We start from the raw sequence: 922,746 nt of genomic DNA on the forward strand, positions 1-922,746 counted from the left end.
AGAGGATGAGCCGCGTCTGCGGGATCGTCACATGCCAGATCTTGCGGAACAGGCCCGCTCCGTCCAGCTCGGCCGCCTCGTAGAGCTCACCCGGGATGCCCTGGAGGGCGGCCAGGTAGATCAGGGCGGCGCCTCCCATGTTCATCCAGGTCGAGGCGATGACGACGGAGAGCATCGAGATGTCGGCGTCCTGGAGCCACTGCTGCTCTGGGAGTCCGAAGAAGCCGAAGAGTTCGTTGAGGAGTCCGTAGCCCGGGTCGTAGAGGTACTTGAACAGCAGGACGGCGGCGACCGGCGGGAGCATCACCGGCAGGTACACGAGCAGTCTGAGGTAGCCCTTGCCGTGCCGGAACTCGTTGATCACCACGGCGACGGCGAACGGCACGGCGAAGCCGAGGACCAGGGCGAGGACCGTGAACAGCAGGGTGTTGCGCCACGCCTGCCAGAACGCCGGGTCGTTGAAGACGGTTCTCAGGTTGTCCAGGCCCACCCACGAGACCTCGCCGCCCTCGGTCTTCTGGAAGGCCAACAGGAACTCCCTGACCATCGGGTACCAGGAGAAGAAGGCGAAGCACAGCACCGCGCCGACGAGGAAGCCGTGGGCGGTGAGGTTGCGGCGCAGGCTCTTGGCGAAGGGGCTGCCGGGCGATGCGTCGCCCGCGGCGCGCGGCGGAGTGCGGCGGCTGCTCTCCGCCTTGCTCGGGGTCAGGCTCGGGGCCGACATCATTGCTCCTCGGTGCAGGTCTACCGGTTGCCTCCCCGCTCCCGGCGGAGCGGGGTTCGTGGTCCGTGCCGGGTGACGGGCCGAACGCCGGGGACGGGGCTGGAGCCCGTCCCCGGCGCGGCGTCCGTCACTGCGTGGCGAGAACCTGGTTGACCTGCTGTTCGGCGGTGGAGAGCAACTTGTCGATGTCGGCGTCCTTGTTGGTGAGGATGCCGGACATCACGTTGTCCAGGATCTTGTAGACCTCCTGGGCCTTCGGCGGCTCGGCCTTGCCGGGGACGGGGTTGTCCATGAAGGCCTTGAAGTTCTCGACCGGCATCGTGGCGTGCTCGGTCCGGGCGGCGTCGTCCGCCGTCTTGGACTCGTTCAGCCAGAAGTTGGGCTGCGGGATGCCGACCGGCAGGCCGTCGGCCTTGGTGCGCGCCCAGTCGAACTGGCCCTTGCCGACGGTGAGGTTCTTGAAGTTGAGCCAGGCGACGGCCGCCTTGATCTTGTCCGGGGAAATCCCCTTCTTGATCATGTAGTTGTTGCCGCCGGCGAGGGTGCTCTGCTCGCCCGGGATCGGCCCCATGCCGAAGTTCTGGTACTTGGCGCCGAGTTGCTGGACCATGTACGCGATGTCGTCGGGCGCGGCAAGGAACATGCCGAGCTTGTCGGTGGCGATCTGCTTCTGCAGGTCGCCCCACTTCAGCAGCTGGGTCTTGCCCATGCTGTTGTCGTCCCACCGCATCGCGTACAGGTTCTCGGCGACCTGCTTGCCCAACTCGTTGTTGAACGCCGCCTTCTGGCCGCTCTCGTCGACGACGTCGCCTCCGAGGCTGTACATCTGCGCGGTGAAGTGCCATCCGCCGGTGTTGCCTGCGCTGTACTCGCCGAAGCCGGCGATGCCGTTGCCGAGGCCGGCGATCTTCTTGGCCGCGGCGCGGACGTCCTCCCACGTGCTCGGCGGCGCGTCGGAGTCGAGTCCCGCCTGCTCGAACAGCTTGCGGTTGATCAGCAGGCCCATCGTGTAGTTGCTGGTGGGCAGGCCGTACAGCTTGCCGTCCTGCTTGAGCGAGGCGAGGACGTTCGGGTCGATGTCCTTCAGCCTCGGCACCGTCTTGTCGTTGACGTACGCGCTGATGTCCTCGGCGCCGGCGTTGTCCAGCACCTGGGGCAGGTCGGTGAAGTACGTGTAGAACACGTCGGGCTGGGACTTGGCCTTCAACATGGCCGTGAACCGCGCGGGTTCCAGACACTGACCAGGTGTGGAGCGGCCCTCGATGGTGACGTTCGGGTACTTCTTGTTGAACTCCGCGACGTCCTGCTTCCACTCCTTCAGCTCGGCCGCCTTCGCCGTGGGGGGCATGCAGTCGATGGTGATCGTGACCTTGGTCTTCGGGTCCAGCGGTGCAGCGGGGTTCGACGACCCGCTGTTGTTGGATCCGGAGTCGTCGTCGTCGCTGCTGCTGGTGCCGCAGGCCACCAGTGCGGTGAGCGAGAGAGCGGAGACGACGGTCAGGGCGCCGACACGGCGGACACGGCGGAACCGAGCACTTCTCATGGGTGGACCCCTTCGGGCATGAACGTGGAAGGCGCCCCACCGCCGATGCGTTGTGGGGCGCCGCTCACTCAACCACCGTGAACAAGTGAACGCAATATCTCGCGCTGATTTCGCAATTGCTTGACAGAGATTCGCGGACGGCATGCAGGATCCACGTCAGGGATACGACGGAAACGAAGGGAGAGCTTCCGCGGCGAACGCCGGGAGGGTGCACGATCAGGTCACGTCATGCGGTGACTTGCCGTGCGGTGTCATGGCTTGGTGCGCGGCGCCGTTGCGCGTGGGGCCGTGGCGGGTACCGGGTGCGCCATCCCATCGCGCGCAGGGCTGTGGCGTGCGGTGCCGTGCCGGCGCGCGTGGGGCCGTGCGTGGCCTGCGGTGACTCACCATGACGCGCCGCGCGGGCCGACCCGCGCCGCACCGTACCGACCGACCTGCGCCGCACCGTGTCGCGCAATGCCGTACCGCGCAATGTCGCGCCGCGCAGTGCCGCGCCATTCCGTGCCGCGCCATTCCGTGCCGCGCCATTCCGTGCCGCGCCATTCCGTGCCGCGCCATTCCGTGCCGCGCCATTCCGTGCCGTACCGTGCCCGGTCGCTCCGCCCGGAGGGGGACGCCCCGCTCAGGCCGTCTGCGGAAGGGCCGCCTGAGCGGTGGATCCCCGAACGACCAGCTCCGGTTCGAACAGCAGCTCGCTGTGCGGTACGTCGTTGCCCTGGATCTGGGCGCAGAGCAGCTCGACGGCCGCGCGCCCCATCGCCTCGATCGGCTGCCGTACGGTCGTCAGCGGCGGCTCGGTGCAGGTCATGAAGGCGGAGTCGTCGTACCCCACGACGGAGACGTCCTGCGGCACCCGCAGACCCCGTCGGCGCACCGCCCGCACCGCGCCCAGCGCCAGGGGGTCGCTCGCGCAGACGATCCCGGTCACGCCCCGGTCCAGCAGCTTCGACGCCGCCGCCTGGCCGCCTTCGAGGGAGAAGATCGACCGCTCCACGAACTCGTCCGCGAGCGCGCCGCCGGCGGCGTCCACGGCCGCGCGCAGCCGGCGCCGCGAGGGAATGTGGTCGGAGGGACCGAGGACGAGCCCGATCCTCTCGTGCCCCAGCGACACCAGATGCCGCCACGACTGCTCGACCGCAACGGCGTCGTCGCAGGCCACACAGGGAAAGTCGAGTCCGTCGATCGCCGCGTTCATCAGCACCACCGGGATACGGCGCTCGGCGAGCTGCCGGTAGTGCTCGTGCGGGGCGTCGGCCTGCGCGAACAGGCCGCCGGCGAAGACCACTCCGGACACCTGCTGCTGGAGCAGCAGTTCCACGTAGTCCGCCTCGGAGACGCCGCCCTTGGTCTGTGTGCACAGCACCGGGGTCAGCCCCTGCTGCGCCAACGCGCTGCCGATCACCTCGGCGAACGCCGGAAAGATCGGATTCTGGAGTTCCGGCAGGACGAGGCCCACCAGCCGCGCCCGCTCCCCGCGCAGCTGCGTGGGACGCTCGTACCCCAGCACGTCCAGCGCCGTCAGCACCGACTGCCGGGTCGCCTCCGACACACCCGGCTTGCCGTTGAGCACCCGGCTGACCGTGGCCTCGCTGACCCCAACCTTCTTCGCCACTTGAGCAAGTCGTCGTGTCATGGACGCAAGCGTAGCGCAAGCGCCGCAAGGCGCTTGCGCTACGCTTGCCGTCCCGAGCCTGCCGGGGTCACCGGCCGGCCGCGGCCCGCTGGGACCGGGTCAGTCGCGAGGCGTCTGCCGTGGCGCGCGCTGCACCGACGCCCCGTTCACGGACCCGTTGATCACGAACTGCGAGCCCGGTTCGATCAAGACGTCGCCCTGCGCCGAGTTCGTCACGGTCACGCCGGTCAGGGTCGCGCTGCCGCGAGCCCCGCTCATGGCGAGGATCCCGGACCCGTTGTTCGACTTGTCGATGGTCACGTTCCTGATCTGGACGCCCGGCATCGCGCCGCCGCCCGTCTTGAACTGGATGCCGTCGTAGGTCGAGTCGTGGATGTCCGTGTCGCGGATCGTGACACCGGGGATGTCCTGGCCCTGCGCGAACAAGGTGATCGCGCCGAACTCCTGCGCCTCTCCCCAGAACGCTCCGCCCGTGCGGTACAGGCCGTTGTTCGCGATCAGGGTCTGGCCCGAGAAGGGCAGCGGATCATGGTCGGTGGCCAGCATGATCCCCGGGTAGTTCATGGTGTCGGAGATCAGGTTGTTCTCGATCGTGTTGCCGTAGCCGCCGTAGACCGCGATGCCGTTGGCCCGCCAGGGCAGTTGGATGGTGTTGTTGCGGAAGTGGTTGTCGTGGCCGATGTCGACCGAGGTGTCCTTCACGTACCGGCTGGCCCAGACGGCGAGCGCGTCGTCGCCCGTGTTGCGGAAGGAGGAGTTGAACACGGTCGAGTTGCGGGTGCCGTTGGCGAAGTTGACGCCGTCGGCGTAGGTGTTGCGGATCCGGACGCCGTTGAACTCGACCCGGTCCCCGGGGCCCCACAGGTCGGGGATGTTGGAGTAGTCGCGGCCGACCCAGGCACCGACGTTGGCGTGCTCGATCCACACGTTGGTGATCTTGGTGTCCTTGCCGAAGCGGCCGTTCAGCGCGACACCGCCCTCCGCGTTGCCGTCACCGCCGCGGATGGTCCCGGAGCCGAAGATCGCGATGTCGGAGATCTTGGTGTTGTCGTCGATGTCGAAGCCGAAGTTGCCCTCGTGCGGGTGGTTGATGCCGCCGGCCTGGTGCGGCGGGACGAGCGAGTAGAGCTGGGCGTGCCACATGCCGGCGCCGCGGATGGTCACGTCCCGGATGCCCACCTGGTTGTACTGGCCCCGGTCGAGCGGGTCGTCGGTGAGGATCTTCTTCTCCTGGCGCCACTGGCCGGCCGGGATCCACACGCAGGGGATCTCGCCCCGCTGGTCGGCGGTGACGGCGCGCTGGATCGCGTCCGCGTCGTCGATGCCGTCGTTGGGCACGGCTCCGTAGGTGGTGATGGAGACGCACTGGTCGGGCTTGGCCGCCGGAGGCGCGACCTGCTCCAGGTCTACGAGGTCGATGATGTAGAAGGCGGCGTCGTCACCGGCGTCGCGCTGCAGACGGAACTTCGTGCCCTGGGGGTAGGTCTCGGTCAGCAGGGCGTGGGACTCGTCGAACAGCCGCCGCGCGTCGCCGCCGGGACGGTTGGTCAGGCCCTCCGGGTCGTCGGTCGTGCCGTAGAGCCAGCTGTGCTTGGACGACAGGTTCAGTTTGCGGACGAAGGTGCCGTCCGCGTAGAGGCTCAGGGTCGCCTCGCGGCCGCCGCCGCCCGCCGCGTCCGGGATCGAGTTCCGCACGACGATCGAGTTCGAGGGCGCGGTGGAGGTGAACTCCACGTACTGGCCCGTGGAGTCGAGGCGCACCGCCTGGCGGCCGGAGGACTCGGTGGCGAAGTTGGTGTGTCCGAAGGTGCGCTCGGCGTCCGTCCTCAGCAGGGTGCCGTTGTGGCGGCCCTCCTCCGCCTCGTGCTCGACGTACGGCACGGCGGCGCCGCGTCCGACGACCAGGGAACGGGCGAAGGTGTTGTTGTCCTCGTTGGTCTCGTCGACGACGTCGGTGGCGTCGGCCGTGCCGGTGAGGGTGGCTCCACCGCTGGTGGCGGTCCAGCTGCCGTTGACGGCCACCGTGGCCGAGCCGCCGGCGGGGACGGCGCCGGTGGTGCCGTTCAGGGTCGTGCCGCCGACGGTGAGCCGGGTGACGGACCCGGCGGGTACGGCGCTCGTGCCGCGGTTGTGCACGGCGACGGTGAAGGTGACCGTGGCGCCGACGGCCGGGCTGGCCGGGTTGGAGGTGATGCCGGTGACCTCCAGGTCCGGTCCGGGCGCCTGGCCCACGACCAGCCGTGAGGCCGCGTTGCGGCTGTTGTTGGTGTTGTCGAGTTCGGCGACGGTGTCCGTCGGGTCGACGACGGCGGAGACGGAGTAGCTGCCCATGGGCCGCTTGCCGACCGCGACCGGCACCTTCACCGAGGCGCCCGCGGCGAGGGCACCGACGGCGGCGCTGCCGGCGGCCGCGCCCTCGAGGCTGACGTTCACCGTGGTCGCCGGCGAGGCGGCGCTGCCCGCGTTGCGGACGGTCGCCTCGACGGTGACGTCGTCCGTCTCGGACGGCGACGCGGGCGACCACGTCAGATCCGTCACGGTCAGGTCGGGAGCGGGCGCCGCGGTGCCGACGACCTCGAACTCCGCGATCTGTCCCCCGCCGGCGCCGGAGTTGCCGAAGAACTGGAGGCGTACGTCCGCGTAGCGGCCGGTGACCGGGATGGTCACCGTGTTCCGGCCGGTCGCCGGGTTGAAGGTGTAGTCGGCCCGGTCCTTCAGCGAGGTGAAGGACGACGCGCCCGCCTGCCGCCCCAGGACCTGGATGTTCTGCGTCCGGGTGCTCCAGACGGGGTCGGGGTTCAGCTTGAGGACGACTCCGGTCAGGTCGGCGTCGGCGCCCAGCCGCACGGTCAGCGTCGACGACTGGCCGCTCGCCTCCCAGTAGCTGGTGGTACTGCCGTCGTTGGCGTTGGACGCGACGTAGTTCTGGGTGGTCGACGACGCCTCGATCGGCTTGCGCAGGGCCAGGTTGGTGCCGGTGGGCGGCGGATCGCCGGGATCCTCGCCGCCGCCGGTTCCGTAGACCTCCAGCTCGGACAGCTGGGCGGCGTTCCAGCCGGTGTTGGCGGCCACCTGCACACGCACGTAGCGCGCCTCGGCGTCGACGTCGAGCGTCACGCTGTTGCCGGACGACGGGTTGAAGACGCGTCCCGCGTTCGCGGACAGGGTGGTGAAGCCCTGCCCGTCGGTGCTGCCCTGGACGCTGAGGGTCTGGGTGCGAGTCTCCCACGACGCGGGAAGCTTCAGCACCACCTCGTCGACGTCGACCGTGCTGCCGAGGTCGATCTGCACCCACTGCGGGAACGCTCCCGCGGGGCCTTCCCAGTACGAAGCCTGGCTGCCGTCGGTGACGTTGCCGGCCGGGTACGCGGCGTGCGCCCCGCCCGCGGTGGCGGGTCTGCCGAGCGCCAGGTTCGGTCCTTCCGCGGCGTGGGCCGCCACGGGCAGCAGCCCGACCGCCAGCAGCCCTGCCGTCACCAGGCCGGCGAACAGTCGCCGACCGTGATGTCTCCCTCTCATGAGGCCTCTCGTTCCCTTCCCTGGGCGCCCGGCACCGCTTCCCGCGCCCGTCCCCGGCGGCGCGCGAGGCGTCTCGGGTGACGGGACGTGCGGGGTGCGCGGGACCGGTGCGCCGTGGTGGACGATGACGCGCCTACCAGGCGTGGGCGATGCCCTGGTAAGGCCGAACGGCTAGAAATCCAAATCTTGAGCGATTTCGTCAATCTTTTGCGGCACTGAGGTGACAGGTTTCTACTGGGTGTCATCTTTGTCAACGGCTGTGCGGCGACGGGGAGTTGGGCCGATCCGACGGAACGGCCCCCGGGGCTGCCGCAGGAAGGGCATCGGAGCGCGTGACCCCGGGGCCGCGACGGCAAGGGGGCGGAGCACGTCAACTCATTTGGCCCCGAAAGGTTTGCCTGGTCGGACAGCTCGTAGCGAAACCGTTGCCGTTCCGTGGGAAGTCCCCCACAGCGAACGCATAGTGTGAGGTGCCATTCCCAGGCGGTCGTCGGACCGGCCGGGCTCCACGCGAGTTCGGCTCCGGATCGCGGCCGCAGTGTCGATTCCTTTCACCACCAGGGGGAGTAACACCATGCGATCCATACGGCCGTCGTTCACCGCTCGCCGGGAGGGGAGCACGCGGAGAACCTCCCCCGTACTGGCCGCCGTCGCCCTGGCATCGGCGCTCGTGCTCACGGCCACCGCCTGCGACTCGGGCGCGTCGGTGGCGGACGGTGCGCCGTCAGCCTCGGCGGTGGACGGCGATGGCAAGATCACGATCCCGGACGACATCAAGGACCAGCTCAAAGAGCACGGGATCGACCTCGACAAGTGGCGCGACGGCGACTGGAAGAACTGGGACAAGGACGACTGGCTGCGCGAGGCCGAGGACTTCGTCAACCCGATCATCGAGGACCTGTGGGACCCGGACCGGATGCGGGAGGCCGAGCAGCCGGACCAGAGCGTCGACGAGGGTGACCTCTCCGGCGACCAGGGCGTGACCGACCCGACGCCGGAGCCCGTCGAGGCGGCGCCCGTGCCGGCGTCGTACCACGCCAACGTCCCCGAGGCCGGCAAGGTGTTCTTCGACTCTCCCGAGGGCACGATGGTCTGCTCGGCGACGGTCGTGAAGGACCCGGCCAACCCCGGCAAGTCGAACATGGTGTGGACGGCGGGCCACTGCGTGCACGCCGGCAAGAGCGGCGGCTGGTACCGCAACATCGCGTTCGTGCCGTCGTACAACGACGCGGGCAAGTCGGCCGCCGAGTTGCAGGGTGTCTCCCCGGAGGAGGTCGCCCCCTACGGCATCTGGTGGGGCGACTGGGTGCAGACCTCGGACCAGTGGATCGAGCAGGGCGGTGCGACGGGCGGTGACGGAGCCGCGTACGACTTCGCGGTCCTGCACGTCACCCCCGAGGAGGGCAGCGGCGGCAAGTCCCTGGAGGAGACGGTCGGTTCGGCCCTCCCGGTGGACTTCGCGGCCCCGGCCGTGCCCGAGGTGGACAGTCTGACGGCCACGGGCTACCCGGCCGCGGCCCCGTTCGACGGCCAGCGGATGTACCGGTGCCAGGACAAGCCGGGACGGCTCTCGATCGCCGCGGCCGACCCGACGATGTACCGCATCGGCTGCACGATGACCGGCGGTTCGTCCGGCGGCGGCTGGGTCGCGGCGGGATCGGACGGCAAGCCCGCCCTGGTGTCCAACACCTCGATCGGCCCGGTGACCGCCGGCTGGCTCGCCGGACCGCGGCTGGGCGAGGAGGCCAAGAGCGTGTTCGACGCGGTCAGCGGGAAGTTCGCGCCGTGACCGTCCCGGTGACGGGCGCTTAGCGGACGCTGCGGTGGGACGCCGTACGGGAAACCTTCACCGTCCCACCGCCGTTCGCCCTCGGCCCCACGGGCATAGTGGGGTCCGGCAGACGAGGCGGATCCGCACGGATCCCCCGTCGACATGACAAGCACATGCCATGAACGGCTTCAACGGGGGTCAACTCACCATGCGTTCCACACGTACGTCCGCCGCGCCACGACGCGGCCGGCGCGACAGGCTCGTCGCCGCGGCGGGGCTCGCCGCCGCGCTGGCGCTCACCGCGACCGCCTGCGGCGGCTCCGGCGAGGACCGGGCGGCGGACAAGCCCGGCGCCACCGCCTCCCGCTCGGGGGACGGCGCCGACGCCGGGCTCGCCATCCCCTCCGACCTCGCGGACCGCCTCAAGGACCACGGGATCGACGTCGACGAGTGGAAGAAGGGCGGCTGGCAGGACTGGGACAAGGACAAGTGGCTCAGTGCGGCCAAGGACTTCGTCAACCCGGTGATCGAGGGCCTGTGGAAGCCGGAGCGGATGCAGTCCGCCGAGGCGGCCGACAAGACGATCTCCACCAAGGACGCGTCGGCCGACGCCGGGGTCAGCGACCCGGAGCCCGCGCCCGTCGAGGCCGCGGCCGAGCGGACGCCGTACCACGACAACGCCGCGCCCGTCGGCAAGATCTTCTTCGACTCGCCCGAGGGCCACATGGTCTGCTCCGGCACCGTCATCAAGGACGTGAACAACCCGGGCAGGTCCAACCTGGTGTGGACGGCGGGCCACTGCGTGCACGCCGGTGCGGGCGGCGGCTGGTACCGCAACATCGTGTTCGTGCCGGCCTACAACGACCTCGGCAAGTCCGAGGCCGAACTCGGCGGCGCGGCCCCGGCCGAGATCGCTCCCTACGGCAACTGGTGGGCGGACTGGGCCTCCACCTCGAACGGCTGGATCGAGGGCGGTTCGGAGACGGGCGGCTCGGGCGCGGCCCACGACTACGCCGTCCTGCACGTGCGTCCGGAGCAGGGCGCGAAGTCCCTGGAGGAGACGGTCGGGGCCGCCCTCGACGTGGACTTCTCCGCCCCGGCCGCGGCCGAGGCCGGGAAGATGGGTGCCTGGGGGTACCCGGCGGCGGCCCCGTACAACGGTCTGAAGATGTTCAAGTGCGTGGACCAGCCGGGGCGGCTCTCACTGAGCCCGTCCCTGCCGACCATGTACCGCATCGGCTGCACCATGACGGGCGGTTCGTCCGGCGGTGGCTGGTTCCGGGTGGTGGACGGCGAGACCAAGCTGGTCTCCAACACGTCGATCGGCCCGGTCGACAACACCTGGCTGGCCGGTCCGCAACTGGGCCGGGACGCGCGGACACTGTACGAGAACATGAGCAAGACCTACGGCGACCGGTGACCGCCCGATGACGAAGGCCCGCCCCTGACACCAGGGGCGGGCCTCTTCACATCCGCGCGGCGCGGCTACGTCCGGTCAGGCGGCCGGAGTCGGAACGTACGGCGTGAGCTCCGCCGCCAGCTCCTCGTGCACCCGCACCTTGAGCAGGGTGCCCTCCGGGGTGTGCTCCTCGGAGATCACCTCGCCCTCGCCATGGGCCCGGGCGACCAGCTTGCCGTGCGTGTATGGCACCAGCGCCTCGATCTCGACGGACGGGCGCGGCAGCTCGTCGTCGATCAGCGCGAGCAGCTCGGCCATGCCCTTGCCGGTCCGGGCCGAGACCGCGATGGAACGCTTCTCGATCCGCATCAGCCGCTGGAGCACCAGCGGATCGGCCGCGTCCGCCTTGTTGATCACCACGATCTCGGGCACATCGGTGGCGCCGACGTCCCTGATGACCTCGCGCACGGCGGCCAGCTGCTCCTCCGGGACCGGATGCGAGCCGTCCACCACGTGCAGGATCAGGTCGGCCTCGCCGACCTCCTCCATCGTGGAGCGGAACGCCTCCACCAGGTGGTGCGGCAGGTGCCGGACGAAGCCGACCGTGTCGGCCAGCGTGTACAGCCGGCCGCTCGGCGTCTCGGCCCGGCGGACCGTCGGGTCCAGGGTCGCGAACAGGGCGTTCTCGACCAGGACGCCCGCGCCGGTGAGCCGGTTGAGCAGGGAGGACTTGCCGGCGTTGGTGTAGCCCGCGATGGCCACCGAGGGCACCTTGTGGCGCTTGCGCTCCTGGCGCTTGATCTCGCGGCCGGTCTTCATCTCCGCGATCTCCCGGCGCATCTTCGCCATCTTCTCGCGGATCCGGCGCCGGTCCGTCTCGATCTTGGTCTCACCGGGACCACGGGTGGCAAGACCGCCGCCCTTACCGCCGCCCATCTGCCGGGACAGCGACTGACCCCAGCCGCGCAGCCTCGGCAGCATGTACTGCATCTGGGCGAGCGCGACCTGGGCCTTGCCCTCCCGGGACTTGGCGTGCTGGGCGAAGATGTCCAGGATCAGGGCCGTACGGTCGATGACCTTGACCTTGACGACGTCCTCGAGGTGGATCAGCTGGCCCGGGCTCAGCTCACCGTCGCAGATGACGGTGTCCGCGCCCGATTCGAGGACGATGTCGCGCAGTTCCTCGGCCTTGCCGGAACCGATGTAGGTGGCCGCGTCGGGCTTGTCGCGGCGCTGGGTCACGCCGTCCAGCACGAGCGCGCCCGCCGTCTCCGCGAGGGCCGCGAGCTCCGCGAGGGAGTTCTCCGCGTCCTGCACGGTCCCCGACGTCCACACACCGACGAGGACGACCCGCTCCAGACGGAGCTGGCGGTACTCGACCTCGGTGACGTCCTGGAGCTCGGTGGACAGGCCCGCCACACGGCGCAGGGCCGCGCGCTCGGAGCGGTCGAACTGATCGCCGTCCCGCTCTCCGTCGATCTCGTGGCTCCAGGCGACGTCCTCTTCCATCAGGGCATCGGCCCGAAGTCCTTCGGGATAGTCCTGCGCGAGGCGCTTGGTGTCCTGGGAAAAGGAAGAAGAGGAGGTCATTGGGTCCTTACGTCGATGGGAAACCAGGTGCGGCGACGGGGCGGAAGCAGCACGCTTCTGTTCCGACGCGACACTCCTCACAACGCATGAGTACCCCGGGAGATTCCCGTGACCCGTGTCGTGGCGGGAGGTGCCGGCCGGTGCCGCCGACCTGAAGATGGTCGCACGGCACGCCCCGTCTCGTCACCGTCTTATTTCTTGGCCGACGGGGCCGCCTTCCGGGGCGCCGAGGCCTTCCAGTCCGGGTGTCCCGGCATCGACGGGGTCTTCTCGCCGTACAGCCAGTCCGCGAAGAACCCGGTGAGGTCGCGGCCGGCGGTCCGGGAGGCCAGGGTCACGAACTGGGTGGTGGTCGCCGTGTCGTCCTTGTGGGTGCTGACCCAGGACCGCTCCAAGCGCTCGAAGGCCTCGCTGCCGATCTCCTGACGGAGGGCGTAGAGGACCAGGGCGGCGCCGTCGTAGACGTTCGGCCGGAAGATGCCGAGGCGGCTGTCGGCCTCGGGTGCCTTGGGCGCTCCGGGCGGGCCGCCGGACGCGCGCCAGCGGTCGGATGAGCCGTAGGCCGCCCGCATCCGGGACTCCAGCGACTTGTTCGACTTCTCCTGCGCGTACAGCGCCTCGTACCAGGTGGCGTGGCCCTCGTTGAGCCACAGGTCGGACCAGGTGCGCGGGCTGACGCTGTTGCCGAACCACTGGTGGGCCAGCTCGTGGACCATGATCGCGTCGACGTACCACTCGGGGAACGCCGGATCGGTGAACAGGCCCTTCTCGAAGAGGGAGAGGGTCTGCGTCTCCAGCTCGAAGCCGGTGGAGGCGTCGGCCACGAGCAGGCCGTACGTCTCCAGCGGGTAGGCGCCGAGCTTGTTCTCCATCCAGGTGATCTGGGCGGGGGTCTTCTTCAGCCACGGTTCCAGGGCTGCCCGGTCCCGGGTGGGCACGACGTCGCGCAGGGGCAGTCCGTGCGGTCCGGTGCGGTGCAGCACCGTGGAGCGGCCGATGGACACCTGGGCGAGTTCGGTGGCCATGGGGTGGACGGTGCGGTACGTCCAGCGGACGGTGTCGCCGGTCTGCTCCACGGCGGTCGCCAGTCCGTTGGCCACGGCCGTGTAGCCCTTGGGCGCGGTGACGCGGAAGGTGAACTGCGCCTTGTCCGAGGGGTGATCGTTGGACGGGAACACCAGGTGCGCGGCGTCGGCCTGGTTGGCCATGGCGAGCCCGTCCGCGGTGCGCAGCCAGCCTCCCTCCCGGCCCTTGACCGGCACGGGGTCGCTCGTGTGCCGGACGGTGATCTGCGTCCGCTGTCCCCGGGGCAGCGGCTTCGCCGGGGTGACGACAAGGTCCTCGTCGGCCGCGACGAACGAGGCCGGCTCACCGTCGACCTCGACCGAGGCGACGGCGCCGCGGGCGAAGTCGAGGTTGATGCGCTCCAGCGGCACGGTGGCGCGCGCATCGATCCTGGTGATCGCCTGGAGGGGCTTGTCGTTGGTGCCGGAGTACGTGAAGGAGAGGTCGTACGACGTGACGTCGTACCCCGGGTTCCCCAGGTGCGGGAAGAGGCGGTCACCGACGCCCAGCGGGGTCGGCGGGGTGGTCGCGGCGACGAGGCACACGGACACCGCGGAGGCGAGCAGCGCCGCCTTGACGCTTCGGGAAACCTTGCGGGACCTGGTGCGTGGACGGGGCGCGTCGCCGGCGTCGGGCCGCGGCGCTCCGTCACGGAAGGTGATCAGCATGGGACCCACGGCTATCAGTGCGCGGGTACCCGGGGAGGACGGCGCGCGTCAGGCCCACCCGAACGGGTTTCCACATGGCTCACAGGGCGCCGCCGCCGGACCCGGCACGGCGCACGGCGGACCAGGTCCGCCCCGCCGTCCGCGGGCGCGGACCGGCCCACGGCGCGCGGCCGTTCGGACGGTTCACCAGGCCGGTGCGTGGTGCTGCGCCCGGCTCACGTCGTAGACCCCGGGCACGTTGCGCATCGCGCGCATGAGGGCGGGCAGATGCGCGGCGTCCGCCAACTGGAGGGTGTAAGTGTGGCGGACGCGCTGCTGGGTCGGCGGCTCGACGGTGGCCGCGACGATCTCGGCGTCCTGGAGGGCGATCGCCTCGGTGAGGTCGGCGAGCAGATGGGGGCGGCCGAACGATTCGGCGACGAGCGTGACCCGGCACTCGGCGCTGTCGCCCCAGCGCACCCCGACCTCGGCGCGCCCGGCGCCCTTCATCCGGGCCACCCCGGCGCATCCGACGCGGTGCACCGTCACCACTCCCCCGCGCACGGCGAACGCGGTGACCTCGTCGGGCGGTACGGGCGTGCAGCAGCCGGCGAGCCGCACGCTCGCCCCGGGCCGGTCGTCGACGACGACGTCCGCGGAGACGCGCGGTAGGGGGCTGTCCGAGGCCGCTCTGGGGGCCGCTTCGGCGGCGGCCGGTTTCGGCGCCGCCGCCGCGGAGTCCTCGGCCACGGGCGCCGGTTGGGCCGCGAGCCGGCGCTGGATGGCGATGCGGGCGGCGGGCGTGTGCGCGTGCTCCAGCCACTCCCTGGACGGCTCGGAGGCCGGGTCCTGGCCCATCAGGAGCTGCACGGTGTCGCCGTCGCGCAGAACGGTGCTCAGCGTCGCGAGCCGGCCGTTGACCCGCGCGCCGATGCACGCGTGCGCGTCCTCCCCGTACTGGGCGTACGCGGCGTCCACACAGGTGGCGCCCTCGGGCAGGCCGAGCCTGCCGCCGTCGGGCCGGAAGACGGCGATCTCGCGGTCCTGGGCGAGGTCCTCGCGCAGCGTCGACCAGAAGGTGTCGGGGTCGGGCGCGGCCCGCTGCCAGTCGAGCAGCCGGGACAGCCAGCCGGGCCGGGTGGGGTCGACGCGCTCGCCGTCCGTCGGGGACTGCTCCTCCGCGGGGGCGGCGTAGGGGTTGCCGAGCGCGACGACGCCGGCCTCGGCGACCTTGTGCATCTGGTGGGTGCGGATGAGCACCTCGGCGACCTGTCCGTCCGCACGCGCGACCGCGGTGTGCAGCGACTGGTACAGGTTGAACTTCGGTACGGCGATGAAGTCCTTGAACTCCGAGACCATGGGCGTCATGCAGGTGTGCAGTTCGCCGAGGACTCCGTAGCAGTCGGCGTCCTCGTTCACCAGCACCAGGATGCGGCCGAAGTCGGCGCCGCGCAGCACGCCGCGTTTGCGGGACACGCGGTGCACGGACACGAAGTGCCGGGGCCGGATGAGGACTTCGGCCTGGATGCCGGCCTCGCGCAGCACACCGCGCATCTCGTCGGCGATCTCGACCAGGGCGTCGTCGGGACGGGCCGCGTTCTCGACGATCAGCTCCCGGGTGTGTTCGTACTCCTCGGGGTGGAGGATGGCGAACACGAGGTCTTCCAGTTCGGTCTTGAGCGCCTGGACGCCGAGCCGCTCGGCGAGCGGGATCAGGACGTCCCGGGTGACCTTGGCGATCCGGGCCTGTTTCTCGGGGCGCATCACACCGAGGGTGCGCATGTTGTGCAGCCGGTCGGCGAGTTTGATCGACATCACGCGTACGTCGTTGCCGGTGGCGACGAGCATCTTGCGGAAGGTCTCGGGTTCGGCGGCCGCGCCGTAGTCGACCTTCTCCAACTTCGTGACCCCGTCGACGAGATAGCGCACCTCCGCGCCGAACTGCCGCCCGACCTGATCGAGCGTCACATCGGTGTCCTCCACCGTGTCGTGCAGCAGGGAGGCGGTCAATGTGGTCGTCTCGGCGCCCAGTTCGGCGAGGATCAGGGTCACCGCGAGGGGATGCGTGATGTACGGCTCGCCGCTCTTGCGCATCTGCCCGCGGTGCGAGGACTCCGCGAGCACATAGGCCCGGCGCAGGGGTTCGAGGTCGGCGTCGGGATGGTGGGCGCGGTGCGCGTCGACGACATGGCCGATGGCGTCGGGCAGCCGGTCGCGGGCGGGCGAGCCGAGGAGCGCGGCGCGCCCCAGCCGGCGCAGGTCGATCCGTGGGAGCGACCGCCTGCGGGGCGCCGCGGGCACCACCGGGCCGGCCGTGGCGCCCGTCACCGCACCCGGGGTCGCAGGGTTCGTGGCCTCCGCACTCATGGGCACCTCCGGCTGCGTCGACCGGCGAACGGGGGTGCCCCATGGCGGACACGGCTCAGGGGTCGGCGTCTACTCCCCCGTCCGGGCCGGTGCTTGATGCTACCGACCCCACCACGCGCGACCGACCGCCTCCGGCCGAGCGTGAAACGGATCACCCCATCGAGCGATGGGGTGTGACGTTTACGGTGGAATGGCGTACGCCCCGGAGCGGTTCATATGCCGAACACGCGCCCCGGGGCCGCCCTTTCAGCGTGCGTCCGTCCACCAGTCGGCGTCGATCTCGCCCTCGGCGACGATCACCGCGGGGCCGGTCATCTCGATCTCTCCGTCGGGCTGCTCGGTGATCACGAGCCGTCCGCCGGGGACGTCGACGGTGTACGTCGCCGGAACTCCGGTGACGGCCGGGTCGGCGCCGTCCCGCCGGGCGGTGGCCACGGCGACGGCGCAGGCGCCGGTGCCGCAGGAGCGGGTCTCGCCGGAGCCTCGCTCGTGCACCCGCATCGCGACGTGCCCGGGACCGCGGTCGACGACGAACTCGACGTTCACCCCGTTCGGGTAGGCGCCGGGCGGGCTGAACGGCGGCGGGGTGTACAGGTCGCCCGCCTGGGCGAGGTCCTCGACGAACGCGACGGCGTGCGGGTTGCCCATGTTCACGTTCCGCGCGGGCCAGCTGTGCTCGCCGACGCTCACCGTGACGTCCCCCGCGGGCAGCAGCGCCCGGCCCATGCCGACGGTGATGTCACCGTCCTTGGCGATGTGCACGGTCTTGACTCCCCCGCGGGTGGCCACGGCCACGTCGCCCTCGGCCACATGCCCGGCACGCTGGAGGTAGCGCGCGAACACCCGCACGCCGTTGCCGCACATCTCGGCGATCGATCCGTCGCCGTTGCGGTAGTCCATGAACCACTCCGCCTCGGCCGCCATCGGCACGGCCTCGGGGTGCGCCGCCGACCACACGACGTGCAGCAGACCGTCACCACCGATGCCCGCGCGGCGGTCGCACAGGGCGGCGACGGCGGCCGGGGGCAGATCGATGGCGTTCTCGGGGTCCGGGACGATCACGAAGTCGTTCTCGGTGCCGTGCCCCTTGAGGAAGGCGATCCGTGTGCTCATTCCTCGATCGTACGGGCTGGGTACGACATCAGTTGATCAGGTCGATCACGGTGGCGGCGGGCGTCAGCGGAGCCGGGCCACCCGCCAGACGGCCAGCGCCACGACCGCGGCGACCACGACCGCGTAGCCGATCACGACCCGCCAGTCCGGGCGCCGGCCCGAACCGCGCTGCGGCAGCCCCGGCCAGGTGTGGCCCACCTTGCGGGCGGCCATCATGCCCCAGCCCGCCGCGCAGGAGCAGATCAGCAGCCCCAGCATGGCGATCACGGCCCCGCTGTCCCCGAAGTCGAAGGCCAGCGGGAAGGCGAACATCAGGGAGCCGACCGCGGCCAGACCCACGATGGGCGCGAGCTGCCACAGGCGCAGCCGGCGCTGGGGGCGCAGCTCGACCTCGACCTCGGGCCCGCCCACGAAGATCTCGTCGGGCTCGGGGCCGTCGGCCGTGACACCGTCCGGGGTCTCGTCGGGCCCGTCCGGGCTGAGACGGTCGTCGTCCCGCTCCGGTTCGCCACTCGCGGTGGTGGCGTGCTCGGCGCTTTGTGCGGTGTCGCGAGGGCCGGCCTCCATCGCCACGCGCCCTCCCAACTAGGACTCCACTTGGTCGATCGAAGCTCGATGATGGCACGGCGCCGGAGGCCCCGATGACGGCCGGGGCGTCCCGATGCCATGACGTGATCAGGCTGTAACCGGTCGTTCGACCAACGCCAGAGCGAGCTGCGGAAGTTCCGTGAGGTCCGTCGCGGCCCCACTCAGCCAATGCACCCGGGGGTCGCGTCTGAACCATGAATCCTGGCGGCGCGCGAAGCGTTTGGTGGCGCGGACGGTCTCGTCCCGGGCCTCCTGGAGCGTGCACTCGCCGGCCAGCGCGGCGAGAACCTGCTGGTAGCCGAGCGCACGCGACGCCGTACGCCCGTCTCGCAACCCTTGCGCCTCGAGTGCGCGCACTTCTTCGACCAGTCCGGTCTCCCACATCCGGTCGACCCGTCGGGCGATGCGCTCGTCCAGCTCGGGGCGCGCCACGTCGACGCCGATCTGCACGGTGTCGTAGACCGAGTCGTGGCCGGGGAGGTTGGCGGTGAAAGGACGGCCGGTGATCTCGATCACCTCCAGGGCCCGGACGATGCGGCGTCCGTTGCTGGGCAGGATCGCGCGGCCCGCCTCCGGGTCGGCGGCGGCCAGCCTGGCGTGCAGCGCGCCGGGTCCGCGCAGCGCGAGTTCCTCCTCCAGCGCGGCCCGGACCTGGGGGTCGGTGCCGGGGAACTCCAGGTTGTCGACGGCGCCGCGCACGTACAGCCCGGATCCGCCGACGAGGATCGGCCAGCGGCCCTCGGCGAGGAGGGAGTCGATCCGCTCCCGGGCGAGCCGCTGGTACTCGGCGACCGAGGCCGTGACGGTCACGTCCCAGATGTCCAGCAGATGATGCGGGACCTCGCCGCGTTCCTCGGGTGTCAGTTTCGCGGTGCCGATGTCCATCCCACGGTAGAGCTGCATGGAGTCGGCGTTGACGACCTCCCCACCGAGTTCCCGGGCGAGGTGGACGCCCAGATCGGACTTTCCGGCCGCGGTCGGTCCGACGACGGCGATGACACGAGGGGTGGGGCATGCGCTGCTCACCGCAACAGTCTCGCAAACCTCCGGACCCGGTCTCGAACGAGTTACGTGACGGGGCGTGTGGGGATTCGTTGCCCGATGCGAGGTTCCGCCGCCGGTGTCACGGGGGCGGCGGCCCGGGCGGCGCAACCGTACGCACCGGGCGACGCGGGATTTCGCCCGCACGAGTAACGTATGGAGTTGATATGGGCGTTTTTGCGCGACTTCTTCGCAGGTCGAAGACCAAGGAGGAGGCGGCGACCGCCGAGGTCCAGGCCGACACCGAGTCGGTACGGTCCGAGGTGGACGAGGCTGGAGAGGCGAAGGGGGCGACCGGGACCGGTGGGACCGACGCGGTGACCGCACAGGACACCGGGGCCGAGCGGGCCGCGGCGGCGGACAACGCCCGGAGCACCACCCCGGAGACCGTCGAGATCCCCCAGCAGCAGTCGGCCGCGAAGACGGCCGACAGTGAGGCCGACGAGGGCGCCCGTCAGTAGAGCGCCCGCGAGGGAAGGTGAACCATGCGTCTCTTGGACAACTTGAAGGCCAAGCTCACGCCGGCCAAGGACAAGTTCTCTCACCTCGCGCAGCAGCACGAGGGCAAGATCCACCACGGTATCGAGAAGGCCGCGAAGGTCGTCGACGAGCGGACCAAGGGCAAGTACAGCGACAAGATCCAGACGAGCTCCGGCAAGGCCAAGGGCGCCATGGAGCGAATCGCACACCGGGACGGCACGGAGCACGGGCACGGCACGACGACACCGCCGGGCCCGCCACCACCGGCCTCCTGAACGGCACACCACGGGCGGCCGCGGAGCACCGTGCTCCCGGCCGTCCGCCGTTTCCCGCGCGAGATGCCTCTACGACCAGGCCGCGACCAGATACCCGACCCCGTACGGGGCGGCCTCGTAGAGCAGTGAGCCCTTGAGCCCGGCGCCCTCGGCGGCGCCCGCGAGCACCTGCCAGGACGCCCGTCCGGACGCCTGCAACTGCCGCGCGAGATCCGGATCCAGCGCCTCGACGGCCGCCAGGTCCGCCGCTCCCAGCGCACGCGCGGCCTCCGCGTCGAAGGGCTCCGCCCGCTCGTCGAGATAACCCGGCGCCTTCAGCGACCGGCACGCGCTGGCGTCACCGACCGCCAGCAGCGCCACCCGCCCGGCCCGCGCGGCCAGATCCTTGCCGAGGCCGGCGCACCGCTCGGGCGGCAGGGTGTCACCGACGCCGATGCCCTCGAGGGGGGCGTCGGCCCAGCCGGTCCGCTCCAGCAGCCACGCCGCGACGGCGAGCGACAGCGGAAGGGCACGCGCCGCGTCGGCGGTCCGCTCCCCGCCGAGCCGTACGTCGACGGGCACGCCGAACCCGCGGAACGAGCCGCCGGTGCCCTCCGGATAGGTCAGATGCGTCCGCGCCCCGCCCGTCGGGTCGGGCCCCACGATCACCAGCCGGTCGGGCCGGGCGGCGGCGAGCAGGCCCAAGGCGTCCGTGCACGCCGCGCGGGCGGCGTCCAGTTCGGGGGCGGCACCCGCGGCGACCTCGGGGACGAGAAGCGGCGGACAGGGGCAGACTGCGGCGGCGACAAGCATGATCGGCAGGTTAGCTCCGGTGGGCGCACCGGGCGACGGCGCAGGGGCGTCCTCGTAGGGCACTTCGTTCGGATGGCCCGGCGGCACACACACCTCGCCGCCCCCGGTACGGGGTACCGGCGGCAGGCATGACACCCGCCACCGGCCGTGGTGCGGGCCGCACGCACGTGTGCGGCCCGATTTCGCGCAGGCGCGTCAGTCGCAGCCGCAGCCGCTGCCCGCGGCGACCGGCAGCGGCGCGGGCACACCGATCTTGGGCAGTCCGAGGAGCACTCCGGCCGGCTTGGCCGCCTCGGCGGTGTTGCGCTTCTCCCAGGCGTCGCCCGCGCGCGTACGACGCACGTCGAGGACGGCGCCCTCGGCGAGCAGATGGTGCGGGGCGGCGTAGGTGATCTCGACGGTGACCACGTCGCCGGGGCGGACCTCCTGCTCCGGCTTGGTGAAGTGCACCAGGCGGTTGTCGGGGGCGCGGCCGGACAGGCGGTGCGTGGCGCCGTCCTTGCGTCCCTCGCCCTCGGCGACCATCAGCTCCATGGTGCGGCCGACCTGCTTCTTGTTCTCGTCCCAGGAGATCTCCTCCTGGAGGGCGACGAGGCGCTCGTAGCGGGCCTGGACGACCTTCTTGGGGATCTGGCCGTCCATGGTGGCGGCCGGGGTACCGGGCCGCTTGGAGTACTGGAACGTGAAGGCCTGCGCGAACCGGGCCTCGCGCACCACGTGCAGGGTCTGCTCGAAGTCCTCCTCGGTCTCCCCGGGGAAGCCCACGATGATGTCGGTGGTGATCGCGGCGTGCGGGATGGCGGCGCGGACCTTCTCGATGATCCCCAGGTAGCGCTCCTGCCGGTAGGACCGGCGCATCGCCTTCAGGACGGTGTCCGAGCCGGACTGGAGCGGCATGTGCAGCTGCGGCATCACGTTCGGCGTCTCGGCCATGGCGGCGATGACGTCGTCGGTGAAGTCGCGCGGGTGCGGGGAGGTGAAGCGGACCCGCTCCAGGCCGTCGATGTTCCCGCAGGCGCGCAGCAGCTTGCTGAACGCCTCGCGGTCGCCGATGTCGGAGCCGTACGCGTTGACGTTCTGGCCGAGCAGCGTGATCTCGGAGACGCCCTCGGCGACCAGCGCCTCGACCTCGGCGAGGACGTCGCCGGGGCGGCGGTCCTTCTCCTTGCCGCGCAGCGCCGGGACGATGCAGAAGGTGCAGGTGTTGTTGCAGCCGACCGAGATCGACACCCAGGCCGCGTAGGCGCTCTCACGGCGGGTCGGCAGCGTGGACGGGAACGCCTCCAGCGACTCGGCGATCTCGACCTGCGCCTCCTCCTGCACGCGGGCGCGTTCCAGCAGGACCGGCAGCTTGCCGATGTTGTGCGTACCGAAGACGACGTCGACCCAGGGCGCCCGCTTCACGATGGTGTCGCGGTCCTTCTGCGCGAGGCAGCCGCCGACCGCGATCTGCATGCCGGGCCGCTCGGCCTTCTTCGGCGCGAGGTGGCCGAGGTTGCCGTAGAGCCGGTTGTCGGCGTTCTCGCGGACCGCGCAGGTGTTGAAGACCACCACGTCCGCGTCGCCGTCCGAGTCCTGCGGCGCGCGCACGTAGCCGGCGTCCTCCAGCAGTCCGGCCAGTCGTTCGGAATCGTGGACGTTCATCTGGCACCCGTAGGTGCGGATCTCGTAGGTCTTTGAGGATCGAACGTCCACTGCCGGGCTCCGGTCGCTGCTGCTGGTCATGCCACAAGGGTAGGCCGTACCGGGAGAGCCCTTGTCCCGGCCGCCGCAGTTCGAGCGGCCTCGCCGGTGACGGTGCCCGCGCGGCCTCTCAGGGTTCGATCAGACCGGCGCGGATCGCGTAGCGGGTGAGTTCGAGGCGGTCGCGCATGCCGAGTTTGTTCAGGAGGTTGGCGCGGTGGCGTTCGACCGTCTTCGCGCTGATGAACAGCAATTCCCCGATCTCCTTCGAGCTGTGCCCCTCGGCGACCAGCTTGAGGATCTCCTCCTCGCGGTCGGTGACGGCCCGCTCCGGCAGCCGGTCGCCGCGGTCGTGGCGCTCCAGGTAGGAGCGGACGAGGGCGCGCTCGGCGCCGGGGAGGATGAACGGTTCGTCGCGCATCGCGGCGCGGCAGGCCTCGACCAGGTCGCGGTCGGCGACGGACTTCAGGACGTAACCGCAGGCCCCGGCGCGCAGGGCCTCGAAGAAGTACTGCTCGTTCTCGTACATCGTCAGGAACAGGATGCGCAGCCCGGGCAGGCGCCGGGAGAGCTCGCGGGCCGCCTGCAGACCGGTCATACGGGGCATCGCGATGTCCAGGACGGCCAGGTCCACCTCCGTCTCGCGGGCGAGCGCGACCGCTTCCGCGCCGTCGCCCGCCTCGGCGACCACCGTCAGGTCCGGTTCGCCGTCCAGGATGAGGCGCACGCCCCGGCGCACGAGCGTGTGGTCGTCGGCGAGCAGGACGCGGATCGGTGCGGCCATCACCGGCCTCCCGTGGTGAGCGGTATGCGCAACCGTACGTCCGTGCCCGGCCCCGGCGCCGGTCCCAGGGTGAGCGCGGCGCCGACCAGCAGCGCGCGCTCGCGCATGCCCGATATACCGGTCCCTTCCGGTGCGGAGCCCAGGCCCTTGCCGTTGTCGCGTATCAGGAGTTCGACGCCGTCCGCGGTGGGCGCGAAGCGGAGTTCGGCGCGGTCCGCGCCGGAGTGCCGGGCAGTGTTGGTCAGGCCTTCCTGGGCGACGCGGTACACGACCAGTTCGGTCTCCGCGGGCAGAGCGGGCAGTTCGCCGTGAACGTCGTAGCGCACGGTCAGCCCGTGGCCGGAGAACTCGCCGGCGAGCGAGCGCAGCGCGCTGGCCAGGCCGAGTTCCTCCAGGACTCCGGGGCGCAGCCGGCGGGCGATGCGGCGGATCTCGTCGAGACCGGCGCGGGTGGCGTCCTGGGCCTGCGTCACGTCGTCCCTCAGCTCGCCGGGGACGCGGTCCGCGACCCGCTTGAGCTGGAGCAGGACGGCGGTCAGCGTCTGACCGACCTCGTCGTGCAGTTCGCGGGCGATGCGGTGGCGTTCGCGTTCCTGGGCGAGCAGCGCACGGGCCGCGCTGGTGGCGCGTTCGGTCTCGAGCCGGTCGAGCATGGTGTTGTACGTCGTGATGAGCGCCGCCGTCTCGGAGGGGCCGGCGACCTCGGCCCGGGTGCCCGGCCGCAGCAGGTCCACGATGGCCATGGCCTGGCCGAGCCGCTTCAGCGGGGCCAGTCCCACCCGCAGCACGACCGCGTTGACCACGAGCAGCGCCGCCAGGCCGCCGACGACGACGAGGGCCTCGGCCGGCAGCACCGGCGTCGACACGGTGACCGGTCCGAGGAGCAGGGCCGCTGCCACCACGAGCCCCGCGGCGTTCAAGGAGAAGATGCGCCAGTACAACGACACACCCCTGCTGTCTCCCGTCCGGTCGCTGTCCCGCGGCACTGCCGTGACCAGCCTCTCCGACCCGCGCCGACCCCGTCCATCCGTGCTGACACCCATGTCGCCACCGTACGGGCGGATGGCAGCATTGCGATTGCGCAAAGTTTCGAGGCGGTGGTCCTCGACGAGCACAGCAACGACGAGCAAGGGGAAGAAACGTGTCTGCTCCACGCCTGAGGGCGACGCCGCTGCCAGGGATCGGGACCCAGTACGACCTGGAGACCCGGGAGCACCGCCACCTGTCCGTCGTGGCCCACCGTGACGGCACCCGGACGGTGAACGTCTACCGGTCCGACGACCCGGACTCCTGCGCCCAGTCGCTGCGGCTCACCGGTGCCGAGGCCGGAGCGCTGATCGACGCGCTGCAGCCCGCACACCACAGCAACAGCCTGCTCTCCCCGACGGACCTGGGGCTGGTGGCCGAGCGGATCGAGGTGGGGGCGACGTCGCACTGGAACGGGCGCCTCCTCGGCGACACCCGGATGCGCACCGAGACCGGCGCGTCCATCGTGGCGGTCCTGCGCCGGGCCGAGGCCATCCCGTCCCCGACGCCGGCGTTCCGGCTCGCGGGCGGCGACACCGTGATCGTGGTCGGCACCCGCGAGGGTGTCGACGCCGCCGCCGCGATACTCGGGCGGGAGTGACCCCGTGCACTCCGCGATCCTCCTGATCGAGTTCGGCTCCCTCCTGCTCGGCCTCGGACTGCTCGGACGGCTGTCCGCCCGGCTGGGCTTCTCCGCCATCCCGCTCTATCTGCTGGCCGGCCTGGCCTTCGGCGAGGGCGGGCTGCTGCCGCTCGGCGCGAGCGAGGAGTTCATCGCCACCGGTGCCGAGATCGGCGTGATCCTGCTGCTGCTGATGCTCGGCCTGGAGTACACGGCGAGCGACCTCGTCACCAACCTCAAGTCCCACTACCCGGCCGGGCTGGTCGACTTCGCGCTGAACGCCCTGCCGGGTGCCGCGATGGCGCTGCTGCTCGGCTGGGGTCCGGTGGCCGCCGTCGTACTGGCGGGCGTGACCTGGATCTCGTCCTCCGGGGTCATCGCCAAGGTGCTCGGCGAACTGGGCCGGATCGGAAACCGTGAGACACCGGTGATCCTCAGCGTCCTCGTGCTGGAGGACCTGGCCATGGCGGTGTACCTGCCGATCATCACGGCGGTGCTCGCGGGGGCCGGCCTGGCCGCCGGCAGTGTCACGCTGGCCATCGCACTGGGCGTGGCGGGCATCGTCCTGTTCGCGGCGCTGCGCTACGGGCGGGTGATCTCGCGGTTCGTCTCCAGCGACGACCCCGAGAAGCTGCTGCTCGTCGTCCTCGGCCTGACGATCCTCGTCGCGGGCCTCGCCCAGCAGCTCCAGGTCTCCGCGGCGGTCGGCGCGTTCCTGGTCGGCATCGCGCTGTCCGGGGAGGTCGCGGAGGGCGCCCACACCCTGCTCAGTCCGCTGCGCGACCTGTTCGCGGCGGTGTTCTTCGTCTTCTTCGGACTGCACACCGACCCGGCGAGCATCCCGCCCGTGCTGCTGCCGGCCCTGGGACTGGCCGTCGTCACCGCGCTGACGAAGATCGCCACCGGCTACTGGGCGGCCCGGCGGGCCGGGATCTCCGTGAAGGGCCGCTGGCGCACCGGCGGCGCGCTGGTCGCCCGCGGCGAGTTCTCGATCGTCATCGCGGGACTCGCCGTCACCGCCGGGATCGAGCCGTCGCTCGGCCCGCTGGCCACGGCGTACGTCCTGATCCTGGTGATCCTCGGCCCGATGACCGCGCGCTACACCGAACCGCTGGCCATGCGCTGGAGCCGCCGCTTCGGACGCGGCGGTGACACCCCCGGCCCGGTGCTGCCGTCCAAGGACACCAGGGCGGAGGCCCAGGTGGCGGACTGACCCGGGCGGGACGTCCGGCACGCAACGGGGGGCCTACGCGCGCGCTGCCGACGGGCACTGCGGGCGTCTGCTCGGGCGACGCCGGGGAGTCGTCACGGGCGTCCCGTCGGGCGGGGCTTTCTTCGGTCGTTGCCGTCGCCCGGTCGGCCGGTCGGCCGGTCGGCCGGGCGACGGTCGCGCCGTCGGCCATCGCTTCGGGCGTCCCGTCGGCGATCCCTTCGGTCGCGCCGTCGGCCTCCCCCTCGGCAGTCGCAACGCTCGCCCTGTCGACCGTCCCCTCTGCCGTCGCTCGCGCCCGCGGGCCGTCCCCTCGGTCCTCGTTCAGGCCGTTCCGTCGACCCTCGTGCCTGCCGTGCCGGCGGCGTCGGCGCTGGCGGCGTCCGGCTGCCAGCCCTGGCGGCGCAGGACGGCCGTCACGTCCGGTGCCTCGTAGTGCTCGCCCTTGAGCACCTTGCCGTCGGCGCGGCGGGCGACCTGGCCGCCGGGGCCCAGCTTGGTCATGTTCGAGCGGTGGATCTCGGCGATCACCTCGTCGAGGTCGATACCGTGGACCAGGGCCGTGCCGTACGCCACATAGACGACGTCCGCGAGTTCGTGCGCGAGCCGGTCGAGCGGCCCGCTGACCGAGACTTCCGCGACCTCCGCGGCCTCCTCCGCCAGCAGTTCACCGCGGTGCGCGGCCAGCGCGGGCGCAACGGGCGTCGGGGTGGTGCGGGCGTCGAGACCGAACGCACGATGGAATTCACGGACCAGGTCGGCGGGCGAGGAGTGCATGTGCCGACTGTAACGGCCGCCCGAAACCGGCCCATGTGATTCCGGCCCTGGTCAGCACGGTGCACGACTGGCAGGATCGCGCGCATGTCCAAGGTGCTGCCCCGTATCGGCAGGCGCCGGGCCCTCCAGGGCGCGGCGTCCGGCCTCGTCGCCTTCGGCCTGCTGCTGTGGTGGCTGCTGCCGCTGGGCGAGGACCCGCCGGGCGGCTCGATCACCTTCAGCACCGGCACACCACGCGGCGTCTACCAGAAGTACGGAACCCTGCTGCGCAACGCGCTGTCCAAGGACATGCCGGAGCTGAAGGTGCGGCTGATGACGAGCGACGGTTCGCAGGAGAACGTCGCGCGCGTGGCGACCGGCGAGGTCGACTTCACGATCGCCGCGGCGGACGCGGTGGAGACGTACGAGCTCAACAACGGCCCCGGCGCCGACCGGCTGCGCGGAGTCGCGCGCCTCTACGACGACTACGTGCACCTCGTCGTCCCGCGCGACTCCGACATCGACTCGGTCTCCGACCTGCGGGGCAAGCGCGTGGCCATCGGGCTGCCCCACTCCGGCGTACGGCTGATCGCCACCCGGGTGCTCAGGACGGCCGGCATCGACGCGCAGGAGGACATCACGCCGCTGGCCGACGGCATAGACACCGGGCCGAACCGTCTGAAGCGGGGCGAGATCGACGCCTTCTTCTGGTCCGGCGGCCTGCCCACCGACGGTCTCCAGCAGCTCGCGGACACCTTCGAGTTCCGGCTGGTGCCGATCGACGCCGACTTCGTCTCCGAGATGCACCGGCAGGGCGGCGCCACCCACTTCTACCGCGCCACCAACATGCCGGAGTCGGCCTACGGCACCGCCCGCAACGGCACCACCGTGCCGACGATGGCGGTCTCCAACGTGCTGATCACCCGTACGGACATGGATCCCGAGCTCACCGAGTGGGTCACCCGCACGGTGATCAACAGCCGCGACAACATCGGCGACGACGTCCACTCCGCCCAGCTGGTCGACGTGCGCACGGCGATCTACACCGACCCGGTCCCGCTGCACGACGGCGCCAGGCGGTACTACCGGTCGGTCAAGCCGTAGGGCCGGTCCTCGGCATGGTCACCGTCACCTTCAGCCCGTGCGGCGCGTGGTGGTCGAAGGCGATCGATCCGCCGGCCGCCGTGAGCAGCGCGCGCGTGATGGACAGACCGAGTCCGGAGCCCTTGACGTTCTGATGGCGGCCGCTGCGCCAGAACCGGTCGCCGACACGGGTCAGCTCCTCGTCGGTCAGACCGGGCCCGCGGTCGGCGACCACGATCGTCGAGGTCTCGCCGTTGGAGGCGACGGTGACCTCGACGACCTCGTCGCCCGGTGTGAACTTGAGCGCGTTGTCGATCACGGCGTCCAGGGCGCTGGACAGCGTCACCGGGTCGGCCCAGGCGGTCGTCGCCGGGCAGTCCCCCACCAGCCGTACGCCCTTGGCCCGCGCGGTCGGTGCCCAGGCCGCGACACGCTCGGCGGTCAGCGCGCCGATGTCCGTGAGCCGGAGGTCGGCCTCGGCGTGCTCGGCCAGGGCCAGGTCCAGCAGGTCGTCGAGGACCTCGGCCAGGCGTTTGCCCTCCGTCTGGACCGAGGCGATCTCCTCGTTGCCCTCCGGCAGTTCGAGCGCGAGCAGCTCGATGCGCAGCAGCAGCGCGGCCAGCGGGTTGCGCAGCTGGTGCGAGGCGTCGGCGACGAAGGCGCGCTGCTGCTCCAGCACGGCCTCCACGTTGTCCGCCATCTCGTTGAAGGAGCGGGCGAGCCTGCGCAGCTCCGGCGGACCGCCCGCCGCCGCCACCCGGGACTTCAGGCGGCCGGTGGCGATGTCGTGCGTGGTGGCGTCCAGGACGCGGACGGGTCTGAGCACCCAGCCGGTCAGCCGGAGCGCGGCGCCGACGGCCAGCAGCATGGCGGCCGTCTCGCCGGCGGCGATCACCAGCCAGCCGTGCAGGATCCGGGAGCGCATCTGCCCGGTCGGCGAGTCGGTGACGACGACGGCCACGACGTCGCCGTCCCGGATGACCGGGGACGCGACGACCAGCCGGCTGCGCTGCCAGGGCCACACCTGCCGCGGGTCGTCGCTGCGCCGGCTGAGCAGCGCCTCGTCGAAGGCGTCGCGCACCTCCCCCTCCCGGGGGAGGAAGAAGTCGTCCGGTGCCTGAGCCATGGGGGTGTCGTTGGCGTAGAAGACACCCACGCGAATGCCGTAGACGTCGTAGTAGCTCTCCAGCTCGCGTCTGAGCGTCGCCACCCGGGCGCCCTCGGGAGCGGGCGGAGCGTTGACGAACTGGGCGAGCGCCGCGAAGAACGCCGTGTCGTCGATGCGGTCGACGACCACCTTCTGCTGCTGGGCCGCGGCCACGCTCACGGCGAGGGGGACGCCCAGTGCCAGCAGTACGGCCGCCATCAGGACGATCAGCAGCGGCAGGAGTCGGGTGTGCAAAGCGCCCCGCTACCCGGCCGGGGCGACGAGCCGGTAGCCGACGCCGCGTACGGTCTCGATCAGCGCGGGCATCCGCAGCTTGGCGCGCAGCGAGGCGACGTGCACCTCCAGGGTGCGACCGGTCCCCTCCCAGCTGGTGCGCCACACCTCGCTGATGATCTGTTCCCGGCGGAAGACCACCCCGGGGCGCTGCGCGAGCAGGGCGAGGAGATCGAACTCCTTGCGGGTCAGCTGGATCACCGAGCCGTCGACGCTGACCTGGCGGGTGGCCAGCTCGATGCGTACCGGCCCGAGGCGCAGAACGGTCTCGGTGCTGCCGGTCGACTCGTCGGGGACGCTGCGCCGGCTGACGGCGTGGATCCGGGCCAGCAGCTCGCCGGTGTCGTAGGGCTTGACGACGTAGTCGTCGGCGCCCAGGTTGAGGCCGTGGATGCGGGAGCGGACGTCCGAGCGCGCGGTCACCATGATCACGGGGGTGGCGGTGCGCTTGCGGATCTTGCCGCACACCTCGTAGCCGTCCTGGTCGGGCAGACCGAGGTCGAGCAGCACGACGCCGAATCCGGGGCCTTCCGGGACGAGTGCCTGGAGGGCCTCCTCGCCGCTGCGCGCGTGCGTGACGTCGAAACCGTGCCGCGCCAGGACCGCGGAAAGCGCGGCGGCGACATGGTTGTCGTCCTCGACGAGCAGCAGTCTCATCCCGGCCTCCTCCAGTTCATCGGCAATATGGTCGGTCCGTGTACAAAACGCGAGCACGTGCGCGTGCACCAAGGCAGTCACGCCGATGCATACGGACGGCGTCAAGAGGCTTCCTGCCCCGGGCGCCTTCCGTTACCCGGCCGATACGAGCCAGGTCACCCGTGCTACGACATGTGTCCGACTGCTACCGGATCGTGATACTCAAATTCGCCTCAGATGTAATGACGCAGGTCGCGTAGGGTAGCTACTGTCCTCCGAAACCGCGAGGAGGACGGAGCCTGACAGCGATGACCGAAGTATCGGTGGCCAAGGAAGATATGGCCGCGACCGGCGAACTCGTGGTCCTGAAGAGTGTCAACAAGCACTTCGGCGCGTTGCACGTGCTCCAGGACATCGACATGACGATCGCCCGCGGTGAGGTCGTCGTGGTCATCGGACCCTCCGGGTCCGGAAAGTCCACCTTGTGCCGCACCATCAACCGCCTGGAGACGATCGACTCCGGTTCGATCACCATCGACGGAAAGCCGTTGCCCGCCGAGGGCAAGGAGCTGGCACGGCTGCGCGCCGACGTCGGCATGGTGTTCCAGTCGTTCAATCTCTTCGCGCACAAGACCGTTCTCGAGAACGTCATGCTCGGCCAGATCAAGGTCCGTAAGACGGACAAGAAGAAGGCCGAGGAGAAGGCCCGCGCGCTGCTCGACCGGGTCGGTGTCGCCTCTCAGGCGGACAAGTACCCCGCTCAGCTCTCCGGAGGCCAGCAGCAGCGTGTGGCGATCGCACGCGCCCTGGCCATGGACCCGAAGGTCATGCTCTTCGACGAGCCGACCTCGGCCCTCGACCCGGAGATGATCAACGAGGTGCTGGAGGTCATGCAGCAGCTCGCCCGCGACGGCATGACCATGATCGTCGTCACGCACGAGATGGGCTTCGCCCGATCGGCTGCGAACCGTGTGGTGTTCATGGCAGACGGTCGCATCGTCGAAGAGGCTGTGCCGGACCAGTTCTTCAGCAATCCGCGCAGCGACCGCGCCAAGGACTTCCTGTCGAAGATCCTGCACCACTGACCGTGCCCGTCGCGTCCGCGACGAGCTGCCGCGTCACCCCGCTCTGGACGGCCCGCGTCCCCTTCACCACGCAAAGGATGTTCACCATGAAGCTCCGCAAGGTCTCCGCCGCGGCGGCCGCCGCCATCGTCCTGACCCTGACCGCGACCGCGTGCGGCGGCGACGACGGCGACAGCGGCTCCGGTTCGGGCTCGGGCTCCGGTGGCGGCGACAAGATCAAGATCGGCATCAAGTACGACCAGCCCGGTCTCGGCCTGAAGGAGCCGGACGGCTCCTTCTCCGGCTTCGACGTGGACGTGGCCACGTACGTCGCCAAGGAGCTCGGCTACGAGCCCGACCAGATCGAGTGGGTCGAGACCAAGAGCGCCGACCGCGAGAACGCCCTCGCCCGCGGCGACGTGAAGTTCATCGCGGCCACCTACTCGATCACCGACGAGCGCAAGGAGAAGGTCGACTTCGCCGGCCCCTACCTGCTCGCCCACCAGGACCTGCTCGTCAAGGCCGACTCCGACATCGCCGAGGGCACCGACCTCAACGGCAAGAAGCTCTGCTCGGTGACCGGCTCGACCTCGGCGCAGAACGTCAAGGACGAGATCGCTCCGGACGCCCAGCTCAAGGAGTACGGCACCTACTCGGAGTGCATCGCCGGTCTTCAGAGCGGCGCCGTCGACGCGGTGACCACCGACGACTCGATCCTCGCGGGCTTCGCCTCCCAGGACCAGTACAAGGGCCAGTTCAAGCTCGCCGGCCTCAAGCTGAGCAACGAGAACTACGGCATCGGCGTCAAGAAGGGCGACACCGCGACCGTGAACAAGATCAACGACGCCGTCGAGAAGATGGTGAGCGACGGCGCCTGGGAGACCGCGGTCAAGGAGAACTTCGGCCCGGCCAACTACAAGAACGAGCCCGCGCCGAAGATCGGGCAGATCGTTCAGTAACACCTGGCTCGTCCAGTCATCGGATCTCCGCGCATCTCGCGGAGATCCGTCCGCAAAGCGGAGATTCCCGGTGCGCCGCCGTCCGCCGCGATCACGGCGGCGGCGCACCGCGTCCGCCATGTAGCCATACACCCGGAAGCGCGGGAGATCGTGTTCGACTTTCTTTCAGACTATGACGACCCGAGCCTGCTGGGCGCCTTCTGGGTGACGGTGCAGCTCACTCTCTTCTCGGGTGTCGGCTCCCTCATCTGGGGCACTCTGCTGGCGGGCATGCGCGTCAGCCCGGTGCCCCTGATGCGTGGGTTCGCCACCGCTTATGTGAACATCGTCCGGAACATTCCCCTGACGGTCATCATCGTCTTCACCTCGCTCGGCCTCGCCGACATCTTCGGTGTGACGATGGGCGCGCCCGACAACTTCGAACTCCAGGGCTTCCGCCTCGCGGTCCTCGGACTCATCGCCTACACCGCCGCCTTCGTCTGCGAGGCGCTGCGCTCCGGCATCAACACGGTGCCCGTCGGGCAGGCCGAGGCGGCCCGTGCGATCGGACTGAACTTCACTCAGGTTCTCTCGCTCATCGTGCTGCCGCAGGCCTTCCGTTCGGTCATCGGCCCGCTGGCCAACGTGCTGATCGCGCTCACCAAGAACACGACGGTGGCGGCCGCGATCGGTGTGGCGGAGGCCGCTCTGCTGATGAAGGAAATGATCGAGAACGAGGCTCAGACGGTGTTGATCGGCGCGATCTTCGCCTTCGGTTTCGTGGTACTGACCCTGCCCACCGGCCTGTTCCTCGGCTGGCTGAGCAAGCGACTGGCGGTGAAGCGGTGACCTCCGTTCTCTACGACGCCCCCGGCCCCCGGGCCAAGCGGCGCAATGTCATCCTCTCGGTGACCTTCTTCGTCCTGCTCGCCCTCCTGCTGTGGTGGGTCTGGCAGACGCTGGACGACAAGGGCCAGCTGAACTGGGCCCTGTGGAAGCCCTTCACGGAGTCCGCGGCCTGGACGACGTATCTGCTCCCCGGCCTCGCCAACACCCTGAAGGCCGCTGCGCTCGCCATGATCATCGCGCTGCCGCTGGGTGCCTTCCTCGGTATCTCCCGGCTCTCCGACCACCGCTGGGTGCGCGGTCCGGCCGGCGTGGTGGTCGAGTTCTTCCGGGCCATCCCGGTCCTGCTGCTGATGCTGTTCGCCAACGAGTTCTACGCCCGTTCCACGGACATCTCCAGCGCGGAACGGCCCCTCTACGCGGTCGTCACGGGGCTCGTGCTCTACAACGCCTCCGTGCTGGCGGAGATCGTCCGGGCCGGCATCCTCGCACTGCCCAAGGGGCAGACGGAGGCCGCCAAGGCGATCGGCCTGCGCAAGGGCCAGACGATGACCTTCGTCCTGCTGCCGCAGGCCGTCACGGCGATGCTCCCGGCCATCGTCAGCCAGCTGGTCGTGATCGTGAAGGACACCGCGCTCGGCGGTGTGCTGCTCGGCTTCACCGAGCTGCTGAACTCGCGCGGCACGCTCGCGGCCAACTACGCCAATGTCATCCCGAGCTTCATCGTGGTGGCGATCATCTACATCGTCCTCAACTTCATCCTCACCAGCTTCGCGAGCTGGCTGGAGGGCAGGCTGCGGCGCAGCAAGCGCAGCACCGGCGCGGTACTGGGCGCCGAGGATGTAGAAGAACTGAACGCCGCCGAGGTGGGCGGCCCGCACGGGGGCGGCGCCGGCAAGATCTGATGGTAGGTCAATAGCCTTCAGTGACACGGGGGGCAGTGGCAAGATCGCCACTGCCCCCCGTCACTTGACGCAAGCACCGGCAGTGGGTTGCATACGTTCTGTGATCGTGCACCCTGCTCCAACCTCCTGTTCACACCAGTCCGTCGAGACACCACTGCGAACGGGGAGCGGCGCGCCGTGGACCCGGTGATCATCGTCGGGGCGGGGCCCGTCGGGCTCACGCTCGCCCTGGCGCTGGCGCGTCAGGACGTACCGTCCGTCGTCCTGGACGAAGGACCGGGCAAGGACGAACCGCGACCGGCGCGCACCGTCGTCCTGCGCGAGGACACCGCCGCCCTCGTGGAACGCCTGACCGGTCTGCCGCTCGACGAGTTCGGGACGCGTTGGGCCGGATGGCGATCGATGCGGCGCAAGCAGGTGATGCGCGAGATCACTTTCGGCCACGCGGACGACGAGGGCCCGGCCGGTCCCGCGGACACGGATCGGACGTCTTCGGCCGAGTCCCCGCCCCTGCACATCGCCCAGCACGTCCTGACCAACGCTCTGCGCGCCGCCCTCACCCACCAGCGGCTCGTCAAGATCGCGGTGGACAGCCGGCTCGACACCATAGAGCAGGAGACGTCCGGCGTCACCGCTCACACCCGCGGCCCCAAGGGCACCTGGTGGCGCGGCAGTTTCCTGGTCGGCTGCGACGGCCCGCGCTCCACCGTGCGCAAACTCCAGGACGTCCGTTTCCCCGGCCGTACCGCGGTGGAACGTCACGCCGTCGCCGCACTGCGCGCGGAACTCCCCTGGCCCGGTCGGGCCCTGCTCCACCGGATGCCCCCGTGGCGGACCTCCGGGCCGTCCGGCGGCGAGATCACCGCGCGCCCGCTCCCCGAGGGTGTGTGGCGGCTGGACTGGCTGCTGCCACCCGGCAAGGACCTGGTCACCCCCGAACTGCTGGTGGCCCGTGTCCGGGAGACCCTGGCGGGCTGGACCGACGGCACCACACCGCCGTACGAGCTCCTGGACACCGGTGTCCACACCGTCCACCACCGGCTGGCCCGCCGCTGGCGCGTCGGCCGGGTCTTCCTCGCCGGGGACGCCGCCCACCTGCTCGGCGCGCTCGGCACACACGGCCTGGACGAGGGGCTGCGGGACGCCGACAACCTCGCCTGGAAGCTGGCGCTGGCCTGGCACCACGGTCCGCACGAGGCGCTTCTCGACAGCTACCAGGCCGAACGCCGCGCCGTGATCGCCGCCCGGCTGCGCACCGGCGACCAGATGCTCCCGCTGCTCCGCGGCGGCGGCGCCCTGCGGTCCTACGTCCCCGGCGCCGCCCGCGGCCACGACACCCTGCTCACCGACGGGCACCTGGGCCGCGGCCCGCTGGGTGCCCCGGGCGGCTACGCCGAGTCGCCGCTCGCCCCCGGTGACCTCGAGTCGCGGGCCACCGTCGACACACCGCCCGGCGCAACCGTCGCGGACGTGAGGGTCACCGCGGAGGACGGTTCCCGCGTACGGCTGCGGGACCGGCTCGGGCGCGGCGCGCTGCTCGTCGTACTGGTCGCGCCGGGCACCGGTGTGTGGGAGCGCAAACACTGGGTGACCGCCGGGATCATGCCGCGGCTCGCGGCGGCGGTGACGGCGCTGCCGCACCCCGCCGAGTTGCTCGTCGCCGAGTCCTATCCGGGCGCCGGCGCCCACACCGTGCTCCTGGTCCGGCCCGACGGCCATCTGGTCGTCGCCATGAACGGGGTGCGCCCCGCCGATCTGTACGCGGCGGCCGAGGCCACGCTCGGCGGACCGGCCGAGGCCCGCACCGAGGCGACAGCGGGCAGCCGCTGACCCCGACACCGGGAAAAGCTCGTCGGCTCACCGCCGCTGTGTCCGCATGGTGTCGGTGAGTTGACCGGCCCCCACCGGCATGGTGTACTCCGGATCGTGACCGACACCTGTGTACGCCTGTGGCGGAGGGTCCATGTGGACCTCATCCGCTATGCGGGCTGCGTGTGTCGCCCGTCCTGCTGAACTCGCACTTCTCTTCCTCCGCGCGCCGCCGATCTGCCGCCGCGCGCTCACGCGAACGCTCTTCAGGACGGTGCACGTTGTCTGTCTCCCCCTCCTCCGCATCCTCCCCCTCGGCGCCCTCGGCACCTTTGTCATGGGGGCCGCCCTCCGCCGACGGGTCGGTCAGGCCCCCGACGCAGGCGGACCTCCTCGAATTCGTACGGCGCACGGCCGCCGACGACGCGCTGATCGACTCACTGCCCCTCGACCCGCAGGGCCGCACCTGGGTGCGCCTGGAGGGGCCCGGCGGCAGTGAGGCCTGGCTGATCGGCTGGCCGCCCGGCACGGGCACCGGCTGGCACGACCACGCCGACTCGGTGGGCGCCTTCCTGACCGCCCGCGGCGAGCTGCGGGAGAACTCGCTGGCCGCCCGGCTGCCCACCGACGGCTGGAAGACCCTCGAACTCACGGACGGCGTGGACCGGGAGCGTCTGCTGCCGGCCGGGCAGGGGCGCTCCTTCGGCCGCCACCATGTCCACGAGGTGCTCAACGAGTCCACCGACCGGCACACGGTCTCCGTCCACGCCTACTACCCGCCCCTGCCCCGCATCCGCCGCTACAGCCGCACCGGGCACGTACTGCGCCTGGAACAGGTCGAACGCCCGGAGGACTGGCAGTGAGCGGAGTCGACGGAGCGAGCGGCGGGGGCGGCGAAGCGGTGGACGGAGGGGTGGTCACAGTGGCGGACGGAGGGACGGACGGAGGGACGGACGGAGCGGTGCAACCGGTCAGTGCTGATCGCGAACCGGCGGGCGGCATAGACGAGTTGCTGAAGCGGGTACGAGCGGGCTACGAGCGGGTGGAGCCCCAGGAGGCGTACAGCGCCGCATCGGCCGGGGCGGCACTCCTGGTGGACATCCGGTACGCGGCCCTGCGGGAGCGGGACGGCCTGATCCCCGGCGCCCTTGTCGTGGAGCGCAACGAACTGGAATGGCGCCTCGACCCCCGCGGCAGCCACCGTCTGCCCGAGGCGACGAGCCATGACCTGCAGGTCGTCGTGATCTGCAACGAGGGCTACGCGTCGAGCCTGGCGGCCGAGTCCCTTCATCGCCTGGGCCTGCACCGTGCGACCGACCTGGTGGGCGGCTTCCAGGCCTGGCGGTCCGCGGGGCTCCCGGTGGTGGTGTAGGCAGGGCTCGGTGGTGGTGCGGGCAGGGCTCGGTGGTGGTGCGGGCAGGCTCGGTGGTGGTGCGGGCAGGCTCGGTGGTGGTGCGGGCGCGCGGGGTGGCGGTGCAGGTAGGGCCTGATGCCGGTACGGACAAGGCTCGGTGCTTGTGTAGGTAGGGCCCCTGGTGCTGGTGTACGTGGGGCCTGGTGCTGGTGCAGCCGTGGGTTCGTGGGTGGCGTAGCCGTGGGTCCGGTGGTGGCTTGGCCATGGGTTCGGGGCGGGGCCCGTTGTAGATCGACCGGGTGGAGCCGGCCCTGGACGCGATCGGCGCCCCCGCGCGTCTACCGTGTCCCAGGGCCTGCTCCGCCCCTCCGCACTCACGCTCCCCGGCGGAGGCTGTGGGTTGTGCAACCGCGTGTGCAGCCGGGTTCGCGTTCTGCCGCTTCTCTCGTCGCCCGTCGTCCTTCGCGCCTGTGGCGTCTCGCCTGTCGCCCCTCGCGTGTCACCCCTCGCACCTGCGGCGCCTCGCTTCTCGCCAGCGCGGTTCAGTAACCCTCGTCGGCGAGGAACTCCGTGTCCTCGCCCTCCTCCTCCAGCGCCTGCCGGACGACGCGCAGAGCCATTCCCTCCGGGTAGCCCTTGCGGGCGAGCATGCCCGCCAGGCGGCGGAGGCGTTTGTCGCGATCGAGGCCGCGGGTTGCGCGCAGCTTTCGGTCGACGAGCTCACGCGCGGTCGCTTCTTCGCGCTCGGAGTCGAGTTGAGCGACGGCCGCGTCGATCAGTGTGGAGTCGACTCCCTTGGTGCGCAGTTCCTGGGCGAGCGCCCGCCGCGCCAGCCCTCGGCCGTGGTGGCGGGACTCCACCCAGGCGTCCGCGAAGGCGCTGTCGTTGATCAGCCCGACCTCCTCGAACCGTGACAGCACCTCCTCCGCGACATCGTCCGGGATCTCCCGCTTGCGCAGCGCGTCGGCGAGTTGTCTCCGCGTGCGCGGGGTCCCGGTGAGCAGGCGCAGACAGATCGCCCGCGCCCGCTCACCGGGGTCCCCTTGGGACTCCCCCTTCTCGGCCCTCGACGAGGAGAAGGCGCCCCCGTCCTCTTCGGACGGTTCTTCGAAGCCGCGCCGACGGCGTCCACGCCCTCCGCGTGAACCGCCCTCGCCACGCCTCGTGCGGTCGCGACCACGCCGACCGCCGCCGTCCGTACCCTCAGGCAGGTACGGACCGTCGTCCGACCAACCCTCGTCGTGCCCGGCAAAGCCCTCTTCGCCCGTGCTCCCCGGCTCCGGCTCCCGCGGAATGCCGGGGGAGGCGTACTCAGCCCAGTCGGTTCGCCGTGTCACGGGGTCAGCTCTTGGCAGCGGCGGCCTTGGTCTTGGCCGTCTTGGCCGCCGCCGGAGCCGGAGCCGGAACCGCCTTGGCCGCGTCGTCCGGGGTGGTGGCGGCCGCGGCGTCCGCGCCCGGCTCGGTGGTCGGCTCCTGCGGCCGCACGCCGACGCCCAACTTCTCCTTGATCTTCTTCTCGATCTCGTTGGCCAGGTCGGGGTTGTCCTTGAGGAAGTTGCGCGCGTTCTCCTTGCCCTGGCCGAGCTGGTCGCCCTCGTACGTGTACCAGGCGCCGGCCTTGCGGACGAAGCCGTGCTCCACGCCCATGTCGATCAGGCCGCCCTCGCGGCTGATGCCCTGGCCGTAGAGGATGTCGAACTCGGCCTGCTTGAAGGGCGGCGCGACCTTGTTCTTGACGACCTTGCAGCGGGTGCGGTTGCCGACCGCCTCGGTGCCGTCCTTCAGGGTCTCGATGCGGCGGATGTCGATACGCACCGAGGCGTAGAACTTCAGGGCCCGGCCACCGGTCGTGGTCTCCGGGGAGCCGAACATCACGCCGATCTTCTCGCGGAGCTGGTTGATGAAGATCGCGGTGGTCTTGGACTGGTTGAGCGCGCTGGTGATCTTTCGCAGGGCCTGGCTCATCAGACGGGCCTGGAGACCCACGTGCGAGTCACCCATCTCGCCCTCGATCTCCGCGCGCGGGACGAGCGCGGCGACGGAGTCGATGACGATGAGGTCGAGCGCTCCGGAGCGGACCAGCATGTCCACGATCTCCAGGGCCTGCTCGCCGTTGTCCGGCTGGGACAGGATCAGGTTGTCGATGTCGACGCCGAGCTTCTTCGCGTACTCGGGGTCTAGGGCGTGCTCCGCGTCCACGAAGGCGACCTGGCCGCCGGCCTTCTGTGCGTTCGCCACCGCGTGCAGGGTCAGGGTGGTCTTACCGGAGGACTCCGGTCCGTAGATCTCCACGACACGGCCGCGCGGCAGTCCGCCCACTCCGAGGGCCACGTCGAGGGCGGTCGACCCGGTCGAGATCACCTCGATGGGCTCCATGGACCGCTCGCCCATGCGCATGACCGCGCCCTTGCCGAATTGTCGTTCAATCTGTGCGAGCGCGGCTTCGAGAGCCTTCTCGCGGTCGGTACCTGCCATGGGTTCCACCCGGTTTGCTTGAGTCGATCGCTTCACGTCAAAGACGCTAACGCCTGCCACTGACAATGCGCCCCGACGCTGGTCCGGCCTGTGGATAACTCGGGCACATCTCCACCAAAATCCGGCGAAAACTCCCCGTCGAGAGCTCCGCCGGAGTCTCCATAAGAATGGATGTTCGATTTTTGTGTCAAGCGCACCACACGGCACTTCCGAGACTACGTCGGCTCACCGACAACAGGACCGACCCGCTCGACTCCGCGCCGACAGCCCAGTCCTGCGGCCCGGCGGGGCTCGTATCCGGTAATCCGACTCGTATCCAGTTGGTGCTGCTCGTCCGGCCAGTGCTGCTCGTCCGGCGTGCTGCTCATCCAACTCGTCGGGCTCGTGGTACTCGATCGGCTCGTGTCGCTCGTCCGGCTGTGCTGCTCGTCCGGCGTGCTGCTCATCCAGCTCGTCGAGCTCGCGGTTACTCGATCGGCTCGTGCCGCTCGTCGGGCTCGTGCCGCTCGGGCTCGTGGTACTCGATCGGCTCGTGTCGCTCGTCCGGCTAGTGCTGGTCGTCCGTGGAGCTTCGCTCCGAGGACTCCTCCCGAAGTCGGTCGCGGTCGCCCCACAAGGCACGCAGCCGCGTGAACGCGCCGCGCCCCGGCTCCCGCCTGCGGTGCCCGTGCACGCGCGGGTCGTCCGTGACGGCGTACCTCTTCACGTACGCCCCGAGGAAGGCCTGGAGCGTGGCGACCGCCGGAATGGCGATCAGCGCGCCGACCGCGCCGAGGAGCGCGGTGCCTGCGACGACCGAGCCGAAGGCGACCGCGGGGTGGATGTCGACGGTCTTGGAAGTCAGCTTCGGTTGGAGCACGTAGTTCTCGAACTGCTGGTAGATCACTACGAAGATCAGCACCCACAGCGCGTACCAGGGGTCGACCGTGAAGGCGATCAGCATCGGCAGGGCACCGGCGAGATAGGTGCCGATGGTGGGGATGAACTGCGACACGAGCCCCACCCAGACGGCCAGCACGGGCGCGTAGGGCACGCCCAGGATCTCCAGCAGCACGTAGTGGGCGACGCCCGAGATCAGCGCCATCAGACCGCGCGAGTACAGGTAGCCGCCGGTCTTGTTGACGGCGATCTCCCACGCCCGCAGCACCTCGGCCTGGCGGGCGGGCGGCAGTACGGAGCAGAGCGCCCGGCGCAGTCGCGGTCCGTCGGCGGCGAAGTAGAACGAGAACAGGGTGATCGTCAGCAGTTGGAACAGGCCCCCGAGCACCTGCGCGGACACGTCCAGGACGCCGGTGGCGCTGTTCTGCACATAGTTGCGCAGCCAGTCGGAACGGAGCAGTCCTTCCTGGACGTCCACCCGCCTCAGTTCCGTGTTGAAGTGCGCGTTGATCCAGTTGATGACGGAGTCGAGGTAGTCCGGGAAGCCCTCGACCATCGTGATGATCTGCCCGGCGAGCATCGAGCCGAGCAGGGTGACGAACCCCGCGGACACGATCATCACGGCCAGGAAGACGATGCCGGTGGCGGCACCCCTGCGCATCCCCCGGGACGCCATCCAGCTCACCGCGGGCTCGATCGCCAGGGCGAGGAAGAACGCGATCAGGATGTTGATCAGCAGGCCGGTGAGCTGATGGAAGGCCCAACTGCCCAGCTGGAAAACGGCGATGAGTGCGAGCGCCAGCACCATGGCACGGGGCAGCCAGCGCGGCATGCGCGCACCCGACGCGGCCCTGCCGGCGGGAGGCCGGGCGGGCGGCGTCGGGCCTATCGGGGATGCGTGCGGGGCTGCCTGCCCGGTCTCGTCAGTGGGTGCCACGGTGCAAGTCTCACTCACACCGGCGGCAATCGGGACGGGTCCTGCGATCTTCGTGACCGGTCAGCGTTTTTCCTGCGGCACGTTCATGACGGAGCAGACCACTCGCCACACGTCCTTGGCCTCCCAGCCGCCTTCGAGCGCCTCGTTCACGGTGCGTCCGCCGAGCTCCGACATCACGTGATCACGCGCGAAGGTCTCGGCGTAACCCGTGCCGAAGTACTCCGCCATCCGTTCCCAGAAGACCGTCAACCTCATGAAACCAGTATCCCGCCCCTGAGAGTGGGCCCGAGCCGGTACCACTCGCCGACACCGCTTTCCGCTTTACGGTCTGATCCATGGCCGAAACTGGAGCTTCACCACTCCCCACGACGCCCCGGGCGCACTCCCCGATCTTCCGCGCCGAGCACTTCGTCTGGCTCACCGCGCGCGTGCTGGAGCAGCGCTTGTTCGCTCACCACTTCCTGCACGGCGGCGCCGACGCGGTGGAGACGGCGCTGGACGCCTACCGCAACCAGGACGGCGGGTACGGCCACGCCCTGGAACCCGATCTGCGCGGTCCGGTCAGCCAGCCGCTGCACACCTCCCACGCCCTGCGCGTCCTGGACGCCATCGGGCGCTGCGGCGGGCAGCGGGTGGAGCGTGTGTGCCGCTATCTGACCTCCGTCTCGACGGCGGACGGCGCGCTGCCGGCCGTCCATCCCAGCCAGCGGGGATACCCGGCCGCCCCTTTCGTACCGATCGTCGACGACCCGCCGAGCGATCTGCTCGCCACCGGTCCCGTGGTGGGCCTGCTGCACCGCAACGAGGTGTGGCACGCGTGGCTGTTCCGGGCCACCGACTTCTGCTGGCAGGCGGTCGAGTCCCTGGCGCGGTCGCACCCCTACGAGATCCAGGCCGCCGTGACCTTCCTGGATTCGGCCGCCGACCGCCGGCGTGCCGAGGCGGCCGCCGACCGGCTGGGGCGCATGGTGCGCGAACAGCGCCTCGCGGTCCTCGATCCGCAGCGGCCCGAGGCCTTCCCCGTGGCTCCCGGCTACGCCCCCGGCGAGCATCACTTCCCGCACGACTACGCGAAGACCCCGCGCTCCGTGGCACGCGCGTGGTTCACCGACGAGGAGATGACCCGGTCACTGGACTTCCTGGAAGGCGAACAGCACGAGGACGGCGGCTGGCCGATCCGCTGGCGCCAGTGGGCACCGGGCACGGCCCTGGAGGCGCGGCCCATGGTGACGATCGAGGCGCTGCGCACCCTCAGGGCGTACGGCCGGTGCATCGGCTGATCCCACCACCCGCCGGTACGGCTCAGCCGCCGATCGCCCGCACCCCCGCCGTCACACCCACGGCGGCTGCGACGACGAGCAGGAACGGGGCACGCAGGAACAGCGCCACGGCAGCCGCGGCCAGCCCCGCCACGCGCGCGTCCAGCACCAGTGCCCGCCCGTCGGCGAAGGCCTGCTGGGCCGTGAGGGCGGCGAGGAGGGCGACGGGCAGGAGCGCGGCGAGCCGCTTGACCAGGGGCCGTTCCAGGACCCCGGCGGGGACGAGGAGACCGGCGAGTTTCACTGCGTAGCAGCCGACGGCCGTGACGCCGATCGCGATCCAGATGTTCAACGATCTTCCTTTCGCCCGGGCTGCTCGGGGCCCTGCTCGTTCAGCGTTCGGTCGCCCGGTTCCTGCTCGTCCGGGGCCGGTTCGCTCGGCTCGGGTCTGCTCAGCACCGGATTGCTCAGCAGCGGTTCACTCGGCTCCGGCTCGCCTTGTTCCGGCTCGTCTCGTGGTGGTTCGTCTCGTGGTGGTTCGCCTCCGCCCGTCTCGTCGTCCTCCTTGCGTCGCGCGCGGCGCCCTTCCACGTACAGCACGGCCGGGGCCGCGAGGGCGGCCACGAGCACCGGAACGCCGGCGGGCAGCACCGGCAGCAGCCCGAGCCCCAGGACCACGGCGAGCCCGGCGACGGCCCGCTCCGTACCGGTCCTCAGCATCGGGGCCAGCAGCGCCAGGAAGACGGCGGGTCCGGCGGCGTCCAGCCCCCAGACAGCTGTGTCGCCGATGGCCTCCGCGCCCAGCGCGCCGAGAAGTGTGGTCAGGTTCCACAGCAAGTACAGGCTGAGACCGGTCACGGTGAACCCGATCCGGATGCTGCGCCGCGTGGGCTGTGCGAGGGCGACCGCCGCCGTCTCGTCGATCACCCACTGGGCGGCGAACGGACGCACCGCGCGCGGGAGGGCCAGCAACTGCGAAAGCCGCAGCCCGTAGAAGGCGTTACGCACGCCGAGGAAGAAGGCGCCCGCGGCGGCTGTGAGCGGGTTTCCTCCCGCGGCGAGCGCTCCCACCAGCGCGAACTGTGAGGCGCCGGTGAACACCAGCAGACTGAGCGCGCAGGTCTGCAACAGGGTGAGCCCACTGCCTGCCGACGTCACCCCGAAGGCGAACCCCGAAAGTCCTACGGCGACCCCGACCCCGAGCGCGTCCCGTACGACGGCGCTGTCAGGTTTTCCACCACCGTCGTGCCGTACGCCTGCCGAGTCGTCCCGTATGTCCGCCGAGTCACGCCGTAGGTCCGCTGGCCCTATGTCTGCCGACGCTGTCTGTTCTGCCACACGTCGGACGGTAGGTGCAGCCCGTGAGCGGTGTCTTGTACGTTCTTGCGCTCCCGTTGGTAGGCACCGGGAGGTACGCCGACGATCCTGCTGAAGTGCCGGTTCAGGTGCGGCTGGTCGGTGAACCCGACTTCGGCGGCAGCCTCTGCGGGAGCCGTTCCCGCGTCCAGCAGCCGCCGCGCCCGGCGCACCCGGGCATCGGTCAGCCAGGTGTGCGGTGGCATGCCGTACGCCTCCCGGAAGGCCCGCAGCAACGCGAACGGGCCGGTGCCGAGGTCCCGCGCCAGCGCCTCCAGAGTCGGGGGCTCGGCCATGCGTTGCTCCAGTGCCTCACGCGCGCGTGCCGCGATCCGAGCGCCCGCCGTCCGCACCTCTCGTTGCGGCAGCGCGCCGCCGTTCAACCGCAGCAGCCGCGTCACGGCGACCCGGAGCAGGGTGTCGGCGGCCAGCGCGTTGCCCTCGTCGGCGGCACGCAGTACCTGGTGCACCAGGCCCACCGCGTACGGGTCGTCCAGCACCGGCTGGACGAAGCCCGGCGTTCCGCGGATGGCGGTCGTCTCCGCCGCGATCTCCGCCACCACCTCCGGCGACGGGTAGACCGCCCCGTACCGCCAGCCCTCCGGCACCCCGGCCCGGCCGGTGTGCGGGGTCTCCGGATTGACCAGGGCGAGCGTCCCTGCGCCCGCGTACACGTCGCCTCCGCCGTGGTGGAAGACCTCCACACCGTCGGCGATGGCAGCGATCACGAAATGCTCGTGCGTGTGCCGGACGAAGGTCTTGCGGATGTACCGGGCCCGCAGCAGATCGACACCGGGCAGCTCCGCGTACTGCCAGTGCCGCGCCCGTTCGCCCGTGCCCGCCATGGCTCCCATTCTCCCGCCTCGGACATCGCGTCCGGGATCCCCGAGGCGGGGGCGACGAGTGGCCGCCGGCAGGCTGACCGGAGCAGCCGCACCCCACACCTTCGCGACCCGCCCGCACATCGGGCCGCCCAACGCACCACTCACCGCGCCGCCCAACGCACCACTCACCGCTCCACACCCCGACCGCCGCGCCACTCACCGCTCTCTACCTCGACGGTCACCCCTCCCCCACGTCGACCGTCGTCCCCCTCCCACACCTCGGCCGTCGTCCCCCTCCCACACCTCGGCCGTCGTCCCCCTCCCGCCCCGGATCGTCGCCCCCACCCGGCGCCCGACCCACAAACGCCCAGGTCAGCCGCATTGTCGGTGGCGGGGTGCAGGATGGATCCATGGCGAGCTCCAGGCACCGAGCCCTCGACGGCTTCTCCCCCGCGACCCGCGGCTGGTTCACGGGGGCCTTCTCCGCGCCCACCGCGGCCCAGGCGGGGGCGTGGCAGGCCATCGGCGAGGGTTCGGACGTGCTGGTCGTCGCCCCCACGGGTTCCGGCAAAACCCTGGCGGCCTTCCTCGCCGCCCTGGACCAGCTCACCTCGACCCCCCACCCGGCGGACCCCAGGAAGCGCTGCCGCGTCCTGTACGTCTCACCGTTGAAGGCCCTCGCCGTCGACGTGGAGCGCAACCTCCGAAGCCCGCTGACCGGTATCCGCCAGGAGTCCGTTCGCCTCGGCCTGCCGGAACCCGACGTCAAGGTGGGCATCCGCTCCGGTGACACCCCGGCCGCGGAGCGCCGCGCCCTGGCCACCCGTCCGCCGGACATCCTGATCACCACGCCCGAGTCCTTGTTCCTCATGCTGACGTCGGCCACGCGCGATGCGCTGACCGGCGTGGAGACGGTGATCCTCGACGAGGTGCACGCGGTGGCCGGCACCAAGCGCGGCGCGCACCTCGCCCTGTCTCTGGAGCGCCTGGACGAGCTGCTGCCGAAACCGGCCCGCCGTATCGGCCTGTCCGCGACGGTCCGCCCGGTCGACGAGGTGGCCCGTTTCCTTTCGCCGCAGCGCAAGGTGGAGATCGTCCAGCCGAAGTCCGGCAAGGAGTTCGACCTGTCCGTCGTGGTCCCGGTCGAGGATCTGGGCGAACTGGGCGGCTCCCCGGTCGCGGACGGCTCGGAGGGCGCCGAGCGCCCGTCCATCTGGCCCCATGTCGAGGAGCGCATCACCGACCTCGTCCAGTCGCACCGCTCCACCATCGTCTTCGCCAACTCCCGCCGCCTCGCGGAGCGCCTGTGCAACCGGCTGAACGAGATCGCGTACGAGCGTGTCACCGGCGAGACCTTGGACGAGCACCACTCCCCGGCCGCGCTCATGGGCGGTTCGGGCGCGGCCCAGGGGGCGCCACCCATCATCGCCCGCGCTCACCACGGGTCGGTCTCCAAGGAACAGCGGGCCCTGGTCGAGGAGGACCTCAAAGCGGGCCGCCTGCCCGCCGTGGTCGCCACCTCCAGCCTTGAACTCGGCATCGACATGGGCGCCGTGGACCTCGTGGTCCAGGTCGAGTCCCCGCCGTCCGTGGCCTCCGGTCTCCAGCGTGTGGGGCGCGCCGGCCACCAGGTCGGCGCGGTCTCCACCGGTGTGGTCTTCCCCAAGTACCGCGGCGACCTGGTCCAGGCTGCCGTGGTCACCGAGCGGATGCGCACCGGCGCGATCGAGTCGCTGAAGGTGCCGGCCAACCCCCTGGACGTGCTGGCCCAGCAACTCGTCGCCATGACATCCATGGACACCTGGCAGGCCGACGACCTGCTCGCGACGGTCCGCCGGGCCGCGCCTTTCGCCGCGCTGCCGGAGTCGGCGTTCACCGCGGTCCTCGACATGCTCGCCGGTCGTTACCCGTCCGACGCCTTCGCGGAACTGCGCCCACGCGTGGTGTGGGACCGCGTCACCGGCGCGGTCACCGGCCGCCCCGGCGCGCAGCGACTGGCCGTCACGTCCGGGGGCACGATTCCCGACCGCGGTCTGTTCGGTGTCTTCCTCGCCGGAGCCGACCCCAAGAAGGGCGGCGGCCGGGTCGGCGAGCTCGACGAGGAGATGGTCTACGAGTCCCGTGTCGGGGACGTGTTCACGCTCGGCACCAGCTCCTGGCGCATCGAGGACATCACCCGCGACCGGGTCCTGGTGTCCCCCGCGCCCGGCGTGCCCGGCCGGCTCCCGTTCTGGAAGGGCGACCAGTTGGGCCGCCCACTCGAACTCGGGCGTGCGGTGGGCGCGTTCCTGCGCGAGGTCGGCTCCCTGAGCAAGGAGGACGCGCGCCTGCGTCTGCTCGCCGCCGGCCTGGACGCCTGGGCGGCGGACAACGTCCTGTCGTATCTGGACGAACAGCGTGAGGCGTGCGGCCACGTCCCGGACGACCGCACCATCGTCGTCGAGCGGTTCCGTGACGAGCTCGGTGACTGGCGGGTCGTCGTGCACTCCCCCTTCGGCGCCCAGGTGCACGCCCCGTGGGCGCTCGCACTCGGCGCCAAGCTCTCCGAGCGCTACGGCATGGACGCGCAGGTCATGCACGCGGACGACGGCATCGTGCTGCGCCTGCCGGACGCCGACCTCATGGGCTTGGACCTGCTAGACCAGGAGCCGGTGAAGCTGGGCACGGAGTACGACGCCGAGCAGGCCCCCGTCGGCGCGGCGGACGTGGTCTTCGACAAGGGCGAGGTCGACCAGATCGTCACCGACCAGGTCGGCGGCTCGGCCCTGTTCGCGTCGCGTTTTCGCGAGTGTGCCGCGCGGGCGCTGCTGCTGCCGCGCCGCAACCCGGGCAAGCGCACCCCGTTGTGGCAGCAGCGCCAGCGCGCGTCCCAGCTCCTCCAGGTCGCCGGGGAGTTCGGCTCGTTCCCGATCATCCTGGAGGCGGTGCGCGAGTGTCTCCAGGACGTGTTCGACCTCCCCGGGCTCGTCGAACTGATGGGGGACCTCGAATCCCGCAAGGTCCGCCTGGTCGAGGTCACCACCCCGGAGCCGTCCCCCTTCGCCCGCTCCCTCCTCTTCGGCTACGTCGCCCAGTTCCTCTACGAGGGGGATTCGCCGCTCGCCGAGCGCCGGGCCGCAGCCCTGTCGCTGGACTCGCGGCTGCTCGCCGAGCTGCTCGGCCAGGCGGAGCTGCGCGAGCTGCTCGACGCGGACGTGCTGACCGAGCTGGAGCGGGAACTCCAGTGGCTCACCGAGGACCGGCGCGTCAAGGACGCCGAGGGCGTCGCCGACCTGCTGCGCCTGCTCGGCCCACTGACCGGCGACGAGTTGGCCGAGCGGGGCGCCGAACCGCGGTGGGCCGAGGAGTTGGCAGGTGCCCGCCGGGCGATCAGGGTACGTATCGGCGGAGCCGACCACTGGGCGGCGATCGAGGACGCGGGCCGTCTGCGCGACGCCCTCGGCACGGCGCTGCCGGTCGGCGTCCCCGAGGCCTTCACCGAGCCCGTGAAGGACCCCCTCGGCGACCTCCTTTCGCGCTACGCCCGCACTCACGGTCCGTTCACCTCGACCACGGCCGCCGCCCGCTTCGGCCTCGGCGTCGCCGTCACTGAGGGCGCCCTCCAGCGGCTCGCGGCGTCCGGCCGGGTCGTCCAGGGAGAGTTCCACCCCGCCGGCATCGGCCAGGAGTGGTGCGACGCGGCCGTGCTGCGCCGCCTGCGCCGACGTTCCCTGGCCGCGCTGCGGCACGAGCTGGAGCCGGTGCCTCCGCCCGCGCTCGCACAGTTCCTCCCGCAGTGGCAGCACATCGGCAGGGGACACACACTGCGCGGCGTCGACGGACTGGTGCGCGCCATCGAGCAGTTGCAGGGCGCCTCGGTGCCCGCTTCCGCCCTGGAAAAGCTCGTCCTCCCGTCGCGCATGTCGAACTACTCCCCGGCGATGCTCGACGAACTCACCGCCGCCGGCGAGGTGGTGTGGGCCGGAGCCGGCTCGCTGCCCGGCAAGGACGGCTGGGTGTCCCTGTATCTGGCCGACGCCGCGCCCCTCCTCCTCCCGCCGCCGCACCCGCTGGAGCTGACCGCGCTTCACCAGTCCGTCCTGGACGCACTCTCCGGCGGCTACGGACTGTTCTTCCGCCAGATCGCCGATCACGTCAGGTCCACCACCCACCCCGAGGCCACGGACCCCCAACTGGCAGACGCGGTCTGGGACCTGGCCTGGTCGGGCCGGCTGACCAACGACACCCTGGCACCGCTGCGCTCCCTGCTCGGCTCGGGCCGCACCGCGGGCTCCACGGCCCACCGCGCCAAGCGCGCCGTACCCCGCGGACGCTACGGCTCCCTGACGGCAGCGGCCCGCACCGCGTCCCGCAGCGGCCCGCCGACCGTCGCCGGCCGCTGGTCCCTGCTCCCGGCCCACGAAGCCGACCCGACCGTGCGCGCCCACGCCCTGGCCCGCACTCTTCTGGACCGGCACGGGGTGGTGACCAGGGGCGCGGTCGCCGCGGAGGGCGTCGAAGGCGGCTTCTCGGCGATCTACCGGATCCTGTCCGCCTTCGAGGAGAGCGGTCAGGCCAGACGCGGTTATGTGGTCGAAGGGCTCGGCGCGGCCCAGTTCGCCATGGACGGTGCCGTGGACCGCCTACGAGCCGTGTCCAACGCCCGCGAGCGGGGCGACGGACTGCTCGACCCCGGCTTCGGAAACGGCCACCCCGTGCGGGCCGGCACTCCCGACGGCCGTTTCACCGGCTCCGGAGCCGGTCTCGACACCTACGACGCCCACAGCCCCAGCCCATCGGATGCCCACGGCCCCAACGCATCCGACGCCCCTGGCCTGAGCCCGTTCGACGCCCTCGGCCCCTTCGACGACCACGCCTTCCGGACCGACCCGGGACTCGGTTCCGCCGACGACACCGACTTCCCGTTCCCCGACCCGGCGCCGCACGAGTACGTGTCCCCGCGGGACTACGCCGCCGCGGGCACCCAGCCCTGGCAGAACGGCGGACGCGCGGCCTACGCCCCCGACTCCCCCGCCCGTCACCACCGCAGCACCCTAGCGTCCAGAGCCGTCGTCCTGGCCGCGGCCGACCCGGCGAACGCCTACGGCGCGGCCCTGCCGTGGCCCGAACCACCGACCGGCGCCGGACACAAACCGGGCCGCAAGGCGGGATCCCTCGTGGTCCTCGTGGACGGCGAACCGGTGATCTACATGGAACGCGGCGGCAAAACCCTGCTGGCCTGGCCTGCCGACCCGGACACGCCGGCCACCGACGACGACCGCCTGGGCACAGCCGCCGAGGCCCTCGCCGCGGCCGCCCGCGCGGGCTCCCTGGGCACGGTGACGGTGGAGCGCATCAACGGAAGTCCAGCACTCACGTCCCCCACCGGCACCCTCCTGGAGGCAGCCGGCTTCATCGCCACACCCAGAGGCCTACGACTGCGAGCGTGAGCCTCCCACCCACTCCCGCCCGCCGCCCCACCGAACCCGCACCACACGCCCGGCCCCAGCCGGCTCCCGTCCCCGTCCTTCGTCCCCGTCCCCCCAGCCCACACCCTCACCCCAACCGCCACCCGCACCCGCGCCCCCACCCGCGCACACCCCCCCAGAGCACAGCCCCCAAGCCCCACTCCCCCACCCCCTCCCCACCCCACCCATGCCACCCTGAACGCATGCCTGAAGGAGACACGGTCTGGCAGGCCGCGAGGCGTCTGCACGGCGCGCTCGCGGGCAAGGTGCTGACCCGCTCCGACCTCCGCGTGCCGAAGTACGCGACGGCCGACCTCACCGGCCGCGCCGTTCTGGACGTCACCCCGCGCGGCAAACACATCCTGACCCGTATCGAGGGTGGCCTGACCCTGCACTCGCATCTGCGGATGGACGGCTCCTGGAAGGTGTTCGCGACCGGGCGGCGCTGGACCGGCGGCCCGGCGCACCAGATCCGCGCGATCCTGGGCAACGCCGATCACACAGCCGTGGGCTACCGCCTCCCCGTCCTCGAACTGCTGCGCACCTCCGACGAGGACCGGGCCGTCGGCCACCTCGGTCCCGACCTCCTCGGACCGGACTGGGACCCCGAGCGGGCACTGGCCAACCTCCTCGCCGACCCCGCCCGCCCGCTGGGCGAAGCACTGCTGGACCAGCGCAATCTGGCGGGCATCGGCAATGTGTACAAGAGCGAGCTGTGCTTCCTGCTCGGTGCCACTCCCTGGCTGCCGGTCGGTGCCCTGCCCGCCGACCGCGCCGCCCAGCTCCCGGCCCTCGCCAAGAAGCTCCTGGAGTTCAACCTCGAACGCCCGACCCGCAGCACGACGGGCCGACGCGGCCAGGACCTCTTCGTGTACGGCCGTGCCCCGCGCCCCTGCCTGCGCTGCGGAACGTCCGTCCGAGTCGCCGACCAGGGCGACGGTTCCCGCGAGCGCCCGACGTACTGGTGCCCGGCCTGCCAGAGCGGCCCAGCCCCGGCACCCGGTGCCTCGGACATCAGGGGCAACCCGGCGCCGTACCACCACGGAACCCGGCGCCGCCCAACCAATTGACGACCCGTCAGAAACCCTCGTACCGTCCCAGCATGGCCGTGAAGGCGTACGACCTCACCGGACGCACCGCATTCGTCACCGGCGCCGCCGGCGGCATCGGCCGCGCGACCGCGGTCCTGCTCGCCGGCGCCGGCGCCACCGTGCACTGCGCCGACCTCGACCGGCAGGGCCTGCACGAGACGGCGACCCTGATCAAGGAAGAGGGCGGCACCGCCCGTACCCACCATCTGGACGTCACCGACCGCGCCCAGGTCGGACGCGCCGTGAAGTCCTGCGAGCGACTGGACGTCATGGCCGCGATCGCCGGGATCATGCACAGCAGCCCGGTCCTGGAGACCCGGGACGAGGACCTCGACCGGGTGCTGAACGTCAACTTCAAGGGAGTTCTCTACGCCTGCCAGGAGGCGGCCCGTCTGATGCTCGACCGGAACATCAGGGGCAGCATCGTCACGATGGCCTCGGGCGCCGTCGACACGGGCGGGCCCGGCCTGCTGTGCTACGGCGCCGCGAAGGCGGCCGTCGTCCAGCTGACGAAGACCCTGGCGACCGAGCTGGGCCGCTACGGCATCCGGGTGAACGCGGTCGCGCCCGGCTGGATCCGCACCCCGATGACCGACCGCCACGACGAGGCCGCCCAGGCGCACACGGAAGCGATCATGGCGCGTATGTCACCGCTGGGCCGGGTCGGCGAAGCGGACGAGGTCGCCCACGCGGTCCTTCACCTGGCATCGGACGCGTCGGCGTTCACGACGGGCCAGATCCTCCGTCCGAACGGGGGCGTGGCGATGCCTTGGTAGCGGCGGACCGCCATGCGTGGCGCCACCGTGCCACCCCCCGCGCGCCCGCCCTCGACTTGGGCGCACAGTGCACCGGCAACAGACTCAACCCCCAGCCCCCGGCCGCGACAGCACCCTCCAGCGCCCCGGCGTCCGGGGCGAGCACCAGGCGCAGCACGGCCCACCACCAGACCGACCCCAGACCCAGCACAGCCCCCCAGCGAACTATTCGGCCGGTCATGCCCGGTCACCTCCCGTCGGCCGCCGCCGGACCGCGCGCCCACGCTTCCGCAGCGACGGTCCCCGTGAGCCGACCCTCACCCTCGGAGCGCGCAGGACCCGCACCCCGAGAACGCCCGAGAGCGCCCGGGAGCGGCACACCCCCATGGACCCCCGACCCGCGCCGAGGCGTGCCCGCATCGCCGACGTCCGCACCGCCCGCGACATCGGAGTCGCCAACGGCGCCGACGCCGCCGACGTCGACCGGTGCATCCGGCTCACTCGGCGTCACCTGGAGTCACCCGGCACCGCCCCGGTCACCCGTTCTCGGCCTGGAACATCCAGTGGTGCTTCTCGAGATCCGCCGTGATCCCGATGAAGATGTCCTGCGACACCGGGTCCGGCTGCCCGGTCGACTCCACCCGGGCTCGCATCCGGCCGATCACCGCGCCGAGGGCTTCCACAAGGATCCCCACGGCTTCCTCGTCCTGGATCCAGCCGCCGGGCACGACCCCGATGCCGCTGCCGACCGCCACCGTCGAGGCCCGCCCGTCGGGCGGGACACCCAGGGCGGAGGCGCGTTCGGCCACGGTGTCGGAGTGGGTCCGGGCGGTCGCGACCACCTCGTCGAGCTGAAGGTGCACCGACCGGAAGCGGGGTCCCACGACATTCCAATGGATCTGCTTCGCCACCAGCGAGAGATCCACCAGATCGACCAGGGCACCCTGCAACGCCTCGGAGACGGACTTCAGATCCACATCGGACAGTGGGCTCTTGACGACGTACATCGCACCTCCGTTGGCTCGCCCGTCATATTCCTCCACGATGACTGCGGCGCTTCGGAGCGGCAAATGCGAAAACCCCGACGGCGCCCCCCAGGGGATCTCCCCGGGAAGCCCCTGTCGGGGCCTCACACGTTTTCTCGAGCGTGAGCCTCAGCCCACGCACCCGACCCGCGTGTTCGTCACGCGGCGACCACGTCCACCGCTTCTGCGGGGGCCTTGATGGTCACCCGTTCCGGTGGCACGCCGGTCACCGATACGGAACCCAGCATCGGGCGAACTGCCGTGGTGACGGGCTCGCTGGGTGTGGCGGCAGCAGACTGGGCCAGCTCCGCGAGGGCGAGCTCGTCGCTCACTTCCCGCATGAGCTCGGACATCCGTACGTCCAGCGCGTCGCAGATGGCGGCGAGCAGCTCGGAGGAAGCCTCCTTCTGCCCCCGCTCCACCTCGGAGAGATAGCCGAGTGAGACTCGGGCGGACGAGGAGACTTCGCGCAGAGTACGGCCCTGGCGCTGGCGCTGCCGACGCAGCACGTCACCCAGCAGGCGACGGAGCAGAATCATCGGTGGCTCCCTCCTCGGACCGCGTAGCCGCATCCTTCACGCCCCACCGTACCGCCTTGCGCTGCGGCCGTGCGGGGAGCGATGTCGTGTTCACTCAGGGCTGCAAACATCAAAACCCCCCGTTCCGTTCCGTATCCTGTGCCCGCTCATTCCCGGTCTGTTCGCCCGCAAGCTCCTTCAGGAGCAGTGCGAGTACGCTCCGTACACTCTCCATACGAATTTCCGTACGGTCGCCGTTCAACCTCAGGGGCTCCACTTTTCCGCCGCCGGCAGAACCGGAACCCGGTCCGAAGGGGCCGTCGAGGGCAACGAAAACCGTCCCGACGGGCTGTCCGTCCTGCGGTTCCGGCCCGGCGACACCGGTGGTCGCGATGCCCCAGTCGGCACCCAGGACCTTCCGGACACCGGCCGCCATCTCCGCGGCGACCTGCGGATCCACTGCGCCGCGCTGGGCCAGCAGAGTGGCGTCCACGCCGAGCATCCGGTGCTTCAGTTCGGTGGCGTACGCCGTCACCGATCCGCGGAACACCTTGGACGCTCCCGGAACCGATGTCAGCTCCGCCGCCACCAGGCCACCCGTCAGCGACTCGGCGACGGCGAGGGTCTCGCCCCTCACCGTGAGTAGCCGGATGACTTCGGTGGCCCCGGAACTCACGCTTGCTGCTCCTCCAACGCGGCTCGGCGCTCAGCGATTCCCTGCCTGCGCAGCACGATGGCCTGTCTCACATAGTCGAGCCCGGTCAGCACGGTCAGCACGACCGCCGCCGCCATGACCCAGAACCTCAGGGTGGCCAGCCATCCGGTCAGCGCGAGTACGTACATGCCGACGGCCACGCCCTGGGTGAGCGTCTTGAGCTTGCCGCCGCGGCTGGCCGGGATGACGCCGTACCGGATGACCCAGAAACGCATCAGTGTGATGCCGAGTTCCCGGCCGAGGATCACCGCCGTCACCCACCACGGCAGATCGCCGAGGGCCGACAGACAGATGAGCGCCGCACCCATGATCGCCTTGTCGGCGATGGGGTCGGCGATCTTCCCGAAGTCGGTGACGAGGTTGTAGGTGCGTGCCAGATGGCCGTCGAACAGGTCGGTGATCATGGCGATGGCGAAGGCCGCCCAGGCGAACGACCGCCAGGCCGGGTCGTAGCCGCCGTCGGCGAGCATCAGTGCGACGAAGCCGGGGACCAGCACCAGCCGGAGCATGGTCAGGAGGTTGGCGATGTTCCAGACGCTGGCCTGGTCGACGGCCGCGGCGGCGATCTTCCCGCCACGTACCGGCTTCGTGCCGTCCTGCGCTCCGGAAACGCCCGCTGCCGTGGCATCCCCGCCCGGGTCCCGCCCCCTGGAGGAGGCCCCTCGTGGGGCGGTGCCCTGGCCGGATGCGCCCCGGGGGGAGGCCGTGGCGCCGTTGGGCTTGGCGGGGCCGCCCGCGGCCGACGCCGGCACTCCGGTCATCTGCCCGCCTCCTCACTGTGCGGGAAACCGCCCGCGCGCACGCCTGCGAACGCGCCCGGCAGCGGCTCGGCCACCAGGTCGACGCCTTCCGTACCGACCACCTTCGCCTCGACCATACGACCGACGCTCAGGCCCTCGCCGCTCGTCAGCAGCACCTGGCCGTCGGTCTCCGGAGCCTGGTGGGCCGCCCGGCCGTACGTGCCCTCCTCCGGGTCCACGGACTCCACGAGGACCCTCAAGGTCTGGCCGACGCGCTCCTCCGCGCGCTGCGAGACGAGCTCCTCGGCCAGTCGCGAGACCCGCGCCAGCCGGTCCGCGACGACGTCCTCGTCGAGCTTGTTGTCGTAGGTGGCGGCTTCGGTGCCCTCCTCGTCGGAGTACCCGAAGACGCCGATGGCGTCCAGTCGCGCGCTGTTGAGGAACCGCTCCAGCTCGGCCAGGTCGGCCTCGCTCTCGCCGGGGAAGCCCACGATGAAGTTGGAGCGGACGCCCGCCTCGGGCGCCTTGCCGCGGATGGTGTCGAGCAGTTCCAGGAAGCGGTCGGTGTCGCCGAAGCGGCGCATCGCGCGCAGCACGTCGGGCGCGGAGTGCTGGAAGGACAGGTCGAAGTACGGGGCGACCTTGGGCGTCGAGGTCAGCACGTCGATCAGACCGGGGCGCATCTCGGCCGGCTGGAGGTAGCTCACGCGCACCCGCTCGATGCCGTCGACCTCGGCCAGGTCCGGCAGCAGGGACTCCAGCAGCCGGATGTCGCCCAGGTCCTTGCCGTACGACGTGTTGTTCTCGGAGACCAGCATGATCTCCTTGACGCCCTGCTCGGCGAGCCAGCGCGTCTCGTTCAGCACGTCGCTGGGGCGGCGCGAGATGAAGGAGCCGCGGAAGGACGGGATGGCGCAGAAGGTGCAGCGCCGGTCGCAGCCCGAGGCGAGCTTGACCGAGGCGACGGGCGCGCCGTCCAGCCGGCGCCGCAGCGGCGCGCGGGGCCCGGAGGCGGGGGCGAGGCCGTCCGGCAGGTCCACCGGGCCGTGCCCCGGCAGGGCGACCGCGGCCGACGACTCCTGGCGCTCCGCGGGGCTGATCGGCAGCAGCTTGCGCCGGTCCCGCGGGGTGTGCGCGGCGTGGCCGCCGCCGCTCAGGATGGTCTGGAGCCGGTCGGAGATGTCCGCGTAGTCGTCGAAGCCCAGGACGCCGTCGGCTTCCGGGAGGGCTTCCGCGAGCTCCTTGCCGTACCGCTCGGCCATGCAGCCCACCGCCACGACGGCCTGGGTTCTGCCGTGTCCCTTGAGGTCGTTGGCCTCCAGGAGGGCGTCGACGGAGTCCTTCTTCGCGGCGTCGACGAAGCCGCACGTGTTGACGACGGCCACGTCCGCGTCGGAGGCTTCCTGGACCAGCTCCCAACCGTCCGCCTCCAAGCGGCCTGCGAGCTCCTCCGAGTCCACCTCGTTACGGGCGCAGCCAAGGGTGACGAGTGCGACGGTACGGCGTTCAGGCATGGGCTCAAGACTACTTCGTCCCACTGGCACCCCACGTCGACGGGGTTGGCCGATCTTGGCCAACCCCGTACCGACCGCATGGTGTGGAAACCGCTTATCCGACCTGCGGATCGCCCTTCGTGTACGTCAGGCGCTCCACGGACCCCGGCTGGAAGTCGTCCTGGATCTTCTTGCCGTTCACATGGAGCTGGATCACGCCGGCGTCACCGAGCACCAGGTTGATCTTGGAGTTGTCCTGGAAGGTCTTGGACTCGCCCTGCTTGAGCAGTCCGTCGAACAGCAGCCGCCCGCTGTGGTCCTTGGCCGAGATCCAGCTGCGGCCGTCGACCGCGCTCACCTGGACGGTGACCTTGTCCTGCGGGGCGGCCGCGATGGCGCTTTCCGTCGGGTCGGGCTTCGGCTCGGTGTCCCGGCCCTTGCCGGAGGTGGGGGACGCGGACTTGGTGGCGGAGGGCTTGGCGCCTTCGGCGACCGGCGCCTCGGAGCCGCTGTCGGAGTCGCCGCCCCGGACCACGGTGAATCCCACGAAACCGATCACGACGACGATCGCGGCGACCATGGCCGCGGTCCAGTTCGGTCCCCGCTTCTCCGGGCGGATGCGTTCGGCCTCGAACAGCGGCGCGGCGGGGGTCGGCGCCGGGCGCCCGCCGCGCTCCGCGTCGTACTGCGCGAGAAGGGGAGCCGGATCCAGGTGGACGAACCTGGCCAGCGTCCTGATGTGCCCGCGCGCGTAGACATCTCCGCCGCAGGCCGCGAAGTCGTCCGCCTCGATGGCGTGCACGATGGCGATACGGACCCTGGTGGCGGTGCTGACGTCGTCGACGGTCAGCCCTGCGTCGATACGCGCCTGCTGAAGGGCGCGACCGATCGTGGGGCGGGCTTCCTGGGCATCGTCTTCGAACGGACGCTCGTCTTCAGGGGAGTTGCCGATGGACACGGGGGCGCCTTTCGAGCGTGTAGCCGCCTGTGCTGGAGGTTCAGTTTAGGGGTGGTACGAAAGAGTGGGGCAACCGGGCGGTAGGACTTTGTACGCCATCCGAATGCCCGGACATCCCGGATGGCGTGTCGGGTGTTGACCGATCGTCGGGAAGCCTCTTTGCGCTTCCCTCAACTTGACGTACGGCGGAGTGAAACGGTTGCTCAATGATCGCTTACGGGTGAGTCACGATCGAACAACACACCGCACGACGGCCGTCGACCACCCGTCTCCCTACGCTTCAGGTTCCCCACGGATCAACGCGATCACGCCATCCAGGTCGTCGGGTTTCACCAGAACCTCACGTGCCTTGGAGCCCTCGCTCGGCCCGACGATGTTCCGCGACTCCATCAGGTCCATCAGCCGCCCGGCCTTCGCGAAGCCGACGCGCAGCTTGCGCTGGAGCATGGAGGTCGACCCGAACTGCGTGGAGACGACCAGTTCGGCGGCCTGGCACAGCAGGTCGAGGTCGTCGCCGATGTCCTCGTCGATCTCCTTCTTCTGCTTGGTGCCGACGGTGACGTCGTCCCGGAAGACCGGCGCCATCTGGTCCTTGCAGTGCTGGACGACGACGGCGACCTCCTCCTCGGTCACGAACGCGCCCTGCATGCGCACGGGTTTGTTCGCCCCCATCGGCAGGAACAGCCCGTCGCCCTTGCCGATCAGCTTCTCGGCGCCGGGCTGGTCGAGGATGACCCGCGAGTCCGCGAGCGAGGAGGTGGCGAACGCCAGCCGCGACGGCACGTTCGCCTTGATCAGACCCGTCACCACGTCCACGGACGGCCGCTGGGTGGCGAGCACCAGGTGGATTCCGGCGGCGCGGGCGAGCTGGGTGATGCGCACGATGGAGTCCTCGACGTCCCGCGGCGCCACCATCATCAGGTCGGCCAGCTCGTCCACGATCACCAGCAGGTACGGATAGGGCTGGAGGTTTCGCTCGCTGCCCTCCGGCGCCTTCACCTTGCCGTTGCGCACGGCCTCGTTGAAGTCGTCGATGTGCCGGTAGCCGTACGCCGCCAGGTCGTCGTACCGCAGGTCCATCTCCCGTACGACCCACTGCAGCGCCTCGGCGGCCCGCTTCGGGTTGGTGATGATGGGCGTGATCAGGTGCGGGATGCCCTCGTACGCGGTGAGCTCGACGCGCTTGGGGTCGACCAGGACCATGCGGACGTCCTCGGGGGTCGCGCGCATCATGATCGACGTGATCAGGCAGTTGATGCAGGACGACTTACCGGAACCGGTGGCTCCGGCGACCAGGACGTGCGGCATCTTCGCGATGTTCGCCATCACGTAGCCGCCCTCGACGTCCTTGCCGAGCGCCACCAGCATCGGGTGGTCGTCCTCGGCGGCCGCCGCGAGGCGCAGCACGTCACCGAGGTTGACCATCTCGCGGTCGGTGTTCGGGATCTCGATGCCCACCGCGGACTTGCCGGGGATCGGGCTGATGATCCGCACATCGGGGCTGGCGACCGCGTAGGCGATGTTCTTGGTGAGCGCCGTGATCCGCTCGACCTTCACCGCGGGGCCGAGCTCGACCTCGTACCGCGTGACCGTCGGCCCGCGCGTGAAGCCGGTGACGGCGGCGTCGACCTTGAACTCGGTGAATACGTTGGTGAGCGAGGCCACCACGGCATCGTTGGCGGCGCTGCGCGCCTTTCCCGGTCCGCCGCGGGCGAGGAGGTCCAGGGCCGGCAGGGAGTAGGTGATGTCGCCGGACAGCTGGAGCTGCTCGGCGCGCGGCGGGAGGTCGCGGGGGCCGGCGGGCGGCGCCTTGGTGAGGTCGGGAACCTCGGCCTTCAGCTTCTCCTGCTGGGGCCGCGCCGCCGGGACCGGTGTGGGCGTGGGGGTCGGTGTCGTCTCCGCGCGGTCGCCGACGCTGACGCCCTGGGTGAGGTCGGCGACGATCGGCGAGGGCGGCATGCCGTGCAGCACGGCGCCGTCCAGCGCGGCGGCGGCGGCCGCGGCGACGTCCACGGCGTCCATCTGCCGGCGCATCTCGGGCTGCGGCACAGCCGAGCGCCTGGGGCGGCTCCGGCGCCGGGAGAGCGCTTCCTGCTCCGCCTCCTCGGGGTCGTACGCCTGCGGGACGCGCCCCCGTCCGCGGGGGCGGGCGGGCAGCGCCTCACGCCACTGGTCGTCGTACCGCTCGTCGTCGTCGCCGTACTCGGTGTACTCGTCGTCCGCGCGGTCGCGCACGAGGCCGAGTCTCGTCCCGAGCAGCCGCAGCCGCTGCGGGACGGCGTTGACCGGAGTGGCGGTGACGACCAGCAGCCCGAAGATCGTGAGCAGGACGAGCAGCGGTACGGCCAGCACCTCGCCCATGGCGTACGTCAGCGGGGTCGCGGCGGCCCAGCCGATCAGGCCCCCGGCGTCCCTTATGGCCTGCATTCCGTCGACCCGGGCGGGCGAGCCGCAGGCGACGTGGATCTGCCCGAGCACGCCGATGAGGAGCGCGGACAGGCCGATGACGATGCGCCCGTTGGCCTCGGGCTGCTCGGGGTGCCGGATGAAGCGCACGGCGACGACCGCGAGCAGGATCGGCACCAGCAGGTCCAGCCGGCCGAAGGCACCGGTGACCAGGATCTCGACCAGGTCACCGACGGGGCCCTGCAGATTGGACCAGGTGCCCGCGGCGACGATCAGCGCCAGGCCGAGGAGCAGCAGCGCGATGCCGTCCTTGCGGTGGGCCGGGTCGAGGTTCTTCGCTCCCTGCCCTATGCCGCGGAACACGGCGCCGACGGCGTGCGCGAGGCCGAGCCACACGGCGCGCACGAGCCGGTACACGCCCCCGGTCGGACTGGGCGCCGGCTTGGGCGCGGGCTTCTTGGCCGCGGCCTTCTTGGCGGGTGCCTTCTTCGGGGGTGCCTTCTTCGCGGCGGCCTTCTTCGCCGGAACCTTCGCGGGAGCGGCCGCCTTCTTGGCGGGCTGCTTCTTGGCTGCGGAGGGACGTGAGGCCATGGGTGTGAGATTACCGGTGGAGACGGCAGCGAACACACGCGTCCATTGCTTCACCCGTTCGTGTCGCCCTTGCCGGGGTCGGAAATTGACGCGGGCTCATGAAGAGGTGGCCCGCGCCGCCGTGGTCAGGTCGCGGGGGCGCGCCTCGCGGTGCTCAGGTGCCGGGGAGCGGTTTCCGGGGGCGGCGCCGGGCGCGTTCGTCCTGATCACCATTCGCGCCGGCCGGCTGCCGCGAGCCCGGCGCGGGCGCCGCGTGGGACGCCCGGCAACTGACCCCGGCCCGACTTCAGTTCTGCGACGGCACCGAGGGGGCGCCGCCGGTGCCCGGCTCCAGCGCGTCGAGCGCCCGGCGCAATCCCGTGAGCTTGCGCTCCAGATGAGCCGCCGTGGCGACCGCGGCCGCGTCCGCCGCCTCGTCGTCGAGCTGCTTGGACAGCGCCTCGGCCTGCTCCTCCACGGCCGCCAGACGCGCCGACAGCTCCGCGAGCAGACCCGCCGCCTCCTTGCCGCCGACCGCGCTCTTGCCGCCGCCCTCCAGCTGGAGGCGAAGCAGCGCCGCCTGCTCCCGCAGCTGGCAGTTCTTCATGTACAGCTCGACGAAGACCGAGACCTTGGCGCGCAGCACCCACGGGTCGAACGGCTTGGAGATGTAGTCGACCGCTCCTGCCGCGTAGCCGCGGAAGGTGTGGTGCGGGCCGTGATTGATCGCGGTGAGAAAGATGATCGGGATGTCCCGGGTCCGCTCCCGGCGCTTGATGTGCGCGGCGGTTTCGAACCCGTCCATTCCCGGCATCTGGACGTCCAGCAGAATGACCGCGAAGTCGTCCGTGAGCAGTGCTTTGAGCGCTTCCTCCCCGGACGATGCCCGCACCAGCGTCTGATCGAGCGCCGAGAGGATCGCCTCCAGCGCCAGCAGATTCTCCGGCCGGTCATCGACCAGGAGGATCTTGGCCTTCTGCACCATGGCCCGCCCTCCTCGCCCCGGCAGTGCACCGGGCGCCGCCCCGTGGGCCGACTCCGTTGCGCCGCCCATCCTCGTGCCGGTCATCGTAGCCGCACCCCGCCCGTCGCCACACCCTGTCACCGCGATGTCACTGTGCACGTAGCACAAACGTGGGGGGAGACCAGAAGGTTCCCCGAATCCCGTACTTGTACACGGCTACGGCCACACTGAGTCAGCAAGTTCGGATGAACATCTACGGTTCATTCTCCCTGCATCCACTGCTCCATCACCGTCAGAAGGTGATCGGGATCGACCGGCTTGGTGACATAGTCGGACGCTCCCGACTCGAGCGCCTTCTCCCGGTCGCCCTTCATCGCCTTGGCCGTCAGCGCGATGATCGGCAGCCCGGCGAACTGCGGCATCCGGCGAATCGCCGTCGTCGTCGCATAACCGTCCATCTCCGGCATCATGATGTCCATCAGGACGACCGCGACGTCCTCGTGCTGCTCCAGGACCTCGATGCCCTCGCGGCCGTTCTCGGCGTACAGCACCGACAGCCCGTGCTGTTCGAGGACGCTGGTGAGCGCGAAGACGTTGCGGATGTCGTCGTCGACGATCAGCACCTTCTCGCCGCCGAACCGGATGCCGCGCGGCTGCGCCTCCGGCTCCTCGGCGGCGATCGGCCACTGCTCCTGCGGCAGGGCCCGCGGGTCGCTCGCCGGAACGGTCCTGCGGCGCCGCCGGAACAGCGCCGCCGCGCCGTTCTGCGTCTCCCGGTACGACTTCACCTCGGCGGGAGTCTCGACCACTGACTCCGCGAGCTCCGGCCACGCCTCCGTGAGCCCGCCGGCCGACGGGACGGGCGCTGGCTGCTGGTAGCCGTGCGGCGGGAGTTCGCTCGGGTGCAGCGGCAGGTACAGCGTGAACGTCGACCCACGGCCGGGCTCGCTCTGAGCGTGGATCTCGCCGCCGAGGAGTTGCGCGATCTCGCGGGAGATCGACAGGCCGAGTCCGGTGCCTCCGTACTTGCGGCTGGTGGTGCCGTCCGCCTGCTTGAACGCCTCGAAGATCACCCGCATCTTGCTGGCCGCGATACCGATACCGGTGTCGGTCACCGAGAACGCGATCAGCTCCGCGTCCGGATCCGCCAGCGAACCGGCCTCCAGCAGCTGCTCCCGGATCCGCTGCGGCACGTCGTCGCGCGCGGGCCGGATCACCAGTTCCACCGAACCGGAGTCGGTGAACTTCACCGCGTTGGACAACAGGTTGCGCAGCACCTGGAGCAGCCGCTGCTCGTCCGTGTGCAGCGTGGCGGGCAGCTCCGGCGACACCCGCACGGACAGGTCCAGGCCCTTCTCCGCGGTCAGCGGCCGGAACGTGGCCTCCACGTAGTCCACGAGCTGGACGAGCGCGATACGCGTCGGTGAGACGTCCATCTTGCCCGCCTCGACCTTCGACAGGTCCAGGATGTCGTTGATCAGCTGGAGCAGGTCGGAGCCGGCTCCGTGAATGGTCTCGGCGAACTCGACCTGCTTCGGGGTGAGGTTCCCGTCCGCGTTGTCGGCGAGCAGCTTGGCCAGGATCAGCAGCGAGTTCAGCGGCGTACGCAGCTCGTGCGACATGTTGGCGAGGAACTCGCTCTTGTAGCGCATGGAGACCGCGAGCTGCTCGGCGCGCTCCTCCAGGACCTGCCGGGCCTCCTCGATCTCGGTGTTCTTCACCTCGATGTCGCGGTTCTGCTGGGCCAGCAGCTCGGCCTTCTCCTCCAGTTCGGCGTTGGACGCCTGGAGGGCCTTCTGCCGGTTCTCCAACTCTGCCGACCGCTCGCGCAGTTGCTCGGTCAGCTCCTGCGACTGCTTCAGCAGCACCTCCGTCTTGGTGTTGACGGAGATGGTGTTGACGCTGGTCGCGATCATCTCGGCGATCTGGTTGAGGAAGTCCTTCTGGATGTGCGTGAACGGCGTGAACGACGCCAGTTCGATGACACCGAGGACCTGGCCCTCGAACAGCACCGGAAGCACGATCACCTGCGCGGGCGGCGCCTCGCCGAGCCCCGAGGAGATCTTCAGATAGCCGCTGGGCGCGTTCTCCACCAGGATCGTGCGCTTCTCCTGGGCGGCCGTCCCGACCAGCGCCTCACCCGAACGGAACGACGTCGGCATGGAGCCCATCGAGTAGCCGTACGAGCCCAGCATCCGCAGCTCCAACCGGTCGTCCGGGTCGGAGCTGTCGCCGAACGGCATCGCGACGAAGAACGCGCCGTGCTGCGCCGAGACCACCGGGGTCAGCTCGCTCATGATCAGCGAGGCCACGTCCTCCAGATCGCGGCGGCCCTGCATCAGCGCGGAGATCCGGGCGAGGTTGCCCTTGAGCCAGTCCTGCTCCTTGTTGGCGATCGTGGTGTCGCGCAGGTTGGCGATCATCTTGTTGATGTAGTCCTGGAGCTCCTGGATCTCGCCGGAGGCGTCCACGTCGATCTTCAGGTTCAGGTCGCCGCGGGTCACCGCGGTCGCCACGCGCGCGATGGCACGCACCTGCCGGGTCAGGTTCCCGGCCATCTCGTTCACGGACTCGGTGAGGTCGCGCCAGGTGCCGTCCACGTCACGCACGCGTGCCTGACCGCCCAGCTGGCCCTCCGTGCCCACCTCGCGGGCGACACGGGTGACCTCCTCGGCGAACGAGGACAGCTGGTCGACCATCGTGTTGATGGTCGTCTTCAGCTCGAGGATCTCACCGCGCGCATCGATGTCGATCTTCTTCGTCAGGTCGCCCTTGGCGATGGCGGTGGTCACCATCGCGATGTTGCGCACCTGGCCGGTCAGGTTGGACGCCATCTGGTTCACGGACTCGGTGAGGTCCTTCCAGGTGCCCGCCACACCCGGCACGTGCGCCTGACCGCCGAGGATCCCGTCCGTGCCCACCTCGCGGGCCACCTTGGTGACCTGGTCGGCGAACGAACTCAGCGTCTTCACCATCGTGTTGAAGGTGTCGGCGAGCTGCGCGACCTCGCCGCGCGCCTCGATCGTCACCGTCCTCGTCAGGTCGCCGTTGGCGACGGCCGCCGCGACCTGGGAGATGTTGCGCACCTGGACGGTCAGGTTCTTCGCCATCAGGTTGACGTTGTCGCTGAGGTCCTTCCAGATGCCCGTGACGCCCGGCACGTGCGCCTGACCGCCCAGGATGCCCTCGGTGCCCACCTCACGGGCCACCCGGGTCACCTGGTCGGCGAACGACGACAGCTGGTCGACCATCGTGTTGACGGTCGTGACCAGTTCGAGGATCTCGCCCTTGGCGTCGACGGTGATCTTCTTCGACAGGTCGCCCTTGGCGACGGCCGTCGTCACATCGGCGATGCTGCGCACCTGCACGGTGAGGTTGTTCGCCATGAAGTTCACGGACTGGGTGAGGTCCTTCCAGGTGCCGGAGACCCCCTGCACCTCGGCCTGACCGCCCAGCTTGCCCTCGGTGCCCACCTCGCGGGCCACCCTGGTGACCTCCTCCGCGAACGAGGAGAGCTGGTCCACCATCGTGTTGAGGGTGTTCTTCAGCTCCAGGATCTCGCCGCGCGCGTCCACCGTGATCTTCTGCGACAGGTCACCCCGCGCCACCGCGGTCGCGACCTGCGCGATCTGCCGCACCTGAGCCGTCAGGTTGCCGGCCATGCCGTTCACGGAGTCGGTCAGGTCGCGCCACACACCGGCGACGCCGGGCACCTGCGCCTGACCGCCGAGCCGGCCCTCCGTACCCACCTCACGGGCCACCCGGGTCACCTGCTCGGCGAACGACGACAGCTGGTCCACCATCGTGTTGACGGTGTTCTTCAGCTCCAGGATCTCGCCGCGCGCGTCCACCGTGATCTTCTGCGACAGGTCACCCCGCGCCACCGCCGTCGTCACCTGCGCGATCTGCCGCACCTGAGCCGTCAGGTTGCCGGTGATGGAGTTGACCGAGTCGGTCAGCTCCTTCCAGGTGCCCGACACGCCGTCGACCCGCGCCTGACCGCCGAGCCGGCCCTCGGTGCCGACCTCCCGGGCCATCGTCGTGACCTGGTCCGCGAAGGAGGACAGCTGGTCCACCATCGTGTTCACGGTGTTCTTCAGCTGGAGCATCTCGCCGGAGACGTCCACCGTGACCTTCTGCGACAGGTCGCCGTTGGCCACCGCCGTCGTGACCTGCGCAATGTTCCTCACCTGTCCGGTGAGATTCCGGAACGCCGTGTTGACGGAGTCCGTCAGGTCCTTCCACGTCCCCGCCGCGCCCGGCACCTGCGCCTGGCCGCCCAGCTCACCCTCGTGCCCGATCTCCCGCGCCACGCGCGTGACCTCGGAACCGAAGGCGGACAGCTGGTCCACCATGCCGTTGACGGTGTTCTTCAGCTCCAGCATCTCGCCGGCCACGTCCACCGTGACCTTCTGCGACAGGTCGCCGTTGGCCACCGCCGTCGTCACGGCCGCGATGTCGCGCACCTGCGTGGTGAGGTTGCGGAACACCGTGTTGACGGAGTCCGTCAGGTCCTTCCACGTCCCCGCCGCGCCCGGCACGTTCGCCTGCCCGCCGAGCCGCCCCTCGCCGCCGACCTCGTTGGCCACGCGCGTGACCTCGTCGGCGAAAATGCGCAGCGTCTCGGTCATCTGGTTGATCGTCTCGGCGAGCTGCGCCACCTCACCGCGTGCCTGGACCGTCACCTTGCGCGAGAGGTCACCGCTGGCGACGGCCGTCGTGACCTCCGCGATACCGCGCACCTGGGCCGTGAGGTTGCCGGCCATCGTGTTGACGGAGTCGGTCAGCTCCTTCCACACGCCGGCCACGCCGGGCACCTGGGCCTGCCCGCCCAGCTCGCCCTCGGTGCCCACCTCGCGGGCCACCCGGGTCACCTCGGAGGAGAACGCCGAGAGCTGGTCCACCATCGTGTTGACGGTTTCCTTCAGCTCCAGCATCTCGCCGGCCACGTGAACCGTGACCTTCCGGGACAGATCACCCTTGGCCACCGCGGTGGTCACCAGCGCGATGTCCCGCACCTGAGCGGTGAGCCGGTACGCCATGGTGTTGACGGACTCCGTCAGGTCCTTCCACGAACCCGACATACCGCGCACCTGGGCCTGTCCGCCCAGCTTGCCCTCGGTACCCACCTCGCTGGCCACCCGGGTGACCTCGTCGGTGAACGTCGACAGCTGGTCGACCAGGTTGTTGACGGTCCGCCCGACCTTCAGGAACTCGCCGCGCAGCGGGTGCCCGCTCCCGTCGGGAGCCTGCGTCCGCAGCTCCATCCGCGGCACCAGATCGCCCTCCGCGACCGCGGACAGCACCCGGCTGACCTCGGACACGGGCCACACCAGATCGTCGACCAGGGCGTTCGACGCGTCGATCGCCGCCGCCCAGGAGCCCTCGCAGGCGCCCGTTTCCAGCCGTTCTGTGAGCTTGCCCTCACGCCCCACCACCCGACGGACACGCGACAGCTCGCCCGTCAGGTGCAGATTGCGGTCGGCGACCTCGTTGAAGACGGCCGCGATCTCCGCCATCACGCCGTCGCCGGACACCGTGAGCCGCCTGCGGAAGTTGCCGTCCCGCATCGACACCAGAGCCGCGAGCAGCCGGTTCAGGGCGGCCGTGTCCACCTCGGTGGTCCCGTTCCGATTGCTCGGGGACTGTCCGCCCTTCGCACGCGGCTTAGTGCCCCGCGTCGCTGCGCCAGACTCCACTGTGTCCCTCCCGCAGGGGTCGACCGTTACTGCTGTGCTCGGGTACTACTACTGCTCGGCGTACCGGTTCATTCTGCGTGTCGCGACCCACCGAGCGGGCCGCGCTCACCGGCGGGGGCACCGGGCCGCACCGAAGGCTCCTGCCCGCCACACGCGGATCACAGTCTCGGCCTGCCCGAACCTCCACCGGAAGCCTGCCCAGTGTTTCACCCATGCCGAACCAGGCCATAACAGTTCGGCAGCTTCGCACACCGTCCGCACACCCTCCGGACGGAAACACAGCAGACCGGCATCCGCATGGACGGCGAAGGTAAGTAACCTTGCATGCGGCTGTCCAGCCGCGCCGGTCCGTCCGGCCTGGGCGGTGGCACGACAACGAGCGGGCATCGGAGGGGCGGCCGCACACATGACCACCGGACTGATCCCTGGGGGACAGCCCCCGGACCCCCGGCCGACGAGCGGCATGCCGTCGCAGACGCGACGGGAGTCGGTCGACGAAGGGGCCGAGCACGTCGAAAGCAGGTCGAGGAGTTCAGTGATCACCGCGCGCGCGGCCGCCAGTTTCGAGCCCGTCGGGCGATCGGTCGCCTCCGCACGCTCCTTCGTCCGCGACACGCTCCAGGGCTGGGGCTACGGCGACGTGGTCGACGACGCCGTCGTCCTCACCAGCGAACTGGTCACCAACGCCGTCGTCCACGCGGGCACCACCGCCGACGTGCTGTGTCTGCGCACCGAAGGCGGCGTACGCATCGAGGTCGCCGACCACTACCCGGAACGCGAGGTGCCGCTCCAGGGGTCGGCCGTCAACATGGGCAGCCTCGACCGCGAGGGCGGGCGCGGCCTCCAACTGTGCGCGGCCCTCGCCGCCCGCTGGGGCGTCGAGTACACCCCCACGCACAAACAGGTCTGGTTCCAACTCGACCTCCCCGAGCGTCCCGTGGGCACCCGCACCGCCGGCCCCTCCCTCCCGGCCGACCTGCTGCCGCTGGCCGACAGCCGGGTCCGCGTCGCCGTCATCCAGATCGACCGGAACTCCTCCATCACCGCCTGGAACGAAGACGCCGAGGAACTCTTCGGCTACCCGGGCGAACAGGTCATCGGCAAGCCCCTCACCGACCTGGCGGCCTGGCCGCACACCCCCGGCACCAGCACGGGCATCGCGGAGGCCCTCCAACTCTCCCGCTGGGAGGGCAGCTACGGCGTCCGCGACGCGGCCGGCCGCGTCGTCCCCGTCTATGCCTCCCACCTCCGCGTCCGCGACACGGCCGGCGAGCCGTCGACCGTCTGCCTCCTCGTCCGCGACCACGAGCGCGCCGTCCTGCAGACCCCGATGCGCCTGCCCGCGTCGGACTCCGGCAGCTCCTCCGAAGGCCAGAACACCGACCCCTTCGAGGTCTTCATCGGCTCCCCCGCCCCGGACGACCTCGACGGCCTGCTCCAGCGCACGGTGGAACGCGCCCGCGACATGCTCGACGGCGACTCCGCCTTCCTGCTCCTCGCCACGGACGACGAGACGGAACTGGAGGTCCGCGCCTCCACCGGCCTGCCCTCCGCCCGCCAGCGCTTCGCCCGCGTCCCCGTGGAGGCGGGCCCCGGCCGGTACGGCTCCGCCCGCATGCCGGCCGTCCACGACGACCTCGCGGCGGTCCCCGGCGCGGTGCCCCTGCTGAACGGCACCGGGATGCGCTCGGTCGTCACCGTCCCGCTGAAGGTCGAGGGCCGCCTCACCGGCTCCCTCGGCGTCGCCGCGGAGGGAGCGGGCAGATACTCCAACGAGGAGGCGCTGCGTCTCCAGTTCGCCGCCGACCGCATCGCACTGGCCGTCGAGTCCGCCCGCCTCGGCGAACTCGAACGCCTGCGCCGCGGCTCCCTCAGCTTCCTCGTCGAGGCCTCCGACCTGCTCGCCGGCACCCTGGACCGCGACCAGACCTTGGCCCTCATGGCCCAGATGACGGTCCCCACGCTGGCCACCTGGTGCGCGGTCTACACGATCGCCGACCAGGCCTCCGAGCCCTACCTCTCGTACGTCCTGCACGAGGACGAGGAACTCATCGACGGCATCAAGTCCCTGCTGTCCCGGATCCCGCCGCCCGACCCGGTCCCCACACCCGGCGCGCGCGTCTGGTCGGCCCCGGCGGAGGCCGCCCACCAGGCCGCCCTGCGCTCCTCCATGCGCAGCCTGGGCCTGGGCGAACCGACCACGGTCAGCTCCGGAATCGGTACGACCCTGGCGACCGCGTCCGCGGTGGGCGGCGAGACCGTCGTACTCCCCCTGGTCGCGCGCAACCGCGTCATCGGCATGCTGACCCTCGGCAAGCCCATCGACGAGCACTTCCGCCAGGAGATCCTGGAACTGGGCGAGGACCTCTCCCGCCGGGCCGCCCTGGCCCTGGACAACGCGCGCCTGTACTCCGAGCGCACGGCCATCAGCCAGTCGCTCCAACGCAGCCTCCTGCCACCCGAACTCCCGGAGATCGAGGGCGTGGAGGTCGAGGTCATCTACCGCGCGGCCGGCGAGGGCAACGAGGTCGGCGGCGACTTCTACGACGTCTTCCCCATCCGCGACGGCGCCTACGGCTTCGCCATCGGCGACGTCTGCGGCACCGGCCCCAACGCCGCGGCCGTCACCGGTCTCGCCCGGCACGCCCTGCGTCTGCTGGCCCGCGAGGGCCTCAGCGGCCCGGCGGTCCTGCAGCGGCTGAACTCCGCGATCCTCGACGAGGGCGCCCGCAGCCGCTTCCTGACACTCCTGTACGGCGAGCTGCGCACACTGGAGGACGGCAGCGCCGAGCTGAAGGTGGTCTGCGCGGGTCACCCGCTCCCGCTCCGCCTGCGCCAGGACGGCACGGTGGAGCCGGCCGCCGAACCGCAGCCGCTCCTCGGTGTCCTGGAGGACCTGGACCTCTACGAGCAGACGGTCATCCTCGATCCGGGTGACGTCCTGCTCTGTGTCACGGACGGCGTCACCGAACGCCGAGAAGGCACCCGCATGCTGGGCGACGACGGCCTCACCGACGTCCTCACCACCTGCACCGGCCTCACGGCGGGCGCGGTGGCGGCCCGTGTCATGCGCGCCGTGGAGCGCTTCGCGTCGGACGCCCCGTCCGACGACATGGCCATCCTGGCCATGCGCGTCCCGGCACCCCACAACGCCTGAACAACGAAAAAGGCCCCCGCCCGAAAGGGCGGAGGCCTTTTGTCGTGGAGCCCCCAAACGGAATCGAACCGTTGACCTTCTCCTTACCATGGAGACGCTCTACCGACTGAGCTATAGGGGCCGGTCGCCGTTGCGAAGTTTCCCTCGCGGCAACGGAATAGATCATACCCTGAACAGACCCGTGCTCCCAACCTCGATCGCCCGACACGGACCGATCACTAAGCGGGCTGCAACAGACCACCGAGCGCATTGCAGGCCGAGACGATCCGCTGCATGTCACGCCTCGTCAAAGACCCGTCGACAGGCAGCGCAAGCGTTTCTTCAGCGGCCCGCTCGGTCTCCGGCAGCGACACGCAGCGCCGGAAATCGGGCAGTCGGTGCACCGGCGTCTTGACCGGCACCCGGCACTCGACTCCCCTGGCCCGTACTGCGCGCGCGAACGCGTCCCGGTCCGGCCTCCCGTTCCCCGGCACCCGGACCACGTACTGCTGGTACGTGTGCCCCACACCGCCGTCGGGCGTCCGCACGCCCTTCAACTTGGTGTCCAGATAGGCCGCCCGCTGCCGACGCTGCGCCACCTCGTCGTACGGCGCCTCGGACTCCCCCTGCTCCAGCACCAGGATCCCGTGCCGCTGCCCGACCGCGTGCAGGCCGACGACATCAGCCGGGCGACCGAACCGGTGGACGGCGACGATCGCCGCGGTGCGCCCGGTCACGACCGCCTCGACAGCGGACGGGTCGAGGCAGTACGACACCGGGTCGATGTCCGCGAACACCGGCAGAGCTCCCGCCAGAGCCACGGCTTCCGAGACCTCGGCGTTCCCGAAGGCCGGCACGACGACCTCGTCACCGACACCGATGCCGGCGGCTCTGAGCATTGCAGCAGTACCCATGCTGCGGATGGTGGTTGCGCAACGTGAACTTCAAGTGACGCAGAACAAAAAAGGGTTGGACCCGGAATCGAAATTCCGGGTCCAACCCTGTCAAAGTTTGTTCGGCGGCGTCCTACTCTCCCACAGGGTCCCCCCTGCAGTACCATCGGCGCTGTGAGGCTTAGCTTCCGGGTTCGGTATGTAACCGGGCGTTTCCCTCACGCTATAACCACCGAAACACTATGAAACTGACAACCGGACCGCATGTGGCCATACGGGGCTGTTCGTGGTTTCAGAACCAACACAGTGGACGCGAGCAACTGAGGACAAGCCCTCGGCCTATTAGTACCGGTCAACTCCACACGTTACCGTGCTTCCATATCCGGCCTATCAACCCAGTCGTCTACTGGGAGCCTTACCCCATCAAGTGGGTGGGAGCCCTCATCTCGAAGCAGGCTTCCCGCTTAGATGCTTTCAGCGGTTATCCCTCCCGAACGTAGCCAACCAGCCATGCCCTTGGCAGAACAACTGGCACACCAGAGGTTCGTCCGTCCCGGTCCTCTCGTACTAGGGACAGCCCTTCTCAAGACTCCTACGCGCACAGCGGATAGGGACCGAACTGTCTCACGACGTTCTAAACCCAGCTCGCGTACCGCTTTAATGGGCGAACAGCCCAACCCTTGGGACCGACTCCAGCCCCAGGATGCGACGAGCCGACATCGAGGTGCCAAACCATCCCGTCGATATGGACTCTTGGGGAAGATCAGCCTGTTATCCCCGGGGTACCTTTTATCCGTTGAGCGACGGCGCTTCCACAAGCCACCGCCGGATCACTAGTCCCGACTTTCGTCCCTGCTCGACCCGTCGGTCTCACAGTCAAGCTCCCTTGTGCACTTACACTCAACACCTGATTACCAACCAGGCTGAGGGAACCTTTGGGCGCCTCCGTTACTCTTTAGGAGGCAACCGCCCCAGTTAAACTACCCATCAGACACTGTCCCTGATCCGGATCACGGACCCAGGTTAGACATCCAGCACGACCAGACTGGTATTTCAACGACGACTCCACCTGAACTGGCGTCCAAGCTTCAAAGTCTCCCAGCTATCCTACACAAGCCGAACCGAACACCAATATCAAACTGTAGTAAAGGTCCCGGGGTCTTTCCGTCCTGCTGCGCGAAACGAGCATCTTTACTCGTAGTGCAATTTCACCGGGCCTATGGTTGAGACAGTCGAGAAGTCGTTACGCCATTCGTGCAGGTCGGAACTTACCCGACAAGGAATTTCGCTACCTTAGGATGGTTATAGTTACCACCGCCGTTTACTGGCGCTTAAGTTCTCAGCTTCGCCCCACCGAAATGGAGCTAACCGGTCCCCTTAACGTTCCAGCACCGGGCAGGCGTCAGTCCGTATACATCGCCTTACGGCTTCGCACGGACCTGTGTTTTTAGTAAACAGTCGCTTCTCGCTGGTCTCTGCGGCCACCCCCAGCTCGAACAGTAAATGCTCTCACCAGGCGTGGCCCCCCTTCTCCCGAAGTTACGGGGGCATTTTGCCGAGTTCCTTAACCATAGTTCACCCGAACGCCTCGGTATTCTCTACCTGACCACCTGAGTCGGTTTAGGGTACGGGCCGCCATGAAACTCGCTAGAGGCTTTTCTCGACAGCATAGGATCATCCACTTCACCACAATCGGCTCGGCATCAGGTCTCAGCCTCAAGTGCGACGGATTTACCTATCGCACGGCCTACACCCTTACCCCGGGACAACCACCGCCCGGGATGGACTACCTTCCTGCGTCACCCCATCACTCACCTACTAACCGCTTGGTCCGGCGGCTCCACCACTCCCCTCAACTCCGAAGAGATCAGGGCGGCTTCACGGCCTTAGCATCACGATGCTCGATGTTTGACGCTTCACAGCGGGTACCGGAATATCAACCGGTTATCCATCGACTACGCCTGTCGGCCTCGCCTTAGGTCCCGACTTACCCTGGGCAGATCAGCTTGACCCAGGAACCCTTAGTCAATCGGCGCAAACGTTTCTCACGTTTGTATCGCTACTCATGCCTGCATTCTCACTCGTCAACCGTCCACAACTACCTTCCGGTGCTGCTTCACCCGGCAGACGACGCTCCCCTACCCATCACAGCGGGCGTTGGCCCTACATGCTGCAATGACACGACTTCGGCGGTACGCTTGAGCCCCGCTACATTGTCGGCGCGGAATCACTAGACCAGTGAGCTATTACGCACTCTTTCAAGGGTGGCTGCTTCTAAGCCAACCTCCTGGTTGTCTGTGCGACTCCACATCCTTTCCCACTTAGCGTACGCTTAGGGGCCTTAGTCGATGCTCTGGGCTGTTTCCCTCTCGACCATGGAGCTTATCCCCCACAGTCTCACTGCCGCGCTCTCACTTACCGGCATTCGGAGTTTGGCTAAGGTCAGTAACCCGGTAGGGCCCATCGCCTATCCAGTGCTCTACCTCCGGCAAGAAACACACGACGCTGCACCTAAATGCATTTCGGGGAGAACCAGCTATCACGGAGTTTGATTGGCCTTTCACCCCTAACCACAGGTCATCCCCCAGGTTTTCAACCCTGGTGGGTTCGGTCCTCCACGAAGTCTTACCTCCGCTTCAACCTGCCCATGGCTAGATCACTCCGCTTCGGGTCTTGAGCGTGCTACTAAAAACGCCCTGTTCGGACTCGCTTTCGCTACGGCTACCCCACCCGGGTTAACCTCGCAACACACCGCAAACTCGCAGGCTCATTCTTCAAAAGGCACGCAGTCACGAGAATGTGCAAGCACATTCCGACGCTCCCACGGCTTGTAGGCACACGGTTTCAGGTACTATTTCACTCCCCTCCCGGGGTACTTTTCACCATTCCCTCACGGTACTATCCGCTATCGGTCACCAGGGAATATTTAGGCTTAGCGGGTGGTCCCGCCAGATTCACACGGGATTTCTCGGGCCCCGTGCTACTTGGGTGTCTCTCAAACAAGCCGCTGACATTTCGACTACGGGGGTCTTACCCTCTACGCCGGACCTTTCGCATGTCCTTCGTCTACATCAACGGTTTCTGACTCGTCTCACGGCCGGCAGACCGCAAAAGAGAGATCCCACAACCCCGTATACGCAACCCCTGCCGGGTCTCACACGTACACGGTTTGGCCTCATCCAGTTTCGCTCGCCACTACTCCCGGAATCACGGTTGTTTTCTCTTCCTGAGGGTACTGAGATGTTTCACTTCCCCTCGTTCCCTCCACACTGCCTATGTGTTCAGCAGCGGGTGACAGCCCATGACGACTGCCGGGTTTCCCCATTCGGAAACCCCCGGATCAAAGCCTGGTTGACGACTCCCCGGGGACTATCGTGGCCTCCCACGTCCTTCATCGGTTCCTGGTGCCAAGGCATCCACCGTGCGCCCTTAAAAACTTGGCCACAGATGCTCGCGTCCACTGTGCAGTTCTCAAACAACGACCAACCACCCATCACCCCCGGACCAAACCGGAGTTCACTGGGGCCGGCGACTGAAGGAAACTTCATTCCCTCAGACACCCAACAGCGTGCCCGGCCAGCCCCCGTCCGAAGATCATGCGTTCCACGCTCTGACGAGCAGTACTAGCAGCCCCCGACCCAAGACCTGGCCGAATAGTCAACGTTCCACCCATGAGCTAACCACCGTCGATCGTTCGCCGACGTAGTGGCTCTGGACCACCAGGTAAACCTGGCAGCCTAGATGCTCCTTAGAAAGGAGGTGATCCAGCCGCACCTTCCGGTACGGCTACCTTGTTACGACTTCGTCCCAATCGCCAGTCCCACCTTCGACAGCTCCCTCCACAAGGGTTGGGCCACCGGCTTCGGGTGTTACCGACTTTCGTGACGTGACGGGCGGTGTGTACAAGGCCCGGGAACGTATTCACCGCAGCAATGCTGATCTGCGATTACTAGCGACTCCGACTTCATGGGGTCGAGTTGCAGACCCCAATCCGAACTGAGACCGGCTTTTTGAGATTCGCTCCACCTCACGGTATCGCAGCTCATTGTACCGGCCATTGTAGCACGTGTGCAGCCCAAGACATAAGGGGCATGATGACTTGACGTCGTCCCCACCTTCCTCCGAGTTGACCCCGGCGGTCTCCCGTGAGTCCCCAGCACCACAAGGGCCTGCTGGCAACACGGGACAAGGGTTGCGCTCGTTGCGGGACTTAACCCAACATCTCACGACACGAGCTGACGACAGCCATGCACCACCTGTACACCGACCACAAGGGGGCGCCTGTCTCCAGACGTTTCCGGTGTATGTCAAGCCTTGGTAAGGTTCTTCGCGTTGCGTCGAATTAAGCCACATGCTCCGCCGCTTGTGCGGGCCCCCGTCAATTCCTTTGAGTTTTAGCCTTGCGGCCGTACTCCCCAGGCGGGGCACTTAATGCGTTAGCTGCGGCACGGACAACGTGGAATGTTGCCCACACCTAGTGCCCACCGTTTACGGCGTGGACTACCAGGGTATCTAATCCTGTTCGCTCCCCACGCTTTCGCTCCTCAGCGTCAGTATCGGCCCAGAGATCCGCCTTCGCCACCGGTGTTCCTCCTGATATCTGCGCATTTCACCGCTACACCAGGAATTCCGATCTCCCCTACCGAACTCTAGCCTGCCCGTATCGACTGCAGACCCGGGGTTAAGCCCCGGGCTTTCACAACCGACGTGACAAGCCGCCTACGAGCTCTTTACGCCCAATAATTCCGGACAACGCTTGCGCCCTACGTATTACCGCGGCTGCTGGCACGTAGTTAGCCGGCGCTTCTTCTGCAGGTACCGTCACTTTCGCTTCTTCCCTGCTGAAAGAGGTTTACAACCCGAAGGCCGTCATCCCTCACGCGGCGTCGCTGCATCAGGCTTTCGCCCATTGTGCAATATTCCCCACTGCTGCCTCCCGTAGGAGTCTGGGCCGTGTCTCAGTCCCAGTGTGGCCGGTCGCCCTCTCAGGCCGGCTACCCGTCGTCGCCTTGGTGAGCCGTTACCTCACCAACAAGCTGATAGGCCGCGGGCTCATCCTGCACCGCCGGAGCTTTACAACCTCAACCATGCGGAAGAGGCTCATATCCGGTATTAGACCCCGTTTCCAGGGCTTGTCCCAGAGTGCAGGGCAGATTGCCCACGTGTTACTCACCCGTTCGCCACTAATCCACCCCGAAGGGCTTCATCGTTCGACTTGCATGTGTTAAGCACGCCGCCAGCGTTCGTCCTGAGCCAGGATCAAACTCTCCGTGAATGCTTCCCCGTGATCGGGGCGAACACCACGAGAGCGGAACGATCGGAGGAATAATCCGACCGTTCACAGCGTCCTCGCTGTGTTATTTCAAAGGAACCTCGCCCCAGCAGATGCTGGAGACGGGGTATCAACATATCTGGCGTTGACTTTTGGCACGCTGTTGAGTTCTCAAGGAACGGACGCTTCCTTCGTACTCACCCTCTCGGGCTTTCCTCCGGGCGCTTCCCTTCGGTGTTTCCGACTCTATCAGATCTTTTCTCGATCCGATTTCCTCGGTGCTTTCCAGGTCCGCGCTTTCGCGCTTTCCTTTCCGGCGGTTCCGACTTTATCAGAGACTCTGAGTCGGAATTTCCACCCCCACTCGGAGAGTCCCTGCGGATGCGTGAAGCATCCGGGTTCCCGGGGTGGCGGAGCCGTAAACCTACTGGAGCGGGGCGCCTCGATGCAAATCGAGGCGCCCCGCTCCGAGTTCACGCGTACGAGGGTCGTACGCGGGTCAGACCTCCACCACGACCGGGAGGATCATCGGACGGCGCCGATACGTGTCGGAGACCCACTTGCCCAGCGTGCGGCGGATGAGTTGCTGAAGCTGGTGGGGCTCGACCACGCCGTCCTGGGCCGAGCGCTCCAGGATTTCGGTGATCTTCGGGACGACGTCGCCGAAGGCCGCGTCCTCGATACCGGAGCCGCGGGCCTGGATGTGCGGCCCGCCGGTGATCTTGCCCGTGGAGGAGTCCACGACGACGAAGACCGAGATGATGCCCTCTTCGCCCAGGATCCTGCGGTCCTTGAGGGCGGGTTCTCCGACATCGCCCACGGAGAGACCGTCGACGTACACATAGCCGGCCTGGACCTTGCCGGAGATCTTCGCCTTGCCCTCGATGAGGTCGACGACGACTCCGTCCTCGGCGATCACGATGCGGTCGTGCGGGACACCGGTCAGGGCTCCCAGCTCGGCGTTGGCCCGCAGGTGGCGCCATTCGCCGTGCACCGGCATCAGGTTCCGCGGCTTGCAGATGTTGTAGAAGTACAGGAGCTCGCCCGCCGACGCGTGGCCGGAGACGTGGACCTTGGCGTTGCCCTTGTGGACGACGTTGGCGCCCCAGCGGGTCAGACCGTTGATGACGCGATAGACCGCGTTCTCGTTGCCGGGGATCAGTGACGACGCCAGGATCACCGTGTCACCGTCGACGATGCGGATCTGGTGGTCGCGGTTGGCCATGCGCGACAGGGCCGCCATGGGTTCGCCCTGCGATCCGGTGCAGACCAGGACCACCTCGTGGTCCGGCAGGTCGTCGAGTGTCTTGACGTCCACCACTAGGCCCGGGGGGACCTTCAGGTAGCCGAGGTCCCTGGCGATGCCCATGTTGCGGACCATGGAGCGGCCGACGAAGGCCACCCTGCGGCCGTACTCGTGCGCCGCGTCCAGGATCTGCTGGATGCGGTGGACGTGGCTGGCGAAGCTGGCCACGATGATGCGCTTGCGGGCCGCGCCGAAGACCTGGCGCAGGACGTTGGAGATGTCCCGCTCATGCGCCGTGAACCCGGGCACCTCCGCGTTCGTGGAGTCGCTGAGGAGAAGGTCGATGCCTTCTTCGCTCAGGCGCGCGAAGGCGTGCAGGTCGGTGAGGCGGTTGTCCAGCGGGAGCTGGTCCATCTTGAAGTCGCCGGTGTGGACGACCATGCCGGCGGGTGTGCGGATGGCGACCGCGAGGGCGTCGGGGATGGAGTGGTTGACCGCCACGAACTCGCAGTCGAAGGGGCCGATGCGCTCCCGGTGTCCCTCCGCCACCTCCAGGGTGTAGGGGCGGATGCGGTGTTCCTGGAGCTTCGCCTCGATGAGGGCGAGCGTCAGCTTGGAGCCGATCAGCGGGATGTCCGGCTTCTCGCGGAGCAGGTAGGGGACACCGCCGATGTGGTCCTCGTGACCGTGGGTGAGGACGATGCCCTCGATGTCGTCGAGGCGGTCCCGGATGCTGCTGAAGTCCGGCAGGATCAGATCGATTCCGGGCTGCTCCTCCTCGGGGAAGAGCACTCCGCAGTCGACGATCAGCAGACGGCCGCCGTATTCGAAGACCGTCATGTTTCGGCCGATCTCGCCGAGGCCGCCGAGCGGGGTGACGCGCAGGCCGCCCGTGGGAAGGGGCGGGGGCGGGCCGAGTTCAGGATGCGGATGACTCAAAAGACTCTCCTCACCACACGCGCCACGTACCGGTTGGGCACGTGGCGCGCGTGACGTTCGTGCAGAAGCAGTTGTCGTTGTGGGGTGCGGGCACCGGTGGCCCGCTTATTCAGTTGTGAAGTCTTTACGTGCCCGGTCGGGCGAAGTCCGTTGTCAGAGCTGTACCCCGCCGGCGGCAAGATCGATCTTGAGCTGCTCGATCTCCTGAGGCGTGAGTTCGACCATGGGCGGACGCAGGGGGCCGCCGGGCAGGCCCTGGAGGGCGAGGGCGGCCTTGGTGGTCATGACGCCCTGGGTGCGGAACATGCCCGTGTACACCGGGAGCAGCTTCTGGTGGATCTCGGTGGCCTTCTGGACGTCGCCCGCGAGGTACGCCTCGACGAGTTCGCGCAGCTCGGGGGTGGCCACGTGGCCGACGACGGAGACGAAGCCGACGGCGCCCACGGAGAGCAGCGGGAGGTTGAGCATGTCGTCGCCGGAGTACCAGGCGAGGCCCGACCGGGCGATGGCCCAGCTCGCGCGGCCCAGGTCGCCCTTGGCGTCCTTGTTGGCGACGATCCGCGGGTGTTCCGCCAGGCGGACGAGCGTCTCCGTGTTGATCGGGACTCCGCTGCGGCCGGGGATGTCGTACAGCATGACCGGCAGCCCGGCGGCATCGGCGATGGCCGTGAAGTGCCGGTACAGGCCCTCCTGCGGGGGCTTGTTGTAGTACGGCGTGACGACGAGCAGGCCGTGCGCGCCGATGCTCTCGGCGGCGCGGGCCAGCTCGATGCTGTGGTGGGTGTCGTTGGTGCCGACTCCGGCAACAATGTGCGCCCGGTCGCCCACGGCCTCCAGGACCGCTCGTACGAGATCCGATTTCTCCGCGTCGCTGGTGGTCGGGGACTCGCCCGTGGTGCCGTTGATGATCAGGCCGTCGTTGCCTGCGTCCACCAGATGCGTGGCGAGCCGCTGAGCGCCGTCGAGGTCGAGTGCGCCGTCCGCCGTGAAGGGCGTGACCATGGCGGTGAGGACCCGCCCGAAGGGGGTCTGCGGAGTGGAGGTCGGAGCCATGGGTTACACGCTACTCGTTGCGCACGGCCGGGTCTGCCGTCGGAGAGAGGGAAAAGTCAGGACAAAGACGGAGCCCGGCACTGCCTGCTCGGGGGTTCAAGCAGTGCCGGGTCCGTTTGATCAGGCTAGATGAACTTCTCTAAATGCCGCAATACGGACACTTCACCCGGCGGATCCGTACATCAGTGCCCGGCGGGGAAACGTATGTCGGCCACGGGGCCGCACGACCGCTGGCGTTGAAGGCCGCACGGGCGGGTGGCATCGGGTCCGCTGGATCGCGGAGAACAACCCGACCGGTTGTTCCGGGCGGGCGCCGCCCGCTCCGCGCCCCGGGTGCGACATCGGGTCTTTCGGTGCCCGGCCGCCACATACGCCTCCGAACTTCGGCAACTTCTGTGAATTCGGTGAATCCGGGCACCTTTTGGGGCACTCGCTCGTCTGTCCCAGTGACAGCGGCTCGTTCGATCCCGAGACGTTCGACCCCCGAGAGGAGAAGCACCCCCGATGTTCCGTCGGCGTGAACCCGTGCCCTTCGCCTTCCTCGCCGAAGCCGACAGGTTCCGCAGCAATGTCGCTCCCCCACCCCGTGAGCGCGCCACCGCCGGGCAGATAGCCGGGCGCTCGCTCATGGGCCTCACCATCGTCGCCGCGCTGATCGGCTCCTTGATCGTCGGCATGCCCGCGCTGGAGCCGGACCAGGCGTCGACACCGACCCAGCAGTCCCGGGCGGCCGACGGGCGTTGAGCCCGCGCTTACTCGGACGGACCCCCTGGGTGGTGGGCGTGGACGCAGGTCGATAACCTCACCGGGCACAGCCCATGGATGGATTGAGTGAGGACCAGCCCGTGCCCCTGCCTTTCCTGACGGCCGACCGCACCTTCGACTCGGCGGACGAGATCGCGCTGCCGTTCGACGACCGCGACCGCTGGCGGCGGCCCTACCGACCCGGCCCCTGGCGAGTGGGCGCGGCCGCGATCTGCTTGCTGCTCGCCTCGTACGTGCTCTTCGCGGCCGTGATCATCGCGCTGACCGGCACGCTCACCTCCGCCTCGGTGGTGTTCGGCATCGCGCTGGTGATCATCATCGGTGCCCTGCGTCTGCTGCGCATGGGTGTGTGGGTGAGCGCCCACGGGCTGCGGCACGTGAGCTTCTTCCTCACCAGGACACTCCGGTGGGATCGGGTCGACGCCGTGCGCACGGTGCAGCAGCCGGTGCGCTGGCTCGGTCTGCCGCGCACCGTGCAGGGGCAGGCGCTGATCCTCGTACGTGAGGGCCGCCCCTCCGAGGACGTACCGACACTGCTGACCACGCACAACGCGGACTTCCTGGCACGAACGGAAGCCTTCGACCGGGCGGCGGACACGGTGGAGGTCTGGGCCGACGAGTACCGGCATGGTGGCTCCGCCGGCAAGTGACGGCGAGGGGCGAGGCCGCCTACGAAGGGCGGCCGGAACCGAGAGCTGCCGACATCGAGTGGATTTGCCGATGCCCGGCCGGCCGGAGCCGCGGGCCGTCGGCGGAGAGCCTGGTGCGCCGCCGTCGTCGAGTGCGTCGTCCGTCCGGCTTCAGTGACCCTCGGTGATGGTTGATCGGTCCAGCCAGTACGTACGACAGGGGCCGGCCCGCGTGTGCGGGCCGGCCCCTGCTGCTGCGACCGCTCTGACCGGCGGTGCGGGGAAGGTCAGGCGCTGACCGGCTTGCCGTCACGCAGCGCGATGGCACGCTGCATGGCTTTGCGGGCACGCGGGGTGTCGCGGGCGTCGTGGTATGCCACGGCGAGGCGGAACCAGGTGCGCCAGTCGTCGGGAGCCGCCTCCGTCTCGGCCTTGCGCCGGGTGAAGACCTCGTCCGCCGAGTCGCGGTCGATCCGGCCGCTGGGCAGGCGCCGCAGTTCGTCGACGGGCAGGCCGCCCTCGGCGTCGAGCTCGGCGGCCAGCCGGTTGGCCCGCTGGACGAACTGCGTGTTCTTCCACAGGAACCACACGCCGATCAGCGGCAGGACCAGCACCGCGACGCCGAAGGTGACGGTGATGACCGTGCCGGCCTTGATGAGCAGCACACCGCGGCTGCCGACCAGGACGAAGTAGAAGACCAGGACGACGGCGGTCAGGGCGTAGGACAGCTTGGCTCGCATAGGTGTGTCAGCCCAGGTCCAGGAAGTTCTCCAGGCCGAAGGTCAGGCCCGGAGCGGTCACCACACGGCGCGTGCCCAGCAGGATGCCCGGCATGAAGCTGCTGTGGTGGAGGGAGTCGTGCCGGATGGTGAGGGTCTCGCCCTCGCCACCGAGGAGGACCTCCTGGTGGGCCAGCAGACCACGCAGGCGAACGGCGTGCACGGGCACGCCGTCGACGTCGGCGCCGCGGGCGCCGTCCAGGGCCGTGACGGTGGCGTCCGGCGCGGGAGCGGTGCCGGCCGCGCGGCGGGCGTCGGCGATGAGCTGGGCGGTGCGCGTGGCGGTGCCGCTGGGCGCGTCGACCTTGTTCGGGTGATGCAGTTCGACGACCTCGACGGACTCGAACCAGGGGGCGGCGATCTGCGCGAACCTCATGGTGAGCACGGCCCCGATGGAGAAGTTGGGCGCGATCAGCACGCCCGTCTCCGGGGACTGGGCCAGCCAGCCCTCGAGCTGTGCGAGGCGCTCCTCGGTCCACCCGGTGGTGCCGACCACCGCGTGGATGCCGTGCCGGACGCAGAAGTCCAGGTTGCCCATCACCGAGGCCGGGGTGGTCAGTTCGACGGCGACCTGGGCGCCGGTCTCGGCCAGCGTCTCCAGTTTGTCGCCCCGGCCGAGGGCGGCTACCAGCTCCATGTCCTCGGCCGCCTCGACGGCTCGTACCGCCTCGGCACCGATCCGGCCCTTCGCTCCGAGGACCGCCACGCGCAGCTTGCTCATGTTGTTGCTTCCTTACCGGATACGGGGGGTCAGGCGACGGCGTCGTGCAGCCGGGACGCCTGCTTGTCCTTCAGGGGACCGATGACCGACAGGGAGGGCCGCTGTCCCAGGATGTCCCGGGCGACCGCGCGGATGTCGTCCGCGGTGACCGCCGCCATCCGGGTCAGCATGTCGTCGACCGACATCTGCTCCCCCCAGCACAGCTCGCTCTTGCCGATGCGGTTCATCAGCGCGCCGGTGTCCTCCAGGCCGAGGACCGTGGATCCCCGCAGCTGGCCGATGGCCCGCTCGATCTCCTCGTCGGCCAGTCCGTGCTCGGCGACCTGGTCGAGTTCGTCGCGGCAGATCTTCAGCACGTCGTGCACCTGCGACGGCCGGCAGCCGGCGTACACGCCGAACAGACCGCAGTCGGCGAAGCCGGACGTGTACGCGTACACGCTGTAGGCCAGGCCGCGCTTCTCGCGGACCTCCTGGAAGAGGCGGGAGGACATACCGCCGCCGAGGGCGGTGGTGAGCACGCCGAGAGCCCAGCGGCGCTCGTCCGTGCGGGCCAGACCCGGCATGCCGAGCACGACATGGGCCTGCTCCGTCTTGCGGCCGAGCAGTTCGACACGGCCCGCCGTGCGGATGGTGCGCCGTCCGTCGCGCGGGGCGATCGGAATGGCGTCCAGGTCCTTCAGGGCACCGGCCCGCTCGAAGGCGGCGCGGACCTGTCGTACGACCTTGTGGTGGTCGACGTTGCCGGCGGCGGCGACGACCAGGTGGGTCGGGTCGTAGTGCTTGCGGTAGAAGCGGCGGATGCGGTCGGCGGTCAGGGCGTTGACCGTGTCGACCGTGCCGAGGACGGGGCGGCCGAGGGGGTTGTCGCCGAACATGGTGTGCGCGAACAGGTCGTGCACGCAGTCGCCCGGGTCGTCCTCGGTCATCGCGATCTCTTCGAGGATCGCGCCGCGCTCGACGTTGACGTCCTGCTCCAGGATCAGCGAGCCGGTCAGCATGTCGCAGACGACGTCGATGGCCAGGGGCAGGTCGGTGTCGAGCACGCGCGCGTAGTAGCACGTGTACTCCTTGGCCGTGAACGCGTTCATCTCGCCGCCGACGGCGTCGAGCGCCGAGGAGATGTCGAGTGCGCTGCGGCGCGACGTGCCCTTGAAGAGCAGGTGCTCCAGGTAGTGCGTGGCGCCGTTGAGCGCGGGGGTCTCGTCGCGGGAGCCGACGTGCGCCCAGATGCCGAAGGTGGCGGAGCGCACGGACGGCAGGGTCTCGGTGACGACGCGCAGGCCGCCGGGGAGGGTGGTCTTGCGGACCGTGCCGATGCCGTTCGTGCCCTTGACGAGGGTTTGGGTACGGGCGACGGCCCGCGCCTCCGAAGAGGTGCGGGCCGTCGTCCTGGTGCTACGGGACGTCACTGGTCGGCGTCGTCCTTCTTGTCCGAGCCCGCGGCGGAGCCGCCGTCGGATGCGCCTTCCTCACCCTCGATCACGGGGATCAGGGAGAGCTTGCCGCGGGAGTCGATCTCGGCGATCTCGACCTGGACCTTCTGGCCCACACCGAGGACGTCCTCGACGTTCTCCACGCGCTTGCCGCCGGCCAGCTTGCGGATCTGCGAGATGTGCAGCAGACCGTCCTTGCCCGGGAGCAGCGACACGAACGCGCCGAAGGTGGTCGTCTTCACGACCGTGCCGAGGTAGCGCTCGCCGACCTCGGGCATCGTCGGGTTGGCGATGCCGTTGATCGTGGCGCGGGCGGCCTCGGCGGCGGGACCGTCGGCGGCACCGATGTAGATGGTGCCGTCGTCCTCGATGGTGATCTCGGCGCCGGTGTCCTCCTGGATCTGGTTGATCATCTTGCCCTTGGGGCCGATGACCTCACCGATCTTGTCGACCGGGATCTTCACGGTGATGATCCGCGGCGCGTTGGGGGACATCTCGTCGGGCCGGTCGATGGCCTCCATCATCACGTCGAGGATGTGGAGACGCGCGTCGCGGGCCTGCTTCAGGGCGGCGGCCAGGACGGAGGCCGGGATGCCGTCCAGCTTGGTGTCGAGCTGGAGGGCGGTCACGAACTCCTTGGTGCCGGCGACCTTGAAGTCCATGTCACCGAAGGCGTCCTCCGCACCGAGGATGTCGGTGAGGGTGACGTAGTGCGTCTCGCCGTCGATCTCCTGGGAGATCAGGCCCATCGCGATGCCCGCGACCGGGGCCTTCAGCGGCACACCGGCGTTCAGCAGCGACATGGTGGAGGCGCAGACCGAGCCCATGGACGTCGAGCCGTTGGAGCTCAGCGCCTCGGAGACCTGGCGGATCGCGTAGGGGAACTCCTCGCGGGACGGCAGGACCGGCACGAGGGCGCGCTCGGCGAGCGCGCCGTGGCCGATCTCGCGGCGCTTCGGGGAGCCGACGCGACCGGTCTCACCGGTGGAGTACGGCGGGAAGTTGTAGTTGTGCATGTAGCGCTTGCGGGTCACCGGCGAGAGGGTGTCCAGCTGCTGCTCCATACGGAGCATGTTCAGGGTGGTGACGCCCAGGATCTGGGTCTCGCCACGCTCGAACACCGCGGAACCGTGCACCCGCGGGATGGCCTCGACCTCGGCGGCCAGCGTGCGGATGTCGGTGACACCGCGGCCGTCGATGCGCTTCTTCTCCTTGATCACGCGCTCCCGGACCAGCTGCTTGGTCAGCGAGCGGTACGCGGCGGAGATCTCCTTCTCGCGGCCCTCGAACTCCGGCAGGAGCTTCTCGGCGGCGAGCGACTTCACCCGGTCCAGCTCGGACTCGCGCTCCTGCTTGGCGGCGATGGTGAGCGCCTGGGCCAGCTCGGGGCGGACGGCGGCGCTGAGCGCCTCCAGGACGTCGTCCTGGTAGTCCAGGAAGATCGGGAACTCGCCGGTCGGCTTGGCGGCCTTCGCGGCGAGGTCGGCCTGGGCCTTGCACAGGACCTTGATGAAGGGCTTCGCGGCGTCCAGACCGGCGGCGACGACCTCTTCGGTCGGCGCCTCGGCACCACCGTCGACCAGCTTGATCGTCTGGTCGGTGGCCTCGGCCTCGACCATCATGATCGCGACGTCGCCGTCCTCCAGGGTGCGGCCCGCGACGACCATGTCGAAGACGGCGTCCTCGAGCTCGGTGTGCGTCGGGAAGGCCACCCACTGGCCGCGGATCAGCGCGACGCGGACGCCGCCGATCGGGCCGGAGAAGGGCAGACCGGCCAGCTGCGTCGACGCGGAGGCGGCGTTGATCGCCACGACGTCGTACAGGTGGTCGGGGTTGAGCGCCATGATCGTCGCGACGACCTGGATCTCGTTGCGCAGGCCCTTCTTGAAGGACGGGCGCAGCGGGCGGTCGATGAGGCGGCAGGTGAGGATCGCGTCCTCGGAGGGCCGGCCCTCGCGGCGGAAGAAGCTGCCGGGGATCTTGCCGGCCGCGTACATCCGCTCCTCGACGTCGACCGTCAGGGGGAAGAAGTCGAGCTGGTCCTTGGGCTGCTTGGAGGCGGTGGTGGCCGACAGCACCATGGTGTCGTCGTCCAGGTACGCCACGGCGGAACCGGCGGCCTGCTTGGCCAGGCGGCCCGTCTCGAAGCGGATGGTGCGGGTGCCGAAGGCGCCATTGTCGATGACGGCCTCGGCGTAGTGGGTCTCGTTCTCCACTAGCGTTTTCTCCTCGTCTTCGTCCCTCCTCGCCCGTATTGGCCGGGGGGACGGTGGCGGAGAAGCGCTCCGTCTGGTGCGGGCCGGTCTTCGATCGAAGCACCCGGGGCACTCCCCCGGGGGCCACTACCGAGGACCGGCGGCGGCGAGGTGCGCTTCTCCTCGTTCGTCTTTGTGATTCCGCCATACCCCACGGGTACGCGCCATCACGTTGTGTCGTACGTATTGCGTTGTGCTACCACACTACAAAGGGGCAGTGACACTGCGCACGTTTCCGCACGTACGGCAAAGGGAGCGGCCCCCTGTAACGGTGGGAACCGCTCCCTTCTCGGCGTGTTACTTGGCGCCGGCCGCACCGCGGCGGATGCCGAGGCGGTCGACCAGCGCACGGAAGCGCTGGATGTCCTTCTTCGCCAGGTACTGCAGCAGGCGACGGCGCTGACCGACCAGGATCAGGAGACCGCGGCGGGAGTGGTGGTCGTGCTTGTGGGTCTTGAGGTGCTCGGTCAGGTCGGAGATCCGACGGGACAGCAGAGCGACCTGGACCTCGGGGGTGCCGGTGTCACCCTCCTTGGTACCGAACTCGGAAATGATCTGCTTCTTCGTAGCGGCGTCGAGCGACACGCGTACTCCTCATGGTCTGTGAGTGGCCACCGAGTGCCCCCGGTCTTCATCTCGGGGAGGCTTCCGTTACTCGGGAGGCGGGGATCCGCTGGGCGCGGCCTCCGGAGCGGCGCTCCAGGGGTGCGTACACAAACGGCCGTCAGCCAGGGTACCAGCAGGTGAAGCCCGCCCGTCCCACGGTCCGCGAACCGCCCGACCGGCCCGGACACGGCCACTAGGGTGAGCGATCGGATCGTTACGTACGCCGGGAAGCCGGGACGGGAAGCCGGGAAGGGGTCGCTTCGGCATGACGGAGACGGAAGCGGAGACGAAGGCACGCAAGGAGCGCGAGCGGGACGAGCTCTACGCGTTGGACATCTCGGACGTCCAGTGGCAGAGCGCGCCCGGCACCGAGCACCACGAGGAGCGGGTCGAGATCGCCCACCTTCCCGACGGTGCGGTGGCCATGCGCTCGTCCCTCGACCCGGGCACCGTGCTGCGCTACACCGAGGCGGAGTGGCGCGCCTTCGTGCTGGGCGCACGGGACGGGGAGTTCGACCTCGACCCGGCACCGGGCCGAGGAGGGCCGGACGCGCAGTGACGCGCGGCCGAGGAAAGCCGGACGCGCGATGACGCGGGGGCGATGACGGACGGCACGTCGACGACGGGGTGGGACCGGACAGCGGTCCCACCCCGTCGTCGTGCGCCGGCACCCGTCGGTCCTTTTCGTGCAACGAGTCCGCCCCGACGTTCCGAATCGGCCCTGTCGTGTCGGCCGTGGAGCGTGTGCGCTCACTTCCGGCCACTGCGTACCAGCGCGCCCAACCTCCGTTCCGATAGGCGGGCTTCACGGGTATCGCCCGGTTTGTTCACCGTATCGAGGCCTGTGCAGGGGCAGTTCGGGGCAGGCTGTCACGCAGCGGACGTGGGCTGAGGGGTGGCCGGGCCTGCCGGGGCGGCACTTGTGGTGACTAGGCTGGGACCGGGCGCGACGCCAGAACCCGTGGAGCGGGCGTCGGCGTCTCAGGGGGAGAGCCGGTGGATCGGACGACCGTGGATCGGACGACATCGAAACGACCTCGCACGACTTCGGAAGACGAGCAAAGGTCGCCCCCAGTACGACATGAGGGTGCTCGACCACACCAGGAGGAACTGTGAGCAGCGATCGGGACGGGATCCGCGGGGGCTGGGCGACGCCCGGCGATGACCAGCCCGACGCGGAGTCCGCCATCGAGACGACGGGCGAGTTCACCATCGACTACGCGCCGCCCGCCTGGTACACGCAGAACGCGTCGAGTGGGTCGTCGTCGGCTTCTTCATCACCATCGCCGTCGTCCCCGTCGTCATCGCCGTCGTCTTCTTCGCCTTTCCCGGGCGCATCACCGGGCTCGCCCGCCGCGCCCGCGCCGTCGCCGTCCGCCCCCGCTGTGCCGCCGTCGCCCGCGCCGCCGGAGTACCTGCCGGGGCTGACTCCGCCGGTTCACTCGGTGCCCGGTGCGCCCTTCACCCCGCCGCCGCCCGCACCCGCCCCTGGTGCGCCCTTCACCCCGCCGCCACCGGCGCCCGCGCCCGGTGCGCCGTTCACTCCGCCGCCGCCCGCACCCGCGCCCGGTGCCGCCTTCACTCCGCCGCCGCCGGCTCCGGCGCCCGGCGCGCCCTTCACTCCGCCCGTGCCGCCGGCCGGTGACGCGGGTGCCGTGCCCAGGCTTCCGGTCGGGAGCGGGTTCGAGCCGCAGGCCGGGACGGGTGCTCCCGCCGATCCCGCCCCCTCGGCGGCCGATCGCATCGCTTCGCCCGCCGATGCCGCCTCTCCGGCCGCCGTGCCGAGCATTCCGGTCGGTGGGTTCGCGGCACCGGCGGTTTCGGAAACCTCGCAGTTCCCGGAGTCCCCGGAGTCCCCGGAGACCCCGGAGACCCCGGAGTCCGGCGCGACGTCGGAGCCTTCCGGGAGTTCGGACGCCGTGAGCGCGGCCGACGCCGCCGCGGATGACGCAGGTTCCGGCAACGGTGACTTGGAGAGCGGCGCCACCATGCGGTTCTCCGCGGTCGCCCTCAAGCGGCAGATCGCGGACCGTACGGCCGATGCCGCTGCCTCCGACGGTGGGGATGAGGACCCGACCGAGCCCTCGGGCGAGGGCCGTGACAGCACCGACGAGGACGACACCGCCGGTGAGAGCAACGACGTCGACGCCGCGGATGTCGACACTCCGAGCGCGGACACCGCACAGGCGGAACCGGACCACTCTGAGCCCGAGTTGGCCGAGGAGGCCGGGCAGGCCGAGACGGCCGATGCCGAACACGACGAGCCCGCGTCCGTACCGCAGGACGCCGTTCCCGCGGATGCCGACCCGTCCGACGACGAGCAGTCCGACGACGAGCTGTCCGAGAACGCGACCTCCGAGGACGTGACCTCCGAGGACGCGACTTCCGAAGACCAGGCCTCCGACGACCACGACTCCCACGACGACGGCTCCCACGACGACGGCTCCGAGAACAAGGGCGCCGACGCCGAGGAGGCCGAACCGACCGACGACGTACCGGCTGCGATCGAACCGGCCGACGCCGAGCCGACGGACGCCGTGCCCGCGGACGCCGTACCCAGCGACGCCGTACCCGCGGACGCGATCCCGGTTGACGGAGCTGCCGAAGACGGTTCCCCCGAGGACGCGGTGCCGGCCGCCGCCGAGGCCCCGCAGGACACGCCGCCCGCGTGGACTCCCTCACCCGCGGCGCAGGGCGGAGTACCGCCGCTGCCGCCGTCGTACCAGCCCGCGGCACCGGCGCCCGCCGCCCACTGGCCCGCGCAGCCCCAGGTGCCGCACACGGAACCGGTAGCGGCGCAGAACGGGCCGCACGTGCCCGCTCAGCAGCCGCCGGTCCCGCCCCAGCCGCACGTGCCGCAGCAGCCGCCACAGCCGTCGTTCCCGCTTCAGCCGCCGCAGCAGCCGTCGTTCCAGCCTCAGCCGCCGCAGCCCGCGCCGGCCGCGTGGACCCCGCCGCCCGCTCAGACGCCGCCGGTGCCGCACCCGGCCCCCGGCTTCCCGCAGCCCGGCGCTGCGGCTCCGGGCACCCAGCCGCCCGCCGGCGCGCCGGTGCCCGACCCGCAGCAGGGGTACGGCTTCCCGCAGCCCGGTGTGCCCGACGCCCAGAGCGGCTACGGCTTCCCCCCGGGCGCCCCGGTCCCCGCCGCCGACGCCCGTCCGGAGCAGGCACCGTCCGCCGCCCCGCAGCCGCAGGCCCCCGCCGGTTACGGCTTCCCGCACCCCGGGGACCCGGCCGCAGCCGCCCCCTCGAACATCCCGCCGGCGCCCGCGACACCGCAGCCGCAGGCCCCCGCCGCCTACGGCTTCCCCCAGCCCGGCGCCCCGGCTCCCGTCGCGCAGCACCCCGCCCCGGCGAGCCCCCACATCCCCGCCCAGCCCGGGGGCTACGGCTTCCCGCAACAGCACGGGCAGCCGGAACAGCCCGGACAGCAGATGCACCCCGGCGTACCCCCGCAGCCGGCGCAGCCTCAGGCTCAGCCGCAACCGGACGCGCAGAACCCGGCCGTTCCTGCCCAGGGAGCCCCGCAGGGCTTCGCCGGTCAGCCCTCGCAGGGCGCCCCGCAGGCCCAGCCCCCGCAGCGGCCGGTGGACCCCCGGGTCGGCACCGCCTGGCCGCAGCCCGTGCAGCACGACCAGCGCCAGCCCGTCAACCCGGGTGCGGCGCCCCTCGGTTACACGGCGGCCGTGGAGCTCTCCTCCGACCGACTGCTCAACAACAAGCGGCAGAAGCCGAAAAGCGGTCGGCCGACGGCGGGGTCGCGGTTCAAGCTCGGCGGCAAGAAGGAGGAGGCGGAGCGGCAGCAGAAGTTGCAGCTGATCCGGACGCCGGTGCTGTCCTGCTACCGCATCGCCGTGATCAGCCTCAAGGGCGGTGTCGGCAAGACCACGACGACCACCGCGCTGGGCTCCACGCTCGCCAGCGAGCGGCAGGACAAGATCCTCGCGATCGACGCCAACCCGGACGCCGGAACACTCGGCCGGCGCGTGCGCCGCGAGACCGGGGCCACCATCCGCGACCTGGTCCAGGCGATCCCGTACCTGAACTCGTACATGGACATCCGGCGGTTCACCTCGCAGGCCCCGTCCGGCCTGGAGATCATCGCCAACGACGTCGACCCCGCCGTGTCCACCACGTTCAACGACGAGGACTACCGGCGCGCGATCGACGTGCTGGGCAAGCAGTACCCGATCATCCTCACCGACTCGGGCACCGGTCTGCTCTACAGCGCGATGCGCGGTGTGCTCGACCTCGCCGACCAGCTCATCATCATCTCCACGCCGTCCGTGGACGGTGCGAGCAGCGCCAGTACGACGCTGGACTGGCTGTCGGCGCACGGCTACGCCGATCTCGTCTCGCGGTCGATCACGGTCATCTCGGGTGTGCGCGAGACCGGAAAGATGATCAAGGTTGATGACATCGTCAGCCACTTCGAGACCCGCTGCCGCGGTGTCGTCGTGGTGCCGTTCGACGAGCACCTCTCCGCCGGTGCCGAGGTCGACCTCGACATGATGCGGCCGAAGGTGCGGGAGTCGTACTTCAACCTGGCGGCGATGGTCGCCGAGGACTTCGTCCGTCACCAGCAGATGCACGGTCTGTGGACGAACGACGGCAACCCGCCGCCGGTGGCCGCGCCGCCGCTCCCGGGCCAGCCGCTGCCCGGGCAGCCGTACCCGCAGCCGGGCCAGGCGTACCCGCAGCCCGGCGTCCCGGGCGACTCCGCCCACCCCTACCCGCAGCCCGGCGCCCCCGGCCAGCCGTACCCGCAGCCCGGCGCCCCCGGCCAGCCCGCGCAGCCGTACCAGCAGCCCGGCCAGGCGTACCCGCCGCCCGCGCACCCCGGTCAGCCGCAGCCGTACCCGCCGACCGGTCAGCCCTACCCTCAGCCGGGCCAGGCCTACCCTCAGCCGGGCCAGGCCCATCCCCAGGCCGGTGAGGCGTACCCGCAGCCCGGTCAGGCGCAAGCACAGCCGGGCGTGCCCGGTCAGCCCGGGTACCCGCAGCCGGGTCAGGCCCACCCGCAGCCGGGCGAGGGGTACCCGCAGCAGCCGCCCCAGCAGTAGCGGCCGCGGTCCCACGCGAAGGGCGGCCGGTGCCCCACAGGCACCGGCCGCCCTTTCGGCGTCCGACGGACGACTACCGTGCCGCCGCGATCAGCTCCCGGCACTTCTTGACGTCCTCGGCCATCTGCTCCAGCAGGGCCTCCAGCGTGTCGAACTTGGCCTGGCCGCGTACGAAGGTCAGGAAGTCGACGGCGACGTGCAGGCCGTACAGGTCCAGGCCCACGCGGTCGATGGCGTACGCCTCCACCGTGCGCTCCGTGCCGTCGAACTGCGGGTTCGTGCCGACGGAGATCGCGGCGGGCATCGCCTCGCCCTCGACGTGCAGCCACCCGGCGTACACCCCGTCGGCCGGGATCGCGGTGTGCGGCAGCGTCTCGACGTTGGCCGTCGGGAAGCCCAGCTCACGGCCGCGCTGTGCGCCGCGGACGACGACGCCCTCGACGCGATGCGGACGCCCGAGGATCTCGGCGGCGCCCGCCACGTCGCCCTGGCCGACCAGCCGCCGGGTCAGCGTGGAGGAGAACGGCTCGCCGCCGCCCGCGTCGCCGGAGACGAACAGGTCGACGACCTCGACGTCGAAGTCGTAGACCTTGCCCTGCTCGGCGAGGAAGTCCACGTTGCCCGCCGCCTTGTGGCCGAAGCGGAAGTTCGGCCCCTCGACGACCCCCTTGGCGTGCAGCTTGTCGACCAGCACCTTCACAACGAAGTCGGCCGGTGAGAGCTTCGAGAACTCCGCCGTGAACGGGAGGATCAGGACCGCGTCCACGCCCAGCTCCGCCATCAGCTCGGCACGGCGGTGGTGCGGGGCGAGCAGCGGCGGGTGGCTGCCGGGGCGGACCACCTCGCTGGGGTGCGGGTCGAAGGTGACGACGACGGCGGGGACGCCCAGCTCACGGGCGCGCTCCACGGTGTGCCGGATGATCACCTGGTGTCCGCGGTGGACACCGTCGTAGGAGCCGATGGTGACGACGCTGCGCCCCCAGTCCTGGGGGATGTCCTCCAAGCCACGCCAGCGCTGCACTGTGACCGCTCCTCGAACCCGTGTCGGTACTTGTCGTCTACCTCTTACGCAGGTCTAAGGGTGCCATGCCGCGAGGGTTCGGCCCGCATCGGCATGGGGGCTGTGATCCTACGCACGTGGTGGTGCGCCGTCATGCGGGGATCCGGACGCCGGCCAGGTTCTCGATCGTCCGGCGGGCGCTCGGGCCCACCACCGCGGCCCAGTCCGGCGCCGAGTCCGCCAGCCAGCCGGTGACCCGGGCGGCGAATCCGGGCACCGTACGGCCGAGGTCGACCAGGGTGCGGTCGAAGCGGGTCGCGCCCTCCGGGGTGCGGACCAGGAGCAGGCCGGTACGGCGCACGAGCTCGCCCGGCTCGTCCCCGCCGCTCCGTACGACGGCCCTCAGCAGCGACTCCAGGACCGCCGGGTCGCGCTCGTGGGTGAGGAGGAACTCGCGCAGTTCCCGGCGCAGGGGGCCGGGGCCGGCGAGCACCGCGGCGAGCGCGGTCCGCACCGGCTCGGGTCCGCCGTCCAGCACACCGGTGACCAGGGGGAACAGGAAGGTGTGGGCGGCGGGGCCCTGGTCGAGGCGCCGGTCGACGTAGGCGGCGACGGCCGGGGCGTGCTCGGGGTGCCGGGCCACGGCCTCCCGTACGAGGTCGGCGACCCGGCGGCCCAGGGCCGGGGTCGTGACGTCGGCGAGGGCGCGCAGCACCGCCTCGGCGTCCGGGCCCTGCAGGCGTGCCCGGAAGGCACCGAGGACGGGCTCGGGGTGGGTCGTCAGCGCCGCGGCCAGCGCACTCGCCGGGAGCCGCGGGTCGCCGGCCACGAAGTGCTCGACCGCTCTCGGCAGGTGGCGGGCCCGGGCGCGCGGGTCCGTGACGAGGATGCCGAGGGCGCCGCCGTGCAGGGTGCCGTCGGCGGGGCGGGCGAGGAGGGCGAGGGCCGCGTACCGCAGCAGGTCGCGGTCGGCCTGGGTACGCGCGTGCGGGGCGGCCCGCAGTCCGTACGTCACCGCGGCTTTCCGCCGCGCCGCCCGGTCGTCGTGCGCCCACCGGTCGACCGCCCGGCACACCGCGGACGGCTCCTCCTCGGCGAGTACGGCGAGCAGTTCGTCGCCGTGCCGGTGCGCGTGGGCCACGAGCGCCTCGGTGAGGTCGTCCAGCGCGCGGTGCCGGTGCGTGTGCAGCAGCGCCTGCGCGGCCGTGGCGACGGTGGCGCGCGGGGTCGCGGGCAGCACCCGCCCGTCCTCGAACCAGCGCACCAGATGCGGCTGTACGGCGGTGGTGTCGCGGGCGAGGAGGCGGGAGACCGTGTCCAGGTAGCGCCCCTGCCCGATCGCCGGATCGCCGGGGCCGCCCGCCGGATCGGCCCGGACGAGGCGGCGCAGCAGGTCGAAGCGCTCGGCCTCGGCCAGCGGCAGCTCCGTCCAGAAGGCGGGCCCGAACTCCTGCGGCACGAACTGCTGGTGGCGCCGCCATTCCGGGATCCGGTCGGCCAGCAGCCGCAGCACCGCGACGTACGCCGTGGCGTCCGGCACCCCGTGCAGCGTCTCGGCCAGCAGCCGGGCGGCCCACCAGGAGCGCGGGTCGGCGTCCAGAGCGTGCGTCAGCTCCTCCAGACGGCGGGCGAGCCGGCCGGTGCCCTGCTGACGGGCGACGAGGAGGAGGGCCTGGACGACGGGGCCGATGCGGTGGGGCGGGACGGACGGGGGCCGGCCGGGAAGCGGGGCGCTGTGCACCAGCGCGCGCAGGGCGTCGTCGAGGTCGAGGTGCATGCCCTGGATCCAGTCGGCGAACTCCTCGTGCGCGAAGCGGTAGCCGGTGCCGGCCGGGACGAGGAGGCCTTCGGCGAGGACGGCGGACGCCCAGCCGGCACCGCCGCCGAGCCGTGCCGGGGCGGTCCCCCACGGGAACAGGACCTCGAACGACGCCCGGTCCAGCTCGCCCTGCCCTCGGCCGAGGCTGCGCCGGGCCGCCTCGTGGACCTGTCCGGCCACCCTCGCCGCCAGCCGCCGTACGGCGGTGCCGCGCAGACCGCGCTCGGCGGCGAGCCGTGCCGCGACGCGCAGGCACATCAGGTCGAGGTGGGCGGTGAGGACGTCGTACCGGTCGACGGAGATGACGGCCGGCGCGTCCGGGTGGGCGGCGCACACCTCGGACAGGAGGCGCAGGGTGAGGGGATGGCGGGCGTCGGAGGCGGTGAGCGCGTCGTCGGGCAGGTCGTAGCGGGCCAGGGCCTCGCGGGTCTCGCTCTCGCTCAGGTCGGCCAGGAGGACGCAGGGCGGAAGGCCGGCGCGGCCCCGGTCGCGCCGCCGGCCCGCGTGCAGCACCTCCGGCGGGAACTCCGCGCCCGCACGCTCCCAGTACTCCGTGCGGCAGGCCACCACCAGCCGCGCACCCGTCTCCCGCAGCCAGCGCGCCGTCCCGTCCGTCCAGTCGGTGAGCCGGCCGGCCAGCGCCGGCGGCATCTCCTCGGGGCCGTCCAGGAGCAGCAGCAAAGGGCGTCCGGCGGCGCAGGCGAGGGCGGCGAGACGCTCGGGCGTCGTGTCACCCAGGGCGCCGGGCAGGCACTCACGGTCCGGATCGCCCGGATCGGCGGGAAGATCCACGAGGTGCGCGTCCCCCGCGTCCGCATCACGCCTCCCCGGGCTCCCCTGCGCCACGTCGGTGTGCCGTCCCCGACCGGGCACGCCCGCCACGGAACGCGTCCGTCCGCCCCCGCCGTCCACCCCGGCGCCGGGCCCGCCGGACGGTCGGCCGCCTGCTTCGGTGTCGCCCCGGTCTGCTCCCCGCCACCCGGAACCGCCGTGGCCCGGACCGGCGTGCCGCCCCCGGCCGGAACCACCCACCGCGGACCGCAGCCGTCCGCCGCCGGCACCGCCCGGACCCGAGCCGGTGCCCCCGGCCCCGTCGCCACCCCCGCCGGACATGGAACCGCCGGACACGGGACCGTCGGGACCGAGACCGTCGAGACCGCCCGGGCCGATGTCACCCGTCTCGGGCAGAGAGACGGACCGGGACGCGGCCACGATGCGGGCCGCCCGGGTCAGCGCGCGGCCGGCCGCGTCCGCCAGCGAGGCGTCGTCGTCCATCAGGTCGGCGCCGCGCAGCCACAGTGTGGGGGCCGGTTCCGGGCCGAGGTGACGGCGGGCGGCCAGCGCAGCGAGTTCCGTGGTCCGGCCGCTGCCCGGCGGCCCGACGAGACCCAGGACGGCGGCGGGGCCCACCGTGAACGCGGCGAACTCCCCCACCGTCTCGGCCCGTTCGACCGGCTCGACCTCACCGCACGCCGCGGCACCCGTGCCGCCGAGGTGGCCCGCGAGAGTCCCGGGCGGACCGTCCTGCCCGACCGAGGTGGCGGTCAGTTCCAGCACTCCGGCGAGGTTGAGGTCGGCGCCGTACGCCGGAACCGTCGCGGCGTTGCGGGCGAGGAGTTCGGCGAGCGGACCGCTCTCGGTACGGCGGGGCGTGACGGCGAACCCGATGTCGCGCCGGCCGGTCTGCAGGGCGGTGCCCAGCACGGCGACCACCGCGCCGGTCGAGGCGTCGATCACCGGTCCGCCGGCCGCGCCGCCGCCGAGCCTGAGCGCGTCCCGGCCTGCCGTACCGATCGCCAACTCCAGTACGTCGTCGAGGAGATGGAAGCGGTCCGTGGCCGTGTACGTCACGCTGGTGGCGCCCAGCACACGGGCCTCGCGCCAGCACCCGGCGGCGATCCGCACGTACGTCCCGTTCGCGATGCGGTCCCGCGCGGTGATGGGCAGCGGCTCGGCCCGCAGTCCCTCGGTGCGCACGAGGGCCAGATCGATCTCGGGCAGCGGGGTCACCGCGTCGGCGGTGACGACGCAGCTGCGGCCCCCGGAATCGCGCAGCACGAGGCGGACGAGACCGTCGACGGTCTCGTGGCTGGTGAGGACCGTGCCGTGGTGGTCGGCGAAGAAGCCGGTGCCGCGCGGGCGTCCGGCGAGGTCGTGGATGCGCACCAGGGCGCCGTCACCCGGTGCCGGCCCTGTCCATGGAGCGTCCTCGTGCCGCGCCGTCCGCGTGTCCTGCGGCGTCCGGCGGGTGCCTCCGGTCCGCCGGCCACGTCCCGCCATGGTCGAACCTCCCCCGCCGTGCCGTACGGGCGTGCGTGCCCTTCGTTCGACGGTAGGCGCGGGATGATCAGGGGGACAGATCTCGAGGTGAACGCGCCCCCTTGCACTCCCCCGGTTCACTCCGAGCGCCTGCCCGGACGGGTGAATGGACGGGGGACGTTGGATACACCCTAGGGGTGGGGGAACCGAGGGGGACCGTGGAGCGGCGGCAGAGGAGGACCCCGTGACCGCCGCTCCACGGGCAGCACCGCGCGGGCCCGACCCCAGCCGGGCCGGTGGGGACCGGCCCTCGGGGGTCAGGCGAACACGGCGAGGCTCTTGGCCTTGCCCCGGTGCTCCTCGACCAGCGCGAGGAAGCCGCCCTCGGGACCGAAGACGGCCACCGTGCCGGCGCCCGCGTACTGGTCGGGCATGTCGAGCCGGACGCCGTTGGTCAGCAGCCGGGCCCGTCTGGCGTCCACGTCCCAGCGGGGGAAGGCCGCCGCGGCGGCCTCGGCGATCGGCATCACCGTCAGCTCCTCCTGGAGCTGTTCCAGGGTGCGCGCCGCGTCGAGCCGGTACGGCCCGACACGGGTCCGCCGCAGCGCGGTCAGGTGCCCGCCCACGCCCAGGTCCGCGCCGAGGTCACGGGCGAGCGCGCGGATGTACGTGCCGGAGGAGCAGACCACCGACACCACCAGGTCGAGCACGGGGGTGCCGTCCTCGGCGACGGCCTCGCGGACGTCGTACACGCTGAAGGACGACACGGTGACGGGCCGGGCCGGGATGTCGAACTCCTCGCCCTCGCGCGCCCGCTTGTAGGAGCGCACCCCGTCGATCTTGATGGCGCTGACCTTGGACGGCACCTGCATGATGTCGCCGGTCAGCTTCGCGACCCCCGCGTCGACGGCCTCGCGGGTCACCTTGGAAGCGTCGGTCGACGCGGTGACGTCACCCTCGGCGTCGTCCGTCACCGTCGTCTGGCCCAGGCGGACGGTGCCCAGGTACTCCTTCTCCGTCAGGGCGAGGTGCCCGAGGAGCTTGGTCGCCTTCTCGACACCGAGGACGAGGACGCCCGTCGCCATCGGATCGAGGGTGCCGGCGTGGCCGACGCGGCGCGTCCTGGCGATGCCGCGCATCTTGGCGACCACGTCGTGCGAAGTGAAGCCCGACGGCTTGTCGACGATGACAAGGCCGTCGGGCGTGGTGTGCTTCTGGGTCATTCGGCCGTGTCGTCCTCGTCCTCACCCGGCTTCTTGTACGGGTCGGCTTCCCCGGCGTACGCGGCGCCGGTGGCCGCCTCACGCACCTTCTCGTCGGAGGCACGGGCCTTGTCGAGGAGGTCCTCGATGGTCCGGGCGTTGTCCGGGAGCGCGTCGGCGACGAAGGTCAGCGTCGGCGTGAACTTCACGCCGGCCGCCCTGCCGACCTCGGAGCGCAGGATGCCCTTGGCGCTCTCCAGACCGGCGGCCGCGGCCGCCCGCTCCTCCTCGTCGCCGTACACCGTGTAGAAGACGGTCGCCTCCCGCAGATCGCCCGTCACCCGGGTGTCCGTGATGGTGACGTGCGTGCCGAGCCGCGGGTCCTTGATCCCGCGCTGCAGCTTCTGGGCCACCACCTCTCGGATGAGGTCCGCCAGCCTCTTAGCCCGCGCGTTGTCGGCCACTGGTCCGTCTCCCGTTCTTTCCTGTCTTCGTTCTGTTGGTCAGTCGTCGTCATCGCCGTGGAAGCGGCGTCTGACGGACAGCAGCTCCACCTCGGGGCGGCCGGCGACCAGCCGCTCGCACCGGTCCAGTACGTCCGTCAGATGCCCCGCGTCGCCGGACACCACCGCCAGGCCGATGAGGGCCCTTCGGTGGAGGTCCACGTGGTCCACCTCGGCCGCGCTCACGGCGAACTTCCGCTGGAGTTCCGCGACGATCGGGCGGACGACGGAGCGCTTCTCCTTCAGCGACCGTACGTCGCCGAGGAGCAGGTCGAAGGACAGCGTCCCCACATACATGTATGGAACCGGTTCACCCGCCGGCCCGGGATCGATGGCCCCGCCATCTCGATGGGCGGGGACATCAAGAACGGTACCGCGCGCCCGCCGGGGGCTCGACCGGGTTTTGCCCGGGCCGACGGCCCCCGCGGGGTCGTCGCCGTACCGTGCCCGCGACGCATGCGTGCGGGCCTGAGCGTGCCGGGGCGCGGCTTCACCGCACCCCGGCACCCAAACCGCGCGGTGGCCGACGGGAGCGATGTCCCGTCGGCCACCGGTCGGCCACCGGCTGTTACACCCGCGGCTTCTCGCGCATCTCGTACGTCGCGATGACGTCGTCGACCTTGATGTCGTTGAAGTTGCCGAGGTTGATACCGCCCTCGAACCCTTCGCGGATCTCGGTGACGTCGTCCTTGAAGCGACGCAGACCCTCGATGTTGAGGTTCTCCGCGACGACCTTGCCGTCGCGCAGGAGGCGCGCCTTGGTGTTGCGCCTCACCTCGCCGGAGCGGATGAGCACACCCGCGATGTTGCCCAGCTTGGACGAGCGGAAGACCTCGCGGATCTCCGCCGTACCGAGCTCGACCTCTTCGAACTCCGGCTTGAGCATGCCCTTGAGGGCCGCCTCGATCTCCTCGATCGCCTGGTAGATGACCGAGTAGTAGCGGACGTCCACGCCCTCGCGCTCGGCCATCTGCGCCGCACGGCCTGCCGCGCGGACGTTGAAGCCGATCACGATGGCGTCCGAGCCCATCGCCAGGTCGATGTCGGACTCCGTGACCGCACCGACGCCGCGGTGCAGGACGCGGATGTCGACCTCTTCGCCGACGTCGAGCTGGAGCAGCGAGGACTCCAGGGCCTCGACGGAACCAGAAGCGTCACCCTTGATGATGAGGTTGAGCTGCTGGACCTCGCCGGCCTTGAGCACCTTGTCCAGGTCCTCCAGGGAGACCCTGCGGGTGCGCTTGGCGAAGGCCGCGTTGCGCTCGCGCGCCGCGCGCTTCTCGGCGATCTGGCGTGCCGTGCGGTCCTCGTCGACGACCAGGAAGTTGTCGCCGGCGCCCGGGACGTTGGTCAGACCCAGGACCTGGACCGGAGTCGACGGGCCCGCCTCGGCGACGTTGTTGCCGTTGTCGTCGAGCATGGCGCGCACTCGGCCGTAGGCGTCGCCCACGACCATCGTGTCGCCGACCCGCAGCGTGCCTCGCTGGACGAGGACCGTGGAGACGGCACCGCGGCCGCGGTCGAGACGGGACTCGATCGAGATGCCCTGCGCGTCCTGGTTCGGGTTGGCCCGCAGGTCGAGCGAGGCGTCCGCCGTGAGGATCACGGCCTCCAGCAGCGAGTCGATGTGCAGACCCTGCTTGGCGGAGATGTCGACGAACATGGTGTCGCCGCCGTACTCCTCGGCCACCAGGCCGTACTCGGTCAGCTGACCGCGCACCTTGGTCGGGTCGGCGCCCTCGACGTCGATCTTGTTCACCGCGACCACGATCGGCACGTCGGCCGCCTTGGCGTGGTTGAGCGCCTCGACCGTCTGCGGCATGACGCCGTCGTTGGCCGCGACGACCAGGATCGCGATGTCGGTCGACTTCGCACCACGGGCACGCATGGCGGTGAACGCCTCGTGACCCGGGGTGTCGATGAAGGTGATCTTGCGCTCTTCGGCGTTGACCTCGGTCGCGACCTGGTAGGCACCGATGTGCTGGGTGATGCCACCGGCCTCGCCCGCGATGACGTTCGTCTTGCGGATGGCGTCGAGCAGGCGGGTCTTACCGTGGTCGACGTGACCCATGACGGTCACGACCGGCGGACGGACGACCAGGTCCTCCTCGGAGCCCTCGTCCTCACCGAACTCGATGTCGAAGGACTCGAGCAGCTCGCGGTCCTCCTCCTCGGGGCTGACGATCTGAACCGTGTAGTTCATCTCGCCGGCGAGGAGCTCCAGCGTCTCGTCGGAGACCGACTGCGTCGCCGTGACCATCTCGCCGAGGTTCATCATGACCGCGACGAGGGACGCCGGGTTGGCGTTGATCTTCTCCGCGAAGTCGGTGAGCGACGCACCGCGCGACAGGCGAATGGTCTCGCCGGTGCCGCGAGGCAGCATCACGCCGCCGACCGACGGGGCCTGCATGGCCTCGTACTCCTGGCGCCTCTGCCGCTTCGACTTGCGACCGCGACGCGCGGGACCGCCGGGACGACCGAAGGCGCCCTGCGTGCCACCACGGCCACCGGGACCACCGGGACGACCGCCGAAGCCGGGACGGCCACCGCCGCCACCGAAGCCACCGCCGCCACCACCGGGACCGCCGCCACCGGGACGACCGGCGAAACCGCCGCCGCCACCCGGACGACCGCCACCGCCGCCACCCGGACGACCGGCGAAACCGCCGCCGCCACCGGGACGACCGGCACCGCCACCGCCACCGGGACGACCGGCACCGGCCGGGCCGCGACCGCCACCGGGGCCGGGACGCGGGCCGGCAGCGGGACGCTGCGGCATCATGCCGGGGTTCGGACGCGGACCGGCGGGGCCACCGCCGGGACGCGGGCCGCCACCCTGCGGACGCGGCATCGAACCCGGGGTCGGACGGGCACCGCCCGGAGCCTGCGGACGCGGGCCGCCGGCCTGGCCGCCGGGACCCTGCGGACGGGGACCGCCGCCGGGAGCACCGGCACCGCCGGGACGCGGAGCACCGGTACGGGGCGCCTGGGGGCGCGCCATGCCGGTGGAGCCACCGGAGGTGAAGGGGTTGTTACCCGGCCGCGGACCGGCCGGACGGGCGCCACCCGGACGCGCGGGGGCGCCGGGACGGGCACCCTGGGCACCGGGACGCTGGCGGTCCTGACCGCCACCGCCGCCGCCACCGGGACGAGCACCGGGCTTGGGGGAGCCGGGGCGCGCGCCACCGGGCTTCGGACCCGACGCGGCGGCCGGAGCCGGAGCGGACGGGGCCGGCGCCGGGGCAGCCGGCGGAGCGGTGAACTCCGGGGCCGCCGGTGCCGGACGCGGCGCGGGCTTCGGGCCCGGGGTGGGACGCGGGCCGGAGGCCGGCGCGGACGCCGGAGCCGGTGCCGCCGGAGCCGCGGGCTGCTGGGCAGCCGGAGGCTTGGGTGCGGCCGGCCGCGGGGCAGCCGGACGTGCCGCCTGCGCCGGGGCGGGCGCGGCGGGCTTGGGGGCGGCCTTCCGAGGGGCGGGCTTTCCGGCGGACTTGCCGTTGCCGCTGCCCTGCTGGAAGGCATCCGTCAGTTTGCGTACTACGGGCGCCTCGATCGTCGAGGACGCCGATCGGACGAATTCACCGAGTTCCTGGAGCTTGGCCATGACGACCTTGCTCTCCACACCGAACTCCTTGGCGAGTTCGTATACCCGGACCTTAGCCACTTCGCTCCTTTGAGGTCCGGGTTGCGGCCGGACCGTCGCTAGTTCATGGGCGTACTCATCGCGTACTCATCGAGTGCTCATCGCAATCTCGACCTGCTTTCGACTCGCGAGGTACCAGGCCGCACGGGGGGTTCCGCACGACGTGTTTCTTACCGTGTTGCCTGCTCAGCAACTGTTGTCCGCTCGACATACCCGCGCAACGCGTTTGTGTCGAGCGCACCCTGGGCGCGCAGCGCCCTCGTGAACGCCCGGCGGCGCACCGCCTGGTCGAGACAGACCGGGACGGGGTGCACATAGGCACCCCGGCCGGGCAGCGTACCGCGTGGATCAGGAACGCATGCGTCCTTGATCGCCACGATCCGCAGCAGTTCGCTCTTGGCCGCCCGCTCCCGGCACCCCACACAGGTGCGCTCAGGGCATGCTCCGGCATGCGTCCGGCCAGACACGGCTAAGTCTACCTCCCCGCACCGACCTCACCCTTTCGGGGCAGGGATCGAACGGTTGTTGTCGTGATCTAAGCCACCACGGGCCGAGATCTATTCCTCAGGCTGTTCGGTGTCCGGACGGATGTCGATCCGCCAGCCGGTGAGCCTTGCGGCGAGCCGGGCGTTCTGCCCTTCCTTGCCGATCGCCAGGGACAGCTGGTAGTCCGGCACCGTCACACGGGCGGACCGGGCCGTCATGTCCACGACCTCGACCTTGGACACCCGCGCGGGTGACAGCGCGTTCGCCACCATCTCCGCCGGGTCGTCCGACCAGTCGACGATGTCGATCTTCTCGCCGTTCAGCTCGCCCATCACGTTGCGCACCCGGCCGCCCATGGGGCCGATGCAGGCGCCCTTGGCGTTCAGACCCGATCGGGTGGACCGTACGGCGATCTTGGTACGGTGACCGGCCTCACGCGCGATGGCGGCGATCTCCACCGAACCGTCGGCGATCTCCGGGACCTCCAGGGCGAACAGCTTCTTCACGAGGTTCGGGTGCGTGCGGGACAGCGTCACCGACGGACCGCGGACGCCCTTGGCCACCCGGACCACGTACGAGCGCAGCCGCATCCCGTGCGGATAGGTCTCGCCGGGCACCTGCTCCTGCACCGGCAGGATGGCCTCCAGCTTGCCGATGTCGACCAGCACGTTCTTGGGGTCGCGCCCCTGCTGGACGACGCCCGTGACGATGTCGCCCTCACGGCCTGCGTACTCGCCGAGTGTCGCGTCGTCCTCGGCGTCGCGCAGCCGCTGGAGGATCACCTGCTTGGCGGTGGTCGCGGCGATCCGGCCGAAGCCGGACGGGGTGTCGTCGAACTCGCGGGCCTCCTGGCCCTCCTCGAGGTCCTCGGGGTCCTCCTTCGCCCACACGGTCACATGCCCGGTCTCCCGGTTGAGCTCCACGCGCGCGTGTCGGCGGCTTCCCTCGGTGCGGTGGTAGGCGATGAGGAGGGCCGCCTCGATCGCTTCGACCAGCAGGGAAAAGGAGATCTCCTTCTCCCGCACCAAGCCCCGCAGGGCACTCATGTCGATGTCCACGGCTACGCCTCCTCCTCTTCCTTCATGTCCTTCTTGTCCTTACGGCTGAACTCGACCTGGACGCGCGCCTTGGCGATGTCCGCGAAGGCGAGTCTGCGTCCGGTGGGCTTGCGGCCCTTGACGCCGGGCACCTCGACGTCGACGCCCTCGTCGTCGACGGTGAGGATTCTGGCGACCAGCTCCGCCCCCTCCGCCAGCCGGAAATCCACCAGGCGGCCGGTGGCGCGCACATAGTGCCGGTGCTGGGTGAGGAGGCGCTCCGCGCCCGGGGTTCCGACCTCGAGGGTGTACTCGCCCTCGCCCATCGCGTCCGTCTCGTCGAGCTTCGCCGAGAGCGCGCGGCTCACATCGGCGATGGCGTCCAGGTCCGCCCCGGTGTCGGAGTCGACGACGACGCGCAGCACCCGCTTGCGGCCTACGGAGTCCACTGCGATCTCTTCGAGATCGAGGCCCTGGGAGGTGACGAGCGGTTCCAGAAGTTCTCGCAGCCTCTCGCTCTGGGTGGTGCTCATCCGGGTGACTCCTCGGCCGCGTGTGCTGTTGTGGGTTGGTCGCGTGTCTGGTCAAAGGGTATCCGGTCGCGGGGGGTGTTGCCGTCCACCTGTGCCCGGGCGGTGCCGGTGAGTGGTCGCGGAGGGGTGCGCGGGTACCGTGATCACGGGCATGCCGCCCAGGCCTTTCGTACGAGCCTTCGAGGACGTCAGCCGTGCCGATTCCCCTGTCGCAGCGCACCCCCTCGGGACCGCGCAGACGAACCCTGCTCGCCTCGACCGCGGGCGTCGTGTTGCTCTCGGGCTGCTCCGGCGGGCCGGATGACGCCGGCGCCACCGGCAGCACTCCGTCGGCCGCAGACCGGGCACGCGCGCGTGCGGCCCGCGAAAGCCGCGAACTCGCCGCGCGGTACGACGCGGTGATGGCCGCGCACCCCGCGTTCACGGTCAGGTTGCGGCCGCTGCGGGACGCGACCGTGCGGCATGCCGAGGCGTTCGGCGGCACACCCGGGAAGGCGTCTCCCACCGCCTCCGCTTCCGCCTCCCCCTCGGCGTCGGCGTCGGCGTCGCAGCCGCCCGTCGTCCCGGCGGACGGAAAAGAGGCGCTCGCCGGGCTCGCGACGGCCGAGCGGAAGCTCGCGGACGGGCGTGCCCGGGCGCTGCTCTCGCTGCCGGGCGAGCTGGCCCGGCTGCTGGCGTCGGTGGCGGCGGCCGGGGCGGCGCACGCGTACCTGCTGACGGAGGGTGAGGGATGAGCAAGCCGAAGGACGGGGAGCTGCGGGCGCTCCAGGCGGCGCTGGCGGCCGAGCACGCCGCGGTGTACGGCTACGGGGTGGTCGGCGGCCGGATCGACGAACAGGGGCGCGCCCGTGCCCGGGCGGCGTACGACGCCCATCGTGCGCGGCGGGACGCGCTGGCCCGTGACGTGCGGGACCTGGGCGGTGAGCCGGTCGCCGCGGCGGGCGGCTACGCGCTGCCGTTCCCGGTGACGGACCCGGCGTCGGCGGTACGGCTCGCCGCCGAGTTGGAGGAGCGCGTGGCCGGGGTGTATTCCGACCTGGTGCGCGCGAGCGGGGGCCGGATGCGGGGCACGGCCGCGGGCGCGCTGCGCGAAGCGGCGGTGCGGGCGGTGGGCTGGCGCGGCGGGAGCGTAGCCTTCCCTGGTCTCGCCGAGCGGGCGGCGGCCGACCGCGGCTCGGGGACGGCCGGTCCGCCGGCTTCGGCCGCGGCACCGACGGCGTAACTCCGCAGGAAGGAATCGACTCGCGTATGGCTTTCGAACCGCCGCAGCGTCTCGTCAGGGCGCTCGGTGAGACGGCACCGGACGGTGACGACTGGTTGGAGAAGCTGCCGGAGGCGGTCCAACGGGCCGTCGATCTACGCGAGTTGACCGTGGAACGGGTGCAGGTTCCGGGTGGGCGGAGCAGTCTCGTGGTGCTGGTGCGCCGGGCGGACGGGACGCCCGCGGTGCTCAAGCTGGCCCCGTCCCGGGCGCGGCCGGAGAGCGAGCGGGCAGCGCTCGCGCACTGGGACGGGCTGGGCGCCGTGGAGCTGCTGGAACCGGTCGCCGACGACGGCGCGCTGCTGCTGGAGCGGCTGCACCCGGATGTGTCGGTGCGCTCGCTGCCGGAGGCGCGGGCGCTGCTGGAGGCGGCGGGGACGCTGCGGCGGCTGTGGGTGGCACCGCCTGCCGGGGACGCCGCGCACCCCTTCGAGACGGTGGCCGAGCGGACCGGGCGGCAGGCCGCGGCGATGCGGGCGAGCGCGGTGGCCGACCCGGAGGCCGCGCCGCTGGTGGACGCGGCGCTCGCGGCCCGCGAGGAGTTGCTCGGGGATCCGCCCGAGCAGCGGCTGCTGCACGGCACGTTCCGGCAGAGCAAGGTGCTGGCCGGGGGCCGGATGCCGTGGCTGGCGGTGGGTCCCGACCCGGTGGTCGGGGAGTGTGCCTTCGACCTGGCCCGGCTGGTGCGTGACCGGGTGGAGGACCTGATCGCGACGCCGTCCGGGGCCGCGACGACCCGTAGGCGCGTCAAGCGCCTCGCCGAGTCGCTGGACGTCGACCAGGAGCGGCTGCGCGGCTGGACGTTGTTCCGGGCCGTGGAGTCCGGGGTGCGGGCGCTTCGGGTGGGCCGGGTGCGGGACGCGGAGCTGCTGCTGGAGTTCGCGAGCTGGTTGTGAGGCCCGCGGGCGCTCCGGGGACGAGCGGCGCGCGCCGTCCGTCCCCGGAGCCCGGGATCAGGCCGTGAGGCGGGCGATCGCCTCGTCGACGGAGAGCTCCTCGCGCTCACCGGTCCGGCGGTCCTTCAGCTCCAGGACGCCCTCGGCGGAGCGGCGGCCGGCCACCAGGATCGTCGGTACGCCGATCAGCTCGGAGTCGGTGAACTTCACGCCCGGGGAGACACCGGCGCGGTCGTCGACCAGGACGCGGACACCGGCCGCGGCGAGCTTCTCGGCGACGTCGAGGGCGAGTTCCGTCTGCAGGGCCTTGCCGGCGGCGACGACGTGCACATCGGCCGGGGCCACCTCGGCCGGCCAGCACAGGCCCTTGTCGTCGGCGGTCTGCTCGGCGAGGGCGGCGACGGCGCGGGAGACGCCGATGCCGTAGGAGCCCATGGTCACGCGGACCGGCTTGCCGTTCTGGCCGAGCACGTCGAGCTTGAGGGCGTCGGCGTACTTGCGGCCCAGCTGGAAGATGTGGCCGATCTCGATGGCGCGGTCCAGCCGGAGGCCGGTGCCGCACTTCGGGCAGGGGTCGCCCTCCTGGACCACCACGACGTCCACGTACTCGTCGACCTCGAAGTCACGGCCCGCGACGACGTTCTTCGCGTGCAGGTGCTCCTTGTTGGCGCCGGTGATCCAGGCCGTGCCCGGCGCCACGCGCGGGTCGGCGAGGTACTTCACCTTGTCCAGGCCCTGCGGGCCGACATAGCCGCGGACCAGGTCGGGGCGGCCGGCGAAGTCCGCCTCGGTGACCATCTCGACGGCCGCCGGGGCGAAGTGCGCCTCGACCTTGCCCAGGTCGACCTCGCGGTCGCCGGGCACGCCGACGGCGACGATCTCGCCGTCCACCTTCACGAGGAGGTTCTTCAGGGTGGCGGAGGCCGGGACGCCGAGCGAGGCGGCGAGCGTCTCGATGGTCGGGGTGTCCGGGGTGGGGATCTCCTCGGCGGCCGGCACGCCGGCGGCGTCCACGGTCCTCAGCTCGTAGGCGATCGCCTCGGTGTTGGCGGCGAAGTCGCAGTTCGGGCAGTCCGCGAAGGTGTCCTCGCCGGCCTCGGCCGGGGCGAGGAACTCCTCCGACTTCGAGCCGCCCATCGCGCCCGCGGTGGCGGCGCAGATGCGGTAGTCGAGGCCGAGGCGCTCGAAGACCTTCTGGTAGGCCTGGCGGTGCAGCGCGTACGACCGGGCCAGGCCCTCGTCCTCCAGGTCGAAGGAGTAGGAGTCCTTCATCAGGAACTCGCGGCCGCGCAGGATGCCGGCGCGCGGGCGGGCCTCGTCGCGGAACTTGGTCTGGATCTGGTAGAGGATCACCGGCAGGTCCTTGTAGGAGGACGCCTGGTCCTTCACCAGGAGGGTGAAGATCTCCTCGTGGGTGGGGCCGAGGAGGTAGTCGCCGCCCTTGCGGTCCTGGAGGCGGAACAGTTCCGGTCCGTACTCCTGCCAGCGGCCGGTCGCCTCGTAGGGCTCCCTCGGCAGCAGGGCTGGGAGCAGCACCTCCTGGGCGCCGATCGCGTCCATCTCCTCGCGGACGATCCGCTCCACGTTGGCGAGGACCTTCTTGCCGAGCGGCAGCCAGGTCCACACGCCGGCGGCGGTGCGGCGGACGTATCCGGCGCGGACGAGCAGCTTGTGGCTGAGGACCTCGGCGTCCGCCGGGTCGTCGCGCAGCGTCTTCGCCATCAACTGGGACATGCGCTGGACCGGTGCCTTGGCCATGGTTCTCGTACTCCTGCTGCTGGGGGTCCCCCGCTCGGACGGCGCCGAGAGCGGCGGAGGGTGATGCCAAGGAGGTTAGCCGGGCGGCACGGGACGGTGGAAATCCGTTATCGGCGGAGCAGCGGGAGGGGGGCGCCCATCACGGCGTACGGTTTGGGCGCGCTGGGGAAGTGGACCTGCCGGGCGAGATCCACATAGCCGAGCGAGCGGTACAGGCCGCGGGCGGGACTGTCGGTGTCGATGGCCGAGAGGATGGAGCGGGGCTCGGTGGCCGAGTCCGTGATCCGGGTGATGAGCGATCGGCCGATGCCGCGGTTCTGGTGGCGCGGGTGCACATGCAGTTCGGTGATCACGAAGGAGTCGTCGAGCCAGGCGTCCTGCCCCTGAGCGCGCAGATAGGGCTCGACGACGGTGGACCACCAGTGGGTGCGGTCGTTGGGCATGCCGTAGACGAAGCCGACGAGGTGCCGGCCGACGGTGGCACCGAGGGCCCTCGCTCCGGGGTAGGTCATGTGCCGCAGCACGATCTGGCGGCGGACGGCCACTTCCTCGGAGCCCAGTCCGAAGGCCACGGCCTGAACTGCCAGGGCTTCGTCGACGTGGAGGGGGAGGTCCAGGGGGGCGATCTCGATGTCGCGAAGCATGTCGGGGAGCCTACAGGGGGGTTGAGGTCGTTCGCCCCGTGCGGGTCGGAGAACGGCTGGTCGCGCGGTTGCCGGTGGTCCGCCGGGGTGGCCCGGTGCCGGAACGGGCGAACGTCGCACGCCGGGGCACGAGGGCCGTGGCAGGCAACGTTCGGCGTCGGGCGAACGTGGCCCGCCGGGGCACTAGAACAGCACGCTCATGAAGGCGCCGACCTCCTGGAAGCCGACGCGTCGGTAGGTGCGCCGGGCCGCCGTGTTGAAGTCGTTCACGTAGAGGCTGACCACCGGGGCGAAGTCGGCGAGCGCGTACCGCAGAACGGCCGCCATGCCCGGCGCCGCCATGCCCTGTCCCCGGTACTCGGGGGCCACCCACACGCCCTGGATCTGGCAGGCGCGGTCGGTCGCGGCGCCGATCTCCGCCTTGAAGACGACCTTGCCGTTCTCGTCGAGGCGGGCGAAGGAGCGGCCGGAGCCGACGAGTTCGGCGACCCGGGCCTGGTAGAGCAGGCCGCCGTCACCGGCGAGCGGCGAGACGCCGACCTCCTCGGTGAACATCGCCACGCACGCCGGCATGATCGTCTCCATTTCGTCCTTGCGGACGCGGCGCACATAGGGGTCCGGGGCGACATCGGCCGGCATGCGGTCGGTGACCATCAGCGGCTGGTGGCCGCGCACCTCGCGGGCCGGGCCCCAGTGCGGTTCGAGGAGGCGCCACAGCTGTGCGGTGGGTTCGGCGGGACCGACGACCGAGGAGCAGCGGCGGCCGGCCCGGCGGGCCCGGTCGGCGAAGGCGCGTACGGCACGAGGGGTGGCGCAGATGGGGACGAGGTTGGCGCCCGCGTAGCACAGGGAGGTCAGCATGCCGTCCTCGTACCAGCCCCACATCTCGCCGCCGAGGCGCCAGGGGTCCAGGCCTGCGACCTGGACCCGGGACGCCACGAAGGCGTTCGCGACCGGCTCACGGTCGAGGACGGCGAGCGCGGCGTCCAGGTCGCTCGGTTCGAGGACCCGGGAGGTGGTCTGGGTCAACACGTGCGGGGCCTCAGGGTCGGGGCTGCTGATTTCCGCACTGTACCTGCCGAATTTGTGTGGCGCCGCCCGTCGTCCGGGACCGGCGGTCGCCGCACCGTCCCGAGGCCGCGGCCCCGGGTCACGCCCGGGGCCGCACGCTCTCGTCCTGGTGCCTCCGGCCGGCCGGAGGAGCCCGGCCGGTGCGGTGCCGCGAAGGTCAGCCGGCCACCGAGACCGACGGCTCGCCCGAGGTCACGCCGTCCGCCTCCATCTGCTCGGCGAGCTTCATGGCCTCTTCGATCAGCGTCTCGACGATCTTGGACTCGGGAACGGTCTTGATCACCTCGCCCTTGACGAAGATCTGCCCCTTGCCATTACCCGAAGCCACACCCAGATCCGCCTCACGAGCCTCCCCCGGCCCGTTCACCACACAACCCATCACAGCCACCCGCAACGGGACCTCCATCCCCGTCAGCCCCGCCGTGACCTCCTCCGCCAGCTTGTACACATCCACCTGCGCACGACCGCACGACGGACACGACACGATCTCCAGACCACGCTGCCGCAGATTCAACGACTCCAGAATCTGGATACCGACCTTGATCTCCTCCACCGGCGGAGCCGACAACGACACCCGGATCGTGTCCCCGATCCCCTCACTGAGCAGCGCACCGAACGCCACCGCCGACTTGATCGTCCCCTGGAACGCCGGCCCCGCCTCCGTCACCCCCAGATGCAACGGATAGTCACACCGCGCCGCCAGCTGCCGGTACGCCTCGATCATCACCACAGGATCGTTGTGCTTCACCGAGATCTTGATGTCCCGGAAACCGTGCTCCTCGAACAGCGACGCCTCCCACAACGCCGACTCCACCAACGCCTCCGGAGTCGCCTTGCCGTACTTCTGCAGCAGACGACGGTCCAACGACCCCGCGTTCACCCCGATCCGGATCGGCGTACCGTGCTCCTTCGCCGCCCCCGCGATCTCCCGCACCTTGTCGTCGAACTGCTTGATGTTCCCCGGATTCACCCGCACCGCGGCACAACCCGCCTCGATCGCCGCGAACACATACTTCGGCTGGAAATGAATATCCGCGATCACCGGAATCTGCGACTTCCGCGCGATCGTCGCCAGCGCATCCGCATCATCCTGCGTCGGACACGCCACCCGCACGATCTGACACCCCGACGCCGTCAACTCGGCGATCTGCTGCAACGTCGCACCGATGTCCGACGTACGCGTCGTCGTCATCGACTGCACCGACACCGGAGCATCCCCACCCACCGCCACCGACCCGACCTGGATCTGCCGGCTCGGCCGGCGCTCGGCGAGCTTGGTCGGTACGGACGGCATGCCGAGAGAAATCGCAGTCATCTGCTGTGCAACCCCAAGTCGTGGATCAACGTCCAGGTCCCGTCAGCGGCGGGCTCCAGGGTTCGAGATTACGGCACGCCCTCGGGCGCCAGCACATCACGCCCGTCAAACCCACTCGATGGAAGGCGGCCCGGCACGCACCCCTCTCCGCCGTGCTCCGAACGGGAGGACTGCATCGTGCCGGGCCGCGGCCGACTCCGGCCGGCTAGGAGATTCTCACCGGGTTAACGACGTCCGCGATCAGGACGAGGATCGTGAAGCAGACGAAGATCCCGGCCACCACGTAGGCCACGGGCATCAGCTTCGCCACGTCGAACGGACCCGGGTCCGGACGGCGCAGCACCCTGGCCACGTTGCGCCGCAGCGACTCCCACAGGGCGCCGGCGACGTGCCCGCCGTCGAGTGGGAGCAGCGGGAGCATGTTGAAGAGGAACAGCGAGAGGTTGAAGCCCGCCACGAGCATCAGCGCCATCGCCAGCTGCTGGGTCGGCGGGATGTCCAGGGTGAAGATCTCGCCGCCCACGCGGGCCGCGCCGACCACGCCCATGGGCGAGTCCGGTTCGCGGGGGGCGCCGTCGAAGGCGGCGTCCCACAGGGCCGGGATCTTGCCGGGCAGGGCGGCGAGGGAGTCGACGGCCTCGCCTACGCGGTCGCCCATCCAGGTCACGGAATCGCCGAAGTCCTGCCGGACGATGCCGGTCGCGGCGCTGAAGCCGAGGAATCCCGCGGTGACGTACTCGCCCTGGACGATCTGGCCGCTGGAGTCCTTCTTGGCGACCTGGTTGGTGGCGATCTTCGCGTGCAGGGTGACTTCCTCGCCCTTGCGGTCGACGACGACCGGCACCTCCTTGCCCGGGTTGGCGCGGATCAGGTCGGACAGCTCGTTCCAGTCGTCCGTGCGCACCCCGGCGAACGAGACGATCCGGTCCCCGGCCTTGAGTCCGGCCGCCGCGGCCGGGGAGGCGGGGTCGGACTTCCGGCAGTCGTCGCGGTTCTCGCTCTGGGCGATGACGCACTGGGAGACCGAGCTGACGCTGGTGGTCTGCTGGGAGATGCCGAAGCCCATCAGGACGGTCAGGAACAGCACGACCGCCAGGATCAGGTTCATGAACGGGCCGGCGAACATGACGATGACCCGCTTCCACGGCTTGCGCGTGTAGAACATGCGGGTCTCGTCGCCGGGCTTGAGCTCCTCGAAGGCCGCCGAGCGGGCGTCCTCGATCATGCCGCGCCAGGGGGAGGTGGAGCGGGCCTCCAGCCGGCCGTCGGGGCCGGGCGGGAACATGCCGATCATGCGGATGTAGCCGCCGAGCGGGATGGCCTTGATGCCGTACTCCGTCTCGCCCTTGCGGCGCGAGAAGATCGTCGGGCCGAAGCCGACCATGTACTGCGGCACCCGGATGCCGAAGACCTTGGCGGTGGACAGATGCCCCAGCTCGTGCCAGGCGATCGAGAACAGCAGTCCGACCGCGAAAATCACTATGCCGAGGATCATCATCAGGGTCGTCATGCACGCGCCTCCGCGGTGGCCGTCTGTGCCGTCAGTTCCCGGGCCCGGGCGCGCGCCCAGGTCTCCGCTTCGAGGACGTCCGACACGGTCAGTGAAGTTCCCGTGTGCGGGGTGCCGTGCTCGTCGACCACCCGCGTGACGGTCTCCATGATCCCGTTGAACGGCAGCGCGCCCTTGCGGAACGCCTCCACGCACTCCTCGTTGGCGGCATTGAACACCGCCGGGGCCGTGCCTGCGAGCTCACCGACGTGCCGGGCGAGACCCACGGACGGGAAGGCCTCGTGGTCGAGCGGGAAGAACTCCCAGGTCGACGCCTTGCTCCAGTCGAAGGCGGGCGCGGCGTCGGGGACACGCTCGGGCCAGCCGAGACCGATGGCGATGGGCCCCCGCATGTCCGGGGGCGTCGCCTGGGCGATCGTGGATCCGTCCGTGAACTCAACCATCGAGTGAACATACGACTGGGGATGCACGACCACCTCAATGCGGTCGAAGGGAATGTCGTAGAGCAGGTGCGCCTCGATGACCTCCAGGCCCTTGTTGACCAGGGTCGCGGAGTTGATGGTGATCACCGGGCCCATCGCCCAGGTGGGGTGGGCGAGGGCGTCCTCGACGGTGACGTGCGCCAGCTCCTGCTTCGTACGGCCCCGGAAAGGCCCCCCGGAGGCGGTGACGACGAGCTTGCGGACGTCCGCCCGGGTGCCGGCCGCCAGGGACTGGAACAGGGCGGCGTGCTCGGAGTCGACCGGGATGATCTGGCCCGGCTCGGCGAGCGCCTTGACCAGCGGGCCGCCGACGATGAGCGACTCCTTGTTGGCGAGCGCGAGGGTGCGGCCCGCCTCCAGGGCGGCGAGGGTCGGGGCGAGGCCGATGGAGCCGGTGATGCCGTTCAGCACGGTGTGGCAGTCGCTGCCGGCGAGCCGGGTGGCCGCCTCGGGACCGGCGAGGATCTCGGGGAGCCGCTCCCCCGCCGCGTACCGCGCGGCGAGCGCTTCGCGCAGCGCCGGTACGACGTCCTCGCGGGCGACCGCGACGGTCGGCACCCGCAGACGGTGCGCCTGCTCCGCGAGGAGGGCGACCCGGCCGCCGTTCGCGGAGAGTCCGGTGACCCGGAACCGGTCGGGGTTGCGCAGCACGAGGTCGATGGCCTGGGTGCCGATCGACCCCGTGGAGCCGAGGATCACCACGTCCTTCGGGCCGTCTGCCGTCACCGGGTCGTAGACGAGGTGCGGGTCGGCGAGGGGGGCTGGACTGTCGCTCATCCCCCCATTGTTGCCGCAACGGATGCCGGCCAGGGACAGGGCATCCCCCGTCGGCCGGCTCGGGCGGACTTGTCAGCGCAGGAGCGGTCATCGGGGTTTGTGAAACCACCGTGAAGATCGTGTGATGACACTTCGGTGACGGCCGGGCGGGGGCCGTGCTCAGGGCCGGCGGTGTCGTCATCCGCCAGGAGGTTCGACAGCCTCGGCAAGGACAAGTCGAACCACAGGTACGTCCTCCCCGACGTCAGGATCGGCACGGGCAGGACCATGAAGGTGCGGAGGGGCGTCGGCTCGGACACCGCGGCGAACAAGTACCAGGACCGTGGCTGGTACGTCTGGAACAGCACCAGCGACAGGGCCACGCCGACCAAGGCGAGTGGCGCCGGGGTCGACTCCTGCTCCTGGACGACGCGGGATCCGAGCGACACGTGGTGCCGGCCCTCACCTGACGGGTCGGCGCACATTCTCCTTCTGCGAGGGTCCGGGGGCCGCGTCGGCGATCCACGGGCCCTCGCCCGAGGGGTCGATGACTCCCTCCTCCAGCCACTCGTAGCTGCCCGCCAGGACGCCCTTGACGACCTTGCGGTCCAGCTCGTCGGTGTTGGACCACAGCCGGCCGAAGAGTTCGTCGACACGGACACGGGCCTGTTGGCAGAAGGCGTCGGCGAGCTGATAGGCCTCGCGGCCGTGTTCGCCCCGGCTGCGCAGGAGTTCGGCGCGTACGCAGGCCGCGCTCATCGCGAACAGCTCGGCCCCGATGTCGACGACCCGGCCCAGGAAGCCCTGCTTGGTCTCCATCCGGCCCTGCCAACGGGACATGGCGTAGAAGGTGGAGCGGGCCAGCTTGCGGGCGTGCCGCTCGACGTAGCGCAGATGCGGGGAGAGGTCGATGCCGTGCTTGAACTGCCCGTACGAGGCGGGCAGTTGGCCCGGTCCCGCGACCAGCTTGGGCAGCCACTTGGCGTAGAAGACACCCGCGTTGGCGCCCGCCCTCGCCTTGTCCTGGAGGGTCTTGTCCGGGTCGATCAGGTCCCCGGCGACCGAGAGGTGCGCGTCGACCGCCTCGCGGGCGATCAGCAGATGCATGATCTCGGTCGAGCCCTCGAAGATGCGGTTGATGCGCAGGTCCCGCAGGATCTGCTCGGCCGGCACCGCGCGCTCGCCGCGGGCCCGCAGCGACTCCGCGGTCTCGAAGCCGCGGCCGCCGCGGATCTGCACCAGCTCGTCGGCCATGAGACAGGCCATCTCGGAGCCGTAGAGCTTGGCGAGGGCGGCCTCGATGCGGATGTCGTTGCGGTCCTCGTCGGCCATCTGCGAGGACAGGTCGAGAACCGCTTCCAGGGCGAAGGTCGTGGCGGCGATGAAGCTGATCTTCGAGCCGACCGCCTCGTGCAGCGCGAGCGGCCTGCCCCACTGCTCGCGCGCGCCCGACCACTCGCGGGCGATCTTCAGACACCACTTGCCGGCGCCCACGCACATCGCGGGCAGCGACAGCCGGCCCGTGTTGAGCGTGGTGAGGGCGATCTTCAGGCCGGCGCCCTCGGGGCCGATGCGGTTGGCGGCCGGGACGCGGACCCGGTGGAACCGGGTGACGCCGTTCTCCAGGCCGCGCAGGCCCATGAAGGCGTTGCGGTTCTCGACGGTGATGCCCTCGGACCCGGCCTCCACCACGAACGCGGTGATGCCGCCCTTGTGGCCCTCGGACTTCGGCACACGGGCCATGACGACGAGGAGGTCGGCGATGACGCCGTTGGTCGTCCACAGCTTCACGCCGTCCAGGACGTAGTCGTCGCCGTCCGGAACCGCGGTGGTGGCGAGCCGGGCCGGGTCGGAGCCGACGTCCGGTTCGGTCAGCAGGAAGGCGGAGATGTCGGTGCGCGCGCAGCGCGGCAGGAACGTGTCCTTCTGCTCCTGCGTGCCGAACAGCTTGAGCGGCTGCGGTACGCCGATCGACTGATGCGCGCTCAGCAGTGCGCCGACCGCCGGGTTGGCGGAGCCGACCAGGGCGAGGGCCTTGTTGTAGTAGACCTGGGTGAGGCCGAGGCCGCCGTACTTGGTGTCGATCTTCATGCCGAGGGCGCCGAGCTCCTTGAGCCCGTCGATCACCTCGTCGGGGATCTGCGCCTCCCGTTCGATCCGGGCGGAGTCGATCTTCGTCTCGCAGAAGTCGCGCAGCTTGGCGAGGAACTCCTCGCCCCGCTGGACGTCCTCCTGGGCCGGCAGGGGATGGGGGTGGATGAGGTCGAGGCGGAACCGGCCGAGGAACAGTTCCTTGGCGAAGCTGGGCTTGCGCCAGTCCTGTTCACGGGCCGCCTCCGCCACCTGGCGCGCCTCACGTTCGGTGACGGTGGGTCGGGTGGTGGGAGCTGCGGACATGAGGCTCACCTCGCCGCGAGTCGGGATCAAGGTCCATTCGGTTACCGACGGGTGCTACTCGATCGTATGTACCCGATCCCGGGCGGGGCCACCACCCCGCGCGCAGCGGTCGGTCCGATGCGGACGCGCTACGGCCCCGTGTCCGGCCGGCTGTCGCCCGTCGGGGACCTCGGCTCCGGACCCGGCCGCCGGGGCGCGCGGGGCGCACGGGCCGTCCTGCGCCGATTGCGCCGAACGGGTGCCCCGGAGCGGCCGCCGGCGGGGGTGCTGCGGACGGGGGAACGCCGACGGCCGGAGCCCCCGCACATCGGGCTCCGGCCGTCGGCGTCGGATGGCGTCAGAGCGCCAGGCCGGTGAGGATCAGAACACGCTCGTAGGTGTAGTCGTCCATCGCGAACCGCACGCCCTCGCGGCCCACGCCCGACTGCTTGGCACCGCCGTACGGCATCTGGTCGGCGCGGTAGGACGGCACGTCGCCGATCACCACGCCGCCGACCTCCAGGGCGCGGTGGGCGCGGAAGGCGGCCTGGACGTCGTGCGTGAAAACGCCCGCCTGAAGGCCGTACTTGGAGTCGTTGACGGCGGCGAACGCCGCCTCCTCGCCCGCCACCCGCTGGACGGTCAGGACCGGGCCGAAGACCTCCTCGTGGGCGATCGTGGCGTCGGCCGGCACATCGGTGAGGACGGTCGGCGCGTAGGAGGTGCCCTCGCGCTTGCCGCCGGCGAGCAGCTGCGCACCGCCGCGGACCGCCTCGTCCACCCAGGACTCGACGCGCCGCGCCGCGTCCTCGCTGATCAGCGGGCCCACGTCGGTCCGCTCGTCGGAGGGGTCGCCGCTGACCTGCGCCTCGACGGCCGCGACGATGCGCGGCAGCAGACGGTCGTACACGGCCGCGTCGGCGATCACGCGCTGCACGGAGATGCAGGACTGGCCGCCCTGGTAGTTGGAGAAGGTGGCGATGCGGTTCGCCGCCCGGTCGAGGTCCTCGTCCGAGGCCCAGTCGGCGAGGACGACGGCCGCGCCGTTGCCGCCCAGCTCCAGGGTGCAGTGCTTGCGCGGCACCGAGTCCATGATCGCGTAGCCGACCTTCTCGGAACCGGTGAAGGAGATCACCGGCAGCCGCTGGTCCTGGACGAGGGGAGGCATGGCCTCGTTCGGGACCGGGAGGATGCTCCAGGAGCCGGCCGGCAGGTCGGTCTCGGCGAGCAGCTCACCGAGCAGGAGCGCGGACAGCGGCGTGGCGGGGGCCGGCTTGAGGATGATCGGGGCGCCTGCCGCGATGGCCGGGGCGACCTTGTGGGAGACCAGGTTGAGCGGGAAGTTGAAGGGCGCGATGCCGAGCACTACACCCTTCGGGAAGCGCCGGGTCAGGGCGAGCCGGCCCTGGCCGCCGGCCTCCGTGTCGAGACGCTGGGCCTCGCCGCCGTTGAAGCGGCGGGCCTCCTCGGCGGCGAACCGGAACACGGAGATCGCGCGGCCCACCTCACCGCGGGCCCACTTGATCGGCTTGCCGTTCTCGGCGCGGATCAGCCGGGCGATCTCCTCGGTGCGCTCGGCGAGCCGCCTGCTGACGTGGTCCAGTGCCGCGGCGCGGACATGGGCGGGGGTGGCGGCGAACTCGTCCCGTACGGCGTACGCGGCGGCCACCGCCTCCTCGACCTGGTCGGCGGTCGGCACGCTGACCTTGCCCACGAGGCCGCCGTCCCAGGGGGCGGTGACGTCGAAGGATTCCTCGCCGGTGGCCTGACGGCCGGCGAGCCAGAAGGCGTGGATGGAGGTCATGTGAGTCCCGGCCCTTCCGCGTTGAGGGTGGTTGGTTTCCGGGACAACGGTAGGGGTGCGAGGAGCGACCGTCGGTTGGCCGATCCGTAGCAATCGGGCGCGACGGTGCGACGGTTTGTCTTAGACGACGCCCTGGGACTCGGGCGCGGTGGCCTTCAGCGCCAGCCAGAGCTCCATCCGCACGTCCGGATCGTCCAGGGAGCGGCCGAGGATCTCCTCCACGCGCCGCATCCGGTAGCGCAGGGTGTGCCGGTGGACGCCCAGGTCGGCGGCGGCCGCGTCCCACTGGCCGTGCCGGGAGAGCCAGGCCCGCAGGGAGGCCACGAGGTCGCCGCGGCCGGTCGCGTCGTGCTCGTGCAGCGCCCGGAGGAGTCCGTCCGCGAAGGCGCGCACCGCGTCGTCGGCGAGCAGCGGCAGGACGGAGCCCGACGCGAGCTGGTCGTGCTCGACGAGGACCCGGCCGCGGCGGCGGGCGACCGACAGGGACTGCTCGGCCTGCTTGTACGCGCCGGCCGCGGCGATCGGGCCGGCCGGCGCGGACATGCCGATGACCACGTCGTCCTCCTCGCCCGCCGGCTGTTCCTGGGCCGTCCGCGCCGTTTCCCGCGCGGCCGCGTACTCGCCGCAGGCCGCGACCGCCGCGCCCCCGTCCGCGGCCAGCAGCACCAGCCGCTGCCCCTCGGGCACGACCAGCACCGCCTCTCCCGCGCCGGCGGCGGCCGCCTCCACGTCCTCGGCGAGCCCGGCGAGGCCCGCCGGGGCCGGGCCGCACTCCGCGACGACGATCCGGAACGGGGCGTCGAGGAGGCCGCCGTAGAGGTCTCCGGCGACGGCGCGGGCGTGGTCCGGCTGGCCGGCGAGCAGCATGCGCAGCACGGCGGCGCCGATCCGTTGCTCGGCGGCCTGCAGGGAGCGGGAGCGCTCGGTGGTCAGGGTGAGCAGGGCGATGGCCGAGTGGAGCGCGTAGCGCTCGACGGTGCCGAGGGCGGCGGCCGTGCCGACGGCGAGGGCCGCGCGGGGGCGGCGGCCGGTGCCGATGGTGTGCAGTTCGACGCGGTCCTCGTGCTCGGGGCCGCCGACCACGGAACTCGCGGGTGCCGGGCGCTCCCGCAGCCGCTCCACTTCGGCGGTCAGGCGGCCGGCCCTGCGGCCGGACCACTCCGGCGCGGCGGCGGCGACGCTGCCCGAGGCGTCGTAGAGCGCCGCCCAGCCGTCGATCTGGGCGGCGAGCGCGGCGAGCAGTCCCTCCGGGCCGGCGGTCAGCGCCTGCCGGGTCAGTTCCCGCTGGGCGGCGAAACCCGCGGTGACCGCGCGGTACTGGTCGGCGGCGATGGCGGCCGACACCGCCTTGATGATCGCGAGGAAGGGTGTGCGGCGGGGAACCTCGATCAGCGGCAGGCCCTCCTCGCGCGCCGCGTCGACGAGCGCCTCGGGCGTGTGTTCGTAGTTCACGCCGACCGCGAAGCCGAGCCCCACGACGCCCGCGCCGACCAGCCGCTTCACATAGCGGCGCATCGCCTCCGGGTCCTCCGCGTCCAGCTTGAGCGCGGTGATCAGCAGCAGTTCCCCGCCGTCCATGTAGGGGACGGGGTCGGCGAGCTCGCTGACGTGCGCCCAGCGCACGGGCACGTCGAGGCGGTCCTCCCCCGCCCGCACGGTCAGTTTCAGCGCGGAGTGGTGGACGAGGGACGCGAGCGTGGGGGGCATGGGGCCTTCAGGTCGACGGTGACTTCGGGTGCGGCGCGGAATGCGGGGATCGGTCGATCGTGGTGATCTTTTGGCCGCCTTGTATGAACGACCACTGTCGATTCTGCCTCACCGTACGGTCCCGGTGCCGGGAAGGCCTCACTCGCGCAGATCCACCAGCAGCGGCGGCGCGTGCTCCCCCGTCACATCCGTCAGCGACAGCACGGCGTGCCCCGGCGGCACCCCGTGCGCCAGCTCGGACGCGGACCAGCGCTCCCGCTCGACCTGGCGGACGGTGACCGCCTCCGTGGTGACCGCCTTGCCGGTCACCAGTTTGCGCAGGGCGTGGATCGCGCGCGTCATCGGCTGGTCGGCGAACACGGTGTGCTGCGCGACGTCCCGGGTCTCCACCCACTCGGTGCCCCAGGCGGCGGCGAAACGGCTGCCGTCCCAGGTGGTGACCCCGGACAGCGCCATCCGGCAGCCGACCGCCCCGTAGAGCGGGCCGTGCAGGCTGTCGGGGACGTCGGCCATCGAGCGCAGCGCGAGGACGACGCCCGCGTTCTGCGAGCGCAGCCGCTGGATCCGCCGTACCGACTCGGTGGTGACGGCTCCCGTGGCGTCGTCGAGGACGAGGCAGGCGAAGTGCCGCCGCCCGCTGTCGCGCAGCACGGCGGCGAACTGGGCCAGTACGAGCCGGGTGATCTGCCGGGCGGCCTCCTCGTGCCCCTGTGCGGGCAGGTCGATACGGACCCGCAGGGGGTGGTGGGCGACGGCGCGCAGCGAGAACGGCCGGATCGTGTCGTCGCCCGCGCCGAAGAAGGCGGCGAAGACGGGCCGGTCCAGCAGCGCGAGCCGGTCGGCGAGCTCCGGGCCGGGGTCCCCCGCGGCGCCCCGCTGGCGCAGTCGGGCGTCGAGCTCCCGGCGCATGCCGGCGTGCCGGTCGTCGGTCAGCGCCTCGCGCAGGGCCGCGACCGCCGACGGCTCACCCTCCAGGAGCTCGCGCAGCACAGGAAGCGTCGGGAAGACACCGTGGGCGGCCCGGTAGGGGCCGAGCAGCTGGGCGAGCGCGGTGGCGGCGCGCTGGGCACCGACGTTCTCGAGGTCGCCGGCCAGCGCCTCGGCGAGGAACGCGGCGGCCTCGTCGGGATCGTCGGAGTCGGCGTACGGGTCCAGGTCGTGGACGGACGCGGGGTCGCCGACCCGGACCACGACGTCGAACGCCGAGTCCGGCCCGAGCGGCGTCCCGGCGGCGCTGACGGCGACGACCGCGCAGCGGCCGGTCAGCGCCTGGAGGGCCAGCGACTCCACCACCGGAGCGATCACGCGCCGGGACTTCCCGGCGCCGGACGGCCCCACGACGAGCAGCGACGTGCCGAGCGTCTCCGGTCCGAGGGCGGCGCCGACCCCGCCGTAGGCGAGCGGCGTGCGCTCGCCCTCGGCCCACCGCCCGATGCGGACCTGCCCGGCGAGCACGTCGTGCCGGGTGGCGCGGCCGGGCAGGTCGCGGGCGCCGGAGGGATGGGTCAGCGCGGCGCCGCCGTGGCGCAGCACGGCCTCGGTGAAGGCGGCGGTCCGCCCGTCGCCCCGGGCGCGGGTCCAGGCGTGGCTCAGCCGGGCGCAGTCGACGTCGTTCATACGGCCGGCCGCGGCTTCGCGGGTGAGGACGTCGGCCGCCTCGTACTGCCCGGCCTCGCGCAGCTCGGGCCAGCGCGCCGGAGGCTGCTCCGCGGCGGGCTCCGGCTCCCGGTCCCGCGCCGCGGCGCCGCGCGCGGCGAGCCACGTCCGCACCAGCGGCAGCCAGCCGCCGAGCCTCGCGAAGGGCCACAGGACGAGCAGGGTGATGGCGGCGTACAGGGCGTCGGTGAGCCAGGCGGAGGTGAAGACGTCGTAGCCGCCGGTGATCAGTACGACCAGGGAGAACAGCGGTGCCACCACGGGCAGGGCGTCCCAGCCGACGCCGGGGAAGGCGGTGGGGAAGACGAGGCTCAGGACGGCCAGGGCGCCCAGCGCCGCCAGCCCCGCCCGCGCGGGCTGCTCCCGGCGCGCGACGACGTGCCGGACGATGTCGGCCCAGGAGCCCAGACGGCCCATGACGTAGACGAGCAGCAGGAAGAAGGCGCCGTCGTAGACCACCTTGGCCTCCTGGCCCTGCATGCCCTTGGGCGACGCGAGGGTGCCTCCCCACCACCAGTCGTCCGGGGTGAAGACCCGCAGCAGGGCCCATTGGTAGGGGAAGCTGCCGCGGCGCCACAGCGACCACAGGACCAGTGCGACGGCCAGCGGGACCAGCACGCCCACGACCGTGACCGGGGACAGCCGTTCCGCGGCTCGGGCGGCCTTCGGCAGGCGGTAGCCGAAGCGCCAGATGCCGGGGCGGGTGACCGGACGGGGTTCGTTGAGCCAGTCGGTGACCGCCGCTGGGGTCCGCTCCGCGGCGGGCGGCCCGCCCTGCGGGCGCGGCGGCATCGCCGGCATGGCCGGCGGCCCGGCCGGCCGCGGCACAGGATTCGCATGCGTACCCCGCGTCTCCCGCGTCCCGTCGCTGTCCATCGCCGTTGCCCCCTGACCAGCCGTTCCGTCCACCGTCAGCGAGTCAATCTAACGCCCTCGCAGGGGGAGTTCACCGCATACGCGGCCGGGTCGGCGGTGATCGGCCCCCGGTTGCCTATGTCCACCGCGGACAACCGATTCCGGCGACAACGCCCACATGGAGCATGCCCCCGTACCGGGTACGGCTCTAGCCTGCGAAGAAACATGGCAAGCGTCCGAAAACCCCCACCCGGAACATCCGGCCCTTCAGGCAGCCCGGATCACACCGGAATGCAAGATCACCAGGGAGCCCTCATGACCGCACTTCCGCAGGAGCGCCGCGTCGTCACCGCCATCCCCGGCCCGAAGTCGCAGGAACTCCAGGCCCGACGTACCGCCGCGGTCGCCCAGGGTGTGGGCTCCGTGCTGCCCGTGTTCACCGCGCGGGCCGGCGGCGGCATCATCGAGGACGTCGACGGCAACCGCCTGATCGACTTCGGCTCCGGCATCGCGGTGACCTCCGTCGGCGCCTCCGCCGAGGCCGTCGTGCGCCGCGCCGCCGCGCAGCTCGCCGACTTCACGCACACCTGCTTCATGGTCACGCCCTACGAGGGCTACGTGGAGGTCGCCGAGGCCCTGGCCGAGCTGACCCCGGGAGACTTCGCCAAGAAGAGCGCGCTGTTCAACTCCGGCGCCGAGGCGGTCGAGAACGCCGTCAAGATCGCCCGTGCGTACACCAAGCGCCAGGCCGTCGTCGTCTTCGACCACGGCTACCACGGCCGTACCAACCTGACGATGGCGCTGACCGCCAAGAACATGCCGTACAAGCACGGCTTCGGCCCGTTCGCCCCCGAGGTCTACCGGGTGCCGGTGGCGTACGGCTACCGCTGGCCGACCGGTCCGCAGAACGCCGGCCCGGAGGCCGCCGCGCAGGCCATCGACCAGATCACCAAGCAGGTCGGCCCGGACAACGTGGCCGCGATCATCATCGAGCCGGTGCTCGGCGAGGGCGGCTTCATCGAGCCCGCGAAGGGCTTCCTGCCCGCCATCCGGCAGTTCGCCGCCGACAACGGCATCGTGTTCGTCGCGGACGAGATCCAGTCCGGCTTCTGCCGCACGGGCCAGTGGTTCGCCTGCGAGGACGAGGGCATCGTCCCGGACCTGATCACCACCGCCAAGGGCATCGCGGGCGGTCTGCCGCTCGCCGCCGTCACCGGCCGCGCCGAGATCATGGACGCCGCCCACGCGGGCGGCCTGGGCGGCACCTACGGCGGCAACCCGGTCGCCTGCGCCGGTGCGCTCGGCGCCATCGAGACGATGAAGGAGCTCGACCTCAACGCCAGGGCGAAGAACATCGAGGCGCTGATGAAGGCGCGCCTGACCGCCATGGCCGAGAAGTTCGACATCATCGGCGACGTCCGCGGCCGGGGCGCGATGATCGCCATCGAGCTGGTCAAGGACCGCGCCACCAAGGAGCCCAACCCCGAGGCCACCGCCGCGCTCGCGAAGGCCTGCCACGCGGAGGGCCTGCTGGTCCTGACCTGTGGCACCTACGGCAACGTGCTGCGGTTCCTGCCGCCGCTGGTGATCGGCGAGGACCTGCTCACCGAGGGCCTCGACATCATCGAGCAGGCCTTCGCCGGCGTCTGATTCCGGGGCCCGTCCCAGCACTGCGGGGGCGGGCTGCGGCAGAGGGTGTGAAGAACGTGTGCGAGGTGGATGGCGGGACGGGAATCCGTCTGTCGCGCCCGCACCCCCTGCCGTAGGTTCTACCCAGATGAGAGATACACCCGCTCACAGGGGACTGTGGGCGGCATCAGGGCGGGGCCTCCCCAGCTTCGACCTGGTCGTGCCCTCGCGCACAACCGGAGCCGAAAGGCTCCGGGTCTCCTCACCGATCGGACAGTCGCCCGCCCCAGACCCCCCGGGGCGCGCGGCGTTCCGATCCGGACGGCCGCCTGGGAGCGGTTCGCCCTGAAGGGCCAGCGCATACCCCCCCCTTGCGCTGGCCCTTCAGCGTTGTCGGCGCGGCCGGCATCGTCCGCGTGTTCGACCCGGGGACCTCGGACACCAATGGTCTGGACAGGGTGCGGGCGGTTTCCCGACCGGGTCGGCCCCCTGCGAAGCTGGTGCGGTGCCCCCGGTGTCCCGCGCGCTCCCTCCGCGTCCTGTCCTCGCGCTGCTCGCGCTGCTCGCCGTGCCCGTCGGCCTGTTCGTCCTGATCACCTGGCAGGTCGTCGCCGACGGGCCGCTGGTCGGGCTGGACGAGCGGATCAGTCGCGCGCTCGTCCGGCCCGACCGCGTCTCCGAACTCCTCGCCGATCTGGGCAATGTGCAGGTGGCCGTGCCCGTGCTGGTCCTCGCCGCGGTGTGCGCCGCGCTGCGGGCCCGGACCGCGGGGAGGGAACGCTGGTGGCTGCCGGGCGTGGCCGCCGCCGTCCTGATGGCGCTCGTCCCGGCCCTGGTCGTCCCGCTCAAGGAGCTGACCGACCGCCCCGGTACCCCGGTCGTCCCGCCGGCCACCGGCTACTACCCGTCCGGCCACACCGCGACCGCCGTCGTGGCCTACGGCTGCGCGACCCTGCTCCTCCTCCCCTGGCTGCGCGGCACGCACCCGCGCCGGGCGCTGCTCCTGCTGTGCGCCGCCGTCAATCTCGGTGTCGGTTTCGGGCTGGTCCGGCGCGGCTACCACTGGCCGCTGGACGTGGTGGCCAGTTGGTGCCTGGGCGCGGCACTGATCGGCGGCTTCGTGGTGCTCGTCAGCCGAAGTAGCCGTCGAACGTCCGCTGGAACTCCCAGTTCGAGTAGCGGTCCCAGTTGATCGACCAGGTCATCAGGCCGCGCAGCGCGGGCCAGGTGCCGTGGGTGGTGTAGGAGCCGCAGCTCGTCTTCTCGGTCAGACAGTCGAGTGCCTTGACGACCTCGCCCGGCTGGACGTGGCCGTTGCCCGCGTTGGTGGACGCCGGCATGCCGATGGCCACCTGGTCGGGGCGCAGCGGCGGGAAGACGTTGTTCGCGTCGCCCGCCACCGGGAAGCCCGTCAGGAGCATGTCGGTCATGGCGATGTGGAAGTCGGCGCCGCCCATCGAGTGGTACTGGTTGTCCAGGCCCATGATCGGTCCGGAGTTGTAGTCCTGGACGTGCAGCAGGGTGAGATCGTCCCGCATCGCGTGGATGACGGGCAGGTAGGCGCCCGCCCTCGGGTCCTGGCCGCCCCACTGGCCGGTGCCGTAGTACTGGTAGCCGAGCTGGACGAAGAAGGTCTCCGGCGCCATGGTCAGGACGAAGTCGTCGCCGTACTTCGCCTTGAGGGACTTCAGCGCCGAGATCAGGTTCACGATCACCGGAGTCCTCGGGTTCTTGAAGTCCGTGTCGTCGGCGTTCAGTGAGAGCGAGTGGCCCTCGAAGTCGATGTCCAGGCCGTCCAGGCCGTATTCGTCGATGATCCTGGAGACGGAGGAGACGAAGGTGTCGCGGGCCGCGGCCGTGGTGAGCTGCACCTGTCCGTTCTGGCCCCCGATCGAGATCAGCACCTTCTTGCCGGCCGCCTGTTTGGCCCTGATCGCCGCCTTGAACTCGGCGTCGCTCTCGACGTTCGGGCACTCGGCGACCGGGCAGCGGTCGAACCTGATGTCACCGGAGGTGACCGAGGTCGGCTCGCCGAAGGCCAGGTCGATGACGTCCCAGCTGTCGGGCACGTCGGCCAGCCGGGTGTAGCCGGAGCCGTTGGCGAAACTGGCGTGGAGGTAGCCGACCAGGGCGTGCGGCGGCAGGTCCGGGGAGCCGCCGGACCCCGGGGAGGTCGTCGCGGTCACCGTGGCCGAGCGCGCGGACTCGCCCGCGGCGTTCACCGCGGCGACCTGGAAGGAGTACGCCGCCGAGGGGGAGAGTCCGGTCACGGTGGTCGATGTGCCGCTGACCGTCCGGATCTTCTGCCCGTCGCGGTAGACGGCGTACTCGGTGGCTCCGGTGACCGCCGTCCAGGACAGGGCGACGCTGGACGACGTGACGGTGCCGGTTCTCAGGCCGGTCGGCGCGGCGGGCGGCTGGCCCGCGTCGACGCCGGGGCCGATCAGCGTCAGGTCGTCGGCGTGGTACGCGCCGGTGCCGTACCAGCCGTGGGTGTAGATGGTGACCCGCGTGGTCGACGGGCCGGTGCGGAAGGCCGTGGTGAGCTGCTGCCAGTCGGGGGCGGACTGGGTCCAGGTGGAGACGTCGGTGGTGCCGGTGCCGCTCGCACCGAGGTAGACGTAGGAGCCGCGGACGTAGCCGGCGAGCGTGTACTGGGAGTCGGGTCTCACGGTCACGGTCTGTGCGCATCTGGCGTTGTCACTGCCGGCCGGGGTCGCCTTCAGCGCCGAGCCGCCGCTGCGCACGGGGCTGCCGACCGTGGTGCCGGACGTGCAGGTCCAGCCGTCGAGGCCCGCTTCGAAACCGCCGTTGCGGGCGAGGTCCGCGTCGGCCGCACGGGCGGCCGACGAGAGCGCGGTCATAGCGGGCACGGCCAGCAGGAAGGCCGCGCCGGCGGCGAGCAGCCGGGGACGCGCGAACGGTCTGTAGCGATCCACAAGTGCCTCCGGGCATGGGGGAATTGGAGGGCGGAGCGCGACACAACTTGGTCCAGACCAATTTGCTTGTCAAGACGTCCCGCCGGAGCCTGCCCGGCCGTTCGCGTCCGCCCGCGCGGGCGGACGCGAATCGCCGGGCGGTCCCTGGTGCCGCGGCAGGCACTAGCGGTCGTCCTCCACGGCGAGGCCCGCCGCCGCCTCGTGCATGGCCAGTTCGAGCAGCGCCGGGTCGGTCAGGGTGCCCGAGCCGTCCGGCGGGACCAGCCAGCGCACGCCGCGGGTCGCCCGGCCGGGGTACGGCACCACGATCCAGGTTCCGGCCCCGGCCGTGCGGATGCCCGTGCCGAGCCAGCGGGCCGCGGTTCCGGGCGGCACAAAGAAGCCCATGCGCCCGTCGCCGAAGTCGGCGAGCACCGGGCCGGGTTGGTCGATGATGCGGGTGATGACGTCGAGCGTGGGATAGCCGAGGTCGCCCGGCAGGATCAGTACGTCCCAGGCCTTGCCGGCCGGCAGCAGCGCCACCCCGTGGGGGTTGCGCTCCCACTCCCATCGGCAGGCCTCGGGGTCAGGTGCGACGGATGCCAGCCACTCGACCGCCGTCTTCGCCCCAGTCATGAGGGACCTCCCTGTGTCTGTCGTGGACGCGGGTCGCGTCACGAGGGAGAGGGAGGTCCCCCGCCGGGCATTACGCAGGTTCCGGTGCCCTGTTGGAGTGAACCGGATCACAGGGTCAGCTGTCGAAGCCCAGCCCCAGCCGGTCCATCGTCCGCAGCCACAGGTTGCGCCGGCCGCCGTGGGCGTCCGCCCTGGCCAGCGACCACTTGGTGAGCGCGATACCGGTCCAGGCCAGGGGCTCGGGAGGGAACGGCAGCGGCTTGCGGCGCACCATCTCCAGTTCGGTGCGCTCCGTGCGCCGTCCCGCGAGCAGGTCCAGCATCACGTCCGCGCCGAACCGGGTGGCGCCGACGCCGAGCCCCGTGTAACCCGCGGCGTAGGCGACCTTCCCGCCGTGCGCCGTGCCGAAGAAGGCCGAGAAGCGTGAACAGGTGTCGATCGCGCCGCCCCAGGCGTGAGTGAAACGCACCCCCTCCAACTGCGGGAAGCAGGTGAAGAAGTGACCGGCGAGCTTGGCGTACGTCTCGGGGCGGTCGTCGTACTCGGCGCGCACCCGGCCGCCGTACGGGTAGATCGCGTCGTAGCCGCCCCAGAGGATGCGGTTGTCGGCGGTCAGGCGGAAGTAGTGGAACTGGTTGGCGCTGTCCCCGAGGCCCTGCCGGTTCTTCCAGCCGAGCGCGCCGAGCCGGTCGGCGGTCAGCGGTTCGGTCATCAGGGCGTAGTCGTAGACCGGGACGGTGTAGGGACGGACGCGTCTGACCAGGCTGGGGAAGATGTTGGTGCCGAGCGCGACCTTGCGGGCGCGGACCCGGCCGTAGGGGGTGCGCACGGCCATTCCGGCGCCGTACGGCTTGAGGTCCAGGGCGGGCGTGTGCTCGTGGATGCGGACGCCCAGGTCCCGGCAGGCGCGCTTCAGACCCCAGGCCAGCTTGGCGGGATGGAGCATGGCGACGCCGCGGTGATCCCACAGACCCGCCTGGAAGGTGGGTGAGTCGACCTGGGCCCTGACCGCTTCGGCGTCCAGGAACTCGATGTCGTCGGCGAGGCCCTTGCGGCGCATCTCCTCGTACCAGTCCCGCAGTTCCCACGCCTGGTAGGTCTCGGTGGCCACGTCGATCTCGCCGGTGCGCTCGAACTCGCAGTCGATCCCGTGCCGGGCGACCGCCGCCTCGATCCCGTCGAGGTTGCGGGCGCCCAGCTCCTGGAGCCGGTGGATCTCGCCGGGCCAGCGGGCCAGGCCGTTGGGCAGGCCGTGGGTGAGGGTGGCGGCGCAGAATCCGCCGTTGCGGCCGGAGGCGGCCCAGCCCACCTCGCGGCCCTCCAGCAGGACCACGTCCGCCCGCGGATCGCGCTCCTTGGCGTTGAGCGCGGTCCACAGTCCGCTGTAACCACCGCCGACCACCAGCAGGTCGCAGGTCTCGGCGCCGGTGAGCGCGGGTTCGGGCCGGGGCCTGCCGGGGTCGTCCAGCCAGTACGGGACCGGCTGGGCGTCGGAAAGGGATTTCGTCCAGTCGTTGCCGGGGCTCATGGCGCTCGGGGCCATGATTTCAACTCCCTACGAGGGTGTACGCCTCAGGCTCACGCCTTTTGCCTGCGGCGGCGGTTTCCGATGACCATCGAGGCCACCACGAACAGTACGGCGATCAGGAACATGGCCGTTCCGATGACATTGATCTGAACGGGCGTTCCGCGCTGCGCCGATCCCCAGACGAACATGGGGAAGGTGACGGTCGAGCCCGCGTTGAAATTGGTGATGATGAAATCGTCGAAGGAGAGCGCGAAGGCGAGCAGCGCGCCCGCGGCGATTCCGGGTGCGGCGATCGGCAGGGTGACCCTGAGGAAGGTCTGGACCGGGCCCGCGTACAGGTCCTGCGCGGCCTGCTCCAGTCTCGGGTCCATCGACATGACACGGGCCTTGACGGCCGTCACGACGAAGCTCAGGCAGAACATGACGTGGGCGATCAGGATCGTCCAGAACCCCAGCTGGACACCCATGTTGAGGAACAGGGTGAGCAGGGACGCCGCCATGACCACCTCGGGCATCGCCATCGGCAGGAAGATCAGCGAGTTGACGGCGCCGCGCGCGCGGAAGCGGTACCGCACCAGCGCGAAGGCGATCATCGTGCCGAGGAGGGTGGCGCCCAGCGTCGACCAGAACGCGATCTGGAGGCTGAGCGACAGCGAGCCGCACAGGTCGGCGACGCCGCACGGATCGGTCCACGCGGCCGTGGAGAATTCCTGCCACTCGTAGTTGAAGCGGCCCTTCGGATCATTGAAGGAGAACACCGTCACGACGATGTTCGGCAGCAGGAGGTAGCCGAGCGTGACCAGTCCCGCGATGACGACGAAATGGCGCTTGAGCCAGTTGACGAAGGTCATTTAAACCAGATCCTCCGTGCCGGACTTGCGGATGTAGAGCGTCACCATGATGAGGATCGCGAACATCAGGATGAACGACAGGGCCGCCGCCGTCGGATAGTCCAGAATCCGCAGGAACTGCGACTGGATGACGTTTCCGATCATGCGGGTGTCGGTGGAGCCGAGCAGATCGGCGTTCACGTAGTCGCCGCTGGCCGGGATGAAGGTCAGCAGCGTGCCGGAGACCACACCCGGCATGGACAGCGGGAAGGTGACCTTCCGGAAGGTGGTGGAGGGACGGGCGTACAGGTCGCCGGCCGCCTCGTGCAGCCGCCCGTCGATGCGCTCCAGCGAGGTGTAGAGCGGCAGGATCATGAACGGCAGGAAGTTGTACGTCAGACCGCACACCACCGCCAGCGGAGTGGCCAGCACACGGTCGCCGGCGGTGACGCCGAGCCAGCTGGTGACGTCCAGGACGTGCAGTGCGTCGAGGGCGCCGACCACCGGGCCGCTGTCCGCGAGGATCGTCTTCCAGGCGAGGGTGCGGATCAGGAAGCTGGTGAAGAACGGCGCGATCACCAGGATCATGATCAGGTTGCGCCAGCGGCCCGCCCGGAACGCGATCAGATAGGCCAGCGGGTAGCCCAGCAGCAGGCACAGGATCGTCGCGGAACCGGCGTACAGCACCGAGCGCAGGAACTGCGGCCAGTACTCGGACAGCGCGTTCCAGTAGGTGGCGAAGTGCCAGGTGACCTCGTAGCCCTCCTCCAGGGAGCCCGTCTGCACGGACGTGGAGGCCTGGTAGACCATCGGCAGCGCGAAGAACACCAGCAGCCAGAGGATGCCGGGCAGCAGCAGCCAGTACGGCGTCCGGCGGCCCCGTCGGCGCGGGGCTTTCGCCGGTGTCTCGGGCGCCGCGGGTGGCGCCTCGGTGAGCGTCGCCATCAGACCTCTTCCTCGACCTTCTCTACGCCCGCCTCGATGTCCTGCGCGGCGTCCAGGCCGAAGGTGTGCGCCGGGCTCCAGTGCAGGACGACCTCGGCACCGGGGACCAACCGGGCGTCGCGGTCGACGTTCTGGGCGTAGACGGAGAGCTCGGGACAGACGGGGCTGTCGATGACGTACTGCGTGGAGACACCGATGAAGCTGGCGTCGGCGATCCGCCCGGTGACGCGGTTGCGGCCGTCCGGTATCTCGCCGGCCTCGTCCGCGTGCGTGAGGGATATCTTCTCGGGGCGCACGCCGACCAGCACCTTGCCGCCGATCGTGGTCGCCGCGGAGCAGCGCGCCTCGGGGAGCACCAGCTTGCCGCCGCCCGCTCTGACGACCGTCTCCCCACCGCTCAACGCGTCCACCTCGGCCTCGATCAGGTTCGAGGTGCCGAGGAAGTTGGCGACGAAGGTGGTGCGGGGGTTCTCGTACAGGTCGGCGGGGGCGCCGAGCTGCTCGACCCGGCCCGCGTTCATCACGGCGACCGTGTCGGCCATGGTCATGGCCTCCTCCTGGTCGTGCGTGACGTGCACGAAGGTGATGCCGACCTCGGTCTGGATGCGCTTGAGCTCCAGTTGCATCTGCCGCCGCAGCTTGAGGTCGAGGGCGCCCAGCGGCTCGTCGAGGAGCAGCACCTTGGGGTGGTTGATCAGGGCCCGTGCGACGGCCACGCGCTGCTGCTGCCCGCCGGAGAGCTGGTGCGGCTTCTTGCGGATGTGCTCGCCCAGTTGCACCAGCTCGAGCATGTCCTCGACCTGCTTCTTCACCGACTTGATGCCGCGTCGGCGCAGACCGAAGGCGACGTTCTCGAAGATGTCCAGGTGCGGGAAGAGCGCGTACGACTGGAAGACCGTGTTCACCGGCCGCTTGTACGGCGGCAGGTGTGTCACGTCCTGGTCGCCCAGCCGGACCGTGCCCGAGGTCGGCTCCTCCAGGCCCGCGATCATGCGCAGCGTGGTGGTCTTGCCGCAGCCCGAGGCGCCGAGCAGGGCGAAGAACGAGCCCTGCGGCACGGTCAGGTCCAGCGGGTGCACGGCTGTGAAGGAGCCGTAGGTCTTGCTGATTCCGTGGAGGCGGACGTCGCCGCTGCTGTCTGTCGTCATCGTCGTCACGCCCCTGTGAGCTTCGCGAACTTCTCTTCGTAGGCCGTCTCTTCCTTCGAGCTCAGTGAGCGGAAGGCACGAGACTTGGCGGCCATCTCCCGGTCGGGAATGATCAGCGGGTTGTTCGCCGCGTCCTCGTCGATCCGGGCGAGTTCCGCCTTCACCCCGTCGACCGGGCACACGTAGTTGATGTACGCGGCGAGTTCCGCGGCGGGCTTCGGCTCGTAGTAGTAGTCGATGAGACGTTCGGCGTTGGTCTTGTGGCGGGACTTGTTGGGCACCAGGAGGTTGTCCGTCGAGGTCATGTAGCCGCTGTCGGGGATGACGAAGTCGACGTCCGGGCTGTCGGCCTTGAGCTGGACGACGTCACCGGCCCAGGCGATACACGCGGCGAAGTCGCCCTTGGTGAGGTCCGAGGTGTAATCGTTGCCGGTGAAGCGGCGGATCTGGCCCTTGTCGACGGCCTTCTGCAGACGGGCGATCGCCGCGTCGAAGTCGTCGTCGGTGAACCTGCCGGGGTCCTTGCCCATGTCCAGCAGCGTCATGCCGACGCTGTCGCGCATCTCGGACAGGAAGCCGACGCGGCCCTTGAGCCGGGGATTGTCGAGCAGGTCGGAGACCGAGGTCACCTCCTCGCCGTCCAGCGCCTTGCGGTTGTAGGCGATGACCGTGGAGATACCGGTCCAGGGGTAGGAGTACGCCCGTCCCGGGTCCCAGTCCGGGCTGCGGAACTGCTGGGACAGATTGGCGTAGGCGGTGGGGAGGTTGGACGCGTCCAGCTTCTGGACCCACCCGAACCGGATCAGTCGTGCCGCGAGCCAGTCGGTCACGCAGATCAGGTCGCGGCCGGTGTCCTGGCCTGCCGCGAGCTGCGGCTTGACCTTGCCGAAGAACTCGACGTTGTCGTTGATGTCCTCGGTGTACTTGACCGCGATGCCGGTCCGCTTCCTGAACTCCTCCAGCGTCGGGTGGCGCTTCCCGCTGTCGTCGACGTCCATGTACTCGGTCCAGTTGGAGAAGGCCACCGTCTTCTCCTTCGCCGAGTGGTCCTCGGACGAGACACCCGACGTCCTGGCCGCCGGGGGGATGCCGCAGGCGCTCAGCACCCCCAGACCTCCGACCGCGAGCGCACCGCCCGCGGAGGCGCGCAGCAGGGAGCGGCGGCTGAGGGCGGCCCTGCCGTTCCGGAAACTGCGCCGCACGGCGGCCACCTGGGCCGCGGACAGGCGGTCGGGCTCGTACTGCTCCATGCGCGTGGTGCCCTTTCGGGAGGATGGGCGGCCGCCGTCGGGCGGCCTGCTGTGGCTATCGGTCCCCGAAGATCGTGCGGTGCCAGTCCTTCCTCGCCACCGCCGTGTTGTCGTACATGACGTGCTTGATCTGGGTGTACTCCTCGAACGAGTACGCGGACATGTCCTTGCCGAAGCCGGACTGCTTGTAACCGCCGTGCGGCATCTCGCTGATGATCGGGATGTGGTCGTTCACCCACACGCAGCCCGCCTTGATCTCGCGGGTGGCGCGGCCGGCGCGGTAGACGTCCCGGCTCCAGGCGGAGGCGGCGAGCCCGTACGGGGTGTCGTTGGCGAGCCGGATGCCTTCGTCGTCGGTGTCGAAGGGCAGGACCACCAGCACCGGTCCGAAGATCTCGGACTGGACGATCTCGCTGTCCTGGGGCGCGTCCGCCACGAGGGTGGGGCGGTAGTACGCGCCGGCGGCGAGCTCTGCCTGCGGGGCCTCGCCGCCGGTCACCACGCGCGCGTAGGCACGCGCCCGGTCGACGAACCCGGCGACCCGGTCGCGCTGGGCGTGCGAGACGAGCGGGCCGAGGTCCGTGCCCGGCGCGAACGGGTCGCCGAGCCGCACCGTCTCCATGAGAGCCGCGGTCCGCTCCACGAAGGCGTCGTACAGCGGCCGTTGGACGTACGCGCGCGTGGCGGCCGTGCAGTCCTGCCCGGTGTTGATGAGCGCGCCGGCGACGGCACCGTGGACGGCCGCCTCCAGGTCGGCGTCGTCGAAGACGACGAAGGGGGCCTTGCCGCCCAGTTCCAGATGGATCCGCTTGACGGTGGCGGTGGCGATCTCCGCGACGCGCTTGCCGACGGCGGTGGAGCCCGTGAAGGACGTCATGACGACGCCGGGGTGACCGACCAGGTGCTCACCCGCCTCCCGGCCGGTGCCGGTGACGATGTTGACCACACCGTCCGGGATGCCGGCGTCGGTGGCGGCCTGCGCGAACAGGAGCGAGGTCAGCGGGGTCGGCTCGGCGGGCTTGAGGACGATCGTGTTGCCCGCGGCGATCGCCGGGAGGATCTTCCAGGCGGCCATCTGAAGGGGGTAGTTCCACGGCGCGATCGAGCCCACGACCCCGATGGGTTCGCGGCGGACGTACGAGGTGTGGTCGCCGGAGTACTCGCCGGCCGACTGTCCCTGGAGGTGCCGGGCGGCCCCCGCGAAGAAGGCGGTGTTGTCGATCGTCCCGGGCACGTCGAACTCGCGGGTCAGCTTGAGGGGTTTGCCGCACTGGAGGGACTCGGCCCGGGCGAACTCCTCGGCGCGGTCGGCCAGTACCGCGGCGAAGCGGTGCAGCGCCTCGGAGCGCTCGCCGGGCGTGGCGCCGGACCAGCCCGGGAAGGCCGCCTGCGCCGCGGCGACGGCCTCGTCCACGTCGTCGGGGCCGGCCAGGTCGTAGGTGAGGACGTCCTCGCCGGTCGACGGGTCGACGACCGTGTGCGTGCGACCGGACGTGCCCTTCCTGAGGCGCCCGGCGATGTACTGCGCGCCGTCGGCGAAACGGTCCTGGGCGGCGAATCGTTCCGGGGCGGTGTTTCCCGGGTTGTGCATGTCGCTCTCCTCCGCCGTCGCCCCGTGGTGCACGGGGTCGGGTGGCGTAGCTCCAGCTCGATTTGAGTGCCGATCCTGACAGAGCCATGGGACTCCAACAAGTGATTCCGTTGTTGCCTTTTGGTTACGCGACGGAATCTGTCGACCAGGTGTCGAGTCGGCACGGAAAAGGCAGGACGGACTGTCAGTGGTGCCTGCCAGACTCGCGTGCATGGAGAGGATCACCGGGACGATCGACTCGCTGGACGCGCTGCTCGGCGAGGTCCGCTCGGGGGCATCGGTCAAGTATCTGCACTTCTGGGGCCATCGGCCCCGGCCGGACGGGCGGATCGGATCGAGCTGCCTGAGCCAGTGGTGGCCGTCGCCGTTCACCGTGGACGGGGTGGAGTACGCGACGGCGGAGCACTGGATGATGGCCGCCAAGGCCCGGCTGTTCGAGGACCCGGAGGGAGAGCGCCGAGTGCTCGCGGCCGCTCATCCCTCCCAGGCGAAGAACGCGGGGCGTCTGGTGCGCGGCTTCGACGACTCCGTGTGGCGGCGGGAGCGCTTCCGGATCGTGGCCGAGGGAAGCGTGCACAAGTTCCGCGCACATGCCGACCTGCGGGAGTTCCTGCTGAACACCGGACAGCGGGTGCTGGTCGAGGCGAGCCCGGTGGACCGCGTCTGGGGCATCGGGCTCGCGGCGGACGACGAGGCGGCCTCGGATCCGACGCGATGGCGCGGGCCGAATCTGCTCGGATTCGCGTTGATGGAGGCACGGGAGAGACTGCGGGCGGAGTGAGGAGGGGCGACGCAGGGCGACAGGCGCCCTCTCGCCGCACCGGCCGAAAGCCCGAGTACGTCCAGTACGAGGACTTCCGGCCGGCACACCGAGAGCACGCACCGAACGCCGCTCCTTGACAGGCAGACGTTGCCTGCCGCGGCACTAGGTCACGGTCACCAGGATGCCGAAGCCGATGCCGAGGAGGAGCCCGGCGGTGCCGCAGATGATCCCGGCCAGGGCCTGACCGGGGTTGGTGGCCTCCCCGCGGTTCGCCTTCGCGCGTCCGATCGCCCCGAAGACGATGCCCAGGATGCCCAGGACGATCGCCACGGGCCACAGGCAGAATCCGGCGGCGGCCACGATGCCGACCACGAGCCCGGCGGTGCCGAGTCCGTTGCTCGGCATCTGCGTCGCGCCGGGCCAGCCGTAGTAGCCCGGCGCGCCCTGCGGATGCGGGCCGGGGTACGCGCCCTGACCGGGGTAGCCGTAGCCGCCGGGGTAGCCGTACTGCATCGGGCCCGGACCGTCGGGTGCGATGGGCGGGGGCGGGACGGCGCTGTCACCGGGGGCCGGAACGCCCGCGCCGAAGGGGATGCCCGCCTGGGCGGGCGGAGGAAAGGCGGCGGGCGCACCGGACGCCCCGTCCGCGGGGCCCGGCGCGGCCCAGCCCTGATGGGGTGCTCCGGTCGACGGGGCGGCGGGGGCCGCCCATCCCTGCGGGCCCTGGCCCGCCGTGCCGTCCGCGGACGGCACGGACGTGACCGTCCGCTGGTCGTGGACGGAGGGGAGGCCCGGGGTGTCGGGGCCGCTCCACGCGAGGGTGGCGCCGGGACCGCCCGCGGCGCCGTTCGCCGGGGGTGCCCAGGGGTCCGTGCGACGCGGGTCCGCGGCGGTCCGCCCGTCGAGGGGGACGTGCGGAGTCGTGTCGTGCGGGGTCCGCCACACCATGTCCGCGTCCCGGTCGGCGCCCGGCTCGGGCGCCGCGTCCGGCGACACCAGCGGCACCGCGGTGCCGTCCTGCGTCATGCCGTACGCCGTCTCCCGGTCCTGCTGGACCTCCGGTATCTCGGCGCTGTCCAGGACGACCTCGGGTTGCGCGTCCGGCGACGACGGCTTCGGCGGCGCCCACTGATCACGGCCGTCCGAGCCACCCGGCCACACACTGCCCGACGCCGCGCTGCCCGACCCCGTACCGGCCGGCGTGGCACCACCGGGCGTCACGCCACTCGGCGTCGCACCACCCGGCGTCGTACCGGCGGACAACGCGCCGCTCGGCGCGGCACCACCCGGTGTCACGGCACCCGGTGTCACGGCACCACTCGGCGTCGCACCGGCCGCCGCGTCGCCCCGCCCGGTCGCCCCGGGCGCGGCTTCGGCGCCCGGCGTCGGCGGCTGCCTGTCGTCGGACATGCGCGGGACCCCCCATTGTCGAGCGTGCCGTCATGCTACGTCCCCCGCACGACCCGCCGGAGGCCCGGCCTACCATGACCTCTGATTCACCGATCAGCCGATCACCGCGCCCCGCCCCCCGCGGCCCGCGGGCGCCGTTCCCGGGAGGAACCTTGACCGACCACGCCACCGCGTCCGCCGTCGCCGGCACCCGTACCCCGCAGGCCTTCATCGCCGGACTGCCCAAGGCCGAACTGCATGTGCACCACGTCGGCTCCGCCTCCCCCCGGATCGTCGCCGAACTGGCCGCCCGCCACCCCGACTCCAAGGTGCCCACCGACCCCGAGGCGCTGGTCGACTACTTCACGTTCACCGACTTCGCGCACTTCATCGAGGTGTACCTGTCCGTCGTCGACCTGATCCGCACCCCGGAGGACGTGCGGCTGCTGACCTACGAGGTGGCCCGGGACCTGGCCCGCCAGCAGGTGCGGTACGCGGAGCTGACCATCACGCCCTTCTCCTCCACCCGGCGCGGCATCGACGAGCGGGCCTTCATGGACGCGATAGAGGACGCGCGCATGGCGGCCGAGGCCGAGTTCGGGACCGTTCTGCGCTGGTGCTTCGACATTCCGGGCGAGGCCGGGCTGGAGGCCGCCGAGGAGACCGCGCGGCTCGCCACCGACGACAAGCTGCGCCCCGAGGGACTGGTGTCGTTCGGACTCGGCGGGCCCGAGATCGGTGTGCCGCGGCCTCAGTTCAAGCCGTACTTCGACCGGGCCATCGCCGCCGGGCTGCACTCGGTGCCGCACGCCGGTGAGACGACCGGACCGGAGACGGTCTGGGACGCGCTCACGCACCTGCGCGCCGAGCGCATCGGGCACGGCACGAGCTCCGCGCAGGACCCGGAGCTGCTGGCGCATCTCGCCGAGCACCGCATCCCGCTGGAGGTCTGCCCGACCTCGAACATCGCCACGCGCGCGGTGCGCACCCTCGACGAGCACCCCATCAAGGAGTTCACCCGCGCCGGCGTCCTCGTCACGATCAACTCCGACGACCCGCCGATGTTCGGCACCGATCTCAACAGCGAGTACGCCGTCGCCGCGCGCCTTCTCGACCTCGACGCGCGGGGCCTTTCCGACCTCGCGAAGAACGCGGTCGAGGCGTCCTTCCTGGACGAGACCGGCAAGGCCCGTCTGGCGGCGGAGATCGACACGTACACCGCGGTCTGGCTCGCGTCCTGACCCACCACCAGAATGGGGCCATGCCGAACGTGACCGCCGTGGCCCACCGCGGTGCCCCGTACCACTTCCCCGAGAACACGATCGACTCCCTGCGTACCGCGCTCGACCTGGGCGCGGACGCCGTCGAGGTCGACGTACGGCTCACCCGGGACGGCGTCCCGGTGCTGCTGCACGACGAGACGCTGAAGCGGCTGTGGGGGCACGACCGGCCGCTGCGGTCGCTGTCGGCGGACGAGGTGCGCGGCCTGACGGACGGGCGGGTGCCGACGCTGGCCGAGGCGCTCGCCGCGACCGAGGGAAGCCGGGTGATGCTCGATCTGCCGGGCACCTCCGACGTCCGCGCGGCACGCCGGGTGGTCGACGTCGTCCGGGAGTGCGGGGCGGCGGACCGGGTCTACTACTGCGCGCACGCCCAGGCGATGCTCGCGGTGCGCGCCGCCGACCCGGCCGCCGAGATCGCCCTGACCTGGACGACGCTGGCACCGCCGCGCCGCGCGCTGCTGGACGCGGTGCGCCCGCGCTGGCTCAACTACCGGTTCGGGCTGGTGGACCGGGACCTCGCGGAGCGCGTCCACCGCGACGGGTATCTGCTGTCCGTGTGGACCCCGGACACCCGGCGCGCCATGCGCAGGCTCCTCGACCGGGGCGTGGACTCGATCACCACGAACCGCGTCGACGCCCTGTGCGCCGTGCGCAAGAGCCACACGCACTGATCCCCGGCGCCGGGCCGACGAGCATCCGAGTACTCGTCGGCCGGCCCGCCCCCCCACGAACACCGCCACCGCACGCGCGAGCGCTGCGGCCCCGCGTCAGGTGGCGAGCACCGGCACGGGCGTGGGGGTGAGTGCCTCCAGCCGCTTGATCCGCCGGCGTACGACATACAGCGGGATGATCCCGAACACGCCGAACGACATGTCGACGACGCTCCACCAGAACGGGATGTCGCGGATCGGTCCGCAGATCAGGGCGAGCGGGATCACGCCCGCGCAGGCGATCATGCCGAACTCGACGACCCAGATGTTGCGGACCGGGTCGCGGTAGGGGCCGTAGAACGCGACCGCGATGACGAGGTGCGCGAAGGCCAGCCAGTCCGTGCCGTACAGCAGGAACGGGTATTCGGCGTCGGCGGTGTCGAGTCCGCGCCGCACCCGCTCGATCCAGTCCATCAGTCCCGGCAGGTGCTCCGGCACGGACAGCGCCCGCAACAGGTCCTCCGTCCAGCGCAGTTCGTGGACCAGCGGGAAGGCCGTTGCGCCGCTCAGCACGAGGCAGACGACGAAGAGGACCAGCCAGGCGCGGATGCCCTTCAGCAGGGCGGCTCTGTCGCTCATGGGGTTGAGCGTACCGGGTTTTGAACATGTTCAAAACACTGCCGTGGGCCACTCGCGCACTCCCCCTGCCCATATACCCCCTCGGGGTATATGCTCGACCCTCATGGATACCCCCCGTAGGTATATGACGCAGGCCGGTCAGGTCACCAGGAGCCCCGTATGAACACCTTGCAGAAGATCGGTGCCTTCGGTGCCGCGCTCGCCGCGACCTTCACCGCCGCCTACGGGATCGGGTACGCCGTGACGCCCGGCGGGACCGATGCCGGGGCCCGCGACGCCGCCGAGGCCCCGGCACCCCACGACGCGCCGCCGGCGGCACCCGGCGGTCTCCAGCTCACCGAGCGCGGCTACACCCTCGACCTGGAGACGACCCGGATGACGGCGGGCGAGCGGAGCGAACTGCGTTTCGTGGTCCGGGACATGACGGGGCGTCCGGTCACCGGGTTCCGGCGCGAGCACGAAAAGGAACTGCACCTGGTCGTCGCCTCTCGCGACCTGACCACGTACCGGCATCTGCATCCCACCCGTGCCGCCGACGGCACCTGGCGCACGTCGGCCGCGCTGCCGGAGCCCGGCGGCTACCGCGTCTTCGCGGACTTCACGCCCGCCGCGGAACGGACGGGGCTCACCCTCGGCGCCGACCTCGCGGTCGCCGGGCGCTACCGGCCGGATCCCCTGCCCGCCGTGTCACGGACCGCCACCGTGGACGGCTACTCCGTCGAGCTCGGCGGCGCCCTGCGCGCCGGCGGCACCGGCGAGCTGACCTTCGAGGTCTCCCGGGACGGCCGGCCCGTGGCCCTCCAGCCCTACCTCGGTGCCCGCGGCCATCTTGTCGCCCTGCGCGCCGGCGACCTCGCCTTCCTGCACGTCCACCCGTACGAGAAGGCCCACGGCACGGCCCCGTCCGGCTCCGAGGTCGCCTTCTCCGCCTCCGCCCCCAGCGCGGGTTCCTACCGGCTGTTCCTGGACTTCAAGGTCGGCGGAACGGTGCGTACCGCGGCCTTCACCGTCGACGCCGGCGGCCGGCCGCCGAAGCCCGCGCACAAGACCACGCCCGCGCCGGCTCCGGAGCGGGACGCCCACGAGGACGCATCGCACGGGCACTGAGGACGGCCCTGGCGAGCACGTCCGCGCCGGAACGCGCCGCGGCCCCGGGCGGAGACTGCTCCACCCGGGGCCGCGAGGGTCACGTTCCGTACGGACTGCTTCGTACGGACTGCTTCGTACGGACTGCTTCGTACGGACTCGTCCGTACGATCTGCGCCGTACGGACAGGGACTACGAGTCCAGCGACGTCATCACGTGCTTGATCCGCGTGTAGTCGTCGAACCCGTACGCCGACAGGTCCTTGCCGTAGCCGGACTTCTTGAATCCGCCGTGCGGCATCTCGGCGACCAGCGGGATGTGGGTGTTGATCCACACGCAGCCGAAGTCGAGCTTCTTGGACATGCGCATCGCGCGGCCGTGGTCCTTGGTCCACACCGAGGAGGCGAGGGCGTACTCGACGCCGTTGGCCCACTCGACGGCCTGGTCCTCGTCCCGGAAGGACTGGACGGTGATGACCGGGCCGAAGACCTCCTTCTGCACGATCTCGTCGTCCTGCGTCAGACCGGAGACGACGGTCGGAGCGTAGAAGTAGCCCTTGTCGCCGACCTGGTGACCGCCGGTCTCGACCTTGGCGTGCGCGGGCAGCCGCTCGATGAAGCCGGCGACCTGCTCGAGCTGGTTGGGGTTGTTCAGCGGGCCGTACAGCACGTCCTCGTCGTCCGGCTCGCCGGTCTTGGTCTCGGCGGCGGCCTTGGCGAGGGCCTGCACGAACTCGTCGTGGATCGCCTCGTGCACCAGGACGCGGGTGGCGGCGGTGCAGTCCTGCCCGGCGTTGAAGAAGCCGGCCACGGAGATGTCCTCGACGGCCTTGGCGATGTCGGTGTCCTCGAAGACCACGACCGGGGCCTTGCCGCCCAGCTCCAGGTGGACGCGCTTGACGTCCTTGGCGGCCGACTCGGCGACCGCCATGCCGGCCCGCACCGAGCCGGTGATGGAGGCCATCGCGGGGACCGGGTGCTCGACCATCAGACGGCCGGTCTCGCGGTCACCGCAGATGACGTTGAAAACACCCTTGGGCAGGATCGAGCCGAGGATGTCGGCGATCAGGACGGTGGAGGCCGGGGTGGTGTCCGACGGCTTCAGCACGACCGTGTTGCCGGCCGCGATCGCGGGGGCGAACTTCCACACGGCCATCATCATCGGGTAGTTCCACGGCGCGACCTGCGCGCAGACGCCGACCGGCTCGCGGCGGACGATGGAGGTGAGCCCCTCCATGTACTCGCCGGCCGAGCGGCCCTCCAGCATCCGCGCCGCACCCGCGAAGAAGCGGATCTGGTCCACCATCGGCGGGATCTCCTCGGTGCGGGTGAGCCCGACCGGCTTGCCCGTGTTCTCCACCTCGGCCGCGATGAGCTCCTCGGCGCGCTCCTCGAACGCGTCCGCGATCTTCAGCAGGGCCTTCTGACGCTCGGCGGGCGTGGTGTCGCGCCAGCCCGGGAACGCGGCCGCGGCGGCGGCCATCGCGGCGTCGACGTCGGCCTGTCCGGACAGCGGCGCCGTGGCGTAGGCCTCGCCGGTCGCCGGATTCACCACCTCGGTGGTCCGTCCGTCCGCGGCGTCCCGGAACTCTCCGTCGATGTGGTTGCGCAGACGACGCAGCTCGGTGCTCACTGCCGGCCCTCCAGGTTCGGGTGTCCAATCGCTGAGACACCCACACTAATCCGTCGTCCCACGGTTTCAACACCCCCCGACCGAGCGAATCTGCGAAATCCGCAGACTGAAACCGCATGAACAACGAATTTCATCAGTGCGACCTTGCGAAACCGACGAGTCCTCGTGCACAGTGAGCGCGTGGCCAGTCGAAGCGCAGACCAGAGGGGCTCGCGTGACTTGCGCGATTCCTCCCGTGAGTCCTCACGCGATCCCAGGAACGGCAGTCCGCAGCTGGACGCCGTCTCCCTCGCCATCATCGGACAGCTCCAGGAGGACGGCCGCCGGCCGTACGCCGCCATCGGCAAGGCCGTCGGCCTGTCCGAGGCGGCCGTGCGCCAGCGCGTCCAGAAGCTGCTCGACCAGGGCGTGATGCAGATCGTCGCCGTCACGGACCCGCTCACCGTGGGCTTCCGCCGGCAGGCGATGGTCGGGATCAACGTCGAGGGCGACACGGAGTCCGTCGCCGATGCGCTGACCGGCATGTCGGAAGTCGAGTACGTGGTGATGACCGCGGGCTCGTTCGACCTCCTCGCCGAGATCGTCTGCGAGGACGACGACCACCTGCTGGACGTCATCAACAAACGCATCCGGGCCCTGCCCGGCGTGCGCTCCACCGAGAGCTTCGTCTACCTCAAGCTCAAGAAGCAGACCTACATGTGGGGAACCCGATAACCGTGAGCACCAAGGACCTCAGCCGATCCGCGTACGACCACCTGTGGATGCACTTCACCCGCATGTCCTCGTACGAGAACTCCCCCGTGCCGACGATCGTCCGCGGCGAGGGCACCTACATCTACGACGACAAGGGAAAGCGCTACCTCGACGGTCTCGCGGGTCTGTTCGTGGTCCAGGCCGGTCACGGCCGGGTGGAGCTCGCCGAGACCGCCTTCAAGCAGGCGCAGGAACTGGCGTTCTTCCCGGTGTGGTCCTACGCCCACCCGAAGGCCGTGGAGCTGGCCGAGCGCCTGGCCGACTACGCGCCGGGTGACCTCAACAAGGTCTTCTTCACCACCGGCGGCGGCGAGGCGGTCGAGACCGCCTGGAAGCTCGCCAAGCAGTACTTCAAGCTCCAGGGCAAGCCCACGAAGTACAAGGTCATCTCGCGTGCGGTCGCCTACCACGGCACCCCGCAGGGCGCCCTGTCCATCACGGGCCTGCCGGCTCTGAAGGCCCCCTTCGAGCCACTGGTGCCGGGCGCCCACAAGGTCCCGAACACCAACATCTACCGCGCCCCGATCCACGGCGACGACCCCGAGGCCTTCGGCCGCTGGGCCGCCGACCAGATCGAGCAGCAGATCCTCTTCGAGGGCCCCGACACGGTCGCCGCGGTCTTCCTGGAGCCCGTCCAGAACGCCGGCGGCTGCTTCCCGCCCCCGCCCGGCTACTTCCAGCGCGTGCGCGAGATCTGCGACCAGTACGACGTACTGCTCGTGTCGGACGAGGTCATCTGCGCCTTCGGCCGCCTGGGCACGATGTTCGCCTGCGACAAGTTCGGCTACGTCCCGGACATGATCACCTGCGCCAAGGGCATGACGTCCGGCTACTCCCCCATCGGCGCGTGCATCGTCTCGGACCGCGTCGCCGAGCCCTTCTACAAGGGCGACAACACCTTCCTGCACGGCTACACCTTCGGCGGCCACCCGGTCTCCGCCGCCGTCGGCCTGGCCAACCTCGACCTCTTCGAGCGCGAGAACCTCCCCGGGCACGTCCTCGCCAACGAGGCCGCGTTCCTGTCCACCCTCCAGAAGTTGCACGACCTGCCGATCGTCGGCGACGTCCGCGGCAACGGCTTCTTCTACGGCATCGAACTGGTCAAGGACAAGGCGACCAAGGAGAGCTTCAACGAGGAGGAGACCGAGCGGGTCCTCTACGGCTTCCTGTCCAAGGCCCTGTTCGACAACGGCCTGTACTGCCGCGCCGACGACCGGGGCGACCCGGTCGTCCAGCTCGCCCCGCCGCTGATCTCCGACCAGGGGACGTTCGACGAGATCGAGCAGATCCTGCGCGCGACCCTCACGGAGGCGTGGACGAAACTCTGATCCACCCGGGCGCCCCGCTGCCGCGGGAGTCGCTCCGATCTTCCTTCTGGATGATCAACACCGGCCCCGGTGCCGTCCGTTCGAGTGAGAAACGGCGGTCCGGGGCCGCGTGCCTGTCCGACCTCCCGGCAGCGCGTGCCTAGCGTGCCCAGTGACCGATCGGCCCAGCCTTCGTTCCCCCGCACGGGGGACCTGGCACGGGATAAGCGGATCAGAACTGAGGTGTACGCACATGGAGGCACCACCGGACAACGACGTGCTCTGGGCACGCGCCCTGTACTACCAGCACAAGGACGGCTCGCCGGGGCTCCAGGGCGTCTCGCTCGGTGTCCACGAGGGCGAGATCCTCGCGGTCAGCGGGCCGCGCGGCTGCGGCAAGAGCACGCTGCTGAGCTGCCTGGCGGGACTGGTGCGGGCACACAGCGGCGAGGTCTGGTTCAACAGCGTCCCCGTGCACACCATGGGCCCCCTCGCCCGGGAACGGCTGCGCCGTGACCGCTTCGGCTGGATCGACCCGACGCCCGTACTGGTCCCGGAGCTGAACGTCTGGGAGAACGTCGCCCTCCCGCTGATGCTGCGCGGCACCGGCCGCCGGCGCGCCAAGACGATCGCCCGGGAGTGGCTGGACCGCCTCGACGTCGGCGACAGCGCCCGCCGGCGCCCCCACGAGCTGCGCCAGGCCGAACGGCAGCGTGTGTGCATCGCCCGCGCGCTGGCCCCCTCCCCGACGGTGCTGTTCGCCGACGAGCCCACCGCGCCGCTGCACCTCGCCGACCGCACCCATGTGCTGCGCACGCTCACCACGGCGGCCCGCTCGCACCGCATCACCGTGCTGCTCGCCACCCACGACGCGGAGACCGCGGCGCTCGCCGACCGCACGATCGCACTGCTCGACGGACGCCGGGTGAACACCGTCCACCTGCCGCCGGCACCGGAGACGGAGGGCCGGGCGGCGTGCTCGCTCTCCGTCTGACCCGCGCCGCCCACCCGGCCGTCCAACTGCGCCGCCTGCTGGTCTCGGCGGCGTCGGCCGGGACCGGCTTCCTGCTGCTGTGCACCCTCGGGCACGCGATGAGCAACCCGGCCGCGCCGGCCGCCTCCGTCCTGCGGCTGGCCTGGTGCGCGGCGCCGCTGGTGGCCACGGTGCACTTCGCGGTGGCCGTCGCCCGCACCGACCCCGGCACCCGGCCCCGCTCCGGCCTGTCGGCGATCGGCCTGGGACCGGCGCGCATGATGGCGGTGTCGGCCACCACGACCGCCCTGTCGACGGTCCTCGGCTCGATGCTGGCGCTGCTGTTCTTCCTGCACCTGCGCGGCGACATCACGGGCATGCCCTTCGACGGAGCGGCGGCCGCGTTCCTCGCGGCGGGCACCCCGCTCCCCCTGCCCGCGGCGCTGACCCTGCTCGCCCTGGTCCCGGCGGCCGCGTGCGTGTCGGTCGCCCTGGTGCTGCGGCCGCGCGACCCGAGGCCGGCCCCGCGCGGCGGCACGCGGACCGGACTCGGCCGCTTCGGCCGCGCCGGGACCCGGGAGACCTTCGGCGCGTACGGCCGCTTCGGCAGCCGACTGCGGCGCACGGCGCACGGCGGCTCGGGCCGCGCGACCGCGACGGCCGACGCGGGAACGCTCGCCGCCGGGACGGCGCTTCTCCCGGACGAGGAGAGCACCGCACAGGAGCCGGACGGCACGGCCGATCCCTTCTCCGCGCTCACGCCGCCGGCCGACACCGACCGGCCCGACCCGACCGCCGTCCTCCCCTGGAGCGTCGCCGTCGTCGCGGCGGGCCTCGCCGCGGAGGCCTACGCCGTCCGCACGACGACCGGTGGCCTGGCCATGCCGGGCGGGCTGGCCGCCGGGCCGGTGGGTGTGCTCGTCGGCTGGGTCCTGGCCGCCGTCGGGCTGGCACTGGCCGGTCCCGGCCTCACCCATCTGTGCGGCCGGCTGCTCCAGGCGGTCCACCCCGGCGCCGTACGGCTGCTCGCGGGCCGGGTCCTGATGGAGGAGTCCGCCCGGATCGGCCGCCCGCTCGGCATCGTGTGCGCGGTCGCCTCCGCCGCGTACGCCATGGCCGCCCTCCAGGACCCGGACACCGCGCCCCTCGGCCCGCTGACGGCCCTCGGCTACTGCCTCGTCGCGGGCTGCGCGCTCGCCACGCTGCTCACCGCCGCCGTCGAGACCAGGCAGGCCCGCGCCGCCACCACCGCGGCGCTGCTCCGCATGGGGGCGCCGAACACGCTGCTGCGCGGAGCCGCCGCGCTGCGCGCCGGCGTCCTGCTCGCGGTGTTCGGCCCGCTGACGGTGCTGGTGGCCGAGCTCGCGGCCCGGCCGCTGGGCCGCTGAGCACCCGTTCGAAAAAAGATCACCGGACAGCGATGAGTTCCCGGCAGCCGCCCGGTCTACCCATCGAACACCATGAGCCCCGATGGGAGAGACCACCGATGTACCAGCAGCAGATCTTCGTGAACCTGCCCGTGAACGACCTCGACGCCTCGAAGAAGTTCTTCACCGAGCTGGGCTGGACGATCAACGCTCAGTTCAGCGACGAGAAGGCGGCCTCCGTCGTGATCAGCGACACCATCTTCGCGATGCTGCTCACCAAGCCGTTCTACGCGACCTTCACCAAGAAGGAGATCGCGGACTCCGCCAAGACCAGCGAGGTGCTGCTGTGCCTGAGCGCCGAGAGCCGCGAGAAGGTCGACGAGCTGGTGGAGAAGGCGATCGCCGCCGGGGGCACGGCCACGGGTGACACCCAGGACCAGGGCTTCATGTACGGCCGCGCCTTCGACGACCTGGACGGCCACACCTGGGAGGTCATGTGGATGGACCCGTCCGTCGTGGAGGGCTGAGCGGGCATCCGCCCCCGGTCGCCGAACGGCACGCCTAGCATGGGCGGGTGCAGCCGACACCCGCTCATGTCCCCCGAACCGCCGCCCACGATCGCGAGATAGAGTCCCTCGCCGAGTTCGACGAGGTCGTCGCGCGCGGCACCCTCGCCCGATTCCGCATCCAGGCCGTCGATCTGACGGACCGTACGGACGTCCTGTGCTCCGTCGACACCTCGGGCGCCGTGTTCCTCGGCTGTCCGATGGACGAGCGGGCCGCCGGCGCCGTGCGCGCGGCCGGCGCCCTGGTCTTCCCGCCCGTCCCGGATCTGCCCTTCGACCCGTACCGCGGATTCGTCTACACCCCCGACGAGTTGTTCGACGAGCTCGCCGGCGGCTACGAGGCCACACCGGACGCCCGGTCGTACGCCTGGTTCCAGGAGACGAAGGCGGACGGCGACATCTTCGCCTCCATGCTGCGCTCCGTCCACGACGACGCCGTCTCGGACGCGCTGGACGAACTCCTCGCCGGAGCACCGGTGGTGGGCGTCATGGGCGGCCACGCGATGGCCCGCGGCACCCAGGAGTTCGCGGGAGCCGCCCGCCTCGGTCGCGAACTGGCCCGCGCCGGACTCACCGTCGCGACCGGCGGCGGACCCGGCGCCATGGAGGCCGCCAACCTCGGCGCGTACGCGGCCCCGCACGACGACGCGATGCTCACCGAGGCCCTCCGGCTGCTGGCGAAGACACCGGGGTTCACCCCGTCCGTCACCGCGTGGGCGCGCGCCGCCTTCGAGGTGCGCGACCGCTGGCCGGGCGGCGGGCCGTCGGTGGGGATCCCGACCTGGTTCTACGGCCACGAGCCGCCGAACGCCTTCGCCGCGCACATCGCCAAGTACTTCTCCAACGCCACCCGCGAGGACGGCCTGCTGGCCCGCTGCACCGCGGGGGTGGTGTTCCTGCCGGGCGCCGCCGGCACGGTCCAGGAGATCTTCGACAACGCGACCCCCAACTACTACGCGTCGCGCGGTGAACCCCTGCCCATGGTCCTGGTGGACCGGGCCCACTGGACGGAGCGGCTGCCGGCCTGGCCGCTGCTGCGGGCCCTGGCCCAGGAGCGTTCGATGGCGGACCGGATCGCCCTGGTCGACCGGATCGAGGAGGCTCCGGCGGCCTTGAAACGCCTCGGCGGTTAATAACCGAGCAAAGCCAACGGACATGGCGGTCACACGGATTGACACTGCTTATGAAGCGCTTATAAACCTGTGAGGCTCCTGGGGCGGTGAGCCTCGGCGGCAGCTGTCGCCTCATCTCCCCCTCAACCCCCCGCATTTCGCGCATCCCTATGAAGGACAAACGTGTCCATAAATCGCCGTAACGCGCGCCGTTCCGTGCGCATCCTCGGTGTCGTCTCCGCCTCCGCCGCGCTCGCCCTGGGCGCCGCGGGCAACGCGCTCGCCTGCAACATCAGTGAGTTCTCGGCCGCGGCCGAGTGCGACGGCGCCAAGGGCATCATCACGGTCACCGACAAGGACCCGTCCGGGACCCCGGCGACCGTGTCGGTCTACCTCGAGAACAACGGGGCCGACGAGCGACTCGTCGGTGAGCAGGAGGTCAAGGGCTCGCGTGAGGGTGTGACCATCACCTTCACCGAGGACTGGCGGCCGAACGCGACGTACCGCATCCACGTCAAGGCCGGCCGTCAGGTCGACGAGGACATCAAGCCGAACCTCGTCACCCCTGCCACCGCCTGCACGGCCGAGGAGACCCCCTCGTCGCCGAGCCCGTCGGAGACCCCGTCGGAGTCGGCGCCCCCGTCGACCCCGGCCGAGTCCGACAACCCGTCCCCGTCGGCCTCGGAGGGCGCGAGCAGCGCCCCCGCGGACACCGCGAGCAACGCTCCGTCGCCCGCGGTCGGTGACTCCAACCTCGCCGAGACCGGCGCCGGTTCCAACACCGGTCTGATCGCCGGTGTCGCGGCCGCCCTGGTCGCCGTCGGCGGCGGAGCGGTCTTCTTCGGCATGCGCCGCCGCGGGGCCGGCAACAACAGCTGATCCCCGTCCGGTGCGACCGTGGCCCGTCCCCTTCCCGGGGGCGGGCCACCCGCGTGTCAGCCGAACGTCGCCCGCTCCAGCCAGAACTCCAGCAGCTCGCGGTCGCCGAGCACCTCGATCCGCGGGTCGTCCAGGTCGAGCCGGCGGTAGAAGGCGAGCAGCACGGCGGTGAGCGGGCCGCGCAGCGCGACGGTCGCCTTCTCATGGCCGCGGCGCCACACGATCCCGGTCTCGGTGAGTTCGATCAGCCACTCGGCGTCGGCTTCCGGACCGGCGTCGGTGGCGTGCAGATGGATGCCGAGGCCCGGCCCGCGCAGTTCGCGGGCCGCGTCCTCGGGGGCCGTCCGCTGGACGAAGGCGACGATCTCCAGCCATTCGTCGATGGCGTCCGCGGCCACCTCGGGCGCGACCTCGTACGGGAGCCGCGCGGCGAGCGCGGCGTCGGCGCGGTGCACGGTGATCTCGTGGGTCATCCGCCGGGCCCAGAAACCGGCGTCCGGAATCCCGGCCCAGCCCCAGACCTTGGCGTCCGGTCCCGCCGCCCGCAGCGCACGGACCAGCATCTGCGCGCTCTCGGCCAGCCACGCGCCCAGCGCCGCCGGGTCCCCCTCGGCCCGCGGCCCGTCACCGCCGGGCACCCGCTCCTCCGGGATGTCCTCCTCGGCGCGGGTGCGCACCAGCAGTTCCACCCAGCGCAGGGAGCGGCCCACGTGCCGCACCAACTGCTCCAGTGACCAGTCGGGACAGGTCGGCACCGTGGCCGACAGATCGGCCCCCGACGTCACCACGGACCTCAGCAGGTCTGTCTGGAGGGCGATTTCGTCGCAGTAGCGGTCGTGCACGAGTCGCGTCATGGGCCGCACCCTACGGTCCGGCCGATCAGCCGAGCACGACGATTTCGGTCTCGTCGAACCCGGCCCCGACGGTGTCGCCGACCTCCGGCGCCGCCCGCAGCGCACACGCCGCCTCCAGCCGCGGCGCGCCCTCGGGTTGCAGGTGGACGGCGACATGGGTGCCCTTGAAGGTGCGCGCGGTCACCGTGCAGCGCAGCCCGGCGTCCGCCGGCACGAGCCGCACACCCGCGGGCCGTACGAGCACCGTGCGCGTTCCCTGCGCGGCACCCTCGGGCACCGGCAGCTTGCCCCACGGCGTGGCCGCGGCCTGCCCGCTCACCGTGGCCTCGACCACATTGTCGAAACCGAGGAAGCGTGCCACGAACTCGTCCGCCGGACGCTGCCACACCTGGAGCGGCGTACCGGTCTGGGCGATGCGCCCGTCCCGCATCACCACGACCCGGTCGGCCAGCGCGAACGCCTCGCCCTGGTCGTGCGTCACGGCGAGCACGGTAGTGCCCAACCGGCCGAACAGCTCGCGCAGTTCGACGACCAGCCGCTCCCGCAGGGACCGGTCGAGCTGCCCGAGCGGCTCGTCCAGCATCAGCAGCCGCGGCCTGGGCGCCAGCGCGCGGGCCAGCGCCACCCGCTGCTGCTCACCGCCGGAGAGCGCGGCGACGGCCCGGCGCGCGGCGTCCGGCAGACCGACCAGTCCCAGCAACTCCCTTACCCGCTCGTCCTGTTCGGTGCGGGAGGCGCCGTGCATCCGCAGCCCGAAGGCCACGTTGCCGCCGACGTCCCGCTGCGGGAACAGCTGGTGGTCCTGGAACATCAGGCCCACGCCCCGCCGGTGCGCGGGCACGCCGGACTGGTCGCGTCCGTCCAGGCGCACCCGCCCGGCGTCCAGTGGCTGCAGCCCGGCGACCGCGCGCAGCAGGGTCGACTTCCCGCTGCCGCTGGGCCCCAGCACACACACGACCTCGTGCTCGGCGACCTCCAGGTCGACGCCGTCGAGCACCGCCCGCCCCCCGAACCGCACGGTCGCGCCCTCAAGGCTCAGCAGCATCAGAACTCTCCCGTACGGTCGGTGCGCAAGCGCTCCAGCACCAGCAGCGCCACCGCGCACACCAGCATCAGAATCGTCGAAAGGGCCATGGCCTGCCCGTAGTTGAGTTCACCGGGACGCCCCAGCAGCCGTGCCACGGCGACCGGCAGCGTCGGGCTGTCCGGCCGCGCGATGAAGACCGTCGCCCCGAACTCGCCGAGCGACACGGCGAAGGCGAACCCGGCCGCGACCAGCAGCGCCCGCCGCACCATCGGCAGGTCCACCTCGCGCCAGGCACGCCACGGCGACGCCCCGAGCACCGCCGCCGCCTCCCGCAGCCGCGCGTCGACGGCCCGCAGCACCGGCAGCATCGTCCGTACGACGAACGGGACGCCGACCAGCGCCTGCGCGAGCGGCACCAGGATCCACGAGCTGCGCAGGTCCAGCGGCGGTTCGTCGAGGGCGATCAGGAAGCCGAAGCCCACCGTCACCGCCGAGACCCCGAGCGGCAGCATCAGCAGCGCGTCGAAGCCGCGCACGAACCGCCCCGCGTCCCGCCGGGTCAGCGCCGCGGCGGCGAGCCCGCCGATCAGTACGGCGATGGCGGTGGCGGCGACCGCGTAGGTCAGCGAATTGCCGATCGCGTGGATCGGCGGGACCAGGAAGGTCCCGCCGTCCTCACGGGTCAGCGCCCGGTAGTAGCCGAAGTCGGGCGCGTCCAGGGAACGCTGCACCAGCACGGCCAGCGGCAGCAGGATCAGTACGGCCACACAGCCGAGGACACCGGCCAGCAACGCCCACTGCCCCGCGCCCCGGGGGCGGCGCGCCGTCCCGGACGCGTCGACCAGACGCAGCGCCGTCTCCCGCCGCCGTACCGTCCAGGCGTGCACGGCGAGGATCGCGCCCACCGCCCCGAACTGGATCATCGTCAGCACGGCGGCGGTGGGCAGGTCGAAGATCTCCGAGGTCTGCCGGTAGATCTCCACTTCGAGGGTGGAGAAGGTGGGCCCGCCCAGGATCTGCACCACGCCGAAAGAGGTGAAGGTGAACAGGAAGACCATCAGCGCGGCGGCGGCGACGGCGGGCCCGAGCGCGGGCAGGGTCACGGTGCGCCAGGCGGCCCAGCGCGACGCCCCCAGCACTCGCGCGGCCTCCTCCTGCCGCGGGTCGAGCTGCGCCCACAGTCCGCCGACGGTCCGCACGACGACGGCGTAGTTGAAGAAGACGTGCGCGAGCAGGATCGCCCACACGGTGGTGTCGAGGCGTACGCCCCACAGCTCGTCGAGCAGGCCGCCCCGCCCGACCAGTGCCAGGAACGCCGACCCGACGACCACCGTGGGCAGCACGAACGGCACCGTCACGACGGCCCGCAGCAGCTGTCTGCCGGGGAAGTCGAAGCGGGCGAAGACGTACGCGCCGGGCAGCGCCACCAGCAGCGTGAGCGCGGTCGAGGCGACCGCCTGCCAGGTGGTGAACCACAGCACGTGCCGGATGTCCGACTGTGCCGCCACCTCCACGATCCGCCCGAACCGCCAGTCCCCGTCGGCCTTCAGCCCGCGGGCCACGATCGCCGCGACCGGGTAGGCGAAGAACAGCCCGAAGAACGCGACGGGCAGGGCGATGAACCCCAGCCGCGCCGCGCCTCCCCTGTTCGGCCGCTTCCCCGGGGCTACTTCAGTACGAGCGAGGTCCACGACTTGACCCACTGGTCGCGGCCGGCGGCGATCTCGGCCGGGTCCATGGTCTGCGGGTCCTCGGCCTGCGGCCCGTACTTCACGAACTCCTCGGGCAGCTGGGCGTCCTCACGCACCGGGTGGACGAACATGTTCAGCGGCATGTCCTCCTGGAACTCCTGGGTGAGCAGGAAGTCGATCAGCGCCTTGCCGCCCTCGGCGTTGCGCGCGTTGCTGAGCAGCCCGGCGTACTCGACCTGCCGGAAGCAGGTGCCGTCCGCGACCCCGGTCGGCGCCGTCTTCGGCTTCGGGTCGGCGAAGACGACCTCGGCCGGCGGCGACGAGGCGTACGACACGACCAGCGGCCGGTCGCCGCCCGCCTCCCGGCCGCCGGCGGAGCCGGAGAACTCCTCGTTGTACGCCTGCTCCCAGCCGTCGACGACCTTCACGCCGTTGTCCTGGAGCTTCTCCCAGTAGCCCTCCCAGCCGTCCTCGCCGTACCGGGCGACGGTGCCGAGCAGGAAGCCGAGGCCGGGCGAGGACGTGGAGGCGTTCTCGGTGACGAGGAGGTTCTTGTACTCGGGCCGGACCAGGTCGTCGAGCGACTCGGGCGGGGTGAGGCCGTGCTCGCTGAAGTAGGCCTTGTCGTAGTTGACGCAGATGTCGCCGGTGTCGACCGGGGTGACCCGGTGCTTGTCCGGGTCGGCCAGGTACTCGGGGACGACCCGGTCGGCGCCCTTCGCCTCGTACGACTGGAACAGGCCGTTGTCCAGGGCCCGGGACAGCAGCGTGTTGTCGACGCCGAAGAAGACGTCGCCTTGCGGGTTGTCCTTGGTCAGGATCGCCTTGTTGACGGCCTGCCCGGCGTCGCCGTCCTTGAGCACCCGGACCGTGTACCCGGACTTCTTCTCGAAGTCCTTCAGCACGTTCTTGGACACGGCCCACGAGTCGTGGCTGACCAGGGTGACCGTCTTGGAGTCCCCCGTGTCGCCGCTGTCGGACGAACCGCACGCGGACAGTGTGACGAGGCCGATTCCCACGACCACCGCTGTGAACTTCTTGGTGTTGCCCACCGATTTTCCTCCTGGCTGACCAGGAAGAGACGCGGCCCTGCCCGGGATCCGCGACGGATACCGGGCAGGGCGCAACAGCTCGAGTGACGACCGATCTCCCTACCCAGAATGACCTGGGCGAGGTTCAGAGGGTCTGCGGACTGTCCCGCACTCTCAGCGCTGTGGCGCTCCCCTGCCGGAATATGAAGATGTGTACGGCGTCAGACTACCGCTCGGTCGCGGCGAGCTGACCACACGCTCCGTCGATCTCCTGGCCACGGGTGTCCCGGACCGTGACCGGTACCCCGTGCGCGGCGATCGCCTCGACGAACGCCTTCTCGTCCTCGGGCCGCGAGGCGGTCCACTTCGAGCCGGGCGTCGGGTTGAGCGGGATCAGATTGACGTGCACGGGCCTGCCCTTGAGGAGCCGGCCGAGCCGGTCGCCGCGCCAGGCCTGGTCGTTGATGTCCCGGATCAGCGCGTACTCGATGGACAGCCGGCGTCCCGACTTGGCCGCGTACTCCCACCCGGCGTCCAGGACTTCCCGCACCTTCCACCGCGTGTTGACCGGGACGAGGGTGTCACGCAGCTCGTCGTCCGGCGCGTGCAGGGAGATGGCGAGCCGGCACTTGAAGCCCTCGTCGGAGAACCGGTGGATGGCCGGCACCAGCCCGACGGTCGACACGGTGATCCCGCGCTGCGACAGCCCGAGTCCGTCCGGTTCGGGGTCGGTCAGGGCGCGGATCGCGCCGACGACCCGCTTGTAGTTGGCGAGGGGCTCGCCCATGCCCATGAAGACGATGTTCGACAGCCGCGCCGGACCGCCGGGGATCTCACCGTCCCGGAGGGCGCGCATCCCGTCGACGATCTGGTGCACGATCTCGGCGGTGGACAGGTTCCGGTCCAGCCCCGCCTGTCCGGTCGCGCAGAAGGGACAGTTCATCCCGCAGCCGGCCTGTGAGCTGATGCACATGGTCACCCGGTCCGGGTACCGCATCAGCACCGACTCGACGAGCGTCCCGTCGAACAGCCGCCACAGCGTCTTGCGGGTGGTGTCGGCGTCGGTCGACAGATGCCGTACGACGGTCATCAACTCGGGCAGCAGCGCCTCACGCAGCCTGTCCCGGGACGCGGCGGGGATGTCCGTCCACTGTTCCGGATCGTGCGCGTACCGCGCGAAGTAGTGCTGCGAGAGCTGCTTGGCACGAAACGGCTTCTCACCGATCTCGGCCACAGCCTCCTTGCGCTCGGCAGGCGTGAGATCGGCAAGATGCCGCGGCGGCTTCTTGGCTCCGCGCGGCGCGACAAAAGTGAGTTCTCCGGGCTTAGGCATGGCTGTACCAGTGTCGCAGATCCACTTGGGTGACCTGGGGCTGCTGCCGCAGGGCTACGACTGTCGGTAGTAGTCGTCACCGGTCGTCATCGAGCGGCTTCGGACGGCCCAGGCACGGCCCCGCTGATCGGCCTCTCGCACCGCCCGCTCCGAGCTCTGCCTCGACGCCCGCGCGGCTGAGCGAGTTCCAGGTGCCGCGTCGAGCACTGGGATTCCTTATCCTAGGTATCCGATTTCTTCACCCTGAGGTTCAATCGTTAAAGTCGACGATTGAAGGCATATGAAAGCGAACGTACGATTCCACGGGTCTCGCCGCAGGGCGGAAGAACGTATTCTAGCCGCCGGGGGCCGTAGGCGCAGGACACCATCTCGCGCATCATCGCGGACCGAGCGCGACTTGGCCACGTGGGCTGCGGTCATCTCGGCGACAGTGGCCGCGATCGCCTTGATCTTCACCGGTTTGGTCGCCTTCTGGGACATTGAAACAGCAAGAGACCAGCTGACCCAATCGCAAAAGGATGCCGAGAGAAAAAAGCGCGAGCAGGCCTCGATGGTCACCATCTGGCCCGAAACGGATTCGAACGGGCAAATGTACGGTGTCGTCGCCAACCGATCCAGGGACCCTGTATCCGGCGTCGACCTCTTTCTACGATGGAGGGACGAGTCCGGGGAATATCACTTCCACCTCGGCACGATTCCACCGTGCACCCGCATGAACATCAAGTCGCAGGCTGCCCATCTGACCACCGAAGCCTTGTACGACAAAGACTTAACCCGGCGGGTCGCGCACCAGAATCTGATCATCCTGCGCATGTCCTTCACCGATTCGACGGCAAGCATTTGGAGCAGAGATTCTCTCCACTTGAGAGAAATGCCTGTAGAGAAGGGGGAGGTTGATTCCTTCTCAAAGAATTGGGAGGAGCATTTGCTGCGCGTGGCAAAGTCACGACATCTTTTCGACCCCAAGGTGATCGAAAACTGCGGGAGAGAGGCTTAGCCTCTGCGGACGATTCGCCGAGGGCTCTCCGCGCAACGCCTTCCACCATTCATGCGGGACCCTCGCCCTGACCGGACGCTCACAGGTCGACCGACCTGAACAGGGCGTCAAACGGTCAGCCATGACGGACGGTTACGGATTTCCGCTGTGCCGCATCCTGGCCGGCGCCCACTGTCATGACTCGCCGCTGCTCGGCCTCGACCGCGGACCTGTCGGACGACCTCGGCCCACTGCCTGATGAGTCGCCCCGGCTGAATTGAAGGCTCGATTCGCAGGCACGGCGCCCGAGTTGCGGGATGCGGCGAGGGGGCGAAGAGTGGTGTTTGAACGCCTGTACACCGTTGAGTCATGAATCTCCGGTGACCTTGAGCCGCCTCACGGGCTCAGCTCACACGGGCAATGCATCACATCACAGAGCGCACCTGGAATCGCCATGCCCAAAACCGCCCGGCGACAGATCTCCCGCCTTGTCGGCGGACCCTGCTTGGCTGCCGCTCTCGCACTGTCGACAGGCGTGACCACGGCGGGGGCAGCACCGGACGCCCTCACACAAGCTACGACCGCAACGCCAGCCCAACCCTCGCCCCCTCCTCCGCCCACACCGCTGGTGCCCACACCCACCGAACCCACGCCACCGGTGCCCCCCTCGCCCACACCCACAACGCCGACACCACCGGTGCCCCCATCACCCACACCCACAACGCCCACGCCACCGGTGCCTCCACCACCCACAACGCCGGTACCCCCACCCATGGAGCCCCCACCCACGGAGCCCGAAGAACTGGCAGAGCTGAGGCAGGAAACAGAGGATCAAGTATCGAAACTGCCCAAGGATTTGAAATCGGTGGCACGGCCCACGACGATAAGTAGTTTTGCCACCATCAATAACCCGAGCACGACGCCGGAGGACCGGGCCACGCACACGAGAACCATGCAGGCGTTCAATGAAACGCTGAAAAGAAGCCAAGACCCGAAGGTGTCGCGGCGAGACCGGGTCGCGTACGAGAGGATCGCAATGAATATGGTCAAGGTGCAGGCTATTATCCTGCACCCGGACACGGAGCAGGAGAAGCGAGAGTTCTGCATGAAAGAGTTGGAATTCATATCCAATGAACTCCTGACCGTCCAGGACCCGGAGACGAGGCCAAAAAAGTCGAAGGACCGAGAAGAGATCCAGAAAGTCGTAGATGAGAACAGCAAAGCGCTGGCCACCGTCGCGGACCCGAATGCGTCGCCAAATGAGCAGAACGAGGCGCAAGCAAAACTGGACCGACTGCCCGACTCACTTGAGAATCCCCAGTACCTTGAATTGACGAAGGAAATCAAGCGCTATCAGGTACCCGAAGCCTGCGTAAACATCGTAGGTTACCGAACACGTCAGGCTGGATGGCCGAGCGGATCTCTCTGGGGTCTTTCCGATCCGTCGTGCGCTGCGACGGTGGCTGAGGGCGCCCGCGACAGCAGCAGCCAGTGGAGCGCACTGTTCGAATGCGTGAAACAAAGCATTGAATGCCGAAACCCATTCGCTACATGTGCGGTTCACATTCCCAAAGACTGAAAGCGCGAGATCAGTTCAGGCCTCTGTGAGCAGGCGGAGTCGGCGGCCGGGACGTGCCAGCAACGTTGACAGTCAACGCCGTGACGGCGACTGGTTGTGACACCCGCCCGGCAGCGCCTTGTCGGCTTCCGGCTGCTTCGCCCGGCGGTCGGTCGGATCCCGACGGCCCGCCGAACCTGGGGTTCGGCGGGCCGTCGGAGATCAGATCTCTGGAGTCAGCATGGGATCAACACAGGCAGGGGTCCGTCCCCCAGCCCAGGCCGCGGACGTCGTCGTCCCGCAGCGCACCGGAGTACGCCTGGACCTCGTCGACGTCGCCGTGCAGGTACTCGCCCCAGCCGTCACCCGTCTTTCCCCGGCCGATCTGGAGGGCACCGCTGCTGTGCCAGCCGTCGGGGAGGTGGCCGACCGCCTCAGCGCCGGTGTACCCGTTGACGTAGAGCTTGATCGTGTCGGTCCCGTCGTCGTAGACCACCGCGAGACGCTGGCCCGGGCCCTCGCCCCCGTCGGCGCCCGTGATCTCGGACACCACCCTCTCGGGAGCCCCGGCCTCGTCCTTCTCCGGCATCACCAGTTGCCACGAGTACGTGGACGGCTCGTAGCGGACCTTGAACGCGTCGGTGTGCTCGCCGGCCTGCGAGAGCACGGTCATCGGATGATCCGGCTCGGAGTCCGCGAGGCGTACGACGACACCGACGGTGAAGCTGTCGCGGGTGTCCACGACGGGACCGTCGGCGGCCGCGTACCCGGTTTCGCCGTCCAGGTGCAGATGACCTTCGCCCACGAGCGGCCACGGCACGGGGGTGCAGTCGGGATTGAGCGCACAGTCGTCGGAGCCTCGATAGATCGAAGCTCCGGTGCCGAGCCGCAGAGGCGCGCCACCCGACTGCTCGGGGCTCGCGTCGTCCGCCGCGTCCTCCAGCGACCAGTGGCCGAGCAGCTTCGGCTTGCGCCATGACAGATCGGCCACCTCGCCCGGTACGACGATCCGGTCGTGGACCTGTACGTCCCCGATGTCACCGCGCCACCGGTCGCGGTAGCCGGTGGCCCCGCGGGCGCGTCCGATCTGGAAGGCACCGGCCGTCCCGGCGGGATTCGCCTCCGCCGCGGTGCCGACCTCGTGGCCGTTGACGTACAGGTGCGCGCGCCTCGTCTCCGCGTCGTAGAGCCCCAGTAGATGCGCCCACTCGCCGGACTCGGGCGCGCCACCGGACACCCGCGCACCCGACATCGCGAACGACCAGACAGGCCCGGGATCCTGGCGCAGCCCAAGGCTGAAGCCGGGCACTCCGTCCGCGTCCTGGCTGGCGACGGTCATGTTCCGACCGGTTTCGGCGGGCCGCACCCACGCACTGACGGCGAAGGACTTGCGGATGTCCGTGGCCGGGGCATCCGTGGTGAGGAAGCCATGGCCACTGCCGTCCAGGCTGACCGTGCCGGTCGCTCCGGTGCCCGCGGGCGCCGGACCGCCGAAGGTCACGCCGGTGCCCGCACGGGCGACGGCGCCCGTCTCGGCAGAGGCCGAACGGGAGCCTGCCGGGTCGTCCAGCGGCCAGTGGGCGACAGGGGCACGCCCCCTCTTCACGTTGAAGTTGTACTGCGCCCGTTCGCCCAGGCGGCCGGAGCGGTCGATCGCATGGACCATCAGGTAATCGGGCCCCGACCTGAGCGGCAGGTAGGGAATCGTCACGGCCGCACCCGGACGCTCGGCTGAGACGGTTCCGTGCGGGCCACCGAGAAAGCTGTACCTGTACGACACCACGTCATCGGAGGGTGAGTCCATGGTGAAGTGGCCGTAGACGCCCACCCCGTCCACCCAGAACACGTCCTCGGGGTTGGGGTATTCGGGGGACGTGATCGTCGCCTTCTCGGGATTCGTGTCGTCGTACACGAACGAACAGAGCGTGCCTTCTCCCTCATCGCTCCATGGGGAGGCCGCCTCGCCGTCATGGGCGCGGACATGCCAGGAAACGACGGTGTTCGCCGGGATGTCGTCCGGCATGGTCCAGTAATGGAACGCACCCGAGGATGAGGTGACGGTGGTGTGAGCACGGCGCTGCTCCACCCCCGTCGCGTCCGTCCACCACGCCTCGAATTCTGCCGTGACCGGGCTGAACTCGGAGGGCTGATTGTCCTCCTCGGGGTCGTACAGCACGGCACTGAGCCTGGGCGGCTGCGAAACGTACGCCGTGTTGTCGCCCGTCGCGCAGGCCTTGCCCTGCGACTTGAGGTCCTGCGCAAGGGGCTGCTCGGGCGGCAGGTTGTCCACCGCGTGCGCCGTACCGGCAGCCGTGGCGAGCAGCGCCGCGACGCAGCTCCCCGCGAGCGTCATACGTCTGCGTCTGCCCGTCCTTCCGAACCTGATCAACTGTCCCTCCCCTGTGGGCTCTTGGCACTCGTGGATCACACGAGCCGCCCGAAGCTAACAGAGACGACCGACAACGCAGAAAGGGTTTTCCCTGCACTCAGCCGCTGGTCCGGGGCCCTCCGTCCTGCCCTTCCCCGAGCCGCTGCCCGACACCCACTGGAATCGGCCATCGCACGGAAAAAGGCCCGCCACCCCAAGGGCGGCGGGCCTCCACGTCCGGTCCGGCGGTCAGCCGGATCCCACGAACAGCACCAGCAGCAACCACACCACCGGTGCCGTCGGCAGCAAGGAGTCCAGCCGGTCCATGATGCCGCCGTGGCCCGGCAGCAGCGTGCCCATGTCCTTGATGCCGAGGTCGCGCTTGATCATCGATTCGCCGAGGTCGCCCAGCGTGGCGCTGGCGGCGACCGCGAGACCGAGGAGCAGCCCCTGCCACCAGGTGCCGTCGTCGATCAGGAACTGCATGCACAGCGCACCGGCGACCATGGCGAAGGCGACGGCTCCGAGCAGGCCCTCACGGGTCTTGCCGGGACTGATGCGCGGGGCCAGCTTGTGCCGGCCGAAGCGCCAGCCGACGGCGTAGGCGCCCGTGTCACTGACCACGGTCAGCAGCAGGAACATGAAGACGCGGCGCGGACCGTCGTCCGCGGTGAGCATCATTGTCACGAAGGTCGCCAGGAACGGCACGTAGAACGCGGCGAAGACCCCCGCGGTGACGTCCTTGAGGTAACCCTCCGGCGGTTCCGTCATCCGCCAGACCAGTACCGCGAGCGCGGTGAGCGCCATCGCCATCCAGGCGCCCTCGGCTCCGCGGACGTATCCGGCGACGACCATCGCTGCGCCGCCCACCGCGAGCGGTACGAGCGGCGCCTTGATGCCCTTGCGCTCCTCGAGCCGCTTGGTCAGCTCCCACAGGCCCACCACGACGGCGACCGCGACGACCCCGACGAACACCGCCTTGACGATGAACAGCGAGGCGACGATCACCGCGCCGAGTCCGACCCCGACACCTATCGCGGCGCTCAGGTCCCGGCCCGCGCTCTTCTTCTGCGGGGCGGGCGCCGGTTGCGGGGCGTCGTGCATGGGCTCCGGATTCTGCGGCGGAGTGAAGGGCTGCGCCGCCGGGCTCTCGTCGCGGAACAAGGGGCCGCCCAGCCGAGCGGCCCCCCGCCCGTCATCCTGGTTTCCGCCGGTTGCGGATACGTCGGGCACAGGGGACATGGGGCGAGTCTGCTGCGCGTCTAGCGCATCGTACGTGGGACCCGCCGGGGCGGCCCCCTGGACAGGCCCCCGCTCGGACGGCCCCCAGTACCCGGCGTGCGGCGGCGCTCCCCAGGAAGAGTCGTTCATCAGACCTCGAGCAGCTCTGATTCCTTGTGCTTGAGCAGCTCGTCCACCTGGGCGACGTACTTCGCGGTGGTGTCGTCGAGCTCCTTCTCCGCACGGCGGCCCTCGTCCTCGCCGATCTCGCCGTCCTTGATCAGCTTGTCGATGGCGTCCTTGGCCTTGCGGCGCACGGAGCGGATCGAGATCTTCGCGTCCTCGCCCTTGCCCTTGGCGACCTTGATGTACTCGCGGCGGCGCTCCTCGGTGAGCTCCGGGAACACCACCCTGATGATGTTTCCGTCGTTGCTCGGGTTGACGCCCAGATCCGAGTCGCGGATCGCCTGCTCGATGTTGCGCAGCGCGCTCTTGTCGAACGGCGTCACGACCGCCATGCGCGGCTCCGGCACGGAGAACGAAGCCAGCTGGTTGATCGGCGTCGGTGCACCGTAGTAGTCGGCGACGATCTTGTTGAACATCGCCGGGTGCGCACGGCCGGTGCGGATCGCGGCGAAGTCCTCCTTGGCGACCACGACGGCCTTCTCCATCTTCTCCTCGGCCTCGAGGAGGGTCTCTTCGATCACCACTTGCTCCTGCGTGTCTTGAGTAGGCCCGGCTGCGGTTCCTCGGACGGGGCGGCGGCCGGCTGCGTCGCGTCTTCTTCCTGCACGGTTCCCGACCGGCAGGACATTGTCCATCCCCCGGCCGTGGTCCGTGGCCCCCGTCCCCCGGACAGATGCGGTCCCTCGGACGGGAGTGGTTCCACCGGTCAGTCCCGGCTGCCTTGGTCACCCACAAGCGTGCCGATCTTCTCACCCTTGACGGCGCGGGCGATATTGCCCTCCTTCAGAAGTTCGAAGACGACGATGGGGAGCTTGTTGTCGCGGCACAGCGTGATGGCGGTGGCGTCGGCGACCTTCAGGTCCCGTGTGATGACCTCGCCGTAGCCGAGGGAGTCGAACTTGACGGCGTCCGGGTTGGCCTTCGGGTCGGAGTCGTAGACCCCGTCGACACCGTTCTTGCCCATGAGCAGCGCCTCGGCGTCGATCTCCAGGGCGCGCTGCGCGGCGGTGGTGTCGGTGGAGAAGTACGGCATGCCCATCCCGGCGCCGAAGATGACCACACGGCCCTTCTCCAGGTGCCGTACGGCACGCAGCGGGATGTACGGCTCGGCGACCTGGCCCATGGTGATGGCGGTCTGCACGCGGCACTGGATGCCTTCCTTCTCCAGGAAGTCCTGGAGGGCGAGGCAGTTCATCACGGTGCCGAGCATGCCCATGTAGTCGGAGCGGGCGCGGTCCATGCCGCGCAGCTGGAGCTCGGCGCCGCGGAAGAAGTTGCCGCCGCCGATGACGATCGCGATCTGCGCGCCGTCACGCACGACGGCCGCGATCTCACGGGCGATGGCGTGCACCACGTCCGGGTCGACGCCCAGGCCCCCACCGCCGGAGAAGGCCTCTCCGGACAGCTTCAGCAGAAACCGGCCGCGTACTTTGCCGTCGTCGCTCTTCTCGACGTTGGTGGTCATGGGGATCTCCTCGTGGTGCACATACGAAGAAGGCCATTGCCGGTGGTGGGTTCGCATCCCATACGCGGCAATGGCCTCCTCGTCAGATCTGCTGTCGTCCGTCGGGCGCGCACGCGCCACGGCCCGCGCGAGCGGCGCGGACGACTGCACCCGACCCTATCGGGATCGAGTACCCGTCGCTGTACGGACTCAGATGCCGACCTTGATGCGCGAGAAGCGCTTCAGGGTGACACCGGCCTCGTCCAGGACCTTCTGGACCGACTTCTTGTTGTCCAGCGCGTACGGCTGGCCGAGCAGCGTGGCGTCCTTGAAGAAGCCGTTCAGGCGACCCTCGACGATCTTGGCGATCGCGGCCTCGGGCTTGCCCTCGTTGCGGGTGGTCTCCTCGGCGATGCGGCGCTCGCTCTCGACGACCTCGGCCGGCACGTCCTCCTTGGCGAGGTACTTCGGCGCGAAGGCGGCGATGTGCTGGGCGATGCCCTTGGCGACCTCGGCGTCGGGCTTGTCGAGCTCGACGAGGACACCGATCTGCGGGGGCAGGTCCGGCATCGTGCGGTGCATGTACGCGGTCACGAAGCCGCCGGCGAACTGCGCGAAGCGGTCCAGCACGATCTTCTCGCCCAGGTTGGCGTTGGCCTCGTCCACGAACGCCTGGACGGTCTTGCCGGGCTCGATCTCGGAGCCGAGCAGGGCCTCGAGGTCGGCCGGGGAGGTCTTCGCCACGTGCTCGGCGATCGCCTGGGCGACGCCCTGGAACTTCTCGCCCTTGGCGACGAAGTCCGTCTCGCACTTCAGCTCGACCAGAACGCCGGAGGAGTTGTCGTCGGCGATGATGGAGACCACGGCGCCGTTCTCGGCGGAGCGGCCCTCGCGCTTGGCGACGCCCTTCTGGCCCTTGATGCGCAGCGCCTCGACGGCCTTGTCGACGTTGCCCTCGGCCTCGTCCAGCGCCTTCTTGCAGTCCATCATGCCGGCGCCCGTGAGCTCACGGAGCTTCTTGACGTCGGCGGCGGTGTAGTTCGCCATGAGTCTGTGAATCTTTCTCGAAAGTCTGGAGGATCGAAGATCTGCGGGGTCCGGTGGATCCGCATGCACTGCAGATCTACGACACGCCGCTGACCTACGGGTGAACGGCGGGAGCGGACTTCATGTCACCGCTCCCGCCGTCAACGCTGACGGACGGTCAGGCCTGCTCGCCCTCGGCGGCCGGGGCGTCGGCAGCCGGAGCCTCGGCGACCGGAGCGTCGGCAGCGGGCGCCTCGGCGGCCGGAGCCTCGGCGGCGTCCGCGGCGGGGGCGTCCGCGGCAGGGGCCTCCTCGGCCTTCTTCTCACCCTCGAGCAGGTCGCGCTCCCACTCGGCGAGCGGCTCGCCCGCGGCCTTCTCGCCCTTGTCACCGGTGGCGACGCCGGAACGGGCGATGAGGCCCTCGGCGACGGCGTCGGCGATCACACGGGTGAGCAGGGTGACGGAGCGGATCGCGTCGTCGTTGCCCGGGATCTTGTAGTCGACCTCGTCGGGGTCGCAGTTGGTGTCGAGGATGGCGACGACCGGGATGTTGAGCTTCCGGGCCTCGCCGACCGCGATGTGCTCCTTCTTGGTGTCCACGATCCAGACGGCGCTGGGCACCTTCTGCATCTCGCGGATACCACCGAGGGTCTTCTCGAGCTTGGCCTTCTCGCGGGAGAGGACCAGCAGCTCCTTCTTGGTCAGACCGGAAGCGGCGACGTCCTCGAAGTCGATCTGCTCGAGCTCCTTGAGGCGCTGCAGACGCTTGTAGACGGTGGAGAAGTTGGTGAGCATGCCGCCCAGCCAGCGCTGGTTGACGTAGGGCATGCCGACGCGGGTGGCCTGCTCGGCGATGGCCTCCTGCGCCTGCTTCTTCGTACCGACGAACATGACCGTGCCACCGTGGGCGACGGTCTCCTTGACGAACTCGTAGGCGCGGTCGATGTACGACAGCGACTGGAGCAGGTCGATGATGTAGATGCCGTTGCGCTCGGTGAAGATGAAGCGCTTCATCTTCGGGTTCCAGCGACGGGTCTGGTGACCGAAGTGGACGCCGCTTTCCAGCAGCTCCCGCATCGTGACGACGGCCATGGCCGTTCTCCTTGAATTTCTCGGTTGTGCCGCGGATGCCGGACGGCTCCCGCGCCTGACGCCCACGTGCGCCGTGCCACTGAGGGACCGAGGGGCGCTGACACGAACCGTTGCCGGACTCGTATCGGGGCGTGCGAAGTCGACCCGGTGGCCCGGGTCGCCACCAGAAGTGTACGGGACCCGCGGGGTCCCGGGTGACGCCGCTGTCCACAACCGGGGAGTGGTCCACAGGGTCCGGCCGTGATCGAACGGGGTGCGGGACGGTTTTCCGCATGCGAGCGATGCGATGCACCCGAGTGATCCCGGCGTTGCCGCTGGGCGTGGCACTGGCGGTCCTGTCCCCTGCGGCCGGGGCGGACACCGCGCCGGCCGCAGGGCCCGCCGCCCCGGACGCACCGGTTCCGGCGATCGGCCGCGTCTGGCCGGTCGGCGTACGCCCGACCGTGCTTCGCGGCTGGGAGCCCCCGGCGAGCCGATACGGCCGCGGCCACCGCGGGGTGGATCTCGCGGCGCCGGCCGGGACCCCGGTGCGCGCGGTCGCGGCGGGCCGGGTGTCGTTCGCGGGCAGAGTGGCCGGCAACGGCACCGTGTCGGTGGAGCTGCGCGATTCGGGTGTTCCTCCGCTGCGCACGACGTACCAGCCGGTCCGCCCGTCCGTGGCGAAGGGGGCCGTGGTTGAGGCCGGTGCGGTGGTGGGCACCGTGGAGCCCGCGGGCTCCCACTGCGCGGCCACCTGCGTGCACTGGGGCCTGCTGAGGGGCCCGACGTACCTGGACCCGCTGTCCCTCCTGCCACCCGAACTGCTGCGCCGACCACCGTCCCGGCTGCTCCCGGTACTCGGCGTGCCCCCGCCAGAGGCGTAGCCCGGGCAGCCCCGGTCCGGGCAGACGTTCCCGGACGGCCGGTGCCCTTGCTTCCGCGGTCCCCGGGGGCGCGGTGCGAGGGCATCGGGTACGTGGATGGTCTGGCGCCCCGGCGGCGGCCCACGGGGCGCGGTACGGGAGCCTCGGGTACGCAAACGGCCAGGCCCTCCGGCGGCGATCCACGAGGGGCGCGGTACGGACGGGGCTCGGGTACGCAGACGGCGCCGACGGTCGGACACCCCGGCGCGGGCCGGAGTCGGAGCCGAAGTTCAGGCATGCGGACGGGACGCCGCGGCCGACCGGAGTCCACCCGTCCGCACCGACCGACCTCCGCCCGTCAACGGCCCGTGCCGCCTGCCACCCGCCCGGAGGACGGTCGGCCGACAGGGTCGGACGACGCGCCGGGCGAAACGGTCCGGGTCAGCCGACCGGGCCAGGCGACGGTGTGGGTCGGGCGACGGGCAAGTGACGGCCTGGGGCCGCCGGTCAGGTCAGCCGACAGCCAGCCGGTCAGGTCGGCCGAACGCCAGCCGTTGAGGTCGGCCGAACGCCAGCCGTTGAGGTCGCCGACGATAATCAGTCCTTGAGGTCAGTCGACGGTCCACCGGTTGTCAACCGCGAACGCCGCGCAGCGCCATCCCCACCGCCGCCTCCGTCACGACCGACGGCTCCTCCGCCGCCCCCAGCTCGATCCGGCGCACCGCCGAGTCGACGACCCCTTGCAGCAGCATCGCCGCGAGCCGGGGCTCCTTGTGCCCCATGCCCCCCAGGGCATCGACGATCATCGAGATCAGCCCGCCGTGCGCCGCCCGGATCTTCTCCCGCGCGCCCGCATCCAGCTCGCTCGCGGAGATCGCCACCACGGCCCGGTGGCGCCGGTCCCCGACCAGCTCGAGTTGCTTGCGCACATACGCCTCGACCTTGGCCTCCGGCTCGCCGACCCGCTCCATGGCGGCCGACACCTCCGCCGCCCAGACCGGGAAGTCGACCTCGCACAGCTCCTCGACCACGGCGGCCCGTGACCGGAAGTACTCGTACACGGACGACCGCGCGAGCCCCGTCCGCTCGGCGAGGGCGGGGAAGGTCAGCGCCTCCGTCCCACCCTCGGACAGCAGGGAACGGGCCGCGTCCAGCAGGGCGGCTCGCTGCATCGACCGGTGCTCGGCCACGGAGGCCGCTCGAATCCTTGGCACGTCGTCCACTTTACGGACGGACCACGGCGAGCGGGAGTGAATCGCGTCGCCTTGCAGTCGTCCGGCCAGGTCAACGCCCGAAGCCCGCAAGTTTGGCGCGCAGCTGGAGCACGGACTTGGTGTGGATCTGGCTGACGCGACTTTCGGTCACCCCGAGCACATTGCCAATCTCGGCCAGGGTGAGGCCCTCGTAGTAGTACAGCGTGACCACGGTCTTCTCCCGCTCGGGCAGCGTGTTGATCGCCCGTGCCAGGAACCGGCGCAGCTCCCGGTCCTCGGCCACCTCCACCGGATTGTCGGCGGCGGTGTCCTCCAGCGTGTCCATGAAGCTGAGACCGTCGCCGTCCTCACCGCCGACATGCAGCAGCTCCTCCAGCGCCACGACGTTGGCCAGCGACAACTGGCTGAACACGGCGTGGAGTTCGTCGATCGCGATGCCCAGCTCGGCGGCCACCTCCCCCTCGGACGGCGTCCGCCGCAGCCGTGCCTCCAGCGTCGCGTACGCCCGCTCCACGTTGCGCGCCTTCTGCCGCACGGACCGCGGGATCCAGTCCAGCGCCCGGAGCTCGTCGATCATCGCGCCGCGGATCCGAGTGATCGCGTACGTCTCGAACTTGATCTCCCGGTCGATGTCGAACTTCTCGATCGCGTCGATCAGACCGAAGACCCCGGACGACACGAAGTCCGCCTGTTCGACGTTGGGCGGCAGCCCCACGCTCACCCGGCCGGCCACGTACTTCACGAGCGGTGAGTAGTGCAGGATCAGCTGCTCCCGCAGCCGCTCGTCCCCCGTCGCCTTGTACGACCGCCACAGCTCGTCGAGCGTCGAGGGAGCGGGGGGCCGCACGCTGCCACCGTCACGGGCGGCTGGGGGGATCGCCGCCCGGTCGGACCCGGAGGTGTGCTGGGGCATTCGTCGCCTTGTGCCGTTCTGCCGTGAAGGGTGGCGCCTGGGTGAGTGTCGGTCTGCTGTCGAGTTGTCGGTCTGCGTCGGAATCCTCGTGAGCGTAGCGTGACTGAAGAGTCGCGGTGTGCGAAGGGCGGTGCACAACCCGCACGGAGATACGTTCCGCCGAACCACAGGCCGGGCCATGGCGGTCGCTCTCCGTGATCGCCATGACCCGCCAACTGCGGGCTTTCCCAAGGGTGTCGGGGTTACCTCGGACGGCCGAACACACACCGTCAACATCGTTTCGGAACGCCTCGAACGGAGATCACGGCCTGGCGTGTCAACTTCCAGCCATCGCCGTGTCGTTCGACGTAACCAAGTGCTCTCAGTTCGTACAGTCTCGCGATGGCGGCGTCCTCCGTGGTCGGGGTGGAGCGCGCGATCTCCTCGGCCGTCGCGGCGCGGCGGGCGGGCAGCGCGGCCAGGACACTGCGGACGTCGGGCGCGAGCAGATCCCGCGGCAGCACCGGTCCGCGCCGGTCCGGTGCCAGCTCCCCGATACCGCCCACCAGCTCCACGACTTCCGCGGCGTCGGTGATGAGGGTGGCCTCCCCGCGCAGCAGTTCGTGCACGCCGGCGGACAGCCCGCTGGTGGTGGGGCCGGGCACTCCCATCGTGTGACGTCCCAATCGCTGTGCGGCACGTGCCGTGACGAGTGAGCCGCTCCGGTGGGCGGCCTCGATGACGACCGTCCCCCGGGTGAGTGCGGCGATCACTCGGTTCCTGACGATGAACCGGCTGGGCGTCGGATGATCACCGGGCGGCAGTTCGCCGACCAGCAGTCCCTGCTCCGCGATTCTGTTGATCAACCGGGCGTGGCCCCGCGGATAGGGCCGGTCCAGGCCGCAGGCGAGCACGGCGACGGTGGCACCGCCCGCGCCGAGCGCACCGCGGTGCGCGGCACCGTCCACGCCGTACGCACCGCCGGAGACCACCACCCAGCCGCGCTCGGCGAGCCCCGCGGCGAGGGTGGCCGCCATGTGTGCCCCGTACTCGGTGCAGGCACGGGCGCCGACGACGGCGACGGACCTCAGCGCCCACATCCGCAGGCTGGGCCGCCCGCCCACCCACAGCCCCAGCGGCCTGGCGTCCCCCAGGTCGTCGAGCTGCCCCGGCCACTCCGCCGCCCCCGGGCACACGAAGCGCACTCCTGCCTCGCGCGCGACGGCGAGATCCCGCTCCGGCTCCGCCCGCCCGGCACGGGCTCGGAGCCCCGCCCACCGCTGGTCCCCCACTCCGGGCAGGGGAGCGCCGTCCTCCCGCAGCCGCCGGACCACCTCCGCGAGCCCGAACTCCCGCACCCACCGCCCCGTCGTCTCGTCGCCGGGCTCGACGACCCGGGAGAGGAAGACCCGGGCCAGCAACTCCTCGTCCGGACCGCCGCCGACGCTCATGCCGGCGCCCCGATGGCCATCGGCACCCCGCGCGGTACCCCGGTGCGCAGTTGCAGCGCCAGGGCGACGTCCGTCGCGTCCGGCCGGTCGTGTCCCGCGAGGTCCGCGACGGTCCAGGCGACCCGCAGCACTCTGTCGATCCCCCGTGCCGTCAGCACACCGCGCTCCAGATTGCGCTCCGCCTCGTCCATGGCGCCCGCGGCGGCGTGCCAGCGGCTGCGCAGTTCCCGGCCGGGCACTTCGCCGTTGGTCCGCCAGGGCGTGCCCGCCAGCCGCACCGCCGCCCGCTCCCGGGCCCCGCGCACCCGGTCGGCGACCGTCGCCGTGGACTCACCGCGCGCACCGTGTCCGGTCAGCGCGGTGCGGGCGACGCGGTCCACTTCCACTCTCAGGTCGACCCGGTCCAGAAGCGGTCCCGACAGCCGGGCCTGGTAGCGGCGGATCGCGGACGGCGGGCACTCGCACCGGGCGTCGGTCTGCGAGAAGTGACCGCACGGACAGGGGTTCGCGGCGAGCACCATCAGGAACCTGGCGGGGAACCGCACGACACCGGCGCTGCGGGCGATCACGACGTGCCCGGCCTCCAGGGGCTGCCGCAGCGCGTCCAGGGCCTTGCCGCTGAACTCCGGCGCCTCGTCGAGGAAGAGCACCCCTCGGTGGGCCAGCGACACCGCGCCGGGGCGCGCGACCCCCGGGCCGCCGCCGACCAGGGCCTGCATGGTGGCCGAGTGGTGCGGCGCGCAGTAGGGGGCGGCGTCGATCAGCGGCTTGCCCGGCGGCAGCAGCCCCGCCACGGAGTGCACGGCCGTGACCTCCAGCGCCTCCTCGCGGCCGAGGCGGGGCAGGACCGCGGGCAGCCGCTCCGCGAGCATCGTCTTGCCCGCCCCCGGCGGCCCCTCCAGGAACAGGTGGTGACCGCCGGCCGCGGCGACCTGCACCGCGGTCCTGGCCGACATCTGGCCGACGACATCGGCGAGGTCGTGGTCCTGGTCGTACTGGGCGGCGCCGAAGCTGTGCAGGCCGGTGGCCGCGCCGGTGCCGGGGACCCGCAGTCCGGCGAGCAGCGGGTCGGGGCGTCCCGGCTCGTCCGGTTCCTCGTCGGGCACCGCCTCGTCCGCCAGCACGGCGATCAGCTGCCGCAGACTGCGCACACCGAGCACGGACACCCCGGGCACCAGCGTGGCCTCGGCGGCGGCGCACTCGGGGACCACGACCTGCTCGTAGCCGGCGTCGGCGGCGGCCAGCACGGCCGGCAGGGTGCCGCGCACCGGCCGGACCCGTCCGTCCAGGCCCAGCTCTCCGATCATCACGATGTCGGCGAGCACCCGCGGGTCGATCCGCTCGCAGGCGCCCAGCACCGCGCAGGCGACGGCCAGGTCGAACCCGCTGCCCGCCTTGGGCACGGACGCCGGGCTGAGTCCGACGGTGAGTTTCTTCTGCGGCCACTCGGCGCCCGAGTTCACCACCGCGGCCCGGACCCGGTCACGGCTCTCGGTCAGGCTCTTGTCCGGTAATCCCACCAGCGTGAACGCGGCGACACCCGGTTCGAGGTCGGCCTGCACCTCGACGACCACGCCCTCGACGCCGACCAGGGCGACGGAGCACGTGCGTGCGAAGCCCATCTCAGGCCACCCCCCGCGCGTGCTCGACCACGGGCGCGCCCCGGGCGGGCAGCACGATTCCGACGAGGTCGATGCGCACACCGCCGGGCGGTGCCCCTCCGTGCTCCTGCACCCAGCGTTGAGCCAGGTCACGCAGGCGCTCGGCCTTGACCGGCGTGACCGCCGACATCGGATGCTCGTACGGACCGGGCCCGCGGGTCTTGACCTCGCAGACGACGAGGACGTCGCCGTCCCGCGCCACGATGTCGATCTCGCCGGTCCTGCCGCAGCGCCAGTTGCGCGCCAGGACCGTCATGCCCGCCTCGACCAGCCGCCGCGCGGCCAGGTCCTCGCCGTACGCGCCGAGCGCCCTGCGTGCCAGATGTGTGTTCATGGTCGGCACCACCTCCGGCGCCAACCGTCACGCATTCGCCCGCGGCTGTTGGATCTTGGTGGGCTACTCGCCGGTTGTGGACAACCCCGTCACCCACACGAATGAAGGAGGTCGGCGATCACCCGCCCGGCAGCTCCAGATCGCTCTTGTTCAGCTCCTCAATGTTCACGTCCTTGAATGTGAGGACGCGGACCTGCTTCACGAACCGGGCCGGCCGGTACATGTCCCACACCCAGGCGTCCGCCATCGACACCTCGAAGAACACCTCTCCCTGAACCGAGTGCACCTGCATCTCGTAGTCATTGGTGAGGTAGAAACGCCGCTCGGTCTCGATCACGTATTTGAACAGACCGACGACATCGCGGTACTCCCGGTAGAGCTTGAGCTCCATCTCGGTCTCGTACTTTTCGAGGTCCTCGGCGCTCATGGCATGTTCCCCTTCAGCCGTGCGATCCCACCATTGTGCGCCAGTCCCACGAGCCTCTAGACGATTTCGGTGTCAAGGATCTGCGGCCTGGCGGGGGGACCTTCGTCGAGCAGCCTGCGCAGCAACTCGGCGAGTCTGGTCGGATACACCGTCTCATGCGCCTCGCTCAGTTCCTGACACGTCCACCACCGCGCACCCACGACGCTGCGGCGCTCCAGTTCGGTGAGGCCGACGGCCTCGGTAGCCGTCTGGTCCGTACGGGCCAGGTAGTACCACTCGTCCTGATCCCAGCGTCGCCCCGCGAACGGGAACGAGCACATCCGCCGCCACAGCACCGGGCCCAGTTCCACGGCCGTGATGCCGGTCTCCTCCGCGAGTTCCCGCAGGGCGGCCTCCTCGCGGGTCTCCTCGCCCTCCAGGCCGCCGCCCGGGGTGAACCACCAGTCGTCGGAGGGATCGTCCGGTTCGTGGCCGTGCAGCAGCAGGATCCGGTCCCGCGGGTCGAGCAGCACGACCCGGGCCACCTTGCGCATCTCGCCGCCCAGGGCTCCGACGGAGCCCCCTTCCGCGTCCGTCATCTCAGCGGGCACCGGTGGGCTCCGTCCGCGGGCGGCCGCGGCGCGCGGCGCGCTGGGCGAGCGGTCCGTAGGCGGCGCCTCCGAGCACCAGCACCGCGCCGGCGACGATCAGGGCGCCCATGGTGCGCAGCGGGCCCGGCTCGGACAGACCGCCGAGCGCCTCGAAACCGGTGGGGCGCTCCAGCATTCCGTCCATGGGCCATACGACGGCGTCCACGCGCGCGGACACCGCACCGCGCGCGACCGTACCGCCGGCGGCGTCCGTCAGGTGGGCGGTGGAGTCCAGCGAGCCGTGCCGCTCGTCGCCGAGCAGGAACAGCCGGCCCTCGGGCACGTCGACGGTCGGGAAGTTCGCGACCTCGGCGGCCTGCCCGTCGGGCAGATACGGTTCGTCGATCTGCTTGCCGTTGACCGTCAGCTTGCCGTCCCGGCAGCAGGAGACGGTGTCCCCGCCGATCGCGACGACCCGCTTGAGCATCGGCGCGTTGCCCCAGGTCGCGTCCTTGAAGACGACTACGTCGCCGCGGCGCACCTCACTGCCGTCCACCCGTTCGGCCAGCACGCGGTCGCCGACGCCGATCGTGGGCGACATGGAGCTGGTGGGCACGGTGTACGGGCGGTAGACCACCGCCGCCCAGGCGAATCCGCCCAGGAAAAGGAAGAGGCCCAGCGCGACCGCCAGTCCGGACAACCGCTGTCCGGTCCGGCCGCCCGCCGGGCCACTGCTCGTCCCACCGCCGTGCGGGGCCGTCCGTGTCGCGCTCTCGCCACCCATGGATCCGCACCCTACCCGGGGTACCTGACCGGGTCAGCCCTTACGATCCGGCCGAGGTCACAGTTCCACCAGGGCTTCACGAAGCCCCGGACGGATCAGCGGGTCTCCTCGACCGTGATCCGGCGGCGGCGCCACAGGGCCACCGGCACGACCCCGGCGAGCGCCACGGCGTTCGGGGCTGCGGTCAGCGCGGCGGCGGCGGACGACCGGTCGTTCAGCCCGGCCTGGTCGAAGGTGTCCGGGACGGGGAGCGTGCCCCAGCGGTTGATCGGCCAGGCCTTGACGATGGCGCGTCCGACGACCTTCTCCACCGGGACCATGCCCTTGTTGGCGTCGCCCTGGTTGTAGCGGGAGTCCCGGGAGTTCTGACGGTGGTCGCCCATGACCCAGATGAAGCCCTCGGGGACCTTCACCTTGAACTGGCCGCCCTGGTCGTCGACGCTGCACGGCGTGTTGCCGGGGTAGACGTACGACGCCTCGTTGAGCGCCTTGCCGTTGACCTTCACCGGGCCCGTGCCCTTGCACTCCACCGTGTCGCCGCCGACGCCGATGACCCGCTTGATGAGGTCCTTCTCCTCCGCGGACGGCATCAGACCGATCCAGCTGAGGACGGTCTGGAACGCGTTCGGGTTCACCGTCGGCTCCCCGGCCAGCCAGTTGTCCGGGTCGTGGAAGACGACGACCTCGCCGCGGTCCGGCTCGGAACCGAACCACGGCGTCAGCTTGTCGACGAGAACGCGGTCGCCCTCCTGGAGGGTGTTCTGCATCGAGTCGGAGGGGATCGAGAACGCCTGCACCAGGAACGTCTTGATCAGCAGCGCCAGCACCAGCGCGATACCGATCAGGATCGGCAGCTCCTTCCAGAAGGAGCGCTGCTTCTTCGGCTGCTCGGGTTCGGGGCCGCCCGGCCCCTGCGTCCCGGCCCCTGCGTACCCGTTCGTCACCCTGCCGTCCTCGGCTGCTGTGTCACTCCCTGTGGGAGGGACGTCGTCCGGCGCCGTGGGGGCTGCGTCCACCGGGCGTCCGCGGTGCTCCTCGCCGTCGTGTCCGGACCGTGCGCCAACCGCCACATCCCCCACGCCAACTCCTTACTCTGTGCCGCTGCCTGCCCCATGCACGGCGCAGGCCCACCACTCCCATAACGAGCGGGAGTTCCGCAGGGCTCGGGAGGTGGATCGTTGCGTTCGGATCGTCGGGGGCAACCCTATGCGACGTCACGGGGGCCGCGGTCGACCCGGACGTCGAGTCGACGACGGAAGCATAGGTATTGGGTTCGTCGAGGGTGGTCCAGTGGCCGAGCGGCCAGGCGATGACGACGGCGCGGCCCACCACTTCGTCCTCGGAGACGGTGCCGCCGTAGTCGGTGTCCTGGTGGGAGCGGGAGTCCGCCGAGTTGGACCGGTGGTCGCCCATCACCCACAGCCGGCCCTCGGGCACGGTGATGTCGAAGTCCATGGCCGACGGTTCGTTGCCCGGGTAGAGGTAGTCCTCGACCAGGGGTACGCCGTTGACCGTGACCCGCCCCTGCGCGTCACAGCATTTGACGCGGTCGCCGCCCACGCCGACCACCCGCTTGATCAGGTCCTTCTCGTTCTCCGAGGGCAGCAGGCCGATGAAGGTGAGACCGTCCTTGACCTGCTTGACGACGATCGGGTCGTCCTTCTTCTGGGTGGGCTGCTCGTCCTGGAGCCAGCCGCCGGGGTCCTTGAAGACGACGACGTCGCCGCGCTGCGGCCGGGAGCCGAACCAGGGGGTGAGCTTGTCGACCAGGACGCGGTCGCCGATCTGGATCGTCTGCTCCATGGAGCCCGACGGGATCACGAAGGCCTGCACGAGGAAGGTCTTCAGTACGAGGGCGATGAGGACGGCCACGCCGACGAGGAGCGGTATCTCCTTGATCGCCGAACGGCGCCGCCGGCGCTTGACCTTGCGCTGGAGCTTGCGCCGCTCCGCACGGGTGCGCCCGTCGGACCCGCCGGTGGCGCGCCGGATGCCGGTGGGCAGCAGGTTGTCGGCGGCGCTGGTGGGGGCACCGCGCGGTTTGCCGCGGTTACCCATGGGCACCGTCCGCCGGATCCGACCCGCCGGCCGCCGGGGCGGTGCCGCCCGGCGCTGCGGGCACGCGCGCATAGACGTCGGGGCGGTGCAGGCGGGTGAGGTGGCCGACGGGCCAGACGATCCAGTCCGCCCGGCCGATCACCTTGCGGACGGGCACCATGCCGCCGCCCGGTGAGCCCAGATGGTCGCGGGAGTCGCTGGAGGCACTGCGGTGGTCGCCGAGGACGAAGAGGGCGCCGTCCGGCACGACGACGTCGAAAGGCACTGTGGACGCGCTGTCCCCGGGGTACAGGAATGTCGACTCGTCGACCGACCGGCCGTTCACCCGGAGCCTCCCGTCCTTGTCACAGCAGACCACGTGATCTCTTCCCACGCCCACGACCCGTTTGATGTAGTCGGCGTCCCCGAAGTATCCGCTGCCGTCGAACACGACCACATCACCGCGTCGCGGCCCAGCATCGAAACGGTACGCCAACTTGTTTACGAGAACGCGGTCGCCGATCCTCAATCCGCGCTCCATGGAACCGCTCGGGATCTGGAACGGCTGGAGCACGAACGTGTTGAGCAGCAGCAGAAACACCAGGCAGACCAGCGTGGTCAGGGTGATCCGGCCGCCCGGGACGTACTCGGCGACGCGCGACACCAACGCGAAACGCGACCGTTCCTCCGGCCCCTGCGTGTCCGGGATCTCACCGGATCCGGAAGGGCGGGAGGAGCGGTCGCGCTCCGTCGTCTGTGCTTCGGTGTCCATCGGGGCCAGATGTTATCCGGCCCCGATCGAACGCCGGAAAAGCGCTCAGTTCTCGCGCTTCTCCTTGATCTTCGCCGCCTTGCCGCGCAGGTCGCGCAGGTAGTACAGCTTGGCGCGACGGACGTCACCGCGGGTGACGAGCTCGATCTTCTCCACGATCGGGGTGTGCACCGGGAAGGTGCGCTCGACGCCGACGGAGAAGGAGACCTTGCGGACCGTGAAGGTCTCGCGCACGCCGGCGCCCTGGCGACGGATCACCACGCCCTTGAACTGCTGCACACGGGAGCGGTTGCCCTCGATGACGCGGACGTGGACGTTGACCGTGTCGCCCGGACGGAAGGCCGGAACGTCGCTGCGCAGCGACGCGGCGTCGACGGAGTCGAGCAGGTGAGACATTTCGTCTGCTTTCTTCGCTGATGCCACAGGTCATCAACGGAAACTAGGTTTTCCTGGATGAGCGCTGCGCGGTTCGGGGCGGGCGTCGTGTCCCCCTGTGGCAGGGGCGCACGCCGGACGACGCACAACAGCGGGCTATTCTTCCACGCCCGCCGCCCGGCGCCAAAATCGGCCGTGCGGCTGCCCCTCGGGATCCGGTTCCCAGCCGAGGATGGAGAGCATCTCGCGGTCCTTCTTGTCGAAGGCCTTGGGGTCGCAGCGCTCGATGAGGTCGGGCCGGTGGGCCGTCGTCCGCGCCAGGGCCTCGTCGCGGCGCCACCGGGCGATCTTGCCGTGATGGCCGCTGAGCAGCACGTCCGGGATCTCCCGGCCGCGCCACCGGGGCGGCTTGGTGTAGACGGGACCCTCCAGCAGGGAGGCCATGGCGCCGGGGGCGAAGGAGTCGTCCCGGTGGGACTCGGCGTTGCCGAGGACACCGGGCAGCAGCCGGGCGACGGCCTCCGTGACCACCAGTACGGCCGCCTCGCCGCCGGCGAGGACGTAGTCGCCGATGGACACCTCGAAGACGGGCATCCGGGTGGCGTACTCGTCGACGACCCGCCGGTCGATGCCCTCGTAGCGCGCGGGCGTGAAGATCAGCCAGGGGCACTCGGAGAACTCGACGGCGAGTTCCTGGGTGAAGGGACGGCCGCTGGGGGTCGGTACGACCAGGGCCGGCCGGTGCGAACCGCTCTCGTAGCCGTCGGCGAGGACGGAGTCGAGCGCGTCGCCCCAGGGGTCGGTCTTCATGACCATGCCGGGGCCGCCGCCGTAGGGGGTGTCGTCGACCGTGTTGTGCCGGTCGTACGTCCACTCGCGCAGATCGTGCACATGGACGTTCAGCCGGCCACGCGCGCGTGCCTTGCCCACCAGGGAGACGTTCAGCGGGTCCAGATATTCGGGGAAGATCGTGACGACGTCGATGCGCATCAGGACTCGTCCCTCGACGAGGCGATCTCCGCTCGGTCGTCGATCAGGCCGGGCGGCGGGTCGACGACCGCCCGCTGCTCCGCCAGGTCGATCTCGGTGACGATCTCCTCGACGAACGGGATCATCACCTCGCTGCCGTCGGGGCGTTCGACGATGAAGAGGTCCTGCGAGGCCAGGTGCGAGATCTCGGTGATCCGGCCGATCTCGGTACCGTCCACCGTGACGACGTCGAGGTCGATCAGCTGGTGGTCGTAGTACTCGTCCTCGTCCTCGGGCATCTCGTCCGGGTCGACGTCGGCGATCAGGAGGGTGTTGCGCAGCGCCTCGGCACCGGTGCGGTCCAGCACGCCCGCGAAGCGCAGCAGGAGCCGGCCGCTGTGCACCCGGCCCGACTCGATGGTCAGCGGTCCGACGGAGGCCGGGTCGGTGGTCAGGACGGCACCGGGGCCGAGCCGCAGCTCCGGCTCGTCGGTGCGCACCTCGACGGTGACCTCGCCCTTGATGCCGTGGGCGCGGCCGATCCGTGCGACTACCAGCTGCACTTGTCTCGTTCTCCTGTTCTGCGACTGTCGTGAACGACCGCGGGCCGGGGACGGCCCATCGGCCCTCCCCGGCCCGAGCCGGTACTGCTTTGCGTCAGCGGACGTGGTCCACGTCGACCAGGTCGACTCGGACTCCGCGGCCGCCGATGGCGCCCACGACGGTGCGCAGGGCGCGTGCGGTGCGGCCGTTGCGGCCGATCACCTTGCCGAGGTCGTCGGGGTGCACCCGGACCTCGAGTACACGCCCGCGACGCAGGTTGCGCGAAGCGACCTGCACATCGTCAGGGTTGTCGACGATGCCCTTCACGAGGTGCTCGAGAGCCTCCTCGAGCATGCTCAGGCCTCGGTCGACTCAGAGGACTCGGCCGCGGCCTCGTCCTTCTTCTCGGCCTTCTTCTTCTGGGTGATCGCCTCACCCTTGCCCTCGTCGTCGCCGCCGAGAGCCTCGAAGGACGGACGCGCGGCCTTCGGCTGCGCGACGAGCAGCGGCGCCGGGGCGGGCTCGCCCTTGAACTTCTGCCAGTCGCCGGTCTTCTTGAGAATGGCGAGCACGGGCTCGGTCGGCTGGGCGCCGACACCGAGCCAGTACGCCACACGCTCGGCGTCGACCTCGATCACCGACGGGTTGTACGTCGGGTGGTACTTGCCGATCTCCTCGATCGCACGGCCGTCACGGCGGGTGCGGGAGTCGGCGACGACGATGCGGTAGTGAGGCGAACGGATCTTGCCCAGACGCTTCAGCTTGATCTTGACTGCCACGGGAGTGGGTTCTCCTGGTTTTGACGTGGTTGGGCACGGCGAGAGTTGCCGCGTGGGGTTGCGGTACCCGAGTGCCCGACGGACGCGTCAGCCGGAGGAGAGAGGGGTCCTGTGCGGCTGTCGAGTGCAGCCGCCCATTCTGCCACACCGTGCGGACCGGCACCGACCGAGGGTGCCGGCGGGCACGACTGAGCGGCATCCGGCGCCGGGAGTCCGGCATCGGATGCCGGGACACGGCTGCCACGAGCAGCCGCGTCCTCAGCTCGCCGCCGCGCCCACGACCTCCGGGATGCGGAACGGCTTGCCGCACCCGCCGCACATGATCGGCGCCTGGGCCAGCACCGACGGAACGACCCGCACATTGCGGCCGCAGTCGCACACCGCCTTGACCCGGACGCCGCCGCCGGAGGAACCGTGCCGCGCCGCCGGACCCCGGAAGGTACGGGAGGTGTCGGCGGAGGTGGCGGCGGTGTGGGCGGTCAGGGCCCGCTGGAGGCGGTCGATCGTCGGGCGGTAGCGCCGTTTCGCCTCGGGGTTGAGGGTGACCAGGGAGAAGCCGCTGCTGGGATGCGGCTCCTCGGGGTGGTCCAGGCCCATCTCCTCGGCGATCGCGAGGAATCTGCGGTTGTGGTAGCGGCCGGCGCGGGAGGTGTCGCGGACGCCGCGGGCGGCCGCGATGCCGTGGACTGCCTCATGGAGCAGCCGTTCGAAGGAGAGCTCGTGTCCGCAGGCGGACGACGACTCCCCGATCAGGGATTCGGGCGCGGCAAGGTCCGGCAGCTCGGGGTGGTACCGCTGAATATCGGCCCACGCCTGTGCCAGCTCTGCGGCGAGAACAGGTGGTGTCGTGCTCACGTAATGACAACGAGCCGGAGTCCCCCGGTGTTCCTATTCCGGGGCATCCCAAATAATTTGCACGTACCCGTCAGTTGCCGCTGATGCGACCTGACGAGGGCGGGTGCGCTGATCTGCGGAGAAGCCTCGCAGCTCCTACCAAGCCGGTACGTAGGCTGACGTACGACCCGGCGCGTAGACGATGTCCGCGCGCCGGGGTAGGTGTGGTCCGCGCATGCGCAAGAGGCGTTTCGGTCGCGATTCTTCCGGAAGGGCCCTGTCTCAGTAAGCGCGCGCGACGATCGCGACGTTACCGGGTGCGTCGTCGGTGTCCGGCACCGACCCGTCCCCGGCGACCAGACACCGTACGGTCACGGCGTGCTCGGCCAGCTTGACCTCGCCTTCTTCGCCGAGGCTCGCCCAGGGGATGCGCGCCCAGCCGCCGGCGGCCGTCGCCTCGACGGCTTCCTCGATCGTCGTCACGTCGACGGTGCGGGACTCGCGGCGCTCGCGGGACTGGGTCAGCAGCAGCGCCTGGTCCTCCTCGAGGATCGCGGGGAGCATCCCCGGGAGCGCGTCGAGGGCCACGGGTTCCTTGCCGCCCGGGATGCGGCGGACCAGCATCGCCGAGTTGTTCTCCAGGTCACGGGGGCCGACCTCGATCCGTACGGGGACGCCCTTCAGCTCCCAGTCGACGGCGCGGCGTCCGAACGGGGTGTCCGTGCGGTCGTCGACGCGGACCCGGACCCCGGCCGCGGCGAGCCGGTCGCCGATCTCGCGGACCTTGGCCAGAACCGCGTCGTCGCCCTTGATCGCGAGGACGACCGCCTGGACGGGGGCGAGCCGCGGCGGCACCCGCAGCCCGTTGTCATCTCCGTGAGTCATCACCAGGGCGCCGATCATGCGGGTCGTGGACCCCCAGGACGTCTGCCAGACGAGTTCCTGCTTGCCTTCCTTGGACAGGTACCGGGTGTTGAACGCCTTGGCGAAGTTCTGGCCGAGTTCGTGGCTGGTGGCCATCTGGAGGGCCTTGCCGTCCCCCATCATGCCTTCGAGCGTGAGGGTGTTGATCGCGCCCGCGAAGCGCTCCTTGACGGTCTTGCGGCCGGCGACGGTGTCCATGGCGAGGACATCGACCATGAAGTCCTCGTACACCTTGCGGTGGATGTGCGCGGCGAAGTCGCGGGCCTCGTCCTGGGTGGCGTGCGCGGTGTGGCCCTCCTGCCAGAGAAACTCGGTGGTGCGCAGGAAGAGGCGGGGTCGCAGTTCCCAACGGACGACGTTCGCCCACTGGTTGATCAGCAGGGGCAGGTCCCGGTAGCTCTGCACCCACTTCGAGAAGTAGTCGTTGACGATCATCTCGGAGGTGGGGCGCACCACGGCGGGCTCTTCGAGCTCCTTGCCGCCGCCGTGCGTGACGACCGCAAGTTCGGGGGCGAAGCCCTCGACGTGCTCGGCCTCCCTGGTGAAGTACGACTGCGGGATCAGCAGCGGGAAGTACGCGTTCTGGGCGCCCGCCTCCTTGATCCGGGCGTCCATCTCCTGCTGCATCCGCTCCCACAGCCCGTACCCGTACGGTCGGATCACCATGGTGCCGCGCACCGGCCCGTTGTCGGCCAGTTCGGCCTTGTTGATCAGATCCTGGTACCAGCGCGGGAAGTCGATGTCCCGCGGGGTGAGAACGGGTGCCTTTGCCATGGCGAGATGGTACGGGCACAGATTGCCGGAATGTGAATTCTCGCCACTCGTGAGGGCACCCCTCAAGCGGGGCTCCGCGACCCCTGGACGCGGTCGCGAGCCCGGAGTTTCCTGGCATACGGGGGGAGGCCGAGCGTACGTCACGGGGGCGATGGAAACGGGCACAGAAACAACTCTCTGCGGATTGGGGCGCTTTCGATGACACCTACGCTCGTGCGGCAGCACCAGCCTCACGCGGGGCCCTCGCCCCATGTGGACCTCGCTGCACGCGCGCGTGACTGGTCGGAGATCCAGGAGCGGATGCTCGTACCGCTCCACGAGGCGGTCTACCGGCGACTGGACGTGGGCCCCGGCACCCGGCTGCTGGGCCTCGGCTGCGGTTCCGGGCTGGCGCTGCTGATCGCCGCCTCCCGGGGCGCGTCGGTCACGGGCGTCGAGCCGTCCTCCCCCGAGCGACTGGCCCTCGCCCGCGAGCGCCTGTTCCCGGAGTCGCCGGTCTCCCGCGCGCGTGCCGACACCCGGCTCGTCGACCAGGCCCCCGGCGCGGCCGTGGACGGTGCGGCTCGCTTCACCCTGGTGACCGCCTTCGAACCCATCGGATGTCTCGCGGGCGACGCGGAGGGGCTCGGTGATCTGCTGGCGGCCGCGGTGCCGCTCGCGGAGCGCGGGGCTCCCGTGGTGCTGACCGGCTGGGGGCCGCCCGAGCGCTGCGCGACGTCGTCCGTGCTGCGGGTGGCGGCGAAGCTGGCGGATCCGCTGCACGGCGCGGGCCGCCCGCGGCCGGCGCTGCGCGACGACCTGGAGGAGGTCGCGCAGCGGGCGGGGCTGCGGCCCGACGGCTCGGGGCGGGTGGCGTGCCCCTTCGGGTACGCCGACCTGGACAGCGCGGTGCGCGGACTGCTGTCGACGGGGCTGTTCGACGCGGCGATCGCGGCGACCGATCAGGAGCAGGTCGACAAGGAGATGGCGGAGGCGCTGCACCCGCACCGCCGCCCGGACGGCACGGTGTGGATGCCGAACGTGTTCCGCTACCTGATCGCGCGAACGCCCTGACCTGGCCCGGCGCACGGCGCAGCCGCCGGCCGGGCGAGGCGGGCCGGGCGGCGCGGGGCCGGGCGGCTAACTCTGCTCGGGCTCGTCCGGTTCGAGTTTCGTCAGCCGTGAGACACCGGCGATCCGGTACGCGTCGGCCTCCTCCAGCGTCTCGCGTTCGAGCAGCGCCTGGGCGAGCGCGTCGAGTTGCCGGCGGTGGTCGCGCAGCTTGCGGCACGCCTCCTCGTAGCACTCGTCGACGATCCGCCGCATCTCGCCGTCGATCACGTCCAGTGTCTGCGGTGCCGCGGACAGACCGTACGCCTGCTGGGCGTCACCGGGCAGCGCGGACAGCCGGCCCACCTGGCTGCTCATGCCCCAGCGCGCGACCATCCCGCGGGCGATGCTGGTGACCTGTTCCAGGTCGCTCTCGGAACCGGTGGTGATCACGTCGTAGACGACGTGTTCGGCGGCCATGCCGCCGAGCGCGCCGATGATCCGGCCGCGCAGGTACTGCTCGGTGTACGCGTACTTGTCCGACTCCGGCGTCGACAGCGTCACCCCGAGCGCCCGGCCGCGCGGCACGATGGTGATCTTGCGGACCGGGTCGGCGCCGGGCTGGAGCATGCCCAGCAGGGCGTGGCCGCTCTCGTGGTAGGCGGTGCGGCGGCGCTCCTCCTGGGGCATGACCAGGGCGCGTTCGGCACCGAGCTGGACCTTCTCCAGCGCCTCCGAGAGGTCGCTCTGCGTGACGTTGTCCTGGCCCCGCTTGACCGCGAGGAGGGCGGCCTCGTTGGCCAGGTTGGCCAGCTCAGCGCCGGTCATGCCCGGAGTCGTACGGGCCACCCGGGCGAGGTCCACGTCCGGGGCGAGCGGGATCTCCCGGGTGTGGATCCGCAGGATGGCCTCGCGACCGCCCCGGTCCGGGGGCGAGACGCTGACCGTCCGGTCGAAACGGCCGGGGCGGGTCAGCGCGGGGTCCAGGACGTCCGCGCGGTTGGTCGCGGCGACCACGACCACGCCCTCCGAGCCGGAGAAGCCGTCCATCTCGGTCAGGATCTGGTTCAGGGTCTGCTCGCGCTCGTCGTGGCCGCCGACGGAGGCACCGGCGCCGCGGGCCCGGCCGATCGTGTCGATCTCGTCGATGAAGATGATGGACGGGGCCACCTTGCGGGCCTCGGCGAACAGCTCACGCACCCGGGAGGCGCCCACACCGACGATCATCTCGATGAACTCGGAGGCGGACGCGGAGAAGAACGGCACCCCCGCCTCCCCGGCCACCGCCCGCGCGAGCAGCGTCTTCCCGGTGCCGGGCGGCCCCGAGAGCAGCACGCCGCGCGGCATCTTGGCGCCCATCCTGCGGTAGGCGTCCGGATTCTTCAGGAAGTCGACGACGTCGCTGAGCTCGCCCTCGACCTCGTCGATGCCCGCCACGTCCGCGAAGGTCGTGCGCTCCTGTCCCGCCTCCAGCGCGACCGGTTTGGGCGGCTCCCTGCGCCCGAACATGCCGCCCGGCCCGCCGAGCCCCGTCCGCATCCGCCGCGCGATGAAGATCCACAGCACCACGAGCAGCAGGATCGGCGCCAGCGAGAGCAGCAGATTGACCAGCACACTGCGCTGCTGGACGACCGGCTCGGCCGTCACGGTGACGTTGTTCCGGGTCAGATCCGCCCAGAGCTGGTCGTCGGCGAACTCGGGCCGCTGGGTCTTGAACTTGGTGTAGGTGCCCTCGCCCGCGGGGTTGTCCTGGGCCTTCTTCAGCTGGCCCTGGATCGCGTCGCCCTTGGAGTAGATCTTGCTGACGTTGCCCTCGTCGACCTGCTTGCTGAACTCGGTGTACGAGATCGTCGGCTCGTCACCGCTGCCGAGGTACGACAGCGCGATGTTGGCGATCAGGAAAACGATCAGCGCGGTGACGGCCAGGGTCCACCAGCCGCCGCGTATTCGCCGCTTGCCCGGTGGCGGCTTCGGCGGTTCGTCGGGCGTCCCCTCGCTGCGCCAGGGCTGCTCGGGCGACTTGCGCGGAGGAGCAGGGTTGGTCATATCGGGACGTTACGACACACCGGGCTCCCCAGCATGTGCGCGAACGGCGCCGGGGGCGCCCTCACGGTCGAGGGCGCCCCCGGCGCCGTAGGTCGGCAGTACCGCTGCCGTGCTCCCCGGGGAGCGGTCAGCCCATGAACTTCTTGAACTCGTCCGGCAGCTCGAAGTCCTGCGCGCCCTGCTGCGGCAGGCCGAAAGCGCCCGGGTTCTGGGCGGCGGCGGCACGCCGGGCGGCCTCCTCCTGCTCCTGCTGCTTGCGCTTCATCGGGTTGCCGGAGCGCTGCTTGCCCTTGGCTTTCTTCGGCTGCTTCTTCGACCGGCCCGGACCGCCACCCATGCCGGGCATCCCAGGCATTCCCGGCATTCCGCCGCCCTGGGCCATGCGGGACATCATCTTGCGCGCCTCGAAGAACCGCTCGACGAGCCCCTTCACCGCGCTGACGTCGACACCCGAACCCTTGGCGATACGGGCCCGCCGGGAGCCGTTGATGATCGTCGGGTCCTGGCGCTCGCCCGGGGTCATCGACTTGATGATCGCGGCGGTGCGGTCGACGTCCCGCTCGTCGAGGTTGTTGATCTGGTCCTTGATCTGGCCCATGCCCGGCAGCATGCCGAGCAGCTTGGAGATGGAGCCCATCTTCCTGACCTGCTCCATCTGGGCCAGGAAGTCGTCCAGGGTGAAGTCCTGGCCCTTCTTCGACGCCAGCTTGGAGGCCATCTTCTCGGCCTCTTCCTGGCTGAACGTCTTCTCCGCCTGCTCGATCAGGGTGAGCAGGTCACCCATGTCGAGGATGCGGGAGGCCATCCGGTCCGGGTGGAAGGCGTCGAAGTCGTCGAGCTTCTCGCCGTTCGAGGCGAACATGATCGGCTTACCGGTGATCTGCCGGATCGACAGGGCCGCACCACCGCGGGCGTCACCGTCGAGCTTGGACAGCACCACACCGTCGAAACCGACGCCGTCGCGGAAGGCCTCGGCGGTGTTCACCGCGTCCTGGCCGATCATCGCGTCGACGACGAAGAGGATCTCGTCCGGCGAGACCGCGTCCCGGATGTCCGCGGCCTGCTGCATCATCTCCTGGTCGATGCCCAGGCGGCCGGCGGTGTCGACGATCACGATGTCGTGGACCTTGGACCGGGCGAAGTCGATGGAGTCCCTGGCGACCGCGACCGGGTCACCGACGCCGTTGCCCGGCTCGGGCGCGTAGACCGCGACACCGGCCCGCTCGGCGACGACGCTGAGCTGGTTGACCGCGTTCGGGCGCTGGAGGTCGGCGGCGACGAGCAGCGGCGAGTGGCCCTGCTCCTTGAGCCAGAAGCCGAGCTTGCCCGCGAGCGTGGTCTTACCCGCGCCCTGGAGACCCGCCAGCATGATCACGGTGGGCGGCTGCTTGGCGAACCGCAGCCGCCGGGTCTCGCCGCCGAGGATCGTGACGAGCTCGTCGTTCACGATCTTCAGGACCTGCTGGGCCGGGTTCAGCGCCTTGGAGACATCGGCGCCGAGGGCACGCTCCTTGACGTTCTTGATGAAGCTCCGGACGACCGGCAGCGCCACGTCCGCCTCGAGCAGCGCGATACGGATCTCGCGCGCGGTGGCGTCGATGTCCGCCTCGGAGAGCCGTCCCTTGCCGCGCAGGTTCTTGAAAGTCGCTGAGAGGCGATCGGAGAGAGTATCGAACACGGCGCTCGCGGTCCTCGGGGTCGGTGACGGGCGGATGAATCGCCCTCCAGGGTATCCCGGCTCCACGAGTCCGGGTCATGCTCATCCCCGCAAGGCCTCCTCCAGCTTGCGCGCCACGGCCGCGGCGTCCTCGCCCGGCAGGGGCGCGCCCTCGGGCCCGGTGACGTAGAAGGCGTCCACCGCGTTCGCGCCGAGGGTGCTGGCATGGGCGCTGCGCACCCGTACGCCGGCGTCCTCCAGGGCCCGCCCGATCCGGAAGAGCAGTCCCGGGGCGTCCTGGGCACGCACCTCGATCACCGTGGCGTGACGGGAGGCGGCGGAGGCGACGGTGACCCGCGGCGGCGGCGCGACCACACCCCGGCGGCGCGGGTAGGCGGCGTCGCGCTCGGCGAGGCGGCCCGCGATGTCCAGGGACCCGTCGAGGGCGCGTACGAGGTCGGCGCGCAGCCGGACGGCCTGCGGCAGGGAGCCGTACTCGGCGGCCACCCGCCAGTCGAGCAGCAGCACCGCGCCCTCGACGCCGTCCGGCAGCTCCAGGGCGCGCAGCTCGGCCGTGCGGACCGTCAGCCGGTGCATGGCGAGGACACCGGCCACCGCGGGCAGCACCCCGGGCTGGTCCGGTACGGCGATCAGGAGCTCGACGCCGAGCGGTTCCGGGTCCGCGGCCGGCTGGTCCTGGGCCGGCGGCTCGGTCTGGGCCCGCAGCGCGAGGACGGGGCCGCCGGTGGCGACCGCCTCGATCGCGAGCCGCTCCTGCTCGGCGGTGGGGGCGGCCTCGGGTTCGTCGAGGAAGTCCCCGGACAGGACGCCCGAGACCCTTTTGACCAGGTCGGCGACGAGTGAGCCGCGCCACGACGACCATGCGGCCGGGCCGGTGGCCAGCGCGTCGGCCTCGGTCAGCGCGTGCAGCAGCTCCAGGGTGCTCTGCGAACCGACCGCCTCGGCGACCGCCCGGACGGTGGCCGGGTCCTCCAGGTCGCGCCGGGTGGCGGTCTCGACGAGCAGCAGATGGTGCCGGACGAGTGCGGCGAGCACCGCCACGTCCGAGCGGTCGAAGCCGATCCGGGCCGCCACGTCGCGGGCGATGATCTCGCCCGCCACCGAGTGGTCACCGGGCCAGCCCTTGCCGATGTCGTGCAGCAGCGCGGCGACCAGCAGCAGGTCGGGGCGGCTGACCCGGCGGGTGAACTCGGAGGCGCGCACCGCGGTCTCGATCAGATGCCGGTCGACGGTCCAGATGTGCACCGCGTTGCGCTGCGGCCGGCAGCGCACCCGCTCCCAGTCGGGCAGCAGGCGGGTGATCAGGCCCTCCGCCTCCAGTGCCTCCCAGACCTCGATCGTGGGGCGGCCGGAGCCGAGCAGGGTCACGAGCTGTTCGCGCGCCTCGGCGGGCCAGGGCGTCGGCAGCGGGCGCACCGCGCCGGCCAGCCGCCGTACCGCGTGCAGCGAGAGCGGCAGGCCCGCCTGTGCCGCCGCGGCGGCGGCACGCAGGGGCAGCACGGGGTCGCGCTCGGGGCGTGCGGCCCGGGCGAGCACCACCTCGCCGTCCTGCTCCACCACGCCCTCCGCCAGCGGTGACCGCTCGGCGACCGGTTTCCCGCCGCCGAGCATGGCGCGCAGCCGCGGCCGCACGGCCCGCGACCGCAGCACCCGTCCCACCTCGCGCCAGGTGACATCACTGGCGTACGCGATGACCCGGGCCGCCTCGTACACCTGCCGCAGCAGGGTGTCGGCGTCGAGCAGGCCCAGCTCGGCGGCTACCTGGTCCTGCTCCTGGAGCGCGAGCCGGTCCGTGGCGCGCCCGGTGGCCAGGTGCAGGGCGTCACGGACGTCGAGCAGCCGGCGCCGGGCGTCGTCGAGGCCTTCGCGCGGGGCGTCGGCCAGCCAGGAGGCGGCGACGGCGCGCAGCGCGGTGGCGTCCCGGAGACCGCCGCGGGCCTCCTTGAGGTCGGGTTCCAGCAGGTACTGCAGCTCGCCCTGGCGTTCGGCGCGCTCTGCGCACAGCTCCTGGAGTTCCGGCAGGCGTTTGGGCGCCTGGTTGCGCCAGTCGGCGAGGACGGCACTGCGCAGACCGGCGGTGAGGCCGAGGTCACCGGCCAGATGCCGGGCGTCGAGCAGGCCGAGCTGGACCTTGAGGTCCTCGCCGGCCGTCCGGCGCGCCTCGGCCGGTGTGCGGACCGAGTGGTCGAGGGAGAGGCCGAGGTCCCAGACGGGGTACCAGAGGCGGTCGGCGAGCGCGGCGACGGCCGCGGGGTCGCCGCCGTCGTGCAGCAGGAGCAGGTCGAGGTCGCTGCGCGGGGACAGCTCACCGCGGCCGTAGCCGCCGACCGCGACGAGGGACACCCCGCGCGGTGCGCCCTCCCGGGCCCCGTCGGCGTCCTTGCGGGACTGCGGACCCGCTGCCCCGTCCCGTGCCCCGGCGCCGAAGAGTCCGGCCAGCCAATCGTCCGTCAGGCCGGACAGGGCGGAACGGCGCGGCGGCCCGGACCGCGCCCCCTCGGTGAGGAGGCGCAGCCGGGCCGCCGCGTAGCCGCTGGGTCCCGAGTGCTCTGCTTCCGTACCTTCGCGCGTGCTCGTCACCCAGCGACTCCTGTTCCTCGGTGTCAGAGCGCGTCCGGACCGCGCTCGCCGGTCCGGACGCGGACGGCCGTCTCGACCGGGAGCGACCAGACCTTGCCGTCACCGATCTTGCCGGTGCGGGCGGCCTTCACGATCACGTCGATCAGCTGCTCGGCGTCGTCGTCCTCGGCCAGCACCTCGATACGGATCTTGGGGACCAGGTCGACGGTGTACTCGGCGCCGCGGTAGACCTCGGTGTGACCCCTCTGACGACCGTAACCGCTCGCCTCGGTGACCGTCAGTCCGTGGACTCCGAAGGCCTGAAGGGCCTCCTTGATCTCGTCGAGCCGGTGCGGCTTGACGACGGCGGTGATGAGCTTCATGCGTCCACCTTCTTGCTCGCAGCGTCGGTGACCGGGGCGGTGGCCGCGGTCCGCGCGGCGCCGCCGCCGGCACCGCTGAAGTCGTATGCGGTCTCGGCGTGCTCCGCCTGGTCGATACCGGCCACCTCCTCGTCCTCGGAGACCCGCATGCCGATGGTCTTGTCGAGGAGGAAGGCGAGGATCGCGGAGACGACCAGCGAGTAGGCCAGGACCGCGAAGACACCGGCGCACTGCTTCCAGAACTGGTCCAGGCCGCCGCCGTAGAAGAGGCCCTTGACCTCGGACTGGCCCTTGCCGCTGGCGAAGAAGCCGACCAGCAGCGAGCCGATGACACCGCCGACGAGGTGGACACCGACGACGTCCAGGGAGTCGTCGTAGCCGAACTTGTACTTCAGGCCGACGGCCATGGCGCACAGGACACCGGCGACCGCGCCGACGGCGATCGCGCCGACCGGGGAGACCGCGCCACCGGACGGGGTGATGGCGACCAGACCGGCGACCGCGCCGGAGGCGGCGCCCAGCGTGGTGAACGCGCCGTGGCGGATCTTCTCGTAGATCAGCCAGGCCAGCATGGCGGCGGCGGTGGCGACCTGCGTGTTGACGAACATCAGCGCGCCGACGCCGTCGTCGTTGCCGAGCCAGGAGCCGGCGTTGAAGCCGAACCAGCCGAACCACAGCAGACCGGCGCCGAGCATGACCAGCGGCAGGCTGTGCGGGCGCATCGGGTCCTTCTTGAAGCCGATGCGCTTGCCGATGACAAGGATCACGCCGAGCGCCGCGGCACCGGCGTTGATGTGCACCGCCGTACCGCCGGCGAAGTCGATCACACCGAGCTCGAACGCCCAGCCGCCCGCGCCCCAGACCCAGTGGGCGACCGGGAAGTAGACGACGGTGGCCCACAGCGCGACGAACAGCGCCCACGCCGTGAACTTCACGCGGTCCGCGAGGGCACCGCTGATCAGGGCGGGTGTGATGATCGCGAACATCAGCTGGAAGACCAGGAAGACGAAGATCGGGATGGTGTAGCCGTCCCACAGGTCCGTCAGGCCGATGCCGCTGAGGCCGACCCAGTCGGAGTTCCAGCCGATGAGGCTGCCGGAGTCCGTGCCGAACGCCATGGAGAAGCCGTACAGCACCCACAGGATGGTGACGATCCCCAGACTGATGAAGCTCATCATCAGCATGTTCAGGGTGCTCTTGACCCGGACCATGCCTCCGTAGAAGAAGGCGAGGCCCGGTGTCATGAGCATCACCAGAGCGGAACAGATGAGCATGAAGCCTGTGTTCGCGGACGACAGCGTCGGTGCGTCCGCCGCAAGCGTGATGGCTGGTGCCATCGGCGTCTCCTCGTCGTTGGATACGGCCCCGTGCGGGCGAAGCCTTGGAGCGGTCATGAGGGGTGGGCCGGTTATGCGCCATGAGATTGGCGCAGCGCCGTTTCGGTGGAAGCCCCTCGTTGTTTCGCGGCGGTGACGAAGGCGCCGTGCGTGTTACGCGTCGATGAACTGCCTGCTGCCGGACTGCGCGATCGTTATCGTGGCGCAACCTTCCGTGGCAGCTTCCGCGGAGGACGGGAACCGGCCGCGGCGGCCTTCCGATGACCTGGCATGGGGGAGCCGAGTCGGGCAGTTCGGGAGGGCCGGCCGCGGCCGGGGTTCATGGGTCGGGCCGGGTGCTCAGACGGCCTCGGCGGTCTCCGGCAGCTCGGCGGCGAGCCGGTCGGTGAGGTCCACCACCTCGGCGAGGTCGCCGAAGTCGCGGGCGGCGGTGTCGACGGTCTTGCGGATCCGGGTGTTGACCCGCTCGGAGCGGACCTTCTTGGCGACGTCCATGGCCTGCTCGGCGTATCCGGCGCTGCGCTCGGGCTCGCGCCGGAGCAGATGCACGGTGGCCATGCCGATCAGGTTGAGCGCGTACGACCGCTGGTGCTCGGTGTCGTCGGCGAACAGCTCCACCGCCCGCCGCATCAGCGGCTCGGCGAGCGAGGCGTAGGTGGGGCTGCGGCCGGCCACATAGGCCAGGTCGCGGAACGAGTGCGAGTTCTCCCCGTGCAGCTCGGCCTCGGAGAAGAAGCGGATCCAGTCGGGGTCGGGCTCGTCCCACTCGTCGGCGTCGACGAAGGTGTCCTCGGCCATCCGCACGGCCCGCTTGCACTTGCCGGGCTGGCCCATGTTGGCGTACGCGCGGGCCTCCATCGCATACAGCATCGACTGGGTGCGGGGGCCGGCGCAGTCACGGCTTCCGTACTGCGCGAGGTGGATCAGCTCCAGGGCGTCCTCGGGCCGCCCGAGGTGGATCATCTGGCGGCTCATGCTGGACAGGATGTACGAGCCGAGCGGCTTGTCGCCGGCTTCCTTGGCCGCGTGCAGGGCGAGGACGAAGTACTTCTGCGCCGTGGGCTGGAGGCCGACGTCGTAGCTCATCCAGCCGGCCAGCTCGGCCAGCTCGGCGGCGACCTTGAACAGCTTCCTGGTGGTGGCCTCCGGCTGGGGCTCCTGGAGGAGGTCCGTCACCTCGTGCAGCTGGCCGACCACCGCCTTGCGGCGCAGACCGCCGCCGCACTGGGCGTCCCACTGCCGGAACATCACGGTGGTGGACTCCAGGAGGTCCAGCTCCGGCTTGGAGAGCCGGCCGCGTGCCCGGGTGGCGGGCACCTGGGCGGACTCGTGGCGCGGGGCCGGCGGCGCGGGCACCAGCCAGCGCTGCATCGGCTCGATCAGGGCCGGGCCCGCGGACAGGGCCAGCGAGGTGCCGAGGAAGCCGCGCCGCGCCAGCATCAGGTCGCTGCGCGAGAACTCGCCGAGCAGGGCCACCGTCTGCGGGCCGGTCCACGGCAGGTCGACACCCGTGGCGGAGGGCAGCTGGCGGGCGGCGCGCAGGCCGAGGTCCTCCACCGAGACGACGCAGCCGAACCGCTCGGAGAACAGTTCCGACAGGATCCTCGGGATCGGCTCGCGCGGGTTCTCACCGTCCAGCCAGCGGCGCACCCGCGAGGTGTCCGTGGAGATGTGGTTCGCCCCCAGCTGGCGTGCTCTGCGGTTCACCTGCCGTGCCAGCTCGCCCTTGGACCAGCCGCTGCGCACGAACCACGAGCCCAACAGCTCATTCGGGCGCTTCTCAGCGTTCGTCCCGCTGCCGCCGTTGCCGCCCACTGGAAGGCCCCCATCCCTCTGATCGCTTGCACCAGGTGCGCCAAGCCTTATCAGAATGCCCGTCAACTCGGCCGTCCGTCCGGCGCTTGCCACTCTTCGAATGAGCAACCGGCTTGCCTCGGGCATACCCACCAGTGCATGTGCCCCGGATGTCGTGCACTCAAAGTAATCCTACGATCACCGGTCCATCCATGGCGTTCGCGGAAACGCCACCATTCGCCACCCCTTCGAATGAACTCGCTGTCGCCGCCAGGCGATTCACTTGACACAGCACAGAGGGAAGCGAGCGCAGCGTTGCACGCAGGGGCGCGCACCGCCAGACACACCACCGGGAACGCTTCCGGACGCCGACTGGGCCACCGCCCGAAGCGGGAACCGGAAACACAGAGTCACACTGCGATTCCGTCTCGTAACCACCGGTGCGTCGGACCCGTTGGAGGGGGCATGGGCTTCACGATCGGCAGCAGTCGAGGGATCCGCGACATCCGGTCCGGCTCGCGCCGCCGCGGCCGCTCGTCGGAGTGCACCGCGGTCGCGGAGTACACCGGGCTGTGGGGCTGGGACGTCGCCCCGGGCGCCCGTGCCGCCGCCGGCGTGTGCTCCTGCGGGCGCCCCGACTGCCGCGCGCCGGGCGCGCATCCGCTGGACTTCGCCCCCGAGGTGCCGGCCGGCGCGACACTGGACGCGGCGACCGCGGCCTGGGCCGACACCCCCGGCGCCGCGGTGATGCTGCCGGTCGGGCGCGCGTTCGACGTGATCGAGGTCGCCGAGTCCGCCGGGCGCCGCGCGCTGGTGCGGCTGGAACGCATGGGCCTCCCGCTCGGCCCAGTCGCCGCCACCCCGGACGGCCGCGCCCACTTCCTGGTCGCCCCCGGCGCCGCCGCCGAGCTCCCGGCGCTGCTCTACCGCATGGGCTGGGACGACCCGAGCCTCGATCTGCGCGGCCTCGGCCCCGGCTCGCACATCACGGCCCCGCCGTCCGACCGCGCCGGTCTCGGCCCCGTCCGCTGGCTGCGCCCGCCCGACCTGGACTCGGCCACCAAGCCGCCGGCCGCCCGGCTGCTGCTGGGGACGCTGGCCTACGTGGCACACCGGTCACGCGCCTCGGACCGGCCCTGAGGGCCTGTCCGGCAACCCCGCCCGCCGCGCGAGGGCCGGACACGCCCTGGCCCGACCCGGGCCGCACAGCGAAGCGCCCGTCCCCGACTGCACCTTGGGGGCGGGCGCTTCTTGCCGTTCCTGCGCTCGGGTGGGTCACTCTCCGATGAGCGCATCCACGAAGGCCTCGGGCTCGAACGGCGCCAGGTCGTCCGCGCCCTCGCCGAGCCCGACCAGCTTGACCGGGACGCCGAGCTCGCGCTGCACGGCGACGACGATGCCGCCCTTGGCGGTGCCGTCCAGCTTGGTGAGCACGATGCCGGTGATGTCGACCACCTCGGCGAAGACGCGGGCCTGGACGAGCCCGTTCTGACCCGTGGTCGCGTCGAGCACGAGCAGCACCTCGTCGAGCGGCGCGTGCTTCTCGACGACGCGCTTGACCTTGCCGAGCTCGTCCATCAGACCGGTCTTGGTGTGCAGCCGGCCCGCGGTGTCGATGAGCACCACGTCGGAGCCCATCTCCTTGCCCTCCTTGACCGCGTCGAAGGCGACGGAGGCGGGGTCGCCGCCCTCCGGCCCGCGCACGGTGTGGGCGCCGACCCGCTCGCCCCAGGTCTGGAGCTGGTCGGCGGCGGCGGCCCGGAAGGTGTCGGCGGCGCCGAGCACGACCGTGCGGCCGTCGGCCACCAGGACGCGGGCGAGCTTGCCCGTGGTGGTGGTCTTGCCGGTGCCGTTGACGCCGACGACCATCACGATGCCGGGCTTGGTGCTCTCCGGCTCGGTCCGCACGGTGCGGTCGAAGTCGGTGCCGACCAGCGTGAGCAGCTCCTCGCGCAGCAGGCTCCGCAGCTCCTCTGGGGTGCGGGTGCCGAGCACCTTCACGCGCTCGCGCAGGCGCTCGACCAGCTCCTGGGTGGGCTGGACGCCGACGTCGGCGGTGAGCAGGGTGTCCTCGATCTCCTCCCAGGTCTCCTCGTCGAGGTGCTCGCGCGACAGCAGCGAGAGCAGTCCCTGGCCCAGGGCGTTCTGGGAGCGGGAGAGCCGGGCGCGCAGCCGGACCAGACGGCCGGCGGCGGGCTCGGGGATCTCGATCGGGGGTGCTTCGGGGATCTCGATCTCGGGAGCGGGCGGCTCCTCGACGGCGACCGGGGCCGAACCGTCCGGGAGATCCACTTCCTCTATGGTGCGGCGCGGTTCGTCGCGCGGCGTCTCGGCCTCGTCGCCGACGTGCGGCTCGGCCGGAGGGGCGGTGATGTCGGGCGTGGCGGGCGGTGGCGGAGGCAGCGACTTCCGGCGCCGGCTGCCGACGATGAGCCCGCCGAGCGCGCCGATCACGACCACGGCGATGACTACAGCAAGGATGACGATTTCCATAACCCGTCCAGTATCGGCCATGGGGTCCGCCGGGCCCAGCTCGTGCGTTCCTCCAAGTGGGCGCCGGTCATGTCAGGACCACATCAGGGCACGCGTCCGCCGCCCTGGCCATCTGACGCACCGTCAGCTACGGTCCCCCCACATCCGCCCGGTGAAGGAGGGGCCTCCCATGCCCGTCACGGTCGTCCGCTTCAACCTCGTCGATCCCGGCGCCACCCCCGCCTCGCTGCACGCCCGCTACCGGGCGGCCCTGGAGATGGCCGCGTACGCCGACGACCGGGGGATCACCACCGTGCAGACGGAGGAGCACCACGGCGTCGAGAACAACTGGCTGCCCTCGCCGTTCACCTTCGCGGGCGCCGTCCTCGGCGCGACCCGGCGCCTGGCGGTCACCGTGTCGGCGGTGATCGGGCCGCTGCACGACCCGCTGCGGCTCGCGGAGGACATCGCGGTGCTGGACCTGCTCGGCGGCGGGCGGCTGGTGACCGTCGCGGGCATCGGGTACCGGCCCGAGGAGTACGCCCTGTTCGGCGTGGAGTGGGAGCGCCGCGGCCGGTTGCAGGACGAGGTGCTGGAGACGGTGCTGAAGGCGTGGACCGGCGAGGAGTTCGAGTACCGGGGCCGCACGGTGCGGGTCACTCCGCGGCCGTACTCCGATCCGCACCCGCTGCTGCTGGTCGGCGGCTCCTCGAAGGCCGCGGCCCGTCGCGCCGCCCGCCTCGGCCTGCCCTTCTTCCCCAGCGCGCATCTGCCGGAGCTGGAGGCCTACTACAAGGAGCGGCTGGTGGAGTACGGCACGGAGGGCTGGACCATGATGCCCGCCGCCGAGACGCCGCTGCTGCATCTCGCCGAGGACCCCGACCGGACCTGGGCGGCGTACGGCGGGCACTTCCTGCACGAGGCGCGGACCTACGCCTCCTGGCAGTCGGCCGACATCCGCTCGGCGGTGCGGTCGGCGGCCACCACCGTGGACGAGCTGCGCGCCGAGGGCGTCTACCGGGTCCTGACCCCGGACGAGTGCGTGGCCCAGGGGCTGGACAACCTCGTCCTGCATCCGCTCGTGGGCGGTATGCCTCCGGAGGAGGGGTGGCGCAGCCTGCGGCTGTTCTGCGAGGACGTGCTGCCCCGGCTCACCGGCTGAGCGGGGCGGCGTGTCCTTCACGGGGGCGAGGAGAGGGGCGGCGGGGACTGTGCCCTTCTCCTCGGGCTCGGGGAGTGAGGAGGGCCGGGGGGCCGGGGCCGGGGTCAGCCCATCTCCTCCAGCTTCTTGCCCTTGGTCTCGGGCACGAACTTCACGATGAACGGGATGGAGAGGAAGGCGAACACCGCGTACATGACGTAGGTGAGCGACAGGTTCCAGTCCGCGAGGTCCGGGAAGGTGATGGTGATCACCCAGTTGGCGATCCACTGGGCCGAGGCGGCCACACCGAGCGCGGCGGCGCGGATCTTGTTCGGGAAGACCTCACCGAGCATGACCCAGACGACCACGCCCCACGACATCGCGAAGAACAGGACGAACGCGTTGGCGGCGATCAGCGCCACACAGCCCTGCGCGGTCGGCAGCGGGTCGCTGCCGCTCTGGTACGAGAAGGCCCAGGCGGCGAAGGCCAGCGACACGCCCATGCCGATCGAGCCGATCAGGGCGAGCGGCTTGCGGCCGAGCCGGTCGACGAAGATCATCGCGATCACGGTGCCGATGATGTTGATGATCGAGGTCTCGAACGAGTAGAAGAAAGAGCTCGCCGGGTCGACGCCGACGGACTGCCACAGCAGGTTCGAGTAGGAGAAGATGACGTTGATGCCGACCAGCTGCTGGAAGACGGACAGGCCGACACCGATCCAGACGATCGGCAGCAGACCGGAGCGGCTGTCCAGCAGATCCCGGAACGTCGACCTGTGGTCGCTGCGCATCGCCTGCTCGATCTCGCCGACCCGGGCGTCCAGATCGATGTCGCCCTCCACGCCGGCGAGCACCTTCCTGGCGTCGTCCACGCGGCCCACGCTGATCAGATGGCGAGGCGACTCGGGGATGGCGAAGGACATCAGTCCGTAAACGACGGCCGGCACGATCATCACGCCGAGCATCCACTGCCATGCCTCCAGGCCCGCGATCTCTCCGCGCTCCTCGCCGCCGGCCATGTCGAGTATGGCCCAGTTGACGAGCTGCGAGACGGCGATGCCGATGACGATGGCGGCCTGCTGGAAGGAGGCGAGCCTGCCGCGGTGGGCGGGCGGGGCGACCTCGGCGATGCAGGCGGGGCCGATGACCGAGGCCATGCCGATGGCGATGCCGCCGAGCACGCGCCAGGCGGCCAGGTCCCAGGCGGCGACTAGCGCAGTCGCTGGCTGATGACCTTCGACACACCGTCACCCTGCATGGAGACGCCGTACAGCGCGTCGGCGACCTCCATCGTGCGCTTCTGGTGCGTGATCACGATGAGCTGCGAGGCCTCCTGCAACTCCTGCATGATCCGGATCAGGCGCTGGAGGTTGGTGTCGTCGAGCGCCGCCTCGACCTCGTCCATCACGTAGAACGGGCTCGGCCGCGCCTTGAAGATCGACACCAGCATCGCGACGGCGGTGAGCGACCGTTCGCCACCGGAGAGCAGGCTCAGCCGCTTGACCTTCTTGCCCGGCGGCCGGGCCTCCACGTCGACGCCCGTGGTCAGCATGTTGTCCGGGTCCGTGAGCACGAGCCGCCCCTCGCCGCCCGGGAACAGCCGGCTGAAGACGCCCTCGAACTCCCGCGCCGTGTCCCGGTAGGCCTCCGTGAACACCTGCTCGACCCGCTCGTCGACCTCCTTGACGACCTGGAGCAGATCGGCGCGGGTCTTCTTCAGGTCTTCGAGCTGCTCGCTGAGGAACTTGTGCCGTTCCTCCAGCGCCGCGAACTCCTCCAGCGCCAGCGGGTTCACCTTGCCGAGCTGCTGATACGCCCGCTCGGCCGCCTTCAGCCGCCTCTCCTGCTCGGGCCGCGCGAACGGCCTCGGCTGATTGCGCGGATGCTCGGGATCCTCCGGCAGCTCCTCGCCCTCGGCGGGCGGAGACGGCGGTACGAGCTGGTGCGGGCCGTATTCGGATACCAGCCCTTCCGGCTCCACGCCCAGCTCCTCCAGCGCCTTGCTCTCCAACTGCTCGATCCGCATGCGCTTCTCGGCGCCGAGCACCTCACCGCGGTGGACGGAGTCGGTGAGCTTGTCCAGCTCGGCCTTGAGGTCGCGGCCCTCGGCGCGGGCGGCGGACAGCTCCTGCTCACGCCGCGCCTTGGCCGCCTCGGCGGCGGCCCGCTCCTCGTCGGCGCGCCCGAGGGAGACCTCGACGTGTACAAGCAGCAGGCGCGCGCCGGCGGCGACGGCCTGCGCCACCTCCGCCTCGTGCCGCAGCCGGACCCGCCGCTGCTCGGCACGCGCGCGTGCCTCGCGTTCGGCGCGCGCCGCCCGGTCCAGCGAGTCGGCCCGACCGGAGAGTCCCTTGACCCGTTCCTCGTGCGTACGGACCTGGAGGCGGGCCTCCATCTCGGTCTGCCGGGCGTTCGCCCCGTCGGCGGCGAGCCGGTCCCGGGCGGAGTTGTCGGGCTCCTCCTCGACCGGCATCTCCTCGGCGACGGCCAGCCGTTCGGCGAGTTCCTCGACGTCCAGCAGTGCTTTGTCGAGCGCGTCCTGCGCCCGCGCCGCGGCGGCGACACTGCGTTCGGCCTCGCCCGCCGCCGCCCGGGCCTGCCCCGCCAGCCGGCCGAGCTGCTGAGCGACGGCGGACTTCTCGCGGTCCGCGGCCCGGCGCCGCTCCCCCAGCTCCTCGACGAGCGCGGCGGCCTCACCGCGCCGCTCACCGGCCACGCTCTGCGCCTCGGCCAGCTCCTCGCAGCGCACGGCGAGCTCCTCCAGCTCGGCCGCGGCCTCGTCGACGGAGGCCTGCACTTCGAGCAGGCTCGGCGCGCCGGCGGACCCGCCGTGCGCGAAGTGCGCCCCGAGCAGGTCCCCCTCGGCGGTGACGGCGGTGAGCCCGGGCTGCGCGTACACCAGGTCCTCGGCGTCCTCCAGGGTGCCGACGACGACGATCCCGCGCAGCAGCCGCCGCACGGCGGGCATCAGTTCGGCGGGCCCCCGGACCAGATCGGCGGCGTACGGCCGGCTGTCGGAGCGCGTCTCGTGCGGTACGTCGTCGGGGGCACCGCTCAGCAGCAGTGCCGCCCGCCCCTGGTCCTGCTTGCGCAGCAGCCGGATGGCCTCGGCCGCCGCCGCGGGGGTCGTCACGGCGATCGCGTCGGCCGCCGCGCCGAAGGCGGCGGCCAGGGCGACCTCGTGGCCCGGCGTCACGGAGAGCAGTTCGGCGGCCGGGCCCAGCAGTCCGGTGAGCCGGTCCTTCGCGCCGAGCAGCGCGCCGGTGCCGTCCTTGCGGCGCAGGCCCAGGGCCAGCGCCTCGTGGCGGGCCTGCGTCGCCGCCCGCCTGCGCTCGGCCGCGGTGGCTGCCTCCCGGGCGGCGGCGAGCGCGGTCTCGGCCCGGGCGAGCTGCCGCTTGGCCTCGTCGTGCCGGTCGCCGAGCTCCGCGTCGCCGGCGTCGAGGCCGTCCACCTCGGCCTTGAGCGCCTCGTACTCCTCCTGGGCGGCGAAGGCCCGTTCCTGTGCCTCGTCGCGGGCGGCGGCCAGCCGGTCGATCTCGGCCTGGGCGGAGGCCGCGCGCGAACGGGCGGCGCCGACCTGGCCGTTCAGCCGGGCCAGCCCTTCACGGCGGTCGGCGATGGCGCGGGCGGCGTCCTTCAGACGGCGCTCCTCCAGGGCGAGTTCGCGCTCCAGGTCGGCTCGGTGGGCAACCGTGTCCTCCAGGGCACGCTCCGCCGCCTCCAGTGCCGCTTCGAGTTCCGCCTCCTGCTCGCGGATACGGTGCGCCTCGCGCTCCATGTCCTCGGGATCGCGGCCACGCCGCTCCTCGGGCGGCGCGGAGGTCGCGCTCTTGACCCGCGCGTCGGCGAGCGAGACGGTGCCGCGCACCCGCTCGGCGAGCTGCGACAGCTCGTACCAGGTCTGCTGGGCGCGCTGCAGCCGGGGCGTGAGCTGCCGCACCTCGTCCTCCAGCAGCGCCTCCCGCTGGAGCGCCTTCTTCAGCTCCTGCTCGGCGGCCTCCTTGCGCTGCTTGAGCGCGGCCTCGTCGGCGACCTCGGTCTTGAGCGCGTCCTGCAGCCGGACGAGATCGTCGGCGAGCAGGCGCAGCCGGGCGTCGCGCAGGTCGGCCTGGATGACGGCGGCCCGGCGGGCGACGGCTGCCTGCCGGCCGAGCGGCTTGAGCTGGCGGCGCAGCTCGTCCGTCAGGTCCTGCACGCGCGCGAGGTTGGCCTGCATCGCGTCCAGCTTCCGGAGCGCCTTCTCCTTGCGCTTGCGGTGCTTGAGGACGCCGGCGGCCTCCTCGATGAAGGCGCGGCGGCCCATGGGATCGGCGTGCAGCACGGAGTCGAGCTGGCCCTGGCCGACGATCACATGCATCTCGCGGCCGATGCCGGAGTCGGACAGCAGTTCCTGGATGTCGAGCAGACGGCAGGTGTCGCCGTTGATCTGGTACTCGCTGCCGCCGTTGCGGAACATGATCCGCGTGATGGTGACCTCGGCGTACTCGATGGGCAGCGCCCCGTCGGAGTTGTCGATGGTCAGCGACACCTCGGCCCGGCCCAGCGGCGGGCGCCCGGTGGTGCCGGCGAAGATGACGTCCTCCATCTTGCCGCCGCGCAGCGACTTGGCACCCTGCTCGCCCATGACCCAGCTGAGCGCGTCGACGACGTTCGACTTGCCCGAGCCGTTCGGTCCCACGACACACGTGATGCCCGGCTCGAACCGGAGCGTGGTCGCCGAGGCGAAAGACTTGAACCCTCGGAGGGTCAGGGCCTTGAGGTGCACGCCGCTGGACTCTACCTTCCGGGGTTGTCTCACTCCATGAACCCGCGGTTTCGCCCGTGAACGTGCAGGGCACACCAGACGTTAAAGAAGGTGAAAGGATGCGGGGGCAAAGAAAGAAGGGACGCCGAAGCGTCCCTTGCAACTTCTGACAACTTAGCGGTTGATACGGGCAGCCCAACCCCTGCTGTCGTGGTGCGACACAGTGATCAGGTGAGCGCAGGCTCCGCCTGGTGTGCGTCGACGCTCTCCATGATCCTGTCGTGGTGAGAAGCGGCAGCCGTCAGCGCGTCGTTCTCCGCCTGGATCCGTACGAGCTCGGATTCGAGGTCCTGGACGCGCTGCTGGAGCCGTCGCATCTCGGCGAGGAGTCGAGGGTCGGAGCCGCCGACGTAACCGAGAAGCGCCTTTGCCATGATGGATGGTCCTCCACACTGAGTGACCGACCGATGCGGTGTGGGTCGTGAGGGATTCGCACCCGCGGCCGCTTGGCACTGTGGAGTTGTGCTGCCGTTCATACATGCCAAACAGCTAAGGTGCGCGGGGCTTTCAGCGTCTCACCAAAAAGTTTGACGGTCAACACGATCACGCCCCGTATTGGTGAGCATCCCGGGGTGCGCGGCCGGAAGAACGGCGGCGCTGCGACTCCTGCGGGGCCCTGGGGGCGTGGCGATCATCTTTGCGTGTGGAGCCTGCCACGACAAGGGGTTCTTGGCAACCACCTGCTCGTTTCCGCTCCGGACGGCCGTCCCGGCCCCCGCTCGGGCGGCCTTTCGGCGCCGTCGGGTCAGCGGATCGCGAAGCCGTCGTAGCCGCCGCGCGGTGTGTCCCAGATCTCGGTGACACCGTCCACCCGCCCGGGCGTGTCGGCGCCCAGGAGCCAGTCGAGCAGGCCCTGGCAGCCGTCGCGGGAACCCTCCGCGACCACCTGGACCCGACCGTCGGCCAAATTGAGAGCAAAACCACTCAGGCCGCCGATCTCCAGTGCCTTGGCGCGCGTGAACCAGCGAAAACCCACACCTTGAACGCTTCCTCGCACCCAGGCGACCAGCCGTACTTCCTCGCTCATGGGTGCAACCTAACCGGCCAATGTCACCGTGGACACTTCCTCCCCCCGCGCCATGCGGTACCGTCCAGCCCCAATGAATCTCATATGAAACCCACTCGATCGAGTGGGTATGGTTGACCGTTCGGGCGGATCGCATGGAGGAATCGTGCGGACGGACGAACGGACGAGTCGACCGCGAGGACGACGAGTCGATCGCGAGGACGAGGAAGGCCAGAACATGGGACGCCACCGACGCTCCGACGCCGGACGCGCCGCCACGGGCCGTGCCACGGGGGTCAACGAGACGCACGGCTTCGCCGTGGAGGGCCACGACCCGCTGCACTCGTACCCGGCCGACCGAGGGGCACCCGGCATCGCGCCGTACCTGAACCCCGAGGCGTACGCGGAAGCCGTCACGCGCAGCGACTCCTACCTCTTCGCGCCGGACGAACGCCGCGAGGACTTCGCCGACACGGCGGTCTTCGCGGACACGGCGGCCTTCTCGGACACGGCGGCCTTCTCGGACACGGCGGCCTTCTCGGCCGACGGGTACATACCCGACGACGGCCCCCGGCGGGCCGGCATACACCGGCGCCCCAAGAAGAAGGCCGCGACGCCGGTCCGCACCGGGCTGCTGGGCGTGTCCGCGGCGGTGGCGATCGGCACGGTCGCCGTGGCCACGGGCGTGCTGCCCGGCGGTGACAGCTACACCCTCGGCGGAGGCGCCGGGGACAAGGTCCAGACCTCCGACACCCCGCCCAACACCGAGACGCAGCAGGGCGGCACGTCCGGCAGCGCCGAGGACGGCGGTGTCACCACGGCCCCGGCCGGCGGCGGCTCGGAGAGCCCCGACTCGCCCGCCCCGACCCCTTCCGCGACGAAGCCCGAGAAGGAGCCCACCACCGAGGCTCCGACCGAGAAGCCGACGCAGACCACGCCGTCGAAGAAGCCGAAGACGCCGGCCTCCCCCGGCAAGGGCGCGACCAAGTCCCCGGCCAAGACCGAGACACCTGCCTCACCGATCTCCGCCGAGTCCGCGGCCGAGGCCGAGGTGCTCAGGCTCGTCAACAAGGAGCGCGCGAAGGTCGGATGCGACGCGCTGGCCGCGAACAGCGCTCTGGCCGGCCTCGCCGGCGACTTCAGCAACGCCATGGCCGCACAGGGCTTCTTCGACCACACCGACCCCAGCGGAGCCACTCCGTGGGACCGCGCGGAGGCCGCCGGGATCACCAGCCTCGGCGGCGAGAACATCGCCCGCGGCCAGGCCGACGCCCAGGCGGTGATGGACGCCTGGATGGACAGCCCCGGCCACCGGGCCAACATCTTGAACTGCGACTTCAAGACACTGGGCGTGGGAGTGCACTACGGCTCCGGCGGACCGTGGTGGACGCAGAACTTCGGCTACTGAGCCCTCGCCGCCTGCGCTGACCCCCGGTGGGCGCAACCCGGTGGTCAGCGCTGTGTTCGAGTACGCTCTCGGCATGACCAGCACATCGGAACGCGCGGCCGAGCCGGACGTCCCGTACGACGTGTTCTCCAAGGTCTGCCCGTCGCGCGGGACGCTGGAGCATGTCACCGGGCGCTGGGGTGCGCTGACCCTCGGCGCCCTGCACCAGGGGTCCTTCAGGTTCAACGAGCTGCGCCGCCGCGTCGACGGGGTGAGCGAGAAGATGCTGTCCCAGACCCTGCACGCGCTGGAGCGCGACGGCCTGGTGCACCGCGAGGCCCAGCCGACCAACCCGCCCCGCGTGGACTACGAACTCACGCCGCTCGGCCATGACGTCGCCGAGCGCCTGCTGGCCCTGATCGACTGTGTGGAGAGCCGTATGGACGACGTCCTCGCGGCACGGGAGCGCCACGACACACGGGAAGCGCACCGCTAGCGCGGCTACGGCGCCGTCCGCGGCGGGCGCTGGCACTTCGGGCAGTAGTAGCTGGAGCGGTTCATCCACGGGCGCCGGCGTACGGCGGTGCCGCAGCGCCGGCACGGCAGGCCCTCGCGCCCGTAGGCGTCCAGCGAGCGGTCGAAGTAGCCCGACTCCCCGTTGACATTGACGTAGAGGCTGTCGAAGCTCGTGCCGCCCACCGCCAGGGCCGCGTTCATCACGTCCCTGACATGGCCGAGGAGTTGCAGCGTGCGGGGGCGGGTGAAGGTCGACGTGGGGCGGTCGTAGTGCAGCCGGGCGCGCCACAGCGCCTCGTCCGCGTAGATGTTGCCGACCCCGCTGATCAGCGACTGGTCGAGCAGCGCGCGCTTGACGGTGGTCCGCTTGCGGCGCAGCGCCTGGTGGAAGGCCTCGTCGTCGAACAGCGGATCGAGGGGATCGCGGGCGATGTGCGCGATGACGTCGGGCAGGCCGTCGGGGGTGGTGTCGTGCAACGACAGTCCGCCGAAGGTGCGCTGGTCGACGAAGCGCAGCTCCGTGTCCAGTTCGTCGGCGAACCGGACGCGGATGCGCAGATGCTTCTCGTCGGGCGCGGTGTGCGGCTGCACCAGCAACTGGCCGCTCATGCCGAGGTGGGCGAGGACCGCCTCGCCGGTGTCCTCCAGCGGCAGCCACAGGTACTTGCCCCGCCGGTGGGGCGTACCGACGCGATGCCCCTTGAGACGGTGGGCGAAGTCGTCGGGCCCGGCGGCATGCCGGCGCACGGCGCGCGGGTGCAGCACCTCGGCGTCGGCGACGGTCCGGTCGGCGACCCACCGCGCGAGACCGCGCCGTACGACCTCGACCTCGGGCAACTCGGGCATGTGCTCCCCCGTGGCGAACCGGTGTATGTGCCGAGCGCCCGCCCCGGTACGGGGACGGGCGCTCGGTCGCGCTTCGTGGGCGGAAGGCGACGATCAGTCGTCGGCGTCGACGACCGCGGTCGCCCCGGCGTTCTCGGCCGCCGCGGCCTGAGCGGCCTCGGTGACCGCCGCCGACTGGGCGGCCTGCGCGGCCTGCGCCGCCTTGGCCCGCTCGTCCGCCGCGGCCCGGATGGCCCGCCAGGCGGACTCCGCTGCCTGCTGCTCCGCCTCCTTCTTGCTGCGGCCGGTGCCGGTGCCGTACGAGACGCCTCCGACGCGGGCGGCAGCAGTGAAGGTCTTCTCGTGGTCGGGGCCGGTCTCCGTGACCAGGTACTCGGGGACACCGAGGCCTTCGGTCGCGGTGAGCTCCTGGAGACTGGTCTTCCAGTCCAGGCCGGCTCCGAGGTTCGAGGACTTCTCGATCAAGGGGTCGAACAGACGGTGCACCAACTCCGCCGCCGAATCGAGACCCTGGTCGAGATAGACGGCACCGATCACCGCTTCCAGGGTGTCGGCGAGGATGGATGCCTTGTCCCGGCCTCCCGTGCCCTCTTCACCGCGGCCGAGCCGGATGAAGGAGCCCAGTTCGAGCGTGCGTCCCACGTCCGCCAGCGCACGAGAGTTCACCACCGCTGCCCGCAGCTTGGCCAGCTGGCCCTCGGGCAGATCGGGGTGGGTGCGGTACAGCGTGTCCGTGACGACGAGGCCGAGCACGGAGTCTCCGAGGAACTCCAGCCGCTCGTTCGTCGGCAGACCGCCGTTCTCGTACGCGTAGGAACGGTGGGTCAGCGCTCGCACCAGAAGGGCGGACTCGACCTTGTAGCCGAGCCGCCCTTCCAGAAGCGTGTGGGACGAGGCCTGGTGGTCCGCCGATGCACTCCCGCTCGCGCGGGGGGACTGCTTCTTAGGCGTGGACACAGTGCCTCTCACCAGCCGCTCAGACCTCGAGGACCTGGCGCTTGTTGTAGGTGCCGCAAGAAGGGCACGCGATGTGCTGCTGCTTGGGCTCGTGGCAGCGCTCGCACGCAACCAGGGTGGGGACCGCAGCCTTCCACTGCGACCGGCGGTGGCGCGTGTTGCTGCGCGACATCTTCCGCTTCGGAACAGCCACGGCTACTTCTCCTGCTTCTCGGCGGCGCGTGCTGATCGAGGCGCTTCGCCGCTCATCTCGTCCTTCTCGCCGGGTTCGAGTGAATCGGCGAGTCCCTGCAATGCCGCCCAACGGATGTCGACGGCGTCATGGTGGTGGTCCGGGTCGTCCGCCAGCCGCGCTCCGCACTCGGAGCACAGCCCGGGGCAGTCTTCCCGGCACACCGGCTGCATCGGCAGTGCGAGCACCACCGCATCGCGCAGCACGGGTTCGAGGTCGAACAGGCCGTCCTCGAGATGGAGCCTGTCCTCGTCGTCCTCGGCGTCGTCGCCCGGTTCCGCGATCACGCGGCCCCGGTCGTCGGCGTCAGGGTACGAGAACATCTCCTGGAATTCCGCTTCGAGCTCCAGCTCGACCGGCTCCAGACACCTTACGCACTCCCCCTCGGCCTGTGCACGGGCGGTGCCTGTGACGAGCACACCTTCCATGACCGACTCGAGTCGGAGTTCGAGCTCCACCGGAGCGCCTTCCGGCACTCCGACGACGCCCTGGACACCGAAGTCCTGCGGAGCGTCGACCGTGCGGTTCAGGCGCTGGAGCGCACCAGGACGCCGACCCAGCTCGTGTGTGTCGAACACGAAGGGGTTGCGGTGGTCGAGGCGGGCGTTCAGAGCCATTCCTGCTTTCGATCTTGTGAGCTCAGAGGGACGCAGTCCCCGGGACGCGAATGTTCCCGGGCAGCGCTGATCGCGGACGTCTACGAACCAGCGAAGCGCACACGCGACCGAAGAGACAGGATACTGGACCTTTCGCTCTCGGCCCAATCGGTGCTCAGCGGCCCTGCTCGTACTGCCGCAACTGCTCCGCGCTGATCATGCTGGTGTCGAAGAGGCTGGCCTCGTCGAGTGCCTGTGGCTGGTGCACCTGGGGTGCCTGGGGCTGCGTGTACCCGTGGTGGCCCTGGTTCGGGTCGTAGGCGGGCTGCGGCGGGTAGGCGGCGTACGGATCGGCGTGCTGGTAGCCGTACGGGTCCTGCTGGGCGTACTGCTGCTGGTAGCCGTACGGGTCGGGCTGCGTCTGCTGCATGGCGGCCTCGCCCGCCCGGCCGTAGTCGGCGGTGGCGGCGTAGGCGTCCTGCTGGGCGTACGACTGCTGGGCCGGCACCGCGGGCCGCTGCTCGGCCGGGGCGTCGGCGAGGGCCGCGAGGTCGGCGAGGTAGTCCGCGTCACTGCTGTGCTGGACGGTGGTGGCGTCGTCGGCGAGGACACCGAGGTCGTCGGTGGCGATCCGGCCGTGCAGCTTCTGCCGGCCGCGGCCGACGGCCTCCAGGGTCTTGGCGAGCACCGCCTCGAAGGCGCCGAGCTTGACGTCGACGTACTCGTCGGCGGTGCGGCGCAGGGTCTCCGGGTCGTGGCTGCGCTCGGGGGCGTCCTCGTCCTCGTAGCCCTGGTCGTCGAGGCCGGGGCCGGTGCCGAGGAGCTTCTCGCGGCCGCGGCCGACGGAGCCGAGGGTCTTGGTGAGGACGACCTCGAAGTTGGCGAGCTTGGAGTCGACGTAGTCGTCGGCTTCGGCGCGGACCTCCTCGGCCTCCTTGCGGGCCTCGGCGAGGATCCGGTCGGCCTCGGCTTGGGACCGGCGGGCGACCTCGGTGTCGGAGATCAGCGAGCCGCGCTCGGCGTGCGCGCCCTGGATGATCCGCTCGGCCTCCTGGCGGGCCTGCTCGACCATCTGCTCCCGGCCGCCGATCAGCTCCTCGGCCTGGGCGAGGGAGTCGGGCAGCGCCCCGCGGACCTCTTCCAGCAGGGCGAGCAGGTCGGCGCGGTTCACCACGCACGAGGCCGACATCGGCATGGCCCGGGCGCTGGAGACCGCGGTGACGATCTCGTCGAGCTTCTTCTGTACGTCCACCGGTTGCTCGCCACTCTCTACAGCTGTGTTGGAGACGGACGCAACGACTGTACGGCCATGGGGCGGCTGCCGGACACCGAGTGACGCGGCGTCAGGAACTCAGTCCTTCCTGAGCCGCTCGGTCAGCGCCGCGAAAACCGCCGGCGGCACCAGGTGCGAGACGTCGCCGCCCCAGGTCGCGACCTCCTTGACCAGGGAGGACGACAGGAAGCTGTAGGTGGGGTTGGTGGGCACGAACAGCGTCTCCACCCCCGAGAGGCCGATGTTCATCTGGGCCATCTGCAACTCGTAGTCGAAGTCGCTGACCGCCCGCAGGCCCTTGACGATGGCCGGGATGTCGCGCTCCTTGCAGAAGTCGACCAGGAGGCCGTGGAAGGCCTCGACCCGGACGTTCTCGAACTCGCTGGTGACCTGGCGGATCAGGTCGATCCGCTCATCGATCTCGAACAGGCCCTTCTTGGCCTTGTTGATCATCACCGCGACGTAGACCTCATCATACAGACGGGAGGCGCGGGCGATGATGTCGAGGTGTCCGTTGGTGATCGGGTCGAACGACCCGGGACAGACGGCGCGGCGCACTTGAGATCCCTCGCTCTCCGGTCCGGTCATGGAGCGTCTTCGCACGTAGAGGCGGCGCGACCGTACCAAAACGTTCCCTCGCCGTAGCGACGGGCCCTGATCGCCTCGAAACCGTCCGGCCATCCGAACTCCCCGCCCCTGGTGCTGCGCTCCACGGTGACGAGGGCTTCCGGCGCGAGCCAGCCCTGCGTGCGGAGTGTGAGCAGAATCTCCCGAAGATCGTCATCCGTGACCGCGTACGGCGGGTCCAGGAACACGAGGTCGTACGGCCCGTCCGGCGGCGACTGGATGATCTGCTGGGCCTTGCCCGACCTCACCTCGGCGCCGGGCAGGCCGAGGTTTCTGACGTTCTCCCGGACGGTGCGGACGGCTCGCGGGTCGGCCTCGACCAGCAGTGTGTGGCCGGCGCCGCGGGACAGGGCCTCCAGGCCGACCGCGCCTGAGCCGGCGTAGAGGTCGAGCACCCGCTCGCCGTCCAGCGGGCCGCCGAGCAGGGACTGCCAGGTGGAGAAGAGTCCCTCGCGCGCACGGTCGGAGGTGGGGCGGGTGCCTTGTCCCTGCGGGACGGCCAGGCGGCGTCCGCCGGCTGCGCCGGCGATCACGCGGGTCATCTCGGGTCCTTGTTCGTGGGGTGGTTACGGACCCAGTCTGACAGGGGTGGGGTGGGGCGGCGCCGTCCCGTCGCGGGAGTGCGGGCGTTCGGCGGCCGGTGGTCGTCGCGCGAAGGCCGGCACGGGCGGCCCGCGCCTCGGCGTGGGAGCGGTGCGCGTGGGAGCGACAGGTGCTTCAGCCCTTTTCCAGATACTGCTCCCGCTCCTCGTCGAGCAGTGCCTCCAGCGCCGTGCGCAGGCCGGGCAGCCGGGTGAGTTCCGGGTCGGCGGCGACGACCGCGGCGGCCTCCTCGCGGGCCTCGGCGATGATCTCCTCGTCGTCGATGACCGCGAGCACCCGCAAGCTGGAGCGGACACCGGACTGGGCCTGGCCGAGGACATCGCCCTCGCGGCGCTGTTCGAGGTCGATACGGGACAGCTCGAAGCCGTCGAGGGTGGCCGCGACGGCGTTGAGCCGCTGGCGGGACGGGCCGGCCTCGGGCATCTCGGTGACCAGCAGGCACAGGCCGGGCGCCGAGCCCCGGCCGACCCGGCCGCGCAGCTGGTGGAGCTGGGAGACGCCGAAGCGGTCCGCGTCCATGATCACCATCACGGTGGCGTTCGGCACGTTCACCCCGACCTCGATGACCGTCGTGGCGACCAGCACGTCCGTCTCGCCGGCGGCGAACCGGCGCATCACGGCGTCCTTGTCGTCGGGGGGCATCCGGCCGTGCAGGACCTCGACCCGCAGATCCCGCAGCGGGCCCGCGGCGAGCTGGTCGGCGATGTCGAGCACGGCGAGCGGGGGCCGCTTCTCCGCCTCGTCCTCGGGGGACTTGCGCTTCTTCGGGTCCTCGTCCTCGTCGCCGATGCGGGGGCAGACGACGTACGCCTGATGGCCGTTGCCCACTTCCTCACCAACCCGCTCCCAGGCCCGTGCGAGGAAGTGGGGCTTGTCGGCGGCGGGCACGACATGGCTGGCGATCGGGGACCGGCCGGCCGGAAGCTGGTCCAGGACGGAGGTCTCCAGATCACCGAAGACGGTCATGGCGACCGTGCGCGGGATGGGCGTGGCGGTCATCACCAGCAGGTGCGGGGGCTGCTTGCCCTTGCCGCGCAGGGCGTCGCGCTGCTCGACCCCGAAGCGGTGCTGCTCGTCCACGACGACCAGGCCGAGGTCGTGGAACTGCACCTTGTCCTCGATCAGCGCGTGCGTGCCGATCACGACACCGGCCTCGCCGGTGGCCAGGTCCAGCAGCGCCCGCCGCCGGGCCGCGGCACCCATCGAGCCGGTCAGCAGCACCACCTTGGTGGCGTGCTCGGTACCCCCGAGCATTCCGCCCTCGGCCAGGTCGCCCATCATCTCCACGATCGAACGGTGGTGCTGCTGGGCGAGCACCTCGGTCGGCGCGAGCATCGCCGCCTGGCCCCCGGCGTCGACCACCGCGAGCATGGCCCGCAGGGCCACCATGGTCTTGCCGCTGCCGACCTCTCCTTGCAGCAGCCGGTGCATCGGATGCGCGGTGGCCAGGTCGTCGAAGATCTCCCCGGAGACCTTGCGCTGGCCCTCGGTGAGGGTGAAGGGGAGCCGGTCGTCGAAGGCGGCCAGCAGTCCGTCCGGCAGCGGTCTGCGCGGGACGGCCCGCAGCTGGGTGTCGGCGTGCCGGCGGCGGGCCAGGGCGACCTGGAGGACGAACGCCTCGTCCCACTTGAGGCGGTCGCGGGCGTCGGCGATGTCCGCCTTGGTGTGCGGGCGGTGGATCTTGAGCAGCGCCTCGGGGAGGGGGACCAGACCGCGGCCCGCGCGCAGGGAGTCCGGCAGCGGGTCGACGGCCTCCTGGGCGCTGGGCAGCACGGTCTGGATCGCCTTGCCGATCTTCCAGGACTCCAGCTTGGCGGTGGCCGGATAGATCGGGATCAGGGCGCCCGCCCAGGTGTCGACGGTCTCGTCGGAGTCCCCCTTCAGCAATTCGTACGCCGGATGCGCCAGTTGCAGACGGCGGTTGAAGACGGAGACCTTGCCCGAGAACATCGCGCGGGTGCCCGGCAGGAGTTCCTTGTGGGGCTTGTGCACGCCGTTGCCGAAGAACACCAGTTGGATCCGGCCGCTGCCGTCGGTGATGGTCACCTCCAGGCGCTGGCCCTTGCCCCGGGGCGCCCGCGCCGAGGCGAAGGAGTGCAGCCGGGCGTCGGCGACCTGGGCCACCACGGTGACGTGTTCGTCCATCGGGAGGTCGGCCAGCTGGGTGAGCTGTCCGCGCTCCTCGTATCTGCGCGGGTAGTGGTGAAGGAGGTCGCCGACGGTGTGCAGGCCGAGGTGCTCGGCCATCACCTTCGCGGTGGCGGGGCCGAGCACCTTCTTCAGTGGTTCGTCCAGTGCGGGCACGAGATCCATTGCACACCACGGCACTGACATTGCCGCACACGTCTCGGGGGCACATCCGTAATGTCTCGGGAAACTCCTGGTCAGGCCGCTCCGTGGGGCTCTAGGATGACCCGCCTACGGCCATCCTTCCGCGGTCACCGCCTCATCGGGACCGCCCGACCCCGCGCCGAAGTCAGTCCCCCACCGGCGCTGTGACGATGGACTCCCAGACCTCGCAGTCATCACAGGCATCCCAGGCCCCTTCCTCACCACACACGTTCCAGGTCGACCTGCGTGGTCTGGTGGACCTGCTCTCGCACCACCTCTACTCCAGCCCGAAGGTCTATCTGCGCGAGCTGCTCCAGAACGCGGTCGACGCCATCACGGCCCGGCGGGCGGCCCAGCCCGACGCGCCTGCCCGGGTGCGGCTGCACGCGGAGGGCGGCACCCTGCGGGTGGAGGACTGCGGCATCGGGCTCACCGAGTCCGACGTGCACGACCTGCTGGCGACCATCGGCCGCAGTTCCAAGCGGGCCGAGGGCATCCAGGAGGCGCGCTCCGACTTCCTCGGCCAGTTCGGCATCGGACTGCTGGCCTGCTTCGTGGTCGCCGAGCGCATCCGGGTCGTCAGCCGCAGCGCGCGTACGCCCGACGCCCGACCCGTGGAGTGGACGGCGACGGACGACGGCTCGTACACCGTGCGGACCCTGCCGGACGAGGCCCGGCCCGAACCCGGCACCACCGTGCACCTGGTGGCGCGGGCCGGCGCCGCCGAGTGGCTTGCCGAGGACCGGGTGCTGGCACTGGCGCGGGACTTCGGCTCGCTGCTGCCGTACGACGTGCGGGTGGGCGACGAGGAGGTCACCGACCTGCCGGCGCCCTGGGACCGGTCGTACCCCTCCCCCGCCACGCGCCGGGTGGCCCTGGCGCGGCACTGCCACGAGCTGTTCGGGTTCACGCCGCTGGACTCGATCGACCTGGCCGTGCCGCTCGCCGGGATCCGCGGCACCGCGTACGTGCTGCCCGCGGCGGTCAGCCCCGCGCAGCGGGCCCGGCACCGTGTGCACCTGAAGGGCATGCTGCTGACGGAGCGGGCCGAGCAGTTGCTGCCCGACTGGGCGTTCTTCGTGCGCTGCGTGCTCGACACCGACAGCCTGCGGCCCACCGCGTCGCGCGAGGCGCTGTACGAGGACGAGACGCTGGCGGCCGTGCGGGAGGCGCTCGGCGAAAGGATTCGGTCCTGGCTGACGGGGCTGGCCGCGGGTGATCCGGAGCGGCTGGCGGCGTTCCTGTCCGTGCACCACCTGGGCGTGAAGTCGCTCGCGCGGCACGACCGGGAGATGCTGCGCACGATGCTGCCGTGGCTGCCCTTCGAGACGACGGACGGGCAGCTGTCCCTCGCGGAGTTCGCGCTGCGCCACCCGGTGGTGCACTTCACGCGGACCGTCGAGGAGTTCCGGCAGGTCGCCGCGATCGCGTCCGCCCAGGGCATCGGGGTCGTCAACGGCGGATACACCTACGACAGCGAACTGGTCGAGGCACTGCCCTCGGTCCGGCCCGACACCGTGGTCGCCGAGCTCGACGCCGACACCGTGACCGCCCACCTGGACGCCGTCGACCCGGCCGACGAGCTGGCCCTGTCGGGTTTCCTCGCCGCCGCGCGGGCCGCCCTCGACCCGCTGGGCTGCGACGTCGTGCTCCGGGCCTTCCACCCGCTGTCCGTGCCCGCGCTGCACCTGGACGACCGGTCCGCGCGGCACGAGCAGGCCCGCGCCGAGGCCGAGGAGCAGGCCGACGACCTGTGGGCGGGCATCCTCGGCTCCCTGCGCGGCAGCGCCCCGCGCGCCCGTCTGGTGCTCAACCACCTCAATCCGCTGATCCGCCGGATCAGTTCGCTGAGTGAGCCGGAGCTCGTCGGCACCGCCACGGAGTCGCTGTACGGTCAGGCCCTGCTGATGGCGCAGCGCCCACTGCGGCCGGCCGACTCCGCGCTGCTGAACCGCGCGTTCATCGGCCTCCTCGAATGGGCCACCCACAGCGACTCCGATGCCCCGGAGGAGGGTCACCGATGAACCGGATCACCGACTTCGACACGCTGCGCCGGGCGATGGCGGACAACGCCGAGCAACCGGAGGGCCCCGCCCGCAACGCGCGCGCGGAGCAGCTGCTGGCCGAGGCGGAGAAGCTGAACGTCCCGCTCGCCGTGATCGAGGCGCTCGGACACCAGCTGAAGGTCTACAACTACAGCTCCGAGAAGGACAAGATGTTCGTCCCCTTCGCGCGCCTGCTGCGCATGTGGGACGAACGGCCCGGCGACTTCGACGAGTACGAGACGCACTCGTTGCACTGGGTCTTCAAGTGGATGTCGGCCGGCATGCTCGACCAGCCGCACATCCCGCTCGCCGCGATCGAGAAGTGGCTCGGCGAGATGGAGCACCGCTACCGCCTGGCCGGGCACTCCGAGCGCGCCGTGCGCAGCGCCGAGTTCAGCGTGGCCGCGCACACCGGCGACCTGGACCGCGCGGAGCGGGCGTACGCCGCGTGGCTCACGGCCGACCGGGACTCCATGGCCGACTGCCACGCGTGCGAGCTGCACGGACAGGGCTGGTGGCAGACCCAGCGGGGCGCGGACGCAGAGGCGCTCGACCTGTGGGCGCCCGTGCTGGACAGCGAGTTCACCTGCGCCCACGAGCCGCACACCGTCCTCGCCGCCTCGTTGGCGCCCCTGCTGCGGCTGGGCCGGCTGGACGAGGCGCGGGCCCACCATCTGCGGGGCTTCCGGCTCGTACGGCCCATGGAGAGCATGCGCGCCGCGTACGCGGACCACGTCGAGTTCTGCGCCCTGTCCGGCAACGAGGCGCGCGGTCTGGAGCTGCTGGCCGAGCGGCCCGCGTACTTCACGGACACCGGGCATCCGCGCAGCCGGCTGGAGTTCATGTGCGTGGTGACCCTGCTCATGGACCGTCTGACCGAGCTGGGCCTCGGCGGCCGGCAGGTCCCGGGGCCGGCGGGCCGGGTCTGGACCGCGCGGGAACTGGCCGCGCACGCGCGCGCGGAGGCCCTCGGCCTGGCCGCGCGCTTCGACCAGCGCAACGGCACGCCGTACGTCAGTGAGCGGGCACGCGCGCGCATGGAGCGGCGGCCGCTGGTGGACCGGCTCCCCCTAGGGATCCGCGCCGAGCGGCTGCCCCGGACCGTGCGGCCGGCGCAGCCGGTCCCCGCGGCTCCCGTCGCGGCCCCGCCGGCCGGGGGCGCTGACGCACCGGGCCTGGCCGCCCTGCTGGCCGAGGCGCGGCGCCTGTCGGACGGTCTCGAACCGAACGCCGTGGAGGCGTGGGCGGCCGTCTCGCGGGCCTCGGAGGGCGTCGAGCTGGACCCCCGCGCCCGTGCGGAGATCGCCGACCACCGGGCGATGGACCTCGGTCCCGAGGGCGCCGAACTCTTCGAACGCGCCGCCGAGCTGTACGCCGAAGCGGACGACCCCGGAGAGGCACTGGCCGCACGCACGCGTGCGGCGTACGTACGCGCGCTCGGCGGGCAGGTCGCCGAGGCGGTGCACGCCGTCGCCGAGCCCTACGACCGGGTCCTCGGTCTGTACGCCGAGGGCACCACGGGCGTCCGGCAGACCGCGTCCGTGCTGATGGGGCGGGCCCGGATCCTGATGCGCCGGGTGCAGGACGCCGACGACGCCGCGCAGGGCCCGGAGTCCGGGGCCGCTCCGGCGGAGCAGGCCGCCCCGCACGGCGCACCGGACGGAACCGAGCCGGACCACGACGCCCCCGAGACCGGCGGCCCCGCCTCCGGTGCCGGGCGTGACACCGTCCTCGCGGAGGCCGGGGCGGCCGCGCGGGAGGTGCTGGCCCTCGTCGAGGGGCACGCCGGGGACGACGTCCGGCTCGCCTCGCGGGCCGCCGAGGCGCGGGCGATGCTCGCCGAGCTGGCCGTGCACCACGGGGACCTGGAGGCGGCCGCGGAACTGTTCGCGCGGGCCTCGGGGGCGTACGTCGACGCGGGGCTGCCCTGGTTCGCGGTGGAGTACGAGGCCCGGCTGGCCGGGCTCGCGCACCACCTCGGCGACACGGCGGAGGCCGAGCGGGCGCTGAAGGCGGCCCTGGAGCACGGCGGGCCCCAGCTGGAGGCCACCGGGCGGGCCCAGCTGCACCTCCAGCTCGCCGAAGTGCTCGGCACCCGGGACCTGTCGGCGGAGGCCGCGGAGCACGCCCTGGAGGCGGCCCACTGGGCCGACGAGGCGGGCGGGGGCCCGACGTTCGGCGCCTGGGCCCGCCATCTGCTCGGCGGGTTCCTGCTGCGGCAGGGGCGGTGCGCCGAGGCCGCGGAGGTACTGGAGTCGGCGCTGCTCGACCTGACCGTCGAGACGCACGGCGACGGCGCGATCGTGCAGACCCAGTGGTGGCTCGGCGACTGCCTCAGCGAACTCGGCGAGCACCGTGCCTCCGCCGAGCGCCGGTTGCAGGCCGCGGAGATCGCCCGGCACTGGCCCGAGCAGCACGACCACGCGACCCTGGCCCACCTGGCCGCCGAGTCGCTCGGCCACGCGGGGCTGCCCGCCGAGGCGGACCGGGCGTACGCGCGCGCGGGCGACCTGTGGCGCTCCCTCGGCAATGTGCACGGACTCGTCCGCTCGCTGCGGGGCCGTGCCTGGCTGGCCCTGGGCGCGGAGGACAGCGCCGACACGGCACGCGAGTTGATGACGCTCGCCCTGCGCGAGTGCGAGAGCGCGCTGAACGCCGCGTCCGACGAGGAGACGCGGCAGCGGCTCACGGCCGAGCTGGGGCACACCCACCGCCAGTTCGGCGACCTGCTCGCCCGGTCGTCCGCCGAGGACGCGGGGGACGGCTCGATCCAGGCCGCGTTCGCGGAGGCCCTGTCCGAGGTCGCGGAGGCCGTCGAGGTGTTCGCCACCCTCGGGTACGAGGCGGTGCACAGCCGTACCGGCGCCGAGCTCGCCGCGGGCTGGCTGGCGTCCGACCTGGGCCGCAGCGCCGAGGCGGCCGCACGCGCGCGTGCCGTGCTGACCGCGTACGAGGACGCCGAGGACGGGGACGACGAGGCCCGGGCGCGGCGGGCGGAGGCCGAGCAGCTGCTGCGGGTGGCGAGGGAACAGGAGGATCGCTGAGCGCGCGCCCCGGCCGGGGCGCGGGGCGTGGGGTTCCTCGGGCTACTCCACCCCGATGAGCAGCACGGCGCCCTGCCGTCCGCCCCGGTAGACCACCGTGTCGACGGCGAGGTACGCCTCCCGCACCCGGACCTCGAGTCGCTCCGCGACGGAGTCGGGCGCCTCGTCCCCGAGCACGATGGTGACCAGCTCCCCGCCGGCCGAGAGCATCCGGTCGAGGACGGACTCGGCGGTGGCGAGGACGTCCGCCCCGATCACGGCGACATCCCCGTCGATGAGTCCGAGGACGTCACCGGCCTGGCAGATGCCGGCCATGGTCCAGGACTGGCACTCGGCGACGGCGACCTCGCCGTAGCGGGTCGCGCCGGCCGCCGACGTCATCGACACCACGTCCTCGTCGAAGCGGCGCTCCGGCTCGTGCACCGCCAGCGCGGCGATGCCCTGGACCGCTGAACGCGTGGGGATGAGGGCCACCCGGATGCCCTCCGCGCGGGCCTGTTCGGCCGCCGCGGCCGCGGTGTGGCGCAGGTCGGCGTCGTTGGGCAGCAGGACCACCTCGCGCGCGTGCGCCCGCCGCAGGGCCTCGACCAGTTCCCCGCTCGCGGGCGGCTCCCCGGGACGCGCGAGCACCGTCGTGGCGCCCGCCTCGGCGTACAGCCCGGCCAGGCCCTCGCCGGGCACCACGGCCACCACCGCGCGCTGGACCCGTTCGCGGGGCGTCCGCTGCCCGCCGGTGGTGTGCACGTCGTCGGCGCCGAAGTGCGTGATCCGGATCCGGTGCGGCCGTCCCGCCTCGACGCCCGCCTCCACGGCGGCCCCGGCGTCGTCCACATGGACGTGGACGTTCCACAGCCCGTCGCCGCCGACGACGACCAGGGAGTCGCCGAGGGAGTCGAGCCGCGGCCGCAGCCGCGCGACCGCCGCGTCGTCGGCCTCCAGCAGATAGATCACCTCGTAGGCGGGACCGCCCTGCGGGACGCTCTCCGCGCACTCAGCGGTCTCGTCGGCGTCCGGGGCGCCCCCCGTCGCCGGCGCCGCGTCCGAGGGCACACGCGTGTGCCCGGGACCGGCGGACACCGCCACCGCGCCCGGCGCCTCCCCCGTGAACGTCTCCACCAGCGCGGCCAGCACCGCCACCAGTCCCCGGCCGCCGGCGTCGACCACCCCGGCGCGTTCGAGCACCGCCAGCTGCCCCGGGGTCGCGGCCAGCGCCGCGCGCGCCCCCTCGTAGGCGGCCCGCGCGACCGTGCCGCAGTCGCCCTCGGCGCCGTCGGCCGCCTCGGCCGCGGCGGAGGCGACCGTCAGGACGGTGCCCTCCACCGGGTGGGCCACGGCCTGGCGCGCCGAGTCGGCCGCGCGTCGCAGCGCGAGCCGCAGCCCCCGCGCGTCGGTGTGACCGTCCTCACCGTCGGCGAGGACCTGCGCCATACCGCGCAGCAGCTGGGCGAGGATCGTGCCGGAGTTGCCCCGCGCCCCGATCAGCGCCCCGTGGGCCATCGCCCGGCTGACCTCGGCCAGCGAGGGCCCGTCGGTCTCCCGGGAGCCGATCTCGTGCCCGGCGAAGACCGCCTCCACGGCGGCGACCGCGGACTCGACGGTGAGATAGAGGTTGGTGCCGGTGTCCCCGTCGGCCACGGGATACACGTTGATCGCGTCGATCTCCTCCCGGGCACGTCCCAGTGCCTCCAGCGCGAGACCGCACCAGGTGCGCACCGCGAGACCATCGAAGAACGTCTGCGGCACCTGCGCCACCTGCGCCTCCTTGAGCTGCTGGACGTGGGAGGCAGCGTAGCCCCGGAGCCCGTGCCCTCCGGAAGAGGGCGGCGGCGTCGGCCCCCGAGCCGCCATGGTAATTTCGTTCTACGGACGCAGCCGTTGTATGCTGCTCCGGTTGCCCGACCTCGTTCGGGCCTCCCCCTGGCTACGCCACTCAGATCGCGGATCTCTTCCGAGAGACCAAGATCCTGATCCCGGCCTGCCGGGATCAACCGTAAGTGCATCTGAAGTCTTTGGAGTGACCCGTGGCTGCCAACTGCGACGTCTGCGGCAAGGGGCCGGGCTTCGGCAACAACATCTCGCACTCGCACCGCCGTACGTCCCGCCGCTGGAACCCGAACATCCAGCGTGTGCGTACCGTGGTCGGCGGGACGCCGAAGCGCGTGAACGCCTGCACCTCGTGCATCAAGGCCGGCAAGGTCTCGCGCTGACACACCGCTGCTAAGCGCGCGGCCACTGCTGGTTCGCTGCAGAGCCGGTCCACCTGAGGGTGGGCCGGCTTTTTGCTGTGCCCGCCCGGACCGTGGACCGGCTTCCTGCCGTGCGCGCCCGGCCCGCCGCCCATACGTCGGCGGAACCGGACGCGACAGACGTCAGACCGGGGGCGTGTCCCTGTTCAGGGCCCACCCGTGATCGACCGGGCCGATCCCCCCGCCGAGCGCGAAGCCGGCGGCGATCGCGCCGGTGACGTACTCCTTGGCCGCCGCCACCGCCTCCGGCACCGACTGCCCCTTCGCCAGCTGCGACGCGATCGCGGAGGCGAGGGTGCAGCCCGTACCGTGCGTGTGCCGGTTGTCGTAGCGCGGTGCGCGCAGCCAGTGCTCCGCGGAGCCGTCGGTGAGCAGGTCCACGGCCTCGCCCGACAGGTGCCCGCCCTTGATCACGACCCACTGCGGCCCGTACGCCAGCACGGCAGCCGCGGCCCGGCGCAGGTCGGACTCCGATTCGACGCGCACTCCGGTCAATTGCGTGACCTCGTCGAGGTTCGGCGTCACCACGGTCGCGATCGGCAGCAGTTTCGTCCGGACCGAGTCCAGCGCGGAGGCCGCGAGCAGCGAGTCGCCGTGCTTGGAGACGCCCACCGGGTCGACGACCGCGGGCGCGTCCGTCCCGCCGAGCAACTCGGCGACCGTCTCGACCAGTTCCGCCGAGGCCAGCATGCCGGTCTTCACCGCCTGCACGCCGATGTCGTCCACCACGCTGCGGTACTGGGCCCGCACCGCCTCCACGGGGAGCTCCCAGGCACCCTGCACGCCGAGGGAGTTCTGCGCGGTGACCGCGGTGATCACGCTCATGCCGTGCACACCGAGGGCGAGCATCGTCTTCAGGTCGGCCTGGATGCCCGCGCCCCCACCGGAGTCCGAGCCGGCCACGGTCAGCACCCTGGGCGGCGCGTTCATGACTCGATGTCCCCGAAGTGGTCCCAGCCGCCCTTGCTGGTCCAGGGCGCCCCGTCCACGGTCACCTGCGGCAGCGCCGACGGGTTGAGCACCTCGCCGATCACCTTCCAGCGGGCGGGCAGTTTCACGTCCGGCGGGAACGTCGCGACGATCGCGTGGTCCTCTCCCCCGGTGAGCACCCACTGGAGCGGGTCCACCCCGACCGCCTGGCCGATGTCGTTCATCTGCGAGGGCACGTCGATGGCGCCGGAGCGGATGTCGATCCGGACCTTGCTGGCCTCCGCGATGTGCCCGAGGTCGGCGATCAGTCCGTCGCTGACGTCGCACATCGCGGTGGCGCCGAGCGCCGCCGCGGCCGGACCGGCGTGGTAGGGCGGTTCGGGGCGCCGGTGCGCCTCGACGAAGGCGCGCGGCGAGCGGAACCCGCGCGAGAGCACCGCGTACCCGGCGGCGGACCAGCCGAGCCAGCCGGTCACGGCGACCAGGTCACCGGGCCGCGCACCGGCCCGCGTCACCGGTTCCTGGTTGCGCAGATCGCCGAGCGCGGTGATCGACACCGTGATCGTGTCACCCCGTACGACATCGCCGCCGACCACGGAGGCGCCCGCGACCTGGCACTCGTCGCGCAGCCCGTCCATCAGCTCGGTCGGCCAGGTGACCGGGAGTTCGGCGGGGACGACCAGGCCGAGCAGCAGCGCGGTCGGGACGGCGCCCATGGCGGCGATGTCCGCGAGGTTCTGCGCCGCCGCCTTGCGGCCCACGTCGTACGCCGTGGACCAGTCCCGGCGGAAGTGCCGCCCCTCCAGCAGGATGTCGGTGCTGGCCACGACCCGCCGGTCGGGCGCGGCGACCACCGCGGCGTCGTCACCCGGTCCGACCCGCACCGCCGGGGTGGTGGTGAGACGGGAGGTGAGCTCCCTGATGAGCCCGAACTCCCCGAGCTCACCAACAGTGCCCTTCATTGCCCTTGCACCCCTTCTGTCCACGTACATGCCCGGTCGCGGGTCATCAGTGTCCTCGATACGGTCGAGGTGACCGTCAACTTCCGTCCCGCCTGCACCCCGGCGCGCGTGCCCCGGTCACCGCAGGTCTCCCCGCGGCGAGCGGCAACGCGATACCGTGGCGTTCCTTTTCCCCACATGATCCTCGTGGCCGCCCTGGAGGTTCCGTGGTACAGGCGTACATCCTGATCCAGACGGAGGTCGGCAAGGCGTCGACCGTCGCCGAGACGATCAGCAAGATCCCTGGGGTGATCCAGGCCGAGGACGTCACAGGTCCGTACGACGTCATCGTGCGCGCTCAGGCGGACACGGTCGACGACCTCGGTCGGATGGTGGTCGCCAAGGTCCAGCAAGTGGACGGGATCACCCGCACCCTGACCTGCCCGGTCGTCCATCTGTAGCCCCCGTCTACCCTTGGCCGGTGAACTTCTTCCGTCCCCGTCAGCGCATTCTCGTCGGGCTGCCCGCGACCGTTTTCTTGATCACTGTCGCGGGCTGCTCCTCAGCAGACGACACTGCCACCGCCGCGGTTCCCCGTCCGGACACCGAGGTCACAGAACTGTGTCGAAACCTGGACGAGGCACTGCCGAGGAAGGTGGCCGGCCTGAGCCGCGACGACCCCGAGCCCCCGTCCGCGCTGACCGCGGGCTGGGGAGGCCCGGCGATCATACTGCGCTGCGGGGTCGTACGACCCCCGAAGATGCTCGAACCCGACGTGGCCGAGGGCCGCGACGCCGACGCGGTCGCCGGGGGCGTCAACGGCGTCGACTGGCTCCAGGAGAAGCGCGACGGCGGGGGGTACCGCTTCACCACGGCGGGCCGGCTCGCCTATGTGGAGGTGACCGTGTCCGAGGGGCCGGACAGCGCGGCCGTGCTCGTCGATCTGGCGTCGGCCGTGAAGAAGGCGATCCCCGAAGGGATCGCCGACTGATTCCGCCCCGGGATTTCCGCCGGGGGACGGCGGACCGGCCTACCGCAGGCCGGTCGAACGGTTCAGCGCCGCCTGGATCAGGCGGTCCACGAGTTCCGCGTAGCCGACCCCGCTCGCCTGCCACATCTGCGGATACATCGAGATGGGCGTGAAGCCGGGCATCGTGTTGATCTCGTTGATCACGAACTCCCCGTCCTCGGCGAGGAAGAAGTCCGCGCGGACCAGCCCTTCGCAGGACGCCGCCTCGAAGGCCGCGACGGCGAGCCGCTGCACCTCGGCGGTCTGCTCGCCGGTCAGCGGCGCCGGCACGATGCCCGGCGTCGAGTCGATGTACTTGGCCTCGAAGTCGTAGTACGCGTGCGCGTCGGGTGGCGGGATCTCCGCGGGGAGCGACGCCCGGGGACCCTCCTCGAACTCCAGCACGCCGCACTCGATCTCACGGCCGCGCACCGCGGCCTCCACGATGATCTTCGGGTCGTGCTGCCGCGCCTCGGCCATCGCCTCGTCGAGCCCCTCGAAGGACTCGACCTTGGTGATGCCGATGGACGAGCCGGCCCGGGCCGGCTTCACGAACAGCGGCCAGCCGTGCTCACCCGCGAACTCGGCGATGCGCCGACGGGCACCGGCCTCGTCCCGCTCCCACTCGCGCGGCCGGATCACCAGGTACGGGCCCACCCTCAGCCCGAACGAGGTGAACACCCGCTTCATGTACTCCTTGTCCTGGCCCACGGCCGAGGCGAGCACGCCGGAGCCCACGTACGGCACCCCGGACAGCTCCAGCAGGCCCTGGAGGGTTCCGTCCTCGCCGTAGGGGCCGTGCAGCATCGGGAAGACCACGTCGACCTCGCCCAGGGCCTTGGGCACGGAACCCGGCTCGCTGTAGACGACTTCGCGGTTGGCGGGGTCGACGGGGAGCACCACGGCGCCGTCGCCCGAGTCGGTCAGGTCCTCGACGGCCGGCGTGCGGCGGTCGTTGATCGCCATCCGCTCCGGCTCGTCGGCGGTGAGCGCCCACCGGCCGTCCCGGGTGATGCCGATCGGCAGGACCTCGTACTTGGTCCGGTCGATGGCCCTCAGGACGGCGCCGGCGGTGACCACGGAGATCCCGTGTTCGGAGCTGCGCCCGCCGAACACGACGGCCACGCGCGGCTTGCGGGTCGGCTGCTCAGGGCTCTGGGGGAGGTTCTCGCTGCTCATATCGCGATGAGAGTACCCGGTGGTAGGGCCCTGATACAGCGCATGCGGGACCGCGTCGCCCGGCGTCGCTCAGCGTCGCTCGGCCTTCGCGCTGCGCGACATCAGCTCCTTGAGGGCGACCACCGGAGGCTTGCCCTCATGGACGATTCCGACCACCGTCTCGGTGATCGGCATGTCGACATCGTGCCGCCGGGCCAGATCGAGCACCGACTCGCAGGACTTGACGCCCTCGGCGGTCTGCTTGGTGACCGCGATCGTCTCCTGCAAGGTCATGCCCCTGCCGAGGTTGGTCCCGAAGGTGTGGTTGCGGGACAGCGGCGAGGAGCAGGTCGCCACCAGGTCGCCGAGGCCCGCCAGTCCGGAGAAGGTCAGCGGGTCGGCGCCCATCGCCAGCCCGAGCCGGGTGGTCTCGGCGAGGCCGCGCGTGATGAGCGAGCCCTTGGCGTTGTCGCCGAGGCCCATGCCGTCGGCGATGCCCACGGCGAGCCCGATGACGTTCTTGACCGCGCCGCCGAGTTCGCAGCCCACGACGTCGGTGTTGGTGTACGGGCGGAAGTACGGCGTGTGGCAGGCGGCCTGGAGGCGCTGGGCCACCGTCTCGTCGGCGCACGCCACCACCGAGGCGGCCGGCATGCGCGCGGCGATCTCACGGGCCAGGTTGGGCCCGGTGACCACGGCGACCCGCTCCGGGCCGACACCGGCGACATCCTCGACGACCTCGCTCATCCGCATCGCGGAGCCGAGTTCGACGCCCTTCATCAGCGAGACCAGCACGGTGTCGGGGGCCAGCACCGGCGCCCAGGCGGCGAGGTTGGCGCGCAGCGTCTGCGAGGGGACGGACAGCACCGTGAAGTCGGCGTCCGCGGCGGCGACGGCGGGGTCCGTGGTGGCGCGCAGGTTCTCCGGGAGCTCGAAGCCCGGCAGGTAGTCGGGGTTGGTCCGGCCGGAGTTGATCGCCTCGGCGACCTCGGCCCGGCGCGCCCACAGGGTGACCTCGCACCCCGCGTCGGCGAGCACCATGCCGAACGCCGTCCCCCACGAACCCGCGCCGACGACCGCCGCCTTGACCGCCTTGCTCACTGCGCCTGCCCTTCTTCCCGGCCGGACGGCCCGGCCGTCTCCAGACCGGACGTCCCGTCCTGTGTGCTCCCGCCCAGCCGCTGCGCCTGCGTCCGGCGGCGCTGCTCGCTGCGTTCCCGCTTGGGGTCGTACGGCGCCTCGGGTGCCCGCTCGCCGCGGATCTCCTCCAGCTGGCGGGTGATCGCGGCCATGATGACCTCGGTGGCCTCCTTGAGGACCTCCGCCGTCATCTCCATGCCGTAGAAGCGCGAGAGGTCCACCGGCGGACCGGTCAGGACGTGGTGGGTCTTGCGCGGGAAGAGGTCGGGCTTCTTGGCGTACGGCGGCAGAAGTTCGTTGCAGCCCCACTGGGCGACCGGGATCACCGGGCACCTGGTCTGGAGCGCGACCCGCGCGGCGCCGGTCTTGCCGGTCATGGGCCAGCCGTCCGGGTCGCGGGTCAGGGTGCCCTCGGGGTAGAAGGCGACGCACTCGCCGCGCTCCACCGCGTCGATCGCGGCCCGGAAGGCGCTCAGCGCGTCACTGCTCTCGCGGTAGACGGGGATCTGGCCGGTGCCGCGCATCATGGCGCCGACGAAACCCTTCTTGAAAAGGCCACTCTTCGCCAGGAATCGCGGAACGCGTCCGGTGTTGTACTGAAAGTGCGCGTAGGCGAAGGGGTCGACGTGCGAATTGTGATTGACCACGGTGATAAAACCGCCCGCGGCTGGAATGTGCTCCATTCCGCGCCAGTCCCGCTTGAGCAGAACCACCAGCGGCGGTTTGCAGATCACCGCAGCGAAGCGGTACCAGAAGCCGATTGTGCGGCGGGGCACGCGGACACCTTCCTAGTCTGGGGCCTGGGGGCCGCACAAGTGTCGCCCCAGCCCGCCGGTCTGTCGAGCACACCGTACGCCCAGAGCCCCTGCCCGCCCGCCGGGCCGGGTGACAATGGCCCCGACTAGGGAGGGACGAACGCCTGTGCTGTGGACCTTGGTGGTACCGGTGAAGCCTTTGGCACGGGCCAAGAGCAGGCTCTCGGACGCCGCCGGCGACGGACTGCGGCCGAGCCTCGCGCTGGCGTTCGCGCAGGACACCGTGGCGGCGGCGCTCACCTGCCCGGCGGTACGGGCTGTGGCGGTTGTCACGGACGACGTCCTGGCGGGTCGCGAGCTCGCCGCGCTGGGCGCCCAAGTGGTCACCGACGAGCCGCACGGCGGGCTGAACGCCGCTGTGGCGCACGGTGCCGCGGCGGTGCGCGCGATGCGCCCGGAAAGCCCGGTGGCCGCGCTCAACGCCGATCTGCCCGCACTGCGCCCGGCGGAATTGGCCCGGGTGCTGGACGCCGCCGGTGAATTCCCGCGCGCTTTCCTTCCGGATGCAGCCGCAATCGGTACGACGCTGCTGGCCGCTGCGCCGGGCCGGGAATTGCTCCCCGCGTTCGGCACCGAATCACGGGCCCGGCATCACGCCTCCGGGGCCGTGGAACTGCGCCTCACCGGCGTGGATTCCGTACGCCAGGACGTGGACACCGGCGACGACCTGCGCGCGGCGCTCGCGCTGGGTGTGGGCGCACGGACGGCGGCGGTGGCCGCGCGGCTGCTGATCCCCGAGCAGTAGGCTGCCGTCATGCAGGCCACCGCATACACGTACGACGCCGGGACGCGCAGCGGACAGGTGTTGCTCGACGACGGCACCCCGGTCTCCTTCGACGCCGCGGCGTTCGACGCCGGCGGGCTGCGACTGCTGCGGCCGGGACAGCGTGTGCGCATCGAGGTCGAGGGGTCCGGGGACAGCCTCCGGATCACCCTGGTGACACTTCAGACGCTCTGAAAACCCCAGTTCAGCGGCTTGTTCGTCGCTTCCGGGGGTCCGATCGCCGCCAGTGGGCACCGCATCCCCCGAACACGCCGCGGGCCGGGCTCCCCTGGGGAGTCCGGCCCGGCGCGTGAGTAACCCTGTGCCCTTACCTCTTGCGGGCGGTGGCCTTCTTCGCGGCGGTCTTGCGCGCCGTCGACTTCTTGGCGGGAGCCTTCTTGGCGGTCGCCTTCTTCGCCGGGGACTTCTTGGCCGCCGCCTTCTTGGCGGTGGTCTTCTTCGCGGCGGCGGTCTTGGCGGTCGCCGTGGTCTTGGCGGGGGCCTTCTTCGCCGTGGTCTTCTTGGCGGCCGCCGTGGTCTTCTTCACCGCGGCGGTGGTCTTCTTGGCGGTGACCTTCTTCGCGGCGGCCTTCGTGGTCTTCTTGGCCGCGGCCTTCTTCACCGTCGCCGCGGCACCGCCGGTCAGGCTGCCCTTGGGCGCCTTCTTCACGGCGACCTCACCGCCACGCGGGAGCTTCTTCGAGCCGCTGACCAGGTCCTTGAACCCCTGGCCCGCGCGGAACCGCGGCACCGAGGTCTTCTTGACCCTAACCCGCTCTCCCGTCTGGGGATTGCGGGCGTAGCGGGCCGGACGGTCGACCTTCTCGAACGAACCGAAGCCGGTGACCGAGACCCGGTCCCCGCCGACGACCGCGCGGACGATGGCGTCCAGTACCGCGTCGACAGCATCGGCGGCCTGCTGGCGGCCGCCCATCTTGTCGGCAATCGCTTCTACGAGCTGCGCCTTGTTCACGTCTTCCCCTTCGGAGACATCGCCAGAACGAAAGTGTTCAAGCTTTTTCGCACGTTAGGCAGATATATACCGCAAATCAAACACGAAACGGGCTAATCACCCTTGTGCCGCAGCAGACTCGGCGGTTACCGGGCCGTTCAGGCTTCGGCTCCGGGGATTCGCCCCTCGTCGAGATCGGCCGTGAACCGCTCCAGACGCCTTGTCGCATCGGCGAGATCGTGCTTGGCCGCGGCCGTGATGACCAGCAGCTTCCGGGTCAGCGCCATCCGTACGCCCTCCGGGACTTGCAGTGCGCGCACCCTTGCGTGCGCTTCCTTGAGCTGGTCCGCGACTGCCGTATAGAGCTCGAGTTGGCCGTCGTGTTCCATGCACAGATTGTGCCATCTGGGGCGAGTTGTCGCCCGCTCGGGGGGCAACTGCCGCCTAAATCGGGCATCCGCGCCCGGATCGAGGCCGCGTTGTCAAGACGCGCGTACCCCAACAACAGCCGTCATCGCATGAGGAGTTGAGAGAACGCGGGATGCCCGGTGCGGCCATCCGGGTGCGAAAAAGGCTGTACCCCCGATCGGGCCGATCGGGGGTACAGCCGGGGTGTTGGGGTGGCCGAAACTCGACCCCTGAGGGGACTTGGTTCAGACCTTCAGCGTGCGCGGCTTGTGCGCGGGCCGCCCCGCCTCGTAGGTGGCGATGTCGTCCTCGTTCTGGAGCGTGATGGAGATGTCGTCCAGCCCGTTCAGCAGCCGCCAGCGGGAGTTCTCGTCCAGCTCGAAGGAGGCCGTGATGCCCTCCGCGCGCACCTCGCGTTCGACCAGGTCGACGGTCACCTCGGCCTCGGGGTCACGCTCGGTGAGCTCCCACAGAGCATCCACGACCTTCTGCTCCAGCACGACCGTGAGCAGGCCGTTCTTCAGCGAGTTGCCGCGGAAGATGTCCGCGAAGCGGGAGGAGATCACGGTCTTGAAGCCGTAGTTCTGGAGCGCCCAGACGGCGTGCTCGCGCGAGGAGCCGGTACCGAAGTCGGGGCCCGCGACCAGCACGGACGCACCCTGCCGCTCGGGCTGGTTGAGGATGAAGGACGAGTCCTTGCGCCAGGCCTCGAACAGCCCGTCCTCGAACCCGTCGCGGGTCACCTTCTTGAGCCAGTGGGCGGGGATGATCTGGTCGGTGTCGACGTTGCTGCGGCGCAGCGGGACGGCCCGGCCGGTGTGGGTGGTGAAGGCTTCCATGGCTTATCGGACTCCAGCGGGCGTACGGGCGGGCTCATCGGTCAGGTCGGCCGGGGAGGCCAGGTGTCCCAGGACGGCGGTCGCGGCCGCGACCTGCGGCGACACCAGATGCGTACGGCCGCCCTTGCCCTGCCTGCCCTCGAAGTTGCGGTTCGAGGTGGACGCGGAGCGCTCACCGGGGGCCAGCTGGTCGGGGTTCATGCCGAGGCACATCGAACAGCCCGCGTGCCGCCATTCGGCGCCGGCCTCCTTGAAAACGATGTCCAGGCCCTCGGAGACCGCCTGGAGACCGACCCGCGCGGAGCCCGGGACGACCAGCATCCGCACGCCGTCGGCGACTTTGCGCTCCTTGAGGATCTCCGCCGCGGCGCGCAGGTCCTCGATCCGGCCGTTGGTGCAGGAACCTACGAAGACGGTGTCCACCTCGATGGAGCGCAGCGCCTGACCGGCCTCCAACCCCATGTACTCCAGGGCCTTTTCGGCGGCCAGCCGCTCCGATGCGTCTTCGTACGAAGCGGGGTCGGGGACGGACGCCGAAAGCGGCGCGCCCTGCCCGGGGTTGGTCCCCCAGGTGACGAACGGGGACAGCTCCTCGGCGTCGATGACGACCTCGGCGTCGAACTCGGCGTCGTCGTCCGTGCGCAGCGTCCGCCAGTACTCGACCGCCGCGTCCCAGTCGGCGCCCTCGGGGGCGTGGGGGCGGCCCTGGAGGTAGGCGAACGTGGTCTCGTCGGGGGCGATCATGCCCGCGCGGGCGCCGGCCTCGATCGACATGTTGCAGATGGTCATCCGGGCCTCCATCGAGAGCTTCTCGATGGCCTCGCCGCGGTACTCCAGGATGTAGCCCTGGCCGCCGCCGGTGCCGATCCGGGCGATGATCGCCAGGATCAGGTCCTTGGCGGTGACACCCTCGGGCAACTCGCCGTTGACGGTGATCGCCATGGTCTTCGGGCGGGCCAGGGGCAGCGTCTGGGTGGCCAGCACGTGCTCGACCTGCGAGGTGCCGATGCCGAACGCCAGCGCGCCGAAGGCGCCGTGCGTGGAGGTGTGCGAGTCGCCGCAGACCACGGTCGTGCCGGGCTGGGTCAGCCCCAGCTGCGGGCCGACGACGTGGACGACGCCCTGCTCGACGTCACCGAGCGGGTGCAGGCGCACCCCGAACTCCGCACAGTTCTTGCGCAGTGTCTCCAGCTGGGCGCGGGAGACGGGGTCCGCGATCGGCTTGTCGATGTCGAGGGTCGGGGTGTTGTGGTCCTCGGTCGCGATGGTGAGGTCGAGCCGGCGCACGGTGCGGCCGCTCTTGCGGAGGCCGTCGAACGCCTGCGGGCTGGTCACCTCGTGCAGCAGGTGCAGATCGATGTAGAGGAGGTCGGGCTCGCCCTCGGCGCGCCGGACGACATGGTCGTCCCAGACCTTCTCCGCGAGTGTCCTACCCATCGCTTTCCCTTCGGCCGACGAAGCTGCGCCGACCCAACTAGAGATCTTGAGGAGGCGGCGCCCGCGCCCCTTGTTCTGCGGGTGTCCACCACCAGGCCCTTTGTATCCACGGGCCGCTGTGTATCCAGGGTGGCGTGTTCCACCGAAAATTGAACTTGCGTTTCACAGAGTGAGACGCAAGTATCGTTGCATGGACAACAGTAGCGGCGTCGGCGTTCTGGACAAGGCGGCCCTCGTCCTGAGCGCTCTGGAGTCCGGTCCGGCCACCCTCGCGGGTCTGGTCGGCGCCACCGGACTGGCACGACCCACGGCTCACCGCCTGGCCGTGGCCCTGGAACACCACCGTATGGTCGCGCGTGACATGCAGGGCCGTTTCATCCTCGGCCCGCGACTCTCCGAGCTGGCCGCGGCCGCCGGCGAGGACCGACTGCTGGCCACGGCCGGCCCGGTGCTCACCCACCTCCGCGACGTCACGGGCGAGAGCGCCCAGCTCTACCGCCGCCAAGGCGACATGCGCATCTGCGTCGCCGCCGCGGAGCGCCTGTCCGGACTGCGGGACACGGTCCCGGTCGGCTCCACCCTCACGATGAAGGCGGGCTCCTCCGCTCAGATCCTGATGGCCTGGGAGGAGCCGGAGCGCCTGCACCGCGGCCTCCAGGGCGCCCGCTTCACGGCGACGGCGCTCTCGGGCGTACGGCGCCGGGGCTGGGCGCAGTCGATCGGCGAGCGCGAGCCCGGTGTCGCGTCCGTCTCGGCGCCCGTGCGCGGTCCGTCGAACCGGGTGGTGGCCGCCGTGTCCGTCTCCGGCCCCATCGAGCGTCTGACCCGGCACCCGGGACGCATGCACGCCCAGGCGGTCATCGACGCCGCCGCCCGCCTGTCCGAGGCCCTGCGCCGCTCCGGCTGACATCGGGGACATCCCGAGGAGGGCCCGCCTCAACGCCGCGGCGGGCCCTCCTCGGTTCCTTGGCCCTCCGGATCCCCGCTCGACCGAGCCGAAGCACGACGAAGGCCCCCCACCGAAGTGGAGGGCCTTGTCCTTGTGTACCCCCGACCGGATTCGAACCGGCGCTACCGCCTTGAGAGGGCGGCGTGCTAGGCCGCTACACAACGGGGGCATGGACACTGCGTTTCCGCAGGTCCGAGCTGGTCTACCTGGACTCGAACCAAGACTAACTGAACCAGAATCAGTCGTGCTGCCAATTACACCATAGACCAATGTGGTTTAGACCAGTCAGTACCCCCGACCGGATTCGAACCGGCGCTACCGCCTTGAGAGGGCGGCGTGCTAGGCCGCTACACAACGGGGGCCCTAGCGATCCTGCGTCGAGACCGGCGGGAGCTACCCTGACCGTCCTCGCGGGAAGGATCTGTACCCCCGACCGGATTCGAACCGGCGCTACTGCCTTGAGAGGGCAGCGTGCTAGGCCGCTACACAACGGGGGCTTTGCAGATGAGCTCTGCGAGCTGGCCTACCTGGACTCGAACCAAGACTAACTGAACCAGAATCAGTCGTGCTGCCAATTACACCATAGGCCACTGGAACGCAAGCCCCGATGGGGATTTTGTTCTAGTTTGCTCCTCCGGGCACTGGCCTTTCGGCCCGCTCCCCGGCGGCGCAGGAAGAACATTACCTGAAGGAGGACGGGGCTCCAAAACGGGTATCCGCGCCGAGGATCGCGGGGAGTTCGGCGAGCGAGGAGATCCGCCGCGGTCCGCGGGAGGCGTCGTCGTCGGCCCGGGCGCCGGCACGGTCGATCCACACGGACAGCAACCCGGCGTCGGCCGCGCCCCGCCCGTCGATCTCCGGGTGATCGCCGACGTACGCCACCTGGTGCGGGGCGAGTTCCAGCGCGTCGCAGGCCGCGAGGAAGGCGCCGGCCTCGGGCTTGGAGACGCCCAGTTCGGCGGCGCACAGGATCGCCTCGAAGCGGTCGTGCACCCCGAGGACGCGCAGCTTGCGGTCCTGGACGTGGATGCTGGAGTTGGACAGCACGGCGTGCCGGTGGCTGCCCGCCAGGGCGTCCAGCACGGGCAGCACGTCCGGGAACAGGGCCCAGGCGGTTTCGTAGTGGGTGATGTACCGCTGGAACCAGGCGTCGGCTTCCTCGTCGGTCAGCTCCCGGTCGAGGAACACCCGGACCCGGTCCCGGCGCTGTCCCTCGAAGGTCACCTCCCCCGCCGAGAACCGCGCCCACTGGGCGTGGGTGACCTCCCGCCACCGCTCCAGCGCCCGTTCGGCGCTCTCGTACGTGTCCAGCAGCCCCTCGGCGGTGAGGTGCCCGCGCATTCCGGCGCGGTCCGCACCGGTGTAGTCGAAGAGGGTGTCGTCGACGTCCCAGACCACGGCCCGAATGCTCATGAGCCGACGGTAGCTCCGCCCCCGGCGGCGCGGGGGCGGATCGGCGATTGTCAGGCCGCCGCGTCGCCCGGGTCCGGGGCCACGAAGAAGTCGGTGAGGAAGCAGGTGATCTCGCCGGACGCGGTGCGGCCGATCCAGGTGGGGTAGGCGCCGTCGCCCCAGCCTGAGGTGAAGGCGGCCACGGTGTTCCCCGTGTCGGGGGACGTGACCAGGTGGACCACCGCCGACCAGTCGCTGTCCTGGAAGGCGTCCCACAGCGGGCCCTCGTCCCCCTCCGTCTCCGGGAAGCCCTTCTCGGCCGCGGCGTCGTAGAAGCAGCCGGTGCCGGCGTCGACGCCGTAGCCGAAGAACTCGTCGTCCTCCAGTTCGGCGAGGTCCTGGCCGGGGAGCAGGGCCAACTCCCAGGTCGTCGCGGGTTCGTCGCGGATCACCAGCCGGGCCGCCGCCACCCGGCGATGGGGGTCGTCGGACTCGGGCTCGCCGGGCTCGCCGAGGGTCGCGACGGCGGCCTCCACGCGGTAGCGGCCGGGGGCGACGGTGGCCGTGAAGGGTTCGACGTCGCCGCTGCCGAGGTACACGAACGGGTCGCAGGCGACGACCTGGCCGGTCGGCAGGTCCAGTTCCCCGCCGTCGGTCACGTGGATCACGCCGGTCGTCCCGGACTCGTAGGTGAACGTGCTGCCCGGCGTGAACAGCCAGGTGTAGTCACGGGAGGACATCGGCATGACGGCGCCTTTCCGGATCTTGTGAGCGAGTGAGCCGGAACACTAGTACGCACCGCCGACACGCACGCGTGAGGGGCGGCGGCCTTCCCGGCCGCCGCCCCTCGTCCCGCGGATGTGCCCTACGCGGCGAGCTTCGCGAGCGCCGCGTCGATCCGGGCCAGGGTCTTCTCCCTGCCCAGGATCTCCAGCGACTCGAACAGCGGCAGGCCGACGGTACGGCCGGTCACCGCGACACGGACCGGGGCCTGGGCCTTGCCGAGCTTGAGGCCGTGGGCCTCGCCGGCCGCCAGGACGGCCTCCTTGAGCGACTCGGCGGAGGCCCAGTCGGCCGCGTCCAGCTTCTCCCGGGCGGTGCGCAGCAGGGCGTCGGAGCCCTCCTTCATCGCCTTGGTCCAGCTGGCCTCGTCGAAGACCGGCTCGGGCAGGAACAGGAAGTCGACGTTGTCGGTGATCTCCGAGAGGACCCTCAGGCGGGTCTGCGCGTGCGGCGCGACGGCCTGCCACTTCACCTCGTCGAAGGCCTCCGGGGCCCACGGGGCGAACGGGGCCTGGAGCCACGGCCGGCAGCGCTCCGTGAACTCCTTCACGTCGAGCAGCCGGATGTGGTCGCCGTTGATCGCCTCGCACTTCTTCAGGTCGAAGCGGGCCGGGTTGGGGTTGACGTCCGCGATGTCGAAGGCCGCAACCATCTCGTCCGTGGAGAAGATGTCCTGGTCGGCGGAGAGCGACCAGCCGAGGAGGGAGAGGTAGTTGAGCAGGCCCTCGGGCAGGAAGCCGCGCTCGCGGTAGAGGTTCAGGCTCGACTGCGGGTCACGCTTGGAGAGCTTCTTGTTGCCCTCGCCCATCACGTACGGCAGGTGGCCGAACGCGGGGATCGCCTTGGCGACGCCCAGCTCGATCAGCGCCTTGTAGAGGGCGATCTGCCGGGGGGTGGAGGAGAGCAGGTCCTCGCCGCGCAGAACGTGCGTGATCTCCATCAGGGCGTCGTCGACGGGGTTCACGAGCGTGTAGAGGGGGGCGCCGTTGGCTCGTACGATCCCGTAGTCCGGGACGTTCTCCGGGGTGAAGGTCAGCTCGCCGCGGACCAGGTCCGTGAAGGTGATCGTCTCGTCCGGCATGCGGAAGCGCACGATCGGCGCGCGGCCCTCGGCCCGGTACGCCTCGACCTGCTCGTCGCTCAGCGCACGGCAGTGGCCGTCGTAGCCGGAGGGCCGGCCGGCGGCGCGGGCGGCCTCGCGGCGGGAGTCCAGCTCCTCCTGCGAGCAGTAGCAGTGGTAGGCGTGGCCGGCCTCCAGCAGCTTGTGCGCCACGTCCTTGTAGAGGTCCATGCGCTGCGACTGGCGGTACGGCGCGTGCGGGCCGCCGACCTCGGGGCCCTCGTCCCAGTCGAAGCCGAGCCAGCGCATCGCGTCGAGCAGCTGCTCGTAGGACTCCTCGGAGTCGCGGGCCGCGTCGGTGTCCTCGATGCGGAAGACCAGGGTGCCGCCGTGGTGCCGCGCGAACGCCCAGTTGAACAGGGCGGTGCGGACCAGGCCCACATGGGGGTTACCGGTGGGCGACGGACAGAAACGGACGCGTACGGGGGAGCCGGGTGCGCTAGCCACGCTTGACAACCTTGTTGGTGAGAGTGCCGATGCCTTCGATGCTGACGGAGACCTCGTCGCCGACAGCGAGGGGGCCGACCCCCGCGGGGGTGCCCGTGAGGATCACGTCGCCGGGGAGCAGCGTCATGGCCTCGGAGATGTTGACGATCAGGTCCTCGATCGAGTGGATCATCTCGCTGGTACGGCCGAGCTGGCGCTGCTGTCCGTTGACGGTGAGCTGGATCGTGAGGTCGGAGGGGTCCAGGTCCGTCTCCACCCAGGGGCCCAGCGGGCAGGCCGTGTCGAAGCCCTTGGCCCGCGCCCACTGCTTCTCGCGCTTCTGGACGTCACGGGCGGTGATGTCGTTCGCGCAGGTGTAGCCGAGGATCACGTCGTGGACGCGTTCGCGCGGGACCTCGCGGCACATGCGTCCGATGACGACGGCCAGCTCCGCCTCGTGGTGGAGGTCCTCGGTGAACGAGGGGTACTGGATCTCGTCGCCCGGGCCGATCACCGAGGTGGACGGCTTGAAGAAGGCGAACGGGGCGTCGGGCACCTCGTTGCCCAGTTCGCGCGCGTGCTCGGCGTAGTTGCGGCCGAAGGCCACGACCTTGTTGGGGAGCACCGGCGGCAGCAGCCGCACCTTGTTCAGTGGGACCTTCGTCCCGGAGAGCTCGAATTCCGCGAACGGGATGCCCTTGATGATGTCGAGGACGAGCTCGTCCGGCTTGTCACCCTCGACCGCGCCGAAGGCGACGTTCCCGTCGATGGAGAACCTGGCGATGCGCACGGGTTGCTTGGCCCCTTGACTGAGCTGACTGGAGTCTGACGCTCCAGGCTAACGCGGCAAGGCTCGGGCGCCTCGCGCATTCGAGCTGCGAGGCGCCCGTGGGTCCTTCCGGCGCCGGGCGGCGCTGCCGCGCTACTCCGCGGCGGCCGCGCCGACCGGAACCTCCATGAGGACGGTGCGCCGCGGGTTGGCGGTCTGGGCCGGCAGTTCGACGGAGTGTTCCGGCTGCGCGGGGGTCTGCAGTTCCTCGGCGCCTTCGAGGTGCGCCAGAGTCGTACGCCGCGGGTTGGCTATCGTGCGGAACATCATCGTCGTCTTCACGGTTGTTCTGAACCCTGTCGTGTACGGGCGCCGGGGGCGCCGGTTGGCAGATGCGTGCCTCTTGTAAAGCGTCAGGCTAAACATCCGATTCCCCGCCGATGACACGAAGCGCCGTGGATGTCTGTGTGAGTTTGCTCACGAAGCCGAGGCCAAATCGGTCAATTCAGGCTGACAACTCATGCCAATGAAACGGACATTGCCCGCCTGAACCCAACATTCCGCTCCTGATCATGGCGACTGGGACACCGGGCGGGACTCGGTGACTCGCTCCGGTATGTCCGCTATAAGTCGGCCGTCGCTCTACGCGTGGTGACCTCGCACTCACGTGGTGTCACGGATGTCACAGGCTGACCAACTGGCCTTGTTGGAGATCCGGCACTGTGCTGGAATTCCACGGACCGCCGCAGGGATCGAGCCGGCGCGCAGGGGGCGCGAAACAGCGTCGCTCTGACGGGTGAGCGGCGAGATAGGGGGAACCAGCGCCGGTCACTCACGACCACCCGGGGACGCATTCAGGGCGCTCCCGAACTACGCCGACACCGTCTTTCCGTTCGCGCGGGGGGACGCCTGGTCCAGAGGTTGCGACGCTAGTGCAGGGACGTTTCAAGAGGGATGGCAGCGCTTCGGCAGAGCCGGAGCCGCACGGCGGGACCGACCGCGGTTCCTCGCCCCAGCACGCCCAGGGCCCGGGCCCGGCCGGTGACGGCGGCGCGCACTCCGGGCGCGCGTCGACGGCCTCCACGCGCCCCGGCGCGTCCACGGCCTCGGGCGCTTCGGCCACGACACCGGCGGTGAAGCCGCCGCAGGGAGCGAGTGGCCCCGGGCCGCGAATAGCCCTGCGCAACTGGCGCATCTCGACGCGTCTGGTCTCGCTGCTCGCCCTGCCGGTGGTCGCGGCCACCTCGCTGGGCGCGCTGCGCATCAACCAGTCGATGGAAGACATCCAGCAGCTCGACAACATGAAGCTGCTGACCGAGATGACCAAGCAGGCGACCGAGCTGGCCGCCGCGCTCCAGGAGGAGCGCGACCAGTCCGCCGGTCCGCTGGCGCACGGCTCGACGGCCAGCGCGATCACGGTCAAGGGCTACCAGACCAAGACCGACCGGGCGCTGGAGAACTTCCTCGCCGCGTCCGAGGAGGTCGACGACGCCAGCAAGGACGGCAACCTCCAGGGTGTCCGCGACAGCCTGGTCGGCCTCGCCCGCGACCTGAACGGTCTCAACGAGATCCGCGGCAACGCCTACGAGGCCAAGGACAACTCGACCCAGACGGTCGAGGCCTACCACCGCCTGATCACCCACCTGCTGGACCTCTCGCAGGACATGGCCGAGGCCACCAGCAACCCGGAGATGATCCAGCGCACCCGCGCCCTGTCCGCGTTCTCCTCCGCCAAGGAGTACGCGTCGATCCAGCGCGCGGTCCTCGCGGCGGCCCTGCCCGCGAACAACAAGTCCGTCGGCGACCTCGCCGAGAACGACCGGCTCTACGCCGAGTCGTCGCTGGAGAGCCAGATCTCCGAGCTGCGCAGCTTCACCAGCATCTACGGCGACGGCGCCGAGGACCTCCTCAAGCCGATCGACAGCGGCAACGCGACCATCGAGGCCACCGACACCTACGCCGGCCGCGCGCTGCGCAAGGACGGTCTGAAGGGCCTGGAGAAGCGCTCCTACCGCGACTGGCTGGACGACAGCTCCACCAAGATCCAGCAGATGAAGAACATCGAGCGCACGCTGCTGGAGGACATGGAGCAGAAGGCGCGCGAGCTGCGCAGCGAGTCGGAGCGCGAGGCGATCGTCTCCGGTGTCCTCATCCTGCTCGTGCTCGGCGTCTCTCTCGTCGGCGCCTTCGTGGTGGCCCGGTCCATGATCCGCTCGCTGCGCCGGCTGGAGGACACCGCGACCAAGGTGGCCCAGGAGCGGCTGCCCGAGCTGGTCGCCCAGCTGTCCGAGTCCGACCCGCAGGACGTCGACACGTCCGTGGAGTCGGTCGGTGTGCACTCCCGAGACGAGATCGGCCGTGTGGCCGCGGCGTTCGACGACGTGCACCGCGAGGCGGTCCGCCTCGCCGCCGAGCAGGCCCTGCTGCGGGGCAACGTCAACGCGATGTTCACCAACCTCTCGCGCCGCTCCCAGGGTCTGATCCAGCGCCAGCTGTCGCTGATCTCCGAGCTGGAGTCCCGCGAGGCGGACCCGGACCAGCTGGCCTCGCTGTTCAAGCTCGACCACCTCGCCACCCGTATGCGCCGGAACGGTGAGAACCTTCTCGTTCTCGCGGGTGAGGAACCCGGCCGGCGCTGGACCCGTCCGGTCCCGCTGGTCGACGTGCTCCGCGCCGCCGCGTCCGAGGTGGAGCAGTACGAGCGCATCGAACTGGCCGCGGTGCCGACCACCCAGGTCGCCGGCCGCGTCGTCAACGACCTCGTGCACCTCCTCGCCGAGCTGCTGGAGAACGCCACCTCGTTCTCCTCGCCGCAGACCAAGGTCAAGGTCACCGGTCACGCGCTGCCCGACGGGCGCGTGCTGATCGAGATCCACGACACCGGCATCGGCCTCTCGCCCGAGGACCTCGCGCAGATCAACGAGCGGCTCGCCGCGCCGCCCACCGTGGACGTCTCGGTCTCCCGCCGCATGGGTCTGTTCGTGGTCGGCCGACTGTCGCAGCGCCACGGCATCCGCATCCAGCTGCGCCCGTCCGACTCCGGTGGTACGACCGCGCTGGTCATGCTGCCCGTCGACGTCGCCCAGGGCGGCAAGAAGCCGCAGGGCAAGCCCGGTCCGGGCGGCCCCGGCGTCAGCGGTGGTCCGGCCGCGGCGCAGGCCGCCGCCGGTGCCGCCGCGGCCCGCCGCAACAACGGCGGTTCGCTGGGCGCGGGTGCGCCCGCCGCGGGCGGCGCGCTCGGTGCCGGCGCCGGTGGCGGTGGCCGTCTCGGTGCCGGTCAGGGCCCGCGGGCCGCACTGCCGCCGCGGGACACGAGCGCCTTCGGGGCTCCCGGCGGAGCCCGGGGGCAGCAGACTCCCCCGGCGCAGGGCCGGCCCGCCCCGGCCGGTGTCGGCAACGCCCAGGCTTCCGGTGCGCAGGACACTCGTGGTCAGGTGCCTCCGCAGCGCGGCGAGACGGGTGCCGAGCGCGGCCGTCGCGGCCGCCAGGCGCAGCTGCCGCCGCGCGGTGGCGCGCGGGCCGAACTGCCGGGCGGCAACCAGCAGCGCCCGAGCTGGAGCGACGAGAACGCGCAGCCGCCGGTGCCGCGCGCCTCGCTGGACACCCCGCGCGGCCACGAGGAGCCGGACGTCTCCCACACGTCGCGGATGCCCCGCGTCGACGAGCGTCACGGCCCCGGTGCCACTTCGGAGATGCCGGTCGTCCCGCGGTCCGACGACCGCCAGGGCGCCGGTGCTCCCGGTGACTTCCCCCACCCGGGTGCCAACGTCCCGCAGAACGGCGGCCCGTTCGTCCGCTCGGACGTCTTCGGCACGCCGAACGCCCCGACCGCCACGGGCCAGTACCCCGCCCAGCAGCCGTACGACAACGGCTCCACGGGCCAGTACCCGGTCCAGCAGCCGTACGACAACGCCTCCACGGGGCAGTTCCCGGTGGCTCAGGGGTACGACAACGGCTCCACCGGCCAGTACCCGGCACAGCAGGCGTACGACAACGGTGCCACGGGCCAGTACCCCGCGCAGCAGGCGTACGACAACGGGGCTACCGGCCAGTTCTCGCCGCAGGGACACAACGGGTCCACGACCGGACAGCACAACCTGCCGGGCGGTCACCGCAACCAGTCGGGCACGGGCCAGTTCGAGCGGCCGCAGGACAACTTCGGAGCCCAGCGCCACCAGGCCCCGCAGCATCCGCAGCAGCAGCACCGGCCCGTCCGCCACGAGCCGGAGGCGCTGCCGCCGGCCCAGGGTCCCGGCGACGGGCGTACGCCGCTGTACGACACGCTGGAGACCAACTGGTTCCACGGGCAGCAGGCTCAGCAAGGTCATCACGGCCAGCAGGGTCAGCAGCCCGAGCAGCAGCGCCGGCCGCAGAGCAACGGCTCCGCGCCGGCCCCCCACCAGCCGCAGGCTCCCGCTGCTCCTCCGCAGCGTCCCGCGGCCGCCGCTTGGCGCACGTCGCCGAACGACGAACTCGTCCGGCAGGCGGAGCGTGTACGGCAGCCCGCCGCGGGCGGCGTCACCACCTCGGGCCTGCCGCGCCGGGTGCCCCGGGCGAACCTCGTCCCGGGCACGGCACAGCAGCAACCGCACCAGAGCGGTCCGCAGGTCTCGCGTGCTCCCCAGGACGTGCGCGGCCGGCTGACCAACCTCCGTCGGGGTATCGCCCAGGGCCGTCAGGCCGGGACCGGCCAGACGGGCAGTTTCCCCACTCACCAGCAGGAGCGTTAGTTGAGTCCGATGAGCCAGGCGGCACAAAATCTGAACTGGTTGATCACCAACTTCGTGGACAACACCCCCGGGGTGTCCCACACCGTCGTCGTGTCCGCCGACGGACTCCTCCTGGCGCTGTCGGAGGGCTTTCCGCGTGATCGCGCCGACCAGCTGGCGGCCGTCGCATCGGGTCTGACGTCGCTGACGGCCGGAGCCTCCCGGATCTTCGAGGGCGGCACCGTGGCACAGACCGTCGTGGAGATGGAGCGAGGTTTTCTCTTCCTCATGTGCATCTCGGACGGCTCGTCCCTGGCCGTTCTCGCGCACCCCGAGTGCGACATCGGCCTCGTCGGCTACGAGATGGCGCTGCTGGTCGACCGCGCGGGCGCGGTGCTCACGCCCGACCTGCGCGCCGAACTGCAAGGAAGTCTGCTCCACTGACACGCCAGGATCCACCCGTCTCACCAAATCACCGTCCGGCCGACACAATCCCCCCACCGGCCCCCGTCAGACGGCACGCCTGACCAACTTGCTGTCCCGCCCGGAGGATTCATGACCCCGCCCACCGCCTCTCATGATCCGTACACAGATCCGTACGGGGACGAGGGCGACCAGCCGCTGGTCCGTCCGTACGCGATGACCGGCGGCCGGACCCGGCCGCGCTACCAGCTCGCCCTCGAGGCATTGATCAGCACCACGGCCGACCCGGCAGCGCTCATGGGGCTGCTCCCGGAGCACCAGCGCATCTGCCACCTGTGCCGGGAGATCAAGTCGGTGGCCGAGGTCTCGGCGCTGCTCGCCATGCCGCTCGGCGTGGCCCGGATCCTTGTCGCGGACCTCGCCGAGGCCGGTCTGGTGGCCGTCCACCAGCCGGGCGGCGACGAGAACAACGGCGGTGCACCTGACGTGACACTGCTCGAAAGGGTGCTCAGTGGACTTCGCAAGCTCTGAACCGAGAGGCGCCACCACGTCGGCGAAGATCGTGGTGGCCGGTGGCTTCGGCGTGGGCAAGACCACGTTCGTCGGCGCCGTCTCGGAGATCAACCCGCTGCGCACGGAGGCCGTCATGACGTCTGCTTCGGCAGGCATCGACGACCTCACGCACACCGGGGACAAGACCACCACGACGGTGGCGATGGACTTCGGCCGTATCACCCTGGACCAGGACCTGATCCTGTACCTGTTCGGCACCCCCGGCCAGGACCGCTTCTGGTTCATGTGGGACGACCTCGTCCGCGGCGCCATCGGCGCGGTGGTACTCGTGGACACCCGCCGCCTCGCGGACTGCTTCCCCGCGGTGGACTACTTCGAGAACAGCGGTCTGCCGTTCGTCGTCGCCCTCAACGGATTCGACGGCCAGCAGCCCTACCAGCCGGACGAGGTCCGCGAGGCGCTCCAGATCGGCCCGGACACCCCGATCATCACCACCGACGCCCGCCACCGCTCGGACGCCAAGTCCGCGCTGATCACGCTGGTGGAGCACGCCCTGATGGCTCGGCTGAAGTAGCACTCAAGTACGCGGCGGCGTACGGCAGTTGCCGTAGGCGTGTCCGGCAGGGCGCGGAAGCCGGCTGTGGCCTTTGACACGGTCGGCTTCAGTGTTCATAACGTTTCGGCAGAGGAATCGGGTGGTACCGCCACGCGTCGCGATCGACCGGTCTCGCTGCGCGCACAAAAGCCCCGTCTTTTGACGGGGCTCGCTCTTTATGACCCGTTTTATCGGGGGCCTGAGGCGCACGAAATCCCCGTCATCCCATGTTTGGAAGACCGCAGGTCCGCGTGCTGGAATGCCTGAACTGCCCAAAGGTCAAAGACGTACTCAGTGGTCGATGGCGAACTGGGCCCTGAGACACCGCGGCACGACGAAGGTGCCGACCGCCGAGAGGTTGTTGGTCGAGTGAGGCGAAGCAACAAAGGTCCCGAGCCGCCCGCCCGGGGCAACTTCACGCCGCCGTCACGCGGAGCGGCGCCCGCCCCGGTTGTGCCCCGCTCGGAGCCGGCCGCCGCGCCCGCTCCGAGCGGGGGGCGTTTCTCCCCCCGGAACTGGCGAGTCCCGACCCGCCTGAACGCGATCCTGCTCATTCCCGTGGCAGTCGGCCTGGTCATGGGCGGCTTCCAGGTGAACAGTTCGATCGAGACGTGGCAGGAAGCCGAGGACGCCGAGAGCACGGCGCGCCTGGTCAGGGCATCCCTGACCTACGGCGACGCGCTCTACAACGAGCGTGACGTCACCGCGGTCCCGCTGCTGACCGGCAAGGGTCAGGACGACCCCGCCGTCATCCAGGCCCGCAAGCAGACCGACGAGGCCGCGGACCTCTTCGACGAGGCCGCGCAGAACATGCCGCAGAAGGCCGGTCTGGAGCGCCGTCTGGCGCAGTTCCGCAAGGTGGAGCCCAAGCTGCAGAATCTGCGTGCGGCGGCGTACACCAAGACGTTCAAGGGTGTGGAGACCGAAGAGGGCTACGTCGGTGTCGCGCACCCCCTGATGGAGTTCGCCAACGAGCTCGGTCTGGGCACCGGAAACATCACCAGCTACGGCCGTACGGTCTACGCGATCTCGCTGACCAAGGCCGCGCTGTCGCTGGAGCGCTCCATCGGTACGCACCTGCTGGTCAAGCCGGGCCCCGAGCCCACCGACCTGGCCAAGCAGCGCGTCGCCCTGTCGTCGTACGCCTATCTCGAGGGCATCGCCGTCGAGGAGTACATCGGCGGCGGTACCGCGGCGGACGAGCAGAAGCTCAAGGACGCGGAGACGGAGATCAAGGCCAAGGGCCTGGCCGCGGCCAAGGAGGCGCTGGCCAAGGACCCGGGTTACAAGGCTCCGCCGGCCAAGCCGCAGGACATGATCGCGGCGGTCGCCTCGATCCAGTCCACGGACCCGGCCGAGCGCGCGGCCCTGGCGGACCAGGGTGTCACGGCCCAGAACTGGTGGGCGGTCAACACCCTCAAGTACGAGGCCTACCGCAAGATCGAGTCGGACATGGCCGACACGGCGGTGAACGAGGCCGCCGCGATCGCCGACGACGCCAAGCGCGACGCCTTCATCGTCGGTGCGGCCGTCGTGGTCGCGCTGCTCGCCGCGTTCATCCTGGCCGGCATGGTGGCCCGCCAGATGAGCCGCTCCATGCGCCAGCTGCGCAACGCCGCCTTCGGCATCGCCGAGCAGCGCCTGCCGATGCTGGTCGACCAGCTCTCGCGCACCGACCCGGGCCGTGTCGACACCCGTGTGTCGCCCATCCCGATCACCTCCACGGACGAGATCGGCGAGGTCGCCCGCGCCTTCGACCAGGTCCACCGCGAGGCCGTCCGGCTCGCCGCCGAGCAGGCCCTGCTGCGGGGCAACATCAACGCGATCTTCACCAACCTGTCGCGCCGCAACCAGTCGCTGATCGAGGGCCAGCTGACCCTGATCACCGACCTGGAGAACAACGAGGCGGACCCGGACCAGCTGGAGAACCTCTTCAAGCTGGACCACCTGGCGACCCGTATGCGCCGCAACGGCGAGAACCTCCTGGTCCTCGCCGGCGAGGAGCCGGGCCGCCGCTGGGACCAGCCGGTCCCGCTGGTCGACGTGGTGCGCGCCGCCTCCTCCGAGGTGGAGCAGTACGAGCGCATCGAGATATCCGGTGTGCCGGAGGCCGAGATCCACGGCCGCGCCGTGACCGACCTCGTGCACCTGCTGGCCGAGCTGCTGGAGAACGCCACCACGTTCTCCTCGCCGCAGACCAAGGTCCGGGTCACCGCGACCCGGCTGCCGGACGGCCGCGTCATGATCGAGATTCACGACAAGGGCATCGGCCTGACGGCCGAGGACTTCGCGGACATCAACCACAAGCTGGCCAACCCGCCGACCGTGGACGCCGCGATCTCCCAGCGCATGGGTCTGTTCGTGGTCGGCCGGCTGTCCGACCGGCACGGCATCCGGGTCCAGCTGCGCCCCTCCGGCGAGCAGGCCGGCACCACCTCGCTGGTCATGCTCCCCGATGCCATCACCCACGGCGGTGGCGGCGAACAGGCGCCGGTGCGCGAGGAGTTCACCGTCTCGCAGATCATCCCGGAGCAGCAGTTCCAGGGTGAGAACTTCAACCACCAGCCGATGCGCACGGCGGCGGAGCTGGGCTTCGACGACAGCCGCTACATCGAGGTCCCGGACGACATCCGTGACCTGGACCCGGTGGGCCGTTCGCTGATGCGCGAGGAGCGCCGCGCGGCGCTGGAGGCCCAGACGCACGGGCCGCAGTCCCCGGAGGAGCTCACCGAGTCGGCCGCGTACGCCGACGGCTTCGACGGCGCGCAGGCCTTCGACAACCCGGCCCCGGGCTACGACGACCGCAACGGCTACCCGGACGAGTCCGCCGTCTTTGGACAGCAGACCGGCTACGAGGACCGGACGGCGTACGACGGCCAGCAGCAGCAGACGGCGTACGACGACCAGTACTTCGCGCCGAACGGGATGCCGCAGGGCGATGGTTTCGCGACCAACGGCGGCTACCCGGAGTCCGCGTATGCGGAGCCGGAGTCCAATGGCGCACCGCAGGCCGGTTCGAAGGGCTTCTCCGCCTTCGAGGAGCAGCCTTACCAGGGCGACTGGCAGCAGCAGGACGGGTACCGCAACGGCTACCCCGATCAGTACGCTCCGGAAGCGGAATCCCCGGAGGCCGCTGACGCGGGCGAGCCGGACCGCGTAGGCTTCGACCGTCCGGCGACAGGTCCGTCCGCCGGCCACGCCCTGACCGACGCCGGGCTCCCCCGCCGTGGGTCCACCGGCGGTGGCCAGAGCGCGGTCCGGCCCGCCGACCGGGAGCCGGCCGCCGCTCCCTCGCAGGAGGGCATCGGCGAGGACGGCTGGCGCTCGGCCAATGACGAGCGCTGGCAGCAGGCGGCGCAGCTCCGCAAGCCCAAGGCCGGCGGAGTGACCTCTTCCGGCCTGCCGCGGCGGGTGCCCAAGGCCAATCTGGTCGAAGGTGCCGCGGAGACCACTCCGCAGGGCGGCCCACAGGTCTCCCGCGCTCCCGAGGACGTCCGGGGCAGGCTGAGCAACCTGCGTCGGGGCGTCCAGCGGGGACGCAGCGCAGGAAGTGAAACGAACGGCCAGGGCTTCGGTCCTGACAGCACCTACAACCAGGAGCGTTAGTGTGAGCCCGATGAGCCAGGCGGCACAGAACCTGAACTGGTTGATCACCAACTTCGTGGACAACACCCCCGGGGTGTCCCACACCGTGGTGGTCTCCGCCGACGGACTCCTTCTGGCGATGTCCGAAGGCTTCCCCCGCGACCGCGCCGACCAGCTCGCGGCCGTCGCGTCCGGTCTGACCTCGCTGACCGCCGGTGCCTCGCGCATCTTCGAGGGCGGCAGCGTGAACCAGACGGTTGTGGAGATGGAGCGAGGATTCCTCTTCATCATGTCCATTTCCGACGGGTCGTCCCTCGCCGTTCTGGCACACCCCGAAGCGGACATCGGTCTCATCGGGTACGAGATGGCCCTTCTGGTGGACCGTGCGGGCACGGTTCTGACCCCGGATCTTCGTGCGGAGCTCCAGGGAAGCCTTCTCAACTAACAGACAGACGGTGCGTTTTCACGTCCCGTGGCCGTAAGGTTTCGGGACGCGGCTCCACAGGGATGGGTGCCCGGCACAGTCGGAGGAGGAGAAAGTGGCAACACCCCCGAACGGTTCATCATCGGGCAACTGGTCGTACGGCCCCGGCCAGGGGCAGCACGACGGTTCCCAGAACCGGTACAACTTCCCCTCCACGCCAAGCCACCGGCAGCCGTACGCGCCACAGGGCCCGGGCCCCGCGCCGTACGACCAGCCGGCCGCTCCGCGCATCCAACCCGTGCAGCCGCAACGCCGCACCCCTGAGCCGACGCCCGCCGGGGCGTCGAACAACCCCCTGGTGCGCCCGTACGCAATGACGGGCGGTCGCACCAGGCCGCGGTACCAGCTCGCCATCGAGGCGCTGGTGCACACCACCGCGGCTCCGCACCAGATGCAGGGCCAGCTGCCCGAGCATCAGCGGATCTGCAACCTGTGCCGGGAGATCAAGTCGGTCGCCGAGATCTCGGCGCTGCTCACGATTCCCCTCGGCGTGGCCAGGATCCTCGTCGCCGACTTGGCGGAGGCGGGCCTGGTAGCCATCCATCAGCCCGGCGGCGACGAGAACGCCGGCGGCCAGCCAGACGTGACACTGCTCGAAAGGGTGCTCAGTGGACTTCGCAAGCTCTAGCGGCGGTCCTTCCCGCTCCACCACGTCCGCGAAGATCGTGGTGGCGGGCGGCTTCGGCGTGGGCAAGACCACGTTCGTCGGCGCCGTCTCGGAGATCAACCCGCTGCGCACGGAGGCCGTCATGACGTCTGCTTCGGCAGGCATCGACGACCTCACCCACACCGGGGACAAGACCACCACGACGGTGGCGATGGACTTCGGCCGCATCACCCTGGACCAGGACCTGATCCTGTACCTGTTCGGCACCCCCGGCCAGGACCGCTTCTGGTTCATGTGGGACGACCTCGTCCGCGGCGCCATCGGCGCGGTGGTACTCGTGGACACCCGCCGCCTCGCGGACTGCTTCCCCGCGGTGGACTACTTCGAGAACAGCGGTCTGCCGTTCGTCGTCGCCCTCAACGGATTCGACGGCCAGCAGCCCTACCAGCCGGACGAGGTCCGCGAGGCGCTCCAGATCGGCCCGGACACCCCGATCATCACCACCGACGCCCGCCACCGCTCGGACGCCAAGTCCGCGCTGATCACGCTGGTGGAGCACGCCCTGATGGCGCGCCTTCGGTAGATCGGTCCCGTACGCAGCGGACGGGCGGCCCCTCCCGACTCGGGAGGGGCCGCCCGTCTTCGTGTGCCGGGAACCCGGAACGCGTACGGGACGGGGCCCCTCCGGTGGAGGGGCCCCGTCCCGTGGTGCTTGTCGAGCGGTGCGGCCGGTCAGTGCCAGCTGTGCGGGGCGCGGAAGCCCGGCTCGCGTTCCAGGCGGCGCCAGCCGGCCTTGGCGCGGCCGCGGTGCACCGGGGTGGCCTCGGATGTACGGGCGGCGGCACGAGCCAGCAGGATCGCCGTTATCGCGGCGACTTCCTCGGGCTCTGCATGGCCCTTCTCGACGCGGATGTCAGGGGTGCTCATGGGTGTCAGTCTCCGTGGATGAGGTTTCCGCGGGGGTACCGCGAAGGTTCCGCCGGGTTACTGCGGGGGGTTGCCGTGCTTGCGTGAGGGCAGGTCCGCGTGCTTGCTGTGCAGCATCGCCAGGGACGTGATCAGTACCTCGCGGGTCTCCGCCGGGTCGATGACGTCGTCGACCAGGCCGCGCTCGGCCGCGTAGTAGGGGTGCATCAGCTCGGACTTGTACTCCTTGACCATGCGGGCCCGCATGGCCTCGGGGTCCTCGGCCTCGGCGATCTGGCGGCGGAAGATGACGTTGGCGGCACCCTCCGCGCCCATCACGGCGATCTCGTTCGTCGGCCAGGCGTAGGTGAGGTCGGCACCGATGGACTGGCTGTCCATCACGATGTAGGCCCCGCCGTACGCCTTGCGCAGGATCAGGCTGATCCGCGGGACGGTCGCGTTGCAGTAGGCGTAGAGCAGCTTCGCGCCGTGGCGGATGATGCCGCCGTGCTCCTGGTCGACACCGGGGAGGAATCCGGGAACGTCCAAGAAGGTGACGATCGGGATATTGAAAGCGTCACACATCTGCACAAAGCGTGCAGCTTTTTCGGACGCTTCGATGTCCAGGACACCCGCGAGGCTCTGCGGCTGGTTGGCCACGATGCCGACGACCTGGCCGTCCAGCCGGGCCAGCGCGCAGATGATGTTGCGGGCCCAGCGCTCGTGGACCTCCAGGTACTCGCCGTCGTCGACGATCTCCTCGATGACCTTGGCCATGTCGTACGGCCGGTTGCCGTCCGCCGGGACCAGGTCGAGCAGGACGTCGCCGCGGCGGTCCGCCGGGTCGGACGGGTCCACCCGCGGGGGGTTCTCGCGGTTGTTCTGCGGCAGGAGCGACAGGAGGTAGCGCACCTCGGCGATGCAGGTCTCCTCGTCGTCGTACGCGAAGTGGCAGACACCGCTCGTCTCGGCGTGCACGTCCGCGCCGCCCAGGCCGTTCTGGGTGATCTCCTCGCCGGTCACCGCCTTGACCACGTCCGGGCCGGTGATGAACATCTGCGAGGTCTCGCGGACCATGAACACGAAGTCCGTCAGCGCGGGGCTGTACGCCGCGCCGCCGGCGCAGGGGCCGAGCATCACACTGATCTGCGGGATGACACCGGACGCCTTGGTGTTGCGCTGGAAGATGCCGCCGTATCCGGCGAGGGCGCTGACGCCCTCCTGGATACGGGCGCCGGCGCCGTCGTTGAGGGAGACCAGCGGGGCCCCGGCCGCGATGGCCATGTCCATGATCTTGTGGATCTTGGTGGCGTGGGCCTCGCCCAGGGCGCCGCCGAAGATGCGGAAGTCATGGGCGTAGACGAAGACCGTACGGCCCTCCACCGTGCCCCACCCGGTGATGACACCGTCGGTGAACGGCTTCTTGGCCTCCAGGCCGAAACCGGTCGCCCGGTGCCGGCGCAGCTGCTCGACCTCGCGGAAGGTGCCCGGGTCGAGGAGCAGTTCGATCCGCTCACGGGCGGTCAGCTTGCCCTTGGCGTGCTGCGCCTCGGTCGCCCTCTCGCTCGGGCCGGCCGTCGCCTGCGCGCGGATCTCGTGCAGTTCGGCCACTCGCCCGCGCGCGTCCGTCGGCTCGCCCGGCGCCTCATCCAAAACGGTCATGTAGCGACCTTACGAAGGACAGCCGGGAAAGCGGCCCGTTGACTCCGTACAGTCTCGCGGGTGTTTTCCTGGTACCCCTGAACAGAACCAGGGGGGCATGCAGCCGTTCCGACTGCTCAGAGGGCTTCGGCGTTGTAGGGGTCACACAAACGCGACAGCTGAGAGACACCGCACATTCATGTCGGTCGCATGCCGCCTGTGGAGTGACACGCGAGGATACCGGGTCAGCCGAAGCGGTTGAGCAGCCGCCGGTACACCCCCGGCGCGAGCCCCCGGACGCGGCCCGGCAGGGTCAGCCAGCCGGGTACATGGACGTCGTCCCGGCCGCGCCGTACCGCGTGCCAGACCTCGGCGGCGACCCGGTCGGGCGTGGTGAGGCGCGGCCGGGAGCGTCGGTAGGGGGTGCCTCGGCGGGCGAAGAAGGCGGTGTCCACCGGGCCCGGCACGACGAGCGTCACCCCCACCCCGGTACCGCGCAGCTCCTGCCGCAGGGCCTCGGCGAAGGCGGCGACACCGGCCTTGGCGGCGGAGTACACCGCCTCCTCCCGCACTCCCACGCAGCCCGCGACCGAGCCGACGAGCACGATTCGGCCGCGGCCTGCGGTCACCATGGCGGGCAGCACCTCGCGCACCAGGTGCAGCGTGGCGTTGAGGTCCACGGTCAGCACCCGGTCGATGTCGGCGGGCGGCATGGTCACGAACGGGCCGGCCCAGCCGATGCCCGCCCCGGCGACCAGCACGTCGATCCGACCGGTGGCGCGCAGCGCGGACCGCGCCAGCCGGCCCGGTCCCCCGGGTGCGGCGAGGTCGGCCGGCAGCATCACGGCCGACGTCCCGGCGGCCGTGTCCGCCAGCCGCCGCCGGTCCTGCCCGCTGACCACGAGCTGCCATCCGCCGGTGGCGAAGCGCCGTGCGGTGGCGGCCCCGATGCCCGAGGAGGCGCCGGTGACAAGGGCGACGGGGCGGTCCGTGCGGTGCGGCGGCACGGGCCCGCGCGCGGCGAACAGCGTGCGGGCGGCGGCTGTCCGGGCACTGTGGACGGAGCCGGTACGGGTCACTGGGCGGTCTCCCTGCGCGCTGGGGGTCCGGTCGGCTGCCGATCCGGTGGGCGGACGTGTGGTCCGGAACACCGCTCGGCACTGCTTGAGCGGTCCCCGGCGCCGGTCGTGGGCCACTCCTGAGGGCCGCCCGGTACACCCGGTCGGCGGCACGGGCGGTGCGGGACGCGGGCGGGCCGGGATACGACGGACACGACGGACACGAAGGGGGACACCGGCGGACTCCCCGTTCCCGTCCCGTTCGGTTCCGGCTACGTGGCGAGGTCACTGATGCGCTTGCTGCTCGTCCACCCCAGCGCCCTGATGTACTCCGAGATCTTCCTGCGGCTGGAACCGCTGGGCCTGGAACGTGTGGCGGGCGCCGCCCGGGACGCCGGGCACGAGGTGCGGGTGGTGGACCTCCAGGTGCTCGGCCGGCGGCGGCTGCACCAGGAGGTCCGGTCCTTCCGTCCGGAGGCGCTCGGCATCTCGCTGAACTACCTGGCGAACATCCCGGAGGCCATCGAGCTGGCCGCCGGGGTGAAGCGGGCCGTCCCGGGCTGTTTCGTCTTCCTGGGCGGGCACAGCGTCTCCTTCGTCGCGGAGGAGGTGCTGGAGCAGGCCGAGGGGGCGGTGGACGCGGTGGTGCGCGGCGAGGGCGAACCGGCGGTGGCGCCGCTGCTGGCTGCCGTCCGGGACGGCGGGCTGTCGCAGGTGCCCGGCGTCGTCACCGCCGACGGGCGCGGTCCGGCGCCGCTGATGCTGCACGGCATCGACTCCCCCGCCCCGGCTCGGGACCTGATGCGCAACCGCCGGCGGTACTTCATCGGGGAGCTGGACCCCTGCGCCTCCATCGAGTTCACCCGCGGCTGCCCGTGGGACTGCTCGTTCTGCTCGGCGTGGACGTTCTACGGCCGCAGCTACCGCAAGGCCTCCCCCGAGGCGGCCGCGGCCGAGCTGGCGTCCGTCCGTGAGCCCAACGTGTTCATCGTCGACGACGTCGCGTTCATCCGGCCCGAGCACGGGGACGCCATCGCCGCGGAGGTGGAGCGCCGCCGCATCCGCAAGCGCTACTACCTGGAGACCCGCAGCGACGTCCTGCTGCGCCACCCCGAGGTGTTCGAGCGCTGGGCCCGGCTGGGGCTGCGCTACATGTTCCTCGGCATGGAGGCCATCGACGCCGAGGGCCTGGAGCTGTTCCGCAAGCGGGTCAGCCCCGACGAGAACCTGCGCGCCCTGGAGACGGCGCGGCGGCTGGGCATCCAGGTGGCCGTCAACCTGATCGTCGATCCGGCGTGGGACGAGGAACACTTCCGGGCGGTGCGGGAGTTCGCGCTCGCGGTGCCGGAGATCGTGCACTTCACCGTGATGACGCCGTATCCCGGTACGGAGATCTGGCACACCGAGTCCCGCCGGCTCACCACCCGCGACTACCGCCTCTTCGACATCCAGCACGCCGTGGTGCCGACCGCCCTGCCGCTGGAGCGGTTCTACGAGGAGCTGGTGCGCACCCAGGCCGTGATCAACCGCAAGCATCTGGGGCTGCGCACGGCGTACGGCGCGGCGCGGGTGCTGGGCCGCAACCTGCTGCACGGGCAGACGAACTTCGCCCGCATGCTGTGGAAGTTCAACCGGGTCTACAACCCGCGCCGCCAGATCGCCGACCACCGCATGCCCGTCCGCTACGAACTGCCCCTGCCGCAGCGCCTCGACGTCGCCGACCGGCGCCTGCTGTACGTCCACACGCGGGGTGCGGCGCCGGGCGCGCCGGACCCGCGGGTCACCGAGTAGGCGGGCCGGGAAGGGGCGTCGTGGCGATCGCCGTCCTCGCCTCGCTCGCCGCCGCCGTCTGCTTCGCCGTCGCGGGGGTCCTCCAGCAGTGGGCGGCCGCCGCGCGGCCGGACGAGGAGGCCCTGTCGCCGCGGCTGTTGGGCCGGTTGGTCCGGGATCCGCTGTGGCTGTGCGGGATCGGGGTGGCGGTGGTGGCGTACGGATTCCAGTCGCTGGCCCTGGCGTTCGGGCCGCTGAGTCTCGTCCAGCCGCTGATCGTGGCCGAGTTGGTCTTCGCCGTGCCGCTGTCGGCCCGGGTGCACCGGATGCGGCTGGGCCGCCGGGAGTGGCTCGGCACGCTCGCCGTGGCCGGCGGGCTGGCCCTCGCGCTGGTGTCCGCCCGGCCGCACGGCGGGCGCCCGGAGTCGGCGTCGGCGCTGTCGTGGCTGCTGGTCCTGGGCGCGACCGCCGCGCTGGTCGCCGTCGCGCTGTCGGCCGCCCGGTTCCTGTCCGGGCCCGGGCGGGCGTCGGCGACGGCGCTGGCGGCCGGGGTGGTCATGGGCACCCAGTCGGCGCTGCTGGCGGCCACCGTGGAGCGGCTCCGGCACGGACCGGGTGCCGCCTTCACCGCCTGGCAGACGTACGCCCTCGTGGTGGCGAGCGTCGGCGGTCTGCTGCTCATCCAGAGCGCCTTCCAGCAGGGTCCGCTGGCCGCGAGCGTGACGGTGATGGACGCGACGGAGCCGGTGGTCGCCGTGGTGCTGGGCACCTCGGTCTTCGGTGAGCTGATCCACACCGGCCCGCCGGCCGGCGCGGTGGCGGTGGCGGGCCTGGCACTGGTGGCGGCCGGGATCGTGAGCCTGGACACGTCGCCCGTGATCGCGGCGCTGCACGGTCGCGGGTCCGGTCCGAGGTGAGCCGGCGGTTCACGCCGCGCCGGCCGCGGTGCCGCGGGGCGCGCGGCCGCCGCGGGGCGCGGCGCCGGCCGTCCACACCGGGAGCAGGTCCTCCACCAGGACGCGGTCCCAGGAGGGGTGCGCGGTGCGTGCCGTGACGGCCGCCCGGTGCCGTACCGCCGCCAGCAGCCCCGGCCGGTCGACCAGCGCGCAGAGGGCGTCCGCCCACTCCGTCGGGTCGTCGTGCCGTACGACGACGCCGTCCCGGCCGGGCTCGGTCAGCCACTCGGTGGTGTGCGCGCCCTCGGGCAGCAGCACCGCCAGACCACAGGCCATCGCCTCGGCGACGACATTGCCGGAGGTCTCCGTGCGGGACGGGAAGGCGAAGACGTCGCAGCCGGCGTAGACCCGGGCGAGCCGCTCCTGCGGGAGGTTGCCGAGCAGGGTGACGTCGGGGCCGAGGGCGCGCCGCAGGGCGTCCGCCTCCGCGCCGCGGCCGGCCACGACGAGGTGCGCGGCTCGGCCGCGCCCGAGCACCGTGCGGACGCTCTCGGCGAGCAGCGGCACGCCCTTGGTGGCGTCCAGCCGGCCGGCGAACAGCACCAGCGGGCGGTCGGCCGGTACCCCGTGCTCGCGGGCGAGCCGGGACCTGGCCGCGGGGTCGGGACGAAAGCGCCGGTGGTCGATGCCGCGGCGCAGCGGGGCGACCCGGTCGGCGCCCAGCGTGCGGGCGAGTTCCGCGCGTCCGTCCGGGGTGGGAGCCAGCACCCGTTCGCAGTGGCCGAGCAGCCGGTCGCGCCTCCTGCGCAGCAGCCGCTCCGCCCGGGCCGCCAGGAAGTCGCCCGCCCCGGGACGGGAGCCGTGCAGCCACCGGTCGGCCAGATAGCGGCTGTAGACGGAGGCCAGCAGGGGGACGTCCGTGTGCACCGAGGCGACGAGCCGGGGCGCCGGTCCGCCGCGCGGCCGGGCACGGGCCCGCCGTACCGCGGTGGCCGCGTACGCGAAGCTGTGCGTCAGGTGCCAGACGTCGTGCCGGGGCAGCAGCGCGGCCAGTCGCCGGTGGTGCGGCGCGAGGTCGGTGACGTCCTCCGCGCCGTCGGCCGACGTCAGGGCGGAGCTGGCGAGCACCGGCCGGAGCATCACGAACCGGACGTGCGCGGACAGCTCCTCGACCCGCTCCCGCTCGCCGAGGAAGTAGACGGTCAGATCGACGTCCGGTCCGTGCGGCACGCGCCCGCCCGGCCCGGCGGCGCTCTCCGCGAAGCGCTCCCAGCATTTGACGTGGCCGCCCGACGTGCTGCCGCGCATCAGCTCGACCAGGACCGCGACCGAGGTCACGGCGACCGTGTTCCACTGCGGCCGCCGGGCCAATCGCGAGCCGGCCGGAAAAACATCCGCGGCGGGCGGAATAGGACCGCGGTCACCCCTGTTAGGGTGGTTGAACATTCAACAGCCCCGTCCCCAAGGAGCAGTCATGGGAATCTTCGGCAACCGGAAGTCCGCCACCACCGCCACGGCAGCCGTCAACCCGGAGCTCGCCGCGCTGACCGGCGACTACACCATCGACCCGACGCACTCGACGCTCGGTTTCGTGGCCCGCCACGCGATGGTCACCAACGTCAAGGGCAGCTTCGTCGACTTCAGCGGTTCGCTGCACCTGGACGGCTCCGACCCGTCGCGGTCCACCGCGTCCCTCGACGTCAAGATGGACAGCATCACCACGGGCAACGCCGACCGTGACGGCCACCTCAAGACCGCGGACTTCTTCAAGACCGACGAGTTCCCGACGATGACCTTCCGCTCCACCAAGGCCGAGGCTCTCGGCGGCGACGACTACCGCATCACCGGTGACCTCTCGATCCTCGGCGTCACCCGGCCGATCACCATCGACCTGGAGTTCAACGGCGTGGCCAAGGACCCGTACGGCAACGACCGCGCCGGCTTCGAGGGCAAGGCCGAGATCCTGCGCTCCGACTGGGGCCTGACCTGGAACGCCGCGCTGGAGACCGGTGGCGTCCTGGTCTCCGACAAGATCAAGCTCAACTTCGACATCTCGGCGATCCGGAACGCGTGACACCCCGCGTCCGCTCACCTCTCGCCGACTGAGCACGCCCGCCCTCCGGAATCCCCCGACCGGAGGGCGGGTGTTCGTCGCGCCACGCCCCGGCCCGGCGTCTCCCTCTGGCTGGATTGCGCCCCTTGTGTGTGAGCTCACAGCCTTCCCATAATCCAGCTACCGAAATTGACGTGTCCTTGCCAGCACGTAGGCGATCCCTGGCAGCTGAATTGGCATGCGCGCGTCATTCCACCCCCCACGGAAGGCGTCACGTTGAAGACTCTCCTCAAAGCCCTCAAGAGATGTGCGGTCGCCGGTGCCGCCACGCTCGCGGTCGTCAGCCTTCAGCCCGTGTCCTCCGCCCAGGCGGCCCCCGCGCCCGTGGTCGGCGGCACCCGTGCCGCGCAGGGCGAGTTCCCGTTCATGGTCCGGCTGTCGATGGGCTGTGGCGGCGCGCTCTACACCCAGCAGATCGTGCTGACCGCCGCGCACTGCGTCGGCGCCAGCGGCAACAACACCAGCATCACCGCCACCGCGGGTGTCGTGGACCTCCAGTCCACCAGCGGTCGCGTCCAGGTCCGCTCCACCAAGGTCCTCCGGGCGCCCGGCTACAACGGCGACGGCAAGGACTGGGCCCTGATCAAGCTCGCCCAGCCGATCAACCTGCCGACCCTGAAGATCGCCACCACCACGCAGTACAACACCGGCACCTTCACCGTCGCCGGATGGGGCGCCGCGTCCGAGGGCGGCGGCCAGCAGCGCTACCTGCTCAAGGCGAACGTGCCCTTCGTGAGCGACGCCACGTGCCGCTCCTACAGCGGCTACAGCGGCCTCATCGCCAACGAGGAGATCTGCGCCGGCTACACGGCCGGCGGCGTCGACACCTGCCAGGGCGACTCCGGTGGCCCCATGTTCCGCAGGGACGCCGCGGGCGCCTGGGTCCAGGTCGGCATCACCAGCTGGGGCATCGGCTGCGCCCGGCCCAACGCACCCGGTGTGTACACCGAGGTCTCGACCTTCGCCTCCGCGATCGCCTCGGCGGCGGCCACTCTCTGAACCCCGCCCGCAGCGCCACGGGCCCGGTGCCGTCCGGCACCGGGCCCGTCTCGTCCCCTCGGGCTGCCAGGCGGTCGGGCCGCCGCGCGGTCACGCCGTCGGGCGTCACGCGTTCAGACGGTCAGGCGGTCAGGCGGTCAGGCGGTCAGGCGGTCACACCGTCACGCCGTCACGCGGTCACGCGGTCACGCGGTCACGCCGTTCAGAATCCGCCGCCGAAGTCCCCGCCCCCGCCGAAGTCGCCGCCGCCGAAGCCACCGAAGCCGCCGCTGAAGTCGTCGGTATTGAAGTCCGCGCCTGAGACGTCACCGCCCTGGTATCCGCCGGCGCCGAAGTCGCCGTAGCCGGAGCCGTAGTCCGCGGCGTAGGTCGGGGTCGCCATCGCGCTGCCGAGCAGGGTGCCGATGAGCAGGCCTGGCAGGATGCCGCCGCCGAAGTAGCCGCCGGCCCACGGACCGTAGGCGGGACCGGCGTCCCAGTACGGACGGCGGCCGGACTCGGTCTCCACCTCGCGCACCGCCGGGTCCAGACCGTCGGACAGCCGCGCCCGGTCGGCCGCGCACACCGGCACCTCGCGGGTCGCCCCGCCGGGCGGCGTCCAGGTGGCGTCGGCCACCGAGGGGCCGTGGCGCGGGTCGAAGAAGCAGGGCGGACGGCGCTCGGGCAGCGGGCGGCCCGCACGGCGGGCCGCGAGCAGGGCGAGCGAGAACCGGCCGTCCTCCAGGGTCTGGGTGACCGCGCGGACGTCCTCGGGCCGCTGCGCGGAGGCCATGTACGACTTCGCCTTCTCGTAGGCGTCCAGCCCATGTGCGTAGTCGGCGCGCATCGCGTCGTCCGCGCCGGGCTCGGAGGGGTGGAAGTCCAGCCGGTCCAGTTCCTCGCCGAAGGCCGTGATGTCCTCGTCGACGACGACCCGCAGCTTCTCCAGTGCCGCCCGCTGCTCCGCCTCGTGGCGGCTGCGGTTGCGGCGCACCAGCGTGTACGCGCCCGCGCCGCCGGCCACCAGGACGGCGCCGGCGGTGATCAGCGCGGTCGTCGACACACCGTCGCCGGCGCTCTCGCCCCAGCTGCTCGGCGCGGAGCCGCCCACGTTGCGCAGCGCGCTGTCGACGAAGTCGTTGAGCTGCGCCTTCGCGTCGCCCGCGGACTGCACCGAGGTGACCAGGTTGGTCACCGCCGCCCGGCCGAGCACGCTGCTGTCGGCGCGCGCGTCGAACCGGTCGCCGAGGCGGACGCCGTACAGACCGGTGACGCCGGTCTCGGTGCGCAGGTTCTCGAAGAGGCTCTGCGTCGGGAAGTCGGCGGGGAGGACGGCCACGAAGACGGGTTTGTCCGCGTCGCGGATCTTGTCGGCGAGCGCCTCGGCGTCCGCCGTCGACAGCTGGCCGGAAGCGGCCGGGTCCACGTAGACGGGGCTCTCGCGCAGCGCCTCGGCGACCCGGGACAGATCGGTGGCCGCGTGCGCGCCCGGCACACCCGCCAACAGCAGCGCCGCCACGGCGGCAACCGGCACGATCAGCAGGCGTAGGAGCCTTTGAACCAGCGCGGCCTTCATATGTTCGAAGCTACCTGAACGGGGACAGAAACGGACATCGGTACCGGGACGGAATTCGTCCCGGTACCGATGTCGCACGGGCAGGGCCGGGCCGCCCGGTACGCGCCGGCACGGCTTCTCCTTTGCCGCCGCGCAACGCCGTCCTGTGCGGCGGCGTCCTATGCGGCGGGCTCCACGCCGGCCCGCAGCAGGCCGTAGGTGTACGCGTCCTCCAGGGCCTGCCACGACGCGGCGATGACGTTCTCCGCGACGCCCACCGTGGACCACTCGCCCGCCCCGTCGGAGGTGGCGATGAGCACCCGGGTGGTGGACTGGGTGCCGTGCTTGCCCTCCAGGATGCGCACCTTGTAGTCCACCAGCTCCAGCTTGGCCAGCTGGGGGTAGATCTTCTCCAGCGCGACGCGCAGGGCGCGGTCCAGGGCGTTGACCGGGCCGTTGCCCTCGGCGGTCGCGACGATGCGCTCGCTCTTGGCCCACAGCTTCACCGTGGCCTCGTTGGCGTGGCTGCCGTCGGGCCGGTCCTCGACGATCGCCCGCCAGGACTCCACCTCGAAGTACTTCAGCGGCCTGCCCTCGGCCTCGGCGCGCAGCAGCAGCTCGAAGGAGGCGTCGGCGGCCTCGTACGTGTAGCCCTTGAGTTCGAGCTCCTTGACCCGGTCCACGACCCGGCCGACCAGTTCCCGGTCGCCGCCGAGGTCGACGCCCAGCTCCTTGCCCTTGAGCTCGACGGAGGCGCGGCCCGCCATGTCGGAGACCAGCATGCGCATGGTGTTGCCGACCTGCTCGGGGTCGATGTGCTGGTAGAGGTCCGGGTCGACCTTGATGGCGGAGGCGTGCAGCCCCGCCTTGTGCGCGAAGGCGGACACCCCGACGTAGGGCTGGTGGGTGGACGGGGTGAGGTTGACGACCTCGGCGATGGCGTGCGAGATACGGGTCATGTCACGCAGCCGTCCGTCGGGCAGGACCTTCTTGCCGTACTTCAGCTCCAGGGCGGCGACCACGGGGAAGAGGTTGGCGTTGCCGACGCGCTCGCCGTAGCCGTTGGCCGTGCACTGGACGTGGGTGGCGCCGGCGTCCACGGCGGCGAGGGTGTTGGCGACGGCGCAGCCGGTGTCGTCCTGGGCGTGGATGCCGAGCCGGGCGCCGGTGTCCGCCAGCACGGTGGCGACGACCGCCTGCACCTGCGCCGGGAGCATGCCGCCGTTGGTGTCGCACAGGACCACGACGTCGGCACCGGCCTCCGAGGCGGCGCGGACGACGGCCTTGGCGTACTCGGGGTTCGCCCGGTAGCCGTCGAAGAAGTGCTCGCAGTCGACGAAGACGCGGCGGCCCTGTCCTTTCAGGAAGGAGACCGTGTCGCGGACCATCGCCAGGTTCTCGTCGAGCGTGGTCCGCAGGGCCAGTTCCACATGTCGGTCGTGCGCCTTGGCGACCAGCGTGATCACCGGGGCGCCCGAGTCCACCAGCGCCTTGACCTGCGGGTCCTCGGCGGCGCTGCCACCGGCGCGGCGGGTGGCACCGAAGGCGACGAGCTGGGCGTGCCGAAGGTCGATCTCCTGCCGGGCGCGGGCGAAGAACTCGGTGTCGCGCGGGTTGGCGCCCGGCCAGCCGCCCTCGATGAAGCCCACGCCGAAGTCGTCCAGATGCCGTGCGATGGCCAGCTTGTCCGCGACGGTGAGGTTGATGCCCTCCCGCTGGGCGCCGTCGCGCAGGGTGGTGTCGAAGACGTGGAACGAGTCGTCGAGTTCGCTGGTTTCCGTCATGGTCTGAAGGCTCCTGATGTATGGATCTCGGTCTGTACCGGAATGACCGGCTCCACCGTCCCCCAATGATCCCTCGCGCTGAGCCTTCGGCTGAAGGTGGGCCTGAAATGCGAAAAACCTCTCGCGGGTGCGAGAGGTCTGCGCGCGGGTCGAGGACGACGGTGGCCGCCCGTACCTGGTCGTACGTGGCGGTCACTGCGGACCGGCGCGCCTGCTGCCAATAATCGTGGCGAACGAGAGCACGAGGGCAGTTTGGCACAGACCGCCCCCGTGCTCACCGGCGTCTCAGTATGCGAGCCCCGGTTCACTCACCGCACACGGCGGACGAAGCCGTCGTAGAGACCGTTGGTGTCGTCGGGGACGAGCTGGGCGGAGGCGGAGGCGAGGCCGATCCGGCGGGCGTCCGCGCTCACCGAGGAGGCCGACACGGAGGTGTCCGTGACGGGCCCGCCGGTGACGGATGCACTGACCAGGGTGGTGCCGCCGGTGAGCAGATCGCGCAGGTAGACGTTGGCCGGGCCGGTCCGCCCGTCGGCGAGCCGCGGGTCCGCCGTGTAGACCAGGTACCGCCCGTCGCGGCTGAGCAGCGGCTGACCCGGGCGGCTCTCACCGTCGGGACCGGGATCGACGCGCCGGGTGACGTCCGTGCGCAGGTCACGGACGTAGAGGTCGGAGGCGTCCGCGGGGGCGTCGCCCGGGACGAGGTCGTCGGCCGTGTAGTGGAAGGCGATGGTCCGGCCGTCCGCGGAGAGCGAGGCGGGCATCGCGTAGTACGGGGTCGGTGTGCCGTCCGGTGTGACGGTGACCCGCTCCTCGGTGCCGGTGCGGCGGTCGTGCACCCAGGTGACGCCGTTGCCGCTGCGCGGCACCAGCTGCGTGTAGGCCACATAACGGCCGTCGGCGCTCAGGTCCTGGAGCAGCGCCGGGTTGTCCGGGCGGTCCCGGTTGCTGACCCGCTCCGTGCTGCCGGTGCGGCGGTCGTGCACGTACACGACGCCGAACAGGTCGCGTGCTCCGCTCTCCATCCGGTCGGCCTTGGCGTTGAAGGCGATGTACCGGCCGTCGGCCGACATGGTGGCGCCGGCCGCGAAGGCCGAACCCCCGTCGAAGCCGACGCTGATCCGCTCCGTGTCGCCGGTGCGCCGGTCGTGCAGATAGATGTCGTCGGCGGCGTCGTTCGCCGGCGGCTCGTCCCAGTGGACGAGATTCCGCGCGTTGGAGCGGAACACGACGTACCGCCCGTCCGCGCTGATGGCCTGGGCGGAGGACGGCATGTCGGCCTGGGTGCCGTCCGAGCCGACGCTGACCCGCTCCACCGTGCCGTCACGCAGGTCGCGCACGAAAACGTCCGCGTACCCGTTGGTGTCGCCGGGCACCAGGTTGGACGCGTAGGACGTGAAAACCGCTGAGCGGCCGTCGGAGCTGAACTCCGGTCCGTAGGACTCGCCGTCGCCCTGCTCCCCCGTCGCCGTCAGCGTGACCCGCTCGGTCCGCGGCGCCGGGGCCGCAGACACCGCAGACACCGCAGACAGAGCGACCATCGCCCCCGCGAGCGCCGCGATCGACGCCCCGCGCATGGTTCTGAGCACTTTTCCCCCTGCTTTCCCCGTTGACGCTTCTCCCCCGGCCCCGCGCCGAGGGCTCTCTCGAGGCAAGCGCATCACCGAGGAGCGGGTCAATCCCCCGAATTGAGTACAACCCGGGCGCGCACTCAGGTGTCCGCGAGAAGGCTGTCCTGAAGGAACTCCCGCACATGGCCGAGAACCTGCGCCCGGTCCGTCCCCCGCAGCCCGATCGCCACATGGATGGAGAGGCCGTCGAGCAGCGCCCGCAGCCGGGCGGCGAAACGGTCCGGGTCGACCGCCCGGAACTCCCCCCGTGAGACGCCCTCCGCGAGCAGTGCCACCAGGTCGCGGTGCCAGGCGCCCTCGATGGCGGACTGCCGGGCGCGGGCGTCGTCGTCGGCGTTCTGCGACCGGTTCCACACCTCGAGCCAGAGGGTCCAGTGCGGGTCGCGGTGGCCGTCGGGCACATACAGCCCGACATAGGCGTCGAGGCGTTCGCGGGCCGTGCCCGAGCGGCTGAGCAGCCGGCCGCGCTCGGCCCCGAGGCGGCCCTCGCTCCACTCCAGGGTCCGCAGCAGCAGTTCGTCCTTGGTGCGGAAGTAGTACAGGAGGTGTCCGCTGCTCATACCGACCTCGCGGCCGAGCGCCGCCATGGTCAGCTTCTCCAGACCGCGCTCGGCGATCATCTCCATGGCGGCGGCGAGGACCTGCTCCCGCGGCGGGGCCGGGGTCCGGCGGGGCGTGCTCATTCGGCGGCCACCCGTCCGCCGCCGCCCGCCGGGCCGGCCACCGGGATGCCGCGCGGCCGGGCGTACCCCGGCCGGCGCGACGGCCCGGGCGACCGGCGCGACGGGGCGGTGCGGTGTCCGCGGGGCGGGCGCGGCGGCAGTACGTTCACCCGTACGTTCTACCCGACCGCGGTCTTCGGCTGCTGCTGGGTGACGCAGTGGATGCCGCCGCCGCCCGCGAAGATCGTCCGCGCGTCCACCAACGTCACCGTCCGCTTCGGGAAGAGCCGGCGGAAGATCCCGGCGGCGATCTCGTCGCGCGGATCGTCGAAGCCGCACAGGACGACGCCGCCGTTGCAGACGTAGTGGTTGATGTAGGAGTAGTCCGCCCAGTGGCCGTCGGCCTCCAGGACCGTCGGCGCGGGGACCTCCACGACCTCCAGCCGGCGCCCGCGCGCGTCCGTCTGCGACCTCAGCAGGCCGATGACCTCCTTCGTCACCTCGTGGTCGGGGTGGGCCGGGTCCGGCTGGTGGTGGGCGACCACGACGCCGGGGCGGGCGAAGGCGGCGACGATGTCGACGTGGCCGAGGGTGCCGAAGCGGTCGGCGGCGCCCGCTCGCCGCTCGGCCGGCGAGGGAGGGTAGTCGCCGGTGAGGCCGCGGGGCAGCCAGATCGCCCTGCGGGTGCCGAGCCGGGCGTGGATCTCCGCCTCGACCTCCGCCCGCGACCAGTGCGGATTGCGCTCCGGACCGAGCTGCACGGTCTCCGTGAGCAGCACCGTGCCCTCGCCGTCGACATGGATCCCACCGCCCTCGTTGACCAGCTCCGAGGTGTACGTCCGCGCCCCCGCGAGGCCGGCCACCTGCGCGGCGATCCGGGCGTCGTGCTCCCAGCGGGCCCACGGCTGGGCACCCCAGCCGTTGAACGTCCAGTCGACGGCGGCCAGTTCCCGCCCGTTCGTCAGGAACGTGGGGCCGATGTCGCGCATCCAGGCGTCGTCCAGTTCCCGCTCGACCGTCTCGATCCCGTCGCCCAACAGGCTCCTGGCCTGCGCCGACTGTCCGGGACCGCACACCATCGTCACCGGTTCGAAGCGGCGCACCGCGCGGGCGACCGACGCCCAGGCGGTCCGGGCGGCGGCCAGTTCCCCGGGGTCGTCGAAGGTCGGGTTCGGGCCGGGCCAGGCCATCCAGGTGCGCTCGTGCGGGCTCCACTCGGCGGGCATGCGGAAGCCGTCGGCGGCCGGTGCGGTCATGTGGCGGGTCCTCACAGGAAGTACAGGCGGTTGAGGGAGACGGACTCGGCCGGCGCCGAGCGCAGGGGCTCGCCGTCGAGGGTGACCAGACCGGTGCGCGGGTCGACGTCGACGGCTCCGGTACGGGAGTTGAGCCGCAGGTCGGCCGGTCCGATGCCGCGTGTGCCGCGTACGGCGACCCTGCGGCGGCGGGTCGGCATCCGGTCGTTGCCCTGGTCCAGGGCCGCCCGCGCGACGAAGGCCACCGAGAGGTCGGCGGGGGTGGCGCCGTGCGCGCCGAACTGGGGGCCGAGGACCAGCGGTTCGCAGGTGTCGGTGGCCGCGTTGGGGTCGCCGACCACGCCGTAGGCCGGGAAGCCGGCCTTGAGCACCAGCTGCGGCTTGGCGCCGAAGTACTCCGGCCGCCACAGCACGATGTCGGCGAGCTTGCCGGTCTCGATCGACCCGACCTCGTGGGACAGTCCGTGCGCGATGGCCGGGTTGACGGTCAGTTTGGCGATGTAGCGCAGGACCCGCTCGTTGTCGTGGTCCGCCGGGGCGCCGAACTCGGCCTTCATCTTCCCGGCCATCGCGAACGTACGGCGGACGGTCTCGCCGGCCCGTCCCATGCCCTGCGCGTCCGACGAGGTGATGCCGATGGCGCCCAGGTCGTGCAGCACGTCCTCGGCGCCCATGGTGCCGGCCCGGATCCGGTCGCGGGCCATGGCGGCGTCGCCCGGCAGGTCGGTCTTCAGATCGTGGACGGAGACGATCATGCCGTAGTGCTCGGCGACCGCGTCCCGCCCGAAGGGCAGCGTGGGGTTGGTGGAGGAGCCGATGACATGGGGCACCCCGGCCATCTTCAGCACGTTGGGGACGTGTCCGCCGCCGCAGCCCTCGATGTGGAAGGCGTGGATGGTGCGGCCCTCCAGCACCCGCAGGGTGTCCTCGACCGACAGGCATTCGTTCAGGCCGTCGCTGTGCAGGGCGACCTGGACGTCGTGCTCCTCGGCGACCCGCAGCGCGGTGTCCAGGGCACGGGTGTGGGCGCCCATGTCCTCGTGCACCTTGAAGCCGGAGGCGCCGCCCTCGGCGAGGGCCTCGACGAGCGGGGCACCGTGGGACGACGAGCCGCGGCCGAGGAAGCCGATGTTGACCGGCCAGGCGTCGAAGGCGTTGAACGCGTGCCGCAGCGCCCACGGCGAGTTGACCCCGACGCCCCACACCGGCCCGAACTCCTGGCCGATCACGGTGGTCACGCCGGACGCCAGCGAGGCCTCCATGATGCGCGGCGACAGCAGGTGCACATGGGTGTCGACGGCACCGGCCGTGGCGATCAGCCCTTCGCCGGACACGATGGAGGTGCCCGTGCCGACGACGACGTCGACACCGTCGAGGGTGTCGGGGTTCCCGGCCCGCCCGATGGCGTGGATCCGCCCTTCGCGGATGCCGATGGAGACCTTCCGGATGCCCTGCGCGGCGTCGATCACGACGACGTTGCTGATGACGACGTCGCAGGTCTCGCGGACGGCGGCGGCCTTGAGGTGCAGCCCGTCGCGGGCGGTCTTGCCGAACCCGGCGAGGAACTCGTCGCCGTAGGACTGCGCGTCCGACTCGACGCGGATCACCAGACCCGAGTCGCCGAGCCGGATCCGGTCGCCGGCCCGGGGGCCGTGGGTGGCGGCGTACTCGTACGGATTCACCGCTCGACTCCCAGGTATCCGCAGGCGGCGGCCCTGCGCAGGGCCTCTTCCCGCGCGCCCGGCGCGTCCAGCGCGCCGTCGACCAGTCCCGCGAAGCCGATCGCGATCCGGTCACCCCCGATCGGCAGGAGACCGACCTCGACGCTCTCCCCCGGCCCGAAGCGCACCGACGAGCCGGCGGGCACGGCCAGGCGCATCCCGTAGGCCGCGGGACGGTCGAAGTCGAGTCGCGGGTTGGCCTCGAAGAAGTGGAAGTGCGAGGTCACCGAGACCGGCACGGTCGCGGTGTTGGTCACGGTCAGCCGGATCTCCGGCTCGGGCTCGGCATGCGCCGGTCCCGGCAGCAGCGCGCCCGGTCCCCGCGCGCCGAGTCCCGGTCCGCCGATCGGGTCGGCGACGACCGCGAGCCGGGAGCCGTCGTCGAAGACCGCCTCCACGTGCACCTCGGTGACGATGTCCGCCACGCCGGGCAGCACGTCGTCGGGACCGAGCACCGAGCGCGCCCGGTCGATCGCCTCGGCGAGCCGGGCGCCGTCGCGGGCGGCCTCGCAGACGGTGTCCGCGATCAGCGCGGTCGCCTCCGGGACGTTGAGCCTGAGTCCGCGGGCCCTGCGGGACCGGGCCAGTTCGGCGGCCGAGAACAACAGCAGCCGGTCGCGTTCCGTGGGGGTCAGTCTCACGGCGCAGACACCTCCTTGCCTTCCTCGCTTTAGAGCATCACTCTAAAATGAGGATTCAGCAAGCCCAGGATTAGGAGAAGCAGCAGGGACGAGGCCGCGTTGAGTGGCACTCAAAAATCGGCCGCGGGATCCGGCGAGCGCCGGAGAAGACGAGCCCCACCGGGAGAACAGCGCGGAGTGGACGCCATCCGCGAGCAGAAGCGCGCCGTGCCGGCCCGCCGGGCGCGCCCTGCCGCCCGCACACGAACGGGCCGCACCGGACGGGGAGTCCGGGGCGGCCCGTGGGACCGGAGAGCGGCGGCCTCGCGCGCGCCGGGGTTCGCGCCGGGGTTACCGGGCGGCCGGGAGCGCCCTATGGCCTGGCGTCAAATTCCCGCCTGCCCCGCGACGCCCTTCGGGCAACGAGAGCAATCTGACGACAGGCCCTGGCCGTGCCCTAGCCGAGCTGGTGCATCCAGCCGTGCTTGTCGTCCGCGGTGCCGCGCTGGATGTCCAGCAGGGCCCGGCGGAGCCGGAGGGTGACCTCGCCCGGCTCGCCGCCGGAGTGCTGCCACTGCGTGCCGTCCAGCTTGACCGTGCCGACGGGGGTGATGACGGCGGCCGTGCCGCAGGCGAACACCTCGGTGAGCGTGCCGTTCTCGGCGTCGCGCCGCCACTGGTCCAGGGAGACGCGGCCCTCCTCGGCCTCGTAGCCGAGGTCGCGGGCGACGGTGAGCAGGCTGTCGCGGGTGACGCCCTCGAGGATCGAGCCGGTGAGCGTGGGGGTGACGATCTTGTCGCCGTACACGAAGTACAGGTTCATGCCGCCGAGTTCCTCGACCCACTTGTGCTCGACGGCGTCGAGGTAGCAGACCTGGTCGCAGCCCTTGGCGGCGGCCTCGGCCTGGGCGAGCAGCGACGCGGCGTAGTTGCCGCCGGTCTTCGCGTCGCCCATGCCGCCGGGGACGGCCCGCACGCGGTCCTCGGAGACCCAGATGGAGACCGGCTTGACGCCGCCCGGGAAGTAGGCGCCGGCCGGGGAGGCGATGACCAGGAACAGGTACTCGTTGGCCGGCTTCACACCGAGTCCGACCTCGGTGGCGATCATGAACGGGCGCAGGTACAGGGACTCCTCGCCACCGTGCGCCGGGACCCACGCCTTGTCCTGCCGGACCAGGGCGTCACAGGCCTCGACGAAGGTCTCGACCGGCAGCTCGGGCATCGCCAGCCGGCGGGCGGAGCGCTGGAAGCGCAGGGCGTTCTGGTCCGGGCGGAAGGTGGCGACCGACCCGTCGGGGCGGCGGTAGGCCTTGAGCCCCTCGAAGATCTCCTGCGCGTAGTGCAGCACGTTGGTGGCCGGGTCGAGGGAGATCGGCGCGTACGGGACGAGCTGTCCCTCGTGCCAGCCGCGGCCCTCGGTCCACTTGATCGTCACCATGTGGTCGGTGAAGTGGCGGCCGAAGCCGGGACTGGCGAGGATCGCCTCCCGTTCCGCGTCGGAGAGCGGGCTGGCGGAGGGCTTGAGCTCGATCGTGGGCGTCGTCATCAGTAGATGTCCTTCACTTCCTGGCGAACGTCTGGGCAGCTCCCCCCGCCTTCGGCCGGGGGTCCGGGGGTCGCCCCCCAGAGGATGCAGCACCGGTTGCATCGACGGGCCGCGCTCACGCCAGTACTGCCAGTGGCCAGTGCTAGGACGTCCGAGCATTCCCTCATTCCGCGGCTCCGCGTTCGATTATCGCCCGCGAGTGGCCGGGGACGAAACGGCGTGAATACGGCCCAGGGGTTGATGGTGACACCCTGCGCGGGCAGTGAAAAGCCGCCGGGTGCGGTTGGCGGCCCGGCGGCCTCGGGATATCTGCGTCGGATTCCGAGTGGCGCGGGGCCTCAGCCGGCTACGCGTACGGAGAGCGCGTCACCGATCTCGGCGGTGCTGCGGGCGGGCTTGCCCACGCGCTCCGCGAGGTCGGCCGCGACCGCGTCCTCGATCCGGGCGGCCTCGGCCGCGTGGCCGAGATGGCGCAGCAGCAGGGCGACGGACAGGACGGTGGCGGTGGGGTCGGCCTTGCCCTGGCCGGCGATGTCCGGGGCCGAGCCGTGCACGGGCTCGAACATGGACGGGAACGCGCCGCCGGGGTTGATGTTGCCGGAGGCGGCCACGCCGATTCCGCCGGAGACGGCCGCGGCGAGGTCGGTGATGATGTCACCGAAGAGGTTGTCCGTGACGATTACGTCGAACCGCTCCGGCTGCGTGACCAGGTAGATGGTCGCCGCGTCGACGTGGATGTACTCGGTGGTGACCTCGGGGTACTCCTCGGCCACGCGGTTGAAGACGTTCGTCCACAGGTGGCCCGCGAAGGTCAGCACGTTGTTCTTGTGGACCAGCGTGAGCTTCTTGCGGGGGCGGGCCTGGGCGCGGGCGAAGGCGTCGCGCACCACACGCTCGACGCCGAAGGCCGTGTTGACGGAGACCTCGGTGGCGACCTCGTGCTCGGTCCCCCGGCGGATGCTGCCGCCGTTGCCGGTGTACGGGCCCTCGGTGCCCTCGCGGACGACCACGAAGTCGATCTCCGGCTGGCCGGCGAGCGGGGTGGCGACGCCGGGGAGCAGCTTGCTGGGGCGCAGGTTGACGTGGTGGTCGAAGGCGAAGCGGAGCTTGAGCAGGAAGCCGCGCTCCAGGACCCCGGACGGCACGGACGGGTCACCGATCGCGCCGAGCAGGATGGCGTCGTGCTGCTTCAGCGCGTCGAGGTCGGCGTCGGTGAGGGTCTCACCGGTGGCGTGGTAGCGCCGGGCGCCGAAGTCGTAGTCCTTGGTCTCCAGCTTCACATCCTGCGGAAGGACGGCGGAGAGGACCTTCAGGCCTTCGGCCACGACCTCCTGGCCGATGCCGTCACCGGGGATCACTGCGAGATTGATGCTGCGAGACATACGCGTACCGTACTCCTCGTCCCATGGGATGACACAGCATGTCCGCGATACGGACAGGCGGTCGGGGGTCGGCGTCGTCCCGTCGTCTGCCGTTCACCCCTGCGTACGGCGGGTGTTGGGGTGTGCTGGGAAGTTCACCCGCATGGAGACCCCCGACGTCGGCGTTCCGCCGCGGCTCGCCGACCGGATGAGCATGGCGGAACAGTACGACTACCTGCGCACCAAGGTCGTCCGGCGCCGCACGCTGGTGACGGCGGGCGCCGTGGCGGGCGGGCTGCTGACCGGCTGCTCGGGACCCGGCACGGGCTCGGCGGGTCCGGCCGCGGCCACGTCGGCGGCGGGCCCCGGCTCGGCCGTCGTCCCGTTCGGCCGCCATCTGGCCTTCGGCGCCGACCCGAGGACGCAGATGCGGATCTCCTGGCAGGTGCCGGCCGCGGTGCGCCGGCCGTACGTCCGCGTCGGGGTCCGCCCCGACGACCTGGGCCACCGGACCGACGCCGAGACCCGCGACCTGCACACCCCGGAGCTGCCGGGGGTGCGCGCGGCCGTCGAGCAGTACTACCTGCACGCGGCGCTCGACGGACTGCTGCCCGGCACGACCTACTACTACGGCGTCGGCCACGAAGGCTTCGACCCGGCCTCGCCGCGCCACCGGTCCGCGATCGGCTCGTTCCGCACGGCGCCGGCGAGCCCGGACTCGTTCGTCTTCACCGCCTTCGGCGACCAGGGCGTGGGCGAGGCGGCGGCCCTCAACGACAAGCTGCTGCTGCGCCGGAAGCCCGCCTTCCACCTGCACGCCGGGGACATCTGCTACGCCAACCCCACCGGCCGGGGCAAGGATTCGGACTCCTACGACCCGACGCACTGGGACCTGTTCATGCGGCAGAGCGAGCCGGTGGCCGGCTCGGTGCCGTGGATGGTGACCACCGGGAACCACGACATGGAGGCCTGGTACTCCCCCGACGGCTACGGCGGCCAGCTCGCCCGCTTCTCACTGCCCGACAACGGCTTCGACCCGCGCCGGACACCGGGTGCGTACAGCTTCGTCTACGGCAACGTCGGCGTCGTCGCGCTGGACGCGAACGACGTGTCGTACGAGATCCCCGCCAACCTCGGCCACACGGACGGCCGGCAGACGCGATGGCTGGACCGGACGCTCGCCCGGCTGCGCGAGGAGGTGGACTTCGTGGTGGTCTTCTTCCACCACTGCGCCTACTCGACGTCCTCGCACGCCTCGGACGGCGGTGTGCGCGCCGCTTGGGTGCCGCTGTTCGCCAGGCACGAGGTGGACCTGGTGATCAACGGGCACAACCACGTCTACGAGCGGACCGACGCGATCAAGGACGGCCGGGTCGGCCGGCGGGTGCCGGTCGGCGCGTCGACGGATCCGACGCGGGACGGGATCGTGTACGTCACGGCGGGCGGTGGCGGCAAGGACCTGTACGGCTTTCCCGCGGGCGTCCGGGAGAGCTACGAGGGGCACGTGGCCGACGAGGAGTCCGTGGACACCTTCCGCTGGACCAGGTCACGGCTCGCGAAAGCGGAGACCGTGGAGTGGTCACGCGTGCGGTACCGGGGCTTCTCGTTCCTGTCGGTGGAGGCGGTGGCGGGCACCGCTCCACGACTGGAGGTGTCCGCCGTCGCGTCGAGCGGCGAGCGCATCGACCACTTCGAGGTGCGGCGCGGCCGGTAGCCGGCGAGCGGCCACGGGGTCCGCGCCGCACCCCGGCCGGTTGCGGCTCCCGGCTCGGTGTCCCGTGCGGCGGTTGGCTCAGTGTCCCGTCGAGCCGCCGTTGTCGCGGCGGTCGAGGGCGCGCTGGAGAGCGGCTGCGGCGTTCTTGCGGTCGGAGTCACTCGTACGGGAGACGTGGCGGACTCGGCGGCGGACGGTCGTCTCGGCCATGGGAAATCGACTCCTTCGAGAATCCTGGAGTGCGGCAGGGGGATACGAGACGCCGGATGGGGCGGGGAGCGGTGCCGCAGGGGTTGCCTGCACGGGGCCCGGCTCACGACCGCCATTCGCTGGATCGAGCGAGACGTTCGGCTCCTACAAAACTAAGCGAGGACGGAGCGTCTGTCTCCACAATTACTCGGACTTCCTACTATCTGAGACGGCGGCGCGGGTCACCCGGCCGTGAACCGGCCCTTTCCGCGGGCGCGGTCAGAGCACGTCGCCGTCCCGCCAGTCGAAGAGGAGTTCGTGCGCGGCGTCGAGCGGACCCGCGAGCGCCGGCCGGACATAGGTGCTCCCCTCCTCCTCGGGAAGGCGCACGACGCCCGCCGGGCCCAGCGCCCCGATGCGGCCTGCCCAGCACTGCCAGCCGCGCGCCTCGTAGAGCCGGGCCCCCTCGTCGCTGGCGGACAGGGCGCCGAGGTCGTAGGCGCGGTCGACGATCCCCTCCAGCTCGGCCATGACGCGGCCGCCGAGCCCCTTGCGGCGGGCGTCGGGCCGTACGCCGACGTTCTCCACGTATCCGACGCGCAGCCACCGGTCCCGGTGCCGGGCGCGCCGCATGATCACCGAGCCGTGCGCGGCGAGCCCGGCATCGTCGTCGACCAGGACGTGCAGGCCGCCGAGGCCGTGCTCCCAGTCCTCGTCGCCGAACTCGCCGTCGAAGGCCGCGTCCAGCAGGGCGCGGATCTCGTGCAGCCGGGCGGGGGCGAGGTCGGCGGTGTGGGCGATCACCGGCCCAGTATCGCCGGGGCGCGGCCGGCCGTACATGGAAACCGCCCCCGGTCCGGAGGGGGATCCGGATCGGGGGCGGAGTCAGGGGTACCGCTCGGGCGTCAGCCCATGTGCGGGTACGTGTAGTCGGTCGGCGCGACCAGCGTCTCCTTGATGGCGCGGGTCAGGGTCCAGCGCATCAGGTTCTGCGGGGCGCCGGCCTTGTCGTTGGTGCCGGAGGCACGGCCGCCGCCGAAGGGCTGCTGGCCGACGACGGCGCCGGTCGACTTGTCGTTGATGTAGAAGTTGCCCGCGGCGTAGCGCAGCTTCTCCATCGTGTACGCGGCGGCGGCACGGTCGCCGGAGATGACCGAGCCGGTCAGGGCGTAGTCGGACACCGACTCCATCTGGGCCAGCATCTCGTCGTACTTGTCGTCCTCGTAGACGTGCACGGCGAGGATCGGGCCGAAGTACTCGGTCGTGAAGACCTCGTTCTCCGGGTCGGCGCACTCGATGACGGTCGGGCGGACGAAGTAGCCGACCGAGTCGTCGTAGGAGCCGCCGGCGACGATCGTGCAGGACGGGTCGGACTTGGCGCGGTCGATCGCGGCCTTGTTCTTGGCGAAGGCGCGCTCGTCGATGACGGCGCCGATGAAGTTCGACAGGTCGGTGACGTCACCCATGGTGATGTAGTCGACCTCGGCGGCGAACTCCTCCTTGAAACCGTCGTTCCAGATGGACGCCGGGACGTAGGCACGGGAGGTCGCCGAGCACTTCTGGCCCTGGTACTCGAAGGCACCGCGGGTCAGGGCGGTCTTCAGCACCGCGCGGTCGGCGCTCGGGTGCGCGACGACGAAGTCCTTGCCGCCGGTCTCGCCGACCAGGCGGGGGTAGGAGCGGTACTTCTCGATGTTGTTGCCGACCGTCTTCCACAGGTACTGGAAGGTCTTGGTCGAACCGGTGAAGTGGATGCCCGCGAGGTCGCGGTGCTCCAGGGCGACCTCGGACACCTCGATGCCGTCGCCGGTGACGAGGTTGATGACGCCCTTGGGCAGACCCGCCTCCTCCAGCAGCCGCATCAGCAGCACGGCGGCGTGGGTCTGGGTCGGGGACGGCTTCCAGACGACGACGTTGCCCATGAGCGCGGGCGCGGTCGGCAGGTTGCCGGCGATCGCCGTGAAGTTGAACGGCGTGATCGCGTAGACGAAGCCCTCCAGCGGGCGGTGGTCGAGGCGGTTCCACACACCCGGGGAGTTGGCCGGGGGCTGCTCGGCCAGGATCTGGCGGGCGTAGGCCACGTTGAAGCGCCAGAAGTCGACGAGCTCGCAGGGGGTGTCGATCTCGGCCTGCTGGGCGGTCTTGGACTGGCCGAGCATGGTGGAGGCGGCCAGGGTCTCGCGCCACGGGCCGGCCAGCAGCTCGGCGGCGCGCAGGATGATCGCCGCGCGGTCGTCGAAGGACATCGCGCGCCAGGCCGGCGCGGCGGCCAGGGCCGCGTCGATGGCGTCCTGCGCGTCCTGCTGGGTGGCGTTGCGGTAGGTGCCGAGGACGGCCTTGTGGTTGTGCGGCTGGACGACCTGGAAGGCCTCGCCGCCGCCCATCCGCTGCTCGCCGCCGATGGTCATCGGCAGGTCGATCGGGTTCTCGGCCAGCTCCTTGAGCTTGACCTCCAGCCGGGCGCGCTCGGGCGAGCCGGGGGCGTAGCCGTGCACCGGCTCGTTGACGGGGGTGGGGACCTGGGTCACAGCGTCCATGAGTTCCGTAACTCCTTACTGAGCGGTGGGTGGGTCAGCCCTTGGTGATCATGCTGCGGGCGAAGAAGCGCAGGTTCGCGGGCTTCTCCGCGAGGCGGCGCATGAAGTAGCCGTACCAGTCCGTGCCGTAGGCCGTGTAGACGCGCATCCGGTGTCCCTCGGCGGCCAGTCGCAGGTGCTCCTCGCTGCGGATGCCGTACAGCATCTGGAACTCGTACTCGTCCAGCTTGCGCCCGGCGTGGCGGGCCATCTCCTGGGCGATGGAGATCAGGCGCGGGTCGTGGGACCCGACCATCGGGTACCCCTCGCCCTCCATCAGAGTCCGCAGGATGCGCACGTAGGCCTTGTCGATCTCGTGCTTCTGCTGGTAGGCGACCTCGGCGGGCTCCTTGTAGGCGCCCTTGACGAGGCGTACCCGGCTGCCGTTCGCGGCGAGGCGGCGGGCGTCGGCCTCGGTGCGGAAGAGGTAGGCCTGGATGACGCAGCCGGTCTGCGGGAAGTCCCGGCGCAGCTCGTCGTGGATCGCGAACATCGAGTCGAGGGTGGTGTGGTCCTCGGCGTCCAGGGTGACCGTGGTGCCGATCTCGGCGGCGGCCTCGACGACCGGGCGGACGTTGGCGAGGGCCAGCTCGTGGCCGCCCTCCAGCGCCTGTCCGAACATCGACAGCTTCACGGACATCTCGACCTTCTCGCCGAGCTCCAGCGCCTTGAGCCGGTCGATCAGCTCGAGATAGGCGTCCCGGGCGGCGGCGGCCTGCTCACGGGTGGTGATGTCCTCGCCGACGACGTCCATCGTCAGTTCGAGGCCGCGGGCGGTGAGGTCCCGGACGATCGGCAGGACGTTGTCGACGGTCTCGCCGGGGATGAAGCGGTCGACGACCTGTTTCGTCACCGGGGCCGCCGAGATCAGACGTCGCATCCGGTCGCTGCGCGACGCGGCGAGAATCACGGGACCCAGCACGGGGCACCTCCTGAGCACAACCAACACAAGGCCGACACCCGACGATTCGGGCACGGCACGGAGAACCACCGTGAAACCTAGGGATCCCTTCGATCGTGGGCCATCGACAGCTGTCACGCATCCCTGCCGCAGATCTCAGACAGATGTATGAAGGAAGCCGGGAAATGCGGCAGAATGCCCTGGTGGCGTCGGATTACAAGGATGACTACCAGGAGCTGGTCGACGAGATCTCCGAGCTCCTGGGCGCCCCCGCGACGCTGGAGAACCGCGACTTCGAGCTGATCGCGTTCGGCACCTACGACAGCGAGGGCGATCTGGACCCCTCGGCCCTGGACCCGGTGCGCGCCCGCTCGATCCTGACCCGGCGCTCCACCTCGGCCGTCCGTGCCTGGTTCGAGGGCTTCGGCATCACCCGGGCCACGGGTCCGGTGCACATCCCGCGCGCCCCGGAGGCCGGGGTGTACCGGGGCCGCGTCTGCCTGCCGGTACGCCATCGGGGTGTGGTGCTCGGATACGTCTGGCTGCTGGAGGACGACCCGGGCCCGACCGAGCAGCAGCTGTCGGCCGCGATGGCGGTGACCGTGCGGATCGGGGCGCTGCTCGCCGACGAGGCGCAGCACGGCGCCGACCTCACCCGGGAGCTGCGGGCGGCGCTGACCGCCGAACGCGGCTGGCAGCGCGACATGGCGGTGGCGGCACTGCGCACCGCGCTGGGCCCGCGCGCCGAGGGTCCGCACGCGGTGCTGTGCCTGGCGCCGTGGCCGTCCGCCGACCCGGACGACGCGCCGTCGGCCCGTACGGTGCCGCACGCGACCGCCCTGTGCACGCTCCCGTGGGGAGCGACGGGGCAGAGCCTGGCGGTGCTGGTGCGGCTGCGGTCCGCGGACGCGCGCACCCCGGCGCTGACGGCGGCGTCCCGGCTGCTGGGCGAGGGCATCCGGGCCGGCGTCGGTGAACCGCTGACCGCCCTGGCCGAACTGGGCACCGCCTGGCAGCAGGCCTGCGCAGCGGCCCGCGCCGCCCTGGCCGAGCCCCGTCTGGGCCAGGTCGTCGAGTGGTCCCGCATCGGGCCCTACCGCATGCTGACCGCCCTGCCCCCGCAGCCGGGCCACGACCCCGCGGTCGCTCCCCTGCTGTCCCCGACCCAGCGCGAACTGGCCCGCACCGCCGAGGTGTTCCTCGACTGCGCGGGCCAGGCCGGGCGCGCGGCGGCCGAGTTGGGCATCCACCGGCAGACGCTGTACTACCGCCTGTCCCGGGTCGAGCGGCTGACCGGCCTGGACCTGGACGACGGCGAGGACCGGCTGCTGCTGCACATGGCACTGAAGCGGGCGCGGCTCTGACCGGCGGTCAGCTCTTCGTGGCGCCCTCGATGACCCGGCGCAGGCCCTCGGTGAGCCGGTCGGCGTCGCTCGCGCTGTCCGGATCGAAGGTCCACTGCGCCATCAGACCCATGAGCACCGTGAGGTAGAAGGCGCCGAGCGTGTCCACGGTCTCGTCCGTGACGTCCTCCTCGCGGCCCCCCATGAGGAGCGAGACGAGACCGCGGGCGCCCTCGCGCTGGGCCCGCGCCAGATGGTCGCGCACCTCGGGCAGCCGGTCGCCGATGGCGACGATCTCGGCGCTGAGCCGCCACACGGAACCGGGCTCCCGCATCGTGGCGACGACGTTCGACCACACGGCGCGGAACCGGTCCAGCGACCCGGGCTCGCCCGGCATCTCGACCGCCCCACCGCCGTCGAAGGCGACGGCCATCTCCTCGACGAGTTCGATGTACGCCTGCGCCAGCAGCGCGTCCTTCGACCCGTAGTGGTAGCCGATCGAGGCCAGGTTGGTCCCCGACTCCCCGACGATGTCGCGCGCCGTCGTCCGCACGAAGCCCTTCGCCAGCAGGCAGCGCTTGGCGCCCGCCAGCAGATCCTCACGGTGTCCCATGCCACCAGCGTATCGCCGCCCTGTACAACCGTCCCATACGCCCGTCCCATACAGACGTCCTAGACAGCCGTTTAATACGCTCGTACAGTCGACGGCATGACCACGATCCCCACGACCCCGCCGGCCCGCGCGGGGCGCCGCGAGTGGACCGCGCTCGGCGTGCTGATGCTCCCGCTGCTGCTGGTCTCGATGGACGTCTCGGTGCTCTACTTCGCCATCCCGGCGATCAGCGCCGACCTGCGACCCACCGGCACCCAGCAACTGTGGATCTTCGACATCTACGCCTTCGTCCTGGCCGGACTGCTGATGACGATGGGCTCGCTGGGCGACCGCGTCGGCCGCCGCCGGCTCCTGCTGATCGGCGCCGCGGCGTTCGGTGCCGCCTCGCTCATCGCGGCCCACGCCGACAGCGCCGAGACCCTCATCGCGGCCCGCGCCGTCCTCGGCATCGGCGGCGCGACCCTGATGCCCTCGACGCTCGCACTGGTGCGCACCCTGTTCACGGACCCCGCCCAGCGCGCGACGGCGATCGGACTGTGGGCCGGCGTGCTGACCGCGGGCGTCGCCCTCGGCTCGGTGCTCAGCGGCGTACTGGTGGAGTTCTTCTGGTGGGGCTCGGTCTTCCTGGTCAACCTGCCCGCGATGGCGTTGCTGCTGGTCCTCGGCCCGATGCTGCTCCCCGAGTCGAAGGACCCGGACCCCGGCCGCTTCGACCGGCCGAGCGTCCCGCTGTCGATGGCCGCGGTCCTGCCCGTGGTCTACGGCCTGAAGGAGATCCCGTCCCACGGCTGGAACGTCCGCTACGTCGTCTCGATCACCGTCGGGATGCTCTTCGCGGCCCTCTTCGTCCACCGCCAGCGCACCGCGGCCTCCCCCATGATCCCGCCCGCCCTGTTCCGGAGCCGCGGTTTCGCCCCCGCCGTCGCGCTGAACCTGCTCGCGCTGTTCGGGATGATGGGCTCCGCGTACTTCACCACCCAGTACCTCCAGTCGGTGCTCGGCAAGAGCGCGATGGAAGCCGCCCTGTGGGCGCTGCTCCCCTCCGTGCCGATCGGCCTCGCCGCCCCCCTCGTGACCCATCTGGTGCGGCGCGGCGTGCCGCGCGAACACGTCGTGACGGCGGGCTTCGCCTCCGCGGCCGGGGGTTACGGGGTGCTGGCCCTGACCGGTCCGGACTCGCTCCGGCTGGTGCTGGCCGGGTGCGCGGTACTGGCCTGCGGCGTGACGATGGTGACGACCCAGATCGTCGACCTCGCCCTGAGCGCGGCCCCGGTGGAACGGTCGGGCACGGCGTCGTCCCTGATGGAGACCGGCGCGGAGTTCGGCGGGGCGCTGGGCATGGCCGTCCTCGGCTCCGTCGGAACCGCCGTCTACCGCCGCAACGTCCCGGACGGAGCGCCCGCCGAGGCGCACGAGACCCTGGGCGGCGCGCTCGCCGTCGCCGAGCGGCTGCCGGGACGCGCGGGGGACGTCCTGGCGGCCGCGGCCCGGGAGGCGTTCACGGACGGGATGCGGGCGGCGTCGGTCGCCGGAGCGGTGGTACTGACGGCCGCCGCGGCGCTCGCGGCGCTGACCCTGCGGCGGATCCGGGTCCCCCGGGTGCCTCGGCCGGCGCGGAAGGCGGCCGTCTGACGCGGCGAGACGGCGTACGAAAGGCGCCGGACGCTGGTTCCCCAGCGTCCGGCGCCTCGCCGTCCCGCGTTCGTGCGGCTCAGTGACGTGCCTTCGGGATCAGACCAGGTTCACCGAGCGGGCGGACGTCGCACCGATCTCCGCGGCGACCTCGCCCAGCACGGCGGAGGACACCGTGTCGTCCACCGTCAGGACGGCCAGCGCCTCGCCACCGGCGGCGGACCGCGCGACCTGCATGCCCGCGATGTTCAGCCCCGCCTCGCCGAGGATGCGCCCGACCGTGCCGACGACACCCGGCCGGTCCTCGTACCGCAGGACGACCATGTGGTCGGCGAGCGCGAGGTCCACGTCGTAGTCGCCGACCGCGACGAGCTTCTGGAGGTGCTTCGGACCGGCGAGCGTGCCGGACACCGACACCTCCTCACCGTCGCCGAGGGTGCCGCGCACGGTGACCACGTTGCGGTGGTCCGGGGACTCAGAGCTGGTGGTCAGCCGCACCTCCACACCGCGTTCCTGGGCGAACAGCGGCGCGTTGACGTAGGACACCGTCTCGTCGACGACGTCCTCGAAGACGCCCTTGAGAGCCGACAGCTCCAGCACCTTCACGTCGTGCTGGGTGATCTCGCCGTAGACCTCGACGTCGAGGCGGACGGCGACCTCGCCGGCGAGCGCGGTGAAGATCCGGCCGAGGCGCTCGGCGAGCGGCAGGCCCGGCTTGACGTCCTCGGCGATGACACCGCCCTGGACGTTGACCGCGTCGGGGACCAGTTCACCCGCGAGGGCGAGCCGCACCGAGCGGGCGACGGCGATACCGGCCTTCTCCTGCGCCTCGTCGGTGGAGGCACCGAGGTGCGGCGTGGCCACGACCTGGTCGAACTCGAACAGCGGCGAGTCCGTGCACGGCTCCTTGGCGTACACGTCGAGTCCGGCGCCCGCGACCCGGCCCTCCTTGAGGGCGGAGTACAGCGCCTCCTCGTCGACGATGCCGCCACGCGCCGCGTTGACGATCCGCACGCTCGGCTTGACCTTGCGCAGCGCCTCCGCGCCGATCAGACCGAGGGTCTCCGGCGTCTTCGGCAGGTGGACGGTGATGAAGTCTGCGACCTCCAGCAGCTCGTCCAGCGACAGCACCTTGACGCCCATCTGCGCGGCCCGCGCGGGCTGCACGTAGGGGTCGTAGGCCACGACCTTCATACCGAAGGCGGACATGCGCTGTGCGACGAGGGCGCCGATCCGGCCCAGGCCCACGACACCGAGGGTCTTCTCGGCCAGCTCGACGCCCGTGTACTTGCTGCGCTTCCACTCGCCGTTCTTCAGCGCGGCGTTGGCCTGCGGGATGTTGCGGGCGGTGGCGACGATGAGACCGCAGGCCAGCTCGGCGGCGGTCACGATGTTGGAGGTGGGGGCGTTGACCACCATCACGCCGGCCTTGGTGGCGGCGGAGACGTCCACGTTGTCGAGACCGACGCCAGCTCGTGCGACGACCTTGAGCCTGCTCGCGGCGGCGATCGCCTCGGCGTCCACCTTGGTGGCCGAGCGGATCAGGATCGCGTCCACCTCGGCGATGGCCGGCAGCAGCTCGGAGCGGTCCGCGCCGTTGCAGTGACGGATCTCGAAGTCCGGACCGAGCGCGTCGACGGTCGCGGGCGACAGTTCTTCAGCGATGAGTACGACAGGTTTCGAGCTCACGTGAGTCCTCACAAGTCTGGGGGCACCTCCCAAGCCCTCAACGGCTATGGGGGAGCATGCGGACGGCCGTCCCGACGGCCGCAGGCGGAGGAGGGGCTAGCCGCGTGGAAGACGCACGACGCTGTGGGCCCTGACGCGTATGTAGTACGGCAGTGTAGTGGCGCGTTGGAGGTCGTCTTGCGCCTCGGCGGAAGGATCACCCGTCCGTGGCAGGACGCGATGGACAACGTCTCTTCCACTCGACGTTACCCGTGGTTCGCCGAAGGGGCCGGAGTGCACCACTCCGGCCCCTTCGGCATGAGGCTTACGCCTCCTCGTTCACCCACGACATGAGCTTGCGCAGCTCCTTGCCCGTGGTCTCCAGCAGGTGCTCGGAGTCCTGCTGCTTGTACTCGTTGTACTTCTTCAGACCGCCGTGGTACTCGTCCATCCAGTTCTGGGCGAACGTGCCGTCCTGGATCTCGGCGAGGACCTTCTTCATCTCGGCCTTGGTGGCGTCGGTGATGATGCGCGGACCGGTGACGTAGTCGCCCCACTCGGCGGTCTCGGAGATCGACCAGCGCATCTTCTCCAGGCCGCCCTCGTACATGAGGTCCACGATCAGCTTCAGCTCGTGCAGGCACTCGAAGTACGCGATCTCCGGCTGGTAGCCCGCCTCGGTCAGCGTCTCGAAGCCCGCCTTGACCAGCGCGGCCGTACCACCGCAGAGGACGGCCTGCTCACCGAACAGGTCGGTCTCGGTCTCCTCGGTGAAGGTCGTCTTGATGACGCCGGCGCGGGTGCCGCCGATGCCCTTGGCGTACGACAGCGCCAGCGCGAAGCCGTTCCCGGTGGCGTCCTGCTCGACGGCCGCGATGCACGGGACGCCGCGGCCCTCCTCGTACTGGCGGCGCACCAGGTGGCCCGGGCCCTTGGGGGCGACCATGCAGACGTCGACACCGGCCGGGGGCTTGATGAAGCCGAAGCGGATGTTGAAGCCGTGGCCGAAGAACAGGGCGTCGCCGTCGTTGAGGTTGTCCTTGATGGACTCCTCGTAGACCTGGGCCTGGATCGGGTCCGGCACCAGGATCATGATGACGTCGGCCTCGGCGGCGGCCTCCGACGGGGTCACCACGCGCAGGCCCTGCTCCTCGGCCTTGGCCTTGGACTTGGAGCCCTCGTGCAGACCGACACGGACGTCGACACCCGAGTCACGCAGCGACAGGGCGTGCGCGTGGCCCTGGCTGCCGTAACCGATGACCGCGACCTTGCGGCCCTGGATGATGGACAGGTCGGCGTCGGCGTCGTAGAACAGCTCGGCCACTTTGGGTTCTCTCCTTGGGGGTGCAGGTGTTGCGTCCCACCGTATGACGGCGGCGGGAGGGGAGGTTCGGGGGTCTCGGCATACGGGCGGCCGGGTCGTCGTCCGTCCGGCCGCCCGCGGGGGTCAGGCCGACCGGTCCAGTGCGCGGAGCGATCGGTCCGTGATCGACCGTGCGCCGCGTCCGATCGCGATCGTGCCGGACTGGACCAGTTCCTTGATGCCGTACGGCTCCAGCATCTTGAGCATGGCGGACAGCTTGTCGCTGCTGCCGGTGGCCTCGATGGTGACGGCCTCGGGCGAGACGTCGACGGTCTTGGCCCGGAACAGCTGGACGATCTCGACGATCTGCGAGCGCGTCTCGTTGTCGGCGCGCACCTTCACCAGAACGAGTTCCCGCTGAACGGCCGAACCCGGCTCCAGCTCGACGATCTTCAGCACGTTGACCAGCTTGTTGAGCTGCTTGGTCACCTGCTCCAGCGGCAGGTCCTCGACGTTCACCACGATGGTGATGCGGGAGATGTCGGGGTGCTCGGTGACGCCGACCGCGAGCGAGTCGATGTTGAAGCCTCGGCGGGAGAACAGGGCGGCGATCCGGGCGAGGATGCCCGGCGTGTTCTCCACCAGGACGGAGAGCGTGTGCTTGGACATTTCTCTTTCGTCTCTCTCGCTCAGTCGTCTTCGTTGTCGCCGAAGTCGGGGCGGACGTCCCGGGCGGCCATGATCTCGTCGTTGGAGGTGCCGGCCGCGACCATCGGCCACACCATCGCGTCCTCGTGGACGATGAAGTCGACGACGACCGGGCGGTCGTTGATCGAGTTCGCCTCCTCGATGACCTTGTCGAGGTCGTCCGGCGACTCGCAGCGGATGGCGTAGCAGCCCATGGCCTCCGACAGCTTCACGAAGTCGGGGACACGGGTGCCGGTGCCCGGCTGCTTGCCGTCGGCCTCGGGACCGCTGTGCAGCACCGTGTTGGAGTACCGCTGGTTGTAGAAGAGGGTCTGCCACTGGCGGACCATCCCGAGCGCGCCGTTGTTGATGATGGCGACCTTGATCGGGATGTTGTTCAGGGCGCAGGTGGTCAGTTCCTGGTTGGTCATCTGGAAGCAGCCGTCGCCGTCGATCGCCCACACCGCGCGCTCCGGGGCGCCCGCCTTGGCGCCCATGGCGGCCGGGACCGCGTACCCCATCGTCCCGGCGCCGCCGGAGTTCAGCCAGGTCGCGGGCTTCTCGTAGCGGATGAAGTGCGCCGCCCACATCTGGTGCTGGCCGACGCCCGCCGCGAAGATCGTGCCCTCCGGCGCGAGCTGCCCGATCCGCTCGATGACCTGCTGCGGGGAGAGCGAGCCGTTCCCGGGCTGGTCGTAGCCGAGCGGGTAGGTCTCGCGCCAGCGGTTCAGGTCCTTCCACCAGGCCTCGTAGTCGCCCCGGTGGCCCTCGCCGTGCTCCTTCTGCACCGCCTGGACGAGGTCGGCGATGACCTCGCGGGCGTCACCCACGATCGGCACGTCGGCGGCGCGGTTCTTGCCGATCTCGGCCGGGTCGATGTCGGCGTGGACGATCCTGGCGTGCGGCGCGAAGCTGTCCAGCTTGCCGGTGACGCGGTCGTCGAAGCGGGCTCCGAGGGCGACGATCAGGTCGGCCTTCTGCAGCGCGGTGACGGCGGTGACCGAACCGTGCATGCCCGGCATTCCCACGTGCAGCGGGTGGCTGTCGGGGAATGCGCCGAGCGCCATCAGGGTGGTGGTGACGGGCGCTCCGGTGAGTTCCGCGAGGACCTTGAGCTCGGTGGTGGCCTGCGCCTTGAGGACACCGCCGCCGACGTACAGGACGGGGCGCCGGGCGGAGGTGATCAGCTTGGCGGCCTCGCGGATCTGCTTGGCGTGCGGCTTGGTCACCGGGCGGTAGCCGGGCAGGTCCATCGTGGGCGGCCAGGAGAAGGTGGTCTGCGCCTGGAGGGCGTCCTTGGCGATGTCGACCAGGACCGGGCCGGGACGGCCGCTGGAGGCGATGTGGAAGGCCTGCGCGATCACCCGCGGGATGTCCTCGGCCTTGGTGACCAGGAAGTTGTGCTTGGTGATCGGCATCGTGATGCCGACGATGTCCGCCTCCTGGAAGGCGTCCGTGCCGATCGCCTTGGAGGCGACCTGCCCGGTGATCGCGACCATCGGCACCGAGTCCATGTGGGCGTCGGCGATCGGGGTGACCAGGTTGGTCGCGCCGGGACCCGACGTCGCCATGCAGACCCCGACCCGGCCGGTGGCCTGCGCGTAGCCGGTGGCGGCGTGACCGGCGCCCTGCTCGTGCCGGACCAGGACGTGCCGCACCCGGGTGGAGTCCATCAGCGGGTCGTACGCCGGAAGGATCGCACCGCCGGGAATGCCGAATACCGTGTCGGCGCCGACCTCCTCGAGAGAGCGGATGAGGGACTGCGCACCCGTGACGCGCTCGGGGGCGGACGACTGTCCTCCGGATCGGGGCCGCGGCTGCGGGTGATGGGCCCCGGAGGCCTGCTCGGTCATCGGCATTCTCTTCTCGATGCTGAGGGTTTTTGCGAGGTTTGTACGGTGAGCGACTGCTGTGCGACAGGTGCCTGTGCAACAAAAAACCCCTCGTGCCGATAGGCAAGCGAGGGGAGCGCGCCGGTGTGGTCGCTGGGGTTTCCGGAACGTCCTCCGGTGGATCCCAGCTCAGCCGACGCGCTGTCCAAGTACGAGAATTCGGGTGCGCATGGGACAGACCCTCCCCCCGGCACACACCCACTGTCAAGTGGGTGGGACGGGAGTCTCATTATGTGAGCGGAGGGTCGTCCCGCTGGGGAAGACCGTGCTCACACCGCTGGTACTCACCCCTCCGGTGTACACCCCGGCGCCGCCCGCGAAGGCGGGTTCGACCGGTTCGTGCGGCACCGGACAGTGACCTGCGGTGAGCGCCCGGCGCAGCCGGTACTCGTCCAGCGGGCCGGAGAACGCCATGCCCTGGCCGTGCGTACACCCCATCGCGCGCAGGGCGACGACCTGCTCCGGCAGATCCACCCCCTCGGCGACCGACTGGAGCCCGAGATCACCCGCGATGCGCAGCAGCCCACTGGTGATCTTGTGCAGTCGCGCGGACTCGACGACTCCCTCGACAAGACTCCGGTCGAGCTTCAGGACGTCGAGCGGGAGCCGTCTGAGCGCCGTGATCGCCGGGCCTCCGCTGCCGAAGCCGTCCAGCGCGATCCGGACGCCGAGGCGCCTGAGCGCGCCCAGCCGGCGCTCCAGGTCGTCGAGGCAGACCCCGGTGTCGATGTCGGACAGCTCCATCACCAGCGCCCCGGAGGGCAGCCCGTGGCGGGTCAGCAGGGCCTCGACGGAGCCGAGCGGCATGGACCGGTCCAGCAGGCGGCGGGCCGCCATCCGGACCGCCACGGGCACGGCGACGCCGCTCGCGGCACGGTCGGCGGCCTGCTCGACGGCCTCCTCCAGCATCCAGCGGCCCAGTTCGGCGGTCCTGTCGCCGTCCTCCGCCACGCGCAGGAACTCCGCGGGCGTGAACAGCACCCCCTGCGAGGACCGCCAGCGCGCCTGGGCGGTGACCGAGGTGATCCGGCCGTCCTCCAGACGGACGACGGGCTGGTGCAGCAGGGTGAACTCACCGTCGTGCAGTGCGGCCCGCAACCGGGTGGCCAGCTCCGCCTTGCGGACGACGTCCTGCTGCATGTGCGGCTTGTACAGCTCGACGCGGCCCTTGCCGGCCGACTTCGCGCGGTACATCGCGAGGTCGGCGTTGCGCAGCAGCTCTCCCGCGCCGAGACCGGGTTCGGCGAAGGCCACGCCGATGGAGGCGGCGACATGGACATCGTTGCCGCCGATGACGAACGGCTGCGACAGCGTCACCCTGAGGCGGTCGGCGAGCTCCAGGATGTGCCGTTCGCGGGCCGAGCGGTCCCGGGCGCCGTCGCTGACGATCAGCGCCGCGAACTCGTCGCCGCCCAGCCGGGAGGCCATGTCGCCCTGCCGGAGCGCCTCCTGGAGTCTGCGCGCGGCCTGGACGAGCAGTTCGTCCCCGGCCTGGTGCCCGATCGTGTCGTTGACCGCCTTGAAGCCGTCGAGGTCGATGAACAGCACGGCCGTGCCCCGCAGGGCGGCACCGCGGTCGGTGCTGCGGCGGCCGGACAGGGCCTGCTGGACGCGCCGGGTGAACAGGGCCCGGTTGGGCAGGTCGGTGAGCGGGTCGTGCTCGGCGTTGTGCTGCAACTGCGCCTGGAGGCGCACCCTTTCGGTGACGTCCCGGCTGTTGAAGATCAGGCCACCGTGATGGCGGTTGACGGTCGACTCGACGTTCAGCCAGCCGCCGTCGCCGGAACGGAAGCGGCACTCGATACGGGTCGTGGATTCGTCGAGCGGGCCGGCGGCGAGGAAGCGGCGCACCTCGTGCACCACGCAGCCCAGGTCCTCCGGGTGGATGAGTTCGGCCAGTTCGGTGCCGACCAGTTCCTCCGCGGGGCGTCCGTAGACCCCGGCGGCAGCCGGCGAGACGTAGCGGAGCATGCCGCTGGGCGCGGCGATCATGATGACGTCGCTGGAACCCTGCACCAGGGAGCGGAAGTGGTTCTCCTTCTGCGCCAGCTCATGGGTGAGGGTGATGTTGTCGAGCAGCATGATCCCCTGGCGCACCACCAGGGCGAGCACGACCGTGCCGCCGGTGAGCAGCACCACGCGGTCGACGCTGCGGCCGTTGAGCACGTTGTAGAGGATGCCCAGCGTGCACACGGCGGCGGCGAGGTACGGGGTGAGGGCCGCCAGGGAGCCGGTGAGCGGCCGGGTGGCCGGAAACCTGCCGCGGTCGCCGGGTGGCGCGGGCTGGTGCGGGTGGGCGGACCCGCGCTGTCCGGGCAGGTGCTCGTGCACCACGCGCGTGTGCGGTTCGGTGCCGGGTCCGCCGGTCCTGGACGCGACCCAGGGCGCGTACGCCAGGAGCAGTGAGCCGGCGAACCAGCCCGCGTCCAGCAGTTGGCCCGAGGTGTAGCTCTGGTGCAGCAGCGGTGAGGCGAACAGGGCGTCGCACATGACGGTCAGGGCGAGGGCCCCGATCGCGGTGTTCACCGCCGAGCGGTTCGCCCCGGAGCGCCGGAAGTGCAGCGCGAGCACCATGCTGACCAGGGCGATGTCGAGCAGCGGGTAGGCCAGCGACAGCGCGGTGTGCGCCACCCCGGGTCCGCCGCCCTTGGCCGCCTGGGCGAGCGCGAGGCTCCACGACAGCGTGACCAGGGACCCGCCGATCAGCCAGGCGTCCAGGGCGAGGCAGACCCAGCCGGCCTTCGTCACCGGCCGTTTGGCGAGGACCAGCAGGCCCACGATGGCGGGCGGCGCGAAACAGAGGAAGAACAGGTCGGCGTAGCTGGGGCTGGGCACTTCGAGCCCCAGGACCACCTCGTACCACCCCCAGACCAGGTTGCCGAGGGCGGCCATCGTCGAGGAAAGGGCGAACAGCAGCCAGGCGGAGCGGAAGCGCACCCTGGGGTTGCGGGCGTAGAGGAAGCAGGACACGGCCGCCGCGCCCGCCGCGGCGCTCAGCCCGAAGTCCCCCATGATCAGGGCCAGTCGCTCCGAACCCCAGCCGACCGCGGATCCGACGGCGTAGGCACCGCAGACCACGGCCAGCAGGAGTTGGGTGAGCATGCTCGACCCGCCACCGGCGGCCGCCGGCCGGGACCGCTCGGTCGCCGGCGCGGGCTGTTGCCGCAGCGTCTGGTCGAGGGCGGTGGCGGGCGGCGATGGCGAGTTCACCGGGACCTCCCGGTCCGTGCCGCCAGCGCGTACCGCGGGTCCCGGTGCGCCGGGGGTCCGGGCTTCCTCCGGCTGGTGAGCCCGCGGTGGTATCGGCTGTGGTGTGTGGTGCGGCCGGCGTGGTGGCCGCGTCTGGCCGCGGCCGTGCGCCGGGGTCGCCGCCGGCTGCTCCGCCGCGTCGGATCGTCCGTCCATAGGCCGTGCATCGCCCGTCGCCCCCCTCGCAGTCTGAAATGTCCATCCCCGGCGCCGAACAGTCGCGGCGCAGCCCCTGTCGGGACGATACACCAGTCTCGTCACTCAGGGACATAGCCTCTCTACGCTCCGTGACGAACGGCGAGAAGTCGGCCACGGAACGCGGTCGAAAGGTTGCGGAGGGTACCGGAACCGGACGACGCGCCTGTCGCGCCGGGTGGGAGGCGGTCGGTCAGGTTCCGTCGGTGCCCGTCGTAAGGATCACGTTGCGCAGCGGCTCCCGGTTCACGAAGCGGCTCAACTGGTCCACCAGCAGCCGCTCGGCCCGCGGCCGGAAGGCGGAGGTGGGCCCTCCGACGTGCGGGCTGATCAGCACTCCGGGCGCGTGCCACAGGGGATGCGCGGGCGGCAGCGGCTCGGGATCGGTGACGTCGAGGGCGGCGGTGATCCGGCCGCTGTCCAGCTCCGTGAGCAGGGCCTTCGTGTCGACGACCGGGCCGCGGGCGACGTTGACGAGCAGTGCGCCGTCCTTCATGTGGGCCAGGAACTCGGCGTCGACCAGGCCTCGGGTGGCCTCGGTCAGCGGCGTGGACAGGATCACGACGTCCGCCTCGGCGAGCTGGGCGGGCAGTTCGGTGAGCGGAAGCACGGGACCGCGCGCCGTGGTGCGGGCGGAGCGCGCCACGCGCGCCACCCGCGCGAGCTCGAACGGCGCGAGCCGGTCCTCGATCGCGGCGCCGATCGACCCGTATCCGACGATGAGGACGTTCCGGTCGGCGAGGGCCGGGCGGAAACCGCCGCGCCACTCGCCCCTGTCCTGCGCCCGCACGAAGTCCGGGATTCCGCGCAGCGACGCCAGGATCAGGGTGAGCGCCAGCTCCGCGGTGCTCGCCTCGTGCACCCCGCGCGCGTTGCACAGCAGCACCCCGGGCCGCAGGTGCTTCAGACCCGGCTCGATGCTGTCGGTCCCGGCGGACAGCGTCTGGACGACCTCGACGGAGGCCAGCCGCGGCATCGGCCGCATCCCGACGTCGCCGGGCCTCATGTAGGGGACGACGTAGAAGGAGCAGTCGGCGGGGTCCGCCGGGAACTCCTCGTCGCCGTCCCAGAAGAGGTAGTTCGGTCCCTGCGGAAGTCCTTGGATCTCGTCGGGCGGGATGGGCAGCCACACGTCAGCAGTCATGGTCACGAGGCTAAGTGAGGCGCCTGAGAAGGCAGAGGTTAGGTTGGGGTGGCAGGAGAGGGAGGGTTACGGGCAGGTGGAGCGCAGGACGATCGGCGCGGCGGCGCTCGCGGTGGGGTCCGTCGGACTCGGATGCATGCCGATGAGCTGGGCGTACAACACGTCGCGACAACGGGGCGACGAGTCGCTCAGAGCGGTGCACCGGGCGCTGGATCTGGGCTCGACGCTGCTGGACACGGCCGACATGTACGGCCCGTTCACCAACGAGCTGCTGGTGGGGCGGGTGCTCAAGGAGCGGCGTCCGGACGCGTTCGTGTCGACCAAGGTCGGGCTGCTGGTGGGCGAGCAGCACATCGTGGCCAACGGCCGCCCCGGGTACGTGAAGCGGGCGTGCGACGCGTCACTGCGGCGCCTTCAGACCGATGTGATCGACCTCTACCAGCTGCACCGCGCCGATCCGGAGGTCCCGGTCGAGGAGACCTGGGGCGCGATGGCCGAACTCGTACGGGCCGGGAAGGTACGGGCGCTGGGGTTGTGCGCGGTGGGCGCGCGCGGCGGGCGCCGGTCGGGGGCGCGGCTGCACGACGCGACGATCCGGCAGTTGCAGCGGGTGCAGCAGGTCTTCCCGGTGAGCGCGGTCGAGGCGGAACTGTCCGTGTGGTCCCCGGAGGCGCTGGAGACGCTGGTGCCGTGGTGCGAGTCGCGCGGTGTCGGCTTCCTGGCCGCGATGCCGCTCGGCAACGGCTTCCTGACCGGCACGCTGACGCCGGGCGAGGGCTTCGAACCCGACGACATGCGCGCCCGCCACCCCCGCTTCACCGCGGAGATGATGGCGGCGAACCAGCCGATCGTGGCCGGGCTGCGCCGGGTGGCCGCGCGGCACGGCGAGGACGTCACCCCGGCGCAGGTGGCGCTGGCCTGGGTGCTCGCGCAGGGCCGGCACGTGGTTCCGGTGCCGGGGGCCAAACAGGAGCGCTGGGTGGCGGAGAACGCGGGGGCGGCCCTGCTGCGTCTGTCGGACGGTGATCTGGCGGAGGTGTCGGGGCTGCCGGAGGCACAGGGCTCGTGGGAGTGAGCCGGGCCCGCGGTTCTCCGATCCGGTGGTTCGGGATCGGGTGATCGGGAACCTGTGAGGCGCGAGCGGTGTATGACAAGTAGAACCCGCCGCGTCGAAGGGACCAAGATCGTGCAAAGTCGAGCTGTGTCGGCCATCCTGGCCACGGCCGCGCTTCTGCTCACGGCCGGCTGCTCCTCCGACGACGGGGGAGGGAGTTCCGCCGGCGCCACGAGCAGTCCACCGGGCGGCACGTCCGCGCCGTCGTCGCCGCCCGGCCGTAGCGCCGAGGAGACCCCGCCCGCGAAGGGCTCGGTCAAGGTCGTGCGCACGGTGGCCGAGGACCTGGACAGCCCCTGGGGCCTGGCTCCCCTGCCCGACGGCAGCGGCCTGCTGGTCTCCTCGCGCGACGAGGGCACGATCACCCGGGTCGACACGAAGACGGGCAGGAAGACCGAGCTGGGTGAGGTGCCGGGGGTGTCACCGGCCGGCGAGGGCGGGCTGATGGGCCTGGCGCTCTCCCCCGACTTCGCCTCGGACCACATGGTCTACGCGTACTTCACCTCGGCCTCGGACAACCGCATCGTCCGCCTGCGCTACGACGAGCGCAGGCCCGCCGGCGAACAACTGGGCGCGCCCGACACGGTCTTCCGGGGCATTCCCAAGGGCTTCATCCACAACGGCGGCCGGATCGCGTTCGGCCCGGACCGGATGCTGTACGCGGGCACGGGCGAGAGCGGTGAGGAGGGCCTGTCGCAGGACCGGAAGTCGCTGGGCGGGAAGATCCTGCGGATGACGCCGGAGGGCGAACCGGCCCCGGGCAACCCGTTCCCGGACTCCACGGTGTACTCGTACGGGCACCGCAATGTGCAGGGTCTGGCCTGGGACGGCCGACAGCGGCTGTTCGCCGCGGAGTTCGGCCAGAACACCTGGGACGAGCTGAACGCGATCAAGCCAGGCGACAACTACGGCTGGCCGGAGGCGGAGGGCACCGCCGAAGAGGCCGGCTTCCACGACCCGGTGGCCCAGTGGAGCACCGACGAGGCCTCCCCCAGCGGGATCGCCCACGCCGAGGGCTCGATATGGATGGCGGGCCTGCGCGGCGAGCGTCTGTGGCGCATCCCGCTGAACGGCACGGAGGCGTCCGCCGATCCGCAGGCGTTCCTGGAGGGCGAGTACGGCCGGCTGCGCACGGTGGCCTCGGCGGGCGGCGACAAGCTGTGGCTGGTGACGAGCGAGACGGACGGGCGGGGATCCCCCGACGGCGGGGACGACCGCATTCTGGAGCTGGAGGTGAGCTAGCCGGGTGCCGTCCGGCGGCGGATCAGTCTCGCTCCGGGTTCCCGTCCCCGGCTTCGGGTGGGCGTACGACCACCTTGCCGGACGCGAGGTCTATGGGTCCGCGGCCGGGGTCGGCGTCCCCGACGTCCTCGCGGGTCAGTTCCAGCCGGTTCTGTTCGTCGCGGGTGTGTTTGCGGCCGGGTGAGAACAGTTCGTCGAAGACGTTGAACACGGGGCCTCCCTCGGCCGGATCGTTTTCCAGCGTAAGCCCGGGCCGTCCGGTTCAGGTGGTGAGGGTTTCGGTCGGGAACAGTCCCAGCCGGTGCGCCACGGCCGCCGCCTCGCCGCGCCCGGAGACACCGAGCTTGCCCAGGATGTTGGAGACGTGGACGCTGGCCGTCTTCGGGGAGATGAAGAGTTCCTCGGCTATCTGGCGGTTGGTGCGGCCGGCCGAGACCAGCCGGAGCACATCGCGTTCCCGGCTGGTCAGGCCCAGGTCGTGGGCCGGGTCGTGGGGCCGCTGCTGCCGTGGGGCGGGGCCGAGACCGATGCGGGCGCGCTGGGCGAGCAGGCTGACGGCATCGGTGAGGGGTCGTGCGCCGAGGTGCTCGGCCACGGCGTGCGCGAGGCGCAGCAGTTCCGTGACACGGTCGCGCTCGTCGTCGCCGCCGGTGGCGAGCAGGGCCTCGGCCAGCCGGTGGCGGACGCGGGCGAGGTCGTAGGGGCGCTCCAGGCCTTCGAAGGCGGTGACCACCTCGGACCAGACGTCCGGGGCGGTGATTCCCGCGGCCCACTGCAGTTCCGCGCGCACCCACAGGTCGTGGGCCTCCCAGATGGGCGCGCCCGTCGTGAGGCGCTTGGCGGCGCCGAGGATGCGGTCCAGGGCGGCTTCGCGGCCCTCCCGGGCGACGGGCAGTCGGCGGCTGTCCGCCTCGGCGGTGGCGGCGGCGAGCAGCAGCCTCCAGCCGAAGCGCTGGGTGCCGGGCGGGGTGCCGGCGTCGAGAGCGCGGTCGAGTGCGCCGCGGGCGTCCAGGACGCGGCCCTCCGAGGCGGCGACGCCGATGCCGATGAAGGCCAGCGGGAGCCACTGCTGGGGGACGGGGTCGTGGGTGCCGAAGGAGCTGTGTGCGGCGGCCAGTTGGCGGGCGGCCTCGGCGGCGTCACCGCGGGCCAGGGCGACATGGGCGAGGCACAGTGCGGCGGCGCCCCGGGGCTTGGCGCTGTGGCCCCGGCGCAGCGCGTTCGAGGCGGCCTCGGCGGCCTCGTCCCAGCGGCCGAGGGAGAACAGCGAGTCGGAGAGGTTGCCCCAGACGAATGCCTCGGTGTCCAGCAGACCGTACTTCCGGGCGAAGCCGGTTCCCTCCTCCAGGATCCCGACGGCTTCGGCGGAGCGGCCGACGGCTTCGAGTTCGGAGGGCAGGTTGACGTAGGTGCGGCCGGCGACATGGAAGTGGCCGTCGGCCAGGGACTGCTCCTTGACATCGTACAGCTCCGCGAGTCCGGTTTCGATGTCGCCGGCGTCGACGACGAGGACACCGCGGGTGACGCGGGCGTTCAGTTCGATCTCGCGGGCCCCGACCATGCGCGCGTACTGCACCGCCCGCTCCGCGGCGGCGAGGGCCTCGGCACCGGGTTCGTGCAGCATGCACCAGGTGGCGACGTTGGTCAGGACCTCGGCGTGCACTTCGGAGGGCGGCAGTCCGCGGACCAGTTCCTGCGCGGTGCCCAGTTCCTTCCAGCCGTCGTCGCGGCCCTTCGCCTGGACCAGCCGGGAGCGCTGGACCCAGAACCAGGCGGCGAGCAGCGGGTCATCCTCCTCGTCCAGCAGGCGCAGCGCCCGCTTGGTGATCTTCAGTGCGCGTTCGCGCTCTCCGCAGAAGCGGCCCGCGACGGCGGACGCGGCCATCAGGTCGAGGTAGCGCAGCGGGGTGGTCGCCGGGTCCGCGGCGTCGGGGGCGCGGTACACCTCCGTGTGGTCGACGGGGCGCAGCGCGGCCTTCACCTCCTCGGGGGCGACGTCCCACAGCTCCATCGCGCGTTCCAGGAGCCCGAGTTGCTCGGAGTAGGCGTGCCGGCGGCGGGCGGCGGCCGACGCGTCGAGGACGGCGGGCAGCGCCTTGGCGGCGTCGCGGGCGTGGTACCAGTAGCTGGCCAGGCGCATGACGCGCTGGTCGGCGGGGACCAGGCCCGGGTCGGCCTCCAGGGCTTCGGCGTAGCGGCGGTTGAGGCGGGAGCGCTCGCCGGCCAGCAGGTCGTCGGCGACGGCCTCGCGGACCAGGGAGTGGCGGAAGCGGTATCCCTCGTCGTCGCCCGGGGTGGCGAGCAGGATGTTGGCGTTCACCGCCGCCCGCAGCGCCTCGATCAGATCGTCCTCGGCGAGCCCGGCGACGGCGGCGAGCAGCCGGTACTCCACGGTGGAGCCGCCCTCGGCCACGATCCGGGTGACCCGCTGGGCGCTCTCGGGCAGCGTCTCGACCCGGACGAGGAGCAGGTCGCGCAGCGAGTCGGTCAGGCCGGTGCAGCAGTCCTCGGAGCAGGCGACGGCGAGTTCCTCGACGAAGAAGGCGTTGCCGTCGGAGCGCCGGAAGATCTCGTCGACGCGGTCCGGGTCCGGTTCCGCGGCGTGGATGCCCGCGATCTGGCGGGCGACCTCGGCGCGGTTGAAGCGGCCGAGTTCGATGCGGTGGACGGTGCGCATCCGGTCCAGCTCGGCGAGCAGGGGCCGCAGCGGATGGCGGCGGTGGATGTCGTCGGAGCGGTAGGTGGCGAGGACGACGAGGCGGCCGGTGCGCAGGGTGCGGAAGAGGTAGGCGAGGAGGTGGCGGGTGGAGGCGTCCGCCCAGTGCAGATCCTCCAGCGCGACGAGGACGGTGCGGTCGGCGGCGACGCGTTCCAGCAGGCGGGCGGTGAGTTCGAACAGGCGGGCCATGCCCTCCTCGTCGTGCCGGCCGGTTCCGGTCTCCCCCAGTTCGGGCAGCAGCCGGGCCAGTTCGTCCTCCTGGCCGGCCGCCGCGGCGGCCAGTTCGGCGGGCAGTTCGCGGCGCAGGGCGCGCAGCGCGGTGGAGAAGGGGGCGAAGGGCAGCCCGTCGGCGCCGATCTCGACACAGCCGCCGAGAGCGACCACGCTGCCCTCACGGGCCGCGGCCGCCGCGAACTCCTCCACGAGGCGGGTCTTGCCGACACCGGCCTCACCGCCCACCAGCAACGCCTGCGGCTCGCCCGCGGCGGCACGGGCGAGCGCGTCGTTCAGCGTGGTCAACTCCTCGGCGCGGCCGACGAACACGGGACTGACGGACCTGGTCTCCACGCGACCGAGCATCGCACGGGGGTCCGACGGCACGGCACCGGTTTTCGCCGCGGGCGCCACGTCGGCGGCACCGTCCCGCCTGCCCTCGCGACTCACGCGGTGCGGGGGAACCGGTGCCGCCGCGGACGGCGGGTGTCCGCCCCGCCGACGGCGGCGCGTTCGGCGGCTTCGCGGCGGGCGGCGCGGGCGCGGCGCACGGCCTCGCGGGCCGTCCGCTCCCGGTCGGCCCGGCGGATCAGCTCGGCGGAACGGATCCGCTGGAGCTCGTACTCGTACATCGCTCTCTCCCCTGTGAGACCGGTCGGTGGTGTCGCTCGGTGCGACGCCTCCACCTTCGTCCCCCAGGGGGGTCCGCCACATCGGGAGAGTTCCTCATCTCGCGAGGGGTACGGGGCCTCAGAACGTGCGTGAGGGGTCCCGGGGCGCGCGTAAGGCACTCACGCCGGCCCTGGGACCCCTCGGGAGGTGCGGGGATTCAGCTTGTCGCGGGCAGTCCGAGCAGGACGTCGGTGTACTTCAGGACGGCCAGGACCAGACCGAGGACGCCGAGTGAGACACCGGCCCAGGAGACCGACTTGATCCAGGGGGCCTGCGGCCTGCCGGGAGCGCCGAACGCGGGCCGGGCCAGCACGACGACACCGACGACCAGCGCGGCCAGCGCGAACAGTCCGGCCCACAGCGCGTTGGCGTTCCAGGCGTCGCCGTAGCCCTCCCGGACCATGGTGGCGACGCTGGAGGACTGCGAGGTCTGCAACTGGCCCATCAGCGACTCGCGCGCGGAGGCCACCGTGCCGACCCAGCTGCCGGTCAGCGAGACGATGCCGAGGGCGGCCGAGACGACGGCGGCGGCACCCTGGCCGACGCCGGGGTCGACGGAATCCCCGGACCCGGCGTCCCGCGGGTCCTCGGTCCGCTCGTCGTCGTCCAGCACGTCGGAGTCGGCCCCTGGGGCCTCGCCGGTCACGGGGCCCTCCGCCTCAGGAGCCGTCTGCTCCTCGTCGGTCTTCGCCCCGGTGCCGTTCTCGGCGCCGGTCCCGTCCACAGTCTTGGTTGCCATGCCAGGCACCGTACGGACGGAGTCTGAGAGGTTCCTTAATGATCGCTGCCGCTGGTGCGCGCGCCGGCCGCACGCCATTCGGGGGCGAGGATCGCCCAGATCTCGGAGTCCTGACGGACGCCGCGCCAGGGGAAGGACTCGCGCAGCACGCCCTCGCGGGTCATGCCGAGCCGACGGGCGACACTGACGCTGGCCTGGTTCGCGGATGCCGCGTGCCACTCCACGCGGTGCATGCCGCGCTCGCCGAACGCCCAGTCGATCAGGACACGGGACGCGCGCGTGACGAGGCCCTTGCCGGTCCCGGCGGGCTCCAGCCAGCAGCCGATCTCGCAGACGCCGGTCGCGGCGTCGAAGACGCGGAAGAGGACGCCGCCGACGAGCTTCCCGTCCAGCCAGAGCCCGTGCAGGGAGCCGCTGTCGGCGGCGCGCCGGTCGGCGTACGACTGGAGGAGGGCCCGCGCGGAGTCCGGGTCGGTGGCCTTGGAGCCGAACGGGATGTACCGGGTGATGAAGTCACGGCCGCGGTCGAGGTGGGCGAGGAACTCCTCGGCGTGCCAGGGCTCCAGGGGCCGCAGCAGGGCCCCGTCCTCACCGAGGGATATCGCGTACATCCTGTTGCCGCTCCTTCTCCAGTACGTCGACGACATCGGTGAGCTTCTCACGATCGGCGTCGGAGTCCCGGAGATTTTCCCGCCCGACGCGGCACTCGGGCGGCTCGATGCTGATGCGGGGCAGCCATCGGTCGAGCCCGCGGGGCAGCCACCAGTTGGCGCCGCCGAGGAGGTGCATCAGGGCGGGGACGAGGAGGGTGCGCAGGACGAACGCGTCCAGGGCGACGGCGGCGGCCAGCGCGATGCCGAACATGGCGATGACACGGTCGCCGCTGAGGACGAAGGCGAGGAACACCGCGATCATGATGACCGCGGCGGAGTTGATGACCCGGCCGGTCTCGGCGAGGCCGACGCGGACGGCCCGCCGGTTGTCGCCGGTCTCCAGCCACTCCTCGTACATCCGGCTGACCAGGAACACCTGGTAGTCCATGGAGAGTCCGAACAGCACGGACACCATGATCACGGGCAGGAACGGCTCTATCGGGCCCGCGCTGCCGAGGCCGAGCAGTTCACTGCCCCAGCCCCACTGGAAGATCGCGACGACGACGCCGAACGCGCCGGTGACGGCGAACATGTTCATCGCTGCCGCCTTCAGCGGGATGCCGACGGAGCGGAAAGCCAGCAGGAGCAGCAGGCAGCCGAGCGCGATGACGGCCCCGACGAACAGCGGCATCTTCCCGACGATGACGTCGGCGAAGTCGTCGTAGCCGGCCGTCACGCCCCCGACGTGCACATCGAGCGAGGTGCCCGTCTCGGCGCGCGGCAGCACCTCGGTGCGCAGCCGGTCCACCAGCTCACTGGTGGTCTTCGACTGCGGGGAGGACTCGGGTACGACGGTCAGGTGGGCGGTGTGGCCGCCGGTGTCGAAGGTCGCCGGTGTCACGGCCGCCACGCCCTTCGTGCCGCGCAGCGTGGCGTCGAGGTTGTCGAGGGCGAGCCGGGCCTCGGCCCCGTGCACCTCGGTGACCAGGACGAGGGGTCCGTTCACGCCGGGGCCGAAGCCGTCGGCCAGCAGGTCGTAGGCCTGCCGGGTGGTCGTGGACTCGGGGTTGTTGCCCTGGTCGGAGGTGCCCAGATGGAGCGAGAAGGTGGGTACGGCGAGCAGGGCGACGAGGCCGATCGCGATGGCGCCGAGCTTCTTGGGGTGCCGTTCGACGAAGGCGGCCCAGCGGGCGGCGAACCCGGTGGCCACCTCGGGCTCGGGACCGTGCTCGGCCAGCCGGCGGCGCTCGCGGCGGCTGAGGGCGCGCATGCCGATGAGCGACAGCAGCGCGGGCAACAGGGTCACGGAGGCCGCGACGCTGAGGACCACGGTCAGCGAGGCCGCCACGGCGACGCCGTTGAGGAAGCCCAGCCGCAGGATCAGCATGCCCAGCAGGGCGATGCACACGGTGGCACCGGCGAAGACCACCGCGCGTCCGGTGGTGGCGACGGCGTTGGTGGCCGCCTCGGCGACGCTCAGGCCGCGTTTCAGACCGCGCCGGTGCCTGGTCACGATGAACAGCGCGTAGTCGATGCCGACGCCGAGCCCGACCAGCATGCCGAGCATCGGCGCGAAGTCGGCCACGGTCATGGCGTGCCCGAGCAGCACGATCCCGGCGTACGCGGTGCCGACGCCGATCAGCGCGGTGGCGATGGGCAGCAGGGACGCGGCGAGCGAGCCGAAGGCGAGGAACAGCACGACGGCCGCGACGAGCACACCGACGACCTCGGCGATGTGTCCGCCGGGCGACTCGGTGATGCCGATGGCTGCACCGCCCAGCTCCACCGTCAGCCCGTCGGCCTCGGCGGCCTTCGCGGTGTCCACGACGGCCCGCGCCTGGGATTCCGGGATGTCCTGCGGCTGGGCCTCGAAGGCGACGGAGGCGTAGGCGGTGCGTCCGTCCCGGCTCAGCTGGGCGGCGCCCTGGCCCTCGTAGGGGCTCACCACGGACGCCACGCCGGGCAGCTCCGCTATCCGGTTCAGGGTGCGGGTCATCGTCTGTTCGACGTCGGCGGCGCGCACGGTGCCGGACTCGGTGCGCCAGACGACGGTGCCGCTCGCGCCGCCCAGGTTCGGGAAGTTCTTCTGGAGCAGTTCCTCGGCGCGGCCGGACTCGGTGCCGGGCACGTTGTAGTCGTTCGAGTAGGCCGAGCCCGTGACGGCTGCCGCGGCGGTGACCCCGCCGAAGGCGAGCAGCCAGAGCAGGACGGCTGCAAGGCGGTTCCGAACACACCAACGTGCAAGGGCGGCCACGAACATGCTCCCAGTGTGGTGACTTGTGGATCTTTGACCGGGAACAGTCGTCCAGGAACTGAACAGCCCGCAAAGAACGCATGAGCAATGCACGGCCACTCTGGCAGGCGGAACTGATCGTTGGGTTGTTTCGTGGGCTTGTTCACAGGCATAAAGGGGCTGTCAGAACGGCCGATCGCGCACCGGCGCCCGTCAGTCGAACTGGTCCCCCAGCGCCATCACCATCACTCCGCCGACCAGCGTCCACACGGCGCGCCGGGTACGGCCGCGCGCCCCGAGGAGCGCGGCGAGGGCGCAGAGCGCCGCGCCGACGGCGTACGCGGCAGCGGCGAGCGCCGGAGCCGCGCCGCCCGTGGCGCGGAGTACGGCCGCGGCCAGTCCCGCGAGCGCGAGCACCGCCCCCGTACCGACGGCCGACCACCGGGCCCGCCGCGCGTCCTCCGCGGGGTCGTCGGGGTCGTCCGGCTCATCGAGCTCTTCGGCGTCTTCCACGCGCCGTACGGGATCGGCGATGTCGTCGGGGTCTTGCGCGACTTGCGCGGTATCGGCGATGTCGTCGGAGTCTTGCCCGACTTGCGCGGAATCGGTGACGTCGTCGGAGTCTTGCCCGCCTTGCGCGGAATCGGTGACGTCGTCGGAGTCTTGCCCGACTTGCGCGGAATCGGTGACGTCGTCGGAGTCTTGCCCGCCTTGCGCGGAATCGGTGACGTCGTCGGCGACCTTGGCGCCGTGCGCGGAATCGCGGACGTCCTCGCCAACTTCCGCACCTTGTACGGGGTCTCCGCCCGCACCGGCCGCTACGGCTCCGCGCGCCGCGTCGTCCCGCACACCGACCGCTGCCGCGCCCGGCGCGAACTCGCCGCCCTCCCCGGCCTGTTCCGCCGCCGACGTGGTCTCGTCGCCCCTCCCGGCCGCTGCCGCCCCGCGCGCCGCGTCGTCGCCCGGCCCGGATTCTCCGGTCCGCGTGCCGACCGTCTCCGGCCCCGCTTCCGGCTCGGCCGTCTCGGCCGTCTCGGCGAGCGGCTCGGAGGGCGTGTCGGAATCAGCGCGTCCACTCATGGCGCGCGAGCGTAGCGCCTGCGGCGGGTACGTCGGGTGCCGGGCCGGAGCTTGCGCAGCCCGCGTACGCGCATCCGTCGGTACGCGCGGCGTGGGTGCGCTGATGCCCCGTCATGCCCGAGGGGACGCACCGTGATCGGTGCGTCCCCTCGGGGCCTCGCTCATCGCGTGGGTGTTCAGCCCTCGCTGACGCCCAGCTTCTCCAGGATCAGCTCCTTGACGCGGGCCGCGTCGGCCTGCCCCCGGGTCGCCTTCATGACCGCGCCGACCAGGGCGCCGGCCGCGGCGACCTTGCCACCACGGATCTTGTCCGCGATGCCCGGGTTGCCGGCGATGGCCTCGTCCACGGCGGTGCCGAGGGCACCCTCGTCGGAGACGACCTTCAGTCCGCGCTTGTCGACGACCTCGTCCGGCGTGCCCTCGCCGGCGAGGACGCCCTCGATGACCTGGCGGGCCAGCTTGTCGTTCAGCTCGCCGGAGGTCACCAGCTCGGTGACACGGGCGACCTGCGCGGGAGTGATGGCCAGCTCGTCCAGCGACTTGCCCGACTCGTTGGCGCTGCGGGCGAGTTCACCCATCCACCACTTGCGGGCGGACGCGGCGTCGGCGCCGGCCTCGATCGTGGCGACGATCGGGTCCAGGGCACCGGCGTTGAGGATCGCCTGCATGTCGGTGGCGGAGACGCCCCACTCCTCGCGGAGCCGGCTGCGGCGGACCAGCGGCAACTCCGGCAGGGTGGCGCGCAGTTCCTCGACCCACTCGCGGGACGGCGCCACGGGCACCAGGTCCGGCTCGGGGAAGTACCGGTAGTCCTCGGCCTCCTCCTTCACCCGGCCCGACGTCGTGGACCCGGTGTCCTCGTGGAAGTGACGGGTCTCCTGGACGATGGTGCCGCCGCCGCCGAGCACGGCCGCGTGCCGCTGGATCTCGAAGCGGGCCGCACGCTCCACGGAGCGCAGCGAGTTGACGTTCTTCGTCTCGCTGCGCGTGCCGAACTTGTCGGCGCCCTTGGGCATCAGCGACAGGTTGACGTCGCAGCGCATCTGGCCCATCTCCATCCGCGCCTCGGAGACACCGAGGGCGCGGATGAGCTCGCGCAGCTCACGGACGTAGGCCCGCGCGACCTCCGGGGCCCGCTCGCCCGCGCCGACGATCGGCTTGGTGACGATCTCGATCAGCGGGATGCCGGCCCGGTTGTAGTCGAGCAGGGAGTGCGAGGCGCCGTGGATACGGCCGGTGGCACCGCCGACGTGGGTCGACTTGCCGGTGTCCTCCTCCATGTGCGCGCGCTCGATCTCCACGCGGAAGGTCTCGCCGTCCTCCAGCTGCACGTCGAGGTAGCCGTTGAAGGCGATCGGCTCGTCGTACTGGGAGGTCTGGAAGTTCTTCGGCATGTCCGGATAGAAGTAGTTCTTCCGGGCGAAGCGGCACCACTCGGCGATCTCGCAGTTCAGCGCGAGACCGATCTTGATCGCGGACTCGACGCCGATCGCGTTGACGACGGGGAGCGCGCCGGGCATGCCGAGGCAGACGGGGCAGGTCTGGGTGTTCGGGTCGGCGCCGAGCGCGGTCGAACAGCCGCAGAACATCTTGGTCCTGGTGCCGAGTTCGACATGGACCTCGAGGCCCATGACGGGGTCGTACGACGCCAGCGCGTCCTCGTACGACACCAGGTCGGTCGTGGTGGTCACGGTGAAACTTCCCTCTCAGCCCAGCAGGACGTCGTCGTCGCCCAGCCGCTTCAGCTCGCGGTAGAGGATGGCGAGGCCGGTGACGATCGCGGCGGCGGACACGGTGGCATCGATGAGGACCAGCGTGTCGTTCTCGGCGCGGGCCTTCTTCAGCCGCTTGGCGACACCGAACGCGCCGAAGGCGGTGGCGGCCATGGACAGGTACGTACCGGACTTGGACTTCTTGAAGCCCTTGGCCTTGGTCAGTGCACTCACAGCGACGGAGCCTCCTCGATCAGCGGGTGCCCCCACTTTTCCACGAAGGCGGCCTCGACGGCGGCGCCGACCTTGTACAGGCGGTCGTCCTGCATCGCCGGGGCGATGATCTGGAGACCGACCGGGAGGTTGTCCTCCGGGGCGAGACCGCAGGGCAGCGACATGGCCGCGTTGCCCGCCAGGTTCGTCGGGATGGTGCACAGGTCGGCGAGGTACATCGCCATCGGGTCGTCGGCGCGCTCGCCGATCGCGAAGGCGGTGGTCGGGGTCGTCGGGGAGACGATCACGTCGACCTGCTCGAACGACTTCTCGAAGTCCCGCGTGATGAGGGTGCGGACCTTCTGCGCGCTGCCGTAGTACGCGTCGTAGTACCCGCTCGACAGGGCGTAGGTGCCGAGCATGACGCGCCGCTTGACCTCGGCGCCGAAGCCGGCCTCGCGGGTCAGCGAGGTGACCTCCTCCGCGGAGTGCGAGCCGTCGTCGCCGACGCGCAGGCCGTAGCGCAGGCCGTCGAAGCGGGCCAGGTTGCTGGAGCACTCCGACGGGGCGATCAGGTAGTACGCCGACAGGGCCAGGTCGAAGGACGGGCAGTCCAGCTCGACGATCTCGGCGCCGAGCTCCTTCAGCAGCTCGACCGACTCGTCGAAGCGCTGGATGACGCCGGCCTGGTAGCCCTCGCCGCGGAACTGCTTGACGACGCCGACGCGCATGCCCCGCACGCTGCCGTTGCGGGCGGCCTCGACGACCGGCGGGACCGGGGCGTCGATGGACGTGGAGTCGAGCGGGTCGTGCCCGGCGATCACCTCGTGCAGCAGCGCCGCGTCCAGGACCGTACGGGCGCAGGGCCCGCCCTGGTCGAGCGAGGACGAGAACGCCACCATGCCGTAGCGGGAGACGGCGCCGTAGGTCGGCTTCACACCGACCGTGCCGGTGACGGCGGCCGGCTGGCGGATCGAGCCGCCGGTGTCGGTGCCGATGGCGAGCGGGGCCTGGAAGGAGGCCAGGGCGGCGGAGGAGCCGCCGCCGGAGCCGCCGGGGATCCGGGTGAGGTCCCACGGGTTGCCGGTCGGCCCGAAGGCGCTGTTCTCGGTCGACGACCCCATGGCGAACTCGTCCATGTTGGTCTTGCCGAGGATGACCACGTCGGCCGCCTTCAGCCGCTTGGTCAGGGTGGCGTCGTACGGCGGAATCCACCCCTCCAGCACCTTGGAGCCGACGGTGGTGGGCACGCCCTCGGTGGTGAAGATGTCCTTCAGCGCGAGCGGCACGCCGGCCAGCGGGCCGAGCTTCTCGCCGCGCTCGCGCTTGGCGTCCACGGCACGGGCCTGGGCGAGGGCTCCCTCGCGGTCCACGTACAGGAAGGCGTGCACCTTCTCGTCGACGGCCTCGATACGGGCCAGGTGGGCCTCGGTGACCTCGACGGCCGTGAGCTCGCCGGAGGCGATCTTCGCGGCGGTCTCGGCCGCGGTGAGCTTGATGATTGCGTCCGTCATGCGGATTACTCCTCCCCCAGGATCTGCGGCACCTTGAAACGCTGCTGCTCCTGGGCCGGGGCGCCGGACAGCGCCTGCTCGGGGGTGAGCGACGGGCGGACCTCGTCCGGGCGCATGACGTTCGTCAGCGGGAGCGGGTGCGAGGTCGGCGGTACGTCTTGGTCGGCGACCTCGCTGACGCGGGCCACCGCGCCGATGATGTCGTCCAGCTGGCCTGCGAAGTGGTCGACCTCTTCGGGCTTCAGCTCCAGACGCGCCAGCCGGGCGAGGTGGGCGACCTCCTCGCGCGTGATGCCAGGCATGCAGCGATCCTCTGGGGTGAGAGTGTGTGGTTTGGGGCCAATCCTATGGGGCAGGACCGGTCGGCCGTTAAACGGTTTCGTTCGCCCCGCGTCCGACCCGCTGATCGGGCGGGGTGAATCCCGTCACCGACCCGCCCCGATCCCCTCACGGACGGGCCCGAATCCCCCGCTCGAATCCCCCGTGGAACGACCCCGCCGGACCGCGGAGCGGGAGCTAACCCACGCGTCCGGGGTCGTCGGCCGCCGCCGGGAGGGCCGCCGCGGGGCGCTGCCAGCCGCGGGAGCCGCGGGCGCGGAGCCAGGCCGTGGTCTCCTCCGGCGGCATCGCCGCGGCCACCAGCCAGCCCTGTACGGCGTCGCAGCGCAGGTCGCGCAGCCGCTCCCAGGTCTCGTCGTCCTCGACGCCCTCGGCGACGACGAGCAGGCCGAGCGAGTGCGCCAGGTCGACCGTGCAGCGCACGATCTCCGCGTCCTCCGTGTCGATGGCCAGCCGGGCCACGAACGAGCGGTCGATCTTCAGTTCGCTGACCGGGAGCCGGCGCAGATGGACCAGTGACGAGTAGCCGGTGCCGAAGTCGTCCAGGGACATCTTCACGCCGTGCCCGGTGAGCGCGGCGAGGGTGTCGGCGGCGCGCTGCGGGTCCTCCAGCAGCACATGCTCGGTGATCTCCAGCTGGAGCGCTCCCGCCGGGACGCCGTGCCGGGCGAGGCGCGCCGCGACGGAGCCCGCGAAGCCGGGGGTGTGGACGTCGCGCGGGGAGACGTTCACCGCGACGGGTACGAACAGGCCCTGGGCCCGCCATTCGGCCACCTGCCCGAGCGCGGTCTCCAGCACGTACTCCGTGAGGTGCGGCATCAGCCCGGAGGACTCGGCGATCGCGATGAACTCGTCCGGCGGCACCTTCCCGCGCTCCGGGTGGACCCACCGGACCAGCGCTTCCAGGCCGGCCACCTGGCCGTCGAAGCGGACCTTGGGCTGGTAGTGCAGCTCGACCTCGTGCGCGTCCAGAGCCCGGCGCAGGTCGGCGAGCAGGCCCAGGCGGTCCGGGGTGTTCGAGTCCCGCTTGGACTCGTAGACCTCGACGCCCGTACGGTCCCGCTTCGCCTGGTACATGGCCACGTCCGCGCGGCGCAGCAGGCCCTCCGCGTCGAGCGCGTGGTCGGGGAAGACGGCGACTCCCGCGCTGGCCTCCAGGACGAGGGTGAGCCCGTCGAGGTCGAGCGGGGAGCTGAGGGCGGTGACCAGGCCGCGGGCGATCCGGGTGGCGGAGGTCGTGGAGTCGGCCACCGGCAGTAACACCGCGAACTCGTCGCCGCCGAGCCGGGCGGCCTCGGCGCCGCGCGGCAGTGCCAGTCGCAGCCGGTCCGCGGTCTGGAGCAGCAGCCGGTCACCGGCGAGATGGCCGAGCGTGTCGTTGACCGACCGGAAGCGGTCGAGGTCGATCAGCATCAGGGCGGCCCGGGCGTCGATGCGCTCGGCGTCGTCCAGTGCCGTCCAGATCCGCTCCAGGAGCCACTGCCGGTTGGGCAGACCGGTGAGCGGATCGCGCAGTTGCTCCTCGGCCCGCGCGCGGGCGATCCACAGGGTGGAGTCGAGGGCGACGAGGGGGATGGCGAACAGCGGCAGCAGGATCGGCTTGGCGACGGCGACGACGCAGACCAGCGGAGCGATGCCGAGCAGCGCGACCGCGACCAGGCCATGTCTGACGAGGGCGGTACGGGCGATGGTGGGCAGTCCGCTGTCCCGGGGGGCCTGGAGGTACCACAGGAGCGTGCGGGAGACGGCGAGGTAGGCGGCCGCGACCAGGACGACCTCGGGGCCGGTGTACAGGGACCAGCTGTCCGGGTTCCACGGGTTCTCGACGGACGGTACGCGTCCGAAAGCGGCCATCACGAGCGCGCCGAAGCCGATGCCGAGGATGTCCACCGCGCCGTGCAGGACACCCTGGCGCCACCGGTGGCGCCGGGCTATGCCGACCAGCACGACGACGGTGAGGCTGACCATCCCGGCGGGCACCCAGCCGTACAGCAGCAGCACGGCGAGGGTGAGTGCGGCGCCGGAGCCGGTGCCGCCCCACCAGCGGGCCCGGCCGAGCGCGACCAGGTGACCGACGATGACGCCGGTCAGCACGGCGAACGACCAGCCGGCCGTGCCGGACGGGAAGAGGGCGTGGTGGCCGGTGAACGCCCGCAGGAATCCGGCTCCGAGGGCGAACCCGGCCGCCGCGACGACGGCCGCGGGCAGCGCGGGCCAGGACAGATGGGGGTGCCGCTCCGGGTCGCCCGGCAGACCGGCGGTCAGCACGGCGTCGTGCGCGCCCGCCGGCAGCGGCCGGCCGATGGCGTGGCCGGGCGCCTCGGCGCCCACGCACCAGGCCGCCCGCAGACCGCCTCGCCACGAGTCGGCCATCCGGCGCAGCCGTGAGTACGGGGCGGTGCTCTCGGTCGGTTCCATTCCCGTCCCTCTCACAGCCGGCGGTGCCCACGCCCCGCGGCCCGATGCCCGATTTCCCTCAACGGCACCGCGTTGGAAACCGTCCCCCGGACCCCTCGGAACAAGGTCCTCACGGGCAGGGGTTGCCCCGACCGCAGCTGGGCACGGCAGGTGCACACCTCAACAGTAGGCCGCAGAAGGCTTCCACGGGCAGCGGTCGTCGACGGTTGCCCGAATGCGACCCGCCCGCCCTTATGCATCTGGTATGCGCCGATCGGGTGTTCTTCAACCGCTACTCTTCGGCCGGAATCGCCGCCTCCGACGCCGCCTCAGGCCCCTGCTCCAGAAGGACGTTGAAGCCGTCCTCGTTCAGAACGGGCACCTTGAGCTGCATCGCCTTGTCGTACTTCGACCCCGGGCTGTCACCCACGACCACGAAGGAGGTCTTCTTCGAGACCGAACCGGTCACCTTCGCTCCCCGGCGCTGGAGTTCCTCCTTCGCGCCGTCCCGGGTGAAGTGCTCCAGCGTTCCGGTGACGACGACGGTGAGGCCTTCGAGCGGACGGGGACCCTCGTCCTCGCCGGTGCTCTCCTGCTCCATACGGACACCGGCCGCCCGCCACCTGCGGATGATCTCCCGGTGCCACTCCTCGGCGAACCACTCCTTGAGGGAGGCGGCGATGATCGGGCCGACCCCCTCGGTGTCCGCCAGTTCCGCCTCGGTCGCCTGCTCGATCCGGTCGATCGAACGGAACTCACGCGCCAGCGCCTCGGCCGCGACCGGGCCGACATGACGGATCGACAGGCCGGTGATGAACCGGGCGAGCGGGCGCTCCTTGGCGGCGGCGATGTTCTCCAGCATGGCCAGGGCGTTCTTCTTCGGTTCCCCCTGCTGGTTGGCGAAGACGGTGGCGATCTTCTCCTCGCCGGTCTTCGGATCGCGCTTGGGCAGACCGCTGTCCTGGTCGCGGACGTACGCCCTGATGGGCAGCAACTGCTCGGCGGTGAGGTCGAACAGGCCGCCCTCGTCCCGCAGCGGCGGCTCCGCGGGCACCAGCGGCGCGGTGAGCGCGGCGGCGGCCACGTAGCCGAAGTGCTCGATGTCCAGCGCCTTGCGGCCCGCGAGATAGAACAGCCGCTCCCTCAACTGGGCGGGGCAGGCTCGGGCGTTCGGGCAGCGCAGGTCGACGTCGCCCTCCTTCATCGGCCTGAGCGGTGTCCCGCACTCGGGGCACTCCGAGGGCATCACGAACTCGCGCTCGCTGCCGTCGCGGAGGTCGACGACCGGGCCGAGGATCTCCGGGATGACGTCACCGGCCTTGCGCAGCACCACCGTGTCGCCGATGAGCACGCCCTTGGCCTTGACCACGTCCTGGTTGTGCAGGGTGGCGAACTCGACCTCCGAACCGGCCACCGTCACCGGCTCCACCTGCGCGTACGGGGTGACCCGGCCGGTGCGTCCGACACCGACGCGGATGTTGACGAGCTTGGTGTTGACCTCCTCCGGCGCGTACTTGTACGCGATGGCCCAGCGCGGGGCGCGCGAGGTGGAGCCGAGGCGGCCCTGGAGGGGGATCTCGTCCAGCTTGACCACCACGCCGTCGATCTCGTGCTCCACGGAGTGGCGGTTCTCGCCGTAGTACGCAATGAACTCCCGTACGCCGTCGAGGTCGTCGACGACCCGGTTGTGCGGGGAGGTGGGCAGGCCCCACTGCTTCAGCAGGTCGTAGGCCTGGGAGAGCCGGTTCAGTCCCTGGAAGCCCTCCAGGGCGCCGATGCCGTGGACGACCATGTGCAGCGGGCGGGTGGCGGTGACGCGCGGGTCCTTCTGGCGCAGGGAACCGGCCGCCGCGTTGCGCGGGTTGGCGAAGGGCTTGTCGCCGGCGGCCACCAGGCGGGCGTTGAGCTCCTCGAACTTCTCCATCGGGAAGTAGACCTCGCCGCGGATCTCCACCACGTCCGGGACGCGGTCGCCGTGCAGACGGTCCGGGATCTCCGCGATCGTGCGGACGTTGGGCGTGATGTCCTCGCCGGTCCGGCCGTCGCCGCGGGTCGCCGCGCGGACGAGGCGACCGCGCTCGTAGGTCAGGTTGACGGCCAGGCCGTCGACCTTCAGCTCGCACAGGAAGTGGTACTCCTGGGCGCCCAGTTCCCGGGCGACGCGGTCCGCCCAGGCGGCCAGGTCGTCGTCGTTGAAGGTGTTGTCCAGGGAGAGCATCCGCTCGCGGTGCTCGACCGCCGTGAACTCCGTCTGGTACGAACCCGCGACCTTCTGGGTCGGCGAGTCCGGGGTGCGCAGCTCCGGGTACGCCTCCTCCAACTCCTCCAGGCCGCGCAGGAGCTGGTCGAACTCCGCGTCGCTGACGACGGGGGCGTCCTTCACGTAGTACCGGAAGCGGTGCTCCTCGACCTGCTCGGCGAGCCGCGCGTGCCGCTCCCGGGCCTCGGCGGGTACCGCTGTGGAATCCGCTTGCTTGTCGCCGGCCACCGTGTTGTCCTCCCGTTACTCAGGGTTGTCCGCGAGGGACCTCGCCGCCCGGACGCAGTGGGCGAGCGCCTCGCGCGCGTAGTCCGGGGACGCGCCCGCGAGTCCGCACGCGGGCGTGACCGTGACGGCCTCCGGAAGAAGCTCCGGAGACAGCCCCAGCCTGCGCCAGAGCGTCCTGACACCCATGACGCTACCGGCAGGGTCCGACAATGGACCGTCCGTGCCGGGGACGACACCGGCGAACAGTCGGGTGCCGCTCTCCACGGCCTCACCGATGGCATCGTCGTCACGCTCCGTGAGGAGGGAGGCGTCGAAGGACACGGCCCCCGCGCCGGCCCGGCGCAGCAGGGCGAACGGGACGTCCGGCGCGCACGAGTGGACCACCACGGGGCCGTCCCCGTGCACACCGACGACGTCCCTCAGGGTGGCCTCGACGATCTGCCGGTCGACCGCGCGGTGCGTGCGGTAGCCGCTGGCGCTCCTGACCCGGCCGCGCAGCACGGCGGTCAGGGAGGGCTCGTCCAGCTGGAGGACGAGCCGCGCGCCGGGGATGCGGCGGGCGACCTCGGCGAGGTGCAGGCGCAGCCCCTCGGCGAGCGAACCGGCGAGGTCGCGGCAGGCGCCGGCGTCGGAGAGGGCGGCCTCGCCGTTCCGCAGCTCCAGCGCGGCGGCGAGCGTCCACGGACCGACCGCCTGCACCTTCAGCGGGCCCTCGTACCCCTGGGTGAACTCCTCCAGCGCGTCGAGGTCCTCGCCGAGCCACGACCGGGCCCGCTTGGTGTCCCGTCCCGGGCGGTCCCCGATCCGCCAGCCGCTGGGCTCCACCCGCGCGTACAGCTCCACGAGCATCCCCGCGGTGCGGCCGATCATGTCCGCGCCGGGCCCGCGGGCCGGCAGTTCGGCGAGGTACGGGAAGTCCTCGAAGGTTCCGGTGACGGTCCTGGCGGCCTCGCGGGCGTCGCCGCCGGGCATGGACCCGACGCCGGTCGCGGCACCGAAACTGGTCTGGCTGTTTTCGCTCACTCCGAGAGAGTACGTAACCCCGAGGGGGTCGTTTCACCGGTCGGGGGTCACCGCCCCGGCCGCACCGTCACATCGTTGATCTCCGCGTCCTCGGGCAGGTCCAGGCACATCAGGACGGTGGTGGCGACGGACTCGGGGTCGATCCAGCGCGCGGGGTCGTACTCCTTGCCCTCCTGCTGGTGCACCTTGGCCTGCATGGGGCCGGCGGTGCGGCCGGGGTAGACGGAGGTGACGCGGACGCCGTCCGCGTGCTCCTCCTCGCGCAGGGAGTCCGCGAGGGCCTTCAGACCGTGCTTGGAGGCGGCGTACGCGGACCAGCCGGCGTGGGCGCTCAGGCCAGCGCCGGAGTTCACGAACAGCACGTGTCCGCGGGCCGCGCGCAGTTGCGGCAGGAACAGCCGGGTCAGTTCGGCGGGGGCGAGCAGGTTGACGTTGAGCTGGTGGCGCCAGGTCTTCGGGGTGAGGTCGCCGACCGGGCCCAGGTCGACCACGCCGGCGATGTGGAGCAGGGAGTCGACCCGGTCCGGCGGGCTCTGGTGGGAGAGCGCCCAGCTCAGCCGGTCGGGCTCGGACAGATCGCCGACGAGGGTCCGCGCCCCGGGGAACTCGGCGGCCAGTTCCTTGGCGCGGCCGGCGTCACGCGCGTGCAGCACGACCTCGTCCCCGCGTGCGTGCAGACGGCGGGCGACGGCCGCTCCGATGCCGGAACCCGCCCCGGTGATCACATGTGTAGGCATGCCGCCATGCTCGCACCACCCGTGCGTCAGGCGACGCCCCGGCTCTCCTCCAGGAAGGCCAGCGCCCCGACCGGCTCCTCGGCGAAGAACACCAGGTCGGTCAGCGGGAGCGGCAGGAAGCCTTCGTCCTCCATGCGGTGGAACTGCTGCTTCAGGCCGTCGTAGAAGCCCGCGGTGTTCAGCAGCACCACCGGCTTGTCCGTGTGGCCGTGCTTCTTCAGTTCCAGGATCTCGGTCGCCTCGTCGAGCGTGCCGGTGCCGCCCACCATGATCACCACCGCGTCGGCCTTCTCCAGCAGCAGCCTCTTGCGCTCGGCGAGATCACGCGCGACCACCATCTCGTCGACACCGGTGCGGGCGGTGGCCGCCAGGAACTCCACGGAGACGCCCACCAGCCGGCCGCCCGCCTCCTGGACGCCGTCGGCGACGACCTTCATCAGCCCGACGTCGGAGCCGCCCCACACCAGGGTGTGCCCGCCCTTGCCCAGCAGTTCCGCGAAGTCGCGGGCCGGACGGGTGTAACGGTCGTCGAGGTCGGCGGCGGAGAGGAAGACGCAGATGTTCATGGAGTCACCGTACGCGGGAAGAACCGGCGGCCCGTGAGCGCTTTCCCTGTATGACCCGAGGACACACGATCACCATCGAACACGGCACCCGGCGCGTGCGCGTCGTCCATGACGGGCAGGTGCTGGCCGAGAGCGACCGGCCCCTCGTCCTTCGGGAGACGGGGAGCCCCGTGCGCTACTACCTCCCGTCGGAGGACGTCCGGCTCGATCTGCTCACGCCCTCCGAGACCCACACCCACTGTCCCTTCAAGGGCACCGCGTCCTACTGGTCGCTGCCCGGCGCACCGGACCTCGTCTGGGCCTACCCGGAACCGAAGCCGGACGTGGCCGAGATCAAGGACCACCTGTGCTTCTACGACGTCGAAGAGGTGTGACGGCCTCTCCGACGCACGCCGTCTCCCCCACCTCGACGTGAGTCGAGGTGGGGCTGAGGTGATGTGACGACGGGGCCGGACGGCCTCAGGCCGAGACCGCCGCGGCCCGCGCCGTCGACGCGATCGTCGCCGAGCCGACCACGCGCGTGCCGTCGTACAGGACGATCGCCTGGCCGGGGGCCACGCCGCGGACCGGCTCGGTGAAGTCGACCTCCAGGGTGCCGTCGACCAGCTCGGCGGTCACCTCGGTCTCGCCGCCGTGTGCGCGCAGCTGGGCGGTGTACGTGCCGGGGCCGACGGGTGCCGAGCCGCACCAGCGGGGCTTGATCGCGGTGAGGCCGCCGACGTCCAGCGCGGACGCGGGGCCGACGGTCACGGTGTTGTCGACGGGGGAGATGTCCAGGACGTAGCGCGGCTTGCCGTCGGGGGCGGGGGTGCCGATGCGCAGGCCCTTGCGCTGGCCGATGGTGAAGCCGTACGCGCCCTCGTGCGTGCCGACGCGGTTGCCCGACTCGTCGACGATGTCGCCCTCGGCCCGGCCCAGGCGCCGGGCGAGGAAGCCCTGGGTGTCGCCGTCGGCGATGAAGCAGATGTCGTGCGAGTCGGGCTTCTTGGCCACGGCCAGGCCGCGGCGCTCGGCCTCCGCGCGGATCTCTTCCTTGGTGGTGACCGTGTCGCCGAGCGGGAACATCGCGTGCGCGAGCTGCTTCTCGTCGAGGACTCCGAGGACGTACGACTGGTCCTTGGCCATGTCGGAGGCGCGGTGCAGCTCGCGCGAGCCGTCCTCGCGGACGATCACCTGCGCGTAGTGCCCGGTGCAGACCGCGTCGAAGCCGAGGGCGAGCGCCTTGTCCAGCAGCGCCGCGAACTTGATCTTCTCGTTGCAGCGCAGGCACGGATTGGGGGTGCGGCCCGCCTCGTACTCGGCTACGAAGTCCTCGACCACGTCCTCGCGGAAGCGGTCGGCGAGGTCCCAGACGTAGAACGGGATGCCGATGACGTCCGCGGCGCGGCGGGCGTCGCGTGAGTCCTCGATCGTGCAACAGCCGCGCGCGCCCGTGCGGAAGGACTGCGGGTTGGCGGACAGGGCGAGGTGGACGCCGGTCACGTCGTGCCCCGCCTCGGCCGCGCGGGCGGCGGCGACGGCGGAGTCGACACCGCCGGACATGGCGGCGAGGACGCGGAGGGGGCGGGAGCGCTGCGGGGTGTCAGTCATAACCCTTCCAGGGTACGGGGGCGCGGGAACCGGGGCCCGCGAGTATCCGTTCTGGCTGACATGAGACAGAACAAGGACGGCTCCGGCGGGCGGATAGGGCGGCGCGCGCTGATCCTCGGCGGGACCGCCGCCGTGCTGGGCACGGGGGCCGTGCTGGCGCGCGACGAGCTGTCGCGGCTGTGGTGGCAGGTGCCGGGCGTGGACAAGCCGCGGGTGGCGGGAGCCGTCGACTTCCGGGACGCGCGCTGGGTTGCGGCCTCCTCGGCGAACTGGCGCCGGGCGGACCGCCCGGCGGACTACTCGATCGACATGGTGGTCATCCATGTCACCCAGGGCAGCTTCAACAGCGCGGTGCGGGTCTTCCAGGACCCGGGCCACGGCGCCGCGTCGCACTACATCGTCCGCAAGGACGGTCACGTCACGCAGATGATCCGCGAGTTGGACGTCGCCTACCACGCGGGCAACCGGGACTACAACGAACGCAGTGTCGGCATCGAGCACGCGGGCTTCGTCGACCGCCCCCAGGACCTCACCGACGCGATGTACGCCGCCTCGGCCCGTCTGACGGCGGGGATCTGCCGACGGTACGGCATACCGGTCGACCGGGAGCACATCATCGCGCACTCGGAAGTGCCGGGGACCGACCACACGGATCCCGGCGAGCACTGGGACTGGGACCGCTACCTGAAGCTGGTGCGGCGGGCCGGCACGACTCCGGCCTGACCACGCGTCACATCAGCCCCGCCGCACGGGCGCGTTCCACCGCCGGGCCGATGGCCTTGGCGACCGCCTCGACGTCGGCCGCGGTGGAGGTGTGGCCGAGCGAGAAGCGGAGCGTGCCGCGGGCGAGGTCGGGGTCGGTGCCGGTGGCGAGCAGGACGTGGCTCGGCTGGGCGACGCCCGCGGTGCAGGCGGACCCGGTGGAGCACTCGATGCCCTGGGCGTCGAGGAGCAGCAGCAGCGAGTCGCCCTCGCAGCCGGGGAAGGTGAAGTGGGCGTTGGCCGGGAGGCGGTCCACCGGGTCGCCGCCCAGGATCGCGTCGGGCACCGCCGTGCGGACCACCTCGATCAGGTCGTCGCGCAGGGCGCCGATCTCCCGGGCGAACTGTTCGCGGTGCTCGGCGGCGTGCCGGCCGGCGACCGCGAAGGAGGCGATGGCGGGCACGTCGAGGGTGCCGGACCGCACATGGCGTTCCTGGCCGCCGCCGTGCAGAACGGGTACGGGGGTGTGCTCACGGCCCAGAACGAGCGCGCCGATGCCGTACGGACCGCCGATCTTGTGGCCGGAGACGGTCATCGCGGCCAGCCCGGACCGGGCGAAGTCGACCGGCAGTTGACCGAAGGCCTGGACCGCGTCGGCGTGCAGCGGGATGCCGAACTCCGCCGCGGTCGCGGCGAGTTCGGCCACCGGCAGGACCGTGCCGATCTCGTTGTTGGCCCACATGACGGTGGCCAGGGCGACGTCGTCGGGGTTGCGGGCGATGGCCTCGCGCAGCGTCTCGGGGTGGACGCGGCCGTAGGAGTCGACCGGGAGGTACTCCACGGTGGCGCCCTCGTGCTCCCCGAGCCAGTGGACGGCGTCGAGGACGGCGTGGTGCTCGACGGGGCTGGCCAGCACCCGGGTGCGGGCGGGATCGGCGGCGTGGCGGGACCAGTACAGGCCCTTGACGGCGAGGTTGTCGGCCTCCGTTCCGCCGGCGGTGAAGACGACCTCGCTGGGGCGGGCGCCGAGGGCTTCGGCGAGGGTCTCGCGGGCCTCCTCGACGGTTCGCCGTGCGGCGCGGCCGGACGCGTGGAGGGAGGAGGCGTTGCCCGTGACGCCGAGGTGGGCGGTGAGCGCCTCTGCCGCCTCCGGGAGCATCGGGGTGGTCGCGGCGTGGTCGAGGTAAGCCATGGTGAGGCCGATTCTACGGCCCCGGGGCGACCGGTCCTGCGGTGCCCGTGGCGGGATCCTGCCGTCTCGCCCGCGCGGTCACACGCTCCAGGAGACGGTGCCGTCCGCGTGCATGAACGCCGCCAGTACGACGAGGTCGGCCACGCCCAGCGCGAGGCCGAGCCAGGCCCGGCCCCGGCGGTCGGTGCCGCGTCGCAGCGCCACGGCCGCGAGGGCGATGGCGGTGGGGCCGAGGAACACGTTCAGGACGAGCAGGCCCAGGAGGCCGAGGACGAAGGACGCGACGGCCATGCCGTCGGTGTCCTGGATTCCGGTGCGGCGCGCGGCCGGTGCGGTGAGGTGCATGGTGTCTGCTCCCGACGGGTGTATCGGTGGGAAGGACGACGGTCGGTCCGTGGCCGACCGCGGTGGGTCGGTGCCGGGGCGGCGGTTGATGGGCGCCCGGACGGCGGCCGGCTGGCACCCCGACGGGGGTCGATTCGCGTCCGTCGAGGGACGGTTGGTCGCGGCTGGCGCTCGGCGATCGGCGATCGGTTCGTGCCGCACGGCGGTCGATTCGTCCCGGTCGGCGGCCGGGGCGTCTCGGACGGTGGTCAGTTCGTCCGCGCGGCGCGGCGGCGGCCGTGGCGCTCGCGGAGCGCGAAGACGCCGAGCCAGCCGGCGATCACGACTGCGGCGACGACGGTGAAGGAGAGTGGTGCGTGGGCGACGGTGCCCATGACCAGGCCGAGCAGCAGCAGTGCGGCGACGAGGAACAGCACGGGTTCGAAATCCCCCTCCGGGTGCCTTCGGGCGTTTCCGCGCGAAGGCTCGGTGAACGTTTGTCGTTACAGTTGTTCACTGACTACCCAGTCTAGCCCCCCACGACTTTCCAATTCGAGAGAACAGTTGTTAACTGCATGGTATGAGTCACACGCTCGGCCTTCGGCAGGCACAGAAGCAGAAGACCCGGCAGGCGCTTCTGGACGCGGCGCTGGAGCTGCTGGAGGGCCAGAGTCTGAGCAGTCTGGGCCTGCGCGAGGTCACCCGTGCCGTGGGGGTCGCCCCGACCGCCTTCTACCGGCACTTCCGCTCCACCGAGGATCTCGGCGTGGCGCTGGTCGACCAGGCGCTCGGCAGTCTCCACCCCATGATCCGGTCGATCGTGTCCACCACCGGCGACAGCGAGGAACGCATCGCGCGCGCGGTGGAGTTGATCGCGGACCACGTCGACGCGTATCCCTCACACGTCCGCTTCATCGCCCGTGAGCGGCACGGCGGGGTACGGCCCGTACGGGAGGCGATCCACGACGAACTGGCCCGGTTCGCCGAGGAGGTGGGGACCGCGCTGGCCACCGACCCGCAGGCCGAGGGCTGGAGCGACGACGACCTGCGGATGCTCGCGGAGCTGTACGTCGACCAGATGCTGGTCACCGCCTCGCTGTTCCTGGAGGCCCTCCAGGGCCCCGAGGAGGAGCGGCGGCACGTCACCGGTCTCGCCGTTCGCCGACTGCGTCTGATCAGCATCGGCCGGGCGCACTGGCTGGACTGACGCCGCCGGCGGGCGCGGGCGTGCCCGCCCGGGACGGCGGAACCGTCAGCCGAGCCGGACGCGGGCCAGCTGGCGGGACTGGGCGACCAGCCGGTCCGCGCTGTCCCACACCTCGGCGTCCTCCTCCAGGAATCCGCCGGCGAGGTTGCGGGTGGCCACGGACACCCGCAGCGGGCCCGGCGCCGGACGGCACCGCACGTGCACGGTCAGCTCGACGGTGGGCACCCAGCCGGAGATCCCGAGCTCGAAGGCGGTCGGCGGCAGCGCGTCGACGGCGAGCAGCAGGGACAGCGGGTCGGCGTCGCGGCCGTCCTTCAGACCGAACCAGGCGCGCATCTCGCCCTTGCCGGAGGGCGCGCCGAGGGCCCAGCCCAGGGTCGACGGGTCCAGCTTCAGCATCAGACGGTCGGTGATGGCCGAGCTGCCGGGCACGGGGGCGGGTCCGTCCTCCGGGCCGAAGCACTGCTCGATCGGCGGAATGGCCGGCGGCTTCGCGGTGGTCCGGACGTCATCGGGGAGGGTGTCGAGGTCGCCGTAGGAGGCGATGACCCGGATCCGCTCGACCTCCTGGCCGTGCTCGTCGCGCTGGAGGAGGGAGGCCTGTCCGGTGGACAGACTCCGGCCGGTGCGCACCACGTCCGTGCGGACGACCGCGGGGCCCGGCCGGGAGGCGGTCAGGTAGTGCGCCGAGATCGTGAAGGGGTCGGCGTGCGGGAGGGCGTCGGCGAGCGCCCGGCCCAGGACCGCGAGGAGGTAACCCCCGTTGACGGCGCTGATGATGGTCCAGCCGGCCGAGAGGTCGATGTCGTACACGCCCTCCGCGCGCCGGACGACCGCGGTGTCTCGGTCGAACTCGCTGTTGCCGATGGTCGCCTGGGATGCCTGAGCCATGCCCGTACGCTACAACAAAAGATTACTAAGCGGTAGCTTTGGAGGGATCCTCCTCCCGCACCGTCGACCTGCGGTTCCAGGCCCTCGGCGCCCGCCAGTGACAGCGCATCGCGAGCAGGCGCAGGACGAAGGCCGCCACGACCGCGATCCCGCTGGTCAGCGGCGTCAGCGCGTCACGGCTGATGCAGACCGCGACCATCGAGGCCCCGACGATCGCGGGGACGGCGTACAGGTCGCGGTCCCAGCGCAGCAGTGAGGGCACCTCGTTGGCGAGGACGTCGCGCAGCACACCCCCGCCGACGGCGGTGGCCAGGCCGAGGGCCGCCGAGGCGGTCAGACCCAGGCCGTACTCGTAGGCCTTGATCGTGCCGGAGACGCAGAAGAGGCCGAGTCCCGCCGCGTCGAAGACGTTGACGCCGGCCTGGATGCGCTCGACCTGCGGATGGAGGAAGAAGACGAGCAGCGCGGCCAGCAGCGGGGTGAGGAAGTACCCCAGATCCGTGAACGCGGCCGGCGGTACGGCCCCGATGACCAGGTCGCGGAAGAGGCCGCCGCCCAGCGCGGTGACCTCGGCGAGGACGGCGATGCCGAAGACGTCGAAGTTCTTGCGGACGGCCAGCAGAGCGCCGGAGATGGCGAAGACGAAGATGCCGATCAGGTCGAGCGTGTGCTGGACGGATGGGCTGAACAGTTGCTGGAGCACCCATACATTCTGACGTGCCGAGGGGCGTGCACCTGCCGAAGCAAGGTGCACGCCCCATCACACATCTGATTTAGCTACTTCTGCGACGCCTTCGGGCTCTCGTCGCCGTCGTCGTCGGAACCGGCCGCCTTCGCGGGCTCGGCCTCCTCCGACGCCGCCTCGGACTCCGAGGACTCCGAGGACTCCGAGGACTCCGAGGACTCAGTCTCCTCGGAAGCCTCGGCCTCGTCCGACGCCTCCGCCGGTGCCGGAGCCTCGGCGGACTCCGACGTGTCCTCGGCCACCGCCTTCGCCACGGCCGCGCTCGTCTCGGCCGACTCCGCGAGGACCTCGTCCGCGACCAGCTCGGCCGCTTCCTTGGCGGCGGTCAGCAGAACGGTGTCCTGCGGCGCCTGGTCCTCGAAGTTCTCCGGGTGGTGGCAGGCGACCCGCTGACCGGGGCGCAGCTCCAGCAGCGGCGGCTCCGTGGTCCGGCAGGTCTCCGTCGCCTTCCAGCACCGGGTGTGGAACCGGCAGCCGCTCGGCGGGGAGATCGGCGACGGCACGTCGCCCTTGAGCAGGATGCGCTCGCTCTTGACGCCACGGCGCGCCGGGTCCGGGACCGGAACGGCCGACAGCAGCGCCTTGGTGTACGGGTGCATCGGGGATCGGTAGAGCAGATCGCGGTCGGCCAGCTCCACGATCTTGCCCAGGTACATCACCGCGATCCGGTCCGAGACGTGCCGGACGACCGACAGGTCGTGCGCGATGATCACGTACGTCAGGCCGAGCTCCTGCTGGAGGTCGTCCAGCAGGTTCACCACCTGCGCCTGGATGGAGACGTCCAGCGCGGAGACCGGCTCGTCGGCCACGACCAGCTTCGGGTTCAGGGCCAGCGCGCGGGCGATGCCGATGCGCTGACGCTGACCGCCGGAGAACTCGTGCGGGTAGCGGTTGTAGTGCTCGGGGTTGAGCCCGACCACCGACAGCAGCCGCTGCACCTCCTTCTTGATGCCGCCCTCGGGCTGGACGCCCTGGAGCTTGAAGGGGGCGCCGACGATCGTGCCGATGGTGTGGCGCGGGTTCAGCGACGAGTACGGGTCCTGGAAGATCATCTGCACGTCGCGGCGCAGCGGACGCATCCCGCCGACACCGAGGTGCGTGATGTCCTTGCCCTCGAACTCCACCTGACCGGCGGTCGGTTCGAGCAGGCGGGTGATCAGCCGGCCCATCGTCGACTTGCCGCAGCCGGACTCGCCGACGACGCCGAGGGTCTCACCGGCGCGCACCTCGAAGTCGATGCCGTCCACCGCGCGGACGGCGCCGACCTGACGCTTCAGCAGGCCCTTGCGGATCGGGAAGTGCTTCTGAAGGCCCGTCACCTTCAGCAGGATCTCACCGGGGGCGGCGTCCGCGGTCAGCGTGGCTCCGTCGCTCTGCGCGGGGATACTCACTGCATTTTTCTCGCTCACAGCTTCGGCGCAATCTCTTCGGTCCAGATACGCTCCCGCTGCTCCTGCGACATGTGGCAGGCAGCCCAGTGCCGGCTGCCGACCTCGGACAGCTCGGGCCGGACCGTGCGGGTGACGTTGTCCTTCGGCACGTCGGCGTACGGACAGCGCGGGTTGAAGGCGCAGCCGGACGGGACGTTGATCAGGGAGGGCGGGGAGCCCTTGACCGGGATGAGGCGCTCCTGCTGCTCGCGGTCCAGGCGAGGCATCGAGCCGAGCAGACCCCAGGTGTAGGGGTGGCGGGGCTCGTAGAACACCTTCTCGGCGGGACCGCGCTCCACACAGCGGCCGCCGTACATCACCAGCAGGTCGTCGGCCAGTTCGGCGACGACGCCCAGGTCGTGGGTGATGACGATGACCGCGGAGCCGAACTCCTTCTGCAGGTCCCGGATCAGGTCGAGGATCTGCGCCTGGACGGTCACGTCCAGCGCGGTCGTCGGCTCGTCCGCGATCAGCAGCTCCGGGTTGTTCACCAGCGACATCGCGATCATCGCGCGCTGGCGCATACCGCCGGAGAACTCGTGCGGATAGTTGTCGACCCGCTTGTCGGGCTGCGGGATGCCGACGCGGTCGAGCATCTCCACGGCACGACGCCTGGCCGTCTTCTTGTCCACGTTGTGGTGGATGCGGTACGCCTCCACGATCTGCTGGCCGATCGTGTAGTACGGGTGCAGCGCGGACAGCGGATCCTGGAAGATCATCGCCATCTCGCGGCCGCGCAGCTTGCGGACCTGGTCGGCGGGCGCGGACAGCAGCTCCGTGCCGTTCAGCCAGATCTCGCCGGAGATCTGCGCCTTGCGCTTGCCGTACTGGCCGGCGGTGTGCAGGCCCATGATGCCGAGCGAGGTCACCGACTTGCCGGAGCCGGACTCGCCGACGATGCCGAGGGTCTTGCCCTTCTCCAGCTGGAAGCTGAGCCCGTCGACGGACTTGACCAGGCCGTCGTCGGTCGGGAAGTGCACCTTCAGGTCGCGCACTTCCAGGAAGGCGGTCGGGGCGGCGCCGACGGTGGGTTCACCCACGGCGGCTCCGGTCTTGCTGAGTTCGGTCATGAGAGCCTCACTCGGGGGTCGATCACGGCGTACAGGACGTCCACCACGAGGTTGGCCAGGAGCACCGCGAGAGAGGTGATCAGGGTGACACCCAGGATGATGGGCAGGTCCTGGGTCTGGATGCCGTTGAGCACCGCCTGGCCGAGGCCGGGCAGGCTGAACGTCGTCTCGGTCAGGATCGCGCCGCCGATGAGGGCGCCGAGGTCCATGCCGAGCATGGTCAGGATCGGTGTCATCGTCGAGCGCATGGCGTGCTTTCCGATGACGACCTGCTCGCGCAGGCCCTTCGCGCGGGCGGTGCGGATGTAGTCCTCACCGAGGATCTCCAGCATGGTGGCGCGGGTGATACGGGCGTACATCGCCGCGTACAGGAACGCCAGGGTGACCCACGGGAGGATCATGCCGCCGAGCCAGCCGGAGAAGCTCTCCTCCAGCGGCACGTACTGCCCGTCGATCCAGCCGAGCCCGTACGAGAAGATCGCCAGGCTCAGCAGACCGGTGAAGTAGATCGGCAGGGAGACGCCGCCGAGGGCGACGACCATGGCGCCGCGGTCCCACAGGGTGCCCCGCTTGAGCGCGGAGAGCACACCGGCGGCGACACCGAAGACCAACCACAGCAGCGCGGCGCCGAGCGCGAGACCCAGGGTCACCGGGAAACGGTCGGTCAGCACCGGCCAGATGGCCTGCTCGCTGCGGAAGGAGTAGCCGAAGCACGGCGCGGTGCAGTGCGTGACGTCACCGCCGGCCGCGTACGTGCGGCCCGCGAAGATGCCCTTGAAGAACTCCCACACCTGGACGTAGACCGGCTCGCCGAGCCCGAGCTTCGTCCGGACGGCCTCGACCGCCGCAGGGTCGGCCTGCTTGCCCACGAAGCTCGTGGCGATGTCCACGCCCACCCACTTGGGGACGAGGAAGAAGATGCTGAAGACCACCACCATGATGACCACGAGCATCACTGCGGCGGCAAACAGCCGCCTGATGAGATAAGTGAGCACAGCGCTCGGCCCGCCGCGGACCGCGGGCCACCGGAGGTTGTCCGGTGGCCCGCGATCACACTGCGCCGGCCTTCACCTGCCTTTCGTGCCGTTCGGCGGGTGTGCCGGTTACTTCGCGGACTTCAGGCCGAGGTTGACGAAGTCGTACATGCCGCTGTAACCGTCGGACGTGTAGACGTTCGCCAGCCGGCTGCCGCGCCAGTTGATGAACTTCTCGAACACGAAGGGCAGGTAGTAGCCGCCCTCCATGACCTTGTGGTTGATCTCCGTGGAGATCTGGGTCTTCTCGGCGTCGTCGAGGGTGTTGACGTAGTCGTCGAACAGACCGTCGATCGCCTTGTCCTTGATCAGGGCGTAGTTGTTGTTGCCGCTCTCAAGGATGTAGCTGCTGTCCCACAGCGGGAGACCGAAGCCCTGGACGGTCGGGAAGTCCGGACCCCAGCCCATGATGATGATGCCGTAGCCCTTCTTCTTCACGTTGGAAGGGCTGCCGATGATGCCGCTGGTCTGCGAGCCGTCGTACTGGTCGATCTCGGCCTCGATGCCGACCTTCTTCAGCGACGCCTGGAGGGACTCGGCGGTGGCCACCTCGACCGGCTTGTTGTTGCGGACCGCGATGGTGGTCTTGAAGCCGTTGGGCTTGCCGCAGGCCTTCAGCGCTTCCTTGGCCTTGGCGGCGTTGCCGGCCTTGTTGGCACCGGCGAGCTCGTACGGGTCGTACTTCTGGCCCTCGGCACCCGGGACCGACGGCGGCAGCATGTTGGTGCCGATGTCGCCACCGGCGATCGGGCCACCGCGCGCGGTCTGCAGGGAGACGTGGTCGGCACCGTAGATGACGGCCTTGCGGCAGTTCTCGTTGTCGAACGGCTTCACGCTCTGCGGGAAGACGGCGTAACGGACGTAGCCGGAGACCGGGTTGTCCAGGTTGCCCTTGTGCTGCTTCAGGGCGGTGGTGCGGCCCTGCGGCGACATGCCGGTCTGGTTGATGTCCAGGTCGTAGTCGCCGTTGATCAGGCGCTGGTCCATGTCATTGGCGTTGGAGAAGAAGTTGACCGTGATCGCGTCCGGGTAGGCCTTGCGGACGGGGTCGGAGGACTGCTTCCAGTTCTCGTTGCGGACCAGCTTCAGGGACTTGCCGGGCTCGTACGAGTCGAACTTGTACGGGCCGGAGGAGAACGGGTGCAGGCCGTACTTGGACTTGGTGTCCTTGTCCTGGCGGACCGGCGAGGCCGAGACCAGGGCCAGCATCTCCTCGAAGTCCGAGTTGGCCTTCGGCAGCTTGAAGACGATGGTCTTGTCGTCAGGCGTCTCGATGGCCTTCAGACCGAGCTTGTCCTTGGACTTGTCCTTGTACGGGCCCTGGTACTTGCCCTCGGGGTCCAGGACGTCCTTCAGGTAGACCGGACCGCCGGCGAGGACGTCCTGCGCCCAGACGCGCTCGATGCCGTACTTGATGTCCTTGGAGGTGATCGGCTTGCCGTCCTCCCAGGTCACGTCGTCGCGCAGGGTGTACGTGTAGGTCTTGCCGTCGTCGGAGACCTCGGCGAGACCGGCCGCGAGGTCCGGGGCCAGCTCGGCGCCCGCGGCACCCGGCTCGGCCTTGTTCGTGACGAGCTGACGGGCGTAGTAGCGCGAGAAGTTCCACATGAAGCCGTAGTAGCCACGCGTGGTGTCCCACGAGTCGGCGTCCTGGGCACCCGCGAACTTCAGCGTGCCGCCCTTCTTGGCGAGGTCGGCCTGGGCGACCTTGTTGTTGGCCGCGTCGAACCCGGCCGCGCCGTTCTTCGAGCCGCCGTCGCCGCCGCCGTTGCCGCCGTCGCCGCCGCCGCACGCCGCCGTGGTCAGCAGCGCAGCGACCACTGCGGCAGCGGCCATGGCCTGCTTGCGCCGCCCTGAGGTGCGTTGGGTAGTCACGATCTCGGATCCTCCGGATTAGATGAGAGACCCCGTGTCAGTGCCACGGGTCGCTTTGGGGTACGGCAGTTCAGCGGGAGGCCTTCGGGTCCAGCGCGTCACGCACGCCGTCGCCGAAGAGGTTGAAGGCAAGAACGGTGATGAAGATCGCCACGCCCGGGATCACCATGTACATGGGGTCCGATTCGTAGTAATCGATCGCGTTCGAGAGCATCTGCCCCCACGAGGCCGTGGGCGGCTTCACGCCCACACCCAGGAAGCTCAGCGCCGCCTCGGTGAGGATGTTGGTGGGGATCATCATCGTCGTGTACACGACGATGGGGGCGACCAGGTTGGGCAGCAGCTCCTTGAACAGGATGTAGAACTGCCCGGCGCCGAGCGAACGGGCCGCCTCGACGTACTCGCGCTCGCGCAGGGACAGCGTCTGACCGCGCACGACGCGTCCGATGTAGGGCCAGCCGAAGAAGCCGATGACGAGGATCATCACGAACAGGCGCACGCCGGTGCCGGACAACCCCAGCATCTCGTTCGGCATGACGGAGACCAGCGCGATGATGAACAGCAGCTGCGGGAAGGCCAGGAGGCCGTCCATGACACGGCTGATGGTGGAGTCGACCCAGCCGCCGAAGAAGCCGGCGAGGATGCCCAGGATCGTGCCGAGGACGACGGCCACGACGGCGGACAGGAAGCCGACCAGCAGGGAGATCTGCGCGCCGTAGACGATGCGGGCGAAGATGTCGCGGCCGCTGACGGGCTCGACACCGAGCAGGTGCTCGCCGCTGATGCCGCCGAGGGAGCCGATGGGGGTACCGAACAGCGGGTCGATCAGGTTCTCGTGGTGGGCCTCGGGGTCCTGCCCGACCAGGCCCGTGATCACCGGCGCCAGAACGGCGACCAGGATGAGGAAGAGCACCACGACGCCGCCCGCCAGGGCCAGCTTGTCGCGCTTGAGGCGTTCCCAGGCGATCCGGCCCAGGGACCGGCCCTGTACGGCCTTCGCGTCGCCGCTGGCCTGCGCCGCTTCCGCGGCAGCACTCGGGGCCGCTTCCGCGGTCGGCTCGTGCAATGGTGCCGTCATCTGGCAGGGACCCCTCTCAACCGGCGGTGACCGGCCCGCGCTTGCCGCTGTGGCGGCATCATGATCAGTCCTTCGTACACACAGGGGCGCCCATCCGGACGAACATCCGGACGAACACCCCCCGGAGCGGGAGTCTTCAACGCTTTGGCGATCTGTTGCCAGACTTGGCGGTGAATGGATGCGTAACCGTGATGCTGTCCTGGGGTTTCCGTTATCCGGACGGTGGATAACGGGGGTCGGACAGGTACTTAGTCATCCAAATGGGACATGGGCCATCTTTCCGCCCGGGTCTACGCGCGAAGAGGAGGCCCTTGGTACAGACCAAACGGTCGGTCGGGGGTCGTCTTTCGGTCAGCGCCGGCCCGGAGCGGGCGGGTAGCCGTAACCCGCTGTAGGCACCTGGGCCGGTGCGGAGCCGTGCGCCTCACGGTCGTAGAAGGGCCTGGCGTTGGCCCGCAGCCACAGCGCGACCGGGTCGTACTCGTCGGACATGGCGACGGTCGACACCGGCAGCCCGTCCGGGACGGCCCCGATGGACTGCTGCATCATCGCGCGCACCGAGTCGACGGCGGGCGGGGAGGTGTCGTAGACGTCCAGCCCGATGGCGAGATACGGCGCCCCGAGCGCCGGCTGCACCCAGGCCCGGCGCAACGAGCGGACGGCCGGGGTGCGGTGGGCGTTCTGCGACAGCAGGGCGTAGAACTGCGGGATCTGGATGCCGGGCTCGGACAGCCGCAGCGGGCCCGAGGGCTGCCGGTCCAGGCCGGTGGCGATCCTGCGCAGATCCAGCCAGGGAACGCCGACCCCGCCGCCGGGGGCGTGCGGGTTCAGCCAGAGGCCGTAGTGGTCGGGGTAGAGGGTGCGGGCGACGTCGAGGCCGTCGACCACTTCGTACGACCGGTTCCACCCGCTGGCCGAGAGCTCCTGGGCGGAGGTGACACAGGGCGCGTAGCCGAAGCCCTCGACCTCCATGTTCCCGTACTGGGCGTCGGGGGAGCCGGCCTGGCCGTGCCACAGCAGCATCCAGACCTGGCCGGAGGACGGCGTCGCGAGCGCGCGCAGCAGTGCCTCGTAGGCGTCGTAACGCCCCGGCGTCACCTGGCGCAGCATGTGCTCGACCTGCCCCGCCGCGGCGGTGCCCGTGCCGCTCGCGCTCACTGTTACCGCCCCTTCGTACACTGCCCTGCTCGAGCCGTGACCCTAGCTTAAGCCCGGCCGCTGACGCGGCACTTGTCGTTGTTCCGCGGTTCCGCGGTTCTGCGGTTCCGCGGTTCTGCGGTTCCGCGGTTCGCGGTTCCGCGTGCTGCGCACCTGCCGTGCGCGTTTCGTGCGTACGGCCCCTTCGCGGCCGTACGCGGCCGTTCGCCACCGGGCCGGGCGGCGGGCCGCCGCCCGTGCGCCGCGGCCCGCCGTGCCGAGCGGTGCTCAGTGCTCCCGTTGGTAGAAGGGGCGCACCCGCTCGCGCATCCAGTCGCCCACCGGGTCCTGGGTCACGTCCAGCAGGACGAGGTTGACCGGCCAGGTGACCGGCACCCGCGTCAGGGCCCGGGACAGGGCGTCCATGGGCAGGGCCCGGATGTCGTCGTCCCACCGGGACAGCTCCACACCGACGAACATCACCGGCTCGGCCGTCTCCACCGCGGCGAGGCAGCGGCGGGCGGTGACCACGACACCCGTGCCGGCGAACTCCGCGGAGGCCGCGGCGAGGAAGTCGACCGGGTCGTCCTGCCAGTCGGGCTCGAACAGCCGGACGCGACCGCCGCCCGCGGGGCCGTCCAGCGGGGTGCGCCCGGCCCGGCACAGTTCGGCCACCGCGGGCGGCGGCAGCGGGATGCCGACCGCACCGCCCGGGTTGACCGCGATGCCCGCCTGCGGGGGCAGACCGCGGGCGAACTCGACGGCCGGTGCGACGGTGTACGACATATGGGCGCCGACGGCCTGCCGCAACTGCTCCTCGGAGCTGAAGACCGCGACGTAGGCCTGACCGCCGATGTCCAGGGTGGGCAGGTCGAGCGGGCCGCTGCGCGGGCCGCCCCCGTTGGGCAGCGGCACCCAGAGGAAGCTGCGACCCAGCACCTCCACGATCCGGCCGCCGGCCGACGGCACGCCGAGGGAGGCCGCCAGCACCTCCTCCAGTTCGTTGCCGGGCCATCCGCCGTGCGGATGGGGGTGTGCCTGCGCCGGGAAGCCCCCGGTGAGGTCCGCGGGGCTGTCCGCGGGGAAGTCGTCCATCTGCCTACCGCCTGCTCCGTGCCTGGATTGCGGCTGAAAGGCTAGCCGCCGCGCGCGGGGCCGGTCCCGTCAGCCCGTGAAGCCGATGCGGCGCAGGGTGTCCGCCGCCGCGCGGTCGAGCAGGACCGCGGCGGCGCAGCCGCGCGGCAACCGGCCGCGCTCGGCCCGGCGCACGAGGCGGGCGGCGGCCCGGCGGTGCCGCGCGAACGCGTACCGCGAGACTCCGCGGCCCCGCTCGCGCTGGCCGGCCAGGGCCTCCTCGGGCGTGACGTCCAGCAGCAGCAGATGCAGGGTGCCGCCCCGGCGGCGCGCCTCACGGGCCAGCCAGGCGCGCACCCAGGCCTGCGTACCGCAGTCGTGGACGACGACTCCCTCGCCGGTGCGCAGGGCGCTGCGCAGTCCGGCGTAGTGGGCGAGGCGGACCAGGGGGCGGTAGACCGCGTACGGGATCCGGTCCGGCAGCCGGTCGTCCCAGCGGTCCCGGACGTCCTGGGAGTCGATGCGCCGGGCGCGCACCGCCCGCCGCATCAAGGTGGACTTGCCGCTGCCGGGCAGGCCCGTGACCACGACCAGGTCGCGTGGGCCGAACAGCAGCGCGTGCGGGCTGCGGCCCCCGCGGTCGCGCAGGTCGCGGACGACGGGCGACGCCGACGCGGCGCACTCCTCCCGGGCCGGTGCGGTCGGTTGCTTGGGCAGCGCGAATCCCGAAGCGGTCGCGTACGCCGTGATCCTGTTCACCGTGATCGTCCTCCCCTGGGGCGGTTCACGAGTTCCCATCCCCGTTGAGTGTAAAGAGAAGGTAATCCGCGGACCTCGCGTTTACGTTCCCTTACCGCAACAGGGCTGCTACAGCGTGTCGTGGCCACCGTGCCGAAACCGTGCGGCCGTGGTGCGCGGGCCGGTGAAGGCCCGGTAGGGCGACCCTGCCGCAGCGAGCGGATGCGTGCAATGATGTGCGCGCCAACTGCATACCGGCCGTTTGAATCCGCGCGGGAGAGTCCCCGGCAGCACTGCCGTCGGGGCGCCGAAGGAGCAAGTCCCTCCCTTGAATCTCTCAGGCCCCCTTACCGCGCGGGCGAGGCACATCTGAAAAGCGGGCCGCCGTATCGGGCGGCCCCACCCAAGGTGCAAGCCAGGACCCGTCCGCGGTCATGGCGAACCTCTCAGGTTCCGATGACAGATGGGGAGGAACGACCTCGCCCATCCCCGTGCTCGGCTCCGCCGGCGTGGGGACCCCATCCCCTGGGAGACCGACCGATGAGCAGTACTTCGCTCCGCCGCACCGCGCTCGATGCCCTGCATCGCTCGCTGGGCGCGACGATGACCGACTTCGCCGGCTGGGACATGCCCCTGCGCTACGGCTCCGAGCGCGACGAGCACCTCGCCGTCCGCACCCGGGCCGGGCTGTTCGACCTCTCGCACATGGGCGAGATCACCGTGACCGGCCCGCAGGCCGCCGACCTGCTGGACCACGCCCTGGTCGGCAACATCGGCGGCGTCCGGCCCGGCCGCGCCCGCTACACGATGATCTGCCGCGAGGACGGCGGCATCCTGGACGACCTGATCGTCTACCGGCTCGCCGACACCGAGTACATGGTCGTGGCCAACGCCTCGAACGCCCAGGTGGTGCTGGACGCCCTGACCGAGCGCGCCGAGGGCTTCGACGCCGCCGTGCGCGACGACCGGGACGCCTACGCCCTGATCGCCGTCCAGGGCCCCGAGTCCCCCGGCATCCTGAAGTCGGTCACCGACGCCGACCTCGACGGCCTGAAGTACTACGCGGGCCTGCCGGGCACCGTCGCCGGCGTGCCCGCGCTGATCGCGCGCACCGGCTACACCGGCGAGGACGGCTTCGAGCTGTTCGTGAAGCCGGAGCACGCCGTGGAGCTGTGGCAGGCGCTGACCGAGGCCGGCCGCGACGTCGGTCTGACCCCGTGCGGGCTGTCCTGCCGGGACACGCTGCGCCTGGAGGCGGGCATGCCGCTGTACGGGCACGAGCTGTCGACGTCGCTGACGCCGTTCGACGCCGGGCTCGGCCGCGTGGTGAAGTTCGAGAAGGAGGGCGACTTCGTGGGGCGGGAGGCGCTGCGTGAGGCCGCCGAGCGCGCCGAGTCCCGGCCGCCGCGGGTCCTGGTCGGCCTGGTCGCCGAGGGCCGCCGGGTGCCGCGCGCCGGGTACCCCGTGGTCGCCGGCGGCGAGGTGATCGGCGAGGTCACCTCCGGTGCCCCCTCCCCCACGCTGGGCAAGCCGATCGCGATGGCGTACGTCGACGCCGCGCACGCGGCGCCGGGCTCGGCCGGTGTGGGCGTGGACATCCGGGGCAGCCACGAGCCGTACGAGGTCGTGGCGCTGCCTTTCTACAAGCGGCAGAAGTAGCACTCTGTCCGAGTCGGCGTGACGCTCGGCACACCGTGCCCGCTCGCCCGCGGCTCCCAGCAGTTCTTCATTCATCAGCACTCCCCCGCGTACAGGAGAATTCAGGCCATGAGCAACCCCCAGCAGCTGCGCTACAGCAAGGAGCACGAGTGGCTGTCGACCGCCGAGGACGGCGTCTCGACGGTCGGCATCACGGAGTTCGCGGCGAACGCGCTCGGTGACGTGGTCTACGCCCAGCTTCCCGAGGTGGGCTCCACCGTGTCGGCGGGCGAGACCTGCGGCGAGCTGGAGTCGACCAAGTCCGTCAGCGACCTGTACTCCCCGGTCTCCGGCGAGGTCACCGAGATCAACGAGGACGTGGTGAACGACCCGTCCCTGGTGAACTCCGCCCCCTTCGAGGGCGGCTGGCTGTTCAAGGTGCGGGTCGCCGACGAGCCGGGCGACCTGCTCTCCGCGGACGAGTACGCCGCCCACACCGCCGGCTGAGGAGTCGTACCCCCCATGTCTGAAGAGAAGACCCTGCTGAACACGCCGCTGCACGAGCTGGACCCGGCGGTGGCCGCGGCGGTCGACGCCGAGCTGCTGCGCCAGCAGTCCACCCTCGAGATGATCGCCTCGGAGAACTTCGCCCCGGTCGCGGTCATGGAGGCGCAGGGCTCGGTCCTGACCAACAAGTACGCCGAGGGCTACCCGGGCCGCCGCTACTACGGTGGCTGCGAGCACGTCGACGTGGTCGAGCAGATCGCCATCGACCGCGTCAAGGAGCTGTTCGGCGCCGAGCACGCCAACGTGCAGCCGCACTCGGGCGCGCAGGCCAACGCGGCCGCGATGTTCGCGCTGCTCCAGCCCGGCGACACGATCATGGGTCTGAACCTCGCGCACGGCGGGCACCTCACCCACGGCATGAAGATCAACTTCTCCGGCAAGCTGTACGACGTGGTCGCCTACCACGTCGACGACGCCACCGGTCAGGTCGACATGGCCGAGGTCGAGCGGCTGGCCAAGGAGCACAAGCCGAAGCTGATCGTCGCCGGCTGGTCGGCCTACCCGCGGCAGCTGGACTTCGCCGCGTTCCGCCGGGTCGCGGACGAGGTCGGCGCGTACCTGATGGTCGACATGGCGCACTTCGCCGGTCTGGTCGCCGCCGGGCTGCACCCCAACCCGGTGCCGCACGCCCATGTGGTCACCACCACCACCCACAAGACGCTGGGCGGGCCCCGCGGCGGTGTGATCCTCTCCGTCCAGGAACTCGCCAAGAAGATCAACTCGGCGGTGTTCCCCGGCCAGCAGGGCGGCCCGCTGGAGCATGTGGTCGCGGCGAAGGCGGTCGCGTTCAAGGTCGCCGCCTCGGAGGACTTCAAGGAGCGCCAGCGCCGCACCCTGGACGGGGCCCGGATCCTGGCCGAGCGCCTGGTGCGGGACGACGTGCGGGCGGTGGGCGTCGACGTGCTCTCCGGCGGCACGGACGTCCACCTGGTCCTGGTCGACCTGCGTGACTCCGAGCTGGACGGCCGGCAGGCCGAGGACCGCCTCCACGAGGTCGGCATCACGGTCAACCGCAACGCCGTCCCGAACGACCCCCGGCCGCCGATGGTGACCTCCGGCCTGCGCATCGGCACGCCCGCGCTGGCCACCCGCGGCTTCACCGCCGAGGACTTCACCGAGGTCGCGGACGTCATCGCCGAGGCGCTCAAGCCGTCCTACGACGCCACCGCGCTGCGGGCCCGGGTCACCGCGCTCGCGGACAAGCACCCGCTGTACCCCGGCCTGACGAAGTAATCCTCCGCGGGGCATCGCGCACACTGGAAGGTGAGCGCGGTGCCCCACGCCCTGTACCACCCCCGTTCCTAGGAGTCACCGTGGCCATCTCGGTCTTCGACCTGTTCTCGATCGGCATCGGCCCGTCCAGCTCCCACACGGTGGGCCCCATGCGGGCGGCCGGCATGTTCGCCCGCCGGCTGCGCAACGAGGACGTGCTGGACTCGGTCGCGTCGGTGCGCGCCGAGCTGTACGGCTCGCTCGGCGCGACCGGACACGGGCACGGCACGCCCAAGGCGGTGCTGCTCGGTCTGGAGGGCGCCTCGCCGCGGACCGTCGACGTCGAGACCGCGGACCAGCGGGTCGAGGACATCAAGAGCGCCGGCCGGATATGCCTGCTCGGCGAGCACGACATCGCTTTCGACTTCGACTCGGACCTGGTGCTGCACCGCCGCGAGACGCTGCCCTACCACGCCAACGGCATGACGCTGTGGGCGTACGACGCCTCCGGCGGCGAGGTCCTGTCCAAGACGTACTACTCCGTGGGCGGCGGCTTCGTCGTCGACGAGGACGCGGTCGGCGCGGACCGCATCAAGCTCGACGACACCGTGCTGAAGTACCCCTTCCGCACCGGCGACGAACTGCTGCGCCTGACCCGGGAGACCGGCCTGTCGATCTCGGCTCTGATGCTGGAGAACGAGCGGGCCTGGCGCACCGAGGAGGAGATCCGGGACGGTCTGCTGGAGATCTGGCGGGTGATGCAGACGTGCGTGTCGCGCGGCATGTCCCGCGAGGGCATCCTGCCGGGCGGGCTGAAGGTGCGCCGCCGCGCCGCGGTCACCGCCCGCCAACTCCGCTCGGAGGGCGACCCGCTGGCGCACGCCATGGAGTGGGTCACGCTGTACGCGATGGCCGTGAACGAGGAGAACGCGGCCGGCGGCCGGGTGGTCACGGCCCCGACCAACGGCGCCGCGGGCATCATCCCGGCGGTCCTGCACTACTTCGTCAACTTCGTGCCCGGCGCGGACGAGGACGGCGTCGTCCGCTTCCTGCTCGCCGCCGGTGCGATCGGCATGCTGTTCAAGGAGAACGCCTCCATCTCCGGCGCCGAGGTCGGCTGCCAGGGCGAGGTCGGCTCCGCCTGCTCGATGGCGGCGGGCGCGCTCGCCGAGGTGCTCGGCGGCAGCCCCGAACAGGTCGAGAACGCGGCCGAGATCGGCATGGAGCACAACCTCGGTCTGACCTGCGACCCCGTCGGCGGTCTCGTCCAGATCCCCTGCATCGAACGCAACGGCATGGCCGCGGTGAAGGCCGTCACGGCGGCCAAGATGGCGATGCGCGGGGACGGCACGCACAAGGTGTCGCTGGACAAGGTCATCAAGACCATGAAGGAGACCGGCGCGGACATGTCGGTGAAGTACAAGGAGACGGCGCGCGGCGGGCTCGCGGTGAACATCATCGAGTGCTGAGCGCGTCACCCGTGCCACCGAGGGGAATCATCAACTCGCGTCCCCCCACAGGCACTCCAGGGAGCATTCATGCTGCGCGGCATCGACGTCAGCTCGTACCAGTCCTCCACCTACGACACCGACGGCCTCTCCTTCGTCTTCATCAAGGCGACGGAGGGCCGTTCGTACGTCAACCCCAAACTGTCCGCCCAGACCGGCCGCGGCCGGGACGCCGGACTCGTCGTCGGCTTCTACCACTTCCTGTGGCCGGGCAACCTGACCGCCCAGGCCGAGTACTTCGTCGGCAAGGCCCCGGACCGGCCGGGCGACATCCTCGCCGTCGACTGGGAGACGACCGGCGAGGGCACCCGCGCGAGCAACGCGGAGAAGGACCGCTTCATCAGGAAGGTGAAGGAGCTGCGGCCCGACAACCGGGTCGTCCTGTACTGCAACCGCGACTTCTGGCTGAACGTCGACACCACCTCCTACGCCGGGGACGGTCTGTGGATCGCCGACTACGTGACGGCCGGCAAGCCCCGGATCAAGGCGAAGTGGCGCTTCCACCAGTACACGGACGACCCGATCGACAAGAACGTGGCCGACTTCGCGAGCCGGGCCGCGCTGCGGGAGTGGGCCGAGGGCGCCTGACGGGACCGAGGGCCCGGGCCGGACGGCCCCTACGCGCGGAACGCCGGCTTGCGGTCCGGTGAGGCCGCCGCCAGCGCGCCGGTGACCTCCGCGACGCCGGCCCGCAGGCCGTAGACCGGGGTGTCGGGCTGCTGGCGCCAGGACTCGTCGAGTCCGCCGGAGTCGACGGTGTCGAATCCCAGCTCGTCGATCAGGTCCATCACCTTGCGCTTGGCCGCCCGGTCGTCGCCGGCCACCGGCAGGGCCATACGGTCCGGGGCGCCCGCCGGACGCGGGCGCTCCAGGATGTCCTGGGCGAAGGTGCCGTTGAAGGCCTTGATCACGGGGTGCCCGATCCGGCGTTCGGTCCAGCGGCTCTCGGTGAGGCCCTCGTCCTCGATCTCGGCGATCCGGCCGTCCCGCTCCCTGGGGTAGTAGTTGCCGGTGTCGATGACCGCGACGCCCTCGGCCGCGCCGTCCAGCAGCCCGGACGGCAGGTCGGGGACCGCCTTCATCGGGACCGTGACGACCACGATCTCGGCGCCGCGGGCGGCCTCCTCGACCGGGACGGGGGTGGCGCCGGTCTCCTCGGCCAGTGCCGTCAGGGTGTGCGGGCCGCGTGAGTTGGCGACCCGGACGTCGTGGCCGAGGGCGGTGAGCCGGCGGGTGAGGTTGCCGCCGATGTTGCCGGCGCCGACGATGCCGATCTTCATGACATGACCTTCCGGGGTGGGGTGCTCGTGACGACGGCCCAACCCCGGAGAGGGTGCGTCTGTTCCGGCGGGTGCGGCGGACGGGTGACGGACCCGGCGACGTCACTGCGTCATGGCGTCGCGCGTGACGCGGGTGGCACACGGCACGCACAAGGGCGCCCCCTCGCGGCATGTGCGAGGGGGCGCCCCGGTGGGCCGTGCCCTGTCACTTGTTCAGGTACGACCAGAACTCGTCGAACGACAGCATCTTGTCGCCGTCGAGGTCGCGGTGGGCGATGAGGGCCTCCGCCACCGCCTCGGTGACATTCCAGTCGCCCCCCTGCGCCAGAGCGGTCTTGAACTCGGCCGCGGTGATCTCACCGTCGCCGTCCGTGTCGATCCGCTCGAACTGCTTGCGCGCTTCCTCGATGTCCGCCACCGGTCCGCCCCTTCGCTCACTCGCGTCCGACGCTTGCTCGTCGCACACGCCTCGTCGTACTGGTCGTACGTGTCGTACTGGTCGTACTGACGCAGGTCAGACTAACGGGCCTCCCTCTCCTCCCATGCGGCGACCACCCACGCGAAGCCCTCGCGGTGCGCGGCCTCGGCGGCCACCGAGCGCGTCACCGGAAGCAGGCGCCCTCGTCGGACCGGTGCCGGACCCTGCGGACCCGCTGGTCCGGTGGGACGGGCCGGTTCGCCGACGGTGCGGAGCGAAGTGCCGCCGTCGATCACGTATGCGACTCTGGGCCTTCCAGTGGGTGGGGACACAAGGAGCCGGGGGCGCGCTCGTGGCGGAGACCTTGCGGGACGTTCTGGACGCGGCGGCGCGGGGCGTCTTCCCGCCGGCGGACGGCGGCACCACGATCGTGCCCCAGTACTCGCCGCGGGACGCCGGTGTCCTCGCCTTCACGGCCCACTCCGTCGTGTTCACGGACGAGGACCCCGCCTGGGTGCGGGCCGCGCTGGCCGCCGTCGACTGCGACGCGCTCGCCGCGACCATGAACCCGGTGTTCCTGGCGGCCTTCATGGCGCGTACGGGCCGCGGGACGGACACGATCGACGTCCTGGCGGTGGGGCAGGCGCTCCCGGGCGAACCGTCCGTCGCCCTGACGCGGATCGCCGATCCGGGCCGTCCGCGGGTCGCCGGGTCGCTCCGGCGGCGCGACGAGGTGCGGGTGTGGGCGGCGGACGGCGGCCTGCTCGTGCTGGGGCGCGGGGTCGCCGGGCGGCTGGAGGCCGCGGTGGAGGTGGCGGAGCCGGTACGGGACCGGGGGCTGGGGCGTCTGCTGGCGACGGCGGCCCGGCAGTTGTCGGACGGCGAACCGGTGTGGGCCCAGGTCTCCGCCGGCAACGCCCGCAGCCTGCGCGCGTTCCAGGCGGCCGGTTACCGTCCGGTGGGATCGGAGGCGCTGTTCGTCCCCCGTTGACGCGGTGCGCCGCTCAGCGGTCCGCGACCCGCATCTCGAACCAGGTCGTCTTGCCGCGCGGCAGCAGATCGACGCCCCAGCGGTCCGCGAGCTTGTCCACCAGGAAGAGGCCGCGGCCGCTGACGTCCATCTCCTGCACCGGCATCAGACAGGGCAGCCCGCGCGAGGGATCGCGGACCTCGACGCGGATCCAGCCGCGGCGGCGGCGCATGCGCAGTCCGAAGACCCGTGCACCGGTGTGGCGTACGGCGTTGCCGACGAGTTCCGAGACAAGTAAGACGGCGTCCTCGGTCATCTTCGGGGTCAGGCCCCACTGACGCAGGACCACCACCTGGGCCAGCCGGCGCGCCGTGGCCGCGGACTCCGGGCGGGACGGGAGCGGAACCTCCGCCTCGGTGGGATTGCCGAACAGTTCGAACGCCTGGATCGCCCGTTCGTCCTCGACCGCCGGTGACCAGCGCGCCGCCGTCGCACGGCCGCGTCCCTGCGGCTGTTCGATGCCCTCCAGCCCCGCCATGCCCCCATCATGGCCGCCCGGACGGGCCTCCGGGGCCGTTCCTGAGGAATACACCCCCCGGAACGATTCGTTCCGCACGATGCGCTCGACATATGCCACTGGCGATTCGGGATCGTTCCCATCCCCTCCGACCTGCGAAGACGGGCCGCTTGTTGGCAATGGACCGGCTCCCTCGACAAGACAGGCTTAAGGTTGCGTTAAGGCTTCCATAAACCGCCCCGTCGAGGAACCCGAATCAGACATCGCGTCAATTGCAAGCGCTTCAGCCTGTTTTCTGTGGCGAGTTCGGGCGGACCCCGGCGGCGGCATCGGGGAACCGTCCGCCAACTCCGGGTAAAGACAGGGGACTCAGAGGAACTTCGCCTTACCCGGCCCCTCCTCCACGAAGCTGCGCATCCCCCGCTCCCGGTCCTCCGTCGCGAACAGCCCGGCGAACCAGTTCCGTTCGACGGCGAGTCCGGTGTCGATGTCGGTCTCCAGACCGGTGTCGACGGACTCCTTCGCCGCCCGCAGCGCGAGTGCCGGGCCCTGCGCCAGCTTCGCCGCCCACGCGTGGGCCGTCTCGTACACCTCGGCCGCCGGCACCAGTCGGTCCACCAGGCCCAGCGCGAGTGCCTCCTCGGCCTTCACCATCCGGCCGGTGAAGATCAGGTCCTTGGCCTTGGACGGACCGATCAGCCGGGCCAGCCGCTGGGTGCCGCCCGCTCCGGGGATCAGGCCGAGCAGGATCTCGGGCTGGCCCAGCTTGGCGTCGTCGGCGGCGATGCGGTAGTCCGCGCACAGGGCGAGTTCGCAGCCGCCGCCGAGCGCGTAACCGGTGACGGCGGCGACGACCGGCTTGGGAATGCGCGCCACGGCGGTGAAGGAGTCCTGGAGGGCGCGGGCGCGCAGGACCATCGCGGTGTGGTCCATGTCCTGCATCTCCTTGATGTCCGCACCGGCCGCGAACACCTTCTCCCCGCCGTAGACGACGACGGCGCGCACGTCCTCGCGGCGTGTGGCCTCCTCGGCGAGTTCCTTGAGCCGGTTCTGCGTGGCGACGTCCAGGGCGTTCATCGGCGGGCGGTCGAGGCGGAGCGTGCCGACGCCTTCGGCGACTTCCAGATTCACGGTCATGCAGGCAGGTTAACGGGCACTAACGGCATCGGCCCCGGTGCGGTACCTCACACCGGGGCCGTCGCGTCGCGCGGGACTTACGCCTTCCACTTCTCCCACGACATGTTCCAGCCGTTGAGCCCGTTGTCCGGGTCGACGATCCGGTCGTTGGAGTTCTTCACGACCACGACGTCGCCGAGCAGGGAGTTGTCGAAGAACCACGCCGCCGGCGCGCCCTTGTCCCAGCCGCCGCGCACATCGCGCAGGCCGACGCAGCCGTGGCTGGCGTTGTAGTTGCCGAAGGCGCCGCCGGCCCAGTAGTTGCCGTGCAGGAAGGTGCCGGAGGTGGTCAGGCGCATGGCGTGCGGGACGTCCTTGATGTCGTACTCGCCGCCGTAGCCGACGGTCTCGCCGTTCATCCGGGTCACTTCCAGCTTCTCGCTGATGACCATCTGCCCGTTCCAGGTCTCCATGCCGCCCTTGCCGGTGGTGACCGGGATGGTCTTCACGACCTTGCCGTCCCGTGTGACCTTCATCGTGAGCTTCTTGGCGTCGACGACGGACACCTGGCTGCGGCCGATGGTGAAGGAGACGGTCTTGGCCTGCTCGCCGTAGACACCGGGGCGGCCCTCGACGCCGTCGAGGTTGAGCCGGACGGTGACCTTCGTACCGGCCTTCCAGTACTTCTCCGGCCGGAAGTCGAGGCGGTCGTTGCCGAACCAGTGCCCCTCGACCTCGACGGCCGGCTCCGTCGTGATCTCGACGGCCTTCTCGACGTCGTCGGGCTTGGTGATGCCCCGGGTGAAGTTCAGGGAGAAGGGCATTCCGACCCCGACCTTGGACCCGTCCTCGGGGGTGAAGTGCCCGGTGAACGTGTTCTTCGGGGTCAGCGTGGTGAAGTCGGAGTCCTCGGCGGCCTCACGGCCCGCGGAGTCCTCGGCGACCGCGTGCACCTGGTACTTGGTGGCGGCGGCCAGGTGGATGGACGGCTTCCAGGTGGCGCCGTCCTTGGATATCTCGCCGTCTATCTCATTGCCCTTGCCGTCCTTGACGACGACCTCGGTCAGCTTGCCCTCGGCGGCGGTGACCTTCAGGGCCCCGCTGGTGTCCACGGACTTGGCGCCGTCCTTCGGCGCTATCGTGACGGCCGCCTCCGACTGCTTGCTCTGAGCCGAGGCGGCCGGCTTGCCCTTGCCGTCGCCGGAGCCCGCTCCGCCCGTCCCCGAGTCCGAGCCGCCGCCGCACGCCGTCACGGCCAGCAGCGCCGCCCCGGCGATCACCGCCGGCAGCCGTCCGCGTCCGCGCCTCGCGCGCGCGTCAACCGACGCCCCCGATATCGGTCGCACCTTCAAGTTGTTCTCCCCTCAACGGGCCCCGGTCCGGCCCTCGCGCCGGCCCCGGCGGGCCCGCGTCCCCCGCGCGTCCCGCGCGCACGGCGCATATTAACCACATGACCAGGGCGGACGGCGCCGTGTGAATGTCACCGTTCCGTCCCAACATCGGCAGGCCACGCGGTCGCCAACCCGCCCCGCCGAGGGGTCACTTCACGGCACTGCCCGATTTCCACTCCTTCCATCCCATGTTCCAGCCGCCGAGCCCGTTGGCCGGGTCGACCGTCCTGTCCTTGCTGTTGACGACCTCGACGACGTCCCCGATGAGGCTGCGGTCGAAGAACCAGCCCGCCGGGGTCTCGGAGCTGCCGCCCTTCACGTCGCGCAGCCCGACACAGCCGTGGCTGACGTTCTTGCGGCCGAAGACATCGGCGGTCGACCAGTAGTTGCCGTGCAGGAAGGTGCCGGAGTCGGTCAGCCGCATCGCGTGCGGGACGTCGGGGATGTCGTACTCGCTCTTGCCGTCGGGCTTGCGGAAGCCGACGGTGGCGCCGTTCATCCGGGTCACCTCGTGCATCTCGGTGACGACCATCTTGCCGTTGTACGTCGTGGTCTTCGCCGCTCCGGCGCTGATCGGCACCGTGCCGAGCAGTTCGCCGTCCCGGTGCACGTCCATGGTGTGCGCGGCGGCGTCGACCAGGGAGACCTGGCTGCGGCCGACGGTGAAGGCGACCGTCTTGTACTGCTGCCCGTAGACACCGGGGGCGCCCTCCACGTCGCGCAGGCGGACGGCGACGGTGACCTCGGTGCCGGGCTGCCAGTACGCCTCGGGGCGGAAGTCGAGGCGGTTCTTGCCGAACCAGTGGGGGCGGATCTCCACGGCGGGTTCGGCGGACACCCGCAGGGCGCGCTCCACCGCGGCGCGGTCGGTGATCTCCCGGCTGAACCGGACCGAGACGATCATGCCGGTGCCGACCGTGGAGCGGTTCTCCGGGGTGACGTACCCGATGAAGCGCTCCGCGGGGACGTACGTCGTGAACGTCGCGTGGCGTGCCGAGCGGCGGCCCTCGGCGTCCACGGCCACCGCGTCGACCGAGTACTCGGCGGCCAGGGCGAGCCGGTCCTCGCGAGGCTCCCAGCGCCGGCCGTCGGCGCTGATCCGGCCGGGCACCGCGCTCTCCTGGGCGTCCTGCGACTTGACCACCCGCACCGACTCCAGCCGCCCTTCGGGCACCCGTACGGAGAGCTTCTCCCCGGGGCGCACCCCCTTGCCGCCGTGGGCGGGCGAGATGTCGATGACCTCCGCGGGTGCCGAGGGTCTGCCGGGCCCGCCGAGTCCGGCGATGCCGTCCGAAGTGCAGCCGGCGGCTCCCGCCAGCAGTCCGGCCCAAGCCAGTAGGGCGGCCAGTGCGGTCCCCGCGCGCCGTGCGCGCCGATGTACGTGCCTCACAACCGTGCCCAACGACCGGGCCCGCCCTGGGGAAACGTGAGTGCGAGCCAAGCTCTGGGCAGAACAGTGGGGAGGACGACGGGACGGAGAGCCGCGGGAGGGACACCGCCGGCCGTTTTCGCACGTCGTTCCACGAGCCGTGGGAGGCTGACAGGTGTCCAGCGCAGCCGAGCAGGAGACGGTGGCGGAGCAAGGTGCCGCCGGACAGCGGGGCCCGGTCGCCGCCGTGAACGGTGTGCAGCGCAGGGCTCCCGGGATGCCCGCGTGGCCCGGTGCGCCGATGCCGCTGGGCGCCCGATTCCGGGTCGGCCCGGACGGGGTGGCGGGCACCAACTTCGCGCTGTGGGCGGGGGGCGCGGAAGCGGTCGACCTGTGCCTGTTCGACGACGAGGGGGTGGAGTCCCGGCACCGCCTGACCGAGCTGACGCACGAGATATGGCACGGCTTCCTGCCGGGGGTGATGCCGGGGCAGCGCTACGGCTACCGGGTGCACGGCCGCTGGGATCCGTGGACCGGCGGCCGCTGGAACCCGGCGAAGCTGCTGCTGGACCCGTACGCGCGCGCGGTGGACGGCGACTACGGCCCTTTTGGAATGTCACCCGAGGTGTACGGGCACGTCCGTGACTGGCCGCAGCAGCAGGTCGCCGACACCGTGCGCGACGAACGGGACTCGGCGCCGTACGTGCCCAAGGGCGTGGTGGTCCACGACGAGGCGCCCGACGACGAATGGATGGACGACCGCCGTCCGAAGACCCCGTGGGCGGACTCGGTCATCTACGAACTGCATGTGCGCGGATTCACCCGGACGCACCCGGACATCCCCGAGGAACTGCGCGGCACCTACGCCGGGCTGGCGCACCCGGCGGCGATCGAGCACCTGACGAGGCTCGGCGTCACGGCCGTCGAGCTGCTGCCCGTGCACCAGTTCGCGCACGAGGACCATCTGCTGCGCCGCGGCCTGAAGAACTACTGGGGGTACAACTCGATCGGCTATTTCGCGCCGCACGCCGGGTACGCCGCCTCCGGCACCCGCGGCCAGCAGGTCGGCGAGTTCAAGGCGATGGTGCGCGCCCTGCACGCGGCCGGCATCGAGGTCGTCCTCGACGTCGTCTACAACCACACCGCGGAGGCGGGCGAGCTGGGGCCGATGCTGTCGCTGAAGGGCATCGACAACCGCGGCTACTACCGCCTCCAGTCCGACGCCCGCCGCTACGCCGACTACACCGGCTGCGGCAACACCCTGCACGTCGTCCAGCCGCACGTGCTGCGCCTGATCACGGACTCGCTGCGGTACTGGGTGACGGAGATGGGCGTGGACGGCTTCCGCTTCGACCTGGCGGCGGCGCTGGCCCGGTCCATGCACGACGTCGACATGCTCTCCCCGTTCCTCGCGGTCATCGCGCAGGATCCGGTGCTGCGCCGCGTCAAGCTGATCGCCGAGCCCTGGGACGTCGGGACCGGCGGCTACCAGGTGGGCGCCTTCCCGCCCCTGTGGACCGAGTGGAACGACCGCTACCGCAACGCCGTGCGGGACTTCTGGCGGCACGCGCTGCCGGACGTCCGGGAGATGGGCTACCGGCTGTCGGGCTCCAGCGACCTGTACGCGTGGGGCGGGCGCAGGCCGTACGCCTCCGTCAACTTCATCACCGCGCACGACGGTTTCACGCTGCGCGACCTGGTGTCCTACGAGCGCAAGCACAACGAGGCCAACGGCGAGGGCAACCGGGACGGCTCGAACGACAACCGGTCCTGGAACTGCGGGGCCGAGGGCGAGACGGACGACGAGCGGGTACGGGCGCTGCGCCGGCGGCAGCTGCGGAACCTGCTGACCACGCTGCTGCTGTCGACCGGTGTGCCGATGCTGGTCGCGGGCGACGAGCTGGGGCGCACCCAGCGCGGCAACAACAACGCCTACTGCCAGGACAACGAGATCAGCTGGCTGGACTGGGGGCTGCTGGACGACCCCGAGTGGCGCGCCCTGTTCGAGCTGACCGCCCGGCTGATCAAGCTGCGGCACCGGCATCCCGTGCTGCGCCGGCGGGCGTTCTTCTCCGGGCGGGCGCACTCCGCGGACGGCCTCAGGGACCTGGCCTGGTTCACCCCGCGCGGCACGGAGATGACCGAACGGGACTGGTACGCGCCCGCGGCGACGCTCGGCATGTATCTGTCCGGACGGGACATACCGGGCCGGGACGAGCGGGGAGCGCCGATCCTCGACGACAGCTTCCTGGCCGTACTGCACGCCGGGGAGCGGCCGGTGAGCTTCGTACTGCCGGGACCGCCGTGGGCCGAGCGGTACGAAGTGGTCGTCGACACCTCGCGGGAGGAGCAGGACGCGGCGCCGGAGACGGCGCACCGCGCGGGGACGGCGATCACGGTGCCGGCCCGGGCGGTGCTGCTGCTGCGGGTGTGCTCCTGACCCACCGCGGCCGGGCGGGCGATCCGCCGCACGGAACCGGCCCGCACGCGAAGGCGCAGGTCGCGGGACCGAGCGGAGGACCGAGGGCCCGCGCAGGTCGGGTCAAAACTCGGTGGGCGATGTCAGTGGCGAACCGTAGGCTCGCTCCTGATGCCCACAACACATGCCACCCCGCCCGAAGACCGCTCCACCGTACGCTCGCTGCTGCGCCTGTGGCCCTACGTCCGGCCGGTGCGGGCGCGTCTGTTCACCGCCGCGTTCGTCGCGATACTCGCGTCCTGCGTGGGCCTGGTGATCCCGCTCGTCCTGAAGTGGCTCGTGGACGGCCCCGTCGCCGACCGTGATCCGGCGGGCGTGTGGCTGGGGGCGCTGTACCTGCTGCTGCTCGGACTGGCCGAGGCACTGCTGTTCGGGCTGCGGCGGTGGCTGGTCGCGCGTCCGCTGGCGGGGGTCGAGGCGTCGATGCGGGCCGACCTGTACCGGCATCTGCAACGGCTGCCGGTGGCCTTCCACGACCGGTGGCCCTCGGGGCAGTTGCTGTCCCGCGGCACCACCGATCTGATGCTGGTGCGTATGTTCCTCGCCTTTCCACTGACCTTCCTGCTGGTCAACGCCGTGACGATCCTCGTGGGCGTGATCATCATGCTGGCGCAGGACCTGACGCTGGGACTGGTGATCCTGGGGCCGGCGGTACCGGTGATGGTCACCTGCCTGATCTTCGAGAAGCGGTACGCCGCGGTGGCACGGCGCGCGCAGGACCAGGTCGGCGATCTGACGACGGTCGTCGAGGAGAGCGTGCTCGGCATCCGGATCATCAAGGGGTTCGGGCGGCACCGCAGCCAGGCGCGGGCGTTCCGGGAGCTGTCACGGACACTGCGCGGCACGGAACTGCGCAAGGCGCGGCTGCTGGCGACGATCGTGGGCGTCATCGTGACGCTGCCGGAGGTGGCGATCGGGGCGGCACTGGTGCTCGGCGCGGTGCAGGTGGCCGACGGAACACTGTCGGCGGGCACGCTGGTTGCCTTCCTGTCCACGGCCCTCGCCCTGCGCTGGCCGGTCGACTCGATCGGCTTCCTGCTGGCGATGAGCCAGGAGGCCGCGACCGCCACGGAACGGTACTTCGAGGTGCTGGACGAGGCGGAGGAAGACGCGTCGCCCGGCGCGCGCGGGTCCGCGGCCGGCGACGGACTGCGGTTCCACGGCGTCACCTTCCGGTATCCCGACGCCCCCGAGGACTCCGCGCCCGTGCTGGAGGGCATCGACCTGCACGTGCGGCCCGGCGAGTCCATGGCCCTGGTCGGCGCCACCGGAAGCGGCAAGACCACACTGACCGCGCTGGTCCCCCGGCTGCACGAGGTGACCTCCGGGCGGATCACGCTCGACGGCACGGACATCGCCGCGATGTCCCGGCAGGAGCTGCGCTCCAAGGTCGCCGTCGCCTTCGAGGAACCCACCCTGTTCTCGGCCAGCGTCGGGGAGAACGTCCTGATGGGCGCCCCCGACGGGGCCGGAACCGCCGAGCTGCACCGCGCCCTCGCCGTCGCCCAGGCGGAGTTCGCCCACGCGCTGCCCGAGGGGACGGACACCCAGGTCGGCGAGCAGGGCCTGAGCCTGTCCGGCGGTCAGCGGCAGCGGCTCGCGCTGGCCAGGGCGGTGGTGGGCAGACCCGGCTTCCTCGTCCTGGACGACCCGCTGTCCGCGCTGGACGTGCACACCGAGGCGGCCGTCGAGGCGGCGCTGCGGGACGTCCTCGCGGACACCACCGCCCTGATCGTGGCGCACCGCCCGTCGACGGTCCTGCTCGCCGACCGGGTCGCGCTGCTGTCCGGCGGCCGGATCACCGCCGTCGGCACGCACCACGAACTGCTGCACACGAACACGGAGTACGCCCATCTGATGTCGGGGGCGGACCGGACACGCCAGGAGGCAGCCCGATGACCGCGTCCGCCACCTCCGCACCGGTCGCCGACGACCCGGAGGACGCACGGCACGGCAAGGCCGGCGACCCCTTCGACCAGGACGTCCTGCCGACACCGCCGGGCGCGACGGCCGCGCTGCTGCGCTCCCTGCTCGCGCCGATGAGGACCCGGGTCGTCCTGACCACGGTCCTGCTGCTGCTCCAGCAGGCGGCCGTACAGGCCGGCCCGCTGCTGGTGGCGTACGCCATCGACACCGCCGTCCCCGCGTTCCGCGACAACGACCACGGACCGCTGTTCGCGGTGGGGGCCGGCTATCTGCTGTGCGCCCTGGCGTCCGGCGCGCTGCAGTACGCGTTCGTGGTCACCTCCGCCCGGGTCAGCCAGGACGTGCTGCTCGACCTGCGCGGCCGGATCTTCCGGCACGCCCAGGCACTGAGCGTCGACTTCCACGAGCGCTACACCTCGGGGCGGCTGATCTCCCGCTCCACCACGGACGTCGAGTCGCTGCGCGAGCTGCTGGAGGAGGGCCTCCAGGAGCTGGTGATGGTCATCCTGTCCTGTGTGTACGTCGCGCTGATCCTGCTCTGGCTCGATCTCGGGCTCGGCGCGGTGGCGGTGGCGTCGTTCGGTCCGCTGTGGTGGCTCGTCCGGATCTACCGGCGGCGCGCCCGGCGGGTGTACGAGCTGCGGTCGACCGCCATCGCGGCGGTGATCGTGAAGTTCGTGGAGACGATGAACGGCATCCGGCCGGTGCGCGCCTTCCGCCGCGAGGCCGCCAACGACGCCGAGTTCCGCGTCCTGAACCGGCGGCACGAGCGGACCAACGGGGACGCGCTGCTGGAGATGGCCCGCTATGTCATCGGCTCGCGCGTGGTGGGCAACACGGCGGTCGCGCTGATCGTTCTGTGGGGCGCCCACCGGGTGGCGGACGGCACGCTGGCGCTGGGCGTGCTCGCGGCGGCGGTGCTGTACCTGCGGCGGATGTACGACCCGATCGACCGGTTCGGCATGTTCCTGAACTCGTACCAGTCGGCGGCGGCCTCCCTGGGGAAGATCGCCGGGCTGCTGGCCCAGACGCCGTCGGTGCCGGAGCCCTCCAGCCCCGGCCGGCTCCCGGAGCCCGCCTCCGCCCACCCCGGCCGCGAGGTCGTCTTCGACGCGGTCCGGTTCGCCTACCGCACCGGCGGCGAGGTGCTGCCCCGCTTCGACCTCACCGTCCCGGCGGGGCAGACGGTCGCGGTCGTCGGCACCACCGGCGCGGGCAAGTCGACCCTGGTCAAACTGCTCGCCCGCTTCTACGACCCGTCCGAGGGCCGGGTGCTGCTGGACGGGGTCGACCTGCGTGAGCTGGCCGTGCCCGAACTGCGGCGCGGGGTGGTGATGGTGACCCAGGAGGCGTTCCTGTTCTCCGGCACGGTCGCGGACAACATCGCTCTGGGCCGCCCGGACGCGAGCCGTGAGGAGATCGAGCGGGCCGCGCGGGCGATCGGCGCGCACGACTTCATCAGCGCGCTGCCCGAGGGCTACGACACGGACGTGCGCAAGCGGGGCGGCCGGATCTCGGCCGGCCAGCGCCAGCTCGTCGCCTTCGCACGGGCGTTGCTCGCCGACCCGGCGGTGCTGATCCTCGACGAGGCGACCAGTTCGCTGGACATCCCCGGTGAGCGGGCCGTGCAGCGGGCGATGGCGACGGTGCTGAAGGGGCGGACGGCCGTCGTCATCGCGCACCGGCTGTCCACGGTGGAGATCGCCGACCGGGTGCTGGTCATGGAGCACGGCCGGATCGTCGAGGACGGCACCCCGGCCGAACTCATCGCGGGGACCGGCAGGTTCGCGGGCCTGCACAAGGCCTGGCAGGACAGCCTGGCGTGACGGCGGACGACGGCGGCGGGCGGCGACGGAGGACGGGCGACGGATGATCGACGCGTACGAGGAGCCCGGCGCGCCCGACACCCGCGGCGGCGGCCGGTACCTGTGGTGGCTGGTGCGCAGGCAGCCGGGCCGGGCGGCCGCCGGGTCCCTGCTGGGCTGCCTGTCGCTGGTGACCCCGGCGCTGGTCCCGTATCTGCTGTCCCGCGCGATCGACGACGGGCTGGCACCGGGTGACCGGGCCGTTCTGATCGGCTGGGCGGCGGCGGTGCTGGTGGCGGGCGCGCTCACCGCCTGGCTGAACATCATGCGCCACCGGATCATGACCCGGCTGCGGATGGACGCCCACTTCCGCACCGTCAAGGTCGTGGTGGGGCAGACCGTCCGGCTGGGCGCGTCGCTGCCGCGGCAGGTCGCGGCCGGTGAGGTCGTCACCATCGGCGTCGGTGACGTGCAGACCATCGCGATGTCGCTGACCGTGGTCGGCCCCGGAGTGGGCGCGGTCGTCACCTACGCCGTGGTCGCCGGGCTGCTGCTGCCGGTGTCGCCGCTGCTGGCCGCGGTGGTGCTGCTGGGCGTGCCGGTGACCGGGGTCCTGGTCGGGCCGCTGATGGGGCGGCTGCAGGATGCCGAGACGGTCTACCGGGAGCGGCAGGGCGTGCTGACCGCGCGGATCGGCGATCTGGCCGGCGGGCTGCGGGTGCTGGGCGGACTCGGCGGCAAGGAGCGGGTCGGCGAGGCCTTCCGCCGCGACTCGCGCCGGCTGCTGGCCGAGGGGTACCGGGTCGGGGAGGTGACCAGCTGGATCCAGTCGCTGGGCTTCGGACTGCCCACCCTGTTCCTCGCCCTGGTGACCTGGCCGGCGGCCCGGCTGGTGGCCCAGGGGGACATCACCGTGGGCGAGTTGGTGTCCGTGTACGGGTTCGTGGCGGTGCTGGTCGTACCGGTCGCGTACGTCCTGGAGTTCGCCCACCAGATCAGCCGGGGCCTGGTCTCGGCGCGGCGGGTCGTGGGGTTCCTGCGGCTGGAGCCGCTGGAGGCCGACGGCATCCACGACGCACCGGCCGAGCCGGCGGTGCTGCACGACCCGGTCTCCGGGGTGCGCGTGCCGCCGGGCCGGCTGACCGCGCTGGCCTGCGCCCGGCCGGCCGACGCCGGGGCGGTCGTCGACCGGCTCGGCCGGTATCTGCCGTCCGAGGCCACCTGGGGCGGGCGGCGGCTCGACGAGATCGCGCTGCCGCAGGTCCGGCGGCGGATCCTGGTCGCCGACCACGAGGCCGACCTGTTCGCGGGCACCCTGCGCGAGGTGGTGTGCGGGCGGTCCGGACCGGACGGCCGGGACGACGCGGCGATCGCCGCCGCCGTGCGCACGGCCGCCGCCGACGACATCGTGCGCGGCCTGCCGGACGGGCTCGACTCGCGGATCGACGCGCAGGGCCGCAACCTCTCCGGCGGCCAGCGGCAGCGCGTGCGGCTGGTACGAGCGCTGCTGGCCGACCCCGAGGTGCTGCTCGCGGTGGAACCGACGTCCGCCCTCGACGCGCACACCGAGGCCGCGGTGGCCGAGCGGCTGCGGGCGGCACGCGCGGGCCGCACCACCCTCGTGACCAGTACGTCCCCGCTGGTGCTGGACCGGGCGGACCTCGTCCACCACCTGGTCGACGGCAAGGTCGCCGCCGTGGGCACGCACCGGGAACTGCTGGCCCGCGAACCCGGCTACCGCGCACTGGTGACCCGCGACGCACCCCCGGAACCGGACACCGAAACCGGACCGGAGGCCACGCCCCACCCCGCGCCGGACGGCGGACCCGGTCCGGACGCGGCGGACGGGTCCGATGTCCGGGCCGGTGCCGAGGAGGCCGTTCGATGACTGCGCCGGATTCCGGGACCGAGGGCCGGGGCCGGTTGCCGCTCGCCGGTCCCGCCGAGGTGCGGCGGGCGATCGTACGGCTCCTGCGGGGCGACGGCCGGGCCTTCGCCGTCGTCCTCGCCCTCAACACGGTGGCCGCCGGGGCCGGTCTCGTCGGACCCTGGCTGCTGGGCCGGATCGTCGACGAGGTCCGGGCCGGTGCCGGAGTCGACGTCGTCGACCGGCTGGCGCTCACCATCGTGCTGTGCGCGGCGGCGCAACTGGTGCTGTCCCGCTGGGCGCGCCGTGCGGGGCACCGGTTCGGCGAGCGCATGCTGGCCACCGTCCGGGAGGAGTTCGTCGCACGGACGCTGTCCCTGCCCGCGTCGGTGGTGGAGCGGGCCGGGACGGGCGACCTGACGGCCCGCGGCACCGCCGACGTGGCGACCGTGGGCACCACCCTGCGGGACGCGGCCCCCGAACTGCTCATCGCCTCCCTCCAGGCGCTGTTCCTGCTCGGCGCCGTGGTCGCGGTGGACCCGCTGCTCGGCGGCTGCGCCCTGCTGGGCCTGGTCGGCGTCTGGTTGCCGCTGCGCTGGTACCTGCGCCGGGCGCGCACCGCGTACCTCGCCGAGGGGGCGGCCACCTCCGACGTCGCCGAGGTCCTCGCGGCCACCGCGGCCGGGGCCCGTACGGTGGAGGCGTTCGGGTTGCGGCGGCGGCGGACCGCCGCGAGCCGGGACGCGCTCGAGACGGCGCGCCGCACCCGGCTGCACACGCTGTATCTGCGCAGCGTGTTCTTCCCGTCGGTGGACTTCGCCTACGCCGTGCCCGTGGTGGGTGTGCTGCTGACCGGCGGATTCCTGCTCGACCGGGGTGAGCTGAGCCTGGGCGCGATCGTCACGGCCACGCTGTATCTGCGGCAGCTGACGGAGCCGCTCGACACGCTCCTGGTCCGGGTGGAGCAACTCCAGGCCAGCAACGCCTCGTTCGCCCGGGTGGAGGGACTCGCGCGGATTCCCCGGACGGCGCAGGCCGGCTCCCCCGACCCGGACGGCGACCGTATCGACGTCACCGGCGTGCGCTACGCCTACGAACGCGGCGGCGAGGTGCTGCGCGGCGTGGACCTGACGGTGCGGCCCGGGGAGCGGCTCGCGGTCGTCGGTCCGTCCGGCGCCGGCAAGACCACACTGAGCAGGCTGCTGGCGGGCGTCGACGCGCCGGACGCGGGCAGCGTGACCGTGGGCGGTGTGCCGGTCGCCGGTCTCGGGCCGGAGCGGCTGCGCCGCCAGGTCGTCCTGGTCACGCAGGAGCACCATGTCTTCCTGGGCACGGTCCGGGACAACCTCCTGATCGCCGAACCCTCCGCCTCGGACGCGTCGTTGTGGGCCGCGCTGGCCGCGGTCGGCGCCGACGGCTGGGTGCGTGAGCTGCCCGGCGGCCTGGACGCCGAACTCGGCCCGGCGGGCCGGCGCACCGACGGCTCGCAGGCCCAGCAGCTCGCCCTGGCCCGGGTGGTGCTGGCGGACCCGCACACGCTGATCCTCGACGAGGCCACCGCGCTGCTCGACCCGGCGACCGCCCGGCACACCGAGCGCGCCCTCGCTGCCGTGCTGGAGGGCCGTACGGTGATCGCGGTGGCGCACCGGCTGCAGACCGCGCACGACGCGGACCGGGTGGCGGTGATGGAGGCGGGGCGGCTGACCGAACTCGGCACGCACGAGGAGCTGGTGGCGGCGGACGGCGCGTACGCACGGCTGTGGCGGACGTGGCACGGGGAACCGCGGCCGTAAACGTCGGTAATCCGCATATCGAACGTGAACTCCGGGCAACGAACGACTTCCGGACAAACCTTTGACGCGCTCCTGACAGGTCGGGTACTTCGGTGCCACGCTTCCCACGGCCCGCTTCACGGCAACCCCACTGATCCGCCGCCGTGTCGTCCCGTGGCCGCGTGCACCTGGTTTCGCGTTCTGCCCGGACGGCCCACCAGCCGCCCGGATCTCCCCTGGCCGCGCAATCCGCGGCCACGCTGAAGGAGTCAGTGTTGAGACTTAGTTCTTCGCGCAGACGCACCTCCCACACCCTGCAGCGTTCCGTCGCCTCCGTCGCCCTCGCCGGCGTCGCGGCCCTCCTCGCCACCGCCGTGCAGTCAGGGGCGGCGACGGCCGCCCCGCAGCAGGCACCGTCCGCGTCGGCCGAGGCCGGCGCCCAGCCCGTGAAGCTCACCCCGGCCCAGCGCGCGGCGCTGATCCGGGCGGCCGGCGCCGACACCGCGGCGACCGCCGACGAGCTCCGCCTCGGCGGCAAGGAGAAGCTCGTCGTCCGGGACGTCGTCAAGGACGCCGACGGCACCCTGCACACCCGCTACGAGCGGACCTACGGCGGCATCCCCGTCCTCGGCGGCGACCTGGTCGTCCGCACGGACGCGGACGGCCGGACCGAGGGCGTCACCAAGGCGACCCGGGCCGCCGTCGACGTGCCTTCGCTCGACCCCGCGATCAGCACCGACCGGGCGGAGCGGCAGGCGCTCGGCGCCGCGCGGGCGCAGGACGCCAAGGGCCCCGACGTGGACCGCACGCCCCGCAAGGTCGTCTGGGCCGCGAGCGGCAAGCCGGCCCTGGCCTACGAGACCGTCGTCGGCGGCCTCCAGGAGGACGGCACCCCGCAGGAGCTGCACGTCGTCACCGACGCCACGACCGGCAAGAAGCTGTACGAGTGGCAGGCCGTCAAGAACGGCACCGGTCACACGGTCTACAGCGGCACGGTCGACCTCACCACCACCCAGTCCGGGTCGACGTACAACCTCACCGACGGGGCGCGCGGCAACCACCGCACGTACAACCTGAACCGCGGCACCTCCGGGACCGGCACCCTGTTCTCCGGCTCCGACGACGTCTGGGGCAACGGCACCGCGTCCAACCCGGAGTCGGCCGGCGCGGACGCGCACTACGGCGCCGCGCTGACCTGGGACTACTACAAGAACGTGCACGGCCGCAGCGGGATCAGGGGCGACGGCGTCGGCGCCTACTCGCGCGTCCACTACGGCAACAACTACGTCAACGCGTTCTGGTCCGACAGCTGCTTCTGCATGACCTACGGCGACGGCTCCGGCAACGCCAACCCGCTCACCTCCATCGACGTGGCCGGCCACGAGATGACGCACGGCCTCACCTCGGCCACCGCGGGGCTCGTCTACAGCGGCGAGTCCGGCGGTCTGAACGAGGCGACCTCCGACATCCTCGGCACCGCCGTCGAGTTCTACGCGAACAACTCCTCCGACATCGGGGACTACCTGATCGGCGAGGAGATCGACATCAACGGCGACGGTACGCCGCTGCGCTACATGGACCAGCCGAGCAAGGACGGCGCGTCCAAGGACAACTGGTACTCGGGCATAGGCTCGATCGACGTGCACTACTCGTCCGGCCCCGCGAACCACTTCTTCTACCTGCTCAGCGAGGGCAGCGGAAGCAAGGTCGTCAACGGCGTCAGCTACAACTCGCCCACCGCGGACGGGCTCCCGGTGACCGGCATCGGCCGGGCGAAGGCCGAGCAGATCTGGTTCAAGGCGCTCACCACGAAGTTCACGTCCACGACCAACTACGCGGGCGCCCGCACCGGCACGCTGGCCGTCGCCGGTGAGCTGTACGGCACGTCGAGCGCCGAGTACAAGGCGGTGCAGGACGCCTGGGCCGGTGTCGCCGTCGGCCCGCGGCCCGGCGGTCCGGGCGGCGGTACCTCCTTCGAGAACACCGGTGACGTGTCGATCCCGGACAACGGCGCCGCGGTGACCTCCTCGATCGCCGTGACCGGCCGGGCCGGCAACGCCCCGGCCAACCTCCAGGTCGCGGTCGACATCGTGCACACCTGGCGCGGTGACCTGGTGATCGACCTGCTGGCCCCGGACGGGACGGCGTACCGCCTGAAGAACTTCAGCTCCTCCGACTCGGCGGACAACGTCGACGAGACCTACACGGTCAACGCCTCCTCCGAGGTCGCCGACGGCACCTGGCGGCTGAGGGTGCAGGACCAGGCGGCACGGGACACCGGCTACATCAACAGCTGGAAACTGACCTTCCCGTAGTCCCCGGTGCACGAGGCGGCACCCGGCGCGCGTCCGCCGCCGGGTGCCGCCCTACGCTTGGGCGCATGTCGTTCACCTACGAGGACGTCGGCGCCACCCGCGAGACGGGTTTCTGCCCGCCCGGCTTCCACCCCCTGCATGTGCGCACCCGCATAGGTGAGGGCGAGGCGGTGTTCCGCCGCGCCGCCGAGGCCGTGAGCACCTGGGAGATGCACCGGGCGATCGGTGTCGGCGTGGAGGCGACCGCGGACCGCGCGGCCCCCGGGGTGGACGTCACCATGACCCTCGCCGGCATGATCAAGGCGCCCTGCCGGATCGTCTGGACGGTCTCCGAGTACCGCCGCACCGGCTGGGCCTACGGCACGCTCCCCGGTCACCCCGAATGCGGCGAGGAGGCCTTCCTCGTCGAACGCACCGGAGACGGCACGGTCTGGCTGACCGTGTCCGCCTTCAGCCGCGCCGCGAAGTGGTACGCCCGCGCGGGCGGTGCGGCGACGAGGGGGCTGCAGCAGGCCTACGCGCGACGCTGCGGCAAGGTGCTCCGGCAGCTGTGCGAGCCGGAACAGCAGGACTGAGGCCCCCTCACCACCCGGCGGGTCAGCGCAGCAGCACCCCCGCCCCCTCCACCACGTCCTCCGACGGCACCGCCACCAGGCCGGGCTCAGCGCTCGACGCGAGCAGGCGATGCGCCGGGAGGATGCGCACCGTGTACCCGTAGGGCCCGGTGCGGTCCAGGGACAGCGGACCCTCGTACACCCAGCGGCCCTCCGCGTCCGCCCCGCCCACCGACTTCAGCGGGACCGCGGTGGCGTCGGCGATCCGGTCCTCGGAGTCCACCCGCCCGGACACCGCCTGCACCTCCACGTCGTCGGGGGCGAGTTCGCCGAGGCCGACACGGACCCGCAGGGTGAGCGTGGTGCCGAGTTCGGCGGTGGCGGTGGTCGCGGACGTCTCGACGTGGTCGACGGTGACCGCGTGCCAGGCCGCGCGCAGCCGGGACTTCCACTCGGCCAGCTCACGTGCCGTGTCCGGGGCCATGGCGCGGTGGGCGCGGGCGGCCGGAGCGTACAGCCGCTCGACGTACTCGCGGACCATCCGGCCGGCCAGCACCTTCGGGCCGAGCAGGGTGAGGGTCTGGCGCACCATCTCGATCCAGCGGTCGGGCAGACCGCCCGGTCCGCGCTCGTAGAAGCGCGGGGCGACACGCTGCTCCAGCAGGTCGTAGAGGGCGGCGGCCTCGATGTCGTCGCGGCGGTCGGGGTCGGTGCCCGCGCCGTCCGCCGTCGGGATCGCCCAGCCGAAGTCGGGCTGGAACCACTCGTCCCACCAGCCGTCGAGGACGGAGAGGTTGAGGCAGCCGTTCAGGGCCGCCTTCATACCGCTGGTGCCGCAGGCCTCCAGCGGGCGCAGGGGGTTGTTGAGCCAGATGTCGCAGCCCGGGTACAGCTTCTGCGCCATCGCCATGCCGTAGTCGGGCAGGAAGACGATCCGGTGCCGTACCCGCGGGTCGTCGGCGAACCGGACCAGTTCCTGGACGAGCCGCTTGCCTCCGTCGTCCGCGGGGTGCGCCTTGCCGGCCACCACGATCTGGACCGGGCGCTGCGGGTGCAGCAGCAGGTCCATCAGCCGGTCGCGGTCGCGCAGCATCAGCGTCAGCCGCTTGTACGACGGGACGCGCCGGGCGAACCCGATGGTCAGGACGTCCGGGTCGAGGACGCCGTCGATCCAGCCCAGCTCGGCCGTGCCGGCGCCGCGCTGCCGCCAGGAGACGCGCAGCCGGTCCCGCACCTCGGCCACCAGTTGCTCGCGCAGGGTGCGGCGAAGGTCGTGGATGTCCTGGTCGGGGATGTCCGCCACCGCGTCCCAGCGGTCCGCGTCGCCGCCGGTGAAGGCGTCCTCCGCGCGTTGCGCGCCGATCTGGCGGGCGCCGAGCCGGAACACCTCGGGGGCGATCCAGGTCGGGGCGTGCACACCGTTGGTGACCGAGGTGATCGGCACCTCTTCGGCGTCGAACCCGGGCCACAGACCGGAGAACATCTCACGGCTGACCTTGCCGTGCAGCAGGGAGACGCCGTTGGCGCGCTGGGCCAGGCGCAGGCCCATCACGGCCATGTTGAACAGGTTGGGCTCGCCTCCCGGATAGGTCTCCATGCCGAGCCGGAGGATGCGTTCGACATCGATGCGCGGGAGTTCGGCGCCGGGGCCGAAGTGGCGGGCGACGAGTTCGCGGTCGAAGCGGTCGATGCCCGCCGGGACGGGGGTGTGGGTGGTGAACACGGTGCCCGCGCGGACCGCTTCCAGCGCCGAGTCGAACTCCAGGCCCAGGTCGGCGAGTTCGGCGATCCGCTCCAGGCCCAGGAACCCCGCGTGCCCCTCGTTGGTGTGGAACACCTCGGGCCCGGGATGTCCGGTCAGCCGGCAGTACGTGCGCACCGCCCGGACGCCGCCGATGCCGAGCAGCATCTCCTGGAGCAGCCGGTGCTCGCTGCCGCCGCCGTAGAGCCGGTCGGTCACGCCGCGTTCGCCGAGGTCGTTCTCCTCGACGTCCGAGTCGAGCAGCAGCAGCGGGACCCGGCCGACCTGGGCCAGCCAGATCCGGGCACGCAGGAACCGGCCGCCCGGCAGGGCGAGGGTGACCTGGGCCGGGCTGCCGTCGGCCTCCTTCAGCAGGGCCAGCGGCAGCTCGTTGGGGTCGAGGACGGGGTAGTGCTCCTGCTGCCAGCCGTCCCGGGACAGGCTCTGCCGGAAGTACCCGTGCCGGTACAGCAGCCCGACCCCGATCAGCGGCACGCCGAGGTCGCTGGCCGCCTTCAGATGGTCGCCGGCCAGGATGCCGAGTCCGCCGGAGTACTGGGGCAGGGCGGCGGTGATGCCGAACTCGGGCGAGAAGTAGGCGACGGCGGCGGGCAGCTCACCGGGCTGCGCCTGGTACCAGCGGTCGCCGGTGACGTAGTCGTCGAGTTCGTCGGCGACGGTGGTGAGCCTGCGCAGGAACCGGCGGTCCTCGGTCAGCTCGGCGAGCCGCGCGGGCCGCACGCTGCCCAGCAGGCGTACGGGATCGCCCCCCGAGGCGGCCCACCGCTCCGGATCGACGGACTGGAACAGGTCGCGTGTCTCGGTGTGCCAGGACCAGCGCAGATTGCGGGCCAGATCGCTCAGCGGCCGCAGGGAGTCGGGAAGAACGGGTCGGACCGTGAACCGACGGATCGCCTTCACATTCCACCTCGTCAGCGTGCGGAGGAGGACGCACAGCGGCGTGCGTCCCGTCGTCGCTATCGACGGTAGTGGTTACTTCGCCGTCCGACGGGGGCTCGCCGGGACGCTCAGGGCGCACTACGGCGCGTGGGGGTCGGTGAACTCGACGTCCGGGGGGAGAAGATGCCCGAGCTGCGCGAGGCGTTGGGCCACGGCGGTGGGGGTGCGGGCCAGCTGATGGGCGGCGGAGAGGATGTGCACGAGAGGGACGGGGACCTGTCCGTCGAGCCACAGCCAAGAGGTCTGCGCGCCGTGACGGAGCAGCACCAGGTTGTCGCCGGGGCTCCACTCACCCGCCGGCGGTTCCGGCGCCACGTCATGCCCCCAGCTCGTCAGACGCTCGACCACCTGGTCAGTCGTCAGCTCGCGCGTGCGCGCGACCCGGATCACGTGGTGCCACGGGACCCGCCGGTCCACCTCCAGCCAGGGCGGACCGCCGTCCTGCTTGAGGCTCGCCACGGCCAGGTCGAGATAGTCGCGGGGCTGTCGCGGATGCTCGTCGAGCCCTCGGACGGTGAACCCGAGTTCGATCAAGCGCAGCGCGACGTCCCGATCCGCCAGCCGGTTGTCCCGCGCCAGAGCCAGAACGGCGTCGGCCTCGACGTGGCCTGGAAGATAGCCGCCCGATTGCCGGGGCACCCCGTAGAACCGGTACAGGTCCTCGGCAAGCCTCCGGTATGCGTGCAGTTCCTCGGCGGCCGGCAGCTCGGGCGGCGTGAGGCCCAGCTCGACGAGCCGTTGGACCAGTTGTTCCGGGCTCTGCCCTCCGGCACGGGAGATGCGCAGCAGGTGGTAGAGCAGCAAACGCTCGTCCTCGGAGAGCCAGGGCGGCCGGCTGTCGCCGTTCCGGCTGATGAGTGCCAGGTCGGTGCTGTCGACCAGGTCGGGCATCGTGCCGGGCGCCAGCTCGTGTCCGGCCGCGGTGAGCACCTCGGCAACGTGGTCCGCCCGTCCGGGAAAGGCGCCGACAGCCAGGACCAGGTGGGCGGGCATCACGGGCCGGTCGCGCGGCAGCTCGGGGCCGCCGGGTTCCAGATGCCGCCTCAGCACGAGGTCGGGCAGGTCCGCACGGTTCGGGGGCCAGGAAGGCGTCTGGCTCACGCCCAGCTCGTCGTCATCGGGTACCCGGAATCCCAACCCCGCGAGCAACCGCGCCAGCGCGCGGGGATCTTCGTCGTTCCGCCGGGCGACCTTGCGCACCGTGGCGACGCTCAGCTCGGCTCCTGCCGACATCCAGGGGTACATGCCGTCCCCGTCGCTGCTGAGCAGACGTACATTCGGCACGTCCGCGAGCCGCCGCAGGACATCGTCGTCGGGCAGCTTCAGTCCGAAGGCCTTGAGCCGGTCCGCGGCGCGTTCCAAGGGAAGTCCGCTCGACTGGGCGGCCACCAGAATCAGTCCTGGTGCGAGATGCTGCTCGCCGTCTTTTTCGTCGACCTGGCTCAGGAGCAGTTCATCGGTGGGGCGCGCCACCAGGAGCGGGGACCGGGGGCGGACTCCGGAACCCTCGTCGGCGGCCGCCCAGACCCGTGCCCGCCACTCAGCGAAGACGCCGCCGTAATCCGTACGCACCATCGCCTCGCCGGCCATCCGGGTGCGGTCCACCAGAAGTCGGTCACCTGGGCAGCAGCCCACGAGGCCCGCGTCCGCCACGAACTCGGCGCCGTCGGGCGAGCGGAGTGCGAAGCGGTGTCCACGTGCCACCGCCTGTTCGGCGATCAGGTCGGCGAGCCGCGCCTGCCGCTGGGGCTCAGGACCGAGTTCCAGCCGCTCGCCGGGTTCCGGCCAGCCGCCCCGTGCCAAGGCGTGCAGCCACTCCAGTGACAGCACACCCCCGCCCTCCTCGAACAGCACCGGGATCTTCTCGGTGAGGAGATCGGCGACGTACGCCTCGTGGTCGTCGAGCATGGCCCCGCGGTCCAGCCGCAGCGTCGGCGCGTGCTTGCCGGTGAGGTTCACCACGCAGCCGAAGCGGTCCTCCCCCGCCCACAGCCCGTCCGCCAGAACGCCGCCCCGCCCGCCGCACCACCACACACCGTCCCCGGCGTCCTGCGCCGCGGGGGCCTCTCCCTCGTGCCGCCACGCCCCTTCCGGGTCGGAGACGGAGTCACGGCCGAGGTGTTCGGAGATGGCGCCCGGTCGCCACCGCAGCGGCTCGTCCTCGCCCTCCGTGACCGTCACGGCGAAGTCCGACACCCACAGATGCCTGCGCATCACCTCGCCGCAGGACACACTCTCCTCGGGGTTTCGCAGATAAAGCCGCACGGCGGTACCCGCCCACCGGCTGTTTCCCTGCGGAGTGACGCGGAACAGCGCTCCGGGCCCGTCGATGTCGACGACGAGTTTCTCCCCGGGTCCGAAGTCGGGGCTCAGTCGGCTCGTCGTCACCCGGATCTCGTCGGCGAGCATGAAATAGCTGAGCACGCCGATGCCGAACCGGCTGTTCGGGTGGAAGGGGATTCCGGCCTTGGCCCACTCGGCCCGCTCCTCCAGGAACTTCCGCTCCTCCACGAACCGGCTTCCGGCAAAGGCGAACAGGTGGCGCAGCTCGTGCCGGCCCATGCCGATGCCGTTGTCGCGGCACTCGATATAGGCCCGACCGTCCTCGTCCTCTCCCTGGGTGAAGACGATCTGCCCCTGCCAAAGGTCGGGCTCGTCGGGGTTGCGGAGGTTCCACAGATCGGTACGGGCCCGCCGGTACCGGCAGGCGTCCAGGGCGTTCTGGTACAGCTCGCGCAGCGCGAGGGTGCGGTCCTGGTAGAGCTGTTCGCCCATGAGCAGGTCCCGGACCCGGTCCCCGTCCAGCCTGAACCGTACGTCGGACCTGTCGTACCGGGGCCTGCGGTCGTCGTCCAGTGCGGGTGTCACCTTGCCCGCGCCGAACGCGGCCGGAACTCCCCAGCTCGCCACCCGTTCTCCGGCCGGGCCGCGCAGCACGGCGCGCACGGCCCGGTCGAGGGTGTCGGCGTGGTCGCGCAGGGCCAGCTCCACGGCGAGGTGCGGGCAGGCGGTGGACAGTGCGCGGCAGCGCGGACCGTCCGGTTGCCAGGTCGCCTCCCGCAGCGCGGTGCGGAAGGAGTCGCCGTCGACCGGGGCGCTGATGCCGAGGTGTTCGGCGACGAGGGAGGAGAGCAGCGTCGGGTCGACGGCCATGTGGTGGGCGACGGTGAGGAGGATCCCCGTCTTCTCCCAGTCCACGGTGTGCTCGGCGCCGCGCTGGGCGGCGACGGTTTCCGGCTCCGGCGGCTGCCACTGTTCGAGGTCCAGTCCGATCAGCTCGACGAGCCGCCACAGCCGGTCGGGACCGAGTACCTCACGGACCAGCCACGGCTCGAACTCCGGTTCCTCGGGGAGAGTTACGAGGCCGGCGAGCCCGGATCCGCGGACCGCGTCCCGGGTCGCCGGCAGCCGCAGCAGCCATTGCCGGGCGAGCCACCACGCGATGGCCCGGGCGTCCCCGTCCCGGCCGCGCTGCCGGGCCCTGCGCTCGCGGTCCTTGAGGGCCAGGTGGCCGGAGCAGTACCGGTCGAAGGCTCCCCGGTCGGCGAAACCGCAGTCCGCCAGGGGGCCGGGCGCGCCGTCCACCAGCGTCCAGGGCCGCAGGTCCCGGGCCAGATGGGCGAACCGGGTGCCGAAGGCGGTGTAGAGGTAGGGACCGGCGACCAGCAGCGCGGCCTCGGTGAGGCTGAGGGCCGGGGCGGGGGCCGTCCGCTCGTCGTCTCGGCGGGGGGTGGGGGCCGACTCGTACAGCATCGTCGCGACGCCGAGACTCATCCGGCTCTCGCTGCCCATGGGGCGCCAGATGTCCCCGTGCTCGGCGAGCCATGCGTCGGCGATGTCGGTCTCGTGTCCCCACAGCCCGACGAGCCGGGCGACCGCGATCCGCACCTGTTCGACGGCCTGCTCGGCCTCGGACTCGTCGAGCCGCTCGCACACCACGCGCCGCCATGCCTCGTGCTCGACGGCCATCTGCTGCCAGGGGTGTTCCTGGACCCGGTCCGGCCCGCCCGGCCCGCGGCCCGGGAACAGTACGAGGCCGTCCTTGCCGGTGGGACAGTTGACCTGCACTCCCTGATCGGAGCGGCCCCGGTCGCTGCGGGCGATCTCCCGGACCCGGTCGTCGAGCAGGCTCTCCATCGCGTCCAGGGCACCGGGAGCCGCCGCGTCCCGGGCGATCTCGGTGAGTGCTCTGGTGAAGTACGAGAATCCCTTGGCGCCGTCCCCCGCCGGGCCGTCGTCGGCGGGCGGTCCGGCGGCCGGTCCGAACCCGGCGGCACCGTACCGTGTGCAGGCGTAGACGTGCGCGTACCGGGGCCGGCCGGGTGCGCCGCCCTCGGCGTAGCCGGTGCTGCCCTTGCTCCAGTCGCGTTCGTCGGTGCCGGCCTTGGTGAACGACTCGAAGTCCACCCGGCAGGCATCGACGGCGACGACCAGTTGATCGGCTCGTGAGTCCAGCAGGTAGTCGCCGAACTCGATGCGCAGGCAGGTGTCCAGGAAGTGCCGTGAGCCGCTGTGGGCCGGACCGGTGACCAGGTAGTCCGAGCCGTCCTTGTGGAAGCCGTGTCCCGACAGCACGAGCAACAGGTGGTCGCCGGGTGCCGCGCGCAGCACAAAACGTTCGATCTGGTCCTTGATCGCCGTCCCGTTCAGCTCGTCCGCGTCAAGAACCATCGCCTCCTGATACCCGGAAGCCTTCAACGCCTCAGCCAGTCCCCGCAGTTCACTGGTGATGAAGGGCATCGGCCGGAACGCGGAGTCGCCGCTGTAATGGTCCACGCCCACCAGCAGGGCGCGGAACCTCTGGTCTCTTCCGTCCGGTGCGCCCCGGCTACCGCCCACTGCCGGCCGGCCGCGGGGTCAGCGTCAGCTGGATGCCGCCCGTGCGCTGGGCCTGGGCGCCGACACCGAGGACCACGAGCTGCCCCGAGGCGGTCAGTTGGCAGGACACCTGCACCTCGGAGATGCCCCAGCCGTCGGGACCGGCTTGGTCGAGCCCCTCGAAGGCGTCCCGCAGCCCGTTCAGGGTGCGGCTCAGACGGGCGTTGAGGTCGGCGGGCGTGAAGCTGCGGCGGCGGACCCGTTCGCCGTCCTCGCCACCGCCCCGGCGCCAGGACTTGTCGTGGCCGCCGCGGTCGTCCGGCTCGTCATCGACGACCAGGAACTCCAGGTCGCCCGAGGTCTCCTCGTCCGTGGTCCGCTCGTCCGTCGTCCGCCGCGCGCCGCCCGGATCCCGGTCGTAGGACTCCATGCCCCGGCTCCCCCACACTCGTCACAACACTTCCGGCCGATCATAGGCCGATCTCCGCCACCGGCGTCCGGCATTCGCGCCACACCGCGTCCCGGTGACACCCCGCCCCGTCGCCGCTTCTCCGCCAATTCTCGGCGGCCGGGAATCGCCCCGGCGGTCCGTCCGTCCTCGGCGGCCTGGAACAGCCCCACCGATCCGCCGGGCCACGACGGCCTGGAATCACCGCAACCGTCCGCTGCTCCCCCACCCACCCCATGGGCGATATGGCCGATTCCGCCTGCCTCGGCGTCCTTGTGGTGCTTCGGGGGGCACGAGAGGCTGCCCACTGGCGTGCCGGCCGGTGCGCCGGGTCCGCCCGGGCGCCGCCGGCCGGGGCACGCCGTGTCGAGGAGGGGAACTCGGGCCATGGCACGGACGCGAACACGGCGTCTGCGCTGGGCGGGTGGGCTGACCGCGGTGACGTGCACCGCGGTGTTGTCGGCCGGCACACCGTCCGCGCAGGCCGCCGCACCGGAGGGGCGGATACTCGGCGCCGGTGCACCCGGCGCCGTCACGGGAAGCTATCTGGTGACGTTGAAAGAGGGAACAAAGGCTCCGTCGGTCGCCGGGAAGGGCGTCGCCGCGAAGTACGGGGCGAGAATCAGCCACATTTTCGGCGCGGTCCTGAACGGTTACGCCGTACGGGCCGACGAGAGACAGGCGAAGCGGCTGGCGGCCGACCCGCGGGTCGCCTCCGTCGCGCAGGACACCCGGGTGGTCGCCGGCCACACGCAGAAGAACCCGCCGTCATGGGGACTGGACCGCCTCGACCAGCCCGGCCTGCCGCTCGACAAGAGCTACACCGGGCCGGAGTCGGGCGGCGCCGGAGTGACGGTGTACGTGATCGACACCGGCATCCGCATCTCGCACAAGGACTTCGGCGGCCGGGCCGGCCACGGCTGGGACTTCGTCGGCGGGGACAAGTCCGCCGGGGACGGCAACGGGCACGGCACGCACGTCGCGGCGACCGTCGCCGGCCGCTCCCACGGCGTCGCCAAGAAGGCCAGGGTCGTCGCCGTACGTGTGCTCGACAACGCCGGCGCGGGTACGACCGCGCAGGTCATCGCCGGTGTCGACTGGGTGACCCGGCACGCTCGCAAGCCCGCTGTCGCCAACCTCAGCCTGGGCGGCTTCTACAACGCGCAGTTGGACGCCGCCGTACGCACCTCCATCGCCTCCGGCGTCACGTACACGGTCGCGGCGGGCAACGACGGCCTCCCCGCCGGGCTCTACTCGCCCGCGGGCGTCCGGCAGGCCATCACGGTCGGCGCCACGAGCCGGACGGACGCGCGGGCGTCGTTCTCCAACTACGGCGCCGCGCTCGACCTGTTCGCCCCGGGTGTGTCGATCACCTCCGCGTCCCATCGCAGCGACACGGGCGCGGTGACCTTCTCCGGCACCTCGATGGCGTCGCCGCACGCGGCGGGCGCGGCGGCGCTGTATCTGGCCGGCCATCCGAAAGCCACCCCGGCACAGGTCTCCAAGGCCCTGGTTTCCAGGGCGGTTTCCGGCAAGGTCTCCGGCCGGGGACCCGGTTCACCGAACGAACTCCTGCAAATACCCCGCTCGTAGCGGCGTATTCCGGCCTCAGTGGAAGGATCGGCCCCGTTCATTCCGAACGGGGCCGGTCTTGTGCGTAGACATACGCGTGAGTAGTTAACAAAGTGCCGGATTGCCCACCCGAATAGGGTGGGAAGGCTCCAGCGGTACGCCCCACCGGCACATCACGCACGACCCACCTCCCCACAGCCATCCGCCCACCCACGTTGACGCGGACAGGAGCGGTGATGCCCGCCACGCACCACTCGTCAGCACCCCGGACGACCCCCGGCGCCACGGGTGCCGATTCCCCCCTCGTACGCCCGGCCGACGCCGGCCCGCCGGCCCCGGAGCCATCCTCCGCGGGCGAGGCCACGGCCGTCGGCCGCATACCCGTCCTCGATGTCCGGCCGATCGTCCAGCACGGGCGCAGGCCCGCCAAGGCGGTGACCGGTGAGGCCTTCGAGGTCTCGGCCACCGTGTTCCGCGAGGGACACGACGCGGTCGCGGCCAATGTCGTGCTGCGGGACCCGGAGGGCCGGGCCGGGCCGTGGACGCCGATGCGCGAACTCGCCCCCGGCACCGACCGCTGGGGCGCCACCGTGCGCGCCGGCACGCCCGGCCTGTGGACGTACACCGTGGAGGCCTGGGGCGATCCCGTCGCCACCTGGCGGCACCACGCCGAGATCAAGATCCCCGCGGGGATCGACCCGGACCTGGTCCTCGAAGAAGGCGCGCGCCTGTACGAGCGAGCCGCGGTCGGAGTGCCGGACGGCGAACGGCCCGCGGTCCTCGCGGCCCGCGCGGCCCTGCGGGACGAGACGCGTTCCGCCTCCGCGCGCCTCGCGGCGGCGTTGACGCCGCAGGTGACGAGTCTGCTGGCGCGGTATCCGCTGCGGGAGTCGGTGACGGCGTCGGATCCGTTGCCGTTGCTGGTGGAGCGGGAGCGGGCGCTGTTCGGGTCGTGGTACGAGTTCTTCCCGCGTTCCGAGGGCACCGCGGAGCGGCCGCACGGGACGTTCCGGACCGCGGCGCGCCGGCTGCCCGCGATCGCGGCGATGGGGTTCGACGTGGTGTACCTGCCGCCGGTGCATCCCATCGGCAGCACGTTCCGCAAGGGCCGCAACAACTCGCTGTCGCCCACGCCGGAGGACGTGGGGGTGCCGTGGGCGATCGGTTCGCCGGAGGGCGGGCACGACGCGCTGCATCCGGCGCTGGGCACGATCGAGGACTTCGACCGGTTCGTGGCCCGGGCTGCGGCGCTGGGGCTGGAGGTGGCACTGGACTTCGCGTTGCAGTGCTCGCCGGACCATCCGTGGGTGGACAAGCATCCGGAGTGGTTCCACCACCGCCCGGACGGGTCGATCGCGTACGCGGAGAACCCGCCGAAGAAGTACCAGGACATCTACCCCGTCGCGTTCGACCGGGACATGGCGGGGCTGGTGGCGGAGACGGTGCGGGTGCTGCGGCACTGGATGGCGCACGGGGTGCGGATCTTCCGGGTGGACAATCCGCACACCAAGCCGGTGGTGTTCTGGGAGCGGGTGATCGCGGACGTCAACGGCACCGACCCGGACGTGATCTTCCTGGCGGAGGCGTTCACCCGGCCCGCGATGATGCACACGCTGGCGCAGATCGGCTTCCAGCAGTCGTACACCTACTTCACCTGGCGCAACACACGTCAGGAACTGACGGAGTACCTGACCGAACTGTCGGGGGAGGCCGCCTCCTACATGCGGCCCAACTTCTTCGTCAACACGCCCGACATCCTGCACGCCTACCTCCAGCACGGCGGGCGTCCCGCCTTCGAGGTCCGGGCCGTGCTCGCCGCCACCCTCTCGCCCACCTGGGGCGTGTACTCGGGCTACGAGCTGTGCGAGAACACCCCGCTGCGGGACGGCGGCGAGGAATACCTCGACTCGGAGAAATACCAGCTCAAACCCCGTGACTGGGACGCCGCCGAACGCGAGGGCCGCACCATCGCACCCCTGATCACCACCCTCAACACCATCCGCCGGCAGAGCCCGGCCCTGCGTCAGCTGCGCGACCTCCACTTCCACCACGCGGACCAGGAAGCGGTGATCGTCTACTCCAAGCGGACGGAATCGAACACGGTTCTGGTGGTCGCCAACCTCGACCCCCACCACACCCAGGAGGCCACGGTCTCGTTGGACATGCCGCAACTCGGCCTGGAATGGCACGAGTCGGTGCCGGTGCGCGACGAGCTCACCGGCGAGACCTATCACTGGGGCAGGGCCAACTATGTGCGCCTGGAACCCGGCCGCCGGCCGGCGCACATCCTCACCGTCCTGCGACCGTCCACCCCGCAGACCGGAGGGTCACCCACAACATGATCGTCAACGAGCCCGTCCCGGACACCTTCGAGGACACCCCGGCCCAGGACCGGGACCCGGAATGGTTCAAACGCGCCGTCTTCTACGAGGTCCTCGTCAGGTCCTTCCAGGACAGCAACGGCGACGGCGTCGGCGACCTCAAGGGCCTGACCGCCAAACTCGACTACCTCCAGTGGCTCGGTGTGGACTGCCTCTGGCTCCCCCCGTTCTTCAAGTCACCCCTGCGTGACGGCGGCTACGACGTCTCCGACTACACCGCCGTACTGCCCGAGTTCGGCGACCTCGCCGACTTCGTGGAGTTCGTCGACGCCGCCCACCAGCGCGGCATGCGCGTCATCATCGACTTCGTCATGAACCACACCAGCGACCAGCACCCGTGGTTCCAGGAGTCCCGCAAGGACCCCGACGGCCCCTACGGCGACTACTACATGTGGGCCGACGACGACAAGCAGTACCAGGACGCCCGCATCATCTTCGTCGACACCGAGGCCTCCAACTGGACCTTCGACCCGGTCCGCAAGCAGTACTTCTTCCACCGGTTCTTCTCCCACCAGCCCGACCTCAACTACGAGAACCCGGCCGTGCAGGAGGAGATGGTCTCCGCGCTGCGCTTCTGGCTGGATCTGGGCATCGACGGATTCCGGCTGGACGCGGTGCCCTACCTCTACGCCGAGGAGGGCACCAACTGCGAGAACCTTCCGGCGTCCCACGAGTTCCTCAAGCGGGTGCGCAAGGAGATCGACGCCCACTATCCGGACACGGTGCTGCTGGCGGAGGCCAACCAGTGGCCGGAGGACGTGGTCGACTACTTCGGCGACTTCGGCTCCGGCGGCGACGAGTGCCACATGGCCTTCCACTTCCCGGTCATGCCGCGCATCTTCATGGCGGTCCGCCGCGAGTCCCGCTACCCGGTCTCCGAGATCCTCGCCAAGACACCCGCCATCCCCTCCGGCTGCCAGTGGGGCATCTTCCTGCGCAACCACGACGAGCTCACCCTCGAAATGGTCACCGACGAAGAACGCGACTACATGTACGCGGAGTACGCCAAGGACCCGCGCATGCGCGCCAACATCGGCATCCGCCGCAGGCTCGCCCCCCTGCTGGACAACGACCGCAACCAGATCGAGCTGTTCACCGCCCTGCTGCTGTCGCTGCCCGGCTCGCCGATCCTGTACTACGGCGACGAGATCGGCATGGGGGACAACATCTGGCTCGGCGACCGCGACGCGGTGCGCACCCCCATGCAGTGGACGCCGGACCGCAACGCCGGCTTCTCGTCGTGCGACCCGGGCCGGCTGTATCTGCCGACGATCATGGACCCGGTCTACGGCTACCAGGTGACCAACGTCGAGGCGTCCATGTCGTCGCCGTCGTCGCTGCTGCACTGGACCCGCCGCATGATCGAGATCCGCAAGCAGAACCCCGCCTTCGGCCTCGGCTCGTACACCGAACTCCAGTCCTCCAACCCGGCCGTACTGGCGTTCCTGCGGGAGCACGGCGACGACCTCGTGCTGTGCGTGCACAACTTCTCCCGCTTCCCGCAGCCGACCGAACTCGACCTGCGCTCCTTCACCGGACGCCATCCGGTCGAGCTCATCGGCGGGGTCCGCTTCCCCGCCATCGGCGAACTGCCGTATCTGCTGACCCTGGCGGGCCACGGCTTCTACTGGTTCCGGCTCCGCAGGGACGCGGTGTAGCACACAGGGCGGAGCGGGCGGTTTCTCCCGCTCCGCCCGGGGCACGCATCAGTAACACCCCGCCCTCCCGCGTGAGCCGAACCGGCTGGAAGCGCCCCGCAGGCGAACCGAAACGCAGGGAAAGGACGCACGCCATGTCGGAAGCCGTCACCCGCCCCGCCACGGCCGGCCCCGGGCTCCTCGCGTCACTGGATCCGCTCCTGCGCACCTGGTTGCCACGACAGCGCTGGTTCGCGGGCAAGGGACGTCCGATCACCGGGTTCTCGCTGGTCGCGGCCACCGAACTGCTGCCGGCCGGAGGCCGGCTGGGCCTGCACCACCTGCTCGTCCGGGTCCACCAGCCGCATGTGCCGGTGCAGGGCGCCGCCCCCGCGCCCGCGGACTGCTACCAGCTCCTGATAGGCGAGCGCGAGGCGTTGCCGCCCCGGCTGGCGCCCGCGCTGATCGGCCATGTGACCGAGGGCCCGCTCGCCGGACGCACGGTCTACGAGGCCCTGTACGACCCCCGGCCCGCCGAGGTGATCCTGGAGGCGCTGCGCGCCCGGGCCCGTATCGGCGGGCTCCGCTTCGAACGGGACCCGCGGCAGGAGATCCGCCCCGCCCTGGTGCCCCGGGCGCTCACCGTCGAGCAGTCCAACTCGTCGGTCGTCTACGGAGACACGTTCATCCTGAAGCTGTTCCGCCGCGTCCATCCCGGCGTCAACCCGGACCTGGAGCTGCCGCTGGCCCTGGCCCGCGAGGGCTGCTCGCGGGTGCCCGCGCCGACGGCGTGGATGCGGGCCGAACTGACCGGCGAGTCCTACGTCCTCGGTGTCCTCCAGCCCTACGTCCAGGGCGCCGCGGACGGCTGGGAGCTGGCGCTGCGCGCGCTGGCCAAGGGCGAGGACTTCGGCGCCGAGGCACGGGCGCTCGGGCGCGCCACGGCCGAGGTGCACACGGCGCTGGCCCGCGCGCTGCCGCCCGTCACGGTGGGCCGTGCCCAGCTGGACTCGATGGTCGACGGCATGGTCGAGCGCCTCGACGCGGCCGCCCAGGCGGTGCCCGCGCTGCGACCCCACGCGCCAGGACTGCGTTCCGCCTTCCGGGCGCTGGCCGATCTGGCGGCCGAGGGCCAGGTCTGGACCGCTCAGCGGGTGCACGGCGATCTGCACCTCGGGCAGTGCCTGCGCTCCCCGTCCGGCACGTGGTCGCTGATCGACTTCGAGGGCGAGCCGGCCCGGCCGCCGGCCGAGCGCCGGATGCCGCAGCCGACCGTGCGGGACGTCGCGGGGATGCTGCGCTCCTTCGACTACGCGGAGCACTCGGTCCGGCCGCCGGTGCCCGGTTGGGCGGAGACCTGCCGGGCCGCGTACTGCTCCGGGTACGCGGAGGTCGACGGCCGCGATCCGCGTACCGACCCGGTACTGATGCGGGCGTACGAGACCGACAAGGCGGTCTACGAGGTCGTCTACGAGGCCCGGCACCGCCCTGACTGGCTCCCGGTGCCGCTGTCGGCGGTGCGGCGCCTGGCGTCCTCCCACCTGACCTGATCCCCCTTCTCCTAGGAGGCACCGCACGTGACCCCCCGTAGCCCCGCCAGCGGTTCGGACCCGAAGAAGACGGCCGAGGAGAAGGCGGCCGCGCCGAGGAAGGCGACGGCGAAGAAGGCCACGGCCACGAAGGCGGTGACGGAAGAGACGGCCGCGAAGAAGGCCGCGGCGAAGAAGACGGCCGTGCCGAAGAAGGCCGCCGCCGAGAAGACCGCGGTGGGGAAGAAGACCGCGGTGGGGAAGAAGGCCGCGTCGAAGGAGCCCGCGGGGCGGACGACGCCGGGGAAGAAGGCCGCGGTGAAGCGGAGCGCCGCCGGGAAGGCAGCGGTCCAGGACGCCGTGGCGAAGAAGGCCGGCGCGAAGAAGGCTGTGGCGAAGAAGGCCGGCCCCAAGAAGGCGGCGGCGAAGAGGACCGCGGCCGGGAGGACCCCGGCGGCGCGGGACCGCACCGGCCGGGGCGCCGTCGACCGGGCGGCCGCGCCGAGCGTCCCCGCCGCCCCCGCCCCCACCCCCGCGCTCGACGCCGTGGACCGGGAGCGGCTGCTCGCCGGTACGCACCACGATCCGCACTCCGTGCTCGGCGCCCACCCGGTGCCGGACGGTGTCGTGTTCCGCGCCTTCCGCCCGTACGCCCTGTCCGTCACCGTCGTCGCCGGCGGTCTGCGCGCCGAGCTGCACGACGACGGCGACGGGTTCTTCTCCGGGCTGGTCCCGCTGCGGGACGTCCCCGAGTACCGCCTCCGCGTCGCGTACGAGGGCTCCGAACTGGACACGGAGGACCCGTACCGCTTCCTGCCGGCGCTCGGTGAACTCGATCTGCATCTGATCGGCGAGGGCCGGCACGAGCAGCTGTGGCGGGCACTGGGCGCCGAGCCGATGACCCACCAGGGGGTGAGCGGCACCCGCTTCACGGTGTGGGCGCCCAACGCCCGCGGGGTTCGGGCGGCCGGCGGTTTCAACTTCTGGGACGGCACGGGCTTCCCGATGCGTTCGCTCGGCGGATCCGGTGTGTGGGAGCTGTTCGTGCCCGGGATCGGCGAGGGCGAACTGTACAAGTTCGAGATCACCCGCCCCGACGGTTCGAAGACCCTGCGCGCGGATCCGCTGGCCCGGCGCACCGAGATTCCGCCCAACACCTCGTCCGTCGTGCACGCCTCGCACCACCGGTGGGGCGACGACGAGTGGCTGGCCCGCCGGACCGAGGTGCCCGCGCACGAGGCGCCGTTCTCCGTGTACGAGGTGCACCTGGCGTCCTGGCGCCCCGGACTGACGTACCGGCAGCTCGCCGAGCAGCTGCCCGCGTACGTGAGGGACCTCGGCTTCACCCATGTCGAGCTGATGCCGGTGGCCGAGCACCCCTTCGGGGGCTCGTGGGGCTACCAGGTCACCGGCTTCTACGCCCCGACCGCCCGCCTCGGCACCCCGGACGACTTCAAGTACCTGGTCGACGCGCTGCACCGGGCCGGTATCGGGGTGCTGATGGACTGGGTGCCGGCGCACTTCCCGCGCGACGACTGGGCGCTGGCCGAGTTCGACGGGTGTCCGCTGTACGAGCACGCCGATCCGCTGCGGGCGGCCCACCCCGACTGGGGCACCCTGGAGTTCGACTTCGGGCGGCGCGAGGTGCGCAACTTCCTGGTCGCCAACGCCGTGTACTGGTGCGAGGAGTTCCACATCGACGGCCTGCGTGTGGACGCGGTGGCCTCCATGCTCTACCTCGACTACTCGCGCGAGCCCGGCCGGTGGACCCCGAACGAGCACGGCGGCCGGGAGAACCTGGACGCGGTGGCGTTCCTTCAGGAGATGAACGCCACCGTGTACCGGCGTACGCCGGGCGTGGTGACGATCGCCGAGGAGTCCACCGCCTGGGACGGCGTCACGCGCGCCACGCACCACAGGGGCCCGAGCGGCTTCGGCGGTCTCGGTTTCGGGCTGAAGTGGAACATGGGCTGGATGCACGACTCGCTCCAGTACATGAGCCACGAGCCGGTGCACCGCAAGCACCACCACCACGAGATGACCTTCTCGATGGTCTACGCGTACAGCGAGAACTACGTCCTGCCCATCTCGCACGACGAGGTGGTGCACGGCAAGCGGTCGCTGGTGTCGAAGATGCCGGGCGACTGGTGGCAGCAGCGCGCCGACCAGCGCGCGTACCTCGGCTTCATGTGGGCCCATCCGGGCAAGCAGCTCCTGTTCATGGGGCAGGAGTTCGCGCAGGGCGCGGAGTGGTCGGAGGCCCACGGGCCCGACTGGTGGCTGCTCGATCCCGCCTACGGCGCGGAGGCGGACCACCGCGGCATGCGCGACCTGGTCCGCGACCTCAACTCGGTGTACCGCCGGACCCCGGCCCTGTGGCAGCGGGACATCCATCCGGACGGATTCGAGTGGATCGTCGGCGACGCCGCCGACGACAACGTCTTCGCCTTCCTGCGCCGTGCCGCCGACGGCGCACCGCTCCTCGCGGTCAGCAACTTCTCCCCCGTCGCCCGCCACGACTACCGACTGGGCGTCCCCGAGGACGTCCCGGCCTGGCACGAGGCGCTGAACACCGACGCGCTGAAGTACGGCGGCGGCGATGTCACCAACCCCCACCCGGTCAAGCCGGAGGCCGTGGGCCGGCACGGCCGCCCGGCGAGCATCCGGCTGACCCTGCCGCCGCTGGCCACGGTGTGGCTGCGCCCGGCGTAGCGCCTCACCCGGCACCGGGGACGGGAACGAAGACGGAGCCGGGCGACCGGCAGCGCGACGTCCCGAGGACGTCCGCTGCCGGTGAGCCGGCTCCTATCCGACGGTTTCGGCGAGGCCCTTCGGCAGTTCGCCCGTGTGCAGGACGCCGAGCCGCTGGGTGGCCCGGGTCAGTGCGACGTACAGGTCGCTGGTGCCGTACCGCCCGGGTTCGACGACCAGCACCGAGTCGAACTCCAGGCCCTTGGCCTGGCGCGGGTCGAGCAGGACGACCGAGCGGGTCAGGTCGGGCTCGGCGCCGGCCGTCACACCGTCCAGCCGGGCGGCGAGGCGGCGGTGCAGATCGCGCGGGGCGATCACCGCGAGCCGGCCCTCGGCCGGGGTCAGCTCCTCGACCGCCTCGGCGACCGCGCCGGGCAGGTCGCCGGTGGCGCGCACCCACGGGTGGACGCCGGTGGACCGGACGGAGCTGGGCGGTTCGAAGTCCGGCACCTGGGCGCGCACGACGGCCGCCGCGAGGTCCATGATCTCCGCGGGGGTGCGGTAGTTGACGCCGAGGCGCGTGTGGTGCCAGCGGTCCTCGACGTACGGCTGGAGGATCTCCGACCACGAGCCGACGCCGGCCGCCTCCGCGGTCTGGGCCGGGTCGCCCACCAGGGTCATCGAGCGGGTCGGGCTGCGCCGCATCAGCAGCCGCCAGGCCATCGGCGACAGTTCCTGCGCCTCGTCGACGATGATGTGCCCGAAGGCCCAGGTGCGGTCGGCCGCCGCGCGTTCGGCGGCGCTGCGGTGGTCCTCCTCCTCGTGACGCTCGGCGAACCGCTCCGCGTCGATGATGTCGTGCGCGGACAGGACCTCCGAACCGTCGGGGTCGCTGTCCTCCTTGTCCTCGAACTCGTAGGTACGGGAGGCGAAGGAGACGTCCAGCACGCCCTGGGCGTAGGCCACCTGGGTCTCCCGCTCGCGCTCCGCGCGGGCCCGCCGCACCCGGTCGTCCTCACCGAGGAGTTCGGCCGCCTCGTCGAGCAGGGGGACGTCCGCCACGGTCCAGGCCCGGGTCACCGGGCGGCGTACGGCGGCGGCGTCCTGCGCGCTCAGATATGCCTCGGGCGCGGCGAGGAAGTCCGCGACGAGCTGCTGCGGGGTCAGGAGCGGCCACAGCCGGTCGATGGCCGACCAGACCTCGGGGTTGTCGGCGAGTTCGTCGCGGATCTGGGTGACGTCCACGGCGTCCAGGAGGTTGGAGCCGTCGTAGGGGTCGGTGCCGATGCGTTCGGCCACCATGTCCGTCAGCGTGTTGAGGATGTGCCCCTCGAAGTGCTCGCGGGCGGCGTTGTGCGGCAGCGCGGCGGCACGGGTCCGCTCGCGGGCGACGCTCACCAGGCCGTCGTCGAGCATCAGCACCTCGCGGTCGTGCTCGATCGTGACCACCGGGTCGGGCAGTGCCTGCCGGTCGCGTACGACCGCGGTGAGCACGTCGGCCATCGCGGCGCCGCCCTTGACCGCGGCGGCCTCGGCGGTGTCGGTCGCCGTCGCCCGGACGCCGGGGAACAGTTCCCCGACCGTCGCCAGCAGCACCCCGGTCTCACCGAGGGAGGGCAGCACCTCGCCGATGTAGCCGAGGAAGGCCGGGTTGGGGCCGACGATGAGCACGGCCCGTCTGGCGAGCAGTTCCCGGTGCTCGTAGAGGAGGTACGCGGCCCGGTGCAGGGCGACTGCCGTCTTGCCGGTGCCGGGGCCGCCCTCGACGACGCGCACTCCGCGGTACGGGGCGCGGATGATCTCGTCCTGCTCGGCCTGGATGGTCTGCACGATGTCGGTCATGCGCCCGGTGCGCGCGGAGTTCAGCGCGGCGAGCAGCACGGCGTCGCCGGTGGGGTCCTCGTGGCCGGTGCGGGTGGCGTCGCCGAGGTCGAGGATCTCGTCGTGCAGGGCGGTGACCCGGCGGCCGTCCGTCGTGATGTGCCGGCGCCGTCGCAGGCCCATCGGGGTGTGGCCGGTGGCCAGGTAGAAGGGCCGGGCGACGTCGGCCCGCCAGTCGATCAGGATCGGCGTGCGCTCGGCGTCGGCGGCGCGCAGGCCGATCCGGCCGATGTGGTGGCCGGCGCCGGAGGCGAGGTCGATCCGGCCGAAGCAGAGCGAGCCGTCGACCGCGTTCAGCGCGGCGAGCAGCCCGGACCGCTCGGCGACGAGGATGTCCCGCTCCAGACGGGCCTGCATCGGTGTGTTGCCCTGTCCGAGCGCGTCCGTGACGGAGGTCTCGACGTCGCCGCGCAGCACATCCACGCGCGCGTACAGGTCGTCGATGAATTCCTGCTCGCGGCGCATTTCATCGTCCGGAATCCCGATGTTTGACGAATCCATGTTTGACAATTCCGCTCCCGCCCGGATATACTCTGCTCATTAAGCGTCCTCGCGCCCACATTTCTGTGAAGTCGCGAATCATTGAATATACGCAGAGAAATCCCCCGAGCGCAATTGCTCGGGGGATTTCTTTGCGTCCGCTCGGGTCACTCCTCGCCGGTCAGAGCACCTCGGACAGTTCCGCCAGGAGCCGCCGCTTGGGCCGGGCCCCCACCATCGACCTCACCGGCTCGCCGTCGCGGAACACCATGAAGGTCGGCATGGACAGCACCTTGTACGCGTTCGTCGTCAGCGGGTTGTCGTCCACGTTCAGCTGCACCACCTTCAGCCGCTCGCCCTCCTCCGCGGCGAGCGCGCTCAGCACCGGGCCCATCTGCCGGCACGGCGGGCACCAGTCGGCGGTGAACTCCACCAGCACGGGGAGCCGCGCCCCGAGCACTTCCTCGACGAAGTCCTCGTCGGTCACCTCGGGCACACCCGTCGCTCCGCTCACCGCTGCCCTCCCAGTTCGCACTCCGGTTCCGGACCGCCCGGGACCAGCGCGTCGGCGGCCAGCCGGTCCCGCGCCCGCTCGGCGCGCGTGAGCTGCCGGGCGACCGTCCGCCGGACCTCGCCCAGCTCGCCGATCAGCGCGTCCAGCTCGTCCAGCTTGCGCCGGTAGACCGCCAGCGACGCGGGACACGAGTCGCCCGCGGGGTGCCCGGCGCGCAGGCACTCCACGAAGGGGCGGGTCTCCTCCAGGCCGAACCCGAAGTCCTGCAAGGTCCGGATCTGCCGCAGCAGCCTCAGGTCCCGCTCGTCGTACGTCCGGTGGCCGTTGCCGTCCCGCCGGGCGGGCAGCAGACCGCGTGACTCGTAGTACCGAAGCGTGCGCGTGGTGGTCCCGGCCCGTTCGGCCAGCTCGCCGATTCGCATGCCCTCGAACGTAAGCCCTGACGCCGGCGTCAGGGCAAGGGCGGCGGCGGGGGCGGGCGCCACGGCGGCGGTCCGGTGGCCCGGCGGCGGTGCGCCCGGCCGGCCGTCACGTGGCTCACGGCCGCCGTGCGACCGGCCGCGGGGGGACGAACGGAGCCGGACGGCCAGGTCACGGGGGATGACCTGACCGCCCGGCGGTCCACGGACGGGGCGTGCCCCGCCGTACGGCGGCTACGCCTTGGCCAGTTCCTTGTCGTCGTCGGCCGTGCGCGGCGCGGGCACCTCGGAGGCGGCCGGCGCCGGGCCGTGACCGTCGTCGAGCAGCGTCCGCTCGTCGAACGGCAGCCGGCCCGCCAGCACCTCGTCCACACGCTCCTTGTCGAGCTCCTTGGTCCAGGTGCCGATCAGGACCGTGGCGACCGCGTTGCCCGCGAAGTTCGTCAGGGCGCGGGCCTCACTCATGAAGCGGTCGATGCCGACGATCAGGCCGATGCCGTCCACCAGGGCCGGCTTGTGCGACTGGAGGCCGCCGGCCAGCGTGGCCAGTCCGGCCCCGGTGACACCGGCGGCGCCCTTGGAGGCGATCAGCAGGAAGAGCAGCAGCGGGATCTGCTCGCCGATGGACATCGGGGTGCCCATGGCGTCGGCGATGAACAGGGACGCCATGGTCATGTAGATCATGGTGCCGTCGAGGTTGAAGGAGTAGCCGGTCGGGACGGTGATGCCCACCACCGGCTTGCTCACGCCCATGTGCTCCATCTTCGCGATGAGCCGCGGCAGCGCGGACTCCGAGGAGGAGGTCGACAGGATCAGCAGGAACTCGCGGCCCAGGTACTTGAAGAAGGTCAGGATGTTCAGACCGGAGACGAACTTCAGCAGCGCGGCGAGCACGATGAAGACGAACAGGAAGCAGGTGACGTAGAAGCCCAGCATCAGCACGGCGAGGCTCTTGAGCGCGTCCACGCCGGCGGAGCCGGTGACGGCGGCGATGGCGCCGAAGGCACCGATCGGCGCGGCCCACATGATCATCGCGAGGATGCGGAAGACCAGGCGCTGGATGTGCTCGACGGCGTGCAGGATCGGCTGTCCGGTCGAGCCCATGGCCTGGAGGGCGAAGCCTGCGAGCAGGGCGATCAGCAGGGTCTGGAGGACCTCGCCGCCGGTGAACGCGGAGACGATCGTGGTCGGGATGATGCCCAGCAGGAACTCGGTGGTGTCCTTGGCCTCGGCGTCGACCTGCGCGTGGCCGGTCTCCTTGATCGTGTCGGTGATGGCCAGGCCCGTGCCCGGGTCCAGGATGTTGCCGACGACCAGACCGATGGCGAGCGCCACCAGCGACATCACCGAGAAGTAGATCAGGGCGATACCGCCGACCGCACCCACCTTCGCGGCCTTGCGCACCGAACCGATCCCGAGCACGATCGTGCAGAAGATGATCGGCGAGATCATCATCTTGATCAGGTTCACGAATCCGGTGCCGATGGGCTTCAGCTCGACGGCGAAGCCGGGCGCGGCCAGGCCCACGGCGATGCCGAGCGCGACCGCGACGATCACCGCGATGTAGAGGTAATGGGTGCGGTCCCGCTTGGCGGGCTTGGCAGGTGCCGTATCGGCTGTACTGGTCACGACTGCCCTCCTTGACGACGTCATCGGCATCACCGGCGTGCGGCTCACGTCCGGGGGATCTGGAAATTCCCGGAAGTCGCGCTCCCGGGCTGCGGTGACTATCTCCCGGCCTGTGAGGGCGGTCACCCTTCCGTTCATTTAGTTCGCGCTTAACGTGCGAGGCACACTGACGACATGCGCTACCCCCTCCCGAGACCCCGCAGCCTGGCCGGCCAGCTCTTCGCGATGCAGGCCGTGCTCATCGCTGTGCTGGTCGCGGGGTACGCGGTGTTCAGCTACTTCAGCGACCGCAGCCAGGCCCAGGAGGCCGCCGGCCGGCAGGCCATGGCCGTCGCGCGCTCAGTCGCCGACGCCCCCTCGGTGCGCGAGGCGATCCGCACCTCCGACCCCTCCGCGGCCCTCCAGCCGTACGCCCTGCGCGTGACCGAGGACACGGAGGTCGACTTCGTCACGATCATGAATCCGAAGGGCATCCGCTGGACCCACCCGGACGACGAGCAGATCGGGCAGCGTTTCCTCGGTCACATCGCGCCCGCCCTGCGCGGCAAGTCCTTCACCGAGACGTACACCGGCACCCTCGGCCCTTCCGTCCGCGCCGTCACCCCCGTCCTGGACGACGGCGAGATCGTGGGCCTGGTCAGCGCCGGCATCCGGGTCGACGCGATCAGCGAACGCGTCCAGGAGCAGCTGACGGCCCTGATCGGCGTCGCCGGTGTCGCCCTGGCCCTCGGCGCGATCGGCACCTACGTCATCAACGCCCGGCTGCGCCGCCACACCCACGGCATGAACGCGGCCGAGCTGAGCCGGATGCACGACTATCACCAGGCCGCGCTGCACGCGGTGCGCGAGGGCCTGTTGATGCTGGACGGGCAGTACCGGGTGGCGCTGATCAACGACGGCGGGCGGGAACTGCTCGGGGTGAGCGGGGACGTCGTGGGCCGCTCGGTCGCCGAGATCGGGCTGCCGGCGCCGCTGACCGGGGCGCTGCTGGCGTCCGAGCCGCGGGTGGACGAGGTCCATCTGACGGCCGACCGGGTGCTGGTGGTCAACACCTCGCCGGTGTCCGGCGGGGAGCGGCGCGGGACGGTGGTGACGCTGCGGGACGTGACCGAACTCCAGTCGGTGATGGGCGAGCTGGACTCGGAGCGCGGCTTCACCCAGGCGCTGCGCTCGCAGGCGCACGAGGCGGCGAACCGGCTGCACACCGTGGTGTCGCTGATCGAACTGGGCCGGTCGGAGGAGGCCGTGGACTTCGCGACCGCCGAACTGGAGCTGGCGCAGGCGCTGACGGACCAGGTGGTCGCGGCGGTGGGCGAACCGGTGCTGGCCGCGCTGCTGCTGGGCAAGACCGCTCAGGCCCACGAGCGCGGTGTGGAGCTGGTCGTGTCGGCGGACAGCCGGCTCGACGACGGACTGCTGCCGGGCAGCCTGCCGGCCCGGGACCTGGTGACGATCCTCGGCAACCTGATCGACAACGCGGTGGACGCGGCGCAGGGCAGTGTCCGGGCCCGGGTTACCGTGTCCGCGGTCGCGGAGGACGGTGAGCTGGTGCTGCGGGTGTCGGACACCGGCGCGGGAGTGGACCCGGCGCACACGGAGGCCGTGTTCCAGCGCGGGTTCTCCACCAAGCCGGCCGGACCGGGCGGCCGCGGCCTGGGACTGGCCCTCGTACGGCAGGCGGTGCACCGGCACGGCGGGACGCTGTCGGTCGCGGAGGCCGACGGGGGCGGTGCGGAGTTCGAGGTGCGGTTGCCGCTGCGGGAGCGGACGGCCGCCGGCGGTACGACGTCGGGAGGCCGGACATGACGCAGCAGGAACCGATCCGCGTCCTGGTCGTCGAGGACGATCCGGTCGCCGCCGACGCGCACATGATGTACGTGGGCCGGGTGCCGGGATTCGTCGCGGTCGGCAAGGCGCGAACGGGGGCCGAGGCCCGGCGCGCGCTGGAGCGAACGCCGGTGGACCTGCTGCTGCTCGACCTGCACCTGCCGGATGTGCACGGACTGCACCTGGCCAGGTCGTTGCGGGCGGCCGGGTACCACGCGGACGTGATAGCGGTGACGTCGGCACGGGATCTGGCGGTGGTCCGCGAAGGGGTGTCGCTGGGAGTCGTGCAGTACGTCCTGAAACCGTTCACCTTCGCGACGCTGCGGGACCGGCTCGTGCGGTACGCGGAGTTCCGGGGCGCCGCCGGCGAGGCCAGCGGGCAGGACGAGGTCGACCGCGCGCTGGCCGCGCTCCGGGCGCCCGGTCCGGCCGCGCTGCCCAAGGGCCTGAGCGCGCCGACGCTGGAGCGGGTGACGGGCGCGCTGCGGGACGCGCAGGGAGGTCTCACGGCGGCCGGGGTGGGCGAGGCGGTCGGGATCTCCAGGATCACGGCACGCCGCTACCTGGAACATCTGGTGGAGGCCGGGCGGGCGATGCGCCGTCCGTTGTACGGACAGGTGGGGCGGCCCGAGTTGGTCTACCGGTGGGTGCGAGGCGGCGCGAAGTAGGCGCCGGGCACCCGACGGACGCGCCCGCGCCACCCTGGCCGAAAAGGGGCGCTGATGGTGATCCCGGCTGAAAGCGGGCAGCCTTCATGAGGCCGTGGCGGCGAACCACGACGAACATCAAATCCGACGCACACGCATTGACCTGACTAGACCACTCCTCTTACGTTCACCGGCAGACAAGCCCAGGCCACAACGACGTAGGCCATAGGAGGTCGCGCCCGTGCGCCCCACCGCCGTACTCATACCCCTGGTCGCCGCGGTGCTCACCGCCCCCGCCCTCACCGCATGCGGATCGGGCTCCGGCAGTGACCCCGACACACTGAAGGTCTCCTTCAAGCAGTCGACGGACAACTCCGTGAAGGTGATGGACAACTTCCTCGCGGACATCAAGAAGCAGTTCGAGAAGGCCAATCCGGGCAAGAAGGTCGAGCTCGTCCCGATCAAGGCGCCGGACTCGGAGTACTACACCAAGCTCCAGCAGATGCTCCGCTCGCCGAAGACCGCACCGGACCTGGTCTACGAGGACACCTTCCTCATCAACTCCGACATCACCAGCGGCTACCTCAAGCCGCTCGACCCCTACCTCGCCAAGTGGAAGGACTGGTCCCAGTTCATCGACACGGCGAAGGCGGCGGCCAAGGGCGAGGACGGCAAGACGTACGGCGTCCCCGACGGCACCGACACCCGCGGCCTCTGGTTCGACAAGGGCGTCTTCGAGAAGGCCGGGCTCCCGGCCGACTGGCAGCCGAAGACCTGGGACGAGGTGCTCGACGCGGCCCGGACCATCAAGGAGAAGGTCCCCGGCGTCACACCGCTGAACGTCTACACCGGCAAACCGGCCGGCGAGGCCGCCACCATGCAGGGCTTCGAGATGCTGCTGTACGGCACCGATGCCGGCGGCAGCGACCCGCTGTACGACAAGGGCAGCAAGAAGTGGATCGCGGGGAGCCAGGGCTTCAAGGACGCCCTCGCGTTCGTCGAGACCGTCTACAAGGAGAAGCTCGGCCCGGACGTCGCCGACGCCCTCGACCCCAACTTCGGTACCCGGGTGCGCGGTGAGCTGCTTCCGGAGGGCAAGCTCGGCATCAACCTCGACGGCTCGTGGCTCCCGCAGGACTGGCTGCCGGGCAGCGGGCACGAATGGCCCGAGTGGTCGCAGAAGCTGGGGCTCGCCGCGATGCCCACCCAGAACGGCCAGGCCCCCGGCAAGGTGAGCATGTCCGGCGGCTGGACGTGGGCCGTCCCGGCCAAGGCCGCCAATCCGGACCTCGCCTTCGAGTTCATCAAGACGATGCAGACGAAGGCCAACGCCCAGAAGTGGTACATCGCCAACTCCGGCATCGCCGTGCGCGAGGACGTCGCCGCCGACCCCGAGTACGTCAAGGCCCAGCCCGGCATCGAGTTCTTCACCGACCTCGTCGCCAGCACCCACTACCGGCCGGCCTACCCCGCGTACCCGAAGGTCTCGGTCGCCATCCAGGAGGCGATGGAGGGCGTCACGACAGGTGACGTCTCGGTCGACGACGCCGCACGCGGTTACGACGAGACCCTCAAGGACGTCACCGACAACCAAGTGATCGAGAAGTGAAGAGTCCCACGGTGGAACGGCCCACGGTGACGCCCTCCGGCGTCGCCGTGGCGCCCCGCCGCCCTCGCACCCGCCCGCTGCTGCGCCTGCTGCCCCTGTCCCCGGCCGTCGTCCTCCTGCTGCTGTTCCTGGCCGGCCCGATCGCCTACTGCGCCTGGATCGCCTTCACCGACCTCCAGCTGACCGGCCAGGCCGAGTCCTCCTTCGTCGGTCTCGAGAACTTCCGTACGGCGTTCACGGACGAGGCCTTCCTCAACGCCGTCTGGCTGACCCTGGTCTTCACCGTCGTGTCGTCGCTGATCGGCCAGAACACCCTCGGTCTGGCGCTGGCCGCGCTGATGCAGCGCGCCTCGAAGCCGGTCCGCACACTCACCGGCGGCATCGTGATCACCGCCTGGGTGCTGCCGGAGGTGGTCGCCGGCTTCCTGCTCTACGCCTTCTTCCGGCGCGAGGGCACCCTGAACGCCATCCTGGAATGGCTGCATCTGCCGTCCCAGAACTGGCTGTTCACGCTGCCGATCCTGGCCGTGTCGTTCGCCAACGTCTGGCGGGGCACCGCGTTCTCGATGCTGGTCTACTCGGCCGCCCTGAACGAGATTCCCAAGGAGATCACCGAGGCCGCCGAGGTCGACGGCGCCGGCGGCTGGCGCCGTATGTGGCACATCACCCTGCCGATGATCCGCCGCTCCATCGGCACGAACCTGATGCTCAACACCCTGCAGACCCTGTCGGTGTTCGGGCTGATCTGGGTGATGACCAGGGGCGGGCCAGGCGACCGCAGCCAGACCCTGCCGCTGTTCATGTACGAACAGGCCTTCCAGAACAGCATGATCGGCTACGGCACCGCGGTGGCGCTGCTGCTCCTCCTGGTCGGTTCCCTCTTCTCGGTCGTCTACATGCGCCTGCTGCGGACGGAGATCTGAGCACGATGTCCCGCACCCGTACCGTCCGCCGCCGCGCCGCCGACGCCTCTCTCCTCGCCGTCGCCGCCGCGTTCGTCCTGCCCCTGGCCTGGGTGCTGCTGTCCGCCGTGGACCCGCACGCCGACCTGAGGGTGAAGGCCCCCAACGGACTGACCTTCGACAACTTCGACGCCGTCCTCACCCAGGACATCACCTTCACCCCGCTGCTCAACAGCCTGATCCTGTGCGGCGGCGCCACCGCCCTGACCGTGGTGTGCGCGGCGCTCGCGGCCTACCCGCTGTCCCGGTTCCGCTCACGTCTGAACCGCCCGTTCCTGCTGACCATCCTGTTCGCGACCAGCCTGCCGATCACGGCGATCATGGTCCCGGTGTACGCGCTGTTCGTGCAGATCGACCTGATCGACACGATGCAGGGCACGATCCTGTTCTTCGCCGCGTCCCAACTCCCCTTCGCCATCTGGCTGATGAAGAACTTCATGGACGGTGTGCCGAGGGAACTGGAGGAGGCGGCCTGGACGGACGGGGCGTCCTCGCTCCAGTCGCTCGCCCGTATCGTGCTTCCCCTGATGGGCCCGGGAGTGGGCGTGGTGACCGTCTTCTCGTTCGTGATGATGTGGGGGAACTTCTTCGTCCCGTTCATGCTGCTGCTCACCCCGGACCAGATGCCGGCGGCCGTGAGCATCAACGAGTTCTTCGGCAATCGGGGCATGGTGGCGTACGGCCAGCTGGCCGCGTTCTCCATCATCTACTCGACGCCGGTGATCCTGCTGTACGTCCTGATCGCCCGCCGGCTCGGCGGCGGCTTCGCGCTGGGCGGGGCGGTCAAGGGGTGAGGCCGACGGCCGCCCGTTCCCGGCCGCCCCGGACGGACGGCCGGGAACCGTAGATTCCTACGATCCGTGATTGTGGCCGAACAGACCGTGGTCAGGATCCTCCCGTACCCCTACGTTGTGGCCCGTGCGCCGACCCTCAGCCCGACCGAACCAGCCCAGCCCGCCTTTCAACGCACTCGCCGCCCGCCGGCTCCGTGCCGCGCTCGGCATGGGGCCCGAGGAGGTCGCGTACGGTATGCGCGCCTCGTTCGGGCTGCCGTACATCACCCCGGATCTCGTCGTCGCCTGGGAACGCGGCATCGCGGGCCCGAGCAGCCAGGAACTCACCGCGCTGGCCGGCGTGCTGTGGTGCTCGCCCGGTGAACTCATCGGCCGTCCGCGGACCTTGCGCGAGCACCGCATCTCGCGCGGGCTCGCCCCGGAGGACGTCGCCCGCGGCGTCGGACTCGAACTCCTCGCGTACCAGCGGATGGAGGAGAACGACGCGTGGCGCGGCACGGACCGGCAGTCCATCGCGCTCGCCGGCCTCCTGGACCTGGACCTCGCCGACTTCATCGCCGTCACGGGCCGCGAGGCCAGGCTCGCCGACCTGCTGCGCAGCGCCGTGACCACCCGCTGGCAGGGCTACGTCCGCCCGGTCACCAGGACGGTGCCGCTGGACCGCGGCCTGCTGGAGGCGACCCTGGCGGAACTGCACCGGGACTACCAGGGGCAGATGGTCGCCACCCTGAGCTGGGGCGGCGGCACCGCGGACGCCGGCGACCCCGGCCGGGACTTCCTCGACCGGATCGTCGACCACTTCTGGACGACGGTGCGGCGGCACAGCGAATGAACCGGCGCCACCGCAGGGGCGCCCGGTGGGTCCCGGGCGCGGCGGGCTAGAAGACCGACTCGGCCTCGTCCATGCGGTCCTTGGGCACCGTCTTCAGCTCGGTCACGGCCTCCGCGAGCGGCACCATCACGATGTCGGTGCCGCGCAGCGCGGTCATCCGGCCGAACTCGCCCTGGTGCGCGGCCTCCACGGCGTGCCAGCCGAAGCGGGTGGCGAGCACCCGGTCGTACGCCGTCGGCGTGCCGCCGCGCTGGACATGGCCGAGGATGACCGGCTTGGCCTCCTTGCCGAGCCGCCGCTCCAGCTCGTACGCGAGGGCCGTGCCGATGCCCTGGAAGCGCTCATGGCCGTACAGGTCGATCTCGCCCTTGCCGTAGTCCATCGTGCCCTCGGCGGGGTGGGCGCCCTCGGCCACGCAGACGACCGCGAACTTCTTGCCGCGCGCGAACCGCTCCTCGATCATCTTCGCCACGTCGGCCGGGTCGAAGGGCCGCTCGGGCAGGCAGATGCCGTGGGCGCCGGCGGCCATGCCGGACTCCAGGGCGATCCAGCCCGCGTGCCGGCCCATGACCTCGACGACCATCACGCGCTGGTGCGACTCGGCGGTGGTCTTCAGCCGGTCCATCGCCTCGGTGGCGACACCGACCGCGGTGTCGAAGCCGAAGGTGCGGTCCGTGGAGGAGATGTCGTTGTCGATGGTCTTCGGGACGCCGACCACCGGCAGACCCGCGTCGGACAGCATGCGGGCGGCGGTGAGGGTGCCTTCGCCGCCGATCGGGATCAGGGCGTCGATCCCGAAGTCGCGGATCATGTCCGAGGCGTTCTCGCAGGCCTCGCGCAACCGGTCGCGCTCCAGCCGGGAGGAGCCGAGGATGGTGCCGCCGCGGGCCAGGATGCCGCTCACCGCGTTCAGGTCCAGGGTGCGGTAGCGGCCGTCCAGCAGGCCGGAGTACCCGTCCTCGAAGCCGATGACCTCGTCACCGTACTGCGCGACCGCCCGGTGGACGACCGACCGGATCACGGCGTTCAGGCCGGGGCAGTCGCCGCCCGCGGTGAGGACTCCGATGCGCATCGTGCTGTGTCTCCTGGTCGCTGTTGTTACCGGTGAGCCACGAACGATTGTTTCACGTCCCCCAAGCGGGTGCCGCGCGCCGGTGTCCCACCCGGATGCGTCCACCCGCCCCCCTGTGGTACTGACAGGCGCCTTATCCAGCTGCGAGGGTATTGTCAAGAGGGTTCCGCTCACCCTGGTGGGCGAATTTTGTGATCCCGAGGCCCCCTGACAGACGAAACGGAGAGCACGCGTGACGCGCAGCGTGTACGTGACCGGCATCGACCGAGGCGACGGCCGCCAGGTCGTCGAACTGGGAGTGATGGAGCTCCTGACCCGGCAGGTCGACCGCGTCGGCGTCTTCCGCCCCCTCGTCCACGACGGGCCCGACCGTCTCTTCGAGCTGCTGCGCGCCCGCTACCGGCTCTCCCAGGCCCCGGCGACGGTCTACGGCATGGACTACCACGAGGGCTCCGCGCTCCAGGCCGAACGGGGGACGGACGAGCTGGTGTCCACGCTCGTCGACCGGTTCCACCGGGTCGCGCGGGACTACGACGTCGTCCTCGTGCTCGGCACCGACTTCGCCGACACGCAGTTCCCGGACGAGCTGTCGCTCAACGCCCGGCTCGCCAACGAGTTCGGCGCCTCGGTCATCCCCGTCGTCGGCGGCCGCAAGCAGACCGCGGAGTCCGTGCGGGCCGAGACCCACAACGCCTACCGCGCCTACGCGGGCCTCGGCTGCGACGTGCTCGCCATGGTCACCAACCGGGTCGCCCGCGACGACCGCGACGAGATCGCCGAGCGGCTCGCGAACCGGCTGCCCGTGCCCTGCTACGTCCTGCCCGACGAGCCGGCCCTGTCGGCCCCGACGGTCGCCCAGATCGGGCACGCGCTCGGCGCGAAGGTGCTGCTCGGCGACGACTCGGGGCTCGCGCGCGACGCGCTCGGCTTCGTCTTCGGCGGTGCCATGCTGCCGAACTTCCTGGGCGCCCTGACCCCGGGCTGCCTGGTCGTCACCCCCGGCGACCGGGCCGACCTGGTCGTCGGCTCGCTCGCCGCGCACAGCGCCGGCACCCCGCCGATCGCCGGCGTGGTGCTCACCCTGAACGAGGTGCCGGGCGACGACATCCTCACGCTGGCCGCCCGGCTCGCCCCCGGCACCCCGGTGCTGTCGGTGTCCGGCAACAGCTTCCCCACCGCGGAGCAGCTGTTCTCCCTGGAGGGCAAGCTCAACGCGGCCACCCCGCGCAAGGCGGAGACCGCGCTCGGACTGTTCGAGCGGCACGTCGACACGGGCGAACTGCTCAAGCGGGTGAGCGCCCCCAGCAGCGACCGCGTCACCCCGATGATGTTCGAGCACCAGCTCCTCGAGCAGGCCCGCTCCGACAAGCGGCGGGTCGTGCTGCCGGAGGGCACCGAGGAGCGGGTGCTGCACGCCGCCGAGGTGCTGCTGCGCCGCGGGGTGTGCGATCTCACCCTGCTCGGCCCCGTCGACACGATCCGCAAGAAGGCCGCCGACCTCGGGATCGACCTCGGCGACTGCCGGCTGATCGACCCGGCCACCAGCGAGCTGCGGGACTCCTTCGCCGAGAAGTACGCCGAGCTGCGCGCCCACAAGGGCGTCAGCGTCGAGCTGGCGTACGACGTCGTCTCCGACGTGAACTACTTCGGCACGCTCATGGTGCAGGAGGGCCTCGCCGACGGCATGGTCTCCGGCTCCGTGCACTCCACGGCCGCCACCATCCGTCCCGCCTTCGAGATCATCAAGACCGACGCCGACGCCAAGATCGTCAGCTCGGTCTTCTTCATGTGCCTCGCCGACCAGGTGCTCGTCTACGGCGACTGCGCGGTGAACCCCGACCCGAACGCCGAGCAGCTCGCCGACATCGCCATCCAGTCGGCGTCCACGGCCGCCCAGTTCGGTGTGGAGCCGCGGATCGCGATGCTGTCGTACTCGACCGGCACGTCCGGCTCGGGCGCCGACGTCGACAAGGTGCGCGAGGCGACGGAACTCGTCCGCGGTCGGCGTTCCGACCTGAAGATCGAGGGCCCGATCCAGTACGACGCCGCCGTAGAGCCGACGGTGGCCCGGACCAAGCTGCCCGGTTCCGAGGTCGCCGGACAGGCGAGCGTGCTGATCTTCCCCGACCTCAACACCGGCAACAACACCTACAAGGCCGTGCAGCGCTCGGCCGGCGCCATCGCCGTCGGACCCGTGCTCCAGGGGCTGCGCAAGCCGGTCAACGACCTGTCCCGGGGCGCCCTCGTCCAGGACATCGTGAACACCGTCGCCATCACGGCGATACAGGCCCAGTCCCCGACCCGGAAGGCGACCGCCCAGTGAGCTCCACCCGCCCGTCCGCCACCACCGCCCGGTCCGACGGGCCGGGCCGGGCCTCCGCCACCCGAGTCCTCGTCCTGAACTCCGGTTCGTCGTCGGTGAAGTACCAACTGCTCGACATGCGCGACCGCAGCCGGCTCGCGGTGGGGCTGGTGGAGCGGATCGGGGAGGAGACCTCCCTGCTGAAGCACACGGACCTGACCACGGGCGAGTCCCGTGAGTGGAGCGGCCCGGTCCCCGGTCACGACGCCGCCCTGAAGGCCGTCGCGGCGGAGCTGGCCAAGGACGGCGCGGGGCTGGACTCCCCCGAGCTGGCCGCGATCGGCCACCGCGTGGTGCACGGGGGCAAGTCCTTCACCGAGCCGACCGTCGTCGACGACGCGGTGCTCGCCGAGATCGAGCGGCTGATCCCGGTCGCCCCGCTGCACAACCCGGCCAACCTGACCGGCATCCGCACGGCCCGCGCGCTGCGCCCCGACCTCCCCCAGGTCGCCGTCTTCGACACCGCCTTCCACACCACGATGCCGGAGTCGGCCGCCCGCTACGCGATCGACGTGAAGACCGCCGACGAGCACCGCATCCGGCGCTACGGCTTCCACGGCACGTCGCACGCCCATGTGTCCCGGGCGACGGCCCGGCTGCTCGGCAAGGCCCCCGAGGAGGTGAACGTCATCGTGCTGCACCTCGGCAACGGGGCGTCCGCCACGGCGGTCCGGGGCGGCCGGTGCGTCGACACCTCCATGGGGCTGACGCCCTTGGAGGGGCTGGTGATGGGTACGCGTTCCGGAGATCTGGACCCGGCCGTCATCTTCCATTTGATGCGTGTTGGCGGAATGTCCGCCGACGAGATCGACACTCTTCTCAACAAGAGGAGCGGACTGATCGGTCTCTGCGGGGACAACGACATGCGGGAGATCCGCCGCCGGATCGACGAGGGCGACGAACAGGCTCAACTCGCCTTCGACATATACATTCACCGGCTGAAGAAGTACATCGGCGCCTATTACGCGGTGCTCGGCAGGGTGGACGCGATCGCCTTCACGGCCGGGGTCGGCGAGAACGCGGCGGCGGTGCGGGAAGCCGCCGTGGCGGGCCTGGAGGAGCTGGGCCTCGCGGTGGACGGCGAACTGAACGCCGTCCGCGGCGACCGGCCGCGGCTGATCTCGCCCGAGGGGTCACGGGTGGCGGTCGCGGTGGTACCGACCGACGAGGAACTGGAGATTGCGACACAGACGTACGCGCTTGTAAAGGGTTCCCAGAACCTCACCTGAGCGGCATCCCGCCCTTTTGTATTTTCCGCCAGACGGAATATTCCGCAGCGAAACAAACCGATAGGATCGCCCCCATGCGCCGTTCGAAAATCGTCTGTACTCTCGGCCCCGCGGTCGACTCCCACGAGCAACTCGTCTCGTTGATCGAGGCCGGCATGAACGTGGCCCGCTTCAACTTCAGCCACGGCACCCACGCCGAGCACCAGGGGCGGTACGACCGCGTCCGGGCCGCCGCCAAGGAGACCGGCCGCGCCATCGGCGTCCTCGCCGACCTCCAGGGCCCCAAGATCCGCCTCGCGACCTTCGCCGAGGGCCCCGTGGAGCTGGTGCGCGGTGACGAGTTCACCATCACCACCGAGGACGTCCCGGGCGACAAGACGATCTGCGGCACCACCTACAAGGGCCTGCCCGGCGACGTCGCGCGCGGCGACCAGGTCCTGATCAACGACGGCAACGTCGAGCTGAAGGTCCTGGACGTCGAGGGCCCGCGGGTGCGGACGATCGTCATCGAGGGCGGCGTCATCTCCGACCACAAGGGCATCAACCTGCCCGGCGCGGCAGTCAACGTCCCGGCGCTGTCCGAGAAGGACGTCGACGACCTGCGGTTCGCGCTGCGCATGGGCTGCGACCTGGTCGCCCTCTCCTTCGTGCGGGACGCCAAGGACGTCCACGACGTCCACCGGATCATGGACGAGGAGGGCCGGCGCGTCCCCGTCATCGCCAAGGTGGAGAAGCCGCAGGCGGTGGCGAACATGGAGGACGTCGTGATGGCGTTCGACGGCGTGATGGTCGCGCGCGGCGACCTGGCCGTCGAGTACCCACTCGAAAAGGTGCCGATGGTGCAGAAGCGCCTGATCGAGCTGTGCCGGCGCAACGCCAAGCCGGTGATCGTGGCGACCCAGATGATGGAGTCGATGATCACCAACTCCCGTCCGACCCGCGCCGAGGCCTCCGACGTGGCCAACGCGATCCTGGACGGCGCCGACGCGGTCATGCTGTCCGCCGAGTCGAGCGTGGGCGCGTACCCGATCGAGACCGTCAAGACGATGTCGAAGATCGTCCAGGCGGCCGAGCAGGAGCTGCTCTCCAAGGGCCTCCAGCCGCTCGTCCCGGGCAAGAAGCCGCGCACGCAGGGCGGTTCGGTGGCCCGTGCCGCGTGCGAGATCGCGGACTTCCTCGGCGGCAAGGGCCTGGTGGCGTTCACGCAGTCCGGTGACACCGCCCGCCGTCTGTGCCGCTACCGCGTCGCCCAGCCGATCCTCGCGTTCACCACGGACGAGTCGACCCGCAACCAACTGGCCCTGAGCTGGGGCGTCGAGTCGCACGTCGTGCCGTTCGTGAACAGCACGGACGAGATGGTGGACCTGGTCGACCAGGAGATCGACAAGCTCAACCGCTTCGAGCCCGGCGACATCATGATCATCACCGCCGGCTCGCCCCCCGGTGTCCCCGGCACCACCAACATGGTCCGGGTCCACCACCTGGGCGGCGACAAGAAGGCCTGACGGACGACGTCACCCGACGACACCGAGGGCGCCCCCTGTGAACCAGGGGGCGCCCTCAGTGGTGTGCGGCTCCCGGACGGACCTGCGGAAACGCTCAGCCGGTGACGAACTGATGCAGTCCGGGCACGTGCAGGGTCCCACCGAACTGGCCGGCCTGCTGCACCTTCACCTTGGTGAAGTAGATCAGCGGGATGTTCAGCGGCGGCGGGTGCTCCGGGTCGAACGTGACGGGTATGAGGCCCAGCAGGTTGCCCGAGATGCTCTCGGTGTACATCACCGTCTCGCCGTCGCGGATGGTCGACGTCGAGCCCTCGGCCGCCTGCACGTGGTACGTCTTGCCGGACTGCTCGTCCTTCACCGTCTGGTGCAGATCGCCGATGTCGGTGCCGTCCGAGATGACGTACTTCAGGACCTCCTTGACCGAGCCGTTGGCGGTCTTCACCTTGACTATGCCCTTGTAGTCGGCGCCCTTCAGCAGCAGCGAGCTGGCGTCCAGGAACCACGGGTCGTCGGGCAGCGGCACGGCGTTGTCGACGCCGCCCTCCTCGTCGGTGGCGACCGGGCAGTCGTCCACGTCGGTGGTCTCGCTCGCCGAGGGACTCGGCGTCGGGGACGCGGTGGGCTCCTCCGTCGCCTCCTCGGCCGGCTCGTCCGTCGCCTCGTCCACCTGGTCGGCGACGTCCTCGACGATGTCCTCGACCGGGTCCGTGACCTTCCCGGGCGAGTCCTGCGGGGTGTCCCCGCCTGCGCCGGAGGACGGCTCCTCGCTCGGGTCCGCGCCCTGCGAGGCGGACGGCGACGGCTCCGGGCCGGCCGGCTCCGTCTCCGTGCCACCGCCCGTGATGCCGTCGACGACGTCGTCGACCACACCGGTGATCGTGTCGCCGATGGTGTCCAGCACGCCGTCGTCGCCGGAAGCGGACGGCGACGGCGCCGGCGCGTCACCGGCCGCGGACTCCGCCGGCGCGGACGGGGTCGGCTCGGGCTCGGGCTCGTCGTCGGAACCTGAATCCGACGAAGAGCCGTCGCCCGGCGAGCCGGACGGGTCCGCGGCACCGGCGTCCGACGTCTGCGACGGACTCGGCTCCGGCTCACCGGCGGACTCGCTCGCCGACGCGGACGGCGACGGCGACGGCGACGTGGACGGGCCGTTCTCGGCGTCCTCCAGCGCGGCGACGCAGTCCTTGTACTCGTCGGCCGTCAGGCTCCGGGAAGCCGGCTGCTGGTCCTCGGCGAGGGCGAGCTTCGGCGTGAACCCCATCCCCATCAGGACCGCGGTCGGCATCGCCGCCAGGGCTATCGCCTTTCCGGCCGGCATGTGGAACCTGGTGAACAGCGGCTTCTTGGGTGCCGCGTGGCGCGGCCCGGTTCTCACACGGGACTCGTCCACATCAGTCCCATGGGTCCCCTCGTCAGCCGGCACTGTGCCTCCCGTTCGCCTCGTTGCCGGGGCTCGTTCCTGACAGATCGTTGGGCTCGCCCACCTCGTCCGCGACTCCCGTGCCCGGTGCGGGCGCGCCCTCGGGGGCTGCGCCCTTGCCCTCGGTCTTCACCTGCGCCGGCTGCTGCGCGGACGGACCGTCCTCGGCCCACGCCACGGCCATCGCGCCGCCGATGAGGGCGAGCAGGAAGCCGACGAGGAAGCCGCCGAGGTTGGACACCGGAATGGACACCAGGGCCAGCAGGATCGCCGCGACACCCGCGAAGGTGCGGACGTGCTTCTGGAACCAGAGGCTGAAGCCCAGGACGACCAGCAGCACGCCGATGATCAGGGATCCGGCCCCCGCGGTCGTGGCCATCGCCAGCGTCAGGTGACCGATCCGGAGGTTTGCGTACGGGAAGTAGGCGATGGGGAGTCCGCCGAGCATGACGAACAGGCCGGCCCAGAAGGGCCTGGTGCCCCGCCAGGCGCGGAAGTTCCGCCGAAAGACCCGGAGGTAGTGCTCGTCGGTGCCGGGCGCGGCAGGAGTCTCGGCGCTCATGGAAAACAGCTCCCTGGAACGGCGTTGCTGTGGTGGAGAGATGTACTGCTGCTGCTCTGAAAAGCGGTCAGATGCGGGGCAGCCGGTGTGGAGAGTGGACGGGCGGGGGCGCCATCGGCTCCCCCGCCCGTCAGCGAGTGCTTAGTAGCACTCCTTGACACCCGTCGACAGCGACATCTTCAGGCCGCTGAGCTTGAAGGTTCCGGCGGTGGTCGCCCACGCCGTCTGCTTCACGTCCTTCAGGGTGACCGAGTCGGCCTGCTGGGCGAACCCGTAGGGGTTGGACTGCTCGCCCCCGCCCTTCATGCCCGGACCCTTGTTGGCGTCCTTGGCGGCCACACCGATGTCGATGCCCCGGAACACCGCGTCGGCCTCGAGCTGGGCGACGTCGATGTACAGGTTCTCGGCCTCGACCGGAGTGGCGCCGTCGCCGGCCCGCAGGATCAGGCTGACGTTCCCGAGCACCGGAATGTTCGGGGTGACGACCGACTGGCACAGGCTCTTGATCGTCGCCGACTTGAACGCCGAGACGGCGACGGGGTGAACCGTCTTCTTGCCGTCGAGCGTGTAACCCTCGTCAAGGGCGCCGTACTGCGAGAAGCCCGTACCGTCGAGCTGCTTGGTCGTGACCTTGAACGACTGGCCGGAGACGCTGAACGACGCGGCAAGAGCACCCTGAGCGAGCGCGACACCTATACACGCCGTGGCGGCCACGCTGGGCACCATGACCACAGCGAACCGCTTCCATCTGGTCCCACCACGCACCTGGGACTCCATATTTCCTCCTTCTCGGACGTACATCTCCTGGCACCCGGCTCGCCCTCGGACGACGGCTCGGCGGGACAGGGATGGGAGAAGTGCTACGTCCTCGGTAAGGAGAGCGCCCGCGCTCGGTGGCGCGAAACCGCGCCCGAATCACCGGCGATCACCCCCGAGCGACAACCACTGGTCGCGCCTGACACGCATCACGCACAACCTTGCTGGACAGGCTTCGCCGTCGGGCGAAGACCCCCCTGTCCGAGAGCCGGCGCCACTGCCGCCGGCTCTGCTCGGTGGGGACCCAGGAAGTCCCGTGACCCGACCGGCTGTCGGGGTGCGGGAATGGACCGAGCGTCGCCGATCGTGGTGCATTCTCGCCGCCCGCACAAGGGGGTTCGTTACTCGCTAGTAACGGCCGGATAACCGAACAACGACCCGTCGGTCTCGCTCGACGACTCAGGGTGGCATCTCAGGGGAGGACAAAGCCATTGATCGCTGGACAGAGTCCGACAGAACATCGCCTGCGACTTACTCGCAGTAACAGCGGCCGCGTTTACCAAGATTTGGTAAAGCGCGGCCGCACACACACTTCCTCGGCAGTCCCGTCACACAAGCCCCGACGGCCTCACCTCATCGGGGAACCCGCGGAACGGGTCCCCCGACCCGCTCAGAACAGGGCGCGAGCCAGCGCCCGACGCGCCGCGATCACCCGCGGGTCGTCGGCGCCGACCACCTCGAACAGCTCGAGCAGCCGCACCCGGACGGCGTCCCGGTCGTCGCCCGCCGTGCGCCGCACGGTGTCGATGAGCCGCCCGAACGCGTCCTCGACGTGCCCGCCCACCAGATCCAGGTCGGCGGCGGCGATCTGCGTCTGCGCGTCGGCCGGCTTCTCGGCCGCGTCCTTGCGCACCTGCTGCGGGTCGAGCCCCTGGACCCGCTCCAGCAACTCCGCCTGCGCCAGACCGAGTTTGGCCTCCGGGTTGGTCGGGTCGTCGGACAGCACGTTCTTGTACGCCTGGATCGCGCCCCCCAGGTCGCCGGCGTCCAGCGCCTGCGCGGCCGCGTTCAGCAGCCCGTCGTGAGGGCCGGCCGGCACCTGCTCGGGATCGGGCCGCTCGCCCGGCTCCGCGTCCGGGTCGACGGTCAGGCCGGTCAGCCCGAAGCGCTCCTCGGCGACCGTCACCAACTGGTCCAGGGTCTGCCGGATCTGCGCCTCACCGGCCGCTCCCTGGAACAGCGGCAGGGCCTGGCCCGCGACGACGGCGAAGACCGCCGGGATCCCCTGGATCCCGAACTGCTGCATCAGCATCTGGTTGGCGTCGACGTCGATCTTGGCAAGGACGAAGCGGCCGTCGTACTCGACGGCGAGCCGCTCCAGGACCGGGCTGAGCTGCTTGCAGGGCTGACACCACTCGGCCCAGAAGTCGATGACGACCGGGACCTCGGTGGAACGCTGCAATACGTCTTGCTCGAATCCGGCCTCGTCGACGTCGATGACGAGGTCGGCCGGGGAGACGGCTCCGCCCCCGCCGTGCCGGGCGGCTTCGGCGCGCGCCTGCTCCGCCTTCGCCTTGGCCTCTTGGGCCGCCTTGACCGCGGCGAGGTCGACGACACCGCTCATGGACATGTTCCGTGGCTGCATGCGTCTATCCTCCCCCGTTACCGCGCGTGTGTGAAAAACGGTGTGAAAGCCGGGCCGCTGTCGCGGCCGGCCGGCTGCTCCCGGCGCCGGGTCCCCACCCGCGCCACGTGGTCGTCGCTCGCGCGTGCCGGGTGCGTACGAGACATACGTGACGTACCGGCGCGCACGCTTTCGCTACGAGTCGTAGCGTAATGGCGGAGGGGGTCCCGGGGACACCACAACCCGGTGATCTCCCTCACTGCTCCGCCGAAACGGCCGGTTATGGTCGGGGGATGCACAGTCGCACCCCCGCCGGCCGCACCGGACGCCCTCGCAGCGCCGCCGCGGACACCGCGATCCTGGCCGCGACGCGGGAGGCGCTGGTCGAACTGGGCTGGTCCCGGCTCAGCCTGGGGGACGTGGCCAACCGGGCCGGGGTCGCGAAGACGACGCTGTACCGGCGTTGGGCCGACAAGCACGAGTTGGTCGTCGACGCGGTGGCGGAACTCTTCGACGCGCTGCGCCTGCCCGACCGCGGCTCCCTGGCCGCCGACATCGAGGGCGTCGTCCTCCAGTTCGCCTCGATCCTGGCGCGGCCCGAGGCCAGGAGCGGGCTGATGGCGGTCGTGGCGGAGTCCACCCGCGACGACGCGCTGCGCGAACGTATCCGTACGTCCATCGTGGACCGCCAGAAGCGGCTGGTCGTCGAGGGCCGCGCCCGCGCGCAGGCCCGCGGCGAGCTCCCGCCGCGCACCGACCCCGCGCAGGTCGCCCGCACGGTCGACCTCATCTTCGACATCGTGGCGGGCGCGGTGGTCCACCGCACCCTGGTCAGCGCCGAACCGGCCGACGAGGAATGGGTGCGGAGCTTCACGCGGGTGCTGCTGCTGGGACTGGCGGGGGCCGAGGAGGCAGGCGCCGGGGAAGTCGAGGCGAGAGCGGGACAGGGCTAGGGACCGGAAGGGTCAGGGCCGGGCGAGGGTCGGGGGCCGGGCAACGGTCGCAGGCCGGGCAACGGTCAGGAGCCGGGCAACGGTCAGAGGTGGGGGCAGGCGCGAGCAGGTCGCACACCCGGTCCTGCGGTGTGCGACCTGTTCCGTGTCCGCGTCGGTGCGGCGCCTCGGGCGTCAGAAGCCCGCCGGCTCCGTGTACACGCCCCACTCGTCGCGCAGGACGCCGCAGATCTCACCGAGCGTGGCCTCCGCGCGCACCGCGTCCAGCATCGGCCCGATCATGTTGGAGCCGTCCCGCGCGGCGGCGAGCATCGCGTCCAGCGCGGCACGCACCGCCGCGTCGTCGCGGCCCTCCCGCCGTGCGCCGAGCATCCGTACCTGCTCGCGCTCCACCTCGTGGCTCACCCGCAGGATCTCCAGGTCCCCGGTGACGGACCCGGTGTGGACGTTGACGCCCACCACGCGCTTGTCGCCCTTCTCCAGGGCCTGCTGGTAGCGGAACGCGGACTCCGCGATCTCGCCGGTGAACCAGCCGTCCTCGATCCCGCGCAGGATGCCGGAGGTGATCGGACCGATCGGGTGCCGGCCGTCGGGGTGCGCGCGCAGCCCCCGTTCCTTGATCTGCTCGAAGATCTTCTCCGCGTCGGCCTCGATCCGGTCGGTCAGCTGCTCGACGTACCACGAACCGCCCAGCGGGTCGGCCACGTTGGCGACGCCGGTCTCCTCCATGAGGACCTGCTGGGTGCGCAGGGCGATCTCCGCCGCCTGCTCGCTCGGCAGGGCCAGCGTCTCGTCGAGCGCGTTGGTGTGCAGCGAGTTCGTGCCGCCCAGCACCGCCGCGAGCGCCTCCACGGCCGTACGGACGACGTTGTTGTACGGCTGCTGCGCGGTGAGCGAGACTCCGGCGGTCTGCGTGTGGAAGCGCAGCCACTGGGCCTTGTCGGACTTCGCCCCGTACACGTCCCGCATCCAGCGGGCCCAGATCCTGCGGGCCGCGCGGAACTTGGCGATCTCCTCGAAGAAGTCGACGTGCGCGTCGAAGAAGAAGGACAGCCCCGGGGCGAAGACGTCCACGTCCAGCCCGCGCGACAGGCCCAGCTCCACATAGCCGAAGCCGTCCGCCAGGGTGTACGCCAGCTCCTGCGCGGCCGTCGCCCCGGCCTCGCGGATGTGGTAGCCGGAGACGGACAGCGGCTTGTAGGCGGGGATGCGTTCGGCGCAGTACTCCATCAGGTCGCCGATGAGGCGCAGATGGGGCTCGGGCTGGAACAGCCACTCCTTCTGCGCGATGTACTCCTTGAAGATGTCCGTCTGGAGCGTGCCGTTCAGGACGCCCGGGTCGATGCCCTGCCGCTCCGCGGCGACCAGGTACATGCAGAAGACGGGGACGGCCGGACCGCTGATCGTCATCGAGGTGGTGACGTCGCCGAGCGGGATGTCCTTGAACAGGACGTCCATGTCGGACGCCGAGTCGATCGCCACGCCGCAGTGCCCGACCTCGCCGAGCGAACGGGCGTCGTCGGAGTCGCGGCCCATGAGGGTCGGCATGTCGAACGCGACGGACAGTCCGCCGCCGCCCGCGGCGAGGATCATCTTGTAGCGCTCGTTGGTCTGCTCGGCGTTGCCGAAGCCGGCGAATTGCCGGATGGTCCACGTACGACCGCGGTAGCCGGTCGGATACAGGCCGCGCGTGAAGGGGTACTCCCCCGGCCAGCCGATCCGCTCGAAGCCTTCGTAGGTGTCCCCGGGGCGGGGCCCGTACATCGGCTCCACGGGGTCGCCGGAGAGCGTGGTGAAGTCTGCCTCCCGCTTGCGCGCGGTGTCGTACCGGGCCTGCCAGCGGCGGCGGCCCTCCTCGATGGCGTCAGCGTCCATGCCGTCAAATTTACTTGGACGTCCTAGTAAATGTCGACGGCTGGCGGGGGTGGATTGAAAAAGTGCAGGTGAGGGGGGTGGTGGGGGGTGGGGCCGGGGGGTGGTGGGGGGCCGACCGAGGGTAGGCCGGGGCCGACCGAGGGTAGGCCGGGGGCCGGGGCTTGGGCCGGGGCTCGGGGCCGGAAGCTCGCGGTTGGGGCCTGGGGGCGGGACGCCGGGCCGCCGTACGCGGGGGCGTACGGCGGGCGGGTGCGGCTCGGGGTCCGCCGGGGCGGGGCGCCCGGCTAGACCTTTGCGGTCTGCGGGGCGGCGTCGGTGACCTTGGCCTCCAGCTCGGCGGAGATCTTGCGTTCGACGAAGAAGGCGGCTGTCGGGACCGTGCCGGCCAGCAGGACCCAGAGCTGCTTGGCGACCGGCCACTTCGCCTTGGAGCCGAGGTCGAAGGCGAAGACGAGGTAGACGACGTAGAGCCAGCCGTGCGCGATGGAGACGACGCGGGTCGCGTCCGCCGCACCGTCCACGTCCAGCAGGTACTTGCCGATCATGCAGAGGCACAGCAGCACCAGGAGCACACCGGTGACGTAGGCCATGACGCGGTAGCGGGTCAGCACGCTCTTTTTCATGCCGTCGAGCGTATCGACCCGTTCCGGGCGATCTTGCCCCGGGTCACTGCTCCTCGAAGTCGCTCGCGGCGACCCGCAGCGGGCGCAGCATCGCGAAGATCTCCGCGCATTCCTCGGAGTCGTACACGCCGAGTCCGAAGTCCATCGCCATCAGGTCGCGGGTCGCGGCCTCGACCACTTCGCGGCCCTTCTCCGTGATGACGGCGAGCGTGCCGCGCCCGTCGTTGGGGTTGGGGCGCTTGTCGACGAGGCCGGACTTCACCAGTCGGTCGACGGTGTTCGTGACGGATGTCGGATGCACCATGAGGCGCTCGCCGATCTTCGACATCGGGAGTTCGCCGGCCTTGGAGAAGGTGAGCAGTACGAGTGCTTCGTAGCGGGCGAAGGTCAGGCCGTACGGCTTGACGACGGCGTCGACCTCGGCGAGCAGAATCTGGTGTGCGCGCATGATCGAGGTGATCGCGGCCATGGAGGGGACGCTGCCCCAACGCTGCTTCCAGAGTTCGTCGGCGCGGGCGATGGGGTCGAAGGGGAGGCTGAGCGGCTTCGGCACGGCACCTGACCTTACCCGCCAGTCATATGGCGGTCAGCCCTGTCTCGCCCTTCGGTCGATCGGGGGGCGGCGGGCGGTACGTGGCGCCGGCGGCGCCGGGCGGGTGTCGGGTGTGGGTGCGTCTTCACTTGCGGCGCCGTGGGGGTGTGGGGTGCGTCGTCACCTGCGGCGCCGTGGGGGTGTGTGCGTCATCACGTGCGGCGCCGCGGGGGCGTGGGATGCGTCATCACGTGCGGCGCCGTGGGGGTGCGTGCGTCGTCACCTGCGGCACCGTGGGGGTGCGTGCGTCATCACCTGCGGCGCCGCGGGGGGCGTGGGGTGTGGTGCCTGCGGCGCATGTGCGGGTGAGTGGGGGTGGGGGTAGCGCCTACGGTTCGATGGGGGCCGGGGGCGCGCCGGGGGGTGTCCGTCCTCGGTCTGGCGCGAAATCGGTCGCTCACCGGCGAACCCGCGTTGACACGCCAGCCGCTGCGGGCGGACACCCCCCGCCACACCCCCTCCCGCCGTACGCGACCGCGACACCCACCCCGCTCGCGGGCATGCGCCCGCCCCGATCCGCCCGACCCGCGGGCACGCGCTCCGCGCACAATCCCGCCCGATCCGCGGGCATTCGTGCCGCTGGGGCGGCACGGGTGGGCGCGGCGGCACCCGCCAACGCCGGGCCGCGCAACCCGCCCGACCTCGGCTGCGACACCGGGTCGCGTGACCCGCCCCACGTCGCCGGGGCACCGGCATCCCGGCGATCAAACGCCGGGCCGCGCCCGCCGCAACCGGTGCCGGACCGCTCGCTGCGCCACCGGCCCCAGGTCCTCCAGCGCCGCGACCAGCGCGCCCAGCTGCTCCAGCGCGTCCAGCGCCGCCCGGGCGCCGTCCTCGTCCACCCCTTCGTACAGCTCGATCCCCACGAAGGACGCCGCCACCGCGCGCGCCAGCCCCCTCGCATCCACGAACTCGCCGAACGGTGTCGCCGCCAGGATCCGGATCAGCGCCCCCTCGATCTCCGTGATCCACAGGTCGAGGCCCGCGGCCGTGGCCGGTCCGAGGCCGGCGTGGGTCTGGGCGCCGGCGAGGAGCTGGCCGAGGAGCGCGACATGCCCCCCGGCCCGTTCCTGTTCGTGGATCTCCCGGCCGACGGCCAGCAGCTCGGCCAGGGACGTGGCGGTGGCGAGCCGGAGCCGGAAGCGCGCGACCGCCTGTTCGGCCCCGTAGTGGCAGGCCGCCGACAGGAGTTCGTCCACCGAGCCGAAGTGGTAGAAGACGAGCGCCTGGTTGACCCCGGCCGTCGCCGCGATCGTCCGGGCCGACGTTTTCGCGATGCCCTGCTCGGTGAGGGTGCGCAGCGCGCCCTCCAGGAGTTTGTTCTTCGTCTCCAGGGACTTGGCCGTCTCGGGGCTCACGCGCGTGACTCCTCGCGCACCGGCCGCAGGCCGGGCCGGACCGTGCGGTTCGAGATGTCCGTGTACGTCGCGGAGAAGGAGCCCTCGTAGCCGAAGAGAGGGCCGAAGTGTTTGTTCACCACCCGGACCCGGACGCGGAAGCGGCCGCACGTGTCGTCGTAGGACTCGCGCACCTCGGCCGTGGCACCGATGAGTTCGGGGACGCGGATGTCGACCGGGCCCTCCCGGAACCGGTGCTCTCCGGACCTGATGAGGAGGGAGCCGTCGGGCTCGGCGTGGAAGTGGAGGTCGCTGGCCAGGTGCTGGTGGGTGCCGAGGTAGTCGAGGACGCGGTCGCCCCGGGGGCTCAGCACCATCTGGGCGTCGAAGCGGCGGGCCCGGCCCGGCAGGTCGAAGGTGCGCACGAAGGTCACGGTCTCACGCCCGAACGTGTCGAGGTACGACACGTTCTCGATGGTGAAGGGGACGTTCCGGCCGACCCGGGGGACGAGGATGTTGCGGGTCGCGCCGAGGGCGAGGAACGGTTTGACGAACGCGCCGCCGTGCCAGACGCGGTGCATCACACCCCGCCCCGTGCAGGCCTGTCCGTTCGTCAGCCCGACCGAGAAGCGGCGGCGCAGCTGAGGGTGGAGGCGGTCGAAGTCGGCGCCCATCGCGGTGCGGAAGATCGACGTCATCGCGGGTTCTCCAGGGTGCCGAGGAGTCGGGGGGCCCGCACGCGCGTGGGCGGTGTGCGCAGACAGCGCCGGGCGGCGGGGGTCCGGGGCAGCGGCGCGGCGAACAGGGCCAGGGACACCGTGACCACGAGGAGCAGCGGCCAGAGGTAGGCCATCGTCGCGGCCAGGGGGCCGAAGAGGCGCAGGAAGGAGTCCAGTCCGAGGCCGGTGCAGGCGACGATGACGACGAGGGCGCGGACGGCGAGTTCGGTCAGCCAGTTGAGCAGTGCGCGCTCGGGTGTGATCCCGCGCTCCAGCCACAGGCGGAGCCGGTCGAACGACCAGGCGGTGGCCCAGCCCATCAGGGGGCGGAAGAGCAGCCGGTCGGCCAGTGCGCCGCAGCGGCCCCAGCGGGGGCGGTAGTCGTAGCCGGTGAGGAAGCGGACGCCGTCGCCGTCGGGGACGTAGCGCCAGTAGCCGCCGCCCTCGGCGATCAGGGAGAGCGGGTGGGGTGAGGAGAAGCGCAGGGCGGAGGTGCGGGTGCCGTCCGGGCGCTCCTTCTCCCCGGCGCAGACCCCGGTCCCGGCGATCTTGAGAAAGGGCAGCACGCGCGTGGCGTAGCGGAAGTGCTGCGCCTCGCCCTCCGCGCGCGGGAGAGGGTCGATCTCGGTGAAGCGCAGGTCCCAGCGCCGGTGCCGGGACGGCTCCTGTGTGCGCGCCCACAGCTCGTCGAGGTCGGCGCGGATGCGTGCCTCTATGTAGAGCCCCATGGCTCGTTCCCCCAGTTCGACCGCGAATTGAGCGACTGCTCAAACGTCGTGTGCACGACGGTACATTTTTTTGAGCGACCGCTCAACGGGTGGGACGAGAGAACCCCGGCCCGAGGGGCCGGGGTTCGTCAGCCGCGGGGGCTACTGCGCGAGGTGGCGCTCCACCGTCTCCACCTTGGAGGTGAGGCCGTCGGTCACCCCGGGACGGATGTCCGCCTTCAGCACGACGGAGACACGCGGCGCCCGCTCCTCCACGGCGGCGACGGCTCGTTTGACGACGTCCATCACCTCGTCCCACTCACCCTCGATCGAGGTGAACATCGCGTCGGTACGGTTCGGCAGGCCCGACTCGCGGACCACGCGCACGGCGTCGGCGACGTACTCCCCGACGTCCTCGCCGACGCCCAGCGGCGTCACGGAAAAGGCGACGATCACGCGCTCATGGCCCCTTCCTTGCGGGCGCGGGACGCGATCACCGCGTCGTCGGCCTCGCGCTTGAGCATGCGCTCGGCGAAGAAGCCGCCGGTGGGCAGCACCGAGAGGACGAAGTAGAGCGCGGCCCGACCGAAGGGCCACTTCGCGCGGTTCCAGGCGTCCGCCCAGAAGATCACGTACACGACGAAGAGGAAGCCGTGGACCGCGCCCATCAGGGGCACCGCGTTGAAGTCCGTGGTTCGCTTCAGCACCGAGCAGAGGAGCAGGACGAGGAAGGACACGGCTTCCGGAGCCGAGACCAGGCGGAGGCGGCGGAGGGCTGTGGCGGTCTTGAGGTCCACGGGTCACCTTCGGTGGGAGGGGTTCAGAGCCTTGTGAATGCAAGCACAAACGCTCCCGCCATTGTGGCAAACGCCGGACGGTGGCCCGGGCAGGGGGCCCGCACGGCCGCCCCTGAGGGCGTTATCAGGGTTTTCTCCCCCTACGGGCTCTGTCGTCCCCACCCCGTCGCCGGTTACCTTCGCATGCGTGGCGATGTTCCGACTGCAAGGCAGCAAGGTGCTCGCCGTCGACATGACCGGGGACGCCGTGAGAGCGAAGAACGGCTCGATGGTCGCGTACGACGGACAGATGGCCTTCAAGAAGATGAGCGGTGGCGGTGAGGGCATCCGGGGCATGGTGACCCGGCGGCTCACCGGTGAGCAGATGACGATGATGGAGGTGAAGGGGCACGGCACCTGCTGGTTCGCCGACCGTGCCACCGAGATCAACCTCGTCGACCTCCAGGGGGAGAAGCTGTACGTGGAGTCGAGCAATCTGCTGGCGACCGACGCCGCCCTGCGCACGGGGACGTCCTTCACCGGGCTGCGCGGCGCCTCGCAGGGCAACGGGCTGTTCACGACGACGGTCGAGGGACACGGACAGGCGGCGATCATGTCGGACGGGCCGGCGGTCGTGCTGCGGGTCAGCCCGCAGTTCCCGCTCACCGTCGACCCCGGGGCGTACGTCGCGCACCAGGGGAACCTGCGTCAGTCGTTCCAGTCCGGTGTGACATTCCGCACCCTCGTGGGCGAGGGCGGCGGGGAGGCCTTCCAGATCCGCTTCGAGGGGGACGGCCTCGTGTACGTCCAGCCGAGCGAGCGGAACACCATCGCGGGAGATGTGTGACATGCCCTTCCGTGAGATCAACTCCAAGATGGTCGAAGCGACCGTGGTCCCGGGTCAGCGGCTGTTCAGTCAGCGCGGCGCGATGCTCGCCTACCGGGGCGACGTCTCGTTCACTCCCAACATCGCCGGCGGCCGGGGCGGGGTCATGTCGATGATCGGCCGCCGGGTCGCCGACGAGGACACTCCTTTGATGACCGTCGAGGGCAGCGGCATCGTCCTGTTCGGGCACGGCGGCCACCACGTCCAGGTGATCAACCTCGCCGGCGACACCCTCTGCGTCGAGGCCGACCGCCTCCTCGCCTTCGAGGGCACACTCGACCAGGGCACCGTCTTCCTGGGCGCGCAGGGCGGTGTGATGGGCATGGTCCGGGGCCAGGTCTCCGGGCAGGGCCTGTTCACGACCAGCCTGAAGGGCTACGGCTCGGTGGCCGTGATGGCGCACGGCGGCGTCTTCGAGATCCCGATCACCCCGCAGCGCCCGGTGCACGTCGACCCGCAGGCCTATGTCGCGCACCACGGCGACGTGCGCAACAAGCTGTCGACCGCGCTGGGCTGGCGGGACATGGTGGGCCGAGGCTCCGGCGAGGCGTTCCAACTGGAGCTGAGCGGCAACGGTGCGGTGTACGTCCAGGCGTCGGAGGAGAAGCTGTGACCCACGGTCCCGTCGTCCATGACCCGGCGACCCTGCCCGCCGACGACAACGTCAACGCCTACACCTTCTGCGTGGAACTCAAGGGGACCGAGTGGTTCCTGCAGAAGGGCAAGATGATCGCCTACTACGGCTCGATCGAGTTCAACGGCATCGGGCACGGTCGACTCGACCGACTTGTCCGTACTTCGTTTCATTCGCCACTGCACGCCGCCGACTGGGTCGTGGCGGCGGGCTCGGGCCGGATGCTCCTCGCCGACCGGGCCTTCGATGTGAATTCGTACGACCTGGCGGACGGCAATCTGACCATTCGCTCCGGCAACCTGCTCGCTTTTCAGCCAACTCTGACACTCAAACAGTCGATCGTGCCGGGCTTTCTGACCCTGATCGGAACCGGGAAGTTCGTGGCCGCATCCAACGGTCCGGTGGTGTTCATGGAGCCCCCGCTCCGGGTGGACCCCCAGGCGCTCGTCGGCTGGGCCGACTGCCCGTCGCCGTGCCACCACTACGACCACGGCTACATGACCGGCCTGATGGGCGGTCTACGTGCACTGACGGGCCTCGGCGGGGCTTCCGGGGAGGAGCACCAGTTCGAGTTCGTGGGGGCCGGCACGGTCCTGCTCCAGTCGACCGAGACACTGATGGCCGAGCAGGCCACGGGCGTCACTCCGCAGCAGGCGGGGGTACCCGGCAGTGGCACGGTGACCGGAGGGCACGGATCGCAATCCGGCGCACCGCGCCTTCCCGGACAGCTGGGGGACCTCCAGCGTCGCTTCGGGCTGTGAGCGGTAGTCTGCGGAGTGTGACATCGAACGCGTGCACACCGTCACACCACCCTCACTAGTTCGCTTTTCAACTTCTTAGGTAGACTTCATTCATGGAGACCGAGACGGCCACGCGCTGGCTGACCGATGCGGAGCAGTGTGCCTGGCGCACCCACCTGGAGGTCAACCGACTGTTGACGTACCAGCTCGAAAAGGACCTGCAGCCGTTCGGCCTGACGATGAACGACTACGAGATCCTGGTGAACCTGTCCGAGTCCGACGACCTTCGGATGCGGATGAGCGACCTCGCCTCTGCCACCTTGCAGTCCAAGAGTCGCCTCTCCCATCAGATCACCCGGATGGAGAGCGCGAACCTGGTGCGCCGGGAGAACTGCGAGTCCGACCGGCGCGGACTCTACGCGGTGCTCACCGAGCACGGTCTGGAGACGATGAAGAAGGTCGCGCCGCACCACGTGGCGTCCGTGCGCCGGCACTTCATCGACCTGTTGTCCCCGGACTCGCTGATCGAACTCGACAAGGCGCTCAAGCCCATCGCGGAGCACCTGCGGGGGCAGCGCGGCCGCCCCTGACCGGGAGGCCGCCTACCCGAGCGGCAGGCGGAGCTCGAACTGGGCTCCGCCGGCCGCCGCGTCGCGGACCGTGAGCGTGCCGCCGTGCCGGACGGCGACGTCACGGGCGATGGCGAGGCCCAGTCCCGCGCCGCCCTCGTCCCGGCTGCGCGCCGCGTCCAGCCGTACGAACCGCTCGAAGATCCGCTCGCGGTCCGCCACGGGCACCCCCTCGCCGTCGTCGGCCACCTGCACGACGGCGCGGTCCCCCTCGCGCCGTACGGCCACAGAGACGGCCGAGCGCGCGTGCCGCTGCGCGTTGTCCAGCAGGTTGGCCAGCACCCGGCCCAGCTGGCCGCGCGATCCGGCCACTTCCACCGAATCGGCGGTGACCGACACCCCCGTGCGGCCCGCGGCCTCCTCCCGCGCCAGCGCGCCGAGGTCCACCCGGGCGTCGGCGGGCCGCTCCCCCGCGTCCAGCCGGGCCAGCAGCAGCAGGTCCGCCGCCAGCCGCTGAAGCCGGACGGTGTCCTCCACCGCCCCTTCGAGGTCCAGCAGTTCGGGGTGCGCGGCAGCCACTTCCAGCTGGGTGCGCAGCGAGGCGATGGGGCTGCGCAGCTCGTGCGAGGCGTCGGCGACGAACCGCCGCTGGCGCTCCACCGAGGACTCCAGCGCGGCGAGGGTCTCATTGGTCGTGCTGGCGAGCCGCGCGACCTCGTCGTGGGTGTCCGGTTCGGGAACCCGCCGGGACAGGTCCTCGGACGCGGTGATCTCGGCCATCTCGCGCCGGATGCCCTCCACCGGCCGCAGAGCGCGCCGGGTGACCAGCCAGGTCACGCCGCCGACCACACCGAGCAGCAGCGGGAAGCCGATCAGCATGGCGGTCAGCGCGGTGTCCACGGCGTTCTGTTCGGCGGCCAGCGGGGCGCCGGCGTACACGGTGACCCGGTCCCCGTGCGGCAGGTCCACCTCGACCGCGGCGAAGCGGTAGTCCGCCGTGTCGCCGTCGATCGTCGCCGAGCCGTCCTCGAAGGACACCTCGTCGCCGATCTCGCCGGGCTCCGGGGACGAGTCGTCGTCATCGTCGCCCTCACCCGCTTCATCGTCGTCGCCCTCGCCCCGGGGAGCCGCCGGCTGCTCCGGCCGGACCGCGGTGCTGCCGGTGCCGCTGATCCGCTCCAGCTTGTCGGTGGCGGCGAGGAGCCTGCCGTCCTTGTCGACCACCTGGAGGGGAGGGTCGTCCTCGTCCACGGGCAGATCCTCGTACCGCTGCCCGGCGGCGATCCGCGCGGCGGCCTCCCGCGCCGTGCGCTCCGCGTCCGCGCCCGCCTGCTCGGTCAGGTTGGCGTACAGCGCGAGCAGCACGGCGGCACCCGCGGCGACCAGCGCGACCGCCACCACGAGCGTCGCGCCGAGCGCCGCCCGTGCCCGGACGGAACCGAACAGACGGCTCACCGCGGTGACTCCAGCCGGTACCCGGCACCGCGGACCGTCCGGATCAGCCCGGCGCCCAGCTTGCGGCGCAGCGCGCTGACGTACACCTCGACGATGTTCGGGTCACCCTCGTACGCGAAGTCCCAGACGTGCTCCAGGATCTCGGCCTTGGACACCACCTCGCCGGCCCGCACCGCCAGCTGCTCCAGGACCGCGAACTCCTTGGCGGTCAGGGTCACCTCCTCGTCGCCCAGCGAGACCCGGCGGGCCGCGGTGTCGACCCTGAGGCGGCCGAGGACCAGCACCGGCGAGCCCCCGCTCTGCCCGCGCCGGCGCAGCAGCGCCCTGACCCGGGCCACCAGTACGACGTACGAGAACGGCTTGGTCAGGTAGTCGTCGGCGCCGGTGTCCAGGCCCTCCGCCTCGTCGTACTCGCCGTCCTTGGCGGTGAGCATGAGGATCGGCACCTCGTTGCCGGCGGCGCGCAGCGCGGAGCAGACGCGGTAGCCGTTCAAGCCGGGCAGCATGATGTCGAGCACGATCAGGTCGTACGGCGACTCGCTCGCCCGGTGCAGGCCCTCCAGCCCGTCGTGGACGACGTCCACGGCATAGCCCTCCGCCGTCAGGCCCTTGGCCAGGGACAGCGCGAGGCGTTTCTCGTCCTCCACGATCAGCAGCCGCATGCGCCAAGGGTCGCAAACCGAACCTGAAGGGATCTTCAGGCGGCTTCAGGCGGGCTTCAGCATCCCTCCCGCACGGTGGTTCCTGTCGGAACACGACCCAGTTGGGGGAGAAACTCCATGTCCACGAAGCGCAACATCCTCGTCGCGGCGCTCACCGCGGCCACCGTGATCGGCGGCGGTACGGCACTGGCGGTGACGAGCGGCAGCACCGGCGGCGGTTCGTCGGCGACCCCGACGGCGCCGGCCTCGGTCACGGTGGACGGCACGGGCGGACGCGGGGACGACGACCGGACCGACGACCGGGACGCCCGCGGCGACGACGCCGGGCGCGGCACGGTCACCGCCGTGCAGGCGATCGACGCCGCCCTGAAGGCGGCCCCGGGCACCGTCGTGTCCGTGGACCTCGACCGGGACGACGACCGGGACGACGACGGAGACGACGGCGGGCGCCGCGCCTGGGAGGTCGCTCTGCTGGAGCGGGGCACCACGGCGCGCGTCGTGAACGTCGACGCCTCGAACGGCCGGGTCCTCGGTACTCGCGCGGGCGACGACGACGATGTCGACGGCGACGACCGCGCCGGGGCCGGCGACGCCGCGGTCACCGCCCGGGAGGCCGTGCAGGCCGCCTCCGCGAAGGGCTTCGTCACCTCGATCGACCTCGACGACGACGACCGGTCGGTGAGCTGGGACGTGGAGGCGATCGACTCCGCGGGGGTGGAGCGCGACTGGAACGTCGACCTGCGGACGGCGGCGGTCACCGCCGACCCGCGCGACGACGGTACGGACGACCGCGGCGGGGACGACGACGGAGACGACCGCGGCCGCGACGACGACCGCGACGGCCGCTCGGACGACGACGGCACCGACGACCGCGGGGACGACGACAGCCGTGCGGACGACCGCCGCGGGGACGACGACGACGACCGCGGCCGCGACGACGGCAAGCACGACAACGACGACCGGGATGACAGGAACGACGACCGCGACGACCGCGACGACCACGACGACGACTGACGGTTGGGGGCAGGGGCCCGGCGCGCGAACTCCTCGCGGCCGCCGGCCCTGCCCTTCCCGTCCGCCGAGCGGGCCGGGCGCGGTGCCGTCAGTCGCCCGCCGTCAGCCCGGCCACCAGTTCGTCGGCCGCCCGGTACGGGTCCAGTTCCCCGGTGACGATCCGTTCCGCCAGGGTGCTCAGACGCCGGTCGCCGTGCAGGTCGCCGATGCGCCGGCGCAGGGTCGTCACGGCGATCGTCTCGACCTCGCGCGAGGCGCGGGCGAGCCGGCGTTCGCCGAGGACGCCCCGCTCCTCCATCCAGGCACGGTGCTTCTCCAGGGCCTCGACGACCTCGTCGATGCCCTCGGCGCGCGAGGCGACCGTCCTGACGATCGGGGGTCGCCAGTCGCCGGGTCCCCGGGACTCGCCGAGGCCCAGCATGTGGTTCAGTTCCCTGACGGTGGCGTCGGCGCCGTCCCGGTCGGCCTTGTTGACGACGTACACGTCGCCGATCTCCAGGATTCCGGCCTTCGCCGCCTGGATGCCGTCCCCCATGCCGGGGGCGAGCAGGACGACCGAGGTGTCGGCCTGGGAGGCGATCTCCACCTCCGACTGGCCCACCCCCACGGTCTCGACCAGGATCACGTCGCAGCCCGCCGCGTCCAGTACGCGGATCGCCTGCGGCGCGGCCCAGGCGAGTCCGCCCAGGTGACCCCGGGTCGCCATCGAGCGGATGTAGACGCCGGGGTCGGAGGCGTGATCGGACATGCGGACCCGGTCACCGAGCAGCGCACCCCCGGAGAAGGGCGACGACGGGTCGACGGCCAGGACGCCGACCCGCTTTCCCTGCTTGCGGTACGCCGTCACCAGCGCCGACGTGGATGTCGACTTGCCGACACCGGGCGAGCCGGTGAGGCCGACGACGTAGGCGTTGCCGGTCAGTGGGGCCAGCGCCGCCATGACCTCCCTGAGCTGCGGGGACGCCCCCTCCACCAGGGAGATCAGCCGGGCTACGGCCCGCGGCCTGCCCTCCCTGGCCTGGGCCACCAGTGTGGAGACGTCCTGCATCACAGCTCCGTTCGCGAGACAGCGGGCGACAATCCGGTCAGGCCTTCGGTACCCGCACGATCAGTGCGTCACCCTGGCCGCCGCCCCCGCACAGGGCGGCCGCGCCGACGCCGCCGCCGCGCCGCTTCAGCTCCAGCGCGAGGTGCAGCACCAGACGGGCGCCGGACATACCGATCGGGTGACCCAGGGCGATGGCCCCACCGTTGACGTTCACCCTTTCGGTGGACACGCCCAGGTCCTTCATCGACTGCACCGCGACGGCGGCGAAGGCCTCGTTGATCTCGATCAGGTCGAGGTCGGAAACCTCCAGGCCCTCCTTCTTCAGGGCGTGCGCGATCGCGTTCGACGGCTGGGACTGGAGGGAGTTGTCGGGACCCGCCACATTGCCGTGGGCGCCGATCTCCGCGATCCAGTCGAGGCCCAGTTCCTCGGCCTTGGCCTTGCTCATCACGACCACGGCCGCGGCGCCGTCGGAGATCTGCGAGGAGGAACCGGCGGTGATGGTGCCCTCCCGGGTGAACGCCGGGCGCAGCTTGCCGAGGCTCTCGGCGGTGGTGTCACCGCGGATGCCCTCGTCCTTGCTGAACAGGACCGCGTCACCCTTGCGCTGCGGGATCTCGACGGGGGTGATCTCGGCCTCGAAGACGCCGTTCTTCTGCGCGGCGGCGGCGCGCTGGTGGGACAGGGCGGCGATCTCGTCCTGCTCCGCGCGGCCGATGCCGAGCCGGGTGTTGTGCTTCTCGGTGGACTCGCCCATGGCGATGTTCTCGAAGGCGTCGGTCAGGCCGTCGTGGGCCATCGCGTCGAGCAGTTCGACCGCGCCGTACTTGTAGCCCTCGCGGGACTTGGGCAGCAGGTGCGGGGCGTTGGTCATGGACTCCTGGCCGCCCGCGACGACCACGTCGAACTCACCCGCGCGGATCAGCTGGTCGGCGAGGGCGATGGCGTCGAGGCCGGAGAGGCACACCTTGTTGATGGTGAGCGCGGGGACGCTCAGCGGGATGCCGGCCTTGACCGCGGCCTGGCGGGCCGGGATCTGGCCCGCGCCGGCCTGGAGCACCTGGCCCATGATCACGTACTGCACCTGGTCGCCGCCGATCCCCGCACGGTCGAGGGCGGCCTTGATCGCGAAGCCGCCGAGGTCGGCTCCGGAGAAGGACTTCAGCGAGCCGAGCAGCCGTCCCATGGGCGTACGCGCGCCCGCGACGATCACCGACGTCGTGCTGTTCGATCCAGTCATGCGCTGTGATCCCCTTACCGGCCTGCACGGGCCGAGGAGTGAACGAGGGTTTACTTCGAATGTACTGATCCGTCGTCCACCACGTCATCGGGCTGTCGGTGTGATCGCGCGCACGTTGCGTAACCACCTCCGTAGCGCTGCACTGAAACCATGCTGACGCGAATCGACCACATCGGGATTGCCTGTCATGACCTCGACGCGACCGTCGCGTTCTACCGGGCAACGTACGGCTTCGAGGTGTTCCACACCGAGGTCAACGAGGAGCAGGGCGTCCGCGAGGCCATGCTCAAGATCAACGATACGTCGGACGGCGGCGCCTCGTACCTGCAACTGCTGGAGCCGACCCGCGAGGACTCCACGGTCGCGAAATGGCTCGCCAAGAACGGCGAGGGCGTCCACCACATCGCTTTCGGTACGGCGGATGTGGACGGCGACGCCGCCGCGATCAAGGACAAGGGCGTACGCGTTCTGTACGAGGAGCCGCGACGCGGCTCCATGGGGTCACGAATCACCTTCCTGCACCCCAAGGATTGTCATGGCGTACTGACAGAACTGGTCACTTCGGCACCTGTTGAGTCACCTGAGCACTGATGCTCGTACATATGGGCCGGTAGGGTTGGGGGCGGTCGCCGCTCCGGCAGGGCGGCCGCATGTCCGGGGTCCGGGTTTCGGGGGACGAGCGTCGGGGCAGCAGCCCATGCTCCGTCGTTGATCTGACACCATTCCCCGGGGGCCCCGTTCGGCGGATGGACGGAGCTCGTACGGAGAGACTTGCGACCAGGGGACGGATGGGACCGCGCAGTGCGGGGCTACGAGAGCCAGGAGCGAGAGCCGGCGGCTGACGTCGACCACCTGACTCGGTTCGAGGCCGAGATGAAACGGCTGAGGACCGAGCGGGAAAAGGCCATCCAGCACGCCGAGGACCTCGGCTACCAGGTCGAGGTTTTGCGCGCCAAGCTGCATGAAGCACGGCGCACGCTCATGACGCGGCCTGCTTATGACAGTGCCGACATCGGCTATCAAGCCGAGCAGTTGCTGCGCAATGCCCAGATGCAGGCCGACCAGATTCGCGCCGACGCCGAGCGCGAGCTGAGCCAGGCCCGGGCACAGACCCAGCGCATCCTCCAGGAGCACGCCGAGCAGGCGGCCCGGCTGCAGGCCGAGCTGCACTCGGAGGCGGTCTCCCGGCGGCAGCAGCTCGACCAGGAACTGGCGGAGCGCCGCCAGAACGTCGAGTCCCACGTCAACGAGAACGTGGCCTGGGCCGAGCAGCTGCGCGCCCGGACCGAGCAGCAGGCGCGCCGCCTGATGGACGAGTCGCGCACCGAGGCCGAGCAGGCCATGACGGCCGCCCGCGCGGAGGCCGAACGGGTGACTTCCGAGGCCCGGCAGCGGCTCCAGAGCGAGGCCGAGTCCGCCCGCGCGGAGGCCGAGCAGCTGCTGCGGCGCGCCCGCACGGACGCCGAACGGCTGCTGAACGCCGCCTCCACGCAGGCCCAGGAGGCCACCGACCACGCCGAACAGCTGCGCAGCAGCACCGCGAGCGAGTCCGACGCGGCGCGCCGGCAGGCCGGCGAGCTGAGCCGGGCCGCCGAGCAGCGCATGGCCGAGGCCGAGGAGGCGCTGCGCAAGGCGCAGTCCGAGGCGGAGAAGCTGGTCACCGAGGCCAAGGAGTCCGCGACCAAGGCGCTGGCCAACGCGGAGGCGGCCAACGAGACCCGCACCCGTACGGCCAAGGAGCAGGTCGCCCGCCTGGTCAGCGAGGCGACGAAGGAGGCCGAGAGCACCAAGGCCGACGCCGATCAGGTCGTCGAGGACGCGCGCGCCCAGGCGGAGAAGATCGTCGCGGAGGCCTCCGAGAAGGCCCGCACGATCACCGCCGAGGAGACCGCGGGCCAGCTGGCCAAGGCGGCCAAGACCGCCGAGGACGTGCTCAACAAGGCGGCCGACGACGCCAAGAACACCACCAAGGCGGCCGGCGAGGAGGCCGAGCGGATCCGCCGGGAGGCGGAGACCGAGGCGGACCGGCTGCGTGCCGAGGCGCACGACATCGCCGAGCAGCTCAAGGGCGCGGCGAAGGACGACACCAAGGAGTACCGGGCCAAGACGGTCGAGCTCCAGGAGGAGGCGCGCCGGCTGCGCGGCGAGGCCGAGCAGCTGCGGGCCGACGCCGTCGCCGAGGGCGAGAAGATCCGCGCGGAGGCCCGCAAGGAGGCCGTCCAGCAGATCGAGGAGGCGGCCAAGACCGCCGAGGAGGTGCTGGCCAAGGCCCGGGCCGACGCCGACGAGCTGCGCCAGACCGCGACGACGGACAGCGAGAAGGTCCGTACCGAGGCCATCGAGCGGGCGACGACGCTGCGCCGGCAGGCCGAGGAGACCCTGGAGCGCACCCGCACGGAAGCCGAGCGGCACCGCGACGAGGCCATCGAGCAGTCCGAGGGCATCAAGGCGGAGGCCGAGCGGGCCGCGCGCGAACTGCGCGAGGAGACCGAGCGGGCCGTGGCGGCCCGGCACACGGAGGCCGCCGACGAGCTGACCCGGCTGCACACGGAGGCGGAGCAGCGGCTCGCCGGCGCCGAGCAGGCGCTGACCGACGCCCGTGAGGAGGCCGAGCGGATCCGCCGCGAGGCCGTGGAGGAGAGCGAGCGGCTGCGGGCCGAGGTGGCGGAGCGGATCCGCTCCCTCCAGGCCCAGGCCGAGGCGGAGGCCGAACGGCTGCGCGACGAGGCCGCGTCGGACGCGTCCGCGTCCCGCGCGGAGGGTGAAGCCGTCGCGGTCCGGCTGCGGTCGGAGGCGGCGACCGAGGCCGAGCGGCTCAAGACGGAGGCGCAGGAGACCGCCGACCGGGTGCGCGCGGAGGCGCAGGCCGCGGCCGAGCGGCTGGCGCAGGAGGCGTCCGAGACGCTGGCCGCCGCGCAGGAGGAGGCCGCCCGGCGCCGTCGCGAGGCCGAGGAGCTCCTCGGTTCGGCTCGTCAGGAGGCCGACCAGGAGCGCGAGCGTGCCCGCGAGCAGAGCGAGGACCTGCTGGCCTCGGCGCGCAAGCGGGTGGAGGAGGCGCAGGCCGAGGCCGTCCGTCTGGTCGAGGAGGCGGACCGGCGGGCCACCGAGATGGTGTCGGCCGCCGAGCAGCACGCCCAGCAGGTCCGGGACTCCGTCACGGGACTGCACGAGCAGGCGCAGGAGGAGATCCAGGGGCTGCGCTCCGCCGCAGAGCACGCGGCGGACCGCACCCGGCGCGAGGCCCAGGAGGAGGCGGACCGGGTCCGCTCCGACGCCTACGCCGAGCGCGAGCGGGCCACCGAGGACGCGGGCCGCGTACGGCGCGAGGCCAGCGAGGAAGCGGAGGCCGCGAGGTCGCTCGCCGAGCGGACGATGGCGGAGGCGATCGCCGAGTCCGAGCGGCTGCGCACCGAGGCCGCCGACCACGCGCAGCGTGCGCGCACCGAGGCCTCGGACGCCGTCGCGCAGGCCGATCAGGACGCGTCGCGCACCCGGGCGGACGCCCGTGAGGACGCCAACCGGATGCGTTCGGACGCCGCGACGCAGGCGGACACCCTGATCACCGAGGCGCGGTCCGAGGCGGAGCGGCTCACTGCCGAAACGATCACGGAGGCCGACCAGGTGCGGTCCGACGCGATCGCCAAGGCCGAGCAGCTGATCGGGGACGCGACCGGCGACGCGGAGCGGCTGCGCGCCGAGGCCGCGGAGACGGTCGGGTCGGCGCAGCAGCACGCCGAGCGGACCCGCGCCGAGTCGGAGCGGGTCAGGGTGAACGCCGAGGCGCAGGCCGAGCGTGTGACGACGGCGGCCCGCGAGGAGGCCGAGCGGACCCTGGACGAGGCCCGCAAGGACGCCAACAAGCGGCGCTCCGAGGCGGCCGAGCAGGTCGACACGCTCATCACGGAGACCGCGGCCGAGGCGGACAAGCTGCTCACCGAGGCGCAGCAGCAGGCGCTGAAGACCACCGCGGACGCCGAGGCCCAGGCCGACACGATGGTGGGCGCGGCCCGCAAGGAGGCCGACCGGCTCGTCTCCGAGGCGACGGTCGAGGGCAACACGCGCGTGGAGAGGGCCCGTACGGACGCCGACGAACTGCTCGTCGGCGCGCGCCGGGACGCGACCGCCATAAGGGAGCGGGCGGAGGAGCTGCGCGACCGGATCACGGCCGAGATCGAGGAGCTGCACGAGCGGGCCCGCCGCGAGGCTGCCGAGACGATGAAGTCGACCGGCGACCGCTGCGACGCGCTCATCAAGGCCGCCGAGGAGCAGCTCGCCAAGGCCGAGGCGAAGGCCAAGGAGCTGGTGTCGGAGGCCAACTCCGAGGCCGGCAAGGTGCGGATCGCCGCCGTGAAGAAGGCCGAGGGCCTGCTGAAGGAGGCCGAGCAGAAGAAGGCGGCGCTCGTGAAGGAGGCCGAGGAGCTGCGGGCCGAGGCGATCCGCGAGGCGACACGCACGGTCGAGGAGGGCAAGCGCGAGCTGGAGATCCTGGTGCGCCGGCGCGAGGACATCAACGCCGAGATCTCCCGTGTCCAGGACGTCCTGGAGGCGTTGGAGTCCTTTGAGGCTCCGTCAGCCGGCAAGGACGGCGGCGTCCGGGCGGGTGCCACGGTGGGCGCGCCCCGTTCGGGGGGCAAGTCGTCGGACGGCTAGTGCCGGGGCGGATCGGCGCTTCGCGTCGTCGCCCGATGGGCCGCTCGAAGGGCGGGCGGCCCGGCGGTGTCGGGGCCGTGTCCGGGCGGGCGGGGCGCAGTCTCCCGCAGGGGGACCGTTTGTGGGTCTGCGTCAGGTGGGGCGGGAGTGCATGCATGGCTCGCCGGATCGCGGGGAATTGTCAGACCGATCCTGGTCAGGAGGTCTGGTTCGGGGCTTTCCGGGGCCTTTGACCGACTCCTTGGCAAGCAGTCCGACGGTTAGCCACTCAAAAGGGGTGTCATTCTCCAGATCAAACACGCATCCGCTCGATGACACACCGCTTCGGCCCCTAGGATTCCACCTATCACCTCACCGGTCTCATTCGACAGGAACCCCATGAGCGACACTTCCCCCTACGGCTTCGAGCTAGTGCGGCGTGGGTACGACCGCGCTCAGGTGGACGAACGTATCTCCAAGCTCGTCTCCGACCGTGACAGCGCTCTCTCCCGCATCACCGCACTGGAAAAGCGCATCGAGGAGCTCCACCTCGAAACGCAGAACGCCCAGGCCCAGGTGAACGACGCCGAGCCGTCGTACGCGGGTCTCGGCGCTCGCGTCGAGAAGATCCTCCGACTCGCCGAGGAGGAGGCCAAGGACCTGCGCGAGGAGGCCCGGCGCGCGGCCGAGCAGCACCGCGAGCTCGCCGAGTCCGCCGCTCAGCAGGTGCGCAACGACGCCGAGTCGTTCTCGGCGGAGCGCAAGGCCAAGGCCGAGGACGAGGGCGTCCGTATCGTCGAGAAGGCCAAGAGCGACGCCTCCCAGCTGCGCTCCGAGGCGCAGAAGGACGCGCAGTCCAAGCGCGAGGAGGCCGACGCTCTCTTCGAGGAGACCCGCGCCAAGGCCGCGCAGGCCGCCGCCGACTTCGAGACGAACCTGGCCAAGCGCCGCGAGCAGTCCGAGCGCGACCTGGCGTCCCGTCAGGCGAAGGCCGAGAAGCGCCTGGCCGAGATCGAGCACCGTGCCGAGCAGCTGCGCCTGGAGGCGGAGAAGCTGCGCACGGACGCCGAGCGCCGGGCCCGCCAGACGGTGGAGACGGCCCAGCGTCAGGCCGAGGACATCGTCGCCGACGCCAACGCCAAGGCCGACCGTATCCGTTCGGAATCCGAGCGCGAGCTGGCCGCCCTCACCAACCGCCGCGACTCCATCAACGCGCAGCTGACCAACGTGCGCGAGATGCTGGCGACCCTCACGGGTGCCGCGGTGGCCGCGGCCGGCACGCCGGCCGAGGACGAGCCGATCTCCCGCGGGGTGCCGGCGCAGCAGTCCCGCTGACCGCCCGGCGTACGCCCTGCGGACATCCGCCGAGCCCTCTGCCACTCCGGTGGCAGGGGGCTTTGTGCCGCTTTAGCGTGGCCGCATGATCGAGGTCGAGGGGCTGACGAAGCGGTACGGCGAGAAGGTCGCGGTCAACGGGCTGACGTTCACGGTGAGACCGGGCATCGTCACCGGCTTCCTCGGTCCGAACGGCGCCGGCAAGTCCACCACGATGCGGATGATGCTCGGTCTCGACCGGCCCACCGCGGGGGACGTCCGCATCGACGGCCGGCACTACGCCCGGCTCAGGGACCCGTTGAAGTACATCGGCGCCCTGCTCGACGCCAAGGCCGTGCACGGTGGGCGCACCGCCTTCAACCACCTGCTGTGCCTGGCGCAGAGCAACGGCATCCCGACGAGCCGGGTGCGCGAGGTGCTGGACACGGTGGGTCTCACGGCGGTCGCGCGGCAGAAGGCCAAGGGCTTCTCCCTCGGCATGGGCCAACGGCTCGGCATCGCCGGGGCGCTGCTCGGCGACCCGCGGATCCTGATGTTCGACGAGCCGGTCAACGGCCTCGACCCCGAGGGCATCCACTGGATCCGCACGCTGATGAAGTCGCTGGCCGCGCAGGGCCGTACCGTCTTCGTCTCGTCCCATCTGATGAGCGAGATGGCGCTGACCGCCGACCACCTCGTCGTCATCGGACAGGGCCGGCTGCTCGCGGACCTGTCGATGCCCGACTTCATCGCGCGGAACTCGCGCGCGTACATCCGGATCCGCACCCCGCAGCCCGAGCGGCTGCGCGACGTGCTGCACGGTGCGGGCGTCACGGTCGTCGAGACCGGTGACGGGGCGTTCGAGGTGGAGGGCGGCAAACCCGAGCCGATCGGTGAGCTGGCCGCCGAGCACCGGATCGTGCTGCACGAGCTGAGCCCCCGGCAGGCGTCCCTGGAGGAGGCGTTCATGCGGCTGACCGCGGAGTCCGTCGAGTACCACTCGCGTTCCGGCCCGCCCCCGCAGCAGTGGGGCGACGGCTGGAGGAAGGGCTGAGCATGGCCACGACCCAGGTCATCAGGTCGGAGTGGACGAAGATCCGCTCCGTCGCGTCCACGGTGTGGACGCTGTCCCTCACCGTGGTGGTCACCATCGCCGTCGGCATGCTGATCGCGGCGCTGTCCAAGAGCGAGTTCGACACCCTGCCGGCCCGGGACAGGCTCTCCTTCGACCCGACCTACATCAGTTTCGCGGGGATGAGCCTCGGACAGCTCGCGATGATCGTGTTCGGGGTGCTCGTGGTCTCCAACGAGTACAGCACCGGCATGATCCGCACCTCGCTCGCCGCCGTCCCGCAGCGCGGCACGTTCCTGTTCGGCAAGCTCGCCGTCGCCGGCCTGCTCGCCCTGGCGGTCGGCATGGCGACCGGCTTCGCGACGTTCTACGCCGGGCAGGCGATGCTCGGCGACCTGCGGGCGTCGATCGGCGACCCCGGTGTGCTGCGCGCGGTGATCGGCGGCGGGCTCTACATGACGCTGATCGCGATGTTCTCGATGGGCGTCGCCGTGATGCTGCGCTCCCCGATGCTGTCGCTCGGCATCCTGATGCCGTTCTTCTTCCTGATCTCGAACATCCTGGGCAATGTCTCGGCCACGAAGGAGGTCGGCCGGTTCCTGCCGGACCAGGCCGGCAGCAGGATCATGCAGGTGGTCCCCCCGCCGGACGGCGACACCCCCTACGGCCCCTGGGGCGGGCTCGGGATCATGGTCCTGTGGGTGATCGCATCGCTCCTCGGCGGATACGTCCTGCTGAAGAGGCGGGACGCCTAGGGAGAGGCCCGGTGGCGGTGAGTTTTTACCCGCTCTTGGAGGGAACCGTCAGCCACTCGATATCCTCCTAAGCCTTACGGGGGCGTCTGCCCCGCTGTCCTGAACCTTGCGATGGGTGCGGAGCATGATCGAGGCAGTCGGCCTGACCAAGCGCTACGGCGACAAGACCGCCGTGCACAATCTTTCCTTCCAGGTGCGGCCCGGAGCCGTCACCGGCTTCCTCGGGCCCAACGGCTCGGGCAAGTCGACGACGATGCGGATGATCCTCGGGCTGGACAACCCCACCTCGGGGCAGGTGACCATCGGCGGCTACCCCTACCGCAGACTGCCGAACGCGCCCCGCCAGGTCGGCGCCCTGCTGGACGCCAAGGCGGTGCACGGCGGCCGCTCGGCCCGCAACCACCTGCTGTCGCTGGCCCAGCTGTCCGGCATCCCGGCCCGGCGGGTGGACGAGGTGCTCGGCGTGGTGGGCCTCCAGGAGGTGGCCAGGCGCCGCTCCAAGGGCTTCTCCCTCGGCATGGGCCAGCGGCTCGGCATCGCGGCCGCGCTGCTCGGCGACCCCCAGGTGCTGCTGTTCGACGAGCCGGTCAACGGCCTCGACCCCGAGGGCATCCTCTGGGTGCGGAACCTGATGAAGTCGCTGGCCGCGGAGGGCCGCACCGTCTTCGTCTCGTCCCACCTGATGAGCGAGATGGCGCTGACCGCCGACCACCTGATCGTCATCGGTCGCGGACAGCTGCTCGCCGACGGGAGCGTGCAGGACTTCATCGCGCAGAACTCGGCCGGTTTCGCGCGCGTGCGTACCCCCGACACCGAGCCCCAGCTGCGCGAGAAGCTGACGGTCGCGCTCACCGAGGCGGGCGCGCACGTACTGCCCGAGCAGGACGGCGCGCTGCGGGTGACCGGGCTGCCGCTGCCCCGCATCAGCGACATCGCGCACGACACGGACGTACGCCTGTGGGAGCTGTCGCCGCACCAGGCCTCGCTGGAGGAGGCGTACATGCGGATGACGCAGGGCGCCGTCGACTACCGCTCCACCACCGACCAGCGGGCCGGACTGATGCAGCCGCTGCCGCCGGGCGCGCAGCCGCCGATGCCGGTGCCCGGGCAGGGCCAGCCGGGCTGGTACGCCCCGCCGTCGCCGCAGCAGGGCGGTCAGCCGTTCGCGATGCCCCAGGGCGTGCCGGGCGCGGTCCCGCCGGGGCCGTACGGCGCCCCCTCGGCGCCCGGCACGCCCGGCGCGGGACAACCGAACCCCTACGCGCATCCGGCGCCGCAGGCAGCCGCTCAGGGCGCCGCTCCGGTCCAGGGCCTCGTGCCGCCCGCGCCCGCCGCCCCCGCGCGGCCCGCCTCCGCCCCCATCGACCCGACCAAGCCCGAGGACGTCCGATGAGCACGCCCCAGCCCCCGATGCCGCAGGCCGCCCCCGAGTGGCAGGCGGCGTCCGGCCCGTCGTACGCGGGCCCCGCCTACACCTCGCCGATCCCCGTGGTGCGCACGCACCTGGGGCACGCCGTCGCCTCGGAGTGGACGAAGATCAGGTCGGTGCGCTCCACGATGTGGACGCTGGGCGTGTTCGTCCTGCTCGTGGTCGGCATCGGGCTGCTGGCCGGCGCGCTGGTCGCGAACGACCCGGGCGAGGGCGGGATCGGCGACGAGAACCCGCTGTCCCTGGGCTTCTTCGGACTGCTCCTCGGCAGCATGTGCGTGATCACGCTGGGCGTGCTGACCACGGCCTCGGAGTACGGCACCGGGATGATCCGGACCACGATGACCGCCTGCCCGACCCGGGGACGGGTGCTGGCGGCGAAGTCCCTGGTGTTCTTCGCGGTCGCCTTCGTGGTCACCCTGCTGTCGACCGCGCTGGTCGCCCTCGCCCAGATGGGCATGCTGGAAGGCGTCCGGGAGCCCACCGGCGAGGAGTGGCTCAAGGGCACGGTCGGCGTCTCGCTCTACATCGCGCTGCTCGGACTGCTCTCGCTGGTCATCGGCTCGATCGTCCGGCACTCGGCGGGCGCCATCACCATCATGATCGCCGCTGTCCTCGCGCCGCTGGTCATCGCGATGTTCATGTTCTCGCAGTCGCTGGAGGACCTGCGCGAGGCGCTGTTCGAGTACTCGATCCCGAACCAGTTGAGCGTCTTCTACTCCACCTCGCTGACCGAGTCCGGCCCGTCCGGCTGGGACCCGCTGTGGATCATGCTCGGTGTCACCGCCGCCGCGTTCGCCGGCGCCTACGCCCTGCTGGAGAAGCGGGACGTCTGAACCCCGGGACGGGTCCGGCGCGTCCGGCCCGTCCTAGAACCTCGGCGCGTTACGGGACCGCTGCACCCGCGTGGTGCGGCGGTCCCGTGCGTTCCAGCACGCCTTGTGCCAGTGCCGGCGGTCGTCCACACCCGCGTGCTCGGGCCAGACCACGACATGCGGCACGCCCGCGGCGATCAACTGGTCGCACCCGGGGCATCGGTACGTCTTGCCCTCGGAGCTCGCCCCGGCCACATGGCGCACGCTCCAGTTCTCCCCCTGCCAGTCCTCCGTCGACTCCCAGCCTCCGTAGCGGCCCGGGCGGTCGTCCTCGGCGCTCCGGCCGGACGCGGCGGCACCCTTCGGGCCCTTGGGTCGGTTGTGACGCGGGGACACGGAACACCTCTCGGAGCTGTACTGGAAGTGGGTCGCGTCCAGCCTACGCGCGCCGCGCACGGGTACGCGGAAGCAGGCGATCCCCACAAGTCCCCCTCGCGGACCATCCATTCTGCTGACAATCCGCAAATCCCTTCGCCAAGCCGTGTCCTCGGCACGTGTCAGACGGTTATGCCGTGTGGGGGAGCTCCGTGTCGGAGCCAAGGAAGCAGGAAAAGCGATGCGCGTTGGAAGTTTCGTGTTGGCGGCCCAGTTCCCGGGTCAGGGCCAGGGGGAGGCGCTGCACCGCGCGGTCCGCTCGGCTGAAGTGGCCGAGGAGGCCGGGCTGGACTCGGTCTGGCTGGCCGAGCACCACTTCGTGCCGTACGGGACATGCCCTTCGGCGATCACCCTGGCCGCCCTGCTGCTCGGCCGCACCCGCCGCATCCGTGTGGGTACGGCGGTCAGCGTACTGCCCACGACCCACCCGGTGGCGCTCGGCGAGCAGGCCGCGCTGCTGCACGTGACGAGCGGCGGGCGCTTCTCGCTGGGCGTGGGGCGCGGCGGACCGTGGGTCGACCTGGAGGTCTTCGGGACCGGTCTCGAGGCGTACGAGAAGGAGTATCCGGAATCACTCGATCTGCTGGCGCGCTGGCTGCGCGAGCCCGCGGTCGCGGGTCCCGGCGGCCGGTTCTCCTTCCGCGAGGTCCCCGTGGTGCCGAGGCCGTCGGAGTCCCTGTCGGAGACCGAGGGCCCCGAACTGCTCGTCGCGTGCACGTCCCCGGCGAGTGTGCGCATGGCCGCCGAGCGCGGACTGCCGATGCTGCTGGGCATGCACGTGGGCGACGAGGAAAAGGCCGAGATGGTGTCCCTGTGGCGGCAGCACGCGCGTGCCGCCGGGCGTCCTCCCGAGGAGATCGCCGACCCCGGCCATGTGTCGGCCGGTGTCTGCCAGATCGCCGACCGGCGCACCGAGGCGGCGGAGACACTGCTGAAGTCGATGCCCGGCTGGCTCAAGCAGGGCCTGGACGCGCACATCACGGTGGACGGCCGGGAACGGCGGATGCGCGACCCCCTCGCGTACACCGAACTGCTCTGCGGCCTGCACCCGGTGGGCACTCCCCGGCTGTGCGCCGACCGGCTCGCCGCGACCGGCGAGCGCACCGGAGTCTCCCGGTTCGCCCTGCTCGTCGAGGGCTCCGGAGACCTGGCGGCGACGGAGGAGAACGTGCGGCGGCTCGGTGCGGAGGTACTGCCGCAGCTGTCCTGATCCCGTCAGCCGCGGCGGAGGCTTGCCGCTCCGGTACAGATCGCACCTCCCGCGTACGGAGCGGCAAGCAAGCGGTTCGCCGCCTCAGCAGTCCCGCAGCTCCGGGGACTGGTTCAGCAGCTGGCCGCGGATCGAGGTGAAGCGGGCCAGCCTCTCGTCGGACGAGGCGTCCAGCGGGAACACCGCGACCCGGTGGCAGTTCTGGAAGGCCAGCCGCACACCGAAGTGCCGCTGAAGCGCGCCGCGTATGGCGTCACTCGCCAGCGCACGCAGCAGCTGACCGCGTGCCTGCTCGTCCGGCGGGGGCGTCTGGTTGTCGGCGAACTCTCCGCCGTCCACCTTCAGCTGGGCCACCAGGGAGCTGATCATCTCCCATGCGTAGGGCAGGGAGGTCCGGACGCAGTCGACGAAGGCAGCTTCGTCGACCTCGCCTCGCTCGGCCTGTTCGAGTAGGGCCGGTGAGACGTCGAGCGACATGGGTTCTCCTCTCGCACCCCCAACCAGCAGGGGTTGCCGGACAGATGAGGGAGCACGCGGTACCGAACACGCTGCGTACACGCACCGCGACCTCCCGTTTAATACGTTAGGCAACAGACGGTTACGGCACCAGAAGAATGCGGATACAGGCAACTCCCAGCAGGCACACAATCGGCCACCACCGAACACGGGTGTTCCAGAAAAACAGGACGGGCCGCCGGGCCCGCCGGCCCGGGCGGCGCCGGGAGCCGGGTGGGCGAATCGCGTGGACTGCTCCCCGTCGAGTAGCGTTGCCGACCATGCGTCTCGTCATCGCCCGGTGCTCCGTCGACTACGCGGGTCGACTCACCGCCCACCTCCCCACCGCTCCCCGTCTGATCCTGGTGAAGGCGGACGGCAGCGTCTCGATCCATGCGGACGACCGGGCCTACAAGCCCCTGAACTGGATGTCGCCGCCCTGCACGCTGAAGGAGGGAACGGGCGACGAGGAAGGCGTCTGGACCGTCGTCAACAAGGCGGGCGAGAAGCTCATCATCACCATGGAGGAGGTCCTCCACGACTCCTCGCACGAACTGGGCGTGGACCCCGGCCTGATCAAGGACGGCGTGGAAGCGCACCTCCAGGAACTGCTCGCCGACCGGATCGAGACCCTCGGCGAGGGCTACACCCTGATCCGCCGCGAGTACATGACCGCGATCGGCCCGGTCGACATCCTCTGCCGGGACGCCGAGGGCCGCACCGTCGCCGTGGAGATCAAGCGGCGCGGCGAGATCGACGGCGTGGAACAACTCACCCGGTACCTGGAACTGTTGAACCGCGATCCCCACCTCGCGCCGGTACGGGGCATTTTCGCGGCGCAGGAGATCAAGCCGCAGGCCCGCGTCCTGGCGACGGACCGCGGCATCGGCTGCCAGGTGCTCGACTACGACGCGATGCGCGGCATCGAGGACGACAAGCTGCGGCTGTTCTGATCCCGGCGGGAGCACACCGGGAACACACGAGGGCCGGGTCCGCACGACGGACCCGGCCCTCGTGTGCGCACGGTCTCAGATGACCGGTTGCGACGTGCTCGGCGAGCCCGCCTCGCTGGTCTCCGGGGCACCGGCGGACGACGTGGTCTCCACCGGGCCGCTGGCCGAGTCGGTGGTGGACGGGGCGGTGTCCGTGGGCTCCGGCGGCTCCGACGTCTCGGTCGGCGGCTCCGAGGTCTCCGTGGGCGGATCGGAGGTCTCCGAGGGCGGATCCGTCGGGTCCGTGGGCGGCTTCGGTGACGTCGGCGGCTTCGACGGGGACTTGGTCGGCGAGCTCGTCGGGGAGTCGTCGCCGGGGTCCCGCGTACCGCTCGGGTCGTCGGACGGCTCGTCCGCCCCCGAGCCCGTCGCGGTCGGGGTGGGATCGTCCGACGTGCCGAGCGTGCCGTCGGGGCCCGGGTCGGTCGGCCGGCTCGTCGCCTCGCCCGTGTCGCCGTCCTGGTTCGCCGGGTCGGCGCCCAGTCCGTCCTTGCCGGCGCCCTGGCTCGCGGACGGGTTGACGCCGACCTGCTGGGACGGGCTGTCGGCGTCGTTGCTGGAGGTGGCGCCGAGCGTCACCACCGTGCCGAGCACCGCCACGAGCAGCGCGCCCGCCCCGGTGGCGACGAGGTTGCGCTTGGCCAGGCCGCGCAGGCCGCCCCGGTCCCGGTGCGGCGCCGCCCCGGGCGTGGAGCGGTGGGTGACCAGGGTCGAGGTGTCGGAGGGCCGCTGGAGCGGCGGGAACTGCGCCGAGGCGGCGGGGACACCACCGGGCGGCGACGCCGACTCCTCGTGGCGGGCGTGGGACATCTCCTCGCCTGCGGCGGACCCGAGGGCGGGCGTGGCACCGAGCACGGGCGCCGACGCGCTGTCCGGCGTGGTGCCGGAGCGGTCGGCGACCAGGGCCAGGGCCCGGCGGCCGGCGACCGTGCCGCGCTTGTCGGCGACGGCTCCGCGCAGCCCGATGGACGCCTCCAGCTCGGCGCGCGCCCGGTCCGGCCGGTCCTCGCACAGCGCGAGGACGCCGAGCTCGTGGTGGAAGTAGGCCTGTTCGGTCACGTCGCCGGAGAGCCGGGCGGCCTCCGCGCCGAAGCGCAGCGCGCGCTCCCAGGCGCTCCAGTGCAGTCCCGCCGCGAACGCGGGCGCCGCGGTGCGGGCCAGCTGCACGGTGGCGCTCTCCTCGCCCTCGGCGGGCGGGGTGGTCGCCGGGACGAGGACACCGAGCGCGGTGAGCAGGGCGTCCGCCTCGGCGCACACCCGCTCGGGGGTGACCGAGGGGTGACCGGCCCACCAGGCGTAGTGCCGGGCGGCCGTCAGGACCTGCTCCTCGGTGTCGTCGGCGTATCCGGCGGCCTCCAGCTGGGTCTGCACCCCGGCGGCCAGCCGGTAGCGGGAGCCGACCGGTGAGACCAGCGCGCAGCTGAGCAACTCGCCCAGCGCGGCGTCCGCATGGGTGTCGCCGACCAGGGCGGGCAGGTGCGCCTGGTGCGGCACCTCGCCGCCGAGCGCCACCGCGAACCGCAGCGCGGCGCGGGCCGAGGCGCTCAGCCGGGAGGCGAGCAGCGCGGCCGGCGCGGCTCCCTCGGCGAGCGAGGGCAGCGGCACCTCCTCGGCCTCGGACGCGCCGGGCAGGGCGTCCAGGGCGGAGTCGGCCGGGAGTTCCTGGAAGACGCCGAACTCGTCGAAGGCGTCGACGCCGGCCCGCAACCGGTCGCGCTGCCGCAGCAGGGCGCCGGCCTGTACGAAGCGCAGCGGCAGGCCCTCGGACTCGAACCAGAGGTCGCCCGCCCAGTTGGACTCCTCCTCGGTCAGGGAACGGCCGACGGCCTGTTCGAGGAGGTCGAGGCCGCCCGCGCGGTCGAGGCCGTCGAGGAAGACCTCCTCCATCGACGCGTCGGCGGACGGCGCCGGCACGTCGGGGGTGGCGCTGATCAGGAACGCGCATTCCGGGGTGGCGGTCAGCAGTTCGTCGAGCGCCGCGCCGCCGAACTCGATGTCGTCCAGGACGACGACGGCACCGATCTGCCCGACCAGTTCGAGAAGTTCGTCCGGTTCGGGGCGGTACAGCGGTGCGCTGTGGACGGCGTAGAAGAGGTCGTGCAGCAGGTCGTTCACGCCGCGGTGGAAGCCGGACAGCCGGACCACGCCGTCGGGGGCGAGGTCCTCGCAGTCCTCGGCGACCATGCCCAGCAGGCGGGTGCGGCCGGAGCCTCCCGGGCCGGTCAGGCGCACCGAGCGGCCGCGGGCGAGCAGCCGTACCAGGCGTTCGCGCTCGTCCTGGCGGCCGAGGAGCGGCAGGTCGGGCCGGCTCGGGCCGGGCAGGACGGGCGGCGCCGCGGCGCGCTCGACCTCGGCACGCTGCGCCGAGGTCAGCTTCTGCGGACGGCCGGGCCGCTCGCCGGGCGGGCACAGCTCGATCTCGCTGCCGTCGACGGGGTTGACGGTGAGCAGGAAGTCACCGGCGACCAGTTGGGCCGTGCGGGCGAGCGCGGGCGCGTGCTGGCCGAAGTCGGTCGTGAGGGAATCTCTGGGCGGCCGCTGGCGCGGCGGGTCGCCTCCCCCGGTCTCGAATTCGCTCGAGCGGGAGGTACCGCCGTCGTCGTAGCCGTTCTCCTCGGCTCCCCGGGTGTTCGGGTCCATCGGTTCAAGCCCCCCAAAAGCGTCGGGTGCGTCGAGCCCCTCCCGGCCTTGCCGCACACCGCGCTGTCGCTTCTGGTCCGGACCCGCTCGAGGGTTGATCAGAGGCGGGCGACCGAACCCTAAACCTTCGCTCAGTATCTACGACAGCCCGGGGTACCGCCCCGTCCGAGACGTCACAGTCTCGTGAGGATTGGGTGCGTCGGGCGTTTCGCCGTACCGTGCCCGATCTCCTCAGTCCGCCTGATCACAGCGGTGTCGGGGGTCACACCCGGGGCAGCGACTCCAGCCCGATGCCGCCCTCGACCGCCAGGATCCGGTGCAGCCGGGTGGCCACCAACAGGCGCTGCATCTGCGGCGGTACGCCGCGCAGCACCAGGCGCCGGCCGCAGCGGCCGGCCCGCCGGTGGGCACCCATGATGACCCCGAGTCCGGTGGCGTCCCACGAGTCCAGTTCGGACAGGTCGAGGATGAGGTCGCCGACTCCGTCGTCGACGGCCGAGTGCAGTACCGCACGGGCGTCCGCAGCGCTGCGGACGTCGAGGCGGCCCCCGACGACCACCTCGGCGTGGTCGCCCCTGATGTGCATATGCGCTCCCCGTGCGTGCGTCGTATTGCTCCGCGATGCGTGCGATGCCGAAAGTGATGCCCGTGATGCAACCTCTGACTGTGTTGGACGGTCAGAGGTTGCCGTCTGTAAGCGAACCGATACCGAATTCACCCCGAGGTGTGATGCCCCCCGGAGCATGTGCGGCTTCAGTGCTTGTAGAAGCCCTGCCCGCTCTTGCGCCCGATGTCACCGGCGTCAACCATCCGGCGCATCAGCTCCGGCGGGGCGAACTTCTCGTCCTGGGTCTCGGTGTAGATGTTGCCGGTGGCGTGCAGCAGGATGTCGACGCCGGTGAGGTCCGCCGTGGCGAGCGGGCCCATGGCGTGTCCGAAGCCGAGCTTGCAGGCGAGGTCGATGTCCTCGGCGCTCGCGACGCCCGACTCGTAGAGCTTGGCCGCCTCGACGACGAGCGCCGAGATGAGCCGGGTGGTCACGAAGCCGGCCACGTCGCGGTTGACGACGATGCAGGTCTTGCCGACGGACTCGGCGAACTCCCGTGCGGTGGCGAGGGTCTCGTCGCTGGTCTTGTGACCCCGGACCAGCTCGCACAGCTGCATCATCGGCACCGGCGAGAAGAAGTGGGTGCCGACGACGCGCTCCGGGCGCTCGGTCACCGCCGCGATCTTGGTGATCGGGATGGCGGAGGTGTTGGAGGCGAGCACGGCCTCGGGCTTCGTGATCTTGTCGATGGTGCGGAAGATCTCGTGCTTGACGTCCAGCTTCTCGAAGACAGCCTCGACGACGATGTCCGCGTCGGCGACGGCGTCCAGGTCGGTGGTCGAGGTGATGCGGGCCAGGGCGGCGTCGGCGTCGTGCGCCTCCAGCCTGCCCTTGGCGACGAACCTGTCGTACGAGGACTTGATGCCGTCGGTGCCACGCCGGAGCGCCTCGTCGGTGACGTCGCGCAGGACGACGTCCCAGCCCGCCTGCGCGGAGACCTGGGCGATGCCGGAACCCATGAGACCGGCCCCGATGACGGCGAGCTTCCGTGCCACTGACGTCTCCCCTTGTGATGCTTACCCGCTGTTTACGTATGTTCTCTCGGGCGGACCCTAGCGTTCGTGAGGGGCTGTGTGAGCGGTAAGTAATGCGCGTCACGTCTCAGATGACGGACATCACACCGGCACGGGTCATTCGACGCCTCGTGCGGCGCAGTTGGGCCTCTTCCACCCCGACGGCTTCGCCGTACCGCCCTGGAGCGGCCGTGTCCCGCGCGGCGCGTCCGGTGATCGTCGGCACACGCGCGTCCCGTACGGGCCGGGCGTAACTAGGCTGGACCCATGGTCAATCTGACGCGCATCTACACGAGGACCGGCGACCAGGGCACCACCGCCCTCGGCGACATGAGCCGGGTCGCCAAGACGGACCTGCGGATCTCCGCGTACGCCGACGCCAACGAGGCGAACGCGGTGATCGGCACGGCCATCGCGCTGGGTGGGCTGGACGAGGAGATCGTCGAGGTCCTCACCCGTGTGCAGAACGACTTGTTCGACGTGGGTGCGGACCTGTCGACACCGGTGGTGGACGACCCGAGCTTCCCGCCGCTGCGGGTGGAGCAGTTCTACGTCGACCGGCTGGAGGCGGACTGCGACCGCTTCAACGAGCGGCTGGAGAAGCTCCGCTCGTTCATCCTGCCGGGCGGCACCCCGGGTGCGGCGCTGCTCCATCAGGCCTGCACGGTGGTCCGCCGGGCCGAGCGCTCCACCTGGACGGCGCTGGAGGCGCACGGCGAGACGATGAACCCGCTCACGGCGACCTACCTCAACCGGCTGTCGGACCTTCTGTTCATCCTGGCCCGCACGGCCAACAAGGAGACCGGCGACGTGCTGTGGGTGCCGGGCGGGGAGCGCTAGGCGGCCCTGCTCCCCGGCCGGCGCCGCCCCCGCGCGGCAGTGGGCGCGAGGACGTGTCGCGGATCGCCCCGGCCCCGTCGCTCCCGTGCTCGGTCGGCCAGCGGGCGACGGGACGGGGGCGCGTCCCACGTCAGCGCGGGGTCCGCTCGCGCGGCAGCGGGGTCCCTGGCAGCCCCGCCGGGGCCTTCTTCGGCCAGATCGCGTACGACAGCGTGATCAGTCCGTGGATACCGGCGGCGCGCCAGGCGATGAAGATCCAGCTCTCCAGGGAGCCGGTCCGGCCCGGGTCGTCCACGTACCACATGGCGATCAGCAGCAGCACACTGGCGACCGCGGCGCCGGTCACCGTGCCGAGCCAGATCCGGGCCTCGTGCCGGGCGCGGGCCATGCCGTACCGCGGCGGCTTCGCGGGCGGCGGGGCGCCGCCGAGCCGGTGGGCGGCGTGGCCGTCGAGCCATTTCACGGTGCGGTGGCCGTGCCCCACGGTGTAGCCGATGTAGACGGCGGCCAGTCCGTGCTTCCAGCTGGGGTCGGCGCCGTTCTCGAGGTCGATCGCGGTCGCGACCAGCAGCACGACCTCCAGCAGCGGCTCGGCGAGGAGCAGTCCCAGTCCCGTGCGGCGCATCCGCAGCACGTATCGGAAGAACAGCCCGGCGGCCAGCAGCACCCAGAAGCCGACCTCGCAGACGATGATCAGCGTGACGATCACGGCTCACTCCTCTCGGTCACCCTTCCAGGCTCCCGTCGGGATCCGCCCGAATCGTCGTCGTCGCTGACGAAGTGCGACTGCATCCTTCGATGTACTCGCCGACCGTTCCCGGGCATCAGGCGCGGGCCGCGCCGTCCGTGTTGGATGGTGCCATGGCCCCGCGACTCCCCCACCCGCACCGCTTCGACGGCTACGTCGCGCTGGCCGGACTGCTCGGCGGCGTGCTGCTGTGGGCCATCGGCCTGGGCACCCGGCCCGCCGACGAGCCGCTGGTGCTGTGGCCGGGGCACTGGCCGGTCCTGCTGCCGCTCGCCGTGACGGCCGGCTGCGAGCTGCTGCGCCGGTCCGCCCCGCGCACCGCGCTGCTGACGGCCACGGCCGCGCTGGTCCTGGACACGGTGACCGAGGGCAACCTGGTCACCGTGCTGATGTACACCGACGTGATCTACGCGGCGGTGTTGTACGGCACCCCCGCCTCGGCCCGCCGGATCCCCCGGATCACCGGGCTGCTCGCGGTGGCCGGGACGATCGTGCCGTTCGCGGTGTGGCGGGTGCCGGAGGCGCTGCTGATCGGGGTGGCGGTCGGCATCGTCGCGTTCGCGCCCGCGTCCACCGGGCTGATCGTGCGCAATCACCGCGAGGCCGCCGAGGCCGCCCGGCTGCGCGCCCAGCAGACCGCGCTGCTGGCGGAGATGGACCGCACGCAGGCCGTCGTCGCCGAACGCTCGCGCATGGCGCGGGAGTTGCACGACATGGTCGCCAATCACCTGTCGGCCATCGCCATCCACTCCACGGCCGCGCTCTCCCTGGACGATCCCGGCACCTCCAAGGAGGCCCTCGGCGTCATCCGTGAGAACAGCGTGGAGGGACTGGCGGAGATGCGCCGGCTGATCGGCATCCTGCGGGACGACAGCGGTGACTCCGAGCCCGCCGCCGCCCCCACCCTCGACGGTCTCGGCGCACTCGCCGACACCGCCCGCGCCAACGGCCTGGAGGTCGTCGTCGACGCCGCGCACGGCGACCGGCTGCCGGCGCCGGTGGAGCTCGCGGCGTACCGGATCGTCCAGGAGTCCCTGACCAACGCCCTCAAGCACGCGGGGCCGGGCCGGGTCACGGTGGTGCTGCGGCGGCTCGACGGGTCGCTGTCCATCGTGGTGAGCAGTGCGTACGGCGACCGGGAGCAGCCGAGCGTGCCCGGTTCCGGTGCCGGCCTGATCGGCATGCGGGAGCGGACCGCGCTGCTCGGCGGCACGTTCGAGGCCGGCGCGCGGACCGGTCCGGACGGCGGGCTCTGGGTCGTGCGGGCCACCCTCCCCGTCGTCGAAGGAGAGACCGAATGATCCGCGTGCTCGTCGCCGAGGACCAGTCCGCCGTCCGGGCGGGACTGGTCCTGATCCTGCGCAGCGCGCCCGACATCGAGGTGGTCGGCGAGGCCGCCGACGGTGAGCAGGCGGTGTCACTCGCCCGTGAACTGCGACCGGATCTGGTGCTGATGGACGTTCAGATGCCGCGGCTGGACGGGGTGTCGGCGACACGGCAGGTGGTCGGCGAGCGACTGGCCGACGTCCTGGTGCTGACCACCTTCGACCTGGACGCGTACGTCTTCGGGGCGCTGCGGGCGGGCGCGTCCGGATTCCTGCTGAAGGACACCGACGCCAAGGGCCTGCTGGAGGCGGTGCGGACGGTGGCGGGCGGCGAGGGCCTGATCGCCCCGGCCGTGACCCGCCGGCTCATCGCGGAGTTCGCCGCCGAGCCGGTGCGGGAGCCGAGGGCGGACCCGGCGGTCGTGGAGAGCCTGACCCGGCGGGAACGCGAGGTCCTGTCCTGTCTCGGCGAGGGCCTGTCCAACGCCGAGATCGCGAGCCGCCTCGACATGGCGGAAGCCACCGTGAAGACGCACGTCAGCCGGTTGCTGGGGAAGCTGGAGCTGCGCAGCCGGGTCCAAGCGGCGGTGCTGGCACAGGAGTTGGGGATCTAGAAGGCTGCTGAAAATCTCGGGTTCTGGCCCCGGCTCGGTGGAGTTGGGGCCAGTCTTGTGAGCATGCAGGGGGAATGGGCTGGGGAGTTGGTCGGGCCGGATGTGTGGGAGACCTGCCGGGAGTTGATCCCGGCCGGGAGTGTGTTCGCGTTCCTGGCCGAACATCGCGAGGCGCTGTTCCCGCCGTCGATGTTCGCGGACATGTATCCCTCGTCCAACGGGCGGCCGAGTCTGCCGCCGCAGGTGCTGGCCGCGACGGTGGTGTTGCAGAGCCTGCAGGGGCTGTCGGATTTCGAGACGGTCCAGGAACTGCGGTGTGACCTGCGGTGGAAGGCCGCTTGCGGGCTCGGGCTGTACGACATGGCGTTCGATCCGTCGCTGCTGACGTACTTCCGGCGTCGGCTGCGTCATTCGGCCGATCCGATGCGGATCTTCACCAAGGTCAAAGAGGTCGTGGCCGCGACCGGTGTGCTCAAGGGCAGGCAGCGGCGGGCGCTGGACTCCACCGTGCTCGATGACGCGGTGGCCACCCAGGACACCGTCACCCAGATCATCTCCGCGATCCGCCGGGTGATCCGCGAGGTTCCCGGCGCGGAGGAGGTGGCCGCGGGGCACTGCCGGGCGCACGACTACACCGACCCGGGCAAGCCGAGGATCGCCTGGGACGACGAGTCGGCCCGCGCCGCGCTGGCCGACGCGCTGGTCACCGACGCCCTCAACCTGCTCGGGCGCCTGCCCGAGCAGAACCTGGGCGAGAAGGCGGCGAACGCGGTCGGCCTGCTGGCCCTGGTCGCCGGCCAGGACGTGGAACCCGCCGAGGACTCCGACGGGCGCGATGGCCGCTGGCGTATCGCGAAGCGCACGGTGGCGGACCGGGCGGTGTCCACCGTCGACCCCGACACACGGCACATCCACAAGAACCGCACCCGTCACCAGGACGGCTTTAAAGGGCATGCGTCTTTCGAGCCGGAGACCGGCCTGTTCACGGCCGTCGCCCTGACCAGCGGCTACGGTCCCGACAATCACGAGGCCGCCGTCGCCTGCGAACTTCTGGAGGGGGAGGACGGCGAGTTAACCGTGCTCGGCGACTCTGCCTACGGCACCGGGGACCTGCGCGCACAACTGCAGGCCGACGGCCACACCCTGGTGATCAAGCCGCCACCGCTGCGGCAGGCCGTCCCCGGTGGCTACACCATCGATGATTTCCGTATCGACCAGGCCGCCGGCACCGCAACCTGCCCGGCCGGACACACCGCCAACCTCGGCCAGATCAAGGCAGGCAGCGCCCGCACCGCCCAGTTCAAGCGCGCATGCACCGGCTGTCCCCTGCGAGAGCGCTGCACCACCTCCAAGACCGGACGCACCCTCAACGTCCACCCCCACTACGAGCTGCTGGCCGCCGCCCGGTCACAGGCCGCCACCGACGTCGGCTGGCAGGACGAATACCGCCGATGGCGGCCACCTGTCGAACGCGCCATCGCCTGGCTCGTCGCCAAGGGCAACCGCCGGGTTCCCTACCGAGGCGTCATCGCCAACAACATCTGGCTCCACCACCGCGCCGCCGCTCTCAACCTCCGCCGACTGATCACCCTCGGACTCACCCGCACCAACACCACCTGGCACCTCGCCCCTGCCACCGCATAGCGAAAAGGGCCGCCCGGCCTACGGCCGGACAGCCCCACAACAAGATTTTCAGCAGCCTTCTAGGGCAGTTTCGAGAGCAGTGGTCCAGACCTATTGACCCGTGGTCCAGACCTTTCTATTCTCGCGGCACGGTGGGCCTGATGGCTCAGTCATGCCCCCGACAACCCACCCCCCAAGGGGTCTCGACGGTGACACGAGCGTGAGCGCGTCAGGCCCCCGCGGGCCCGGCCCGGTCACGGTCCCGCACCGGCCGAAGCGCCCCTCGGCGAACAACAGAACAGGAGGCGCAGCATGCGCTTCAGACACAGAGCCCTCGCAGGGCTCGCGACCCTGTTGCTCCCCTTTGCCGGTCTCGTCGGCCTCGCCGCCCCCGCCCAGGCGGCCACCTCGGCCACCGCCACCTACAACAAGACCCAGGACTGGGGCACCGGCTTCGAGGGCAAGTGGACCGTCAAGAACACCGGGACCACCACCCTCAGCTCCTGGACCGTCGAGTGGGACTTCCCCTCCGGCACGTCCGTCACCTCCGCGTGGGACGCCGACGTCACGTCCTCCGGCAACCACTGGACCGCCAAGAACAAGTCCTGGAACGGCACCCTCGCCCCCGGCGCCTCCGTCTCCTTCGGCTTCAACGGCGCCGGCTCCGGCGCCCCCTCGAACTGCAAGCTGAACGGCGGCAGCTGCGACGGCGGCACCGTCCCCGGCGACAACCCGCCCTCCGCCCCGGGCACCCCCTCCGCCTCGGACATCACCAACACCTCGGTGAGGCTGTCCTGGAGCGCGGCCACCGACGACAAGGGCATCAAGAACTACGACGTCCTGCGCGGCGGAACCAGGGTCGCGACCGTCACCGGCACCACGTACACGGACACCGGCCTGACCGCCGGCACCGACTACTCGTACACCGTCCAGGCCCGTGACACCGCCGACCAGACCGGCCCGGTCTCCGGCGCCCGCGCGGTCCGCACCACCGGCGGCGGCACCGACCCGGGCCCCGGCCCCGGCGAGAAGATCAACCTCGGCTACTTCACCGAGTGGGGCGTCTACGGCCGCAACTACCACGTGAAGAACCTGGTGACCTCGAACTCCGCCTCGAAGATCACCCACATCAACTACGCGTTCGGCAACGTCAGGAACGGTCAGTGCACCGTCGACGACACCTACGCCGCCTACGACAAGGCCTACACCGCCGACCAGTCCGTCAGCGGCGCCGCGGACACCTGGGACCAGCCCCTGCGCGGCAACTTCAACCAGCTGCGCCAGCTGAAGGCCAAGTACCCGCACATCAAGGTGCTGTACTCGTTCGGCGGCTGGACCTACTCCGGCGGCTTCGGCCAGGCGGCACAGAACCCGGCCGCGTTCGCCAGGTCCTGCAAGGCCGTCGTGGAGGACCCGCGCTGGGCCGACGTCTTCGACGGCATCGACATCGACTGGGAGTACCCGAACGCCTGCGGTCTGACCTGTGACACCTCGGGCCCGGCGGCGTTCAGGAACCTGATGTCCGCGCTGCGCACCGAGTTCGGCTCCAACTACCTCGTCACCGCGGCCATCACCGCCGACGGCTCCTCCGGCGGCAAGATCGACGCGGCCGACTACGGCGGCGCCGCCCAGTACCTCGACTGGTACAACGTGATGACGTACGACTACTTCGGCGCCTTCGACGCGGACGGACCCACCGCTCCGCACTCCCCGCTCACCTCGTACCCCGGCATCCCGGCGGCCGGCTTCAACTCGGCCGACGCGATCGCCAAGCTCAAGGCCAAGGGAGTCCCGTCCGCCAAGCTGCTGCTCGGCATCGGCTTCTACGGCCGCGGCTGGACCGGCGTCACCCAGTCCGCCCCCGGCGGCTCGGCCACCGGCGCCGCCCCCGGCACCTACGAGGCCGGCATCGAGGACTACAAGGTCCTGAAGAACTCCTGCCCGGCCAACGGCACCGTCGCCGGTACGGCGTACGCGCACTGCGGCAGCAACTGGTGGTCCTACGACACCCCGTCGACCATCGCCGGAAAGATGAGCTGGGCCAAGAACCAGGGCCTGGGCGGCGCGTTCTTCTGGGAGTTCAGCGGCGACACCGGCAACGGCGAGCTGGTGACCGCCATCCGCAACGGCCTGTCGTAAGCACGTTCAAGGACTGACGGGCGGCACACGGCACTGACGCTCCCCCGGACATCGTCCGCGGGAGCGTCACCCCGACGGGTGGATGTGGCTACGCCACATTCACCCGTTGTCCTGGCGGGGCCGCTTCGAGCCACGCGAGGAAACCGGTCAGCGCGTCCTCGCTCATCGCGAGCTCCAGCCGCGTGCCCCGGTGCAGACAGGCCAGGATCACCGAGTCGGAGAGCAGCGCCATCTCCTCCTCGCCCTCCGGGAGCCGGCGGCCGGCCACCTCGATGGCCGAGCGCTCCAGCACGCGGCGCGGCCGAGGGGCGTAGGAGAAGACGCGGAACCACTCGACCCGGTCCCCGTTGTAGCGGGCCACACCGTACGCCCAGCCCTTGCCGCCCGTGTCGGGGTTCTCCGCGACGTCCCAGCGCAGCGAGCAGTCGAAGGTGCCGCCCGAGCGCTGGATCAGCCTGCGCCGCAGACCGAAGACGAACAGACCGACCACCACGAGGGCAACGACGATTCCGCACACAGTCAGAGCGAGGACCATCGACACCGACCTCCTCGTCTCCTAGGTAACGGAACGGAAAAAACACCCACATCTGGCTCAGCCGCGACCGGATCCGGATTGCTCCGGTTCCAGCCGCGGCTGAGTGACATCATCACCGGACGCTCCCCCAGTGCCGCACCGGCCTGGGAGGCGCCCCCATCGTCAGCGCGCCGTCGCAGCGCGCAGTCGGACCTCCGCGCGACGCCCGGCGGACGCGTCGTCCGCCGACTGCGCGCGTTCGAGCGCCCGCTCCGCACGCTGGACATCGATCTCGTCCGACAGCTCGGCGATCTCGGCCAGCAGCGACAGCTTGTTGTCCGCGAACGAGATGAAACCGCCGTGCACCGCGGCGACGACCGTCCCACCATCACGCGTACGGATGGTCACCGGGCCCGACTCCAGCACACCGAGCAACGGCTGGTGACCGGGCATGACGCCGATGTCGCCGGACGTGGTGCGCGCGACGACCAGGGTGGCCTCGCCGGACCAGACCTGGCGGTCGGCGGCGACCAGCGCGACGTGCAGCTCAGCAGCCAAGGTTGGCTCCTCGGATCACCACCCGGCGGTAGTGCCGGGTGTGGGTCAATTCTAGTAGGCGTGGTGAGAGGGGCGGACCGCACCCCGCGGAGCAAGCCCGCGGGACGCTGCTCCACCCCTCTCAGCCGAGAGCGGGTCCTGGGACGAGCCGGTCGGGCCCGTCCCAGGTTCCGGCTCAGGAGACGCCCAGCTCCTTCGCGTTCTTCTTCAGGTCCTCGATACCACCGCACATGAAGAACGCCTGCTCCGGGAAGTGGTCGTACTCGCCGTCGCAGATCGCGTTGAACGCGGCGATCGACTCCTCCAGCGGCACGTCCGAACCGTCGACGCCGGTGAACTGCTTGGCGACGTGGGTGTTCTGGGACAGGAAGCGCTCCACGCGACGGGCACGGTGGACAACGAGCTTGTCCTCCTCGCCCAGCTCGTCGATACCGAGGATCGCGATGATGTCCTGGAGGTCCTTGTACTTCTGCAGGATCGTCTTGACGCGCATGGCGGCGTCGTAGTGGTCCTGCGCGATGTAGCGCGGGTCCAGGATGCGGGACGTGGAGTCCAGCGGGTCCACGGCCGGGTAGATGCCCTTCTCGGAGATCGGACGGGACAGAACCGTCGTCGCGTCGAGGTGGGCGAACGTGGTGGCCGGGGCCGGGTCGGTCAGGTCGTCCGCGGGGACGTAGATCGCCTGCATCGAGGTGATCGAGTGACCACGGGTCGAGGTGATGCGCTCCTGGAGGAGACCCATCTCGTCGGCCAGGTTCGGCTGGTAGCCCACCGCGGAGGGCATACGGCCGAGCAGGGTCGACACCTCGGAACCGGCCTGGGTGAAGCGGAAGATGTTGTCGATGAAGAACAGCACGTCCTGCTTCTGCACATCGCGGAAGTACTCCGCCATGGTCAGACCGGCGAGGGCCACGCGCAGACGGGTGCCCGGGGGCTCGTCCATCTGGCCGAAGACCAGCGCGGTCTTGTCGATGACGCCGGACTCCGACATCTCCTCGATGAGGTCGTTGCCCTCACGAGTGCGCTCACCGACACCGGCGAACACCGACACACCGTCGTGGTTGTTGGCGACGCGGTAGATCATCTCCTGGATGAGCACCGTCTTGCCGACGCCGGCACCACCGAACAGACCGATCTTTCCACCCTTGACGTACGGGGTGAGAAGGTCGATGACCTTGACGCCGGTCTCGAACATCTCGGTCTTCGACTCGAGCTCGTCGAAGTTCGGGGCCTTGCGGTGGATCGGCCAGCGCTCGCCGTCGTACGACTCGTCGACGTTGAGCACCTCACCGAGGGTGTTGAACACCTTGCCCTTGGTGAAGTCGCCGACCGGCACGGAGATGGAGCTGCCCGTGTCGGTCACCGGGGCCTGGCGGACCAGACCGTCGGTGGGCTGCATGGAGATGGTGCGGACCAGGCCGTCACCCAGGTGCTGGGCGACCTCCAGGGTCAGCGTCTTCTTCTCGCCCTGGTTCGCCGGGTCGGCGACCTCGACGTGCAGCGCGTTGTAGATGTCCGGCATCGCGTCGACGGGGAACTCCACGTCGACGACCGGGCCGATGACCCGGGCGACGCGGCCCGTAGCCGTCGCGGTCTCAACAGTGGTGGTCATTAGCGGTCACTCCCCGCGGTCGCGTCGGCGAGAGCGCTCGCGCCACCGACGATCTCGCTGATTTCCTGGGTGATTTCGGCCTGGCGGGCCGCGTTGGCAAGACGGGAGAGCGTCTCGATGAGCTCACCCGCGTTGTCGGTCGCCGACTTCATCGCGCGCCGCGTGGCGGCGTGCTTCGAAGCGGCCGACTGGAGCAGCGCGTTGTAGATACGGCTCTCCACGTAGCGCGGCAGCAGGGCGTCGAGGACGTCCTCCGCCGAGGGCTCGAAGTCGAACAGCGGAAGGATCTCGCCCTTGGGGGCTGCTTCCTTCGCGACCTCTTCGAGGCTGAGCGGCAGCAGCCGGTCGCCGAGCGCCGACTGCGTCATCATCGACACGAACTCGGTGAAGACGATGTGGAGTTCGTCCACGCCGCCGTCGGCCGTGTCCTTCTCGATGGCCTCGATCAGCGGGGCCGCGACCTTCTTGGCGTCCGCGTACGTCGGCTCGTCGGTGAAGCCCGTCCACGACTCCGCGATCTTGCGCTCACGGAAGTGGTAGTGGGCCACACCACGGCGGCCGACGATGTAGGCGTCGACCTCCTTGCCCTCACGCTCGAGGCGCGCGGTCAGCTGCTCCGCCGCCTTGATGGCGTTGGAGTTGAACGCGCCGGCCAGCCCGCGGTCGCTCGTCAGGAGCAGCACCGCGGACCGCGTGACCGTCTCGGCCTGCGTGGTCAGCGCGTGCTTCGTGTTCGAGCCCGTACCGACCGCGGTCACCGCGCGGGTCAGTTCCTGCGCGTACGGCGTGGAGGCCGCCACCTTGCGCTGCGCCTTGACGACGCGCGAGGCGGCGATCATCTCCATCGCCTTCGTGATCTTCTTGGTCGCGGTGACGGTTTTGATGCGACGCTTGTAGACCCGGAGCTGGGCTCCCATGAGTCAGGTCCCTTCCGTCGTCACTTGCCCGCAGCGGCCGGGACGTCCTCGCCGAGCAGCTTGCCGTCGGAGGTCTCGAACTGCTTCTTGAAGTCCGCGATGGCCTCGCCGACGGACTGGAGCGTGTCGTCCGACATCTTGCCGCCCTCCTTGATGGAGGTCATGAGGCCCTGCTCCTTGCGGTGCAGGTACTCCAGCAGCTCCTTCTCGAAGCGGCGGATGTCGGCGACCGGCACCTCGTCCATCTTGCCGGTGGTGCCCGCCCACACCGAGACGACCTGGTCCTCGGTCGACATCGGCTGGTACTGGGCCTGCTTCAGCAGCTCGACCATGCGCTGACCGCGCTCCAGCTGCGCCTTCGACGCGGCGTCCAGGTCGGAACCGAAGGCGGCGAACGCCTCCAGCTCACGGAACTGGGCGAGGTCGACGCGCAGACGGCCGGAAACCTGCTTCATCGCCTTGTGCTGCGCGGAACCACCGACTCGGGAGACGGAGATACCGACGTTCAGCGCGGGGCGCTGACCGGCGTTGAACAGGTCCGACTCCAGGAAGCACTGGCCGTCGGTGATGGAGATGACGTTGGTCGGGATGAACGCCGAGACGTCGTTGGCCTTGGTCTCGACGATCGGCAGACCGGTCATCGAGCCGGCGCCCATGTCGTCGGAGAGCTTCGCGCAGCGCTCCAGCAGCCGGGAGTGCAGGTAGAAGACGTCACCCGGGTAGGCCTCACGGCCCGGCGGGCGGCGCAGCAGCAGCGACACGGCGCGGTAGGCGTCGGCCTGCTTCGACAGGTCGTCGAAGATGATCAGGACGTGCTTGCCCTCGTACATCCACTGCTGGCCGATGGCCGAGCCGGTGTACGGGGCGAGGTACTTGAAGCCGGCCGGGTCGGAGGCCGGGGCGGCGACGATGGTCGTGTACTCCAGCGCGCCGTTCTCCTCCAGCGCGCGGCGGACCGACGCGATCGTCGAGCCCTTCTGGCCGATGGCGACGTAGATGCAGCGGACCTGCTTCTTCGGGTCGCCCGAGCGCCAGTTGTCGCGCTGGTTGATGATCGTGTCGACGGCCAGGGCGGTCTTGCCGGTCTGGCGGTCACCGATGATCAGCTGACGCTGACCACGGCCGACCGGGGTCATCGCGTCGACGGCCTTGTAGCCGGTCTCCATGGGCTCGTGCACCGACTTGCGCTGCATGACCGTGGGGGCCTGCAGTTCAAGGGCGCGGCGGCCCGAGGTCTCGACCTCGCCGAGTCCGTCGATCGGGTTGCCGAGCGGGTCGACGACGCGGCCGAGGTAGCCCTCGCCGACGGCCACGGAGAGCACCTCACCGGTGCGCTGCACCGGCTGACCCTCCTCGATGCCGCTGAACTCACCGAGGACGATGGCACCGATCTCGCGCTCCTCGAGGTTGAGGGCGAGGCCGAGGGTGCCGTCCTCGAACTTCAGCAGTTCGTTGGCCATGGCCGAGGGCAGACCCTCGACCTTCGCGATGCCGTCGCCGGCAAGGGTGACCGTACCGACCTCCTCGCGCGAGGCCGCGTCCGGCTTGTACGACTGGACGAAGTTCTCCAGCGCGTCCCGGATCTCCTCCGGCCGGATCGTGAGCTCCGCCATCTGGGTTCCCTGCTCTCCTTGTTGGGCCCGAAGTTTCACTTTGGGGGGATGGGGACTCCCCCCTGGACGAGGTGAATCCTCTGCACGGCCCAACTGGGCCGTTACGTACGTGGTGCGTATTGAGTTGCTGCTAGCTCGCCAGGCGGCGGGCGGCGTCCTCGATGCGGTCCGCGATGGAACCGTTGATGACCTCGTCGCCGACCTGCACCCGGATCCCGCCGAGGACCTCGGGGTCCACGTCGATGTTGAGGTGCATGTGGCGGCCGTAGAGCTTCGCCAGGGAAGCGCCCAGGCGCTGCTTCTGCGTGTCGCTCAGCGGTACCGCCGAGGTGACGACGGCGACCAGGCGGTCCCGGCGTTCGGCGGCCAGCTTGGACAGGGACTCCAGTCCCGCTTCCAGGCTACGTCCCCGCGGCGCGGTCACAAGGCGCGTCACCAGACGCTCGGTGGTCGGCTTCGCCCGGCCGCCGAGCAGCCGGTGCAGCAGCTCGACCTTGGCCGAGCGCTCGGCCTTGCGGTCGGTGAGCGCGGCGCGCAGCTCCGTGTTGGAGGAGATGATCCGGCCGAACCGGAACAGCTCGTCCTCCACGTCGTCGAGCGTGCCCGACGTCTGGGCCGCGGTGAGGTCGGCGACGTCCGCCAGCTCCTCCATCGCGTCCACCAGGTCGCGGGACTGCGACCAGCGGGAGCGCACCATGCCGGACACCAGGTCGAGGGTCTGGCCGCCGACCTGCCCGCCGAGCAGGCGCTGGGCCAGCTCGGCCTTGGCCTCACCGGCCTGCGCCGGGTCGGTCAGGACCCGACGCAGCGACACCTCGCGGTCGAGCAGCGCGGTGACGGCGGCCAGCTCGTCGGCGAGCCGCGCCGCGTCCACGGACGTGGCGTCCGTCAGCGCGTCGATACGCTCGCGTGCGGCTGCCAGGGCCTCGCGGCTCGCTCCGTTCATCGCGCGGCCTCGGCCTTCTCCTCGAGCTCGTCAAGGAAGCGGTCGATCACGCGGCTCTGCCGGGCGTGGTCCTCCAGGGACTCACCGACCAGCTTGCCGGCCAGCTCCGTGGCGATCTTGCCGACGTCCTGGCGCAGCGCTGCCGAAGCGGCCTTGCGGTCCGCCTCGATCTGGGAGTGGCCGGCAGCGATGATCTCCTCACGCTGCCGCTGTCCCTCCGCGCGCATCTCGGTGATGAGCGCGGCACCCTGCTCCTGCGCCTCCTGGCGCAGGCGCGCGGCCTCGTGCCGGGCCTCGGCGAGCTGGGCCTTGTACTGCTCAAGGACGCTCTGGGCCTCGGTCTGCGCGGCCTCGGCCTTCTCGATACCGCCCTCGATGGCCTCGCGACGCTCTTCCAGAACCTTGTTGATGTTCGGGAGGAGCTTCTTGGCGAGGAAGCCGAAGACGATGACGAAAGCGATGAGGCCGATGACAACTTCCGGCCACGGCGGAATGAGGGGGTTCTCCTTCTCACCCTCAGCCGCCAGGAAAACCAGGGCGGTAGTCACATCAGTGCCTTTCGTCAAATGGGACGGTCGTCGGGCTCGTCTTAGTAGACGAACGGCATGACGAGACCGATCAGGGCGAGCGCCTCACAGAAGGCGAAGCCCAGGATCTGGTTGGCGCGGATCAGGCCGGCCGCCTCGGGCTGGCGGGCGAGGGCCTGGGTGCCGTTACCGAAGATGATGCCAACGCCGACGCCCGGGCCGATGGCCGCGAGACCGTAACCGACGGAACCGAGGTCACCGGTGACAGCAGCAAGGTTGGACATGCCAGTTCTTCCTTCTCTTTACGGACCGGTGGGGGTTGGCCACCGGACGAGTGTGGGGTTCGAAAGCGGGGTGCTCAGTGGTGCTCGGCGAGCGCGCCCTGGATGAAGGTGCAGGTCAGCAGGACGAACACATACGCCTGGACGGCCTGGATGAAGAGCTCGAACGCGGTCATGACGATGACCATCGTGAACGAGACGGCCGAGTACGCGATGCCGATGCCGTTCAGCATGTACCAGGTGGCGATGGTGAACAGCAGCAGCAGGGTGTGACCGGCGAACATGTTCGCGAAGAGTCGGACCGCGTGCGTGAACGGGCGGACCAGCAGGTTCGAGAAGAACTCGATGGTCATGGCCAGCGGGAGCACCGGGCCGAGCGACTTGTCGTAGCCCGTGAAGTTCTTGAAGGCGCCGACGAAGCCGTGCCGCTTGAACGTCAGGGAGACCCAGGTGATGTAGACGATCAGGGCCAGGATGGCGGGGTAGGCGATGATCGAGGTCACCGGGAACTGGGCCACCGGGATGATCGACCAGAGGTTCATCATCCAGATGAAGAAGAAGAGGGCGACGGCGAGCGGAACGTACTTCTCGCCTTCCTTCTTGCCGATCGTCTCGTAGACGATGCCGCGGCGGACGAAGTCGTAGCCGGCCTCGGCGACCATCTGCAGCTTGCCCGGGATCACCTTGGGCTTGGCGAACGCCGCCCAGAAGAAGACCACCACGATGATGGAGCCCAGCAGGGCCAGCAGCATCGGCTTGTTGAAGTAGAGGCCGTTGCCGTCGGCGTTGCCCCACAGCGGCTCGAAGAGGAACGAGTGCAGGCCCGGAGCCGGGAAGCCACAACCGTCGAACAGGTGGCAGTCGGTCTCGAAAGCGAGCACCTGCGTCGGGTCAGCACTCACCGCGGGCTCCTTCGTCGTGGCGCATAGGTACGGCAACCTCGTTGTGTCGGCGCGGCGCGCAGCCGCGGTTCGGCACGGGACTGGTGTTACGGATGTGGGGGCGGCTGTGGGGCATCACGCCTCGCGTTCGAGCAGGCGTCAGCTCGGATGCCCGCGCCCGCGATGCCGCAGTTGGCACCGGACGATAGCAGGGTCTCTCATGCACCTTTATCCCGGCCCTACCTCTCACGACGAGCGCCCCGACTTTTCGGACCTGTCGCCCTTGGGCGAGGCTTCCGAGTCGGGCTCGACGTAGAGGATTTTGGACTTCATGTGGGCACGCGTCTGCGCGGCGATCCAGGTCAGGGTGCCGACGACCAGCGTGAGCGCGAACGCCCGGGGATTGAACAGCGTCGTGTTCTTGAAGGCCGCGACGAAGACGAACAGCAGCAGGATCTGCGCCGCGTAGAGCATCAGGCCCATGGCCTGGAAGAGATGCGGAAGCGACTTGGCGGTGCGTTGCAGCACGTACAGGCCGATCCCCATGAAGAGGATCACCACCAGGGTCGCGACGACCGCCCCGATCGCCCCTTCGCCACCGGCAACCACCGCACTGACGACGGCGGCTGCAGCGCCGACAGCAGCTGTGGGCACAGCGGCCTGGGCCAGAATCCGGACGTCGTTGGACGGCATGGCGGCAACTCCGCTTTCAAAGGGGGGCAGGTGTCGTCATGGACGAGCGTAGTCCCGGGTGAGAGAGAACCTCTGGGCCGGTGGACCGTCGCACTGCGGTCCTTACGGCTCTGTCCGGGGGTTCTCGTGAACGGTATCACAAACTATTTGATGAGGTCTTTACCTGGAGGTGTGCCTGCTGTCACACATGAGAGTGATGGCGCGCGTCTGTGCAGAAACCAGGCCGAGTTGTCTGCTATTGGGCCGGTTCCTTCCCCCACGTCTTGGCAATGCTTTAGTCAGATTCTTACCTTGAGAAGCGCGAGCGGGGGCCGACGGCTGTTGCGCCGTTGACGCCGGCCACTCCCGCGGCGACGGGAGTGCGGTCCTCCTCGTCGGCCGGCGCCTCGGCCGTCTCGCCCTGCTCCGGAGTGTTCACGGCGGGCTCGGCGAGCGCCTTGCGGCGGCGGTAGCGGGGCGGCACGAAGTGCTCGGCCCACTTCGGGGCGCGCGGCGTGAAGCGCGGCAGCAGGAGCAGGGCCAGCCCGATCGCGCTGAGGAACACGATGCCCAGCACGATCCACATCGACGCCGAGTTCACCGAGTAGGCCAGCGCCCCGAAGGCGATGAGCGCGGACCAGAAGTACATGATCAGCACCGAGCGGCTGTGCGAGTGGCCGATCTCCAGGAGCCGGTGGTGCAGGTGCCCGCGGTCCGCCGCGAACGGCGACTGACCGCGCCAGGTGCGCCGCACGATCGCCAGCACCAGGTCCGCGGCCGGGATCGCGATGATCGTCAGCGGCATGACCAGCGGGATGTAGACGGGCACCATCTGGTGCACGGCGTTGCGCTCGGAGCCGGAGAACAGCTTCATCACGTCGGGGTCGACCTGCCCCGTGACCGAGATCGCGCCCGCCGCGAGCACCAGGCCGATCAGCATCGATCCGGAGTCGCCCATGAAGATCCGCGCCGGGTGCATGTTGTGCGGCAGGAAGCCCAGGCACATGCCCATCAGGATCACGGCGAAGAGGGTGGCGGGGGCGGCCGCCTCGATGTTGTAGCCGTACCAGATGCGGTAGGCGTACAGGAAGAACGCGCACGCCGCGATGCACACCATGCCCGCCGCCAGACCGTCCAGGCCGTCGACGAAGTTCACCGCGTTGATGGTGATGACCACGAGCGCGACGGTGAGCAGGGTGCCCTGCCACTGGGTCAGCGCGACCGTGCCGACACCCGGCACGGGCAGCCACAGGATGGTCAGGCCCTGCACGACCATGACGCCGGCGGCGATCATCTGACCGCCCAGCTTGATCAGGGCGTCGATCTCGAACTTGTCGTCCAGCACGCCGATCAGCCAGATCAGCGCGGCCCCGGACAGCAGGGCCCGCGGTTCGTTGGAGTTCTCGAAGACCTGGCTGAGGTTGGTGAGGTGGTTGGCGACCAGCAGGCCCGCGCACAGGCCGAAGAACATCGCGATCCCGCCGAGCCGCGGGGTGGGCTCGCGGTGCACGTCACGCGCCCGGATCTGCGGCATCGCTCCGGCCATGATCGCGAACTTACGCACCGGCCCGGTCAGCAGATACGTCACCGCGGCCGTGATGCAGAGCGTCAGCAGGTATTCACGCACGGGCTTCCCCACAGGTCTCGCTGGCCATCTCAGCCTCACACCCTAGCGAGGGAGGCATATGGATGGGGACTTCCGGGTAGCGACGATGGTTGCACAGTGCGCTGGGTACCCCGTGCCGCGCGGCGCGCTCCTGTGCCGCGGTGTCGCGCGGACGCACGCCTGTCGCCCGGGCCGGACCGCGTCAGCCGGCGCAGCGCGGACGCTTCTCGCTCCGCTTCTCATATGTGGCGAGCGTCTCGGCGTTCTCGTCGACGGCGGTCTTCGGACGACCCGATGCCAGAGCACCGGACCCCCGCCGGACTCACCCTCGCCCTGCGGCCGGCGTTCTTCCGACGCTGTTCACTGCGGATACGGCGGAAATCCGCCGGTCAGCTCCCGCACCTCCGCGCGGGCCCGCTGCGGGTCCGTCTCGGCGCGCAGGACGCCGCCCAGCAGGGCCGCGACACGGTCCATCTCCCGCTCCCCCATCCCCTGCGTGGTCACCGCCGCGGTGCCCAGGCGCAGGCCGCGGACCTCGTCGTGCGGCAGGGCGCAGCAGTCGAGGATCATGCCGGCCGCGGCCAGCCGGCCCCGGGCGGCCCGCCCGTCGACACCCAGCGGGCCCGGGTCGGCGGTGATGAGGTGGGTGTCCGTGCCGCCGGTGGTGACCACCAGCCCCTCCTCGGCCAGTCCGGCGGCCAGCCGGCGGGCGTTGGCGACCACCTGGTGGGCGTACGCCGCGAAGGCCGGTGTCGCCGCCTCCCCGAAGGCGACCGCCTTGGCGGCGATCGTGTGCATCTGCGCGCCGCCCTGCGTGAAGGGGAACACCGCCCGGTCGACCCGTTCGGCGAGCTCCCCGCCGCACAGCAGCATCCCGCCGCGCGGCCCGCGCAGCACCTTGTGCGTGGTGGCGCACACGACGTCCGCGTACGGCACCGGGTTCGGCGCCGCTCCCCCGGCGACGAGCCCGATGGGATGGGCCGCGTCCGCGATCAGGTAGGCGCCCACCTCGTCGGCGACCTCGCGGAAGAAGGCGTAGTCGATGTGCCGGGGCTGGGCGATCGAGCCGCACACGATCGCCTTGGGGCGGTGCGCGCGGGCGAGGGCGCGGACCTGGTCGTGGTCGATGAGCCCCGTCTCCGCGTCGACCCCGTACCCCACGAAGTCGAACCAGCGGCCCGAGAAGTTGGCCGGGGACCCGTGGGTGAGGTGCCCGCCGTACGGCAGGCCGAGGGCGAGGACGGTGTCACCGGGGCGCAGCAGCGCGGCATACGCGGCCAGCACGGCCGAACTGCCCGAGTGCGACTGGACGTTGGCGTGCTCGGCCCCGAACAGCGCCTTGGCCCGCTGCACGGCGGCCCGCTCCGCGAGGTCGACGATCTCGCAACCGCCGTGGTAGCGGGCCCCCGGATACCCCTCCGCGTACTTGTTGGCCAGCGGCGAGCCGAGCGCGGCCAGCACGGCCGGCGAGGTGAAGTTCTCCGCGGCGATCAGCTGCAGCGTCGTGGACTGCCGGTTCAGCTCCCCGAGCAGGATCTCGGCGAGCTCGGGGTCCTGCCGCCGCAGGACGTCGGCGGCATCGGCCTCAAGGGCAGGGGTGACCGGCATGGTGGGCTCCGGGCGTCGACGGTGACGTACGTCCAATGTAGGCCCGGCACCGGTGGGACGCGCGGTTCTCAGGTCCGTGCGGGTACTCCGGTCAGCGCCGTGACCACCGGGTCCAGCGCCTGGTGTATCTCGTCCCCGACGGACCGGAAGAACGGCAGCGGCGCACCGTACGGGTCGTAGACCTCGTCCGCCTCGGCCGTGGGGGCCAGCAGCCAGCCCCGCAGCGCCGCCGCGGCCCGCACCAGCGCGCGGGCCCGCGCCACCAGCCCCTCCTCCAGCGGAGGCAGCGTGGCGGGGTCTATCGCCCGCACCAGTCGGGTGAACTCCTTCAGCGTGAACGTCCGCAGACCCGCCGAATGGCCCATGGAGATGACCTGGGCGCGGTGGTCCCGGGTGGCCGTCAGGACGAGGTCGGCACGGATCACGTGCTCGTCGAGCAGCTCCCGGCCGGTGAACCCGGACGCGTCCGCGCCGAACTCGGCCAGCACCGTCTCGGCGTTGGCCTCCATGGGCGCGCCCTCGTGGCCCCAGGTGCCCGCGCTCTCCACGATCAGCCCGCCGCCCAGGACGCCGAGCCGTTCCGCCACGAAATGCCGGGTCAGCCGCTCGGTGATGGGCGAGCGGCAGACGTTTCCGGTGCTGACGTGGAGGATGCGGAAGCTGTCGCGCGGAAGCCCCACGAAGGTCGTCGTGATCTCCGCCGCGCTCTCCCCGTTGCCTATGCCACGCCCCGCGTCAGGGGCTGTCAATTGGCCACCTCAAGGTCGGGTACGACCTTGCGCAGATCGTCCGGCGAGAGGGCACCCTCGCGCAGCAGGACGGGCACCGAGCCGCTGACGTCGACGATGGAGGACGGCACGATGCCGGGGGTCGGGCCGCCGTCGAGGTAGACGGAGACGGAGTCGCCGAGCATCTGCTGGGCGGCGTCGCAGTCCTCCGGCGCCGGGTGGCCGGTGAGGTTGGCGGAGGAGACGGCCATCGGGCCGACCTCCGTGAGCAGCTCGATCGCGACGGGGTGCAGCGGCATGCGCACGGCGACCGTGCCCCGGGTGTCGCCCAGGTCCCACTGGAGTGACGGCTGGTGCTTGGCGACCAGCGTCAGCGCGCCCGGCCAGAACGCGTCGACGAGCTCCCAGGCCAGCTCGGAGAAGTCGGTGACCAGGCCGTGCAGGGTGTTCGGGGAGCCGATGAGGACGGGCGTGGGCATGTTGCGCCCCCGGCCCTTGGCGTCCAGCAGATCGGAGACGGCCTCCGAGGAGAACGCGTCGGCGCCGATGCCGTACACCGTGTCGGTGGGGAGGACCACCAGCTCGCCACGGCGAACGGCGGACGCGGCTTCGCGCAGACCGGTGACACGGTCGGTCGCGTCGTTGGTGTCGTATCGCCGTGCCATTTCAGCGGGCCTCCTCGTACACGAAGTACACGTACTGCCGGGGGGTGGGGTTCGGGCGGCTCACGGCAGCGCCCTGCGGGCGGTGGCGAAGCGCGGCCGGTTGTTGAGGTCGGGGTGGTCGGCGGCGTCGGCCCAGCCCCGTGCCTCGGTGAAGATCCACGGCACCTGGCCGCCCTGGGTGTCGGCGTGCTCGATGACGACCACACCGCCCGGGCGCAGCAGCCGGTGCGCGGTGCGCTCCAGGCCGCGGATCAGGTCGAGGCCGTCCTCGCCGGAGAACAGGGCCAGTTCCGGGTCGTAGTCCCGCGCTTCGGGAGCGACGTACTCCCACTCGGTGAGCGGGATGTACGGCGGGTTGGAGATGACCAGGTCGACCTGGCCGTCGAGGTCCGGGAAGGCCGTCCGCGCGTCACCCTGCCGCAGGTCGACCCGGCTTCCCTCGACGTTCTTGCGGGTCCAGCGCAGCGCTTCCTCGGACAGCTCCACCGCGTGCACCCGCGAGCGCGGCACCTCCTGGGCGAGCGCGAGCGCGATGGCACCGGAGCCGGTGCACAGGTCCACGATCAGCGGCTCCACGACATCCATGGCGCGCACGGCGTCTATGGCCCATCCGACCACCGACTCCGTCTCGGGGCGCGGCACGAAGACCCCCGGCCCCACCTGGAGTTCCAGGTACCGGAAGAAGGCGCGGCCGGTGATGTGCTGGAGCGGCTCGCGCTGCTCACGGCGCGCGATGACCTCCCAGTAGCGGGCGTCGAAGTCGGAGTCCCGCACGGAGTGCAACGCGCCCCGCTTCACGCCGTGCACGAACGCGGCGAGCTCCTCCGCGTCGTTGCGCGGTGAGGGCACGCCGGCGTCGGCCAGCCGCTGGGTGGCCTGCGCCACCTCCGCGAGCAGCACACTGCGGGGGCTTGGGGGTCGCCCCCCAAATTCTTGCTGCACGCTCGTCCTCCGTTGGTACTCGTAAATGCCTTACGCCGCCGCGAGCTTGGCGGCCGAGTCCGCGTCGACACAGGCCTGGATCACCGCGTCGAGCTCGCCGTCCAGGACCTGGTCCAGGTTGTACGCCTTGAAGCCGACCCGGTGGTCCGAGAGGCGGTTCTCCGGGAAGTTGTAGGTACGGATCTTCTCGGAGCGGTCGACGGTGCGGACCTGGCTGCGGCGGGCGTCGGCGGCCTCCCTCTCCGCTTCCTCCTGCGCCATGGCGAGCAGCCTGGAGCGCAGGATACGCAGTGCCTGCTCCTTGTTCTGCAACTGGCTCTTCTCGTTCTGGCAGGAGGCGACGACTCCGGTCGGAATGTGCGTGATGCGCACGGCGGAGTCGGTCGTGTTGACGGACTGGCCGCCGGGTCCGGAGGACCGGTAGACGTCGATGCGCAGATCGTTCGGGTTGATCTCGACGTCGACCTCCTCCGCCTCGGGCGTGACCAGCACACCGGCCGCGGAGGTGTGGATCCGGCCCTGCGACTCGGTCGCGGGTACCCGCTGCACGCGGTGCACACCGCCCTCGTACTTCAGCCGGGCCCAGACGCCCTGGCCGGGCTCGATCTGCCCGCGGGCCTTCACCGCGACCTGGACGTCCTTGTAGCCGCCCAGCTCGGACTCGGTGGCGTCGATGATCTCGGTCTTCCAGCCGACCCGCTCGGCGTAGCGCAGGTACATGCGCAGCAGGTCGCCGGCGAACAGCGCGGACTCGTCGCCGCCCGCGCCCGCCTTGATCTCCAGGATCACGTCCTTGTCGTCGCTGGGGTCGCGCGGGACGAGCAGCAGCCGCAGCTTCTCGGTCAGCTCCTCGCGCTGCTTCTCCAGCTCCTTGACCTCGGCGGCGAACTCCGGGTCGTCGGCGCCCAGTTCCCGGGCCGTCTCGATGTCGTCACCGGCCTGCGTCCAGGAGCGGTACGTGGCGACGATCGGGGTGAGCTCGGCGTAGCGCTTGTTCAGCTTGCGCGCGTTGGCCTGGTCGGCGTGGACCGACGGATCGGCGAGCTTCGTCTCCAGGTCGGCGTGCTCACCGACGAGTTCCTCGACGGCCTCGAACATCTTGGGCTCCTGAGATGCGTACGGAAAAGGGAAGGCGGGCGACCAAAAACGCCGGTCCCGGCATGCCCCTGGTGGGGACACGGCCGTGGACCGGCGAAATGGGGCTCGCTACTTCTTGGAGCCGGCAGCCTTGCCGAAGCGGGCCTCGAAGCGGGCCACACGGCCACCGGTGTCGAGGATCTTCTGCTTACCCGTGTAGAACGGGTGGCACTCGGAGCAGACCTCGGCGCGGACGGTGCCGCTCTGGATCGTGCTACGGGTGATGAACGACGCGCCACAGGTGCAGCTGACCTGCGTCTCGACGTACTCGGGGTGGATGTCGCGCTTCAAGGTGTCTCCTAGTTCCGGGAGGGCGCCGGGTCGCAGCCGCGGGATGCGGAGGCGTGAACCGGAGCCGACGTACCAGTCTGCCAGGACTGGCGCCATCACCCAAAACCGGGGGTTGCCGTGATCTATTCCGTGCGCGCCGCGGCGGGCTCCCGGCCGCCGTGCGGCGGGCCGCCCGCCGACGCGGGGCGGCGGCCGGTCAGGGCCTGACCACGCCCTCGGCCTCGCCGGTGGCCGTGCCCTCGGTGGCGGACTTCGGGATCGGCCGGTCGTTCTTCAGGGCGGTCCACACCAGCTCGGCCTTGCTCTCGTCGAGGACGACGCGGTTGGCGTCGGCGGTGTCGTACTGCACCGGCATGGTGACCATGGTCATGTTCGAGGCGCTGATGCCCTTCAGGCCGCTCGCGAAGGACATCAGGGAGTTCACCGAGCCCAGCTCGGAGTCGGTGGTCACGGCCCGGGTGGCGGTGTCGGCGAGGTTGTACAGCTTCTTCGGGCCGGTGAACAGGCCGACGTGCTTGACCTCCTCGACCAGCGCCTTGAGGAAGGCCTGCTGGAGCTGGATGCGGCCGAGGTCGGAGCCGTCGCCGACGCCGTGCCGGGTGCGCACCAGGCCGAGCGCCTGCTCGCCGGTGAGCCGGTGCGTGCCCTGCTCCAGGTCGAGGTGGCTCTCCGGGTCGCGGATGTCCTCCGTCGTGGTGACGGTGACCCCGCCCAGCTCGTCGATCAGCTTCTGGAAGCCGCGGAAATCGACCTCCAGGTAGTGGTCCATGCGGATGCCGCTGAGGGCTTCCACGGTCTTGACGGCGCAGGCGGCGCCCCCGGTGCTGTACGCGGAGTTGAACATGACGTTCGAGGCGGCGTCGTGCGTGGTTCCGTCGGTGTCGGTGCACGCCGGGCGGTCGATGAGAGTGTCGCGCGGGATGGAGACGACACTGGCCTTCTTGCGGCCCTCGTGGACGTGCACGATCATCGCCGTGTCCGAGCGGGCGCTGCCGTCGTCGGCGCCGCCGCCCAGCTCCCGGTTGCCGCCGGCGCGGGTGTCCGAGCCGAGGACCAGGATGTTCTGCGAGCCGTCGTCGGCCTTGGCGGGCCGCCGCGTGCCGAGCGCCTGGTCGATGTCGACGCTGTCGATGTTGCCGTTCAGCTTGAAGTACACGTAGCCGAGGCCGGTACCGCCGAGGACGACAACGCCCGCCGCGGTCCAGGCCGCGACCACCAGGCCCTTACGGCCCTTGCCGCGCGGTTTGCGGCGGCGGCCCTTGCCGCTCTGGCGCGGGCCGCGGGATTCCGGTCCACCCGGTATGTCGGGCTCCGCTGTGCTGTCGGCAGACATGTGCTCCTCGGCTCTCCTCCGGTCGATCGCCCCCGCGGTCCGGAACAGGCGTGTACCGCACCATCGTCGCCCCGTACGGTCTGACGGGAAAACTCGGCACAGGGTTGCACACAAGACTGTGAGGGGCCGCTCCCCGTCACCTGGGTGACGGGGAGCGGCCCCTCACGGTTGCCCTGTCCGGACGGATCAGTCGCCGTTGCCGGGGGTCGGCGTCGTCTTCTGGATCTGCAGCAGGAACTCGGCGTTCGACTTCGTCTGCTTCATCTTGTCGAGCAGCAGCTCGATCGCCTGCTGCTGGTCGAGCGCGTGCAGCACCCGGCGCAGCTTCCAGACGATGCCGAGCTCCTCGCCGCTGAGCAGGATCTCCTCCTTGCGGGTGCCGGACGCGTCGACGTCCACCGCCGGGAAGATGCGCTTGTCGGCGAGCTTCCGGTCGAGCTTGAGCTCCATGTTGCCGGTGCCCTTGAACTCCTCGAAGATCACCTCGTCCATGCGGGACCCGGTGTCCACCAGGGCGGTGGCGAGGATGGTCAGCGAGCCGCCGTCCTCGATGTTGCGGGCCGCACCGAAGAAGCGCTTCGGCGGGTACAGGGCGGTCGAGTCGACACCACCGGACAGGATGCGGCCGGAGGCCGGGGCGGCGAGGTTGTACGCACGGCCCAGACGCGTGATCGAGTCGAGCAGCACGACGACGTCGTGGCCCAGCTCCACCAGTCGCTTGGCGCGCTCGATGGCGAGCTCGGCGACCGTGGTGTGGTCCTCGGCCGGACGGTCGAAGGTCGAGGAGATGACCTCGCCCTTGACCGACCGCTGCATGTCGGTGACCTCTTCCGGACGCTCGTCGACGAGGACGACCATCAGGTGGCACTCGGGGTTGTTGTGCGTGATCGCGTTGGCGATCGCCTGCATGATCATGGTCTTGCCGGTCTTCGGCGGGGCCACGATCAGACCGCGCTGGCCCTTGCCGATCGGCGACACGAGGTCGATGATCCGGGTCGTCAGCACACCCGGGTCGGTCTCCAGACGGAGCCGGTCCTGCGGGTAGAGCGGGGTCAGCTTGTTGAACTCCGGGCGGCCACGGCCGTGTTCGGGCGCCATGCCGTTGACGGAGTCGAGCCGGACCAGCGCGTTGAACTTCTCGCGGCGCTCGCCCTCCTTGGGCTGGCGCACGGCGCCGGTGATGTGGTCGCCCTTGCGCAGCCCGTTCTTGCGGACCTGGGCGAGGGAGACGTACACGTCGTTCGGACCGGGCAGGTAGCCCGAGGTGCGAATGAAGGCGTAGTTGTCGAGGATGTCCAGAATGCCCGCGACCGGGATCAGGACGTCGTCCTCGGTGATCTGCGGCTCGCTGCTGCCCATCTCGTCGCGGCCACGACGGCCCCGGCGGTCCCGGTAGCGGCCGCGGCGGCCCCGACGGCCACCGTCGAAGTCGTCGTCGCTCTGGCCCTGGCTCTGGCTCTGCCCCTGGCCGCCCTGCTGCTGACGCTGCTGCTGGCCCTGGCCGCCCTGCTGGTCGTCGCCCTTGTTGCGGCGGTCCCGGCCACGCTCGCGGCGGTCCCGGCGACGGCCCTCGCCGCCGTCCGCGTCACCCTGCTGTCCGGGCGCCTCGGTCCTGGACTCGTTCTTCGCCTCGGCCGCGATCCCGCCCTGCGCGTCGGGGCTGCCCGCCTCGGCGGTGGCCCGGCGACGGCGGCGCTCGCCGGAGGCGTCGTCTCCCCCGCGCTCGGCTTCGCTCGCTCGGGCGGCACTCCCGGCCGGCTGGCCGGGGATCTCGATCTGCTGCTGGGCCACGGCCTTCTCGGCCGGCGCCTCGGCCTTCTTCTCGGCCTTGGCGGCCTTCTCGGCGGGCGCGTCGTCACCCGTGCGCGCCTTCGAGGTGGTGCGCCGCTTGGGCTTGGCCTCGCCGGCCGCGTCGGCGCCCTTCGCCGAGGCTCCGGAGCCTGAAGCGGCCTGGGAGGCACCGCCGCCCTGCGCCTCCTTGATGACCTCGATCAGCTGGCTCTTGCGCATACGCGCGGTGCCCCTGATACCGAGGCCGGATGCGACCTGTTGCAGCTCGGCCAGCACCATGCCCTCGAGGCCGGTACCGCGGCGGCGCCGGGAGCCTGCACCGGTGGCAGGCGCGGAGGCGTCCGTGGCGGGCGCGGCAGCGGTCTCCTCGACACGTGCGCCCATCAGATCGGTGGTGTCGCTCACGAAGGGTCCTTCCCTGGAGCGGACGTCGGCCTGTCTGGCTCGGCGACCGGTTGTGCTGTCCGGCTTCGGTCCTTGCTGTGCGAACCGTGCCGGGGCGGTGGTCCGCCAAAGCGGCGGAGGAAATATCTGGTGATGGCGCTTCCTGAAGCCGTGGCACCCAGTGTCACGTGGCGTGGTCGCACCGGTTCCGGAGCGTGCCCGTCGGACCGCTCAGTGTCGACGTACGACGTACTGCCCGCGTACGAGGTACAGAACACTGTGCGGCTTGGGGAGCTCCCGGAAGAATGTCTGTCCCGGACTGGGACACGAGGCACCTCGCCATGGTGGGGTCGGGTGCAGACTTGAGGTTAACACTACCGGATCCAACAAACATTCCCCCTCTCCAAATCCGGCAATCGCGTGCTTTTAATCGGTGCTCGCGGTCGCGAGCGGCAGCACGCTCGCTCCCTGCGGATCCAGGGCCAGCCGGTTCGCGGCCCAGTCCCGGCCCGCCAGCTGTTCGACCTTGTCGGCCGTGCCGGCGTCGGCCAGCGCCATGACGGTGGGTCCGGCGCCGGAGATGACGGCCGGGATGCCGTCCGCGCGCAGCCGCTCCACCAGGGCCGCGCTCTCCGGCATGGCGGGCGCGCGGTACTCCTGGTGCAGTCGGTCCTCGGTGGCGGGCAGCAGCAGCTCGGGGCGCCTGGTGAGGGCCTCGACGAGCAGGGCGGCACGGCCCGCGTTGACGGCGGCGTCGACGTGCGGCACCGAGCGCGGGAGCAGTCCGCGCGCCGTTTCCGTCAGGACGGGCTTTCCGGGTACGAAAACCACCGGAACGATGGAATCGGCGGGCTCCATCCTGATCGCCCGGGCGCTCCCGGCTTCCATCCAGGACAGGGTGAAACCGCCCAGCAGACAGGCCGCGACGTTGTCCGGGTGGCCCTCGATCTCGGTGGCGAGTTCCAGCAGCGCGGCGTCGTCGAGCTTGGCCTCGCCGCCTATGGTCACCGCTCGCGCGGCCACGATGCCGGCGCAGATGGCGGCCGAGGAGGAGCCCAGGCCGCGGCCGTGCGGAATGCGGTTGGCGCAGACGATCTCCAGGCCGCGCGGCTGCCCGCCGAGGGAGTCGAAGGCGGTCCGCAGAGAGCGGACGAGAAGGTGGTTCTCGTCACGCGGCAGCGTGTCGCTGCCCTCACCCGCGATGTCGATGTGCAGCCCGGAGTCGGCCACCCGGACGACCACGTCGTCGTAGAGGCCCAGCGCGAGGCCGAAGGCGTCGAAGCCCGGGCCGAGGTTCGCGCTGGTCGCGGGGACGCGCACCCGTACGGCGGCGGCGCGGAAGGCTGGACCGGCCATCGCTCGATGACTCTCCTTGAGCTGCGTGACTGCCGAAGACATTCGATGACGTACGACGAACCCGGGGCCGTCCTGGGCCGGGAGGCCGGACGCTGCCCGGCTGCGGAGACGACGCGGCACCGCGGCATATGCGGCGGGCGGGTTCAGTACAGCCTATCGAAGGAAGGTTCTGTGGCGACATAGGGCGCACAGGAGGCGCACGATGCGTGTCGTAAGCCCCCTGTGCACCCCCCACCGGGAAGACCCCCGGCGGCGGTGTCACACCAGGCCGAGGCGCTCGGCCGCCGTCGCCGCGTCGACCGGGACGGTGACCGGCTGCGGGGCGCCCGCGACGGCCCAGTCGGGGTCCTTGAGGCCGTTGCCGGTGACCGTGCACACGATGCGCTGACCGGGGTCGACCTTGCCCTGTTCGGCGGCCTTCAGCAGACCCGCCACGGACGCGGCCGACGCGGGCTCGACGAAGACGCCCTCCTGAGCGGCCAACAGGCGGTAGGCGCGCAGGATCTCACGGTCCGTCACCTCGTCGATGAACCCGCCCGACTCGTCGCGCGCGGCCAGCGCGTACTGCCAGGAGGCCGGGTTGCCGATCCGGATCGCGGTGGCGATCGTCGACGGGTCCTTGACCACCTCACCGCGCACGATGGGCGCACTGCCGGAGGCCTGGAAGCCCCACATGCGCGGGGTCGCGGCGGCGAGGCCGTCCGCGGCGTACTCCTTGTAGCCCTTCCAGTAGGCCGTGATGTTGCCCGCGTTGCCGACCGGCAGGACATGGATGTCGGGCGCCTGCCCGAGCATGTCGACGATCTCGAACGCGGCCGTCTTCTGGCCCTCGATACGCACCGGGTTGACCGAATTGACCAGCGCCACCGGGTAGTTGTCGGAGAGGGCGCGGGCCAGCGTGAGGCAGTCGTCGAAGTTGCCGTCGACCTGGAGGATCTTCGCGCCGTGCACCAGCGCCTGGCCCATCTTGCCGAGCGCGATCTTGCCCTGCGGCACGAGGACGGCGGAGACCATTCCGGCCCGTACGGCGTAGGCGGCGGCGGACGCCGAGGTGTTGCCGGTGGAGGCGCAGATGACCGCCTTGGCCCCCTCCTCCTTGGCCTTGCTGATGGCCATCGTCATCCCGCGGTCCTTGAAGGAGCCCGTCGGGTTGGCGCCCTCGACCTTCAGGTGGACCTCGCAGCCGGTGCGCTCGGAGAGCACCTGCGCGGGCACGAGGGGCGTTCCGCCCTCACGGAGCGTCACGACCGGCGTGGTGTCGGATACCGGCAGCCGGTCCCGGTACTCCTCGATGATTCCGCGCCACTGGTGGGTCATTGCTGCTTACTCTCCTTCAACCCGCATGATGCTGGCGACACCCCGCACGGTGTCGAGCTTGCGCAGCGCCTCGACGGTCCCGCTGAGGGACGCGTCGGAAGCGCGGTGCGTGACGACGACGAGGGACGCCTCGCCGCCGCCGTCCTGCCGTCCTTGCTGGCGAACCGTATCGATCGACACCCCGTGCTCGGCGAACACCGTGGCCACCTGGGCGAGAACACCCGGTTTGTCGGCCACGTCAAGGCTGATGTGGTAGCGCGTGACGACCTCGCCCATGGACGAGACGGGCAGCGCGGCGTACGCGGACTCGCCGGGCCCGGTCGCGCCGCTGAGCCGGTTGCGGCAGACGGCGACCAGGTCGCCGAGGACCGCGGACGCGGTCGGGGAGCCGCCGGCCCCGGGGCCGTAGAACATCAGCTGCCCGGCGGCGTCCGACTCGACGAAGACCGCGTTGTAGGCGCCGCGCACCGAGGCGAGCGGATGCGTCAGTGGAATCATGGCCGGGTGCACGCGCGCGGTGACGGACCCGCCGTCCGCGGCCCGCTCGCAGATGGCGAGCAGTTTGATGGTGCAGCCCATCGCCTTCGCCGAGGCGAAGTCGGCGGCGGTGACCTCGGTCATCCCCTCGCGGTAGACGTCGTCGAGGCGCACCCGTGTGTGGAAGGCGATTCCGGCGAGGATCGCGGCCTTGGCGGCGGCGTCGAAGCCCTCGACGTCGGCGGTGGGGTCGGCCTCGGCGTAGCCCAGCGCGGTGGCCTCGTCGAGGGCCTCCTGGTACCCGGCGCCCGTGGAGTCCATCTTGTCGAGGATGAAGTTCGTCGTGCCGTTGACGATGCCGAGGACCCGGTTGACCTTGTCGCCCGCCAGCGACTCGCGCAGCGGGCGGATCAGCGGGATGGCGCCGGCCACGGCGGCCTCGTAGTAGAGGTCCGCGTCGTGCTCCTCGGCGGCGGCGTGCAGCGCGGCACCGTCCTGGGCGAGCAGGGCCTTGTTCGCCGAGACGACGGAGGCACCGTGCTCGAAGGCGGTCGTGATCAGCGTACGAGCGGGCTCGATGCCGCCGATGACCTCGACCACCACGTCGATGTCGCCGCGTTTGACCAGCGCGGTCGCGTCGGTGGTGACGAGGGCCGGGTCGATGCCCTCGCGCACCTTGTCGGGACGGCGGACCGCGACGCCGGCGAGCTCCACGGGCGCGCCGATCCGGGCGGCGAGGTCGTCGGCGTGCGTCGTCATGATGCGCGCCACCTCTGAGCCGACCACTCCACAGCCCAGCAGCGCCACCTTCAGCGGACGCGTACGCATCATCCGACCTCGTTTCTTCCTACCGTCACGGTTGAACCAGTCTCACGCACCGGACGGGAGTTTCTGCGTCATGTCCGGATTGTGAGACAACTATTTCATTTTTCCGGCGGCGGGAAACCGGAGATCTTCCGCCGCCCCGGCACCCGTGTGGGACATCACCCGACGTCGAGACGCAGCAGGTCCTCCTCCGTCTCACGGCGGACGATCACCCGCGCCTCGCCGTCCCGCACGGCGACCACCGGCGGACGCAGCACATGGTTGTAGTTGCTGGCCATCGACCGGCAGTACGCGCCGGTCGCGGGTACGGCGAGGAGGTCACCGGGCGCCAGGTCGGCCGGCAGGAAGGCGTCCTTCACCACGATGTCCCCGCTCTCGCAGTGCTTGCCGACCACCCGGGAGAGCATCGGCCCGGCGTCGGAGGCACGCGAGACCAGCGCGACGCTGTACTCGGCGTCGTACAGCGCGGTGCGGATGTTGTCCGACATGCCGCCGTCCACGGACACATACGTCCGCAGCCCGTCGAGGGGCTTGATGGTGCCGACCTCGTACAGCGTGAAAGCGGTCGGGCCGACGATGGCGCGCCCCGGCTCGACCGAGATGCGCGGCGTACGCAGGCGGGCGGCCTCGCACTCACGCGAGACGATCTCGGTCAGCGCCTTGGCGATCTCGTGCGGCTCGCGCGGGTCGTCGTCACTGGTGTACGCGATGCCGAGACCGCCGCCGAGGTCGATCTCCGGCAGTTCGACACCGTGCTCGTCGCGGATGTCCTTCAGCAGCCCGACCACACGGTGTGCGGCGACCTCGAACCCGGACATGTCGAAGATCTGCGACCCGATGTGCGAGTGGATGCCGATCAGTTCGAGCCCGTCGAGCTGGAGGGCGCGCCGCACGGCCTCCGCGGCCTGCCCGCCGGCCAGCGGGATGCCGAACTTCTGGTCCTCGTGGGCGGTGGCGATGAACTCGTGGGTGTGCGCCTCGACACCGACGGTGACACGGATCTGCACCCGTTGCCGCCGGCCGAGCGACCGGGCGATGTGGGCGACACGGACGATCTCCTGGAAGGAGTCGAGCACGATCCGCCCGACCCCCGCGGTCACCGCCCGCTCGATCTCCTCGGGGGACTTGTTGTTGCCGTGGAAGGCGATGCGGTCGGCGGGCATCCCGGCGGACAGCGCCGTGGCCAGCTCACCACCGGAGCACACATCGAGGTTCAGCCCCTCCTCGTGCAGCCAGCGCACGATCGCCCGGGACAGGAACGCCTTGCCGGCGTAGAACACGTCGGCGTCATGCCCGAAGGCGGTACGCCAGGCGCGGGCGCGGGCGCGGAAGTCGGCCTCGTCGACGACGTAGGCGGGGGTGCCGAACTCCTCGGCGAGCTGCTTGACGTCGATGCCGCCGACCGTGACGACTCCGTCGTCGTTCCGGGTGACGGTCTGCGCCCACACCTTCGCGTCGAGGTCGTTGAGATCGGCGGGCGGGGCCGAGTAGTGGCCCTCGGGCAGGACATCGGCGTGACGGGGCCCGGCGGGGTGTGCGGAACGGCTCATTTTCGGCGTGCTCTTTCAGAGATGGTCGGGTGCGTCGATGCCGAGCAGGACGAGGCCACCGGCCAGCACCGTCCCGGCGGCTTCGGCAAGAGCGAGCCGGGCACGGTGGGCGGCCGAGGGTTTCTCCTCACCGCACGGGAGGACGGCGGGCAACAGGACGAGCACGGCATCGGCGACGGTGACGAGGTGCCGGGCAAGACGATCAGGACCGCGATCACGGGCGGCGGCGGCGAGGATGCGGGGGTACTCGGCCAGGGCCGCTTCGAGGGGAGCGGGGGCCGGGTGGGGGAAGGTGGGTTCGCCGTGTGCCGCGTCCGGCACGCGACCGGGGTCGGCCTCGAAACCGAGGTCGCCCGCGTTACGGACGGCGGCCCGCACGCGGGCATGCGCGTACCGCACCCGGAAGAGGGGGTTGCCCTCCCGCTGGACAAGATGGTCGGAGCTGATCCGGGGCCGGTCGTGCGGCGCGGGATGCAGCAGGGCCCAACGACCGGCGTCACGCCCCAGAGGGAGCGGCGTGGTGAGGGCGGGGGTGGGGCGGAGGGGTGGGTGACGGAAAGCGGCGGGCACGTCGGTCCTGGCGAGGGGGGCGGGCGTATCGGGCCCGGTGAAGCGGGCCGGCACATCGGGCCCGGCGACAGGGGGCGGCGTGTCGAGCCCGGCGACGGGGGTACGCGTATCGGACCAGGTGAAGCGGGCCGGCGCATCGGGCCCGGCGACAGGGGGCGGCGTGTCGAGCCCGGCGACGGGGGTACGCGTATCGGTCTCGCCCCAGGCGTCGATGCGAGCGCCGAGCACGGACTCCCACTCCGGCTCGAGCGGTCCCGCACAGCTCGTGCGGACGAGGGCCCCCTGGGAGCGCAGGATCCGGGCGACGGCGTCGGCGACGACGGCGGCGCGCACCTCATGGGCGCAGTGCACCTGGACGACCTGCCCCGCGAGGGCGTCGGAGTGCCCGTAGCGCGGGCCGTCGCGGAGGATGCGGCGCACGAGGCCGGTCGACGCGGCTTCGTCGAGGGCGATGTTGAGGAACCCGGGCCCGGTGATCTCGACCCCGGTCACTCCATCGGCCCCCGCGAGGTACGGCCGGAGCACCTCCGCGACCTGCCGCGGCGGCCGCCCCGCCGGGCGCGCGAGCTGAAGGGCGACGTTGGTGGCGTAGTCGCCCCATCCCCCGGGCCGCGACCGCTCGACCACGACCCGTGCGGGCACGCTCACACTCAGCGCCCCGTCGTCAACAGCACACCGCACCGCGCGCAGCACGGTGCGGGACAGCTCGACGGGGGTCACGGGACAAGCGTATGGGAGGAGGGGGGTGGGTATGCGAGTTGGTTTGCGGATGGTCCGGGATGTGGACGGCCCGGCGACCGGCCGGTCCGGCCGGTGTTCCAGGTGACCCGGTTCGTCCGTTTGATCCCGCTGGACCGAAGATCGTGCGACTGGACTGCTTGCCCGTCACCGGGTCGGCTCACTCAGCGGCGCGCCCTCCCGGCCCCGGACGGAACGCCTCACGACCGAGACGCTCACCCCACCGATACGTCTACCGATGCCCGCGAATCGGATCCTCCGTCGGAGTGCTCAGCCGACGAAGTACGACGGGGTACTCAGCCGGCAAAGCGCTCAGCCGCTCGCCCGACCGGCCCGCTCGGTCTCACCGGCACCGAGCAGCCCACCACCCACTCCAGACTCACCGGCCCCACCACCCTCTCCATCGCCGTCATCACCGTGACCGCGCCGCTCCATCAACCGCCCTACGAGCTGCACGAGTTCGTCGGGCTCGAAGGGCTTGGAGAGGAAGGCGTCGACGCCGACGTCGAGGCCGGCTTCGACCTCGTACTGCGTACAGGCACTGACGATGGCGAGGGGCAGATCGCGGGTCCGCGGGTCGGCACGCAGCCGGGCGGCGGTCCGGAGCCCGTCCAGCCGCGGCATGACGACATCGAGCGTGACGACATCGGGCTGCACCTGATGGACGACATCCAGACACTCGGCACCATCGGCCGCGGTCACGACCTCGAGGCCCTCCAGCTCGAGATTGACCCTGATCAACTGCCGGATGACCTTGTTGTCGTCCACAACAAGCACCCGGCCTGACGCGCCTGGCACAACTCGAGAGTAGGTGGGGACCGGCCACCGCGTCCGGCTTTTCCCCACTTCCGACCCGCACGGGCCCTCGACGCCCCACCTGACCTCGGATCGCCCGCGCGTAAAGCGTTCATGGACACCCCGTCGGAGCTGGTAGGGTTCTACCCGTCGCAGCGAACACCGCGAACGACACGCCCCCGTAGCTCAGGGGATAGAGCAACGGCCTCCGGAGCCGTGTGCGCAGGTTCGAATCCTGCCGGGGGCACTTCGCAGGAAGTGCCTAAAGACCCCGCCATCAGCAAGGACGCTGAGGACGGGGTCTTCGCGTATGTGCAGGCGTGTGCTGCCGGAAGCGGCCATAAGCCGGGCTCTGTGGACTATTCGTGGACAGGATCTTGGGGCATCTTCCCTGGTCAGCCCCGAGGTTTCCGAAGTGGCCATCAAACGGCGTCAGGCCACTCCTCAGGGGGTGGGGGTGGTCCGGGATCGTCCTGCCGCTCCGCGCGCCGCGCGTTCTCCCCTCGCAAGCTCGTCAACCACGGCCACAGATCCGGCAGAGGTTGTGCCGGGCAGGCCAGGCGGTGTTCGACACGGCACCGCTGGGACTGGTCCGGCGGACACACTCCGTAGACCGTCACCCGCCCATCAGGCAGCTCGATCCACCGATGCTCCGCCGGCACCGTATGGGCCAGCGGATGCATGTCCGGCTCCAGCAACACCCAGTCCTGATCAAGCGTCGCCACGCGATCCTGCAGCAGCCCGCAGTATGGACAGCGAGGCTGCCCACCGCCCAGCCGCCGCGGCTTCTCATCCAAAACCCCCATGCTGTGAGAGTCGTCGGCCCGCCGGTCCGGGCGTAGAGCGCGAACCAGACGGAAACCCTGGGGCAACCGTGCGGCAGCGAGACGAAACATGACGCGGCAGGTGCAGCCAGCAACCAACGGCCGACGGCACATGGCCGAGATACGGCGAAGCCCCCAGCCCGTGAGGGTTGGGGGCTGACGGCCTACGTGCGTAATCACTCGTATTCGCGCAACAACTCCTCGATCTTGCGGTTGGCGATCTCCTGGCGTCCGTCAATGCACTTGGCGTAGCGGCCCAGCAGTACCTCCACGCTGTTGCCCGCGCGTTCGGCGACCTCCGTCGGGTCCACCCCGGAGTTGAGCCAGGTCGACAACGCCGAGTGCCGAAGGTCGTACGGGCGCGCCGCGAGCGGTGAGGCGACCACGGCCGGCGAAAGCGCCAGCGCACGAGCCTCCTGCCAGACGCGGTAGTACGTCGACGAGCCGACCACTCCCCCACGCTCGTTGGTGAACAGCCGCCCGTCCTTGGCGGTGCCGAACGTGTCGAGGTGCTGTCGGAGGATGGCGACGAGCTGGGGCGGGATCGGCACGAGCCGGACCTCTTCCGCGGGCCGGTTCTTGAGGCCCCGGTCGTCATGAGTTTCGCCGGAGTCCGTCCATTTCTTTCCGACGCTGGGACGCGTTCGGTTCAGCAACACTGCCCCCCAGCCGACCTCGGATAACTTCAAATCCGCATCAGTAAGGCCGACTGCCTCTGCCGGACGCAAAGCGCCGTAGTACATGCAGGCGAACAGGCCCACAAGTCGGCGGCCACGCGCCCGGCCGTACCCACCAACATACGAGACTGCAGTCAGCAGAGAACGAGCCTGCTCGGGATTGGCGGCCACCCGAGGATCAACCTCTCCCGCCACCTTCGGCTTATTCCAGCGGATTGCCGTGATCGGGTCTTCTTTGAACTCCCCGAGGTCCACTGCATAGTGCATTGCGTTGACGAGTGTCCGACGCTTACGCCGGACGGTCTCCGCGGCAGCAGCCGTCCCATCGAGTTTCAGCTTGAGCGAGTCCAGGAGTGCCCTGCCGATCGCAGCGTCACCGAGGTCCGAGAGCGGGCGCGACGCCTTGGCCACCCAGTGCAAGGTGTTCGCGATCTCAGTCGGCAATTCACGGTCATCCGGTCCGGGGAGGAGAAAAGCCCAGTTGCGAAGCGCCTTCCTGATCAGCTCCTCAGACGGCTGCCCCGGACGATCGTCGAGGAGGGCCATCGTCACGGCAGTCAGGGCCTCATTGATCCCGTTGCGCGTGTTCGGCGCCGCGTGCGGCCACTTCATGGCGAGATACTTCAAAGCGAAGGCATACCAGGTCATCGAGGCCGCCTTTTCGACCATCGAATCAGGCAGCCCAGTCGTCGTATCGAACTCTTCACCGGCGTGGGCAGCTCGGAGCAACTTGGACCGGTAGTGGTCCGCCAGCCCTTTGGTGCGGAACTGTTCGGAGAACACGTTCCCGGCAACTGTCCATCGGACGTCATAGGACGACTTCTTGGTGTTCCTCTTCCGAACACCCCACACCTTCACGTCGAGAGACTTCATGCCGCCGCCTCCAACTGCCTCAGCCAGGCGGTGAAGTCACTCCGCCACACCCGGAGCTCCCCATTGGGCAGCTTGAAGGCAGCTGGCCCCTGCCCGAGATCGCGCCACCGGTAGAACGTCCGGCGAGACACCGCCCAATTCGTCCAAGACCTGGCGAACAGTCACCTGGAGGATCGTGGACTGCTCGTGGACTGGTACGCGGTACGCGACTGCTTGCCAGACGCTGGCCAGCGTCGATGCTGGGTGCCGCAAAGGCCTCCGGACACGTCTCCCAGGACTGCAAGTCCATCGTGCGATGCTCGGCATCGCACACCTGCACAAACTAGCCCTCCCGGGATACCCCAGAGCCAGTCCGAGGCGGTCGCCTCGGACTGGACTTCTCAAACTTTGCGAGAGAAGCGTTAGCCCACTGCGTTGCGAACCGTTACCCTTCCGCCAGTTCACGCAAAATCGCCGATGAGCCACGCGAGTTGACGAGTACTACCGGTCGTGCCCCACGCTTGGCGGCGATGAAGTCAGTGGCGGCATGCTTTGCCGATGCGGTCACCACGACAAAGACGTCAGCGTTGGCTGCCTGTGCGGCGAGCTTACTACTGCCATCGTGTTCGGCACTCGTCTCGATGTCGATCTTGGGTACCAGGATGCGCAGTATCTGTGCAGCCCGGGTGGTGGCGGACTCGGTGAGGGAGTACAGCACAACCTTTGAGTCTTGCAGGTAGCGGTATGGCGCTCCGGGGTCGGCGTCCTGTACTTGGTCGGCGAGCAAGTCTTCCGGGACACCGGCTCCCAGTTCGCTGGCTATGAGCTTGATGGCTTCAAGGTCGGTTGGGTTCAGTGCTGACTTGAACGGCCTGACCGTGTTGGTGATTTTGTAGAACAGTTCAATGGTGGCGGGGCTCGTTGCTGCTGCCGATGTAGCTGTCGCCGCCTGCAGTATGTCGATCGCCCACGTCGTGGTCACAGCAGAGACGTTCGCGGAGACGATCAACTCGGTCCACTCGAGCGCCGACGCGAACACCGCGGAGGCAGGGTTGGCAGACAGTAGATAGTCCAGCAGGGCTTGGGTCTGCACCCGGACGCCGGCCGAGTTCTTACCGCTGAGTGCGAGACCGGCAAGGATGCGTTCACTGAGTTCGGCCGCTCCGTCTTCAGCAAAGATGTCGCGGTGCGCTGCCATGAACTGGCCTCCGAGTTCACCGAGTTTGCCCAGTGTCCCGTCAGACGCGTCGTGAAGCCACGCGGTCAGCGCACTGCTGCTCAGCGGTGTCCAGCCGTCGGTGATTTCGGGGCCGGTCGCCAGCGTTGCGCTGCCATGGTCTCCGTCCAGTGCATCCAGCCAGGTGCGCCAATCCAAGCGGGGCCCGGCCTGGGTGAACTGCTCCAACCAGGCGAGATCATCGCGCAGGCGTGCGCTCGCTCCGTCGATCAAGCCTTGGAGGTGATGCGTGGAGATGTACTCAAGTGCCAATGCTGCTTGCTGTGGTGACTGCAGGTCCCGTGCACAGGTCAGGAGCAGGTATGCCGCGTGCAGGCTCGGTTCGAGCGTCAGCACGAGTTTGATGGCTGCCTGAAGTTCGCCCCGGGCCATCAGCCCGGTCGCGCGCTCCAGGGGCGATTCGCTCGAGGAGTCGAGCTGATCCTCAGGGGCGGACGGCTCGGACGGGGCGGAGTGCTGAGGACTTTGTTCTCGGCGCAGGTACAGCACATTGCGCAGGTGGGCGGGCAGACCGGGTTCGATCGTGCCGGCTTCGTCGAGGAGTCGGTTGAGTGTGTCGTCTCCGGTGTCGTTTTCGACCTCGATGAGGAATTCCACGACAGCCTGCGCCCGACTCGTCCTCGGTGTGCCCGAGAACAGTGGCCGGAACGCTGCAGGGAGCGCGGTAACGGCACCGAGTAGTTCTTCCTCATTGCCTGCTGCGTCGTACGGGGCGAACCATGTGGCGTAGGCCGCCTGCTGGATCACTTGAGTGACGCTCAGGGGGCGGCGCATGGCGAGGACGTGGTCGAGGTCCCGGTCCGCGAGGACGGCCTTCCAGTCTTCGAGCCCTGCGAAGAGTCGTAGTCGCAGGAAGGCTAGGTTCGCCTGGTCGAGATCGGCGGTCGCCTCAAGTTCGCGCAGGCAGGCCAAGGCCACGGCACGGTCGCGGGCAGCAATGGCGTGTCCGAGGTCGTCGAGGACCTCGACAGTCGTACGGGGAGCGTCGAACTCCGAGGGCGGTCGGCCGTTGAGGAGTTTAGTGAGCACCAGCAGGGCGTCGCGTACCCGGCTTCGCGCGTGTTTCCACTCCTCCGAGTCCGCTGTCCGGCGGGGCAGTACTTCAAAGCGCAGGGGTTTGACGGATGCGTTTGCCAGTACGGCGTCGAATGGATCAGTCGGGTTGAGGGCACCGCGTTGGTGGGGCAGGTCGCTGAAGGTGGGGCCGATCCAACTGTCGAGGATGGCGAGTGTCTCGCGCTGCTGGCGGGGGGTGGGTGCGAAGCCATACCACCACAGACGCCCTTGAGAACTTCGCGGCAGGAATCCGATCTGGCGCTGCTGGATGCCTGCCATGAAATTATCGAGTATGAGTTGAAAGTCCGGTCCTACCCGTGTGGGCGTGATGTCGTTGCCTGAACCGAAGAATTCCTTGAAATCTACGCTCATGGCAACTGGTACCTGTTCTGGTATTCGACCCAAGCGCGGGCGATCTGGTCGGGGTCGGATACGACGGTGACGCCTTCCTGGTTCACTCTCTGGCCGAAGAACGTGAAGTTCATCGAACCGTGCACGTGGAATCTGTCGCTCACCATGCCCTTGTCGTGCAGGGTGTTCCGGATGAGCAGGGACGGCCGTGGCCCCACCGGGGCGAGGTCGGTGAGGCGTTGTCCTGTGACGGCGTTGCGCGACTCGTCCCGCATGATCACTCGGACATCCGAGCCACGGCGCGCGAGATCGATGAGTACCTCCGTCAGCCGGATGGGTCGGGCTGGCAAGGCGGGGAGCACGCTCTTGAACTGTCCGGATGCATTGTCGATGACGACAATGTCGGAGATCCACGGGGACAGTACCCACAGGCGACTTGACGGGGCCAGCAGTTCAGACACCAGGAGGTTCTGCAGCAGATCGGTGAGTTGTCGGGTCTCGCCGGCCCCGACGGTGGTGATCCTTCTCATGCGGACACCTCGGCAAGTTCGAGGGTGGCCACGACGCTGCCCTCAGAGCGGTGGTCGATCTCAACGACTCGTGGAAACACCTGGAGGAAGTCCGTTTCGATGGGACGGATCGACAGATCCACCAGCATGTCCGCCAGGGCGGATACGTCCTCGGGAGGTGCTATGAGCTGGGCGGATCCCTGTTGAGCCAGGCGTGTGCGCACCAGGGTGTCCGCGTCGAGATCTGTCACGCTGATGAGGTCGTCTATGGACGTGAACAGTCCCCGGATGAGATCGGGTGCGGCTGGCGGATTGTCGAAGTAGGGGTTCCACGACTGCAGTGCTCCGGCACGTATGGCCCATCCGCGTGGCCAGAGTGCGCTTTGGATGGCGTCGATACGCTGGCGGTCTGAGGAGTTCGCGGACAGGTTCAGTCCGGCGTCCAGGTCGTGCCGCTGGCGCATCAGGTAAGCCCAGGTACGCGGCGAGATTTCAAGGCCCAGGCGTTGCTCTTGGATCTCCCACTCGCCGATGAGGGTACATAGTGCCTGGTCCGTCTGTGCGGTCGATCCTGGCCGGAGCAGGCGGTTCGCCAGGCTCGAGACGACGGACTGCTCCGCGCCGTGGATGCCTGAGGCGCGCAACTGCGCCCGTATGCGGTCAAGGTTTTTCACCCGGTCCGCCTGTGTCGCCGAGCCTCGGTATTCAGCAACGAGGTCGAGCCAGTCGCTGCGCTCGGTGGTGTAGCGCACGATCCGCCGCATGTGCGCGTCGACCAGTTCAGTGGTGGAGGGCTGGACGGCTCTCATTATCAGCCGCAAGAACCGCCGCGGGTCGGGGCGTACGCGCGTCGCCAGCGCTTCGATGAAGCCGCCGCCGCCGATAGAGGCTTCGGTGAGCCAGACCTGGCCGTGGCGCCATGTGCCGTCGGGGGCGTAGCCGGGTTCTATGTCGACGATGATGCCTTCGGGGTCGTGCTCGGGGCAGATCTCCCGGGCAGCCCACAGGGCCGCCTGTCCCAGGGTGGCAAGAACACGCTGACGCAGCCAGGCTTGGAATTGTGCGGGGTCAGGGTCCCAGACCTGGTCCGTCAGATGGTCCAGGCGGGCAATGATGCCCTTGTCGGCAAGGAGTTGACGCAGCCGCTCACCGACCCGGCCGAGTGTGGCGCTTTCGCTCTCTTCGACGTCAGAACTGCGGAACATCGCCTTCAGGGTGTCCGTCAACCGGTCGGCGAAGGTTTCCCGCACCATCTGGTAGGCGTGGGGAAGCGACGTGCCGTCACTCACGGCGGACATCAGCAGCATGCATTCGATGGTCTGGTGCAGCCATTCCAGTTGGAACTTGTTCATCTGTTCCAGCAGTTCGGGGTCGTTCGTCAGAACATGCTGGAACCAGGCGCTGCGCAGGGCCGGGTCGAGGTCGCCCGGTGGAGCGATCACGTCCGGCACCGTGGTGGTCAGGCGCAGGCCGTCGACGTCGTAGGTGGCTCCGAGACCGACCCGCTCGTCATCGAGCGAGAACTGTGCTTTGACCCGGGCTTCGCCGCCGCGGGCGAAGACCAAACTGGCCTCGCTCTGGATGGCAAGACGGCGGACCTCGACGTGGGCGTTTTGAGCGTGCAGGAAGAAGCGTGCTTCGTCGATGAGGCTGCCGATGGGATCCGACAGGGGAAGGCGGGCGACCAGGCCGAGGCCCCTCTCCAGGAACTGGGATCGCCAGACCAGGGACGCGTTGGAAGCATCCTTGAGTTCTGGCGGTGCGAGTTGGAGGTCCACCCTGTCGGGGCGGACGATGGGGATGGGGGTAGGGACACCGCCGACTTCGACGGTGGCGGTTTCCTCCCGATGGTGCGCCTGCAGGGCAGGGGCGAGATCCATGACGGTCTCGCGCTGGCCGTAGGGCACAGGGATCCAGTGCCGGTGCTCGAGGTTGCGGGTGGCAAAGCGCCGTGACACTCGTCCTGGCGCGTACTCGCGCAGCATCTGCGCCAGGCCCATCGCCTGCAGTTCAGGTTCCTTCTCCCACGACTGCTGCGGGGGTATGACTACGTACCCTTCGGGAAGTGCGAGTTCGCTGAAGAGGTTCTCGGGGAAGAAGTCGGGCAGCGGATTCTTGCCCATCAAATCCTTGCCCTTGACGTACGTGTGGTCCTCCGCGACAGCCCACTCGCTGTCCAGCCGTCGGGCCAGCGTGGGTACGGCCGCCAGGATCAGCGGGCGAGGGGGATGCCACAGAATCTCGGCGGCCAACTCCTCGGAGACCTGAAGTGCGCCTTCGATCCACAGACGGAGGCTGCGCTGGCGGCCGGGATCGCGCAGTAGATGGCGCAGAATGGTGACGGCTGTCTGCTGGACCTTGCGGTTGTCCGGGTACTTCGGATCGGCGAGACCCTTCAAATCACGCCACAGCTTTGCGTACCGGTAATCGGACTGCAGTTGTGCTGCCAGCCAGTCAAGCATCGCCAGGGTAGCTTGGATGCGCAGGACTGCCCGGTTCCGGATGGGAAGTACCAGTTCGGGCAGGACGGGATCGAACAGTGCATCCCAGGCCTCGTAGGTGGCACGGTCGCGTCCGTAGTCGGAGAGCACCACCACGGTGTACGGGCGCATGCGGCGGCTTCGCCCGGCACGGCCCTTGCGCTGCAGGAATGCGGCGACACCGCGGGGCGCCTTGTGCTGCAGCACGGCGCCAACGTCCGGATCGTCGAAGCCGACCTCAAGCGAGGCAGTTGCGACGACGAGTTGGGAGGCGGTGTCGACTCCCGCGTCTTGCGAGGTGGTCCGGCTCACGTTGAGGCCCGGGCGGTCGAGTTTGTGGCCCAGTTTCACCGGCAGGTCCCAGACCTGGCCGGCGCGCCGCTGGTCGGTGAGGTTGTCTTGCCCGGGACGTCGCAGGGATGCCAAGGGGTCTTTGAACTGCTGGGTACGCGGGGCGCGGTAGCGCTGGCCTTCCGCGTCGAGGAGGTAGAAGAAGAGCCGGTTGGTGACGTCGAGGTCGTCGGTGAAGACGAACGCCTTGGTGCCCAGAAGTCCCTGGGATGTGCGCTCTGCCGGGTGGTCGAGGACGCGCGGGAGGAGCATCGCCGTCTGGATGGTGGTGGACAGTACGGAGGCGCCACTGGTGGGGTCGCTGCGCACGGCGACCATGTATTCGGCGCCCTCGTACTCCATCTCGTCTGCGCCTGGCTCGATGTTGGTGACGAGTCCGTCGTCAACGCCCGTCAGATCGGCCATGTGGCGAACGGCGTTCGACAGCGTCGCGGACAAGCCGACGAAGGTGACCGGACTGCGCAGCGAGTGGTGCCAGCGTCGCAGGACGAGGGCTGCCTGGGCGCCGGTGGTGCCGCTGTAGGTGTGGATCTCGTCGAGCAGCATCAGGCGGGGTTTCTTGGCCGCGCCAACGCCGAACAGTGTGCCCAGGGACAGGTCGGACAGGCCGCGGTTGAGCATCTCGGTGGTGGTGAACAGCACGTCCGGAGGCCGTCGGCTCATCCGGTGCCGGGTCAGAACCAGCATGGAGTCGTCGAACACACGCGGGCAAGTGCCGCAGATCAGGCGTTCCGTTCCAGCCTTGGCGTCCTGCTCGGACCAGAACAGTGTGCCCCCGCACACGGTGTATCCGTCACCGGGACAGGTGAAGTGAGGGCACTGAAAGCCTTCGGCCCGTTTCGTCCATGCGGAATAGGAGGCCGTCAGGCTCTTCGTGCTGGTTGGGGTGTCCTTGTTGAGTACCCCGATGGTCATGGGCCGGCCGTTGGTCTTCGTCCACAGGTGGTCGAGCCGCCGGGCGTGCGCGAAGGCGGTGTTGAGTTGGTCCTTGAGGAGTTCGTTGCGCGGGTATACGGCCAGCGCACGCGTCCATGCCGACTTGTCCTGGAGTCCCGTCAGGTAGGCGAAGGCCGGCAGGTAGAAGGCGAGTGTCTTGCCGCTACCGGTGCCGGCACCCACGACGGTGGCGGTGGTGATGTTGGACTGCAGGGCTGTGAAGATCTGGCGGCTGGCACGGACCTGGAAGCCGCTGAGGTCGGCGTGTTGGGGACCCCGCCACGTCATGGCATCGATGACCTGGCGGTAGAGGTCGTGGAGCACATCGGTGCCGTCGATGACTGCGTGTCTGGACTGGTCGCGCCGCGGGTAGGCACGCGGGCGTCGCGCGTAGCGGAAGTCCGAGACGAGAGCAGCCCCTTGGTGCCAGGCCGTGGGGTCGTTGGAGGGGAAGATCTGGCGCAGTCGGGCCAGCAGGCGCAGCGTCTCCCCGTTGCGGGTACGCCACCGTGACGGCGAGACCGCATCATCGCGGATGATCAGCCCCTTGTCCTCGAGGGCCTCGATTGCCTCCTGGGCGGTGTCGAGTTCGCCGCGCTCCATGAGGACGTCATCGATGTGGGTGTGCAGTTCGCCTTCGGTGAATCCGCCGTCGACAACGCCCCAGGACAGCAGGGGGTCCTCGTGTTTTTCGAGGACGCCGAGGATTTCACTCTCGGTCTCAGGAGTCACCGCAGCCTCACCCAGAAGCGGTCCAGGATTCCCAGCCTCGACAGCCCGGCAAGGACCTCGGGGGTGAAGGAGTTCAAGGGCGTCCCTGCGGCTTCCTGGGCGCCCGTAATCACTCGGGCGAGGACCGGGTCAACGAGTGCGGCGATCTGCTTGCCGCATGCTTGGAGGCTCTCCAGCGCCGCAGTCAGCCTGGCGACGTCACCCGACTCGGGGACGGCGCGGTTGTTCAGGACATTGAGCACGCCTTGCGCCTTCTCAATCTTGATGCGGATCTCTTCCACGTCGATCCCGCTCTTGCTCAGCGTAGCGACAAGATCCTCATTGATCACCGGTACTTCACGGTTGCGTTCAGCAGTCCATGCCTGCTCAACGGACTTACGAAGGCCCTTCACAAAGCCATCGGCTGCCTTGACCTGCACCTTCAGTGCTTGCAGTGGGGCATCGGCGTCCTGGCTCGGGAGCATTTCGGCGAGCGCGTGTAGATCTGCGGCCAGTTGGGCGGCCTGCGGACCGAGGTCCGTGCCCAAGGCAGCATGGACTGTGCGCAGTTCGGTGACGCCCCGACTGAGGCGCTGGATCGTCTCGATGAAGGTCTCGACGTTCTCGGCCTGTCCGGCCAACTCGCCGGTGCGGCGGTTGATCTTGTCCTCGTCGTGGGCAGCGACCGCTGCCACACGCAGACGCTGAACTTGTTCGATGAGCGTCATGCGCCCCCCTCAGGTCCGGCCACGTCCATGACCTCGCGGCTCAAGGTCTCCAGCCCGGCCACGAGCCGCTGGAGGGTCTCGTCGTACTCACGCTGAGCTTCCGAGGCCGGTCCGGCCTGAAGCTTTTGCTCCAGCACCTTCACAGCAGCCAACGCAGGGTCGAGCCACGCCCGGATGCGCAGGGCCGGCCCCTCGTCCAGGGTCACCAGGCGCAGACGCTGATCGGTGGTGAGGGTGGGCCAGGCGTCAAAACCCTCACTCAGGTCTTTCACCTTCTTTAGATCACCGGCTTTCACCGACTTCGCCGCGCTGTGGAGGGCAGGCGCGTTGATCGAGTTGGCTGACTGGGCAAGCGCTGCCAGGTCGGAGAGCAGGGTGTTGAGGGCATGGGCCACCTCGGCGACGTCGCCGCCGAGATCGCTCACGTCGGGTACCAGCCGTCGGGTTTCCTCGAGCATCGGATCCAGCATGGTGGTTCGCTTCTTGATGCCGTCCGCCACTTTTCTAATCTGCTCGGGGACGTGCTCGGGCCAGGGCGCCTCACCCGCGTCGTCGCGCATTGCGCGTACAAGGCGCGGCAGGTCAATGGCCAGCGGCTTGCCGGTGCCCTGGCGGTAGGACGTCAAGCGGAGCAGTCGCCGCTGAAGGAGGTTGCGATCCGCCTTCGGGTCAGCGCTGGTGAAGCGGTCCTGCAGTCCCCGTGTGTGGCGCCGTTGCTCGGGATCGGCCAGCTTCGACGGCCTGGCGAAGAGCGCCTTGACCCGGCTGAGTGCGTCGCTCTTGTACGAGTCGGCGATCCCCAGTGACCTGCTGACGGACAGAAGGGCGTGGGCAAGGCGGCTCAGTTCGGCGTCGTCACCTTGTGAGGGAAGGAGGGAAGCGGACACGCTGTCCGCCCATGCCTGGACTTTGATCATGCACAGGCTTTGCAGTGCGTCGCCCTGCGGCACGTTCGCCCAGGACTCCTTCGCGTCCACCCAGGCGAGCGCACGAAGAACTCGGACGTCCTCCATGTTGCGGTGGTCAATCGAGATCAGCGCGGTCTGCAGGGCACTTCCGTCCAGTGCGATCGAAGTCTTCGCATCAAAACTTGGCGCAAGTTCCGCCCCTCCCTTGGTCCAGTCTCCGCTGTCGCCTCCGTATCCGTCTTCGAGTCCCAGATAGCCAATGACGGCGGTGTGCACGATATTCCTGAGATCGTTGCGGTGTCTCTGAAGAAGCTCGCCGGTCTTGTGCCATTCGTCGACGGCCCGGACCAAAGGCGGCTTCGAAGCCGCTGGCGGCGGGGACGAAGGGGGCGGAGACGGCGAGCCCGCAGGGGGCTCTCCCGTTTCGTCCGAGGGCGGGATCGAACCCGGCCGCACCGTCTCATGCAGGTGGGTCTGCTGCTCGGTGATGAGGTCCGGCAGGGGCGGGATGGCGAATGCTTCATGAATCGTCGGGTGAAGGTTCTGCGGTCCGTGACCCGGCCCCCAGAAGCGGACCATCCGTACGCGGCGCTCGGAGAGTGCGGGGTCACCTGGCGTGCGCAGCCGGACCTGGTCCTCGACGTTGTCGAGGGTGTCCAGCGCACCGGTGTGGAAGTCGTTCTCGAATCCGGCGCTGGGAAAGCGGCCTTCGTCGAGTTCGGTCTGGTCGCGGTGCAGGACGGGGCGCAGGACGCGGGTCAGAACGTCGCGCGCGACAAAGGCATCACCCTTGGACTGACTGCGGATGGCCCGGTCGAGTGCCGTCCTGCTGAACGGAAACAGGCCGACGCCTGCAACCTCCCCGAATGCCTGGTGGCAGTTGTCCCGGACGGGGCATTGCAGACAATGGTTGAGCTCCGGGCGTTCGTCCGTGTGGTGCTTGTCGATCTCCTTGGAGCCGACGCGTACCGCGTTGAGGTACCGGGCGGCGAACCGTGCGGGGTCGAACGGGGCTGTTTTGTCCGCCGGAAGTTCGAGATCGAAGACCTTATAGGTCCGCGTGTACACCGTCTCTGGCATCTGGTTGACGAAGTAACCAGTAGTGACGGCCATGACGACACGCATCGGGCACAGGGCGAGCGTCTCGGTGGGCAGCAGGGTGATTGCGTCGATGAGGCCGCCCTGAATGCCTTGGAAGATCGAGAAGTCCTCGATCAGGAGGAGAAGTTCCAGTCCCTGCCTGTGCAGGTCGAGGCGTAGTTCGACGAGGAGTTGCTTGAGGTCGTCTCCCCCGATCCCGAAAACCTCACTGACTGCCGGTCCGAGTTGCTCGTTGAGCATCTTCGCTGCCAGGTCCCGCAGGGGAGCATCGCTGGCGAGTGCGCTGGCGACACTAGCGGCGTCGGCGCCGGCCTTGCTGACATCGTCGACCGAGAGGTCCAGGTCTGCTGCGGTGAAACCGAACGCGTCCTCCTTGTCCTCCGAGCCCTTGCCGGAGAGCTTTTCCCGGACCAGACGCGCGATGGGACCGTTGTCGGCGAGCAATCGTCTGCGAAAGACGGGGTCGCCCAGCAGTGCGGGCAGGCCCTCCGCGGAGGCAAGGAAGGCACGGAGATCGTTCTCCTCGGGTGTGCCCTCTTTGTCTGCTCCGCGGGTCTCGACCAGGACAGCCAACTCGTTGCGCAGTCGGAGTTGTGCGGTGGTTTCGTCCGAGGCAGCATCCGAAGCGGCAGCGACCTTCGCGCGCAGCTCCGCGGCGCGTTCGCCGGTGGCGTGTTCCAGGATGAGTTCAAGGATCCCGCGCAGCGACATGCGGTGTTTGGGGACAAAGATCAGCCGGGTCGCGTCGTTGGGCTTCAGGTTGATGCGAAGCCAGCGGATCAGGTGCGACTTACCTGTGCCCGACTTCCCGAGGATGGGGATGATGGGCTGGTCCGCCGGCAGTTCCTCGACGGCGCGCCGCAGGTTGTGTTCGTCGACGATGGTGCCGCCGACAGCGCTGTCCACCCGATCGCGCAGGAGGATCGGGATCGAGGTGTGCGTGGCGAGGAAGACCCCGTTGGAGGTGCTCTCTGCCTCGACCGGAATGATGGCTGGGGCCTCACGGGCCTCCCAGCATGCAGCAGGAAGAGTGCCCCGCCAGGTCATCGCTTTCCTCCTCGAACCAGGGTGACGTGCGTTTGGCGTTGGCTGTCGAATCGCGACAGCCGGATGCCGTCTGCGTCCGGCAGGGTGTCGAAGACCAGCCGACCGCGGTCCTGCAAGATGCGCAGTGCCTGGCCGACCGAACTGTCGGCGCAGTCTTGTGCGATGCCCGGGTCGGGGTCTCCGCCAGGGAGGTACGCCATGAGGGAGGCGCGGACGAGACCGCCGTGCAACACAGGCAGTTTGGCCGCCAACTGGCCCAGGAAGTCGCCGATGGGCATCTGTCCGGCAGGCAGTTCGTCCAAGACGTCGTTGATCGCCACGACGGGGAGGGGCACAAATCCTGATTTGGCCTGTATGAGCGAAGGCGCCGCAAGGCCAAGTACCTGTCCCCATCGGGAGCTGGGACCCCAGCGTGTGTCGTTGGTGATGGCCCAGGTGTCATTGTCCGGGTCCGGGAATTGCGCGTGCTGGAGGTCCTGAATGCCGCCGGTCCACGACAGGGGACGCCCGAGCGCGTCCTGCGCGAGGAACCACGACATCGCTCTCAGCAGATCACGTGCCCCGCCGGTGAGGCTCTCTCCCGGGCCGGTCTGCCACGGATCTCCGTCACGGTCCAGATCGAGGGCATGCTTTTGGAGTGCCCGGCGGAACGCCGCCGGCGACAGGGTGCCTCCCGTGGCAGCGACGGTGCCACTCACGGTGATCACGCCGGCTGTGTCGCTGCAGAGCATCCCGATCGCCCGGAAGGTGGACAGGGTGTCCGAGACACCTTCAGCGGAGGAGACTGCCTCGTTCAGGCCTGGCGGTCTGAACGCCTCGATCAATTCTTCCTCGGTCCAGGCCCGTCGGGACCCGGCGAGGAAGTTGATGATGGAGCGGCCCAGGGCCGGAAGGCTTCGCGGTGGGTTCAGGACAGCCATCAGAGTCTCCTGAGGAAGTCGTCAATGGTCCAGTGAGGGCTGCGGATGCTCTTGATGAGGGCATCTGGATAGGCCGGGTCGGGCATGTCTTCCGGGACGACTACGACGCGTAGCGGTCCGCTGGTGGGGGCGAGCCATGAGAGGGGCGGCGTCTGCCCGTGGTCCATCAGGATCAGACTCGGTACCGAGAGGCGCGCAGGTACCCCGCGGGTCCGCAGGGGGTCCACGGCAACCATGCCCTCGTCGGCGAACCGTGAGGCTGTACGGATGGCCGGGAGGCCGAGCAGCGCGGCCGTGGCAACGATGCCGCGTACGCCGTTGGTGACGCATGACTGGATGAGGTTGCTCAGGGCAGTTCTGAGGCGTCCGCTGGGATAGGTGACCACAATGCTGCGGTGGCCGGCGGCCAGGTTCGCCAGGGCTGCGCTGGGGCTTCTGCCGAGGTCGGGCATGAGCGCTTCTGCGACGAGGGGACGCGCTGTGTGCAAGGCGGGCTGGTGCACGTGCTCCTCTGCAGGACATCCGGAACACGCGGGCGCCACGTTCTGGCTGGCCCGCATGGCGCCTATGTCCGTGTAGGTGTACTCCTCGCTCAGTACACGTCCCCAGCATTCTCTTCTTGCCAGCAGGCGGGTGATGCGCGCCGTTGAGGCGGCTTCGGCATTCTTGATCTCTGCGCGGGTGCGCTGCAGGGCGGCCTCGAGGGTCTGCCGGTCCAGGTTGGCCACGTGCGGTCTGAGCCGTACCGGAACGTGGCTTACGAAGGCCGTCCACTCCTTGCTGAACCGTGCTTGCCAGGCCTGCTCGGGCTCACCGGCTATGCGTTCGACCACCGGGGGATCCAGCCTGTCGATGGTGATGAGGTTGGCGCGTTCCATGAGGACGAGCGTGTTGCGGTTCCACAGTTCGTTGGCGTCCGAGGGTTCGTCGCCGTGCCCGGGTACCACCGTGGTGTCCAGGACCAGGCCGTTGCCCGCCTGCTTCGGGGACAGGTTCTGATCCCGCATGGCTTCCCACCGGTTCCACGCCTTGACGTCCCCGATCACGGTCGCGTTTTCGACTCGCTGGCCTTCGGCCGCGTCAGGCTCGGCGGGAAGCCAGACCGACAGCGCCGCGTGGCCGTCGCGTCCCGCGCGGCCGACTTCCTGGTAGAAGCGGTCGACCGAGGCCGGGACGCAGGCATGCACCACGGTCCGGACGTCGCTCTGGTCTACCCCCAGACCGAAGGCGCTGGTGCCGACCACGATGTCGGTCGTGGTCGGTCCGTCGTCGCCGGACCATCCGCGCATGATGTCCAGACGTTCGGCAGAACCGAGGTCTCCGTGGAAGACGGCGGTGCGTACAAATCCGGCAGCCCGCAGGCGCTCAGCGATGATCTTGGCGGGCTCCTTCTTGGTGGTGTAGATGATCGCCGGCCGCGGAAGGTGGTGCATCGCTTCGATGAGGCGTTCCATCCGGACGTCGGGTGACGTGGTGGTGCCCAGGAGGTAGCGCAGTTCGGAGCGTAGGAAGGTCGATCCGACGAACAGTGACTCGGCGCTGCCTGCGAAGAGTTGATCGTTGAGTTGGAGGCTGGGTGCGGACAGCGTCGCGGACAGGAGTGTGATGCGTGGCGGGGGGTGCCCGGCCCCGGTGGCGAGTTCTCGCAATTCACCTACGAGCGAGGCGACGATCTGGAACTCGGGACGGAAGCTCAAGCCCCACAGGCGCACTAGGTGCGCCTCGTCGATGACGAGGCTGGTGAGTTGGCCGGATGTCGCGAGGGTGCGCAGCGTGGTGGTGAATCCTCGTACAAGGGCTTCGGGTGAGGTGAGAAGGATCCGCTGAGTTCCCTCGCGCAGGCGTTCCTTGATGGCTGCGCGTTCCTCGCTGACGCGGTCGCTGTGATAGGCCAGTTCGCGAGGGAGCACGGACGCCGGGAATCGTTTGTGCAGGTGGCGTTCCTGGTCGAGGGCCAGGGCGATGGTGGGCAGCACCACGATGGTGGTTCCGCGCTGCCGGAGCAGCCCAGGGGCCAGACCGACGAGGGATTTGCCCGTGCCGGTGGGCAGGACGACGTGCAGGGTGGAGGCTGGATCGGCAAGGGAGGCGGTCCGCACTGCGCTGGCTTGGCTGCGTGAGCGGTAGCGGTTGATGTCGGGAGCGATCGCGTGCAGGGCTGGATCGACGGACACCGGGCTGTTCGGGCGAGCGCTGGTCTCCACCGTCGTGTTGTCGGCGAAGACGAACGGGCCGGGGCTTGCGCAGGCGAGGTCGATCCAGCGGGGGTCGCCGTGGAGCCAGTCAGGCGTCCAGGCGTCGCCGAGGCGCACGGTGTGCCGTGTGGCGCCGAACCGTTCGACACGCAGGTGCGCTCGCTCGAGCGCCTGCAGGTCGATTCCGCGTTCGGGGAGGTTGATCTCCAGTTCGTGGTGGCGCTGGCCCGTCACGCCGGCTTGATGGCGAAGCATCTGAGCCAGGAGAGCGGCGATGTCGCCGCTGAGGGCGGACCCGGCAAGGCCGGAGCGCCAGGCATCGGCGAACCGCCGGTGCGGGCCGGTGAGCTGTTCTGCCGATGCCTCCTTGCCCAGGATGATGCGCTGAACGATGTCGAGTTGAACGGTCACGCGCTGCCGTCCTGCTCCAGGCTGCGGCCCGAGACCACGACCACACCGGTGCTGTCCAGGCGGAGCGAAGGCGTTTGGAGGGCCGTCAGCAACTCCTGGCCCGCCAGCGCTTCCGTTTCCACTTCTTCCTCCAGTTCAGCGCGCTCGTTTCCCTCCGAGCGCGCGGCCCGCAGTCGCAACTGCCGCAACCGGGTGGCTATGTCGGTCCCGGCGAGGTCCAGGGCCCGGGTGCGGGTCTCGTTTACGGCGTCGTCGCTGTGGGCCAGACGCTGAGCACTGTGCTCAGCAGCACGCCAGCGCGTCCCCCATTGGGCGGCCGGAATGAGTTCGTATGCGTGCGTGATGCGCTCTGAGTTGAGTGAGTAGTCGCCTCCCAACTGCCCGGGTACGGGCTTTGCATAGCGTGCCTGCAGGGCGTCGAGATGGCGCCCGTCGGTGATCGGTGTGCCGTTTACGTCGGTCCACACGGTCACGATGAGCGGCGGGAAGAGCGCGTCGGCGCGGCGTCGCAGGGACGGCAGGTCCACCAGGTCGCTGCTCCAGGCTGCAGCCAACTGGTCGAGTAGGTCGCTTTCCGGGCTGCCCTGCAGAGGTTGCGCTTCGACGGCGTAGTCGAAGCGGTAGGCGAGGCGCTCTGCGTAGGGCCAGGCGGGGACCCACCGCCACATGCCGAAGGCTCTGCCCCGGTCGTCGTTCCACAGGAAGTCGGACACGGCATCGATGAACTGATCGCCGTAGCGGTAGAGGCGGACGTCTTCGTGCTCGACGGCCACTTTGCGTACGAAGGTGCCGCGGTGTCCTGCGAGCGGCACAAAGTCACGCTGCAGTCTCGCAGCGGGTATCAGCGGGATCTGAACCTGTCCGGCTGTCTGCCGACTGACGGGTTCGTAGCCGCCGATCGCATGGGCGGGGTCGCCGGCCGGTGCGAACCGCAGGTTCCCCGCCCCCCGCCGCGCGGACAGCAGCGCATCTGTGACGTCGGCAAACGAGGCCGCCTCGCCCTCCGAGGCCATCATCCGGCCGTACACGGAGCGCTCGTCGGCAGGTGCTTCGATGCTGTCCAGGGCGTCCTGTTCCTGTACGCGCTTGACCTCGTCCTCAAGCATGGTGTGGACCATGCGGATGGCATCGGGTGCCGCCGCGGCACCGTGCTCGAACAGCATGTCCCAGGCGGCGTCTGTGGCGGCGTCCACCATATGCTGCAGGCTGGCTACGGACTTGTCGAAGACGGCGAACCCTTCGCTGAGGATCCGCATCCACGCTGCGGCAAACGACTGCGTGTCGGTCGTCTCCGCCACCGAGTAGGAGCGCCAGGCACCGCCTTCGCGCTGCGCGTCCCACCGGTCACATCGGCCGATCCGCTGTTCGAGGCGGTTTGCCCCGGGCGGCAGGCCCACGTGAATGAGGAGATCGGCGAACTGGAGGTTTCGTCCTTCTTCCGCTGAGTGGTCAGCAACGAGGACGGCTGCGGTCCGGCTCTGCTCAAAAGAACGGACTGCCTGCTCGGACACTGCGGGCGAGTCACTCGCGAGGTGCTGGTAGACCGCCCCGGGCAGCAACTCCTTGAATGCGCTGGCCAACTCCCCTGCCAACTGCGGTGTCGGGCAGAAGACGACCACCCGTTCACGTGCTTTGAACAGATAGGTCAGTGCATCAGCCAGCGGGCGTGCCACGTCGCGGCGACGGTCGACGAACTTCAGGTCGCTCTCGATGCGGTCGAGTGCTTCCTGCTCGCCCGGCGTGGCAGCCGCTCGGGACTGCGTCCACGCGCGCAGGGAGTCCGGGTCCAACGACAACGCCACGGCCGTTGCGAAGGCGGAGGCTGCCTCGCGGCGGGCCTCCTCGTCGAACTCGCACGCGGCAAGGGCCTCCTGGCGCCAGTTGTCCAAAAGGGAGGCAAGGCCGGCAAAAGAGGACGAGGGTAGAACCACCTGCTGGGGGCGCAGGCGCCCGGTGACTCGGTACGACTGGTGCAGCGCAGCGGTACGGCGGGTGCGCAGCATCCGGCGGTGGACCCGGTACACCTCGGAGACATAGGTGCGCAGCGCGCCGATCGCCACGGTCAGCACTTGCCGGTCCGGTCCTCCGACTGCCTGCCGGACCTCACTGATCAGGGCGGCGACTTCGGCGTCTTCAGGAAACGCGGCGCCGATCTCCGTGAGGCGCTTGTTCAGCAGGACGCCGGGAAAGTGGGGTTGGAGTCCGAGGAACAGCCGGCCCAGCGCGGAGCGTGCCTCCATGCGCTGGCGCAGGTCCTCGGCCGTCGTATCCCGGTACACGGCCGGGTCGAGGAGTTTGAGCATGGCCAGGAAGGCACGTTCGTTGTGCAGCGCTGGGGTCGCCGACAGCAGCAGCAGGCGCGGACTGGCTGTGGCAACCTCGGCAAGGCGCGCGTAGCGGCTGGACAGTTCGGGCTGCTCGCTGTGCGCCAGGCGGGCCAGATTGTGTGCCTCGTCGACCACGACGAGATCAGCCGGTTCCCACGTGTCGGGTGCGTCGTCGCGGGAGTACACGATGCGGGCGCCCGGAAAGTCACCGGTGCGGAACTTGCCCGACAGTTCCCGGCGCCACTGCTCCAGGAGGAACGGCGGGAGAATCAGTTGCACGGTGAGGTCGGGCTGGTCCAGCAGGAGTTCCCGCATGACCAGGCCGGCCTCGATCGTCTTGCCGAGACCGACTTCATCGGCCAGGAGGTAGCGCTGCACCGGGTCCTGCAGCACGCGCCACACGGTCTCGACCTGGTGCTCGTACAACTCGATACCGCTCGAGAGGGCACCGCGCATGCCGTGGGCCGCCGAGCGCTGCGTGAGGGTGCTCTGCAGGAAGGGGCGCCGCATGTCGGCCAGCAGAGGCGATTCCAGCAGTCCGGCGCTGGCAAAGCCGACGGGGTCGGTCAGCGACTGGTCCCAGCGGACATACAGGTCTTTCTCGGGAAGGTATCCCTCCCAGTTGCGCGCCCGTACGTGGATGTCCCGATGGGCTGAGGTGGCGATGACGCGCCCCGAGCGCCACGCGGTGCCCGTGGACCAGAACACCCGCGTCTCGGGTGCCAGCGCGAACCGTTTGAGCCCCTCCCTCGGGACGGTGTGGCGACGGCGCTCGCCTGGATGCTGTCCTGGGGTGTCGAAGTACTCGAGGATCAGGCCATCGCCGTTCTTGCCCACGAGTTTCCCCGCCCCGAGCGTGTTGGCGCTGGACACCAGCAGATCACCCCGGCTCAGCGACGGGCCGCGGGAGGTGTCGCTGCTGCGTACCGGGCGGCTCGCCTTCGGCGTGCGGGGTCGGGCCGGCGCCGCCTTGCCCGGGCTGCCGTCGATGGTTCGCGATCCGCGGCATTGCGGGAACCGTGAACAGCCCCAGAAGCAGTTGCCTGCGTTGGCGCCCCGCGATGCGAATTGCATGACCATATTGGCGCCGCACCGGGGGCACGCGACAGCTTCGTCCGTCATGCCGCACCCCCTTCTCGGCCAGTGGTGCACAGCAGCAGTGCCGGCAGGTGGGCTCGACCCCAGAGGCTCAAGGTGCTGCCTGCGGACCGCGACGGTAGGACCCTTGAGCACGGGTCGACTCCGCCGTGCAGCCTGCCGCCTGACGCGGCGCGCAGCGGCATGTGGCACCTCTGCATCACCAATCCCCCATGGAGAACCGCGCGCCGCCACCACCTCAGATATTCCGCCATCACCTCAAAGCGGATGAATATGCCCTTCCCTCCCACGGGCATTGCGTTGCACCTGCACGCCGAACAGCTGGCGAACCGGACGAAATCCCCCACCCTCAGCCCCGACATCGCACTTCCTTCACAAGATGCTCACATCCAGCCGGCTGAAGCGTAAGCCGCACCACTGACAACGCCCCCGCCGGGTAGACCATCTTGGGCGATCGCGATGCGTCGACGCCGGGTCACCGCACCGAAGCCACAACCCGGGCCGCCTGCCACCACTCCATCCGGTGCCGCCCCACCGCCACCCTTCCACGCCGCCCCGCCGGGAATGAGATCACGATAAAGATGATCATTTAATTTCATAACCCATACGGTTAGTCCGGTCAATACCGAGCGCAAGCGATCAGCAACTGACGCTGCGGGAACACCGCGACGCTTGCGATGCCGTGACACCGCAGGGACTCCGAGCCGAGGAGGAGACCTGACCGGCCCCGTCCAGCGGGACCGGCAGAAGAAGGGGTAGCCCAACACCTGCCGTACGGATAGATACAAGCGAGGCAGGACGAGGCCTCATCCTGTCTGCAGCTACGTTCGAGTGACCCAACTGCCCGTCATCGAGTTGACGATCGCTACCAGATCTTGCTGCAGGTTCATCAACACCAGCGCCCAGGGCCTCGGTCCCGCCGGCAGCCCGGGCCGACACTCGCCAGGGTCAATCGGCATCTTCATCGGCTGGTGTACGACGGTGGAGAGCTGGCGGCAACACCGCAGGAGCAGTGGGCCGCTGCGGCCCAGAAAACGGATTCGCCCGCCACCGGATACCGGTAGCGGGCGAATTGCCGTCCTTCGAGGTGCCCCGGAGTCGGGTACCGCGAACGTCAGGTCAGTTGTGTACCGCGCGGACAAGCAGGTCGGTCAGGAGGCGGATGTCGTTGGGGGTGTTCTGCAGGCCGTTCCAGCGGCGCTGTTCGCCGTCAGGGAAGCGCCACATGCCCGAGGTCCAGGCGGTGACCGGCATCAGGCCCAGAACAGCGTTGCGTACGGCGTCGCAGTCGACTTCTTCGGCTTGCATGCCGTCGGTGAGGCTGTCCATGACGAAGCCCATGGCCTGGATGCCGGCGCCGTGGGTGAGGCGGGACTGGCGGGGCGGGAGTCTCCAGGCGTCGCTGAAGGTGTCCTTGACCATGATCCAGAAGGAGCGCAAGTGCTGCACCATGCGGTCGACGTCGCCGGAACCGTCTTCGGGGTTGCGGTACTGGTAGAGGGCGCCCTCGAAGAGGCTGTGCTCCAGCATGCGCAGGATGGCCGTGTCTTTGATGTTGCCGTCGGGTGACGTCGGACTGGCGATGCGGCCGTAGAAGGGGCCCTGGCCGTCGGTGTTGAGGCGGGTCATCAACTGGGCGGGCAGTCGCTTGCGGGCGTAGGCGGGCGGGAGATGGCCACTGGTTTCGGGCAGAAGTTCGTGGATGAGGCCCTTGGGCAGCGGCTTGGTGGAGTTGACCAAGATGAACTGGGAACGCTGGTCGTCGTGGTTGTCGGCGATGAACCCGACGGCGGCGACGGGGAATTCGACGAGATCGGCGTCGCGGATGGCGGCGCTGCGCTGCTGGCCGTCGACGATCAGGGCGGGCTTGTCCTCGTCGGGAAGGGATTCGTCGACGGGGATGACCAGTTCGCCGGGGACGGAGTAGTCGACTCCGTCCTTGCGCCGTGCTCCGGTCTCGAAGCGGACGTTCTCGTCGAAGGCCAGGACGAGGGCGTTGGGGAGCATGGCGTTGTCGGACTCGAGGTAGCGGCGGATGCCGCGGATGTGGCTGAGGACCTCGGGGCGCTGGTAGCCCTGGAGGTTGCTGTCGTCGTCGCGTCGGACGCGGGAGACGGCGGCGAAGCTGTGGAGTTTCTTGCCGTCAACGGCGAAACAGTAGATCTTTCTGTCACCCTGGCGCACTTCGAGCGCCGGGAGCCTGAGTTCGTAGCGGTCGGCCATTGCCTCTCCAGACATATCAAAAAACGAAAAGTAGGGGGTTACCCGAAGGTGAGGGAGCGCATCTTGGCCTCGAGTACGGTCAGATTATGGAATCCGCGACGCTTGTTGCGTTCACTTCCGCGGAATATGGCGATCTCGATGCCGTGCTTCTCGCACAGGGCACAGGGGCAGGCGCGCCAGGGCGCGTCGCTGAGGGTGCGCTCGTAGAGCGCGAGATAGCTCTTCTTCTTCGGGCCGAGTACGAGGGACTCGTACGCCTGGAGTGCGGTCAGGACGTCCTCAAGGGAGGTTTCCTCGCCGTCGAATTCCCGCAGGGCGCGCAGGCAGGCCCGTTCTGCGGTGATGGCCTCGGCCTGGGAGACGCTTCCCGAGAGGATGAGGCGTTTGAGGGCAGGGTTCCCGTCGACTTGGGGAACGCGGATGGCGGTGTAGGCGTCGGTGGCGGTGTGGTAGTTGTTGCGGTCGTCCATGAAGGCCTGGCGGAAGACCGAGGTGCTGTCGAAACTGGTCACACCGTGGCGGGCGAACTGCTCCATGCTGTCAACGCGGTTGATGCCGAGCAGGTGCAGTTCGGCGTCGTGATTGCGCACTTCATCAATGGCTCGCAGGCAGGCCAGGATCTCGTGAGACTTGAGAGGGACCATGCCTCCGAGAGCGATACGCCGGTATCCCATTTTCTGCAGTTGCGCGACGGAGTGGGCGTAACTATCCGGCCCCCATCCCTGGGCGGCGCCAACAGGTTCGAAGCAGGCGCCGTTCTTTTTGGCCGCGGCGAGAAAGTTCTCGGCAAGCTCCAGGGAGATCTGCTGGCGTTCCAGCCACGCCGGTTCTGGTTCTGTATCAGATTCTTGAGGGATGTAGCCGAAGATGATGTGGTCGATGCTGATGCCGGCGTCGAATCCGCAACGGCCGTAGAAATCGATGACTTCATCGACCTCGTACGGAGGACGTTCTTCGTCGATGTAGTTGAAGGCGCCACAGTCACCGATGGTGGAGCAGGTTTCGGGAAGGCGGAAGAAGTTCCGCACACCCAGGCGGTAAAGCCGCTCGCGTTGCGGAGTGGAGTATTTCCCTGCGCCCTTCATGGATCCGTCGACAACAGCCTTGCTGACAAGAATCCCGTCATACGGGATCGGCGTCACGGCCTGGTGGGCGTAGACGTCGTCGCGCTGACGGACTCGGTAAGGCGAGTACTCGTCGTTGACGAAGTCATAGGTGGGGCTCACCAGGTCCTGGCTGTCAGGGAAATAGAATTTCACGCGGCTTTTGCCTTTTCCTGCACATAGATACGGAGGAGGTAGTTCGACAGGGTGCTGATGTGGCGCGGATTGTTCTGGAGTTCGTTCCAGGGGATGTTCAGGTCTGGCCAGCGCCCCTTGGTCCAGTAGCAGTGCGGGGCGATCAGCGCGAGTTCGTCGCGTGCCTGCTGCAGTGCGTGGGGGGAGGCGGGGTCTATGGCCATCATCACGCGGTCCATCAGGCGTCCCATGGAGCGGATGCCGACGCCGTGCATGAGGCGGCTACGGGTGGGCGGCAGGCCCCAAGCGTCAGGGAAAGTGTCGCGTACCGCAGTCCAGTAGGTGATGAGGATCTGGCGGATGGTAGCGGTGTCCACGGTGTTGTTGGAGAGGTTCTTGTAGGGGAAGAAGGCTCCCGATGGGGAGTTGAGGGCCTCCTGGATGGCCGTGGTGAGACTGTTGTCGGTGACGACAGCGTCGGCTTTTTGCTCAGCGGTGGTGGAGGGGCGGCGCACCAGTCCGCAAAAAGGTGAGTCCTTGTCGTGGTTAAGCGCTTCGACCAGGACCGCGGGGAGTTTACGGGCGGATAGCTTGGTGGGCAGAGCGGTGCCGACCTCGGGGAGGAGCTCGGTGACCAGGTTGGTCGGCAGGGGGGAGACCGTGTTCACCCGCAGGAACTGGTCCCGCTGGGTTTCAAGGTCCTCAGCGACGAAGCCGGCGATGGTGACGGCCAGGCGGGTGTTGCGGGTGCGAGCCAGAGCGAGGCTGCGCTGCTGGCCGTCGACAATCCAGGCAGGCCGGGGGGCGTCGGGGGAATCTGGCAGCGTGATCTCCAACGTGCCAGAGGTGCACAGGCCGTCACTGCTGCTGGGGCCGGGGCTCGATTTGAAGCGCACACTGGCGGGCAGAGCCATGATCAGACCGTTGGGGAAGAGGACCTCGTCGCTGTCGAGGTATTCCAGGATCTGCCGTACGTGCTGCTTCTTCTCCGGGCGCTGGTAGCCGATGAGCTTACCGGCCTCGTCGCGGGAGATCCGGGCGACATCGGCGACCTGATGGACCTCTTCTGCCGCCAACGTGAACACGTACAGCGGGATCGTGGGGTGCTGCTCGATCCGCAGGGCTCGGCGTTTCAGCACGGTGGAAGTCATCAGCGGCCAATCGTTGATTCGTACAGGCCTGCGAAGCGCTTTTGTTCGCAGGCCATCCCCTTGTCTCGAAACAGACGCAGCAGGCGGGTACGAGAGGCGTCGGGATAGGTGCTCTTCATCTCTTCAATGAAGGCGATGACGATCTTGTCCGTAACCGGTGTGCGGTCGTAGCGCTCAGGCCGGGCAGTCTGGGCGACCCAGTCGTCCCAGCGCAGTTGGGCGGAGGGGTCGGTGAGGCGTCCAGGTGTGCAGTGCTCGAGCCAGGAGGCGGCCATGCGCACGTTGAGACTGGTCAGGGTGCCGCCCAGGGCCTGGCGCAGGCCGGCGTTGGCGGGCACGCGCCGTATGCCCTCGATGTCGGTGGCGCCACCGATCAGGACGACATCGGTGGCGGTATCAGCGAGGGCCAGCAGATCGTGGTGCATGGCCTGGGCATAGGGCGAAGACAGCACAACGAGGGCGCGTCCGGCGGCGCCAGCGACCTGGGGCAGGTCGCAGGTGCCATCCAAGCGCTGCAGATGATCCCACCACTGGGAGCTCTGGGCGCTGGCGGAAGCCACGGAATCTACGTGCCGGGTCACGAAAGTCGCGGCGTAAGAGGGGGCGGGGCTGGACACTGGACGCAGGCCCAGGCCTGCCGAGGCTGCATACAGGCGGGGGGTGAAGCCTGCTTGGGATGCAGCGTGGGTGAGCGCGAGGGCGCGTTTCCACTGGTCTCCCCGGTACAGATGCTCCAGCGCCGTATGCCTGCTCGCTGTGGTGCGCAGTCGGTGCGCCCACTCCTCGGCCCGCTGGGGCAGGTCGGCAGCCACCAGGCTGCGGGCCTGCAGGTCTGCCGCGGGAGGGGACGCTTTCCGGTCCGTGCAGGTGACCACGATCGGCAACTCGTTCACTGCGGCTAGACCCCTGAGTTCCGGTAACTCGTTTGTTGTTGTGATTACTGTAGCCGCTAGTTAGAGGGGTAGGCTGCGTCTGCCTCGACTGAGGCAACTGGACTTCGGATAAGGGAGTGACAGCATGGACCGTCCCGCGATCGTGTTGCTGAGCGGCGGCCTGGACTCGACCACGGTGCTGGCCATCGCCAAGGACCAGGGGTTCACTCCCTATGCGCTCAGCTTCCGCTATGGCCAGCGGCACAGCATCGAACTGGAAGCTGCCAAGCGCGTTGCCGAGGTCCAGGGGGTGGCCCGGCACGTCATCGCCGACATCGATCTGCGGGTCTTCGGTGGCTCTGCCCTGACCGCCGACATCGAGGTTCCCAAGCACGAGTCGCTGGATGACCTCGAGGACGGCGGGGTGCCGATCACCTACGTGCCGGCCCGCAACACGATCTTCCTGTCGTTCGCACTGGCTTTCGCCGAGACCGTAGGCGCCAGCGACATCTTCACGGGAGTCACCGCCGTGGACTACAGCGGCTACCCCGACTGCCGCCCCGAGTACATGGACGCCTTTGCCACCATGGCGAACCTGGCGACCCGGGCCGGCGTGGAGGGCACCTCCCGGATGACGCTGCACTCCCCCCTGATCGCCATGTCGAAGGCCGACATCGTGCGCGAAGGCCTGCGTCTGGGCGTGGACTACTCCCTCACGTCCTCCTGCTACGACCCCGATGACCAGGGCCAGGCCTGCGGCAAGTGCGACACGTGCCTGCTGCGCCTGAAGGGCTTCGCCGAAGCCGGCGTCACCGACCCTGTCCGGTACCAGAGCGCCTGAACATGACCTATCTGATCAAAGAGATCTTCTACACCCTGCAGGGAGAGGGCAGCCACGCAGGGCGCCCGGCGGTCTTCTGCCGTTTTTCCCGCTGCAACCTGTGGACCGGCCGGGAGGCAGATCGCTCCCGCGCCATCTGCCAGTTCTGCGACACCGACTTCGTCGGCACCGACGGGGAAGGAGGCGGCCGGTTCGGCACTGCGGAGGATCTCGCCGATGCCGTCGAGGCCGCCTGGCCCAGCACCGACCGTGCCCACCGGTTCGTGGTGTGTACCGGCGGCGAGCCCCTGCTGCAGTTGGACGAGGGCGCCATCGCCGCCCTGCACGGCCGTGGCTTCGAAGTAGCGGTGGAAACCAATGGCACCCGGCCGGCTCCCCGCAGTATCGACTGGCTGTGCGTCAGCCCCAAGATCGGCTCCGACCTGGTCCTGACCAGCGGGGATGAACTGAAGCTGGTCTACCCCCAGGCCGGCGGCGACCCGGCTCAGTTCGAGGGGCTCGACTTCGAGCACTTTCGGCTGCAGCCGCTGGATGACGCCCATCGTGAGGACCACACCCGCGCTGCTGTCGAGTACTGCATGAAGAACCCGCGCTGGACACTCTCTCTCCAGACGCACAAGTATCTGGGAATTCAGTAATGGAAATCTTTCGCGAGTTCACCTTCGAAGCAGCCCACCGTCTGCCGCGCGTGCCCGAGGGCCACAAGTGCGCCCGACTGCACGGCCACTCCTACAAGGTCACCGTGCACGTGGAGGCACCCGTCGATCCAAAGGCGGGCTGGGTGATGGACTTCGGCGACATCAAGCAGGCTTTTAAGCCGATTGATGCACAACTCGACCATTACTACCTGAACGACATCGAAGGTCTGGAAAACCCCACCAGCGAGAACCTGGCCCGCTGGATCTGGGACCGGATGGCCGCAGAACTCCCTGCTCTGTCGGCAATCACCGTGCGCGAGACCTGCACCTCCGGTTGCACCTACCGAGGCGAGTAGCAGGATGCACGACATTCAAAACGAGGTCGACCACCGCGGCGTAGCCATCGACGAAGTAGGGATCAGCGGCCTGCGCTACCCCGTCACGTTCGATGACGGCCACACGCGCCAGCACGGTATCGCCGACATCAGCGTCACCGTTGGCCTGCAGGCCGACCGGCGCGGCACCCACATGAGCCGCATGATCGCCCTGGTACACGAGGAGGTGGCCACCCTCGCCCCGCAAGAGTTGCCCATCGCCCTCAAACGAGGGCTCGCTCTGCTCGAAGCCCCCACCTTGGCCATCGCACTGTCCCTGCCCGTCGCCACGGCCGTGACCGCACCCGCAAGTCAGCGGCAGTCGTGGCAAACCCACGACGTCACCATCACCGGCCGCATCACCGCCGACACCTGCACCGTCGCGACCACAGTGACCACCGACGTCACCAGTCTGTGCCCGTGTTCGAAGGCCATCTCCGACTACGGGGCCCACAACCAGCGCAGCGAAGTCACCCTCACGGTCACTGGGACCGCCGACGCGCCCTACCCCCTGGAGATCCACGAAATCGTCGATCTGCTGCGCAGTTCCGGTTCTGCCCCCGTCTTGCCCCTCATCAAGCGGCCCGACGAACGCGTCGTCACCATGCAGGCTTACGACCATCCCGTTTTTGTCGAAGACATCATTCGCGATATAAGCCTGGTATGCCGTGAAAAGGGCCTAAAGCATGCGATCAGGGCGAAGAATCTGGAAAGCATTCATAGCCACGACGCCATTGCCAGCCTGACCTTCTCTGGCTGAACCCACGCACACGCCCCAGGACGGGAAGGGGGGTGCCATCCCCCTTCCCGCGCCGCGCCTGCGGCGGCCAGACGCATCGTTCCACCCGAGCCCGCGGGAGGCGCCCACTGGCGGCTATGCACGCGCCCCGCAACCCGTACAGCGGGCCAGCACCCGCGACGCTGTCCGCCGCGCCCGCCATCGAGTGACCCGCTCGACTCCCTCAGCGTGGTTTCGCCGGCTACCCGACGCGGATCTTGCACACCCCGGAACCAGGCATTTATCCCAGCCTCACAGCACGGACCGGGGCCTTAAGAATGTCAGTGCCGTGTGCTGTGCTGTCTGCACATTCGCCCCACCGCCCGTTCCCGGCTGGAGCCGAGCGCACCACCCCACTACCGAGACAGAAAGTAGATCGTGAAGTCTCCCGCTCCTGCCGGTATTGCCACACTCATCGCTTACATCGCCACTATTCCGGCCGCCAACTTGGCCGTCACCCATTTCGGCGCGATACCCGTCGGCCTCGGCTACGTGGCGCCTGCCGGTGTCTACCTCGTCGGCCTGGCGCTTGTCTTGCGCGACCTTGCACGGGAGGCGGTCGGCCGAGGCGCCATCCTCGCCGCCATAGCCGTCGGCACCGTTCTCTCCTACCTTCTCGCTGACCCCAGCCTCGCCACCGCGTCAGCGATCGCCTTCGCCGTCGCTGAAACCATGGACTTCGTCGTCTACGAACCCCTGCGCAAGCGAGGACTACTGGTCGCAATACTGGCCTCGAACGCCGTCGGACTTCTGGCCGACAGCCTCTTGTTCCTCCACCTTGCCTTCGGCTCCTTCAATTTCCTGCCTGGACAAATCCTCGGCAAAGCGTGGATGACCTTCGCAGCCGTCGCAGTCCTGGCGCTACTGCGCCGCCGCTCACGCGCTATCGCCTGACCTTCCCAAGCTGTCCTCCACGCACGGCAGGAAACCTCACCGCAATCGCCTTCGCTCAGGCCCTGTGGGAGAAGGGAGTTCCCGGCGTTTGCGTCGTCACAGAGGCCGTGTCGTTGCAGGTGAGGGTCAGCAACTTCGGCGGAAGTGCGGCGAGTTGACCTACTTCTCGGTAACTCGCTACCGTCTCAGTAGAATTGAGGGGGCACACCCCAGCACACACTCCTCCACCCCACCAGCGCCGATGGAAAGCCCATTGGTGGTGCAGGGTTGGAGACCGGGCCTGTTGAGCGGCTGGCCGCAAGGGCTCAAATCTCGCTCAGGCTTTCGAACTCATGCAACGTCCGAGCAGTGCCTCTCCGTAATTTCATGACTACCTGATCGCCACGGGGGCGATCCACCGAGACCAGGTGGTTCCATGAGTGACACGGGCGTTCCGAGAACTGCGCCGACCCTTGTCCGTCTGAACTTCGCGAGGGTGGTCACGGCCACCGCCCCGGCAGCCGCTGACGATTCGAATCCCGACGTTCCGGTCATGGAGACCGCTGTGGTGAAGACGTCCTTCCCCCTTCGATGCACCGTGGAGGAACCCGCCGTCACTCACAACCAGCTCGCCCTCGGTGCCGCCGACTAGCCCGGCACCGTATCGGTGTCCGCGCCGTCGAGTGTCATCTGGTCCGTCACCGTCGGCCGAGGTGATCCCACCTCGGAGGACGCCCCCCACAACCAGTTCGGCAGCCCGTGAGTCTCATCCCCTGACGGCCTGACGGGGAGTGGAGGCGCCGGTGGATGAGCCTGAGGCCTTGCTGCGCCGTGGGGCGGATGCCAGCAGGTCGCCGCTTGGATGGAGGGCGCCGGCCGTTCTCGGCGCCGTCGTGCTGTGGATGACCTTCGGGCCGTTTGGGTCGTTTTGGGGTTATTTTCTTGGTTGGGTGGGGGTGCTGGCGGCTGCCGCTGGGGTCTCTCGCCTGGCTCACCGGCGGGGTTGGGCCAGCCGGCGCCCCTCCCCCGGCCGCCTCCTGCGTGCCCTCCCGACGCTCCGGCCCGAATCGCCGCTGCTCGATCCTCGTTGGGCCAGAGCCCGGCTCGCCGCCGTGGGCTTTCTCGTGTGCGCCGCCATTGCGGGGGTCATGGGATGGAGTGCCGCTCAGGAGTACCGGACACTGGCGGAGCTCCGGGATCAGGGGCACAGGACCGACGCGACCGTAGTGGGGATCACCAGTCGGTCGGAGGAAGGCCGGGCGACCGCCGTGACGGTGCGTTTCGGGACGGCGGCCGGATCCGTGCGCGCGGATGTCGACGTCTCGCTCAGTTCGGCGATCGGTTCGGAGCCGGGAGCCCGGATACCCGTGTCGTACAACCCGGCCGACCCCACCGAGGTCGTCCACGTCGACTACCTCGACGGACGCGACGCCGACGGAGTTCGGCAGGGTTCCATCGTCATCGGGTTGCTCGCGGCGGGCCTGCTGGCGGGGGCCGCTCGGGAGGCGGTTCGGGCCCAGCGGCAAACGGCTGCGGCTTCGGGTTCGGCCGGCAAGGGGCCGGGTTCCCTGCACGCCGGCGACTGACCGGGCAGACGCAACTCGTGATCACGTTTCGCCTCGGTGCGCTCGGCCACGGTTTGGCCCCCGCGCGGCCCGCCGTCCCGGAATCGGCGGGCCGACGCCTCAACAGGCGCTGTCGCGGGGTAACCGGAATGTATGCCTCCGGCGGCGAAAACGGAAGACCCCGGTCGTAGGAGGGCTCTCGCCCGGCTCCGTGGTCGCGGGTTCCGCCCTCACCCGCCCCCCGACCCCCAGTCCGTCCCCTCCACCTCCGCCGCCACCACATCCCCCGCCAGGCGGAAGACCAACGAGCCGAACAGGAACCCCGCTCCGATCGCGCCCAGGACGATGTGGTCGCCTCGGCGGGCCCGGCCCTCGTGGGCCAGGCGCCACAGGGCCGTCAGGGGGGAGGCCGCGGCCGTGTTGCCGAGGGTGTCGGCGGTGACGGGGACGCGTTCGGGGTCCGCGCCGGCCATCCGGCCGATCTGCCTCACCAGCTTGGCGTTCGCCTGGTGGACGGCGAATCCGCTGACCTCGTCCACGGTGACGCCGGCCGTCGAGAGCGCCTCGCCGAGGGACTTCGGGACGCGGGTCATCGCCTCGCGGAGCACCACGTTGCCGTCCATGAAGATGTACGGCGACCGGGGTGTGTCCGTCGTCGACGTGGGGACCTCCTGGTGCAGGCGCCAGTGGTTCGGCAGGCGTACGGCGTCCGAGAAGACGTTGCCCAGGTCGTAGCTGAGCAGCCCGTCGGGGCCGTCCGACTTGCGCAGGACCACCGCGCCCGCCGCGTCGCCGAAGAAGATCCTGGTGACGCGGTCGTCGGGGTCGGTGATCCCGGAGCCGCGCTCGGCGCAGACGACCAGGGCGGTCTCCAGGCCCGGCTCCTGGAGGAGGCAGGCGGCGGTGTAGATGCCGTAGGCGGCGGAGGCGCAGGCGTGCTGGGTGAGGTCGATGATCCGCGGGGTCTCGATGCCCAGGCGCTCGGCCAGGCTCACTCCCAGCGAGGGCATGATCCAGTCCGGGGTGGTGCAGGCGACGAGCAGGACGTCGACCTCGCGGGGCCGGACGCCGTCCGCCGCGAGGGCCTTCTCGGCGGCCTCGGCGGCGAGGTCCAGCACGCTTTCGTGCGGCTCGAGGAAACGGCGTTCGCGGATCCCCGTCTTCTTCTCTATCCACTCCGGCGTGGTGTCCAGCGTCTCGCAGAGCTCGGCGTTGGTGACCACCCTGTCGGGCAGTGCCAGGGCGACGCTGCTGGGGCTGACGGGTGCGAGTTCCCACCTGGGCATGACGGCCTCCTCCTCGGTTCGGGGCTCGGGGGTGGGGCGGCGCTCAGTTCTCCTCGAACGCCATGCGTACCGAGTCCCGGAGATAGATGCTCGGGGCGGGCCGTTTCTCCAGCGTGATCCCGAACCACTTCTCGTACGCCGCCAGCACCGCGGCGTCGCCGGCGAGTTTCTCGGTCGTCCGGTCGCCTCCCCTGGTGACGGTCAGCACGTCGTCCTTGAGGACGACCCAGCCGTCGTCCAGGGGCAGCGAGCAGAACATGTTCTGCAGGAGCATCGAGTCGGGGCTGGTCCGGTACCAGTAGATGACCTGGTCGAAGTCGGACAGGGCGGTCGGATCGTCGTGGACGCGGTACTGCGGTTTCCCGTCGCGCAGGATGTCGTGGGCGCGGTCGTCCACCTTCCGGACCGAGAAGACGCCGTGCGGGTCGTCCTGCGCCTCGGGCGAGTCGAGCAGGATCGGATAGCGGCTGCCCTTGCCGAACCCGACGTCGACGAGCCAGCGCGCGCCGTCGATCTCCGCCATGACCAGCAGGTGGTTGTACGGGTCGCGCAGCCGGCCGTCGATCCACACGCGCCCGTGGCGGACGTGCACGGTGAAGCCGAGGGCCTGGAGCAGGAAGTAGAAGGAGGAGTTGGTCTCGCCGCAGGCGCCGCCCCGGCGCTGGTGCACGATCTTGTCGACGATCCGCTCGTCCTTGTAGTGGATCTCCCTGCCGAGGTGGTAGTCGAGGCTTTCGAAAGGCACCGACATCACGTGCCGCTCGTGCAGATGCCGCAGTGCGGCGAGGTCGGGCCGGTCCGGGCGGTCCGCCGAGATGCGCTTCAGATAGGCGGCCGTCGTCGCTTCGTCCAGCATGCCGTTTCCCCTGGTGGTGTGGGTCGGATCAGGTGTCGAACGAGAAACGGAGCGAGTTGTTCAGGTGCGGGCTCGGTACCGGACGCTCCTCCAGCCTGATCCCGAACCACTTGTCGTACGCCGCCAGGACCGCGGCGTCGTCGGCGAGCTTCTCGGTGCGCCGCTCGTCCCCGGTGGTGACGGTCAGCACGTCGTCGCGCAGGCTGACCCAGCCGTTCTCCAGGGGCAGCGAGCAGACCAGGTTCTGGAGGAACGGGGAGTCGGGGCTGGTGCGGTACCACCACATCGTCTGCCGGAAGTCGATCAGTTCGACGGGTTCCTCGTGGAGGACGTACTGCGGTGTCCCGTTGCGCAGCACTTCGACGGACCGCCGGTCCAGGCGCCGGACGTGGAACTCGCCGTGCGGGTCGGGCTGGGCGTCCTCGGTGCCGAGGCGCAGCGGCTGCCGGCTGCTCTTGCCGAACCCGATGTCGGCGATCCACCGCTGCCCGTCGACGGCCACCGTCATCAGGATGTGGTGGTACGGCGGTGTCGTGACGCCGTCCCCGATGTGCACCCGGCCCTGGTGCAGGGTCACGTCGTAGCCCAGTGACCGGAGCAGGAACCAGAACGCGGTGTTGATCTCACCGCACAGTCCGCCGCGGTGCTCGTGGACGACCTTGTCCACAGCCCGTTCGTCCATGCAGATCTCGGCGCCGCGGTGGTAGTCGAGGTTGTCGAAGGGCACCGACAGCACATGCCGTTCGTGCAGGTGACGCAGGGTCTCGGCGTCCAGGCGCCTGGGGTGCCGCGCCGAGATGCGGTCCAGGTAGGCGGCGACGGTCTTCTTGTCCAGCACGGCGTCTCACACGTCCTTTCCGGTGAAGCGCGGGAAGAGTGCCTCGGCGTTGCCGTGGTCGAGCCGCGCCCGGTCCTCGGCGCCGAACCCGCCGTACCGCACCACCTGGTGACCGGTGTCGAGGGTGTACGACTCCGGCATGAGCGGGAAGTCCGAGCCGACCAGGATCCGGGTGGCCGGCGCGAAGGACCGCAGGGCGGCGAGCGCGTGCGGGTCGCCGGTCATGGCGATGTCGACGTAGAGCCGCCGCAGCGATCCGACGGGGTCGGCGGGGAGCCGCTCGGCCAGGGGCGGGCTGATCAGTCCGCCGCAGGCGAGCCGGCCGGCGTAGAAGGGGACGCCGCCCCCGCCGTGCGGCAGGATCACCGGCAGTTCGGGGAACCTCTCCAGCGTCTGGTTGTAGAGGAGTTGGCTGGCCACCCGGACCGTCTCGAAGGGGAACTCGTAGAGCGAGGCGGGCAGGCCGAGGCCGGGCTGGTCGGTGGCCGGGGGGAGGGTCGGGTGCACGAACAGCGGGCTGCGCCGGCGGGCCGCGGCGGCGAAGAGCGGGTCCATCGCCCGGTCCCCCACGTACAGCCCGGCGTAGTTGCTGACGAGCCCCACGCCGTCCAGGCCGAGAGTGTCGGCCGCGTACTCGAATTCCTGGAGTACGAGGTCCATATGGGGAAAGGGCAGGGTGGCGAAGGCGCCGAAGCGGCCGGGGTGCGCGGCGGCCAGTTCGGCGAGGTATTCGTTCACCCGGCGGGCGAATTCCGCGGCCGGCTTCGCCTCCAGGGTGGCCGGCACACCCGGCCACACGCTCACCACCGCGCCGCGAATGCCATGGCGGTCCATCATGTCGAGGCTTTTGCGCGCGTTCCAGGTCGGCCTTTCGATCCCGGGCAGAATGGTCGCTACGCCCAGGTTCTCCAGTTCACCGAGATAGAAGTCCGGCAGGATGTGGTGATGTACGTCGATGGCCCGCGACCACGGCTTCGACGCGGGCGCCGCTGTGCTTTCCGGCATGGGTCGCCGTCCCGGTGCTCAGGCCCGGCTCGTGCCGGGCGGATTGCTGATCAGGCAGCGCCAGACGCCGTCGGAGCCGCGCCGCAGGATGTCCGCGGCGGTGCCTTCCAGACGCAGGTGCTTGCCGTCCGGACCGGTTCCCTCGTGCACGTAGTCGCAGATCATGAGGGCCGTGTCGCCGGCCGTGTAGATGTGGCGGACCGACAGCTTGACGGGCAGGCGCTCGGGCAGTGTCTCCGCCGCCGCCTTCCACATCTGCTCACCGCTCTGGGCATGGCCGGGTGAGAGCACACGGACGGCCTGCGGGTCGAAGAGCTGCCGGATGCCTTCGATGCTGCCCGAGTTGAATGCCTGCTCGAAGGCGGCGGGAAGCTCCGCGGGATCGGTCGGAAGGGCGATCTGCTCGCCTGTGGGATTCACCATGGGGAACAGCACAGGGCACCGCCGCGGTGGCGCTCAACCGGGGTCCGGCCAGTTTGTCAGGTCGCGGACGGCGGGGAATCCGGCGGGAATTCGGTGACCTGACGAACTGTGCGGGGCGCTCCTGGGCAGCTCCTTCGCGTGGCGGTGAGGATGTCGCTTCGTGTCCCGGGGACGACGTTTTCCCGGCAACGACGAATGGCGAGGAGTGTTCCATGGTCAAAGTGGCCATCATCTTCCATTCCCGGAGCGGAAACATCTTCCGGCTGGCGTCGGCGGCGGCCGCGGCGGCGGAGAAGGCGGGCGCGGAGCCGAAGCTGCTGAAGGTTCCCGAGCTGCCCGACCCGATGGTGCTGGACAAGGAGGCCTACGCCGAACTGGGCGAGGCCACCCGCGACATCCCGGTCGCGACGCTGGAGGACCTCGTCGAGGCGGACGCGATCATGATCGGCACGCCGGTCCACTTCGGTCTGCCGGCGCCGCAGCTCCTGCACTTCTTCGACCGGTCCGGGCCGGTCGCGATCCCGGGAAAGCTGGCGAACAAGGTCGCGACGGTGTTCGCCTCCGGCTCGGCCGCGCACGCCGGGCAGCAGGCGACGATCATGGCCGTGCACAACGTGCTGTGCCACTGGGGCTGCCTGATCGTGCCGAACGGTTCGAGCGTGGAGGTCCTGGCGTCCGAGCACAACGGTTCGCCGTACGGCACGTGCAGCATCTCCCGGCACGCGCCCGACAATGTGCACGAGGACAACCTGCGGGCGATCGAGTACCAGACCCTGCGCCTGGTGGAGGTCGCCACCGCCTACGGGATCGGGCTCGGGCAGACCGAATCCGCCATCGAGTACGTCGACATGGGCTTCCTGATGAAGAAGTTCCCCCGTCTGTCCGTGGACTGAGCGGCACGGCAACTCCCGCACCCGCGGCGCCCCACCGGGCCCGCGGGTGCGTCGCGTGCGGCGGATGTGTCCCGTACCCGGCGCCTCCCGTGACCGGAGTCGCGTCGTGCGCCCGCGGGTGCGCAACCCCGGCTCTCAACCAGCGTTCCGCGCAATGGTACGTTGTTCTAGAGGCAGATCAGCGTACGAATGCCCGATCGATGTCCGGCAGGAAGTCGGCTTGCAGGAGGAACTCGTGAAACTGGTCATGTTCGGCGCGAACGGCCCGACCGGACGGCTGGCCACCGAGCAGGCGCTCGCCGAGGGCCATTCCGTCACCGCCGTGACCCGCCGGCCCGACGCGTTCCCGCTGAGCGGCGCCGGGCTGACCGTGGTCGGGGCGGACATCCTGGACCCCGACGCGGTGGACCGTGCGGTGGCCGGTCACGACGCGGTCCTGTCGACCGTCGGTGTGCCGTACACCAAGGAGCCGGTGACGGTGTACTCGGCGGGCACCGCGAACGTCGTCAAGGCGATGCAGACGCACGGCATCCGCCGCCTGGTCTGCGTCAGTTCGATCGGGGTGAACTACGAGGACGCCCCGGGCGAGGCCTTCATCTTCCGGAAGGTGATCGTGCCGGTGCTGCTCAAGATGGGCCGCCCTCTCTACGAGGACGCGGCGCGGATGGAGGACGTGGTGCGCGGCAGCGGACTGGACTGGACGATCATCCGCCCGGCCGGTCTCTTCGACGCGACCACCACGACCGACTACATCGTCAGCGAGCCCCGCCACCCGGGCTGGTTCACCTCGCGCAAGGACCTGGCGGACGCGCTGGTGCGCGAGGGCGTCGACGACCGCAATCCCGGTTCCGTCGTCGAGGTCATCACCACCCAGGGCGTGCCCAGCTACTTCCAGGTGTTCATGAAGGAAGCGCTGCACATCGGCGGCAGCAAGAAGTAGCCGCGGACCGCGCGGCAGCGGCCCGGACCCGTCGGCGGACGGGTCCGGGCCGCCGCCGTGTCGGGCGGGCCGGCCGGTGGCGGTCAGCCGGCCCGCAGCAGGGTCAGCCCCATGGACATGCCGCCGCCGAACGCCGCCAGCAGCACCAGGTCACCGTCGGCCACCGTGCCCGAACGGGCCAGCTGGTCCAGGGTGATGGGGACGGAGGCCGCGCCGGTGTTGCCGTAGCGCGTCACCGTGGTGGCCATCCGTTCCGAGGGGATGCCCAGGCGCCGGGACATGGTCTCCAGGAGCCGTCCGTTCGCCTGGTGCGGGACGAAGTGCACCGTCCGGTCGCGCCGCACCCCGTTGTCCGCGAGGAACTGCTCGATGCCGGGGACGACCCGGGTCTCCACGAACTCGGTCACGCCCCGGCCGTCCATGGCGAAGTACTGCCTGCCCTCGCGCAGCGTCTCCTGGGTCGCGGGCATCCGGCTGCCTCCGCCGGGTACGCCGATGAGGTCGCGGGCGGTGCCGAAGCTGGCCAGCCGGGTGGAGAGCAGCCGCTGCCGGCCGCCCGGGCCGAGCACGACGGCCCCGGCGCCGTCCCCGAACAGCACCGTCGTGCGGCGGTCGGTGGGCGAGAGGATGCGCGAGTACACGTCGGCGCCGATGACCAGGGCGTACTCGGCCGAGGTGCCGGCGAGCATCCGGTCGGCGATGGACAGCGCGAAGGCGAAGCCGCTGCACACCGAGTTCACGTCGAAGGCGGCGGTGCCGTGGCCGGCGCCCAGTTCGTCGGCGACGACACAGGCCGTCGCGGGCTGCGGGGAGTCCGGGGTGGAGGTCGCCACGACGATGAGGCCGAGGTCGGCGGCGCCGATGCCGGCCTGTTCGAGTGCGGCCCGGGCGGCGGCCACGGCGAGGTCCGAGGTGGCCTCCTCGGGCTTGGCCCAACGCCGTTCACGGATCGCCGTCTTGCGCAGGATGGCCTCCTCGGAGACCCCGACCAGGCTGCTCATGTCCTTGTTGTCGATGACGCGACTGGGTACGTAGGCCCCCGTACCGAGCACGCCCCGTGCACCCTGGGCGGCACCGCATGTGATCATGGTCTGCTCCAATGTCGTCCTGACAGGTACGGGCACACGCCGGCGTCGGCCGCGACAGGGAACAGGGCCAGTGGCAGGCCCCTCCGTCCGTGTGCCGTGCGCCCCGCCGCTCCCGGCGGCTCCGCCCGAGTGCCGGTCCGGCGCCGTGCGGGGAACGGCGTGCCGGGGCCCGCGCAGCCGCGTGGAATCAGAACAGTTCGCGCACGTCCCGAGGTCCAGCCGGTGCTCGCGGATCTGTCAGATGAGCCCGCGCGGAGGGATCGACTCCGGCCAATTCGGTGGCCGGAGCGGGGGACGTACGAGGAAGGAGGGGGACGTGGACGGCGCGCCGGGCGTCAGGCTCCGGGCGCGAGCTGGGCGTCCAGGCCGTCGAGGAGGTACTTCAGGCCCAGTCGGAAGTTCTGCTCCCAGTCGTCGTCGAGCATGTACTCGTACGTGCTGAGGGTGGGGTACCGGTCCTTCTGCAGGGTCAACCGCTCCTGCGCGGCGGTCCGTTCGTCGCTCGTCCAGCGCAGGCTCGACTGGCTCGCGGTGGAACCCTGGACGTGGTTGTACAGTACCCAGCAGGCGGCCTGGACCTGCCGCCCCTCGAATCCGGCCCGCGCCAGCGTCGCCTGGAGGAACTCCAGCCATGCGAGGAAGTTCGGTCCGATCGAGGGCCGTTGCCGCAGGGGCAGCGCCGCGGACCACGGGTGCCGCAGCAGCATGTCCCGGCATCCGGAGAGGAGTGCCACCACATTCTCCTGCCAGCTGCCGGTCCCCGGGTCGGGGAGCGGGGCCTCGGCGAAGATGGCGTCGATCGCCAGGTCGATGACGTCGTCCTTGGTGTCGATGTGCCAGTACAGCGTCGTGGCACCCGCGCCGAGTCGCTCCGCGAGACGGCGCATGGTCAGCCGCTCCATGCCCTCCTCGTCGAGCAGGGCGACGGCCGCCTCGGTGATGCGCTCCCTGGACAGCGGCGGCTCGTTGCGCGGTGTCGGCGGCTGCCGCAGCCAGACGCTCTGTGCGGCACCGGAGCTCGCGCGACCGCGGCTCCGTGGCTTGCTCACGATCTCACCCACCACCCTTTCCCGGCTCATCGTAATGGCGAGCCTCAGGGTAGTACATTGATCGGCGCTCCCGACCGACGTACCGGTGCCCGATCGACGTTCGAGACCAGGTACGCCGCCGTGCGTCCCCCACCGCACCCGCAGGCCTGGCCGTGCTACGACCGCACGCAAGGAGGGCACGCATGAAACTGGTCGTGTTCGGCGCCCACAGCCCGACCGGTCACCTGGTCACCGCCACCGCGGTGGCCGCGGGCCACACCGTCACCGCGATCACGGGGCGGCCCGCCGAGTTCCCCTTCTCCGACCGCGGGGTGCAGGTCGCCGACGCGGACCTGATGGACGCCGACGCGGTGGACTGGGTGATGTGGGGGCACGACGCCGTCGTCTCGGTGATCGGCGCGCCGCCCTCCAGAAGGCCGGTCACCGTGCACTCGCAGGGCGTCTACAACATCGTGAAGGCGATGGTGAACCACGGTCTGCGGCGGCTGGTGTGCGCGAGTTCCGCCGGCCTCGACGCGGTGGACCAGCCCCGGCGGGGCCGGCTGCGCCGCCGGGCGTTCCTGCCGGGCAGGCGCGCGGTGCACGAGGACGTGCTGCGGATGGAGAACGTGGTGCGCGAGTCCGGGCTCGACTGGACCCTGGTGCGGCCGGGCAGGCTGGTGAGCCGCGGCGACGTCACGGACTACCGTCTCGCCACGCACGCGGCGCCGCGCCGCTTCACCTCCCGGGCCGATCTCGCGCACGCCCTGGTCCGCGAGGCCACCGGCCGCGGCCGGGTGCGGGAGACCGTGTACGTCACCACCGGGCACCTCGCGGCCACCTTCCGCTCCGCGCCGCGGAATTGCGATACGTAATACTCGCACGGATGCGTCCGCTCATGCCGAGCGCGAATGAACAGTGGATTTCGGCGAACGGTGTGTGCACGGCGGACGGAACGCGCGGTGGAATCGCCGAGCGCCGGGATCGAGGGTGACACTGACAGTCGGTCACTTCGGCCGCCCGGGACAACGGGTCGCGCGCGGCCCGGCCGACACGTTCTCCCTCCTCAGCCCCGTAGGTGACAGATGTAGATCCGGTCAGTGGTGGACAGGTCTATACGTCGATAAAGTTGTGCCCGATTTGGTCGAATATCGCGGCATCGGGCGTTGCGGCCGCGGCACATGAGGCGCTGACCGACCCCCGCGGGAGGGGTACGGCTGCCGCACGCCCGCGAACAGTCATGGGAAAGGCGCCGTTCGCCCTGTGTGCACATGAGCGATGAGGGGTGCGCCGGCGCGTTCACCCAACCGTCCGCGGGCCGCTTCTCCGGTCCGGCGCGAGCATCTACTCGGGGGTCATTTCGTGAATGCATCCTGGTTGCCGCTGATCGATTTCGAGAAGGGAAGCCAGAAAGCGGGTCGATTATTCACTGAAACAGATCCGTCTGATGATTTACTGCGGCAAATGTCGAGGTCCTTGTTCGCCTCGCTGCCACGCGCCGACCAGCGGAAGAAGGGCGTCGAGTACGTCAGGGGCCTGTTGGAGGCGCCGGGCCGCAAGTCGATAAGGAACATCGCGAATCTGATAGGCGGCCGGGCGACCGATCAGAGCCTGCACCACTTCATCAGTGAGTCGACCTGGGACTGGACGCCGGTGCGCCAGGCGCTCGCCCGTTATCTGGTGCCCCGTCTGCCGGCGGAGGCCTGGGTGGTGCACAGCACGGTGATCCGCAAGGCGGGGCAGCACTCCGTGGGAGTGGACCGCCGGTTCGTGCCCGCCGAGGGACGTGTCCTCAACGCCCAGCAGGCCGTCGGCGTCTGGGCCGCCTGCGGCGGCCGCAGCAGCCCGGTGGACTGGGGCCTTCATCTGCCCCAGGCGTGGATCGACGACCGCTCGCTGCGCAGCCGGGCCTCGATCCCGGACAGCGCCGGGGCCGAGACGCTGTCGGACCGGGCCGCGAAACTCTGCGTGGACATGGTGTCGGAGTGGGCGATGCCGGTACGGCCGGTGGTGCTCGACGCCTGCTCCCTCAACGCGGCCATGCTCTTCGACCGCCTGGGCCGCGTGGGCATCCCCCTGCTGGCCAGGATCGACCCCTCGCTCCCGCTGATCGTCAACGACGCCGCCCTGACCGGGCACCGGGGTTCGGCGAGCATGCCGGCCTGCGAGGTGGTCCGGGCGGCCAACGGCAGCCGGCAGCCGGTGCGGTGGCGGCTGCCGGGCCACGGGGGCGGTGCGCGCTCGGGGCTGCTGGCGAGCGTGACCGTGAAGCTCCCCTCGGGGCGGACCGGAAGGCTGCGGGCCGGGCACGGCCGGCGGCTGACGCTCGTCGGTCTGGCCGAGAGCCGCCGGCCGGACGGGACCCAGCTGTGGCTGACCGATCTGGCGGACCGCCAACCGGCCGTGGTGCTCCCGCTGTTCACCCTGCTGGACCGGGTCGAGCACGACTACTTCGAGGTGGCCAAGAGCGTCGGCGTCGAGGACTACGTGGGCCGCTCGTTCGACGGCTGGCACCGGCACATGACCCTCGCCTCGGCCGCGCACGCCGTCGCCGTGCTGTCCTGCGCCCGGCGGCCGGCCGGCCGGCGGGCGGGCGGAGCGGCACACGGCACCTGACGAAGTCCGCCACGGCGTGTTGTCGCGCCCCGGCCCCGACCACAGGATCGGTGTGTCGGCCGGCCCGCTCACCACGGCAACCCCCACGCCGCTGGAGCGGGCCGGTGCGGCGGGCGGCCGGGGCGGCTCGTCCGCCGGCCGCCGTGGCGGCCCGCCTCGCCCGCCCGTGCGGGCTCGTGCGCCGCTCACCTCCGCGTCCTTCGGACCCCGGGCCCCCGGCCGGCGACCCGCCGCGTGCCGGGGCCCGGGTGCCGCCCGGCGACCGCGGGACGTACCCACGGACCGTCCATCCGCAACGGGAGACTTCAGTGGACAACCCTGTGCTCGACATCGGATCGAAACCGGCCCGGCAGCAGCCGAGGTGGGACGACACGGAGACGGCCCGTCGGGTACGGCGGCACCTGCTGGCCTCGCCGGGACTGGTGGCCCCCGAGGAGGTGCGCACCCTGCGCTCGGCGCTCGCCGAGGTGGCCGCCGGACGGGCCCTCGTGGTGCAGGCGGGCGACTGCGCCGAGGACCCCGCCGAGTGCACCGCGGGCCATATCGCCCGCAAGGCGGGCCTGCTCGACGCGCTCGCGGCCGAGCTGCGGGCCGGCACGGGCCGGCCGGTGCTCCGGGTGGGCCGGATGGCGGGGCAGTTCGGCAAGCCGCGCTCCAAACCGACCGAGTGGGTCGGCGACGTCGAACTGCCCGTCTACCGCGGCCACCTGGTCAACGGCCCCGAGCCGGACGCCCGCAGCAGGCGGCCGGACCCGCTGCGCATGCTGTCCTGCTACCGCGCCTCCGCTGCGGTACTGCGAAATCTGGACCGGTACCGCACGCAGGGACGGCCGGGGACCGGAGCGCGGGTGTGGACGAGTCACGAGGCGCTGGTGCTGGACTACGAGGTCCCGCTGGTGCGCCGGGACCCGGCCGGGGCGCTGTTCCTCACCTCCACCCACTGGCCGTGGATCGGTGACCGCACCCGCCAGCCGGACGGCGCCCATGTCGCGCTGCTCGCCGCGGTCGCCAACCCGGTGGCCTGCAAGGTGGGACCCGGTATGACGGTGGAGGAACTGCTCGCGCTGTGCGAGCGCCTGGACCCCGCCCGCGAGCCCGGCCGGCTCACCCTGATCGGCCGGATGGGCGCGGAGTCGGTGGCCCACCGGCTGCCGCCGCTCGTGGCGGCCGTGCGGGCGGCGGGGCACCCCGTCGTCTGGCTGTGCGACCCGATGCACGGCAACACGGTGACCGCGCCGGACGGGCGCAAGACGCGCTATCTGGACTGGATCGTGCGCGAGGTGCGGGACTTCCGCGGCGCGGTGCGCGCGGCCGGCGGCGTCGCCGGCGGCCTGCACCTGGAGGCCACCCCGGACCGGGTGGCCGAGTGCGCGGCGCACCCGTCCGACACCGACCGGGACCGCGAGCCCTACACCAGCCTGTGCGATCCGCGGCTCGGCCCGGACCAGGCGGTGGCCGTGGTCTCGGCCTGGGGCGCGTAGGCCCGTCGCGCACGACCGAACCCATTCGACCCCGTACGGAGGAGGACCCCACATGGACGGGAAGATCGCCCTGGTCACCGGAGCGGCCGGCGGGATCGGCGCCGCGGTGGCCCGCTCGCTCGGCGAGCGGGGCGTCGTGGTCGTCGCGGTCGACCGCGACGCCGACGGGCTGCGGCGGACGGTGCAGAAACTGGCCGCGGACGGGGTGACGGCGCGGGCGTTCCCGGCCGACATCACCGACCGAGCCGCGGTCGACGCGCTCGTCGACTCGGCCGAACGGCGGCTCGGCCCCCTGGACTTCCTGGTCAACGCGGCCGGTGTGCTGCACCTGGGCGAGGCCCGGCACCTGAGCGACCAGGACTGGGACGCCACTTTCGCGGTCAACGCCACGGGCGTGTTCGTGATGTCGCGCGCGGTCGTCAACCGGATGGTGCCGCGCCGCGGCGGCGCCGTCGTCACCGTCGCGTCGAACGCGGCCGGCACCGCGCGCACCGGGATGGCCGCGTACGCCGCGTCCAAGGCGGCGGCCACCATGTTCACCCGGTGTCTGGGGCTGGAGGTGGCCCGGCACGGCATCCGCTGCAATCTGGTGGCGCCCGGCTCCACCGACACCCCGATGCTCAGCTCGATGTGGCGGGACCGCAGCGGCCGGCAGACCACGATCGCCGGGCGGCCGGAGGAGTACCGGGTCGGCATCCCGCTCGGCAGGCTGGCCCGGCCCGCGGACGTCGCCGACGCCGTGACCTTCCTGCTGTCCGACCGGGCCGCGCACATCACCCTGCACAGCCTCACCGTGGACGGCGGCGCCGCCCTCGGCGTATAGCCCCGCGCGACCGGACGAGGCGGAGAGAAGACCATGACCGGGATACCCCTCATCGAACCGTACGAGCTGCCGAGCGCGCGTGAACTGCCCGATCCCGTCCCGAGCTGGCGGGCCGACCCGGGGCGCGCGGTCCTCCTGGTGCACGACATGCAGTACTACTTCCTGCGGGCGCTGCCGGGCCCGCTGCGCGCACAGCTGCTGGGCAACACCGCGCGGCTGCGCGAACGCTGCGCCGCACTCGGGATCCCGGTCGCCTACACGGCGCAGCCGGGCGCCATGGACGATGTGCAGCGGGGGCTGCTCAAGGACTTCTGGGGGCCCGGTATGCGGGGCCTGCCCGGCGACCGCGAGATCACCGCGGAACTGGCGCCCGGCGGCGGCGACTGGCTGTTCACCAAGTGGCGCTACAGCGCGTTCTTCCGCTCCGGTCTGCTGGAGCGGATGCGGGCGGACGGGCGCGACCAGCTCATCCTGTGCGGGGTGTACGCGCACGTCGGTGTGCTGATGACCGCGGTCGACGCGTTCAGCAACGACATCGAGACGTTCCTGGTGGCCGACGCGGTGGCCGACTTCTCCGCCGACCGCCATCGGCAGGCACTCGACTACGCGGCGCGCTGCTGCGCCGTCGTCTCCACGGTCGAGGAGGTCGTCGCGTGACGTCCGTTCTGCTGGACACGGTGCCGGCGCCGCGGCCCGCGCCGTTCGCGCTGCCGCACCGGGCCACCGCGGACGGCGGCCGCCGGCGCCGGCCGGCACCCGGGTGCTGGTGGTCGACGCCGAGGACACCTTCACCGCGATGCTCCACCACCGACCGCGCTCCCTGGGGCTCGCCGTGACGGTGCGCCGGTTCGGCGAACCCTGCCCGCTCGACGACCACGACCTCGTGGTGCCCGGTCCCGGCCCGGGGGATCCGCGGGACACCGGGCATCCGAAGGCCGCGCGGCTGCGCGCGCCCGCCGACACGCTGCCGGCCGGGCACCGGCCCTTCCCCGCCGTGTGCTTCAGCCACCAGGTGCTGCGCGACCGGCTGGGGTTCGAGCTGGTCCGCCGGAAGGCGCCCGACCAGGGGACGCGGCGGGAGATCGACCTGTTCGGGGCGCGCGAGAGCGTCGGCTTCCACAACCCGTTCGCCGCCCGGTCCCGCGAGGACAAGGTGGAGTGCGAGGGCGTGGGCACGGTGGAGGTGAGCCGGGACCGGGACACCGTGGAGGTGCACGCGCCGCGCGGGCCGCGGTTCGCGTCCGTGCAGTTCCACGCCGAGTCGGTGCTCACCCGGGACGGGGGGTGCATCATCGCCGGACTGCTCGCCGACCTCGTATGAGCGGACACCCCGAAGCGGCTGCACGAAGGGTCCTGGCCCTTCGTACAGCCGCCTTTTCGCGTGGTGCGGGGTGGCCGCCCGCCGTCTCAGCGGCCGGCGCCGACAGCGCGTGCCCGCAGCCGGCCGCCGCTCATCGGCGGGCTCCGGTGGCGGACCCCTGGGGCTCGTGCAGCCAGGCCACGTGGTCGTGCAGGGGGGTGCCGGACAGGGCCGACAGCATCTCGTTGCGTGCCTTCGCCGCGGCGCCGGCCGGGTGCCACAGGCGGGTGCTCGCCCGGGCCGCGCGGGTGATCCGGGCGGTACGGTCGCGGCGTTCGGCGTTGTACGTCTCGAACCGGTCGGCGATCGTGTCCGTCCCGTCGTCCAGCAGGTCGCCCAGCGTCACCGCGTCCTCCAGGGCCTGGCAGGCGCCCTGGGCCGCGTAGTGCAGCATCGGGTGCGCCGCGTCGCCGAGCAGGGTCACCCGGCCGTCGGTCCAGCGCTCCACCGGGTCCCGGTCGACCAGCACCCACGACTTCCACTCCTCGCCGAGCGCCAGCAGCCGCCGCGCGGTCCCGCCGAGGGCGGCGAACGCGGACAGCACCCGCTCGCGGTCCACGGGGACGCCGGCCAACGCCTCGGTGGCGCCGTTCTCCACGCTCGGCGCGAGGTTGAGGTACCGGCCGCCGCCGATCGCGTAGTGCACGAAGTGGCGGCCCGGACCCGCCCACCAGGTCACCGCGTTCCACCGCAGGTCCTCGGGGACCCGCTCCATCGGGACGACCGTGCGGAACACGGTGATGCCCGAGACCCGCGGCTCGCCGTCGCCGACGAGCTGCCGGCGGATCGCCGAGTGGATGCCGTCGGCACCGATCACCGCGTCACCGGTGACCGGTTCGCGGTCGTCCAGCAGGACCGTGGCGCCGGATCCGTCCTGGCGGTAGCCGGTGGCGCGGCAGCCGGAGCGCAGCTCGACCGCGGGCGAGCGGCGGCAGGCGTCCAGCAGCAGCCGGTGCAGCTCGGCCCGGTGGACCACCACGTACGGGTTGCCGAAGCGGCGCCGGTAGGTGCCGGTGAGCGGCAGGCTCGCCACGTGCTCACCGCTCACGCCGTCCATGAACCGCAGTTCGCCGATGTGCACGGCCAGGGCGCGCACGGCGTCGCCGAGGCCCAGCCGGTCCAGGGCGTGCAGACCGTTCGGCGCGAGCTGGATGCCCGCGCCGAGCTCGGCGAACTCGGCGGCCCGTTCCAGTACGACCGCCCGGTGTCCGCGCCGGGCCACGGCGACGGCCGTCGCCAGCCCGCCGATGCCGCCCCCGACGACGATCAACTTCGCCATCGCCGCCCCCTACTCGCCCCGGCCGGCGGCCAGCAGTTCGGCCAGCCTGAGCCGTTTGATCTTCGTGGTGGCGGTCTGCGGCAGGTCCGACAGCCGCCACTGCACCGGTTCGGCCATCGCGGGCAGCCCGGCCGCCGCGCGGCGCCACGCCTCCCGGTCGAGGGGACCGCCGTCCTTGGTGCACACCACGGGGACGGCCCTGCCGTCCGGGCCGGAGATGATGATCACCTCGGCGAGTTCGTCCAGCCGCGCGAAGAGGGTGTCCTCCGCGGCCAGTGTGCTGCCGAACCCGGGGATCAGGTCGACCTCGCGGTCGAGCAGGTGCAGGCACCCCCAGCGGGACTTGAAGCCGACGTCGCCCATCCGCCACCAGCCGTCGTCCAGCTGCCGGGCGTACCGGTCGTCCTCGCCCAGGTAGGTGGTGATCCGTCCGTCGCTGCGCACCTCGATGTGACCGGGGTTCTCCGGCGAGGGCGGCCGTCCGTCGCGGCTGACCACCCGCACCCCGGTCATGCCGGGGAAGGGCATGCCGACGCAGCGGCCGTCGGCGTCGGGGGCGTGCCGTCGCGTGAAGGCGCGCACCACCGTGGGGCCCACCTCGCTCTGCCCGTAGAGCTGCCCGAACAGCGCTCCCCTGCGGCGGGAGGCACGCAGCAGCCGGTGCACCGTGCGCGGGTGGATCGCGTCGAAGGTGCTGCTGAACAGCTTGACGTGAGCCAGCGGTCCGCGCGGGTCGTCGGCCAGTTCCTCCCAGCGTATGAAGGAGTTGGGGTGCGCCTCCAGGATGCCGGGGCGGACCCGGGCGAAGAGGTCGGCGGCCCGCACCGGGTCGTCGTCGGCGAGCACGACGATCGGGAAGCCGTTCAGCAGCGAGATCGCCAGCGCGGTGAACAGCCGTGAGTGCACGAAGGACACATGCATGGCCACGGTCTCCCGCCCGCGTACGACCGGCGCGATCGCCAGTCGCTGCGGGCGGTAGCGGGCCTGGAGGGTGCGCCCGGTGTGCACGGCCAGCTTGGGGACGCCGGTGGTCCCGGAGGTGTGGGTGATCAGCGCCGGGTGATCGGGGGGCATGGTCACCGGCGGTACCCGGCGGACACCCGCGAAGTCCCCCAGTTCGACCGCTCGGGCGTGCGTGCCGGAGGCGAGCAGCACGCTCTCGGCGAGGTCGAAGACCGCGGCGGGCAGCGCCGTGTCCAGCTTGGCCCGGTCGGTGACCAGGTGCGGCCGGTCGGCGCGCCGCACCAGTTCGGTGACCGTCTCGCCGTCGAGCTGGGGCGAGAGCAGCACCGGCACCGCTCCGATCCGGCTGATCGCGCAGGCCAGCAGGGGGATGTCGAAGCTGTCCGACTTGTGGACCACGACGCGCTCACCGGGCCGGATCCGCGCCGCCCGGAGCCGCGAGGCCAGGTCCGCGACCAGGTCCGCCAGTTCCGCGACGGTCGCCCGGCGGCCGAGGTCCGGCGCGAGGTCCAGGTCGTGGTCGAGGATGAGCACGTTCGCCGGATGCCGGGACGCCGCGCGCTCGAAGAGCGTCCCCAGCCGGATTCCACGGTTTCCTGTGCGCTGAAGCAGCATCTGTCCGCCTTCCGCCGGTTGCTGCGGAGAATCAGGGATCGGGTCGGGAGGTGGTGCGAGCGGTGCGCGGGGAGCGGGGGGTCAGGCCTGCTCGACGATCCGCTTGACGCGCCGCACGGTCGCCGCGAGGTCGTCGGCGAGCTTGGCCGTCCAGTCGCCGAAGAAGCGCCGTTTCTCGGCCGCGTCCATGTCGGCGGTGATGCCGCGGATGCCTTCGGTGGGCCTGCCCATCCAGAAGCCGTGCACCAGGACGCAGCCCCGGCCGGCGGCCTCGATCTCGAACGACCAGACGCTCTCCTGCCGTTGCCCCGAGCTGTCCCGGATCGCCCAGCGGAAGCAGCGGCCCGGCTCGGCCTCGACGACCTCGGAGTCGGTGGTCCACGCGCCGCGTACGACGGGCGCCCAGGCGACGACGTCGGCGGGCCGCTGGTTCTCGCCCCGGAAGACCGCGCCGACGGTGCCGGGGGTGCCGGACACCCACCGGCCGCCCGTGCACTCGACGCTCCACTCCCCGCTGCGCGTCAGGTCGCTGACCGCGGCGTACACCCGGTCCGGGGGCGCCGCGACCTGCGTGCGGGCGCTGACCTGGAACAGGGCTGGGTTCTCGAGTTCGGTGTCCGTCATGGCCGGAAGCCTCGCGAGTGGCACGGAACCGGGTCAACGAGCGCCGCCCGGGTCCGTCAAGTCGCCGGGCGGCGACGCGTTCGAGCGCCGCGGGGTGTCAACGGGCCCGGTGCCGGGGTGTCATCGGCCCTGTGCCGGGCTGTGTTCAACCCTTTGCCGGGCTGTGATCGGTTCCGTGCCCGGCTGTGATCGCCCCTGTGGCGAGCGCCGTTCGCGCGGGGCCGCTTCGTCGCGGGCGGGCATGGCGGCGGCCCACTACCGCCCTGCGCGCGCGAGCCGCGCCGTTTCGACCGGATCACGGGGCGCCTCATGAGCCCCCTGCGCGCGCGAGAGCCGCGCGTGCCGGCGGGCCGCAGCGTCAGGACGACCGCCGGGCTGCCGGGATCCGGCCGGACGGCGGATCCTCGCGGCCGGGCACCGGCCGACAAGCGGTCCTTCACAGCCGGGATCCCGCCGGACGGCGGTCCCTCACAGGCGGGCGGCGCCCGAGTTGACGCAGGCCAGCAGGGTGCGGGCCTGGATGTTCAGGTAGTGGCCGTGCGCGGCCAGGGAGTTGAGCTGTCCGACCGTCGCCCAGGTGTATCCGCGCGGTGGTGCGATCGGCGCGGTGTCCTCGTCGGCCTCGACGAACAGGTACCGCACGCACGCGTCCAGGAACCGCCCGCCCTCCTCGGAGTGCACGGCCGAGTACGTGACGGCGCCGTCCCGCTCGGCCCGCAGTGCCGCCTCCAGGAAGCGCGGCCGGTCCGCGGCCGGTACCGCCTCCCAGTCGCGCGGCGCGCACTGCACGGTCGGCGCCAGTTCGACCCGGTTGAGGTAGCCGGCCTCCACGCGCGCGTGCACGAGCAGATGGGCGACGCCGCCCAGGCGCCGGAACAGGAAGGCCGCCACGCCGGTGCCGCACGGCTCGATCAGTGGCTGGGACCAGCCGCCGACCTCCCGGTTCCCGGCCTCCACGGCGACCCCGGTGACCTGGAAGAACCGGCCGTCGGGGCGCCGTATGGCGTCCGCGTCGCGGGTCCAGCCCTCGACCTCGGCGAGCGGCATCAGCCGGACGTCGACGTCGTGCCGGGCGCGCTCGGACGTGAACCAGGAGAGCAGTTCCAGGTCGGAGTGGCGGGCGCCCGGCTCGGCCGCCGGCAGCGGCAGACAGCCCAGGACGGTACGGGCGTCCATGTTGACCACGTTGTCCAGCCGGAGCAGTTCGCCGAGCTGGCCCAGGGTGAGCCAGCAGTAGTCGGCGGCGGGCGGCACCTCGGCGTCGGCGGCCTCGACCAGCATGTTCCGGTTGGCCTTGCGGTAGAACCAGGCGCCGTGCTCCGACTGGAGCGAGTCGGCCAGCACCCACTCGGGCGCCGCGTCCGTGAAGTGCTCCAGGTAGCGCACGGACGAACCGGCGTGCACCCGCTGGTAGTTGCTGCGGGTGGCCTGCACGGTCGGCGACAGCTGGAGCAGGTTGGGGTTGCCGGGTTCCATCTTGGCCTGCATCAGGAAGTGCAGTACGCCGTCGAACTCCTTGGCGAGGATGCCGAGGATGCCCACCTCGGGCTGGTGGATGACGGGCTGCTGCCAGTTGCCGATCGGCCCCTCGTCGACCCGGGCGGACAGCCCTCGCACCGCGAAGAAGCGGCCGCTGCGGTGCACGAGGTCGCCGGTGCCGGGCGCGAAGGACCAGTGGTCCAGCTCGTCCAGGGGCACCCGCCGCACGGTGAACCGGTGGGCGCGGGCCCGCTCGGCGAGCCATCCCGGGACGTCCTCGGTGCGCAGTCGGTGGCCCTCGCCGGTCGCGGCGGCGGAGCGGGCCAGCCGTGCGGGCAGGTCCTGTGCGGTCCTCGGGCGCAGCAGGGCGACGGTGCTCATGCCGGCCCGCCTCCCGGTTTCCCGTCATCGGCCGCACGTCCACCGGCCCCGGCTCCCCCACCGGCCCCCGCTCCCCCACCCGTTGCGGCGGCTTCGGCGGCGAGATGGTCCACGGTGCGGCGCAGCGCCTCGGTCAGCGGGGTGTCCGGCGTCCAGCCGGTGACGGACCGGAAGGCGGACGCGTCGATCGTGATGCTCGCGAAGTCCCCTGCCTCCGCCTGCTCGGGCGGCGGCACCGAGACCACCGGTACGGGCGGACGGCCGGTGCGCTCGGCGGCGAGCGCGGCGACCTGCTCGAAGACCGGTCCCAGGGGCCGGCCCTCACCGGTGCCGAGCAGCCAGTGGCGGCCGGCCAGCGCCTCGGCGTGGTCCAGGCCGGCCACGACGGCGCGGGCCAGGTCGTCGATGTAGAGCAGGTCGCGGCGGACGGTTCCGTCGTGCCACATCGTCAGCGGCTGTCCCGCCAGGGCGCGGCGGGCCATCGCCGAGACGACGCCCCGGTCGCGGGCCGCGGGACCGGCGCCCGGCCCGAACACGGTGGGCAGGCGCAGCGACGTCCCGCACAGCGCGCCGCGGGCGGCGGCGTCGAGCAGCAGCCGTTCGGCGGCCAGCTTCTGACGGTCGTACGGGCCCTTGGGGCGGTCCGGTTCGGTGCCGTCGAGGACCGGTTTGCCCGTCGGGCCGACCTGGGAGGCGGCACCCGTGAAGACGACCCTGGGGCGTGGTCCGGCCGGGCGGGCGGCGAGCGTGTCGACCAGGTCGCGCACGATGCCCACGTTGACCCGCTCGGCGGCCGTGTCGCCGTCCTCGATCCGCCAGGTGGCCGTGGCCGAGCTGTACAGCGTCGCCAGGACCACCGCGTCGGCGCCGGCCACCGCGGCGGCGAGCTCACCCGGCTCGGTGAGGTCGGCGGCCCGTATCTCGATGTCGGCGCGGGCGGCGGGCGGCGCGGTCGCCCGGCGCCGGGAGACCGCCCGGATCCGCACGGGCCGGTCGGCGAGTTCGCGCAGCACGGCCGAGCCCACGAAACCGGTGGCGCCGAGCAGCGCGATCGTGGGAGTGCCGGCGCGGTCGGGTGTCAGGGCCACAGCGCGGCCTCCACTTCACGGCAGGTGTCGTAGTCGGGCAGCAGGCCCTTGTCGCGGGCCTCGGCGAGCGTCGGCGCGGCGCCGTCCCGCGGGGACTGCCGCAGGTCGCCGCCCTCGGGCAGCGGAAGTCCGAGCGCCGGGTCCAGCGGGGAGACGGCCAGCTCGGCCTCCGGGACGTAGCCCTCCGACATCACGTACACGACGATCGAGTCGTCCTGCCGGGACAGGAAGGCGTGGCCCACGCCGACCGGGATGTACAGCGCCCGGCAGTCGCCGCCACTGAGCTCGGTCGTCTGATGGCGGCCGAAGGTGGGGGACCCCACTCTGAGGTCGACGAGGAAGTCCAGGACCCGTCCGTACGGGCAGTAGACGTACTTGGCCCGGCCGGGCGGGGCGGCGGTGTAGTGGATGCCGCGGAGCACCCCGCGGGCGGAGACGTTGTGGCTGATGTCCCTCACGGGGAACAGGGGGCGGCCCACGGCCTGGGTGAACGCGCTCTCCTGGAACGGCGACGCGAAGCACCCCCGGTCGTCCCCGAAGACCTGGGGCGTGAATTCCCGGACGCCCTCGATGGCCGGTGTGCGTACCCGCATGGCGGTCATTCGCCCTTCTCCTCGGCGGTGGTGATCTCCAGCAGGTACCGGCCGTACGGCGAGTGGGACAGGGCCAGGCCGAGCCGGTGGCAGGTGTCGGCGTCGATGTAGCCCATGCGCCAGGCGATCTCCTCGATGCAGCCGATGCGCACCCCCTGTCTGCGGGAGAGGATCTGCACGTACTGTCCCGCCTCGGTGAGGGCGTCGTGGGTGCCGGTGTCGAGCCAGACGAAGCCCCGGCCCAGCTGGACGAACTCGGCCTTCCCGCGTTCCAGGTAGGTGCGGTTGACGTCGGTGATCTCCAGCTCGCCGCGTTCGGAGGGCCGCAGCCCACGGGCGATGCCGACCACGTCGTTGTCGTAGAAGTACAGGCCGGTGACGGCCAGGTTGGAGCGCGGCGCGGCGGGCTTCTCCGCCAGGCGCAGCAGGCGGCCGACGGCGTCCACCTCGCCCACGCCGTACCGCTCGGGGTCGCCCACCGGGTAGCCGAACAGGACGCAGCCGTCGATGTCGCGGGCGCTGGATCGCAGGATCTCGCCGAAGCCGGGCCCGTGGAACAGGTTGTCGCCCAGGACGAGCGCGACCGCGTCGTCGCCGATGTGCTCGGCACCGACGAGGAAGGCGTCGGCGATGCCCCGGGGCTTGTCCTGTTCGGCGTAGCTCAGGCGCAGTCCGAGCCGCGAGCCGTCGCCGAGCAGCCGCTGGAAGCCGGGGACGTCCTGCGGGGCCGCGATGATCTGGATCTCGGTGATGCCGGCCAGCATCAGCACGGACAGCGGGTAGTAGATCATCGGCTTGTCGTAGACCGGCAGCATCTGCTTGGAGACGCCCAGCGTGATCGGGTAGAGACGGGTCCCGTGGCCGCCGGCGAGGATGATCCCCTTCATCCTCCGGTCCCCTGCGTGGCGGGGTCGGCGGGCAGCACCTCGTAGTGGCTGGGCCGGCCGTCCTCGTGCACCAGGTGGCCCAGGCCTTCGGCCTCGCGGCGGTGCAGCAGCTGCCAGCCGCCGTCGGGGTGGCGCAGCGCCACCGAGTGCCACGGCGTGGTCCACACGTCCGCGGTGCCGACGAACCGGATGCCGAACTTGCCCTCGCCGCGGTTCTGCGGATGGATCGAGAGGCGGACGTTCTCGGGATGGTGCTCGGCGATCAGCTCGCCCCAGGCGCGGCTGCGGACGATCACCTCGTAGGCGCGCCGGCGGCAGTCGCGCTGGAGCGCCGAGCGGGAGCCGTCCCACTCCGCCGCGTCCTCCATGAGGAACTTGGTGATGCCGCGATACATCCGCAGGGTGGACTCGTCGCTGCGCACCTCCTCGCGCAGCTGCTCGATCGACGGGCCGAGCGTCTCGGCGGCGACCTTGCGCTTCTCGTCGTACGACAGGTCGGGCCCGTAGACGTCCTTGAGGTCGAAGGTGTCGAGGTGGGCGGAGAGGCCCTCGGCGGCGATCATGCGGCGCAGTTCGTGGCCGTAGGCGTCGATGTGCTCGTCGGGGACGCCGATGACGTCGCCGAAGATGTGTCCGTCGGAGCAGATCAGGATCTTCGCGCCGGGGGCGTGGACCTTGGCGATCTCCGCGCACAGAGAGCCCAGGAAGCGCAGCGCGAGCCGCTCCCCGTGGTCCGGAAGATGGCCTAAGACCTTGTCCGGGTTGGGCGATTTGCAGGGGAAGCCCGGCAGGCTGAATATCACCGGTTCTTCACGTCGGACGAACTCGGCCATCTGCCGCAACTGCTCGGGGAAGTCCTCGGGGGTGTCGAGGTGCGGGTCCGTCTCGGCGGCCCGGCGGTGCGGGAGCAGCAGTTCGAGGATCTCGCGGCTGACGCGCTCGGCGGAGGAGGGGGAGGTGACGGTGGTGGACATCTGGGACATGGGTGATCGACTCGCTTTCCTCATGGAACGGATGCGGACATGCCGCCGGGTGACCGCCCGACGGTGGGCGGCCGGGGGTCGGGCCGGCCGGGGTCTCGTGCGCTCAGTGGCGCACGGGGCAGCCGGTGGCCGGCGCGGTCGCCGACGGGCCGTAGGAGACGGGCAGTTCGTCGACACCGCGCGCGAGGACGGCGCGGACCCAGTCGAGTTCCTGGTCCTCGACGGCGAGCCGCAGTCCGGGCAGTCCGGTGAGCAGCGCGCGTAGAGCGATCTGGAGTTCGATACGGGCGAGTGCGGCACCCGGGCAGAAGTGGATGCCGTGACCGAAGGCGAGGTGCGGGTTGGGCGTGCGGTCCAGGTCGAGGGTGTCGGCGTCGGGGAACCGCTCCGGGTCGCGGTTGGCGGCGCTCAGCGACACGATGACCGAGTCGCCGGCCGGTACACGGGTGCCGAGCAGCTCCGCGTCCTCGGCGAAGAACCGCCAGGTGGTGAGTTCGAAGGCGCTGTCGTAGCGCAGGAGTTCCTCCACCGCGCGGGCCAGCAGCGCCGGGTCGTGCCCCTCGCCCTCCGTCACGGCCTCCTGGAGCCGGCGCAGTTGGGCGGGGTGGCGCAGCAGGGCCACGAGGGCGGTGGTGATCTGGTTGGTCACCGGCTCCTGCCCGGCGACCAGTAGCTGGAAGACGATGGAGTCCTGCTCCTCCTTGCTGATCTCCCCCGCGTCACGGGCCACGACGAGCTTGGTGAGCAGGTCGTCGCCGGGGTCGCGGCGCTTGTCCTCGGTGACCTCGGCTATGTAGCCCTGGAGTCCGCGCAGCCGTCCTTCGTAGACCGGCCGCAGCGGGTCGGCCGGGCCGACGGGCTGCACGACCTTGCCCCAGTCGCGGTCGAACCGGGCCGCCAGGGCGGGCGGCAGGCCGATCACCTCGGCCAGCACCCGGAACGGGAAGTGCGCCGCGAAGGCGGCGACGACGTCGATCTCACCGGTCTCGGCACCGCCGTCGAGGGCGGTGGCGAGCAGTTCCGCGGCAATCTCCTCGAAGCGGGGCCGCATCCGCTCGACGTGGCGGGGCGAGAACGCCTCGGTGACCATCTTGCGCATCACGGTGTGCTTCGGCGGGTCCTGGTGCAGCAGGTGGACCTGGAGCTGCGAGTGCTGGGGCTCCGGCATGATGGCGGCGCGTTCCCGCCAGGCGCTGTTGCCGAGGTCGTGGTTCTTGCCGAGCCGGTCGTCGTTCAGGGCGCTGTGCGCGGCGTCGTACCCGGTGACCAGCCATGCGTCGACCCCGCTGGGGAAATTGACCCGGTGGACGGGGCCTTCCTCGCGAAGCTTCCGGTACAGCGGGTACGGGTCGGTCTTGTACTCCTTGCCGTAGAGGGGCAATGGTTCGGAATTCGGCATGGCCTTACGCTTCCTTCGTTCCTGGCGGAGAGGCGGGAATGGATGGTTTCCGCGTTGTTTCGACGGAATCACAACATGCCGACCCGCGGCCGTTCGTTCCATCCGCGGAATCCCGGCCGGCTGAACGCACGCATACGGCGCGGGAATTCGGGCACGGCGCTGGATTCGTCCGCCGAACAACTCGCGGAAACCGGCGGTTCACTCGATTCTGCGTATGCGGTTCAGAGCCTGGGCGCGAGAATCTCACCCGTGTTCACGTCGCGTACCGTGATCGCCTCCATGGGGCAGATCTCGGCGGCGTCGACCACCCGGGCGTCCGGCTCGGTCAGTTCCGCCACCGCACGGGCCCGTCCGGCGTCCAGGCGCAGCCGGCCGTGCGCGGTCGCCAGGCACAGCCCGGAGCCGGCGCAGGCGAGCCGGTCGACCTCGAGACGCCACTGGCCCCGGTCCGGTGCCGGGGTCCCGCTCGTCGCGGCGGGGCGGGACGGCACCGGGGTCACCACTCCACCAGAAGGGATTCGGGGGCCCGTGCGATGAGTCCGGGCTTCCACGGGACGTCGTCCACCGCGCCCGCGAGCCGCAGGCCGGGGAAGCGGTCCAGCAGTCCGCCGATCGCCGCCTTGAGTTCGGCGCGGGCGAGGGCGGCCCCGAGGCAGTAGTGGATGCCGTGGCCGAATCCGAGGTGCGGGTTGCGCTCCCGGTCGAAGCGGATGGCCTCCGGGTCGTCGAAGACGCGTTCGTCGCGGTCGCCCGCGGCCCGCTGGAAGATGACGGTCTCGCCTTTTCGGATCAGTACGCCGCCGACCTCGACGTCCTCGGAGGCGCGGCGCGGGAAACTGCCCGTCGAGCGGAGCGGAATGACGCGCAGCATCTCCTCGATGGCCGGGTCGAGCAGGGCGCGGTCGGCGAGGAGACGCGCGTAGAGGTCGCGCTGGGCGAGCAGCAGGAACGACACGTTGGAGATCATGCTGAGCGATGTCTCGTGGCCGGCCATGAGGATGCCGATCCCGGTGCGGACGGCCTCCACCTCGGTCATGTGGCCGGCGTCCAGCGCCTCGATGAGGACCGAGATCAGGTCGTCGGAGGGGCTGGCGCGGCGGAGGGAGATCAGTTTGCGCAGGAACTGCTCCAGGCCGTCCCGGGCGGCGTTCACCTCTTCCCTGGTGTGGGCGGAGGTGGCGACGAACACATCGGAGTACCGGCGGAACTCCGCCCGCTCCTCGTAGGGGACGCCGAACAGCTCCACGATCATGCGGACCGGAAGCGGAACCGCCAGCCGCTGCACGAGATCGCCGGGCGGGCCGGCCGCCTCCATCGCGTCGAGTTCGGTGGTGACCAGTTCCCGCATGCGGTCGGTGAGGTCGGAGACGATGCGCGGCCGGAACGCGTGCGCGACGATCTTGCGCATCTTCCCGTGGTCCGGCGGGTCCATGCTCAGCAGGTTCCCCGGGCGCAGCGGCAGCGGCGTCACCCGCGCGGTGTCGGGTTCGGTCGCGGCGCGGGAGCTGAACCGGGGGTCGGCGAGGAACTCCTTGATCTCGTGGTAGCCGGTGATCAGCCAGGCCTCACCGCCGTAGGGCATGGTCACCCGGGACACCGGTGCCGTCCGGCACAGCTCCATGTAACGGGGATTCAGATCCAGCCGGACCACGGGACCGAAAGGGTATTGCTCGGGCCGGGCAGTGTCGTGGGCCGCATCCGTGACGGTCACGGTTTCCCCCTTCTGTGAAATCGTCCGCCGCCTACGGAAAATGTGATCCGGGACACTCGGGTCGAGGTATCTCGACGCGTCACCCGCGCGCGGGTCCGCGGAATTCCGCCGGCAAGGGCGATGAGGTCGAACGAAAAGCGATTCAGCAGGTCTGGCCGGTCGTCGGTCAGCGGCACCGCGACCGCGTCGTACCCAGCCTGTCGCTCGGGGATCGTCTCACAGAAACCAGGGGCCGGAAGGCGTTCGAAATCGAGGCTCGCATTCCGCATGAGCGCCGGTATTCAACATTCAACGAAAAGCGGCGGGCGGCGCCCGGTCGGGCGTCACCCGCCGCGGCGGCGTGGGCGGTTGTGTCACCTGCGGGCGTACAGCCGCATCGTGACCGGGCCGAAGACGAACAGCAGCAGCGCCGCCCAGCCCAGGACCCAGGCGATCTCCGACGCCGGCCGGTCGCCGGCCATCAGGGAGCGCACCGCCTCGCACAGATGGGAGACCGGGCTGTTGTTCACGAACGCCTGCAACCAGCCGGGCATGGTCCGCGGGTCGACGAAGACATTGCTCAGGAAGGACAGCGGGAAGATCACCATCATCGACACCCCCATCACCGACTTCTCGGTGCGCAGCAGCAGACCGAACATGGTCCACACCCAGGAGAAGGCGAAGCTGAACACCAGCAGCAGGGCCACCCCCGCCAGTACCCCGAGGACACCGCCGTCCGGCCGGAAGCCGAGGATCAGACCCACCGTCAGGATCACCACGGAGGCGACGGTGTAGCGGAGCATGTCGCCCAGCAGGTAGCCGACCATCGGGGCGGGCCGCCAGATCGGCAGGGTCTTGAAGCGGTCGAACACGCCCTTGGCGATGTCCACGTTGATGGAGATGCCCGTGTACATCGTCGTCATGATGATCGACATCACCAGGATGCCGGGCAGCAGGAACTGGATGTACTCCTCGGTGGAACCGGCCAGGGCCCCGCCGAAGAGATACGTGAACATCAGCACGAACATGATCGGCATCGCGGTCACGTCGAACAGCTGCTCCGGCAGATGCTTGATCTTCAGCATCGCCCGCCAGCCGAAGGCGGTGGAGGCGGCGGCCGCGCCGGCCCTCGGCCGCGCTCCGGCCGGGGCGACCAGCAGTTCGGCCAGGGACTCGGAGGAGACCCGGACGGGCCCGTCGGCACGGTCGTCGGTCTTGGTCGCGGTGGTCATGCGATGGCCTCCTGAACGGTACGGCCGCTGCCGGGGGCGTCGTCGGTCAGGGCGAGGAAGACTTCGTCGAGGCTCGGCTGCCCCAGGGAGAAGGTGTCGACGGAGATGCCGGCCCGGGCCAGTTCCGCCAGGGCGCGCGAGGCCCGCTCCGCCGCACCGGAACCGTCGGTCCCGGTCAGCCGGGCGGTGAGGGCGACCGGGTCGGGTTCGAGCGTCACGGGCGCGTCGTCCAGGGCCAGGCGCAGCAGCTTCTCGGCTTCGGGGCGTTGCGCCGCGTCGCGCAGCCGCAGATGCACCGAACCGGCGCCCACGGAGGCCTTGAGCTCCCCCTTGGTGCCCTCGGCGATCACCCGGCCGCTGTCGATCACCGCGATCCGCCCGGCCAGTTGATCGGCCTCGTCCAGGTACTGGGTGGTGAGCAGCACCGTGGTGCCCTGGGCGACGATCGCCCGCACGATCTCCCACACGTGGTTGCGGCTGCGCGGGTCGAGGCCCGTGGTGGGCTCGTCGAGGAAGAGCAGATCGGGGGTGTTGAGGATGGACGCCGCGATGTCGAGCCGGCGCCGCATGCCGCCGGAGTACGTCTTCACCTGCCGGTCGGCCGCCTCGGTCAGGACGAAGGCCTCCAGCATCTGCGCGGCCCGCACCCGGGCACCGGACCTGCCGTGGCCGAGCAGCCGGCCGAGCAGGATCAGGTTCTCCGCGCCGGTCAGGTCCTCGTCCAGCGAGGCGTACTGGCCGGTGAGGGAGACGCGGGAGCGGACCTCGTCCGCGTCCCGGACGACGTCCCGGCCGAACACCCGGGCCCGGCCGCCGTCGGGACGCAGCAGGGTCGCGAGCATCTTCACGAAGGTGGTCTTGCCCGCCCCGTTGGGTCCGAGGACGCCGTAGACCATGCCCTGGGGGATGACGAGATCGATGCCGTCGACGGCCCTCTTGTCCCCGTAGGTCTTCACCAGCCCCTCGGTCTCGATGGCAGGTGCCGAACTGTGCGCGGTCATGGCGTCATCCCCCGTCGGGTCCTGGCTGTCGGGTCTTTCGTACGGCGCGGTCCGCCGTGGATCCTGTCGGTGCGAGCGCGCGGGTGGTCAGCCACGCGGGCCTCCCGGGGCCGTGTCGACGGCCGGTGAGGCCGGTGCCGGGCGGCCGCGCAGCCGCGCGACGGCGAGCAGCCCGCCGATGCCCGGGACGGCGGCGCGCCACCGGGCGCCGGAACCGGCCGCGGCCGGGGCCATGCACGCGGCCCCGATGGTGACGAGGTACGCCGTGCCGTGCAGGGGCCCGACGAGCGAGGTGATCACCCGCAGGTGCACGGTGAACAGGTTCAGGAAGAGCAGAGCGAGGGAGGCCGCCTCGACAGCGGCGGCGATCCGCAGCGTACGCACCGGGTCACGCTCCCGCGACGGAGCCGGTTGACAGCGCCTTGATCACTGGTGGGCCCTTTCGCCCTCGGCAATATGTTGGCTGCCAATAGATAGCACACCAATACCCTCATTGTGTAGGCTGCCGACTCATGAGACAGGATGCGGTGCGCGGTCACCTGGACGGACTGCTGCTGGCCGTGCTCGAACCGGGCCCCCTGCACGGCTACGCGATCATCACGGCGGTGCAGCAGCGCAGCGGGGGCGCGCTCGAACTGCGCACGGGCACGATCTATCCCGCGCTCAACCGGCTGGAGCGGGTCGGCCTGCTGCGCAGCAGCTGGGAGTCCGCCGGTGAGCGCCGCAAGCGCTGCTACGAACTCACCGAAGCGGGACGGCGGACGCTGGCCCGCGAACGCACGGCGTGGCAGGAGTTCACCACCGCCATCGGCTCGGTCCTCAATCCCGTCTCGCCGCCCGGAGTGGTCACATGAGCGCCGTCACCCCGCAGACCGATCCCATCGACGACTACGTCTCCGCCCTGGCCGCCGCCCTGCACGGCCCGGAGCGGACCAAGGCGCGCATGGTGGCCGAGGTGCGCGAGGGCCTCACGGACGCGGTGTCGGAACGCACCCGCGCGGGACTGACCTACCAGCACGCGGCCGACGAGGCGGTGCAGGAGTTCGGCAGCGCGGACGAGCTGGTGGGCAGCTGGCAGCGTGAGCTGACCATCGCCCAAGCCCGGCACACCGCGCGGGCCGTCGCGCTCACCATCCCCTTCGTGATCGCCTGCTGGTTCCTGGTCCGGCAGGCCGGCACCGACCAGACCTGGCAACTGCCGCGCACGGCCCAGCTGCTGGCGGTCAACCTCGCCGGTGTGTCGGCCGTCGCCGCACTGCTCTCCGCCGCCACGCTGGCGGCCACCGGCACGCTCGCCCGCTGGCTGCCCACGCCTGACCGGCTGCCGCTGACCGTCGCCTGGGCGGCCACCGTCGCCAGCCTGTCCATGGCCGTCGCCACCCTGGCGCTCGCCATCGCCGCCGCCCTGGGCACCAACTGGCTGCTGCTCGCGTTCGCCGGGGCCCTCGCCGCCACCTCGCACGCGCTGGTGGCGGGTTCGGCACGGTCCTGCCGGCACTGTGCGCGCCTGACGGTCACGGACGGCCGCGGCGACGGCTGACGGCACCGTCCGCGACGCGCCGCCCCCGCGAACAGCGCGGCCGCCGCCGCACCGGGACATCGCACCCGGCGCGACGGCGGCACCCTCGGCACGCGTCATCCGTACGCCTTCTCGCGGAGCGCCTCCTCCGGGGTCTCCTCGATCCGCTTCATGGCCATCGTGAGGATCGGCGGAGCCATCAGCGAGGTGACGACCGCGATCAGGACGATGATGGTGTACGTCTCGGTGGTCAGCACCCCGAGCCGCAGTCCCGCCATCGCGATGACGACCTCGACGACGCCCCGGGCGTTCATCCCCGCCCCCAGCGCCAGCCCCTCCCACCGGGACAGCCGGCTGAGCCGGGCGCCGGCGTAGGCACCGGCGAACTTGCCCAGCACGGCCACGAAGAGCAGCAGGAACGCCGCGCCCAGCACCTCGGGATCGGCCAGCCCCGTCAGATCCATCCGCAGTCCCGCGGCGGCGAAGAAGACGGGCGCGAACACCCTCAGCACCACCGTGCGCAGCGCGGCCAGCCGGCCCGGTGCGAGCTGTCCGGTGGAGCTGATGACGATGCCGCACACAAAGGCACCGAACATGGGCTCCTGCTTCAGCGCGTGCGCCGCTGCGGCGGACAGCAGCAGCATCACGACCACCGCGGCGACCGTGGATCCCGGATCGGACGACCGTGCCGTCCTGCGCAGCACCGCCCCGACGGCCGCGCGGCCCACGGTGGCGGCCAGTACCAGGAAGACCAGCAACGAGGCGAACGCCAGGCCCGCGTGACCGAGCGTCAGGCCGGTGGTGGCCAGCGCCGTCACCATCGACAGCAGGAACCACGCCACGGTGTCGTCGATCGTTCCCGCCGTCATGATGAGCTGCCCCATGTTGCGGTTGAGCAGTCCCATGTCGGACAGGGTCTTGGCGATGACGGGCAGCGCGCTGACGCACATCGCCACCCCGAGGAACAACGCGAACACCCCGCGGTCCACGTCCGCCGGCAGCAGCTTGTCCGGCAGCAGGTAGGCGACGCCGATGCCCATGGCCAGCGGTACGAGGAGTCCGCCCAGGCTCACCTGGAGGGCCGTCCGGCCCTCCCGGCGGATCAGTCCGAGGTGGAGCTGGGTCCCGGTGACGCCGACCAGGAGCAGCAGACCGATCTGGCTGAACGCGTCCAGGAGGTGGAACTGGTCCGCTTCCTTGGGGAACAGCCAGTCGGTCAGCGCCGGGGCCGCCCACTCCAGGAGCGAGGGCCCCAGCAGGACGCCGACCATCAACTCGCCCACCACGGCGGGCATCCCCCATCGCCCGGCCAGCCGGCCGAGCAGCAGCGCGAGCGCGAGCAGCACACCGACCTGGAGCAGGAGCAGCAGCAGCGGGTGCGCGCCGAGGGGCGCCACGGGTGCCGCCAGGACGGACGGCGCCGCCCCGTACGGCATCACCGGCCCTCGGCGGGCGCCTGGTACAGAGCCTGCCAGTACCAGGTGAAGGGCGCGGCCCACTCGTCCGCGACGCAGCTCCAGCTCTCGTGCGGGCGGTAGGCCACCACGAACTTGCGGGCCTGCTCGCGCACCGCGCGGTTGTCGTGGACGTCGATGACGTCGGTCAGCAGTCCCGCGTCCAGGGCGCGGGCGATGGCGGCCTCACCACGGGCGTGGTCGTCGAGGCTCTTGTCCATGTATTTGCCGACGGGGTTGTTGGTGTAGAAGTTCCGGCCGCGCTCGGCAATGAGCGAGAGGTAGTACCGGACGGTCTTGACGTCCATTTCAGCGAGGGAGTCGATGTTGATGCAGAGATCGAATTCCGCGTCGCCCAGGGATGCCTCGATCTCATCGATGGGAATGAACGTGATCTTCTTGAACTCCTCGTCCGGGAGCACCGCCCGCAGGTATTTGCGGGAAAGCGCCATCGTGGTCGGGAGATCGATGATCGTGTAGGCGGCGATGTCCTTGTTCGACATCAGCGTGTGACAGGTCCGGCCGTATCCGGCGCCGATCTCCAGAACGCGTCCGCCGTCGAGATCGACGTTCTTCTCGATGAACTCCAGATCGCTGACGGCCCGCAGGTAGTCCAGGTCGACGGACTCCCCGTCGTACGTGACCGCGTACGGCCGGCCGAGGTCGCGCCCGCTGATGCGGCGCAGCCGGTCCCAGTTGTCCGCGCTGAGCTGTCCGGCCAGGTTGTAGATGAGCGTCTTCAGATACCGGACGCCGTTCGTGCGCACATCGAAGTAGGTCAGCCGGTAGTTGACCTGGCTCGTCTTGAAATCGGCGAGGTCACCGATCAGTTCCTCATTGACCTCGTTTTCCCCGATGTATTTCCAGAGCTCGTTCACCTGCGGCTTGAAACCCATTGAATACCTTCCCCGAGTTGCGTCCGACTCGTTGGAGAATATGGCTCGGGAATCAGCGGTGACAAGATTGAACGGAGCGCCCGGACGGTTTTCGGTAACCGTCCGGGCGCTCTCCTTCGTAAATCAGCTCCGGCCGCGCGGGCCCACGGTGAATCCCGGGCTGACACCCACCGCCGCCGTACCGAACGGCTCCAGCGCCCAGCCGGGGTTGGCCTGGTCGTGGGCGGCGGCGGGGTGGGTGACGGAGACGCAGGGGTCGACCGGGGCCACGGCGGCGACCAGGTACCGGGCGTCGCGTCCCTGCACGGTGTCCGGGACGGTGGCCGGACGGGCGAGGGCGCCGCCGAGGTGACGGATGTTCACGATCACCATGGTGGGTCCGTCCAGCCGCGCCAGGTTCTCCAGGGCCGTCGTGTCGAGGGCGTCGACCAGCAGGTTCTCACCGATGTACGGGCCGGGGTTGTCGGGTTCGGCGTGCACCCGCTCGTACTCGGCGAACGGCATCGGCGCCAGGGTGTCCTCGATCGGCGGGGCGACCCTGCGCAGCGGGGCCACCAGCCGGTCGGCCTCCTCCCGCGAGCCGCGCAGGGCGACCGCGACCCGGGCGATGCGCCGGCCGCGCAGCATGGGCGGCAGGTAGTCGAGGTCGGGGAACGACATCACCCGGAGCGTGGAGGTGAGTTCCTCGGGCAGGTCGGCGGTCCACTCCTGGAAGGCGTGCAGCACCGCCGGGTCGCCCTTGCTGCCCGTCGCGCCGATGTCGAAGGTGAGGCCGCCGCCCTGCAGCGGCCCCTCGGACAGCAGGCCGACCGTCATCCCGGTGACGACCTCCCCCCGCATCGGTCCGCTGCCGCGCAGATGGGCGAACCACTCGGCGTCGCGCGGGCCGACCTCCCGCTCCTCGCCCTCGTCGGTGACGACGGTGAAGGAGCGGACCAGATCGCTGGCCCAGCCGTCGGAGCGGGCCAGCAGGCTGATGCCGCCGCCCAGGGTGTAGCCGACGGCGCCGACGCAGCCCAGGCTGCCGCTGGGCGGGACCAGCCCGTGCGGTGCGGCGGCCGCCAGGACGTCGTTCCAGGTGGCGCCGCCGCCGACGCGGGCGGTGCGGGCCACGGGGTCGATCAGGACGCCGTTCATCCGGCGCAGCGTCACGACGACGCCCTCGTTCGCGGCGAAGCGCATGCCGTGACCGGTGTTGTGCACGGTGACCGGAACGCCGTGCTCACCGGCCAGGCGCAGCACGGTCCGCACGTCGGCGGCGTCCCGCGCACCCACCACCAGGTCCGGCTGGTGCCGCAGCCCGAGCTGGAAGCTGGCCAGTTCCTCGGTGAATCCGCTGTCGTCGGGCAGCAGCACCGGTCCCGCGACGGAATCGGCCAGGACTCCGGCGAGGGCGGAGGCTTCGTTCTCGATCGTCATGTCTGTCCTTGTCCTCGACTGCGCGCGAAAGGGCGGTTCTGCGGGCGTACGGCGGTCAGGCACCGGTGGTGGAGCCGGGCCGGACGATCATCAGGACCACGACGACGGCCCAGAGCAGGTTGAAGATGCCGGTGACCATGGCCAGCCGGGCCGCGGCCGAGCGCGTGGCCTCCGCGGTGGCCGTGCCGACGGCCGTGCCGGTGCCCGCGGTGACGCCGGCGGGCTGGGCGAGCAGCCGCTCCTGGCCGGGCAGGATCGCCGCCAGCAGCAGGGCCGCGGCGATCGCGGTGAGGACGATCGAGACGATCAGCCAGGCGTCGCCCAGCACCCCCATCTGGGCGCCGGTGGCGATACCGAAGACCGGGACGGCGACGCCGACGACGGTGTACCCCCGGCAGATCCGGTGCAGCAGCGCGGCGGTGGCGGGGGTGCGCTCCTCGCCGCTCTGGTCCTCCCCGGTCTGCGGCTTGACGAAGCGGGGGAACATCGAGGCCGCGACCGTGATCGGCCCGATCGCCACGATCGCCGCCAGCACATGCACCGAGAGCAGCAGTTTGGTCACCGGGGAGTCCCTTCTGGATTGCCTGCCAATACGTTGGCTACCAACCAATTGGTAGCACACGAGAACCCGCCCTGAGTAGGCTGCCTACCTATTTCCGGCCTGCCGCGGCGCCGAGCGGCCGGGCCGCGTCTCCCTCGCCGCCCGCGACGAGCGGCTCCCACCAGGCCGTTCGGGTCCGGTACCAGTCGACGGTCGAGGCCAGACCGCGGTCGAAGGGGACGGTGGGGGCGTAGCCGAGGGCGCGCAGCTTCCGGTCGCTGAGCGCGTACCGGAGGTCGTGGCCCTTGCGGTCGGGCACGTGCTCGACCATCGCCCAGTCGCGGCCGACCGCGCGGAGCAGCCGCGTCGTCAGCTCACGGTTGGTCAGCTCGGCGGTGCCCGCGATGTGGTAGCACTCCCCCGGCGCGCCCCGCTCGGCCACCACCTGGATGCCGCGGCAGTGGTCCTCGACGTGGATCCAGTCCCGCACGTTGTTCCCCTCCCCGTACAGCGGGACCGTGCGGCCGCGCAGCAGATTGGTGATGAACAGCGGGATGACCTTCTCCGGGTACTGGAAGGGCCCGTAGTTGTTGCCGCAGCGGGTGACCGAGACGGGCAGCCCGTGGGTGCGCGCGTAGGCGAGGGCGATCAGGTCGCCGCCCGCCTTGGACGCCGCGTAGGGCGAGTTGGGGGACACCGGCGCGTCCTCGCTCCAGGCGCCCGTGGCGATGCTCCCGTAGACCTCGTCCGTCGAGACGTGCACGACCCTCGGGGTGGCCGCGTCGAGGCAGGCCCGCATCAGGGTCTGCGTGCCGAGGACGTTGGTGCGGACGAAATCACCGGAGTCCTCGATCGAACGGTCCACATGGGTCTCCGCCGCGAAATTCACCACCAGGTCGTGCCCCGGCACCACACGCGAGAGCAGCTCCGCGTCACAGAGGTCGCCCCGGACGAATTCGATACGGTCGGCGACGGATTCGAGATTTGCGGGATTCCCGGCGTAAGTGAGCTTGTCCAGCACGGTGATCCGTGGCGTCCGCCCCGTTGTCTTCGGGCCGGACACGAGCATGCGTACGTAACCGGAGCCGATGAACCCGGCTCCGCCGGTCACGAGTATTTGCATGGAACACACCTCCGGAAACCATGCTTTCCTCCGGCGTCCCGTTCGGCCAGATCACGGCGGCCTGAACAGGCCACGAACGGTCCGGGGCAGGCGAGTTGTGGGTTAGCGTTCCGCCCACAGCAACAATCGGCCGAGAAGAGAGGCAGAGCCTTGGCGAATGTTCTCGTGGCGACGGCGCCGGCCGAGGGCCATGTCAATGTCATCATGCATCTGGTGAAAGAGCTGGTACGCCGCGGAAACACCGTGACCTGGTACACGGGCAAGGTTTTCCGGGACCGCGTCGAAAGGACCGGGGCGGCATTCTCACCGATCGTCTCCGGATTCGACTACGGCGGAATGACGCACGACGAGGCGTTTCCGCACCATGCGGGGCTCACCGGCGTCAGGGGAATGGTCGCGGTGTTCCGTGACGTGTTCCTCGGCACCGCGCCCGACCAGTTGCGGGACCTCTCGGCCCTCGCCGACGAACTGAAGCCGGACGTGATCGTCACGGACGAGACCACGTACGCGGGCGGGTTCCTGAGCGAGCTGAAGGGGATTCCGCTGGTCTGGACGGCCACGTCGATCTACACGCTCGGCAGCCGGGACACCGCGCCCTTCGGCATGGGCCTGAAGCCCAGCTCCTCCTTCCTCGGGCGGCTGCGCAACCGGACGCTGAAGTGGACCGCGGACCACGTCCTCATGCGTGAACTGCGCCGCGTCGCGGACCGGACGCGGGCCGAGGTGGGCCTGGCGCCGATCGCCGCCGGCGCGTTCGAGAACATCGTCCGGATGCCGTCGCTGTACCTGCTGGGGACGGTGCCGTCCTTCGAGTACCCGCGCAGCGACCTGCTGCCGCAGACCCGGTTCGTGGGCCCCATCACGGGAACGGCCTCCGACGAGTTCGAGGCGCCGCACTGGTGGGACGACCTGCGGGCGCACGACACCGTGGTGCACCTCACGCAGGGCACCGTCGCCAACGAGCCGGAGCGGCTGCTGCGGCCGGCGATCCGCGCGCTGTCCGCCCTCGACGCGCTGGTCGTCGTGACGACCGGGGTGCCGCCGGAGCAGCTCGACCTGGGTCCGCTGCCGGACAACGTCCGGGTGGAGCGCTTCGTCCCGTACCACCACCTGCTCCCGCACGCCGACCTGCTCGTCACCAACGGCGGATACGGCGGTGTGACCGCGGCGTTGAGCAACGGTGTCCCGCTGGTCGTGGCCTCGGCCACCGAGGACAAGAACGAGGTCGGCGCGCACGTCGGCTGGTCGGGGGCAGGCGTCCACCTCAAGAGCGGCGACGACCTGGAGCGCCGGCTGGGCGAGGCGGTGCGGCGCGTGCTGAGCGAGCCGTCCTTCCGCGCGCGGGCGGAGCGGTTCGGCGCGGAGTACCGGGCGCTGAACGGGCCGCGCCGCGCCGCCGAGCTCATCGAGGAGCTGGCGGGCGGCGCCGGCCCCCGGGCGGGCGGCCCGGAGCGGGAACGGTCCCCGCGTCACGCGTAGCGCACCGCGGCGGCGATCACGTCGCAGATGCGGTCCACATCGTCCGGAGTCACCGACAGCCCGGTCGGCAGGGCGAGCACACGCTCCGTCAGCGTCTCGGTCACCGAGAGGTCGACGGGCGTGTGCACGGTCTCCCGCCGGTAGGGCGGCATGGTGTGGCAGCCCGGCGAGAAGTACTTCTTGGTGCGCACGTTCTCCGCGTCGAGGACGGCCATGAGCCGGTCCCGGTCCAGGCCCGCCGCCTCGGGGTCCACCCGTACGACGACGTACTGGTGGTTGTGCGTCTGGCCCTGCGGCGCCGCCATCAGGGACACCCCGGGCACGTCGGCCAGGCCCGTCCGGTAGCGCGTGTACAGGGCGCGGTAGACCTTCAGCATGTCGTCCAGGTGCTCGACGGAGGCGATGCCCATCGCCGCGGACGACTCGTTCATCTTCGCGTTGGTGCCCGGGCCGACGACGTCCATCGTCTCGTCGAAGCCGAAGTTGTGCATCGACCGCACGCGCGCGTGCACCTCGGCCGAGTCCGTGGCGACGAGCCCGCCCTCGAAGCAGTTCAGGATCTTCGTCGCGTGGAAGCTGAACACCTCCGCGGCGCCGGCCGGGGCCGGCCGCAGGGGCAGGCACCCGAACGCCTGGGCGGAGTCGAAGACGAGCGGCACGCCCGCCTCCCTGGCCACGTCGTCGAGTCCGGCCGTGTCGCAGAGGTTGCCCCAGATGTGGACGCCAAGGATGCCGCCGGTGCGCGGCGAGACGGCCTTGGCGACAGAGCGCGGATCGAGGGTGCCCGTCTCGGGATCGACGTCGGCGAAGACCGGGGTGAGGCCGATCCAGTCCATCGCGTGGGCACTCGCCACGAAGGTGAACGACGGCATGATCACCTCACCGGTGACCCCGCACGCCTTCACGGCGACCTGCAGCGCGGTGGTGGCGTTGTTCGTGGCGGTGTTGTGCGCGCGCAGGGTCCGCTCGGCCGCGAGCGCCTCGAACCGCCGCACCAGCGGCCCGAGGTTGCTCAGCCAGCGGCGGTCGATGGCCTCGCCCACCAGTTCCAGGTAGCGGTCCTTGGCGGGGACGTTCGGGGTCCCGACCCTGATGTCCTCGGCGAAACCCGGCGTACCCCCGTAGTACGCCAGGTCGCTCCGGGTCCGTTTGGTCCTCACGACGCCGCCGGCCAGACGGCGTAGCCGCGCAGCCCGTACATCAGTGGTCGCGGGGCCGGCCAGGTCAGCGACCGCTCGACCTCGCCGAAGACCACGGTGTGGTCACCGACGGAGTCGGCCCGCACCACCCGGCAGTCGGCCACCGCGTGCGCCACGTCCGGCAGATGCGGTCCCCCGCAGCCGGGCGGGTCCTCCCACTTCACACGGTCGAACCGGTCGGAGGCGCCCGACGCGAACAGCTCCGCCGCCGGGCGCCCGGCCTCGCCCAGCAGGTTGACCGAGAAACGGTCCTGGTCCAGTACGGCGCCCAGCGTCGGGCTCCCGTTCCGTAAGCAGATCAGCAGGGTCGGCGGCCGCAAGGTGACACTGCTCAGCGACGAACACGTCATGCCCCACGGCCGCCGGGCCGCGTCGAACGCCGTGACCACCGAGACGCCGGTGGGAAATCCGGCCATCAGCTCGCGAAATTCCCCCGGTGCGAGAGTGGCCGCCGAAGGGGTGTTGGGTGCGATCATCCCGGCATCACCAGGTTTCCTTCCGTAGCATGGCCGCTTCTGACGTCAGTGCAGCTGAGCGAGGTATTCGTGCTGGCTGGGCAGGGTGCGCAGGAGGTCCTTCGCGGTGGCCCGCACCCGCTCGAACTCCTCGGCGGCGGCGGTGCCGTCCATCAGGTCCAGCGCGCCCGCCGCCCGCAGCGGGATCCCCTTCAGTCCCATCAGCATCGCCACGTAGGAGTACGCCTCGAAGCCGTGGTAGTGCGGGAAGATGTTCTCCGCGTCCGGCAGCTTGTTCTGCCACTGCTCCAGCCGCCCCTGAAGGGCGTCGGGGACCTTGCGGGTCTTGGCGTCCTGCCAGTACTGGTTGTCGTTGCGGGCCGCGCCCCGGTAGTGCAGCACCAGGAACTCCCGCACGCCGTCCATGCAGTTGTTCACCGCGCGGTTGTAGGAGTCGCGCAGCCGCTGCGACCAGTCCTGCTGCGGGAAGTGCTTGACCAGCTGCTCGATGCCGTGCTGGATGAAGAAGATGCCGGTCGACTCCAGCGGTTCGACGAACCCGCTCGACAGGCCGACGGCGACGCAGTTCTTCGTCCAGGAGTTGCGGCTGCGGCCGATCCGCATACGGATGTGGTTGGCCTCCAGTCCCTCCGCGCCCGGACCGACGAACTCCCGCAGGGTCCGCTCGGCCTCCTCGGGCGAGCAGTACTCGTCGGCGTAGACGTAGCCCGTGCCGATGCGGTCGAACAGCGGGATCGTCCAGATCCAGCCCGCCTCCATCGCGGTGGCCCTGGTGTACGGGGGGATGCCCCGCTCGGCCGTGTCCACCGGGACGCGCAGCGCCACCGCGCGGTTGTTCGGCAGCGTGTCCTGGTAGGAGACGAAGGGCTCCTCCAGCGCCTTGTTCAGCAGCAGGCCCTTGAAGCCGGTGCAGTCGACGAAGAGGTCGCCCTCCAGGTCGCCGTGCTCGGCGGTGGCGACCGCCGAGATCCAGCCGCGGTCGTCGAGCTTGACGTCCACCACGTCGTCGACCACGTGCCGCACCCCGCGGCTGACGCCGTACTCGGTGAGGTACTTCGCGAGCAGCGCCGCGTCGAAGTGGTAGGCGTACGGGAACTGGGTGTCCTGCTCGGTGAGGGTGGACCGGAACGCGGCGCCCCCGGGGCCGAGGTCGCTGTTGCCGCGTTCGAAGAGGGTGCCGTCCAGGAAGCGTGGCGAGCGCAGGTTGTCGCCCAGCGCCGCCATCACGAAGTTGTCGGCGTCGAACCTCTCGGAGGGCCGCTGCTTGAGCCACCAGTCCGTCAGCGGGAAGCCGTCGACGACGCGCAGCCGCTCGAAGGGGTGGTAGAAGTGCTCCCCGACCCCGGACCAGTTCTGGAAGCGGATGCCCAGCTTGTACGTGGCGTTGCAGGCCGGCATCCAGTCGGTCTCCTTGAGACCGAGGTACTCGAAGAAGTGCCGGACGGTGCTGAAGGTGGCCTCACCGACGCCGATGGTGGGCACCCGGTCGGATTCCACGACGGTCACCGATATCCGCTCGCCGAAGGCGGCCTTGAGATAACTCGCGCTCATCCACCCGGATGTACCGCCGCCCACGATCACTATCTTGTCGACCATGCTTTTCTCCTCGCTTTCCGTTGTTTACCGACAGGTCTCAAGAACGGGGCAGGCCGCGCAGTGAATCGGGCAGACGGTCGAGATTGACCATGTTGCACCAGGTGCTCGCGGGCTCGGTCATTCCATGGAGGGCGCCGTATTCCTCGCCCGCCTTGGTCAGCAGGAAATGCAGATCGCTCGCCAGTCCGACGAAGCTGAACCCGTCGTCGATGCGGTCGCGGACGGAGGCGGAGTCCCGGCACAGGGTGCCGTAGGGGACGCCGTGCTCGCGGCAGGCCTCGGTCACGGTGCGCACGGCCTCCTGGAACGCCGGCTCCGGGCTCCAGAACTTGGCCGGCAGGCCCAGTGACAGATGCAGGTCGTTGGGGCCGATGAAGACCAGGTCGATGCCCTCGACGGCGAGGATCTCCTTGATGTTCGCCACGCCCTGCGCCGTCTCGATCTGGACGCCGACGAGGATCTCGTCGTTGGCCTGCGCGATGTAGTCCGGCGCGTTCACACCGAAGCCCACGTGCGGGAGCATGCCGCCGCCGCCGCGCTCGCCGTGCGGCGGGAACCGGGCGAAGCGCACCGCGTCGGCCGCTTCCTCGGCGGAGTTCACCATGGGCACGATCACGCCCTGGGCGCCCGCGTCCAGCGCGTGCTTGATGTGGTCGACGGTGCCCGCGGCGACCCGGGCGACCGGAGTGACCTCACCGGCGCTCAGATCGGAGATCGCGCCGAAGATGTTGCTCGCGGTCGCGTGGTCGACCGGGGTGTGCTCGAAGTCCACCAGCATCCAGCGGAAGGCGCCCTGCGCGACGAGCAGCCTGGTCGCCGGAACACTGTGCAACTGGAGCCAGGTACCGACCGCCGGACTTCCCTGCCGAATCAGTTCGAGCGTCTTATTGGTGCGCAGCATCAGCCTGTGTCCTCTTCCGGTTGTCCACGTGCAGTCCGTGGGCGACAAGAAATTCCTCGATCCGCTCGGTGACGGTGGCGAAGATCGCCTGAATCGTCTCCCGGTCGGCTCGTTCCGTCTTCAGCAGTTCGGCGAACAGAATCGCCGCACCCGAGTTGGAAACCCATTCCGGGACGATGGTCACGCCCTGCCGGATCCAGTGCGCCTTCACCTCGTGCGTGGAAAAGGCGTTATTGGCTCCGCAGACCACGACCTGGCCAAAGTCGCGGACGAACTCCCGCATGACGGAGTCGGTCACCGCGTAGCGGGTGGCGCACGGGGTGAGCACCTCGGGCCCGGTGACCGCGACGAACTCCGTGAGGAGGTCCTCGTCCGACTGGCCGGCACCGCGCGGCACCCATTTCCAGCCCCTTTGCGGGTCCTGCCGCACCAGTTCGCCGAAGGCGGCCCGGTCGGTCCCCTCGGCCCGGCGGCGCAGCAGCTCCGCCACGTCGATGCCGTCGTGGTCGACGAGGTAGCCGTCCTTCTCGCAGATGCCGGTGACGAGGCCGATGCCGCGGGAGGTGAGCGAGTCCGCGGTGTTGGAGCCGACGCTGCCGAATCCCTGGATCGCCACCCGGGGCCGCCCGCCGGCGGACAGCCGGATCGACTCCGCGACCGAGTGGCCGGTGGCGGCGTCGTCCACGGTGGCGTGGTCGTTCCACGTCCGGGACAGCCGCTGCGGCATGGCCGGCGCCTGCGAGGGGATGCCCGCGTGCCGGGCCAGCGTCGCGGCCATCGCGGTGAACGCCGTGGGCAGCGCGAGGTCCTCGCGGGCTATGCGCTCGATGACCTCCCTGCTGGTGTACAGGTCGGCGCCGGTGCTCCACTCGCGGGCGATGACGTCCCGGTGCGCGATCATGAACCGGCGCAGGACGCCCTCGGCCTCCGGCGAGGCGGGGTCGAAGCGGATGCCGCCCTTGCCGCCGCCGAACCGTGGGCGCTGGAGGGTGTTCTTCAGCGTCATGGTGGCGGCGAGGTCGGCCACCTCGGACAGCGTGACGCGCGGGTGCATGAAGAGGCCACCGCCCGAGACACCGCCGATCAGGCTGTCGATGACCAGCCATCCCTCTGCTTCGGTCAGGTCGTCCCGCCAGTGGAAAACCTTGGCGAATTGGGTCGTGCTCACGACGTGTTCACCCTCCGATCGGCCGCAGCGGCTGAGCCGCCGCGGTGCCGCGGCGGTCACGTGAGTAGATGTCGAGGGCTTCCCGGTAGCTGGAGCTGGCGAAGTTGACCAGCGTGGGAAGCGGGGTGGCGCCGGCCGCGGGACGCGGTCCGGTGCCGTTCAACTCGTCGTAGTTGGCCAGCGACAGGGCCGAGGCGGCCTCGTGCTCCGGCACGCGCTCGCGCTGGAACTCGGCGAGGGCGGTGCCCTGTTCGTCCGGCCACTTCTCCAGGACCCGGGTGAGGGCGGCGCAGTCCTCCAGGCCGAGGTTGACGCCCTGTCCGAGGAAGGGCGCGACGGTGTGCGCCGCGTCGCCGAGCAGCACCACCGAGTCGGCGTGCACGACCGGCGCGCAGTTCACCACCGAGATCGGAGTGACCGGCACCCGTGCCGGGTCCGGTTCGACGGGGCGGTGGATCGCGGCCGCGTCGGGGAAGCCGCGCCGCAGGAAGTCCCGCAGCGCCTCCTCGGTGGCGAGGCCGGCGAAGGTGAGAGCGCCCTCGCGGGGCAGGACGAGCGTGCAGCGCAGGGAGCCGTCCCGGTTCGGCAGCCCGACCATGAAGAAGCCGTCCCGGGGCCAGACATGGATCGCCCTCGGGGACATGCGCTCGTCCCCCGGCTCCGGCCGCAGCGTGATCTCCCGGTACTCGACACCGGTCTGCCGCTGCCGGCACCGCGTCAGGCCCTGCTCGGCGAGCCGCTCGCGGACCACGGAGTGGGTGCCGTCGGCGCCCACGAGCAGGTCGTACCCGACCTCGACCGGCCGGCCCCGCCGGTCGGTGAAGGTGGCCCGGCGGGCGGCGAAGTCCACGCCGGTGCACTCGGTCTCGAAGGTGAACCGCACGCCGGGGCCCGCACTGCGCATCAGCAGTACGTTCAGGTCGTTGCGGTCGATCGACAGGTTCTCCCAGTCGGCGCGGCCGTAGCCGGCGGCGGCGATCCGGCCGTCCGGCTCATGGCGCACCCGGCTGTCCATCGGCACCACCAGCTCCGCCAGCGCCGCACGGTCGCAGTGGCCGTCCAGCGCCTCGGTGCCGCGGGGTGAAAGGGACAGATTGATCGTGCGGCCGTCGTAGCGCAGGCCGCTCTCGACGTAGTGGGGGCGCTTCTCGTGGACCTCGACCGCGTAGCCGCGGCGGCTGAGGACCTGGGCGGCCAGACAGCCGACCGGGCCCGCTCCGACCACCAGCGCCCTGCGGGCGGGCATGCGTGTGCTCATCAGTGAAGACATCTGGTTCAACCCAAGCCTCTGGCCGAGATCCGCCGGGGACTCAGGCCGCGTCGACGGTGGCCAGGACGGTGCGCAGGCTCTCGATCACGCGGTCCTGCCGTTCGGGGGTCAAGGACGGGTACATGGGGAGCGAGAAGATCTCCCCGGCCAGCCGTTCGGTGACCGGCAGGGAGGTCTTCGCCGACTCCAGGTGGGCGAATCCGGCCATGGTGTGCACGGGCCACGGGTAGCTCACGTTGAGCCGGACGTCGTGGTCGTCGCGCAGCCGCTCGATGATGGTGTCGCGGGCCGGGTGGCGCACGACGTAGACGTAATAGACGTGGTCGTTGCCGGGCGCGGTGCGCGGCAGGACGAGACCGGTGTCGCCGAGCGCGCGCGCGTAGCGGTCGGCGACGGCGCGGCGCGCCGCGATGTAGCCGTCCAGGCGGCGCAGTTTGCGCCGCAGGATCTCCGCCTGCACCTCGTCGAGCCGGCTGTTGTGGCCCGGCAGCGCGTCGACGTAGTAGCGCTCCTGCATCCCGTAGTAGCGCAGGCGCCGCAGGTTCTTGTCGACGTCGGCCCGGCCGGTGATCGTCGCGCCGCCGTCGCCGTACGCGCCGAGCACCTTGGTCGGGTAGAAGGAGAAGGCGGCGGCGTCACCGGTGGTGCCGGCCAGCCGGCCGCCCTGCCGGGCGCCGTGGGCCTGCGCGCAGTCCTCCACGATGTGCAGCCCGTGCTCACGGGCGACTTCGACGACCGGGTCCATCGGCACGCACTGCCCGTACAGGTGCACCGGCAGGATGCAGCGGGTCCGCTCGTTGACGGCGTCGGCGAGTTGCGCGGTGTCCATCAGGTACGTCACCGGGTCGATGTCCACGAACCGCGGGACCGCGCCGGTGCCGGTGATCGCCACCACGGTCGGCGCGGCGGTGTTGGAGACGGTGACGACCTCGTCGCCCGGGCCCGTGCCCAGTGCCTCCAGGGCGAGTTTGACCGCGTTGGTGCCGTTGTCGACTCCGGCGCAGTGCTCGACCCCGTGGTAGGCGGCGAATTCTTTTTCAAATTCGGAAACGCTCGGGCCGAGCACGAGTTGCCCCGAGGAGAACACCGAGTCGACCGCGTCGAGAATGTCTTCGCGCTCGGCGGCGTACTCGTCCTGATAGGACCACACCAAGGTCGTCATCCGATTCTCCAGCCTCGTCTTCGCCAACGGCCCGACCATATCCCGGGACCTTCCTCCGCCGATGTGTTCGACCTCGGCGGGAGCCGCCGGAGAGCAATTACCTGCGGACTTCTCCGGGTTCGGCGGCCGTGCCGACGAAAACACCCGGACCGCCGTTGCCCAGATCGATGAGTTCGGCGTCCAGACCGGCCTCCCGGAAAGCCGCGAGATATTCCTCGCGCGGGAACAGGGCCATGATGTGTTCGTCGGTGAAGTGCCAGATTCCCTCTCCCGGCCTGGCCACGACGTAGTGCACGGTCATATGGCTGCTGGAGCCTTTTCTGACGGAGTGCGAGACCCGGCCGACGGTCATTCCCTCGAACTCGACGACATCGCCGCCGACATGGCCGCTGACGAAATTCTCCGTGAACCACCACGGTTCCACCAGCACGACGCCGCCGGGCCGGAGATGGCGCCGCAGACAGCACAGGGCGGCGCGCAGCTCGGCGCCGCCGGAGATGTTGCCGATCGCGCTGAACAGGCTCGTCACGGCGTCGAACCGGCGGCCGAGGTCGAAGTCGCGCATGTCCGCGCGGTGGAACGGGACGCCGGGCAGCCGGCGCCGCGCGTGGTCGAGCATCGGCTCGGCCAGGTCGGCGCCCTCCACCCGGTCGAAGACCTCGGCGAGGTGGCGCAGATGGGTGGCGGGCCCGCAGCCCACGTCCAGCAGGTCGCGGGCGCCCGGGTTCCGTTCCGTGATCAGCGCGGCCACCTCGGCCGCCTCGGCCGCGTAGTCCTTGCCGCGGCCGAGGTAGATCGCCTCGTAGAGCGGTGCGACGTCGTAGACGGTGCGTGCCGCGGCCAGCGCACGACCCCACTCGGTCGGCGTGGCGGTGGTCATCCGGCGCGTCCCCCGGAGTTCTCCACCAGCTCGCCGAGGCGCCCGACCACGTCGCTCGGTGTCGGCAGCCCGCGGATCTCCTCGCGGACCTCCAGGGCGGCCGTCCGCATCTTCTCGTCGGCCAGCACCGATTCGAGCAGTTCGCGGCCGACCTCCTCGGGCGGCACGGCCATGCCGACGCCGCGGCCCGCGACCGCGTCCATGATGAGCGGCCGGCCGAGGCCGCCGAAGGACGGGATGATCTGCGGCAGTCCGCTCATGATCGCGCCGAACGCCGAACCGGGCCCGCCGTGGTGGATCACCAGCGAACTGCGTGACATCAGCGACACCAGCGGCGCCCAGCCGAGCGTCGTCACGTTCCGCGGCAGCGGGCCGAGGTCGTCGAGGTCCACGTTGGGTGCCGCGAGCACGAACTCGGCGTCCATGTCGGGTGCCGCGGCGACGATGTTGCGTACGACGCGCGCGGTCTCCAGCGGCGGCGGGCCGCTGCCGAACGTCACGGCGACGCGCGGTGTGTCGCGCTCGGCGCGGACGAGGTAGTCGTAGGCGTCGGACGGCAGCACACCACCGCCGTTGAACGGGATGGCGGCCATCTGCCAGGAGTCCGGCTCGATCACGCCCATGCTGGGCGGGGTGATGTCGATGGTGGCCGTCACCTCGGGCAGGTCCACGCCGTGCGCCTCGAACAGCTCACCGTGCATCTCGCGCATCAGCCGGGGCGAGTCGTCGGTGCGGACCAGCCCGAACTCGTTGCGCACCGCCGGGATGCCGAGCTTGGCGGCGGCGACCAGGGCGGGGGTCAGCAGCGGCGAGTAGACGATGACGTCCGGCCGCCACTCCTCGGCGGTACGGATCATGGCCTCGACCATGTCGGGCTGGAGGCGCAGCGCTCCGGCGACCGCCATGCCGATGGTCTCGTGGTAGTCGGGGTCCAGGGCGTCGTTGTTCAGCCGGGCGATCACATCGGGTCGGTGCCGGGCGAGCTTGCCCTGCATCTGCGTCAGCGACAGGCCGGGGGCGACGTCGACGCAGCGCACGCCGGCCTCCCCCATCAGCAGGCCGGGGCCGCAGGAGGCGACGAGCACCTCGTGGCCGGCCAGTTGCAGGGCCCAGCCGAGCGGCACCATCGGATAGGTGTGACCGGCACCGGGACTGATCATCATCAACACGCGCAAGGCGTCTCATCTCCTTCGGGCACGCCGACCGGACTCGGGTGGGGTCGACGGATGGGGTCGACAGGCGTGGTCGACGGCTGTGGTCAACAGATGGGGCGGAGGCGGGGGTGTGCCCCGCCGGGGCGCGGGACCCGTCGGTCGTGCGGGTGCGGGGCCTCGCCGTGGTGCGGATACCCGACCTCGCCGCGGGGCGGGGCCTCTCCGCCGCACGTGTGCGGTCCCGCCGGGTGCGCGTGCCGAGCTCGCCGGGGTCCGCGCGGGGCCCGCCCGGGTGCGTCAGGTCGCCCCGGGCGGGCCGCGCTCAGCGGAGTTCCGGGATCGGGTGCTCCGGGCGCAGGCCGACCCCGATCGTGCGGGCCGGGCCCGCCTGGAGGGCCGGCAGCCGCTTCAGGATCCGCAGCACCACCGGGGTCGGAGCCTTGCCCTCGCCGCGCACCCACGGCTCCAGGAACCGGGTCTGGAGAAACCGCTGGAGCCGCTGGGTGGCCACGGTGGGCGGGGTGCGCCGCTTCTGGACGCGCTGGAGGTGCTCCTCGGTGACCGTGCCGGACGCCAGCGGGCCCGCCAGGATGTTGGCGGCGGCCACCGCGTCCTGCACGGCGAGGTTGATCCCGACGCCCATGATCGGCGACATCGTGTGGGCGGCGTCCCCGATGCACAGCAGCCCGGGGCGCCACCAGCGCGGCAGGCGGTCGATCTGGATGTCCAGCACCTTCACGTCGTCCCAGCTGCGCACCTCGTGGACCCGGTCCGCGAGGAAGGGCGTCAGTTCGCTCAGGGTCTCCCGGAACCAGTCCAGGCCGCGCGCCTGGACCTCCTCGTAGCCGCCCTTGCGGACGGTGTAGGCGGTCTGCCAGTGGGTCTGGCGCTCGATGCGGACGAGCAGCTTGCCGTCGGAGAGGCGCCCGACCATCCCGCCGGGGTCGCCCTCCTTCTTGGAGAGCTGGAACCAGAGGATGTCCATGCCGGAGCCGAGGACCTCCGGCCGCAGGCCCGCGGACCGGCGCAGCGCCGACCGCCGGCCGTCCGCGGCCACCGTCAGGTCCGCCCGCAGTTCGTGCTCGCCCTCCGCGTCGCGGTAGCGCAGCCCGGTGACCCGGCCGTTCTCCTCGATCGCCCCGACGACCTCGCTGTTCCGCAGGAGCCGGAAATTCGGGAACCGGTCCGCCTCCTCGACCAGGAAGTTGAGGAAATCCCACTGGGGCAGGAAAGTGATGTGCTTGGTCCTGCCCGGCAGCCGGCTGAAGTCGGCCAGCGTGAAGTTTCCCTCGTCGGTCACCACCTGGAGCCGATAGATTTTCTGGTGAGCCAGCTTCAGGAATTGCTCCTGAAGTCCGAGTTCCTCCATCAGCCGGTGTGTCGAGGCGTGCACGGTGTCACCGCGGAAGTCACGCAAGAAATCGCTGTGCTTCTCCAGGACCACGGTTTCTACACCAGCCCTGGCCAGCAGCATGCCGAGCATCAGTCCAGCGGGCCCGGCTCCGGCAATGGCACACGTCGTCCTACTCGTTCCCACTTTCCCCCACATTCTGTGTTCAGCTCGCGCCGAAAGCCGCGGTCCAAAAGGAACACCCGGCCGGAAGACGGTGAGAAATCTACAACCGCCGGAAACGTTCAAGCGAGGGCAAAATCATTCCGCGGTTCGGGTCCGGGTCACCGCCTCCTCTTCGAGTTGATCGGCGAACTGGGTCCACCGGAGCGCGCTTTGCCGGGCCAGCATCGCGACCGCGTCCGTGCAGTGCGTGGGCAGATTCATCACGATGCTCGTCCAGGCCGAGGTGTCGAGGTCGTGCATGGCGAGCAGTCTCAGCACCACCCGCCCGGACTCCGTCGACCGCAATGCGGGATCCCTGCGCAGCCTCTTGAGGAGTTCCGCCGTCGGCAGGGGCAGTGCGTCGCGCGGCGCGCGTGCCGGGTTCTGCCGGGACTGCTGCTCCACCGCCATGGACCGGCCGCCGTTCGGCATGGGGTCCTCGCCGCGCAGCAGGCGCATCTTGACGTCGTGGGCGGTCCCCAGGGAGATCCCGGCGGCCCGCGCGACCTCGCGCAGACTGGCGTCGGGCCGTTCGGTGAGCATCCGGCCGGCCCGCTCCCGCCCCTGGGCCACACCCCGGGGATGGACCTTGCCGTCCATGCCGATCCGGGCGTTCAGGTGCGGATCCTCACCGGTTGAACGCCGGACCCGGGCGACCGTCCGGGCGGACAGACCCGCCACCACCGCCACATACCGGTCCGACATCTCCGGGTTCTCGCGCAGTAATCGGCCCGCGGCCGCCACCCTCTCGGCATACGACAGTGGCATGCCGTGCGCGGTGTTCAACCGCACGGAGATCGCGAACAGTTCGTGCTCCGGCACGTCCAGCAGATAGGCGTCGATGGTCGTGTCGCCGCGGCGCCTCGCGGCGTCCAGCCGGTGCATCCCGTCCACGACACGCCAGGTCGGCCGGTGGACGACGATCGGCGGAAGGCGGGCTTCCACCTCATTCAGGATGTCGACGTGGCCCTGGTCGATGCCTTTCATCCGCGGTGAATCCGCGGGGATCAAGGAATCTATCGGAACCGCGCGGCGTTCAGGGGCGGCGAACCCCAAACGCGCGCCGTCGGTGGTCAGTTCGGGAAGTATCTCGGACAGATTTGGCCGAAAACGCTCAACAGTTCGTGTATCCATGGACCTTCAGCTCTCAAGGCGCTGATCAGCGCTGGGTCGTCGAGTCGTGCGGCGGTTTTTTGTCGTCGCGGTCGACTGCCTTCCGGCCGGTGCCACGCGCGAACCGGCGATGTCCGGCAGGTCGTGCCGGAAATCGTCGGTCGGGCGGCAGCGGTCGAATCCCGTACTGCGGTCAAAGGCAGGAACACGGACACCCGGACACACGGGTTCCGGGGCACGAGACCGGCGCGCACACGCTGCGACCAGCCATGCCGTCGCAGACAACGATCACGGGTACGGCGCCGCCGATGCGGCGGAATGCGCTGTGCGGAGACTCAGACGCCGGCCATCACGACCGATGACGAGCGAGTGCATTCCGACGAACGGATGGCGGACGCCGGGACCCCGGAGTACGGCTCTGCGGATGACGACGCAGAGAAATGCCGGAACCCCGACACCCGCGGTGCCGCGTCACACGGCGCTTCAGCATCCTGACCGAGCTGGAAGATCCCTTTACGCCCAGTTGATCCACACTTTTCGGCGACTTGACCTTCGTCGCCCTGAAGAGGCTCGTTGTTCGGGCGATTCAGCACACCCCGAGCACAGTTGCGTCCTACTTGCGTCAGACAGCACACGGCTCCCCCTGTCTGCAATTCCCCGTACGCATATCGAAATCTAGCCGACGCACGGAGAGTGGGCAGCCTCGTTCAGCGGTTCCGGTTCCGATACGAGCCATCGCCGGGGCGGGCGCCGCGGACCGGGTCCCAGCAGGAGAAACCGGTGCTCCGCGGGGTGATCCGCGCCGTGCGCGAGGTCTGGACCACCGGCCCCGCCGGGCGAGTTGAACGAGCCGTTCCGTGCGCCGCGGCGCACGTCACCCCGGACCTGGCACATTGGCGCCGGAGCGCACCCGAGAGCGACCGGAGTTGTACGCTCCCCGGCCCGGCGTCCACCCCCGGATGGCACGATGGCCACCATGGCCACGGGTTCCGCGCTCCGCCTCACGCGTTCCGCGCTGTTCGCGGCGGTCTGCGTGGCGACCACGGGGCTCGGGCACGCGCTGACCACCGGGCGGACGCTGCCCGGCTGGGTCGTGGCCTGCGCCTTCACCGCTGTCGCGGTACTCGGCTGGTGCCTGTCGAACCGGGACCGCTCGGCCGCCGCGGTGACCGGTTCCACGGTGGTCACCCAGTTCGCCCTGCACCTGGCCTTCACCATCTCCCAGCTCCCGGGCCGCGACCCGCGCCCGGAACTCTCGGCCCACGCGGGCGCGACGCACTCCGACCACGCGCCGGAGGGACGCTCGCACGCCATGGAGGCCGCCGTGCTGCTGGGCGACCACGCGACCGCGACGTCGGGGCACGGCGCCTGTGCCGGGGTGTGGCTCGCGCACGCGGCGGCGGGGGCGCTGTGCGGACTGTGGATGTGGCGTGGGGACGCGGCCGTGCTCGGCCTCGGCCGGCTGCTGCTCCTGATGCTCTGGGCCCCGCTGAGGCGGGTCGGCCGGCTCGCGGGCGTCGCCGTCCCGAAGCCGCCAGCGGCCCTGCACCCGGCGCACACCGCCGCGCCGGCACCGGGCCGGGTACTTCTCCATCACGTCGTCTCCCGCAGAGGTCCTCCGGTTCTCCTCCTTTCCTTCTGACACCGCCCGGCGGGGCCGCACCGGACCCCGGTACCGCCGACCGCGACGGGCGAGGAACCGCCACCTCCCGATACCGGCGGCAGCGCACCGACACCGCACGGCCGACGCGGCCCGCACGGCCGCCGAGCGCGCGGCGGGCGTCGGGGGAAGCGCCCGCCCGTGGCCGCTCGGCGGACCGCGCGGACCGCTGCCCTCAGGGCCGGCCCCGGTGCGTGGTCACCGCGGACGCGGTGCCGCTCACAGCACCAGTTCGGGCTGGTGGTGGTCCAGCCAGAGCGCCAGGTCGACCACGCGCTCCAGCCGCAGCCGGTGGCCCCACTCCAGCTGGTCGGCCGGGGTGTCCAGACAGGGCTTGATACGGGTCTCGTCGGCGATGGAGCGCACCCGGTCGTCGGCGAGGGCGTCGCGGGCCATGTCCTGAAGTCCGCGGTTGTAGTCGGGGTGATGGGTGGCCGGGTAGTGGTTCTTCGGCCGGTACAGCACGGAATCGGGAGCCAGGCCCGCGCCCACCGCGCGCAGCAGGCTCTTCTCCCGCCCGTCGAAGCTCTTGAGGGACCAGGGCGCGGCGAAGGCGTACTCGACGAGCCGGTGGTCGCAGTAGGGGACGCGCACCTCCAGTCCCTGCGCCATGCTCAGCCGGTCCTTGCGGTGCAGGAGCTGGCGCAGCCAGCGGGTCAGGGACAGGTGCTGCATCTCGCGCTGCCGGTGCTCGGCCGGGGTCTCGTCGTCCAGGTGCGGCACGGCGGCCAGCGCGCCGCGGTAGGTGTCGGCGCTGAATTCACCGATGCGCAGGTCCAGTTCGGGGTTGAGCGGCATGGCGGCCTCGTCCCCGGTGACCAGCAGCCAGGGGAAGGTGTCGGCGGCCAGCGCCTCGGGGTTGTGGAACCAGGGGTAGCCGCCGAACACCTCGTCGGCGGCCTCACCGGACAGCGCGACGGTGGAATGCCGCCGGATCTCACCGAACAGCAGGTACAGCGAGGTGTCCATGTCACCGACGCCGATCGGCGAGTCCCGGGCGACGACCACCGCGCGCCGGTGCTCCGGGTCGAGCAGGTCCCGCGGGTCGAGGACGACGGTGGAGTGGTCCGTGCCGATGAAGGCGCCCGCCTCCGTGGCGTACGGGGTGTCGTGGCCGGTGCGCAGCACGTCGCCGGTGAACTGCTCGGCCTGGTCGCTGTAGTCGACGGCGTACGAGCGGATACGGGCGTCCGGGCCCTCGCGCAGGCGCAGTTCGTCGGCGAGGAGCGCGGTCACGACGGTGGAGTCGAGGCCGCCGGACAGCAGGCTGCACAGCGGGACGTCGGCCTCCAGCTGCCCGCGGGCGGCGCCGCCGACGAGCCGGGCGACCCGGTCGACGGCGGTGTCCTTGTCGTCCGTGTGGGCGGCGAGGTCCAGTTGCCAGTAACGGCGCTCGCGGATGCCGTCGCGGTCCAGCACCAGCACACCGCCGGGTTCGACCTCGCGCACCCCCGACCAGACCGTCGGGCCGGTGTTGAACAGCAGGCTGTACGCCTCCCGCAGCCCGTCGGCGTCCACCCGGGGCCGGATCTCCGGGTGGGCGAACAGGGCCTTGGGCTCGGAGGCGAAGGCGAGACCGCCGTCGACGGCGGCCCAGAACAGCGGTTTGACCCCGAGCCGGTCGCGCACCAGCACCAGCTTGCCCGCACGCTCGTCCCAGACGGCGAAGGCGAACATGCCGTCCAGGTGCTCGGCCAGGTCCTCGCCCCATTCGGCGTACGCGCGCAGCACCACCTCGGTGTCGCTGCGGGTGCGGAACTCATGGCCCCGGCCGCGCAGTTCGGCGCGTAATTCGTGGTGGTTGTACACCTCGCCGCTGTAGCTGAGCACGGCCGTCGGCGCGTCGGGCCGGTCGGGCATCGGCTGGGCGCCGCCCGCCAGGTCGATGACGGCCAGCCGGCGGTGCCCGATCGCGGCGTGCTCGCCGAGCCAGACGCCGCCCGCGTCGGGACCGCGCGGGGTGAGCGTGGCGGTCATGGCCTCGATGACCCGGGGCCGGGTGCGGGCGTCGCGGTGGAAGGACGCCCAGCCGGTGATTCCACACATGGGGCTACTCCTGGGTGAGGGGTACGTCGACGGTCTTGTCGGGCAGCCGGACGGCGGAGCCGCGGGCGGGCAGGGCGAGGAGGGGTACGGCGAGACAGGCGGCGGCAGCGGCGAGCGCGAGACCGGCGCGGGCGCCGGCCTCCGATCCGGCGATGCCCCAGACGGCGGTCGCCAGCGCCGGGCCGAGGGTGAAGCCGAGACTGCGGGCGAGCTGGAGGGCGGAGCCGACGGTGGCGGCCCGGTCGGGCGGCGCGGCGCCCATCACGAGGGCCTGGGTCGGGCCGCCGTTCAGCCCCATGCCGACGCCCGCGAGGGCGAGCCGCCAGGCCACGTCGGGCGGTGACCAGCCGTCCCCGAGGGGGACGAGCAGGAGCAGGCCGACGGCGGTGAGACCGGCGCCGGTCACGGCGACCCGCCGGGCTCCGTAGTGGTCGGCGAGCCGTCCGCCGAGCGGTCCGGCCAGTCCCATGCCGAGGGGGAAGGCGAGCACGGTCAGCCCGGTCGTGGTCGCGCTGACCCCGTCGTCCCGCTGGAGGTGCAGGGCGACGACGTAGTGCATGGCGGCGAAGCCGGCGGCCAGCGACAGCACCGCCCCGTGGGCCGGCAGCAGCCCCGTGGCGCGCACCGCGGCGGTCACCGGCCGCCCACCGGGCCCGCGCAGCCACCACCACAGCGGGGGCAGGGCGGCGACCGCGAGGGTCAGCCAGAGGGGGCCGCCGGAGGCGAGGGTGAGGGACAGGAGCAGCACCGTCACACCGGCGGCGACGAGCGAGGAGTCGGCCAGCGAACGGCGGTCGGGGGCGTGCAGCCCGCCGTCGCGGGACATGACGCGCCGGACGACGAACAACGCCAGCAGACAGAACGGGATCTTGACGAGGAACACCCAGCGCCAGCCGAGCTGGTCCAGCAGCAGTCCGCCCACCGCCGGTCCGGTGACCGCGCCCAGCGGGCCGAGGGTGGCGGGCACGCTCATCGCCCGGCCGCGCAGCTCCGGCCGCACCGACCGCATCGCCAGCACCGGCATCAGCACGAACAGGACGGCGGCGAACGCGCCCTGGGCGACCCGGGCCCCGATCAGCCAGGAGGCCCACGGCGCGACCGAGGCGGCGGCGCTGAACAGGGCGAACCCGGCGGCGGCGGTCAGCAGGGCGGATCGTGTGCCCACCCCGTCCAGCCACCGGCCGACGGGCAGGAGCAGGGCGACGACGGGCAGTTGGTAGCCGAGGACCGCCCACTGCGCGGTCGCGGCCGACACGTCCAGACCGTCGGCGATGTCCGCGAGTGCCACATTGACGATGTTCATGTCCAGCATCGCGACGAACGACAGCACGCCCGCCACGGCCACCAGGGACCAGCGGTCCTCGCCGCGGGACAAGTGACCGGCCCGTTGGTCCGTCACGTCTGCGCCCTCCCCACCCGGGTGGGGCTGCCCGGCGGCAGCCTCCGTTCCAGAAGTCGGACGGGGCCGGGGCCGAGTTCCCGGCGCGGGTCGGAAAAGCCGTGTTCCACGGGGTCAGCGGCTGTTGGGAACGACAGGTGAGGCCACCGTGCCCGGCACGGCGGCGTCCTCGCCGGTGGTGGCGTACTCGTCCACGGCCGTGTCCGCGGGGCTGCGGTGGTCGAAGGCGATCAGCGGGTCACCGGTCAGCGGGTGCTCCACGACGGTCGCGCGTACGCCGAAGACCTTGGCCAGCAGCTCGGGCCGCAGGACCTCGCGGGGCGGGCCGGACGCGACGACGCCGCCGTCGTGCAGGACGTGCAGCCGGTCGCAGACGGAGGCGGCGGCGTTCAGGTCGTGCAGGGACACGAGGGTCGTGCGGCGCTGGGCGCGCAGCAGGGCGAGAAGCTCCACCTGGTGGCGGATGTCGAGGTGGTTGGTGGGCTCGTCCAGGACGAGGACGTCGGTCTGCTGCGCGAAGGCGCGGGCCAGCAGGACGCGTTGCCGCTCGCCGCCGGACAGCTCGGTGAAGCGGCGGCCCGCGTGGTCGGCCATGCCGACGTCGGCGAGCGCGCCGGCCACGATGTCGCGGTCGGCGGCGTCCTCGCCGGCGAAGGCCCGCTTGTAGGGGGTGCGGCCCATGGCGACGACCTCGCGCACGGTCAGCTCGAAATCGCCGCCCCGTTCCTGCGGGAGTGCCGCGATCCGCCGGGCGCTCTGCACGGGGCTCAGCTCGCGCAGGTCGGTGCCGGCCAGCAGCACCCGGCCGGCGGCCGGTTTCAGGTGCCGGTACACCGTGCGCAGGAGCGTGGACTTGCCGCTGCCGTTCGGGCCGACGAGTCCGGTGATCTCGCCCTCGTCCGCGATCAGATGGGCCCCGGCGACGACCGTACGGCCCGCGTACGCGACGTGCAGGTCCTCGACGTCGATCCTCAACGTGCGCTCCCCGAGTTCTCGTCCGGCGTCCCGGACGCCGTCAACTTGCGCTCCCCAGCCGCCGGTCGAGCAGATACAGCAGGGCCGGGGCCCCGATCAGCGAGGTGACGACACCGACCGGCAGTTCCTGGGTGTCCATGGCGGTACGGCACACGATGTCGACGACGACCATCAGCAGCGCCCCGAACAGCGCGGAGATCGGCAGCAGCCGGCGGTGGTCGCCGCCGACGACCAGCCGGCACACGTGCGGGACCATCAGGGCGACGAAGGCGATGGCCCCGGACACCGCCACGAGGACACCGGTCAGCAGGCTGGTCACGGTGAACAGTTCGCGGCGCAGCCGGACGACGTCGACGCCGAGGCCGGCGGCCGTCTCGTCGCCCATCAGCAGGGCGTTGAGGCCGCGGGCGCGGGCCTGGAGCAGCAGTGCGGCCGCCGGCACGGCAACGGCGGGTACGGCGAGCAGCGGCCAGTTGGCGCCGCCGAGGCTGCCCATGAGCCAGAACAGGACGCTGTGCGTCTGCTGCTCGTCACCGGCCTGGAGGACGAGGTAGCTGGTGAATCCGGACAGGAACTGGCCGATCGCCACCCCGGCCAGGACCAGCCGCAGCGGGGCGAAGCCGCCGCCGCGCCGGGCCACCGTCCACACCAGGGCGAAGGTGGCCAGCGCGCCCACGAAGGCCGCGCCGGACAGGCCGAGGCCGAGCGCGCCGCCCGCCCCGAGCCCGAGGACGATCGCCCCGACCGCGCCGAGCGAGGCGCCGTTGGAGATGCCGAGCAGGTAGGGGTCGGCGAGCGGGTTGCGCACCAGGGCCTGCACCGCCGTACCGACGAGGCCGAGGCCCGCGCCGACGAGGGCCGCCAGCACGGCGCGCGGGACGCGCAGTTGCCAGACGATCAGGTCGTCGGTGCCGGGCCGGGGCGGTTCGCCGGAGAGCCGCCGCCACACCACGCCCCACACCTCGCCGGGCGGGATGGAGGTCGATCCCCAGGCCACCGCGGCGGTGAGCGCGAGCAGCAGTGCCGCGGCGAGGACCGCCGCCAGCGGCGCGGCGGGCACGACGCGCGGCCGGCTGTCCGTCCGCGGGCTCTTGCGGGCCGGCAGGGTGACGCTCACGATCAGTCGACCTTGCCCGGGTAGAGCTTGCGGGCGATCTCCTGGACGGTGTCCGCGTTGGTGACACCGGCGATGGTGGTCCGCTCGGAGCCGATACGCAGGAAGTTGCCGTCCTCGACGGCTCGCAGGCCCTTGGTGGCGGGGTTGCTCTCCAGCCACTTCCGGGCCTCGTCGAAGGCCTTGTCGTTGGCGGCGTCGCTGCCCCGGTTGCGTACGCCGAGCTGGATCCAGTCGGGGTTCTCGGCGATCACGTCCTCCCAGCCGACCTGCTGGAAGTCGGCGTCGCAGTCCGCGAAGGCGTTGCGGGCCCCGGCCAGGGTGATGACCGCGTTGGCGATCTGGCGGTTGCAGACGACGACGGGCTGCTTGGTGCCGGCGTCGTAGTCGAAGAAGAAGTACGTGGGCCGCTCGCCCTCGGGGGTGGAGCCGACCGCCCGCTGGACGGCGGCCACCTTCCGCTTCATGCCGTCGACGAGTTCCTTCGCCCTGCCGGAGGTGCCGGTGACCGCGCCGAGGGAGGTGATGTCCTCCTGGACGGCGGTCAGGTCGGTCACCGGGCTGTCGTCGCCGGCGGCGCAGGCGGTGGACTTCAGGTAGACCCGCTTGATGCCGGCCGCCTTGAACTCCTCGTCGGTGGGCACGTCCGCCGTCCCGCCCATGTCCATCGCCCCGAAGGTGTCGAGGAAGACGTCGGCGCCGGAGCCGAGGAGTTTCTCCTTCGGGATCACGTACCGGCTCATCACCTCGACCCGCTGGGCCTGGGCGTCCAGCTCCGCGGGGAGGGTCCCCTTGCCCGGCGGGAAGCCCGTGCCGATCACCTTGTCGCCGGCGCCCAGCCGGAGCAGCAGTTCCAGGCTGGAGGCATTGCTGGTGACGATCTTCCCGGGCGCCTCGGAGAAGCTGGTCTCGGCGCCCGAGCAGTCGGTGACGGTCACCGGGTAGCCGCCGGCCACCGAGTCCCCGGCGGGTGCGCCGCCGGCCGAGTCACCGTCCCCGCCGCCGCAGCCCGTCGCCAGCAGTCCGCCGAGCACCACGGCCGTCGTACCCCACCACGCGCGAGAACGCATCGCACCTCTCCAGGTTCCACTCGGTACACGGGCGGACGGACGCCACCCGCTCCAGATGTCGGACCGGACTCCCCTGCGGTTCCCGGTGGTTGACGCGCGCGGTCACTGCGGACCGTCGCCGGGCAGGACCACCACCGCCTGCGTCCTGATCGGTCCGCTGTTCTCGAAGTAGAGGGTGAACCGCACCAGGTCGCCGGTGCGCCAGCCGGCCTTCGCGCGCACGGTGATGTCGAGGCCGAACGGGGACATGGGCAGGCTGCCTCCGGCCGGGACGGTCACAGAGTCCACGGTCTCGGGGTACGCCGCCGAGCCGTCGGTCATCCGGTGCGTGCTGAGCGTGGGCTCGCCCAGGGAGCCGGTGGACGTCACCCGGGTCAGCCGGTCGTCCATGCCGCCGGTGTTGTCTATCCGGAAGAAGGCCGCGGTGTCGCCGCTCTCGCTGGACGGCAGGAACACCCGTCCCTGGCTGACCTCGATGCTCGCTCCCTCGCCGGCGTTGCCGACCAGGGTCCAGGCGGCCAGCGCGCCCAGTGCGATCCCGCAGGCGGCGACCGGCGCGAGGGCGGCCCGCAGGCTCTCGGTGAGGCGCTTTCCGCTGGGCCGCCAGGATGTCTCGGTCATGCCTCACCACTCCGGCGCGGCATCGTGGACGGCTGACGCGCGGTCATCGGTCACTGCTCCCGGCAGGAGAGGGGACGGGCGAGGGCCGGTTGCCCGGGGTCGGGCCGGTGGCGGCCGGCCGACGGCCCCGGGCGGGCGACGGCTGCCAGGCGCGCAGGCGCAGGCTGTTGCCGACGACCAGGACGGAGCTGGCGGACATCGCCGCCGCGGCCAGCATCGGGTTGAGCAGGCCGACCATGGCGAGCGGCACGGTGACGGCGTTGTAGCCGAAGGCCCACATCAGGTTGGCGTGGATGGTGGACAGGGTGCGGCGGGCGAGCAGGACGGCATCGGCGAGCGCCTCGATGTCGCCGCGGACCAGCGTCACGTTGGCGGCGCCGATCGCCGCGTCGGTGCCGCTGCCCATGGCGATGCCGAGGTCGGCCCCGGCGAGCGCCGCGGCGTCGTTGACGCCGTCGCCGACGACCGCGACCCGGCGGCCCGACTCCCGCAGCTCCTTGACCAGGCCGGCCTTGTCCTCGGGGGTGCAGCGCGTGTGCACCTCCTCGATGCCGAGCGCGTCGGCGACGGCCCTGGCCGGTGCCTCGCGGTCGCCGGTGGCAAGCACCGGTTCGACGCCGAGGCGGCGCAGCCGGTCCACGGTCCGGTAGCTGCCGGAGCGCAGGACGTCCCCGACCTCGATCAGCGCCAGCGTCTCGCCGTCGACGCGGACCAGGACGGGGGTGCGGGCGGCGGACTCCGCCGCGGCGAGGGCGTCCGCGAGTGCCGCGGGCAGTTCGTCGTCCGGTGCCACGACCTCGACGACCCGTCCCTCGACCCGGCCGCGCACGCCCCGGCCGGCCGTGGCGGTGAAGTCGGCCGGCTCGGGCAGCGGGCTCCCCGGGCTCTCGCGTTTGGCGTACCCGACGATCGCGCGGCCCAGCGGATGCTCGGAGCCCTGTTCGACGGCCGCGGCGAGCCGCAGCACCTCGTCCCGGCCGGGGCCGTCCGGCACGGCCGTGACCCGGGCGACCGTCATGTGCCCGGTGGTCAGGGTGCCGGTCTTGTCGAGGACGACGGTGTCGATGTGTTCGAGGCCCTCCAGGGACTGCGGGCCCCGTACCAGGACGCCGAGCTGGGCGCCGCGGCCGGTGGCGGCCATCAGCGCGGTCGGGGTCGCCAGGCCCAGGGCGCAGGGGCAGGCCACGACCAGGACGGCCACGCACGCGGTGACCGCGGCCTGCGGGTCGGCGCCGGCCCCGAGCCAGTAGCCGAGCACGGTCACGGCGAGCGCGAGGACGACCGGCACGAACACGCCGGCCACCGAGTCGGCCAGCCGCTGCGCCTTGGCCTTCCCGGCCTGGGCCTCGGTCACCAGCCGGGTGATGCGGGCGAGCTGGGTGTCGGCACCGACGGCGGTGGCCCGCACCAGCAGCAGACCGCCCGCGTTGACGGCCCCGCCGACCACCGGGGAGCCGGAGCCGACCTCGACCGGCTCGCTCTCTCCGGTGACCAGGGACAAGTCGACGGCGGAACTACCCTTCACCACCTGTCCGTCGGTGGCCACCCGTTCACCGGGGCGTACGACGAACACCTGCCCGACGGTCAGCTCCTCGATGGCGACGAGCCGTTCCGAGCCGTCGTCGCCGCGGACGGCGACCTCCTTGGCGGCGAGTCCGGCCAGCGACCGCAGGGCGGCTCCGGTGCCGTGCCGGGCCCGCGCCTCCAGGAAGCGCCCGGCCAGCACGAACAGGGGGACGGCGACGGCCGCTTCGAGGTAGACGTGGGCGACGCCGTCGGAGGCGGAGGGCAGCAGGCTGAACGGCATCCGCATGCCGGGTTCGCCGGCGCCGCCGAGGAACAGCGCGTACACCGACCAGGAAAAAGACGCCACGACGCCGAGCGAGACGAGGGTGTCCATGGTCGCCGTCGAGTGCCGCAGTCCGCGCAGCGCGCGGAGGTGGAACGGCCACGCGCTCCACACCGCGACCGGGGCGGCCAGCGCGAAGCACAGCCACTGCCAGTTGCGGAACTGCCAGGCGGGCACCATGGACAGGGCCAGTACCGGCACCGCGAGCAGGGCGGTGATCAGCACCCGGTCCCGCTCCCGGCGTACGCCCTCGGCGTCCGGGTCGGCCTCCGGGTCGGTCTCCTCCGGCCGGCGGGCCTTCGGCGGTTCGGGCAGTGCCGCGGTGTACCCGGCCTGTTCGACCGTCGCGACGAGTTGCGCGGGGCTGACCTCCGGCGGGTGGCTGACCCGGGCGCTGCCGGTGGCCAGGTTGACCGCGGCGGTCACGCCCTCCAGCTTCGCCAGCTTCTTCTCGACCCGTCGCACACAGGCCGCGCAGGTCATGCCGCCGACGGTGAGGTCGGTGGTGAGCAGCGGGGGTGCCGGTTCCGTGGCCATCAGTGGTCGCCCATTCCCGGCATCTCGTCGGAGTCGGTGCCCGCGCCCGGTTCGTCCTCGACGCCGGTGCCCGGTCCGGCGGGCCGCATGTCGGGGGCGACCGGTCCGAGGGCGGATCCGACGCCGTACGACGCCGCGAACACGAGGGCGAGGAGCAGGAGGAAACCGGTCAGCGCGGGTGGCGGCGCCAGTCTGCGCAGCGCCTGGGCACCCGTGCCTCGGGAGGTTTTCCGTAACCGCTCCATCAGTGCCCTCCTGACCTGTACCGGTTACAGGAGTCGGACCTGATGAGGGGTGGGTTCCCGGGCCGCCGTGTGGCCTGCGTCACACAGACGGGCGGATGGGTCGGAACGGGCGCGCGGCCCCGCCGGACCGCCCCGGACGGCCGCCCCGCGCCGACCGCCGCTCCGGCGGGCGCGGACCGGAGAACCGCCGCGTTCCCCCTGGTCGGAGCGGTGTATGGCCGGGGTCACACCAGGGGGTAGTACGTCCTCCACATGGCCTACAAGGGCGGCCCGGGGAGGGCAAGGTCACAGCGAGGTCCACTGCTGACGGCCTGGCTCCTGGCCTAGCATCCGAGCCATGACGGTCCTGCCCGACGACGGGCTCTCCCTGGCCGCCGAGTTCTCCGACGCGACCCGTGAACAGTGGCAGCGCCTCGTCGCGGGCGTCCTGCTGAAGTCGGGCAGGCAAGTCGAGGGTGCTGCGGCCGAGGACGCCCTGTCCACCACGCTTGAGGACGGACTGCGGATCCGCCCGCTGTACACCGGCCACGACACCGCACCCGAGCCCGGACTGCCCGGTTTCGCGCCCTTCGTGCGCGGCGGCCGCCCGGAGGGGAGCACGGCCGGCGGCTGGGACGTACGGCAGCGGCACACGGTCCCCGACCCGTCCGCGGTGCTCACCGACCTGGAGAACGGCGTCACGTCGCTGTGGCTGGTCGTCGGCGAGGGCGGTATCCCCGTCGAGTCGCTCGGCCGGGTCCTGGAGGGCGTGTACCTCGATCTGGCGCCGGTCGCCCTGGACGCCGGAGCCGATGTCGAGTCCGCCGCGCGGGAGTTGCTGCGGCTGTACGCGGAGCGCGGCGTCGACACGCGGGCGGTGCGCGGCGGCCTGGGCGCCGACCCGCTGGGCCACGAGGCCCGCACCGGCCGGGCGGCGGACTTCGCGCCCGCGACCCGGCTGGCCCTGCGGTGCGCCGAGGAGTACCCGGGACTGCGGGCGCTGACCGTGGACGCGTTGCCGTACCACGAGGCGGGCGGCTCGGCCGCGCAGGAGCTCGGCTGCTCGCTGGCGACCGGTGTCGCCTGGCTGCGGGAGCTGACCTCGGCGGGCATGGGCGTCGCGCAGGCCTGCGCCCAGCTGGAGTTCCGTTACGCGGCCACCGCCGACCAGTTCCTGACGATCGCCAAGCTGCGGGCCGCGCGCCGGCTGTGGGCGCGGGTGGCCGAGGTCTCGGGGGCCGCCGAGGCGGGGGCGCAGCGTCAGCACGCGGTGACCTCGCCGGTGATGATGACCCGCCGCGACCCGTGGGTGAACATGCTGCGCACGACCGTGGCGGCGCTCGCCGCCGGGGCGGGCGGCGCCGACGCCGTCACCGTGCTGCCCTTCGACCACGCGCTCGGTCTGCCGGACGCGTTCGCGCGGCGCATCGCCCGCAACACCTCCACGATCCTCATCGAGGAGTCCCACCTGACCCGGGTGATCGACCCGGCGGGCGGCTCCTGGTACGTGGAACGGCTCACCGACGAACTGGCCCGCGCGGGCTGGGAGTTCTTCCAGGGCATCGAGCGTTCGGGAGGCCTCGCCGCCGCCCTGCGCTCGGGCCGGCTCGGCGACGACCTCGCGCGCACCTGGCAGAAGCGCAGCGCAAAGCTGGCCGGACGGCGTGAACCGATCACCGGTGTCAGCGAGTTCCCGCACCTCGCCGAACGGCCGGTGGAGCGCGCGCCGGCGCCGCGCGGCCCGTCCGGCGGGCTGCCGCGGGTGCGGCGCGACGAGGCGTTCGAGGCGCTGCGGGCCCGCTCCGACGCCCACCTCACGGCGACCGGCCGCCGGCCGCGGATCTTCCTGGCCGCGCTCGGCCCCGCCGCCGCCCACACCGCGCGCCTCGCCTTCGCCTCGAACCTGTTCCAGGCCGGCGGCATCGAGCCGGTCACCGAGGGCGGGTTCGAGGACAGCGGCGCGACCGAGGCGTGTCTGTGCTCCAGCGACACGGTGTACGCGGAGCGGGCCGCCGACGCCGCCCGGGACCTCAGGGCCGCGGGCGCCCGCCGGGTGTTCCTGGCCGGCCGCCCCGGTGAGTACGACGGTGTCGACGACCACGTCTTCGCCGGCTGCGACGCCGTCGCCGTGCTGACCGCCACCCTCGACCGCATGGGAGTGTCCTGATGGGCGAGATCCCCGACTTCACCGGTATCGAGCTGGGGACCCCGGCCGCCGGGGGCGGCGCCGACGAGTGGCGCTCGGCCCTGAAGAAGGCCACCGGCGGGGACGACCTGCTCTGGGAGACCCCGGAGGGCATCACCGTCAAGCCGCTGTACACGGGGCAGGACCTGGAGGGCCTGGACTTCCTGGGGACCTACCCGGGCATCGCCCCGTACCTGCGCGGCCCGTACCCGACGATGTACGTCAACCAGCCCTGGACGATCCGCCAGTACGCGGGTTTCTCCACCGCGGAGGAGTCCAACGCCTTCTACCGGCGCAATCTGGCGGCCGGCCAGAAGGGCCTGTCCGTCGCCTTCGACCTGCCCACGCACCGCGGCTACGACAGCGACCACCCGCGCGTGACCGGTGACGTCGGCATGGCGGGCGTGGCGATCGACTCGATCTACGACATGCGCCAGCTGTTCGACGGCATCCCGCTGGACCGGATGACGGTGTCGATGACGATGAACGGCGCCGTGCTGCCCGTGCTCGCGCTGTACATCGTGGCGGCCGAGGAGCAGGGTGTGCCGCCGGAGAAGCTGGCGGGGACCATCCAGAACGACATCCTCAAGGAGTTCATGGTCCGCAACACCTACATCTATCCGCCGAAGCCGTCGATGCGGATCATCTCCGACATCTTCGCCTTCACCTCGCAGCGGATGCCGCGCTACAACTCCATCTCCATCTCCGGCTACCACATCCAGGAGGCGGGCGCGACGGCCGACCTGGAGCTGGCGTACACCCTCGCGGACGGTGTGGAGTACATCCGGGCGGGCCGCGAGGCCGGACTGGACGTGGACGCGTTCGCGCCGCGGCTGTCCTTCTTCTGGGCGATCGGCATGAACTTCTTCATGGAGATCGCCAAGCTGCGGGCGGCCCGGCTGCTGTGGGCCAAGCTGGTCGGACAGTTCGAGCCGAAGAACGCCAAGTCGCTGTCCCTGCGCACCCATTCGCAGACCTCGGGCTGGTCGCTGACGGCGCAGGACGTGTTCAACAACGTCACGCGCACGTGTGTGGAGGCGATGGCGGCCACCCAGGGCCACACCCAGTCGCTGCACACCAACGCCCTCGACGAGGCGCTCGCCCTGCCCACCGACTTCTCCGCCCGAATCGCGCGCAACACCCAGCTGCTCATCCAGCAGGAGTCGGGCACCACACGGGTGATCGACCCGTGGGGCGGCAGCGCCTACGTGGAGAAGCTGACGTACGACCTCGCCCGGCGCGCCTGGCAGCACATCCAGGAGGTGGAGCAGGCGGGCGGCATGGCGCAGGCCATCGACGCCGGCATCCCCAAGCTGCGGGTGGAGGAGGCGGCGGCACGGACGCAGGCCCGGATCGACTCCGGGCGCCAGCCCGTGATCGGCATGAACAAGTACCGGGTGGACAGCGACGAGCAGATCGAGGTCCTGAAGGTCGACAACTCCTCGGTGCGCGCCCAGCAGATCGACAAGCTGCGGCGGCTGCGCGCGGAGCGCGACGAGACCGCCTGCCGGGACGCGCTGGACGCGCTGACCCGGGCCGCGGGCGGCGACGGCAACCTGCTGGAGCTGGCGGTGCACGCGGCGCGCGCGAAGGCGACGGTGGGCGAGATCTCCGACGCCCTGGAGAAGGTGTACGGCCGGCACGCGAGCCAGATCCGTACGATCTCCGGTGTGTACCGCAACGAAGCCGGCGAGTCCCCCGCGGTGGACCGCACCCGCACCCTGGTCGACTCCTTCGAGGAGGCCGAGGGCCGCCGCCCGCGCATCCTGGTCGCCAAGATGGGCCAGGACGGTCACGACCGCGGCCAGAAGGTGATCGCCACGGCCTTCGCCGACCTCGGCTTCGACGTGGACGTCGGCCCGCTGTTCCAGACGCCCGCCGAGGTCGCCCGGCAGGCGGTGGAGGCGGACGTGCACATCGTCGGCGTCTCCTCGCTGGCCGCCGGTCACCTCACCCTCGTCCCCGCGCTGCGGGAGGAACTGGCGGCGGAGGGCCGCGAGGACATCGTGGTCGTCGTCGGCGGCGTGATTCCGCCGCAGGACGTGCCGACCCTGCTGGAGATGGGCGCGGTGGCCGTGTTCGGGCCGGGGACGGTGATCCCGGACGCGGCACACGACCTGGTGCGGCGGCTGGCGGCCGGCCTCGGACACGAGCTGTGATCGGTCTCGACGCGTATGTGAAGGGTGTGCTGGACGGGAAGCGGGCGACGGTGGCCCGGGCCATCACCCTCGTCGAGTCCACCCGGCCCCAGCACCGGGCGCTGGCCCAGGAGTTGCTGACCGAGCTGCTGCCGCACAGCGGCCGGGCCCGGCGGATCGGTGTCAGCGGTGTGCCGGGGGTGGGCAAGTCGACCTTCATCGACGCGTTCGGCACCCTGCTCACCTCGCTCGGCCACCGGGTCGCCGTCCTCGCCGTCGACCCCTCGTCGAGCCGTACGGGCGGCTCCATCCTGGGCGACAAGACCCGGATGGAGCGGCTGGCCGTGGACCCGGCGGCGTTCATCCGCCCCTCGCCCACCGCCGGCACGCTCGGCGGCGTCGCCAAGGCCACCCGCGAGTCGATCGTGGTGATGGAGGCGGCCGGGTACGACGTCGTGCTGGTGGAGACGGTCGGCGTCGGCCAGTCGGAGACCGCCGTCGCGAACATGGTCGACTCCTTCCTGCTGCTCACCCTGGCCCGCACCGGCGACCAGCTCCAGGGCATCAAGAAGGGCGTCCTGGAACTCGCCGACGTGATCGCCGTGAACAAGGCCGACGGGCCGCACGAGCGCGACGCGCGCGCCGCGGCCCGGGAGTTGTCCGGCGCCCTGCGCCTCATGCACGGCCGGGACGCCGCCTGGACCCCGCCCGTGCTGCACTGCAGCGCTCGTGAGTCGACCGGCCTGGACGCCGTGTGGGAACGGCTGGAGCAGCACCGCACGCTGCTGGAGTCCACGGGCCGGCTCGCCGCCAAGCGGCGCGACCAGCAGGTCGACTGGACCTGGTCGATGGTCCGCGACGAGCTGCTGGGCCGGCTGCACGCGGACCCGGCGGTGCGGGCGCTCGCGCCGGAACTCGAACAGCGGGTCAGGGACGGGGAGTTGACCGCGACCCTGGCGGCCGAACGCATTCTGGGGGCGTTCGGCGGGACCTGAGCGTCCCCCGTGGGACGGCGCGACGGCCGGGACGCGAGCGGGCGGGCACCGTCCGCACGCCGCCCGGGGCGCGCTTGTCCCGTCCCGGGATGAGCACTACTGTCACCACGCCTTGGTGCACGGGAAATCCGGTGTGAAACCGGTGCGGCCCTCGCCACTGTGATCGGGAAGTCCGGCTCCGGCCCTCAGGGGCAGCCACTGGGTCCTCGGACCCGGGAAGGCGGAGACCGGGCGGTGTCACCCGTCAGCCAGGAGACCGGCCAAGGCGCGTCGTACACCATCCACGAGGTGCTGGAGAGGGTCTGCTGAGCCATGCACATAGCCGAGGGTTTTCTTCCTCCGGCGCACGCGGTCGCCTGGAGCGTCGCGTCGGCGCCGTTCGTCGTCCACGGAGTCCGGTCACTCACCCGTGAGGTCAAGGAGCACCCCGAGAGCACACTGCTCCTCGGTGCCTCCGGGGCCTTCACGTTCGTCCTGTCCGCGCTGAAACTGCCGTCCGTGACCGGGAGCTGCTCGCATCCCACCGGCACCGGGCTGGGCGCGATCCTGTTCCGGCCGCCGGTCATGGCGGTGCTGGGCACCATCACCCTGCTGTTCCAGGCGCTGCTGCTCGCGCACGGCGGCCTGACCACGCTCGGCGCCAACGTCTTCTCGATGGCGATCGTCGGGCCGTGGGCCGGGTACGGGATGTACCGGCTGCTGCGGCGGTACGACGTGCCGCTGATGGTCGCGGTGTTCTTCGGAGCGTTCGTCGCCGACCTGTCCACGTACTGCGTCACCAGCGTGCAGCTGGCGCTCGCCTTCCCCGACCCGGGCAGCGGATTCCTGGGCGCACTCGGCAAGTTCGGCACCATCTTCGCCGTCACCCAGATCCCGCTCGCGGTCAGCGAGGGCCTGCTCACGGTGCTCGTGATGCGGCTGCTGGTGCAGTCGAGCAGCGGTGAGCTGACCCGGCTCGGCGTCCTGGTCACCCGGAAGGCCGGCACCGAGGCGGTGGCCCGGTGAACCGGAACACGAAGATCAACGCCCTGCTGCTGCTCGTGGTGGCCGCGCTCGCGGTGCTGCCGCTGGCCCTCGGCCTCGGCGACCACAAGGAGGAGCCGTTCACCGGCGCCGACGCCCAGGCGGAGACGGCGATCACCGAACTCGAACCGGACTACGAACCCTGGTTCACGCCCTTGTACGAACCGCCGTCCGGCGAGATCGAGTCGGCGCTGTTCGCCCTACAGGCGGCCATCGGCGCGGGCGTGCTCGCCTACTACTTCGGTCTGCGCCGGGGACGCCGCCAGGGCGAGCTGCGGACCCGCGCGGACGCCGGGGAGCGGGACGCGCGGACGCCGGCCGAGGGGTCCTGATCGCGCGTGCTGCCGATCGACGCGGCGGCGCACAGCAGTCGCTGGCGCCGCCGCCATCCCGTCGACAAGGCGGTGCTCGGACTGGGACTCACGGCGCTGGCGATCTCGCTGCCGCCCTGGCCGGGCGCCGCCCTGGTACTCGTGACGGCTCTGGTGGTGCTGCTCGGTCCGGCGGGGGTGCCCCCGCGCCGGCTGTGGCGCGCCTACCGGGTGCCGCTGGGCTTCTGCGTGACCGGAGCGGCCACTCTGCTGGTGCAGGTCGGCGGGCCGGGCGGGTTCGTCGGCCCGGCCGAGGGGGGTCCGGTGCGCGCCGGGGAGCTGCTGCTGCGCACCTCGGCCGCCTCGCTGGGCGTGCTGCTGTTCGCGTTCACCACGCCGATGTCCGATCTGCTGCCGCGGCTGGTACGGGCGGGCGTGCCCGCGCCCGTCGTCGACGTGGCACTGGTGACGTACCGCATGAGCTTTCTGCTGCTGGACGCGGTACGGCGGATCCGGGAGGCGCAGGCGGCCCGGCTCGGGCACACCACCCGCGCCGCCACCTGGCGGTCCCTGGCCGGGCTGGGCGCGACCGCGTTCGTGCGCGCCTTCGACCGGGCGGCCCGGCTCCAGGCGGGGCTCGCCGGGCGCGGCTACGACGGCACCCTGCGCGTGCTGGTGCCCGAGGCCCGTGTCTCCGTCCGCTTCGCGGCGGCCAGTGTGTCGCTGCTGGCCGCGCTGGTCGCCCTCACCCTCGTATTGGAAAGGCCCCTGTCATGAGCGATTCCGCGCTCGTCGCCCTGCGGGGCGTGTCCTTCGCCTACGCGGACGGGCCCGTCGTGCTCGACGGTCTGGACTTCGCGGTGTCCGAGGGACGTGCGCTCGCCCTGCTCGGGCGCAACGGCAGCGGCAAGACGACACTGATGCGGCTGCTCAGCGGTGGACTGCGGCCGCGCGCCGGGCAGCTGACGGTGGAGGGCCGGCCGGTCTCGTACGACCGCCGGGGGCTGACCCGGCTGCGGACGACGGTGCAGTTGGTGGTGCAGGACCCGGACGACCAGCTGTTCGCCGCGTCCGTCGCCCAGGACGTGTCCTTCGGGCCGCTGAACCTCGGCCTGCCCGAACCGGAGGTGCGCTCCCGCGTCGCCGAGGCACTCGATGCGCTGGACATCACCCGGCTCGCCGACCGGCCCACGCACCTGCTCTCCTACGGGCAGCGCAAACGGACCGCCATCGCCGGTGCCGTCGCCATGCGGCCGCGGGTGCTGATCCTCGACGAGCCGACCGCGGGCCTCGACCCCGACGGCCAGGAACGGCTGCTCGCGACCCTGGGCGGGCTCATCGAACGCGGTACGACCGTGGTGATGGCCACCCATGACGTGGATCTCGCGCTGCGCTGGGCGGACGACGCGGCGCTGCTCACCCCGTCCGGTGCGCGCACCGGTCCCGCGCCCGCGACCCTGGCCCGCGCGGACCTCCTGCAACAGGCGGGACTGCGGCTGCCGTGGGGGGTGGCGGCGGCGGAACTGCTGCGCGCCCAGAAGCTGTTGGACGCGTCGGCGCCCGGTCCGCGCACGGCCGAGGAGCTGGCCGCCCTCACGGCGTCCCGCACCGGCGCCCGGGACTGAGACCGCGGCGCGCACCACGGTCCGGCCCGCACCACGGTCGGGCCCGACCGCACCCCTCCCTCAACAGGCGGGCCCGACCGCACGCCCCACACACACAACCGGCAGGTGCGGCCGGGTTTCCTGTGACGCACGCCATAACCCGTCCGGGCAGATTTTGCCCGGCGTGATGATTGCCGGACGCCTTTGATCCGTATCCCTTGACGTCCGGAGCCGTTCGCCGCTGGAGGCAGAATGCGCATATCGCGCAGCATGGTAGGAACCGTCTTCGTGGGCGGCGCACTCACCCTGACGCTCGCCGCCCTCGCCTATCCCGCCATGCTCGGGATCGAGAAGACGTCGAGCTCGCAGGACCGCATCATCGCCAACACGCCGTACGGACCGCTCACCGAGGCCGACCGGGACTTCGTCGTGAAGGTGCGGGCGGCCGGGCTGTGGGAGCACCCGCTCGGGCTGCTGGCGATGAAGCGCGGGACCACGCCGGAGATGAAGGAGGCCGGCGAGCACCTGGTGGTGGGGCACGCCCGGCTCGACGCGACCTGCCGCAAGATCGCCCCCGAACTGGGCATCACCCTGCCGAACCAGGCGTCGCCGCAGCAGGAGCAGTTCGTGGCGAGCGTGGACGCGGAGCAGGGCAAGCAGTTCGACACCACCGCGGCGAACATCATGCGCATCACGCACGGGCAGATCTTCCCGGTCGTCGCCAAGATCCGTGCCAGCACGAAGAACACGCTGGTCCGGGCCCTGGCGGACCAGGCCAACGACACCGTGCTGGACCACATCACGGTGCTGGAGAAGACCGAGATGGTCAACTTCGACCAGGTGAACCTCGTGCAGACCAGCCCGCCGAAGCTGCCCAAGGAGCAGCTGACGCCGCCTCCGCCGCAGCCCGGAGCGCCGGTCCTGGTCCTGCCCGAACCTCCCGGTCTGGACGTCAACACCTCGACCCCGTCGCCCAGTCCGACGGTGCGCTGACCCGTCCCGGCACGCGGCACGTCCGGGGCGTGCCCGGCGGCCGGGGAAGGGGACGGGGCGGGGGCGGGCCGATCGGTCAGGCCGACCGTTTGCGGGTGGCGGTCTTCTTGGCCGCCGTCTTCTTCGCGGCGGTCTTGGCCGCCGACGTCTTCTTCGCCGCCTGCGCCGACTTGGCGGTCGACTTGTGCGCCGCGGCCGTGCTCTTGCCGGCGGTCGTCTTCTTCGCGGTGGACTTCTTCCCGGCGGGCTGCTTGGGCGTGCCCCGGCCGCTCTTGCGCTCCGGCAGCCGCCGGACCTCGGCCTCCTCGGCCGGCCGCTCGCCGCGGGACTCCTTCGCCGCCCGGACGCTGCTCTCCAGGGCGGCCATGAGGTCGAGGACCTTGCCACCCTTGGCCGGTTCGGGCGCCTCGGGGAGTGCCTCTCCGGCGGCCTTCGCGGCGACGACCTCCTCCACCGCCTCGCGGTACTCGTCGTGCAGGTCCGCGAGGTCGACCTCGCCGAGGGTGTCCATGAGGGCGTCCGCGAGGTCGAGTTCCTTGTCGCGGACGGTGACGTCGGCGTCCGGGGCGACACCCTCGGGGGCCCTGACCTCGTCCGGCCACAGCAGCCCGTGCATGGCGATGGCGTCGCCGACCACCCGCAGCATGCCGAGCCGCTCCCGGCCGCGCAGCGCGAACTTGGCGATGGCGACCTTGTTGCTGCGCTTCAGCGCCTCGCGCAGCAGTGTGTACGGCTTGGCGGCCGGGGCACCGCTCGCCGCGAGGTAGTACGCCGCGTCCATCTGGAGCGGGTCGATCCGGTCGCTCGGCACGAAGGCCACGATCTCGATCGTCCGCGCGGTCGGGATGGGCAGCTGGGCCAGGTCCTCGTCGGAGATCGGGATGATCGTCCCGTCCGCGTCCTGGTACCCCTTGCCGATCTCCGCGCCGCTGACCTCGCGGTCCTCCAGCTCGCAGAACTTGCGGTAGCGGATCCGCCCGCCGTCCTCCGTGTGGATCTGGCGGAAGGAGATCGAATGGCTCTCGGTGGCGTTCACCAGCTTGATCGGGATGCTGACGAGGCCGAACGAGATGGCTCCGTTCCATATGGATCGCACATTCAGCACCTTTCGCGGCAGAATCAGCTGGTTTCATGTGATTCTCATCGTATGACGCCGATCACAGAGGTGGAGGGACGGCGGGTCCCGCTCAGCAATCTGGACAAGGTGCTGCACCCGGCGACCGGGTTCACCAAGGGCGAGCTGCTGCACTACTACGCGACCACCGCCGACGTGCTGCTGCCCCATCTGCGCGATCGGCCGGTGTCCTTCCTGCGCTACCCGGACGGACCCGAGGGCCAGCGGTTCTTCACGAAGAAGGTGCCGCCGGGTACGCCCGAGTGGGTCACCACCGCGCAGGTGCCCCGTTCGGAGGGACCGGGGCGGATGGTGCTCGTGCAGGACCTGCCGAGCCTGATGTGGGCGGCGAACCTGGTCGCCGAGTTCCACACGCACCAGTGGGTGGTCCAGCGGCCCGAGGTGGCCGACCGGCTGGTCCTCGACCTGGACCCGGGGGCGCCCGCGAGCGTCGTGCAGTGCTGCGAGGTCGCGCTGTGGCTGCGGGAGCGGCTGGCGGCGGACGGCGTCGAGGCGTACGCCAAGACGTCCGGGTCGAAGGGGCTGCACCTGCTCGCCGGGGTCCGTCCGACGCCCTCGGACCTGGTGGCGGACTACGCCAAGCGGCTCGCCGTGGAGGCGGAGAAGGCGCTGCCCCGGCTGGTCGTGCACCGGATGACCAAGAGCCTGCGGCCGGGCAAGGTGTTCGTCGACTGGAGCCAGAACGCCGCGCGCAAGACGACGGCGGCCCCCTACACGCTGCGGGCGCGGACCGAGCCGACCGTGTCGGCACCGGTGACCTGGGACGAGGTGGAGGCGTGCCCGGACGACGCCGCGCTGACCTTCCTGGCCTGCGACATCGGCTCACGCGTGCGCGACCACGGCGACGTGCTGGCCCCGCTGCTGGACCCCGCCCGGTCCGCCCCGCTGCCCTGACCCGCGCCGAGCAGCCGCACGCCGCCCGCCCGGGTGCCCTCACCCCCACCGCGCAGCCGCACGCCGCCCGCCCGGGTGCCCTCACCCCCACCGCGCAGCCGCACGCCGCCCGCCCGACGCCGCCGGTGCGGCGCTCAGACCCGCGCCCAGGTGTTCCGGTCCCGCGCCATCGCGTGCAGGGCCTCCACGTCCGCCGGTTTCAGCACGCCCCCGAGCCGTGTCAGACCCGGCAGGTCCGTCTCCGCCAGGACGCGGACCTCGCGGACGGCCCCGTCGAGCGCGACCCGGGCCGGGCCGACCAGCACCAGCACGGGCCGGACCTCGGCCGTCAGGGCGTACGAGGCGCGGCCGGCGTCCGCGCGGATCCGGCGCAGCAGCGGCACCGCGGGCCGCCGCCCCGCCGTGACCACGGGGTCGGCGACCACGACCCGCAGCTTGCGGACGGGCAGCGCGTGGACGGCGAACAGTCCCCCGGGCCCGATCGCCAGATGGTGGATGCGGTCGCCGCCGGGCAGCGCGATGGAGTGCAGGGCGTGCCAGCCCGCGCCGTCCAGCCGGTCCAGCGCCTCCCCCACCGTCCGCTCCGCGTCCAGTGCCGCGCGCCGGGGGTCGGTGCGCAGCCGGGGCAGCGCCCCGCCCGGATCGCGGTCCAGCGCGATCAGCAGGGCCTCGCCGGGGCGGTTGGGCGCCAGGTCGTCGTCCGGGTGGAGGGAGAGCCGGGCCAGCTCGGCCGGGGTGGGGACCGGCGGCGGACCCACGGTGACCGGGCCGGTCAGAAACGGGTGCAGGGCCTCCAGGACGTCGTCTCTGCGGTCCTCGCCGAGCAGATTGACCCGGGCGGCCTCACGGTCGTACCAGGCGATGTTCCTGCCGTCCGCCAGACGGACGTACAGCCGTTCCCGGCCGTGCCGCCGGGTCGGCACGACGCGCAGTGCGCTCATGCGTCATCACCCCCTCGACCATGGGAACAGGCGGGGTGCTCCAGGGGCAAGAAGCCGGTTACCGTTGAGAGGAGTTGGGCAGACCCTCGGGGCAGCCGTTGGGGAGGCGCCGTTGCGTACCCGCAGGAAGCAACCCGACGTACCGGCTCCGGACCAGCCGTGGGACGAGATCGTGCCCGGTCTGTGGATGGGCGGACACGAGTTCACGGGCCGGTCCGGTCAGGTCGAGTTCGCCGTCGTCGGAGACGAGTTCGATCTCGTCCAGAGCCTGCTGCGGCTGCCGGGCCACGGCCCGGACCCGGGTGTCGAGCACCAGGTGTGGCCCATTCCCGACGGGCCGCTGGACGGCACACAGCTCGCGGGCGTCATCCGGCTGGCCGAGGCCGCGTGCGACGCGATGGACCAGGGCCGCCGGGTCCTGGTGCGCTGCTACCACGGGTACAACCGCTCGGGGCTGGTGATCGCCCACGCCCTGGTCCGCGGGGGTGCCTCCACCGAGACCGCGATCCGGCTGATCCGTGCCCGCCGCTCGCCGTGGGCCCTGCACAACGACCTGTTCGTGGAGTATCTGCGGGCGGGGCTGCCGACCGTGCGCCTGCTGGAGGAGCTGGCCGAGTAGCGGCCGGCCGCGGGCGAACCGGGCGGGTGGCCGAAACGGACCGCGCCGCGCATAGGGTGGAGGCGGCCCCGCCCGTCGACCACCGTGAACCACAGGAGCCCAGTGCCCCTCCGCCTCCCCTCGCCCGTCCGCGTCCTGGCGTGCGCCGCGGTCGCCCTGGTGTCGGTGACCGCGACGGCCTGCGGCGACGCCGGCGGGCTGCGGAGCGCGGGGCCGACCCCGACGGCGGTCGGCCCGGCACGGCTGTGGCCCGACCTGCCGCCGGCGTCCAGCCCCGCCTACGAGATCGGCGAGGTGGACACCCACGTCGTCAAGGGCGTCGGCGTCCCCGGCGGCGACATCCGCGCGGTGGACCCGGTGGCGGTCGTCCGCGCGGAGATCACCGCGAACCCGGACGACTACGCGGGGAGCCGGGCGCGGTACCGGGACACGGCCCGCCGGATGGACGACTGCGGCGCGGCCGGGAGCCGGGGCTGCCCGGTCCTCCGGCCGTACTACCGGGATCTGACCGGTGACGGGCGGGACGACCTGACGCTGGGTTTCCGGCTGCTGCCCGGCGAGCTGACCGGCGTCCGCGTCTACACCGTCCACCGGCACCGGCTCCAGCAGGTCATGGCGTACGACGACGCCCTGAGCGGGGTCGAGATCGCCGGGCGGTCGGTGATCCTGCGCGCGCCGTCCGAGGTCACCGGGTACGAGTACCGCCTCCAGTGGACCTGGGACCGCGACCAGCGCGCGATGCTGCTCACCCACGACGAGATGCTGCGCACCTCGGGCCGCGAGAAGCCCGGACGGCCGTCGGCCACGCCCTCGGCGAGCGCGCGGTGAGGGCGGCGCTGCCCCGCTGGGCGGGCCCGCTCGCGGTGCAGGCCGCCGTCTTCATCACGGTGATGTGCTGCGCGCTGACCGCGCTGCTCGGTGTCCTCGTACATGTCTCGGTGACCAACCAGACCATCGGCGAGGCCCGCGACCTGGCGCTGTCCCGGCTGACGGAGGCGACCGCGGCCTACGAGGCCGGGGACCCGCTCACGCCGGGCGCGGACCTCGACCCGGCCGGGCTGCCCGCGCCGTTGCGCGAGCTCGCCGCGGCGGGCGGACGCGGCACGATGGTCGGCGACCACGACGGGCGCCCCACGATGTGGGCGGCGGGTCCCGCCGACCGCGGCCGGACCCTCGCGGTGGCGGTCGACCACTCCCAGCAGGCCCGCACGATCCGGGGCCTGGACCGGGCGATCGTCTGGTCGTCGGCGCTGGCCATCGGCGCGACGCTGCTGGTGGGGGCGTTCGCGGTGACCCGGGTGACCCGGCGGCTGCACGCGACGGCCCGGGTGGCCCGGCGGATCAGCGCGGGCGACCTGGACGCCCGGGTGAACGACGTCCTCACCCGCGATCCGAGCCGGCCGCAGGACGAGGTGGCCGCGGTGGCCGCCGCGCTGGACTCCATGGCCGCCTCGCTCCAGGGCAAGCTGCTCGCCGAGCAGCGGTTCACCGCGGACGTGGCGCACGAACTGCGCACCCCGCTGACCGGTCTGCACGCGGCGGCCGAGCTGCTGCCGCCGGGCCGTCCGACCGAGCTGGTGCTGGACCGGGTGGCCGCGCTGCGCACCCTGACCGAGGACCTGCTGGAGATCTCGCGGCTGGACACCGGGCGGGAGCGGCTGGACGTGGCCGACGAGGAGCTGGGCGCGCTGGCGGCCCGGGTGGTGCGGGCGTCCGGGACCGGCACCCGGGTGGAGGTCGTACGGGACGCGCGCGCGGAGACCGACCGGCGGCGGCTGGAGCGGGTGCTGGGCAATCTGGTCGCGAACGCCCACAAGCACGGCCGCCCGCCGGTGGTGCTGGCGGTCGACGGATCCGTGGTGACGGTGCGGGACCACGGGGACGGCTATCCGGAGTACCTCCTGGCGCACGGGCCGCAGCGGTTCCGCACCGAGGCGGGCGCGAAGGGGCACGGGCTGGGCCTGACGATCGCCCTCGGGCAGGCGGAGGTGCTGGGCGCGCGCCTGGAGTTCGCGAACGCCCCGGACGGCGGGGCGGTGGCGGTTCTGACGCTGCCTCGGACGGCGCCGGACGGGGACACGCCGCCGGACGAACCGGTCTGAGGCGACCGCTCAGCCGGTGCTCCCGGCCCGGTCCGCGCCACCCTGGTGACCGCTCGTACCGGGAACACCCGAGAACAACCCTCGCCATTTGGGTAGGTTCCGGACATGACGAAGGCCGTAACCGGAACCACCGTGGCAGCGGAAGCCCCCGCTCCCGCGGTTCGCCTCCCCCGGCGCCGTGGCATCGAACTCGCCCTCATCGTCGTGGCCGTACTCCTGTCGGTGTACGGCTACTGCGCCGTCGGCCTGGCCCGGCAGGGCACCCTTCCGCCCGGCGCCGCCGGCTACGGCGCCGGACTCGGTGTGCTCGCGCTGCTCGCGCATCTCACGGTCCGGCTGCGCGCCCCCTACGCCGATCCGCTCCTGCTGCCCATCGGCGTCCTGCTCAACGGCCTCGGCCTGGTGCTGATCTACCGCCTCGACCTGGAGACGCCCGACGATCTGGCGGCGCCGGCCCAACTCGTCTGGTCGACCCTCGGGGTGGCCCTGTTCATCGTGGTCGTCGCCGCCCTGCGCGACCACCGCGTCCTGCAGCGCTACTCGTACGTCTGCGTCGCCGCCGCACTGGCCCTGCTCACCCTCCCGATCTTCTTCCCCGCGGTGAACGGGGCGCGCATCTGGATCCGGATCGCCGGATTCTCGATCCAGCCGAGCGAGTTCGCGAAGGTGCTGCTCGCGGTGTTCTTCGCCGCGTACCTGGCGGCGAACCGCAACGCGCTGGCGCACGCGGGCCGCCGTCTGTGGCGGTTGCAGTTCCCCACCGGCCGGGTCCTCGGCCCGGTGGTCGCGATCTGGCTGGTGAGCGTCGGCGTCCTGATCCTCGAACGCGATCTGGGCACCTCGCTGCTGTTCTTCGGCCTGTTCGTGGTCATGCTCTACGTCGCCACCGGACGCGCCGGCTGGATCGCGGTCGGCCTGACGCTGGCGACACTGGGCGCGGTGGCCGTGGGCCGGATGGAGCCGCACGTGGCCGCCCGGATCCACGACTGGCTGCACCCGTTCGCGTCGATCGACGCCGGCCAGGGACCCAACCAGCTCGCCCAGTCCCTGTTCGCCTTCGCGGCCGGCGGGATGCTCGGCACCGGTCTGGGCCTCGGCCGCTCCACCCTCATCGGATTCGCCGTCAAGTCCGACTTCATCCTGGCCACGGCCGGCGAGGAGCTGGGCCTGCTGGGCCTGTCCGCGATCTTCCTGCTGTACGCCCTGCTGGTCGAGCGCGGCTACCGGGCCGGGCTCGCCCTGCGCGACCCCTTCGGCCGGCTCCTCGCGGTGGGACTCGCCTCGATCGTGGCGCTCCAGGTGTTCGTCATCGCGGGCGGGGTGACCGGGCTGATCCCGCTGACCGGCATGGCGATGCCGTTCCTGGCGCAGGGCGGCTCGTCGGTGGTCACCAACTGGGCGATCGTGGCGCTGCTGATCCGGGTGAGCGACTCGGCCCGACGGCAGTACGACGGGGAGGTCGCCCCGTGACCCGGTACATCAGGCACGCCGCGGCCTTCTGCGCCCTGCTGCTCGTCGCGCTGCTGGCCAACGCGAGCCGCATCCAGGTCGTCCAGGCCCCGGCGTACGACGACAACCCCGCCAACCGGCGCCAGGACATCGCCCGTTATTCGCAGCCGCGGGGCGACATCCTCGTCGACGGCCGGCCGGTCACCGGCTCCAAGGACACCGGCGAGCAGCTCCGCTACGAACGCACCTACGACAACGGCCCGTTGTACGCCCCCGTGACCGGTTTCGTCTCGCAGCGGTACGGCTCGTCGTTCCTGGAGGACACCGAGGACGGCACGCTGGCCGGCACCGACCCGATGCTCTCGCCGTTCCCGCTGTGGAACGACTTCACCCGGGCCCGGAGCCCGGGCGGCGACGTCGTCACGACCCTCGACGGGGCGGCGCAGCGGGCCGCCTACGAGGGGCTGGCCGACCGCAAGGGCGCCGTGGCGGCGCTGGAACCGGCGACGGGACGCGTCCTGGCGCTGGTCTCCACCCCCTCGTACCACCCGGAGACGCTGTCGGGGAACGCCCCGTCGGTGACCCGGTCCTGGCTGGAGCTGCAGCAGGACCCCGACAAGCCGATGCTGAACCGGGCGGTGCGCCAGACGTATCCGCCGGGTTCGACCTTCAAGGTGCTCACGGCGGCCGCCGCGCTGGACGCGGGGGTGATCCGCAACGTCGACGCGCGGACCCGCTCGCCCGACCCGTACACCCTGCCCGGCACCCGGACGACCCTGCGCAACACGGCCCGCAACTGCCGCAACGCCTCGCTGCGGGTGGCCTTCGAGTGGTCCTGCAACACGGTGTTCGCCAAGCTGGGCGTGGACGTGGGCGTGACCGGCATGGCGGCGACGGCGCAGGCGTTCGGGTTCAACGACGCGGGACTGCGGATCCCGTTCGCGGTCTCGGCGAGCACGTTCGACACCACGGTGGACCGGGCGCAGCTGGCCCTGTCCTCGATCGGGCAGTACAACACGCGCGCCACGCCGCTCCAGATGGCGATGGTGGCGGCGGCGGTGGCCAACGGCGGGCAGTTGCGCCAGCCGTATCTCGTGGAGCGCACGACCACGCACCGCGGCGCCACGGTCGCCTCGGCCGGCGGCCGCCCGGTCCGCCAGACGATGTACCCGTCGACCGCGCGGCGGCTGCGGGAGCTGATGCGGGACGTGGTGGAGCACGGCACGGGCGCCAACGCCGCGATCCGCGGCACGACCGTCGGCGGCAAGACCGGCACCGCCCAGCACGGCATCGGCAACGCCGGCACGCCGTACGCCTGGTTCGTGGGGTGGGCGCAGCCCGCGGGCGATCCGGTGCCGAAGGTGGCGGTCGCGGTGGTGGTGGAGGACTCGAACGCGCACCGCGGCGACATCAGCGGGGGCGGGCTGGCGGCACCGCTCGCACGGGCGGTGATGACGGCGGCGCTCGGGCCGTGACCCGGCGGGCAGCCTCCGCCGGGCCGGAGTCCTGGTCGTGCCGGGAACGGCGGACCCCGCCCGGCCGTGCTCAGGTGCGCGCCGGGCCGTCGCCGTCCGCGCCCGCCTCGATCGCCGCGCCCACCTCCGCGATCCGCTCCCGTTCCTCGGCGGCGAAGCGTTCGGCGTCCAGCCGCTCGGCGACCTCCTCGTCCTCGGCCATGAGCAGGTCGAGGTTCGCGTCGCCCAGCTCGAAGACGCCGAGGTCGACGTAGGCCCGCTGGAGGCGCTCGCCCCACAGGCCGATGTCCTTCACACAGGGGACGATGCGGCTGAACAGCAGCTTGCGGAACAGGGCGAGGAACTCGGAGCGTTCGCTGTACTCCTCCGCCTCCGCCTTCGGGATCCCGAAGTTCTCCAGCACCTCCACGCCCCGCAGCCGGTCGCGCATCAGGTAGCAGCCCTCGATGACGAACTCCTCGCGTTCGCGCAGTTCGGCGTCGGTGAGCTGCTTGTAGCAGTCGCGCAGCGCCATGCGACCGAAGGCCACGTGGCGGGCCTCGTCCTGCATCACGTACGCCAGGATCTGCTTCGGCAGCGGCTTGTCCGTGGTGTCCCTGATCATGCCGAAGGCGGCCAGCGCGAGGCCCTCGATCAGTACCTGCATGCCCAGGTACGGCATGTCCCACCGGCTGTCGCGCAGGGTGTCGCCGAGCAGGGCCCGGAGGTTGTCGTTGATCGGGTAGAGCATCCCGATCTTCTCGTGCAGGAAGCGGCCGTAGATCTCCGCGTGCCGGGCCTCGTCCATGGTCTGCGTCGCCGAGTAGAACTTGGCGTCCAGGTCCGGGGCGGACTCGACGATCCGGGCCGCGCAGATCATCGCGCCCTGCTCGCCGTGCAGGAACTGGCTGAACTGCCAGGCGGAGTAGTGCCGGCGCAGTTCGCCGCGGTCGCGGTCGGTGAGCTTGGCCCAGTGTCTGGTGCCGTACAGCGACAACGCCTCGTCGGGGGTGCCGAGCGGGTCGTACGGATCGACTTCCAGATCCCAGTCGATCCGCTTCTGCCCGTCCCACTGCTTGTCCTTGCCCTTCTGGTAAAGGGCGAGCAGGCGGTCGCGGCCGTCGTCGTACTCCCAGGTGAAGCGGGCCGCGCCGGTCGCGGGAACCGGCCACAGGGGCTGTCCGGGCTCCATGGCGTACTGGTCGTAGGTCGGCATGTTCCGCAGGTTCACACGTAGTAGACGCGGGGTCAACAAGTCGCGCACGGGGGATTGACGAGCTTACTGACAAGCAGTCTCATAAGACCGGTGACCCGTGACCGACCCGACCGCACCCCCGTACGACGAGGTGGCACTCACATGACGACCACGCCGGAAGCCGACGCCCTCGAAGGGCTGCGCGACGCGCTCGGCCTGCTCAAGGACCGCGAGCAGGTGGCCGAACGGCTGCTCGACTCCTCCGCCAAGCACTCCTTCGACCCGGACGAGGAACTGGACTGGGACGCGCCCTTCGAGGAGGGCAAATGGTTCTGGCCGCCCGAGCTGGTGTCGCTGTACGGCACCCCGATGTGGAAGCGGATGGGCGAGGAGCAGCGGATCCTGCTCTCCCGGCACGAGGCGGCCGCGCTCGCCTCGCTCGGCATCTGGTTCGAGCTGATCCTGATGCAGCTGCTGGTCCGGCACATCTACGACAAGGCGGCCACGAGCGCCCATGTGCGCTACGCGCTGACCGAGATCGAGGACGAGTGCCGGCACTCGAAGATGTTCGCCCGCCTCATAGCGCACGGTGACACGCCCTGGTACCCGGTGAGCCGGGCCCACCAGCAGCTCGGACGGCTGTTCAAGACCGTCTCGACCACCCCCGGCTCCTTCACCGCGACCCTGCTCGGCGAGGAGGTGCTCGACTGGATGCAGCGGCTGACCTTCCCCGACGAGCGGGTGCAGACGCTGATCCGGGGCGTGACGCGGATCCACGTGGTCGAGGAGGCCCGCCATGTGCGCTACGCCCGCGAGGAACTGCGCCGCCAGATGCTGACCGCGCCGAAGTGGTCCCAGGAGTTCACCCGGATCACCTCCGGCGAGTTCGCCCGCGTCTTCGCCGTCGCCTTCGTCAACCCCGAGGTCTACACGAACGTGGGCCTGGACAAGCGCGAGGCCCTCGCCCAGGTCAAGGCGAGCGGCCACCGCCGCGAGGTGATGCAGACCGGCTCGAAGCGCCTGACGGACTTCCTGGACGACATCGGCGTGCTGCGCGGCGTGGGCCGGCGGCTGTGGAAGTCCTCGGGCCTGCTGGCGTAGCCGGCCCGGCCGCCCCCGCGAACGCGACCCTGTCGCGGCGGCACCGCGGTTACGCTGCGAGCATGACCCCCGCCGCCCCCACCCCCGCCTACCGCCGCCTCAGCGTCGAAGAACGCCGCACCCAGCTCCTCGACGCCGCACTCGGCCTGTTCGCGCACCGCGCGCCCGAGGACGTCTCCCTGGACGACGTGGCGGAGGCGGCCGGGGTCTCCCGCCCCCTGGTGTACCGGTACTTCCCGGGCGGCAAGCAGCAGCTGTACGAGGCCGCGCTGCGCTCCGCCGCCGAGGAACTGGAGCAGTGCTTCGACGAGCCGCGGCAGGGCCCGCTGGTCGCGCGGCTGCGGCGCGCCCTGGACCGCTACCTGGCCTTCGTGCACGAGCACGACACCGGGTTCAGTGCCCTGCTCCAGGGCGGCAGTGTGGTGGAGACCTCCCGTACGACCGCCATCGTGGACGGGGTGCGGCGGGCGGCGGCCGAGCACATCCTGCGCCACCTGGGCGTCGCCGAGCCGGGTCCGAGGCTGCGGATGACCGTCCGCATGTGGATCACGGCCGTGGAGGCGGCCTCGCTGATCTGGCTCGACGAGGACAAGGAGCCGCCCCTCGACGAGCTGCGCGACTGGCTGGTGGAGCAGTTCGTGGCGGTGCTGTCGGTGACCGCCGGGCGCGACCCGCAGACCGCGACGGTGGTGCGGGCGCTGGCCTCGGCGGATGGCTGAGACTGGTGCCGTGAAGAGCGAAGACACCCCCTTCGAGGGCGGGCCGATGGACGGCCGCGTCCTGCCCGTGCTCCTCGGGATGACCGGGCATCCGCCCAAGACGTACCGCATCCCCGTCCCCGACCCGCACGGCGGCCCGCCCACCGTGCTGGTCTACCGCCGGGAGCCCCGCGCCGCGGGCAGACCGGTCGGACTCACCCGGCGCTGGAAGTACGTCCACGACCCGGCCGGCGAGCGGCCCGGCGGGCGGCTCAGATGGCCGTGGTCCAAGCCGCACACCACGCCGGAGCGCAAGTCGGGGGACTCCGGCGGGTGACCTTGTTGCGCCGTTCGGCGCACACTTGACGGACGGTCGGACCGATCACATCAGATGCTCGCGGTGCGGAGCGGAGACGCTGCCCCGCACCGGAGGTGATGACGTGTCAGGAAGGCTGTTGCGCCTGGTGTGTACGGCGACCGTGGCGGCCCACGCCGTTCTCGCAGCCGTTCCCGCGGCGGCCGTGCCCGAGCCCCGCGATCCCGGCAGCCGGTCCATGGCGGAGCTGCTGACGGATCTTCAGCGGCTCTACCGGCAGGCCGAGCAGGCCACCGAGGTCTACAACGGAACCGAGGAGAGACTCCGAGATCAGCGCTCCGTGGTCCGCCGGCTCGACGCCGACCTGACCCGGGCCCGGCTCGACCTGCACGACAGCCGCGGCGCCGCGGGACGGCTCGCCCGGCAGCAGTACCAGAGCACCAGCGACATCTCCCCCTACGTCAAGCTGCTGCTCGCCCGCGATCCCCGGCGCGCGCTCGACCAGGGACACGTGATCGGCCAGTTGGCGCGGGAGCGGGCCAGGACGGTGGACGTACTGACCGGCGGCGAGCGCAGGGCCGACGAGCTGGCCCGCAAGGCGCGCTCGGCTCTCGACCGCCAGCTCGCCCTCGCCCACCGGCAGCGGACGGCACGCGACGAGGTGCGCCGGCGCTTGGACGCGGTGGAGAAGATGCTCGCCTCGCTCAGTGCCGAGCAGCTCACGGCGCTCGCCACGTTCGAGCGGAGCGGGATCGCGCGGGCGCAGCGGAGGTTCATGGCGTCGGGCGCCCTGAGCGGCGTGCGGCGCCCGACCCCGCAGGGCGACCGCGCCGTGCGCTACGCCGTGCGCCAGCTGGGCAAGCCCTACGAGTGGGGCGCCGAGGGACCGCGGTCGTTCGACTGCTCGGGGCTGACCTCGCAGGCTTGGGAGGCCGCCGGGACACCGATCCCGCGCACCAGCCAGGAGCAGTGGGCGCGGCTGAAGCGGATCCCGCTGCGGTCCCTGCGGCCCGGTGACCTGGTGGTGTACTTCCGGGAGGCCACGCATGTGGCGCTGTATCTGGGTGACGGAATGGTGGTGCAGGCACCGCGGCCCGGTGCCCGGGTGAAGGTCTCGCCGATCGCCGCCAACCCGATCCTGGGCGCGGTCCGCCCGGACCCCACCGCCCGGCCGCTGAGCCGCTACATCGCGCCGAGACTCCCCGCCGGAGCCATGACGGGCTCACACGAGGGCTACGCCTCGACCACCCCTCCACCCCGACCCAGCTGACCCCCGAGGGGGCGTCCAGCACGCCCCCACCCCACAGGGGCGCGGGGAACTGCGCGACCGACCCCTACGGCCCGGCACCCGAAAAACGCCCCGCAGCCCACCCCCGCCAGGGGCGCGGGGAACTGCGCGAACTGCGCGACCAGCCCCCACACCCCCGCACGCGAAGAACGCCCCCGAGCGGACGCTCAGCCCCCCGCAACCTCCCCCAGAAACGCCTCCGTCTTCCCGGGCTCATAGAAGAAGTTCTCGAAGTCGGCCGGGTCGTTGAACCCGTTGGCGAACCGATCAGCCACAGGCTGAAGCTGCCCGGCCGCCCCGATCAGGTTGAGAATGTGCTCCGGCGGCGGAGCCAGCATCGCGTTCGTCCACTTGGTGACATGCCGCGCCGTGTCCCAGTACCGGTCGAACGTCGCCCGCATCCACTCCTCGTCGAACTCCTTCTCCCCGCGCTCGAGGATCGACGCGAGGTACGCGGCGGCGCACTTGGACGCCGAGTTGGAGCCCTGCCCGGTGATCGGGTCGTTGGCGACGACCACGTCGGCGACACCGAGGACCAGGCCGCCGCCGGGCAGCCGGCCGACGGGGTTGCGGACGGTGGGGGCGTAGCGCCCGGAGAGCGTGCCGCCGGCGTCGGTCAGCTCCACCTTGGTGGCCCGCGCGTACTCCCAGGGAACGAACTTCTCCATGAGCTCAAGGGTCAGGGAGAGGTGCTCCGCGGGGTCCTTGACGCCGTTGAAGACGTCCAGCGGGCCACCGGGTACGCCCTCCCAGAACAGGATGTCGGCACGGCCGGAGGTGGTGAAGGTCGGCATGATGAACAGCTCGCCGACGCCGGGCACCAGGTTGCAGCGGACCGCCTCGAACTCCGGGTGCTCCGGACGCGGGCCGAGCCCGTGGACGTAGGCGACGGCCAGGGCGCGCTGCGGCTCGCTGTACGGCGAGCGGTCGGCGTCGCGGCCGAACATCTGCACGAGTTCGCCCTTGCCCGCGGAGACGAGGACGAGGTCGTACGTGCGGGAGAAGTAGTCGAGGTCGCCCACGGCAGCGCCGTGGATGACGAGCTGGCCGCCGCGCTGCGCGAAGGTCTCCATCCAGCCGGCCATCTTCACCCGCTGGTCGACCGACTGCGCGTATCCGTCGAGCCGGCCCACCCAGTCGATCACGCGCTGCGTGGGGCCCGGGTCGTGCGAGCCGGGCGCGGCGACCGAGACGCCGAGGCCCTCGATCCTCGGGGCCTGGGACTCCCAGAAGTTCAGCTGGAGATCGCGCTCGTGCTGGAGCGCGGTGTGGAACATGCACTGCGTCGACATGACCCGGCCCGAGCGGATCTCGTCCGCCGTCCGGTTGGACATCAGGGTGACCTCGTACCCGTGCGACTGGAGGCCGAGGGCGAGCTGGAGTCCGGACTGGCCGGCTCCGACGACGAGTATCTTCCGCATGCGGGTGGTGTCTCCTACGACTACTGGACGACTCGGGGCTACTCGGGGGTCACTCGGGCGTTTCCTCGAGCGCGTGGCCCACCAGGGCCAGCAAGGTCTCGATCACCGAGATCCGACGCCGCGCATCCATGACCATGACAGGTATGTGCTGCGGGATCGTGAGGGCTTCGCGCACGTCGTTCGGCTCGAACAGCTCGGTGCCGTCGAAGTGGTTGACCGCGACGACGTACGGCAGACCGCAGCTCTCGAAGTAGTCGAGCGCCGGGAAGCAGTCCTTCAGCCGGCGGGTGTCGGCCATCACCACCGCGCCGATGGCGCCGCGCACCAGGTCGTCCCACATGAACCAGAACCGCTGCTGGCCGGGTGTGCCGAACAGGTAGAGCACCAGGTCGTCGTCGAGCGTGAGCCGGCCGAAGTCCATGGCCACGGTGGTGGTCAGCTTCTCCGGTGTGGCCGTGAGGTCGTCGGTGTCCTCACTGGCCTGGGTCATCAGCGCCTCGGTCTGGAGCGGTGTGATCTCCGAGACCGCGGTGACCAGCGTGGTCTTGCCCACGCCGAAGCCGCCCGCGACGACGATCTTCGTGGCGACCGGAGCGCGACTGCGGTCCGTCTGCCAGGACTTGAGCTCCTCGTCGGACTCGACGAGTGCGGACACGCCGAAGGAGGAGTCGGCGTCAGAGACGACGGAGTCCACTCAGCACCCTTTCCAGCAGTGCGCGGTCCGGCCGGCCCGTGCCGTGCGCGGTCCCGGTTCCGTACACACGGATCTTTCCCTGGTCCGCGAGGTCGCTCAGGAGCACCCGGACCACGCCGAGCGGCATCTTCAGCAGCGCGGCGATCTCGGCCACCGTACGCATCCGGCGGCACAGTTCGACGATGGCCCTCATCTCCGGCATGACCCGGGTGGTGAGGGAGCCGTTCGTCAGTTCCTTGCGCTCCTCGGGCGCGTCCAGCGCCGCGGTGCTCGACACGAACGTCTCGACCAGCAGCACGTGCCCGAAGCGGGTACGGCCGCCGGTCAGCGAGTAGGGGCGCACCCGGGCGGGCCTGCGGTCACCGCCGCGCACGGGAAGCTTCTTGGGCGTACTGCTCATCGGTCACTCCCCGTAGGTTCGGACTCCAGGGATTTTCGGAGCTCGCTGCGGAGTTCGGGCGTCAGGACGTGGCCGGCACGGCCGACGAACAGCGCCATGTGGTACGCCACGACGCTCATGTCGCAGTCCGCTGAGCCGTGCACGCCGAGCAGCGAGCCGTCGCTGATCGACATCACGAACAGGCTGCCCTCGTCCATGGCCACCATGGTGTGCTTGACCCCGCCGGAGTCCATCAGCTTCGACGCGCCGATGGTCAGGCTGCCGATGCCGGAGACGATGGTGGCGAGGTCGGCGGAGGAGCCGCGCGGGCCGGAGGGGGTGTCCTCGCGGGACTTGCGGGCCTCCTCGTTCCGGCCGGAGTCGGAGGAGAGCAGCAGCAGACCGTCGGAGGAGACCACCGCGACCATGAGGAGGCCGGGCACCTCCTCGACGAGGTTCGTCAGCAGCCAGTGCAGATTGCGGGCCTCACTGCTCAGTCCGAAGGTACTGGGCGCGGTCAACTGCTTGCCTCCTCGACGGTGCCCCCCGTGGCTTCCTCGGCTTGTGCGTGTGCGCTCGCGGTCCCGGCCGCGTCCGGCGTGCCGGTCCCGGGCGCCCGCTCGGCGATCTCCGCCTCGACGTCCCGGCGACCGGCCTCCGCCCCCCGGCGGAAGCCGCCGAGGCGGCGACGCAGCGCCTCGGCGTCGACGGATCCGCTGCGCGGCTTGGGCGCCGCGGCCGGTGCGGTGATCTTCGGGGTGCGCTTGGGCAGCCCCTTGTCGGTGACGGGCCCGTCCCCCTCGTCGGGGACGCGTTCATGGCTGTCGGGGCCGATGGCGTAGGGATCGGCGGGCGGCTCGGTGCCGGCCTCGCCGGTGGTGTACGCCGTGGCCGCGGCCGGCGGCGCGGAGGCCTGCTCGGGGAGGAAGAGTTCCATCGTGGTCTCGGCGGGCGCCTCGGGCGGGGGCGCCGTCCGCCGCGGCGGAGCGCTCCGCCGCACGTGCTCCCCGGTCTCCGCGGTCTCGGCGGTCTCCCGGCCCTCGTGCCCGGCGTCCTCCGCCGCCCGCTGCTCCGCGGGCTCGGTCTCTTCCGCGGCCCGCTCCCGGACGGCCTTCTCCGCCAGTGCGACCAGCGGGTCCTCGCCCTTGGCCCGGCCGCGCAGGACGTTGGAGTTGGCCTCGGCGTCGGCGCCCGGCAGGGAGACGGCGTAGGTGCCGTCGGAGGGCGACGAGGCGGCCGGAACGGCGGTGCCCGGCACGGCGGCCAGGAGTGTGTCGGGCAGCACGACGACGGCCGCGATCCCGCCCTGCTTCTGCTCGCGCAGCTGGACCCGCACCCCGTGCCGGTGGGCGAGCCGGGCGACGACGTACAGGCCGAGCCCGAGCCCGTCCTCGCCCTCCTGGTCGTAGGTGGCCTCGGGGTCGAAGTCGGCGAGACGGCCGTTGAGGCGGCTCATCCGCTCCTCGGTCATGCCGATGCCCTCGTCCTGGACGGAGAGCATGACCTCGCCGTTCTCCAGGAGCCAGCCGGAGACCTCCACCGGCAGGTCCGGCGGGGAGAACGCGGTGGCGTTCTCCATGAGTTCGGCGAGCAGGTGCGACAGGTCGTCGGCGGCGAACCCGGCGATGTGCGCGTGCGGCGGCAGGGCGGCGATCCGGACCCGCTCGTAGCGCTCGATCTCGCTGACCGCGGCCCGTACGACGTCGACCATCGGCACGGACCCGGCGTGCTGCTGGACGTGCTCGGCTCCGGCCAGCACCAGCAGGTTCTCGCTGTGCCGGCGCATGACGGTGGCGAAGTGGTCGAGCTTGAACAGGGTGGCGAGCCGGTCGGGGTCCTGCTCGCGCTCCTCCAGGCCCTCGATGACGCCGAGCTGCCGCTCGACCAGGCCGAGGGTGCGCAGCGCGAGGTTGACGAAGGTGCCGCCGATGCTCTCGCGCAGCCGCTCCAGCTGGGCGGCGGACTCCGCGAGTTCGGTGCGCAGTTCCTCGCGGGCGTCGGCCATCTTCTGCCGCTGCCCGACCAGGTGCCTGCGGTCGGACTCCAGTGTGGTCAGGCGTTCGTGCACCGAGACGGCCTGCGCGTGCAGGGCGTTGACGGAGCGGACCACCTGCGCGAACTCGTCGTTGCGGCCGGTGAACTTCACCGGCTCCGCGGCGGACGGGTCCTCGGCGCCGGCCAGCCGGGCCGAGCCGATCCGCAGCACGGCGAGCGGGCGGGTGAGGCTGCGGGCCATACCGGTGGCGACGCCGACGGCGAGCAGCATCAGCGCGCCGAGGATCGCGATCCGGATCTCCAGCTCGGTGACGTCGTCGTCGCGCAGCGCCTCCAGGTCGTCGACGCGGCGCTCGTAGAGCGCGGACTCGACGCCGCGCATGGTGTCGACGCGGGCGGAGAGGGCGGCGCCCAGCCGCTCGCGGTTGGTGCCGAGTTCGGCGTCGGAGAGGGTGGGCGCGTCGGTGAGCGCGGCGAGGTACTTGTCCGCGGAGTTGACCTCGGGGCCGGTGACCGTGGAGTCGTAGGAGGCGCGCGCGGCCTTGGTCGCGGTGTCCTGGAAGTCGGCCAGGGCCGCCTCGGAACGCAGCCGGGCCTGCATGGCGGCCGCGGTGAGGGCGGCGCGCTGCTTGGTGTCGGCCTCCGTGGAGACGGTGGTCTCGGTCGGCAGCCCGGTGATCGGGTCGATGACCGTCTGGGTGGTGCGGGGCACGTTGAGCGCGGCGAGCAGCAGTCCGCGGGTGGCGGACGCCTGCTGCACGGCGGTGTCGAGCTCGGCCAGCGCGTACGCGCCGGAGCCCGCACGGGGCGGCAGCTGCTCGGCCAGTTCCTCGGCGAGCCGGTGCAGTTCGTCGATGGCGTCGGAGTAGGCCTCGTGCGCTTCGAGGGCGGTGCTCTTCCCGGTCAGCGCCGCCCTGCGCACGGACGCGATCTCGTCGAGGCCGGCCCGCAGCGAGGCGGGGGTCCCGGTGTCGGCGCGCAGTTCCTCCACCTGCCGGTCGACCCGCGCGCTGCGCTGCTCGGAGGGCGCCTGGGCCTTGGGGCGGCCCGCCGCGATGTAGGGGGTGACCTCGTCGCGTTCGTCGGCGAGCGAGTGCGCGAGGACCAGGGCGTCCTTGGTCTGCCCGGCCAGCGTCACCAGGTTCTGGCTGTCGCTCAGCTGCTCCGAGGCGGCGATGACCGAGGGGGTTCCGGCCCCGGCGATGGCGGCGGCCACCACGGCGACCGCCACGACGAGCCGATTGCGTACCTTGGTCGGACGGCCCCTGCCGACAGGGGGATGCTCCGCGCCCCCCTCGGAGGCCGTCTGCTTGCCTGTGCGCCGAGGCCTCGTCTTCTGCACCGGTGCTCGCATTCCTGACTCGTGTACCCATGGGCCCGGGTGACGTCCCGTCAACTGGTGTCCACACCCGGTGCGGTTCCGGTCCCCGACCCTCCCAGTGCCGGTGGGCGGTGATCATGCATCGGCTGACCCGCCACCCGAAGGAGTGAACATCGGAGGGGAGTTGGCGGGCAAGTTCCCGGCCGGCGCGCGTCGGCGCCGCACGGCGGGCCGGTTGGACTCGGACGGCGGGCTTTGGCAGTATTCGCCGCCACGTCTTCCCGGACTCCACCATTCCTGCCCAAATCCGGCGTCTGACCTGCGACGGTACGGCTGCTCGGCAACCGATCGCCCCCTACGGCGAACCTTGTGAAGGCCTCGTGCAGACTGGCCGGATGCGCACGGAACTTGTTTCGGAGCCGGGCGACCCGGCCCGCCCCAACGAGGACTTCGCGGGTGTCGGACTACCCGCCTGCGGACAGGGCGGTTCGCTCGTCGTGCTGGACGGGGTGACTCCGCCGAGCGGCGGGACGGGCTGTGTGCATTCCGTTCCCTGGTACACCGCGCGCCTCGGCGGGGCACTGACCGAACTGACCGTTTCACTCCCGGATGTGCCGCTGGCCGAGGCCCTGGCCCGCGGCATCACGCGGACCGCCGAGGCACACCGGGCCACCTGTGACCTTTCTCACCCGCGCACCCCGCAGGCAACCGTGGTCCTCGTCCGCTGGTCCGGGGGCGGCGTCGAGTACCTCGTCCTGTCGGACTCGGCCCTCCTCGTCGAGTCCCCCGACGGCACGGTCACCCCGTACCTCGACGACCGCCTGTCCCGGCTGCCGCGCGCGAGCCTGGCCACCGACGCCCTGATCGACACCACGCTGCGCAACAAGGAGGGCGGCTTCTTCACCGCGGCGGCCGATCCCTCGGTCGCCGGACGGGCGGTGACGGGGGTCCTGCCGCGCGCGGAGGTGCGAGCGCTGGCCGCGCTCACGGACGGGGCGGCCCGCTGGACGGAGAAGTTCCGGGAGGGCGACTGGACCGACCTGTTCGGCTTCGTCCGCAAGCAGGGTCCGCGGGCACTGGTGGACCGGGTGCGGGCGCTGGAGACGGCCGACGCCCAGGCGCGCGCGCATCTGGGCCGCAGCAAGACCCACGACGACGCGACGGTCGTCTACGTGGAGCCGTGACCGCGCCGGGCGGACCCGCCCGGCCGGTGCCCTACTTCTCCATCCCGGCGTTCAACTGGTGGAGCAGCCGGGCGAGTTCGGCGACCTCGCAGCGGTCCCAGTGGTCGAGCTTGCTGACGTAGCGCGCCCGGCGGGCCTCCCGGACCCGCTGCACCCGCGTGCGCCCCTCGTCGGTGAGGTGCACCAGCCAGGCGCGGCCGTCCGCCGGATCGGGTTCGCGGGCGACCAGGCCGAGGTCCTCCAGGGCACGCAGCTGACGGGACATGGTGGCCTTGCCGACACCGATGTAGGCGGCGAGTTCGGTGGCCCGCTGCCGGCCGCACTCGTCGAGCCGGACGAGCAGCCCGTAAGCGGCCGACTCCAGGTCGGGGTGGACCTCGCGGGCCATCTCGCCCTGGTTGGCGCGGGCCCGCCGCAGGAACACGGTCAGCTCGCGCTCCAGATCCAGGAACTCCTGGTCCACTTCGGTCGGCGACACACCGGATGCGCCCAGGTGTCCGTCGCCGTTTCCGTCCTCGTGCACGTCAGTCCCCTGCTCCGGTTTCCCGATCCTGAAAGTCCTCGCCGGCCGTCGGCATCGCCGCAGCGTGGTCAGTATTTCGCAGGCGGGCACCCTCGGCAGCGCCCGGAGCCGTCCGCTCCGCCCCTGCGCCGCGTCGGCCGGCCCCTCGTACGACCCTCGTACGCCCCGTCGGCCCGCCCTCCGTACGACCCTCGTGTGCCCGTCGCCCGCGCCCGCCCTCGCCCGCCCTCGCCCGGCCCGCCGTACGGCGAAGGCCCGGGCCTCCCTCACGGGACCCGGGCCTCCACTGTCCGATCACGTCCGTCACGCCGCGACCGGAACCTCCGGCGCCGCGCCGTTCGTGGCCGGCGACAGCGCCAGTTCCAGGACCTGCCGGACGTCGGTCACGGCGTGGACGTCGAGCTTGTCCAGCACCTCGGCCGGGACGTCGTCCAGGTCGGGCTCGTTGCGCTTGGGGATGATCACGGTCGTGACACCCGCGCGGTGCGCGGCGAGCAGCTTCTGCTTCACGCCGCCGATGGGCAGGACGCGACCGGTCAGCGACACCTCACCGGTCATCGCCACATCGGTGCGCACCGGCCGGCCGGAGAGCAGCGAGGCCAGCGCGGTCGTCATGGTGATGCCCGCGCTCGGGCCGTCCTTCGGCACCGCGCCCGCCGGGAAGTGGATGTGCACGCCCCGGTCCTTCAGGTCGGCGACCGGCAGTTCGAGCTCGGCGCCGCGGCTGCGCAGGAAGCTCAGCGCGATCTGCGCCGACTCCTTCATCACGTCGCCCAGCTGACCGGTCAGGGTCAGTCCCGCGCCGCCGGTCTCCGGGTCGGCCAGCGACGCCTCGACGAACAGGACGTCTCCGCCGGCGCCGGTCACCGCCAGTCCGGTCGCGACACCCGGCACCGCCGTACGCCGCTCGGCCGGGTCCTGGGCGGACTCGGGCACATGGTGCGGCCGGCCGATCAGAGCGCGCAGGTCGCCGTCCGTGACGGTGAACGGCAGCTCCCGCTCGCCCAGCTCGTGCTCGGCGGCCACCTTGCGCAGCAGCCGGGCGACGGACCGCTCCAGGTTGCGCACACCCGCCTCGCGCGTGTACTCGCCGGCCAGCTTGCGCAGCGCGCTCTCGTCGAGCGTCACCTCGTGCTCGGCCAGCCCGGCGCGCTCCAGCTGGCGCGGCACCAGGTGGTCACGGGCGATGACGACCTTCTCGTCCTCGGTGTAACCGTCCAGCCGGACCAGCTCCATACGGTCGAGCAGGGCCTCCGGGATGGCCTCCAGGACGTTGGCGGTGGCGAGGAAGACGACGTCGGACAGGTCGAGTTCGACTTCCAGGTAGTGGTCGCGGAAGGTGTGGTTCTGCGCCGGGTCGAGCACCTCGAGGAGGGCCGCGGCGGGGTCGCCGCGGAAGTCGGAACCGACCTTGTCGATCTCGTCCAGGAGCACCACCGGGTTCATGGAACCGGCCTCCTTGACCGCGCGCACGATCCGGCCCGGCAGCGCGCCGACGTAGGTACGCCGGTGACCGCGGATCTCGGCCTCGTCGCGGACGCCGCCGAGGGCGACGCGCACGAACTTGCGGCCCATGGCGTGCGCCACCGACTCACCGAGGCTCGTCTTTCCGACGCCGGGCGGGCCCACCAGCGCGAGCACGGCACCGCCGCGCCGCCCGCCGACGACACCCAGGCCCCGGTCGCTGCGCCGCTTGCGCACCGCCAGGTACTCGGTGATCCGCTCCTTGACGTCCTCCAGACCCGCGTGCTCGGCGTCCAGGACCGTCTTGGCGCCCCGGATGTCGTACGCGTCCTCGGTCCGCTCGTTCCAGGGCAGTTCGAGCACGGTGTCGAGCCAGGTGCGGATCCAGGAGCCCTCCGGCGACTGGTCGCTGGCCCGCTCCAGCTTGTCGACCTCCTTGAGAGCGGCCTCACGGACCTTCTCGGGCAGGTCGGCGGCCTCCACGCGGGCGCGGTAGTCGTCGGACTCCTCGCCCTCCTGCTCTCCGTTCAGCTCGCGCAGTTCCTTGCGGACGGCTTCCAGCTGGCGCCGCAGCAGGAACTCGCGCTGCTGCTTGTCGACGCCCTCCTGGACGTCCTTGGCGATGGTCTCGGCGACGTCCTGCTCCGCGAGGTGGTCGCGCAGCTGCCGGGTGGCGAGCTTCAGCCGGGCGACGGGTTCGGCCGTCTCCAGCAGTTCGATCTTCTGGTCGAGGGTGAGGAAGGGCGAGTACCCGGAGTTGTCGGCCAGGGCCGACACGTCGTCGATGGCCTGCACCCGGTCGACGACCTGCCAGGCGCCGCGCTTCTTCAACCAGGCGGCGGCGAGCGCCTTGTACTCCTTGACCAGCTCGGAGACGTGCCCGGGCAGCGGCTCCGGCACGCTCTCGTCGATCCGGGTGCCCTCGACCCACAGGGCCGCGCCCGGCCCGGTCGTCCCGGCGCCGATCCGCACGCGTCCCCGGCCCCGGATCAGGGCTCCGGGGTCGCCGTCGGCGAGCCGCCCGACCTGTTCCACGGTGCCGAGCACACCGGTGCCCGCGTACGTCCCGTCGATCCTGGGCACCAGCAGGACCCTGGGCTTTCCGGGCTCGGAGCGGGCAGCGGCCTGCGCTGCCTCCACCGCGGCCCGCACATCGGCGTCGCTCAGGTCCAGCGGGACCACCATTCCGGGCAGCACGACCTCGTCGTCGAGCGGCAGCACGGGCAGGGCGAGCGGTGTGAACGCCGTGGACTCAGCAGCCATGATCTCCCCTTCGGCAGTCAAGTTGAGTTATGCCGACTCAATGCTCGTGAGCCGCCGAATGTTCCCCGGGACTCGTTCGCTCTGAGCGATCGGGCCGCCACAGGCACGCACACCCCGGCCGTCCCCCTGGGCGACACGCCCCTCGCCCTGCTCAGGGCGACACCCCCTCGCCTTGTTCCGTCAACATCCCGTTGGAGAAGTGCCAGGATGGGCCGATGTCCACCACGTACGACATCCCCGAAGTCCTGGACCGTCGTGAGGGCCCCCACGGCGAGGTGGTGCTGCGCCGCCACGGCTCCGTGCTCCAGATCATCGCCAACGGCTGCTTCCTGATGGACACCTCCGACGGCCGGTCCGAGCGGCTGCTGGTCGACGCGGCGCTGAACGCGCTGGACGACCGCCCCGCACCCCGCGTCCTGATCGGCGGACTCGGTGTCGGCTTCTCGCTCGCACACGCCGCGGCGAACCCCCGGTGGGGCGGGATCACGGTGGTCGAGCGGGAACGCGCCGTCATCGACTGGCATCTCGACGGACCCCTTTCGGGGGTCTCGCGCGACGCCCTCGCGGACGGTCGTACGCAAATCGTCGAAGCGGATCTGGTGGATTACGTCAATGAGACTTCCGACACGTTCGACGCCCTGTGCCTGGACATCGACAACGGGCCCGGCTGGACCGTCACGGACGGCAATGCGGGGCTGTACTCGATGGCCGGACTGGCAAGCTGCGCAAGGGTGTTGAGGCCGGACGGGGTGCTCGCCGTTTGGTCGGCGCAACCCTCCCCGGAATTTGAAGGAACCTTGTGGAATGCCGGTTTCCGGCATGTGCGTACCGAAGAGATCCCCGTTGCCCGGGGCGTACCCGACATCGTGCATCTCGCCGTCCGACCTGGATAGCCGAGCTGCGGTGACTCCCCGTACCCTGCTTGCCTGACGCGGATCGTTCAAGCGTCGAACGCAGTCATGGGATCACCCCACGGATTCCGGAAAGCACACTTCAGGGGCGGGCGATGGAGCAGACACATACCTCCCACAACGGCACGGCGGCGACCAGCCCGGGTGCACAGCGCCGGGTGCTGGTCGTCGAGGACGACGCGACGATCGTCGACGCCATCGCGGCCCGCCTGCGCGCAGAGGGATTTCTCGTCCAGACCGCCGGCGACGGTCCGTCGGCGGTGGACACGGCCGAGGCCTGGCAGCCCGATCTGCTGATCCTCGACATCATGCTGCCGGGCTTCGACGGCCTGGAGGTCTGCCGGCGGGTGCAGGCCCAGCGGCCGGTGCCGGTGCTGATGCTGACCGCGCGGGACGACGAGACCGACATGCTGGTCGGACTCGGCGTCGGCGCCGACGACTACATGACCAAGCCGTTCTCGATGCGGGAGCTGGCCGCACGCGTGCACGTGCTGCTGCGCCGGGTCGAGCGGGCGGCGATCGCGGCCGCCACTCCGCGCAGCGGCATCCTGCGCCTGGGCGAGCTGGAGATCGACCACGCCCAGCGCCGCGTCCGGGTGCGCAGCGAGGACGTGCACCTGACGCCCACCGAGTTCGACCTGCTCGTGTGCCTGGCGAACACCCCCCGCGCCGTGCTCTCCCGTGAGCAGCTGCTGGCCGAGGTGTGGGACTGGGCGGACGCCTCCGGCACCCGGACCGTCGACAGCCACATCAAGGCGCTGCGGCGGAAGATCGGCGCCGAGCGGATCCGCACGGTGCACGGCGTGGGCTACGCGCTGGAGACGCCGACGCCATGAGCGGGGGGCGGCCGGCCGCACGGAGGAGCCCCGGCGAGCGCTGGGGCGGCGTACGCCCGTTCTCGATCAAGACCAAGCTCGGTGCGCTGGTCGTCATCTCGGTGCTGATCACCACGGGGCTGCTGATGATCGCGGTGCGCACCGAGACCGAACTGCGTTTCATCACGGTCTTCTCGATGATCGCCACCCTGCTGATCACGCAGTTCGTGGCGCACTCGCTCACCGCGCCGCTGGACGAGATGAACGCGGTGGCCCGCTCCATCTCGCACGGCGACTACACCCGCCGGGTCCGTGAGAGCCGCCGGGACGAGCTGGGCGACCTGGCCGTCACGATCAACCGCATGGCCGACGACCTGGAGGCCGAGGACCGGCAGCGCAAGGAGCTGGTCGCCAACGTCTCGCACGAGCTGCGCACCCCCATCGCGGGGCTGCGGGCGGTGCTGGAGAACATCGTGGACGGCGTCACGCAGGCCGACCCGGAGACGATGCGGACGGCGCTGAAGCAGACGGAGCGGCTGGGCCGCCTGGTGGAGACGCTGCTGGACCTGTCCCGCCTCGACAACGGCGTCGTACCGCTCAAACAGCGGCGCTTCGAGGTGTGGCCGTATCTGTCCGGGGTGCTGAAGGAGGCCAACATGGTCGCTTCCGCGCGCGCGGGCATCGCCTCCGGCTCGGGCAGCCACACCCGCACCGACGTCCATCTGCACCTGGACGTCTCCCCGCCGGAGCTGACCGCGCACGCCGACCCGGAGCGGATCCACCAGGTCGTCGCCAATCTGATCGACAACGCGGTCAAGCACAGCCCGCCGCACGGCCGGGTCACGCTCAAGGCCCGGCGCGGCGCGCTGCCGGAGTCCCTGGAGCTGGAGGTCCTGGACGAGGGGCCCGGCATTCCGCGCTCGGAGTGGCACCGGGTCTTCGAGCGGTTCAACCGCGGTTCGGTCAGCCGTCCGCACGGTCCGGGCAGCGACGGCGGCACGGGTCTCGGCCTGGCGATCGCCCGCTGGGCGGTGGATCTGCACGGCGGCCGGATCGGAGTGGCCGAATCCGAGCGGGGTTGCCGGATTCTTGTCACCCTTCCGGGACTGCCTTCCCCATCGAGTTGACGTAGGGTTCGAAGCGGAGCCACAAGATCCACAGGCGTCCGCGCAGGACGACACGTGTGATCAGGCAAAGGCCCGTGCGCGGTGCGCGCAGGGCCCGGGTCGTCGTACCCCTCTCACACCGGAACCACGCTTGTTTCCCGCCATTTCCCACCCTGAAACACGCGCTCAGATGTGACTTACACGACGATGAACGGGCCCGGCCTCACCTTATGGGTCATGGAGGCGTAGCCTTTATTTCCGCTGTCCATCACCTTGTGAAGCGGAAGAGGGCGGTTGCCGCCGTGTCGCCAGAGTCCCCGAGTAACGCATCGAGTTCCGCCACCCTTCGGGCGGGCGGTGCCTCCACGACCGACACCGATTCAGCGGGCAAGAACCCCGCTGCGGCGTTCGGTCCCAATGAGTGGCTCGTCGATGAGATCTATCAGCAGTACCTCCAGGACCCGAATTCGGTAGACCGTGCCTGGTGGGACTTCTTCGCCGACTACAAGCCGGGAGCGCCCGCTCCGGCGGCCGCGGAGACCCCGACGGCCCCGGCCCCCGCCCCGGTGGCTCCGGCCGCGCCCGCCGCACCCGCGGCCCCGAAGCCCGCCCCGGCCGCTCCGGCACCGGCGCAGGCCGCCGCACCGGCCGCCCCGGCGAAGGCCGCGGCACCGGCTCCCGCGCCGGCCGCCAAGCCGCAGCCCCGGGCCGCCGCCCCCGCCGCGCCCGCGGCCGAGGCGCCCCAGGGCCCCGAGCTGATCACGCTGCGCGGCCCCGCCGCCGCGGTCGCCAAGAACATGAACGCCTCGCTGGAGCTGCCCACGGCCACGTCCGTGCGCGCGGTCCCGGTGAAGCTGCTGTTCGACAACCGCATCGTGATCAACAACCACCTCAAGCGGGCCCGGGGCGGGAAGATCTCCTTCACGCACCTGATCGGCTACGCGATGGTGCAGGCCATCAAGGCCATGCCGTCGATGAACTGGTCGTTCGGCCAGAAGGACGGCAAGCCGACCCTCGTCAAGCCGCCGCACATCAACCTCGGCCTCGCCATCGACCTGGTCAAGCCGAACGGCGACCGCCAGCTGGTCGTCGCGGCGATCAAGAAGGCCGAGACCCTGAACTTCTTCGAGTTCTGGCAGGCCTACGAGGACATCGTCCGTCGCGCCCGCGACAACAAGCTGACGATGGACGACTTCACCGGTGTCACGGTCTCACTGACCAACCCCGGCGGCCTCGGCACCGTCCACTCGGTGCCGCGTCTGATGCCCGGCCAGTCGGTGATCATGGGCGTCGGCGCCATGGACTACCCGGCGGAGTTCCAGGGCACCTCGCAGGACACCCTGAACAAGCTCGGCATCTCCAAGGTCATGACGCTCACGTCGACCTACGACCACCGGGTGATCCAGGGCGCCGCCTCCGGCGAGTTCCTCCGCCAGGTCGCGAACCTCCTGCTCGGCGAGAACGGCTTCTACGACGACATCTTCGAGTCGCTGCGCATCCCCTACGAGCCGGTCCGCTGGCTCAAGGACATCGACGCCAGCCACGACGACGACGTCACCAAGGCCGCCCGGGTCTTCGAGCTGATCCACTCCTACCGGGTCCGCGGCCACGTCATGGCCGACACCGACCCGCTGGAGTACCGCCAGCGCAAGCACCCCGACCTGGACATCACCGAGCACGGCCTGACCCTGTGGGACCTGGAGCGCGAGTTCGCCGTCGGCGGCTTCGCCGGCAAGTCCCTGATGAAGCTGCGCGACATCCTCGGCGTGCTGCGCGACTCGTACTGCCGCACCACCGGCGTCGAGTTCATGCACATCCAGGACCCCAAGCAGCGCAAGTGGATCCAGGACCGCATCGAGCGCCCGCACACCAAGCCGGAGCGCGAGGAGCAGCTGCGCATCCTGCGCCGTCTGAACGCCGCCGAGGCGTTCGAGACCTTCCTCCAGACGAAGTACGTCGGCCAGAAGCGCTTCTCGCTGGAGGGCGGCGAGTCCGTCATCCCGCTGCTGGACGCGGTGCTGGACTCGGCGGCCGAGTCCCGCCTGGACGAGGTCGTCATCGGCATGGCCCACCGGGGCCGCCTGAACGTCCTCGCGAACATCGTCGGCAAGTCGTACGCGCAGATCTTCCGCGAGTTCGAGGGCAACCTCGACCCGAAGTCGATGCACGGCTCCGGCGACGTGAAGTACCACCTGGGCGCCGAGGGCACCTTCACCGGCCTGGACGGCGAGCAGATCAAGGTCTCGCTCACCGCCAACCCCTCGCACCTGGAGGCGGTCGACCCGGTTCTGGAGGGCGTCGCCCGCGCCAAGCAGGACATCATCAACAAGGGCGGCACGGACTTCACCGTCCTGCCGGTGGCCCTGCACGGCGACGCGGCCTTCGCGGGCCAGGGCGTGGTGGCCGAGACCCTGAACATGTCTCAGCTGCGCGGCTACCGCACCGGCGGCACGGTCCACGTGGTCATCAACAACCAGGTCGGCTTCACCGCGGCCCCCGAGTCCTCGCGCTCCTCGATGTACGCGACGGACGTGGCCCGCATGATCGAGGCCCCGATCTTCCACGTGAACGGCGACGACCCGGAGGCCGTGGTCCGCGTCGCGCGGCTGGCCTTCGAGTTCCGCCAGGCGTTCAACAAGGACGTGGTGATCGACCTCATCTGCTACCGCCGCCGCGGTCACAACGAGTCGGACAACCCGGCCTTCACCCAGCCGCTGATGTACGACCTGATCGACAAGAAGCGCTCGGTGCGCAAGCTCTACACCGAGTCCCTGATCGGTCGCGGTGACATCACCCTGGAAGAGGCCGAGCAGGCGCTCCAGGACTACCAGGGCCAGCTGGAGAAGGTCTTCACGGAGGTCCGCGAGGCCACCTCGCAGCCGGCGTCGGTGGAGACCCCGGACACCCAGGCCGAATTCCCGGTCGCGGTGAACACCGCCGTCTCCTCGGAGATCGTCAAGCGGATCGCCGAGTCCCAGGTCAACATCCCCGACCACATCACCGTCCACCCGCGTCTGCTGCCGCAGCTGCAGCGCCGGGCGACGATGGTCGAGGACGGCACCATCGACTGGGGCATGGGCGAGACCCTCGCGGTCGGCTCCCTCCTGCTGGAGGGCGTCCCGGTCCGGCTGGCGGGCCAGGACTCGCAGCGCGGTACGTTCGGCCAGCGGCACGCGGTCATCATCGACCGCACCACGGGCGACGAGTACACGCCGTTGCAGTACCTGTCCGAGGACCAGGCGCGCCTGACCGTCTACAACTCGCTGCTCTCCGAGTACGCGGCGATGGGCTTCGAGTACGGCTACTCGCTGGCCCGTCCGGACGCGCTGGTGATGTGGGAGGCGCAGTTCGGCGACTTCGTCAACGGCGCGCAGACGGTCGTGGACGAGTTCATCTCGTCCGCGGAGCAGAAGTGGGCCCAGACGAGCGGCGTGGTCCTGCTGCTGCCGCACGGTTACGAGGGCCAGGGCCCGGACCACTCGTCCGCCCGCCCGGAGCGCTTCCTCCAGCTGTGCGCGCAGAACAACATGACGGTCGCCATGCCGACCCTCCCGTCGAACTACTTCCACCTCCTGCGGTGGCAGGTGCACAACCCGCACCACAAGCCGCTGGTGGTCTTCACGCCGAAGTCGATGCTGCGTCTGAAGGCCGCGGCGTCGAAGGCGGACGAGTTCACCTCGGGCCAGTTCCGGCCGGTCATCGGTGACGCGTCGGTGGACCCGGCGGCGGTCAGGAAGGTCGTCTTCTGCGCCGGCAAGGTCTACTACGACCTGGAGGCCGAGCGTCAGAAGCGCGGCGCGACGGACACCGCGATCATCCGTATCGAGCGCCTCTACCCGCTGCCGGGTGCGGAGCTCCAGGCGGAGATCAAGAAGTACCCGAACGCCGAGAAGTACCTGTGGGCGCAGGAGGAGCCGGCGAACCAGGGTGCCTGGCCGTTCATCGCGCTCAACCTGATCGACCACCTGGACCTGGCGGTCGGCGCCGACGTCCCGCACGGCGAGCGCCTGCGCCGCATCTCGCGGCCGCACGGCTCGTCTCCCGCCGTCGGTTCCGCGAAGCGGCACCAGGCGGAGCAGGAGCAGCTGGTGCGTGAGGTGTTCGAGGCATAGCCCGTACGGCATGCGAGGGGCCCGGCCCCGAGTCCTGGTGACTCGGGGCCGGGCCCTTTCGTGTGCCGTCCGCGTCAGGTCGGCTGGGGCTCGAAGTCCCAGTAGGGGTGGCGGCGTTCGAGGATGCAGCGGGTGTGCATGTGCGCCTCGACGCACTTCGGACAGCGCGGGTGGGTGAGCGGGTCGAGCGGGCTTGCGTCTTCTCCGACCGGCCCTGGCCGGAGCACGCTCGAACTGCGACGAGGCCGGCCGCCCGGACGGTTCCGGTGCGAGTCCCGGGACCGGGCGGGCGGCGCATATTCTGAGGTCATGTACTTCACCGACCGAGGCATCGAAGAACTGGAGAAGCGGCGCGGCCAGGAGGAGGTCTCCTTCGAGTGGCTCGCCGAGCAGTTGCGGACTTTCGTCGACCTGAACCCGGACTTCGAGGTGCCGGTGGAGCGGCTGGCGACGTGGCTGGCCCGGCTGGACGACGAGGACGACGACTGAGGCCGACGGACAGCGTCCGGGTCGAACGACGACGGCCGACGTCGACGGAGACCGACGGAGACCGGCTGAGGTCGGCTGACGACGGCTCGGTCGACGCACGACGGCGGGCGTCCACGGACGACGGCTGAGGCCAGCGGCAGACATCGGCTGACGACGGCCGAGTTCGACCGACGCGAGCGGCACGCCCGACGGGGGCTGAGGCCGGCGAACGACCGTCTACGACGTCCCCGGGCACCTCCGGGACACCCCCGGACGCCCCAGGACGTCCCGCCGGTGTCAGTCCCGGGGCCGCCCCAGGTCGTATGCCAGGCCCAGCGTGCCGTGGCCCATCAGGAACGCGCCCGCGGCGGTCCAGCCGCCGCTGCGGCGGCGCAGGCCCCACGCGGTCAGCGGCAGGCCCGCGGCCACCTGCGTGAGGGCCAGCGCACGCGCTCGGGGATCCCCGGACCAGGGGAGATAGCGGCCCAGGCGGCTGCCCCGTACGACATCGAGATCCGCGCCGACCGCCGCGCGCCACCCCGCCCATTCGATCGTGCGGGTGTCCGGCTGCGCGCGGGCCGCGTCCCGCAGGCGGTGCGCGGGCTCGCCCGGGCGGAGACCGGCGGGCAGCGAGACCCCCTCGCGGCCGAGGACGTCGAGCAGCCCCCGCAGCCGGGCCGGCGCGTCGGCCGTGAGGTCGGGTTCCGTGAGGCGTTCCAGGGCCTGCAGGCCGAGGACCGGGTCCAGGCCGAGCCGTGCGGCGAAGGTGCGCATGGCCTCGTCCTCGCCGGCCGGGGTGCCGCCGGAGAGCCAGACGTAGTCGACCGGGCGGCGGAAGCCGGAGGCGAGTGTGCAGCCGGCGCGGTCCGCGTCCCACCACAGGGCCAGTACGGGCCAGGGCGCGCCGACCGCGAGAGCGGTGGCCCAGCCGGTGAGCACCCGGTCGACGGGATCGACACCGGCCAGCCAGGGCCCGCCCTCGGGGACCAGGACGCTCCATCCCTCACCGGCCCGGGTGAGCAGCATGCGCTCGCGGAGCAGGGGGGCGACGGGGGCGACGGACTCGGGGAGCGCCCGGCAGAGCAGAAGGGCGCCGGGAGCCACGGCGTCGGCCCGGGCATCGGCCTGGAACTCTTCCGTCGACATGGTCACACGCTAGGGCATTTGCCCGGCTTTGGAAGGTCGGCGGCCGTCACGAGCACTTCTTGACTTCCGACCGCCACGATATATCGTGTCTTACGGGAGACGCGATATGACGTGTCGTGTCCGTCCGTCCGGTCCCGCCCGCGGCCCGGCAGGTCGAGGAGGTCAGCACGATGTCCGAATGGTCCGTCGCCGAGCCGAGCAAGCTCACCTTCGACGAACCCTTGAGCGAACTCCAGGTGCGCATCGTCAACGGAACGGTGAACGTGGTGGGGACCGACGAGGGTTCCGCCCGCCTGGAGGTCGGCGAGATCGAGGGGCCGCCGCTGCTGGTCACCCGGCAGGGCGGCACGCTCACCGTGGCGTACGAGGACCTGCCCTGGAAGGGCTTCCTGAAGTGGCTCGACCGCAAGGGCTGGCGGCGCAGCGCCGTGGTCACACTGGCCGTGCCGGCCGCCACCCGGGTCGAGGTGGGTGTGGTCGGCGCCGCCGCCGTGGTCTCCGGCATCGAGGGACGGGCGGAGGTGAAGGGCGTCTCCGGGGACACGACCCTCGTGGGACTCTCCGGCCCGGTCCGCGCCGACACCGTCTCGGGCAGCGTGGAGGCGCAGGCCCTCTCGGGCGACCTGCGCTTCAACTCCGTCTCGGGTGACCTGACGGTGGTCGAGGGCGCGGGGTCCTCGGTGCGGGCCGACTCGGTCAGCGGCTCGATGATCGTCGACCTGGACCCGACGGGCGGCCCCACCGACATCAGCCTGAACAGCGTCTCCGGCGAGATCGCGATCCGGCTGCCGCATCCGGCGGACGCGGAGGTGGAGGCCAACACCGCGAGCGGCACGGTCTCCAACGCCTTCGAGGATCTGCGGGTGACGGGTCAGTGGGGGGCGAAGCGGATCACGGGCCGCCTCGGCTCGGGCAGCGGCCGGCTGAAGGCCACGACGGTATCCGGCTCCATCGCCCTGCTGCGGCGCCCGCCGTCGCAGGACGGGCCGTGGGACGGCGCGCCGGACGGACCGCGGCGGGAACCGGGGGAGAATTCGGCGTCCGGCCAGGACGTCAGGACGACCACACCCGACGCCCCGGCCGACGGTACGACCGACAAGAAGGTGCTCTGACATGCCTCCCGTCTTCGCCCACGGCCGCCTGCGTCTCTACCTGCTGAAACTGCTGGACGAGGCCCCGCGCCACGGCTACGAGGTGATCCGCCTCCTGGAGGAGCGCTTCCAGGGGCTGTACGCGCCGTCGGCGGGCACGGTCTACCCGCGCCTCGCCAAGCTGGAGGCCGAGGGCCTGGTCACACACACCACCGAGGGCGGCCGCAAGGTGTACGCCATCACGGACGCGGGCCGCGCCGAACTGGCCGACCGCAGCGGTGAACTGGCCGATCTGGAGCTGGAGATCCGCGAGTCGGTGGCGGAGCTGGCAGCCGAGATCCGCGCCGACGTACGCGGCGCGGCGGGCGACCTGCGGCGCGAGATGCGGGCCGCGGCGACCGAGGCCCGCACCGGCACCGACGGCCGCGGCACCGCCGGGGACTCCGCAGGCCAGGGCGGCTTCGGCGGTTACGGCGACAGCGAGGCCTGGCGCGCCGCCAAGGAGGAGATGCGCCGCGTGAAGCAGGAGTGGAAGGAGCAGGCCCGGCGCGCCAAGGACGAGAGCCGCCGGGCGCGCGAGGAGGCCCAGCGGGCCCGGCACCAGGCCAAGGAGGCGCAGGACCGTGCGCGGGCCCAGGCGACGGAGGAGGTGCAGCGCATCGCGCAGCGGGTCCAGGAACAGGTGCAGGACCACTTCTCGCGGGGCGACTGGCCCACGGGCGTACGCGAGGGCCTGACGGAACTCGCCAAGGAGTTCGGCGACTTCGGCAAGCACTTCGGGGAGGACTTCGGCAAGGACTTCGGCTTCGGCCGCGGCGGCGCCGACAAGCCGGCCCCGGGACCGGACCGTGCGGCGGAGCCGCGGGACGTCCCGGCCGACCCCGAGCCGGCCTGGGCGCACGACGACGCCTCCACGGGCGACCCCGCCCGCGACCTGGACCGTCTGCTGGACCGCTTCCGCGACGACATCCGCGACGCGGCCCGCGACAACGGCGTCACCCCGGCCCAGCTCCGCGACGCCCGACGCCATCTGTCCACGGCGGCGGCCCACATCGGAGTGCTTCTGCGCTCCCCGAAGCAGTAGGCCCGCCCCTCGCGTCCCGCCGGTCGGCCTCGCGGCGACGGCCGCGCCCGGCCGCGCGGCCGAAGCCCGCCGGCGGGCCGGCCGTCCCCGGGCCGCCGGCCCGGGGCGAAGCCCCCGTCAGCCCGCCTCGACCTCTCCCCCGCCGTCCAGCACCCGCGTGACCGTGTCGTACGTGACCCCGTGGTCCGCGAGCACCTCCGCGGCGACGCCCGGCCGGGAGGCGAGGGCGAGGAGGATGTGCTCGTCCCCGATGTGGCGGTCCCGGCGGGCGACGGCGATGCGCAGGGACCTCTCCAGTACGTCCTTGGCGTCCCGGCCGAAGGAACCGCCCCCGGACCACCGCCCCCGGTCCTCGCGCTTCCCCGACATGGCGCCCACGCCGTGCGCCTCCTCCACCCGCGAGACGATCTCCGCGACGTCGATGCCCAGTCCGGCCAGGGCGTCCGTGTCCGCCTGCGACAGCCCGGCGCGGCGGCGGGCCTCGTCCAGTGCCCGCGTCACCGACCCGGCACGCCCGGACAGCCCCAGTTCGGCCAGCGCGAAAGCGCCCCGGCCCTCGCCCCGGTCGAGCAGCGCCAGCAGCAGGTGCTCGGCCTCGACGGTCCCCGTCTCCGTGCTCTCGCGGTGCGCGACGGCCCCCTTGACCACGGCGCGGGCGTCCTTCGTGAACCGTTCGAACATCATCGCCTCCCGTACTTCTTGTGCACGGCCTGCCTGCTCACGCCGAGTTCCGCGGCGATCTCCTGCCACGACCAGCCCTGATTGCGCGCGTTGCGCACCTGGACGGCCTCCAACTGCTCCAGCAGCCGCCGCAGCGCGGCGACCGCGCGCAGTCCGATCCGCGGATCGCGGTCACCGGCCCGCTCGGCGAGTTCCGTAGCTTCCGTCATGCATGTCAACCTACGTTGACGTCAGTCATCCGTCAACCCCAGTTGACATGACGAACGGCCGGCCCGGAAATCCGGACCGGCCGTCGTACGACCCGAGGAGCAGCGGCCGCCGCGGCGGCGGCCGGCCGCGTCAGCCGTTGGTGAGCACGATCTTCCCGAACTGCTCGCCCGCCGCCATGCGTTCGAAGCCCTCCCGGGCCCGGTCCATCGGCAGCTCGTCGTCGATGACGGGGCGCACCCCCGTGGCGGCGCAGAAGGACAGCAGGTCCTCCAGCTCCTCCTTGGTCCCCATCGTGGACCCGACGACCTTCAGCTCCAGGAAGAAGATGCGGGTGAGTTCGGCGTGCGAGGGCCGGTCGCCGCTGGTGGCGCCGGAGATGACCAGCGTGCCGCCGGGCCGCAGGGACTTCACCGAGTGCGACCAGGTGGCCGCTCCCACCGTCTCGATCACCGCGTCCACCCGCTGCGGCAGCCGCGCGCCCGCCTCCAGCGCCTCGACGGCGCCCAGTTCGAGGGCCCGCTTCCGCTTGGCCTCGTCCCGGCTGGTCGCGAAGACCCGCAGCCCGGCCGCCTTGGCGAGCACGATCGCCGCGGTGGCGACACCGCCGCCGGCGCCCTGCACCAGGACGGAGTCCCCCGGCCGTACACCGGCGTTGGTGAACAGCATCCGGTACGCCGTCAGCCAGGCGGTCGGCAGACAGGCGGCCTCCGCGAAGGACAGCTCCTTCGGCTTGGGCAGGACGTTCCAGGTCGGCACCGCGACCTGCTCGGCGAACGTGCCCTGGTAACGCTCGGTCAGGATCGAGCGCGGCTCCTTCGGGCCGACGCCGTGGCCGGTCTGGCCGATGACGGAGTGCAGGACGACCTCGTTGCCGTCCTCGTCGACACCGGCGGCGTCGCAGCCGAGGATCATCGGCAGCCGGTCCTCCGCGAGACCGACGCCGCGCAGGGACCAGAGGTCGTGGTGGTTGAGGGAGGCGGCCCTGACGTCGACGACGCTCCAGCCCGGCCGGGCCTCGGGGGCGGGGCGCTCCCCCGACTCCAGGCCGGTGAGTGGCTGGTCGCGGTCGATCCGGGCGGCGTAGACAGCGAACATGGGCCCGACGATAGGGTCCGCGTCCGCCCCGCGGAACCGTACGGCCCTGTGACCAATGCCCTCTTGTCACCCGCGGGCGCCGGACACCCGCGCCACCGAGGGGCCACCGGCAGTCGGCCGACGGGCGGCCGGCCGGGGCCTCGCCGTGGCCCGCGCGGGCCACTTCGCGAGTCGCTCCGGAGATTCCCGCCCGCCGCGCGACGCGCTGCGGGCGACGACGCGGTCCGCCGGACGGCCCCGGCACGACCACCCGAACGGACGCGGCCGGGCGGACAGGCGAACGGCCCCGTCCTCGGTGGACGGGGCCGTCGACCGGACGTCAGCGGCGTGCCACGCCCTCGGCCCGTGCCGCCGCGGCGACCGCGGCCGTCACGGCGGGAGCGACCCGCTCGTCGAACGGTGAGGGAATGACGTAGTCGGCCGCGAGGTCGTCACCGACCACACCGGCCAGCGCCTCGGCCGCCGCGATCTTCATGCCCTCGGTGATCCGGGAGGCCCGGACCTGGAGCGCCCCCGCGAAGATGCCGGGGAAGGCGAGCACGTTGTTGATCTGGTTGGGGAAGTCCGACCGCCCGGTCGCCACGACCGCCGCGTACTTGTGCGCGACCTCGGGGTGCACCTCGGGGTTCGGGTTGGCCATGGCGAAGACGAACGCGCCCTCCGCCATCGAGGCCACCGCCTCCTCCGCCACCGTGCCGCCGGAGACCCCGATGAAGACGTCCGCGCCCTCCAGGGCCGCCTCCAGCGATCCGGAGAACCCGGCCTTGTTGGTGAACCCGGCCAGCTCCCGCTTGACCGGCGTCAGGTCCTCCCGGTCGGCCGAGACGACGCCCTTGCGGTCGGCGACCGCGACATCGCCGATGCCGGCCTCGACCAGCATCCTGGCGATCGCGACACCCGCCGCTCCGGCGCCCGAGATGACGGCCCGCAGATCGCCGAGCCCCTTCCCGGTCAGCCGCGCGGCGTTGCGCAGCGCGGCCAGCGTCACGACCGCCGTGCCGTGCTGGTCGTCGTGGAAGACCGGGATGTCGAGCCGCTCCTGGAGCTTGCGCTCGATCTCGAAGCACCGCGGTGCCGAGATGTCCTCCAGGTTCACGCCGCCGAAGGAGGGCGCGAGCCGGACCACGGTCTCGACGATCTCGTCCACGTCGGTGCACGCCAACGCGATCGGCACGGCGTCCACGCCGCCGAACTGCTTGAACAGGATCGCCTTGCCCTCCATCACCGGGAGGGAGGCCTCGGGTCCGATGTCACCGAGCCCGAGCACGGCCGTGCCGTCGGTCACGACGGCGACGACGGACGACTTCCACGTGTAGTCGTGGACGAGTTCCGGCCGCTCGGCGATCGCGGTGCACACCTTCGCGACGCCGGGCGTGTACGCCAGGGACAGATCTTCCTTGTCGCGGACCGGCACGGTGGCCTGCACGGCCATCTTGCCGCCGCGGTGCAGCGCGAACGCCGGATCGATGGAATCGAGGGGCTCCGCCCCTCCCTCCTCCGTATTGCCGTCGCTGCGAGGATTGACGATCTCCGCTGCCACTTTGTTTGACCCCTTAAGTCTTCAAGGTTTGAGGGTTGACCACTCCTGGTGAGGGGTGGGCGGGCACCGCGCACGGCCCAGGTGAGTGATGCGTACGGGCACATACGCGACGGGCGCGCCGCACACGCGCCCTGAGCCCCGGATGAGGGGTGTAAAGAACCTTCTTACCCGACGGAGGGTGTCAGCGACGAGTCCGCAGAGCGAAGGTCACATGCCAGTGACATGACTCATGCCCGAATATGGGGACAGGGGCTCGACAAACCGGCGCAGACCGCTCAACGAACGCCCTGCCTCGACTATCGAACATCCACATTCTGGGACGGACCGGAGATCTTGCGGCCGGAATGGATGATTCCCGCAGAAGCTCCGGTCGGGATGTCCCGGAGTGGTGCGGTTCGAGGGTCACTCGTTATCCGATTTTGACATGACGCTTCGCCTGAGTGGTCGAGTCCGAATGGCAAGATGCGGTAATCACACGAGGTCGCGACACCCGAAGCTGTGTGTTCTCGTCGACCCATCGGCAACTCCACCCATCCGCCGGAGGAACCCACAATGACCGCCAGCTCCACCCGTCGTACGACCGCCGCGCGTTCCCGGCTAGCCGCGGTCGGTGCGATCGCGGTCGCCGGTGCCCTGCTTCTCACCGGCTGCGGTGACCAGACGGAGAACAACGGCTCGGACGGCACCGACACCGCGTCCAAGAGCTCGGCTCCGCTGGCCGACAAGCTGCCGCAGGAGATCCGCGACAAGGGCGTCATCAAGGTCGGTTCGGACATCGCCTACGCGCCGGTCGAGTTCAAGGACGACTCCGGCAAGACGGTGGGCATCGACCCCGACCTCGCCGCCGCCATGGGCAAGCAGCTCGGCGTGACGTTCCAGTTCGAGAACGGCACCTTCGACACCCTCATCACCGGTCTGCGCTCCAAGCGCTACGACATCGCCATGTCCGCGATGACCGACACCAAGGACCGCCAGGAGGGCGTCGACTCCGACACCGGCAAGAAGGTCGGTGAGGGCGTCGACTTCGTGGACTACTTCACCGCCGGTGTCTCGATCTACACCAAGAAGGGTGACGACCAGGGCATCAAGACCTGGTCCGACCTGTGCGGCAAGAAGATCGTGGTGCAGCGCGGCACGGTCTCCGAGGACCTCGCCAAGGCCGAGGCGAAGAACTGCCCCAAGGGTGAGAAGCTCAGCATCGAGGCCTTCGACAACGACCAGCAGGCCCAGACCCGCCTGCGCGCGGGCGGCGCCGACGCCGGCTCCTCCGACTTCCCGGTCGCCGCGTACGCCGTGCAGACGTCCGGCGGCGGCAACGACTTCGAGCTGGTCGGCGAGCAGGTCGAGGCCGCGCCGTACGGCATCGCGGTCGCCAAGTCCAACGCCGAGCTGCGCGACGCCCTCCAGGCCGCCCTGGATGCGATCATCGCGAACGGCGAGTACGACAAGATCATAAAGAAGTGGGGCGTCGAGGACGGCGCCGTCGACAAGGCCACCATCAACGGCGGCAAGTGATCGCCGGGTCAGCGACCGGCGATCACTGAAAGGCAACACCCGTGACTGTTGACATCGACAAGACGACGGGGCCGGCCGGCACACCCCCGGCCGGACCGGAGGCCATCAAGGCCATCCCGGTCCGGCACTACGGGCGGTACGTCACCGCCGTCGTCGCGCTCGCGCTGTTCGGCGCGGTCGTCTACGCGTTCTCCCAGGGCAAGATCAACTGGGGTGCGATCCCGGACTACTTCTTCGACGACCGCGTCCTCAGCGGTGTGGGCAAGACGCTCCTGCTGACCGTGCTGTCCATGGCGATCGGCATCTTCGGCGGCATCCTGCTCGCCGTCATGCGCCTGTCGAAGAACCCGGTGACCTCGTCCATCGCGTGGTTCTACATCTGGTTCTTCCGCGGCACCCCGGTCCTGGTCCAGCTCATCGTCTGGTTCAACCTGGGCCTGGTCTTCGAGTTCATCAACCTCGGGCCGTTCTACCGGGACGAGTGGTCGGACTTCATGACCCCGTTCCTGACCGCGCTGCTCGGCCTCGGTCTGAACGAGGCCGCGTACATGGCGGAGATCTGCCGTGCCGGTCTGCTCGCGGTCGACGAGGGCCAGACCGAGGCGTCGCACGCGCTGGGCATGAGCCACGCCAAGACGCTGCGCCGGATCGTCATCCCGCAGGCGATGCGCGTGATCGTGCCGCCCACGGGCAACGAGGTCATCAACATGCTGAAGACGACCTCGCTGGTGTCGGTCGTCCAGTACTCGGAGTTGCTGCGTGTCGCCCAGGACATCGGCCAGACCTCCGGCGCCCCGGCCGAGATGCTCTTCCTGGCCGCGGCCTGGTACCTGCTGCTGACCTCGGTCTTCAGCGTCGGCCAGTACTACCTGGAGAGGTACTACGCCCGCGGTTCGAGCCGCTCGCTGCCGCCGACGCCGATGCAGAAGATCAAGGCCAACATGTTCTCCTTCGGCCGCCCGAAGGGAGGCGTGGCATGACCGAGAAGCCCAGCAAGACGGACGAGCCCGTGAAGCACTCCACCGTTCCGATGGTCAAGTCCGAGGGCGTGCACAAGTCCTTCGGTCACGTCGAGGTCCTCAAGGGCATCGACCTGGAGGTGAAGACCGGCGAGGTGTTCTGCCTCATCGGCCCCTCCGGTTCCGGCAAGTCGACCTTCCTCCGGTGCATCAACCACCTGGAGAAGATCAACGCCGGACGGCTGTACGTCGACGGCGAGCTCGTCGGCTACCGCCAGAAGGGCGACAAGCTGTACGAGCTGAAGGACAGCGAGGTCGCGATCAAGCGGCGCGACATCGGCATGGTCTTCCAGCGCTTCAACCTCTTCCCGCACATGACGGCGGTGGAGAACATCATCGAGGCGCCGATCCAGGTCAAGGGCACCAGCAGGGCCCAGGCCCGGGAGCGGGCGCTGGAGCTGCTGGACCGGGTGGGTCTGGCCGACAAGGCGGGCAACTACCCCTCGCAGCTCTCCGGCGGCCAGCAGCAGCGTGTCGCCATCGCCCGGGCCCTCGCCATGGACCCGAAGCTGATGCTGTTCGACGAGCCGACGTCGGCGCTGGACCCGGAGCTGGTCGGTGACGTCCTCGACGTCATGCGCGACCTCGCCGAGTCCGGCATGACCATGATCGTCGTCACCCACGAGATGGGCTTCGCCCGCGAGGTCGGCGACAGCCTGGTCTTCATGGACGGCGGCGTGGTGGTCGAGTCCGGCAACCCGCGTGACGTGCTGACCGACCCGCAGCACGAGCGGACGCAGGCGTTCCTGTCCAAGGTGCTCTGACGGCGGACACGGCGAAGGGGCGGTACGGCTTTCCGTACCGCCCCTTCGCCGTGCCGCGGCCCGGCCCGGCCAAGCCGCCGCGTCCGGCCTACCGCAGCGCGAGCAGGAGCGTGTCGGACGGCGAGCACCACACCGGGCGCGCCTCGGCGAAGCCCTTCTCGCGCAGGACGCGCGCGTGCCACGCGGCGGAGGGCATGTCGCCGTCGGCGTGCTCCCCGTAGATCTCGAACCGGCGGGCGGTGGGCCCGGCGAGCACCGGGTCCTGGGCGGCGAGCTGCCACCACTCGGCCCAGTCGACGGCTCCGGCCTGCCGGGCCCGGTCCATGCGCGCGTGCCGCCGGGCGCGCTCGGCGGCGTTGATCCGGGGCGTGGTCTCGTCGATCATGTGGTCGGCGTTCATGAAGACGCCACCGGGCCGGACGAGTCCGGCGAGCCGGCCGTAGAGCGCCTCCAGGGGCCCGGTGTGCAGCCAGTGGAGGGCCGTGGCCGTGAGGACGGCGTCGTACGACTCGTGGGGCAGGAGCGCGGGCCAGTCGGGGGCCTTGAGGTCGGCCTCGACGAGCGTGACGCGGTCGTCGCCCGCGAAGGTGCCGCGGGCGATGGCGAGCAGCGCGGGGTCGAGGTCGACGCCGGTGCTGGTGGCCCCGGGGAAGCGGTCGAGGAGGCGGGCGGTGATGCTGCCGGTGCCGCAGGCGAGGTCGAGGACGCGCGGCCGGTCGCCGACAAGGGCCTCGACCATGTCGAGCATGACCCTGAAGCGCTCCTCCCGGTCGGGCATGTACCACTCCTGCTGCCGGTCCCAGCCGGCCTGCCAGGCCTGCCAGTCGGTACCGGTGCCGGTGGTGTCCGTGTCCGTCATTCGCGACCCTCCGTGACGCTCGTCGCACAACGCGATGCGTAATACCCTGGAAGCACGATCATCTGTTACCTGACCGCATGCACGACCATAGAGCGCCTCCGTAAGGACTACAAGTGGAACTGGCCTATTACTCGGACTACGCCGTACGTCTCGTGAACAGCGAGGAACCGGCCCGGGGCAAGGACTCGCTGACCTCCGTGGACGCCGTGCGCGATCTCTTCGGCGGGAACCAGTCGGCGGCCCGTCGTGCCGCCGAGGCGGACGTGACGCGGTTCCGCTCGGTGCGCGCCCGGCTGCGCGCGGTCTTCGAGGCGGCCGACGGCGGCGACGAGACGCTCGCGGTGGACCTGCTCAACTCCCTGCTCCTGGAGTTCCCGGTCAGCCCGCAGATCTCCGGGCACGACTTCCGCGACGACGACGGCCGCCCGCTGTGGCACATGCACCTGGCGGACCACCCGTCCAACGCGACCGCCGGCTACGCGGCCATCGCCGCGATGGGCCTCGCCTTCCACCTGACGGAGTACGGCGTCGACCGTCTGGGCCTGTGCGAGGCGTCCCCGTGCCGCAACGCCTATCTCGACACCTCGACCAACCGCTCCCGGCGCTACTGCTCCGACCGCTGCGCCACCCGCGCCAACGTGGCCGCCTACCGCGCCCGCAAACGCCTGGAGGCCGACCGGTCGGACAGCACGGGCCGGGCCGCCGACAGGGCCCAGGCCGCCACCGCCAGCGGCGAGCGCTGACCGGGCCGCCGCGGCCGGTAACGGAAGCGCACCCGCCCGAGGACAAGGTCCTCCGGCACGGTGCCGTAGTCGGTGCTGTCACCGCCCGCGTACGCGTTGTCCCCGAGCACCCACCAGCCGCCCTCGCGGCGCTCCGCGACCCGCTTCACGACCAGCAGGTCCTGCTGGAAGGGATGACGCAGCACGACCACGTCCCCCGGCCGGATCCGAGCGCCGTAACGCACCACGAGCCGGTCCCCGTGGTACAGCGTGGGCACCATGGAAGGACCGGTCACCTCGGCCAGCCCGTACGGCAACGACCCCCCGCGCTGGGTCTCCTGCGACAGCTCCGGCATCGCCGGCACCTCCCCGGTTCGTTCCTCCACCAGTCTCAGTCTGACCCCGGACTTTTGTCCTAAGCCCATGGGGGCACTCGCGAAATCCCGTCCCTCAGGGAGTAATGTCCCACCTGAGAAGACGATCACGAGGGAGGAATGCTCCATGCTTTCCCGCCTGTTTGCCCCCAAGGTCAAGGTCAGCGCACACTGCGACCTTCCCTGCGGTGTGTACGACCCTGCCCAGGCCCGCATCGAGGCGGAGTCGGTGAAGGCCGTCCAGGAGAAGATGGCCGCCAACGACGACCCGCACTTCCAGGCGCGCGCCACCGTCATCAAGGAGCAGCGCGCCGAGCTTGCCAAGCACCACGTCTCGGTCCTTTGGAGCGACTACTTCAAGCCCCCGCACTTCGAGAAGTACCCGGAGCTGCACCAGCTGGTCAACGACACGCTGAAGGCTCTTTCCGCCGCCAAGGCTTCGACCGACCCGGCGACGGGCCAGAAGGCCCTGGACTACATCGCCCAGATCGACAAGATCTTCTGGGAGACGAAGAAGGCTTGATCTTCGATCATGCCGTTTGACCTGCGATTGCTCCGGTCGTCCGGTCCTCCGGCCCGCACCCGGCCCCGCTGAAGGGTCCGGGTGCGGTCTTTTTTTGCCCGGCGGGCGGGACGGGGCGATCGCCGAGCGGAGAGAACCGCCCCGGCTCCCGTACGCCCGCGATCTACGATCGCGGCCATGACCATCCGCTGGACGTACGCCTTCATCGACCGGCCCGTCGAACTCCTCGGCCCGGCCCAGGACTTCTGGACGGCCGTCACCGGCACCCGGCTGTCCGCGCCCCGGGGCGCCCACCAGGAGTTCGTGACGCTGCTGCCCGGCGCCGGGGCGGACGCCTGCGTGAAGGTCCAGGGGGTCGGCGGCGGGGACGGCGGGGCGCATCTCGACTTCTCCGTCGAGGACGTGCCGGAGTTCGTCGCCTCGGCCCGGCGGCTCGGGGCCGGGCCGGTCGCCGAGCACGAGGGGTGGGCCGTGCTGCGTTCACCCGCGGGGCAGCTGTTCTGCGCCGTGCCCTGGAGCGGGGAGTCGGCGCGCCCGCCCGTGGTGCGCGGCAGCCGCCTGGACCAGGTGTGCGTGGACGTACCGCCTTCGTCCTACGACGTCGAAGTCGCGTTCTGGAGCGGACTGCTGGACGACTGGGATTCCCGGCCGGGCTCGCTGCCCGAGTTCCACGCGGTCACACCGCCGGCCGGGCTGCCCGTACGGCTGCTGCTGCAGCGCCTGCGCGCCGAACGGCCGCCCTCCGCCCACCTCGACCTCGCCTGCGCGGACGTCGGGTCGACCCGCGCCGAGCACGAGCGGCTGGGCGCACGGCCGGTGTCGCGCGGCGCCCACTGGTCGGTGATGCGGGACCCGGCGGGCGGCACGTACTGCCTGACCGAGCGGGACCCGGAGACGGGCGGGCCGCCCACCCGGCGCTGAGCGCGCGGGCGTGCGGCACGGGGCTGCCGTCCACGGCGCCCGGCCGTAACGGACAGCCCTTAGGGCCTCAGCCGGGCCGCTCTGCCGCGCAGGTACCGCTGCTCGGGCAGGCTGAGCGTGCCGGCCGCCGCCGACTCGTAGGCGGCGCGGGCGGCCTCGTGGTCACCCGCCCGCTCCAGGAGATGGGCGCGCACCGCGTCCAGCCGGTGCCGCATACCGGCCGGAGCGCCGGCCGGTTCCGCGAGCCGGTCCAGTTCGGTGAGCCCCGCGCGCGGACCGTGGACCATGGCGAGGGCCACGGCGCGGTTGAGGCGTTCGGCGGGACCGGGCACGAGCCGCACCAGCACGTCGTACAGCCCGAGGATCTCCCGCCAGTCCGTCGCCTCGGCGGACGGGGCCTCGTCGTGCACCGCGGCGATGGCCGCCCGCAGTTGGTACGGGCCCGGGCGGCCCCCGCCCAGTGCCCGGGTGACCAGGAAGACGCCCTCCTCGATCGCCGCCTTGTCCCAGCGGCCGCGGTCCTGTTCGTCGAGCGGGACGAGCTCGCCGTGGGGTCCGGTACGCGCGTCCCGGCGGGCGTCGGTGAGCAGCATCAGCGCGAGCAGGCCGGCCACCTCGCCGTGGTCGGGCAGCAGGCGTCGGACCGTACGGGTGAGCCGGATCGCCTCGCCCGCGAGCTCGCGCCGCTGGAGCGCGGGACCGGACGTCGCCGTGTAGCCCTCGTTGAAGACGAGGTAGAGGGTGTGCAGGACGGCCGGGAGCCGGTCCTCCCAGTGGTCGGGCCGGCCGAAGCGGACACCGCGCACCTTCTGCTTGGCCCGGCTGATCCGCTGCGCCATGGTCGCCTCGGGGACCAGGCAGGCGCGGGCGATCTCCGCCGTGGTCAGTCCGCCGACCGCCCGCAGGGTGAGCGCGATCTGCGCGGGCGGCGTCAGGTCCGGGTGGCAGCACAGGAACAGCAGCGTGAGGGTGTCGTCCTCGCGCGGGGCGCGGTCGGTTCCGGGCGGCGGGGCGGTGAAGGCGTCACGCGGGGTGAGCGCCGCCGCCCGCTCCTCGCGCTGCCGGCGCGCCTGTTCACTGCGCAGCGCGTCGGTCAGCCGCCGTGCGGCGACCCTGATGAGCCAGCCGCGCGGATTGCCGGGCACGCCGTCCGACGGCCACCGGTCCGCCGCGGCGAGCAGGGCCTCCTGCACGGCGTCCTCGGCGGCGTCGAAGTGCCCGTACCGCCGCACGACGGCGCCGAGGACCTGCGGCGCGTGCCGGCGCAGCAGGTCCTCGATCTCGTCCGTACGGTTCATCGGGTGGTTCAGATGTCCCCGGCGCCGTCCAGGATGGGCCGGATCACCACCGGGTAGTCGGGGGCGCCCGCGGGCTGCGGGCAGCGCGCCACCCGGTCCGCGATCTCCGTGACGCGCTCCAGGCTCCGGCACTCCAGGACCCAGTAGCCGGCCAGCATCTCCTTCGTCTCGCCGTACGGCCCGTCGGTGATCACGGTCGTTCCGTCCGCGCCGAGGGTGACGAGGCGGGTCCGGTCGGGCTCGGCGAGCCCCTGACCGTCGACCAGCTCACCGGACTCGGCGAGGTCGTCGTTGATCGCGTTCATATGGGCGTACATGGCCTGGAGGTCCTCCTGGTTCCAGGCCGGGGACTGCTGCGAACCCTTGCCCTGCATCGCGTCGTAGTCCGCCTGGGTGCCCTGCACCATCACGAGGTACTTCATGACTCCGCTCCTTCGGTTCCGCCGCCTTCCACGGGCGGCTTCCACGGGGGACGTCGGAGCCGGGTCCGGATTCTCGACATCGGTGCCGGAGATTTCTCCGGGGCGCGGTTCAGGACTTCTCGGCCTCGCTCACCCGGTGGGGCTCCTTCGCCTCCGGCGCGGCGGCGGGCCGCTCCTCGACGGGCTCGGCGTCGCCGCTCTCGGCGTGTGTCGCGCAGTCGGGGTTCCGGCACGGGCCCGGCACCCACTTCGGCACCCACGCGCCCAGTGTCTTGTACCGCCGGACGATCGTTTCGACGGGCTGTCCGCAGACGGGACAGTCGTGCTGTGCGCTGTCCATGTCCTCAGAGTAGGGCGAAGGGCGACTCAGCGCTTCCTTCTGTACGTCCGCACGATGATGCCGTTGCCGAACGTGCGCGTGGCCCCCGGCTCGAAGGCGTGGACGGCGGATCCGGAGCCGAACATCGGCATGCCGTCGCCGAGCACGACCGGGTAGGTCTTGACGACGAGTTCGTCGACCTCGTCGATCAGTTCGCCGGCGAGCCGCGAGCCGCCGCACAGGTAGATGTCGAACCCGCTGTCCTCCGCCTTCAGTTGCCGGACCCTGCCGACCGGATCGTCCGCGACGATCTCGACGCCGGGATCGGGCGACTCCCCGAGGGTGCGCGAGGCGACGTACTGGCGCAGATGGGCGTACGGGCTGGTGATGCCCTCCTTCAGGGCGAGGTCGTAGCTGCCGCGGCCCTGGATGATCGTGTCGAACCGCTTGTTCGGCACGTCGTCCACGCCGAGTGCGCGGCGCCCCTGCGTCGGCAGGGTGTCGGGGTGCTCCGTCGTGAGGTACTCCAGGAACTCCGGGTCCACCAGGCCGAGCATGGCGGAGGCGTCGCCCTCCGGGTCACCGATGAACCCGTCGATGGAGCAGGCGATGTAGTACACGAGCTTTCGCAAGCCGATCCCTTTCCGTAGGCTGCGTCCCGTCCGTTGACCACTCCAGTTGTAGTACTCCAGACGTAGTGGTTGCAAGGGCGTTTCCGAGGCACGAGTCAAGTGGGAGAGGGGATTCCGGATGGCCGGCAATCCTGAACGCAGGGCGGCGCTGGTCGACGCCGGGGTCGAGGTCCTGGCCCGGGAGGGCGCCCGCGGGCTGACCTTCCGCGCCGTGGACGCCGCGGCGGGCGTGCCCGTGGGCACCGCCTCCAACTACTTCACCGCCCGCGACGACCTGCTGCGCCAGATCGACGACCGGCTGCACCGGCGACTCGCCCCGGACCCCGATGTGCTCGCCGAACTGATGAAGGCGCCGAAGGACCGCTCGCTGGTGGTGGCCCTCATGCACGACCTGATCGGCCGGGTGACCCTGGACCGCACGGGCTACCTGGCCCTGCTGGAACTGCGCCTCGAAGCCACCCGGCGCCCCGAACTGCGCGAGTCGTACACCACGTCGGTCCGCGGCGATCTGGAGCACGGCATGCGGTTCCACCGCGAGGCCGGGCTGCCCGGCGGCGACGAGACCGTGACGGTGCTCTATCTCGCGATGCAGGGCCTGATCGTCGAGCACCTGACCCTGCCGGGGGTGCTGGACGGCGTCCTGCCCGGAGTCGGCGTCCCGGAGGAACTGACCGAGCGGATCGTACGGTTGGTGGTACCGGAGAAGTGACGGCGGCGGGCTCCTGATCGGCGAAGTGACGGCCGCGGCCTCCTGGCCGACGGCGACTGCCGGCCCCGCCATCGAGCGGTGGGCGCCGTACATGCATGAGGCGGGCCCCGCACACCGTGGGGAAGTGCGGGACCCGCCGGGCCGGAGCCCTCGGGGACGGGCGGGTCAGGAACCGCTCGCCCCGGTGGCTCCGGGGTCCTTCGGTGCGGCGCTCAGCTGCTGCGCCGCGTCACGAACTCCGCGAGCGCGAGCAGGCCGCCGGCCGCCTCCGGGTCCGGGATCGCCCGGGACAGTTCGTGCATCGCCCGTGCCATCCGGTCCGACGCCTGGGCCTGCGCCCAGTCGCGTCCGCCGGCCCGCTCCACGGCCAGCACGGTCGGCTCCAGATCCCCGCCGTCGTACGGGGCCTCGTACAGCTCGGCGAGTTCGACGGCGGCCGGTGTCCCCGAGGTCAGCGCGGCGACCACCGGCAACGATTTCTTGCGGGCGGCGAGGTCCGCGCCGGCCGGTTTGCCGGTGCGGCTCGGGTCGCCCCATATGCCGATGACGTCGTCGATGAGCTGGAAGGCCAGCCCGGCCTCACGGCCGAACGCGTCCACCGCCTCCACATCGGCCGCGGACGCCCCGGCGTACAGCGCGCCCACGGCGCAGGCGCACCCCAGCAGCGCGCCCGTCTTGGCCTCGGCCATGGCGAGCACCTGGTCGAGCGTGACGTCCGCGGGGCCGCGGCGCTCCATCGCCGTGTCCACCTGCTGGCCCTCGCACAGTTCGACGACGCAGGCGGCGAGCCGGACCGCCGCCGCGCCGGCCGCCGGGTGCGGATCCTGCGCGAGCAGGCGCTGGGCGAGCGCCTGGAGGGCGTCCCCGGCCAGGATGGCGTCCGGGACGCCGAACACCGTCCACGCGGTGGACCGGTGCCGGCGGGTGGTGTCCCGGTCCATCACGTCGTCGTGCAGCAGGGTGAAGTTGTGGACCAGCTCCACCGCCACGGCCGCCCGGACGGCCGCCGCCCTGGCCCCGGGCCCGCCGAGCGCGGCGGCGGTGGTCAGCACCAGGGCGGGGCGGATCGCCTTGCCCGCGTTGCCCGCCGCGGGTGTGCCGTCGGCGTGCTCCCAGCCGAAGTGGTAGCGCGCGACCCGGCGCATGCCGTCGGGCAGCGACTCGATCGCGGCGCGCAGCTCGGGGTCGACCGACGCCCGGGTGCGCTCCAGAATCACCCCGGCCTCGGGGCCGTCGAGCGGCAGCGGCCCGCTGTCCGTGTCGGTGGCGATGGAATGCCGCCCTTCGAGCGTCCCGACCGGACGCCGCTCGGCGTCCGTCAGTGACTGGGTGATGGACTCGGTCATGGGATCGGGGTCCCCCCTCGGAGAGTCGGCGGACGGTGGCGCTTCCGCTCCGGTCGGGCGCGTACCCCGAGGTGTACCCGCCCGGACGGGCGGGGACACGACGTGCCTTCCGGCCAGGTCACCGCCAGCGGCCGATCTCGACGTTCTCCAGCACGCCGAGCGCGTCCGGGACGAGGACCGCGGCCGAGTAGTAGGCCGTCACCAGGTACTTGATGATGGCCTGTTCGTTGATGCCCATGAACCGCACGGACAGACTCGGCTCGATCTCGTCCGGCAGCCCGGACTGCCGCAGACCGATGACGCCCTGCTCGGCCTCGCCCAGACGCATCGCGATGATGGAGGTCGTACGGGCCTCGGTGACCGGGATCTTGTTGCACGGGTAGATGGGGACGCCGCGCCAGGTGGGGATGCGGTTGCCGCCGACGTCGATCGTCTCCGGCACCAGCCCCCGCTTGTTGAGTTCGCGGCCGAACGCGGCGATCGCACGCGGGTGGGCGAGGAACATCTTGGTGCCGCGGCGCCGGCTGAGCAGCTCGTCCATGTCGTCCGGGCCGGGCACGCCGTCGTGCGGCTGGATCCGCTGGTCGTACTCGCAGTTGGTCAGCAGGCCGAACTCGCGGTTGTTGACCAGCTCGTGCTCCTGGCGCTCCTTCAGCGCCTCGACGGTGAGCCGGAGTTGCTGCTCGGTCTGGTTCATCGGCTGGTTGTAGAGGTCGGCGACACGCGAATGGATGCGCAGCACGGTCTGGGCGACGCTCAGTTCGTACTCACGGGGGCGGGCCTCGTAGTCCACGAAGGTGTGCGGGATGTCGGGCTCGCCGGAGTGGCCGGCCGCGAGGTCGATCGCCTTCTCGCCGTATTTGTTGGTGCGCTGCTGCGGGATCGCCCGGAGCTGTTCGAGGTGCTCGCGCAGCGTGTCGGAGCGCTCCGCGATCTGCTCGGCATCCCGCCGGGACAGGACGAGCACGGTGCAGGGGGTGATGGCGCGGGCCGTGAACTCCCAGATGGCGTCCGGGTCGAGCAGGGCCTGGTCGCCGAGGTAGGCGCCGTCGGCGAGGACCCCGAGGCTCTCGTCGCTGCCGTACGGGCCGGTGCCGATCTTCTCCACCCTGCCGTGCGCCAGCAGATAGACCTCGTCCGCCTGGTTGCCGAAGTCGGCGATCACCTCACCCGCGGCGATCTCGCGCTGCTCGCAGCGCTGGGCCAGTTCGGCCAGAACCTCCTCGTCCTCGTACGACCGCAGCGCCGGCAGCTCGCCCAGCTCCGCGGGGATGACCTCGACCCGGTCGCCGGTCTTCACGAAGGTGATGCGTCCGTCGCCCACCGCGTAACTGAGCCGCCGGTTCACGCGGTACGTGCCGCCCTGGACGTCCGTCCACGGCAGCATGCGCAGCAGCCAGCGTGAGCTGATCTCCTGCATCTGGGGTACGGACTTGGTCGTGGTGGCCAGGTTCCGCGCGGCCGCCGTGCCGAGGCTCTGCTGCGGCTTGGTCTGCTCCGCACGGACCTCTTCGCCTACCGACATAAGGAATTGCCCTCCCGGTCATGCCCTGGCCGCCTGTGCGCCGGGCACCGATCTCCGCGAGCAAAGCCTTCCATCACGCACAGTGCTGGTGCTATTACCCGAAAGAGCGGGAATGGATCAGGAGCCGTTGGGCACGAACGCGGTTTTCGTCCAGTGGTGCGCGGCGCCCGCGCGCCTGACCGATTCGGCTCGCACGCTGCGCGAACCAGTGTCCCCGGCGATCCGGCCCCCCGGGCGGGTGCCGCCACGCCCGGGCGACAATGGCCGGGTGACCGGCCCCGACGCCCCCGCCCCAGGCCTCCTGCGCCCGCTGCTGCCCTCGCCCGTGCAGGAAGTGCGGGACGACCGGTTCACCCGGCGCGGCGTGCGGCTGCTGCTCAAGCGCGACGATCTGATCCACCCGGACCTCATCGGCAACAAGTGGCGCAAGCTCGTGCCCAACCTGACCGAGGCGGCGGGCCGGCCGGTCCTCACCTTCGGCGGCGCCTACTCCAACCATCTGCGCGCCACCGCCGCCGCGGGCCGCCTCCTCGGGCTGACCACCGTCGGCGTGGTCCGCGGCCAGGAGCTGTCCGGCCGCCCCCTCAACCCGTCCCTGGCCCGCTGCGCCGCCGACGGCATGCGCCTGCACTTCGTCGACAGGTCGACCTATCGCCGCAAGACGGACCCGGAGACCCTCGCCGCCGTCCTGCGCGCGGCCGGCGCCGAGGACGCGTACGTCGTCCCGGAGGGCGGCAGCAACTCCCTCGCCGTACACGGGTGCCGCGCGCTCGGCGAGGAGCTGCACGGCCGGGCGGCCGTCGTCGCCCTCGCCTGCGGTACCGGAGGCACCCTGGCGGGGCTCGCGGCGGGGCTGACCCCCGTACAGCGCGTGCTGGGCTTCCCGGTCCTCAGGGGCGGCTTCCTGACCGCCGACATACGCGCCCTCCAGGAGCAGGCCTTCGGCGGGCCGCGCGGCGAATGGCGCCTCGACGACCGCTTCCACTTCGGCGGCTACGCCCGTACCTCCCCCGACCTCGACGCCTTCGCCGCGGACTTCGAGACGCGTCACGGACTGCCCGTCGAACGCCTCTACGTCGCCAAGATGCTGTTCGGCCTGCTGGCCCTCGCGCAGGAGGGCGCGTTCGCGCGCGGGACGGCCGTGGCCGCGGTGATCACCGGCCGGCCCTTCCCCGAACGTGCCGGGGACGGGCCGCACACGACGGACCGGACGTCGGTCGACTCCCCGGAGGGGCCGTCCGGCCACGCACCCTAGGTCGTCTCCCGGTACGCCGCCGCCTCCTCCAGGTCCAGTCTGCGCAGCAGGGTGCGGAACATCTCGTCGTCGATGTAGCGGCCGTCGCGCAGGCGCCGGAACATGTCGCGTTCGGCGCCGATCATCTCCCGGGCCAGTCGGCGGTAGGTGTCGTCGGCGCTCTCACCGGTGATGGGGTTGGGCTGGCCGAGGCGCTCCCAGACGGAGTTGCGGCGGCGTTCGAGGACCGAGCGCAGGCGGTCGGCGAGCGGATCGGGCAGGGCGTTCCGCTCGTCGGTCAGGAGTTCCTGCAGACGGCGCTCCGCGGCCCGGGACGCCTGCGCCTGGGCGTTCGCCTCGGCGAGCGTCTGGGTCTGGAGGTCGGGGCGCGGCAGCTTGAGCACCCCGATCAGCGGGGGCAGGGTCAGCCCCTGCAGCACCAGGGTGCCGATGACCGTCGTGAAGGTCAGGAAGAGGATCAGGTTGCGGCCGGGGAAGGGCTCGCCGCCGTGCACGGTCGCCGGGATCGAGAAGGCGATGGCGAGCGAGACCACGCCCCGCATCCCGGCCCAGGAGATGATGAACGTGCCCTTCCAGCCGGGGTTCGTCTCCCGTGCCCGGATGCGCGCCGACAGCACGCGCGGCAGGAACGTCGCCGGGTACACCCACACGAACCGGGTCACGACGACGACCAGGAAGAGGGCGATCGCGTACCAGGCGGCGTCCATGCCCTCGTACTCCCCGAGCCCCCTGAGCACCACCGGCAGTTGCAGTCCGATGAGCGCGAAGACCGACGACTCCAGGACGAAGGCGACCATCCGCCACACCGCCTCCTCCTGGAGCCGGGTGGCGAAGTCGACCTCCCAGGCCCGATGCCCGAGATAGAGGGCGACCACGACGACCGCGAGGACACCGGAGGCGTGCACCTGCTCGGCGACGGCGTACGCGACGAACGGGATCAGCAGGGAGAGGGTGTTCTGGAGCAGCGGCTCCTTCAGGCGGGTGCGCAGCCAGTGGATCGGCACCATGAGGATCAGTCCGACACCGACACCGCCGATCGCGGCGAGCAGGAACTCGCCGATCCCGCCCATCCAGGTCGCGCCCTCGCCGACGGCGGCGGCGATCGCCACGCGGTAGGCGGTGATCGCGGTGGCGTCGTTCACCAGGGACTCGCCCTGGAGGATCGTGGTGATCCGGGACGGCAGGCCCACCCGGCGGGCGATCGCCGTGGCCGCCACCGCGTCCGGCGGCGCCACCACCGCGCCCAGCACCAGGGCCGCCGTCAGCGGCAGACCCGGCACGATCATGTACGCGGCCCAGCCCACGACGAAGGTCGCGAACAGCACGTATCCCACCGACAGCAGAGCGACGGGCCGCATCTGCGCCCGCAGGTCGAGGTAGGAGCTGTCGATGGCCGCGGTGTGCAGCAGGGGCGGCAGCAGCAAGGGCAGGACGATGTGCGGGTCCAGGGTGTACTCGGGCACCCCCGGCACATAGGAAACGATCAGTCCCGCCGCCACCAGCACCAGTGGCGCCGGCACGGGAGTGCGTCTCCCGGCCGCCGCGACCGCGGCGCTGCCCGCGATCAGGAGCAGCAGTGGCATCACGTCCATCGAACTCGCCCGCCCTCATTTTCCGCGCGGTCTTCCGCACGCCCGTCGTAACCTGGCAATCATGAAACAGTGCACGCACGCCGACGCGCTGCCGCACCCGGAACCGGGTGCCGTCACGGAGACCTGCCCGCAATGCCTGGCGGAGGGAGTGCACCCGGTGCAGTTGCGGCTGTGCCTCACCTGCGGTCACGTCGGTTGCTGCGATTCATCCCCGGGCCGGCACGCCACGGAGCACCACGAGCAGTCCGGCCACCCCTTGATGCGGACCCTGGAACCCGGCGAGAGCTGGCGCTGGTGCTTCGTCGACCATGTCCTCGCCTGAGGGCCGGCGGCGACGCGAAGCGGACGGTTCGACCGTCTGACGTCTGGGTACGTCAACCCGGCGCGCGCTGTTCCCAATTGGGGCCGCCCGCCCTCTAGCCACTGTGCGTATTCATGTGTTTACTATGAGTGACAGCAAGGGGCGGGGTCCCGGGGACAGGACGGTTGCGAGCGCGGTAGCGTCACCGCTGAAGCACACATCGCGTCATCCCGAGGGAAGACCCTCGGCCCCGTAAAGCTTGTACCACCTTGGAGGTGAGGGTGTCCCAGATCGCAGGCGAGCCCGCGACCCAGGACTTCGTGGAAGTCCGGCTGCCGGCTGCGGGTGCCTACCTGTCGGTGCTGCGGACGGCCACGGCCGGCCTCGCGGCCCGTTTGGACTTCACCCTCGACGAGATCGAGGACCTGCGCATCGCGGTCGACGAGGCCTGCGCGATCCTGCTCCAGCAGGCCGTGCCCGGCTCGGTGCTCAGCTGCGTCTTCCGGCTCGTCGACGACTCGCTGGAGGTCACCGTCTCGGCGCCGACCACGGACGGTCACGCCCCCTCACGGGACACCTTCGCCTGGACCGTCCTGTCCGCCCTCGCGGGCAAGGTCTCCTCCGCCGTGGACGACGACAAAACCGTTTCGATCAGCCTCTACAAACAGCGCGGCGCGGGACCCGGGCCGGCGTGAGGAACGGGGACGGGCCGGTGCGGGACGAAGATCGCGGCACACGGGAGCAGCCGGCCGAGGACGGGGGTCCCGACGGTTCCCGCCGCATGGCGGACGGCATCGACAGCATCCCCGAGCAGGCCCGGCCGCATCCGGAGGACGAATCCGACGACACGGCGGAGGCCGGCTTCCCGGACGACGGGCAGCGAGAGCAGGAAGGTGCCGTGCAGAGCGCGCCTCTGGAACGGCGGATCGGGGTGTCCCCTGCCCCTGGGGCTCCCCCCGCTCGAGCGAAGTCGAGAGCGGGGGAGGAGACGAGGGCTCGGGGAAGGGCGACGGGCGGGACGATGAGCGAGCACGAGCGATACTCCGAGCATGACGCGCCGGCCGCACGGGCCACGCAGGCCGCACCGGCCGCGCAGGCGACACAGGCCACGCCGGTCACGCATGCGACGCAGCACAATCCGCAGGACCGCAGCGGAGCGCGCGCCATGTTCATCGAGCTGCGCAAGCTGAAGGAGGGCAGCGCGGAGTACGCGGAGCTGCGCAACCAGCTGGTGCGTATGCATCTGCCGCTCGTCGAGCACCTCGCCCGCCGCTTCCGCAACCGGGGCGAGCCGCTGGACGACCTCACCCAGGTCGCCACCATCGGCCTGATCAAGTCGGTCGACCGCTTCGACCCGGAGCGCGGCGTCGAGTTCTCGACGTACGCGACCCCGACGGTCGTCGGCGAGATCAAGCGGCACTTCCGCGACAAGGGCTGGGCGGTGCGCGTCCCGCGCCGGCTCCAGGAGCTGCGGCTGTCGCTGACCACCGCGACCGCCGAGCTCTCACAGCTGCACGGCCGCTCCCCCACCGTCCACGAACTCGCCGAGAAGCTGGCCATCTCGGAGGAGGAGGTCCTGGAGGGCCTGGAGTCCGCCAACGCGTACTCCACGCTGTCCCTGGACGTCCCCGACACGGACGACGAGTCGCCCGCCGTCGCCGACACACTCGGCGCGGAGGACGAGGCGCTGGAGGGCGTGGAGTACCGGGAGTCGCTCAAGCCGCTCCTGGAGGACCTCCCGCCGCGCGAGAAGCGGATCCTGCTGCTGCGGTTCTTCGGCAACATGACGCAGTCGCAGATCGCTCAGGAGGTCGGCATCTCGCAGATGCATGTCTCGCGGCTGCTGGCTCGGACACTGGCCCAGCTGCGGGAGAAGCTCCTCGTCGAGGAGTAGCGGCTAGCTCTGGTCCTGCGCGTTGCCGGGCCCTCGGATCCCGAGGGCCCGGGTCGTCTCGGCGTTGACCAGCAGCACGAGCGCCGTGACGGCGACGACGGCCAGCACGATGCCCCCGGGGATGGCCATGCTGTCGGCCTGGAGCAGGTTGTAGGCCACGGGCAGCGCGATGATCTGGGTGATGAGGGCCGGGCCGCGGCTCCAGCTGCGCCGGCCGAGCAGTCCCCGCGCCGCCAGCAGCGGCAGCAGGGCGAGCACGACCAGCGTGATGCCCCCGGTCACGGCCTGCTGCCGGTCGTCCGGGTGCCCGGTCAGCCCCAGCACCCCGATCCAGACGCCGCCGACCACCAGCGCGAGCCCCTCCAGCGCGGTGAGCGCCGCGGCTGCGGTCAGCCGGACGGGACGGGGGCCCGCCTCTTCGGCGGCTTCTGACGCGGGGTTCTGCTGAGAGCTCACCCCTGAAGGGTAGCCCCGACCGCACGGCCCCCTGCGTCGAGGCCGGGCGCGCGCGGATCCGGCGGCCCCTCCCCCGCGGGCCGTGCGTACCGCGCCGGAGCGACGGCGGGACAGGAGCACCCGGGGCCGGTCCGGGTGTTCTCGAAAGGGTGACCCGCGCGCCCGCCCGCGCCCCTCGACGGCCCGGCACCGCAAGGCACGAGGGGCAGGAGACGGCGGGGGCGCCCGTGTCCAGACTCACGCCTCGATCTCCGGCTGATCTCCCATCCGGTCTGGGCCAGGTACCCCCCAGTAGGTACCCTGCCAGTCATGCGTGCACTTCTCGTGGTCAATCCGGCGGCAACCACCACAAGCGCACGTACGCGCGATGTCCTCATCCACGCCCTCGCCAGTGAGATGAAGCTGGAGGCGGTCACCACCGAGTACCGCGGGCACGCGCGCGATCTGGGCCGGCAGGCCGCGGAGAGCGACGACATAGACATGGTCGTGGCGCTCGGCGGCGACGGCACGGTCAACGAGGTCGTCAACGGCCTCCTGCACGCCGGGCCCGACCCGGAGCGCCTGCCCGGCCTCGCCGTGGTCCCCGGCGGCTCCACCAATGTCTTCGCCCGCGCCCTCGGCCTGCCCAACGACGCCGTGGAGGCGACCGGCGCGCTGCTGGACGCCCTGCGCGAGGGCAGCGAGCGGACCGTCGGTCTGGGGCTGACCTCGGGCACACCGGGCACCGAGGACGAGGCCGTGCCGTCCCGCTGGTTCACCTTCAACTCCGGACTCGGCTTCGACGCGGGTGTTGTCGGCCGGGTCGAGCAGCAGCGCGAGCGCGGCAAGAAATCGACGCACGCCCTCTACGTCCGCCAGGTGCTCCGCCAGCTCATCGGCGAGCCCAGTCGCCGCAACGGCACGATCACTCTGGAACGGGCCGGCGAGGACCCCGTGACTGATCTGATGGTGTGCATAGCGTCCAACACGGCGCCCTGGACGTTTCTCGGCAATCGCCCGATGTACGCGTCTCCTAAAGCCTCGTTCGACACAGGGCTCGACGTATTCGGTCTCAGCCGTTTGTCCACGGCTGCGGTTGCCCGGTATGGGACCCAGTTGCTCACTTCGTCCCCCGAGCGCGGCCCCCGTGGAAAGCACGCATTGTCCCTGCACGACCTGAGTGAGTTCACCTTGCATTCGAAGGTGCCACTGCCCCTTCAGATGGACGGCGACCATCTGGGACTGCGTACGAGCGTGACGTTCACAGGCGTACGCCGTGCACTGCGTGTGATTGTGTGAGCAGAAGAGGCTAAAGTCCTTTCACTCGAACGTTTAGGCCAGGATCCACCCCATGGAAGTACGGCTGTGACCTAGTCGACACCGAGGAATCAAAAAAAACTTTTCGGAAGGGGTTGTATCCGTCGCCGAGGTTTGCGAGTCTCTACATGGCGATCGGGACGGCCCGCAACACCGGCCTCCACAGATCACCGGAACCCCTCAACACACCACAGGACCACGCCAGGGAACCTGGCGGTCGGCCCTTCACTTGTTGAGGGATTCGTGAAAGCGTTCACATTCACAAGCAACCTGCACGTAATCAAGGAGAGGTAGCAGCCATGGACTGGCGTCACAACGCCGTTTGCCGCGAGGAAGACCCCGAGCTCTTCTTCCCCATCGGCAACACCGGTCCTGCGCTGCTGCAGATCGAGGAAGCCAAGGCCGTCTGCCGTCGCTGCCCCGTCATGGAGCAGTGCCTGCAGTGGGCGCTCGAGTCCGGTCAGGACTCCGGCGTCTGGGGTGGTCTCAGCGAGGACGAGCGCCGCGCCATGAAGCGCCGCGCCGCCCGCAACCGGGCTCGTCAGGCCTCCGCCTGACACACCCACCCCGCTGACAGCCTGAGCTTGGCGGCGCGTACAGCGAGTACGCATCTCCCGCCCCCGAGCCGCAGCGCGCAGTACCCCCGATGCGCTTGACACAGCAGCAAGCAAAGCCCCGGACGACACCGTCCGGGGCTTTTCGCTGCGCCGGGCCGCCCGGCCGGCGGCGGACGGCGCGAGCGGCTGCCGGTTCAGCGGCGCGCGGGCCCCGCGCTGGTCACTTCTGTGCCCGTACCGGGATGTCCAGGACCACCTGGGTGCCGCGCTCCGGAGCCGGGACCATGTCGAACGTGCCGCCCAACTCCCCCTCCACCAGCGTCCGGACGATCTGGAGGCCCAGGTTGCCGGAGGTGTGCGGGTCGAAGCCCTCGGGCAGGCCGACACCGTCGTCCTGGACGGTGACCCGAAGGCGGGTCTCCTTCGTCGTGCCGGTACGGATGGCCGAGACCTCGACCGTGCCGGTGTCGCCCTCGCGGAAGCCGTGCTCCAGCGCGTTCTGAAGAACCTCGGTCAGCACCATCGACAGCGGGGTGGCGACCTCGGCGTCGAGGATGCCGAAGCGGCCGGTGCGCCGGCCGGCCACCTTGCCCGGTGAGATCTCCGCGACCATCGCGAGCACCCGGTCGGCGATCTCGTCGAACTCCACGCGCTCGTCCAGGTTCTGGGACAGCGTCTCATGCACGATGGCGATGGAGCCGACCCTGCGCACCGCCTCCTCCAGGGCCGCGCGGCCCCGCTCGGACTCGATGCGCCGGGCCTGGAGGCGCAGCAGGGCGGCCACCGTCTGGAGGTTGTTCTTCACCCGGTGGTGGATCTCCCGGATGGTCGCGTCCTTGGTGATCAACTCCCGCTCGCGGCGGCGCAGTTCCGTGACGTCCCGGAGCAGGACCAGCGAACCGATCCGGGTGCCCTTGGGCTTGAGCGGGATCGCCCGGAACTGGATGACGCCGTCGTGTGCCTCGATCTCGAACTCGCGCGGCGCCCATCCGCTGGCCACCTTGGCGAGCGCCTCGTCCACCGGTCCCCGGGACGGCGCGAGTTCGGCGGTCGTACGGCCGAGGTGGTGGCCCACGAGGTCGGCGGCCAGGCCCATGCGGTGGTAGGCGGACAGGGCGTTCGGGGAGGCGTACTGCACGATGCCGTCCGCGTCGAGCCGGATCAGCCCGTCGCCCACGCGCGGCGAGGCGTCCATGTCGACCTGCTGGTTCGCGAAGGGGAAGGCGCCTGCCGCGATCATCTGGGCGAGGTCCGACGCGCTCTGGAGGTACGTCAGCTCCAGGCGGCTCGGGGTGCGGACGGTGAGCAGGTTGGTGTTGCGGGCGATGACGCCGAGGACCCGCCCGTCCCGCCGTACCGGGATCGACTCGACGCGGACCGGGACCTCTTCGCGCCACTCCGGGTCGCCCTCGCGCACGATGCGCCCCTCGTCGAGGGCGGCGTCCAGCAGGGGGCGCCGGCCGCGCGGGACGAGGTGACCGACCATGTCGTCCTGGTAGGAGGTGGGGCCGGTGTTCGGGCGCATCTGGGCGACCGAGACATAACGGGTGCCGTCGCGGGTGGGGACCCACAGAACCAGGTCGGCGAAGGAGAGGTCGGAGAGCAGTTGCCACTCCGAGACCAGCAGATGGAGCCACTCGAGGTCGGAGTCGTCGAGGGCGGTGTGCTGGCGGACCAGTTCGTTCATGGAGGGCACGATGTGAGCGTACCTGGGGGTTTGTACGGGCCCCTAATGGTCCGCCGCGGGGTCCGGGGGGTGCCGTACGGCCCTGGAAGCACCCGCGGGCCGCGGCGCCTGGGAGGGACCCTCAACCCTCCCGGCACCGCAGCCCGGAGCAGCATCGGCCACGGGGTGTGCGGTCCCGGTCGGCCGAAGGATGAGGAGCCGGGGCAGTCAGGGCAGAGAGCTCCGGTTCCTCGGTCCGTCCTCCTGTGCGGGGAGGACGGAGGCTCTTGGTGGTTCCGTCGCGATGGACACTTGCATTCTGGACTAGACCACTGTGCGGTGTCCATGCGTCGGGACCGTTGTTGTCGGAGCCTGTTTGGAGTTGGCGCTTCGCAGCCTAACCCGCCCGGCTCGCCTACGGGGCCGGATGGCCGTTGCAATTTCCGCGGGCGCCGCTCGGTCCGCTCCGCCCCCACCGGGCACGCGGGGCGCTCAGTGGGTCTCCGTGATCTTCGCCAGGGCGCGCGGGGCGTCGGGGTCCTGGCCGCGCGCGATCGTGACCTCGTGGGCGAGGAGCTGGAGCGGGATGATCTCCAGGACGGGCTGGACCTCCTCGGCGACGTTCTCGGTGGGCAGGACGAAGCCGACGGAGGCGCGTTCGACCCGGTTCCCCGGGCCGACCACGAACAGATCGGCGCCGCGCCCGCGCAGCCGGTCGAGGACCGGCTGGAGCATCTCGCCGCCCTTGCCGTCGGTCACCACGGCGATGACCGGCGAGACGTTGTCGACCATGGCGAGGGGGCCGTGCAGCAGGTCGGCGCCGGAGTAGGACAGGGCGGGGATGTAGCTGGTCTCCATCAGCTTCAGGGCGGCCTCCTTCGCGGTGGGGTAGCCGTAGCCGCGCGAGGTGATCACCATGCGCTCGGCGAAGCGGTAGCGGGCGGCGATGGCGCGCACCTCGTCCTGCCGGGCGAGCAGTTGCTCGGCGAGGCCGGGCAGCACCCGCGCGGCGCTGCCGTCGCCGCCGCGCAGCCCCTCGGCGAAGAGGTACAGCGCGAGGAGGGAGGCGGTGTAGGTCTTGGTTGCGGGGAGGGCCTTCTCCGGCCCGGCCAGGATGTCGATGTGGTACTCGGAGACACCGGCCAGCGCCGAGTCCGCGTTGTTGGTGACCGCGAGAGTGATCGCGCCGGACTCGCGGGCCGCCCGGGTCGAGGCCACGAGGTCGGGGGAGCCTCCGGACTGGCTGACGGCGATGACGAGGACGTCGGTGAGGTCGGGGCGGGCCCCGTAGGCCGTCGTCGTGGACATCGAGGTGAGCCCGCAGGGCAGGCCCAGACGGATCTCCAGCAGGTACTTGGCGTACAGGGCGGCGTTGTCGGACGTACCGCGGGCGGTGAGCAGCACGAAGCGGGGCGCGCGGGCGGCGATCTCCTGGGCGACCCGGCGGACGGCGGGGGCGCCCTTGTCCAGGATCCGCTGCAGGACGGCGGGCTGCTCGGCCATCTCGCGCGCCATGATCCGGCCGGGGACGTCGATGTGCGGGGCGTGGGGGTCGTGCGGGTACGGGGTGGCGGTCATAAAGAGATCCTCCGCGTCTGGCCCTGGCGTTGTCCTGACGGCTCTCTTCCGACCTTCCCATTGCACTCCCCCGCGGCGCGCCACGCCTGCGCGCGGGAAGCCTCGGACGCCGCCGCCCGGGGAGCGCCACCGCCCGGCGGGCCCGGCCCCGTGCCCCCTTCCGGCGCCGCCGCCACCCCCGGGACCGCCCATCGCCCGGCGGTCGTCGGCCCCTGCGGTGAACAGGGCCGCTCTGTTAGATTGGTCTAAACCACATGGCCCCTATCCGGGTCCCTACGAGTCTCCTCTCCAGATCGGCAGGCCCAGCGTGGAAGTTGTCATCGTTCCCGACGCCGAGGCGGGCGGCGAGCTGATCGCCGAGGCCATGGCCCAGCTGCTCGGGCGCAGGCCCGACGCCCTGCTGGGTGTGGCCACCGGCTCGACCCCGCTGCCCGTGTACCAGGCGCTGGCGGCCAGGGTGCGGTCCGGCGCCGTGGACACCTCGCGGGCGCGGATCGCGCAGCTCGACGAGTACGTGGGGCTGCCGGCCGAGCATCCGGAGTCGTACCGCTCGGTGCTGCGGCGCGAGGTGCTGGAGCCGCTCGGTGTGCCCATGGCCGCGTTCATGGGGCCGGACGGCACGGCCGAGGACATCCCGGGAGCCTGCGAGGCGTACGACCGGGCACTGGCCGAGGCGGGCGGGGTGGACCTCCAGCTGCTCGGCATCGGCACCGACGGGCACATCGGGTTCAACGAGCCGTGCTCCTCGCTGGCCTCGCGCACCCGGATCAAGACGCTGACCGAGCAGACCCGGATCGACAACGCCCGCTTCTTCGACGGCGACATCGACCAGGTGCCGCAGCACGTCATCACACAGGGCATCGGGACGATCCTGGAGGCGCGGCATCTGGTGCTGCTGGCCACCGGAGAGGGCAAGGCGGAGGCGGTCGCCGCGACCGTCGAGGGCCCGATCGCCGCGGTGTGCCCGGCCTCCGCGCTCCAGTTGCACCCGCACGCGACCGTCGTCGTCGACGAGGCCGCCGCGTCCGAGCTGAAGCTCGCGGACTACTTCCGGCACACCTACGCCAACAAGCCGCAGTGGCAGGGGATCTAGTGCCGTAGCAGGCAACGTTCGCCCCGATGCCCGAAGGCGCCGGTCCCGTGCGGGACCGGCGCCTTCCTGCGTGTCCGGCGCGGGCGCCGGGGCCGGCTCAGCGAGCCCCGGCGATGACCTCCGCCGCGGCCCGGCCGCACACCCGGGCCGCGCCGTGGGTGGCGATGTGCAGGGCGCCGCGGGGGGCAGCCTGGGGCACGCCCATCTCGACCACGATCGTGTCGGGGCGTGCGGTCAGCAGCATGTCGAGCGCCGCCGCCATCCACGGGTGCCGGTGCTCGTCGCGCACGACGGCCACGATCCTGCGGGTGCCGGCCGCGGTGAGCGCGGCGGGTCCGGCGTCCTCACCCGCGAAGGTGCCCGCCTCCGTGCCGGGGAGCAGCCCGGCCAGTTCCGCGGTCACGCCCCAGGGGGTCTCGTCGCCGACGGCGATGTTGGCGGCGGGCGTCAGGGTGGCGATGTACGGGGCCTCGGTGAGCGGGACGGCGGTGTCCGCGCCGGTGATCCTCAGGGCGCGCCGGGCCGCGCGCAGTCCGACGTCGCTGCCGGGGCCGGACCGGCCGGCGTCCTCTGCCGCGGTCGCCGCCCAGCGGGCCAGCTCCCGGACGCGGTGGGCGGCGTCGGCCAGGCGTTCCTCGGCGAGCCGGCCGCTGCGCACCGCTCCCACGAGGGCGTCGCGCAGCCGGCGTACCGTCTCGTCGTCGGCCAGTCCGCCGCCCACGCAGATCGCGTCGGCGCCGGCCGCGACGGCGAGCACGCTGCCCGTCTCGATGCCGTACGTGCCCGCGATGGCCTGCATCTCCATGCCGTCGGTGACGATCAGGCCGTCGTGGCCGAGGTCGCGGCGCAGCAGGTTCGCCAGGATCCCGGCGGACAGGGTCGCCGGCCGCTCCGGGTCCAGGGCGGGGACGAGGATGTGGGCGCTCATCACGGCCCGGGAGCCGGCGGCGACGGCGGCGCGGAACGGCGCCAGTTCGCGGTCGCCGAGCACGGACGCGTCCGCGTCGATGCGGGGCATCGCGTGGTGCGAGTCGACGGCGGTGTCGCCGTGGCCGGGGAAGTGCTTGGTGCAGGCGGCGACGCCGGCGGACTGGAGGCCGGCGACGTAGGCGGCGGTGTGCCGGGCGACCAGGGCGGGGTCGGCACCGAAGGACCGGACACCGATCACCGGGTTGCGGGGGTTGGAGTTGACGTCCGCCGACGGGGCCCAGTTGAGGTTGACGCCGCAGGCGGCCAGCCGGCGGCCGAGTTCGTGGGCCACCTCGCGGGTCAGGTCGACGTCGTCGACCGCGCCGAGGGCGTGGTTGCCGGGGAAGGAGGAACCGGTGCGCACCTCCAGGCGGGTGACGTCGCCGCCCTCCTCGTCGACGGCGACCAGGACGTCCTCCCGTTCGGCGCGCAACTGGGCGGTCAGCGCGGAAAGTTGCTCGGGGGAGGCGATGTTGCGGCCGAACAGTCCGACGGAGGCGAGGCCCTCGCCCAGGCGGCGCAGCAGCCAGTCCGGTGCCGTGGTACCGGTGAAGCCGGGTTGGAGGACCGTCAGCGCGTCCCGGGTGAGCGTGTCGGTTTCGCTGGCGAATGTGGTCATCGAGGGCGTTATCCCTTCACAGCGCCGGCGGTCAGCCCGCTGACGGCCCTGCGCTGGAGGAAGACGAAGAGGATCAGGATCGGAACGGCGAAGAGGGAGGAGGCCGCCATGGTCGCGCCCCAGTCGTTGCCGAAGACGGTCTGGAAGCTGGTGAGCCACAGCGGCAGCGTCTGGGCGCCGGCCTCCTTGTTGACGACCAGGACGAGCGGCAGCTCGTTCCAGGCGGTGATGAAGCCGAACATCGAGGTGGCCATCAGGCCCGGCGCGAGCAGCGGGAAGATGATCTTGAGGAAGGCCTGGCCGCGGGTGCAGCCGTCGACCATCGCCGACTCCTCCAGTTCCCGGGGCACCGCGGCGACGAAGCCGCGCAGCGTCAGGACGGTGAAGGGCAGGATCATCATCGTGTAGAAGAGGGTCAGCGGAACCAGGCTGTTCAGCATCGACGCGTCCCGCACGATCATGTAGATCGCGATGACCATGACTTCCCAGGGCGCCATCTGCGCCATCATGAAGCCGACGATGAAGCCGCGCCGTCCCCTGAACCGCATACGGGCCAGGGCGAACGCCCCGGCGAGCGCGATGAGCAGCGAGAAGACGACCGCGAGCACCGTGACGATCAGCGAGTTGGCGACGAACGTCCAGAAGTTGTCGGCGTCGGTCGCGGTCTTGAAGTGGTCGAAGGTGATGTCGGTCGGGAACCAGACCGGATTCTCCGAGATGATGTCGCCGGTCGGTTTGAACGCCGTGGCGAACATCCAGTACACGGGGAAGACGAAGCCGATGAACAGCACGACGGCCGTGACGTTGGGCCACAGGCGGCCGAAGAGCGAGCGCTTCACAGCTCGTCCTCCTCTTGCTTGAGCACGACCCGCAGGTAGTACGCGGTCAGAGCGAGCAGGATCAGGATGGTCAGGACGGCGATGGCCGCGCCCATTCCGTAGTGCTGGTTGCCGACGCCCTCGATGTAGGCGTAGACGGGCAGGATCTCCGTGAGCCGGTCGGGGCCGCCGCCGTTGAAGGCGAAGACCTGCACGAACGCCTTGAAGACCCAGATGATCTCCAGGAACGTGGTGGCGTAGAGGAACGGACGCAGGAACGGGAACGTCACGGTGGAGAAGATCCGCCAGGCACCGGCGCCGTCGAGGGCGGCGGCCTCGTAGAGCTCGTCCGGGATGGTGGTGGTCGCGGCGTAGAGGTTGAGCGCGACGAAGGGGATCGACATCCAGACGATCAGCACGGTGACGACGAAGAACGTCGACATCTGGCTGCTGGTCCAGCTGTAGTCGGCCATGGAGTGCCAGCCGAGCTTGTCGAGCACCCAGTTGACGACCCCGAAGCGCTGGGCGAACAGCCACTGGTAGACGGTGGTCGCGGCGACCACGGGCATCGCCCAGGCCAGCACGAGCCCGATCATCAGCATGACCCGCATGCGCCTGCCGAGGCGGGCGAGCAGCAGGCCGATCAGGGCGCCGAAGATCATGATCAGGACGACGTTGACCGCCGTGAACAGGATCGAGCGCAGGGTGACGCGCCAGAAGTCCTCGCCGGTGAGGACCTCTTTGTAGTTGTCGATGCCGTTCCACTCGGTGACGTGCTGGATCAGCTGCGCCATGTTGAGGTTCTGGAAGGACAGCAGAACGTCCTTCAGCAGCGGCCAGCCCAGCAGCAGCACGGTGGCCGCGCAGGCCGGCAGCAGCAGCAAATACGGGGCCAGCGCGCCGGCCCGCGACGTCACGCGCTGCCCCGGCCCGCCGGATCCGCTCTTGCCCGATGGGGTGGTGTCCAGCGGACCGGAGGGCGGCCGTTCGGTCTGCACGGTCATGCTCGCGATCTCTCTTCTCGGCCTACGAAGTCCCGTCAGCGGGAACAGGAGCGGGAGCGGGGGCCATGAGCGGCCCCCGCCCCGTCGGCGCCGGCTGTCAGCTCTCCTGCGACAGGCGCTTGTTGAACTCCTCCTCGACCTGCTGGGCGGCCTCGGCGGGGGACTTGCCGTTCAGAACGGCGGTCATGTAGGTCTTCACCGGGTTCGGCGCGTTCTCGACGGCGGCCCACTCGGGGATCAGCGGTGTGGTGCCACCGCCCGCGGCGGCCGGCGCGGCGGCCTCGGCGGCGGCGTTGCCCGCCAGGTTGGACTGGAGCGACTCCTTGTTCGGGATGACGCCGTTGAGCTTGGCGAGCCGGCCCTCGTGCGTGTCGGACAGGGCGATCCTCAGGAACTCCTTGGCCAGCTCCTGCTTCTTGCTGCCCGCGGCGACCGAGAGGTTGGAGCCGCCGAGGAAGACACCCTCGGGCTGGTCGGCGGTGTCACCCGGGATGGTGAAGTAGCCGATCTGCTCCTCGATCTCCGGGTTGGCCTCGATGGCGATGCCGGCCTCCCAGCCCATCGAGATGATGGCGCCGACGTTGCCCTTGGCGAAGACCTCGCCCTGCTGCGGGGTGGCCTCGTCCTTGTCCTTGGGCGCCTTGGAGAGGGCCTGGAACTTCTGGTAGGTCTCCATCGCGGCGGCGACCTTGGGGTCACCGAGGTTGGAGACGTACTTGTCCCCGTCCTTCTTGACCAGTTCGCCGCCCTCGCCGACGACCAGGCCGACGAAGTGGTACCAGTTCTGGCCGGGCAGGTAGATCGGCTCGGCGTCGGTCTTGTCGCCGATCGTCTTCAGGGCGTCGTAGAACTCGTCGCGGGTCTTGGGGGTGTCCTTGATGCCGGCGTCGGCCCAGACCTTCTTGTTGTACATGACCACGCGGTTGGCGAAGTACCAGGGCGCCGCGTACTGCTTGCCCTCGAAGACCGAGGAGTTGTTCAGGGACTCGGTCCACTCCGCGCCGATCTCGGACTTCAGGTCCGCGAGGTCGGCGAGGCCGCCGGTCTTGGCGTAGGCCGGGGTCTGCGTGTTGCCGATCTCGAAGACGTCGGGCGGGTTCTCCTCGGACAGGGCGGTGGTCAGCTTCTGCTGGATGCCGTTCCACTGCTGGATCTCGAACTTGACCTTGGCCTTGGTCTTCTTCTCGAAGGCAGCGGCGACGTCCTTCTGCCACTGGTCGGGTGACGAACCGTCCATCACCCACACGGTGAGCGTCTGGCCCGCGAAGCCGTCCGCCCCGGTCTTGCCCTCGTCGCCTTCGTCGCCCCCGCAGGCCGCAATGGAGACCATCATCGCCGCGACACCGATCGCGGATATCAGCTTGCGCTTCACGCCATCCTCCTCAGGGATGCCACAAACCCCCCTCGTCCCCACGGTGAGCGTCAACTCCGTGCGTACCGTCCGGGGCCGGGACCTGGACCAATGGTGTAGACCAGTAGGGGGAGCTTGGCTCAGACCAAATGGCGTGTCAAGGGTGCTCGTGCGCCTCCGACCAGCCGTTATGGGACCTACATATGCAGGAACCTTTAAGTAAGAACCCGTCGAAAACACCGGCTCGACGAGGCACACTTGGGTAGACCACTTGACTGCATGGACTAGACCAGCGAAGGCACCGACGGTATACAGAGGGGATCACGGAGCGTGCGGGGAACCTCTGGCGCGCGTCCGTGCCACGATGTGACCCGCGACCGGCGGATGTCGGTCGCGTCGGTACAGAAGCCGGGAAGGCGGAGCATGAGCACTGACGTCAGCAGTGCGGAGAACGAGAACGGGGCACCCGTCCGTACCGCACGGGTGCCCAAGTACTACCGCCTGAAGAAGCACCTGCTCGACATGACCGAAACGCTGCCGCCCGGCACACCGGTCCCGCCCGAGCGCACCCTGGCCGCGGAGTTCGACACCTCGCGCACCACCGTGCGCCAGGCCCTTCAGGAACTGGTGGTCGAGGGCCGGCTGGAACGCATCCAGGGCAAGGGCACCTTCGTCGCCAAGCCGAAGGTCTCGCAGGCGCTCCAACTCACCTCGTACACCGAGGACATGCGGGCCCAGGGCCTGGAGCCGACCTCGCAGCTGCTGGACATCGGCTACATCACCGCCGACGACACCCTGGCCGGTCTGCTCGGCATCTCCGCCGGCGGCCGGGTCCTGCGCATCGAGCGCCTGCGGATGGCCAACGGCGAGCCGATGGCGATCGAGACGACCCATCTGAGCGCGAAGCGCTTCCCGGCGCTGCGCCGCAGCCTGGTCAAGTACACCTCGCTGTACACCGCGTTGGCCGAGGTGTACGACGTGCATCTCGCGGAGGCCGAGGAGACCATCGAGACCTCGCTGGCCACCCCGCGCGAGGCCGGTCTGCTGGGCACGGACGTCGGCCTGCCGATGCTGATGCTCTCCCGTCACTCGCTGGACCGGGACGGCGAACCGGTGGAGTGGGTGCGGTCCGTCTACCGGGGCGACCGGTACAAGTTCGTGGCGCGCCTCAAGCGGCCCGAGGCGTAGCCGGAGGCACAGCCCGCGCGGGCGGCGCGGCCCGCGCCGCCCGGTCCGGAACCCAAGGGCCCCGCGACACAACCCTGTTCGCGGTGTAGCGCAGATCACATCGACTGTCCTACGGTCCTCCCGTCATCGCATACGACGGGAGGACGACCCGTGCGCACAGCGAACGCCCGAACCATCGTCATCTGGAGCCTCGTCGCACTGGTCGGCGCCGCCGGCTGGACCGTACTCGCGTTGTCGCGCGGTGAGGAGGTCTCGGCCGCCTGGATGGTCGCGGCCGCCCTCGGCTCGTACGCGATCGCCTACCGCTTCTACTCCAAGTTCATCGCGAACCGGGTCCTGAAGGTCGACAAGACCCGTGCCACCCCGGCCGAACGCCTCGACAACGGCATCGACTTCCACCCGACCGACCGCCGCGTCCTGCTGGGCCACCACTTCGCGGCGATCGCGGGCGCGGGACCCCTGGTCGGTCCGGTGCTCGCCGCGCAGATGGGCTATCTGCCCGGCACGATCTGGATCATCGTCGGCGTCATCTTCGCGGGCGCCGTCCAGGACATGGTGGTGCTGTTCTTCTCCACCCGGCGCGACGGACGGTCCCTGGGCCAGATGGCGCGGGAGGAGATAGGGCCGTTCGGCGGGGCGGCGGCGCTGCTGGCCGCCTTCGCCATCATGATCATCCTGCTCGGGGTGCTCGCCCTGGTGATCGTCAACGCGCTGGCGGCCTCCCCGTGGGGCACCTTCTCCATCGCGATGACCGTCCCGATCGCCCTGCTGATGGGCTTCTACCTGCGGGTCCTGCGGCCCGGGCGGGTCGCGGAGGTCTCCCTGATCGGCGTGGCGCTGCTGCTGGTCGCGCTCGTCGCGGGCCGCTGGGTCGCCGAGTCGTCCTGGGCCGACACGTTCACCCTGGCGCCGTCCACGCTCGTGATCTGGCTGGTGGCGTACGGCTTCATCGCCTCGATCCTGCCGGTGTGGATGCTGCTCGCTCCCCGCGACTACCTGTCCACCTTCATGAAGATCGGCACGATCGTGCTGCTCGCGGCCGGCGTGGTGATCGCGCTGCCGACGCTGAAGATGGACGCCGTCACCGACTTCGCCTCCCGCGGCGACGGTCCGGTCTTCGCGGGCTCCCTGTTCCCGTTCGTCTTCATCACCATCGCCTGCGGCGCGCTCTCCGGCTTCCACGCCCTGATCTCCAGCGGGACGACGCCGAAGATGATCCAGAAGGAGACGCAGGTCCGGATGATCGGCTACGGCTCCATGCTGATGGAGTCCTCGGTCGCCGTGATGGCGCTGATCGCGGCCAGCATCATCGACCCCGGCCTGTACTTCGCGATGAACGCGCCCGCCGGAGTGATCGGCACCACCGTGGAGAGCGCCTCCCAGGTGGTGGGCAGCTGGGGTTACCAGATCTCGCCGGCCGACCTGGCCAAGGCCGCGGAGAGCGTCGAGGAGTCGACCCTGCTGTCCCGCACCGGCGGCGCGCCCACCCTCGCGGTCGGCGTCTCGGAGATCTTCTCCCAGGTGACCGGCGGCGGCCTCAAGGCGTTCTGGTACCACTTCGCCATCATGTTCGAGGCGCTGTTCATCCTGACCGCGCTGGACGCCGGCACCCGCGTCGGCCGGTTCATGCTCCAGGACATGCTGGGCAACGTCCACCGGTCGTTCAGGAACGTCAGCTGGAAGCCGGGGCTGGTCATCACCAGCGCGATCGTGTGCGGCCTGTGGGGCTACTTCCTGTGGGTGGGCGTCCACGAGCCGCTCGGCGGCATCAACCAGCTGTTCCCGATCTTCGGCATCTCGAACCAGCTGCTGGCGGCCGTCGCGCTGGCGGTGTGCACCACGCTGCTGGTGAAGTCGGGCCGCCTGAAGTGGGCGTGGATCACCGGCGTCCCGCTCGCCTGGGACGCCACCGTGACCCTGACCGCCAGCTGGCAGAAGGTGTTCTCCAGCGACCCCAAGGTCGGCTTCTTCAAGCAGCGGCAGGTGTTCCAGGACGCCATCGACCGCGGGGAGATCCTGCCGCCGGCCAAGACCATGGACGACATGCGCACGGTCGTCACCAACTCCACGGTCGACGGTGTGCTCACCGCCCTGCTCGCCCTGCTGATCGTCGTCGTGATCGTGGACGCGACCCGGATCTGCGTCCGGCACGTCCGCCGACCCGCGCTGTCCACGCTCAGTGAGGTGCCGTACACCGAGTCGAAGATCGTCGCGCCGGCCGGGCTGTTCCCGACGCAGGAGGAGAAGGAGGAACAGCGCCGTGCGTCCGTCACCGCTGCTGCGCCGGGTGATTAGCGGGGTCCGCTGGTACGTGCGGGAGCTGACCGATGAATCGGCCTACGACCGCTATGTCGCCCACCTGCGCAAGAACCGCCCGGAGGCGGAGATTCCGTCCCGACGGGACTTCGAGCGCATGCGGACGGACCAGCAGGAAAGGGACCCGCGGCAAAGTTTCCGCTGCTGTTGAGGAACCGGTATGTGAACAAGGGCTTCCGCATGTGGGACACCGTGACCTACATTGCCTGCGCGTTGCACCAGGTGATCAGCGAGGGGACGGAGCCACCAGATGTCACAAGCCCCACCGACGAGCGGAGAAGCGGTGGTGACGCCCGTGCGCGTCATCATCGCCCTCTGTCTCACAGCGCCCTTCGTGGCGATGCTGTGGGTCGGTTCGTACGCGAAGACCGACCCGGCCTTCATCGGCATTCCGTTCTTCTACTGGTACCAGATGGCCTGGGTGGTCATCTCCACGGTGCTCACGATGATCGCCTACCGGCTGTGGCAGCGTGACCAGCGCGCCCGCAAGTCCGAGGGGGGTGCCGACGCATGAACGACGGCGTGAACGGCGTCGCGCTCGCCGTATTCATCCTCTTCTTCCTGGCCGTGACGGTCATGGGCTTCCTGGCCTCGCGCTGGCGCAGGGCCGAGAACGAGCAGAGCCTCGACGAGTGGGGTCTGGGCGGCCGGTCCTTCGGCACCTGGGTCACCTGGTTCCTGCTCGGCGGCGACCTCTACACCGCGTACACCTTCGTGGCGGTGCCGGCGGCGATCTACGCTGCGGGCGCGGCCGGCTTCTTCGCCGTGCCGTACACGATCCTGATCTACCCGCTGATGTTCCTCTTCCTGCCCCGTCTGTGGTCGGTCTCGCACAAGCACGGCTATGTGACCACCTCGGACTTCGTCCGGGGCCGCTTCGGCTCCAAGGGCCTGTCGCTGGCGGTCGCGGTGACCGGCATCCTGGCGACCATGCCGTACATCGCGCTCCAGCTGGTCGGCATCCAGGCCGTGCTGGACGTGATGGGCGTCGGCGGCGGTGAGAACACGCACTGGTTCATCAAGGACCTGCCGCTGCTGATCGCCTTCGGCGTGCTGGCCGCCTACACGTACTCGTCGGGTCTGCGCGCGCCGGCCCTGATCGCGTTCGTGAAGGACACGCTGATCTACCTCGTCATCGCCGTCGCGATCATCTACATCCCGATCAAGCTGGGCGGTTTCGACGACATCTTCGCCGCGGCGAGCGACAAGTACACGGAGGCCGGAGCGGGCGGGCTGGTGCCGCTGGACGGCTCGCAGTGGACGTACGCCACCCTGGCGCTCGGTTCGGCCCTCGCGCTGTTCATGTACCCGCACAGCGTGACGGCCGTGCTGTCCAGCCGCAGCCGGGACGTCATCCGCCGCAACTCCACCATCCTGCCGCTGTACTCGCTGATGCTCGGCCTGCTCGGCCTGCTCGGCTTCATGGCGATCGCGGCCGGCATCAAGGTGGAGAACGGCCAGCTGGCCATCCCCCAGCTGTTCGAGAACATGTTCCCGGACTGGTTCACCGGCGTCGCCTTCGCGGCGATCGGCATCGGCGCGCTGGTGCCGGCGGCGATCATGTCGATCGCGGCCGCGAACCTCTTCACCCGCAACATCTACAAGGACTTCCTGAAGCCGGACGCGACGCCGGCGCAGGAGACCAAGGTCTCCAAGCTGGTCTCGCTGCTGGTGAAGGTGGGTGCGCTGGTCTTCGTCCTCGGCATGGACAAGACCGTCGCGATCAACTTCCAGCTGCTGGGCGGCATCTGGATCCTGCAGACCTTCCCGGCCCTGGTCGGCGGCCTGTTCACCCGCTGGTTCCACCGCTGGGCGCTGCTGGCCGGCTGGGCGGTCGGCATGCTCTACGGCACGGTCGCCGCGTACGGCGTCGCCTCGCCGACGCAGAAGCACTTCGGCGGCTCGTCGGCCGAGATCCCCGGCATCGGCGAGATCGGCTACATCGGTCTGACGGCGTTCGTGCTGAACCTCGTCGTCACGGTGGTCATGACCTTCGTCCTGCGGGCCGCCAAGGCCCCCGAGGGCGTCGACGAGACCAGCCCCTCGGACTACACGGCCGACGCGGGCGACCCGGGCGTGCAGAAGGAGCTGCCGCCGGCCGTGGCCGGCGCCTCGCACTGAGCGACTCCCCGACGGGCCGCCGGACGAAATCCGGCGGCCCGTTGCCGTACCCCTCGGGCACACTCGCCCCCATGGACATCGTGATCCGCCCGGCGGCGCCCGAGGAGTACGAGACACTCGGCGAGATCACCGCCCGGGCCTACCTCCAGGACGGCCTGCTCGACTTCGGGGAGAGCGACGCCTACCTCGGCGAGCTGAAGGACGTGGCCAAGCGGGCCGCCGCCGCGCAGGTCCTGGTCGCGGTGGCGGACGGCGCTCTCGTGGGCGGTGTGACCTTCGTGCCGTCCGGCGGCCCGATGGCGGACATCGCGGGTCCGGCGGAGGCCGAGATCCGTATGCTCGCCGTCGACCGCGAGGCCCGCGGGCGCGGCGCCGGGGAGAGCCTGGTGCGCGCCTGCGTCGACCGCGCGCGGGCCACGGAGGGCTGCGTACGCGTCGTGCTGTCGACCCAGCGGAGCATGCGCTCCGCCCACCGGATCTACGAACGGATGGGCTTCGTCCGCACACCCGAGCGGGACTGGAACCCTCTGCCGCAGCTCGACGGCATCACTCTCCTCACCTATCGGCTGACGCTCTGAAACCGGCGCGACACAACATCTGGGGGCGTCACCCGAACCCGGCACAAGATGTATGCTCATGCTCGCTGTCGCCGCAGGGGAATCCGGTGCGAATCCGGAACTGTCCCGCAACGGTGTACTCGTACACGTATGCCCGCATGCGTTCATACGAGCGTCAGTCCGAGGACCTGCCGACAGCGCGCCCGACCGTCCGGTTCGGGTGCCATGACGTCCGGGCCTCGTGGAATGGGTCGGTGGACGCGACGCCGCGTGCGCTCGTGAGCTGCCCCCTGCCCTCCGCAAGGCCCCGTGCCGAGCGAGGGAGAGCCCCACGTGACCATCGCGCCAGCCGAACCGGCTTCAGCGACTGAGGCGGCCCAGGAGCCCGACGGACCCGGTGCCGCACTGCTGCGCACGCTGACCGAGCTGACCGCCGACCTCCCCGACGCCGACGCCGGCCGGGTCGCCGCCGCCGCGCTGCGCGGCCGGTCCGCGCGGGCCGACGAGACGGAGTTGCGCGAGCTGGCCACGGAGGCCGCCGCCGGCCTCATCTCGGAGGACCCCGCCTACTCGCGGCTGGCCGCCCGGCTGCTGACCGTCTCCGTCGCCGCCGAGGCCGCCTCGCAGGGCGTCACCTCCTTCACCGGGTCCGTCGCCGTGGGCCACCGGGAAGGGCTCATCGCCGACCGGACCGCGGAGTTCGTGGGCCTGCACGGCGAGCGTCTCGACACGCTGATCGACACCGCGGGCGACGACCGGTTCGGCTACTTCGGACTGCGCACGCTGCACAGCCGCTACCTGCTGCGCCACCCGATCACCCGGCGGGTGATCGAGACGCCGCAGCACTTCATGCTGCGGGTGGCGTGCGGGCTCGCCGAGGACGACTCCAGCCGGTCCGTCGACGAAGTCGCGGCGCTCTACGGGCTCATGAGCCGCCTCGACTACCTGCCCTCCTCCCCCACGCTGTTCAACTCCGGCACGCGGCACCCCCAGATGTCGTCCTGCTACCTGCTGGACTCCCCCCTGGACGAGCTGGACTCGATCTACGACCGCTACCACCAGGTCGCGCGTCTGTCCAAGCACGCCGGCGGCATCGGGCTGTCGTACTCCCGCATCCGCTCCCGCGGCTCGCTGATCCGCGGCACGAACGGCCACTCCAACGGCATCGTCCCGTTCCTGAAGACGCTCGACGCCTCCGTCGCCGCCGTGAACCAGGGCGGGCGGCGCAAGGGCGCGGCCGCGGTCTATCTGGAGACCTGGCACTCCGACATCGAGGAGTTCCTGGAGCTGCGCGACAACACCGGTGAGGACGCCCGGCGCACGCACAACCTCAACCTGGCGCACTGGGTCCCGGACGAGTTCATGCGGCGGGTCGACACGGACGCGCAGTGGTCGCTGTTCTCCCCGGCCGACGTGCCCGAACTGGTGGACCTGTACGGCGAGGAGTTCGACGCCGCCTACCGCCGGGCGGAGTCGGCCGGGCTCGCCCGGAAGACGGTGCCCGCCCGGGAGCTGTACGGCCGCATGATGCGCACCCTCGCGCAGACCGGCAACGGCTGGATGACGTTCAAGGACGCCGCCAACCGCACCGCCAACCAGACGGCCGAGCCGGGCCATGTCGTGCACTCCTCCAACCTCTGCACGGAGATCCTGGAGGTCACCGACGACTCGGAGACCGCGGTCTGCAACCTGGGCTCGGTCAACCTGGGCGCCTTCGTGGACACGGCGGCCGGCGACATCGACTGGGAGCGGCTGGACGCCACCGTCCGCACCGCCGTCACGTTCCTGGACCGCGTGGTCGACATCAACTTCTACCCGACCGAGCAGGCGGGCCGGTCCAACAGCAGGTGGCGGCCGGTCGGTCTGGGCGCGATGGGCCTCCAGGACGTGTTCTTCAAGCTGCGGCTGCCCTTCGACTCCCCGGAGGCCAGGCAGCTGTCCACCCGGATCGCCGAGCGCGTCATGCTCGCCGCGTACGAGGCCTCCGCCGACCTCGCCGAGCGCAACGGCCCGCTGCCGGCCTGGGAGAAGACCCGTACCGCGCGCGGTGTGCTGCACCCCGACCACTACGGCGTCGAGCCGGCCTGGCCGGAGCGCTGGGCGGCGCTGCGCGAGCGGATCGCCGCGGTCGGCATGCGCAACGCGCTGCTGCTGGCCATCGCCCCCACCGCCACCATCGCCTCGATCGCCGGTGTGTACGAGTGCATCGAGCCGCAGGTGTCGAACCTGTTCAAGCGCGAGACGCTCTCCGGTGAGTTCCTCCAGGTCAACTCCTACCTGGTGAACGAGCTCAAGGAGCTCGGCGTCTGGGACGCCCGCACCCGTGAGGCGCTGCGCGACGCGGGCGGCTCGGTGCAGGACTTCACCTGGATCCCCGAGGACGCGCGGCGGCTCTACCGCACGGCGTGGGAGATTCCGCAGCGGGGCCTGATCGACATGGCCGCGGCCCGCACCCCGTACCTCGACCAGTCCCAGTCCCTGAACCTGTTCCTGGAGACGCCGACCATCGGCAAGCTCTCCTCGATGTACGCGTACGCGTGGAAGCAGGGCCTGAAGACGACGTACTACCTGCGTTCGCGCCCGGCGACCCGGATCGCGCGCGCCGCGCGGGCCCAGACCACCGTCCCCGTACCGCAGCCGGCGGCTCCCGTTGACGCCGTCGCCTGCTCCCTGGAAAACCCCGAGTCCTGCGAGGCCTGCCAGTAATGCCCGACCACCTCCCCTCGACGACGGCGCCCCGCGCCGGCAAGAGCCGGAACCAGAACCTCCTCGACCCCGGCTTCGAGCTGACTCTGCGCCCCATGCGCTACCCGGACTTCTACGAGCGCTACCGGGACGCCATCAAGAACACCTGGACCGTGGAGGAGGTCGACCTCCACTCGGACGTGGCCGACCTCGCGAAGCTGTCGCCCGCCGAACAGCACCTGATCGGCCGCCTGGTGGCCTTCTTCGCCACGGGCGACTCGATCGTCGCGAACAACCTGGTGCTGACGCTGTACAAGCACATCAACTCCCCCGAGGCGCGCCTGTATCTGTCCAGGCAGCTGTTCGAGGAAGCGGTGCACGTCCAGTTCTATCTGACGCTCCTGGACACCTATCTGCCCGACCCGGAGGACCGTGCCGCCGCGTTCGACGCGGTGGAGAACATCCCCTCCATCCGGGAGAAGGCCGAGTTCTGCTTCAAGTGGATGGACTCGGTCGAGAAGCTGGACCGCCTGGAGTCCATGGCCGACCGCCGCCGCTTCCTGCTCAACCTGATCTGCTTCGCGGCGTGCATCGAGGGCCTGTTCTTCTACGGCGCGTTCGCCTACGTCTACTGGCTGCGCAGCCGGGGTCTGCTGCACGGCCTCGCCACCGGCACCAACTGGGTCTTCCGTGACGAGACGATGCACATGAGCTTCGCCTTCGACGTGGTGGACACCGTCCGCAAGGAGGAGCCGGAGCTGTTCGACGACCAGCTTCAGCAGCAGGTCACCGACATGCTGCGGGAGGCCGTCGGCGCCGAGCTCCAGTTCGCCCGCGACCTGTGCGGCGACGGCCTGCCGGGCATGAACACCGACTCGATGCGGCAGTACCTGGAGTGCGTCGCCGACCAGCGTCTGACCCGGCTGGGCTTCGCGCCGGTGTACGGCTCGGAGAACCCGTTCTCCTTCATGGAGCTCCAGGGCGTCCAGGAACTGACCAACTTCTTCGAGCGCCGCCCCTCGGCCTACCAGGTCGCGGTGGAGGGCACGGTGGACCTGGACGAGGACTTCTAGTCAGTCCTCCTCAGGTCGCTCGCTCCCCGACGCCGGCCGCGGTCCTCGACGGACCGCGGCCGGCGTCGCTCGTGGGCCGGCGCCTTTCCGGTCGCGGCCGGCGGTGGGCCGGTCGCCGCCGGTCAACGGGTGGTGTGCAGACGGTAGGTGCGGGTACGGACCCCGCCGTCGCTGCGGTACGACCGCTCGCCCGCGGTGCGGCGGCGCCGCTCGGACTGCCTGAGCTGGCGGTCGATGCGCCGGTCGCGGACGACACCGACGGCCGCGGGCAGGATCATGATCGCGAAGAGTGCGACGACGGCCAGCATTCCGATGAGGGCTTCGATCTGGTTCGTGTTCATAGACACCACTGTCGCGCCGGACACTCCTTACCGGCAGTGGCAGGACTGCCGTAGGCCCTCGAATTCCTGCCAGCGCTCGGGCACACTGGAAAGATGCTCCGGAACGTGGCGGCCGTCCTCGTCGACGGCGTGAATCCCTTCGAACTCGGCGTCGTCTGCGAGGTCTTCGGCATCGACCGCAGCGACGACGGACTGCCGGTCTACGACTTCGCGGTCGCCTCGGCCGAGCAGCCGGTGCTGCGCGCCAACGCGGGCTTCTCGATGCAGGTCGAGCACGGGCTCGAGCGGCTGGAGGCGGCCGATCTGATCGCCGTGCCGGCCGGCTCGGGGTACGAGTCCCGGACCTTCCCGCCCGGTCTGCTGGACGCCCTGAACCGGGCGGTGGAGCGCGGCGCCCGGGTGCTCAGCGTGTGCTCCGGCGTCTTCGTGCTGGGCGCCGCGGGGCTGCTGGACGGGCGGCGCTGCGCCGTGCACTGGCGGCACGCCCAGGAGCTGTCCCGGCGGTATCCACGGGCGATCGTCGAGCCGGACGTGCTCTACGTCGACGAGGACCCGGTGATCACCTCGGCGGGCACCGCCGCCGGCATCGACGCCTGTCTGCACATCGTGCGCAAGGAGCAGGGGCCGGAGGTCGCCAACCGGATCGCCCGGCGGATGGTGGTGCCGCCGCACCGGGACGGCGGACAGGCCCAGTACATCGAACGGCCACTGCCCCGCTCCGAGTGCGACACGGTCGCCGAGGTGCTGGTGTGGATGGAGCGCAACCTGGACCAGGAGGTGACCGTCGAGCAGCTCGCCGCCCGCGCGCTGATGTCGCCGCGCACCTTCGCCCGCCGCTTCCAGCAGGAGACGGGGACGACTCCGTACCGCTGGATCCTGCGCCAACGGGTGCTGCTGGCCCAGCGGTTGCTGGAAGTGACGGACGAGACGGTGGACGCGATCGCGGGCCGCACGGGGTTCGGCAACGCGGCCGCGCTGCGCCATCAGTTCGTACGGGCGGTGGGCACCACGCCGCACGCGTACCGGCGCACGTTCAGGGGACCGCAGGCCGCCTGAACGCGCGCCCGTCGCTCACCTCCGCACCGGCCTGAGCAGCAGTTCGTGCGGGCGGAGCGTGATGCCCACACGGGTCGTGTCATCGGACCCGGGCACCTGCTCGAAGCGGTACGCGGTCGCCACCGCCGCCGTGATCAGTGAGAGCTGCGCCATCGAGAAGTGGTCACTCGGGCACTTGCGGTTGCCCACGCTGAACGGGCTCATGGCGTATTTCGGTACGTCCTTGGCACGTTCCGGAAGCCACCGGTCGGGATCGAACTCCAGGTTGTCCGCGTACGAACGCGCATCGCGCTGGATCGCATACGGGCTGTACACGATGTCCGCCCCGGCCGGAATGCGATAGCCGCCGAGTTCCGTGTCGGTGACCGCCCGCCGCGTCAGTATCCATACGGCCGGGCGCAAACGCATCGCCTCGACGACGACATTGTTGGTGTGGGTGAGCTTGCGGACGTCCTCGAATGCGACGGGCCGCCCACCGGTTACCGATTCAACTTCGTCCCGGACCCTGTCCGCGTGTTCCGGATGTTCGGCGAGCACCTGGAGCAGCCACATGATCGTGGAAGCCACGGTTTCGCTCCCGGGAGTGAGTATCGCGACGACCTGGTCGTGGATCTCCTGTTCACCGATCGGGTCCCCATTCTCGTCCTCGGCCTCCAGCAACGCCGTCAGCAAATCGTCCGGCTTTTGACCGGACGCCCGGCGCTCGGCCACGATCTCGTCGACCAGGAGATGCAAATCGGCCAGCGCCCGGTTGAATTCCCGGTTGGCCGGAAGCGGCAGCCGGTACAGCGGTCCGAGCGGTACGACCATGCGCCGGTACATACCGCGGAACACGGTGGCGAGCGCGACGCACAGCCGCTCCGCCCGCTCGTCCATGTACTCGCCGCGCAGCAGGCAGCGGGCCGCGATGCGCACGGCGACCCGGAAGGACTCGGAGGTGCACTCGATCGTCTCGCCGGGCTTCCAGCGCTCGGCCAGCGCGTGCGCCTCCTCCTCCATGATCGGGCCGTACGCCGGGATGGCGTCGAGCCGGAAGGCGGGCTGGATGGTGCGCCGCTGGCGGCGGTGGCGCGGGCCGTTCGCGGTGGCCACGCCCTCCTTGCCGAGCAGCCCCTCCAGGGACTCCCACAGCGGGCCGTCGATCTTGTAGTCGGGGCTCAGCGCGAGGGCTCCGGTGAGCGCCGGGGTGGTGACCGCGTACACCGTCTTCGGGCCGAGTTTCAGCCGGACGACATCGCCGTGCTCGCGCAGCCCGGACATGAAGGCCAACGGATCACGGACCAGCTTGAGGCCGTGCCCGAGGACCGGGACCCGACCGCCCGCGAGGGGCGGTACACGCAGTTCCGAAGCCGGTGCCGGGGCTTCGGGCTTGACAGACTCGACGGTCATTTCTCACCTGCCGTTTCGTTGTTGACGTACGGGGGCGTGGACCGGTCGTCCCAGCTGTCGACCGTGTAGCGGCCGGACTCGTGGTGGAACCAGTAGACCGAGCTGAACCAGTTGCGCATATTCGCGAGGCAGGCCCGGACGGCAACACTCAATTCCTTGCCGTCCGGCGTTCCGTCGTCGAGGCCGTCGGCGAACCGCAAGGCCTTCTCTTCGACCACGACGAATTCGGTGATGCAGCCGTCGACACGCCGCCGGACTTCCGCGACCGCCTCTTCCAGCGTCAGCCCCTCATGGGTGATGAGGCTGATTCCGAGATTGTGGACGTCATCGCCCGCGATTTCCTTGGGAAGTGAACACAGGTCGTTGTACCAGGCGGCGAATTCCTGACTCAGCAGCGCCGCCCTTCGATATGCCGGATGTTTCCGTACGGCGTCCGGGAGTTCCCGTCCGGCGCTCGGCTCCAACAGGTCGGTCCAGATCCAGTGCGCAAAGGTGAGCCGCCGCAGCGCCAGATATTCCTGGACCGGGGGAATCACCCCCTCGGTACGGTTGCGGAACTCGCGGTCGTAGGCCTCGATCACTTCGTGGAAGTGCCGGGCGAAGCGTTCGTTCCAGGTTCGGGGCAGGAACGCGTACAAGCGCAGCACACTGTCCGCGAAACCCGCGACCAGGGGATCCTCGTGGTGCAGATGGTGCCGAGGAGAGTCGAGTGCCTCGTGCAACCGCGTCCTCAACCGGCGCCATGCCGCCGGCCGGCGGTGGACGACGTCTCGGTCGTGACGGTCGTCCCAGACGAAGAACCACGCGCTGTAGTCCGTTATCGCCTGGAGCACCTCGTCCGGGGCACCGAGGTAGTACCCCGCCATCAGATCCGTGTAGCACAGGCCGTCGGCATATTCCTCGACCTTGTCGGCCGGCATGAGCCGCTTTTCCAGGAGCCAGGCCCGGGTCTTCTCCTGGAGCCTGGGCCAATACGGGTGCAATTGCCTGGGAAACGCCGCCTCGATCACCGGAAGGGAGAGCGACGGTGGTATGGCGATCGCTGTCGCGGTCGATGTGGTGCTGTGTGGGAAAGCAGGCACGAACAAACCCCTCTCAGCCGCCAGTTGCGCACACCCCTCCCGCCGTGCCGGGCGTGCGCCGTTGCGTATCTCCGCACTTCCCATTCAGCACCACAACTGACCGATCTGGGAACGGATTTGCTTCATTCACTACCCCACAGTGCTGAGAATCCCCTCTTGCCTGACCGGTTTTGGATCACTAGGGGAGCGCATCCGATCGAACGTGCGACGGACACACGAACGGCGCCTGATCGGGGAGGGACCCTGATCAGACGCCGTACGAAGGAAGGCGGTGCGGCGGCTCAGCCGTTCGCGACCACGGGGTAGCGGGGCTCGTTCTCGGCCATCTGCCGCAGCGCGTCCTTGCGTTCGCGCTTGGAGAGCCGGTCGATGTAGAGGTACCCGTAGAGGTGATCGGTCTCGTGCTGCAAACACCGAGCGAAGTAGCCGGTGCCGCGCACCTTGATCGGGTTGCCCCGCTCGTCCTGCCCGGTCACCTCGGCGTAGTCCGGGCGCGCGAGCGGCGCGTACGCGGTGGGCACGGACAGGCAGCCCTCGTTGCTGTCGTCCAGCCGGCGCTGCTCCGCGGGCAGCTCGACCACCGCGGGGTTGCACACCACACCGACGTGCCGGACGCCCTCGTCGTCCTGGCAGTCGTAGACGAAGACCTTCAGGTCGACACCGATCTGGTTGGCGGCCAGGCCGACGCCCTCGGCGGTGCGCTGCGAGGCGAACATGTCCGCCACCAGCTGCTCCAGCTCGGGGCCGAAGTCGGTGACGTCCTTGCACTCCTTGTGCAGCACCGGGTTCCCGACGACCGTGATCGGCCGCGAGGTGCCGCGCTCGCGCCAGGCGCTCTCCCGCTCCTCGGCGTCCTCCGTGTCGATGACGAAGCCCTCGTCGTCCACGGGGAGCACGCCCGCGTGCTGCTGATCGGTGTCCTGCTGCGCCATGACCGACGTATGCCTTTCCTGCAAAGAACTGGGGTGTGCGGTTATACAGGGTACGGGGACGGTCAGCAGACCTCTTCCAGGTCCCGCCAGTCCCGGGAGTCCGGGCTGTCCGCGACCCAGCCGTCCAGCAGCCCCCGTACCAGTGAGGCCGGCGCGGCCACCCCGCACTCCCGCTCCGGCACCCACAACTGCCCGTCCGTGCGGTGGCCCAGCGGCCCTGGGTGCCCCGGCTCGCTGTGGTCGTGCGGGTCGAGGTGCTCGCCGTCGCCCTCGTCGGACGGCATCCGTGACTCCGAGCACAGCCGGCACAGCAGCCGCACGGAGGACGACCAGTCCTCGGCGGCGAAGCCGGCATCCGCGGCGAGCTGCTCCAGGGCGTCCCGGTCGGACTCGGTGGCGGCCTCCAGCAGGACCACCCAGGTGGGCACCGGCGAGGGCGCCCACAGCTCGATCTCGTCGAAGACGGGGTAGGCGTGTCCGGCGGTCGTGGTGCGCTCCCCGTGGGGCACACCGTCGTGCAGGACCACCTCGCCCCAGCGCCGCCCCGAGGACGGCAGGGGAATGGACAGCACCTCGATCCGGGCGGGATCCAGCCGCCGTCCCCACACCACCTCGGCCTCGCCCTCGGGTGACAGCCGTACGGCCGAGCTGCCCAGGTCCATGCCGACCGGCTCACCGGACACCGCGGCGCCGCCGGGCACGTGCAGCCCGTAGGCCTGCCAGGCGCGGCGGGCCAGCGGCCAGTCCTGGAGCGCGGTCGCGGCGATGCCGACGTTCCACCAGTCGGGTGCGCCGGCCTCGCGGTCGAGCAGGGCCACGGCCCGCAGACCGGCCGCGCGGGCCTGCTCCCAGTCGTGCCGGAACTTGTGCAGCAGGGCGAGGTTGAACCAGGACTCCGACAGCCAGGGCTCCAGGTCGGCGGCCCGGGTCAGCAGCGCGCCCGCGTCCTCGTACCGGCCGTCCCCGATCAGCGTGAACGCGCGGTCGGTGGCCTGCCGCCAGGAGGCGGAGGGCCGGTGCCGTCCCTTGCCGAAGATCCTCACGATTCCCGCCTGCCACTTCCGTTCGGTGGGCTGGCCTTGCCCCCGGACACCCTTCTCTTCGCATCCAACCATGTACGGCTGGAAGGGCGCTCATTACCCATGGGTTACCCAGCCGGCAGCGGGGTCAGACCGCCCGGCCGGGGCTCGGCGCGCCCCTCTTGCGGGCCGCTGTCATCCCAGTCGTTCACGGGCCGCTCCCTGATTCCACAGCACCCGGGCCAGCGCCTCGACGACCTCGGGGGCGTAGTCCCCGGCCGTCGCCAGCCGCAGTTCCTCCAGCGCCGTCAGCGCCCCGCCGGGCCCCGCGTCGCGCACCTTCTCCTCGTAGGCGTTGACCGCGCGGACGATCCGGGCGGCGAGGGGCTGCTCCGGGCAGGGATCGGCCTGCCGCTCCACGATCAGCGCCACCGAGGGGGCCACACCGGTCCGGCGCACGACGGCGCCGCCGAGCAGCGCGATCCGGCGCTGCTCGGCGGCGGGGAGCCCGGCCGTGGCCCCGGCGGGCACCGGATCGACCAGGCTGAGCTGACCGATGTCGTGCATCAGCGCCGCGTACTCCAGCACGGTGAGGTCCGGCTCGCTCAGCCCGAGTTCCCGTCCGACGGCCCGGCTGAGCGCGGCGACCCTGCGGGCGTGCCCCGCCGGGGTGTAGCCCGCGATCTCGGTCGCCCGCGCGAGGGAGGCGATGGTCTGGCGGTAGGTGGTCCGCACCGCCGCGTACCGACGCAGGGACACCTGGGCCAGCAGCAGCGGCAGACAGAACACCGGCAGCGCCCACAGCCCCACCACGGCGACCCCGAGCGCCATCACCGCGCCCGTCGCGCACACGGCCGATCCGATGCCGGGCAGGGCCCGCAGCTCGTCCCGCAGCAGCGGGCCGAAGGGCCACCCGGTGCGGGAGTGCGCCAGCGCCGCGGCGAGCACGGCGTCGCACAGCTCGCTGACCGCGAGCAGGGTGATCAGCAGCAGCGCGTAGGCCGGTCCGCTCCAGTGCCCGAACGTGCCGTGGCCGTACAGGGATTGGAAGCACATGGCGGCGCAGGCGACGGTGAGCACGCGCCGGGCCAGATGATCGGGCGTCGGCCCGCGCCCGCGCGCGATGTGCGGCACGCATCCGACGAGTGACGCGGCGAGCACGACGCTGACCACCTGGGCGACACCGTGCGCGGTGGGCTGCCCGGCGTCCTGCCCGAGCAGCGCGTACGACAGCGCTCCCGCGGCCCCGAGCGGCGCCGCCTCCCTGACCTGCGGTCCCGTCCAGCGGGCGAGTTCACCGACGGTGACCAGCAGACCGAAGGCGAGGGCGGCCCGCCGGTCCTCCAGTCCGGTCCGGAGGGTGACGCCGAGGCAGACGCAGGCGATGAGGGCGGCGAGGCCGTGGAGGGCGCGGAGGAGGGCGAGGGGGCGGCGCGCCCCGGGCGAGCTCAACGGTGCGCTCCCGTCCGGCCGGCGACGGACGGATCGGACCGGTCGGCCGGCCCGCGCGGGCGCGAGGGGGCGCCGTCGGCGGTCACGACGGGATGCCAGCCGCAGCGCACGACGGCCCGTCCGAGGGCCGCGACCATCACCGGGTCGAACTGCGCCCCGGCGCATCTCTCCAGTTCCTCCAGGGCGGCCGCCACGGGGCGTCCGCGCCGGTAGGAACGGGTGGAGGTCATCGCGTCGAAGGCGTCCGCGACGGCGACGACCCGCGCGGACTCGGGGATCTGACCGCCGGCGAGCCCGTACGGGTAGCCGCTGCCGTCCAGCCGCTCGTGATGGTGCAGTACGGCCGCCCGGGCCTCGCCGAGGAAGGAGATGCCCCGCACCATCTCGTGCCCATACTCGGGGTGCAGCTCGATCACCCGCCGCTCCTCGGGCGTGAGCGGCCCGTCCTTGCGCAGCAGGCGCGTGGGCACGCCCAGCTTGCCCACGTCGTGCAGGATCCCGGCGAACCGCAGGACCTCCACCCGCTCGTCGTCCATGCCGAGCTCGCGGGCGATCATCATCGAGGCCTGTCCGACCCGCTCGCTGTGCCCGCGTGTGTACCGGTCCTTGATGTCGACCGCCTGGACCAGCGCCCGGATCGTCGCCTGATGGGCGCCGCGCTCCCGGTGGTACTGCGCGAAGGCCCACCACGACACGCACATCGGCAGCAGCACGAGCAGCGCGGCCGGCGGCCCGTACGGGCTGCGCCACAGGACGGCCATCATCAGCCCGGCGAGCCCGTGCACCGCGAGCGGTGCCAGCGTCCGCGGGAACAGCCCCCGCCAGGCGGACCGCACCGGCACGTGCTCGGCCAGGGCGAGAATGCCGCCGTCCAGCACCGTCAGCACCAGGCAGAAGGCCAGGACGGCGGCCGCGGCGGGGACGAGCGCGTAGGGGAAGTCGGGGGTTCCGACGGCGGTGCCCCCGTCGAGCGCCGTGTGCGTCCGGGCGGCCGCCCAGACGGCGAGGACGAGCTGAGCGGTCCGCCAGATCCGTCGCAGCCCGGCCGGCCGCTGCTCCACCGGCGCCACGAGCGCCCCCGGCAGCACGACCAGCGCCGCGGCGCACGGCGGGAGCAGGAAGGCGGCGGCGAGCAGGACGGGATGGAAGCTGCCGGGGAACCGCCTGCGGGCGAACCACTCGCCGCCGGCGTACAGAACCGCGGGCAGCACGACGGCCCACCAGGGCGGGTACGCCGTGGTGGGCCGTGGCAGCAGACAGAGCAGGGCGCCGAGGACGACACAGGCGATGTACACACGTGCCCGTCCCGGTACCGCCTCCATGACGTCGCCCCTCCCCCGGTCCCGCGGACCATGCCTGTCCAGGCTCCGGAGCCTAGGACGGCGGGTGGGTGGGCGTGGCCGTCGAGCGGCCGATTAGCACGTTCGGGTGATGGTGCCCGCGAAGCGGAGTCAGGACTCCTGCGGCGTGGCCGTCACGTCGTGCTCGGGCACGGTCTGCCCGGAGCGGATCAGATCGATCCGCCCCATCACCTTGGCCCGCAGGTCGGTGGGCACGTCGTCATGCCCGCAGCACCGCTTGACCAGTTTCTTCACGGCCTGCTCCAGACCGTACTTCTCCAGGCACGGCGAGCATTCCTCGAAGTGGTGCTGGAACTTGTCGCGGTCGATCTCCGGCATCTCGCTGTCGAGGAACTCGTACAGGTGGTCGAGGACCTCACTGCAGTCCGTCTCGTGCGACTCTCCGCAGCTCATGAGCCCGAGCCTTTCGCTTCGTTCGACTCTCCGGCGCCGGCCGGGACGAGCCCGCGTTCACGGGCGTAGTCCTCGAGCATGCCGCGCAGCTGACGGCGGCCCCGGTGCAGCCGGGACATCACCGTACCGATGGGTGTCCCCATGATGTCCGCGATCTCCTTGTACGCAAAGCCCTCGACATCCGCGAGATAGACGGCGATGCGGAATTCCTCGGGGATCGCCTGCAGCGCTGCCTTGACGTCCGAGTCGGGCAGGTGGTCGAGCGCCTGCGACTCGGCGGAGCGCAGACCGGTCGACATGTGCGACTCGGCGCGTGCCAGCTGCCAGTCCTCGATCTCCTCGGCCGCGCTGCGCTGGGGTTCGCGCTGCTTCTTGCGGTACGAGTTGATGAAGGTGTTCGTGAGGATCCGGTACAGCCACGCCTTCAGGTTCGTGCCCTCCCGGAACTGGTGGAAGGACGCGTAGGCCTTGGCGTAGGTCTCCTGCACCAGGTCCTCGGCATCGGCCGGGTTGCGCGTCATGCGCAGCGCGGCGGAGTACATCTGGTCGAGGTATTCGAGCGCGTCCCGCTCGAAGCGCGCACTGCGCTCCGCGGTCGTCTCAGCGCCGTTGCCCTGGCCCTCGGGCAGCTCCGCCTGGCCGTTGTCGGTCCCTGCGTCGGTACCGGTGACCGGACCCACCTCCTCAAGATTGCGGGCAGGACCGAACCCGGTCCCACTCGAATCGGAGAATAGACGACCTTCGGCGGGGGGCGCCTGTCGATCCGTCCCCGATCCCGCCCGAACCCGGGCGTTCTTGGCCGCGTGCAGCACCGTCCAGTCCAGGTCGGCACGGCTGCTGCGGCTCGGGCAGAAGGTCGAACCCATGCGGCGGACTTCCTCTCCTACGACGTCGGTGCACACCGATCAGCACTTCCGTCCGCCTCAACAGTGACCGGGGCCGCGGCATTCCCGGGGCTTCATCCGAGTGACGCCGCCCACCGCGCCACGGCGTCGGTGAGCACGTCCAGGGCCTGCTCCTGGGTGATCTCGGCGCGCTTCGGCACGGCGAAGCCGTGATCGGCGTCCGGCACCTCGACCAGCTCGTGCCGCCCCTCGGGGAACTCCGGGGGCCTTCCCCACGGGTCGTTGCCGCCCTGCACGACGAGGGTCGGCACGCCGGCTGCCAGCAGTTCCTCGGCGCGGGACTTCTCGGGCCTGCCCGGCGGGTGGAGGGGGAAGGCGAGGGCGAGCACCGCCGCCGCGCCCAGCTCCGCGGCCGTACGGCAGGCGACCCGGGCGCCCGCGCTGCGGCCGCCGGCGACGACCGGCAGTCCTCGTGCGGCCAGGGCAGGCCAGATTCCGCGCCAGCCCGTGTCCAGCGTCTTCGGCGCGGGCGCCATCTTCTTGCCGGCGACCCGCCAGGGCTGCTCGACGCGGGCCACGCTCACGCCGATGCGGGGCAGCGCGTCCGCGAGCGCCTTGAGGTCGCGCGCCTCGATGCCGCCGCCCGCGCCGTGGCCGACGGCCAGCACCAGCCTGGCCTTCTTCGCCTCGTCCCAGGTGATCCGGGCGGTACCGGCGTCCGTCTCGATGATCTCCGTCACATCAGAAGAGTGTGCCCTCCACGGGCCCCTCCAGCTCCTTCAGCAGCTCCGCGCCGTTGTTGCGGACGTTGCTGACGGCGGTGGTCACCGGGTAGGCGCGCATCAGGCCGGGCGGGGGCGCCACGAGCAGCTCGCGCAGATCGTCGGGGTCGGTGCGGGAGGGGTCGAGCCAGGCGTCCCAGCGGTCGGGGGTGAGCATCAGCGGCATCCGGGGGTGGATGTCGGCGAGTGTGCGGGGGCCGTCCGCGGGGGCCACCGCCAGCGGGGACGTCTCGGCCTCGGTGGTGATCACCGAGCAGGTCACCCACCAGGCCAGCGGGTGGTCGTCGGGCAGTGTCCGGTCCCGCCAGAACTCGTACAGCCCGGCCATCGCGAAGACCGAGCCGTCGGCGGGGAGCACGAAGTAGGGCTGCTTGCGCGGCCGCTTCTTCTTCCCCTCGACCTCCAGCTCCCGCTCCTGCGTGCCGGTGACCCACTCGTAGTAGCCGTCGGCGGGCAGGATGCAGCGCCGGGCGGCGAAGGCGCGGCGGTAGGAGGGCTTCTCGTGGACCGTCTCGGCCCGCGCGTTGATCATCCGGGCGCCGCCCTCGGGCGTCTTGGCCCAGGACGGCACGAGCCCCCACTTCAGCCTGCGCAGCTGGCGAACCGGCCGCGGATCGCCGGCGTCCTTCACAGGACGGTCGAGGACCGCGTAGACCTCTTTGGTCGGAGCCACGTTGTAGTCGGGTGCCGGGGTCTCCTCCGGCTCCCACTTCTCGATCTCGAAGGTCGCTGCGAGATCCTCGGGCCCACGACTGGCCGCATACCGTCCGCACATACCTGCAACACTGCCAGACTCCGCCGACCCGAGGGGCCCACGTCGAACATATGAACACCATCGCTTCCTCCTCGCTCGCCTCCGTCTGGGACGAGGTCTCCGGCACCCAGCCCGATCCCGACCTGTGGGTGGTGATCGCGACGCTGGTCGCCGCCCTCGCCGTGGTCGTCCCGCAGGCGCTGTGGCGCGTCTCCCGCAACGCGATCACCATCGCCCACGAGGGCGGTCACGGCCTGGTCGCCCTGCTGACCGGCCGCACCCTGACCGGCATACGCCTGCACTCCGACACCAGCGGCCTGACCGTCAGCCGCGGCAAGCCGTACGGCCTCGGCATGATCCTCACCGCCGCCGCCGGCTACACCGCTCCCCCGCTGCTCGGCCTGGGCGGCGCCGCGCTGCTCACCACGGGCCGCATCACGCTGCTGCTGTGCGCCGCCACGGCGCTGCTGGTGGCGATGCTGGTGATGATCCGCAACGCCTACGGGGCGCTGACCGTCGTCCTGACCGGCGCCACCTTCGTGCTCGTGTCCTGGCTGACCGGACCGCAGGTGCAGGCGGCGTTCGCGTACGCGGTGGTGTGGTTCCTGCTGCTCGGCGGGGTCCGCCCGGCCTTCGAGCTCCAGGCCAAGCGCTCCCGGGGCGGGGCCGGCGACTCGGACGCGGACCAGCTCTCCCGGCTGACGCACGTGCCGGCGGGGCTGTGGTTCTTCCTGTTCCACGCGGTGTCGCTGTGCTCACTGCTCGGTGGGGGCAGATGGCTGCTGGAGCTGTGACGGCCCCCGCGGCGGCACGCTGACGGCGGCGCCCCGCCGTGTCGACGCGCGGCTCCGCCGCCCGGGCACGACCAGCCACGACGCAGCAGCACCCGAAACGCGCCCTCCTTATAAAGTGGGGCCCATGGTCCCGAACCCCGCACCCACCGCCCTCTGGCCCGCCCCGTACGCGGGCGGAGCCGTCGACGCCACGGTCCACGTGCCGGGGTCCAAGTCGGTCACCAACCGCGCCCTGGTGCTCGCCGCCCTGGCGTCCGAGCCGGGCTGGCTGCGCCGCCCGCTGCGCTCGCGCGACACGCTCCTGATGGCGGGCGCCCTGCGCGCGATGGGTGTCGGCATCGAGGAGACGGTGTCCTCCAGTTCCTCCGTCGCCGGCGGTACCGGCGAGGCGTGGCGGGTGCTCCCCGCCGGTCTGGGCGGCCCGGCCACGGTCGACGTCGGCAACGCCGGCACGGTGATGCGGTTCCTGCCGCCGGTGGCCGCGCTCGCCGACGGGCCCATCCGCTTCGACGGCGACCCGCGGTCCTACGAACGCCCCCTGAACGGTGTGATCGACGCGCTGCGGGTGCTCGGCGCCCGGATCGACGACGACGGCCGGGGCTCGCTGCCGCTGACGGTGCACGGCGGGGGCGCGCTGGACGGCGGTCCGGTCGAGATCGACGCCTCCTCGTCCTCGCAGTTCGTCAGCGCACTGCTGCTGTCGGGGCCGCGTTTCAACCAGGGCGTCGAGGTCCGCCACACGGGCTCGTCGCTGCCGTCCCTGCCGCACATCCGCATGACGGTCGACATGCTGCGCGCGGTCGGCGCCCAGGTCGACTCCCCGGAGTCGGGCGGCGAGCCGAACGTGTGGCGGGTCACCCCGGGCGCACTGCTCGGCCGTGATCTGACCGTCGAGCCGGACCTGTCCAACGCCCAGCCGTTCCTGGCCGCGGCCCTGGTGACGGGGGGCAAGGTGCTCATCCCGGACTGGCCGGCCCGCACCACCCAGCCCGGCGACCGGCTGCGCGAGATCTTCACCGAGATGGGCGGTTCCTGCGAACTGACCGACTACGGCCTGGAGTTCACCGGTTCCGGCGCGGTCCACGGCATCGACGTCGACCTCGGCGACGTCGGCGAGCTGACCCCCGGTGTCGCGGCGGTCGCCGCCCTCGCCGACTCCCCCTCCACGCTCCGCGGCGTCGCGCACCTGCGCCTGCACGAGACGGACCGGCTGGCCGCGCTCACCAAGGAGATCAACGAGCTCGGCGGTGACGTCACGGAGACCGCCGACGGCCTGCACATCCGCCCCCGCCCGCTGCACGGCGGGGTCTTCCACACCTACGAGGACCACCGCATGGCCACCGCCGGCGCGATCATCGGCCTGGCGGTGGAGGGGGTGCGGATCGAGAACGTGGCGACGACGGCCAAGACCCTGCCGGACTTCCCCGATCTGTGGACCGGGATGCTCGGGGCGTAGAGACGCAGGGATCAGGTCATGCGCCGCTACGGCAAGCACACCGACGAGGACGACATCCGCTCCCGTCCCAACCGCAAGGGCAACCGGCCCCGCACCCATATCCGCCCCAAGCACGAGGACGCCGCCGAGGGCATGGTCCTCACCGTCGACCGGGGGCGCCTGACCTGTCTCGTCGAGGGCCGGGTCGTGATGGCCATGAAGGCGCGCGAACTGGGCCGCAAGGCCGCGGTGGTCGGCGACCGGGTGGCCCTGGTCGGGGACCTGTCCGGGAAGAAGGACACGCTCGCGCGGATCGTCCGCATCGAGGACCGCACGTCGGTGCTGCGCCGCACCGCGGACGACGACGACCCCTACGAGCGGGTGGTCGTCGCCAACGCCGACCAGCTCGCCATCGTCACCGCCCTCGCCGACCCCGAGCCGCGCCCCAGGCTGATCGACCGCTGCCTGGTCGCCGCGTACGACGGCGGACTGGAGCCGCTGCTGGTGATGACCAAGTCGGACCTCGCGCCGCCCGACAAACTCCTGGAGCTGTACGGCGCCCTGGACATCCCCTACGTCGTGACCAGCCGAGAGGAACTGGAGACCGGCGACGCGGCGGACCGGGTGCGCGAGGAACTGGACGGCAAGATCACGGCCTTCGTCGGTCACTCGGGCGTCGGCAAGACGACCCTGGTCAACGCGCTGGTGCCGGTGGAGCGCCGCCGTCTGACGGGCCATGTGAACGCGGTGACGGGCCGCGGCCGCCATACGACGACCTCGGCCCTGGTGCTGCCGCTGCCGGACGGTGCGGGCTGGGTGGTCGACACCCCGGGCGTACGGTCCTTCGGCCTCGCCCACATCGACCCGTCGCGGGTGATCCACGCCTTTCCCGACCTGGAGCCGGGCACGGAGGGCTGCCCGCGCGCGTGCAGCCACGACGAGCCGGACTGCGCGCTGGACGCCTGGGTGGCCGAGGGCCACGCGGACCCCGCGCGCCTCTATTCGCTGCGGCGCCTGCTGGCCACGCGGGAGCGGACGGAAGGCGACTGACCCGCGCGGTGTTTCTCTTCATGCGGGGTTTGTCGTGCTTCGGGTCCGGTAAGGGCATAATCGCAAAGCCGGATCCGAGCGGGAGCAAAGTCCGACGAGCGGTCACACGACGTGGAGATACGGGGAGGACAGCACATGGCGTGGCTGCTGGTCATCGTGGCCGGGTTGCTGGAAACCGGCTTCGCGGTGTGTCTGAAGCTGTCGCACGGCTTCACCCGGCTGTGGCCGACCATCGCCTTCTGCGTCTTCGCGCTGGGCAGCTTCGGTCTGCTGACCCTGGCGCTGAAGAAGCTCGACGTGGGTCCGGCGTACGCGGTGTGGACCGGCATCGGCGCCGCCGGTACCGCGATCTACGGCATGGTCTTCCTCGGCGACCTGGTCTCGACGCTGAAGATCGTGTCGATCAGCCTGGTGATCATCGGCGTCGTCGGTCTTCAGCTGTCCGGCTCGGCGCACTGAGCGCCCGGCTCACACCGGATGCCGGTGCAGAGCGCCGCGCACCAGGTCGGTGACACCGCCCCGGTCGGGCGGCGCGACCACGCACGACAGCGCGAGGCGGACGACCAGCTCGCAGGACCGGGCCAGATCCGCGGCGTCCGCCGGGCGCGCGCCGGGACCGGCCAGCGCCGCCACGGCCCGGTCGCGGACCAGTTCCACGAAGTCGCCGGGCGAGGGCAGCGGCCCGTCGGCACGCCGCTGGGCCGGTACGGCGGAGGTGGACGGCACGGCCGACAGCCTCGGCTCGGGCAGCTTCTCGTTCCAGCAGCCGGTGAGCATGGCGTGCACCAGCGCGTTGTTCCGGGCGGCCGACGCGGTCCACTCGGCGGTGGCGGTGAGCCGGTCGCGGGTGTCGCTCGGGGTGGCGAGCGCCCGTTCCACGCCGGCGAGGTAGCCGTCGGCCTCCCGGCGCACCAGCGCCCGGGCCAGCCCGTCCTTGCTGCCGAACTCGTTGTACAGCGTCTGCCGGGACACCCCGGCCGCCGCGGCCACGTCGACCATCCGCACCGCGCCCCACGGTCTGCGCGCCAGTGCCGTGTAAGCGGCGTCCAGCAGTGACTCCCGCGCCACAGGCATCATCGCCTCCCCGGGACGGCAACTCTGCGCCCAGGTTTGACGCGCCGCCGGGCACTGTCAAGGGGTCTCGTCGGCCTCGCGACAGCGTGCCCGCGCCGGGCCCGCGGTCCGGTCGCGGGACCCGTTCCGGGGCCGGGCGGCGGCCGGCCGCGCCGGCCGGCCGAACGCGGCCCACTCCTTTGCCGCACAACGAACCCCTGACGCACCACAGCCCCCATAGCCCGGCGCCGCCGGATCCGGATACGGTTCACGCATGCCCGACTATCTCGACGACCTGCGTCTCGCCCACGTCCTGGCGGATGCCGCCGACGCCACGACGACGGCCCGCTTCAAGGCTCTCGACCTCAAGGTCGACACGAAGCCTGACATGACGCCGGTGTCCGAGGCCGACCGGGCGGCCGAGGAGCTCATCCGCGGCCAGCTCCAGCGCGCCCGCCCCCGTGACGCCATCCTCGGTGAGGAGTACGGCGTCGAGGGCACCGGCCCGCGCCGCTGGGTCATCGACCCGATCGACGGCACCAAGAACTACATCCGCGGTGTCCCGGTGTGGGCCACCCTCATCTCGCTGATGGAGGCCGGGGAGGGCGGCTACCAGCCCGTCGTCGGCCTGGTCTCCGCCCCTGCCCTCGGCCGCCGCTGGTGGGCCGCCAAGGGCCACGGCGCCTTCACCGGCCGCAGCCTGTCCTCCGCGTCCCGGCTGCAGGTGTCCCGGGTCGGGAAGCTGTCGGACGCCTCCTTCGCGTACTCCTCGCTCTCCGGCTGGGAGGAGCGGGACCGGCTGGTCGGCTTCCTGGACCTCACCCGAGAGGTCTGGCGCACCCGCGCGTACGGGGACTTCTGGCCGTACATGATGGTCGCCGAGGGCTCGATCGACATGTGCGCCGAACCCGAGCTGTCGCTCTGGGACATGGCCGCGAACGCGATCATCGTCACGGAGGCGGGCGGCACCTTCACCGGTCTCGATGGCCGCCCGGGCCCGCACAGCGGCGACGCGGCCGCCTCGAACGGCCTGCTCCACGACGAACTGCTCGGGTACCTCAACCAGCGTTACTGAACGTCCTCTTGTTGACCCTCTCTTTGCCTGCCACTCTGAGAGTCCCCCCACTTGTGCATTTGTGAAACCGTGAACAATCGGCGGGGGGCACTCCAGGAGGTGGCTCCATCCCATGCTCGTTCGCGACGCCATGAGCTCGGTGGTCCTCACCATCGGTCCCACCCACACCCTTCGCCAGGCAGCCGCCCTGATGTCCGCCCGCCGGGTCGGCGCGGCGGTCGTCCACGATCCCGACGCCGGCGGGATCGGCATCCTCACCGAGCGGGACATCCTCAACTCCGTGGGTCTCGGACAGGACCCCGACACAGAGCTCTCCCACGCCCACACCACCGCCGACGTCGTCTTCGCCGCCCCGGCGTGGACCCTGGAGGAGGCGGCCCGCGCCATGGCGCACGGCGGCTTCCGTCACCTCATCGTCCTCGACCGCGGCGAGCCCGTCGGCATCGTCTCGGTCCGCGACATCATCCGCTGCTGGGCACCCGCCCGGCAGCACGTCCCGGCCTGAGAGGCGGCGGACGGCGAGACGGGCCGGGCTCCCGGGGGAGTCCGGCCCGTCCGCCACGGCAAGCGGTCCAGTGCTGGTGTGATCAGCCGCGCAGGGCCTGGACCGCGGCCTCCAGCCGCTTGCCGAAGTCGGCGTCCGCCCGGCGGAAGTTGTCGACGGCGCGCGCCGCGATGTCCTCGCGCGAGACACCGGCGATGCTGCCCGCCAGGTTGGCGATCAGCCGCTCCCGCTCGTCCTCGGACATCAGGCGGTAGAGGTTGCCCGCCTGGACGAAGTCGTCGTCCTCGGCGTGTGCGGGGACGGGGTGGTTGCCCGTGCCGCCGGTGAAGTCCGCGACCGGCGCCCACAGCGGGCGGTTCGTCTGGAAGGGTCCGCCGAAGCTGTTCGGCTCGTAGTTCTTCGCGCCCTTGTGGCGGCCGTCGTACAGGTGGCCGTCACGGCCGTGGGTGCGGGCCTCGGTGGCGTGCGGGCGGTTCACCGGCAGATGGTCGGCGTTGATGCCGACGCGGTAGCGGTGGGCGTCGCCGTAGGCGAAGAGGCGGCCCTGGAGCATCTTGTCCGGGGACGGGCCGATGCCGGGCACGAAGTGGGCCGGGCTGAAGATGCTCTGCTCGACCTCGGCGAAGATGTTCTCCGGGTTGCGGTCGAGCACCAGCCGGCCGATCTCGATCGGCGGGTAGTCCTCGTGCGGCCACACCCTGGTGAGGTCGAACGGGTTGAAGCGGTACGCCGCCGCCTCGGCCGCCGGCATGATCTGCACCTGCACGGTCCAGCTCGGGAACTCGCCGCGCTCGATGGCCTCGCGCAGGTCCCGCTGGTGCGAGTCGGGGTCCCGGCCGGCCAGCACCTCCGCCTCCTGCGCGGTGAGGTTCTTGATGCCCTGGTCGGTCTTGAAGTGGTACTTGACCCAGAAGACCTCGCCGGCCTCGTTGTTCCACTGGAACGTGTGCGAGCCGTAGCCGTTCATGTGGCGGTACGAGGCGGGAATGCCGCGGTCGCCGAACAGCCAGGTCACCTGGTGGGTCGACTCGGGCGACAGACCCCAGAAGTCCCAGACGTTGTCCGCCTCCTGCGAGCCGGTGTACGGATCGCGCTTCTGGGTGTGGATGAAGTCAGGGAACTTGACGGCGTCCTTGATGAAGAACACCGGGGTGTTGTTGCCGACGAGGTCGTAATTGCCCTCCTCGGTGTAGAACTTCACCGAGAAGCCGCGCGGGTCGCGGACCGCGTCGGCCGCGCCCAGGTTGCCGGCCACCGTCGAGAAGCGCAGGAAGACCTCCGTCTCCCGGCCGATCTCCGAGAGGAACGCGGCGCGCGTCCAGCGGCTCACGTCGGCGGTCACCGTGAAGGTGCCGTAGGCGCCGGCGCCACGGGCGTGCACGACACGCTCCGGGATGCGCTCACGGTTGAAGTGGGCCAGCTTCTCCAGCAGGAGCTGGTCCTGGACGAGCACCGGGCCGCCGATGCCCGCGGTCTCGCTGTTCTGGTTGTCCGCTACCGGGGCACCGGCCTCCGTCGTGAGCGACCCCTGGGTCACGTGCGCCTCCCGCGTCAGTCCTGATTGTTCCTGTTTCTCGGCCAAAGCCAGGCTCGATCCTACAATGGACATTGTCTAAGTCAAATGAGGTTCCAAAGTCACACCCGTTCGGAAACTCGCCCCCTGACTGTTAGGCTGGTCCTCATGAGCGACCTTCTGGAACGACTGCGCGGACGTGGATGGCGGATGACCGCGCAACGGCGCGTCGTGGCCGAGGTCCTCGACGGCGAACACGTCCATCTGACGGCCGACGAGGTCCACGCGCGGGCCGTCGCCAAGCTGCCCGAGATCTCCCGGGCGACCGTCTACAACACGCTGGGCGAGCTGGTCACCCTCGGCGAGGTGCTCGAGGTCTCCACCGACAAGCGCGCCAAGCGGTACGACCCGAACGCCCACCGCCCGCACCACCACCTGGTGTGCGCCCGGTGCGGCGCGATCCGCGACGTCCACCCGAGCGGCAACCCGCTGGCCGACCTCCCCGACTCGGAGCGCTTCGGCTTCACCGTCTCGGACGTCGAGGTGACGTACCGCGGCGTCTGCCCGAACTGCGCAGCGGCCTAGCGCCCGCGCTGCGAGCCCCGGCACCGATGGGTGCCGGGGCTTTCTGCTGCGCAGATCCTTCCGCTCCGTGATCGCGTATCCGAGGGAGCGGGGCCTGGAAGGCGGTGGGTCACAGGCCGCGAACGCACCGAAGGCCGGGACCATGTGGTCCCGGCCTTCGGCCTTCAGTAGCGGGGACAGGATTTGAACCTGCGACCTCTGGGTTATGAGCCCAGCGAGCTACCGAGCTGCTCCACCCCGCGTCGATGAACGCAACATTACGTCAGTGACCAGCAAAGAGGCAAATCAGTTGTCCGGAGCCGGTCGCCCGCGTCCCGCCGGGCGCCGTCGGCGACCGGACCGGGACGCGGCTACGCGGACAGTTCCTCCCGCAGCGCGTCGCGCAGGCGGGCCGCCCGCTGCGACAGCTCCGGCGGGCCCAGGTTCACCGCGAGGTCGGCCCACCGCTGCCCCTCGGCGAGTTCTCCGCGCCGTGTGTAGACGAGGGCGAGCCGGAGTGCCGCGCGGCCGTGGCCGGCCTCGGCGGCCCGGGTCCACCACACGGCCGCCTCCGGCTCGCTGCCCTCCCGTGCCAGCAGCAGCCCCAGGTTGAACGCGCCGTTGCGCGACCCGGCCTCGGCGGCCACCCGGTACCACCGGGCGGCCTCGACGACGTCGCCCCGCGCCGCCGCGAGCATCCCGACCCGCACCTGCGCCCGGCGGTGCCCCTGGGTGGCCGCCCGCTCGTACCACTCCTCGCACTCGGACTTCTGGTGCGCCGGTTCGCCCAGTTCGTGCGGTGACACCGGCGGGCGCCGCGCGTCGAGCAGGGCCGCCAGCCGGTACGCCGCCTCCGCGCTGCCGCCGCCGGCCGCGCACCGCAGGTGCCGCTCCGCCTCCCGCTCGTCGCCCTCCCGCAGCCGGGCGATGCCGACCTGGAGCGCCGCCTCGGTGTGCCCGGCGGCGGCGGCCCGCTCGTACCAGCGCAGCGCGGGCCTGTCCTCGCCCCGTCCGGCGTGCAGGATGCCCAGGTTGAAGGCGGCGTCGACGCTGCCCGCCTCCGCGGCCTTGGAGAACCACGGCTCGGCGCCGGTGGTGTCGCCGCCCTGGAGCAGCAGGACGGCCAGGGCGTTGGCGGCCTCCCGGTGTCCGGCGTAGGCGGCGCGCCGGTACCACTGCTCGGCCTGGGCGGTGCGCTGCTGCTCGGCGCAGAGCAGTCCCAGGTTGTAGGCGCCGTTGACGTCACCGGCGTCCATCGCGGCCCGGTACCACCGCTCGGCGGTCTGGGTCTGGCCGCGTTCGGCGTGCAGGGCACCCAGCGCGTTGGCCGCGTTGCCGTCGCCCTCCTGGGCGGCCCGCAGCCACCAGACGGCGGCGCTCTCCTCGTCCCCGGCGTCCCGCAGCAGGAACCCGAGCGCGCAGGCGGCCCGCGGCTCCCCGTCCTTGGCGGACGTCAGGTACCAGCGCCCGGCCTCCTTCAGCTCGCCGCGCTTCTCCAGGATCGCCCCGAGGTACAGCGCGGCACGGCGGTGTCCGCGCGCGGCGGCCTGCCGGTACCACTGCTCCGCCTCGGCCTCGGGATCCTGGTCGGCTCCGCTGCCGGGCTCGGTGCGCTCCGGGTGGCCGGCCCGTCGGTCGAGCGCGCGGGCCAGCCGGTACGCCGCTTCCCGGTGCCCCCGCTCGGCGGCGGCCCGCATCCACCGCTCCCCGGCCTCCCCGCGGTGCTCCAGCAGGTCGGCGAGAGCGTAGGCGCCCAGGGCGTGGCCCTGCTCCGCGGACTGGCGCAGCCAGTACTCGGCGGCGGGTTCGTCGCCCCGCTCCCGGTGGTGCCGGCCGAGCGCGTGCGCGGCGGCCGCGCTGCCGGCGACGGCGGCGATCCGCCACCACCCGGCGGCCTCGTCGGGGTACCCGCGCTGGTGCAGCAGGACGCCGAGGTTGTTGGCGGCGGCGCGGTCGCCCTCGGCGGTCGCGGCACGCAGATGGGGTTCGGCTCCGTCGAGATCGCCGCGGCGCAGCAGCATGGCTCCGAGGACACTCATCGCCTCGGCGTCACCGGCCTCGGCCGCGCGACGCTGACGCGCCTCCTCGGCCGCTTCGCCGGTTTCGTCCCGGGTCTCCTCCTGGCCGGGAGGCTGCACAAATCGCCCTGTCTCGAACAGAGTTGCCTTGTCCCCCATAACGTCCATCGTCGCACCACCTGCAACCCGGGTACATCTGGTATACCGCAGCCAGTGAGGTCACTTCAGCGTTTTGTCGACATGCCCACAGAGAGATAAGTCAAACACAGTTCGGCCAACTCGCCCCACCGGCACGGCGACAGACGGCGTCGGCACATGCGTTCGCACATCACAAAGGCCCGGATCCTGAAAGGATCCGGGCCTTCGCTGTCGTACGACCGGTCGAGACCGGCGTCCAACTTCAGTAGCGGGGACAGGATTTGAACCTGCGACCTCTGGGTTATGAGCCCAGCGAGCTACCGAGCTGCTCCACCCCGCGTCGTTGTGATGCAACCGTACCACGACGCGGGGTGGGCTTTTCGATCAGACGTCGTCCGGGCTGGTGCTGGGGCTCGGACTGCTGGTGGGACCCGGTTCGTCGGCGGCTCCGCCGCCCGTGCCACCGGCCCTCGACTGCGCCTCCTCGGCCCGCTTCAGCGCTTCCTCCAGGTCCTCCTGGGCCCGGCCGTAGGCTTCCCAGTCGTTGTTCTTCAGGGCTTCCTGGCCGGCCTCGAAGGCCTTCTGGGCGTCGCTGAGCGCCTCCTGGACCGTCGGGTTGTCCGACGTCGGCGGCGGCGGGGTGGTGTCCTCGCCCTCACCCTCGTCCGGCGGCGGCGGGGTCGAACCCTCCGCGCCGAAGACCTTGTTGAGGGCCTGGTCGAGGGTGTCCTCGAAGGCGGTGTTGCCTCCGTAGGAGACCAGCACCTTGCGCAGCAGCGGGTACTTCAGTCCACCACCGCGTACGTAGACGGGCTCCACGTACAGCAGTCCGCCGTCCAGCGGCACGGTCAGCAGGTTGCCGTACTCCACTTCGGAGTCGCCGCCGCGCAGCAGCCTGATGGACTCGGCGATGTCCTGTTCGGAGTTGAACTGGCTCTGGACCTGTTTGGGTCCGTTGACCGTCGTACTGGTCGGCAGTTTCAGGACTCTGATCTTGCCGTAGCCGTCGGTGCCCGCCTCCGCGTCGACCGCCATGAACGCGCTGAGGTTGTCACGTCCGTTGGGTGTGAACGTGGTCGTCAGCGAGAACGCCTGTTCCTTCTGGTCCGGCATCCGCATGCTCAGGTAGTACGGCGGGACCGCGTCGCCCGACTTGTTGGTCGGGTCGTCCGGCACCTGCCACACCTCGCTGCCGCTGAGGAAGGTGTCGGCGTCCTTGACGTGGTAGCGGGTGAGCAGTTCACGCTGGACCTTGAACAGGTCCTGCGGGTACCGGAGGTGGGCCATCAGGTCGCCGCTGATGGCGGTGCGGGGCTCCACCGTGTCGGGGAAGGCCTTCATCCAGGTCTTCAGGACGGGGTCCTTGGTGTCCCACTGGTAGAGCTTGACCTCACCGGTGTACGCGTCGACGGTCGCCTTCACCGAGTTGCGGATGTAGTTGACCTGGTTCTGCTGGGCGACCACGGCACGCTGATCGTTGGTCGCGGTCAGCGAGTCGGCCGTGGTGTCACCGAGGGTCGTACGGGAGGCGTACGGGTATCCGTTCGTGGTCGTGTACGCGTCCACGATCCACTGGATCCGGTTGCCGACCACCGCCGGGTAGGCGTCGCCGTCGATGGTCAGCCAGGGCGCCACCGCCTCGACGCGCTCCTTGGGCGTGCGGTTGTACAGGATCCGCGAACCCTCGCCGATCGCGCCCGAGTAAAGGATCTGCGGCTCGTTGAGCGCCACCGCGTACGCGGCCCGGTTGACCGGGTTCGCGAGGTTGATCCCGCTCTTGCCCTCGTAGCTGTAGGTCTTCTCACCGCTGTCGTCGGAGTAGTCGATCTCCTTCTGGGGACCGCCGACGATCGAGTAGGTGTTGGTCTTCTCGCCGTAGTAGATCCGCTGCTCGTAGGAGCCGAGTTGGCCCTTGGACGGCAGGTCGGACTCGGTGAAGACCGGTCGGCCCTCGGAGTCGGCGGTGGTGCCCTTGGCGGCGACCACACCGTAACCGTGGGTGTAGCGGAAGTGATTGTTGATCCAGTTCTGCTTGTCGATGCCCGCGTAGTTCAGCTCGCGCAGACCGATGACGGTGTCCTGGTCCTTGCCCTGCTCGCTGTAGCGGTCGACGTCCAGATTGGTGGGGAATGCGTAGTACTTCCGCATCTGCTGGAGCTGCTGGAACGTCGGGGAGACGATGTTCGGGTCCATGATGCGGATGCTGGCCGTGGCGTCGACGTCGTCCCGCAGCTTCGTCGGGTCGTCGTTGTTGCTGGTGCCCGAGTACTCCGTGACCTGGGTGCCCTCGATGCCGTACGCGTCACGCGTGGCCTTGAGGTTCTTCTCGACGTACGGGGCTTCCTTGGCCTGCTCGTTCGGCTGGACCTGGAACTTCTGCACGATCGCCGGGTACAGCCCGCCGATGAGGATGGCGGAGAGCACCATCAGGCCGAAGCCGATGAGGGGCAGCTGCCAGGTGCGCCGCCACAGGGTGGCGAAGAACAGCAGCGCGCAGATCACGGCGATGCAGAACAGGATCGTCTTGGCCGGCAGGTAGGCGTTGGCGTCGACGTACCTGAGGCCGGTCCAGTTGTCCGTGGCCTTGAAGTCGCTGGACTTGACCGCGAGGCCGTACCGGTCGAGCCAGTACGCCACCGCCTTCAGGGCAACGAAGATGCCGAGGAGCACCGACAGATGTCCGGTCGCGGCGGCCGTGGCACGCGCGCCCGGGCTGGTGATGCGCAGCCCGCCGTACAGGTAGTGGGTGAGCGCGGCGGCGATCACGGAGAGGATCGCGGCGGCAAAGCCGAAGCCGAGCAGGAACCGGTACCAGGGCAGGTCGAAGGCGTAGAAGGCGACGTCGAGGTTGAACTGCGGGTCCTTCTGCCCGAAGGGCACGCCGTTGACCCACATCAGCCACGTGCGCCACTGGCTGGACGCGGACGCGCCGGCGATCAGGCCCACCAGGGCGGTGATCCCGAGCAGCAGCCACTTCTTGTACGGCGCGATGCCCATCCGGTAGCGGTCGAGGCTCTGCTGCTCCATCGACATCGCGCTCAGCGGTGGGCGCAGCCGGTGGGCCAGCCAGATGTTGAATCCGACGGCCACGGCCATGAGCAGGCCGAAGACGAAGAAGAGTCCGATCTTGGTCCACAGGGTGGTGGTGAAGACGGACGAGTAGTTCACCGACCGGTACCAGAGCCAGTCCGTCCAGAAGCCCGCGAACATGGTGAACGCCATGCCGAGTACGGCAAGGACGCCCAGTGTCATGAGCAGGGTCCGGACACGCCGGGACGGGCGGCCCACTCTGATCCGTGGCCCCGTCGGGCCTCCGCCGCGGTCCGGCATCTGGAAAGCCAAGGTGGCACCTCGAAAGTCGCTGTTGGTCTGTCAGGCCCTCGTTTTCTCGGGCCGTCCTTGGGCCCCGTGATCGTAGGCCCTCACCTATGCAACTTACTCACGCTTTACTCGGTTCCCGATTCCGGCCGGGAACGAGGCAGGATTGTGACCATGTCCAACACCCCCATGGCGGCGAGCCCGCTCACCCGGGCCGTACTCGAGATCGACGAGTACGCCTCCGGCCTCGGCTGGGACCAGCCCGCCCGCCTTTTCGCCCTCGTAGACACCGCGCGGCTGCGGACTCAGGAACCCTCGCTCGCGGCGCAGCTCGGCCTGGAGGACGAGCAGGAGACGACCCCTCTCACCCCGATCGAGCAGGACGAGATTCCGGCGGACAAACCGCTCGACGAGTTCCTCGGCACGATCGCCTGGCCGCCCGCCGTGGTCGGCTGCGCGCTGACGGTGGAGCGGCTGATGCTGCCGCCGTCCGCGGAGGCCGAGGTTCCCGACGACCTGGGCGAGACCGCGCTCGCGAAGTGGGTGGCGCGCCACCCCGACCGTCAGGAGGTCCGGATGACGGTCGCCGTCCTGCGGGACGGGACGCGCGAGTCGGCGCTGCGGCTGCGGGAGAAGGACTCGGCGACCGAGGTCCTGACCGGTGGCGAGCTGGTACCGGGTCTGGCGCAGGCGCTGGCGGCCACGTTCGAGGACTGACGGCGGCCCGCGGGCCGGGCGGACCGGCCCGCGGGCGGGGCGGCCCCGGCGGACGGGGCGCCCCGGCCGTGCGGCGGGCAGGTCCGGCGACCGGCTCCCGCGCGGTCAGCTCGCGGTGGAGCAGGCCGGCAGGTCGTCGGTGTCTCCGCTGCGGATGTCCTTCAGGGCGTCGAGCGCGTCGCCGATGGTGTCCACCTTGACGAGGCGCAGGCCCTTCGGGGTGTCCTTGGCGGCCGCCGCGCAGTTGTCCGCGGGGGTGAGGAAGTACTCGGCGCCCTTGTCGCGGGCGCCTACGGTCTTCATCTCGATACCGCCGATGGGGCCGACGTCGCCCGCGTCGTCGATGGTTCCGGTACCGGCGACGAAGGCACCTCCGGTGAGGTTGCCCGGGGTGAGCTTGTCGTAGATGCCGAGGGCGAACATCAGACCGGCGCTCGGGCCGCCGACATCGGCGAGCTTGATGTCGATGGCGAACGGGAAGGTGTGGTCGGTGTCGGCGGAGATGCCGACGACGGCGCGCTTCTCCCCGGCGTCGTCGGAGGCCGCCGTGGTGATCGTCACCTTCTCGGTCCTCGTCGCCGTCCGGTTGTCCTTCTCCGCCGCGGCGTGCTCCTTGGCGGGCACGATCGTGAAGACCACGTCCTCGCCGGGCTTGTGCTCGGTGACCAGTTCGGCGACGTCGGCGGGCTGCTTCACCGCCGTGCCGTCGACCGCCTTGATCACGTCACCCGCGTGCAGTTCGCCCTCCGCCGGGGAGTCCTTGACCACGGTCGAGACGATCACCCAGGACCGGACCGGCACGTCGAGCTGCTTCAGGGCGGCGACCTTCGCGCTCTCCTGGGACTGGCTGAACTCCTCGGCGTTCTCCTGGGTGGACTGCTCCTCGGTCTTGCCGTCCGGGTAGAGCGTGTCGTGCGGCACGACCTTGTTGTCGTGCGCGAGCCAGCCGTAGACCGCTTCGACGAGGTTCATCCGGTAGTCGGCGCTGGTGACGCGGACGGTGGTCATGTTGAGGTGGCCGTCGGCCGGGTACGTCTTGCGCCCGGAGATCTGGAGCACCGGCTCGCCGTCGTGGTCCCCGAGCGTGTTGACCGTCGGCCCTGGTGACATCTCCGAGTACGGCACGGGGATGAGCACTCCCGCGCACAGAAGCGCGATCAGCATCAGGGTGGAGGCGAGCATCGTCGCGGTGCGGCGTGGCATGGCACGACAGTACGGGACGGGTCTGTCGGCGCACCGTCAGGGCGGCAGGCCGTTACGGACTGGTGTGCGACCTCTCCATGGCCTCGCAGAACCGCGCGTATCCGTCGAGCTCGGGGCCGTCGCTTCGCGCCTTACGGGTCCTGTTGGCCCAACTGCCCCACAGGCCCGCGGCGACCGCAGCCACAAGCGGAATCAGCAACCAGGCAAGCGCCGCCATGCCGACCTCCCAACCCGATGAGCGTCCGCGACTTAATGATCAGCAGATTAACCATATGCACTGACAACGCTCCGGGCAGGGTGGCGGTTACGCAACCGGAGGGTCGGGGGACAGAGCGTGCGGCCGATTGGCGGGGGTACGGAGGGCGCCGGCACGTGGGTGGGTGGGCCCGCGGGCGGACGCGGCCGGCGCGGCGGGGGCGCGGCGAGCGGGCAGGCGTGGCGAACGGGCGGCCGGCCCGGGTGGCGGGAAGCGTCGGACGGACGCGGCGGGCGGGCCGGCGCGGCGGGTGGGCCGGCGCGGCGGGTGGGCCGGCGCGGCGGGTCGGAATCGTCGGGCGGGCGCTACGCGCCGACCCACTCCTCGGTGCCGTCGGAGAACTTCTGGTGCTTCCAGATGGGCACCTCGTGCTTGAGGTCGTCGATCAGCCTGCGGCAGGCCTCGAACGCCTCGGCGCGGTGCGGGCACGACACGCCCACGACGACGGCGAGGTCGCCGATCCGCAGGTCGCCGACCCGGTGCACGGCCGCGAGGGCCCGGACCGGGTACTCGGCGACGACCTTCTCGGCGATCCGCCGCATCTCGGCCTCGGCGGTGGGATGGCAGGAGTACCCGAGCTGGTCGACGTCGGCTCCCGAGTCGTGGTTGCGGACCGTTCCCACGAACAGGGCGGTCCCGCCGGAGGCGGCGTCCTCGACGGCCCGGAAGACCTCGTCGACGGAGAGCGGCGTCTCGCGGATGCCGATCAGCTTGACGGGGTCCTGCGCGCCCCGCTCACCGGGATGATCGTTCGTGGCTGCCATGGGTCCATCGTGCCCCACACCGCCGACAGCGCGGAATAGCGCTTTCACCCGCACGCGCGTGGGCGGCCTTGGACTCTCCTACAGGGGCCGCGGAGTGTCCGGTGCCGCCGCGCGGGGGGTGGCGGCGTACCCGCGGACGGCACTCGCCGGGGCCCGTTCCGGCCGTTTTCGCCGTCCGTCGGCGCCCGTCGGGGGTGGCGTCAGATGCGGCGGCGCGCCTTCCTGGCCCGCCGCACCACGGCCGCCGCGCCCAGCAGTGCCACGGTCGCGCCCGCCGCGCCCGCCGCGGTGGCGTCCTTGCGTCCGAGGCGGCGCCCGGCGACGGTGTGCCGCCCGGAGACCTCTTCCAGGAGCTCCGCGAGGACCTCCTCGTTGGTCCACTGCGGCCGCCATCCGGCGTCGTGCAGCCGGCTCCCGCTGACCACCCAGGGGTACATCGTGTACGCCAGGTCGCCCGCCGGCGACGGTGTCAGCCCGATCCGGTGCAGCCGGGCCGCAGCTCCCAGGGCGACGGCCGAGGGCAGTTCCATGCGGCGGATCCCGGTCAGCTCCTCGACCTCCTCCTGCTCCAGCCAGCCGTCGCAGGCGACGGCGAGTTCCCCGTCGACCTTCTCCAGGACGGCGTACTCCAGAGCGCTGCACAGGTCTTCGACGTGGCAGAACTGCCAGGCGGGCCGCGAGCCGGCCACGACCAGCAGCCGAGGCGACTCGAAGTACCTGGTCAGCGCGGTGTCGGTGCCGCCGATCAGCACGGCGGGCCGTACCACGGTGACGTTGAGGCCGGGGTGCGCGCGGGGTGCCCGCCGGGCGAGCCGTTCGATCTCCAGCAGGTCTCCGACGCCGGTGGCCTCGGCGGTGGCGCGCAGCTCGGCGTCCTCGGACAGGGGGAGCTCGTTGTCGGGCAGCGCCCCGTAGACCATGGCGGACGTGCACAGCACGACCCGGTGGACCCCGGCGGCCGCGGCCGCGGTGAGCACGGTCTGGGTGCCCCGCACGTTGTAGGCCGTCCGGGCGGCGGCGTCGGTCTCCAGATCGAGGTCGAGTGCGAGATGCACCACCACGTCCGCGCCGCGCAGCTTCTCCGCGATCGCCGGGTCGCGCACGTCGAGGATGTGCCACAGGGCCGCCGCGCACTCCCCGCGCCGCTCGTCGATGGCGATGACCTGCTTGATCTCCTCGGACGCGGCCAGCCGCGCGGTGAGCAGCGCGCCCACGCCGGTCGCGGCGCCGGTGACAGCGACGACGGGCGCGCGGCGGCTGGACGGGGTTGAGTGGTTTCGCGCTGCGCGAACCTGCGGATCTGGGGAACTCACCGGGTATCTCCAGCGGTTGTCTTCAATACGAGCGCGAGTGACGCGTGCGTACCAGGTGGCATCCATCCTGCCGCAGGCTGAGAGTCGGCGAAGCACCGAGGCCCGATCCGCGCCGGGTGTCTACGCTGGGTGGTGTTGTCGGGCAGTCGTGCCGCCGGAAAGAACCGGTGGCCTTACCAGCCGAGGAATCCCGTGAGTGACACCCCATTCGGATTCGGCCTTCCGCCGGAGGAGCCGGAGAACGGCGACGAGGGCAAGGAGAAGGACCAGCAGAGCGGTGGTGGGCAGGGACCGGGCAACCCGTTCGGTTTCGGGCTGCCCGGCGCCGGAGGCTTTGGTGGCCCCGGGGCGGACAATCCGCTCGCTGCCATGTTCGGTTCGCTGAACCCCACCGACCTGGGCGCCGCCTTCCAGCAGCTGGGCCAGATGCTCTCGTACGAGGGCGGCCCGGTGAACTGGGACATGGCCAAGCAGATCGCCCGCCAGACGGTCTCGCAGGGCACGTCCGACGGCGCCAAGGACGCGAGCGTCGGCCCGGCCGAGCGCAAGGCGGTCCAGGACGCCGTCCGGCTGGCGGACCTGTGGCTGGACGACGCCACGTCGCTGCCGTCGGGCGCAGCCTCCGCGGTGGCGTGGAGCCGCGCGGAGTGGGTCGAGGCGACGCTGCCCGCCTGGCAGGAGCTCGTCGACCCGGTCGCCGAGCGGGTCGGCGCCGCCATGGGCGACGTCCTGCCGGAGGAGATGCAGGCCATGGCCGGCCCGCTGATCGGCATGATGCGCTCGATGGGCGGCGCGATGTTCGGCACGCAGATCGGGCAGGCGGTGGGCGTGCTCGCGGGCGAGGTGGTCGGCTCGACCGACATCGGCCTGCCGCTCGGCCCGGCCGGCAAGGCCGCGCTGCTGCCGGTCAACATCGACACGTTCGGCAAGGACCTCGGCGTGTCCCAGGAGGAGGTGCGGCTGTACCTCGCCCTGCGCGAGGCCGCCCACCAGCGGCTCTTCGCGCACGTGCCGTGGCTGCGCTCGCACCTGTTCGGCGCGGTCGAGGGGTACGCGCGCGGGATCAAGGTGGACACGGCCAAGCTGGAGGACGTGGTCGGCCAGTTCGACCCGCAGAACCCGGAGCAGTTGCAGGACGCGCTCCAGCAGGGCATGTTCCAGCCGGAGGACACCCCGGAGCAGAAGGCGGCCCTGGCCCGTCTGGAGACGGCTCTGGCGCTGGTCGAGGGCTGGGTGGACGCGGTGGTGCACGCGGCGGCGAAGCCCCGTCTGGGCTCGGCGGACGCGCTGCGCGAGACGCTGCGCCGCCGGCGTGCCACGGGCGGTCCGGCCGAGCAGACGTTCGCCACGCTGATCGGTCTGGAGCTGCGTCCGCGCCGGCTGCGCGACGCGTCCCGGCTGTGGGCGTCGCTGACGGACGCGCGCGGGGTCGACGGGCGCGACGCGCTGTGGGCGCACCCGGACATGCTGCCGAATGCTTCCGACCTGGACGACCCGGACGGGTTCGTGCACCGCGAGCAGCTCGACTTCTCCGAGCTGGACCGGATGCTCGGCGAGGCGGCGGACAAGCCCGACCTGACGAAGCGGGACAAGGACGGATCCGAGGGCGACGACGCGTCATGAACCTGTACGACGACGCGGTCCTCGTACTCAAGGGCTACAAGGGCCAGCCGGACCTGCGTGACGCCTACCTGGACCATCTCGCATCGCATCCGGACGGCATGTGGAAGGCGTGCCACGCCGGCCATGTCACGGCGAGTGCCCTGGTGGTGGATCCCGAGCACGGCCGGGTCCTGCTGACGCTGCACAGGAAGCTGCGGATGTGGCTCCAGATGGGCGGTCACTGCGAGCCCGGCGACACCACGCTGGAGTCGGCGGCCCTGCGGGAGGCGGCGGAGGAGTCGGGGGTGGCGGGCCTGACGCTGCTGCCCGGTGGCCCGGTGCGGCTGGACCGGCATCCGATCCCGCCGCCGTGCCACTGGCACTTCGACGTGCAGTACGCCGTCCTGGCACCGCCCGGAGCGGTCCAGGAGATCAGCGACGAGTCCCTGGACCTGCGCTGGTTCGGGTACGACGAGGTGGCCGGCGTGGCGGACGAGTCCGTCGTACGGCTGCTGGAGGCGACGCGCGCCCGCCTGTGAACCCGGGCGGGGCCGGATGTCGGGCAGGACACAGGGCGACAAGCCGTGAGGGGCGTCCACGCTCGGCGGACGCCCCTCCTGCATGCCCTCGGGCGACTGTCGCCGCCGGTCGTGGACGGGTCAGCTCCAGACGTTGCCCTGGTTCTGGCCGCGCGCTCCCTGCTGCCCCATGCCGAACTGCGCGGCGGCTCCGTGCCCGATCTGGGCGTTCTGCGGCGGCAGCAGTTCGCTGGGCTGGACCAGGGCGTAGCCGGTGCCCATGAAGCTGAGCTCCCAGCCCTCCCCGGTGCTGCCCCGGCGCCGCCACACCCCGGAGGAGTGGGTCTGCGCCTGCATCTGCACCCGCAGCCCGGTGGACCACGCGACGATCGCGTCGGCGTCACAGTTGACGTACCTGTCGGGTGTGACCTGCATCATCAGGGGCGCGCCGGAGGTCATCAGGGCGACCCGGCCGCGTCCGGTGATGTTGAGCTGGTACTTGCCGGACCCGGAGATGCCGTACAGGCTGTCGACGGCGATGACCTCGTGGTGCAGGGCGGAGTCCATCGCCAGCACGTAGCTGCTGTCGACGGTCAGCCCGTCCTGGTCCACCTCCATCACATGGATGTGCTGGGCGAGGTTGGCGAGGAAGACGGTGCCCTGCCCGTGGCAGCGCATCAGGTCCAGGCCCTCGCCGGTGTGCGCACGCGAGCGTGCGGCGCTGCGGCTCTGGAACTCGGCGTCGAACTCGACGAGCCCCTGGTAGGCGACCATGGTGCCCTTGCGGGCCAGGATGTCGTCGTGGCCCTCCAGGGTGACGCGCAGCATCTGCTTGTTCTGCAGGCTCCAGCGTTCCTGGGTCTGCTGGTCGTTGTGGGCGAAAAGTGGACTCTGCATGGTGTGGTACTCCCCCTCAGCCCCGGACCCGGAGACGGTCGGTGCTGTCCTCGCTGGGCTGGACGACGACGATGCCCTGGCCGGAGAAGGCCATCTGGAACGCCTCGCCGCTGCCCCGGCCGATCAGTGACTGCGCCTTGAAGCTGCGCTTGCCCTTCACCTTGAGGTTCGGGGACCAGGCGACGAGCGCGTCCGGGTCGACGTAGGTCTCGTCCTCGCCGCCGCCGCAGTCGACGACGATCGGCTTGCCCCGGGAGGTCAGCGCGACCCAGCCCTGCCCGGAGATCCTGGTGTTCCACAGGCCCTGCCCGGCGAACTTCGCCAGCCCCTTGACCCGCTCGACACCCCACGTCAGATGCGCGTCGAAGGCGAGCAGGTTGGTGGCGTTGACGGAGATGCCGTCGCCGTTGAGGTTGATCACGACGACGTTGGCGCCGTAGTCGGCGAGGTAGAGAAGTCCGTCGCCGGAGCACTTCATCAGGGGCGCGCCCTCGCCGGTCGCCCAGTCGCGGGCGACCTGCCGGACGGCCGGCGGGTTGGGCTCGTACTGGATGAAGCCCTCGTAGGCGACCATCGACCCCACGCGCGCGAGGAGGTCGTTCCCGGTCTGCATGGCGACCTTCAGCATGTGGTTGCCGTGGTTGTCCATGCGGGCGGTGACGGGTGCGGGGGCGTGGCCCGCGAGCGGCTGGTTCATGACGGGCTCTCCCTCAGATCTCGTACGGCTGGACGACGATGAAGTTGCCGGGCGCGCCGCGGAACTGGAGGTTGACGCTCTCCCCGGTGTCACCGGGGTAGGCGTTGCGCCGCATCCGCACCTGGCTGGAGACGACCACCTGGGAGGCGGCCGACCACGCGACCACGGCGTTGCAGTCGGCGAACGTCGTCGGCGTGACCGGCAGCACCACGGGCGTGCCGTGCGTCTTGACGACGATCGTGCCGGTGCCGGTGAACTGCATCGTGAACAGCGCGCCGCCGGGGATGCCGTGACCCTCGATGCGGCGGATCTCGTACTGGAGGCTCTCGTCGAAGGCGAGGACGTTCTCGGCGGAGACGCAGATGCCGTCGCCCTGGAGCTCGATGGGATGCAGCATCGTGGAGTTCTCGGCGAGGAACACCTGTCCCTGACCGGTGCAACGCATCAGCTGCATCTCCTGGCCGGTCGCGTTGCCGACGATCCGGCCGGCGAATCCGGCGCCCTTGTAGCTGAAGTCGACCTTGCCCTGGTAGAGCACCATGCTGCCCTGCCGGGCGAGCACGGGCTGGCCACCGATGCCGAGGTCGACACGGACCAGCTTCCGGTTCTGCTGCGTCCAGCGCTGCCCGGTCGGCGTCTCCCGGAACTTCTGGAGCGCCGCGGCCACACCGGGTGCCTGCCCGGCGCCCTGCGGGACGCCGTACGGAGCGGTCTGCTGACCGGGGACCTGCCCCGGCGGCTGCTGTCCGAAGCCCGGCGGCGGGGTGGGCTGCCCGTAGCCGGGCGGGGGCGTGGGCTGCCCGTGGCCCGGGGGCGGCGCGGGGGCCGTCGGGGCCTGCGGCTGGGCATAGCCGGGCGGCAGCGGTGCGGTCTGGCCGGGCGCGCCCTGGCCGTACGGCGGCTGACCGTACGGCGGCTGCTGCGGGCCGGGCTGGCCGTAGGGCGGTGCGGGCGCCGGGGCGGGCGGGGACACGGACGGGCCGGGCGGCGTCATGGGCGCCACGACCGTCGGCGCGGTGTGGACCGGGGGTGCGGGTGCCGGAGGCGGGGGCGGGGTGGCCCCCGCGGGGGGCGCGAAGCCCTGCGCCGCGGGCTGCGGGGCAGGGGCGGGCTGCGGCGCGGGTGCCGCCGGGGCGGCCGGGACGCCGAAAGCGGGCGGCGCGGCCGCCTGCGCGGGCGGCGCGAAACCGGGAGCCCCGCCGCTCTGCGGCTGGGGCGCGGCCGGCGCCTCCTCCTCCTGGACCTCACCGCCGAAGTTCTTCAGCAGGGCGTCCAGTCCGCCGTCGAAGCCCTGCCCGACGGCGGCGAACCGCCACACGTCCTTCAGGTAGAAGTCGCCCAGCATCACGGCGCGCTCGGTGGAGAACTCCGAGCCGTTGAACGCGTACCGGGCCACCTCCTCGCCACCCGCGACGATCCGGATGTAACCGGTGGTGATCTGCGACATCTGTCCGGCGCCGTCGACCGTCGCCGTGAAGGACAGCTTGTGGATCTGCTGCGGGATCCGGTCGAGCGTGACCCGGAAGGACTCCGTGTCGCCCGCCTGCGCACCCAGCAGCTGAACGGCCTCCTCCGGAGACTTCTGCTGGTTGAAGAAGACGAAGTAGCGGTCGTCCGACAGCCGTTCGTCGGCGTCCAGACCGAAGCAGCTGATGTCGAAGGTCAGTCCGGGGCCGGAGATCTGCACACCTACGTACAGATCCGTGCCCGCGGTGAGGTCACTGATCTTGGCCTTGTGGCCGCGCTGGAATTCCCTGGCCATGCGTAACGACCGTCCCCCATCCCGAATACAAGTGCGTCGCGCCAGGCTAACGGCAAACTCGGACACCGGAAGGAGTCGGTACAGACCCGGTACAGAACCACGCCGCGGCAGCCGCGGCACCGCGGTGACCGGCCGGATCACTCACCGCGGGCGCCGGGCGGATGCGGCAACCGGCCGGCCGCCACCACGCCCTCCAGGTAGCCACGCGCCCGCTCCGTACGCGGGTACGCCTCCAGCAACCGCCAGAAGCGGGGCCCGTGTCCCGGCACCAGCAGATGCGCCAACTCGTGCAGCAGGACGTAGTCGACGACGTACTCGGGCATGCCCTGCAGCCGGTGCGACAGGCGGATGCTGCCCTCCGACGGCGTGCAAGAGCCCCAGCGGGTGTTCTGGTTGGTGACCCAGCGCACCGTGGCCGGCCGGGCGCGACCGTCGAAGTACTGCGCGGACAGCTGCTCCGCACGCGCGGCCAGTTCGGCGTCGCCGAACATCCGCTTGCTCTCCTGGGCGGCGAGTTTGTCGAGCATGACGGTCACCCAGCGCTGCTCCTCGGCCTCGGACATCCGGGCCGGGATGAGCACGACGGTGCGATCGCCCTCGCGGTACGCGGAGACCGTCCTGCGTCGACGGGTACTCCGGCGCACCTCGATCGCGCTCGCCCCCGAGCCGCTCGGCGGCGGACTCGTCGTGCTGCGCTGTGGCTTTCCGGCACGATGCAGTGGGTCGGCGGGCACGCCCCGACGTTACCCGCTGCACACGGGTGAAGTCCCGACCCCGGGGCGGTTCCGTTCCGATCCCCCACCGAGCGTCTGATTTGTACGACAAACGCTCACCCTCTGTGGACAACTCCCACCCCCGTCCACCCGCGCCGGGCATGCTGGCACTCGAAGCCCAGGGACCTTTCACAGGCTACGGGGGCCTGACATGCATCCATACGGGGGCCTGACATGCATCCAATGGTGAAACCGGCGCTGCGGCGCGGCTGGCGCGACCTCAACACCGTGCAGTTCGGCATGACACCGGCGCACGCCATGGCACTGGGGCCGATGGACCCGGCCACAGGACACTTCCTCGACCTGCTCAACGGCACACGCGGCCTGCCGCTCCTGCGCGAACAGGGACGGCACATGGACCTGCCGGACGGTCATGTCGACGCGCTCGTGGACCGACTGGCCCGGTCCGGACTCCTCGACGACGCCAAGGGCGGCGGCCCGCCCGCCGACGCACTGCGCGAGAAGAAGGACACGCTCGACCGGCTGCGCCCCGATCTCGCCTCGCTGTCCCTGACCACCTCCGCACCCGGCGAAGCCATGGGCCGGCTGGCCGCACGGCGCTCCCTGCGCGTCCAGGTCCGCGGAGCCGGCCGGGTGGGCGCCGTCCTGGCGTCGCTGCTGTCGGCGGCCGGGATCGGCGAGGTCGACGTGCGCGACTGCGGCCGCGTCGAACCCTGGGACGTCACACCCGGTGGACTGCCCGCGGAGTGCGTCGGCGAGCGCCGCGACGAAGCCGCCCGACGTCACGCACGTCGGGCCGCCCCCGGCCGCCCGCCCCGCCGCGACCCCCGGTCACACACCGAGACTCCCGAACCCGGATTCTCCTTGGTGATCCTCGCCCCACGCGACGACGTCGCCGTGCACGCCCCCGCCCCGGACACCGCGCACCCGCTGATCACCTCCGGCACACCCCACCTGTACGCCGGAGTCGTCGAGGGTACCGGCATGGTCGGCCCCCTCGTCCTGCCCGGCGAGACCGGCTGCGCCCGCTGCCTGCACGAGACCCGCACCGACGAGGACCCGGCCTGGCCCCGTCTGGTCGCGCAGTGGCGCTCGGGCAGGCAGCCCGACGTCCGGCCCTGCGACCTGGCCCTCGCCACCACCGTCGCCGGACTGGCGGCCGGGCACGCGCTCACCTACCTCGACAATCGGTCGGCCTCCGCGGCCGGCGTCCGCTGGGAGGTCTCCCTCCCCACCCTCCGCTGGCACGCCCGCCCCGTCCGGGCACACCCGGCATGCCCGTGCGGCGCTTCGGAGAAAACCCGAGGGGAAGGCACCTCGGAAGAAGCGCAGGCACACGAGACAATGGCGGTGGAACGGCCATCAGCGGAGCCACGCCGTACGGCGGGCGCGGCACGGCCGGCTGGGACCTGGAGGGCGCATGTCTGATCTTCCCCGCAAGGCGGTCACCCGCACCGCCAAGCTCGCCACGCTCCCGCTCGGCTTCGCCGGCCGGGCCACCTGGGGCCTGGGCAAGCGGATCGTCGGCGAGTCCGCGGAGATCGTCGGCCGCGAGTTGCAGCAGCGGACGGCGGAGCAGCTGTTCAAGGTGCTCGGCGAGCTCAAGGGCGGCGCGATGAAGTTCGGACAGGCCCTGTCCGTGTTCGAGTCCGCCCTGCCCGAGGAGATCGCCGGCCCCTACCGCGCCGCGCTGACCAAGCTCCAGGACGCGGCACCCCCGATGCCGACCCGCGCCGTCCACGCCGTGCTCGACGAGCAGCTCGGTGACGACTGGCGGGAGCTGTTCCTCGAATTCGAGGACAAGCCGTCCGCGGCCGCCTCGATCGGCCAGGTGCACCGCGCCGTGTGGCACGACGGGCGCGAGGTCGCGGTCAAGGTGCAGTACCCGGGAGCAGGCGAGGCCCTGCTGTCCGACCTGAACCAATTGAGCCGATTCGCCCGACTGTTGGGTCCGCTGATCCCCGGCATGGACATCAAACCGCTGATCACGGAACTCAAGGACCGCGTCTCGGAGGAACTGGACTACGGCCTGGAAGCACAGGCCCAGCAGATCCACGCCGACGAGTTCGCCGGCGACCCGGACTTCCTGGTGCCCGCCGTCGTCCACCAGTGCGACCAGATCCTCGTCACCGAGTGGATCGACGGCACCCCGCTCTCCGAGATCATCACGGACGGCACCCAGGAACAACGCGACCGGGCCGGCCAGCTCCTCGCCCGCTTCCTCTTCTCCGGCCCCGCCCGCACCGGCCTCCTGCACGCCGACCCGCACCCGGGCAACTTCCGCCTGCTACCGGGCGACCCCGACTCGGACGAGGACTGGAGCCTCGGCGTCCTGGACTTCGGCACCGTCGACCGCCTCCCCGGCGGCCTGCCCACCCCCATCGGCGACTCCCTGCGCATGACCCTCGACGGCGAAGCCCAAGCCGTCTACGACCTGCTCCGCGAGGAAGGCTTCGTCAAGGAATCCATCGACCTGGACCCCGACGCCGTCCTCGACTACCTCCTGCCGATCATCGAACCCGCCCGAGTCGACGAATACACGTTCACCCGCGGCTGGATGCGCAGCCAGGCAACCCGCGTCGGCGACCCCCGCTCCCCCGCCTACCAGCTCGGCAAACAGCTCAACCTGCCGCCGTCCTACCTCCTGATACACCGGGTGACCCTCAGCACCATCGGCGTGCTGTGCCAACTCGGCTCGACAGTACGGCTCCGAGACGAACTGGAGGAATGGCTGCCGGGATTCCTGCCCGAGGACGAGCTGCCCGAGGACGAGCTGGACGAGGACGAGCTGGACGAGGACGGGCTGGACGAGGAGACCGCGGCAGAGGCGTGAGGGGGGCGGTTGGGGGCGTTCTGGGGCGGGCGCTTCGGGGCGGGCGCTTCGAGGCGGGTGCTTTGGGGAGCCGGGCTGCCGTTTTCGGGAAGGTCGAGGGGTGGGGTGGGAGGGTGGGGAGGGGGAGGGGGGAGGGCCCCCGGAACCCGGAACCCGGAAAGCCCGCCTACCACCAAGCCGAGTCCAACCGCCCCTCGATGGCCCTGAGGTGCTCCCGCGAGCAGTTGTCGCAGAAGTAGCGGTGAGTGCCGTGCTCCACGGAGCAGGTCCAGGTGGGCTGCGGGCCGTGGGTCCGGGCACCGCAGCGGGCGCAGACGATGGGGCCGGACTCCGGGGCGGAGCCGTCCTTGTCACTGTCTCCGGGGAGGCTCGTCACCCGGTGACGATATCGCCGTCGCCGATGGATCTCCCGGCACAACGCACCGCGGGGGCCGGTCCGCTCGTACGGACCGGCCCCCGCGGGGATCTTCTGCCTCTTCGGGGCGGGAGGCTACCGCTTCAGATGGTGCGGGTTACTGCATGACCGCCATGGCGAGCGCGCGGCGCGCGCGCCGCGAGGCGCGCTCCGCGCGGCGCTGCATCCGGCGGGCGGCCACCAGGCTCATGGCCCGGCGCTCGCTCTGCGCCTGGTGCAGCCGGTCGTGCATATGCGCACGAGCCAGGGCTTCTGGGATGAGTTGCATCTCGCGGGTCCTGTTCTGACGCGAGTCGTTCGCGCCGGTGGTGGTGAAGTCTGAGGTTGCTGAGCCGGTGGGCTCGTTGGTGGACGGCTTCATCGGGGCCTGCTTCTGGGGGTCGTGCGTGAGGGGACGGTCGATCGTTCCTGCGGTGTTCATGCCGTGACCGGGTTCTTGCGCGGGCGACCACGGGGCCGCTTCCGGGCGACGACGACACCCTGGACGAACAGCTCGCCACCCCAGACGCCCCAGGGCTCACGCCGCTCCTTGGCGCCGGCGAGGCAGGCATCCATCAGCGGGCAGGTGCGGCAGAGGGACTTGGCGTACTCGACGTCCGCCGGCGACTCGGCGAAGAAGACCTCCGGGTCGTAGGAGCGGCAGGGGACGGGTACGCCGAGGTTCTCGATGGCGTCGTCGAGCGCGGTGAGCGCGGTGAGCGGAGTCAAGGTGGAGTCCTCCGTGAGGCCGGGCGGGGGGATCGTCTCGGAAGGCGGTACGGACGGGGCGTGCGCTTCGAGTTGCACGGTGTCGTTTTCCTCGTCTGGTCGTGCCGGTCCTGTTGGACCGGTTGGCGGCTGGTACCGGGTTCTTTTCTTGTCCCGAGGCCCCTTCGCTCCGTCGTCCCGTTCGGGACAAACAGAAGGGCCGCGGATCCCGGATGGGGTTCCGCGGCCCTGAAGGCGCCGGCCTGATCGCCGATCAGGCTGGATCACTCCAGGGTTCTGGCCCACGGAAGGCCCACATCTGGTGGTGCTGCGTCGTCTGCTTCCGGTTACCGGCACCGGTCGCCGTAAAGGCATAGGCCTTGGCCTGTGCCACTACTGCCGCTTCCAGTGCCTGAATCGGTCGCTCGTCACGCTCGCGGACGGGAAGGCCCGCGAGGGACAGGGAGGACGCCGGACGGACGGCGGCACGAATGCCGGACAGACCGGTGCCCGGGTTGGTGGCGCCGAGCATGCACACGGAGGCGACCGAGCGATCGGTCATTTTGACGATGCTGGTGGAGCTCTTCTTGATGCTGATCACTGGACTCGCCTCCTCTCGGCGTCTAGGGGGACTGGGGTGAGCCAGTCCGACGGATATGCAAGTACATCACGGAATCAGGGCCTCCGAGAAGGCCGCTGCTCCCGTGCGTTAGAACCTATGGGGATTGCTGGGGCATGCGCAAACTATTTTTTCGACGAGTTCGGATCAGTCCTCGTCTTCTTCTGCCTCCGGTTCGTGGCCTGCGCAGATGGCCAGGACATCGGTGCCGTAGCGCTTGAACTTGCGTACTCCGACCCCTGGGATACGCGCCAGTTCGCCCTCGTCGTCGGGGGCGGCTTCGGCGATGGCGATCAGGGTCTTGTCGGTGAAGACGCAGAAGGCAGGCTGGCCGCTGCGCCGCGCCTGGACCTCGCGCCACTGCCGCAGACGTTCGTAGAGCCCTTCGTCCATGTCGGTGGGGCAGTCCTCGCAGCGCATCAGCTTCAGCTCGCCGGCGTCGGTGAGGGTGCGCCCGCAGATCCTGCACCTGGCGGGCGTGCGCTGGGTCCGTCGCGGTACGGGGACGCCGGTGGCGATGTGCACGTGCCCGCGTTCGATGCCTCCGGTGGCGCCGGTGCCCGAGCGGTTCGAGGTGGTGGCCGATCCGGGGCGCAGTCCGTCGAGGAAGCGGCTGGGCCGGCGGTTCGGGCGGCCGCCGGGTGAGCGGGCGAGGGACCAGGAGACGTGGAGGTGTGAGCGGGCGCGGGTGACGCCGACATAGAGGAGGCGGCGTTCCTCCTCGATCTGCGGGTCGGTCTTCGCGTAGGTGATCGGCATCATGCCTTCGGCTACGCCCACGAGGAAGACGACGTCCCATTCGAGGCCCTTGGCCGAGTGCAGGGAGGCGAGGGTGACGCCCTGCACGGTAGGGGCGTGCTGGGCGTTGGCCCGTTCGTCGAGTTCGGCGACGAGGTCGCCGAGGGTGGCGTCGGGTCGTGCGGTGGCGAAGTCGTGGGCGAGGTTCACGAGTGCGGCGAGGGATTCCCAGCGTTCCCGCACGGCGCCGGATCCGGCGGGGGGTGTGGTCGTCCAGCCTTCGCCGGACAGCACGGCCCTGACCTGGGAGGGGAGATCGACGGTTTCGTCCAGCAGGGCGTCGTTGCCGCCGAATCGGGCCGCGCCGCGCAGGGCGAGGCCGGCCTTGCGCACCTCGGGGCGGTCGAAGAACCGTTCGGCGCCGCGCAGCTGGTAGGGGATCCCGGCGTCGGCGAGGGCCTGTTCGTAGGTCTCGGACTGGGCGTTCGTGCGGAACAGGATGGCGATCTCGCTGGCGGGGACGCCGCTGTCGAGGAGTTCGCGGATGCGGTGGGCGGCGCTTTCCGCCTCGGCGGGTTCGTCGGTGTGCTCGGTGTAGACGGGCTCGGGGCCGGGGGGCCGTTGGGAGATCAGTTCGAGCCGGTGGTCGGCGGCGCGGCCGCGGGCCTGGGTGAGCAGTCCGTTGGCGAGGTGGACGACCTGGGGTGTGGAGCGGTAGTCACGGACGAGCTTGACGACGGTGGCGCCGGGGTGGCGGGTGCGGAAGTCGAGCAGGTGGTCGGGGGTTGCTCCCGTGAACGAGTAGATCGTCTGGCTGGCGTCGCCGACGACGCAGAGGTTGTCGCGGTCGCCGAGCCAGAGTTCGAGCAGGCGTTGCTGCAGGGGGCTGACGTCCTGGTATTCGTCGACGACGAAGTGCTGGTACTGGGCGCGGACCTGGTCGGCGATGTCGTGGCGGTCCTGGAGGATCGCGACGGTCAGCAGCAGGACGTCTTCGAAGTCGATGACGGCGCGGTCCCGTTTGAGGTCTTCGTAGGTGGTGTAGAGCTGGGCGATCTCGGCCGGGTCGCGGGGGGCTTCGCGGCCGGCCTTCGCGGCTGCGAGTGCGTACTCGGCGGGGATGGTCTGGGTGACCTTGGACCATTCGATCTCGGCGGTGACGTCTCGCAGCTCACCCCGGTCGAGGCGGATGCGGCAGGCGGCCGCGGCGTCGGCGACGAGTTGGATCTTGCGGTCGACGAGCCGGGGCATGCCTCCGCCGACTGCTTTCGGCCAGAAGTATTGGAGCTGGCGCAGGGCGGCCGAGTGGAAGGTGCGGGCTTGGACGCCGTTGGCGCCGAGGTGACGGAGGCGGCCGCGCATTTCGCCGGCGGCGCGGTTGGTGAAGGTGACGGCGAGCACGGTGGAGGGCTGCAGGATGCCGGCTCTGACGCCGTAGGCGATCCGGTGGGTGATGGCTCGGGTCTTGCCGGTACCGGCGCCTGCGAGTACGCACACCGGTCCGTGCAGCGCGGTGGCGACCTCGCGCTGTTCCGGGTCGAGCCCTGCGAGCACCGCGTCGGCGTCACTCGGCGCTGCCACGTGCTGTGCGTCGCCGGGGCCCTGCGGGAAGAGGGTGGAGTGCGTTGCTGCTGTCACACGGCCATGCTGCCAGGTCGCCGGAGACGGGTGAGCCGGTTGTCCACAGGCGCACCCGTTTAGTCGTATTAATGCGGCAGGCGTCACGTCTCAGTACGGCGGGGGCACGGCTTTGTGCGGCGGGGGTCACGTCCGGTCGATGCGGCAGGGGTCACGTCCTGGCGATGCGGCAGGAATCACGTTCCGGTCGTTGCGATGGGGGGCGTGGCCGGGGGTGCGCGTGGGAGGCGTGTCCGGATGGATCGCGTGGGAGGCGTGTCCGGATGGATCGCGTGGGGTACGTCCTGGCGGTGCGGGCGGGCCCTGGTGGCGCGAGGGGTCCGGGAGGCGCGACGGGTCCGGGGTGGTCCGTGGGCCGTGTCGGGGCGGTGCGGGCCCGGCGGTCGGGGCCCGGCGTTCGTATACCCCCGGCGGGAATGGTGGGCCGTTCGAGTGCGTTCCCACTCTGCGACCAACCGTCCCCGACCCGTTGAGGAGCGAGCCAGACATGCCGGGCACTGTGACGATGTACAGCACCACGTGGTGCGGATACTGCCGTCGGCTGAAGAGCCAGATGGACCGCGAGGGCATTGCGTACACGGAGATCAACATCGAGCAGGACCCGGAGTCCGCGGTGTTCGTGGAGAAGGCGAACGGCGGCAACCAGACGGTGCCGACCGTGCTGTTCCCGGACGGGTCGACGCTGACCAACCCGTCGCTGGCGCAGGTCAAGCAGAAGATCGGCGCCTAGTCGGCGTACTCGAAGGGGTGGCCGTCCCGGGAGGGGCGGCCACCCCTTCGTCGTGTGGTCAGAACGTGGTCGGACGGTCGTCGCAGGACGACCTGAACGTGGTCAGAAGGTCGTGCGGGTCGGCAGGGGCTTTCCGTACCAGAGCTCGATGAGGCGGGCCGCGATGGAGATGCCGTAGGGCGGCAGTACCTCGCCGGAGTCGAAGGCGGCGGTCAGTTCGTCGCGGGAGAACCAGCGGGCCTCGTGGATCTCGTCGCCGTCGACGTTGATCTCGGTGGTGGTGGCGCGGGCCATGAAGCCGAGCATCAGGCTGGAGGGGAAGGGCCAGGGCTGGCTGGCGACGTACTCGACCTGGCCGACGGTGATGCCCGCTTCCTCGTGGACCTCGCGGCGTACCGACTGCTCGACGGACTCGCCGGGCTCGACGAAGCCGGCGAGTGTGGAGAAGCGGCCTTCGGGCCAGTGGACCTGGCGGCCGAGCAGGATGCGGTCCTTCTCGTCCGTGACGGCCATGATCACGGCGGGGTCGGTGCGGGGGTAGTGCTCGGCGCCGCAGGCGGGGCAGCGGCGGATGTGGCCGGCCGCGGCGATGACGGTGCGTTCTCCGCAGCGGGAGCAGAAGCGGTGGGTGCGCTGCCAGTTCTCCAGGCCGACGGCGTGCACCATGAGGCCCGCGTCGCGGGGAGAGAGCAGCAGGCCGGCCTCACGCAGCCCGGCCGGGCGGGCGGACTGGTCCATGCGTCCGGGCAGTGCGTCCTTCTGGAGGGCGAAGTAGCTCACACCGTCCTCGTCGGTGCCCAGGAAGTAGCGGTGGGCCTCGGTGAGGGGGGCTTCGAAGGACGGGCTCATGACGAGCTCGGTGCGTCCGTCGGCGGTTTCGTCGATGAGGACCTGGCCGCCGGAGACCACGAAGCAGCGGGTGGTGGGGTGGCTCCATGCCGCAGCGAGCCAGGCCTCGTCGAGCCGGTGGTGCGCGGCACGGTCGATGCCGCTGGGAGCGGTGAGCGAGACGGGTCGGTCGGCGGTGTGGTCGGTCCAGGTGGTCACGGGTGCTTCCAACTCCCCCGGTGGAACGGTTGATTCGGCGGCGGTTGAGCGGACGTACGGCAGGAGGCGACCGGGTCCGCCGCGGCTGCGTGGTGCGGGCGGTCCTTCCAGTGTGCCCCGGACGGGACAGTGCTCAGGTCGCAGCGGTCAGGGTGCATGGCGCCAGTGCTCGGCGAGGTCGCCCCACAGGTGGGCGGCGGTTTCGGCGCCTTTGAGGAGCAGATCGAGTTCTACTTTCTCGTTCGGGGCGTGCCAGCCGTCGGAGGGGACGGAGATGCCCAGGAAGAGGATGGGGGCGCCGAGGACGTCCTGGAGGTCGGCGGCGGGTCCGGAGCCGCCCTCACGCGTGTGGAGGACGGGTTTTCCGAAGGCGCGGCTCATGGCGCGGACGACGGACTGGAGTGCCGGGTGGTCCAGTGGCGTCAGGCAGGGGCGGGTGGCGGCGGAGAAGGTGATCTCGTGCCGGATGCCGTCGGGGGTGTGGTCGGCGGCCCAGGTGCGGACGGCCCGCTCGATGTGGTCGGGATCCTGGCCGGCGACCAGGCGGAACGACAGCTTCACCATGGCCGTCGAGGGGATGATCGTCTTGGTGCCGGCGCCCTGGTAGCCGCCGCCGATGCCGTTGACCTCGGCGGTGGGGCGGGCCCAGATGCGTTCCAGGGTGGTGTAGCCGGTCTCGCCGTGGGTGGCGTGCGACTTGGCGGTGCGCAGCCACCGCTGTTCGTCGAAGGGCAGCTCGGCGAACAGGGCGCGCTCGCGGTCGGTGAGGTCGACGACGCCGTCGTAGAAGCCGGGGATCGTCACGCGCGCGTGGTCGTCGTGCAGGGCGGCGACGAGGCGGGCGGCGGCGGTCGCCGGGTTGGGCACGGCACCGCCGAAGGAGCCTGAGTGGATGTCCTGGTCGGGGCCGTGCAGGCGGATCTCGCACTCGGCGAGGCCGCGCATCCCGGTGCACACGGTGGGGGTGTCCTCGGACCACATGCCGGTGTCGGAGACGATCACCGCGTCGGCGCCGAGCCGGTCGGCGTGCTCCTCGACGAGGGCGCGGAAGTACGGCGAGCCGGACTCCTCCTCGCCCTCGATGAGCAGCTTCAGGGTGACGGCCGGGGTGGTGCGGCCGGTGGCGGCGAGGTGGGCGCGGACACCGAGGGTGTGGAAGAACACCTGGCCCTTGTCGTCGGCGGCCCCGCGCGCGTACAGGCGGTTTTCCCGGACGGCGGGTTCGAACGGGTCGCTGTCCCAGCCGTCCTCGCGGGCCGCGGGCTGTACGTCGTGGTGGCCGTAGACGAGGATCGTGGGCGCCGTCGGGTCGTCGGAGGGCCACTCGGCGTACACGGCGGGGGCGCCCGGCGTCTGCCAGACCTCGGTGGTCGGGAAGCCGGTCTCCTTGAGCTTGCCGGCGAGCCAGTCGGCGCTGCGCCGCACGTCGGGCGCGTGCTGGGGCTGCGCGGACACCGACGGGATGCGCAGCCACTCGGCGAGGTCGTCGAGGAAGGCGGCACGGTGCTCGTCGATGTACGTGCGGACGGCGCTGTCCGGGGTCTGGCTCATGGTCACGAGCCTATCGGCCCGCGGTGACACCCAGATCGTGCGGTTCGTCACCGGGCGGCTCCTCCAGCAGCAGGCGCTCGAGCGCGGCGCGGTCCGGCAGGCCACGGGGCCGGACCACCTCGCCGGTGCGTACGTACACGAAGGTGGCGGTCACCGATTCCAGGGGTACGCCCCGCTGCTCGGCCCAGGCGAGCCGGTACACGGCCAGCTGGAGGGGGTCGGCGGCGCGGGTGCGGCTGGTCTTCCAGTCGACGATCTCGTACGTCGTTCCGCCGCCGTCGCCGCTCGCGTCCCGGTACACGGCGTCGATACGACCCCGTACGACGCGTCCGGCTATCGCGAGCTGGAAAGGCGTCTCGACGCGGTAGGGCGTTCGGTGGGCGTACTCGGTGCGTTCGAAGGCCTCCTTGAGGGCGTCCAGATCGTGTTCGTCGGCTACGTCGGCGTCACTGCCGGGCAGGTCCTGCGGCTCCAGCATGGGCAGGGTCAGCTCTTCGAAGCGTGCCTCGATCCATGCGTGGAACCGGGTGCCGCGGCGGGCGGCGGGCTGCGGGGGCCGGGGCATGGGGCGGGCCAGCTCCTGCGCGAATCCGTCCGGGTCGGCGGCCAGGCGCAGCAGCTGGGTCGCGGTGAGCGAGGCCGGCAGCGGCACCTCGGTGACGGACTCGCGGGCGCGCAGGAGCTCCCCGGTGAGGGCGTCGAGGTCGCGGTCCCAGGAGGCGACGGCGCGGGCTTCCTCTGGCGTCAGCGAGGTCGACCCTGGTTCCTGGGGGTGCGGGCGGGCGGCCCATGACGCGTCGGAACGGTCCGGGGCCGACATCTGGTGCGGGACGGTCGGTCGCGGAGCGTCCACCGGGGGGTGCGCGTCCGCAGGCGTGTGTGCGTCCCCGGGGTGGCGTGCGCTCGTCGGGCGGTGCGCGTCTGTGGGGTGATGTGCGTCTGTGGGGTGATGTGCGGCCGTGGGGCGGTGCACGCCGGCCGGACCGTGCGCGTCCTTCGGGCGGTGTGCGTCCCAGGAATCCCATGAGTCCCAGTCGGCCGGGTCGCCCTCGGGAGCCTCTCCGTGGAGGATCTCGCCCTCGTACCGGCCCGCGTCCTTGTACGGGCCGTCGCCGTACGGGTCCTCGTCGTCGTACGGGTTCGTGTCCTCGTGGACGGTCGTGTCTTCGTAGGCGGGGTCCTCGTAGGCGGGGTCCTCGTCGTCCGGTGGCGGGGGCCAGTCGGGGTCGTCGTGGATGTCGGGGTCGTGAACGGCGGTGCGGTGGCCGGCCTCGTCGGAGGCGAGATCGTCCAGGTGGGCCAGGACGGTCGCGGCGGCCGCGCGGCGTCGGGCCAGCGCGGTGTCGTCCAGGGGCAGCGGCCAGCGCTGCTCGACGGCGGCCCGGTGCAGGGCCGGGTTCTCCTCGTCCTCGGCCGGCTCGTCCGCCCAGGCCTCGATCTCGCCGTGGCCGGCGGTGCAGTGGTCGTACAGGGCCATCAGGAAGTCGGAGGGCCCGCGCGGTCTCTTCTGGGTGGGGCCCCACCAGTGGCCGGAGCCGAGGAGCAGGGAGCGGGGGCGGGTGAAGGTGACGTAGCCGAGGCGGAGCTCCTCGGTGTGCTGGTGGTCCTTCATGGCCTCGTGGAAGGCCTTCATGCCGCGTGCGTCCCAGGTCTCGAGGTCGGGCAGCGTGTCGGCGTCGCCGCGCAGCTCGTGGGGCAGCACCTTGGCCTGGGCGGTCCACTTCTCGCGGCCCTGGCCGCTGGGGAAGGTGCCGGTGACCAGGCCGGGGACTGCGACGACGTCCCACTCCAGGCCCTTCGACTTGTGCGCGGTGAGCACTTTGACCGTGTTCTCGCCACCCGGGAGGGCGTTGTCGAGGCCCTTTTCGTACTGCGCGGCGGTGCGCAGGAAGCCGAGGAAGGCGAGGAGGCTCGCCTCGCTCTCGTGGGCTGCGAAGGACGCGGCGACGTCCAGGAAGTTGGCGAGGGTTTCGCGGCGGCGGGCGGCCAGGGCGTGCGGCGACGCCGACAGTTCGACCTCCAGGCCGGTGACCGCGAGGACGCGGTGCAGTACGTCCATGAGCGGGTCGGACAGGGAGCGCCGCAGGTCGCGCAGTTCGGCGGCCAGGCGGGCGAACCGCACGCGCGCGTCGGGCGAGAAGGGCAGCCCGTCGTCCTGCCCGCCGCCCTCCAGCGGTGTCTCCAGGAAGGTGTCGAGGGCGTCTGCGAGCGAGATGACCTCGGCCGGGTCGACGCCTTCGACGGCTTCCGCGAGCCTGCGGTCCGGGTCGTCGTCCGCGTCCACGCGCGCGTGGGACACGAGGAGCCGGGCGCGCCGCCCCAGCAGGGCGAGGTCGCGTGCGCCGATGCGCCAGCGGGGGCCGGTGAGCAGCCGGACCAGGGAGGCGTTGGCGCCCGGGTCCTGGAGCACCTCGCAGACGGCGACCAGGTCGGCCACCTCGGGCAGGTGCAGCAGGCCGGACAGGCCGACGACCTCGACGGGGATGTCGCGGGCGACGAGGGCGCCCTGGATCTCGGCGAAGTCGGTGGCCGTGCGGCACAGGACGGCGATCTCGCCGGGCTCCTTGCCGGTGCGGACGAGGTGGGCGATGGAGTCGGCGATCCAGTCGATCTCCTCGGCGTGGGTGCGCAGCAGGGCGCAGCGGACCAGGCCGTCACGTTCGGCGCCCGGGGCCGGGCGGAGTGCCTCGACGCCCGCGTGCATGGCGCGCAGCGGCTCGGCGAGGCCGTTGGCGAGGTTCAGGAGGTAGCCGCCGCTGCGGCGGTTCTCGCTGAGTGCCTGGCGGGTGGCGGGGCGGCCGTGGGCGTGGGCGAAGTGGTCAGGGAAGTCGTCGAGGTTGGCCACGGAGGCGCCGCGCCAGCCGTAGATGGCCTGGCAGGGGTCGCCGACGGCGGTCACGGCGTGGCCGGTGCAGCCGCCGAACAGGCCCGCGAGGAGGACGCGCTGGGCGACGGAGGTGTCCTGGTACTCGTCGAGGAGGACCACGCGGAACTCGTCGCGCAGGATGCGGCCGACGTCGGGGAGCTGGGCGAGGCGGGCGGCGAGGGCGATCTGGTCGCCGAAGTCGAGCAGGTCGCGCTCGCGTTTCGCGGTCCGGTAGCGCAGGACGAGTTCGGCGAGGTCGCGGCGGGCGGCGGCCGCCTCGGGCACCTTGCGCAGGTCGGCGTTGGTGAGCTTGACGTCCGCCACCGCGCGCAGCAGGTCGGCGTCCCAGGCGCGCAGGTCCTCGGGGCGGACGAGGTGTTCGGCGAGTTCGGAGTCGAGGGTGAGCAGGTCGCTGACGAGGTCCGGGAAGGAGCGGGTCAGCGCCGCGTAGGGGCCGGGGGCTTCGCGCAGCACGCGCGCGGCCAGCTGGTAGCGGGTGGCGTCGGCGAGGAGACGGGAGGTCGGTTCGAGGCCGATGCGCAGGCCGTGGTCGGCCAGGAGGCGGCCCGCGAAGGCGTGGTACGTGGAGATCACCGGTTCGCCGGGCGGGTTGTCGGGGTCGATGACGTCCGGGTCGGTGATGCCCGCCTTGACCAGGGCCTTGCGGACGCGTTCGGCGAGTTCCCCGGCGGCCTTGTTGGTGAAGGTCAGTCCGAGGATCTGCTCGGGGGCGACCTGGCCGGTGCCGACCAGCCACAGCACGCGTGCCGCCATCACCGTCGTCTTGCCGGAACCGGCTCCGGCCACGATCACCTGCGGGGCGGGCGGCGCGATGATGCAGGCCGTCTGCTCCGGGGTGAACGGGATCCCGAGGAGCTCCTTGAGCTGCTCGGGATCGGTGATACGGGCGGGCATGTCGAAAAGGCTAGCCGCGGCCACTGACAGCGGATGCCGGATCGCTCCCCTGGTCAGGAGAGACGCAGGTCAACGCATGTGATGCGGTACGTGCGGTACGTCACGCACTCGTACGGCGCGGTCCGCACGCCGCCCCCTCTTCCCACCCTGCCCCCGCTTCGGGCCTTGCTCCGCGTAGCCCCCGTGCGTCGCCCCCGCGTCACTCCACCACGTGGCGTCCCTCGGGGCGGGCGCTGCACGACGCGCGGAAGGCGCAGTGCGTGCAGTGCTGGCCGGTCGTCGGTGTGAACCGTTCGTCGAGCACCTTGCCCGCGGCCGTGGCCAGCAGGTCACCGACCCACTCCCCTTCCAGGGGCTCCTGGGCCTGCACCTTGGGCAGGGTCTCGCCGCCGTCGCGTCGGGCGGCGCCCTGACGCAGCTGGACCAGTTCGGCGCCGCCCGGTTCGGGGCGCTCCCCGTCGAACGCCTCGTCCACGGCGCCCTCGCGCACGGCCAGCTGGTAGACGGCGAGCTGGGGATGGCGGGCCACCTCCGCCGCGCTCGGCGCCTGTTTGCCGGTCTTGAAGTCGACGACATAGGCGCGGCCGTCGCCGTCCGCCTCGACGCGGTCCATCGAGCCGCGGATGCGCACCTCGTAGTCGCCCGCTTCGAGGGTGACGTCGAAGTCGTGCTCGCTGGCCACCGCGGTACGCCCGGTGCGTTCCATGACGTGCCACTTCAGGAAGCGTTCCAGCGCCACGCGCGCGTGCTGCTTCTCCTGCGCGGATTTCCACGGCGCGTCGAAGGCGAGCGCGTCCCACACCGAGTCGAGGCGTTCCATGAGGACGTCGAGGTCCGCCGGGGTGCGCCCGGAGGCGACCTCGTCGGCGAGGACGTGCACCACGTTGCCGAAGCCCTGCGCGACGGTGGCGGGCGCGTCGGCCTTCACCTCTCGGCCGAGGAACCACTGGAGGGAGCACGTGTTGGCGAGCTGGTCCAAGGCGCTTCCGGACAGCACGACGGGCTGGTCCCGGTCGCGCAGCGGCACCTTGGACTCGGTCGGCTCGAACATGCCCCACCAGCGGTAGGGGTGGGCCGAGGGCACCAGGGGGCGGCCGTCGTCGTCCGCGAGCGCGGCAAGCCGGGCCAGCCGGCGGGCGGCGGCCTCCCTGAGCGCGTCGGACACGCGCGGGTCCACGGTCGTGGCCCGCAGCTCGGCGACGAGCGCGGCCACGGACAGCGGGCGGCGCGGGCGGCCGGTGACGTCCTTGGGTTCGACTCCGAGTTCGGTCAGGAACCGGGAGGGCTGGTCGCCGTCGTCCGCGGGTGCCTTCACCGCGGTGACGACGAGCCGTTCACGCGCGCGTGTGGCGGCGACGTAGAACAGCCGGCGTTCCTCGGCGAGCAGGGCGCCCGGTGTGAGGGGTTCGGCCAGTCCGTCGCGTCCGATGCGGTCGGCCTCCAGCAGGGAGCCGCGGCGGCGCAGGTCCGGCCACAGGCCCTCCTGGACTCCCGCGACGACGACCAGACGCCACTCCAGTCCCTTCGCGCGGTGCGCGGTCATCAGGCGCACGGCGTCGGGGCGTACCGCGCGACGGGTGAGGGTGTCGGCGGCGATGTCCTCCGCCTCCAGCTCCTCCAGGAAGTTCAGGGCGCCCCGGCCGCCGGAGCGTTCCTCGGCGCGGGCTGCGGTGGCGAACAGCGCGCACACCGCGTCCAGGTCACGGTCCGCGTTGCGTCCGGCGGCGCCGCCACGCCGGGCGGCGCGCTCCAGGCGTGCGGGCCAGGGCGTGCCTTGCCACAGGTCCCACAGCGCCTCCTCGGCCGTACCGCCGCCCGCGAGGCGCTCCCGGGCGGTGCGCAGCAGCGCGCCGAGGCGCTGGGCTCCGCGCGCGTAGGCCGGGTCGTGCGCCACCAGACGCTCGGGTTCGGCGAGCGCTCGTGCCAGCAGCTCGTCCGACGGCGGCGGCAAGGGGTTGCCGGCGGCGCGTTCCTCCTCGCGCAGGGCGCGGCCGAGGCGGCGCAGATCGGCGGCGTCCATGCCCGCGAGGGGGGAGGCGAGCAGGGTGAGCGCGGTCTCGGTGCTGAGCCAGGGGACGTTGCCCTCGGGGTCTCCGGGCTCCTCGGGCTCCTCGGGCTCGTCGTACCCCTCGGACTCCAGGTGCCGCTCAGGCTCGGGCTCCCCGAGCTCCGCGGACTCACCGGGCTGCCCAGACTCCCGGAGCTCGACATGCCCTTCGGGCTCCCGGACCTCGGCATGCTCGGTGTGCTCGGCGTGCTCGGCGTGCTCGGCGTGCTCGGCAGATTCCAACCGCTGCCCGGACTCCCCGGTCTCCGCATCTCCTCCGGAGCCCGTCTCCCCCACCACGTCGTCCCGCTCCCCGCGCACGCGAGTACGCGCGTGTCCGCCGGCCCGGTCGGACTCGGCCATCGCCACGGCTCGAAGGGCCGTGAGCAGTGGAGCCACGGCGGGCTCGTGACGCAGCGGCACGTCGTCGCCGTCGATGTCGAGGGGCACACCGGCAGAGGTGAGGGCGCGGCGGACCGTCGGGATGCTGCGGGATCCGGCACGCACCAGGACCGCCATCTCGCCCCAAGGGATGCCGTCCTCCAGGTGCGCCCTGCGGAGGATGTCGGCGATGTTGTCCAGCTCGGTGCCGGGCGTCGGGTACGTCTGGACCTCGACGCGGCCCCCGTCCCGTACTGGGGCCAGCTCACGGTGGGCGCGGACTTTCTCGGCGGGCAGGCGGGTGAGCGGCATGCGCTGGGTCAGCAGCCTGGTCGCGGACAGCACGGCGGCGGCGGAGCGGCGGGAGGTCCGCAGCACCTCGACGGGTGCGGGGCGGCCGTCCGCGCGCGTGAAGGCGCGCGGGAAGTCGAGGATGCCGTTCACGTCCGCGCCCCGGAAGGCGTAGATCGACTGGTCGGGGTCGCCGAACGCGACAAGGGTGCGTCCCTGGCCGGCCAGAGCGTGCAGCAGACGCACCTGGGCGGGATCGGTGTCCTGGTACTCGTCGACGAACACGGCGTCGTACTGCTCGGTGAGCCGCCGGGCGACCTCGGGGCGGCGGGCGAGGAGCACGGCGCGGTGGACCAGTTCGGAGTAGTCGAGCACGCCCTGGAGATCGAGGACGTCGAGGTACTCGGCGAGGAAGGCGGCGGCGGCCCGCCAGTCGGGGCGGCCGATGCGCCGCGCGAAGGCGTCCAGAGCGTCGGGGTCCAGGCCCAGCTCCCGGCTCCGGGCCAGCACCGCGCGGACCTCGTCGGCGAAGCCCCGGGTGGTCAGGCAGGCGCGCAGCTCGTCCGGCCAGCGCACGTGCGCGAGGCCGAGCCGTTCCAGATCGGGCTGGCCGGCGAGCAGCTCGCGCACGGTCACGTCCTGTTCCGGTCCGGACAGCAGCCGCAGCGGTTCGACGAACAGGTCGCTGTCCTGTTGGGCGCGGACCAGGGCGTAGCAGAACGAGTGGAAGGTGGTCGCGCGGGGCGCGTTCGCCACTCCCGTGCGCAGGGCCATGCGGTCGCGCAGTTCGACGGCGGCCTTGCGGCTGAAGGTCAGCACCAGGATCCGTTCGGGGTCCGCTCCGCGCGCGATGCGGGCCGCGACGGACTCCACGAGCGTGGTGGTCTTGCCCGTGCCCGGACCCGCCAGGACGAGCAGCGGTCCCGCCTCGTGGTCAACCACGGCCCGCTGTGGTGCGTCCAGACGAGGGGGATCCATGCGGGGCGGCGGGGTTCGCACCAGTCGGTAAACGCCACGGCTCCCCTGTCGCACCTGGGGGTGCGACAGGCGCTGAGTGGAGAAAGAGGAGCTCACGTGGTTCGCCGGTCCTGGTGGGTGCGCGATCTCTCACTGCCGGCGCGAGGCGCCGTCATCGGTCGGTCGTGGTCGGGTGACGGGTGGGCCGGCCGTCCTCTGTGGAGGGCGGTGACCGCGAGGTGAGGGGGGCACGTGCGGGCGACGCTACGCCGACGAAAGGGCCGGAAGCAGGGCTTCCGCTTCTTCCCTCCCGCCTCATGCGACCCTCGTGTCCCTCGGCTCACGAACGTACGTCATGCCACGGACGTCGTCAGTTTCCCCCGTACGGATCACGCGTCACCCGCGGACGCGTCCGATGGCGGAAGCTGTCAGGTGTGAACCTCCGCGCGTTCGCCGCCGTCCCACCGCGCCCGTCTCATGTCGATGCGCGGCAGATGGCCCTCCGCGGCCCTGGCGGCGGCCTTGAGCGGTGTGCCCTCCGTGCGGTACTGAGCGAGCGCCTCCAGTTCGTGACCCGGCAGCAGGGCGCCGTCCGCGCGGACCACACGCCACCACGGAACGGCTCCCCCGTAGAGGGCCATCACCCGGCCGACCTGACGGGGCCCGCCCTCCTCCAGCCACTCGGCGACGTCGCCGTACGTCATGACACGGCCGGCCGGGATCCGTTCTGCGACGTCGAGGACGCGCTCGGCGTACTCCGGCAGGGCGTCGGCGTACTCCGCGCGGGCGTCCCCGGGAAGGCTCTCCTCGCTCATTCGTCCCATCCTGCCGCACGCCACCGACAACGTGACATGCCCGCCACTGTCCGTAGCCCTCGCCCTGGCGGGGCTCTTCGGGCAGACTGTGCGCCCCCGCATTTGCACCCTGATGCCCCCGTGTGTCGGTGGGGCATGCAACCATCGTGCGGGCGGTGACTGGTGATACGAGATCAAGAAGAGACGATGAAGCAGCAGGGTGTGCACGCCGAGGGCGCGGAGAGCACCTCTGATGCGTCAGCCTGCCCGGACACCGCCGACACGGACGAGAAGCCGGTGACGAACGCCGCCCCACCGCCCGGGAAGGGCGACAATCCCGACGCCGCCGCCCGAACGCCCGGCACAGGCCAGGACCCCGAGACCACCGCGCCGCCCGGCAAAGGCGAAAACTCCGACGACCCCGCACCGCCCGGCGGCCGGAGCGAAAGCCCGGAAGCCCAGCGAACGCCCGGCAAGGGTGAAAGCCCGGAGGCCGCCGGAGCGCCCGGCGACGGCGAAAGCCCCGAGGCCGCCCGAACGCCCGGCGACGGCGAAGGCCCCGAGGTAGCGCGAACGCCTGGCGACGACGCCGGCGAAAGCCCAGAGACCACCGCACCGCCACCGCCCGAGAAGGGCAGCGCCCCTGACACCACCCCGTCCCACGGCAAGGGCGCAGGCCCGGAGGCCACCACCCCACCCCGCGGCAACAGCGAAAGCCCCGAGCCCACCGCACCGCCCCGGAAGGGCAAAGCCCTCGACACCGACCCCGGCGACACCCACTCCGACGAGGTCGAGGGCGACGAACCGCTGCTGCCCGCGCGCGTGCACCGCCCCTCGGATCTCATGCGACTGCTGGTCGGCGTGCTCGGCGTCGTCGTCCTCATCGCCATCGCCGCCTTCGCGCACGGCACCACGTCGGGTCTCGAACAGGACATCAACAAGGGCACCGGTCAGGCACCCGACCTCCTCATCAAGATCGCGGGGCTGGCGTCCAGTATCGCCATCCTCCTGGTCCCGGTCGCGTTCGCGATCGAACGGCTGATCAAGCGGGACGGGCTGCGCATCGCCGACGGCGTGCTCGCGGCCGTCCTCGCGCACGGGGTGACCCTCGCGACCGACCTGTGGGTGGCGAGAGCCGCCCCCGACTCGATCCAGGACGCGCTCACCCAGCCCTCCCCGGGCGACATCAACGCCCTCACCGACCCGGTGCACGGCTATCTGGCGCCCGTCATCGCGTACATGACGGCCGTCGGCATGTCCCGCAGACCGCGCTGGCGGGCGGTGCTGTGGATCGTGCTGCTCCTCGACGCGTTCTCGATGCTCGTCACCGGGTACACGACACCGTTCTCGATCATCCTGACGGTGCTGATCGGCTGGTCCGTCGCCTACGGCACCCTGTACGCGGTCGGCTCGCCCAACGTCCGGCCCACCGGGCGGACTCTGATGGCAGGTCTGCGGACGGTCGGCTTCCGCCCGGTCAGCGCGTCCCGCGAGGACATCACCGACGCGGCCGACGGCGACCGCGGACGGCGCTACTTCGTCACCCTGGAGGACGGGCCACCCCTGGACGTCACGGTCGTCGACCGGGAACAGCAGGCGCAGGGCTTCTTCTACCGGGTATGGCGCAATCTGACGCTGCGCGGCTTCGCCACCCGCAGCAGTCTCCAGTCGCTGCGGCAGGCGCTGGAGCAGGAGGCGCTGCTGGCGTACGCGGCCATCGCGGCGGGCGCCAACGCGCCGAAGCTGATCGCCACCTCGGAGCTCGGCCCCGACGCCGTGATGCTCGTCTACGAGCACACCGGCGGCCAGACCCTCGACTCGCTGGCGCCCGAAGAGATCTCCGACGAGCTGCTGCACAGCACGTGGCACCAGGTGCGCGCGTTGCAGTCGCGGCGCATCGCGCACCGCAGGCTCGCGGGTGACGCCGTCCTGGTGGATCGTTCCGGCAGGGTGGTCCTCACCGATCTGCGCGGCGGTGAGATCGCGGCCGGTGACCTGTTGCTGCGCATGGACGTCGCGCAGTTGATGACGACGCTCGCCCTGCGCGTGGGTGCCGAGCGGGCGGTCTCCTCGGCGGTCGCGGTGCTCGGCCCGGACGCCGTCGCCGACTGCCTGCCCATGCTCCAGCCGATCGCGCTGACCCGCTCCACGCGCGCGACGCTACGGCGACTGGCCCGCGAGCGCGCCGACCGTGAGCGGGAGGCGGTGCTGGAGGCCTCACGGCAGGCCAAGCAGGCCCGTGCCGAAGCGGCTGGGCACGACGTCACCGGGGTGACGCTGGAGAAGGCCGGCAAGAAGTCCGAGCGCGCGCAGGCAAGAGCCGAGAAACGGGCCATCGACGAAGCGGTCGAGGAGGCTCGTGAAGACGATCTCCTCACGCAGATCCGGCACCAGGTGCTGCGGATCAGGCCGCAGGCACCGGTCGAGCCGGCCCGGCTGGAACGGATCCGGCCGCGCACCCTGATCAGCTTCATCGCCGGCGCCATCGGCGCGTACTTCCTGCTGACCCAGCTCACGCACATCGAGTTCGGGCCGCTGATCGCCAACGCCGAGTGGGGCTGGGTGATCGCTGCCGCGCTGTTCTCGGCGCTGAGTTACATCGCCGCCGCGATGAGCCTGCTGGGGTTCGTGCCGGAGCGGGTGCCGTTCCCGCGGACCGTGGCGGCCCAGGTCGCCGGGTCGTTCGTGAAGATCGTGGCGCCGGCCGCGGTGGGCGGCGTGGCGCTCAACACGCGCTTCCTCCAGCGGTCGGGCGTCCGACCCGGGCTGGCCGTGGCCAGCGTCGGCGCCTCGCAGCTGTTCGGGCTGGGCTGCCACATCCTGATGCTGCTCGCCTTCGGCTATCTGACCGGTACCGAGAAGACACCGTCCCTGTCGCCGTCCCGGACGGTCATCGCGGGTCTGCTGACGGTGGCGGTGCTGGTGCTCGTCGCGACCTCGGTCCCGTTCCTGCGGAAATTCGTCGTCACGCGTGTGCGGTCGCTTTTCGCCGGTGTCGTGCCGCGCATGCTGGACGTCCTCCAGCGGCCGCAGAAACTGATCACCGGCATCGGCGGCATGCTGCTGCTGACCGCCTGCTTCGTGATGTGTCTGGACGCCTCGATCCGCGCGTTCGGCGACGAGACGACCTCGCTCAGCATCGCAAGCGTCGCCGTGGTCTTCCTCGCCGGCAACGCGCTCGGCTCCGCCGCCCCGACGCCGGGCGGTGTGGGCGCCGTCGAAGCCACCCTGACCGTCGGTCTGATCGCCGTCGGCCTGCCGAGCGAGGTCGCCGCCCCAGCGGTGCTGCTGTTCCGCCTGTTGACCCTGTGGCTGCCGGTGCTGCCGGGCTGGCTCGCCTTCAACCATCTCAGTCGCAAGGGCGCACTGTAAGACACGGTGCGCCGCACGGCGGGCACCCTCGCGCGCGTCCTCGTGAAAAGACACCCGCACGCACGCGTCCCTCGTACGGCCCGCGCCCCGAGCGCCCGGCCCGATGCGGCCGCAGGATGGAGACATGCCGAAGCCCTCCCGCCTGAGCGCCGCAGCCCTCGCAGCCACCGCCGTGCTGCTCTCCAGCGTGCTGGCCGGATGCGGCGACGACCGCCCCGGGAACGAGGATCTGACCCGACAGAAGCTGGTGTGGCGGGACTGTCCGGCGCCCTCTCCGGCCCAGGGCGGCGGCGACGCGCCGTCACCGCTGCCGGACGGCGACGACTGGCAGTGCGCCACCATGAAGGCCCCGCTCGACTGGGACAACCCCGGGGGCGCCACCATCGACCTCGAACTGATCAGGGCGCAGGCGAGCGGCCCGGCGAACCAGCGGATCGGCTCGCTGATCTTCAACTTCGGCGGGCCCGGGGGCTCGGGTGTCACCACCCTGCCCGCGTTCGGCGCGGACTACGCGAAGCTGCGCACCCGCTACGACGTGGTCAGCTTCGACCCGCGCGGAGTCGGCCGCAGCGCCGGAGTCCGCTGCGAGAACGACCAGCAGCTCGACGCCTACTTCCAGCAGGACGCAACCCCTGACACCGCTCCCGAGCGTGCCGAGCTCGTCGAGAACGTCATGGAGTTCAACAACGCCTGCGAGAAGAACTCCAAGAAGATGCTGCCGCACGTGCGTACCACCGAGGCGGCCCGCGACATGGACCTGATGCGCCAGGTCCTCGGCGACGACAAGCTGCACTACTTCGGCATCTCGTACGGCACCGAACTCGGCGGCGTCTACGCCCACCTGTTCCCGAAGAAGGTGGGCCGTGCCGTCTTCGACGCGGTGGTCGACCCGACCCAGGACCCCGAACAGGGCTCGCTCGGACAGGCCAAAGGCTTCCAGCTCGCGCTCGACAACTTCGCCGAGAACTGCGTGTCCCAGGTGGAGGACTGCCCCATCGGGGAGACCGCCCAGGACGTCAAGAACCGCATCGCCAAGCTGCTCGCGGACCTGGACCGGGATCCGATCCCGGGCATCTTCCCCCGCGAACTGACACAGACGGCGGCGACCAGCGGCATCGCGCAGTCGCTGTACTCACAGGACTTCTGGGAGTACCTCACCGAGGGCCTGGAGCAGGCCTACGACGGCGACGGCCAGATCCTGCTGCTGCTGTCGGACTCCATGAACGGACGCAGCCAGAACGGCGAGTACAGCAACCTCGTCCCGGCCAACGTGTCCATCAACTGCGCCGACGACAAACCGCGGTACACCAGCCAGTACGTGCAGCAGAAGGTGCCCGAGTTCCGCGCCGCCTCTCCGCTGTTCGGCGACTACCTGGCCTGGGGCATGCTCAGCTGCACCGACTGGGCCGTGCCCGGCGCCGCCGAGCATCCGGACGTCAGCGCGTCCGGCGCGGCGCCGATCCTCGTCGTGGGCAACACGGGCGACCCGGCAACGCCCTACGAGGGCGCGCGCAAGATGGTCGAGGCGCTGGGCCCGGGCGTCGGCGTGGAGCTGACCTACCGGGGCCAGGGACACGGCGCGTACGACAGCAAGAACAAGTGCGTCCAGGACGCCGTGGACGGCTACCTGCTGGACGGAAGGGTGCCCAAAGCCGGAACCGTCTGCTCCGAGTCCTGAGCCGGAGTCCGGGGCCGGAATCCTGAGCCGGAACCCTCGGCCGGAGTGCCGAGCCGTGAGTCCGCAGAAACCGAAAAGCGCAGGAACTGGTGATCTCAAAACTGAAAAGTCGCAGGTCAAACGGTTATCCACAGGCTGCGACGGCTTCTGTTCGGTCGGCCTACCATGGCGGGACAGCCGTTCGCGATCGAGGTGCGGCGGCCCCGGAGGGGGGATGTGTCCATGGCACGGTTCGTACGGTGGACGGCACTGGCCGTCGCCGGCGCGCTCTTGACGGCGGGTTGCAGCGGCGGTTCGTCGGACGGCGGCGACGGGAAGGGCGGGGGCGGTACGCCGTCCGATTCGTCGGACGGATCCACGTCCGCGCTGCCCTCGTCCCTCACCGAGCAGCGACCCGACTGGGGCGACTGCAAAGCCCGCGACGACGCCCCCGCACCGGGCGACGACTACCGGTGCGCGACGCTCAAGGTGCCACTGGACTGGTCGAAACCCGAGGGCGCCACGATCGATCTGGCGCTGATCCGCGCCGGGGCCCGCGGCGACGACCGCATAGGCTCGCTGCTGTTCAACTTCGGAGGCCCCGGCCAGTCCGGTGTCTCCACACTCCCGGCCTACGCCTCCACCGTCTCGTTGCTCCACGAGCGGTACGACCTCGTGAGCTGGGATCCGCGCGGAGTGGGCGCCAGCGAGGGCATCCGCTGCCGCGACGACCGCCGGATCGAAGCCGCCGAAGCCGTGGACTCCACCCCGGACACCCCGGCCGAGGAAGAGGCGTACCTGAAGGACGCCGCCGACTTCGGCAAGGGCTGCGAGGAGTCCGCCGGAAAGCTGATGGCGCACGTGTCCACCGCGGACACCGCCCGCGACATGGATCTGATGCGGCTCGTCCTCGGCGACGACAGGCTGCACTACTTCGGCATCTCGTACGGCACCGAACTCGGCGGCGTCTACGCCCACCTGTTCCCGGAGAACGTCGGACGTCTGGTGCTGGACGCGGTCGTCGACCCCAGCGCCGACGCCGTCGGCCACGCGAGGAACCAGACCCTGGGCTTCCAGCGCGCGCTCGACGACTATCTGGAGTCGACGGGCCAGGATCCGCGGCAGGGCTCGCAAAAGATCGCCGACCTGCTGGCCCGCATCGACGCCGAGCCGCTGCCGACGTCCACCGACCGCAAGCTCACCCAGGCACTCGCGCTCACCGGCATAGTCCTGCCGCTGTACAGCAAGTCCGGCTGGCCCACCCTGACCAGTGCCCTGGCCGCCGCCGAGGACGGCGACGGCACCGCGCTCCTCGCGCTCGCCGACGGCTACAACGAGCGGGACGCCTCCGGCCGGTACAACACCACGACCCACTCACAGCGGGTCATATCGTGCCTGGACGACAAGCAGCGGCCCACGGCCGACGAGGCGAAGGGGCGGCTGGCGGAATTCGAGGAGATATCCCCGGTGTTCGGGGCCTTCCTCGGCTGGGACACGGCGGGCTGGTGCCACGACTGGCCGGTGCCGGGCCAGTTCGACAGCCCTGAGGTCAGCGCGCCGGGGGCGGCGCCGATCCTCGTCGTCGGCAACACCGGCGACCCCGCGACTCCCTACGAGGGCGCCCGCAGGATGGCGGACGAGCTGGGCAAGGGAGTGGGTGTCGTACTCACCTGGAAGGGCGACGGACACGGCGCTTACGGAAGCGGCAGCGACTGCGTCGACTCCACGGTGAACGCGTACGTGCTGAAGGGCACGGTGCCGAAGGACGGCAAGGTCTGCTCATGACGCGGACGAGGGCTCCGCACACGCAGAAGGTGTGCGAAGCCCTCACCCGAACTAGCCGGAGGCGTGGGTTTCGCCTCGCCCGTCGGCGGCCGGCCGACGGGAAGGAAGATCAGTAGACCGGCTTGTCCGGCTCGATCTGGTTGACCCAGCCGATGACTCCGCCGCCGACGTGGACGGCATCCGAGAAACCGGCGGACTTCAGGACCGCAAGGACCTCCGCACTGCGGACGCCCGTCTTGCAGTGCAAGACGATCTTCTTGTCCTGCGGAAGGTTCTCCAGGGCCGTGCCCATCAGGAACTCGTTCTTCGGGATCAGCCGGGCGCCCGGGATGGAGACGATCTCGTACTCGTTGATCTCCCGGACATCGATGATCTCGATGTTCTCGCCGTCGTCGATCCACTCCTTGAGCTGCTTGGGAGTGATCGTCGAGTCCGCGGCCGCCGCCTGGGCCTCCTCGGAGACGACGCCGCAGAAGGCCTCGTAGTCGATGAGCTCGGTGACGGTCGGGTTCTCGCCGCAGACCGCGCAGTTCGGGTCCTTGCGGACCTTGACCTGGCGGTACTGCATCTCCAGGGCGTCGTAGATCATCAGTCGGCCGACCAGCGGCTCACCCGTGCCGGTGAGGACCTTGATGGCCTCGGTGACCTGGATGGAGCCGATGGACGCGCACAGCACGCCCAGCACGCCGCCCTCGGCGCAGGAGGGGACCATGCCGGGAGGCGGGGGCTCCGGGTAGAGGCAGCGGTAGCAGGGGCCGTGCTCGGACCAGAACACGGAGGCCTGGCCGTCGAAGCGGTAGATCGAACCCCACACGTACGGCTTGTTCAGCAGCACGCACGCGTCGTTGACCAGGTAGCGGGTCGCGAAGTTGTCCGTGCCGTCGACGATCAGGTCGTACTGGCTGAAGATGTCCATCACGTTGTCGGCCTCGAGCCGCTCCTCGTGAAGGACCACGTTCACGTACGGGTTGATGCCGAGCACGCTGTCGCGTGCGGACTCCGCCTTGGAGCGGCCGATGTCGGCCTGGCTGTGGATGATCTGGCGTTGCAGGTTCGACTCGTCGACCTCGTCGAACTCCACGATGCCGAGGGTGCCGACGCCCGCCGCGGCGAGGTACATCAGGGCCGGCGAGCCCAGGCCGCCGGCGCCCACACAGAGCACCTTGGCGTTCTTCAGCCGCTTCTGCCCGTCCATCCCGACGTCCGGGATGATCAGGTGGCGGGAGTACCTGCGAACCTCGTCTACGGTGAGCTCGGAAGCCGGCTCGACCAGGGGTGGCAGCGACACGGGGACTCCGTTGGTCGGTCAATCACTTCTAGTGTTCTCCCGCTAACACTGCCACGGCCTTTTTCATTCCGAGACACCTGTTCCGATCCGCGAGACGATTTCGTCCCAGTAGCCGGGCATGCTCTCCCACGGGTCCGTGCGGCCGCCCCGGTCCGTGCGGTGCGTGCGGTCCGTGAAGTAGATCGTGGCGGCGCCCTGCCAGCGCGCGACACGCAGCGCCTCGTCGAGATGGCCGAGGGGTATGCCGTGCACGAAGTGGCAGAAGCGCTCGGGTGGATAGTCGGCGGTCCACTCCGCCGCCTGCGACCAGCGGTAGTCGCTCCACGGGCCGGAGAACGTGACCAGCTGGTCGGCGTTCTCGGCATAGCCGGGGTACGGGTGGGTGCCGTGGCCGTACACGATGTGGGCACCTTCACCGAGGGCGCGCAGGGTGGTGGTGATGCGGCGGATCTCGGGCAGGTCGTCGCGGTCGGCGGGGCAGTGGTCCAGCAGGAAGCCGTCGACCTGGTACCAGTCGAGGAACCGGCGCGCGTCCGACAGTGCCTCGTCGAAGTCGCGCCCGCCGTAGCGGGTGTCGATACGGCCGAGGACGCGGACGCCCGCGTTGCGGATCCGGCCGGCCGCCTCCAGGCAGTGCGGGTCGGGGCGGACGCCGGGGCCGTCGGCCACGTCGAGGACGACCCAGTGCAACGGCGCGCCGGGACGGGTGAGTTCCCCCCACTCAGTGGGGGCGAGAAGGGGGTGAGCGAATCCGGGGATACCGAGTCCGGTGCGTTGGACCGTGCCGGCCGTTAACGCTTTTCTCCTGGTCAGATGCGGCATGCCGCCTCCATCCAGATGTCCGCAAGGGATTCTTCGAGGTTGATCCGGGGGCGCCAGCCGAGCCGGTCACGGGCGGTGCGCACGTCGGCCTGCTGCCAGCTGCCGCAGCCGTCCGGATACGGGTACGCCATGGGTGCGGCGTGCGGTGTGTGGTCGGGGTCGGCGCGGTGACCGAGGACGTCGTGGCGCGGGTGGCCGAGTTGTTCGGGCCTGGGGTGGCCGATGGAGGGCCGGAGAGGACCGGGCGGACCGTCGAGTTCGTGCAGGGCTCCGCCGTAGCCGGCGACGCGGGCCAGGACAGCGGCGGCGTCGCGCAGCCGTACCGCGCGGCCGGAGCCGATGTTGATGACGCCCTGCGCGGCGGAGAGCGAGGCGGCGTGGACGGCGCGGGCCACGTCGCGCACGTCGACGAAGTCGCGCTGGGCGCCGAGGCCGCCGAGCTTGAGTTCGCCGTCGCCGGTCTGCATGGCGCGCCGCATGGCTTCGGCGAGGCGGCCGAGCGGCGATCCGGCGGGCGTGCCGGGGCCCGCCGGGGAGAACACACGCAGGACCACGGCGTCCAGGCCGGAGCCGAGGACCAGTTCGGTGGCGGCGAGTTTGCTGACGCCGTAGGGGCCGCCGGGGCGCGGTACGGCGTCCTCCGCCGTGGAAGAGCCCGGCTGGCTGGGGCCGTACTCGGCGGCGCAGCCGATCTGGACGAGGCGGGCGCCGCAGCCGCTGCGCCGCAGTGCCTCGCAGACGGTGGCGACGGCGACGGTGTTGTGGCGGGTGAGTTCACGTGCGCCGCCACGGGTGGAGCCCGCGCAGTTGATCACGACGCCGGGGTGGACGGCGTCAAGGAAGCGGGTGAGTGCGCCGGGGCTGCCGGACGCGAGGTCGAAGCGGACGTCGGCGTCGTCGCCGCGGCCGAGCGCGGTGAGCTGGACGGCCGGGTCGGCGAGCAGGCGGTCGGCGACGAAGCGGCCCAGGTAGCCGTTGGCTCCGATCAGCAGAACCCTCATCGGGCGGCTCCCGTGGCCAGGTCGGCGGGTCGGGAGGTAGTCATGCGGTGTTCTCCTTCGAAGGGGTGGTGCGGTTGCCTCCGACGTCCTGGCCGGGCGCCTGCGGCAAGGGGTGCGGCGGGTCTGTCGTGCGCCGTCGGCGGGGCGCTGCCCGCGCCGGGCGCGGCGGGGGTGTCCGCCGGGGTCGTGGTCGTCATGGGCCGTCCGTTCGTCCGTGCGCCGAGGCGCGGGTCAGACTGCGGCCGGCGTGCAGCAGCAGGGAGAGAGCCGCTGCTCCGCAGGCCAGAGTCGGGATGCTGCCGGGGCCCCAGGTCTCCAGGAGGGTCCGGACGGGGACGGCAAGGGCCTCGCCGTGGGGCAGGCGTCCGGCGAGAAGCGTGGCCAGGGCGGTGGCCTCGACCGTGGCGGCCGCGGTGAGGATCACGGCGGGGGCGTGGGTGAAGCCGTGGACGGTGAGGAGCCGGGCGAGGAAGAACAGGGCGCCGAGGGCGAGGGTCTGCGGGTATGCGGCGGGGGCGTCCAGGGCGGCCGAGCTGAGTGCGAGGAGAGCGGTCAGCGCGGCCAGGAAGAGGGTGAACGTACCGAGCAGCAGGGGGCGTACGGAGGCGGCGAACTCCTCCAGGCCGCGGCTCGCGGTCAGTTTGCGGCGTGACCGCGCGGCGAAGAGATGGGCGCTCCAGGCGGCGGGGGCGCAGGCCAGGGTGAGGGCGAGGAGCGGGACGACGGTGAAGGGCCAGGGGCCGTCCGCGGTGCCGGTGGGAGGGCCGTCGGGGCCGCCGGAGGCGACGGCTTGCAGCAGTCCGTCGCCGAGGACGGAGTAGGCGAGGAGCCAGCAGACCCAGGCGCCGGTGCCGCGGGCCGGGGGCGGGCCCGGTCGGGCGTCGTCGCGCCCCAGCGGGCCGCGTGACAGGGCGGCCCGCTGGGCGAGCGCCACGGCCAGTACGCCGGCGGCGGCCAGCGCCAGGCGCGCCCGGCCGTGGGTGAGGTGCACCCCGGCCAGAGCCGCGGCGCAGAGCGTGCCGGGCAGCAGCGTGCGCACGATCCAGTCCGCGCGCATACGGGGGCCTGCCGGGGCCGCGGCGCGCCGGGACGCGTCGGCGTCACGCGGTACGCGTGCGTACATCTCCTCCGCGAGGGAGAAGACGTCCCGGTGGCGGAAGCGCGCGGCGGTGCGGTCGGTGACGCCGTGCGCCTCCAGGCCGGCGGCGATCTCCAGGGGATCCACGGCCCGTTCGCAGAGTTCGCGGTGACGGTGGAGCAGGGCCTTCACGGGATCCGCGGCACCGTGCCGGGCCATGGGAGCGCCGAGGGCGTCCGGCCGGCTCGACGCGGCGGTCGCCCGCGTGGAGTCACCGTCACGCCCGGCACGCGTCCCCGCGGATCGACCGCCCTTCTCGCCGCCGCCCACCGGAACACCGGCGTCTGCGAGGGCGCCCACTTCCGCCAGAGCACCGAGGTCCAGCAGGTCACGGTGGTCCGCGGTGTCACCGACACCGACCGAACCCTGGCCCTCCCGCGAATCCCGGCCCTCCCCCGAGCCACCGACGCCCGCAGAATCACCCAGGTCCGCCGATCCACGGCCCGAGCCCGACCCCGAGCCTCCGTCGCCCGCCAATCCCCCCAGACCACCCGAACCCAAGCCCGAGCCCGAGCCCGCACCCGCACCCGCACCCCCCAAACCAACACCCTCCCCCGAGCCCTCCCAGCCCCCCGTGTCCCCCGCGCCCCCCGCCGCCTCCGCGTCGTCGCGTCTGTGCACGTCGTTCATCGGACGGCCTCCGTGGCAGGCAAGGGGAGCGTGGCGCGCACCGGCGGGCCGGCGGCCCAGCCGGGGCCGCCGCGTGCGGCGAGGTGTGTCGCCGGGTCGGTCCAGCGGCCCGGGACCCGGGCCTCGGCCGGCACCCCGAAGGGCCGCGGGTCGCCGGTTTCGTCGAGGACGACGCGGCGCACCGGACTGCGCGAGACGATCTCCAGGTAAATGCCGTGAAATGCCGCGACGTTCTGTTCCACGGTGAACAGTTCGAGGGCACGGGCGCGTGCGGCGGCGCCCAAGCGCTCACGGCGTTCCGGGTCGCGCAGCAGCGCCACGCACGCCTCCGCCAGCGCGTGCGGATTGCGCGGCGGCACCACCAGCCCCGTACCGCCGACGACCTCCACCACCGCGCCGACGTCGGTGGAGACCGTGGCCCGGCCGCAGAGCATGGCCTCGACGAGAGGGATCGGGAACCCCTCGACGACGCTGGACAGCACGGTCACCGCGCCGGAGGCGTGGGCGTCGGCCACGGTCGGGGCGTCGGGGCCGCCGACCTCCTCGAAGGAGACGGGGTTGTCGCCGACGGCGTGCGGGCCCGCCGCCTCGTCGGGGAACAACTGGGCGGCCAGGACTTGGCAGTGGGTGAGGTAGGCCGCCCCCTCGGCGCCGGCGGGCGCACCGACGATCCGCAGCCGGGTCCGCGGGGAGCCCTGTTCGGCCCGGCGCGTCTCCCGGATCTCGGCGAAGGCGTGCAGCAGGGAGACGAGGTCCTTGGTCGGTTCCACCCGGCCGACCCAGACCAGCGTGTCCGGCGCCGTGCGCTCCGGCGACTCGCCGACCTCCGCGAACGGCCCGGCGTCCATGCCCGGGTACACGGTGCGCAGCTTCGTACGGTCGGCGCCGCAGCGTTCCTGCCAGCGGCGGGCGTGGGCGTTGCCGGGCGTGATGCGGTCGGACCGCCGGTAGATCTCGGCGGCGAGCCGTCCGTGGAAGGCGGCCAGCAGGGACCGTACGGCGGGCGGGGTCTCGGCGCCCGCGGCGAGGTAGTGCGAGCGCAGTTGCACCCCGTACTCGGTGAGCAGCAGGGGTACGCCGAAGAAGTGCCGGGCCAGCAGCCCCGGCAGGGCGGCCACGCCGCCGGACGCCGCGTGGCACAGGTCGACGGAACCGAGCCCGTCGTGCTCGTACCAGTCGAGCGAGAGGGGGCGCAGGACGCGCTCCAGGTGGGCGGCGACGGCGAGCAGATCGGGTACGCGCGCCTCGTGCGCCGTGCGCGGGGCTCCCGGCGCGCGGCAGGCGCGTTCGAGGGCGCTCACGGCGGCTTCGGAGCGCAGCGCGCCGACCAGGCCGCCCTCCTCGCGGGCGAGTTCGGCCAGTCCGTACAGGGCGTTGCCGAAACGGTCCGCCTCAGCGGGCGACGACTCCGTCGAGGACTCCCCGGGGCCGCCGGCGCACAGGGTGCGGGCGAGGTCGCCGTAGCACTCGGCGAAGCGGCGGCGGGCGTGGCGGCCGTAGACCACCCCGTCCTCCTCGGCCGTCCACAGCGGTGCCGTCCGGACGCGGCTGACCTGCGGCGGCAGCGCGATCCAGCCCTCGTCCTCCTGCTGCTCGCTGCGACTGAGCGCGTAGATGTCGAACTCGTGCTGCGCGAGCCCGCGCACGAGCCGGTCGCACCACAGTCCGGCATCACCGCTCAGGTACGGATAGCCACCCTCCGTAAGCAGTCCGATGCGCACGAGTGCACCCCCGATCTCCCGTATGGGAGCCGCCGAGGCTCGGCGGCTCGCAGCGGAACGAACGTAAGCGGACATGCCGGTGGCGCGACGGACGGTTGTCCGTCGCGCCACCAAAAGGGGTGAACGGTCGTAACTTTCCCGCACGGAGCGCGTTCCGTCGCGCTAGGAGATCATCCGCGCACGGGCGGTCACGCTGCGTCCGGTCGGCTCAACTCCCCGGGTACGGCCACGGGTTGGCCTTGCAGCGGATCCCGTCGTGCTCCAGGAACTTCGTCTGCTGCTGCATGACGGGAGCGAGGTCGCCGTCCTTGTCGCAGGTCACATGGGAGTAGCCGAGGCGGTGGCCGATCTCGTGGTTGATCAGCATCTGGCGGTAGGCGTGGATCTTGTCGCCGTACGTCTCGGAGCCCTGCGCCCAGCGATAGGCGTTGATCATCACGCGTTCCGTGGAGGCGGAGTCGCACGAGACGTTGTCGATCGTGGTGTCCAGGCCGGATCTGGAGCACCAGTCGGCGGTGGTGCCGGGACTGGCGAGCGTGATCACGAAGTCGGGGCTGCCGGAGTGGATCCGCTCGAAGGTGCGGGCGCCGTCGTGGGCCCAGCTCCGGTCGTCGTTGAGCGTCTGCTGCACGGCGTCCGCGAACAGTTCGGCGTCGAGGCCGAGGCCCTTCTCGACGTCCACGCGGTAGGTGAACTTCTGGCCCCTGCCGGGCGCCTTGTCGACCCCGGCGACGGCGTCGAACTTCCCGGAGCCGTCGAGCTTCGCGCTCAGCGGGTAGGTCTTGGCCATCTTCTGGTCGTACGTCAGCGGTACGGCGCCGGGCGACGCGGAGCGCGTCGGCCGTCCGTCGCCGCGCGAGGCGGAGTCCCGGGTGTCCCGGTCCTGCTCCTGGTCCCGGTCCTGGTCGACGGCGGCCCGCGACTGCACCTCGGCGTCGTCGCTCCCGTCGGCCACCTGGCCCGCGACGACCACGGCCAGCACGGTGGTCACGGCGGCGGCCGCGATCCCGGTGAACGCGCGCCCCTTGCCGCTTCTGGCCGGAGCGGGTTCTCCGGTCGGCGGTGCGTCGTCGAGGTCGGGGGCGGGGCGGACGTCCCAGCTCGTGACGGAGGCGTACGGGTCCGGGGCGAGCGCGGCGGAGGTCTGCCCGCGGGGCGCGAAGAGGTTCTCGTTCTCCTCGAACGCGTCGACGTACTCCTGCCGCGGGCCTCGCGTCGTCCGCCGCTGCCCGGGAATGCCCGCTCCGGGCGCGACCTCGGGGCCGCCGCCCGGCCTGCCGCCCGACTCGCCCCAGCCACCGCCTCGTTCACGCTGCTCGGGGTGGCCTCCGCGCACCTGGGGGATGCCGTGCGCGGGAGTGCCGTCCGCAACCCGGGGGAACCCATGGGCGGGGGTCCCGTCCGGCAGCCGCGGGACACCGTGGGCGGGTGTCCCGTCCACGAACCGCGGCACCCCACCAGGCACCGAACCGTCCGGCAGCCGCGGCACCCCGCGTGCGGGCGTCCCGTCCGGCAGCCGAGGCACCCCGCGTGCGGGCGTCCCGTCCGGCAGCCGAGGCACCCCGGGCGCGAGTGTCCCCTCCACGAACCGCGGCACCCCGCCCGGCACCGAACCGTCCGGCAAGCGCGGCACGCCGCGCGCGGGCGTCCCGTCCGGCAAGCGCGGGAATCCGTGCGCGGGTGTGCCGTCCACGAAACGCGGTACCCCGTACCCCGCCGGTCCTTCGGCGGGTCGCGGCACCTGGCCGGTCGGCATGCCGTCGGCGGTCAGCGGTGTCCCCGGCGCGGCCGGGCCTGCGGCCCGTCTCGGGACGCCGTGTCCCGCGCCCGCTCCCCCGGTCGGTGCCTGACGGCTTCCCGACGGACCGGGGGTCCGTCGGCGAGCTCCCTTTTCCGCGGCCTCACCCTTCGGTGCCGGGCCGCGGCGGCTGTGGCGTCCCACGTCGCCCCTCAGTCTCCCGTACTCGTCGTGTCGGCCCGCTCGGTGGCCGTCCCGGAGGCAGCGCCTCCGGGCTCCGTCTCCGAGAGCAGGTCGCGGAACGCCGTCGCCACCGCCTTCGGGTACTCCATCATCGCCACGTGACCGGCGTCCGGGATCGTCAGGAGGCGGGCGTCCCGGAAGCTGCGCGCGGCCTTGTGGGCCATGCGGTGGCGCACAAGCTGGTCCCGGCCGCCGTAGACGAGGAGCGTGGGGGCGAGGACGCGTTCGGCCTGCCGCCACAGTCCGTGCTGGCCGCCCAGAGTGTACGCGTTGACGATCCCGCGTGCGGAGCGGGCCATCGCGTCCCAGAAATACGGCAGTTGGAGGCGCCGCTCCATTTCCTGGACGGCGTTGCTGAATCCGTCCGGGGTGACCTGCCCGGGGTCGCCGTAGCAGAGCGTGACCACGCCCCGGACGCGCTGCTCGGCCGTCCAGCCCGTGGTGAGCCTGCTGAACAGCGGGACCACCCCGGGCACTCCCAGCAGGGCGGTCGGTACGGCACTGCGCTGGATGAGCAGCTCGGGCAGTGCCGGCGAGACGAGGGTGAGCGTCCGGACGAGGTCGGGCCGGACGGCGGCGACGCGGGTCGTGACCGCGCCGCCGAGGGAGTTTCCGAAGAGGTGCACCGGGCCGCGGCCGGCGGCGTCGAGGTAGCGGACGACCGCACGCGCGTGCCCGTTGATCGAGTAGTCGCCGTCGTCCGGTGGCGGGGAGTCGCCGAAGCCGGGCAGGTCGATCGCCTCGCAGTCGACGTCCGCGTCGAGCAGCTGCATCAGCAGCGACCAGTTCTGCGACGAACCGCCGAGGCCGTGGACGTAGAGCGCGGGAGGCAGGCCCTCGCGCGCGGGGGGCCTCGACCGGATCTTCAGTGTGATGCCCGGCAGCTCGACCGAGCGCAGCCGCTCACCGTCCGCGACCCTGACGGGAGCCACCTTCGGGAGCACGTTGCTGGCCGGCACATAAGGCAGCTCGGTCGAAGACATGCGGGCAATGTTACGAGGTGATCACGCCGTGGCTCATGTGTTCGCCGTCACAGACGCAGGAGATCACCGTATCTGCACATTCCGCGCGAATACGCAGTGTGTGACGATTCGGACGCAGATCGCATAGCGTCCGGATGGCGTGTCTCCTAGGCTCGTACAGAGGGCACCCGCTTGTGGCCCCTGGTTCCTCCAGGGGACTTTCGTGGAAGGGAGCCCGTGATGGCCATTGACCCGACCGACCCCGAGACGTTCGAGGACGAGGACATCGAGGAAGCCCAGGAGTTCGACGTCGAGGCCGCCGAGGGCGACGCCGCCGAGCAGCACACGGACGTCTCTCCGCACCGGGACGACCCGCTCACCGGCGTGGACCCGGACCGGGCCAACGAGGCGGACCTCATGGAGCAGGCCCGGCTGGTGACTCTCGACGAGGACGACTACCGCTGACGTGCGACGACCTCGCACACGGGGTCCGGGGCGTCGTTGAGCTGGAGTGGGACCGATTTTTGCCCGATCCGCACTTGTTCGAAACTTCTGTGCGGCTTTCGTAGCCGTCCGGTCCGTGAAATTCTGCGCTCGCGGCGCGCACGTCACGGTTACCGAAAAGTACGATGGCGGCGCGGCGCACACCGCATGTGGACGAACTTGGGAGGCGGCGTGACAGCCATCGAGCAGACAGAGGCAGCACGCCCGCGAGGCACGCGCCTGCCGCGCCGTGCCCGACGGAACCAACTGCTGGGCGCGGCCCAGGAGGTCTTCGTGGCGCAGGGCTACCACGCGGCCGCGATGGACGACATCGCCGAGCGCGCCGGGGTCAGCAAGCCCGTGCTCTACCAGCACTTCCCGGGCAAGCTCGACCTCTACCTGGCCTTGCTGGACCAGCACTGCGAATCCCTGATCCAGTCGGTACGCACGGCCCTGGCGTCGACGACGGACAACAAGCAGCGCGTCCGGGCGACGATGGACGCGTACTTCGCGTACGTCGAGGACGACGGCGGCGCCTTCCGGCTGGTCTTCGAGTCGGACCTGACCAACGAGCCGGCCGTGCGCGAGCGCGTCGACAAGGTCACCAACGACTGCGCCGAGGCGATCTGCGACGTGATCGCCGAGGACACCGGGCTCTCGCGCGCCGAGTCGATGCTGCTCGCCTCCGGGCTCGGCGGACTCGCCCAGGTGGTGGCCCGCTCCTGGCTGCACAGCGACCGCAGCGTGCCGCGCGACCAGGCGGTGCAGTTGCTGGCCTCGCTGGCCTGGCGGGGCATCGCGGGCTTCCCGCTGCACGGCAGCGAACAGCAGCAGCACTGAGGCACACCGGCCGGACCGGCACGGGCCCGGACCGGCACGGACGTTTGTTCCCGTTCGCTGTTCGCTCCTGGCGTGCCCGCCGGGAGCGTGCGGGTCCCCTCACCGGGCTAATGTGTGCAGGTACGGCGCGGGAGCCCGCGCACTTCACTGACCGTTCGGAGGGACATAGCCGTGGAGGTCAAGATCGGCGTGCAGCACGCGCCGCGCGAGATCGTTCTGGAGAGCGGTCAGAGCGCCGAAGAGGTCGAGCGCGCGGTGGCCGAGGCGCTGGCCGGCAAGTCGCAGCTGCTCACTCTCGTGGACGAGCACGGCCGCAAGGTCCTGGTCCCGGCCGACCGTCTCGCCTACGTCGAGCTCGGCGAGCCGGCACCCCGCAAGGTGGGCTTCGGCGCGCTCTAGGCGAACGCTGCGAACAGACACGACGAAGGGCCCGGCGGCTCGTACGAGCCGCCGGGCCCTTCGTCGTACGCGGGCGTGCGGCGGGCACCGCGCGCTGTGAACACGCTTCACGAACGGAGCACATCTCGCACACAGGGGAGGATTGCATTCCGCAGGTCAGGGGTAAGACGGGCTACGACCGTTTCGGGCAGGCCGGCCGTGTGGGAGGACTCTGACATGCTCCTGGAAGCGCTCAGCTCCGCGATTCTCGGCCTGGCCCTGGCATGGGCCTACGCCGTCCGGCTGCCGCACCGCCTCCCGGCCCGCCCGCTGGTGCTGTCGACCGGTATCGCCGGAGCCCTTTTCGGCGCCTTCGTCACCCGCAGCGCGCTGGACGCCGGCGGCTTCCTGCTGAGCCTGATCGGAGCGGCGGTCGTCTCCGCCGCGTCCCTGTCGCTGCTGCTGCGCCCGGCGGGAAGACTCCGGCGCCGGTCGGCGACGGCCTGAGCCGCCGCCGAGCCCGACGCCGCACGGGGCGACACCAGGAATCCCACGCGGCACCCCGCCGGGCACACCGCGCGGGACCGGACGGCCGGGGCCGGTAGGACCGGCCCTCCGCCGTGTCCGGCCTCAGGCGGCCAGACCCAGGGCGGCCATCCGCTTGGTGTGGGCCTCGGTGATCCGGGAGAACATCCTGCCGACCTCGGCGAGGTCGAAGCCGTCGGCCACCCCGCCCACGAGCATCGTGGACAGCGCGTCCCGCTCCGCGACCACGCGCTGGGACTGCGACAGGGCCTCGCCCATCAGCCGCCGCGCCCACAGCGCGAGCCGTCCGCCCACCCGGGGATCCGCGTCGATCGCCGCCCGCACCCGGTCCACGGCGAAGCCGGCGTGCCCCGTGTCGTCCAGCACGGCGAGTACCAGGGAGCGGCTGTCCGAGTCGAGGCGGGCGGCCACCTCACGGTAGAAATCGCTGGCGATCGAGTCGCCGACGTACGCCTTGACCAGGCCCTCCAGCCAGTCCGAGGGCGCCGTCTGCCGGTGGAAGCCGTCCAGCGCTGCGACGAACGGCTCCATCGCCGCGGTCGGCGCCTCACCGATCTCGGTGAGCCGGTCGCGCAGCCTCTCGAAGTGGTGGAACTCGGCCGACGCCATCTTCGCCAGCTCCGCCTTGTCCTCCAGCGTCGGCGCCAGCTTGGCGTCCTCCGCGAGCCGCTCGAACGCCGCGAGTTCCCCGTACGCGAGTGCCCCGAGCAGGTCCACGACCGCGGCCCGGTACTGCGGATCGGCGGAGGCGGTCGCCCAGTCCTGGGCGGCGACTCCGGTGTGTTCGGCGGGGTCAGGGGTCTCGGCGACGTTGTCAGGCTTGTCAGAGGTCGTCATGAAGCGCACAATAGCCCGCTCTCCCCATGGCGGAAGTCCCTGGTCAATCAGTGTGACTACGACGACGCCGACGACCGCGTCCGCACATGTGACGACGACAACGTGACCGAATCGGCCATCGCGTGTGCGCGAATCCGGGGTATGGTGGTAATGCGCCTGCTGGTACGGCGAACAGATCACCGTGCCTCGACAGGCCGCACGTATGAGGATGCCCGGTCGGTGGCCCGATCGGCTCCGACCCGACAGCCCTCCCTGACCGTACGGCACAGAGCGTACGACGATCGGAGGGACCCTCAGCGGTACGAGCGCTAGAGCGTCGGCAGTGGTCCCGTGTCATACGGCTTCGCTGTACGGCAGCCGACGTCCCCGGCACGGTCCGACACGACCCCCGCGCTCGCCTCGCACCGCGTACACAGAAGAGGCAGCACCCTGACTACGACGTTCCGAGAGCTCGGGATCCTTCCCGAGACCGCCGAGGCCCTGGAAGCCGTCGGCATCGTCACCCCGTTCCCCATCCAGGAGATGACCCTCCCCGTCGCCCTCTCCGGCACGGACGTCATCGGCCAGGCCAAGACCGGCACCGGCAAGACGCTGGGCTTCGGCCTCCCGCTCCTCGAGCGCGTCACCGTCCCCGCCGACGTGGAGGCCGGACGCGCCGCCCCCGAGGCACTCACCGAAGCACCGCAGGCCCTGGTCGTCGTCCCGACCCGCGAGCTGTGCACCCAGGTCACCAACGACCTGCTCACCGCGGGCAAGGTCCGCAACGTGCGCGTCACCGCGATCTACGGCGGCCGGGCCTACGAGCCCCAGGTCGAGGCGCTGAAGAAGGGCGTCGACGTGGTCGTCGGCACCCCCGGCCGTCTGCTGGACCTGGCCGGCCAGAAGAAGCTCAACCTCAAGCACGTCAAGTGCCTGGTCCTCGACGAGGCCGACGAGATGCTCGACCTGGGCTTCCTGCCCGACGTCGAGAAGATCATCAACATGCTGCCGCCGCGGCGCCAGACCATGCTGTTCTCGGCGACCATGCCGGGCGCGGTCATCGGGCTCGCCCGCCGCTACATGTCGCAGCCCACGCACATCCGCGCCACCGCGCCGGACGACCAGGGCGTGACGGTCGCGAACATCTCGCAGCACGTCTACCGCGCGCACAACATGGACAAGCCCGAGTTGGTCGCCCGCATACTGCAGGCGCGGGGCCGGGCGCTGGCCATGGTCTTCTGCCGCACCAAGCGCACCGCGGCCGACCTCGCCGACCAGCTCAAGCAGCGCGGCTTCGCCTCCGGCGCGGTCCACGGCGACCTCGGCCAGGGCGCCCGCGAGCAGGCGCTGCGCGCCTTCCGCAACGGCAAGGTCGACGTGCTCGTCTGCACCGACGTCGCGGCCCGCGGCATCGACGTCGAGGGCGTCACGCACGTCATCAACTACCAGTCCCCCGAGGACGAGAAGACCTACCTGCACCGCATCGGCCGTACGGGCCGCGCCGGTGCCTCCGGTACGGCGATCACGCTGGTCGACTGGGACGACATCCCGCGCTGGCAGCTGATCAACAAGGCGCTGGAGCTCGACTTCCACGACCCGGTCGAGACGTACTCGACGTCCAAGCACCTGTTCAGCGAGCTGGACATCCCCGAGGGCACCAAGGGTGTCCTGCCCCGCTCGGAACGCACGCGCGCCGGGCTCGACGCGGAGGAGCTGGAGGACCTCGGCGAGCCGGGCGGCCGCGGCCCGCGCGGTCGAGGCGGACGGGGTGGCCGGGACGGGTCCCGCACGACCGACCACGAGGAGCGCGCCGCCCGCACGCCGCGCCGCCGCCGTCGTACGCGCGGCGGTGCCGCGACGGAGCAGACGGACGCGCCGGCCGAGGCCGTGACGGTGTCGGAGACTGCCGTGGAGGAGGCCGCCGCGCCGCGCACCCTGCGCCGCCGGCGCCGCACCCGCGGTGGCGCGACCGCCGAGGCGGCGGCCACCACGGCCGTCAACGGTTCCACGGCGTCCGAGGCCGCGGCCACCGCCGTGGAGACGGCCGAGGGCGCGAGCGGCACGGACGCCGCCGAGGCCCCGGCGCAGCCGCGCCGTCGTCGCACCCGCAAGTCGGCGGAGGCCACTCCCGCCGAGGCGGCCGTCGACACGGTCGAGGCGATCGCCGAACCCGCGGAGCAGACGCAGGCACCCCAGCCGCGTCGCCGTACGCGCAAGGCCGCCGAGACCGCCGAAACGGCTGTCGACACCGCGGAGGGCATCGAGGCCAAGCCGCGTCGCCGCACCCGCAAGACGGCCGAAGCGGCCGAAGGGACGACCGAGGTCGCCGCCCAGGCACCTGAGGCCGAGACCAAGCCGCGCCGCACCCGCAAGACCGCGGCGACCGCCCCGGCCCCCGCGGAAACCGCCGTCGACACCGCCGAAGGCACCGACGCCAAGCCCAAGCGCACCCGCAAGGCCGCAGCGTCCACCGACGAGCCCGAGGCAAAGCCGAAGCGCACCCGCAAGGCCGCCGCCACCGCCACGCCGGCCGAGACCGCCGTCGACACCGCGGAAGGCACCGAGGCCAAGCCCCGTCGCCGCACCCGCAAGACGGCCGAAGCGGCCGAAGCGACGACCGAGGTCGCCGCCCAGGCACCCGAGGCCGAGACCAAGCCGCGCCGCACCCGCAAGACCGCGGCGACCGCCCCGGCCCCCGCGGAAACCGCCGTCGACACCGCCGAAGGCACCGACGCCAAGCCCAAGCGCACCCGCAAGGCCGCAGCGTCCACCGACGAGCCCGAGGCAAAGCCGAAGCGCACCCGCAAGGCCGCCGCCACCGCCACGCCGGCCGAGACCGCCGTCGACACCGCGGAAGGCACCGAGGCCAAGCCCCGTCGCCGCACCCGCAAGACGGCCGCCTCCGCCGTGGAGGTGGCCGCCGAGATCCCGGCACAGGCCACGCAGGAACCGGCGACCGCCCCGCGGCGCCGCACCCGCAAGGCGGTGTCCGTCGCGGAGCCCGCGGACGACTGATCACCGTCCCGACGGCCCGGTCCCCTCACCAGGGGGCCGGGCCGTCGGCATTCCCGCACCCCGGGCAATCACCTCCCGCCCTCCCGAAGACGCCCCCGGTACACCCCCGCCCGCTACCCTCGGCCCGTGACCAGCCCCAGCCACCTCTCGCCGCCCCACGGGGCCCGCGCCCACCTCCTTCGGACCGAGCGCGGCGACTTCGCGGTCGTCGACATGCCCGTAGCCGCCGGCGTCGAGCCGCGCGGCACGGCGCTGCTGCTGCCCGGGTTCACCGGCAGCAAGGAGGACTTCCGCCTGATGCAAGGTCCGCTCGCCGAGCGCGGGTACCGGACGGTGGCCGTGGACGGGCGCGGCCAGTTCGAGTCGGACGGGCCGGCGGACGACGAATCCGCCTATGAGCAGCCCGAGTTGGCACGGGACGTACTCGCGCAGGCCGAGGCCGTCGGCGCACCCGTGCATCTCCTCGGGCACTCACTGGGCGGGCAGATCGCGCGGGCGGCCGTCCTCCTGGACCACCGCCCCTTCCGGTCCCTGACGCTCATGTCGTCGGGCCCGGCGCAGATCTCCGTCTCCCAGCAGCAGCGCGTGAAGCTGCTGCGCGACTCGCTCGCCGTGATGACGATGGCCGACGTCTGGGAGGCGATGCAGGCCATGGGTCCGCCGGAGGAGGTCGGCGGCCCGGCGCGCGGCATCGGCGGCCCGGACCTCCTGCGCCGCCGCTGGCTGGGCAACAAGCCGGCACAACTCTTCGCCACCGGGCGCCAGTTGTGCACCGAGCCGGACCGGGTCGCCGAACTCGCCGCGGTGCCGCTGCCGTTCCATGTGCTGTCGGGCGCACGGGACGACACCTGGCCGGTGCCCCTGCTGGACGACATGGCGGTACGCCTGGACGCCCACCGCACGGTCGTGGAGGGCGCAGAGCACTCACCGAACGCGGACCGGCCCCTGCCCACGGCCCGCGCGATCGCCGACTTCTGGGACAGGGCGTAGGCACGGCCGCGCCCGAGACGGCACCCGGCCAACCGTCCTCCGGCTCAGCCCTCCGTCTGCCGGCTCGGCACTCGGCCCGGTGGTCAGTACTGCGTCTGAAGGTGCTCCCAGAACCCGTCCCGCAGGGACCGGCGCAGGTCCGCCTGGCCGCGCAGCGAGTACTGGAGGATGCCCTCCGCCTCCACCAGCAGGTCCTGGTCGACCGAGCCGGGCAGGTACGGGTGTCCGGGCAGCAGTTCCACCAGCGCCTCCCGGCCCCGCGCCGCCAGCCACTTCGCCGCGATCTGCGCACCGACGAAGCGGACGTCCTCACGGGTGGGCCGGGCGGTCGTGGCCTCGAAGGCGGCGGCCGTGCGGCGGGAGACGTACGGCTTGAAGAAGTCGAGGTCGAGGGTGCGCTGGCTGTCGACCTCCCACAGCAGCGGCTCCGCCTGGTTGCGCGCCTCGGGCGCCTCGATGCCCCACAGGTGGACACGCGCCCCGTAGCCCTGTGCGGCCTCGACGGCGGACACCAGGTCCTCGTCGCCGCCGAGCAGGGCCGCGTCGCTGATCGCGCGGTGCCGGGCGAGGGACTCCAGGTCGGAGCGGATCAGGGAGTCGACGCCCTTTTGCTGGTTGTTGGCGTTGAGGTTGCCGAGCCGGACCTTCACATCGGGGAGTTCGGCGATGGACTGCTGCTCGGCGGTGTGGATGCGGCGCCGGGCGCCGTCGTACCAGTAGACCCTCAGCAGCCGGCTGTCCGCGAAGATCGTCCGGGCCCGGTCGATGAGCGCGTCGATCAGTCCCTCGGCGTCGAGGTCGAAGGCGCGCCGGTCCTCGGTCCCGGCGACGAGCCGTCCGGCGGCGGCGTAAAGATATCCGGCGTCGACGAAGATCGCGTGGGTCGAGGGTGTCTTCGCCACCTCGGCGAGCATGCGCTGAAGCAGCTCGTTCGTGCGGTCGATGCGGGCGGACAGGGCCGCGAGGTCGTCGTTCATCGCCTCTATTGTCCCGGTGGTCACGCTGCGAACACAACCGGTCCCGGTTAGTCTCGATACAGCCGCTTACCGGGCAGTAATTAGACGTTCGAAAAATTTCTTTAGCGTAGGGAATGTTTGTAACAGACATGCCGTTGCATATGTATGTAGCCGGCGGCGCCTGTGCCTCACCGGCTCTCCAACAGTAGTTCTCCTCAGGAGGATGACCAGACGAAGGGAGAAGCCATGCGCTTCGAAATCATGCGACTCGACGACGTGGACGGCACGCCCGTCGACACGACCGTCGTGGACGCCGCCTCCGTCAACCGGATCGTTCAGCAGGCCGCGGCGATCGGGCAGCGGCTGTGGATCCGCCCGGCCGAGACCACGGCCTCATAACGGATCCCCCCACACAAGCTTCAGGGCCCCGTACGGACATGCCGTACGGGGCCCTGCTGTTGCCGGCCGCACCGGACCGACCGGCGCGGCTGCACTTGGGCTAGCCGCCCCGGATCACCTGCGTGACGCCATTGATGATCTGCTGCACGGCGATCGCGGAGAGCATCATGCCCGCGAGACGCGTCACCAGCACGACACCGCCGTCCTTGATGATCCGGATGATCACCAGCGAGTAGCGCATCACGAGCCAGAGCACGACATGGATGGCGAGGATCGCCGTCCAGACCGACACCTGCATGCCGACGTCGTCGGCCTTCTGGACGGCCAGGATGACCGACACGATCGCACCCGGCCCCGCCAGCAGCGGCATGCCGAGCGGTACGAGGGCGACGTTGACGTCCTTGGTCTGCTTGGGCTCGTCGGTCTTGCCGGTGAGCAGGTCGAGCGCGATGAGCAGGAGCAGCAGCCCGCCGGCGATCATCAGCGCGGGCACCGAGACATGCAGGTAGTCGAGGATCTGGTTCCCGAGCAGACCGAACACGGTGATCACACCGCCGGCCACGCAGACGGCCTGGAACGCCATCCGCTTCTGCATCGTGGCGGGCCGCCCGGCGGTCAGGCCGAGGAAGATCGGGGTCACCCCGGGGGGATCCATGATGACGAAGAGGGTCAGGAAGAGGGAGCCGAAGACGGCGAGGTCGAACATGGGGAAGTACAGGCCTTGCAGATGAAGAGGGAAATGTGAATCGGGGGCGTGCGCCTCAGGCTCCGCCGGTCCCGGGAACGGGGAACGCTCCGGTGGCCCGGCGGGTGATCTCGCCGTAGACCTCGGGGTCCGTGGTGTACTCGCCGAGCGCGACGGTCTTCCGGCTGCCGTGGTAGTCGCTGGAGCCGGTGACCAGCAGTCCGAGCTCCTCGGCCAGTCCGCGCAGCCGCACCCGGGTGTCCTGGTCGTGGTCCATGTGATCGACCTCGATGCCGTCCAGCCCGGCGGCGGCCAGCTCGGCGATCGCCGACTCCGGTACCGTCCGCCCCCGCTTGGCGGCCCCGGGGTGCGCGAACACGGCGACGCCGCCGGCCCCCTTGATCAGCCGGATCGCCTCGAAGGGGTCGGTCTCGTGCTTCGCGGCGTAGGCCCGCCCGCCGTCGGCCAGCCAGTCCGGCGTGAAGGCGTCGCTCACGGTCGGTACGACACCCAGCTCGACCAGCGCGGTGGCGACGTGCGGCCGACCGACCGAGCCGTCCCCGGCGATCCGCGCGACCTGCTCCCAGGTGACGGGCACACCGAGTTCGTTGAGCTTGGTGATCATGCCCTTGGCCCTCGGCACCCGGTCGTCGCGCACCAGCTCGCGCTCGGCGAGCAGCGCGGGCTCCTCGGCGTCGAACAGGTAGGCCAGCAGATGCATGCCGACACCGTCGACACGGCAGGACAGCTCGGCGCCGGTGACCAGGGTGAGCCCCTCGGGCAGCGCGGCGATCGCCTCGGCGTGCCCTCGGGTGGTGTCGTGGTCGGTCAGCGCGACGACGTCCAGTCCGGCGGCGGCCGCGTTGCGCACCAGTTCGGCGGGGGTGTCGGTGCCGTCGGAGGCCGTGGAGTGGGTGTGCAGGTCGATGCGCACGACGCGGACTCCAGGCGGTGACGGGACGGAACGGGGCGCGTCAAGGATACGGGCGCCCCGATGCCCTTGTCACACCCGCTCCCGCGCTGCGCCCCCTACCGAGCCGCGCGCCGGACCCCCCGGGGCGGGACGCCGTGGTCTGATGCCCGCGACCACCCCGCCCGCGACCGGCACCGTCCCGGCACCGCCCGCCGGCTCCGGGGAGGCTGTCGGCTCAGGGCCTTCAGGGTTTGAACAGGCGCGGTGAGAGCGCCCCGCACGGCACGAGTTCCACCTCGGCGCCGGCGTCGCGCACATCGGCCAGCACCAGCTCGTCGTACATCAGCAGCCCCGACTGCTCGGGCCAGACGACCGCCCACAGCCACAGCCCGCGCGCCTCGCCCGCGAAGACGGCTCGGTCCGTCGGACCGCCGGCGACGTGCCACAGCGGCGTGGGGCGGCCGGCCGCGAGCACCTTGGCCTGGGGCGGCTTGCCGACGTCCATGTACGGTCCCGGGTCCGGGCCGTCGATGCCCGCGTATCGCGCGCCGAGGCCCACGCCGAGTTCCTCGGCGACCAGGATCAGTTCTCCCATGCCGCCGAGCGGGCCCGGACCGGAGCAGGCGACGGCCGTCGCCCGGCCACCGCTGCGGTCGTCGCCGGCGCAGGCCACGCCGGTGAACAGCCAGCCGACCGGCAGCGGCCACGGCATCCACACCGGTACCTGGGTGCGGTGCACCACGACACTGAGGGCCTCGACGCTGGGCGGGATCACGGGCTGCAGTGGATGCACGGTGCCGTGCACATCGCACTGCCAGGAATCGGCGAAGAGTCCGGGAGCCCTGACCCGGCCACCACACTTCGGGCAACTGGGTTCGCCCCTCATAGGGCCCCACGGTCCTACCCCTGCTCCGCCACGTCAAGGACGATCACCCGTCCGGACGGAAACCTCGATTCCCGGGAGTCGGACGCCCCCGGCATCGATCAGCCGGGCCGGCCCACCTCGTATACAGGTCAACCATTGCCTCGGCCGGCTCCGGAGCGGCAGCGGGCCCCGGGCCGGACAGCGCGCCGTCCTGGCCGTCACCGGGCCGGCGCCCTCGCCAACTTCCGCTTTCCGGACGGATGTTGGTGACCTTCCTCACTCCAGGGTGACGGATCTGCGGGCCGGGTCCCGTAGGTCCGTGCCCTCGGACAGCCACCTCTCCTGGAGCGCCTGCGCGCCGTGCACCCGCTTCCAGGCGGCCTCGTTCGGCGTCATGGGCAGCAGGGGAAGGAAGCGGACGGGATCGAGCGGCTCGGCGAGTTCCAGGTCCTCGACCAGTCCGCCCGGCTCGGCCACCAGGACCGAGGTGAACGGGGCATCGGGCCACAGCGCCTCGCCGACGTCGAGCGAGGCGCCGGGAGCCACCACCAGACCCTCGACCTGCGGGGACGCGGCGAGCACGGCGAGCGGCCGGAGCACCTTGTCGGTGTCGGCGCGGCCGGATCGGACCGAGAGGATCAGTTCGGCGCGCGGCCCCTGGACCGGGTCGGCGAGCATCGCGGTGGGCTCCGCCATGGGCTGGGCCGACATGCCGAGCGTGGCGTAGCGGACGACGTCCCCCTGCTGGAAACGCAGCACCTCGACGCGGTCCGTACCGAGGAAGGTGACCGCGGCGCGCGCGTCCGGTTCGCCCAGCGTGGTGCGCAACCGTGCCTCGACCAGAGGAAGAACATCTGCCATGCCGCGAGCATAGAACTCGTCAGGACTGGGCAAACGAACACCTTGACACTTCAGTCGGCTGATACTCTTGCCCGGTGTTCGGGGCAGCACGCAGAAGCGTCGCTCTCGAGTCCCGACGCCGACGACACTCCCTTACGAGGGACCGGCCGGAGGAGGTGGGGCTGCAATGGACCGAAGTCGACCGTGCAGTACCACCCGCTCTTCCCACCGCTGACGTAGCTCTGGCTCTGTCCGGCCACCACCTCTCGTTTGCGTTTCTCCGCGCGGAAGAGCACTTCGTTCGCCTTGCCTGATCTGTCTGAACTGCATCAGCAGCTGACTCAGCAGCAGAACTCTCCACCGCGACGGTGCGGTGCTCCCCGCTTTGTGGACGTGCCAAACATCCCGTGAGCCAGGACGTCCCCATTCCGGGCAGTTCCACCCGTCGCAGCCGACTTCCGCTGCTCGTTGCGAAGGAGCCTGCCATGTCGATGATCCGCGACCTCCGTGCTGCGGTCCGCCCGTCGCGTCCCGTGCTGCGCAAGGACACCGGCCCGTACGACACCACGCGCGACCCCGGCACGAGCTCCGCCGTCGTCGACTGCGCCGTCTACCGCGACGGCGCCCGCGTCGAGACCCCGAAGGCGCAGACCCCGCACGACGCGATGCGGCAGGTGCGGCGCGACGGCGGCTTCGTGTGGATCGGCCTGCACGAGCCGACCGAAGCCGAATTCGCCGGTATCGCACGCGAGTTCGGACTGCACCCGCTGGCCGTCGAGGACGCCGTCCAGGCCCACCAGCGCCCCAAGCTGGAGCGCTACGACGACTCCCTGTTCACCGTCTTCAAGACGATCCACTACGTCGAGCACGACGAACTCACCGCCAACAGCCAGGTCGTCGAGACCGGCGAGGTCATGTGCTTCACCGGCCGGGACTTCTTCATCACCGTCCGGCACGGCGGCCAGGGCTCGCTGAGGGCCCTGCGGCACCGGCTCCAGGACGACCCCGAGCTGCTCGCCAAGGGCCCCTCCGCGGTGCTGCACGCCATCGCCGACCACGTGGTGGACGGGTACATCGCGGTCGCCGACGCGGTGCAGGACGACATCGACGAGGTGGAGACGGAGGTGTTCTCGCCGGGCCGCAAGGGCAGCCCGCGCGGTACCGACGCCGGCCGGATCTACCAGCTCAAGCGCGAGGTGATGGAGTTCAAGCGGGCGGTGTCGCCGCTCATGCGGCCGCTGCAGCTGCTCAGCGAGCGGCCCATGCGGCTGATCGACCCCGACATCCAGAAGTACTTCCGGGACGTCGCCGACCACCTGGCGCGGGTGCAGGAGCAGGTGACCGGCTTCGACGAACTGCTGAACTCCATCCTCCAGGCCAACCTCGCCCAGGCGTCCGTCGCCCAGAACGAGGACATGCGCAAGATCACTTCGTGGGCGGCCATCATCGCCGTACCGACGATGGTCTGCGGTGTGTACGGAATGAACTTCGACTACATGCCGGAGCTGCGCTGGAGGTTCGGCTACCCGATGGTGCTCGGGATCACCGCGATGATCTGCCTCGGCATCCACCGGACGCTGAAGCGCAACGGCTGGCTGTGAGCGGCCTCGCCGGTACCGCGGCACTACGCTTCTCGCATGACTGGTGAGCTGCTCGACCGGGCCCTCGTCGAGGAGGCCACGAAGAAGTCCGGCCTCGTCTGGGTGCGGGGCCCCGGTGTCCCGGACCGCGCCCTGTGGCACGTGTGGCACGAGGGCGCGGCCTGCGTCGTCGGCGACGGACCCGGCGAGCAGCCGCTGCCGGGACTCGTCGACGGGGCCGCCGCCGAGGTGACCGTCCGCAGCAAGGACAAGGGGGGCCGGCTGGTCTCCTGGACGGCGAAGGTGGTGGAACTCGCGCCCGGCTCCGAGGAGTGGACGGCGGCCGTCGCCGACCTCAAGGGCAAACGGCTCAACGCGCCCGACGGTGAGGCCATGACCGACCGGTGGCGGCGTGAGTGCCGGGTGCTGCGCCTGGAGCCGACCGGGGCGACCGGCGTCCTGCCCGACGGCTCCCTGGCCGAGGCGCCGCTGCCGTCGCCGGCCACGACACGGCAGCCGGTCCCCGCGGGCCTGCCCCGGCTTCTGATGAAGCGGCGCGGACGTAGATGACCGGCCGCGAGCGGACGTACGGAACCGGCTGCGACAGGGGCGGGCCGGCCTGCGACGGCCGGCTGCGACGGGGGCCGGCCTACGACGTGGGCAGTTCCCGCCCGTAGTCCACCGTCTCGTCCTTGGCCGGCTGCTTGAGGGCGAAGTCCTCGCCCCAGTCGGCGAAGGTGAGCGTGCCGGCGCCGCCCCCGCGGACCAGGAGCAGCGGGTACGGCTTGCCCTCCAGGGAGACGTCCAGCGTGCCGCCCGAGCCCTCGTCCCCGGCGATGCGGATGGTGCGGGTGCCGGACTGCTCGTGATGGCCGTCGGTCTTCAGCGAGCCGTGCAGGGTGAGCAGGCCGTCGAGGAGGACGTCCTTGTCGGTGAAGCCGCTGAAGCGCTTGTACGAGGGATCGCCCTGCGGCACCTTCACATACTTGCCGTCGAGCTTGTCGGCCGCCGCGGCGTCGCTCTTCCCGCCCTCACCCTTGCCGTTGTTCCAGAAGTTCGCCTCGGCCATGAGGAACAGTTCCTCACCGACCCGCAGCAGCTTGAACGTCGCGCCCTCCGCGGTGACCGACCCGGTCCCGCCGTCCGCCTTCAGGCGCATGTCCAGCTTGTAGGTGTTCCCGCCCGCGACGACGTTCCCCGACAGCCGCACCGTGTCGGCCGACTTCGCGGCCGCGCGGGTCTCGGCCTGGATCTTGGCGGCGGGCAGCTTGCCGACGCCGTTCGTGCCGGCGTTCGGATCCTCCTCGCTGCACCCCGTCAGTCCCGTTCCCGTCACGACCAGTGCGCACATCGCGCCGACCAGCGCGCTACGGCGGGTGCGGGCCTGGGGCATCGCAGTCACAGGTGGTGCTGCCTTTCTGACGTGTCTCCCGAGCGGCGTACCGCAGCGTACCGGGGCACCGCGCAGCTGACGGAGCCAGTCCGTCCGGACCGCTCACCAGGGCGTATCCGATCGGGACGGGCTAGCCTGAAGCCCAACTGAGCGAGCAATTCGAAAAAAGCAGGACGAAAGCAGCGCACTGCACGAAAGACCAGCGCACAGCATGAGAAGGAGGCGCGGCCATGGCAGCGGGCGCCCCCCGGATCTTCGTCTCGCACCTGTCGGGCGTCGCCGTCTTCGACCCGAGCGGCGACCAGGTGGGCAGGGTGCGCGATCTGGTCGTGATGCTGCGCGTCGGCCGCCGGCCGCCGCGGGTGCTCGGCCTGGTCGTCGAACTCTCCACCCGCCGCCGCATCTTCCTGCCCATGACCCGGGTGACCGGTATCGAGTCCGGCCAGGTCATCACCACCGGCGTGCTCAACGTCCGCCGATTCGAGCAACGCCCCACCGAGCGGCTGGTCTTCGGTGAACTGCTCGACCGGCGCGTGGCGCTCGTCGAGACGGGCGAGGAGGTCACCGTCCTCGACCTGTCGGTGCAGCAGCTGCCCGCCCGCCGCGACTGGGAGATCGACCGCGTCTTCGTGCGCAAGGGCAGAAAGAGCCGCGGCTTCCGGCGGGCCAAGGGCGAGACGCTGACCGTCGAATGGTCCGCCGTCACCGGTTTCTCCCTGGAGGAGCACGGACAGGGCGCCGAGAATCTGCTCGCCACCTTCGAACAGCTGCACCCCGCCGACCTCGCCAACGTCCTGCACCACCTCTCCCCCAAGCGGCGGGCCGAGGTCGCCGCCGCCCTCGACGACGACCGTCTGGCCGATGTGCTCGAGGAACTCCCGGAGGACGATCAGATCGAGATCCTCGGCAAGCTCCAGGGCGAGCGCGCCGCCGACGTCCTGGAGGCGATGGACCCGGACGACGCGGCCGATCTGCTCGGTGAACTGCCGGAGGAGGAGAAGGAGCGGCTGCTCAGCCTGATGGAGCCCGCCGACGCGGCCGAGATGCGGCGCCTGATGGCGTACGAGGAGCACACCGCCGGCGGTCTGATGACCACCGAGCCGATCGTGCTGCGACCGGACGCCACCGTCGCCGACGCCCTCGCCCGGGTCCGCAACCGCGACCTGTCCCCCGCCCTCGCCGCCCAGGTGTACGTCTGCCGCCCGCCGGACGAGACGCCGACGGGGAAGTACCTGGGCACCGTCCACTTCCAGCGGCTGCTGCGCGATCCGCCGTACACCCTCGTCAGCGCACTGATCGACGACGACCCGCAGACCCTGGCACCGGGCGCGGCGCTGCCGCTGGTCGCCGGGTTCTTCGCGACGTACGACATGGTGGCCGCGCCCGTCGTCGACGACTCCGGGGCGCTGCTGGGCGCGGTGACCGTGGACGACGTGCTGGACCACATGCTGCCGGACGACTGGCGGGAGACGGAGTTCGACCTCGACGCGGACGGCGCCGAGGACGAGGGGATGGCCGCGCATGGCTCCTGAGCGCGAGACCGTCGGCCGCGAGCCGGGGCGTGAGGGCGTCCGCGAGCGCGTTCCGGCGGGGGCCACCGCGACGGCCCGCCACCGCGGGCGCCTGGACCAGCCGCGCCCGCCGCGCCGCCGCATCCTGCCCGAGTGGGACCCGGAGGCCTTCGGCAAGCTGTCGGAGCGCATCGCGCGGTTCCTGGGCACGGGACGGTTCATCGTCTGGATGACGTTCGTGATCGTGGCGTGGGTGCTGTGGAACGTGTCCGCGCCCTCGCCGCTGCGCTTCGACGAGTACCCGTTCATCTTCCTGACGCTGATGCTCTCGCTGCAGGCCTCCTACGCCGCCCCGCTGATCCTGCTCGCGCAGAACCGGCAGGCCGACCGCGACCGGGTCAACCTGGAGCAGGACCGCAAACAGAACGAGCGGTCGATCGCCGACACCGAGTACCTGACCCGCGAGATCGCCGCCCTGCGGATCGGACTGGGCGAGGTGGCGACGCGGGACTGGATCCGCTCGGAACTGCAGGACGTGGTCAAGGACCTGGAGGAGAGCGCGGACGGCCACCGCCTATTCCCGGCGGAGCGGTCCGGGGCACGTGATGCAGACGACCGGTGACGGGGCTTTCCGGGCCACCTGTGCGGCGCCGTACCATCGTCCTATGGCTACGGAAGACGCGGTGCGCGAGGCACTGGCGACAGTGAACGACCCCGAGATCAACCGGCCCATCACCGATCTCGGGATGGTCAAGTCGGTGGAGATCGGCGCGGACGGAGCGGTCGCGGTCGCGGTGTACCTGACGGTCTCCGGCTGTCCCATGCGGGACACGATCACGCAGCGCGTGACGGACGCGGTCTCCCGGGTCGAGGGGGTCACGCGGGTCGACGTCGAACTCGACGTGATGAGCGACGAGCAGCGCCGCGAGCTGGCGACGTCGCTGCGCGGCGGCCAGGCCGAGCGGGAGGTCCCGTTCGCCAAGCCGGGCTCGCTGACCCGGGTGTACGCGGTCGCGTCCGGCAAGGGCGGCGTCGGCAAGTCGTCCGTGACGGTCAACCTGGCGGCGGCGATGGCGGCCGACGGCCTGAAGGTGGGCGTCGTCGACGCCGACATCTACGGCCACTCCGTACCGCGCATGCTGGGTGCCGACGGGCGTCCCACCCAGGTCGAGAACATGATCATGCCGCCGTCCGCGAACGGCGTGAAGGTCATCTCCATCGGCATGTTCACCCCGGGCAACGCCCCCGTCGTCTGGCGCGGGCCGATGCTGCACCGCGCCCTCCAGCAGTTCCTGTCGGACGTGTACTGGGGCGACCTGGACGTCCTGCTGCTCGACCTGCCGCCCGGCACCGGCGACATCGCCATCTCCGTGGCCCAGCTGGTCCCGAACGCGGAGATCCTGGTCGTCACGACGCCGCAGCAGGCCGCAGCCGAGGTCGCCGAGCGGGCCGGCGCCATCGCGGTGCAGACCCACCAGAAGATCGTCGGCGTGGTCGAGAACATGTCGGGTCTGCCGTGTCCGCACTGCGGTGAGATGGTCGACGTGTTCGGCACGGGCGGCGGCCAGCTCGTCGCCGACGGCCTGACCCGGACGACCGGCGCGAGCGTCCCGGTCCTCGGGTCCATCCCGATCGACATCCGCCTGCGCGAGGGCGGCGACGAGGGCCGGCCGGTCGTCCTGTCCGACCCCGCCTCCCCGGCGGGCGCGGCCCTGCGCTCGATCGCGGGCAAGCTCGGCGGACGGCAGCGGGGCCTTTCGGGGCTGTCGCTGGGGATCACCCCGAAGAACAAGTTCTAGACGTCCCGACGGGGCACAGGGCCCCGCGAGGGGGCCTCGCGCCCCTGCGACGAAGGGGCGCCGCGGACGAGCGGCGCCCCTTGTCTCATGCGTACGCGGCGACATCCTTGACGACGGCGAAGCCGAGCCCGTACGCGCTCATGCCCCGGCCGTAGGCGCCCAGGTGGACGCCCTCCTGCGTCGACCCCGCGAGCACCCAGCCGAACTCGGACTCCCGGTAGTGGAACGGCGTCGACACCCCGTCCACCGGCAGGGAAAGCGTCGACCAGTCGGACCCGGCGAGATCGTCCGCGAGGACCCACGCCGTCTCCGTCTGCTGATCGAGCCAGTCGTCCCGCAGGCTGTGGTCCATCTGCCCGGGCCAGGTGAAGGACAGCAGCCCCACCCCCGCGAGCCAGGCCGCCGAGGAGACCGATGTGGCCTCCAGCAGCCCCGTGCCGTCGGCGCTGCGCCGCACCGGGTTGGCGGCGACCGTCACCACGACCGCGAAACGCTCCCGGTCCTCCGTCGACTCGCCCCGCACCGAGGGCTCCTCGCCGTGCCCGATCGAACCGTGCTCCACGGCCCCGTCGGCCGCCGTACCGACCTGCATCAGCCAGCGCGGACCCGTGAACGCCTCGTCGAGGCCGTACCAAGGGAAGGGCGCGCGCAGGTAGCCGTCGGCTGTACGCCGGGCGGAGGTGAGCTGTTGTCCACCCTCCGCGGCCGGCGTGTGCGCGACTGCCCCACTCGTCGTCTCCATGTGCCCGGACGCCTCCTCGCTCTCGTCGGACCGGGCGGCCCGCCCCCCTTCGGGCGTACTCGTCCGGTCCGCACAACAACTCGGCAGCATATCGACACCACTCGCGGGCGCAGGGAACGCACCCGGCGCGCGGGTCACCCGGGCAGCGCGTTCAAGCCGCGCGGGGGGCGACCGCCGGGGCGGTCAGGTGGCGTCGGCGTCGAAGGGCGGACGCTCGTCGGGCTTCTTCGTCATGTCCACCCGGGCCCCCGAGGAAGCGGCGGCCGAGGAGGCGGAGGAGTCGGACTGGTCCGTGTCACGGCCGTGCACGGCGTCCGTGACCTCGGCCATCTCCTTCTTCAGGTCGAAGCCGTTGCGGAGCTCCTTGAGCCCCAGGTCGTCGTTGTCCAGCTGCTTGCGGATGAACGTCTTCGGGTTCAGGTCCTCGAACTCGAAGTCCTTGAACTCCGGACCCAGTTCCGTGCGGATGTCCTGCTTGGCGCTCTCCGAGAACTCGCGGATCTTCCGGACCGTACGCATCACGTCCTGGATGACCTTCGGGAGCTTGTCCGGACCGAAGACGAGCACGGCGAGGACGATGAGCGCCACCAGCTCTAGCGGTCCTATGTCATTGAACACCTGAAGCTCCTTGCGATGTCCCGGGCCGGAACAACGGTACCCGCCGTTCCTGTCCGACCGGTACTGCCCCGTGGCCCCCGAGTGCGTGCAAGTGAGCGGTTTTCCGGTTGTTTGCCTTGTGCATACCGGGACCTGAGTGGCGTTTGTGGCATTTCCACGGCTTTGCTCAGTCGCCGCCCGACGAACCGAGCACCAGCGAGATCGTCCGTTCCTCGCCGTCGCGCACCAAGGTCAGCTCCAGGCGGTCGCCGGGGCGGTGGGCGCGGGTCTTGACGATCAGTTCCTCACCGGAGTGGACGCGCTGGCCGTCGACCTCGGTGATGACGTCGCCCGCCCTGATGCCGGCCTTGTCACCGGGGCCGCCCCGGGTGACCGGCGGGCCGCCGTCGCTGCCCTTGCCGCCCACCCGGGCGCCGTCGCCGGTGTAGTTCATGTCGAGGGTGACGCCGATGACCGGGTGGGTCGCCCGACCGGTGTTGATCAGTTCCTCGGCGACGCGCTTGCCCTGGTTGACCGGGATGGCGAAGCCGAGCCCGATGGAGCCGGACCGGCCGCTCTCCGCGTCGGAGCCGTCGTCGGCCGAGCGGATCGCGGAGTTGATGCCGATGACGCGGGCCCGCGCGTCGAGCAGGGGGCCGCCGGAGTTGCCGGGGTTGATGGCGGCGTCGGTCTGGAGGGCGTCGACGTAGGAGATGTCGCTGCCGTCGCCGCCGTCGCCGCCCGCGGTGATGGGGCGCTGCTTGGCGCTGATGATGCCGGTGGTGACGGTCCCGGCGAGGTCGAAGGGGGCGCCGATGGCGATCACCGGGTCGCCGACCTGGACGTTGTCCGAGTTGCCGAGCGGCAGGGGGCGGAGACCGCTCACACCGCGGACTCGCACGACGGCCAGGTCGTAGCCGCTGTCCCGGCCCACGACCTCCGCCTCGGCGGTGTCGCCGCTGTGGAACGTGACGGTTATCTCGCCGTCGTCCCCGGCGGGTCCCACGACGTGGTCGTTGGTGAGGATGTGGCCGCGGCCGTCCAGGACGAAGCCGGTGCCGGTGCCCTGTTCCTGCGCGCCGCTGACGTGCAGGGTGACCACGCTGGGCAGGGCCTTCGCGGCGATCCCGGCCACGCTGTCGTCGGGCCGGTCCACGGGCTCCCGGCCGGCCTGCGGCAACTCCACCTCCGCCACGCCGTTGCGCTCCAGATAGGCCCCCACCATGCCGCCCAGGCCACCCGCCGCGAGCGCGATCAGCGCGGCACCGAGGACGATCACCTTCCAGGCCCGCCTGCGCCGCTGCTGCTCGGTGAGCACCCTCGCCCCGGTCTGCTGAAGCGGCCCCGCACCCCCGCCCGCCGCCGACACGGCCCAGGGGTCGTAGCGCCCCCAGGGATCGGTGGGGGGCACGGAGTCGCCGGCGAGGGCGCCGGGGGCGGTGAGGGCGCCGGAGCCGGTGGGCACCGGGGCGTACGGGGTCTGTGTGCCCGGGGGAGGCCCGTCCGCCGCGGCGTACGGGCCCGCCGCGGGGGCGCCGGGCACCTGGGTGCCGTCGGCGTGCGGGGGCGGCGCAAGGGGGCCTGGCGGCTCCGGGTGGGCCGATGCCGCCGGATGGGGCATGGGCGCAGCAGCGCCGGGTGCCGGAACGGAGGTGTCCGTCGCGGGCAGCGGCGCGGGCACGCCGTGCGGTGGCGCGGGCGGGGCGGCCGGGTGCCGGGCCGGCGGAGCGGGCGCGGATATCGCCGTGCCCTGCGCGGGCGTCGTCCCCGGGTGCTGCACCGGCGGAGCGGGCGCCCACGGTCCGGGCCTGCCGTACGGCGGGGTGCTGTAGGGGTCGGGGTCGTGCAGGGGCGTCACGGGAGCCGGCGGGACGTGCGCGGCCGCGTCGTCGACCGGGACGGGCTCACCCGCGCCGCCCACGGGAGCGTCCGCGCCCTCCGGCACGCCGGGCAGGGACGACTCGGCCGGGACGACGGCCCCGAACGGCTCCGCCTCCTCGGACACCGACGCCGCGAAAGCCGACGCCTCCGGCACCTCCGACACCCACGCCGCGGAACCCGACGAATCCGGCACCTCGAACACCGGCGCCGCGGAACTCGACAGATCCGGTGCTGCGGAGGCCGTGCTCACCGGGGTGTCCGGTGCGTCCTGCGGTCGCCGCAGCTCGAAGTCCCCGTCGGAGGACACCGCGGCGGAGCCCGGTACGCCGGCGGGGCGCGCCAGCTCGAAATCCCCGGCGGTCTCGCCGACCGGCGAGGCCGTGGCCTCCTCCGGCTGCCCCGTACTGCCCTGCGTGGGCTTCCCCTCGTTCATGCTCTCCCCAGCGCCGGCCACGGCACGCCGTCGGTGGCCCGCAGTACGTCGGTTCCGCGTCGGTCGCCCTGACACGGACACGCTTCACCCGGGGATTCAACCAGGTTCACGCGCCGGGGCGCAGCGCCCGGTCGGCGCCGGGTCAGCGGGACGTGCCGGAGGACGAGGACGGCGCGGAGGTCGCGTCGGCCCCGGGCGCCGCGAGCAGACCGGGAGCCGTGATCTCCGACGACGTCGACCACATGGTCAGGGAGATCGGCGGAGTGGCCGACAGCGGACGTATCAGCGGGGACATGGCCGCGGCACCGGCCACCACGGGTGCGGCGACGGCGTGCAGATCCGACCCGGCCTGCGCGGCGGCCGGTGCCGGTACGCCGGGCAGCAGCGGCGCGGACGCCTGCGTGGGGGCCACCGGCCCGTCCCCGAGGGTCCGTCCGCCCTGGCCCTGCACGAGCAGCGGGCCGACCCCGCGGCGCCGCTGGTTGTCCGGTGGCGTGCTGGTGCCCGCTCCCGCCGAACGCGCGGGCGTGACGTTGCTGCCGCTGCCGGAGCCGCTGCGGCTCTCCGAGTCGCCGGGGGTGCCCGTGGTGACGCCGCCCAGGGCGATCGCGGCCAGCGACACCGCGCCGGCGGCGACGAACGCGAACCGCCGTCCGCGCGAGGCCGCCGCGCGGTCGGCCTCGCTCCGCCCGACATCGTGGATGCGGAAACCGCGCTGCGCCGCCGAGGTGGGCAGCACGGGCGCGTGGGTGGGGGTGGGGACGTACCCGAACTCGAAGCGCTCGCCGCGGCTCGTCCCGAAGACACCGGCCGTGGCCCCTCGGGGCAGTCCGCCGCCGAAGCCTCCCGGCACCGGCGGCACTCCGTCGTCGAGGTCGCCTCCGCCGGGCAGCCCTTGAAGGCGGGCCAGGAAGCTCTCGGAGGGCGGCGGCGGGGCGGCCTCCGCGAAGACGTTCTTCAGCCGGCGCTGGGCGTCGACCTCGGCCTTGCACTTCGCACAGGTCGCCACGTGCGCCAGGACGCGTTCCCGCGTCTCATGACCCAGCTCGCCGTCGACCAGCGCGGCGAGTCGGTCTCCCAGATGCTGTTCCGCGAGGTGTCCCTCGGCGGCTTTCGGTCGTGATCCACTCACGCGGACGCGCCCCCTCCCCCCAGCGCGGGAACGCGGGGCACGAAGGAACGGCGCTCGGCGCGCGCCTCGGGCGAGCGGTGCGCCAGAGCCTTGCGCAGCTGCGATCGGCCGCGGTGGATCCGGGAGCGGACGGTGCCGAGCTTCACACCGAGGGTCGCGGCGATCTCCTCGTACGACAGTCCCTCGATGTCGCACAGGACGACCGCGGCGCGGAACTCGGGTGCGAGGGTGTCGAGGGCCTGCTGCACGTCCGCGTCGAAGTGCGCGTCGTTGAAGACCTGCTGCGGGGACGGCTCGCGGCTGGGCAGTCGCTCGGCCGCGTCCTCGCCGAGGGCGTCGAAGCGGATGCGCTGCTTGCGGCGGACCATGTCCAGGAAGAGGTTGGTGGTGATGCGGTGCAGCCAGCCCTCGAACGTGCCCGGCGTGTACGTCGACAGCGAGCGGAACACACGGACAAAGACCTCCTGCGTGAGGTCCTCGGCGTCGTGCTGGTTGCCCGTGAGCCGGTACGCCAGGCGGTAGACACGGCCACTGTGCGTGCTCACGATCTCCTCCCACGTGGGCGGAGTCCACGCCTGCCCGTCCGCGTCGGTGGAGAAGGTCGCGGTCTGGGTGTGGTCAGCGGCGTGGCTGTCAGCAGCGGTGTCGTTCACGGATTTCGGCCTGCCTGCCGACCCGAGGAAGCGCCGCAGCGCTCCTGCCCGGTCTGCAGGCGCGGCCGCACCTCCCCTGTCGGCTCTGGTGGTGTCCAGTGGAGCCCCTACCATAGCCACCTCGTCCGTTAGCTCCGGATAAGCGGTTTTACGAGAATTTGATCTGTGCTGATACGGCTGCGTCAGCACTTGCTCGCCATCCCGTTCGCCCTCGTGATCCAACCGTGTCCCCCGCTGTCGTTCTCCACCCCTCTAAACGCCTGGTCCCATCTGCGGGTTCCCGGCGGCAACGGATACAGTCACGCCGAGGCAACCACGGGGACAGGAGAGGGTCATTACCGGCAACCGGCCGACGAGCTGGGCGTTCTCCGACGCCTATGTCGCCGAGGACGAAGCACTGCGCTGGGCCCGGGACCGGGCCCGGGCGGCAGGGCTGCGCTCGGTGTCGCCCGGCACGGGTGCCGCGCTGAGGTTGCTGGCCGCTTCCGTGGACGCCAAGGCGATAGCGGAGATCGGCACCGGGACCGGGGTGTCGGGGATCCATCTGCTCCACGGGATGCGCCCGGACGGTGTCCTGACCACGGTGGACCCGGAGCCCGAGCACCAGCAGTTCGCCCGGCAGGCGTTCCGCGCCTCGGGGTTCGCCAGCAATCGCGCCCGCTTCATCCCCGGACGGGCCCTGGACGTCCTCCCGCGGCTCGCGGACGCCGGCTACGACCTCGTCTTCTGCGACGGCGACCGGCTGGAGGTGCTGGAGTACCTCGCTGAATCGTTGCGTCTGCTGCGTCAGGGCGGACTGGTCGTGTTCGAGGGCGTCTTCGCCAACGGCCGCACGGTGGACTCGGGTCCCCAGCCGACCGAGGTGCTGCGGCTGCGGGAGCTGCTGCGCGCGGTGCGCGAGAGCCAGGAACTGGTGCCGTCGCTGCTGCCGGTGGGCGACGGACTGCTGTGCGCGGTGAAGCGGTGAGTCCGCGCGGCGGTCGGCGGTGACCCGTCCGGCCGGCGCCCCGCGCGCGACCGGCGGGGAACACGCAGCCGCCCCGGCATCACGTACGTGCCAGGGCGGCTGAAAGGGTACGGTCGCCTGCGGTGTCAGCCCACGACCTTCTTGAGGGCGTCGCCGAGCGCGTCGGCCTCGTCCGGGGTCAGCTCGACGACGAGCCGACCGCCGCCTTCGAGCGGAACGCGCATGACGATGCCCCGCCCCTCCTTGGTCACCTCGAGCGGGCCGTCGCCCGTCCGCGGCTTCATGGCCGCCATGCTCGTTCCCCTTCCTGAAAACCAGCTCATCGTCAAAGCCGACGGCCCGCTGAAGGGCAGGCGCGGTCCGTGAAGCGGGACACGCGGCACCGGCATCGAACACATTGCTTCCAGGCCATTATCCCGCATCTCACGACCCGATGACCAACATCAGTCGGCATCGCTTGGGCAACGCGCGCGAGCAAAACCACTCAATTCGGCGATGTGGCTGCGATACTGCGCGGCCGCGCAGACTTCGGCCGAGCGCATACCCGGCCGAATTGTTTGACGCAGGTCACACAGACGCTCGGGACCGTTCCCGGTGATCTCGGCCATGCTGTCCTGTGACAGGGCGTACCGACCGGTACGCCCGAACCGCCGCGACGGAGGGATGCGCCATGGCCGACACCGTGCTCTACGAGGTGAGCGACGGGCTCGCGACGATCACGCTGAACCGCCCGGAGGCGATGAACGCGCTGGACATCGCCGCGAAGGTCGCCCTCCGGGACGCGGTCCGGTCCGCGGCCGCCGACGACGCGGTGCGGGCCGTACTGCTGACCGCCGCCGGCGAGCGGGCGTTCTGCGTGGGCCAGGACCTCAAGGAGCACATCGGGCTGCTCGCCGCCGACCGGGAGTCGGGCGAGGGCCGGACGATGAGCACGGTGCGGGAGCACTACAACCCGATCGTGCGGGCGCTGACCGGAATGCCGAAGCCGGTGGTCGCGGGCGTGAACGGCGTCGCGGCCGGGGCGGGCTTCGGCTTCGCGCTCGCCGCCGACTACCGGGTGGTGGCGGACACGGCGGCCTTCAACACGTCGTTCGCGGGCGTCGCGCTGACCGCCGACTCCGGTGTCTCCTGGACGCTGCCGCGGGTCGTCGGCCCCGGCCGCGCCACCGACCTGCTCCTGTTCCCGCGGAGCATCAAGGCGCAGGAGGCGTACGAGCTGGGGATCGCGAACCGGGTCGTGCCGGCCGCGGAGCTGCGGGCCGAGGCGGAGCGGGTGGCGCGCACGCTGGCCGAGGGGCCGACGGTGGCGTACGCGGCGATCAAGGAGGCCGTGGCGTTCGGCTACGGCCACTCGCTGGCCGAGACGCTGGAGAAGGAGGACGAGCTCCAGTCCCGGGCGGGGGCCTCCCAGGACCACGCGATCGCGGTGCAGGCGTTCGTCGACAAGGAGCGGCCGAAGTACCTGGGGCGCTGAGCCCGGCCGGCGCCGGGCGCGTCGTCGTCCGGCGCCGGCCCCGCCCCTTGCCGCGCTCGCCCCGGGTCAGGTGCGGATCGGCCCGGCCGCGCGCGCCACACAGGTCTCCAGGTGGTCGTCGACCAGTCCGCACGCCTGCATCAGGGCGTAAGCGGTCGTGGGGCCGACGAACCGCAGACCGCGCTTCTTCAGCGCCTTGGACAGGGCCGTCGACTCCTCGGTGACCGCGGGGACGTCGGCGAGGGTCTTCGGGACCGGCCGGGTGGCGGGGTCGGGGGCGTGGGACCAGATCAGCTCGTCCAGCCCGCCCGGCGCCCAGTCCGCCAGTACGCGCGCGTTGGAGAGGGTCGCGTCGATCTTGGCGCGGTTGCGGATGATGCCGGTGTCGGCGAGGAGCCGCTCGCGGTCGGCCTCGGTGAAGGCGGCGACCGCGCCGATCCGGAAGCCGGCGAAGGCGGCGCGGAAGCCGGAGCGGCGGCGCAGGATGGTGATCCAGGACAGGCCGGACTGGAAGGCCTCCAGGGACAGCCGCTCGTAGAGGGCGTCGTCGCCGTGGACCGGGCGGCCCCACTCCTCGTCGTGGTAGGTCACGTAGTCCGCGGTGGACAGGGCCCAGGGGCAGCGCGGCGCGCCGTCCGGGCCGGCCACGGCCGTGCCCTCGCTCACCGGTCGTCCTCGGGGCCGGGCTTCTCCAGGGAGGTGCGGCCCGCGGACCGGGCGCCGGCCAGGGCGGACTCCAGGTCGGCGATGCGGGCGTCGCGCTCGGCGAGTTCGGCGGCGACGCGGTTCAGGGCGTCGTCCACGTCCGCCATGCGGTAGCCGCGCGCGGCGAGCGGGAAGCGCAGGTCGTCGATGTCCTCGGGGTGGAGCGGGCGGTCCTCGGGCAGCGGGTCGTGGAGCCGCTCGGGCGCGGCCTCGGGCAGCGGACCGTGGTCACCGCCGCCGACCACGGCCAGCGTCACCGCGGCGACGACGACGGCGAGGGCCACGACCAGGAACAAGAACATCACCATCGCTGAAGGGCCCCCACGCGGAGAGTGCCGGCTCGTGCCGACGACGAATGTGTCTGGGTCCGATCGTGCCATGCGAGGCTGGCGGTTAGGGTCGCAGGCGGTCATGGACCGATGACCACGACGCACGAGGAAAGGTCGCAGGGGATGCTCAGGCTGGGCAGGCGGGAGTTCGACCCGCAGGAACCGGTGATCATGGCGATCGTGAACCGGACCCCGGACTCCTTCTACGACCGCGGGGCCACGTTCCGGGACGAGCCGGCCCTCGCGCGGGTGGAGCGGGCGGTCGCCGAGGGCGCGGCGATCATCGACATCGGCGGGGTCAAGGCCGGACCGGGCGAAGAGGTGACCGCCGAGGAGGAGGCCCGGCGCACGGTCGGGTTCGTGGCGGAGGTGCGGCGCCGGTTCCCGGACGTCGTGATCAGTGTGGACACCTGGCGGCACGAGGTCGGCGAGGCGGTGTGCGAGGTCGGCGCGGACCTGCTGAACGACGCGTGGGGCGGGGTGGACCCGAAGCTCGCCGAGGTCGCCGCGCGCCACGGCGCCGGGCTGGTGTGCACCCATGCCGGGGGCGCGCAGCCCCGCACCCGGCCGCACCGGGTGACCTACGACGACGTCGTGGCCGACATCCTGAGGGTGACCGTGGGCCTGGCCGAGCGGGCGGTGTCGCTGGGCGTGCCGCGGGAGTCGGTGCTGATCGATCCCGGGCACGACTTCGGGAAGAACACCCGGCACAGCCTGGAGGCGACCCGGCGGCTCGGGGAGATGGTGGAGACCGGCTGGCCGGTGCTGGTGTCGCTGTCCAACAAGGACTTCGTGGGAGAGACCCTGGACCGGCCGGTGAAGGAGCGGTTGATCGGCACGCTGGCGACGACCGCGGTCTCCGCCTGGCTCGGGGCGCAGGTGTACCGCGTGCACGAGGTGGCGGAGACGCGGCAGGTGCTGGACATGGTGGCGGCGATCGGGGGGTGGCGGGAGCCGTCGGTCGCGCGACGCGGTCTGGCGTAGCCGCGCGGGCCCGCCACCCGAGCGGGCGGTGCGCCCGCCGTCCGGTGACGGGACCCGCCCGCGGGCCCCGGGGCGGTCGCTCCGGGACCCGGCCACGACGAGGCCGGGCGGCGCGAGGCGCCCGGCTCGGACGGTCTCAGCGGCCCGCCTCCTTGGAGACCAGGGCCACGGCCTCGTCCACGTCGTCCGTGACGTGGAACAGGTCCAGGTCCATCTCCGCGGCCTTGCCCTGGGCGACCGTGGTGCTGCGCAGCCACTCGATGAGGCCGCCCCAGTACGCGGAGCCGAACAGCACGATCGGGAAGCGGGTGACCTTCTGGGTCTGGACCAGGGTCAGCGCCTCGAAGAGTTCGTCGAGGGTGCCGAGGCCGCCCGGCAGGACCACGAAGCCCTGCGCGTACTTCACGAACATCATCTTCCGGACGAAGAAGTAGCGGAAGTTCAGCCCGATGTCGACGTACGGGTTCAGCCCCTGCTCGAACGGCAGCTCGATACCGAGGCCGACCGAGATGCCGCCCGCCTCCAGCGCGCCCTTGTTCGCCGCCTCCATCGCCCCGGGGCCACCGCCCGTGATGACCGCGAAGCCCGCCTCCACCAGGCCCCGGCCCAGGCGGACGCCCGCCTCGTACTCGGGCGAGTCCGCCGGCGTACGCGCGGAGCCGAACACGCTGATGGCGGGCGGGAGTTCGGCCAGCGTGCCGAATCCCTCGATGAACTCCGACTGGATGCGCAGGACCCGCCACGGGTCCGTGTGGACCCAGTCGGACGGGCCGCCCGCGTCCAGCAGTCGCTGGTCCGTCGTGCTCGCCGTCACCTGGCTCCGCCGCCGGAGGACCGGGCCGAGGCGCTGCTCCTCCGGGGGCTGCTTCTTTCCCTCAGGGTTGCCGGTGGCCATGTGCGCTCCCTCCGTTGCGGGGTCGTTCCACCTCAGCCTAGATCTACGCGGGTCAAGGACGCGGTACGACGGCGTGTCCGCCATGAAACGCCATGGCACCGGCGGCTCACGCGGTGAGCCAGGACCGCAGCCGCTCCTCGCCCGCCAGGATCTTTGCGGTGTCCACCCGCTCGTCCCGCTTGTGGGCCAAGTGGGGGTTGCCCGGACCGTAGTTGACCGCGGGGACGCCGAGCGCGCTGAAGCGGGAGACGTCCGTCCAGCCGTACTTGGGCTGCGGGGTGCCGCCCACGGCCTCGATGAAGGCCGCCGCGGCCGGGTGAGACAGGCCGGGCAGCGCGGCTCCGCTGTGGTCGTCGACCACGAACTCGCTCACCCCGCAGTCCGCGAAGACCTCGCGGACGTGGGCGACGGCCTCCTCCTCGGTGCGGTCCGGGGCGTAGCGGAAGTTGACCGTCACCACGCACTCGTCGGGGATGACGTTCCCGGCCACACCGCCCGAGATGCCCACGGCGTTCAGGCCCTCGCGGTACTCCAGGCCGTCGATCACCGGGCGGCGGGGCTCGTACGCGGCGAGGCGGGCCAGGATCGGGGCCGCCGTGTGGATCGCGTTGGAGCCCATCCAGCCGCGCGCCGAGTGGGCCCGCTCGCCCCGGGTCTTCAGCAGCACCCGCAGCGTGCCCTGGCAGCCGCCCTCCACCTCGCCGTCGGAGGGCTCCAGCAGCACCGCGAAGTCACCCGCGAGCCACTCGGGGTGCGCCTCGGCCACGTGCTTGAGGCCGTTGAGCTCGGCGGCGACCTCCTCGTTGTCGTAGAAGACGAAGGTCAGATCGCGGTTCGGGGCCGGGACGGTGGCCGCGATGCGCAACTGGACCGCGACGCCCGCCTTCATGTCGCACGTGCCGCAGCCCCACAGCACGCCCTCGTCGTCCAGCCGGGACGGCACGTTGCCGGCGATCGGCACGGTGTCGATGTGACCGGCCAGGATCACTCGCTGGTCCCGGCCCAGATCGGTGCGGGCGACGACGTTGTTCCCGAAGCGGTCGACCGTCAGGTGCGGCAGGGTGCGCAACGCGGTCTCGATCGCGTCCGCCAGCGGCTTCTCACTGCCGCTCTCCGAGGGGAAGTCGACCAGCCGGGCGGTGAGCCGCGCGGCGTCCAGGGTGAGGTCAAGCGGGGTGTCGGCCATGCGGTAGACCCTAACGCGCAGGCCTTCGACGCACTGTTCCCGGACGGGGCCCGGCGCACCGTACTCTCCAGTACCTTGTACGCGTGTCTGAGCCACCCCGCCCTCCCAAGCGTCGCGGCCGCCTCTTCCGTTTCGGGGCGGCCTTCGTGGTGATGCTCGCCGTCGCGGGCTACCTCGTGGTCCAGTACGTCACCGGCGGCGCGGGCGGTCCCGGCTGCAAGGTGGTCTCGGCCGACGGGGACGAAGCCGCGTACGAGTTCTCGCCCGAGCAGGCGGTGAACGCGGCGACGATCACCGCGGTCGGCACCGCGCGCGGACTGCCCGAGCGGGCCGTGACGATCGCGCTCGCCACCGCGCTGCAGGAGTCGGCGCTGCGCAACATCGAGCACGGTGACCGCGACTCCCTCGGCCTGTTCCAGCAGCGGCCGTCGCAGGGCTGGGGCACGGAGCGGGAGATCATGGATCCGGTCTACTCGGCGGGCGAGTTCTACGACCACCTGGTGAAGGTGCCCGACTACACCCGGCTGCCGCTGACCGTCGCCGCGCAGCGCGTGCAGCGCAGCGGTTACCCGGAGGCGTACGCCAAGCACGAGCCGGACGCCGCGCTGCTCGCGGCCGCGCTCAGCGGGCGGGCCGCGGCCGTGCTGACCTGTCAGGGCCGGCCCGACCCCGTCCGTGTCTCCGGGCCGGACGCGGTGCGCTCCGCGCTCGTACGGGACTTCGGGCGGGACGCGGTGGAGCAGGCCGGCGCCGAGGTGGCCGCCGACGAGCGGAAGCCCGCGCCGGGCGAGCCGGTCACCGAGACCGACGGGCGCACCGTGACGGTCCCGCTGACCGCGGACGGCGGACCGGACGGGCGGGACGCGCGGGACGTCGGCGAGCGGGGCTGGCAGGTGGCGCACTGGGCCGTGGCCAACGCCTCCGCGCTGCACATCAAGCGTGTCCTGTACGACGGCCGGGAGTGGACCTCCGGGCGCACCAACGGCGAGTGGCGTCCCGTCGCCGACGACGCGAAGGGCGGCACCGGAGCACGGAAGGCCGCGAACTCGGTCCGAATTGTCACTGCACAGTAGTGCGAGACCTACCTCCTGAGAGGTACATGCAACGGGCCTCCACGGGGGTGTGTTCAGGTTTTCGTGACCTCACCCCCGTATCCCCGGAAAGCCTTGTGAACACAGCGCCGTAAGGATTCGGCAGAGTTTCGGGACGGGTCTTCTTTGCCCGTTTTTATCCGCAGGCGATAATGCGACGCATTGCCAAGTCTTTACGTTGCGCCGCCGCAACCTTCGGGGGCTTCGAGCGGTAGTCACTGCGTCCGCGACCGGCGATCAAATGCCGGGAGCGGTCCGACACTTCATCGTTTCCTCCCGTCAAAGGAGCATCATGTCCCTCCCTCTGACCCGTCGGATCGCCCGTGCCGCGCTGCTCGTCGCAGCGGGAGCGGCCGCCGGGGTCGGTGCGGCCGGCTCCGCCAGCGCGGCCCCCGAACTGCCCGCTGCCCCCAACGTCGGCGGACTGACCGCCCTGGACGGGGCGACCGTCGGCAACACCGTCGACAGCGCGGCTCAGGACGTCACCGGGCTCGCTGGCGACACCGGCAGCAAGGCTGTCAAGAAGGCGGTGCCGGCCGCGGGCAAGACCGGCGGCCAGGCCGCGAAGAAGGCCACGCCGGCGGTGCAGAAGGCCGCTGGTGAGGCTGCCGGGACCGCCGGGGACGTCGTCGGTGACACCGCTTCGACCGCGACCAAGGGCGGACTGCCCACGGACGGGCTGACCAAGGGCGGGCTGGCCAAGGACGGGCTGGCCAAGGGTGGGCTGCCGGCCAAGTCGCTGCCCGCGACGGGGCTGCCGATCGGCTGACGCCGGGTCGTACGACGGCGGGGTCCGGGACGTGTCCCGGACCCCGCCGTTCGTCGTGTGCGCGGGCGGCTGCCCGCGCCGGGCGGCCTACGCCGCGAGGCGCTTCACCGCGGCCGCGACCCGCTCGTCGGTCGCCGTCAGGGCCACCCGCACGAAGTTCTCCCCCGCCGGGCCGTAGAAGTCACCGGGGGCGACCAGGATGCCCAGAGCGGCCAGGTGCGCCACCGTGGCCCAGCAGGACTCGTCGCGGGTGGCCCACAGGTACAGGCTCGCCTCGCTGTGCTCGATGCGGAAGCCGTGGCCCAGCAGGGCCTCGCGCAGGAGCGTGCGCCGGGCGGCGTAGCGCTCCCGCTGCACGCGGACGTGGTCGTCGTCGCCGAGAGCCGCCACCACGGCCGCCTGGGTCGGCGCCGACGTCATCATGCCGCCGTGCTTGCGGATCTCCAGCAAGGGGGCCAGGACGGCCGGGTCACCGGCCAGGAAGGCGGCGCGGTAGCCGGCGAGGTTGGACCGCTTGGACAGCGAGTGGACCGTGACGATGCCCTCGTACGAGCCGCCGTTGACGTCCGGGTGGAGGACGGAGACCGGGTCCGCCTCCCAGCCCAGCTCGATGTAGCACTCGTCGGAGACCAGCAGCACGCCGTGCTCACGCGCCCAGGCGACGATCCGGGTCAGCTCGGCCTTCGACAGGACCCCGCCCGTCGGATTCGAGGGCGAGTTCAGCCAGAGCAGCCTCAGGTTCGCCGGGTCGAGCTCCGTCGGGTCGTCGTAGGCCTCGTGGCCGGCCCGGGCCAGGCGCGCGCCCACCTCGTAGGTCGGGTAGGCGAGCCGCGGGAAGGCGACCCGGTCGCCGGGGCCGAGGCCCAGCTGGGTGGGGAGCCAGGCGACGAGTTCCTTGGAGCCGACGATCGGCAGGACGTGGTGGTGGGTCACGTCCCGGGCGCCGAGGCGGCGGCGCAGCCAGCCGGTGATCGCGTCGCGCAGCTCGGGCGTGCCCCACACGGTCGGATAGCCCGGGGAGTCGGCCGCGGCGATCAGCGCCTTCTGGACGAGCTCGGGCACCGGGTCGACGGGCGTACCGACGGACAGGTCGACGATGCCGTCCGGGTGACCGGCCGCCGTCTGCTTGTACGGCGCCAGCTTGTCCCACGGGAAGGCCGGGAGACGGTCGGAGACTGCGGACACGTTCTGGCTCACTTTCTCGTGCGTACGGCCCGACGGGGCGGCAAACGCCTCGGTCCCGCACGGCCGACGACCGCGCGGATGGCGATCAGGCCGTACGGGACCGAGGCGGCACGGGCCGGGGCCGCTTGCGGGATTACTCGCCCTGCGGCGGGAGCGCGGCGATGAAGGGGTGATCCCTCTCGATCAGACCGAGCTTGCTCGCGCCACCGGGCGAGCCGAGCTCGTCGAAGAACTCGACGTTCGCCTTGTAGTAGTCCTTCCACTCCTCCGGCGTGTCGTCCTCGTAGAAGATCGCCTCCACCGGGCAGACCGGCTCACACGCACCGCAGTCGACGCATTCGTCCGGGTGGATGTACAAGGACCGGGAGCCCTCGTAGATGCAGTCGACCGGGCACTCCTCGATGCACGCCTTGTCCTTGACGTCGACACAAGGCTGCGCGATGACGTAGGTCACGCTGTCGTTCCTCCTCGATTGGGCGCCGGCGGGCCTCCTCAGGCTCCGCCGCCTGGCGCGCGGGAGCGCGGCGTCGTCGATGCCCGCCCCTAGTATCTCCGTTCTTGGGCATGATCCGAACAGGAGGGGTGAACCGACCTGTGGAAATCTCGTCGATGGGCCGCCTTGAGGTCCGTATCACCACTGCTGACGTGGGCAAACGGGTCTCCGTACGCCGGTTGGGCCACACTGGTGTCACGCAGGAGAAATTCACCGACACGGTGGGTGTTCTCACATCCTGGGACGACGGTGTGCTGGTGATCACACGGCGGGACGGTGAGCGCGTCCGGATCGAGGAGTCGTCGCTGGTCGCGGGCAAGGTGGTGCCCGCGGTACCGGCGCGGCGGCGCGGTCCGGCCGCCTCCTACGAGGAGCTCGCGCGGGTCGCCGCCCGGTCCTGGCGGCCGGTGGACGGCGAGCGGCTGGGCGATTGGGAACTGCGCGCGGCCGGCGGATTCACCCGGCGGGCCAACTCCGTGCTGCCGCTGGGCGATCCCGGCATACCGCTCGACGACGCGCTGGCCTTCGTACGCCGGTGGTACGGCGAGCGAGGGCTTCCCGCGTACGTCCAGACCGCCACCGGCGCCGTGGGCGCGCAGGAGGCGCTCTGCGCGGCGCTGGAGGCGCGCGGATGGACGCGTGAGGTGACCGCGGAGCTGTGGACCGGGGCGCTCGCGCCGGTCGCCGACCGGGCCGAGGGGAGCGGGGTCGTGCTGTCCCGGGAGGCGGACGCGGCATGGCTCGCGCGCTACCGGCGCACGGGCGTCGGCGAGGTGGCTCTGAAGGTGCTGGGCAGCGGCGCGTCGGTGTGGTTCGCGACCGTGCCGGGCGAGGGCCCGGTCCCGGCCGCCGTCGGGCGGTGCGTGGTCGACGGGCGGTGGGCCGGGTTCGCCGCGGTCGAGGTCGCCCCGGAGCTGCGGCGGCGCGGGCTGGCCGGCGCCGTGATGGCCGCGCTGGCCCGGCGGGCCCTGGAGGAAGGCGCCTCGGCCGCGTGGCTCCAGGTCGAGACGGACAACGCGGGGGCGCGGGCGCTGTACGCCGGGATGGGATTCGCCGCGCACCACGCGTACCACCACTACCGGGAGCCTCAGGCGTCCGGCGTTGTCCGGAACTGATCGCGGGAGGTCGGCAGTGAACATGCGTCCCCCCTTCCCGCCTCCGCCGGATCGCTCGGCCGAGCTGCGGCGGAGGTTCGCCGAGGAGGTCCGGTCCGAGCGGCCCGATCTGGCCACCCTGTGCCTGCTCATCGGAGCGGAGGCGGACGGGACCCTGGACGAGGCCGGGATCGACGCCGCGCAGCTGGCGCTGGACGAACTGGCCGGCCGGCTGCCGTTCCGGCCGGGCGGACCGCGCGCCTGGGCCGCGGCGTTGCACGAGCTGCTCGGCGAGCGGTGCGGGTTCCATGGCACGCCGGGCGACTACCAGCGTCTGGAGTCCTCGCTCCTGCACTGCGTACTGCGGCGGCGGCGCGGGCTGCCGATCGTGCTGTCGGTGGTGTGGGTGGAGGTGGCCCGGCGGGCGGGGGCACCGGTGTACGGGGTGGCGCTCCCGGGGCACTTCGTGGCCGGTTTCGGGGAGCCCGAGGAGCAGGTGCTCGCCGACCCGTTCGACGGGGGGCGGGTGCTGACCGGGACCGACGCCGAGCTCCTGGTCGTGGGCGCGACAGGGGCGCCGCTGGATTCCTCGATGCTGGAGCCCGCGCCGCCGCTGGACGTGGTGGTGCGGATCCTGAACAACGTCCGGGCGTGGGCGGCGGCCCGCGCCGAACGCTCCGACGTGGCGCTGTGGGCGGTGGAGCTGTCCCTGCTGATGCCCGCGCACCCGGCCCGGCTGCGCTACGAGCGGGCCCAGCTGCTGGTCCGCCGGGGGAGCTTCCTGGAGGGCGCCGCGGAGCTGGACGCGTACGCCGAGGTGGTGGGCGCGGTCGACGAGGGCGCCGCCGAGCGGATCCGCGGTGAGGCGGGCGTCGCTCGGGCGATGCTCAACTAGTCCGCCCCGTCCAGTCCGCCCCGTCGCCCGGGGGGCTGCCCGGCGGTCCGTGTACGCGGCGAGGGGGCACCCGGCGTGTGCCGGGTGCCCCCTCGTGTGCGGGTCTCAGCTGGGGTCGGTCTCGATGACGGCGACCCGGTCGCCGGTGCTCTTGAGCGCCGTGCGCAGGGCGCCGATGACGTCCTCGACGGTGACGGCGGTCTTCTGGCCGGTGCCGCGGGTGATCAGGACCCCGTCGAAGGTGCTGCCGTAGAGGTCCTTCAGCGCCGCCTTGTCGTAGGTGTCGACGAGCTTGCCGTCGACCGCCTGGACCCGGAGGAACTTCCACAGCGAGTTCTCCGGGCTGAACGCGATCGAGTGCGCCGCGTCCGTCTGCACGGAGACGTTGGCGGACATCGCGGGCTCGGCGAACTCCTTCATCATCCGGTCGACTTCGGCGTTGGGCACCGTCGGCTGCCGGGTGGTCGTGGGCAGCCGCACCGGTGTGGCGGTGCCGGTCTCGACCTGCTTGCGGTAGGCCGCCTCGACGGTCGCGCTCGCCTGGTCGACGGCGATGCCCTTGCCCGGCTTGCCGTAGACGGCGACGGCCTTGCCGGACTCGAACTTGATCGTGCCGTCGGAGGCGCTGCCGGCGCCGCCGGCCGCGGTCTCCAGGGCGGAGTGCAGCTTCTCCTCGTCGATCGGCATGACCGGCTCGACGACGCGCTGCTGCCCGAAGAGGGAGCCGATCACGGAGATCGGGTTGTAGTCGCTCTGCGCGGCCGCGCCGACCGTCGCGTCGACGTCGAACTGGAGGCCCGACTGGTCCGGTTTGAGCGAGACGGTGTCGCCGTCGACGGAGAGCTTCAGCGGGTTGTCGATCCGGTCGCCGAGCGCGTCGTCGAGCTTCTTGACGGCGTCGTCGTGGGTGCCGCCGCCGATGTCGACGCCGAGCACGGTGGTGCCCTTGGGCACGTCGGAGTGGTTCATCAGCAGCCCGGCGCCGTAGGCGACACCGGCGATGAAGACCACGCCGCCGCCGACCAGGGCCAGCTTGTTGCGCCCCTTCTTCTTCTTGGGCGCGGCGGCGGGCACGTTCTGCTGCACCGGCTCGGGCAGCTTCGGCGGGGTGTACGCGGCCGGCCCGTCCAGGGGCGTGCCCGCGCCGAACGGCGCGCCGCGGTCCGCGGACGGCACGACCGGGATGCCGCTGGTGACGGTGTGCCCGGAGACGTTGTCGGGGGCGTTGAAGGCGCTGCCGGGGGGCGGTTGCGGGGCCGGCTTCTGCGGCGTGAGGATCGCGGTGTCGTCACTCATGCCGGCGGCGGCGCCGGGCACGCCCGGAACGGTGCCGGGTACGCCCGGGTGCCGCGGGACGAGCGGGCCGTCGCCGGTGACCGGACCGCCGGTCGGGCCCGCGGGGCCGTGCGGGCCGCCGGGACGGCCGGTGCCGCCCGGCCCGCCGAGACCGCCGTGCCCGCTGACGCCGTTGTGTCCGGCCGCGCCGTGCGGGCCGCCGGGTGCGCCCGGGGTGCCGTAGCCGCCCTGGCCGTTCTCCGCGAAGTACGGCAGGTCGTCGCGGCGGGGTTCGCCGGCGCCGCCCGTACCGGGGTGCGGGCCGCTGCCCGTCGGGCCCGCGGCGATCGCCTCGGTCACGTCGAAGCTACCCGTGCCGCCGCCGTGCCCGGGAGCCACCGGACCACCGGTGGCGCCGGGCAGTCCGGCGCCGTTGGTGCCGCCGGGACGGGCACCGTCCCCGGGCCGGGGACCGCCCGGCAGGCTCACGGAGCCGACCACGCCGCCGGGGCGGCCACCGGCCGGGAGCGCGGGCGCGCCGGCCGCCGGGCCGGAACCGCCGGGCTGCCCGGCGGTGTTGGCCGCGCCGCCGCCCGGACCGCCCTTGGGCTGGCCGGACTTGCGGGGGGCGAACCAGTCGCTGGTCTTCTCCTCCGCCGGCTGAGGGTGCTCGACGGGCGTCTCGGCCGCGCCGTTGGGGACGGCGGCCGGACTCGGCGGTGCCGCTTCGGCGGCGGTGTCCTCGGCGGCCTCGGTACCCGCTACGGGCTGACGCACGACGACGGGCGGAATGGGCCGTGATCCGGGGATGTTGATCCGGATCCGCGTCGTCAGCGTGGTCTCGGTCTTGCGCTCCTCCGGCCGAGCGGCCGAACGGCCCGCGTCGGCAGCGCTGTCGGAAGCCGTGGGGGTGCCGTAGGGCGGGGTGCCCGAAGGGTATGCGGCTCCGCCGCGCCCGTTGGGCCCGGAGGACGAACTGTCAGTTTCACGACTCAAGGCAGGTTCTCCCGGTTGGCTCCACCGCCGGTGTCGACCTCACGTGCTCGGGCGGCTCGGCGGCGGCACCACCATACTGGCCACCCCCGTTCCGTATCCCGCGACCGCTGGGGAAACCCACACCGGACTCGCACGAGGGTCTGACGGCGAAGTGGTACGTCACTTGCCAAGTCGGGCGGACCGACCGCCCGGTTGCCGTCCCGGACCGAGCGTGGCGCACATCACAGCGACGGCCATCCCGCCGAGCAGGAAGATGTACGAACCGCCTCCCGCGGCGAACACGAAGTCGCCCTCGGGACGGCTGGCGGTGAGCAGGACGACCGCGAGCATCCAGCCCGCGGCGGACGCCACGGCCCCGCCCCGGCCGCCGGTCGCCCGGGCCGCGCCCAGGAAGAGTCCGGCCCCGCCCAGCAGGGCCAGCAGCAGTCCGCCCGGGAACCAGCCGGACTGCACCAGCGCACCCGCGACGCCGACGACCGCGCCGAGCACGAACAGCCCCAGGTGGGCGGCGATCCGCCCGGCGGAGGGCCGTCGCAGCGGCTGGGCGAGCGTCGAGCCGTGCCCGCTCATGAACCCTCCTCCATCCCGTCGAACAGATCCGTCTCCCGCACCCGGCCGCTCCCGCCGTCCACCAACTCGTAGTGCTCCGTGGTGAGGACGGGCTGCGCGAGTCCGTTGGACAGCGCGAAATACGGTTCGGCGACGGTGATCTGCGTGGCGTGCGCGCGCATCGCGGCGGCCTTCGCGGCAGCGTACGCGGTGCCGTCGATCTCGGTGGTGACGCGCTCGTCGTCCACGACGCCCGGAACGTCGTCGAGGCCGGCGGCCCGGTCGAACGGGGTGCGCGGCAAATCCTCACGAAGGCCGGCGAAGGCCTTCTCGGCGGTGGCGCGGGGCACCCGGTTCCAGTAGACCTTGGCGATGGGCCGGCCCTCGGCGGCGGCCAGCTCGGCCGCGCGCGTGGCGACCCGGTGGGTCTGGATGTGGTCGGGGTGGCCGTAGCCGCCGTCGGGGTCGTAGGTGACCAGGACCTGGGGGCGGACCTCGCGGATCACCTCGACGAGACGGGCGGCGGCCTCGTCGACGTCGGCCTGCCAGAAGCAGCCGGGGTCGTCGTTGTCGGCCAGGCCCATCATCCCGGAGTCCCCGTACCGCCCGGCGCCGCCGAGCAGACGGAAGTCGGTGACGCCCAGCTCGCCCATGGCCGCGGTGAGCTCGCGCAGACGGTGCTCGCCGAGGGCGGCACCGGTGAGATGCGCGAGCTCGGGAGGGATGACCTCGCCGCGCTCACCGAGAGTGCACGTGACCAGGGTCACATGGACACCCTCGGCTGCATACCTGGCCATGGTCGCGCCGTTGTTGATCGACTCGTCGTCCGGGTGCGCGTGCACCAGCAGCAGACGCCGAAAGGGCAGTTCCGTCATGAGGTCAGCCTACGAGGGAGAACCCTCGCAGGCGGGACCGGATCAGAACTTGATGCTGCCGATCATTCCGGCGATGTTGCTGGTCAGCTCATTGATCGTGGGCGCGATGGTGGAAGAGGCGAGATAGAAGCCGAGCAGGACGCACACGACCGCGTGCCCCGCCTTGAGCCCCGACTTCTTTATGAGCAGGAAGACGATGATCACCAGCAGCACCACCGCCGAAATCGAGAGTGCCACGGCGGCTCACCTCCAAGGACCCGGGATCGAGGGGAAACAGTGCGGGGGAACTTGTAAATCCATACAGCGGCCAGCAGGTTCATACCCACACAGCGCTAGTGATCATAACTTTCCGTACGCGCGCATCGATCGGCGCACGGCCGCACAAGGGGGCGCATGGCCAATATGGTCGGGGCATGACGACCGAGCCTGTCTCCTTCCCCCGACGCCATGCGCGCACCCAGCGGTTCACGCTCGGCGCGCCGCGCTCGTTCACCGTGGCACCCGACGGTTCCCGGGTCGCTTTCCTGCGCTCGGGCTCCGGCACGGACCGGGCCAACGCGCTGTGGGTCCTCGACCTGGCGGACGGCACCGAGCGCATGGCCGCCGACCCGCGCACCCTGCTGGGCGGGGCCGCGGAGGACCTCTCGCCCGAGGAGCGCGCCCGCCGCGAACGCAGCCGTGAGGGCGGTGCCGGCATCGTCGGCTACGCCACCGACGCCGCCGTGGAGTTGGCCTCTTTCGCCTTGTCAGGAGGGCTTTTCACGGCGGAGCTGCGGGCCGGCACCGCCACCCGGCTCCCCGTCCCCGGCCCGGTGATCGACCCGCGCCCCGCTCCCGACGGACGGCACATCGCCTACGTCACGGGCGGCACCCTGCGGGTCGTGGGCGCCGAGGGCGAGGGCGACCGGGCGCTCGCCGAGCCGGAGTCGCCGTCGGTTTCCTATGGTTCGGCCGAGTTCATCGCGGCCGAGGAGATGCACCGCGACCGGGGCTACTGGTGGGCGCCGCAGTCGGACCGGCTGCTGGTGGCGCGGGTGGACGACACGCCGGTGCGGCGGTGGTGGATCTCCGATCCGGCCCATCCCGGGCGTGACCCACGACACGTCCCCTACCCGGCGGCCGGCACCCCCAACGCCGAGGTGCGGCTGTTCGTCGTCGGCCTCGACGGGGCGCGCACGGAGGTCGTCTGGGACCGGGCGCGTTACCCGTATCTGGCGCGAGTGCACTGGTCAGCGGCGGGTGCGCCGCTGATGCTGGTGCAGGCGCGGGACCAGCGCAGCCAGTTGTACCTGGCCGTCGATCCGGACACGGGTGCGACCCGGATGGTGCACGCCGATGAAGATCCAATTTGGCTTGATCTTTTCCCTGGAGTGCCGTCCTGGTCCCCCTCCGGGCAGCTGGTGCGGATCGCCGACGAGGGGGGCGCGCGGGTGCTCGCGGTGGGCGAACGCCCGCTCACGGGACCGCAGTTGCATCTGCGCGCGGTGCTCGACGTGACGGCCGACGACGTGCTGGTGTCGGCCTCGGCGGGCGAGGACGCGCAGGCGCCGGAAATCGGCGAGGTGCACGTCTACCGGGTCAACGAGCTGGGCGTGGAACGCCTCTCGCAGGAGCCCGGTGTGCACTCGGCGGTCCGCGCCGGCGACGTGACCGTCCTCGTGTCGGCGACCCTCGACCGGCCGGGGGTCCGGGTGCAGGTGCTACGGGACGGCAAGCCGGTGACGACCATCCCGTCGTACGCCGATGATCCTGGTTTGTCCCCGCGCGTGACGCTCACCATGGGGGGCGCACGGAAGATTCCGTGCGCCGTGCTTATGCCGCGGGACTACCACGGTGACACTCCCCTGCCGGTTTTGCTGGATCCCTACGGTGGTCCCCACGGTCAGCGGGTGGTCGCGGCGCACAACGCCCATCTGACGTCGCAGTGGTTCGCCGACCAGGGGTTCGCGGTGGTCGTCGCGGACGGGCGCGGCACCCCGGGCCGCTCGCCCGCCTGGGAGAAGGCGGTCCGGGACGACATGGCGGCGGTGGTCCTCCAGGACCAGGTGGACGCGCTCCAGGCCCTCGCCGCCGAGTTCCCGCTCGACCTCGGCCGGGTCGCGATCCGCGGCTGGTCCTTCGGCGGCTATCTGGCCGGACTCGCGCTGCTGCGCAGGCCGGACGTCTTCCACGCCGGGATCGTGGGCGCGCCCGTCACGGACCTGAGGCTCTACGACACCCACTACCAGGAGCGGTACCTCGGGCACCCGGGCGAGCAGCCGGAGGTGTACCGGAGGAACTCGCTGATCGACGACGCCGGACTGGTCGACGCCGTGGAGCCGGCCCGGCCCATGATGATCGTGCACGGGCTGGCGGACGACAACGTGGTCGTGGCGCACTCCCTGCGGCTCTCCACGGCCCTGCTGGCCGCCGGCCGGCCCCACGAGGTGCTCCCGCTGTCCGGCGTCACTCACATGACCCCGCAGGAGACGGTCGCGGAGAACCTGCTCCGGCTCCAGCTGGACTTCCTCAAGCGGTCCCTGGGGCTGGACTAGTGCCGCGTCAGGCGACGTTTGCCCGTCGAGGAGCGGCGTCCGGTGCGTGCTCTCGGCGTGCCGGCCGTGAGCCCTCGTACTGGACGTACTCGGGCTCTCGGCCGGGGCGGCGAGTGGGGGCACCTCCCACGCCTTTCAGGCAGTGGGGGAGCGTGCCGGACGTCGCGACGGCGCGAACGTTGCCTGCCGCGGCACCGGCGCCCGTCACGCGGCGGGGCGGGAGGGCCGGACACGCCCCCGCCGCAGGGCAACGGGCCGGGACGACATGGCGCGTCCCGGCCCGTTCACGGCACCCGCACGGCCGTACGCGGAAGAGACTGACGCGTCCGTATATCGCGACCGGGTCCGCGGAGTTGCCTGTGTGTTACTCCTCGCCCGCGGCGGGCACCACCTGCTTCTCCTCCGCGAAGAGGCAGGCCGAGTCATGGGCGGCCGGGCCCGGCCCGAGTCCGGCCGGCACGGCCAGCGGCGGCACTTCCAGGGCGCAGCGCTCCCGCGCCTTCCAGCAGCGGGTGCGGAAGCGGCAGCCGGAGGGGATGTCCGCCGGGGACGGCACGTCGCCGGCGAGGATGATCCGCTCCCGGTGCTCGCGGGCCTCCGGGTCGGGCACCGGCACCGCGGAGAGCAGCGCCTGGGTGTACGGGTGCGTGGGATGTTCGTAGATCTCGCTGTCCCGGCCGATCTCCACGATCCGGCCGAGGTACATGACCCCGACCCGGTCCGAGATGTGCCGGACGATCGACAGGTCGTGGGCGATGAACACGTAGGACAGCTCGAACTCGTTCTGCAGGCGCTCCATCAGGTTCACCACCTGCGCCTGGACCGACACGTCCAGCGCCGAGACCGGCTCGTCGGCGACGATGATCTCCGGGCGCAGCGCCAGGCCCCGTGCGATGCCGATGCGTTGGCGCTGGCCGCCGGAGAACTGGTGCGGGTAGCGGTTGATGTGCTCGGGGTTGAGTCCGACGACGTCGAGGAGTTCGCGGACCCGGCGGCGCCGGTCGCCCTTGGGGGCGGCCTCGGGATGGATCTCGTACGGCTCTCCGACGATGTCGCCGACGGTCATACGGGGGTTGAGGGAGGTGTACGGGTCCTGGAACACCATCTGGATGTTGCGGCGTACGGCCTTCAGCGCCCGGCCGGACAGCCGGGTGACGTCCTCGCCCCGGTACCTGATCTCTCCGGCCGTCGGCCGCTCCAGGCCGACCAGCATCCTGGCGACGGTGGACTTGCCGCAGCCGGACTCGCCGACGATGCCGAGGGTCTCGCCGCGGTCGAGCGTGAGGTCGACGCCGTCGACGGCACGCACCGCGCCGACCTGCTTGCGGAAGACGACGCCGCGGGTCAACGGGTAGTGCTTGACCAGGCCCCGGACCTCCAGCACGGTCTCAGCCATCCAGGCACTCCCTCCAGAAGTGGCAGGCGCTGCCCCGGGGCCCGTCCGACCGTGTCACCTCGTGCAGCGGGGGCACGTCCGTCCGGCAGACGTCCCGGGCCAGCGGGCAGCGCGGGTGGAAGGCGCAGCCGGGCGGAATGTTCGTGAGGCTGGGCGGCAGCCCCTTGATGGCGTGCAGTTCGCGGCCCTTGTGGTCCAGGCGCGGGATGGATTCGAGCAGGCCCCTGGTGTAGGGGTGGGCCGGTGCCTTGTAGATGTCGTGGACCGGGGCTGACTCCACGATCCGGCCCGCGTACATCACCGCGATCCGGTCGGCGACGTCGGCGACCACGCCGAGGTCGTGGGTGATGAGGATCAGCGCCATGCCCAGCTCGCGCCTGAGCTCCGCCAGCAGTTCCATCACCTGGGCCTGGACGGTGACGTCGAGGGCCGTGGTGGGCTCGTCGGCGATGATCAGGGCCGGTTCCAGGGCGAGCGCCATCGCGATCATGATGCGTTGCCGCATACCGCCGGAGAACTGGTGCGGGTACTGCCGCACGCGCTCCTTGGCGGCCGGGATGCGGACCCGGTCCATCAGCTCCACGGCCTTCACCCGCGCGTCCTTCCTGGACATGCCCCGGTGGACCACGAACATCTCGCCGAGCTGGTCGCCGACGGACAGCACGGGGTTCAGCGACGACAGGGCGTCCTGGAAGATCATCGCCATCTCGGCGCCGCGGATCCTGCGCCGCTCGTCCTCCTTGAGCCCGAGCAGGTCCCTGCCGCGGAAGAGGACCTGACCGCCGGTGATCCGGCCGGGCGGTGTGTCGAGGATGCCCATGACGGCCTGTGCGGTGACGGACTTGCCGGAGCCGGACTCACCGAGCACCGCGAGGGTCTCGCCCGCGTCCACGCCGTAGGTGACGCCGTTGACGGCTCTGGCGACGCCGTCCCGGGTCCGGAACTCCACGTGCAGGTCGCGTACGTCGAGCAGCATGGCGGCACCTCACCTCAGCTTCGGGTCGAGGGCGTCGCGCACCGCGTCGCCGAGCATGATGAACGCCAGCACGGTGATCGCCAGCGCTCCGGAGGGCCACAGCAGGGCGTGCGGGGCGTTGCGGACGAACGGCGAGGCGGCGGAGATGTCGATCCCCCAGGAGACACTGGGCGGCTTCAGACCGACACCGAGGTACGACAGGGTCGCCTCCAGCGCGATGTAGGTGCCGAGCGCGATGGTCGCGACGACGATCACCGGGGCGACGGCGTTGGGCGCGATGTGCCGCAGCAGCAGCCGGGAGTCGGAGGCGCCCAGGGCGCGGGCGGCCTGGACGTAGTCGTTGTGCTGGACGGTGATGACGGAGCCGCGGGCGATGCGGGAGATCTGCGGCCAGCCGAGCAGCACCATGAATCCGATCACCGGCCAGACGGAGTTGCTGGTCACCACCGACAGCAGGACGAGACCGCCGAGCACGACCGGGATCGCGAAGAAGATGTCGGTGAGCCGGGACAGGATCGAGTCGCCCGCCCCGCCGAAGAACCCGGCGAGGCCGCCGAGGACGCTGCCGAGCAGCGTGACCCCGAGCGTGGCGCACACACCGACGGTGACGGAGGTACGGGCGCCGTAGACGGTGCGGGTGTAGACGTCGCAGCCCTGTCCGTCGAAGCCGAAGGGGTGGCCGGGCTGGGAGCCCTCCTGGGCCTTGGCGAGGTCGCACTCGAGGGGATTGCCGGAGGCGATCAGGGACGGCCACAGGGAGATGACGAACAGGAAGAGGATCACCAGGGCCGAGACGACGAAGACGGGATTGCGGCGCAGGTCGTGCCAGGCGTCGGACCACAGCGAGCGGGGCTTGGCAAAGCGGCCGGGGCCGTCCGGCCCGTCGGGTGCCCGCTCCAGTGTCCGTGCCTCGCTGGTGGCCAGGTCCATGGCTCCCCCCATGCCGGTCCCGGCCACCGCGCCGGCGGGTTCCCTGGGCTCAGACATAGCGGATCCTCGGGTCGAGTACGGCGTACAGGAGGTCGACGAGGAGGTTGGCGATCAGGAAGACCAGGACGAGGACGGTCACGAAGCCGACGACGGTCTGGGTGTTCTGGCGGAGGATGCCCTGGTAGAGCTGGTAGCCGACCCCGTGGATGTTGAAGATCCGCTCGGTGACGATGGCGCCGCCCATCAGCGCGCCGATGTCGGTGCCGATGAAGGTGACCACGGGGATCAGCGAGTTGCGCAGCAGGTGCCGGGTGATCACCCGGTGCCGGGGCAGGCCCTTGGCGACGGCGGTGCGGACGTAGTCGGAGCGCCGGTTCTCCGCGATGGAGGTGCGGGTCAGCCGGGTGACGTACGCCAGGGAGACGGAGGCGAGCACCAGGCCCGGCACGATCAGTTCGTCGAAACGGGCCTCGGAGGACACCGACGGTTTGATCCAGCCCCATTCGACGCCGAGCAGAAGCTGGAGGAGCAGGCCGGTGACGAAGGTGGGCACGGAGATGACCACGAGGGTGAGCAGCAGCACGCCGGTGTCGACCGGGCGCCCGCGGTGCAGTCCCGTCACGACGCCCAGCGTGACGCCGATGACGATCTCGAACAGGATCGCCACCAGCGTCAGCCGGACGGTGACCGGGAACGCGCTCCCCATCAGTTCCGTGACGGGCTGGCCGTTGAAGGCGGTGCCGAAGTCGCCGGTGAACAGGTTGCCCATGTAGGTCAGGTATTGCTGCCACACCGGCTTGTCGAGGCCGAACTCCTGCCGGAGCCGGGCGGCCGTCGCCGGGTCGCACTCGCGCTCGCCGCACAGGCCGGCGATCGGGTCGCCCATCACGTTGACCATCAGGAAGATCAGCAGGGTGGCCCCGATGAAGACCGGGACCATCTGCAGCAGGCGCCGGACGACGTACCGTCCCATGGCGCCGCCTCAGCTGACCTTGATCTGGTCGTAGACGGGGACGCTGAACGGATTGAGTTTCACGTCCGACAGCCGCTGCGAGTAGCCGGCGCTGCCGTTCTGGTACCAGAGCGGGATGGCCGCCATGTTGTCCCGGACCACCTCCTCGGCCTGCTGGAAGGTCCGGACGGCGGTGGCGGTGTCGCTCTCGGCGTTGGCCCGGTCGACGAGGTCGTCGAACTGCTGGTTGGACCACTTGCCGTCGTTGGAGGAGGCGTTGGTGTAGTAGAGCGGCTGGAGGAAGTTCTGGATCAGCGGGTAGTCCATCTGCCAGCCGGCCCGGAACGGGCCCACCAGCTTGCGCTCGCTGATCTGGTTGCGGAAGTCGGCGAAGGTGCCGACCGGGCTGCTGACGCAGGCGCGGTCGTTGCCCAGGGCGTTGTTGATGGAGTTGCAGACCGCGTCGACCCACTGCTTGTGGGAGCCGGTGTCGGCGTTGAAGGTGATCCTGACCTGTCCGCCGGGCAGCCCGCCGCCCTCCTGGATGAGCTTCTTGGCCGCGGCGGCGTCGTACCGGCACCACTCTCCGCACAGGCCCTCCTTGAAGCCGCCGTCCACGCCGAGGACCGGGGAGGTCCAGTCCGTGGCGGGGGTGCGGGTCTTCTGGAAGATGGTCCGCGTGATCTGCTCGCGGTTGATCGCCCGTGACAGGCCCTTGCGGACCTTGTCCATGCCGGGCTTGTCCCAGGCGGCGTCGTAGTAGGGGAAGGCGAGGGTCTGGATGATGCCGGCGGGGGTGTTGAGGTAGCGGTCCCCCAGGTCCTGGCGGACGTTCCTGAGCTGAGCGGCGGGAATGTCGTCGGCCAGGTCGAGGTTGCCCGCCAGGAGGTCGGTGTAGGCCGTGTTGTTGTCCGTGTAGACCTTGAGGTCGACGCCGCCGTTCTGAGCCTTGTCGTCGCCGGGGTAGGCGTCCCAGGCGCGCAGCGACATCTGGGAGCCCTTGATGTACGACTCGACGGCGTACGGGCCGTTGCCGACGGGCTTGCTGAGCCAGGCGTCGTGGTCGTCGAAGAACGCCCTCGGCAGCGGGGCGTAGGCGGGGTAGCCGAGGGTGTCGGGGAAGGTCGAGAACTTCTGCGCGAGCCGGACGGTGAAGGTGCGCTCGCCGGTGACCCTGAGGCCGGAGAGGGTGTCGGCGGTCTGCTTGCCGCCGCTTTCGGGGTGCACCTTGTCGTAGCCCTCGATGTAGCCGAAGAAGTAGGCGTTGCGCTGGTTGTTCCGCAGGCTCGCGCCGTAGTTCCAGGCGTCGACGAAGGACCGGGCGGTGACCGGTTCACCGTTGCTGAAGGTCCAGCCGTCCTTGACGGTGACGGTGAAGTTCTGCGAGTCGGAGGTCTTGATGCTCTCGGCGAGCATGTCCTCGGCCTCGCCGGTGTCGGGGTTGTAGCGCTTCAGCCCTCGGAAGATCATGTCGAGGACCTTGCCGCCCTGCACCTCGTTGGTGTTGGCCGGCTCCAGCGGGTTCTGCGGGTCGCCCCAGGAGGAGCTGAGCACCGCGGCGGTGTCGCCGCTGCTCCCGCCGCCCCCGCCGCAGGCGGTCGCCACGAGGGCTGCCGCCACCGCACCCGCGGCCCATGTGGCGTGCGTGCGTCCGCGCATGGAGTCCCTCCTCTGTAGCGCGTTGCCGCCAGCGCCGGGGCGCTGACCGTTATCGGCCAATATCCGACGATTCGACGCGATCGCGCACATGCGGGGGGCTCTTTGGGCTACTGAAGGCGGGGGTGGGGGTGAACCGGGTGGGTCGAGGCGGAGGGAAATCGGACGGGTCGGGGTGACTCAGGAGGAGGCGGGAGCGGCGGATCGGGGCCGGCCCGGGTTCTTCGGCCGTAAATCCCGGATCCCTGTACTGATCGGCCGGACAGCAGGCACACTGCCCGGATGGTTGATCGTTCCTTCCGTGACGCCGCGCTCGCCGAACTGTACGAGGCCCTCAACCCATGGGGTCCGGGTGACGACTTCTACCTCGATCTGGTGATGTCGGCCCGTACCGTGCTCGACGCCGGCTGCGGGACCGGGCGGCTGCTGCGGCGGGCGCGGGAGGCCGGGCACACGGGGCGGCTCACCGGACTCGATCCGGCCGCCGCCATGCTCGTCCAGGCCAGACGGGCCGCACGCGACGTGGAATGGGTGCTCGGGGACCTCGGCACCACCTGGTGGGAGGGCCGGTACGACCTGGTCGTGATGACCGGACACGCCTTCCAGGAACTCCTCGGCGACGAGGAGCTGCGGAGTTCCCTCGCCGCGGTCCGGCGCGCCCTCGCCCCCGAGGGCGCGTTCGTGTTCGAGACGCGCGCCCCCGCCGCGCGTGCCTGGGAGTCCTGGACCCCGGACGTGATCCACGAGTTCCGCGGCCCGGAGGGGGACGTCGTGCGGGTGTGGCACGAGGCCGAGACGCCGGTGCACGGGGACCGGGTGTCGTTCACGGAGACCTACGACGGCCCGCGGTGGGACGAGCCGCAGATCTGCCGGAGCACCGTCCGTTTCCTGGACGAGGACGCGCTGGACCGCTTCCTGGACGAGGCGGGCCTCGCCGTGCGCCGGCGGTTCGGGGACTGGAAGCGGGGACCGCTGACCCCCGCCTGCCGCGAGATCATCACCGTCGCGGGGCGGGCCTAGGGTTCCTCGCACGGCGGGCTCAGGGCTCGCCGGGCGGGCTCACGGCTCGCACGGCGAGCCGAAGGGCCTGTCCGGCGATTCACGTCGCGAGGCGACAGGAGTCGCCGGACAGGCCCTGGGCGATACTCGGGACGTCAGTCCTCGTGCTGGTCCTCCTCCAGCGCCTTCAGCGCCGGGTCGAGGACCACGTCCTCCTCGCGGGCCGCCGTGCTGGGGTCCTCCGGGAAGTGGCAGGCCGTCAGGTGGCCCTCCCGGTTGCCGGAGATCTGGACCAGCGGCGGCTCGTCGGTGGCGCACTTGTCCTGCGCCTTCCAGCACCGGGTGCGGAAACGGCAGCCGGACGGCGGGTGGATCGGCGAGGGCACGTCGCCGGCCAGGCGGATGCGCTCCCGGTTCTCGGTCTCGTCGTCGACCGCGACCTCGGGGACCGCGGACAGCAGGGCGTGCGTGTACGGGTGACGGGGCCGGTTGTAGATCGAGTCGCGGTCGCCGACCTCCACCACCTTGCCGAGGTACATCACGGCCACGCGCTGCGAGAAGTGCCGCACGATCGCCAGGTCGTGGGCGATGAACATGAAGGCGATGCCCAGCTCCTGCTGCACCTTCTGAAGCAGGTTCACCACCTGTGCCTGGATCGAAACGTCCAGCGCGGAGACCGGCTCGTCGGCGACGATCAGCCTCGGGCTCAGCGCCAGCGCTCGGGCCACACCGATGCGCTGCCGCTGGCCGCCGGAGAACTCGTGCGGGAAGCGGTTGTAGTGCTCGGGGTTGAGGCCGACCAGCTCCAGCAGTTCCCGGACGCGCTTCTCGCGGCCGCCCTGCGGCTCGATCCCGTTGACCTCCATCGGCGACTTGATGATGGTGCCGACGGTCTGCCGCGGGTTCAGCGACGAGTACGGGTCCTGGAAGATCATCTGGATCTCGGACCGGACCGGCGCGAGCTGGCGGCGCGTGGCGCGGGTGATGTCCTGGCCGGCGTAGGTGATCTGCCCCGACGTCGGCTCCAGCAGCCGCGTGATCAGCCGGCCGGTCGTCGACTTGCCGCAGCCCGACTCGCCGACCAGGCCGACGCTCTCGCCGACGCCGACGGTCAGGTCGACCCCGTCGACGGCCTGCACCGCGCCGACCTTCCGTTTGATCGGGAAGCCGCCGTATATCGGGAAGTGTTTCGTCAGGCCCTTGACCTCCAGCAGCGTTTCCGTCGCGGAGGAGGAGTCGCCGGTGGAGCCCTGCTGTGCGGGGAGGGTGAGGTTCTCGCTCATGATCTCGGTTCTCCCTAGCGCAGCCGGGGCTGGATCTCGTCGATGAAGATGGTCTGCTTCTGCTCGGACGTCAGGTGACAGGCGGTGGCGCGTCCCTCGCCGAGCGACGGGCGCACGTCCGTGCACAGAGTGCCGGACACCTTGTCCCTGAAGGCGCAGCGCGGGTGGAAGGGGCAGCCCGACGGCGGGTTGAGCAGGGAGGGCGGGGAGCCCGGGATCGGCGTCAGCTCGGCGTGGATGTCACCGTCCAGGCGCGGCATGGAGCTGAGCAGGCCCCAGGTGTACGGGTGCCTGGGGGTGCGCAGCACCTCCTTGACCGTGCCGCGCTCCACGGCCCGGCCGGCGTACATCACCAGCAGGTCGTCGGCCATGTTGGAGATGACGCCGAGGTCGTGGGTGATGAAGATGATCGCGGAGCCGAACTCCTGCTGGAGGTCCTTGAGCAGGTCCAGGATCTGCGCCTGCACGGTCACGTCGAGCGCGGTGGTCGGCTCGTCGGCGATCAGCAGGTCGGGGTCGCACATCAGCGCCATGGCGATCATCGCGCGCTGCCGCATACCGCCGGAGAACTGGTGCGGGTAGTCGTCGAAGCGCACCTTGGGCTGCGGGATGCCGACCTTCTCCAGCATCTGCACGGCCCGGTCCTTGGCCTCCTTCTTGGAGGCGCCGGTGTGCTTCATGTACGGCTCGGACAGCTGGCGGCCCACCGTGTAGTACGGCGAGAGCGCGGTCAGCGGGTCCTGGAAGATCATCGCCATCTTGTTGCCGCGGAGCCGCTCCAGCTCCTTCTCCGTGGCGGTGACGAGCTCCTTGCCGTCGAGGACGATCTCGCCGTCGACGGTGGTGGTCCGCGGGCTGTGCAGGCCGAGGATCGTCAGGTTGGTGACGGACTTGCCGGAGCCGGACTCGCCGACGATACCCAGGGTCTTGCCGCGCTCGACATCGAAGGACAGGCCGTCCACGGCCTTGACGATGCCGTCCTCGGTGGAGAACTGCACCCGCAGGTCACGGACCGAGAGGAAGCTCTCGGGCCCGGTCGGGGCCGGGACGTCCTCGGTTTTGGTCAGTGTGGTCACGGTGGATCGTTCTTCCTAGGAGAGCCGGATGCGCGGGTCGATCCAGGCGTACACGATGTCGGCGAGGATGTTCAGGATCAGGATGAAGAAGGCGCCGACCAGCATGACACCCATCGTCAGCGGGAGGTCCTTGGTGACCGCGCCGTCCACGGCGAGGCGTCCGATGCCCTGGAGGGAGAACGTCAGCTCGGTGACGACACCGCCGCCGAGCAGGGCGCTCAGGTCGATGCCGAGGACGGTGACGATCGGGATGAGCGAACCGCGCCAGGCATAGCGGAAGAAGACGTATCTCTTCGGCATGCCCTTGGCCCGGGCGGTGCGCACGTGCTCCTCGGCGAGCTGCTCGATGAGCGAGGCGCGTGCCATACGCGTGTACTGGGCGGTGAAAATGGTGGCCATCACGACCATCGGGATCCACAGCCCGGCCAGCCAGCCCAAGGGGTCGCCGGTGAACGGCACGTACTTGGGGTCCTCCACCCAGCCGGTGCTGTACACGAAGATCATCAGCACGATCGGGCCGAGGAAGTAGATCTGGAACGAGCTGAGCACCATGGACGTGCCGGTGGCGATCTTGTCCATGGCGGAGCCGCGCCGGTAGGCCGCGATCATGCCCGCACCGAGGCCGAGGATCAGGAAGACGGTCATGGCGCCGACGGTCAGCGACAGCGTCAGCGGGAAGCGGTCCATGATGATGTCCCAGACGAAGTCCCCGTAGTAGAAGGACTGTCCGAGACACGGGGCGGCGCAGTGGCCGTCGGGGAAGTCACGGCCGGCGACGATGCCGGACATGAAGTCCCAGAACTGCGTCCACAGGGGCTCATTGAGGCCGTACGCGGTGCGGATGGCCTCGAGACGAGCGGGCGAGCAGTCCTTGCCACAGGCCAGTGAGGCGTAGTCGGACGGCGCGGCGACGAACAGGAAGAACGTGGCGGCGCCGATGAGGAACAGAGTGACGACGGCACCGGCCGTGCGCCGGAGTATGAACTGAAACATGGCGGCAAAGGCTGCTCTCTGCGGAGGCGATGGGCGGTTTCACGGAACCGCGGAGGTGCGCCCCGCCTGGTGCGCACCCCCGCGATCAGCCGTAGAGAGTTACGACTTCAGGAACAGACGGGTGACGTCGATGTAGCTCGACTCGGTGCTGTAGCGGGCACCGCCGATGTTCGAACCGTAGAGCTGGAACTGCTTGGTGTACCACAGCGGAGCGGCCGGGTTGACGTCCTCCACGATGTAGTGGTGCGCCTCCTGCCAGGTCTTCGCGGCCTCGGTCGGCTCCTGGGTCAGGGCCTTCTTGATCAGCTCCTGGACCTTCGGGTCGTTCAGGTGCGCGTAGTTCGACGAGCCGTCGGCGACCTGGTCACCGTCGTAGATCGGCGTCACGACCGTACCCGGCGACGGCCAGTCCTGGCCCCAACCGGTGATGTACATGTCGTACGGGTTCGAGAGCTTACCGATCTGCTCGTAGTAGCTCGCGGAGTCGATCTCCTTGGAGACGACGTCGATGCCGACCTTGCCCAGCGCGTCCTCGATGGCGACCTTGCGCTTCTGGCCCTGCTCGGTGTTGCCGTAGGCGAAGACGAGCTTCTTCTCGGCGGCCGGGACGTCGGCCAGCAGCTCCTTGGCCTTCTCGATGTTGCCCTGCGGCGTCTTCAGGCGGCCGTACGGGTCGTACTTGGCCTCGTAGCCCGGCAGGGTCGGGGCGAACAGGTTCGGGGCCACGTCGCCGCCGTAGGCACCGCCCTCACCGGCGATGAGGGACTTGGAGTTCACCGCGTAGGTGACGGCGTCACGGACGGCCTTGTTCTTGACGCGGTCGAGGTTGAACGTCAGCTGCATGACGTAGGGCTGGTAGCCCTTGATCGTGCGCTTGTTGACCGCGGCGTCGCCGATGACGTCCTGGATCTGGGTGGACTCCACGCCGCCGGTGAACTGGATGGCGTTCTTGGCGTCGCCCTGGTCGGAGATCAGACGCTTGGTCTGGGTCGACTCGGTGACACCGAACTGGACGTCCCAGCCGTCCACGTACTGGTTGCGGACGGAGTCCGTCTTCGGGTCCCACTGGTCGTTCTTGACCAGCTTGAGGGCCTTGCCGGCCTTGTACTCGGCGATCTTGTAGGGGCCGAGGGCGACGGGCGCCTTGTCGTACTTCGCCTTCGTGTCGGTGGCCTCCGGCACGATGGAGTAGCCCGGCATGGCGAGCATCTGCGGCAGGTCGGGACGCGCCACGTCGAAGTGGAAGACGACCGTCTTGTCGTCCGGGGTCTCCAGGACGGAGTCCGGCAGGTGCTTCTTGCCGAAGCCGCCGTCCGGCAGCTCCTTGCGGTAGTCCGGGCCGCTCAGCCAGTTCTGGAGGTACGTCGGGCCGTCGAAGATGAACTCGGCGTACTGGCGCTCGATGGTGTGGCGGACGTCGGCGGAGGTGATCTCCTTGCCGTTCTGGTCCTTGATGCCGTCCTTGAGCTTGAACGTCCAGGTCTTGCCGTCGTCGGACGACTGACCGGAGTCCGTCGCGAGGTCGCCCACGACGCTGACGCCGCCCTTGCCGTCCTCCTTGAAGTTCGTCAGCCCGCGGAAGAGCAGGTTGGCGACCTGGCCGGCGTCGGAGACGTAGATCTGGCCCGGGTCCAGGTGGGAGAGGCCCGCCTCCTGGTAGACGGTGATCGTGCCGCCGCTCTTGGCACCGGGGACCTCCTCGGCCGGACCGGTCGAGGCCGCGGCGTCGGCGTAGGTCACCGCGTTCGACTGGACCGCGGCCTCCTCCTGGTCCTCCTTGGAGTTCTTGTTGGAGCTCGTGCCCTTGTTCTCCGAGCAACCGGTGAGCGCGAGGGAGCCGGCCGCGATGGCGACCATGACGGCGCGCGCTCTGCGCGAGGTGAACGACTTCATAGCGGTGTATGCACCTACCTGTCGGTTGTTATCCATGAGTACTGCCTGACGCGGCTGGTAGGCCGTCGCGGGGGCGGCAGTCACCCCCCACCAATGGACGATTACCGCCCGGACTTGGGGTCGAAGGCATCCCGTACGGAGTCTCCGAGGAGGTTGAAGCACAGGATGAAGATCACCAGGGCCACACCGGGGAAGAACATGAACGCCGGGTCCTGCTCGGCGTACTTGGCGCCCGCGGCGAACAGCCGTCCCCAGTCGGGCGTCGGCTCGACGAAGCCGACACCTGCGAAGGACAGGAAGGCGATGGTGAGGATGGTGCTGGGGAGCTGGTACGTGAACTGCACCAGGATCGGCGAGACGATGTTCGGCAGGATCTCCTTGCGGACGATCCGGCCCGGCGAGGCGCCGGCCACCTTGGCGGCCTCCACGAACTCGCGCTCACGCAGCGACAGCACGGTGGAGCGGACCAGCCGGGACATGCCCATCCAGCCCAGCAGCCACAGCACGATCAGGATCGCCACCGCCCGGAAGTACGTGGGCGTCTCGTCCCGCGGGTCCACGAAGAACGCGGTGACGACGGGCATGAAGGCGATGAAGAACAGCTGCTGCGGGAACGACAGGAAGAAGTCGGTGATCCGGCCGAGCCAGTAGTCCGTCCGGCCGCCGAAGTAGCCGCCGATCAGACCGATGATGACGCCGGTCACCATCAGCAGCACGGTCACGCCGAGAGCCATGAGCAACGAGGTGCGCATGCCGTACACGAGCATGGCGAACAGGTCCCGCCCGTACTGCGGCTCGACACCGAACCAGTGGTCCGCGGACACCCCGCCGAAGTAGCCGAGCGGCAGCCCGAAGTCGTCCAGGACGGGCTGGTCCGCGTAGGTGGGGTCCTGGCCGTACAGGGTGTAGGGGTTGGTGCCGCTGATCGCGGTGAGCAGCGGCGCGCACAGCGCGACGAGGAAGAAGAAAATGACTACGCCGGCGCAGAACATCCCTGTACGGTCACGCTTGAAGCGCTGCCACATCAACTGCCCGGGGGAGCGACCCTCAAGCTTCTTCGCGCCCTCGGCGACCTCGGAGGTCGCCTCGAGCTCTGGGTCCAAGGCGACCGTGGACCCGGGGCCCTCGGCCTTGGTTGGACTGGTCATGTGTGTTCTTCCCCCGGGGGGTTGGAGAGTTGAGCGCAGCACAGATACCGGCAGGTTCTGTGGTTTGGGGGAACTTTCGCCAAGTGCATCAACGCGCGTCAAGGGCGGAAGACCGAGGGATCTCCCTAGCATCCATTTTTTGAGCAAAAATTGCAAAGATTGACACCTGCGCGCGCTTGACAGGTGAAGCAAGAAATCGGCAATTCGGGCATACCGGGAGGGATTTTTGTTTACATGTCCGAAACTTGATCGCCGAAGCACCGATATGCGAACAGCACTTCAAACGGCCTTGAAAGACTCCTGAACGTCCTCCCGGAAAAAGACCCGGCCCTCCCCCGCTGCGGGGAGGGCCGGGTCGTCCCGGCGGGCCCGTGACGGGGCCGCCGGAGGGTCCTGGCGGGGCGGTCAGCCGTGCTTGGCGCGGCTCGCGGCGCGGGCCCGCTCACGCTGGTCGAGCGCGACCTTGCGGATGCGAACGGCCTCCGGGGTCACCTCGACGCACTCGTCGTCACGGCAGAACTCCAGCGACTGCTCCAGCGACAGCTTGCGCGGCGGCACGATCGACTCGGTCACATCGGCCGTGGAAGACCGCATGTTGGTGAGCTTTTTCTCCTTGGTGATGTTGACGTCCATGTCGTCGGAGCGGGAGTTCTCACCGACGATCATGCCCTCGTACACCTCGGTGCCCGGGTCCACGAACAGCACGCCGCGCTCCTGGAGATTCGTCATCGCGAAGGCGGTGACGGCGCCGGAGCGGTCGGCGACGAGCGAGCCGTTGTTGCGCGTCTGGAGCGCGCCGAACCAGGGCTCGAAGCCCTCGTGGATGGAGTGGCCGATGCCCGTACCGCGGGTCTGGGTGAGGAACTCGGTCCGGAAGCCGATCAGGCCGCGGGAGGGCACCACGAACTCCATGCGGACCCAGCCGGAGCCGTGGTTGGACATGTTGTCCATGCGGCCCTTGCGGACGCCCATGAGCTGCGTGACGGCGCCCATGTGCTCCTCGGGGACGTCGACGGTCATGCGCTCGACCGGCTCGTAGACCTTGCCGTCGACGTCCTTGGTGACGACCTGCGGCTTGCCGACGGTCAGCTCGTACCCTTCGCGGCGCATGGTCTCGACGAGGATGGCCAGGGCCAGCTCACCGCGGCCCTGCACCTCCCAGGCGTCCGGCCGCTCGGTCTCCAGCACCCGGAGGCTGACGTTGCCGATCAGCTCGCGGTCCAGCCGGTCCTTGACCTGCCGTGCGGTGACCTTGCGGTCCTTCACGGCCCCCTTGGCGTCGGCGCCCTTGCCGGTGCCGCCCCGGCCGACCAGCGGCGAGGTGTTGGTGCCGATGACCATCGAGATCGCGGGCTCGTCGACCGTGATCAGCGGCAGCGCCACCGGGTTCTCCGGGTCCGCCAGGGTCTCGCCGATCATGATCTCCGGGATACCGGCGACGGCGCAGATGTCACCCGGGCCGGCCTTCTCCGCGGGGCCGCGGGTGAGGGCCTCGGTCATCAGCAGCTCGGAGATGCGCACATTGCTGACGGAGCCGTCGCGCTTCATCCAGGCGACCGTCTGCCCCTTGCGCAGCTCGCCCTGCTGGACGCGCAGCAGCGCGATACGGCCGAGGAAGTTGTCCGCGTCGAGGTTGGTGACGTGGGCCTGGAGCGGGGCGCCCTCCTCGTAGGTGGGGGCGGGGATGTGCTCCAGGATCGTGGAGAAGAACGGCTCCAGGCTGTCGCTGTCGGCGGGGACGGTGCCGTCGGCCGGCTTGGTCAGCGAGGCGATGCCGTCACGGCCGCAGGCGTAGACGATCGGGAACTCGATCTGGTCCTCGTCGGCGTCCAGGTCGAGGAAGAGGTCGTAGGCCTCGTTGACGACCTCGTCGATGCGGGCGTCCGGACGGTCCGTCTTGTTGATGCACAGGATGACGGGGAGCCGGGCCTGGAGGGCCTTGCGCAGCACGAAGCGGGTCTGCGGCAGCGGGCCCTCGGAGGCGTCGACGAGCAGGACGACGCCGTCGACCATCGACAGTCCGCGCTCGACCTCGCCGCCGAAGTCGGCGTGGCCGGGGGTGTCGATGATGTTGATCGTGATCGGGTCGCCACCGTCCTTGGGGTGGTACTTCACCGCCGTGTTCTTGGCGAGGATCGTGATGCCCTTCTCACGCTCCAGGTCGTTCGAGTCCATCATGCGGTCGTCGACGGAGTCGAGCTGGTGGGCGGCGAAGGCACCGGCCTGCTTGAGCATGGCGTCGACGATGGTCGTCTTGCCATGGTCGACGTGGGCGACGATGGCGACGTTGCGGATGTCGTGACGCTGAACGGACAGTGCCATAGTGCGGCGAACTCCCGGGATGGTGAGGACAGCTGCGCAGTCGCTGCGCCAGCCTGTGCCGGGCAGGACACGCCTCGGCCTTGTCCTATGGTACGGGGCCGCCGCGATGGGGGCTTGGCCGGATACGTCCGTGCAGGTCAAGCCCCCTTTGCGGGGTGCGGTCAGGAGGGTGACGGGCCCGCCGCCGCCCTCGCGCCCTTCTTCAGGAAGCCCATGTCCTCGTAGATCGGGGTGGCGAGACCGAATGCGCCCGCGTTGGCCAGGTTCTCTCGGGCGGCCGTCAGCTGGGGGCGCTGGTAGAGCGGGATGGAGCCGGCGGCGGCCCAGATCCGGGCGTCGGCCTTGCGGACGAGGTCGCGGGACTCCTCCTGGTCGAGGGTGGCGACGGCCTGGTCGAAGAGCTGGTCGACCTGGTCGGTGCCGACCCGGGTGTAGTTCTGCTCGACTGTGACCGAGCCGTCGGCGGCCGGGACCGGCTTGGCGTAGACGGGGCGGGCGTCCGTGGCGGGGAAGGCGGACGCGGGCCACGAGTACAGGGCGAGGTCGAACTCGCCGGCCGCGATGTGGTCCTTGAAGTAGCTCTCGTCGGGGACCTTCTTCATCTCGGTGCGGATGCCGATCCGCACCAGCATGCGGGAGATCCGGTCGGCGACCGTGTGCAGCGACGAGGAGCCGGGCCCGGACGGCAGCACGAAACGGAGGGTGAGCAGTTTGCCGTCCTTGGCCAGCGGCCGGGACGGGGCGCCCGCCGGTGCGGCGGTGCCCCTCGGGGCGTACGCGCCGGGCACCCCGCCGCCCTGCTGGATCTCCTGCTGCTTGCCGTCCTTGAGCTCGGCGTCGGTGGGGGCCTTGTTGTCGGCGGTGTCGGCGTTCGCGCCGTCGTCCTCGCCGACGATGTACGTGCCGTCGTCCTCGTCGGCCGGCTTCTCGGTGCCCTTCTCCGGCCCCGCCGCCTTCTCCTTCTTCGTCTCCTCGACCGGTCCGCCCGGCACCCAGCCGGCGTCCGCGAGCAGGGCCTGCGCCTCCTCGGCGTCCTGGTCGCCGAGGGCGCCGCTGTTGTCGGCGTAGGCGGCCTGGCCGGACAGGGCGAGGTGGCTGCCGACCGGCACCGCGGGCAGCCCCAGCGGCTTGAGGACCGCCTCCGCCAGCTTCTTCCGGTCCAGGGCGCGGGCCACGGCCCGGCGCACCCGTTCGTCGGCGAGCGGACCGGAGGAGCCGTTCAGGGCGAGCTGGGTGAAGGCCGCTTCGAGGGACTTGCGGATCTCCAGGGCCTGGATGGTCGGGGCGGCCTGCGCGCCGCCCGCCTCGGGGGCGCCGTTCGCCTCCGGGTCGCCGCTCTCCACGTCGCCGCCGCTGTCCTCGCCACCGGCGGACTCCTCGGCGGAGGCGGACTCCTCGGCGGCGGTCTCGTCCGCGGAGCCGGACGCGTCGGCCGAGGGGCTCTCCGCCTTGGAGTCGTCCTCGGGGGAGGCGCTCGCGCCCGCGGTGCTCCGCAGCGGGCTCCCGGCGCCCGACCGGGAGGCGAGCGTGATGCGGCGGATGTCGGCGGGGTCGATCTCGGCGAGGTCGAGCGTCCCGGCGGCCAGCGCGGCCGAGCGCTCCTCGCGCGGCACGGCCCGCAGCACGATCCGGTTGAGCTTGGCCGGACGGCCCCACCAGCGGGGGTTGCGGGCGAGGACGACCTCGTGGGCCTTGCGGTCGGCCTTCTCGACGGTGAAGGGGCCGCCGGTCACCTTGAGCTTGGTGCGCGCCCCGTCGTTGAAGGTGTCGGGCGTGCCCATGACCTCCTTGGGGTACAGCGGCGAGAACAGCGACCGCCAGTCCGCGTAGGTCCGGGCGAAGGTGACCTTGACCTCCAGGTCGTTGGATCCGCGCTCGATCCGCTCGATCCGGTCGTAGCCGGCGTTGCGGGCCGTCCAGTAGGCGCTGTCCTTGCCGGACAGGGCGCGCCACTGGGCGGCGAAGTCGGCGGCGCCGATCTCGCGGCCGTCGCTCCAGACGGCCTGCTGGTTGAGCTTGTAGAGGACCACCTGCCGGGGCTCGGTGTCGACCACCTCGGCGGTCTCCAGGTAGTCGGAGTTGATCTCCGGCCGGCCGGCCGCGTTCAGCCGGTACATCGAGGGCAGGACGGCCTGCGCGACCCGGGTGGTGGTCGCGTCGGCGTCGGCCTGGAAGGTGTTCAGGGTCTCCGGCACCGCGTCCACGGCCCAGCGCATGGTGCCGCCGTCGGCGACCTGGGCGCGGGCGGCGACGGCGATGTCCTGGCCCGCCAGGGGCCTGCCGGCCGGGTCCTTGGAGCCGCATCCGCCCAGGGCGGGTACCGCGAGGACGCCCGCGGTGAGGAAGGCGACCGAGCGCATGACCGCGCGCAGTCCGACGCCGTCGTGGGACATCTCAGGTACCTCCGGGAGCCGCGGGGGCTATGATCACGTTTGGCGGTATATGGAGTTGATCGGATGTATTCGGTGATATGCCGTAACTGAAGAGGAAAGGGTTCGGCGACACGGGGCGACACGGCGACGGCGGCCCGCAAGCCCACCCGTGCGGCGCAACGCGCCCGGGGGTACACCCGTACGCCTCGGCCAATCGGTGCACGTCCCTTCACAGCGGACGGTGTGACGCGCAACACTCGCAGGCGCATGACCGTTGCCGCTCACGGCCGCACGGCCGACGGAAGTGAGGTCACGCCATGTCCGTGCACGACGAACTGATGTCGGTCCAGCGCAGTCTGGACGAGCTGTCCCGGTCGGTGGCCCGCCTGGAACAGCACCTCGGCAGCGGCGGACTCGACATGCGCCGGGTCCGCGCCGACTGCGCGCATCTGCGTGAGAGCGTCGCGCTGCTGCGCGAAGCGTCGTCCGCGCCGTCGCCGGTCCGCCGACCGGACCTCGTCACGATCTCCGACGCCCCCTACGACTACTCCCTGTGGACGGACTCGGACGACGAGGGTCTCGGCGCCCGGGACCGGCACGCCCCCTGAGCCCTCGAACCGACCGGAGTCATACGTTGGCCACTGGTACGGAACCCTCGACCACGGATCCCCATCCACCCGGCGGCGTGCACGGCGCGACACGTGCCGCCATCGCTGCCCCGCACCTGCGCACCGACCGCTGGTGGCTGGCGCCCGCCGCGACCGCCGCCGGACTGTTCGCCTTCATCGTGTACTCGACCTGGCGGGCCTTCGCGAACGCCGACTACTACGCGGCCCCCTACGTCTCGCCCTTCTACTCCCCCTGCCTGGCGGAGAACTGCGAGCCGATGAAGGGCGGCCCCAACTGGGAGATCTTCGGCAGCTGGTGGGGCATCTCGCCCGCGATCATCATCCTGATCTTCCCGCTCGGCTTCCGCCTGACCTGCTACTACTACCGCAAGGCCTACTACCGGGGCTTCTGGGCGTCCCCGCCGGCCTGCGCGGTCGCCGAGCCGCACGGCAAGTACAGCGGTGAGACCCGCTTCCCGCTGATCCTGCAGAACATCCACCGGTACTTCTTCTACGCGGCGATCCCGGTCGCGGGCATCCTGACGTACGACACCGTGCTCGCCTTCCGCGACGAGGACTACGCCTGGGGCCACATGGGCCTCGGCACCGTCGTCTTCCTGGTCAACATCGTGCTGATCTGGGCGTACACCCTGTCCTGCCACTCGTGCCGGCACATCGTGGGCGGCAAGCTCAAGCACTTCTCCAAGCATCCCGTGCGCTACCGGATGTGGCAGTGGGTCGGAAAGCTGAACGCCCGGCACATGCAGCTGGCGTGGGCGTCGCTGCTGAGCGTGGCGCTCGCCGACTTCTACGTGTACCTCGTCGCGTCCGGTGTCTTCGACGATCCGCGCTTCTTCTAGATGAGTGGGGCTTTTTGATGTCCGTGGTGGAGCGACAGGAGTGGGACGTCGTCGTGATCGGCGCGGGCGGCGCGGGACTCCGGGCCGCCATCGAGGCGCGTGAGCGGGGCGCCCGTACGGCCGTGATCTGCAAGTCGCTGTTCGGCAAGGCGCACACGGTGATGGCCGAGGGCGGCATCGCCGCCGCGATGGCCAACGCCAACCCGCACGACAACTGGCAGGTCCACTTCCGCGACACGCTGCGCGGCGGCAAGTTCCTCAACCAGTGGCGGATGGCCGAACTGCACGCGCAGGAGGCACCGGACCGGGTGTGGGAACTGGAGACCTGGGGCGCCCTGTTCGACCGCACGAAGGACGGCCGGATCTCCCAGCGCAACTTCGGCGGCCACGAGTACCCGCGCCTCGCCCATGTCGGCGACCGCACGGGCCTGGAGCTGATCCGCACCCTCCAGCAGAAGATCGTCGCGCTCCAGCAGGAGGACCACCGGGAGACCGGCGACTACGAGTCCCGGCTGAAGGTCTTCCAGGAGTGCACGGTCACCCGGGTGCTGAAGGACGGCGACCGGGTCGCCGGGGCCTTCGCCTACGAGCGCGAGTCGGGCCGCTTCTTCGTGCTGGAGGCGCCCGCGGTGGTGATCGCCACGGGCGGCATCGGCAAGTCCTTCAAGGTGACGTCGAACTCGTGGGAGTACACCGGCGACGGGCACGCGCTGGCGCTGCTCGCGGGCGCTCCCCTGCTGAACATGGAGTTCGTGCAGTTCCATCCCACGGGGATGGTCTGGCCGCCGTCGGTGAAGGGCATCCTCGTCACCGAGTCGGTGCGCGGCGACGGCGGGGTGCTCAGGAACTCCGACGGCAAGCGGTTCATGTTCGACTACGTCCCCGACGTCTTCAAGGACAAGTACGCCGAGTCCGAGGCCGAGGCCGACCGCTGGTACGACGACCCGGACAACAACCGGCGTCCCCCCGAACTGCTGCCCAGGGACGAGGTCGCGCGGGCCATCAACTCCGAGGTCAAGGAGGGCCGGGGATCGCCGCACGGCGGGGTCTTCCTGGACGTGTCGACCCGGATGCCCGCCGAGGTGATCAAACGCCGGCTGCCGTCAATGTACCACCAGTTCAAGGAACTGGCCGACGTCGACATCACGGCCGAGGCGATGGAGGTCGGGCCCACCTGCCACTACGTGATGGGCGGTATCGCCGTCGACTCGGACACGGCGGCGGCGCGCGGGGTGCCGGGCCTGTACGCGGCCGGTGAGGCGGCCGGCGGGATGCACGGCTCCAACCGGCTCGGCGGCAACTCGCTGTCCGACCTGCTGGTGTTCGGACGCCGGGCGGGACTGCACGCGGCCGAGCACGCCGCGGGCCTCGCGGCGTCCCGCCCCCGGATCGACGACGACCAGGTGGACGCGGCCGCCGCCGAGGCCCTTCGCCCGTTCTCCGCGGAGGGCGGCGAACCGGCCGAGGGACCGCCGGAGAACCCGTACACCCTCCACCAGGAACTCCAGCAGGCGATGAACGACCTGGTCGGCATCATCCGCCGGGAACCGGAGATGAAGCAGGCCCTGGAGAAGCTGGCGGAGCTGCGGGTACGGGCCCGGCGGGCGGGAGTGGAGGGCCACCGCCAGTTCAACCCGGGCTGGCACCTCGCCCTGGACCTGCGGAACATGCTGCTGGTCAGCGAGTGCGTGGCGAGGGCGGCGCTGGAGCGCACCGAGTCGCGGGGCGGCCACACCCGCGAGGACCATCCCGCGATGGAGCGCCGGTGGCGGCGGATCAACCTGCTGTGCCGGTCGGCCGATCCCACCGAGGGACTGGCGGCCACGGATCCGGTCCACGGCCAGATCACCCTCACCCACGAGACGACCGAACCCATCCGAACCGACCTGCTCGCCCTCTTCGACAAGGAGGAGCTGGTCAAGTACCTCGCCGAAGAGGAGCTGTACGAATGAGCAGCTACGAGGCCCGCTTCAAGGTGTGGCGCGGGGACACCGACGGCGGCGGCCTGGAGGACTTCGAGGTCGAGGTGAACGACGGCGAGGTGGTCCTGGACATCATCCACCGCCTCCAGGCCACCCAGGCCCCCGACCTGGCCGTGCGCTGGAACTGCAAGGCGGGCAAGTGCGGTTCCTGCTCGGCGGAGATCAACGGGCGGCCCCGGCTGCTGTGCATGACCCGTATGTCGGTGTTCGACCGCGAGGAGACGATCACCGTCACCCCGCTGCGGGCCTTCCCGGTCGTCCGGGACCTGGTCACGGACGTCGGGTTCAACTACACCAAGGCCCGGGAGGTCCCGTCCTTCGTACCGCCCGCGGACCTCGGTCCCGGCGAGTACCGGATGATGCAGGAGGACGTGGACCGCTCGCAGGAGTTCCGCAAGTGCATCGAGTGCTTCCTGTGCCAGGACACCTGCCATGTGGTGCGTGACCACGAGGAGAACAAGCCGGCGTTCGCCGGTCCCCGGTTCCTGATGCGGGTGGCGGAACTGGACATGCACCCGCTGGACGCGGCGGACGAGTCGGGCCTGGACCGCAAGCGCACGGCCCAGGACGACCACGGACTCGGTTACTGCAACATCACCAAGTGCTGCACGGAGGTCTGCCCCGAAGGCATCAAGATCACCGACAACGCCCTGATCCCGCTGAAGGAACGGGCCGTCGACCGCAAGTACGACCCGCTGGTGTGGCTCGGGAACCGGATCCGCAGGCGGTCCTCGTCAGCGTGAGGCCCGCAGGTAGCCCGAGTGGGCGACCTGGCCGAGGAACGTCAGCCTCGTGTCCGTGGCCATGTGCTTCTCGAAGGCCTCCTCGATGCCCGGCCACTTGGGGTGCCCGAAGTCGTCCAGTACGACGATGCCGCCGGGGGCGACGATCCGCTCGGCCCACTCCAGGTCGGCGGCGACGCCCTCGGCGGAGTGGTCGCCGTCGACGACGATCACCCCGTAGGAGCGGTCCGAGACCCGGGCGCGCACCTCGGGGTCCTCGGAGAACCCCTGCTCGATCCGGGTGGCGGCGCCGGCCGCGCCCGCCAGCGCCAGGTTGGTGCGCACCGCGGCCTCCCGGACCGGGGTGCCGGAGGCGTCCTCTCCCATGGTCGCGCCGGGCTGCAACTGGGTGCCGGCGAGCGGGTCGACGATCGTCAGACGCGGGTCGCGCCCGGCGCGCTCCAGCATCCGGATCAGGGAGGCGCCGAACATCCCGTACAGGGTGCCGATCTCCAGGACCTCGTCGTTCGGCGGGTCCAGCAGCGGCACGGCGGCGAGCTTGCCGCAGATGTTCATGGTGCCGCCGGCGATCCTGCCGACACCCAGCGCCTCCATGCCGATGAGCAGCCGGAAGGCCTGGGCGACGTTCCGCTCGGCGCCGGCGGCGTCTCCCGTCACCTGCGCCAGTTCCTTGATCGTGCGGTTGAGATGGGGCCCCGACGGCAGCCGTGACGCACCCCGCCCGGTCCCGTCGAAGAACAGCTCCAGGGGGCGCTGGCGGGCCCGCAGTCTCTTCAGCTCCTGCTGCGACGCGTCGAGGGAGGCCTCCGCCACGATCCGGCGCACCTGCCGCTCGATGCGCTGGTCCATGAGTTCGGCGATCGGCCGCAGGACGCGCCGGGCCGCCTTGCTGGTGATGAGCGCTCGCATGAGTGTGTGGTCCTCACAGGAATAGGAGGAGTGGACCGTAGGCCGCGCACAGGGAGCGCACAACAAACACGGGCACCCGGCCGGGGAAAGGGCGTATGACGTCTGAACGACCGTTCGGTGACGCCGCCGACGCCGTCGGACGCGCACCGGTCGCGGGCCCGCATTCCCGGCCATACGCTCCGAAATGTGACGTCGTCCCTGATCCGGGGCCGGCCGCGGCGCACCGGATCCCCGCTGTGCGCGCGCCTGGTCCAGGCCGTGCTCGGCGGTGCGATCGCCGTGCTGTGGCTGGTGCTGCCGGCGATGACGACGGACACCGGCACGCGTCCGGGGCCCGGGGCGAGCGCGGCCGTACGGCAGGAGGACGGGACGCACACCGCCGACCTGGTGCTGCCGCTGATCGCGGCGCTCGCGGCGGTCGCGGTCGCCGCGTACGGGTACACGCGGCGGACCCGGCGCGCCCGCACCCGGACCACCCCCGGCGGCGTGCTCCCCGGACCGCCGCCCGTGCCGTCGCTGGAGACGCTCGACCGGCAGTCCCGGCTGGCTCTGGTCGAGGCCGACGACTGCGTGCGCACCAGCCGGGAGGAACTCGCCTTCGCCGAGGCCGGGTTCCCGGCGGCGGACGGCGAGCCGTTCGTCCGCGCGCTGCGTGCGGCCGGGGCTGAGCTGTCGGCCGCCTTCCGCATGCGGCAGCGCTGCGACGAGGGCGTCCCGCGGGAGGAGTCGGCCCGGCGGCAGGCGCTCGCCGGGATCGTCGGACGGTGCGCGGAGGCGGGGCGGCGGCTGGACGCGGAAGCCGCCGGGTTCGACGTGGCGCGGGGTCTGGAACAGGGTGCCGGTACGGCGCTGGAGGTCGCGGAAGGGCGTTTCCGGGAGCTGACCGGCCGTACGGCCGCCGCGGAGACCGCCCTCGCGGAACTCGCCGAGCGGTACCCGCCCGGCGCGACGGACGCCGTCGTCGGGAACGTCGAACAGGCCAAGGACCGCCTCGTGTTCGCGACGGCCCGCCTCAACGAGGCCCGCCGGGCGGCCGACTCGGGCGCTCCCGGTCCGGCGGCCGGCCGGCTGCGCGCCGCCGAGGGCGCCATCGCCCAGGCCGGCGTCCTCGTGGACGGCGTCGAGCGGCTCGCCCGGGAGCTGACCACGGCCGCGGGGACGGTCCCGGCGGCGCTCACGGGTGCCGAGGCGGAGATCGCGGGGGTGCGGGAGTGGCTGGGGAGGGAACCGGGCGGTGAGGGGCGGCAGGGGTCGTCCCCGGCCGTTCCGGAGGTGCCCGTGGGCGAGCTGCGGGCCCGGCTGGCGCACGCCGACACCGTGCTGGCGTCGGTGCGCGAGGAACGGACGGCGGGGCCGTACGACCCGCTCGACGCGCTGCGCCGGATCGTGCGGGCCGTCGCCCCCCTGACGACCGGCCGGGCCGGGGTGCTCCCGGCCGCCGCGGCGCTGGTCGCGCACAGCGCCACCGCGGTCGCGGACGGCTTCGTCACGACCCACCGGGCCGCGGTGGGTGCCACGGCCCGCACCCGGCTGGCCGCCGCCGAGGACATCCTCGACGACGACCCGCTGGCGGCCGACGCGTTCGCCCGTGAGGCGCGGGACCTCGCCGAGCGGGACGTACGCGCGCACGGCACTCCGCAGACCGGACCGGACGCGTACGAGGCCGGTGCCGGCGGCGCGGTCCTCGGCGGGATCCTGCTCGGCGACGACCGGGCCGTCGGCCCGCCCGCGAGCTTCGGCGGCCCCCGCACCCGGGCACGCCGCACCACGAACGCCCCGTGACACCCGGCCGCGGACCGGCTCCGCCGCCCGCGCCCCGGACGCCCACTGGGGCCTCCACGACCGCCGACGGCCTCGGACCGCCCTGACGCCCGTCGCCCTTCGCCCGTCGCTCGTCATGCGTCGGGCCGGGCCGGTGAGGGGTTCAGAAGAGGCTCAGGAGGGCCTCCGCCGGGTCCACCATCCCGTGCTCCCCGTCCGGCAGCGGGAGTTCGAACCACACGGTCTTGCCGCGGTGGGTGCGGCGGGAGCCCCACGCGGCCGACAGGAGGCCGACGAGCTGGAGTCCGCGGCCGCCCTCGTCGGTGTCCCGGGCCCGGCGCCGGCGCGGCTGGACGAGGCCGGAGTCCCAGACCTCGCACACCAGGGTGCGGTCCAGCAGCAGGCGGAGTCTGATCTCGCCCTCGCCGTACCGCAATGCGTTCGTCACCAGCTCGCTGACCAGCAGCTCCGTGGTGTCGACCAGTGGTTCCAGGTCCCAGCTGAGCAACTGGCCGCGCGCGTACTCCCGGGCGCGGCCCACGCTGCGCGGTTCACGCGGCAGCGTCCAGTCGCCGACGGACTCGGCGGGCAGCCCCTGCACTCGGGCCATCAGCAGGGCGATGTCGTCCTCGCCGTGGTGGGTGTCGAGGGTGTTGAGGACGTGGTCGCAGACGTCCTCCAGCGGACGGGACGGGTCCGTCAGCGCGCCGACGAAGGCCTGGAGCCCCTCGTCCAGCGGGTGGTCGCGGGACTCGACCAGTCCATCCGTGTAGAGCGCGAGCAGGGCACCCTCGGGGAGTTCGACCTCGACCTCCTCGAAGGGCTCACCGCCGACGCCGAGCGGCATGCCCGGCGGCACGTCGAGCATCAGGGCCGCCTCGCCGGGCTCGACCAGCACCGGCGGCAGATGGCCCGCGTTGGCGAAGGTGCAGCGCCGGGTGACGGAGTCGTAGACCGCGTACACGCAGGTCGCCAGGTACACCTCGGACAGGTCGGCCTCGCGGGGCCGGCGGGCGGCGCGGGTGGCCTGTTGGATGCCGCCGGGGCCGAAGGCCTGGGAGGGGCCGCCGGGCGCGCCGAGTCCGCGGGCGATCTCGTCCAACTGGGAGAGCACCTCGGCCGGTTCCAGGTCGAGCTGGGCCAGGGTCCGCACCGCCGTGCGAAGTTCGCCCATCGCGACCGCCGCGCGCAGTCCGCGGCCCATGACGTCGCCGACGACCAGCGCCGTACGGTGGCCGGGCAGTTCGATGACGTCGAACCAGTCGCCGCCGACCTCGCTGGGCCGGCCGGTGGAGACGTTGCCGGGCAGGTAGCGGCAGGCGATGTCCAGGCCGGAGGCGACCGGGTCGCCGGGCGGGAGCAGGGACCGCTGCAGTATCAACGCGCGTTCGTGCTCGCGCCGGTAGAGGCGCGCGTTGTCGATGCAGACGGCGGCCCGCGCGGCGAGCTCCACCGCGACGTCGCGGTCCCGGTCGCCGAACGGTTCGCTGCCCTTCGTACGGGAGAACTGCACGAGCCCGACGACGGTGTCGTGCGCGACCATCGGCACGACCAGGGTCGACTGGACGAGCCCGCCCTCCTCGGCGGGGACGGCTCGCGGGCGGGCGGTGCGCAGGGCGTCCGCGCAGGGCGAGTTGAAGGGGTAGTGGTGGACCGCGCCGACCGCGACCGGCTTGGCGGTGCTTTCGAAGGGGACGTCGGAGACGGCGCTGGCGAAGGCCACCCGGCGCAGTTCGGCACTGCCGTCGGCGAGGCCCGGTGGGGTCTCGTCGCCGGCCAGGAGTCCTTGGTAGAGGTCGACGGTGGCCAGGTCGCAGAAGCCGGGGACGACGACGTCGAGGAGTTCGCGGGCGGTGGTCTCCAGGTCGAGGGAGTTGCCGATCCGGGCGCCGGCCTCGTTCAGCAGGGCGAGATTGCGCCGGGCGGCGGCGGCCTCGCGGGCGGCGGCACGGCGGGCGGTGATGTCGATTCCGAGCCAGGCGATGCCGATGGGACGGCCGCTGCCGCTGTGCACCCGGTAGAGGTTGACGGACCAGTGACGGCGTTCCTCGGAGCCCGGTACGAAGCCGGTGACGTGCATGTCCGTGATGGAGTCGCCGGTTTCCAGGACCCGGCGCAGAGTGGCGGCGACCCGCTCGGCCTCGCCGCGCGGCAGATAGTCGTGGACGCCCTTGCCGCGGTGGTCGTCGGGCGTACCGCCGAAGATCGAGGCGAACCGCTGGTTGGCGCGGCGCACCCGCAGATCGGAGTCGATCAGCAGGAAGCCGAACGGAGATTGACCGAAAATGGCCTGCGATGCGGCGAGGTCGGTCTCGATCCTGCGCAGTACCCGGACGTCGACGACGATGCAGACCGCCGCCTTCTCGCCGTCCTCGTTACGCGTCGGCATCACATAGACCTCGGCGAGTCCGTCCCGCTCGGGCCCGAAGCCGGGCTCCCGGAACAGGACGCCGTCCTCCTCCGGCACATCGGGCAGCCGGAAGGGGATCACCCCGGTCCATTCCCGCCCGTCGAGGATCTCGGCCATCTTCCGGTGGCCGCGGTCCCGCAGGTCGGGGTCGACGAAGGCCGCGATGGGGTCCATGCCGACGGCTCGTTCGGCGGGGATGCCGAGGAGTTGCTCGGCGCGCAGGCTCCACTGGTCGACCAGCCCGTCGGCGCCGATGGAGAAGGACGCCACCTTGATGTACTCGTACATGGAGCCGGGTGGACTGCTCTGCCACAGGGGATCGCCGACCGGCGCCTCACCGGAGGCACCCGCGGCCTCCGCCCTCGCGCCGTCCGACGGGTCCTCGGACTCCGTGGCCTTCGCTGGTATCTCGCTCACGCGAACCGTCCCCTCCAGCTCACCGCGTCCGGCACCGGTCACCGGGGGCGGCTGCCCGCAGTATCCAGCACTACGGCGCCGCACAACACGGTGTTCACGATCACAACACGGTCGAGGCTGTTTTCGGCCCGGACCGCGACAACACTTCCAGTCTTCTAACCAGGGGACACGCCCTCGAATCACACGTTCGGGCACCGACCGCCGACCCGTTCCGGTCACCGAACGGGCATACGTCCCCCACCGGGGCCCGTTCGGGCCCGGCGCGGGCGTTCCGGGCCACCGGTCAGTCGGGTACCGCGAGCTCGAACCACACCGTTTTGCCCGACTCCCCGGGGCGGGTGCCCCAGCGGCGCGAGGAGGACGCCACCAGTTGCAGGCCGCGCCCGCTCTCGTCCTCGGGCCGGGCGACGCGCTCGCGGGGCGGTTCGGGCAGCGGGTCGGAGACCTCCACGAGGAGGACGTCGGACGGCTCGTCGGGACGCACCAGCCGGACGCCGATCGGTCCGGTGGCGTGCCGCAGGGCGTTGGTGACGAGTTCGCTGACGAGCAGGGCCGTGAGGTCGGCGACGCTCTCCAGACCCCAACCGTGCAACTTGCGGCGGACGACGGAGCGGGCGGTGCGCACGGCACCGGGGTCGGCGGGAAAGGTCCATTCGGCGCAGCCACCGTCGGTGTCGATCACGCCGATCACTTCCCAGGCCATTGAGCCCACTCATGTCCGGTTTCATGGGGTTAATGGGCACATACCCGGTATCCGGGTCGCAGTACCGCTGAGCCCGGCGGCCGATGGCACGAACGACCTACGGGTCCGACGGCGGGCGCCGCGGCACCGCGCACCGGAGCCGAACCGTCAGGCGCCCAGGCGGGCGGCGGCCTCCCGCACGGCCGGCACGTCCTGGTCGAGCCAGTCCACGTCCCACAGCTCGCCGGAGGTCAACCAGCGCAGCGCGTCGTGGTCTTCCAGCGGTTCGGGGTCCGGGGAGGCGGGACGCAGACGGGCGGTCCACACCTGCAACACGTACGGCGGCTTCAGCGGCCACTCCCCCGCGACGCGCTCGACGGCCTCGGCCTCGACGCCGAGTTCCTCGCGCAGTTCGCGCTCCAGGGCCGCTTCGGGTGTCTCACCCGGCTCGACCTTGCCGCCCGGCAGCTCCCAGCGCCCGGCGAGCTCCGGGGGCGCGCTCCGGCGCGCGGCGAGCAGCCGGCCTTCGTCGAGCAGGGCGGCTCCCACCACCACGATGCGTTCGGTCATGCGCCGGAGCCTAGGGCGTGCGTGCCGGTCCGGGCCGTCGGCCCGGCGCGCGGCTCACGCCCCTTCGCCCGCGCCCTGACCGATGCGCTCGACCCAGTAGAGCTGTTTGTGTCCGCGGCTGTCGAGGCTGTCCGCGATCTTCTGGGCCTCGGCGCGGGTCGCGTACCTGCCGACGCGGTAGCGATTGCCGTTGTCGTCCTGCCGTATGACGAGCCACTGAAGAGTCACCGTGCTGTCGTTCATCGCGCCCCTCCGCTTCCCGCCCTCGGCCCGCGCGCCCCGCCCGCTAAGGAAACCGCAATCCGCATATGCCCGAGCCTACGCCTAACCTTCACGCAGCGAATACGGCTTTTCACAAAGAGGTACGCAACAAGCCAGGGCCAGGGGGGCGCGCGGCATCAAAAGCGCCGTGCGCCCGCTTCGGTGCATCCGGTCAGCGGCATATCGGGCACGCCCGCGGCCACCTGCGAAGACGACCGGATTCCACCGGCGCGCGCCGCACCCCACGAGGGGCGCATGCCGGAAGCAACTGCCGCGGGGGCGTGCGCCGCGAGGCCCGGGGAACGTAAAAGTGTGCGCTACTTCACCGGAAGGTGGTACGAGACCCGGAAGCGGTCGGCCGGGATCACGACGTCGGCGGTCTCGACGGGGCGCCCGGAGGCGTAGAAGGTGCGCTGGACGACGAGGACGACATGGCCGGGGACGCCACCGAGCGTGAGGAGTTCCTCGGCGAGTCCGGGGCGGGCGCCGACCTCCTCGGTGACGTTGTCGACGACGACGTCGATGGCCGCCATGCGCTCGACGACGCCCATGCCGCCGAGCGGTCCCTCCTCGGGCAGCATGACGGGCGTACGGCCGGTGACGGCGATCGGCTCCCAGGAGGTGGAGAGCATCATCGGCTCGCCGCTCTCCCGGAAGAGGTACTTCGTGCACATCACGCGGTCGCCGGGCCGGATGCCGAGCCGCTCGGCGATGGCACCGCTCGCGGCGGTCTGCTCGCTGCTGGACTCCCAGGTGCCGCGCGCGGCGGCGTCGGACTGCTCCTGGCGGAACGGGGTGGCGCCGCCGGCCGGCCGGAAACCGGAACGGGCGACGCTGCGCGGCACGGGCCGCTCACGGACGTACGTCCCGGAGCCGGAACGGCCCTCGACCAGCCCTTCGGCCATCAGCACCTTGCGCGCCTCCAGGGCGACGGTGTCCGAGACGCCGTACTCCTGGCGGATTCTGGCCTGTGACGGCAGGCGGGTGTGCGGCGGCAGCTGACCGTCGACGATCTTCTTGCGGAGATCACCCGCGACACGCAGATACGCCGGCTGCTCACCGAAAGTCACTGGCCGCTCCCATCAGGTTGTACAGACAGCTACAGCGTGGCAACCGTGGGTTCCCGCAGGCAAGCAAAGGCCAGAGAATCACTCGAAGTGATGACTTGTGGCGGGGAGGGCTTTGCGCAGGCTCTTTCTCCCCGCTGCGGACGCGATCACACCTGCGCGCCCGCGCCGTCACACCTGCGCGTCGGACTCGCCCGTCTCGGCGCCCGGGTCGGGCGGGCTCGTGTCCAGCCCCAGGGCCTTGCGCGCGGTGACGGTGGCCGGACCGTCGTAGAACTCGTACCCGGCGTCGTAGTGCAGGTAGAACGCGACCGGGTCGTCGGCCTCGGCCGCCTTCGACCAGTCGCCGCGGGCCGAGTCGAGCTCCTTCACCAGGTCGGCCAGGGGCTGTTCGGCGACCGCGGGCCAGCCGTGCCCGCGCAGCGCGCCGCTCTGCTCGGCGAGCACGTCCTCGACCTCGCCCGCCCAGGCGCGGTTCGCCGCCAGGTCCTCGTCGGGGAACGCCTCGGGCTCCGTGTCCAGTACGGCGTCGACGGCGCGGGCCGCCTCCAGGTAGGCGAGTTGGTCCGTGTCGAGGGTGGTGGCGTCGTTGCGCAGGGAACCGGTCAGGACGCCGCGCTCGTCGGTGTTGCCGAAGATGCAGGTGATCTCACGGTCGCCGAGCCGCCAGCTCTGGCGGGTCGGGGTGAGGTAGTACACGTCGACGTCGTCGGGCAGCGCCCAGGCGTCCATCGCGTAAGCGCCGTGCAGGGCGTAGCACTTGTCGTCGGCGACGTCGGTGACGCGGGCGTCGCCCGGGTAGCCGCCGTCGGGCAGGGTGACGGTGCCGAACACCTCACCGTCGTGCTCTCCCTTGCACGGCACGACGTCGAGGTCGTACGTGATGCCCTCCAGGGAACCGCTGGGCGAGTCGAAGCACTCGCCCTTGTCCGGCGAGACGGTCGCGCTCTCCCGCGCGCTCTCCTTGAACCCCTCCCAGAAGGCCGACACCGCGCCCGTGGAGAGCGACAGCACCCACAGCGCCAGGCCCACCGACGACAGCACGGCCCCGGCGACCGCCATGCCCCTGCCGCGCTCGCCCTTCCGCTTGATCTGCCGCAGCGCGATCAGGCCGAGGACGAGCCCGACGGCCGGCAGGAAGCACAGGATGCCCAGCACGAGCGCCGCGATGGCGACGCCGTTGACCACCGCCGGCGGCGGGTAGGGGCCCCAGGGCCCGTACTGCTGCGGCCCGTAGGGCCCCGGGGGCGCGTAAGGCCCCGGAGCGGCGTACGGCAGGCCGGGATCGTGCGGAGCCGGGTACTGACCCTGGGGGCCCTGGGGCCGCTCGGGCCCGGGGGGCGGAGGGATGGACACGGGTACCGTGCTCCTGATTCGGGCGGAAGTTCGGAACGGTCGTACGACCTGGCGCATGGTAAGCCCCCGCCCTCGGGGCGGGCCGGGCCGAGGGCCCGGGATCCGTCCCCGAGGGCGAGGGCGTCAGGTGCGCGAAGCCGGTCGCGGGACCGTCAGAACTGCAGCGCCCAGGCGTCGATCCGCCCGGTGTCGATGGCCGCGTTGTCGCTGACCCTCAGTCGCCACGTCCCGTTGGCCGCCTCCGAGGAGGCGTTGACCGAGTACGTGGTGTCGATGTTGTCCGCACTTCCGCCGGTGCCGTACGACTTGAGCGTGTACGCCGTGCCGTCGGGGGCGACCAGCTGCACCTGGAGGTCGCCGATGTAGGTGTGGACGATGTGCACCTCTACGGCGAGCGCGGAGGGCGCGTTGCCGGAGACGCCGGAGACGGTCACCGGGGACTCGGCCGTGGAGTTGTCGTTGATCGCGTAGTCACCGGTGTTCTCGAAGCGCGGACCGGGCGGCGTGGGGTTGCCGCCGCCGACGTGGAGCAGGCGGTTGGGCGAACCGGTGCCGGGGCCGGTGACCACGTTGGGGGTCGCGGCGGCGGTCAGCGCCGCGGCCACCTGCGCGGGTGTGGCGGTGGGGTTGTCGGCCAGGTGGAGCGCCACCGCCCCGGCCACGTGCGGGGTCGCCATCGACGTGCCGGAGATGGTGTTGGTGGCGGTGTCGCTGGTGTTCCAGGCCGAGGTGATGGACGAGCCCGGGGCGAACAGGTCCAGGACGGAACCGAAGTTGGAGTAGCTCGCCTTGGCGTCGGTCGATGTGGTGGCGCCGACCGTGATGGCCTCGGTGACGCGGGCGGGCGACCGGGTGGAGGCGTTGGTGGACTCGTTGCCGGCCGCGACCGCGAAGGTGACGCCGGTGCCTATGGCGTTGCGCACGGCGGTGTCGATCGCGGTGTCGGCGCCGCCGCCGAGGGACATGTTGGCGACGGCCGGCTTGACCGCGTTCCGGGCGACCCAGTCGATACCGGCGACGACCTGGGCGGTGGTGCCGGAGCCGGAGTTGTTCAGCACCCGGACACCGACGATCCGCGCCTTCTTGGCGACGCCGTAGGCGTTTCCGGCGACGGTGCCGGCCACGTGGGTGCCGTGGCCGTGGCCGTCCTGGGCGGTGTTGTCGTTGTCGACGGCGTCGTAGCCGTTGGCCGCACGGCCGCCGAAGTCGCTGTGGCTGATGCGGACGCCGGTGTCGATGACGTACGCCGTGACGCCCTGACCGGCCGAGTCCGGGTAGGTGTACGAGTTGTTCAGCGGGAGGTTGCGCTGGTCGATGCGGTCCAGGCCCCAGGAGGGCGGGTTGGGCTGCGTCGCCGCGATCGTGAAGGTGCGGTCCTGGACCACGGAGGCGACGGCCGGGTCGGCGGCGAGACGTTTCGCCTCGGCCTCGGACGCCTCGACCGCGTAACCGTTGAGGGCCTTGTGGTACGTGCGCTCGATCGTGGCGCCGTACTTCTCGGCCAGGGCGCGGCCCGCGGCGGAGCCGGAACGGGCCCGGTCCGCCTTCAGGGTCACGACGTAGCTGTCGGCGACGGCGTTCGCCGCGCCCTCGTACTGGATCCGGCCTTCGGCGGCGGGGGCCGCGCCGGCGGGGAGGGCGGAGACGACGCTCGCGGTGAGTACCGCGGCGGTCGCGAGGCCCATGGCCGTCAGTCTTCGACGGGCATGACGCATCACTGCCATCTGAGGGATCCTCCTCAATCGGTGGTGCGCTGGTGTGGGGGCGACACACGGATGAGCAGGACATGACAATCCGACGGGAAGCTCACCGGTGCGTCAGCCGAAAGATTGCGGCTTTCACAGGAATTGCACAAGGGTTCCCGCACGGATGTAACGGGGCTGCCATACGGCCGACATGACCTTTCGTCAGGCGGCCCGACGTCGAAGCCCCCACCGGGGTGGGCCCGCACCGGACCGCCGGCCCGGTGCCGCCGGCCACGTACGCGGCGCGCCCCCGGCCGTCTCGCGGTCGTCTCGCGTCCGGCCCTGGCTGGATTTACACGGGGAGCAATGCGGAGATCTGTTCGGTCACCGTGGCAGCCAAGAACGAGATCCGGTCATTCAGATAGAAGTGACCGCCCGGATGAGTACGCAGCTCGAATCCGCCTTCCGTGTGCTCGGCCCAGGAACGCACCTCGTCGACGGTGGCCTTCGGGTCCTCGGTCCCGATGTGCGCGCGCACGGGCGCCGCGAGACGTGAGCCGGGGACATGGCGGTAGCTCTCGGCCGCGCGGTAGTCGTTGCGGATGGCCGGAAGGACCATGCTCAGCAGGTCCTCGTCCTCGAACACCTCGGCGTCGGTACCGCTGAGCGCCCGCAGTTCGGCGAGCACGCCCCGGTCGTCGAGCAGATGGACGGCGTCGCCGCGGTGCCGGGAGGGCGCGCGCCGGCCGGAGACGAACACGGCCAGGGGCACGGTGCCCGACCGCTCCAGCCGAAGGGCGAGTTCGTAGGCCACCGTCGCGCCCATGCTGTGGCCGAAGATCGCCAACGGCCGGTCGGTCCACCGCAGCACCTCGTCGACCAGCGCGTCGGCAAGGTCGGGCAGGGAGTCGATCAGCGGTTCGTCCATGCGGTCCTGGCGCCCCGGGTACTGCACCGACAGCACGTCGACGGCGGGCGAAAGAGCCCGGGAGAAGGGAAAGTAGTACGACGCGGAGCCACCCGCGTGCGGCAGGCACAGCAGCCGCACCGGTGCGTCGGGGGCCGGGTGGTACCGGCGGATCCAGCGGCCGGCGTCGGCCCGGTTCGCCGTCACGGCGCGGACCCCGAGCCCGACGCCCGCTCCGTCCGCTCCGGCATCCGATCGGCCGTCCGGCACTGCTGCTCGGTCATGAGACACACGTTGCCTCCCGCGGCATCCGGTGTCAAGCAGCTCCCCGGGTGCCATCGGTGACATGCTGTGTACGATGGTGGGGTGAGCACCCGCCCCGAAGTGAGTCTGGCCCAGCGCAAACGTGAGCTGGTCTCCAACGAGCTGACCGACGCGGCGCTCCAGCTCCTGGCCCGGAAGGGGTTCGACGGGGTCACCATCGACGAGATCGCGGCCGCCGCCGGGGTGTCCAAGCGGACGTTCTTCCGGTACTTCGCGTCCAAGGAGGACGTCGTCGTCCAGTTCCTGGCCGAGGTGGGGACCGGGATCCGCGCCGAGCTGGCGGGCCGTCCGGCCGAGGAGCCGCCGTCCGTGGCCCTGGGGCACGCCGTCTCGGCCTCCGTGGCCGCCTGCGCCGGCCACTCCGAGCGCGCCCTGCGCGTGGTCCGGTTGATCCTGGGCACGCCCGCCCTGCTCGCCCGCTTCCTGGAGCGCCAGGCCCACTGGCGTGGCGAACTGGCCGAGGAACTGGCCGACCGCCTCGGGCTCGACCGCGCCACCGACCTCTATCCCCACATGGCGGCCGGCATGGCCCTGACCGCCTTCGACACCGTCCTCCAGCGCTGGAGCGACAGCGACGGCACCGAGGACCCCGCGGCCCTGTCCGACCGCGCCTTCGCGATCATCGCCCCGGCGCTGGACGCGGCCGGCCGGGCGAGCGCCGGATGAGCGGCACCGCGGGTTCGGGATGCGGCGGGCGGGCGTGGGCACCTGGCCCTGAACACGGCCGGCGGGCCGACGCGGGCACCCTGCGCTGAACGCGGCCCGAGGATCGGACGAACGGCCGGGACCCGGACGAACGGCCGGGACCCGGACGAACGGCCGGGACCCGGATCACCGGCCCGGGACCCGACCCACCGGCCCCGGGCCCTCGGACCACCGTTCAGGGGGCTCGGACACCGCGCTCGATCTGCGCGAGGATGCCGCGATCGGTGATGTCGGCGTCTGCGGCGAGCAGGAACGCCTTGCTGAGGATCAGCGACAGCCGGTCGTCCTCGAACGGCAGGAACACCTTGCCGCCTGCCGTACGGCGCTCGGGGACGACGCACAGACAGGAACCGTCCGGCTCCATCAGGATGTTGGCCGAACCGAGGTGTATCCGGTACGTGCGCAGCTCGCCGCGCACCACGAGGAAACGGCCGTCGAAGGAACACCGGTCGGCGATCCTCAGCCGCGGCACGATCCGGCGCAGGGCGTCGCGGCGCGTCTGCGCGCTCTCGTTCAGCTCGGCGAAGGAGGCCCGCTCCCAGTACGCGCGCTCGGGGCCCCGGTCCGTCCACTCCGGGTCGGCGGCGATCGAGGTCACTCCGACGAAGAGGTCCACGTCGCGCATCGCCTCGCTGAACACCAGCGGCGGCACCTCGGCCAGCGGCGCCTCGCGCCATCCGCCCGCCACCCGCCGGGCGAAGCGCACCTGGTCGGTCGAGGCCAGCTCCTCGTCCCCCGCCCCGTCGGCGCGGGCGTGGAAGAAGCGGGCCTGCCACCGACCCGCCGCCAGGGTCCGCACCGCGTCGTCGCCGTCCCCGCCGTCCCAGGGCCCGAGCAGACGGCTCGCCCAGCCGCGGGCCCGGAACAGGGCGAACATCCTGCGGTAGTGCACGAGGTGGGCGGCGAAGCGGTTGGAATGGACACGGGTCTCCTCCTCGGCCGGGGTGAGGAGGTAGATCTCGCGGAACGCCTGCTTGAACGGCTGCCGGAGGTGGCGTTCGGTGAGCAGGTCCCGCCAGGCCCGCACGCGGCCGGGATCGGAACGCAGGGGGTGCCACAGCCGTACCCGGGCGTCGTCCGGCGCGTCGGGCAGGTCCTCGCCGGCCTCGGGCAGCACGGGACGCCACTCGCCCGGTAGGACCTCGATCTCCCAGATCAGCCGCCGCACCACGGACCGGGCCAGCGGATGCCCGGCCAGCTCGGTGCGCCACCAGCCGTACGGGTGGACCGCGTCGACCGTGAACCCGCCCTCCAACGCCCGTGCGAGGGTGAGGAGTTGGACGTCGACCCGTTTCACCAGATCACGCATTTCCTTGACCAGGCCGCCGTGATCGCGGCGGACGGGCGCGGGGACACCGCGCAGCGGACGCCCGTCCTTCTCCCAGGTGAGCCCGGCGGTCCCGGCGACCGTGACGACGGCCGCGTAACGCCCGCCCGCCTCCCTGCGCAGGACGCCTTCGCCGTCGAAGCCGAGCGTCGGAAGCCGTAGCGCCACGTCGGTCCGCTCGGCCAGGGCGGAGTCCAGCTTCTTGAGCATCTTGTCCAGTTGCTTCGGCACCCCGGCGTGCCGGGCGGTCACCCGCACGGTGCGCACGGCGGTCACCAGTTCCGGCGTGGGGAAGTCCTGCCCGGCGCGGACGAGCTCGTACAGCAGCGCCTGCGACGGCAGCGTCCTCGCGGCCGTCGGGGCGACGGAGATGCCGGGCAGCAGCCGGCCCAGCAGCTCCGGCAGCCACGGCTCGTCGCGCAGCAGCGCCACCCGCGCGGCGTGGCCCAGCGCGACGACCTCCCGGTCCGTGAACGCCTTGTCGGCCCGGTACGGAACGGCACCCGACTGGATCGCGTCGGCGCGGTCGGCGGCCGCCCGCAGCGCGCGCCGGGCGAAGTCGGCGTAGGCGGGTGTGCCCGCGATCTCGCGCCAGGCCTCCTCCAGGGGCGGTGGCGCGTTGAACGACGCGACGCGGTCGGTATCGGCCAGCAGCGCCCGCTCGGCCGGGGCGAGGCCGGTGATCACGGCGATCTGCTCCAGCGCGATGGGGCCCGCGTCCCGGCCCAGGCGCTCCACGACGGCGCGCACGGCCCGGTCGCCCGCGAGGCCCGCCATCGCCAGCAGCGCGTACGGCTGTGCCACCCGGTCCTTGTCCAGCAGGAACTCCGTCATGGCGCGGGCGGGTGCGGCGACATCGGGCCACGGTCCCGTGCAGCGCGCCAGCGAGCTGACCGCGAGCGCGGCGTCCGTCCAGTCCCGCCGTTCGCTCTGCTCCGCCAGCGCCTCGAACATCCGGCGGCACGCGTCGGGCGTGTACCGCGGCTGCCGCTCCCGGCCGGCGATCTGGACCAGGTACCGGACGGACGAGGACGGCCGCGCCGCCTCGCCGGTCACGCGGTACGCCGCGGGGAGAAGGCTGCCGAGCTCGTCGTCGGAGACCTCCGCCAGATCGGCGTGGGCGACCCCGGCCGCGACCGCCGGGTCGGTGAGCGCGTCCGCCAACCGGGCCGCGAGCCTCATCGGACCCCCTCCCCGGCCGGACGCCGCCTGCGGACACGGTCGGGCGAGCCCTTCGCACGGATGTCGCCCACGCGGGCGAGAGCGTCGTAGCGCATGCGCAGATCATGGCAGCCGGGACTGACAATGCGATCGTCCGAAGGGCGGCCGTGCGCTGACACGGTGGCGTCGTCAGCACCGGTGCCGGGAGCCCGTTCCGCGGGAGACGGCCGGGTCGCCGAGCCGCAGGCGCCGCGGGCCGCCGGACGCCCCGCCACCCGCACCCCGAGCCGCACCCGCGCCCGTTTCCGCGCCCGTTTCCGCGTGCGTCTTCCGCGCCCGCACCGATCCGCCCGGCGCCGCGCTCCCGTCACGGCGCCGGCACTCTCCCCGCCCGCGCCCCCTACTGGCTCCCTACCGGCCCCCGGGCTTGAACGTCACCGGAAGCCGCAGCGGGCCGCGCAGGCCGCCGGGGCGCCAGTTCAGGTCGGCCGGCGGCACGGCGAGGGCCAGGTCGGGCAGGCGGCGCAGTACCGTGCCGATCGCGATGTGGCCCTCCAGCCGGGCGAGCGGCGCGCCGAGGCAGTAGTGGATGCCGTGCCCGAACGCGAGATGGCCGTTGTCCCGCCGGGTGACGTCGAGCCGGTCGGGGTCGCTGAACCGGGCCGGATCCCGGTCGGCGATCGCGGACGCGATCAGCACCGTCGCGCCCCGGGGCACGCTCACGCCCGCGATCTCGACTTCCTCGCGCGCGAACCGGGCGATGCCGGGGCTGACCGGACCGTCGTAGCGGAGGAATTCCTCGATCGCGTCGGGCAGCAGCTCGGGGTCGTCCCGCAGCAGCCGGAGCTGGTCGGGGTGGGCGAGGAGCGCGGCGATACCGCTGCCGATCAGATTGACCGTCGTGATGTACCCCGCCACCAGCAGCAGGAACACCATGGCGATCAGCTCGTCCTCGTTCAGCCGGTGCTCGTCGTCGCGGGCGCTGATCAGCGCGCTAAGGAGATCGTCCGCGGGCTCGGACCGCCTGATCTCCAGGAGCTTCGTCAGATACGCCCGCATCCGCCGCCACGCCTCGTTCATGACGGCCGGGTCCGGGGGCCGCTCCCCGCGCACGAGCAGGTCGTCGGTCCACTGCTGGAACTCGTAGCGGTCGTCCAGCGGGACACCGAGAAGCTCGCTGATCACGGTGACCGGCAGGGGCAGCGCGAAGTCCGCGATCAGCTCGGCCCGGCCGGCCGGCACCACCTCGTCGAGCAGCCGGTCGGTGATCTCCTGGACCCGCGGCCGCAGCTCGGCGATCCTGCGCGCGGTGAACGCCTTGGAGACCAGACGGCGCAGCCGGGTGTGGTCGGGCGGATCGGAGCGCAGCATGTTGCTCATCATGGACTCGCGCTCGGTCTCGGGCAGTTGCGCCACCAGCCGGGGGTCCGCGGCGTCCCGGATGTCGCTGCTCAGCCTCGGGTCGGACAGGGCGGCGAGCCCGTCCTCGTAGCGGGTGACCAGCCAGGCGTCGAGTCCGCCCGCGATGACCGCCCGACGGACCGGTCCGGCCTCGCGCAATTGCCGGTACAACGGAAAGGGATCCGTCACGAAGGCCGGATCACCGTAGGGGAGCAGGACCGGCTGTTGGCTCATCATGCCTCCCCGGGCACGTAGCGAATATTTGTGACAGTTTCTGACACTCCAGGGTATATGCACCGATATCACCGTCGGTGGTGTTGCCGGAGGGAGGACCGCGATGGACACGCCGGGCGGGCGGGACGCGACGGGGACGCGGGGCGCCGAGGACACCGCGGAGGCGGCCGGGCGGACCACGTGCTGTGTGGTGGGCGGCGGCCCGGCGGGCATGGTCCTCGCCCTGCTGCTGGCCCGGTCCGGCGTGGCGGTGACGGTCCTGGAGAAGCACGGCGACTTCCTGCGCGACTTCCGTGGCGACACCGTCCATCCGACCACCCTGGCGCTGCTGGACGAACTCGGCCTCGGCGAGCGGTTCGCCCGGCTGCCGCAGCGACGGGTCTCGACGGTGCAGCTGCCGCTCGGCCCCGACCGGTCGCTGGTCACCGTCGGGAACATCGGCGCGCTGCGCAGCCGGTACAACTACATCGCGATGGTGCCCCAGTGGGACCTGCTCGACCTCCTCGCCGACGAGGCCGCGCGGGAGCCGGCCTTCTCCCTGCGCATGAACACCGAGGCGACCTCCTTCCTCGTGGAACGGGGCCGCGTCACCGGCGTGTCCTACCGCACGCCCGACGGCCGTACCGGCGAGCTGCGGGCCACCCTCACGGTGGCCTGCGACGGCCGGGGGTCCCTGGCCCGCTCGCTGCCCGAACTGGGGCTGCGGGAGTTCCCCTGCCCGATGGACGCCTGGTGGTTCCGGCTGCCGCGGAGCGAGGGCGACCCGCACGGGCTCGTCGGCGGCGTGGGCGACCGCTTCCTGAGCGCCATGATCGACCGCGGGGACTACTGGCAGTGCGCCGCGCTGATCCCCAAGGGCGGCGACGCCCGGCTCCGCGCCGCCGGCCTGGACCGGTTCCGGGACAGCTACGCGACCGCCGTCCCGTGGATCGCGGACCGGATGAGCAGCCTCGGATCGTGGGACGAGGTGAAACTGCTCGACGTACGGCTCGACCGGCTCCGGCGCTGGCACCGGCCGGGCCTGCTGTGCATCGGCGATGCCGCGCACGCCATGTCGCCGGTCTTCGGCATCGGCATCAACCTCGCGGTCCAGGACGCGGTGGCCGCCGCGCGCCACCTCGTCGGACCGCTCCGCGACGACGCAGCGGCACTGCCGGCGGCGGTACGCCGCGTCCAGCGCCGCCGCCTGCCCACCACGGCCGCCACCCAGCGCCTCCAGCGGTTCGCGCACACCAACGTCATCGAACCGGTCCTGGCGGGCGAGCCGCCGTTCGGCGACCCCAAGCGAGCCGAACGCCTGAGCGAACTGCTCACCACATCACGCCGGCTGAACCGCCTCCCGGCGTACTTCCTGGCCTACGGCGCCCTACGCGAACGCCCACCCACGACCTCACTCCGCCCTTCGACCCCGGACTGACCCCGGGGCACGACCGGGCAGGCGCAAAGACGCGGTCCGGTGGTCGGGCGAAACGGCCGCGGCCGACTCAACACCTGTGCGACGCCGGTATGGTTCGGCCCCGGCGCTTCCGCCGATTCGGCGATTTCCCCAGGAGAACGACGGGATAAAGACGATCACTGCAACCAGCGATCGTCCATCACACGGAATCCGACGGAAACGAACTCGACTTGGCCTCCTGCCACAGAACGGCTCCGTCGTGCCTCCCGTCGCGCACCCGCGCGGGTGAAGAGATTGCAATTCATGACAGACACTTGGCACCGCCATCCCGGACCGTGACACTATGGATACCGCGCCCTGTACGGCACTTGGGGCCGACAGAGCCCGCTTCCGGTTCGTTCAGAAATTGTGCCGCGCCATTCAAATCCGCACAGGCAAGTGACCTGGAGGGCGCCATCTCCGCGGACTCCGCATCGGCAACCGGTCAACCGGTGTTTCCTGGTGCCCGCGTGGCCCCCGGCGAGGAACCGCTGATGCGCAAGGTCGCCGAGGCATTGAGCCCTGCCACGGGTGATCACCGCAACATCATCGTGTCGGGACTCACCGCGGCCGGGAAGACGACGCACGCGCTGCTGATCGCGAAATGGCTGGGCTACGACTATGTCTCGGCCAGCGAACTCATGCTCAGGCTGCTGAAGGTTCAGCCGGACATGGACAACACGCTCTGGGCCACCAGCCTTTCGACCATCGAGCGACTCCGTAACCAGTATCCCGCGGACGAGGAGGTCAACCGGCTGCTGATCGCGGAGGCGCAGCGCCGGACCAGCACCGTCTTCGATTCCTGGTCCCTTCCCTGGCTGATCGACGACATCCCGTGCGTGCGGCTCTACATCGAGTCCGATCTGCGCTCCAGAAGCCTGAAGGTCAGGGTCTCGCAGCAGCCGCACGCGGTGCGGCGCTCCCTCGAGGAGTGCACGGCGCTCGCCGAGGAGAAGGACCGGACCACCGCTGTCCGGCTTCAGCCGCTCCTCGGTGTCGACATACGCACGGACCGCTCGGTCTTCGACGCCGTGCTCGACAACTCCGCATACATCGACGAACCCACCATCGAGGCCGCGCGCGCCGGAATCTCTGCGTTCCACGCCTCGATCCAGCGGACGCTGTGCCGGCTGCGCGCCGACCCGGCCGCCGCACCCGACAACACCCACAGAACAGGACCGTTACCGCAATGAAGCTCCTCCACCTCGCCGGCTGCATCATCAAGGACGACGAAGAGCGGATCCTTCTGCTCCACCGCAACACCACCAAGCGCACCCAGTGGGAGATCCCGGGCGGCAAGATCGACGACGGTGAGTCGCCCGAGCAGACGGCCGTGCGCGAACTGGAGGAGGAACTCGGCGTCCAGGTGAAGATCGCGGGCGAGCTGGGCGGCAAGTCCTTCCAGGAGGACGGGTACACGATGAAGTACACCTGGTTCCGCGCCGTGGTGCTGGCCGGCGAGCCCACCGTGATGGAGCCGAGCACCCACGACGACGTCCGCTACTTCGCCGTCGGCGACCTGGAAGAACTCCGCGACGAGCTCTCCCCCAACACGGTCAACTTCCTGGACGAGTACACCTCGGGACGCATTTCGCTCTGACCCGGACCACGCAGACAGGGATATTCATCGGGGGGACCATCATGCAGGTGCACATCGAAGCTCCGGAGTCCGGCTCCACGGTCCTGGCACGGGCCGGGGCCGTGCACGCGGACTACATGTACATGTATCCGCCGCGCCAGACGTACCGTCCGCTGGCTCTGTCACCGGCGGAACTGGAGGCCAAGCTCCGTGCTTCCTTCGGTCGTTCCGATGTGCTCAACCTGTACGTGCACGTCCCGTTCTGCCGGCAGATCTGCAGCTTCTGCAACCTGTACACGACGACCGGCGAGGGGACCGACCACCGGGAGTACACGACTGCCGTCCTCGAGGAAGCGTCCCGCTACACCCGGTTCACCGAGCCGAAGACCGTGGCCACGCTCTACTTCGGCGGCGGAACCCCCTCGCTGCTCGCTCCGGAACTGCTGGGCGCCATGACCGAACGCCTGCTCGCGGACTTCTCGGCGCCGGGGACCCCGGCGCCGAGCGAGATCGCGCTGGAGGTCGACCCGGCGACGGTCGATCAGGCACGCCTCAGGGACCTGCGGCAGGCCGGCATCAACCGGGTGAACCTCGGGTACCAGTCGCTCGTCCCCGAGGAGGTGACGCGCATCGGCAGGCGTGAAGGGGCCCGGCGCACACAGGCCTTGGAGATCGCCCTCGGCACCGGCTTCGACAATGTGTGCGTCGACCTCATCTACGGACTGGAGCGGCAGACGGACGACGCCTGGCGCACCTCCGTACGCACCGTGGCGGCGATGGCGCCGCAGACCGTGTGCGCGTACCCGCTGACCACCCGCCCGCTGACCAGCTACGGGAAACGCGGCTACACCTTCGTTCCGGCCGAGACGCTCTACCGCCGGTACGACATCGCCCACGAGTTGCTCACCGCGGCCGGATATCGACAGGAAACCCATGTCCGCTGGGTCCGCGGCGGCGGTGGCTACGTCCAGAAAGTGAATCACTGGCGTATGCAGAACGTTCTGGGGCTCGGCGCCGGAGCACGCAGCTATCTGTGGGAACTGGACACCCGAAACGGTTACTCCTTGCGCTCGCGGGGGGACGCGCTCCATTCCTATCTGCGGGCTGCAGGAACGGACACCCTGCCCATCACCGACGGCTATCTCATGACCGACGAGGAGCGCCGGCGAAAAGCGGTCGTCCTCAACCTCCTCCACCTGGACCGCTCCTGGTTCACCTCGCTGTTCGGCACGGACCCGGTGGAGGCGTTCCCGGTCGAGTTCGCGTGCCTGGCCGATGCCGGAATTTGCGAGATCGGCCCGTCCGAGATCCGTCTCACCGCACATGGCACCCGCATCAGGGATCTCGCCGTCCAGATGTTCATAAGCCCAGAAGTACGTGACCGTCTGGGCAAATTCAGCTACAGCGAATGAGTCAATCCGTGCCTTTCGACCAGTTCAAGCTGACGTGGCTTCATCTGTCCGACATCCATTTCGGCCATGGCAGGCACCATGCCTCGGCCGAACGCGATGACGTTCTCGAAGCCCTGCTGGAGGATCTGCTCGACCTCCGCGACCGAGACCAGATCCCGCCGGTCGATCAGGTCGTGGTCAGCGGCGACATCGCCTTCTCCGGCGGAGCCCTCTCCGCCGCGGAGTACGACGACGCCAGGCGGTACCTCCTGCGCGTCGGAGACCGGCTCCGGCTGGGGCCCGACGCGATCCTCGTCGTCCCGGGAAACCACGACGTGGACCGGCGGGTGGCCGCGGAGGACGACGACGTGCGCCGCATGCTCGCCGAGCTGCGCGCGGGCCGGCCGGTCGAGGAGGCGCTGGCATCCCCCCGCGACAGTGAACGGCTCATGTCGCGCTTCGGCGCCTACCACGCGTTCGCGCAGAACTTCGGCGCCGGTCTGGAGGAGACCGACGGGCCGCACCCGTTGTACTGGTCCACCGTGATCGACGCCCGGGACGATCTGCGCGTGCGCATCGCGGGCGGAAACAGCGCGCTGCTGTGCCAGGGCGACGACGACGAGGGCAAGCTCCAGCTCGGCCTGCGGCAGCTGCGCGAGATCCTGGAGCCCGGCGGTACGCACGACGTCTCGGTGCTGCTCACCCACCATCCGCTGGACTGGATGCGGGACGCGCCGGAAGCGGAGGCGCGGATCGAGCGGTGGGCGGACCTGCATCTGTGCGGCCATGTGCACCAGCCCGAGTCGCAGTCCCGGTCGCGCGGCGGCGGCTCCAGACTGGTGCGGATCCAGGCCGGGGCGACCCACGAGTACGACACCGGGGCCGACCGGGGCACCGGCAGCTTCACCTACTCGGTCACGTCGCTCTACACCGACCCGCAGGGCAGCGTCTGGGCGAGGATCTGGCCGCGCCGCTGGGTACCGAGCCGGGTCACGTTCCGGGTCGACCCCGAGGCCGTACCGGACGGCCACCTGTACGTGGACCACCGGATCCGGGAGCCTCGCCGGGCACCCGAGACGAGTACCGCGGCCGCCGCCGAGAGGGCCGACGCGCTCGGGCGGCTCTGGAAGGCGTCCGAGCGCTCCGTCCGCCGCATCGGCGCACGGCGCACCGCCTATCCCCTGGACATGAGCATCGGGGAACTGCACCGCCGCGGCCTGTACGTGGAGGCGGGCCTGTCCGATCTGTCGGACCGGTCCCGGAGGCTGACCCTGGAGTCCCTGTGCACGGCCGTCCAGGCGGATCAGTCGGTACTGCTGCTGGGTGAGCCGGGGAGCGGCAAGAGCGTCACCTCCTACGCCGTACTGGAGGAACTTCGGCGGCGCCGGGTGCCGGCGCTCGCGCTGCGGCCCTCCGACCTTCCCGAGGTGCTCTCCGACTCCGGGGTCAGCGAACTCACGCTGACGCTGAAGCAGGCGGCCACCGAGGAGCTGGGCGGCATCGTCCTCGTCGTCGACGGACTGGACGAAGGACTCGGCGAGTTCGACACCTCGATGGATCTGGCGCATCTGCTGCACCGGTTGAGAGACCGCTACCGCCTGGTCGTCACCTGCCGGCGCAGGGAGTTCGAGGACCAACTGGCCAGATTCGTCGAGGGATCGACCTTCGACCGGATCGTCTCGCTGAACGAATGGAGCCTGGAGAACCAGTTCACCGACTTCGTCTCCCGGCTGGTCGCCGCCGGACTGCTCGACTCGACCGATGTGCTCGACGCCGTCCGGAACTCGCCGGCACTCGCGACCCTCGCCAGACGCCCCCTGTACGCACGCATGCTCACGTTCCTGGGCAGCCAGGACGTGCTCTCGGTGCAGACCCTCGTGGGTCTGTACGGGGAGTACATGGACAAGCTGTCGGCGGCCAGCGATGTCGCGCTGCAGGGCGCCGGATGCGTTCTGTCCACGACCTCTCAGGAGGTCTGGACGAGGGCGGCGTGGTTCATCTTCTCCAAGGGACTGCTCATCGAGGAGCGATTCAGTCTGCACGCCGTCGGCAAGATGCTCAGCGCCGACCTCGACGTCCAGCCGCGCTGCCTGTCCCGTGCGCTCAGCCAACTCTGCGACCAGTGGCGCGTGGCCGGCCGGGTGTGGGCGCGGTTCGTCCACTACTCCTTCTTCGAGTACCTGGTGGCCCGCTACTACCTGGAGCAGGTCAACGAGGCGGTGCTGCGCGGCTCCGCCGCCGACCTCGCGGACATGCTCGGCCTGGACCTCACCCCTGAGATCAGGCACTTCCTGGCCGACGAGCTGCGTGCCGTGGGCACCGTGAAGCTCACCATGGCGCTCGTCTCCGCCTACCAGGAGACCAAGGTGCTGCCGATGGGCCTCGCCAAACAGCGCACCACCGGAAACCTCATCGCCTACCTGCTCTCCCGCTCCGCACCCGACGCGGCCGCCGCGCTGCGCCAACTCCTCGCCGACGAGCAGGACATGTTCCTCCAGCAGTCCCTGCTGTGGGGACTGTGCCATCTCGGCGACGAGGACGCGCTGGAGCGCTTCATCGCCGAGTCGCGCGGATCGGCGCAGTGGCGGGCATGGAACCGCGGCTACCTCATGTACTACTACGGCGACCTGGACCGCCGTGAGGACCCGCCCTTCATCGACACCGACCGGACGCAGAGCTGGGGACGGACCCGCGAGCGCTCACTGGCCCTGATGTCCGCACCCCGCTACACGACGGCCATCGACGCCCGGCGCCGCTACCTCGATCTGTACTCGCTGTACGACTACGCGGTGTGGCGGAACGAGAAGCTGACGGCGCAGGACGGCGCTGTGGCGGAACGCGTCCTGGCATCGCTGTGGCAGGACCGGTCGATCGGCGGAACGCTGTTGCAGGAGCTGCAGGCCATGCACGCCGCGGCCACCGAGGCGGGCTGAGACGGGGAGGCAGACATGGCAACCCGGCGTATACCCGACCTGAAACTGTCGGCGCTCCCCGAGCTCCCGGAAACGGCCGACGCACGCGTGGCCGCGCTGTCCCGGATGTATCGCCACACCGAAAGCTATGCGCTCCAGGCGATCGACTGGTACCTCGCCAAGCGGAGACGTCCCTCGCAGTGGTCCAAGCTGCTGCGCGGGAGTGCCGTCTGCTCGGCCGTACTGGGAGGCATCGTGCCCCTCGTCCACAGCGCCTCGCCCGGGCTGATCTCCCCGGACTGGGGTTTCGTGCTGCTCGCGCTGGGCGCGGGGTGCGTCCTCGTCGACCGCGTCTTCGGCCACTCCTCGTCATGGACCCGGTTCACCCGAGCCGGCCTGGCACTGCAGCACGCCCTGGCGAGGGCGCAGACGGACTGGCTCGCCCTCACCCTGTCGCTGGAGACCCGGCAGCCCGCCGCGGAGGACCACGACGCGCTGCTCTCCGTCGTACGCGCGCTGCAGGCCGACGTGCGGACGATCACCGAGGACGAGACCACGAGCTGGGTCGGGTATCTCACCGACGGCTTGGACGAGCTCGCCTCCACGACCTCGCGCGGCCAGACCCTGACCTCGGCCGCCGACCGCCCACCCACCGCTGCGGGGCGCCTGCCCGGACCGCCCTCACCACGCTCGGGGCGGAGGGACGATCCGGCCCCGCGTCGGCAGGGAACCGACGAGGGGGCCGGACTCCGTGAGCCCGGCCCCCTCTGAGCCGCCTGTCTGCCGGATCGGCAAGACGGCTGTGCTTCATCCGCTCACACGTTGAAGCGGAACTCCACCACGTCGCCGTCCTGCATCACGTAGTCCTTGCCCTCCATGCGGGCCTTGCCCTTGGCGCGGGCCTCGGCCACCGAGCCGGTCTCGACCAGGTCGTGGAAGGAGATGACCTCGGCCTTGATGAAGCCCTTCTGGAAGTCGGTGTGGATGACACCGGCGGCCTCGGGGGCGGTGGCGCCCTTCTTGATCGTCCAGGCCCGGGACTCCTTGGGGCCGGCCGTCAGATAGGTCTGGAGACCGAGCGTGTCGAAGCCGACGCGGGCGAGCGTCGCGAGGCCGGGCTCGTGCTGGCCCACGGACTCCAGGAGCTCCAGGGCCTCCTCCTCGTCGAGCTCGGCGAGGTCCGCCTCCAGCTTGGCGTTGAGGAAGATCGCCTCGGCGGGCGCCACCAGCGCGCGCTGCTCGTTCTTGAAGTCCTCGTCCGTCAGCTCGTCCTCGTCGACGTTGAAGACGTACAGGAACGGCTTCGTCGTCAGCAGGTGCAGGTCGTGGAGCAGCTCCGCGCGCTCGCTGCCCTGGACGAAGCCGTGCGCGAAGAGCGTGTCGCCCTTCTCCAGGATCTCCTTGACCTCCTCGACCGCCTTGACCTTGGGAGCCACGTCCTTCTTGATGCGGGACTCCTTCTGGAGGCGCGGAAGGACTTTCTCGATGGTCTGGAGGTCGGCGAGGATCAGCTCGGTGTTGATCGTCTCGATGTCGTCCTTGGGCGAGACCTTGCCGTCGACGTGGACGACGTTCTCGTCCTTGAAGGCGCGGATGACCTGGCAGATCGCGTCGGACTCACGAATGTTGGCCAGGAACTTGTTGCCGAGGCCCTCACCCTCGCTCGCCCCGCGCACGATGCCCGCGATGTCCACGAAGTCGACCGTCGCCGGCAGGACCCGCTCGGACGAGAAGATCCCCGCCAGCTTGGCCAGGCGGGGGTCGGGTACGCCGACCACGCCCACGTTCGGCTCGATCGTGGCGAACGGGTAGTTGGCCGCCAGCACGTCGTTCTTGGTCAGGGCGTTGAACAGGGTCGACTTGCCGACATTCGGCAGACCGACGATTCCGATCGTGAGCGACACGTTGCGACTTCCCGTACGTGAGAGGGGCCTGGGGCGGTGGGCGGGGGCCAGGACACGTCCGGCCGATCCACCAGTCTACGGGGTGCCCGGCCCCGGCCCGGCGACGTATCGAACGCATGCCCAAGCTCCACTCACCGGCGTGTCTGATGGGCTATTCGGCACATAAGCAGACCTAAGTTGGACCAGTGGAGCCACACAGGACGCAGCACGAACCGCGACGCGCCACGTCGCCGCCCCTGCCCGAGCAGGCGGCGCACCGGGGCGCGGGCGGTGCGGGCGGCCGGTCGAGGGGTGGATCGGGTGGCGGTTCCGGGGCGGGGGGATCCAAGGGCGGATCGAAGGGCGCTCTGCAGGGCGGGGCCAGGGGTGCGCCGCAGGGCGGGGCCGCGGGCGGCCGTTCCGACCGTGCCGCCCGGGCAGACCAACCCCGTCGGCCCGACCGTCCTGACCGCCCCGACCGCCCTGACCGCCCCGGACGTGGCGAACGGCCGGACCGGCAGCGGTCCCACCCGGGCGGTACCGGTCCGGCGCGCGCAGCGGGAGGTGCGGGGATGGCGAAGCGGCCGACCGGGCCGCGGGAGACCGTGCACCGGCACCCGGAGGGCCGGCCGGTCCCGCATCTGCCCGCTCCCCGGCTGACCGGACTGGGCTGCGGGCTGTTCTGCTGCGCGCTGATGCTCGCGCTCGGGTTTCTGGACCAGTGGCTGTTCGGGGCGTCGCTGCCGGTCTACGGCGTGCTGTTCCTGCCGGTGTGCGTGCTGACGGCGCTGTGGGTGCGGCGGGGAGACCTGGTGATCGTGCCCATCGTGGTGCCGATCTCGTTCGCCGCCGGGCTGCTGCCGGTCGCCGAGCGCGGTGACGGCGTCAGCGGACGCTTCGTGGGGCTGTTCACCGCGCTGGCGACGCAGGCGGGCTGGTTGTACGGAGGGACGCTGGTCGCGGGGGTCCTGGTGACGGTGCGGTGGATCCGCATGCTGCGCCGCCGGACGGCCGGCGCCCGAATGTCCGGGTGAGGTGGCCCGCCACGGTGGGCCACCGATCCACCACTCCGGTGCCCGGGAGCCCGTACCCACCAGGCCCCCCGCACCTGACCGGCCCTACCCGTTCTTCGCCGCCCGCATCGCCGCCCCCACGATGCCCGCGTTGTTCTGCAGCTGCGCCGGGACGATCTCGGCCTTGATGCCCTCGATGTAGTGCAGGAACTTGTGCGCCTTGCGGCTGACGCCGCCGCCGATGATGAACAGCTCGGGCGAGAACAGCATCTCGACATGTGCGAGGTAGTTCTGGACGCGCTGGGCCCAGTCCTCCCACGACAGGTCGTGGTCCTCCTTGGCCTTGCTGGAGGCGCGCTTCTCCGCGTCGTGGCCGTGCAGCTCCAGGTGGCCCAGCTCGCTGTTGGGGACGAGGGCGCCGTCGATGAAGACGGCGCTGCCGATGCCGGTGCCGAAGGTCAGCAGGATGACGGTGCCCTGGCGGTCCTGTCCGGCGCCGAAGGACATCTCGGCGATGCCCGCCGCGTCCGCGTCGTTGACGACCGTCACCTCGGCGCCGCCGAGACGGCCCCGGAGCAGCGCGCGCGCGTCGGTGTCGATCCAGCTCTTGTCGACGTTCGCCGCCGTGCGGATCGTGGAACCGCCGGTGACGACACCCGGGAACGTGACACCCACCGGTCCCGTCCAGCCGAAGTGGTCGACAACCTCTTTGACCCCGTCGGCGACGGATTCGGGTGTCGCCGGATGCGGTGTCAGTACCTTGAAGCGTTCCTCCGCCAAGTCGCCCCTGTCCAGGTCCACAGGGGCGCCCTTGATCCCTGATCCGCCGATGTCCACGCCGAAGATCTGCATGGCTCCACGTTACGACGGACGACTGACGGTCACTTCTCGGCGGGGTCCTGACCGCCGCCCGTGCGCTCGGCGATCAGCGCCGCCGCCTCCTCGCGCAGATCGCGGCGGAGCTCCTTCGGCAGGGAGAACGTGATGGACTCCTCGGCCGCCTTGACGATCTCGACATCCTCGTAACCGCGGCCCGAGAGCCATTCGAGGACCTCTTCGACGAGGACCTCGGGGACGGAGGCGCCGGAGGTGACGCCGACCGTGGACACGCCCTCCAGCCAGGCCTCGTCGATCTCGGAGGCGAAGTCCACGAGGTAGGCGTCGCGGGCGCCGGCCAGCTTGGCGACCTCGACGAGGCGCTTGGAGTTGGACGAGTTGCGGGAGCCGACCACGATCACCAGGTCCGCCTCGGCGCCCATCTGCTTCACCGCGAGCTGGCGGTTCTGCGTGGCGTAGCAGATGTCGTCGCTCGGCGGGGAGATCAGCTGCGGGAACTTCTGCTGCAGGGCGTCGACGGTCTCCATGGTCTCGTCGACGGACAGCGTCGTCTGGGACAGCCACACGACCTTGGAGGGGTCGCGGACCTCGACCTTGTCGACGTCACCGGGGCCGTCGACGAGCTGGATGTGGTCGGGGGCCTCGCCGGAGGTGCCGATGACCTCCTCGTGGCCCTCGTGGCCGATCAGGAGGATGTCGTAGTCCTCGTTCGCGAACCGGACGGCTTCCTTGTGGACCTTGGTGACCAGCGGGCAGGTCGCGTCGATGGTGGCGAGGCTGCCCTGCCGGGCCTCCTCGTGGACGGTGGGGGCGACACCGTGCGCGGAGAACATGACGATGTTCCCGGGGGGTACCTCCTCCGTCCGCTCGACGAAGACGGCGCCCTTCTTCTGGAGGGTCTGCACGACGTACTTGTTGTGGACGATCTCGTGGCGGACATACACCGGGGCCCCGTACTGCTCGAGGGCTTTCTCGACGGCGATCACGGCGCGGTCCACACCCGCGCAGTAGCCACGGGGGGCGGCGAGCAGGACACGGCGGCCAGGCGAAGCAGTCATGGCACCCATCGTAAGGCCGCGTCGAGGGGCCGAAGATCGCGTGTCCGTGACGGTCCCGGGGAGACCGGCGGGGAGCTGTGACGGGAGGGGCGGAACTCGAACAGGCCGAGGGATCGGAGGTACTGATGTCCGACGCCGGCAGCGCGCCGCCCGTGGCGGACGAGGGCCGGCGGCTGCGGCGCAGTCTCGGCTCCCGGGACCTGGTCGTGTACGGGCTGCTGTCCATCGCGCCGACGGCCCCGGTGGGCGTGTTCGGCACGCTGGACGCCCGGTCGCACGGCGCGGTGGCGCTGGTCTGCGTTCTGGCGGTGCTGTGGACGCAGCGGCGCGCGAGGGCGGTGGCCGGCTGACCGGTGCCGTCCACCGGGCCGGGGCGTGGTCCGCGGCGACGGGATTGTCGGTGTCGGCCATTACGCTCGCCGCATGGCTGTGAACACGTCCGCGGACACCCCCATCCCCGTCGGTGAGGTGTCGCGGCTCATCGGGGGGTGGATCGACCGGCTCGGCGCGGTGTGGGTCGAGGGGCAGATCACGCAGTTGTCGCGGCGGCCGGGCGCGGGCGTGGTGTTCCTGACGCTGCGGGACCCGTCGTACGACATCTCCGTCAGCGTCACCTGCTACCGGCAGGTGTTCGACGCCGTGGCCGACGTCGTCAGCGAGGGCGCCCGAGTCGTCGTCCTGGCGAAACCCGAGTGGTACGCCCCGCGGGGGCAGCTGTCGCTGCGGGCCACCGAGATGAGGCCCGTCGGGGTCGGGGAGCTGCTGGCTCGTCTCGAGCGGCTGAAGAAGGCCCTGGCGGGCGAGGGCCTGTTCGCGCCGGAGCGCAAGCGGCCGCTTCCGTTTCTGCCCCAGCTCATCGGGCTGGTCTGCGGCCGGGCCTCCGCCGCGGAGCGCGACGTGCTGGAGAACGCCCGGCACCGCTGGCCGGCCGTCCGTTTCGAGGTGCGCAACGTGGCGGTGCAGGGTGTGCACGCGGTGCCGCAGGTCGTGCAGGCGGTGAAGGAGCTCGACGAGAGCGACGACGTCGACGTGATCATCGTGGCGCGGGGCGGCGGCAGCGTGGAGGACCTGCTGCCGTTCTCCGACGAGGAGCTGGTCCGGGCCGTCGCCGCCTGCCGCACGCCGGTGGTGTCGGCCATCGGCCACGAGCCCGACACCCCGCTCCTGGACTACGTCGCGGACCTGCGCGCCTCCACTCCCACCGACGCCGCGAAGAAGGTCGTGCCGGACGTGGGCGAGGAGTTCGAGCGGGTACGGCTGCTCCGCGACCGCGCGCGGCGCTGCGTCCACGCGCTGCTGGACCGGGAGGAGCGCGGGCTCGCGCACGCGCTCGCGCGGCCGGCGATCCAGGATCCGCACCGGATGATCGACGAGCGGGCCGACCAGGTGGACGCGCTGATCGACCGGGGGCGGCGGTGTCTGGGACACCACCTCGACCGGGCCGAGTCGGAGCTGACGCACACGCACGCGCGCGTGGTGGCGCTCTCCCCGGCCGCCACCCTGAAGCGGGGCTACGCGGTGCTCCAGAAGTCCGACGGGCACGTGGTGCGCGGCCCGGACGAGGTGACGGCGGACGAGCGGCTGCGGGCCCGGGTGGCCGAGGGCGAGTTCTCCGTACGAGTCGATGTCGAGTCAGGTCCCAGGGAGGGCGAATGAGCAGCAAGGTGGAGGAGACGCTCGGCTACGAGCAGGCGCGCGACGAGCTGATCGAGGTCGTACGCCGCCTGGAAGCGGGCGGTACGACGCTGGAGGAGTCGCTCGCGCTGTGGGAGCGGGGCGAGGAGCTGGCGAAGGTGTGCCGGCGGTGGCTGGAGGGGGCGCGGGCCCGGCTGGACGCGGCGCTGGCCGAGGAGGCGGAGGAGGACGAGATCGGCGGGGACGCCGTGTGAGGGGGACGCCAGGGATGGCGGGTGACGAGGGCGGTTGGTGACGGGGCCCGCCGGGGCGGCCGGGGACCCGGGGAAAGCCGGAGCGGCTCCGCGTGACGGATGCGGGTGTTCTGTGAGGTGGATCACCGCGGGCCACCTTTTGGTTGAACGTTGAACTTTATCGACGTACGGTCGTCGTGTCAGCCAGTCCGCACCCCCGGATTCCGACACAAAGACCCAGAAAGTTCCCGATGTCTCTCGTTCTTGACTCCGCCGCCCAGGACCTGCTGTTCCGCGAGGCCCGCACCGCCAACACGTTCACCGACGAGCCGGTGACCGACGAGCAGGTACAGGCGATCTACGACCTGGTGAAGTACGGCCCGACCGCCTACAACCAGTCGCCGCTGCGCATCGTCCTCGTCCGCTCCGCCGAGGCCCGCGAGCGCCTGGTGAACTGCATGTCCGAGGGCAACCGGGCCAAGACCGCCGCCGCCCCGCTGGTCGCGATCCTCGTCGCGGACAACGAGTTCCACGAGGAGCTTCCGCACCTGTTCCCGCACTTCCCGCAGGCGAAGGAGCTGATCTTCTCCGAGCGCCCGGTCCGCGAGGCGTCCGCCCAGGTCAACGCCTCGCTCCAGGCCGCGTACTTCATCATGGGCATCCGCGCCGCAGGTCTGGCCGCCGGCCCGATGAACGGCATGGACTACGCCGCCGTCCAGAAGGAGTTCCTGGACGACGACCACGTTCCGCTGATGGTGGTCAACATCGGCAGGCCCGGCCCGGACGCCTGGCACTCGCGCTCGCCGCGCCTCCGGTACGACGAGATCGTCACGACCGTCTGAGACACCTGAGAGCCTGCGACGCCTGCGACGCCTGCGACAGGGCGTGAGCACGGCGAAGGCCCCCGGCAACGGCGCCGGGGGCCTTTCGTGTGTCCTGTTCGACTCGAGGTGCGGGCGGTCAGCCCGTGCGCAGCGCCCGGGCCACCTGCGCCAGCTGCTCGAACGACCCCGTGCCGGCGACCACCGTGGTCGCCTCCGCGGGCTGCTCCCCCTCGGCCAGCACGAGCGCGTCGTACCGGCCGCCGGTGTAGCGCACCCACGTACGGCCGCCGATGTCCTCGGTGACGTCCGTCTCCCGCGCGCCCTGGCTGGCTTCCTCGATGACGGCGGACCGCTTGCCGGCGGACTGCTCCAGCGCCACGTACTCACCGTCGGGGGTGTGGAAGCCCAGGTGCCACTCGTCGCTCCGGGTGCCGTCGAAACGGACGGACGTCGCCTTCCAGCTCTGCGGCAGGCCCTCGGGGGCGGCCACCGCGTAGGCGGCGGCGCGGCGTGCCGTCAGCAACTCGACCCGGTAGTCGACCCGCTTGAGGTCGGGTGCGCTGCCGTCGCGCGGGAGGAAGATGTAGACGAATCCCGCCGCGAGCACACACACGCCCAGGGAGAGCACCATGCCCCGGGCCGTCTTCTGCTTGCCGTTCGTACCTGCCACGCTCCTATCGTCGCAGGTCCCTCGCCCGCTCATCCGTGGGGGGCCCTGCTCATTCTGTCGGGCTGAGGATAGAGTCGTGGGAACACCCTCATCCGGCCGTCGTCGTATCAGAAAGGTGCGTTCCGATGACCGAGCATCAACTGCCGTCCGAACTCGATGTCCCTTCCGAGGCCCCCGACCGCAACCTCGCCCTGGAACTCGTCCGTGTGACCGAGGCCGCGGCGATGGCCGCCGGCCGCTGGGTGGGCCGCGGTGACAAGAACGGCGCCGACGGTGCCGCGGTACGCGCCATGCGCAGCCTCGTCTCCACCGTCTCCATGAACGGCGTCGTCGTCATCGGCGAGGGCGAGAAGGACGAAGCCCCGATGCTCTTCAACGGGGAGCGCGTCGGCGACGGGACCGGGCCCGAGTGCGACATCGCGGTGGACCCGATCGACGGCACCACGCTGACCGCGAAGGGCATGCCGAACGCCATCGCGGTGCTCGCCGCCGCCGAACGCGGGTCGATGTTCGACCCGTCCGCCGTCTTCTACATGGACAAGCTGGTCACCGGCCCCGAGGCGGCCGACTTCGTCGACATCGACGCGCCCGTCTCGGTCAACATCCGCCGGGTGGCCAAGGCCAAGCGGGGCACGCCGGAGGACGTCACCGTCGTCATTCTCGACCGGCCCCGGCACGAGGGGATCATCAAGGAGATCCGGGACACCGGCGCGCGCATCAAGCTGATCACCGACGGTGATGTGGCGGGCTCGATCCTGGCGCTGCGCGAGGGCACCGGTATCGACCTGCTGCTCGGTGTCGGCGGTACGCCGGAGGGCATCATCTCGGCCTGCGCCGTGAAGTGCCTGGGCGGCACGATCCAGGGCAAGCTGTGGCCCAAGGACGACGAGGAGCGGCAGCGGGCGCTGGACGCCGGGCACGACCTCGATCGGGTGCTGACCACGGAGGACCTGGTCACCGGGGAGAACGTGTTCTTCGTCGCGACCGGGATCACCGATGGGGAGCTGCTGCGGGGTGTGCGGTACCGGGCCGAGACGGCCACGACCGACTCGATCGTGATGCGGTCGCGGTCCGGAACGGTGCGGAGGATCGACTCCGAGCACCGGTTGAGCAAGTTGCGGGCGTACAGCGCGATTGATTTCGATCGGGCGAAGTAGCCCCGCGGGGTGGGAAGGGGCGGGGGTGAGGTGGTGGGTCGGCCGCGGGTCGTGGGGGCTTGTCGCGCAGTTCCCCGCGCCCTTCTGAGGCCGGCCGGTTCCCGCGGCCCTGCCGACAGGTCCCCGGCGGCCCTGCTGAAGCACTCCCGCCACCCTGTCGACAGGTCCCCGCGCCCCTGCTGAGGGGTGACAGGTCCCCGCGCTCCCTGTGCGTGGGTGTGGTTCTGAGGGCGCCCCCGGTGCGGTGGGGGCGCCCTTTCATTGTGTGGGGGTCAGCCTGCTGCGGCTATGGTGCCCGTGGCGCGGGAGACCTTCTTCAGGTCCAGTTCACGGCGGCGGCGCCGGGCCAGGACCACCCGGCGTTCGGCGGCGGTCAGGCCGCCCCAGACGCCGTACGGCTCGGGCTGGATCAGGGCGTGTTCGCGGCACTCGACCATGACGGGGCACCGGGCGCAGACCCGCTTGGCCGCCTCCTCCCGGGACAGCCGCGCGGCGGTCGGCTCCTTGGACGGCGCGAAGAACAGGCCGGCCTCGTCGCGCCGGCACACGGCCTCCGTGTGCCAGGGTGCGTCTTGGTCCCTGTCTCGCACTGGCCCCCGCTGGGCCGGAACGGCAGCTACCTGCAGGGACGAATGCGGCGGTTGCAGCACGGTCTACTCCTGACGACGGCTTCGCGAGCGAGAGACGATGCGTCAAGGTCTACCCGCTGTACGCGTGCCTATGCAGGGAGTCCCCAACCGCTGGAGTTCGTGCGTTCCTGTGCGACGGCGGGGACTCGCGACGGGTGGCCGGATCCCCGCGAACCCCCCGCGGCTTCACAACCGTCAATGCGAAAGGTGCTTGCGCAAACTCTTGTCGACCTTGCGCTGCACACGGTCGAGGATGTCCGCGACGATCTTGCCCCGCTTGGGTCGCGCCTCGATGTTGCCCAGCACCGCCCAGCCGTCCACGAAGACGACCGGCGCCTGCGGGTCGGTCGCGTCCAGCGTGTCCACCTCGAAGTTGCCGAGAACGCCGCCGCCCGCGCCGCGCAGCGAGACGTTCTCCGGCACGCGGACCTCGATGTTGCCGAAGAGGGTGAACGCCTTGATGACGACCTGCTGGTACTCGAAGATCGCCTCGCTCAGGTCGATCTCGACGCTGCCGAAGACCGAGTAGGCGTGGATGCGGCGGCCGGCCCGCCAGCGCCCCTTGCGGACGGCGCTGCTGAACACCGCGACGACGTTGTCGTCCGGGTCGGCCGGTATCTCCCCTGGCGTCGGGCGGTTCGGCACGGACACGTACGCCGGGGCGGCCTGCACCTGGTGGGCGCCCGGCAGATCCCGGACCAGCGGCTCCAGTTCGCCCACCGTCTTCGCGCGGTAGACGTCCTCGACCCGCTCGGCGTGCTCCTCGGCGGTCAGGCGCCCCTCGGCGAGGGCGTCCCGCAGGATGTCCGCCACGCGGTCGCGGTCGGCGTCGGAGGCGCGCAGTTCGGAGGCGGCGGGAGGGGAGGCGGCAGCGGGAGCGGTCTGCTTCTGAAGGTCCACACCAGCAGCGTACCCAAACACGATAGATCGCGATAGCCCTCCGTTGCGGCCGGCGGTGCCGCCGGCCGCGGTCCGGGCCCGGTGAACGATCGGGTCGAACTGAGCCTTACCTCACAACCTCGGCGCGCGCGGCACGTCCTACGCTGTTGAAGCCCGCCAGTGTCGGCGGGCAGCCGTCCGTAGAGTGAGGAATGGGCGAGATGCCTGAGTTCGCGTACACCGATCTGCTCCCGATGGGAGAGGACACCACCCCCTACCGGCTGGTGACCTCCGAAGGTGTCTCCACCTTCGAGGCCGACGGGCGAACGTTCCTCAAGGTCGAGCCGGAGGCCCTGCGCAAGCTGGCCGAGGAGGCCATCCACGACATCCAGCACTACCTGCGCCCCGCGCACCTGGCGCAGCTGCGCCGGATCATCGACGACCCCGAGGCGTCGAGCAACGACAAGTTCGTGGCGCTGGACCTGCTGAAGAACGCGAACATCGCCGCCGCGGGCGTGCTGCCCATGTGCCAGGACACCGGTACGGCGATCGTCATGGGCAAGCGCGGCCAGAACGTCCTCACCGAGGGCGGTGACGAGGAGGCGCTGAGCCGCGGCGTCTACGACGCCTACACCCGGCTCAACCTGCGCTACTCGCAGATGGCGCCGCTGACCATGTGGGAGGAGAAGAACACCGGCTCCAACCTCCCGGCGCAGATCGAGCTGTACGCGACGGACGGCGGGGCGTACAAGTTCCTGATCATGGCCAAGGGCGGCGGCTCCGCCAACAAGTCGTTCCTCTACCAGGAGACGAAGGCGGTCCTCAACGAGGGCTCCATGATGAAGTTCCTGGAGGAGAAGATCCGTTCGCTGGGCACGGCCGCCTGTCCGCCGTACCACCTGGCCATCGTGGTCGGCGGCACGAGCGCGGAGTACGCGCTGAAGACCGCCAAGTACGCCTCGGCGCACTACCTGGACGAGATCCCCACCGAGGGTTCGCCGCTCGGGCACGGCTTCCGGGACAAGGAGCTGGAGGAGAAGGTCTTCGAGCTGACCCAGAAGATCGGCATCGGGGCGCAGTTCGGCGGCAAGTACTTCTGCCACGACGTGCGCGTGGTCCGCCTGCCCCGGCACGGCGCGTCCTGCCCGGTCGCGATCGCGGTGTCCTGCTCCGCCGACCGCCAGGCCGTCGCGAAGATCACCGCGGAGGGCGTCTTCCTGGAGCAGCTGGAGACCGACCCGGCGCGCTTCCTGCCGGAGACGACGGACGAGCACCTGGACGAGTCCTCCGACGTCGTCAGGATCGACCTGAACCAGCCAATGGACGACATCCTCGCGGAGCTGACCAAGTACCCGGTCAAGACCCGCCTCTCCCTCAACGGCCCGCTGGTCGTGGCCCGCGACATCGCGCACGCCAAGATCAAGGAGCGGCTGGACGCCGGCGAGGAGATGCCGCAGTACCTCAAGGACCACCCGGTGTACTACGCGGGCCCGGCGAAGACGCCCGAGGGCTACGCCTCCGGCTCCTTCGGCCCGACCACGGCCGGCCGTATGGACTCCTACGTCGAGCAGTTCCAGGCGGCCGGCGGCTCCAAGGTGATGCTGGCGAAGGGCAACCGCAGCAAGCAGGTCACCGACGCCTGCGGCACCCACGGCGGTTTCTACCTCGGCTCCATCGGCGGCCCCGCCGCCCGCCTCGCCCAGGACTGCATCAAGAAGGTCGAGGTCGTCGAGTACGAGGAGCTCGGCATGGAGGCGGTCTGGAAGATCGAGGTCGAGGACTTCCCGGCGTTCATCGTCGTGGACGACAAGGGCAACGACTTCTTCCAGAACCCGGCGCCGGAGCCGACCTTCACACACATCCCGGTGCGCGGTCCCGGCCTGGCCTGACACCCGGCGGCGCGGCCCCCGCGCCCGCTCGTACCGCCCCGGTCTCCCCACGGAGGCCGGGGCGGTCCCGTGTTCGCGCACCCCGATCCCGCGTTCCCGGACCCTGTTCCGACAGTGCGGTATGTGACATAGTACTGGCGTGAGCAAGCGACTGACCTGCGATGTCATGGTCGTCGGAGCCGGGATGGTGGGCGCCGCCTGCGCGCTGTACGCGGCTCGTGCGGGCCTGGACACCGTGGTGGTGGACCGTGGTCCGGTGGCGGGCGGCACCACTGGCGCGGGCGAGGGCAATCTGCTCGTCTCCGACAAGGCGCCGGGTCCCGAGCTGGACCTCGCCCTGCTGTCCGGCCGCCTGTGGACCGAGCTGGCGCGGGAGGCCGGGGACACGGTCGAGTACGAGCCGAAGGGCGGCGTCGTGGTCGCCGAATCGCCCGAAGGGCTCGCCGCGCTGGAGGAGTTCGCGGCCGGGCAGCGGGCCGCCGGTGTCGACGCCGAGAGCGTCCCGGCGGACCGGCTGGGCGAGCTGGAGCCGTACCTGGCGCCCGGGCCGGCCGGCGGTGTGCACTATCCGCAGGACGCCCAGGTGATGCCGGCCCTGGCGGCGGCACACCTCGTCCGCCTCTCGGGCGCGCGGGTCGAGACCGGCCGCACGGTCACCGGCGTGCTGCGCGCCGCCGACGGATCGGTGCGCGGCGTGCGCACGGACCGGGGCGACCTGCACGCGCCGTACGTGGTGAACGCGGCCGGTACCTGGAGCGGCGAGGTGGCTGCGCTGGCCGGGGTGCACCTGCCCGTCCTCCCCCGGCGCGGCTTCGTCCTGGTCACCGAACCCCTGCCGCGCCGGATCCGGCACAAGGTGTACGCCGCGGACTACGTGGCCGACGTCGCCAGCGATTCGGCGGCCCTGCAGACCTCGCCGGTGGTCGAGGGCACCGCCGCCGGGCCGGTGCTGATCGGCGCCAGCCGGGAACGGCTCGGCTTCGACCGCACCTTCTCGCTGCCGGTGGTGCGGGCCCTCGCGGCGGGCGCGACCCGCCTGTTCCCGTTCCTGGAGGACGTACGGGTGCTGCGGTCGTATCTGGGCTTCCGCCCGTATCTGCCGGACCATCTGCCCGCCGTGGGGCCCGACCCCAGGGTGCCGGGGCTGTACCACGCCTGCGGGCACGAGGGCGCGGGCATCGGGCTGGCGACCGGCACCGGCCATCTGATCGCGCAGGCGCTGGGCGGGAAGTCCCCGGAGCTGGACCTGACGCCGTTTCGCCCCGACCGCTTCCCGGAGGCCTCGTGAATCCGCTGCGCCTGGTCCGGGCACGCCCGGACGCCCCGTTCACCGTCACGTTCGACGGCCGGGAGATCCCCGCGCTGCCCGGCCGGACCGTCGCCGCCGTGCTCTGGGCGGCGGGCATCACCTCCTGGCGCACCACCCGGACGTCGGGCAGCCCGCGCGGGGTCTTCTGCGGGATCGGGGTCTGCCACGACTGCCTGGTCACCGTCGACGGCCGCCCCAACCAGCGGGCCTGCCTCGTCCCGGCCGTGCCCGGCGCCGACATCCGTACGCAGGAGGGCACCGGTCATGACGCGTGAACCGGCGGGCCTCGCCGTGGTCGGCGCCGGACCGGCCGGCCTCGCGGCCGCCGTGGCCGCCGCCGGGCTCGGGGTGCGCGTGGTCCTGCTCGACGCCGCCCCGGGGCCGGGCGGGCAGTTCTACCGGCAGCCCGCTGCCGGCCTCGGGGCACGCCGCCCCGGGGCGCTGCACCACCAGTGGCGCACCTGGCGGCGGCTGCGCGCCGCGCTCGACACGCTCGTCGACCGCGGACGCGTCACCTGCCTGACGGAACATCATGTGTGGGCCGTGGAGCGGGAGGCGGACGGCCTCACCGTGCACGCGCTGCTCGGGCCGGAGCAGGACCGGTCCGTCGCGGTGCGCGCCGCGTCCGTGCTGCTCGCCACCGGCGGGTACGAGAAGGTGCTGCCGTTCCCCGGCTGGACGCTGCCGGGGGTGCTCACCGCGGGCGGGGCGCAGGCCATGCTGAAGGGCGGGCTCGTCCTGCCCGGCCGCCGCGCGGTCGTGGCCGGCACCGGACCGCTGCTGCTGCCGGTGGCCACCGGGCTGGCCGGGGCGGGCGCCGCGGTCGTCGCGCTCGTCGAGTCCGCCGGTCCGAAAGACTTCGTCCGCCGCTCCCGCGCCCTGGCCGCCGAGCCCGCCAAGCTCGCCGAGGGCGCCGGGTACGCGGCCGGACTCGTGCGCCACCGGATCCCGTTCAGGGGCCGCCACACCGTCGTCGAGGCGCACGGCGGGGACCGGCTGGAGGCCGTGACCGTGGCCGCCCTCGACGCCGAGGGACGCCCGAGGGCGGGCACCCTGCGGCGGCTGGCCTGCGACACGCTGGCGGTGAGCCACGGCATGCTGCCGCACACCGACCTCGCCGAGACGCTGGGCTGCCGGCTCGACGGGCCGGACGTGCACGTCGACGACGAACAGCGCACCGACGTGCCCGGCGTGTGGGCCGCCGGGGAGGCCACCGGAATCGGCGGAGCCGCCCTCGCGCTCGCCGAGGGCCACATCGCCGGACACTCCGTCGCGGCCCGGCTGGCCGGTACGGCACCCGACCCGGACGCCTGGGCCGGGGCCGCTCGGGTCCGCACCCGGCTGCGCGCGTTCTTCGCGGCCCTGGACGGTGTCTACGCCCCGCCCCGGCAGTGGCCCGAGCTGGTCACCGACGACACGGTCGCCTGCCGCTGCGAGGACGTCACCGCGGGGGCCGTGCGCTCGGCCGTGCGCGATCTCGGTGCCGGTGATCTGCGCACCGTGAAGCTGCTGACCCGGGCCGGGATGGGCTGGTGCCAGGGGCGGATCTGCGCCCCCGGGGTCGCCGGCGTCGCCGGGTGCGACCTCACCCCGACCCGCCGTCCGATCGCCCGGCCGGTGCCGCTCGGCGTACTCGCGACCCCGCCGGACCGGCCCGACGCACCAGGGCACCCCGAGGCACCCGACCGGCACGACGAGCACGACCAGATCGACCCGCCCGACCCGACTCCTTCGAAGGGGCTTTCATGACCGTTCCGTACGAGCGTCCCTGGCGCGGTGTTCTCGTCGCCACCGCGCTTCCGCTGCGCGACGACCTCTCCGTCGACCACGGCCGGTACGCCGAGCACTGCGCCTGGCTGGTGGAGAACGGCTGCGACGGCGTCGTGCCCAACGGCTCCCTCGGCGAGTACCAGGTCCTCACCCCCGAGGAGCGGGCCCGGGTCGTCGAGACCGCGGTCGCGGCGGTCGGCGGTGACCGCGTGATGCCCGGCGTCGCCGCGTACGGGTCGGCGGAAGCCCGGCGCTGGGCCGAGCAGGCGCGGGACGCCGGCTGCGGGGCCGTCATGCTGCTGCCGCCCAACGCCTACCGCGCCGACGAGCGCTCCGTGCTCGCCCACTACGCCGAGGTCGCGCGGGCGGGCGTGCCCGTCGTGGCGTACAACAACCCCATCGACACCAAGGTCGACCTGGTCCCCGAACTGCTGGCGAAGCTGCACGGCGAGGGTCACGTCCAGGCCGTGAAGGAGTTCTCCGGCGACGTCCGCCGCGCCTACCGGATCGCCGAACTCGCCCCCGACCTCGACCTGCTGGTCGGCGCCGACGACGTACTGCTGGAACTGGCCGTCGCCGGCGCCAAGGGCTGGATCGCCGGGTACCCGAACGCCCTGCCGGGGGCGAGCGTGCGGCTGTACCGGGCGGCCGTCGACGGCGACCTGGCCACGGCCCGGAAACTGTACGAGCAGCTCCACCCGCTGCTGCGCTGGGACTCGCAGGTCGAGTTCGTCCAGGCCATCAAGCTCTCCATGGACGTCGTCGGACGGTACGGCGGTCCCTGCCGGCCGCCGCGCGTGCCGCTGCTGCCCGGGCAGCGGGACGAGGTGCGGGCCGCCACCGAGCGGGCCGTGGCCGCGGGACTCGGCTGAGGAAGGCGGAGCCATGCGCAGCAGACTCGTACTCCACGCCGTCGACTCGCACACCGAGGGCATGCCGACCCGGGTGATCACCGGCGGCGTGGGCACCATCCCCGGCGCGACCATGAACGAGCGGCGGCTGTACTTCCGCGACCACCGCGACGACATCAAGCAGTTGCTGATGAACGAGCCGCGCGGCCACTCCGCCATGAGCGGGGCGATCCTCCAGCCGCCCACCCGGCCGGACTGCGACTGGGGCGTGGTCTACATCGAGGTCTCCGGCTGTCTGCCGATGTGCGGACACGGCACCATCGGGGTGGCCACGGTCCTCGTCGAGACCGGCATGGTCGAGGTGACCGAGCCGGTCACCACCATCCGGCTCGACACTCCGGCGGGCCCGGTGGTCGCCGAGGTCGCCGTCGAGAACGGCGCGGCCCGCGACGTGACCCTGCGGAACGTGCCGTCCTTCAGCGTCGCCCTGGACCGCCGGGCGACCCTGGCGGACGGGCGGACGGTGACCTACGACCTGGCCTACGGCGGCAACTTCTACGCCATCCTGCCGCTCGCGGAGTTCGGGCTGCCCTTCGACCGCGCCCGCAAGGACGACATCCTGCGGGCGGGCCTCTCGCTGATGGACGCCGTCAACGCGAAGGAGGAGCCGGTCCACCCGGAGGACCCGTCGATCCGCGGACTGCACCATGTCCACCTGATCGCGCCCGGCTCCACCGCGCGCCGCTCCCGCCACGCGATGGCCATCCACCCGGGCTGGTTCGACCGCTCGCCCTGCGGCACGGGAACCAGTGCGCGGATGGCGCAGCTGCACGCGCGGGGCGAACTGCCGCTGCACACGGAGTTCGTCAACGAGTCCTTCATCGGCACCCGGTTCACGGGCCGGCTGCTGGGCACGACGGAGGTCGCCGGGGTGCCCGCCGTGCTGCCGAGCTTCACGGGCCGGGCGTGGATCACGGGCACGGCGCAGTACCTGCTCGATCCGGACGACCCCTTCCCCGCCGGGTTCGTCCTGTGAAGGGATACTGGCGGCACGTGACATAGCACAGTCAGGAGACGACACACCATGCCCGCGCACGCGCCCAGCCTGCCCACGCTGGGCGGTAAGAAGAGCAGCTACCGCGAGCGGGTCGCGGACGCGCTGCGCGCCGCGCTGATCGCCGGTGAGCTGCGCACCGGCGAGGTGTACTCGGCGCCCGCGCTCGCCGCCCGGTTCGGGGTGTCCGCCACCCCGGTGCGCGAGGCGATGCTGGACCTCGCCAAGGAGGGCCTGGTCGACGCCGTCCCGAACAAGGGCTTCCGGGTCACGGCCGTCTCGGAGCGGCAGCTCGACGAGTACACCCACATCCGCGCGCTGGTCGAGATCCCCACGACGGCCGCGCTGGCCCGCACCGCCGACCCGGTGGCGCTGCGGGCGCTGCGCCCGGTCGCGCAGGAGATCGTGACGGCGGCGGCGGCCGGCGACCTGATCGCGTACGTCGAAGCGGACACCCGGTTCCATCTGGGCCTGCTCGCCCTGGCGGGCAACGCCCACCTCGTCGAGGTGGTGCGCGACCTGCGCGGCCGCGCCCGCCTCTACGGGCTGACCAAGCTCGTGGAGGAGGGCCGGCTCCGGGCGTCGGCGGAGGAGCACCTGGAGCTGCTGGACGCGCTGCTGGCCCGCGACGAGGACGCCGTACGAGCCGTCATGACCCGCCATCTCGGCCATGTCCGCGGCCTGTGGGCGGCCCCCGGGCCGGACGGCGGCGGACACTCGTGAGGTGACCCGGGCCCCGTCGGGATCAGCCGTCCCGGAACGGGAATAGGGCCCGGCGCGCGACACGCTCTTGCTCACGGAGGTACGACAACGATGACGACGACTGCCGACGACGGCGACCAGAGCTACCGCATCGAGCACGATTCCATGGGGGAGGTACGGGTCCCCGCGGACGCCAAGTGGCGGGCCCAGACCCAGCGCGCGGTGGAGAACTTCCCCATCTCCGGACAGCGCCTGGAGCGGGCGCACATCGAGGCACTGGCCCGGATCAAGGGCGCCGCCGCGAAGGTGAACGCACGGCTCGGGGTGCTCGACAAGGACATCGCCGAGGCGATCCAGGAGGCCGCGGCCGAGGTCGCGGAGGGCCGGTGGGACGCGCACTTCCCCGTCGACGTCTTCCAGACCGGGTCCGGGACCTCGTCCAACATGAACACCAACGAGGTCATCGCCACCCTCGCCACCGAGCGGCTCGGCCGGGCCGTCCACCCCAACGACCACGTCAACGCCTCGCAGTCGTCCAACGACGTCTTCCCGTCGTCCCTGCACATCGCCGCGACCGCGGCCGTCACCCGCGATCTGGTGCCCGCGCTGGAGCACCTGGCGGCGTCGCTGACCCGTAAGTCGCAGGAGTTCGCCGATGTCGTGAAATCGGGCCGCACGCACCTGATGGACGCCACGCCCGTCACCCTGGGCCAGGAGTTCGGCGGATACGCCGCCCAGGTGCGGTACGGCGTCGAGCGGCTGCGGTCCTCCCTGCCGCGGCTCGCGGAACTGCCGCTGGGCGGCACCGCGGTCGGCACCGGGATCAACACCCCGCCCGGCTTCTCCGCCGCCGTCATCGAGGAGGTGGCCCGCGCCACCGGGCTGCCGCTCACCGAGGCGCGCGACCACTTCGAGGCGCAGGGCGCCCGGGACGCGATCGTGGAGACCAGCGGGCAGCTGCGGACCATCGCCGTGGGGCTGACGAAGATCTCCAACGATCTCCGGTGGATGGCCTCGGGGCCGCGCACCGGGCTCGCCGAGATCGCGCTGCCCGACCTCCAGCCCGGCTCGTCGATCATGCCCGGCAAGGTCAACCCGGTCATTCCGGAGGCGGTCCTGATGGTCGCCGCGCAGGTCACCGGCAACGACGCGACGGTCGCCTGGGCGGGCGCGTCGGGCAACTTCGAGCTGAACGTGATGCTCCCGGTGCTGGCGAAGAACGTCCTGGAGTCCGTCCGGCTGCTGTCCACCGCCACGCGGCTGCTCGCCGACCGGACCGTCGACGGCATCACCGCCGACCGGGAGCGGGCCCGCGAGTACGCCGAGTCGTCGCCGTCCGTGGTCACCCCGCTCAACAAGTACATCGGGTACGAGGAGGCGGCGAAGGTCGCCAAGAAGTCGCTGGCCGAGCGCAAGACGATCCGTCAGGTCGTCCTGGAGGGCGGCTACGTGGAGCGGGGCGACCTGACCGTCGAGCAGCTCGACGAGGCGCTGGACGTGCTGCGGATGACACATCCGTAACGAGTCGTTCCGGTACATGACCGGCGCGTGAACCGTGGCACGCGCCGCAGCGTCGTATGCCTGTGACACCTAATATCTGTGCATGGCGGACGACGGAGCGGTGAGACGCGTGGAAGCGGGCGGAGCTACGGCCTTCTGGGCGCCCGGGAGCCAGATCCTGTGGCGGTACCGGGAGAACGCCGGGAACCGCTTCCACATCGCGCGCCCGGTCACCGTCGTCCGGCACGATCCGGACCTGCTGGCCGTCTGGATGGCACCGGGCACCGAATGCGTCAAGCCGGTGCTCGCCGACGGCACGCCGGTGCACATGGAGCCGCTCCGGTCGCGCTACACCAAGCCGCGGGCCGTGCAGCGCGACCGCTGGTTCGGCACGGGTGTGCTGAAGCTGGCGCAGCCCGGCCTGCCCTGGTCGGTGTGGCTGTTCTGGGAGCCGGGCTGGCGGTTCAAGAACTGGTACGTCAATCTTGAGGAGCCCCTCGCGCGTTGGGACGGCGGCGTGGACTCCGAGGATCACTTTCTCGACATCTCCGTCGACCCCGACGGCAGTTGGTACTGGCGGGACGAGGACGAGTTCGCGCAGGCCCAGCGGGACGGGTTGATGGACGCCCGCTCGGCCGCGCGGGTCAGAGCGGCGGGAGAGTCCGCGGTGGAGGTGATCCGGGCCTGGGGTACGCCGTTCTCGGACGGATGGGAGGACTGGCGTCCCGATCCGTCCTGGTCCGTCCCGTTGCTGCCGGACGACTGGGATCGTACGCCCGCGCATGTGTCCTCATGAGACCCTTGATGCGCCCCGGGGCGAGAAACGTAGGATCGTCCTCCGCAACCGAGAACAACCAGGGCCGGTGTGCGGCACCGTCGTTGAGGAGTGGTGGCAGGTGGCAAGGTGGGAGCGCGGCCACAACTCCCGGAGCACGCACAATGCCTGATCACATGTCACCGAGGGGCGGCAGGACGTGAGCGAGGGGTACGAGGGCAACACCCGGGCGGTTCCCGGTCGGTCCGCCGACAGCACGGGAACGGCCTCTGACCACGCGGGAAATCCGTTCCTGGGGCATGTATTCCGGGTATCGGGACTCCTGCGGGACGAACTGCACGCCCCGGACGGATGGATGCGACACGCGTGACGGAGCAGCCGACCTCCTTCGAGCGCCCCCAGACGGGCGTCAACCCCGCGGACCCCCGCGGGGCGCTCCTGCGTACCCCGGCGGCACCCGAGCCGCACGCCGGTACGACCGCGTTACCCGCACAGGCCCGCGGCACCGGTGAGACGCCCTCGGCGACCTCGGTGACGCCCGGCGCCGGCGCCGGCCCCGAGCATTCCCAGCCGGCCACCGCCGAGACCGACACCCACCGCCCGCGCCCCGCCCCGGAGGCCATCCCGGCGCAGCCCGGCCTCGACCAGGAGCGCTCGGTGCACGGCCCCGGCGGTCAGGAGCGCCGTTCCGGGCAGGTCACCGCGCCGGGCCGGCCCACGCCGATGCGCCGGGACGGGGACCGGCTGCGGTTCGTGGGCGCCGCGACCCGGCGGATCGCCCGCGGTATCGACCTCGACGAGATCGTCATGGGGCTGTGCCGGGCGACGGTGCCGACGTTCTCGGACGCCATCCTGGTCTATCTGCGCGACCCGCTGCCGGTGGGCGACGAGCGGCCGACCGGTCCCGTCGTGCTGCGGCTGCGCCGCACCGACCGGATCCCGGAGGAGCGGGACACCGAGAACGGCTTCATGCCGGTGTTCCAGCCGGAGCCGTCGGAGCTGTCCACGCTGACCGCCGAGCTGTGCGAGGTGCGTCCCGGTGGCGCGCTCTCGGAGGTGCTGCGCGGGGTGCGGCCGGTGTTCGCCGACGCGCCCGCCGCCCGGGCCGCGCTGCCCGAGCTGCTCGGGGACGACGGCGAGGCGCTCGTCCCGAACGGCCAGCGGGCGATCCTCGCCCCGCTGCGCGGCCGCCGCCGGGTGATCGGCGCCGCGGTGTTCCTGCGCCGCCCGGAGCGGATCCCGTTCGAGGCGGACGACCTGCTGGTCGCCGCCCAGCTCGCCACGCACAGCGCGCTCGGCATCGACAAGGCCGTGCTGTACGGGCGTGAGGCGTACATCGCGGACGAGCTCCAGCGCACCATGCTGCCCGAGACCCTGCCGCAGCCGACGGGTGTGCGGCTGGCCTCGCGTTATCTGCCGGCCGCCGAGACCGCGCGGGTCGGCGGCGACTGGTACGACGCCATCCCGCTGCCCGGCAGCCGGGTCGCCCTCGTCGTCGGTGACGTGATGGGCCACTCCATGACGTCCGCCGCGATCATGGGCCAGCTGCGCACCACCGCGCAGACCCTGGCCGGGCTCGACCTGCCGCCGCAGGAGGTGCTGCACCACCTCGACGAGCAGGCCCAGCGCCTGGGCACCGACCGCATGGCGACCTGCCTGTACGCGGTGTACGACCCGGTCTCGCACCGGATCACCGTGGCCAACGCCGGGCATCCCCCGCCGGTCCTGCTGCACCTGGGCGGCCGGGCCGAGGTGCTGCGGGTTCCCGCGGGCGCCCCGATCGGGGTCGGCGGCGTGGACTTCGAGGCCGTGGAGCTGGACGCGCCGGCCGGGGCGACGCTGCTGCTGTACACGGACGGACTCGTCGAGTCCCGGCTGCGGGACGTGTGGACCGGCATAGAGCAGCTGCGCGAGAAGCTCGCCGCGACCGCGCAGCTCACCGGACCCGACCATCCGCCGCCGCTCGAAGCGCTGTGCGACGAGGTGCTCGACATGCTCGGGCCGGGCGACCGGGACGACGACATCGCGCTGCTCGCCGCCCGCTTCGACGGGATCGCCCCGAGCGACGTGGCGTACTGGTTCCTGGAGCCGGAGGAGATGGCTCCGGGCAAGGCGCGGCGGCTGGTGCGGCGGGCGCTCGCCCGCTGGGAGCTGGAGGACCTCACCGACTCGGTGGAGCTGCTGGTCAGCGAGGTCGTGACGAACGCCGTGCGCTATGCGTCACGGCCGATCACGCTGCGTCTGCTGCGCACGGACGTCCTGCGCTGCGAGGTCGGCGACGACGTGCCGCAGCTGCCGCGGCTGCGGCAGGCGCGCGCCACGGACGAGGGCGGACGCGGGCTGTACCTGGTGAACCGACTGGCCCGACGGTGGGGCGCGACCCGGCTGAGCACGGGAAAGGTGGTCTGGTTCGAGCTCAATCAGGGGTGAGCGGGGCGGCCTCGGCGGTACGCGCCGGCGGGCGCGCCGCCCGCTCGGCGCACCGCGGGTGACCGCGCGGCCACACCGAGAATCGAACCGGACTTGGACCCCGTCCAAATGTTGCCGACCTTGCGTCGTGGGAGTTGACTGCTGGGAGTGAGCGAAGCGACCTGACCGACCCCCTCATGCACGACGGGAGGACGCTCGTGACGCAGGCACCCCAGCAGGTTCCTTACACCACGTCCAACGCGGGCATCCCGGTGGAGAGCGACGAGCATTCGCTCACCGTGGGTTCCACCGGCCCGATTCTGCTCCAGGACCACTACCTCATCGAGAAGATGGCCCAGTTCAACCGGGAACGGGTCCCGGAGCGCGTGGTGCACGCCAAGGGCAGTGGCGCGTACGGATTCTTCGAAGTCACCAATGACGTCAGCCAGTTCACCAAGGCCGACCTGTTCCAGCCGGGGAAGCGCACCGACATGCTGGCGCGCTTCTCGACCGTGGCGGGCGAACTCGGCTCCCCCGACACCTGGCGCGATCCGCGCGGTTTCGCGCTGAAGTTCTACACGGAACACGGCAACTACGACCTGGTCGGCAACAACACGCCGGTCTTCTTCGTCCGTGATCCGCAGAAGTTCCAGGACTTCATCCGCTCCCAGAAGCGCCGCCCGGACAACGGGCTGCGCGACAACAACATGCAGTGGGACTTCTGGACCCTCTCCCCCGAGTCCGCGCACATGGTGACGTGGCTCATGGGCGACCGGGGCGTACCGAAGACGTACCGCCATATGAACGGGTACTCCTCCCACACCTACATGTGGGTCAACGGCGGCGGTGAGAAGTTCTGGGTCAAGTACCACATCAAGACCGATCAGGGCATCGACTTCCTCGGCCAGGAGGAGGCCGACCACCTCGCGGGAGCGGACGCCGACGTCCACCGGCGTGATCTGTTCCAGGCGATCGAGCGCGGCGAGCACCCGTCCTGGACGGTGTACGTGCAGGTGATGCCGTTCGAGGACGCCCCGGACTACCGGTTCAACCCGTTCGACCTGACCAAGGTGTGGCCGCACGGCGACTACCCGCTCATCGAGGTCGGCCGGATGACGCTGAACGCGAACCCCGAGGACTACTTCGTCCACATCGAGCAGTCCGCGTTCGAGCCGTCCAACATGGTGCCGGGCATCGGCCCGTCGCCGGACAAGATGCTGCTCGGCCGGCTGTTCTCCTACCCGGACACCCACCGGTACCGCATCGGACCGAACTACACGCAGCTGCCGCCGAACCGGCCCCGCTCGCAGGTGAACTCCTACGCGAAGGACGGGCCGATGCGCTACGAGCCCGCCAACGTCGCCGCCCCGTACGCCCCGAACTCGTACGGCGGGCCCGCCGCGGACGTCGGCCGGTTCGGGGACGTCGCCGGATGGCAGACCGCGGGTGAGATGGTGCGCGAGGCCTACCGGCTGCACCGTGAGGACGACGACTTCGGCCAGCCCGGGACCATGGTCCGCAGTGTGCTCGACGACGCGCAGCGCGACCGGCTCGTGTCCAATGTCAGCGGTCACCTGAAGAACGGGGTGACCCGGCCCGTCGTCGACCGGGCCCTCCAGTACTGGCGGAACATCGACAAGGAGATCGGCGACCGGATCGCGCACAACGTCAACGGCGGGTAGGCGCGGCGCGGACACCGCGAAGGGCGCCCGGCTCACCGCCGGGCGCCCTTCGCGTGCCTGCGCTACTGCTGATCCCCGTCGTCGAGCGGGGGGTCCTCCGTTTCGCCCGGGTCACCCGGCTCCGACGTGTTGCTGCCGGACGGCGACGGGGGCGGCGGCTCCGGGTCCGACTCGCTCGGCGACGGCGGCGGCGACTCCGGGTCCGACTCGCTCGGCGACGGCGGCGGCGACTCCGGGTCCGACTCGCTCGGCGACGGCGGCGGCGACTGCGGATCCGACGTGCTCGGCGACGGCGGCGGCCTGACGCCCGCGCCCTGGTCGGTGTCCAGATCGAACTTGGTGACCTTGCCCATCACCCCGAAGGTGTACTCGGCCCAGATCATGGCCGGGAAGCCGCCGCCGTTGACGCGCTCCTCGCCGCCGGCGCCGTACATCGGGACCTGCTTGTGCGGGGGCTTGTCGTCCTCGCCGAACAGTCCGATCGAGGTGACCAGGCCGGGCGTGTATCCGGTGAACCAGGCCGACTTGTTGTCGTCGGAGGTGCCGGTCTTGCCCGCCACCTGCTGGCCGTCGCGTGCCGGGTTCTCGCGCACCGAGGTCCGCGCCGTACCGTCGTCGACCACGCCGGTGAGCACCGAGGTGACCGTGTCGGCGGCCTCCCGGCTGATCACCTGGTCGCCGATCGGGTCGGGGAACTCGACGGCGGTGTCCTTGTGCTCGGCCGACGCCACGATCGACGGGGTGACCTTCTTGCCGTGGTTGTCGAGGGTGGCGTAGATCCCGGCCATCTCCAGCGCGCTGGCGCCCATGGAGCCCAGGGTCTGGGCCGGTACGGCCTGCATCCCCTCGGTGTCCATGCCGAGCGCGCCGGCCACCTCCATCACCTTCGCCATGCCGACGTCGGTGCCCATCTGCGCGAACACGGAGTTGACGGACTTGTTCATGGCCGTCTGCACGGTGACGTCGCCGTAGTCGACGTCGTCCTCGTTCGGAGGGGCGAAGCCGACCTTCCGGCCGTCGTCGACGACCGGGCGCCTGCTGTCGCCGTCGTAGATCGTGTCGGCCGCGATCGGTGTGCCGTCCTGGGTCTCCGCGCCCTCGTCCACGGCCGCGGCAAGGATCACCGGCTTGAAGGTCGAGGCCGGCTGGTAGTCACGGCGGGTGGCGTTGTTGGTGAAGTGCTTGACGTAGTCGATGCCGCCGTACATCGCGAGGACCTCGCCGGTCTTCGGGTCGAGGGAGACACCGCCGGCCTGCACATCGGCGTCGACCTTCCGCTCGCCCTTGTCCAGCTTGCCGGTGAGCTGGTTCTTGACCGACTTCTCGAGCTGGGCCTGCTTCTTCCGGTCGATGTTGACGGTGATGGTCCAGCCGCCGCGGTCGATCTTGGCCAGCGCGTCGTCGGTGTCCTCCGCCGCGCCCTGCGCGACGAGCTGCCGGGCCAGCTGGCGGTTGGCCGCCTCCACGATGTAGCCGGTCTGGCCCTGCATGCCCGGGGCGCCCTGCGGTTCCTTCGGCACCGGGAACTTCATCCCGCCGCGCTCGCCGGAGTCCAGCCAGCGCTGCTCGACCATGTTGTCCAGGACGTAGTTCCAGCGCTGCTCGACCAGCCGCTTGCTGGTGTCGGAGGCGACCGCCCAGTCGTACTGGCTCGGCGCCTGGAGCAGCGCGGCGAGGTAGGCGCCCTGCTCGACGGAGAGGTCGCCGGCGTCGACCCGGTAGTAGGCCTGGGCGGCGGCCTGGATGCCGTAGGCGCCGCGGCCGTAGTAGCTGGTGTTGATGTACCCCGCGAGGATGTCGTCCTTGGACTTCTCGCGGTCCACCTTCAGGGAGATCACCAGCTCCTTGAGCTTGCGGGTGACCGTCTGTTCCTGGGTGAGGTAGTAGTTCTTGACGTACTGCTGGGTGATCGTCGAGCCGCCCTGCTTGCCCTTGCCCGACAGGGTGTTGAGCAGTCCGCGGGCCGTGCCCTTGAGGTCGACGCCGGAGTCGCTGTAGAAGGACTTGTTCTCGGCGGCGACGAAGGTCCGCTGGACCTCCTTGGGGACCTGGGACAGGTCGACGACCTCGCGGTTGACCTCGCCCTTGCGGGTCAGGGTCCTGCCGTCGGTGTACTTGTAGACGTTGCTCTGCTCCTGGGCGAGGGCGTTGCCCTTCGGGATGTCTATGACCAGGTACAGGACGATGAAGCCGCCGATGCCGAGCAGCGCGAGTCCGAGGAACGATCCGAGGATCTTCTTCCAGGTGAACAGCGCGCGTATACCGCTCTTGCCGGAGCCCGCCGCGCGCGACGAGCGGCGGGTTTTGGGCGCCGCGCGGCGGCCACCGCGCTGTCGCGCTCGTCTCTCTTCCGCTCGTCCCATGGGTCCGCTCGCTCCGCTTCCTTCTCGGGTGTCACACACAGTCGTGGTTCGGGTCGGCTCAGAAAGCTAACACCGCTGTATATGAGCAAGTCCTCTCGATCCGGCTCTTTCCGGACGTGACAAACAGCACCTGTCTCAACGGAACCGACGTTCGAGAGACGGTTGAGGTTGCCGCAACGGGGTAAAGTGCTATCACTTTGCTAGGATGGCGATATGCCGACGCGGGGCACGGCTCCGCGGTCACAGAACGGGGGAACCACCTATGTCCACGCACGACACGGCGCCCGTCGCCGACATTCCCGAGATGCCGGCACCCCGCGTGCGCGAGTTCACGGCGCGCAGCATCGGCGGCGGGCTCGCCCTGCTCCTGGGCCTGATCGGACTGCTCGGCGGGATCGGCATGGTCGTCGCCGCCACGACGGTCTCCGCGGCCGGCGCCAAGGCCGCGCTGATAGTGCTCGGCATTCTGATCGGTGTCTGCGCCTTCGTCGCGATGTGCGGACTGAACATGGTGGCGCCGGGCGAGGCCCGCGTCGTCCAGCTGTTCGGGCGCTACCGGGGCACGATCCGGCAGGACGGCCTGCGCTGGGTGAACCCGCTCACCTCCCGCACCAAGATCTCCACCCGGGTGCGCAACCACGAGACCCCGGTCCTGAAGGTCAACGACGCCTACGGCAATCCGATCGAGCTGGCCGCGGTCGTGGTCTGGCGGGTCGCGGACACCGCGCAGGCCACCTTCGAGGTGGACGACTACATCGAGTTCGTCTCCACGCAGACCGAGGCGGCGGTCCGGCACATCGCCATCGAGTACCCGTACGACGCGCACGACGAGGACGGGCTGTCGCTGCGCGGGAACGCCGAGGAGATCACCGAGAAGCTCGCCGTCGAACTGCACGCGCGGGTGGAGGCCGCCGGGGTCCAGATCATCGAGTCCCGCTTCACCCACCTCGCCTACGCCCCCGAGATCGCCTCGGCGATGCTCCAGCGGCAGCAGGCCGGGGCGGTCGTCGCGGCGCGGCGGCAGATCGTGGACGGAGCGGTCGGCATGGTCGAGGCGGCGCTCGCCCGTATCGCCGAGGAGGACATCGTGGTGCTCGACGACGAGCGGAAGGCGGCGATGGTGTCCAACCTGATGGTGGTGCTGTGCGGTGACCGGGCCGCGCAGCCGGTCCTCAACACCGGGACGCTCTACCAGTGACGGATCCCGCCGAGGAGGCCACTCCGCAGCGGCGGCCGCAGCAGCGCAAGCAGGTGCTGCTGCGGCTGGATCCGCTGGTCCATGACGCACTCGCGCGCTGGGCGTCCGACGAACTGCGCTCGGCCAACGCGCAGATCGAGTTCCTGCTGCGGCGGGCCCTCGCGGAGGCGGGCCGGCTGCCCGGCGGGACGGCCCCCCTGCCGCGCCGCGGCCGCCCGCCCGGCGGTCAGCCCGGCGGTCAGCCTCCGCGGCAGTAGCAGAACCGTGACAATCACCGCTGACCAGCGCTGAACGGTGCCGGGGACGACCTTCCCATGATCTACACACTGGCTGTATACGTACGGCGTATACACGGTGTGTAGAGTGCTCGCCATGTCCATCGGTCACACTCTCCTGGGGCTCCTGGAATCCGGCCCCCGCCACGGCTACGACCTCAAGCGCGCCTTCGACGAACGCTTCGGCCAGGACCGGCCGCTGCACTACGGCCAGGTCTACTCCACGATGTCCCGCCTGCTGAAGAACGGCCTCGTCGAGGTCGACGGCATCGAGCCCGGCGGCGGCCCCGAGCGCAAGCGGTACGCCATCACCGACGCCGGCATCACCGACGTCGCACGCTGGCTCGCCACACCCGAGAAGCCCGAGCCGTACCTCCAGTCGACCCTCTACACCAAGGTCGTCCTCGCGCTGCTCACCCGCCGCGACGCCGCCGAGATCCTCGACTCCCAGCGCTCCGAACACCTGCGCCTGATGCGGATCCTCACCGACCGCAAACGCAAGGGCGACCTGGCGGACCAGCTGATCTGCGACCACGCCCTGTTCCACCTCGAAGCCGACCTGCGCTGGCTGGAACTGACCGCCGCGCGCCTCGACAAACTCGCCCAGGCGGTGGCCAAGTGACCTCTCCCCACGGCTCTCTGCTCACCGCCGAAGCCCTCCGCAAGGCCTACGGCCCCACCCTCGCGCTCGACGGCGCCGACTTCTCCATCCACCCCGGCGAGGTCGTCGCCGTGATGGGCCCCTCCGGCTCCGGCAAGTCCACGCTCCTGCACTGCCTGGCCGGCATCGTCACCCCCGACGAGGGCTCCATCCGCTACGACGGCCGGGAGATGGCCGCCATGAGCGACGCCCGGCGCAGCGCGCTGCGACGCTCGGAGTTCGGGTTCGTCTTCCAGTTCGGCCAGCTCGTGCCCGAACTGACCTGCGTGGAGAACGTCGCCCTGCCGCTGCGCCTGAACGGCACCGGCCGCAAGGACGCCGAACGCACCGCGCTGACCTGGATGCAGCGCCTGGAGGTCGACGACCTGGCCAAGAAGCGGCCCGGCGAGGTCTCCGGCGGCCAGGGCCAGCGCGTCGCCGTGGCACGGGCCCTGGTCACCGGCCCCCGCGTGCTGTTCGCCGACGAGCCGACCGGCGCACTGGACTCCCTCAACGGCGAACGCGTGATGGAACTGCTCACGGACGCCGCGCGATCGACCAACGCCGCCGTCGTCCTGGTCACCCACGAAGCACGCGTCGCCGCCTACTCCGACCGCGAGGTCGTCGTACGGGACGGCAAGTCCAGGGACATGGAGCGCGTCGTATGAGGCTCCGTCAGTGGTCCAGGGACCTGGCGATGGGCGTCGGGTTCGCGTTCTCCGGCCGGGGCGGCTGGGTGCGCGCGGTCCTCACGGGGGTCGGTGTAGGGCTCGGGGTGGCGCTGCTGCTGCTCACCACCGCGCTGCCGAACGCGCTGGAGGCCCGGCACGACCGCGAGCAGTCCCGCACGGACTTCTCGGTCCTGTCGTTCGGCGAGAACGCGATACCGAAGTCCGACGCCACCCTGCTGATCGCCGACGTCGGCACCACCTACCACGACAGGGACGTCCGCGGTCGCGCGCTGGAGCCGGAGGGGCCGCGGGCGCCGCTGCCGCCCGGCGTCGACAAGTTCCCGGCCGTCGGCGAGATGGTCGTCTCCCCCGCCCTGAAGAGGCTGCTGGAGTCGGCCGACGGCAAGCTCCTGCGGGAGCGGCTGCCGGACCGGATCGTCGGCACCATCGACGAGCCCGGCCTGATCGGCTCCCGGGAGCTGGCCTTCTACCGGGGCACCGAAGGGCTCGCGGCCCAGCTGGACACCGGCCCGGTGGACCGCCTCGAGCGGTTCGGCGACCCGAACCCGACGTCGGACCCCTGGGATCCCGTACTCACCCTGCTGCTCCTGGTCGTCTTCGTGGTGCTGCTGATGCCCGTCGGCGTCTTCGTCGCCGCGGCGGTGCGGTTCGGCGGCGAGGGACGCGACCGGCGCCTCGCGGCGCTGAGGCTGGTCGGCTCCGACAGCCACATGACCCGCCGGGTCGCGGCGGGCGAGGCGCTCGCCGGGTCCGTGCTCGGCCTGCTCCTCGGGACCGGCTTCTTCCTGGCCGGACGGGAGATCGCGGGCTCCGCCGAGCTGTTCGGCGTCAGCGTCTTCCCCAGCTACCTCAACCCCTCCCCGGTGCTCGCCGTACTGGTCGCGGTCACGGTCCCGGCGGCGGCCGTCCTGGTGACCCTGTTCGCCCTGCGCGGGGTGGTCATCGAACCGCTCGGCGTGGTGCGCACGAGCAAGCCGAGCCGGCGCCGGCTGTGGTGGCGGCTGCTGCTGCCGCTGGCGGGCCTCGCGATGCTCGCCCCGATGATCGGGCAGGGCAACGAGTCCGGGCAGTTCAACCAGTACCTGGTCGTCGGCGGCGTGATGCTGCTGCTGGTCGGCGTCACGGCACTGCTGCCCTGGATCGTCGAGACGGTCGTGGGCCGCATCGGCGGCGGCTCGGTCTCCTGGCAGCTGGCCGTGCGCAGGCTCCAGTTGAGCAGCGGCACGGCGGCCCGCACGGTCAACGGCATCGCGGTGGCGGTGGCCGGCGCGATCGCGTTGCAGATGCTGTTCTCCGGAGTGGAGAGCGACTTCACCAAGAACAACTCCTACGACCTCACCCGGGCGCAGATGCAGGTGCCCGTGCCCGAGGGCCTGCCGCTCGCGTCGGCCGCGGCGGAGTTCCGGAAGACCGAGGGCGTGCGCAATGTCTACGCCTACTCGGAGGGCTACGCGAGCGACCGGCCGGTCGATCCCGAGATCGGCGCCTCGGTGACCGTCGGCGACTGCGCGGTGCTGCGCGAACTGGCGAAGCTGCCGTCGTGCCGCGACGGTGACGTGTTCGCGCTGACGGGTGTGGAATGGGACGTCGACGGCATCCGACTGGCGAAGAAGGGCGGGACGCTGTACTTCGACCCGTCGTTCGAGGGCGAGTCCCCGGGCCTGGAGGCGGCCTGGACCCTGCCGGCCGTGAAGCGGGCCGAAGCCCTGCCGGGCCTGACGGGCGAGAAGCGCGCGGGATTCCTCGCCACTCCGAAGGCGATGCCGGACAAGGCCATGGAGACGTTCTCGGGCCAGCTCTACCTCGGGACCGACAAGACGGTGCCCGACGTGTATGAGCAGGTGCGCAACACGGCAGCCGCCGTGCACCCGTTCGCCGATCCCATGACATTGCGGGGCACCGAACGCGTCGGGCGCTACGACTCCATCCGCACCGGCCTGTTCGCCGGCGCGGCCTGTGTCCTCGCGCTGATCGGCGCCAGCCTGCTGGTCTCCCAGCTGGAGCAGCTGCGCGAGCGCAGGAAGCTGCTGTCGGCCCTGGTCGCCTTCGGCACCCGGCGCCGCACGCTGAGCCTGTCGGTGCTGTGGCAGACGGCGATCCCGATCGTCCTCGGTCTCGCGCTCGCCGCGGTCGTCGGCCTGACCCTGGGCGCGGTGCTGCTGAAGATGACCAGCACCTCGGTGACCGTGGACTGGGCGAGCGTACTGGCCATGACGGGCATCGGCGGGGGCGTCGTCCTCCTGGTGACGCTGCTCAGCCTGCCGCCGCTGCTGCGGCTGATGCGGCCGGAGGGCCTGCGCACGGAGTGATCCGGCCGGCGCCGTCCACGACCCGTACGGGCAGCGGCCGCAGTGCCTCGCGCAGTGCGGCCGCCAGCTCCTCGTACTCGGCCTCGCGGGCGGCGCCGGTACGCATGGCGAGGGCGATCCGGCGGGTCGGGACGGGTTCGGCGAAGGTGCCGGTGAGGAGCCGGCTGCTGCGGCTGGTCTCGACCCGCACGGCGGTGCGCGGCAGCAGGGTGCAGCCCAGCCCGCCCGCGACCAGCTGCACGAGGGTGGACAGCCCGGCGGCCGTGGTGGCGACAGGGGCGTTCGCGCGGCCCGCCTCCCGGCAGATGTCGAGGGCCTGGTCGCGCAGGCAGTGCCCTTCGTCGAGCAGCAGCAGGTTGAGTTCGCGCAGCGCCTCCCGCGCGATGCCCTCCCGTCCGCCCAGCTCGTGCTCCATCGGCGTGACCAGCACGAAGTCCTCGTCGAACAACGGGAGTTCGGTCACCCCGGGCACCCCGAGCGGCACGGCGAGCAGCAGCAGGTCCAGCCGCCCCGAGGCGAGGCCGTCCAGCAGGGTGGCGGTCTGCTCCTCGTGCACCTGGAGGTCGAGGTCGGGGTAGCGGTCGTGGACCAGCCGCAGCACGGTCGGCAGGAGGTACGGCGCGACCGTCGGGATCACTCCCAGCCGCAGCGCCCCGGTGAACGGTGCCCGGACCGCCTCGGCCTCCTCCAGGAGCGCGCCGACCTCGTTCAGTACCGCCTTCGCGCGGACCGACAGCCGCTCACCGGCGGGCGAGAGCAGCACCTTGCGGGTCGTCCGCTCCAGGAGCGTGACGCCGAGGGCCTCCTCCAGGGCGGAGACGGCGCCGGACAGGGCGGGCTGGCTCATGCCGATCGCGGCGGCGGCGTCACGGAAGTGCAGATGGTCGGCCACGGCGGCGAAGGCGCGCAACTGGGCGAGACTCGGCTGCTTCCTCTTGCTCGTATTACTGACGGTCACTGATAGCTGCCTCCGATCAACCCGACCGAGTGTAGCTATTTCCCGAATCAATGCTCGTTGTGCCACCATCGCGAGCGTCCAACCTTTTGGGAAACGCCCACAGAACGGGCCTTTCCTCGCTGCAAGGAGAGTTAGTGCTCACTGTCGGTGACAAGTTCCCCGAGTTCGAACTGACCGCCTGCGTCTCGCTGGAGAAGGGCAAGGAGTTCGAGGAGATCAACCACAAGACCTACGAGGGCAAGTGGAAGGTGATCTTCGCTTGGCCCAAGGACTTCACCTTCGTGTGCCCGACCGAGATCGCCGCCTTCGGCAAGCTGAACGACGAGTTCGCCGACCGCGACGCCCAGGTCCTCGGCTTCTCCGGTGACTCCGAGTTCGTGCACCACGCCTGGCGCAAGGACCACGACGACCTGCGCGACCTGCCGTTCCCGATGATGGCCGACTCCAAGCACGAGCTGATGCGCGACCTCGGCATCGAGGGCGAGGACGGCTTCGCCAAGCGCGCCGTGTTCATCGTCGACCAGAACAACGAGATCCAGTTCTCGATGGTGACCGCGGGTTCGGTCGGCCGTAACCCCAAGGAGGTCCTGCGGGTCCTCGACGCGCTCCAGACGGACGAGCTGTGCCCGTGCAACTGGACCAAGGGCGAGGACACCCTCGACCCGGTCAAGCTGCTGGCCGGTGAGTGACTGACATGTCCCTCGACTCCCTGAAGTCCTCGATCCCGGACTACGCCAAGGACCTGAAGCTCAACCTGGGTTCGGTCATCGGCAACTCCGACCTGCCCGCACAGCAGCTGTGGGGCACGGTGCTGGCGACCGCCATCGCCTCCCGTTCCCCGATCGTGCTGCGCGAGCTGGAGCCCGAGGCGAAGGCGAACCTCACGCCGGAGGCGTACACCGCGGCCAAGTCCGCGGCGGCCGTCATGGCGATGAACAACGTCTTCTACCGCACCCGCCACCTGCTCTCCGACCACGAGTACGGCACCCTGCGCGCCGGCCTGCGGATGAACGTCATCGGCAACCCCGGTGTCGACAAGGTCGACTTCGAGCTGTGGTCCTTCGCCGTCTCCGCCATCAACGGCTGCGGCATGTGCCTCGACTCGCACGAGCAGGTGCTGCGCAAGGCCGGTGTCGACCGCGAGGTGATCCAGGAGGCCTTCAAGATCGCCTCCGTGATCCAGGCGATCGGCGTCACCCTGGACGCCGAGGCGGTCCTCGCGCAGTAGCGCCGGCCCGTCCACGCGTCGGGGCCCCGTCCACCTCCACGGTGGGCGGGGCCCCTTCGGTCGTGCTCAGGTCCGCCCGGATCGCTCAGGGCGCCGGGTCGGCGGGCGGGACGGGCGTGGTGGGGGCGACGGAGGACGCCGTGGCGCCCCGTGGCTGCGGGGACTGCCGCAGGGCTGCCTCACGGGAGTGCGCCCGCAGATAGCCGACCACCGTGTTGGTCACGGCCACCAGCGGTACGGCCACCACCGCACCGCCGATCCCGGCCACCAGTCCGCCGGCCGCCACCGACAGCACCACCGCCAGCGGATGCACCCGTACCGCCCGCCCCAGGATGAACGGTTGCAGGATGTGCCCCTCGATCTGCTGCACCGCGAGCACCACGACCAGCGTCATGACGGCGGTGAACACGCCCTGCGTCACCAGCGCGACCACCACGGCCAGCGCTCCCGACACCACCGCACCCACCAGCGGGACGAAGGCACCGAGGAAGATGAACACGGCGAGCGGTACGGCCATCGGGACGTCCAGGAAGTAGATCCCCAGGCCGATGAAGATCGCGTCGATCATCGCCACTATCACCGTGCCGCGCACATAGGCGGTCAACGTCTGCCAGGCCCTCGGTCCGGCCCCGGCGACCCCCGGCCGGGCGGCGGCCGGCACCAGCTTCAGCGTCCACTCCCAGATGCGGCGGCCGTCGTAGAGGAGGAACAGCGTCGAGAAGACCGCGAGCAGGATCCCCGTCAGCGCCTCGACGATGACCGTGACACCCTCGAGTCCCGCGGACGTGATCTGGTCGGTGTTCGCCCCGACCGCGTCGCGCAGGTTCTCGGCGATGTCGTTGATCTGCTTGTCGGTGACGTGGAAGGGGCTGTCCAGCAGCCAACGGCGCAACTCGTCGATGCCGTCCTGGACCTGGTCGGAGACATTGCCGATGTTCTCCATGACCTGCCAGGTCACGAACCATCCGATCAGCCCCATGACGACGAAGCCGAGGATCGCGGTGAGCACGGTGGCCGGTCCGCGCGGCACCCCGTACCGCCGCAGCCGGGCCACGGTCGGTTGCAGCAGCGCGGTGATCAGCAGTGCTCCGACGAAGGCGAGCACGACGAGTTGAACGGCGCTGATGACCCGCATCAGCACCCATACCGTGCCGGCGAGCACCAGCAGCCGCCAGCCGGCCTCGGCGGCGACCCGCACCCCCCAGGGCACGGCCTGCGCCGGATCGGGCCGGACCACCACCGGTACGGACTCGGTGCCGTGGGCGGGAGGCGTCGTCCCGGTGTCGGCGGGCGGCTCGGGCTCGGGAAGCTCGGCGCGCGCCTGCTCCGCCTGGGCCCGTCGTTCCTCCCAGCGCTTGCTCAGCTCGGCGGCCCCGGTGCCGAGTCGACCGAGCCACCCTGGCACTCGCGACATGATCCGTCCCTTTCCCCCGTCCGTCCCCACCACTCCCCCTGGCGTCGTCCCGTCAGACCGTACATGGCCGAAGCCCCTCACCGAAGGACGGCGAGGGGCTCGGGGAAGTTGTGCGGGGGCAGGCTCAGTACCAGTTGTTGGCCTGCCAGAACGTCCAGGCGTCACAGGGACTGCCGTAGCGCTCGTTCATGTAGTTGAGGCCCCACTGGATCTGGGTGGCCGGGTTGGTCTGCCAGTCGGAACCGACGGAGGACATCTTGGACCCGGGCAGTGCCTGGAAGAGACCGTAGGCACCGGACGACGGGTTGACCGCCCGGTAGTTCCAGTCGGACTCGTGGTCCACGATGTTGCTGAAGCACTGGAACTGCGCGCTCGGCACCATCGACCTGGCCATCGCCTGGATCTCGGAGATGGAGTACGAGCTCTGCGGAGCGAAGCTGGACGCGTCCCGGACCGAGGAGCGGCTCGCCGCTTCCTCACGCGCCTCTTCGCGCTCCTTGGCTTCCTTGGCCGCCTTCTCGGCAGCCTCCTTCTTGGCGATCGCGGTCTCGGCCGCCGCCTTGCGGGCCGCCGCCTCGGCGTCCTTCTTGGCGCTGGCGTCCGCGGCGATGGCCTGAACGTTGGCCTGCTGCGTCAGGGACGCGGTCTGCACCTGGGCCTGCTGGCCCGCGGGTATGTCCGCGAGGAGCGTCAGGTCGGTTGCCGCCGCCTCGGCGTCGTTGTTCTGCGCGGTGCTGCCCGAGGCAACGCCGACGACGCTTCCGACTGCGGTGACCGCGGTGGCCGAAGCCACTGCGAATCCCCGGACCGAAATCCGGCTCACACGGTTTCCTTCCAGCATCGCCCGCCTCGGTGACCCTGGCGGACGCAATCGTGCCCCTGGCACTGACCTCCCCAACTACCGGGTCACGGGAGGCGCGGGCCCGGTGGGCAACTCCCGGCAAGGGAGAGCCGCTTGGTGCTCGGGCGGCATACGACGGTGCTGTATGGAGTTGGCGGTGTTGCCTGGGTTGTGCTGTAACGCTGGGGTTACAGGTGTGCCGTATGCGGGGCCTGACAGGAATGAGACTCTGCCGCAACCGGACGGCGGGTGGCAATTCTGAGTTGCGTGTGAAAGCTCACATCCCGTTTGACCCGAGCGATTCGGAGAAACCACGTCACGCGAAGGCGCCGCCCGGCTAGGCTCTCAGCCTTTTCCGGACGGCGCCAACTACCGCGTAACCACCCCGAGATGGGGCGTGTGGGTCAGATCTGCCCGTCCTCCAGCATTTCGGTCACAAGCGCGGCGATCTGGGACCTCTCGGACCGCGTCAGCGTCACATGGGCGAAAAGCGGATGCCCCTTCAGCTTTTCGACGACCGCCACGACACCGTCGTACCGGCCGACCCGCAAATTGTCCCTTTGTGCCACGTCATGCGTGAGAACGACCCTGGAATTCGCGCCGATCCGGGACAGAACGGTCAGCAGGACGTTGCGTTCGAGTGACTGGGCCTCGTCCACGATCACGAAGGCGTCGTGGAGGGAGCGTCCGCGGATATGGGTGAGCGGAAGGACCTCCAGCATCCCGCGCGCGGTGACCTCCTCGATGACCTCGCGGCTGGTGACCGCGGACAGCGTGTCGAAGACGGCCTGAGCCCAGGGGCTCATCTTCTCCGCCTCGGTACCGGGCAGATAGCCGAGCTCCTGCCCGCCCACCGCGTACAGCGGACGGAAGACCATCACCTTCTGGTGCTGACGGCGCTCCAGCACCGCCTCCAGGCCCGCGCACAGCGCCAGCGCCGACTTTCCGGTGCCGGCCCGGCCGCCCATCGAGACGATCCCGACCTCCGGGTCCAGCAGCAGATCGAGCGCGATGCGCTGTTCGGCGCTGCGGCCCTTGATGCCGAACGCCTCCCGGTCGCCGCGCACCACCCGGACGTTGCCCTCCGGCGTCACCCGGCCGAGCGCCTTGCCGCGCTCGGACTGGATGGTCAGGCCGGTGTGGACCGGCAGGTCGGCGGCCTCCGGGACGTAGACATGGCCTTCGTCGAAGAGGATGTCCACCTGCTCGCCGGACAGCGTCAGTTCGGACATCCCGGTCCAGCCGGAGGAGTCCGTGATGGCGAGTTCCGCGCGGTACTCCTCGGCGAGGAGTCCCACGGAGGAGGCCTTGATCCTGAGCGGGAGGTCCTTCGACACGACGGTGACGTCGAACCCCTCGGCCTGCAGATTGCGCGCGACCGCCAGGATGCGGGAGTCGTTGTCCCCCAGGCGGTAGCCGGTGGGCAGCACGCTGGGGTCCGAGTGGTTGAGCTCGACACGGAGCGTTCCGCCGAGGTCCCCGATCGGGATGGGGGCGTCGAGGCGGCCATGGCGCACCCGGTAGTCGTCGAGCAGGCGCAGGGCCTGCCGGGCGAAGTAGCCGAGTTCGGGATGGTGCCGCTTCGCCTCCAGCTCCGTGACGACGACGACCGGCAGCACGACCTCGTGCTCGTCGAAGCGGCTCAGGGCGTTCGGGTCGGCCAGCAGGACGCTGGTGTCGAGAACATAGGTGCGCCGGTCTGGCTTGTGGCGCTTTGTGCTGGTCACCACGGAAGGACGTACCCCCTCGGAAGAGGTCGGGGAGCGACGGAGAGGAGCTGGACCGGTTGACGGCTCCGATGCACGGGCCGAGAACCGGCCCTGTGGCTTCGTCCGTGCTGTGACCGCACGATCCGGCTGGTGCAAAGGGCCTCCCGGGCGGACGGCCCCGTGCCGCCCGCTGAGATCCGACACCCGTGGTTCGGGTGTCGACCTGTTTGGCTTATGCCCTCGAACAAGCGCTGCCATGCCACGGCATATGACGGCGCGCTGGTGAACTCCGTGTGAAGCGGGGTACGTCCGCCGTAGCGGCGGGAGGTCCGTCAGCCGCCGTAACGGCGGTGCCGGGCGGCGTAGTCGCGCAGGGCGCGCAGGAAGTCGACCTTGCGGAAGGCCGGCCAGAAGACCTCACAGAAGTAGTACTCGCTGTGGGCCGTCTGCCAGAGCATGAATCCGGACAGCCGCTGCTCACCGCTGGTCCGGATCACCAGATCGGGGTCGGGCTGGTCACCCGTGTAGAGGTGCCGGCCGATCATGTCGACGTCGACGGCCTCGATGACGTCCTCGATGGAGCTGCCCCGGCCGGCGGCTTCGAGCAGCATGGAGCGGACGGCGTCGGCGATCTCCTGGCGGCCGCCGTAGCCGATGGCGACGTTGACCAGTATCCCGTCGACGTGGGCGGTGGCCTCCTCGGCCTCCTTCAGGGTCGTCTGCATCTGCTGCGGCAGCAGGTCGCGGGTGCCGACGTGGTGGACGCGCCAGCGGCCGTCGGCGGCGAGGGCGCGCACCACGTCCTCGATGATGCCGAGAAGCGGGACGAGTTCGTCCTGGGGGCGGTCGAAGTTGTCCGTCGACAGCAGCCACAGGGTGACGACCTCGACGTCCGTCTCGCTGCACCAGCCGAGGAACTCCTCGATCTTCTCGGCGCCGGCCCGGTGGCCGTGCACGGTGGTGGAACCCGCGGCCTTCGCCCAGCGCCGGTTGCCGTCCATGATGACGCCGATGTGCTTGGGCACCTGAGCGTGGTCCAGGTGGCCTTCCACCCGGCGTGCGTAGACCCTGACCAGCAGGCCGCGCAGCTTGTCGCGCAGGTTCACGTGATTGTCAGCCCCTCCGTACGGATCGGACAGGCGCGGTTGAGCGCGATCCCTGTCCGCATGGCGGTCCACGGGGGCGAAGCCTACCCCCGCCGTGTAACGGCGCCCCAAGGGGTGGCGCCGGGCACGAAAAAAACGGGCCGGTCCGTGGGGGGGAGACGGACCGGCCCGAGGGGGGGTTTCCACCATAACCCTTCGTAAGGGATGCTGCGTGCACCGGCGCGAGACAACTACTCTCCGAAATCGTCCGGCAACGCGCCGGTGGCCCCGGAACACCCGGTTCACAGCCAGTTCACAGGGCATACGCGGCCGGATCGGGGACGGTTCCCGGAAATGTCCGTTTCCCTCTGATGGGCGATCGGGCGTCGTCAGCGGCTTGACGCCGACCGGGCGGGGCACCGCGCAGCCCCCTCCACTGCGCGGCGCCCCCCTCGCGTCTTTGCTCACGCGAATTTCCTTGGTCTGAACTTACGGGACGGGGGGCGGCCGGTGCGAGCGGCGACCACGATGCGGGACCGCGCCATGGAGGACGAAATCCGGCCTCGTTCCCGCCCGGCGTCCGTGCCGTGAGCGCTGAAGCGAGGGCCAGAGGGATCACCTGGGCCGAGGCGTGCGCGGCCGGCAGGAGCGGCAGTTCCTGACCCGGCCGGCCGCACCTGGTACGCCCGTCGGCGAAAGTGCGGGCCGAGGGAAACCACCCGGGCGGAGGTGCGCGCCGCGCTGTGGCAGGAGGCGGTACGCGCGCTCGTGCGGCGGCATCTGTACGCCTACGGGCCGGCGACGCCCCGCGACCTCGCGAAGTGGCCGGCCGCGCGGCCCGGTTGGACCGATCGGGTGTTCGCGTCGCGGGCCGCCGCCGGGGAGATCGAGGAGTTCCCCTTCGAGGGCACGCGCGCGGGGGGCGCACGCGTGAGCGGGCGCCGCGGCCGTCCGCCGCCCGGGAGTTCAGGCGCGGGCCGGCGGCTTGCGGGCGTCGAAGAGGTGGCGGGTGCTGTGGGTGACGAACGAGCCGTCGGCGCGGATCCGCTCGTGCACGGCCCGGAGGCGGTCCGCGTACGCCTCGGCGGTGAAGTCCGGGACCATCCAGATCACCTTGCGCAGGAAGTGCACGACGGCGGCGACGTCGTGGAACTCCATCCGCAGCCGCTGCGCCCGCAGGTCGGTGACCTCCAGGCCGGCGGCCTCGGCCGCCGCGCGTTCGAGGTCCGGCCGGCGGGCGTCGCGGCGGTGCTCCGGCCGGGGTCCGAGGAAGTGCTCGACGAGTTCGCCGCAGCTGCCGGGACCCACGTGCTGGGCGAAGTACGTGCCGCCGGGCCGCAGCACACGGGCGATCTCGGCCCAGTGCGGGCTGACGGGGTGACGGCTGACCACGAGGTCGAAGGTGCCGGCGGCGAAGGGCAGCGGCGCGTCCTCGGGAGCGGCGACGACCACGACGCCGCGCGGGGCGAGCCGGGCCGTGGCCCGGGCGACGTTCGGCGGCCAGCCCTCCGTCGCGGCGAGGAGGCGGGGGCGGCGCGGGGCGGCGCCGAGGGCGAAGTCGAGGACCTCGCCGCCACCGGTCTGGATGTCCAGCGCGGCGTGCGCCCCGCCCAGGCGCCGGGCCGCCGACTCCGCGTAGCGCCAAGGCGGCCGCTCCTCGGTGGCCCGGCCCTCGAACCAGGAGAAGTCCCAGCCGTCGGTGGGGACGGCGGCCCCCTCGGCGACGAGTTCCCCGAAGCTGCGGCGGTCGTGGTCCATGCCGTGATCGTCGCAGGGCGCCGTCGGTGCGCGCCGCTGATTTTCCGGGGACGGCCGGTGACGACGACACGGGCGTGCCGTACCGGGGCCACCGGGAGGCGACCGTCCCTCCCCGTGCGCTACTTGACCAGCGGACGTACTTCCCGTGCGGTGAAGCGGACGAAGCCCTCCGGGTCGGGTTCGTCGGCCGTGGGCTGGAGGATCACCGTGTCGGCGCCGGCCTCGGCGAGCCGCCCCACGGCCTCGGCGACGGCCGCCGCGTCCCCGGCCGCCCCGAGACCCGGAACGGAGCCCGCGCCCTCGGCGGCGAGTTCGGCGCGCACCCGGGCCTCGGCGTCCGGGCCGGTGGCGGTGAGCAGATAGACGACGACCTCGTGCGGGTCGGTGCGGTGGGCGGCCCGCCGGCCCTCGTCGATGAGCCGGCGTGCCCGCCGCACGCCGTCCGGTGAGGTCACACAGGTCAGGACGGTGCCGTCGGCGGCCTCGCCGGACAGCCGCAGCGAGCGCGGTCCGGTGGCACCCGCGAGGACCGGGACGGGTCCGGCCGGCGGCCAGTCGAGGGCGACGTCGTCCAGCGTCACGTATCGGCCCTCGGTGGTGAGCCGCTCCCCGCGCAACAGGGCGCGCAGCGCGAGGAGATGCTCGCGCAGCAGGGTCAGCGGCGACTCGGCGCGCGCGCCGACCTGCCCCATCCAGTCCTGCACCCCGTGCCCGACGGCGAGGACCGCGCGGCCCGGGAACATCCGGTGCAGCGAGGCGGCCTCCATCGCGGTCAGGGCGACGTTGCGCAGCGGCACCGGCAGCAGGCCCATGCCCACGCGGACCCGTTCGGTCCAGGCCAGGGCCGCCGCGGCCGTGGAGACACCGCCCTCCCGGAAGCAGTCCTCCCACAGCCACAGTTCGCTCAGCTCCGTCTCGTCGGCGAGACGGGCGAGGGCGCGCAGCCGCTCAGGGGGGAGTTGGGGACGGAAGACGGCGCCGAGTTCGGTCATGTCCACTTCCTATCCCGCGCGCGCCACCCGGACACAACGGTTTTCCTCCCGTCCCGTCCGTCCCGCACCGCGGCCCGACCGCGCCCCCCGGTGCCCTGCATCGAAGGATGTACCGGGGTTTCGTCCGGCCGCAGGACGATCGGGCCGGATCTCGCCGGGAGCCTGGAAGCATGTCGAACAGCCTGCGCGCCCCCGAGGACACCGCCGCGCCCGGCGCCCGCGCCACCGCCCGGCTGCCGCTGCTGGACGTCCTGCGCGGCGCGGCGATCCTCGGCACGCTGATGACCAACGTGTGGATCTTCGCCGCTCCGGGTTCCGAATGGGCGTTCCTCCAGGGTGCGCCGATGGCGGACCCGTTCACGGAGCCCGCGGAGGCGGTGTTCCGGTTCCTCGCCGACGGCAAGTTCCTGGCGATGCTGACGGTCCTGTTCGGCGTGGGCCTGGCCATCCAGTACGACTCCGCCGCCCGCCGGGGGACGCCCTGGCCGCGCGGCTACCGGCCGCGCGCCCTGTTCCTGCTGGCCGAGGGCACGCTCCACTTCGTCCTCGTCTTCGGCTTCGACGTGCTGATGGGCTACGCCGTCACGGCCCTGCTCGTCGCCCGGCTGCTGGTCCGCTCCGAGCGGGTGCGGCGGGCGGTGATGTGGACGTCGGCGGGCCTGCACGTCGCGCTGATGTCGCTGATCACCCTGTCGCTGCTCGCCGACCCGTCCGCCGGCGGCCGGGTGTCCGCCGGCGCGGTGGACCTCTACGCGCACGGCAGCTGGCTCGACCAGATCGCCTTCCGGCTGGAGAACGCCGTCGTCCTGCGCCTGGAGCCGGTCCTGTCCTTCGGGCTGCTGGTCTTCCTGTTCCTGCTGGGCGTCCGCCTGCACCGCGCCGGTGCCTTCACCCCGACCGGACACGGCCGCCGGCTGCGCGCGCGGATGGCCGGGTGGGGGCTGGGCCTGGGCGTCCCGTGCAACGCGGCCCTCACGCTCGGTGGCCAGGACTTCTTCTTCCTGGGCCGCTACGTGGCCGCCCCGGTGGTCGCCGTCGGCTACCTCGGACTGATCGGCGTCCTGCTGGACCGCGGGTGGCTGCCCGCCCCGGTCTCCCGCGGCCTGACCGCCGTCGGCCGCACCGCCCTGTCCTGCTACGTCGCCCAGAACCTGCTGTGCATGCTGGCCTGCTACGGCCTCGGCCTGGGCCTGGCCGAACGCCTCGCCGACGGCGGTCCCTGGTGGGTGATGGGCCTGTGGGCGGCGGTGAGCGCGACGCTCGTCACCGCGGCCACGCTGTGGCTGCGCCGCTTCCCGAACGGCCCGCTGGAGTCCGTGCAGCGCCGCGCGCTGCGCCGCTGACGACGCCGGTCACGCCGGCGCGGGCCGGGAGACGTGGCCGACGGCGGTGGTCACCCGCAGCGCGATGACCATGTCGCGGTAGAGGCCGTCGGTGGCCAGGAGCTCGGCGTGGGTGCCGATCGCCCGGACCCGCCCCTGCTCCAGGACGATGATCTGGTCGGCCTCGACGACCGTGGACAGCCGGTGCGCGATGGTGACGACGGCGGCCCGGCGGGCGCGTTCCCGTACGAAGTCCTGGACCGCCGCCTCCGTCAGCCCGTCGAGCTGGGCGGTGGCCTCGTCCAGCAGCAGGATCTCGGGATCGGCGACGAACGCGCGGGCCAGGGCGACGCGCTGGCGTTCACCGCCGGACAGCACGGTGCCGTCGAGGACGGTGCCGAGGCCGTCCGGCAGGGTCCGGGCCCGCCTGGTCAGACCGACCGCGCCGAGCGCCGACCACAGGTCGTCGTCGGTCGCTCCGGGGCGCAGATAGCGCAGGTTGTCGGCGAGGGTGCCGGGCACCAGCGGGGTGTCCTGCTCGACGTAGGCGATACGGCGGCGGGACTCGTGGGCGGGCCACTCCTCGAACAGGGCCCCGTCGAGCCGCAGCCGGCCGCTGTCCGGCCGCAGGAACTCCAGCATCAGGGAGAAGACGGTGGTCTTGCCCGCTCCCGAGGGCCCGACGATCGCGGTGTGGCCGCGGCGCGGGATGCCGAAGCTGACGCCGTCCAGGGCGCGGGGGCCGTCGTCGGCGTACCGGGCGGTGACGTCGCTGAACGACACGATGTGCGCGCAGGACCCGGCCACCGGCGCGGTCCGGTCCCGCGCCGGACGGGGAACGGCCGCACGCGTGTGGCCCTCCTCCAGTTCGAGGTCGTGCACCTGGGCGATACGGGCGGCGGCCGCGATGCCGGACTGCAACTGCGAGAAGGTCTCCGCCAGTTCCGTGGCCGGTCCGACGAGCTGGAAGGCGTACAGCAGGAAGGCGATCAGGCCGGACACCGACAGTGCGCCGGAGTCCACCCGGGCGGCGCCGACGGCCAGGATCAGCAGGATCGCCAGCTGGACGCCGGCCATGGTGACCGTCCACACCACCGACTCGATGCCCACGGCGCGGACGCTGTGCCGCGCCGACGCGTCCGCCTCGGCCACGATCCGCCGCGACTCCCGCTCCTCGGCCCGCGCGGACTTCACGGTACGGATGGCCCGCAGCGCGCCGTCGAGCGCCGCGCCCAGTCTGCCCACCGACTCCTGCGCGGCCTGCTGCGCCTGGGCCAGGCGGGGCATCAGCACCGCCACGAGCACACCGACGCCCGCGAGGCCGCCCAGGGTGACGGCGAACAGGACCAGGTCGAGGAAGGCCATCAGCGTGAGCGCGCCGACCAGGCCGACCACGCCGTTGACCAGCTGGGTCAGGCTCGACGCGGCCGCCTCGCGCATCAGCACGGTGTCGGAGGTGACCCGGGTGACGAGTTCCCCGTTGGGCCGGCCGGTCAGCTCGCCGACCCGCAGGCGCAACAGACGGCGCACCATCGAACGGCGGGCGTCGCGCACCACCCGCTCGCCCATGCGGCCGAGCAGGATCCACTGGAACGCCTGCACCACCGAGCCGATCACGAGCAGCCCGGCCAGGGCGGTCACCGCGGGCGCGACGGACCGGGAGTCCGCGAGACCGTCGAGCACCCACTTGGTGACCAGCGGGGTCGCGAGGGTGGTCGCGCTGACACACAGCCCGAGCACCAGCCCGAGGACGAGGGTGCGGCGATGAGGGCGCACGAAGAACCAGAGGAGACGGACGTTCGGCACGACGACCTCTTTCAATGAAAGCCCAGCACTTACTTATGGGACACTGATGTCCCATTCCAGGTTAACCGAGTCCCGCCCTGGAGTGTCCACTGATAGATTCGGGACGTGAGCACGACGTCAGTCCCCGATCCGGCCACCGCGGAGTCCGGGACCCGCGGCCGTACGCGCCGCGCCATCCTGGACGCCGCGGCCTCGGTGCTGGCCCGCGACCGCCGGGCCACCCTCGCGGAGATCGCCCGCGCCGCCGACGTGGGCCGCAGCACCCTGCACCGCTACTTCCCGGACCGCGACCAGCTGGTCCGCGCCGCGACCGAGGACGCCCTGGAGCTGATCGACCGGGCGGTGCACGACGCCGCGACCGATCAGGGCCCGCCCGCCGACGCGATGCGCCGGCTCGCGACCGCGCTGGTCGACACCGGCGACCGGATGATCTTCGCCTTCGGCGACACGAGCCTGCTCGCCGAGCTGGAGAGCCAGGGCGACGACGGTGACGCCACCGAGCGCCGCGTCCTCGACCTCATCGAACGAGGCCAGGCGGACGGGACGTTCGACTCCGGTGTCGGAGCGCAGTGGATCATGCAGGTGCTGTGGGCGCTGGTGTACGCGGGCGCGGAGTCGGCCCAGCAGGGGACACTGCCGCGACCCGGCGTGACCGCGCATGTCATCCGCACACTGGAGGGCGGAGTCCTCGGGCGCACGGACGGCACCGGACAGCACGCCACCGGACAGCAGGGCTGAGCCCGGCGGCCGCATCCGGCTTGCGCCCCGGGAGGCGCACCCAGGCCAGGAAGGCGCGCCACCGGTACGAGCCCGTCCCGGCCGCCGCCCTCAGTCCGCCGTGAACGCCCCCAGGACGACCCCGGTGAACGCGCCGCCGATCATGAACGGGCCGAGCGGGATCGCCGACCTGCGCCCCGCCCGGCCCGTGAGGACCAGCGCGAGCCCGTACAGGGCCCCGTAGACCAGCCCCGCGAAGCCGCCGACGAGCAGCACGGACCAGCCGTACCACCCGAGAGCCGTGCCCAGCGGCAGGGCGAGTTTGACGTCGCCGAAGCCGAGGCCGGCCGGGTCGACGAGGAACAGCACGAGGTACGCCGCACCGAGCGCGACACCGCCGAGCAGGGCCGTCGGCCAGGAGCCCGCGGCGCCGGGCAGGGCCGCCGCGACGCCGAGCAGCGCGGCGGTCCCGGCGGCCAGGGGCAGGGTCAGCACGTCCGGAAGCCGCTGCACCCGGACGTCGACCAGGGCGAGGAGCACCGCGACGGGGGTGCTCAGCAGCCACACGGCGAGTTCGGGCCGAGCCCCGGTGGCGGCGGCGAGCACCGCGCAGACCACGGCGGCACCCGGCGCGACGACCGCCGTGTCCGGGCCGTACGGCGCACAGGTCACCTCCGCGCAGCGCGCCCGCCCGACCCAGCCGCCGAACGCCCCCGCGATCGGATGCCCGCCGGGACAGCGACCGCTCCAGGACTGCCCGGCCTCCACCGAGAACCGGTGGGCGGCCCGCGGCAGCAGCAGTCCCGTACCGGCGCCCCACAGGGCCGCCGCGAGAGTCAGGAGTGCGCGCACGGCGGGACGATAGCCCCGCCACCCGGGGCGGGACATGGGCCCGTGGGCCCATGTGGGGCCGCCCCGCCGCGGATACGGTCGGTGCGCACACCGAACGGCGGACGGCGGAGGTGTCCTCGCGATGGGACGTTGGCGGGACGGACGGGGCGAACTCGTCGTGCACGGGGACACGGCACCGACCACGGTGCCGCTGGAGATCGCGGCCTCCTACCGGGCGCGCACCAAAGGGCTGTTGGGCCGCGACCGGGTGGACGGCGCGCTCCTGCTCTCCCCCGCCAACAGCGTCCACACCTTCCGGATGCGGATCCCCATCGATGTCGCCTACCTCGGCCGCGACCTGACCGTCCTCGCCGTCCGCACGATGCGACCGGGCCGGCTGGGCCTGCCCCGCCCACGCGCCCGGCACGTGGTGGAGGCCGAGGCGGGCGCCATGGCGGGGTGGGGGCTGCGCACGGGGGTACGGGTGGAGATCGTCGAGCGGTAGGCGGGCTCGGGCATCAGCCAGGTGGTTCGGCCGGCTCGGGCATCGGGCAGATCGTTCAGCCGGCTTCGGGCATCAGGCCGATCGTTCAGCCGGCTCGGTGATCGGACGGTCGGTGACCAGGGCGGTCAGGATCATCGGGGCGTCGCCGTCGGACTGGTTGAGCGAGACGGCGACCCAGCGGGGCCCGGCGCCGGGGGCGGCGGTGACCGGCCCCCACACCGCCAGGTCCCCGAAGCAGTCGTGGTCGGCGAGGGCCTGGAACGGCTCGGGCAGAGGCTCGCCCGCCTGTGCCCGGAACAGCGGCACCCTCATGCCCACGGCCCGGTGGGCCCCCCATCTGCCGTCCAGTTCCCGTACCAGCGCGGCCAGATGCCCCTCGGCCGCCTCCTCCGCCGCGCTCCACTCCTGCGCGTACACGCCCGTGAGCGCCTCGCCCTCCCAGAGCGGTACGAGCACGAATCCCGCGCCCTTGGTCGCGGTCCACTCCCCCGTGTCCGGCGCGCCCTCGTCGGCCGTGGCCGCACCGGCGCCCGCCAGGGGCTCGGTCAGCAGCGCGTCCAGACCGGACAGCGCGCCCGCCGCGTCGAAGGCCCTCCGGGAACGGGCGGTCACAGGACGGCCCGGTCCAGCGGCCGGGGCAACGGCTCCAGGGCCCCGGCCTCCCTCAGCACCGCGTACGCCCGTACGACGGCGGCGGTGTCACCGGGGTCCGCGACGTGCAGCAGGACACCGCCCCCGGCGAGTTCCTTGCGGGGGATCCCCGAGGAGTCCGGGACACGCGCCGCACGCCCCGGGGACAGGAATCCGACCCAGCCGACGGACGGCTCGCCGACCATGAAGTCGGCGTCGTCCTCCAGGGCGTCCATGACGTCGTCGTCGGTCACGTCGCCGAAGTCGGGCTGCCACGACTCCGCGACGGCGGCGAGGAGTTCGGCGTCGGGGACCTCGGCGTCGTCGGGCGACTCGACGGCGATCACGATCGACTGGAGCAGGTTCTCCGGCGAGCCGCCCGCCACACCGCTGAGCTCCGCCTTCCAGCCCGGCACGCCCTCCGCCACCAGCCGCAGTCCCGTTCCGGTGCGGTCGGACCAGTCCTCCGCGGCACGGGCCGCCCGCAGCGCGTCCAGCAGGGACGCCGTGTCGGGTGGGGATCCGGGCCGGACCGCCCCGGCCGGGCCCGCGTACCGCCAGGTCCAGGATGCCGCGCCGCCCTGGCCCGCCGCCGGGAGCAGCCGGACGAGCCCGTCGAGGGTGGCGCTCCATCGCTCGGCCAGCCGTTCCACCGGCTCGGGCCGAGGGCCCCAGAAGCCCCGCACCACACGTCGCATGTCCTGTCCTCCGTCGCCTCTCGTTGACAGATCCGAACGCCGTCACAGTAGTCGACCCGGCCCGCTCGCCCCGTCAGTCGAACGCCTCCGGCCTCCTGGTGCCGCCGGCCGGTTTCTGCTCGGTGTGGAAGACCCGGATGCTCAGTCCCTCGTCCCGGAACGCCCTGCGCGCGGCGTCGGCCACGTCCTCGTTGGAGAAGTGCCATTCGACGCGCCGGTCGCCCGCCGCCTCCACCTGCCGTCGGGCCTCGGCGACGAACTCCTGCTTACCGGACTCGGTGAGCCGGCCGGGATCGCTCCTGGACAGATAGCTCGCGTAGCCGTTCTTGGCCTCCAGATACGTCCGCCGGGAGGCGTCCCAGCCGTCGTACTCGACGTCCGGCACCCCGTCCCTCGGGTGCGGAACGACGTACTCGTAACCGCGCCGGGTGTTGGTGATCTGCTCCTGATAGCGCAGCCAGGACTCGTTCTTCCAGTTGGGCGCGGGGTTCCGGTCGCGGCTCGCCCAGAAGCCGTCACTGCCGTCGGCGTCGCCGTAGGTGCGGGTTTGCAGGTCCTCGGCCCAGTCGGGCGCGTTGTAGTTGCGCGGGTCGCTGGTGTCGTTGCGCTCGGGGTCGGGCCACTGCCGCTTGTTCTCCAGGGCCTCCTGGGCGCGGGCCGGCTCCTCGGCGCGCTTGCGCTCCACATAGGCCTGCCGCTCCTGCTCACGCGCCTGGCGCGCCTGCTCCCCGGCCTCCTCGTCGCATCCTTCGTTCGCCACGAGGCGGTAGGGGACGCGGGCCGGCGCGGCGGCGAGGACGGTGCTCCCGCCGCCCGGAGCGCCGGTGAGTGCGGGGGGTGTGCCGCCGCCGCCACCCTCGTACGCCCTGCCGTACGGAACCTTCGGGCCGGGAGCGGCGATCGTGCAGCCGCTACGGCGGGCGGCGTCCTCGGCCTCGTCCGCCGCCTCGTCGGCGCGCCGCGCGGCGTCCTCCAGGGCGTCGAGGTCGCCCGCCCGGGCGGCGCGCTGGGCGTCCTGGGCGGCCTCGGCCGCGCCGTCGGCGAGCCGGCCCAGCCTGCCGAGCGCACCGATCTTCTCGGCGATCTTGGCCTCGCCGTAGCCGGGGATGAACAGCGACCCGACGTTCCACAGGACGGTGGTGACGGCGCGCGTCTCGTTGCCGCTGTTCCACTGGTCCACGACGTCGTCGCCGATGAACATGTCGAACAGCACCGTGCCGCCGGTCCCCAGCGAAGCGCCGCCCCAGTCGAGGAGCGCGCCCAGGTAGTCGCCGTCGCCCCACATCTCGCGGGCGTCGGCGGTGCCGTCCCACCACTCCTGCCCCAGCGAACGGCCGTAGTCCATCAGGCCGTTCCACGTCTCGACGGGATTGGTGACGGTGTTCCACATGCCGACCAGATCACCGCCGATGCCGTCGACGAAGAGGCCCTCGCCGACCTGCTGGAGCTGGTCGCCGGCACAGCCGAAGAACGCGCCGAACCCGGAGAAGCAGCCCTCGTCGTCGCCCCCGCCGTCGTCGTCACCTCCGGCCGTGGGGTCCTCGTACGGAGGCTCGTCGATCTCGTCCGCGTCGGCGACGGGGTCCACGACGTGACGGTCGACGGCGGAGGGGGTGTCGGGGGCGGGGGTGTCGTCGGTGGGGCCGTTGTCGTCGGCGTTGCCGTCGCCGGTGTTGCCGCCGTCGTCTCCGCCGGCGCCTTGGTCTCCGCCTGTGTCCCCGTTCTGACCGCCGTTCTGACCGCCGTTCAGGCCGCCGTTCTGGCCGCCGTTCTGGCCGTTTCCTGGGGGCTGGTCGCTGCCGGGGTTCTGGTCGGTTCCGTCGCCGGCCGTGACCTCGTCGCCGTCGCCGGTGGCCGGGCACGCCGTACCCGTCACCCGGCACACCTGCGACTGGATGCCGGTCAGGATCTGCGTGCCGAGACCGGTGACGACGAGCGCGCTGATGATCGCGACGACGACCGCGACCAGACCGGCGTACTCGACCGCCGTCTGGCCGTCGTCCCTGCGCCAGCGGATCATCCGCGCGAGGGAGAAGGGCCGGTGCGGCCGCCGGTCCGTCCGCGGCAGCCGGTACCACGCGCGGCTCGCCGGACGGGTCAGCAGGTACAGCACCACGGCGGGCACGAGGAGCTGGGTGAAGCCCCGGGCCGATCCTTCGGCGATGTTGGAGATCGAACCGAGGACCAGCCAGACCTGTACGGCGATCAGACCGGCCCAGATCCTGACCCCGCCCGCCCGGCTGCGGCGGGCCAGCCACCAGCCGAGCACACCGGGCGCGGCCGCGTACACCACCCTGGCGAGCAGACCGCCGTCCACCGCGTCCACGGACGACGCCGTGAGCAGGACCCCGAGGCCGCCCACGACGGTCGCCGCGAACAGCAACCGGACCAGGACGAGGGCGGACGAGAGCGGACCGGGTATCTCCCGCCGCCCGTCCCGCCCCGATGCCCCCGCTCCCCCGAACGCCGACACTCCCCCGATCGAGGCCATGTCCCCCGCCTCCTCAATTCCGGCCGGACGGAGGCAATTTCAAGCCTCCACCTCGTCAATTGAGGCTAGGGAGGGGCCGGTGACCCGGCATGGGCCCGGAGACCCAAATCGACGCCCAGTGGACGTGGGGCCCAGGGGCCCGGCGGGGCGTACTCAGCCGGTGACGACGTGCAGGACCGCGGTGCCGTCCGCCCCCGTCGCCGCCTGGATCACGACGGTGCCGGGCTCGGCGCTCGGCCGACCCGAGTCTCCGAGGCCGCCGCACGAGTTGCCGCTGCCGTTGTCGCGGAGAACGGTGAGGCAGCCCTGCCCCGGGCCGCTCGCGCCGGCCTTGGAACGGCCGTTGTCCGACTGCACCGAGTACTCGATCTCGTTCGGCCCGACCTTCGTCACGGACAGGGTCGCCATGCCCTTCGGACCCTTGAAACGGAACGTCACCGGTTCGGACACCGCGATCTCGCAGTCGCCGTCGGCACAGGCGGCCGTGTCCGCCCCGTCGGCGGCCGCGACCGACGGCGACGGATTCCCTGCTGATGGCGACGGCTCCGTTGCCGATGGGGACGGTTTCACCGCCGGGGTGCGGTCGGCGTCCGTGCCGCCCGCGCAGCCGGTTGCGGTCAGCGCGACCGCCATGGTCAGCGCGGCTGCCGCGCATGCCGCGCTTGCCGAAGTCGTCCAGGCCATGGTGCTCCCGTTGTCTGACGCGGCTGCCCGCCCCGCCGGTACGGGTGTGGGACGGGCAGCCGGATGGTGCTCGGGTATCAGCTCTCGCCGCGCGGGAAGGAGACCTCGACGCGACGGTTCTTCTTGCGGCCGGACTCGGAGGAGTTGTCGGCGATGGGGTACTGCTCGCCGTAGCCGCGCACCTCGAAGGTGATGTCCGGGTTGTTCAGCTCGCCGTCCAGCACGTCGTGCACGGCGTTCGCGCGCTGCCTGGACAGCACGTCGCCGTGAGCCGAGGAACCGAGGTTGTCGGTGAAGCCGAACACGCGGATCCTCGTGGCGTTCTGGGCCTTGATCTCGTCGGCGATCGCGACGATCCGCGCCTTCGCCTCGCCGCCGAGCTTCGCGCTGTCCTTGCCGAACAGCACCTCCGCCTGGAGCGCGAACTTCACGTCCGCGTTGGTGTCCTCACGGCGTTCGTCTCCGCTCTGGTCCTCGACTACCTGCTTGATGTCGAGAACCTTGGGTTCGGCGAGGGTGGCGCCTTCCGGGATCTTCAGATCGGGGTCGTTGGCGTCGACCTCCACGGGGGCGGAGGCGGATGCCTCCGTACCCGGCGGGACGCTCGGACTGTCGTCGGCGTGAGCCGTCGCGGCACCGCAGACACCGGTGGTGAGCAACGCCGTCGCGACGGCCAGGGTCAGGGTCACACGGGTGCGGGTCATGTCCGGCCTCACCCGGAGATCGAGATGGTGGCGCTGGCGAACGTCGGAAGTTGGAAGCTGACTTCGGTGGTACTGGTGGGTGGGGACGGGAACTGCATGAAGACCGGCACGGTTTCACCGGGCTTCATCGACCCCAGATCCGAAGTCGTGAGCGGGCGGCCGTCCGTGTCCCGCAGCACGTAGTACCGCTTCTTCCCCTCGGAGTCCACCAAGGTGGCCCCGCCCAAAGACCGACCGTGCTGGATGATCTCGGTCTCATCTCCCCTGAGAGCCGCGGGCACTTGCACCCGTTCAGCTCCATCGTTCTTCAAGTCTCCATTCACGGTCAGAAAGCCCCCGGAATCCCGCTCAGCAGAGGTGAGAGTGAGCAGCAGGCCATCCTGGCCCTTCAGCTCTGCCAAAGGCTCCGCTGACTGGCCTTGCTGAGCATCGGCACTGGATCCGCTGTCCTTCGAAGCAGACGCCGATCGGTCCGGCTTCTCGTCATCCCCGCCACCACCACCGCAGCCGACCACACCGAGGGCCAGACCAGCCGCCACGGTCAGGGCGGCCATCCCCCTGAGGGCCTTCGTTGTGAACCGAATGCTCATGCCTCTGCTTCCTTCGTCACTCGTCGTTCGCTTGTCAGTCGGCCAGGTGAACGTCGAACAAGTCCTCAGGCCCAGGCAGGTCACTGAGGTCGTCCGGGGTCAGGTCCCAGTTCTTGTCCTTGCACTTGAGGCTCGGCAGCACCTCGTCCCCGCCATCCTGCTCGGAGGGCTGGAACGTGCAGCGCGACTCGACGACGGCAGTTGCGGACGCCTTGGCGGTCTGGTCCTCGGTGCCCGGGACGATCGTGTCCCCCACGGGGTCGTCGGTCTCGGCCTCCACCGTGTAGCCGAGGAGTCCGTCCGGATCACAAGCAAGTACGTGCGCGTCGTTCTGCGCCGCGAGCTGATCCGCGCGCCAGCACGGATCGAGAACATCCACGTTGCCGTCGAAGATGTCCTGCCACAGGGTCGGGTCCAGCACGTTTTCGACCCACTGGCCAGCGAGTTGGTCACGGGTGTCCATCGCCGCGGCGAGCGCTGCGGCGTCCGCCGCGGTCTGGGCCTCGTTCCTGGTCGCTGCGGCCTGGCCGACCGCAAGGTACGCGAACGCGAGAAAGAGCAGGCCCGCCACCACCGTGATGTAGATGGGGAAGGCCTGCCCTGCGTCGCGGCACGTGTGATGCCTCCTCAGCCGCCAGTGACTTCGGTGATCTTGTCGCTGATCGCGTCGAAGATCGACTCGCCGATGTCCGTACCCGTGATCGCCAGCACGATCGCCACGACCACCGCGATGATCCCCAGGTACTCGACGGCCGTCTGCCCCTCGTCGTTGCGGGCGGCACGAGCGCGGAAGTACGAGGCGGTGGTGTTGAACCAGTTGTTCATGGTGTTCCCCTCCGGTATCGGCATCGGTGCCGCTTTCGACACCGGAAAGGTACGGCGGAAGACCCCTCCCGTCAGAGGGCCCCAGGGCCCAATCCCGGGCCCAACGCGAGGCCCAGCGCCGCCTGTCCGTCCCCCCATGCGTCACCGCGGCTCACCCCAGTCCCCGTTGTGAACCCGGCGCCGTGCCCAGCCACTTCGCCGCGGCCTGAGAGCGGCTCGTGCTGTGGAGCTTCGCGAAGATGCGGTTGATGTGGTTCTTGACCGTCTTCTCACTGATGAAGCATGTGGCGGCGATCTGCTGGTTGTTCATGCCGGATGCGATGAGGTCCATGATCTCCGCCTCCCTCGTGCTCAGTTGGAACCGTGCCCGATACGTAGACTGTGCCACATCTGATTGCACCTGCGAAAGGTTTTCCGGCGAATTGGCGCGTGTCATTGCGTCTCGGGGAGCGAAACTTGACGCGGACGTCATGATCTGATGATTTGCAGTCGCATCTATCTCGCCCAGGCCATCGGGGAGCCCCGACACGTCGCCTCCGCTCCGTCCGGCACCGACGCTGGCGGCCCCTTTGGCCGCTCCACCCCCTTCGCCGCGGAGCTGCGCCAGCAGCGCACCCGCCGCCGTGGGGGTGAAGTGCGGCCTGCCGTGCTTGATGTCCCGGACCGCGGCGACCAGCTGGTCCGCCGTGAACTCGCCGTGCACCAGGTAGCCTCCGGCCCCGCGCCGCAGGGCCTCCTGGACCACCTCCGACTCCCGGCTGTAGGTGAGCATCACGACAGGCGCCAGCGGCACCAGGTACGGCAGGGCCGAGATGCCGTCCACTCCGGGCATGCGGACGTCCAGGAGCACCACGTCCGGGCGCTGGGCCCGGGTCGCCTCGTAGGCCTCGCGGCCGTCGGCGGCCTCCGCCACGACCGCGATGTCCGCACGGCCGGACAGGAGCGCGACCAGGCCGGCGCGCACCACCGGGTTGTCGTCGGCCACGACGACCCGCAGGGCGACCGTTTGCCGGGGCGGCGGGAAGTCGGCAAACGGGTTCTGGGGCGAAGACGGCGGCGGAGCGCCGGGATCGGGCGTTTGCTGCTGTGCGTCCGGCATTCTTCGGCCTCCTCTCGGGTCGTGGGGTCAGGCCGCGGGTGCGGTGGGTGTGTGCAGGGCGGCGAGCGGCAGTTCCAGGCGCACCTCCGTGCCCTGCGGATGGCTGCCTCGTCCGACGCGGATGCGGGCGCCCACAGAGGCGGCCCGCTCGACCATGCCGACCAGGCCGAAATGGCCTGCCCGGCGCAGCTGTTCGAGGGTGGTTCCGGGAGGCAGGCCGCGTCCGTCGTCGTAGACGCTGATACGCAGCAGGTCGCCGTGGACACCGGCCCGTACGTCGACCTTCGTCGCGGACGCGTGGCGGTGGGCGTTCTCCATCGCCTCCGACGCGATCGTGAGGAGCTGGCGGGCCACGGCGGGCGGGACGGGCGGCACCGCGTGCGCACCGGTGGGCCGGTACGCGGTGGGCGTACCGGTGCGGGCGTGGAAGTCGCGGGTGCGGGCGGCGAGTTCGACCAGGACGTCCGTGCCGTGGTCGGGGTCCGACTCGCGGCGCAGGTCGGCGAGGAGTTCACGGGACTCGGCGGCGGCCCGGCGCGCGGAGCGGGCGACCAGTTCGGCCTGTCGCTTGACCAGGCCCGGGTCCATCTTGTCGGCCGAGCCTGCCAGGCCGTCCGCCGCGAGGGCCACGCCGTGCAGGGTCTTGGCGACGGAGTCGTGCAGTTCGCGGGCGAGGCGGGCGCGTTCCCCGGCCACCGCCTCGGTGACGGCGAGCCGGGCCTGGACCGTCGTCAGGGCGTGGGTGGCGGCGCCGAAGCGGAGCATGAGGTTGCGCAGCGTGGAGCCGACCGCTCCGGCGATGACGCAGAGACCGGGCAGGAGCAGGGCCTCGGCGAGGCTGCCGTGCGGGCTCCGCGCCAGGGTCGCCTGGACCAGCAGCAGGATCAGGGACTGCAGGGAGGCGAAGCAGGCGGCGCCCCGCCAGCCGTAGACCAGTCCGGCGAGCAGCGGCGTGCAGACGCTGACGTAGGCGAGGGTGGTGTCCGGGCCGGCGGAGATCAGGGGGAGGGAGCCGAGGAGGGTGTCCAGGGCCAGGAGGCTGGGGTGGCGCAGGAGCAGCGGACCGAACCGTTCCCAGTCCCTGAACAGGACGTACGACACCATGAAGGTGACCACCACGGCCGCGCCGACCAGGCGGACGCCCAGGCCCGGAGACGCGTTGAGGAGAGCGGCGGGCGCGGCGAGGGCGATCATGGCCAGCCGGAAGCCGAACACCTGGCGGCACATCGCTTGCAGGGCGTTGACCTGAATGGGCAGTGCGGGGGCCGATACCGGACTGGCCGCGGACGGCGCTACGGGCGCATGGGGCGCCGCCCCGTCCTCGCCCGACCCGCCACCCCGACGCCCACCCGCATCCGCATCCGCATCCGAACCGGGCCCTGACCCCGCACCCACATCAGCGCCCGCACCGGCCCCGGCCTCCCAGCCGCCGGCCCCGAAACCCCCCGGTGCCCCCGGCACCTCCGGCGCCGACGGCATCCCCGAAACCCCCCGCGCCGCCCCCGTCACCCCCATCACCCCCGACGGATCCGCCCGCGCCCACCCCGGTGGCAGTGCCGGGGTCGCCGATGTGACCGGGATGTCCGGTGCGCCCGTGCGGACGTGGGCCGGCAGGACCGTGCCCGCCGGCGGTGTGGTGATCTCGGGCGGCTTGGGGCGGCGGCGCAGCAGCCCCACGCCCTCCCTCGGCGGCGGTGTCGTCATCGGCCTCGTCACCCGCCCCTCTACTCGCCCGTGATCGTGCCGAAGTCGGTGCCGGAGCCGAGCAGCAGGCCCGCGCCGAGGAGCAGCATCGTGGCCGGGACCATGAACGTCGTGATCATCATGGTGGCCTTGGGTACGGCACGGGCCGCCTTGCGGCGGGCGTTCTGCGCGTCGGTGCGGCGCATGTCCTTGGCGAGGGAGACCAGCGTGTCGACGATCGGCGCGCCCAGTTCCTCGCCCTGCTGCAACGCGGTGACGAACATCGCGACCTGCTCGGAGTCGTTCCTGCGGCGCAGTTCCGCGAAGGCCTGGCGGCGGCTCATACCGAGGTCCATCTGGCGCAGGGTGATGCGGATCTCGTCGGCCCAGGGTCCCTCGTAGCGGGTGGCGACCCGGTCCAGGGCCTGGCGGAAGCCGAGTCCGGCGCTGACGACGACGGCGAGGACGTCGAGGAAGTCCGGCAGGGTCCGCTCGATCACGTCCTTGCGCAGGCGGATCGCCGACCAGATGCCGACCTCCGTCCAGAACGCGCCGAAGGCGAACAGCAGCAGGGCCATCAGGACGTTGCCCTGGAGCAGGAAGACCAGTCCGCCGAGCCCGCCGAGGAAGCCGTAGACCGCCCTTCGGGCCGCGTACCGGTCGATGGTCAGGCCGCCGGGGTTGCCCGCCAGGTCGATCCTGCGGCGGTACTTTGCGACCTGCTTGGGGCCCATCAGCCGCTGGACGGCGGGGGCGTAGCGCATGCCCAGCCGGTCGACGAGCGAGTCCACCGCGCCCGTGCGGGTCGAGCCGACCTCCAGGGCGAGCGCGAGGTCGCCGGGCAGTTTCGCCTCCGCCCGGTACATCCGGATGCCGGCGAAGACGCCCCAGACTGCGAGGCCCATCAAGGTGGCGAGCACGAGTGCCATGGCGATCCCCTCCGCCTCAGACGTCGATTCGGGACATACGGCGGATGAGGACGAAGCCGACCGCGTACAGCGCGAACGCGATGATCACGCAGGCCTGGCCGACCGGTGAGCCGGTCATGCGGTCCAGTGCGCCGTCCTTCACCCCGTTCATCAGGAACAGGGATCCGACGCCCATCACCGGGACCGCGTAGGACGTCATGCTGACCTGGGAGAGCTGGGTGCGGATCTCGCGCCGGGTCTCCTTGCGCTCCTCCAGGGTCTCGGTGAGGTTGCGCAGGGCGCTGACGACCTGACCGCCGGCCCGGTTGGACAGGACCAGCGTGGTGACCAGGACGACCAGTTCGCGCGAGGGCAGCCGGTCGGCCAGTTCGCCCAGCGCGTCGTCCATGGACGCGCCGACCGCCAGCTGGTTGGCCACCTTGGACAGTTCCTCGCCGGCCGGTGCCTCCAGTTCCTCGGCCGCCATGCCGATCGCGGTGCGCAGGGCGAGGCCGGCCTGGGTGGCGTTGGCCAGGATCCGGGCCAGTTCGGGGAGTTGGTTGATGAACTTCTCGATGCGTTTCTGCCGCTGCCAGTTGAGGAACTGCACGGCCACCCAGATGCCCAGCAGTCCGGCGATCGGGCCGAAGAAGGGCGCGAGCGTGGCCTGGCCGATCAGCCACAGTCCGGCGACGGTGGCGAGCATCGCGGCGAAGAACTCGCCGGGTGTCACGTCCAGGCCCGTCGCGGCCAGCCGCAGCTCCAGTTTCCGGCCCGGCCCGGTCCTGCGCAGCCGGCGGTCCAGGTCCCGGAAGTAGCGCCGGCGTCCGACGACCGGGATCTGGCCCGTCGCCGACAGCCGGTCCACCAGGGCCCGGCGCTGGGCCTTGCCGGTGTTGTAGGCGTGGGCTCCGGCCACGGCGAGGACGCAGGTCAGCAGGGTGACGCCGGTGGTGAGGGAGACGAGGGTCTGGAGTTCCATGGGGAGGTTCCTGCCTACCTGGCTTCTCGGGTGGCTAGCTGTTCTGCGGACTGGGCCACGCCGAAGGCCTGCGGGACGGGCTGGCTCGCCATGTAGAGGCGGTCGGCGGTGCGCCGGGGGAGCGGGAAGTGCTCGAAGGCGCCGTGGACCCGGCCGTCGGCGGCCATGGGCAGGGCCCTGAAGCGGGCGACGGTGGCCAGCCGGTAGGGCTCGCCGCCGTGGCTGTCGAGGACCGCGATCTCGGTGACCCGGCGGGCGCCGTCGGCGAACCGGGTGAGCTGGACGATCACGTCGAGGGCGCTGTTGATCTGGTCGTGCAGCGCCACGAACGGGATCTCGACGTCGGACATGGAGGCCAGTGTCTGGAGCCGCATCAGGGCGTCCTCGGCGCTGTTGGCGTGGACGGTGGCCAGGGATCCGTCGTGGCCGGTCGACATCGCCTGGAGCATGTCGAGCGACTCGCCGCCGCGGACCTCACCGACGACGATGCGGTCGGGGCGCATGCGCAGGGAGTTGCGCACCAGGTCGCGGATCGTCACCCGGCCCTGGCCCTCGACGTTCGGCGGACGCGACTCCAGGCGGATGACGTGCTGCTGCTGGAGCTGGAGTTCCGCGGAGTCCTCGATGGTGATGATGCGGTCGGCCGCGGGGATGAGGCCGGACAGGGCGTTGAGCAGCGTCGTCTTGCCGGTGCCGGTCGCCCCGGACACGATGATGTTGAACCTGGCCTGCACCAGCCCGGCGAGCAGGTACAGCATGTGCTCGTCCAGCGAGCCGAAGCCGATGAGTTCCTGGAGGGTGAAGGAGCGGGGGAAGCGGCGGATGGTGAGGGTGGCGCCGGTCAGGGACAGCGGCGGGATGATGACGTTGACGCGTTCGCCGGACGGGAGGCGGGCGTCGACCATCGGGTTCGACTCGTCCACGCGCCGGTTGACGGTGGACACGATCCGCTCGATGGTCTGCATCAGCTGGTCGTTGGAGGCGAACCGCATCGGCAGCTGCTCGACCCGTCCGCCCCGTTCGACGAAGATCGCGTCCGGGCCGTTCACCATGATCTCGGTGATCGACGCGTCCTCCAGCAGGGGTTCCAGAATGCCGAGGCCGAGGGCCTCGTCGACGACGCGGCGGATCAGCTGGGACCGCTCGACCGTGGACAGCACCGGGCCCTCGCGGCTGATGATGTGCCCGAGCACCCGCTCCAGGCGCGCCCGGCGCTCGGCCGCGGCGAGCGAACTCATCTCCGCGAGGTCGATCTCCTCCAGGAGTTTGGCGCGGTACGAGGCGACCAGGTGGCCGTCCTCGCCCCGGCTGCCGTTCTCCTCGGGGGAGTTGATCCGTGCCCGCAGGCTCATCGCCGTACTCCCTGTTCAGTGGTCGATCGGCATCGTGGCCGTCTTGTGCGCGTCGCCGAAGTCCCAGCCGGGGACGATCGACGGGATGTCGACCGTGGCGGTGACCTGGACCTCGTCGCCCAGTTCGGCGCTGGTGCAGTCGGTGCCGTCGGCCAGCCAGGTGCTGACGGCGGCCTGGCAGTCCTGGGCGTAGGGCCCGTTCAGCGAGGCGCTGCGGGCCCCGGTGCGGGCGGCGGTGCCGGCCTGCTGGGCGGTGTAGGCGACCAGTCCGATCTGTACGGCGGCCAGCGCGACGAGGACCAGGATCGGGATGAACCCGAGGTACTCGATCGCGACCTGCCCGCGGTCGCGGGCTCTGCGCCGGTACGGCATCTCAGTCCACCTCCTCCTCCACGGCCCCGGCGTGGCCGTCGACCTCGAAGGGGAATCCGATGGAGCCGGGGAAGAGGACCGGCACCCGCAGTGTGACGTCGGCGGTGACGAAGCCACCGCTCGTGGTGCACTGCACGTCGGCGTCCCCCTCCCATGCGTCCGGCAGGTGCTCGACCCCTGCCTCCTGGCAGGCGGCCTGCCGGTCGTCGGCGGCGGTGCCCGCTCGTACCGCCTCGTCAGCAGCGTTCCCCGCGAGGGTGAAGGTGTACCCCAGGAGCACGAACTGCCACAGCAGCACCAGCGTCAGAATGATCAGCGGTGTCATGCCGAGGAACTCGACGGTGACCTGGCCGCGGTCCCGCTTCAGTGCCGCCCGCATCGTCATCCCCCTCCGTCCTTGCGCCGGCGGAAGGTGACCGAGCCGCGGTCGCCCCGCAGCCGGCCGCCGCTCCGGCGGTCGCTCTCGGGCGGGTTGACCAGGCCCAGTTCTCCGGCGAGTCCCCACAGGGCCTGCTTCACCGTGCTCCTGCTGTCGAGCTCGTGCAGCCGGCCCGCGTCCACGACTCCCTGGAGTTCCTTGAAGTTGGCGGGGACGACGCCCGCCGCCACCGGTGTGGCGGTGATCTTCCGGATGAGCTGGGGCTGGATCTCGGTGGCGCGCGTGTGCCGGTTGACGACGATGGTGGTCTCCTCGGCCTTGCGGATCTGGAGCCGGTCCCACATCCGGGCGGTGCGCTTGGCGCCGCGGACGGCGATCACGTCGGGGGTGGTGACGAGGAGGGCGATGTCGGCCATCTCGACCGCCGCCGCGCCGGCGCCGCTCATCTGGGCCCCGCAGTCGATGACGACCGTCTCGTAGCGGGAGCGCAGGGCGCTGACGATCTGCCGGGCGGCCCGGTCGGTGACCTCCTCGCCGCGTTCGCCCTCGCCGGGGGCGAGCAGCAGCGCGACGCCGGTGTCGTGCCGGAAGACCGCGTCGGCCAGAACGCGCGGCGATATGTCGGTGATGCCGGCGAGGTCGACGACGGAGCGGCGGAACTGCACGTCCAGGTAGGAGGCGACGTCGCCGGTCTGGAGGTCCATGTCGACCAGCGCGGTGCTGCGGCCGGACGCCTGGGAGGCCAGGGCCAGTTGGACGGCGGTCACGGTGGCGCCGACTCCGCCCTTGGCGCCGCTGACGGTGACGACGGTCCCGCCGACGCCGGTGAACACGTCGCCGCCGTGGCCGAGATGGCGGCGTACGCCCACCGACCACTGGGCGACCGCCTGGACGCGGTTGGCGAGTTCCTCGTAGCTCAGCGGCAGGGCGACCAGGCCCCGGGCGCCGGAGTCCATGGCGGCCTGGAAGAGGCCGGGGCCGGCGTCGGAGGTGACGAGGATGACGCCGACCGCGGGGAAGCGCAGCGCCACCTCGCGGATCAGTTCCAGTGCCGGGACGGGTCCGATCCGCTCGTGCACGACGACGACCTCGGGCAGTTCGTCGACGGATTCGGCGGCGAGCCGGGCGAGGGTGTCGATGAGCTGGGTGGAGTCGACGACCGGGGCGACCGGCTCGGCGTCCGGGAGCTGGCTGAGCAGGGTCGTGACGGAGCGGATCGCGTCCGCGTCGCCGACCGCCGCCAGGATCCTCGTGGGCATGGGGGCCTCACTTGTCCTTCGCGAGTTCGTAGGTGCGGTCCGCTTCGGGGACGGTGGTGTCGCTGCCGGGCGCGACCAGGGCGAGCCGGACGCGGTCGGCGAAGGACTCGGCGTAGGTGATGCGCTGGGCGTCGATCGTGGACAGCGCGAAGGTGATGGGGACGGCGTCGGTGGCGCGGCGGCCACGGTCGTCCTGGTCGGGTTCGAGGGACGTCAGCCTGCCGACGTCGATCACCCGCGCGCTGGTTACGATGATCTTGGACTGAGCGGGGTCACCCTCACGCCCGCCCGCGAAGGTGGCGTACACGTTGACGGTGGACCCCGGCGTGATCTTGCCGGCCACACCGGTCGCCGCGTCGATCATGATGGCGACTTCCTGCTGCCCGGGTTGCAGGGCGGGCTGGTCGACGATCATGTCGCTCTGCAACAGGGAGCCCTCACGCAGGGTCGTGACGGCGATCTTGCCCTCGATCTCCCTCAGGTCCGTGACCGCGTTGGCCGACAGCCAGCGCTCGGGCATCTCGATCTTCTCGAACTGCGCCGTGGTGAGGACCGTGTAGGGCGCCACGTTCGCCTTGAGCCGGTACGCCGTGACCTCTGGGCCGACCTTGGACTTCACGTCGTTGATGACGGACAGGACGCCCGCGAACGCGCCGAGGGCGCAGATGACGGACAGAAGCAGGAGTATCACGCCGCGGCGCTGACGGGAGTTCATGAACCGTGCAACCTCATTGGGGATCTCGGTCGAGTGGGCTGGGTTCGTGTGAGCGGTGGGGGTCGTGCGCGGCCCTCAGGGGCGCCGGGACCCCGTGCGTGTCCCGTGGTTCAGGACTCACCTGGCGGGGATTCGGTTCTCGTGGGTCGGTGCGTGGTCCGGTGCGGTGGCGGAGCAGAACACGCACCGGTCACCGATGACCTCGATGCCGCACCAGTGGCATCTGCTCCGGCGCACGGAGCTGACCAGCTGGTAGAGGACCGAGAGGTCGGGCAGGTAGGTGCAGAACTCGATCAGCTTGCCGGTCCCCCACCAGTCGGCGGACTCGGCGGGCAGCGGGACCTCGCGCAGGCCCTGCACGCTCCACGCGGGGGCCAGCGAGGCGGAGACCCAGTCGGACTGGAGCTGCCCCTTGGCGACCAGCATCCAGGTGGCGAACTCCGGGCCTCTCAGCGTGGCGTCGGGGGCGATCTTCACCAGCCGCGGCTCGGGGTGGGCGATCACGCCGAACTGGCTGCCCGGCATCCACGACCTGGCGTGCGACTTGAGTCCGACGGGGACGCGGTCGAGCCGGGCGACGGAGCCGAGCTGCGCTCCGGCGTGGATGTAGTGGGTGAGCAGCCGGCCGGCCGAGGCGAGGACGCCGGGGCCGAGGTCGCAGGAGGCGAGTTGCCGCAACTGCCGGGCGAGGACGGCGAGTCCGAGTGGCGGCAGTTCCGGGCTGAACAGGGCGATCCGGTCGCTCTCCAGGATGGACCGGATGGTGTGCAGCCGCCGCGTCACGGCGGCGGGTACGGCACGCGAGCAGACGACGATCACATGCCCGTGCGTCTCGATCAGCATCTGCACGTCCGCCAGCGTCCGCTCCAGCGGGTGCTGGTCCACGTCCTGGAGGACGGCGGCGGGCAGGGTGCGTTCGTCCTGTGGCGGCAGGGCCATGTCGGCGCTGGTCACGGCAACGGCTGTTGGCACGCGTAGCTCCCCGTTTCCCGCCCGGTCGGCCCACCGGCGTAACTCCGGTGCACCGAGGTGACTTCACTGCGTGACTACCTCAGCACTGTATCCGTGCCTCCGTGACCGAAGAACAGCGTTTCGGTAGCTGGCGTGCAACCGCTGTTTCACAAGACACGTCAAATCGGGGCAGGTTGAGCATCCCGACCGACCCGAAAGAGTGGAGCCCTGATCAAAGGGGCCGACAACGGACGCTCGAAGGGCGTCAACCCGGTGCCGGCGGTGGTGAATCGGCCTGGACCCCTTGACAGCGGAATTGGTCTGGACCAGCTTATAGGTCCAGCGGTGGCCACCGTCGTTCTGTCGTCCAGTCGTTCTGGAAGACCCCACTCCCCCACCGGAGGCCCCAGTGGACCGCGTACGCAGACGGAGACGGACCCGCATCTGGTCGGGAGCGGTGACCGCCGCCCTCGCCCTCTCCCTCACGACGATCGGCCAGGCATCCGCCGCGGACGTCAACAACGCCAAGAACGCCGGCTTCGAGTCGGGCCTGAGCAACTGGACCTGTTCGGCCGGCAGCGGCACGACCGTCTCGTCGCCGGTGCACGGCGGCACGGCCGCGCTCAGGGCCACCCCGGCGGGCCAGGACAACGCCCGCTGCTCCCAGACGGTGGCGGTCCAGCCCAATTCGACCTACACACTGAGCGCCTGGGTGCAGGGCGGCTACACCTACCTGGGCGTCACCGGCACCGGCACCACCGACGTGTCGACGTGGACGCCGGACTCGTCGACGTGGAAGCAGTTGTCGACGACGTTCTCGACCGGCTCCGGCACCCGGTCGGTGACGGTCTACACGCACGGCTGGTACGGCCAGGCCGCCTACCTCGCCGACGACGTCTCGGTGTTCGGCCCCGACGGCGGCGGGGGCGGCGACCCGACCCCGACCGTCCCCGGCGCCCCGACCGGTCTGGCCGTCTCCGGCACGACCTCGTCGTCGGTGTCGCTGGCCTGGAACACGGTCTCGGGCGCGACGGGCTACAGCGTCTACCGCAACGGCACGAAGGTCACGGCGGTGACCGGCACGTCGGCGACGGTGACCGGCCTCGCGCCCTCGACGTCGTACTCCTTCCAGGTCACCGCGACCAACGCGGCCGGTGAGTCGCCGAGGTCGGCGACCGTGACGGGCACCACCCGGCCGACCGGCGGCACGCCCGGCCTGCCCCGGCACGCGGTGACGGGCTACTGGCAGAACTTCAACAACGGCGCGGCCGTGCAGCGGCTGTCGGACGTGCAGTCCCAGTACGACATCATCGCGGTCGCCTTCGCGGACGCCACCGGCACACCGGGCGCGGTCACCTTCAACCTGGACTCCGCGGGTCTCGGCGGCTACACCGTGGACCAGTTCAAGGCCGACGTCCGGGCCAAGCAGGCGGCCGGCAAGAAGGTGATCATCTCGGTCGGCGGTGAGCGCGGCACGGTCTCGGTCAACGACGCCGCGTCGGCGACGAACTTCGCGAACTCGGTCCACACGCTGATGCAGTCGTACGGCTTCGACGGCGTCGACATCGACCTGGAGAACGGACTCGACGCGACGTACATGACGCAGGCTTTGCGCGCCCTGTCCGCCAAGGCGGGACCGTCGATGATCCTGACGATGGCGCCGCAGACGATCGACATGCAGTCGACGTCCAACTCCTACTTCCGGACGGCGCTGAACGTGCAGGACATCCTCACGGTCGTCAACATGCAGTACTACAACAGCGGTTCGATGCTGGGCTGCGACGGCAAGGTCTACAGCCAGGGCTCGGTGGACTTCCTGACCGCTTTGGCCTGCATCCAGCTGGAGGGCGGGCTGTCCCCGTCCCAGGTGGGCCTCGGCCTCCCGGCCTCCACCCGGGCGGCGGGCGGCGGCTACGTCTCCCCGACCGTGGTGAACAACGCCCTGGACTGTCTGACCAGGGGCACCAACTGCGGCTCCTTCAGGCCGGCGCGGACCTATCCCGACCTGCGCGGCGCGATGACCTGGTCGACGAACTGGGACGCGACGGCGGGCAACGCCTGGTCCAACGGGGTCGGACCGCACGTGCACGCCCTTCCGTAGCGTTCGGCCCGGCTCTCCCGTGAGGCCCGCCCGGCGGGCCTCACGGGTCGGCTCAGGACTGCGAGGGCCGGCCGTCCGACGCGAGCAGCGCCGCCGCCGCATCCGGCTCCGGGTCGCGGCGGCGGCCGCTGACCAGCGGCACCGCGCCGATCGCCACCGCTCCCAGCACCGCCGCCACCGCGAAGGTGGTGAAGCCCAGGCCCGCGTTCCCGCCGGCCAGGACCACACCGCCCAGCGTCGGGCCGACGACCGCGCCCGTGCGGCCGATGCCCGTCACCCAGCCGAGCCCGGTGGCCCGCTCACGCGGGGCGTAGACCCGGGCGGTCGCGGCGTAGACCATCACCTGGGCGCTGAACAGCCAGATACCGGTGAGGAAGACGACCGTGTACGCGGCGCCCAGCGGCATCTCCGCCCGGAGCACGAAGGTGCCGCAGGCCGTCAGCAGGAACCACACCGCCGAGACCTTCACCGGCCCGAACCGGTCCGCCGTACGGCCCGCGATCAGCATGCCCACGATGCCGCCGGCGTTGATCACCATCAGGAAGGTGACGGAGGACGACAGCGAGTAGCCCGTGGCCCGCATCAGTTCCGGGAGCCAGGTGGAGACGCCGTAGACGAGGAGGAGACCGGCGAAGGAGGCGGTCCACAGCAGCGGCGTCGCCCAGCGGGTGCCCGGCGCGAACAGCGCGCCGATCGCGGACATGCGCCCCTTCGCGCTCGCCTCGGGCGCCTGGGCCGTACCCGGCCGGTCCAGGCCGTAGCGGTCGGCGACCGCGTACGCCTCCTGTGTGCGGCCCTTCGCGAACAGCACGCCCGGCGACTCCGGCAGCCACTTCAGCACCAGCGGCACCGCGATCACCGCCGGCAGCACGCCCGCCCAGAAGACCAGGCGCCAGCCGTGGTCGGGGGCGAGCGCGAGGCCGAGGCCCGTCGCCGCCATGCCGCCGGCGTGGTACGAGGTCATCATCAGGCCGGTGGCGAGGGCCGCCCGGCGCGGCGGCGCGAACTCGGCGACGATCGCCAGCCCGATCGGCATCAGACCGCCCAGCCCCAGGCCGGAGACGAAGCGGCCCGCCCCGAACAGCGCCGCCCCCGGCGCCACCGCGCACAGGGCCGAGCCCAGTGAGAACAGCAGCACGCTGGCCGTCACCAGCGGCTTGCGGCCCAGCCAGTCGGTGAGGGTGCCCGCGGTCAGCGCCCCGATCAGCATGCCGAAGGTGGTCCAGCTGCCGATCGTGCCGGCGAGCCCGGTCGAGAAGCCGAGGCCTTCGTCGGCGAGCAGGTGCGGCATGGTCGCGCCGTAGATGTTGACGTCCATGCCGTCGAAGAAGACGGCGAGCCAGCACAGGGCGATGACCGGGGCGACGGTCCGGAAGGAGCGGTCGGGCGGGGAGGCGGCGGTGGGGGCCACGGGTCACTCACTTTCTGCCACGGCGGTGTGGCGGCGGTGGCGCGATGACTCCGCGAGCACCGCGCCCTGTTCGCCTGGTGAAAAGTGATTCACTCGGAGTCGTGCGAGTGTGCCCGCGGCCCCGTTCCGTGTCAATGGTTTGCGGACGACCCGGTTCAGCGGCCCTGCGGCATCAGAAGAAATCCGCCCACGGCTGGTCCCAGACCTGCTTCACGCACAGCACCAGGAACAGCAGTCCGGCGATCACCAGCATGCCGTTGCTCACCCATCCGTTGCGCCACTCGGCCGGTGTGCGGTCGGAGTTCAGCAGCCAGATCAGCGTGCCGGCCAGGAACGGCAGGAACGCGGCGCCGAGCACGCCGTAGATGATGACCAGCCGGAACGGCTGGCCCTGGAAGAGCAGGACCATGGGCGGGAAGGTCAGCCACAGCAGATACGCGCGGAACGGCCAGGAGCGCTCCCGCTCGCCCGAGGCGATCTCCTCGCCCTTCGCCTGCGTCCGGCCCCGGTAGCGGGCCACGAAGTCGGCGAACATCAGGCTGACGCCGTGCCAGACGCCGATCAGGGAGGTGAACGAGGTGGCGAAGAACCCGATCAGGAAGAACGTGGCGGTCGCCCCGCCGTACTCCTCCTCCAGGATGTCGCCCAGCTGGATCAGGCCCTTGTCACCGCTCTCGATGGCGACGTTCATGGAGTGCAGCAGTTCGGCGCCCACGAAGAGCATCGCGATCACGAAGATGCCGGTGGTGGCGTACGCGACACGGTTGTCGAGCCGCATGACCTTCATCCAGCCGCTGTCGGTCCAGCCCTTGGCGTTGACCCAGTAGCCGTAGGCGGCCAGCGTGATGGTGCCGCCGACACCGCCGATCAGTCCGAGGGTGTTGAGGACGGAGTCCTTCTCGTCGGGCAGCACCGGCAGCAGACCCGCCAGCGCGTCCGGGATGTTCGGGGTGACGCGGATCGCCAGACAGACGGTCACCACGAACATGACGCCCACCAGGACCGTCATGACCTTCTCGAAGACGGCGTACTTGTTGAACCAGACGAAGACCAGGCCCACCAGACCGCAGGCAATCCCCCACCATTCGAGGGCCATGACATCCGGGAACAGCGCCTGCAACGGCAGCGCGCTCGACGACATCGCCGCCGCGCCGTACACGAAACCCCAGACGACGGTGTAGACGGCGAAGAAGTACGTCGTCCAGCGACCCAGGCTCGCCCAGCCGTCGAACAGGGTGCGGCCGGTGGACAGGTGCCAGCGCCCGGCCGCCTCCGCGAGGGAGATCTTCACCAGACAGCCGATGACCGCGGCCCACAGCAGGGTGTAGCCGAAGTTGCTGCCCGCGATCAGGGTGGCCACCAGGTCGCCGGCTCCGACACCGGTCGCCGCGACCACGATCCCGGGCCCGATGTACTTCCAACTGGACTTGCGCGGACCCGAGTCGGAGTTCGTCTCGGGTGCCGCGCCGGTTCGGATGCTGTTTCCCGTGGTGTCCTCCATGAAGGTCAAGAAAGCCCAACGGCGGCCGGGCGACAAGAGGACGAACAGGATCTTCACCCGATGTGCGCGAGGAACGGACCCCGGCGGCCGGGCGTCCCGCCGGGGCCCGGGCACCGCGTGTCCTACGGCTGTCGCCGACCGCAGCCGTCGCACGCGCAGGTGCCGAGCTCGAACCAGACGGTGGTCCCCGCCCCGTCCTGATCGCAGCCCCAGCGCCGGGCCAGCGCGTCCACCAGGAACATCCCCCGGCCGCTCTCCCCGGTGCCCGCCTCGACCACCCGCGGGGTGCGCCGGCCGCCGTCGGCGACCTCGCAGCGCAGGACGCCGTGCGCGGCGGTCACCGTGAGCCGGAACGGGCCCGCTGCGTGCAGCAGGGCGTTCGTCGCGAGCTCGCTGACCAGCAGTTCGGCCGTGGCCACCAGGTCGTCGTCACCGGTGCCGTCCCGCTCCGCGAGCCCCCACCCCTCCAGCCGCCGGCGCACCTCGGCGCGTGCCTGACGGACCGACGTCGGACGGGGGTCGAACTCGACGCTCACGTTGCCCGCCCGCATCGGTGGCTGAAGATAGGCGCCGTACCGGGGGTCGGGATCCGGGCGGCCTCCCCCGGAGAGTTGCAGCATGCCTCCAGGATGTCCGGTGCCGGTGGACGGCACACGGGGAGTACTACCCGATTCCATACCTGCTCGGACGTGCGCATACCGGTCACGGCACTAGCCGTACTGCAGCCGTACGACGCCGCTCGCGCCGTCCTGGCGTACGTCGACGTAGGCGCACACCTGACGGGCGAACCAGAGGCCCTGGCCGGGTGCCGGTTCCGTGGCCGGCGGCGGGACGAACCCGGCGAGCGGGTCGTCCACCCGGCGCGCCGAGCGCAGTTCGCAGACGCAGGCCGGGGCCTCGCCCCAGAGCAGCACGCGGGTGACGGGGTCGAGCGGTTCGGCGGCCTCGGTGACGGCGGCGGCGAACAGTTCGGCGTCGGCGGGGGGCAGTCCGCGCCCGGTGGCCCAGCTGTGGACGGCGTGCGGTTCGGGGACGGACAGCGCCAGGGCGTCCGCCGGGGGCGGCGGCAGGGCCACGGCGTCGAGTTCGGCGGCGATGCGCAGCGGGTCCTCGTAGACGCCGGTGCCGGGGTGGGCGCGGCGGGCGGCGTCGACGACGGCGGGGCCCGCGGTACGGGTGTCGTACGCGCATAGGGCGGTGGTCGCGAGCGGGGCGAACAGCAGGTTGGCGAAGGCCTCGTAGCGGATCCATTCGCTTGTCTCGCGGGCCGACCGGCCGGCCCGTCCGCTCCAGTCGGGCTCCATCAGGAGGTGGACGCGGCCGTGCGGGGCGGCGTGCGCGGCGAGATAGCCGGCGCCCTGGGCGACCGCGTTGGCGGCGGAGCCGGTGTACCACTCGGTGTGCGGGACGAAGCCGACCTGTCCGGCCTCGCCGCCGAGGGCGTCGCGCAGCAGGGCGAGTTTGGCGGGGGCGGCGATGGCCACCGGCGGGGGCTCGTCGACGGCGAGGCCCTCGGCGAGGAAGGGCAGGGCGGCCGCGACGAACGCCTCGTCGGTGTCGAAGACGGCCATGCGGTGGTCGAAGGTGCCGTGGGCGCGTGCGGATCGGGCAGGCACGGGCTTCCTCTCGGTGGTAGGGGCGGGGTTCAGCGCCGGGCGGTGACCCAGGCGGCGATCTGGCTGCGGTTGCTGAAGCCGAGCTTGCTGAGGATGCGTTCGACATGGCCCTCCGCGGTGCGGCGGGCGATCACCAGACGGTCGGCGATCTGCTGGTTGGCCAGTCCCTCGGCGACCAGTTCGGCGACCTCGCTCTCCCGGCGGGTGAGCCGGACGCCGGGCCGGGTGCCCTCGCCCGCGGGCCGTTCGCGGCGGTGCTCCTCCAGGGCGTGGCCGACGATGTCCGTCAGGCCGAGTCCGCCGCCGCGTTCATAGGCCCGTGCGAAGGCGGCCGTGCCGAGGTCCCGGCGCAACCGGGTCTCGGTGTCGCGGCGCCGGGAGTTGAGCGCGTCGGAGCCCCAGCGGCCCCGGTCGACGTCGGTCCAGACCCGGTCGGCGCCGCCGAGCAGGACGGCCGCCCGGTCCTGGGCGCCGCTGCGGCTGGCGATCTGCGCGAGCAGGTCGAGGGTGAGGCCGATGCCGACGACGTCGTTCACGGCGAGTTTGAGCCGCAGTGCCTCACGGGCGTGCCGTTCGGCGCGCGGGTGGTCCTGGCGCACGCTGTGGGCGAGGGCCAGCATCCGGTGGACGTAGGAGAGCACCCATTCCTCGCCGTGCCGCTCGCACAGCCGCCGGGTCTCCTCGCAGACCTCGATGGCCCGGTCTGCCTCGCCCAGGAAGCCGAGGGAGCAGGCGAGTTCGACCCGGTCGAGGCCGACGAGGCTGAGGTGCTGGCCGGGCACCCGGCCGCGGTCCGCGGCGGCCCGGAAGTGGTCGCGGGCGGCGGCCAGGTCGTCGCTGAACAGCGTGGTCACGCCGACCACGTACTCGGCGTGCGCGGCCTCGGCCGCGTCCCCGAGCCGGCGGGCCAGCGCACGGGCCTCCTCGGCGCGGCGCCGGCCGCGGGTGAGGTCCTCGGGGCAGCCCGCGAGCAGCCCGGCGACCCACAGGCCGCGGGCGCGTTCGGGGGTGGGCTCGGGGCTGGCGTCGAGGGCGCGGTCGAGCCAGTAGCGGCCCTCGCGGGGGGCGCCGCAGGCGTGCCAGTAGAACCACAGGGTGCCGGCCAGGCGCAGGGCGGTGAGCGCCTCACCGGGAGCGGTCAGGCCGAAGTCGAGGGCGGCGCGCAGGTTGTCCCGGTCGGCGTTCAGCCGGGCCACGATCTCCCGCTGGCCGCGTCCGAACCAGGCGCGTTCGCAGGCGCCGGCCCGCTGCTGCATCCAGTCCCGCTGGCGGCGGCGGGCGGCGGACTCGTCGTCCGGTCCCTGCCGGAGTCTTTCCAGTCCGTAGTGGCGCAGGGTGTCGAGGAGGCGGTAGCGCACGCCGTCGGGGCCGGGTTCGCGGCACAGCACGGACTTGTCGACGAGCCCGGCGACCGCTTCGAGCACGTCGTGGACGCGGACCCGCTCGCCGTCCGCGCACACCGCCTCCGCCGTCTCCAGGTCGAAGCTCCCGGCCAGCACGGACAGCCGCGCCCACACCGAACGCTCCCGTTCGCCGCACAGTTCGTGGCTCCAGTCGACGGCCGCGCGCAGGGTCTGGTGGCGCGGCGCCACCGCGGGGCTGCCGCCGGACAGGAGGCGGTAGCGGTCGTCGAGGCGTTCCAGGAGCTGTTCGACGCCGAGGACACGCATCCGGACGGCGGCGAGTTCGATGGCGAGGGGGAGCCCGTCCAGGCGCCGGCAGAGGCGGGCGACCGCGCGGCGGTTGGCGGGGGTGAGCCGGAAGCCGGGGACGACCGCGGCGGCCCGGTCGGCGAAGAGCGCGACGGCGGGGTTGGACTCGGCCGCGCCGAGGTCGCCGTCCGGGTCGGGGACCGGCAGCGGCCGTACCTCCAGGAGGTGTTCCTCGGTCAGGCCCAGGCGGTGCCGGCTGGTGGCGAGGACCCGGACGCCGGTGGTGCCGCGCAGCAGGGCGGCGGCCAGTTCCGTGCAGGCGCCCAGCAGATGCTCGCAGTTGTCGACGACGAGCAGCAGACGCCGCTCGCGCACCTGCTCCACGAGGGCGTCCAGGGCGGGTTGCGCGGAGTGGTCGTGCAGGCCGAGGGCGTCGGCGGCGGCGAGCGGGACGAGTGCCGGATCGAGCAGACCGGACAGCTGCACGAACCGCACGCCGTCCGGGAAGGCGCGCGCGAGGCGGGCGGCGATCCGGCCGGCCAGCCTGGTCTTGCCGACGCCGCCCGGACCGGTCAGCGTGACCAGGCGGGCGCGGGACAGCAGTTCGCGGCCTTCGGTCAGTTCGGTCCGCCGGTCGACGAAGCTGGTCGTCTCGACCGGCAGGTGACCGTCCCGTCGTGGCGCTGATCCGCCCATGATCAGCCAGTCCTCTGGGGGTGGGGGTTCGCCCTTGCGCGGACTGCCACTCTTCCCCCGCACGTACATATATGCACGCGTTGCTCACACCGACGGGTGCACTTCGCCGGGGACGGCACCGGGCGGGGGCGTCATGCGTACACTTCGCGGCCGTTCGGTCCCGTGGCGGGCGCTGTTTCCGGCACGGACGTCGGCGCGGGTTTCGGCCACCGGTTCCCGGCCCGCTCTTGACCTGGTCATGCCAGAAGCCGACGATGAGCGCCACACCGCACCAGCACGTCGTACGTCGCACCGGAGAACCACCCCCCATCACCCCCCACCGCTCCACTCCCGCTTCCGGCAGACCCCGGAACCACCGGAGAAACAAGGAGACTTCATGCGACTTCGGACACGCGGCTCGGGCGAACGCGGCGGCAGACGCGCCGCGGCACTCGCCACCCTGCTCGCCCTCGCCCTCGCGGCGCCCCTCTCGGCGACCACCACCGACGCCACCGCGGACGGGGCGGACCGGCCGGCGGCCTCGGCCGACGACATCCGCCAGTACGAGATCCATCTGCACTCCGACGCCGAGGACCGCACGGCGATCCAGCGTTCGGGTGTCACGGTGGACGAGGCCGACGACCACACCATCGTCGTCTCCGGCCGCGCGGACCAGGTCAGGAAGCTGCGCTCACAGGGCTACGAGGTCACCCCGCTCGGCGCCGTCCCGGACCGGTCGGCAGGCCAGGACGACGTCCGGCTCTACGACTTCCCGTCCGCCGACGCCCGCTACCACAACTACGCGGAGATGACGAGCGCGATCAGCTCCCTGGTCGCCGCGAACCCGGGCATCGCCAGCCAGCGGGTCATCGGCACCTCCTACCAGAGCCGGAACATCGTCGCCGTCAAGATCAGTGACAACGTCGGCACCGACGAGGCCGAGCCCGAGGTGCTGTTCACCCACCACCAGCACGCCCGCGAGCACCTCACCGTCGAGATGGCGCTGTACCTGCTGCGCGAGCTGACCTCCGACTACGGCACCGACTCGCGCGTCACGAACATGGTGAACAACCGGGAGATCTGGATCGTCCCGGACCTCAACCCGGACGGCGGCGAGTACGACATCGCGACCGGCTCCTATCGGTCCTGGCGCAAGAACCGGCAGCCCAACTCCGGCTCCTCCTACGTCGGTACGGACCTGAACCGGAACTGGAACTACCGCTGGGGCTGCTGCGGCGGCTCGTCCGGGTCCACCTCGTCGGAGACCTACCGCGGCTCGGCGCCCGAGTCCGCGACCGAGGTGCGGGTCGTGGCGAACTTCGTCCGCAGCCGGGTCGTCGGCGGGCAGCAGCAGATCAAGGCCGGCATCGATTTCCACACCTACAGCGAACTGGTGCTGTGGCCGTTCGGGTACACCTACTCCGACACCACGACCGGGATGACGGCGGACGACCGCAACGCCTTCGCCGCGGTGGGCGGGAAGATGGCCGCCAGCAACGGGTACACGGCCGAGCAGTCCAGCGACCTGTACATCACCGACGGCTCGATCGACGACTATCTGTGGGGCTCGCAGAAGATCTTCGGGTACACCTTCGAGATGTACCCGTCGTCCGCCTCCGGAGGAGGGTTCTACCCGCCCGACGAGGTGATCGAGCGGGAGACCTCGCGCAACCGCGACGCGGTGCTGCAACTGCTGGAGAACGCCGACTGCATGTACCGGTCGATCGGGAAGGAAAGCCAGTACTGCGCCTAGCCGGCTACTCGCCGTCCTCGAAGTAGGCGTCGAGGACGGCGTCCAGCGCGGTGTCCCACTCCTGGTGCCGGGACTTCGCGTCGGCCTCGATCTCGATCGGGTACCACCGGCGGTCCGGCGTGTGCACGGTCACCGTGAACCGCTTGCCGAAGCGCGGCGATTCCGTCTCGACCGCGCCGATCTCGTCCCAGCGGAACTCGCACCGCTCGTCGTCGAGGCTCAGGCGCACACCGCTGCGGTCGGCGACGATACGGGCGCGGCGGTCCGCGGCCTCGAACACGGGGCCGTCGGCCGCCGCGTCCGCAAAGTCCTCACCGGCCTCGATGTCGCCGTCCGCCTCGGAGTCGGCGCCCGCCTCGCGGTCGGCGGCCTCCTCGCCGCCACCGGCCGGGCCGGCTTCGCCGTCCGCCGTGTCGGCCGAGTGCTCCTCGGGGGCCGCGTCGCCGGGCTCGACCGCGTCCTCGGACACGGCGGGCTTCTCCGGCGCCGAGAGCCCGGGGATGTGGGCCGGGTTGACGCCGGCGTCCAGGGGCTGACTGCTCGTACTCATACGCTGCTCCACAGCGCAGCAGTATGGTCGACGATCCTGTGTCCGAGACAGTCGGCCCCGACTTCGTTATACGAAGATGCTCAACGCGGCCGCCACGACGAAGCCGGCCACCGACAGCACCGACTCCAGCACCGTCCACGTCTTGAGCGTGTCCCGTTCGCTGATGCCGAAGTACTTGGCGACCATCCAGAATCCTCCGTCGTTGACGTGCGAGGCGAAGATGGAGCCGGCGGAGATGGCCATGATGACCAGGGCGACGAAGGCCTGCGAGTGGTCGCCGCCGGCGAGCAGGGGCGCCACGATGCCGGCCGTGGTGACGATGGCGACGGTCGCCGAGCCCTGGGCGACCCGCAGCACCACCGAGATCAGGTAGGACAGCACGATCACCGGCAGGCCCACGTCGTTGAAGGTGTCCGACAGGGCCTGCGCCACACCGCTCGCCTTCAGGACGGCGCCGAAGACCCCGCCCGCGCCGACCACCAGCAGGATGTTGCCGACCGGCTTCAGGGACGCGGTGGAGACCGTCTCCAGGGACTTGCGGGACCAGCCGCGGCGGATGCCGAGGACGTAGTACGCGAGGAACAGCGCGATGGTCAGCGCAACGAACGGGTGGCCGAAGAACTCGATCACCGAGCGGGTGGTGGACGGGTCGAGCGCGATCGACGAGAACGTGGCGGCCAGGATGAGGACCAGCGGCGTACCGATGATGGCCAGCACCGTGCCCAGCGCCACGGGCCGTTCCCGGGGTTCGGTCCCCGCCGCGCGCTGCTCGTCGGCGACGGCCTGCTTGGCGTCCTGGGCCGCCTCGACCATGTCCTGCGGCACGGCGACGAAGATGCGGCGGCCGATCCAGGCCGAGTACGCCCAGGCGACCAGCACCGCGGGGATGCCGCAGACGATGCCCATCAGGATGACCCAGCCGAGGTCCACGTGGAGCAGGCCGGCGGCGGCCACCGGGCCGGGGTGCGGCGGCAGGAAGGCGTGGGTCATGGACAGACCGGCCAGCAGCGGCAGGCAGTACAGCAGGATCGAGCGGCCGGAGCGCTTGGCGGCCGCGTAGACGATCGGAGCGAGGACGAAGATGCCGACGTCGAAGAAGACCGGGACACCGAAGATCAGGCCGGTCATGCCCATCGCCAGCGGGGCCCGCTTCTCACCGAACAGGTTGAGCAGACGGGACGCCAGCACCTCGGCGCCGCCGCTGACTTCGAGGATCGCGCCGAGCATCGTGCCCAGCCCGATGATGATCGCGACATGCCCGAGGATGCCGCCCATGCCGGACTCGATGGTGGAGACGGCGTCCGAGCGCTGGACGGTGCCGAAGAGTTCGGTGACGGAGAGTCCGGCCAGCAGGCCGACGACTATGGAGACCGCGAGCAGGGCCACGAACGGCTGGAGCCGGGTCCGGATGATGAGGAAGAGCAGAAGCGCTATGCCGATGGCGGCGACGGTCAGCAGTCCCGCCGTGCCGTCGATCAGCAGGAGCAGGCCGCCGGTGTGGGGTGGGGTCGCCGCGGGGGCGGCTGCGGCGAGCGGGAGGGACAGATGGGACATTCAGGGGTCCTCTGCGTGAACACATACTGCTTTCGGGCAGGGAGGATCACGGCACGGCGCCCCGGGGGTGTGGGGTGCCGTGCCGTGATGTGGTGCGACGTGCGGGAGGTGGGGAGGTGACGGCCCTGAGGGGTCAGCCGAGGACGGCGAGGGCGTCGATCTCGACGAGGAGTCCGGCGGGCAGTCCCACGTAGACCGTGGTGCGCGCGGCGGGCGGCTGGGTGAGGCCCTGCTCCTCGAAGTAGGCGTTGTAGATCTCGTTCATCTCGGCGAAGTGGCCGACGTCCGTGAGGTAGACGCGGATCATCATCACGTCGTCCCAGGAGGCGCCGCCCTCCGTCAGGATCGCCTTGACGTTGGCCAGGGTCTGGAGGGTCTGCTCACGCAGGGTGGGACCGGCCGGCGTCGGGGGCCTGCCCTCCTCGGCGGGCAGGAAGCCGACCTGGCCGGCGACCTGGAGGATGTTGCCCTTCTTCACGCCGTGGGAGAACTTCGCGGGCGGGGTGGTGTGGGTCGTGGGGGTGAGGGCGGTCTTCTCGGTCATACGACGTCCTTGGTCGGGGTCCTTCCGGAGTACTCGCCGCTGATCGCGTCCGCGGTGCGGCGGACCAGCGGGAGCAGGGTGAGGAGTTCGTCGGCGGTGACGACGACGTTGGGCGCGGACACCGACATCGCGGCGACCACCCGGCCGTCGGCGCCGCGGACGGGCGCCGCGACGCAGTTGATGGACTCCTCGTGGCCACCGAGGTCGGTGGCCCAGCCCTGTTCGCGCACCTTCTCCAACTCCCGCAGGAAAGCCGGGGCGTGGGGCGTCGAACGGGACGTGTACATGGGGTAGTCGAGCTTCTCCGCGACCGCCCGGCGTTCGTGCTCGGGCAGGTCGGCGAGGAGCAGCTTGGCGACGGCGGCGACGGTGATGGCGACGGGCTTGCCGATCCGGGAGTACATGCGCACCGGGTAGCGGCTCTCCACCTTGTCGATGTAGAGGACCTCGTCCTCCTCGTACACCGCGAGGTGGACGGTGTGCCCGCACTGCTCGTTCAGCCGGGCGAGGTGGGGGTGGGCGATCTCGCGGATGTCGAGGTTCTCCATCGCCTCCTGCGCGAGGGCGAACAGGCGGGCGCCCAGGCGGTAGCGCTGGTCGGCCTGCCGGTAGACGAAGCCGTGCTCGTGCAGGGTGCGCAGCAGGCGCAGCGCGGTGGACTTGTGCACGCCGAGGCGGTCGGCGACCTGGCCGAGGTCGGCGGGCCCCTCGGCGAGCAGCGGCAGGATGCTCAGCGCGCGGTCGACGGTCTGGCTCATGGCGTACGTACCTCCTCGTCGCCCCGGGCGGCGGCGTCTGTCCAGCCGGGGCCGAGTCGAAGTCTCCCCCACGCGGAGTCGTCCAGGGCCGCCAGCCGGTCGGCGTGGTCGCGGGCGGGCGGGACGGCCAGGTCGCCGGGGACGGTGAGGACGGCGGCGGCCATGAGGTGCCCGTGCCGGAGCCGGTCCCGCACGGGGAGCCCGCGCAGGGTGGCGGAGAGGAACCCGGCGGCGAAGGCGTCACCGGCACCGACCGCCGCCGCGACGTCGACGACGAGGGCCGGGACGAAGCAGGTCGCCGGGACGGAGCACGTCGCCGGTTCGGCGCCGGCCGGCGGCGACGGGGTGGCGGGGTGGACAAACGGGGCGGTACCGGCCGCAGCGGGCGCGGCGTCGGCGGGCAGTCCGGGCCGGGGGCCGGCCGCCGGCCCGGGGCCCTCAGCGGCCGGTGCGGCGCCGGCCGGCGGTCCTGGCTGCGGGACGGTCGCACGGAACGGGCCGGACGCGGTCGGTCGGCCCGGCGCCGGACCGTCCGTCGGCGTGCGCTCGAACGCGGTGGCGCCTCGTGCTCCCTCCTTCACCACCAGGACCCCGGGCTCCGGCAGCAGCGCGCGGATCGCCTCCGGGCCGCCGGTGACGCCCCAGGCCTCCCGCGCCTCGTCGGTGCCGACGAAGACGATGTCGGCGCGGCGGGCCAGGTCGAGCAGGATGCCCGGGCCGCCGGAGGCTCGCCACAGGCCCGGCCGGAAGTTGACGTCGAAGGAGACCGGCGGGCGGCCGGGCCGCGGGGCGGTCAGTTCGCGCATCAGCCGCAGGCAGTCCGCGGACAGCGCGGCCGTGATGCCGGACAGGTGCAGCACGCGCCCGGCCCGCACCGCGTCCATGTCCAGGTTCTCGGCGGTCATCGCGGAGGCCGCGGATCCCGCCCGGTAGTAGGCCACCTCGTGCGCGTCGGTGGCCCGGTCGCCGGCGGTGCGGAAGTAGACGCCCGTCGGCCGGTCGGGATCGCGGCCCACGGCCGCGGTGTCGACGCCGTAGGCACCGACGGCCGCGACCAGATGGTCGCCGAAGCCGTCCGCGCCGACCCGGCTCACCCAGCGCGCGGAGTGTCCGGCGGCGGCCAGCACACAGGCCACGTTGGACTCGGCGCCGCCGATCGCCCGGTCGAAGGAGGGGACGTCGGCGAGGCGGCCCGGCCGGGAGGGCAGGAAGGTGACCATGGACTCGCCGAGCGCGACGACGTCCACGACGCCGGGGGCGGTGCGGGCTGCGGTGGCGGTCACGATGGCCGGGACTCCTCGTCGTCTCGCGGGCCGGCGGATCCGTTGACCCCGCGTTGGCCGAGATGTTAGACAGCGGTCAGCGATATACGCAATGAATGTTGCACCCACTGCAACGCACCTGATCAGGGAGGATCCATGGCCGGAGAAGCGCTCGCCCGCCTCGCCGAGGAACGTGTCGACCACCGCTTCAAGGGCCTCCCGCCGGACGCCGACGGCCTGACGGTCGGCGAGCTGGCCGCCGAGCGCCGCAACCTCTTCACCGGCGGCTTCACCACCCCCGTCCTGGCCCTGTCCGCCGAGCACCTGGAGCACAACCTCCGGCTGATGGCGCGGTACACGACGCGGCACGGCCTGGCCTTCGCCCCGCACGGCAAGACGTCGATGGCCCCGCAGCTCTTTCAGCGCCAGGTCGAACGCGGCGCCTGGGGCATCACCCTCGCCGTACCGCACCAGGTGCGGGTGGCCCGGGCGTTCGGCGTGGCGCGGGTCTTCCTCGCCAACGAGCTCGTCGACCCGGTGGCCCTGCGCTGGATCGCCGCGGAACTGGCCGCCGACCCGGACTTCCGCTTCGTCTGCTACGTCGACTCGGTGCGCGGCGTGGAGCAGATGGCCGCCGCCCTGGACGGCGCCGCCCGCCCCGTGGACGTGGTGGTCGAGCTGGCCGCCGGGGACGGCGCCCGCACGGGTGTCCGCACGGAGGCGGAGTGCGCGGCGGTCGCCGACGCCGTGGCGGCCACGCCGTCGCTGCGGCTGGTCGGCGTCGCGGGCTACGAGGGCGAGGTGCCGCGGGCGGACCCGGAGCGGGTGCGCGCCTGGCTGCGCCGGCTGGTGGCGCTGGCCGCGGACTTCGACCGGGCCGGGCGTTTCGAGGGCCTGGACGAGATCGTCGTCAGCGCGGGCGGCAGCGCCTGGTTCGACGCGGTGGCCGACGTGTTCGCCGAGGTCCCCGACCTGTCCGCCCCCGTACTGAAGCTGCTGCGCTCCGGCGCGTACGTCTCGCACGACGACGGCCACTACCGCGAGCTCACCCCCTTCGCCCGCGTCCCCGAGGAGGGCGCCCTGGAACCCGCGTTCCGCCTGTGGGCGCAGGTGGTCTCGCGCCCCTCCGCCGAGCAGGCCTTCGCCAACGCGGGCAAGCGGGACGCCGCCTACGACCTGGACCTGCCCGTCGCGCAGGTGGTGCGCCGCGACAAAGTGGTCCGCCCGGCGGCCGGCATCGAGGTGACCGCCCTGTCCGACCAGCACGCCTGGCTGCGCACCGCCCCGGAGGCGGAGCTGGAGGTCGGGGACTGGCTGGGCCTCGGCCTGTCCCACCCCTGCACGTCGTTCGACAAGTGGCAGCTGATCCCGGTGGCCGAGGCGGACGGCACGGTCGTCGAGTACATCCGCACGTTCTTCTAGGAGGCCCGGCATGGCAGACCTCGTCATCCGCGACGCCGACGTGGTGGACGGCTCCGGCGCCCCGGCGTACCGCGCCGACGTGGTGGTGGACGGCGGGCGGATCGTCTCGATCGTCAAGGAGGCGGCCGCGGCCGGCTGCCAGCGGCCCGGGGCCGTGCGGGAGCTGGACGCCGAGGGCCTCGTCCTGGCCCCCGGCTTCATCGACATGCACGCGCACAGCGACCTCGCCCTGCTCCGGGACCCCGACCACGGCGCGAAGGCCGCGCAGGGCGTGACCCTGGAGGTGATCGGCCAGGACGGGCTGTCCTACGCCCCGGTCGACGACCGCACCCTGGGCGAGGTGCGCCGCGCCATCGCCGGCTGGAACGGTCCCGGCGACGACGTCGACTTCGACTGGCGCTCGGTCGGCGAGTACCTGGACCGGCTCGACCGGGGCATCGCCGTCAACGCCGCCTATCTGATCCCGCAGGGCACGGTCCGCGCGCTCGTCGTCGGCTGGGAGGACCGCGAGGCCACCCCGGAAGAGCTGGACCGGATGCGGCAGTCGGTGGCCGAAGGGCTGGAACAGGGCGCGGTCGGCCTGTCGTCCGGGCTCACCTACACCCCCGGGATGTACGCCGCGGACGCCGAACTGACCGAGCTGTGCCGGGTGGTGGCCCGCTACGGCGGCTACTACTGCCCGCACCACCGCTCCTACGGCGCCGGGGCCCTCAGGGCGTACGAGGAGATGGTCGCCCTGGCGCGGGAGGCGGACTGCGCGCTGCACCTCGCCCACGCCACCATGAACTTCGGCGTGAACAAGGGCCGCGCGCCCGAACTGCTGTCGCTGCTGGACGACGCGCTCGCCGCCGGGGCCGACATCAGCCTGGACACCTACCCCTACACCCCCGGCAGCACCACCCTGGCGGCGCTGCTGCCGAGCTGGGCCGGCGAGGGCGGCCCGGACGCGACCCTGCGGCGGCTGGCGGACGAGGCCCGCGCCGAGCGGATCCGCCACGATCTGGAGGTGACCGGCTCGGACGGCTGCCACGGCGTGCCGGTGGAGTGGGACACCGTCGAGATCTCCGGGGTCACCGATCCCGCCCTGGCCGAGTACGTCGGCCGCACCGTCGAGGAGTCGGCGGCGCTGCGCGGCGAGGCCCCCTGGACCACCGCCCGCCGGCTGCTGGTCGAGGACCGGCTGGGCCCGACGATCCTCCAGCACGTCGGCCACGAGGAGAACGTGCGGGCCATCATGCGGCACCGGGTGCACACGGGCGGCTCGGACGGCATCCTCCAGGGCGCCAAGCCGCACCCGCGCGCGTACGGCACGTTCCCGCACTACCTGGGCCGCTATGTGCGGGAGCTGGGCGTGCTGTCGCTGGAGGAGTGCGTGGCCCACCTCACCTCCCGCCCGGCGGCCCGGCTGCGCCTGCCGGACCGGGGGCTGGTCCGGGAGGGGTACCGGGCCGACCTGGTGCTCCTCGACCCGGCCACGGTCGCGGCGGGCTCCACCTTCGACCGGCCCCGCACCCTGCCGACGGGCATCCCGCACGTGCTGATCGACGGGCGGTTCGTCGTCGAGGACGGCCGGCGCACCGACGTACTGGCGGGGCGGTCGGTCCGGCGCACCCCCGTGTGACCGGCCGGTACGCACGGCCCGTGCCGCCCGGCCCGCGCGTCGGGACCGCGCGGCACGGGCGGGCCGCACCCCCCTCGTGTACGCCGCCGGCCGAGACCGCACAAGTACCCGTACGGGGGCTTGTGGATCACCCGTCCACAGCATGCGCCCGCACCTTTTGTCTCATGTGGCGGAAAGCACGACGCGGGGGGCGTTACCCCGCCGTAAGCTCCCAGACATGCAGGTGATCCAGTCGACCAAGCTCGCCAACGTCTGTTACGAGATCCGGGGCCCGGTGCTCGAGGAGGCGATGCGGCTGGAAGCGGCCGGTCACCGCATCCTGAAGCTGAACACCGGCAACCCGGCGGCCTTCGGCTTCGAGTGCCCGCCGGAGATCCTGGAGGACATCCTCCGCAACGTGTCCACGGCCCACGGCTACGGGGACGCGAAGGGCCTGCTGGCCGCGCGCCGGGCGGTCGTCATGCACAACCAGACCCTCGGCATCGAGACGGACGTCGAGCACGTCTTCATCGGCAACGGCGTCTCCGAGCTGATCACCATGGCGATGCAGGGCCTGCTGGACGACGGCGACGAGGTCCTGGTGCCGGCCCCGGACTACCCGCTGTGGACGGCCGCCGTCTCCCTGTCCGGCGGCACGGCGGTGCACTACCGCTGCGACGAGCAGTCCGACTGGATGCCGGACCTGGCGGACGTCGAGCGCAAGGTCACCGACCGCACCAAGGCGATCGTCATCATCAATCCGAACAACCCCACCGGCGCGGTCTACGACGAGGCGGTGCTCAAGGGGCTGACCGACATCGCCCGCCGGCACAACCTGCTGGTCTGCTCGGACGAGATCTACGACCGGATCCTGTACGACGGCGCCACCCACACCCCCACCGCCGCCGTCGCGCCCGACCTGCTCACCCTCACCTTCAACGGCATGTCGAAGGCCTACCGGGTGGCGGGCTACCGGGTGGGCTGGATGTCGATCTCCGGCCCCCGCGCGCACGCCGACTCCTACATCGAGGGCCTGACGATCCTGGCGAACATGCGCCTGTGCGCGAACATGCCGGGCCAGCACGGCGTGGTGGCCGCGCTGAGCGGACGCCAGTCGATCAACGAACTCGTGCTGCCGGGCGGGCGGCTGCGCGAGCAGATGGACGTGGCCTACGAGCTGCTGACCCGGATCCCGGGGGTGAGCTGTGTGCGGCCCAAGGGAGCCCTGTACCTCTTCCCGCGTCTGGACCCGAAGGTCTTCAAGATCAAGGACGACCGCCGGATGGTCCTGGACCTGCTGCGCCGGGAGAAGATCATGGTCGTGCACGGCACCGGCTTCAACTGGCCGGAACCGGACCACTTCCGGGTGGTGACGCTGCCCTCGGTCGGCGATCTGCGGGACGCGGTCGGCCGGATCGGCAATTTCCTGGACGGCTACGGCCAGCACTGACCTCACGCTGTGTGGCCACCCACCCCCCATTTCGCGAATACGCTCAACTTTAGACGAAATCCAAGCTAGGATGGCTTCTGTTGAATCAGGAGGCCGTCCCATGTACGAACCGATCCGCACCAAGTCGGTCCACACGACGATGGCCGGCAGCAGCCCCGACTTCCCCCACCGCTCCCGCGAGGAGGAGCTGGACATCCAGCTCGCGGGCCATCTCGCGGCCCTGCTCGCCGTGACCGACGAGCTCCGCGCGCTGACCCCGTCCGCAGACCTGGACGCAGCCGCCGGCCGGCTCACCGAGCAGGTGACCCGGCTGCGGGGAGGACACGCGCCGGCCCGCCCGTCGCTGACGTCGGCCGCCCCCGAACCGCGCCTCGCCGCTCTGCACCGGCGCGCCCACACCCTCGCGGGCCGCGCCCTGGTCGTGGCGGCGTCGCGCGCGGACACGGCGGCGGCCATCCTCAGCGCCGAGCGCATGGACGCCCACGCCGAGGCGGAGGCCGGCCGGCGGGCGCTGCGGGCCGCCGGCTGATCCCACCGCCGGGCCGCGCGCCCGGCCCCACGGGCGGCCCCGGTCCGCGTGCACCCGCAGCGACGCGCGGACCGGGCGCCATGAAGCGCCATGGCGCGCGGCGCCACGGCACCCGTTCGGAACCGGCCGTTCCAGTTGCGTACCGGGACCGCAACGTCACCCCCCGTTCACCCCACGCCGAGGGGAATGTTGAGCTCCGCGAGGAATCTCCACGGCGTGAGACGTATCGCGGGAATCGTCCTCGCGGTGTTGCTGACGATCGGCGTGGTGGCAGCCGTCGTCGCAGGCCGGGACACGGACGACAAGGGCACGGCAACGAAGACCGTGCGAGCAGTGATCGGGTCGGAGAAGGCCGAGTTCTTCGCCGATCCCGAGGTGGTGGACGCCCTGGCCGCCGAGGGCTACACCGTGCGGGCGGAGACCTCGGGTTCCTGGGCCATGGAGGAACTGGACCTCGAGGGCTACGACTTCGCCTTTCCGTCCAGCAACGCCCCGGCCGACGCGCTGGCCGAGAAGTACCGGGTGCGGCAGCCCTTGCCTCGCCCCTTCTACTCCCCCCTCGTCGTGGTCGCCCACCGCAACGCCGCCGAGGTGCTGGCCGCGGCGGGACTGGCCGAGCTGGACCGGCCGGGCAGCGGCCTGCTGGACATGCGCGCCTACCTGGACGCGGCCCGCGACGACCGCACCTGGCAGCAGCTCGACGGGGCGGAGAAATACGGTGAGCTGAGCGGCACCCTGTACATCGCCACCACCGATCCGCAGACCTCCAACTCCGGCGCCCTCTACCTCGCCGCCGCCTCCTACGTCGACAACGGCGGCCGGGTGGTGGCGAGCGGCGCCGACGTGGACCGCACCGCGCCCCTGCTGCGCAAGCTGGTGACCGTCCAGGGCGCCCAGCAGTCCAGCTCCGACGGGGCGTTCCGGGACTTCGTCAGCGGCGCCGGCAACCCGCTCGTCCTGGTCTACGAGTCCCAGGTCGCCGCGCTGCTCACCCAGGGCCAGGGCGTGGACGACCTCACCGTCCTGTACCCGGACACCACCGCGACCAGCGACCACACCGTGGTGCCGCTCACCGACGAGGGCCGGGCGATCGGCCAACTCCTGTCCACGGACCCGGAGTTGCGGGAGCTGGCGGTCCGGCACGGGTTCCGTCCGCAGGGCGGTGGCCCCGAGTTCACCTCGGCCACCGACGACCACACAGACCACCTCAACCAGAAGCTGACCGGTGTCCGGCAGGCGCCCGTGCCCACCTCCGCGGTGCTGCACGAGATGGCGCGCCGGGCGCGCGGCTAGGGGGATCAGCACATGACCGAGTACGGCAGCAGCACCAGCCAGAACATCAGTCCCAGCCACGACGACACCTTCACCCTCACCCCGCCCGAGCCGGTCGCCGCCGTCCCCGTGGAGAAGGCGGGCGGTCTCGTGCCCGTCGACGACGGGGTCCGTACGGAGATGGCCCGCAAGGCGGCGGACTACGTGGCCGGGCTGGCCGCGCTGGACGCCCGTTCACCCGAGTTCGCGGGCAAGGTCGGGGAGATCACCGGCCTCGGCGCCGGGGAGATGCGCACCGCGGCCGCGCAGTCCAACCGCATGCTGGAGCGGACCGTGCGCAGCCTGCCGGCCAAGGGCGGGGACGCCCAGTCGCAGGTGGCCGGATCCCTCGTGGAACTGCGGCGGGTCGTGGAGGACCTGGACCCGCGCGACCTGTCCGCCACCCGGGGACGCAAACTGCTGTCCCGGCTGCCGGGCGGCAACAGACTGCGCGACCACGTGGCCAAGTACGCCTCCGCGCAGGGCACCCTCCACAAGATCGTCGGCTCCTTGCGCGGCGGCCAGGACGAACTGCGCCGGGACAACGCGGCGTTGCAGACGGAGCGGGTCCGGCTCTGGGAGACCATGGGCAAGCTCCAGGAGTACGTGGTGCTCACCGCCGCCCTGGACACGGCCGTCGAGGAACACGTCGCCGGTGTCGAGGCGGGCGACCCGCAGGCCGCCGGCTCGCTCCGGGCCGATGTGCTCTTCCCGGTCCGGCAGAAGCACCAGGACCTGCTCACCCAGCTCGCGGTGTGCGCGCAGGGCTATCTCGCCATGGATGTCGTACGCCGCAACAACGACGAGTTGATCAAGGGAGTCGACCGGGCGGCGACCACGACGGTGTCCGCCCTGCGCATCTCGGTGATGCTGGCCTCCGCCCTGGACAACCAGCGCAAGGTCGTCGAGCAGGTCAACGCGCTGCGCGGCACCACCGAGGACCTCATCCGCGGCAACGCCGAGATGCTCGCCACGCAGAGCGGCGAGATCCAGCGCATCGCCGCGGACCCGGCGGTCGGCGCGGAGACCCTGCGCAACGCTTTCCAGCAGATCTACCGCACGCTGGACACCATCGACACGTACAAGGTGCAGGCCACGGAGGCGATGGCGGCGACCGTGGAGTCCCTGACGGCCGAACTGCAGCACGCGAGTGCCTACCTGGACCGCAGCCGCTCGCAGAACGCGCTGGAAGGCGGTCTCGCATGAGACGCCTCCTCGCCCTGGCCGTGGCCGGGCTCACCCTGCTGACCGCCTGCACGACGGCCCGGGACGACGAGCCGGACGGGGCCGCCCGCGCCTACCGGCCCGGCACCCTGCGCGTCCTCGCCTCCAGCGAACTCAGCGACATGACGCCGGTCCTGGACCGGATCCGCGAGGACACCGGCATCACGGTCCGCCCCACCTACCTGGGCACCCTCGACGCCGTGGACCTGCTCGCGCGGGGCCGGGCGGACGGCGCGTACGACGCGGTGTGGCTGTCCTCCGGCGACTGTCTGCGGCTGCGCCCGGAGGCGGCCGAAAAGGTCGTGTCGGAGACCTCGGTGATGTCGAGCCCGGTGGCGATCGGTGTCCGCCCCGCCACCGTCGAGGCCCTCGGCTGGCAGCCCGGGAAGGTCACCTGGTCCCAGGTCGAACGGGCGGTCCGGGCCGGCGACCTCACCTACGGCATGACCGACCCGGCCCGCTCCAACTCCGGCTTCTCCACGCTGGTCTCCGTCGCCTCCGCGCTGTCCGGCGCCCAGTCCGCGCTCACGGACGCGGACGTACGCCGGGCCACGCCGCGGCTGAAGGAGTTCTTCCGCGGCCAGAAGCTGACCTCGGGCTCGTCCGGCTGGCTGGCGAGCGCGTACAGCCGGCGCGGCGACGTCGACGCGCTGCTCAACTACGAGTCGGTCCTCAAGGGCATCCCGGGCCTGACCGTGATCCGCCCCGGCGACGGGGTGGTCACCGCCGACTACCCGCTCGCCTCCCTGGCCTCCGCGGGCGCCGAGGCCCGCGAGGACGTCCGGCGGCTCACCGAGGCGCTGCGCTCCCCGGAGGTCCAGCGCGCGATCACCGACCGCACCCACCGCCGTCCGGTCGTCGCCTCGGTGCGGCCCGCGCCGGGCCTGGACACCGCCCGCCGGCGCGAACTGCCCTTCCCCGGCAGCCGCTCCGTCGCCGACGGACTGCTCGACTCGTACGAGAACGAGCTGCGCCGCCCCTCCCGGACGGTGTACGTGCTGGACACCTCGGGCTCCATGGAGGGCGACCGGCTGGCCCGGCTGAAGACCGCGCTCACCGGCCTGACCGGGGACTTCCGGGAGCGGGAGGAGGTCACGCTGATGCCGTTCGGGTCGGACGTGAAGAGTGTGCGCACCCATGTCGTGGACCCGCGGGACCCGCGCACCGGCCTCGACGGGATCCGGCGGGACACCGAGGCGCTCGACGCCGAGGGCGACACGGCGGTCTACACGTCGCTGGAGAAGGCGTACGACCATCTGCGCACCGACCGGGACACCTTCACGTCGATCGTGCTGATGACCGACGGCGAGAACACCACGGGCGCGACGGCCCGCGACTTCGGGGCCTTCCACGGGTCGCTCAGCGGCGCCCGGAAGGAGATCCCCGTCTTCACCGTCCTCTTCGGCGACTCGGACCGCGCGGAGCTGGAGCACATCGCCGACCTGACCGGCGGCCGGCTGTTCGACGCCCGGAAGGGCTCGCTGGACGGCGCCTTCGAGGAGATCCGTGGCTACCAATAGGGCACTGGGCTTTCTGGAGTCCCGCAAGAACCTCACCGGCAGCGCCTGCGGCCTGGTCGGCCTGGTGCTGACCTTCGCGGGCGTCGCGGGCCCGTACTGGCCGGTCGTGGTCGCGGGACTGTACGGCGCGGGCGCGCTGGTCGCCCCGCCGGAACGGCCGCCGCTGCCCGACTTCCCCGACGCGTCCGCCCGGTTGGACGAGTTGCGCGGTGACTTCGACACCCTGTGCGCGTATCTGGCGGACGTCGACCTGCCGCCCTCGGCGGCCGGTGAACTCACCGAACTGACGGGGCTGCTCGCGGCGTTGCTCGAACCCGGCTGGGTCTCCGAGATCCTCTCCCGGGACCCGGAAGCCGTGCACGCCCTGTCGCGCACCGTGCGGCAGGACGTGCCCGAGGCCGTCGACGCCTTCGTCCGCACCCGGTGGTGGCACCGGATGACGCCGGGGCAGGATCCGCCGGAGCGCCATCTGGAGCGGCAGCTGACGCTGCTGCGGGGGGAGGCGGACCGGCTGGCGGCGGGTCTCAGGGAGATCGAGGCCCGCCGCCAGGAGTCGCACACCCGCTATCTGGAGGACAGGCGCCGGACCGGCGGGACCGCCGGCTGACGGCCCGTCCGCACGACGGCCCGCGGGCCCCGCACGCCGTTGTGCGGGGCCCTGCGGCTGTCACCGCGGCCGGCCGTGACGACGGAGCTGGTCAGGGCACGATCGGAAACCGGCCGCGGAGTCTCGGGGACGGTCAGCCCAGGCGTCGCACCAGGGCGTGGTACTCGTCCCACAGCTCCTTGGGGGTGTGGTCGCCGAAGGTGTTGAGGTGGTCGGGGACCAGGGCGGCCTCCTCGCGCCACACCTCCTTGTCCACGGTGAGCAGGAACTCCAGGTCCCGGTCGGCCAGATCCAGCCCGTCGGTGTCCAGGGCTCCGGGGGCCGGCAGCACACCGATGGGGGTCTCGACGCCCTCGGCCTTGCCCTCCAGGCGCTCGACGATCCACTTCAGGACACGGCTGTTCTCGCCGAAGCCGGGCCAGACGAACTTGCCCTCGTCGTTCTTGCGGAACCAGTTGACGTAGTAGATCTTCGGCAGCTTGGCCGCGTCCACGGACTTGCCGACCTCGACCCAGTGGGCCATGTAGTCGCCCATGTTGTAGCCGCAGAACGGCAGCATCGCGAACGGGTCGCGGCGCAGCTCGCCGACCTTGCCCTCGGCCGCGGCGGTCTTCTCGGAGGCCACGTTCGCGCCGAGGAAGACGCCGTGGTTCCAGTCGAAGGACTCCGTCACCAGCGGTACGGCGGTGGCACGCCGGCCGCCGAAGAGGATCGCGGAGATCGGCACGCCCTTGGGGTCCTCCCACTCGGGCGCGATGATCGGGCACTGGGAGGCGGGGACGGTGAAGCGGGCGTTGGGGTGGGCGGCGGGGACGTCGGCGCCCGGCGTCCAGTCGTTGCCCTTCCAGTCCGTCAGGTGGGCCGGGGTCTCCTCCGTCATGCCCTCCCACCAGATGTCGTTGTCGTCGGTGAGGGCGACGTTGGTGAAGACCGAGTTGCCCCACAGCGTCTTCATCGCGTTGGCGTTGGTGTGCTCACCGGTGCCGGGCGCGACGCCGAAGAAGCCGGCCTCGGGGTTGATCGCGTACAGACGGCCGTCCTCGCCGAAGCGCATCCAGGCGATGTCGTCGCCGATCGTCTCGACGGTCCAGCCGGAGATGGTGGGCTCCAGCATGGCGAGGTTGGTCTTGCCGCACGCGGACGGGAAGGCCGCCGCGACGTACTTGGACTCGCCGTGCGGCGGGGTGAGCTTGAGGATCAGCATGTGCTCGGCGAGCCAGCCCTCGTCGCGGGCCATCACGGAGGCGATGCGCAGCGCGTAGCACTTCTTGCCGAGCAGCGCGTTGCCGCCGTAGCCGGAGCCGTAGGACCAGATCTCGCGGCTCTCCGGGAAGTGCGAGATGTACTTGGTCTGGTTGCAGGGCCAGGGGACGTCCTGCTGACCGGGCTCCAGCGGGGCGCCGAGGGTGTGCACGGCCTTCACGAAGAAGCCCTCGGAGCCGAGCTCGTCCAGCACCGGACGGCCCATGCGGGTCATGGTGCGCATGGAGACCGCGACGTAGGCGGAGTCGGTGATCTCGACGCCTATGGCGGACAGCGGCGAGCCGAGCGGGCCCATGCAGAAGGGCACGACGTACATGGTGCGGCCCCGCATCGAGCCGCGGAACAGGCCCTTCTCGCCCTGGAAGATCTCCCGCATCTCGGCGGGGGCCTTCCAGTGGTTCGTCGGGCCGGCGTCCTGCTCCTTCTCGGAGCAGATGAAGGTGCGGTCCTCCACGCGGGCGACGTCGGTCGGGTCGGAGGCCGCGTAGTAGGAGTTGGGGCGCTTGATCGGGTCGAGCTTGCGGAAGGTGCCCTTCTCGACGAGCTGCTCGCACAGGCGCTCGTACTCGGCCTCGGATCCGTCACACCAGACCACGCTGTCCGGCTCGGTCAGTTCGGCGATCTCGTTGACCCAGGAGATCAGCTCCTGGTGGTTCGTCGGGATGACGGGGGGAGCCGCGATGTTCCGCGCCACGGTTGCTCCTAAATGAGGGGTTTTTTGACTATGTGCCCCGTGGGGGCTGCGACCCGGATGCTGCGCAAGTCCGACCTTGGGCGCTCATCCGGTGCCGACCGCACTCATTTGATCATCCGAGTTCCCCGCCCATTTGTCCAGAGGGCCGCCCACCTGAGCGAGTGAGGAAGGACACGTAACCTCAGTGTTTCTCCGCGTTTCCCCGCGCGCACGTCGGGTTCGACCGACCGCCCCTCGGGTGGCCTCGGGCGACGTGAAGCTGCGGGATGCCCAACTCCCGTGAGATGATGGCCACTCCCAACGATCCGTTGATCCGTAACTTACGGTTGCGTAGGTACCATTCGGCCATGACTGCGTCCGCCTCCGACGCGCCGCTGGACCCGCCGGTCGTCGACCGAGTTTCCGAGGCGCTCTCCCTGCCCCACCCGATCAAGCCCAAGCTGCGCGGGTGGCTGCACCTCGGGATGTTCCCCGCGGTGCTCGTCGCGGGCCTCGCGCTCACCGCCCTCGCGGACTCCCCCCGCGGCCGCCTCGCCTGCGGGATCTACGCCCTGACGGCGTGCCTCCTGTTCGGTGTGAGCGCGCTGTACCACCGGGGCGACTGGAGCCCGCGCATGGACGGCGTGCTGCGCCGCCTGGACCACTCGAACATCTTCCTGATCATCGCCGGCACCTACACGCCGCTGACCCTGCTGCTCCTGCCGAGCAGCAAGGGGCGCTGGCTGCTGTGGGGCATCTGGGCGGCGGCCCTGGCGGGCATCACCTTCCGGGTCTTCTGGGTCGGCGCCCCGCGCTGGCTCTACACCCCGTGCTACATCGCCATGGGCTGGGCGGCCGTCTTCTTCCTGCCGGACTTCATGCGCACGGGCGGGATCGCCGTCCTCGTCCTGGTGGTCGTGGGCGGTCTCCTGTACAGCGTGGGAGGTGTGGTCTACGGCATCAAGCGCCCCAACCCGTCGCCGCGCTGGTTCGGCTTCCACGAGGTGTTCCACTCCCTCACGCTGGCGGCCTTCGTCGTGCACTACGTGGGCATCTCGCTGGTGGCGTACCAGCACCCCTAGAAACCCGCCCTCCGCCCCAGGGCCATGGCTCCCGAGCCGTGGCCCTTTCGCATGGCCGGGCCGTGCCCGCAGCCGCGCACGGGTTGACAGTCACTGTCTTTTGACAGCGACTACCGCACAGATTCTCGGCCTCGGCCGGATTCCGACTGTGTTCATGACATGGTCACCCCCCGGCCGATGGCCGAGAATGACTCCCATGACGGCCGCACGGACCCCATTCCCCGCCGACCGCCCCCAGCCGGGGCTGCGCGAGCGGAAGAAGCTCAAGACCCGGGCGGCGATCCGGACCGCGACGTACGAGCTGATCGAGGAGCAGGGGTACGACACCACGACGATCGAGCAGATCGCCGACCGCGCCGAGGTGTCGCCGTCGACCGTCTTCCGCTACTTCCCCACCAAGGAGGACATCGTCCTCACCGACGAGTACGACCCGCTCCTGCTCCAGGAGTTCCGCGCCCGGCCGGCGGACGAGCCCTGGCCGCAGTCCCTGCGCCATGTCGCGCACCGGGCCATCGCCCTCGGTCTCGGCGAGGACCCCGAGGTCACCCGGCTGCGCTGCCGGCTGATGGTGGAGGCCCCCGCGGTGCGGTCCCGGATGATGGAGAGCATGTCGGCCGTGGGCCGTGCGCTGGCCGGGGTGATCGGCGAGCGCACCGGGCGGGATCCGGAGAGCCTGGAGGTGCGGATCCTCACCACGACCCTGATCGGCGGGCTGATGGAGATCTCCCAGTACTGGGCGCGCCACGGCTTCCGTGAGGACCCGGACGAGCTGGTCGACCGCGCCCTGGCCGTCTTCGAGCACGGCCTGCCCGGCGAAATCCACTGAGGCCCCGGGCCTCCTGCGTGCCATCCTGATCAGGTGACCGGACCCGAGATCCGCCCCGAGATCCACGTCGAATTCGCCCCCGAACTGGCCCTGTTCGTCCCGCACGCGCGGCGCCGGGGCGCCACCGCCCTCACCACCGACGGCGTCTCGACGCTGGGCCATGTCGTCGAGTCCCTCGGCGTCCCGCTGACCGAGGTCGGCGCCCTCGTCCTGGACGGCCGCGAGGTGCCCACCGGGCACGTCCCGCGGGACGGCGAGTCCGTGCGGGTCCGCGCCGTGCGGCGTCCGCAGCGGGTGCCGGGCGCTCCCCTGCGCTTCCTGCTCGACGTCCACCTCGGCACGCTCGCCCGCCGGCTGCGGCTGCTGGGCGTGGACACGGCGTACGAGTCGACCGACATCGGCGACCCGGCGCTGGCCGCCCGCTCCGCCGCCGAGCGGCGCGTCATGCTCAGCCGCGACCGGGGCCTGCTGCGCCGCCGCGAACTGTGGGCCGGCGCCTATGTCTACAGCACCCGCCCCGACGACCAACTCGGCGACATCCTCGACCGGTTCGCCCCCGAGCTGCGGCCCTGGACCCGGTGCACCGCCTGCAACGGCCTGCTGCGGGAGGCCGCCAAGGAGGAGGTCGCGGCGCAGCTGAAGGGCGGCACGCAGCGCTCGTACGACGTCTTCGCGCAGTGCCGGGAGTGCGGGCGGGCGTACTGGAAGGGCGCGCACCACGACCAGCTGGAGGCCATCGTGGAGCGCGCCCTCACGGCGTTCCCGAACCGGGGCTAACGCCGGCGCAGATCACCCTTTCCGCAGGCCACGCCGTCCCTGTTCGGGTCGAGGCGCAGCGGGTCGTCCTTGCCGTTGACCTTCAGACGGCCGTAGTCGTTGTCCTTCAGCCAGTCGCAGCGGGCCACCGTCGTCTTCTTGACCTCCTTCGGGAAGGCCGTCGGCACGCACACGTTGGCCGAGCCGTAGTGCCGGTCGCAGCCGGAGACGGTGGTGCCGACCTTGTGCGAACCCCGCTTCTTGCCGGGGCCGGTGACCTTGCCGGACAGGTCGTCGGCGAAGGAGTGGACGTGCGCCGAGGCGTCGGTGGCCCGCAGGGCCTGCGGACCCTGGAGGTGCACCCACTCGGCGACCGACGGCACGCCGTTGGCGTCGACCGCGAAGAGCATGTACCAGCCGGGCGGGGCCAGGTTGGGGTTGCTCGTCACGTTCAGGTCGATGTTGTCGCCGTCCACCGACAGGGGCAGGTCCACGAACCGCTGGTTCGGGTCCGACGAGTGCGTCACCGCGGCCGGGCGGATCAGCTCCGCCTTGGCGATGGGCCGGTCGACGGTGATCCGCTGGGTGTCGCCGTAGTTCCACTCGCTGTCGATCACCGAGGTGATCGTCGGGCGGTCGCCCTTGTAGAGGTAGGGCGGGGTGTAGACGGACACATTGTGGTTCCAGGAGCCGTTGCCCGGGTTGTCGCCGGTGCTCATCACCCGGCCGTCGGGCAGCAGGAACGCGGAGGAGTGGTAGCCGCGGGCCTCCGGGTCGGCGGCCACCGGGTCGAAGGTGCCGGTCTCCGGGTCGTAGATCGACGACTCGTGCACGGGGTTGGCGCGGTTGTGCAGCGCGCCGCCCGTCTCCAGCACCTTGCCGTCGGGCAGCAGGACCGCGGAGACATACATCTTGCCCTGGTCACCGGTCTGCGGGACGGGGCCGTTGCCGAGGTCCACGGTGCCCTGCGGCAGCGGCGGGCCGGCGACGTAGGACGGATCGGGGTCCTTGAGGTCGATGACGTCGGTCAGCCGGTTCGCCTCCGGGTTGGAGTCGATGTTGCCGCCGCCGATGGTCAGCACCTTCTGGTCCTGGGCCGGCGGCAGCAGCACGCTCGCCGACTGGTCGCGCTCGTCCTTGTTCCGCAGGCCGGGCACCTGGGTGATCGAGTTGGCGTCGTAGTCGTAGATCGCCGAGCCGGTGCCGGGGATGTTGTTGCCGAAGACATGGCTGCCGGAGTAGAAGAGGCGGCCGTCCTGCATGAGGATCATCGACGGGTACAGGCCCCAGAAGGACCAGGTCTGGTTGACCTTCCAGGTCGGCAGCCACTGCTGCTCGGCGTCGGACCACAGCTCGGCGGTCACCGAGCCGGTGGAGTCCTCGCGCAGACCGCCGAAGGAGATCACGTCGCCGTTGCCCAGAATGGTGGCCGACGGGTACCAGTGACCGTCGTTCATGTCATTGGTCTTGGTGTACGTCTCGGTCTCGGGGTCGAAGATGTACGAGTCCTTGAACCCCTGGTAGCCGATTGTGCCGTCCGCCGACGGATAGCCCTTGTTGCCGCTCATGACCAGCACCCGGCCGTCCTGGAGCTGGACGTGCCCGGCGCAGAACATGTCGTCCGGGGTGGGAACGACCCGGTAGGAGCCGTCCTCCGGGTCGTACACCGCGGAGGTGAAGGTGCCCGCCTCGAACAGCGCCGGGTCGTTGCCCGAACCCGCGATCAGCAGCACCTTGCCGTTGTGCAGCACGACCGAGTGCATCGAGCGGACCGGGTTCTGCGCGGGCAGCACGTCCCAGCGGCCGTTCGCGCACTCCTGCGCGGTACCCGTGCAGTCCGGTTCCGGCACCGGGTCGGCGACCTGCTCCATCGTGTAGTCGTCGGTCGTCGCGGAGCCGGTGCCGTAGACGGACACACCCCAGCTGATGCGGTCGGTGCCCGCCGGGACCTCGGGGGTGCGGACCGTCGCCTCGGTCCACGCCCCGGCCATCTCCAGCGTCTTGAGGTCGGTCCAGTACTGCCACCCGGCCGTCGTGTCGTGCCGGAACAGCGTGATGTTCGCGTCCGGCGTCGTCGTCTTGTACCAGAGGGAGAGGTCGTACTGCTTGCCCGCGGTGACCACCGGCGCGCAGTCGGCCGACTCGGTGATCAGCGCCTTGCGGTCGCCGTCGACGCGGCGGGTCAGCTCCACCTTCATGGCCTTGGTGCCGGAGTGCGCGTCGGAGGTCGTGGTGAAGCTGAAGTCGTTGTCGCCCCAGCCGGACTTCGACCAGCAGTACGGCATGTCGCCGGTGCCGGCCGTCTCGAAGCCCGGGTTCTTGATCAGGTTGGCGGCGGAGGCGGGCTGGGGTGCGGTCAGAAGCAGGCCACCGGTCAGGCCCGCCACGGCCAGGAGTGCGGTTCGTCTACGGCGTCTGTTCACACGGCTCTCCTTGCTGTGCGGCTCCCGCGCGCGCAGGCACGGGCGGTTTTGCCGGCCTCCGGCGCGGCAGATAGACCAGCGCTTCGGTACCGATGAAGCGCAGGACGAAGGTCGTCACCAGCGCGAGCGCGGTGGCGGGCAGCACCCCCATGCCGAACGCCCCGACCAGCAGGGCGATCAGCGGGATGCGCAGCACCAGGTCGGCGTTGGCGAGCAGGGCGAACCGGCACAGGCGGTCCCACAGCCGCCGGTGCCGGCGGCGGTCGCGGAACAGCAGCCGCTCGATGAGCAGGAAGTTCCAGGCGACGCCGAACTGGTTGGCGACGATCTCGGCGGGCAGGTAGTGCATGCCGAGACCGGTGAGGGCGTACAGGCCGAGCAGGTTCGGTACGAAGCCGGTCGCGCCGATCAGGCCGAAGACCACCATGCGGGCCACCGGTGAGGCGGTGCGCAGTCCGACCAGGTGGCGCAGGAAGCGCAGGCCCTCCCGCGCGGTCGACTTGGACTCTCCGGCGAACCGGTCCTGGAAGACGAACGGGACCTCGGTGACCTGCCGGGGACGGCTGCGCACGGCGAGTTCGAGCAGGATCTTGTAGCCGAGGGGCTGGAGGACCTCGGCGGTGACCACGCTGCGCCGGATCGCGAAGAAGCCGCTCATCGGGTCGCTGATGCCGTGCAGTCTGCGCGGGAAGAGGGCCTTGGTCAGCCAGGTGGCGCCGCGTGAGACGGCCACGCGGTAGCTGCCGGCGAGCCCGGCGCGGCTGCCGCCCTTGATGTAGCGGGAGGCGACGACCAGTCCGGCGTTGGCCCGTTCACCGGTCGCCACCAGGTCGGGGACGAGCGAGGGCGGGTGCTGGCAGTCGCCGTCCATGACGACGATCCAGTCGGAGCCGGCCGCCTTGATGCCCTCGACGACGGCGCCGCCGAGCCCGCCCGCCGGCTCCTCGCGGTGCAGCACGGTCACCGGGAACGGGCAGTCCTGCGCCGCCTCGCGGATCACCTGAGGGGTGTCGTCGGTGGAGTCGTCCACGAAGACGACCTCGCAGGGCAGCCGCGCGGGCACCGACTCGGTGATCAGTTGCAGCAGGCGGCGGACGTTCGCGGACTCGTTGAACGTCGGTACGACGATGGTCACGGCGCCCGGCTCGGGGACCTCGGCGGCGCGGACCGCCGGATCGCCCAGTTCGCCGGGGACGACGGAGTCCTGGCTCATCGCTCGCCTCCCGCGGCCCCGGCGGCGGCCTGGATCCGCCGGATCTCGATCCGGTCCTCCCCGGTGCCGAAGACGGCGACCGGGGTGGAGTTCTCGATCGCCGCCCTCACGTTGGGCAGGTCCACCGCGTCGCGCCGGACCGTCGGCGAGGCGACGACGTAGTCGATGTCGCGCCAGCCGCGCGGCATCGTCTTCGTCACCGCGGGGTCGAGGTCGGCCTTGTAGAACCAGATCACGCCGAGTCCGGGCCGGTAGCCCGCGTGCACCAGGTCCAGCCAGAGGGCGTCGTCGACCAGGACGCGGGTGTCGCGCGGGTTCGCCACCTCGGTGGCCAGCCACTTCGAGGCGGCCCGGTAGGGGGCGTTGGCGTCCGCGGTCATGGCGGTGCGGTCGCCGTCGTACCAGCGCGGCACGACGTAGGCGCCGGCCGCGACGGCCAGCACCGCCGCGAGCGCGTAGCGCCCGCCGGTCACCAGCCGCCTCTCACCGTCCCGGCGCCGTCTGCGCAGCACCGCGTGGGCCACCGACGCCGTACCGCCGGCCAGCACCAGGGCGAGGAACGGCAGCGCCTGGAGGACGTACATCGCGGGCAGGTAGCCGCTCGGCCGCATCGCCATCAGGGCGAGGATCGCCACGGTGAGCGCCGGGCCGGCCAGTGCGCGGGCGGTGATCGACCAGCGCCAGGTGACCAGCAGCAGCACGGCGCCCGCCAGGCCGCCGAGGGGCAGAATGCGGTCGTAGTACAGCCACGACCGGAGCACGCCGTAGGAGCCGGAGCCGGGGTCGAGGATGAAACCGGAGCCGGGCCGGCTCAACTGGTAGACCACGCCGTCCCACAGCGAGACGTGCCCGGCGCCCGGCCACAGCTCACCCTTGAGCAGGGCGAACAGCGGATACGAGATGCCGAGCAGCGCGCAGGCGGTGACGGCGCCGGTGATCGCGAACTTCCGGGTGTCCCGGTGGCTGTGCCGCCACATGGTGACCAGCACGGCCGGCAGGACGAGCAGCATCGTCTCCTTGGTGAGGACCGCCGCCGCGGCGGCCATGCCCGCACCGAAGTGGTGCCACAGGTGCCGGCTCGGGGAGGCGGCCAGGGTGAACGCCAGCAGCGTCCACATCACGGCGATGTTGTCCAGGAAGATCTCGCGCTGCAGGACCACCGACAGCGGGGAGAGCCCGAACAGCGCCATGGCGAGCCCCGCGGCCCACCGCGGCAGGGACAGCCGCCGGGCCAGGACGTAGACGAGGACGGCGCTGATCGCGCTGATCAGCAGCATCGCCACCCGCATGGAACCGACCGTCATCGACTCCGGCGCGAAGTGCGCGGGGATCCAGGTCAGCAGCGCTATCTGGATCCAGCCGAACGGCGGGTGGTCGTACCAGTAGGTGTAGTGGGCCAGGCCGCGGCCCTCCTGGACGGCCCAGGCCTGGGCGAGGTAGGTGCCCTCGTCGTCGCTGTAGGTCGGGTAGTCGGCGATGTTCCAGCCCTGTACGACCAGGATCGCCACCAGGAGGACCCCGCACAGGATCAGGTCGGAGCGCGAACGGCGCAGCCGGAGCGGAGGCGTTGTCCGGAGGGTCGAACCGGTTCTGGGCACAGCTGTCCGCTGCGCGGGGACCTTGACGTCGGTCGCCGCGGGAAGGGTGGAGGTCACGCAGGAACGTCCTCTCGGTTCACGTGCGCGAGATGTGCGCCGACGTGGCTGGTCAACTCCCAGTCGTTGCGGCCGCGTTGTTCACGCCAGACGGCACGCACCGCGGCCCCGGCGAGGAGCACCTGGTAGAAGGGCCCGCCGACGATGAGCTTGACGTAGTGCACGAAGCGGACCCGGAGTCCGTACTGCTTGCCGAAGTCGTGCAGCCCGACGAGTTCGAACACGAAGGTCACGAGGGCGGTGACGGCCGGCAGGAAGGTGATGAAGGCGACGCCCACCGGCACGTCGAGGAAGAGCGCGACGGCCACGTTGAGCGGGATGATCACGCCGGAGATCGCCTGAAGGTACGGCGTCATGAGCGTGTAGCGGGCGAGCAGCCGCTGCCGGAAGCCCGGCAGCTGCTTCCAGTCCCGCTTCCGGTAGACCTGGAGGAACCCCTGGTTCCACCGGGTGCGCTGCTTGAGCAGGGACATCAGGCTGCCCGGCGTCTCCTCGCGGGTGACCATGTCGGAGTCGTAGGCCACGACGACCTTCTTGCCGACGCTGGAGAGCCGTACGCCCAGGTCGCAGTCCTCGGCGAGGCAGTCGGGGTCCCAGCCGTCGGCCTCGCGCAGCACCTTCGTGCGGACGAAGACGGTGTTGCCGCCGAGCGGGATGAACCCCTTCTGCGCGTGCAGGTGCAGCCGCGACCTGAACCAGAAGAAGTACTCCAGGCAGTTGCGCAGGCTGTACCAGCTGGAGTGGAAGTTGATCAGCTGCACGCCGCCCTGGACGACGTCGGCGCCGGTGGACCGGAACGCGTGGTCGACATGGGCGAGCAGCTCCGGATGGACCTGGTCCTCCGCGTCGAAGACCCCGACGACGTCGCCGCGGCAGTGCGGCAGCGCCGTGTTCATGGCCTTCGGCTTGTTCTTCCTGTCGTGGGTGTCGACGACGACCCGCACGCGCGGGTCGCGGGCCTCGGCCCGCCGGGCGACCTCGGTGGTCTCCGGGTCGTCGTGCCCGACGATGACGATGATCTCGAAGTCGGTGTGTGTGGATTCCAGCAGCCGCTGGATGGTGTGGTCGAGCACGGCCTGTTCGTGCCGGGCCGGCAGGAGCAGCGAGAACGACAGGTGCTCACCGCCGTCCGGCCGGCTGAAGCGGGTGGACGCGAGCACTTCGGGCGTACGCCACGCGTGCATCTGCCACCACAAGGTGAACGCCGCCATCCAGAACAGGGCCAGTGAAACGGCAGCGATGAAGACAGACGTCAGCAACAGATCCCCCCAGATCCCCAAACCCCCCTGCCGAGACGCTGGTTCACTGGCGTCCCGACACTGTGGAGAGATTAGGGGGGAAGTGTGAAGCGCGAAAGCTGTTCCGATAAATAGCGTGTTTCGTACAGGTGTGGGGGCTGGGGCAACATGTCAGGACACCTGCCGCGTCGCCCCGGACCGGATCAGCCCTCCAGCGCCGCGCGCAGCCGCTCCGGGTCGGTCGTCGGCGCGTCGCAGGTGAAGTTGCGGCAGACGTACGCGGACGGTGCGCCGCCGACGAGCGGACGGTCGGCGAGCAGCGGGAACTCGTCGCTGCCCGGGACGCCGTAGGCGACCACCGCGCCGGGCGCGGTGCCCAGCAGCGCGGTGCGGTGCAGGACCTTCGTCGCCGGGTCGTCGAGCGCCGGGCCCACCACCGCGACCTCGCGCGGTCCGTCGAGCCGCGCCTCGGCGACGGCGAGCCCCCACCCGATGAACCGGGGGACCCGCGGGCCCAGCGCCTTCACCACGCCCAACGCCCGCTCGGCTGCGGTCCGGTGGGGTTCCGCGCCGGTCTGCGCGGCATAGGCCAGCAGGGCGCCCGCGGCCGCCGTCCAGCCGGACGGGGCGGCGTTGTCGGTGGGGTCCTGCGGACGGCGGATCAGCCGCTCGGCGTCGGCGGCGGTGTCGTACAGCCCGCCCGACTCCTCGTCGACGAAGCCGACCAGGACGTGGTCGAGCAGCAGCCCGGCGAACTCCAGCCAGACGCCCTCCCCGGTGACCGAGGACAGCGCCAGGAACCCCTCGGCGACGTCGGCGTAGTCCTCCAGAACGCCCGCGTTGGCTCCGACCCGGCCGTCCTTGCTGGTGCGGGCGAGGCGGGCGCTGTCGTCGAGGTGGACGCGGACGAGGAGGTCGGCGGCGGCGAGGGCGGCGTCCACCAGGTCGGGGCGGTCGAAGTAGGCGCCGGTCTCGGCGAGCGCGGCGATCGCGAGGCCGTTCCAGGCGGCGACGACCTTGTCGTCCCGGCCGGGCGCGGGCCGCTCGGCCCGCGCGGCCCTCAGCCGCCGCTTGACGGAGGCGACCTTCTCGGCGTCGAACACCTCGTCCTGCTGCGGCAGTCGGAGAACGGAGGCGCCCTGTTCGAAGGTGCCCTCCTCGGTCACGCCGAAGCAGCGGGCGGCGAGCCCGGCGTCGTCGCCGAGGACGTCGCGGAGCTGCTGCGGGGTCCAGACGTAGTACGCGCCCTCCACGTGGCGGCCGGTGCCGTCGTCGCTGTCGGCGTCCAGCGCCGAGGCGAAACCGCCCTGCTCGGTGCGCAGTTCCCGCACCATGAACTCGGCGGTCTCCAGGGCGACGCGCCGGGCGAGCCCGGAACCGGTGGCCCGCCACAGGTGCGCGTAGACGCGGCACAGCAGGGCGTTGTCGTACAGCATCTTCTCGAAGTGCGGAACGATCCAGTCCCGGTCGACGGAGTAGCGGGAGAAGCCGCCGCCGAGCTGGTCGTAGATGCCGCCGCGGGCCATCCGCTCGCAGGTGTCCCGCGCCATCTGCAGGGCGCCCTCGGAGCCGGTGCGCGCGTGGTGGCGCAGCAGGAACTCGATCACCATGGACGGCGGGAACTTCGGCGCGCCGCCGAACCCGCCGCGCTGCGGGTCGTACTCCCGGGTCAGCCCGAGCAGGGCCTGCGCGAGCTCCTCCTCGCCCGGTGCCTCGGTCCCGCCGAAGCCGACCTCGCGTCCGGCGAGGTCCCGGACGATCTTCCCGGCGACATCGGTGACCTCCTCCCGCCGCTCGCGCCACGCGGTGCTCACGCCCTCCAGCACCTGCCGGAAGGAGGGCATGCCGTGCCGGGGCGCCGGCGGGAAGTACGTACCGAAGTAGAACGGCTCCGCGTCCGGGGTGAGGAACACCGTCATGGGCCAGCCGCCCTGCCCGGTGGCGGCCTGCACCGCCTCCATGTAGACGGCGTCCACGTCGGGGCGCTCCTCGCGGTCGACCTTGACGCTGACGAAGTGCTCGTTCAGGAACTCGGCGGTCGCGTCGTCCTCGAAGGACTCATGCGCCATCACATGGCACCAGTGGCAGCTGGAGTACCCGACGCTGAGCAGGACGGGCTTGTCGCTCCCGCGCGCCTGCGCGAACGCCTCGTCCGACCAGGGCCACCAGTCGACGGGGTTGTCGGCGTGCTGGAGCAGGTAGGGGGAGGTCTCGTGGGCGAGTCGGTTCGGCATGCCTCCATCCTGCCCGACACGGCCGGAGCCCGCCGGAACGACCGGCCGGTGATCGTCCGCCCTCTCGCCATCGCGGCCGTACGGAAGGACACTCGTAGGCAAAGCAGTTGTCGCCGGAGGGGGACGGGACATGCGTGACAGTCATCGGGCGGCGGCCGAGCGGCTGTTGGTACGCGCGGTGGAGGAAGAGGTACGGCGGTCGGGCGGCCGGGTCGACGGCAAGGTGCTCATGGCGCGGGCGCGCGGCGCGCTGGACACGATGGCGGGGTCGGCCGCGGAGGAGTACGCGGCCTACACGCGCGCGCTGGACGAGACGGAGGCCGGCCGCCTGACCTTCGGGCAGCGGTACGCGCGCGAGGGCGCCGGAACCCCGCTGCTGGTGGCCGGTGTGGCCGCGGTCGCGGCGGCGGCGGCCGACCTGGCGCTCGGCACGGGCGCGGGCACCGCGCTGGGCGCGGGCGTGGCCGTCGGCGTGGTGGGCGCGGCGACGACCGTCGTGAAGGTCGCCGGCTCGCATCTGCCGGCCGCCCACCACCGGGCCGGTGCCGCGGGGCAGCCGGGCGGGCCGGAACAGCTGCGGCTCCAGTGGCTGACGGCACTGGACGTGCGCGGGATCCGGCCGTTCCTGGACCAGCAGCGGATGCTGGCCTCGTCCACCGGCGCGACGAAGACCGGGCCCCGGCTGAAGGGGGCCGACAAGAGCGGGGCGGCACGCGGACGCAGTGTGCTGGCCCAGTCCTTCGGCCAACTGCCGGAGCCCGTGGGGCCGTTCGCGGGGCGGCGGCGGGAGCTGGCACGGATCCGGCAGTGGGTGCAGGCGGCCCGCGCGAGCACCCGGACCCGGCCGACGGTGGTCGTGCTGCACGGGGCCCCCGGCAGCGGCCGTACGACGCTCGCGGTGCGGGCCGCCCACGACATACGGGACCAGTTCCGCGGGGCGTGCGTGGTCGATCTGCGCGGCGGCAGCCCGGAGGAGCAGCCGCTGTCCACCCGTGAGGCGCTGCTGCATCTGCTGAACCGGCTGGGCGCGCCGCGCGAGCAGCTGCTGTTCCGGGAGCGTTCCTCGGCCGAACAGCAGGTCAAGCGGCTGAGCGAGCTGTACCACCAGCATCTGACCGGGGTGCCCGTCGTGGTCGTCCTCGACGACGCCTGCGACCCCGAGCAGGTCCGCACCCTGATCCCCGAGCGGTCCGACAGCCTCGTCCTGGTCACCGCGCGGGAACCGCTGGACCTGCCCGACGACGAGACGGCGTGGCTGCACCAGCTGCCAGTCGACGCGCTGGACACGGCGGGCGCGGAGGAACTGCTCGGCGCCACGGCGCAGAACACCTCGGGGCCCTACGACGCCGAATCCGGCGAGCGGATCCGGCAGTTGTGCGGAGGGCTGCCGCTGGCGCTGCGTGTCGCCGGCTCGTCGCTGGGCCCGCGCTCGCCCCGGCAGCTCGCCGCGGACCTGGGCGCCTACGGCCCGGTGGAACCGGTGGAGCGGGCCCTGTGGCTGCGCTACACCGACCAGGCCGACCCGGCGCGGCGGCTGCTGCGCCGGCTCGCGCTGGCCGGGCGCGCCTCGCTGGGCACCGCGGCGGCGGCGGCACTGCTGGCCACGAACGATGCGGAGGCGACCCGGCATCTGGTCGTGCTCTGCCGGGCCGGACTGATCGACCGGGTGCGGGGCAGCCGCTACCGGCTGCACGACCTCGTCCGGGCGTTCGCGCACGCCCGTCTGCTCGACGAGGAGGAGCCCGCCGAGCGGACCGCCGCGCAGGAGCGGCTGATCGTGAACTACGCCGAGCTGGCCGACTCGGTGCTGCGGCTGGTCGACGGCAACATGTCGACCCGCTCCGACCGCTTCGGCCCGCACGGCTTCTCCTCCCTCGACGACGCGCTGCGCTGGCTGGACGACGAGTCCAGCTTCATCACCGCCACGCTGCGGCACGCGGAGGGCGTCGACCAGGGGGCGGTGCTGAACCTGCTGGGCGCGCTGTGCGACTACTGCCTGCTGCGCGGCGACCTGTACCGGCTGGGCGAGATCAGCGAACTCGCCCAGGCCGTGGACGAGGGGCTGCTGATCCGCTCGGTGCAGTGGCGCACCGGCATCGCGGCCCGGCAGCTGGGCGAGCTGGACAAGGCCCGTACGACGCTCTCCTCGGTCGTCGACCTGTACCGGGAGGCGCAGCACGACGCGGGCGCGGCCCGTGCCCTGTGCTCCCTCGGCATCACGCTGCACCACCAGGGCAACCTCGGCGAGGCGGCGGCACGGCTGCGCGAGGCGCTCGACATGCAGGCTGCGCCCGCGCTGGCCACCGACCGGGCCTGGACGATGCACGCGCTGGCCGCAGTCGAGCGCGACCGCGCGCATCTCGCCGAGGCCCTCGACCTGCTGCACCGCTCCCTGGAGCTGCACCGGGCGGGCGAGTCCCTGCACGGTGAGGCCTGGGCCCACTTCCAGCTCGGCCAGCTGTATCTGCGCCTCGGCGACGTGGAGCACGCCGAGGGCGAGCTGCGCGCCGCCCTCGACCGCTACGGCCGCACCCGCGACGCCCGCGGCGAGGCCTGGGCGCTGACCCAGCTGGCGCGGGCCGGACTGGTCGCGGGCGAGGGGGCGCAGGCGGTGGAGGAACTGCGCGGCGCGGCGGCCCGGCACCGCGACAACGAGGACGCCCGCGGCGAGGCGTGGACGCTGTACTACCTGGGCCAGGCCCTGGAGGAGACCGGCCACCTCGACCAGGCGGTCCGCGAGCTGGAGCGCTCACGCACGATGTTCTCCCGTATGCGGGACGTGTACGGCCTGGCCTGCGCCCGGCACCACTCGGCCCGCGCCACCCGGGACCAGCGCGCCGCCCAGACCGGCTCGCTGCGCAACTCCGGTTTCGCCCGCCAGCTCCTCGTGGACGCCCGCGCCGACTTCCAGCGCATCGGCGTCGCGCACGGCGAGGCCTGGACCTGTCTGGAACTCGCGGTCGTCGACGCGGGCAACGCGCGCACGGCCCAGGCGCTGACCCTGTGCGACGAGGCCGTCGGGCTGTTCGCCTCGTACGGCGACCGGCGCGGCGAGGACTGGGCGCGCTTCCTGCGCTGCACCCTGCTGCCGTACGCGGCGCCCGGCGGTGTCGAGGTCGGCACGGCGGTGGCGCAGGAGGAGCTGGCGCAGCTGGGCCGGGCCGGCCATCCGGCACGCGACGAGAAGCTGGACGACTACGTGGAGGCGTACCAGCTGCTGCTGGAGCGCGGGGTCAGCCTGGAGTCCGGCTGGCAGGCGTGGCGCCTGGGCATGGTGCCGAGCCGGCACGCCCGGGAGGTGATGGGGGTGGCGGTACCGGCACGGCGGTGACCCGCCGCGCCGGGAGCACTCCGGGCGTCGCCCTCAGCCGCGCCGGGCCTCGAGCCCGGCCGGGGAGTCCTCGGATCCCGCCTTCGGGTCCGGGGACTCCTTGAAGTCGACCCGTCCCATGTGGCGGTTCATCGACTTCATCAGGCCCCAGACGGCCAGGGCCATCACCGCGAAGACGACGAAACCGAGGACACCGGGGGTCACCTTGTCCTCGTCCAGCTCCTTGGCCAGGGGGACGAGGTGGGTCATTGCCAGGCTCACGCTTGCGCTCATGTCAGGCATTGTCGCGGATGCCCGCGAAGAGGTCGTCCTCGGGGAGGGAGGTGTCCACGAGCGACTTCGCGAGCTCGTACTCCTCCGTCGGCCAGACCTCCTTCTGGAGTTCCATCGGCACCCGGAACCAGCCGCCGTCGGGGTCGATCTGGGTGGCGTGCGCGATGAGGGCCTTGTCACGGATCTCGAAGAAGTCCGCGCACGGAACGTGCGTGGTCAGCGTGCGGTCCTTGTGGCCCGATTCGTCCCATCGCTTGAGCCAGTCCCCGTAGGGGGACTCCATGCCCCGGTCGACCAGCGCCTTGTGCAGCGCCTCGGTGCGGGGGCGGTTGAAGCCCTGGTTGTAGTACAGCTTCAGCGGCTGGTGGGCGTCGCCGAACTCGCTCTCCGGGTACTTCTCGGTGTCCGCGGCACCCTCGAACGCCACCATCGTGATCTTGTGGGTCATGATGTGGTCGGGGTGCGGGTAGCCGCCGTTCTCGTCGTAGGTGGTGATCACCTGCGGACGGAAGGAGCGGATCCGCTTCACCAGCTCGCCGGCCGCCTTGTCGATGTCCTCCAGGGCGAAGCAGCCCTCCGGCAGCGGCGGCAGGGGATCACCCTCGGGCAGACCGGAGTCGACGAAGCCGAGCCAGTCCTGCTCGACGCCGAGGATCTCGCGCGCCTCGTCCATCTCCCTCTTGCGTACCTCGTGAATGTGCTCCTCGATGTACTTGTCGCCCTGAAGCTTCGGATTGAGGATGGAACCGCGCTCTCCGCCCGTGCAGGTCACCACCAGCACGTCCACCCCCTCGGACACGTACTTCGCCATGGTGGCCGCGCCCTTGCTCGACTCGTCGTCGGGGTGGGCGTGCACGGCCATCAGTCGCAGCTGGTCAGTCAAGACTCAATCCTCGTTTGGTCGGCGCCCGGGGTGACCGGGTGCGAACGGCGGCTTCTATAGTGACCGAATCGGGGGGCGAATAATTCCGGGACCCCGTCCCGGAGCCCCGTCCGGGACCGATGTCCCGCCCCTGCCGAGAGGACGATCATGAGTACGGTGAGCGCGCGGCCGCCCGCGGGCCGGTACGGCCGTTCCTCGGACGAGCGCGCCGACCGCACCCTGAAGGTCGTCGGTGCCGCGCTCGGTGTGCTGCTTCTCGGCGTGATCGGGTACTTCGGGTACCACTACGTCGGCCAGAACAAGATCAGCGCCGAGGTGATCAGTTTTGATCTCGCCGACGACGCGGTGAAGGTCGAGCTCGCCGTCGAGAAGGACGCCGGCGCCTCCGGCTACTGCACCGTGCGCTCACAGGGCGAGAACGGCGCCGAGGTGGGCCGCGCCGACTTCCGCTTCGACGGGGACGCCACCCGCGTCACACGGACCGTCACGCTCCGCACGACGGAACCGGCCACCACGGCCGAGCTCCTGGACTGCCACGCCGACTGAGGTCACGCGCATTACCCGGCGACTGACCTGCGTTGACGTCATTTTGGTGACTTATGTCCTCCCCCTTCCGCCGCTGAATTGTTAGGCTCGTGGTTTCGCCCACTCGTGAAGGAACATTCTTCTGGGTAGGGCGATGCTTTGTATTCCCAGTACCGACGAGGAGCACCTGTGACCCAGACCAGCGAGAACGTCACCTGGCTGACCCAGGAGGCGTACAACAAGCTCAAGGTCGAGCTTGAGCACCTTACTGGTCCTGCGCGCACGGAGATCGCCGCCAAGATCGCGGCTGCGCGCGAGGAGGGCGACCTGCGCGAGAACGGCGGGTACCACGCGGCCAAGGAGGAGCAGGGCAAGCAAGAGCTCCGTGTGCGCCAGCTGACCCAGCTCCTGGAGAACGCCAAGGTCGGAGAGGCTCCGGCCTCGACGGACGGCGCCGTGGCGCCCGGCATGGTCGTGACGATCGCGTTCGACGGTGACGAGGACGACACGCTGACGTTCCTGCTCGCCTCGCGCGAGTACGCGAGCGCCGACATCGAGACGTACTCCCCGCAGTCCCCGCTCGGGTCCGGCGTGATCGGCCACAAGGTCGGCGAGGACGCGGAGTACGAGCTGCCGAACGGCAGGAAGGCCTCCGTGCGCATCCTGAAGGCCGACCCCTACAGCGGCTGAGCCGGACCCGCGCCCACCGCTCGGGACCACCCGTACCAGACAGCCGAAAGCCCCCGGCGTCCCAGTGACGCCGGGGGCTTCGTCATGCTCCGGGCCGCTCGCAAGCGGCCGTGGGTCAGGCCGCTGCCGAGCGGTACTTGCGCACCGCGAGGGTCCGGAAGATCAGGATGATGACGACCGACCAGATCAGTGACGCCCAGACCGGGTGCTGCATGGGCCAGGCGTCGGACGTCTGGAAGCCCGGCGGAAGGTTGCCGAACAGCTCACGGCACGCCTGCACGGTGGCGCTGAACGGGTTCCACTCCGCGATGTGGCGCAGGAAGGACGGCATCTGGTTCGCGTCCACGAACGCGTTCGAGATGAACGTCAGCGGGAACAGCCAGATCAGACCGCCCGAGGTCGCCGCCTCAGGAGTGCGCACGACCAGGCCGATGAGCGCCCCGATCCACGAGAACGCGTATCCGAGGAGCAGGAGCAGGCCGAATCCGGCGAGCACCTTGCCGAAGTTCTCGTGCGTTCGCCAGCCGACCAGCACGGCGACCACGGCGAGGACGACCAGCGTCAGGGCCGTCTGCACCGAGTCGGCGAGGGTCCGCCCCGTCAGCACCGCGCCGCGCGCCATGGGCAGCGAGCGGAAGCGGTCGATGAGGCCCTTGTGCATGTCGTCGGCGATGCCCGCGCCCGCGCCCGCCGTGGCGAACGTGACGGTCTGGGCGAAGATGCCCGCCATCAGGAACTCGCGGTAGGCCTGGGTGGAGGTGGACGAGCCGACCTGGATCGAGCCGCCGAACACATAGGTGAACAGCACCACGAACATGATCGGCTGGACCAGCCCGAAGATGATCATCTCCGGAATCCGGCTCATGCGGATCAGGTTCCGGCGGGTGATGACCAGGGAATCGGTCACGGCACTCACTTGGCGTTCTCCTTCTTGCGCTTGCGGCCCTTGGCGTCGGCGGCCGTGCCGCCCTCTTCCGGCTCGCCGTCCTCGCCGTCCTTGGTCTCCGCCAGATGGCCGGTGAGGGACAGGAACACATCGTCGAGGGTCGGCCGGCGCAGACCGATGTCGTCGATCTCGATGCCGCGGGTGTCCAGCTCGCGGATCACCTCGGCGAGCAGCTTGGCGCCGCCGGTGACGGGCACCGTGAGCTTGCGGGTGTGCTCCTCGACGGTGGTGTCGCCCTTGCCGAAGCCGCGGAGCACCTCGGCGGCCGTCGCCATGTGCTCACGCTCGTGCACCACGACCTCGACGCGCTCGCCGCCCGTGCGGGCCTTGAGCTGGTCGGAGGTGCCGCGGGCGATGACCCGGCCCTGGTCGACCACCGCGATGTCGTGCGCGAGGTGGTCGGCCTCCTCCAGATACTGCGTGGTCAGCAGCAGGGTCGTACCGCCGGAGACCAGCTGCTTGATGACCTCCCACAGCTGCTGGCGGTTGCGCGGGTCGAGGCCGGTGGTCGGCTCGTCCATGAACATCACGGGCGGCGACACCACCAGGGCGGCCGCCAGGTCGAGCCGCCGGCGCATACCGCCGGAGTAGGTCTTGGCGGGCCGGTCGGCGGCGTCCGCGAGATTGAACTGGTCCAGCAGCTCACCGGCCCGGACCTTCGCGGCCTTCGCGCTCATCTGGTAGAGCTGGCCGACCATCTGGAGGTTCTCCCGGCCGGTCAGGTATTCGTCGACGGCGGCGAACTGGCCGGACAGGCCGATGGAACGCCGGACCCGGTCGGGGTGGGCGAGCACGTCGATGCCCGCGACCACGGCCCGGCCGCTGTCGGGGCGCAACAAGGTGGTCAGGCAGCGGACGGTCGTCGTCTTGCCCGCGCCGTTGGGCCCGAGCAGGCCGAGGACCGTGCCCTCGGGGACATCGAGGTCGACGCCGTCCAGAGCCCTTACGTCGCCGAAGGTCTTGACCAGGCCTTCGGCATAGATGGCGCCTGGCATATGAGTCTCCACGTCATGGTGATGCTTCGAAAAGCGCTTGCGGGTTCGGTGCGGTAGCAGGTTCTGTACCGGTGGACCGAAGGGATGGGGATGGGGATGGGGATGGCAGGTTCTGCGCACAGGCAGGAGTTGCAACGCGCGACACCATAACGCGATGTATCGCGTCTCACAATCGAGTTTTCCCCCTTGAACGACGAAGCGTCCGTGATCTTGGCCTGACCTCGGCCTTCATCGGTCCCACGGCGCCCGGCGCCTCAGTCGATGACGGTGTACCCGGCCTTCCGCAGGGCGTCGCCGACCTCGGCGCAGTGGGCCGGGCCCATCGTCTCCAGGTGCAGCTCTACCTCCGCCTCCGTGAGCCCGAGCCGTGGGTCGGTCCGTACATGGCTCACATCGAGCACGTTAGCGTCAGCCACTGACAACACCCCGAGGAGCGTCGCGAGCGCACCCGGCCGGTCCGTCAGCCGCAGCCGTACGGCCAGGTAGCGGCCCTGCGCCGCCATACCGTGCCGCAGCACCCGCTGCATCAGCACCGGGTCGACGTTGCCGCCGGACAGCACCGCCACGACCGGCCCCTCGAACGCCCCCGGGTCGCCGAGCAGCGCCGCCACCGGGCTCGCCCCGGCCGGCTCGACGACCAGTTTGGCCCGCTCCAGGCACAGCAGCAGCGCCGCGGACAGCTGGTCCTCGGTGACCGTACGGACCTCGTCCACCAGATCCTCGATGATCGCGAACGGCACGTCACCGGGCCGCCCGACCCTGATGCCGTCGGCCATCGTCGCCGGGTTCTCCACCGACACCGGCCGCCCCGCCGCCAGCGAGGGCGGGTACGCCGCCGAACCCGCCGCCTGGACGCCGACGATCCGCACCTCGGGCCGCAGCGCCTTCACCGCGACGGCGATACCGGCCGCCAGCCCGCCGCCGCCGACCCCCACGACGACGGTGCGCACCTCCGGGCACTGCTCCAGGATCTCCAGGCCGACCGTGCCCTGGCCCGCGATGACGTCCGGGTGGTCGAAGGGATGGATGAACACCGCGCCCGTCTCGGCGGCGTACTCCTGCGCGGCGGCCAGGGTCTCGTCGACCACCTGTCCGTGCAGACGTACGTCGGCGCCGTACTCGCGGGTCGCGCTTATCTTCGGCAGCGGGGCGCCGTTCGGCATGAACACCGTGGCGCGCACACCGAGCAGAGCGGAGGCGAGGGCGACGCCCTGCGCGTGATTGCCCGCGCTCGCCGCGACCACGCCGGCCGCGCGCTGCTCGGGCAGCAGGCCGGCGATCCGGACGTAGGCCCCGCGCAGCTTGAAGGAGCCGGTCCGCTGGAGGTTCTCGCACTTGAGATGGACCGGTGCGCCGACCAGCCGGCTCAGATACCTGCTGCTCTCCATCGCGGTGACACGTGCAACGCCCGAGAGCATCTTCTGCGCGCCGCGTACGTCGTCGAGGGTGACCGGGGGCGGGGGGACGGCCTCGCGGTAGTTCATGACTCGAGTCTCGCAGTTCACAGGCGGCGAAACCCGCTGTGACCAACCTCCGAGACCGGATTGCGCAGCGCCGGTACGGCCTGCCCCCCATCCGCGTACCCTGTCCCCCAACCCAGCACCCAGCATGAAGTGAGCCCCCGGCCATGCCCACAACACCTGAAATGTCGATGGACATGACGACCGTCGGTGACACCGGTCTTCTCGACGCGCTCCAGCACGAGGTGGCGCTGTTCGCCCGACGTGCCGAACAGACCCGGCTCGGCGGTGTCGGACAGGTGCGCAACTCCATGGACCGCGCCGCGTACCTGCTGCTCAACCGGCTCGACAAGGAGGGGCCCATGGGCGTCAAGGCACTCGCCGCGAGCATGGGCATCGACTCGTCGACGGTCACCCGGCAGGTGGCTCCGCTCGTCGACACGGGCCTGGTCAAGCGGACCTCGCACCCCGAGGACGGGCGTGCGGTGGTGCTCCAGCTCTCCCCGCGCGGCCTGTCGCGGCTGGAGGAGGTCCGCTCGTCCCGGCGTCAGTTGATGGCCGAGCTGACCCAGGACTGGACGCCGGACGAGCGCGAGGCGTTCTGCGCCCTGCTCACCCGTTTCAACGTGGCGCTCTCCACCCGTGCGGCCCCGCAGGCGGTGCAGGGCGTGGAGCCGACCTCCGCCTCCTGACCCGCCCGCGGTACGGCGCCCGCCTCGCGTGACGGGCGGGCGCGCCGCGTGCACACGCGCGCGTGCACGCGGAGACCATGTCCTGCCCGGACCGCCCGGACCTGTCGCGTCCCGGGACCGCCGTGGCGAGCGCGGTCCGCACGGCGCCTCCCCCACGTGCCCCGCTGTGCGCGGCTCTTGACCGACGGCCCACCTCTGGCCTCATATGAGACCGGGTCCCGCGGTCGTACGCGGGTTCGCCTCCGGCGGGCCGGGTGAGCCGCCGGGACCGGTGTCGTCAGGTCGGCCTCAGGCGGGAGGCGCGGTGCGAGAACGGCAAGCGTCCCAAGGTGCCCGCCGGGACCGGGAGTTCGAGGCGTTCGTCGCCGGCGCGGCCGGGCGGCTGCTGCACACCGCCACGCTGCTCACGGCCGAGGCCCCGAACGCCAACCCGCGCGCGCGGCGCCTGCTGACCCTGGCCCTCGCCCACACCTACGCCTGCTGGGACCGGCTGCGCGGCGAGGACCCGTACGTCCGCACCCGCCACTACCTCGCGCTCCGCTTCGCGCACGGCGCCTGGCACCACTACGCGCACCGGGCCCGGCTGCGCTACGCCGCTTTCGGCAGGGCCCGCCCACCGGTCGTCGGCACCTTGGCCGACCTGACACCGCAGGAGCGCCTGGTCCTCGTCCTCAGGTTGTACGAAGGGGTCGCCGAGGAGCAGACGGCCGCCCTGCTCGGACTGCCCGTGGAACGCGTCCGCATGCTGTGCGACCGGGCGACCGCGACCCTCCTGCACCCTCCCCGCGGCCCGGCCCCGGCGATGACGGGCGCGAACGCGGCGGCGGGCGCGAAGGCGGCCGCGTCATGACCGGGGGTGGACGATGAGCCGGCTGGACCGGGAGGCCGCGGCGCGGCACATCATGGAACAGGGCACGCCCCGGGTGCCACCCGACCTGTGCGCCGACGCCGTACGCCGCGGCAACCGCCTGCTGCGGCGCCGGGTCCTCGTACTGCGTCTGGCGTGGCTGCTGCTGTTCGCCGCGACCGTGGCGTTCACGGTCTGGGCACTGACGGTCCGGCCCTGGGTGGAGCCGCCGTCGCAGACGACCCCACCGCTGACGGGCTGGTGAACCGCTTCTAGCCCAGCGCCTGCTTGAGGTCTTCCAGCAGGTCGTCGACGTTCTCGATGCCGACGGACAGGCGGACGAGGTCGGCGGGGACCTCCAGGGCCGAACCGGCCACCGAGGCGTGCGTCATACGTCCCGGGTGCTCGATCAGCGACTCCACGCCACCGAGGGACTCACCGAGGGTGAACACCTTGGCCCGGTTGCAGACCTCGACGGCCGCCCGCTCGCCGCCCTCGACCCGGAAGGAGACCATGCCGCCGAAGGACCGCATCTGCTTGGCGGCGATCTCGTGACCGGGGTGGTCGGGCAGACCCGGGTAGAGCACCTTCGTCACGCGCGCGTGCCGGGTGAGCATTTCGGCGACCCTGACGGCGTTCTCGCTGTGCCGGTCCATCCGCACGGGGAGCGTCTTCGCGCCGCGCAGCACCAGCCAGGAGTCGAAGGGACCGGCGACCGCGCCCATCGCGTTCTGGTGGAAGGCCAGCTCCTCGCCCAGGGTCTCGTCGGACACCACCAGCGCACCGCCGACGACGTCCGAGTGACCCCCCATGTACTTGGTCAGGGAGTGCACCACGACGTCCGCGCCGAGCGACAGCGGCTGCTGGAGGTAGGGCGTGGCGAAGGTGTTGTCGACGACGAGCCGGGCACCGGCGTCCCGGGCGATCTGGGCGACGGCGGCGATGTCGGTGATGCCGAGCAGCGGGTTGGAGGGGGTCTCCACCCAGACGACCTTCGTCCGCGGCGTCATGGCGGCCCGGACGGCCGACGGGTCGCTCGTGTCGGCGACCGACCATTCCACGCCCCAGCGGGCGACGACCTTCGCGAACAGCCGGAACGTGCCGCCGTACGCGTCGTCGGGGATGACCACGTGGTCACCGGGGCCGAGCAGCGTGCGCAGCAGGCAGTCCTCCGCCGCCAGTCCGGACGCGAACGCGAGTCCCCGGCGGCCCCCCTCCAGGGCGGCGAGGTTCTCCTCCAGCGCCGTCCTGGTCGGATTGGCGCTGCGGCTGTACTCGTAGCCGCCGCGCAGACCGCCCACCCCGTCCTGCTTGTAGGTGGACACCTGGTAGATCGGCGGTACGACCGCACCGGTGAGGGGGTCGGCCGTGTTGCCCGCGTGGATGGCGAGCGTCTCGAAGTGCTGACTGATGTGCCTGTCGCTCATGGGACCCGAGCCTAGTGCGCCGACGAGCCGATGCGGCCGCGCGGCGGCGGGGCAGCGCGGGGAACGGTCCTCCGCCCGGCGGACCCGGGTTTTCCACAGGTCCGCGGTACGGGTTGGCCAATTGTCGTCGGCGTCTGGTTCGCTTGAGGCATGGAGATTCTGTGGGTCCTGCTGGCCCTGCTCATGATCGGCTTCGTGCTGGGCCCGATGGTGATGCGCAGGCGCAGGGGTATCGAGCTGGTCGGGCCAGGACATCCGGACGCCGCGGATCCCGCGAACTACGGATTCGTGCGTCAGGAGGAGCTGGACGTCCGCATGCCCGGTCCCGACCAGGACCTGGTCGACGTCCTGGACCTGGTCCAGCGCACTCAGGACCACCGGGCCGCCGCCCAGCTCCTCGCGGGCACGGAGGCGCCGGGCGAGGTGCGCTGGCAGCGCGTGCAGGCTTTCGCCGGCGCCGCGTCGCTGGAGCTCCAGCAGCGGCCGGGCGGTGTGAGCGACACGCCGGGCGGGCAGTGGCTGCGGGTGTGGCGGGCCGAGGCGCCCAAGGACGCGGGCGGCGCCGCGGTGCACGCCGAGTTCCTGGTGCAGCAGGCGTGGCGGACGGCGACGCCCGGCACGGACGAGTTCCGGATCATCATGGAGGAGGCGAAGGCGGCGTGCGGCGAGGCCGCGCTGCTCGCCCCCGGCGACCCGGTCCCGTACATCATCGAGCTCTCCGTGGCCCGGGGCCTGGCCTATCCGCGCGCGGAGTTCGAGCAGCTCTGGCTGAAGATCCTGGACCGCGCCCCGAACCACATGGGCGCTCACCTGGCCGCCCTGCACTACTGGTGCGAGAAGTGGCACGGTTCCAGGGAGCTGGCGTACCAGTTCGCGGAGGCCGCGGCGGCGCGTGCCCCGCAGGGCTCGCTGCTGGCGGCGATGCCTCTCTTCGCGGTCTTCGAGCACCTTCCGGAGGTCAACCTCGTCGCGGGCTTCTACCAGAGCGAGGTCGTGACCAAGGCGATGCACGGCGCACTCCACGCGGTGCACTCGGCCCGTGCCGACGACCCGATGCTGGCGCACGTCCGCCATCTGCTGGTCTTCTTCCTGGTCCGCGCCGAGCGCTGGGCGGAGGCCATGAGCCAGCTGATACACATCGACGGCCACGTCGGCGCCCTGCCCTGGACGCTGTCGCGCGACCCCGCCGCGGAGTTCGCGGTCTACCGGGCGCTGGCCGTGGCGGGCTACGAGGCGAACGGCGGCAGCCCGGCGACCCTGCTGCACTGACGGCCACGGCCACGACGCCCGCACGGCGGTGTTCGCCGCGACCGCCCCGAGCCGCCACCCGGTGGCCGGGGCGGCGCCGTACCCCGCACCCGACCGGAATGGAGGGGGTCGCGAGAACGTTGAGCAGCATGCCTCCCCTAAACGAAGGGCCCCCACCATGCTGTTCGGCCGTACGCCCGTCCTGCCCACCCCCGAGCAGGCACTGAAGGGCCGCCCGGCGCCGATCTTCACGGTCCCGGACCTCCACACCGTCCTCGGCACCCCGCTGCTCGGCCCGTACCCGGAGGGCCTGGAGATCGCGGACTTCGGCATGGGCTGCTTCTGGGGCGCCGAGCGCACGTTCTGGCGACTCCCGGCGGGGGTGTGGACGACCCTCGTCGGCTACCAGGGCGGCCACACCGAGCACCCCACCTACGAAGAGGTCTGCTCGGGCCTGACGGGCCACACGGAAGCGGTCCGGGTGGTCTACGACCCGGCGCTGATCTCCTACGAGAAGCTCCTCCAGACCTTCTGGGAGGCCCACGACCCGACGCAGGGCTTCCGCCAGGGCAACGACATCGGCACCCAGTACCGCTCGGCGGTCTACACCCACACCCCGGCCCAGGCAGCCGCCGCGCAGGCGTCCCGCGAGAGGTACCAGAAGGTCCTGACGTACTCGGGCCACAGCAGGATCACCACGGAAATCCTCCCGGCCGAGGACCGCGTCTTCTACGTCGCGGAGTCGTACCACCAGCAGTACCTGGACAAGAACCCGGGAGGCTACTGCGGGATCGGTGGGACGGGAGTCAAGCTGTGTACCCCGTTCGAGACGAACTAGGGCTCCTGCCCGACCGGTGTCGCCCCCACCCCGGATCCCAAGGACAGGTAGTCACCCAGGGCGCCCCTCCCCGCAGCGACCTATTCGGCAGGGAGTAGGAAACGGGGGCGTTTATGGCGCGAGCCTCGACGATCACGGCCCCAACGTTGCGCTTTAGCGTGAAGGTCCACAGACTGCCTCACGCGCCGGAAGCCCACGGGGCCGTGATCACCCGCGCCAAAGCAGCTGCCAGCCAAAGTCGCTGCGCCAGCCTCTCGGAAGCGTTTATCAAGCGAGGCATCGCCGTCAAATAATGACTCCCGTTTCTTCCGACTGACGTCCTGAGCACGGCCGTTGATGCCCTAAGATGGCGCCCCTTGTTGAGCACAACATGACCAAGAAGGAGGGGCAATGGACGCAGAGCTAGTAACCCTCGCCTCAACTGCGGGAACCGCAGTGGTAACCGCTCTCACCACCGACCTGTGGCAGCGAGCCCAGACCTCGATCGGCACCCTCTGGCGGCGCGCGTACCCGGAGCGTGCCGACACTGTGGAGGCAGAGCTCACGGAGACCCGCGCTCTGCTCCTCGCCACCCCAGAGAACGATATGGCCGAGGTTTCGATCCAGGAATGGCGCCTGCGTTTCCACCGCCTGCTCACCACGCACCCCGGACTCGCCGAAGAGCTGCGCCGTGTGCTGGCCGAGGACCTCGCACCCGCGCTCTCAGCCCATCCTCGGGGCACGTCCACGGTCTTCAACGCGACAGCGTCCGGGCACGGGCGTGTCTACCAGTCCGCCAGGAACCAGACGATCAACGAGCGATGACCGAGAAACCAGACTCCCCGACGGTTCCGGCCAGCGGTCGGACCTTCACAGCGACTCCAGCGGACCAGGCACGGGCGTACCAGGCCAGCCGGGACCAGACGATCAACGAACACCATCACTACGCGCCACGTGGTTCGCTGAAAGTACACATGGCCTGGTCAGTGGCAGGTGTAACAGTCCTGGCACTTGGTGCGTTGGTGGGCGTTGAGTTGTGGCAACGGCATACGGCAGCGAACGCGACACCTGTTGGCGATAAAAAGGTCCGGCAGGTCTCAGCCTCCTCTACGCCTAGCACCACCCCGAAGCCATCCGGCACTGTATCCCCAGGTCCGTCACCTACAAAGGCACCAGTGCAACAGGAACCGACGGCTCCAACACCGAATCCCACACCCTCCGCGTCTGCTTCCGAACCGCCGTCCAACCCGGCAACGAGTTGTACCGGGTGGAGGGATTCAGGTGTCATCCACGTGCAGGTCAAAGCATGCAGCCGTATCGAGAACGACCACCTGTACATGAACGCCGAATGGCGTACAACGTCCGGTTCCGCGCTGGTGGACGTCTACATCTGGTTGGAGGACGCCGCGGGCAAGGAGGTTGTTTACCCGGGCACGTCCATGCCCAACGGCATGCCGTCGTACAACATGGCCGCCTGGCAGACACCCCAGATCCATCCGCAATGGAAGGAGTACAAGGTCGGCAAGGCTCTGGCACATGGCGAGAAGTACCAGGTGTCCGTATCAGTGAGGGAACGGGGTGGCGCTAAGCCCAATATTTTCAGCCCCACAGTGGTAGGTCACCAACTGGGGGTTGTCTATCCTTAAGCCATGCCCACCGCGCCACCACCACAACAACATGTCGGTGACACAGTCAACCAGACAGGAAACGGCAAGGTAGTCGAGGACATCACTTTGTCCTCCTGGAAGTCGCTAAAGACCTATGGAGACTTGCACAGCGCCCAACCTGACCGCGCAGACTCTGGAAGGGTAGCGCCGACTGTGTGCACTGCGGTCAAATTCCTCACCTCAGCACGGTTCTGCGAACGACGTCGTGGGGCCGCAGACGGCAGAAGGCGCAGCTGCTCCTTCATGTAGACAGGCAATACTGTCCTAGCCCAAGGCTGGGAATAAGCCGGCAGGAAGAACCAGATCAGCTTCGGGTCAGCTTCCCCACCGTTGTCAAACGTCGGGCAATGATTTCATCCCCAAATCAAGGCGCGAGCCGGAACCACTCTTCCGAGAGGGCTTGAGTTAGCACCCGAGACAACCCGTTCATGAACTCTTCACACTTCTTCATGTGCACAGAGAACATCCCTCCCGAGATCTTTTCCTTTCGGCTGCCATGGGCGATGTCGTTGCGAACTCGCTTCACGAACTCGATCGAACTGTATTGCTCTTTCGCGACTCGATCGACCGGAATTCCCAGAGATACCAAAGCTCGTTTCAGGACGTCTGAACCCAGGTTCATCTCCATAGAAACAGCAACCTCGGCGGCTATGGAAACAGGCCCATCGCTCAATTCCTGAAGTCTCTTAACGAAGGAAATTTGATGTCGGGCCCGACTTGTCAGCCGGCCCTCTTCCTCACTGGCTCCAACCCCTTTCCTCAAAGTGTCAAATTCGACAGCGAGGGCGGCCGCCATAAGCTCCGGCTTCAGATGCTTCACAGGGAGACTGCGCGCATTTACAGCGGTGACGTACAGAGATAGGGCATTGCGCGTAAATCCTTCGAGATGCGCATACTGCATCACGAGGATCGCGCGAAGCGAGTACACCGAAGCTTCCTCCGGCGAGACGTCACCAAGTAGGTGGTTAAACAGGTGCCGCAGCTCATCAAGGCGCCAGGCCATGTCTTCTTCGAGCTGTGCCCGCATCTCTGAGACTTTCACGAAAGAGCCTTCGAGAATCGATCAGCAAAGAAGCCGACGCGGACCTGGAGCGAGATGCGATCGTTTTTACCACCTCCCGTCGCTTGCAGAAATCCTTGATCAGTTTTCCCTTGCCTGACTACGTTCGCCAACGCTGCGATTTGCTCTTCGTTATCAGGGTCAATTCGGTCCAGAACGTTCTGAATCCCTAGAGCAATACCTTCGAAGTGATAGACGGAGAACTGCCAGCGAGCTTCTCCACGCTTAGAAACAGTTCCCATGATCTTCTGTGCGAACCCGGACGCCTCGCCGACTTTATGGAGAACCTCAAAGGTCTTCTCGAAAGTCTTCGCTTCACGCTCGTAGTCGAATTGCACGAGGCCGGAAGGGTCCGACACGGCCTCCATGTAATCCGTCAAGAAGTCGGCAATGTCATGCTTATACGTAGCGCCGACATTCTTGAAGGCGAAGAAGCGGAGAACCAGCTCTTGGTCGAACTTCTCCCTCTGCGCCTTCTCAGTCAAAGTCTCGACGCAATACGCAAAGTCAAGGTTACGCGCCAAGTCAATCATGTATTGATTGAACTTATTGGAAAGCAGGCGAATGGTGGCGTTCCGGACTTCCTGCTTTGAAAGTTGCTCGCCACCGGTATTGAGCCGCTTGAACATGTAGTACCGCAGACGCGGATCACTCTCCTTGCGCAGAATCTCCGCTCGGATATAGCTGCGCTTAATTTTGATCTCCAGCGCCCGCGGAAGGTTCGCATAGGTGTGCCCGTTGAGCTCAGGAACGATATCGCAGTCAGACAGAACCAAGGGATCTTGCAGTTCCCCTTTTAGCTTCAGCTCGCCCCTGAAGTGCAGGAAGGACGAAATACGCTGCAATCCGTCAATCAACTCATAAACACGATCTTCTCGCTCAATCAGAAAGATTGGCGGAACGGGAAGCTCAAGCAAGAGAGACTCGATGAACCGAGACTGCGCACCTTCGGTCCATCGAAACATGCGTTGGAACTCGGGGTCGATGATGAGCTCTTCAGACTCATACATGTCTGCCAGCTCATTGAAAGAGAAGTCATTACTTTTGGTTCTGATACCAGTAATTTTCCTGTCAACCGCCTGAATCAAATCATCCGGCGACAGAGTTCCTTCTGACATTCTCTACCCCCTACGCAAAGTGATGACCGATTCCTCGACATCACCCTTCTTATAAGCTCTTGCCGCAGTGTTCAGGGCGGTCAGTGAGCGGCGCACCTCGAACCTTTCCTGAAGCTCAAGATCCCATCCACGCGCCCTCGACTCTTCAATGCAGATTTCCGCAAGCGGAACTGGAACATCCTTGTAGAAAGAATCCTGGATCACAAGGTGTACCGTCGCTTTGCGCTTACAGACGCGATTCAACTGATCGAAGCCAGCCGTCAAATCATCGAGGTACTGCCGGGCTTGTTTTAGGTAATAGCCCGATGAGGCTTTACTGTCGTGCTGCGCGATGCGCTCAAGAAGCGACTTCCCAGCCCCCCCCAGGGCGCTCAAATCCAGAGAATCTTCCCGTCGAATCAGCGTAGTACCCATCAGGCCAGAACGGAGCCTCCTGTCCGAGGAGATATCGATGCCGAGTATCGCTAGCTCTCTCGTGTACGCAACCGCATAGTCAATCCGAGTCAGATAGGGAGGCGACGTAAGGACTACATCAATGCGCTCGTCGGCGATCGGAAGGGCAGAGGAATCCCCACCAATCAGCGTAATCGGCGCGGAGTATTTTGGATGCTCCGCTGCACGGCTGGAAACAAAGTAGATCTCGCGCTCGACGGCTAGATCCACCTCGCTGTAGTCCAGGTAAATTAGGGACGACTCTTCTTTAGCTCTCTTGACCCAGGTTGGATTGCTACCTTCAAAAGATTTCGTGAGGGATCGAACCGCACGGAAGAGAGCGACCATACCAATGGTATACAAGTCGACGTCAAGCTTCTTAATTACGCGATGCCAATCGCGTATCCGGGCAATCGCTTCAGCGTCAAACCAGGCAGCTAGTGGATCTCGTCGAAAACGCTCGGTATCGCGCGTGCGAGGTTTGGGGGGCCTCTTAATGTCGCCCGTGCATCTACCTGCATCGGAACGTAGGCGGGCGATCACGTTGGCCACCGGATTCCGGTCCACTCCAATGGACTGAAATCCGAGATGTTGGGCGGCAAGGGTCGTAGTGCCGCTGCCATTCCAAGGATCCAGGACTACGCCTGAGGCTTCCCATCGCATTAGTTGGTTACAGGCCCACTCAAAGGAGAATCCCGCATAATACGGAAATACGTCCGCCAAGCCCGCTTTCTCCACTGCCGGCCGCTTAGGTGAGAGGGCACCCCCCCGAGTGGCGCCAGGCGCCTGCACGTCGTCAAACAGAGTCGGGATCGGCTCCTGGCTTGCAGCTTGAAGCGGGCTGCGAGTGAGGCGATCCACTTTCCTTCTCTCAGATTCGTAGCAACGATTGCGAGCCCCCAGTGTACGAGACTGGGTCGTGGGGTCGCGGATGGTACACCTTCTCACGAAGGGGCGCCTCCGGGCTGTGCGGGCTCCCTGCTGTCCGGCGATCCGAGCAACGCTCGCGCGGGGCAGGTGCAGACCTGCGGACCACTTGTGGACGGACAATCATCGAAGTAGCTATCAGCCGCCTCCGACCAGGCCTGGCCCCTGCAACTGTCTCGGCCTCCGGAACCTTGTCAGGCAAACCCGATTCGGTCGGGCACCAGAGGAAGCGACTGCGCCAGCGGCGGCGTCAAAGTGCCGTAACGTCACTCACTGACAAGACAGTAGCGTGATCTAGGGCATCGCCGGCGTGGTAGCCACAGGCGGCGACGTACACCACACCCTCCTGCCCCCAGCCGGCGACAATCCAGCGAGCAGCCCTGGTGCACGGTGCCCCATCACTCTGGCGGCGCTCGGAACACGCGATCTTGGGCGTGAAGTATCCAACAGGGCTCCCTGCCACTACGGGAGCCCGTACATCAACGAAGGCATCGGAGACAGGATGTGCCGAATCGAGCACTGCCCCCTGGAGTGCCTGCTGTCCTCCAGCGTCCTCCGTGCCGAAGATCTCGGCAGCGAAGCGCCCAACACCGTCGGAGCAGAACAGTGCAAAGGTGCGCCGCTCCACGTTGGGGTACGGGCTGAATGGGAGGGTCAGGTTTACGTCCCAGCCGTAGCGGTTCATCTCAAACGCCATCGAGTCCGTCATTCCGGGTGCCCAGCCGTGGCAAGGTCTGCCGTGAGGATCAAGCTCCGGATCTAGAGGTGTTAGCGCTGGCATGATCAGGCGGAGCACGATTCTCCCTCACGTCACACTCGGCTGGCGAATTCTTGAGCAACGAACGTCGCCGCGGTAATTCTCCTGAACCAAGAGACTACTTGCCGTGCTGGCCCCCCACCGTCGGTGAGCAGCGGGCAGGTTCGGCCCGCACCACAAGTGCACCAGATCGAGCGGGGAGTAGCGGGGAATCATGGTGAAGGCAACCGCGGGCCGACGTGCCCACGGCTCGATCGTTTACCCAGGTCAGCGCCCGAGCTGGTTGTAAGTGCTCGCAGCTTCCCAAGCTGATGCTCCCTGACATTCGCCCGGAGTCGGGAGAAGTAAACTGCCATTCCACTGAGTGGGGGGCGAACACTAGCGGTCAGCTGGGGCGTGTGACGCGTCCTTGAATGCTGCGCCTCGATCGTCTGCGGCTGGGTACGGTCATCGTCATGTCCGGCACACGTCGGGTTGGTCACCCGTAGACGTGTGCTGGTGGATCGCGCGACCAGGGGAGCTGGTACGAGCATGGCGGTTGACGCTGCTCGCACGGAAGATGGGTTCACATCGGCGAGGGCTGCGAAGGTGATGTCTGCCGCCTGCCGGGCGGTCGGCATTGACGACAGAGACGCCGAGTTGATTCGTCTTGGGGAGAACGCGTTGTTTCGGCTGGCCTCCGTGCCGGTGATCGTGCGCGTGGCTCGCGGGGAACAGTGGTTGCCAACGGCCCGCACAGAAGTTGCCGTGTCACGGTGGTTGGCGGAGGAAGGGTTCCCGGCTGCTCGCATCGTCGAGGATCTGGAGCAGCCGTTCTTGACTGACGGGCACCCCGTGACCTTTTGGCATCTGATCGTCGAGGCCGATCGTAAGGCGACGTATGGCGAGTTGGGTGGCGTCTTGCGGGATCTGCACTCGCTGACCGTGCCGGACGGTGTGGTGCTTCCGTCGTTCTCGCCCTTCGACAAGCAAGAGCTGCGCATGGACCGAGCCGTGATTCCGCGGGATGACAAGGTCTTCCTGAGGAACCGCTGGCGTGAGCTTCAGTACAAGTACGCCGAGTTGAAGTTCGAGACCCCGAAGGGGCCGGTGCACGGGGATGCCCACGTGCAGAACCTCATGGTCGATGATCAGGGGCGCGTCATCCTGATCGACTTCGAAGCCTTCTGTTACGACCACCCTGAGTGGGATCTCATGGTGACGGCAGTCGAGCATCACAGCCTCGGGTGGCAGACCGACGAGCAGTACGCCGACTTCGTGGCCGCATACGGGCGTGACCTGTACGACTGGCACGGGTACGAGACGCTGCGGGGTATCCAAGAGTTCGGCATGACGACGTGGCTCATGCAGAACGTGCAGGAAGACGAGCAGACTGCGGCTGAGTATCGCCGGCGTATCGCTGGGCTGCGTAACGACGATGCTCCTCGGGACTGGCGGCCCTGGTAGCTGCTAGGCCGTGTTTTAGAACTCGCTGACCTGGCTGGTGGGCCGTCCGGGGAAGTCGCGGGCGGCCATCCAGATAGTGAGGTCGCGGGCGATGTCGTTGATGCTGGTCGCCGTGGTGACCTCGTTCTCATCGCGGGTGGTGTCACGGCGGACGATCTCGTAGCCGCCTTCGTCCAGGACGGCCACGGAGGCGAACCAGACGGGATCGTCCTCGTCGGGCTGGACGACGACGAACGTGTTGTCGGAATCGTTGAGGTCGCTGATCAGCATGAACAGCGCGTCCTCGGAGGGGTCGACGATGCGGTCGCCGCTCTCGCTGTCGGCGCCGTAGTACTGAGCCCCCATCGTTGCCTTCCCCTCGCTGTCGACCCTGGTCGCGGTCAGCATGGCATGAGGAACCGACAGCTCAGTCCGGTCACAGCCATTCGCCGATCGCAGCGATCAGGACGGTGGCTTCGAAGCGGACGGCGAGTTTGTCGAACCGGGTGGCGACCGCCCGGTTGCCGGTTGATCCCGCACTCGACCGCGTGCCGGGCCTTGTAGTCCTCGCGGTCGAAGGCCGGAGGCCGCCCGCCAGCGTTCCCGCGCCGTTTGCGGTGGGCGGCCTGGTCGGCTGGCTCCGGGATCGTGCAGCGGATTCCTCGCTTTCGCAGGTAGGCCCGGTTGGCGCGGGAGGAGGTCTTGTCGCCCCGCACTCGCAGCGGCCGGACACGGGGACGGCCCGGTCCGGTGCGGGGCACCCGGATGCCTTCCAGGACGGCGGTGAATGAGGACTGTCACCGCGCTGACCTGCGGTGACCAGCAAGGACAGCGGCCGTTGGCCGGCTGGTGGCCAGGGCCAAGAACACGCCGACCTGGGCGTTCTCGATGCGTCCCGCGGTGCCGGTGTACTGCCGCTGCACCACGGCCGAGGAGCGGCCCTTCTTCACAAAGCCGGTCTCGTCCACGATCAGTACGCCGCCGTCGGCGCCGAGGTGGTCAGCAGCGTAGGCACGCAGGTCGTCGCGGACCGCATCGGCGTCCCAACGGGCGTAGCGCAACAAGCGCTGCATCGGTCCGGGCCGGGTCTGGCCCGCCTACTCGGCCAGCTGCCAGCAATTCTTCCGCTCGACACTCGACAGCAGCCCGAGCAGGTAGGCGCGAGCTGCTGTCCGAGGTTCAACTCGTTTGAACCGCCCCGCGATCCGGGCCATGGCCTGGTCGAACATTTCCCGCCAGCGGGCAGGGTCTACGCTATGGCCTGCGGCCAACGCACGATCTTCAGGAGTCCACACAGCCCCCGATGATCACGCGGTGGCCGTACCCGTTCCCAGCCGGGACCTGACGCAAGATCGCGAAACCAAACTTGAGTATTAGCCGCCGAATACGGCGTTGACAATTTCATGCCCCTGCTGAATGAGCAGCGAGAGGCCACCCGTCACTTCAGAAGCGGAAGTAAGGGCTAGCATGACGCGATCAGTGGCGCGTCGAAGAACTCCCTGATCTGCGGGGGCGTCAGAAGCTGCGGTTTCCAATTCGCGTACGCCGTCCAGAAGCTCCGCCTCCTCCTCAGCGGGAAGGTTCAGGACGGGCGCCATTTGCCTGATCAGCGTTGCCAACTGTAGAAGATGTCCAACTTGGGCTGCGTCAAATCCGAAGTTGTTCGTTTGCCGTACGGTTCCATGGCTCCCCCCGATGACGCTCCCCTTCGGGTTATGCACGTTGTATGTGGTGGTGGAAGCGCCGCCTTGCGTCGGGTTAATGAACCTAGAGACCGGCATGCCCATCTCGGCACAGTCAACCCCTTTTGCCGTTAGGCGTGGATACATGAGATCGTCTTCATCTACGTCCTCATCATAGATATCTCGTGGATACCTAGGCTCAACGAGTCCTTGATTCCAAAGATAGCCCTGCGCCTCATCCACCTCTGCAGCAGTGATCAGTACTCCCTCGTAGCTCGGCGGGGGCTGAGTTGCGAGGAACCATCCTAGCCCGGCCGGTAATGTGCTTTGGTCCTGGTACAGCCAGCGGATGATCGCGGTTCGGATGTGGTCTTTGCGACGAATGAGTGCGCGTTCGGAATTCATCTAGACCCCCAGCAGAGTTACAGCGGGACATCTACCCATTTAGTGTTAGCCGCCGAATACGGCGTTGGCAATTTCATGCCCCTGCTGAATGAGCAGCGAGAGGCCACCCGTCACTTCAGAAGCGGAAGTAAGGGCTAGCATGACGCGATCAGTGGCGCGTCGAAGAACTCCCTGATCTGCGGGGGCGTCAGAAGCTGCGGTTTCCAATTCGCGTACGCCGTCCAGAAGCTCCGCCTCCTCCTCAGCGGGAAGGTTCAGGACGGGCGCCATTTGCCTGATCAGCGTTGCCAACTGTAGAAGATGTCCAACTTGGGCTGCGTCAAATCCGAAGTTGTTCGTTTGCCGTACGGTTCCATGGCTCCCCCCGATGACGCTCCCCTTCGGGTTATGCACGTTGTATGTGTGGGTGGCCGCGCCACCTTGCGCCCGGTTGTTGAACTCAGAGACCCGCAGGCCCATCTCGACGCAATCGATCCCCCTCGCGGTCAGACGCGGCATAGAGAGGAGATCTGGGTCCTCGTCCTCGTCGGGGGTGAATGAAGGCTCGACGAGACCTTGACCCCACAGATAGTGCTCCGCCTCGCGTACCTCTTGACGGGTGATCCGCACTCCGTCATAACTTGGCGAGGGCTGAATTCGGAGAAAGTCTTCCAACCAAGAGGGCGTTTCCGTGCACTGGTGTAGCCAGCGGATGATTGCGGTCCTGATGTGGTCTTTGCGACGAATAGACGCGAGTGCGGAATCCACCCTTTAGACCTCCGGTAGAGACTCAACGGGGGTCGATTGTACTGACGTACCAGCATTGCTGGTGGCTCAACCGTCCAACGTCTCTGTAACAAGCGAGCTGAGCGCATGCCTGGCCCCGTACCCAACCGCGAGGCCGACCTCGCCCGCCCGCGCGAACGCCAGGGGAGCGACGTTCAGTCCGTGACGCGCGGCGTCGCCCGGCCCACGAAGGTGCCGAACGCTGACCGCCCCTGGCATCCGATCGCGAAGCGCCTGTGGGCCTCCCCGAAGGAGTCCGGCCAGTCCGACATCTACCAGCAGTCGGACTGGGCTCTCGCCTACTCCCTGTGCGAAGACCTCTCCGTCTGCAAGAAGTCGGGGAAGCGATCGGGGCAGACTCCAGACCATCTCCTCGGCCTTCGAGCGACTCCTCGTCGCCGAGGGCGATCGGCGTCGTGTGCGCATCGAGTTGAATGAGCCCGAGCCGGAGGAGCAGTCCGCGGCCGTGCTGGCGATTGCCGACTACAAGAAGGAGTTGGGGATGAGTGGGCGCTGAGCCCCGAACGAGGTCGGAACCCAGCGCCTTCTCATTTCTGGTCTGCCCTTCGGGCCCTTTGCTCTTCAAGCCAAAGGCGACGTAGACGCAGTGCACCGCGCAAGCCGTGCAGAAGGTAGAGAACTACCCGACACCATCCTTCTACGTCATCGACCTGGATATGAGTATCCAATTGACCTTCACCCCACTCAACTGAGTGCTCTCCGTTTCCGGAGGGCGCCAGTCGAACGACCGCAGGTGCGGCCCCGCCCGAGGGGAGGGCGGTGAGCGGGGCTTGACTACCCCTCACAGACAAGGACGCACCACCAGCCCGAGTAGCTCCGGGTGTTCGTTCGTGGAGGTGGGCCTTGGCGGCACAGCTCGCCGACGAGGAGATCGACGCCCTCGAACCGACCTTCCTCGGCCCCACATGGCTGCGGGAGCAGGACAGAATCTGGAAGCTCCCCGAGCGCACGCTCGGCTGGCAGATCGCCCGGTGGTGCGCGGAGTTCCTGAAGGCCGAGGACGGCGGGCCTGACGCTTCAACGCGCGAGCAGCTCCGCTTCGTGCTCTGGTTGTACGCGGTCGACGAGACTGGCCGCTTCATCTACCACAAGGCCGTGTTGCAGCGCCTCTGGGGCCAAGGACCCGCTCTTGACCTTAATCTCGTCTGTCAGTCCCCGTCGTCTAGCCTGGGCACCTTCCCCCGCCGCAGTAGCGCTCTCCCGGCCGCCATCGTCGCGTGAATCGATGGGGCGGTGATGGGGATTGATGCTTCTCCGCGCCGGCGAACGATGCTGATGAATGCCCCTCAACCGACCCGTCGACGATGGCCCCGTGGACGCTGCATCGGTCCGGGCCGGGTCTAGCCCGCCTGCTCGGCCAGCTGCCAGCAATTCTTCCGCTCGACACTCGACAGCAGCCCGAGCAGGTAGGCGCGAGCTGCTGTCCGAGGTTCAACTCGTTTGAACCGCCCCGCGATCCGGGCCATGGCCTGGTCGAACATTTCCCGCCAGCGGGCAGGGTCTACGCTATGGCCTGCGGCCAACGCACGATCTTCAGGAGTCCACACAGCCCCCGATGATCACGCGGTGGCCGTACCCGTTCCCAGCCGGGACCTGACGCAAGATCGCGAAACCAGAGTGGAGTACTAGTCGTCGTCCTCGTCCAGGCGGGCGAGTGCGTCGTGCACCTTCTCACTGAAGGCGACCACAGTGGGATTGGTGGCGTGGGTGCTGACCTCGGCTTGGAAGTCGGTGACGTAGCGCTGGAAGCGGGTGGACTGGAGGGAGTCGCCGCCGTCGACTGCGAGGCTTGCTGTGGTGACGGCTGCTTCCAACTCGCCGTTGAGTAGCTGACTCTGCGCAAGGACCATGCGGCAGAACCCAAGGGTTCGTGCGTACTTCGGGTCGGTGCTGTCCACGGCGCGCTGGGCTTGCTCGACTGCCTCGCGGCGCATCTTGAGGTCCCGGAAGCAGTGGCAGAGTTCGCCCATGAGTTCTGCTTCGTCGAAGTAGCGCAGCCATGCGGGATCGTCTGCTGTGTGGGCGCGCTCGAAGTGGCGCTCTGCCTCTCTCATTGCCCTGCTGGCTGCGGTGCCGTCGCCTGCGTTGGAAAGGGCGCGGGCTTCCATGGCTGAGTAGTTGGCCATGGCGCGCGGGGTGGCTCGGCCCTTGGCGCCCTCGACGGCGGCGCGGGCCAATTGGATAGCCTGTGCGTGGCTGCCGAGGTAGTTGGCTTGGTGGCTGAGGTTGCCGAGGATGCGGGCGCCGAACATGCGGTCATCGACGACTTGCGTGAGGCGCAGGGTGGACGTCAGGTAGCGGTGGGCGAGCCGGTGGTTCCCCGTGTCGTATGCGGTCCACGCCAGCAACTGGGAGACCTCGGCGGCTGCGCTGAACAGTGCTGTGCCGACCTTTTGGCTGTAGCTCGCGTCCAGGAGGGGGAGCACCTCGTGGCGGAAGTAGTGCCGCAGCGCTTTGTGGCCGTGGCCTCCGCCGTACTTGAAGTCCAGTTGCATGAACATGTCGGCGGCATCTCGGATCGCGCGGACGTCGCGCATGCCCACTCGTTGGTGAGCGGGTTTGTGGGCGTGGATGCCGTCGGGGCGAGCGATCATCCATGACAGGACCGCGGAACTGAGGTCGCCTTCCGCGATGACGAGTTCTGCTGCTGCCGGGGCTTCTGCGCGCTCCTGGGCCAGTCTGTCGAGCATGGATAAGACGTCTGGAACGGTGCTTGGGTAGCCAATGGGCTCCGGCGTGGTCGCCTTGGTGCTGCCGAAGAAGCCGAGATCTCCGGGTGTGATGCGGCGGCCGAGCTTTGCCGAGAGAACGTCTGCCATGATCGCGGCTGTCTGTGGCCTGATGCTTGAGCCGTGGCGCCATCGCTGTACGGCGACGTGCGTTGTGCCCAGCTCGATGCCTCGTCGGCCGGCCTCGTCTGTCATGCGTTTCGCGAGGCCCTTGTTCGAGATCTTCGCTTCACTCATGACGGCGATCAACTGCGCGTTTGGCTCTCGGCTCATGCTCCCCTGCCAACCCGAGAATGACGGCGAGTATTCATCCTGTCACAGCAGTATCGCCCTGGGGGTTCATTCGCGAACCCCCCTTGGGTTTGCCGGTGTTCACGTGAACCCCCTTGTGAACGCTCCCGCCTTGACCTCGGGCGCCGTTCACTGGTCGGCACAGATCGGTGGGTCACAAGGCTCGCCAGTGCTCCGGAGGGAACGCGGTGGAAGTGCAGCAGAGCAAACACTCAGCGAACGCCTCGGTGACGGTCGCCCCGCACCGCTCGGTGCACGATCCGGACAACGGTCATTTCCGGGCGCTGACGCTCCATGCTGAGGATCCGGACTGTGTGAAGGCAGCGCGTGACATGGTCGGCTGCTATCTCCAGACCTGGGGATTGACGTACGCGGTCGATGACGCGCGGCTCGTCGTGTCCGAGCTGGTCGGCAACGCCGTCCACCATGCGGTCCCTGACAACCGCCTTGCGATGCCTGGTGCCGCGCGGCGTATCGATGTGTGGCTGATGACCTATCCCGATCTGCTGGGGATCGGCGTCTCGGATGAGGACTCCACTCCGCCCGATCTTCCGGCGGGCGAGTTCATTTCGCCGGAGTTGGCGGGTGACTTCATCGAGGCGCTGTTGCCTGATCGGGGGCGCGGGCTGTTCATCGTTCAGCGCCTGGCCGATGCGGTGTGGTGGTCGCCAGGACTCAACGGCGGCGGCAAGACCGTGTGGTGCCGCCTCGATCTCGACCGACTCTGGGCCGAGCACTCGGCCTGACTGACACCGGGCCACCGCCCTTGTCTGCTCCCTCGCGATCGGGAGCGGGCGGCGACCCGGTCACCGGCTGGAGGCTGACCACTCCGGCCAAAGGGCGCGGCCTCTCGTAGGTCCGGGGGCTCCCCTCCCGAGTGAGGGGCCGCGCTTCAGATCCTCATATAGGCCGGGCCACCCCGTCAGCCCTGGAAAGCGAAGGGTGGCCCGGCTGGGAACACGGCGGTCCCCGGTGCCTGATGGTACCGGGGC

At 71.1% G+C, this 922,746-nt stretch carries 778 protein-coding genes, 9 tRNA genes, 3 rRNA genes, 10 pseudogenes and 4 riboswitches (1 of these 804 only partly in view); of the genes and pseudogenes, 296 read left to right on the top strand and 504 right to left on the bottom strand.

Annotation, left to right across the window (positions count from 1 at the left end; all coding sequences use genetic code 11):
• The 4 genes from DN051_RS11520 to DN051_RS11535 form a co-directional block, all read right to left on the bottom strand.
• A protein-coding gene (locus tag DN051_RS11520; RefSeq protein WP_112438649.1) for a carbohydrate ABC transporter permease crosses the window boundary here: on the bottom strand, positions 1 to 724 show its 5' portion. It extends 236 nt beyond the left edge of the window; the window shows 724 of its 960 coding nt (coding positions 1-724); the start codon lies at positions 722 to 724; the stop codon falls past the left edge of the window.
• Between the two features lie 127 nt (positions 725 to 851).
• A complete protein-coding gene (locus DN051_RS11525; RefSeq protein ID WP_112438650.1) occupies positions 852 to 2,267 on the bottom strand; it encodes an extracellular solute-binding protein in 1,416 nt (471 codons plus the stop codon).
• Positions 2,268 to 2,889: 622 nt separating this feature from the next.
• Positions 2,890 to 3,900: a LacI family DNA-binding transcriptional regulator gene (locus DN051_RS11530; RefSeq protein WP_053761379.1), complete on the bottom strand. Its 1,011-nt coding sequence runs from the start codon at positions 3,898 to 3,900 to the stop codon at positions 2,890 to 2,892.
• Positions 3,901 to 3,999: 99 nt separating this feature from the next.
• Positions 4,000 to 7,419, bottom strand: a complete 3,420-nt coding sequence (locus DN051_RS11535; RefSeq protein WP_112438651.1) for a CARDB domain-containing protein — start codon at positions 7,417 to 7,419, stop codon at positions 4,000 to 4,002.
• 574 nt (positions 7,420 to 7,993) lie between these two features.
• Here DN051_RS11535 and DN051_RS11540 point away from each other — a divergent pair.
• Together DN051_RS11540 and DN051_RS11545 are read left to right on the top strand one after the other, a co-directional pair.
• A complete protein-coding gene (locus DN051_RS11540) occupies positions 7,994 to 9,208 on the top strand; it encodes a trypsin-like serine peptidase (RefSeq protein ID WP_112438652.1) in 1,215 nt (404 codons plus the stop codon).
• A gap of 190 nt (positions 9,209 to 9,398) precedes the next feature.
• Complete coding sequence (locus tag DN051_RS11545; RefSeq protein WP_112442226.1) at positions 9,399 to 10,610, top strand: trypsin-like serine peptidase; 1,212 nt, start codon at positions 9,399 to 9,401, stop codon at positions 10,608 to 10,610.
• A 75-nt stretch (positions 10,611 to 10,685) separates the two neighbouring features.
• Here the strand turns inward: DN051_RS11545 and hflX are convergent, their stop codons facing one another.
• From hflX to miaA, 6 genes are all read right to left on the bottom strand, one after another.
• On the bottom strand, positions 10,686 to 12,179 hold the full coding sequence (hflX, locus tag DN051_RS11550; protein WP_112438653.1) for a GTPase HflX: 1,494 nt from the start codon (positions 12,177 to 12,179) through the stop codon (positions 10,686 to 10,688).
• Positions 12,180 to 12,370: 191 nt separating this feature from the next.
• Positions 12,371 to 13,912 (bottom strand): M1 family metallopeptidase, encoded by a 1,542-nt coding sequence (locus DN051_RS11555; protein WP_053761376.1) that lies wholly within the window; start codon positions 13,910 to 13,912, stop codon positions 12,371 to 12,373.
• A gap of 183 nt (positions 13,913 to 14,095) precedes the next feature.
• Entirely contained in the window at positions 14,096 to 16,258 is a 2,163-nt protein-coding gene (locus DN051_RS11560; protein ID WP_112438654.1) for a RelA/SpoT family protein, read from the bottom strand.
• Between the two features lie 246 nt (positions 16,259 to 16,504).
• A complete protein-coding gene (gene dapF, locus DN051_RS11565; RefSeq protein ID WP_112438655.1) occupies positions 16,505 to 17,371 on the bottom strand; it encodes a diaminopimelate epimerase in 867 nt (288 codons plus the stop codon).
• A gap of 63 nt (positions 17,372 to 17,434) precedes the next feature.
• The gene (locus tag DN051_RS11570) at positions 17,435 to 17,938 is read right to left on the bottom strand and encodes a hypothetical protein (RefSeq protein ID WP_053761373.1); all 504 of its coding nucleotides are present in this window, start codon (positions 17,936 to 17,938) and stop codon (positions 17,435 to 17,437) included.
• A 108-nt stretch (positions 17,939 to 18,046) separates the two neighbouring features.
• The gene (gene miaA / locus DN051_RS11575) at positions 18,047 to 18,985 is read right to left on the bottom strand and encodes a tRNA (adenosine(37)-N6)-dimethylallyltransferase MiaA (protein WP_112438656.1); all 939 of its coding nucleotides are present in this window, start codon (positions 18,983 to 18,985) and stop codon (positions 18,047 to 18,049) included.
• A 182-nt stretch (positions 18,986 to 19,167) separates the two neighbouring features.
• Here miaA and DN051_RS11580 point away from each other — a divergent pair, with 182 nt between their 5' ends.
• Positions 19,168 to 19,461 carry a hypothetical protein gene (locus DN051_RS11580; protein WP_053761371.1) on the top strand — a complete coding sequence of 98 codons (294 nt, stop codon included), beginning with the start codon at positions 19,168 to 19,170 and terminating at the stop codon, positions 19,459 to 19,461.
• A 24-nt stretch (positions 19,462 to 19,485) separates the two neighbouring features.
• Entirely contained in the window at positions 19,486 to 19,755 is a 270-nt protein-coding gene (locus DN051_RS11585) for an antitoxin (protein WP_053761370.1), read from the top strand.
• A gap of 69 nt (positions 19,756 to 19,824) precedes the next feature.
• Here DN051_RS11585 and DN051_RS11590 read toward each other — a convergent pair whose 3' ends face one another.
• From DN051_RS11590 to DN051_RS11605, 4 genes are all read right to left on the bottom strand, one after another.
• On the bottom strand, positions 19,825 to 20,547 hold the full coding sequence (locus tag DN051_RS11590) for a class III extradiol dioxygenase subunit B-like domain-containing protein (protein WP_053761369.1): 723 nt from the start codon (positions 20,545 to 20,547) through the stop codon (positions 19,825 to 19,827).
• Between the two features lie 195 nt (positions 20,548 to 20,742).
• Positions 20,743 to 22,272 carry a tRNA (N6-isopentenyl adenosine(37)-C2)-methylthiotransferase MiaB gene (gene miaB, locus DN051_RS11595; protein ID WP_053761368.1) on the bottom strand — a complete coding sequence of 510 codons (1,530 nt, stop codon included), beginning with the start codon at positions 22,270 to 22,272 and terminating at the stop codon, positions 20,743 to 20,745.
• 88 nt (positions 22,273 to 22,360) lie between these two features.
• A complete protein-coding gene (locus tag DN051_RS11600; RefSeq protein WP_053761367.1) occupies positions 22,361 to 23,014 on the bottom strand; it encodes a response regulator in 654 nt (217 codons plus the stop codon).
• Positions 23,014 to 23,961: a HAMP domain-containing sensor histidine kinase gene (locus DN051_RS11605; protein ID WP_053761366.1), complete on the bottom strand. Its 948-nt coding sequence runs from the start codon at positions 23,959 to 23,961 to the stop codon at positions 23,014 to 23,016. The genes DN051_RS11600 and DN051_RS11605 overlap by 1 nt, the downstream gene beginning before the upstream one ends.
• Before the next feature lie 194 nt (positions 23,962 to 24,155).
• Here DN051_RS11605 and DN051_RS11610 point away from each other — a divergent pair, with 194 nt between their 5' ends.
• Together DN051_RS11610 and DN051_RS11615 are read left to right on the top strand one after the other, a co-directional pair.
• Positions 24,156 to 24,641: a cation:proton antiporter regulatory subunit gene (locus tag DN051_RS11610; RefSeq protein ID WP_053761365.1), complete on the top strand. Its 486-nt coding sequence runs from the start codon at positions 24,156 to 24,158 to the stop codon at positions 24,639 to 24,641.
• 4 nt (positions 24,642 to 24,645) lie between these two features.
• The gene (locus tag DN051_RS11615) at positions 24,646 to 25,875 is read left to right on the top strand and encodes a cation:proton antiporter (protein WP_053761364.1); all 1,230 of its coding nucleotides are present in this window, start codon (positions 24,646 to 24,648) and stop codon (positions 25,873 to 25,875) included.
• 321 nt (positions 25,876 to 26,196) lie between these two features.
• On the opposite strand, the gene DN051_RS11620 is transcribed toward DN051_RS11615, so the two are convergent.
• Positions 26,197 to 26,649: a pyrophosphohydrolase domain-containing protein gene (locus tag DN051_RS11620; protein ID WP_053761363.1), complete on the bottom strand. Its 453-nt coding sequence runs from the start codon at positions 26,647 to 26,649 to the stop codon at positions 26,197 to 26,199.
• Positions 26,650 to 26,733: 84 nt separating this feature from the next.
• Here DN051_RS11620 and DN051_RS11625 point away from each other — a divergent pair, with 84 nt between their 5' ends.
• Complete coding sequence (locus tag DN051_RS11625) at positions 26,734 to 27,732, top strand: TAXI family TRAP transporter solute-binding subunit (RefSeq protein ID WP_053761362.1); 999 nt, start codon at positions 26,734 to 26,736, stop codon at positions 27,730 to 27,732.
• Here the strand turns inward: DN051_RS11625 and DN051_RS11630 are convergent.
• Complete coding sequence (locus tag DN051_RS11630; RefSeq protein WP_112438657.1) at positions 27,722 to 29,113, bottom strand: sensor histidine kinase; 1,392 nt, start codon at positions 29,111 to 29,113, stop codon at positions 27,722 to 27,724. The genes DN051_RS11625 and DN051_RS11630 overlap by 11 nt on opposite strands.
• Positions 29,114 to 29,122: 9 nt before the next feature.
• Positions 29,123 to 29,809 (bottom strand): response regulator transcription factor, encoded by a 687-nt coding sequence (locus DN051_RS11635; RefSeq protein WP_112438658.1) that lies wholly within the window; start codon positions 29,807 to 29,809, stop codon positions 29,123 to 29,125.
• Between the two features lie 287 nt (positions 29,810 to 30,096).
• Here DN051_RS11635 and DN051_RS11640 point away from each other — a divergent pair, with 287 nt between their 5' ends.
• The 8 genes from DN051_RS11640 to DN051_RS11670 all read left to right on the top strand — a co-directional run bounded on the left by DN051_RS11640 (position 30,097) and on the right by DN051_RS11670 (position 36,722).
• Complete coding sequence (locus DN051_RS11640) at positions 30,097 to 30,873, top strand: amino acid ABC transporter ATP-binding protein (RefSeq protein WP_053761359.1); 777 nt, start codon at positions 30,097 to 30,099, stop codon at positions 30,871 to 30,873.
• 86 nt (positions 30,874 to 30,959) lie between these two features.
• Positions 30,960 to 31,811, top strand: coding sequence for a glutamate ABC transporter substrate-binding protein (locus DN051_RS11645; protein WP_199314919.1), 852 nt, complete (start codon positions 30,960 to 30,962; stop codon positions 31,809 to 31,811).
• Positions 31,812 to 31,961: 150 nt separating this feature from the next.
• The gene (locus DN051_RS11650; RefSeq protein WP_112438659.1) at positions 31,962 to 32,639 is read left to right on the top strand and encodes an amino acid ABC transporter permease; all 678 of its coding nucleotides are present in this window, start codon (positions 31,962 to 31,964) and stop codon (positions 32,637 to 32,639) included.
• Positions 32,636 to 33,541, top strand: coding sequence for an amino acid ABC transporter permease (locus DN051_RS11655; RefSeq protein ID WP_053761357.1), 906 nt, complete (start codon positions 32,636 to 32,638; stop codon positions 33,539 to 33,541). The genes DN051_RS11650 and DN051_RS11655 overlap by 4 nt, the downstream gene beginning before the upstream one ends.
• 177 nt (positions 33,542 to 33,718) lie before the next feature.
• Positions 33,719 to 35,371, top strand: coding sequence for an FAD-dependent monooxygenase (locus DN051_RS11660; RefSeq protein ID WP_053761356.1), 1,653 nt, complete (start codon positions 33,719 to 33,721; stop codon positions 35,369 to 35,371).
• A 135-nt stretch (positions 35,372 to 35,506) separates the two neighbouring features.
• The gene (locus DN051_RS47550) at positions 35,507 to 35,554 is read left to right on the top strand and encodes a hypothetical protein (RefSeq protein ID WP_342781581.1); all 48 of its coding nucleotides are present in this window, start codon (positions 35,507 to 35,509) and stop codon (positions 35,552 to 35,554) included.
• A gap of 128 nt (positions 35,555 to 35,682) precedes the next feature.
• Positions 35,683 to 36,213, top strand: coding sequence for a cupin domain-containing protein (locus DN051_RS11665; protein ID WP_053761355.1), 531 nt, complete (start codon positions 35,683 to 35,685; stop codon positions 36,211 to 36,213).
• Between the two features lie 98 nt (positions 36,214 to 36,311).
• Positions 36,312 to 36,722 (top strand): rhodanese-like domain-containing protein, encoded by a 411-nt coding sequence (locus DN051_RS11670; RefSeq protein WP_053761400.1) that lies wholly within the window; start codon positions 36,312 to 36,314, stop codon positions 36,720 to 36,722.
• 524 nt (positions 36,723 to 37,246) lie between these two features.
• Here the strand turns inward: DN051_RS11670 and recX are convergent.
• From recX to DN051_RS11695, 4 genes are all read right to left on the bottom strand, one after another.
• Positions 37,247 to 38,041, bottom strand: coding sequence for a recombination regulator RecX (gene recX, locus DN051_RS11680; RefSeq protein ID WP_053761354.1), 795 nt, complete (start codon positions 38,039 to 38,041; stop codon positions 37,247 to 37,249).
• A 4-nt stretch (positions 38,042 to 38,045) separates the two neighbouring features.
• Positions 38,046 to 39,179, bottom strand: coding sequence for a recombinase RecA (recA, locus tag DN051_RS11685; protein ID WP_053761353.1), 1,134 nt, complete (start codon positions 39,177 to 39,179; stop codon positions 38,046 to 38,048).
• 547 nt (positions 39,180 to 39,726) lie between these two features.
• Positions 39,727 to 40,995 (bottom strand): AI-2E family transporter, encoded by a 1,269-nt coding sequence (locus DN051_RS11690; RefSeq protein ID WP_234388950.1) that lies wholly within the window; start codon positions 40,993 to 40,995, stop codon positions 39,727 to 39,729.
• Positions 40,996 to 41,055: 60 nt separating this feature from the next.
• Entirely contained in the window at positions 41,056 to 41,250 is a 195-nt protein-coding gene (locus tag DN051_RS11695) for a DUF3046 domain-containing protein (protein ID WP_053761351.1), read from the bottom strand.
• An 80-nt stretch (positions 41,251 to 41,330) separates the two neighbouring features.
• On the opposite strand from DN051_RS11695, the gene DN051_RS11700 reads away from it, so the two are divergent.
• A complete protein-coding gene (locus tag DN051_RS11700) occupies positions 41,331 to 42,275 on the top strand; it encodes a hypothetical protein (RefSeq protein WP_053761350.1) in 945 nt (314 codons plus the stop codon).
• A gap of 22 nt (positions 42,276 to 42,297) precedes the next feature.
• Here DN051_RS11700 and DN051_RS11705 read toward each other — a convergent pair whose 3' ends face one another.
• From DN051_RS11705 to DN051_RS11715, 3 genes are read right to left on the bottom strand one after another with little or no spacing between them, the layout of a single operon-like run.
• Positions 42,298 to 42,606, bottom strand: coding sequence for an AzlD domain-containing protein (locus tag DN051_RS11705; RefSeq protein ID WP_053761349.1), 309 nt, complete (start codon positions 42,604 to 42,606; stop codon positions 42,298 to 42,300).
• Positions 42,603 to 43,529, bottom strand: a complete 927-nt coding sequence (locus tag DN051_RS11710) for an AzlC family ABC transporter permease (RefSeq protein WP_246041088.1) — start codon at positions 43,527 to 43,529, stop codon at positions 42,603 to 42,605. Before DN051_RS11710 ends, DN051_RS11705 begins: the two co-directional genes overlap by 4 nt.
• Before the next feature lie 32 nt (positions 43,530 to 43,561).
• Positions 43,562 to 44,455: an AraC family transcriptional regulator gene (locus DN051_RS11715; RefSeq protein WP_112438660.1), complete on the bottom strand. Its 894-nt coding sequence runs from the start codon at positions 44,453 to 44,455 to the stop codon at positions 43,562 to 43,564.
• A gap of 389 nt (positions 44,456 to 44,844) precedes the next feature.
• Here DN051_RS11715 and DN051_RS11720 point away from each other — a divergent pair, with 389 nt between their 5' ends.
• From DN051_RS11720 to DN051_RS11730, 3 genes are all read left to right on the top strand, one after another.
• A complete protein-coding gene (locus tag DN051_RS11720) occupies positions 44,845 to 49,863 on the top strand; it encodes an ATP-dependent helicase (RefSeq protein WP_112438661.1) in 5,019 nt (1,672 codons plus the stop codon).
• Positions 49,864 to 50,084: 221 nt separating this feature from the next.
• Positions 50,085 to 50,951: an Fpg/Nei family DNA glycosylase gene (locus tag DN051_RS11725; protein WP_112438662.1), complete on the top strand. Its 867-nt coding sequence runs from the start codon at positions 50,085 to 50,087 to the stop codon at positions 50,949 to 50,951.
• A 32-nt stretch (positions 50,952 to 50,983) separates the two neighbouring features.
• Entirely contained in the window at positions 50,984 to 51,748 is a 765-nt protein-coding gene (locus tag DN051_RS11730) for an SDR family NAD(P)-dependent oxidoreductase (protein ID WP_053756719.1), read from the top strand.
• Positions 51,749 to 52,263: 515 nt separating this feature from the next.
• On the opposite strand, the gene DN051_RS11740 is transcribed toward DN051_RS11730, so the two are convergent.
• From DN051_RS11740 to DN051_RS11780, 9 genes are all read right to left on the bottom strand, one after another.
• A complete protein-coding gene (locus DN051_RS11740) occupies positions 52,264 to 52,734 on the bottom strand; it encodes a Dps family protein (RefSeq protein WP_053756720.1) in 471 nt (156 codons plus the stop codon).
• Positions 52,735 to 52,910: 176 nt separating this feature from the next.
• Complete coding sequence (locus tag DN051_RS11745; RefSeq protein ID WP_053756721.1) at positions 52,911 to 53,291, bottom strand: helix-turn-helix domain-containing protein; 381 nt, start codon at positions 53,289 to 53,291, stop codon at positions 52,911 to 52,913.
• Positions 53,292 to 53,400: 109 nt separating this feature from the next.
• Positions 53,401 to 53,946 carry a CinA family protein gene (locus tag DN051_RS11750; RefSeq protein ID WP_112438663.1) on the bottom strand — a complete coding sequence of 182 codons (546 nt, stop codon included), beginning with the start codon at positions 53,944 to 53,946 and terminating at the stop codon, positions 53,401 to 53,403.
• Positions 53,943 to 54,746 carry a CDP-diacylglycerol--glycerol-3-phosphate 3-phosphatidyltransferase gene (gene pgsA / locus DN051_RS11755; RefSeq protein WP_112438664.1) on the bottom strand — a complete coding sequence of 268 codons (804 nt, stop codon included), beginning with the start codon at positions 54,744 to 54,746 and terminating at the stop codon, positions 53,943 to 53,945. The genes DN051_RS11750 and pgsA overlap by 4 nt, the downstream gene beginning before the upstream one ends.
• A complete protein-coding gene (gene rimO / locus DN051_RS11760; RefSeq protein ID WP_112438665.1) occupies positions 54,743 to 56,239 on the bottom strand; it encodes a 30S ribosomal protein S12 methylthiotransferase RimO in 1,497 nt (498 codons plus the stop codon). The genes pgsA and rimO overlap by 4 nt, the downstream gene beginning before the upstream one ends.
• A gap of 94 nt (positions 56,240 to 56,333) precedes the next feature.
• On the bottom strand, positions 56,334 to 57,176 hold the full coding sequence (locus tag DN051_RS11765; RefSeq protein WP_053756725.1) for a helix-turn-helix domain-containing protein: 843 nt from the start codon (positions 57,174 to 57,176) through the stop codon (positions 56,334 to 56,336).
• 273 nt (positions 57,177 to 57,449) lie between these two features.
• Entirely contained in the window at positions 57,450 to 60,173 is a 2,724-nt protein-coding gene (locus DN051_RS11770) for a DNA translocase FtsK (RefSeq protein ID WP_112442230.1), read from the bottom strand.
• Between the two features lie 286 nt (positions 60,174 to 60,459).
• Complete coding sequence (locus DN051_RS11775) at positions 60,460 to 61,137, bottom strand: response regulator (protein WP_053756726.1); 678 nt, start codon at positions 61,135 to 61,137, stop codon at positions 60,460 to 60,462.
• Between the two features lie 239 nt (positions 61,138 to 61,376).
• Positions 61,377 to 66,815 carry a HAMP domain-containing protein gene (locus DN051_RS11780; protein ID WP_112438666.1) on the bottom strand — a complete coding sequence of 1,813 codons (5,439 nt, stop codon included), beginning with the start codon at positions 66,813 to 66,815 and terminating at the stop codon, positions 61,377 to 61,379.
• A 406-nt stretch (positions 66,816 to 67,221) separates the two neighbouring features.
• Between DN051_RS11780 and DN051_RS11790 the strand changes: the two genes are divergently transcribed.
• Positions 67,222 to 69,972 (top strand): SpoIIE family protein phosphatase, encoded by a 2,751-nt coding sequence (locus DN051_RS11790; RefSeq protein ID WP_112438667.1) that lies wholly within the window; start codon positions 67,222 to 67,224, stop codon positions 69,970 to 69,972.
• Between the two features lie 45 nt (positions 69,973 to 70,017).
• Here DN051_RS11790 and DN051_RS11795 read toward each other — a convergent pair.
• The 7 genes from DN051_RS11795 to dapA all read right to left on the bottom strand — a co-directional run bounded on the left by DN051_RS11795 (position 70,018) and on the right by dapA (position 79,354).
• A tRNA-Thr gene (locus DN051_RS11795) sits at positions 70,018 to 70,093 on the bottom strand.
• A 97-nt stretch (positions 70,094 to 70,190) separates the two neighbouring features.
• Positions 70,191 to 70,850 carry a DegT/DnrJ/EryC1/StrS family aminotransferase gene (locus DN051_RS11800; RefSeq protein ID WP_112438668.1) on the bottom strand — a complete coding sequence of 220 codons (660 nt, stop codon included), beginning with the start codon at positions 70,848 to 70,850 and terminating at the stop codon, positions 70,191 to 70,193.
• 114 nt (positions 70,851 to 70,964) lie between these two features.
• Positions 70,965 to 71,081 (bottom strand): 5S ribosomal RNA (rrf, locus tag DN051_RS11805).
• Between the two features lie 85 nt (positions 71,082 to 71,166).
• Positions 71,167 to 74,287: ribosomal RNA gene (locus DN051_RS11810) — 23S ribosomal RNA — on the bottom strand.
• Positions 74,288 to 74,596: 309 nt separating this feature from the next.
• Positions 74,597 to 76,119, bottom strand: a 16S ribosomal RNA gene (locus DN051_RS11815).
• The 16S, 23S and 5S rRNA genes sit together here, the layout of an rRNA operon.
• A 496-nt stretch (positions 76,120 to 76,615) precedes the next feature.
• Positions 76,616 to 78,301: a ribonuclease J gene (locus DN051_RS11825; RefSeq protein ID WP_053763283.1), complete on the bottom strand. Its 1,686-nt coding sequence runs from the start codon at positions 78,299 to 78,301 to the stop codon at positions 76,616 to 76,618.
• Between the two features lie 153 nt (positions 78,302 to 78,454).
• Positions 78,455 to 79,354 carry a 4-hydroxy-tetrahydrodipicolinate synthase gene (gene dapA, locus DN051_RS11830; protein WP_112438669.1) on the bottom strand — a complete coding sequence of 300 codons (900 nt, stop codon included), beginning with the start codon at positions 79,352 to 79,354 and terminating at the stop codon, positions 78,455 to 78,457.
• A 504-nt stretch (positions 79,355 to 79,858) separates the two neighbouring features.
• Between dapA and DN051_RS11835 the strand changes: the two genes are divergently transcribed.
• A complete protein-coding gene (locus DN051_RS11835; protein ID WP_053763281.1) occupies positions 79,859 to 80,098 on the top strand; it encodes a hypothetical protein in 240 nt (79 codons plus the stop codon).
• 101 nt (positions 80,099 to 80,199) lie between these two features.
• Complete coding sequence (locus DN051_RS11840; RefSeq protein ID WP_112438670.1) at positions 80,200 to 80,769, top strand: hypothetical protein; 570 nt, start codon at positions 80,200 to 80,202, stop codon at positions 80,767 to 80,769.
• A gap of 266 nt (positions 80,770 to 81,035) precedes the next feature.
• Here the strand turns inward: DN051_RS11840 and DN051_RS11845 are convergent, their stop codons facing one another.
• The 5 genes from DN051_RS11845 to rpsO form a co-directional block, all read right to left on the bottom strand.
• Positions 81,036 to 81,488, bottom strand: a complete 453-nt coding sequence (locus DN051_RS11845) for a tetratricopeptide repeat protein (RefSeq protein WP_112438671.1) — start codon at positions 81,486 to 81,488, stop codon at positions 81,036 to 81,038.
• 7 nt (positions 81,489 to 81,495) lie between these two features.
• Positions 81,496 to 82,248 (bottom strand): 4-hydroxy-tetrahydrodipicolinate reductase, encoded by a 753-nt coding sequence (gene dapB / locus DN051_RS11850; protein WP_053763278.1) that lies wholly within the window; start codon positions 82,246 to 82,248, stop codon positions 81,496 to 81,498.
• 29 nt (positions 82,249 to 82,277) lie between these two features.
• On the bottom strand, positions 82,278 to 83,657 hold the full coding sequence (locus tag DN051_RS11855; RefSeq protein WP_053763277.1) for a M16 family metallopeptidase: 1,380 nt from the start codon (positions 83,655 to 83,657) through the stop codon (positions 82,278 to 82,280).
• Positions 83,654 to 85,897 (bottom strand): polyribonucleotide nucleotidyltransferase, encoded by a 2,244-nt coding sequence (locus tag DN051_RS11860; RefSeq protein WP_053763276.1) that lies wholly within the window; start codon positions 85,895 to 85,897, stop codon positions 83,654 to 83,656. Before DN051_RS11860 ends, DN051_RS11855 begins: the two co-directional genes overlap by 4 nt.
• Before the next feature lie 336 nt (positions 85,898 to 86,233).
• Positions 86,234 to 86,521: a 30S ribosomal protein S15 gene (gene rpsO / locus DN051_RS11865; protein WP_053763275.1), complete on the bottom strand. Its 288-nt coding sequence runs from the start codon at positions 86,519 to 86,521 to the stop codon at positions 86,234 to 86,236.
• Positions 86,522 to 86,807: 286 nt separating this feature from the next.
• On the opposite strand from rpsO, the gene DN051_RS11870 reads away from it, so the two are divergent.
• Both DN051_RS11870 and DN051_RS11875 read left to right on the top strand, forming a co-directional pair.
• Entirely contained in the window at positions 86,808 to 87,101 is a 294-nt protein-coding gene (locus DN051_RS11870; RefSeq protein ID WP_112438672.1) for a DUF397 domain-containing protein, read from the top strand.
• A 553-nt stretch (positions 87,102 to 87,654) separates the two neighbouring features.
• A complete protein-coding gene (locus tag DN051_RS11875; protein ID WP_112438673.1) occupies positions 87,655 to 91,605 on the top strand; it encodes an SCO5717 family growth-regulating ATPase in 3,951 nt (1,316 codons plus the stop codon).
• 73 nt (positions 91,606 to 91,678) lie between these two features.
• Here the strand turns inward: DN051_RS11875 and DN051_RS11880 are convergent, their stop codons facing one another.
• From DN051_RS11880 to rimP, 9 genes are all read right to left on the bottom strand, one after another.
• Positions 91,679 to 92,626, bottom strand: a complete 948-nt coding sequence (locus DN051_RS11880) for a bifunctional riboflavin kinase/FAD synthetase (protein ID WP_112438674.1) — start codon at positions 92,624 to 92,626, stop codon at positions 91,679 to 91,681.
• A 130-nt stretch (positions 92,627 to 92,756) separates the two neighbouring features.
• Positions 92,757 to 96,704 carry a serine protease gene (locus DN051_RS11885; RefSeq protein WP_162624910.1) on the bottom strand — a complete coding sequence of 1,316 codons (3,948 nt, stop codon included), beginning with the start codon at positions 96,702 to 96,704 and terminating at the stop codon, positions 92,757 to 92,759.
• Positions 96,705 to 97,000: 296 nt separating this feature from the next.
• The gene (gene truB / locus DN051_RS11890; RefSeq protein ID WP_112438675.1) at positions 97,001 to 97,906 is read right to left on the bottom strand and encodes a tRNA pseudouridine(55) synthase TruB; all 906 of its coding nucleotides are present in this window, start codon (positions 97,904 to 97,906) and stop codon (positions 97,001 to 97,003) included.
• Positions 97,903 to 98,349: a 30S ribosome-binding factor RbfA gene (rbfA, locus tag DN051_RS11895; RefSeq protein WP_053763270.1), complete on the bottom strand. Its 447-nt coding sequence runs from the start codon at positions 98,347 to 98,349 to the stop codon at positions 97,903 to 97,905. Before rbfA ends, truB begins: the two co-directional genes overlap by 4 nt.
• A gap of 39 nt (positions 98,350 to 98,388) precedes the next feature.
• Positions 98,389 to 98,685, bottom strand: coding sequence for a DUF503 domain-containing protein (locus DN051_RS11900; RefSeq protein ID WP_053763269.1), 297 nt, complete (start codon positions 98,683 to 98,685; stop codon positions 98,389 to 98,391).
• Positions 98,686 to 98,956: 271 nt separating this feature from the next.
• Complete coding sequence (gene infB, locus DN051_RS11905; protein ID WP_079001899.1) at positions 98,957 to 102,049, bottom strand: translation initiation factor IF-2; 3,093 nt, start codon at positions 102,047 to 102,049, stop codon at positions 98,957 to 98,959.
• 149 nt (positions 102,050 to 102,198) lie between these two features.
• Positions 102,199 to 102,495: a YlxR family protein gene (locus DN051_RS11910; RefSeq protein ID WP_079001897.1), complete on the bottom strand. Its 297-nt coding sequence runs from the start codon at positions 102,493 to 102,495 to the stop codon at positions 102,199 to 102,201.
• A gap of 90 nt (positions 102,496 to 102,585) precedes the next feature.
• Positions 102,586 to 103,572, bottom strand: coding sequence for a transcription termination factor NusA (gene nusA / locus DN051_RS11915; RefSeq protein WP_053763266.1), 987 nt, complete (start codon positions 103,570 to 103,572; stop codon positions 102,586 to 102,588).
• A 2-nt stretch (positions 103,573 to 103,574) separates the two neighbouring features.
• Positions 103,575 to 104,084 carry a ribosome maturation factor RimP gene (gene rimP / locus DN051_RS11920; protein ID WP_053763265.1) on the bottom strand — a complete coding sequence of 170 codons (510 nt, stop codon included), beginning with the start codon at positions 104,082 to 104,084 and terminating at the stop codon, positions 103,575 to 103,577.
• A 194-nt stretch (positions 104,085 to 104,278) separates the two neighbouring features.
• Between rimP and DN051_RS11925 the strand changes: the two genes are divergently transcribed.
• From DN051_RS11925 to DN051_RS11935, 3 genes are read left to right on the top strand one after another with little or no spacing between them, the layout of a single operon-like run.
• Complete coding sequence (locus DN051_RS11925) at positions 104,279 to 104,818, top strand: hypothetical protein (protein ID WP_053763264.1); 540 nt, start codon at positions 104,279 to 104,281, stop codon at positions 104,816 to 104,818.
• Positions 104,815 to 105,306 (top strand): ferritin-like domain-containing protein, encoded by a 492-nt coding sequence (locus DN051_RS11930; RefSeq protein WP_053763263.1) that lies wholly within the window; start codon positions 104,815 to 104,817, stop codon positions 105,304 to 105,306. The genes DN051_RS11925 and DN051_RS11930 overlap by 4 nt, the downstream gene beginning before the upstream one ends.
• Before the next feature lie 26 nt (positions 105,307 to 105,332).
• Positions 105,333 to 106,241 (top strand): aminoglycoside phosphotransferase family protein, encoded by a 909-nt coding sequence (locus tag DN051_RS11935; protein WP_112438676.1) that lies wholly within the window; start codon positions 105,333 to 105,335, stop codon positions 106,239 to 106,241.
• Positions 106,242 to 106,298: 57 nt separating this feature from the next.
• On the opposite strand, the gene DN051_RS11940 is transcribed toward DN051_RS11935, so the two are convergent.
• The 10 genes from DN051_RS11940 to DN051_RS11990 form a co-directional block, all read right to left on the bottom strand.
• Positions 106,299 to 107,999, bottom strand: a complete 1,701-nt coding sequence (locus tag DN051_RS11940) for a proline--tRNA ligase (protein WP_053763261.1) — start codon at positions 107,997 to 107,999, stop codon at positions 106,299 to 106,301.
• A 107-nt stretch (positions 108,000 to 108,106) separates the two neighbouring features.
• Positions 108,107 to 108,643 (bottom strand): GNAT family N-acetyltransferase, encoded by a 537-nt coding sequence (locus DN051_RS11945; RefSeq protein ID WP_053763260.1) that lies wholly within the window; start codon positions 108,641 to 108,643, stop codon positions 108,107 to 108,109.
• 183 nt (positions 108,644 to 108,826) lie between these two features.
• Positions 108,827 to 109,675, bottom strand: a complete 849-nt coding sequence (locus DN051_RS11950; protein WP_053763259.1) for a GNAT family N-acetyltransferase — start codon at positions 109,673 to 109,675, stop codon at positions 108,827 to 108,829.
• 196 nt (positions 109,676 to 109,871) lie between these two features.
• Positions 109,872 to 111,029: a flavodoxin-dependent (E)-4-hydroxy-3-methylbut-2-enyl-diphosphate synthase gene (gene ispG, locus DN051_RS11955; RefSeq protein WP_112438677.1), complete on the bottom strand. Its 1,158-nt coding sequence runs from the start codon at positions 111,027 to 111,029 to the stop codon at positions 109,872 to 109,874.
• A gap of 205 nt (positions 111,030 to 111,234) precedes the next feature.
• A complete protein-coding gene (locus DN051_RS11960; protein ID WP_112442232.1) occupies positions 111,235 to 112,527 on the bottom strand; it encodes a M50 family metallopeptidase in 1,293 nt (430 codons plus the stop codon).
• A gap of 8 nt (positions 112,528 to 112,535) precedes the next feature.
• A complete protein-coding gene (gene dxr / locus DN051_RS11965; RefSeq protein WP_112438678.1) occupies positions 112,536 to 113,798 on the bottom strand; it encodes a 1-deoxy-D-xylulose-5-phosphate reductoisomerase in 1,263 nt (420 codons plus the stop codon).
• Positions 113,799 to 114,239: 441 nt separating this feature from the next.
• Entirely contained in the window at positions 114,240 to 116,174 is a 1,935-nt protein-coding gene (locus DN051_RS11975) for an acyl-CoA dehydrogenase family protein (RefSeq protein WP_053762735.1), read from the bottom strand.
• A 337-nt stretch (positions 116,175 to 116,511) separates the two neighbouring features.
• Positions 116,512 to 117,957 (bottom strand): aldehyde dehydrogenase family protein, encoded by a 1,446-nt coding sequence (locus DN051_RS11980; protein ID WP_112438679.1) that lies wholly within the window; start codon positions 117,955 to 117,957, stop codon positions 116,512 to 116,514.
• 120 nt (positions 117,958 to 118,077) lie between these two features.
• On the bottom strand, positions 118,078 to 119,664 hold the full coding sequence (locus DN051_RS11985) for a PucR family transcriptional regulator (RefSeq protein ID WP_053762737.1): 1,587 nt from the start codon (positions 119,662 to 119,664) through the stop codon (positions 118,078 to 118,080).
• A 138-nt stretch (positions 119,665 to 119,802) separates the two neighbouring features.
• Entirely contained in the window at positions 119,803 to 122,196 is a 2,394-nt protein-coding gene (locus tag DN051_RS11990) for an ATP/GTP-binding protein (RefSeq protein ID WP_112438680.1), read from the bottom strand.
• 294 nt (positions 122,197 to 122,490) lie between these two features.
• Here DN051_RS11990 and gabT point away from each other — a divergent pair, with 294 nt between their 5' ends.
• Positions 122,491 to 123,825 (top strand): 4-aminobutyrate--2-oxoglutarate transaminase, encoded by a 1,335-nt coding sequence (gene gabT / locus DN051_RS11995; protein ID WP_053762739.1) that lies wholly within the window; start codon positions 122,491 to 122,493, stop codon positions 123,823 to 123,825.
• 493 nt (positions 123,826 to 124,318) lie between these two features.
• The gene (locus DN051_RS12000) at positions 124,319 to 124,996 is read left to right on the top strand and encodes a phosphatase PAP2 family protein (protein WP_107094107.1); all 678 of its coding nucleotides are present in this window, start codon (positions 124,319 to 124,321) and stop codon (positions 124,994 to 124,996) included.
• Here the strand turns inward: DN051_RS12000 and DN051_RS12005 are convergent.
• The 8 genes from DN051_RS12005 to DN051_RS12040 all read right to left on the bottom strand — a co-directional run bounded on the left by DN051_RS12005 (position 124,935) and on the right by DN051_RS12040 (position 134,650).
• A complete protein-coding gene (locus DN051_RS12005; RefSeq protein ID WP_112438681.1) occupies positions 124,935 to 126,743 on the bottom strand; it encodes a chitinase in 1,809 nt (602 codons plus the stop codon). The genes DN051_RS12000 and DN051_RS12005 overlap by 62 nt on opposite strands.
• 162 nt (positions 126,744 to 126,905) lie before the next feature.
• Positions 126,906 to 127,358, bottom strand: a complete 453-nt coding sequence (locus DN051_RS12010; protein ID WP_053762741.1) for a hypothetical protein — start codon at positions 127,356 to 127,358, stop codon at positions 126,906 to 126,908.
• Positions 127,359 to 127,473: 115 nt separating this feature from the next.
• Positions 127,474 to 128,901: an NAD(P)/FAD-dependent oxidoreductase gene (locus DN051_RS12015; RefSeq protein WP_053762742.1), complete on the bottom strand. Its 1,428-nt coding sequence runs from the start codon at positions 128,899 to 128,901 to the stop codon at positions 127,474 to 127,476.
• 35 nt (positions 128,902 to 128,936) lie between these two features.
• Positions 128,937 to 129,737: an ABC transporter permease gene (locus DN051_RS12020; protein WP_053762743.1), complete on the bottom strand. Its 801-nt coding sequence runs from the start codon at positions 129,735 to 129,737 to the stop codon at positions 128,937 to 128,939.
• The gene (locus DN051_RS12025) at positions 129,738 to 130,661 is read right to left on the bottom strand and encodes an ABC transporter permease (protein WP_053762744.1); all 924 of its coding nucleotides are present in this window, start codon (positions 130,659 to 130,661) and stop codon (positions 129,738 to 129,740) included. It lies immediately after the preceding gene.
• Positions 130,661 to 131,809 carry an ABC transporter ATP-binding protein gene (locus DN051_RS12030; protein ID WP_199314920.1) on the bottom strand — a complete coding sequence of 383 codons (1,149 nt, stop codon included), beginning with the start codon at positions 131,807 to 131,809 and terminating at the stop codon, positions 130,661 to 130,663. The genes DN051_RS12025 and DN051_RS12030 overlap by 1 nt, the downstream gene beginning before the upstream one ends.
• A 5-nt stretch (positions 131,810 to 131,814) precedes the next feature.
• Positions 131,815 to 133,059: a polyamine ABC transporter substrate-binding protein gene (locus DN051_RS12035; RefSeq protein ID WP_112438682.1), complete on the bottom strand. Its 1,245-nt coding sequence runs from the start codon at positions 133,057 to 133,059 to the stop codon at positions 131,815 to 131,817.
• 55 nt (positions 133,060 to 133,114) lie between these two features.
• Positions 133,115 to 134,650 carry a gamma-aminobutyraldehyde dehydrogenase gene (locus tag DN051_RS12040; RefSeq protein ID WP_112438683.1) on the bottom strand — a complete coding sequence of 512 codons (1,536 nt, stop codon included), beginning with the start codon at positions 134,648 to 134,650 and terminating at the stop codon, positions 133,115 to 133,117.
• A 211-nt stretch (positions 134,651 to 134,861) separates the two neighbouring features.
• Between DN051_RS12040 and DN051_RS12045 the strand changes: the two genes are divergently transcribed.
• Positions 134,862 to 135,431, top strand: a complete 570-nt coding sequence (locus DN051_RS12045) for a riboflavin biosynthesis intermediates N-glycosidase (protein ID WP_053762748.1) — start codon at positions 134,862 to 134,864, stop codon at positions 135,429 to 135,431.
• Between the two features lie 144 nt (positions 135,432 to 135,575).
• Here DN051_RS12045 and DN051_RS46475 read toward each other — a convergent pair whose 3' ends face one another.
• A complete protein-coding gene (locus DN051_RS46475; RefSeq protein ID WP_246041004.1) occupies positions 135,576 to 136,823 on the bottom strand; it encodes a hypothetical protein in 1,248 nt (415 codons plus the stop codon).
• A gap of 74 nt (positions 136,824 to 136,897) precedes the next feature.
• On the opposite strand from DN051_RS46475, the pseudogene DN051_RS12055 reads away from it, so the two are divergent.
• Positions 136,898 to 138,043 (top strand): annotated as a pseudogene (locus DN051_RS12055) (adenosine deaminase).
• A 20-nt stretch (positions 138,044 to 138,063) separates the two neighbouring features.
• Positions 138,064 to 138,756 carry a glycerophosphodiester phosphodiesterase gene (locus DN051_RS12060; protein ID WP_053762750.1) on the top strand — a complete coding sequence of 231 codons (693 nt, stop codon included), beginning with the start codon at positions 138,064 to 138,066 and terminating at the stop codon, positions 138,754 to 138,756.
• A 96-nt stretch (positions 138,757 to 138,852) separates the two neighbouring features.
• Here the strand turns inward: DN051_RS12060 and DN051_RS12065 are convergent, their stop codons facing one another.
• Complete coding sequence (locus tag DN051_RS12065; protein WP_053762751.1) at positions 138,853 to 139,374, bottom strand: hypothetical protein; 522 nt, start codon at positions 139,372 to 139,374, stop codon at positions 138,853 to 138,855.
• Between the two features lie 159 nt (positions 139,375 to 139,533).
• On the opposite strand from DN051_RS12065, the gene DN051_RS12070 reads away from it, so the two are divergent.
• A complete protein-coding gene (locus DN051_RS12070) occupies positions 139,534 to 140,481 on the top strand; it encodes a hypothetical protein (protein ID WP_246041007.1) in 948 nt (315 codons plus the stop codon).
• 171 nt (positions 140,482 to 140,652) lie between these two features.
• Here DN051_RS12070 and DN051_RS12075 read toward each other — a convergent pair whose 3' ends face one another.
• Positions 140,653 to 142,092, bottom strand: a complete 1,440-nt coding sequence (locus DN051_RS12075; protein WP_053762753.1) for a gamma-aminobutyraldehyde dehydrogenase — start codon at positions 142,090 to 142,092, stop codon at positions 140,653 to 140,655.
• Between the two features lie 165 nt (positions 142,093 to 142,257).
• Here DN051_RS12075 and DN051_RS12080 point away from each other — a divergent pair, with 165 nt between their 5' ends.
• From DN051_RS12080 to DN051_RS12110, 7 genes are all read left to right on the top strand, one after another.
• Positions 142,258 to 142,806, top strand: a complete 549-nt coding sequence (locus tag DN051_RS12080) for an Lrp/AsnC family transcriptional regulator (protein ID WP_053762754.1) — start codon at positions 142,258 to 142,260, stop codon at positions 142,804 to 142,806.
• 2 nt (positions 142,807 to 142,808) lie between these two features.
• Positions 142,809 to 144,173: an aspartate aminotransferase family protein gene (locus tag DN051_RS12085; protein ID WP_053762755.1), complete on the top strand. Its 1,365-nt coding sequence runs from the start codon at positions 142,809 to 142,811 to the stop codon at positions 144,171 to 144,173.
• Positions 144,174 to 144,405: 232 nt separating this feature from the next.
• Complete coding sequence (locus tag DN051_RS12090; protein WP_112438685.1) at positions 144,406 to 145,146, top strand: ABC transporter ATP-binding protein; 741 nt, start codon at positions 144,406 to 144,408, stop codon at positions 145,144 to 145,146.
• A complete protein-coding gene (locus DN051_RS12095) occupies positions 145,128 to 146,513 on the top strand; it encodes a hypothetical protein (RefSeq protein WP_112438686.1) in 1,386 nt (461 codons plus the stop codon). The genes DN051_RS12090 and DN051_RS12095 overlap by 19 nt, the downstream gene beginning before the upstream one ends.
• Before the next feature lie 98 nt (positions 146,514 to 146,611).
• Positions 146,612 to 147,019, top strand: a complete 408-nt coding sequence (locus DN051_RS12100; protein WP_053762758.1) for a VOC family protein — start codon at positions 146,612 to 146,614, stop codon at positions 147,017 to 147,019.
• 47 nt (positions 147,020 to 147,066) lie between these two features.
• Positions 147,067 to 148,191 (top strand): LOG family protein, encoded by a 1,125-nt coding sequence (locus DN051_RS12105; RefSeq protein ID WP_112438687.1) that lies wholly within the window; start codon positions 147,067 to 147,069, stop codon positions 148,189 to 148,191.
• Positions 148,192 to 148,353: 162 nt separating this feature from the next.
• On the top strand, positions 148,354 to 149,049 hold the full coding sequence (locus tag DN051_RS12110) for an LAETG motif-containing sortase-dependent surface protein (protein ID WP_053762760.1): 696 nt from the start codon (positions 148,354 to 148,356) through the stop codon (positions 149,047 to 149,049).
• 56 nt (positions 149,050 to 149,105) lie between these two features.
• On the opposite strand, the gene DN051_RS12115 is transcribed toward DN051_RS12110, so the two are convergent.
• The 5 genes from DN051_RS12115 to rlmN all read right to left on the bottom strand — a co-directional run bounded on the left by DN051_RS12115 (position 149,106) and on the right by rlmN (position 154,985).
• Entirely contained in the window at positions 149,106 to 149,903 is a 798-nt protein-coding gene (locus DN051_RS12115; RefSeq protein WP_053762761.1) for a maleylpyruvate isomerase family mycothiol-dependent enzyme, read from the bottom strand.
• 25 nt (positions 149,904 to 149,928) lie between these two features.
• Positions 149,929 to 150,948 carry an ABC transporter ATP-binding protein gene (locus DN051_RS12120; protein ID WP_112438688.1) on the bottom strand — a complete coding sequence of 340 codons (1,020 nt, stop codon included), beginning with the start codon at positions 150,946 to 150,948 and terminating at the stop codon, positions 149,929 to 149,931.
• Positions 150,948 to 152,621, bottom strand: coding sequence for an ABC transporter permease (locus tag DN051_RS12125; protein WP_199314921.1), 1,674 nt, complete (start codon positions 152,619 to 152,621; stop codon positions 150,948 to 150,950). Before DN051_RS12125 ends, DN051_RS12120 begins: the two co-directional genes overlap by 1 nt.
• Entirely contained in the window at positions 152,597 to 153,673 is a 1,077-nt protein-coding gene (locus DN051_RS12130; protein ID WP_112438689.1) for a thiamine ABC transporter substrate-binding protein, read from the bottom strand. Before DN051_RS12130 ends, DN051_RS12125 begins: the two co-directional genes overlap by 25 nt.
• 205 nt (positions 153,674 to 153,878) lie before the next feature.
• On the bottom strand, positions 153,879 to 154,985 hold the full coding sequence (gene rlmN, locus DN051_RS12135) for a dual-specificity RNA methyltransferase RlmN (protein ID WP_053762764.1): 1,107 nt from the start codon (positions 154,983 to 154,985) through the stop codon (positions 153,879 to 153,881).
• A 430-nt stretch (positions 154,986 to 155,415) separates the two neighbouring features.
• On the opposite strand from rlmN, the gene DN051_RS12140 reads away from it, so the two are divergent.
• The 3 genes and pseudogenes from DN051_RS12140 (at position 155,416) to DN051_RS45785 (ending at position 157,540) form a co-directional block, all read left to right on the top strand.
• Complete coding sequence (locus DN051_RS12140) at positions 155,416 to 155,982, top strand: hypothetical protein (RefSeq protein ID WP_162624913.1); 567 nt, start codon at positions 155,416 to 155,418, stop codon at positions 155,980 to 155,982.
• A gap of 73 nt (positions 155,983 to 156,055) precedes the next feature.
• Positions 156,056 to 156,224 (top strand): annotated as a pseudogene (locus DN051_RS12145) (IS5/IS1182 family transposase); the annotation flags it as partial.
• A 509-nt stretch (positions 156,225 to 156,733) separates the two neighbouring features.
• A complete protein-coding gene (locus tag DN051_RS45785; protein WP_199314922.1) occupies positions 156,734 to 157,540 on the top strand; it encodes a hypothetical protein in 807 nt (268 codons plus the stop codon).
• A 226-nt stretch (positions 157,541 to 157,766) separates the two neighbouring features.
• Here the strand turns inward: DN051_RS45785 and DN051_RS12155 are convergent, their stop codons facing one another.
• The 6 genes from DN051_RS12155 to rpsB form a co-directional block, all read right to left on the bottom strand.
• Positions 157,767 to 159,872, bottom strand: coding sequence for a LamG domain-containing protein (locus tag DN051_RS12155; RefSeq protein ID WP_053763750.1), 2,106 nt, complete (start codon positions 159,870 to 159,872; stop codon positions 157,767 to 157,769).
• Positions 159,873 to 160,136: 264 nt separating this feature from the next.
• On the bottom strand, positions 160,137 to 161,258 hold the full coding sequence (locus DN051_RS12160; protein ID WP_112438691.1) for a phosphatidate cytidylyltransferase: 1,122 nt from the start codon (positions 161,256 to 161,258) through the stop codon (positions 160,137 to 160,139).
• Positions 161,258 to 161,815 (bottom strand): ribosome recycling factor, encoded by a 558-nt coding sequence (gene frr / locus DN051_RS12165; RefSeq protein ID WP_053763769.1) that lies wholly within the window; start codon positions 161,813 to 161,815, stop codon positions 161,258 to 161,260. Before frr ends, DN051_RS12160 begins: the two co-directional genes overlap by 1 nt.
• Positions 161,816 to 162,000: 185 nt before the next feature.
• The gene (gene pyrH, locus DN051_RS12170) at positions 162,001 to 162,759 is read right to left on the bottom strand and encodes a UMP kinase (RefSeq protein ID WP_053763752.1); all 759 of its coding nucleotides are present in this window, start codon (positions 162,757 to 162,759) and stop codon (positions 162,001 to 162,003) included.
• A gap of 189 nt (positions 162,760 to 162,948) precedes the next feature.
• Positions 162,949 to 163,785: a translation elongation factor Ts gene (tsf, locus tag DN051_RS12175; protein WP_053763753.1), complete on the bottom strand. Its 837-nt coding sequence runs from the start codon at positions 163,783 to 163,785 to the stop codon at positions 162,949 to 162,951.
• A gap of 157 nt (positions 163,786 to 163,942) precedes the next feature.
• Positions 163,943 to 164,857, bottom strand: a complete 915-nt coding sequence (gene rpsB / locus DN051_RS12180) for a 30S ribosomal protein S2 (RefSeq protein WP_053763754.1) — start codon at positions 164,855 to 164,857, stop codon at positions 163,943 to 163,945.
• Between the two features lie 272 nt (positions 164,858 to 165,129).
• On the opposite strand from rpsB, the gene DN051_RS12185 reads away from it, so the two are divergent.
• Positions 165,130 to 165,720 (top strand): M23 family metallopeptidase, encoded by a 591-nt coding sequence (locus tag DN051_RS12185; protein WP_112438692.1) that lies wholly within the window; start codon positions 165,130 to 165,132, stop codon positions 165,718 to 165,720.
• 611 nt (positions 165,721 to 166,331) lie between these two features.
• Here the strand turns inward: DN051_RS12185 and DN051_RS12190 are convergent.
• The 18 genes from DN051_RS12190 to proS all read right to left on the bottom strand — a co-directional run bounded on the left by DN051_RS12190 (position 166,332) and on the right by proS (position 181,038).
• Complete coding sequence (locus DN051_RS12190) at positions 166,332 to 166,889, bottom strand: TetR/AcrR family transcriptional regulator (protein ID WP_053763757.1); 558 nt, start codon at positions 166,887 to 166,889, stop codon at positions 166,332 to 166,334.
• A 94-nt stretch (positions 166,890 to 166,983) separates the two neighbouring features.
• A complete protein-coding gene (whiG, locus tag DN051_RS12195) occupies positions 166,984 to 167,826 on the bottom strand; it encodes an RNA polymerase sigma factor WhiG (protein WP_053763758.1) in 843 nt (280 codons plus the stop codon).
• Positions 167,827 to 168,095: 269 nt separating this feature from the next.
• Positions 168,096 to 169,256, bottom strand: coding sequence for a DNA-processing protein DprA (gene dprA / locus DN051_RS12200; RefSeq protein WP_112438693.1), 1,161 nt, complete (start codon positions 169,254 to 169,256; stop codon positions 168,096 to 168,098).
• Positions 169,253 to 170,878 (bottom strand): YifB family Mg chelatase-like AAA ATPase, encoded by a 1,626-nt coding sequence (locus DN051_RS12205; RefSeq protein ID WP_053763759.1) that lies wholly within the window; start codon positions 170,876 to 170,878, stop codon positions 169,253 to 169,255. Before DN051_RS12205 ends, dprA begins: the two co-directional genes overlap by 4 nt.
• Before the next feature lies 1 nt (position 170,879).
• The gene (locus DN051_RS12210; protein WP_053763760.1) at positions 170,880 to 171,251 is read right to left on the bottom strand and encodes a YraN family protein; all 372 of its coding nucleotides are present in this window, start codon (positions 171,249 to 171,251) and stop codon (positions 170,880 to 170,882) included.
• Positions 171,252 to 171,369: 118 nt separating this feature from the next.
• Complete coding sequence (locus DN051_RS12215) at positions 171,370 to 171,678, bottom strand: DUF2469 domain-containing protein (protein WP_003965949.1); 309 nt, start codon at positions 171,676 to 171,678, stop codon at positions 171,370 to 171,372.
• A gap of 56 nt (positions 171,679 to 171,734) precedes the next feature.
• Positions 171,735 to 172,256 carry an NUDIX hydrolase gene (locus DN051_RS12220; protein ID WP_112438694.1) on the bottom strand — a complete coding sequence of 174 codons (522 nt, stop codon included), beginning with the start codon at positions 172,254 to 172,256 and terminating at the stop codon, positions 171,735 to 171,737.
• A gap of 1 nt (position 172,257) precedes the next feature.
• Positions 172,258 to 173,031 carry a signal peptidase I gene (gene lepB, locus DN051_RS12225; protein ID WP_053763761.1) on the bottom strand — a complete coding sequence of 258 codons (774 nt, stop codon included), beginning with the start codon at positions 173,029 to 173,031 and terminating at the stop codon, positions 172,258 to 172,260.
• 95 nt (positions 173,032 to 173,126) lie between these two features.
• On the bottom strand, positions 173,127 to 174,110 hold the full coding sequence (gene lepB, locus DN051_RS12230; RefSeq protein WP_079002084.1) for a signal peptidase I: 984 nt from the start codon (positions 174,108 to 174,110) through the stop codon (positions 173,127 to 173,129).
• Positions 173,998 to 175,089 (bottom strand): signal peptidase I, encoded by a 1,092-nt coding sequence (gene lepB, locus DN051_RS12235; RefSeq protein ID WP_112438695.1) that lies wholly within the window; start codon positions 175,087 to 175,089, stop codon positions 173,998 to 174,000. Before lepB (DN051_RS12235) ends, lepB (DN051_RS12230) begins: the two co-directional genes overlap by 113 nt.
• Entirely contained in the window at positions 175,082 to 175,840 is a 759-nt protein-coding gene (gene lepB / locus DN051_RS12240) for a signal peptidase I (protein ID WP_112438696.1), read from the bottom strand. Before lepB (DN051_RS12240) ends, lepB (DN051_RS12235) begins: the two co-directional genes overlap by 8 nt.
• A gap of 45 nt (positions 175,841 to 175,885) precedes the next feature.
• Positions 175,886 to 176,236 (bottom strand): 50S ribosomal protein L19, encoded by a 351-nt coding sequence (gene rplS, locus DN051_RS12245; protein WP_030048922.1) that lies wholly within the window; start codon positions 176,234 to 176,236, stop codon positions 175,886 to 175,888.
• Positions 176,237 to 176,371: 135 nt separating this feature from the next.
• A complete protein-coding gene (gene trmD / locus DN051_RS12250) occupies positions 176,372 to 177,205 on the bottom strand; it encodes a tRNA (guanosine(37)-N1)-methyltransferase TrmD (protein ID WP_112438697.1) in 834 nt (277 codons plus the stop codon).
• A complete protein-coding gene (gene rimM, locus DN051_RS12255) occupies positions 177,205 to 177,747 on the bottom strand; it encodes a ribosome maturation factor RimM (RefSeq protein WP_053763766.1) in 543 nt (180 codons plus the stop codon). The genes trmD and rimM overlap by 1 nt, the downstream gene beginning before the upstream one ends.
• A gap of 94 nt (positions 177,748 to 177,841) precedes the next feature.
• On the bottom strand, positions 177,842 to 178,081 hold the full coding sequence (locus DN051_RS12260) for an RNA-binding protein (protein ID WP_003973401.1): 240 nt from the start codon (positions 178,079 to 178,081) through the stop codon (positions 177,842 to 177,844).
• A gap of 2 nt (positions 178,082 to 178,083) precedes the next feature.
• Positions 178,084 to 178,506 (bottom strand): 30S ribosomal protein S16, encoded by a 423-nt coding sequence (rpsP, locus tag DN051_RS12265; RefSeq protein ID WP_053763767.1) that lies wholly within the window; start codon positions 178,504 to 178,506, stop codon positions 178,084 to 178,086.
• Positions 178,507 to 178,764: 258 nt separating this feature from the next.
• Positions 178,765 to 179,361, bottom strand: a complete 597-nt coding sequence (locus DN051_RS12270; RefSeq protein ID WP_053763768.1) for a hypothetical protein — start codon at positions 179,359 to 179,361, stop codon at positions 178,765 to 178,767.
• A gap of 261 nt (positions 179,362 to 179,622) precedes the next feature.
• Positions 179,623 to 181,038: a proline--tRNA ligase gene (gene proS, locus DN051_RS12275; protein WP_112438698.1), complete on the bottom strand. Its 1,416-nt coding sequence runs from the start codon at positions 181,036 to 181,038 to the stop codon at positions 179,623 to 179,625.
• Between the two features lie 198 nt (positions 181,039 to 181,236).
• Between proS and DN051_RS12280 the strand changes: the two genes are divergently transcribed.
• Positions 181,237 to 182,091: a type 1 periplasmic-binding domain-containing protein gene (locus DN051_RS12280; RefSeq protein ID WP_079000325.1), complete on the top strand. Its 855-nt coding sequence runs from the start codon at positions 181,237 to 181,239 to the stop codon at positions 182,089 to 182,091.
• A 66-nt stretch (positions 182,092 to 182,157) separates the two neighbouring features.
• On the opposite strand, the gene ftsH is transcribed toward DN051_RS12280, so the two are convergent.
• The 6 genes from ftsH to nsdA form a co-directional block, all read right to left on the bottom strand.
• A complete protein-coding gene (gene ftsH, locus DN051_RS12285) occupies positions 182,158 to 184,113 on the bottom strand; it encodes an ATP-dependent zinc metalloprotease FtsH (RefSeq protein WP_053756702.1) in 1,956 nt (651 codons plus the stop codon).
• A gap of 127 nt (positions 184,114 to 184,240) precedes the next feature.
• A complete protein-coding gene (gene ffh, locus DN051_RS12290) occupies positions 184,241 to 185,791 on the bottom strand; it encodes a signal recognition particle protein (protein ID WP_112438699.1) in 1,551 nt (516 codons plus the stop codon).
• 81 nt (positions 185,792 to 185,872) lie between these two features.
• On the bottom strand, positions 185,873 to 188,371 hold the full coding sequence (locus DN051_RS12295) for a [protein-PII] uridylyltransferase (protein WP_053756700.1): 2,499 nt from the start codon (positions 188,369 to 188,371) through the stop codon (positions 185,873 to 185,875).
• Between the two features lie 23 nt (positions 188,372 to 188,394).
• On the bottom strand, positions 188,395 to 188,733 hold the full coding sequence (locus DN051_RS12300; RefSeq protein WP_003997576.1) for a P-II family nitrogen regulator: 339 nt from the start codon (positions 188,731 to 188,733) through the stop codon (positions 188,395 to 188,397).
• Positions 188,730 to 190,070 carry an ammonium transporter gene (locus DN051_RS12305; protein WP_053756699.1) on the bottom strand — a complete coding sequence of 447 codons (1,341 nt, stop codon included), beginning with the start codon at positions 190,068 to 190,070 and terminating at the stop codon, positions 188,730 to 188,732. Before DN051_RS12305 ends, DN051_RS12300 begins: the two co-directional genes overlap by 4 nt.
• Before the next feature lie 339 nt (positions 190,071 to 190,409).
• Positions 190,410 to 191,885 carry a transcriptional repressor NsdA gene (gene nsdA / locus DN051_RS12310; protein WP_112438700.1) on the bottom strand — a complete coding sequence of 492 codons (1,476 nt, stop codon included), beginning with the start codon at positions 191,883 to 191,885 and terminating at the stop codon, positions 190,410 to 190,412.
• A 444-nt stretch (positions 191,886 to 192,329) separates the two neighbouring features.
• On the opposite strand from nsdA, the gene DN051_RS12315 reads away from it, so the two are divergent.
• Positions 192,330 to 193,004, top strand: coding sequence for a bifunctional DNA primase/polymerase (locus DN051_RS12315; RefSeq protein WP_053756697.1), 675 nt, complete (start codon positions 192,330 to 192,332; stop codon positions 193,002 to 193,004).
• A gap of 135 nt (positions 193,005 to 193,139) precedes the next feature.
• On the opposite strand, the gene ftsY is transcribed toward DN051_RS12315, so the two are convergent.
• Positions 193,140 to 194,357: a signal recognition particle-docking protein FtsY gene (gene ftsY / locus DN051_RS12320; RefSeq protein ID WP_053756696.1), complete on the bottom strand. Its 1,218-nt coding sequence runs from the start codon at positions 194,355 to 194,357 to the stop codon at positions 193,140 to 193,142.
• Positions 194,358 to 194,526: 169 nt separating this feature from the next.
• On the opposite strand from ftsY, the gene DN051_RS12325 reads away from it, so the two are divergent.
• Positions 194,527 to 195,498, top strand: coding sequence for an LLM class flavin-dependent oxidoreductase (locus DN051_RS12325; RefSeq protein WP_112438701.1), 972 nt, complete (start codon positions 194,527 to 194,529; stop codon positions 195,496 to 195,498).
• 104 nt (positions 195,499 to 195,602) lie between these two features.
• Here the strand turns inward: DN051_RS12325 and DN051_RS12330 are convergent.
• From DN051_RS12330 to DN051_RS12345, 4 genes and pseudogenes are all read right to left on the bottom strand, one after another.
• A pseudogene (locus DN051_RS12330) lies at positions 195,603 to 196,685 on the bottom strand (sugar porter family MFS transporter); the annotation flags it as partial.
• Positions 196,686 to 196,687: 2 nt separating this feature from the next.
• The gene (smc, locus tag DN051_RS12335) at positions 196,688 to 200,242 is read right to left on the bottom strand and encodes a chromosome segregation protein SMC (protein ID WP_112438703.1); all 3,555 of its coding nucleotides are present in this window, start codon (positions 200,240 to 200,242) and stop codon (positions 196,688 to 196,690) included.
• Positions 200,243 to 200,448: 206 nt separating this feature from the next.
• Positions 200,449 to 200,655: a hypothetical protein gene (locus DN051_RS12340; RefSeq protein ID WP_053762838.1), complete on the bottom strand. Its 207-nt coding sequence runs from the start codon at positions 200,653 to 200,655 to the stop codon at positions 200,449 to 200,451.
• Positions 200,656 to 201,026: 371 nt separating this feature from the next.
• Entirely contained in the window at positions 201,027 to 201,308 is a 282-nt protein-coding gene (locus DN051_RS12345) for an acylphosphatase (protein WP_053762837.1), read from the bottom strand.
• Between the two features lie 217 nt (positions 201,309 to 201,525).
• Here DN051_RS12345 and DN051_RS12350 point away from each other — a divergent pair, with 217 nt between their 5' ends.
• Both DN051_RS12350 and DN051_RS12355 read left to right on the top strand, forming a co-directional pair.
• Positions 201,526 to 202,695, top strand: a complete 1,170-nt coding sequence (locus tag DN051_RS12350; RefSeq protein ID WP_112438704.1) for a CAP domain-containing protein — start codon at positions 201,526 to 201,528, stop codon at positions 202,693 to 202,695.
• A 73-nt stretch (positions 202,696 to 202,768) separates the two neighbouring features.
• Positions 202,769 to 203,170, top strand: coding sequence for a winged helix-turn-helix transcriptional regulator (locus DN051_RS12355; protein WP_053762840.1), 402 nt, complete (start codon positions 202,769 to 202,771; stop codon positions 203,168 to 203,170).
• A 5-nt stretch (positions 203,171 to 203,175) separates the two neighbouring features.
• On the opposite strand, the gene mutM is transcribed toward DN051_RS12355, so the two are convergent.
• The 8 genes from mutM to recG form a co-directional block, all read right to left on the bottom strand.
• Complete coding sequence (mutM, locus tag DN051_RS12360; RefSeq protein WP_053762835.1) at positions 203,176 to 204,036, bottom strand: bifunctional DNA-formamidopyrimidine glycosylase/DNA-(apurinic or apyrimidinic site) lyase; 861 nt, start codon at positions 204,034 to 204,036, stop codon at positions 203,176 to 203,178.
• A gap of 93 nt (positions 204,037 to 204,129) precedes the next feature.
• On the bottom strand, positions 204,130 to 204,993 hold the full coding sequence (rnc, locus tag DN051_RS12365) for a ribonuclease III (RefSeq protein WP_112438705.1): 864 nt from the start codon (positions 204,991 to 204,993) through the stop codon (positions 204,130 to 204,132).
• 19 nt (positions 204,994 to 205,012) lie between these two features.
• The gene (gene rpmF, locus DN051_RS12370) at positions 205,013 to 205,186 is read right to left on the bottom strand and encodes a 50S ribosomal protein L32 (protein WP_003951102.1); all 174 of its coding nucleotides are present in this window, start codon (positions 205,184 to 205,186) and stop codon (positions 205,013 to 205,015) included.
• Positions 205,187 to 205,188: 2 nt separating this feature from the next.
• Complete coding sequence (locus tag DN051_RS12375; RefSeq protein WP_053762833.1) at positions 205,189 to 205,842, bottom strand: YceD family protein; 654 nt, start codon at positions 205,840 to 205,842, stop codon at positions 205,189 to 205,191.
• A 154-nt stretch (positions 205,843 to 205,996) separates the two neighbouring features.
• Positions 205,997 to 207,073: a F0F1 ATP synthase subunit B gene (locus DN051_RS12380; RefSeq protein ID WP_053762832.1), complete on the bottom strand. Its 1,077-nt coding sequence runs from the start codon at positions 207,071 to 207,073 to the stop codon at positions 205,997 to 205,999.
• A 99-nt stretch (positions 207,074 to 207,172) separates the two neighbouring features.
• On the bottom strand, positions 207,173 to 207,652 hold the full coding sequence (gene coaD / locus DN051_RS12385; protein WP_053762831.1) for a pantetheine-phosphate adenylyltransferase: 480 nt from the start codon (positions 207,650 to 207,652) through the stop codon (positions 207,173 to 207,175).
• 26 nt (positions 207,653 to 207,678) lie between these two features.
• Positions 207,679 to 208,263, bottom strand: a complete 585-nt coding sequence (gene rsmD, locus DN051_RS12390; protein ID WP_053762830.1) for a 16S rRNA (guanine(966)-N(2))-methyltransferase RsmD — start codon at positions 208,261 to 208,263, stop codon at positions 207,679 to 207,681.
• A 175-nt stretch (positions 208,264 to 208,438) separates the two neighbouring features.
• Positions 208,439 to 210,637 (bottom strand): ATP-dependent DNA helicase RecG, encoded by a 2,199-nt coding sequence (recG, locus tag DN051_RS12395; protein ID WP_112438706.1) that lies wholly within the window; start codon positions 210,635 to 210,637, stop codon positions 208,439 to 208,441.
• A gap of 188 nt (positions 210,638 to 210,825) precedes the next feature.
• Here recG and DN051_RS12400 point away from each other — a divergent pair, with 188 nt between their 5' ends.
• The gene (locus DN051_RS12400; protein WP_112442234.1) at positions 210,826 to 212,679 is read left to right on the top strand and encodes an HSP90 family protein; all 1,854 of its coding nucleotides are present in this window, start codon (positions 210,826 to 210,828) and stop codon (positions 212,677 to 212,679) included.
• Positions 212,676 to 215,744 (top strand): tetratricopeptide repeat protein, encoded by a 3,069-nt coding sequence (locus DN051_RS12405; RefSeq protein WP_112438707.1) that lies wholly within the window; start codon positions 212,676 to 212,678, stop codon positions 215,742 to 215,744. Before DN051_RS12400 ends, DN051_RS12405 begins: the two co-directional genes overlap by 4 nt.
• Positions 215,745 to 215,786: 42 nt before the next feature.
• On the opposite strand, the gene DN051_RS12410 is transcribed toward DN051_RS12405, so the two are convergent.
• Positions 215,787 to 217,496, bottom strand: coding sequence for a DAK2 domain-containing protein (locus tag DN051_RS12410; RefSeq protein WP_112438708.1), 1,710 nt, complete (start codon positions 217,494 to 217,496; stop codon positions 215,787 to 215,789).
• 269 nt (positions 217,497 to 217,765) lie between these two features.
• On the opposite strand from DN051_RS12410, the gene rpmB reads away from it, so the two are divergent.
• Positions 217,766 to 217,951 (top strand): 50S ribosomal protein L28, encoded by a 186-nt coding sequence (rpmB, locus tag DN051_RS12415; protein WP_003993230.1) that lies wholly within the window; start codon positions 217,766 to 217,768, stop codon positions 217,949 to 217,951.
• A gap of 162 nt (positions 217,952 to 218,113) precedes the next feature.
• Here rpmB and thiD read toward each other — a convergent pair whose 3' ends face one another.
• Together thiD and DN051_RS12425 are read right to left on the bottom strand one after the other, a co-directional pair.
• Entirely contained in the window at positions 218,114 to 218,920 is an 807-nt protein-coding gene (thiD, locus tag DN051_RS12420) for a bifunctional hydroxymethylpyrimidine kinase/phosphomethylpyrimidine kinase (protein WP_053762825.1), read from the bottom strand.
• Positions 218,917 to 219,882 (bottom strand): thiamine-phosphate kinase, encoded by a 966-nt coding sequence (locus DN051_RS12425; protein WP_053762824.1) that lies wholly within the window; start codon positions 219,880 to 219,882, stop codon positions 218,917 to 218,919. The genes thiD and DN051_RS12425 overlap by 4 nt, the downstream gene beginning before the upstream one ends.
• Before the next feature lie 206 nt (positions 219,883 to 220,088).
• On the opposite strand from DN051_RS12425, the gene DN051_RS12430 reads away from it, so the two are divergent.
• On the top strand, positions 220,089 to 220,322 hold the full coding sequence (locus DN051_RS12430) for an Lrp/AsnC family transcriptional regulator (RefSeq protein WP_003997603.1): 234 nt from the start codon (positions 220,089 to 220,091) through the stop codon (positions 220,320 to 220,322).
• Between the two features lie 20 nt (positions 220,323 to 220,342).
• Positions 220,343 to 220,852: a DUF3515 domain-containing protein gene (locus DN051_RS12435; RefSeq protein WP_053762823.1), complete on the top strand. Its 510-nt coding sequence runs from the start codon at positions 220,343 to 220,345 to the stop codon at positions 220,850 to 220,852.
• Positions 220,853 to 220,891: 39 nt separating this feature from the next.
• Here DN051_RS12435 and DN051_RS12440 read toward each other — a convergent pair whose 3' ends face one another.
• From DN051_RS12440 to DN051_RS12450, 3 genes are all read right to left on the bottom strand, one after another.
• Positions 220,892 to 222,049 (bottom strand): D-alanine--D-alanine ligase family protein, encoded by a 1,158-nt coding sequence (locus DN051_RS12440; protein WP_053762822.1) that lies wholly within the window; start codon positions 222,047 to 222,049, stop codon positions 220,892 to 220,894.
• A 69-nt stretch (positions 222,050 to 222,118) separates the two neighbouring features.
• On the bottom strand, positions 222,119 to 223,129 hold the full coding sequence (locus tag DN051_RS12445; RefSeq protein WP_053762821.1) for an NAD(P)H-dependent glycerol-3-phosphate dehydrogenase: 1,011 nt from the start codon (positions 223,127 to 223,129) through the stop codon (positions 222,119 to 222,121).
• On the bottom strand, positions 223,126 to 223,944 hold the full coding sequence (locus tag DN051_RS12450) for a lysophospholipid acyltransferase family protein (protein ID WP_053762820.1): 819 nt from the start codon (positions 223,942 to 223,944) through the stop codon (positions 223,126 to 223,128). Before DN051_RS12450 ends, DN051_RS12445 begins: the two co-directional genes overlap by 4 nt.
• Positions 223,945 to 224,089: 145 nt before the next feature.
• Here DN051_RS12450 and cofC point away from each other — a divergent pair, with 145 nt between their 5' ends.
• Positions 224,090 to 224,728, top strand: a complete 639-nt coding sequence (gene cofC / locus DN051_RS12455) for a 2-phospho-L-lactate guanylyltransferase (protein WP_053762819.1) — start codon at positions 224,090 to 224,092, stop codon at positions 224,726 to 224,728.
• 9 nt (positions 224,729 to 224,737) lie between these two features.
• Positions 224,738 to 224,941, top strand: a complete 204-nt coding sequence (locus tag DN051_RS12460) for a hypothetical protein (protein ID WP_053762818.1) — start codon at positions 224,738 to 224,740, stop codon at positions 224,939 to 224,941.
• A 133-nt stretch (positions 224,942 to 225,074) separates the two neighbouring features.
• On the opposite strand, the gene DN051_RS12465 is transcribed toward DN051_RS12460, so the two are convergent.
• The 4 genes from DN051_RS12465 to leuC form a co-directional block, all read right to left on the bottom strand.
• Positions 225,075 to 225,719: an HU family DNA-binding protein gene (locus DN051_RS12465; RefSeq protein ID WP_053762817.1), complete on the bottom strand. Its 645-nt coding sequence runs from the start codon at positions 225,717 to 225,719 to the stop codon at positions 225,075 to 225,077.
• A 137-nt stretch (positions 225,720 to 225,856) separates the two neighbouring features.
• Complete coding sequence (locus tag DN051_RS12470; RefSeq protein WP_053762816.1) at positions 225,857 to 226,087, bottom strand: SCO5555 family protein; 231 nt, start codon at positions 226,085 to 226,087, stop codon at positions 225,857 to 225,859.
• Between the two features lie 264 nt (positions 226,088 to 226,351).
• On the bottom strand, positions 226,352 to 226,945 hold the full coding sequence (gene leuD / locus DN051_RS12475; protein WP_112438709.1) for a 3-isopropylmalate dehydratase small subunit: 594 nt from the start codon (positions 226,943 to 226,945) through the stop codon (positions 226,352 to 226,354).
• Between the two features lie 3 nt (positions 226,946 to 226,948).
• Entirely contained in the window at positions 226,949 to 228,382 is a 1,434-nt protein-coding gene (gene leuC / locus DN051_RS12480; RefSeq protein ID WP_112438710.1) for a 3-isopropylmalate dehydratase large subunit, read from the bottom strand.
• A gap of 190 nt (positions 228,383 to 228,572) precedes the next feature.
• Here leuC and ndgR point away from each other — a divergent pair, with 190 nt between their 5' ends.
• Positions 228,573 to 229,289 carry an IclR family transcriptional regulator NdgR gene (gene ndgR / locus DN051_RS12485; RefSeq protein WP_053762813.1) on the top strand — a complete coding sequence of 239 codons (717 nt, stop codon included), beginning with the start codon at positions 228,573 to 228,575 and terminating at the stop codon, positions 229,287 to 229,289.
• Between the two features lie 138 nt (positions 229,290 to 229,427).
• Here the strand turns inward: ndgR and DN051_RS12490 are convergent.
• The 10 genes from DN051_RS12490 to DN051_RS12535 all read right to left on the bottom strand — a co-directional run bounded on the left by DN051_RS12490 (position 229,428) and on the right by DN051_RS12535 (position 234,163).
• Positions 229,428 to 229,500, bottom strand: a tRNA-Glu gene (locus DN051_RS12490).
• A gap of 28 nt (positions 229,501 to 229,528) precedes the next feature.
• Positions 229,529 to 229,600 (bottom strand) — tRNA-Gln (locus DN051_RS12495).
• A gap of 20 nt (positions 229,601 to 229,620) precedes the next feature.
• A tRNA-Glu gene (locus tag DN051_RS12500) sits at positions 229,621 to 229,693 on the bottom strand.
• A gap of 62 nt (positions 229,694 to 229,755) precedes the next feature.
• Positions 229,756 to 229,828 (bottom strand) — tRNA-Glu (locus tag DN051_RS12505).
• A gap of 21 nt (positions 229,829 to 229,849) precedes the next feature.
• A tRNA-Gln gene (locus DN051_RS12510) sits at positions 229,850 to 229,921 on the bottom strand.
• 91 nt (positions 229,922 to 230,012) lie between these two features.
• Complete coding sequence (locus tag DN051_RS12515) at positions 230,013 to 230,744, bottom strand: HAD family hydrolase (RefSeq protein WP_053762812.1); 732 nt, start codon at positions 230,742 to 230,744, stop codon at positions 230,013 to 230,015.
• A gap of 50 nt (positions 230,745 to 230,794) precedes the next feature.
• Complete coding sequence (locus tag DN051_RS12520) at positions 230,795 to 231,469, bottom strand: DUF4241 domain-containing protein (protein ID WP_053762811.1); 675 nt, start codon at positions 231,467 to 231,469, stop codon at positions 230,795 to 230,797.
• A 119-nt stretch (positions 231,470 to 231,588) separates the two neighbouring features.
• Complete coding sequence (gltX, locus tag DN051_RS12525) at positions 231,589 to 233,073, bottom strand: glutamate--tRNA ligase (RefSeq protein WP_079001801.1); 1,485 nt, start codon at positions 233,071 to 233,073, stop codon at positions 231,589 to 231,591.
• The gene (locus DN051_RS12530; RefSeq protein ID WP_053762809.1) at positions 233,066 to 233,842 is read right to left on the bottom strand and encodes a fumarylacetoacetate hydrolase family protein; all 777 of its coding nucleotides are present in this window, start codon (positions 233,840 to 233,842) and stop codon (positions 233,066 to 233,068) included. The genes gltX and DN051_RS12530 overlap by 8 nt, the downstream gene beginning before the upstream one ends.
• Before the next feature lie 132 nt (positions 233,843 to 233,974).
• Positions 233,975 to 234,163: a hypothetical protein gene (locus DN051_RS12535; protein ID WP_079001799.1), complete on the bottom strand. Its 189-nt coding sequence runs from the start codon at positions 234,161 to 234,163 to the stop codon at positions 233,975 to 233,977.
• Between the two features lie 590 nt (positions 234,164 to 234,753).
• On the opposite strand from DN051_RS12535, the gene DN051_RS12540 reads away from it, so the two are divergent.
• The 8 genes from DN051_RS12540 to DN051_RS12575 all read left to right on the top strand — a co-directional run bounded on the left by DN051_RS12540 (position 234,754) and on the right by DN051_RS12575 (position 245,320).
• Complete coding sequence (locus DN051_RS12540) at positions 234,754 to 238,551, top strand: sensor histidine kinase (protein ID WP_112438711.1); 3,798 nt, start codon at positions 234,754 to 234,756, stop codon at positions 238,549 to 238,551.
• Positions 238,552 to 238,560: 9 nt separating this feature from the next.
• Positions 238,561 to 238,974, top strand: coding sequence for a roadblock/LC7 domain-containing protein (locus DN051_RS12545; RefSeq protein ID WP_053762807.1), 414 nt, complete (start codon positions 238,561 to 238,563; stop codon positions 238,972 to 238,974).
• A gap of 111 nt (positions 238,975 to 239,085) precedes the next feature.
• Complete coding sequence (locus DN051_RS12550) at positions 239,086 to 239,484, top strand: DUF742 domain-containing protein (protein ID WP_053762806.1); 399 nt, start codon at positions 239,086 to 239,088, stop codon at positions 239,482 to 239,484.
• Positions 239,465 to 240,040, top strand: a complete 576-nt coding sequence (locus tag DN051_RS12555) for a GTP-binding protein (protein WP_112438712.1) — start codon at positions 239,465 to 239,467, stop codon at positions 240,038 to 240,040. The genes DN051_RS12550 and DN051_RS12555 overlap by 20 nt, the downstream gene beginning before the upstream one ends.
• 390 nt (positions 240,041 to 240,430) lie before the next feature.
• Positions 240,431 to 243,667, top strand: coding sequence for a sensor histidine kinase (locus DN051_RS12560; RefSeq protein ID WP_162624914.1), 3,237 nt, complete (start codon positions 240,431 to 240,433; stop codon positions 243,665 to 243,667).
• A gap of 10 nt (positions 243,668 to 243,677) precedes the next feature.
• Positions 243,678 to 244,091, top strand: coding sequence for a roadblock/LC7 domain-containing protein (locus DN051_RS12565; protein WP_004983065.1), 414 nt, complete (start codon positions 243,678 to 243,680; stop codon positions 244,089 to 244,091).
• 94 nt (positions 244,092 to 244,185) lie between these two features.
• Positions 244,186 to 244,758, top strand: a complete 573-nt coding sequence (locus DN051_RS12570; RefSeq protein ID WP_053757833.1) for a DUF742 domain-containing protein — start codon at positions 244,186 to 244,188, stop codon at positions 244,756 to 244,758.
• The gene (locus tag DN051_RS12575; protein WP_112438714.1) at positions 244,739 to 245,320 is read left to right on the top strand and encodes a GTP-binding protein; all 582 of its coding nucleotides are present in this window, start codon (positions 244,739 to 244,741) and stop codon (positions 245,318 to 245,320) included. The genes DN051_RS12570 and DN051_RS12575 overlap by 20 nt, the downstream gene beginning before the upstream one ends.
• Before the next feature lie 149 nt (positions 245,321 to 245,469).
• Here DN051_RS12575 and DN051_RS12580 read toward each other — a convergent pair whose 3' ends face one another.
• The 3 genes from DN051_RS12580 to DN051_RS12590 all read right to left on the bottom strand — a co-directional run bounded on the left by DN051_RS12580 (position 245,470) and on the right by DN051_RS12590 (position 248,363).
• The gene (locus tag DN051_RS12580; RefSeq protein ID WP_053760037.1) at positions 245,470 to 245,664 is read right to left on the bottom strand and encodes an acyl-CoA carboxylase subunit epsilon; all 195 of its coding nucleotides are present in this window, start codon (positions 245,662 to 245,664) and stop codon (positions 245,470 to 245,472) included.
• Positions 245,665 to 245,721: 57 nt separating this feature from the next.
• Complete coding sequence (locus DN051_RS12585) at positions 245,722 to 247,305, bottom strand: acyl-CoA carboxylase subunit beta (RefSeq protein WP_053760036.1); 1,584 nt, start codon at positions 247,303 to 247,305, stop codon at positions 245,722 to 245,724.
• Positions 247,306 to 247,529: 224 nt separating this feature from the next.
• The gene (locus DN051_RS12590; RefSeq protein WP_112438715.1) at positions 247,530 to 248,363 is read right to left on the bottom strand and encodes an SDR family NAD(P)-dependent oxidoreductase; all 834 of its coding nucleotides are present in this window, start codon (positions 248,361 to 248,363) and stop codon (positions 247,530 to 247,532) included.
• A 270-nt stretch (positions 248,364 to 248,633) separates the two neighbouring features.
• Between DN051_RS12590 and hpnR the strand changes: the two genes are divergently transcribed.
• Complete coding sequence (hpnR, locus tag DN051_RS12595; protein ID WP_053760034.1) at positions 248,634 to 250,133, top strand: hopanoid C-3 methylase HpnR; 1,500 nt, start codon at positions 248,634 to 248,636, stop codon at positions 250,131 to 250,133.
• A 20-nt stretch (positions 250,134 to 250,153) separates the two neighbouring features.
• Positions 250,154 to 251,029 (top strand): DMT family transporter, encoded by an 876-nt coding sequence (locus tag DN051_RS12600; protein WP_053760033.1) that lies wholly within the window; start codon positions 250,154 to 250,156, stop codon positions 251,027 to 251,029.
• Between the two features lie 9 nt (positions 251,030 to 251,038).
• Here the strand turns inward: DN051_RS12600 and DN051_RS12605 are convergent, their stop codons facing one another.
• Positions 251,039 to 252,346, bottom strand: a complete 1,308-nt coding sequence (locus DN051_RS12605; protein WP_053760042.1) for a glycosyltransferase — start codon at positions 252,344 to 252,346, stop codon at positions 251,039 to 251,041.
• Positions 252,347 to 252,482: 136 nt separating this feature from the next.
• Between DN051_RS12605 and DN051_RS12610 the strand changes: the two genes are divergently transcribed.
• Both DN051_RS12610 and DN051_RS12615 read left to right on the top strand, forming a co-directional pair.
• Positions 252,483 to 253,082 carry a YceI family protein gene (locus DN051_RS12610; protein ID WP_112438716.1) on the top strand — a complete coding sequence of 200 codons (600 nt, stop codon included), beginning with the start codon at positions 252,483 to 252,485 and terminating at the stop codon, positions 253,080 to 253,082.
• A gap of 255 nt (positions 253,083 to 253,337) precedes the next feature.
• On the top strand, positions 253,338 to 254,120 hold the full coding sequence (locus DN051_RS12615; protein WP_053760031.1) for a serine protease: 783 nt from the start codon (positions 253,338 to 253,340) through the stop codon (positions 254,118 to 254,120).
• Positions 254,121 to 254,322: 202 nt separating this feature from the next.
• Here DN051_RS12615 and DN051_RS12620 read toward each other — a convergent pair whose 3' ends face one another.
• The 9 genes from DN051_RS12620 to DN051_RS12660 all read right to left on the bottom strand — a co-directional run bounded on the left by DN051_RS12620 (position 254,323) and on the right by DN051_RS12660 (position 266,256).
• Positions 254,323 to 255,675, bottom strand: coding sequence for a hypothetical protein (locus DN051_RS12620; RefSeq protein WP_053760030.1), 1,353 nt, complete (start codon positions 255,673 to 255,675; stop codon positions 254,323 to 254,325).
• Positions 255,676 to 255,833: 158 nt separating this feature from the next.
• Positions 255,834 to 257,438 (bottom strand): citramalate synthase, encoded by a 1,605-nt coding sequence (gene cimA / locus DN051_RS12625; protein ID WP_112438717.1) that lies wholly within the window; start codon positions 257,436 to 257,438, stop codon positions 255,834 to 255,836.
• Between the two features lie 308 nt (positions 257,439 to 257,746).
• The gene (locus tag DN051_RS12630) at positions 257,747 to 258,952 is read right to left on the bottom strand and encodes a TolB family protein (RefSeq protein ID WP_162624915.1); all 1,206 of its coding nucleotides are present in this window, start codon (positions 258,950 to 258,952) and stop codon (positions 257,747 to 257,749) included.
• A gap of 197 nt (positions 258,953 to 259,149) precedes the next feature.
• Positions 259,150 to 259,752 carry a TetR/AcrR family transcriptional regulator gene (locus DN051_RS12635; RefSeq protein ID WP_112438719.1) on the bottom strand — a complete coding sequence of 201 codons (603 nt, stop codon included), beginning with the start codon at positions 259,750 to 259,752 and terminating at the stop codon, positions 259,150 to 259,152.
• A gap of 158 nt (positions 259,753 to 259,910) precedes the next feature.
• Positions 259,911 to 260,987: an agmatine deiminase family protein gene (locus DN051_RS12640; protein ID WP_112438720.1), complete on the bottom strand. Its 1,077-nt coding sequence runs from the start codon at positions 260,985 to 260,987 to the stop codon at positions 259,911 to 259,913.
• An 11-nt stretch (positions 260,988 to 260,998) separates the two neighbouring features.
• The gene (locus tag DN051_RS12645) at positions 260,999 to 262,669 is read right to left on the bottom strand and encodes an urease subunit alpha (protein ID WP_053760025.1); all 1,671 of its coding nucleotides are present in this window, start codon (positions 262,667 to 262,669) and stop codon (positions 260,999 to 261,001) included.
• The gene (gene ureA / locus DN051_RS12650; protein WP_053760024.1) at positions 262,666 to 263,349 is read right to left on the bottom strand and encodes an urease subunit gamma; all 684 of its coding nucleotides are present in this window, start codon (positions 263,347 to 263,349) and stop codon (positions 262,666 to 262,668) included. The genes DN051_RS12645 and ureA overlap by 4 nt, the downstream gene beginning before the upstream one ends.
• Before the next feature lie 436 nt (positions 263,350 to 263,785).
• The gene (locus tag DN051_RS12655; RefSeq protein WP_112438721.1) at positions 263,786 to 264,874 is read right to left on the bottom strand and encodes a branched-chain amino acid aminotransferase; all 1,089 of its coding nucleotides are present in this window, start codon (positions 264,872 to 264,874) and stop codon (positions 263,786 to 263,788) included.
• Between the two features lie 338 nt (positions 264,875 to 265,212).
• The gene (locus tag DN051_RS12660) at positions 265,213 to 266,256 is read right to left on the bottom strand and encodes a 3-isopropylmalate dehydrogenase (protein ID WP_112438722.1); all 1,044 of its coding nucleotides are present in this window, start codon (positions 266,254 to 266,256) and stop codon (positions 265,213 to 265,215) included.
• A 142-nt stretch (positions 266,257 to 266,398) separates the two neighbouring features.
• Here DN051_RS12660 and DN051_RS12665 point away from each other — a divergent pair, with 142 nt between their 5' ends.
• Positions 266,399 to 267,949: a purple acid phosphatase family protein gene (locus DN051_RS12665; protein WP_112438723.1), complete on the top strand. Its 1,551-nt coding sequence runs from the start codon at positions 266,399 to 266,401 to the stop codon at positions 267,947 to 267,949.
• Positions 267,950 to 268,027: 78 nt separating this feature from the next.
• Here DN051_RS12665 and DN051_RS47265 read toward each other — a convergent pair whose 3' ends face one another.
• The 4 genes from DN051_RS47265 to DN051_RS12685 form a co-directional block, all read right to left on the bottom strand.
• Positions 268,028 to 268,159 (bottom strand): hypothetical protein, encoded by a 132-nt coding sequence (locus DN051_RS47265; RefSeq protein WP_107093969.1) that lies wholly within the window; start codon positions 268,157 to 268,159, stop codon positions 268,028 to 268,030.
• A 258-nt stretch (positions 268,160 to 268,417) separates the two neighbouring features.
• Positions 268,418 to 268,978: a GNAT family N-acetyltransferase gene (locus DN051_RS12675; protein ID WP_053760020.1), complete on the bottom strand. Its 561-nt coding sequence runs from the start codon at positions 268,976 to 268,978 to the stop codon at positions 268,418 to 268,420.
• Between the two features lie 65 nt (positions 268,979 to 269,043).
• Positions 269,044 to 270,675: an L-glutamate gamma-semialdehyde dehydrogenase gene (pruA, locus tag DN051_RS12680; protein WP_112438724.1), complete on the bottom strand. Its 1,632-nt coding sequence runs from the start codon at positions 270,673 to 270,675 to the stop codon at positions 269,044 to 269,046.
• A 34-nt stretch (positions 270,676 to 270,709) separates the two neighbouring features.
• On the bottom strand, positions 270,710 to 271,636 hold the full coding sequence (locus DN051_RS12685; RefSeq protein WP_053760018.1) for a proline dehydrogenase family protein: 927 nt from the start codon (positions 271,634 to 271,636) through the stop codon (positions 270,710 to 270,712).
• A 164-nt stretch (positions 271,637 to 271,800) separates the two neighbouring features.
• On the opposite strand from DN051_RS12685, the gene DN051_RS12690 reads away from it, so the two are divergent.
• Entirely contained in the window at positions 271,801 to 272,979 is a 1,179-nt protein-coding gene (locus tag DN051_RS12690; protein WP_246041010.1) for a PucR family transcriptional regulator, read from the top strand.
• Positions 272,980 to 272,986: 7 nt separating this feature from the next.
• On the opposite strand, the gene DN051_RS12695 is transcribed toward DN051_RS12690, so the two are convergent.
• On the bottom strand, positions 272,987 to 273,571 hold the full coding sequence (locus tag DN051_RS12695; RefSeq protein ID WP_112438725.1) for a TetR/AcrR family transcriptional regulator: 585 nt from the start codon (positions 273,569 to 273,571) through the stop codon (positions 272,987 to 272,989).
• Between the two features lie 96 nt (positions 273,572 to 273,667).
• Here DN051_RS12695 and DN051_RS12700 point away from each other — a divergent pair, with 96 nt between their 5' ends.
• Complete coding sequence (locus DN051_RS12700) at positions 273,668 to 275,203, top strand: MFS transporter (RefSeq protein ID WP_112438726.1); 1,536 nt, start codon at positions 273,668 to 273,670, stop codon at positions 275,201 to 275,203.
• A 99-nt stretch (positions 275,204 to 275,302) separates the two neighbouring features.
• Here DN051_RS12700 and serA read toward each other — a convergent pair whose 3' ends face one another.
• From serA to DN051_RS12735, 6 genes are all read right to left on the bottom strand, one after another.
• Positions 275,303 to 276,892, bottom strand: a complete 1,590-nt coding sequence (gene serA, locus DN051_RS12705) for a phosphoglycerate dehydrogenase (RefSeq protein WP_053760014.1) — start codon at positions 276,890 to 276,892, stop codon at positions 275,303 to 275,305.
• Between the two features lie 304 nt (positions 276,893 to 277,196).
• Positions 277,197 to 278,195 carry a ketol-acid reductoisomerase gene (ilvC, locus tag DN051_RS12710; RefSeq protein WP_053760013.1) on the bottom strand — a complete coding sequence of 333 codons (999 nt, stop codon included), beginning with the start codon at positions 278,193 to 278,195 and terminating at the stop codon, positions 277,197 to 277,199.
• Between the two features lie 123 nt (positions 278,196 to 278,318).
• A complete protein-coding gene (ilvN, locus tag DN051_RS12715) occupies positions 278,319 to 278,843 on the bottom strand; it encodes an acetolactate synthase small subunit (RefSeq protein WP_043504310.1) in 525 nt (174 codons plus the stop codon).
• 20 nt (positions 278,844 to 278,863) lie between these two features.
• A complete protein-coding gene (locus DN051_RS12720; RefSeq protein ID WP_112438727.1) occupies positions 278,864 to 280,720 on the bottom strand; it encodes an acetolactate synthase large subunit in 1,857 nt (618 codons plus the stop codon).
• A gap of 237 nt (positions 280,721 to 280,957) precedes the next feature.
• The gene (locus tag DN051_RS12725; RefSeq protein ID WP_162624916.1) at positions 280,958 to 283,963 is read right to left on the bottom strand and encodes a putative bifunctional diguanylate cyclase/phosphodiesterase; all 3,006 of its coding nucleotides are present in this window, start codon (positions 283,961 to 283,963) and stop codon (positions 280,958 to 280,960) included.
• A gap of 427 nt (positions 283,964 to 284,390) precedes the next feature.
• Positions 284,391 to 285,341, bottom strand: a complete 951-nt coding sequence (locus DN051_RS12735) for a 2-hydroxyacid dehydrogenase (protein WP_053760010.1) — start codon at positions 285,339 to 285,341, stop codon at positions 284,391 to 284,393.
• Positions 285,342 to 285,417: 76 nt separating this feature from the next.
• Here DN051_RS12735 and DN051_RS12740 point away from each other — a divergent pair, with 76 nt between their 5' ends.
• Together DN051_RS12740 and DN051_RS12745 are read left to right on the top strand one after the other, a co-directional pair.
• Entirely contained in the window at positions 285,418 to 286,416 is a 999-nt protein-coding gene (locus tag DN051_RS12740) for an aldo/keto reductase (protein ID WP_053760009.1), read from the top strand.
• 72 nt (positions 286,417 to 286,488) lie between these two features.
• Positions 286,489 to 287,697: a PQQ-dependent sugar dehydrogenase gene (locus DN051_RS12745; protein WP_112438729.1), complete on the top strand. Its 1,209-nt coding sequence runs from the start codon at positions 286,489 to 286,491 to the stop codon at positions 287,695 to 287,697.
• A gap of 22 nt (positions 287,698 to 287,719) precedes the next feature.
• On the opposite strand, the gene DN051_RS12750 is transcribed toward DN051_RS12745, so the two are convergent.
• From DN051_RS12750 to DN051_RS12825, 16 genes are all read right to left on the bottom strand, one after another.
• Positions 287,720 to 287,908: a DUF6191 domain-containing protein gene (locus DN051_RS12750; RefSeq protein ID WP_112438730.1), complete on the bottom strand. Its 189-nt coding sequence runs from the start codon at positions 287,906 to 287,908 to the stop codon at positions 287,720 to 287,722.
• Positions 287,909 to 287,959: 51 nt separating this feature from the next.
• Entirely contained in the window at positions 287,960 to 290,995 is a 3,036-nt protein-coding gene (locus DN051_RS12755) for a helix-turn-helix transcriptional regulator (RefSeq protein ID WP_112438731.1), read from the bottom strand.
• An 80-nt stretch (positions 290,996 to 291,075) separates the two neighbouring features.
• Positions 291,076 to 291,261, bottom strand: a complete 186-nt coding sequence (locus DN051_RS12760) for a hypothetical protein (protein WP_053760006.1) — start codon at positions 291,259 to 291,261, stop codon at positions 291,076 to 291,078.
• Positions 291,262 to 291,458: 197 nt separating this feature from the next.
• Positions 291,459 to 292,040, bottom strand: coding sequence for a hypothetical protein (locus DN051_RS12765; RefSeq protein WP_053760005.1), 582 nt, complete (start codon positions 292,038 to 292,040; stop codon positions 291,459 to 291,461).
• A gap of 35 nt (positions 292,041 to 292,075) precedes the next feature.
• Positions 292,076 to 292,651, bottom strand: coding sequence for a GNAT family N-acetyltransferase (locus DN051_RS12770; RefSeq protein WP_053760004.1), 576 nt, complete (start codon positions 292,649 to 292,651; stop codon positions 292,076 to 292,078).
• Positions 292,629 to 294,887 (bottom strand): MMPL family transporter, encoded by a 2,259-nt coding sequence (locus DN051_RS12775; RefSeq protein WP_112442238.1) that lies wholly within the window; start codon positions 294,885 to 294,887, stop codon positions 292,629 to 292,631. The genes DN051_RS12770 and DN051_RS12775 overlap by 23 nt, the downstream gene beginning before the upstream one ends.
• A gap of 192 nt (positions 294,888 to 295,079) precedes the next feature.
• The gene (locus tag DN051_RS12780; protein WP_425471780.1) at positions 295,080 to 295,379 is read right to left on the bottom strand and encodes a hypothetical protein; all 300 of its coding nucleotides are present in this window, start codon (positions 295,377 to 295,379) and stop codon (positions 295,080 to 295,082) included.
• 743 nt (positions 295,380 to 296,122) lie between these two features.
• A complete protein-coding gene (gene gatB / locus DN051_RS12785; RefSeq protein WP_053760003.1) occupies positions 296,123 to 297,637 on the bottom strand; it encodes an Asp-tRNA(Asn)/Glu-tRNA(Gln) amidotransferase subunit GatB in 1,515 nt (504 codons plus the stop codon).
• A gap of 15 nt (positions 297,638 to 297,652) precedes the next feature.
• Entirely contained in the window at positions 297,653 to 297,892 is a 240-nt protein-coding gene (locus tag DN051_RS12790; RefSeq protein ID WP_053760002.1) for a hypothetical protein, read from the bottom strand.
• On the bottom strand, positions 297,889 to 299,385 hold the full coding sequence (gatA, locus tag DN051_RS12795; RefSeq protein WP_053760001.1) for an Asp-tRNA(Asn)/Glu-tRNA(Gln) amidotransferase subunit GatA: 1,497 nt from the start codon (positions 299,383 to 299,385) through the stop codon (positions 297,889 to 297,891). The genes DN051_RS12790 and gatA overlap by 4 nt, the downstream gene beginning before the upstream one ends.
• A gap of 5 nt (positions 299,386 to 299,390) precedes the next feature.
• Positions 299,391 to 299,687 (bottom strand): Asp-tRNA(Asn)/Glu-tRNA(Gln) amidotransferase subunit GatC, encoded by a 297-nt coding sequence (gene gatC, locus DN051_RS12800; RefSeq protein ID WP_053760000.1) that lies wholly within the window; start codon positions 299,685 to 299,687, stop codon positions 299,391 to 299,393.
• A gap of 214 nt (positions 299,688 to 299,901) precedes the next feature.
• The gene (locus DN051_RS12805) at positions 299,902 to 302,142 is read right to left on the bottom strand and encodes a putative bifunctional diguanylate cyclase/phosphodiesterase (protein WP_053759999.1); all 2,241 of its coding nucleotides are present in this window, start codon (positions 302,140 to 302,142) and stop codon (positions 299,902 to 299,904) included.
• Positions 302,143 to 302,413: 271 nt separating this feature from the next.
• Positions 302,414 to 304,609 (bottom strand): NAD-dependent DNA ligase LigA, encoded by a 2,196-nt coding sequence (gene ligA / locus DN051_RS12810; RefSeq protein ID WP_053759998.1) that lies wholly within the window; start codon positions 304,607 to 304,609, stop codon positions 302,414 to 302,416.
• A 15-nt stretch (positions 304,610 to 304,624) separates the two neighbouring features.
• The gene (locus tag DN051_RS12815) at positions 304,625 to 305,581 is read right to left on the bottom strand and encodes a methionine synthase (RefSeq protein WP_425471781.1); all 957 of its coding nucleotides are present in this window, start codon (positions 305,579 to 305,581) and stop codon (positions 304,625 to 304,627) included.
• Between the two features lie 98 nt (positions 305,582 to 305,679).
• Positions 305,680 to 306,369 (bottom strand): SDR family oxidoreductase, encoded by a 690-nt coding sequence (locus DN051_RS12820; protein WP_079001067.1) that lies wholly within the window; start codon positions 306,367 to 306,369, stop codon positions 305,680 to 305,682.
• 26 nt (positions 306,370 to 306,395) lie between these two features.
• Positions 306,396 to 306,935, bottom strand: a complete 540-nt coding sequence (locus DN051_RS12825; RefSeq protein ID WP_053759995.1) for an LOG family protein — start codon at positions 306,933 to 306,935, stop codon at positions 306,396 to 306,398.
• Positions 306,936 to 306,985: 50 nt separating this feature from the next.
• Between DN051_RS12825 and DN051_RS12830 the strand changes: the two genes are divergently transcribed.
• Positions 306,986 to 307,309, top strand: coding sequence for a DUF427 domain-containing protein (locus tag DN051_RS12830; RefSeq protein ID WP_053759994.1), 324 nt, complete (start codon positions 306,986 to 306,988; stop codon positions 307,307 to 307,309).
• An 85-nt stretch (positions 307,310 to 307,394) separates the two neighbouring features.
• Here DN051_RS12830 and mnmA read toward each other — a convergent pair whose 3' ends face one another.
• A complete protein-coding gene (gene mnmA / locus DN051_RS12835) occupies positions 307,395 to 308,525 on the bottom strand; it encodes a tRNA 2-thiouridine(34) synthase MnmA (RefSeq protein ID WP_053759993.1) in 1,131 nt (376 codons plus the stop codon).
• 60 nt (positions 308,526 to 308,585) lie between these two features.
• Here mnmA and DN051_RS12840 point away from each other — a divergent pair, with 60 nt between their 5' ends.
• Positions 308,586 to 309,248, top strand: a complete 663-nt coding sequence (locus DN051_RS12840; RefSeq protein ID WP_053759992.1) for an N-acetylmuramoyl-L-alanine amidase — start codon at positions 308,586 to 308,588, stop codon at positions 309,246 to 309,248.
• Between the two features lie 7 nt (positions 309,249 to 309,255).
• Here the strand turns inward: DN051_RS12840 and DN051_RS12845 are convergent, their stop codons facing one another.
• The 3 genes from DN051_RS12845 to DN051_RS45790 form a co-directional block, all read right to left on the bottom strand.
• Positions 309,256 to 310,419, bottom strand: coding sequence for a cysteine desulfurase family protein (locus DN051_RS12845; protein ID WP_112438732.1), 1,164 nt, complete (start codon positions 310,417 to 310,419; stop codon positions 309,256 to 309,258).
• A gap of 78 nt (positions 310,420 to 310,497) precedes the next feature.
• A complete protein-coding gene (locus DN051_RS12850; protein ID WP_053759990.1) occupies positions 310,498 to 310,764 on the bottom strand; it encodes a DUF4190 domain-containing protein in 267 nt (88 codons plus the stop codon).
• Positions 310,765 to 311,012: 248 nt separating this feature from the next.
• Positions 311,013 to 311,180 (bottom strand): hypothetical protein, encoded by a 168-nt coding sequence (locus tag DN051_RS45790; protein WP_199314923.1) that lies wholly within the window; start codon positions 311,178 to 311,180, stop codon positions 311,013 to 311,015.
• Positions 311,181 to 311,323: 143 nt separating this feature from the next.
• On the opposite strand from DN051_RS45790, the gene DN051_RS12855 reads away from it, so the two are divergent.
• Positions 311,324 to 311,950: a TetR family transcriptional regulator gene (locus DN051_RS12855; protein ID WP_053759989.1), complete on the top strand. Its 627-nt coding sequence runs from the start codon at positions 311,324 to 311,326 to the stop codon at positions 311,948 to 311,950.
• A gap of 45 nt (positions 311,951 to 311,995) precedes the next feature.
• Here the strand turns inward: DN051_RS12855 and DN051_RS12860 are convergent, their stop codons facing one another.
• From DN051_RS12860 to DN051_RS12905, 10 genes are all read right to left on the bottom strand, one after another.
• Positions 311,996 to 312,841 carry a thioesterase family protein gene (locus DN051_RS12860; RefSeq protein WP_053759988.1) on the bottom strand — a complete coding sequence of 282 codons (846 nt, stop codon included), beginning with the start codon at positions 312,839 to 312,841 and terminating at the stop codon, positions 311,996 to 311,998.
• Positions 312,842 to 312,866: 25 nt separating this feature from the next.
• Positions 312,867 to 313,544 (bottom strand): trimeric intracellular cation channel family protein, encoded by a 678-nt coding sequence (locus DN051_RS12865; RefSeq protein WP_053759987.1) that lies wholly within the window; start codon positions 313,542 to 313,544, stop codon positions 312,867 to 312,869.
• Positions 313,545 to 313,618: 74 nt separating this feature from the next.
• Positions 313,619 to 314,977, bottom strand: a complete 1,359-nt coding sequence (locus tag DN051_RS12870) for an ABC transporter ATP-binding protein (protein ID WP_162624917.1) — start codon at positions 314,975 to 314,977, stop codon at positions 313,619 to 313,621.
• A gap of 14 nt (positions 314,978 to 314,991) precedes the next feature.
• Complete coding sequence (locus DN051_RS12875) at positions 314,992 to 316,086, bottom strand: ABC transporter ATP-binding protein (RefSeq protein ID WP_053759985.1); 1,095 nt, start codon at positions 316,084 to 316,086, stop codon at positions 314,992 to 314,994.
• Positions 316,083 to 317,081: an ABC transporter permease gene (locus DN051_RS12880; protein WP_053759984.1), complete on the bottom strand. Its 999-nt coding sequence runs from the start codon at positions 317,079 to 317,081 to the stop codon at positions 316,083 to 316,085. The genes DN051_RS12875 and DN051_RS12880 overlap by 4 nt, the downstream gene beginning before the upstream one ends.
• A gap of 108 nt (positions 317,082 to 317,189) precedes the next feature.
• Positions 317,190 to 318,995, bottom strand: coding sequence for an ABC transporter substrate-binding protein (locus tag DN051_RS12885; RefSeq protein ID WP_053759983.1), 1,806 nt, complete (start codon positions 318,993 to 318,995; stop codon positions 317,190 to 317,192).
• 70 nt (positions 318,996 to 319,065) lie between these two features.
• The gene (locus tag DN051_RS12890; RefSeq protein ID WP_053759982.1) at positions 319,066 to 320,073 is read right to left on the bottom strand and encodes an ABC transporter permease; all 1,008 of its coding nucleotides are present in this window, start codon (positions 320,071 to 320,073) and stop codon (positions 319,066 to 319,068) included.
• Between the two features lie 351 nt (positions 320,074 to 320,424).
• Positions 320,425 to 321,231 carry an enhanced serine sensitivity protein SseB C-terminal domain-containing protein gene (locus DN051_RS12895; protein ID WP_112438734.1) on the bottom strand — a complete coding sequence of 269 codons (807 nt, stop codon included), beginning with the start codon at positions 321,229 to 321,231 and terminating at the stop codon, positions 320,425 to 320,427.
• A gap of 267 nt (positions 321,232 to 321,498) precedes the next feature.
• The gene (locus DN051_RS12900) at positions 321,499 to 322,305 is read right to left on the bottom strand and encodes an enhanced serine sensitivity protein SseB (RefSeq protein WP_053759980.1); all 807 of its coding nucleotides are present in this window, start codon (positions 322,303 to 322,305) and stop codon (positions 321,499 to 321,501) included.
• A gap of 69 nt (positions 322,306 to 322,374) precedes the next feature.
• On the bottom strand, positions 322,375 to 323,043 hold the full coding sequence (locus tag DN051_RS12905; RefSeq protein WP_053759979.1) for an AAA family ATPase: 669 nt from the start codon (positions 323,041 to 323,043) through the stop codon (positions 322,375 to 322,377).
• A gap of 242 nt (positions 323,044 to 323,285) precedes the next feature.
• Positions 323,286 to 323,385: riboswitch (glycine riboswitch) on the top strand.
• A riboswitch (glycine riboswitch) is annotated at positions 323,386 to 323,495 on the top strand.
• A gap of 67 nt (positions 323,496 to 323,562) precedes the next feature.
• Between DN051_RS12905 and gcvT the strand changes: the two genes are divergently transcribed.
• From gcvT to DN051_RS12930, 5 genes are all read left to right on the top strand, one after another.
• Positions 323,563 to 324,681 (top strand): glycine cleavage system aminomethyltransferase GcvT, encoded by a 1,119-nt coding sequence (gcvT, locus tag DN051_RS12910; RefSeq protein ID WP_053759978.1) that lies wholly within the window; start codon positions 323,563 to 323,565, stop codon positions 324,679 to 324,681.
• Between the two features lie 108 nt (positions 324,682 to 324,789).
• The gene (gene gcvH / locus DN051_RS12915) at positions 324,790 to 325,167 is read left to right on the top strand and encodes a glycine cleavage system protein GcvH (RefSeq protein ID WP_053759977.1); all 378 of its coding nucleotides are present in this window, start codon (positions 324,790 to 324,792) and stop codon (positions 325,165 to 325,167) included.
• Between the two features lie 15 nt (positions 325,168 to 325,182).
• On the top strand, positions 325,183 to 326,460 hold the full coding sequence (gene glyA / locus DN051_RS12920) for a serine hydroxymethyltransferase (protein WP_053759976.1): 1,278 nt from the start codon (positions 325,183 to 325,185) through the stop codon (positions 326,458 to 326,460).
• An 80-nt stretch (positions 326,461 to 326,540) separates the two neighbouring features.
• Complete coding sequence (locus DN051_RS12925) at positions 326,541 to 327,908, top strand: L-serine ammonia-lyase (protein WP_053759975.1); 1,368 nt, start codon at positions 326,541 to 326,543, stop codon at positions 327,906 to 327,908.
• A gap of 69 nt (positions 327,909 to 327,977) precedes the next feature.
• Complete coding sequence (locus DN051_RS12930; RefSeq protein WP_053759974.1) at positions 327,978 to 328,535, top strand: glycoside hydrolase family 25 protein; 558 nt, start codon at positions 327,978 to 327,980, stop codon at positions 328,533 to 328,535.
• Between the two features lie 29 nt (positions 328,536 to 328,564).
• On the opposite strand, the gene DN051_RS12935 is transcribed toward DN051_RS12930, so the two are convergent.
• Positions 328,565 to 329,227, bottom strand: coding sequence for an NADPH-dependent F420 reductase (locus DN051_RS12935; protein WP_053759973.1), 663 nt, complete (start codon positions 329,225 to 329,227; stop codon positions 328,565 to 328,567).
• Positions 329,228 to 329,432: 205 nt separating this feature from the next.
• A complete protein-coding gene (locus DN051_RS12940) occupies positions 329,433 to 329,645 on the bottom strand; it encodes an EF-hand domain-containing protein (RefSeq protein ID WP_053759972.1) in 213 nt (70 codons plus the stop codon).
• A 352-nt stretch (positions 329,646 to 329,997) separates the two neighbouring features.
• Here DN051_RS12940 and DN051_RS12950 point away from each other — a divergent pair, with 352 nt between their 5' ends.
• Positions 329,998 to 330,636 (top strand): GNAT family N-acetyltransferase, encoded by a 639-nt coding sequence (locus tag DN051_RS12950; protein WP_053759970.1) that lies wholly within the window; start codon positions 329,998 to 330,000, stop codon positions 330,634 to 330,636.
• Positions 330,637 to 330,649: 13 nt separating this feature from the next.
• Here DN051_RS12950 and DN051_RS12955 read toward each other — a convergent pair whose 3' ends face one another.
• The 4 genes from DN051_RS12955 to DN051_RS12970 all read right to left on the bottom strand — a co-directional run bounded on the left by DN051_RS12955 (position 330,650) and on the right by DN051_RS12970 (position 335,029).
• Entirely contained in the window at positions 330,650 to 331,153 is a 504-nt protein-coding gene (locus DN051_RS12955; RefSeq protein ID WP_053759969.1) for an ATP-binding protein, read from the bottom strand.
• Positions 331,154 to 331,501: 348 nt separating this feature from the next.
• Positions 331,502 to 332,269 carry an enoyl-CoA hydratase/isomerase family protein gene (locus tag DN051_RS12960; protein ID WP_053759968.1) on the bottom strand — a complete coding sequence of 256 codons (768 nt, stop codon included), beginning with the start codon at positions 332,267 to 332,269 and terminating at the stop codon, positions 331,502 to 331,504.
• A 77-nt stretch (positions 332,270 to 332,346) separates the two neighbouring features.
• The gene (locus tag DN051_RS12965; RefSeq protein ID WP_079001063.1) at positions 332,347 to 333,600 is read right to left on the bottom strand and encodes a L,D-transpeptidase; all 1,254 of its coding nucleotides are present in this window, start codon (positions 333,598 to 333,600) and stop codon (positions 332,347 to 332,349) included.
• Positions 333,601 to 333,787: 187 nt separating this feature from the next.
• Positions 333,788 to 335,029, bottom strand: coding sequence for a L,D-transpeptidase (locus DN051_RS12970; protein ID WP_112438736.1), 1,242 nt, complete (start codon positions 335,027 to 335,029; stop codon positions 333,788 to 333,790).
• A gap of 154 nt (positions 335,030 to 335,183) precedes the next feature.
• On the opposite strand from DN051_RS12970, the gene glgX reads away from it, so the two are divergent.
• The 7 genes from glgX (at position 335,184) to DN051_RS13005 (ending at position 347,747) form a co-directional block, all read left to right on the top strand.
• Positions 335,184 to 337,448, top strand: coding sequence for a glycogen debranching protein GlgX (gene glgX / locus DN051_RS12975; RefSeq protein WP_053759966.1), 2,265 nt, complete (start codon positions 335,184 to 335,186; stop codon positions 337,446 to 337,448).
• Between the two features lie 150 nt (positions 337,449 to 337,598).
• A complete protein-coding gene (locus tag DN051_RS12980; protein ID WP_112438737.1) occupies positions 337,599 to 339,386 on the top strand; it encodes an ABC transporter ATP-binding protein in 1,788 nt (595 codons plus the stop codon).
• The gene (locus DN051_RS12985) at positions 339,383 to 341,239 is read left to right on the top strand and encodes an ABC transporter ATP-binding protein (protein ID WP_053759964.1); all 1,857 of its coding nucleotides are present in this window, start codon (positions 339,383 to 339,385) and stop codon (positions 341,237 to 341,239) included. Before DN051_RS12980 ends, DN051_RS12985 begins: the two co-directional genes overlap by 4 nt.
• 43 nt (positions 341,240 to 341,282) lie before the next feature.
• The gene (locus DN051_RS12990) at positions 341,283 to 343,106 is read left to right on the top strand and encodes an ABC transporter transmembrane domain-containing protein (protein WP_112438738.1); all 1,824 of its coding nucleotides are present in this window, start codon (positions 341,283 to 341,285) and stop codon (positions 343,104 to 343,106) included.
• Positions 343,103 to 344,878, top strand: coding sequence for an ABC transporter ATP-binding protein (locus DN051_RS12995; RefSeq protein ID WP_053759963.1), 1,776 nt, complete (start codon positions 343,103 to 343,105; stop codon positions 344,876 to 344,878). The genes DN051_RS12990 and DN051_RS12995 overlap by 4 nt, the downstream gene beginning before the upstream one ends.
• A 254-nt stretch (positions 344,879 to 345,132) precedes the next feature.
• Entirely contained in the window at positions 345,133 to 347,172 is a 2,040-nt protein-coding gene (locus tag DN051_RS13000; protein WP_053759962.1) for a M4 family metallopeptidase, read from the top strand.
• 65 nt (positions 347,173 to 347,237) lie between these two features.
• Entirely contained in the window at positions 347,238 to 347,747 is a 510-nt protein-coding gene (locus DN051_RS13005) for a DUF1990 domain-containing protein (protein WP_053759961.1), read from the top strand.
• Positions 347,748 to 347,769: 22 nt separating this feature from the next.
• Here the strand turns inward: DN051_RS13005 and DN051_RS13010 are convergent, their stop codons facing one another.
• From DN051_RS13010 to DN051_RS13020, 3 genes are all read right to left on the bottom strand, one after another.
• Entirely contained in the window at positions 347,770 to 350,388 is a 2,619-nt protein-coding gene (locus DN051_RS13010; protein WP_053759960.1) for a glycosyltransferase family 1 protein, read from the bottom strand.
• A 117-nt stretch (positions 350,389 to 350,505) separates the two neighbouring features.
• Positions 350,506 to 355,203 (bottom strand): wHTH domain-containing protein, encoded by a 4,698-nt coding sequence (locus DN051_RS13015; protein WP_162624918.1) that lies wholly within the window; start codon positions 355,201 to 355,203, stop codon positions 350,506 to 350,508.
• Between the two features lie 52 nt (positions 355,204 to 355,255).
• On the bottom strand, positions 355,256 to 355,675 hold the full coding sequence (locus DN051_RS13020) for a Pepco domain-containing protein (protein WP_053759958.1): 420 nt from the start codon (positions 355,673 to 355,675) through the stop codon (positions 355,256 to 355,258).
• Positions 355,676 to 356,080: 405 nt separating this feature from the next.
• Between DN051_RS13020 and DN051_RS13025 the strand changes: the two genes are divergently transcribed.
• The 5 genes from DN051_RS13025 to glgB all read left to right on the top strand — a co-directional run bounded on the left by DN051_RS13025 (position 356,081) and on the right by glgB (position 365,524).
• Positions 356,081 to 357,286, top strand: coding sequence for a S8 family peptidase (locus tag DN051_RS13025; protein WP_053759957.1), 1,206 nt, complete (start codon positions 356,081 to 356,083; stop codon positions 357,284 to 357,286).
• A 215-nt stretch (positions 357,287 to 357,501) separates the two neighbouring features.
• Positions 357,502 to 359,607, top strand: a complete 2,106-nt coding sequence (locus tag DN051_RS13030) for an alpha-1,4-glucan--maltose-1-phosphate maltosyltransferase (RefSeq protein WP_112438740.1) — start codon at positions 357,502 to 357,504, stop codon at positions 359,605 to 359,607.
• Positions 359,604 to 361,304, top strand: coding sequence for a maltose alpha-D-glucosyltransferase (treS, locus tag DN051_RS13035; protein ID WP_112438741.1), 1,701 nt, complete (start codon positions 359,604 to 359,606; stop codon positions 361,302 to 361,304). Before DN051_RS13030 ends, treS begins: the two co-directional genes overlap by 4 nt.
• Positions 361,305 to 361,438: 134 nt before the next feature.
• Complete coding sequence (locus DN051_RS13040) at positions 361,439 to 362,833, top strand: maltokinase N-terminal cap-like domain-containing protein (RefSeq protein ID WP_053763396.1); 1,395 nt, start codon at positions 361,439 to 361,441, stop codon at positions 362,831 to 362,833.
• A 27-nt stretch (positions 362,834 to 362,860) separates the two neighbouring features.
• Positions 362,861 to 365,524 (top strand): 1,4-alpha-glucan branching enzyme, encoded by a 2,664-nt coding sequence (gene glgB, locus DN051_RS13045; RefSeq protein ID WP_112438742.1) that lies wholly within the window; start codon positions 362,861 to 362,863, stop codon positions 365,522 to 365,524.
• A 93-nt stretch (positions 365,525 to 365,617) separates the two neighbouring features.
• Here the strand turns inward: glgB and DN051_RS13050 are convergent, their stop codons facing one another.
• The 4 genes from DN051_RS13050 to DN051_RS13065 form a co-directional block, all read right to left on the bottom strand.
• Positions 365,618 to 367,885 (bottom strand): HelD family protein, encoded by a 2,268-nt coding sequence (locus DN051_RS13050; protein ID WP_107094133.1) that lies wholly within the window; start codon positions 367,883 to 367,885, stop codon positions 365,618 to 365,620.
• 160 nt (positions 367,886 to 368,045) lie between these two features.
• Complete coding sequence (locus tag DN051_RS13055) at positions 368,046 to 368,378, bottom strand: thioredoxin family protein (protein ID WP_281289062.1); 333 nt, start codon at positions 368,376 to 368,378, stop codon at positions 368,046 to 368,048.
• Positions 368,375 to 368,800: a MerR family transcriptional regulator gene (locus DN051_RS13060; RefSeq protein WP_112438743.1), complete on the bottom strand. Its 426-nt coding sequence runs from the start codon at positions 368,798 to 368,800 to the stop codon at positions 368,375 to 368,377. Before DN051_RS13060 ends, DN051_RS13055 begins: the two co-directional genes overlap by 4 nt.
• Before the next feature lie 231 nt (positions 368,801 to 369,031).
• Complete coding sequence (locus DN051_RS13065) at positions 369,032 to 370,426, bottom strand: cation:dicarboxylate symporter family transporter (RefSeq protein ID WP_053763392.1); 1,395 nt, start codon at positions 370,424 to 370,426, stop codon at positions 369,032 to 369,034.
• A 174-nt stretch (positions 370,427 to 370,600) separates the two neighbouring features.
• Between DN051_RS13065 and DN051_RS13070 the strand changes: the two genes are divergently transcribed.
• The 6 genes from DN051_RS13070 (at position 370,601) to DN051_RS13095 (ending at position 377,097) form a co-directional block, all read left to right on the top strand.
• On the top strand, positions 370,601 to 372,232 hold the full coding sequence (locus DN051_RS13070) for an ATP-binding protein (protein WP_053763391.1): 1,632 nt from the start codon (positions 370,601 to 370,603) through the stop codon (positions 372,230 to 372,232).
• Complete coding sequence (locus DN051_RS13075) at positions 372,229 to 372,921, top strand: response regulator (RefSeq protein ID WP_053763390.1); 693 nt, start codon at positions 372,229 to 372,231, stop codon at positions 372,919 to 372,921. Before DN051_RS13070 ends, DN051_RS13075 begins: the two co-directional genes overlap by 4 nt.
• Positions 372,922 to 373,141: 220 nt before the next feature.
• Positions 373,142 to 374,509, top strand: a complete 1,368-nt coding sequence (locus DN051_RS13080) for an extracellular solute-binding protein (protein WP_053763389.1) — start codon at positions 373,142 to 373,144, stop codon at positions 374,507 to 374,509.
• Between the two features lie 11 nt (positions 374,510 to 374,520).
• Positions 374,521 to 375,432: a carbohydrate ABC transporter permease gene (locus tag DN051_RS13085; RefSeq protein ID WP_425471759.1), complete on the top strand. Its 912-nt coding sequence runs from the start codon at positions 374,521 to 374,523 to the stop codon at positions 375,430 to 375,432.
• A 5-nt stretch (positions 375,433 to 375,437) separates the two neighbouring features.
• Positions 375,438 to 376,265, top strand: coding sequence for a carbohydrate ABC transporter permease (locus DN051_RS13090; RefSeq protein ID WP_112438744.1), 828 nt, complete (start codon positions 375,438 to 375,440; stop codon positions 376,263 to 376,265).
• 124 nt (positions 376,266 to 376,389) lie between these two features.
• On the top strand, positions 376,390 to 377,097 hold the full coding sequence (locus DN051_RS13095) for a helix-turn-helix domain-containing protein (RefSeq protein WP_199314924.1): 708 nt from the start codon (positions 376,390 to 376,392) through the stop codon (positions 377,095 to 377,097).
• Positions 377,098 to 377,143: 46 nt separating this feature from the next.
• Here the strand turns inward: DN051_RS13095 and DN051_RS13100 are convergent, their stop codons facing one another.
• Positions 377,144 to 378,169: an ATP-dependent 6-phosphofructokinase gene (locus DN051_RS13100; protein ID WP_053763386.1), complete on the bottom strand. Its 1,026-nt coding sequence runs from the start codon at positions 378,167 to 378,169 to the stop codon at positions 377,144 to 377,146.
• Positions 378,170 to 378,401: 232 nt separating this feature from the next.
• On the opposite strand from DN051_RS13100, the gene pta reads away from it, so the two are divergent.
• From pta to pyk, 3 genes are all read left to right on the top strand, one after another.
• The gene (gene pta, locus DN051_RS13105; RefSeq protein WP_112438745.1) at positions 378,402 to 380,492 is read left to right on the top strand and encodes a phosphate acetyltransferase; all 2,091 of its coding nucleotides are present in this window, start codon (positions 378,402 to 378,404) and stop codon (positions 380,490 to 380,492) included.
• A complete protein-coding gene (locus tag DN051_RS13110) occupies positions 380,489 to 381,760 on the top strand; it encodes an acetate kinase (protein WP_053763384.1) in 1,272 nt (423 codons plus the stop codon). The genes pta and DN051_RS13110 overlap by 4 nt, the downstream gene beginning before the upstream one ends.
• Before the next feature lie 74 nt (positions 381,761 to 381,834).
• The gene (gene pyk / locus DN051_RS13115; RefSeq protein WP_053763383.1) at positions 381,835 to 383,265 is read left to right on the top strand and encodes a pyruvate kinase; all 1,431 of its coding nucleotides are present in this window, start codon (positions 381,835 to 381,837) and stop codon (positions 383,263 to 383,265) included.
• Between the two features lie 94 nt (positions 383,266 to 383,359).
• Here pyk and DN051_RS13120 read toward each other — a convergent pair whose 3' ends face one another.
• The 4 genes from DN051_RS13120 to DN051_RS13140 all read right to left on the bottom strand — a co-directional run bounded on the left by DN051_RS13120 (position 383,360) and on the right by DN051_RS13140 (position 387,648).
• Positions 383,360 to 384,688, bottom strand: a complete 1,329-nt coding sequence (locus DN051_RS13120; RefSeq protein WP_112438746.1) for a hypothetical protein — start codon at positions 384,686 to 384,688, stop codon at positions 383,360 to 383,362.
• Entirely contained in the window at positions 384,678 to 385,247 is a 570-nt protein-coding gene (locus tag DN051_RS13125) for a DUF6114 domain-containing protein (RefSeq protein ID WP_053763381.1), read from the bottom strand. The genes DN051_RS13120 and DN051_RS13125 overlap by 11 nt, the downstream gene beginning before the upstream one ends.
• A 141-nt stretch (positions 385,248 to 385,388) precedes the next feature.
• The gene (locus DN051_RS13130) at positions 385,389 to 386,024 is read right to left on the bottom strand and encodes a DUF6230 family protein (RefSeq protein ID WP_053763380.1); all 636 of its coding nucleotides are present in this window, start codon (positions 386,022 to 386,024) and stop codon (positions 385,389 to 385,391) included.
• A 649-nt stretch (positions 386,025 to 386,673) separates the two neighbouring features.
• A complete protein-coding gene (locus DN051_RS13140) occupies positions 386,674 to 387,648 on the bottom strand; it encodes a tetratricopeptide repeat protein (protein WP_053763379.1) in 975 nt (324 codons plus the stop codon).
• Between the two features lie 272 nt (positions 387,649 to 387,920).
• Between DN051_RS13140 and DN051_RS13145 the strand changes: the two genes are divergently transcribed.
• Positions 387,921 to 388,580 (top strand): TetR/AcrR family transcriptional regulator, encoded by a 660-nt coding sequence (locus DN051_RS13145; protein ID WP_112438747.1) that lies wholly within the window; start codon positions 387,921 to 387,923, stop codon positions 388,578 to 388,580.
• A gap of 174 nt (positions 388,581 to 388,754) precedes the next feature.
• Here the strand turns inward: DN051_RS13145 and icmA are convergent, their stop codons facing one another.
• The 8 genes from icmA to DN051_RS13185 form a co-directional block, all read right to left on the bottom strand.
• Positions 388,755 to 390,455, bottom strand: a complete 1,701-nt coding sequence (gene icmA, locus DN051_RS13150) for a coenzyme B12-dependent isobutyryl-CoA mutase large subunit (RefSeq protein WP_053763377.1) — start codon at positions 390,453 to 390,455, stop codon at positions 388,755 to 388,757.
• Between the two features lie 284 nt (positions 390,456 to 390,739).
• Complete coding sequence (locus DN051_RS13155) at positions 390,740 to 391,078, bottom strand: DUF3817 domain-containing protein (protein ID WP_053758778.1); 339 nt, start codon at positions 391,076 to 391,078, stop codon at positions 390,740 to 390,742.
• 43 nt (positions 391,079 to 391,121) lie between these two features.
• Positions 391,122 to 391,631 carry a MarR family winged helix-turn-helix transcriptional regulator gene (locus DN051_RS13160; RefSeq protein ID WP_053758779.1) on the bottom strand — a complete coding sequence of 170 codons (510 nt, stop codon included), beginning with the start codon at positions 391,629 to 391,631 and terminating at the stop codon, positions 391,122 to 391,124.
• A 743-nt stretch (positions 391,632 to 392,374) separates the two neighbouring features.
• On the bottom strand, positions 392,375 to 393,028 hold the full coding sequence (locus tag DN051_RS13165) for a TetR/AcrR family transcriptional regulator (protein ID WP_053761911.1): 654 nt from the start codon (positions 393,026 to 393,028) through the stop codon (positions 392,375 to 392,377).
• Positions 393,025 to 393,705 carry a DUF4166 domain-containing protein gene (locus DN051_RS13170; RefSeq protein WP_112438748.1) on the bottom strand — a complete coding sequence of 227 codons (681 nt, stop codon included), beginning with the start codon at positions 393,703 to 393,705 and terminating at the stop codon, positions 393,025 to 393,027. Before DN051_RS13170 ends, DN051_RS13165 begins: the two co-directional genes overlap by 4 nt.
• The gene (locus DN051_RS13175) at positions 393,702 to 394,454 is read right to left on the bottom strand and encodes a hypothetical protein (protein ID WP_053761913.1); all 753 of its coding nucleotides are present in this window, start codon (positions 394,452 to 394,454) and stop codon (positions 393,702 to 393,704) included. The genes DN051_RS13170 and DN051_RS13175 overlap by 4 nt, the downstream gene beginning before the upstream one ends.
• Positions 394,455 to 394,595: 141 nt before the next feature.
• On the bottom strand, positions 394,596 to 394,889 hold the full coding sequence (locus DN051_RS13180; RefSeq protein WP_053761914.1) for an MTH1187 family thiamine-binding protein: 294 nt from the start codon (positions 394,887 to 394,889) through the stop codon (positions 394,596 to 394,598).
• A complete protein-coding gene (locus DN051_RS13185; protein ID WP_053761915.1) occupies positions 394,886 to 395,230 on the bottom strand; it encodes a DUF3817 domain-containing protein in 345 nt (114 codons plus the stop codon). The genes DN051_RS13180 and DN051_RS13185 overlap by 4 nt, the downstream gene beginning before the upstream one ends.
• 193 nt (positions 395,231 to 395,423) lie before the next feature.
• On the opposite strand from DN051_RS13185, the gene DN051_RS13190 reads away from it, so the two are divergent.
• The 4 genes from DN051_RS13190 to DN051_RS13205 all read left to right on the top strand — a co-directional run bounded on the left by DN051_RS13190 (position 395,424) and on the right by DN051_RS13205 (position 398,059).
• Entirely contained in the window at positions 395,424 to 396,056 is a 633-nt protein-coding gene (locus DN051_RS13190; RefSeq protein ID WP_112438749.1) for an AIM24 family protein, read from the top strand.
• Between the two features lies 1 nt (position 396,057).
• The gene (locus DN051_RS13195; protein ID WP_112438750.1) at positions 396,058 to 396,708 is read left to right on the top strand and encodes an AIM24 family protein; all 651 of its coding nucleotides are present in this window, start codon (positions 396,058 to 396,060) and stop codon (positions 396,706 to 396,708) included.
• The gene (locus DN051_RS13200; protein ID WP_053761918.1) at positions 396,705 to 397,490 is read left to right on the top strand and encodes an AIM24 family protein; all 786 of its coding nucleotides are present in this window, start codon (positions 396,705 to 396,707) and stop codon (positions 397,488 to 397,490) included. The genes DN051_RS13195 and DN051_RS13200 overlap by 4 nt, the downstream gene beginning before the upstream one ends.
• A 92-nt stretch (positions 397,491 to 397,582) precedes the next feature.
• Positions 397,583 to 398,059, top strand: a complete 477-nt coding sequence (locus DN051_RS13205) for a MarR family winged helix-turn-helix transcriptional regulator (protein WP_053761919.1) — start codon at positions 397,583 to 397,585, stop codon at positions 398,057 to 398,059.
• Between the two features lie 12 nt (positions 398,060 to 398,071).
• Here DN051_RS13205 and DN051_RS13210 read toward each other — a convergent pair whose 3' ends face one another.
• Positions 398,072 to 399,493: a sensor histidine kinase gene (locus DN051_RS13210; protein ID WP_112438751.1), complete on the bottom strand. Its 1,422-nt coding sequence runs from the start codon at positions 399,491 to 399,493 to the stop codon at positions 398,072 to 398,074.
• Positions 399,490 to 400,155: a response regulator transcription factor gene (locus DN051_RS13215; protein ID WP_053761921.1), complete on the bottom strand. Its 666-nt coding sequence runs from the start codon at positions 400,153 to 400,155 to the stop codon at positions 399,490 to 399,492. The genes DN051_RS13210 and DN051_RS13215 overlap by 4 nt, the downstream gene beginning before the upstream one ends.
• Positions 400,156 to 400,272: 117 nt before the next feature.
• On the opposite strand from DN051_RS13215, the gene DN051_RS13220 reads away from it, so the two are divergent.
• On the top strand, positions 400,273 to 401,169 hold the full coding sequence (locus DN051_RS13220) for a PepSY domain-containing protein (protein ID WP_112438752.1): 897 nt from the start codon (positions 400,273 to 400,275) through the stop codon (positions 401,167 to 401,169).
• 88 nt (positions 401,170 to 401,257) lie between these two features.
• Here the strand turns inward: DN051_RS13220 and meaB (DN051_RS13225) are convergent, their stop codons facing one another.
• Together meaB (DN051_RS13225) and DN051_RS13230 are read right to left on the bottom strand one after the other, a co-directional pair.
• Complete coding sequence (meaB, locus tag DN051_RS13225) at positions 401,258 to 402,217, bottom strand: methylmalonyl Co-A mutase-associated GTPase MeaB (protein ID WP_053761923.1); 960 nt, start codon at positions 402,215 to 402,217, stop codon at positions 401,258 to 401,260.
• A 37-nt stretch (positions 402,218 to 402,254) separates the two neighbouring features.
• Positions 402,255 to 403,457, bottom strand: coding sequence for an acetyl-CoA C-acetyltransferase (locus tag DN051_RS13230; protein WP_079001527.1), 1,203 nt, complete (start codon positions 403,455 to 403,457; stop codon positions 402,255 to 402,257).
• A gap of 150 nt (positions 403,458 to 403,607) precedes the next feature.
• On the opposite strand from DN051_RS13230, the gene mce reads away from it, so the two are divergent.
• From mce to DN051_RS13265, 7 genes are all read left to right on the top strand, one after another.
• The gene (gene mce, locus DN051_RS13235; RefSeq protein WP_053761925.1) at positions 403,608 to 404,048 is read left to right on the top strand and encodes a methylmalonyl-CoA epimerase; all 441 of its coding nucleotides are present in this window, start codon (positions 403,608 to 403,610) and stop codon (positions 404,046 to 404,048) included.
• A 210-nt stretch (positions 404,049 to 404,258) separates the two neighbouring features.
• A complete protein-coding gene (scy, locus tag DN051_RS13240) occupies positions 404,259 to 408,107 on the top strand; it encodes a polarized growth protein Scy (protein ID WP_112438753.1) in 3,849 nt (1,282 codons plus the stop codon).
• Between the two features lie 378 nt (positions 408,108 to 408,485).
• Entirely contained in the window at positions 408,486 to 409,421 is a 936-nt protein-coding gene (locus DN051_RS13245) for a coiled-coil domain-containing protein (RefSeq protein WP_053761927.1), read from the top strand.
• Between the two features lie 85 nt (positions 409,422 to 409,506).
• On the top strand, positions 409,507 to 410,454 hold the full coding sequence (locus DN051_RS13250) for an ATP-binding cassette domain-containing protein (protein ID WP_053761928.1): 948 nt from the start codon (positions 409,507 to 409,509) through the stop codon (positions 410,452 to 410,454).
• A 2-nt stretch (positions 410,455 to 410,456) separates the two neighbouring features.
• A complete protein-coding gene (locus DN051_RS13255; protein ID WP_162624919.1) occupies positions 410,457 to 411,227 on the top strand; it encodes an ABC transporter permease in 771 nt (256 codons plus the stop codon).
• 124 nt (positions 411,228 to 411,351) lie between these two features.
• Complete coding sequence (locus DN051_RS13260; protein ID WP_053761930.1) at positions 411,352 to 412,620, top strand: ABC transporter ATP-binding protein; 1,269 nt, start codon at positions 411,352 to 411,354, stop codon at positions 412,618 to 412,620.
• Positions 412,617 to 413,492 carry an ABC-2 transporter permease gene (locus DN051_RS13265; RefSeq protein ID WP_112438754.1) on the top strand — a complete coding sequence of 292 codons (876 nt, stop codon included), beginning with the start codon at positions 412,617 to 412,619 and terminating at the stop codon, positions 413,490 to 413,492. The genes DN051_RS13260 and DN051_RS13265 overlap by 4 nt, the downstream gene beginning before the upstream one ends.
• Positions 413,493 to 413,525: 33 nt before the next feature.
• Here DN051_RS13265 and DN051_RS13270 read toward each other — a convergent pair whose 3' ends face one another.
• Complete coding sequence (locus tag DN051_RS13270) at positions 413,526 to 413,867, bottom strand: hypothetical protein (protein ID WP_053761964.1); 342 nt, start codon at positions 413,865 to 413,867, stop codon at positions 413,526 to 413,528.
• A gap of 220 nt (positions 413,868 to 414,087) precedes the next feature.
• Here DN051_RS13270 and DN051_RS13275 point away from each other — a divergent pair, with 220 nt between their 5' ends.
• Positions 414,088 to 415,116 carry an LLM class flavin-dependent oxidoreductase gene (locus tag DN051_RS13275; RefSeq protein WP_053761932.1) on the top strand — a complete coding sequence of 343 codons (1,029 nt, stop codon included), beginning with the start codon at positions 414,088 to 414,090 and terminating at the stop codon, positions 415,114 to 415,116.
• An 84-nt stretch (positions 415,117 to 415,200) separates the two neighbouring features.
• Here the strand turns inward: DN051_RS13275 and DN051_RS13280 are convergent, their stop codons facing one another.
• A complete protein-coding gene (locus DN051_RS13280; protein WP_053761933.1) occupies positions 415,201 to 415,593 on the bottom strand; it encodes an SCO5389 family protein in 393 nt (130 codons plus the stop codon).
• A gap of 299 nt (positions 415,594 to 415,892) precedes the next feature.
• Between DN051_RS13280 and nucS the strand changes: the two genes are divergently transcribed.
• The gene (gene nucS / locus DN051_RS13285; RefSeq protein ID WP_053761934.1) at positions 415,893 to 416,564 is read left to right on the top strand and encodes an endonuclease NucS; all 672 of its coding nucleotides are present in this window, start codon (positions 415,893 to 415,895) and stop codon (positions 416,562 to 416,564) included.
• A 75-nt stretch (positions 416,565 to 416,639) separates the two neighbouring features.
• On the opposite strand, the gene DN051_RS13290 is transcribed toward nucS, so the two are convergent.
• From DN051_RS13290 to DN051_RS13300, 3 genes are all read right to left on the bottom strand, one after another.
• Positions 416,640 to 419,243, bottom strand: coding sequence for an ATP-binding protein (locus DN051_RS13290; RefSeq protein ID WP_112438755.1), 2,604 nt, complete (start codon positions 419,241 to 419,243; stop codon positions 416,640 to 416,642).
• Positions 419,244 to 419,505: 262 nt separating this feature from the next.
• Positions 419,506 to 419,829 carry an STAS domain-containing protein gene (locus DN051_RS13295; protein WP_053761936.1) on the bottom strand — a complete coding sequence of 108 codons (324 nt, stop codon included), beginning with the start codon at positions 419,827 to 419,829 and terminating at the stop codon, positions 419,506 to 419,508.
• A gap of 167 nt (positions 419,830 to 419,996) precedes the next feature.
• On the bottom strand, positions 419,997 to 420,845 hold the full coding sequence (locus tag DN051_RS13300; RefSeq protein ID WP_112438756.1) for a 3-hydroxyacyl-CoA dehydrogenase family protein: 849 nt from the start codon (positions 420,843 to 420,845) through the stop codon (positions 419,997 to 419,999).
• A 285-nt stretch (positions 420,846 to 421,130) separates the two neighbouring features.
• On the opposite strand from DN051_RS13300, the gene DN051_RS13305 reads away from it, so the two are divergent.
• Positions 421,131 to 421,703 carry a cob(I)yrinic acid a,c-diamide adenosyltransferase gene (locus DN051_RS13305; RefSeq protein WP_053761938.1) on the top strand — a complete coding sequence of 191 codons (573 nt, stop codon included), beginning with the start codon at positions 421,131 to 421,133 and terminating at the stop codon, positions 421,701 to 421,703.
• 130 nt (positions 421,704 to 421,833) lie between these two features.
• Here the strand turns inward: DN051_RS13305 and DN051_RS13310 are convergent, their stop codons facing one another.
• Positions 421,834 to 422,412: a hypothetical protein gene (locus tag DN051_RS13310; RefSeq protein WP_053761939.1), complete on the bottom strand. Its 579-nt coding sequence runs from the start codon at positions 422,410 to 422,412 to the stop codon at positions 421,834 to 421,836.
• Between the two features lie 152 nt (positions 422,413 to 422,564).
• Here DN051_RS13310 and DN051_RS13315 point away from each other — a divergent pair, with 152 nt between their 5' ends.
• The 4 genes from DN051_RS13315 to DN051_RS13330 all read left to right on the top strand — a co-directional run bounded on the left by DN051_RS13315 (position 422,565) and on the right by DN051_RS13330 (position 428,152).
• A complete protein-coding gene (locus DN051_RS13315) occupies positions 422,565 to 423,752 on the top strand; it encodes a sensor histidine kinase (protein ID WP_112438757.1) in 1,188 nt (395 codons plus the stop codon).
• Positions 423,749 to 424,390 (top strand): response regulator, encoded by a 642-nt coding sequence (locus tag DN051_RS13320; RefSeq protein WP_053761941.1) that lies wholly within the window; start codon positions 423,749 to 423,751, stop codon positions 424,388 to 424,390. Before DN051_RS13315 ends, DN051_RS13320 begins: the two co-directional genes overlap by 4 nt.
• A gap of 63 nt (positions 424,391 to 424,453) precedes the next feature.
• Entirely contained in the window at positions 424,454 to 426,034 is a 1,581-nt protein-coding gene (locus DN051_RS13325) for an IS1182 family transposase (RefSeq protein ID WP_112437672.1), read from the top strand.
• Between the two features lie 291 nt (positions 426,035 to 426,325).
• Entirely contained in the window at positions 426,326 to 428,152 is a 1,827-nt protein-coding gene (locus DN051_RS13330; protein ID WP_112438758.1) for a glycoside hydrolase family 18 chitinase, read from the top strand.
• Positions 428,153 to 428,240: 88 nt separating this feature from the next.
• On the opposite strand, the gene DN051_RS13335 is transcribed toward DN051_RS13330, so the two are convergent.
• The 25 genes from DN051_RS13335 to DN051_RS13455 all read right to left on the bottom strand — a co-directional run bounded on the left by DN051_RS13335 (position 428,241) and on the right by DN051_RS13455 (position 454,837).
• Entirely contained in the window at positions 428,241 to 428,687 is a 447-nt protein-coding gene (locus DN051_RS13335) for a DUF2550 domain-containing protein (protein WP_053761943.1), read from the bottom strand.
• A gap of 162 nt (positions 428,688 to 428,849) precedes the next feature.
• Positions 428,850 to 429,224 (bottom strand): F0F1 ATP synthase subunit epsilon, encoded by a 375-nt coding sequence (locus tag DN051_RS13340; protein ID WP_053761944.1) that lies wholly within the window; start codon positions 429,222 to 429,224, stop codon positions 428,850 to 428,852.
• A gap of 175 nt (positions 429,225 to 429,399) precedes the next feature.
• Positions 429,400 to 430,836: a F0F1 ATP synthase subunit beta gene (atpD, locus tag DN051_RS13345; RefSeq protein WP_112438759.1), complete on the bottom strand. Its 1,437-nt coding sequence runs from the start codon at positions 430,834 to 430,836 to the stop codon at positions 429,400 to 429,402.
• Positions 430,836 to 431,753, bottom strand: coding sequence for a F0F1 ATP synthase subunit gamma (locus tag DN051_RS13350; protein ID WP_053761946.1), 918 nt, complete (start codon positions 431,751 to 431,753; stop codon positions 430,836 to 430,838). Before DN051_RS13350 ends, atpD begins: the two co-directional genes overlap by 1 nt.
• A 20-nt stretch (positions 431,754 to 431,773) precedes the next feature.
• On the bottom strand, positions 431,774 to 433,366 hold the full coding sequence (atpA, locus tag DN051_RS13355; protein WP_053761947.1) for a F0F1 ATP synthase subunit alpha: 1,593 nt from the start codon (positions 433,364 to 433,366) through the stop codon (positions 431,774 to 431,776).
• Between the two features lie 130 nt (positions 433,367 to 433,496).
• On the bottom strand, positions 433,497 to 434,312 hold the full coding sequence (locus DN051_RS13360; protein ID WP_053761948.1) for a F0F1 ATP synthase subunit delta: 816 nt from the start codon (positions 434,310 to 434,312) through the stop codon (positions 433,497 to 433,499).
• A complete protein-coding gene (locus DN051_RS13365; protein ID WP_053761949.1) occupies positions 434,309 to 434,860 on the bottom strand; it encodes a F0F1 ATP synthase subunit B in 552 nt (183 codons plus the stop codon). The genes DN051_RS13360 and DN051_RS13365 overlap by 4 nt, the downstream gene beginning before the upstream one ends.
• A gap of 41 nt (positions 434,861 to 434,901) precedes the next feature.
• Entirely contained in the window at positions 434,902 to 435,123 is a 222-nt protein-coding gene (atpE, locus tag DN051_RS13370) for an ATP synthase F0 subunit C (RefSeq protein ID WP_004925497.1), read from the bottom strand.
• Positions 435,124 to 435,197: 74 nt separating this feature from the next.
• The gene (atpB, locus tag DN051_RS13375; protein ID WP_053761950.1) at positions 435,198 to 436,022 is read right to left on the bottom strand and encodes a F0F1 ATP synthase subunit A; all 825 of its coding nucleotides are present in this window, start codon (positions 436,020 to 436,022) and stop codon (positions 435,198 to 435,200) included.
• A gap of 225 nt (positions 436,023 to 436,247) precedes the next feature.
• A complete protein-coding gene (locus DN051_RS13380) occupies positions 436,248 to 436,694 on the bottom strand; it encodes a Cg1360 family ATP-synthase-associated protein (RefSeq protein ID WP_053761951.1) in 447 nt (148 codons plus the stop codon).
• A 286-nt stretch (positions 436,695 to 436,980) separates the two neighbouring features.
• Positions 436,981 to 438,300 carry an MraY family glycosyltransferase gene (locus DN051_RS13385; RefSeq protein ID WP_112438760.1) on the bottom strand — a complete coding sequence of 440 codons (1,320 nt, stop codon included), beginning with the start codon at positions 438,298 to 438,300 and terminating at the stop codon, positions 436,981 to 436,983.
• A 339-nt stretch (positions 438,301 to 438,639) separates the two neighbouring features.
• Positions 438,640 to 439,887 (bottom strand): serine hydroxymethyltransferase, encoded by a 1,248-nt coding sequence (locus DN051_RS13390; RefSeq protein ID WP_112438761.1) that lies wholly within the window; start codon positions 439,885 to 439,887, stop codon positions 438,640 to 438,642.
• Positions 439,888 to 439,955: 68 nt separating this feature from the next.
• A complete protein-coding gene (locus DN051_RS13395) occupies positions 439,956 to 440,636 on the bottom strand; it encodes an arsenate reductase/protein-tyrosine-phosphatase family protein (RefSeq protein WP_053761954.1) in 681 nt (226 codons plus the stop codon).
• Positions 440,633 to 441,280, bottom strand: coding sequence for an L-threonylcarbamoyladenylate synthase (locus DN051_RS13400; protein ID WP_053761955.1), 648 nt, complete (start codon positions 441,278 to 441,280; stop codon positions 440,633 to 440,635). Before DN051_RS13400 ends, DN051_RS13395 begins: the two co-directional genes overlap by 4 nt.
• 60 nt (positions 441,281 to 441,340) lie before the next feature.
• The gene (gene prmC, locus DN051_RS13405; RefSeq protein WP_053761956.1) at positions 441,341 to 442,180 is read right to left on the bottom strand and encodes a peptide chain release factor N(5)-glutamine methyltransferase; all 840 of its coding nucleotides are present in this window, start codon (positions 442,178 to 442,180) and stop codon (positions 441,341 to 441,343) included.
• Positions 442,181 to 442,252: 72 nt separating this feature from the next.
• A complete protein-coding gene (gene prfA, locus DN051_RS13410; RefSeq protein WP_053761957.1) occupies positions 442,253 to 443,320 on the bottom strand; it encodes a peptide chain release factor 1 in 1,068 nt (355 codons plus the stop codon).
• Positions 443,321 to 443,428: 108 nt separating this feature from the next.
• Positions 443,429 to 443,650 carry a 50S ribosomal protein L31 gene (rpmE, locus tag DN051_RS13415; protein ID WP_112438762.1) on the bottom strand — a complete coding sequence of 74 codons (222 nt, stop codon included), beginning with the start codon at positions 443,648 to 443,650 and terminating at the stop codon, positions 443,429 to 443,431.
• Positions 443,651 to 443,846: 196 nt separating this feature from the next.
• Positions 443,847 to 444,983, bottom strand: a complete 1,137-nt coding sequence (locus DN051_RS13420) for an LCP family protein (protein ID WP_112438763.1) — start codon at positions 444,981 to 444,983, stop codon at positions 443,847 to 443,849.
• 186 nt (positions 444,984 to 445,169) lie between these two features.
• Positions 445,170 to 447,179 (bottom strand): transcription termination factor Rho, encoded by a 2,010-nt coding sequence (gene rho / locus DN051_RS13425; protein ID WP_053761960.1) that lies wholly within the window; start codon positions 447,177 to 447,179, stop codon positions 445,170 to 445,172.
• A gap of 405 nt (positions 447,180 to 447,584) precedes the next feature.
• Complete coding sequence (thrB, locus tag DN051_RS13430; RefSeq protein ID WP_112438764.1) at positions 447,585 to 448,514, bottom strand: homoserine kinase; 930 nt, start codon at positions 448,512 to 448,514, stop codon at positions 447,585 to 447,587.
• Positions 448,515 to 448,772: 258 nt separating this feature from the next.
• Positions 448,773 to 449,831: a threonine synthase gene (thrC, locus tag DN051_RS13435; protein ID WP_053761962.1), complete on the bottom strand. Its 1,059-nt coding sequence runs from the start codon at positions 449,829 to 449,831 to the stop codon at positions 448,773 to 448,775.
• Between the two features lie 6 nt (positions 449,832 to 449,837).
• A complete protein-coding gene (locus DN051_RS13440) occupies positions 449,838 to 451,136 on the bottom strand; it encodes a homoserine dehydrogenase (RefSeq protein WP_112442244.1) in 1,299 nt (432 codons plus the stop codon).
• A 155-nt stretch (positions 451,137 to 451,291) separates the two neighbouring features.
• Positions 451,292 to 452,683 carry a diaminopimelate decarboxylase gene (lysA, locus tag DN051_RS13445; RefSeq protein WP_053761963.1) on the bottom strand — a complete coding sequence of 464 codons (1,392 nt, stop codon included), beginning with the start codon at positions 452,681 to 452,683 and terminating at the stop codon, positions 451,292 to 451,294.
• Positions 452,684 to 452,698: 15 nt separating this feature from the next.
• The gene (gene nrtL / locus DN051_RS13450) at positions 452,699 to 453,973 is read right to left on the bottom strand and encodes an ArgS-related anticodon-binding protein NrtL (RefSeq protein ID WP_112438765.1); all 1,275 of its coding nucleotides are present in this window, start codon (positions 453,971 to 453,973) and stop codon (positions 452,699 to 452,701) included.
• A 330-nt stretch (positions 453,974 to 454,303) separates the two neighbouring features.
• Positions 454,304 to 454,837: a response regulator gene (locus DN051_RS13455; RefSeq protein ID WP_112438766.1), complete on the bottom strand. Its 534-nt coding sequence runs from the start codon at positions 454,835 to 454,837 to the stop codon at positions 454,304 to 454,306.
• A gap of 124 nt (positions 454,838 to 454,961) precedes the next feature.
• Here DN051_RS13455 and DN051_RS13460 point away from each other — a divergent pair.
• Positions 454,962 to 455,033, top strand: a tRNA-Arg gene (locus DN051_RS13460).
• Between the two features lie 175 nt (positions 455,034 to 455,208).
• Here DN051_RS13460 and DN051_RS46125 read toward each other — a convergent pair.
• The 15 genes and pseudogenes from DN051_RS46125 to DN051_RS13535 all read right to left on the bottom strand — a co-directional run bounded on the left by DN051_RS46125 (position 455,209) and on the right by DN051_RS13535 (position 481,010).
• Positions 455,209 to 455,724: a DUF6083 domain-containing protein gene (locus DN051_RS46125; protein ID WP_112442246.1), complete on the bottom strand. Its 516-nt coding sequence runs from the start codon at positions 455,722 to 455,724 to the stop codon at positions 455,209 to 455,211.
• 62 nt (positions 455,725 to 455,786) lie between these two features.
• Positions 455,787 to 457,160, bottom strand: coding sequence for a tyrosine-type recombinase/integrase (locus tag DN051_RS13470; protein ID WP_112438767.1), 1,374 nt, complete (start codon positions 457,158 to 457,160; stop codon positions 455,787 to 455,789).
• Positions 457,157 to 457,325, bottom strand: a pseudogene (locus DN051_RS46485) (helix-turn-helix transcriptional regulator). Before DN051_RS46485 ends, DN051_RS13470 begins: the two are co-directional and overlap by 4 nt.
• Positions 457,326 to 457,584: 259 nt before the next feature.
• Entirely contained in the window at positions 457,585 to 459,804 is a 2,220-nt protein-coding gene (dpdD, locus tag DN051_RS13480) for a protein DpdD (RefSeq protein WP_162624920.1), read from the bottom strand.
• Positions 459,801 to 460,313 (bottom strand): phospholipase D-like domain-containing protein DpdK, encoded by a 513-nt coding sequence (gene dpdK / locus DN051_RS13485; RefSeq protein ID WP_112438769.1) that lies wholly within the window; start codon positions 460,311 to 460,313, stop codon positions 459,801 to 459,803. Before dpdK ends, dpdD begins: the two co-directional genes overlap by 4 nt.
• Positions 460,310 to 464,791 (bottom strand): protein DpdJ, encoded by a 4,482-nt coding sequence (dpdJ, locus tag DN051_RS13490; RefSeq protein ID WP_112438770.1) that lies wholly within the window; start codon positions 464,789 to 464,791, stop codon positions 460,310 to 460,312. Before dpdJ ends, dpdK begins: the two co-directional genes overlap by 4 nt.
• Entirely contained in the window at positions 464,788 to 465,498 is a 711-nt protein-coding gene (locus DN051_RS13495) for a hypothetical protein (RefSeq protein WP_112438771.1), read from the bottom strand. The genes dpdJ and DN051_RS13495 overlap by 4 nt, the downstream gene beginning before the upstream one ends.
• The gene (gene dpdH / locus DN051_RS13500; protein ID WP_112438772.1) at positions 465,495 to 468,554 is read right to left on the bottom strand and encodes a protein DpdH; all 3,060 of its coding nucleotides are present in this window, start codon (positions 468,552 to 468,554) and stop codon (positions 465,495 to 465,497) included. Before dpdH ends, DN051_RS13495 begins: the two co-directional genes overlap by 4 nt.
• Positions 468,551 to 469,474, bottom strand: a complete 924-nt coding sequence (gene dpdG, locus DN051_RS13505) for a protein DpdG (protein ID WP_112438773.1) — start codon at positions 469,472 to 469,474, stop codon at positions 468,551 to 468,553. The genes dpdH and dpdG overlap by 4 nt, the downstream gene beginning before the upstream one ends.
• Positions 469,474 to 472,080: a protein DpdF gene (gene dpdF, locus DN051_RS13510; protein ID WP_112438774.1), complete on the bottom strand. Its 2,607-nt coding sequence runs from the start codon at positions 472,078 to 472,080 to the stop codon at positions 469,474 to 469,476. Before dpdF ends, dpdG begins: the two co-directional genes overlap by 1 nt.
• Positions 472,077 to 475,529 carry a protein DpdE gene (dpdE, locus tag DN051_RS13515; protein ID WP_112438775.1) on the bottom strand — a complete coding sequence of 1,151 codons (3,453 nt, stop codon included), beginning with the start codon at positions 475,527 to 475,529 and terminating at the stop codon, positions 472,077 to 472,079. The genes dpdF and dpdE overlap by 4 nt, the downstream gene beginning before the upstream one ends.
• Positions 475,530 to 476,624: 1,095 nt before the next feature.
• On the bottom strand, positions 476,625 to 477,728 hold the full coding sequence (gene dbpB, locus DN051_RS13520) for a DGQHR domain-containing protein DpdB (protein WP_112438776.1): 1,104 nt from the start codon (positions 477,726 to 477,728) through the stop codon (positions 476,625 to 476,627).
• Between the two features lie 38 nt (positions 477,729 to 477,766).
• Complete coding sequence (gene dpdA / locus DN051_RS13525; RefSeq protein ID WP_112438777.1) at positions 477,767 to 478,987, bottom strand: tRNA-guanine transglycosylase DpdA; 1,221 nt, start codon at positions 478,985 to 478,987, stop codon at positions 477,767 to 477,769.
• Positions 478,984 to 480,117 (bottom strand): DGQHR domain-containing protein DpdB, encoded by a 1,134-nt coding sequence (dbpB, locus tag DN051_RS13530; protein WP_030223757.1) that lies wholly within the window; start codon positions 480,115 to 480,117, stop codon positions 478,984 to 478,986. Before dbpB (DN051_RS13530) ends, dpdA begins: the two co-directional genes overlap by 4 nt.
• Entirely contained in the window at positions 480,117 to 481,010 is an 894-nt protein-coding gene (locus tag DN051_RS13535) for a hypothetical protein (protein ID WP_112438778.1), read from the bottom strand. The genes dbpB (DN051_RS13530) and DN051_RS13535 overlap by 1 nt, the downstream gene beginning before the upstream one ends.
• Positions 481,011 to 481,134: 124 nt before the next feature.
• On the opposite strand from DN051_RS13535, the gene queC reads away from it, so the two are divergent.
• From queC to DN051_RS45025, 6 genes are all read left to right on the top strand, one after another.
• Entirely contained in the window at positions 481,135 to 481,830 is a 696-nt protein-coding gene (gene queC / locus DN051_RS13540; protein ID WP_112438779.1) for a 7-cyano-7-deazaguanine synthase QueC, read from the top strand.
• Between the two features lie 2 nt (positions 481,831 to 481,832).
• Complete coding sequence (queE, locus tag DN051_RS13545) at positions 481,833 to 482,468, top strand: 7-carboxy-7-deazaguanine synthase (protein ID WP_112438780.1); 636 nt, start codon at positions 481,833 to 481,835, stop codon at positions 482,466 to 482,468.
• A complete protein-coding gene (gene queD, locus DN051_RS13550; protein WP_112438781.1) occupies positions 482,468 to 482,824 on the top strand; it encodes a 6-carboxytetrahydropterin synthase QueD in 357 nt (118 codons plus the stop codon). Before queE ends, queD begins: the two co-directional genes overlap by 1 nt.
• A gap of 4 nt (positions 482,825 to 482,828) precedes the next feature.
• Complete coding sequence (locus tag DN051_RS13555) at positions 482,829 to 483,602, top strand: GTP cyclohydrolase I FolE2 (RefSeq protein ID WP_112438782.1); 774 nt, start codon at positions 482,829 to 482,831, stop codon at positions 483,600 to 483,602.
• A 396-nt stretch (positions 483,603 to 483,998) separates the two neighbouring features.
• Positions 483,999 to 484,514, top strand: a complete 516-nt coding sequence (locus tag DN051_RS13560) for a VUT family protein (protein WP_112438783.1) — start codon at positions 483,999 to 484,001, stop codon at positions 484,512 to 484,514.
• A 1,247-nt stretch (positions 484,515 to 485,761) separates the two neighbouring features.
• Positions 485,762 to 486,079: a hypothetical protein gene (locus DN051_RS45025; protein WP_425471761.1), complete on the top strand. Its 318-nt coding sequence runs from the start codon at positions 485,762 to 485,764 to the stop codon at positions 486,077 to 486,079.
• A 209-nt stretch (positions 486,080 to 486,288) separates the two neighbouring features.
• Here DN051_RS45025 and DN051_RS13570 read toward each other — a convergent pair whose 3' ends face one another.
• Genes DN051_RS13570 through DN051_RS13590 form a run of 5 tightly spaced genes read right to left on the bottom strand, consistent with a single transcriptional unit; the run spans position 486,289 to position 490,466 of the window.
• Entirely contained in the window at positions 486,289 to 487,344 is a 1,056-nt protein-coding gene (locus DN051_RS13570; protein ID WP_053757246.1) for a 3-oxoacyl-ACP synthase III family protein, read from the bottom strand.
• A 43-nt stretch (positions 487,345 to 487,387) separates the two neighbouring features.
• Positions 487,388 to 488,200 carry an arylamine N-acetyltransferase family protein gene (locus DN051_RS13575; RefSeq protein WP_112438785.1) on the bottom strand — a complete coding sequence of 271 codons (813 nt, stop codon included), beginning with the start codon at positions 488,198 to 488,200 and terminating at the stop codon, positions 487,388 to 487,390.
• 28 nt (positions 488,201 to 488,228) lie between these two features.
• Entirely contained in the window at positions 488,229 to 489,038 is an 810-nt protein-coding gene (locus DN051_RS13580; protein WP_053757248.1) for an arylamine N-acetyltransferase family protein, read from the bottom strand.
• 6 nt (positions 489,039 to 489,044) lie between these two features.
• On the bottom strand, positions 489,045 to 490,043 hold the full coding sequence (locus tag DN051_RS13585; protein WP_112438786.1) for an amidohydrolase family protein: 999 nt from the start codon (positions 490,041 to 490,043) through the stop codon (positions 489,045 to 489,047).
• Between the two features lie 18 nt (positions 490,044 to 490,061).
• A complete protein-coding gene (locus tag DN051_RS13590) occupies positions 490,062 to 490,466 on the bottom strand; it encodes a YybH family protein (RefSeq protein WP_063797240.1) in 405 nt (134 codons plus the stop codon).
• Between the two features lie 212 nt (positions 490,467 to 490,678).
• Here DN051_RS13590 and DN051_RS13595 point away from each other — a divergent pair, with 212 nt between their 5' ends.
• Both DN051_RS13595 and DN051_RS13600 read left to right on the top strand, forming a co-directional pair.
• Entirely contained in the window at positions 490,679 to 491,359 is a 681-nt protein-coding gene (locus DN051_RS13595) for a flavodoxin family protein (protein ID WP_063797237.1), read from the top strand.
• Between the two features lie 220 nt (positions 491,360 to 491,579).
• Positions 491,580 to 492,299, top strand: coding sequence for an NAD(P)-dependent oxidoreductase (locus DN051_RS13600; RefSeq protein WP_234388683.1), 720 nt, complete (start codon positions 491,580 to 491,582; stop codon positions 492,297 to 492,299).
• 83 nt (positions 492,300 to 492,382) lie between these two features.
• Here DN051_RS13600 and DN051_RS13605 read toward each other — a convergent pair whose 3' ends face one another.
• Both DN051_RS13605 and DN051_RS13610 read right to left on the bottom strand, forming a co-directional pair.
• On the bottom strand, positions 492,383 to 493,387 hold the full coding sequence (locus DN051_RS13605) for a 3-oxoacyl-ACP synthase III family protein (protein WP_053757384.1): 1,005 nt from the start codon (positions 493,385 to 493,387) through the stop codon (positions 492,383 to 492,385).
• A 335-nt stretch (positions 493,388 to 493,722) separates the two neighbouring features.
• The gene (locus DN051_RS13610) at positions 493,723 to 494,436 is read right to left on the bottom strand and encodes a TetR/AcrR family transcriptional regulator C-terminal domain-containing protein (protein ID WP_234388684.1); all 714 of its coding nucleotides are present in this window, start codon (positions 494,434 to 494,436) and stop codon (positions 493,723 to 493,725) included.
• 182 nt (positions 494,437 to 494,618) lie between these two features.
• Here DN051_RS13610 and DN051_RS13615 point away from each other — a divergent pair, with 182 nt between their 5' ends.
• From DN051_RS13615 to DN051_RS13640, 6 genes are all read left to right on the top strand, one after another.
• A complete protein-coding gene (locus tag DN051_RS13615; protein WP_053757252.1) occupies positions 494,619 to 495,290 on the top strand; it encodes an NAD(P)-dependent oxidoreductase in 672 nt (223 codons plus the stop codon).
• A 589-nt stretch (positions 495,291 to 495,879) separates the two neighbouring features.
• Entirely contained in the window at positions 495,880 to 497,031 is a 1,152-nt protein-coding gene (locus DN051_RS13620) for an IS701 family transposase (RefSeq protein ID WP_053757253.1), read from the top strand.
• A 308-nt stretch (positions 497,032 to 497,339) separates the two neighbouring features.
• Positions 497,340 to 498,512 carry a 3-deoxy-7-phosphoheptulonate synthase gene (locus tag DN051_RS13625; protein WP_112438787.1) on the top strand — a complete coding sequence of 391 codons (1,173 nt, stop codon included), beginning with the start codon at positions 497,340 to 497,342 and terminating at the stop codon, positions 498,510 to 498,512.
• A gap of 52 nt (positions 498,513 to 498,564) precedes the next feature.
• On the top strand, positions 498,565 to 499,335 hold the full coding sequence (locus DN051_RS13630; protein WP_053757255.1) for a 2,3-dihydro-2,3-dihydroxybenzoate dehydrogenase: 771 nt from the start codon (positions 498,565 to 498,567) through the stop codon (positions 499,333 to 499,335).
• Positions 499,336 to 499,368: 33 nt separating this feature from the next.
• The gene (locus DN051_RS13635; protein ID WP_053757256.1) at positions 499,369 to 499,992 is read left to right on the top strand and encodes an isochorismatase family protein; all 624 of its coding nucleotides are present in this window, start codon (positions 499,369 to 499,371) and stop codon (positions 499,990 to 499,992) included.
• 109 nt (positions 499,993 to 500,101) lie between these two features.
• On the top strand, positions 500,102 to 500,656 hold the full coding sequence (locus DN051_RS13640) for a glutamine amidotransferase-related protein (protein ID WP_425471763.1): 555 nt from the start codon (positions 500,102 to 500,104) through the stop codon (positions 500,654 to 500,656).
• A gap of 130 nt (positions 500,657 to 500,786) precedes the next feature.
• On the opposite strand, the gene DN051_RS13645 is transcribed toward DN051_RS13640, so the two are convergent.
• From DN051_RS13645 to DN051_RS13710, 14 genes are all read right to left on the bottom strand, one after another.
• Complete coding sequence (locus tag DN051_RS13645) at positions 500,787 to 501,974, bottom strand: FAD-dependent monooxygenase (RefSeq protein WP_112438788.1); 1,188 nt, start codon at positions 501,972 to 501,974, stop codon at positions 500,787 to 500,789.
• Between the two features lie 9 nt (positions 501,975 to 501,983).
• Positions 501,984 to 503,552, bottom strand: coding sequence for a class I adenylate-forming enzyme family protein (locus DN051_RS13650; protein WP_112438789.1), 1,569 nt, complete (start codon positions 503,550 to 503,552; stop codon positions 501,984 to 501,986).
• Positions 503,553 to 503,633: 81 nt separating this feature from the next.
• Positions 503,634 to 504,176: an SRPBCC family protein gene (locus DN051_RS13655; protein ID WP_112438790.1), complete on the bottom strand. Its 543-nt coding sequence runs from the start codon at positions 504,174 to 504,176 to the stop codon at positions 503,634 to 503,636.
• Between the two features lie 468 nt (positions 504,177 to 504,644).
• Positions 504,645 to 506,036: an NDP-hexose 2,3-dehydratase family protein gene (locus DN051_RS13660; RefSeq protein ID WP_053757261.1), complete on the bottom strand. Its 1,392-nt coding sequence runs from the start codon at positions 506,034 to 506,036 to the stop codon at positions 504,645 to 504,647.
• Positions 506,033 to 507,124 (bottom strand): NAD-dependent epimerase/dehydratase family protein, encoded by a 1,092-nt coding sequence (locus tag DN051_RS13665; protein ID WP_063797238.1) that lies wholly within the window; start codon positions 507,122 to 507,124, stop codon positions 506,033 to 506,035. Before DN051_RS13665 ends, DN051_RS13660 begins: the two co-directional genes overlap by 4 nt.
• Positions 507,115 to 507,726: a dTDP-4-dehydrorhamnose 3,5-epimerase family protein gene (locus DN051_RS13670; RefSeq protein ID WP_342781557.1), complete on the bottom strand. Its 612-nt coding sequence runs from the start codon at positions 507,724 to 507,726 to the stop codon at positions 507,115 to 507,117. The genes DN051_RS13665 and DN051_RS13670 overlap by 10 nt, the downstream gene beginning before the upstream one ends.
• Positions 507,723 to 508,604 carry a glucose-1-phosphate thymidylyltransferase RfbA gene (gene rfbA, locus DN051_RS13675; RefSeq protein ID WP_112438791.1) on the bottom strand — a complete coding sequence of 294 codons (882 nt, stop codon included), beginning with the start codon at positions 508,602 to 508,604 and terminating at the stop codon, positions 507,723 to 507,725. Before rfbA ends, DN051_RS13670 begins: the two co-directional genes overlap by 4 nt.
• Positions 508,601 to 509,578: an L-tyrosine/L-tryptophan isonitrile synthase family protein gene (locus tag DN051_RS13680; protein WP_112442252.1), complete on the bottom strand. Its 978-nt coding sequence runs from the start codon at positions 509,576 to 509,578 to the stop codon at positions 508,601 to 508,603. Before DN051_RS13680 ends, rfbA begins: the two co-directional genes overlap by 4 nt.
• 112 nt (positions 509,579 to 509,690) lie before the next feature.
• The gene (locus tag DN051_RS13685; protein ID WP_053757264.1) at positions 509,691 to 510,986 is read right to left on the bottom strand and encodes a cytochrome P450 family protein; all 1,296 of its coding nucleotides are present in this window, start codon (positions 510,984 to 510,986) and stop codon (positions 509,691 to 509,693) included.
• Positions 510,987 to 511,207: 221 nt separating this feature from the next.
• Positions 511,208 to 511,477, bottom strand: a complete 270-nt coding sequence (locus DN051_RS13690; protein ID WP_053757386.1) for a ferredoxin — start codon at positions 511,475 to 511,477, stop codon at positions 511,208 to 511,210.
• Between the two features lie 5 nt (positions 511,478 to 511,482).
• Positions 511,483 to 512,697: a cytochrome P450 gene (locus tag DN051_RS13695; RefSeq protein ID WP_053757265.1), complete on the bottom strand. Its 1,215-nt coding sequence runs from the start codon at positions 512,695 to 512,697 to the stop codon at positions 511,483 to 511,485.
• 353 nt (positions 512,698 to 513,050) lie between these two features.
• The gene (locus tag DN051_RS13700; RefSeq protein WP_112438792.1) at positions 513,051 to 513,908 is read right to left on the bottom strand and encodes an ABC transporter permease; all 858 of its coding nucleotides are present in this window, start codon (positions 513,906 to 513,908) and stop codon (positions 513,051 to 513,053) included.
• Positions 513,905 to 514,909, bottom strand: a complete 1,005-nt coding sequence (locus DN051_RS13705; RefSeq protein WP_112438793.1) for an ATP-binding cassette domain-containing protein — start codon at positions 514,907 to 514,909, stop codon at positions 513,905 to 513,907. The genes DN051_RS13700 and DN051_RS13705 overlap by 4 nt, the downstream gene beginning before the upstream one ends.
• An 87-nt stretch (positions 514,910 to 514,996) precedes the next feature.
• Entirely contained in the window at positions 514,997 to 515,293 is a 297-nt protein-coding gene (locus DN051_RS13710) for a hypothetical protein (RefSeq protein ID WP_053757268.1), read from the bottom strand.
• Positions 515,294 to 515,421: 128 nt separating this feature from the next.
• On the opposite strand from DN051_RS13710, the gene DN051_RS13715 reads away from it, so the two are divergent.
• Entirely contained in the window at positions 515,422 to 515,763 is a 342-nt protein-coding gene (locus DN051_RS13715) for a PadR family transcriptional regulator (protein ID WP_053757269.1), read from the top strand.
• On the top strand, positions 515,760 to 516,449 hold the full coding sequence (locus DN051_RS13720) for a permease prefix domain 1-containing protein (RefSeq protein WP_053757270.1): 690 nt from the start codon (positions 515,760 to 515,762) through the stop codon (positions 516,447 to 516,449). Before DN051_RS13715 ends, DN051_RS13720 begins: the two co-directional genes overlap by 4 nt.
• Before the next feature lie 95 nt (positions 516,450 to 516,544).
• Here the strand turns inward: DN051_RS13720 and DN051_RS13725 are convergent, their stop codons facing one another.
• The 5 genes from DN051_RS13725 to rfbB form a co-directional block, all read right to left on the bottom strand.
• Positions 516,545 to 517,864, bottom strand: coding sequence for a cation:proton antiporter (locus DN051_RS13725; protein ID WP_112438794.1), 1,320 nt, complete (start codon positions 517,862 to 517,864; stop codon positions 516,545 to 516,547).
• On the bottom strand, positions 517,864 to 518,778 hold the full coding sequence (locus DN051_RS13730; protein ID WP_053757272.1) for a putative sugar O-methyltransferase: 915 nt from the start codon (positions 518,776 to 518,778) through the stop codon (positions 517,864 to 517,866). Before DN051_RS13730 ends, DN051_RS13725 begins: the two co-directional genes overlap by 1 nt.
• Positions 518,779 to 518,901: 123 nt before the next feature.
• Positions 518,902 to 520,197, bottom strand: coding sequence for an FAD-binding oxidoreductase (locus tag DN051_RS13735; RefSeq protein WP_053757273.1), 1,296 nt, complete (start codon positions 520,195 to 520,197; stop codon positions 518,902 to 518,904).
• Between the two features lie 55 nt (positions 520,198 to 520,252).
• Positions 520,253 to 520,759 carry a hypothetical protein gene (locus DN051_RS13740; protein ID WP_112438795.1) on the bottom strand — a complete coding sequence of 169 codons (507 nt, stop codon included), beginning with the start codon at positions 520,757 to 520,759 and terminating at the stop codon, positions 520,253 to 520,255.
• An 88-nt stretch (positions 520,760 to 520,847) separates the two neighbouring features.
• The gene (gene rfbB, locus DN051_RS13745; protein WP_112438796.1) at positions 520,848 to 521,861 is read right to left on the bottom strand and encodes a dTDP-glucose 4,6-dehydratase; all 1,014 of its coding nucleotides are present in this window, start codon (positions 521,859 to 521,861) and stop codon (positions 520,848 to 520,850) included.
• A gap of 150 nt (positions 521,862 to 522,011) precedes the next feature.
• On the opposite strand from rfbB, the gene DN051_RS13750 reads away from it, so the two are divergent.
• Positions 522,012 to 523,340: a glycosyltransferase gene (locus DN051_RS13750; protein WP_107093831.1), complete on the top strand. Its 1,329-nt coding sequence runs from the start codon at positions 522,012 to 522,014 to the stop codon at positions 523,338 to 523,340.
• Here the strand turns inward: DN051_RS13750 and DN051_RS13755 are convergent.
• From DN051_RS13755 to DN051_RS13805, 11 genes are all read right to left on the bottom strand, one after another.
• Complete coding sequence (locus DN051_RS13755; protein ID WP_162624922.1) at positions 523,331 to 524,500, bottom strand: DegT/DnrJ/EryC1/StrS family aminotransferase; 1,170 nt, start codon at positions 524,498 to 524,500, stop codon at positions 523,331 to 523,333. The genes DN051_RS13750 and DN051_RS13755 overlap by 10 nt on opposite strands.
• Complete coding sequence (locus tag DN051_RS13760) at positions 524,497 to 525,015, bottom strand: flavin reductase family protein (RefSeq protein ID WP_053757277.1); 519 nt, start codon at positions 525,013 to 525,015, stop codon at positions 524,497 to 524,499. The genes DN051_RS13755 and DN051_RS13760 overlap by 4 nt, the downstream gene beginning before the upstream one ends.
• Before the next feature lie 45 nt (positions 525,016 to 525,060).
• Positions 525,061 to 526,611, bottom strand: coding sequence for a tryptophan halogenase family protein (locus tag DN051_RS13765; protein ID WP_079000469.1), 1,551 nt, complete (start codon positions 526,609 to 526,611; stop codon positions 525,061 to 525,063).
• Positions 526,612 to 526,648: 37 nt separating this feature from the next.
• A complete protein-coding gene (locus tag DN051_RS13770; protein ID WP_112438798.1) occupies positions 526,649 to 527,512 on the bottom strand; it encodes an HpcH/HpaI aldolase family protein in 864 nt (287 codons plus the stop codon).
• On the bottom strand, positions 527,496 to 528,680 hold the full coding sequence (locus tag DN051_RS13775) for a Glu/Leu/Phe/Val dehydrogenase dimerization domain-containing protein (RefSeq protein ID WP_162624923.1): 1,185 nt from the start codon (positions 528,678 to 528,680) through the stop codon (positions 527,496 to 527,498). The genes DN051_RS13770 and DN051_RS13775 overlap by 17 nt, the downstream gene beginning before the upstream one ends.
• A gap of 7 nt (positions 528,681 to 528,687) precedes the next feature.
• Positions 528,688 to 529,926 carry an FAD-dependent oxidoreductase gene (locus tag DN051_RS13780; protein WP_162624924.1) on the bottom strand — a complete coding sequence of 413 codons (1,239 nt, stop codon included), beginning with the start codon at positions 529,924 to 529,926 and terminating at the stop codon, positions 528,688 to 528,690.
• A 64-nt stretch (positions 529,927 to 529,990) separates the two neighbouring features.
• The gene (locus DN051_RS13785) at positions 529,991 to 531,112 is read right to left on the bottom strand and encodes a DegT/DnrJ/EryC1/StrS family aminotransferase (protein ID WP_112442254.1); all 1,122 of its coding nucleotides are present in this window, start codon (positions 531,110 to 531,112) and stop codon (positions 529,991 to 529,993) included.
• Positions 531,113 to 531,209: 97 nt separating this feature from the next.
• Positions 531,210 to 531,992 (bottom strand): class I SAM-dependent methyltransferase, encoded by a 783-nt coding sequence (locus DN051_RS13790; RefSeq protein ID WP_112438801.1) that lies wholly within the window; start codon positions 531,990 to 531,992, stop codon positions 531,210 to 531,212.
• The gene (locus tag DN051_RS13795) at positions 531,989 to 533,161 is read right to left on the bottom strand and encodes a glycosyltransferase (RefSeq protein WP_234388689.1); all 1,173 of its coding nucleotides are present in this window, start codon (positions 533,159 to 533,161) and stop codon (positions 531,989 to 531,991) included. Before DN051_RS13795 ends, DN051_RS13790 begins: the two co-directional genes overlap by 4 nt.
• A 307-nt stretch (positions 533,162 to 533,468) precedes the next feature.
• The gene (locus DN051_RS13800; RefSeq protein WP_246041013.1) at positions 533,469 to 534,629 is read right to left on the bottom strand and encodes an FAD-dependent oxidoreductase; all 1,161 of its coding nucleotides are present in this window, start codon (positions 534,627 to 534,629) and stop codon (positions 533,469 to 533,471) included.
• A gap of 168 nt (positions 534,630 to 534,797) precedes the next feature.
• Positions 534,798 to 535,688, bottom strand: coding sequence for a ParB/RepB/Spo0J family partition protein (locus DN051_RS13805; protein ID WP_053757285.1), 891 nt, complete (start codon positions 535,686 to 535,688; stop codon positions 534,798 to 534,800).
• A gap of 1,102 nt (positions 535,689 to 536,790) precedes the next feature.
• Here DN051_RS13805 and DN051_RS13810 point away from each other — a divergent pair.
• Entirely contained in the window at positions 536,791 to 537,456 is a 666-nt protein-coding gene (locus tag DN051_RS13810) for a hypothetical protein (RefSeq protein WP_162624925.1), read from the top strand.
• A 237-nt stretch (positions 537,457 to 537,693) separates the two neighbouring features.
• Here DN051_RS13810 and asnB read toward each other — a convergent pair whose 3' ends face one another.
• The 8 genes from asnB to DN051_RS13850 all read right to left on the bottom strand — a co-directional run bounded on the left by asnB (position 537,694) and on the right by DN051_RS13850 (position 547,330).
• Positions 537,694 to 539,520, bottom strand: coding sequence for an asparagine synthase (glutamine-hydrolyzing) (gene asnB / locus DN051_RS13815; protein WP_112438804.1), 1,827 nt, complete (start codon positions 539,518 to 539,520; stop codon positions 537,694 to 537,696).
• Positions 539,521 to 539,524: 4 nt separating this feature from the next.
• Positions 539,525 to 540,919: an MFS transporter gene (locus DN051_RS13820; RefSeq protein WP_199314925.1), complete on the bottom strand. Its 1,395-nt coding sequence runs from the start codon at positions 540,917 to 540,919 to the stop codon at positions 539,525 to 539,527.
• Positions 540,920 to 541,033: 114 nt separating this feature from the next.
• Positions 541,034 to 541,894 (bottom strand): ABC transporter ATP-binding protein, encoded by an 861-nt coding sequence (locus DN051_RS13825; protein WP_234388685.1) that lies wholly within the window; start codon positions 541,892 to 541,894, stop codon positions 541,034 to 541,036.
• Positions 541,895 to 541,934: 40 nt separating this feature from the next.
• Positions 541,935 to 543,011, bottom strand: a complete 1,077-nt coding sequence (locus DN051_RS13830; protein WP_425471764.1) for a FecCD family ABC transporter permease — start codon at positions 543,009 to 543,011, stop codon at positions 541,935 to 541,937.
• Positions 543,012 to 543,013: 2 nt separating this feature from the next.
• Positions 543,014 to 544,078, bottom strand: a complete 1,065-nt coding sequence (locus DN051_RS13835; protein WP_112438805.1) for an ABC transporter substrate-binding protein — start codon at positions 544,076 to 544,078, stop codon at positions 543,014 to 543,016.
• A 102-nt stretch (positions 544,079 to 544,180) separates the two neighbouring features.
• A complete protein-coding gene (locus DN051_RS13840; RefSeq protein ID WP_053757290.1) occupies positions 544,181 to 544,699 on the bottom strand; it encodes a copper chaperone PCu(A)C in 519 nt (172 codons plus the stop codon).
• Between the two features lie 43 nt (positions 544,700 to 544,742).
• Positions 544,743 to 547,085: a heavy metal translocating P-type ATPase gene (locus tag DN051_RS13845; protein ID WP_112438806.1), complete on the bottom strand. Its 2,343-nt coding sequence runs from the start codon at positions 547,083 to 547,085 to the stop codon at positions 544,743 to 544,745.
• Positions 547,085 to 547,330 (bottom strand): hypothetical protein, encoded by a 246-nt coding sequence (locus tag DN051_RS13850; RefSeq protein ID WP_112438807.1) that lies wholly within the window; start codon positions 547,328 to 547,330, stop codon positions 547,085 to 547,087. The genes DN051_RS13845 and DN051_RS13850 overlap by 1 nt, the downstream gene beginning before the upstream one ends.
• 337 nt (positions 547,331 to 547,667) lie before the next feature.
• Between DN051_RS13850 and DN051_RS13855 the strand changes: the two genes are divergently transcribed.
• From DN051_RS13855 to DN051_RS13890, 8 genes are all read left to right on the top strand, one after another.
• On the top strand, positions 547,668 to 549,476 hold the full coding sequence (locus tag DN051_RS13855; RefSeq protein WP_112438808.1) for a methylmalonyl-CoA mutase family protein: 1,809 nt from the start codon (positions 547,668 to 547,670) through the stop codon (positions 549,474 to 549,476).
• Complete coding sequence (scpA, locus tag DN051_RS13860) at positions 549,476 to 551,653, top strand: methylmalonyl-CoA mutase (RefSeq protein WP_112438809.1); 2,178 nt, start codon at positions 549,476 to 549,478, stop codon at positions 551,651 to 551,653. The genes DN051_RS13855 and scpA overlap by 1 nt, the downstream gene beginning before the upstream one ends.
• Positions 551,650 to 552,627 carry a methylmalonyl Co-A mutase-associated GTPase MeaB gene (gene meaB, locus DN051_RS13865; RefSeq protein ID WP_053757295.1) on the top strand — a complete coding sequence of 326 codons (978 nt, stop codon included), beginning with the start codon at positions 551,650 to 551,652 and terminating at the stop codon, positions 552,625 to 552,627. Before scpA ends, meaB (DN051_RS13865) begins: the two co-directional genes overlap by 4 nt.
• Positions 552,628 to 552,723: 96 nt before the next feature.
• Positions 552,724 to 552,906, top strand: a riboswitch (cobalamin riboswitch).
• Positions 552,907 to 552,939: 33 nt separating this feature from the next.
• Complete coding sequence (locus DN051_RS13870) at positions 552,940 to 553,632, top strand: energy-coupling factor ABC transporter permease (protein ID WP_053757296.1); 693 nt, start codon at positions 552,940 to 552,942, stop codon at positions 553,630 to 553,632.
• A complete protein-coding gene (locus tag DN051_RS13875; protein ID WP_112438810.1) occupies positions 553,629 to 553,982 on the top strand; it encodes an energy-coupling factor ABC transporter substrate-binding protein in 354 nt (117 codons plus the stop codon). The genes DN051_RS13870 and DN051_RS13875 overlap by 4 nt, the downstream gene beginning before the upstream one ends.
• Before the next feature lie 6 nt (positions 553,983 to 553,988).
• Positions 553,989 to 554,738 (top strand): cobalt ECF transporter T component CbiQ, encoded by a 750-nt coding sequence (gene cbiQ, locus DN051_RS13880; RefSeq protein WP_053757298.1) that lies wholly within the window; start codon positions 553,989 to 553,991, stop codon positions 554,736 to 554,738.
• The gene (locus DN051_RS13885; RefSeq protein WP_112438811.1) at positions 554,735 to 555,586 is read left to right on the top strand and encodes an energy-coupling factor ABC transporter ATP-binding protein; all 852 of its coding nucleotides are present in this window, start codon (positions 554,735 to 554,737) and stop codon (positions 555,584 to 555,586) included. Before cbiQ ends, DN051_RS13885 begins: the two co-directional genes overlap by 4 nt.
• A gap of 231 nt (positions 555,587 to 555,817) precedes the next feature.
• Positions 555,818 to 556,558 (top strand): DUF4142 domain-containing protein, encoded by a 741-nt coding sequence (locus DN051_RS13890; protein ID WP_053757300.1) that lies wholly within the window; start codon positions 555,818 to 555,820, stop codon positions 556,556 to 556,558.
• A gap of 76 nt (positions 556,559 to 556,634) precedes the next feature.
• On the opposite strand, the gene ku is transcribed toward DN051_RS13890, so the two are convergent.
• Complete coding sequence (gene ku / locus DN051_RS13895) at positions 556,635 to 557,654, bottom strand: non-homologous end joining protein Ku (RefSeq protein WP_484420466.1); 1,020 nt, start codon at positions 557,652 to 557,654, stop codon at positions 556,635 to 556,637.
• A 51-nt stretch (positions 557,655 to 557,705) separates the two neighbouring features.
• On the opposite strand from ku, the gene ligD reads away from it, so the two are divergent.
• Positions 557,706 to 558,587, top strand: coding sequence for a non-homologous end-joining DNA ligase (gene ligD, locus DN051_RS13900; protein WP_112438813.1), 882 nt, complete (start codon positions 557,706 to 557,708; stop codon positions 558,585 to 558,587).
• A gap of 134 nt (positions 558,588 to 558,721) precedes the next feature.
• Here ligD and DN051_RS13905 read toward each other — a convergent pair whose 3' ends face one another.
• Positions 558,722 to 559,528: a nuclease-related domain-containing protein gene (locus DN051_RS13905; protein WP_053757303.1), complete on the bottom strand. Its 807-nt coding sequence runs from the start codon at positions 559,526 to 559,528 to the stop codon at positions 558,722 to 558,724.
• 112 nt (positions 559,529 to 559,640) lie between these two features.
• Between DN051_RS13905 and DN051_RS13910 the strand changes: the two genes are divergently transcribed.
• From DN051_RS13910 to DN051_RS13930, 5 genes are all read left to right on the top strand, one after another.
• Positions 559,641 to 560,147, top strand: coding sequence for a protein-tyrosine phosphatase family protein (locus tag DN051_RS13910; protein ID WP_053757304.1), 507 nt, complete (start codon positions 559,641 to 559,643; stop codon positions 560,145 to 560,147).
• A gap of 102 nt (positions 560,148 to 560,249) precedes the next feature.
• Entirely contained in the window at positions 560,250 to 560,975 is a 726-nt protein-coding gene (locus DN051_RS13915; RefSeq protein ID WP_053757305.1) for a hypothetical protein, read from the top strand.
• Positions 560,972 to 562,249 (top strand): sensor histidine kinase, encoded by a 1,278-nt coding sequence (locus tag DN051_RS13920; protein WP_112438814.1) that lies wholly within the window; start codon positions 560,972 to 560,974, stop codon positions 562,247 to 562,249. The genes DN051_RS13915 and DN051_RS13920 overlap by 4 nt, the downstream gene beginning before the upstream one ends.
• A 105-nt stretch (positions 562,250 to 562,354) precedes the next feature.
• A complete protein-coding gene (locus DN051_RS13925; RefSeq protein ID WP_053757307.1) occupies positions 562,355 to 563,719 on the top strand; it encodes an FtsW/RodA/SpoVE family cell cycle protein in 1,365 nt (454 codons plus the stop codon).
• Positions 563,716 to 565,173: a penicillin-binding transpeptidase domain-containing protein gene (locus tag DN051_RS13930; RefSeq protein ID WP_053757308.1), complete on the top strand. Its 1,458-nt coding sequence runs from the start codon at positions 563,716 to 563,718 to the stop codon at positions 565,171 to 565,173. Before DN051_RS13925 ends, DN051_RS13930 begins: the two co-directional genes overlap by 4 nt.
• A 70-nt stretch (positions 565,174 to 565,243) precedes the next feature.
• Here the strand turns inward: DN051_RS13930 and DN051_RS13935 are convergent, their stop codons facing one another.
• Entirely contained in the window at positions 565,244 to 566,368 is a 1,125-nt protein-coding gene (locus tag DN051_RS13935; RefSeq protein WP_112442259.1) for a ferritin-like domain-containing protein, read from the bottom strand.
• A gap of 141 nt (positions 566,369 to 566,509) precedes the next feature.
• Between DN051_RS13935 and DN051_RS13940 the strand changes: the two genes are divergently transcribed.
• The 4 genes from DN051_RS13940 (at position 566,510) to DN051_RS13955 (ending at position 569,732) form a co-directional block, all read left to right on the top strand.
• Positions 566,510 to 567,448, top strand: coding sequence for an AurF N-oxygenase family protein (locus DN051_RS13940; protein ID WP_053757309.1), 939 nt, complete (start codon positions 566,510 to 566,512; stop codon positions 567,446 to 567,448).
• Between the two features lie 62 nt (positions 567,449 to 567,510).
• Positions 567,511 to 568,167, top strand: coding sequence for a TetR/AcrR family transcriptional regulator (locus DN051_RS13945; protein ID WP_112438815.1), 657 nt, complete (start codon positions 567,511 to 567,513; stop codon positions 568,165 to 568,167).
• Positions 568,168 to 568,177: 10 nt separating this feature from the next.
• Positions 568,178 to 568,483 (top strand): hypothetical protein, encoded by a 306-nt coding sequence (locus DN051_RS13950; RefSeq protein ID WP_112438816.1) that lies wholly within the window; start codon positions 568,178 to 568,180, stop codon positions 568,481 to 568,483.
• Positions 568,484 to 568,586: 103 nt separating this feature from the next.
• Positions 568,587 to 569,732, top strand: coding sequence for a C40 family peptidase (locus tag DN051_RS13955; RefSeq protein ID WP_053757312.1), 1,146 nt, complete (start codon positions 568,587 to 568,589; stop codon positions 569,730 to 569,732).
• A 185-nt stretch (positions 569,733 to 569,917) separates the two neighbouring features.
• Here the strand turns inward: DN051_RS13955 and DN051_RS13960 are convergent, their stop codons facing one another.
• Genes DN051_RS13960 through DN051_RS13980 form a run of 5 tightly spaced genes read right to left on the bottom strand, consistent with a single transcriptional unit; the run spans position 569,918 to position 575,581 of the window.
• Positions 569,918 to 571,171: a styrene monooxygenase/indole monooxygenase family protein gene (locus DN051_RS13960; RefSeq protein ID WP_112438817.1), complete on the bottom strand. Its 1,254-nt coding sequence runs from the start codon at positions 571,169 to 571,171 to the stop codon at positions 569,918 to 569,920.
• 49 nt (positions 571,172 to 571,220) lie between these two features.
• Positions 571,221 to 571,865, bottom strand: a complete 645-nt coding sequence (locus DN051_RS13965) for a GTP-binding protein (RefSeq protein WP_053757314.1) — start codon at positions 571,863 to 571,865, stop codon at positions 571,221 to 571,223.
• A complete protein-coding gene (locus tag DN051_RS13970; RefSeq protein WP_053757315.1) occupies positions 571,846 to 572,265 on the bottom strand; it encodes a DUF742 domain-containing protein in 420 nt (139 codons plus the stop codon). The genes DN051_RS13965 and DN051_RS13970 overlap by 20 nt, the downstream gene beginning before the upstream one ends.
• The gene (locus DN051_RS13975) at positions 572,262 to 572,765 is read right to left on the bottom strand and encodes a roadblock/LC7 domain-containing protein (protein ID WP_053757316.1); all 504 of its coding nucleotides are present in this window, start codon (positions 572,763 to 572,765) and stop codon (positions 572,262 to 572,264) included. Before DN051_RS13975 ends, DN051_RS13970 begins: the two co-directional genes overlap by 4 nt.
• A complete protein-coding gene (locus DN051_RS13980) occupies positions 572,762 to 575,581 on the bottom strand; it encodes a sensor histidine kinase (RefSeq protein WP_234388687.1) in 2,820 nt (939 codons plus the stop codon). The genes DN051_RS13975 and DN051_RS13980 overlap by 4 nt, the downstream gene beginning before the upstream one ends.
• 374 nt (positions 575,582 to 575,955) lie before the next feature.
• Between DN051_RS13980 and DN051_RS13985 the strand changes: the two genes are divergently transcribed.
• Entirely contained in the window at positions 575,956 to 576,744 is a 789-nt protein-coding gene (locus tag DN051_RS13985; protein WP_112438818.1) for a protein phosphatase 2C domain-containing protein, read from the top strand.
• A gap of 31 nt (positions 576,745 to 576,775) precedes the next feature.
• On the opposite strand, the gene DN051_RS13990 is transcribed toward DN051_RS13985, so the two are convergent.
• Together DN051_RS13990 and lon are read right to left on the bottom strand one after the other, a co-directional pair.
• Entirely contained in the window at positions 576,776 to 577,267 is a 492-nt protein-coding gene (locus DN051_RS13990; protein WP_053757319.1) for a MarR family winged helix-turn-helix transcriptional regulator, read from the bottom strand.
• Between the two features lie 303 nt (positions 577,268 to 577,570).
• Complete coding sequence (lon, locus tag DN051_RS13995; protein ID WP_053757320.1) at positions 577,571 to 579,994, bottom strand: endopeptidase La; 2,424 nt, start codon at positions 579,992 to 579,994, stop codon at positions 577,571 to 577,573.
• A 215-nt stretch (positions 579,995 to 580,209) separates the two neighbouring features.
• On the opposite strand from lon, the gene DN051_RS14000 reads away from it, so the two are divergent.
• The 5 genes from DN051_RS14000 (at position 580,210) to DN051_RS14025 (ending at position 587,427) form a co-directional block, all read left to right on the top strand.
• Entirely contained in the window at positions 580,210 to 580,887 is a 678-nt protein-coding gene (locus DN051_RS14000) for a spermidine synthase family protein (RefSeq protein ID WP_053757321.1), read from the top strand.
• Between the two features lie 113 nt (positions 580,888 to 581,000).
• Complete coding sequence (locus DN051_RS14005; protein WP_112438819.1) at positions 581,001 to 581,741, top strand: response regulator transcription factor; 741 nt, start codon at positions 581,001 to 581,003, stop codon at positions 581,739 to 581,741.
• Complete coding sequence (locus DN051_RS14010) at positions 581,738 to 582,847, top strand: sensor histidine kinase (RefSeq protein WP_112438820.1); 1,110 nt, start codon at positions 581,738 to 581,740, stop codon at positions 582,845 to 582,847. Before DN051_RS14005 ends, DN051_RS14010 begins: the two co-directional genes overlap by 4 nt.
• Before the next feature lie 281 nt (positions 582,848 to 583,128).
• On the top strand, positions 583,129 to 586,938 hold the full coding sequence (locus DN051_RS14020; protein WP_053757391.1) for a multifunctional oxoglutarate decarboxylase/oxoglutarate dehydrogenase thiamine pyrophosphate-binding subunit/dihydrolipoyllysine-residue succinyltransferase subunit: 3,810 nt from the start codon (positions 583,129 to 583,131) through the stop codon (positions 586,936 to 586,938).
• 309 nt (positions 586,939 to 587,247) lie between these two features.
• Positions 587,248 to 587,427 carry a DUF6104 family protein gene (locus DN051_RS14025; RefSeq protein WP_053757324.1) on the top strand — a complete coding sequence of 60 codons (180 nt, stop codon included), beginning with the start codon at positions 587,248 to 587,250 and terminating at the stop codon, positions 587,425 to 587,427.
• A 276-nt stretch (positions 587,428 to 587,703) separates the two neighbouring features.
• Here the strand turns inward: DN051_RS14025 and DN051_RS14030 are convergent, their stop codons facing one another.
• Positions 587,704 to 588,552, bottom strand: coding sequence for a hypothetical protein (locus tag DN051_RS14030; protein WP_053757325.1), 849 nt, complete (start codon positions 588,550 to 588,552; stop codon positions 587,704 to 587,706).
• Positions 588,553 to 588,722: 170 nt separating this feature from the next.
• Here DN051_RS14030 and DN051_RS14035 point away from each other — a divergent pair, with 170 nt between their 5' ends.
• Together DN051_RS14035 and DN051_RS14040 are read left to right on the top strand one after the other, a co-directional pair.
• Positions 588,723 to 589,664: a DUF4097 family beta strand repeat-containing protein gene (locus DN051_RS14035; protein ID WP_112442261.1), complete on the top strand. Its 942-nt coding sequence runs from the start codon at positions 588,723 to 588,725 to the stop codon at positions 589,662 to 589,664.
• A gap of 1 nt (position 589,665) precedes the next feature.
• Positions 589,666 to 590,727, top strand: a complete 1,062-nt coding sequence (locus DN051_RS14040) for a PadR family transcriptional regulator (protein WP_053757326.1) — start codon at positions 589,666 to 589,668, stop codon at positions 590,725 to 590,727.
• Between the two features lie 117 nt (positions 590,728 to 590,844).
• Here the strand turns inward: DN051_RS14040 and DN051_RS14045 are convergent, their stop codons facing one another.
• The 4 genes from DN051_RS14045 to DN051_RS14060 all read right to left on the bottom strand — a co-directional run bounded on the left by DN051_RS14045 (position 590,845) and on the right by DN051_RS14060 (position 594,253).
• The gene (locus DN051_RS14045; RefSeq protein WP_112438821.1) at positions 590,845 to 591,408 is read right to left on the bottom strand and encodes a Clp protease N-terminal domain-containing protein; all 564 of its coding nucleotides are present in this window, start codon (positions 591,406 to 591,408) and stop codon (positions 590,845 to 590,847) included.
• Positions 591,408 to 591,617, bottom strand: coding sequence for an HTH domain-containing protein (locus DN051_RS14050; RefSeq protein WP_053757328.1), 210 nt, complete (start codon positions 591,615 to 591,617; stop codon positions 591,408 to 591,410). Before DN051_RS14050 ends, DN051_RS14045 begins: the two co-directional genes overlap by 1 nt.
• A gap of 130 nt (positions 591,618 to 591,747) precedes the next feature.
• On the bottom strand, positions 591,748 to 592,713 hold the full coding sequence (locus DN051_RS14055) for a zinc-binding dehydrogenase (protein ID WP_053757329.1): 966 nt from the start codon (positions 592,711 to 592,713) through the stop codon (positions 591,748 to 591,750).
• Positions 592,714 to 593,032: 319 nt separating this feature from the next.
• Positions 593,033 to 594,253 carry an NAD(P)-dependent malic enzyme gene (locus DN051_RS14060; RefSeq protein WP_053757330.1) on the bottom strand — a complete coding sequence of 407 codons (1,221 nt, stop codon included), beginning with the start codon at positions 594,251 to 594,253 and terminating at the stop codon, positions 593,033 to 593,035.
• A 552-nt stretch (positions 594,254 to 594,805) separates the two neighbouring features.
• On the opposite strand from DN051_RS14060, the gene DN051_RS14070 reads away from it, so the two are divergent.
• The 3 genes from DN051_RS14070 to DN051_RS14080 are packed head-to-tail and all read left to right on the top strand — an operon-like array spanning position 594,806 to position 597,551.
• Positions 594,806 to 595,768, top strand: coding sequence for an ABC transporter substrate-binding protein (locus DN051_RS14070; RefSeq protein WP_053757331.1), 963 nt, complete (start codon positions 594,806 to 594,808; stop codon positions 595,766 to 595,768).
• A gap of 41 nt (positions 595,769 to 595,809) precedes the next feature.
• Complete coding sequence (locus DN051_RS14075) at positions 595,810 to 596,748, top strand: amino acid ABC transporter permease (protein ID WP_112438822.1); 939 nt, start codon at positions 595,810 to 595,812, stop codon at positions 596,746 to 596,748.
• The gene (locus DN051_RS14080) at positions 596,745 to 597,551 is read left to right on the top strand and encodes an amino acid ABC transporter ATP-binding protein (RefSeq protein ID WP_053757333.1); all 807 of its coding nucleotides are present in this window, start codon (positions 596,745 to 596,747) and stop codon (positions 597,549 to 597,551) included. The genes DN051_RS14075 and DN051_RS14080 overlap by 4 nt, the downstream gene beginning before the upstream one ends.
• Before the next feature lie 88 nt (positions 597,552 to 597,639).
• On the opposite strand, the gene DN051_RS14085 is transcribed toward DN051_RS14080, so the two are convergent.
• The gene (locus DN051_RS14085) at positions 597,640 to 598,410 is read right to left on the bottom strand and encodes a class I SAM-dependent methyltransferase (protein ID WP_112438823.1); all 771 of its coding nucleotides are present in this window, start codon (positions 598,408 to 598,410) and stop codon (positions 597,640 to 597,642) included.
• Between the two features lie 113 nt (positions 598,411 to 598,523).
• Here DN051_RS14085 and DN051_RS14090 point away from each other — a divergent pair, with 113 nt between their 5' ends.
• The gene (locus DN051_RS14090) at positions 598,524 to 599,153 is read left to right on the top strand and encodes a CGNR zinc finger domain-containing protein (RefSeq protein ID WP_053757335.1); all 630 of its coding nucleotides are present in this window, start codon (positions 598,524 to 598,526) and stop codon (positions 599,151 to 599,153) included.
• Here DN051_RS14090 and sodX read toward each other — a convergent pair.
• Positions 599,057 to 599,488, bottom strand: coding sequence for a nickel-type superoxide dismutase maturation protease (sodX, locus tag DN051_RS14095; RefSeq protein WP_053757393.1), 432 nt, complete (start codon positions 599,486 to 599,488; stop codon positions 599,057 to 599,059). The genes DN051_RS14090 and sodX overlap by 97 nt on opposite strands.
• Positions 599,489 to 599,633: 145 nt before the next feature.
• On the opposite strand from sodX, the gene sodN reads away from it, so the two are divergent.
• Both sodN and DN051_RS14105 read left to right on the top strand, forming a co-directional pair.
• Entirely contained in the window at positions 599,634 to 600,029 is a 396-nt protein-coding gene (sodN, locus tag DN051_RS14100; RefSeq protein ID WP_020136639.1) for a superoxide dismutase, Ni, read from the top strand.
• A gap of 177 nt (positions 600,030 to 600,206) precedes the next feature.
• The gene (locus DN051_RS14105) at positions 600,207 to 600,950 is read left to right on the top strand and encodes a VOC family protein (protein ID WP_112438824.1); all 744 of its coding nucleotides are present in this window, start codon (positions 600,207 to 600,209) and stop codon (positions 600,948 to 600,950) included.
• Between the two features lie 59 nt (positions 600,951 to 601,009).
• Here DN051_RS14105 and DN051_RS14110 read toward each other — a convergent pair whose 3' ends face one another.
• From DN051_RS14110 to DN051_RS14125, 4 genes are all read right to left on the bottom strand, one after another.
• Complete coding sequence (locus DN051_RS14110) at positions 601,010 to 602,248, bottom strand: RNA polymerase sigma factor (protein WP_112438825.1); 1,239 nt, start codon at positions 602,246 to 602,248, stop codon at positions 601,010 to 601,012.
• A gap of 8 nt (positions 602,249 to 602,256) precedes the next feature.
• Positions 602,257 to 602,670, bottom strand: a complete 414-nt coding sequence (locus tag DN051_RS14115) for a YciI family protein (RefSeq protein ID WP_053757338.1) — start codon at positions 602,668 to 602,670, stop codon at positions 602,257 to 602,259.
• 109 nt (positions 602,671 to 602,779) lie between these two features.
• Complete coding sequence (locus DN051_RS14120; RefSeq protein WP_053757339.1) at positions 602,780 to 603,010, bottom strand: hypothetical protein; 231 nt, start codon at positions 603,008 to 603,010, stop codon at positions 602,780 to 602,782.
• 26 nt (positions 603,011 to 603,036) lie between these two features.
• The gene (locus DN051_RS14125) at positions 603,037 to 603,621 is read right to left on the bottom strand and encodes a dihydrofolate reductase family protein (RefSeq protein WP_053757340.1); all 585 of its coding nucleotides are present in this window, start codon (positions 603,619 to 603,621) and stop codon (positions 603,037 to 603,039) included.
• A gap of 118 nt (positions 603,622 to 603,739) precedes the next feature.
• Here DN051_RS14125 and DN051_RS14130 point away from each other — a divergent pair, with 118 nt between their 5' ends.
• The gene (locus DN051_RS14130) at positions 603,740 to 604,330 is read left to right on the top strand and encodes a TetR/AcrR family transcriptional regulator (RefSeq protein ID WP_112438826.1); all 591 of its coding nucleotides are present in this window, start codon (positions 603,740 to 603,742) and stop codon (positions 604,328 to 604,330) included.
• Between the two features lie 212 nt (positions 604,331 to 604,542).
• Here the strand turns inward: DN051_RS14130 and DN051_RS14135 are convergent, their stop codons facing one another.
• Positions 604,543 to 605,676, bottom strand: a complete 1,134-nt coding sequence (locus tag DN051_RS14135) for a family 2 encapsulin nanocompartment cargo protein polyprenyl transferase (protein WP_112438827.1) — start codon at positions 605,674 to 605,676, stop codon at positions 604,543 to 604,545.
• Between the two features lie 118 nt (positions 605,677 to 605,794).
• Positions 605,795 to 607,201, bottom strand: coding sequence for a family 2B encapsulin nanocompartment shell protein (locus DN051_RS14140; RefSeq protein ID WP_053757342.1), 1,407 nt, complete (start codon positions 607,199 to 607,201; stop codon positions 605,795 to 605,797).
• Between the two features lie 268 nt (positions 607,202 to 607,469).
• On the opposite strand from DN051_RS14140, the gene DN051_RS14145 reads away from it, so the two are divergent.
• Positions 607,470 to 608,456 carry a 1-aminocyclopropane-1-carboxylate deaminase/D-cysteine desulfhydrase gene (locus DN051_RS14145; protein ID WP_112438828.1) on the top strand — a complete coding sequence of 329 codons (987 nt, stop codon included), beginning with the start codon at positions 607,470 to 607,472 and terminating at the stop codon, positions 608,454 to 608,456.
• Here DN051_RS14145 and DN051_RS14150 read toward each other — a convergent pair.
• Positions 608,453 to 610,048: a Na+/H+ antiporter gene (locus DN051_RS14150; RefSeq protein ID WP_053757343.1), complete on the bottom strand. Its 1,596-nt coding sequence runs from the start codon at positions 610,046 to 610,048 to the stop codon at positions 608,453 to 608,455. The two genes, DN051_RS14145 and DN051_RS14150, sit on opposite strands and share 4 nt — an antisense overlap.
• A 61-nt stretch (positions 610,049 to 610,109) precedes the next feature.
• Between DN051_RS14150 and DN051_RS14155 the strand changes: the two genes are divergently transcribed.
• The 3 genes from DN051_RS14155 (at position 610,110) to DN051_RS14165 (ending at position 612,243) form a co-directional block, all read left to right on the top strand.
• Positions 610,110 to 610,370: a UBP-type zinc finger domain-containing protein gene (locus tag DN051_RS14155; protein ID WP_053757344.1), complete on the top strand. Its 261-nt coding sequence runs from the start codon at positions 610,110 to 610,112 to the stop codon at positions 610,368 to 610,370.
• A 260-nt stretch (positions 610,371 to 610,630) separates the two neighbouring features.
• Positions 610,631 to 611,044, top strand: coding sequence for an ATP-binding protein (locus DN051_RS14160; RefSeq protein ID WP_015657891.1), 414 nt, complete (start codon positions 610,631 to 610,633; stop codon positions 611,042 to 611,044).
• Positions 611,045 to 611,061: 17 nt separating this feature from the next.
• Positions 611,062 to 612,243, top strand: a complete 1,182-nt coding sequence (locus DN051_RS14165; RefSeq protein WP_079000483.1) for an RNA polymerase sigma factor SigF — start codon at positions 611,062 to 611,064, stop codon at positions 612,241 to 612,243.
• Between the two features lie 3 nt (positions 612,244 to 612,246).
• Here DN051_RS14165 and DN051_RS14170 read toward each other — a convergent pair whose 3' ends face one another.
• A complete protein-coding gene (locus tag DN051_RS14170; RefSeq protein WP_112438829.1) occupies positions 612,247 to 612,699 on the bottom strand; it encodes a hypothetical protein in 453 nt (150 codons plus the stop codon).
• A gap of 309 nt (positions 612,700 to 613,008) precedes the next feature.
• On the opposite strand from DN051_RS14170, the gene DN051_RS14175 reads away from it, so the two are divergent.
• Entirely contained in the window at positions 613,009 to 613,977 is a 969-nt protein-coding gene (locus tag DN051_RS14175) for a diacylglycerol/lipid kinase family protein (protein ID WP_053757346.1), read from the top strand.
• Between the two features lie 317 nt (positions 613,978 to 614,294).
• Positions 614,295 to 614,552, top strand: a complete 258-nt coding sequence (locus tag DN051_RS14180) for a WhiB family transcriptional regulator (protein WP_016639615.1) — start codon at positions 614,295 to 614,297, stop codon at positions 614,550 to 614,552.
• Positions 614,553 to 614,772: 220 nt separating this feature from the next.
• On the opposite strand, the gene DN051_RS14185 is transcribed toward DN051_RS14180, so the two are convergent.
• A complete protein-coding gene (locus DN051_RS14185; RefSeq protein ID WP_107093832.1) occupies positions 614,773 to 616,248 on the bottom strand; it encodes a sensor histidine kinase in 1,476 nt (491 codons plus the stop codon).
• Positions 616,249 to 616,710: 462 nt separating this feature from the next.
• Entirely contained in the window at positions 616,711 to 617,796 is a 1,086-nt protein-coding gene (locus tag DN051_RS14190; protein WP_053757348.1) for an SIS domain-containing protein, read from the bottom strand.
• A 307-nt stretch (positions 617,797 to 618,103) separates the two neighbouring features.
• Between DN051_RS14190 and nagB the strand changes: the two genes are divergently transcribed.
• A complete protein-coding gene (nagB, locus tag DN051_RS14195; RefSeq protein WP_053757349.1) occupies positions 618,104 to 618,889 on the top strand; it encodes a glucosamine-6-phosphate deaminase in 786 nt (261 codons plus the stop codon).
• 97 nt (positions 618,890 to 618,986) lie between these two features.
• On the opposite strand, the gene DN051_RS14200 is transcribed toward nagB, so the two are convergent.
• The 4 genes from DN051_RS14200 to DN051_RS14215 form a co-directional block, all read right to left on the bottom strand.
• The gene (locus DN051_RS14200) at positions 618,987 to 620,477 is read right to left on the bottom strand and encodes a glycoside hydrolase family 3 protein (RefSeq protein WP_112438830.1); all 1,491 of its coding nucleotides are present in this window, start codon (positions 620,475 to 620,477) and stop codon (positions 618,987 to 618,989) included.
• 8 nt (positions 620,478 to 620,485) lie between these two features.
• On the bottom strand, positions 620,486 to 621,316 hold the full coding sequence (locus DN051_RS14205; RefSeq protein ID WP_053757351.1) for a carbohydrate ABC transporter permease: 831 nt from the start codon (positions 621,314 to 621,316) through the stop codon (positions 620,486 to 620,488).
• A complete protein-coding gene (locus DN051_RS14210; RefSeq protein ID WP_112438831.1) occupies positions 621,313 to 622,299 on the bottom strand; it encodes a carbohydrate ABC transporter permease in 987 nt (328 codons plus the stop codon). Before DN051_RS14210 ends, DN051_RS14205 begins: the two co-directional genes overlap by 4 nt.
• A 97-nt stretch (positions 622,300 to 622,396) precedes the next feature.
• On the bottom strand, positions 622,397 to 623,671 hold the full coding sequence (locus DN051_RS14215; protein WP_053757353.1) for an extracellular solute-binding protein: 1,275 nt from the start codon (positions 623,669 to 623,671) through the stop codon (positions 622,397 to 622,399).
• 402 nt (positions 623,672 to 624,073) lie between these two features.
• Between DN051_RS14215 and DN051_RS14220 the strand changes: the two genes are divergently transcribed.
• The 8 genes from DN051_RS14220 (at position 624,074) to DN051_RS14255 (ending at position 633,590) form a co-directional block, all read left to right on the top strand.
• Positions 624,074 to 624,838, top strand: a complete 765-nt coding sequence (locus DN051_RS14220; protein WP_053757354.1) for a GntR family transcriptional regulator — start codon at positions 624,074 to 624,076, stop codon at positions 624,836 to 624,838.
• A 150-nt stretch (positions 624,839 to 624,988) separates the two neighbouring features.
• Complete coding sequence (locus DN051_RS14225; protein WP_053757355.1) at positions 624,989 to 627,133, top strand: carbon starvation CstA family protein; 2,145 nt, start codon at positions 624,989 to 624,991, stop codon at positions 627,131 to 627,133.
• Entirely contained in the window at positions 627,099 to 627,305 is a 207-nt protein-coding gene (locus DN051_RS14230; protein ID WP_246041014.1) for a YbdD/YjiX family protein, read from the top strand. Before DN051_RS14225 ends, DN051_RS14230 begins: the two co-directional genes overlap by 35 nt.
• A 99-nt stretch (positions 627,306 to 627,404) precedes the next feature.
• Positions 627,405 to 627,668 (top strand): DUF3311 domain-containing protein, encoded by a 264-nt coding sequence (locus DN051_RS14235; RefSeq protein WP_079000485.1) that lies wholly within the window; start codon positions 627,405 to 627,407, stop codon positions 627,666 to 627,668.
• Entirely contained in the window at positions 627,665 to 629,275 is a 1,611-nt protein-coding gene (mctP, locus tag DN051_RS14240; RefSeq protein WP_053757357.1) for a monocarboxylate uptake permease MctP, read from the top strand. Before DN051_RS14235 ends, mctP begins: the two co-directional genes overlap by 4 nt.
• A gap of 71 nt (positions 629,276 to 629,346) precedes the next feature.
• A complete protein-coding gene (locus tag DN051_RS14245) occupies positions 629,347 to 629,853 on the top strand; it encodes a GNAT family N-acetyltransferase (protein WP_053757397.1) in 507 nt (168 codons plus the stop codon).
• 52 nt (positions 629,854 to 629,905) lie between these two features.
• Positions 629,906 to 630,042: riboswitch (cobalamin riboswitch) on the top strand.
• A gap of 123 nt (positions 630,043 to 630,165) precedes the next feature.
• Complete coding sequence (locus DN051_RS14250) at positions 630,166 to 632,538, top strand: ribonucleoside-diphosphate reductase subunit alpha (protein ID WP_112438832.1); 2,373 nt, start codon at positions 630,166 to 630,168, stop codon at positions 632,536 to 632,538.
• Positions 632,538 to 633,590 (top strand): ribonucleotide-diphosphate reductase subunit beta, encoded by a 1,053-nt coding sequence (locus DN051_RS14255; protein WP_053757359.1) that lies wholly within the window; start codon positions 632,538 to 632,540, stop codon positions 633,588 to 633,590. The genes DN051_RS14250 and DN051_RS14255 overlap by 1 nt, the downstream gene beginning before the upstream one ends.
• 122 nt (positions 633,591 to 633,712) lie before the next feature.
• Here DN051_RS14255 and DN051_RS14260 read toward each other — a convergent pair whose 3' ends face one another.
• Positions 633,713 to 633,931, bottom strand: coding sequence for a hypothetical protein (locus DN051_RS14260; RefSeq protein WP_053757360.1), 219 nt, complete (start codon positions 633,929 to 633,931; stop codon positions 633,713 to 633,715).
• A 93-nt stretch (positions 633,932 to 634,024) separates the two neighbouring features.
• On the opposite strand from DN051_RS14260, the gene DN051_RS14265 reads away from it, so the two are divergent.
• Positions 634,025 to 634,987, top strand: a complete 963-nt coding sequence (locus DN051_RS14265; protein WP_112438833.1) for a helix-turn-helix domain-containing protein — start codon at positions 634,025 to 634,027, stop codon at positions 634,985 to 634,987.
• A 15-nt stretch (positions 634,988 to 635,002) separates the two neighbouring features.
• Here the strand turns inward: DN051_RS14265 and DN051_RS14270 are convergent, their stop codons facing one another.
• From DN051_RS14270 to DN051_RS14315, 10 genes are all read right to left on the bottom strand, one after another.
• The gene (locus DN051_RS14270; protein WP_053757362.1) at positions 635,003 to 636,376 is read right to left on the bottom strand and encodes a bifunctional albaflavenone monooxygenase/terpene synthase; all 1,374 of its coding nucleotides are present in this window, start codon (positions 636,374 to 636,376) and stop codon (positions 635,003 to 635,005) included.
• Entirely contained in the window at positions 636,373 to 637,458 is a 1,086-nt protein-coding gene (cyc1, locus tag DN051_RS14275; protein WP_107093838.1) for an epi-isozizaene synthase, read from the bottom strand. Before cyc1 ends, DN051_RS14270 begins: the two co-directional genes overlap by 4 nt.
• A 281-nt stretch (positions 637,459 to 637,739) precedes the next feature.
• Entirely contained in the window at positions 637,740 to 638,390 is a 651-nt protein-coding gene (gene def / locus DN051_RS14280; protein WP_053757364.1) for a peptide deformylase, read from the bottom strand.
• Between the two features lie 62 nt (positions 638,391 to 638,452).
• Positions 638,453 to 639,433, bottom strand: a complete 981-nt coding sequence (locus tag DN051_RS14285) for a tetratricopeptide repeat protein (RefSeq protein ID WP_053757398.1) — start codon at positions 639,431 to 639,433, stop codon at positions 638,453 to 638,455.
• Positions 639,434 to 639,604: 171 nt separating this feature from the next.
• Positions 639,605 to 640,861 (bottom strand): HD-GYP domain-containing protein, encoded by a 1,257-nt coding sequence (locus DN051_RS14290; protein ID WP_053757365.1) that lies wholly within the window; start codon positions 640,859 to 640,861, stop codon positions 639,605 to 639,607.
• Complete coding sequence (locus DN051_RS14295; protein WP_053757366.1) at positions 640,858 to 642,183, bottom strand: HD-GYP domain-containing protein; 1,326 nt, start codon at positions 642,181 to 642,183, stop codon at positions 640,858 to 640,860. The genes DN051_RS14290 and DN051_RS14295 overlap by 4 nt, the downstream gene beginning before the upstream one ends.
• A 129-nt stretch (positions 642,184 to 642,312) precedes the next feature.
• The gene (gene rsrA, locus DN051_RS14300) at positions 642,313 to 642,615 is read right to left on the bottom strand and encodes a mycothiol system anti-sigma-R factor (protein WP_053757367.1); all 303 of its coding nucleotides are present in this window, start codon (positions 642,613 to 642,615) and stop codon (positions 642,313 to 642,315) included.
• Positions 642,612 to 643,295: an RNA polymerase sigma factor SigR gene (gene sigR, locus DN051_RS14305; protein WP_053757368.1), complete on the bottom strand. Its 684-nt coding sequence runs from the start codon at positions 643,293 to 643,295 to the stop codon at positions 642,612 to 642,614. Before sigR ends, rsrA begins: the two co-directional genes overlap by 4 nt.
• A gap of 278 nt (positions 643,296 to 643,573) precedes the next feature.
• Positions 643,574 to 644,200 carry an alpha/beta hydrolase family protein gene (locus tag DN051_RS14310; protein ID WP_053757369.1) on the bottom strand — a complete coding sequence of 209 codons (627 nt, stop codon included), beginning with the start codon at positions 644,198 to 644,200 and terminating at the stop codon, positions 643,574 to 643,576.
• Between the two features lies 1 nt (position 644,201).
• Complete coding sequence (locus DN051_RS14315; RefSeq protein WP_112438834.1) at positions 644,202 to 645,017, bottom strand: SOS response-associated peptidase; 816 nt, start codon at positions 645,015 to 645,017, stop codon at positions 644,202 to 644,204.
• A 50-nt stretch (positions 645,018 to 645,067) separates the two neighbouring features.
• On the opposite strand from DN051_RS14315, the gene DN051_RS14320 reads away from it, so the two are divergent.
• The 4 genes from DN051_RS14320 (at position 645,068) to DN051_RS14335 (ending at position 648,734) form a co-directional block, all read left to right on the top strand.
• Positions 645,068 to 645,790: a M50 family metallopeptidase gene (locus DN051_RS14320; RefSeq protein WP_112438835.1), complete on the top strand. Its 723-nt coding sequence runs from the start codon at positions 645,068 to 645,070 to the stop codon at positions 645,788 to 645,790.
• A 124-nt stretch (positions 645,791 to 645,914) separates the two neighbouring features.
• A complete protein-coding gene (gene aroA / locus DN051_RS14325) occupies positions 645,915 to 647,246 on the top strand; it encodes a 3-phosphoshikimate 1-carboxyvinyltransferase (RefSeq protein ID WP_053757372.1) in 1,332 nt (443 codons plus the stop codon).
• 18 nt (positions 647,247 to 647,264) lie between these two features.
• Complete coding sequence (rsgA, locus tag DN051_RS14330; RefSeq protein WP_053757373.1) at positions 647,265 to 648,275, top strand: ribosome small subunit-dependent GTPase A; 1,011 nt, start codon at positions 647,265 to 647,267, stop codon at positions 648,273 to 648,275.
• A 135-nt stretch (positions 648,276 to 648,410) separates the two neighbouring features.
• Positions 648,411 to 648,734 carry a DMT family transporter gene (locus tag DN051_RS14335; protein WP_053757374.1) on the top strand — a complete coding sequence of 108 codons (324 nt, stop codon included), beginning with the start codon at positions 648,411 to 648,413 and terminating at the stop codon, positions 648,732 to 648,734.
• A gap of 9 nt (positions 648,735 to 648,743) precedes the next feature.
• Here DN051_RS14335 and DN051_RS14340 read toward each other — a convergent pair whose 3' ends face one another.
• Positions 648,744 to 649,352, bottom strand: a complete 609-nt coding sequence (locus DN051_RS14340) for a TetR/AcrR family transcriptional regulator (protein ID WP_199314926.1) — start codon at positions 649,350 to 649,352, stop codon at positions 648,744 to 648,746.
• Between the two features lie 250 nt (positions 649,353 to 649,602).
• Between DN051_RS14340 and hisN the strand changes: the two genes are divergently transcribed.
• Positions 649,603 to 650,403 carry a histidinol-phosphatase gene (gene hisN, locus DN051_RS14345; RefSeq protein ID WP_053757376.1) on the top strand — a complete coding sequence of 267 codons (801 nt, stop codon included), beginning with the start codon at positions 649,603 to 649,605 and terminating at the stop codon, positions 650,401 to 650,403.
• Positions 650,404 to 650,515: 112 nt separating this feature from the next.
• Positions 650,516 to 650,908 (top strand): CBS domain-containing protein, encoded by a 393-nt coding sequence (locus DN051_RS14350; RefSeq protein ID WP_053757377.1) that lies wholly within the window; start codon positions 650,516 to 650,518, stop codon positions 650,906 to 650,908.
• A gap of 82 nt (positions 650,909 to 650,990) precedes the next feature.
• On the opposite strand, the gene DN051_RS14355 is transcribed toward DN051_RS14350, so the two are convergent.
• The gene (locus tag DN051_RS14355; protein WP_053757378.1) at positions 650,991 to 652,445 is read right to left on the bottom strand and encodes a catalase; all 1,455 of its coding nucleotides are present in this window, start codon (positions 652,443 to 652,445) and stop codon (positions 650,991 to 650,993) included.
• Between the two features lie 144 nt (positions 652,446 to 652,589).
• Here DN051_RS14355 and DN051_RS14360 point away from each other — a divergent pair, with 144 nt between their 5' ends.
• Entirely contained in the window at positions 652,590 to 653,006 is a 417-nt protein-coding gene (locus DN051_RS14360; protein ID WP_112438836.1) for a Fur family transcriptional regulator, read from the top strand.
• A 168-nt stretch (positions 653,007 to 653,174) separates the two neighbouring features.
• On the opposite strand, the gene DN051_RS14365 is transcribed toward DN051_RS14360, so the two are convergent.
• The 4 genes from DN051_RS14365 to DN051_RS14380 all read right to left on the bottom strand — a co-directional run bounded on the left by DN051_RS14365 (position 653,175) and on the right by DN051_RS14380 (position 658,471).
• Positions 653,175 to 653,248, bottom strand: a tRNA-Met gene (locus DN051_RS14365).
• 108 nt (positions 653,249 to 653,356) lie between these two features.
• Entirely contained in the window at positions 653,357 to 655,171 is a 1,815-nt protein-coding gene (locus DN051_RS14370; protein WP_112438837.1) for a tetratricopeptide repeat protein, read from the bottom strand.
• Positions 655,172 to 655,407: 236 nt separating this feature from the next.
• Positions 655,408 to 655,481, bottom strand: a tRNA-Met gene (locus tag DN051_RS14375).
• Between the two features lie 44 nt (positions 655,482 to 655,525).
• Positions 655,526 to 658,471 (bottom strand): UPF0182 family membrane protein, encoded by a 2,946-nt coding sequence (locus tag DN051_RS14380; RefSeq protein WP_112438838.1) that lies wholly within the window; start codon positions 658,469 to 658,471, stop codon positions 655,526 to 655,528.
• A gap of 162 nt (positions 658,472 to 658,633) precedes the next feature.
• Here DN051_RS14380 and DN051_RS14385 point away from each other — a divergent pair, with 162 nt between their 5' ends.
• Positions 658,634 to 659,176, top strand: a complete 543-nt coding sequence (locus tag DN051_RS14385) for a PPA1309 family protein (protein ID WP_053757382.1) — start codon at positions 658,634 to 658,636, stop codon at positions 659,174 to 659,176.
• A gap of 105 nt (positions 659,177 to 659,281) precedes the next feature.
• Here the strand turns inward: DN051_RS14385 and DN051_RS14390 are convergent, their stop codons facing one another.
• The 3 genes from DN051_RS14390 to DN051_RS14400 form a co-directional block, all read right to left on the bottom strand.
• The gene (locus DN051_RS14390) at positions 659,282 to 660,379 is read right to left on the bottom strand and encodes a YlbL family protein (RefSeq protein WP_199314927.1); all 1,098 of its coding nucleotides are present in this window, start codon (positions 660,377 to 660,379) and stop codon (positions 659,282 to 659,284) included.
• Between the two features lie 561 nt (positions 660,380 to 660,940).
• Positions 660,941 to 661,399, bottom strand: a complete 459-nt coding sequence (locus DN051_RS14395; protein ID WP_112438839.1) for a molybdenum cofactor biosynthesis protein MoaE — start codon at positions 661,397 to 661,399, stop codon at positions 660,941 to 660,943.
• Positions 661,400 to 661,599: 200 nt separating this feature from the next.
• Complete coding sequence (locus DN051_RS14400) at positions 661,600 to 662,712, bottom strand: SDR family oxidoreductase (protein WP_053757466.1); 1,113 nt, start codon at positions 662,710 to 662,712, stop codon at positions 661,600 to 661,602.
• Positions 662,713 to 662,904: 192 nt separating this feature from the next.
• Here DN051_RS14400 and DN051_RS14405 point away from each other — a divergent pair, with 192 nt between their 5' ends.
• Both DN051_RS14405 and DN051_RS14410 read left to right on the top strand, forming a co-directional pair.
• On the top strand, positions 662,905 to 664,335 hold the full coding sequence (locus DN051_RS14405; protein WP_053757467.1) for a zinc-dependent metalloprotease: 1,431 nt from the start codon (positions 662,905 to 662,907) through the stop codon (positions 664,333 to 664,335).
• On the top strand, positions 664,332 to 664,853 hold the full coding sequence (locus DN051_RS14410; protein WP_112438840.1) for an NUDIX hydrolase: 522 nt from the start codon (positions 664,332 to 664,334) through the stop codon (positions 664,851 to 664,853). The genes DN051_RS14405 and DN051_RS14410 overlap by 4 nt, the downstream gene beginning before the upstream one ends.
• 120 nt (positions 664,854 to 664,973) lie before the next feature.
• Here DN051_RS14410 and DN051_RS14415 read toward each other — a convergent pair whose 3' ends face one another.
• From DN051_RS14415 to DN051_RS14430, 4 genes are all read right to left on the bottom strand, one after another.
• On the bottom strand, positions 664,974 to 665,729 hold the full coding sequence (locus DN051_RS14415) for an AIM24 family protein (protein WP_053757469.1): 756 nt from the start codon (positions 665,727 to 665,729) through the stop codon (positions 664,974 to 664,976).
• 16 nt (positions 665,730 to 665,745) lie between these two features.
• Positions 665,746 to 666,426: an AIM24 family protein gene (locus DN051_RS14420; RefSeq protein WP_053757470.1), complete on the bottom strand. Its 681-nt coding sequence runs from the start codon at positions 666,424 to 666,426 to the stop codon at positions 665,746 to 665,748.
• A 13-nt stretch (positions 666,427 to 666,439) separates the two neighbouring features.
• Positions 666,440 to 668,188, bottom strand: coding sequence for a TerD family protein (locus DN051_RS14425; RefSeq protein WP_112438841.1), 1,749 nt, complete (start codon positions 668,186 to 668,188; stop codon positions 666,440 to 666,442).
• A gap of 137 nt (positions 668,189 to 668,325) precedes the next feature.
• Positions 668,326 to 668,922: a M48 metallopeptidase family protein gene (locus tag DN051_RS14430; RefSeq protein WP_079000637.1), complete on the bottom strand. Its 597-nt coding sequence runs from the start codon at positions 668,920 to 668,922 to the stop codon at positions 668,326 to 668,328.
• A 213-nt stretch (positions 668,923 to 669,135) separates the two neighbouring features.
• On the opposite strand from DN051_RS14430, the gene DN051_RS14435 reads away from it, so the two are divergent.
• Together DN051_RS14435 and DN051_RS14440 are read left to right on the top strand one after the other, a co-directional pair.
• A complete protein-coding gene (locus DN051_RS14435; protein WP_053757842.1) occupies positions 669,136 to 670,350 on the top strand; it encodes a TOMM precursor leader peptide-binding protein in 1,215 nt (404 codons plus the stop codon).
• Positions 670,343 to 671,755 carry an ABC1 kinase family protein gene (locus DN051_RS14440; protein ID WP_112438842.1) on the top strand — a complete coding sequence of 471 codons (1,413 nt, stop codon included), beginning with the start codon at positions 670,343 to 670,345 and terminating at the stop codon, positions 671,753 to 671,755. The genes DN051_RS14435 and DN051_RS14440 overlap by 8 nt, the downstream gene beginning before the upstream one ends.
• Before the next feature lie 166 nt (positions 671,756 to 671,921).
• Here DN051_RS14440 and DN051_RS14445 read toward each other — a convergent pair whose 3' ends face one another.
• From DN051_RS14445 to DN051_RS14465, 5 genes are all read right to left on the bottom strand, one after another.
• Positions 671,922 to 672,131 carry a hypothetical protein gene (locus tag DN051_RS14445; protein WP_112438843.1) on the bottom strand — a complete coding sequence of 70 codons (210 nt, stop codon included), beginning with the start codon at positions 672,129 to 672,131 and terminating at the stop codon, positions 671,922 to 671,924.
• A 136-nt stretch (positions 672,132 to 672,267) separates the two neighbouring features.
• On the bottom strand, positions 672,268 to 672,591 hold the full coding sequence (locus DN051_RS14450) for a hypothetical protein (protein ID WP_053763662.1): 324 nt from the start codon (positions 672,589 to 672,591) through the stop codon (positions 672,268 to 672,270).
• Complete coding sequence (locus DN051_RS14455; RefSeq protein ID WP_053763663.1) at positions 672,588 to 672,956, bottom strand: WhiB family transcriptional regulator; 369 nt, start codon at positions 672,954 to 672,956, stop codon at positions 672,588 to 672,590. Before DN051_RS14455 ends, DN051_RS14450 begins: the two co-directional genes overlap by 4 nt.
• A 175-nt stretch (positions 672,957 to 673,131) precedes the next feature.
• Positions 673,132 to 673,458: a hypothetical protein gene (locus DN051_RS14460; protein ID WP_112438844.1), complete on the bottom strand. Its 327-nt coding sequence runs from the start codon at positions 673,456 to 673,458 to the stop codon at positions 673,132 to 673,134.
• 165 nt (positions 673,459 to 673,623) lie between these two features.
• On the bottom strand, positions 673,624 to 675,852 hold the full coding sequence (locus DN051_RS14465) for an ATP-dependent DNA helicase UvrD2 (RefSeq protein ID WP_420709260.1): 2,229 nt from the start codon (positions 675,850 to 675,852) through the stop codon (positions 673,624 to 673,626).
• A gap of 487 nt (positions 675,853 to 676,339) precedes the next feature.
• Between DN051_RS14465 and DN051_RS14470 the strand changes: the two genes are divergently transcribed.
• Positions 676,340 to 676,582: a mycoredoxin gene (locus DN051_RS14470; protein ID WP_053763665.1), complete on the top strand. Its 243-nt coding sequence runs from the start codon at positions 676,340 to 676,342 to the stop codon at positions 676,580 to 676,582.
• A gap of 102 nt (positions 676,583 to 676,684) precedes the next feature.
• On the opposite strand, the gene nudC is transcribed toward DN051_RS14470, so the two are convergent.
• From nudC to DN051_RS14495, 5 genes are all read right to left on the bottom strand, one after another.
• Positions 676,685 to 677,641 (bottom strand): NAD(+) diphosphatase, encoded by a 957-nt coding sequence (gene nudC, locus DN051_RS14475; protein ID WP_079002038.1) that lies wholly within the window; start codon positions 677,639 to 677,641, stop codon positions 676,685 to 676,687.
• A 135-nt stretch (positions 677,642 to 677,776) separates the two neighbouring features.
• Positions 677,777 to 679,180: a dipeptidase gene (locus DN051_RS14480; RefSeq protein ID WP_112442263.1), complete on the bottom strand. Its 1,404-nt coding sequence runs from the start codon at positions 679,178 to 679,180 to the stop codon at positions 677,777 to 677,779.
• A gap of 10 nt (positions 679,181 to 679,190) precedes the next feature.
• A complete protein-coding gene (locus DN051_RS14485) occupies positions 679,191 to 682,961 on the bottom strand; it encodes a UvrD-helicase domain-containing protein (protein ID WP_112438845.1) in 3,771 nt (1,256 codons plus the stop codon).
• A 199-nt stretch (positions 682,962 to 683,160) separates the two neighbouring features.
• Positions 683,161 to 686,658: an ATP-dependent helicase gene (locus tag DN051_RS14490; RefSeq protein WP_425471767.1), complete on the bottom strand. Its 3,498-nt coding sequence runs from the start codon at positions 686,656 to 686,658 to the stop codon at positions 683,161 to 683,163.
• A gap of 407 nt (positions 686,659 to 687,065) precedes the next feature.
• Complete coding sequence (locus DN051_RS14495; RefSeq protein ID WP_112438847.1) at positions 687,066 to 687,452, bottom strand: MGMT family protein; 387 nt, start codon at positions 687,450 to 687,452, stop codon at positions 687,066 to 687,068.
• A 186-nt stretch (positions 687,453 to 687,638) separates the two neighbouring features.
• Here DN051_RS14495 and DN051_RS14500 point away from each other — a divergent pair, with 186 nt between their 5' ends.
• The 3 genes from DN051_RS14500 (at position 687,639) to DN051_RS14510 (ending at position 694,245) form a co-directional block, all read left to right on the top strand.
• Positions 687,639 to 690,803: a lysylphosphatidylglycerol synthase domain-containing protein gene (locus DN051_RS14500; RefSeq protein ID WP_246041016.1), complete on the top strand. Its 3,165-nt coding sequence runs from the start codon at positions 687,639 to 687,641 to the stop codon at positions 690,801 to 690,803.
• Between the two features lie 124 nt (positions 690,804 to 690,927).
• Complete coding sequence (locus tag DN051_RS14505; RefSeq protein WP_112438848.1) at positions 690,928 to 692,481, top strand: alpha/beta hydrolase; 1,554 nt, start codon at positions 690,928 to 690,930, stop codon at positions 692,479 to 692,481.
• 222 nt (positions 692,482 to 692,703) lie between these two features.
• Complete coding sequence (locus DN051_RS14510) at positions 692,704 to 694,245, top strand: alpha/beta hydrolase (protein WP_112442265.1); 1,542 nt, start codon at positions 692,704 to 692,706, stop codon at positions 694,243 to 694,245.
• Positions 694,246 to 694,354: 109 nt separating this feature from the next.
• On the opposite strand, the gene moeZ is transcribed toward DN051_RS14510, so the two are convergent.
• The 7 genes from moeZ to DN051_RS14545 all read right to left on the bottom strand — a co-directional run bounded on the left by moeZ (position 694,355) and on the right by DN051_RS14545 (position 703,809).
• A complete protein-coding gene (moeZ, locus tag DN051_RS14515) occupies positions 694,355 to 695,533 on the bottom strand; it encodes an adenylyltransferase/sulfurtransferase MoeZ (protein ID WP_053763671.1) in 1,179 nt (392 codons plus the stop codon).
• A 63-nt stretch (positions 695,534 to 695,596) separates the two neighbouring features.
• On the bottom strand, positions 695,597 to 696,355 hold the full coding sequence (locus tag DN051_RS14520) for a spherulation-specific family 4 protein (protein WP_112438849.1): 759 nt from the start codon (positions 696,353 to 696,355) through the stop codon (positions 695,597 to 695,599).
• The gene (locus DN051_RS14525) at positions 696,343 to 697,356 is read right to left on the bottom strand and encodes an NAD-dependent epimerase/dehydratase (RefSeq protein WP_112438850.1); all 1,014 of its coding nucleotides are present in this window, start codon (positions 697,354 to 697,356) and stop codon (positions 696,343 to 696,345) included. The genes DN051_RS14520 and DN051_RS14525 overlap by 13 nt, the downstream gene beginning before the upstream one ends.
• Positions 697,357 to 697,549: 193 nt before the next feature.
• Positions 697,550 to 698,803, bottom strand: a complete 1,254-nt coding sequence (locus tag DN051_RS14530) for a hypothetical protein (protein ID WP_425471782.1) — start codon at positions 698,801 to 698,803, stop codon at positions 697,550 to 697,552.
• A 317-nt stretch (positions 698,804 to 699,120) separates the two neighbouring features.
• Complete coding sequence (locus DN051_RS14535) at positions 699,121 to 700,845, bottom strand: DUF3492 domain-containing protein (protein ID WP_053758646.1); 1,725 nt, start codon at positions 700,843 to 700,845, stop codon at positions 699,121 to 699,123.
• A 208-nt stretch (positions 700,846 to 701,053) separates the two neighbouring features.
• Positions 701,054 to 702,787, bottom strand: a complete 1,734-nt coding sequence (locus DN051_RS14540; protein ID WP_162624926.1) for a DUF3152 domain-containing protein — start codon at positions 702,785 to 702,787, stop codon at positions 701,054 to 701,056.
• Between the two features lie 8 nt (positions 702,788 to 702,795).
• Positions 702,796 to 703,809, bottom strand: coding sequence for an alpha/beta fold hydrolase (locus DN051_RS14545; protein WP_112438852.1), 1,014 nt, complete (start codon positions 703,807 to 703,809; stop codon positions 702,796 to 702,798).
• A 219-nt stretch (positions 703,810 to 704,028) separates the two neighbouring features.
• On the opposite strand from DN051_RS14545, the gene DN051_RS14550 reads away from it, so the two are divergent.
• From DN051_RS14550 to DN051_RS14565, 4 genes are all read left to right on the top strand, one after another.
• Entirely contained in the window at positions 704,029 to 704,253 is a 225-nt protein-coding gene (locus tag DN051_RS14550) for a hypothetical protein (RefSeq protein ID WP_053758649.1), read from the top strand.
• A gap of 210 nt (positions 704,254 to 704,463) precedes the next feature.
• Complete coding sequence (locus DN051_RS14555; RefSeq protein ID WP_053758650.1) at positions 704,464 to 705,111, top strand: TetR/AcrR family transcriptional regulator; 648 nt, start codon at positions 704,464 to 704,466, stop codon at positions 705,109 to 705,111.
• Positions 705,112 to 705,282: 171 nt separating this feature from the next.
• Positions 705,283 to 705,510 (top strand): DUF3107 domain-containing protein, encoded by a 228-nt coding sequence (locus DN051_RS14560; RefSeq protein ID WP_053758651.1) that lies wholly within the window; start codon positions 705,283 to 705,285, stop codon positions 705,508 to 705,510.
• A gap of 216 nt (positions 705,511 to 705,726) precedes the next feature.
• Complete coding sequence (locus tag DN051_RS14565; RefSeq protein WP_053758652.1) at positions 705,727 to 705,996, top strand: hypothetical protein; 270 nt, start codon at positions 705,727 to 705,729, stop codon at positions 705,994 to 705,996.
• A gap of 123 nt (positions 705,997 to 706,119) precedes the next feature.
• On the opposite strand, the gene DN051_RS14570 is transcribed toward DN051_RS14565, so the two are convergent.
• Positions 706,120 to 706,872, bottom strand: coding sequence for a ferritin-like fold-containing protein (locus DN051_RS14570; RefSeq protein WP_199314929.1), 753 nt, complete (start codon positions 706,870 to 706,872; stop codon positions 706,120 to 706,122).
• A gap of 522 nt (positions 706,873 to 707,394) precedes the next feature.
• On the opposite strand from DN051_RS14570, the gene DN051_RS14580 reads away from it, so the two are divergent.
• On the top strand, positions 707,395 to 709,866 hold the full coding sequence (locus DN051_RS14580) for a DEAD/DEAH box helicase (protein ID WP_112438854.1): 2,472 nt from the start codon (positions 707,395 to 707,397) through the stop codon (positions 709,864 to 709,866).
• 126 nt (positions 709,867 to 709,992) lie between these two features.
• Positions 709,993 to 710,856 carry an alpha/beta fold hydrolase gene (locus DN051_RS14585; RefSeq protein WP_112438855.1) on the top strand — a complete coding sequence of 288 codons (864 nt, stop codon included), beginning with the start codon at positions 709,993 to 709,995 and terminating at the stop codon, positions 710,854 to 710,856.
• Between the two features lie 83 nt (positions 710,857 to 710,939).
• Here the strand turns inward: DN051_RS14585 and DN051_RS14590 are convergent, their stop codons facing one another.
• A complete protein-coding gene (locus DN051_RS14590) occupies positions 710,940 to 711,833 on the bottom strand; it encodes an NYN domain-containing protein (RefSeq protein ID WP_053758656.1) in 894 nt (297 codons plus the stop codon).
• A 225-nt stretch (positions 711,834 to 712,058) separates the two neighbouring features.
• On the opposite strand from DN051_RS14590, the gene DN051_RS45795 reads away from it, so the two are divergent.
• Positions 712,059 to 712,211, top strand: coding sequence for a hypothetical protein (locus DN051_RS45795; RefSeq protein ID WP_094057445.1), 153 nt, complete (start codon positions 712,059 to 712,061; stop codon positions 712,209 to 712,211).
• Positions 712,212 to 712,311: 100 nt separating this feature from the next.
• Here DN051_RS45795 and DN051_RS14600 read toward each other — a convergent pair whose 3' ends face one another.
• The 4 genes from DN051_RS14600 to DN051_RS14615 form a co-directional block, all read right to left on the bottom strand.
• On the bottom strand, positions 712,312 to 712,917 hold the full coding sequence (locus tag DN051_RS14600) for a MarC family protein (RefSeq protein WP_053758657.1): 606 nt from the start codon (positions 712,915 to 712,917) through the stop codon (positions 712,312 to 712,314).
• 55 nt (positions 712,918 to 712,972) lie between these two features.
• A complete protein-coding gene (locus tag DN051_RS14605; RefSeq protein WP_053758658.1) occupies positions 712,973 to 713,830 on the bottom strand; it encodes a PHP domain-containing protein in 858 nt (285 codons plus the stop codon).
• Between the two features lie 223 nt (positions 713,831 to 714,053).
• Entirely contained in the window at positions 714,054 to 714,695 is a 642-nt protein-coding gene (locus DN051_RS14610; protein WP_112438856.1) for a DUF6758 family protein, read from the bottom strand.
• Positions 714,696 to 714,950: 255 nt separating this feature from the next.
• Complete coding sequence (locus DN051_RS14615; RefSeq protein WP_112438857.1) at positions 714,951 to 715,535, bottom strand: suppressor of fused domain protein; 585 nt, start codon at positions 715,533 to 715,535, stop codon at positions 714,951 to 714,953.
• A gap of 464 nt (positions 715,536 to 715,999) precedes the next feature.
• Here DN051_RS14615 and DN051_RS14620 point away from each other — a divergent pair, with 464 nt between their 5' ends.
• Together DN051_RS14620 and DN051_RS14625 are read left to right on the top strand one after the other, a co-directional pair.
• The gene (locus DN051_RS14620; RefSeq protein WP_053758661.1) at positions 716,000 to 717,115 is read left to right on the top strand and encodes a magnesium and cobalt transport protein CorA; all 1,116 of its coding nucleotides are present in this window, start codon (positions 716,000 to 716,002) and stop codon (positions 717,113 to 717,115) included.
• A gap of 36 nt (positions 717,116 to 717,151) precedes the next feature.
• On the top strand, positions 717,152 to 717,664 hold the full coding sequence (locus DN051_RS14625; RefSeq protein WP_053758662.1) for a hypothetical protein: 513 nt from the start codon (positions 717,152 to 717,154) through the stop codon (positions 717,662 to 717,664).
• Between the two features lie 79 nt (positions 717,665 to 717,743).
• Here DN051_RS14625 and DN051_RS14630 read toward each other — a convergent pair whose 3' ends face one another.
• On the bottom strand, positions 717,744 to 718,496 hold the full coding sequence (locus DN051_RS14630; RefSeq protein WP_053758663.1) for a hypothetical protein: 753 nt from the start codon (positions 718,494 to 718,496) through the stop codon (positions 717,744 to 717,746).
• A 221-nt stretch (positions 718,497 to 718,717) separates the two neighbouring features.
• On the opposite strand from DN051_RS14630, the gene DN051_RS14635 reads away from it, so the two are divergent.
• From DN051_RS14635 to DN051_RS14645, 3 genes are read left to right on the top strand one after another with little or no spacing between them, the layout of a single operon-like run.
• A complete protein-coding gene (locus DN051_RS14635) occupies positions 718,718 to 720,019 on the top strand; it encodes a magnesium transporter MgtE N-terminal domain-containing protein (RefSeq protein WP_053758664.1) in 1,302 nt (433 codons plus the stop codon).
• Positions 720,009 to 720,620, top strand: a complete 612-nt coding sequence (locus tag DN051_RS14640; protein ID WP_053758665.1) for a DUF1003 domain-containing protein — start codon at positions 720,009 to 720,011, stop codon at positions 720,618 to 720,620. Before DN051_RS14635 ends, DN051_RS14640 begins: the two co-directional genes overlap by 11 nt.
• A gap of 43 nt (positions 720,621 to 720,663) precedes the next feature.
• Entirely contained in the window at positions 720,664 to 721,797 is a 1,134-nt protein-coding gene (locus DN051_RS14645) for an Mrp/NBP35 family ATP-binding protein (RefSeq protein ID WP_053758666.1), read from the top strand.
• Positions 721,798 to 721,882: 85 nt separating this feature from the next.
• Here DN051_RS14645 and DN051_RS14650 read toward each other — a convergent pair whose 3' ends face one another.
• From DN051_RS14650 to sigE, 5 genes are all read right to left on the bottom strand, one after another.
• Positions 721,883 to 722,539, bottom strand: a complete 657-nt coding sequence (locus tag DN051_RS14650) for a hypothetical protein (RefSeq protein WP_112438858.1) — start codon at positions 722,537 to 722,539, stop codon at positions 721,883 to 721,885.
• A gap of 183 nt (positions 722,540 to 722,722) precedes the next feature.
• A complete protein-coding gene (locus tag DN051_RS14655; RefSeq protein ID WP_112438859.1) occupies positions 722,723 to 723,157 on the bottom strand; it encodes a sec-independent translocase in 435 nt (144 codons plus the stop codon).
• Between the two features lie 166 nt (positions 723,158 to 723,323).
• On the bottom strand, positions 723,324 to 725,450 hold the full coding sequence (locus DN051_RS14660; RefSeq protein WP_246041018.1) for a S1C family serine protease: 2,127 nt from the start codon (positions 725,448 to 725,450) through the stop codon (positions 723,324 to 723,326).
• Positions 725,451 to 725,592: 142 nt separating this feature from the next.
• Positions 725,593 to 726,582: an anti-sigma factor family protein gene (locus DN051_RS14670; protein ID WP_112438860.1), complete on the bottom strand. Its 990-nt coding sequence runs from the start codon at positions 726,580 to 726,582 to the stop codon at positions 725,593 to 725,595.
• Positions 726,579 to 727,349: an RNA polymerase sigma factor SigE gene (gene sigE, locus DN051_RS14675; RefSeq protein ID WP_199314930.1), complete on the bottom strand. Its 771-nt coding sequence runs from the start codon at positions 727,347 to 727,349 to the stop codon at positions 726,579 to 726,581. The genes DN051_RS14670 and sigE overlap by 4 nt, the downstream gene beginning before the upstream one ends.
• Positions 727,350 to 727,503: 154 nt before the next feature.
• Between sigE and DN051_RS14680 the strand changes: the two genes are divergently transcribed.
• Positions 727,504 to 728,202, top strand: coding sequence for an O-methyltransferase (locus tag DN051_RS14680; protein WP_079000790.1), 699 nt, complete (start codon positions 727,504 to 727,506; stop codon positions 728,200 to 728,202).
• A 125-nt stretch (positions 728,203 to 728,327) separates the two neighbouring features.
• Here the strand turns inward: DN051_RS14680 and DN051_RS14685 are convergent, their stop codons facing one another.
• Entirely contained in the window at positions 728,328 to 728,495 is a 168-nt protein-coding gene (locus tag DN051_RS14685) for a DUF3117 domain-containing protein (protein ID WP_003966491.1), read from the bottom strand.
• Positions 728,496 to 728,645: 150 nt separating this feature from the next.
• Positions 728,646 to 728,810 carry a hypothetical protein gene (locus DN051_RS45030; protein WP_159054022.1) on the bottom strand — a complete coding sequence of 55 codons (165 nt, stop codon included), beginning with the start codon at positions 728,808 to 728,810 and terminating at the stop codon, positions 728,646 to 728,648.
• 62 nt (positions 728,811 to 728,872) lie between these two features.
• Between DN051_RS45030 and chcB the strand changes: the two genes are divergently transcribed.
• Entirely contained in the window at positions 728,873 to 729,676 is an 804-nt protein-coding gene (gene chcB / locus DN051_RS14690) for a 2-cyclohexenylcarbonyl CoA isomerase (protein ID WP_053758672.1), read from the top strand.
• A gap of 66 nt (positions 729,677 to 729,742) precedes the next feature.
• Here the strand turns inward: chcB and DN051_RS14695 are convergent, their stop codons facing one another.
• Together DN051_RS14695 and DN051_RS14700 are read right to left on the bottom strand one after the other, a co-directional pair.
• On the bottom strand, positions 729,743 to 730,342 hold the full coding sequence (locus DN051_RS14695) for a DNA-3-methyladenine glycosylase I (RefSeq protein ID WP_112438861.1): 600 nt from the start codon (positions 730,340 to 730,342) through the stop codon (positions 729,743 to 729,745).
• On the bottom strand, positions 730,339 to 730,683 hold the full coding sequence (locus tag DN051_RS14700; RefSeq protein WP_053758764.1) for a DivIVA domain-containing protein: 345 nt from the start codon (positions 730,681 to 730,683) through the stop codon (positions 730,339 to 730,341). The genes DN051_RS14695 and DN051_RS14700 overlap by 4 nt, the downstream gene beginning before the upstream one ends.
• Before the next feature lie 150 nt (positions 730,684 to 730,833).
• On the opposite strand from DN051_RS14700, the gene folP reads away from it, so the two are divergent.
• The gene (gene folP / locus DN051_RS14705) at positions 730,834 to 731,694 is read left to right on the top strand and encodes a dihydropteroate synthase (protein WP_053758674.1); all 861 of its coding nucleotides are present in this window, start codon (positions 730,834 to 730,836) and stop codon (positions 731,692 to 731,694) included.
• Positions 731,695 to 731,830: 136 nt separating this feature from the next.
• Here folP and DN051_RS14710 read toward each other — a convergent pair whose 3' ends face one another.
• Both DN051_RS14710 and dapE read right to left on the bottom strand, forming a co-directional pair.
• The gene (locus DN051_RS14710) at positions 731,831 to 732,589 is read right to left on the bottom strand and encodes an LOG family protein (RefSeq protein ID WP_053758675.1); all 759 of its coding nucleotides are present in this window, start codon (positions 732,587 to 732,589) and stop codon (positions 731,831 to 731,833) included.
• A 106-nt stretch (positions 732,590 to 732,695) separates the two neighbouring features.
• Entirely contained in the window at positions 732,696 to 733,775 is a 1,080-nt protein-coding gene (gene dapE / locus DN051_RS14715; protein ID WP_112438862.1) for a succinyl-diaminopimelate desuccinylase, read from the bottom strand.
• A gap of 83 nt (positions 733,776 to 733,858) precedes the next feature.
• On the opposite strand from dapE, the gene DN051_RS14720 reads away from it, so the two are divergent.
• Together DN051_RS14720 and DN051_RS14725 are read left to right on the top strand one after the other, a co-directional pair.
• Entirely contained in the window at positions 733,859 to 734,848 is a 990-nt protein-coding gene (locus tag DN051_RS14720; RefSeq protein ID WP_079000792.1) for a VldE C-terminal domain-containing protein, read from the top strand.
• A gap of 310 nt (positions 734,849 to 735,158) precedes the next feature.
• On the top strand, positions 735,159 to 735,635 hold the full coding sequence (locus tag DN051_RS14725; protein ID WP_053758678.1) for a hypothetical protein: 477 nt from the start codon (positions 735,159 to 735,161) through the stop codon (positions 735,633 to 735,635).
• An 87-nt stretch (positions 735,636 to 735,722) separates the two neighbouring features.
• Here the strand turns inward: DN051_RS14725 and DN051_RS14730 are convergent, their stop codons facing one another.
• Positions 735,723 to 736,820 (bottom strand): bifunctional succinyldiaminopimelate transaminase/glutamate-prephenate aminotransferase, encoded by a 1,098-nt coding sequence (locus DN051_RS14730; RefSeq protein ID WP_112442271.1) that lies wholly within the window; start codon positions 736,818 to 736,820, stop codon positions 735,723 to 735,725.
• Between the two features lie 133 nt (positions 736,821 to 736,953).
• Positions 736,954 to 737,274: a ferredoxin gene (gene fdxA / locus DN051_RS14735; protein WP_053758679.1), complete on the bottom strand. Its 321-nt coding sequence runs from the start codon at positions 737,272 to 737,274 to the stop codon at positions 736,954 to 736,956.
• Positions 737,275 to 737,414: 140 nt separating this feature from the next.
• Here fdxA and DN051_RS14740 point away from each other — a divergent pair, with 140 nt between their 5' ends.
• On the top strand, positions 737,415 to 738,428 hold the full coding sequence (locus DN051_RS14740) for a GNAT family N-acetyltransferase (RefSeq protein WP_112438863.1): 1,014 nt from the start codon (positions 737,415 to 737,417) through the stop codon (positions 738,426 to 738,428).
• Positions 738,429 to 738,450: 22 nt separating this feature from the next.
• Entirely contained in the window at positions 738,451 to 739,302 is an 852-nt protein-coding gene (locus DN051_RS14745) for a transglutaminase-like and tetratricopeptide repeat-containing protein (protein WP_053758766.1), read from the top strand.
• A 105-nt stretch (positions 739,303 to 739,407) separates the two neighbouring features.
• On the opposite strand, the gene DN051_RS14750 is transcribed toward DN051_RS14745, so the two are convergent.
• The 4 genes from DN051_RS14750 to DN051_RS14770 all read right to left on the bottom strand — a co-directional run bounded on the left by DN051_RS14750 (position 739,408) and on the right by DN051_RS14770 (position 743,234).
• A complete protein-coding gene (locus tag DN051_RS14750; protein ID WP_162624712.1) occupies positions 739,408 to 741,573 on the bottom strand; it encodes a hypothetical protein in 2,166 nt (721 codons plus the stop codon).
• Positions 741,574 to 741,732: 159 nt separating this feature from the next.
• Complete coding sequence (locus DN051_RS14760; protein WP_053758682.1) at positions 741,733 to 742,143, bottom strand: DUF6113 family protein; 411 nt, start codon at positions 742,141 to 742,143, stop codon at positions 741,733 to 741,735.
• On the bottom strand, positions 742,140 to 742,997 hold the full coding sequence (mshB, locus tag DN051_RS14765; RefSeq protein ID WP_112438866.1) for an N-acetyl-1-D-myo-inositol-2-amino-2-deoxy-alpha-D-glucopyranoside deacetylase: 858 nt from the start codon (positions 742,995 to 742,997) through the stop codon (positions 742,140 to 742,142). The genes DN051_RS14760 and mshB overlap by 4 nt, the downstream gene beginning before the upstream one ends.
• Positions 742,998 to 743,039: 42 nt before the next feature.
• Positions 743,040 to 743,234, bottom strand: coding sequence for a hypothetical protein (locus tag DN051_RS14770; protein ID WP_053758684.1), 195 nt, complete (start codon positions 743,232 to 743,234; stop codon positions 743,040 to 743,042).
• 176 nt (positions 743,235 to 743,410) lie between these two features.
• Here DN051_RS14770 and DN051_RS14775 point away from each other — a divergent pair, with 176 nt between their 5' ends.
• Positions 743,411 to 745,531, top strand: a complete 2,121-nt coding sequence (locus DN051_RS14775; RefSeq protein WP_112438867.1) for a S9 family peptidase — start codon at positions 743,411 to 743,413, stop codon at positions 745,529 to 745,531.
• Positions 745,532 to 745,895: 364 nt separating this feature from the next.
• Here the strand turns inward: DN051_RS14775 and DN051_RS14780 are convergent, their stop codons facing one another.
• The 5 genes from DN051_RS14780 to DN051_RS14800 are packed head-to-tail and all read right to left on the bottom strand — an operon-like array spanning position 745,896 to position 751,444.
• On the bottom strand, positions 745,896 to 746,927 hold the full coding sequence (locus DN051_RS14780; RefSeq protein ID WP_053758686.1) for an ABC transporter ATP-binding protein: 1,032 nt from the start codon (positions 746,925 to 746,927) through the stop codon (positions 745,896 to 745,898).
• Positions 746,920 to 747,903 carry an ABC transporter ATP-binding protein gene (locus tag DN051_RS14785; protein ID WP_112438868.1) on the bottom strand — a complete coding sequence of 328 codons (984 nt, stop codon included), beginning with the start codon at positions 747,901 to 747,903 and terminating at the stop codon, positions 746,920 to 746,922. Before DN051_RS14785 ends, DN051_RS14780 begins: the two co-directional genes overlap by 8 nt.
• A gap of 9 nt (positions 747,904 to 747,912) precedes the next feature.
• Entirely contained in the window at positions 747,913 to 748,890 is a 978-nt protein-coding gene (locus tag DN051_RS14790) for an ABC transporter permease (RefSeq protein ID WP_053758688.1), read from the bottom strand.
• Positions 748,883 to 749,806 carry an ABC transporter permease gene (locus DN051_RS14795; protein ID WP_053758689.1) on the bottom strand — a complete coding sequence of 308 codons (924 nt, stop codon included), beginning with the start codon at positions 749,804 to 749,806 and terminating at the stop codon, positions 748,883 to 748,885. The genes DN051_RS14790 and DN051_RS14795 overlap by 8 nt, the downstream gene beginning before the upstream one ends.
• Before the next feature lie 9 nt (positions 749,807 to 749,815).
• The gene (locus tag DN051_RS14800) at positions 749,816 to 751,444 is read right to left on the bottom strand and encodes a peptide ABC transporter substrate-binding protein (protein ID WP_053758690.1); all 1,629 of its coding nucleotides are present in this window, start codon (positions 751,442 to 751,444) and stop codon (positions 749,816 to 749,818) included.
• A gap of 279 nt (positions 751,445 to 751,723) precedes the next feature.
• On the opposite strand from DN051_RS14800, the gene DN051_RS14805 reads away from it, so the two are divergent.
• Positions 751,724 to 752,461, top strand: coding sequence for a class I SAM-dependent methyltransferase (locus DN051_RS14805; protein WP_112438869.1), 738 nt, complete (start codon positions 751,724 to 751,726; stop codon positions 752,459 to 752,461).
• A 134-nt stretch (positions 752,462 to 752,595) separates the two neighbouring features.
• On the opposite strand, the gene DN051_RS14810 is transcribed toward DN051_RS14805, so the two are convergent.
• The 7 genes from DN051_RS14810 to DN051_RS14840 form a co-directional block, all read right to left on the bottom strand.
• Positions 752,596 to 753,723 carry an ABC transporter ATP-binding protein gene (locus DN051_RS14810; protein WP_053758692.1) on the bottom strand — a complete coding sequence of 376 codons (1,128 nt, stop codon included), beginning with the start codon at positions 753,721 to 753,723 and terminating at the stop codon, positions 752,596 to 752,598.
• Between the two features lie 14 nt (positions 753,724 to 753,737).
• Entirely contained in the window at positions 753,738 to 754,799 is a 1,062-nt protein-coding gene (locus DN051_RS14815) for an ABC transporter ATP-binding protein (RefSeq protein ID WP_053758693.1), read from the bottom strand.
• 15 nt (positions 754,800 to 754,814) lie between these two features.
• Positions 754,815 to 755,792 carry an ABC transporter permease gene (locus tag DN051_RS14820; protein WP_053758694.1) on the bottom strand — a complete coding sequence of 326 codons (978 nt, stop codon included), beginning with the start codon at positions 755,790 to 755,792 and terminating at the stop codon, positions 754,815 to 754,817.
• Between the two features lie 99 nt (positions 755,793 to 755,891).
• Positions 755,892 to 757,685 carry an ABC transporter substrate-binding protein gene (locus DN051_RS14825; RefSeq protein WP_053758695.1) on the bottom strand — a complete coding sequence of 598 codons (1,794 nt, stop codon included), beginning with the start codon at positions 757,683 to 757,685 and terminating at the stop codon, positions 755,892 to 755,894.
• A 101-nt stretch (positions 757,686 to 757,786) separates the two neighbouring features.
• Positions 757,787 to 758,833 (bottom strand): ABC transporter permease, encoded by a 1,047-nt coding sequence (locus tag DN051_RS14830; protein WP_053758696.1) that lies wholly within the window; start codon positions 758,831 to 758,833, stop codon positions 757,787 to 757,789.
• 405 nt (positions 758,834 to 759,238) lie between these two features.
• Entirely contained in the window at positions 759,239 to 761,155 is a 1,917-nt protein-coding gene (gene typA, locus DN051_RS14835; RefSeq protein ID WP_053758697.1) for a translational GTPase TypA, read from the bottom strand.
• Between the two features lie 161 nt (positions 761,156 to 761,316).
• A complete protein-coding gene (locus DN051_RS14840; RefSeq protein WP_112438870.1) occupies positions 761,317 to 763,548 on the bottom strand; it encodes an ABC transporter family substrate-binding protein in 2,232 nt (743 codons plus the stop codon).
• A gap of 296 nt (positions 763,549 to 763,844) precedes the next feature.
• On the opposite strand from DN051_RS14840, the gene DN051_RS14845 reads away from it, so the two are divergent.
• From DN051_RS14845 to DN051_RS14860, 4 genes are read left to right on the top strand one after another with little or no spacing between them, the layout of a single operon-like run.
• Entirely contained in the window at positions 763,845 to 764,135 is a 291-nt protein-coding gene (locus tag DN051_RS14845; protein WP_053758699.1) for a hypothetical protein, read from the top strand.
• A 26-nt stretch (positions 764,136 to 764,161) separates the two neighbouring features.
• Positions 764,162 to 764,995, top strand: coding sequence for a hypothetical protein (locus tag DN051_RS14850; protein WP_053758700.1), 834 nt, complete (start codon positions 764,162 to 764,164; stop codon positions 764,993 to 764,995).
• Between the two features lie 17 nt (positions 764,996 to 765,012).
• A complete protein-coding gene (locus tag DN051_RS14855; RefSeq protein ID WP_112438871.1) occupies positions 765,013 to 766,947 on the top strand; it encodes a fumarate reductase/succinate dehydrogenase flavoprotein subunit in 1,935 nt (644 codons plus the stop codon).
• Positions 766,944 to 767,720 carry a succinate dehydrogenase/fumarate reductase iron-sulfur subunit gene (locus DN051_RS14860; protein ID WP_053758702.1) on the top strand — a complete coding sequence of 259 codons (777 nt, stop codon included), beginning with the start codon at positions 766,944 to 766,946 and terminating at the stop codon, positions 767,718 to 767,720. The genes DN051_RS14855 and DN051_RS14860 overlap by 4 nt, the downstream gene beginning before the upstream one ends.
• Here DN051_RS14860 and DN051_RS14865 read toward each other — a convergent pair.
• Positions 767,712 to 768,629: a class I SAM-dependent methyltransferase gene (locus tag DN051_RS14865; RefSeq protein ID WP_112438872.1), complete on the bottom strand. Its 918-nt coding sequence runs from the start codon at positions 768,627 to 768,629 to the stop codon at positions 767,712 to 767,714. The two genes, DN051_RS14860 and DN051_RS14865, sit on opposite strands and share 9 nt — an antisense overlap.
• A 186-nt stretch (positions 768,630 to 768,815) precedes the next feature.
• On the opposite strand from DN051_RS14865, the gene DN051_RS14870 reads away from it, so the two are divergent.
• Complete coding sequence (locus tag DN051_RS14870; RefSeq protein ID WP_053758704.1) at positions 768,816 to 770,411, top strand: hypothetical protein; 1,596 nt, start codon at positions 768,816 to 768,818, stop codon at positions 770,409 to 770,411.
• Between the two features lie 142 nt (positions 770,412 to 770,553).
• On the opposite strand, the gene DN051_RS14875 is transcribed toward DN051_RS14870, so the two are convergent.
• From DN051_RS14875 to DN051_RS14910, 8 genes are all read right to left on the bottom strand, one after another.
• A complete protein-coding gene (locus tag DN051_RS14875; RefSeq protein ID WP_053758705.1) occupies positions 770,554 to 773,217 on the bottom strand; it encodes a SpoIIE family protein phosphatase in 2,664 nt (887 codons plus the stop codon).
• 283 nt (positions 773,218 to 773,500) lie between these two features.
• Positions 773,501 to 773,929, bottom strand: a complete 429-nt coding sequence (locus tag DN051_RS14880) for an ATP-binding protein (RefSeq protein ID WP_053758706.1) — start codon at positions 773,927 to 773,929, stop codon at positions 773,501 to 773,503.
• A 138-nt stretch (positions 773,930 to 774,067) separates the two neighbouring features.
• A complete protein-coding gene (locus tag DN051_RS14885; protein WP_053758707.1) occupies positions 774,068 to 774,469 on the bottom strand; it encodes a (deoxy)nucleoside triphosphate pyrophosphohydrolase in 402 nt (133 codons plus the stop codon).
• 54 nt (positions 774,470 to 774,523) lie between these two features.
• A complete protein-coding gene (locus DN051_RS14890) occupies positions 774,524 to 774,712 on the bottom strand; it encodes an SPOR domain-containing protein (protein ID WP_053758708.1) in 189 nt (62 codons plus the stop codon).
• Positions 774,713 to 775,047: 335 nt separating this feature from the next.
• Positions 775,048 to 775,800: a GntR family transcriptional regulator gene (locus tag DN051_RS14895; protein ID WP_053758709.1), complete on the bottom strand. Its 753-nt coding sequence runs from the start codon at positions 775,798 to 775,800 to the stop codon at positions 775,048 to 775,050.
• 168 nt (positions 775,801 to 775,968) lie between these two features.
• Positions 775,969 to 777,153, bottom strand: coding sequence for a DUF4190 domain-containing protein (locus tag DN051_RS14900; protein ID WP_112438873.1), 1,185 nt, complete (start codon positions 777,151 to 777,153; stop codon positions 775,969 to 775,971).
• A gap of 152 nt (positions 777,154 to 777,305) precedes the next feature.
• A complete protein-coding gene (locus DN051_RS14905; RefSeq protein ID WP_053758711.1) occupies positions 777,306 to 778,877 on the bottom strand; it encodes a S8 family peptidase in 1,572 nt (523 codons plus the stop codon).
• Positions 778,878 to 779,190: 313 nt separating this feature from the next.
• Entirely contained in the window at positions 779,191 to 779,952 is a 762-nt protein-coding gene (locus DN051_RS14910) for a thioesterase II family protein (protein ID WP_246041020.1), read from the bottom strand.
• 159 nt (positions 779,953 to 780,111) lie between these two features.
• Between DN051_RS14910 and DN051_RS14915 the strand changes: the two genes are divergently transcribed.
• Positions 780,112 to 780,735: a TetR family transcriptional regulator gene (locus DN051_RS14915; RefSeq protein WP_199314931.1), complete on the top strand. Its 624-nt coding sequence runs from the start codon at positions 780,112 to 780,114 to the stop codon at positions 780,733 to 780,735.
• 214 nt (positions 780,736 to 780,949) lie between these two features.
• Here the strand turns inward: DN051_RS14915 and DN051_RS14920 are convergent, their stop codons facing one another.
• Together DN051_RS14920 and DN051_RS14925 are read right to left on the bottom strand one after the other, a co-directional pair.
• Positions 780,950 to 783,283, bottom strand: a complete 2,334-nt coding sequence (locus tag DN051_RS14920; RefSeq protein ID WP_112438876.1) for a DUF4132 domain-containing protein — start codon at positions 783,281 to 783,283, stop codon at positions 780,950 to 780,952.
• Between the two features lie 390 nt (positions 783,284 to 783,673).
• Positions 783,674 to 784,897, bottom strand: coding sequence for a cytochrome P450 family protein (locus DN051_RS14925; protein ID WP_053758714.1), 1,224 nt, complete (start codon positions 784,895 to 784,897; stop codon positions 783,674 to 783,676).
• Positions 784,898 to 785,108: 211 nt separating this feature from the next.
• Here DN051_RS14925 and DN051_RS14930 point away from each other — a divergent pair, with 211 nt between their 5' ends.
• From DN051_RS14930 to DN051_RS14955, 6 genes are all read left to right on the top strand, one after another.
• The gene (locus tag DN051_RS14930) at positions 785,109 to 786,314 is read left to right on the top strand and encodes an FAD-dependent oxidoreductase (protein WP_246041093.1); all 1,206 of its coding nucleotides are present in this window, start codon (positions 785,109 to 785,111) and stop codon (positions 786,312 to 786,314) included.
• Between the two features lie 512 nt (positions 786,315 to 786,826).
• The gene (locus tag DN051_RS14935) at positions 786,827 to 787,525 is read left to right on the top strand and encodes a cytidylate kinase family protein (RefSeq protein WP_112438878.1); all 699 of its coding nucleotides are present in this window, start codon (positions 786,827 to 786,829) and stop codon (positions 787,523 to 787,525) included.
• On the top strand, positions 787,522 to 787,932 hold the full coding sequence (locus DN051_RS14940; RefSeq protein ID WP_053758716.1) for an NUDIX hydrolase: 411 nt from the start codon (positions 787,522 to 787,524) through the stop codon (positions 787,930 to 787,932). The genes DN051_RS14935 and DN051_RS14940 overlap by 4 nt, the downstream gene beginning before the upstream one ends.
• Positions 787,933 to 787,979: 47 nt before the next feature.
• Entirely contained in the window at positions 787,980 to 789,323 is a 1,344-nt protein-coding gene (locus tag DN051_RS14945; RefSeq protein ID WP_199314932.1) for a coproporphyrinogen-III oxidase family protein, read from the top strand.
• A gap of 8 nt (positions 789,324 to 789,331) precedes the next feature.
• Entirely contained in the window at positions 789,332 to 792,235 is a 2,904-nt protein-coding gene (locus tag DN051_RS14950) for a metallophosphoesterase (protein ID WP_162624927.1), read from the top strand.
• A gap of 15 nt (positions 792,236 to 792,250) precedes the next feature.
• Positions 792,251 to 792,985 carry an SLATT domain-containing protein gene (locus tag DN051_RS14955; protein ID WP_112438880.1) on the top strand — a complete coding sequence of 245 codons (735 nt, stop codon included), beginning with the start codon at positions 792,251 to 792,253 and terminating at the stop codon, positions 792,983 to 792,985.
• Between the two features lie 44 nt (positions 792,986 to 793,029).
• On the opposite strand, the gene ychF is transcribed toward DN051_RS14955, so the two are convergent.
• Positions 793,030 to 794,118: a redox-regulated ATPase YchF gene (gene ychF / locus DN051_RS14960; protein ID WP_112438881.1), complete on the bottom strand. Its 1,089-nt coding sequence runs from the start codon at positions 794,116 to 794,118 to the stop codon at positions 793,030 to 793,032.
• Between the two features lie 551 nt (positions 794,119 to 794,669).
• Between ychF and DN051_RS45800 the strand changes: the two genes are divergently transcribed.
• On the top strand, positions 794,670 to 795,131 hold the full coding sequence (locus DN051_RS45800; protein ID WP_053758721.1) for a DUF6542 domain-containing protein: 462 nt from the start codon (positions 794,670 to 794,672) through the stop codon (positions 795,129 to 795,131).
• Between the two features lie 84 nt (positions 795,132 to 795,215).
• Here the strand turns inward: DN051_RS45800 and ppgK are convergent, their stop codons facing one another.
• Positions 795,216 to 795,962 (bottom strand): polyphosphate--glucose phosphotransferase, encoded by a 747-nt coding sequence (ppgK, locus tag DN051_RS14970; RefSeq protein ID WP_053758722.1) that lies wholly within the window; start codon positions 795,960 to 795,962, stop codon positions 795,216 to 795,218.
• A 29-nt stretch (positions 795,963 to 795,991) separates the two neighbouring features.
• The gene (locus DN051_RS14975; protein ID WP_053758723.1) at positions 795,992 to 797,014 is read right to left on the bottom strand and encodes a 4-hydroxy-3-methylbut-2-enyl diphosphate reductase; all 1,023 of its coding nucleotides are present in this window, start codon (positions 797,012 to 797,014) and stop codon (positions 795,992 to 795,994) included.
• A 116-nt stretch (positions 797,015 to 797,130) separates the two neighbouring features.
• Between DN051_RS14975 and DN051_RS14980 the strand changes: the two are divergent.
• The 4 genes and pseudogenes from DN051_RS14980 to DN051_RS14995 form a co-directional block, all read left to right on the top strand.
• A pseudogene (locus DN051_RS14980) lies at positions 797,131 to 797,319 on the top strand (amino acid permease); the annotation flags it as partial.
• A gap of 109 nt (positions 797,320 to 797,428) precedes the next feature.
• Positions 797,429 to 798,661 (top strand): exodeoxyribonuclease VII large subunit, encoded by a 1,233-nt coding sequence (gene xseA / locus DN051_RS14985; RefSeq protein WP_053758725.1) that lies wholly within the window; start codon positions 797,429 to 797,431, stop codon positions 798,659 to 798,661.
• Positions 798,658 to 798,894, top strand: coding sequence for an exodeoxyribonuclease VII small subunit (locus DN051_RS14990; RefSeq protein WP_053758726.1), 237 nt, complete (start codon positions 798,658 to 798,660; stop codon positions 798,892 to 798,894). Before xseA ends, DN051_RS14990 begins: the two co-directional genes overlap by 4 nt.
• 230 nt (positions 798,895 to 799,124) lie before the next feature.
• Positions 799,125 to 799,715 carry a malonic semialdehyde reductase gene (locus DN051_RS14995; protein WP_053758727.1) on the top strand — a complete coding sequence of 197 codons (591 nt, stop codon included), beginning with the start codon at positions 799,125 to 799,127 and terminating at the stop codon, positions 799,713 to 799,715.
• A gap of 118 nt (positions 799,716 to 799,833) precedes the next feature.
• On the opposite strand, the gene DN051_RS15000 is transcribed toward DN051_RS14995, so the two are convergent.
• Positions 799,834 to 800,367, bottom strand: a complete 534-nt coding sequence (locus DN051_RS15000; protein ID WP_053758728.1) for a DUF4245 domain-containing protein — start codon at positions 800,365 to 800,367, stop codon at positions 799,834 to 799,836.
• A gap of 125 nt (positions 800,368 to 800,492) precedes the next feature.
• Between DN051_RS15000 and glpX the strand changes: the two genes are divergently transcribed.
• A complete protein-coding gene (glpX, locus tag DN051_RS15005; protein WP_053758729.1) occupies positions 800,493 to 801,524 on the top strand; it encodes a class II fructose-bisphosphatase in 1,032 nt (343 codons plus the stop codon).
• Positions 801,525 to 801,796: 272 nt separating this feature from the next.
• Here glpX and DN051_RS15010 read toward each other — a convergent pair whose 3' ends face one another.
• Positions 801,797 to 802,174 (bottom strand): WhiB family transcriptional regulator, encoded by a 378-nt coding sequence (locus DN051_RS15010; protein WP_079000807.1) that lies wholly within the window; start codon positions 802,172 to 802,174, stop codon positions 801,797 to 801,799.
• A 174-nt stretch (positions 802,175 to 802,348) separates the two neighbouring features.
• The gene (locus DN051_RS15015) at positions 802,349 to 803,053 is read right to left on the bottom strand and encodes a DUF1707 SHOCT-like domain-containing protein (RefSeq protein WP_053758731.1); all 705 of its coding nucleotides are present in this window, start codon (positions 803,051 to 803,053) and stop codon (positions 802,349 to 802,351) included.
• A gap of 200 nt (positions 803,054 to 803,253) precedes the next feature.
• On the opposite strand from DN051_RS15015, the gene DN051_RS15020 reads away from it, so the two are divergent.
• From DN051_RS15020 to DN051_RS15070, 11 genes are all read left to right on the top strand, one after another.
• Positions 803,254 to 804,921: a fumarate hydratase gene (locus DN051_RS15020; protein ID WP_162624928.1), complete on the top strand. Its 1,668-nt coding sequence runs from the start codon at positions 803,254 to 803,256 to the stop codon at positions 804,919 to 804,921.
• A 139-nt stretch (positions 804,922 to 805,060) separates the two neighbouring features.
• Positions 805,061 to 806,209 carry an NAD(P)/FAD-dependent oxidoreductase gene (locus DN051_RS15025; RefSeq protein WP_112438883.1) on the top strand — a complete coding sequence of 383 codons (1,149 nt, stop codon included), beginning with the start codon at positions 805,061 to 805,063 and terminating at the stop codon, positions 806,207 to 806,209.
• Positions 806,206 to 806,505: a (2Fe-2S)-binding protein gene (locus DN051_RS15030; protein WP_053758733.1), complete on the top strand. Its 300-nt coding sequence runs from the start codon at positions 806,206 to 806,208 to the stop codon at positions 806,503 to 806,505. The genes DN051_RS15025 and DN051_RS15030 overlap by 4 nt, the downstream gene beginning before the upstream one ends.
• Positions 806,495 to 807,979: an FAD-dependent oxidoreductase gene (locus DN051_RS15035; protein ID WP_112438884.1), complete on the top strand. Its 1,485-nt coding sequence runs from the start codon at positions 806,495 to 806,497 to the stop codon at positions 807,977 to 807,979. Before DN051_RS15030 ends, DN051_RS15035 begins: the two co-directional genes overlap by 11 nt.
• The gene (locus DN051_RS15040; protein WP_053758734.1) at positions 807,976 to 808,872 is read left to right on the top strand and encodes a dihydrodipicolinate synthase family protein; all 897 of its coding nucleotides are present in this window, start codon (positions 807,976 to 807,978) and stop codon (positions 808,870 to 808,872) included. Before DN051_RS15035 ends, DN051_RS15040 begins: the two co-directional genes overlap by 4 nt.
• A gap of 13 nt (positions 808,873 to 808,885) precedes the next feature.
• A complete protein-coding gene (locus DN051_RS15045) occupies positions 808,886 to 809,887 on the top strand; it encodes a proline racemase family protein (protein WP_053758735.1) in 1,002 nt (333 codons plus the stop codon).
• A 48-nt stretch (positions 809,888 to 809,935) separates the two neighbouring features.
• Positions 809,936 to 810,628 carry a GntR family transcriptional regulator gene (locus tag DN051_RS15050; RefSeq protein ID WP_053758736.1) on the top strand — a complete coding sequence of 231 codons (693 nt, stop codon included), beginning with the start codon at positions 809,936 to 809,938 and terminating at the stop codon, positions 810,626 to 810,628.
• Positions 810,629 to 810,718: 90 nt separating this feature from the next.
• On the top strand, positions 810,719 to 812,128 hold the full coding sequence (locus DN051_RS15055) for a class II fumarate hydratase (RefSeq protein ID WP_053758737.1): 1,410 nt from the start codon (positions 810,719 to 810,721) through the stop codon (positions 812,126 to 812,128).
• Positions 812,129 to 812,210: 82 nt separating this feature from the next.
• Positions 812,211 to 812,903: a cytidylyl-2-hydroxypropylphosphonate hydrolase gene (gene fomD, locus DN051_RS15060; protein ID WP_199314933.1), complete on the top strand. Its 693-nt coding sequence runs from the start codon at positions 812,211 to 812,213 to the stop codon at positions 812,901 to 812,903.
• Between the two features lie 330 nt (positions 812,904 to 813,233).
• Positions 813,234 to 815,312: an ATP-binding SpoIIE family protein phosphatase gene (locus DN051_RS15065; RefSeq protein ID WP_199314934.1), complete on the top strand. Its 2,079-nt coding sequence runs from the start codon at positions 813,234 to 813,236 to the stop codon at positions 815,310 to 815,312.
• Between the two features lie 176 nt (positions 815,313 to 815,488).
• On the top strand, positions 815,489 to 816,973 hold the full coding sequence (locus DN051_RS15070; RefSeq protein WP_206751799.1) for a catalase: 1,485 nt from the start codon (positions 815,489 to 815,491) through the stop codon (positions 816,971 to 816,973).
• Positions 816,974 to 817,035: 62 nt separating this feature from the next.
• Here DN051_RS15070 and DN051_RS15075 read toward each other — a convergent pair whose 3' ends face one another.
• Positions 817,036 to 819,336: a transglycosylase domain-containing protein gene (locus tag DN051_RS15075; protein WP_112438887.1), complete on the bottom strand. Its 2,301-nt coding sequence runs from the start codon at positions 819,334 to 819,336 to the stop codon at positions 817,036 to 817,038.
• A 262-nt stretch (positions 819,337 to 819,598) separates the two neighbouring features.
• Between DN051_RS15075 and DN051_RS15080 the strand changes: the two genes are divergently transcribed.
• From DN051_RS15080 to DN051_RS15100, 5 genes are all read left to right on the top strand, one after another.
• Positions 819,599 to 820,534, top strand: coding sequence for an SPFH domain-containing protein (locus tag DN051_RS15080; RefSeq protein ID WP_112438888.1), 936 nt, complete (start codon positions 819,599 to 819,601; stop codon positions 820,532 to 820,534).
• Complete coding sequence (locus tag DN051_RS15085; RefSeq protein WP_053758742.1) at positions 820,531 to 820,791, top strand: type II toxin-antitoxin system antitoxin; 261 nt, start codon at positions 820,531 to 820,533, stop codon at positions 820,789 to 820,791. The genes DN051_RS15080 and DN051_RS15085 overlap by 4 nt, the downstream gene beginning before the upstream one ends.
• A gap of 115 nt (positions 820,792 to 820,906) precedes the next feature.
• A complete protein-coding gene (locus DN051_RS15090; RefSeq protein WP_053758771.1) occupies positions 820,907 to 821,431 on the top strand; it encodes a PadR family transcriptional regulator in 525 nt (174 codons plus the stop codon).
• A complete protein-coding gene (locus tag DN051_RS15095) occupies positions 821,428 to 822,117 on the top strand; it encodes an ABC transporter ATP-binding protein (protein ID WP_112438889.1) in 690 nt (229 codons plus the stop codon). Before DN051_RS15090 ends, DN051_RS15095 begins: the two co-directional genes overlap by 4 nt.
• A complete protein-coding gene (locus DN051_RS15100) occupies positions 822,114 to 824,450 on the top strand; it encodes an ABC transporter permease (RefSeq protein ID WP_112438890.1) in 2,337 nt (778 codons plus the stop codon). The genes DN051_RS15095 and DN051_RS15100 overlap by 4 nt, the downstream gene beginning before the upstream one ends.
• Here DN051_RS15100 and DN051_RS15105 read toward each other — a convergent pair.
• Positions 824,395 to 825,408: a LysR substrate-binding domain-containing protein gene (locus DN051_RS15105; RefSeq protein ID WP_234388766.1), complete on the bottom strand. Its 1,014-nt coding sequence runs from the start codon at positions 825,406 to 825,408 to the stop codon at positions 824,395 to 824,397. The two genes, DN051_RS15100 and DN051_RS15105, sit on opposite strands and share 56 nt — an antisense overlap.
• Positions 825,409 to 825,542: 134 nt before the next feature.
• Here DN051_RS15105 and DN051_RS15110 point away from each other — a divergent pair, with 134 nt between their 5' ends.
• Entirely contained in the window at positions 825,543 to 826,097 is a 555-nt protein-coding gene (locus tag DN051_RS15110; protein ID WP_053758745.1) for a peroxiredoxin, read from the top strand.
• A gap of 5 nt (positions 826,098 to 826,102) precedes the next feature.
• The gene (locus DN051_RS15115; protein ID WP_053758746.1) at positions 826,103 to 826,636 is read left to right on the top strand and encodes an alkyl hydroperoxide reductase; all 534 of its coding nucleotides are present in this window, start codon (positions 826,103 to 826,105) and stop codon (positions 826,634 to 826,636) included.
• An 85-nt stretch (positions 826,637 to 826,721) separates the two neighbouring features.
• Here DN051_RS15115 and DN051_RS15120 read toward each other — a convergent pair whose 3' ends face one another.
• From DN051_RS15120 to DN051_RS15135, 4 genes are all read right to left on the bottom strand, one after another.
• Entirely contained in the window at positions 826,722 to 828,050 is a 1,329-nt protein-coding gene (locus DN051_RS15120; protein ID WP_053758747.1) for an AI-2E family transporter, read from the bottom strand.
• 124 nt (positions 828,051 to 828,174) lie between these two features.
• Positions 828,175 to 828,891 (bottom strand): aggregation-promoting factor C-terminal-like domain-containing protein, encoded by a 717-nt coding sequence (locus tag DN051_RS15125; protein WP_079000814.1) that lies wholly within the window; start codon positions 828,889 to 828,891, stop codon positions 828,175 to 828,177.
• 404 nt (positions 828,892 to 829,295) lie between these two features.
• On the bottom strand, positions 829,296 to 830,621 hold the full coding sequence (gene phoH2 / locus DN051_RS15130) for an RNA 5'-3' helicase PhoH2 (protein ID WP_053758748.1): 1,326 nt from the start codon (positions 830,619 to 830,621) through the stop codon (positions 829,296 to 829,298).
• Between the two features lie 311 nt (positions 830,622 to 830,932).
• Positions 830,933 to 831,706, bottom strand: coding sequence for an isoprenyl transferase (locus DN051_RS15135; protein ID WP_112438891.1), 774 nt, complete (start codon positions 831,704 to 831,706; stop codon positions 830,933 to 830,935).
• Positions 831,707 to 832,414: 708 nt separating this feature from the next.
• Here DN051_RS15135 and DN051_RS48105 point away from each other — a divergent pair.
• Positions 832,415 to 832,588 (top strand): annotated as a pseudogene (locus DN051_RS48105) (DNA glycosylase AlkZ-like family protein); the annotation flags it as partial.
• Between the two features lie 63 nt (positions 832,589 to 832,651).
• Here DN051_RS48105 and DN051_RS15145 read toward each other — a convergent pair.
• Both DN051_RS15145 and DN051_RS15150 read right to left on the bottom strand, forming a co-directional pair.
• The gene (locus DN051_RS15145; protein ID WP_053758750.1) at positions 832,652 to 833,443 is read right to left on the bottom strand and encodes a class I SAM-dependent methyltransferase; all 792 of its coding nucleotides are present in this window, start codon (positions 833,441 to 833,443) and stop codon (positions 832,652 to 832,654) included.
• A 119-nt stretch (positions 833,444 to 833,562) separates the two neighbouring features.
• A complete protein-coding gene (locus tag DN051_RS15150; RefSeq protein ID WP_053758751.1) occupies positions 833,563 to 834,435 on the bottom strand; it encodes an LLM class flavin-dependent oxidoreductase in 873 nt (290 codons plus the stop codon).
• Positions 834,436 to 834,605: 170 nt separating this feature from the next.
• Here DN051_RS15150 and DN051_RS15155 point away from each other — a divergent pair, with 170 nt between their 5' ends.
• Positions 834,606 to 835,778: a DUF418 domain-containing protein gene (locus tag DN051_RS15155; protein ID WP_199314935.1), complete on the top strand. Its 1,173-nt coding sequence runs from the start codon at positions 834,606 to 834,608 to the stop codon at positions 835,776 to 835,778.
• Positions 835,779 to 835,787: 9 nt separating this feature from the next.
• Here DN051_RS15155 and DN051_RS15160 read toward each other — a convergent pair whose 3' ends face one another.
• Positions 835,788 to 837,563, bottom strand: a complete 1,776-nt coding sequence (locus DN051_RS15160) for an ABC transporter ATP-binding protein (protein ID WP_246041021.1) — start codon at positions 837,561 to 837,563, stop codon at positions 835,788 to 835,790.
• Positions 837,564 to 837,668: 105 nt separating this feature from the next.
• Here DN051_RS15160 and DN051_RS15165 point away from each other — a divergent pair, with 105 nt between their 5' ends.
• Positions 837,669 to 838,301, top strand: coding sequence for a TetR/AcrR family transcriptional regulator (locus tag DN051_RS15165; RefSeq protein WP_220451585.1), 633 nt, complete (start codon positions 837,669 to 837,671; stop codon positions 838,299 to 838,301).
• 90 nt (positions 838,302 to 838,391) lie between these two features.
• Here DN051_RS15165 and DN051_RS15170 read toward each other — a convergent pair whose 3' ends face one another.
• The gene (locus DN051_RS15170) at positions 838,392 to 839,132 is read right to left on the bottom strand and encodes a prepilin peptidase (protein WP_246041022.1); all 741 of its coding nucleotides are present in this window, start codon (positions 839,130 to 839,132) and stop codon (positions 838,392 to 838,394) included.
• 121 nt (positions 839,133 to 839,253) lie between these two features.
• Between DN051_RS15170 and DN051_RS15175 the strand changes: the two genes are divergently transcribed.
• Entirely contained in the window at positions 839,254 to 839,616 is a 363-nt protein-coding gene (locus DN051_RS15175; protein ID WP_053758756.1) for a DUF192 domain-containing protein, read from the top strand.
• A 72-nt stretch (positions 839,617 to 839,688) separates the two neighbouring features.
• Here DN051_RS15175 and DN051_RS15180 read toward each other — a convergent pair whose 3' ends face one another.
• The 18 genes from DN051_RS15180 to DN051_RS15265 form a co-directional block, all read right to left on the bottom strand.
• Positions 839,689 to 840,228: a hypothetical protein gene (locus DN051_RS15180; RefSeq protein ID WP_112438895.1), complete on the bottom strand. Its 540-nt coding sequence runs from the start codon at positions 840,226 to 840,228 to the stop codon at positions 839,689 to 839,691.
• Positions 840,225 to 840,944 (bottom strand): hypothetical protein, encoded by a 720-nt coding sequence (locus DN051_RS15185; RefSeq protein ID WP_053758758.1) that lies wholly within the window; start codon positions 840,942 to 840,944, stop codon positions 840,225 to 840,227. Before DN051_RS15185 ends, DN051_RS15180 begins: the two co-directional genes overlap by 4 nt.
• Positions 840,945 to 841,017: 73 nt before the next feature.
• The gene (locus DN051_RS15190; RefSeq protein WP_112438896.1) at positions 841,018 to 843,435 is read right to left on the bottom strand and encodes a Tox-REase-5 domain-containing protein; all 2,418 of its coding nucleotides are present in this window, start codon (positions 843,433 to 843,435) and stop codon (positions 841,018 to 841,020) included.
• 153 nt (positions 843,436 to 843,588) lie between these two features.
• Positions 843,589 to 844,119, bottom strand: coding sequence for a hypothetical protein (locus DN051_RS15195; RefSeq protein WP_053758759.1), 531 nt, complete (start codon positions 844,117 to 844,119; stop codon positions 843,589 to 843,591).
• A gap of 77 nt (positions 844,120 to 844,196) precedes the next feature.
• Positions 844,197 to 844,823: an OmpA family protein gene (locus tag DN051_RS15200; protein ID WP_112438897.1), complete on the bottom strand. Its 627-nt coding sequence runs from the start codon at positions 844,821 to 844,823 to the stop codon at positions 844,197 to 844,199.
• A gap of 8 nt (positions 844,824 to 844,831) precedes the next feature.
• Positions 844,832 to 845,413, bottom strand: coding sequence for a hypothetical protein (locus tag DN051_RS15205; RefSeq protein ID WP_112438898.1), 582 nt, complete (start codon positions 845,411 to 845,413; stop codon positions 844,832 to 844,834).
• 34 nt (positions 845,414 to 845,447) lie between these two features.
• The gene (locus DN051_RS15210) at positions 845,448 to 846,044 is read right to left on the bottom strand and encodes a pilus assembly protein TadG-related protein (RefSeq protein WP_112442275.1); all 597 of its coding nucleotides are present in this window, start codon (positions 846,042 to 846,044) and stop codon (positions 845,448 to 845,450) included.
• Positions 846,041 to 846,238 (bottom strand): Flp family type IVb pilin, encoded by a 198-nt coding sequence (locus tag DN051_RS15215; protein WP_112442277.1) that lies wholly within the window; start codon positions 846,236 to 846,238, stop codon positions 846,041 to 846,043. The genes DN051_RS15210 and DN051_RS15215 overlap by 4 nt, the downstream gene beginning before the upstream one ends.
• Positions 846,239 to 846,389: 151 nt before the next feature.
• Positions 846,390 to 847,337, bottom strand: coding sequence for a response regulator transcription factor (locus DN051_RS15220; protein ID WP_112438899.1), 948 nt, complete (start codon positions 847,335 to 847,337; stop codon positions 846,390 to 846,392).
• A 27-nt stretch (positions 847,338 to 847,364) separates the two neighbouring features.
• On the bottom strand, positions 847,365 to 849,041 hold the full coding sequence (locus DN051_RS15225; protein WP_112438900.1) for a sensor histidine kinase: 1,677 nt from the start codon (positions 849,039 to 849,041) through the stop codon (positions 847,365 to 847,367).
• A 20-nt stretch (positions 849,042 to 849,061) separates the two neighbouring features.
• Positions 849,062 to 849,949: a DUF5936 domain-containing protein gene (locus DN051_RS15230; protein WP_053761669.1), complete on the bottom strand. Its 888-nt coding sequence runs from the start codon at positions 849,947 to 849,949 to the stop codon at positions 849,062 to 849,064.
• Between the two features lie 16 nt (positions 849,950 to 849,965).
• A complete protein-coding gene (locus tag DN051_RS15235; protein ID WP_053761670.1) occupies positions 849,966 to 850,910 on the bottom strand; it encodes a type II secretion system F family protein in 945 nt (314 codons plus the stop codon).
• Between the two features lie 14 nt (positions 850,911 to 850,924).
• Positions 850,925 to 852,262 (bottom strand): TadA family conjugal transfer-associated ATPase, encoded by a 1,338-nt coding sequence (locus tag DN051_RS15240; RefSeq protein ID WP_112438901.1) that lies wholly within the window; start codon positions 852,260 to 852,262, stop codon positions 850,925 to 850,927.
• 15 nt (positions 852,263 to 852,277) lie between these two features.
• On the bottom strand, positions 852,278 to 852,634 hold the full coding sequence (locus tag DN051_RS15245; protein ID WP_053761672.1) for a TadE/TadG family type IV pilus assembly protein: 357 nt from the start codon (positions 852,632 to 852,634) through the stop codon (positions 852,278 to 852,280).
• Between the two features lies 1 nt (position 852,635).
• Positions 852,636 to 853,019: a TadE/TadG family type IV pilus assembly protein gene (locus DN051_RS15250; RefSeq protein ID WP_053761673.1), complete on the bottom strand. Its 384-nt coding sequence runs from the start codon at positions 853,017 to 853,019 to the stop codon at positions 852,636 to 852,638.
• Positions 853,016 to 854,272: a CpaE/TadZ family protein gene (locus DN051_RS15255; RefSeq protein ID WP_112438902.1), complete on the bottom strand. Its 1,257-nt coding sequence runs from the start codon at positions 854,270 to 854,272 to the stop codon at positions 853,016 to 853,018. Before DN051_RS15255 ends, DN051_RS15250 begins: the two co-directional genes overlap by 4 nt.
• A gap of 7 nt (positions 854,273 to 854,279) precedes the next feature.
• Positions 854,280 to 854,987 (bottom strand): Flp pilus assembly protein CpaB, encoded by a 708-nt coding sequence (cpaB, locus tag DN051_RS15260; RefSeq protein ID WP_112438903.1) that lies wholly within the window; start codon positions 854,985 to 854,987, stop codon positions 854,280 to 854,282.
• A 117-nt stretch (positions 854,988 to 855,104) separates the two neighbouring features.
• Positions 855,105 to 855,926, bottom strand: a complete 822-nt coding sequence (locus DN051_RS15265; RefSeq protein WP_234388971.1) for a hypothetical protein — start codon at positions 855,924 to 855,926, stop codon at positions 855,105 to 855,107.
• Between the two features lie 421 nt (positions 855,927 to 856,347).
• Here DN051_RS15265 and DN051_RS15270 point away from each other — a divergent pair, with 421 nt between their 5' ends.
• On the top strand, positions 856,348 to 858,039 hold the full coding sequence (locus tag DN051_RS15270; RefSeq protein WP_053761677.1) for a chitinase: 1,692 nt from the start codon (positions 856,348 to 856,350) through the stop codon (positions 858,037 to 858,039).
• A 52-nt stretch (positions 858,040 to 858,091) separates the two neighbouring features.
• Here DN051_RS15270 and DN051_RS15275 read toward each other — a convergent pair whose 3' ends face one another.
• From DN051_RS15275 to DN051_RS15295, 5 genes are all read right to left on the bottom strand, one after another.
• Positions 858,092 to 859,450, bottom strand: coding sequence for an MFS transporter (locus DN051_RS15275; protein ID WP_053761678.1), 1,359 nt, complete (start codon positions 859,448 to 859,450; stop codon positions 858,092 to 858,094).
• A 172-nt stretch (positions 859,451 to 859,622) separates the two neighbouring features.
• The gene (locus DN051_RS15280; protein ID WP_162624929.1) at positions 859,623 to 860,951 is read right to left on the bottom strand and encodes an Nramp family divalent metal transporter; all 1,329 of its coding nucleotides are present in this window, start codon (positions 860,949 to 860,951) and stop codon (positions 859,623 to 859,625) included.
• Positions 860,952 to 861,073: 122 nt separating this feature from the next.
• Positions 861,074 to 861,571 (bottom strand): ATP-binding protein, encoded by a 498-nt coding sequence (locus DN051_RS15285; RefSeq protein ID WP_425471769.1) that lies wholly within the window; start codon positions 861,569 to 861,571, stop codon positions 861,074 to 861,076.
• Positions 861,572 to 861,661: 90 nt separating this feature from the next.
• Positions 861,662 to 862,567, bottom strand: a complete 906-nt coding sequence (locus tag DN051_RS15290) for an MEDS domain-containing protein (RefSeq protein ID WP_246041026.1) — start codon at positions 862,565 to 862,567, stop codon at positions 861,662 to 861,664.
• 29 nt (positions 862,568 to 862,596) lie between these two features.
• The gene (locus DN051_RS15295; protein ID WP_112438904.1) at positions 862,597 to 864,915 is read right to left on the bottom strand and encodes an ATP-binding protein; all 2,319 of its coding nucleotides are present in this window, start codon (positions 864,913 to 864,915) and stop codon (positions 862,597 to 862,599) included.
• Positions 864,916 to 865,291: 376 nt separating this feature from the next.
• Here DN051_RS15295 and DN051_RS15300 point away from each other — a divergent pair, with 376 nt between their 5' ends.
• A complete protein-coding gene (locus tag DN051_RS15300; protein ID WP_112438905.1) occupies positions 865,292 to 866,647 on the top strand; it encodes a M14 family metallopeptidase in 1,356 nt (451 codons plus the stop codon).
• A gap of 4 nt (positions 866,648 to 866,651) precedes the next feature.
• Here the strand turns inward: DN051_RS15300 and DN051_RS15305 are convergent, their stop codons facing one another.
• From DN051_RS15305 to DN051_RS15325, 5 genes are all read right to left on the bottom strand, one after another.
• On the bottom strand, positions 866,652 to 867,197 hold the full coding sequence (locus DN051_RS15305; RefSeq protein WP_079001480.1) for a hypothetical protein: 546 nt from the start codon (positions 867,195 to 867,197) through the stop codon (positions 866,652 to 866,654).
• A gap of 66 nt (positions 867,198 to 867,263) precedes the next feature.
• Positions 867,264 to 868,751 (bottom strand): GntP family permease, encoded by a 1,488-nt coding sequence (locus DN051_RS15310; RefSeq protein WP_053761683.1) that lies wholly within the window; start codon positions 868,749 to 868,751, stop codon positions 867,264 to 867,266.
• Positions 868,752 to 868,884: 133 nt separating this feature from the next.
• The gene (locus DN051_RS15315; protein ID WP_053761684.1) at positions 868,885 to 869,295 is read right to left on the bottom strand and encodes a RidA family protein; all 411 of its coding nucleotides are present in this window, start codon (positions 869,293 to 869,295) and stop codon (positions 868,885 to 868,887) included.
• Positions 869,292 to 870,053, bottom strand: coding sequence for an IclR family transcriptional regulator (locus tag DN051_RS15320; protein ID WP_053761685.1), 762 nt, complete (start codon positions 870,051 to 870,053; stop codon positions 869,292 to 869,294). Before DN051_RS15320 ends, DN051_RS15315 begins: the two co-directional genes overlap by 4 nt.
• Positions 870,050 to 871,336 (bottom strand): sugar kinase, encoded by a 1,287-nt coding sequence (locus tag DN051_RS15325; RefSeq protein ID WP_425471770.1) that lies wholly within the window; start codon positions 871,334 to 871,336, stop codon positions 870,050 to 870,052. The genes DN051_RS15320 and DN051_RS15325 overlap by 4 nt, the downstream gene beginning before the upstream one ends.
• 135 nt (positions 871,337 to 871,471) lie before the next feature.
• On the opposite strand from DN051_RS15325, the gene DN051_RS15330 reads away from it, so the two are divergent.
• The 8 genes from DN051_RS15330 to DN051_RS15365 all read left to right on the top strand — a co-directional run bounded on the left by DN051_RS15330 (position 871,472) and on the right by DN051_RS15365 (position 880,978).
• Positions 871,472 to 872,737: an amino acid deaminase gene (locus DN051_RS15330; protein ID WP_112438906.1), complete on the top strand. Its 1,266-nt coding sequence runs from the start codon at positions 871,472 to 871,474 to the stop codon at positions 872,735 to 872,737.
• 10 nt (positions 872,738 to 872,747) lie between these two features.
• A complete protein-coding gene (locus DN051_RS15335; RefSeq protein ID WP_053761687.1) occupies positions 872,748 to 874,358 on the top strand; it encodes an N-acyl-D-amino-acid deacylase family protein in 1,611 nt (536 codons plus the stop codon).
• A gap of 217 nt (positions 874,359 to 874,575) precedes the next feature.
• The gene (locus DN051_RS15340; protein WP_053761688.1) at positions 874,576 to 875,787 is read left to right on the top strand and encodes a pyridoxal phosphate-dependent aminotransferase; all 1,212 of its coding nucleotides are present in this window, start codon (positions 874,576 to 874,578) and stop codon (positions 875,785 to 875,787) included.
• A 100-nt stretch (positions 875,788 to 875,887) separates the two neighbouring features.
• A complete protein-coding gene (locus DN051_RS15345; protein WP_053761689.1) occupies positions 875,888 to 876,316 on the top strand; it encodes an SCO4983 family protein in 429 nt (142 codons plus the stop codon).
• A gap of 216 nt (positions 876,317 to 876,532) precedes the next feature.
• Positions 876,533 to 877,609: a substrate-binding domain-containing protein gene (locus DN051_RS15350; RefSeq protein ID WP_112438907.1), complete on the top strand. Its 1,077-nt coding sequence runs from the start codon at positions 876,533 to 876,535 to the stop codon at positions 877,607 to 877,609.
• Positions 877,610 to 877,621: 12 nt separating this feature from the next.
• Positions 877,622 to 878,833 carry a toxic anion resistance protein gene (locus tag DN051_RS15355; RefSeq protein WP_112438908.1) on the top strand — a complete coding sequence of 404 codons (1,212 nt, stop codon included), beginning with the start codon at positions 877,622 to 877,624 and terminating at the stop codon, positions 878,831 to 878,833.
• Entirely contained in the window at positions 878,830 to 880,371 is a 1,542-nt protein-coding gene (locus DN051_RS15360) for a substrate-binding and vWA domain-containing protein (protein ID WP_053761692.1), read from the top strand. The genes DN051_RS15355 and DN051_RS15360 overlap by 4 nt, the downstream gene beginning before the upstream one ends.
• Positions 880,358 to 880,978 carry a hypothetical protein gene (locus tag DN051_RS15365; protein WP_199314937.1) on the top strand — a complete coding sequence of 207 codons (621 nt, stop codon included), beginning with the start codon at positions 880,358 to 880,360 and terminating at the stop codon, positions 880,976 to 880,978. Before DN051_RS15360 ends, DN051_RS15365 begins: the two co-directional genes overlap by 14 nt.
• Before the next feature lie 133 nt (positions 880,979 to 881,111).
• On the opposite strand, the gene DN051_RS15370 is transcribed toward DN051_RS15365, so the two are convergent.
• Entirely contained in the window at positions 881,112 to 882,935 is a 1,824-nt protein-coding gene (locus DN051_RS15370) for a phosphoenolpyruvate carboxykinase (GTP) (RefSeq protein ID WP_053761693.1), read from the bottom strand.
• 347 nt (positions 882,936 to 883,282) lie between these two features.
• Here DN051_RS15370 and trhA point away from each other — a divergent pair, with 347 nt between their 5' ends.
• The 3 genes from trhA (at position 883,283) to DN051_RS15385 (ending at position 885,599) form a co-directional block, all read left to right on the top strand.
• A complete protein-coding gene (gene trhA, locus DN051_RS15375) occupies positions 883,283 to 883,996 on the top strand; it encodes a PAQR family membrane homeostasis protein TrhA (RefSeq protein WP_053761694.1) in 714 nt (237 codons plus the stop codon).
• Positions 883,997 to 884,192: 196 nt separating this feature from the next.
• Positions 884,193 to 884,822 (top strand): TetR/AcrR family transcriptional regulator, encoded by a 630-nt coding sequence (locus tag DN051_RS15380; protein WP_455430969.1) that lies wholly within the window; start codon positions 884,193 to 884,195, stop codon positions 884,820 to 884,822.
• Between the two features lie 33 nt (positions 884,823 to 884,855).
• Positions 884,856 to 885,599 carry a Mut7-C RNAse domain-containing protein gene (locus DN051_RS15385; RefSeq protein ID WP_053761696.1) on the top strand — a complete coding sequence of 248 codons (744 nt, stop codon included), beginning with the start codon at positions 884,856 to 884,858 and terminating at the stop codon, positions 885,597 to 885,599.
• On the opposite strand, the gene DN051_RS15390 is transcribed toward DN051_RS15385, so the two are convergent.
• From DN051_RS15390 to DN051_RS15410, 5 genes are all read right to left on the bottom strand, one after another.
• Positions 885,596 to 888,001, bottom strand: a complete 2,406-nt coding sequence (locus DN051_RS15390) for a galactose oxidase family protein (RefSeq protein WP_079001482.1) — start codon at positions 887,999 to 888,001, stop codon at positions 885,596 to 885,598. The genes DN051_RS15385 and DN051_RS15390 overlap by 4 nt on opposite strands.
• Complete coding sequence (locus DN051_RS15395) at positions 887,985 to 889,214, bottom strand: glycosyltransferase (protein WP_079001484.1); 1,230 nt, start codon at positions 889,212 to 889,214, stop codon at positions 887,985 to 887,987. Before DN051_RS15395 ends, DN051_RS15390 begins: the two co-directional genes overlap by 17 nt.
• Positions 889,211 to 890,869, bottom strand: coding sequence for a phospholipid carrier-dependent glycosyltransferase (locus DN051_RS15400; RefSeq protein ID WP_053761698.1), 1,659 nt, complete (start codon positions 890,867 to 890,869; stop codon positions 889,211 to 889,213). Before DN051_RS15400 ends, DN051_RS15395 begins: the two co-directional genes overlap by 4 nt.
• Entirely contained in the window at positions 890,866 to 892,128 is a 1,263-nt protein-coding gene (locus tag DN051_RS15405; protein ID WP_053761721.1) for a glycosyltransferase, read from the bottom strand. Before DN051_RS15405 ends, DN051_RS15400 begins: the two co-directional genes overlap by 4 nt.
• Positions 892,129 to 892,310: 182 nt before the next feature.
• Complete coding sequence (locus tag DN051_RS15410) at positions 892,311 to 894,341, bottom strand: thioredoxin domain-containing protein (protein WP_112438909.1); 2,031 nt, start codon at positions 894,339 to 894,341, stop codon at positions 892,311 to 892,313.
• A gap of 130 nt (positions 894,342 to 894,471) precedes the next feature.
• Here DN051_RS15410 and DN051_RS15415 point away from each other — a divergent pair, with 130 nt between their 5' ends.
• Complete coding sequence (locus DN051_RS15415; RefSeq protein ID WP_053761700.1) at positions 894,472 to 897,672, top strand: tetratricopeptide repeat protein; 3,201 nt, start codon at positions 894,472 to 894,474, stop codon at positions 897,670 to 897,672.
• Between the two features lie 33 nt (positions 897,673 to 897,705).
• On the opposite strand, the gene DN051_RS15420 is transcribed toward DN051_RS15415, so the two are convergent.
• A complete protein-coding gene (locus DN051_RS15420; protein ID WP_079001487.1) occupies positions 897,706 to 897,954 on the bottom strand; it encodes a hypothetical protein in 249 nt (82 codons plus the stop codon).
• The gene (mca, locus tag DN051_RS15425; RefSeq protein ID WP_053761722.1) at positions 897,947 to 898,807 is read right to left on the bottom strand and encodes a mycothiol conjugate amidase Mca; all 861 of its coding nucleotides are present in this window, start codon (positions 898,805 to 898,807) and stop codon (positions 897,947 to 897,949) included. Before mca ends, DN051_RS15420 begins: the two co-directional genes overlap by 8 nt.
• A gap of 168 nt (positions 898,808 to 898,975) precedes the next feature.
• Here mca and DN051_RS15430 point away from each other — a divergent pair, with 168 nt between their 5' ends.
• A complete protein-coding gene (locus tag DN051_RS15430) occupies positions 898,976 to 899,374 on the top strand; it encodes a DUF4307 domain-containing protein (RefSeq protein ID WP_053761702.1) in 399 nt (132 codons plus the stop codon).
• A gap of 168 nt (positions 899,375 to 899,542) precedes the next feature.
• Positions 899,543 to 900,043 carry a transcription elongation factor GreA gene (greA, locus tag DN051_RS15435; protein ID WP_053761703.1) on the top strand — a complete coding sequence of 167 codons (501 nt, stop codon included), beginning with the start codon at positions 899,543 to 899,545 and terminating at the stop codon, positions 900,041 to 900,043.
• A 115-nt stretch (positions 900,044 to 900,158) separates the two neighbouring features.
• On the opposite strand, the gene DN051_RS15440 is transcribed toward greA, so the two are convergent.
• The 3 genes from DN051_RS15440 to ilvA form a co-directional block, all read right to left on the bottom strand.
• Positions 900,159 to 900,908, bottom strand: a complete 750-nt coding sequence (locus DN051_RS15440) for an ABC transporter permease (protein ID WP_234388973.1) — start codon at positions 900,906 to 900,908, stop codon at positions 900,159 to 900,161.
• A 47-nt stretch (positions 900,909 to 900,955) separates the two neighbouring features.
• Complete coding sequence (locus DN051_RS15445; protein ID WP_053761705.1) at positions 900,956 to 901,984, bottom strand: ATP-binding cassette domain-containing protein; 1,029 nt, start codon at positions 901,982 to 901,984, stop codon at positions 900,956 to 900,958.
• 254 nt (positions 901,985 to 902,238) lie between these two features.
• A complete protein-coding gene (gene ilvA, locus DN051_RS15450) occupies positions 902,239 to 903,468 on the bottom strand; it encodes a threonine ammonia-lyase (RefSeq protein ID WP_053761706.1) in 1,230 nt (409 codons plus the stop codon).
• Positions 903,469 to 903,629: 161 nt separating this feature from the next.
• On the opposite strand from ilvA, the gene DN051_RS15455 reads away from it, so the two are divergent.
• From DN051_RS15455 to DN051_RS15465, 3 genes are all read left to right on the top strand, one after another.
• Positions 903,630 to 904,136 carry a MarR family winged helix-turn-helix transcriptional regulator gene (locus DN051_RS15455; protein ID WP_199314988.1) on the top strand — a complete coding sequence of 169 codons (507 nt, stop codon included), beginning with the start codon at positions 903,630 to 903,632 and terminating at the stop codon, positions 904,134 to 904,136.
• Positions 904,137 to 904,440: 304 nt separating this feature from the next.
• Positions 904,441 to 904,986 (top strand): sigma factor-like helix-turn-helix DNA-binding protein, encoded by a 546-nt coding sequence (locus DN051_RS15460; RefSeq protein ID WP_053761707.1) that lies wholly within the window; start codon positions 904,441 to 904,443, stop codon positions 904,984 to 904,986.
• A 13-nt stretch (positions 904,987 to 904,999) separates the two neighbouring features.
• Positions 905,000 to 905,248, top strand: a complete 249-nt coding sequence (locus DN051_RS15465; RefSeq protein ID WP_053761708.1) for a hypothetical protein — start codon at positions 905,000 to 905,002, stop codon at positions 905,246 to 905,248.
• Between the two features lie 7 nt (positions 905,249 to 905,255).
• Here the strand turns inward: DN051_RS15465 and DN051_RS15470 are convergent, their stop codons facing one another.
• Positions 905,256 to 906,410 (bottom strand): cystathionine gamma-synthase, encoded by a 1,155-nt coding sequence (locus DN051_RS15470; RefSeq protein WP_053761709.1) that lies wholly within the window; start codon positions 906,408 to 906,410, stop codon positions 905,256 to 905,258.
• A 150-nt stretch (positions 906,411 to 906,560) separates the two neighbouring features.
• On the opposite strand from DN051_RS15470, the gene DN051_RS15475 reads away from it, so the two are divergent.
• The 4 genes from DN051_RS15475 (at position 906,561) to DN051_RS15490 (ending at position 910,121) form a co-directional block, all read left to right on the top strand.
• Complete coding sequence (locus DN051_RS15475) at positions 906,561 to 907,679, top strand: hypothetical protein (RefSeq protein WP_053761710.1); 1,119 nt, start codon at positions 906,561 to 906,563, stop codon at positions 907,677 to 907,679.
• A gap of 157 nt (positions 907,680 to 907,836) precedes the next feature.
• Positions 907,837 to 908,496 carry a peptide-methionine (S)-S-oxide reductase MsrA gene (gene msrA / locus DN051_RS15480; RefSeq protein ID WP_112438910.1) on the top strand — a complete coding sequence of 220 codons (660 nt, stop codon included), beginning with the start codon at positions 907,837 to 907,839 and terminating at the stop codon, positions 908,494 to 908,496.
• Between the two features lie 435 nt (positions 908,497 to 908,931).
• Positions 908,932 to 909,300, top strand: a complete 369-nt coding sequence (locus DN051_RS15485; RefSeq protein ID WP_112438911.1) for a hypothetical protein — start codon at positions 908,932 to 908,934, stop codon at positions 909,298 to 909,300.
• A 467-nt stretch (positions 909,301 to 909,767) separates the two neighbouring features.
• Entirely contained in the window at positions 909,768 to 910,121 is a 354-nt protein-coding gene (locus DN051_RS15490; RefSeq protein WP_112438912.1) for a hypothetical protein, read from the top strand.
• A gap of 385 nt (positions 910,122 to 910,506) precedes the next feature.
• Here the strand turns inward: DN051_RS15490 and DN051_RS45040 are convergent, their stop codons facing one another.
• The 4 genes from DN051_RS45040 to DN051_RS45045 form a co-directional block, all read right to left on the bottom strand.
• Entirely contained in the window at positions 910,507 to 911,169 is a 663-nt protein-coding gene (locus tag DN051_RS45040; RefSeq protein ID WP_162624930.1) for an MAE_28990/MAE_18760 family HEPN-like nuclease, read from the bottom strand.
• Between the two features lie 11 nt (positions 911,170 to 911,180).
• Positions 911,181 to 912,320: a GmrSD restriction endonuclease domain-containing protein gene (locus DN051_RS15495; protein ID WP_112438913.1), complete on the bottom strand. Its 1,140-nt coding sequence runs from the start codon at positions 912,318 to 912,320 to the stop codon at positions 911,181 to 911,183.
• Positions 912,321 to 912,323: 3 nt separating this feature from the next.
• Positions 912,324 to 913,304, bottom strand: coding sequence for a hypothetical protein (locus tag DN051_RS15500; RefSeq protein WP_162624931.1), 981 nt, complete (start codon positions 913,302 to 913,304; stop codon positions 912,324 to 912,326).
• A 625-nt stretch (positions 913,305 to 913,929) separates the two neighbouring features.
• Positions 913,930 to 914,475, bottom strand: a complete 546-nt coding sequence (locus DN051_RS45045; RefSeq protein WP_162624932.1) for a hypothetical protein — start codon at positions 914,473 to 914,475, stop codon at positions 913,930 to 913,932.
• A 492-nt stretch (positions 914,476 to 914,967) separates the two neighbouring features.
• On the opposite strand from DN051_RS45045, the gene DN051_RS15505 reads away from it, so the two are divergent.
• The gene (locus tag DN051_RS15505; protein ID WP_112438915.1) at positions 914,968 to 915,882 is read left to right on the top strand and encodes a phosphotransferase enzyme family protein; all 915 of its coding nucleotides are present in this window, start codon (positions 914,968 to 914,970) and stop codon (positions 915,880 to 915,882) included.
• 15 nt (positions 915,883 to 915,897) lie between these two features.
• Here the strand turns inward: DN051_RS15505 and DN051_RS15510 are convergent, their stop codons facing one another.
• From DN051_RS15510 to DN051_RS15525, 5 genes and pseudogenes are all read right to left on the bottom strand, one after another.
• Complete coding sequence (locus DN051_RS15510) at positions 915,898 to 916,269, bottom strand: hypothetical protein (RefSeq protein WP_199314938.1); 372 nt, start codon at positions 916,267 to 916,269, stop codon at positions 915,898 to 915,900.
• A gap of 28 nt (positions 916,270 to 916,297) precedes the next feature.
• Positions 916,298 to 916,696 (bottom strand): annotated as a pseudogene (locus DN051_RS46490) (IS5 family transposase); the annotation flags it as partial.
• A gap of 16 nt (positions 916,697 to 916,712) precedes the next feature.
• Positions 916,713 to 917,075: pseudogene (locus tag DN051_RS15520) on the bottom strand (IS701 family transposase); the annotation flags it as partial.
• A 159-nt stretch (positions 917,076 to 917,234) separates the two neighbouring features.
• Positions 917,235 to 917,948, bottom strand: coding sequence for a hypothetical protein (locus DN051_RS45050; RefSeq protein WP_162624933.1), 714 nt, complete (start codon positions 917,946 to 917,948; stop codon positions 917,235 to 917,237).
• A gap of 45 nt (positions 917,949 to 917,993) precedes the next feature.
• On the bottom strand, positions 917,994 to 918,695 hold the full coding sequence (locus tag DN051_RS15525) for a hypothetical protein (RefSeq protein ID WP_162624934.1): 702 nt from the start codon (positions 918,693 to 918,695) through the stop codon (positions 917,994 to 917,996).
• Between the two features lie 105 nt (positions 918,696 to 918,800).
• Here DN051_RS15525 and DN051_RS48110 point away from each other — a divergent pair.
• Both DN051_RS48110 and DN051_RS15535 read left to right on the top strand, forming a co-directional pair.
• A pseudogene (locus DN051_RS48110) lies at positions 918,801 to 919,230 on the top strand (phage terminase small subunit).
• Between the two features lie 347 nt (positions 919,231 to 919,577).
• Positions 919,578 to 919,955 carry a hypothetical protein gene (locus DN051_RS15535; RefSeq protein WP_199314939.1) on the top strand — a complete coding sequence of 126 codons (378 nt, stop codon included), beginning with the start codon at positions 919,578 to 919,580 and terminating at the stop codon, positions 919,953 to 919,955.
• A gap of 122 nt (positions 919,956 to 920,077) precedes the next feature.
• Here the strand turns inward: DN051_RS15535 and DN051_RS46495 are convergent.
• Both DN051_RS46495 and DN051_RS15545 read right to left on the bottom strand, forming a co-directional pair.
• Positions 920,078 to 920,200, bottom strand: a pseudogene (locus DN051_RS46495) (IS701 family transposase); the annotation flags it as partial.
• Between the two features lie 159 nt (positions 920,201 to 920,359).
• The gene (locus DN051_RS15545; protein WP_484420467.1) at positions 920,360 to 921,700 is read right to left on the bottom strand and encodes an NsdA family TPR-like regulatory protein; all 1,341 of its coding nucleotides are present in this window, start codon (positions 921,698 to 921,700) and stop codon (positions 920,360 to 920,362) included.
• 242 nt (positions 921,701 to 921,942) lie between these two features.
• Here DN051_RS15545 and DN051_RS15550 point away from each other — a divergent pair, with 242 nt between their 5' ends.
• Positions 921,943 to 922,500 (top strand): ATP-binding protein, encoded by a 558-nt coding sequence (locus tag DN051_RS15550; protein ID WP_112438918.1) that lies wholly within the window; start codon positions 921,943 to 921,945, stop codon positions 922,498 to 922,500.
• Positions 922,501 to 922,746 lie beyond the last annotated feature (246 nt).

Source organism: Streptomyces cadmiisoli (assembly GCF_003261055.1).
Classification (GTDB): Bacteria; Actinomycetota; Actinomycetes; order Streptomycetales; family Streptomycetaceae; genus Streptomyces; species Streptomyces cadmiisoli.

What these genes read in the sequence shown, in the direction of transcription:
- DN051_RS11525 (WP_112438650.1), bottom strand. Translation starts at nt 2,267, where the DNA reads ATGAGAAGTGCTCGGTTCCGCCGTGTCCGCCGTGTCGGCGCCCTGACC.
- DN051_RS11530 (WP_053761379.1), bottom strand. Translation starts at nt 3,900, where the DNA reads ATGACACGACGACTTGCTCAAGTGGCGAAGAAGGTTGGGGTCAGCGAG.
- DN051_RS11535 (WP_112438651.1), bottom strand. Translation starts at nt 7,419, where the DNA reads ATGAGAGGGAGACATCACGGTCGGCGACTGTTCGCCGGCCTGGTGACG.
- DN051_RS11540 (WP_112438652.1), top strand. Translation starts at nt 7,994, where the DNA reads ATGCGATCCATACGGCCGTCGTTCACCGCTCGCCGGGAGGGGAGCACG.
- DN051_RS11545 (WP_112442226.1), top strand. Translation starts at nt 9,399, where the DNA reads ATGCGTTCCACACGTACGTCCGCCGCGCCACGACGCGGCCGGCGCGAC.
- hflX (WP_112438653.1), bottom strand. Translation starts at nt 12,179, where the DNA reads ATGACCTCCTCTTCTTCCTTTTCCCAGGACACCAAGCGCCTCGCGCAG.
- DN051_RS11555 (WP_053761376.1), bottom strand. Translation starts at nt 13,912, where the DNA reads ATGCTGATCACCTTCCGTGACGGAGCGCCGCGGCCCGACGCCGGCGAC.
- DN051_RS11560 (WP_112438654.1), bottom strand. Translation starts at nt 16,258, where the DNA reads ATGAGTGCGGAGGCCACGAACCCTGCGACCCCGGGTGCGGTGACGGGC.
- dapF (WP_112438655.1), bottom strand. Translation starts at nt 17,371, where the DNA reads ATGAGCACACGGATCGCCTTCCTCAAGGGGCACGGCACCGAGAACGAC.
- DN051_RS11570 (WP_053761373.1), bottom strand. Translation starts at nt 17,938, where the DNA reads ATGGAGGCCGGCCCTCGCGACACCGCACAAAGCGCCGAGCACGCCACC.
- DN051_RS11580 (WP_053761371.1), top strand. Translation starts at nt 19,168, where the DNA reads ATGGGCGTTTTTGCGCGACTTCTTCGCAGGTCGAAGACCAAGGAGGAG.
- DN051_RS11585 (WP_053761370.1), top strand. Translation starts at nt 19,486, where the DNA reads ATGCGTCTCTTGGACAACTTGAAGGCCAAGCTCACGCCGGCCAAGGAC.
- DN051_RS11590 (WP_053761369.1), bottom strand. Translation starts at nt 20,547, where the DNA reads ATGCTTGTCGCCGCCGCAGTCTGCCCCTGTCCGCCGCTTCTCGTCCCC.
- miaB (WP_053761368.1), bottom strand. Translation starts at nt 22,272, where the DNA reads ATGACCAGCAGCAGCGACCGGAGCCCGGCAGTGGACGTTCGATCCTCA.
- DN051_RS11600 (WP_053761367.1), bottom strand. Translation starts at nt 23,014, where the DNA reads ATGGCCGCACCGATCCGCGTCCTGCTCGCCGACGACCACACGCTCGTG.
- DN051_RS11620 (WP_053761363.1), bottom strand. Translation starts at nt 26,649, where the DNA reads ATGCACTCCTCGCCCGCCGACCTGGTCCGTGAATTCCATCGTGCGTTC.
- DN051_RS11625 (WP_053761362.1), top strand. Translation starts at nt 26,734, where the DNA reads ATGTCCAAGGTGCTGCCCCGTATCGGCAGGCGCCGGGCCCTCCAGGGC.
- DN051_RS11635 (WP_112438658.1), bottom strand. Translation starts at nt 29,809, where the DNA reads ATGAGACTGCTGCTCGTCGAGGACGACAACCATGTCGCCGCCGCGCTT.
- DN051_RS11640 (WP_053761359.1), top strand. Translation starts at nt 30,097, where the DNA reads ATGACCGAAGTATCGGTGGCCAAGGAAGATATGGCCGCGACCGGCGAA.
- DN051_RS11645 (WP_199314919.1), top strand. Translation starts at nt 30,960, where the DNA reads ATGAAGCTCCGCAAGGTCTCCGCCGCGGCGGCCGCCGCCATCGTCCTG.
- recA (WP_053761353.1), bottom strand. Translation starts at nt 39,179, where the DNA reads ATGGCAGGTACCGACCGCGAGAAGGCTCTCGAAGCCGCGCTCGCACAG.
- DN051_RS11695 (WP_053761351.1), bottom strand. Translation starts at nt 41,250, where the DNA reads ATGAGGTTGACGGTCTTCTGGGAACGGATGGCGGAGTACTTCGGCACG.
- DN051_RS11700 (WP_053761350.1), top strand. Translation starts at nt 41,331, where the DNA reads ATGGCCGAAACTGGAGCTTCACCACTCCCCACGACGCCCCGGGCGCAC.
- DN051_RS11715 (WP_112438660.1), bottom strand. Translation starts at nt 44,455, where the DNA reads ATGGCGGGCACGGGCGAACGGGCGCGGCACTGGCAGTACGCGGAGCTG.
- DN051_RS11720 (WP_112438661.1), top strand. Translation starts at nt 44,845, where the DNA reads ATGGCGAGCTCCAGGCACCGAGCCCTCGACGGCTTCTCCCCCGCGACC.
- DN051_RS11725 (WP_112438662.1), top strand. Translation starts at nt 50,085, where the DNA reads ATGCCTGAAGGAGACACGGTCTGGCAGGCCGCGAGGCGTCTGCACGGC.
- DN051_RS11730 (WP_053756719.1), top strand. Translation starts at nt 50,984, where the DNA reads ATGGCCGTGAAGGCGTACGACCTCACCGGACGCACCGCATTCGTCACC.
- DN051_RS11740 (WP_053756720.1), bottom strand. Translation starts at nt 52,734, where the DNA reads ATGTACGTCGTCAAGAGCCCACTGTCCGATGTGGATCTGAAGTCCGTC.
- DN051_RS11745 (WP_053756721.1), bottom strand. Translation starts at nt 53,291, where the DNA reads ATGATTCTGCTCCGTCGCCTGCTGGGTGACGTGCTGCGTCGGCAGCGC.
- pgsA (WP_112438664.1), bottom strand. Translation starts at nt 54,746, where the DNA reads ATGACCGGAGTGCCGGCGTCGGCCGCGGGCGGCCCCGCCAAGCCCAAC.
- rimO (WP_112438665.1), bottom strand. Translation starts at nt 56,239, where the DNA reads ATGCCTGAACGCCGTACCGTCGCACTCGTCACCCTTGGCTGCGCCCGT.
- DN051_RS11770 (WP_112442230.1), bottom strand. Translation starts at nt 60,173, where the DNA reads ATGGCCTCACGTCCCTCCGCAGCCAAGAAGCAGCCCGCCAAGAAGGCG.
- DN051_RS11775 (WP_053756726.1), bottom strand. Translation starts at nt 61,137, where the DNA reads ATGGTGCAGAAGGCCAAGATCCTCCTGGTCGATGACCGGCCGGAGAAT.
- DN051_RS11790 (WP_112438667.1), top strand. Translation starts at nt 67,222, where the DNA reads ATGACCACCGGACTGATCCCTGGGGGACAGCCCCCGGACCCCCGGCCG.
- DN051_RS11800 (WP_112438668.1), bottom strand. Translation starts at nt 70,850, where the DNA reads ATGCTCAGAGCCGCCGGCATCGGTGTCGGTGACGAGGTCGTCGTGCCG.
- dapA (WP_112438669.1), bottom strand. Translation starts at nt 79,354, where the DNA reads ATGGCTCCGACCTCCACTCCGCAGACCCCCTTCGGGCGGGTCCTCACC.
- DN051_RS11835 (WP_053763281.1), top strand. Translation starts at nt 79,859, where the DNA reads ATGTTCCGTCGGCGTGAACCCGTGCCCTTCGCCTTCCTCGCCGAAGCC.
- DN051_RS11845 (WP_112438671.1), bottom strand. Translation starts at nt 81,488, where the DNA reads ATGCGAGCCAAGCTGTCCTACGCCCTGACCGCCGTCGTCCTGGTCTTC.
- dapB (WP_053763278.1), bottom strand. Translation starts at nt 82,248, where the DNA reads ATGAGCAAGCTGCGCGTGGCGGTCCTCGGAGCGAAGGGCCGGATCGGT.
- DN051_RS11870 (WP_112438672.1), top strand. Translation starts at nt 86,808, where the DNA reads ATGACGGAGACGGAAGCGGAGACGAAGGCACGCAAGGAGCGCGAGCGG.
- DN051_RS11885 (WP_162624910.1), bottom strand. Translation starts at nt 96,704, where the DNA reads ATGGCGGGACGTGGCCGGCGGACCGGAGGCACCCGCCGGACGCCGCAG.
- truB (WP_112438675.1), bottom strand. Translation starts at nt 97,906, where the DNA reads ATGACCCAGAAGCACACCACGCCCGACGGCCTTGTCATCGTCGACAAG.
- DN051_RS11900 (WP_053763269.1), bottom strand. Translation starts at nt 98,685, where the DNA reads ATGTATGTGGGGACGCTGTCCTTCGACCTGCTCCTCGGCGACGTACGG.
- rimP (WP_053763265.1), bottom strand. Translation starts at nt 104,084, where the DNA reads ATGAGCACCACCCAGAGCGAGAGGCTGCGAGAACTTCTGGAACCGCTC.
- DN051_RS11930 (WP_053763263.1), top strand. Translation starts at nt 104,815, where the DNA reads ATGAGCAAGCCGAAGGACGGGGAGCTGCGGGCGCTCCAGGCGGCGCTG.
- DN051_RS11935 (WP_112438676.1), top strand. Translation starts at nt 105,333, where the DNA reads ATGGCTTTCGAACCGCCGCAGCGTCTCGTCAGGGCGCTCGGTGAGACG.
- DN051_RS11940 (WP_053763261.1), bottom strand. Translation starts at nt 107,999, where the DNA reads ATGGCCAAGGCACCGGTCCAGCGCATGTCCCAGTTGATGGCGAAGACG.
- DN051_RS11945 (WP_053763260.1), bottom strand. Translation starts at nt 108,643, where the DNA reads ATGCTTCGCGACATCGAGATCGCCCCCCTGGACCTCCCCCTCCACGTC.
- ispG (WP_112438677.1), bottom strand. Translation starts at nt 111,029, where the DNA reads ATGACTGCGATTTCTCTCGGCATGCCGTCCGTACCGACCAAGCTCGCC.
- DN051_RS11960 (WP_112442232.1), bottom strand. Translation starts at nt 112,527, where the DNA reads ATGATGATCCTCGGCATAGTGATTTTCGCGGTCGGACTGCTGTTCTCG.
- dxr (WP_112438678.1), bottom strand. Translation starts at nt 113,798, where the DNA reads ATGAGCGACAGTCCAGCCCCCCTCGCCGACCCGCACCTCGTCTACGAC.
- DN051_RS11975 (WP_053762735.1), bottom strand. Translation starts at nt 116,174, where the DNA reads ATGTCCGCAGCTCCCACCACCCGACCCACCGTCACCGAACGTGAGGCG.
- DN051_RS11980 (WP_112438679.1), bottom strand. Translation starts at nt 117,957, where the DNA reads ATGACCTCCATCCACGCCTTCTGGCTCGCCGGCCGTCAGGCCACCGGC.
- DN051_RS11985 (WP_053762737.1), bottom strand. Translation starts at nt 119,664, where the DNA reads ATGCCCCCCACGCTCGCGTCCCTCGTCCACCACTCCGCGCTGAAACTG.
- DN051_RS11990 (WP_112438680.1), bottom strand. Translation starts at nt 122,196, where the DNA reads ATGGACAGCGACGGGACGCGGGAGACGCGGGGTACGCATGCGAATCCT.
- gabT (WP_053762739.1), top strand. Translation starts at nt 122,491, where the DNA reads ATGACCGCACTTCCGCAGGAGCGCCGCGTCGTCACCGCCATCCCCGGC.
- DN051_RS12010 (WP_053762741.1), bottom strand. Translation starts at nt 127,358, where the DNA reads ATGACTGGGGCGAAGACGGCGGTCGAGTGGCTGGCATCCGTCGCACCT.
- DN051_RS12015 (WP_053762742.1), bottom strand. Translation starts at nt 128,901, where the DNA reads ATGGCCCCGAGCGCCATGAGCCCCGGCAACGACTGGACGAAATCCCTT.
- DN051_RS12020 (WP_053762743.1), bottom strand. Translation starts at nt 129,737, where the DNA reads ATGACCTTCGTCAACTGGCTCAAGCGCCATTTCGTCGTCATCGCGGGA.
- DN051_RS12025 (WP_053762744.1), bottom strand. Translation starts at nt 130,661, where the DNA reads ATGGCGACGCTCACCGAGGCGCCACCCGCGGCGCCCGAGACACCGGCG.
- DN051_RS12030 (WP_199314920.1), bottom strand. Translation starts at nt 131,809, where the DNA reads ATGACGACAGACAGCAGCGGCGACGTCCGCCTCCACGGAATCAGCAAG.
- DN051_RS12035 (WP_112438682.1), bottom strand. Translation starts at nt 133,059, where the DNA reads ATGGAGCAGTACGAGCCCGACCGCCTGTCCGCGGCCCAGGTGGCCGCC.
- DN051_RS12040 (WP_112438683.1), bottom strand. Translation starts at nt 134,650, where the DNA reads ATGCACAACCCGGGAAACACCGCCCCGGAACGATTCGCCGCCCAGGAC.
- DN051_RS12045 (WP_053762748.1), top strand. Translation starts at nt 134,862, where the DNA reads ATGGAGAGGATCACCGGGACGATCGACTCGCTGGACGCGCTGCTCGGC.
- DN051_RS46475 (WP_246041004.1), bottom strand. Translation starts at nt 136,823, where the DNA reads ATGTCCGACGACAGGCAGCCGCCGACGCCGGGCGCCGAAGCCGCGCCC.
- DN051_RS12060 (WP_053762750.1), top strand. Translation starts at nt 138,064, where the DNA reads ATGCCGAACGTGACCGCCGTGGCCCACCGCGGTGCCCCGTACCACTTC.
- DN051_RS12065 (WP_053762751.1), bottom strand. Translation starts at nt 139,374, where the DNA reads ATGAGCGACAGAGCCGCCCTGCTGAAGGGCATCCGCGCCTGGCTGGTC.
- DN051_RS12070 (WP_246041007.1), top strand. Translation starts at nt 139,534, where the DNA reads ATGAACACCTTGCAGAAGATCGGTGCCTTCGGTGCCGCGCTCGCCGCG.
- DN051_RS12090 (WP_112438685.1), top strand. Translation starts at nt 144,406, where the DNA reads ATGGAGGCACCACCGGACAACGACGTGCTCTGGGCACGCGCCCTGTAC.
- DN051_RS12100 (WP_053762758.1), top strand. Translation starts at nt 146,612, where the DNA reads ATGTACCAGCAGCAGATCTTCGTGAACCTGCCCGTGAACGACCTCGAC.
- DN051_RS12115 (WP_053762761.1), bottom strand. Translation starts at nt 149,903, where the DNA reads ATGACGCGACTCGTGCACGACCGCTACTGCGACGAAATCGCCCTCCAG.
- DN051_RS12120 (WP_112438688.1), bottom strand. Translation starts at nt 150,948, where the DNA reads ATGCTGCTGAGCCTTGAGGGCGCGACCGTGCGGTTCGGGGGGCGGGCG.
- rlmN (WP_053762764.1), bottom strand. Translation starts at nt 154,985, where the DNA reads ATGCCTAAGCCCGGAGAACTCACTTTTGTCGCGCCGCGCGGAGCCAAG.
- DN051_RS45785 (WP_199314922.1), top strand. Translation starts at nt 156,734, where the DNA reads ATGGAGCCCCCACCCACGGAGCCCGAAGAACTGGCAGAGCTGAGGCAG.
- DN051_RS12155 (WP_053763750.1), bottom strand. Translation starts at nt 159,872, where the DNA reads ATGACGCTCGCGGGGAGCTGCGTCGCGGCGCTGCTCGCCACGGCTGCC.
- DN051_RS12160 (WP_112438691.1), bottom strand. Translation starts at nt 161,258, where the DNA reads ATGAACGACTCTTCCTGGGGAGCGCCGCCGCACGCCGGGTACTGGGGG.
- pyrH (WP_053763752.1), bottom strand. Translation starts at nt 162,759, where the DNA reads ATGACCACCAACGTCGAGAAGAGCGACGACGGCAAAGTACGCGGCCGG.
- tsf (WP_053763753.1), bottom strand. Translation starts at nt 163,785, where the DNA reads ATGGCGAACTACACCGCCGCCGACGTCAAGAAGCTCCGTGAGCTCACG.
- rpsB (WP_053763754.1), bottom strand. Translation starts at nt 164,857, where the DNA reads ATGGCCGTCGTCACGATGCGGGAGCTGCTGGAAAGCGGCGTCCACTTC.
- DN051_RS12185 (WP_112438692.1), top strand. Translation starts at nt 165,130, where the DNA reads ATGCGAGCGATGCGATGCACCCGAGTGATCCCGGCGTTGCCGCTGGGC.
- whiG (WP_053763758.1), bottom strand. Translation starts at nt 167,826, where the DNA reads ATGCCCCAGCACACCTCCGGGTCCGACCGGGCGGCGATCCCCCCAGCC.
- dprA (WP_112438693.1), bottom strand. Translation starts at nt 169,256, where the DNA reads ATGAGCGTCGGCGGCGGTCCGGACGAGGAGTTGCTGGCCCGGGTCTTC.
- DN051_RS12205 (WP_053763759.1), bottom strand. Translation starts at nt 170,878, where the DNA reads ATGGGCTTCGCACGCACGTGCTCCGTCGCCCTGGTCGGCGTCGAGGGC.
- DN051_RS12210 (WP_053763760.1), bottom strand. Translation starts at nt 171,251, where the DNA reads ATGAACACACATCTGGCACGCAGGGCGCTCGGCGCGTACGGCGAGGAC.
- DN051_RS12215 (WP_003965949.1), bottom strand. Translation starts at nt 171,678, where the DNA reads ATGAGCGCCGAGGACCTCGAAAAGTACGAGACCGAGATGGAGCTCAAG.
- DN051_RS12220 (WP_112438694.1), bottom strand. Translation starts at nt 172,256, where the DNA reads ATGACGGACGCGGAAGGGGGCTCCGTCGGAGCCCTGGGCGGCGAGATG.
- lepB (WP_053763761.1), bottom strand. Translation starts at nt 173,031, where the DNA reads ATGGGTGGCGAGAGCGCGACACGGACGGCCCCGCACGGCGGTGGGACG.
- lepB (WP_112438695.1), bottom strand. Translation starts at nt 175,089, where the DNA reads ATGGGTAACCGCGGCAAACCGCGCGGTGCCCCCACCAGCGCCGCCGAC.
- lepB (WP_112438696.1), bottom strand. Translation starts at nt 175,840, where the DNA reads ATGGACACCGAAGCACAGACGACGGAGCGCGACCGCTCCTCCCGCCCT.
- rplS (WP_030048922.1), bottom strand. Translation starts at nt 176,236, where the DNA reads ATGTCTCACCTGCTCGACTCCGTCGACGCCGCGTCGCTGCGCAGCGAC.
- trmD (WP_112438697.1), bottom strand. Translation starts at nt 177,205, where the DNA reads ATGCGCATCGACGTCGTCACGATCTTCCCCGAATATCTGGACCCGCTG.
- DN051_RS12260 (WP_003973401.1), bottom strand. Translation starts at nt 178,081, where the DNA reads ATGCTCGAGGAGGCTCTCGAGCACCTCGTGAAGGGCATCGTCGACAAC.
- proS (WP_112438698.1), bottom strand. Translation starts at nt 181,038, where the DNA reads ATGGCAAAGGCACCCGTTCTCACCCCGCGGGACATCGACTTCCCGCGC.
- DN051_RS12280 (WP_079000325.1), top strand. Translation starts at nt 181,237, where the DNA reads ATGACACCTACGCTCGTGCGGCAGCACCAGCCTCACGCGGGGCCCTCG.
- ftsH (WP_053756702.1), bottom strand. Translation starts at nt 184,113, where the DNA reads ATGACCAACCCTGCTCCTCCGCGCAAGTCGCCCGAGCAGCCCTGGCGC.
- DN051_RS12300 (WP_003997576.1), bottom strand. Translation starts at nt 188,733, where the DNA reads ATGAAGCTCATCACCGCCGTCGTCAAGCCGCACCGGCTCGACGAGATC.
- DN051_RS12305 (WP_053756699.1), bottom strand. Translation starts at nt 190,070, where the DNA reads ATGGCACCAGCCATCACGCTTGCGGCGGACGCACCGACGCTGTCGTCC.
- DN051_RS12315 (WP_053756697.1), top strand. Translation starts at nt 192,330, where the DNA reads ATGGGCTTCACGATCGGCAGCAGTCGAGGGATCCGCGACATCCGGTCC.
- ftsY (WP_053756696.1), bottom strand. Translation starts at nt 194,357, where the DNA reads ATGGAAATCGTCATCCTTGCTGTAGTCATCGCCGTGGTCGTGATCGGC.
- DN051_RS12325 (WP_112438701.1), top strand. Translation starts at nt 194,527, where the DNA reads ATGCCCGTCACGGTCGTCCGCTTCAACCTCGTCGATCCCGGCGCCACC.
- DN051_RS12340 (WP_053762838.1), bottom strand. Translation starts at nt 200,655, where the DNA reads ATGGCAAAGGCGCTTCTCGGTTACGTCGGCGGCTCCGACCCTCGACTC.
- DN051_RS12345 (WP_053762837.1), bottom strand. Translation starts at nt 201,308, where the DNA reads ATGAGCGAGGAAGTACGGCTGGTCGCCTGGGTGCGAGGAAGCGTTCAA.
- DN051_RS12350 (WP_112438704.1), top strand. Translation starts at nt 201,526, where the DNA reads ATGGGACGCCACCGACGCTCCGACGCCGGACGCGCCGCCACGGGCCGT.
- DN051_RS12355 (WP_053762840.1), top strand. Translation starts at nt 202,769, where the DNA reads ATGACCAGCACATCGGAACGCGCGGCCGAGCCGGACGTCCCGTACGAC.
- mutM (WP_053762835.1), bottom strand. Translation starts at nt 204,036, where the DNA reads ATGCCCGAGTTGCCCGAGGTCGAGGTCGTACGGCGCGGTCTCGCGCGG.
- DN051_RS12375 (WP_053762833.1), bottom strand. Translation starts at nt 205,842, where the DNA reads ATGGCTCTGAACGCCCGCCTCGACCACCGCAACCCCTTCGTGTTCGAC.
- rsmD (WP_053762830.1), bottom strand. Translation starts at nt 208,263, where the DNA reads ATGACCCGCGTGATCGCCGGCGCAGCCGGCGGACGCCGCCTGGCCGTC.
- recG (WP_112438706.1), bottom strand. Translation starts at nt 210,637, where the DNA reads ATGGATCTCGTGCCCGCACTGGACGAACCACTGAAGAAGGTGCTCGGC.
- DN051_RS12400 (WP_112442234.1), top strand. Translation starts at nt 210,826, where the DNA reads ATGGACTCCCAGACCTCGCAGTCATCACAGGCATCCCAGGCCCCTTCC.
- DN051_RS12405 (WP_112438707.1), top strand. Translation starts at nt 212,676, where the DNA reads ATGAACCGGATCACCGACTTCGACACGCTGCGCCGGGCGATGGCGGAC.
- thiD (WP_053762825.1), bottom strand. Translation starts at nt 218,920, where the DNA reads ATGAACGCGCCGCCCAGGGTGCTGACCGTGGCCGGCTCGGACTCCGGT.
- DN051_RS12425 (WP_053762824.1), bottom strand. Translation starts at nt 219,882, where the DNA reads ATGAAGGGCACTGTTGGTGAGCTCGGGGAGTTCGGGCTCATCAGGGAG.
- DN051_RS12440 (WP_053762822.1), bottom strand. Translation starts at nt 222,049, where the DNA reads ATGAGCAGCGAGAACCTCCCCCAGAGCCCTGAGCAGCCGACCCGCAAG.
- DN051_RS12460 (WP_053762818.1), top strand. Translation starts at nt 224,738, where the DNA reads ATGCAGGCCACCGCATACACGTACGACGCCGGGACGCGCAGCGGACAG.
- DN051_RS12470 (WP_053762816.1), bottom strand. Translation starts at nt 226,087, where the DNA reads ATGGAACACGACGGCCAACTCGAGCTCTATACGGCAGTCGCGGACCAG.
- leuD (WP_112438709.1), bottom strand. Translation starts at nt 226,945, where the DNA reads ATGGAAGCCTTCACCACCCACACCGGCCGGGCCGTCCCGCTGCGCCGC.
- leuC (WP_112438710.1), bottom strand. Translation starts at nt 228,382, where the DNA reads ATGGGTAGGACACTCGCGGAGAAGGTCTGGGACGACCATGTCGTCCGG.
- ndgR (WP_053762813.1), top strand. Translation starts at nt 228,573, where the DNA reads ATGGACAACAGTAGCGGCGTCGGCGTTCTGGACAAGGCGGCCCTCGTC.
- DN051_RS12515 (WP_053762812.1), bottom strand. Translation starts at nt 230,744, where the DNA reads ATGAGCATTCGGGCCGTGGTCTGGGACGTCGACGACACCCTCTTCGAC.
- DN051_RS12520 (WP_053762811.1), bottom strand. Translation starts at nt 231,469, where the DNA reads ATGCCGATGTCCTCCCGTGACTACACCTGGCTGTTCACGCCGGGCAGC.
- DN051_RS12545 (WP_053762807.1), top strand. Translation starts at nt 238,561, where the DNA reads ATGAGCCAGGCGGCACAAAATCTGAACTGGTTGATCACCAACTTCGTG.
- DN051_RS12550 (WP_053762806.1), top strand. Translation starts at nt 239,086, where the DNA reads ATGACCCCGCCCACCGCCTCTCATGATCCGTACACAGATCCGTACGGG.
- DN051_RS12565 (WP_004983065.1), top strand. Translation starts at nt 243,678, where the DNA reads ATGAGCCAGGCGGCACAGAACCTGAACTGGTTGATCACCAACTTCGTG.
- DN051_RS12580 (WP_053760037.1), bottom strand. Translation starts at nt 245,664, where the DNA reads ATGAGCACCCCTGACATCCGCGTCGAGAAGGGCCATGCAGAGCCCGAG.
- DN051_RS12585 (WP_053760036.1), bottom strand. Translation starts at nt 247,305, where the DNA reads ATGACCGTTTTGGATGAGGCGCCGGGCGAGCCGACGGACGCGCGCGGG.
- hpnR (WP_053760034.1), top strand. Translation starts at nt 248,634, where the DNA reads ATGCGCTTGCTGCTCGTCCACCCCAGCGCCCTGATGTACTCCGAGATC.
- DN051_RS12610 (WP_112438716.1), top strand. Translation starts at nt 252,483, where the DNA reads ATGGGAATCTTCGGCAACCGGAAGTCCGCCACCACCGCCACGGCAGCC.
- DN051_RS12620 (WP_053760030.1), bottom strand. Translation starts at nt 255,675, where the DNA reads ATGAAGGCCGCGCTGGTTCAAAGGCTCCTACGCCTGCTGATCGTGCCG.
- cimA (WP_112438717.1), bottom strand. Translation starts at nt 257,438, where the DNA reads ATGACGGAAACCAGCGAACTCGACGACTCGTTCCACGTCTTCGACACC.
- DN051_RS12635 (WP_112438719.1), bottom strand. Translation starts at nt 259,752, where the DNA reads ATGAGCACGCCCCGCCGGACCCCGGCCCCGCCGCGGGAGCAGGTCCTC.
- DN051_RS12640 (WP_112438720.1), bottom strand. Translation starts at nt 260,987, where the DNA reads ATGACCGCACCGGCCGCCGACGGCTTCCGCATGCCCGCCGAGTGGAGC.
- DN051_RS12655 (WP_112438721.1), bottom strand. Translation starts at nt 264,874, where the DNA reads ATGACGACGCCCACGATCGAGCTCAAGCCCTCCGCCAGCCCGCTCTCC.
- DN051_RS12660 (WP_112438722.1), bottom strand. Translation starts at nt 266,256, where the DNA reads ATGTCTCGCAGCATCAATCTCGCAGTGATCCCCGGTGACGGCATCGGC.
- DN051_RS12665 (WP_112438723.1), top strand. Translation starts at nt 266,399, where the DNA reads ATGGAGACCCCCGACGTCGGCGTTCCGCCGCGGCTCGCCGACCGGATG.
- DN051_RS47265 (WP_107093969.1), bottom strand. Translation starts at nt 268,159, where the DNA reads ATGGCCGAGACGACCGTCCGCCGCCGAGTCCGCCACGTCTCCCGTACG.
- DN051_RS12675 (WP_053760020.1), bottom strand. Translation starts at nt 268,978, where the DNA reads ATGTACGGCCGGCCGCGCCCCGGCGATACTGGGCCGGTGATCGCCCAC.
- pruA (WP_112438724.1), bottom strand. Translation starts at nt 270,675, where the DNA reads ATGGACGCTGTGACCCAGGTCCCCACCCCCGTCAACGAGCCGGTGCAC.
- DN051_RS12690 (WP_246041010.1), top strand. Translation starts at nt 271,801, where the DNA reads ATGCGGCAGAATGCCCTGGTGGCGTCGGATTACAAGGATGACTACCAG.
- DN051_RS12695 (WP_112438725.1), bottom strand. Translation starts at nt 273,571, where the DNA reads ATGGGACACCGTGAGGATCTGCTGGCGGGCGCCAAGCGCTGCCTGCTG.
- DN051_RS12700 (WP_112438726.1), top strand. Translation starts at nt 273,668, where the DNA reads ATGACCACGATCCCCACGACCCCGCCGGCCCGCGCGGGGCGCCGCGAG.
- ilvN (WP_043504310.1), bottom strand. Translation starts at nt 278,843, where the DNA reads ATGTCCAAGCACACGCTCTCCGTCCTGGTGGAGAACACGCCGGGCATC.
- DN051_RS12720 (WP_112438727.1), bottom strand. Translation starts at nt 280,720, where the DNA reads ATGCCGATGACCGAGCAGGCCTCCGGGGCCCATCACCCGCAGCCGCGG.
- DN051_RS12735 (WP_053760010.1), bottom strand. Translation starts at nt 285,341, where the DNA reads ATGACTGCTGACGTGTGGCTGCCCATCCCGCCCGACGAGATCCAAGGA.
- DN051_RS12745 (WP_112438729.1), top strand. Translation starts at nt 286,489, where the DNA reads ATGACAAGTAGAACCCGCCGCGTCGAAGGGACCAAGATCGTGCAAAGT.
- DN051_RS12755 (WP_112438731.1), bottom strand. Translation starts at nt 290,995, where the DNA reads ATGCTCGGTCGCGTGGAGACCAGGTCCGTCAGTCCCGTGTTCGTCGGC.
- DN051_RS12760 (WP_053760006.1), bottom strand. Translation starts at nt 291,261, where the DNA reads ATGTACGAGTACGAGCTCCAGCGGATCCGTTCCGCCGAGCTGATCCGC.
- DN051_RS12765 (WP_053760005.1), bottom strand. Translation starts at nt 292,040, where the DNA reads ATGGCAACCAAGACTGTGGACGGGACCGGCGCCGAGAACGGCACCGGG.
- DN051_RS12770 (WP_053760004.1), bottom strand. Translation starts at nt 292,651, where the DNA reads ATGTACGCGATATCCCTCGGTGAGGACGGGGCCCTGCTGCGGCCCCTG.
- gatA (WP_053760001.1), bottom strand. Translation starts at nt 299,385, where the DNA reads ATGACGGACGCAATCATCAAGCTCACCGCGGCCGAGACCGCCGCGAAG.
- gatC (WP_053760000.1), bottom strand. Translation starts at nt 299,687, where the DNA reads ATGCCTGGCATCACGCGCGAGGAGGTCGCCCACCTCGCCCGGCTGGCG.
- DN051_RS12805 (WP_053759999.1), bottom strand. Translation starts at nt 302,142, where the DNA reads ATGGAACCGACCGAGAGCACCGCCCCGTACTCACGGCTGCGCCGGATG.
- DN051_RS12815 (WP_425471781.1), bottom strand. Translation starts at nt 305,581, where the DNA reads ATGCCCGGCGGCGACGCCCGCGAGGCCGCCAGGACCGTCACCGGAACC.
- DN051_RS12820 (WP_079001067.1), bottom strand. Translation starts at nt 306,369, where the DNA reads ATGCCTACACATGTGATCACCGGGGCGGGTTCCGGCATCGGAGCGGCC.
- DN051_RS12825 (WP_053759995.1), bottom strand. Translation starts at nt 306,935, where the DNA reads ATGAACATCTGCGTCTTCCTCTCCGCCGCCGACCTCGACGACCGTTAC.
- DN051_RS12830 (WP_053759994.1), top strand. Translation starts at nt 306,986, where the DNA reads ATGACCCGAGGACACACGATCACCATCGAACACGGCACCCGGCGCGTG.
- mnmA (WP_053759993.1), bottom strand. Translation starts at nt 308,525, where the DNA reads ATGACTGACACCCCGCAGCGCTCCCGCCCCCTCCGCGTCCTCGCCGCC.
- DN051_RS12840 (WP_053759992.1), top strand. Translation starts at nt 308,586, where the DNA reads ATGAGACAGAACAAGGACGGCTCCGGCGGGCGGATAGGGCGGCGCGCG.
- DN051_RS12845 (WP_112438732.1), bottom strand. Translation starts at nt 310,419, where the DNA reads ATGGCTTACCTCGACCACGCCGCGACCACCCCGATGCTCCCGGAGGCG.
- DN051_RS12850 (WP_053759990.1), bottom strand. Translation starts at nt 310,764, where the DNA reads ATGCACCTCACCGCACCGGCCGCGCGCCGCACCGGAATCCAGGACACC.
- DN051_RS12855 (WP_053759989.1), top strand. Translation starts at nt 311,324, where the DNA reads ATGAGTCACACGCTCGGCCTTCGGCAGGCACAGAAGCAGAAGACCCGG.
- DN051_RS12860 (WP_053759988.1), bottom strand. Translation starts at nt 312,841, where the DNA reads ATGGCTCAGGCATCCCAGGCGACCATCGGCAACAGCGAGTTCGACCGA.
- DN051_RS12875 (WP_053759985.1), bottom strand. Translation starts at nt 316,086, where the DNA reads ATGACCGAACTCAGCAAGACCGGAGCCGCCGTGGGTGAACCCACCGTC.
- DN051_RS12890 (WP_053759982.1), bottom strand. Translation starts at nt 320,073, where the DNA reads ATGACGGCACCATTGCACGAGCCGACCGCGGAAGCGGCCCCGAGTGCT.
- DN051_RS12900 (WP_053759980.1), bottom strand. Translation starts at nt 322,305, where the DNA reads ATGGACGACTTCCCCGCGGACAGCCCCGCGGACCTCACCGGGGGCTTC.
- gcvT (WP_053759978.1), top strand. Translation starts at nt 323,563, where the DNA reads ATGAGCAGTACTTCGCTCCGCCGCACCGCGCTCGATGCCCTGCATCGC.
- gcvH (WP_053759977.1), top strand. Translation starts at nt 324,790, where the DNA reads ATGAGCAACCCCCAGCAGCTGCGCTACAGCAAGGAGCACGAGTGGCTG.
- glyA (WP_053759976.1), top strand. Translation starts at nt 325,183, where the DNA reads ATGTCTGAAGAGAAGACCCTGCTGAACACGCCGCTGCACGAGCTGGAC.
- DN051_RS12930 (WP_053759974.1), top strand. Translation starts at nt 327,978, where the DNA reads ATGCTGCGCGGCATCGACGTCAGCTCGTACCAGTCCTCCACCTACGAC.
- DN051_RS12935 (WP_053759973.1), bottom strand. Translation starts at nt 329,227, where the DNA reads ATGAAGATCGGCATCGTCGGCGCCGGCAACATCGGCGGCAACCTCACC.
- DN051_RS12955 (WP_053759969.1), bottom strand. Translation starts at nt 331,153, where the DNA reads ATGGCGGGGCTGGAGGGCATCGAACAGCCGCAGGGACGCGGCCGTGCG.
- DN051_RS12960 (WP_053759968.1), bottom strand. Translation starts at nt 332,269, where the DNA reads ATGACCGTGAATCTGGAAGTCGCCGAAGGCGTCGGCACGCTCCGCCTC.
- DN051_RS12980 (WP_112438737.1), top strand. Translation starts at nt 337,599, where the DNA reads ATGCCCACAACACATGCCACCCCGCCCGAAGACCGCTCCACCGTACGC.
- DN051_RS12985 (WP_053759964.1), top strand. Translation starts at nt 339,383, where the DNA reads ATGACCGCGTCCGCCACCTCCGCACCGGTCGCCGACGACCCGGAGGAC.
- DN051_RS12990 (WP_112438738.1), top strand. Translation starts at nt 341,283, where the DNA reads ATGATCGACGCGTACGAGGAGCCCGGCGCGCCCGACACCCGCGGCGGC.
- DN051_RS12995 (WP_053759963.1), top strand. Translation starts at nt 343,103, where the DNA reads ATGACTGCGCCGGATTCCGGGACCGAGGGCCGGGGCCGGTTGCCGCTC.
- DN051_RS13005 (WP_053759961.1), top strand. Translation starts at nt 347,238, where the DNA reads ATGTCGTTCACCTACGAGGACGTCGGCGCCACCCGCGAGACGGGTTTC.
- DN051_RS13020 (WP_053759958.1), bottom strand. Translation starts at nt 355,675, where the DNA reads ATGGAGTCCTACGACCGGGATCCGGGCGGCGCGCGGCGGACGACGGAC.
- DN051_RS13025 (WP_053759957.1), top strand. Translation starts at nt 356,081, where the DNA reads ATGGCACGGACGCGAACACGGCGTCTGCGCTGGGCGGGTGGGCTGACC.
- DN051_RS13030 (WP_112438740.1), top strand. Translation starts at nt 357,502, where the DNA reads ATGCCCGCCACGCACCACTCGTCAGCACCCCGGACGACCCCCGGCGCC.
- treS (WP_112438741.1), top strand. Translation starts at nt 359,604, where the DNA reads ATGATCGTCAACGAGCCCGTCCCGGACACCTTCGAGGACACCCCGGCC.
- DN051_RS13040 (WP_053763396.1), top strand. Translation starts at nt 361,439, where the DNA reads ATGTCGGAAGCCGTCACCCGCCCCGCCACGGCCGGCCCCGGGCTCCTC.
- DN051_RS13050 (WP_107094133.1), bottom strand. Translation starts at nt 367,885, where the DNA reads ATGGATTCGTCAAACATCGGGATTCCGGACGATGAAATGCGCCGCGAG.
- DN051_RS13060 (WP_112438743.1), bottom strand. Translation starts at nt 368,800, where the DNA reads ATGCGAATCGGCGAGCTGGCCGAACGGGCCGGGACCACCACGCGCACG.
- DN051_RS13070 (WP_053763391.1), top strand. Translation starts at nt 370,601, where the DNA reads ATGCGCTACCCCCTCCCGAGACCCCGCAGCCTGGCCGGCCAGCTCTTC.
- DN051_RS13075 (WP_053763390.1), top strand. Translation starts at nt 372,229, where the DNA reads ATGACGCAGCAGGAACCGATCCGCGTCCTGGTCGTCGAGGACGATCCG.
- DN051_RS13090 (WP_112438744.1), top strand. Translation starts at nt 375,438, where the DNA reads ATGTCCCGCACCCGTACCGTCCGCCGCCGCGCCGCCGACGCCTCTCTC.
- DN051_RS13100 (WP_053763386.1), bottom strand. Translation starts at nt 378,169, where the DNA reads ATGCGCATCGGAGTCCTCACCGCGGGCGGCGACTGCCCCGGCCTGAAC.
- pyk (WP_053763383.1), top strand. Translation starts at nt 381,835, where the DNA reads ATGCGCCGTTCGAAAATCGTCTGTACTCTCGGCCCCGCGGTCGACTCC.
- DN051_RS13125 (WP_053763381.1), bottom strand. Translation starts at nt 385,247, where the DNA reads ATGAGCGCCGAGACTCCTGCCGCGCCCGGCACCGACGAGCACTACCTC.
- DN051_RS13130 (WP_053763380.1), bottom strand. Translation starts at nt 386,024, where the DNA reads ATGGAGTCCCAGGTGCGTGGTGGGACCAGATGGAAGCGGTTCGCTGTG.
- DN051_RS13140 (WP_053763379.1), bottom strand. Translation starts at nt 387,648, where the DNA reads ATGCAGCCACGGAACATGTCCATGAGCGGTGTCGTCGACCTCGCCGCG.
- DN051_RS13145 (WP_112438747.1), top strand. Translation starts at nt 387,921, where the DNA reads ATGCACAGTCGCACCCCCGCCGGCCGCACCGGACGCCCTCGCAGCGCC.
- icmA (WP_053763377.1), bottom strand. Translation starts at nt 390,455, where the DNA reads ATGGACGCTGACGCCATCGAGGAGGGCCGCCGCCGCTGGCAGGCCCGG.
- DN051_RS13155 (WP_053758778.1), bottom strand. Translation starts at nt 391,078, where the DNA reads ATGAAAAAGAGCGTGCTGACCCGCTACCGCGTCATGGCCTACGTCACC.
- DN051_RS13170 (WP_112438748.1), bottom strand. Translation starts at nt 393,705, where the DNA reads ATGACGTCGATCTTCCGCACCGCGATGGGCGCCGACTTCGACCGCCTC.
- DN051_RS13175 (WP_053761913.1), bottom strand. Translation starts at nt 394,454, where the DNA reads ATGGGGCTCTACATAGAGGCACGCATCCGCGCCGACCTCGACGAGCTG.
- DN051_RS13190 (WP_112438749.1), top strand. Translation starts at nt 395,424, where the DNA reads ATGTTCCGACTGCAAGGCAGCAAGGTGCTCGCCGTCGACATGACCGGG.
- DN051_RS13195 (WP_112438750.1), top strand. Translation starts at nt 396,058, where the DNA reads ATGCCCTTCCGTGAGATCAACTCCAAGATGGTCGAAGCGACCGTGGTC.
- DN051_RS13205 (WP_053761919.1), top strand. Translation starts at nt 397,583, where the DNA reads ATGGAGACCGAGACGGCCACGCGCTGGCTGACCGATGCGGAGCAGTGT.
- DN051_RS13215 (WP_053761921.1), bottom strand. Translation starts at nt 400,155, where the DNA reads ATGCGGCTGCTGATCGTGGAGGACGAGAAACGCCTCGCGCTGTCCCTG.
- DN051_RS13220 (WP_112438752.1), top strand. Translation starts at nt 400,273, where the DNA reads ATGTCCACGAAGCGCAACATCCTCGTCGCGGCGCTCACCGCGGCCACC.
- meaB (WP_053761923.1), bottom strand. Translation starts at nt 402,217, where the DNA reads ATGCAGGACGTCTCCACACTGGTGGCCCAGGCCAGGGAGGGCAGGCCG.
- DN051_RS13230 (WP_079001527.1), bottom strand. Translation starts at nt 403,457, where the DNA reads ATGACTGGATCGAACAGCACGACGTCGGTGATCGTCGCGGGCGCGCGT.
- mce (WP_053761925.1), top strand. Translation starts at nt 403,608, where the DNA reads ATGCTGACGCGAATCGACCACATCGGGATTGCCTGTCATGACCTCGAC.
- DN051_RS13245 (WP_053761927.1), top strand. Translation starts at nt 408,486, where the DNA reads ATGAGCGACACTTCCCCCTACGGCTTCGAGCTAGTGCGGCGTGGGTAC.
- DN051_RS13250 (WP_053761928.1), top strand. Translation starts at nt 409,507, where the DNA reads ATGATCGAGGTCGAGGGGCTGACGAAGCGGTACGGCGAGAAGGTCGCG.
- DN051_RS13255 (WP_162624919.1), top strand. Translation starts at nt 410,457, where the DNA reads ATGGCCACGACCCAGGTCATCAGGTCGGAGTGGACGAAGATCCGCTCC.
- DN051_RS13260 (WP_053761930.1), top strand. Translation starts at nt 411,352, where the DNA reads ATGATCGAGGCAGTCGGCCTGACCAAGCGCTACGGCGACAAGACCGCC.
- DN051_RS13265 (WP_112438754.1), top strand. Translation starts at nt 412,617, where the DNA reads ATGAGCACGCCCCAGCCCCCGATGCCGCAGGCCGCCCCCGAGTGGCAG.
- DN051_RS13275 (WP_053761932.1), top strand. Translation starts at nt 414,088, where the DNA reads ATGCGCGTTGGAAGTTTCGTGTTGGCGGCCCAGTTCCCGGGTCAGGGC.
- DN051_RS13280 (WP_053761933.1), bottom strand. Translation starts at nt 415,593, where the DNA reads ATGTCGCTCGACGTCTCACCGGCCCTACTCGAACAGGCCGAGCGAGGC.
- nucS (WP_053761934.1), top strand. Translation starts at nt 415,893, where the DNA reads ATGCGTCTCGTCATCGCCCGGTGCTCCGTCGACTACGCGGGTCGACTC.
- DN051_RS13290 (WP_112438755.1), bottom strand. Translation starts at nt 419,243, where the DNA reads ATGGACCCGAACACCCGGGGAGCCGAGGAGAACGGCTACGACGACGGC.
- DN051_RS13295 (WP_053761936.1), bottom strand. Translation starts at nt 419,829, where the DNA reads ATGCACATCAGGGGCGACCACGCCGAGGTGGTCGTCGGGGGCCGCCTC.
- DN051_RS13305 (WP_053761938.1), top strand. Translation starts at nt 421,131, where the DNA reads ATGGTCAATCTGACGCGCATCTACACGAGGACCGGCGACCAGGGCACC.
- DN051_RS13315 (WP_112438757.1), top strand. Translation starts at nt 422,565, where the DNA reads ATGGCCCCGCGACTCCCCCACCCGCACCGCTTCGACGGCTACGTCGCG.
- DN051_RS13320 (WP_053761941.1), top strand. Translation starts at nt 423,749, where the DNA reads ATGATCCGCGTGCTCGTCGCCGAGGACCAGTCCGCCGTCCGGGCGGGA.
- DN051_RS13325 (WP_112437672.1), top strand. Translation starts at nt 424,454, where the DNA reads ATGCAGGGGGAATGGGCTGGGGAGTTGGTCGGGCCGGATGTGTGGGAG.
- DN051_RS13330 (WP_112438758.1), top strand. Translation starts at nt 426,326, where the DNA reads ATGCGCTTCAGACACAGAGCCCTCGCAGGGCTCGCGACCCTGTTGCTC.
- DN051_RS13335 (WP_053761943.1), bottom strand. Translation starts at nt 428,687, where the DNA reads ATGGTCCTCGCTCTGACTGTGTGCGGAATCGTCGTTGCCCTCGTGGTG.
- atpD (WP_112438759.1), bottom strand. Translation starts at nt 430,836, where the DNA reads ATGACCACCACTGTTGAGACCGCGACGGCTACGGGCCGCGTCGCCCGG.
- DN051_RS13350 (WP_053761946.1), bottom strand. Translation starts at nt 431,753, where the DNA reads ATGGGAGCCCAGCTCCGGGTCTACAAGCGTCGCATCAAAACCGTCACC.
- atpA (WP_053761947.1), bottom strand. Translation starts at nt 433,366, where the DNA reads ATGGCGGAGCTCACGATCCGGCCGGAGGAGATCCGGGACGCGCTGGAG.
- DN051_RS13360 (WP_053761948.1), bottom strand. Translation starts at nt 434,312, where the DNA reads ATGAACGGAGCGAGCCGCGAGGCCCTGGCAGCCGCACGCGAGCGTATC.
- atpE (WP_004925497.1), bottom strand. Translation starts at nt 435,123, where the DNA reads ATGTCCAACCTTGCTGCTGTCACCGGTGACCTCGGTTCCGTCGGTTAC.
- DN051_RS13380 (WP_053761951.1), bottom strand. Translation starts at nt 436,694, where the DNA reads ATGCCGTCCAACGACGTCCGGATTCTGGCCCAGGCCGCTGTGCCCACA.
- DN051_RS13390 (WP_112438761.1), bottom strand. Translation starts at nt 439,887, where the DNA reads ATGCCGGTCACCCCTGCCCTTGAGGCCGATGCCGCCGACGTCCTGCGG.
- DN051_RS13400 (WP_053761955.1), bottom strand. Translation starts at nt 441,280, where the DNA reads ATGGCACGGCGATACGACACCAACGACGCGACCGACCGTGTCACCGGT.
- prfA (WP_053761957.1), bottom strand. Translation starts at nt 443,320, where the DNA reads ATGTTCGAGGCCGTCGAGGAACTCGTCGGTGAGCACGCCGACCTGGAG.
- DN051_RS13420 (WP_112438763.1), bottom strand. Translation starts at nt 444,983, where the DNA reads ATGTCTGCCGACAGCACAGCGGAGCCCGACATACCGGGTGGACCGGAA.
- thrB (WP_112438764.1), bottom strand. Translation starts at nt 448,514, where the DNA reads ATGGCCGGTCCAGCCTTCCGCGCCGCCGCCGTACGGGTGCGCGTCCCC.
- thrC (WP_053761962.1), bottom strand. Translation starts at nt 449,831, where the DNA reads ATGACCCACCAGTGGCGCGGAATCATCGAGGAGTACCGGGACCGGCTG.
- DN051_RS13440 (WP_112442244.1), bottom strand. Translation starts at nt 451,136, where the DNA reads ATGCGTACGCGTCCGCTGAAGGTGGCGCTGCTGGGCTGTGGAGTGGTC.
- lysA (WP_053761963.1), bottom strand. Translation starts at nt 452,683, where the DNA reads ATGAGCCGTTCCGCACACCCCGCCGGGCCCCGTCACGCCGATGTCCTG.
- DN051_RS46125 (WP_112442246.1), bottom strand. Translation starts at nt 455,724, where the DNA reads ATGTGCCGTCGGCCGTTGGTTGCTGGCTGCACCTGCCGCGTCATGTTT.
- DN051_RS13470 (WP_112438767.1), bottom strand. Translation starts at nt 457,160, where the DNA reads ATGAAGTCTCTCGACGTGAAGGTGTGGGGTGTTCGGAAGAGGAACACC.
- dpdD (WP_162624920.1), bottom strand. Translation starts at nt 459,804, where the DNA reads ATGAGCGTAGATTTCAAGGAATTCTTCGGTTCAGGCAACGACATCACG.
- dpdK (WP_112438769.1), bottom strand. Translation starts at nt 460,313, where the DNA reads ATGAGAAGGATCACCACCGTCGGGGCCGGCGAGACCCGACAACTCACC.
- DN051_RS13495 (WP_112438771.1), bottom strand. Translation starts at nt 465,498, where the DNA reads ATGACGCTCATCGAACAAGTTCAGCGTCTGCGTGTGGCAGCGGTCGCT.
- dpdH (WP_112438772.1), bottom strand. Translation starts at nt 468,554, where the DNA reads ATGACCTGGCGGGGCACTCTTCCTGCTGCATGCTGGGAGGCCCGTGAG.
- dpdG (WP_112438773.1), bottom strand. Translation starts at nt 469,474, where the DNA reads ATGGCTGTCCTGAACCCACCGCGAAGCCTTCCGGCCCTGGGCCGCTCC.
- dpdE (WP_112438775.1), bottom strand. Translation starts at nt 475,529, where the DNA reads ATGACGGACGAAGCTGTCGCGTGCCCCCGGTGCGGCGCCAATATGGTC.
- dbpB (WP_112438776.1), bottom strand. Translation starts at nt 477,728, where the DNA reads ATGGCCGACCGCTACGAACTCAGGCTCCCGGCGCTCGAAGTGCGCCAG.
- dbpB (WP_030223757.1), bottom strand. Translation starts at nt 480,117, where the DNA reads ATGACTTCCACCGTGCTGAAACGCCGAGCCCTGCGGATCGAGCAGCAC.
- queC (WP_112438779.1), top strand. Translation starts at nt 481,135, where the DNA reads ATGGACCGTCCCGCGATCGTGTTGCTGAGCGGCGGCCTGGACTCGACC.
- queE (WP_112438780.1), top strand. Translation starts at nt 481,833, where the DNA reads ATGACCTATCTGATCAAAGAGATCTTCTACACCCTGCAGGGAGAGGGC.
- queD (WP_112438781.1), top strand. Translation starts at nt 482,468, where the DNA reads ATGGAAATCTTTCGCGAGTTCACCTTCGAAGCAGCCCACCGTCTGCCG.
- DN051_RS13555 (WP_112438782.1), top strand. Translation starts at nt 482,829, where the DNA reads ATGCACGACATTCAAAACGAGGTCGACCACCGCGGCGTAGCCATCGAC.
- DN051_RS13570 (WP_053757246.1), bottom strand. Translation starts at nt 487,344, where the DNA reads ATGCCCAGGTGGGAACTCGCACCCGTCAGCCCCAGCAGCGTCGCCCTG.
- DN051_RS13575 (WP_112438785.1), bottom strand. Translation starts at nt 488,200, where the DNA reads ATGCTGGACGAAGCGACGACGGCCGCCTATCTGAAGCGCATCTCGGCG.
- DN051_RS13585 (WP_112438786.1), bottom strand. Translation starts at nt 490,043, where the DNA reads ATGCCGGAAAGCACAGCGGCGCCCGCGTCGAAGCCGTGGTCGCGGGCC.
- DN051_RS13590 (WP_063797240.1), bottom strand. Translation starts at nt 490,466, where the DNA reads ATGGTGAATCCCACAGGCGAGCAGATCGCCCTTCCGACCGATCCCGCG.
- DN051_RS13595 (WP_063797237.1), top strand. Translation starts at nt 490,679, where the DNA reads ATGGTCAAAGTGGCCATCATCTTCCATTCCCGGAGCGGAAACATCTTC.
- DN051_RS13605 (WP_053757384.1), bottom strand. Translation starts at nt 493,387, where the DNA reads ATGATCACATGCGGTGCCGCCCAGGGTGCACGGGGCGTGCTCGGTACG.
- DN051_RS13615 (WP_053757252.1), top strand. Translation starts at nt 494,619, where the DNA reads ATGAAACTGGTCGTGTTCGGCGCCCACAGCCCGACCGGTCACCTGGTC.
- DN051_RS13620 (WP_053757253.1), top strand. Translation starts at nt 495,880, where the DNA reads ATGTCGAGGTCCTTGTTCGCCTCGCTGCCACGCGCCGACCAGCGGAAG.
- DN051_RS13630 (WP_053757255.1), top strand. Translation starts at nt 498,565, where the DNA reads ATGGACGGGAAGATCGCCCTGGTCACCGGAGCGGCCGGCGGGATCGGC.
- DN051_RS13635 (WP_053757256.1), top strand. Translation starts at nt 499,369, where the DNA reads ATGACCGGGATACCCCTCATCGAACCGTACGAGCTGCCGAGCGCGCGT.
- DN051_RS13645 (WP_112438788.1), bottom strand. Translation starts at nt 501,974, where the DNA reads ATGGCGAAGTTGATCGTCGTCGGGGGCGGCATCGGCGGGCTGGCGACG.
- DN051_RS13650 (WP_112438789.1), bottom strand. Translation starts at nt 503,552, where the DNA reads ATGCTGCTTCAGCGCACAGGAAACCGTGGAATCCGGCTGGGGACGCTC.
- DN051_RS13655 (WP_112438790.1), bottom strand. Translation starts at nt 504,176, where the DNA reads ATGACGGACACCGAACTCGAGAACCCAGCCCTGTTCCAGGTCAGCGCC.
- DN051_RS13660 (WP_053757261.1), bottom strand. Translation starts at nt 506,036, where the DNA reads ATGAGCACCGTCGCCCTGCTGCGCCCGAGGACCGCACAGGACCTGCCC.
- DN051_RS13670 (WP_342781557.1), bottom strand. Translation starts at nt 507,726, where the DNA reads ATGACCGCCATGCGGGTACGCACACCGGCCATCGAGGGCGTCCGGGAA.
- rfbA (WP_112438791.1), bottom strand. Translation starts at nt 508,604, where the DNA reads ATGAAGGGGATCATCCTCGCCGGCGGCCACGGGACCCGTCTCTACCCG.
- DN051_RS13680 (WP_112442252.1), bottom strand. Translation starts at nt 509,578, where the DNA reads ATGTCCACCACCGTCACCTCCCCCTCCTCCGCCGAGCGCGTCAGCCGC.
- DN051_RS13685 (WP_053757264.1), bottom strand. Translation starts at nt 510,986, where the DNA reads ATGCCGAATTCCGAACCATTGCCCCTCTACGGCAAGGAGTACAAGACC.
- DN051_RS13700 (WP_112438792.1), bottom strand. Translation starts at nt 513,908, where the DNA reads ATGACCACCGCGACCAAGACCGACGACCGTGCCGACGGGCCCGTCCGG.
- DN051_RS13705 (WP_112438793.1), bottom strand. Translation starts at nt 514,909, where the DNA reads ATGACCGCGCACAGTTCGGCACCTGCCATCGAGACCGAGGGGCTGGTG.
- DN051_RS13715 (WP_053757269.1), top strand. Translation starts at nt 515,422, where the DNA reads ATGAGACAGGATGCGGTGCGCGGTCACCTGGACGGACTGCTGCTGGCC.
- DN051_RS13720 (WP_053757270.1), top strand. Translation starts at nt 515,760, where the DNA reads ATGAGCGCCGTCACCCCGCAGACCGATCCCATCGACGACTACGTCTCC.
- DN051_RS13725 (WP_112438794.1), bottom strand. Translation starts at nt 517,864, where the DNA reads ATGCCGTACGGGGCGGCGCCGTCCGTCCTGGCGGCACCCGTGGCGCCC.
- DN051_RS13730 (WP_053757272.1), bottom strand. Translation starts at nt 518,778, where the DNA reads ATGGGTTTCAAGCCGCAGGTGAACGAGCTCTGGAAATACATCGGGGAA.
- DN051_RS13735 (WP_053757273.1), bottom strand. Translation starts at nt 520,197, where the DNA reads ATGACGATCGAGAACGAAGCCTCCGCCCTCGCCGGAGTCCTGGCCGAT.
- rfbB (WP_112438796.1), bottom strand. Translation starts at nt 521,861, where the DNA reads ATGCAAATACTCGTGACCGGCGGAGCCGGGTTCATCGGCTCCGGTTAC.
- DN051_RS13760 (WP_053757277.1), bottom strand. Translation starts at nt 525,015, where the DNA reads ATGATCGCACCCAACACCCCTTCGGCGGCCACTCTCGCACCGGGGGAA.
- DN051_RS13765 (WP_079000469.1), bottom strand. Translation starts at nt 526,611, where the DNA reads ATGGTCGACAAGATAGTGATCGTGGGCGGCGGTACATCCGGGTGGATG.
- DN051_RS13770 (WP_112438798.1), bottom strand. Translation starts at nt 527,512, where the DNA reads ATGCTGCGCACCAATAAGACGCTCGAACTGATTCGGCAGGGAAGTCCG.
- DN051_RS13780 (WP_162624924.1), bottom strand. Translation starts at nt 529,926, where the DNA reads ATGCCCGCCCGCAGGGCGCTGGTGGTCGGAGCGGGCCCGGTCGGCTGT.
- DN051_RS13785 (WP_112442254.1), bottom strand. Translation starts at nt 531,112, where the DNA reads ATGACGACCTTGGTGTGGTCCTATCAGGACGAGTACGCCGCCGAGCGC.
- DN051_RS13790 (WP_112438801.1), bottom strand. Translation starts at nt 531,992, where the DNA reads ATGACCACCGCCACGCCGACCGAGTGGGGTCGTGCGCTGGCCGCGGCA.
- DN051_RS13800 (WP_246041013.1), bottom strand. Translation starts at nt 534,629, where the DNA reads ATGCTCGGCATGCTGCTGGCCAGGGCTGGTGTAGAAACCGTGGTCCTG.
- DN051_RS13805 (WP_053757285.1), bottom strand. Translation starts at nt 535,688, where the DNA reads ATGAAAGGCATCGACCAGGGCCACGTCGACATCCTGAATGAGGTGGAA.
- DN051_RS13810 (WP_162624925.1), top strand. Translation starts at nt 536,791, where the DNA reads ATGGCCACGGGTTCCGCGCTCCGCCTCACGCGTTCCGCGCTGTTCGCG.
- asnB (WP_112438804.1), bottom strand. Translation starts at nt 539,520, where the DNA reads ATGTGTGGAATCACCGGCTGGGCGTCCTTCCACCGCGACGCCCGCACC.
- DN051_RS13835 (WP_112438805.1), bottom strand. Translation starts at nt 544,078, where the DNA reads ATGCGTTCTCGCGCGTGGTGGGGTACGACGGCCGTGGTGCTCGGCGGA.
- DN051_RS13840 (WP_053757290.1), bottom strand. Translation starts at nt 544,699, where the DNA reads ATGACCGAGACATCCTGGCGGCCCAGCGGAAAGCGCCTCACCGAGAGC.
- DN051_RS13845 (WP_112438806.1), bottom strand. Translation starts at nt 547,085, where the DNA reads ATGGCCACGGAACCGGCACCCCCGCTGCTCACCACCGACCTCACCGTC.
- DN051_RS13850 (WP_112438807.1), bottom strand. Translation starts at nt 547,330, where the DNA reads ATGGAGCGGTTACGGAAAACCTCCCGAGGCACGGGTGCCCAGGCGCTG.
- DN051_RS13855 (WP_112438808.1), top strand. Translation starts at nt 547,668, where the DNA reads ATGACGGTCCTGCCCGACGACGGGCTCTCCCTGGCCGCCGAGTTCTCC.
- scpA (WP_112438809.1), top strand. Translation starts at nt 549,476, where the DNA reads ATGGGCGAGATCCCCGACTTCACCGGTATCGAGCTGGGGACCCCGGCC.
- DN051_RS13870 (WP_053757296.1), top strand. Translation starts at nt 552,940, where the DNA reads ATGCACATAGCCGAGGGTTTTCTTCCTCCGGCGCACGCGGTCGCCTGG.
- DN051_RS13885 (WP_112438811.1), top strand. Translation starts at nt 554,735, where the DNA reads ATGAGCGATTCCGCGCTCGTCGCCCTGCGGGGCGTGTCCTTCGCCTAC.
- DN051_RS13890 (WP_053757300.1), top strand. Translation starts at nt 555,818, where the DNA reads ATGCGCATATCGCGCAGCATGGTAGGAACCGTCTTCGTGGGCGGCGCA.
- ligD (WP_112438813.1), top strand. Translation starts at nt 557,706, where the DNA reads ATGACGCCGATCACAGAGGTGGAGGGACGGCGGGTCCCGCTCAGCAAT.
- DN051_RS13905 (WP_053757303.1), bottom strand. Translation starts at nt 559,528, where the DNA reads ATGAGCGCACTGCGCGTCGTGCCGACCCGGCGGCACGGCCGGGAACGG.
- DN051_RS13925 (WP_053757307.1), top strand. Translation starts at nt 562,355, where the DNA reads ATGACGAAGGCCGTAACCGGAACCACCGTGGCAGCGGAAGCCCCCGCT.
- DN051_RS13935 (WP_112442259.1), bottom strand. Translation starts at nt 566,368, where the DNA reads ATGCCGACCTACGACCAGTACGCCATGGAGCCCGGACAGCCCCTGTGG.
- DN051_RS13940 (WP_053757309.1), top strand. Translation starts at nt 566,510, where the DNA reads ATGACGACCACGCCGGAAGCCGACGCCCTCGAAGGGCTGCGCGACGCG.
- DN051_RS13945 (WP_112438815.1), top strand. Translation starts at nt 567,511, where the DNA reads ATGACCCCCGCCGCCCCCACCCCCGCCTACCGCCGCCTCAGCGTCGAA.
- DN051_RS13960 (WP_112438817.1), bottom strand. Translation starts at nt 571,171, where the DNA reads ATGCGGAAGATACTCGTCGTCGGAGCCGGCCAGTCCGGACTCCAGCTC.
- DN051_RS13970 (WP_053757315.1), bottom strand. Translation starts at nt 572,265, where the DNA reads ATGAGCAGTACGCCCAAGAAGCTTCCCGTGCGCGGCGGTGACCGCAGG.
- DN051_RS13985 (WP_112438818.1), top strand. Translation starts at nt 575,956, where the DNA reads ATGCGCACGGAACTTGTTTCGGAGCCGGGCGACCCGGCCCGCCCCAAC.
- lon (WP_053757320.1), bottom strand. Translation starts at nt 579,994, where the DNA reads ATGGCTGCTGAGTCCACGGCGTTCACACCGCTCGCCCTGCCCGTGCTG.
- DN051_RS14000 (WP_053757321.1), top strand. Translation starts at nt 580,210, where the DNA reads ATGTCCACCACGTACGACATCCCCGAAGTCCTGGACCGTCGTGAGGGC.
- DN051_RS14005 (WP_112438819.1), top strand. Translation starts at nt 581,001, where the DNA reads ATGGAGCAGACACATACCTCCCACAACGGCACGGCGGCGACCAGCCCG.
- DN051_RS14010 (WP_112438820.1), top strand. Translation starts at nt 581,738, where the DNA reads ATGAGCGGGGGGCGGCCGGCCGCACGGAGGAGCCCCGGCGAGCGCTGG.
- DN051_RS14025 (WP_053757324.1), top strand. Translation starts at nt 587,248, where the DNA reads ATGTACTTCACCGACCGAGGCATCGAAGAACTGGAGAAGCGGCGCGGC.
- DN051_RS14030 (WP_053757325.1), bottom strand. Translation starts at nt 588,552, where the DNA reads ATGTCGACGGAAGAGTTCCAGGCCGATGCCCGGGCCGACGCCGTGGCT.
- DN051_RS14035 (WP_112442261.1), top strand. Translation starts at nt 588,723, where the DNA reads ATGTCCGAATGGTCCGTCGCCGAGCCGAGCAAGCTCACCTTCGACGAA.
- DN051_RS14040 (WP_053757326.1), top strand. Translation starts at nt 589,666, where the DNA reads ATGCCTCCCGTCTTCGCCCACGGCCGCCTGCGTCTCTACCTGCTGAAA.
- DN051_RS14045 (WP_112438821.1), bottom strand. Translation starts at nt 591,408, where the DNA reads ATGTTCGAACGGTTCACGAAGGACGCCCGCGCCGTGGTCAAGGGGGCC.
- DN051_RS14050 (WP_053757328.1), bottom strand. Translation starts at nt 591,617, where the DNA reads ATGACGGAAGCTACGGAACTCGCCGAGCGGGCCGGTGACCGCGATCCG.
- DN051_RS14055 (WP_053757329.1), bottom strand. Translation starts at nt 592,713, where the DNA reads ATGTTCGCTGTCTACGCCGCCCGGATCGACCGCGACCAGCCACTCACC.
- DN051_RS14070 (WP_053757331.1), top strand. Translation starts at nt 594,806, where the DNA reads ATGACCGCCAGCTCCACCCGTCGTACGACCGCCGCGCGTTCCCGGCTA.
- DN051_RS14080 (WP_053757333.1), top strand. Translation starts at nt 596,745, where the DNA reads ATGACCGAGAAGCCCAGCAAGACGGACGAGCCCGTGAAGCACTCCACC.
- DN051_RS14085 (WP_112438823.1), bottom strand. Translation starts at nt 598,410, where the DNA reads ATGACGGACACGGACACCACCGGCACCGGTACCGACTGGCAGGCCTGG.
- sodX (WP_053757393.1), bottom strand. Translation starts at nt 599,488, where the DNA reads ATGCCGGAGCTGTCGCAGGAGACCCAGCGCGGGGGGTCGTTGCCGTAC.
- sodN (WP_020136639.1), top strand. Translation starts at nt 599,634, where the DNA reads ATGCTTTCCCGCCTGTTTGCCCCCAAGGTCAAGGTCAGCGCACACTGC.
- DN051_RS14105 (WP_112438824.1), top strand. Translation starts at nt 600,207, where the DNA reads ATGACCATCCGCTGGACGTACGCCTTCATCGACCGGCCCGTCGAACTC.
- DN051_RS14110 (WP_112438825.1), bottom strand. Translation starts at nt 602,248, where the DNA reads ATGAACCGTACGGACGAGATCGAGGACCTGCTGCGCCGGCACGCGCCG.
- DN051_RS14115 (WP_053757338.1), bottom strand. Translation starts at nt 602,670, where the DNA reads ATGAAGTACCTCGTGATGGTGCAGGGCACCCAGGCGGACTACGACGCG.
- DN051_RS14120 (WP_053757339.1), bottom strand. Translation starts at nt 603,010, where the DNA reads ATGGACAGCGCACAGCACGACTGTCCCGTCTGCGGACAGCCCGTCGAA.
- DN051_RS14130 (WP_112438826.1), top strand. Translation starts at nt 603,740, where the DNA reads ATGGCCGGCAATCCTGAACGCAGGGCGGCGCTGGTCGACGCCGGGGTC.
- DN051_RS14135 (WP_112438827.1), bottom strand. Translation starts at nt 605,676, where the DNA reads ATGACCGAGTCCATCACCCAGTCACTGACGGACGCCGAGCGGCGTCCG.
- DN051_RS14140 (WP_053757342.1), bottom strand. Translation starts at nt 607,201, where the DNA reads ATGTCGGTAGGCGAAGAGGTCCGTGCGGAGCAGACCAAGCCGCAGCAG.
- DN051_RS14150 (WP_053757343.1), bottom strand. Translation starts at nt 610,048, where the DNA reads ATGGACGTGATGCCACTGCTGCTCCTGATCGCGGGCAGCGCCGCGGTC.
- DN051_RS14155 (WP_053757344.1), top strand. Translation starts at nt 610,110, where the DNA reads ATGAAACAGTGCACGCACGCCGACGCGCTGCCGCACCCGGAACCGGGT.
- DN051_RS14175 (WP_053757346.1), top strand. Translation starts at nt 613,009, where the DNA reads ATGCGTGCACTTCTCGTGGTCAATCCGGCGGCAACCACCACAAGCGCA.
- DN051_RS14180 (WP_016639615.1), top strand. Translation starts at nt 614,295, where the DNA reads ATGGACTGGCGTCACAACGCCGTTTGCCGCGAGGAAGACCCCGAGCTC.
- DN051_RS14190 (WP_053757348.1), bottom strand. Translation starts at nt 617,796, where the DNA reads ATGACCGCCACCCCGTACCCGCACGACCCCCACGCCCCGCACATCGAC.
- DN051_RS14200 (WP_112438830.1), bottom strand. Translation starts at nt 620,477, where the DNA reads ATGACCACATTCGCCAGCGAAACCGACACGCTCACCCGGGACGCGCTG.
- DN051_RS14210 (WP_112438831.1), bottom strand. Translation starts at nt 622,299, where the DNA reads ATGACCGTGCAGACCGAACGGCCGCCCTCCGGTCCGCTGGACACCACC.
- DN051_RS14220 (WP_053757354.1), top strand. Translation starts at nt 624,074, where the DNA reads ATGAGCACTGACGTCAGCAGTGCGGAGAACGAGAACGGGGCACCCGTC.
- DN051_RS14235 (WP_079000485.1), top strand. Translation starts at nt 627,405, where the DNA reads ATGTCACAAGCCCCACCGACGAGCGGAGAAGCGGTGGTGACGCCCGTG.
- mctP (WP_053757357.1), top strand. Translation starts at nt 627,665, where the DNA reads ATGAACGACGGCGTGAACGGCGTCGCGCTCGCCGTATTCATCCTCTTC.
- DN051_RS14245 (WP_053757397.1), top strand. Translation starts at nt 629,347, where the DNA reads ATGGACATCGTGATCCGCCCGGCGGCGCCCGAGGAGTACGAGACACTC.
- DN051_RS14255 (WP_053757359.1), top strand. Translation starts at nt 632,538, where the DNA reads ATGCCCGACCACCTCCCCTCGACGACGGCGCCCCGCGCCGGCAAGAGC.
- DN051_RS14260 (WP_053757360.1), bottom strand. Translation starts at nt 633,931, where the DNA reads ATGAACACGAACCAGATCGAAGCCCTCATCGGAATGCTGGCCGTCGTC.
- DN051_RS14265 (WP_112438833.1), top strand. Translation starts at nt 634,025, where the DNA reads ATGCTCCGGAACGTGGCGGCCGTCCTCGTCGACGGCGTGAATCCCTTC.
- DN051_RS14270 (WP_053757362.1), bottom strand. Translation starts at nt 636,376, where the DNA reads ATGACCGTCGAGTCTGTCAAGCCCGAAGCCCCGGCACCGGCTTCGGAA.
- def (WP_053757364.1), bottom strand. Translation starts at nt 638,390, where the DNA reads ATGGCGCAGCAGGACACCGATCAGCAGCACGCGGGCGTGCTCCCCGTG.
- DN051_RS14295 (WP_053757366.1), bottom strand. Translation starts at nt 642,183, where the DNA reads ATGGAGGCGGTACCGGGACGGGCACGTGTGTACATCGCCTGTGTCGTC.
- rsrA (WP_053757367.1), bottom strand. Translation starts at nt 642,615, where the DNA reads ATGAGCTGCGGAGAGTCGCACGAGACGGACTGCAGTGAGGTCCTCGAC.
- DN051_RS14315 (WP_112438834.1), bottom strand. Translation starts at nt 645,017, where the DNA reads ATGTGCGGACGGTATGCGGCCAGTCGTGGGCCCGAGGATCTCGCAGCG.
- DN051_RS14320 (WP_112438835.1), top strand. Translation starts at nt 645,068, where the DNA reads ATGAACACCATCGCTTCCTCCTCGCTCGCCTCCGTCTGGGACGAGGTC.
- aroA (WP_053757372.1), top strand. Translation starts at nt 645,915, where the DNA reads ATGGTCCCGAACCCCGCACCCACCGCCCTCTGGCCCGCCCCGTACGCG.
- rsgA (WP_053757373.1), top strand. Translation starts at nt 647,265, where the DNA reads ATGCGCCGCTACGGCAAGCACACCGACGAGGACGACATCCGCTCCCGT.
- DN051_RS14335 (WP_053757374.1), top strand. Translation starts at nt 648,411, where the DNA reads ATGGCGTGGCTGCTGGTCATCGTGGCCGGGTTGCTGGAAACCGGCTTC.
- DN051_RS14340 (WP_199314926.1), bottom strand. Translation starts at nt 649,352, where the DNA reads ATGATGCCTGTGGCGCGGGAGTCACTGCTGGACGCCGCTTACACGGCA.
- hisN (WP_053757376.1), top strand. Translation starts at nt 649,603, where the DNA reads ATGCCCGACTATCTCGACGACCTGCGTCTCGCCCACGTCCTGGCGGAT.
- DN051_RS14350 (WP_053757377.1), top strand. Translation starts at nt 650,516, where the DNA reads ATGCTCGTTCGCGACGCCATGAGCTCGGTGGTCCTCACCATCGGTCCC.
- DN051_RS14360 (WP_112438836.1), top strand. Translation starts at nt 652,590, where the DNA reads ATGAGCGACCTTCTGGAACGACTGCGCGGACGTGGATGGCGGATGACC.
- DN051_RS14370 (WP_112438837.1), bottom strand. Translation starts at nt 655,171, where the DNA reads ATGGACGTTATGGGGGACAAGGCAACTCTGTTCGAGACAGGGCGATTT.
- DN051_RS14380 (WP_112438838.1), bottom strand. Translation starts at nt 658,471, where the DNA reads ATGCCGGACCGCGGCGGAGGCCCGACGGGGCCACGGATCAGAGTGGGC.
- DN051_RS14385 (WP_053757382.1), top strand. Translation starts at nt 658,634, where the DNA reads ATGTCCAACACCCCCATGGCGGCGAGCCCGCTCACCCGGGCCGTACTC.
- DN051_RS14390 (WP_199314927.1), bottom strand. Translation starts at nt 660,379, where the DNA reads ATGCCACGCCGCACCGCGACGATGCTCGCCTCCACCCTGATGCTGATC.
- DN051_RS14395 (WP_112438839.1), bottom strand. Translation starts at nt 661,399, where the DNA reads ATGGCAGCCACGAACGATCATCCCGGTGAGCGGGGCGCGCAGGACCCC.
- DN051_RS14410 (WP_112438840.1), top strand. Translation starts at nt 664,332, where the DNA reads ATGAACCTGTACGACGACGCGGTCCTCGTACTCAAGGGCTACAAGGGC.
- DN051_RS14415 (WP_053757469.1), bottom strand. Translation starts at nt 665,729, where the DNA reads ATGCAGAGTCCACTTTTCGCCCACAACGACCAGCAGACCCAGGAACGC.
- DN051_RS14420 (WP_053757470.1), bottom strand. Translation starts at nt 666,426, where the DNA reads ATGAACCAGCCGCTCGCGGGCCACGCCCCCGCACCCGTCACCGCCCGC.
- DN051_RS14425 (WP_112438841.1), bottom strand. Translation starts at nt 668,188, where the DNA reads ATGGCCAGGGAATTCCAGCGCGGCCACAAGGCCAAGATCAGTGACCTC.
- DN051_RS14435 (WP_053757842.1), top strand. Translation starts at nt 669,136, where the DNA reads ATGCATCCAATGGTGAAACCGGCGCTGCGGCGCGGCTGGCGCGACCTC.
- DN051_RS14440 (WP_112438842.1), top strand. Translation starts at nt 670,343, where the DNA reads ATGTCTGATCTTCCCCGCAAGGCGGTCACCCGCACCGCCAAGCTCGCC.
- DN051_RS14450 (WP_053763662.1), bottom strand. Translation starts at nt 672,591, where the DNA reads ATGAACACCGCAGGAACGATCGACCGTCCCCTCACGCACGACCCCCAG.
- DN051_RS14470 (WP_053763665.1), top strand. Translation starts at nt 676,340, where the DNA reads ATGCCGGGCACTGTGACGATGTACAGCACCACGTGGTGCGGATACTGC.
- DN051_RS14480 (WP_112442263.1), bottom strand. Translation starts at nt 679,180, where the DNA reads ATGAGCCAGACCCCGGACAGCGCCGTCCGCACGTACATCGACGAGCAC.
- DN051_RS14485 (WP_112438845.1), bottom strand. Translation starts at nt 682,961, where the DNA reads ATGCCCGCCCGTATCACCGATCCCGAGCAGCTCAAGGAGCTCCTCGGG.
- DN051_RS14490 (WP_425471767.1), bottom strand. Translation starts at nt 686,658, where the DNA reads ATGGATCCCCCTCGTCTGGACGCACCACAGCGGGCCGTGGTTGACCAC.
- DN051_RS14495 (WP_112438847.1), bottom strand. Translation starts at nt 687,452, where the DNA reads ATGAGCGAGGAGAGCCTTCCCGGGGACGCCCGCGCGGAGTACGCCGAC.
- DN051_RS14500 (WP_246041016.1), top strand. Translation starts at nt 687,639, where the DNA reads ATGAAGCAGCAGGGTGTGCACGCCGAGGGCGCGGAGAGCACCTCTGAT.
- DN051_RS14505 (WP_112438848.1), top strand. Translation starts at nt 690,928, where the DNA reads ATGCCGAAGCCCTCCCGCCTGAGCGCCGCAGCCCTCGCAGCCACCGCC.
- DN051_RS14510 (WP_112442265.1), top strand. Translation starts at nt 692,704, where the DNA reads ATGGCACGGTTCGTACGGTGGACGGCACTGGCCGTCGCCGGCGCGCTC.
- DN051_RS14520 (WP_112438849.1), bottom strand. Translation starts at nt 696,355, where the DNA reads ATGCCGCATCTGACCAGGAGAAAAGCGTTAACGGCCGGCACGGTCCAA.
- DN051_RS14525 (WP_112438850.1), bottom strand. Translation starts at nt 697,356, where the DNA reads ATGAGGGTTCTGCTGATCGGAGCCAACGGCTACCTGGGCCGCTTCGTC.
- DN051_RS14545 (WP_112438852.1), bottom strand. Translation starts at nt 703,809, where the DNA reads ATGTCTTCGACCGAGCTGCCTTATGTGCCGGCCAGCAACGTGCTCCCG.
- DN051_RS14550 (WP_053758649.1), top strand. Translation starts at nt 704,029, where the DNA reads ATGGCCATTGACCCGACCGACCCCGAGACGTTCGAGGACGAGGACATC.
- DN051_RS14565 (WP_053758652.1), top strand. Translation starts at nt 705,727, where the DNA reads ATGCTCCTGGAAGCGCTCAGCTCCGCGATTCTCGGCCTGGCCCTGGCA.
- DN051_RS14570 (WP_199314929.1), bottom strand. Translation starts at nt 706,872, where the DNA reads ATGACGACCTCTGACAAGCCTGACAACGTCGCCGAGACCCCTGACCCC.
- DN051_RS14580 (WP_112438854.1), top strand. Translation starts at nt 707,395, where the DNA reads ATGACCCTCCCCGTCGCCCTCTCCGGCACGGACGTCATCGGCCAGGCC.
- DN051_RS14590 (WP_053758656.1), bottom strand. Translation starts at nt 711,833, where the DNA reads ATGAACGACGACCTCGCGGCCCTGTCCGCCCGCATCGACCGCACGAAC.
- DN051_RS45795 (WP_094057445.1), top strand. Translation starts at nt 712,059, where the DNA reads ATGCGCTTCGAAATCATGCGACTCGACGACGTGGACGGCACGCCCGTC.
- DN051_RS14600 (WP_053758657.1), bottom strand. Translation starts at nt 712,917, where the DNA reads ATGTTCGACCTCGCCGTCTTCGGCTCCCTCTTCCTGACCCTCTTCGTC.
- DN051_RS14610 (WP_112438856.1), bottom strand. Translation starts at nt 714,695, where the DNA reads ATGAGGGGCGAACCCAGTTGCCCGAAGTGTGGTGGCCGGGTCAGGGCT.
- DN051_RS14615 (WP_112438857.1), bottom strand. Translation starts at nt 715,535, where the DNA reads ATGGCAGATGTTCTTCCTCTGGTCGAGGCACGGTTGCGCACCACGCTG.
- DN051_RS14620 (WP_053758661.1), top strand. Translation starts at nt 716,000, where the DNA reads ATGTCGATGATCCGCGACCTCCGTGCTGCGGTCCGCCCGTCGCGTCCC.
- DN051_RS14625 (WP_053758662.1), top strand. Translation starts at nt 717,152, where the DNA reads ATGACTGGTGAGCTGCTCGACCGGGCCCTCGTCGAGGAGGCCACGAAG.
- DN051_RS14635 (WP_053758664.1), top strand. Translation starts at nt 718,718, where the DNA reads ATGGCAGCGGGCGCCCCCCGGATCTTCGTCTCGCACCTGTCGGGCGTC.
- DN051_RS14640 (WP_053758665.1), top strand. Translation starts at nt 720,009, where the DNA reads ATGGCTCCTGAGCGCGAGACCGTCGGCCGCGAGCCGGGGCGTGAGGGC.
- DN051_RS14645 (WP_053758666.1), top strand. Translation starts at nt 720,664, where the DNA reads ATGGCTACGGAAGACGCGGTGCGCGAGGCACTGGCGACAGTGAACGAC.
- DN051_RS14650 (WP_112438858.1), bottom strand. Translation starts at nt 722,539, where the DNA reads ATGGAGACGACGAGTGGGGCAGTCGCGCACACGCCGGCCGCGGAGGGT.
- DN051_RS14660 (WP_246041018.1), bottom strand. Translation starts at nt 725,450, where the DNA reads ATGAACGAGGGGAAGCCCACGCAGGGCAGTACGGGGCAGCCGGAGGAG.
- sigE (WP_199314930.1), bottom strand. Translation starts at nt 727,349, where the DNA reads ATGGTAGGGGCTCCACTGGACACCACCAGAGCCGACAGGGGAGGTGCG.
- DN051_RS14685 (WP_003966491.1), bottom strand. Translation starts at nt 728,495, where the DNA reads ATGGCGGCCATGAAGCCGCGGACGGGCGACGGCCCGCTCGAGGTGACC.
- DN051_RS45030 (WP_159054022.1), bottom strand. Translation starts at nt 728,810, where the DNA reads ATGGCCGAGATCACCGGGAACGGTCCCGAGCGTCTGTGTGACCTGCGT.
- chcB (WP_053758672.1), top strand. Translation starts at nt 728,873, where the DNA reads ATGGCCGACACCGTGCTCTACGAGGTGAGCGACGGGCTCGCGACGATC.
- DN051_RS14700 (WP_053758764.1), bottom strand. Translation starts at nt 730,683, where the DNA reads ATGTTCTTGTTCCTGGTCGTGGCCCTCGCCGTCGTCGTCGCCGCGGTG.
- folP (WP_053758674.1), top strand. Translation starts at nt 730,834, where the DNA reads ATGCTCAGGCTGGGCAGGCGGGAGTTCGACCCGCAGGAACCGGTGATC.
- DN051_RS14710 (WP_053758675.1), bottom strand. Translation starts at nt 732,589, where the DNA reads ATGGCCACCGGCAACCCTGAGGGAAAGAAGCAGCCCCCGGAGGAGCAG.
- dapE (WP_112438862.1), bottom strand. Translation starts at nt 733,775, where the DNA reads ATGGCCGACACCCCGCTTGACCTCACCCTGGACGCCGCGCGGCTCACC.
- DN051_RS14725 (WP_053758678.1), top strand. Translation starts at nt 735,159, where the DNA reads ATGTCCCTCCCTCTGACCCGTCGGATCGCCCGTGCCGCGCTGCTCGTC.
- DN051_RS14745 (WP_053758766.1), top strand. Translation starts at nt 738,451, where the DNA reads ATGCGTCCCCCCTTCCCGCCTCCGCCGGATCGCTCGGCCGAGCTGCGG.
- DN051_RS14760 (WP_053758682.1), bottom strand. Translation starts at nt 742,143, where the DNA reads ATGAGCGGGCACGGCTCGACGCTCGCCCAGCCGCTGCGACGGCCCTCC.
- mshB (WP_112438866.1), bottom strand. Translation starts at nt 742,997, where the DNA reads ATGACGGAACTGCCCTTTCGGCGTCTGCTGCTGGTGCACGCGCACCCG.
- DN051_RS14775 (WP_112438867.1), top strand. Translation starts at nt 743,411, where the DNA reads ATGACGACCGAGCCTGTCTCCTTCCCCCGACGCCATGCGCGCACCCAG.
- DN051_RS14780 (WP_053758686.1), bottom strand. Translation starts at nt 746,927, where the DNA reads ATGGCTGAGACCGTGCTGGAGGTCCGGGGCCTGGTCAAGCACTACCCG.
- DN051_RS14785 (WP_112438868.1), bottom strand. Translation starts at nt 747,903, where the DNA reads ATGCTGCTCGACGTACGCGACCTGCACGTGGAGTTCCGGACCCGGGAC.
- DN051_RS14790 (WP_053758688.1), bottom strand. Translation starts at nt 748,890, where the DNA reads ATGTCTGAGCCCAGGGAACCCGCCGGCGCGGTGGCCGGGACCGGCATG.
- DN051_RS14795 (WP_053758689.1), bottom strand. Translation starts at nt 749,806, where the DNA reads ATGGGACGGTACGTCGTCCGGCGCCTGCTGCAGATGGTCCCGGTCTTC.
- DN051_RS14800 (WP_053758690.1), bottom strand. Translation starts at nt 751,444, where the DNA reads ATGCGCGGACGCACGCACGCCACATGGGCCGCGGGTGCGGTGGCGGCA.
- DN051_RS14805 (WP_112438869.1), top strand. Translation starts at nt 751,724, where the DNA reads ATGGTTGATCGTTCCTTCCGTGACGCCGCGCTCGCCGAACTGTACGAG.
- DN051_RS14810 (WP_053758692.1), bottom strand. Translation starts at nt 753,723, where the DNA reads ATGAGCGAGAACCTCACCCTCCCCGCACAGCAGGGCTCCACCGGCGAC.
- DN051_RS14820 (WP_053758694.1), bottom strand. Translation starts at nt 755,792, where the DNA reads ATGTTTCAGTTCATACTCCGGCGCACGGCCGGTGCCGTCGTCACTCTG.
- DN051_RS14825 (WP_053758695.1), bottom strand. Translation starts at nt 757,685, where the DNA reads ATGAAGTCGTTCACCTCGCGCAGAGCGCGCGCCGTCATGGTCGCCATC.
- DN051_RS14830 (WP_053758696.1), bottom strand. Translation starts at nt 758,833, where the DNA reads ATGACCAGTCCAACCAAGGCCGAGGGCCCCGGGTCCACGGTCGCCTTG.
- typA (WP_053758697.1), bottom strand. Translation starts at nt 761,155, where the DNA reads ATGGCACTGTCCGTTCAGCGTCACGACATCCGCAACGTCGCCATCGTC.
- DN051_RS14840 (WP_112438870.1), bottom strand. Translation starts at nt 763,548, where the DNA reads ATGTCCCACGACGGCGTCGGACTGCGCGCGGTCATGCGCTCGGTCGCC.
- DN051_RS14845 (WP_053758699.1), top strand. Translation starts at nt 763,845, where the DNA reads ATGTCCGTGCACGACGAACTGATGTCGGTCCAGCGCAGTCTGGACGAG.
- DN051_RS14855 (WP_112438871.1), top strand. Translation starts at nt 765,013, where the DNA reads ATGTCCGTGGTGGAGCGACAGGAGTGGGACGTCGTCGTGATCGGCGCG.
- DN051_RS14860 (WP_053758702.1), top strand. Translation starts at nt 766,944, where the DNA reads ATGAGCAGCTACGAGGCCCGCTTCAAGGTGTGGCGCGGGGACACCGAC.
- DN051_RS14865 (WP_112438872.1), bottom strand. Translation starts at nt 768,629, where the DNA reads ATGCGAGCGCTCATCACCAGCAAGGCGGCCCGGCGCGTCCTGCGGCCG.
- DN051_RS14885 (WP_053758707.1), bottom strand. Translation starts at nt 774,469, where the DNA reads ATGACCGAACGCATCGTGGTGGTGGGAGCCGCCCTGCTCGACGAAGGC.
- DN051_RS14890 (WP_053758708.1), bottom strand. Translation starts at nt 774,712, where the DNA reads ATGAACGACAGCACGGTGACTCTTCAGTGGCTCGTCATACGGCAGGAC.
- DN051_RS14905 (WP_053758711.1), bottom strand. Translation starts at nt 778,877, where the DNA reads ATGGCAGTGATGCGTCATGCCCGTCGAAGACTGACGGCCATGGGCCTC.
- DN051_RS14920 (WP_112438876.1), bottom strand. Translation starts at nt 783,283, where the DNA reads ATGAGGCTCGCGGCCCGGTTGGCGGACGCGCTCACCGACCCGGCGGTC.
- DN051_RS14925 (WP_053758714.1), bottom strand. Translation starts at nt 784,897, where the DNA reads ATGAGCCAACAGCCGGTCCTGCTCCCCTACGGTGATCCGGCCTTCGTG.
- DN051_RS14930 (WP_246041093.1), top strand. Translation starts at nt 785,109, where the DNA reads ATGGTCCTCGCCCTGCTGCTGGCCCGGTCCGGCGTGGCGGTGACGGTC.
- DN051_RS14935 (WP_112438878.1), top strand. Translation starts at nt 786,827, where the DNA reads ATGCGCAAGGTCGCCGAGGCATTGAGCCCTGCCACGGGTGATCACCGC.
- DN051_RS14940 (WP_053758716.1), top strand. Translation starts at nt 787,522, where the DNA reads ATGAAGCTCCTCCACCTCGCCGGCTGCATCATCAAGGACGACGAAGAG.
- DN051_RS14955 (WP_112438880.1), top strand. Translation starts at nt 792,251, where the DNA reads ATGGCAACCCGGCGTATACCCGACCTGAAACTGTCGGCGCTCCCCGAG.
- DN051_RS45800 (WP_053758721.1), top strand. Translation starts at nt 794,670, where the DNA reads ATGGCGAAGCGGCCGACCGGGCCGCGGGAGACCGTGCACCGGCACCCG.
- ppgK (WP_053758722.1), bottom strand. Translation starts at nt 795,962, where the DNA reads ATGCAGATCTTCGGCGTGGACATCGGCGGATCAGGGATCAAGGGCGCC.
- DN051_RS14975 (WP_053758723.1), bottom strand. Translation starts at nt 797,014, where the DNA reads ATGGGTGCCATGACTGCTTCGCCTGGCCGCCGTGTCCTGCTCGCCGCC.
- xseA (WP_053758725.1), top strand. Translation starts at nt 797,429, where the DNA reads ATGGCTGTGAACACGTCCGCGGACACCCCCATCCCCGTCGGTGAGGTG.
- DN051_RS14990 (WP_053758726.1), top strand. Translation starts at nt 798,658, where the DNA reads ATGAGCAGCAAGGTGGAGGAGACGCTCGGCTACGAGCAGGCGCGCGAC.
- DN051_RS14995 (WP_053758727.1), top strand. Translation starts at nt 799,125, where the DNA reads ATGTCTCTCGTTCTTGACTCCGCCGCCCAGGACCTGCTGTTCCGCGAG.
- glpX (WP_053758729.1), top strand. Translation starts at nt 800,493, where the DNA reads ATGACCGAGCATCAACTGCCGTCCGAACTCGATGTCCCTTCCGAGGCC.
- DN051_RS15020 (WP_162624928.1), top strand. Translation starts at nt 803,254, where the DNA reads ATGCCTGAGTTCGCGTACACCGATCTGCTCCCGATGGGAGAGGACACC.
- DN051_RS15035 (WP_112438884.1), top strand. Translation starts at nt 806,495, where the DNA reads ATGACGCGTGAACCGGCGGGCCTCGCCGTGGTCGGCGCCGGACCGGCC.
- DN051_RS15040 (WP_053758734.1), top strand. Translation starts at nt 807,976, where the DNA reads ATGACCGTTCCGTACGAGCGTCCCTGGCGCGGTGTTCTCGTCGCCACC.
- DN051_RS15045 (WP_053758735.1), top strand. Translation starts at nt 808,886, where the DNA reads ATGCGCAGCAGACTCGTACTCCACGCCGTCGACTCGCACACCGAGGGC.
- DN051_RS15050 (WP_053758736.1), top strand. Translation starts at nt 809,936, where the DNA reads ATGCCCGCGCACGCGCCCAGCCTGCCCACGCTGGGCGGTAAGAAGAGC.
- DN051_RS15055 (WP_053758737.1), top strand. Translation starts at nt 810,719, where the DNA reads ATGACGACGACTGCCGACGACGGCGACCAGAGCTACCGCATCGAGCAC.
- fomD (WP_199314933.1), top strand. Translation starts at nt 812,211, where the DNA reads ATGGCGGACGACGGAGCGGTGAGACGCGTGGAAGCGGGCGGAGCTACG.
- DN051_RS15065 (WP_199314934.1), top strand. Translation starts at nt 813,234, where the DNA reads ATGGATGCGACACGCGTGACGGAGCAGCCGACCTCCTTCGAGCGCCCC.
- DN051_RS15070 (WP_206751799.1), top strand. Translation starts at nt 815,489, where the DNA reads ATGCACGACGGGAGGACGCTCGTGACGCAGGCACCCCAGCAGGTTCCT.
- DN051_RS15075 (WP_112438887.1), bottom strand. Translation starts at nt 819,336, where the DNA reads ATGGGACGAGCGGAAGAGAGACGAGCGCGACAGCGCGGTGGCCGCCGC.
- DN051_RS15080 (WP_112438888.1), top strand. Translation starts at nt 819,599, where the DNA reads ATGTCCACGCACGACACGGCGCCCGTCGCCGACATTCCCGAGATGCCG.
- DN051_RS15090 (WP_053758771.1), top strand. Translation starts at nt 820,907, where the DNA reads ATGTCCATCGGTCACACTCTCCTGGGGCTCCTGGAATCCGGCCCCCGC.
- DN051_RS15100 (WP_112438890.1), top strand. Translation starts at nt 822,114, where the DNA reads ATGAGGCTCCGTCAGTGGTCCAGGGACCTGGCGATGGGCGTCGGGTTC.
- DN051_RS15115 (WP_053758746.1), top strand. Translation starts at nt 826,103, where the DNA reads ATGTCCCTCGACTCCCTGAAGTCCTCGATCCCGGACTACGCCAAGGAC.
- DN051_RS15120 (WP_053758747.1), bottom strand. Translation starts at nt 828,050, where the DNA reads ATGTCGCGAGTGCCAGGGTGGCTCGGTCGACTCGGCACCGGGGCCGCC.
- DN051_RS15125 (WP_079000814.1), bottom strand. Translation starts at nt 828,891, where the DNA reads ATGCTGGAAGGAAACCGTGTGAGCCGGATTTCGGTCCGGGGATTCGCA.
- DN051_RS15145 (WP_053758750.1), bottom strand. Translation starts at nt 833,443, where the DNA reads ATGGACCACGACCGCCGCAGCTTCGGGGAACTCGTCGCCGAGGGGGCC.
- DN051_RS15150 (WP_053758751.1), bottom strand. Translation starts at nt 834,435, where the DNA reads ATGACCGAACTCGGCGCCGTCTTCCGTCCCCAACTCCCCCCTGAGCGG.
- DN051_RS15155 (WP_199314935.1), top strand. Translation starts at nt 834,606, where the DNA reads ATGTCGAACAGCCTGCGCGCCCCCGAGGACACCGCCGCGCCCGGCGCC.
- DN051_RS15175 (WP_053758756.1), top strand. Translation starts at nt 839,254, where the DNA reads ATGGGACGTTGGCGGGACGGACGGGGCGAACTCGTCGTGCACGGGGAC.
- DN051_RS15185 (WP_053758758.1), bottom strand. Translation starts at nt 840,944, where the DNA reads ATGCGACGTGTGGTGCGGGGCTTCTGGGGCCCTCGGCCCGAGCCGGTG.
- DN051_RS15190 (WP_112438896.1), bottom strand. Translation starts at nt 843,435, where the DNA reads ATGGCCTCGATCGGGGGAGTGTCGGCGTTCGGGGGAGCGGGGGCATCG.
- DN051_RS15195 (WP_053758759.1), bottom strand. Translation starts at nt 844,119, where the DNA reads ATGGCCTGGACGACTTCGGCAAGCGCGGCATGCGCGGCAGCCGCGCTG.
- DN051_RS15200 (WP_112438897.1), bottom strand. Translation starts at nt 844,823, where the DNA reads ATGACCCGCACCCGTGTGACCCTGACCCTGGCCGTCGCGACGGCGTTG.
- DN051_RS15205 (WP_112438898.1), bottom strand. Translation starts at nt 845,413, where the DNA reads ATGAGCATTCGGTTCACAACGAAGGCCCTCAGGGGGATGGCCGCCCTG.
- DN051_RS15215 (WP_112442277.1), bottom strand. Translation starts at nt 846,238, where the DNA reads ATGAACAACTGGTTCAACACCACCGCCTCGTACTTCCGCGCTCGTGCC.
- DN051_RS15220 (WP_112438899.1), bottom strand. Translation starts at nt 847,337, where the DNA reads ATGCCGGACGCACAGCAGCAAACGCCCGATCCCGGCGCTCCGCCGCCG.
- DN051_RS15225 (WP_112438900.1), bottom strand. Translation starts at nt 849,041, where the DNA reads ATGACGACACCGCCGCCGAGGGAGGGCGTGGGGCTGCTGCGCCGCCGC.
- DN051_RS15230 (WP_053761669.1), bottom strand. Translation starts at nt 849,949, where the DNA reads ATGGCACTCGTGCTCGCCACCTTGATGGGCCTCGCAGTCTGGGGCGTC.
- DN051_RS15235 (WP_053761670.1), bottom strand. Translation starts at nt 850,910, where the DNA reads ATGGAACTCCAGACCCTCGTCTCCCTCACCACCGGCGTCACCCTGCTG.
- DN051_RS15240 (WP_112438901.1), bottom strand. Translation starts at nt 852,262, where the DNA reads ATGAGCCTGCGGGCACGGATCAACTCCCCCGAGGAGAACGGCAGCCGG.
- DN051_RS15245 (WP_053761672.1), bottom strand. Translation starts at nt 852,634, where the DNA reads ATGCCGTACCGGCGCAGAGCCCGCGACCGCGGGCAGGTCGCGATCGAG.
- DN051_RS15250 (WP_053761673.1), bottom strand. Translation starts at nt 853,019, where the DNA reads ATGACGATGCGGGCGGCACTGAAGCGGGACCGCGGCCAGGTCACCGTC.
- DN051_RS15255 (WP_112438902.1), bottom strand. Translation starts at nt 854,272, where the DNA reads ATGCCCACGAGGATCCTGGCGGCGGTCGGCGACGCGGACGCGATCCGC.
- cpaB (WP_112438903.1), bottom strand. Translation starts at nt 854,987, where the DNA reads ATGAACTCCCGTCAGCGCCGCGGCGTGATACTCCTGCTTCTGTCCGTC.
- DN051_RS15265 (WP_234388971.1), bottom strand. Translation starts at nt 855,926, where the DNA reads ATGGCCCTGCCGCCACAGGACGAACGCACCCTGCCCGCCGCCGTCCTC.
- DN051_RS15280 (WP_162624929.1), bottom strand. Translation starts at nt 860,951, where the DNA reads ATGGAGGACACCACGGGAAACAGCATCCGAACCGGCGCGGCACCCGAG.
- DN051_RS15285 (WP_425471769.1), bottom strand. Translation starts at nt 861,571, where the DNA reads ATGCTGCAACTCTCCGGGGGAGGCCGCCCGGATCCCGACCCCCGGTAC.
- DN051_RS15295 (WP_112438904.1), bottom strand. Translation starts at nt 864,915, where the DNA reads ATGGGCGGATCAGCGCCACGACGGGACGGTCACCTGCCGGTCGAGACG.
- DN051_RS15300 (WP_112438905.1), top strand. Translation starts at nt 865,292, where the DNA reads ATGCGACTTCGGACACGCGGCTCGGGCGAACGCGGCGGCAGACGCGCC.
- DN051_RS15305 (WP_079001480.1), bottom strand. Translation starts at nt 867,197, where the DNA reads ATGAGTACGAGCAGTCAGCCCCTGGACGCCGGCGTCAACCCGGCCCAC.
- DN051_RS15310 (WP_053761683.1), bottom strand. Translation starts at nt 868,751, where the DNA reads ATGTCCCATCTGTCCCTCCCGCTCGCCGCAGCCGCCCCCGCGGCGACC.
- DN051_RS15315 (WP_053761684.1), bottom strand. Translation starts at nt 869,295, where the DNA reads ATGACCGAGAAGACCGCCCTCACCCCCACGACCCACACCACCCCGCCC.
- DN051_RS15320 (WP_053761685.1), bottom strand. Translation starts at nt 870,053, where the DNA reads ATGAGCCAGACCGTCGACCGCGCGCTGAGCATCCTGCCGCTGCTCGCC.
- DN051_RS15330 (WP_112438906.1), top strand. Translation starts at nt 871,472, where the DNA reads ATGGCCGGAGAAGCGCTCGCCCGCCTCGCCGAGGAACGTGTCGACCAC.
- DN051_RS15335 (WP_053761687.1), top strand. Translation starts at nt 872,748, where the DNA reads ATGGCAGACCTCGTCATCCGCGACGCCGACGTGGTGGACGGCTCCGGC.
- DN051_RS15340 (WP_053761688.1), top strand. Translation starts at nt 874,576, where the DNA reads ATGCAGGTGATCCAGTCGACCAAGCTCGCCAACGTCTGTTACGAGATC.
- DN051_RS15345 (WP_053761689.1), top strand. Translation starts at nt 875,888, where the DNA reads ATGTACGAACCGATCCGCACCAAGTCGGTCCACACGACGATGGCCGGC.
- DN051_RS15355 (WP_112438908.1), top strand. Translation starts at nt 877,622, where the DNA reads ATGACCGAGTACGGCAGCAGCACCAGCCAGAACATCAGTCCCAGCCAC.
- DN051_RS15360 (WP_053761692.1), top strand. Translation starts at nt 878,830, where the DNA reads ATGAGACGCCTCCTCGCCCTGGCCGTGGCCGGGCTCACCCTGCTGACC.
- trhA (WP_053761694.1), top strand. Translation starts at nt 883,283, where the DNA reads ATGACTGCGTCCGCCTCCGACGCGCCGCTGGACCCGCCGGTCGTCGAC.
- DN051_RS15380 (WP_455430969.1), top strand. Translation starts at nt 884,193, where the DNA reads ATGACGGCCGCACGGACCCCATTCCCCGCCGACCGCCCCCAGCCGGGG.
- DN051_RS15395 (WP_079001484.1), bottom strand. Translation starts at nt 889,214, where the DNA reads ATGAGCCAGGACTCCGTCGTCCCCGGCGAACTGGGCGATCCGGCGGTC.
- DN051_RS15410 (WP_112438909.1), bottom strand. Translation starts at nt 894,341, where the DNA reads ATGCCGAACCGACTCGCCCACGAGACCTCCCCCTACCTGCTCCAGCAC.
- DN051_RS15415 (WP_053761700.1), top strand. Translation starts at nt 894,472, where the DNA reads ATGCGTGACAGTCATCGGGCGGCGGCCGAGCGGCTGTTGGTACGCGCG.
- DN051_RS15420 (WP_079001487.1), bottom strand. Translation starts at nt 897,954, where the DNA reads ATGCCTGACATGAGCGCAAGCGTGAGCCTGGCAATGACCCACCTCGTC.
- mca (WP_053761722.1), bottom strand. Translation starts at nt 898,807, where the DNA reads ATGGCCGTGCACGCCCACCCCGACGACGAGTCGAGCAAGGGCGCGGCC.
- DN051_RS15430 (WP_053761702.1), top strand. Translation starts at nt 898,976, where the DNA reads ATGAGTACGGTGAGCGCGCGGCCGCCCGCGGGCCGGTACGGCCGTTCC.
- DN051_RS15440 (WP_234388973.1), bottom strand. Translation starts at nt 900,908, where the DNA reads ATGAGCCGGATTCCGGAGATGATCATCTTCGGGCTGGTCCAGCCGATC.
- DN051_RS15445 (WP_053761705.1), bottom strand. Translation starts at nt 901,984, where the DNA reads ATGCCAGGCGCCATCTATGCCGAAGGCCTGGTCAAGACCTTCGGCGAC.
- ilvA (WP_053761706.1), bottom strand. Translation starts at nt 903,468, where the DNA reads ATGAACTACCGCGAGGCCGTCCCCCCGCCCCCGGTCACCCTCGACGAC.
- DN051_RS15455 (WP_199314988.1), top strand. Translation starts at nt 903,630, where the DNA reads ATGTCGATGGACATGACGACCGTCGGTGACACCGGTCTTCTCGACGCG.
- DN051_RS15465 (WP_053761708.1), top strand. Translation starts at nt 905,000, where the DNA reads ATGAGCCGGCTGGACCGGGAGGCCGCGGCGCGGCACATCATGGAACAG.
- DN051_RS15470 (WP_053761709.1), bottom strand. Translation starts at nt 906,410, where the DNA reads ATGAGCGACAGGCACATCAGTCAGCACTTCGAGACGCTCGCCATCCAC.
- DN051_RS15475 (WP_053761710.1), top strand. Translation starts at nt 906,561, where the DNA reads ATGGAGATTCTGTGGGTCCTGCTGGCCCTGCTCATGATCGGCTTCGTG.
- msrA (WP_112438910.1), top strand. Translation starts at nt 907,837, where the DNA reads ATGCTGTTCGGCCGTACGCCCGTCCTGCCCACCCCCGAGCAGGCACTG.
- DN051_RS45040 (WP_162624930.1), bottom strand. Translation starts at nt 911,169, where the DNA reads ATGCGGGCACAGCTCGAAGAAGACATGGCCTGGCGCCTTGATGAGCTG.
- DN051_RS15495 (WP_112438913.1), bottom strand. Translation starts at nt 912,320, where the DNA reads ATGTCAGAAGGAACTCTGTCGCCGGATGATTTGATTCAGGCGGTTGAC.
- DN051_RS15505 (WP_112438915.1), top strand. Translation starts at nt 914,968, where the DNA reads ATGGCGGTTGACGCTGCTCGCACGGAAGATGGGTTCACATCGGCGAGG.
- DN051_RS15510 (WP_199314938.1), bottom strand. Translation starts at nt 916,269, where the DNA reads ATGCTGACCGCGACCAGGGTCGACAGCGAGGGGAAGGCAACGATGGGG.
- DN051_RS45050 (WP_162624933.1), bottom strand. Translation starts at nt 917,948, where the DNA reads ATGAATTCCGAACGCGCACTCATTCGTCGCAAAGACCACATCCGAACC.
- DN051_RS15545 (WP_484420467.1), bottom strand. Translation starts at nt 921,700, where the DNA reads ATGAGTGAAGCGAAGATCTCGAACAAGGGCCTCGCGAAACGCATGACA.